This window comes from Nocardioides ochotonae, assembly GCF_011420305.2.
In the GTDB taxonomy this organism is placed as follows: Bacteria; Actinomycetota; Actinomycetes; order Propionibacteriales; family Nocardioidaceae; genus Nocardioides; species Nocardioides ochotonae.
This window is the reverse complement of record NZ_CP061769.1, coordinates 2,669,840-3,574,340: the sequence shown is the minus strand read 5'-3', so window position 1 is coordinate 3,574,340 and position 904,501 is coordinate 2,669,840. Positions and strand designations below refer to the sequence as shown.

Sequence of the window (904,501 nt, the reverse complement as noted above, 5' to 3'; positions counted from 1 at the left end):
ACTCCCGGATCGCGATCGACCTCGCCGCCGCGGCGACGAAGGTCGCCGACGAGCTCCAGGCCGACCGCACCGCCTTCGCCGCCCGGCCGGCGCTGGTCGCGGTCGGCAACGGCACCGGACAGGTCCCGCGCACCGACGAGCTCGCCGCGGAGGTCGTGCTGGCCCAGCTGCGCTCGATCGTCGTGGACCTGCTGCTGCTCTCCGGTCTCGACCAGACCCAGTCCACCGACGCGCTGCCCCCGCCCCCTCGCTGAGGACGCCCGATGACCGGATGGGTGCTGCACGTCGACCTCGACCAGTTCATCGCCGCGGTCGAGGTGCAGCGCCGTCCCGAGCTCGCGGGGCGACCCGTGGTCGTCGGCGGGCGGGGCGACCCGACCGAGCGTGGCGTGGTCGCCACCGCGTCGTACGAGGCGCGCGCGTTCGGGGTCGGCTCCGGGATGCCGTTGCGCGTGGCCGCGCGCCGCTGCCCCGAGGCGGTGTTCCTCCCCGTCGACCACCCGGCGTACGACGCCGCCTCCGAGCAGGTGATGGCGACCCTGCGCGAGCTGAGGTGGGACGGCGCACCGGTCGTCGTGGAGGTGCTGGGCTGGGACGAGGCGTTCGTGGCCGCGGACCCGCCGGCGTCGCTGGACAGCGACCCGCAGCCGGTCGCCGACCTGGCCCGCGCCGCCGTGCTGGAGGCCACCGGGCTGCACTGCTCGGTCGGCACCGGGGACAACAAGCTGCGCGCCAAGATCGCCACCGACATGGGCAAGCCGCGCGGCAGCTTCCGGCTCACCGCCGAGACCTGGCGGGAGGTGATGGGGGAGCGGCCCACCGACGCGCTGTGGGGCGTCGGGCGCAAGACCGCGCGCAAGCTCGCCGACCTCGGGCTCGTGACCGTCGCCGACCTCGCGGCGGCGGACCCCGCGGAGCTCGCCGCCGCCTTCGGGCCCAAGACCGGGCCGTGGCTGGGCAGGCTGGGGCGCGGGGTGGACGGCAGCCCGGTCGACGCGACCCCGTGGGTGCCCCGCGCGCACGGCCGCGAGACCACCTTCCAGACCGACCTCGAGGACTGGGAGCGGATCGCGCAGGAGGTGCGCGACCTCACCCGCCGGGTGGTCGCCGACATCGACGCCGAGGGGCGCCCGGCGGCGAGGGTCGGGCTGAAGATCCGGTTCGCGCCGTTCATCACCGTGACCCGCAGCCTCACCCTGCCCGAGCCCACCCACGACCCCGCCGCGCTCGCCGATGCCGCCGTCAGCCTGTTGGAGCGCGTCGACCACGAGCGTGCGGTGCGGCTCCTCGGGGTGCGTCTGGAGATGGTGCCGCCGCCGGGCGGCTACCCGCGCTGAGACGACGGCGGAGGGTCGCCAGCGGACCCATCCCAGTCGGCGAACCGGCTGGTGACGTTGCCGTCGTCATCGGTGGTGACCCAGTGTCCTGGCCCGGGTTCGAGGTCCTGAGGCTCCTCGGGGGGAAGTTCTCGTGTCTCGGAAGGGGTCCAGTCGTAGGTCCCGTCGTAGACGAGAAAGCGGACGCCCTCCGGGGTCCCGAGCACTCGTTCCTTGATGGTGGTCGCTGTCGGGTCCCCGTCGCCGTACATGGTGCTGAGGTAGTCGTCCCAGTCCTCGGGGCTCAGCACCACCTCGACGGTGCGCGAGCGGCCTGGAAGGCGCTCGATGGTGACCTCGATGCCACCTGGCACCTCTCGGGCGTTGCCCAATTCGTCGAGGTGCTCGACGAGGCGCTCCCAGATGCGCTCGTATCCCATGCGTGCAGTATCTCGCGCCGACCAGTGGGGAACCCGACGGTGGCAGATCCGACCTCAGGGCGCGCCGCCGCGGCCCGAAGTCTTTACCTAGAGATTCCGTCACACCCTTCATCTCGAACGTGCGTTCGACTAAGATGAGGCATGGCCTCCTCCGAACTCCCCGACTGCGATTCCCCAGCCGCTGTGCTGGCGTTCGCGACGGCCCGTCGGGCTGTGGCCCAGCGGGCGGAGATCGACGTCTTGGAGGCGGCCCTGGTGTGGGCGTCGATGCACCCGGAGGAGTCGGTCGCCGACGCGGCGCCGACGACCGGACTGATGTTCGGCGAGCTCGCGGTGCCGCTGGCCGGCGAAGGTGCCCCGTTGGTGGCGGAGTTCGCTCCGATGGAGTTCGGTGCCGCCCTGGGCATGTCCACCGACTCCGCCCGCTCGCTCGTCGGAGACGCACTCGAGCTGGCGCACCGGCTCAAGCGCACCTGGAACCTGGTCCGCGCCGGCAAGGTGCCGCTGTGGAAGGCCCGGCGGCTCGCGCAGCTGACCACCTCCCTGCCGATGGAGGGCGCCGACTTCGTGGACCGCCGGCTCGCCGCATTCGTGGGGAAGATCAGCTGGGCCGGGATCGAGCGCCTCGTCGACCAGGCCCGCGTCGCCTTCGACCCCGAGGGCGCGGAGAAGGAGCGCCGCGAGGCGGCCGACGGTCGACGCTTCGACGTCCACACCCGCGAAGCCGCCCACGAGGGCATCGTCCACGTCGAGGGGGTCCTCGACCTTGCCGACGCGATCGACCTCGACACCGCGATCTCCCAGGGGGCCGAGGAGCTCGCCGCGCTCGGGGTCACCGAGTCGGTGGACGTGCGTCGCTCGATGGCGGCCGGTGAGCTGGCCCGGCGCCAGGTCGCGTTCGACCTCCGGGCGGAGGCAGGTGAGGGTGCAGCGTCGGTGGTGAAGGCGCGACAGGTCGTCATCCACGTCCACCTCTCCCACGCCGCGATCTCCCGTGACGAGGCCGGGATCGCCCACGTGGAGGAGACCCGATCGATCGTGTCGACCGACCAGGTCCGCGACTGGTGCGGATCCGAGACCCAGGTGGTCATCAAGCCGGTCATCGACCTCGAGGCCCACCACCACACCGACGCCTACGCAGTGCCGGACCGGCTCGTCGACCAGACTCGCCTGACCCAACCGATGTGCGCCTTCCCGTGGTGCGAACGTCCGGCGCGCCGCTGCGACACCGACCACGTCACCGCCCACGGTGACGGTGGCCCGACGTGTTCCTGCAACCTGGCCCCGCTCTGTCGCAGACATCACCGGGCCAAGACCCACACCGCTTGGACCTACGACAAGACCGACGCCGCCATCTACCTCTGGCGCTCGCCCCACGGGCTCCACCTGATCAAGGAGCACGCCACGACCCGGCTCGTCACCGCGCACCCACCCGACGACTGACCCGCACGCGACGTGCGGCTAGGAGTCGAGGCTCTCGCGCAGCTCGCGTACGACGGAGTCGACCACGGCGACCAGGTCGCCGCCGGTGCGCTCGGCGACCGCCCGCTGGCGCTGGTACGACGCGCCCCGCGCGGGGATCTCGGCGACCGACGCGAGCTCGTCGGAACAGCCGAGGCGGGCGGCGGTGGGCTCGAGGCGGGCGAGCAGATCGGTGAGGTCGTCGGTGATCAGCCGCTCCTGCGACTGCGCGTCGAGGATGACGATGGCGTCGAGGCCGTACCTGGCCGCGCGCCACTTGTTCTCCTGCACGTGCCACGGCGGCATGGTGGGCAGCTCCTCGCCGGCGGCGAGGCGGGTGTCGAGGTCGACGACCAGGCACTGCATGAGCGCGACCAGACCCGAGAGGTCCTCAAAGGTGGAGACGCCGTCGCAGACGCGGTTCTCGATGGTGCCGAGGTGGGCGGCGGGACGCACGTCCCAGCGGATCTCGGAGAGATCGTCGATCACGCCGGTGGTCACCTGGTCGGCGGCGAAGGCCTCGTACTCCGACCAGGTCTGGAACTGGAAGGGCAGCCCCGCGGTGGGCAGCTGCTGGAACATCAGCGCCCGGTTGGAGGCGTAGCCGGTGTCGACGCCGGCCCAGATCGGCGAGGACGACGAGAGCGCCAGCAGGTGCGGGTAGTGGTTGAGCAGCGCGGAGAGGATCGGCATCACCCGCTCCTGCGCGGGCAGCCCGACGTGGACGTGCAGTCCCCAGATCAACATCTGCCGGCCCCACCACTGGGTGCGGTTGATGAGCTCCTCGTAGCGGTGACCCTCGCTGAGCTGCTGGCCGGTCCAGGAGGCGAAGGGGTGGGTGCCGCCGCCGTACAGGTCGAGGTCGAGGTCGTCGGCCGCCGCCATTGTCGGGCGCATCGTCACGCGCAGGTCGTCCATCGCCTCGCCGACGGTGCCGCAGATGCCGGTGACGATCTCGACGGTGTTCTTCAGCAGCTCCTTGTGCAACCGCTCCGGGTGCGGGAGCCGCGGCCGGGCACGCGCGAAGAGGTGCGAGGCGTCGTTGCGCAGGTCGCGGGAGCGGCGGTCCACGAGCGCGAGCTCCCACTCCACACCGATGGTCGGGGCCGGGGAGGCGTGGAAGTCGATCCGCACGCGCCCAGCGAACCACAGCGGGCCACGAGATCGCATGTCGGTGTGCCCCGAGGCGGGGTCGGTGCGGCGCCGGACACGTCGGTGCTCTCTGGCACCATCGCAGGTGTGCTCGACCCCCGCCAGGTGAACCAGATCCTCGACTTCTGCCTCCGAGTCGGGGAGCTGCTGCTTGCCTCGGGTGCAGGCGCGGCCGACGTGACCGCGACGATGCAGAGCGTCGCCCAGCATCTCGGCCTGCGTGGTGCCGACACCGACGTCACGTTCACCTCGATCTCGATGAGCCACCACGCGGATCCCGAGGAGCAGCCGATCCTCGCGACCCGCACGGTCAAGCAGCGCACGATCGACTATGAGCACCTCACCCGGGTCGACCACCTCGTGCGCGCGATCCTCCACGACCAGATCGACCTCAAGGAGGCCCGCACCTCGCTGGCCAGGATCGTCTCCTCGGGCCACATCCGGGCCCGCTGGAAGGTCACCCTCGCCTGGGGCGCGATGTGCGGCGGCGTGGCGATCCAGCTCGGCGGCGACCTGTTCGTGGTGCTCGTGGCGTCGTTCGCGGCGATGCTGATCGACCGGCTCCAGCAGCGGATGGCCCGGGCCCGGCTGCCGTTCTTCTACCAGCAGATCGCCGGCGGCGGCGTGGCGACGGCGGTCGGCATCCTCGCGGGCCTGGCGCCCGTCGACGTCAACGTCTCCCTGGTCATCACCGCCAACATCGTCCTGCTGCTCGCCGGCATCGGTTTCATGGGTGCGCTCCAGGACGCCCTGAGCGGCTTCTACGTCACCGCGGGGGCCCGACTCACCGAGGCGATCCTGGCCACCGCCGGCATCATCGGCGGCGTCAGCGGCGGTCTCAGCGTCGCCCAGATGGTCGGCGTCGACATCCCGCCGATCGATCCCGGGCGCGGCAACCTGCAGACCTTCGGCATGCTCGTGGCCGGCGCGGCCGTCTGTGCCGCGGCGTTCGCCTACGCCTCCTACGCCCCGGGCCGGATCATCGCCCCGATCGCCGGCGTGGCCGCCGTCGCGATCGCGATCAGCCAGTCGGTGGCGCTGCCCGGCATCGGGCGCACCTGGTCGGTGGCGCTCGCCGCGCTCTTCGTCGGTCTGGTCGCGTTCTCGGTCGCCGGGCGGATGCGCGTGCCGCCCCTGGTCGTCGTGGTGTCCGCGGTCGTGCCGATGCTCCCCGGCCTCTCGATCTACCGCGGCCTGACGCTGCTCGCCGAGGGCAGCAAGGGGGACATCTCGGCGGGCCTGCTGGCCATGGTCACCGCCGCATCGGTCGCCATCGCGCTCTCGGCCGGCGTGATCCTCGGTGAGTACGTCGCCCAGCCGCTCAAGCGGGAGGCGCGTCGCCTGGAGACCCGGCTCGCCGGCCCGCGCCTGGTCGGCCCGATGCGGGACCTCGGTCCGCGCGCCCGGCGCCGGCGTGCCCGCGAGGAGGGCAAGGACGAGCCCGAGCCGACCGGCACCGATGGGACCGTCATCGGGGCCTGAGCCCCGACACCTGCGCCAGCCACCGCTCCGCGGTCCCGTCGTACGGCGGGTGGCCGGAGGCGACCGCGTGGTGCACCCGTTCGCACTCCGCGAGCGCCGCCCGCACCACGTCGGCGGGGTAGCCGAGCGCGACCCGGTGCGCGGCGAACTCGTCCTCGTCGTCGATCCAGACCCGCCCGGTGTCGCCCCGGATCACGTCGAGGTCCAGGTCGACGCTGCGCAGGACGGGCACCTCGCCCTCGCGGTCCCACCGGGGCGGGGAGGCGATGTCGACGTAGACCGTGCACCAGATGCCCGGGGCCTGGAAGGTGGGCAGGCTCCACGCGGTGGGGCTCACCAGCGTCACCGAGTCGACCTGGGAGAGGTACCGCGCCCCGGGACGCGCGTTCAGGGTGCCGGCGGGGAAGCCGAGCCACTCACCGTGCTCGTCGCTGCCGAGCAGCACCCCGTCGAACTCCCAGTGCGCGCCGCCGCCCCACTTGGCCATCTCGACCCGGACCGGGCTGCCAGGGCTCCCAGTCGCCGTGGGCACTGCGGGCCTAGACGATCTCGACGTGCTCGGGCAGCGTCTTGCGCGCCACCCGCGCCGCGACGTCCTGGAACCGTGAGCCCAGCAGCTGCCCGAGGTGGTGCACGGCGTAGGCGTCGGGCCCGACGAGCACCCGGGCCTTCCCGCGCAGCACCCCGGCGACGATCACGCTGGCGGCCTTCTCCGGGGTGGTGCGGGCCAGCTTGGTGTCGAAGAGCTCCGCGGTCGCGGCGGCGTCCTCGCGGCGCGAGACCCGGGCGCTGCGGGCGATCGCGGTGGCGATCCCGCCGGGGTGCACCGAGGTCACGCCGACCGGGTGCCCGGCGCGGATCATCTCGGAGCGGATCGCCTCGGTCATGCCGCGCACGGCGAACTTGGTGGCGTTGTAGACGCTCTGCCCCGGCATCGGGACCAGCCCGAAGAGTGAGGACAGGTTGACCAGGTGCCCGTCGCCGGAGGCGATCAGGTGGGGGAGGAACTCCTTGCTGCCGGTGAGCATGCCGCCAAGGTTGATGCCCATGATCCAGTCGATGTCGTCGTAGTCGAGGTCGACGAAGTCCCCGGCCAGCGCGACCCCGGCGTTGTTGACCATCATGTTGACCCGGCCGAAGTGCGTGGCGACGGCCGAGGCGTACGCCGCGAACGCCGCCCGGTCGGCCACGTCGAGGCGGTCCGCGCGGACCTCCCGGGCGCCAGCCTGCCCGGCGCGGCGGACGGTCTCGGCCAGCCCCGCCTCGTCGACGTCGGAGAGCGCCAGCAGCGCTCCCCGGCGCGCGCACTCCAAGGCGAGCGCCCGGCCGATGCCGGAGGCTGCGCCGGTGATCACGACCACCTTGCCGTCGAGGGTCTTCATGCGCCCGACCGTAGCGGCCCCGGCCGGCGGACGGGCGCGATCAGCCCCCGACGACCGCGGCGAGCTGCTCGAGACCCCAGAGCAGGTCGTCCTCGGCGATCACCAGCGGGGGAGCGAGGCGGATCGTCGAGCCGTGGGTGTCCTTGGCCAGGACCCCGCGCGCCATCAGCCGCTCACACACCTCGCGGCCGGTGCCGACGGCCGGGTCCACGTCGATGCCTGCCCACAGCCCACGGGTGCGGACGCCGAGCACGCCGTGGCCGATCATCGCCTCGAGCCGCTCGCTCAGCACCACGCCGAGGTCGCGGGAGCGGGCCTGGTGCTCGCCGGTGGCCAGCATCTCCACCACGGTGCTGCCCACCGCGCAGGCCAACGGGTTGCCGCCGAACGTGGAGCCGTGCTGCCCGGGGCGCAGCACGCCGAGCACCTCGCGGTCCGCCACGACGGCGGAGACCGGCACGACGCCGCCGCCGAGGGCCTTGCCGAGGAGGTAGAGGTCGGGGACGACGTCCTCGTGGTCGCAGGCGAAGGTGCGGCCGGTGCGGCCGAGCCCGGACTGGATCTCGTCGGCGGCGAACAGCACCTGGTGGCGGGTGCACAGCGTGCGCACGCCGGCGAGGAACCCGTCCGGCGGGATGATCACGCCGCCCTCGCCCTGGATCGGCTCGAGGAGCACGGCCACGGTGCGCTCGGTGATTGCGGCCTCCAGGGCCGTGAGGTCGCCGTACGGCACCGTGACGAAGCCGGGGGTGAACGGCCCGAACCCGTCGCGGGCGCCGGGGTCGTCGGAGAAGCCCACGATCGTGGTGGTGCGTCCGTGGAAGTTGCCGCTCATCACGATGATCTCGGCGGTCCCGGGCGCGACGCCCTTCACCTCGTAGCCCCACTTGCGCGCGACCTTGATCGCGGTCTCCACGGCCTCCGCACCGGTGTTCATCGGCAGCACGAGGTCCTTGCCGCACAGGTCGCCGAGCGCGGCGCAGAAGTCCGCGAAGCGGTCGTGGACGAAGGCGCGGCTGGTGAGGGTGAGACGGGACAGCTGCTCCTGCGCGGCGTGCAGCAGCCGGGGGTGCCCGTGGCCGAAGTTGAGCGCGGAGTAGCCGGCGAGCATGTCGAGGTAGCGGGCCCCGTCGACGTCGGTCATCCAGGCCCCCTCCGCGTGCTCCACGACCACCGGCAGCGGGTGGTAGTTGTGCGCGGTGCGGGCCTCGGCGCGGCGCAGCTCGCGACTCGACGGCGTCTCCAGGTCCGCCCGGAGGGCCTGGCTGGTGGTGGTGATCCCGGTCGTGACGGTCATCGGATGTCGCCTCCTCGCGTGGTGCGCGCTGCCCGACCACATTGTCAGACAATCTGTGGCGCCACCCTAACCCCGGAACGACGCGGGGGCGAGCGAGATCGTCCCCGGCGCGGCGCATCCGGGGTGGCGGCGCAGCCTGGCTGGGTCAGGGGGCGGGTCGCAGCGTCACGCGCAGCGTGGTGTCGCCGGGGGTGCTGCTCAGCTCGACGCTGCCGCCCTGGGCCGCGAGGATCGCGCGCACCAGCGCCAGGCCCAGCCCCGCGCCGCCGCTGCGCTGGCGCGAGGCGTCGCCGCGCACGAAGCGCTCGAAGGCGTGCTCGGCGAGGTCGGGAGCGAAGCCGGGTCCGTCGTCGTGCACGCTGAAGCCGTCCGGGCGCGCGGACACCGTGACGGTCGTGCCGGCCGGGGTGTGCGTGCGGGCGTTGCTGAGCAGGTTGGTCACGACCTGGTGCAGCCGCTGGGCGTCCCCGAGCACCTCCACGGAGTCCTCGGGCAGGTCCAGGCGCCAGTGGTGGTCCGGGGCGAGCACCCGGGCGTCGGAGACCGCCTCGAGGAGCAGGAGGGTGAGGTCCACCCGCTCGCGCTCGAGCGGCCGCCCGGCGTCGAGGCGGGCCAGCAGCAGCAGGTCCTCGACCAGCGCGGTCATCCGGGCCGACTCCTCCTCGACCTTGGCCAGCGCGGTGCGGGTCGCCTCGGGGTCGTCGGGTCGGCGGCGGGCGAGCTCGGTGTAGCCGGCGATCGTGGCCAGCGGGGTGCGCAGCTCGTGGGAGGCGTCGGCCACGAACTGGCGGACCTGCTGCTCGCTGCGGTGCCGCGCGTCCAGCGCCGACTCGACGTGCGCGAGCAGCGTGTTGAGCGCGGCGCCGACCTGGCCGACCTCGGTCTGGTCGTCGGTGAGGCGCGCGGGCACACGGGTGCTCAGGTCGACCTCGCCGGAGGCCAGCGGCAGCGCGGCGACGTCGTGGGCGGTGCGCGCGACCTCGGTCAGGGGGCGCAGCTGTCGTCGTACGACGACCAGCCCGACGCCGGCGGCCGCGGCGACGCCGAGCAGCACCAGCGCGGCCTCCCAGCCGATCAGCGAGGCGACCGCGTCGTCGGCGTCGGCGGTCGGCAGGCCGAGCACCAGGGTGCCGCGGTCGAGGTCCAGCGCGGCCGCCCGGTAGCCGCCGAGCCCGCCGAGGTCGACGGCGCGGGGCCGGCCGTCGGCCGGGACGTCCTCGAGCGCCTCGACCTGGGACTCGTCGAGCTCGCGCCGGGTCCCGGGTGCGTCGCCGAGCACCGCCGACTCGCTCGATCCGTCGTCGGCGAGGACCAGGACGACGGTGCCGGGTGCCTGGTTGCGCGGGTCGATGCCGAGCGGGGCCCCGGGCGGGGTCCGGGTGGCGCTGAGGAGGGCCTCGCGGACCTGGGCGTCGACCTGGTCGTTGAGTCGGTCGTGCATCGCCAGCGTGGTCACCGTGGCCACCAGCGCCGTGACCACCGCGACCAGCGCGACGGCGGTCAGCACCAGGCGCGCGGTGAGCGAGCGGAACCGCCTCATGTGGCCGGCTTGAGCACGTAGCCGGCGCCGCGCATCGTGTGGATCATCGGCGCGCGGCCGGCGTCGATCTTCTTGCGCAGGTAGGAGATGTAGAGCTCCACGACGTTGGCCTGGCCGCCGAAGTCGTAGTTCCAGACGCGGTCCAGGATCTGGGCCTTGCTGAGCACCCGGCGCGGGTTGCGCATCAGGTAGCGCAGCAGCTCGAACTCGGTGGCGGTGAGGTGGATCTCGGTGCCGTCGCGGAAGACCTCGTGGCTGTCCTCGTCGAGGACGAGATCACCGACGACCAGGACCGAGCCCTCCTGGGCCTGCTGCGCCCCGGCGCGCCGCATCAGCGCGCGCAGCCGGGCCACCAGCTCCTCCAGGGAGAACGGCTTGGTCACGTAGTCGTCGCCGCCGGCCGTGAGACCGGTGATCCGGTCCTCGACGGCGTCCTTGGCGGTCAGGAACACCACGGGCACGTCGGGGTCGTGTGCGCGCATCCGACTCAGCACCTCCAACCCGTCGAGGTCGGGCAGCATCATGTCCAGCACGACGGCGTCCGGTCGCAGGTCGCGGGCGATGCGCACCGCGTCGAGCCCGGTGAGGGCGGTCTCCACCGTCCAGCCCTCATAGCGCAGCGCCATCGAGATGAGCTCGGCGATGTTGGCCTCGTCGTCGACGACGAGGACGCGCACCGGAGTGCCGTCCGGACGGGTGAGGTCGGACTTCGCCATGCCCCCATCGTGCCCGTGTTTCCTGTGCGTGGGCTGTGGGCGGCGGGTGATTGCCGGGGCCGAGGAAACCTTGCCGGACTCTGAGCCGCCGCACAGCCGGCTCACAGGCCGGCTGGCGAGCATCGTGGACATGGATCCGAAGGAGATGAACCCCCAGAACCCGTCCCCCCAGAACCCGTCCCCGCAGCCCAGCACCCCGCCGCCCGCCGGGCCGCCGACCGCGGCCGGCCCGGCGCCCCAGAAGTCCTGGCGTGAGCGCTCGTTCGGCCTGCGCCCGGTGATCGGTGTCGGTGTCGCCGGCCTGCTGCTCGGCGCCCTCGCCGGTGCCGGCATCGGCATCGCCGCCGCCGACGACGACGGCCCGCAGAGCCCGCCCGCCGGCCCTGCCCAGGGCGACTGGAGCCGCCCGGGCGGCGACGAGAACGGCGAGCACGGCGGGTACGGCCACCACGATCACCCGGGCATGCCCGGCGACCACCCGGGCATGCCCGACGACGGCCGGACCGACGGCCAGGACCTGCCGACGCCGCCCGACGGCCAGGACCGGCCCGACCTCCCGGACGACCAGGACTCCCAGGAAGGCTGACTGCACACCCCATGACGAGCACCGGCCCGATGACCGCGACGGTCATCGGGCCGGTCTGCGTCAGCAGGGACCGGGCGGGTCAGCCGATCAGGTCGCGCACCGCCAGCGAGGCGAAGACCATCGCGCTGCCCAGCGGGGCGCCCGGGCCGGGGTAGAACCCACCGAACATCGAGGCGGTGGAGTTGCTGGAGGCGTAGAGCCCGGGAATCGGGGTGCCGTCCTCGCGGAGCACGCGGCCGACGGCGTCGGTGACCACGCCGCCCTTGGTGCCGAGGTCGGAGAGCACGAACCTGGCGGCGTAGAACGGGCCCTGATCGCAGGGCGTGAGCGCCTTGTTCGGGCCGGTGCCGGCCGCGAAGAAGGTGTCGTACTCGTCCTGGCCGCGGCCGAAGTCGGGGTCCTCGCCCTTCTCGGCGTAGGTGTTGAACCGCTCGACCTGCTCGACCAGGGCGTCCACCGGCAGTCCGGCGCCCTCGGCGAGCTCGGCGATCGTGTCGGCGCGCACCCAGGTGCCCGCGGCGAGGTGCTCCGCGGGGTCGCCCTGGGGGATCGCGATCGCGGGGAGCTGGCCGCCCTCGCGGCTGTCGAAGACGTACCACGACGGCGTCCGCTCCGGCGCCTTCGCCATCTCCCGGCCGAACCGGTCGTAGGGCAGGCACTCGTTGGCGTAGCGGTGCCCGGTGGCGTCGACCATCAGGCCGCTGCGGAAGCCCAGGGTGAACGAGCCCTCGCCCGAGGGCTGCTCCAGGCCGGGGCAGAACCAGCCGGCGCCGCCGAAGTCGGAGGCCGCGCCGATCGCGATCGCGGCCTCGATCGGCTCGCCGGTGTTGCTGCCCGCGGGCGCCATCGTCCAGGCGGCGTCGCCCGGGACACCGTGCTCGGTCCGCATGCGGTCGTTGCGCTCGAAGCCGCCGGCGGCCACGAGCACGCCACGCTCCGCGCGCAGCTCGATCGGACCCTCGGGGGTCATCGCGGCGGCGCCGACCACCCGGCCCGCGTCGTCGGTGACGTAGCCGGTGACCGGCAGCTGGGTGCGGATCTCCCCGCCCGCCTCGACGTAGGCCGCCGCGAGGCGTGCGATCAGGGCCTGGCCGCCGGAGAGCTCCTTGCGCCCGCCCCGGCCGATCCGGTCGAGCTCGACCGGCGGGCGCACCAGCCGCGCCACCTCGGCGGGCAGGTCGTCACGCTGGACGGCGCTCACCTGGATCGAGCGTCCGCCCGGCACCCGGCCGGGGGCGTCGAAGTAGTCGGGGAACGGCACCGGCACGAAGTCGATGCCCATCGCCTCGAGCTCGGCCACCAGGGCCGGCGCGTGGCCCACGAACGCCTCGAGCTTGTCCTGGTCGGGGTCGGTGAGCACCGCGTTCAGGTAGCTGCGGGCCCCCTCGGTGGAGTCCGGCAGACCGGCGCGCTGCTGCACGTCGGAGCCGGGCAGCCAGCAGGCGCCCCCGGAGTACGCCGAGGTGCCGCCGATGTACTCGGTCTTCTCCACGACCACCGTGCGCAGGCCCGCGCGGGCGGCGAGGAGCGCCCCCGTCAGCGCGCCGCCACCGGAACCGACCACCACCACGTCGTACTGCTCTGCCTGGGTCATGGCGGGAACGTAGAACAGGTGGCACGGGGCGTCCACGGTCGCTCCCGGTGGGCGGTCGGGCGAGCGGGTGGCAAAAGGATTCGCTCCCCGGTGGCCCGGCAGCGGAGAATCGGCGCCGTGGGACACGTCGACGTCGCAGGAGTCCGTTACGAGCTGCCGGACGGGCGGGTGCTCCTCGATGATGTGTCCTTCCGCGTCGGCGAGGGCGCCAAGGTGGCGCTGGTCGGCGCCAACGGCGCCGGGAAGACCACGCTGCTGCGCATCGTGACCGGTGAGCTGACCCCGCACGCCGGCTCGGTGACCCGCTCCGGCGGGCTGGGCGTGATGCGCCAGCACGTCGCCGCCGGCTCGACCACCGTCGCCGAGCTGCTGCTCTCGGTCTCGCCCCCGCGCGTCCGCGACGCGGCCGCCGAGGTGGACCGCCTCGAGACCGCCCTCATGGACACCGACGACGAGCGCACCCAGATGAAGTACGCCGAGGCGCTGGGCGAGTACGCCGACGCCGGCGGCTACGACCTCGAGGTGATCTGGGACGTCTGCACCACCGCGGCCCTCGGGGCGGCGTACGACCGGGTGAAGTACCGCGACCTGACCACGCTCTCGGGCGGTGAGCAGAAGCGCCTGGTGCTGGAGTTCCTGCTGCGCGGGCCCGACCAGGTGCTGCTGCTCGACGAGCCCGACAACTACCTCGACGTGCCGGGCAAGATCTGGCTCGAGCAGCGGGTGCGCGAGTCGGACAAGACGATCCTGATGGTCAGCCACGACCGTGAGCTGCTCAACAACACCGCCACCCGGGTGGTCACCGTCGAGCTCGCCAGCGGCGGCCCGGGCGTCGGCAACTCGGTGTGGACCCACCCGGGCGGCTTCGCGTCCTACCACGAGGCGCGCACGGACCGGTTCGCCCGCTTCGAGGAGCTGCGCCGGCGCTGGGACGAGGAGCACGCCAAGATCAAGGCGCTGGTGCTCCGGCTGAAGGTCAAGTCGGAGTTCAACGACGGCATGTCCAGCCAGTACCGCGCCGCCCAGACGCGGCTGCGCAAGTTCGAGGAGGCCGGCCCGCCGACCGAGCAGCCCCGCGAGCAGCAGGTGACGATGCGCCTGACCGGCGGTCGCACCGGCAAGCGCGCGGTCGTCTGCGAGGACCTGGAGCTCACCGGCTTGATGCGTCCCTTCGACCTCGAGGTCTGGTACGGCGAGCGGGTGGCGGTCCTGGGCTCCAACGGCTCGGGCAAGTCGCACTTCCTGCGGCTGCTGGCCGCGGGCGGCACCGACCCCGACGTCGAGCACCGCCCGGTCGGCGAGCTCGCCATCGCGCCGGTCGCGCACACCGGCCGCGCCCGCCTCGGCGCACGGGTGCGCCCGGGCTGGTTCGTGCAGACCCACGACCACCCCGAGCTGGTCGGCCGGACCCTGCTGGAGGTCCTGCACCGCGGCGACGGGCACCCCGACGGGCGCCGCGGCATGGGCCGCGAGCAGGCCAGCCGGGTGCTGGACCGCTACGAGCTGGCGCACGCCGGCGAGCAGACCTTCGAGTCGCTCTCCGGCGGCCAGCAGGCGCGGTTCCAGATCCTGCTGCTCGAGCTCTCCGGGGCCACGGTGCTGCTGCTCGACGAGCCGACCGACAACCTCGACGTGCAGTCCGCCGAGGCGCTCGAGGCCGGCCTGGCGGCCTTCGAGGGCACGGTGCTCGCGGTGACCCACGACCGCTGGTTCGCCCGCGGCTTCGACCGGTTCCTGGTCTTCGGCTCCGACGGCGAGGTCTATGAGTCCGACGAGCCCGTGTGGGACGAGGGACGGGTCGTGCGCGCCCGATGAGGACCACCGACACCGGCGCCCTCGAGATCACCGAGGTGGATCCGCACGACGAGCAGGCCTTCACCGCCTGGTACGCCGCGTACGCCGAGGCCGAGAGCCACGGCCGCGGCCGCACCGCGGCGGTCTGGCAGCCGCGCGAGCTGCAGGTGATGCTCGCCGAGCCCTCGATCCGTCGCCGGGCGCGCGCCTGGGCCGGCCGGGTCGGCGACCGCACGGTCGCCGCCGGGTGGATCCAGGTCCCGCTGCTGGACAACCTCGAGCGCTGCGAGCTCGCGGTGCAGGTCGTCCCGGCGGCGCGGCGCCGCGGCCACGGCACGGCCCTGCTGGCCCGCCTCGAGGAGATGGCGGCCGCCGAGGGGCGCCGGGTGCTCGGGGCCGAGTCGACCTACGACTACGACGCCGGCCCCGACGGCGCCGGGCAGCCCGGTCCGGAGTTCGCACGGGCCCGTGGCTACGCGCTGGTGCTCGGCGACGTGCAGCGGATCCTCGACCTCCCGGTCCCCGCGGACGTCCTGGACCGGCTCGCCGCCGAGGCCGCCCCGCACCACGCGGCGTACACGCTGCGCTCGTGGGTGGGCCCGGTCCCCGACGACCTGCTGGTCGGCTGGGCCGACCTGACCTCCTCGCTGATGACCGAGGCGCCGATGGGCGAGCTGGATTTCGAGCGCGAGTCGGCGAGCACGGAGGCGGTGCGCGACGCCGAGGCGCTCCAGGCGCTCCAGGGCCGCACGAAGCTCAACACCGTGGCGCTCGACGCGTCGGGCGAGGTGGTCGCCTACTCCGACCTCGCGACCACCGTGCACGAGCCCGGCCGCGCCTACCAGTGGGGCACCCTCGTGCGCCGCGACCACCGCGGGCACCGGCTCGGGATGGCCGTCAAGGTGGCCAACCTGCGCCTGCTCCAGGCCGAGCGTCCCGACATCGACCACGTGGTGACCTACAACGCCGAGGTCAACGCGCACATGGTGGCCGTCAACGAGCGCCTCGGGTTCCGCCCGACGGCCCGGCTGGGGGAGTTCCAGAAGCGGCTGGGCTGAGCCGGCCCTGGACGCGGACGACCCCCGCTGCCGAGGGGCAGCGGGGGTCGTGCCGGGACGGGACGTGGCGTCAGCTGACAGCGGCGTCCGAGCCCAGCTCCAGGTCGGCGGTGCGCTCCTCGCCGTCGCGGCGGAAGGTCACCGAGACGGTGTCGCCCGGGCGGTAGGACCGGACCGTCGCGATGAGCGAGTCCGCGCTGGTGATCTGGTGACCGTCGAGCTTGACGATCACGTCGCCGGACTCGAGGCCGGCCTCGGCGGCGGCGGAGCCACGGGTCACCTCGCGCACCTGGGCGCCCTCGCTGCTGCCGGTGTCGCCGCTGGCGACGTTGGAGACCGTGATGCCCAGGCGGGCGTGGGTCGGCTCCTCGCCGTCGACGATCTGCTCGACGATCGGCATGGCGGCGTCGATCGGGATCGCGAAGCCCAGCCCGATCGAGCCGCCCTGGCTCTCCCCGCCGAACGGCGAGGCGGAGCCGGTGGTCTGGATCGAGGAGTTGATGCCCACGACGCGGCCCTGCATGTCCACCAGCGGGCCACCGGAGTTGCCGGGGTTGATGGCCGCGTCGGTCTGGATCGCGGGGTAGGCGGTGGTGTTGCCGGACTGGTCGCTGCCGACGCCGACCGGGCGGTTCAGCGCGCTGACGATGCCGCTGGTGACGGTGGCGTCGAGGCCGAACGGGGAGCCCACCGCGACGACGGGCTCGCCGACCTTGAGGTCGCTGGAGCTGCCGATCTCGGCGGCGGTCAGGTCCTTGACGTCCTCGGCCTGGATCACGGCGAGGTCGGTGAGGCTGTCGGTGCCGAGGATCTTGGCCTTGGCGCGGGTGCCGTCGCTGAAGGACACCGAGATGGAGCCGCCCTCGGAGGCGACGTCGACGACGTGGTCGTTGGTGAGGATCTTGCCGTCGGAGCTGATCACCACACCGGAGCCCGAGCCGGCGCCCTGGGAGCCGGAGACGTCGATCTTGACGACGGAGGGCAGCACCTTGTCGGCCACGGACTGCACCGAGCCGTCGGCCGCCGGGGCGTCGTCGCTGGCCGTGGCGGGCGAGAAGCTCGACCGGGACGGGGAGGGGGACGTGGGCTCGTCGTCGAGGGCGTTCCACGCGGCGGCGCCGCCGACACCGGCGGCACCTCCGACGAGCAGGGATGCGGTCACGACCATGGCGGCGAACCGACCGCGCCCAGAGGAGCTGGGAGCGGGGGTGGGGGCGCCAGCGGCGGCCGGGGGGATCGGGGTGGTCAGCGGGGGCGGCGGCGGGCCGAGCGGCTGACCGAACGGGTGGCCGGTGGACTGGGGGACCGGCTGGGTGTCATCGGACTCCGGTCCACGCGGGGCACCGGCGGGGGGCGGGAAGGGAGGCTGGGCGGTCATGTCCCCCAGAGTGCCCACCGTGTCTGTGACGATGCTGAGATCGGGCTGGGGACACGTGAAGAAACCGCCGACCCCGGCCCCGGACGCAGCGACCCCGGAGGGCTCGGGGCCGTCCGGGGTCGCTGCGGGGGAGTGCGGGGCGAGGATCAGGCCCAGCGCTCCGAGGCGGGCACGAAGTCGAGCGTGCGGTCGCCGGTGTAGATCTGCTTCGGACGGGCGATCTTCTGCTCCTTGTCCTGCACCAGCTCGTTCCACTGGGCCAGCCAGCCCGGCGTGCGGCCGATGGCGAACAGCACGGTGAACATCTCCGGCGGGAACTGGAGGGCCTCGTAGATGAGGCCGGAGTAGAAGTCGACGTTCGGGTAGAGCTTGCGCTTGACGAAGTACTCGTCCTCGAGGGCGATCTTCTCGAGCTCCTGGGCGATCTCGAGCAGCGGGTTGACCCCGGTGACCTCGAAGACGTCGTCGCAGGCCTTCTTGATGATCTTGGCGCGCGGGTCGTAGTTCTTGTAGACGCGGTGACCGAAGCCCATCAGCTTCTCGTCGCCGTTCTTCACACCCTCGATGAACGCGGGGATGTTCTCCTTGGTGCCGATGCGCTTGAGCATCCGGAGAACGGCCTCGTTGGCGCCACCGTGGAGCGGGCCGTAGAGGGCGCCGATGCCGGCGGCGACGGCGGAGTACGGGTCGACCTGCGAGGAGCCCACCGAGCGCACGGCGTTGGTCGAGCAGTTCTGCTCGTGGTCGGCGTGCAGGATCAGCAGGACGTCGAGAGCCTTGACCAGGCGCTCGTCGGCCTCGTACTTCGACTCGCTCATCTTGAAGAGCATCGAGAGGAAGTTGGCGGTGTAGGACAGGTCGTTGTCCGGGTAGACGTAGGGCTTGCCCTGCGCGTGACGGAAGGACCAGGCGCCCAGCGTCGGCATCTTCGCGATCATGCGGACGATCTGCATGTGGCGGTTGTCGGCGTCGCTGATGTTGGCGGCGTCGGGGTAGAACGTCGAGAGGGCCCCCACCGACGACATCAGCATCCCCATCGGGTGCGCGTCGTAGCGGAAGCCCTGCATGAGCGACTTGACGTTCTCATGGACGAACGTGTGGTAGGTGATCTCGTGCACCCACGCCTCGTACTCCGCCTTGGTGGGGAGCGAGCCGTTGATGAGGAGATAGGCCACCTCCAGGAAGTTCGACTTCTCCGCCAGCTGCTCGATCGGGTAGCCCCGGTACTCGAGGATGCCCTTCTCGCCGTCGATGAAGGTGACGGCGCTGCGGCAGGAGGCAGTGTTGACGAAACCGGGGTCGTAGACGGCCAGGCCGGGACTGTCGTCCGAGGCCTTGATCTTCCCCAGGTCGGCGGCCTTGATGGCGCCGTCGGCGATGGGGACGTCGTACTCCTGTCCGGTGCGGTTGTCGCGGACGGTGAGAGATTCGGTCACGTCGCCCAACCTAACGCTCAACACCCGATGGTGCGTAGGCGGTGTCCGGGTCGCGGGCGGTCCGGTCGTCCACGCGGTGGTCGCGGCGGTCGGCGGACGCAGCATTTTGACCCTCCCCGTGCCGTGCCCGTATCTTGAGTGGTCGCGTCTCCTGCCGCGCTTTCGACCTGTCGCACGGTCGGGGTGCAGCCCCGGACTCCGCAGGGTGGGCAACCACCTGACGGGAAGGTCCGGGCAGTTGTTCGTCAGAGGACGCCGCAGCACCACCCGCCAGGATCTCCCTGGTCGGGTCCTACGAACGAAGAAGGCTCGACATCGTGCGTACGTACAGCCCGAAGCCCGGTGACATCCAGCGAGACTGGCTTGTCATCGACGCCACCGACATCGTCCTCGGCAAGCTCGCCGTCCAGACCGCAAACCTCCTGCGCGGCAAGCACAAGCCGATCTTCGCCCCGCACGTCGACGCTGGTGACTTCGTCATCATCGTGAACGCGGAGAAGGTCGCGCTGTCCGGCACCAAGAAGACGACGAAGATGGCCTACCGCCACTCCGGCTACCCGGGCGGCCTCTCGGCCACCCCGATCGGTGAGCTGCTGGAGAAGGATGCGCGCAAGGCCATCGAGAAGGCCGTGTGGGGCATGCTCCCGAAGAACCGCCTCGGTCGTCAGATCCTCAAGAAGCTGAAGGTCTACTCGGGTCCCACGCACCCGCACCAGGCCCAGCAGGCCATCCCCTTCGAGATCACCCAGATCTCCCAGTAATCGTTTTCGCCGAGAAAGTCTGAGTGAGGAATACAGTGGCTGACACCACCGAGGTCGAGGAGACCTTCCAGGCCGACGAGCAGGGCATCGCCTACAGCTCGGAGAGCGCCCCTTCCGCCGACGCCCCCGAGCGTCCCGCGACCATCGCCCCCGCCGCGGCCACCGGCCGTCGCAAGGAGGCCGTCGCCCGCGTCCGCATCGTCCCCGGCACCGGCCAGTGGACGATCAACGGTCGCGATCTCGACTCCTACTTCCCGAACAAGCTGCACCAGCAGGTTGTCAAGGAGCCCTTCACCGCGCTGCAGCTCGACGGTCGCTTCGACGTCATCGCGCGCATCCACGGTGGCGGCATCACCGGTCAGGCCGGCGCGCTGCGTCTCGGCGTGGCTCGTTCGCTGAACTCGATCGACGTCGACGCGAACCGCCCGACGCTGAAGAAGGCCGGCCTGCTGACTCGTGACGCCCGCGTCATCGAGCGCAAGAAGGCTGGTCTCAAGAAGGCCCGCAAGGCGCCGCAGTTCAGCAAGCGCTGATCGCCACCGCGACACGCGTGGCACGCCTTTTCGGCACGGACGGGGTCCGGGGCGAGGCGAACGGTGTTCTCACCGCTCCTCTCGCCCTGGACCTTTCCGTTGCAGCAGCCAGGGTCCTCGTCGACCGAGGGGACTTCAGTGGGCCACGCCCGTTGGCGGTCGTGGGTCGCGACACCCGCATCTCGGGGCAGTTCCTCGAGCACGCGGTCGTCGCCGGCCTCGCCTCCGCCGGCTGTGACGTGCTGCGCCTCCGGGTCGTCCCGACGCCGGGGGTCGCCTACCTCACCGGCGCGCTCGGCGCCGACCTCGGCGTCGTCATCAGCGCCTCGCACAACCCGATGCCCGACAACGGCATCAAGTTCCTCGCCCGCGGCGGGGTCAAGCTCGACGACGCCGTGGAGCGTCAGATCGAGGCCGTCATGGGCAGCGAGTGGGACCCGCCCCGCGGCGCCCACGTCGGCCGCGTGACGCCGTACGCCACTCCGATCGAGGAGTACGTCGAGCACCTCGTCGCCACGACGCAGCCGCTCACCGGCCTGCGCGTCGTCCTCGACTGCGCCCACGGCGCGGCCTCGGTCGCCGGTCCGATGGCGCTGCGCGCCGCCGGCGCGGAGGTCATCGCGATCAACGCCGAGCCCGACGGGCTCAACATCAACGACGGGTGCGGCTCGACCCACCTCTCGCCCCTGCGCGCGGCCGTCCTCGAGCACGGCGCGGACGCCGGGTTCGCCCTGGACGGGGACGCCGACCGCTGCCTGGCGGTGGACGCCGACGGCAACGTCGTCGACGGCGACCAGATCATGGCGATCCTCGCGCTCAGCATGCGCGACGCCGGGCAGCTGGCGCAGGACACGCTCGTGGCCACCGTGATGAGCAACCTCGGCCTGGTCCGGGCCATGACCGAGCACGGCATCGCGGTGCGCCAGGCCCAGGTCGGCGACCGCTACGTGCTCGAGGAGATGAACGGCGCCGGCTACACGCTCGGCGGCGAGCAGTCCGGGCACGTGATCATGAGCGCCTACGCGACCACCGGCGACGGGGTGCTGACCGCGCTGCACGTCCTGGAGCGGATGGTGCTCACCGGCCGCTCGCTGGGCGAGCTGGCCGCCGTGATGACCCGGTTCCCGCAGGTGCTGGTCAACGTGCCCGGGGTCGACAAGTCCCGCGCCGGCACCGACGAGGTGCTGCGCGCGGCGGTCCAGGCCGAGGAGCGCGCGCTCGGCGAGGACGGCCGGGTGCTGCTGCGTCCCTCGGGCACCGAGCCGCTGGTGCGGGTCATGGTCGAGGCCCCCACCTCGGAGACCGCCCGATCGGTCGCCGACCGGCTGGCCGACGTGGTCCGGGAGCGATTGGCCCTCGCCTGATCGAGGGCCGATAGGTTGCGGCGGTGACCCGCACCGGACCCACCCTGACCTTCGAGGGGCTCAGCAAGTCCTTCGGCCCGGTCCGCGCCGTCGACGACCTGTCCTTCACCGTGCGTCCCGGAGCCGTCACCGGCTTCCTCGGACCCAACGGGTCGGGCAAGACGACGACGCTGCGGATGCTGCTCGGGCTGACCGCACCGACCGCCGGGCGTGCGCTCGTCGACGGCACGCCGTACGCCGCCCTGCCGCGGCCGGCGCGCGTCGTCGGGGCGTCGCTGGAGGCCGCCTTCCACCCCGGACGCACCGGGCTGGGCCACCTCGAGGTCTTCGCGCCCCAGGTCGGGGTGTCGAGGCAGCGCTGCCGCGACCTGCTCGACCTGGTCGGGCTGAGCGCGGCCGCCGAGCGGAGGGTCGGCGGCTACTCCCTGGGCATGCGTCAGCGCCTGGCGCTGGCCACGACGCTGCTGGGCGATCCGCCGGCCATCGTCCTGGACGAGCCCGCCAACGGCCTGGACCCCGAGGGGATCGTGTGGCTGCGCGGGCTGCTGCGCACCTTCGCCGCCGAGGGGCGCACCGTGCTGGTGTCCAGCCACGTGCTCGGCGAGGTGCAGCACACCGTCGACGACGTCGTGATCATCGCCGGCGGCCGGCTCGCGCACGCCTCGTCGCTGGCCGACCTAGCCCGCCTGGCCACCGAGGACACGCTGGTGGTGTCGCCGGACGCCGAGCGGCTCGCGGCCCTGTGCCGTGAGCGTGGCTGGGCGGCCCGTCCGGAGCGCGGCGGCCTGGTCGTCGGCGGCGTGCCCGCCGCGGAGCTCGGCGCCGCCGCCTTCACCGCCGGGGTCGAGCTGCACCAGCTCGCCACCCGCGGCACCGACCTCGAAGAGGTCTTCCTGCGCCTGACCGCTCCCGGCGCGCAAGCCGGCCGAGAGCTCGAGGGGGCCCGATGAGCGCCGCGATCCGCGCCGAGCTGCGCAAGATCCTCACCACCCGGCTGTGGTGGGTCCTGCTGCTCGCCCAGGCGGCCTACCTGGGCTTCATCGGGCTGGTGATGGCGTTCTCCTTCACCGTGGACCTCACCGAGGCCGGCGCCGCCGCCGGCCCGGTGCTGAGCGGCGTGGACGCCGCGACCGCGACGTACTCCCTGGTGAACTCGATCGGCTACGTCTTCCCGCTGGTCATCGGCAGCCTCGCGGTGACCACCGAGTTCCGGCACCGCACGATCGCCCAGACGCAGTTGGTCGAGCCCCGGCGCGGGGTGGTGCTCGGCGCCAAGCTGATCGCGACGCTGCCGGTCGGCCTGCTCTTCGGCGTCGTCGGCGTCGCCTCGCTGGTCGGGGCCGCGGCGCCGTTGCTGGCCTGGCAGGGCGACGGGGCGTTCCTCACCGATCCCGAGGTGCTCCAGATCCTGGTCCTGGGCGTCGTCGTGATGGCGCTGTGGGCCCTCATCGGTGCCGCCTTCGGCAGCGTCGTGACCAACCAGGTCGCCGCGGTCGTGGTCATCCTCGCCTTCACCCAGCTCGTCGAGCCGATCGCCCGGCTGGCGTTGTCCTCGGTGGACGCGCTGAGCGGCGTGGCCCGGTTCCTGCCCGGCGCCGCCGCGGACGCGGTGATCGGGGCGAGCTTCTATGCGGAGATCGCGGCGTCGACGTCGCTGTCCCGCCCCGGCGGACTGGCCGTGCTGCTCGGCTACGCCGCCGTCCTGGCGGTCATCGGCCGCTTCACCACCCTGCGCCGCGACCTCACCTGAGGTCGAGATGGGCCCGCCTCACCTGTGAGGCGGGCCCATCTCACACCTTGCGCAGGCGGACGTAGCGCACCGAGTGGTCGCGGTCCTTGCGGAGCACGAGCGTGGCGCGCGAGCGGGTCGGCAGCACGTTGTCGACCAGGTTCGGGCCGTTGATCGTGTCCCAGATCCGCTCGGCCTCCGCGACCGCCTCCTCGCGGCTGAGGGCGGCGTACTTGGCGAAGTAGGAGTCGGGATCGCGGAACGCCGTCTCCCGCAGGCTGAGGAAGCGCGAGACGTACCAGTCGCGGATGTGGCGGGTGCCGGCGTCGACGTAGACGCTGAAGTCGAAGAAGTCGCTCAGGCCCAGGCCGGTCCGGCCGTCCTCACGAGCCCGCGCCGGCTGGAGGACGTTGAGCCCCTCCACGATCACGATGTCGGGGCGCTTGATGACGACGCGCTCGCCGGGGACCACGTCGTAGGTGAGGTGGGAGTAGACCGGCGCCTCGACCTCGTCCTTGCCGGACTTGATGTCGACGACGAAGCGCAGCAGCGCGCGGCGGTCGTAGGACTCCGGGAAGCCCTTGCGGTGCATGAGGCCGCGGCGGGCGAGCTCGGCGTTGGGGTAGAGGAACCCGTCGGTGGTGACCAGCTCGACGTTGGGGTGCTCGGGCCAGTGCGCCAGCATCTGCTGGAGCACCCGGGCGGTCGTGGACTTGCCGACCGCCACCGAGCCGGCGACGCCGATGACGAACGGCGTGCGCGGGGGAGTGCGCTGGTGGAGGAATGCCTCCTGGGCGCGGTGCAGGTCGCCCGCCGCGCTGACGTACAGGCTGAGCAGGCGGCTGAGGGGCAGGTAGACCTCCTGCACCTCGTCGAGATCGAGGGCGTCGCCGAAGCCGCTCAGGGCGCGCAGCTCGTCCTCGCGCAGCGGGTTCGCGTTGTCCTCGGCGAGCGCCGCCCACGCCGCGCGGTCGAGCTCGACGTACGGCGAGACCTCGCGGGTGAGGTCACGGCCTGGGTCGGTGATCGAGGCCCGGGGACCGCCAGAAGACATGAGGGGATTGTTGCAGCCATTCGCGGCCAGGCGTTGTGGCGTCCGCCTCACCAGGCCCCGGCGCGGGGCGACGTGGGTGCGCGGGAGCGGGGTGGTGGCGATCTAGAGTGGTGTCCATGTGCGGCATCGTTGGCTACGTCGGCCACCAGCAGGCTCAGGATGTGGTCGTCGAAGGCCTGCGGCGACTGGAGTACCGCGGTTACGACTCGGCCGGCATCGCGCTCGTCGCCGACGGCGTCCTCGCCAGCGACAAGCGCGCGGGCAAGCTCGCCAACCTCGAGAAGGCGATCGCGACGTCGCCGCTGCCCGCCTCGCACACCGGCATCGGCCACACCCGCTGGGCGACCCACGGCGCGCCGAACGACGTCAACGCGCACCCGCACCTCGGCGCCCGTCGCCGGGTCGCGCTGGTCCACAACGGCATCATCGAGAACTTCGATGACCTGCGCGCCCGCCTCGAGGCCGACGGCCACGAGCTGGCCTCCGAGACCGACACCGAGGTCGCGGCGCACCTGCTCGAGCTCCAGGTCGAGTCGGGCGTGGACCTGACCCTGGCGATGCAGCGCGTCTGCCAGCAGCTGGAGGGCGCCTTCACCCTGGTGGCGGTCGACGGCCAGGACCCCGACCGGGTGGTCGCGGCCCGCCGCAACTCCCCGCTGGTCGTGGGCATCGGTGAGGGCGAGAACTTCCTCGGCTCCGACGTCGCGGCGTTCATCCAGCACACCCGCGAGGCGCTCGAGCTCGGCCAGGACCAGGTCGTCACCATCACCGCGGACGACGTCGAGGTCACCGACTTCGACGGCACCCCCGCCGAGGGCCGCCGCTTCCACGTCGACTGGGACCTCTCCGCCGCGGAGAAGGACGGCCACGACTGGTTCATGCGCAAGGAGATCTTCGAGCAGCCGCGCGCGGTCGCCGACTCGCTGCTCGGGCGCCACACCCGCACCGGTCAGCTCCAGCTCGACGAGATGCGCCTCTCCGACCAGGAGCTGCGTGACATCGACAAGATCATCATCATCGCGTGCGGCACGTCGTTCTACGCCGGCATGGTCGCCAAGTACGCCATCGAGCACTGGTGCCGGATCCCGGTCGAGGTCGAGCTGGCCTCGGAGTTCCGCTACCGCGACCCGATCCTCGACTACTCCACCCTGGTGGTCGCGATCAGCCAGTCCGGCGAGACCGCCGACACCCTCCAGGCGATCCGGCACGCCCGGCTGCAGCGCTCCAAGGTGCTCGCGATCTGCAACACCAACGGCTCCACGATCCCGCGCGAGTCCGACGCGGTGATCTACACCCACGCCGGTCCGGAGATCGGCGTCGCCTCCACCAAGGGCTTCCTGACCCAGCTCATCGCCTGCTACCTGCTGGCGCTCTACCTCGCCCAGGTCAAGGGCACCCGGTACGGCGACGAGATCGCCCAGGTGATGGAGCAGCTGGAGGCCATCCCCGACCAGGTCCAGCAGGTGCTCGACGGCGCGGAGCAGATCTATGAGCTCGCCCGCGAGCACGTCGGGGCCGGCTCGGTGCTGTTCCTGGGCCGCCACGCCGGCTACCCGGTCGCGCTCGAGGGAGCCCTCAAGCTCAAGGAGCTGGCCTACATCCACGCCGAGGGCTTCGCCGCCGGCGAGCTCAAGCACGGCCCGATCGCGCTGGTCGACGACGGGCTGCCGGTGCTGTGCGTCGTACCGCCCCGTGGTCGCGACCAGCTGCGCGACAAGATGATCAGCGGCATCCAGGAGGTCCGGGCCCGCGGGGCCCGCACCATCTGCCTGGTCGAGGAGGGCGACGAGTCGATCACGGCGTACGCCGACGTGCTGGTGCGCCTGCCCAGCGTCCCGGTGCTGCTCCAGCCGTTGGTCGCGGTCGTGCCGCTCCAGCTGTTCGCCTGCGAGCTGGCCACCGCGATGGGCCACGACGTCGACCAGCCGCGCAACCTCGCCAAGTCCGTCACCGTCGAGTAGGGCCGGCGATGGCGGTGATCGGCGTCGGCATCGACGTGTGCGACATCGAGCGCTTCGGCGCCTCCCTCGCGCGCACCCCCGGGCTGCGGGTGCGGCTGTTCACCGAGGCGGAGCGCACGCGCGCGGTCGCCTCGCTCGCCGCCCGGTTCGCCGCCAAGGAGGCGCTCGCCAAGGCGCTCGGCGCGCCGCGGGGGATGGCCTGGCACGACTGCGAGATCGTCAACGAGTCCTCGGGGCGGCCGCGGTTCGCGCTGCGCGGCACCGTCGCGGCCGCGGTCGAGGCCGCGGGTGCCCAGCACGTGCACCTCTCGCTGTCCCACGACGCCGGGGTGGCCTCGGCGATGGTCGTCCTCGAGTCCTGACCCGACCTGACCGGCCTGACCGGCCGGCGGTCGTCGTGTGACGGAGCTTTCCGCTCCGTGGAACAAGACGTCCTTATCTGTTTCGTGCGTGCAACCGCGGCGAAACAGTGCGTTCCTAATGTCTGGACCGTCACAGCAGCACCGACGGAAGGACGCGCGTGAAGAAGCAGACCAGGGCCCGCACCTCGCTGGCCGCGGCGGCGGTGATCGGGGCGAGCGTGCTCGCCGGCGGCGCCCTCGGCGCACCGGCCCAGGCCGCGCCCACGATCGACCCGGCTCCCGCGGGGGCCGTCTACCTCGCGCCGTACTGGACCGAGGCGGACCTGACCGGGGACAGGCAGGTGACCCGTGAGGACGTCGACCTGCTGGTCGCCGCGCTCGGCACCGCCGACGGCGACGCCGGCTGGGCCGCCGTGGCCGCGGGCGACCTCGACGCCGACGGCGTCGTGGAGCTCAGCGACGTCGCGGACCTCGCCCAGCGGATGGTGTACGACGACGGCGCGTTCGAGCTCGTCGAGGCGAGCGCCCTGGACATGCAGGCCGCGATGAACGCCGGCGTCACCACCTCGGTGGAGATCACCCGGGCCTACCTCGCGCGGATCGCGGCGTACGACGCGAAGGAGACCGACCCCGCGGCCCCCGGACGGGCGCTGAACTCGATCATCGCCACCAACAAGGCGGCGCTCGAGGCGGCCGCGGCCAGCGACGCCGCCCGGGCCGCGAACGGCGGGCCGCGCAGCATGCTCGACGGCCTCCCGGTGCTGCTCAAGGACAACTACGACACCCACGACATGGCCACCACGGCCGGCTGCTCGTGCTGGGAGGACAACCTCACCGAGGACGACGCGTTCATGGTCAAGGGCCTGCGCGAGGCCGGCGCGGTCCTGCTCGGGAAGGCCAGCCTGGACGAGTTCGCCTACGGCTTCGCCTCGGAGTTCAGCGCCGGGCAGCCGGTCGGGTCCTCCAAGCTCGTCGCCAGCCCCTACAACCTCGCGCGCACCGCCGGCGGCTCCAGCGGCGGCACCGGGGCCTCGATCGCGGCCAACCTCGGCGCGATCGGCTTCGGCACCGACACCGGCGGCTCGATCCGGGTGCCGTCGAGCTACAACCAGCTGGTCGGCGTGCGCCCGACCGTCGGGCTGGCCAGCCGCGACGGGATCGTGCCGCTCGCGCTCAGCCAGGACACCGGCGGCCCGATGGCCCGCACGGTCTCCGACGCCGCGATCGCCCTCGACGCCGTCGTCGGCATCGACCCCGCCGACCCCGTGACCGCCACGCAGGCCGGCAAGGTCCCCGAGTCCTACACCGCGGGCCTGGACGCCGACGCGCTCGCCGGCAAGCGGCTGGGCTACCTGGCCTCGATGGTGCCGACCAACGCGGCGGCCAAGCGGCTGTTCACCCAGGCGGTCGCCGACCTGGAGGCGCAGGGCGCGGTCGTCGAGGAGATCACCATCGACGGCATCGGCCCGGTGCTGAGCGAGGGCAGCGGCAGCACCAACGAGTTCAAGCACGACCTCGCCGACTACGTGGCGAACCACCTCAGCGACGACGTCACCATCCGCACGCTCGACGACATCATCGCCTCGGGCCGGTTCGTGCCCTCGCGGCGCAGCACCTTCGTGAGCCGCAACGCGGTGACCGAGGAGCAGTACGACGCGTGGATGGAGCGCCACACCGAGGTGCTCGACAACGGCGGCACGCTGGTGACCGGCGCGCTCGACGCCGAGGACCTGGACGCGCTGATCTACCCCAGCGGCACGCCGTACGGCACGCACAGCACCAACATGCGCCTGAGCCCCAACACCGGGCTGCCCGCGGTGACGGTGCCGATGGGGCAGGCGATCGAGGCCGACGCCTCGATCACCGGCGCCGGCGTCAACCTCGAGCTCCTGGGTCGCGACTTCAGCGAGGGCGAGCTGCTCGCCATGGCCTACGCCTACGAGCAGGCCACCCAGCACCGGGTCGCTCCCGCGCTCTACGGCCCGCTGGAGGACGCGGCGCCGGCCGAGCCCGTCACCACGTCCGTCGGCGAGCCCGGTTGGAGGGTCACCACGTCGACCGACGAGATCGAGGTGGGGGAGACGGTCACCGTGACCGTCACCGCCGACGCGGCCAGCGACCTCTACGCCTACGACCTGGCGCTCGACTTCGACCCCGAGGTCCTGGCCTACGTCGAGGGCAGCGCCGGCACCGACAACACCGGGGCGACGTACGCCGCGGCGGACGACGGCACCCTGCACGTCGTGCACACCGAGCTCGGCGGCTCGCCGGCGAGCGAGGGCACCGTGGTCCTGGCGCAGGCGAGCTTCACCGCCGTCGGCGCCGGCGCGACCGAGGTGCTCGCCTCCGCGGTCGAGCAGGTCTCCACCGAGCTGGCCGAGACCAGCGCCACCGACCTCGGCTCGGCGGACCTCGCCGTCGAGGGGGCGGCTCCGGTCGCCACCACGGACCCGCGGATCGCGGGCAAGCCCGCCGTCGGCAAGCTGCTCACGGCGACCCCCGGGGCCTGGGACGTCGCCGGTGCCCGGTTCTCCTATGAGTGGCTGCGCGCCGGTACGCCGATCCCCGGCGCCACCGCCCGCTCCTACCGGGTGCGCCCTGCCGACGCCGGACGTCGCCTCGCGGTCCGGGTGACCGCGTCCCGCGCCGGTCACGCCGCCGGCACCGCCGTCTCGCACCGCACCGCCAAGGTCGCCGCCGCCCGCACCCGCCTCACTGTGGCGGCGCCGGCGAAGGTGGGACCGTCCGCCCGTCCGGTGCTCCGGGTGCAGCTCTCCGCGTCCGGCGCGAAGCCGACCGGCACCCTGCGGGTCACCTACGGCGGCAAGGTCGTCGCGAAGGCGCTGCCCGTGAAGGCCGGCCGGGCGACCCTGCGCCTGCCGTCGAAGCGTCCCGGCACCCGCGTGGTGCGGGTCGTCCTCACCCCGGACCAGGGCTTCACCCGGGCACGCGGCACGGCCACGGTCACGGTGCGCCGCTGACCTGACCCGCACCGCCGTCAACGGCCGCCGCTCGGACCTGGACCGGTCCGAGCGGCGGCCCGTCGGACGAGCTCGACCCGGTTGGTCGAGCTCGTCGAGACCATGGCCGCGAAGGTCGGAGACCTCCGGTGGTGTGAGGTCTCAGGACTTACATGACAGTTCTGCTGCTGCGGGGCTCGAGTGCCGCAGCTGCGCCGTCCTCACGCGCCCGGGCACGGCTCGCGTAGAACGTCTTACGCGAGATCTGATGCTCTTCGCAGAACGTGGTCACGCGCCTCGTGGCGCATCCTCAGGCCACTGGACGATCGCGAGACGGACACGAGGATCGACAGGCTCATTGGCGGCAGGCACCGCACCAGAGAGCCAGAAGTGTCACCACCAAGCACCCCAGTTGTGTCACCGATGTCCTGACACAGAACCGTCACCGATGTCTTGAGGCATGACATCGAGACCGTGGTGGAAAGACTCTTGTCGTCGAACGTGCGTTCGAGTAGGATGGGGCATGGCCGACCCCGAGCTCCCCGACTGCGACTCCCCAGCCGCCGTGCTGGCGTTCGCGCAGCGCCGCCGGGCCGTGGCCCAGCGGGCGGAGATCGACGTCCTGGAGGCGGCTCTGGTGTGGGCGTCGATGCACCCGGAGGAGTCGGTCGCCGAGGTGGCGCCGACGACCGGGCTGGTGTTCGGGGAGGTGGCCGTCCCGCTGGCAGGGGAGGGGGCACCGCTGGTGGCGGAGTTCGCTCCGATGGAGTTCGGCGCCGCGCTCGGCATGTCCACCGACTCCGCCCGTTCCCTGGTCGGTGACGCCCTGGAGCTCGCGCACCGGCTCAAACGCACCTGGAGGCTGGTCCGCGCCGGCAAGGTGCCGCTGTGGAAGGCTCGGCGACTCGCCCAGCTGACGACCGCCCTGCCGTTCGACGGGGCGGAGTTCGTGGACCGTCAGCTCGCCGGCTTCGTCGGGAAGATCAGCTGGGCCGGGATCGAGCGGCTGGTCGACCAGGCCCGCGTCGCCTTCGACCCGGAGGGTGCGGAGAAGGAACGCCTCGCTGCCGCCGACGGCCGCCGCTTCGACGTCCACACGCGCGAAGCCACCCACGACGGCACCGTCCACGTCGAGGGTGTCCTCGACCTCGCCGACGCGATCGACCTCGACACCGCGATCCGGCACGGCGCCGACGAACTCGCCGCGCTCGGCAGCACCGAGTCCCTCGACGTGCGCCGCTCGATGGCCGCCGGCGAGCTCGCGCGACGCCAGCTCGCGTTCGACCTCCGGGCCGAAGCCGGTGACGGCGCCGCCTCGGTGGTCAAGCCCCGACAGGTCGTCATCCACGTCCACATCTCCGCCGCCGCGATCAGCCGCGACGAGGCCGGCATCGCCCACGTCGAGGAGACCCGGTCCATCGTGTCGACCGACCAGGTCCGCGGCTGGTGCACCGGCGAAGCGCAGGTGATCATCAAGCCGGTCATCGACCTCGAGGCCCATCACCACACCGACGCCTACGCGATCCCCGACCGACTCGTCGAGCAGACCCGTCTGGCCCAGCCGGTGTGCGCGTTTCCGTGGTGTGAGAGACCGGCCCGCCGCTGCGACACCGACCACGTCACCGCTCACGGCGACGGTGGCGAGACGTGCAGCTGCAACCTCGCCCCACTCTGCCGGCGACATCACCGGGCCAAGACCCACACGGGTTGGACCTACGACAAGGCCGACGCCGCGACGTACCTCTGGCGCTCGCCCCACGGGCTCCACCTCGTGAAGGACCGCGGCACCACCCGGCTCGTCACCGCGCACCCGCCCGATGAGTAGGTCAACCGCCCCGGACCCCGCCAGCACCTCGCAGGCGGGGCCACACCCCTGTCCGCCTGCGGTTTCTCCGACCTGAGGGCGCCGACGGGTGTCCCTCGGGGGCTAGCCTCGGCGGATGAGACAGGCACACACCGTGGAGCAGGTCCGGGCGGCCGAGGCGGAGCTGATGGCGCGGCTCCCCACGGGCACGCTGATGCAACGGGCGGCGCACGGCCTCGCCCACGCGGTCCTCGACCTGCTCGACGGCGGCTACGGGCGTCGCGTCGTGCTGCTGGTCGGCTCGGGCGACAACGGCGGCGACGCGCTGCACGCCGGCGCCCTGCTGGCCCGGCGCGGCTGCCGGGTCGAGGCCTGGCTGCTGTCCCCGCGCGCCCACGAGGGCGGCCTCGCCGCCCTCCGCGCGGCCGGCGGCCGGGTGGTGCGCGGCGTCCCCGACGCGCCGAGCCGCCCGGAGCGACCCGACGTCGTCCTCGACGGCATCGTCGGGATCGGCGGGCAGCCGGGGCTGCGGGCCGAGGCGGTGGCGGCGCTGGCCGCGCTGGCCGGCGTACCGGTGGTCGCGGTCGACGTCCCCTCCGGCGTCGGCGTCGACACCGGCGAGCTCGACGGGCCGCACGTGCGCGCCGCGCTGACCGTCACCTTCGGCACCCACAAGGTCGCCCACCTCGTCGACCCCGCGGCCGCCGCCTGCGGCGTGCTGCACCTCGTCGACATCGGCCTCGACCTCCCGGCGCCCGTGCTCGAGGCGCTCCAGCCGCACGACGTCGCGCGGTTGCTGCCGCGACCCGCCCCCGACGCGCAGAAGTACGCCCGCGGGGTGGTCGGCGTCCGTGCCGGCTCGGCGCGCTACCCCGGCGCCGCCGTGCTGAGCGTCGCCGGGGCTGCGACCGGGCTGTGCGGGATGGTGCGCGTCGTCGGCGACCCGGCCGTCACCGCGCAGGTGCGCGAGGCCCACCCGGAGGTGGTCGGCGACGGACGGGTGCAGGCCTGGGTCGTCGGCTCCGGAGCCGACGACGCCGCCGCTGAGGCGCTCGCCGCCGCGACGGGGGACGGCGTCCCGGTGGTCGTCGACGCCGACGCGCTCGCCCACGTGAGCGGTCCACTGCCGGTCCCGGCCGTGCTGACGCCGCACGCCGGCGAGCTGGCCGCGATGCTCGGCGTCACGCGCGCCGAGGTGGAGGCCGCCCCGCTCGCCTTCGCGCGCCGCGCCGCCACGACGTACGACGCGGTCGTGCTGCTGAAGGGCCGCCACACCCTCATCGTCGGCCCCACCGGGCCGGGCCGGGTGACCACCGCCGGGACCCCCTGGCTGGCCACCGCGGGGGCGGGCGACGTGCTCGGCGGGCTGATCGGTGCGCTGCTCGCCGCCGGTCTGGACCCCTTCGACGCGGCCTCGGTCGGGTCCTGGCTGCACGGCGCGGCGGCCACCCTCGCCTCGGGCGGCGGACCGCTGGTGGCAGGGGACGTCGCCCGGGCGCTGCCGGGCGTGGTGCGCACCCTGCCGCTGGGCTGATCGTCCGCGGCGCGAGTCGGGATGGGACAATCGGTCCCATGACCGCCGCGCGAGCCGAGATCGTCGTCGACCTCGCGGCCGTGAGGCACAACGTCAGACGCCTGCGCGAGCTCGTCGGCGACCAGGTGCAGATGATGACCGTGGTCAAGGCCGACGGCTACGGCCACGGCATGGTCGAGGTCGCCCGCGCGGCCCGCGAGGCCGGTGCGGACTGGCTCGGGGTGGCCACCCTCGAGGAGGCGCTCGCCCTGCGGGAGTCCGGCGACGTGGGCCGGGTGCTGTGCTGGCTGGCCGCGCCGGGGGAGAACTACGCCCCGGTGATCGGCGCCGACGTCGACGTGACGGCCCACTCGGTCGCCCAGCTCGAGGAGATCGCCGCCGCCGTGGCCGCGGCCGGCGTCCCCGCGCGCGTGCAGCTCAAGATCGACACCGGCCTGTCGCGTGGCGGTGCCACCCAGGCCGACTGGCCGGGCGTCGTGGAGCGTGCGCGCCGCGGCGAGGAGGACGGGCTGTGGCGCGTCACCGGGATCTGGTCGCACTTCTCCTCCAGCGACGAGCCCGACGACCCCGCCAACGCCGCGCAGGAGGACGTGCTGCGCTGGGCGGTGAAGGTCGCCGAGCAGGCCGGCCTGCGCCCCGACGTGCGCCACATCGCGAACTCCGCGGCGGCCGTGCTGCGGCCCTCCTCGCGCTTCGACCTGGTGCGCTGCGGGCTGGCCTCCTACGGCCTGGACCCCGCGCCCGGCCACCTCCCGGACCTGGGCCTGGTGCCCGCGATGACCGTGCGGGCCAGCCTGCTGCTGGTCAAGGACATCGCCGAGGGCGACGCGGTCTCCTACGGCCGGACCTGGATCGCCCCGGCCGCCACCACGCTCGGGCTGGTCCCGGGCGGGTACGGCGACGGGGTGCCGCGGCACGCCAGCAGCCGCGCCGAGGTGTGGATCGAGGGCCGGCGCCGCCCGGTGCGCGGCCGCATCTGCATGGACCAGTTCGTGGTCGACCTCGAGGGGGACCGTCCCGAGGCGGGCGCGGAGGTCGTGCTGTTCGGCCCCGGGCTCGACGGTGCGCCGACCGCCCAGGACTGGGCCGAGGCCGCCGACACCATCAGCTACGAGGTCGTCACCCGGATCGGTGGCCGCCTGAGCCGTCGGCACGTCGACACCGAGGAGCGCCGGTGGGGCTGAGGAAGCGGATCCTCGGCGCCGGTGCCGGTGCGGCCAGCCTGGCGCTCGCCGGGACGGCGTACGGCGTCGCGCGGCAGCGCAAGCGGCTGGACCGGCGCGCGGGCGAGGACGTCGAGTTCGGCACCCTGCGCTCGGACCCCCTGACCGTCGTCGCCGACGACGGGGTCCCGCTCCACGTCGAGATCGACGAGCCCGGGCCGGACGCCCTGCCGCTCACGGTGGTGCTCGTCCACGGCTACGCCCTCAACCTGGACTGCTGGCACTTCCAGCGTGCCGCGCTGCGCGGTCGGGTGCGCACGGTGCTCTACGACCAGCGCTCGCACGGCCGCTCGGGGCGCTCGTCGCGGGAGAACGCCACCATCGACCAGCTCGGCGTGGACCTGCGCCGGGTGATCGAGGAGGTCGTCCCCGACGGGCCGGTGCTGCTGGTCGGCCACTCGATGGGCGGCATGAGCGTGGTCGCGTTCGCCGAGCAGTACCCGCAGCTCTTCCACGACCGGGTCGCCGGCGCCGCGCTGATCTCCACCACCGCCGGCGGGCTCGACGTGGGCCGGCTGCTGCTGCCGGTGGTCCCGGCCAAGATCGGGCTGCCCCTCGCGCGCGGCACCGTGGCCACCCTGGCCCGCCGCGCCGGCACCGTCGACGGCCTGCGCCGCGCCGGGCGCTCGCTGGCCACCGTCGCCACCGACCTGTTCGCCTTCGGCGACCAGGTGCCGCCCTCCTACGTCGAGTTCGTCGACCGGATGCTGTCGGAGACGCCGTTCGAGGTGGTCGCCGGGTTCTTCCCGAGCTTCGGTGCCCTGGACAAGTTCCACGCCGTCGACGTGCTCTCCGACGTGCCGTCCCTGATCATGTGCGGCACCGCCGACCGGGTCACCTCGATCGGGCACAGCCGCAAGCTGGACTCGCGCATCCGCAACTCGCGCCTCGTCGAGCTGGAGGGCGCCGGGCACATGGTGATCCTCGAGCGCCACGAGCAGGTCAACACCGAGCTGGACCGCCTCATCGAGGCCGTCCTGGAGCAGGAAGGGACGCGATGAGCGTCGAGGTCCAGCGGGTCGGGCCGGAGGCGGCCGCCGAGGTGCTCGAGGTGGTCCGGGCGGCGTTCGACGCCCGTCCGCCCCTCGACCCGCCCGCGGACGCGCTCGCCGAGACCGAGGAGTCGATGGCCGGGATGCTCAGCCGCTACGGCGGCCTGCTCGCCCGCCTCGACGGCCGCCCGGTTGGCGCGCTCGTGCTGGACCCCGTCGGCAGCACGATGTACCTGCGGCGCTTCGGCGTACATCCCGACGCCCAGGGGCACGGCATCGCCCGCCAGCTCATCGACGCCGTGGTCGACGCCGCCGAGGGGTACGACGACGCGACGGTCGTCGCCCGCGAGGAGCTGCCGCGCACGCTGCGCTTCTGGGAGCGCCAGGGGTTCCGCGAGATCGCCCGCAGCTCGCCGCTGGTGGAGATGCGCCGGCCGCTGCGCACCTGCGTCTTCGACGTCCTGGACGGCGACGCGATGCAGGCGCTGGGGCGCTCGCTGGCCGGCCAGCTGCAGCCGGGCGACCTGATCGTGCTCTCCGGCGAGCTCGGCGCCGGCAAGACCACCCTCACCCAGGGCATCGGCGCCGGCCTGCACGTGCGCGGCGACGTCACCTCGCCGACGTTCGTGATCGCCCGGGTGCACCCGTCCCTGGTCGAGGGCCCGGACCTCGTGCACGTCGACGCCTACCGGCTCGGCGGCATCGAGGAGCTCGACGACCTCGACCTCGACACCGACCTGGACCACGCGGTCACGGTGGTGGAGTGGGGCGAGGGGCTCGCCGAGGGGCTCACCGAGTCGCGCCTGGAGATCCGCATCGTGCGCAGCACCGCCACCGACCCCGACGACGAGCTCGACCCGCGCCGGGTGGAGATCACCCCGGTCGGGCCGCGCTGGCACGCGCTGTCGTTCCGCGGGCTGGGCTGAGCCGACCGGTCCTCGGGCAACCACAAACCCCGACTCGGGGGAGGGGGTGGGCCCCGGGTTAGCCTCGGGTCGTGCTGCTGGCCTTCGACACCGCGACCCCCCAGGTGAGCCTCGCCCTGCACGACGGCTCGGACGTGGTCGTGGAGCTGACCTCCGAGCGGCCGATGAAGCACGGCGAGCAGCTCGCGCCGCTCATCGCCGCCGGCCTGGAGCGCGCGGGCATCACCCGCCACGACCTCACCGCCCTCGCGGTGGGCGTCGGCCCCGGCCCGTTCACCGGCCTGCGCGTCGGGCTGGTCACCGCCCGCACCCTGGCCATGGTCCTCGAGATCCCCGTGTACGGCGTGTGCTCGCTCGACGTGCTGGCCCTCGAGGCCGCCCCGACGCTCGGCACGCCGTTCCTGGTGGCGACCGACGCGCGCCGCAAGGAGGTCTACCTGGCCTCCTACGACGCCGACGGCACCCGGGTCGAGGGCCCCGTGGTCGAGAAGCCGGCGCTGGTCGCCAGCGACCTCCCGGTCGTCGGCGAGGGCGGCGCGCTCTACCCCGAGGCGTTCCCGCACGCCGGCGGCCCGCTGCGCCCCAGCGCCGGCTGGCTGGCCCGCGCGGTGGCCGAGGAGCTCGCCGAGCTGCTCGACCCCGAGCCGCTCTACCTGCGCCGCCCCGACGCCGAGACGCCGGGCGCGCGCAAGCAGGTCTCGTGATCCGCGAGGCGACCCTCGCCGACCTCGACGCGGTGGCCGACCTCGAGGTCGACAACCTCGGCGCGGACGCCTGGTCGCCCGGCCTGATCGAGCAGGCGATCACCGACGAGCACGCCTCGCTGCACGTGTGGGTCGCCGAGGACGAGGCCGGCGCCGTCGTCGGTCACGCCGTCGCGGCCGTCGTCGACGTGACCGAGCTCCAGCGCATCTCGGTCGCGGCCACCCACCGGCGCACCGGCGTCGCCACCGCCCTGCTCGCGGAGGTGCTGCGCACCGCCGAGCGCGCCGGTGTCGAGCGGGTGGTGCTGGAGGTCCGCGAGGACAACGCCGGCGCACTGGCCTTCTACCTCGCCCACGGCTTCACCGAGCTGGCCCGCCGACGCGCCTACTACCGCGACGGCACCACCGCGATCGTGCTCGCGCGTGAGCTGATGGGGACAATGGCCCCGTGAGCACCAGCAGCGAACCGCTCGTCCTCGGCATCGAGACCTCTTGCGATGAGACCGGCGTCGGCATCGTGCGCGGGCACACCCTGCTCGCCGACGCGGTCGCGAGCAGCGTCGAGGAGCACGCCCGCTTCGGCGGCGTCGTGCCCGAGGTCGCCAGCCGCGCCCACCTCGAGGCGATGGTGCCGACCATCGAGCGGGCCTGCGAGACCGCCGGGATCCGGCTCAGCGACGTCGACGCGATCGCGGTCACCAGCGGCCCCGGCCTCGCCGGCGCGCTGCTCGTGGGCGTCGCCTCCGCCAAGGCCCTCTCGCTCGGCCTCGGCAAGCCGCTGTACGGCGTGAACCACCTCGCCTCCCACGTCGCCGTGGACCAGCTCGAGCACGGCCCGCTGCCGGAGCCGTGCATCGCGATGCTGGTCAGCGGCGGGCACTCCAGCCTGCTGCGCGTCGAGGACGTCACCCGCGGCGTGCAGCCGATGGGCCAGACGATCGACGACGCGGCGGGGGAGGCCTTCGACAAGGTCGCACGCCGCCTCGGGCTGCCGTTCCCCGGCGGCCCGCACATCGACCGGGTCGCCCGCGAGGAGGGCCAGGTCGTCATCGACTTCCCGCGCGGGCTCACCTCGCGCCGCGACCTCGAGCGGCACCGCTTCGACTTCTCCTTCTCCGGGCTCAAGACGGCCGTGGCCCGCTGGGTCGAGGCCCGCGAGCGCTCCGGGGAGCCGGTGCCGGTCGCCGACGTGGCCGCCAGCTTCCAGGAGGCGGTCTGCGACGTGCTCGTCCGCAAGGCCCTGGACGCCGCCTCGAGCGAGGGCATCGAGGACCTGCTGATCGGCGGCGGCGTCGCGGCCAACTCCCGCCTGCGGGCCCTCGCCGAGGAGCGCGCCGAGCGGCTCGGCATCCGGGTGCGGGTCCCGCGCCCGGGGCTGTGCACCGACAACGGCGCGATGGTGGCCGCCCTCGGCGCGGAGATGGTCGCCCGCGGCCGCACCCCGTCCTCCCTCGACCTGCCCGCCGACTCCAGCCTCCCGGTCACCGAGGTGCTCGCGGGCTGAGCCCGGCGCCTACTCCGAGAGCAGGTACGCCGTGCCCAGCTCCGGGTTCGGCCCGGCGACCGGTCCCGCGATGAGCTCCTCCTTGGCCGGCCCCTCCAGCGGCAGCCGGGAGAGCCGCCAGTCCTGCCCGTCGTACGACGTGCGCACGACGAGCAGGCCACCGGAGTCGGCCCACCCGACCCGGCTGAGCGCCTCCTGCGGCGCCGGCACCACCGAGCGGACCTCCCGCAGGTCGAGGTCGAGCGCCACGGCCTCCCCGACCATGTTGTTGTCGCCCCGCCAACCCAGCACGTGGGCGCCGTCGGGGGAGAACTCGAGGTTGGAGGTGTCGCAGCTGCGTGCGGTGACCCGGTCCGCGGCGGGGTCGTAGAGCACGGCACACCCGAACTGCTCGTCCGGGCCCGGCACGAGCACGCCGGCCCACAGACGCCCGTCCGGGCTCACGTCGGTGACCTCCATAGGATGGCCGCCGCCCACGAGCGAGGGACGCTCCAGCGCGAGGCGGGTGTTGGTCACGCTGCGGTCGTCGGGGCCGGCGAGCACCTCGCAGCCCCCGTCGGCGCACCCCGTGCCCAGCACCGCGTCGACCCTCGTGCCCGCGACGCCGCCCGGGACCGAGGTGAAGCCGACCGCGACGAACGCGACCGGACGCTCCTGCCCGGCCTCCAGCACCTGCGGCGTCCCCTCGTCGTCGACCCACGCCACGGTGTCGTCGCCCTGGCCCATCGTGAGGTCGTTGAGGGCGACGGGGTACTCCGCCTGCACCGTGCCGTCCGGCTCGACCACGGTCACCACCCGCGCCCCCGTCGCCATGACCACGACGCGCCCGTCGGTGAGCACCCCGACCTCGCTCACCTGCGAGGCGTCCAGGGGGAGCGTGACGGTGGTGCCGTCGGGGTGGCGCAGCGTGTCGCCCGCGAGCACCGCGTCGCCGGTGCGGGGCGAGGTCGCCGGGTCGACCGCCCGGTCGCCGCCCTGCCCGGTCAGCCCGAGCGGCACCAGGACCGCCGCGGCCACGGCCGCCACCGCCAGCGCACCGGCGGCGCGACGCCGACGGCGTACGGCGCCCGCGCGGGCCTGCACGTCGGCCAGCGTGAGCCGGCCGGGAGGCAGCCGGTCGGCACGCCGGTCGAGCTCGGCGCCGAGCTCTGCGAGCAGCTGCTCGTCGTTCATCGCTCCTCCTCGCCGGCCCGGGGATCGAGCTCGTGGGGTGTGCGCTCGCGCAGGGCGGCGAGGGCACGGCTGGTCTGGGACTTCACGGTCCCGACCGAGATGCCGAGCACGTCGGCGGTCTCCGCCTCCGTGAGCTGTTCGTAGTAGCGCAGCACGACCACCGCGCGTGCCCGGCGCGGCAGGGTCTGGACGACCGCCCACAGGGCCGCGCCGCTGCCGTCGTCGTACTCGTCGAGCCGGGCAGCCTCGGGCACCCGCTCGGCCGGGTGCTCGCGCCGCTTCCATCCGCGGCGCCACAGCGAGTTGTTCTCGTTGACGATGATCCGGCGCACGTAGGCGTCGAGGGCGCCCCGGTCGCGGACCCGGTCCCACGACAGGTAGAGCTTGGCCAGCGCGTTCTGCAGCACGTCCTCGGCCTGGTCGGGGTCGCCGGTGAGCAGGTACGCCGTGCGCAGCAGCGCCTGCTGGCGCGCGGCGAGGTACTGGCTGAACTCGGCGTGCCGCGTCTCGGGGCCGGGGTCCGCGGCCCCGGCGCCGGGCGAGCCTCGTTGCATCACGCGCATGTCCTCCCCTTCCTGGTCTCCCCCCAGACGCAGCCGGTGTCGAAATGGTTGCAGCGCCTGCGGGGGCGTCGGGGCCGTTCCGTACGGTTGGTCCACACCGATCTAGCAGGAGGAAACGCATGCAGCAGGTGAAGGCCGTCGTCGCTCTGGCCAAGGGGGCCCCCGTCGAGGTGGTCACCATCAACGTCCCCGACCCGGGCCCGGGCGAGGCCGTCGTGAAGGTGCAGGCCTGCGGGGTGTGCCACACCGACCTGCACTACCGCGAGGGCGGGATCAACGACGAGTTCCCCTTCCTGCTGGGCCACGAGGCCGCGGGCGTCGTGGAGGCCGTCGGCCCGGACGTCACCGAGGTCGCCCCGGGCGACTTCGTGGTGCTCAACTGGCGCGCGGTGTGCGGGGAGTGCCGGGCCTGCAAGCGCGGCGACCTGCAGTACTGCTTCAACACCCACAACGCCACCCAGAGGATGACCCTGGAGGACGGCACCGAGCTGAGCCCGGCGCTGGGCATCGGTGCGTTCGCCGAGAAGACGCTGGTCGCCGCCGGTCAGTGCACCAAGGTCGACGAGGACGCGCGTCCGGCGGCCGTCGGCCTGCTCGGCTGCGGCGTGATGGCCGGCATCGGCGCCGCGATCAACACCGGCGCGGTGACCCGCGGCAAGTCGGTGGCGGTCATCGGCTGCGGCGGCGTCGGCGTGGCCGCGATCGCCGGCTCCGCGCTCGCCGGCGCGAGCCCGATCATCGCCGTCGACATCGACGCCGCCAAGCTCGAGAAGGCCCGTGAGCTGGGCGCCACCCACACCGTGGACTCCTCGAAGGTCGACCCGGTCGAGGAGATCAAGCGGATCTGCGCGCAGACCTACGAGGGCGCCGAGGGCGCCGACGTGGTGATCGAGGCCGTGGGGCGCCCGGAGACCTGGAAGCAGGCGTTCTACGCCCGTGACCTCGCCGGCACCGTCGTCCTGGTCGGCGTCCCCACGCCGGACATGCAGGTGCCCGAGCTCCCGCTGATCGACGTGTTCGGCCGCGGCGGCGCGCTCAAGTCCAGCTGGTACGGCGACTGCCTGCCCTCGCGCGACTTCCCCATGCTGGTCGACCTCTACCGCCAGGGCCGCCTCGACCTCGACGCGTTCGTGACCGAGGAGATCGGCATCGGCGACATCGAGGCCGCCTTCGAGAAGATGCACCACGGCGAGGTGCTGCGCAGCGTGGTGGTCCTCCCGTGACCGCCCGCGTCGACCATGCCGTCTCCAGCGGCACCTTCAGCCTCGACGGGCAGACCTTCGACGTCGACAACAACATCTGGGTGATCGGCGACGACCGCGAGTGCGTGGTCATCGACGCCCCGCACTCGGTCGAGGACATCCTGGCCGTCGTCGGCGACCGCACCGTCAAGGCGATCGTGTGCACCCACGCCCACGACGACCACGTCCGGGTGGCTCCGGCCCTGCGCGAGCGGGTGGGTGCGCCGATCATGCTGCACCCCGCCGACCGGCCGGTCTGGGAGCTCACCCACGGCGGGCCCGACGACGTCGACGCCCAGCTGTGGGACCTCGACCTCGCCGACGGCACGACCATCGAGGTCGGCGGCACCACGCTGCGGGTGCTGCACACGCCGGGTCACGCGCCCGGCGCGGTGTGCCTGTACGCCGAGGAGCTGGGTGCCGTGTTCACCGGCGACACCCTCTTCCAGGGCGGTCCCGGCGCGACCGGGCGCTCGTTCTCCGACGCCGACGTGATCGTCTCCTCGATCCGCGAGCGGCTCTTCGCGCTGCCCGACGAGACGGTCGTGCACACCGGTCACGGCGACGACACCACCATCGGTGCCGAGAAGGCCGCGCTCGGCTCCTGAGCACCGCTCACCCCGCGGGTGGGTCGGTCGACGCCGGCTCACCCTGCCGGGTGAGGTGCGTCCGATGGCGGGGGACACGCCCGGGTTCCCCGCGGGGTCCTCGCGCAACGCGGGCCGGCTTTGTAGCGTGCCGCGGACGGGGGCGGCCCTCGCCCCGGAACGCTACGCGAAGGAGCGCCCATGCGCACCGTGCTCGACAAGCTCATCTCCTGGACCGGACTGGCGCTCGCCGTCGTCCTGCTGGCTGCCGGAGGACTGCTCACCTGGGCGAACGTCTTCATCGACGACCAGGTGGAGCAGCAGCTGACCATGCAGGACATCACGATGCCCGAGGGGCCGGCGCTGGAGAGCCTGTCCGCGGAGGACCGTGACGCGCTCGAGGAGTACGCCGGCACGCCGCTGGACAGTGGCCCGAAGGCCAAGGCCTTCGCCGACCACTACATCCTCGCCCACATGAACGCCTCCAGCGACGGGCGCAGCTACGAGGCGGTCAGCGGGGAGTACAACGCGATGACCGACGAGGAGAAGGCCTCCGAGGCCGGCCAGGCGATGGCCGGGCTGCGCGAGAGCCTGTTCATGGGCAGCACCCTGCGCGGCCTGCTGCTCTACGGCTACGCCTTCGCCACGATCGGCACCATCGCCGGCTACGCCGCGATCGCCGCGTTCGCCGGTGCCGCGGTGATGCTGGTGCTCGCCGCGCTCGGCTTCGTGCACGCCCGCCGGACCCGTACGACGGAGTCGGCCCCGGTGGCAGCCACCGTCTGACCCGCGCCGGTGGGTCCGCTCAGAGTGGACGCACCAGCAGTGCCGTGCCCGCGCCGGCGACCCTCGTCATCACCAGGGTCGCCGGCGTGTCGCCGTCCAGGGCCAGCCGCTTGCGCAGCTGCTCGGGCACGACGTCCACGCCGCGCTTCTTGATGGTCAGGGTGCCGATGCCGCGGGCCCGCAGCGCGGCGCGCAGCGGCTTCTCGCGGTAGGGCAGCTCCTCGAGCACCTCGTACGAGCGCGCGTACGGCGTGGGGGAGGCGTCCGGCGAGGTCACGTAGGCGATGTGCTCGTCGATCAGGGTGCCGCCGGTGAGCGCGGCGACCGCCGTCACCAGCCCGGCGCGCACGACGGCGCCGTCGGGCTCGTGGAGGTAGCGCTGCACCGGGCCGACGCCGACCGCGGCGGCGCCGGGGTCCTCCTCGTCGGTCAGGGTCGCCAGGCCGTGCTCGGCGATGACGGTCGCGCGACGCGCCACGGTCGCCAGCCGGCCCGACCACAGGGCGGCCTCCTTGACCTCGCCGTGGTCGCTCACCCACTCGGCCTCGACGCCGGCCGGGACCAGGGCGTGCGGGATGCCCGGGGCGACCTTCACGCAGGAGTCGCGCGCCAGCAGCCGCTCGACGAAGGACCACGGCGGGGTCCAGTCGTCGACGTCGAAGGAGCGGCCCCGCGCGCTGCGGCGCGCCGGGTCGGCGTACGCCACGTCGAACGGCGCGGTGTCGAGGGTGGTCGCGTCGGCGACCATCGCGGCGCCCTCCAGGCCGAGCGCGGCCAGGTTGGCGCGGGCGACCTCGACGCGCAGCGGGTCCAGGTCCACCCCGGCGGCGGTCATCCCGGCGCGCGCGGAGGCGAGCAGGTCGCCGCCGATGCCGCACCCGAGGTCGATCACGGTGCGGGCGCCGAACGCCGTGAGGCGCGCCGCCCGGTGCGCGGCCACCGGGGCGCGGGTGGCCTGCTCGAGCCCGTCCGGGGTGAAGTACATGCGGGCCGCGTCGGCGCCGAACTTCGCGACCGCGCGGCGTCGTAGGACCGCCTGGGTGACCGCGGCGGCGGCGTGCTCGGGGGCGGCGAGGCGGCGCAGCGGCGTCTGGGCGCGGAGCGGGTCGAGGTCGGCGAGCTCCTCGGCGCGGGCCAGCAGTCGCTGCCCCTCGTCGGTGAGCAGCCAGCGGAAGGCGTCGAGGTCCACGCCGCGATCCTGTCAGGTCGACGCCGGGCGCCACGCACCTGGCACCGGTGCGATCGGGAGGACGAACGACGGGGTTGCTCTGGCACTCAGTCGAGGAGAGTGCTAGTTTTCTGACTGGCACTCTCCTTTGGAGTGTGCCAGCGCCTGACAAGACCGGTGCGACACCCGCGACGGCGTACCGCGTCCACAGGCACCCCACGTGCATCACACATCGCTACGAAGTGCCAGAAAGTGGAGGTCGACATCGTGTCGGTCAGCATCAAGCCCCTCGAGGACCGGATCGTCGTCAAGCCGCTCGAAGCGGAGCAGACCACGGCCTCTGGCCTGGTCATCCCGGACACCGCCAAGGAGAAGCCCCAGGAGGGCGAGGTCGTGGCGATCGGTCCCGGCCGCTTCAACGAGGACGGCGACGAGCGCATCCCCATGGACATCGCCGTGGGTGACAAGGTCATCTACAGCAAGTACGGCGGCACCGAGGTCAAGTACTCCGGCCAGGAGTTCCTGATCCTCTCGGCCCGCGACGTGCTCGCGATCGTTTCCTGATCCTCTCGATGGTCCGGCACGTCCCGGCCGGCCCGTCCGGGCCGGCCGACGTGCCGGACCTTCGTTCTTTCCGCCTTTCCTGAGGAGAGCAATGCCCAAGATCCTGGAGTTCGACGAGCACGCCCGTCGCTCGCTCGAGCGCGGCGTCGACGCGCTCGCCAACGCCGTCAAGGTGACCCTCGGCCCCAAGGGCCGCTACGTCGTCCTGGACAAGAAGTGGGGCGCCCCGACCATCACGAACGACGGCGTCTCCGTCGCCCGTGAGATCGAGCTGGACGACCCGTTCGAGAACCTCGGTGCCCAGCTCGCCAAGGAGGTGGCCACCAAGACCAACGACATCGCCGGTGACGGCACGACCACCGCCACGGTGCTCGCCCAGGCGATGGTCCACGAGGGTCTGCGCGCCGTCGCGGCCGGCGCCAACCCGATGGGTGTCAAGCGCGGCATGGACGCCGCCGGCGAGGCCGTCAGCAAGGCACTGCTCGAGGCCGCCCGCGAGGTCGACTCCAAGGAGGACATGGCCTCGGTCGCCACGATCTCCAGCCGCGACGCCCACATCGGCTCGCTGCTCGCCGAGGCCTTCGACAAGGTCGGCAAGGACGGTGTCATCACCGTCGAGGAGTCCAACACCATGGGCACCGAGCTGGAGTTCACCGAGGGCATGCAGTTCGACAAGGGCTACATCTCGGCGTACTTCGTGACCGACCAGGAGCGCATGGAGGCCGTCCTCGACGACCCCTACATCCTCCTGCACCAGGGCAAGATCTCGGCGATCACCGAGCTGCTGCCGCTGCTGGAGAAGGTCATCCAGGCCGGCAAGCCGCTGTTCATCATCGCCGAGGACGTCGACGGCGAGGCGCTGTCGACCCTGGTGGTCAACAAGATCCGCGGCATCTTCAACGCCGTCGCGGTCAAGGCCCCCGCCTTCGGTGACCGCCGCAAGGCCATGCTCGAGGACATCGCGGTCCTGACCGGCGGTCAGGTCGTCGCCCCGGAGATCGGCCTCAAGCTCGACCAGGTCGGCCTCGAGGTCCTCGGCCAGGCGCGTCGCGTGGTCATCACCAAGGACGACACCACGATCGTCGAGGGCGCCGGCGAGGCCGCTGCCGTCGAGGGCCGCGTCGCCCAGATCAAGGCCGAGATCGAGGCCACGGACTCCGACTGGGACCGTGAGAAGCTCCAGGAGCGTCTCGCGAAGCTCGCCGGTGGCGTGTGCGTGATCAAGGTCGGCGCCGCCACCGAGGTGGAGCTGAAGGAGAAGAAGCACCGCATCGAGGACGCCGTCTCCGCGACGCGTGCCGCGATCGAGGAGGGCATCGTCGCCGGTGGCGGCTCCGCCCTCATCCACGCGGTGTCCGTGCTCGACGACAACCTCGGCCTCACCGGCGACGAGGCGGTCGGCGTGCGCGTGGTCCGCAACTCCGCGGTCGAGCCGCTGCGCTGGATCGCCGAGAACGGTGGCGAGAACGGCTACGTCGTGACCACCAAGGTCCGCGAGGGCTTCGAGGCCAACGGCTTCACCTTCGGCTTCAACGCCGCGACCGGCGAGTACGGCGACCTGGTCGCCCAGGGCGTCCTCGACCCGGTCAAGGTCACCCGCTCGGCGCTCGTCAACGCGACCTCGATCGCCGCGATGCTGCTGACGACCGAGACCCTGGTCGTCGAGAAGCCTGCTGAGGAGGAGGAGCCCGCGGCCGGCGGTCACGGGCACGGTCACGGCCACTGAGCCCACCGCTCCACACGCACGACGGCGCCGATCCCCGCGAGGGGGCCGGCGCCGTCGGCGTACCGGGGGGTCTCAGCAGTCCGGCTGCGCCGGCGGCCGCTCCACGTCGCGCCGGCGCCAGATCGTCGCCTCGCCGTCGCGGCAGGTGATCTCCTCGGGGACGTAGCGCTCCTCGACGTCGCGGCGCAGCAGCTCGCCGGCCTCGAGGTCCCACGAGGTGAACGGGAACCACTCGACCAGCCAGGTCGGGGCGTCGGGGCCGGTGACGAGCGCCCGCAGGTCGGCGAGGTCGGGATCCAGGGTGCGCATCGGCAGGCTCCACAGGTGCTCGTACGGCGAGTCCAGCCCGCTGCTCAGCTGCAGGTCCGCGCGGCCGCCGAACACCGTCAGGGTGTCGCCCCGCTCGGCCACGTCGCCGATCGCGGTGCCGGTCCGCGCCTGGTCGATCTCCTGGTTGCCGGCGAGGTTGTGGACCGTCCAGACGCACAGCGACACCGCGCAGGACAGCGCCGCGAGCACGATGACCGCGCGCACCACGCGTCCGGGCCCCGAGCGACGCCGTGACAGCAGCGCCGCGGCCAAGGCTGCGGACGGCACCAGGGCGAAGAGGTAGTCGGGCCAGAAGCTGCCGCCGAGCACCATCCCGAACGCGTCGTAGACGAGCATGGCGGCGACCGCCGCCGCCAGCGGGGCGTCCTCGCGCAGCTCGCTGCGCAGGTGGGCCACGAAGCCGCCCAGCACCAGCAGCAGCCCCGTGCACAGGGCGACCACCACGAGGGTGACCGCGCGCTCGTCGGCGGCCTTCGAGGTGTGCGAGGCCAGCACGGCCGACGCGTCGGCGCGGAAGCCGTAGATCGCGTACCACAGGGTGCTCGGTCGTACGCCGGCCACGGCTGCCCAGGCGAGCGTCGCGGCGACCGGCACGGCCGCCCCGGCAAGACCGGCGCCGGCGAGGCGCAGGAACGTCCGCCCCTCGATGCGGCGGGTGATCAGCGCGACCAGCAGCAGGGTGCCGGCGAAGACGAGGCCGCCGAGCAGGCTCTGCTTGAAGCCGACCGCGACCATGGCGCTCGTCCCGGCCAGGGCGGCCAACGGCACCGAGCGGTCGCGCAGCGCCACGACGGCGAGCAGGCAGGCGGCCATCACGAAGGGCAGGCCGAGCAGCTCGCCCTTGACCGCGACCAGGTTGATCAGCGGGCTGGAGGTGATCGCGGCGACGCAGATCGCCGTCCACGGCGCGGCGCCGTCCCCGGCGACGACCCGGGCCGTGCGCGCGGCCAGCAGCACCAGGACGGTGCACGCGAGCGCACCGATCACCCGGATGAACAGGGGACCGCCGATCGCGTCGGACAGCTTGAAGACCGAGATCAGCAGGGGCGGTCGGTCCACGAAGTAGTGGCCGTAGATGCTGTCGGCCTCGGGCGCCCAGCTGCGGGCGACGAGGGTGAAGCCGGCCTCGTCGGGCCGGATCGGGCGGCCCACGCCGGGCAGGCGCAGGACGAACGCCGCGAGCGCGGCCAGCGGGACCGTCCACCGCGACTCCACCGCGCGGGTGATGCCCTGTGCCGCCCGGGGCACGGGGCCGGGCCGGGTCCCGGTGGTGGTCTGGGCGAGCCGCTGGGTCACGACCCACACCTTGGCAGGTCCGTCCCATGGGCGCAGGTCCGCCCTGCGGGCCGTTGCCTCCCCGAAACCTCTGCGACCCCGTTGCGCAACCCGTCCGGGTGAGGGTGGCGCCATGCTGTGGAGAGTCCGGACCCGCCTGCCCGACCGTCCCGGGGCGCTGGCCGCGCTCGCCCGTGCCTGCGGGGACGCCGAGGTGAACATCCTCAGCCTCCAGATCTTCCCCGACCTCGGCAGCGTCACCGACGAGCTGGTGCTCCGCACCCCGCAGGGCTGGAGCCCCGCCCACGTCGCCGCGCTGATCGAGGAGGCGGGCGGCGCGATGCTGAGCTGCTCGGCGTGCGGGGAGGCCGCCCTGGTGGACCAGCCGACCCGCTACGTGCAGGCGGCGCGGACGGTGCTGGCCGAGCCCGCGTCGTTCCCCGAGGTGATGGCCCGGCTCTTCGACGCCGAGGCGGAGCCGGTCGGCGGGGACACCCGGCCCCGGGACCTGCTGGAGGTGCGGGTCGGCGAGGTCCAGGTGCAGCTGCGGCGTACCGCGCCGTTCACCGCGACCGAGCACGCCCGGGCCGCGTCGATGGCCGAGCTGGTCAGCGACGTGCTCCAGCGCACCGGGACGTGGGGGAGGGCGCAGGGTGCCCCGGGGCGGCGCTCCGGCGGCCGCGGGCCCCGGTACGTCGTGCAGGCCGACGCGGTCTCCGCGGTCCGTGACGGGCTGGTGGTGGGGCTCGCGACCCTCGGGCCGGCAGCGCCGGAGGAGCCCGACACCCGGATGGTGGCCCTGCGCGTGGACCCGGCCTGGCAGCGGTGCGGCATCGGCACCCGGTTGCTGGTCGAGGCCGCCCGGCTGGCCCGCACCCACGGCGCCTCGGCGATCGTGCTCACGACCCGCTCGGACAACCGCGCGGTGCTGCCCATGGTGCTGGCCGCGGGGCTGCGGGGGCGGATCCGGATGACCTCCGACGTGATCATGGTGCGGGTGCCCGTCCGCGACCTCACGCCGCTCGGGTGATCGCGGGCAGGGCGTCCTAGACTGGCACGGTGGAGCTCCCCGACAAGTTCGCGAACCTCGGCCTGACCTACGACGACGTCCTGCTGCTGCCGGGTCACTCCGACCTGGCGCCCTCGGACATCGACACCACCACGCGGTTGACCCGCGAGATCTCGTTGAAGGTCCCACTGGTGAGCGCGGCGATGGACACCGTGACCGAGTCGCGGATGGCGATCGCGATGGCCCGCCAGGGCGGTCTCGGCGTGCTGCACCGCAACCTCTCGATCCAGGACCAGGCCTACCAGGTCGACCTGGTCAAGCGCACCCAGACCGGCATCATCACCAACCCGGTCACGATCGGGCCCGACGCGACCCTGGAGCAGCTCGACCAGCTCGCGGGGGAGTACCGCATCTCCGGGTTCCCGGTCGTCGACGCCGACCAGCGCCTGCTCGGCATGATCACGAACCGCGACCTGCGCTTCACCCCGGTCGCGGAGTGGGCCGGCACCAAGGTCGCCGAGGTGATGACCCCGATGCCGCTGATCACCGGTCCGGTGGGGATCAGCCGTGACGACGCCACCCTCCTGCTGCGTCAGCACAAGCGCGAGCGGCTCCCGCTCGTCGACGACCAGGGCCGCCTCGCGGGCCTGATCACCGTCAAGGACTTCGTGAAGTCCGAGCAGTTCCCCAAGGCGAGCAACGACGCCCAGGGCCGGCTGATGGTCGGCGCGGCGATCGGCTACTTCGGCGACGCCTGGGAGCGCGCGACCACGCTGGTCGAGGCGGGTGTCGACGTGCTCGTCGCCGACACCGCGCACGGCAACGTGCGGTTGCTGCTGGAGATGGTCCAGCGCCTCAAGAACGACCCCGCGACCCGCCACGTGCAGGTGATCGGCGGCAACGTCGCGACCCGCGAGGGCGCGCAGGCCTTCGTCGACGCCGGCGCGGATGCCGTCAAGGTCGGCGTCGGGCCCGGCTCGATCTGCACCACTCGCGTCGTCACGGGCGTCGGCGTCCCGCAGATCACCGCCGTCTACGAGGCCTCGCTTGCCGCCAAGCCGGCCGGCGTCCCGGTGATCGCCGACGGCGGCATGAAGTACTCCGGCGAGATCGCCAAGGCGCTCGTGGCCGGCGCCGACGCCGTGATGCTGGGCTCGCTGCTCGCCGGGTGCGAGGAGTCCCCGGGCGAGCTGGTCTTCGTCAACGGCAAGCAGTTCAAGGCCTACCGCGGCATGGGCTCCCTCGGGGCGATGTCCAGCCGCGGCAAGAAGTCCTACTCCAAGGACCGCTACTTCCAGGCCGAGGTCACCAGCGACGACCAGATCGTGCCCGAGGGCATCGAGGGACAGGTCGCCTACCGTGGCCCCCTCTCGGCGGTCGCCCACCAGCTGCTCGGCGGCCTCACCCAGTCGATGTTCTACGTCGGCGCCCGCACGGTCCCCGAGCTGCAGGAGAAGGGCCGGTTCGTGCGGATCACCCAGGCCTCGCTCACCGAGAGCCACCCTCACGGCGTGCAGATGACCGTCGAGGCCCCCAACTACTCCGGCCGCTGACCCACTCCGAGCCTCGAGCCAGACAGGATCCACCGTGACCGAGATCGAGATCGGCCGTGCCAAGCGCGGCCGCCGCGCCTACGCCTTCGACGACATCGCCATCGTCCCCTCGCGCCGCACCCGCGACCCCGAGGAGGTGAGCGTCGCCTGGCAGATCGACGCCTACCGCTTCGAGATCCCGGTGCTGGGCGCGCCCATGGACTCGGTGATGTCGCCGGCCACGGCGATCGCCTTCGGCCACCACGGCGGGCTCGGCGTGCTCAACCTCGAGGGGCTGTGGACCCGCTACGAGGACCCCGAGCCGCTGCTGGAGGAGGTCTCGCGCCTGCAGGGCACCGAGGCGACGCGGCGCATGCAGGAGATCTACCAGGAGCCGGTCAAGGCCGAGCTGATCACCGCGCGGCTGCGCGAGGTCCGGGAGGCCGGGGTCACCGTCGCCGGCTCGCTCTCGCCGCAGCGGACCAAGGAGTTCGCCAAGGCGGTCGTCGACGCGGGCGTCGACATGTTCGTCATCCGCGGCACCACCGTCAGCGCCGAGCACGTCTCCAGCCAGGCCGAGCCGCTGAACCTCAAGGACTTCATCTACGAGCTCGACGTCCCGGTCATCGTCGGCGGCTGCGCGACCCACCAGGCCGCGCTGCACCTGATGCGCACGGGCGCAGCCGGCGTGCTCGTCGGCTTCGGCGGCGGCGCCGCCCACACGACGCGCACCGTGCTCGGCATCGCGGTGCCGATGGCCTCCGCCGTCGCCGACGTCGCCGCGGCCCGCCGCGACTACCTCGACGAGTCGGGCGGGCGCTACGTCCACGTCATCGCCGACGGCTCGATCGGCACCTCCGGCGACCTCGCCAAGGCGATCGCCTGCGGCGCCGACGCGGTCATGGTCGGCTCGCCGCTGGCGCGGGCCACCGACGCGCCCGGTCGCGGGTTCCACTGGGGCACCGAGGCCCACCACGCCGAGCTGCCGCGCGGCCAGCGCGTCGGCTTCGAGCCGGTCGGCACGATGGAGGAGATCCTGTTCGGTCCCTCCCGGGTCGCCGACGGCACCATGAACCTCGTCGGTGCGCTGCGCCGCTCGATGGCCACCACCGGCTACACCGAGCTCAAGGAGTTCCAGCGCGTCGAGGTCGTCCTCGGGTGATCGTCGCGGCGGGCCAGGAGGTCGCCGTCGCCGGTGACCTCCCGGCCAACGCCGCCACGGCCGCGCGGCTCACCGCGCAGGCCGGCGCCGCCGGTGCCCGCCTGCTGGTGCTGCCGGAGGCGTTCCTGACCGGCTACGACGAGGCTGTCTTCGCCGGGCCGCTGCCCGACGAGGCCGACCTCGCAGGCCCGCTGCTCGACGGGCTGCGGGCCGCCGCGGCCGCCGCCAGCACCACGGTGGTGCTGGGCACCGCCCTCCAGCGCGGGACCCGGCGCACGCTGAGCAGCGTGGTGGTGCGCCCCGACGGGCACACGCTGGCGGCGTACGACAAGCAGCACCTCTCGGGCTACGAGAACGACCACTTCACGCCCGGCGACCACGGCGCCTCGCTCACCGTCGACGGCTGGGAGCTGGGACTGTCGATCTGCTACGACGGCTGCTTCCCCGAGCACGCCCGCGCCGCGGCCGACGACGGCGCGCTCGGCTACCTCAACAGCGCGGCGTACTTCCCCGGCGGGGAGCACCGGCGCGACACCTACTACCCGGCTCGGGCCCTCGACAACGGGTTCTTCGTGGTCTTCGCCGGGCTCACCGGCACCTGCGGCCGGGAGTCGTTCATCGGCGGCTCGGCGGTCTACGACCCCGAGGGCCGACCGCTCGCCCGCCTCGGCACCGAGCCCGGCCTCGCCGTCGCGACGCTCTCGCGCGACCTCGTCGCCGCCACCCGCGCCGCCCACCCCATGCACCGCGACCACCGCCCCGGGCTCGGCACCCGCGTCCGCGTCTGAGGTCGAGTCGAGACCTCTGACCGGTCGAGTCGAGACTTCGTGCTCGCGCGCCACCACGAGGGCCGACTCGCGCAACCATTGGCGCCGACTCGCGCAACAGAGCCGACTCGGGGTGGGTGGGCGACCAGCGACCAGCGGCCGGGGAGACTGGGGGCATGAGTCGCCCGATCGCCCTCAGTCCCGGGTCCCGCACCGCCGCACTGGAGACGATGGGATCCGCCGAGCTCGACGTGCTGGTCGTCGGGGGCGGGGTGGTCGGCACCGGCGCCGCGCTCGACGCGGTGACCCGCGGCCTGTCCGTGGGCCTGGTCGAGCAGCGCGACCTCGCCTCGGGCACCTCCAGCCGGTCCAGCAAGCTGGTCCACGGCGGGCTGCGCTACCTGGAGATGCTCGACTTCGCCCTGGTCCGCGAGGCGCTCGCCGAGCGCAGCCTGCTGCTCACCCGCCTCGCCCCGCACCTGGTGCGGCCGGTCGCCTTCCTCTACCCGCTGCACCACGCGTGGGAGCGCCCCTACGTCGGCGCCGGCGTCGCGCTGTACGACGCGATGGCGATGTCCGGGCGCCGCGACATGGGCGTGCCCAAGCACAAGCACCTGTTCCGCAAGCAGGTCGCGCGGATGGCGCCGGACCTGCGGACCGAGGACCTGCACGGCGCGATCCGCTACTACGACTGCCAGGTCGACGACGCCCGCCTGGTGATGACGCTGGCGCGCACCGCCGCGGCCAACGGCGCCCACGTGGCGACCCGCACCCAGGTCACCGGCTTCCTGCGCGAGGGCGAGCGGGTGGTCGGGGTGAGCGCGCGCGACCTCGAGAACGGCATCGACCTCGAGATCCGCGCCCGCACCGTGATCAACGCGGCGGGCGTGTGGACCGACCAGGTGCAGGAGCTGCTCGGCGGCGACGCCCGGCTCGACGTCGACGCCTCCAAGGGGGTGCACCTCGTGGTGCCGCGCGACCGGATCCGCTCGGAGTGCGGCTTCATCACCAAGACCGAGAAGTCGGTGCTGTTCGTGATCCCGTGGGGGCTGTACTGGATCATCGGCACCACCGACACCGCCTGGGACCTCGACCTCGCGCACCCCGCCGCCAGCCGCGCCGACATCGACTACCTGCTGGCCCACGTCAACACCCTGCTCAAGGACCCGCTCGACCACGAGGACGTCGTCGGCGTGTACGCCGGCCTGCGCCCGCTGCTCAAGCCGGTGGCCCGGGCGGGCGACCTGGGCGAGACCACCAAGCTCTCCCGCGAGCACACCGTCGCCGAGCCGGTGCCCGGGCTGGTCCTGGTCGCGGGCGGCAAGCTCACGACGTACCGCGTGATGGCGAAGGACGCCGTCGACCACGCCCTGCGCGAGGACGCGAGGGTGCCGGACAGCATCACCGAGCGGGTGCCGCTGGCCGGGGCCACGGGCTACGAGGCGCGGACCAACCAGCGGGTGGCGCTCTCGCGGGCCGCAGGCATCGAGATCGGCCGGATCGACCACCTGCTGGGCCGCTACGGCGGCCTGGTCGACGAGCTGCTCGACCTGATCGGCGCCCGCCCGGAGCTGGCCGAGCCGCTGGCCGGGGCGCCGCACTACCTCGCGGCCGAGGTCGTCTACGCGGTGACCCACGAGGGCGCGCGGCACCTCGACGACGTGCTGACCCGGCGCACCCGGATCTCGATCGAGACCTTCGACCGGGGGGTCGAGGCCGCCCGCCCGGCGGCGCTCCTGATGGCCGGGGAGCTCGGCTGGGACGCCGCGAGCGTCGAGCGCGAGGTCGACCACTACCTGCGTCGCGTCGAGGCCGAGCGGCGCAGCCAGCTGATGGCGACCGACCAGGAGGCCGACGAGGCGCGGGTGCAGGTGGCCGACATCGTGTGACGGCCCCGTTGGTCTCTTGGCGAGACCGTTGACAACTAGAACGTGTTCCATCGATGCTGGCGCGAAAGTGACGTGTCTCACATCGAGGAGGGTCTCGTGACCCAGGCGCCGCCCCCGGCCGACATGACCCTGCAGCGCTCGAGCCGGGACGCGCGCGACGTCCCGGCCCGGCTCGCCGCCTGGCTGGCCACCCACCTCCCGCCCGGCGCGGCCCCCCGGGTGACGCTCCTCGACGCCAGCGAGGCCAACGGCATGTCCTCGGAGACGATGCTGCTCGACGTCGAGTGGACCGAGGAGGGTGCACCCCGCTCCGGTCGCTACGTCGCGCGGGTCGCCCCGGCGCCCGAGGACTTCCCGGTGTTCCCCGAGTACGCCCTCGCCGAGCAGTACGACGCGATCCGGCTGGTCGGCGAGCTCACCGACGTACCGGTCCCGCAGGTGCACTGGCTGGAGCCGACCGGCGACGTGCTGGGCACGCCGTTCTTCGTGATGGACCGCCTCGACGGCGTCGTGCCGCAGGACGTGCTGCCCTACAACTTCGGCGACAACTGGCTCCACGACGCCACCCCCGAGCAGCAGCGCCGGCTCCAGGACAGCACCGTCGAGGTGCTGACCCGGCTGCACGCGATCCCCGACGCCGCCACGACGTTCGGCTTCCTCGACCCCGGCCGGCACGGGCACGAGGGACCCACGCCGCTCGCCCGGGCCCTGGCCCGCACCCGCGCGTGGTACGACTTCGCGATCCCCGACGTCGGCCGTTCGCCGATGGTCGAGCGCGGGCTCGCCTGGCTCGCCGAGCACCTCCCGGACACCGACGAGGCGGTGCTGTGCTGGGGCGACTCGCGCATCGGCAACGTGCTCTACGACGACTTCCGCCCGGTCGGGGTCCTGGACTGGGAGATGGCCACCCTCGGGCCGCGCGAGCTCGACGTGAGCTGGATGCTCTTCGCCCACCAGGTCTTCGAGTCGATCACCGGCGTGCTCGAGATGCCCGGCATGCCCGACCTGCTCGTCGAGGCCGACGTCCGCGCGACCTACGAGCGGCTCGCCGGCGTACCCCTGGGCGACCTGCGCTGGTACGACGTGTTCAACGGCGTGCAGTGGTGCATCGTCTTCATGCGCACCGGGGCGCGGCAGATCCACTTCGGCGAGATCGAGCGTCCCGACGACGTCGAGTCGCTGTTCCACTGCAAGCCGCTCGTCGAGCGGCTCCTCGAGGAGGTCGGCGCATGATCGGTCCGCTGGACGAGTACCCGCTGCACCAGGCGCCGCTGCCGATCGGCTGGCCGGCCAGCAGCGACCGCAACTTCTACGACCGGTCCTACTTCAACGCCCACGACCGCAGCGGGGAGATCTTCGTGATCACCGGGCTGGGCTACTACCCCAACCTCGGCACCAAGGATGCCTTCATGCTGGTGGCCCGTGAGGGTCGCCAGACCGCCGTCCACCTCTCCGACCTGTGCGACGGCGACCGCCTCCACCAGCGCGTCGGCGGCTACCGCCTCGACGTCGTGGAGCCGCTCGAGCGGCTGCACATCGAGCTCGAGGAGACCGACGGCATCGCCGCCGACCTGACCTGGACCGGCTCCTTCCCGGTGCTCCAGGAGCTCCCGCACGTGCTGCGCTCCGGGGCGCGGGTGACCCTCGACGCCCAGCGCTTCGCCCAGGTCGGCACCTGGGAGGGCCACCTCAGCGTCGACGGCGAGCGCATCGAGGTCACCCCGGACCGCTGGGTGGGCACCCGGGACCGCTCCTGGGGCATCCGCCCGGTCGGCGAGGCCGAGCCGGCGGGGGCGCCCAGCGATCCGCCGTTCGAGGGCATGTGGTGGCTCTACGTCCCGATGCGCTTCGAGGACTTCGCGGTGGTGGTGATCCTCCAGGAGGACCCGGACGGCTACCGCACGCTCAACGACTGCCACCGCATCCATCCCGACGGCCGCGTCGAGCAGCTCGGCTGGCCGCAGGTCCGCATCCACTACGCGCCCGGCGGCCGCACGCCGACCGGCGCCACCATCCGCTGCACCACGCCGATGGGGGAGGCCCTGGAGCTCGAGGTCAGCTCGCTGCTCGCCGCGCCGCTGCACGTCGGTGGCGGGTACGGCGGCGACCCCGACTGGCTGCACGGCACCTGGAAGGGCGAGAAGTTCACCGAGCGGGTCACCTACGACCTGACCGACCCGGCCGTACAGGGGCGGGTGATGTTCGGCTGCACCGACCACGTCGGGCGCGCCGTGCTCACCGAGGGCGGGCGCACCCACGAGGGCTGGGGCCTCTTCGAGCACTTCTGCATCGGGCGCCACGACCCCAGCGGCTTCACCGACTTCCTCCAGGTCGCGCCGACCGGCGCCTGACCCCGCGACATCGCTCCAGGAGATCCCATGACGCTCGACCGCTCCCTCGACCGGGACGCCTTCTTCATCGACGGCGGCTGGGCCGCGCCGGCGACCTCGGCCACCTTGGAGGTGGTCTCCCCGCACAGCGAGCAGGTGGTGGCCACGGTCCCCGAGGGCAGCGCTGGCGACATCGACGCCGCGGTCGCCGCGGCGCGCCGTGCCTTCGACGAGGGGCCGTGGCCGCGGATGTCGCCGCAGGAGCGGATCGCCGTCCTCGAGGTCTTCTCCGGGCTCTACGCCGCCCGGATGCAGGAGATGGCCGAGGTGATCACCGCCGAGATGGGCTCGCCGATCTCGTTCTCCCAGCTCGCCCAGTCCCCGGCCCCGTGGATGCAGATCGAGGCGTTCCTCGGCATCGCCCGGGACTTCGCCTGGGAGGAGACCCGCCCCGGCGTGCTCGGCGCCGACGTCGTCGTACGACGCGAGCCGCTGGGGGTGGTCGCGGCGATCCCGCCGTGGAACGTCCCGCAGTTCACCACCATCTCCAAGGTCGTGCCGGCGCTGCTGGCCGGCAACACGGTCGTGCTCAAGCCCGCGCCCGAGACGCCGCTGGACGCCTACCTGATGGCCGAGCTGCTCGCCGAGGCCGGCGTCCCGGCGGGCGTGGTCAACATCGTCGCGGCCGGCCGGGAGGTGGGCGAGCACCTCGTCGCGCACCCCGGCGTCGACAAGGTCGCCTTCACCGGGTCGACCGCCGCGGGGCGCCGGATCGCGGCGGTCTGCGGCGAGCGGCTGCGCCGGGTCAGCCTCGAGCTGGGCGGCAAGTCGGCCGCCATCGTGCTCGACGACGCCGACCTCGAGACCACGATGGCGGGGCTGCGCTTCATCGGGTTGATGAACTCCGGTCAGGCCTGCGTGGCCCAGACCCGGATCCTGGCGCCGCGCAGCCGCTACGACGAGGTCGTTGAGGCGCTGGCTCAGACCGTCGACGGCATGGCCGTCGGCGACCCCGGCGATCCGGCGACGGAGATCGGCCCGATGGTCGCCCGCCGCCAGCAGGAGCGCGTCGAGAAGTACATCGCCCTGGGCCAGGAGGAGGGCGCGCGCCTCGTCGTCGGCGGCAACGGCCTGCCCGCTGGCGTCGACCGCGGCTGGTACGTGCGCCCCACGGTCTTCGCCGACGTCGACAACCGGATGCGGATCGCGCAGGAGGAGATCTTCGGCCCGGTCCTGTCGGTGATCGGCTACGACGGGGTCGACGAGGCGGTGCGGATCGCCAACGACTCCGACTACGGCCTGGCCGGCACGGTGTGGACCGCCGACCCGGAGGCGGGGCTCGGGGTGGCCCGGCGGGTGCGCGCCGGCACCTACGGCGTCAACACCTACACGATGGACTTCGCCGCGCCCTTCGGCGGCTTCAAGGACTCCGGCATCGGCCGCGAGTTCGGACCCGAGGGGCTCGCGGAGTACACCGAGCTGAAGTCGATCTACACCTCTGCGCCCGAGCCGGCGTGAGCGATCGACAGGGATTGACAGGGCGCCGCGACGTGTCAAAGGAGGAGATCCCTACCGAGAGGTAGTTTCGGAGACCACGGTCACATACTCTCGGTACATGAGCGCTTCGAACCCCACGCCCGGTGGTCCCCTCGTCGAGGGCCCGCACGACCCCGAGCACGACCCGACCGCGTCGTACGCCCTCGAGCCCGACTACGTCAGCGCGCTGACCAGCCGGATCGCGGCCACCTCCGGACGCACCCACGAGGTCCGTTCGCCGCTCAACGGAGCCCCGCTGGCGCACGTGCCCCAGTCGAGCACCACCGACGTGGCCGAGGCGTTCGCGCGGGCCCGCCGGGCGCAGGAGTCCTGGGCCCGGGTGCCGGTCGCCGAGCGCGCCGCCGCCCTGCTGCGCCTGCACGACCTGGTGCTGGACCGCCAGGACGAGATCGTCGACCTGATCGTGTGGGAGTCGGGCAAGGCCCGCAAGCACGCCTTCGACGAGCCGCTCCACATCGCGCTGACTGCGCGCTACTACGGCCGCACCGCCGGTGAGCACCTCGGCACCCAGCGCAAGCTCGGCGTGGTCCCGGGCCTGACCCGCGTCGAGGTCAACCGGGTCCCGAAGGGCGTCGTCGGCATCATCTCGCCGTGGAACTACCCGTTCACGATGGCGCTGTGCGACGGGCTGCCGGCGCTGGCCGCGGGCAACGCGGTGGTGATCAAGCCCGACGCCCAGACGATGCTCTCCGCGGCGCTCGGCGCCCAGCTGCTCGAGGAGGCCGGGTTCCCCGCCGACCTGTGGCAGGTCGTGGCCGGCCCCGGCGACGAGATCGGCACCGCGGTGATCGGGCACGCCGACTACCTCTGCTTCACCGGCTCCACCGCGACCGGCCGGATCGTCGCGCGCGGCTGTGCGGACCGCCTGATCGGCTGCTCCCTGGAGCTCGGCGGCAAGAACCCGCTGCTCGTGCTGCGCGACGCCGACGTGGAGCGGGCCGCGGAGGGTGCGGTGCGCGCGTCGTTCTCCAACTCCGGGCAGCTGTGCGTCTCCACCGAGCGGATCTTCGTGGCCGACCAGGTCTACGACCGCTTCGTGGAGCGGTTCGTGGCCCGCACCCAGGCGATGACGCTGGGCGCGACGCTGGAGTGGGGCAACGACATGGGCCCGCTGATCAGCCAGGCCCAGCTCGACACCGTCACCGCCCACGTCGAGGACGCGGTCGCCAAGGGCGCGCGGGTGCTCGCCGGCGGCAAGGCCCGTCCGGACCTCGGGCCGTACTTCTTCGAGCCGACGATCCTCGAGCACGTCACCCCCGACATGACCTGCTTCGGCCACGAGACGTTCGGCCCGGTCGTCTCGATCTACCGCTTCCACGACGAGGCCGATGCGATCGCCCGCGCCAACGAGGGGGACTACGGCCTCAACGCCTCGGTCTACACCCGTGACGGCTCGCGGGGGCGCGCCGTGGCGGCCCAGATCCGCTGCGGCACCGTGAACGTCAACGAGGCCTTCGGTGCGGTCTTCGCCAGCATCGACAGCCCGATGGGCGGCATGCGCCAGTCGGGGATGGGCAGGCGCCAGGGCGCCGAGGGGATCCTGCGCTACACCGAGCCGCAGTCGGTGGCCACCCAGCGGCTGATCCGGATCGCCCCGATGCTCGGGATGTCCGATGAGCTGTACGGCAAGGTCATGACGGCCAACCTGCGCCTGATGAAGAAGCTCGGCCGCCCGTGAGCGGGTCGGCGTACCAACGGGGGGATCACGACGTGAGCAGCAGCGAGAGTGCCAGTGACGGGGGCGCGGAGCTCGACTTCGACGTGCTGGTGATCGGGTCCGGCTTCGGCGGCTCGGTCACCGCGCTGCGGCTGAGCGAGAAGGGCTACCGCGTCGGGGTGCTCGAGGCCGGCGCCCGGTTCCGCGACGAGGACCTGCCCCGGCACTCCTTCGAGGTCGACAAGTACCTCTTCCGCCCCGAGATCGGCTGCTACGGCATCCAGCGCATCGACGCGATCCGCGACTGCATGATCGTGTCGGGCGCCGGGGTGGGCGGTGGCTCGCTGGTCTACGCCAACACGCTCTACGAGCCGCTGCCGGCGTTCTTCAACGACCCGCAGTGGAGCCACATCACCGACTGGCGCTCTGAGCTCGCGCCGTACTACGACCAGGCGAAGCGGATGCTGGGCGTGGTCGAGAACCCGCTGCGCACCCCGGCCGACGAGGTGATGGAGAAGGTCGCGACCGAGATGGGCGTGGCCGACACCTTCGCGCCCACGCCCGTGGGCGTCTTCTTCGGCGGCCCCGGCGACCAGCCGGGCGACGTGGTGGCCGACCCGTACTTCGGCGGCGCCGGCCCGGACCGCAAGACCTGCATCGGCTGCGGCGGCTGCATGACCGGCTGCCTGCACAACGCCAAGAACACCCTGGTCAAGAACTACCTCTACCTCGCCGAGCAGCGCGGGGTGAAGGTGCTGCCGCTGACCACCGTCACCCGGCTCGCGCCGCGGGCCGGCGGCGGCTACGACGTGCACGTGCGCTTCACCAAGGCCAAGACCGGGCGGCGCTCGGCACGCCGGGTGCTCACCGCCCAGCAGGTCGTGGTGGCGGCCTCCGCGCTGGGCACCCAGCGGCTGCTGCACCGGATGCGCGACGAGGGGCACCTGCCGCAGATCTCCGAGCGGCTGGGCTACCTCTCGCGCACCAACTCCGAGTCGATCCTCGGCGCCATCGCGCCGGACACCAAGGTCGACTACAGCCAGGGCATCGCGATCACGTCCAGCTTCCACCCCGACGCCGACACCCACATCGAGCCGGTGCGCTACGGCAAGGGCAGCAACTTCATGTCGCTGCTGCAGACGGTGCTCACCGAGGGCGACGGCCCGGCGCCGCGCTGGCAGACCTGGCTGCGCGAGACCTGGAAGCAGCGCCGCCACGTGCGCGACCTCTACGACCTGCGGCACTGGTCGGAGCGCACCGTGATCGCGCTGGTGATGCAGAGCCTGGACAACTCGATCACCACCTACACCAAGCGCATCCCCGGCACCCGGCGGCGCTACCTGACCTCGCGGCAGGGCCACGGTGTCCCGAACCCCACCTGGATCCCGGCGGCGAACACCGCCGTCAAGGCGATGGCGCGGATCATCAACGGCACCCCGGGCGGCAACATCGGCGAGCAGTTCAACCGCCCGCTGACCGCGCACTTCATCGGCGGCTGCGCGATCGGCGACTCACCCGAGACCGGCGTCATCGACCCCTACCAGCGCGTCTACGGCCACCCCGGCCTGCACATCGCCGACGGCTCCGCGGTCACCGCCAACCTCGGGGTCAACCCGTCGCTGACGATCACCGCCCAGGCCGAGCGGGCGATGTCGCTGTGGCCCAACAAGGGCGAGGCCGACCCGCGCCCGGACCTGGGGGCGGCGTACGTCCGCATCGCGCCGGTGGCGCCGCGCGACCCGGCGGTGCCGCCGACCGCGCCGGCCGCGCTGAGGCTGCCGGTGGTGGGCGTCAGCTGAGACCGGTGCGGGCCGCGGCGCCGCGGTCGCGGATCCGCGACTTTCGCGTTCCCGGCGTAACCGCCGGCGGTCCGGTTCGTTGCCCTGGACAGACCCGGTGACCATGCACGGCTCCCTCCCTGCGGCCGGGTCGGTGTGTCCAGGCGCTGTCCGACAGGGCATGGACGATCAGGGCCCGGCCACTCCCTCCCCGGCCGGGCCCTGATGCATTTTCGGGGGCGTCACGCCGGTACGATTCGGCCATGTCTGCGACTTCTTCGGCGGCGACGCCCGACCACGACCTCGTCCTGGTCGTCGACTTCGGCGCGCAGTACGCCCAGCTGATCGCGCGCCGGGTGCGCGAGGCGCGGGTCTACTCCGAGATCGTCCCGCACACCGTGCCGGTGGCGGAGATGCTCGCGCGCAAGCCGAAGGCGATCATCCTGTCCGGCGGCCCCTCGAGCGTGTACGCCGAGGGCGCGCCCGGGATCGACCAGGCCCTCTTCGAGGCCGGCACTCCCGTGTTCGGCATGTGCTACGGCTTCCAGCTGATGGCCCAGGGCCTCGGCGGCGAGGTCGCGCACACCGGTGCGCGCGAGTACGGCCGCACCCCGGTGACGATCGCCGAGCCGGGCACCCTGCTCGCCGGCGTACCGGTCGAGCACAACGTGTGGATGTCGCACGGCGACTCCGTGGCGCAGGCGCCGGAGGGCTTCACCGTGCTGGCGTCCACCGCGGACACCCCGGTCGCCGCCTTCGAGAACGTCGACCGCGGCTTCGCCGGCGTGCAGTGGCACCCCGAGGTGCTGCACTCCGAGCACGGCCAGGAGATCCTCGAGCACTTCCTCCACGACATCGCCGGCTGCCGCCAGACCTGGACGATGGTCAACATCGTCGAGGAGCAGGTCGAGCTGATCCGCGAGCAGGTCGGTGAGGGTCGCGCGATCTGCGCCCTGTCCGGTGGTGTCGACTCCGCCGTGGCCGCCGCGATCGTGCAGCGCGCCATCGGCGACCGCCTCACCTGCGTCTACGTCGACCACGGCATGATGCGCGCCGGCGAGACCGCCCAGGTCAAGCGGGACTTCGAGGAGGTCTTCGACTCCCTCGACGTGGTCGACGCCGAGGAGCGCTTCCTCGACGCGCTGGCCGGGGTCACCGACCCGGAGACCAAGCGCAAGATCATCGGCCGCGAGTTCATCCGCACCTTCGAGGCCGCCCAGGTGCGCGTGTTCGGCGACGCCCACGGCACCGGCTACCTCGTCCAGGGCACGCTCTACCCCGACGTGGTCGAGTCCGGCGGCGGTGCCGGCACCTCCAACATCAAGTCCCACCACAACGTCGGTGGCCTGCCCGACGACCTCGACTTCGAGCTGATCGAGCCGCTGCGCACGCTGTTCAAGGACGAGGTCCGTGCGGTCGGCGAGCAGCTCGGGCTGCCCGACACGATGGTGTGGCGCCAGCCGTTCCCGGGCCCCGGCCTCGGTATCCGGATCATCGGCGAGGTCACCCGCGAGCGCCTCGACATTCTGCGCCAGGCCGACCTGATCGCCCGCGAGGAGCTGACCCGCTCCGGCCTGGACCGCGAGATCTGGCAGATGCCGGTCGTGCTGCTCGCCGACGTCCGCTCGGTCGGTGTCCAGGGCGACGGCCGCACCTACGGCCACCCCGTCGTGCTGCGCCCGGTCACCTCCGAGGACGCGATGACGGCCGACTGGGCGCGCCTGCCCTATGAGGTCATGGAGCGCATCTCCACGCGGATCACCAACGAGGTGGCGGAGATCAACCGGGTGACGATCGACATCACGTCGAAGCCCCCGGGGACCATCGAGTGGGAGTGAGTGGAGCGAGGAACGAGCGGAACTCAGCTCCCACTCGTTAAGGGGAGAGTGGGAGTGAGTGGAGCGAGGAACGAGCGGAGTTCGGCTCCCGCTCGTTAAGGGGAGAGTGGGAGTGACCGCCGCTCGGGTGTGATCGGAGCAGGCTGAGACTCAGGCAGCCTCCGCCAGCGGCGCGATGACGTCGGCGGCGAAGCGCTCCATGCTCTCGAGCTTCTGCGCGAGCGTGGCGTGCATGCCGTGGTAGTAGGCCCACGGCATGGTCATGCACTCGGTGACGCCGCCCTCCCGGGCACGGCGGAAGTGCTCGGGGAGGAACGCGTCGGTCAGCGCGACGAGCACCTCGAAGTCGCCGGCGCGGCCCTGCTCGCGGCGCACCTCGGCAAGCCGGGCGGCGTGGGCGATCGCCTCGTCGGTGCGGTACATGTCGCCGACCCAGCCGTCGTGGCGCGCGGCGCGGCGGAAGGCGACCTCGGAGAGCCCGCCGACGTAGATCGGGGGCTGCTCGGTGGGGGTCGGCTCCATCGCGAGCGGCGGCACCGAGTGGAACTCGCCCTCGAAGGACTTCATCCCCGGCGTCCACATCGCGCGGCACAGCGCGAGCGCCTCGTCGGTACGACGGCCGCGGGTGCGGAAGTCCTGGCCGAGCAGCTCGAACTCCTCCTCGCACCAGCCGATCCCGACGCCGAGCGCCACCCGGTTGCCGGAGAGCACGGCCGCGGTGCCGACCGCCTTGGCGACCGTGAGCGGGTGACGCAGCGCGGGCACGTAGACAGTGGTCACGAACCGCAGCCGGGTGGTCACCGCGGCGAGGGCGCCGATGAGCACCCACGGGTCCGGCCACTGCGCGTCCAGGCTCCAGCGCCGTTGTCCGTCGGGGGTGTAGGGGTACGGCGTGCGCAGCGTCTCGAGGTCCACGACGTGCTCGGGCACCGCGATGCCGTGGTAGCCCAGCGCGTCGGCCACCCGGGCGATCTCGAGGAGCTGCTCGGTGGGCAGGAAGGCCGTGTTGATCGAGAACCGCATGGCCGCACCCTAGAACGTGTTCTCGCTCGGCGGGGGCTGTCGCGGGCCTAGGATGCCGACATGGAGCGCGCGGTGCACCACCTCGACCTGTGGGTGTCCGATCCAGGCCTGGCGGTCGACGAGTGGGGCTGGCTGCTCGGTGAGCTGGGCTGGGAGATCGACATCGAGGGCTCCTCGTGGGTCCACCCCGACGGGACCTACCTGTTCCTCGAGCGCTCGGCGGACCAGCTCGACGTGCCCCACGACCGGATGCGCCCCGGCCTCAACCACCTCGCGCTGCTGATGCCGGAGGACGCCGACCGGGCCGCGCTCGACCGGCTCCGTGCGGAGTCGTCGGGCCACGGCTGGCACGAGCTGTTCGCCGACCGGTTCCCGCACGCGGGCGGGGAGCAGCACACCGCGCTGTACCTGACCAACTCCGAGGGGTTCGAGGTCGAGGTCGTGCTGGCCTGAGCCGACCGGCCGACCGGCCGACCGGCCGACCGGCTCAGACGTCGTCGAGGATCGCGCGCCGGCGCTCGGCGTACTCCTCCTCGGTGAGCAGGCCGTCGTCGCGCAGCGCGGTGAGCTCGCGCAGCCGCTCCGCGACCGGTCGCGCCTCGCCGGATCGCTGGGCCGGGGGTTGCTGGGCCGGGGGCTGCTGGGCGCGCAGGCTCGAGGCGAGGTACGTCGTGCTCAGCCCCTGGTCGCTGAGCAGCGCCATCCTGGTGGCGTCGTCCTCGTCGAGGCCGGCGTCCCGTGCCATCCGGCGCGCCGTGGACACCCGCCAGATCGCCGAGGCGATGCCGATGACGACGATCAGCGCGAAGAACAGGCCGAACGCCACCGGCACGCCGCTGGCGACCTCACCGAAGTCGTCGTCGAGGGTCGGCTCGTCCTCCCACGGGATCTCGCCGAGGATCAGCAGCAGGGTGCCCGTCATGGCGGCATCGTAGGCGCGCCCCGGCGCGGGCGTCGGGAGATGCGTGAACCGGTGCGCCGCCGGCCGCTAGCCTCGCGCCATGATCCTCGAGCACGCCCTGCTGCCCGTCCGGCCCGGGACGGCCGAGGAGTTCCTCGCCGCGTTCGCGGAGGCGAGGACCATCATCTCGGCCAGTCCCGGCTTCGGGAGCCTCGAGCTCTCACGCTGCGTGGAGCGCCCCGACACCTTCCTGCTCCTCGTGGAGTGGGAGCGCCTGGAGGACCACACCGAGGGGTTCCGGGGCTCCGCGGCGTACGCGGAGTGGCGGCGCCTGCTGCACCACTTCTACGACCCGTTCCCGGTCGTGGAGCACTTCGAGCGCGTGCTCGAGGGATGAGGCCCGCGCAGCCCTACTCCAGCTCGTCGTCGGGTACGACGTGGACGGCGGCCTCCTCGGCCGAGGCGGCCGCACCGTCGATGCCGACGTCGCGACCCACCAGGTCGGGCTCGGTGTCCTCGCCGATGCCCTCGTTGGGGTCCACGAGGCGTCCGGCGCGCTGGTCGCCGACCTCGCTGCTCGCCGTGGTGCCCTCGATCGTGTCGAGGTCCTCGGCCGCGGCCTGCTCGTAGGGATCCGGCTCGGGGATCTCCTGGCGCTCGCGCTGGTCGATGGTCTCGCGGTGCTCCTCCTCCCAGGGCGTGTTGCCGTAGCCCTGTGCGGGGGAGTACTTCTCGGGCGGGGAGTAGCCGCGGTCCGCCTCGTCCACGATGTCGTCGTTCAGGAGCATGTCCTCGGCGCCCGGCTGGTCCTCGTCGTCGACGCTGTAGTCGCCGTAGATCTCGCGGTCGCCCGGGTCCGGGTTGGTGTCGTTGCTCGTCATGCGGCCTCCTTCATCGGTGTCGGCCCAGGGGTACCCGAGGCCGAGACCCACCATGCGAGATCCGACCCACGCCCAGGGCGCTCAGTCGACCGAGAGGACCGTGCGCTCAGCGGCCAGCAGGACCGCTCCCACGAGGCTGGCGCGCTCGCCCAGCTCGCTGGCCACCACGGGGGTGAGGGCGACCGCGTCGAGGGCGTGGCGGCGCAGCCCGATGCGGGCCGAGTCCAGGATCAGGGAGCCCGCGCGGGCCATGTCGCCGCCGACGACGACGACGGCGGGGTTGAGCAGGTTGACGATGCTGGCCAGGCCCCAGCCGAGGTGCAGGCCGGCGTCCTCGAGCGCGCGCTGCGCGGAGACGTTGTCGGCGCGGGCGGCGGCCACGACGTCGTCGAAGCTGGCTCCGGGCAGCTGGCCGGCCATCATCGAGAGCACGGTGCCGACGGAGGTGTAGGCCTCCAGGCAGCCGCGGCTGCCGCAGCGGCACAGCGGGCCCTGGTCGTCGAGGGTCAGGTGACCGATCTCGCCGGCGCTGCCGCCGGCGCCGTGCAGGAGCTGGTCGTCGATGACGATCCCGGCGCCGACCCCGGAGGAGATCTTCACGAACACCGAGCTGCGGTGCCCGCGGGCGACCCCGACGCGGTGCTCGGCCAGCGCGCCCAGGTTGGCGTCGTTCTCCACGTGCACGGGCGCGTCGAGCACCTGGGCCGCGGCGGCTCGGGCATCGATGCCCTCCCACCCGGGGAAGATGGCCGCGGAGCGGATGACATCGTCGGTGACCGGCGCGGGCAGGCCCAGCGCGACGTGCCGCGCCGGGCCCTCGCCCTCGAGCAGCTCCTCCAGGAGGGCGGCAGCCAGGGCCAGCGCGCCGCGGTGGTCGGCGGGATCCTCCAGCGGGACCCGCCGCTCCCGGCGCACCCGGCCCACGAGGTCGCCGACCGCCACCGCGACGTGGCTGTGGCCGAAGTCGATGCCGGCCACCGTCCCGGCGGCGGCCGAGAGCCGCACGGCCGAGCCGCGCCGGCCCGCGCCCGGCGTGGTCTCGGCGAGCCCGGCCCCGGTCAACTCGCGCACGATGTTCGACACCGTGGCCGGCGCCAGGCCGGTCGTGCGCGCCAGCTCCGCCTGGGTGTACGCCGTGGACGGTGTGCCGTCCGCGGGGACGTCGGCCACCGCGCCGCGCAGCACGTCGAGAACCCGCTGCTGGTTGGCCACCCGCAGTGCGGAGGTGGAGCCCGGGGCTGAGCGGACCGACGACATGGGCGAAGCGTGCCCGCCCGGCGGCGTAACGGTCAAGAGTTGACGTCAAGGCGGGGCATACCCACGGTTGGTCACGATTCGCCTTCGGTCCTTGACGACAACAGTGTGACGTTCGACACTCGACCAGTCCCGTCCTGCGGCAGAGGCCGCGCCAGTCGAGGAGCGACCATGACCATCCACCTTCACCGCGTGGCGGCCCTGGGGGCCGCACTCATCCTGGGCGCCGGTTCCTTCGCGGCCTGCGGCGCCAACGACGAGGAGAGCGACAACAACGACAGCGGGGGCGACAGCGCGTCCGGCGGCACCATCGCGCTGCTGCTCCCGGAGTCCAAGACCACCCGCTACGAGGCGTTCGACAAGCCGCTCTTCGAGGCGAAGGTCGCCGAGCTCTGTCCGGACTGCGAGGTCGACTACTACAACGCCGACCAGGACGAGCAGAAGCAGGCCCAGCAGGTCACCAGCGCGCTGACCGCGGGCGCCGACGTGATGGTGCTCGATCCGGTCAACGGGGCCGGTGCCACCGGCATGGTCCAGGAGGCGCAGGGCCAGGACGTGCCGGTCATCGCCTACGACCGGTTCATCGAGGGCGCCGACTACTACATGTCCTTCGACAACGAGACCGTCGGCAAGATGCAGGCCGAGGCGCTCGCCGAGGCGGTCGGCGACAAGGGCAGCATCCTGATGCTCAACGGTGCGCCCACCGATCCCAACGCCGCGCAGTTCAAGGCCGGCGCGCACAGCGTGCTCGACAAGAGCGGCGTGAAGATCCTCGCGGAGTACGACAACCCCGACTGGAGCCCCGAGAACGCCCAGCAGTGGACCACCGACCAGCTGAGCAAGTACGACCCCAGCGAGATCGTCGGCGTGTACGCCGCGAACGACGGGCAGGCCGGCGGTGTGGTCGCGGCGATGACCGGTGCCGGCGTCGCCCTCAACCAGCTGCCCCCGATCACCGGGCAGGACGCCGAGATCGCCGCGATCCAGCGCATCCTCGCCGGTGAGCAGGCGATGACGATCTACAAGCCGATCGCGATCGAGGCGGAGACCGCGGCGGAGGTCGCCGTGCAGCTGGCGAACGGCGAGGAGCCGGGCGCCACCAGCGACACCGGCGTCGACCAGACCGACTTCGAGGGCGTGACGTCCTACATCTTCGACCCGATCGTCGTGACTGCGGACAACGTGGCCGACACCGTGATCGCCGACGGCTTCTACACCGCCGAGGACATCTGCACCGGCGACTACGCGAAGGCCTGCACGGAGGCCGGCATCTCCTGATGAGCACGACGACGGAGCAGGTGGGCAGCGGCCCGGCGCAGGGGGAGGCGGTCCTCTCCCTCGCCGGGGTCCACAAGAGGTTCGGTGCGGTGCAGGCGCTCACCGACGTCCACCTCGAGGTGGCCGCCGGGGAGGTGGTCGCCCTGGTGGGCGACAACGGTGCCGGCAAGTCCACGCTGGTGAAGGTGATCTCCGGGGTCTACGCCCCCGACGACGGGGAGATCGTCTTCGGCGGCCGACGCGTCACCGTGGGTGGCCCCGCGGCCGCCCAGGCGCTGGGCATCGCGACGGTCTTCCAGGACCTCGCGCTGTGCGACAACCTCGACGTCGTCGCCAACCTGTTCCTCGGCCAGGAGCTGCATCGGGCCGAGGTGCTCGACGAGGTCGCGATGGAGCGGGAGTCGTGGCGCCTGCTGCGCACCCTCTCCGCCAAGATCCCCTCGGTGCGGATCCCGGTCGCCTCGCTCTCCGGCGGGCAGCGCCAGACCGTGGCGATCGCGCGGGCCCTGGTGGGCGAGCCGCGGATCGTGATGCTCGACGAGCCGACCGCCGCGCTCGGTGTCGCGCAGACCGCCGAGGTCCTCAACCTCATCGAGCGGCTGCGCGACACCGGCCTGGGGGTGATCCTGGTCAGCCACAACATGGCCGACGTCCAGGCCGTCGCCGACCGGATCGTGGTGCTGCGGCTGGGGCGCAACACCGCGGAGTTCCGCGCCGAGGAGGTCAACACCGAGCAGCTGGTGGCCGCGATCACCGGCGCCTCGGACAACGTCGTCGCGACCCGCGCCAGCCGCGCCCGTCAGACCCACCCGGAGGCAGAGCAGTGAGCAGCACGCTGGACCCGACGTCCTCCCCGGTCGCCGCCGACGTCGCCGACGAGCGGCTGATCCAGGGCCGCGGGCTCGGCGGCCTGGTCGCGGCCGGCTGGTCCCGCCTGCGGGGCGGCGAGCTCGGGGCGCTGCCGGTCGTGTTCGGGCTGGCGATCATCTCGCTGGTCTTCTACTCCCAGGAGGCCACGTTCCTGTCCTCGCGCAACCTGGTCTCGATCACCCAGTTCGCCGCGCCGGTCGGGGTGATCTCGCTGGGCATCGTGCTGGTGCTGCTGCTCGGCGAGATCGACCTCTCGGTCGGCTCGGTCTCGGGCTTCGCCGCCGCCTCGATGGCGGTGCTCGTGGTGGACAAGAGCCAGTCGCTGTGGGTCGGGATGCTCGTCGGCGTCCTGATCGGCACCGCGATCGGGTCGTTCTACGCCTTCCTCTACACCCGCATCGGCGTGCCCAGCTTCGTGTTCTCCCTCGCCGGTCTGCTGGCCTTCCAGGGCGCGCTGCTCTACGTGCTCGGCGACCAGGGCACGATCGTGCTCCCGATCGACTCGGGGCTGCGGGAGTTCGCGCGCGAGCGGTTCCTCACCGACGTGCAGGCCTACGTGCTGCTCGCCGTCGTCGTCGCGGTGTACGTCGGCTCCCAGCTGCTCGTGGCACGGCGTCGTCGCGCCGCCGGCCTCACCCCGCCGCACCTGCTCCTGGTCGCGGTCAAGGCCGCGCTGCTGCTCGCCGGGCTGGGGTTCCTCACCTACTACCTCGGCATCGACCGCGGCTGGGGCTACCTCTTCGTGCTGTTCGCGGCGCTGGTCGTCGCGATGGACCTGGTGCTGCGCAAGACCAGGTGGGGCCGTCACGTGTACGCCGTGGGCGGCAACGAGGAGGCCGCGCGCCGCTCCGGCATCAAGGTCGGACGGATCTACTTCTCCGTCTTCGCCGCTGCCTCCACCTTCGCCGCGCTCGGCGGCATCCTGCTCGCCGGTCAGCTGACCTCGGTCTCGCAGAGCAGCGGCACCACCGACACGAACCTGACCGCGATCGCGGCCGCAGTCATCGGCGGCACCAGCCTCTTCGGCGGCCGCGGCACGGCGTACTCCGCGCTGCTCGGCATCATGGTGCTCCAGGCCATCCAGAACGGCCTGAACCTGATGAACGTCGACTCCTCGGTGCGCTTCATGGTCACCGGCGCGGTGCTGCTGCTGGCCGTGGCCATCGACTCGGTGTCGCGGCGGGTGCGCTCCTCCAGCGGCCGCGGCTAGGTGCGCCGGGCCCGATCAGCGGGGCACGATCAACCGGGCAGGCTCAGCGGGGCTGGTACGTCGTGGTGCGCTCCGCGACCGGGCGACCGATGCCCGACCCGATCTCGACGAGCTCCTCGATCGTCTTCGCCGAGCCGTGCTCGGAGCCGGCCATCCGCGAGATGGTCTCCTCCATCAGCGTGCCGCCGAGGTCGTTGGCGCCGGCGCGGAGCATCGCGCGGGTGCCCTCGACGCCGAGCTTGACCCAGCTGGTCTGGATGTTGTCGATGCGCCCGTGCAGCAGGATCCGGGCGAGCGCGTGGACCGCGAGGTTGTCGCGCAGCGTGGGACCGGGGCGGGCGACACCGGCGAGGTAGATCGGCGCCGAGGTGTGCACGAACGGCAGCGGCACGAACTCGGTGAACCCGGTGCGCCCGGCCTCCCGCGACTCGTCCTGGATCCGCGACAGCACCCGCAGGTGACCCACCCAGTGGCGTGGGTTGTCGACGTGGCCGTACATCATCGTCGAGGTCGTGGGGATGCCGAGGCGGTGCGCCGTGGAGACGATCTCGATCCAGGTGCGCGCCGGCAGCTTGCCCTTGGTGAGCACCCAGCGGACCTCGTCGTCGAGGATCTCCGCGGCGGTGCCGGGCAGCGAGCCGAGGCCCGCCTCGCGCGCCTTGATCAGGAAGTCCTCGATCGACAGCCCGGTGCGGGCAGTGCCGTTGACGACCTCCATCGGCGAGAAGGCGTGCACGTGCATCTCCGGCACCCTCGCCTTGACCGCAGCGACCAGGTCGAAGTACGCGGTCGCGGGCAGCTCGGGGTCGATGCCGCCCTGCATGCAGACCTCGGTGGCGCCGAGGTCCCAGGCCTCGGCGGCCCGGTCGGCGACCTCGTCGAGGGACAGCGAGTAGGCGTCGGAGTCGGTGCGCCGCTGGGCGAAGGCGCAGAAGCGGCAGCCGACGTAGCAGACGTTGGTGAAGTTGATGTTGCGGTTGACGACGTAGGTCACGGTGTCGCCGACCGCCTCGCGGCGCAGGTGGTCGGCCAGCCGGCAGACCTCCTCCAGCAGCTCGCCCTCGGCGGTCATCAGGGTGAGCGCGTGGGCGTCGGAGAGGTTGCCCGGGTCGGCCTCGGCGGCGGCCAGCGCGTCGCGTCCCTCGGCGGTGAGCACGGCCGGTGCCCCGTCGACCGAGCCGCCGTCGACGGCTCCGGTGCCCGTCGAGACCGCTGCGGCACGTACGGCGTCCCAGTCGCCGTAGACGCTCTCGAAGTCACCGCGGCGATCCGCGCTGCGGCCCTCGGAGTCGACGGCGGCGTGCAGGTCGGTGCGGCCGGCGCTCGCGAACCCGCCGTCCGGCTCCTGCCACGGCAGCCCCACCGGTCGTACGCCGGGGCGCGCGAGACCCGCGCGGGGGCCCTCGAGGATCGCCAGCGCGGCGACGTGGCGGTGCAGGCGGGGGTCGACCCACGGGGTGCCGCCGGTGAGCGAGGGCACGACGTACTCGGGGTGGACGGTGAGGCGCGGGGCGAGCTCGAAGCCGCACTCGTCGGTGAGCGCGCGCAGCCGCTCCAGCGAGGGCCAGGGGCGCTCGGGGTTGACGTGGTCGGGGGTGAGCGGGGAGACCCCGCCCCAGTCGTCGACGCCGGCGCCGAGCAGGGCGCGGCACTCCTCGAGGTCGACGAGGTTGGGCGGCGCCTGGACGCGCGCCTTCGGGCCGAGAACGAGCCGGGTGACCGCGATCGCGGCGCGGTACTCCTCGAGGTCGAGGTCGTCGGTGTGGCGCATCGCGGTGTCCGGCTTGGACCGGAAGTTCTGGACGATGACCTCCTGCACCGCGCCGTAGGCGCGGGCGGTGGCGCGCAGCGCGAAGATCGTCTCGGCGCGCTCGGTGAGCGTCTCCCCGATGCCGACCAGCAGACCGGTGGTGAACGGCACCGCGAGGCGCCCGGCGTCCTCGAGCACCCGCAGGCGCAGCTCGGGGTCCTTGTCGGGGGAGCCGAAGTGGGCCTCGCCCTTGGTCTCGAAGAGCCGCCGCGAGGTGGTCTCCAGCATCATCCCCATCGAGGGGGAGACCGCCTTGAGTCGGTTCATCTCCTCCCACGACATGACGCCGGGGTTGAGGTGGGGCAGCAGGCCGGTCTCCTCCAGCACTCGCACGGCCATCGCGCGCACGTAGGCCAGGGTCGAGTCGTAGCCCTGCTCGTCGAGCCAGGCCTGCGCCTCGGGCCAACGGTCCTCGGGACGGTCACCGAGGGTGAACAGCGCCTCCAGGCAGCCGAGCTCGGCACCCTGGCGGGCGATGTCGAGGATCTCGTCGGGGGAGAGGTACGGCGCGCGCCCCTCCCGGGCGGCCTGGCCCGGGGTCTCGACGAACGTGCAGTAGTGGCACCGGTCGCGGCACAGCCGGGTGACCGGGATGAACACCTTGGGCGAGTAGGTCACCAGGCCGGGGCGCCCCGCGGCCACCAGCCCGGCGTCGCGGACCTTGGCCGCGGCCGCGCACAGCCGGTCCAGGTCGGGGCCGCTCGCCGCGAGCAGCGCGGTCGCCTCCGCCACGTCGAGGGCCGCGCCGCGCTCGGCTCGCGCGAGCGCCCGTCGTACCTGCTGCGGGGTGGGACGGTCGGTGGTCTGGCTCACCCGAGTCAGGCTAACCGCGCAGGGCGGCCTCCGGCGCGGGGGCCCGGTCCTCGGGAGGTCCGGTGCGGTCGAGGCGGCTGGGCCACCACATCCGCGAGCCGATGTCGAGGGTGAGGGCGGTGACCAGCACCGAGCGGACCACCAGGGTGTCGAGCAGGACCCCGAGCGCGACGGTGACGCCGAGCTCGGCGAGGAACACCACCGGGATCGTGCCGAGCATCAGGAACGTCGCGGCCAGCACCACGCCGGCCGACGTGATCACGCCGCCGGTCGAGGCCAGGGCGACCAGCGCGCCCTGGCGCGTGCCGCGCACCGCGGTCTCCTCGCGCACGCGCGTCATCAAGAAGATGTTGTAGTCGATGCCGAGGGCGACGAGGAAGACGAACGCGAACAGCGGGAACCCTGGGTCGGAGCCGGCGAAGCCGAAGACGTACTCGAACAGCAGCGCCGAGATGCCGAGTGCCGCACCGAAGGACAGCACCACCGTCGCGATCAGCACCAGCGGCGCGACCAGGGCGCGCAGCAGCGCCATCAGGATCAGCAGCACCACCACCAGGATCAGCGGGATGATCACCAGGTTGTCGCGGTTGGCGGCGGTCTTGGTGTCGAGGTAGACGGCGGAGGTGCCGCCGACCAGCGAGTCCGTGCCGGGTACGGCGTGCACCGCGTCGCGGGCCGCCTCGACGACGTCGAAGGCCTCGGTGGAGGAGACGTCCGCGCCGTCCAGGACCGCCTCCACGAACGCGGTGTCGCCCTGCACCACGGGGCGCTCGGCCGGCACCAGGCCGTCCACGCCCGCGAGGGCGTCCACCACGGCCGGCACCGAGTCGGTGTCGGTGACCACCTGCACGGTGTTGGACTGGTCCACGAGCCCGTGGTCGGTCAGCACCTCCTGGCCGTCGATCGACTCCAGTTCGACGGTGTAGGAGTCCTCGGTGGCCAGTCCCTGGGTGTCCAGGCGCAGCCAGCCGAGGCAGGCGACGGCCAGGATCGCGGCGGTGACGACCCACACCGCGCGCGGCCGCGGGCGGATCGCCTCGCCGACCCGCGCCCAGAACCCGCTGCTGGTCGGCTCGGGGGAGCCGAACGCCGGCCGCTTGGGCCAGAACACCCAGCGCCCGCAGATCACCAGCAGGGCCGGCAGGAAGGTCACCATCACCAGGAAGGTGACGGCGATGCCGACCGCCGCGACCGGGCCGAGGCCCCTGGTGGAGTTGAGGTCGGCGGCGAGCAGGCAGAGCATGCCCGCGCACACCGTCGCGGCGCTGGCGAGGATCGCGGGGGCGGCGCGGTGCAGCGCCACGGCCATCGCCTCGTGACGGTCGTCGTGGCGGCGCAGCTCCTCGCGGTAGCGCGCGGTGAGCAGCAGCGCGTAGTCGGTGCCGGCCCCGATCACCAGGATTCCCAGGATCGCCTGGGACTGGCCGTTGACGGTGAGGTCGGCGTACTTCGCCAGGAGGTAGACCACCCCGCCGGAGGTGAAGTAGGCGACCACCGCCGCGAGGATCGGCAGCAGCCAGAGCACCGGGCTGCGGTAGGTGAGCAGCAGGATCACCACCACCACGCCGAGGGTCAGCAGGATCAGCGTGGTGTCGATGCCCTCGAAGGCCTCGGCGGCGTCCGCCGCCTGCCCGCCGGGCCCGGCGATGTAGACCGTGGTGGCGTCGGTGGCGGCGATCTCGCGCAGGTCCTCCGCGGCGTCGGGCATCCGGTTCCAGCCCTCGGAGCCGAAGTCGAAGGTGACGATCGTCTGGGCGGCCTCGCCGTCAGCGGAGACGAACGGGCCGAGGACCTCCCCGGAGACGCCGTCCACGTCGGCGTACTCGGCCAGGTCCTCGCGGAGCGTGGCCAGCTGCTCGCGGTCGAAGGTGCCGCCGTCGGCGCGGTGCACGACGATCGTCGGGATGGCGTCGGGATCACGGAACGGCTCGAGGCGCTCGATCGCCCGCGTCGACTCCGCGGACTCCGGCAGCCACGACGACGCCTCGTTGTTCTGCACGTCGGTGAGCTGACCGGCGAGCCCGGCCATCGGGATCACCACGAGCAGCCAGATGACGGCCACCACCCACTTGGTGATCCTGCCGGTCAGTCGTCCTGCGATCTGTCGGTGCATGTGTGGCTCCCGGGCGTCTCCCGATCGGTCCCCCGGCTGTTCCGGGCTCCAGGGTGACGACCGGCCTCCGCCGCGGTTCTCACCTGTCCGGGCGGCGGTGGTCTAGACCAGCAGGCCGGGCCGCGCTCAGACGTGGACGGTCATGATGAGGTCGACCGGGTCGCCGAGGCTCAGGGACTCGGCGTGGCGCACGCGGTCCTTGACCGGGACCACGTAGCCGCCGGCGCGTGGCCACAGGGCGGTGGCCCACTCCGTGCCGCCCACGCGCAGCGTCGCCGGGACCATGCCCCAGCCGTAGGACACGAGCGGGGCCACCTCGTCGAGGGCCGCGCACTCCTCGGGCGGCACCACGACGAAGTGGTACGGCGCGGGACCGCGCCACTCGACCAGCTCGCCGCGGAATCTCAGCTCCATCGGCGCAGCCTAGGGTGGCGGGTGCGCCGTGTCCTCAGCCCGCGGGGGCGTGGATCGCGTGGCGCACCCGCTCGCAGAGCTCGACGTACTCGGGGAACGCGCGGATCTCGGCGGCCGGCAGTCGGGCCCCGCCCTGGCGGAGGACCGCCGGGACGTCGAGGACGATCCGGCCGGGCCGGGGGCTCATCACCAGCACCCGTGAGCCCAGGAACACCGCCTCGTCGACGCTGTGGGTGATGAACAGGATGGTCTTGCCGGTGGCCCGCCAGATCTCCAGCAGCTCCTCCTGGAGGCGCTCGCGGGTGAGGGCGTCGAGGGCGCCGAACGGCTCGTCCATGAGCACGATGTCGGGGTCGTTGGCCAGCACCCGCGCGATCTGGCAGCGCTGCTGCATGCCACCGGAGAGCTCGTAGGGGCGGTGGTCGTGGAAGTCCTCCAGGCCCACGAGGCGCAGGTGCTCCTCGGCGGTACGGCGCCGCTCGGCGCGCCCGAGGCCGCGCAGCCGCGGGCCGAGCTCGACGTTGCGGCGCACGGAGAGCCACGGGAAGAGCGTCGGCTGCTGGAAGACGACGCCGCGCTCCTCGCTCGGTCCCTCGACCGGGCGGCCCCCGAGGCGCACCAGGCCCTCGCTGGGGGTCATGAACCCCGCGAGCAGCCGCAGCAGGGTGGTCTTGCCGCAGCCCGAGGGGCCGGCGAGCGTGACGAACTCACCGGGCTCGATCCTCAGGTCGGTGCGGTCCAGGGCGGGCACGGCCACGCCACCGACGTCGAAGTGGTGGCGGACGCCCTCGAAGGCGATGGCGCGGCCGTGGCTCACTGCCCGGCCCTCGAGGCGGGTCCGGCGTCGACGTGCTCGTCGTACTGCGACTGCGGGCCGACGGCGTCGATCTCGCCCTGCTCGAAGAGGAACTCCGCGGTGGTGCGCAGGTCGCGCGCGAGCTTGCCGCCGAGGTAGTCGGCGGACGCCTGCTCCTCGGCACGCAGGAACCCGAGGCCGGCGAACTGCGCCTCCGCGGCCTCCGGGTCGATGCCGAGCGCGACCGCGACGGAGTCCGCCGCGCTCGTCGGGTCGTCCCGGATCAGGCCCACGGCGTGGTCCTGGACCCGCGCCCACATGGTCAGGAAGTCCTCGTTGTCGGCCGCCCAGGCGCGGTCGACGGTGCCGACGTCGAACGTCGGCCGGCCGGCCTCGGCGGTGTCGGCGCTCGAGATCAGCCGGGTGCCGCCGTCCTCGAGCAGCTGGCTCTGCACCGGGTCCCAGACCCAGGCGGCGTCGACCTGGTCGCCCTGCCAGGCGGCCGGCATCTTCTCCGGGTCGAGGTTGATGACCTTGACGTCCTTGGCCGGGTCGAGGCCGGCGTCGGTGAGTGCCTGCAGCAGCGAGTAGTGCGCGGTGCTGCTGAACGGCGTCGCGATCGTGGCGCCCTCGAGGTCGGCGACGTCGGTGACCGCAGGGTCCTTGACGATCAGCGACTCGGCGTCCCCGATGACGTCGTGGACCCAGATGACCTCGAGGTCGACGTCGCGCATGGTCGGCGCGGACGAGGCGCGGGTCGCGGGGGCGGAGCCCATCAGGCCCAGGTCGATGTCGCCGGCGCCGTAGTAGGTGATGACGTCGCCGCCGGAGGCTGCTTGCACCCAGGAGATGTCGGCGTTCGGCAGGCAGGCCTCGAGCAGGCCGAGATCCTTGACGACGACGTCGCCGTTCGGGATGGCCTGCCAGGCGATCCGGGCGCTCGACGTCACCGACTCGTCGGGCTCGACGGGGCACTCGGTGTCGGGGGCCGTGCCGGCGTCCGCGCTGGTCCCGGAGTCGCCGCCGCACGCGGCGAGGGAGAGCGACAGCGCGACCGCGCCGAGCGCCGCGGCGCTCCTGGTCAGTGGGGTCTTCACGGGTGGGGCTCCTTTGGTCGGGATGGGGGCCGGCCCGAGCCGGGGTCGGGGAGGGGCGGTGGAGGGCGGGGCAGAGGGGCAGTGCAGAAGGGCCGCGCGGAGGGCGCGGCGCGGTCGAGTCGGCCTAGGCCTTGCCGCGCCAGGGGACCAGCAGTCGCTCGAGGGCCTTGAGGCCGAGGTCGAGGGCGATGGCGGCCAGGCCGATCACGACGATGCAGGCGATGACCAGCTCGGAGTTGAGCTTCTCGCCCGAGAGGTAGGCCAGGCCGCCGATGCCGGGGATGCCGTTGGCGATCTCCGCCGCGACGACGGTGGTCCACGCGAAGCCGACCGCCACCCGGACACCGGTCATCAGCTCGGGGAGGGTGGCGGGCAGGGCGACCGCGGTGAGCACCTGGCGGCGGGAGGCGCCCAGGGACCGCGCGGCGTTGAGCATGTCCTCGCGCACGCCCCGCACCCCGCTGATCGTGGCCATGGTGATCGGCGGGAAGGCGGCGAGGAACAGCAGCCAGATCTTGGAGGTGTCGCCGATGCCGAACCAGACGATGAGCAGGCCGATGTAGGCCAGCGGCGGCAGCGAGCGCAGGAAGTTGAGGTAGGGCTCGAGGATGACGCCGACCCAGGTGGTGGCCATCAGCAGGCCGAGAGGGACGCCGACGACGATGGCGGCGCCCACCCCGACGCCGATGCGGCGCAGGCTGGCGAGCAGGTGCTCCCACAGGTAGTAGTTCTGCTCGCCGCGCACCATCCGGTCCGACCCCTCGCGGACCGGGTGATCGGTGTTGGCCTGCACGAAGGCGTCCCACACCGCGCCCGGCGCGGGCAGGAAGAGCGGGCGGACCAGCTCGAGCCGGGTGATGAGCCACCAGAGCGCGACCAGGACGGCCAGCGAGGTGAGGTGCATCGCCCCGCGACGTACGCGGGTCGCGGTGCGCCGGGGACGCGAGGCGCCCGCTGCGCTCGGTGCCGAGGACACCGGTGATGAGGGTGCGAGCGTCGCCATGGACACATCAAAGCACATAAAATTACGCGACTTACAACCGGTGAGAGGTGGAGCCTTGCGGTCCAGACCACACCGGGGAGAGGTCGCCGGCGGGGACCTCTGGTGGTCGGGTGGCGGCGCTGGCAGGGTGGCGCCATGTATCCCGGGACCTGGGCAGCCACGCATCCGGACCGCGTCGCGCTCGTCATGTCCGGCTCCGGCCGGAGCCTCACCTACGCCGAGCTCGACGAGCGCAGCCTGCGCCTGGCCCAGCACCTGCGGGCGGCCGGGCTGCGCCGCGGTGACGTGGTCGCGCTGGTGAGCGACAACTGCCCGGAGGCCTACGAGGTCTACTGGGCCGCGCTGCGCTCGGGGCTCTACGTCACGGCCGTCAACCACCACCTGATGCCCGAGGAGGCGTCGTACATCGTGCGCGACTGCGGCGCGCGGGCGCTGGTGGTCTCCGGGGCGCGCGCCGAGCTGGTGGAGCGCCTCGACGTCGAGGTCCCCGAGCGGCTGGCGTACGGCGCGGAGGTGGCCGGCTACGACGACTACGAGGCGGCGCTGGCCGCGGCGTCCGCCGATCCGCTCGCCGAGCAGCCACACGGCGACGACTTCCTCTACTCCTCCGGGACGACCGGGCGGCCCAAGGGCGTGAAGGTCGACCTGCCCGACATCGACGTCGACGAGCCCGGCTACCGCTACGTCTCGATCTTCGGCGGCCTCTACGGCTTCGACGAGGACACCGTCTACCTCTCCCCGGCGCCGGTCTACCACGCGGCGCCGCTGCGCTTCGGCGGCGTCGTGCACGCCCTCGGCGGCACCCTGGTGATGATGGAGCGCTTCGACCCCGAGTCGGTGCTGCGGGCGATCGAGGAGCACCGGGTCACCCACACCCAGATGGTGCCGACGATGTTCGTGCGTCTGCTCAAGCTGCCCACCGAGGCGCGCGCGGCTGCCGACGTCAGCTCGCTGCGCTGCGTCATCCACGCCGCGGCGCCGTGCCCGGTCGAGGTGAAGCGGCGGATGATCGAGTGGCTCGGACCGATCGTTCACGAGTACTACGCCTCCACCGAGGCCAACGGCGCGACGTTCATCGACTCCGAGCGCTGGCTGGCGCACCCCGGGTCCGTGGGCACCGTTCTCCTCGGCGTACTGCACATCTGCGGGGAGGACGGCCGGGAGCTGCCGCCGGGCGAGGTCGGCACCGTCTACTTCGAGCGCAGCGAGCTCGGTGGGCGGACGCCGTTCAGCTACCACGGTGACCCGGCCAAGACCGCCGGCACCCAGCACCCGCAGCACCCGGAGTGGACCACCGTCGGCGACCTCGGGTTCGTCGATGAGGAGGGCTACCTCTACCTCACCGACCGTGCGGCGTTCACGATCATCTCCGGCGGGGTGAACATCTATCCCCAGGAGATCGAGGACCTCTTCAGCCTGCACCCGGCGGTCGCCGACATCGCCGTGGTCGGCCTGCCCGACGACGAGATGGGGGAGCGGGTCGTGGCGTTCGTGCAGCCCGCACCCGAGGTCGCCCCCAGCCCGGCGCTCGCCGCCCAGCTGCGCGCCTACGCCCGCGCCCGCCTCGCGCACTACAAGGTGCCGACCGAGGTCGTCTTCCGCCGCCTCCTCCCGCGCACCCCCACCGGCAAGATGGTCAAGCGCCAGCTCCGCGCGGAGTACGCCGAGTCCCCCTGACTGTTGATTGCTGACCCCGGCCCTGGGCCGCTCGCGGGAGGGTCAGGTGGCGTAGAGGGAGTCGAGGACGTCGGCGTACTTCGTGTGGACGACGCGGCGCTTGAGCTTCAGGGTGGGGGTGAGCTCCTCGGACTCCGGGGACCACTCCACGGGCAGCAGCTCGAAGGCCTTGACCTGCTCGGGGCGCGAGAGGCGGGCGTTCGCGGCGTCGACGGCCTGCTGGACCAGCGCGAGGATCGCGGGGTGCTGGGCGAGCTCGGCGAGATCGGTGGTGCCGAGGGCGAGCCGCTCGGCGACCACCGGGGCGATCTCCGCGTCCAGGGTCAGCACCGCGACCACGTAGGGCCGGCCCTCGCCGAAGACCAGGGCGTGGCCGATGACGGGGGACTCCTTGAGCAGGTTCTCGATGTTGGAGGGCGAGATGTTCTTGCCCGCCGAGGTGATGATCATTTCCTTCTTGCGGTCCACCACCGTCAGGAAGCCGTCCTCGTCGAGCGCGCCGATGTCCCCGGTGTGCACCCAGCCGTCGGCGTCCACCAGGGCGCGGGTGGCGTCCTCCTGGCGGAGGTAGCCGGGCGTGGTCACCGGGCCGCGGGCCAGGATCTCGCCGTCCTCGGCGATCTTGATCTCGATCCCGGCCAGGGCGCGGCCGACGGTGCCCATCCGGAACGACCCGGGCCCGCACGCGGTGATCGCCGCGGTGGTCTCGGTCATCCCGTAGATGTCGTAGATCGCCATCCCCAGGCCGCCGAAGAACTGCGCGACCTCCAGCGGCATCGGTGCCGCGGCCGAGGCGGCCCACTCGCAGCGGTCCAGCCCGAGCAGTGCGCGCAGCAGGCTGAGCACCTGGGCATCGGCGGCCTCGAAGCGGGCCTGGAGCTCGGGGGACGTGGTCTGTCCGACCTGGGTGGACTCCACCCACTCCAGCCCGACCGCCATCGCCTGCTCGATCGCCGTGCGTCGCTCCTCGTCCGGCTCGGCCGCGAGCCTGGCGGAGACGCCGGTGCGGATCTTCTCCCAGACCCGTGGCACGCCGAAGAAGCGGGTGGGGCGGACCTCCCCGAGCGTGCCGAGCAGCAGCGCGGGGTCGGCGATCAGGTGCACGTGGGCGCCGTTGATCTGCGGGACGTACATGCCCAGGATCCGCTCCGCGATGTGGGCGAAGGGCAGGTAGGAGATGAAGATGTTCTCGCCCTCGGGGCGCGAGGTGCGCAGTGAGCACTCGGCCTCGAAGAGCACGTTGTGGTGGGTCAGCACCACGCCCTTGGGGTTCCCGGTCGTGCCGGAGGTGTAGAGGATGGTCAGCGTCTGGTCCGGCGTGATCGCCTCGAGGCGGGCGCGCAGCTCGTCCTCGTGCTCGGCACGGTACGCCGCGCCGTCCGCCAGGAACCGCGACCACCCGACGTACCGCTCGCCCTCGGGCAGGGCGGCCTCGTCGAGCACCACGACCCGCCGCACCGAGCCGCTGGCGTCCAGCGCGGGTCGCCAGCGGTCGAGCTGATCGGCCCCCTCGAGCACCACGACCGCCGGCTCGGAGTGGCCGGCGATGAAGGAGACCTGGTCGGGGGCGAGGGTCAGGTAGACCGACATCGGCACCGCCCCGGCGTGCACGGCGCCCAGGTCGGCGACGACGTGCTCGATGCGGTTGCTGGACATGATCGCGACCGTGGCGCCGGGCTCCACGCCGAGCGCGAGCAGGCCGGCGGCGGCGTCCAGGGCCTGCTCGCGGACCTCCCGCCACGACAGCGTGCGCCACCCGGGTGCGTGCGGCGCGCCGGGCGCGAGGATCCCGACCTTGTCGGAGTACGCCGGGGCGTCGCCCAGCTCCTCGACCGTGCGGGCCAGCGCGTCGACCAGTGTCTGGCCGGCGATCTGCTCCTCGATCTCCCGGCGGGCCTCGAGCACGGCGGTGGGGGTGGTGGGCTCACTCATCGGGGGCTCCTCGGCAGATCCGGCTGCAGCGTCTCGGCCCTGCGGATGCTCCTGCCGATCCCGCTCGCGCGCAACCCCCCCCACCCCACCGCGGGGCGCCTCAGATCCCGAGGGTGCGCCCGATGATCTCCTTCTGGATCTCGGTCGTGCCGCCGTAGATCGTCTGGATCCGGCTGTCCACGTAGGCCTTCGCGATCGGGTACTCGTTCATGTAGCCGTAGCCGCCGTGCAGCTGGACGCCCTGGTCGGCGAGCTTCTTCTGCAGCTCGGTGGTCCACCACTTCGCCATCGAGGCCAGTGCGGTGTCGACCTTGCCCTCGTTGAGCTTGAGCACGCAGTCGTTGACGAACAGCCGCGCGATGTGGACCTCGGTGGCCATCTCGGCGAGCAGGAACCGGTTGTGCTGGAACTTGCCGATCGGCTTGCCGAACGCCTCGCGCTCCTTGGCGTAGTCCAGGCTCAGGCGCAGGATGTGCTCGCAGGCGGCGACCGCGATCGCGGCGATCGAGATCCGCTCCTGGGGCAGGTTCACCATCAGGTTGATGAAGCCCGCGCCCTCCTCGCCGAGCAGGTTCTCCTTGGGCACCACGACGTTGTCGAAGAACAGCTCGGCGGTGTCCTGGGCCTTGAGGCCGATCTTGTCGAGGTTGCGACCGCGCTCGAAGCCGGCCATCCCGCGCTCGACGACGAGCAGGCTGATGCCCTGGTGCCCGGCCTCGGGGTTGGTGCGTGCCACCACGATCACCAGGTCGGACAGGATGCCGTTGCTGATGAAGGTCTTGGAGCCGTTGAGGACGTAGTGGTCGCCCTTGTCGACGGCGGTCGTGCGGATGCCCTGGAGGTCGGAGCCCGCGCCCGGCTCGGTCATCGCGATCGAGGAGATCAGCTCGCCGCTGACCAGGCCGGGCAGCCAGCGCTGCTTCTGCTCCGGCGTCCCGAGCTGGCTGATGTAGGGGACGATGATGTCGGTGTGGACCGGGAAGCCCAGCCCGCTGGCGCCCACGCGGCCGATCTCGTCGGAGACGACCATGTTGTAGCGGAAGTCCTTGATCCCCGGGCCGCCGTACTCCTCCTCGACGTCGAAGCAGAGCAGCCCGGCCTCGCCGGCCTTGCGCCAGACCTCGCGGGAGACCTGGCCCTCGCGCTCCCACTCGTCGTGGAACGGGACGACCTCCTTCTCCAGGAACGCGCGCATGGTGGCACGGAAGTCCTCGTGCTCCTGCTCGAGGATCGACGGGGTCTCAGGCATGGGGTTCCTTCCGAAGTGGCGTCCGCGGCGTGGTGCGGCCGTCGTGGGTCGCGTCGTGCACGTGACCGAGGTCTCGCACAGCACAACTGTGACAGCATCGCTGTCACGATTCAAGGTGCGGGGCGGGCCGATACCGTTGACGGCATGGGCGAGGACGCGGACGGCGAGCAGCTGCTCACGATCGACGAGCTCGCGGCGGTGACTAGGACCACCGTGCGCACGACGCGCTACTACGCCAGCCTCGGGCTGGTGCCGCCGCCGGTACGCCGGGGTCGGGTCGCCTACTACGGCGCCGAGCACCGCGCCCGGCTGGACATGGTGCGCGCGCTGCAGGAGCACGGCTTCACCCTCCAGGCCATCGAGCGCTTCCTCGCCGGGCTCCCGGCGGACGCCACGGTCGAGGAGCTCGCGCTCCAGCGCGCGATGCTCACCTCCTGGACCGGCCAGCCGGCGGTCGAGCTCACCCGCGAGGAGCTCGAGGAGCGCGCCGGGCGCAGCCTGGACGAGCACGACCTCACGATGCTGGAGAAGGTCGGCAGCATCGAGCGCGGCGCCACCGGGTACGTCGCGCTGCCCAGCCTCCGCGTGGGCGTGGAGCTGCTCGACCTGGACGTCCCCGAGGACGCCGTCGAGGCCGCGGGGGAGGCGATCCGCCGGCACATGACCGCGCTGGCCGACGAGCTCACCGAGGTGCTGCGCGAGGGGGTGCTGGCGCCATACCGCCGCGCGGCGCACTCGCCGGAGGACGCCGCGCGCCTCGAGCGCACGATGTCCCGGCTGCGTCAGCTGACCCTGGAGGCGGTGGTGGCGGGGTTCCAGCGCGCCGCGAACGCCGTCATCGCCCGTTCGCTGAAGCAGGGCTGAGCTCGAGGGCGTCGGCCAGCGCGTCGGCCAGCTGGGCGGCGTACACGGTGGTGACGTGCTCGGGGTCGCGCATCACGACGTGGGAGCCGACGACCGCGGGGCAGCCCTCGTCGGTGCAGAACCAGCGGTGCGTGTCGATGAAGTCGATGTCGCGTGCGCGGGCGGTCCGGCGGCTGTCCAGGGCGACCAGCCGGGGGTGCTCGAGGGGTTCGCCGAGGCAGTCGCCCAGGTGCGCGCCGGTGCGGCCGAGGCAGTCCACGGGACTGTCGGTGCGCTTGGGGGTGTCGCCGAGCAGCACCGTGCGTCCGGCGTGCGGGGAGACCTCGTCCAGCAGGTCGGCGAAGCCGGTGCGGGTCGCCTCGCGCAGGGTGTCCTCGTCGCGGACCAGCTCGCCGTCGATGATCGCGCGCGCCGGCGGCGTACCGGTGACGATCAGCAGGTCGGGCGCGAGCTCGGCGACCTGCTCGGTGGCCCACTCGTTGAAGCGGGTGCAGTCGGTCACCTCCTCGCCGTCGAGGGTGCCGTGCGCGACCCGGACCGGGCTGCACCCCGGGCGCACCAGGTAGTACGCGCGGTAGCCGGCGTCCTGTGCGATCGGGTCGAGGGCCGGGATCCAGTGGCGTCCGTGGGAGTTGCCGAGCAGCACCAGGGTGCGCTCGGCGTCGGCGTCGCCGCGCACGCACAGCGTCCACGGCTCCTCGCGGTAGTCGCACTCGCCGACGTCGGCGCGGTCCTTGCGCAGCTCGAGCACGGGCGGCTCCAGCGAGCCGGGCACGGGTGCCTCGTCCAGCGCCGCCGCGACCGAGGCCTGCACCAGCGCGACCGCGGAGTCGTCGGAGAGCTCCTCGCCCGACGGTGCGGTGCTGTACGTCGAGACGCTGATCGCGGGGGCGTCGTCGTCGAAGGAGCGGTCCAGGACCGACACCGAGGCCAGGCAGCCGACCAGCACGACGGCGACGGAGGCGGGGTAGAGGGTGAGCGCCCGGGAGAGCGGGGTCGGTGACAGCGTCCGGAAGGGCGTCTCGATCCAGCGGTAGCTGGCCCAGGTGAGCACCGCGATGAACGCGACCGCGACCAGCGTCTCGCGTCCGGTCAGGTCGCGGCCGAGGTGCTGGCTGGCGATCGCCAGCACCGGCCAGTGCCACAGGTACAGCGAGTACGACGCGTCGCCGACGGCCCGCAGCGGGCGCATCCCGAGCAGCCGCTGCGCCAGCGGCGGGGTGCCGCGGTGCTCGGCACCCGCGACCATGACCGCGCCCGTGCCCAGCACCGGCAGCAGCGCGGCCCAGCCGGGGAACGGGGTCTCCTCGGTGATCAGGAAGCAGGCGGCGACGATCGCGGCGAGCCCGGCGCCGGCCAGCGCGTTGCGCGCCCAGGCGGGCAGGCCGCCGGCGAAGAACGGGGCGGCCATGGCCAGCAGCGCCCCGACGCCGAACTCCCAGGCCCGGGTGAAGGTCGAGAAGTACGCCGTGTCCGGGCTCGCGCTCGAGGCGTGCAGCGACCAGGCGAAGCTGGCCAGCGTCATGACGCCCAGCAGCGCCGCGATCGCCGGCAGCGGCGAGCGCTCGGCGGCGCGCACGCCGGACCTGACGCCGGCCCGTCGGCGCCGCACCCACATCAGGCACAGCACCAGCACGAGCGGCAGCACCAGGTAGAACTGCTCCTCGACCGCCAGCGACCAGTAGTGCTGGAGCGGCGAGGGCGGGACGTCCTGGGCGAAGTAGTCGGTGTCCTCCATGGCGAAGCGGACGTTCGCGCCGAAGAACGCCGCCCACAGCCCGTCGTACGCCGCGTCGCGGGCGTCCACGACGTTGAGGAAGTGCCAGGACGCCGCGACGGTCACCAGGGTCACGAAGGTCGCCGCCGGCAGGATCCGGCGGGCCCGGCGCGCGTAGAACCCGACCAGCGAGATCGTGGCGTCGCGCCGGATCTCGCGCAGCAGCAGGAAGGTGATCAAGAACCCCGAGACCACGAAGAACACGTCGAGGGTGACGAAGCCGCCCGGGTAGGGGCTGTAGCCCGCGTGGTAGAGCAGGATCGCCAGCACGGCGAGGGCTCGCATCCCCTGGATGTCGTCGCGGAAACCACTGCGGCGCACGGAGGGTCCTCCCGGATCGGCTCTGGGTGCGGCAGTCACCCTGCCACACGCACCCCGAGCCCTGCGGCGGCGGTGACGGCGTGGGTCAGGAGACCCACTCCTTGACCTGCGCGACGGTGGCCGCCGGGTCCTCGGTCGCCGGCATGACCTGGAGGTTGGTCACGCCCGCCTCGCGGAAGGCCGCGATCCGCTCCTGGACGTACGACGCGGGGCCGACCAGGTTGCCGGCCTCCAGCCACTCCAGCGGCACCTTCGCCTCGGCCTCGCGCTTCTTCCCGGCGAGGTAGAGGTCCTGGATCTCCGCGGCCTCCTTCTCGTAGCCGTACTCGCAGGCCAGCTGGTTGTAGAAGTTCTTGCCGCGTGCGCCCATGCCACCGACGTAGAGGGCGTACATGGGGCGCATCAGGTCGAGCGCCCCCTTGACGTCCTCGCCGATGGCGACGACGCCGCCGGCGCTGATCTCCAGCGGGCCGAGCTCGGGGGAGCGCTTCGCCGCGCCGCGGGCCAGGGCGTCGCCCCACACGGTGTGCGCCTTCTCGGGGAAGAAGAGGAACGGCAGCCAGCCGTCGGCGACCTCGGCGGTCATCGCGACGTTGCGCTCGCCCAGCGCTGCCACCCACAGCGGGACGACCGGCCGCTCGGGGCGGTTCAGCAGCTTCAGCGGCTTGCCGAGCCCGAGGCCCTGGTCCGCCGGCAGCGGCAGCGTGAAGATGCCGTCGTGGACAAGCGGCTCGCGGCGCAGGCCCATGCGGATGATCTCGATGGCCTCGCGGGTGCGCCCCAGCGGCCGGTCGTAGGGCACGCCGTGGAAGCCCTCGATGACCTGGGGGCCGGAGGCGCCGAGGCCGATGACCGCGCGCCCGCCGGACACGTTGTCGAGTCCGGCCGCGGTCTGGAGCAGCGCGCCGGGGGTGCGCGAGTAGACGTTGAGGATCCCGGCGCCGATCTCGACGGTCTCGGTGCGGGCGGCGAGGTAGCCCATCAGCGTCGGCGCGTCGAAGCCGTACGGCTCGGCCACCCAGATGGTGTCCAGGCCGGCCTTCTCGAGGCCGACGACCTGCTCGGCGCTCTCGCGGGGGTTGCCGGCGTACACCAAGGTCATCGACAGCTTCATGCGGCACCTCTCGGGCTCGACGTCGGGGACCGACGTCTGTGACAGCGGAACTGTCAAGGTAGCAGCGCGTGCCACTCCTCGATACTGCGCGCCACGCCGGTCCCCGGATGCTGGGATCATCGCGGCAACACAGTCGCTGATACCCGAGGAGAGCAACCTTGTCGTCGTCCTACCGCATCGCCGTGATCGGAGGCACCGGCCCGCAGGGCAAGGGCCTCGGCTACCGCTTCGCCCGCCACGGCCACACTGTGGTCCTGGGCTCCCGCTCGGCGGAGAAGGCCGAGCCGGTGGCGCAGGAGGTCACCGAGCGGCTCGCCGGCCTCGAGGGTGCGGGCCAGGTCACCGGCGCCTCGAACGCCGACGCCGTCGCCGCCGCCGACGTGGTGCTGCTCGCCGTGCCGTGGGACGGCCACGACGAGCTGGTCGCCAGCCTCGACCTGGCCGGCAAGACCGTCATCTCGTGCGTGAACCCGCTGGCCTTCGACAAGCGGGGCGCGCACGGTCGCGTCATCGACGAGGGGGAGGGCTCAGCCGCCGAGCACGCCCAGTCCCTCGCGCCCGAGGCGACCGTGGTCGGCGCCTTCCACAACGTCTCGGCCGTCCACCTGTGGGGCGAGCACGACTACCTCGACGAGGACGTCCTCGTGGTCGGTGACGTCGTGGAGGCGAAGCAGGTCGCCCAGGACCTCGCGGTCGCGGTCACCAGCCGCCGCGGCGTCGACGCCGGCAAGCTGCGCCTGGCCCGGGTGCTCGAGCCGCTCACCGCGGTGCTGATCTCGGTGAACCGCAAGTACAAGGTCAACTCCGGCATCCGCCTCAGCGGCCTGGAGGACGTCGAGCGCTGAGCCGCACCCGGCGCCGGGGCCTGCACCGCGGGCCCCGGCGCCGGCTCAGTCGTGGTGCTTGCCGTTCCAGCTGTCCCACAGCTCGGCGTACGAGCCGCCCGCGGCGACCAGCTCGTCGTGCGAGCCGATCTCGCTGATCCGCCCGTCCTCGACCACCGCCACCCGGTCGGCGTCGTGGGCGGAGAAGAGCCGGTGCGCGATCGCGATGACGGTGCGGCCCTCGAGGACCGCGGCCAGCGAGCGCTCGAGGTGCCGGGCGGCGCGCGGGTCGATCAGCGAGGTCGCCTCGTCGAGGACCAGGGTGTGCGGGTCGGCCAGCACCAGCCGCGCCAGCGCGACCTGCTGGGCCTGCGCGGCGCTCAGCGTGGCGCCGCCGGAGCCGACCACCTCGTCGAGCCCGCCGGGCAGCGCCTCGACCCAGCCGAGCGCGTCGACGGCGTCCAGCGCCTCGCGCACGGCGTCGTCCCCGGCGCCGGGACGGGCGAGCACCACGTTGTCGCGCACCGTGCCGGCGAAGACGTGGTGCTCCTGGGTCACCAGGGCCACGTGGCCGCGCAGGTCGTCGAGCGGCAGCTCGGTCAGCCCGACGCCGCCCACGGTCACCGAGCCGGTGCGCGGCGGGTGGATGCCCGCCAGCAGCCGGCCCAGGGTGGACTTGCCGGCGCCCGAGGGGCCGACCATCGCGATCCGCTCGCCGACGCCGACGCCGAGGTCGACGCCGTGCAGGACGTCGCGCCCCTCGACGTAGGAGAACCGCACGTCCGTGGCCTCGATCTGCTCGCCCCGCGGGACCGCGCCGGTGACCTCGCGGTCGTCGGGCACCTCGGCGACGCCGAGGAGCCGGGCCAGCGAGGCGGCGCCCATCTGGAGCTCGTCGAGGATCGAGACGATCCGGTCGACGGGGTCGATGAGCATCTGCACGTAGAGCACCGCGGCGGTGACGTCGCCGAGCGACACCTGGCCCTCGGTGTAGAGGTAGCCGCCCAGCAGCAGCGTCGCCACCGTGGGGATCAGGTAGGACAGCTCCATGCTCGGGAAGAACACCGTGCGCAGGTGCAGCGTGTAGCGCTCGGCGTGGAAGGACTCGCGGATGTCGTCGTCGATCGCCCGCAGCCGTTCCTCGGCGAGGCCCAGCGCCTCGACCGTGCGCGCGCCCTCGACGGTCTCGGTGAGGGTCGCGTTGATGGCGGAGTACGACGCGCTCTCGCGCAGGTAGCCGTCCTTGGCACGGGCGAGGTACCAGCGCAGGCCGATCACCAGAGGCGGTACGCCGAGCAGGCACGGCAGCGCCACCCACCAGCCGACGCTGATCGCGGCGGCGAAGGTGATCACGGCGGTGACCACGGCGATCGTCCACTCCGGCAGCGCCCACCGCACCGACCAGCCGAGCTGGTCGACGTCGCGCGAGGTCCGGGTGAGCAGGTCGCCGGAGCCGGCGGACTCCACGACCCCGACCGGCAGCGCCAGCGAGGCCTCGACGAAGTCCTCGCGCAGCTCGGCGAGGACCTGCTCGCCCAGCACCTGGCTGAGGTAGCGGGCGAAGCGGGTCAGGATCGTCTGCAGGACCACGAAGCCGGCGAGCAGCAGCATGATGTCGTCGACGTGGCCCACCGTGGTCCCGACCTCGACCGCCTCGACCAGGTCGCCGATCAGCCGCGGGGCCGCGAGCGCGGCGCCGGCGGCCAGGACGTGCAGCCCGAGGGCGCCGTACAGCAGCCGCGGGTGGCGGCGGGCGAGGCGCTTGACGTAGGAGCGCAGCGCGCGCCCGTCGGCGACGGGCAGGGCGGTGGTGCTCATGCGGGCAGCTCCTCGGCAACGGGTGCGGTGACGGGCTCGGTCTCGCGGGTGACGACCGCGCGGTAGTCCGGGCAGGTCTCGAGCAGCTCGGCATGGGTGCCGGTCGCCACGATGACGCCGTCGCGCAGGAACGCGACCTCGTCGACCGCGTCGAGCATCAGCGGGCTGGAGCTGGTGACGACGGTGGTGCGTCCGGCGCGCTGGGCGTGCAACCGCGCCGCGATCCGCGCCTCGGTGTGCGCGTCGACCGCGGAGGTCGGCTCGACGAGCACCAGCACCTCGGGGTCGCTGGTGAGTGCGCGGGCCAGCACGAGGCGCTGGCGCTGGCCGCCGGAGAAGGACCGGCCGCGCTCGGCGACGGTCGTGTCCAGGCCGTCGGGCAGGGCGTCGAGGATGTCGGCGGCCGAGGCGGTGTCGAGGGCGCGGGCAACCCGGTCGCCGCCGGTGCCGGTGACGTCGAGGCGGTCGCCCAGGCGCCCGGAGAAGAAGACCGAGGCGGTGTCGGAGACCACGATCCGCTCGCGGACGTGGGCGCGGCTCAGGTCGGGCAGCGCGACGCCGCCGAGCGTGACGTCGCGGTCGACGTCGGCGGCGCACATGCCCAGCCGGTCGGCCAGCGCGGCGGACTCGTCGGGGTGCTCGCTGACCACCGCGACCAGCGTGCCCGCGCGCACGTGCAGCCCGCTGCGCGCGTCGTGCAGGTCCGAGCCCGGCGGCGGGGGCGTCGCCGGGTCGGCGGGGTCGGTGTGGTCGGGGGTCAGCGACAGCACCCGGGCGACCCGGCGCGCGGAGACCCGGCCGCGGATCAGCTTGTTGGCGTACTCGGTGGCGGTGCGCAGCGGGATCATCAGGAACGCCGAGTAGCCGTAGAACGCGACCAGCTCGCCGGGGGAGATGCGGCCCTCCACGGCGTACCGCGCCCCGATCCAGACCACGATGACCACGAAGACACCGGGCAGGAACACCTGGAGCGCGTCGAGCACCGACTGCACCCGGGCGACCCCGACGCCGGCGCGGCGGGTCTCCTGGGACTGGCGCACGTAGCGGGCGTGGAAGACCTGCTCGCCGCCGATGCCGCGCAGGACGCGCAGCCCCGAGACGATGTCGCTGGCGGTGTTGGACAGCGAGCCCATCAGCTCGCGCTGCTGGGTGCTGCGGCGCTGCAGCGGGGCGAGCACCGGGCCGATCAGCAGCATCAGCAGCGGTACGCCGAGGAGCACCACCAGGCCGAGCGTGACCGAGGTCTGCAGCAGGATCACCGCGACGACCACGAACGACACGACCGCGCCGGCGAAGCGCGCCGACACGTCCATCACCTGGCCGAGGTGGGACAGGTCGCTGGTGCCGATGGCCACGACCTCGCCGGTGGAGACCTTGCGGGGCAGGGTGCCGCCGAGGTGCACCGCGTGGCGTCCGACGAGCTGGACGGTGCGGTAGGCCGCGATCAGCCAGTTCGTGACGGCGAAGCGGTGGCGCATGATGCCGCTGATCGACTGCACCAGGCCGATCGCGAGCATCAGCGCGGCGAGCTGGAGCAGCGCGTCGCGGTCACGCGCGGCGACGCCGCGGTCGATGGCCAGGCCGATGACGGCCGGCATCGCCGCCTGGGTGCACATCCAGATGATGCCGAAGAGCATGCCCATCGTGAGCGTGCGCCACTGCTGACGGGCCAGCCACCAGAGGAACCGTCCCGGTGAGCGGTGGTCTGCGATGCCGGGATGGTCGTGGGGAAGCTGGTGCACCCGCTCACGTTACGCAGGGGCCCGCGGTGTGATCCAGTCGTTATCGGTAGGGGTCGCTGGAGTCGCCTGGGGGCGCCGCGAGCACCTGGGGGAGCACGGCCAGCAGGCCGGTGAGCACCACCGCCGCCGCGACCCCGGCGACCATGCCGGCGCTGCGGCCGAGCACCACGTCGAAGATCAGCAGGGTGATGCCGCTGACCAGCAGCGCCAGGCAGCAGAGCGCGCCCGCCATCAGCCGGTGCGTGACGTCGACGATCCGCTCCTTGACGTGGCGCCCGCTCAATCGCCGGTGCACCGCCACCGGGGTGAGCACCAGCGCCGTGGTGAGCGCGGCGAGCAGCACCAGCCCGAGGTACCAGCCGCGCTGGAAGGCGTCGAGGTCCTCGAAGGTCTCCTGGAAGGGGAGGGTCAGCAGGAAGCCGGCGGTGAGCTGGGCGCCGGTCTGCATCACCCGCAGCTCCTGGAGCTGGTCGTCGAACTTGCGGTCCAGCCGCTCCTCGGGGGTCTCGTGACGACCACCGTCGGCGGGCTCCATGGCGCCTCCCGGGTGTGCGGATCAGGCCGGCGCGGCCCCGCTCGGCACGGCGAGGCCGTCCACGACCTCGGTACCCGGGAGCTCGGCGAGGAGACGCCCCGGCACCAGGAGCTTGGAGCGGCGCAGCCCGGTGCCGATGACGGCCACCTCGCACTCCAGCGCCCGCGGGTCCAGCAGCACCCGCCACTCGCGCGGCAGCCCGACCGGGGTGATGCCGCCGTGCTCCATCCCGGACTCCGCGACCGCCCGGTCCATGGCCAGGAACGACGCCTTGCGCACGTCGAGCAGCCGCTTGACCCGGTTGTTGACGTCGGCGCGGGTGTCGGCGCGCACCAGGCACGCGGCGACCCGCTCCTGGCCGTCGCGGCGCCCGGCGACCAGGACGCAGTTCACGCTCCAGGTCAGCGGCACGTCGTACGCCTCGCTCATGGCGGCGGTGTCGGCCAGGGCCGGGTCGATCTCGACCACCGCGACCTGGTCGGCGTGCGGCCACTCGGCGAGGGCGGCGGTGACCGGTGCGGCGAGCAGCTCGGGGTGCTCGGTCGCGGGCAGCGAGGACAGGGCGGGCAGCGACGGGAGCGCGGGGGACATGAGGACATTGTCCCGGCAGGTCGTCGCGGCAGCGGTGTTCACCGCAGCGCCACGGACCGGCCACGGGCGGGTTGCCCCCGCGCGGCCGGGGCATGGGACGGATGGGACGTGAACCAGACGACGACCCTGCCGCCCCCTGTCCCGGCCCCCGCCCCGCGTCGTACGCCGGGGGGCGCGGGGAGTCCGACGGTCGTGGCCCACCGCGGCGCGAGCGGGCACCGCCCCGAGCACACGCTGGAGGCCTACCGCACCGCGATCCGGATGGGCGCCGACGCCGTCGAGCTCGACCTGGTGCCCACCGTGGACGGCGCCCTCATCGTGCGCCACGAGAGCGAGCTGAGCCGCACCACCGACATCGGAGCGCGCCCCGACCTGGCCCACCTGCGCCGGACCCGGCCGCTGGGCGCTGCGCCCCGGTCCGGGTGGTTCAGCGAGGACCTGACGCTCGCGCAGGTGCGGACGCTGACCGCGCGCGAACGGATGCCGGAGCTCCGGCCGGGCAACACGGTGCACGACGGGCGCGAGGGGGTGCCGACCCTCGACGAGGCGCTGGCGACGATCCATGCGGAGGGGGTGCGGGCCGGTCGCCGGGTCGGCGTGCTGCTGGAGCTGAAGGAGCCCGCCCGCTTCGCCGCGCGCGGGCTCGCGGTGGAGGGACCGCTGCTCGCCGCCCTGGCCCGTCACGGCCTGGACGACGCGGATGCCCCGGTCGCGGTCTTGTCCTTCGAGGAGATGGTGCTGCGCCGACTGGCGCTTCGGACCCGGGTGCCGCTGGTGCGGCTGCTCGACGTCGGTGACGACGCGGGTGCGGCCGCGCTCGAGGAGATCGCGTCCTACGCGGGCGGCGTGGGGGTGCACCAGGACCTGGTGGTGCCCCGGGCCCGCTCGGGTCGTGCCCGGCCGTCGGTGCTGGTCCGCGACGCGCACCGGCGCGGGCTGGGCGTCCACGCCTGGACGCTGCGGGCGGAGAACAGGTTCCTGGCCCGCGAGCACCGGCGCGGCCCGCACCCGGGCGGCCTCGGCGACGTCGCGGGCGCTGCCGGCGCGCTGCTGGCGGCCGGGGTGGACGGGCTGATCACCGACCACCCCGACCTGGTGCTGCCCGCCGTCCGCGCGAGGGCGTGAACGGCGGGCAGCACGGGTCGGTGCAGCAGATCAGCGCAGGTCGTCCCGCGAGCGCTCCGCGGCCCGGCGCCGGGAGGCGACGGTGCTGGCGATGAGACCGCCCACCCCGCCCAGCACCCACGGCATCGGGAGCAGGAAGCGGATCGTCTCGTCGGCGACCAGATCGGCCTTGACCAGGGCCCAGACGGCCACCAGGCCGATCAGGGCGATGCCCATCACCAGGTGGCCCACGTTGACCGGGTGCCGGCCGCTGCTCGGGCTCGCCTCGTCGTAGGTGCTCATCGCGCCGCCTCCTGGGACTCGGTGTGGATGCGGACCTGGCCGATGCCGAGGTCCGCGACGATCTCGAGGGGCTCTCCTGCGGGGCCGCTCGTCGCGCCGCTGCTGACCCCGAAGCCGGCGTCGTCGCTGGCGAACAGCGCGGCGCTGCCGATGCCGACGTCGGCGCTCGCACGCACCCGCAGGTCGTCGGGAACGATCACCTCGAGGCGCCCGACGCCTCCCTCGACGTCGATGGTGCGCCCCGCGAGGGCCTCCGGGTCCTCGACGGCGCTGAGGTCGAGGACCAGGTCGCCGGCCCCGAGGTCATAGCCGCTCTCGACCTCGAGGGAGGTCATCGGGCGGTACCGCTCGTCGCCGTCGACGAGGTCCTCGCCGACGGTGGTGCCGGCCATCAGCAGCGCCGCCACCAGGCCGACCGCGATCAGGCCACCGGCCCGGCCGAAGAACGCGCCGGCGACCAGCATCACCCCGCAGGTCGCCACCACGAGAGCCGCATAGGCGCTGTCCGGGACCGGGGCGCCGGCGACGTCGACGATGCCGAGGATGCCGATGCCGAGCGCGGCCAGGGCCATCGTCACCCAGAACAGCAGCGGGCCGCGGCGGGTGGGGTTCGACGGCGGGGCGGCGTACGGCGGGGGGTAGGTGCCCGCCGGCGGTACGGCGTTCGCGGCCAGCCAGGGCTGGTAGGTGCCCGGCTGGTACGTCGGGGCGCCGGGCATCGCTGCCGGGTCGGTGGCGGGGTCGGTAGCCGGGCCGGTGGCGGGGCCGGCACCCGGGGCCTGCGCGGCGTACGGGTACTGCTCGTAGGCCGGCGGGGTGTAGGCCGGGGACGGGGAGCTGTCCCGGTTGCGGGTGAGCAGCACCAGCGCGACCGCGCCGACGATCGCCAACGGCCAGGGGAAGCCGATGACCCCCCACGAGTCGCCGACCAGCGCCAGGGCGGAGAGGCCGGCGGCCACCAGCAGCACGATGCTGCGGGTGCGGTCGTCCAGACGCACCGCCGGAGGGGTGCCGTCGTCCTGGGGCACCAGCAGCCAGCAGGCGCCGTACAGCAGCAGCCCGGCGCCGCCGAAGAAGATCAGCACCACGAACGCGACGCGCAGGATCACCGGGTCGATGTCGAGGTGGCGCGCCAGCCCGCCCGCGACGCCGGCGACATGGTGGTCGGTGGTGCTGCGGCGCAGCCGGCCCAGGTCGCGGATCTCCTCGCCGCGGGCGCGGGGCCCCTGGGCCGGCCGGCCGGGGCCACCGGGCGCACCGGGCGCACCGGGCGCACCGGGGTCGTCGGGGCCATCGGGGCCGGTGGGGGCGTCGGGAGGTGTGCTGGTCATGGCCCCAGCCTGCCGGTCCGCGACGGTCGCCACCATCGGGGACCACCCTGATCCGCACCGGAGGACGACCTGCCCCGAGGGCAGCGGCACCGGGGGAGACCTCAGGGAAGGACCGGGGTCCAGCCGGGGTCGGTTCCCTGTGCCGGGCCTGCGCGCTGTGTGACGATGGGAGCCTCATGAGCAGCCCATCCAGCACGGCGCCGCAGCCCGGCGCCGCAGCGCCCCGGGAGACCCGCAAGGCCTACCGCGACACCCACGACGTGGTGGTCGGCGGCGTCGCCTCCGGCCTGGCCGAGCACCTCGGACTGCCGGTGCTCACGGTCCGCGTCGCGTTCCTGGTGCTGGCGCTGCTCGGCTTCCTCGGCGTCGCGCTGTACGCCGGGCTGTGGATGGTGCTGCCGGCCGACAACCGCTTCCCCGTCGACGCTCCCGGCCTGGAGAGCGCCACCCGCGGCGGGCGGCGTCCCGGCCCGCGGCGGCGCTGGACGGACTACGGGCCGATGATCGCGCTGCACACCCTCGGCTTCGGCCTGGTGCTGGTCGCCGAGGCCATCTTCGGGCGCGGCGCGATCTTCTGGCCGGTGTTCCTCGGCCTGGTCGGCCTCGCCCTGCTCTGGCGCCAGGCCGACGAGGCCCAGCGCGAGCGGTGGCGCGACACCAGCGGGCGAGTCGACCCGCTGCGCATCGTCTTCGGCGGTGGCGGGTGGGGAGCGGTCGCCCGGGTCGCGAGCGGGGTCAGCCTGGTCCTCGCCGCCGCGCTCATCATCGGTCTCGACGGTGCCTCCCTCGCCGACGCGCGCGGCGCCGTGGCGGGCGGGGCGCTGGTGCTGCTCGGCATCGCGGTCGTGGTCGGTCCGTGGGTGTATCGCCTCGCCACCGACCTCTCCGCCGAGCGCGAGGAGCGGGTCCGCAACCAGGAGCGCGCCGACGTGGCGGCGCACCTGCACGACTCGGTGCTGCAGACTCTCGCGCTGATCCAGAAGAACGCCACCGACTCCGCCGTGGTCGCGCGTCTGGCCCGCGCCCAGGAGCGCGACCTGCGCGCCTGGCTCTACGCGGAGGAGGCCCAGGACGAGCGGACCCTGGCCAGCGCGCTGCGCGGCGCGATGGCCGAGCTCGAGGACGCCCACGGCATCACGGTGGACGTCGTGACGGTCGGCGACTGCGACCTCGACGAGCAGCTGCGCCCGGTGCTCGCCGCGGCCCGCGAGGCCGTCACCAACGTCGCCAAGCACGCCGGCACCGGCCGCGCCGACGTCTACGCCGAGGTCACCGACACCGCCGTCGACATCTTCGTGCGCGACCGCGGCTGCGGCTTCGACCCCGACCACACGGCCCCGGACCGCTACGGCGTCCGCCACAGCATCGTGGACCGCCTCCAGCGCCACGGGGGCAGCGCCGAGATCCGCTCGGCCCCCGGCGAGGGCACCGAGGTGCGCCTGCACCTGCCCCGCCCCACCAGCACCGACCCGAGCCGAGGAGACGAGCGATGACCGAGCCGGACGCACCGTCGACCGCACCCGTGCGTGTCGTGGTGGTCGACGACCACGCGATGTTCCGTCGCGGTGTGCGCGCCGAGCTCGCCTCGGCGGGGGCCGGTGTGGTCGAGGTGGTGGCCGAGGCCGCCGACGTCGACGAGGCGGTCGCGGCGGTGCGGACGCACCGGCCCGACGTCGTACTGCTCGACGTGCACCTGCCCGGCGGCGGCGGGGTCGAGGTGATGCGCCGCCAGGCCCCGGACGGCACCCGCTACCTCGCGCTGAGCGTCTCCGACGCGGCGGAGGACGTGATCGGGACGATCCGCGGCGGCGCCCGCGGCTACGTCACCAAGACCATCACCGGCCCCGAGCTGGTCGACGCGATCCGCCGGGTCGCCGACGGCGACGCGGTGTTCTCCCCGCGCCTGGCCGGCTTCGTGCTCGACGCCTTCGCCGGGTCGATCGAGGTCGCCGCCGTCGATGAGGACCTCGACCGGCTCACCGAGCGCGAGCGCGAGGTGATGCGCCTGATCGCCCGCGGCTACGCCTACAAGGAGGTGGCCAAGGAGCTGTTCATCTCCATCAAGACCGTCGAGACCCACATGTCCAGCGTGCTGCGCAAGCTCCAGCTCTCCTCGCGCCACGAGCTCACCCGCTGGGCCTCCGACCGCCGCCTGCTCTGACCCCACCCCGGCCTCCTCGTTGAATCGAGACTCATGACGGTCGAATCGAGACATTCGACCGGTCGAGTCGAGACTCCGGGTCACTCGGGCAGCCGCAAGCGCCGACTCGGGCAACCACAAGGGCCGACTCGCGGAGTGGACGGGATGGGGAGGGCAAGGGCGCGGGTCACCCTAAGGTGTGAGTCGCATCGCGCGGCCTCAGTGATCGTTCGGCGCCTTCGCTGGGTATGGGAATGGGTGCTGTCTCGAGGGCTCGGGCCTTGGGTCGGCCTCGGCCAGCGTCCGATTCACAACCCCGAAGGAAGCATGCCCCACCTCTACATCGATGGTCACTGGCGCGAAGGCGCCGACGAGAAGCACCGCGAGATCCGCTGCCCGGCGGACGGATCGGCGGTACGCACGGTCAGCGAGGCGGGTGAGCAGGACGCGCTGGACGCCGTCCGCGCCGCGCGTCGTGCGTTCGACACCGGCCCCTGGCCCACCACCCCGGCCCCGGAGCGGGCCGCCCTGCTGCACCGTGTCGCCGACCGCCTCGAGGCCGACAAGGAGGACGTCGCCCGCGCCGAGTCGCTCGACACCGGCAAGCGGCTGGTCGAGTCCCGCATGGACGTCGACGACGTCGTCTCGGTCTTCCGCCACTACGCCGGCCTGGCCGGCGCCGAGTCCGGTCGCGTCGTCGACGCCGGCGTGCCGGACGTCGTCAGCCGGGTCGTCCACGACCCGGTCGGCGTCTGCGCGCTGATCACCCCGTGGAACTACCCGCTGCTGCAGACCTCCTGGAAGGTCGCGCCCGCGCTGGCCGCCGGCAACACCTTCGTGCTCAAGCCCAGCGAGCTGACGCCGTCCACGGCGATCTGGCTGATGCAGGCGCTCACCGACGCCGGGCTGCCCGCCGGCGTGGCCAACCTGGTGCTCGGCGCGGGTGCCGAGGTCGGCGCGCCGCTCACGTCGGCTCCCGAGGTCGACCTGGTCTCCTTCACCGGCGGCCTGGAGACCGGTCGCCGGATCATGGCGGCCGCGGCGCCGACCGTGAAGCGGGTCGCGCTGGAGCTCGGCGGCAAGAACCCCAACATCGTCTTCGCCGACGCCGACCTCGACGCGGCGCTCGACCTCGCCCTCGCGGCGGTCTTCCTCGACTCCGGCCAGGTCTGCTCGGCCGGCGCCCGCCTCATCGTCGAGGAGAGCATCCACGACGAGTTCGTCGACGAGCTGGTGCGCCGCGCGGGCGAGATCCGCCTCGGCGGCCCGTTCGACCCCGACGCCGAGACCGGCCCGCTGATCAGCGCCGACCACCTCGCCAAGGTGGAGGCGTACGTCGCCGCCGGGGTCGCCGAGGGCGCCGTGCTCCGGGTCGGCGGCGCCCGCCCCGACCGGGACGCCCACCCGCACCTGCACGCCGAGGGCCACTACTACCCGCCGACCGTGCTCGACGGCTGCACCACCTCCATGCGGTGCGTGCAGGAGGAGTCCTTCGGTCCGGTGCTGACCGTCGAGACCTTCAGCGGCGCCGACCGCAACGCCGCCGAGGACGCGGCGGTGGCGCTGGCCAACGACACCATCTACGGCCTCGCCGGCGCGGTGTGGACCAGGGAGGCGGGGCGCGCGGAGCGGGTCGCCGCCCGGCTGCGCCACGGCACGGTGTGGATCAACGACTACCACCCCTACGTCGCCGCCGCCGAGTGGGGCGGCTACAAGCAGAGCGGCATCGGCCGCGAGCTCGGCCTCGCCGGGCTGGCGGAGTACCGCGAGACCAAGCACATCTGGCACCACACCCGGCCCACCGTGCAGGGGTGGTTCGCCGGCACGTCCTCCTTCGCCCGGCGCGGCGCCGAGCAGGGGGAGGCCCGATGAAGCGCTACGACTACGTCATCGTCGGGGGCGGCTCGGCCGGCTCGGTGCTGGCCAACCGGCTCTCCGCGGACCCCGGCACCTCGGTGCTGGTCCTCGAGGCCGGCCACAGCGACTTCCGCATCGACCCGTTCATCCACATGCCGGCGGCGCTGCCGTTCCCGATCGGCAGCCGCTTCTACGACTGGCGCTACCGCTCCGAGCCGGAGCCCCACATGGGCGGCCGGGAGGTCTTCCACGCCCGCGGCAAGGTCCTCGGCGGCTCCTCGAGCATCAACGGGATGATCTTCCAGCGCGGCAACCCGCTGGACTACGAGCGCTGGGCGGCCGACCCGGGCATGGAGACCTGGGACTACGCCCACTGCCTGCCGTACTTCAAGCGGATGGAGACCTGCACGTCCGGCGCGGACGCCTGGCGGGGCGGCTCTGGCCCCCTGGTCCTGGAGCGCGGCCCGGCCACCTCCCCGCTCTTCGGCGCGTTCCTCGAGGCCGCCCAGCAGGCCGGCCACCCGCTGACCGACGACGTCAACGGCTATCGCCAGGAGGGCTTCGGCAAGTTCGACCGCAACGTGCACCGCGGCCGGCGTCTCTCGGCGGCCCGCGCCTACCTGCACCCGGTCATGTCGCGGCCCAACCTCACCGTGCAGACCCTCGCCCACGTGACCGGCCTGCGCACCGAGGGCAACCGGGTCGTCGGTGTCGACTACGTCCGCGCCCGCCGCGCACGGCGCAGCGTCGAGGCCGGCGAGGTGATCCTCTGCGGCGGCGCGATCAACACCCCGCAGCTGCTCCAGCTCAGCGGCATCGGCGACCCGGAGCTGCTGGGCAGCCTCGGCATCGACGTGGTCGCCGACCTGCCCGGCGTGGGCGCCAACCTGCAGGACCACCTCGAGGTCTACCTGCAGCACGCCGCCAGCCAGCCGGTCTCGATCGGTCCCTGGCTCAAGCACCGGCACAAGCCCCGGATCGGGGCGGAGTGGCTCTTCGGGCGCCGCGGCGTCGGGGCCTCGAACCACTTCGAGGCCGGCGGCTTCATCCGCAGCAACGACCAGGTCGCCTACCCCAACCTGATGTTCCACTTCCTGCCGATCGCGATCCGGTACGACGGCTCGCGGCCGGGCGCGGAGCACGGCTACCAGGTGCACATCGGGCCGATGTACTCCGACGTGCGGGGCTGGCTGAAGATCCGCAGCACCGACCCCTTCGAGCACCCCGCGATGCAGTTCAACTACCTCTCCACCGAGAACGACCGGCGCGAGTGGGTCGAGATCGTCCGGGCGGCGCGCGAGATCCTCGAGCAGCCGGCGTTCGCACCCTTCTCGGCCGGCGAGATCTCGCCCGGGCCCGAGGTGGAGACCGACGAGGAGATCCTCGACTGGGTGGCGAAGGACGCCGAGACCGCGCTGCACCCCTCGTGCACCGCGGCGATGGGCACCGGTCCGAACAGCGTGCTCGACCCGACCTCGATGCGCGTGCACGGGGTCCAGGGCCTGCGTGTCGTGGACGCCTCCGCCATGCCCTACGTCACCAACGGCAACATCTACGCCCCGGTGATGATGCTGGCCGAGAAGGCGGCCGACCTGATCGCCGGCAACACCCCGCTGGACCCGCTCGAGGTCCCGTACTACCGCCACGGCGCCGGGATGCCGCTGTGGCCGGCCGGCGACCCCCGCAACGACGCACCGGCCGGGACCGTCCGCGGCCCGGGACGATGAGGAGCACGAGATGACCACGACCGTGGAACCTGGCCCGGCGGTGCCGCCCGGCCCCGCCGGCCCGGCCGGGCCACCGCCCGACGACGAGCGGCCCCGGATCAACCGACCGGTGTTCTTCAGCGCCGCACTCGGGACCCTGGCGGTCACGCTGTGGTGCGTGCTGGCCCCGGAGAACGCCGAGCGCGTGCTCGGGGAGATGGTCGCCTGGATCTCGGAGTGGTTCGGCTGGTACTACGTCGCGCTGGCCACCGCCGTGCTGGTGTTCGTGGTCTACCTCGGCTCCTCGCGCTACGGCCGGACCCGGCTCGGGCCCGAGCACTCGCGTCCGGAGTTCAGCACCGGCGCCTGGGCCTCGATGCTGTTCGCGGCCGGCATCGGCACCGACCTGATGTTCTTCGCCGTGCACGAGCCGGTGGTGCAGTACCTCACGCCGCCCAGCGGCGAGGGGGAGAGCGTCGAGGCCGCTCGTGAGGCCACCGTGTGGACGCTGTTCCACTACGGCATCAGCGGCTGGGGCATGTACGCCCTGATGGGCATGGCGCTGGCCTACTTCGCCTACCGGATGAACCTGCCGCTGGCGATCCGCTCCGCGCTCCACCCGATCTTCGGGCGCCGGGTGGACGGCCCGATCGGGCACGCGGTGGACGTCGCCGCGGTGCTCGGCACCGTGTTCGGCGTGGCCACCTCGCTGGGCATCGGCGTGGTGGGGCTCAACGTCGGGCTCAACGAGCTCTTCGACATCCCGATCGGCACCGCCACCCAGATCGGGCTCAGCGTGCTGGCGGTCACGATCGCGACCATCTCCGCGGTGAGCGGCGTCGACAAGGGCATCAAGCGGCTCTCCCAGCTCAACGTGATCCTCGCGATCGGCCTGGCGCTGTGGATCCTCATCACCGGGCGCACGTCGTACCTGCTCAACGCGCTGGTGCTCAACGTCGGCGACTTCGTCCGGCTGTTCCCGGACATGACGATGCAGACCTTCGCCTTCGAGGACACCGGCAGCTGGATGAGCTACTGGACGCTGTTCTTCTGGGCCTGGTGGATCGCCTGGGCGTCCTTCGTCGGGCTCTTCCTGGCGCGGATCTCGCGCGGTCGCACGATCCGGGAGTTCGTGGCCGGCACGATGATCATCCCCTTCACCTACATCGTCATGTGGATCTCGATCTTCGGCAACGACGCCCTCGACCAGGTCCGGTCCGGCAACGGCGACTTCGCCGAGACCGCCAGCGCCAGCCCGGAGGGCGGCTTCTACGCGCTGCTCGCCGAGCACCCCGGCTTCCTGGTGGTCGCCTCGCTGGCCACCTTCGTCGGGCTGCTGTTCTACGTCACCTCCGCCGACTCCGGCGCGCTGGTGATGGCGAACCTGTCCTCCCGGCTGCCCTCGGTGAGCTCCGACGGCGCTCGTGGGGTGCGGATCTTCTGGGCGGTGGTGACCGGCGCGCTGACGATCTCGATCCTCAGCGTCGGCGGCATCTTCGCCCTGCAGAACGCCACCGTGATCATGGGCCTGCCGTTCGCATTCGTGATGGTCCTGGTGATGATCGGGCTCTACAAGGCGCTCCGCGTCGAGGCGCTGCGCGAGGAGACCCTCGCCGGCGTGGCCCACGGCGCACTCACCGGCCGCAGCGCCCAGCGGGCACCGTGGCAGGCCCGGCTGCGCCGGGTGATGGCCTTCCCGAACCGCGCCCGGGCGCTGGAGTTCCTCGAGCGGGTCGCCACGCCGGCGCTCACCGAGGTCGGCCGCGAGCTGGCCGGCCAGGGCGTGCAGGTCGAGGTCCGCGAGGTCGTCGCCGACGACGGCGAGCCCGGCGTCGAGCTGGTCGCCGACGTCGGCCAGGAGCGCCCGTTCTGCTACCGGATGGCGCACCGCGAGGTGCCGCTGCCCAGCTATGGACACTGGGTGCCGCGCGGGGACGAGCGCTACTCCCGCGTCGAGGTGCACCTCCACGACGGCGGGCAGGGCTACGACGTCATGGACTACACCCACAGCCAGCTGATCGACGACGTGCTGGACCAGTACGAGCAGCACCTGGAGTTCCTGCGCCTGCACGACGCCACGCGCTGATCACGGCTCCGGGGCGGGGCTGAGGCCCTCCCCACCGGGCCCGAGGGCGGTGGCCGCGTCGTTTCGAGGTCACCGCCCTCGGGTATTGGCAAGCGGTCACTGCCCCCTCACGACGAGGAGCCCGCCCGTGAGCCAGGCAGACTCAGCGCCCCAGACCCAGCCGGAGGGCGAGTCGGAGCTCAAGCGGAGCATCACCGGCCGGCTGCTGTACTTCTACGTCCTCGGCGACGTCCTCGGGTCGGGCATCTACGTCCTGATCGGGGCGGTCGCCCTCGCCGTCGGCGGTGCCTTCTGGATCGCCTTCGCGGTCGGCATCACCGTCGCCACGATCACCGGCCTGGCCTACGCCGAGCTGGTGACGAAGTACCCCCAGGCGGCCGGGGCCGCGCTCTACGTCAACAAGGCGTTCCGCAACCCGATGCTGACCTTCCTGATCACGGTCTGCATGCTCTCCGCGACGTACGCCGCCGCCGGCTCGCTGGCCAACGGCTTCGCGTCGTACTTCCAGACGGTCTGGGAGCTGCCGCCCACGCTGCTGCTGACGGTGGCGTTCATCATCGTCCTGGCCGTCGTCAACTTCATCGGCATCACCGAGTCGGTGATCGCCAACATGGTGATGACCCTCGTCGAGGTCAGCGGCCTGGTGATCATCATGATCATCGGGGTCTGGTACGTCGCCCAGGGCGACGCCCGGTTCGCGACCCTCGTCGAGTTCGACACCGGCGACAAGAGCGCCCTGCTCGGCGTCATCTCCGGCGTCGCGCTGGCGTTCTTCGCCATGACCGGCTTCGAGAACGCCGCCAACGTCGCCGAGGAGACCATCGACCCGGGCCGCACCTTCCCGCGCGCGCTGGTCGGCGGCATGCTCACCGCGGGCATCATCTACGTGCTGGTGGCGGCGGTCACCGCGCTCACCGTGGAGATCCCGGTGATCCAGGAGGCCGGCCGCAACGACGACCCGGCACTGCTGGAGGTCATCGAGAAGGGCATCATCCCGGTGCCCGTCGGGTTCATGACGATCCTGTTCGCGATCATCGCGATGGTCGCGATCACGAACACGACGCTGGTCTCGGTGGTCACCCAGTCGCGCATCCTCTACGGCATGGCCCGCGAGGACGTCGTCCCCGGCATCTTCGGCCGCATCCACTCCACCCGGCGCAGCCCGTGGGTGGCGCTGCTGTTCTCCGCCGTCGTGGTGTGCGGGCTGCTGGCCTCCGGCGCCGACATCGCGCGGCTGGCGACCGTCACGGTCGTCTTCACGCTCTTCATCTACGGCCTGGTCATCGTCTCCGCGCTCAAGCTGCGCGGCCAGGACGAGCGCGAGGACACCTTCACCGCACCGCGAGCGCTGCTGCTCCTCGGCGTCCTGGGCAACGCGGTGCTGCTCGTCTACGTCGTCTACGACGACCCGGGCTCGCTGCTGTGGTGCGCGGGCCTGCTCGCGATCGGCGTCGCGCTGTACGTCGTGGAGCGGATCTTCGGCCGGCGCGACCGGCCCGCCGACCGAGCGCAGGGGGAGTCCACCCTCGGCGAGCCCGTCACCCGTGACCCGCAGCAGGAGGACTAGAGCCATGCACGTCATCGTCGCCACCGACGGGTCCAAGCAGTCCCTGGCCGCCGCCCGCTACGCCCGCGACGTGCTCGACGCGAGCAAGGTCACCGACGTCTCGGTGGTGGCGGTGCTCCGCCCGCTCGCGGCGGTGTCCTTCGCCGACGACCTCTCCCCGGACGACCGCGAGCGGGTCGGCCTCGAGAGCGCGAGCTTCCGCGCCGCCGCGGAGAGCTCGCTGCGCGTGGTCGCGGAGGTCTTCGACGGCTGGGGCCCGCGGGTGCACCGGCGCATCCGCAGCGGCTCACCGGCCAACGAGCTGATCAAGGCCGCCCGCTCGCTCGAGGCGGGGCTGGTGGTGGTCGCCGCCGGCGGGCGGGGGCTCAGCGACACCGTGCTGATCGGCAGCACCGCCCAGCGCGTGCAGCACTCCGCGCCCTGCCCGGTCCTCGTCGTTCGGCCGACCCCGCGGCGCAAGCGCGGCTGAGCGCGCCGGCGGCCTCGCAGCCGCGCCGCCCCTCGCTCCGGGGGTGGTCGCACGTAGGCTGGTCGACAGCATGAGCACCCCCTCCCTTCCCGGTTTCGAGCACCTCCTCGAGGTGCGTCCCGACGACACGGCCCGCCAGCGGCGCGGTCCTACCCGCGAGCAGCTGCTGGACGGGCTCAACGAGCCCCAGCGCGCCGCGGTGGTCCACGAGGGCGCGCCCCTGCTGGTGGTGGCCGGCGCGGGCTCGGGCAAGACCCGGGTGCTGACCCGGCGCATCGCGTGGCTGATCTCCGAGCGCGGCGCCCACCCCGGCTCGATCCTGGCGATCACCTTCACCAACAAGGCCGCGGCCGAGATGAAGGAGCGCGTCGAGGAGCTGGTCGGCAAGCGCGCCCGGATCATGTGGGTCTCGACCTTCCACTCCGCGTGCGTGCGGATCCTGCGCAAGGAGATCGACCGGCTGGGCTACAAGTCCTCGTTCTCGATCTACGACGCCGCCGACTCCAAGCGGCTGATGACGATGATCATCAAGGACCTCGATCTCGACCCGAAGCGCTACCAGGCCGGCCCGATGCTCAACTGGGTCTCCAACCACAAGAACGAGCTGCGCGACCCCGAGGCCGCCACCCAGGAGGCGGCCAACAAGCTGGAGGAGACGTACGCCGCGGCGTACACGATCTACCAGCGGCGCCTGCGCGAGGCCAACGCGCTCGACTTCGACGACCTGATCATGCTGACCGTCCACCTCCTCCAGACGTTCCCGGACGTGCGCGAGACCTACCGCCGCCGCTTCCGCCATGTGCTGGTCGATGAGTACCAGGACACCAACCACGCGCAGTACGCCCTGGTGCACCAGCTGTGCGCCGACGACCCCGAGCACGACCGCCGCGACGACCCGACGGCCGTCGAGCCCGCCGAGCTGATGGTCGTCGGCGACGCCGACCAGTCGATCTACGCCTTCCGCGGTGCCAACATCCGCAACATCCTCGACTTCGAGCAGGACTTCCCGAACGCGACCTCGATCCTGCTGGAGCAGAACTACCGCTCCACCCAGACGATCCTCACCGCCGCGAACGGCGTGATCGCCCACAACAAGGGCCGTAAGCCCAAGCGGTTGTGGTCCGACGCCGGCGACGGCGAGCGGATCGTCGGCTACGTCGCCGACGACGAGCACGACGAGGCCCGCTTCATCTCCAGCGAGATCGACAAGCTCGTCGACGGCGGCGCGAAGGCCTCCGACGTCGCGGTGTTCTACCGCACCAACGCCCAGTCGCGCGTGCTGGAGGAGGTGTTCATCCGCACCGGCCAGCCCTACAAGGTCGTCGGCGGCGTGCGCTTCTACGAGCGCCGCGAGGTGCGTGACGCGCTGGCCTACCTCCGGCTGCTCGCCAACCCGGCCGACGAGGTCTCGCTGCGCCGCATCCTCAACACCCCCAAGCGCGGCATCGGCGACCGGGCCGTGGCCTGCGTCGTCGCGCTGGCCGAGCGCGAGCGGATCACCTTCTGGGAGGCGCTGCGCCGTGCCGAGGAGGCCCCCGGGCTCGCGACCCGCTCGCTCACAAGCATCCGCACGTTCGTCGCGATGATCGAGGAGCTCCAGTCGATGGTCGAGGCGGGGGAGCGGGCCGACGTGGTCCTCGAGTCCGTGCTCGCCCGCTCCGGCTATCTCGCCGAGCTGGAGGAGTCCGACGACCCGCAGGACGCCACCCGCGTGGAGAACCTCGCCGAGCTGGTGGCGGTCGCGCGCGAGTTCAGCGACGACCCGGTCGCAGGCCCCTCCGCCGACCCCAGCGACGTGGACGCCGGCACCGTCGTGCCCGGCCTCACCGACTTCCTGGAGCGGGTGGCGCTGGTCGCCGACACCGACCAGATCCCCGAGGGCGACGAGGGCGTGGTCACGATGATGACGCTCCACACCGCGAAGGGGCTGGAGTTCCCGATCGTGTTCCTCACCGGCCTCGAGGACGGCGTCTTCCCGCACAGCCGTGCCCTGGGCGACCAGACCGAGCTCGAGGAGGAGCGGCGCCTGGCCTACGTCGGGATCACGCGCGCCCGCGAGCGCCTCTACCTCTCCCGCGCCGTCGTGCGCTCCGCCTGGGGCGCACCGGCGCACAACCCCGGCTCGCGCTTCCTCGACGAGCTGCCGGTCGACCTCGTCGACTGGCGCCGCACCGAGGCCGCGCAGACCCGCTGGAGCCGGCCCGACCTCTCCGGTGGTCCCTCCGGTCAGCGCCTCGGCTCGCCGACCGCGGCCGGGCGCCGCAACTTCTCCTCGGCGGCGCTGCGGGTGGACGCAGCGGCGAAGGCGAAGCGGTCGCGCGAGATCCCGTCGCTGGCCCCGGGCGACCGGGTGGTGCACGACTCCTTCGGCATGGGCAGCGTGGTCGCGGTGGAGGGCGCGGGCGACAAGTCGGTCGCCTCGATCGACTTCGGCTCCGAGGGCGTCAAGCGGCTGCTGCTGCGCTACGCGCCCGTCGAGAAGCTCTGAGGGCGCAGCCGCTCACCGCGGGGCGCCGTCGACCTCGGCCTCGTCGGACACCTGCCACGCGGTGCCGCTGACGTCGACGGTGTTGTCGGCGACCTCGACGTCGCGCCCGGCCCGCACCGCGATCCCGTTGGCCGAGCCGGTGATCTCGTTGCCGGTGATGCGCACGTCGTCCGGGGCGCCGGCGCCCCGGCCGTCCGTGCCGGCGTCCTCGGTCAGCAGGACCGCCCAGAACTCTCTGCCCGCGCCGGTGACCGTGTTGTCGCGCACGACGGTCCCGGGCGCGTGGCGCAGCTCGATCCCTGCCACCGAACCGCTGCTCGCGACGATCAGGTTGTCCTCGACGAGGGTGTCGGGGGTGCCCAGGATGACGAGCACGCCCTGCTCGTTGCCGCGCAGCCGGTTGTCGTGGACCCAGTTGCCCGCACCGCTCGCGTCGTGCCGGTGCTTCTCGCCACCGGAGTTGCCGAGCGCGACCGCGGCCGCGTCGACGCCGGTGATCGTGTTGCCGCGGATCTCGTTGAGGTACTCGCCCTCGCCGTGCAGGTCGATGGCGTCCAGGACACCGCCGTCGATGGTGTTGTCGGCGAGGAGGTTGTGGTGGGTGGCGAACTGCAGCAGGATCCCGTGGCGCAGGTGGGTGCCGTCCAGCCGGTTGCCCCGCACCACGTTGTGGCGTGAGTCGTTCGCGGGCCCGGCGTCGCCCTGCGCCCTGCCCTCGACGGTGATGCCGTAGCCCGCGCCGCCCGGTCCGACGCTGGTGGCGTCGGAGACCCGGCAGCCGGTCACGGTCACCTCGCGGCTCGCCTTCACCGAGATGCCGTGGCGCTGGAACAGCTCCACGGCGACGTCCTCCACGAGCACCCGGCGGCTGCCCTCGCCGTCGTCCTCGCCGATCTGCACGCCGTACGCCGGCCCGCCTCCGGGGCCGTCCTCGTCCGGGTCGGTGCCCAGCGGGCCGTCGTACCCGGAGGTGATGGCCAGACCGCGTACGGCGGCGTCCACGACCCCGGTGCCGCGCACGACCGCGCTGTCCTCCTGCCCGTCGAAGGAGGTGCGGAGCACGGTGTCACGCGGTCCGGCTCCGCTCAGCTGGACGCCGTCGGCGAGCAGCAGGTTGGCGTCCTCGTCGTCCGGGTGCGGGGAACGCAGGTCATAGACCCCGCGGGGGAGGAAGACCTCGTCGCCGGCCTCCGCCGTCGCCAACGCCTCCCGGATGGCGGGGGCGTCGTCGCCGGTGCCGGGCGCCGGGTCGGCCCCCAGCTCGGTGACGTCGAAGGAGGTCCCGGTGGGCCGGGGCGGCACCGGGACCTCGATCGGTCTCCCGTCGGGGGCGACCAGTCCGGCCGTGGGCCCGGCCCGGGGACTGGCCGCCTCCTCGGGGGACGCAGGCGGGGCGGGGTCGCCGCCGGTGCACGCGGTCAGGAGGACCACGAGCAACCAGACGGTGATCCCGCCCCGCCGATGCGTCGACACGCTCTCAGGGCGCGACCGACGCCTTCGCTACCTCCTCTGCACCCTCAGGGTGATCGTCTTGGTGGCCCGCTTCGAGGCGTCCGAGCCGGTGTAGATCAGACGCAGCGCGTAGGTGCCCACCGGCAGCCGGGTGAGCTGCACCCGGGCATTGCCGTTGGCGTTGAGGGTGGCCCGGCCGATGACCGCGCCCCTCGTCCTGACCTGGACGGTGCCGGTGGCAGGCTGCCCGGCCGAGAGCACCCGGAAGCTGACCCGGGCGCGGACGTTCGGGGTCACCTTGCGCGGGGTGACCGTGGGATTCACGATCCGCGAGTTCGCCTTCGCGGTCTGTCCGATGTTCACCCGCAGCCCCTGGCGAAGCGGCAGGCTCTCGGAGGATCCGCCCACGGACACCGTGTAGCGCCCGGGGGTCGTGACCCACCGGCCGTCGGCCCAGCGCCGGAGGTCGTCGGGATCCGCGGGGACGAAGTAGGACAGCGGGTGGTTGGAGGCCCTCGAGTCGAGGACCACCGAGACCCGTTGGCTCTCGCCGGGCTCGAGGTCGACCTTCTGGAAGCCGACCAGACGGTTGAAGTCCTGCCGGGCCTCCGGGGGCAGCCTCAGGTAGACCTGCGAGGCCTCCTTGCCGGCGACGTCGCCGGTGTTGGTGACCGTGTAGCCCACCCGCAGACCGGTCTGCTGCCGGTTGGTGCGGATCGTGGCCACGTCGAGGTTGCTGTAGTCGAAGGTCGTGTAGGACAGGCCGTAGCCGAAGGGGAACAGCGGCTCGGTGCCGGTCGCCTGGTACCACCGGTAGCCCATCTTCAGGCCCTCGGTGTAGCGGACGACCCGCTGCGGTGCACCCGGGATCGGGTCGCGGCCGATGCCGCCGTCCACCCCGGTGTTCTCCTGGTAGCCCGGGTACTGCTCCTGGCTCTGGTACGCCGCCTCACGGTCGGTCTTGCCGAAGGTCACGGGCAGCTTGCCGGAGAAGTTGGTGACCCCGAAGAGCGCGTCGGCCACGACGTTGCCGTCCTCCTGGCCGGGGTACCACGCCTCCACCATGGTGCGGACCTTGTCGATCCAGGGCATGTTGACCTGGCCCTGGGTCTTCAGCACCACGACCGTGTTCGGGACCGCGTCGAGCATGCGGGTGGCCAGCTGCTGCTGGTTGGTTCCCGTCACCGTGGGCAGGTCGAGGTCGGGGACCTCCCGGTTGGCACCCGAGACGTTGCCGCCGGGGTTCTCCTCTTGCCAGTTGCTGTTCTTGTCCCACGTCTCGCGGGCCACGTCACCGAGCATCATGATGGTCACGTCGGACCGCTGGGCCAGCGCGATGGCGCTGCCGATGTTGTTGGCGTTGTTGTAGGTGACGGTGGCGTCCTCGGCGCCGAGGGAGCGCAGGGTGTTCAACAGGCCCTGCCTCGGCGTCACCTCGTACGGCGCGCGGACGGAGACGTTGTTGGCGCGGTCGCCGCTGCGCGGCGGCAGCGTGGCCTCGCCGGCGAACCACCGGGCGCCGATCAGGGCCACCGAGTCGATCGCGCGGGAGTTGAGCGGCAGCTGGCCGCGCTCGTTGCGCAGGAGCACGAGGCTCTCCGCGGCCGCGTCCTTGGCCACCTGGGCGTGGGTACCGCCGGGGACCATCTCGTCCTCGAGCTGGTCCCAGGTGAACCCGGTCTCCGGGTTGTCGAAGTCTCCGAACTGGAACATCTTGATGTAGCGCTCGCGCAGCATGTCGTCGATGTCGGCCTCGGTGATCTCACCGTCCCGGATCGCCGCCTTCACGAGGGCGGGCTGGTACCACTCCGGCTCCTCGTCGACCTCGACGTCGGTGCCGGCGAGGATCGAGGGCACCGTGCTCTGCTGGGCGCGCCGGTCGGAGAAGACGTAGCCGTCGAAGCCCCAGTCCTGGCGCAGGGTCTGGCGCAGGAGCGGCCGGCTCTCGCAGTTGTAGCTGAAGTTCACGTACCCGTAGGCGCACATCACCGAGGAGACGTCGGCGTCCTTCACCGCCATCTCGAAGGGCAGCAGGTAGAGCTCGTGCATCGCCCGAGCGGGCACCCGGATGGCGGCGGTCCACCGCTCGAACTGGAACTCCGAGTCGTTGGCGACGAAGTGCTTGGCGGTCGCCTGGCTCACGTTGCGCTCCTGGATGCCGCGGATGATCTGCGAGGCCAGGACACCGGTGAGGTAGGGGTCCTCACTGAAGAACTCGTTGTTGCGCCCGCCGTACGGCGTGCGGATCAGGTTCAGGACCGGGCCCCACAGCACCTGGTGCGCCCAGGCCTGCAGCTCCACGTCGAGGACCCGTCCCCAGTCGAGGGTGAGGTCGCGGTCGAAGGTGGCGGCGGAGGAGATCTGTGCGGGCAGCGCCGTCGCGGTCGGCTCCGGGAGGCAGTCGCCACCGCGGATGCCGGTGCCGCCGTTGGCCATCCGGAAGTCGGGGATCTTCAGCGCGGGAATGCCCTCGATGTGGCGACCGATCAGCGTGAAGTCACAGCCGACGCCGTTGTCGGGGACGCCGTCGTCGAGGTCGGAGTTGTAGACCGGGCGGTTGAAGATCTGCTCGAGCTTCTGGTCGAGCGTCATCGCGTCGATCAGCAGCTCGGCGCGCTGGGCCGCTGGAAGACTCGTGTTCATCCACGGGAGGTCGTCCTCCGCGGTGGCTGGCTGTTGGACGCCGATGGCGGCGCCGAGTGTCGTGACCGTGAGGGCCACTGCGGTCACTGCACTGATGAGTGATTTCTTCATGGGTCACGTTCCGATCGGTGTGTGACGGGAATCACTCAGCATGCGCCGCGTCCGAAGGCCCCGACAAGGGCACTGGATCGGCATCCCGACCCCGCCGAGTCACTTCGGCTGACGGTCGGGCCGAACGCCCTCAAACTCGGGCAAAGCGGTGCGGTGGGGCAGGCGGGGCAGGCGTCAACGACCTCGACCCCACGCGTCGGGGACGCGCGGGGTCGAGGTCGGTGCCCTCAGGCCCGAGGTCGGGCCACCTGGTTCAGTCAGATCAGGGCTGGACGCCGTGGTGCGCCAGGTGCGAGTACGGGTCGACCGGGTCGCCGCCGCCGGGGCGGACCTCGAGGTGGAGGTGCGGGCCGGTGCTGTTGCCCGTGGAGCCCACGGTGCCGATCCGCTGGCCGGCGTTGACCTTCTGGCCCACGGAGACCTCGATGGCGGTCTGGTGGCAGTACCAGATCTCGGTGCCGTCCTCGAGGGTCAGTACGGTCATGTTGCCGTAGGCGCCGTTGTAGCCGGTCGAGGTGATGGTGCCGTTGGCGACCGCGAGCAGCGGCGTGCCCGACGGGGCCGCGAAGTCCAGGCCGGTGTGGGTGCTCGCCCAGAGCCCGGAGGACTCGGCGAAGCGTGCGGTCAGGCGGTAGCCACTGACCGGAAGCACCCACTGGTTGCGCTTGATCTTCTCGGCCTGCGCCTCGGCCTGGGCCGACAGCTTCTGCAGGGCGGAGTTGCGCTGGGCGTTCTTGGCCTCGGCGGACTTCTGCAGCTTGGAGTCGGCGCGGTCGGCCAGCGCGGTGCGCGAGCTGTCGCGGCTGACGACCGAGCCGCGGGGCCGCACGGACCCGGCGCCGCTCTCGCCGCTCAGGGCGCTCGCGGCGACGACCGTGCGCGAGTCGCCGCTGGTCTTGTCGGTGTCCTCGCCGGAGGTGAGGACGACCCCGCCGATCGACACGGCGAGCGCGGCGACGCCCATGGCAGCGGGGACCGACGGCAGCAGTCGGCGCCGACGGGGGGCGGGCTGCTTCACGGCGCGGCGCTTGCCGGGCGGCGCAACGAGCGGGAGGCTCGCGGTCGCCTCGCGGTCGCCGAAGTCGGTGGTGTGGTCGAGGTGGGCGGCGGGCTCGTCCTCGACCCGGCGGACCTCCACCTCGAGGCCGAACGCCTCGGGGTCGAGCAGGTCCGGGCTCGTCACGACCGGGGGGACCTCGGTGAGTGCCTCGGTCAGCGTGGTGCCGGCCGCAGTCGTGGTCAGTTCGATGGTCGGAGTGTCACTACGCCCGGCGACGCGCTTACCGGCGTACCTGATGTGCGTGGTCTCCGAGGGTCGGCGGCGAGCGCCGCGACGTTCCGCTCGGTGATTACCCATGAACAATGGCTCCACATGTGTCAGTGCGTCTCGTGCTTCGGACAGGCGAGGAAGACTCTAGCGGAGCCTTCGTGCCCTCTTGAATCTTCTGTTTGGCCGATTGTGACGCGGATCTGACTTGTTGGGGGGCGATTCCCACAGTCCACGCGGAGAGCCGGTGCCCTGGACCACGTTTCACTCTGTGGGACGTGGCGGGGATCACGATCAAATTCGGCCCCGTCCACCTCAGATCTGGGTACAAAGCCCGATCTCGACGTTGCCTCGCAGAAGGTAGCGCATGGGTGCCGTCGGGCGGTCTCGACCTCCCCAGGTGCGCTGTCATGGGTCTCGAGGTCGTCGTGCGCCGGCCCGAAGGGCCTATGTCGTGCGTCACTCGCCCTGGTCGGCTCTCGTGCCCGGGGGGCCTGCGGGACTAATGTGCGGCGGGTGTGCCGAGAAGGCCGGCCTGTGTCTTGGGTCGAGGGCTCCGGTGCCAACCCGTTGACTGCACGCTGACTAGAGACTGGTGGAATCAGTGGATCTGATGGAGTACCAGGCGAAGGAACTCTTCGCCAAGCATGGCGTGGCCACCACCCTCGGAGTGGTCGTCGAGACCGCCGAGGAGGCCAAGGCCGCCGCCGAGCAGCTGGGCGGCGTGACCGTCATCAAGGCTCAGGTCAAGGCCGGCGGCCGCGGCAAGGCCGGTGGAGTCAAGATCGCCAAGACGGCCGACGACGCCTTCGAGCACGCCTCCAACATCCTCGGCATGGAGATCAAGGGCCTCACGGTCAACCGTGTCCTGGTCACCCCGGCCACCCCGCCGGTGGAGGAGTACTACTTCTCCTTCCTCCTCGACCGCGCGAACCGCTCGCACCTGTGCATCGCCTCGGTCGAGGGTGGTGTGGAGATCGAGGAGGTCGCCAAGACCAACCCCGAGGCCGTCCGCCAGATCCCGATCGACGCGCTGGAGGGGGTCACCCCCGAGAAGGCCGCCGCGATCGTCGACGAGGCCAAGTTCCCCGCCGAGCTGCGTGACCAGGCCATCGAGATGGTCCAGGCGCTGTGGAAGGTCTACGTCGAGGAGGACGCGACCCTGGTCGAGGTCAACCCACTGGCCCGCCTCGAGGGCGACAAGCTGGAGGCCCTCGACGGCAAGGTGTCGCTCGACGACAACGCCTCGGAGTTCCGGCACCCCGACCACGCGCAGTTCGAGATCCGTGAGGAGGCCGACCCGCTCGAGGCGAAGGCCAAGGACCTCGGCCTCAACTACGTCAAGCTCGACGGTGCCGTGGGCATCATCGGCAACGGCGCGGGCCTGGTCATGTCGACCCTGGACGTCGTCGCGTACGCCGGCGAGGCGCACGGCGGCGTGAAGCCGGCCAACTTCCTCGACATCGGCGGCGGCGCCAACGCCACCGTGATGGCGAACGGCCTCGACGTGATCCTCAACGACCCGCAGGTCAAGAGCGTGTTCGTGAACGTCTTCGGCGGCATCACCGCGTGCGACGAGGTCGCCAACGGCATCAAGGGTGCCCTGGAGATCCTCGGCGACAACGCCACCAAGCCGCTGGTCGTCCGTCTCGACGGCAACAACGTCGAGCAGGGCCGCGCGATCCTGGACGAGCTGAACCACCCGCTCGTGACCCAGGTCGACACCATGGACGGCGCGGCCGACAAGGCCGCCGAGCTGGCGAACGCCTGAGATACGGAGACCTGACAACATGACGATCTACCTCAACAAGGACTCCAAGATCATCGTCCAGGGCATCACGGGCGGGATGGGCTCCAAGCACACCAACCTGATGCTCCAGGCGGACTCCAACATCGTGGGCGGTGTCAACGCCCGCAAGGCCGGCACCACCGTCGAGCTCAACGGCAAGGAGCTCCCGGTCTTCGGCACTGTCGAGGAGGCCATGAAGGCCACCGGCGCCGACGTCTCGGTCGCCTTCGTGCCGCCGGCGTTCACCAAGGACGCGTGCATCGAGGCCATCGACGCCGAGATCCCGCTGCTCGTGGTCATCACCGAGGGCGTCCCGGTGCAGGACAGCGCCGAGGTCTTCGCCTACCTGCAGGGCAAGAAGACCCGGATGATCGGCCCCAACTGCCCCGGCATCATCTCGCCGGAGGAGTCGCTGGCCGGCATCACGCCGCACACCATCGCGGGCAAGGGCCCCATCGGCCTGGTCTCCAAGTCGGGCACCCTGACCTACCAGATGATGTACGAGCTGCGTGACTACGGCTTCTCGACCGCCATCGGCATCGGCGGCGACCCGATCATCGGCACCACGCACATCGACGCCCTCGAGGCCTTCGAGAACGACCCGGAGACCAAGGCGATCGTGATGATCGGCGAGATCGGCGGCGACGCCGAGGAGCGCGCCGCGGCGTACATCAAGGAGCACGTGACCAAGCCGGTCGTCGGCTACGTCGCGGGCTTCACCGCCCCGGAGGGCAAGACCATGGGCCACGCCGGCGCCATCGTGTCGGGCTCCTCGGGCACCGCGCAGGCCAAGAAGGAGGCCCTCGAGGCCGTCGGCGTGAAGGTCGGCAAGACGCCGTCCGAGACCGCCGCCCTCATGCGCGAGATCATGAAGGACCTGGCGTGAGCCACTGATCCAACGATCACTGCGTAGGCCCGTCCCCGGTTCGCCGGGGGCGGGCCTTCGTCGTTCCTGCGGTCCGTCCCCCGGTGGGGGCCCGGGTGAGGGTCAGGACCCGCGGACCGGGAGCTGGGCGAGGCGCTTCAGCGAGCGCTCGGCGAGCGCGATGAACGTGCCGTCGCCCATCTGCACCTGCGGCGCCGGCACGAAGCCGATCTGCGAGAGCGCGCCGCCGCGGCGCGCGAGGGCCATCAGGTAGCGCACCGAGGTGGTGTCGGTGATCTCGACGGTCACGTGCCACACCGACAGGTCGACCGGACCCTTGCTGCGGTTCAGCACGAGGTCGACCTCGGTGCCGAGGAAGCGCTCGGGGCAGGTGCGCATCTTCTCGCGCACGTCCGCGACGAAGGCCCGGGCCCGCTCCGGCGGGAGCGCCCCGACGGTCTGGGTCAGCCCGAACGACGCCGGCAGGCGGGCGCCGGGGATCAGGAAGGCGCGGGTGGTGCTGTTCGACCACCCCTTGCCGCGGAAGGAGGCCTGGTCGCAGCGGGTGGCGGCGAAGTTCTGGCGGGTCTGGCGCGGCGCGGTGCCGACCCACGGCTGGCGTACGTCGTCGACCGGGGGGAGGTCCACCTCGGACAGCATCCACGGCACCTCCCCGACGGGGACCGGGCTGACGGTGCGCACCTCTGCGCGTCCCTTGGCGCAGGCGCCGGCCTCGGGCAGGTCGCACACGCGTTGGACCGCGCGCCCGAGCAGCGCGACGTTGCCGCGCACGTCGGGTGAGTCGACGCCGGTCGCGGTGGTCACCACGGCGGTGGTGAACCGGCCGGTCCGCGCGATCGACGCCGTGAGCGTGACCGGGCCGTTCCACTCGCGCAGGACCAGCAGCATCGCCTGGTCGCCGACCCGGCCGATCCGGCGGGTGGAGATCAGCTGGGTGCGGCCCTCGGTGCAGCCGGCGAACCACTGCAGCGTGGTGCTGTAGGCGCGCTGCGCGGCCTGGTCGCGGTCGGAGCCCTCGACGGTCTGGATGGCGGTACGACGTGGCCGGCCCGGCTTGGTGGTGGCCCGGAAGCTCTTCACCAGGTAGCTGGAGCTCTGCGGGTCGGCGTAGCGCTGGCGCTGGCAGGGCAGCGCGGAGCCGTCCCCGTCGGTGTTGGTGTTCGGGAGGCTCCCGCGCCAGCCCCGGGTGGGCAGGGTCGCGTCGAGGTCGCCGGTGGTCAGCAGGTTGGCCGCGTCGAGGCGCGGCGCCGGCGGCTCCTCGGGCCGGGCGCCGCCGCTGGCGCTGGTCTCGCTGCGGTCCAGGCCGGGTCGCACGCCGTCGGGGTTGCTGACCACCACGCCGCCGATCACCAGGGCGGCGACGGTGACGAGCACCCCGGCGGCGGTGTGCAGGCGTCGGCGGGTCAGTCCGCTGCGGCGCACGATGGTGCTGCGCGGGAACCGCACCTCGGAGACGGCCCGGGCGAGCGGGTCCATCAGCCGCCCGACCTCGGAGGGCGCGACGTCGCGGGCCTTGGCCAGCCGGGCGGTGGCGCTGGCCAGCAGGGTGTCCGCCACCGGGCGGATCACGCCGATCTCACGCGCGAACTCGTCGGGTGTGCCGCTGGCCAGCAGCGTGAGCAGCAGGATCCGCCGCTCGTCGATGCTCAGCGTCGCGAGCGCCTCGAGGGTCGCCCGGACCTCCGGGTCCTCGCTCTTGTCCTTGTGCCAGGGGCGGGCGGAGTGCCGGCGCTGGGCGTGGGCCCAGGCGTGCGGGCGGGTCCAGGCCTCGGGGTCCTCGCGCCTGGCCTTGTCCCAGTGGTGCCACGCGATCACGAACGCGTCACGGACCGCGCTGCGTGCCGCCGGTAGGTCGCCGGTCAGCGCGTAGGTCTGCAGCAGCAGGCGCTCGCGTGCGTCCCTGTAGAACGCGTCGAACTCGTCGGGACTCCTCATGGCGGCATCCAACCTACGCGACCCGTGCGCAGCCGACTCGTGGCGAGGTCCGGCGTGGGAGTCGTCGGCGTCCGGTGCCGCGGGTGATGATGGGTCGGTCATGACCTCCCTGCTCACTGCACCAACCCGGGCGCGGACGGACCTGCGCGATCGTCGTCCGCTCGCGCTGGTGACCCTTCTCGCCGGCGCCTGCGCCGCCCTGCTGCCGATGCTGGGCTGCATGGCGCTCGCCGTCGTCGGCTGGTTCCTCAGCGACGCCGGGGCCCACGGCGAGCCCCGCGACGCCCTGCGGGTCGGCGCCCTGGGCTGGCTGCTCGGGCACCGCTCCGGCGTGCAGGTCGACGAGGTCACGGTCACCGTCGTGCCACTGCTGGTGACGCTGGTGTGCGCGTGGACGGTGTGGCGCGTGGGCCTGCGGGCCGGTGCCGCGATCTCCGGGCACGGCCCGGACGCCGACGCCATCGCCGACGGCGTGCGGGACTGGACGGTGCCGGTCGCGACGATGATCTTCACCGCGACGTACGTCGTGCTGGCGGCGGTCACCAGCTCGGTGGCCGGCACCGGCGACAGCGCACCCGACACCGGACGGGTCGTCGGGTGGTCGCTGCTGCTGTGCGTCGTCCTCGGCGGGGCGGCGATCGCGACCGGCTCCGGTCGTGCGGCCATCTGGGCGACGGCGGTGCCGCTGGCGCTGCGCGGGTCGAGCGCGGTGTGCGCCGCGGTGCTGCGCACCTGGTTCGGCGTGTGCGCCGTGGTGCTGGTGCTCGCGGTCCTGGTGGACCTGGGCACGGCCGAGAACATCATGTCCCAGCTCGACCTGGACGCCGGCGACGGCACGGCGTACCTCCTGGCCTCGGCGACGGTGCTGCCCAACGCCCTGGTGTTCGCGGGCTCCTACCTGCTCGGCCCCGGCTTCACCGTCGGCGTCGGCACGATCGTCGCGCCGTCCGGGGTCTCGATCGGGGCGCTGCCGCTGTTTCCGCTCCTCGCGGCCCTGCCCGACAACGGGCCCGCGTCGGCATGGACCTCCCTGACGATGGTGCTGCCCCCGCTGGTCGCCGTGGTGGCGACCGTCCGCGCGCACCGGCACCGGCCGACCGCGCGGTGGGACAAGGGGATCGTCCGCGGCCTCGTCGGCGGGGTGCTCGCCGGTCTGGCCTTCGGTCTGCTCGCCGCGCTGGCCGGCGGCGCCGTCGGTCCCGGCCGGATGGCCGACGTCGCGCCGTTCGCGGGGGACGTCCTCGTGCACGCCGTGACCGCCTTCGGTCTCGGCGGCCTCGTGGGCGGGGTGGTGGCCACCTGGCTGACGCGCCGCTCGCGGCACCGCTGAGGCTCACTAGGATCCGCGGGTGACCGTCTCGCACCCCGCCCGTCTCGTCGTGCTCGTCTCGGGCTCCGGCACCAACCTCCAGGCCCTGCTCGACGCCTGTGCCGACCCGGCGTACGGCGCCCGCGTGGTGGCGGTGGGCGCCGACCGCGACGGCATCGAGGGCCTGGCGCGCGCCGAGCGCGCGGGCCTTCCGACGTTCGTCAACAAGGTCGCGGACTACGGCACCCGCGAGGGCTGGGACCGCGCCCTGGCCGACCGGGTCGCGGCCTTCGACCCGGACCTGGTGGTGCTCGCCGGCTTCATGAAGCTGGTGGGGGAGGACTTCCTCGCCCGCTTCGGCGGCCGCACGGTCAACACGCACCCGGCGCTGTCGCCGTCGTTCCCCGGCATGCACGGCCCCGCCGACGCGCTGGCGTACGGCGTGAAGGTCACCGGCGCGACGCTGTTCGTCGTCGACGCCGGGGTCGACACCGGCGTGATCGTGGCCCAGACGGTCGTGCCGGTCGAGGACGACGACGACGTCGCCTCCCTGCACGAGCGGATCAAGACCGCCGAGCGCGGCATGCTCGTCGACAGCGTGGGCCGGATGGCGCGGGAGGGCTACACCGTCGAGGGTCGGCGGGTCCGCTTCGGCGCCGGACGACGGTGACGTCCCGGGCCCGCGGGTCCGGGCCGGGCAGCGGCGCACCCTCGATATGCTGAGCCCACACGACTGGCGCAGGTGGGACCACCACCAGGGAGTGACCCCCTCGGGGGCAGCACGGAGCATCGACCGCCTGGGTGCTCCCGACGTCCGCACGCACCCGAAGCAGGAGTGAACCCCGTGTCTGAGAACCGTGTCCCGATCAGGCGAGCCCTGGTCTCCGTCTATGACAAGTCCGGCCTCGAGGAGCTCGTCCGCGGGCTGCACGACGCAGGCGTCGCCCTCGTGTCCACGGGCGGCTCCGCGGCCCTGATCGAGAGCCTCGGCCTGCCGGTCACCAAGGTGGAGGAGCTCACGGGGTTCCCCGAGTGCCTCGACGGCCGGGTCAAGACGCTGCACCCCCGGGTGCACGCGGGCATCCTCGCCGACCGCCGCCTGGACTCCCACGTGGCGCAGCTCGCCGAGCTCGACGTCGAGCCGTTCGACCTGGTGGTCTGCAACCTCTACCCGTTCTCCCAGACCGTCGCCTCCGGCGCCGCGCCCGACGAGTGCGTCGAGCAGATCGACATCGGCGGGCCCTCGATGGTGCGCGCCGCCGCCAAGAACCACCCCTCGGTCGCGATCGCCACCTCCCCGGCGATGTACGCCGACGTGCTGCGCGCAGCCCAGGAGGGCGGCTTCACCCTGGTCGAGCGCCAGCGCCTCGCCGCCGCCGCGTTCGCCCACACCGCGGCGTACGACGTGCAGGTGGCCAACTGGTTCGCCCACACCCTCGGCGCCGACGAGGACACCCCGTGGCCGGCGTTCCACGGCCAGGCCTTCGAGCGGGCCGCGGTGCTGCGCTACGGCGAGAACTCCCACCAGCCCGCCGCGCTCTACACCGAGATCGGTGCCGAGCCCGGCCTGGCGCACGCCGAGCAGCTGCACGGCAAGGAGATGTCCTACAACAACTTCGTCGACGCGAGCGCCGCCCACCGCGCGGCGTACGACTTCGACGAGCCGGCCGTCGCGATCATCAAGCACGCCAACCCGTGCGGCATCGCGGTCGGCGGCGACGTCGCCGAGGCCCACCGCAAGGCGCACGCCTGCGACCCGACCTCGGCGTTCGGCGGCGTGATCGCCACCAACCGCCCGGTCACCGTCGCGATGGCCGAGCAGGTCGCCGAGGTGTTCACCGAGGTCGTCGTCGCCCCGGCGTACGACGAGGGTGCCGTCGAGGTGCTGGCCGCGAAGAAGAACATCCGGCTGCTCATCTCCCCGGCGCCGGGCAGCGACCCCACCGAGGTGCGCCAGATCCCGGGCGGCTCGCTGGCCCAGGTCGCCGACCGCTTCCAGGCGCCGGGCGACGACCCGGCCAGCTGGACCCTGGCCACCGGCGAGGCTGCCTCGCCCGAGGTGCTCGCCGACCTCGCCTTCGCCTGGCGCGCCTGCCGCTCGGTGAAGTCCAACGCGATCCTGCTGGCCAAGGACGGCGCCTCGGTCGGCGTCGGCATGGGCCAGGTCAACCGGGTCGACTCCTGCAAGCTCGCCGTCGAGCGGGCGGGGGAGCGCGCGGCCGGCTCGGTCGCGGCCTCCGATGCCTTCTTCCCCTTCGAGGACGGCCCGCAGATCCTCATCGACGCCGGCATCACCGCGATCGTGCAGCCGGGCGGCTCGATCCGCGACGAGCTGACCATCGAGGCCGCGAAGGCCGCGGGGGTCACGATGTACTTCACCGGCACCCGCCACTTCTTCCACTAAAGAGGAGCCGTCATGACTGCACAGAAGCTCGACGGCACCGCCACGGCTGCCGCGATCAAGGACGAGCTGCGGGGCCGGGTCGCCGCGCTGCGCGAGCGCGGCGTCGTGCCCGGCCTGGGCACGATCCTGGTCGGCAACGACCCCGGCTCCACCTGGTACGTCGCCGGCAAGCACAAGGACTGCGCGGAGGTCGGGATCGAGTCGATCCGCATCGACCTGCCCGAGACGGCGACCCAGGAGGAGATCGAGGCGGCCGTGCGCAGCCTCAACGACGACCCGGCGTGCACCGGCTACATCGTGCAGCTGCCGCTGCCCAAGGGCCGCGACGAGAACCGGGTGCTCGGCCTGATCGACCCCGCCAAGGACGCCGACGGGCTGCACCCGACCAACCTCGGCTGGCTGGTGCTCGGCACGGAGGCGCCGCTGCCGTGCACGCCGTACGGCATCGTGGAGCTGCTGCGTCGCCACGACGTGGAGATCAACGGAGCCGAGGTCGTCGTGGTCGGCCGCGGGGTGACCGTCGGTCGCCCGCTCGGGCTGCTGCTCACCCGGCGCTCGGAGAACGCGACCGTGACGCTGTGCCACACCGGCACCCGCGACCTGGCCGCCCACGTGCGCCAGGCCGACATCGTCGTCGCGGCGGCCGGCGTACCCGGGATCATCACCGGCGACATGGTCAAGCCCGGCGCGGCGCTGCTCGACGTGGGCGTCTCCCGGGTCGACGGCAAGATCGCCGGCGACCTGGCCGCCGACGTGTGGGACGTCGCCGGCTGGGTGTCGCCGAACCCCGGCGGGGTGGGGCCGATGACGCGCGCCATGCTGCTCGCCAACGTGGTCGCGGCGGCCGAGAAGGCGCTGGGCTGACCCGATGACCGCGCAGGAGGCACCCGAGGGGGGACCGGACCCGGTCGTCCCGTCCGAGGCCGAGGTGGCAGCGGAGCTCGAGGCGGGCCGGGCGCCGGCCCCGCCCGAGCGCCGCTACCCCTCGACCATCGGGGGTGCCTTCTACATGGGCATCATGGTCGCGGCGTGCATCGGGATGACCATCGTGGTCCTCGGCAGCTGGCGGACCGGGGTGCGGTGGATCGCCGGCGCGCTGGTGCTCGCCGCGTTCCTGCGCCTGGTGCTCCCGCGCCGTGACGCCGGCATGCTCGCCGCTCGCCACCGCATCTTCGACGTCCTGTTCCTGGGCTCCCTCGGCGGCCTGCTCCTCTTCCTCGTGCAGACCATCCCCGACCAGCCCCTCTGACCCCTCGCCCCTTCGGGGAGCCTCAGATGAGGCCGAGGGCGGTGACGGCGTCGCGCTCCTCGACGAGCTCCTGGACCGAGGCGTCGATGCGGGCCCGGGAGAAGTCGTCGATGTCGAGGCCCTGGACGATCTCCCACTCCCCGTCGCGGGTGGTGACGGGGAAGGAGCTGATCAGCCCCTCGGGCACGCCGTAGGAGCCGTCGGAGGCGACGGCCATCGAGACCCAGTCGTTCGCGGCCGAGGCACCGAGCCAGTCGCGGGCGGCGTCGATGGTGGCGGAGGCCGCCGAGGCGGCCGAGGAGGAGCCGCGCGCCTCGATGATCGCCGCGCCGCGCTTCGCCACGGTCGGGATGAAGGTGTCGGCGATCCAGTCCTGGTCGCCGACGACCTCGGCGGCGTTGCGGCCGGACACCTCGGCGTGGAACAGGTCGGGGTACTGCGTCGCGGAGTGGTTGCCCCAGATCGACATCTTGGTGATGTCGGTGACCGAGGCGCCGGTCTTGGCGGCCAGCTGGGAGATCGCGCGGTTGTGGTCCAGACGGGTCAGCGCCGAGAACCGCGCTGCGGGGATGTCCGGGGCGTTGCGCATCGCGATCAGCGCGTTGGTGTTGGCGGGGTTGCCGGTGACCCCGATGCGTACGTCGTCGGCCGCCACCTTGTTGAGCGCCCGGCCCTGCGCGGTGAAGATCGCGCCGTTGGCCTCGAGCAGGTCGCCTCGCTCCATGCCCTTCGCGCGCGGACGGGCGCCCACGAGCAGCGCGAGGTTGACCCCGTCGAAGAGCTTCTCCGCGTCGTCGCCGATCTCGATGCCGGCCAGCGTCGGGAACGCGCAGTCGTCGAGCTCCATCACCACGCCCTCGAGTGCCTGGAGCGCCGGGGTGATCTCCAGCAGTCGAAGCTCCACCGGCCGATCACCGAGTGCACCGCTGGCGAGACGGAACAGCAGGCTGTAGCCGATCTGACCGGCTGCGCCGGTGACAGCCACCTTGAGAGGGGTAGGGCTCACGTTCGACTCCTTCGTCGGAAAGTCACCGCCAACAGCGGTCGCGCGCCCGACGCTAGCAGCGCGGAGGCGCGGCCGGGAGGACTCGCGGACGGCGGATCGGCGATGATGTCGCCATGTCTGCGCCCCGCCCCTCCCGCCGTACGTCGCGCGCCCCGGCGAGCGCCGTGCTCGCCGCCGTCGCGGCGCTCGCGCTGCTCGCCGGCTGCGCGAACTCCCCTGGCGAGGTGCCCCCGACCGGGGTCGACGAGCTGACCGTGCCGACCCCCTCGCCGGACCCGGCCGACTTCGTGGACGCGGTGGACAACGAGTGGTTCCCGCTCGAGCGCGGCAGCGTGCAGCGGTGGCGGGTGCTCGGCGGCGCCGGCGGCGGCGTGCGCGTCGTGGTGGCCGAGGAGCCTCGCGAGGTGGCCGGGGTCGCGGCGACCGTCGTGCGCAGCCGGGCGACCCTCGACCCGGAGGCCGGAGGCCGGGGGTGGAGCAGCCGGGCGCAGCACGACTACTTCGCCCAGGACCGCGACGGCAACGTGTGGTGGCTTGGCCGCGCGGGGGAGTGGGAGGCCGGTGTCGACGGTGCGCAGGCGGGACTGGCGGTGCCTGCGGACCCTCGCCTGGGCGACGGCTACCGGATGGCGCTGCTGGACGGCGTGGTCGAGGACCGGGCGGAGGTCACCGGCGTCGACGAGGACGTGGTGCGCCTCGAGGTGTTCACCGGCGAGGACGCCGCGAGCAGTCTCGGCGCCGACGCCACGCAGGAGGTCATCCTCCAGCGCGGCATCGGCCCGACACGGGTGGAGCGTGAGGACGAGGTGCTCGACCTGCTCAGGGATCCTGCCTGACGTGAGTGGCGCCGTCCTCGGGCCACTCGCCGTCCGGATCGTGCCCGGGGTCGGTCACGCCCGGCTGGGCAGCCCCCGGCTCCACGGCTGACTCCCCGGCCCCAGCCCCAGTGTCAGTGCCAGTGCCAGTGCCGGCACCAGTGGCCTGCTGCCCGGCCTGACCTGCTTGCCCGGCCTGACCCGGCTGCTGCTGGGCGGGGATCCACTGCTGGGCGTGCGGGTCCCACTGCCAGCCGTCCTGGATGATCGGCTCGCCGGCGTACTGCTGCTGGGCGTACTGCTGCTGGCCGTACTGCTGCTGGTCGCCCTGGCCGCCCTGCGCACCCTGGGCGCCGCCCTGCCAGCCGGCCCCGGACTGGCCCGTGTGGGCACCCTCGCCGGTGGCCTGACCCTCGGGCTGGTTCCACTGCTGCTGGTAGGAGTCCGAGCCTCCGTAGCCCGCCGCGCGGGCCTGGGCGAAGGAGAGCCCGGAGCCGGGGACCGGGTCGGTGTCGCGGCCGAAGGCGAGCGGGTAGACCAGTCCGGCAATGGCGGCGCCGACCAGCGGGGCGAGGATGAACAGCCACAGCTGGATGATCGCGTCGCCGCCGGCGAACAGCGCCGGGCCGATCGAGCGGGCCGGGTTGACCGAGGTGCCGGTGGCGGGGATCGCGACGAGGTGGATGCCGACGAGGGCGATGCCGATCGCCAGGGGCGCCAGCGACGGGTGCTCGAAGCGGGCGTCGGTGACGGCGAGGATCACCATCACGAAGATCGCGGTCAGCAGCATCTCGAGCAGCAGCGCCGCCCAGACCGCGTAGCCGCTCGTGTCGTCGCCGAAGAAGTTCTGGCCCATGTTCCCGGTGGCGTCGTAGCCGTCGAAGCCGTGCATCAGCACGAAGAGCGACAGCGCGCCCAGGATCGCGCCGAGCAGCTGTCCGCCGATGTAGAGCGGCAGCTGCGCCCAGGCGACCCGGCCGCTGAGAGCGGCGCCGAGACTGACGGCGGGGTTGTAGTGGGCCCCGGAGATCCGCCCGAAGGCGTAGATCCCGACCAGGAGCGCGAGACCGAAGGCGAGCGCGGTGCCCACGTAGTCACCGCCGCTCATGACGGCTGCGCCGCAGCCGAAGAAGACCAGGATGAAGGTCCCGAGCGTCTCGGCGATCACCTTCTGTGCGGCGTTGGGCTCTGCGTTCGCGAGTTCGGTGTCCGGTTGCGGGGCGGGCGTGGCGCTCGTGTCGGTCATGGTGCTCCTCGAGACGGCCCCGGCATGGCCGTGGGGCGTGTCACAGCACTCTAATCCCGCGGGGGCCGCGTTGCCGAGGCTGTGGCCGGGTGCGAAAGTGATGGGGTCGGAGCCGTCAGGTATCTTGACGTCAAGAAACATCATCTCCCAGTGCTCAGGAGCAGCCGTTCATGGCCAAGATCATCTACACGCACACGGACGAGGCGCCGCTGCTCGCGACGTACTCCCTCCTGCCGATCATCCAGGCGTACGCCGGCAAGGCCGGCGTGGAGGTCGAGACGCGCGACATCTCGGTGGCCGCACGCATCCTGGCCCAGTTCGGGCTGGCCGACGACGCCCTCGCCGAGCTCGGCGCGCTGGCGACGACGCCCGAGGCCAACATCATCAAGCTTCCCAACGTCTCCGCCTCCATCCCGCAGCTCAAGGCCGCGATCAAGGAGCTGCAGGAGCAGGGCTTCGACATCCCGGACTACCCGGAGAGCGCCACCACCGAGCAGGACAAGGAGATCCGCGCCAAGTACGACAAGGTCAAGGGCTCCGCGGTCAACCCGGTCCTGCGCGAGGGCAACTCCGACCGCCGTGCCCCGGCCTCGGTGAAGAACTACGCCAAGGCGCACCCGCACCGCATGGGCGCCTGGAGCGCGGACTCCAAGACCAACGTCGCCACGATGGGCGAGCGTGACTTCTTCTCCAACGAGAAGTCCGTCGTGATCCCCACCGACGACACCCTCACCATCAAGCTCATCGGTTCCGACGGCACCGAGACCGTACTCAAGGACGGCGTGAAGGTGCTCGCCGGCGAGGTCGTCGACGCCACCTACATGGACGTCGCCGCGCTGCGCAGCTTCCTCGTCGACCAGGTCGCCCGGGCCAAGGAGGAGGGCATCCTCTTCTCCGCCCACCTCAAGGCGACGATGATGAAGGTCTCCGACCCGATCATCTTCGGCCACGTCGTCGAGACCTTCCTGCCCGGCGTCTTCGAGCAGTACGGCGAGCAGCTCAAGGCCGCGGGCATCTCCGCCAACGACGGCCTCGGCGCCGTGCTGGCCGCCGTGGACAAGCTCCCCGACGGCGAGGCCATCAAGGCGGCCGTGACCCAGGGCCTGGCCGAGGGCCCGGCGCTGGCGATGGTGGACTCCGACAAGGGCATCACCAACCTGCACGTCCCCAGCGACATCATCATCGACGCCTCGATGCCGGCGATGATCCGCACCTCCGGCCACATGTGGGGCCCCGACGGCGAGGAGGCCGACACCCTCGCGGTGATCCCGGACTCCTCCTACGCCGGCGTCTACCAGGCCGTCATCGACGACTGCCGTGCCCACGGCGCGCTCGACCCCGCCACCATGGGCTCGGTCTCGAACGTCGGCCTGATGGCCAAGGCGGCCGAGGAGTACGGCTCGCACGACAAGACCTTCGAGGTGCCGGCCGACGGCACCGTGCAGGTCGTGAACAGCGCCGGTGAGGTGCTGCTCAGCCACGACGTGAAGGCCGGCGACATCTGGCGCGCCTGCCAGACCAAGGACGCCCCGATCCGCGACTGGGTCAAGCTGGCCGTCACCCGCGCCCGCGCCACCGGCGACCCGGCGATCTTCTGGCTCGACGAGAACCGCGCCCACGACGCCAACCTGATCAAGAAGATCAACGAGTACCTCCCCGAGTACGACACCGAGGGCCTCACGATCGAGATCATGGCGCCGGCCGACGCGTGCACCTACTCCCTGGAGCGCATCCGCCAGGGCCTGGACACGATCTCGGTCACCGGCAACGTGCTGCGCGACTACAACACCGACCTGTTCCCGATCCTCGAGCTCGGCACGTCGGCGAAGATGCTCTCCGTCGTCCCGCTGATGAACGGTGGCGGCCTCTTCGAGACGGGCGCGGGCGGCTCCGCGCCCAAGCACGTGCAGCAGCTGGTCAAGGAGAACTACCTGCGCTGGGACAGCCTGGGTGAGTTCTTCGCCCTGGTGCCCTCCCTCGAGCTGTACGCCGAGCAGTCGGGCCGTCCTGGCGCGAAGGTGCTGGCGGCCGCGCTCGACCGCGCGACCGAGACGTTCCTCAACGAGGACAAGTCCCCGACGCGTCGCGTCGGCGGCATCGACAACCGCGGCTCGCACTTCTACCTGGCCATGTACTGGGCCGAGGAGATCGCGAACCAGACCGAGGACGCCGACCTGGCGGCCGCCTTCAAGCCGCTCGCCGACAAGCTGCGCGCCGAGGAGGAGACCATCGTCTCCGAGCTCAACGCGGTGCAGGGCAAGCCGGCCGACATCGGTGGCTACTACCGCCCCGACGACGCCAAGGCCGACGCGGTCATGCGCCCGAGCAAGACCCTGAACGAGGCGCTCGCCTCCTTCTGATCACCCGCTGGCCCGCGAGGGCAGCTCCGCCACGGGGCCCGGACGACCGCAGGTCGTCCGGGCCCCGTGCTGTCGTGGCGAACATCATCCGTCCAGCGCGGAAATGGGGGAGAGGAGTGTCGGTGATCGGGCCTAGGGTCGGACGGCGATGACCGACACCCTGATGACCGACCCGGCGCGGCTGGGTCCGACCCCGCCTCGTTCCCCGCTCGACGACCCGCGACGCCGTGTCGACTGGCGACGTCTGCGCGCCCCGATCGTCCTCGTGGCGCTGGTGTGCGCGGCCGTGGCCGCCGTGGCGACGACACTCGGCACGGTCGTCGCCGGTCGGCTGGCCGAGTCCCCGAGCGGCGCGCTGGTGGGCCTGCTCGCGGCCTGCCTGATCGGTGCCTCCCTGGTCGACACGGTGGGCAAGGTGATGTGGGTCGGTGCCTCCGACCGCGCCGAGGGGGTGCTGCGCGAGGACCTGCTCGACGCCGCCCTGCGCCAGCCGCTGGCCACGCTCAGCGAGCAGGCGGTGGGCGAGGTTCTCGACCGCGTCGACGACGACACCCGCGAGGTCGGCAACCTGGTCCGCTGGCAGCTGTGGATGCTGGCGCGCACGCTGCTCGGGGTCGCCCCGATGTGGATCGTCGCCGGCCTCACCTGGTGGCCGGCCTGGCTGCTGTTCCCGGCACTGGCCGCGGTCACCTTCGTCTCGATCCGTCGCCTGCTCGGCGAGATCGCGCGGCGCAAGGTGATCGAGGAGATGGCCTGGACCGACCACGCCGCCGCGCTGGAGGAAGGCATCGCCGGCCGCGACGACCTGCGCACCAGCCTGGGCCAGGCCCACGTCGTGGAGCGTCTGACCCGCCTCTCCGCGCTCGTCCACGACCGGTTCCGCGACGTGGTCGCGGTCGAGTCCCGGCTGGGGCGGCGCGCCGGGGTGCTCCTGCACGGGCTGCTCGCCGGGATCGGGGTCAGCGGGATCGCGTTGGCCTCCGCGGGCGACCTGTCGGTGGCCCGGCTGGTGACCCTCTTCCTGGTCTCCTCCACCTTCGTCGGCCAGATCGCCATGCTGGCCAACCACCTGCCCGACATCCAGGCCGGCATGGGCGCGGTGATCCGGCTGCGCCAGATGCTCGCGGTCGCGCCCGAGCCGGACGGTGGCGACCCGCTGCCGGTCCGCGGCGCCCTCGACCTCGACGTGCGCCACCTCGACTTCTCCTACGACGAGGGCACCTTCGCGCTGGCCGACGTCTGCCTGCACGTGCCTGCCGGAGTCACGATCGCCCTGGTCGGTCGCTCCGGGTCGGGCAAGTCCACGCTCGCCGCGCTGCTGTCGCGCGCCGTCGAGCCGCCGCCGGGCACCGTCGTGCTCGGCGGGCGCGACGTGCGCGACCTGGACCTGCAGCAGCTGCGGGCGGCGGTCGGTGTGGTCACCCAGCGCACCGAGATCCTGGCCGGGACGCTCGCGGAGAACATCACGCTCTTCGAGGAGCACTCCCTGGACCGGGTGCGGGCGGCGATCGCCGAGCTGGGCCTCGGGGAATGGGTCGCGGGGCTGCCCGACGGCCTGGACACGGTGCTCGGACCCGGTGGCACCCGCCTCTCCGCGGGGGAGGAGCAACTGGTCGCGTTCGCGCGGCTGCTGATCCGCGACGTGCGGGTGGTGGTGCTCGACGAGGCGACCGCACGCATGGACCCGCTCACCGAGCACCGCGTCGTCGCGGCCGCCGACCGGCTGCTCGCCGGACGCACCGGTGTGCTGATCGCGCACCGGCTCTCCACGATCGAGCGTGCGCCGCTGGTCGCGGTGCTCGACCACGGCCGGGTGGTGCAGCAAGGATCTCGCGCCGAGCTGGCCCGGGTCGCGGGACCCTTCCGCGACCTGCTGGTGGCCAGCCGCGCCGAGGAGCGTCATCCCGGCACCCGTGCGAACGACGTCCTGGTCGACGAGGCCGGCGATGGGGCCGGCGAGGAGTCGGCCGGGGTCGCGCTGCCCGCGACCGCGGCGCAGACACCGTCCGGGCCGGCGGCCGCCGTCGGTGGGCGCCGTCGTCGAGGCGCGCCGCCGGAGCAGGCGGAGGTGGGCAGCGGCCCGTCCCTCGCCCGCGGCATCGCCCACGCGCTGCTGGTCCGTCCGGCCTGGGGTGTCGCCGGCGCCGCGCTGTTCCTGGGCGTGTCGTTGACCGGCGCCCAGGGCGCGGTCACCGGCCTGGTCTGGGGCCGGCTCGTCGAGGACCTGGAGGGCGGGTCCGCGCCGACGGGCCTCCTGGTCGCGCTGGTGGTGTCGCTGCTCGTTGCTCCGCTGATGCTCGCCGACGCCTTCTACCGCTATCCGCGCTGGTGGGTCGAGGTGCTGCTGCGCGTACGGATGTCGGTGCTGTTCGGGCAGACCGCCCAGCACCGGCTGCCGCGCACGCCTCCCGGCGAGGTGGTCGCCCGGGCGATGGACGCCGACCGCTACGCGCGCTACGCCGACCGCTGGGTCGACTTCGTCAACGGCCTGGTGATCGCCGCCGTCACCGCCGCCCTGGCCGGGACCTGGCTGGCGGGGGCGGTGCTGCTGACGGTGCTGGTGACCTCCGCGTTGGCCTCGGCGCTGGGCCGCCCGATCGCCGGGCGCTCGGCCGCGGCCGCCTCGACCGCCCGCGCGCGGTTCGGCCGCACGCTGGTCTCGGTGCTCGAGTCGGCCCGCACGGTGAAGCTGGCCGCCGCCACGCCGGCCGTGCACGCCCACCTGCAGCGCGTCGACGCGGGACGGGTCGCCGCGGCGGTGCGCGAGCACCGCGTCCAGGCGGTGCTCGACGGCGTACCCATGGTCATGGTGCAGGGCGGCGTCGTCGCCGCCTGGGCCGTCCACGCCACCGGCGGCTGGGGGCTGGGCACGACGCTGCTCGTCGCCAACGCGGTCGCCGGCTTCGACTGGTTCGGCCGGGTGGCGGGCATGGTCGTGACCGAGGCCCCCGGCACCCGGGCCTGGCAGCAGGAGACCAGCCGCTTCGCCGGTGGCGCGGACCTGATGGACCTCCCGCCGGGCGTCGACCTGGTGGCCGGCACCGCACCGCACCCGCCGCCGGCCGAGCGGATCGGGCTGCGCGAGCTCGAGCTGTCCGGGCTCACCGCGGTCCACGACGACGGCACCATCGGCGTGCACGACGTCGACCTGACCGTGCACGCCGGGGAGCTGGTGCTCCTGGTCGGCCAGGTGGGCTCGGGCAAGTCCAGCCTGCTCTCCGCGTTGGCCGGGCTGGTGGACCACCGGGGCCGGATCGCCTGGAACGGCACCCCGGTCGAGGATGCGCAGGTCTTCCTGCGCCCCGGCCAGGTGGCCCACGTGGCGCAGGTGCCGCGGGTGCTGTCGGGCACCTTCGCCGACAACGTGCGGCTCGGACACGACCGGCGCTTCGAGGACCCGGTCGCGGCGGCGCGACTCGGCGCCGACGTCGCCGACGCCGGCGGCAAGGACGCCCTGGTCGGGCACCGCGGCGTCCGGCTCTCCGGCGGACAGGTGCAGCGCCTGGCGCTCGCCCGTGCGCTGGCCACGGACGCCGAGCTGCTGCTGGCCGACGACGTCTCCAGCGCCCTCGACGCGACGACGGAGCTCGAGCTGTGGAGCGCCCTGCGCACGCGCGGTACGACGGTCATCGGGGCCACGTCCAAGCGCTCCGCGCTCGCCCGGGCCGACCGGGTCGTGGTCCTTGTCGACGGCGAGGTCCGCGAGGTGGGGCCCTGGGCCGAGCTGGCCGAGCGGTGGGGCCACCTGGCCGGCTGACCCGACCCGCTCAGCGGGTCGCGGGCAGGGTGGCGAGGAGGTAGCGCTCGGCGGAGCCGGACTGCTCCGCGAGCTCCCACAGCGTCGCGCTGGAGGCCCCGCCGGTCGAGGGCTCCGCGCCGCGCCGTGGGGTCCTCGCGTCCTCGTGGAGCAGGTCGACGGCCCGCGCCAGCGCGGCACGGTCCGGGCGGGCGGTGTCGAGCCACGTCGTGAGGTCACGCAGGCCCGAGCGCAGCCGCTCGAGCTCGGCGAGCTGGCGGTCGTCGAGGTGCTCGCGGTCGGGGACGAGCTCGTCCTGCTTCTGCACGGCGTCGCGGTGCAGGGCGAGCAGCTCGGGCACGGAGGGACGCGCGCCGCTCGCGGCGGCGCTGAGCACCGCCGTGGTCGCCTCGGTCGCGGACTCGACGCGCTCGCGCAGCGGCGCGGGCCGGAACGCCGGCACGACCGCGAAGCCGAGGACCAGCCCGACCGCCACCGCGCAGGCGGTCAGCGCGACGTACTGCACGAGCAGGTCGCCGGGGTCCAGGTCGCGGGTGACCGCGTTGAACCCCACGCTGACCACCACCATGAAACCGGCGCCCAGCGCGGGCCGGGAGGTGATGTACCAGAGCCCGAGGATCAGGGCGACGGCGGCGATCGCGACGAGGTAGCGCTCGGGCACCGCCACCAGGATCACCCCGACCGCGGCAGACCCGGCGACCACGCCGATGACCTTGTTGCGGGCCTTGTCGAGGGTGTCGCGCCAGCTGGCCTGGAGGATGGCGAAGGTGGTCAGCAGCACCGTGCTGACCAGCGGGTCGCCGGGCTCGAGGCCGGAGGTGACCAGGAGCATCACCAGCAGGCCGAACGCCGTGCGGAGCGCGTGACGCACCTGGATCGAACGCCACCGGCCCGAGGGGTGCAGCACCGCGTCGCGGAACTCGTGGCGGTCGCCCCGGTCGAGCGCGACGGGGCTCGTGTCGCGCTCGCGGAGTGCCTGTTCCACGCCGTCCAGCGCGTCCAGCGCGGCCGCGGGTCCGGCGGCCGCGGACGGTCCCGTGCCCGAGCCTGTCGTGGCCTCGTCGGGGACCGGCGGGCGCTTGGCCCGCAGCTGGTCGGCGAGCTCCTCGGCCCGGCCGCGCAGGCCGGCCAGGGTGTCGGGGCCGAGCTGCTCGCCGGACGCGGCGAGCTCGGCCCGGCGCAGGGCGAGCCGGTACTGCGAGGCACTCTCGAGCGCACGTGCCAGCCAGCGCTGCCGGCCGTCGTGCAGCCAGGTGTCGAAGGCGGTGGCGGTCGCCGTCGGAGCGTCATCGGCGAGGAGCACCTCGGCGATCTGTTCGCGGGTCGGCTTCGAGGGATCGGCGATGCCGAGCAGCACCCGCACCAGCAGGGCGACCAGGACGCCGGCCACCGCGGCCGCGATCACCTGCCGGTGGTCGGCGGCCCCGTGGGTCGCGTAGGCGTAGGAGTAGAGCGTGGTCATGCCCAGGCCGAGCCCGGCGTTGGCGTAGCGGGGCCCCCGCAGCGGCAGCAGCGCCGCGACGAAGCCGAGCACCACCACCAGCGCGATCGCCGCCGGTCGTGAGGCGTCGGTCAGCAGCCGGGGCACGGTGGCCCCGATCAGCAGGAGCGGCACCGTGAGAGCGGCGGCGCGCAGGTCGGCGCGCAGCGGGCCGCCCATGAGGGCCACCAGCGAGAACAGCCCCACCATGCCGCCGATGATCGCGGCCGGCCCGGCGTCGAAGCTGTCGGCGACCACGACCGCGGGCACCACCACGATGGCCATCATCAGCAGGAGCGCGGGGCTGCCGCCGGGCTTGCGCGGGGTGGCGTCCTGCTCCGGCGCGGACGCATCGATCTCCGGAGCTTCGCTCATGTGCCCTCCTCCCGAGGGAAGGTGCAGGTGCAGACGCTCGGTACGGCTGAGTCTAGGCGCGGACGTGAGGCAGGTCACCGCCCATGAGGGGGCGCTCGTGCCGAACCGGGCGCCGGAAGCGGAATACCTCTCCTCCGGCGGGTCGTTGGACCCTAGGTGCCCGTCGACCCCGCTCCCGCTCTCGCCGCACCCGCCGACGTCGACCGGACCCCGGCCCCGCACGTAGGCCTGGCGATCCTGGCCCTCGCGATGGGCGGCTTCACGATCGGGACCACGGAGTTCGTGACGATGGGGCTGCTGCCCCAGGTGGCCGACGGTGTCGGCGTCTCCATCCCGACGGCCGGCCACACCATCTCCGCCTACGCCCTCGGCGTGGTGATCGGTGCGCCGGTGCTCGCCTACTTCGGGGCGACCTGGCCGCGGCGGGCGCTGCTGCTGTGGCTGATGGCCGCCTACGCGCTGTTCAACCTGCTCAGCGCCGCCGCGCCGTCGTACGAGGTGCTGGCCCTGGCCCGCTTCCTCGACGGCCTTCCGCACGGCATCTACTTCGGCGTCGCCTCCCTCGTGGCGGCCAGCCTGGTGCCGCCCGAGCGCACCGGCCGCGCGGTCGCGTCGGTCATGCTCGGCCTGTCCATCGCCAACGTGATCGGCGTCCCCGCCGCGACCTGGCTGGGTCAGGCCTTCGGCTGGCGCGCGGCGTACGTCGTGGCCGCGGCGCTGGCGGCGATCACGGTCGTGCTGGTGCGTGCCTTCGTGCCGGCCCGCCCGGGCGACCCGGAGGCGACCGGGCGCCGCGAGCTGTCCGCGTTCGGCCGGCCGCAGGTCTGGCTGACCCTCGCGGCCGGTGCCGTGGGCTTCGGCGGCATGTTCGCGGTCTACTCCTACATCGCGCCCACGGTCACCGACCTCGGCGGGCTGGGGGAGGGCGCCGTCCCGGTCTTCCTGCTGGCCTTCGGTCTCGGCATGGTCGCCGGCACCTGGGCCGGCGGCGAGCTGGCCGGCTGGTCGGTGTTCGGCTCGCTGTTCCTCGGCGCGATCGGCACCGGCGTGGTGATGGTGCTCTTCTACCTCGCCGCGCCGCACGGCTGGTGGGCGCTGCCGGTGGTGTTCGCGATCACCACCCTCGGCTCGGTGCTGGTGGTCAACCTCCAGCTGCGGCTCATGGACGTGGCGGGGGAGGCACGCACCCTCGGCGCGGCGATGAACCACGCCTCGCTCAACGCCGCCAACGCGCTGGGCGCGTGGTCCGGCGGCCTGGTGATCGCGGCCGGTCACGGCTACCGCTCCACGGCGCTGGTCGGCCTCGGCTTCAGCGTCCTCGGCGTCGCGGTGCTGCTCTGGTCGGCGCTGTGGCAGCGCTCCAGCGACGCCCGGCAGCGCACCGCGCAGGCCTGATCGGGCCTGCGCGGGCCAGTGTCGACGCGAGATCGGTCACACACCGCCGCCCCGGTCCGTGATCGTGAGGGATCATCGGCGAGAATCGAGGCGTGTCCACCACACCCACCGCCCGCCCCCGCGTCCTCTCCGGGATCCAGCCGACCGCCGACTCCTTCCACTTCGGCAACTACCTCGGCGCGCTGCGGCAGTGGGTCACCCTCCAGGACGAGTACGAGCCGTTCTTCTTCATCGCCGACCAGCACGCGATCACCGTGGAGCAGGACCCCAAGGTGCTGCGCGAGCGGTCGCTGCGCGCGGCCGCCCAGCTGCTGGCCGCGGGGGTGGACCCCGCGAAGTCCGCGATCTTCATGCAGTCCCACGTGCCCGCGCACGCGCAGCTCGGCTGGGTGCTCCAGTGCCTCACCGGCTTCGGTGAGGCCCGCCGGATGACGCAGTTCAAGGACAAGTCGGCCAAGGGCGGCGAGGGCGCCGCGAGCGTCGGGCTGTTCACCTACCCGGTGCTGATGGCCGCCGACATCCTGCTCTACCGCCCGGCGTACGTCCCGGTGGGCGAGGACCAGCGCCAGCACCTCGAGCTCACCCGCGACCTCGCGCAGCGCTTCAACAGCCGTTACAAGAAGACCTTCCGGCTGCCGGAGCCCTACATCATCAAGGAGACCGCGAAGATCGCGGACCTGCAGGACCCGACCCGCAAGATGTCGAAGTCCGCGTCCTCGCCCGCCGGCATCATCGAGATGCTCGACGAGCCGAAGGTGAGCGCGAAGAAGATCCGCTCCGCGGTGACCGACTCCGAGGCCGAGGTCCGCTTCGACCCCGAGACCAAGCCGGGCGTCTCCAACCTGCTGACGATCTACTCCGCCCTGACCGGGGACGGTGTCGAGCAGATCGCCGAGCGGTACGCCGGGCGTGGCTACGGCGACCTGAAGAAGGAGCTCGCCGAGGTCGTCGTCGACTTCGTGACGCCCTTCCGGGACCGCACCCTCGAGCTGGTCGAGCACCGCGACCACCTCACCCAGGTGCTGCGCGAGGGCGCCGAGCGCGCGAACGCGGTGGCCGAGCGCACGCTGGCCGACGTCTACGAGCGGGTCGGCTTCGTCTCGCCCTGACCGCACGCCCTGTCCGCCGGCGCAGACCGGCCACTAGTCTCGACGCAGAAGGGGGTGGCGCATGCCGACCATCGGTGTGGCGGTCGCGATCCCGGAGCCGTGGGCGACCCAGCTCCAGGACTACCGGATGGCCGTGGGTGACACCACCGCCACGATGATCCCGACCCACATCACGCTGGTGCCTCCCACCGAGATCCCCGACGACGGCCTCGTCGCCGTGGAGGACCACCTGGGCGAGGTGGCCGCCGGCTTCGCGCCGTACCGCGTCCACCTGCGGGGCACCGGCACGTTCCGCCCGGTCTCGCCCGTCGTCTTCGTGATGCTCGCGGAGGGCATCTCCTCGTGCGAGCAGCTCGCGGCCGGGGTGCGCCGCGGCCCGCTCGGGGTGGAGCTGGACTTCCCCTACCACCCGCACGTCACGGTGGCCCACCACCTCGACGACGAGCGCCTCGACAAGGCCTTCAGCGAGCTGGCCGACTTCGAGTGCCGCTTCGTCGTGGACCGCTTCCACCTCTACGTCCACGACGACACCGCAGGCTGGCAGCCCACCCGGGACTTCGTCCTCACCGGCGCGACGCCGGCGGTCTGAGGCGGCATGGCGGCGGGGCCGGCTGGGGCGGTCGCGGGGCGCCTCGACGCGCTGCGCCGCCGCCGTCCGCTGCTGGACCACGCCGTCGGCACGCAGGAGCACTACAGCGCCGTGAAGGCGACCCAGCAGGCCGGTGCGGTCACCTACTTCGCGTTCCTGTCCTTCTTCCCGCTGCTGGCGCTCGCGGTCTTCGTGGTCGGCCGGATCTCGCTGGTCTACCCCGGCGCGGACGCCGCGCTGCGCAGCGCCATCAACGAGGTCATGCCCGGGATGATCGGGCCGGGCTCCCACCAGATCTCCCTCGACGACATCCGGACCTTCTCCGGCGTCGCCGCGGCGTTCGGCCTCGCCGGCGTCCTGTACGCCGGGCTCGGCTGGGTCTCCGCGCTGCGCCGCGCGCTCGCGGTGGTCTTCGAGGTCCCCGAGGGGCAGCAGCCGGGGTTCGTGGCCGGCAAGCTGCGCGACCTGCTCTCGCTGGTCGTCCTCGGCGCCGTCCTGTTCGTCGGGGTCGCGCTCACCGGCTTCGTGGCCGGTTTCTCCGACGACCTGCTGGCCTGGCTGGACCTGGACCGCGCGCTGGGCTGGGTGGTGCGCCTGCTCACCGTGGTGCTGGGCCTGGCGGCCGGCATGCTGGTGTTCTTCTTGATGTTCCGCCTGCTCGCCTCGCCCGACGTACCGCGCCGCTCGCTGTGGTACGGCGCCGCGCTCGCCGCGATCGCCTTCGAGCTGCTCAAGCAGGCCTCCGGGCTGCTGCTGAGCACCACCCGCGGCCAGCCGGCGTTCCAGGCCTTCGGCACCGCGCTGATCCTGCTGGTCTGGATGAACTACACCTCCCGTGTCGTGCTGTACGGCGCGTGCTGGGCGTGGACCTCGCCCGCGGCACGCGCCCGGCGTCTCGCCGCCTCCGGGGACCTGGTCCAGGGTCCGCGGATGCCGAGCCGAGACGAGGCCGGGACCACCGATCCCGCCCGACCCACCCGGGTCGCGGCGTTCATCGCCGGAGCCGCCACCGCGGTCGGCCTCCGGCTGTTTCTGCACCGGAAGGACACGTAAGTGAAGTTCGAGCGCAAGCACGCCGTACTCCTGCTCGGGGTCGCCGCCTGGAACGTCTTCTCGTTCGGCAACTTCGCGCGCAACCTGGCCAACGCCTGGTCGGCGGGGGAGGAGCGGGCGACCGGCTACTGGGTCGCCCACACGGTCCTGATCGTCGTCAACTTCGTCATCGCCGGGCTGCTGGGCTCGCTGGGCGTGAAGGCGCTGCGCGCCTCGAAGCGCTGAGCCGCACCGCCGCCGTCCGCACCCGGGCGACGGCGGGAGGCAGGGAAATGCACCGCGGGCCGGTGACCACCGAGGTGGTCACCGGCCCGCAGTGCGTGGTGCCGGTCGTGCGTCAGCGGCCCTGGGCAATGGCCGTGCGCAGGTCCTTGTTGAGCTGGGAGATCACGTCGAGCGGGATCTCCTTGGGGCAGGCGTTGGTGCACTCGCCGATGTTGGTGCAGCCACCGAAGCCCTCGGCGTCGTGCTGGGCGACCATGTCGACCACGCGGGAGTAGCGCTCCGGCTGACCCTGGGGCAGCTCGCCGAGGGCGGTGATCTTCGCGCCCATGAACAGCGACGCCGACCCGTTGGGGCACGCGGCGACACAGGCGCCGCAGCCGATGCAGGTGGCGGCGTTGAACGCGCGCATCGCCTTGTCACGCGGCGCGGGCACCGAGTTGGCCTCGGGAGCCGAACCGGTGTTGGCCGAGATGTAGCCGCCGGACTGGATGATGCGGTCGAAGGCCGAGCGGTCGACGACCAGGTCCTTGAGCACCGGGAACGGGTCCGCACGCCACGGCTCGATGGTGATGGTCTCGCCGTCGGTGAACGAGCGCATGTGCAGCTGGCAGGTCGTGGTGACCTCCGGGCCGTGCGCCTCGCCGTTGATCATCAGCGAGCAGGTGCCGCAGATGCCCTCGCGGCAGTCGGAGTCGAACGCCACCGGCTCCTGGCCCGAGGTGACGAGCTGCTCGTTGAGCAGGTCGAGCATCTCGAGGAACGACATGTCCTGCGACACGCCATCGAGCTCGTAGGTGTGCATCGCCCCTGCGGCCGACGCGTTCTCCTGGCGCCAGATCTTGAGGGTGAGCTTCACTTGTAGGACCTCTGCTTCATTTCGATGGCGGTGTAGATCAGGTCTTCCTTGTGCAGGACCGGCGCACCGTCGTCGCCGCCCCACTCCCAGGCCGCCACGTAGGCGAACTCGTCGTCGTGGCGCAGCGCCTCGCCGTCCTCGGTCTGCGACTCGCCGCGGAAGTGGCCGCCGCAGGACTCGCGCCGGTTGAGGGCGTCGATGCACATCAGCTCACCGAGCTCGATGAAGTCGGCGACGCGGCCGGCCTTCTCGAGGTCCTGGTTGAGCGACTCGCCGGAGCCGAGCACGCGAACGTTGCTCCAGAACTCCTTCTTGAGGTCCCGGATCAGGCCGATCGCACGGATCAGGCCCTCCTTGGTCCGCTCCATGCCGCAGTACTCCCACATGATCGTGCCGAGCTCCTTGTGGAAGGACTCGACCGAGCGGGAACCGTTGATGGAGAGGAACTTGTCGATGCGCTCCTGCACCGACTCCAGGGCCTCGACCACGGCGGGGTGTGACTCGTCGATGGCCTCGAAGGGGCCGTCGGCGAGGTAGTCGCGGATGGTGTTCGGCAGCACGAAGTAGCCGTCGGCCAGGCCCTGCATCAGCGCCGAGGCGCCGAGGCGGTTGGCGCCGTGGTCGGAGAAGTTGGCCTCGCCGGTCACGAACAGGCCGGGGATGCTCGACTGGAGCTCGTAGTCGACCCACAGGCCGCCCATGACGTAGTGCACGGCGGGGTAGATGCGCATCGGCACCTCGTAGGGGTTCTCACCCGTGATCCGCGCGTACATGTCGAGGAGGTTGTCGTACTTCTCCTCGACCTTGTCGCGGCCGAGGCGGCGGATCGCGTCGGTCAGGTCGAGGTAGACACCACGACGGACCTGGCGCTCCTCGCCGTTCGGGCCGACCTCGCGGACGGTCGGGCCGACGCCGCGGCCCTCGTCGCACATGTACTTGGCCGCACGCGAGGCGATGTCGCGGGGGACCAGGTTGCCGAACGCCGGGTAGATCCGCTCCAGGAAGTAGTCGCGGTCCTCCTCGGGGATGTCGCGCGGGTCCTTCTCGCAGTCCTCGGCCTTCTTCGGCACCCAGACGCGACCGTCGTTGCGCAGCGACTCCGACATCAGGGTCAGCTTCGACTGGTGGTCGCCGGTGACCGGGATGCAGGTCGGGTGGATCTGCGTGTAGCAGGGGTTGGCCATGTAGGCGCCCTTGCGGTGCGCGCGCCACGACGCGGTGACGTTGGAGCCCATCGCGTTGGTGGAGAGGTAGAAGACGTTGCCGTAGCCACCGGTGGCGAGCACGACGACGTCGGCGATGTGGGTCTCGATCGCGCCGGTCACCATGTCGCGGGCGATGATGCCGCGCGCCTTGCCGTCGGCGACGACGACCTCGAGCATCTCGTGGCGGGTGAACTGCTCCACGGTGCCCTCGGCGACCTGGCGCTCCAGCGCCTGGTAGGCGCCGAGCAGGAGCTGCTGGCCGGTCTGGCCGCGGGCGTAGAACGTGCGCGACACCTGCACGCCACCGAACGAGCGGTTGTCGAGCAGGCCGCCGTACTCGCGGGCGAACGGGACGCCCTGCGCGACGCACTGGTCGATGATGTTCGCGCTCTCCTCGGCCAGTCGGTAGACGTTGGACTCGCGAGCGCGGTAGTCACCGCCCTTGACCGTGTCGTAGAAGAGGCGGTACGTGGAGTCGCCGTCCTCCTTGTAGTTCTTCGCCGCGTTGATGCCGCCCTGGGCCGCGATCGAGTGCGCGCGGCGGGGGGAGTCCTGGTAGCAGAAGACCTTGACGTTGTAGCCGGCCTCGCCGAGCGTCGCCGCGGCCGCGCCACCGGCGAGGCCGGTGCCGACGATGATGATGTTGAGCTTGCGGCGGTTGGCCGGGTTGACCAGGCGGTTCTCGAACTTGCGGGTGGTCCAGCGCTCGGCGATCGGGCCGGTGGGGGCCTTCGGGTCGACGAGCTTGTCGCCGAGGACGTAGAAGCCCGCGGCGTCGTCGGACTTCTGCACCGGCGCCGTGTTGGTCGGCGTCAGGCCGGGGAGGAAATGAACGGAAGCCATGTCTTGGGGACCCTTACTTGGTGATGACGCCGAAGAGCGTGAACAGCGGGACCAGCGAGAAGCCGCCGGCGATGACCACCGCGACCACCCAGCCGGCCACGCGCGCACGGGCGCGGGAGGTGGCGGTGTTGGTGAAGCCGAGCGTCTGCAGCGCACTGAAGGTGCCGTGGTGGAGGTGCATGGCGAGGGCCAGCATCGCGGCCAGGTAGATGAGCGTCATCCACCACAGGTCGAAGGACTCCACCATCAGGTTGTACGGGTCGTTGGTCTCGCCGCCGGCAGGGTTCACCTTGCCGATCGTGAAGTGGATGAGGTGCCAGATGACGAAGAACAGGATCGCCAGGCCGCCCCAGCGCATGGTGCGCGAGGAGAGCGAGGAGCCCTTGTTCTTCTTCACCTCGTACTTCACCGTGCGGGCGTTGTTCGCGCGCCGCCACAGGGCTGCCGCACTGCCGACGTGCACCACGAGCGCCACGATCAGGGCCACGCGCATGATCCACAGGAAGCCTTCGTAGGGGAGCATCGGCTCCCCAAACTCCCGGAGGTGGTGCGCGTAGCTGTTGTAGGCGTCATGGCCAGCGAAGGCCTTGAGGTTGCCGTACATGTGCGCGAGCACATAGCCGATGAAGACGATGCCGCTGACCGCCATGGCCAGCTTGAGGGCGATCGTGGAGCGCGTCGCACGCGCTCCCTTGACGAGAGTCGGGGTTGCCACGGGCAGCACGGTACCGCTCGCGGGCGCCGGAAAGTGCCCCCGGGGCTGTGACAAATGCCCGGTTACTGTCGAGTACCTATAAGTAAGGTGAGCCTAACCCGAAACTATCCGTGGGTCACGTCACCGGACCCGACCCGCGTGTCGCGTCGGCTGCGTCACAGTTGGGGCTCCCGGGGTATCCACTCGGCGGGGGACTACCTAGGGTTCGCACCATGAATCCCGACACCACGGTCGAGGGCGGGCTCGCGGAGCCGACCGAGCTGGAGCCCGAGCAGGGCTCGCTCGACCTCGCCGACTCTGAGGACCGCGCCACGGTCGCCGACTGGGAGGCCGCCACCGCCGCGGTCCTGCGCAAGTCGCGACGCCTGACCGACGAGGACCCCGACTCGTCGGTGTGGGACAAGCTGACCCGCACCACGCTGGACGGGATCGGCATCACCCCGCTCGGCACCCCGCAGCTCCTCGACGCCCTGAGCACCGCCGGGCGTCCCTCCCGAGCCGGCGCCTGGGACGTGCGCGCCCACCTCGGGGCGGGCCCGGACCGCTCGCGCAACGAGGCCGCGCTGGTCGACCTCGACGGCGGTGTGACCTCCCTGTGGGTGCAGGTCGACGCCGACACCGACCTCGGCGTGCTGCTCGACGGCGTGCTGCTCGACCTCGCGGGTGTCGTCCTGGACGCCGCGGAGCCGGTCGCCGCCGCCCGCGCCTTCCTCTCCCTGGCCGGTGAGACCACCCTCGCGGCCGGCACCAACCTGGGCGTGAGCGCCGCGGCCGCGGAGGCCGACCTCGTCGAGGTCGCCACGCTGGCCCGTGACGCCGGCCTGCTCGGCGTCGTCGTGGACGCCACCGCGGTGCACGACCAGGGCGCCTCCGACGTCCAGGAGCTCGCCCAGTCGCTGGTCCTCGGCGTCCGCGCGCTGCGGGTCCTCACCGCAGCCGGCCTCGGCGTCGACGAGGCGGCGGGCCTGCTGGAGTTCCGCTACGCCGTCACCGACGAGCAGTTCCCGAGCATCGCCAAGCTGCGCGCCGCGCGCCGGCTGTGGGCGCGGGTCCTCGAGCTGAGCGGCGCCGAGACCTCGGCCCAGCGCCAGCACGTGGTCACCAGCCGGCCGATGATGAGCCGCTACGACCCCTACGTGAACATGCTGCGCACCACCGTCGCCGCGTTCGCCGCGGGCGTCGGCGGCGCCGACGCCGTCACGGTGCTGCCCTTCGACGCCCCGCTCGGGCGTCCGGAGGCGTTCGGCCGCCGGATCGCGCGCAACACCTCCCACCTGCTCATCGAGGAGTCCCACGTCGCCGCGGTCGCCGACCCGGCCGGTGGTGCGTACGCCGTGGAGAAGCTGACCGACGACCTGGCCCTCGCGGCCTGGGAGCTGTTCGGTCGCCTCGAGGACGGCGCCTCCCTCGAGGAGCTGATCGCCGAGACCGTCGCGCGCCGCGAGGCCGAGGTCGCGCGCCGCAAGCGCCCGATCACCGGCGTCAGCGAGTTCCCGAACCTCGCCGAGGAGCTGCCGCAGCGCGAGGCCGACGGCGGGTTCGACGGCGTGCGCTCCTACGGCGCGAGCTTCGAGGCGCTGCGCGATGAGCCCGCGGCCCGCCCGGTCTTCCTCGCCACGCTGGGCACCGTCGCCTCGCACACCGCCCGCGCCACGTTCGCGAGCAACCTGTTCGCGGCCGGCGGGATCGCCGTCGAGGTGGCCGGCCCGACCGTGGACGCCGAGGCGCTCGCCGCGGCGTACACCGCCTCGAGCGGCAGCCCCGTGGTCTGCCTGGCCGGCAGCGACGCGACGTACGCCGAGTGGGCCCCCGCCGCCGTCGAGGCGCTGCGCGCCGCCGGCGCGACCCGGGTCCTCATCGCCGGCAAGCCGATCGACGGCCTGACCGACGACTCCTGCGCGGTGGGCGTCGACGCCCTCGCGTTCCTCACCCGCACCCGGGAGGCACTGGCATGAGTGTTCCGAAGTCCTTCTCCGGCCTGTCCCTGACCGGCGACACCACCGTGCGCCGCGACGCCGGGCCGGCCGTCTCCGGCCAGCCCTGGACCGCACCGGAGGGCATCGAGATCAAGCCCTCCTACGGCCCCGACGACATCGCCGGCCTCGACGCGCTCGACACCTTCCCGGGCCTGAGCCCGTTCCTGCGCGGGCCGTACCCGACGATGTACACCACCCAGCCCTGGACGATCCGCCAGTACGCCGGGTTCTCGACCGCCGAGGAGTCCAACGCCTTCTACCGCCGCAACCTCGCGGCCGGCCAGAAGGGCCTCTCGGTCGCCTTCGACCTCGCCACCCACCGCGGCTACGACTCCGACCACCCGCGCGTGCGCGGCGACGTCGGCATGGCCGGCGTGGCGATCGACTCGATCTATGACACCCGCACCCTCTTCGACGGCATCCCGCTCGATGAGATGTCGGTGTCGATGACCATGAACGGCGCGGTGCTGCCGGTCCTGGCGCTCTACATCGCGGCGGCCGAGGAGCAGGGGGTGAAGCCGGAGCAGCTCGCGGGGACGATCCAGAACGACATCCTCAAGGAGTTCATGGTCCGCAACACCTACATCTACCCGCCGGCGCCGTCGATGCGGATCATCTCCGACATCTTCGCCTTCACCAGCCAGCGGATGCCGCGGTTCAACTCCATCTCGATCTCCGGCTACCACATGCAGGAGGCCGGGGCGACCGCCGACCTCGAGCTCGCCTACACCCTCGCCGACGGCGTGGAGTACATCCGTGCCGGCCTCGAGAGCGGGCTGAGCATCGACCAGTTCGCGCCCCGCCTGAGCTTCTTCTGGGCGATCGGCATGAACTTCTACATGGAGGTCGCCAAGATGCGCGCCGCCCGGGCCCTGTGGGCCCGCCTGGTGCGCCAGTTCGACCCGAAGAACCCCAAGTCGCTGAGCCTGCGCACGCACAGCCAGACCTCCGGCTGGTCGCTCACCGCCCAGGACGTCTTCAACAACGTCGGGCGCACCGCGATCGAGGCGATGGCCGCGACCCAGGGCCACACCCAGTCGCTGCACACCAACGCCCTCGACGAGGCGATCGCGCTGCCGACCGACTTCTCCGCGCGCATCGCCCGCAACACCCAGCTGCTGCTGCAGCAGGAGTCCGGCACCACCGGCACCATCGACCCGTGGGCGGGCTCCTACTACGTCGAGCGGCTCACCCACGACCTCGCGGAGCGCGCCTGGGCGCACATCCAGGAGGCCGAGAGCGCCGGCGGCATGGCCAAGGCCATCGAGCAGGGCATCCCGAAGATGCGCATCGAGGAGGCCGCGGCCCGCACCCAGGCCCGGATCGACTCCGGTGCGCAGGCCGTCATCGGCGTGAACACCTACCGGCTCGCCGCCGAGGACAAGCTCGACGTCCTGCGCGTCGACAACGACGAGGTCTACCGCGCCCAGGTCGCCAAGCTCGAGCGGCTGCGCGCCGAGCGCGACGACGCCGAGGTCACCCGCGCCCTGGAGCACCTCACCAACGCCGCCGAGCGCGGCGCCGGCCAGGGCCTGGAGGGCAACCTGCTCGGGCTCGCCGTCGACGCGGCCCGTGCGAAGGCCACCGTGGGGGAGATCTCGGAGGCGCTGGAGAAGGTCTACGGGCGCCACCAGGCGGTGATCCGTACGATCAGCGGCGTGTTCCGTGAGACCGCAAGCGCCGCCGGCGACAGCAAGCTCGACGAGGTCCTCGCCGCCACCGCGGCCTTCGAGGAGGCCGAGGGGCGCCGTCCGCGCATCCTGGTCGCCAAGATGGGCCAGGACGGCCACGACCGTGGCCAGAAGGTCATCGTCTCGGCGTTCGCCGACATGGGCTTCACCGTCGACGTGGGTCCGCTGTTCTCCACCCCGGAGGAGGTCGCCCAGCAGGCGATCGACGCGGACGTCCACATCGTCGGCGTCTCCTCGCTCGCGGCCGGGCACCTGACCCTGCTGCCCGCGCTGAAGCAGGCGCTGGCCGACCAGGGCCGCCCGGAGATCATGGTCGTGATCGGCGGCGTGATCCCGCCCGACGACGTGCCGACGCTGCTGGAGATGGGCGCGGCGGCGGTGTTCCTGCCCGGCACCGTCATCGCCGACTCGGCGCTGGACCTGCTCGCCAAGCTCCGCACGGACGGCTGAGGAGCGGGACGCACCCTCGATGAGCGCCCCTGACCTCGACGCCCTGGTCGACGGCATCCGCGCGGGTCAGCGCGCCATGGCTGCGCGAGCGATCACGCTCGTGGAGTCGCGGCGCGCTGACCACCGCGCGGCCGCCCGTGAGCTGCTTGCCCGGCTCGCGGAGCACGCCCCGCCCACCCCGGCGGTCCGGGTCGGCATCTCGGGGGTGCCCGGGGTCGGCAAGTCGACTTTCATCGAGACCCTCGGCACCCACCTGACCGCCCGCGGGCACCGGGTCGGCGTGCTGGCGGTCGATCCCTCCAGCGTGCGCACCGGCGGCTCGGTGCTCGGCGACAAGACCCGGATGCCCGCGCTCTCGGTCGACCCGAACGCGTTCATCCGGCCCTCGCCGTCGGCCGGCACGCTCGGTGGCGTCGCCGCGGCCACCTCTCAGGCGATGAGTGTGCTCGAGGGCGCCGGCTACGACGTGGTGCTCGTGGAGACGGTCGGCGTCGGGCAGTCCGAGATCACCGTGGCCGGCATGGTGGACACGTTCTTGTTCCTCACCCTGGCCCGCACCGGCGACCAGCTCCAGGGCATCAAGAAGGGCATCCTCGAGATCGCCGACGTGATCGCGGTCAACAAGGCCGACGCCGAGGGCGCCGGGGGAGTGGACCGCGAGGTCGAGGCCCGCGCCGCGGCCCGCGAGCTCGCCGGCGCCATGCGGATGGTGCGCGGCCCGCAGGAGTGGGCGCCGCCCGTGGTCACCTGCTCGGGCCTCACCGGCACCGGCGTCGACGACGTGTGGGAGCGGGTGCTGGCGCACCGCGACCACCTCGGGCGCGACGGGCTGCTCGCCAAGCGCGCCCAGCAGCAGCTGGACTTCACCTGGACCCTCGTGCGTGACCAGCTCGACGAGCGGCTGCGCCGCTCCCCGGGCGTGGCCGCGCTCCGCGACGAGCTGGCCGCGGACGTGCTCAGCGGGCGGCTCAGCGCGCCGGCGGCGGCCGACCGGATCCTCGCGGCGTACGACGCCGACCCGCGGGACTGACCGGACCCGACCGGCAGGGCGGGTGGGGGTCAGGACGGGTGAGGTCGCTCACCCGGGAGGTCCCACGCCCCGACTGTCCCGGGATCCTCCCGGCCGCGTCGTCTAGGCTCGACGTGATGCCCGCGGACGCCCCCACCCCGACCGACCCGACCACCAGCGCACTCCTCGCCGACGCCGTCGACCAGCATCTCGAGGATCTGCTCGCGCTCCGTCGGGACCTGCACGCACACCCCGAGCTGTCGTGGCGCGAGGTCCGCACCACGGCCCGCGTCGCCGACGAGGTCGAGAAGCTGGGCTGGCAGGTCACGCGGCTGCCGCGCTCCGGCCTGGTCGCCGATCTGGGGGACACAGGCCCGATCGTGGCGCTGCGCGCCGACCTCGACGCGCTCCCGGTCCCGGACCTGACCGACGACCCGTGGGTGAGCACCGTCGACGGCGCTGCCCACGCGTGCGGCCACGACGTCCACATCACCGCGGTGCTCGGCGCCGCCCGCGCCCTGAGCGCCGCCCACGCGGCCGGCCGGCTGCCCGGTCGGGTGCGGCTGCTCTTCCAGCCCGCCGAGGAGGTCATGCCCGGCGGTGCGCTGGCCCTGCTCGAGTTCGGAGCCCTCGCCGAGGTCTGCCGGGTCTTCGGCCTGCACTGCGACCCCAGCCTCGACGTGGGCCACATCGGCCTGCGCGAAGGCCCGATCACCGGCGCGGCCGACCACCTGCAGGTGCAGCTCAGCGGCTCCGGCGGGCACACCTCGCGCCCGCACCTCACCGAGGACCTCACCTTCGCGCTGGGCAAGGTGGTCACCGAGCTGCCCGCGATCCTCTCGCGCCGCCTCGACCCCCGCGCCGGCGTGAGCGTGGTGTGGGGCGTGCTCCAGGCGGGCTCGGCCCACAACGTCGTGCCCAGCACCGGCTGGCTCGGCGGCACCGTGCGGATGCTCGACGCGATCGCCTGGTCCGAGGCCGAGAAGCTCGTGCCGGTGCTCATCGAGCAGATCGTGGCTCCCTACGGCGTGCGCGCCGAGGTGGACTACCGCCGCGGCGTCCCGCCGGTCGTCAACGAGGCCCGATCCATCGCGCTGCTCTCTGCCGCCACCCAGGACGTGCTCGGCCTCGAGGGCCCGGTCGTCACCCAGCAGAGCCTGGGCGGCGAGGACTTCGGCTGGTACCTCGACCACCTGCCCGGCGCCATGATGCGCCTGGGCACCCGCACGCCCGGCGGCCCGACGTACGACCTGCACCAGGGGGACCTGCGCGTCGACGAGCGCGCGGTCGCCATCGGCGCCAAGGTCCTCGCCGGCGTGGCCGTCCGCGCCCTCGCCGACCTCGCCTGACCCCACCCCCTCCGCCGAGTCGGCGCCAATGGCTGCCCCAGTCGGCCCTTGTGGCTGCCCGAGTCGGTCCTTGTGGCGAGGCAGGTCTCGACTCGACCGGCGAAAGTCTCGATTCGAGCGGCAGAAGTCTCGACTCGACGCACGAGACCCCCGGCTCGCCGAGGCGAACCGGGGGTCTCGGGGTGCTGCGGGGGCTAGGCCTTCTTGTACGGCAGGCCGACGGCTGCCGGGCCGCGGGAGATGCCGACCAGGCCGGCCACCGCGACCACGGTCACGATGTAGGGCAGCATCAGCATGAACTCGCTGGGCACCGGCGAGCCGATGACCGACAGCACGCCCTGCAGGTTGGACGCGAAGCCGAAGAGCAGCGCGGCCAGGGTCGCGCGGATCGGGTCCCACTTGCCGAAGATCACCGCGGCGAGGGCGATGTAGCCGGCCCCGCCGGTCATCTCGCGGTTGAACTGCTGCACCGACACCAGCGTGTAGAACGCGCCGCCCATGCCGGCGATCGCGCCGCCGAGCAGCAGCGTGCGGTAGCGGGTGGCGATCACGTTGATGCCCACGGTGTCCGCGGCCTTGGGGTGCTCGCCGACCGCGCGGACCCGCAGGCCCCACTTGGTGCGGTACAGCGCCCACGCGACGACGGCGACCGTGACGTAGAGCAGGTAGACGATCGGGGACTGGCGGAACAGCACCGGGCCGATGAGCGGGATGTCGCCCAGCACGGGGATCGCGTACGGCGCGAGGCGCGGCGGGCTGTTCAGGGCCTCGGCGTTGGGTGCCAGCACCTGGCCGAACATGAAGCTGGTGAAGCCGATGATCAGCACGTTGAGCACCACACCGACGATGACCTGCTCGACGTAGTAGCTGATCGCGAACACGCCCAGGATCAGGGCGACCAGGGCGCCGGCGGCCATCGCGCCGACCACACCGGCCCACGAGGAGCCGATCACCGAGGCGACCACCGCGGCGGCGAAGGCACCGGCCAGGAGCTGGCCGTCGATGGCGATGTTGACCACGCCGGCCCGCTCGCCGAGCACGCCGCCGAGGGCGCCGAACACGAGCGGTACGGCGAGCGCGATCGAGCCCGCGATCAGCCCGACGACGGGCAGCGTGCTGCCGGCCGCGGCCCAGGCGAGGAAGCCGATCATCGCGAGGATCGCGAACACGACGACCAGCCAGACCGGGGTGGTCCGCGTGCGCAGGTAGCGTCGGGTCGACTCGGCGGTGATGAGCGCGAGCAGCACGACCATCGTCCAGGTGGTGCCCATGGCGGGCACGGTGACGTCCGGCAGCTCGAAGAAGTCGTTGCGCGTGGCGAGCCGGAACGTCGTGTCACCCTCCTGCGGCCCGAACAGCGCCGCGGCGGCCAGGGCGAGGGTGACGACGGCGAGGACGACCGACGTCTTCTTGCTGACGACGGTGATGACCTCGAGGTCAGCGCTCACCGTGCCCGAGGATGAGGCAGGGGCGGGTGCGGGGGTGCTCACGAGGCCTCCTTTGCGGGCAGACGGAAGATCGCCCGGACCAGCGGCGGGGCCGCGATGAACAGCACGATCAGGGATTGGATGACCAAGACGATGTCGACGGGGATGCCCTGGGAGGCCTGCATGGAGAAGCCGCCGGCCTTGAAGGCACCGAACAGCAGGCCCGCGCCGAGGATGCCCAGCGGGCTGGAGCGGCCGAGCAGCGCGACGGTGATGGCGTCGAAGCCGATGCCGGCGTCCAGGCCGGAGTTGACGCCGCTGGTGACGGTGCCGAGCACCTGGTTGGTGGCGGCGAGGCCGACGAGCGAGCCGGCGATGAGCATCGCGAGGATGTAGGTGCGCCCGACGTTGATGCCCGCGGTGCGGGCGGCGTGCGGGTTCTCCCCGACGGCGCGGAAGCGGTAGCCCAGCGCGGAGCGGTTCAGCAGCCACCAGACCACGACCACCGCGACGAGCGCGAGGACGAAGCCGAGGTGCAGGTTGAACCGGTCACCGAGGAGCTTGGGCAGCTGGCCCTCGTCGGGGATGGGCTGCGACTGCGGGTTGATCGTGTTCGGCGCCTGGAGCAGGCCCTGGGTGGAGAGGGCGTAGAGCACCAGGTAGTAGCCGACGTAGTTGAGCATGATCGTGACGATCACCTCATGGGCGCCGGTGCGGGCCTTCAACACGCCCGCGATGCCGGCCCACAGGCCGGCGACGACCATGCCAGCCAGGATCGAGACGATCAGCAGCAGCGGGAACGGCAGGTTGGCGTTGATGGCCACCCACCCGGCGAACGCGCCGCCGATGAGCATCTGGCCGCGACCGCCGATGTTGAACAGGCCGGCGCGGAACGCCAGGCCGACGCCCAGGCCGGCGGCGATCAGCGGACCGGCGAACTTCAGGGTCTCGGTCAGGGGGCGGATCGCGGTCTGGAAGTCGTCGACGCGGGTGTTGTAGATCGAGCCGCGGAACAGCGCGCCGTACGCCCCCGAGATCGCCTCCCACGCGGCGGAGAAGAAGTCACCGGGGCGGGCGAAGAGGTACTGCGCGCTCGCGCGGACCTCCTCGTTGGTCGCCAGGATCATCACCGAGCCGACCAGGACGGCCAGGAAGACCGAGAGCACGCCGACGGCGGCGTTGCCGGTGGTGATCGAGCGCAGGACGTGGTGCCAGGGGCCGTTGGCGCGGTCGTCCTCGTCGGGGCGGTGCGGCGCCTCCTCGACCTCCGGCGGCGGAGAGCCTTGGGCCTCCGGCGCGGGCTGCGGGTTGTCGGGGTTGCTCATGAGACGGCTCCTGCCGGTCGTTCGCCGGTCATCATCAGGCCGAGTACCTCTCGGGGGGTGTCGGCCGGGACGATCCCGACGATCCGACCGCGGTAGAGGACCATGATCCGGTCGGCCAGCGCGACCACCTCGTCGAGCTCGGTGGAGACGACGAGGACGGGCACGCCGGCGTCGCGGGTGGCCACGATCTGCTGGTGGATGAACTCGATCGACCCCACGTCGACGCCGCGGGTCGGTTGGGCCGCGACCAGCAGGCGCAGGTCGCGGGAGAGCTCGCGCGCTACGACGACCTTCTGCTGGTTGCCGCCCGAGAGACGCTCGACCGGGGTCGTGATGCCGGGGGCGCGGACGTCGTAGGCGGCGAGCCTGTCGCGGGCGAACTCGTCGCGCTTGTGCAGCTGCACCGACCCGGCGCGGACGAACGGCGCACCGAAGCTGCGGTCGAGCATGAGGTTCTCGGCGATGGAGAAGGTGCCGACCAGACCGTCGACCTGGCGGTCCTCGGGGATGAACCCGACGCCGGCCTCGAGCACCTGGCGCACGCTGCGTCCGACGAGCTCGCGCCCGTCGAGGCGGATGGATCCGTGGACGTGCTCCTGGAGGCCGACGAGGGCCTCGGTGAGCTCGGTCTGACCGTTGCCCTGCACGCCGGCGACGGCGAGCACCTCGCCGGCACGGATCGAGAAGCTCAGGTCGTTGACGTGGACCAGGCCGGTCTGATCGGCCACGGTCAGGCCGGAGACGACGAGCGCCTCCTCGCCGAGCTTGGGGGCGTCCTTGTGGACGGTCAGCTCGACCGGGCGGCCGACCATCAGCGCCGCCAGCTCGGCGTTGCTGGCGGTGGGCTGGGCCTCGCCGACCACCTTGCCCAGCCGGATCACGGTGATCCGGTTGGCGACCTCGCGGACCTCGCGGAGCTTGTGGGTGATGAACACGATCGCGGTGCCGGACTCACGCAGCTGGCGCATGATCTGCATCAGCTCGTCGGTCTCCTGCGGGGTGAGCACCGCGGTCGGCTCGTCGAAGACGAGGATCTTGGCGTCGCGGGAGAGGGCCTTGATGATCTCGACGCGCTGCTGCACGCCGACCGGCAGGTCCTCGACGACGGCGTCGGGGTCGACGTGGAACCCGAAGCGCTCGGAGATCTCACGCACCTTGGCGCGGGCGGCCTCGAGGTCGAGGGACCCGGCGAAGCCGGTCTCCTCGTGGCCGAGCATGACGTTCTCGGCGACGGTGAAGACGGGGATCAGCATGAAGTGCTGGTGCACCATGCCGATGCCGGCCGCCATCGCATCGCCGGGGCCGGCGAAGTGCTGCACCTCGCCGTCGAGGACGATCTCGCCCTCGTCGGCCTGGTACAGGCCGTAGAGAACGTTCATCAGGGTGGACTTGCCGGCGCCGTTCTCACCCAGCAGACAGTGGATCTCGCCGGAGTCGACGGTGAGGGAGATGCGGTCGTTGGCGACCAGGCTGCCGAAGCGCTTGGTCACGTTGCGCAGGGCGAGTTGCATGGGTCGATCCTAGGGAGGACACGTCGGGCGGGACGGCTGCGGGCCTCGCCGCCGCCGGGGACAGGACACGCGTACCGAGCCGGTGTCCAAGTGAACGGGGGGAGGCCGACCGTGGCGGCCGACCTCCCCCCGTCGGAGATCACTGCAGGTAGGACTTCACCTTGATGGAGCCGTCCTGGATCTTGGCGCGGATGTCGTCGAGCTCCGCAGGCAGGGTGTCGGAGACCTTCGACTCCCAGTTGTGGAACGAGGCGATGTCGACGCCCTCGTTCTCCAGGGTGCCGATGTACGGCGTGTTGTCGAAGTTGCCGTCCGCGGCGGCCAGGAGCGCCTCGTAGGTCGACAGGTCCATCGCCTTCTGGATCGAGGTCAGCGCGAGGTCGGCCGCCTTCGGGTCCTTCTCGACGATGTCGGAGTCGACGCCGATCAGGGCGGCGTCGGTGCCGGAGTCGGCGATCGCGGTGATCGCGCCCTCGTAGATCGGGCCACCGACGGGCAGGAGGATGTCGGCGTTCTGGTCGAGCAGCTGCTTGGCGGTGTTGGTGGCCTTCTCGTTGGCCTCGAAGCCGCCGGTGAAGCTGCCGTTCTTGCCGTCCCAGCCGACGACCTTGACGTCGGCGTCCTTCTGCTCGTTGTAGTAGTCGACGCCCTGCTTGAAGCCGTCCATGAAGATGGTGACGGTCGGGTACGGCTCGCCGCCGTAGGTGCCGACGACGCCGGTCTTCGTGGTGTCGGCGGCCGCGTAGCCGGCGAGGAACGCCGCCTGCGAGGTGTCGTAGAGCAGCGGCTTGATGTTGTCGGCGTCCGCGGTGCCGTCGAAGTCGGCGTCGGCCGCGTCGTCGATGAGGATGTAGTCGATGTCGGGGTTGTTGTTCGCCGACTCGATGGTGGCTGCAGCCAGGGCGAAGCCGACCGAGACGATGGCGTCGCAGCCCTCGGCGACCAGGCTCTCGAGGTTCGGGGCGAAGTCGTTCGGGCTGTTGGACTCGACCTCGATGACGTCGGTGCCGAGCTCCTCGGCGGCACGCTTGACGCCCTCGTAGCCGAGCTGGTTGAACGACTTGTCGTCGAAGCCGCCGGCGTCGGACACGATGCAGGGGAGGAAGTCGCTGGCCTTGTTGCCGGACTCGTTGTTGTCCTCCTCCGGTGCCTCGCCGCACGCAACGAGTGCCGTGGACGTCGCCAGGACCGCGACGCTGCCGATGACGGCCTTCCTCAACTTCTTCACAAGTGCCTCCAGATCAAGGTGGCCCCCACCAGCGGGGGCAACGCTGGCACCGTAGTCGCTGCCGGGCGTCGTCGTGACCTCTCCGGGACCCTCGTGCCAAACGGTTACCGAGTTGGAACCTTCGCGGGGTTTAGAACGGCCTGGATGTGGCGTGGATTGCCCTGTCAGGCCGGGTCGGGGACGCTGTTCCTCCCGCGGGCGGCCCGTGGGAGAGGAGAGTGACATGCGCCAGACCCCAGCTGCCAACCTGTCCGGCACCCCCGGTGACACCGCCGGTGACACCACTGTCGACACCTCCGGGGAGCCCTGGCCGGCCCTGCGGGCCGCTGCCGTGGAGGTGGCGGGCCTCGCCTACGCGCCGTACAGCCGCTACGCCGTGGGCGCCGCGGCGCTGGTCGACGACGGCCGGGTCGTGGTCGGGTGCAACGTCGAGAACGCCGGGTACGGCGTGACCCTGTGCGCCGAGTGCGGGCTGGTCTCCTCGCTGATCGCGGGCGGGGGCGGGCGGCTGACCCACTTCGTGTGCGTGAACGGCGCCGGCGAGGTGATCATGCCGTGCGGTCGCTGCCGCCAGCTGCTCTTCGAGCATGGCGGGAACCAGCTGCTGGTGTGGACGGTCGCGGGGGTGCGCACGATGGCGGAGGTCCTCCCGGACGCCTTCGGGCCCGACGACCTGCGCGACGGGGGTCCGGCTACCGACGCGTAGGGTCGGGGACATGTCCGCTCACGACGCCATCGAGGTCATCTCCGCCAAGCGCGACGCGGTCGCGCTCACCGACAGCCAGATCGACTGGGTCGTCGACGCCTACACCCGCGGCGCGGTCGCCGACGAGCAGATGTCGGCGCTGGCGATGGCGATCCTGCTCAACGGCATGGACCGTCGCGAGATCTCGCGCTGGACCGCGGCGATGATCGCCTCCGGCGAGCGGATGGACTTCTCCACGCTGTCGCGCCCGACCGCAGACAAGCACTCCACCGGCGGCGTCGGGGACAAGATCACCCTGCCGCTGGCACCCCTGGTCGCCGCCTGCGGCGTCGCGGTGCCGCAGCTGTCCGGGCGCGGGCTCGGCCACACCGGCGGCACCCTCGACAAGCTCGAGGCGATCCCCGGCTGGCGCGCGACGCTCTCCAACGAGGAGATGCTCGCCCAGCTGGAGTCGATCGGCGCGGTCATCTGCGCGGCCGGCGACGGCCTCGCCCCTGCCGACAAGAAGCTCTACGCGCTGCGCGACGTGACCGGCACCGTCGAGGCGATCCCGCTGATCGCCTCCTCGATCATGAGCAAGAAGATCGCCGAGGGCACCGGCGCGCTGGTCCTCGACGTGAAGGTCGGCACGGGTGCCTTCATGAAGGACCTGGCCAAGGCCCGCGAGCTCGCCGAGACCATGGTCGCGCTCGGCACCGACGCCGGCGTGCGCACCGTCGCGCTGCTCACCGACATGTCCACCCCGCTCGGATGCACCGCCGGCAATGCGATCGAGGTCGCCGAGTCCGTCGAGGTGCTCGCCGGCGGGGGACCTGCCGACGTGGTCGAGCTGACCCTCGCCCTGGCCCGCGAGATGCTCGCCGGTGCCGGCGTCACCGACGTGGACCCCGCCGAGGTGCTCGCCTCCGGCAAGGCGATGGACGTGTGGCGCGAGATGATCCGCGCCCAGGACGGTGACCCCGACGCCGCGATGCCGGTGGCCAAGGAGTCGCACGTCGTCACCGCCCCCGCCACCGGCGTGCTGACCCGACTCGACGCGATGGCGGTCGGGCTCGCCGCCTGGCGCCTGGGCGCCGGCCGGGCCCGCAAGGAGGACCCGGTGCAGGCCGGTGCCGGCGTGGTGTGGCACGCCCGCCCCGGCGACCAGGTCACGGAGGGCCAGCCGCTGCTCACCCTGCTCACCGACGAGCCCGAGCGCTTCGACCGGGCCCTGGCCTCGCTCGAGGGCGGGTACGACGTGGCCGCGGACGGCTCGGCGTACCAGCCCTCGCCGCTGATCATCGACCGGATCGGCTGAGCCTCGCCGTACCGGCTCAGCGGGCGGCGCGGCGGTACTGCGCCGGCCACAGTGCGTCGCCGGTCTCCCCGAGCTCGCGGGCGGCGCGCAGCGGCCAGTGCGGGTCGCGCAGCAGCTCGCGGGCCAGCAGCACCACGTCGGCGGAGCCGTCGGCGAGGATGTCCTCGGCCTGCTTGGCATCGGTGATCAGGCCGACCGCGCCGGTCGCGATCTGGGCCGCGGCCCGGATGCTGCGCGCGAACGGCACCTGGTAGCCCGGCCCGACGGGGATCTCGGCCGGGGCGTTGCCGCCGGTGGAGGTGTCGATGAGGTCGACCCCCTCCTCGCGGAGCAGCGCGGCCAGCTGCACGCTCTCCTCCAGGGTCCAGCCGTCGTCGAGCCAGTCGGTGGCCGAGAGGCGCACGACGAGGGGTACGCCGGCGGCCACCCGGCCGCGGATCTCGCGGGTGACCTCGAGGGTCAGGCGGACCCGGTTGTCGAAGGAGCCGCCGTACTCGTCGTCGCGCAGGTTCGACAGCGGCGAGAGGAACTCGTGCAGCAGGTAGCCGTGGGCGGCGTGCACTTCCAGCACGTCGAAGCCCGCGGCGACGGCGCGCTCGGCGGCGTCACCGAAGGCGGTCACGACGCGGGCGATGCCGGCGGCGTCCAGGGGCTCGGGGTCCGGGTGCAGGCCGGGGTACGGCGTCGCGGACGGCCCGACCGGTCGCCACCCGCCCTCGGACTCGGGGACCGCGCCGCGCTCGCCGGTGAAGCCGGAGTACGTCGAGGCCTTGCGGCCGGCGTGGGCGAGCTGGATGCCCGCCGTGGCGCCCTGGCCGTGCACGAAGTCCACGATCCGCGCCCAGGCGGCCTGCTGCTCGTCGTTCCACAGACCGGTGTCGTCGGGGGAGATCCGCCCCTCGGGGACCACCGCCGTGGCCTCGGTGATCACCAGGCCCGCACCGCCGCGCGCGAAGGAGCCGAGGTGCACCAGGTGCCAGTCGTTCGGCAGGCCGTCGACGGCGGTGTACTGGCACATCGGGGCGACCCACGCCCGGTTGCGGATGGTCACGTCGCGCAGGGTGATCGGGGTGAAGAGCTGGCTCACGGTGGTGCGGTCTCCTGAGGTGCTGAGGCGGGGGGCACTGTTCCCAACCGGGGACGGGGTCCGGTGATTCCGCCGGGGTGGCTGACCGGGTGCCACCGCGGCCCCGGCACCGGGGGTCGCCGTGGGTCAGGACCGGGACCGGACCGCCAGGACGACGCCGACCGCTCCGGCGCCGACCGCCAGTGCGATCGCCGGACGCGGCGGGTGCGCTCGGGTGCCGGACGCGGCGTACGTTCCGCTCGCCCGCGAGGCGAGGACCGACCCGGCGGACCGGTGGGACAGCGCCGATCCGGCGGACCGGTGCGACAGCACCGACCCGGAGGACTGGTGCGAGAGCGCCGAGGCGAACGACATCGAGGACCCGATCGAGAACGCGGAGAGGAACGAGCCGACCGAGAACACGGACCCACACGATCCGACACTGCCGATCGACAGCACCGAGCCGTCCGACCAGAGCGACAGCAGCGAGTCGCGGGAGCCGACCGACCAGCGGGACGTGGACATGTCGGCACTCTAGGCCGGCAGTTGTGGGGACGACACCTGCGACGGCTGTGGCGTGGCGCGGGCGGCCGGGGCGGTCGTTCACAGGCACTCTGACCTGCGACAACGACTCGTCGGGACTGTCGGTGGTCGGTGGTTGAGTAGGTCCATGGAAGCACCCCGCCAGCCCCGATCCGGCCACCCGGTGGCCGCGGCGGTGGCGTGCGTGCACGAGGCGCTGGACGCGGTCGCCGTTGCGCCGGTGGGGTCGCTGAGCGAGGCCGGGGCCGGGGCGGCGCTGCTGGACCTGAGCGCCGAGATCGACCGGTGGCAGGAGCTCCGCCTGCGGGTCGCGGCCCACGCCCACAGCGTCGAGGTCGGCGACGCGGTGGTGCCACGAGCACCGCGAACTGGTGGGCGCACCAGTCCCGTCTGACCCGTCCGGAGACCCACCGGTTGATGCGGCTGCCTCGGGCGCTGGACACCGGGCACCACGACGGCGTCCGCGAGGCGTTGGGCGCGGGGCGCGTTCACCTCGACCAGGCCCAGGTGATCGTCGACGCCGTCGATGATCTGCCCTCGGATCTCGTGGACGACCAGATCCGCGCCAAGGCCGAGACGTTCCTCCTCGAGCAGGCACGCGAGCACGACGCGATCACCCTGCGTCGCCTCGCCAAGCGGCTGGTCGAGGTCGCTGCCCCGGAGCAGGCGGACGCCGCCGAGGCCGCACGGCTCGAGCGTGAGGAGGCCGCTGCCCGCGCCGCCGCGAGACTGACGATGTCGGACGACGGGCACGGCAAGACCCACGGCCGGTTCACCATCCCCACCCATCACGCCGCGATGCTGCGCGCGGCGCTGCTGGCCATCGCGGCCCCGAAGCACCAGCACGCGGTGAACGGAGCCGTGGGCGCAGAGCGGCGGCCGGGTCCGGAGCGGATGGGGCAGGCGTTCTGCGAGTACTGCCAAGCCGGGATCGTGCCCGCCGTCCTCGACGGCCAGGGCCGCCCCCTCGACGTCGGCCGCAAGCGCCGATTCCACACCAAGCCCCACCGCGTCGCCCTCGCCCTGCGCGACGGCGGCTGCACCGCGGAGGGCTGCGACTTGCCGCCGGGTCTGTGCCACGCGCACCACGACGTTCCGTGGTCGCGCGGCGGTGTGACCAGCGTGGCCAGCGGCCGGCTGCTCTGTCCCCGCCACCACGTCCGAGCCCACGACCCTGCCTACGAGACCACGACGCTTGCTGGCGGCAAGCTCACCTTCCACCGGCGTTGCTAGGCCGACCCGCGACGTACCGCAGGTCGGACTGGGGTGGTGACCGATGGCGGTGGGTACCAGCCGCTCGTGACCCACAGCGATCCCGGATTCACCGGCCTGGTCGGCGCCCCTGCTCCCGAGGCCGAGGACGGCGAGGCGCGCCTCGAGGTCGAGGTCGACGAACGCCACCTCAACCCTGCCGGCACCGTGCACGGCGGCATGCTGGCCACACTGGTCGACACGACCATGGGGGCCGCGGTGCGCAGCGCGGCCGACGGCGAGGTGCCGGCCACCAGCCAGCTCACCGTCACCTACCTGCGCCCGGGCAAGCCGGGCACCCTGGTGGTCACGGCCACGGTGCGCAAGCGCGGGGAGAACCTGACGGTCTGTGAGGCGGACGTCGAGCAGGACGGGAAGTCACTCGTCCATGCACTGGCGACGTTCGCGCTGCTGGGGGACTGACCGCGCACCACGCGGACCGCAGCGACCGGCCGCGCTCAGCCGGCGAGCAGCAGCACGACGGTCTCCGCGACGCAGGCCGGCTTGGCCTCGCCCTCGATCTCGACGACCTGCTTCAGCGTCAGCTGGTGACCGGCAGGGAGCTCGGTGAGGGCCACGACGGTGACGGTGAGGCGGATGCGCTTGCCGACCCGGAGCGGGCTGGGGAAGCGGACCTTGTTGAGGCCGTAGTTCAGCTTCGCGCCGGGGGTGTCGAGGGTGAGGACGCCCTGGCCCAGGAAGGGGATCAGCGAGAGGGTCAGGTAGCCGTGCGCGATGGTGCCGCCGAACGGCCCGGCGGCCGCCCGCTCGGTGTCGACGTGGATCCACTGGTGGTCGCCGGTGGCCTCGGCGAAGGCATCGACGCGGGCCTGGTCGACCTCCAGCCAGTCGCTGGTGCCGAGCTCCTGCCCGACCGCGTCGGCGAGCTCCTTGATCTCGGTGAACACGCGCATCCAGGGCTCCTCGGGTTCGGCCCAGCGAATCTCTGGGCGTGACTGCGGGGTGGTTGGATGGCGCCATGAGCGCCAGTGCCGTCGAACCTAACGCCCCTACGCGCGATCTGGTGCTGCGTGCACCGAAGGTCTTGCTCCACGACCACCTCGACGGGGGCCTGCGCCCGCAGACCGTGATCGACCTCGCCGCCGAGCACGGGCACGAGCTGCCGGCCACGACCGCCGACGAGCTCGGCGCCTGGTTCGAGCAGGCGGCCGACTCCGGCTCCCTCGAGCGCTACCTGGAGACCTTCGACCACACCGTCGGGGTCATGCAGACCGCCGACGCGCTGGCCCGGGTCGCCCGCGAGTGCGTCGAGGACCTCGCGGCCGACGGCGTGGTGTACGCCGAGATCCGCTACGCCCCCGAGCAGCACGTCGAGCAGGGCTTGGCCCTCGACGACGTGGTGGCGGCGGTGCAGCGCGGGTTCGACGAGGGCATGGAGGCCGCCGGCGGCCGGATCCTGGTGCGCCAGCTGCTCACCGCGATGCGTCACCAGGCCCGCTCCATGGAGATCGCCGAGCTGGCGGTCGCCTGGCGCGACCGCGGCGTCGCGGGCTTCGACATCGCGGGCGCGGAGGCCGGCTACCCGCCCACCCGTCACCTCGACGCCTTCGAGTACCTCCAGCGCGAGAACTCCCACTTCACCATCCACGCCGGCGAGGCCTTCGGGCTGCCGTCGATCTGGCAGGCCATCCAATGGTGCGGCGCGGACCGCCTCGGCCACGGCGTGCGCATCGTCGACGACATCACCGTGCGCGAGGACGGCCGCGTCGACCTCGGCCGGCTCGCGGCGTACGTGCGCGACAAGCGGATCCCGCTCGAGCTGTGCCCGGCGTCCAACGTGCAGACCGGCGCCGCCGCGTCGATCGCCGAGCACCCGATCGGGCTGCTGACCCGGCTGCGGTTCCGGGTCACCGTCAACACCGACAACCGGCTGATGAGCCACACCTCGATGACCGACGAGATGTGGAACCTGTGCGAGGCGTTCGGCTTCGGGGTGCGCGACCTGGAGTGGTTCACCCTCAACGCGATGAAGTCGGCGTTCCTGCCCTTCGACGAGCGGCTCGCGCTGATCAACCAGGTCATCAAGCCGGCGTACGCCGCCCTGACCGCGGAGCTCACCGGCCCCTGAGCCGTCGCCACAAGCGCCGACTCGCGCAACCACGAGGGCCGACTCGGCGGGCGGGGTCAGCGGGGGCGGGCGGTCTCGAGGGTGCGGATGTCGGCGAGCGCCTGCTCCGGGGTGACCGGGCGGCAGCCGCGGGCCTCCGCGCGGGCCACGACCTGGCGCTCGCCGCGCATCAGGTCCAGGCCGCGGCGCAGCAGCACCAGCGGGGGCTTGCGGCGCTCGCGCAGGTCGCGGGTCAGCCGCAGCGCGAAGGTCACGAGCGGGTGCCGCCGGATGCAGTACGCCGCGGCGAGCAGCCCTTGCGTGTCGGCCGGGTGGGCCACCAGCTCGGCGAAGATGCCCTCGGCGATGAAGAGCCGGTGCTCGCCCAGGTCCAGGTCGCGCCAGCCGGTGCGCCCGTCGTGGGCGATGTCGTAGATCGGCACCTTCGTGTGCCCGTCGCGGCACAGCGCGGTGATCGCCGCGAGCGCGTCGTCGAGGTGCCAGGCGTCGACGTGGTCCCAGTCGACCATCCCGGCGTTCGCGCCCACGGTGATCACCGGCAGCGTCGGGTCGGAGCCATCCTTGTAGAAGTCGTCCAGGCGCAGCACCGGGAGCCCGGTGCGCGCGGCGAGCCTGCTCTTGCCGGAGCCGGAGGGCCCGGCAAGGACGATCACCTGGGCGCGCACCGGATCATTGTGCCCGATGCCCCGCGGCGGCTCAGTAGGTGCCGGTGCCCTTGTCGTCACCGTCGCCGCCCAGCAGCGCGCGGCTGCCGGAGACGCCGAGGCGCGAGGCGCCGGCCGCGATCATCGCGCGGGCCTGCTCCAGGGTGCGCACGCCGCCGGAGGCCTTGACCTTGGCGCGGTCGCCCACGGTCTCGGCCATCAGGCGTACGGCGTGCTCGGTGGCGCCGCCCGCGGGGTGGAAGCCGGTGGAGGTCTTGACGAAGTCCGCGCCGGCGGCCACGGCGGCCCGGCACACGGCGACGATCTGCTCGTCGTCGAGCGCAGCGGACTCGATGATGACCTTGAGGACCGTCGGGGCGGGGGCTGCGGCACGCACTGCGGCGATGTCGGCCTGCACGTCCTCGAAGCGCCCCTCACGGGCGGCGCCGACGTCGATGACCATGTCGATCTCGTCGGCACCGAGCTGGACGGACTCGGCCGCCTCGGCGGCCTTCACCGATGAGGTGTGCTTGCCGCTCGGGAAGCCGCAGACCACGGCGACCTTGAGGTCGCTGTCGGCCGGCACGTCGAGGGGCAGCATCGAGGGGGAGACGCACACCGAGTACGTGCCCAGCTCGACGGCCTCGGCGACGAGTGCGGCCACGTCGGCGCGGGTGGCCTCGGGCTTGAGCAGGGTGTGGTCGATGGTGCGGGCGACGTCGGCGGGGGAGGGTGCACTGGTGGAGGCGGTCACCGCGCCAGCATAGGCTCGTCGGCGACAGGCCCGACATCGCTGGCGCTCGTGCGCCGGCTCCGAGGAGTGTGGCGTGACCGAGCAGGTCGTGGAGCGGTTCAAGCCGACCAGTGGGCGGATCATGGGGACGATCGGGCTGGTGCTGGTCGCCATCGCCCTCGTGCTCGGGCTCCTCGACCCCGACAGCGGCTTCGGCGGCCCGGTGCTCGCCGGCGCGGTCGGCCTCGGCGTGCTCACCTGGGCCTCCTCGCTGCGCCCCGCGATGTGGGTGACCACCGACTCGCTGGTGATGCGCAACATGTTCGACACCGTCACGATCCCGCTCGCGGCCATCGAGCAGGTGGCCGTGCAGCAGGTCACGGCCGTGCGCGCCGGCGACCGCCGCTACATCTCCCCGGTCGTCGGCCGCAGCCTGCGCCAGGCCATGAAGGGCCGCCGCCACACCGAGGGCGCGGTGCCCGCGTCGTACGCCGACATGGTGGAGCAGCGGATCCGGCACCTGGCCGACGAGGCTGCCGCGGCCCGGGGCATCCGCCCGCGGTCCGAGGAGCAGGTCGCGCTCGGCCGCGAGGTGCGCCGTCAGCCGGCCTGGGCCGAGATCGTGCTGCTGGTCGCGGCGGTCGTCGGCTTCGTGATCGCCCTCGCGGTCTGAGCGCCCCTCAGATCCCGGCGGCCGCGCGGATGTCGCCGCGCAGCGCGTCGAGGCGGCCGGCGGCGTTGATCCGCGCGGCGTCGACGGCGTCGGTGCCGGACTGGTCGGCCTCCACGGGGACGACGACCTCCAGGTAGCACTTGAGCTTGGGCTCGGTGCCGCTCGGCCGTACGACGACCCGCGCGCCGCCCGCGAGGCGGTAGCGCAGCCCGTCGGTCGGGGGCAGCAGCTCGCTGCCCAGGTTGAGGTCGTCGACGCCCTCCACGGCCAGGCCGCCCAGGGTGGTCGGCGGGGTGCTGCGCAGCCGGGCCATCGCGGCGCCGATCTCGGCGAGGTCGGTGACGCGCACGGACAGCTGGTCGGTGGCGTGCAGGCCGTGGGTGCGGGCGAGGTCGTCGAGCAGGTCGGTGAGCGAGCGGCCCTCGGCCTTGAGGCTCGCGGCGAGCTCGCACAGCAGCAGCAGCGCGGAGACGCCGTCCTTGTCGCGCACGTGCTCGGGGTCCACGCAGTAGCCGAGCGCCTCCTCGTAGCCGAACGCGAGCCCCTCGACCCGGCCGATCCACTTGAAGCCGGTCAGCGTCTCGGCGTACGGCTGTCCCGCGGCGGCGGCCATCTTCGACAGCAGCGTCGAGGACACGATCGTGGTCGCGTAGACGCCCTCGGCGCCGCGTGCGAGCAGCGCGTGGGCCAGCAGAGCGCCCACCTCGTCGCCGCGCAGCATCCGCCAGCCGTGCGGCCCGGGCACCGCGGCGGCGCAGCGGTCGGCGTCGGGGTCGTTGGCGACCACCAGGTCGGCGCGGTGCGCGGCGGCGAGCGCCATCGCCAGGTCCATCGCGCCCGGCTCCTCGGGGTTCGGGAAGGCGACGGTCGGGAACTCCGGGTCCGGCTGCTCCTGCTCGGCGACGACCCGTGGGGCGGAGAACCCGGCGGTCTCGAGCACCTGCACGACCGAGGCCCCACCGACGCCGTGCAGCGGGGTGTAGACGATGTCGAGGTCGCGGGGGCCGTCGCCGGCGAGCCCGGCGACGACGTCGAGGTAGCGGTCCACGATGGTCTCGTCGAGCACCCGGCCGGGGGCGCCGCGCGGGATCGTGTCGAGGTGGCCGACCGCGTGGATGCGGGCCGCGATCTCGGTGTCGGCCGGCGCCACGATCTGGCTGCCGTCGCCGAGGTAGACCTTGTAGCCGTTGTCCTGGGGCGGGTTGTGGCTCGCGGTCACCATCACGCCGGCCACGCAGCCGAGCTCGCGGATCGCGTAGGCCAGCAGCGGCGTCGGCAGCGGCCGGGGCAGCAGGTGGGCGGTGAAGCCCGCGCCGGTCATCACCTCGGCGGTGTCGCGGGCGAAGACGTCGGAGTTGTGGCGCGCGTCGTACCCGATCACCACGGGGCTACCGGGGCGGGCGCCGGTGTCGCGCAGGTACGCCGCGAGGCCGGCCGCGGCGCGCAGCACGACCACGCGGTTCATCCGGTTCGGGCCGGGGCCGAGGGCGCCGCGCAGGCCGGCGGTGCCGAACTCCAGGGTGCCGTCGAACGCGTCGGCCAGCCGGGCGGGGTCGCCGCCCGCCTCGACGTCGCGCACCATCGCCTCGAGGTCGGCGCGGGTGTGCTCGTCGGGGTCCTCGGCCGCCCAGCTCCGGGCGCGGGAGAGCAGGAGGTCCACCTCGGGGGTCGTCATGGACCGCACGCTAGTACGTCGCGGCGCTGCGGCCATCTCGGCGGCGGGGTCGGCCGCCCGGACAGGCGCCGGACGGGCCCCGGGGCCGGCCCCAGTCGCCCGGTCGGCATGCTGGGACGGGTGCGAGCGACCTATTTCTTCCGTGACTCCTGGCACGTGGCGGCGAGCCCCGAGCGGGTGCGCGACGTGGTGATCGACCTCGAGCGCTACCCGCTGTGGTGGCCGCAGGTGGTCGCGGTCGCCTCGCTGGGCCCCGACGACGCGCGGGTGCTGTGCCGCTCGGCGCTGCCCTACACCCTGGACCTGGTGCTGCACGCGGTCACCCGGGAGCTGCCGGTGCTGGAGGTCGAGGTCTCCGGGGACCTGGCCGGGCGCATCGGGTTCACCGTCACCGAGGAGCCCGGCCGTGCGGGCGGCGCCGGGGGAGCCCGGCTGGACTTCGCCCAGGAGGTCGTGGTGAGCGGGCCGCTCGCCGTCGCCTCGCGGGTGGCGCGGCCGCTGCTGATCTGGAACCACGAGCGGATGATGCGCGGGTGCCGGCAGGGGCTCGCGCGGCGGCTGGCCGAGCAGGCCCCCGAGACGCACTGACCGCGGTCGGCCCGGAGGCCGACCGCGGTCAGGGAGACGAGGGGAGGCGTGCGCCGTCAGCGGCGGTAGGCGTCCATCGAGGCGCTGAGCTCGTCGAAGAGCGCCTGGTTGTGGCGGAACGCCTCCTGCACCTCGGCCACGACCTCGGCGCGCTGGGCGGCGTCGAGAGGGAGCGCGTCGAGGCGGGCGCGGTAGCCGTCCTTGTAGTCCTTCGGCTTCGCGATGGTCTCGAAGTCGTAGAACGCGATGCCCTGGCCGGTCGAGCCGTAGGTGCGGTCGATGATCCGGCCGATCGCGAGACCGCCGGAGAGGTCGCCGAGGTAGCGGGTGTAGTGGTGGGCGATGAACCTCAGCGGCGAGGAGGCCGCCGCCCGCACGCGCTCGGCGTACGCCGTGGCCGCGGGGCTGTCGATGTCGAGGGAGCCGCCACCGCTCCAGTGCGCGATGTCGGACTCGATCGCGGCGAGGCGGTCGAGCGCCGGGTCGTAGAGCTCCGCGGCGATCGGGTCGTCGGCCAGATCACGCCCGACCTCCTCCAGCGCCGCGTAAACTCGACGCAGCACCCGCAGGTAGTCGGTGTAGCCCGCCTCGTTGATGCGCCCGGCCATCAGCTCGGAGGTGAACGTCGCGTTCTCGGCATCGCTGTGCTGAGCCAACGACCCCTGGCGCATCGCGGTCGAGAGAGGCATGTCGAGGTCGGCTTCGACGGTGGTCATGGGGAACTCTCCTGCGAGCGGTGGCCACGGGGGCCGAGCGGGTGTGACGGGCACAACCAGCATGCCCGGGATTAGACACAGTGTCAGAAAGATCGTGACATCTTGTCAAGAAGGCGGGAGAAATCAGTTAGGTGGACCTAAGTAATGTTAGGCTCGGCTTACTGGCCTGGCCAGCGTTCTCAGATTCCCATGATGGAACCGGCCCGCTCGGGGGCTGCTCACTGAAACGGATGGATGTCTCATGACCACCCCCGCGCGCCGCCTGAGGTCCCGCCTCGCGATCCCGGTCGTGACCGCCGCCGTCCTGCTCAGCGGGTGCGGAGTGTCCCTGGGCGACAGTGGTGCCGAGGGTGGCAAGGACGCCGGCGCCGCCGCGCCGCCGCTCTCCGAGGTCGAGCCGCTCGACGACGTGCGCGGCTGGGAGGGCTCGGTCAACGCGGTCGCCGAGGAGCAGGTCGAGCCGGTCGTGGAGCAGGCGGAGCCGCAGCTGCCGGTCACCGTCACCGACGCCCAGGGCACCAAGGTGACCGTCACCGACGCGAGCCGCATCCTGCCGCTGGACATCTACGGCACCCTGTCGCGCACCGTCTTCGAGCTCGGCCTGGGCGATCAGGTGGTCGGTCGCGAGATCGCCACCCAGTTCGACGCCGCCGCCGACCTGCCGCTGGTGACCCAGAACGGCCACGACCTCAACGCCGAGGCGATCCTCGAGCTCGACCCGACGGTGATCATCACCGACACCTCGCTGGGCCCGTGGGACGCGATCCTGCAGATGCGCGACGCCGGCATTCCCGTCGTGGTGGTCGACTCCGAGCGCTCGCTGGACACCGTCTCGAGCCTGATCGAGGACGTCGCCGAGGCCCTCGGGGTCCCCGAGCAGGGCGCCGCCCTTGCCGAGCGCACGCAGGCGGAGGTCGACGCGGTGACCGAGCAGATCGCCGACGTCGCGCCCAGCGAGCGCGGCGAGAAGCTGCGGGCCGTGTTCCTCTACGTCCGCGGCCAGTCGGGCGTCTACTACATGTTCGGCGAGAAGTCCGGCGCCGACTCCCTCATCGACGCGCTCGGCCTCTACGACGTGGCCGGGGAGATCGGCTGGAACGGCATGAAGCCGATCACCGACGAGGGCCTGGTCGACGCGCAGCCCGACGTGGTGCTGATGATGACCAAGGGCCTGGACTCCGTGGGCGGCGCCGACGGGCTGCTCGAGCGCCTGCCCGCCCTCGCCCAGACGCCGGCGGGCCAGAACAAGCGGATCGTCACCATGGAGGACTCCCAGATCCTCGGCTTCGGCCCCGCGGCCGCGACCACCCTGAACTCCCTCGCCGTCGCGCTCTACGCGCCCCAGGCCCTCTCGTGACGAGCGTCTCCGTCGCGCCCGGCAGCGGCACGCGCCCCCGTGGGGCGATCGGCTCGCTCGCCGGACGCATCGGGCTGCTCGGCGGCCTCGGGGTCGCCCTGCTCGCCGCGATCATCGTCGCGGCCGGGCAGGGGCAGCTCGACGTACCCGCCTCCGAGGTGCTCGGGTCGGTGCTGCACCACCTCGGCATCGACGCCGGGCCGCTGCCCAGCCATCCGCAGGGCGAGAACACGCTGTGGCAGGTGCGGTTCCCGCGCGTGGCGATGGCCGCCCTCGCCGGCGCCGCGCTGGCCGCCGCGGGCGCGCTGATGCAGGGCGTGTTCGGCAACCCGCTCGCCGAGCCGGGCGTCGTCGGGGTCTCCTCGGGCGCGGCGTTCGCCGCCGCGGCCGTCATCGTCTTCGGCTGGACCTTCGCGGGGACCTGGACCATCGCGCTGTGCGCGTTCGTCGGTGGCCTGGTGACCACGCTGCTGGTCTACGTCATGTCGCGCTCCGGTGGCCGCACCGAGGTGGTCACGCTGGTGCTGACCGGCATCGCGATCAACGCGGTGACCAGCGCCGGCTTGGCCTTCCTGCTCTTCCTCGGCGACCAGCAGGCCCGCGAGGAGATCGTCTTCTGGCAGCTGGGCAGCCTCAACGGCTCGCGCTGGGAGTACGTCGGCGTGGTCGCCCCGCTCGCGCTCGCCGGCATCGTGGCCGCGCTGCTGCTGGCCCCGCGCCTCGACCTGCTCGCCCTCGGTGACCGCGCCGCGCGCCACGTGGGCGTCGACGTCGAGCGGCTGCGCATCGTCGCGATCGTCGTCGTCGCGCTGCTGACGGGCGCGGCCGTCGCCTTCTGCGGGATCATCGCCTTCGTCGGCCTGGTCGTGCCGCACCTGATCCGGATGATCGCCGGGCCCGGGCACCGGATGCTGGTGCCCGCCAGCGCGCTCGGCGGCGCCGTCCTGCTGGTGCTCGCCGACCTGTGGGCGCGCACCGCGATCGCCTACGCGGATCTGCCGATCGGCATGCTGACCTCGCTCATCGGCGGCCCCTTCTTCTTCTGGCTGCTGCGCCGCGCCCGTCGTACGGCGGGGGGCTGGGCATGAGCGCCGTCCTCTCCGCCCACGGCGTCGGGGTCCGCATCGAGGGCCGCGCGATCCTCGCCGAGGTCGACCTCGAGGTGCGCCCCGGGGAGGTCGTGGCCCTGGTGGGCCCCAACGGCGCCGGCAAGTCCACGCTGCTGGGCGTGCTCTCCGGCGACGTCGACCCGACCGAGGGCCACGTCGAGCTGCGCGGGCGCAAGATCGCCAAGCACTCGGCCAAGGAGCTCTCCCGCGAGCGCGGCGTGCAGCTGCAGAAGCAGGGCCTGGCCTTCGGCTTCCGCGTCGAGGAGGTGGTCCGGATGGGCCGCTCGCCGTGGTACCGCACCCCGGCCTCCGACCGCGACGACGAGGTCGTCGAGGCCAGCCTCGAGCGTGCCGACGTGACCGAGATGGCCCAGCGGCTCTTCCCGACCCTCTCCGGCGGTGAGCAGGCACGCACCTCCTTCGCCCGGCTGCTGGCCCAGGAGACACCGCTGATGTTCCTCGACGAGCCGACCGCCGCGCTCGACATCCGCCACCAGGAGCAACTGCTCTCCGTGGTCCGCGAGGCCGCCGAGGCCGGTGCCGCGGTGGTGGTCGTGCTCCACGACCTCTCCCTCGCCGCGGCGTACGCCGACCGCGTCTGCGTGCTCGCCGGCGGCCGGCTGCGTGCCGACGGCCCGCCGGCCGAGGTGCTGACCGGCGAGCTGCTGACCGAGGTGTACGCCCACCCCGTCGACGTCCTGCACCACGACGGCCGACTGGTCGTCGTCCCCGTCCGGCCACGCGGCGGCCCGACCGCCGCCACCACCACCGATGAGGAGGCCTCGTGCTCCGCCGTGTGAGCGCCGCGCTCGTGGCGCTGGCCACCGCCGCCGTCATCGTCCCGGCCGCCGCGCCCCCGGCCCACGCCGCCGGCCGGGTGACGGTCGTCAACGACCGCGGCAGCGCCGCGATCGACGACAGCTACTCGACCACGCTGACCGTCAGCGGCAGCGGCTTCCAGTCCGTCAAGGGCGGCCACGGCGGCGTCTACGTCTGGTTCGGCACCGTCTCCGGAGCCTGGCAGCCCAGCAAGGGCGGTGTGTCGGGCGAGGACTACGTCTACGTCCCCGACAGCGAGTCCAAGAACAACGCCGGACACCAGCGCTACGTCGCGTTCCCCGGATCCGACACCGCCGCGTCCGCCAACGGCGGGTCGATGAGCGAGAGCGGCTCCTGGCGGGTCCAGCTCGTCGTCCCGGGCCCGGTCTTCCAGGCCGTCGGACGCAACGGGTCGGTGCGCACGGTCGACTGCCGCGAGGTCACCTGCGGGGTCATCACGATCGGCGCCCACGGCGTCAAGAACGCCAACAACGAGACCTTCACTCCGCTGCCGGTGCGCGAGGTGTACGCCGAGCAGTCGGCCGGCTCCGAGGACGCCGCCGCCGAGGACACGTCCTCGGAGACCGGGTCCGGTGCGGGGACGAGCACCGGCTCCGGTGCCGGCGCGACCACGGTCCCGGGCACGTCCGGGACCCCCACGACCGCTCCCGGCACCGGCAAGCCGGCGCGCGGCGCCAAGCCCGCGCTCGAGGTCGACCGGGCCTCCGCCTCGGTCGGCAACGTGCTGTCCTTCACCGGCAGTGGCCTGCCCGCCGGACGCCAGGTGACCGTCGTCCTGGACGACGGGGCCGCGGCGGCCGGGCCGTTCCTGGTCGGCGCCGACGGCGGCATCGCCGGCGTGATCGGCCTGCCCGCCGACACCCGGCCCGGCACCCACGAGCTGCGGGTCTTCGGCGTCGAGGACGCCCCCACTGTCAGCTTCGCGGTGACCTCGGCCGAGGACGCCGAGGAGGTCGCGACCGAGGAGGAGGACTCCGACCGGGCCGCGGTGATCTTCGCGGCCGCCGCCGGGGTCGTGCTGCTCGCCGCTCTCGTGCTCACGCTCCTGCGTGTGCGGAGGTCGCGCCGTGTGGCGAGCTGACCGACGCATCCTGGCCCGTCGCGGTCTCGCCGCGGGTGCGGCGGCGCTCGCCCTGACCTGCTTCGGCGTCGCCGTCGGCGGGGGAGCGGGCGCGGTCGAGGCCGCGCCGACGTCGTCCCCCACCTCCGTGCCCACCACGGGGCCCACCACGGGGCCCACCACGGGGCCCACCACGGGGCCGACCACGGGGCCGACCGCCGACCCGACGACGGGGCCGACCGATGAGCCCTCCGGCACGCCCACCCCCTCGGACCCGCCGAGCACCGACCCGACCGGCGAGCCCACGACCGGTCCCACCGAGGACCCCACCGAGGACCCGGAGAGCGGTGTCCTCGAGGTGAGCGAGGCGGTCTTCCGCTGGGGCGTGAGCAACCAGAGCAACGCGCGCTCGCACAACCCGGTCTCGATCAACTTCCTCGCCGCCGGCGTGGCCAACCCCGGTGGCGGCGGACGGCAGCTTCGCCAGGACCAGTGGCGCGCCGCGCAGGGCAACACCGAGATCCAGAAGCGACGGCCCGACGGCAGCTACGCCCGGGCGACGTGGAAGGGGCTCGGCACCACCGCCGACGGCCGCACCGCGATCGACATGGAGCGCGACTTCAGCGATCACCACGTGGTGATCCGCGGCGGCACCGGCACCGTCGACCCCGCCTCCGGCGACGCCGAGGTCGCCTGGAAGGGCACCTTCACGGTCGTCTACTACGGCGGCAACACGGTCTTCACGATCAGCGACCCGCGCCTGGTGGTCGAGGACGGCGTCGGCCAGGTGACCGCCACGATGGGCGGCTTCTACGCCGACCGCAACGACACCACCCGGTGGCAGCGGGCGACGCAGCGCAAGGCGGTCATCGCCGACCTGCCCGACGTCGACCTGGGCGAGCTCGGCACGACCGTGCAGCCGGCGTACGACGGGGTGCGGACCAGCGGCGGCAGCGAGCCGCAGCGCACCGAGGGCGAGGACTGGGGGTCCTTCCCGCAGAGCTTCGTGAAGTACTTGGTCCCGCTCAACACCGACCAGTTCTGGTACTCGACCGGCCTGTCGACCGACAGCACCAAGCGGCCGCTGCCGATGACGTTCAGCTGGACCGCCCGCGAGGTCACGCCGCCGCAGCCGACCCCCACCGACGAGCCGTCCGCGACCCCGTCGAACCCGGTCGTCACCCCGCCGCCGGCCGCCGGTACGCCGGTCGCAGGCGGCGCGCTGCCGGGCGGCACCGCGCCGGTCAGCGGCTCGCAGCCGGCCGGTGGGCAGCCGCTTGTCGGCGTCCCGGCCGGGGCGGTCGGGACCGCGACCGCCGAGGGCACCGGCACCCTGCCCGCCTCGACCCAGCTGGTCGCCTCGGCGCCGAGCGCCGGTGCCGCAGCCGGCTCCGGGTCGCCGTGGTGGTGGGCCGGCGGCGCCGCGCTGCTGCTCAGCGCCCTCCTCCTGATTCTTCCCGGTGGGGTCCTCCTCCCGGTCTCCCGGCGTCACTGACGCCACCGCTCCACCCTCCCGCTGAAAGGAACCCCATGTCCCACCTGACCCGAGGCCGCCGTCTCGCGGCCCTCGGCGCCACCGGCGCGCTCGTCGCCGCCGGGCTCGCCATCGCCCCCGCCGCCCAGGCCGCGGAGACCGCCCCCACCCTGCGCTGGTCGATCTCGCAGCAGTTCATCGAGCACTTCACCGCTCCTTACGTCCCCGGCACCGCGATCACGGCCACCGACGGTGCGACCTTCGCCGACGGGGCGATCACCTTTGCCGCGGAGTCCGCGGAGACCGAGGGCGACCTGACGACGCTGACCTACGGCGGCAGCGTCCTGGGCGCCTTCGGCACGATGTACTCCGTCCGCGTCGAGGACCCGGCGATCACTGTCGACGAGGCCGGCGACGGGGAGATCACCGCGCTCGTCTCGGGTACGCAGGGTGCGCCCTCCGAGCCGGCGGAGACGACGCCCGCCCGGGTCACGGTCGCGGAGTTCTCGGGGGCCACGCTCGCGGACGGCACCCTGAGCGGCACCCCGAAGTGGGACGGCGTCCTGGCCGCCGACTCCGAGACCGCCGTCGCGCTCGGCCTCGCCGCGGGCAAGCCGGTCGACGGCAAGTCCTTCCACCCGGAGTTCCTCGCCCAGCTGACGCCGGGCGTCCGCGCGCACTTCCATGCGAGTGGTGCCGGCTCGGACGCCAAGAAGGCCGTCGCCGCCTTCGAGGCCGACGTGGCCGTTGCCGCCCCGAGCATCACCACCTCCATCGCCGGCGCACGTCCCTCTTCGGGGGTGGACCTCAAGGTCACCGGCAGCGGCTTCAGCGCCACCGACGGCAACCCGGGCGACAACGGCGTCTACGTCGGTGTCGCGCCGGCCGGCGCCGAGATCGACTTCGACGACATGGACGCCGGCATGGCGCAGATGGTCGGCATCGACTGGGTCACCGGCGACCAGATCGTCGACGGGTCCTTCACCCGGGTCGTGAACGTCCCGACCGCCAAGCTGAAGAAGGGCGCGAAGTACGCCGTCTACACCTGGCGCGCGCACACCCACTCGACGACGTCCCAGGACACCGTCACCCCGGTCTCGATCCCGTGGGCCCGCATCACCAAGGTCAAGGCGACCAGCAAGGTCGCCCTCACCAAGCCGACCACCAAGAAGGCCGGCAAGGTCGCGGTCACCTTCGGCGGAAAGTACGGCAAGGCCACGGGCAAGGCCAAGGTCACCGTGAAGAAGGGCGCCAAGAAGGTCGGCGCCGTCCGCACGGTCAAGCTCACCAAGGCCGGCAAGGTCAACGTGAAGCTCGCCAAGGCCGCCAAGGGCACCTACACCGTCACCGTGAAGCTGCTCGCCACCCCCGACTACAAGGCCACCGTGGTCAAGCGTCAGTACCAGGTCACCAAGTGACCCGCTGACTTCGTCACATCACGACGGCCCCGGCACTCCGCGAGTGCCGGGGCCGTCGTACGTCCGGGCGCGGACGTCACCGCCCGCTGGCTCGGAGTCGGTGTTCTTCCGCGCAGTTGCGCGGTTTGTGAGCGCCGCCCGCCGGCCGCCGCCACGGGGTCGCCCACAGGGGAGCAGCGTCAGGCGTCCGCCCCGACGCCGCGGAGCACGAACCGCTCGATCGCGTCGGCGGGGAGGTGGCGCGGGTTGAGGCAGGCGTGGATCAGCGACATGGTGCTGTCCAGGTCGACGATGCGGAACCGGCCGCGCTCCGACCCGGAGACCAGGATGCGGCGCAGCACGTCCTCGACGGCGACGACGTGGCCGCGGATCGCGCGGCGGGCCTCGTCGGAGAGCAGGCCGTAGACCTGGGTGCCCAGGCCCATGTGGAACTGCTCGCCGGCCGCGAGCTGGTGGCGCAGGTAGACGCGCAGCTGCTCCTCGGGCTCCGCGATCCCGTCGAGCAGGTCGTCGAGCTGCTCGAGGTAGCGCGCGGTCTCATGGCTGGCGAACGCCACCATCACCGCTTCCTTGTCGGGGAAGTGGTGATAGATCGCGGTGCGGCCGATCTCGGCACGCTGGGCGATGGCAGCCATCGAGATCGCATCGAAGCTGTGCTCGCCCATCAGCGCGGCGAAGGCGTCGAAGACCCGTCGGTGCAGCAGCTCGCGGTGCTGCTGGAGGGAATCGCCGGAGATGCGGGGCACGGACGCAGGCTATCCGGTCGACCCAGCAGGTGCCGCGACGCTGAGCATCGCCAGGCACATCGCCTTGAGGTCGGCCTCGAAGGTCTCGTCGTCGAGCCACCCGATCTGCGGGGAGTCCACCTGGCCCTTGGCCCGCTCGGCGACCGCACGCACCGCGAACCCGATGGTGAGGGTGGTCCGCAGCTCGCGCACCGCCGGGGGCAGCGCGGCGAGCTGGCTGTCCAGCAGGCGGGAGACCTCGTAGACCCGGGTGCTGGCGATCACCCGGTAGACCTCCGGCGGGAGCGACGTCTCGGACTCGGTGGCCAGCAGCTCGGCGACGATGCGCAGCAAGCACTGGCCCTTCCACCCCTGGGCGGCGAGGGCCACGGCCGGCTCGACGAAGGCGTCGACCAGCGGCTCGAGCTCGCCCGGCCGGGCCTCGGCACGGGCGAGCAGGTCGCCGACGCACTCCTGCAGGAACTCCACCTGCTCCTCCAGGACCGCCACGAGCATCCCGGCGCGCGAGCCGAAGTGGTAGTGCACCGCGCCGCGGTTGCGCTGGCCGGCCTGCCGGGTGATCTCGAGCAGCGAGGCGCGCTCGACGCCGTTCTCGGCGAACGCCCGGCAGGCGGCGTCGATGAGCGCCTGGCGCGTGGTCTGGGAGGACATCGGAGTCAGATCCGCGGGACGATCCGGCCGAGGAGGTCGCCCATGCGGGTCGCCGCAGCGCGCCCGGCCTCGAGGACCTCCTCGTGGTTGAGTGGCTGGCCGCTGATGCCGGCGGCGAGGTTGGTGACCAGGCTGATGCCCAGGACCTCCATGCCGGCCTCGCGGGCGGCGATCGCCTCGAGGGTGGTGCTCATGCCGACGAGGTGGCCGCCGATCGCGCGGACCATGCCGATCTCGGCCGGGGTCTCGTAGTGCGGGCCGGGGAACTGCACGTAGACGCCCTCGTCGAGGGTCGGCTCGACCTCGCGGCACATCGCCCGCAGCCGGCTGGAGTACAGGTCGGTCAGGTCGACGAAGTTCGCGCCCTCGATGGGGGAGCGGCCGGTGAGGTTGATGTGGTCGCTGATCAGCACCGGGGTGCCGGGGGACCAGGTGTCCTTGAGGCCGCCGCAGCCGTTGGTCAGCACGATCGCGCGGCAGCCCGCCGCAGCGGCGGTGCGTACGCCGTGCACGACGGCCGGGACGCCACGGCCCTCGTAGTAGTGGGTGCGGCTGAGGAAGACCAGCAGGTTGCGGTCACCGGCGCGCACCGAGCGGATCTTGCCCGAGTGCCCGGCGACCGCGGCGGCGCTGAAGCCGGGAAGGTCGGTGGTGGCGATCTCGGCGGTGGCCTCGCCCAGCGCGTCGACGGCGGGGAGCCAGCCGGAGCCGAGCACGAGCGCCACGTCGTGACGCTCGACGCCGGTCAGTTCTGCGAGCCGCGCGGCGGCTTCGTCGGCCAGGGTGTAAGGAGACTGCTCGTTCACCGAGGAAGCGTAAGCCCGGCGTGGCCCCGGAAGGGGATTCGTGGACGCAAGACCCCCGCGCTCACGAATTCAGCAGAGGTGCCGGCGAGCCCCGGTCACAGGCCGGTGGAGCGGCACGGTCGCCGGCGCAGCGCGGCCACGTAGTCCGCGGGGGCGTCGGCAGCCTCGGCGGCGTCGGCCAACACGCCGAGGTACGACGCGGAGGGCAGCCCGCCCTCGTAGTCGTCGAGCACGTAGGTCCAGGTGACGAGCTCGCCGGTCATCGTCGCGACCCGCACCTTGGTCTTGCGGTAGAGGCCCAGGTCGGCGGACTCCCAGCCGTCGAGGTTGGCCTCGTCCTCGCGGGTCACGTCGTACACCGCGACGAAGACCTGCTCGAAGGGGTCCTGCACGATCGTGGACAGTGCGCCGTCCCAACCGTGCTCCTCCCCACCGAAGGTCAGCCGCCACCCCTGGAGCCAGCCGGTCGTGCGCAGCGGCGAGTGAGGGCAGCGCTCGCCCATCCGGGCGGGGTCGAGGTTGGTCCCGTAGGCGGCGTACAGCGTCACGTCCGACAGGTTAGTGCCCGCCGCGGCCCGCCTTGGGGTGACGCACGCGACAGCCCTACGCTAAGGCCCGTGAGCTCCCACTTCGATGTCCTCGTCCTTGGTGCCGGCCCCGGTGGATACGTGGCCGCGATTCGCGCCTCCCAGCTCGGCAAGTCGGTTGCCGTGGTGGAGGAGAAGTACTGGGGCGGTGTCTGCCTCAACGTCGGCTGCATCCCCTCCAAGGCGCTGCTGAAGAACGCCGAGCTCGCCCACACGCTCACGCACGAGAAGAAGAAGTACGGCATCGAGGGCGACGCCACGATGGCCTACGGCCCCACCCACGCCCGCTCGCGCCAGGTCTCGGCCGGCATCGTCAAGGGCGTCCACTTCTTGATGAAGAAGAACAAGATCGTCGAGATCGACGGCTGGGGCACCCTCCAGGGCGAGCGCGACGGCAAGCAGACCATCGAGGTCAAGGGCAAGGACGGCGTCACCACCTACACCTGTGACGACCTGATCATCGCCTCGGGCGCGACCGTGCGGATGCTGCCCGGCATGAAGCGCAGCGCCAACGTCGTGACCTACGAGGAGCAGATCCTCGACTCCGAGCTGCCCGGCTCGATCATCATCGGCGGCTCCGGCGCGATCGGCGTCGAGTTCGCCTACGTGATGAAGAACTTCGGCGTCGACGTGACGATCGTGGAGTTCCTGGACCGGATGGTCCCTACCGAGGACGCCGACGTGTCCAAGGAGCTGCTCAAGCACTACAAGAAGCTCGGCATCAAGGTGCTGCTCTCCACCAAGGTCGAGAACGTCGAGGACACCGGCTCCGGTGTCAAGGTCACCGTCAGCCCCGCCCAGGGCGGCGACAGCCAGGTCCTCGAGGCCGACAAGATGCTGGCCGCCTTCGGCTTCGCCCCGCGCCTGGAGGGCTACGGCCTGGAGAACACCGGCGTGGAGCTGACCGAGCGCGGCGCGATCGCGATCGATGAGTACGGCCGCACCAACGTCGAGCACGTCTACGCCATCGGCGACGTCACCGGCAAGATGATGCTCGCCCACGTCGCCGAGGCCATGGGCATCGTCGCGGTCGAGACCATCGCCGGCGTCGAGACCATGCCGGTCGACTTCGACATGGTCCCGCGCGCGACGTACTGCTCGCCGCAGATCGGCTCGTTCGGCTACTCCGAGGCGCAGGCCAAGGAGCTCGGCTACGACGTCAAGACCGCGACCTTCCCCTTCGCCGCCAACGGCAAGGCGCAGGGCCTCGGCGAGGCCGTCGGCTTCGTCAAGGTGGTCGCCGACGCCGAGCACAACGAGATCCTCGGCGCGCACATGATCGGTCCCGACGTGACCGAGCTGCTGCCGGTGCTCACGCTGGCGCAGAAGTGGGACCTCACCGCCGACGAGGTGGCCCGCAACGTCTTCGCCCACCCGACGCTGACCGAGGCGGTCAAGGAGGCCGTCGAGGGCATCGCCGGCCACATGATCAACTTCTGACCGACCTCCGTTCGGCACGGACACGGTCGGCAGCACCCACGAAGCAGGAGCGCGAAACACGATGGCGATTGACCGGGCAGTGATCCTCGGCGGCGGACCCGGCGGTTACGAGGCCGCGCTGGTCGCAGCACAGCTGGGCGCCGAGGTCACGGTCGTCGACTCGGATGGTCTGGGCGGCTCCGCCGTCCTGACCGACTGCGTGCCGAGCAAGACCCTGATCGCGACCGCCGAGGTGATGAGCGACCTCTCCGGCGCCGCCGAGCTCGGCGTCTCCTTCGCCGACCAGGGTGGCGGCGCGGCCACCGAGATCCGCGTCGACCTCGAGCGGGTCAACGCGCGGGTCAAGCAGCTCGCGGCCGACCAGTCGCGCGACATCCACCGCCGCCTGGTGCGCGACGGCGTCCGCATCGTCTCGGGCCGGGGCCGTCTCGACGGACCCGGCCGGGTGGTCGCCTCCCTCACCGACGGCGGCGAGGAGACCATCGAGGGCGACGCGGTGCTGGTCGCCACCGGCGCGGCGCCGCGCACGCTGCCCTCCGCCCAGCCCGACGGCGAGCGGATCCTCACCTGGGAGCAGGTCTACGACCTGACCGAGGTCCCCACCGAGCTGATCGTGGTCGGCTCCGGTGTGACCGGTGCGGAGTTCGCCAGCGCCTACCTCAACCTCGGCATCCCGGTCACCCTGGTCTCCTCGCGCGACCGGGTGCTGCCCGGCGAGGACGCCGACGCGGCGACGGTGCTCGAGGACGTCCTGCGGCGCCGCGGCATGACCGTGCTCTCGAAGTCGCGGATGGAGTCGGTGGAGCGCGACGGCGACGTCGTCACCGTCACCCTCACCGACGGCCGCAAGGTCCAGGGCTCGCACTGCATCCTCGCGCTCGGCTCGGTGCCGAACACCCAGGGCATCGGCCTGGAGGAGGCCGGCGTGCTGCTCAAGGACGGCGGCTTCGTCTACGTCGACCGGGTCTCGCGCACCTCGGCGCGCGGGGTGTACGCCGCCGGCGACTGCACCGGTGTGCTGATGCTCGCCTCGGTCGCGGCGATGCAGGGCCGGATCGCGATGGCGCACTTCCTCGGCGACGCCGTGCACCCGCTCAACCTCAAGGCGGTGTCCTCCAACGTCTTCACCGCCCCGGAGATCGCCACCGTCGGCATCTCCCAGCAGGCCATCGAGAACGGCGAGATGGACGCCGAGTCCATCATGCTGCCGCTGTCGGGCAACCCGCGCGCCAAGATGCAGGGCGTCCACGACGGCTTCGTGAAGCTGTTCTGCCGCGTCGGCACCGGCATCGTGGTCGGCGGCGTCGTGGTCGGCCCGCGCGCCAGCGAGCTGATCCACCCGGTCGCGATCGCGGTCAAGGAGTCGCTGACCGCCGACCAGCTGGCCGGTTCGTTCACCGTCTACCCCTCGATGAGCGGCTCGGTCGCCGAGGCGGCGCGCCGCCTGCACCGGCGCGGCTGAGGCCGCACGACCTCCTCGGACGCACGCCGGGGCCGCCTCGCGGCCTCGGCGTGTCGCCCAGATCACTGGTACAAACGGCCGGGACCGACGTACCGCGGCTCCAGCCGCCCGTCCCGGGAGTGACATGTCACCTCGTCTCCGCATGCTCGTCGCCGGCATGGCGATCGGCTTCGGCCTCGCCGTCATCGCCGCCCTGGTCCCCGCGCTGCCCGCCGGTGCCACCGTCGCGGAGGAACCGCAGCGGGCCAAGCGGGTCGCCTCGGTGACCTTCGAGGGTCGTGGCTACGGGCACGGCAAGGGGCTGTCGCAGTACGGCGCGAAGGTCGCGGCCGAGAAGGGCGTCGGCTACCGCGAGATCCTCGGCTTCTACTACCCCGGCACGAGCTGGGGGAGGGCCCTCGGCAAGGTCTCGGTGCTGATCAGCGCGGACACCAGCGACGACGTCCTCGTGGACGCCCGACCCGGGCTGAGCGTCACCGGCCTGGGCGCCGGGCGCACCTGGGACCTCTCGAAGGCCCGGCCGGCCGCCGTCCGCTGGCGCCTGGTCGCGGCCGGCGCCACCCGCACGCGGGTCGACTTCAAGAAGCGCACCGGCGCCTGGCGCACCTGGCGCACCGTTGCCGGGGACGCCCAGTTCGCCGCCGGCAACCGCCCGGTGACGCTGCGGACCCCCAGCGGCGCGGTGGCCTACCGCGGCGTGCTGCGCTCGGCCAGCGCCCAGCCGGGGACCCGCAAGCGCGACACGGTCAACATCGTCACGCTGCACAACTACCTCAAGGGCGTGGTGCCGCAGGAGGTGCCGGCGCTCTGGAAGGCCGACGCCGTGCGGGCCCAGGCCGTCGCGGCGCGCACCTACGCCGCCTTCGAACGGCGCCGGCCCCTGGCCCGGCACTACCAGATCTGCGACACCACCAGCTGCCAGGTGTACGGCGGCGCCTCGGCCGAGCACCCCGCCTCCAACGCGGCCATCAACGCGACCCGCGGCGAGGTGCTGCTGCACGGCGGCACCCCCGCCTTCACCCAGTTCAGCTCCAGCAACGGCGGCTGGACCATGGGCGGGCAGTTCCCCTACCTCCAGGACCGCGAGGACCGCTGGGACCCGGTCAACCCCTGGCGGGCCACGGTGTCGGCCGCCGACTTCGAGCGGGTCTGGCCCGGCCTCGGCCCGCTGCAGTCGGTGGAGGTCACCGCCCGCAACGGCCACGGGACCTGGGGCGGGCGGGTGAGCCGCATGCGGATCGTGTTCCGCGACGGCGCGGTCACCCCCACCGGCGACCAGGTGCGCTCCTACCTCGGGCTGCGCTCGACCTGGTTCCGCCCGGTCGGCTGACAGGGCCCCCGCGGGGCCGGTTGCCAGCACAGACCACCCCCGCATGGGGAGAACCTGACCCGACATCCCCAGAACCGAGGACGCCAGCGGCCCCTCGCGGCTCACCGGTCTAGCGCAGTGGTTGCGGCGTCCCGGGGGCCCGGAGGACTGTGGATGGATTCGACCGGGCGAGCGCCGCGGTCGAGTCCGAAGGGCCCAGGCGCCGGCACGGGTGGCCGGCCTCGGTCGACACGTGCGCCAGCGGTCTGCGGCTCCGTGGTCGCCGCTGCGGCGACCTCTTGGCGAGCCCCCATCCGACCCAAGGGTCCAGTCATGACCTCATCCACCACCTCCGCCTCCAGCACGGAGGCAGCGGCCCCCGACTTCGACGCCCGCGACCACCCGCGCTACGTGCTCGGTCACCTGCACCACGGCGGCCATGCCGTCCCCGACAGCGCGCCGCACGCGCAGGAGGCCGACCGCCGCCTGTCCGGGGTGTCCCTGCTCAGCGACACGCTCCCTGCCGAGTCCGAGCCCCGGACGACTGCGTTCGACTACCTGTTCCCCGACCTCGTCGGGAACGCCGGTGCGCACCTCCCGGCCGGGACCGCTGAGGTCCGGGCCACCGTCGTACGCGCGCTGCGCGACCTCGGCGCCGGGATGGTCGAGGACCCGCCCTCCTCGCTCGACCCGCTCCAAGGCGCGCACAACTCGGTGAACCCGCCCGTCTACACCTACTGGGGTCAGTTCATCGACCACGACATGACCGCCGCCACGGAGAGCGACCCGGTCGCCTTCGACCTCACCCGCGACGACCTCTCGCCCCTGGACCCGGACCTGGTCCGGACCTCGATGCGCAACCTGCGCCACCCCGCCCTCGACCTGGACTCGCTGTACGGCGACGGCCCGGCGCTGGACGGCGCGACGACCCAGGCGGCGTCGTTCTACGACGGGATCAGGTTCGTCCTCGGCGAGGTGGCCCTGACCACCACCGATCCCGCGGGCTCCATCCCGGGGGATCGGATCCCACCCGCGGACGACCTCGCCCGCGACCTGCCACGTGACGGGTCCACGGCACGCATCGGGGACGGCCGCAACGACGAGAACCTCGTGGTGGCCCAGCTGCACGTGGCGCTGCTCCGCTTCCACAACGCGGTGGTGGACTGGGTGGAGGCCCACGAGCCGGCGTACTGCCACAGCCCGGCGGAGACCTTCGCCCGGGCCCGGCAGCTGGTCACCTGGCACTACCAGTGGCTGGTCGTCCACGACTTCTTGAAGACCGTGTGTCTGGCCGGGATGGCCGACCAGGTCCTGCTGGCCGGCCCGCACCACTTCCGGGCCTCGAGCTCGGTGCCGGTGCAGCCGCTGGAGTTCTCCGGGGCGGCGTACCGGTTCGGGCACAGCATGGTGCGCGACGTGTACGACTTCAACCGCAACTTCGGGAGGGGAGAGGTGGTGCTGCCCGCAGCACCGTTCTCGCTGCTGTTCGCCTTCACCGGCGGTGCCAATCCGCCGTTCCGCGGTGACACCACGGTGCTGCCGTTCAACTGGGTCATCGAGTGGGATCGGATGGTCGACAAGGGCAGCACGGTGCCCGACCAGTTCGCCCGGCGCATCGACACCCGGCTCGCGCCCACGCTGCGCGACCTGGGCAACGAGGGCAACAGCCCGGAGCTGACCCCGTCGATGCGGCAGATCCAGAAGCGGCTGGCGGTGCGCAACCTGCTGCGCGGCTACCTGCTGAACCTGCCGACCGGGCAGGCGGTGGCCGAGGCGATGGGCGCGACCCCGTTGACCTCGCAGCAGCTGCTCCAGGACAACCCGGTGACCGTCAACGACGCGCTGCGCGCCGAGGGCGCAGAGCTGCTGACCCGGACGCCGCTGTGGTTCTACGTGCTCAAGGAGGCGGAGGTCCAGGGGAACGGCAACACCCTGGGCGAGGTCGGCAGCCGGATCGTCTGCGAGACGATCATCGGCCAGGTGATCGCCGACCCGTACGGCTTCCTCGCGGCGCCGGCCCGCTGGTCGCCGGCAGCCGGGGTCCGCTTCGAGGACGGGAGCGTGATCGCGACGATCAGCGACCTGCTGCGGTTCGCCGGGGTGCTCCCGGCGGCGGCCTGACACCCCCTCACGAGATAGTCCGCCACACCAGGGTCGCGAATGGCGCGATTCACGACACTGGTGTGTCGGACTATCCGGACTGCACCGCGCGGTTGCGCACGAACGGCAGGACCACGAGGGCCGCGACCAGCGCCCACGGTGCGGCGCCGATGCCGAGCACGGTGACACCCGAGGCCGCGACCACGAAGCAGACCACGCTCGCCTCGCGCCCCTCCTCCGCGGCCAGGGCACCGGCCAGCGCCGAGCCCAGCGTGCCGAGGAGGGCGAGTCCGGCGGCGGCGGGCAGCACCTCGGGCGGGGCCGCCGCCAGCAGGGTCACCAGCCCCGCGGAGGCCAGCGCGAGCACGACGTACGTCGCGGCGGCGCTGGTCGCGGCCAGCCACCGCCGGGAGCGGTCCGGGCCGGCGAGCGGCCCGGCCGCCATCGCGGCGGTGATCGCGGCGAGGTTGACCGTGTGGCCGCCGAAGGGCGCGGCCGCCACGGTGGCCAGTCCGGTGACCCCCATCGACTCGCGCCAGGGCACGGCGTACCCGTTGCTGGCCATGACGGCGACCCCCGGGACGTTCTGGGAGGCCATCGTGACGACGTAGAGCGGCAGCGCGATCCCGAGGACCGCGCCGAGGGTCCACGTCGGGGTGGTCCAGGTCAGGGCGGGTACGGCGTCCGCCACCTGAAGCCCGGGACCTGAGCGGTCCGCCAGCACCGCGACGAGGGCGACCAGCAGGGCGACCGCGAGCGCCGCCGGCACCGCCCACCGACGCGAGAGCAGGTGCACGAGGAACCAGGTGGCCACGACCGGGCCGACCAGCAGCGGAGCCTCCACCAGGCCGGTGACCGGCTGGAGGCAGATCGGCACCAGGACCCCGGCCAGCATCGCCCGCGCGATCGCGGGTGGGATCCGCGCCACCAGCGCGCCCAGCCACGGGACCAGGCCGGTGAGCACGATCAGCACGCCGGTCACCGCGAACGCGCCGACGGCCGCCGCCCAGCCGCCGTCGACGGCACCGGTGGTGACCAGGAGCGCCGCGCCGGGCGTGGACCAGGCCAGGGTGAGTGGCGTGCGGTGCCGCAGGCTCAGCCACAGCATCCCCGCGGCCTGGGCCAGGCACAGCACGAGCAGCCCCGAGGCGGCCTCCGCGGAGGAGGCGCCAACGGCGCTCAGGCCGGCGAGCACCACCACGAAGGAGCTGGAGAACCCGACGACGGCGGTCACGATCCCGGCCAGCCAGGGCGTGCCGCCCACCCGTCGGTCCTCGGCTGCCTGCTCGGTGTCGTGCTTCCCGCTCATCGCACCTCCGCGCTACGGCCGGTCGTGCGGAGCCAGCGGGCCCGCCGGCAGGGCGCCTTGGTGGTGCCCGGGACCGGCAGGGGTCAGGAGACGACCAGCACCAGGTCCCCGCCCTCGACGGACTGGGTGCCGCTGAGCGCCAGGCGCTGGACGGTGCCGTCGACGGGGGCGGTGATGGCCGCCTCCATCTTCATCGCCTCGATGGTGGCGACGGTGTCGCCGGCGGAGACCTTGTCGCCGACCCCGACCACCACGCTCACCACGCCCTGGAACGGCGCGGCGATCTGGCCGGGCTGGGAGGGGTCGGCCTTCTCCGCGGTGGCGACCTCGGAGGCGACGCTGGTGTCGCGCACGCTGATCGGGCGCAGCTGACCGTTGATCAGCGCCAGGACGGTGCGGAACCCGCGCTCGTCGGGCTCGCTGATCGCCTGCACACCGAGGAGCAGGGTGACGCCCGGCTCCAGGTCCACGCGGTGCTCCTCGCCGAAGCGCAGACCGTAGAGGTAGTCCAGGGTCGGCAGCACCGAGATGTCGCCGTACGCCGCCCGCGACTCGTTGAACGAGCGGGTCGGCGCGGGGAACAGCAGCTCGTTGAGCGTGCGCCGGCGCAGCGGACGGCTCTCCCCGGGGGTTCCGTCGAGCGCCTCCTCCTGCTCGGCGGTGAGCTCCGCGTCCTGCGCCTGCCAGTTGCGCCCGGCGAGGGCCTTGGTGCGGAACGGCTCGGGCCAGCCGCCGGGCGGGTCGCCCAGCTCGCCGCTGAGGAAGCCGATGACCGAGTCGGGGATGTCGAACTTCTGCGGGTTCTCCGCGAACTCCGCCGGGTCGGCGTCGGCGGCGACGAGGGAGAGCGCGAGGTCGCCGATGACCTTCGAGGACGGGGTCACCTTCGGGACGTTGCCGAGGATGTCGTTCGCCGCGGCGTACATGTCCTCGATCTGCTCGAACTTCTCGCCCAGGCCCAGCGCGATCGCCTGCTGGCGCAGGTTGGAGAGCTGGCCGCCGGGGATCTCGTGGCGGTAGACCCGGCCGGTGGGGGCGGGCAGCCCCGACTCGAACGGCGCGTAGACGCGGCGGGTCGCCTCCCAGTACGGCTCGAGGGCGTTGACCGCCGCCAGCGACAGGCCGGTCTCGCGCTCGGAGTGGTCGGTCGCCGAGACCAGCGCGGAGAGCGCCGGCTGGGAGGTGGTGCCGGCGACGGCCGCGCAGGCGGCGTCGACCGCGTCGACACCGGCGTCGATGGCGGCGGTGAGCGTCGCGAGCTGGCCGCCGGCGGTGTCGTGGGTGTGCAGGTGCACCGGCAGGTCGAAGTTGGCCCGCAGCGCGGTCACCAGGCGCCGCGCGGCCGGGGCGCGCAGCAGGCCGGCCATGTCCTTGATCGCCAGCACGTGGGCGCCGGCGTCGACGATCTTCTCGGCCAGGCGCAGGTAGTAGTCGAGGGTGTAGATCTCCTCGGCGGGGTTCGACAGGTCGCCGGTGTAGCACAGCGCGACCTCCGCGACGCTGGTGCCGGTGGCCAGCACCGCGTCGATGGCGGGCCGCATCTGCTCGACGTCGTTGAGCGCGTCGAAGATGCGGAAGACGTCCAGCCCGCTGGCCGCCGCCTCCTGCACGAAGGCGTCGGTGACCTGGGTCGGGTACGGCGTGTAGCCGACCGTGTTGCGCCCGCGCAGCAGCATCTGCAGGCAGATGTTCGGCACCGCCTGGCGCAGGTCCGAGAGCCGCTCCCACGGGTCCTCGCCGAGGAAGCGCAGCGCCACGTCGTACGTCGCGCCGCCCCAGGCCTCCAGCGACCACAGCTCGGGGGTGGTGCGGGCGACGTGCGGCGCGACCGTCAGCAGGTCGCGGGTGCGCACCCGGGTCGCGAGCAGCGACTGGTGGGCGTCGCGGAACGTGGTGTCGCTGACCGCGACCCGGTCCTGGGCGCGCAGCCGGCGCGCGAACTCCGCGGGGCCGACCTCGAGCAGCAGCTGCCGGGTGCCGTCCGGGGCGGGGACCTCGAGGTTGGTCGCCGGCAGCTTGCTGGCCGGGTCCACGCTGACCGGAGCCGGGCCGTGCGGCTGGTTGACCGTGACCTCGGCGAGGTAGGTCAGCAGCTTGGTGCCGCGGTCGCCGGAGCGGCGCGCCTGGAGCAGCTGCGGGTGGGTGTCGATGAAGGAGGTCGTGACGTTGCCGGCGATGAAGTCGGGGTCGGCGAGCACGGCCTGGAGGAACGCGATGTTGGTGGAGACGCCCCGGATGCGGAACTCCGCGATCGCGCGCCGGGCCCGTTCGACGGCCTTCTCGAAGGTGCGGCCGCGGCAGGTGAGCTTGGCCAGCATCGAGTCGAAGTGGGCGGACACCTCGGCGCCGGTGTACGTCGTACCGCCGTCGATGCGCACGCCGGCACCGCCGGGGGAGCGGTAGGTGGTGATCATCCCGGTGTCGGGGCGGAAGTTGTTGGCCGGGTCCTCGGTGGTGATCCGGCACTGGAGCGCGGCTCCGCGCAGCACGATGGAGTCCTGGCTGAGGCCGAGGTCGGCGAGGGTCTCGCCGGAGGCGATGCGCAGCTGGGCCTGCACCAGGTCGACGTCGGTGACCTCCTCGGTCACGGTGTGCTCGACCTGGATGCGGGGGTTCATCTCGATGAAGACGTAGTTGCCCGCGGGGTCGAGGAGGAACTCGACGGTGCCGGCGTTGCGGTAGCCGATCTCGCGGGCGAAGCGCACCGCGTCGGCGCACATGCGCGCGCGCAGGTCGGGGTCGAGGTTGGGCGCGGGGGCGATCTCGACGACCTTCTGGTGGCGTCGCTGCACCGAGCAGTCGCGCTCGAAGAGGTGGATCACGTTGCCGGCGCCGTCGGCGAGGATCTGCACCTCGATGTGGCGGGGGTCGACGACCGCCTGCTCGATGAAGACGGTCGGGTCGCCGAAGGCGGCCTCGCCCTCGCGCATGCAGGTCTCCACCGCCTCGCGCAGCTTGGCCGGGTCGTCGACGCGGCGCATGCCGCGCCCGCCGCCGCCGGCGACCGCCTTGACGAAGAGCGGGTAGGGCAGCGCCGAGGCGGCCTCGACGAGCGCGTCCACGTCGGTGGAGGGCTCGACGCTGGCCAGCGTCGGGACGCCGGCGGCCTTGGCGGCGGCGATCGCACGCGCCTTGTTGCCGGTCAGCTCCAGGACCTCGGCGCTGGGACCGACGAAGGTGATGCCGGCGTTGGCGCAGGCCTCGGCCAGCGCCGGGTTCTCGGAGAGGAAGCCGTAGCCGGGGTAGATGGCGTCGGCGCCGGCGCTCACGGCCGTGGCGACGATGCCCTCGGGGTCGAGGTAGGCGCGCACGGGGTGGCCGCGCTCGCCGATCTCGTAGGCCTCGTTCGCCTTGAGCCGGTGCTCGGAGCCGCGGTCCTCGTAGGGGAAGACCGCGACCGTCCGGGCGCCCAGCTCGTACGCCGCGCGGAATGCACGGACCGCGATCTCGCCGCGATTTGCCACCAGCACCTTGGAGAACATGAGTCCACGCTAGCGGTCCTGCGCGGCCCGGTCCGGTGCTGCCCGGATGCTGCTCACCCGGTGGACGGGCGCCTCGCTCAGGGGGCGAGGAACTGGCGCAGCAGACCCGGCACCGCGTCGTCGGCCAGGCGGACCGCGACGTCCTCCGGTACGTCGTGGATGCTCACCTGCTGGTCCCCTCCGGCGGTCGTCGCGGTCAGCGTGACCAGGCCGGCGCGGCGCTGGACCAGCGTGTCGCGCAGCGTCCAGCCGATGACGTGGCGGGTGGCCAGCACCTCCCGGGCCCGGCGCAGGCTCCCGGAGCGGGCGACCAGGTGGCCCTCGACCAGGGCGTGGCCGAGCGCGCGGGACCGGTCGAGGGCGAGCAACGCCGCGACCGGGACGGCGAGCACGGCGAGGGTCAGGCCCCACCGCCCGACCGGCAGGGTCAGCCACGCGAGGATCCCGAGCCCGGCGACCAGCGCCCCCGGGCCGAGCGCGCGGGACCAGCGCCGCCGCGTCGCCGCCGGGCCGTGCGCCATGAGCGGGACGCTCAGCGGGGCGAGCGTGCCCGCCACCTCGCCGCCGACCCTCGCGGCGACCGCCGCGGGGGCCGGGGGGACCAGGGTGGCGCTGCCGGGGTGGCTGCGGTCCAGGCCGGTCACGATCGCGGAGAGGTGCGCGGCCCCGGCCAGCCGCAGGCCCGCCGGCTCGTGCAGGACCACCCCGGCGACCCGGTCGTCGTCCAGCGTGGTCTCGCGGGTCGTGAGCAGGCCACGGACCAGGTGCCAGGCCCCGGGCCGGTGGCTGAGGACCAGCCCCCAGCTGGTGAGCAGGTACGCCGCCACCGCGAGCGCCGAGACGAGCACGAGCAGGACGACGAGGCCCGCGACCACGGCCAGCCAGCCGGCGACGGGCAGGTCGGTGCCGGGCAGGTCCTCGGCACGCAGGCTCAGCTCGAGCCCCAGGGCCGCGGCCAGCTGGAACGCGCCACCGACCACGCCGGCCAGCAGCACCAGCCCGGTGCCGGTCAGCGGCGCGTAGCGGGCCCAGGCCGGGTCCAGGCGCAGCACCGTGTGCGCGGTCGGGGCGGGGGCGGGCACGCCGGCGTGCTCGTCGGGCAGCGGGTCGCCGGCGCGCAGCAGTGTGGCGCGCAGGATGCGGGCGGCGGCGACCGGAAGCCCGTCGAGGTCCAGGGCGTCCTCCTCGCGCGAGGAGGCGGTGCCGGTGCCGATGCGGACGGTGACCAGGCCGAGCGCCCGGTGCACCGGGCCGGCGGTGAGGTCGACGGTGCGGACCCGGTCGACCGGCACGGCCAGGGTGCGCCGGTTGAGCAGGCCGCGGCGCAGCTCGACACGCCCCTCGGCGACCCGGAAGCGGGTGGTGAGGTAGCGGACCACACCGAGGACCACCGGCACCGCGACCGCCAGCAGCTGCCAGCCCTGCGCCCCGATGGCGGTGCCGGCGAGGAGCAGCCCGAGCAGCGGCGGCAGGAACTTGATCAGCTCCTGCACCGGGTTGACCAGCAGCATCCGGCGGTCGAGGCGCTGCCAGTCGCCGGTCTCGGGGTTCACGTCGCGTCGCCCCCGGAGCGCGGGCGCGGCCCCGGCCCGGCGCCGGGGTCGCCCGCGTCGGTGATGTCGGTGGCGTCGGCGCGCAGGGTCAGCTCGTCGACGAGCGCCCGGGCGACCTCGTCGTCGAGTCCCGGGATCGCCAGCGCGCCGGCGGCCGAGGCGGTCGTGACGGTGACGGTGGCCAGCCCGAACAGCCGCGAGATCGCGCCCTGCTCCAGGTCCACGGTCTGCACCCGCGAGATCGGCGCGATCCGGCGCTCGCGCGCCCACCAGCCGGTCTGGGTGTAGACGGCCGTGTCGGTGACCTCCCAGCGGTGCACCAGGTAGCGCCAGTGCGGCACCGCCACGGCGTACGCCGCGAGCACGACGGCGACCGGGGGGACCAGCCACCAGCGCAGCCTGTCGGTGAGGAGCACGCCCGCGACCAGGACGCCGAGCAGCACCGCGGCGCCGACGGCGTGGGTGCACCACCACATCAGGCGTGCACGGGGGCAGACCCGTTCACGGGGATCGCGCAGGTCGGGCACCCCCCGAGCCTAGGGGGCGGGCAAGGTGCTCAACTCCGGGCGCGCAGGCGGCCGAGCAGGTCCGGCTCCAGCGCGCCGTACCCGGTCGAGGCCCAGGGCTCGGCGTCGGTGGCGAAGTAGTGCACCGGCACGTCGTCGCGGACCACGTCGAGGATGTCGGGCCGACGACCGGCGGCGAGGTCCTTGCCGCACTGCGCGCACACCGGCACGTCGAGGGCGCGGCCCGCGTCGTCGAGCTTGCGCCGGGCCCCCGCCTTGCCGTGCAGCGGGTTGAGGAAGCACGGCGCGTCGGGGGAGAAGGCCCGGCCCCGGTCGGCGGCGTCGAGGGCGGCCCCACCCCGCCCGGCCAGGACGATCGCGCCGATCACGTCCAGCAGGTCGGGCGACGCTGCGGGGTCGCGCCCCAGGACCCGGCGGGCGGCGTCGTAGTGGTCCAGCGCGGCCTGCCAGGCGTCGGCGTTCGCCGTCCTGGTCAGCTGGGTGCCGTCGATGCGCTCGCCGAGCGCGAGGACGTCCTGCTCGGCCCGGGAGCGCAGCCGCGCGTCGTCGGCGCTGCGCACCCGCTCCAGCACCGACGGCGGGAGCGTGAAGCGCTGAGCGGCGCGCCCGCCGCCGCCCCCTGCGCGGCGGCGGAACAGGCGGGTGAGGAGGACGGCGGTCACCGCGAGCGCGGTCACCGCGAAACCGGCGACCACCGGGCCGGCCGCACCGTCCCAGCCCGAGTCGGGATCGGAGGCCGTGTCCGTCGTCGTGGTGGCGTCGGGTCGGGCGTCGAAGGCCGCCCGGGCTTCGGCGGCCTTCGCCGGGACGGTGCCGTCGGCGATGGCGGTGGTCAGCTCGACCAGGCCGGCGCCGAGGTCGTCGGGGTGCAGCCACTCCGCGATGCCCGTGGCGTCGTACGGCAGGTCGAGGCGGCCCGCGTCGCCGGTCCACTCTTTGATCTCGAGCGAGTAGTCCCCGGTCGAGAAGATGTAGTCGGGGGCGACGAACCAGCCGTCGGTCCCCAGCTCGCTGCGGGCTCGGACGAGCATGTCCCCGGCGCTGCCGGCGAACATGTCGTCGTCCTCGAGAGCCCGGACCACCACGTGGACGGGTATGTCGGTGCGGGCGACGGCCGCCTCGATGGCCGCCTCCTCGGCGGCGTCGACGTGCCGGGCCATGCCCGGGCCGATGTGGACGCCGTCCTCGCGCAGGTCCGCCACGATCTCGGCGACGGGGTCGCGCTCGGTCATCGGGTTCCCTTCGAGGTCGGGCGGGGACGGTTGCGGAACGGGCGGCCGGTGGCGAGGCGGGCGAACCCGGTGAGCAGGTAGGCACCGAGCGCGGTGGGGGCCGCGACCATCAGCAGGGCCGCGGCGATGCCGCCGCCGACCCCGCCCCAGTAGTCGTTGGACTCGGCGTCCTCGAGGGCGCCGCTGGCGGGCAGGGCGGTGATGAACTCGCTCAGCTGGGTCTCGGCGTCGCCGACGTTCTCGAGGTCGGGCACCTCCCACCCGAGCCGCTTGCCCTCGGGCACGTCGACGCCGACGTCCTCGGGGCCCTGCCAGACGATGTAGATGCCCGGCTCGCCGAGCTCGGTCGCGAGCTGGTCGGGGAGGGTGAAGGAGTACGGCTCCGGGCCTGCCTGCATGCTCGCCTCCCAGACCAGGACGTGCACCGGCACGGGCGCGGCCGCGATGAGCCGCTCGAGGCGCTGTTCGCCCTCGACCGAGACCATGTCGCGACCGTCCGGCGCGACGTACACGGGGTCCTCGCGCAGCGCGGCGATCGCCCCCTGCACCCGGTCACCGGGCTCGCGCGCGGTCTGCTCGCCGCGCTCGTCGACCAGGTGGACGCCGAGGGCGGCGCCGCCGAGGCCGAGCAGGCAGGCGAGCCCGAGGTCGACGACGTGGCGCCCGGTCAGCTCGACCCCGCCCCGGGCGAGGTCGAGGAGGTTGTCGGTGGACGCCTTCTTGGCGTTGACGTGCGTCCGCCCGGGGTGGCCCGAGCGGGTACGTCGGGTGCGGGCGCTCATCGGGCGGCCCGCCGGTCCTCGAGCACGGTGCGCCACAGGTCGTCGCTGATCGCGCCGAAGCCGGTGCGCGCCCAGACGTCGTCGCCCTCCCAGTAGGGGCGCAGGCGTCGCAGCCGGCCCCGGACCAGCAGCGGGTCGCTCAGCGCCTGGCGGGACTGGGCGCGCCGGCACCGCTCGCACGCGGGCAGGTCGACCTGGTCGCCGGTGCCGACGGGGGCGGCCACCCGGGCCGTGCCCTCGCCGTGCCAGGGATTGAAGAAGCAGGGGCGGTACGGCGTGCTCGGCTGGGCGAGCAGTCGTTGAGCGCTGCGGACCAGCACCAGGGCACCGAGCGACTCGAGCAGGTCGGCGTCCTGCTCGGCGGTGGTGTCGAGCAGGGTGCGGGCGGCGGTGCGGGAGCCGTCGAGGCGCTGCTCGTGGGCCGGGTCCAGGCCGGCGGTGGAGCGTCGCAGCAGCGCACGGTCGAGGACCGAGAGCTCCTTCTCGGCGCGGCGGCGCACCTCGGGGGCCGAGGGTGCGGCGGGGGTGCGCGGATCGGTCTCGGGGCGGGTCCCGGTGGGGACGCCGCGGGCGACGGCGGCGCCGGGCGCGAGCTCACGCCAGCGGGCGAGCGTGCGCAGCACGAACCACGCGACGATCGCGACCCCGACGCCCAGCCCGGTCGCGACCACCGCGTAGGTGCCCTCCGTGGGTGCGCTGATGTCCTCGCTGAGCGTGCTGCCGCGATCCAGCCAGAGATCGCCGGTGCGGTACTCCGCGAGCTGGTCACCGGGCAGCGGCTCGGCGTCGTTGAGCGCGGTCGCGACCAGCTCGGCGGCCGCGCCGGCGGCGCTGGGCGAGGCATCGTCGGCGTACGGCGCGTTGACACCGTAGATGTCCCACTTGGCGGGGACCTCGGCGCCGTACGTCTGCCAGCCGAGGTGGCCGACGTCGGGGTCCAGCGAGACGACGTAGAGCCCGTCCTCGCCGATCTCGGCGTGCAGCAGGGAGGCCAGCTCGTCCTCGGGCCGGTCGTCGGCGAACCCGCCGGGGGACTGCACCAGGGCGACGTACACCGGGAAGTCGGCCCCGTCGATGAGCTCGGTGAGGGCGTCGTCGACGGCGTCGCGCTGCCCGTTGCCCATGATCTCCTGGACGATCACGGGGTCCTCACGCAATGCGGCGGCGAGCCCCTCGACGCTCCAGGTGGGGGCGTCGAGGGGCTCGTCGTCACGCGGCTGGGGTGCCGGCGGGAGGGAGGTCACCGCCGGTCACTACCCGAGAGGCGGATCGCTCAGTCCTTGATCTCGCAGATGACCTCGCCGTTGGTGACCGTGGCGCCGACCTCGGCCTTGAGGCCGGTCACGGTGCCGGCCTTGTGGGCCTTGAGGGGCTGCTCCATCTTCATCGCCTCCATGACGACCACGACGTCGCCCTCGGCGACCTCCTGGCCCTCCTCGACGGCGATCTTGACGATGGTTCCCTGCATCGGGCTGGCCACGGCGTCGCCGCTGACCGCGGCGCCGGCCTTCCTGCCCGCCGCGCGCTTCGGCTTCTTGGCGCCGTTGGTCGCGCCGCCGCCGATGGAGCCGAGCCCGCCGGGCACGACGACCTCGAGACGACGACCGCCGACCTCGACGACGACCGTGTGCCGGTCCTCGGCCTCGGCGGCCTCGGGGGTGTCACCGGCGTACGGCTGGATCTGGTTGTCGAAGTCGGTCTCGATCCAGGTCGTGTAGACGTCGAACTTCTCGCCGTCGCCGATGAACGCCGGGTCCTCGACCACGGTGGCGTGGAACGGGATGACCGTGGGCATGCCGTCGACCTTGAACTCGGCCAGGGCGCGACGCGAGCGCTCCAGCGCCTGGGTGCGGTCGCGGCCGGTGACGACGAGCTTGGCGATGAGGGAGTCGAACGAGCCGGGGATGGTCTCGCCCTTCTCGTAGCCGCCGTCGACGCGGACGCCGGGGCCCTGCGGCGGCGCCCACTCGGTGAGGGTGCCGGGGGCCGGCATGAAGTTGCGGCCGCCGTCCTCGGCGTTGATGCGGAACTCGATGGAGTGGCCGTGGATCTCCGGGTCGTCGTACCCGAGCTCCTCGCCCGCGGCGATGCGGAACATCTCGCGGACCAGGTCGATCCCGGTGACCTCCTCGGAGACGCAGTGCTCCACCTGGAGGCGGGTGTTGACCTCGAGGAAGGAGATCGTGCCGTCGGCGGCCACGAGGAACTCGCAGGTGCCGGCGCCGACGTAGCCGGCCTCGCGCAGGATCGCCTTGGAGGAGGTGTAGAGCTTCTCGACCTGCTCGTCGGTCAGGAACGGGGCGGGCGCCTCCTCGACCAGCTTCTGGTGGCGGCGCTGGAGCGAGCAGTCGCGCGTCGACACGACGACCACGTTGCCGTGGGAGTCGGCCAGGCACTGGGTCTCGACGTGGCGCGGGCGGTCGAGGAACTTCTCGACCAGGCACTCGCCGCGACCGAACGCGGTGACGGCCTCGCGGACGGCGGACTCGTAGAGCTCGGGGATCTCCTCGAGCGTGCGGGCGACCTTGAGGCCGCGGCCGCCGCCGCCGAAGACCGCCTTGATCGCGACCGGCAGGCCGTTGGCCTTGGCGAACTCGACGACCTCGTCGGCGTCCTTGACCGGGTCCTTGGTGCCGGGCGCGAGGGGCGCGTTGGCCTTCTGCGCGATGTGCTTGGCCTTGGCCTTGTCGCCGAGGGCGTCGATCGCCTCGGGCGAGGGGCCGATCCAGATCAGCCCGGCGTCGAGGACCGCCTGGGCGAACTGGGCGTTCTCCGCGAGGAAGCCGTAGCCGGGGTGGACCGAGTCGGCCCCGGACTTCTTCGCGATCGCGATGATCTTCTCGATGTCGAGGTAGGACTCGGCGGGAGTCGCTCCCTGGAGGGAGTGGGCCTCGTCGGCCATACGGACGAACACTGCGTCTCGGTCGGGCTCGGCGTACACCGCCACGCTCCCGATCCCGGCGTCCTTGCACGCGCGGATGACCCGGACTGCGATCTCACCGCGATTGGCGATGAGAACCTTCTGCAACGGCTTGCTCTCCGGCACCTGTACTCCTGGTCGTCGTGACGCTTATGTTCCGCGCGGCAGGCTACCTCCTGCGAATTCGCGCCTTGGGGATGGTCACATCCTGAGCCTTCCTCGCGCCTGCGCTGCCCGGTCAGCGGGAGACCCGTCGTACGCCGACTCAAGGTGGTTAACAAACGCTAACCAGAGGGCTAGCATGCCGGGATGAGCACCGGATTCGAGCTGTCCCGCGAGCACGAGGAGTTCCGACGCAGCGTGCGTGAGTTCGCGGAGGCGGAGATCGCGCCGCACGCGGCGACGTGGGACCGCGAGCACCACTTTCCCGTCGAGGTCGTGCAGCGCATGGGCGAGCTCGGGCTGTTCGGGCTCACCGCCCCCGAGGAGTACGGCGGGGCGGGGGAGGACGGCGACTTCACCAGCCTCTGCGTGGCGATCGAGGAGATCGGGCGCGTCGACCAGTCGATGGGCATCACCCTCGAGGCGGGCGTGGGGCTGGGGATCAACCCGATCCTGACCTTCGGCACCGAGGAGCAGAAGCAGACCTGGCTGCCCGACCTCGTGGCCGGGCGTCGGCTCGCCGGGTTCGGTCTCACCGAGAACGGCGCCGGCTCCGACGCCGGGGCCACCCGCACCCGGGCCGTCCTCGAGGACGGCGAGTGGGTCATCGACGGGGCGAAGCAGTTCATCACCAACTCCGGCTCCTCGATCACCAGCCTGGTGACGGTGACCGCGCGGACCGCGACCACGGCGCCGGGGGAGAAGCCGGAGATCAGCACGATCATGGTGCCGGCCGGCACGCCCGGCTTCACCGCGGAGAAGGCCTACGACAAGCTCGGCTGGCACGCCTCCGACACCCACCCGCTGTCCTTCGAGGGGGTCCGGGTCCCGGAGGGCAACCTGCTGGGCGAGCGGGGCCGCGGCTACGCGCAGTTCCTGGCGACCCTCGACGACGGGCGGGTCGCGATCGCCGCGCTGGCGGTCGGCTGCCTGCAGGCGTGCCTCGACATGAGCGTCACCTATGCCCTGGGCCGGGAGACCTTCGGCGGGCCGATCGGGCGCAAGCAGGGCGTCGCCTTCCAGATCGCCGATCTCGAGGTGATGCTCGAGAGCAGCCGGCTGCTGACCTATCGCGCCGCGGCCATGAAGGACGCCGGCGCGCCGGTCGAGCAGTTCAAGCGCGCCGCGGCGATCGCCAAGCTGCACGCCACCGAGTCGGCGGTCACCGCCACCCGGATCGCGACCCAGGTCTTCGGGGGCTACGGCTTCATGGAGGAGTACCCGGTCGCCCGCTTCTACCGTGACGCCAAGGTGCTCGAGATCGGCGAGGGCACCTCCGAGGTGCAGCGGATGCTCATCGCCCGAGGGCTCGGCCTGCCGGTGGAGTGACACCAGCGGAGCGGGGGAGTGAGCCGTCGGTCACGCGACCTCACCAGTGCTGTGTGAACATCGGGTATGCCCCGCTCCCGTGTGCTCGCCATCATCCAGGCCGGAGGCTCCGGCGGCCGTCTCGACGTGCTGACCCGCGAGCGTGCCAAGCCCGCGCTGCCCTTCGCCGGCTCCTGGCAGCTGGTCGACCTGCCGCTCTCGAACCTCGCGCACAGCGGGATCAGCGACGTGTGGCTGGCCGTGCAGTTCCAAGGGTCCAGCCTCGAGGAGCAGGTCGCCAACGGCCGCCCGTGGGACCTGGACCGCAACCACGGCGGACTGCGGCTGCTGATGCCCGAGCAGGGGACCGGCACCGCCGACGAGGACGGCTTCGCGCAGGGCAACGCGGACGCGCTCTACCGGATCCGCGACCAGGTGCGGGCCGCGGCGCCGGACGAGGTCGTGGTGCTCAGCGCCGACCACGTCTACCGCCTCGACTTCAACGACGTGCTGGACACCCACCGCCGCGCGGGTGCCGAGTGCACGGTGGTCACCACGACGGTCCCGTCGGGTGATCGGGCCGAGGATCACGCGGTGGTCGAGCACGACGCCGACGGGCGGGTGACTCGCTTCGCCTACAAGCCCGAGCAGGCGTCGAGCGACACGATCGCGACCGAGGCCTTCGTCTACGACCGCGAGGTGCTCATCGAGGTGCTCGAGGAGCTGCACCGAGAGCTCACCCACCAGGCGGACGAGGGCGACACCGGGCTCGGCGACTTCGGCGAGCACCTGCTGCCGCACCTGGTCGAGCGCGGGCGCACCGTCGTCCACGCGTACGACGGCTACTGGCGCGACCTCGGCCAGCCCCACCTCTACCTGCGCGCGCACCGCGAGTTCCTCACCGACGACCAGGGGGTGCTGGACCACCCCGAGTGGCCGATCCTGACCCGGCAGCCGCAGCGCAGCCCGGCCCGGGTGCTCGAGGGCGGCGTCGTCACCGACTCGATGCTGAGCCCGGGCGTCCGCGTCGCCGGGACCGTGCGCCGCAGCGTGCTCGGGCCCGGGGTGGTCGTGGAGGCGGGCGCCGAGGTGGAGGACAGCGTGCTGGGCGCCGACACCGTCGTACGCGCCGGGTCGCGGGTGGCGTGGGCGGTGCTCGACAGCGGCTGCGAGGTCGAGGCCGACGCCGTCCTCGAGGGCGCCGGCGAGGCGGCCCTCGACGACCCGGACCTGGTCACCCTCGTGGGTCGCGGATCGGTCATTGGGCGTGGCGTCCGGCTGGAGCCCGGGAGCCGCCTGGAGCCCGGCTCGACCGCCTGATCGCGGGCGGGGTCCCCACCGCGACGGTCCGGGCGGGGGCTTCAGTAGCCTGTCGCCCATGTCGAGCCGCTGGCGCCGCTACCTGACCGAGGCGGTTCGCTTCCTCGCCGTCGGGGGTCTGGCGACGCTGGTCGCGCTGGTGTTGTTCAACCTGCTGGTCCACGGCTTCGGAGCCGATCGGCTCGCGCTGCTCGAGAGCGAGCCGATCCTGGCCTACGTGCTGGCCAACACCGTCGGCATGGCGGTCAGCTTCCATGGCAGTCGCAACTACGCCTTCAAGGACCGCTCGGTGCGGCCCGCGGACGGCGGCCTCTCGGCGTTCATCGTGATCAACGCGGTCACGATGCTGCTGCCGATCGGCTGCCTGACGATCAGCCGTGAGGTGCTCGGCCTCGCCGACCCGGTCTCGGACAACATCGCGGCCAACGTGATCGGCCTGGTGCTCGGCATGACGGCGCGGTTCTTCCTGTTCCGCACCTTCGTGTTCCGCCGTCCGCTGACGCTCCTGGCCGAGGACCGCTCCGCCGTCAGTGCTATCGAGGCGCCGGCGCCGTCCACAGGTGCGTCCACGAGTGCCCCAGCTGGGCGAGCAGCTCCCTGAGCAACGGCAGGCTCACCCCCACCACGTTGTGGTGGTCGCCCTCGATGCCCGTGATGAACGCGCCGCCGAGGCCGTCGACGGTGAAGGCGCCGGCGACGTGCAACGGCTCGCCGGTCGCGACGTACGCCGCGATCTCCTCGTCGCTCACGTCGGCGAAGTGCACGGTGGTCGAGGCGGTCGCCGCCGCGGTGTGCCCGGTGGCGGTGTCGCGCAGACAGTGACCGGTGCGCAGCACGCCGCTGCGACCCCGCATCGCCTGCCAGCGCCGGGTCGCCTCGGCAGCGTCCGCGGGCTTGCCGAGCGCCTCGCCGTCGAGCTCGAGCACCGAGTCGCAGCCCAGCACCAGGGCGCCGGCCGGCACCTCCTCGCGCGCCGCGACGGCCGCGCACTTCAGCTCGGCCAGACCCAGTGCGAGCTCGGCCGGGGCCAGGCCGTCCAGCTGGGACTCGTCGACCCCGGAGACGATCACGACAGGTTCGACGCCGGCGCTGCGCAGGGTCGCGAGGCGGGCGGGGGAGGCGGAGGCCAGGACGAGGATGCTCACCCGCCGGAGGCTACTGGGCGGCGTCGCCGAGCGTGATGGCGGTGAGCTCAGCGAGCGCGGGGTCGCTGACGCCGTGCTCGGGGGCGCCGATGGAGAGCAGGACGTTGATCAGCATCCCGCGGGCCACGACGTCGCGGACCTCCTGCTCGCTCCACCCGCCGCCGCGCAGCGTCTCGTGGATGCGGCCCAGCCCGGTCCGCGCCACCGCCGCGATCCGCGGCACGTGCCCGGCGGAGAACCCGTGCATCGTGACCTGGAGCAGGTCCCGGTCGCGGATCAGCGGGGTGTACGCCGCGCTGAGCAGCTCGCGTCCGTTGCCGGTGGCGGGCGCGGCATGGAGCAGCACCTGCTCGAAGGCGAGGCGCACCTGCTCGAGCGCCCGCTCGAAGACCTGGAGGAACAGCTCCAGCTTGGTGCCGAAGATCCGCACGACGTACGGCTGGGAGACCCCAGCCTCCTGCGCCACCTCGTCGGTGCTGGTGGCGTTGTAGCCACGCCGGGCGAACGCGCGGGTGGCGGCCTGGAGCACCAGCTCGCGCCGATGGTCGGCACTCATCCGCACGGTCACGTTCGGCACGCTAGCAGCGCGCGCGGCGCCGTCCGGGCCCTTTGGCGACCTCGCCGCTCACGCCCCGGACGAGCAGGCATGATGACTCCGTGAAGCTCCGTGGTCGTCGCGCCCGACCCATGCGCGCGGCGCTGGCGCTGACCGGGATCCTGGCCGGGTCGCTGCTGGTCTCCGGCTGCGGCGAGGACGGCCTGGACCCCCGGACCGACAACCCGTTCGCCGAGCGCGCACTGCTGGTCGACACCGGGTCGCGCACGGCACAGGCGGCCGCGGCGGCCGAGCAGGCCGGCGACACCCGGGGTGCGGAGGTGTTCGGTCGCGTGGCCGAGGTGCCGCAGGCGATCTGGCTGACCCCCGAGCGCACGCCGCCCGGTCAGGTGGGGGAGTACGTCGAGGGGATCGTCCGCGCGGCCGACGACGTCGACCGGCTGCCCGTCCTCGTGGTCTACGGGATCCCCGACCGCGACTGCTCCGGCGGCTACTCGGCCGGTGGTCTGGACGCGTCCGGCTACCTGGCCTGGGTGCAGGAGATCGCCGACGCCGCGACGTCGGGGGAGCCGGCCGTCGCGGTCCTGGAGCCCGACGCCCTGGCCTCCGCGCAGGAGTGCCCGGACCCGACCCAGCGTGTCGAGCTGGTGGGCGGGGCGGTGGACGTGCTCGCCGAGGCCGGCGTCGCGACGTACCTGGACGGCGGCCACTCGCACTGGCTGGCGCCCCGGGACATGGCCGAGCTCCTCACCGACGCCGGGGTCGACCGGGTGCGCGGCTTCGCGACCAACGTGTCGAACTACCAGCTCGACGAGGACGAGGTCGCGTACGCCGAGCGGCTGAGCGGGCTGCTCGACGGCGCGCACTACGTCGTCGATCGCAGCCGCAACGGCGTCGGCGCCGAGGAGGAGTGGTGCAACCCCGACGGGCGGGCCTTCGGGCTCGAGCCCGAGGTCGTGGCCGGCGAGGGAGCGCTCGACGCCTACCTGTGGGTGAAGCCGCCCGGCGAGAGCGACGGCACCTGCAACGGCGGCCCGCCGGCAGGTGACTTCTGGGCGGAGCACACCCTCGAGATGGCCGTACGGTCCGGGTGGTGATCGCCCGCGGGATCGCCGCGGCCCGTGCGCCGCGGGCGTTGCTAGGCTCCAGCCATGACTGGTTCAGACGCTGGCTGGACGGCCGTGATCATCGAGGACGATCCGGACGTACGGGATCTCATCAACGTCGTGCTGACCCAGTCGGGGTTCCGCACCATCGTGGCCAAGGACGGCCCCGACGGTGTCGAGGCCGTGCGCACGCACGACCCGCTGCTGACGACCCTCGACGTGAACATGCCGGGCATGGACGGCTTCGCCGTCGCCAAGCGGTTGCGCGAGTTCAGCAACACCTACCTGATCATGATCACCGCCCTCGCGGACGAGATCGACGTCGTGCAGGGCTTCGAGGCGGGCGCGGACGACTACCTGCTCAAGCCGTTCCGCCCGCGTGAGCTGAGGGCACGCGCGGACTCGATGCTCCGGCGGCCGCGCAACCGGACCGAGGTGCCGACCAGCTGGGCGCCGAGCCCGGCCTTGGCCGTGCCGACGCCGGCCGTCCAGCTCTCGTGGGCCGCCCAGGCGGCGCGCGAGCTCGATCAGGGCGGTCTGCTGAGCGGCGCCAAGCGCGCTGCGCCCAGTCCGAGCCTCGCCCCTGCGGAGCCTCCGGCCCCCAGACCGGCACTCGCTCCGGCCGGGTCCCGGGCCCCGGTGCCGGCACCCGCTGCCGCACCGGCTGCCGCACCGGCTGTCGCGTCGGCCGTCCTGGAGTCCTCGCAGGCGCCGCTCACCGAGGACGGGTGGCTCCGCTTCGCCGACCTCGCGGTCAACCCCGAGACCGGGGCCGTGGTGCTCCGAGGCGTCGCGGTCGAGGTGGCCGTTGCCGAGCTCGACCTGCTGGTCTCGCTGCTGCGGACCGGTCGCCGGGTCCGCAGCAAGGCCGACCTGGTCCTGGCGATGCGCGGCGAGCAGTTCGTCACGACGCACTTCGTCAACGAGGCGGACAAGCGAACGGTGGAGAACCACATCGCGAGCCTGCGTCGCAAGCTCGGTGACGACGGCGCCACCCCGCGCTACATCGAGACGGTGCGCGGGGTCGGCTACCGGATGGCCGAGCCGGTCTGACCTGCGGCACGGCGGGGACCCCACCTGACGGGGCCCGCCGTACCGAGCTCAGTTGGCGTTGATCGGGATCTTGGTGGCCTTGGTCGGCTCGCTGGACTCGAAGATCGCGATCGGCACGTCCTGACGGATCTCCTTCTTGACGAAGGAGTCGCCGCCGGCCCGCTCCTGGATCCACACCGTGGCGGTGAAACGGAGCGTGAGGCCGCGGGTGTCGAGCGACATCGAGCCGATCCGCTGGTTGCGCAGCTCGAACGCGCCCTTGGGCGAGGTGATCAGCATCCCGTGCCGGGTCGTCACCGGCTCGGGGTCGAAGGTGATCGTGCGAGCCGACGCCTCGAGGCGGTAGGGACGCTGGGCGGGGCCGTCGCCGAGGGTCGTCGTCCGCGAGGTCACCGCGATCCGGTCCAGGTAGACCTTGCGCTTGGTGGCGAACGGGTCGCGCAGGCGGCGGTCGAGGTCGTAGGCCTGGAAGGTGAAGGAGAAGAACTTGTCACCGCGCGGGTACCACTCGTTGGTGCGCGGCGTCGACTTGGTCGGCCACAGGGTGTAGACGAAGTCCAGGCCGTCGACGTCGATGTGGGACTGGAACGTCCCGTCCCGGGTGAACTGGGAGTCGAACAGCTCCTCGACCGCGGAGGGTGTGGCGGTCGGCACCGGCTCGTCGTCCGGGGCGAGTGCGTCCCGGAGGGCGCAGGAGCTGAGCAGGAGGGCCAGCACGCACACCAGCACGGAGTACGACGTGGCGCGAGCGCGGCGGGAACGGGTCTGCACGGGGGGGGGTCCTTCGGTTCGGAGAGCTGTGGCTCAGGCCTGGAAGCCGCGGTAGGGACGCATCGCCTTCAGCAGCATCCAGACGGTCTGCACGATCGTGATGACGCCGAGGATGGGCCAGCCGGTCGCGAGGATCTCGGACTTGGTCTCCATCGAGATCGGGGCGTAGGTCCAGACCGCGCCGAACCCGACGAACATGACGGCGAGGGCGATGAACGGGTACATCCAGGCCGCCCCCTTGCCGCGCTCGGCCTTGGCCTGGGCCGCCCAGTTGTCGGTCTGCTGGCGGCTGAAGAACTTCAGCCAGGCCCGCACGAAGTGCCCCATCCGGATCAGCATGTAGATCTCGGCCGGCGCGATGAGCAGCGCGAACAGGTAGTCGCGCCTGTTGGCGAACTTCATCGAGTGCGCGACGCGCAGGTTCAGCAGGACCGCGGCGATCGGCGGGATCAGCCACCAGGCGCGGAACACGAACGCGTCGATGGCGAGAGCGGCGATCAGGAGCAGGAAGAACATCAGCCGCGTGACCATGTTGAGCACCATCGAGAGGTGCTCGAACCAGCGCAGCCGCAGGTTCGGGTGGAACGGCTGACCCTTGGTGTCGCCACGCTGGCCGGGCCACATCAGGTCGATGGCGCCGAAGTTCCACTTCACCTGCTGCGCGTCGAGCGAGCGCAGCGTGGTCATGCCGCCGACGTGGGCGCGCGCGTGCGCGGAGATCTTGGTGAGGTAGCCGGCCGACTTGATCTGCAGCGAGAGCAGGGAGTCCTCGACCTCGGAGTCGTTGACCCATGGGGTGCGCTGGTGGCTGTCCTTCAGCACGTCGCGCAGCGCCTGGGTGGAGAACATCGAGAACTGTCCGCCGAGGACCGCCATGTTGCGGCCCTTGAGGAGGTTCTGCATGTTGAAGGCCGCGAACTGGGCACGCTGGCCGGCGATGAGGAACTTCGACATCGGGCCGTCGAGCGCGGAGTCGTCGATGGAGTAGACCGCCGAGATGCCGCCGATGCGGTCGTCGCTCGCGATCTCGTTGATCAGGTGCTCCACCGCGTCCGGCTCCGGGGTGGTGTCCCCATCCACCCCGAGCAGGTAGTCCATGTGCTCGACGAGGGAGTAGCCGTAGTTGAGCGCCCCGACCTTCTTGTCGGGGTTCTTGCCGATGTCGTGGACGTAGACGAGCGTCGACTGCTCACCGCTCGGCGTCATGCGGGTGTGCGGTCCGGCGTAGTGCCCGGCGATCTCGACGGAGTCGTCGCTGGTGTTGTTGACGATGACGTGGATCGCGTCCGGGAGCCGGGTCTGCATCAGCAGCGAGTCCAGCACGCCGGCGATGGTCTCGCCCTCGTTGTAGGCCGGGATCACGCAGCCGATCGTCGGCCGGTACGTCGGGAGCTCGTCGACCCGCTCGAGGAACTCCTCGGCGTACGCCGCGAGGTGCGGGTCGTGGGTGCGGACGTAGGGGTTCGCCTCGTCCGGGACGAGCCCGGTCGGCGAGGTGTGCTCGGTCCCGTGGCGAGGATCCACGCTGCTCCTGTCGGTAGGCGCGCGGTCCGCCGCGTGCTGCTCGGCTCTGATTCTGCCGCTGGCGTCTCAAGGCGCCGGAGCGGAAAGCCCAAGATCTCCTCAAGAGATCGGGGGCCACCGCTCCGGCGCCCGGAGAGCCGTGATGGGGGTCGCGCTAGCGGGGCAGACCGCTGGCGCGCCAGCCGCCGAGGCCGGGCGACAGCTGACGGCGGGCGGCCCGCTCCGGGGCCGCCCAGGCCGAGACCGCGCGCCGGGGGGCCGGCGCGCTGCCGCCGAGCGTGGAGAAGACGGCGACCAGGGCGGCGATCTCCTCGTGCGTGGCGTCGGGGTTGACCACCCGCAGGACCGGGCGAGCCGGCTCCGGGGTCCCCGCGGTGGCGTCGGCGCCGCTCACAGCGGGATGTTCCCGTGCTTCTTGGCCGGCAGCGTCTCGCGCTTGGAGCGCAGCAGGCGCAGCGAGCGGACCACCTCGGAGCGGGTCTCGTGCGGCGCGATGACCGCGTCGACGTAGCCACGCTCGGCCGCGATGTAGGGGTTGGCCAGGGTGGTCTCGTACTCGTCGATCAGCTCGGCGCGCTTCGCCTCGACGTCGCCACCCTCGGCCTGGACTGCGGCCAGGGTCTTGCGGTGGATGATGTTGGCCGCGCCCTGCGCGCCCATGACCGCGATCTGGGCGGTGGGCCAGGCGATGTTCATGTCCGCGCCGAGGTGCTTGGACGCCATCACGTCGTACGCGCCGCCGTAGGCCTTGCGGGTGATGATCGTGACCAGCGGGACGGTGGCCTCGGCGTAGGCGTAGATCAGCTTGGCGCCGCGGCGGATGATGCCGTTCCACTCCTGGTCGGTGCCGGGCAGGAAGCCGGGGACGTCGACGAAGGTGAGCACCGGGATGTTGAAGGCGTCGCAGAAGCGGACGAACCGGGCGGCCTTCTCGGAGGCGTCGATGTCGAGGCAGCCGGCGAACTGCATCGGCTGGTTGGCGACGACGCCGACCGGACGGCCCTCCACGCGGCCGAAGCCGACGATGATGTTGGGCGCGAAGAGCTCCTGGACCTCGAGGAAGTCCTCGTCGTCGACGATCGCCCGCACGACGTCGTGCATGTCGTAGGGCTGGTTCGGGGAGTCCGGGATGATCGTGTCGAGCGAGCGGTCCAGGTCGCTGACCTCGAGGTCGGACACCTCGTCGTACGACGGGAGCTCGTCGAGGTTGTTCTGCGGCAGGTAGGACAGCAGCGCCTTGACGTACTCGATGGCGTCCTCCTCGTCGGAGGCCATGTAGTGCGCGTTGCCGGACTTGGTGTTGTGGGTCCGGGCGCCGCCGAGGTCCTCCATCGTGACGTCCTCGCCGGTGACGGTCTTGATGACGTCGGGACCGGTGATGAACATGCCGGAGGTCTGGTCGACCATGACGGTGAAGTCGGTGACCGCGGGGGAGTAGACGTGGCCGCCGGCGCAGTTGCCCATGATCAGGCTGATCTGCGGGATGACGCCCGAGGCGTGCACGTTGCGCTTGAAGATCTCGCCGTACAGGCCCAGGGAGACGACGCCCTCCTGGATGCGGGCGCCGGCGCCCTCGTTGATGCCGACCAGCGGCGAGCCGGTCTTCATCGCCATGTCCATGATCTTGGTGATCTTCTCGCCGTAGACCTCGCCCAGCGAGCCGCCGAAGACGGTGAAGTCCTGGGAGAACGCGCAGACCTGGCGGCCGTTGACGGTGCCGTAGCCGGTGACGACGCCGTCGCCGTACGGGCGGGTCTTCTCGAGGCCGAAGGCGGTGGAGCGGTGGCGGGCGAGCTCGTCGATCTCGACGAAGGAGCCCTCGTCGAAGAGCAGGGCCACGCGCTCGCGTGCGGTCAGGCGTCCCTTGGCGTGCTGCTTCTCGACCGCCTTGGCCGAGCCGGCGTGGACCGCCTCGTCGATGCGGCGCTCGAGGTCCGCCAGCTTGCCGGCCGTCGTGTGGATGTCGATGTCCGTGGGGACCTCGGTGCCTTCGCCGGGTAGTGCGCTCACTGGTACTGATCTCCTCGCTGGCGTCCGTGCAGGGTGTGGGCCAATGTAGTGCCCGTGATTCCTTCGCAGTCGGCGCGCCCACCATTGGACAGGACACGGGTCACCGCACGACGCCGTGATCTCGGGCCCGACCTGGTCCTCGAGGTGCTCGAGGAGACCACGTCCACCAACGCCGTCGCCGCCCAGCGCGCGCGTGCCGGGGCCGCCGAGGGTCTCGTCGTCGTGGCGGAGCACCAGAGCGCCGGGCGCGGCCGTCTCGACCGCAGCTGGGAGATGCCCGCGCGCTCCGGGCTGATCGTCTCGGTGCTGCTGCGCCCGGTCCTCGCCACGCGCGAGTGGCCGTGGCTGCCGCTCTTGACCGGGTACGCCGTGGGACGCACGCTGCGCGAGGCCGGGTTCCCCGCCGCCGGGGTGAAGTGGCCCAACGACGCGCTGATCGGGGACCGCAAGGTCGCCGGCATCCTCGTCGAGGTCGTCGACACCCCCACCGGACTGGCCGCGGTCGTGGGGATCGGCCTCAACGTCGACCTGACGCCCGAGGAGCTGCCGATCCCGACCGCGACGTCGCTGGCCCTCGAGGCAGGCGAGCGCGGTGTGCCCGACCGCGCCGACCTGCTCGCCGACCTGCTCGCCACCCTGCTGGACACCTACCGGGACTGGCAGCGTGACAGCGCCGACGGGGCCGACGGAGCGCAGCGCCTGCGCGCGGCGTACCGCGACGCCTGCGTGACCCTGGGCCGCGACGTCCGCGTCGAGCTGCCCTCCGGCGAGGCCCTCCTCGGCCGGGCCACCGACGTCGACGAGACCGGCCGGCTGCTCGTCGAGGGCCCTGACGGTGAGGTCGCGGTCGGCGCCGGAGACGTCGTGCACGTCCGTCCCGCCTGAGCCCCGGCGGTCGAGTTTGTCGAGACCGAAGTCCGCGGAGCCGCTGGCCGGGCAGGGGTGTGACCCCGCATGGCTGGCTGCTGGCGGGGTCCGGAGCGGTCGATCTACAGGTCCGGCGGGTGTGCGGTGACGAGCCGGGTCTCGCCGTGGTCCTTGACCAGGTGCAGCCCGTGGGGTGATCGCCAGAGGTAGGTCGCGGCGTCGGTCCTGTCGTAGGTCCACGCCGTGTGGGTCTTGGCGCGGTGATGTCGGCGACAGAGCGGGGCGAGGTTGCAGCTGCACGTCGGACCGTCGTCGCCGTGGGCGATGACGTGGTCGGTGTCGCAGCGCCGGGCCGGGCGTTCGCACCACGGAAACGCGCACACCGGCTGGGTGAGACGGGTCTGCTCGGCGAGCCTGTCGGGGACCGCGTAGGCGTCGGTGTGGTGGTGGGCCCCGAGATCGATGACCGGCTTGATCACCACCTGCGCGTCGCTGGTGCACCACGCGCGGACCTGCTCGGTCGACACGATCGTCCGGGTCTCCTCGATGCGGGCGATGCCGGCCACATCACGGGAGATCGCGGCATCGGACAGATGCACGTGGATGACGACCTGGCGCGGCTTCACCACCGAGGCGGCGCCGTCACCGGCGATGCCGGCCTCGGTGCGCAGGTCGAACGCGAGCTGTCGTCGGGCGAGCTCACCGGCGGCCATCGAGCGACGCACGTCCAACGACTCCGTCGACCCGAGTGCCGCGAGCTCTTCGGCGCCCTGGCGGATCGCGGTGTCCAGGTCGAGGGCGTCGGCGAGGTCGAGCTCACCCTCCACGTGCACGGTGCCGTCGTGGGTCGCCTGGTCGGTGTGGACGTCGAAGCGGCGTCCGTCGGCGGCCTCGCGGCGCTGCTTCTCCGCGCCCTCGGGGTCGAAGACCGCACGCGCGTGATCCACCAGTCGCTCGATGCCGGCCCAGCCGACCTTCCCGACCCTCCCGGCGAGCTGGCGGTCCACGAAGTCCGCACCCTCCGGTGGCAGTCGCAGCGTGAGCTGCGCGAGCCGGCGACCCTTCCAGACCGGAACCACCCCGGCACGCATCTGGGCCCAGGTCCGCGGCAACCGGTGCGCCAGCTCGAGCGCAGCACCGACCAACGCACGCGCGGAATCGGTCGAGATCCCCAGCGCCGCACCCAGCTCCATCGGCGCGAACTCCGCCACCAGCGGCGTCCCCTCACCACCGAGCGGCACGGCCACCTCGGCGAAGATCCACCCGGCGGCCGGTGCCTGCGGCGAGATCGACTCCGCCGGGTGCATCGCTGCCCACGCGAGAGCAGCCTCCAGGACCCCGAACTCCGCCCGGTGGGCGGCGGCCCGCTGCTCCTGCGCGAACGCCAGCACGGCGGCTGGGGTGTCGCAGTCGGGGAGCTCGGGGTCGGCCATGCCTCATCCTACTCGAACGCACGTTCGAGAACAAGAGTCCTTCCACCGTGGATCTCGACAGGCTCGACCGCCGGCCGGGCCGCCACTGTCGGTCGAGCAGCGAGCGCCAACGAGCGACCATCGAGACCCCTCGGCCCCGTCCCGACGAGCTCGCCCAATGGGTGCTGCTCGACCGACGGGGTGCCTCCCGCCACTGGCTCGGCGGCGGTCCTCTGCTCAGCCCTCCACGCCCCGCTTCTCGCCACGTGAGTCTCGGATCACACGCCGGGGGCGGGGGATGGGATGATCTCGCCGTGGCTCTGAATCCCAAGCTCCTCAACGACGGCGAGGTCGTCGTCGTGTCGACGCGCACGCACGCCAAGGCACTGCTCGTGCCGCTGCTGGCGCTGGTCCTGCTGCTGGCAGCCGGGCTCGCGATCCAGCTGCTCGTCGGCCAGGAGGTGGTCACGCGGATCGGCTGGGTTGCGGTCGTCGTGCTGGCCGGGCGCTGGGTCCTGTGGCCGTTCCTCGAGTGGCTCATGGGTGCCTACGCCTTCACCAACCGCCGGCTGATCACCCGCACCGGCGTGCTGGTGCGGAGGGGCCACGACATCCCCCTCTCGCGGATCAGCGACATCGAGATCGAGCTGCACCTCAACGACCGGCTGCTCGGGTGCGGCACGCTGGTGATCAGCGATGCCAGCACCCACGGCCGGGTCGTGCTGCCCGACATCCCTCGCGTCGAGGAGACCAAGCGCCGCGTCCACCAGCTCCTCCACGACCAGGCCACGGAGGCCTCCTCCCGACATGAAGGAATCTGAGTCCCTCACCCGGACGGCGGGCCTCGAGCGCGCGATCCTGGGTGCGGTCCCGACCTACACCGCCGCCGACGTCGCGGCGCAGAGCGGCGTCTCCCTCGACGAGGCGCGCCGGCTGTGGCGCGCGCTGGGCTTCCCTGAGACCGGCGGGGACACCGCCTTCACCTCCGCCGACACCGAGGCGGTCTCGCGGATCTTCGCGATGGTGGAGTCCGGGCTGATCGACTTCGACCTCGCGGTCACGATCACCCGGGCCGTGGGCCAGACCATGGCCCGCCTCGCCGACTGGGAGACCACGGCGCTGCTGCACCGCGTCGAGGAGATGACCCAGGGTGAGGCCGACACCCCGCAGGGCCGGCTCGCGGCGGCGATGCGCATCTTCGAGGAGTTCTCGGGCTCCTTCGAGGAGCTGCTGGTCTATGTCTGGCGCCGTCACCTGGCCGCGTCGGTCGCGCGCGTCGAGGCGCTCAGCGCCCGCGAGGAGGACCTGCACACCACCCAGCTGACGGTCGGTTTCGCCGACATCGTGAGCTTCACGGCGCTGTCCAACCAGCTCAGCGAGGACCGCATCGGCGACCTCGTGGAGCTCTTCGAGTCGCGCTGCGCCGACGTCGTCGCCAACCAGCGTGGGCGGGTCATCAAGAGCATCGGCGACTCGGTGCTGTTCGTGAACGACGACCCGATCGCCGCCTACGACACTGCCGCCGGGATCATCAACGTCATCGGGCGCGACCCGCGCATGCCCGACGTGCGCGTGGGCCTGGCCAGTGGTCTGGTCGTCATGCGCCTCGGCGACGTCTTCGGCCCCCCGGTCAACATGGCCGCCCGGCTGACCGCCGTCGCGCGCCGCAACCGCATCATCATCGACGCGCGCACTGCGGAGCTGCTGCCCGACGACCAGTTCGAGACCCGTCGGCTCCCGGCGCGTCCGGTGCGCGGGTTCGGTCTCGTGGAGCCGGTGTCCGTACGCCGCAGCTGATCGTCCGCACGTGGGCACCATGTTGCGGCCGACCCCCTTTCTCGCAATTGCTGCGTGAGGACTCTCACATGCTCCTACCGTGGGGCGCGTGTACGAGGTCCAGGACGTTCGACTCGACCCGGGGAGCCGGCGGGTCTGGCGCGGGGCGAGCGAGGTCGTGCTGTCGCGCAAGGAGTTCGAGCTGCTGCACGCGCTGATCGCGCGTGCCGGTGAGGTCGTCACCCGCGAGGAGCTCATGCACGACGTCTGGGACACGACCTTCTGGACCTCCTCCAAGACCATCGACGTCCACCTCGGCTGGGTGCGCCGCAAGCTCGGCGACGACAGTCGCGAGCCCCGGTTGATCACCACCATCCGGGGCCAGGGACTCCGCTTCGAGAAGGGCGAGCCGAGCGGCTCGGGAGTCGTCTCCTAGAGTTCAGGCCGTGTCCGAGCCCGCTCCCACCCTCGCCGTCATCGGCGGCGGCCAGCTCGCGCGGATGATGGCGCAGCCCGCCATCGCGCTCGGCCTGCCGCTGCGCCTGCTTGCCGAGGCGCCCGGCGTCTCCGCCGCCCAGGTCATCCCCGACCAGCTGGTCGGCGACTACCGCGACCTGGCCACCCTGCGCCGGGTCAGCGAGGGGTGCGCGGTCGTCACCTTCGACCACGAGCACGTCCCCACCGACCACCTCCACGCCCTGGAGGCCGACGGCATCGCCGTACGCCCCGGGCCCGAGGCGCTGGTCCACGCCCAGGACAAGGGCGTGATGCGCGAGCGGCTCGCCGCGCTCGGCGTGCCCTGCCCCCGCAACGCGATCGTCGTGGACGTCGCGGACGTCGAGGCGTTCGGCTTGCCGTGCGTGCTCAAGACCACCCGCGGCGGGTACGACGGCAAGGGCGTGTGGTTCGTGCGCTCGGCGGAGGACTGCGCCGAGCCGTTCGCGGCGGCCGCGGCCGCCGGCGTACGCCTGCTGGCCGAGGAGCTCGTCGACTTCCGCCGCGAGCTGTCCGCGCTGGTGGCCCGCTCGCCCAGCGGCCAGGCGGCGGCGTACCCCGTCGTGGCCAGCACCCAGAAGGACGGCATCTGCCACGAGGTCATCGCCCCGGCACCCGACCTGGACCCCGACCTCGCCGGACGGGCCCAGGAGATCGCGCTGCGCATCGCCGGCGAGCTCGACGTGACCGGCGTGCTCGCCGTGGAGCTCTTCGAGACCACCGACGGCCGGGTGCTGGTCAACGAGCTCGCGATGCGCCCGCACAACACCGGGCACTGGACCCAGGACGGCGCGGTCACCTCGCAGTTCGAGAACCACCTGCGCGCGGTCCTGGACCTGCCGCTCGGCTCGCCCGCGCCGCGCGCCCGCTGGACGGTGATGGTCAACATCCTCGGCGGCCCCGAGGCCGAGGTCGGTCGGCTGTACGACGGCTACCCCCACGCGATGGCCCGCGACCCGCACCTGCGGGTGCACCTGTACGGCAAGGAGCTGCGCCCTGGCCGCAAGGTCGGCCACGTCAACGCCTACGGCGACGATCTCGAGGACTGCCTGGAGCGGGCGCGGCACGCCGCCGCCTGGTTCCGCGGCGACCTCGGCAACGAGAGCGAGTGACCCCATGACCCAGCAGCAGAGTGAGCAGCAGCCGCGCGTCGGCATCGTGATGGGCTCGGACTCCGACTGGCCGGTCATGCAGGCCGCCGGGGAGGCGCTCGCGGAGTTCGACATCGCCTTCGAGGCCGACGTGGTCTCCGCGCACCGGATGCCCGAGGAGATGATCGACTACGGCAAGCAGGCCGCCGGGCGCGGGCTGTCGGTGATCATCGCCGGCGCCGGGGGAGCGGCCCACCTCCCGGGCATGCTGGCCGCCGTCACGCCGCTGCCGGTCATCGGGGTCCCGGTGCCGCTGGCCCACCTCGACGGGATGGACTCGCTGCTCTCGATCGTGCAGATGCCGGCCGGCGTCCCGGTCGCGACGGTGGCGGTCGGCAACGCCCGCAACGCGGGCCTGCTCGCGGTGCGGATCCTGGCCGCGACGGACCCGGCGCTGCAGCAGCGGATGCTCGACTTCCAGGCCGAGCTCAAGGCCGCCGCCCACCGCAAGGGCGAGGCGGTGCGGGGCGCGGCCGCCCCGCGACGCGCGGGCTTCTGAGACCACCGCGATGAACGGGCCGGCGCCGCCACCGGGCCGGTTCGTCGCGCTCGACGTCGCCCGCTGCCTGGCGCTGCTCGGGATGGTGGCCACCCACGTGGTCGCCGCGCGCGACCCCGACGGGTCGCTGAGCGCCGCGCAGTGGCTCGCCGGCGGGCGCGCGTCCGCGCTGTTCGCGGTGCTGGCCGGGGTCACGATCGCCCTGGCCACCGGCGGGCCGACGCCGTACGCCGGGCGCGAGCGGGCGGCCCGCTGCGCCGGGCTGGCCGCGCGGGCGCTGCTGGTGGCGGGCCTCGGGCTGCTGCTCGGGCTGCCGGACTCCGGGCTGGCGGTGATCCTCACCTACTACGGCGTGCTCTTCCTGCTCGGGCTGCCGTTCGTCGGGCTGCGCACGCCCGCCCTGCTCGCACTCGCCGCGGCCTGGGCGGTCGTCGCGCCCGTGCTCTCGCACCTGGTGCGCCCGCACCTGCCCGCGCGGGGCTTCGACAGCCCCCAGCCGACCGACGTCACGGAGCCCGGGCGGCTGCTCGCGGAGCTGCTGTTCACCGGCTACTACCCGGGCCTCGCGTGGCTGGCGCTGCTGCTGCTCGGCATGGCGATCGGGCGTGCGGACCTGACCCGTCGCGGTGTCGCCGTCGTCCTGACCGTCGGCGGCCTGGCGCTCGCGGTGGGCGCCACGCTGGTGTCGGGCGCGCTCACCGCACGCGCCGACGTCGTCGAGGCGCTGCTGCGCGGGCGCTGGGAGAGCACCGGCCCCGAGGTGCTCGACGCGGTCGCGACGGGCATGAGCGGCACGACGCCCACCGGCGGGGCGTGGCAGTGGCTGCTGGTGGTCGCGCCGCACAGCGGTACGCCGTTCGACCTCGCCCACACCGCCGGCAGCGCCGCCGCGGTCATCGGCCTGTGCCTGCTGGTCCTCGCAGCGCTCCCGGAGACCGCGGCGGTCGCGCTGCGGGTGGTCGCCGGCGCCGGGACGATGACCCTGACCCTCTACGCGCTGCACATCCTGCTGCGCACCGAGGCGCTGTGGCCGCCCGACGAGGGGGCGTTCCACTGGCACGCCCTGGTGCTGCTGGCGATCGGCGCGGCGTACGTCGCCGCCGGGCGGCGTGGGCCGCTGGAGCGGCTGGTCGGCCGCCTCTCCGCCGCGGCGGCCGACCTGGTCAGGACCCCGGCAGCGCCGCGACCAGCAGGTCGGGAGTGACCGGGATCTGACGCACCGGCACGCCGATGGCGTGCCGCACGGCGTTGAGGACCGCCGCCGAGGTCCCGACGATCCCGATCTCGCCGATGCCGCGCGAGCCCATCGGGGTGGCCAGCTGGTCGTCCTCCTCCAGCCAGTCGGCCTGGAGGTCGAGGACGTCGGCGTGCGTCGCCACGTGGTACGTCGCGAGGTCCTGGGTGACGAAGTGGCCGAACCGCGGGTCGCGCCACGACTCCTCGAGGAGCGCCGCGGACAGGCCCATCACCAGGCCGCCGAGCAGCTGGGAGCGGGCCGTGCGCGGGTTGATCACCCGGCCCACCGAGTAGGTGCCGTGCAGCCGCGGCACCCGCACCTCGCCGGTGAGCCGGTGCACCCGGGCCTCGGCGAAGACGGCCCCGAAGGAGTGCATCGCGTGCGTCTGGGCGTCGGGGTTGTCGGCGGCGGACGCGGTCGTGACCAGGCCGGGGTCGGGGGAGTCGCCGTGGTCGGCGCGGAACTGCTGGGCCGCGGCGACGATCGCGCTGCCCCACGAGCTGGTCCCGGAGGAGCCGCCCGCCACGGAGGCGCTGGGGAGCAGGGTGTCGGCGATCTCGAGCTGCACCGCGTCCAGCGGGCAGCCGAGGGCGTCGGAGGCGATCTGGGCCAGCACGGTGCGCGCCCCGGTGCCGATGTCGACGGCCGCGATGGAGACGGCGTAGCGCCCGTCGGGCAGCGAGCAGACGCGCGCCTCGTTGCCCGGCTGGCGCATCATCGGGTACGTCGCGGAGGCGACACCGGTGCCGATCCACCACTCGCCGTCCAGCCGGGCCGCGGCCTCGGCGGGGCGCTCGCGCCAGCCGAACGCCTCGGCGCCGCGCTCCAGGCACTCCACGAGGCGCCGGTCGTTCCACGGCAGCTTCGTCTCGGGGTCGACCTCCGGCTCGTTGCGCACCCGCAGGTCCACGGGGTCCACGCCGGTGGCGATCGCGAGGTCGTCCATCGCCAGCTCGTGGGCGAGCATCCCCGGCATCTCCCCGGGGGCGCGCATCCAGGACGGCACGGTGACGTCGAGACGGGCCAGGCGGTGCCGGGTGCGCCGGTGCGGCGCGGCGTACATCATCCGGGTGGGGGAGGCGGTCTGCTCGGCGTACTCGCGGATCCGGGAGGTCTGCTCGAAGGCCCGGTGCTCGATCGCGGTGAGGGTGCCGTCGGCGTGCGCGCCCAGGCGCATGCGGGAGATCGTGGCGGTGCGGTAGCCGGTCATCGCGAACATCTGCTGGCGGGTCACCGCGAGGCGCACCGCGCGGCCGGGCACCGTCCGGGCGGCCAGCGCGGCGGCCATCTCGTGGCTGTGCGCCTCGCCCTTGCTGCCGAACCCGCCACCGACGTACGGCGCCACCACCCGCAGCTGCCTGTCCTCCAGGCCGAGCATCGGGGCGAGGGCCGCGGCCACGCCGTACACACCCTGGGTGGAGTCGTGCAGGGTCAGCACCGGGCCGTCGCCGTCCTCCTGCCACCGGGCCACCACGGCGTGCGGCTCGAGCGGGTTGTTGGACTCGTACGCCGTGCGGTAGGTCTCCTCGACGACCACGTCGGCGCCCGCGAGCGCCGCGTCCACGTCGCCCTCGTCGGTGTCGGTGGGCAGCTCGGGGTTGACCGCCTCCGGGCGGTGGTCGGCGTTGTCCTCGCGCAGCTCCGCCTCGTGCGGGTCGCTGGCGTAGGTGAGGTCCACGAGCGACGCGCCCTCCCGGGCGGCCTCGGAGGTCTCGGCGAGGACGACCGCGACGATCTGGCCCCGGTAGCCGACCTCGGCGTCCTGGAGGATCGCCAGCTCGGCGTTGTCGGTCTGTGCCAACCGGGGCGCGTTGGTGTGGTCGAGCACCGCGACCACCCCGGGGTGGGCCAGGGCCCGGCCGTGGTCGATCGCGGTGACCCGGCCGCGGGCGATGGTGCTGGTGACCAGCCAGGCGTGCAGCGCGTCGGCGGGCGCCATCTCGACGGCGTACGCCGCGCGCCCGGTGACCTTCTCGACCCCGTCGGCGCGCTCGAGGTCGCGGCCGATCTGGGTGGGGGTGACGGGGGTGGGGCTCACCTCGAGCGGCGGGGTCATCGCGGGCCTCCCTGGCGCAGCCGGTCGAGCACGAGCACGGTGGCTCCCTCGACCATGGTGGTCTTGTAGGCGGTCTGGTCGTCGGTCACCGCGTCCGCGAGCTCGGCGCGGGCGGCTGCCCGCACGGCCTCCTCGTCGGGGACCCGGCCGCGCAGCAGCTCCTCGGCACGCGTGGCGCGCCAGGGCTTGTGGGCCACGCCGCCCCACACGATCCGGGCGTCGCGCACGGTGCCGGCGTCGGCGAGGTCGAGGGCCGCGGCGACGGAGACCAGGGCGAAGGCGAACGACGCGCGGTCGCGGGCCTTGTAGTAGCCCGACCGGCGGGCGCCGGGGGAGTCGGGCAGCTCGACGGCGGTGATCAGCTCCCCGTGGCGCAGCGTGGTGTCGTCCTGCGGGCGGTCCCCGGGCAGCCGGTGCAGCTCGGCGACCGGGAGGCGGCGCTCGCCGTCCGGTCCGAGCACCACGACCGTCGCGTCCACGGCGGCCAGCGCCACGGCCAGGTCGGAGGGGTGGACGGTGACGCACTCGGCGCTGGCGCCCAGCACCGCGTTGTAGCGCCCGTAGCCGCCCACGGCCGAGCAGCCGGTGCCGGGCTCGCGCTTGTTGCACGGCGTGGTGACGTCCTGGAAGTACACGCAGCGCGTGCGCTGGAGCAGGTTGCCGGCGGTGGTGGCCTGGTTGCGGATCTGGCCGGAGGCCCCGGCGAGCAGGGCGCGGGCCACCACCGGGAACCGCTCGCGCACCCGCCGGTCGGCCGCCAGGTCGCTGTTGCGGACGTTGGCGCCGATCCGCAGCCCGGTCGGGGAGCCGCCGGCGTCGGTGAGGTCCTCGACCTCCTCCATCGGCAGCCGGCTGACGTCGACGAGGGTGGCCGGGCGGGCCACCCCGAGCTTGAGGTGGTCGACGAGGTTGGTGCCGCCGGCCAGGAAGCGGGCCTCCGGGTCGCCGCTCACCGCGGCGACGGCGGCGGCCGGGTCCTCGGGGCGCAGGTAGGTCAGCTCCCTCATGCCTGGGCCCCCGCGCTCTCGCGGACCGCGGCGAGGATGCCGGCGTACGCGCCGCAGCGGCACAGGTTGCCGCTCATCCGCTCCCGGATCTCCTCGTCGCTGAGGGTCCCCGCCTCGACGTCCTCGCCCAGGTCCGGGGTCACGTGGCTCGGGCAGCCGCGCGCGGCCTCGTCGAGGGCCCCGATGGCCGAGCAGACCTGGCCGGGGGTGCAGTAGCCGCACTGGAGACCGTCGTGGTCCAGGAACGCCTGCTGCACCGGGTGCAGCCCGCCGGCCCCGCCTTCCAGCTCGCCATCCTTGCCTTCCAGGCCGGCGGCGGTGACGATCTCGGCGCCGTCGTGGGCGACGGCGAGCGCGAGGCAGGTGAGGTGGCGGCGACCGTCCAGCAGCACGGTGCACGACCCGCACTGGCCGTGGTCACACCCCTTCTTGGGCGAGTTCACCCCCAGCCGCTCGCGCAGCGCGTCCAGCAGGGTGGTGCGGGTGTCCACGGTGACGGTGCGCTGACGCCCGTCGACGGTCAGCGTGAGCTCGGCGTCCATGGCGGCGCCGGTACCCGGCGGCCCGCTCGCCAACCTCCGCGTCAACCCCGACGTCGGCCCCGACGTGGACCTCCCCTCAGGGGCGGCGCCACTCGATCGCGGGACAGGTGTCCATCACCATCGCCACCCCCGCCGCGGTGGTCCGCGCGAAGGCCGCGACGTCGAGCACGCCGAGCTGGAACCACACGCCCTTGGCGCCGACCTTCACGGCCTCGTCGGCGAACTGCCCGGCGGCCTCGGAGCGGCGGAACACGTCGACGACGTCGATCGGGAACGGGACGTCGGCCAGCGAGGCGTACCCCTGCTCGCCGAGCACCGTCGGGGCGCTGGGGTGGATCGGCACGATCCGCTTGCCGCGGGCCTGCAGCTGCGCGGCGATCTGGTACGCCGTGCGGGTGCGGTCGCCGGAGAGGCCGACCACCGCCCAGGTGGTGCAGTCCTCGAGCATGAACCTGATCGCCTCGGGGTCCTGCCAGGCCGGGGCGCCGTCGGTGCGCGGGGTGGTGGACGTCATGGTGAGGACGATAGCCACGAGCACGCCCCGAGCCGCCCCCGGCGTGACCCGCGCCCGGCCCCGCGGCGGCGGAGTCCCGCCGGGGCGCGGCCTGCGCGGATCGGGGCACCCGCACGACTAGGCTGGGCAGCGCATCCGCATCGATCCGACCCCGTCAGCCCGGCCGACCGGCCCGGTCGGCGGCCACCCCCAGGCAACCTCACCAGGAGCAGCACCTTGGCATCCATCGAAGCTGTCGGCGCCCGCGAGATCCTCGATTCGCGCGGCAACCCCACCGTCGAGGTCGAGGTCCTCCTCGACGACGGTGCGTTCGGACGCGCGGCCGTCCCCAGCGGCGCCTCGACCGGCGCCTTCGAGGCGGTCGAGCTCCGTGACGGCGGCGAGCGCTACCTCGGCAAGGGCGTGCTCAAGGCCGTCGACGCCGTCGTCCAGCAGATCGGTCCCGCGGTCGAGGGCCTCGACGCCGACGACCAGCGCCTCGTCGACCAGGCGATGCTCGACCTCGACGCGACGCCCAACAAGGCCTCGCTCGGCGCCAACGCGATCCTCGGCGTCTCGCTCGCCGTGGCCCGCGCGGCCTCGGAGTCGGCCGGCCTGCCGCTGTTCCGCTACGTCGGCGGCCCGAACGCCCACCTGCTCCCGGTCCCGATGATGAACATCCTCAACGGCGGTGCCCACGCGGACACCAACGTCGACATCCAGGAGTTCATGATCGCCCCGATCGGCCTGCCGACCTTCGGTGAGGCGCTGCGCTCGGGCGCGGAGGTCTACCACGCGCTCAAGTCGGTGCTGAAGAAGCGCGGCCTGGCCACCGGCGTCGGCGACGAGGGCGGCTTCGCCCCCGACCTCGCCTCGAACCGCGCCGCCCTGGACCTGATCGCCGAGGCGATCGAGTCCACCGGCCTCAAGGTGGGCACCGACATCGCGCTCGCCCTCGACGTGGCCGCCTCGGAGTTCTGCGAGAACGGCCTCTACACCTTCGAGGGCGCGCAGAAGAGCGCCGAGGAGATGACCGCCTACTACGCCGACCTGGTCGCGGCCTACCCGATCGTCTCGATCGAGGACCCGCTGGACGAGGACGACTGGGAGGGCTGGAAGGCGATCACCGACCAGCTCGGCTCGAAGACCCAGCTCGTCGGCGACGACCTGTTCGTCACCAACGTCGAGCGTCTCCAGCGCGGCATCAGCGGTGGCCAGGCCAACGCGCTGCTGGTGAAGGTCAACCAGATCGGCTCGCTGACCGAGACCCTCGACTCCGTCGAGCTCGCGCACCGCAACGGCTACCGCTCGATGATGAGCCACCGCTCCGGCGAGACCGAGGACACCACGATCGCCGACCTCGCGGTCGCGACCAACTGCGGCCAGATCAAGACCGGCGCCCCGGCGCGCTCGGAGCGGGTCGCGAAGTACAACCAGCTCCTGCGCATCGAGGACCAGCTCGGCGACGCGGCGCGGTACGCCGGCGCCGGCGCGTTCCCGCGCTACCAGGGCTGAGCCCACCCGACCGAGTAGGAAGCCACCCGTGGCCGACGATCGCCGACGCACCCGACGGGGAGCCAGCAGCAGCCCCCGCGCGCGCACCGGACCTGGACGCCCCGCGTCCGGGTCCGGGCGTGCCCGGACGTCGACGCCGCCGGCCGCGGGCGGCTCCTCCGGTCCTCGATCGCGGCTCACCGGACGCACCGCGGTGCTGGTCCTGGTGGTCGCCGTGCTCGCGGTCTCCTACGCCTCCTCGCTGCGCGCCTACCTCGACCAGCGCAGCCACCTGCAGGACCTCCAGGCCAAGATCGCCGACCGCCAGGCGGCCATCGACGACCTCGAGCGCGAGAAGCGCCGCTGGGAGGACCCGGCGTACGTCGAGCGCGAGGCACGCGAGCGGCTCGGCTACGTCAAGCCCGGCGAGATCCCCTACATCGTGCTCGACGAGGACGGCGAGCCGGTGGAGCCCCAGTCGACCCTGGGCGACCCCGACCGCAGCGTCCCGCAGACCCCGGAGGCCTGGTGGACCGGCGCCTGGGGCTCGGTCGAGGCCGCCGGACACCCCCCGCGCAACGGCGCCCCGCCCTCGGCGGAGATCGACGGCTCGCCCGACGGCGAGCAGAAGGAGAACCCCCAGCAGTGATCGACCCCGCAGACCGCGACGCCATCGCCGAGCAGCTCGGCCGGGAGCCGCGCGGGATCCACGCGATCGGTCACCGGTGCCCGTGCGGCAACCCCGACGTGGTGACGACCGAGCCGCGGCTGCCCAACGGCACGCCGTTCCCGACCACCTTCTACCTCACCTGCCCGCGTGCGGCCTCCAAGATCGGCACCCTGGAGGGCACCGGAGTGATGAAGGAGATGCAGGACCGGCTCGCGACCGACCCCGAGCTCGCCGCGGCGTACCGCGCGGCGCACGAGCGCTACCTGGAGTTCCGCAGCACCCTCGGCACGGTCCCGGAGATCGAGGGCATCTCCGCCGGCGGCATGCCCGACCGGGTCAAGTGCCTGCACGTGCTCGCCGGGCAGTCCCTCGCGATGGGACCGGGCGTCAACCCGCTGGGTGACGAGGTGCTCGACCGGCTCGGGGAGTGGTGGGCCGCGGGCCCGTGCGTCGGCGGCTGCGCCACCGACGACCCCGCTGCCGCGCCCGACGCCGATGAGTGACCCGGCGACCGGCCGGCTAGCCGGGCGCCCGACCGCAGCGGTCGACTGCGGCACCAACACCATCAAGCTGCTGATCAGCGACCCGACCGGCCCGCTGGCCCGCGAGGTGCGGATGGTGCGGCTGGGCCAGGGCGTCGACGCCACCGGCCGGCTCGCCGACGAGGCGCTCGAGCGGGCCTGGGCCGCCCTCGACGAGTACGCCGCGCTGATCACGGCCCACGGCGTACCGCCCCAGAACATCCGCTTCTGCGCCACCTCCGCCACCCGGGACGCCGCGAACGCCGACGTGTTCGCGGCCGGTGTGCGCGCCCGGCTCGGCGTCGACCCCGAGGTGCTCACCGGTCACGAGGAGGCCGCGCTGTCCTTCGCCGGCGCGGTCAGCGGCCTGCGGACGCCTCCCGTGCCGCCGGTGCTCGTCGTCGACATCGGCGGCGGCTCGACCGAGCTGATCCTCGGCGAGGACCACCCGCGCTACGGCCACTCGATGGACATCGGCTCGGTGCGCCAGCACGAGCGGCACCTGCACTCCGACCCGCCGACCGCGGCGGAGGTCGCGGCCTGCGTGGCCGACATCGAGGCCCACCTCGACGAGTGCCCGGTGCCGGCGGGCGAGGCGGCCACGGTGGTCGGGGTCGCCGGCACCATCATCAGCATCGCGGCCGGGGTGCTCGGGCTGGAGCGCTACGACCGCGACGCGATCGACCAGGCGCGGCTGCCGGTCGGCGAGGTCCACGCGATGGTCGACCGGCTGGTGGCGATGAGCGTCGCCGAGCGGCTGGCGCTGCCGTGGATGCACCCGGGCCGCGCGGACGTCATCGACGCCGGCGCGCTGGTGCTGTCGTGCGTGCTGCGGCGTACCTCCGTGACCGAGCTGGTGGTCTCGGAGGCCGACATCCTCGACGGCATCGCCCACTCGATCCTGCACCGCTAGCGCCCCCGGCGTTTGCCGGCCCCGGGGCTCGGGCACCGGTCGGCCATGACCGACCGGACCCCGAGCAGTTCCGAGGAGCCTCTGGGTGCCCTGGTGCACCGACTCACCGAACAGGTTCCGCAACTCATCCGCAGCGAGCTGCGACTGGCCCAGGCCGAGCTGGCCGAGAAGGGCAAGAAGGCCGGGCTCGGTCTCGGCGCCTTCGGCGCGGCCGGCCTGATCGCGCTCTACGGGCTCGGCGCGTTGATCGCCGGGTTCATCCTCCTCCTCGCCCTGGTGCTCCCGGCCTGGGCCTCGGCCCTGATCGTGGCCGGCGTGCTGTTCGTCATCGCGGCGATCGCCGCGGTCATCGGCCGGCGCGAGGTCCAGCAGGCCACCCCCGTGGCCCCCGAGCGCGCCGTCGCCGGGGTCAAGGAGGACGTGGCCACGATCAAGGGAGGCCACTCGTGAGTGGCGACCGACCCGCGCCCGGCACCGCCGTGCCCACCCCGGACCCCGCTCGGTCGGGTGCCACCCCGACCGGGTCCGAGCCCGAGAAGCCCGAGACGCCCCAGACGCCCGACGAGCTCGCGGCCGACGTGGCGCGCCAGCGCGAGCAGCTCGCCGAGACCGTCGAGCAGCTCCAGGAGCGTCTCGACGTCCGGTCCCGGATGAGCGACGCGATGACCACCGCCGACGGCTCGCTGCGTCCGGAGCTGATCGCCGCACTCGCTGCCGGGGTCGCCGCCGTGGTCGGCCTGGCCGTGCTGCGCTGGCGCCGATCGCGCTGAGCCCGCCGGCCGGCCCCCGACTGTCCTGTCCCATCGCACAACCCTCGAAGGAGAGATCATCCATGCTGAAGAAGCTCCCTCTGCTCATCGCCGCTGGTGCTGGCTACGTCCTCGGTGCGCGCGCCGGGCGTGAGCGCTACGAGCAGATCAAGGCCCAGGCGCAGAAGATCGGCGGAGACCCCCGGGTCCAGCAGGCCGCGCAGCAGGCCCAGGACGTCGTCAGCACCCAGGCCTCGGCCGCAGCCGGCGTGGCCAAGGAGAAGGCCGGGTCCGCGGCGCACGCCGCGGCCGACAAGGTCCGCAGCCACGACCAGAGCCCCGGGCAGACCCAGACCTCGGTGCCGCCGGCCCCGTGAGCCCGGCCGGGAGCACGCCGATGGGCGTGCCCCTGCCGCACCCGGCCACCGGCGAGCTGCACCCCTCGCCCGTGCCTGCCGGCACCGGTTGGCCGGGGGACCCCGCCCGACCCGAGACCCCGGTCGCGACCACCGCGGCCGGGGTCCGTCGTCTGGCCGCGGGCGCGCGTGCCAGGGGAGCCGGTCTGGGCGAGCTCGACGCGCGGGTGAGCGTGTGCCGCGCCTGCCCGCGGCTGGTGCGCTGGCGCGAGGACGTCGCCGTGCACAAGCGGGCGTCGTACGCCGACCAGCCGTACTGGGGACGCCCGATCCCGGGCTGGGGCCCGGCGGACGCGCGGATCCTGGTCGTGGGGCTCGCGCCCGCGGCCCAGGGCGGCAACCGCACGGGGCGGATCTTCACCGGCGACCGGTCCGGGGACTGGTTGTTCGCCAGCCTGCACCGCGTCGGCCTGGCCACCCGGGCGACCAGCGTGCACGCCGCGGACGGCCAGGCGCTGGTCGACACCCGGATGGTCGCCGCGGTGCGCTGCGCCCCGCCCCAGAACAAGCCCACGACCGAGGAGCGGCACACCTGCGCGCCGTGGCTGGACACCGAGCTCGCGCTGCTGGCCGGCACCGTGCGGGTCGCGGTGGCGCTCGGGGCGATCGGCTGGGCGGCCGCGCTGACGGCGTTCGGTGCTGCGGGGTGGAAGGTCCCGCGGCCGCGTCCGCGCTTCGGGCACGGCGCCGAGGCGCTGCTGCGGGGGAGCGGGGAGCACGGTCGCCACGACGTCCTGCTGCTCGGCAGCTACCACCCCAGCCAGCAGAACACCTTCACCGGGAGGCTCACCGAGGCCATGCTCGACGAGGTCCTGGGTCGAGCGGCGGAGGTGGCTGCGACAATGCCGCGGTGAGCACACCCACCCTGTACGCCGTCACCGTCCTGGGCCACGACCGCCCCGGCATCATCGCGGAGACCACCGGCCAGCTGGCCGGGCTGGGCCTCAACCTCGAGGACTCCACGATGACCCTGCTGCGCGGGCACTTCGCGATGATGCTGGTCTGCTCCGGCGACGTCGAGGCCGCCGCGATCGAGTCCGCGCTCGCGCCGCTCACCGCCGACGGCACCCTGACCGTGACCGTCCGCGAGGTCCCCGAGGAGAGCGTGTCCGCGGCCGCCGGCACCTCCTGGGTCCTGACCGTGCACGGCGGCGACCGCCCCGGCATCGTCTCCGGCGTCGTGTCCGAGGTGGCCGCGCTCGGTGGCAACATCACCGATCTCAGCACCCGGCTCTCGGGCAGCCTCTACCTCCTGGTCGCGGAGTTCGACGTGCCGGCCGGCACCGACCTCGACGCCCTCGAGACCTCGATCCGCACGGCGGCCACCGCCCTCGGAGTCGGCGCCACCCTGCGTCCCGCGGAGGCCGACGAGCTGTGAGCGTCACCCCCACCCCGGCCGCGCCGAGCGAGCGGCTGGCGGCCTGGACCGAGGACGAGCTGGGTGTCGAGGGACGGGTCCTGGAGGTCGTGCGCGTGCCCGACCCGGTGCTCTCCACCCCCGGCGCCGACGTCGACCCGACCGCGCCCGAGACGGTGCAGCTCGCCGCCGACCTGGTCGCGACGATGCGGGTCAGCCCCGGCTGTGTCGGGCTCGCCGCCCAGCAGGTCGGGGTCGCGGCCCGGGTCTTCTGCGTCGACGTCTCCGCCCACCCCAAGACCCGCGAGCACCACGGCACCTTCGTGCTGTGCAACGCCGAGGTCGTGGAGTCCAGCCGCAACGAGAAGGCCCGTGAGGGCTGCATGAGCGTCCCGGACTTCACCGGTGACGTGAAGCGCGCCTCGCGCCTGGTCGTCCGCGGCCAGCTGCCCGGCACCGGCGAGGAGGTCACCTTCTCGGCCAACGCCTTCGAGGCACGCTGCCTGCAGCACGAGCTCGACCACTGCGCGGGCTTCGTCTTCCTCGACCGGGTCGCCGGCGCGCACGCCATCCACCCCCGCAAGACCTACCTGTAGTCCCGCAGTGCTGGCCCGGGAGCGGGCCCGCGTCGTACCGTCTGCGAGCAGGCTGCGACGTCCGCTCACGGGCGTCGCCCCCGTATCCCAATCGGCAGAGGAAGCCGCCTTAAAAGCGGCGCAGTGTGGGTTCGAGTCCCACCGGGGGCACATGAGGGACACGCTCGGTGAGCCATCTGGTGAGCCATTCGAGGTGAACGCAGGACTGACCCGTCTCGCGCATGGGCACCAGCTGCCCGTCGAGAGGAGGCAGGGACAGTGGGCAAGCTCTACGACCTGATTCAGGCGCACATCGATGCGCAGCCCTACACCGTGAGCGAACGCCAGGTGGCGCGCAAGCTCGGCGTCACTCAGACAACGCTCGGTAACTGGCGCGCGCCGAAGAGGCTCATCGCCAAGGAGCACTTGGTCGCCATCTCGCGCCTCACCGGCGTCCGGTACTCCGGCGTGCTCGACGCGCTCCTCGACGACATCGGCTACCTGACCGAAGGTGACACGGCCGGGCCTACGGCGAGAGGAGAGCGGAGCACATGAGCGAGGAAGCACCGGACCGCTGGAGCGCTGAGTTCTGGGACGAGCGGTACGCCGCCTCCCAGCGGATCTGGTCCGGGCAGCCCAACGCCCGCCTGGTCGAGCACGCCGCCGACCTGGCGCCGGGCACGGCGCTCGACGTGGGGTGCGGCGAGGGCGCCGACGCGGTCTGGCTGGCCCGGCGGGGCTGGCAGGTCACCGGCGTCGACGTGTCCGGGGTGGCCCTGGAGCGGGCCGCGCAGCACGCCGCGGAGGAGGGGGTCGCCGAGCGGTGCACCTGGCGTCGGGTGGACCTGCTCGCCGGCGGCGACGAGGTGCCCGCCGCCGACCTGGTCACCGTGCACTTCCTGCACCTGCCCGAGCAGCACTTCGTGCGGGTGTACGCCGCGCTCGCGGCAGCGGTCCGCCCCGGCGGCACGCTGCTCGTCGGCGCGCACCACCCCGCGGACGCCGCCGCCGGGCTGCGCAACCCCGAGCTCGCCCGGCTGCTGTTCGGCCCCGAGCAGGTGACGGCGCTGCTGGACCCGGCGGACTGGGACGTGCGGGTCGCGGACGCACCCACCCGACGGGTGCGCGACGCCGAGGGCCGCGAGGCGGTCGCCACCGACACGGTCGTGGTGGCGGTGCGGCGAGGCGAGCCGTCCCCGGGCTGAGGCTCAGCCCGCGCGGAGCAGCGGGGCCAGGGACCGCGCGAGGTCCTCGGTGAGGGCCGCGGCGTACTGGGTGGTGAGGTGGCCGGTGTCGCGGTAGGGGATCGTCGAGCCGATCACCGCGGGGCACGAGCCGTCCCAGCACACCCACGGGGTGGGGTCGATGACCGGGACCCGGCGCTCCTGGGCCGAGGCGACGGACAGGTCGGCCATCCGGGTGGCGTGCGGGGTGGGGCTGAGCAGGCAGTCCCCGAGGTCGGGCCGTCCGGTGCTGAGGCAGACCTCGGGCGACTCGTCGAGCTCGGGGACGTCGCGCAGCAGCACGGTGCGACCCGCGATCGGCGCCAGCCGGTCGAAGAGCTCATCGAAGCCCGCGCGCACCAGCTGTTCGCGCTCGGCAGGGTCCTCGACCGGGCGGCCCTCGTGGAGCAGGGTCTCCGCGACGTTGGTGGCGACCACGACCACGTCGGGGCGCAGCTCGGCGATCTGCTCCAGCGCCCACTCGCGGAAGGCCGTGCACCCGGCGTACTCCGCCTGGGAGCCGACGGTCACCAGCGCGGCCGGGCAGCCGACCTTGACCAGGTAGTAGGTGCGCAGGTCGTGCTCGCGGGCGATCCGCTCGAACGCCGGCACCCACATGCGGCCGTGGGAGTTGCCGAGCACGACGACGGTCTTCTCCGGGGTGCCGGTGGTGCCGCGCGGGCAGAGCGGGAGCGCGTCGGTCTCATAGCTGCACCGTCCGAGGGCGGCGCGGTCCTCGCGGATGTCGAGCAGGTCGGGGGTCAGGTCGCTCGGCACCGCCTGGCCCTCCCGGGCGGCCAGCACCGAGGCCTTCACCAGCGCGACCGTCGGGTCCAGCTCCTCGGCCTCCTCGCCCAGGTCGGTGACCGTCACCGCCGGGTCGTTGCCGTGCTCGCCGGTGCGCCACTCGGCGTAGTCCTGGGCGGCGAAGGCGCTGGTGACGACCAGTCCCAGGGAGAGGGGGTAGAGCACGAGGCCGCGGTGCACCCGCAGCACGCGGGTGCGGCGGAACGGCGTCTCGACGAGGCGGTAGGTGAGGCCGGAGAGCACGAACGTCGCCGCGACCGCCGCGCCCACCTCCAGCGGCGTCAGGTCGCGGCCGAGGTAGCCGACGGGCAGCACCAGCAGCGGCCAGTGCCAGAGGTAGAGGGAGTAGGACCAGTCGCCGATCACCCGCATCGGCCACACGCCGAGCGCGCGGATCGGGAACGGCTCGCGCGGGTGGCCGCCGGCGCCCGCGACCAGCACCAGCAGCGCGCCGACGACCGGCAGCAGCGCGGCGGTGCCGGGGAACGGCGAGGTCTCGTCGTAGCGCAGGCAGGCCGCGGCGATGAAGCCCAGGCCGGTGACGCTCAGCAGCCCGCGCGCGGTCGCCGGCATGCGCGCGGCGAGGACCGGTGCGAGCGGGACCGCCAGGGCGCCGACCCCCAGCTCCCAGGCCCGCGCAGGCGTGGAGAAGTACGCCGCGGTGGGGTCGACCTCGGTGCGCCACACGCCGTAGGCGAAGGAGGCGGCGGTGAGGACGGCCAGCGTCACCATCACCACCTTGGCCGTGCGGGCCGGCGAGGGGTCCGCGGCGCCGCGGGTGAGACGGCGCGCGAGCAGCACGCAGGCCACCAGCACCAGCGGCCACACGAGGTAGAACTGCTCCTCGACCGCGAGCGACCAGTAGTGCTGCAGAGGTGAGGGCAGCTGGTCGCGAGCGAAGTAGTCGGTGCCGACCGAGGCGAAGCGGATGTTGGCGGCGAAGATCGTCGCCCAGACGGCGTCCTTGACCACCTCCAGCGCGTCGAGGGCGCTCAGCCACCACACCGACGCGCCCAGGGTCACCAGCGTGACGAAGGTGGCGGCGGGGAGGATGCGGCGCGCGCGGCGGGCGTAGAAGCCGCGCAGCGAGACGCCGCCGGTGCGGGTGACCTCGCGCAGCAGCAGCTGGGTGATCAAGAAGCCGGAGATCACGAAGAAGACGTCGACGCCGACGAAGCCCCCGGGCAGCTGGGAGAGACCCGCGTGCCCGGCGATCACCGTGAGCACGGCGATCGCGCGCAGCCCCTGCACGTCCGCACGGAACGGCGAGCGCGCGCCGGCCTCCGGGCGTGGCTGGGTCATCGGTCTCCTGGGTCTGGGGGCGCGGCGACATTACCAACGCGCACCCCCGGACCCGCGATCCGCACGACCCGGCCCCACCGACGCCCACGGACCTCGCGGGGCGGGAACGCGCGAGGCAGGTCATGCGTTGCACACGGTGAGGTCACTAGGCTGACCCCATGACCGTCAGGGCGGCGGTCATCACGCAGGCCTCCAAGGAGAGACCCCGAATGCAGAGCAACAACCCGGTGTTCCGTCGGTCGGAGGAGTTCAACCGCCCCGGCGCGAACGCCTACGGCACCCAGACCTACGCAGACCCCTCGACGTGGGGGACCGGAACCCCGGGTCAGGACCAGGGCCTCGGCTACGCGCCGGCCCCGACGTCCGAGGGCCGGATGACCATCGACACGGTGGTGCAGAAGACCGGCATGTCGCTCGGCATGGTGATCGTCTTCGCCGCGCTGACCTGGTTCCTCACCCCGAACCTCGAGGACTCGACCGTCGACCTCGGCCCGCTCATCGCGGCCGTCACGATCGGCAGCCTCGGCGCCTTCGCGCTCTCGATGGTCAACTCCTTCAAGCGCGTCATCAGCCCCGCGCTGGTGCTGGCGTTCTGCGCCCTCGAGGGTGTCGCCCTCGGTGGCCTCAGCAAGCTCTTCGACGCCAACTTCGGTGGTGGCATCGTCACCCAGGCCGTGCTCGGCACCTTCGCGGCCTTCGCGGGCACGCTCGCGGCGTACAAGGTCCTCAACATCAAGGTCGGCAACAAGTTCCGCACCTTCGTGACCGCCGCCGTCTTCGGCATGATCGGCCTCAGCGTCCTCGAGCTGGTGCTGGGCATGTTCGGCAACAGCTTCGGCATCCACGGCTTCGGCGGCATGGGCCTGCTCTTCGCCGTGGCCGGCCTGGTGCTCGGCGTGTTCATGCTGATCATGGACTTCGACTTCGTCGAGCAGGGCATCGCCAACGGGCTGCCCGAGCGCGAGTCGTGGCGCGCCGCGTTCGCGATGACCGTCAGCCTGGTCTGGATCTACACCAACCTGCTGCGCATCCTGGCGATCTTCAGCCAGGACTGAGCCTGCGCGCCTCGGCGCGAACGACGAGGGCCCCGGGAGCATCGCTCCCGGGGCCCTCGTGCGTGTGCGCTAGGAGCCGGCGGGGGTGGGCTCGCCGGACGGGCGACGGTCCTCGGGCTCGATCTGCTCGGGGCCCTCGCTGCTGGTCTGGGCGCGACGGCGGCGGTGGCGCATCTCCACCCACAGCCCGCGCACGCCGAGGCGGTGGCCGCCGACCTCGGTGCCGTCGAGCTCGGTACCGGGGTTGTTGACCGCCTGGACCGCTGCCTTGCTGATCGGCAGGATCGCCTCGCCGCGCATCGACTCGATGCGCTCCTCATCGTCCGGGATCACGCCGACCGCGGCGAGGATCGAGGGCAGCAGGATCCCGGCCGCGGCACGGTAGCCCTGGGCGGAGGGGTGGAAGCGGTCCGGGCCGAAGAGCAGGGCCGGCGCGGCAGCGAACTCCGGGCCCAGGATCGAGCCGATGGAGACGGTGCGCCCGCCCTCCTCGATCGCCGCGATCGTCTGGCCGGCGGCCAGCCGGCGCGACCAGGCGCGGGCGACCTGCTTGAGCGGGGGAGCGATCGGCTTGATGGTGCCGAGGTCGGGACAGGTGCCGACGACGACCTCGACGTCGGCGGCCCGCAGGCGGCGTACCGCCTCCTGGAGGTGGCGCACCGAGGCCGACGGCATCACGGTGTGGGTGACGTCGTTGCCGCCGATGAGGATCACCGCGACGTCGGGCTGGATCGGCAGCGCCTTGTCGACCTGCTCGGCGAGGTCGGAGGACTTGGCGCCGACGACCGCGAGGTCGCGCAGGTAGACGCGTCGATCCGCGTGCTCGGCCACGCCGCTGGCCAGCAGCGCCCCGGGGGTCTCCTCGACCCGCGCCACGCCGTACCCGGCGGCGCTGGAGTCACCGAGGACGACGAGCTTGACCGCGGGGGCGGGACGGCCGCGGCCGTACCAGCCGGTGGGGTCCGGGGGCGGGTCCTCGAGGAGCGGGCCGATCGCCTTGCGGGCCAGCTTGGCCTCGGCGGTCAGGACGCCGTACAGGGTGCCTCCGAGCATGGTCAGCCCGCCGCCGCCGTAGGCCGCAGCGGAAGCCAGCTTGCGTGCCGCTGCTGCCTTTCCCACGGATCGAGTCTACGGAGGACGACCGGCCGGTCGGGGGCAGGGTTTGCCCAACTGACGGTGACCCGCCCTAGATTGGCCGGATGCAGTACGTCGACTCGCTCCTGGACCTGATTGGCAACACTCCGCTGCTGCGCCTGCGCCGGACGCTGGACGGTCTCGCCGACCGTCCGGGGCCGATGGTGCTGGCCAAGGTGGAGTACCTCAACCCGGGCGGGTCGGTGAAGGACCGCATCGCCACCCGGATGATCGAGGCGGCGGAGGCCTCCGGGGCGCTGCAGCCCGGCGGCACCATCGTCGAGCCGACCTCGGGTAACACCGGCGTGGGGCTGGCGATGGCGGCCCAGGAGAAGGGCTACCACTGCATCTTCGTGTGCCCCGACAAGGTCAGCGAGGACAAGCGCAACGTGCTCAAGGCCTACGGCGCCGAGGTCGTCGTGTGCCCGACCGCCGTCGACCCCGAGCACCCGGACTCCTACTACAGCGTCTCGGACCGGCTGGCCTCCCAGCCCGGCGCGTGGAAGCCGGACCAGTACTCCAACCCGCACAACCCGCGCTCGCACTACGAGACCACCGGTCCGGAGATCTGGAAGCAGACCGAGGGGCGCATCACCCACTTCGTGACCGGCATGGGCACCGGCGGCACGATCAGCGGCGTCGGTCGCTACCTCAAGGAGCAGAACCCCGACATCCAGGTCGTCGGCGCGGACCCGGAGGGGTCGGTCTACTCCGGCGGCTCCGGGCGCCCCTACCTCGTCGAGGGCGTGGGTGAGGACTTCTGGCCCGACACCTACGACCGCGGGGTCGCCGACCGGGTCATCGAGGTCTCCGACGCCGACTCCTTCGCCTTCACCCGCCGCTTGGCCCGCGAGGAGGCGCTGCTGGTCGGCGGCTCCTCCGGCATGGCCGCCTTCGCCGCCGCCAAGCTGGCTCACGAGCTCGCCGAGCAGGGCCGCGAGGACGCCGTGATCGTGGTGCTGCTGCCGGACTCCGGGCGCGGCTACCTCACCAAGATCTTCAACGACGAGTGGCTCGGCCAGTACGGCTTCCCGACCGCCCAGGAGGCCGCCGTCCAGTCGGTTGGCGAGGTGCTGCGCGGCAAGGACGGGCGTCTGCCCGACCTCGTGCACACCCACCCCGGCGAGACCATCGCCGAGGCCGTCCAGATCCTCCAGGAGTACGGCGTCTCGCAGATGCCCGTCGTGCGCGCGGAGCCGCCGCTCGTCGCCGCCGAGGTCGCCGGCTCGGTCTCCGAGCGCGACCTGCTCGACGCGCTGTACGCCGGCCACGCCCGGCTCACCGACCGCGTCGACGAGCACATGTCCGACCCGCTGCCGACGATCGGCTCCACGGAGCCCGCGGAGGCCGCCGTACGACTGCTGGAGAAGGCGGACGCGGTGCTGGTCCACGAGGACGGCAAGCCGATCGGCGTGGTCACCCGCCACGACCTGCTCACCTTCCTCGCCCGCGGCTGAGCGGGGCCCGGGCCCCAGCCCAGCCCCGCCCGGGTCGCTCCGGCTCGGTGGGACGAGACCCGCGCGAGGACAGTGGCGCGTGCCATAGTCGGCACCCGTTGCAGTTGTCGAGGCTGAGGGGTCCCATGACGTCGTCATCGTCCACGCCGGTCATCGAGGGGTGGTTCACCACCGGCCCCGAGCCGCGGCTGATCGGGTCGCGGTGCACCGTCTGCACCACCGTCTACTTCCCGCCGGTGCCGGGCAACGAGGGCTACTGCCGCAACCCCGCGTGCGACGGCGAGGTCTTCGAGACCGCCGAGCTGTCGCGCCGGGGCCGGATCTGGTCCTACACCGACGCCCAGTACCAGCCGCCGGCGCCGTACATCGCGCCGAGCGACCCGTTCGTCCCGTTCGCGCTGGCGGCCGTCGAGCTGCCCGAGGGGCTCACCGTGCTGGGCCAGGTGGCCGAGGGCTACGGCGTCGACGACCTCACCGTGGGCGCCGAGGCCGAGCTGGTGGTCGAGACGCTGCACACCGACGACACCGGCGAGCGCACTGTGTGGCGCTGGAAGCCGGTCACCGAGCTGGGCGAGGAGGCCGACCAGTGAGCACCGACAACGCGGTCGTCGCCGGGGTGGGCATGCACCCCTGGGGCAAGTGGGGCCGCAACTTCGTGACCTACGGCGTGCACGCCGCCCGCGCGGCACTCGCCGACGCCGGGGTCCCGTGGACCGACGTCGACCTGGTCGTCGGCGGGGAGACCGTGCGCAACGGCTACGCCGGCTACGTCGCCGGCGCGACCTTCGCGCAGGCGCTCGGCTGGAACGGCGCCCGCGTCGCCACGTCGTACGCCGCGTGCGCGACGGGCGCCCAGGCCCTCGACACCGCCCGGACCCGCATCCTCGCGGGCCTGTGCGAGGTGGCGCTGGTCGTCGGCGCCGACACCACGCCGAAGGGCTTCCTGGCCCCCAACGCCGGCGAGCGCTGGGAGGACCCGGACTGGCTGCGGTTCCGGCTGCTCGGGATGACCAACCCCGCCTACTTCGCGCTCTACGCGCGCCGGCGCATCGACCTCTACGGCGCGACGCCCGCGGACTTCGCCCAGGTGAAGGTCAAGAACGCCCGCCACGGCCTGGACAACCCGAACGCCCGCTACCGCAAGGCCGTCAGCGTCGAGGACGTGCTGGGCAGTGCGGTCGTCTCGGACCCGCTGCACCTGCTCGACATCTGCGCGACCTCCGACGGCGCGGCCGCGGTGGTGCTGGTCAGCGCCGACTACGCGCGGCGCCACGGGCTCACCGACCCGGTCCGGCTGCGCGCGGTCTCGACCGTGACGCCGACGTTCCCCAACACCGTGATGGACATGCCCAACCTGTCCACGGACTCCACCGCGGCGACCGGCGCGGGGGAGCGGACCTTCAAGGAGTCGATCGCGCACGCGGCCTACGAGGAGGCCGGGCTCGGGCCCGAGGACGTCGACCTCGCGGAGGTCTACGACCTGTCCACCGCCCTGGAGTTGGACTGGATGGAGGACCTCGGGCTGTGCAAGCGCGGCGAGGCCGAGCAGCTGCTCCGTGCCGGGGAGACCACCATCGGCGGCCGAATCCCGGTCAACCCCTCCGGCGGCCTGGCCTGCTTCGGCGAGGCCGTCCCCGCCCAGGCTCTGGCGCAGGTCTGCGAGCTCACCTGGCAGCTGCGCGGCCAGGCGGAGGGCCGCCAGGTCGAGGGCGCCCGGGTCGGCATCACCGCCAACCAGGGTCTGTTCGGCCACGGCTCCTCGGTGATCCTCAGCCGCTGACGGTGTGCCTCCCGTGGCCCGGTTGAGTCGAGACTTCTGACGGTCGAGTCGAGACCTTTCACGGCCGAGTCGAGAGTTCTGACGTCCGAATCGGGGGTTGGCGCGCCATTGGCGCCGACTCGCGCCGCCATTGGCGCCGAGTCGCCGTCGTCCCCAGGTCTCAGTCGGGGCGGCGGCCCAGCAGCGCGGCGAGCCGGTCGGCGGCGGGTGCGGCGTCGTCGACCGGCTGCGGCGGTGCGAACGGGGTGCGGTCAGGGGGTAGCAGCGTCATGAGCCGGTGGCTGGCCGCCAAGGCGCGCTCGGCGACCTCCTCCGGCACGTCGAGCGGGTGGCCGGTGGCACGCGCGACGTCCCAGCCGTGGGTGAGCGTCTCGATCGTGCGCAGCTCGAGGACGGCGCGGGCCGGCAGGTGGCCGATGCCAGTGGGGAACTCGCCGGGCCCCGCGACGGCCAACGCGTCGCGCAGCGTCTCGCCGGCGGACTCCAGCACGTCGGGCAGCACCGCGTCGGGCATGTCGGCGACCTCCGCGGCGACCGCGGGCAGGTCGTAGGGCACCCCGGCCAGCGCCGTGGTGAACGCCTGCTCCCCGATGACGAGGTGGCGCACCACCGCGGCGACGTCCCACTCCTCGCATGGGGTCGCCCGCGACCAGTCCGACGCGTCCAGCCCCCTGGCCAGCCACGCGACGGCGCGGTGGGCGTGGGCGAGGTCCTCGAGGTCCATCTTCGGAGCATGGGCGCGACCCACGGTGGCCGCAAGGGGCCTCGGACACCCGGCAGGTTTGCTCCGGGTCAGCCGGGGTCAGTCAGGTCGCCGTCGACGTAGAGCCAGCGCCCGCGCCGCTGCTCGAAGCGGGAGCGCTCGTGCATCCGTCCCGGGCCTGCGGGGCTCTCCCACCTGGCCTCGAACTCCACCCAGTCCTCGCCGGCGCCGAGGATGCTCAGGCCGACCCAGTGGGTGCTGGGGTCGTGCGTGACGTCGGTGGGGCGGGTGCGGGGGTGCCAGGTGCGCCAGACGTACGCCGTGTCGCCGACGGCGTACGCCGCGTAGCGCGAGCGCATCAGCTCCTCGGCGGTCTCCGCCTGCGCGGCGCCGCGGTGCAGCCGCCCGCAGCAGGCGTCGTAGGGCTCACCGGATCCGCACGGGCACTCGCGTCGCAGCTGCACCGGGGAACCGTAACCGGCGCGACCCCCGGTGTGTGGCCCGCCGCAGTAGCGTGAGGAACGTGACTGCTGCCACTCCCGCCCCCGCCCCCGGCGCCGCCACCCTGGGTGAGCTGCGCGCCTCCGGCCACGTGCACAAGCCGCTGCGCACCGAGATCCGCGACAACCTGCTGGCCCGGCTGCGCGCCGGCGAGGACCCGTGGCCGGGCCTGCACGGCTTCGACGACACCGTCATCCCGCAGCTCGAGCGGGCCCTGATCGCCGGCCACGACATCGTGCTGCTCGGCGAGCGCGGCCAGGGCAAGACCCGGCTGCTGCGCACCATGGTCGGTCTGCTCGACGAGTGGACGCCGGTGATCGCCGACTCCGAGCTCGCCGAGCACCCCTTCGAACCCATCACCCACGTCTCCCGGCTCCGTGCCGCCGAGCTCGGCGACGGCCTGCCGATCACCTGGCGCCACCGCGACGAGCGCTACGCCGAGAAGCTCGCCACCCCCGACACCTCGGTGGCCGACCTGATCGGCGACGTCGACCCGATGAAGGTCGCCGAGGGCCGCACCCTGGGCGACCCCGAGACGATCCACTTCGGGCTGATCCCGCGCAGCCACCGCGGCATCGTCGCGATCAACGAGCTGCCGGACCTCGCCGAGCGGATCCAGGTCGCGATGCTCAACGTGATGGAGGAGCGCGACATCCAGATCCGCGGCTACGTGCTGCGCCTGCCGCTCGACGTCCTCGTCGTGGCCAGCGCCAACCCCGAGGACTACACCAACCGCGGGCGCATCATCACCCCGCTCAAGGACCGCTTCGGCGCCGAGATCCGCACCCACTACCCCCGCGAGCTGGACGCCGAGGTCGCCGTGGTGCGCCAGGAGGCCGATCTGGTCGCCGAGGTGCCCGACTACCTCGTGGAGATCCTGGCCCGCTTCACCCGCAACCTGCGCGACTCCAGCGCGGTCGACCAGCGCTCGGGCGTGAGCGCCCGCTTCGCGATCGCCGGAGCCGAGACGGTCGCTGCGTCCGCCCTGCACCGCGCCGCCTCGCAGGGCGAGGAGGACCCGGTCGCCCGTGTCGTCGACCTGGAGACGGCCGTGTCGGTGCTGGGCGGCAAGATCGAGTTCGAGAGCGGCGAGGAGGGGCGAGAGGACGAGGTGCTCACCCACCTGCTGCGCACCGCGACCGCCGAGACGGTGCGCCAGCACCTGCGCGGGCTCGACCTCGGGCTGCTCGTCGAGGCGATCGAGGCCGGCGCGATGATCACCACCGGCGAGCAGGTGACCGCCCGCGACTTCCTCACCGGGCTGCCCGTGCTCGGCGAGTCCGAGCTGTACGACGAGATCTGCGAGCGCCTCGGCGCCACCAGCGACGGGGCGCGTGCGAGCGCGATCGAGCTGGCCCTGGAGGGGCTCTACCTGGCCCGCAAGGTCGGCAAGGACACCGACGGCGCGGAGACCGTCTATGGCTGAGACCCGCGCGCACCCGGACCGGGAGGCACGATGAGCAGGGACCGCACCCGCTTCAAGCGCTACGACGGCGGCGACCCGCTCGCGCCGCCGGTCGACCTCGGCGAGGCCCTCGACGCCATCGGCGAGGACGTGATGGCCGGCTACAGCCCGGAGCGGGCGATGAGCGAGTTCCTGCGCCGCGGCGGGCAGGACCAGCGCGGCCTCGACGACCTCGCCCGCCAAGTGGCCCGCAAGCGCCAGGAGCTGCTCTCGCGCCACGACCTCGACGGCACCATGCGCGAGGTGCAGGAGCTGCTGGACAAGGCGGTGCTCGAGGAGCGCAAGCAGCTGGCGCGCGACGCGATGATGGACGACGCGGACCGCGCGGTGCGCGAGATGCAGCTGGCCAACCTGCCGCCGAGCCCGGCGGCCGCCGTCAGCGAGCTCTCGTCGTACGACTGGCAGAGCCGCGAGGCCCGCGAGGACTTCGAGAAGATCAAGGACCTGCTCGGACGCGAGCTGCTCGACCAGCGCTTCGCCGGCATGAAGCAGGCCCTGGAAGGGGCCACCGCGGAGGACCGGGCGGCCGTCGAGGAGATGCTCGGCGACCTCAACGACCTGCTCGAGAAGCGCCAGCAGGGGATCGACACCCCGCAGGACTTCGAGTCGTTCATGGACAAGCACGGCGACTTCTTCCCCGAGAACCCCCACGACCTCGACGAGCTGCTCGACACCCTGGCCGAGCGCTCGGCGGCCGCCCAGCGGATGCTGAACTCGATGACCCCCGAGCAGCGCGAGGAGCTCATGGAGCTCTCCGCGCAGGCGTTCGGGTCCCCGCAGCTGATGGAGTCGCTGAACCGCCTCGACGCCAACCTGCAGTCGCTGCGGCCCGGCGAGGACTGGACCGGCTCGGAGCAGATGGGCGGGGAGGAGGGCCTCGGGCTCGGCGACGGCACCGGCGTCTTCCAGGACCTGGCGGAGCTCGACGGGCTGTCCGAGCAGCTCTCGCAGTCCTACGGCGGCGCGCGGATGGACGACCTGGATCTCGACGCGCTGGCCCGTCAGCTCGGCGAGCAGGCCGCGGTCGACGCGCGCACGCTCCAGCGCCTGGAGAAGGCGCTGCGCGAGCAGGGCACGATGCGCCGCGACTCCACCGGCCAGCTCCAGCTGACGCCCAAGGCGATGCGCCAGCTCGGCAAGGCGCTGCTGCGCGACGTCGCGCAGCGCCTGTCCGGGCGCCAGGGCCAGCGCGAGCTGCAGCAGGCCGGCGCCGCGGGGGAGCGCTCCGGGGCCACCCGCGAGTGGGCCTTCGGCGACACCGAGCCGTGGGACATCCCGCGCACCATCCTCAACAGCGTCCGCCGACGCGCCGCCGACGGCGGGTCCTCGCGGCTGCTGGAGATCGGCGACGTGGAGGTGCAGGAGACCGAGGCCCGCACCCAGGCCTGCGTCGCGCTGCTGGTCGACACCTCGTTCTCGATGGCGATGGACGGGCGCTGGGTGCCGATGAAGCGCACCGCGCTCGCGCTGCACACCCTGATCCGGTCCCGGTTCCGCGGCGACGACCTCCAGCTGATCGGCTTCGGCCGCCACGCCGAGGTGATGGAGATCGAGGAGCTCACCGGCCTCGACGCCATGTGGGACAAGGGCACCAACCTGCACCACGCGCTGCTGCTCGCCAACCGTCACTTCCGCAAGCACCCGAACGCCCAGCCGGTGCTGCTGATCGTCACCGACGGCGAGCCGACCTCCCACCTCGAGCCGGACGGCGAGGTGTTCTTCAGCTACCCGCCGCACCCGCTCACGGTCGCCTACGCGGTCCGCGAGCTCGACAACGCCCGGCGCCTGGGGGCGCAGACGACGTTCTTCCGCCTCGGCGAGGACCCCGGCCTCGCCCGGTTCGTGGACTCGATGGCGCAGCGGGCCGAGGGACGGGTGGTCGCACCCGAGCTCGACGACCTCGGCGCCGCGGTCGTGGGGTCCTACCTGGGCAGCCGGGCGCGCGGCGGTCGCTCGGGCGCCGACGCCCCGGCGTGGGGTGGCCAGTTCGGGCGAGGTTTCTGGGTCGACTGAGCGCGGCCCTAGGATCACGCCGGTGGACGACCCCAGCCTGACCGTGCTCGTCCTGCTCGCCCTGGCTGCGGTGAGCGCCGGCTTCGTCGACGCCGTCGTGGGCGGCGGTGGGCTGATCCAGCTCCCGGCGATCCTGCTGGGCCTGCCCGGCGCCAGCCCCGTGCAGGTGCTGGCGACCAACAAGCTCGCGTCGTTCTGCGGCACCTCGGTGAGCGCCGCGACGTACTACCGCCGGGTGAAGCCGGACCCCCGCACCTTCGGGCCGCTGATGGCGCTGGCCTTCGTGGGCTCCGTGGGCGGGGCGTTCGTGGCCTCGCAGATCCCGAAGTCCGCCTTCGAGCCGATCGTGCTCGTCGTGCTCGTGGTGGTCGGCGCGTGGGTGCTCCTGCGCCCGTCGCTGGGGCAGGCGACCGCGCTGCGCTTCACCGGCCAGCGGCACCTGCGGGTGGCGATGCTGGTCGGGCTGGCCGTCGGGTTCTACGACGGCGCGATGGGGCCGGGCACGGGCAGCTTCTTCACGATCGCGCTGGTCGGGCTGATGGGCTACGGCTTCCTCGAGGCCTCGGCCAAGACCAAGCTCGCCAACTGGGCCACCAACCTGGCGGCGCTGTGCGTGTTCGTCCCCCAGGGCGCGGTGATGTGGAAGGTCGGGCTGGTGCTCGGCGCGGCCAACCTGGTCGGCGGCTACCTGGGCGCGCGCACCGCCGTGGCCCGCGGCGCGGGCTTCATCCGGGTGTTCTTCGTGATCGTCGTGGCGGCCTTCGCGATCCGCATCGGCGGCGGCCTGGTGGGGATCTGGTGAGCAGGCGATGACCGGCTACCTCACCATCGCCCGGGACGCGGAGGCCGAGATCGAGGTCAAGCGCTCGCGGTTCCTGTGCACCCTGGAGCGCGTCGAGGACGAGGCCGCGGCGCGTGCGGTGGTGGAGCGGCTGCGCCGCGCGCACTGGGACGCGCGGCACCACTGCTCCGCCTTCGTCCTCGGTCCGCCACCGGTCCCGGTCGAGCGCTCCAGTGACGACGGCGAGCCGGCGGGCACCGCGGGCGCCCCGATGCTGGAGGTGCTGCGGGGCTGGGAGGGCAGCGGGGTCAGCGACGTGGTCGCGGTGGTGACCCGCTGGTTCGGCGGCACCCTGCTCGGCGCCGGTGGGCTGGTGCGCGCCTACGGCGACGCGGTGCGCGCCGGGCTGGCCGCGAGCGGGACGGTGCGGCGCCTGCTGGTCCGCGAGCTGCTGGTGGAGGTCGGGCACGCCGACGCGGGCCGGGTCGAGACCGAGCTGCGGCACCGCGGGGTGGCCGTGCTGGACGCGACGTACGCCGCGGCGGTGACGCTGCGCCTCGGGGTCCGGCCCGAGGAGGAGGCCGCGCTGCACGCGCTGCTCGCCGAGCTGAGCGCCGGCACGGCTCTCGCGGTCCCTGCCGGAGAGAGCTGGGTCGACGTACCCTCGGGCTCATGAGCATCCCCGTCGACCTGGCCGACCTCGAGCGCACCCTCGCCGACTTCGGGCCGGGCTACCTGCTCACCACGACCGACGGTGTCGTCCGGGCGGTCAGCGCGGAGCCGCGGGTGGTCGACGGGGTCCTGGTGGTCTCCGACGCGGGGCGACGCACCAGCGCCAACATCGCCGCCAACCCCACGGTCACGCTGCTGTTCGCGCCGCGGGAGGAGCGCGGCTACTCGCTGCTCGTCGACGGCACCGCCACCGTCGACGGCGAGACGGCCCGGGTGACGCCGCGCTCGGCGGTCCTGCACCGCCCGCGTCGGTACGCCGACGGCGAGGGCGCCCCGCACGCCCCGCACGACGGCTGCGGGGCCGACTGCCGGCCGGTGGGATGAGCACCGGCGCGGGGACCGAGCCGCTGCGTCCGACCTGGGCGACGGCGTTCCTCGACCTCGCGCCCGGAGCCGCCGAGCGGGTGCTGCCGTTCTGGTGCGCCGTCACCGGCTACGCGCTGTCGCCGTGGCGTGGTGAGCGCGCGGAGTTCGCGACCCTGCTGCCCCCGGACGGTGCCGACGACCACCTCTGCGTGCAGCGCCTCGGCCGGCTGGACACCGCCGCGGCGCGTCTCCACCTCGACCTCACCGTCGCCGCGCCGGGGGAGGACGTCGGACCGGCGGCCGTCCGGGCGGTGGCGCTGGGCGCCCGGGTGCAGGCTCGCCCCGAGGACGACTTCGTCGTGCTGTCCTCGCCCGGCGGCTTCGTGTTCTGCCTGGTGCGCCACCCCGGGGCCCGGCCCGCCGTGCCGGCGACCTGGCCGGGCGGGCACCGCTCGGTGGTCGACCAGGTCTGCCTGGACGTCCCGCTGGACCTCTGGGACGCGGAGTCCGCGTTCTGGGCCGCGCTCACCGGGTGGGAGCTGCACGAGAGCGATCCGGAGTTCCGCCACCTGGTGCGTCCCGCGGGGTTCCCGCTCCGGTTGCTGCTCCAGCTCCTCGACGACCCGGCGCCCGCGGTGCGCGCGCACCTCGACCTGGCCACCGACGACCGGGCGGCGGAGGTGGCGCGCCACGAGGCCCTCGGCGCGCGGGTGCTCGCCACCCGTGAGCAGTGGACGGTGCTCGCCGACCCGGGCGCCACGGCGTACTGCATCACCGACCGCACGCCCGCCGACTCGTCCGAGGAGATCCGATGAGCAACCCCACCGACCCGGCGGAGCGGACCAGGCCGCCGATGTCCGCCGACGAGCGCACGATGCTGCGGGCCTTCCTCACCTTCCAGCGTCAGACGCTGCGGGCCAAGGCGAGCGGCCTGACCGCGGAGCAGGTGCGGGCCACGCTGTCGCCGTCCTCGCTCACCCTGGCGGGGCTGCTCAAGCACATGGCGTTCGTCGAGGACATGTGGTTCGGACAGGTGCTGCGCGGGGAGCCGCCGCAGCCGCCGTGGGACGCCGTCGACTGGGCGGCGGACCGGGACTGGGAGTTCCACACCGCGGCCGGGGACCCGCCCGGGGACGTGTTCGCGCTGTTCGACCGGGCCGTCGCCAGGACCGACGAGATCCTGGCCGCGGAGGCGGACCTGGACGCGGTCGCCGCGGTGGCGCGCCACGGCCGCCGGCCCAGCCTGCGCTGGATCCTGCTGCACATGATCGAGGAGTACGCCCGGCACGTCGGCCACGCGGACCTGATCCGCGAGTCGATCGACGGCCGGACCGGCGTCTGAGGCTGCGGGCGTCGGCGTCCGGCTCACCGCGGCGGAAAATCAGGGTGCGGCGGCCGGCCGGGGCGCTAGCGTCGCCGCCATGGACCTCGCCACCGACGAGCGCACGATGCTGCTCGCCTTCCTCGACCAGCACCGCGACCTGTTCCGGCGCCGGTGCGCCGGGCTCACCACGGCGCAGCTGGACACCCCGTTACCGCCCTCGGACATGACTCTCGGCGGGATGATCAAGCACCTCGCCTACGTCGAGAGCTGGTGGACCGCAGCGGTCCTGCTCGGTCGCGAGCAGCCCGAGCCGTGGCTCTCGGTGGACTGGGACGCCGACGAGGACTGGGACTGGCACAGCGCCGCCGACGACACCCCCGAGCAGCTGCGCGAGCTCTACGAGGCGGAGGTGGCCGCCGCCGACGCGATCATCGCCGGAGCGGCGCTCGACGACCTCGCGGTGCGGCCCCGCGGTCGCGACGGGCAGCACGCCAGCCTGCGCTGGATCCTGGTGCACCTGATCGAGGAGTACGCCCAGCACAACGGGCACGCCGACCTGATCCGCGAGTCGCTGGACGGGCAGACCGGATGAGCGGGCGGGTGATCCGCACCGCGACGGACACCGACTGGGCGCAGATCTGGCCGTTCCTGCAGGAGACCGTCCAGGCGGGGGAGACCTACGCCTACCCGCTGGACCTCACGCCGGAGGCCGGGCGGCGGCTGTGGATGCAGGCGCCGCCGGGACGCACCGCGGTGCTCGTGGAGGACGGCGAGGTGCTCGGCAGCGCCACGATGGGGCCGAACCGGCCGGGCCGCGGCAGCCACGTCGGCACCGCGTCGTTCCTCGTGGCACCGGCCGCCCGCGGTCGCGGGGTGGGGCGCGCCCTGGGTGAGCACGTCGTGCAGTGGCACCGCGACCAGGGCTTCCGGGCGATCCAGTTCAACGCCGTGGTCGAGACCAACACCGCCGCCGTACGCCTGTGGCGGGCGCTCGGGTTCCGAATCGTCGGCACCGTGCCGGAGGCCTTCGACTCGGCCGCCCACGGCCTGGTCGGGTTGCACGTGATGCACCTGCCGCTCGACGCCGGCGACTGATCGCGCCGGGCCGCTGGCGATCGGCGCGGTCAGGCGAAGCCGGGGAGGTGCTCGATCAGCAGCTCGCGGAACGGCGCCTCGCACTCGAGCTGGCACAGCATGCCGACGCCGCCGAGCCAGGTGCGGTGGATGAGGAGGTACTCCGGCGGCAGGTTCAGCTTGACCGCCAGCGTGTACGACGGGTCGCGGGGGTTGTTGAGCCGCTGGAACTGCTCGCGCATCCACTCCCGCGAGAACCGGAAGGTGTCGACCTGGGCGGGCTCGACGAACGGCAGCAGGTAGTCCAGCAGCAGCTGGGGATCGATGCGGATGTTGTCCTTGACGAAGCCCTCGGCGCGCAGCCCCTCGAGCAGGGCCTCGCCGTCCTCGTCGGCGGCGATCCGGATCAGGTGCCCCATCGCCTCGGGGAAGCGACGCTCCGGGAGCCGGGCGACGGCACCGTAGTCGAGCACGCCGAGGCGGCCCGGGGAGCCGTCCTCGGTCGGCAGCGGGCGGAAGTTGCCGGGGTGCGGGTCGGCGTGGAGCATCCCGGTGCGCGTGGGGCCGGCGACCAGGAAGCGGGCGAAGAGGGTGCCGTAGTGGTCGCGCTCCTCCTGGGTGCCCTCGGCGATCACCCGGGCGAGGGACCCGGGGCTCTCCATCCACTCGGTGATCAAGGTGCTGTCGCCGGCGGCCACGACCGCGGGGACCACGATGTCGGGGTCGTCGAGGAACGCCTCGTGGAAGGCGGACTGCGCCTCGGCCTCGAGGCGGTAGTCGAGCTCGTCGGCAGCACGGTCCTGCAGCTCGGCGATGAGCGGCTTGAGGTCCAGGCCGGGCACCAGCGGTCCGAGGGTGCGCGCCATCGCGGCGAGCTGCTTGAGGTCGGAGCGCAGCGCCTCGCCGGCGCCGGGGTACTGGACCTTGACCGCGACCTCGCGTCCGTCGGCCCAGCGGCCGCGGTGCACCTGCCCGATCGAGGCGGCGGCCGCGGGGCCGCCCTCGAGACGGATGAGCTGCTTCTTCCAGTCCGGGCCCAGGTCGCGGGCGAGCGCCTCGCGCACCTGCTGGGTCGGCATCGGGGGAGCGGCGTCCTGGAGCCGGGTGAGGCTCTCGCGGTACGGCGCCGCGACCTCCTCGGGCAGCGCGCCCTCGAGCACGGAGAGCGCCTGGCCGAACTTCATCGCCCCGCCCTTGAGCTCACCGAGGGTGCGGAACAGCTGCTCGGCGGTGCGCTGCTGGATCTCGGACATGACGACCTCGCCCGGGCGCCCGGCCATCCGCTTGCCGAGGCCGATCGCGCTGCGTCCGGCGTACCCGAGGGGGAGTGCGGCCAGCCGTGCGGTGCGGGCCGCAGCCTTGCGGGGCAGGTCGGTCATACCCCCCAGTGTGCCCGGCCCCCGGTCATCCCGGCGCTCTTTCTCCCTCGCCGAGTCGGGGCCAATGGCGGCGGCGACCTCGACTCGGAGCCTTGCCGGGATCAGTGGCGGCCGGGGCTCCAGAAGTGCCGGTGCTGCCCGCTGCGGTGCCAGCCGGTCGCCATCAGGACGCTGCCGCCCAGGATCACGCCGAAGATCACGATGGTCGCGACGAACCAGATCATCCAGGCCAGGTAACCCATGTCGTCCACCTCCTTCCCGGAGGTGCGCAGGTCCTTCGAGGCTACGTCGCGGCGCGGTGCGCGGGAACCCCCTCAGCGACCCGGCGGCGTACGGCGCAGTGGGCGCACTGCGATCAGGACGGTCGCGAGCAGCGTGAGCACGCCCGCGCCCGCGAGGCCGACGGCGACCCAGACCTCGGGGCAGTCGCCCGCCATGGACGCAGGCATCCGGGGCACGCTCTCGACCAGGACGATGCTGCGCGAGGACGGGTGGATGCCGCGGCAGGTGACCTCGACCGAGTCCGAGGAGGGACGCAGCACCGTGAACCCCACCCAGTCCGCGGGCCCGCCGTCGCGGCGGTAGGTGCCGCTCGGGGCCTCGGTCGGCACCTCGGCGCCCGAGTCGTCGCGGGCCGTGCAGGTGGGCGTCCGGTCGAAGGTCCAGATCATCAGCGGACGGTCGCCCTCCACCGCGACCCGGTGGGCACGCCCGTCCACCGGGACGGCCGAGTCATCCGACCAGTGGGGGTAGCCACCGAAGTGGGTCGCGACGACACCGACGAAGATCACGACAGCGGCGAGCAGCATGCCGAGCCCGCTGAGACCGAGCCAGAGGAGCCTCCGGGGGCGGGAGGTTCTCCGGGCGGCGAGAGTCATGACCGGAACCTAGTCCCCCCTCCCGGGGGGGGGCAGCACGTCGGCCGGCCGGCGGTCTAGATCGGGCCTTGGTCGCCGCGGCGGTAGCTCAGGAACAGGCACCCGGTCCGCGACCGGGCGACGCCGGCGAGCTCGAGACGTCGCAGCTCGGTGGCATCGGTGAGCAGACGGCGTCCGCTGCCCGCGAGGGTGGGGACGACCACGAGCTCCATGCGGTCGACGAGGTCGGCTGCGAGCAGGGCCCGGGCGAGCTCGATGCTCCCGTGGACGCCGATGTCGGCGCCCGGGCCGTCTGCGAGCTTGCGGAGGTACGGGCCCGGGCCCTCGTCGGCCACGAGCGCCCCTGCCCACGGTGGAGTGAGGGGCGTCGAGGTGAACACGTGCTTGGGTCGTCGGTTGATGAAGTCGGCGAACGGCTGGACGTCGGACTCGGGCCAGTGGTCGGCCCAGTAGTCGTACGTCCCCCGCCCGAGGACGACGTCGGTCTGGGTCCCGATCACTCGGGCGAGGTTGCTGAAGACGTCGGCGTCCGCCTCGAACATCCAGTTCCCGGGTTCTTCGGCAACGCCGTCCAGGGACAGCAGGGAGTACAGGACGACATCTCGCACGGCGGGTCTCCGATCCTGGTGGTGGAGTTCCGACTGCGTTGGTCGCGCTGTCTCATCGGCGGAGGGTCAGGCGGTGGTGGGGAAGCGGACGCCGGTGTTGGAGTGGCAGCGGTAGCCGTGGGGGTTCTTGGCGAGGTACTGCTGGTGCACGTCCTCGGCGTAGTAGTACGGCGTCTCCGCGGCAGGGCGGATCTCGGTGGTGATCTCGCCGAGGCCGCGGCGGGCGAGCTCGGTGGCGTACACCGAGGTCAGCTCGCGGGCGATCGCCTCCTGCTCGGGGGTGGTCCAGTAGATCGCCGAGCGGTACTGGGTGCCGATGTCGTTGCCCTGGCGCATCCCCTGCGTCGGGTCGTGGACCTCGAAGAACCGCTTCACCAGGTCGGCGTAGGAGACCTGCGCGGGGTCGAAGACCAGGCGGACGGCCTCGGTGTGGTTGGTGCCCCCGCTGCACACCTCCTCGTACGACGGGTTCGGCGTCGTGCCGCCGGCGTACCCGACCGAGGTGGACCAGACGCCGGGGATCTGCCAGTAGATCTCCTCGGCGCCCCAGAAGCAGCCGAGGCCGAAGACCGCGACCTCGTAGCCGGCCGGGGCCTCGTCGGTGACCAGCGGCGTGCCCAGCACGAGGTGCTTCTCGGCGAGGTGCCAGGGGCGCTCGGTGCGGCCGGGCAGGGTGGCATCGGGGGCGATGAGCTGGCTCTTGGTGCGGGAGAAGAACACGGGGGACTCACTTCCTGGGGGTGGGGCCTGCCCCGTGTGCAACAGCGGCGGAGGCCAGAACGTTCCCCTCGTACCCACCGCTAGCCTCTGGTCATGACCGAGCAGCGACACAGTGGCAAGTCCGGCTTCGAGACGCGTGCGATCCACGCCGGCTACGAGCCCGACCCGACGACCGGCGCGGTGATCCCGCCCATCTACGCCACCAGCACCTACAAGCAGGACGGCGTGGGCGGCCTGCGCGGCGGCTACGAGTACAGCCGTTCGGCCAACCCGACCCGCACCGCCCTCGAGGGCGCGCTCGCGTCGCTGGAGGAGGGCGAGCGGGCCTTTGCCTTCGCCTCCGGCCTGGCCGCCGAGGACACCCTGGTCCGCGCGCTGTGCCGTCCCGGCGACCACGCGGTCATCCCCGACGACGCGTACGGCGGCACCTACCGCCTCTTCGACAAGGTCGAGCGGGTCTGGGGCCTGGAGCTCACCCCGGCGGCGGTCTCCGACATCGACGCGGTGCGCGCGGCGATCCGCCCGGGCCTCACCAAGCTGGTCTGGGTCGAGACCCCCACCAACCCGCTGCTCACCATCGGCGACATCGAGGCGCTGGCCGGGGTCGCCCACGAGGCCGGCGCCCTGCTCGTCGTCGACAACACCTTCGCCTCGCCATACCTCCAGCAGCCGCTGACCCTCGGTGCCGACGTCGTGGTCCACTCCACCACCAAGTACGTCGGCGGCCACTCCGACGTGGTCGGGGGCGCCCTGGTCGTGCGCGACCTCGAGGTGGCGGAGGCGATCGCCTTCCACCAGAACGCCATCGGCGCGGTCCCCGGCCCCTTCGACTCCTTCCTCACCCACCGCGGGATCAAGACGCTCGCGGTCCGCATGGAGCGCCACTGCGACAACGCCGAGCGGGTCGTGCAGTTCCTGCTCGACCACCCCGGCGTCACCGACGTGATCTACCCCGGGCTCCCCGAGCACCCCGGACACGCAGTCGCCGCGCGCCAGATGCGCCGCTTCGGCGGGATGGTCTCGTTCCGCTGCGCCGGGGGCGAGGAGGCCGCGCTGCGCGCCTGCGAGCGCGCGCAGGTCTTCACCCTCGGGGAGTCCCTCGGCGGCGTCGAGTCGCTGATCGAGCATCCCGGGCGGATGACCCACGCCAGCGTCGCCGGCACCGACCTGGAGGTGCCCGCCGACCTGGTACGCCTCAGCGTCGGCATCGAGACCGCCGAGGACCTGATCGCCGATCTCGAGCAGGCACTGGGCTCGTGACGCTCGGACGGGGGGACGGAAGGATCGACGGGGTGGACCAGCACGAGGGTGGCCTTGACGGCGCGGGACGCCGCAGCCGCTTCCGCCTGCCACGGCTCGGGTCGCGCGGGCGCACCGGCCGCACCGCGGGCGCGGACGGCGCCGGCGCGGTCGCGGTGCGCGAGGAGGACGAGGAACGCTTCGGCGAGCGGATCACCCAGCAGCTCGCCAGCCAGTGGGCGCTGATCCGCGCCGCCGACCGCCGGCCGGACCCGGAGCCGGAGCCGGTCACGGCCGGTCGCTCCAACTTCAGTCGCGCGCAGGTGCCGTGGGGCGTGGACCTCGCGGCGGCCTGGTCGTGGCGGATGCTGGTGATCGGCGCCGCCCTGTACGTCCTGCTCGACCTGCTGTGGCGCTTCTCGGTCGTGACCGTCCCGCTGGCGATCGCGCTGCTGCTGGCGGCCCTGGCCAGCCCGCTCGTGCGGCTGCTGCGCCGCATCGGGCTGCCGCGCGGCCTGGCGGCGCTCCTGGTGATGATCGCCGGCCTCGGCATGCTCGGCCTGATGGTCACGTTCGTGAGCCAGCAGATCGCCGACCAGTACTCCCAGCTGGTCGACCAGGTCGTCCAGGGCCTGGGCAAGGTGCGGCTGTGGCTGCGCGACGGCCCGCTCAACGCCAGCGAGTCCCAGATCAACAGCTACATCAAGGACGCCCAGGACGCGATCACCGAGTGGTCGAAGAACGGCGGCGCCTTCAGCCAGGTCACCTCGCTGGGCACGGCGCTGACGCACGTCGTCACCGGCTTCTTCATCGTGATCTTCTCGACCTACTTCTTCATGGCCGACGGGGCCCGGATCTGGGCGTTCTTCGTGCGCCTCGCGCCGCGCGCTGCCCGCGAGGCGGTCGACAGCTCGGGCCGGGTCGCCTGGGTCTCGCTCACCCAGTTCGTGCGCGCCACCGTGCTGGTGGCGCTCGTGGACGCGATCGGGATCTCGGTGTGGGCCGCGGCGCTCGGCCTGCCGCTGGTGCTGGCGATCGGCCTCGTGGTCTTCGTCGGTGCCTTCGTGCCGATGGTCGGCGCCACGGTCGCGGGCGCGGTGGCGGTGCTGGTCGCCCTGGTCGACCAGGGCCTGTGGACCGCCGTGCTGATGCTGATCGGCGTCGTGGTCGTCCAGCAGATCGAGGGCCACGTGCTCCAGCCGTTCCTGATGGGCCGGTTCGTGTCGATCCACCCGCTCGGGGTGCTGGTCGCCATCGCCTGCGGCGTCGTGCTGGCCGGCGTCGCGGGTGCCCTGGTCGCGGTGCCGATGGTGGCCGCGCTCAACGCGGTCATCACCCACCTCGCCTCGCGCAGCAGTCCCGGGGACGATCCGGTGGAGGCGTTGGAGGAGGACTACGCCGAGGCCGGGGAGCAACCCGGGCCGGTCGGCGACGACTCCTCCCCGGTGGGGGACAGCCCGCGGTCGCCGGCGGCCACCGAGGCCACGGCGGGCGCCACGGACGCGCACGACGGCCTGGCCTCACCGGACCCCGCAGGTGGGGCACACCCGTGAGCACGCCGGCACCGACGGTCTCGCTGGCCGACATCCGCGCCGCCCGCGAGCTGCTCGCGGCCGTCGCGATCCGTACGCCGATGGAGGAGTCGCGCTGGCTCTCCGCACTGGTCGGCGGGCCGGTGCACCTCAAGTGCGAGAACCTCCAGCGCACGGGGTCGTTCAAGGCCCGCGGCGCCTACGTCCGCATCGCCCGCCTCAGCGACGAGGAGCGGGCCCGCGGCGTGGTGGCGGCCTCGGCCGGCAACCACGCCCAGGGCGTCGCGCTGGCCGCGCAGCTGCTCGGCACCCGGGCCACGGTGTTCATGCCCGAGGGGGCGCCGATCCCCAAGGAGCGCGCCACCCGGGCGTACGGCGCGGAGGTGCGCTTCGCGCCCGGCTACCTCGAGGACGTGCTCGCGACCGCGCAGGCCTACAGCGAGGCGACCGGTGCCGTGCTGATCCACCCGTTCGACCACACCGACATCGTGGCCGGGCAGGGCACCGTCGGTCTCGAGGTCCTGGAGCAGGTGCCCGAGGTGGAGACGGTCCTGGTGCCGACCGGCGGGGGCGGCCTGCTGGCCGGCGTCGCGATCGCCATCAAGGCGCTGCGGCCCGACGTCCGCGTGGTCGGGGTCCAGGCGACCGGCGCCGCGGCGTACCCGGGATCGCTCGCGGAGGGGGTACCGCTCCGCCTGGGCACGATGAAGACGATGGCCGACGGCATCGCGGTCGGGATGCCCGGCGAGATCACCTTCGCCGCCGTGCGTGACCATGTCGACGAGATCGTCACGGTCTCGGAGGACTCCATCTCCCGGGCGCTGCTCTCGCTCATCGAGCGGGCCAAGATGGTGGTCGAGCCGGCCGGGGCGGCCGCGGTCGCCGCGCTGCTGGACCGACCCGAGGCCTACGGCACGCCCGCGGTCGCGGTGCTCTCCGGCGGCAACGTCGACCCGCTGCTGATCGGCAAGGTGATCCGGCACGGCATGGCCGCGGCCGGCCGCTACCTCAACCTGCACGTGCGGGTGCCGGACAGCCCCGGTGGGCTCGCCGAGCTGCTCGGCGAGATCGCGGGCAACGGCGCGAACGTGCTCGAGGTGGTCCACGAGCGGCTCTCGCCGACCCTGCACCTCGACGAGGTCGAGGTGCACCTGCAGCTGGAGACGCGAGGAGCCCCGCACTCGCGCGAGCTCATGGAGCTGTTGCGAGGACGGGGCTACCTGGTGCGTGGGGGCGAGGAGCGGTCCTGAGCGGACGCCCCTCGCGGGGTCACGGCTTGTAGGGCACGGCCGTCAGGACGACGACCTTCATCTCCTTGCCGTTGGGCGCGGCGTAGGAGACGGTGTCGCCGGCGCGGGCGCCGTTGATCGCCGCGCCCAGCGGGGCCTGCGGCGAGTAGACCTTGATGCCCTCGACGGTGTCCTCCATCTCGCGGGCACCCAGCAGGAAGGTCTCGGCCTCGTCGTCGTCGTCGCCGACGAACTTGTAGGTCACGACCATGCCGGGCTCGACGACGCCGTCGTCGGGCGGGGTCTCGCCCACCTCGGCGCGGCGCAGCATGTCCTCGAGCTGGCGGATCCGCCCCTCGACGCGGCCCTGCTCCTCACGAGCCGCGTGGTAGCCGCCGTTCTCCTTGAGGTCGCCCTCGTCACGCGCCGAGCTGATCTTCTCGACGATCTCCTGACGGACGGGGCCCTTGAGGTTGGCAAGCTCGGCCTGCAGCTTGTCGTAGGCGTCCTGGGTCAGCCAGATGACGTCCTGGCCGGGGGACTGCGTCATGGGTACTCCTGCTCCTGCGTGCTCGGGGTGCGGTCGTCCGCGCCTCTTGCGGGGGATCGGGGACCGTCTCAACCGGCCGGCCAGAGGGTGAGGCCGTACGCCGTGTCGCGCGGGCCTCTTCCTTCCTGGACGGCCCAGCGGGTCGGTCAGAAATTCCAGCCTAACAAGGACCGCGGACGAAAGCAGGTCGTCAGGAGCCGAGATGGGTGGAGAACACCAGTGGCAGGCCCGCGGGGCGGCGCAGGACGGGCCGCGCGGCGGGCACCCGCTCAGTGGGACCGGCCCCATGATCGGGTCAGGGGGAGCGGGCAGCGGGAGCGGGCAGGGGGACGGGCTCAGCCCGGGCGGACCTGGCCCTCGGCGGTGCAGCCGGGGAACTCCACGGCCGTGGCGAGCCGCTCGGTGCGGATGTCGACGACCATGGTGGTGTCGCCGGGCTCGGCGGTGAAGGAGCGCTCGCCCACCGTCACGTGGTCGGCGGCGAACGCGCGCAGCAGGCACTGCACGTCCTCGGCGTCGTCGCGCACCCGCAGCTCGACGCGGACGGTCGTGGTGTGCTCGTCGACGACGGTGAAGGAGACCAGCTCGGAGTCGACCGCGGGTCGGGCGTGGCCGTTCATCGCCCACAGCACCCAGGTGGCGCTGCCGAGGACCGCCACGCCGACGAGGGCGCGCAGCCCCCAACGCTTCCAGGGGGCGGGGGTGCCGCCGTAGCGCTGTGCGAGGTCGGAGGCCTCGGTCTCGGCGAGGCTCGACGGGGCGCCGGCGGCGGAGCCGGACGGGTGGTCGGACGAGGCAGGCCGGGTGCTCACCCCGCCATGATCCCACTTGTGACCGCCCGGCCTAAACTCGCGGGCATGTCAGAGGTCTCCACGCCGCCGCGCGCCGGCTACCGGCTCATGCACGTCCACGCCCACCCCGACGACGAGTCGAGCAAGGGCGCGGCGTCGACCGCCAAGTACGTCGCCGAGGGCGTCGACGTGCACGTGGTGACCTGCACCGGGGGCGAGCGCGGCTCGATCCTCAACCCGAAGATGGACCGCCCGGAGATCGCGGCGAACATCACCGAGATCCGGCGCCAGGAGATGGAGCGCGCCCGCGACATCCTCGGCGTGCGCCAGGACTGGCTCGGGTTCGTCGACTCCGGCTGGCCCGAGGGCGACCCGAAGCCGCCGCTGCCCGAGGGCTGCTTCGCGCTGGTGCCGGTCGAGGAGGCGGCCGAGCCGCTGGTGCGCCTGATCCGGCAGTTCCGCCCGCACGTCGTCACGACGTACGACGAGCGCGGCGGCTACCCGCACCCCGACCACATCATGTGCCACCAGGTCAGCGTCCACGCCTTCGAGGCGGCCGGCGACCCCGAGCGCTACCCCGACGCCGGCGAGCCCTGGCAGCCACTGAAGCTCTACTACCACCACGGCTGGAGCTGGGCGAAGACCAACGCCCTGCACGAGGCGATGCTCGCCCACGGCCTGGAGTCGCCCTACACCGAGCGGCTGGCCAACTGGACCCGCGAGCCGGACTGGGACGAGCGGGTCACCACCCGGGTGCCCTGCGGGGACTACTTCGGCGTCCGCGACCAGGCGCTGCTCGCCCACGCCACGCAGATCGATCCCGACAGCTTCTGGTTCGCCATCCCGCGGGAGCTGCAGCAGGAGGTCTGGCCGACCGAGGACTACGAGCTCGTGGTGAGCCACGTCGCCTCGCAGCTGCCCGAGGACGACCTGTTCGCCGGCATCGTCGACCCCTCCTGAGAGACTGGGTGACATGGAGCTCTACAACGTCCTCGTCGCCGAGGTCATGCCGGTCCTGATGGAACGACTGGACGAGACTCCGAAGCCCGAGGACGTCAAGGCGGGCTGGGTCGGCTTCGGCGTCTTCCTGGCACTCTGCGTCGCCGTCGGCCTGCTCGGATGGGCACTGACCCGCCAGCTGCGGCGCACCGACGCGAACCGCAAGGCCGGTGCCTTCGGTCCGTACCGCGAGCCGCGTCCGGACACCCGGATCCCCGGGGAGACGACCGACGCCGCCGCGCCCGAGGACCCCTCGGACGGCCCGCAGCGCCCGCAGGGCTGAGCCCCCGGGCGACAGCGGTACGCCGGCTCAGGCCGGCGGCTGCTCCTGCCCTGCCTGCTGCTGGGCGACCTGGCGGTGCACGTCCTCCATGTCCAGCGCGCGCACGGCCTCGATGACCTGGTCCAGCGCGGGCGCCGGCAGTGCGCCGGGCTGGGCGAAGACCAGCACGCCCTCGCGGAAGGCCATCAGCGTGGGGATCGACTGGATCTGCGCCATCGCGGCCAGCTGCTGCTCGGTCTCGGTGTTCACCGAGCCGAAGGTGATGTCGGGGTTGGCCTCGGAGGCCGCCTCGTAGGTCGGGGCGAACTGCCGGCACGGTCCGCACCAGCTCGCCCAGAAGTCCACGAAGAGGATGTCGTCACCCTCGACGTGGGACACGAAGTTCTCGCCGGTCAGCTCGATGGTGGCCATGGCTCCACGGTACGTCGGCCGGGGAGCGACCTCGCGGGCGGCGTGGGCCGCCGCCGTGTGAGGCTGGGGGCGTGAGCGCGTCGAGGATCCTGGTCACCGGTGGAGTCCGCTCGGGCAAGTCCACCCACGCCGAGCGGCTGCTGGAGGCGCATCCCGCGGTCACCTACGTGGCGCCGGGACAGGTGCCGGACCCGGTCGCCGACCCGGACTGGGCGGCGCGGGTCGCGGCGCACCGCGCCCGGCGCCCCGCCGGCTGGCACACCCTCGAGACCGCCGACCTCGCGGAGGCGATCGCCGGGACGAGCGGACCGCTGCTCATCGATTGCCTCGGGACCTGGCTGACGGCCCGCATCGATGCCGCCGGGCTCTGGGAGGCGCCGGTCGAGGAGGTGCACGAGCACGTGCTCGCCGCGCTGGCCCCGGCCGTGGACGCCCTGCGCGCCGCCCGCGGGCCGGTCGTCCTGGTCACCAACGAGGTCGGCCTCGGCGTGGTCCCCGCGCACCGCTCCGGGCGGGTCTTCCGCGACCTGCTCGGCACCGTCAACCAGCGGGTGGCCGCCGCCTGCGACGAGGTGCACCTGGTGATCGCCGGGCGGGTCCTGGTGCTCTGAGCAGCGCGGCCGCTCAGGCGCCCACGAGCAGCCGGTCGCCCAGCTCGGAGCGCAGGTAGAGCACCGAGCGGCCGTGGCGCGCCGAGGTCAGCAGCCCGCCGGCGCGCAGCGCCCGCAGGTGCTGGTTGACCGCCGTCGTCGTCACCCCGAGACGCACCCCGAGCTCGGTCGAGGAGGCGGGGGAGTCGAGCATCGCCAGCAGCCGGGCCCGCGCCGCGCCGAGCAGCACGGCCACGGCCTCCGGCCCGGCGACGTCCTCGGCCTCCCACAGCGTGCCGACGCCGCGCGCGGCGTACATGATCTGGGGCGCCTGCTCGGGGGTGATCGGCGTCGAGCCGCCGCGGGAGAACAGCGATGGCACCAGGGTCAGCCCGGCGCCGGTCGTCGTACGCCGGTAGCCGGCTCGCGAGCTGGTGCTGACCTGGACGACGTTGCCGCTCATCTGCACGCGTGCGCTGAGGTCGGCGAACATCGCCGCGAGGCCGCGCTGGGCGATCACCCGGCCCCGATAGGTCACGTCGGCCTCCAGGACGGTGCGCATCCGCGGCCACCAGGGCTCGAAGCAGGCGTCCCAGTACTCCGTCAGCGCCGTCACCACCCGGGCCAGCACCCGGTCAGTGCGTCCGCGCAGCGCGGGCGGCAGGGCGTCGCCGTGCACCTCGGTCAGCTTCGCGCGCACCACCACGTCGGGGAGCGCGGCGAGCGCGGCCAGTTCTTCGCCGATCCGGGTCAGCGGGCTGGTGGGCCGCGGGTGCAGGAAGTCCGGCGTCCACAGCCGGTCGTTGGTCAGCGCGGCGAGCACCTCGGTGTCCAGCCCGGCGCGGGCGGCCTCGGTGCGCCGCAGCCAGGGCAGGTGGTGGGGGTAGCGGCCGGGGTCGCGGAAGACCCGCACGGAGAGCCCCAGCTCGTTGAGCGGCGAGATCGCGAACCGGACCTCGCCGAGGTCCAGCCCGGCGAGCTCGTACTCGATCATGAAGCAGGACGCTACATCGTTGGTGCCGCCGGCCCCGGCCGTGGGACAACTGCTGCGTGCTGCGGACCCTCCTGCCCGGCGACCCCGTCGCCCGCGCCCTCTCGATCGCCACCATGGCGGGCTCGCTGTCGATGGGGCTCTTCTACAGCGTCAGCGCGCTGTACTTCACCTTCGTCATCGGGCTCGAGGCCACCACCGTGGGCACCGGCCTGACGATCGCCGGCGCGGTCGGGGTCCTGGGCTCGTTCCTCGGCGGCCGGCTGGCCGACCGTTTCGGCGCCGACCGGCTCCAGCAGGCCGCGACCGTCGTGCAGGGGGTCGCGCTGCTGGCCTACGTGCTCGCCGACGACGCGCTCACCTTCGTGCTCGTCGCCTGCGTGGCGGTGGGGGCGCGCAGCATGCAGGGCACGGCCAAGCAGACGCTGCTGGCGCGCTGGTTCACCGGCCCGGACCGGATCGAGGTGCGGGCCCGGCTGCGGGTGGTCACCAATGTCTTCATCGCGCTCGGCACCTCCGCCGCGGCCGTCGCGCTGCTGCTCGGCACCGCCACGGCGTACCGCACCACGATGGTGGTGGTCGGGCTGCTCTCGCTGCTCGCGGTGGTGCCACTGGGCGGCCTGCGCGCCCGGGTGCCGGGGCTCGCCGAGGCGCTGCGCCCGACCCGGGGGCGGCGGGCCGACCTGACCGCGCCGCGGGGGCGCTCCCCGCTGCGCGATCGCACCTACCTGGCCTCGACCGCGCTCAACTCCGTGGTCGCGATGCAGTTCGGGCTGCAGAACGTCGGCGTGCCGCTGTGGATCGCCCACCACACCGAGGCACCGACCGTGATGGTCTCGGTGGTGCTGCTGCTCAACACCGTGCTGGTGGCCGCGCTGCAGGTGCGGGCCTCGCGCGGCACCCACGAGATCCGCGCCGCCGGCCGGGCCGTACGCCGTGGGGGCCTGCTGCTCGCGCTGGCCTGCCTGCTGCTGGCCGCTGCCGGGTCGGTCGGGGTGGTGGCGGCGGTGCTGCTGCTCCTGCTCGCCGAGACGGTCAGCACCGCCGCGGAGATCCTCGCCGAGGCCGGCGGCTGGGGGCTGGCCTTCGAGCTCGCCGACCCGCTGAGCGCCGGGGCCTACCAGGGCGTGAGCCAGATGGGCTACTCGATCGCCGGGATGCTCGCGCCCCTGGTGATCACCGCGACCGCGATCGAGCACGGCTGGCTGGGCTGGATCGGTCTCGCGACGATGTTCGCCGTCGCCGGGACGGGTGTCGCGGCCGTGGCCGCGCGGGCCGCCGTACGACGCGGCGAGGCACAGGTGCTGCTCGCCGCGTGAGCGGGCTCAGCGCAGGGCGTAGGTGGCCAGCGAGACGCTGATGTAGTGCGTGAAGAACGCCACGACCGTGAAGCCGTGGAAGATCTCGTGGAAGCCGAACCACTCCGGTGAGGGGTTCGGGCGCTTGAGGCCGTAGACCACGCCGCCGCAGGTGTAGAGGGCGCCGCCGACCACGATCAGGGTGAAGATCGCGACGCCGATGCCCATGCCGAGCGCGGTGGCGCCGCTGAAGAAGCCGGGGATGAAGAAGATCGCCGCCCAGCCCAGTGCGATGTAGATCGGGACGTAGAGCCAGCGCGGGGCGTCGGTCCAGAAGATCCGGAACAGCACGCCGAGCACGGCGCCGGTCCACACCGTCGCGATCAGCGCGGTGCGCTGGGTGCCCTCCAGCAGCAGCAGGGCGAACGGCGTGTAGGAGCCGGCGATGAGCAGGAAGATGTTGGAGTGGTCGAAGCGGCGCAGGAACGCCCAGACCCGCGGCGACCAGTTGCCGGTGTGGTAGATCGCCGAGACCGTGAAGAGCAGGAACCCCGAGCCGGTGAAGACCGCCGACCCGATCTTGGTGGTCGTGTCGGGGGAGAGCGCGACCAGGACGATGCCCGCGACCAGCGTCAGCGGTGCCGTCGAGAGGTGGAGCCATCCGCGAAGCTTGGGCTTGACCTCCGCGATCGTGTCGGAGATCGAGTCGTGGATCGACTCCAGGCCGTGCCTCATCTCATCCCGGGCATGCTGCATGGACCTGCTCATGACTCGACCGTACCCATCTGGCGACCTCTCCGGACGAAAGGGCGGCCAAGGTCACGCCGTCCGGCGGTGTGAGGTCCGCTTCATCGCCCCGGGCCGGGTTCGACCACTAGGCTGTATCCCGTGGCTGACTGGAAACGGGGGCTGCGCCGGGTGCTCTACCCGGCCTACGAGGCCCGGCTGCTGCGGCGCATGCCGGACAACCTGCCCAAGCATGTCGGCGTCATGCTCGACGGCAACCGCCGGTGGGCCCGCTCCCTCGGTCACGACTCCGCCCACGGGCACCGCGCCGGGGCCGCCAACATCGAGCCGTTCCTCGGCTGGTGCGACGAGGTCGGCATCGAGGTGGTCACCTTGTGGCTGCTCTCCACCGACAACCTGAACCGTCCCGAGGACGAGCTGCGCCCGCTCCTGGGGATCATCGAGGGCGTGGTGGACTCCCTCGCCGCCCAGCAGCGCTGGCGGGTGCACCCGGTCGGCGCGCTCGACCTGCTGCCCGCCGGGACCGCCGCGCGGCTCAAGGCGGCCGAGGACGCGACGCGCGACGTGGACGGGCTGCTGGTCAACATCGCGGTCGGGTACGGCGGGCGCCGCGAGATCGCCGACGCGGTGCGCTCGCTGCTGCTCGAGCACGCCGAGCGCGGCACCGACATGGAGACGCTGGCCCACAGCCTCACGGTGGAGGACATCTCCGCGCACCTCTACACCAAGGGCCAGCCCGACCCGGACCTGGTGATCCGCACCTCCGGGGAGCAGCGGATGAGTGGGTTCCTGCTGTGGCAGAGCGCGAAGTCGGAGTTCTACTTCTGCGAGGCCTACTGGCCGGACTTCCGCCGCGTCGACTTCCTGCGCGCGATCCGGGCCTACGCCCAGCGCGAGCGCCGCTTCGGTTCCTGAGGCTTCACCTCCCGGCTGCGGCGTGTCGCTGCCCCGCCCCGGCCCCGCGGCGTACTTTCTCTGGCATCGGCGGGTGGGGAAGCCCGCCGTACCAGGAGGCCCGATCGTGACCAGTCACGACTGCACCGCACGGCGGCTGGCCCGCCGTGCGCACGGAGGCGGGCACTCCTGTCTTCGGGCATCCCGGTCCATCCGCGTGAGCTAGGGACCGGGACGCCGAGTGCGCCGTGCCGGCCCGTGAGGGGGAACCGTGCCGACCCAGGCCCACCACCCGCAGCGCCCGACCGACAGCACCGCAGCCCGCACCTACGTCCTCGACACCAGCGTGCTGCTGGCCGACCCGGGCGCGATCCGCCGCTTCGCCGAGCACGAGGTGGTGCTCCCCGTGGTCGTGGTGACCGAGCTCGAGGGCAAGCGGCACCACCCCGAGCTGGGCTTCTTCGCCCGCGCCGCCCTGCGGATGCTCGACGAGCTGCGGGTCACCCACCGCCGCCTCGACCAGCCGATCCCGATGGGGGAGAGCGGCGGCACCCTGCGCGTCGAGCTCAACCACACCGACCCCGGGGCCCTGCCGTCGGGCTTCCGGCTCGGTGACAACGACACCCGCATCCTGGCCGTGGCCCGCAACCTCGCCGACGAGGGCCACCAGGTGACGCTGGTGTCGAAGGACCTGCCGCTGCGGATCAAGGCCGCCGCCGTCGGGCTGGAGGCCGAGGAGTACCGCTTCGAGGCCATCAGCGAGTCCGACACCGGCTACAGCGGGATGGCCGAGCTGGAGATCGAGACCAGCGAGCTCGACGAGCTCTACGACGACGGCACCCTCGAGCTCGCCGCCGCCCGCGACCTGCCGTGCCACCAGGGGCTGGTGCTGGTCTCCGAGCGCGGCACCGCCCTGGGCCGGGTCGGGCCGGACAAGGCCGTGCACCTCGTGCGCGGCGACCGCGAGGCCTTCGGCGTGCACGGCCGCTCGGCCGAGCAGCGGATCGCCCTGGAGATGCTGCTCGACCCCGAGGTCGGCATCGTGTCCCTCGGCGGGCGTGCCGGCACCGGCAAGTCCGCGATGGCGCTGTGCGCCGGGCTCGAGGCGGTGCTGGAGCGCCGCCAGCATCAGAAGGTCGTGGTGTTCCGCCCGCTGTTCGCGGTCGGCGGCCAGGAGCTCGGCTACCTGCCCGGCTCGGAGAACGAGAAGATGTCGCCCTGGGGCCAGGCGGTCTTCGACACGCTGGGCTCGATCACCTCGAAGGAGGTGATCGAGGAGGTGCTGGCGCAGGGCATGCTCGAGGTGCTGCCGCTGACCCACATCCGCGGGCGCTCGCTGCACGACTCCTTCGTGATCGTCGACGAGGCGCAGTCGCTGGAGCGCAACGTGCTGCTGACCGTGCTCTCCCGCGTCGGCGCCAACTCCAAGGTGGTGCTGACCCACGACGTCGCCCAGCGCGACAACCTGCGGGTGGGGCGCCACGACGGTGTGGTCGCGGTCATCGACAAGCTCAAGGGCCACCCGCTCTTCGCCCACGTCACCCTCACCCGCTCCGAGCGGTCCCCGATCGCCGCTCTCGTCACCGAGATGCTCGAGCACGTGACCCTCTGACCCGGCCGACCCGATCCCGCGTGCGCCGAGTCGGCACCACCAGGGGCGACTCGGCGTACCGGGGAAGCGTGTGACGTTTCCACATGGTGGCGACCCACGTCACACATGTGACTCGTGGGACTGGGGAGGCGACTGGTCTGTTCCTCGCGCCACTTTCTTCCACGAAGTGGGCCCGGCGGTTTGCCTGACGCATGTCAAGGCAGCAGGGTGGGCCGCTGGCCACCGTTGTCTACCCGGAGCCGAAACCCCTGTGAACCAGCCCGCCAAGTCCGCCCCCAAGCACCGCGCCGCCCCCAACCGGGCGGTCAGCACGCAGGCCCCGCGCCGGGCCCTGCGCGCCACGATGCTCTATTCCACCCTCGCGGTTGCCGCGACCGGCGCGACAGTGGTCGGCGGAGTCCTCTCCACCAGCGGGTCCTCGGCCGAGCAGAACGGCGCGGGCATCGGCCTGGCCTCGGCCTCCCTCGGCCAGGCGTTCGACCCCGAGAAGTCCACCGAGCCCGAGGCCACCGGGGCCGACGAGTTCACGCCGACCGAGTCCGAGAGCGTCGACGACGCGCCCGAGGCCCAGGCATCGGCCACCGCGCGGGCCCCCGAGGTCTCGCGCTCCGACCGTCGCGAGGCGGCCGACCCGGCCAAGGAGGCCGTGCTGTCGCCGTCCGCCGGCGAGGCGATGACCCGCACCGAGGACCTCTCGGCCCAGGACCCGCGCACCATCGGGCGCGCGCTGCTCGGCGAGGCCGGCTTCTCCTCCGACCAGTGGGGCTGCCTGGACTCGCTGTGGACCCGAGAGTCCAACTGGACCGTCAACGCCGACAACCCGACCTCGTCGGCCTACGGCATCCCACAGGCGCTGCCCGGCTCCAAGATGTCCAGCGCCGGTGCCGACTGGGCGACGAACCCGGTCACCCAGATCCGCTGGGGCCTCGGCTACATCGCCGACCGCTACGGCAGCCCGTGCGGCGCCTGGGCGCACAGCGAGTCGCACGGCTGGTACTGACGCACCCCGCCCGCCGGGGCGGGGTACGCCGCCCTCACGGGTGGGTCATCGACTCCACGTCGAGCGCCTCGTCGAGCTGCGCCTCGGTGAGCTCGCCGCGCTCGACGTACCCCATCGCGATCACGGTCTCGCGGATCGTCGCGCCGTCGGCCAGCGCCTTCTTGGCGACCTTGGCGGCGGCCTCGTAGCCGAGGTACTTGTTCAGTGGCGTCACCACCGAGGGCGAGGACTCCGCGTAGGTGCGCATCCGCTCGGCGTCGGCGGTGATGCCGTCCACCGTGCGCTCGGCGAGCACCCGCGAGCAGGCGGCGAGCAGGCGCACCGACTCCAGCAGGTTGCGGGCGATGACCGGCATCGCGACGTTGAGCTCGAAGCTGCCGCTGGCGCCGGCGACGGTCACCGCGGTGTCGTTGCCGATGACCTGCGCGCACACCATCAGGGTCGCCTCGGGGAGCACCGGGTTGACCTTGCCCGGCATGATGCTCGAGCCCGGCTGGAGGTCGGGCAGGTGGATCTCGGCCAGTCCGGTGGTCGGGCCGGAGGACATCCACCGCAGGTCGTTGCAGATCTTGGTGAGGCCGACCGCGTAGGTCTTCAGCGCGCCGCTGAGCTCGACCAGCGAGTCACGGGTGCCCTGGGCCTCGAAGTGGTTGCGCGCCTCGGTGAAGGGCTGTCCGGTCCGCTCGGCGAGCCCGGCGATGACCCGGGGGGCGAACCCGGCAGGGGTGTTGATGCCGGTGCCCACCGCCGTACCGCCCAGCGGCAGCTCCCGGACCCGGGGGAGCACCGACTCGACGCGCTCGGCGGCGTAGCGCACGGTCGCGGCGTACCCGCCGAACTCCTGGCCCAGCATCACCGGCGTGGCGTCCATCAGGTGGGTGCGCCCGGACTTCACCAGGCCGGCGAACTCCTCGGCCTTGCGCTCCAGCGAGCCGGCCAGCACGTCGAGCGCGGGCATCAGGTCGTCGACCACCGCGAGCGTGGCGGCCACGTGGATCGCGGTGGGGAAGGTGTCGTTGGAGGACTGGCTGGCGTTGACGTGGTCGTTGGGGTGGACCTCGGTGCCGGCGCGCGCGGCGAGGCTGGCGATCACCTCGTTGGCGTTCATGTTCGAGCTGGTGCCCGACCCGGTCTGGAAGACGTCGATGGGGAAGGCGTCGTCGTGCTCGCCCGCGGCCACGGCGACGGCCGCGTCCGCGATCGCGCGGGCCACGTCGGCCTCGAGCACCCCGAGCTCGCCGTTGGTGGTGGCCGCGGCCGCCTTGACCAGCCCGAGCGCGCGGATCAGGCGCGGCTCCAGCGGGGTGCCGCTGATCGGGAAGTTCTCCACGGCGCGCTGCGTCTGGGCGCGCCAGAGCGCCTCGCGTGGGACGAGGACGTCGCCCATGGAGTCGTGCTCGGTGCGGAACTGCTCGTCCGCCTGACTGCTGCTCCGGTCGCTGGTCACGCGGGGGACGGTACCCGCGCGACGTAGAGCCAGTAGTGCTCCTCGCGTCCCTGGAGGTCGACCCGGAGCGGGTGCGCCTCGGCAGCACCGAAGACCTCGGCCAGCGCCTGCTCGAGCGCCGGCTCCTCGGCCGCCGACCAGATCGCGACGGCTCCGCCCGGACGCAGCAGGGTGCGCACCCGGCCGAGGAACGGCTGCTCGTAGAGGCCGGCGTTGGTGTCGTGGACCAGGTAGCCGGGACCGTTGTCGACGTCCAGCAGCACCAGGTCGTACGACGCGGGGCGGGCCTCGGCGAGGGCGACGGCGACGTCGGCGACCACCACGTGCAGGCGCTCGTCGGCGAGCACGGTCGGTCCGTGCGGGACGGTGCCGTCGCGCATCCAGTCCACGAGGGCCTGCTCGATCTCGACGACCACGCAGCGCTCGACGCGTCGGTCGGTCAGCACCCGGTGCGCGGTGAACCCGAGTCCGAGGCCGCCCACCAGCACGTGGGTGGGGTGCTCGACGAGCGCGAGGCAGGCGGTCGCGAGTGCCTCCTCGGTGCTGGTCTCCTGGGTGTCCATCACGAACACGCCGTTCGCGCGCAGCTCGAGCACGGCCGGCCCGTGCTCCTCGCGTCGCTCGCGCAGCACCAACTCTCCCCGCTCGGACTCGGCGCGGGCGACCTCGACGTACTCCACGGTCCCATCCTGGGGGATGGGCTTGGTCTGCGCCGGGAGGGATACCCCCGAATATCCCCGAAACCCTGTGGAGGTCTGATGAACGACAGTCCCAGCACCAAGGAGCGAGCTCAGGCGGCTGCCGGCACGGCAGTCGATGACGGCAAGCAGGTGGCCGGCACGGCCGCCGAGGAGGCGCGTGCCGTGGCCTCAGAGGCCGCGGGTCAGGCGCGCCGGGTCCTCGACGACGCCATCACCCAGGCCAGCGAGCAGTCGCGGACCCAGCAGGCCCGACTCGCCGAGACCCTCCGCGGACTCGCCGACGACCTGGGCCAGATGGCCGACGGCGGCGAGCCCGGTCTCGCCACCAGCGTCGCCAAGGAGGTCGCCGACCGGGCGCGCAGCGCCGGCTCCTACCTGGAGGGACACGAGCCGAGCGAGCTCCTCGACGAGGCCCGCCGCTTCGCGCGCCGCCGCCCGGGTGTCTTCCTGCTCGGGTCGCTGGCCGCCGGCGTGGTGGCCGGACGACTGCTGCGCGGCGCCGCCGACGGCATCGCGGCCGCGGAGGCGGACCCCCTCGGGGGCTCGGCGACTCCGCTCCCGAGCGGGCCGAGCGACTCCCCGATGGGCGCCCCGATCGGGTCGCGCACCCCGGGCCTGCCCGACCCGCCGAGCACCTCGACCACCGGCTCCGGTCCGGAGATGGGGTACGGCGAGCGCGGGCCCGGTGAGCCCTCCGGCGAGCGGGGCGTGCTGTGAGCGGGCCCGTCCAACCGTCGGTCCCCCCGCCGGAGCACCCGCCGCCGTTCGCCGACGCCATGTCCGGCGCGACGCCGGTGGTCGATGCCTCCCCACGGGGCGAGCGCAGCCTCGGTGACATCGTCAGCGACGTCACCAGCGACATCTCCACGTTGGTCAAGCAGGAGCTCGAGCTGGCCAAGACCGAGCTCAAGCAGGAGATGACCCAAGCCGGGAAGGGGGTCGGGCTGCTCGGGGGAGCCGGCGTCGCCGGGCACCTCCTGCTGATCTGGGTGTCGGTCACCTTGACGGCGGTCCTCGACTCCTGGATGCCGCTGTGGGTGGCGGCGCTGATCGTGACCGTCCTCTGGGCGGTGATCGCCGCCGTGCTCGCCGTGACCGGCCGCAAGGCCCTCAAGGAGAGCAACCCCCAGCTGCCCACGACGCAGCGCACACTCAAGGAGGACGCCCGATGGGCAACCGCACAGAAGAGCTGAGCACCGACATCGCAGGCACCCGACAGACCCTCGCCCAGGACCTCGACGAGCTCCAGGACCGGGTCAGCCCCTCAGCCGTGGTCGCGCGCCGCAAGGCCGCGGCGCGCGACCGGGTGCTCGGGGTGCGCAACCGGATCATGGGCAGCGCGTCCCAGGCTCGCGAGAGCACCGGCGGGTCCGCCGGATCGGCGAAGGACACCGTCCGCGACACCGCGTCCTCGGCGGCCGGCGCCGCGCAGGAGCGCTACGAGGGCAGCCCGCTGGGCGCGGGTCTCGTCGCGTTCGGCCTCGGCATGGTGATCGCGGGGATGTTCCCCGCGAGCCGGGCCGAGGCAAGTGCCGCCTCGTCCGCGCTCGACCAGGGTCGCCCGCTGCTCGACCAGGCCAAGTCCGTCGGCCAGGACGTCGCCTCCGGCCTGCAGGAGACCGCCACGGACGCGGCCCAGCAGGTGAAGGAGACCGCCAAGGACTCGGCCGGCCGGGTCCAGGAGGAGGGGCGCTCGGCGGTGGGCGACGTCCAGTCGTCAGCCAGGAACGAATGACGGGTACTGGCTCCACGGTCAGCACACGTCGAGGAGAAGGAGGCCCCATGACGGGCAAGGACGACACGAACGAGCAGAGCGAGGGGCAGGTCTCCGAGGTCGCCTCGATGGACCCGGCCGAGGCCGACACCCCGATCTCCGACGACCAGGGCGTCGCCGGCAACCCGGAGGCGGAGGGCGCGATCGAGGACGGCGAGGACGCCGGCCCGAACGGCAAGCCGGGCGGCAACGTGGAGTCCAACCGCACCTGATCCGTACGTGCGACGACCGCCGGGGCGGGGCCATCGGCCCCGCCCCGGCGGTCGTTCGTGCGTGCTGGGTGGGCCCTACTGGGCCGAGCGCACCCGGATCCCCGAGATCGGCACCGTGGTGGTGCCGGCGGGGTCGGTGAAGAAGTCGTTGCCCTTGTCATCGACCACGATGAAGGCGGGGAAGTCCTCGACCTCGATCTTCCAGACCGCCTCCATGCCGAGCTCGGGGTACTCGATGACCTCCTGGCTCTTGATGCAGTCCTGGGCCAGGCGAGCGGCGGGGCCGCCGATCGAGCCGAGGTAGAAGCCGCCGTGGGTGCCGCAGGCGTCGGTCACCTGCTTGGAGCGGTTGCCCTTGGCCAGCATCACCATCGAGCCGCCGGCGGCCTGGAACTGCTCGACGTAGGAGTCCATCCGCCCGGCCGTGGTCGGGCCGAACGAGCCCGAGGCCATCCCCTCGGGGGTCTTGGCCGGGCCCGCGTAGTAGACCGGGTGGTCCCGCAGGTACTGCGGCATCTCCTCGCCGGCGTCGAGGCGCTCCTTGATCTTGGCGTGCGCGATGTCGCGCGCCACGACCAGCGGGCCGGTCAGTGAGAGGCGGGTCTTCACCGGGTACTGCGACAGCTGCGCGAGGATCTCGCTCATCGGGCGGTTCAGGTCGACCTGGACGACCTCGCCGCCGGCGATCTCCTCGGCCATGCCGGCGTCGGGCATGTACTGCGCCGGGTCGGTCTCGAGCTGCTCGAGGAAGACGCCCTCGGGGGTGATCTTGCCGAGCGCCTGGCGGTCGGCGGAGCAGGAGACGGCGATCGCGACCGGCAGCGAGGCGCCGTGGCGGGGCAGGCGCACGACCCGCACGTCGTGGCAGAAGTACTTGCCGCCGAACTGCGCGCCGATGCCGAAGGACTGGGTCAGCTTGAAGACCTGCTCCTCGAGCTCGAGGTCGCGGAACCCGTGCGCGCTCATCGAGCCCTCGGTGGGCAGGTTGTCGAGGTAGTGCGCGGAGGCGTACTTCGCGGTCTTGAGCGCGAACTCCGCCGACGTGCCGCCGATGACCACCGCGAGGTGGTACGGCGGGCAGGCGGCGGTGCCGAGCGAGCGGATCTTCTCGTCGAGGAAGCTCAGCAGGCGGTCCGGGTTGAGGATCGCCTTGGTCTCCTGGAACAGGAACGACTTGTTGGCCGAGCCGCCGCCCTTGGCCATGAAGAGGAACTTGTACTCCGGCTTCCCCGACGTCTGGGGCGTGGAGTAGATCTCGATCTGCGCCGGCAGGTTGGAGCCGGTGTTCTTCTCCTCGTACGTCGTGAGCGGCGCGAGCTGGGAGTAGCGCAGGTTCAGCTTCGTGTAGGCGTCGTAGACGCCACGGCTGATCGCCTCGCCGTCGTCGACGCCGGTGAGCACGCCCTCGGACTTCTTGCCCATCACGATCGCGGTGCCGGTGTCCTGGCACATCGGCAGCACGCCGCCGGCGGAGATGTTGACGTTCTTGAGCAGGTCGAGGGCCACGAAGCGGTCGTTGCCCGATGCCTCGGGGTCGTCGATGATCCGGCGCAGCTGGCGCAGGTGGGCCGGACGCAGGTAGTGGCTGATGTCGTGCATCGCCTCGGTGGTGAGGCGCTGGATGGCCTCGGGGGAGACCCGCAGGAAGGTCTCGCCGTCCGCCTCGAAGGTGCTGACCCCCTCGGTGGTGATCAGCCGGTAGGGCGTGTCGTCCTTGCCGGTGGGGAGGAGGTCGGAGTAGAGGAACTCAGGGCTGGCCACGAGCAGGGAGGATACCGCTTCGCGGCCCTCGGCCCGGGGCGGGCGACGTACCCGGCCGGCGCGCGAGTAGCCTGCGTGACAGGCGTCACTGCGAGGTGGGGCCAGGTTCGCGCGCGCGGACCGACTCTCAAGGAGGTCCCACCGTGAAGTTCCGACCGGTCGTCGCATCCCTCGCGACCTTGGCCACGATGACGGCACTGGCCGCGTGCGCCCCGCCGTCCGACGACGACAACCAGGACGACGGCGGGTCCGGCGCCGCCACCGCCACCTCCGCGGAGGACCTCGGCGGGATGGAGGCGCTCATCGAGGCCGCCCAGGAGGAGGGCGAGCTCAACGTCGTCGCCGTGCCCCCGACCTGGGCCAACTACGGCGAGATCATCTCGACGTTCGAGAAGAAGTACGACATCAAGGTCAACTCGTCGCTGCCGGACGGCGACAGCCAGGACGAGATCAACGCCGCCGTGCAGCTCGAGGGCACCGACCGCGCGCCCGACGCCTTCGACCTCGCACAGTCGGTGGCGCTGGCCAACACCGACATGTTCGCCGAGTACCAGGTCGACACCTGGGACACCATTCCCGACGAGTTCAAGGCTGACGACGGCGCCTGGGTCAACGACTACGGCGGCTTCATGTCGATCGGCTACGACGCGAGCAAGGTGCCCGCGATCACCTCCGTGGACGACCTCCTCAAGCCGGAGTTCAAGGGCAAGGTCGCACTCAACGGTGACCCGACCGAGGCAGGCGCCGCGTTCAGCGGCGTGCTCATGGCCTCGGTCGCCAACGGCGGGTCGGCCGACGACATCGCGCCCGGCGTGGAGTTCTTCGCCGCGCTCAAGAAGGCCGGCAACTTCCTCCCGGTCGACCCCACCCCCGCCACGATCGCCTCGGGGCAGACCCCGGTGGTCATCGACTGGGACTACCTCAACGCCGTCGAGTCGCAGAATCTCGACGACTGGGAGGTGTACGTGCCCGAGGAGGCGCCGGTCGCCGGCTACTACTTCCAGGCGATCAACGCCGACGCCCCGCACCCCGCGGCGGCGCGTCTGTGGCAGGAGTTCCTCTACAGCGACGAGGGCCAGAACCTCTGGCTGGCCGGCGGCGCCCGGCCGGTGCGCGCCGAGGCGATGGCCGAGGCGGGCACGATCGACACCGAGCTGTACGACGCGCTGCCGCCCGTCACCGGAGACCCCGTGATCGCCACCAACGAGCAGACCGAGGAGATGGCGGCCTACCTCTCCGAGAACTGGGCGAAGGCCATCGGCTGACGTGAGCGCTCTCGCGCCCACGGCGGCACCCGGGACGGCGGAGCCGTCGCCCCGGCCGGGCCCGCGCCTGCGCGTGGGTCCGGCCATCGGGCTGCTGCCGTTCCTGGCCTTCATCGGCGTCTTCCTGCTGGTGCCCACCGTGACCGTCGCGGTGGGCGCCTTCCAGGACGAGTCCGGCGCCTTCTCGACCGAGAAGGTCGCCGCGCTGTTCGAGGAGACCGCGATGCGCGCGCTGCGTCAGAGCCTCCTGCTCTCGACGTTCTCGGCCGCGCTGGGCGCGGTGCTCGGCGCAGTGCTGGCCTACCTCATCCTGGCTGCGCCGCCGACCAGCCTGGTACGCCGCGTCGCGACCGCCGTCTGCGGCGTCCTCGCCCAGTTCGGCGGGGTCACGCTCGCCTTCGCGTGGATCGCCACGCTGGGCTTCGGCGGCTTGCTGACCGACCTGCTCGCCGACCTCTTCGGCCTCGACGCCACCGGCTCCGGCTGGCTCTACGAGCTGCCCGGACTGGTGCTGGTCTACACCTACTTCCAGATCCCGCTGATGGTGATCGTCTTCCTCCCCGCGCTCGAGGGGCTGCGCCCGCAGTGGCGCGAGGCAGCGGTCGGACTGGGGGCGAACACCTGGCAGTACTGGACCAAGGTCGCCGTGCCGTTGCTGCGGCCGGCGTTCCTCGGCTCCGCCCTGCTGCTGTTCGCCAACGCGTTCGCCGCCTACGCCACGGCCGCCGCGCTGGTCAGCCAGGGCGCCCCGATCACTCCGCTGCTGATCCGCGCGGCGTTGAGCAGCGAGGTCATCCTCGGACAGGCCAACTTCGCCTACGCGTTGGCGCTGCAGATGGTCGTCGTCGTGGCGATCGTGATGGGGCTCTACGCCTGGCTGCTGCGCCGTACCTCGCGGTGGCTGGGATGAGCGCCGCGCTGCCGGGCGCCGGCGCGGGGCGCTGGGTGTGGTCCGCGACGCGGGTCGTGCTGCTGCTCGCCTTCGGTGTCTTCTTCGCCCTGCCGATGCTGGCCCTGCTGGACTTCAGCACGAAGGTCCCGGGCACCGAGGAGCGCACCGGGGAGGCCTGGTCGCAGCTGCTGCGCGACCCCGCGATGACCGAGGCGATCACCACCTCGCTGCTGCTCGCCGGGCTGACGGTCGTCGGCATGCTGGTGCTGCTCGTGCCGACCATGGTGTGGGTGCGTCTGCGGGTGCCACGCGCCTCTCGGCTGGTGGAGTTCCTCTGCCTGCTGCCGCTGACCATCCCCGCCCTGGTGATCGTCGTGGGCATCAAGAACGTCTACGCCTGGGTGAACTACCTGATCGGCGACTCCGCGCTCACCTTGACCTTCCTCTACGTCGTACTGGTGCTGCCCTACGCCTACCGGGCGCTGGACTCGGCGCTGTCCTCCATCGACACCACGACCCTGGCCGAGGCGGCGCGCTCGCTCGGCGCGAGCTGGTTCACGGTGATCGTGCGGGTGGTGCTGCCGAACATCTGGCCGGGCGTGGTCAACGCGGCGTTCATCTCGGTCGCCCTGGTGCTCGGTGAGTTCACCGTCGCCTCACTGCTGAACTACGACACCCTGCCGGTCGTCATCGTGCTCCTCGGCAAGAGCGACGCACCCCTGTCGATGGCGGCGGCGCTCGGCTCCATCCTTTTCGCAGCGCTCCTGCTGCTCGTCATGTCGGTGCTCGACCGCCGACGCTCCACCCGGAGGTGAGCATGACCCAACTGACCAGCCGTGCGCCGCAGCGCAGCCAGGACGGGCTCGCCGTCGAGCTGTCCGGGCTCCAGCGTCACTACGGCGAGGTGCGGGCCCTCGACGGCCTGGACCTTCGCATCGAACCCGGCGAGCTGGTCGCGCTGCTGGGGCCGTCGGGGTGCGGCAAGACCACCGCACTGCGGATCCTCGCGGGCCTCGAGGCCCAGGACGCCGGCACGGTGCTCGTCGGGGGTCGCGACATCTCACGGGTGCCGGCCAGCAAGCGCGACATGGGGATGGTCTTCCAGGCCTACAGCCTCTTCCCCCACCTCACCGTCGCGCAGAACGTCGACTTCGGGCTCAAGCTGCGCGGTCGCTCGCGTCGTGACCGTCGCGCCCGCGCCGGCGAGATGCTGGAGCTGGTGGGGCTCAGCGAGCACCACGACCGCTACGCCCACCAGCTCTCGGGCGGGCAGCAGCAGCGCGTCGCGCTGGCCCGGGCGCTCGCCATCGAGCCTGCGGTCCTGCTGCTCGACGAGCCGCTGTCGGCGCTGGACGCCAAGGTGCGGGTGCAGCTGCGCGAGGAGATCCGCCGGGTGCAGCTCGACGTCGGCACGACCACGCTCTTCGTGACCCACGACCAGGAGGAGGCGCTGGCGATCGCCGACCGGGTCGGGGTGATGAACGCCGGCCGGCTGGAGCAGATCGCCGCACCGCCGCAGCTCTACGACGCCCCGGCGACGGCGTTCGTCGGCCAGTTCGTGGGCCTGTCGAACCGGCTGCCGGCCCAGGTGCAGGACGGCACGGCGCGGGTGCTCGGCGCCGCAATGCCGGTGCTCCCGGGATCGACCACCGGCGCCGGTGAGGCACTGGTCCGCCCCGAGTCGGTGCACGTCGAGGCAGCCGGGGAAGGCACCGACGGCGACGCGCACGTCGTGGCGATCTCGTTCCTCGGCGCCCTGTCCCGGGTCACGGTCACGACGCCCGACGGCACCACCCTCGTCGCCCAGCTTGCCAGCAGCCTGGCCGAGGGGCTGGTGCCCGGCCAGCGAGTGTCGCTCCGCCTGGCTCCGACGCCCGTCCTCGTGGTCAGCGCCTGAGCACGGGCCTCGATAGGGTGAGCGCCATGGACGGAGACCCCCAGCAGCCGCGCCCGCCCCAGCTGCGGATATCGGATGCGGACCGGCACCGCCTGGCCGAGTTCCTCCGCGAGGCCGCGGGGGAGGGGCGCCTGGAGGTCGACGAGCTGGAGGAGCGGCTCGAGGCCACCTACGCCGCGAAGGTGTACGCCGACCTGGTGCCGCTCGTCGTGGACCTGCCGGGTGCCGCGAGCGTCGTGCCGACCTCCGCCGCGCCCGCGCCGGTCGAACCCCACGCCCCCGCCTCCTCGTCGTACGTCGCGCTGCCGCAGCCTGCGAACAGCACGGCGGTGCTGAGCTCGCAGACGCGCAAGGGCGCGTGGGTGGTCGGGGCGAGCCACACGGCGTTCTCGCTGATGGGCTCGGTCGACCTCGACCTGCGCGAGGCGGTGTTCACCGTCCGTGAGGTCGTCATCAACGCCAACACCGTCATGGGCGCGGTCGACATCATCGTGAACGCCCACACCCAGGTGATCGTCGAGGGAACCGGTCTGATGGGCGCCTTCGAGCAGAGCCGGGACAAGGTGGCCGCCGACTTCGGGCCGTACTCGCCGATCGTGCGGGTGCGCGGCTTCGCACTGATGGGCGCGGTGACGGTCACCCGCAAGCCGATGCCCGGCCAGAAACGCGGGTTCCTGGGCCGGGCATCGTCCTGACGTGCGGGATCAGTTGTCGCTGGCGGTGTGCTCCAGCGTCGCCTGCTCGTTGTCCCCGACCTCGCGCTCGAGGGTGAGGTTCTCGCCGGTCTCCGGGTCGAACAGGTGCATGTGCTCGGTCTCGACCCACAGCTCGGCCTCGTCGCCCTCGCGGACCCGCGAGGCGCCGTCGAGGGAGACCACGAGCTGGGTGCGCATCGACTCCCCGTCGAGGTCCCGCTCGAGCTGGTCGAGCTGGGCCTGCACCTCCGGAGGAGCCTCGAACGGGATGTAGGCGTAGGACTCGTTGCCCAGCCACTCCACCACGTCGACCTTCGCGCGGAACGTCGAGCCGTCGCCGGACTTGCCCACGACGCTCGCGTCGTCGAAGTGCTCGGGGCGGATGCCGGCGATCAGCAGGCCGCGGCCCTGCGCCCGCTCGGCCTTGGCCTTCGGGATGCGGACCTTGCCGAAGGGGAGGGCGACCTCGTCGCCCTCGACCGTCGCGGGCAGGAAGTTCATCGGCGGGGACCCGATGAAGCCGGCGACGAAGAGGTTGTTGGGCTGGGTGTAGAGCTCGCGGGGCGTGGCCAGCTGCTGGAGCACGCCGCGCTTGAGCACGGCCACCCGGTCGCCCAGCGTCATCGCCTCGGTCTGGTCGTGGGTGACGTAGACGGTGGTGATGCCGAGACGCTGCTGGAGGCGCGCGATCTCGGTGCGCATCTGCCCGCGCAGCTTGGCGTCGAGGTTGGACAGCGGCTCGTCGAAGAGGAACGCGTCGGCATCGCGGACGATCGCGCGTCCCATCGCGACCCGCTGGCGCTGACCACCCGACAGGTTGCCGGGCTTGCGGTCGAGGTGCTCGTCGAGCTCCAGGGTCGCGGAGGCGGTGCGGACCTTCTCATCGATCTCCTCGTCCTTGGCGCCGGCGAGGCGCAGCGGGAACGCGATGTTCTCGTAGACGGTCAGGTGTGGGTAGAGCGCGTAGTTCTGGAAGACCATCGCGAGGTTGCGATCGCGCGGGGCGAGGTCGTTGACCCGCTTGTCGCCGATGTACATGTCGCCGGAGGTGATGTCCTCGAGCCCGACGATCATCCGCAGCAGCGTCGACTTCCCGCAGCCGGACGGCCCGACGAGGATGACGAACTCGCCGTCCGCCACGTCGATCGAGACGTCGTTCACGGCAGGGAACCCGTCGCCGTACTTCTTGACGATGTTCTTCATGGAGATGGCGGCCATGGTGTTACCCCTTCACTGCGCCGGAGGTGAGGCCGGCCACGATCTTGCGCTGGAACAACAGGACGATGATCACGATCGGGATGGTCGCGATGACGGCGGCCGCGGCCAGCAGGCCGGCCGGCCGCTGGAACGGGTCGGGCCCGACGAAGAACGACAACGCCGCCGGGATCGGTCTCGCCGCCTCGGTCGAGGTCAGCGTGATGCCGAAGACGAAGTCGTTCCAGGCGAAGAAGAAGGTCAGGATCGCCGCGGTGAACACGCCGGGTGCGGCGAGCGGGACGATGACCTTGCGGAACGCCTGCCACGCCGTGGCGCCGTCCACCTGGGCGGCCTGCTCCAACTCCCACGGGATCTCGCGGAAGAACGCCGAGAGCGTCCAGATCGCCAGCGGCAGCGTGAACGACATGTAGGGGATGATCAGCCCCGGCCAGGTGTCGTAGAGCCCGAAGATCCGCCAGAGGTCGAAGAGCGGGCTGACCAGCGAGACCACCGGGAACATCGCGATCGCCAGCGCGGTGGAGAGCACGAACCGCTTGCCCTTGAACTCCAGGCGGGCGATGGCGTACGCCGCGAGGGTGGCGAGCGCGACCGAGAGGATCGTTGCGATCAGGCTGATGCCGATCGAGTTGAGGATCGAGCGGCGGAACTGGTCGTCGTCCCAGACGGCCGTGTAGTTGTCCCAGCCGGTGAAGGAGTCGAGCGGCAGGAAGCCGGGGTCGGTGCCGTTGGAGACCGCGTCCTGGCTCTTGAAGGACAGCGACACGATCCAGGCGATGGGCAGCAGGCACCACACCATCACCAGCGCGACGCCGAGTGGCAGAGCGAGCTTGCGCATGTCAGGACTCCCCTCGGGCCTGGGCCAGGTCGACGCGGAACAGTTTGACGATCACGAAGGCGACCAGGAGCACGGAGAGGAACAGCAGCACGGCGAGCGCGGAGCCCATGCCGAGCTGGAACTGCTCGATGCTCTGGCGGTAGGTGAGGAACGAGATCGACTCGGTGCCCTGCGCTCCCGCCGTCATCACGAAGATGTTGTCGAAGATGCGGTAGGCGTCGAGGGCGCGGAACAGCACCGCGACCATGATCGCGGCCCGCATGTTCGGCAGGATCACCTTGAACAGCCGCTGCCACCAGGTGGCGCCGTCGACCTTCGCGGCCTCGATCATGTCCTCGGAGACCTGGGCCAGGCCGGCGAGCAGCAGCAGCGACATGAACGGCGTGGTCTTCCAGATCTCGGAGACCATGATCGCGATCACCGCTGGCACGGTGTCGCCGAACCAGTTGAAGTCGGCGCTCACGAACGGCAACCAGCCGTTGACGAAGCCGTTCTGGTAGGTGAAGGCGAACTGCCAGGCGAAGCCGGAGACGACGGTGATGATGCCGTAGGGGATCAGGATCGAGGTCCGGATGACGCCGCGGGCGAAGATCACCCGGTGCATGATCATCGCGAACGCGAAGCCGATGACCAGCTCGAAGGCCACGGTGACCAGCATGTAGATCACCGTCATGCCGATGTCGCGCCAGAACAGGCTGTCGGTCAGCGCGGTGACGTAGTTGTCGATCCCGACGAACTGGCGGTCCTCGGGGGCGGTGAGGGAGTAGTTGTAGAAGGAGAGCCACAGCGCCCGCAGGATCGGGAACGCCGTGACCACGAGCATCACGATCAGGGCCGGGGCGACGAGCTTCATGCCCAGCCGGTTCTCGGCGCGGGTGCGGTCGCTCACCTCCGGTGGGATGTCGCCGGCCTTGGTGGCCGGGGTGGCGATGGTGGTGGTCACAACAGCGCCTTCCCTTCAAGGACGTTCTTGAGGAACTCGGCGGACTCCTGGGGGGTCGAGTCGCTCACCGACTCCGGGGAGTGCCACACGCTCTGCAGGGCGCTCGAGATCGTGGCGTAGAAGGCGCTCTTGGGACGCGGGCCGCCCTGGTCGACGCTCTCGCGGAAGAGCGCGAGCAGGTCCTCGGGGTAGGCCTCGGCGAGCTCAGGGGAGTCGTACGCCGAGTTGGTCGCCGGCATCAGCCCGGCCTCGACGGCGAGCTGCACCTGGGCCTCGGTGTCGGTCACGCAGCGCGCGGCCTCGAGGGCGAAGTCCGGGTGCTTGGAGTAGGCCCCGACACCGATGTCGATGCCGCCGACGGGCGGCTTCGAGGGCATGTCCGCGACGGTGCGCGGGTAGCGCGCCCAGCCGAGGTCCTTGTACTGCTCCTCGGTGATGCCGTTCTCGGCGCTGGGGGCGTAGTTCTTGTAGACGAACGTCCAGTTCACCATGAACTCGCCGGGCCCGGCGAACATCGCGGGGAGGCTGGTGCCCTCGTTGGAGACCGACAGGTCGGACTGCGCGGCGGGCGAGCTCGCAAGCTTCTCGATGATCGCGGCAGCCTTGCGTCCCGCCTCGGAGTCGATCTCGACCGTCGCGTCGATGCCGGCGTCGGTGTTGGAGACGATCTCGCCCCCGGCGCCCTGGATCATCGCGTTGATCCACACGACGTAGGCCTCGTACTTGTTGCCCTGCACGCCGACCGTGGCGCCCGGCACCTCGGAGGCGGCGTCGATGATCTGGTCCCAGGTCACCGGCTTGCTCATGTCCAGGCCGGTCTCCTCGGCGAGGGACTTGCGATACCAGAGCAGCTGGGTGTTGGCCCACATCGGGGCGGCGTAGATCTTGTCGTCCCAGCGGGCCGTCTCGGCGATGCCCGCGAGGGTGTCCTCGGTGATGGTGTCCTCAGGCATCTCCGCGAGCCAGCCGGCGTTGGCGAACTCCGGCACGAAGACCGGGTCGAGGTTCATCAGGTCGGTGGTGTCGTCCTCGGCGGCGAGCCGACGGGCCAGCTGCACCCGCTGGTCGGTCGCGCCGGTCGGGAGGAGCTCGGTCTCGATGGTGTAGTCGTCGGTGCTGCAGCGCTCGGCGATGGCGCTGAGCGTCTCCACGCCGTCGGGGTTGAGGTACCAGGTGAGCACGGGCTTGCCCTCGTCGCCGGAGCAGGCGGCGAGCAACGTGGTGGCCAGCACCGTCGCGGCCGCGGCTGCTACCCCGCGTCGGGCTCGGGATCGGCGGGTCGGGCCCGCCCGGCCCCGCCGTGTGAGCGAACGTGCTGAGGAATGCGTCATTGCCCCTCCCGATATGCGTGATCAGTGTCACACGTCTAGTCCCCTATGTCCCGTTTGTCCATAACCCCGTCCGGGGTTGGCGGAAACGTCGGTGGACCAGACCGGTGCGCCCTGCTGGGCGTGGGGCGCCGGGCGTTGGGGCGGCGGCGGGCGTCGCGCGGGGAGGGGGAGGGTGGCGTCTCAGCCCTGGGCGCGGTCGGCGGTGCGGCGGATCGCGTCGGCGAGCGTGCGGTGCAGTTGGTGCGGCATGTCGTGGCCCATCCCGTCGATCAGCACCAGCTCGGCGCCGGGGATCGCCGCGGCGGTGGCGCGTCCGCCGGAGACGTGGACCATCTTGTCGGCGAGCCCGTGGATCACGGTCGTGGGGACCCGCAGGCCGCGCAGCCGCGCTCCGCGGTTGGGCTGGGTGAGCACGGCCAGCATCTGGCGCAGCACCCCCGCCGGGTTCAGGCCGCGGTCCCAGGTCTCCTCGGCGCGGGCGCGCAGCGTCGCCGTGGTCTCGGGGTACGCCGGGGAGCCGATCAGCCGGGCCATCCGGGCGCTGATGGCGATGTACTGCGCCTTGGTCGCGCCGCGCTTGGCCATCAGACGGGGCAGCAGGCTGGGGTGCTGCCAGCCGACGGTGCGCTTGCCGGTCGTCGACATGATGCTGGTCAACGAGGCGACCCGCTGGGGGAACTCGATCGCCATGGTCTGCGCGATCATCCCGCCCATCGACACCCCCACCACGTGGGCGCGCTCGATCCCGAGGTGGTCGAGCAGGCCGACGGCGTCGGCCGCCATGTCGGAGATCGTGTACGGCGCCCGCACGGGCGCGCCGCCGAAGGCCCGCACGATCGTCGCGCGGCCCACACGGCCGGTCACCCGCGTCGAGCGGCCGATGTCGCGGTTGTCGAAGCGCACGACGTAGAACCCGCGCTCGGCGAGCAGTCGGCACAGCGGCGCCGGCCACCAACCCATCGGCCCGCCGAGGCCCATCACCAGGATCAGCGGGTCGCCGTCGGGGTCGCCGAAGGTCTGGTAGCACAGCTCGATACCCCGCCCGACGGGCGCGAAGAGCTCCTCGGACTCGGGGACGGGACGTTCGGTCGGCGTCGTGCTGCTGCTCATGACTCGTAGTCTGACCCATCGCCGGGTGCCGGGGCCATGATCAGGATCGGTGGCGCCACGGGCCGGTCCACGCCCGGAGTCCGAAGCGCCGGTGCGCGAGCGGTGTGCGGGGTACCTTCCGGTGTGACCAGTTCCACACTCGGCGCGTTCCTGCTGCCCGACGGCTATGCGCGCCTGGCGCCGCGCGCGGTGCTGCGCGAGAGCAGCCTGCTGCTCGAGGCCACCCGCTACGCCCACAGCCGGGTGGGGGACCGGCGGGTCCGCCGCGCCACGCCGTACGCCTCGCGGGTGACGCTGCGCGAGGCCGACCCGGTGCTGCTGGTGCCGGGCTTCCTCGCCGGGGACCTGTCACTGCGCCCGCTGGGGCGCGCGCTGCGCGCGCACGGGCTGCGCACCTACCGCTCCCAGATCCGGGCCAACGTCGGGTGCACGCTCGACGCCGCCGCCGAGCTCGAGGCGCGCCTGGAGTCGATCGCCCAGCGCCGGGGGAGCCGGGTGCAGCTCGTGGGCCACAGCCTGGGCGGGATGCTGGCGCGCGGGATCGCCGTACGACGCCCCGACCTGGTGTCCAGCATCGTCACGATGGGCAGTCCGATGCTGGCGCCGGGGGCCCACCACCCGTCGCTGAGTGCGGCCGCGGAGGCGCTCGTGCGCCTGAGCCGCGCCGGGTTGTCCGGCCTGATGGCCGAGGAGTGCCTGGCGGGGGCGTGCGCGCGGCGCAGCTTCGAGGAGAGCCGGGAGCCGGTGCCGCCCGGGATCGGCTTCACCGCGATCTACAGCAGGCGCGACGGGATCGTGGACTGGCGGGCCTGCGTGGACCCGCTGGCCGAGGCGGTCGAGGTGACCGCCTCGCACATCGGGATGGTGCTCGACCCGCGGGTCATTGCCCACGTGGTCGCGGCGGTCCGGCCGCGGGACGTGCCCGCCGGCCGGACCGGCCTCGCCTCAGTGGTCGAAGTCGATCGCGGAGAAAGCGCGTAGCTTCTCCAGGCGGTGCTCGGAGGTGATGGTGCGGATCGTGCCGCTGCGCGAGCGCATCACCAGCGACTGGGTGCTCGCGCCGCCGGCGCGGTAGCGCACGCCGCGCAGCAGCTCGCCGTCGGTGATGCCGGTGGCCACGAAGAAGCAGTCGTCGCCGGTGACCAGGTCGTCGGTGCCGAGCACGAAGTCCGGGTCGAGGTTGTGGCCCGCGTCGAGGGCGCGCTGGCGCTCCTCGTCGTCCTGGGGCCACAGGCGGGCCTGGATGACGCCGCCCATGCTCTTCATCGCGCAGGCGGCGATGATGCCCTCGGGGGTGCCGCCGACGCCGAGCAGCAGGTCGATGCCGGTCTCGGGGCGGGCGGCCATGATGGCGCCGGCCACGTCGCCGTCGCTGATGAACTTGATGCGGGCGCCGGCGGCGCGGATCTCGTCGGCGAGCTCGGCGTGGCGGGGGCGGTCGAGCAGCACGACGGTGATGTCCTCGGGCTGCGAGCCCTTCGCCTTGGCCACCCGGCGGATGTTCTCGGCCGCGGGCAGGCGGATGTCGACGACGTCGGCGGCCTCGGGGCCGGCCACCAGCTTCTCCATGTAGAACACCGCGGAGGGGTCGTACATCGAGCCGCGCGGGGCCACGGCGAGCACGGCGACCGCGTTGCTCATGCCCTTGGCGGTCAGGGTGGTGCCGTCGATCGGGTCGACCGCCACGTCGCACTCGGGGCCGGTGCCGTCGCCGACGGTCTCGCCGTTGTAGAGCATCGGGGCGTTGTCCTTCTCGCCCTCGCCGATCACGACGGTGCCGTTCATGCCGATCGTGGAGATCATCACGCGCATCGCGTTCACCGCGACGCCGTCGGCGCCGTTCTTGTCACCCCTGCCGACCCAGCGGCCTGCGGCCATGGCGGCCGCCTCGGTGACCCGCACCAGCTCCAGGGCGAGGTTGCGGTCAGGGGACTGGGGGTCGACGCTCAGGGTGTCCGGCTCCGTCATGCTCGAACCCTATCGGTCCGGTCGGGTTCGCTGACGCGAGGTAGACCGAGACCTCCGTCGCCTTGACCGTGAAGGTCGCCCGGGAGCCCGGCACGAGGTCCAGATCGGGTACGGCGCGGGTCGTCACGTCGGCGGCGAGCGCCCCCGCCCGCACCCGCACGACGCCACCGACGGGCTCGAGCTCGGTGACGGTGACGTCGAAGACGTTGCGCGGGCTGCCGCCGGGGGCGTGGTCGAACACCGACACCGCCTCGGGGCGGAACACCGCGACCACGTCCTGGCCGGGGGCGGGCTGCGGGCCGACGACGCTGCCGTGGACGAGGCGGCCGTCGGGGGTGCGGACGCCGTCCTCCCAGCGCCCGGCGAGCAGGTTGAGCCCGGCGACGCGGGCCGCGAACGCGCTGCGGGGGCGGGTGAGCACGTCGCCGGTCGGGCCGTCCTCGACCACGCGCCCGGCCTCCAGCACGACCACCCGGTCGGCGAGCAGCAGCGCGTCGAGGACGTCGTGGGTGACCAGCACGGTGCTGCGCTCGGCGAGGACGCGACGCAGCACCTGGCGCAGCGCGGGGGCCACCGAGACGTCGAGCGCGGCCATCGGCTCGTCGAGCAGCAGCAGCTCGGGCTCGGCCGCGAGGGCGCGGGCCACCGCCACCCGCTGCGCCTGTCCTCCGGAGAGCGAGGCGGGACGCCGCGGGGCGAGGTCCTCGACGCCGACCTCGCCCAGCCAGTGGCGTGCCAGCTCGCGTGCCTGGCGGCGCCCGGCGCCCGCGCTGCGTGGGCCGAAGGCGACGTTGTCGAGCACGTCGAGGTGGGGGAAGAGCAGCGGGTCCTGCGACAGCAGCGCCACCCGGCGCCGGTGCGGGGCGAGCCAGGTGTCGGGTCCGCTGACCTCCCGCCCGCCGATGCTCACCCGGCCCCGGTCGGGGCGCAGGAGTCCGGCGATGGTGGCCAGCAGCGTCGACTTGCCGGCGCCGTTGGGTCCGAGCACGGCGAGGGTCTCGCCCGGAGCCAGGGACAGGGCCACCTCGACGTCACGCTCGTCGAGGCGGACGTCGATCTCGAGGGCGCTGCGGGCGGCCGTGGGCGCGGCGCTCATCGCGGCACCCGACCCTGCCGGGTGGCGCCGATGACCGCGATCGCCACGACGACCAGCAGGAGCGAGAGCGCCACCGCGCCGTCCGGATCGCTCTCGCGCAGCAGGTAGACCTCCAGCGGCAGGGTGCGGGTCACGCCCTCCAGGCTCCCGGCGAAGGTGATGGTCGCCCCGAACTCCCCGAGGGCCCGCGCGAAGGCCAGCACCGCGCCGGACACCAGGCCGGGCAGGGTCAGCGGCAGCGTGACGCGGCGGAACACCGTCGTGGGGGACGCTCCCAGCGAGGCGGCCACCACGTCGTACCGCTCCCCGGCGGTGCGCAGCGAGCCCTCCAGGCTGAGCACCAGGAACGGCAGCGCGACGAAGGTCTGGGCGAGCACCACCGCGGCGGTGGTGAACGCCACCTGGATGCCGAGCACCTCCAGGCTCTCCCCGAGCAGGCCGCGGCGCCCGAAGGTGTAGAGCAGCGCGATGCCGCCGACCACCGGCGGCAGCACCAGCGGCAGCAGCACCAGCGAGCGCAGCACCGCCTGGCCGCGGAACGACGTGCGCGCCAGCACCATCGCCAGGGGTACGCCGAGCAGCACGCACAGCACGGTGCTGGTGGCCGACGTGCGCAGGCTGAGCCACAGGGCCTCCTGCGCAGAGGCGCCGGTGACCAGGGCCGGGAAGTCGGTCCAGGGCACCCGCAGCACCATCGCCACCAGCGGCAGCAGCACCAGGGTGGCGCCGAGGGCGGCAGGGACGAAGAGCCAGCGGGGCAGGCCGACGGCGCGGACGTGGGTCATCGGCGGCCTCAGCGCGGCGGGCCGAAGCCGGCCCGCTCCAGTGCTCGCTGGCCGGTCTCGCCGAGGAGGAGGTCGACGAGCTCGGCGGCGAGGGCGTCCTCGCGGGCGTCGGCGAGCACGGTGACCGGGTAGTCGTTGACCGCCCGCGCGGCCTCGGGGACCGCGACCTCCTCGACCCGGTCGCCGGCGGCGAGGACGTCGGTGACGTAGACCAGCCCGGCGTCGGCCTCGCCGGAGGCGACCTTGCCGAGCACGTCGGTGACCGACTGCTCCTCGCTGTCGGGGGCCAGTCGGACGCCGGCGACGTCGGCCAGGCGCCGCGCCGCGGCCCCGCACGGGACCTGCGGCGCGCACACGACGACGGAGAGGTCCTCGCGGGCGAGGTCGGCGAGACCGGTGACGCCCGCCGGGTTGCCGGGCGGGACCGCGATGCTCAGCGTGTTGGTCGCGAAGACCTGCGGCTCGCCCGCGGCGAGGCCCTCGGCGACCAGCCGGTCCATCGTGGCGGTGTCGGCGGTGGCCAGCACGTCCGCGCGGGCACCCTCGCCGAGCTGGGCGACCAGGTCCGAGGAGCCTGCGTAGCTCACGACGACCTCGACCCCGTCGTGGCTGCGCTCGAAGTCCTCGACGAGCTCGTCCAGGGGAGCCTGCAGCGACGCCGCGGCGTACACCGTGAGGGTGGGGGAGTCGTCGGCGTCGCCGCAGGCGGCGGTGCCGGTGAGCAGGGCAAGGGTGGCGAGCAGCGCCGCGGCTCGGGTCCGCGCGGTGCTCACGGCCGCTCCACGACCACGTTGGTGGACTTCACCGAGGCGATCGCGCGGGCCCCGGGGACCAGGCCCAGCTCCTCGGCGGCCTCGGTGCTCATCAAGGAGACCATCCGGTAGCGCCCGCAGATCATCTCGACCTGCGCCATCACGGTGTCCTTCACGACCCGGGTGACGATGCCGTCGAGGCGGTTGCGCGCGCTCACGGAGGAGGCGCGGGTGCGGTCGCGGTCGGGCTGGTCGGCGAGCGACTCGGCGAGCGCGGCCAGGTCGGCGCCGGCGATCACTGTGCGCCCCGAGGCGACGGAGGTCGGGACCCGGCCGGCCTCCGCCCAGCGGCGCATGGTGTCGTCACTCACGCCCAGCAGGTCGGCGGCTTCCGCAATCCGGTAGGTCGTCACTCGGGCATCATGCCGCAGATGCGGGAATCAAGCACCCCATCTGCCGCAGGTGCGGGAGTGGGATGGTGGTCGGTACGGCGGGGCGGGCGAGTCGGCTGATGGCGGCACCTGTGAGGATGTGCGCGTGAGCGAGCAGGGCGGAACAGGGCAGGCCGGAGGCCAGGGCGGACCGAACCCGGGCGGATCGGGCCGGCGCTACCAGACCTCGATGGCTGGCATGGTCGGCGCGATGCTGGTGCTGCTGGTGGCGATCGGCGGGTTCATGCTGCTGCGCAGCGTGACCACCGACGCGCCGGAGGTCGAGGTCGAGGCCGTCGACTACCTCAGCGCGGTCCGCGACCAGCAGCGCATCGACCGCCGGGTCGTCTATCCCCGCACCCTGCCGGAGGGCTGGAAGGCGACCTCCATCGACTACGTCCCCGGTCGGCAGCCGGCCTGGGGCATCGGCATGCTCACCGACGAGGGCAAGTTCGTCGGCGTGCGCCAGCAGGACGAGTCGGCCGACGTGCTGCTCGACCAGTTCGTCGACGAGGACACCACCACCGAGGAGTCCCTCGTGACGCCGGGCGCGATCGCCCCGGAGTGGGACGGCTACTCCGACGAGGGCGGCGACACCGCGTTCGCCGCGGAGGTCGGCAACGAGACCATCTTGGTCTTCGGCTCCGCCGACGCCGAGGACCTCGCGACCCTGGTGGACCTGCTCACCTTCGCCCCGGTCGACATCACCGACCCGGGGGCCGCGACCTGGAGCCCGGACCCGGGCAGCCCCTCGTCCTCACCCCGCTGAGGGGTCAGTCCCGCTCGTCCTCGGAGGCGATCGCGGCGTCGAGGCGCTCCCGGGCGCCGTCGAGCCACTCCTGGCACCACCGGGCGAGCTGCTCGCCGCGCTCCCACAGCGCCAGCGACTCCTCGAGGGTGGAGCCGCCCTGCTCGAGGCGGCGGACCACGTCGATGAGCTCCTCGCGCGCCTGCTCGTAGGAGGGGCGCTGCTCGGCGGTCCCGGTCGTGTCAGTCTTCGTGGCCATCGGGGTCCTCCGGGAGGTCGGGTCGGATGTCGGTGGTGGTGGCGTGGATGCGGCCGTCGGCCACGCGCACGCTGAGGGCCTCGCCCGCCGCGACGTCGGCGACCGAGGTGACGACGTGTCCCTCGCTGTCCTGGAGCACGGCGTAGCCGCGCCGCAGCGTCTCCAGCGGCGAGAGGGCGCGGGCGCGGGCCCGCTGGTGGCCGATGTCGTCGGCCGCGCGGTCGAGCAGGTGGGACAGGGTGCGGCGGGTGCGATCGCGCAGCGCGAGCACCTCCTGGCCCCGGGCGTCGAGCAGCGAGCGGGGGTCGGCGAGCGCGGGGCGCGAGCGCAGCGCGTCGAGGCCGGCCTGCTCCCGGGCGACCAGCGCATGGACGCCGGCGCGGAGCCGGTCACGGGCGCGCTCGATCCCGCGCAGCTCCTCCACGACGTCGGGCACGACGAGCTTGGCCGCGTCGGTGGGCGTGGAGGCGCGGACGTCGGCGACCAGGTCGAGCAGCGGGCTGTCGGGCTCGTGGCCGATGGCGGAGACCACCGGGGTGCGGACCTTGGCGACCGCGCGGACCAGGCCCTCGTCGGAGAACGGCAGCAGGTCCTCCACCGAGCCGCCGCCGCGGGCGATGACGATGACCTCGACGGCCGGGTCGCGGTCGAGGCGCTCGAGCCCCTCGATCACCTCGTTGGTGGCGCGGGGGCCCTGCATCGCGGCGTACGCGACCTCGAAGCGGACGGCGGGCCAGCGGCGGCGGGCGTTCTCGAGGACGTCGCGCTCGGCGGCGCTGTTGGGCGCGGTGACCAGCCCGACGCAGCCGGGCAGGAACGGCAGCGGGCGCTTGAGCTCGGCGGCGAAGAGCCCCTCGGCGGCCAGCAGCTGGCGGCGGCGCTCGAGGCGGGCCAGCAGCTCGCCGAGTCCGACCATCCGGATCGTGCGGGCCTGCAGCGAGAGGGTGCCGCGGTTGGCGTAGTACGACGGCTTGGCGTGCACGACCACGCTCGCGCCCTCGACCAGTGGCGGGTTGAGCCCGTCGATGTAGGTGCGCGAGGCGGTGACCGTGATCGAGATGTCGGCGACCGTGTCGCGCAGCGTGAGGAAGACCGTGGCCATCCCGGGGCGGCGGTTGAGCTGGGCCACCTGGCCCTCGACCCACACCGGGCCGAGCCGGTCGACCCAGCCGGAGATCGCGTTGGCGATCTGCCGCACGGGCGCCGGCGACTCCAGCGAGGTATCCAGGGCCATGGGCGCGAGATTAGGGGATGGCACCGACGTCCCTAGACTGACGTCATGACTACCCACGTGGGCATGCCGCCGGTCCTGAGCGCCGAGGAGGCCGAGAAGGCCGTCCTCCTGGCGGCGCCGCGTGGCTACTGCGCGGGCGTCGACCGCGCGGTGGTCACGGTCGAGGAGGCACTGGGCCTCTACGGCGCTCCGGTGTACGTGCGCAAGCAGATCGTCCACAACAAGCACGTCGTCTCCGACCTGGAGGCGCGCGGCGCGATCTTCGTCGAGGAGCTCGACGAGGTCCCGGCCGGCGCCACGGTGGTGTTCTCGGCCCACGGCGTGTCGCCCGCGGTGCACGCCCAGGCCGCCGAGCGCGAGCTGAAGACGATCGACGCGACCTGCCCGCTGGTGACCAAGGTCCACCACGAGGCCAAGCGCTTCGCCGCCGACGACTACGACATCCTGCTGATCGGCCACGCCGGGCACGAGGAGGTCGAGGGCACCGCCGGGGAGGCGCCCGAGCACATCCAGCTCGTGGAGGGCCCCCAGGACGTCGCCGGCATCACCGTCCGTGACCCGAAGCGGGTGGCCTGGCTCTCCCAGACGACGCTCTCGGTCGACGAGACCCTCGAGACCGTGGCCGCGATCCGCGAGCGCTTCCCCGACCTGCTCGACCCGCCGAGCGACGACATCTGCTACGCCACCCAGAACCGCCAGCTGGCGGTGAAGGAGATCGCGCCGCAGTCGGACCTGCTGATCGTGGTCGGCTCGGGCAACTCCTCCAACTCGGTGCGCCTGGTCGAGGTCGCTCTCGAGGCGGGCGCGCGGGCGTCGTACCGCGTCGACGACGCCTCGGAGATCGAGGAGTCCTGGCTCGAGGGGGTGCGCTCGGTGAGCGTGACCAGTGGCGCCAGCGTGCCCGAGGAGCTGGTGCAGGGCGTGCTGTCCTTCCTCGCCGAGCGGGGCTTCCCCGAGGCGCGCGCCGTGCACAGCGCCGAGGAGTCGCTGATCTTCTCCCTGCCCAAGGAGCTGCGGCGCGACCTGAAGGCCGCCGCGGCGGCGAAGGGCTGATCCGCCGATGGCGCGCTACGTCGACCTGCACCCGGACAACCCGCAGCGGCGGCTGATCACCAAGATCGCCGACGCGATGCGCGACGATGACGCGCTGGTGGCCTATCCGACCGACTCGGGCTACGCCCTGGGCTGCCGGGTGGGCAACCGCGACGGACGCGACCGGATCCTGCGCATCCGCGGCCTCGACGACCGCCACCACTTCACGCTGATGTGCAGCGACTTCTCCCAGCTCGGCCAGCTGGTCAAGATCGACAACTCGGCGTTCCGCGCGATCCGCGCCGCCACGCCGGGGCCCTACACGTTCATCCTCCCGGGGATGCCCGACGTGCCGCGGCGCCTGCTGCACCCGAAGAAGAAGACGGTCGGCGTGCGGATCCCCGACCACGTCATCGCCCAGGCGCTGCTCGAGGAGCTCGGGGAGCCGATGCTGTCCAGCACGCTGATCCTGCCCGGCGAGACCGAGCCGCGCACGATGGGCTGGGGCGTCAAGGAGGACCTCGACCACGACGTCGACATCGTGATCGAGGCGGGGGAGACCCCCGCGGAGCCGACGACCGTCGTGGACTTCTCCGACGGCCCGCCCGAGGTCATCCGCCGTGGTGCGGGCGATCCGTCGCGCTTCGAGGGCTGATCAGGGGCTTGCCCTGCACCTGGACCCGGTGCCGGATGGCGAGCACGCCGAGGGCCAGGGCGTAGCCGACCACCAGGGCGAGGCTGTGCCCGGACAGCCCGGTCACGACCGCCTGGACGAACCCGTCCTCGGGGTGCGCGATCGTCTCCCGGGTGGTGGTCGCGAGCATCGCGAAGACGCCGAGCATCAGCAGCGGCGGCAGCACCCCGACGGTGAAGAAGTCGGCCATCCGCACCAGCAGCGCGGCGGCCACGCAGGCGGAGACGAACACGACGTCGGTGAACCAGGCGACGTCGCCTCCGATGCGCAGCTCGAGCACGACGGCGCTGAGGGTGATCGCGACGGCGAGGGCGGCGACTTGCAGGCCGGGATCGTTGCCCTGCTCCCACAGGGTCCGGGGACGGCTCACGCGCACCTCCTCGATGCTGGCCTGGTCGCTACAGCGCCACCGTAGGGTCCTCGGCGTCCGACTCGCCCGCGGCGCGCCGGGGAACCGCGCGCAGCTCGACGGTGCGGGGGCCGGGCAGCTCGTCGTCGGTGACCGAGAGGTCGGAGAAGCGGCGGGCCGCGACCAGCACCCGCGACTCCATCGAGGCGACGGTGGAGTTGTAGTGCCCGACTGCGGCGTTGAGGGAGCGCCCGACCGCGTCGAGGTGGCCGCTCATGGTGCCGAGGCGGGCGTGCAGCTCGCGACCGAGCTGGTGGATCTCGCGGGCCTGCTCGGCGATCGCCTCGTGGGTCCAGCCCTGCGCCACGGTGCGCAGCAGCGCGATCAGCGTCGTCGGCGTGGCCAGCACGATCTGGCGGGTCGCGGCGTGCTCGAGCAGGGAGTTGTCGGTCTCGAGCGCGGCGGCGAGGAACGACTCGGCTGGCACGAACAGCACCACGAACTCCGGGGTCTGGGGCAGCGAGCGCCAGTAGGCCTTCGCGGAGAGGGCGTCGACGTGGGTGCGCAGCTGGCGGGCGTGGCGCAGCAGGTGGGCCGCGCGCTCCTCGTCGTCGCTGGAGCCGGTGGCGTCGAGGTAGGCGTCGAGCGGGACCTTGGCGTCGACGACCACCTGACGGCCCCCGACGAGCTGGACGACGAGGTCGGGGCGCAGCGCGCCGTCCTCGAGGCGCACCTGCTCGGAGAAGTCGCAGCGATCGACGAGCCCGGCCAGCTCGACGGCCCGGCGCAGGTGCATCTCGCCCCACCGGCCGCGCACCTGCGGCTTGCGCAGCGCCGTGGACAGGGTGCGGGTCTCCTGGCGCAGGGTGTCGGTGGTGTGGCGCATGTCGTCGACCTGCTGGGCGAACTGTCCCTGCCACACCGCGCGGGCGTGCTCGAGGGCCTGCATCTGGTCGCTGAGCCGGTCGAGGCCCTGCATCACCTCGGCCTGGTCGACCATGCCCTGCCCCAGCGCCTCGACGTGCGCGGGGCGCGAGCGCGCCCAGAGCACCCCGAGGAGCACGCCGAGACCCAGTCCGAGGGCCAGCGCCAGGAAGATCGTCACCGTCTGCATGGCCCCAGCATGGCCGCCCCCACCGACAACCTCGCCGAGTCGGCGCCCATGGCGCCGTAGGGCGGCCTCAGTCGAGGTCGACGACGACCGGGGCGTGGTCGGAGGCGCCGGTGCCGGCGCGCTCCTCGCGGTCGATGAAGGCGTGGGTGACCCGCTTCGCCAGCGAGGGCGAGCCGAGCACGAAGTCGATGCGCAGGCCGCGGTTGCGCTCGAAGCGCTGGCGGAAGTAGTCCCAGTAGGTGTAGACCTCCGGGCCCGGCGTGTGCGGTCGTACGACGTCGACGTAGCCGTCGTCGATGAAGCGCTGGAACGCCGCGCGCTCCGGCGGGGTGACGTGCGTGGACCGCGCGAACTGCTTGATGTCGAACACGTCCTCATCGAGCGGGGCGATGTTCCAGTCGCCGACCAGCGCGGTGTCGCCGTCACGCCACTCCAGGGCCGCCTCGCGCAGCCGCGCCAGCCAGTCCAGCTTGTAGACGTAGTGCGGGTCGTCGGGCTTGCGGCCGTTGGGGACGTACAGGCTCCACACGCGTACGCCGCCGCACGTCGCGCCGATCGCGCGGGCCTCCGGGGCGACCGGGTCGCCGTACCCGGGCATGCCCTCGAAGCCGACCTGCACGTCCTCGAGGCCGACGCGGCTGATGATCGCCACGCCGTTCCATTGGCTGGTGCCGGCGGCGGCGACCTCGTAGCCGCGGGCCTGCAGGCCCATCAGCGGCAGCTGGTCGACCTTGGCCTTGGTCTCCTGGAGCGCGAGGACGTCGACGTCGTGGCGCTCGAGGAAGGCCTCGACACGGTCGATGCGGGAGCGGAGGGAGTTGACGTTCCAGGTCGCGAGGCGCACGCCGGAAGCCTAAGCCGCTAGCCTTACGGCCCTGTCCTCGGACCACACGCAGCTCGACTCCAGGAGGTCCGGGAATGGACGCACCGCTCAACGGCCAGGTGGCCGTCGTCACCGGCGGGAGCCGTGGTCTCGGCCGCGCCATCGCGCAAGCGCTCGGGGAGGCCGGGGCGAGCATCGTCATCGGTGCGCTTCCCGGCGACGGCGTCGAGCAGGCCGTCGCAGAGCTGCGCCGCAGCGGGATCCGCGCGGAGGGCCGCGACACCGACGTCGCCGACCTCGCGCAGGTCGAGGCGCTGCGGGACGTGGCGATCATGCTGGGCGGTCTGGACATCTGGATCAACAACGCCGGCACGGGCAGCCCCTACGGCCCCACCCACCTGCTGGACCCCACCGACTTCGAGCGGGTCCTCGACGCCAACGTGCGCGGCGTCTTCCACGGCACCCGCACCGCCGTGCAGACGATGCTGGCGCAGGGGAGCGGCCAGGTCGTCAACGTCTGGGGCAAGGGGTCGGCCAAGCCGGTGCCGCTGCAGAACGCCTACGCCGCGTCGAAGGCGTGGAACCGGATGTTCACCCGGGCCGTGCGCCAGGAGGTGGCCGGCACCGGCGTACAGGTCCACGGCTTCGACCCCGGCCTGGTCCGCACCGCGATGCTGCGCCACGTCACCGTGATGCCGGGCATGGAGAAGCGGGTGCGGGCGCTGCCCGTGGTCGTCGGCCTGTGGGGCCAGGCCCCGGAGGTCGCGGCCCGACCGGTGCTGGAGCTGGTGACCGGCCAGCGCCGAGGCGACTACGAGGACCTGACGCCGCGCCGCGTCATCGGGCGCGGAGTGCGCTCGCTGGTGCGCGGCGACCTGCGCCGCAACCGCCGGATGTCGCTGGACGTCACCGTGCGTGGAGACTGATGCCCGTGAACACACTTGCCGGCTGGGCGGTCCACGCCTACACCGCGACCGGGGTCGTCCTGGCCCTGCTGATGGTCCACCTGTCCTACGAGGGCGAGGTCACCGCGGTCCTCTGGCTGTTCCTGGTCGCGATGGTCATCGACGGCACCGACGGCTTCCTCGCGCGCCGCTTCCGGGTCAAGGAGGTGGTGCCCCAGATCGACGGGGCGCTGCTGGACAACATCGTCGACTACCTGACCTACGCCTTCGCACCGATGGCGCTGCTGTGGTCGACCGGTCGGCTCCCCGACGGGGTGGGCGGCGCGGTGGTGGCCGTCATCCCGCTCGTGGCGGCGAGCTACCAGTTCTGCCGCAGCGACGCGAAGACCGACGACCACTTCTTCCTCGGCTTCCCGTCGTACTGGAACATCGTCGCCTTCTACGTGCTCGTGCTCGACCTCGACGTCGCCATGACGACGCTGCTGCTGATGGTGCTGGCGGTCTTGAGCTTCGTGCCGGTGAAGTACGTCTACCCCTCGCGCACCGCGACGCTGTGGGGGCTGAACATGACCCTGGCGTCGGCGTGGCTCGTGGTGTTCGCGCTGATCACCTGGCAGATGCCCGACCCGCCGGTGTCGCTGGTGCTGGTGTCGCTGGTCTACCCGGCGGTCTACCTCGCCGAGAGCCTGTGGCTGACCGCGCGGCACGCCCGGGGCAGCCATGAGGACGACGTGACGGGTCTCGAGGACCTGCACGATTCGGAAGGCATCGCCGCACGCCCGTAGACTCGCGGCCCGTGGCTCTCACCATCGGAATCGTCGGTCTCCCCAACGCGGGCAAGTCCACCCTCTTCAACGCGCTCACCAAGAACGACGTCCTCGCGGCGAACTACCCGTTCGCGACGATCGAGCCCAACGTCGGTGTCGTGGGGGTGCCCGACGCGCGGCTGGCCAAGCTCGCCGAGATCTTCGGATCCGAGAAGATCCTCCCGGCGACGGTCGAGTTCGTCGACATCGCCGGCATCGTGCGCGGCGCCTCACAGGGCGAGGGTCTGGGCAACAAGTTCCTGGCCCACATCCGTGAGTCCTCGGCGATCTGCCAGGTCACCCGCGTCTTCCGCGACGACGACGTCACCCATGTCGGCGGCGAGGTCAACCCGGGCAACGACATCTCCACGATCCAGACCGAGCTGATCCTGGCCGACCTGGAGACTGTCGAGAAGTCGATCACCCGCCTGGAGAAGGAGTCGCGCAAGGTCAAGGACCTGGTCGCGAACCTCGAGGCCGCCAAGGAGGCCAAGGAGGCGCTCGAGGCCGGTACGCCGATCATCGCCACCTCGATCGACCGCGAGCTGCTGCGCGAGCTCTCCCTGCTGACGGCCAAGCCGTTCATCTACGTCTTCAACTGCGACGCCGACGAGCTCGGCGACGAGGACCTCAAGGCGAAGATGCGCGAGCTGGTCGCGCCCGCCGAGGCGATCTTCCTGGACGCGAAGTTCGAGTCCGAGCTGATCGAGCTCGACGACGAGGAGGCCACCGAGTTCCTCGCCGAGGCCGGCGTCACCGAGCCCGGCCTGGAGGTGCTGGCCCGCGTCGGCTTCGACACCCTCGGCCTGCAGACCTACCTGACCGCCGGGCCCAAGGAGACGCGCGCCTGGACGATCAAGAAGGGCGCCACCGCGCCCGAGGCGGCCGGTGTCATCCACACCGACTTCCAGAAGGGCTTCATCAAGGCCGAGATCGTCTCCTTCGACGACCTCGTCGCCGCGGGCACCATGGCCAAGGCCAAGGAGGCCGGCAAGGTCCGCATGGAGGGCAAGGACTACGTCATGGCCGACGGTGACGTGGTGGAGTTCCGCTTCAACGTCTGACCGATCACTGTCTGCCCAGGTCAGAGGCGGTTTGCACGGTTTTCAGGGCCGCTCTGCCCTCACTGTGCCCTCACCAGAACCAGCGACTTCGCTGAACAGGTACGCCGCGGCGTCCCTCACGCGGTCCTCTGCAGAGGGCCACAGGTGGGCGTAGGTGGTCAGTGTGGTGGTCGACTTCGCGTGCCCGAGAGCGCGCTGCACGGCCACCACGTCGCAGCCCGCGGCGATCAGCCCGGAGGCGTAGAAGTGCCGCAGGTCGTGCAGGCGGACACCCGCAACCCCGGCCCGTTCCAGGGTGGTGCGCCACCGGTAGCCGACGGTGTTCTGGTGCGGCGGGACGTCCTCGACCTCGGCGAACAGCCAGTCGTAGGCCAGCCCCAGCGCGACGTGCTCGGAGAGCATCTCCAGCAGCGCGTCGGGGACGTGGACGGTGCGCTCGGAGTTGTACTTCGGCAGCCGGATCTCGACCGCGCCGTCGAGGCGCTGGACCTGCCGTCGCACGTGCACCTGGCGGCGCAGGAAGTCGACGTCGCCGACCTGCAGGGCGGTCGCCTCACCGAGCCGCAGGCCGGCGAACGCACACAACCCCACGAAGGCGCGGAAGCGCGGCGCTGAGGCCTCGAGGATCGCCCGGACGACCTTGGGGGTGGGGATCGTCATCGCCGCCTCCCGCTTGCGCAGCCGGGGGAGACGGACCTGGCCGGTCGGGTCGACGGCGATCATGCCGTCGCGCACCGCCGCGCGGAACACGGTCCGGACATTGACGAACCGGGTCTTGACCGTGCCCGGAGTGAGCGGACGCGCCCGGGTGGCGGTGGGCACGGTCATCGACTTCACCCACGCCTCGACGTGGCTGGGCCGGATCAGGCGCAGGTCCAGCTCCGCGAAGGTCGTGGACTGGGCGGCCAGCGACATCGCCTTGCGGGTCCCGTCGGTCCACAGCTGGTCGCGCCCCCAGGCCTCGAAGTAGGCCAGGAAGGAGACCTTGCCGGCCTCCGGGTCGACCCAGCGGCCCCGGTCCAGGGCGTCGAGCTGCTGGCGGCGCCACCGCACGGCGTCGACCTGCTTGTCGAAGGATCGTTCGTGCTGGCGACCCGTCTCGGGGTTGCGGTAGCGCGCCCGCCAGGAGTCGCCGCGCCGGCTGACGCCCTCAGGCATCGGGAACCCCGGACTGCTGCTCACGTGGACGCTCCTTGGGTCGGTTGTTTCGCCCGACCGTCAACGCCGAACCGAGGCAGGCAACCCCCGCCGGCGCTGCGACGGGCGTGGGTGCGGCGAGGAGGTGCGGGCAGTTCGGAGGGCCTGTCGGGCCGGCGAACTCCGCAGCGATAGGTACGACGCCGTCCTCGGGGCGTGTGTCGACTGCCCCCAAGGCGGTGTAGATGTCCTTGGTGGGTCGTGGTGGTGGCGAAGCCCGGCTCATGGGCTGCGCCGTACGCCGCCGGCACGACGTTCAAGTTCAACGGCTGGCAGATCCGCCTTGACCCCGCCCAGGTAGGCATCACCGCCCCTGACATCGTCGGGGACGAGCCCGCCCCCGCGGGGCACACCTTCGTATTGGTACCGATGACGTCCACGCGTGCCGCGCTGGGAAGTGAGGAGCCCGTCTTGGGCCTCAACCTCGCGTTCGTCGGTGGCAACGGCGTCGTCTACACGTCGTTCCCGGTGGTCGACGGTCAGGAGTACTGGTGCCCTGGAGCGGACGACGACTGGATCAATGGTCCTGAGCTGTACCAAGGCGGGACCGCGTCGGTCTCGGCTTGCAGGCTCGTTGCGTCCGACGCGATCAGCGGCGGGCGGTGGCGCCTGCGCGGCGACGCCGGCGAGGTGTTCGTCCGGCCCTGATGCGCCCAGCGGCGGAAGTCGAGCACGTGGCACCGCCATTGACGGGCTCGAAGAATCCGCGTCTACTGATCCCCCTCCGACTTGTTCGGCGCACGCCGCACGCCGCTGGGGACGAAACGACCGAGTTGGGTAGCTGGCTGAATACCCGGATCAGCGTATGACGAAGGCCCACGTCCGGTGTGAACCTACAAATCAATACTTCTCGGAGAGAGATTTCCATAACATAAATGGATGTGATGGACCATGGTTCACGCCCGCAAACACACGATTGCAGACTTCTTTGGCGGCGGCTGCGGTCGCTGCTCTGGTCGGGAGCTTCGTCTCTCTCGTTCCGCAAGCAGGGGCCGTAGATGCGGCGCCCCTCGCTATCGCCGGGAGTCTTCCGGACTCCGGCGTCGACCGTGTCGCGGTGTACGTCGACCGGGAAGTCATGGGCGGGTCCAAGGCCGCGGCGCCGATCCACTGGTTGCCGGACTCGAGCATCACCGTGGACGGTGACACCTACTCAGTGCACATCGCTCCCGAGACGCTGCCGGACAACACCCTCACCGAGGACGGCTTAGCGACTCTTCAAGTCGTCACGTTCGACCAGGCGGGAAATGCTCAGGGCGCGGGCACAGGCTCGGTGCGGGCCGTCCTCGCCAGCGATGGGACGATGCAGTGGGTAGACCCGCTTGCACCCACCGTGGCCGTGACATCGAAGGCTCTCCGCAGTGCGAAGGTTCAGCCGTTCTCCATCGGTGAGGACATCGCCATGCTCAGCACCCAGGCTGCGGAAGATCAAGAACCAGTAGCTCTCGACGTGGCTGAGGTGGGGGACGGGTCCACGCTCGTTGACGACGAGACCGATGGGACAGGAGACGACGGTCTTGGCGATCCGGTCAGCGTCCCCGAGCGGGCCGTGGCTGGCACTCCGGACCAGGTGGTCTGCTACGGCGCCTACACCGGTCGGACGCGTAAGCGGACGGCCACGATCGGTACCGGCTATCCCATCGGCGGCGATGGGTCCCGGATGGCCCACAGGGTGAAGTCGACGGACTCGTTCGTCGCAAGCTTCGGAGTGGCGGCTGCTACCGCAGGATCCGGTTGGGACTTCGGGACCTCCGGGGCAGCGACCACCTCTCGCAGCTCGGGGTTCGACTGGACTATGAAGACGTACGCCCGTAGCTACCGGGTCGGCGTGGAGTACACGAAGGTGTTCTCCTACTTCACCCAGAAGCCCTGCGACGAACCCGACGTCGTCTACTGGAGGCCGACGGGCTATACCGGTAAGGCTGGCGAGAACACCAGTGGCGTGACCCGTCCCGATTGGGGCAAGTGCGTGAGATTCACCAGCGATGGTAATTGGCACCGGGAACTCGCCGGCGCGAACTCCTACACGTACTCGGCTGGCGTGAAGTTCAAGGGCATCATTGGGATCGACCTGAGCTCAACGCGGGCATACAACGAAGAGGCGCGTCTGACATACAGCATCACTGCCGGCCGGTGGCTGTGTGGCAACAACGACATCCCGGACAGGGCCGGGAAAGTCATGGAGCGTCTCAGGAATGCCTAATCCGCGGGTAATCATTCGCCGGCGACTCAGGGGCGCAGCGGTCTCCGCTGCGCTCCTGGGTGTCGTCGCTGCTACAACCTCGTGTTCGAGTCAGGAGTCCGAAGGAGCTACGACCGAGAGGCCCGTGCATGTTGACGGCAGCGGACCGCTGTCGGCAAGCAGCAGCGTCGGCGGCAAGTCGCTCTTCAGCCCCCCTGGTAATCAACCGTGGGCCGCCAGCTGGGGCACCTTCCTTCTCTGCTCTACCGAGGAAGACATCGACATCGTCTTGGAAGACGTCCGGTTCACAGCGCCCGTCGAACCTCTCGAGGTCTCGGCTTGGATTCGTACAGTGACCCGGGCGGACTTCGCGCGGGGAACCGCCCGGGTCAAAGACTCTTACTACCCGTTTGCCATGGGCGCAGGCAGCCCTCCCAATTTCGATGAGCCCTACGTGAAGGTGCCACTGCGCGGGTCCTTCGAAGAGGGGGTCTCCGGTGTACCCGTCAGCCACAGTTGCGGCAGCCAACCCATCGAGTTCGGCTTCGAGGAGCTGGTGGTCACCCTCACGGCCGACCGAGGTGGCGCGCAGGTGTCCGACCTGTACGTCGACTACCAGGCCGACGGCGCCCCGATGACGCTGCACATCCAGCAGCTCTTGACTGCCTGCGGGCCCGACATTGCGGACTTTGACGAGGAGTGCACCTAACTGGGTGTGTCCCTATTGCGGCATCCTCGTGGGCCCCGGCAGCCCGAACCGCCAACCTGAAGACGTTCCCTGGTCGCAGCTCAGCGCGTCAAGGCGTCACGCCAGGCTGTGGCGGTTTCTGGTTCGTAGCAGCGGCTGAACCCGCAGCCCCAGGCGATGGGGAAGTTTGGGCGGGGAAGCGCCCATCTGGCCTCATCGCTCACGAGTAGCCGCGAACCGATGCCATAGGCGTCCCCCGCTGCCGGGCATCTTCGCCAGGCGCGAGCGTTCGAGGCGGCCGGGAGCGACCTCGACGCACCAGGCGTGCCGGATGGGGCGGAGGACCGGCTGCTTGTCGTCCCACCGGACAAGTCACTTCCGCATCTGTCCGCATGCCTTCCCTCGTCAGGGCCGGTAGCGAGATCGGCCCGTGAGCCACCCAACCAGCGAAACGCCCGAGGCGTTTACTAGAAGTGAGGTGGGCTGGCGAACGGAGGCGGCCATGAGCGCGGAGGACCACGCTGTCGACTTCGTGGAGTTCGTCTCCGCTCGCGGATCGGCCCTGTACCGCCTCGCCTTCCTGTTGACGGCCTCTACCCCTGCTGCCGAAGACCTGCTGCAGACCTCGCTCGAAAAGTGCTTCGCTCGCTGGGAGAAGGTCAGCCGGATGGACGCGCCCGAGGCCTACGTACGGAGGGTCATGGTCAACACCCTGGTGTCCCACCGCCGCAGCCTCTCCTGGCGACGTGAGGTGCTGCGAGCCGAGGTCCCGGGCCTGATCGTGGAGCCGGCCCAGGACGCGGTCCTGGATCATGCCCAGCTCTGGCCGCTGGTGTGCGCGCTCCCCGAGGGGCAGCGGGCCGTCATCGTGCTGCGCTACTACGAGGACCAGTCACCGATCGAGACCGCCGAGATCTTGGGCTGCGCCGTCGGAACCGTCAAGTCACAGACGTCTGACGCGATGCGAGCGTTGCGTCGCGGCATCTCGGCGATGCGCAGCCAGGAAGTCGGGGTGGAGACATGAGCCTCGAGGAGCAGCTTCGGGCCGCGCTCCGCACGGAGGCCCAGTCGCGCGAGACGCCGGAGGTCGATGTCTCCGCGGTCATGGACGGCGGGGTCAGGCGGCGCCGTCACGATGTTCACCGACGGGCCGCGGGCGCGGCGGCCCTGTCTCTGGTCGTCGCCGCAGCTGGCGTCGCTTCCTTGTCCATGCGGTCCAGCACCACCATCCCCGCAACCGACGACGACGTCCCTGCCGAGGTGTCTGAGCTGCCGATGGGGTCGCCCCCTCAGGTGCCGCACTGTTCGGACGACGGGACCAGGATCGTGGGTGCAGGAGCGCCGATCGCGTCGGCGTGCATGACCATGACCAGTCACGCCGGCACGACGATCGGGTGGGACGGCGACGCCGTGTACCGCGTTGCCGATGGGCGGCTCGATCCGCTCAGCACTCGCGCCCAGAGCAGCTGGGCCCCGGCTCTGAGCCACGACGGACGGTTCGCAGCGTGGGTGACGGACAGTCCGGAGCCTGCCCTGCTGGTGTACGACGTCCAGACCTCGCGTCGGCTGGCCGACGTGCCGATGCGCACCTCGTCGGGTTGGACAGCCGGGATCGACGCCCTCGGGAGGGTGTACTTCCTCGAGTACCAACCCCGCGCGCCCATCTGGATGTACGACATCGCGACCCGGCGTCTCGCCCGGGTCCGAGAAGCCCCGGAACACGGATCTCCCGGCATCCGCTTCGTGTCCTTCGACGGCTTCGGGCTCGAGCGGGCGCCGTTCAACGAAGACCAGGTCACCGGCCGTTCCGCGTGGGGCTCCGTCGACGTCCAAGGCCGTTACCAGAGCCGCGGAGAGATCGCGGTCGGCTGGTCGTCCTGGTCGCCGGACTTCTCGCACCTGGTGCAGGAGACAGCCGAGGGTTTCTGGGTGCAAGCCGCTGACGACCTCGACCGTCACGTCACGCTCAAGTTGCCTGAGGTGGGGCTGCCCACGACGAACCCGACCTGGGAGACGGCGACGACTCTCCTCGTGACTTTCTACCCCCGTGCGACCTGGGACTCCATGCTTGACGACCTCAGCCAGGGCGCCATCTCCGCGGACGAGACATACCTGCTTCGTTGCTTCACCACGACCGGTGACTGCGAGGTGGCTCTCGAGCCCGGGTACGGCGGCGAGATGACCGCCCCCATGTATCGATGAGGGCCTTCCACGGCCGAGCGATCGTTGGACGGTCACGACGTCGCACCCGGCGGCGACGTCGCCCCACGTCCTCCGGCGCGGGAATCGACCTGGCGACGCCGGTGCCACGGTCGCGGGCCAGGCATATGCCGTCGGTCGGGCGGAGCCGATCACCCAGCGGCCACTGACATCAGACGTACGCGAGGTGATCCCTGCTGTTCGCGTGGCGGGCCGGAGAGGTCGTCCAGCGCGACCAGTTGGAGGCAGCAGCGGGGAGGGGTGTGCGGGTCACGGTCACGGTCTCGCTGACCACGACGTGCGCAACATCCTGATGGTGATGCCCGGGGATGCCGGCCAACTGCATGACCAGCGGAGAGCGGCCGAGGTCGCGGCGCGAATCGAGGGAACCCACGAGGGGGCGCGTCCAGGCGCGGAGCACTCCGATGCGACCGGAGCAGCGTGAGCAAGAGGTGCCGTGGAACCAAGATCGACGCCTCGACGTCGGAACCGCATGTCACCACGTGTTCTCTCTGTGACGCTCGCCGTCGGCCTGAGTGTCGTCACCTTCGCAGGGTGCGGGGCGGCGCCCGGCGGCCCGGGACCTGATGGGGCACGAGGCTCCGGAGGCGTCTCGCCGGAAGCGGCCGGTGGCGAGTTCGGGGCCGGCAGGTGGACACGCCTGCCCGACAGTCCGCTCTCACCCCGAGAGGCACCCGCGACCGCGCACGTCCCCACCGACGACGGGAACCTGGCCGTGTTCGTCGGCGGCTACACCGGGCCGCCGTGCCCACCGAACGCCGACTGCGTCATCCCGAAGCACACCACCGCCTCCGACGGCGCCGCGTACAACATCGACAGCGGCACCTGGCAGCCCATCGCGGACGCGCCCCGCCCCGTCGCCGCGTACTCATCGACCGCGGTCATCGACGACACGCTGTACGTCCTCACCAACGACCACGTGCTCGCCTGGGACGCGGAGCAGGACACGTGGACCGAGCTCGACCCTCCGACGAAGCCGCAGGGGGTGAACCTGGTCGCTGACACCCACGCTGGGCGATCGCGCCTGGTGCTCGCAGCCGGGAGCGATGAGAACGGTATCCGAGCTGACCAGGTCTACGACCCCGTCGATGACACCTGGTCGCAGCTGCCGGCCAACCCGCTGCGGCCCTCCTTCGACCGCGCCCTCATCTCGACATCCAGCGGGTTGGTCCTGACCGCCAAGCCCATCGGCCCAGACGGCGGGCCCGAAGACCCCGCCCTCGTCCACGCCGCCGTCCTCCCGGCCGGCGCATCGACGTGGCGGCCGGTCCCCTCCAGCGGCGACCAGCTTGGCGGGTGGACCTGGACCTGGACGGGCCGGCGACTCATCGACCCCACGCCCGGAGGCGCCGATGGCGGACAGGTCAACAACTTCGGGCGCACCATCCCCTACGGCGGCGCTCTCGACCCCGCCACCGGCGAGTGGCAGTCCCTGAAGGATGCGCCGCGGGAGTTCACCGGGGGCTGGGCCGTCGAGGCACTCGGTGGCAGGCACAACGCCGTCCAGGGATGGATCTACGACGACGGCGACGGCGGGCAAGGCAGCAGCTGGACCCGGCTTGCCCAACCCGACGGCGCTCCCGCCGAACCCGGCCGCGCGGTATGGGTCGGTGACGTCGTGATCGTGTCCGGCGGCGCTGATTGGGGCGGCCCGGACAAGCCCGCTGAGCGGACCCCCGAGAACGTGTGGTCAACCGGCACATGGGCTTACCGGGCTGAGTGACGACAGCGGGTCGGAGGCAACACGCGCGTCCAGCTGGGCTGCTTCGCACTCGCCGTCCTGGCCGCCGCCTTCGCACTCACCCGACGCACGATCACCGACGTCCGGCTCGCGGGCGCTCAAGTGCGGCGGGACGGATGCCGACATCGGGGATGTGTCCGCGGCCGCGGATGCTCCGTAGTGCCCCGGGGGTCCACCATGTTCCGCAGCCGAGCTCTCTCACTCGCACTGGGCCTTGCCCTCGTGCTCGGTGGAACGGCCACGACCACGCTGGTCGCCGCGCCGGTGGCGCAGGCGGAGCCTCCGGAGGCGCCGACAGGACTGACCCCGGGCGCGGGCGCCGGCGTGGACGGGCTGGTCGACCTCGCCTGGGACCGGGTCCCCGGCGCGACGAGGTACGACGTCCAGATCTCGGCCGCGGCCGACTTCGACAAGACCATCGAATCGGTGAGCGGCACCGTCAACCATCGTTCGGTGCCGACCGTGCAGCTGCCGGAGGGCGAGCTGTGGTGGCGGGTACGCGCGACCGGTGCCGCCGGTCAGAGCACCTGGGCCACCGAGTCGTTCCGGGTCGACGGCTTGGCGGCGCCGGACCCGATCCGCCCCGCCGCGGGCGCCGTGATCCAGCCACCGGTCGACACGCCCCGGTTCGCCTGGGAGCCCGTCGCCGGAGCCACCGACTACACCGTGCAGGTCAGCGCGGACCCCGAGTTCACCGACCCCGCCCTGATCACCGCGAACACCCAGCGCACCACCGCCGCGGTGCTCACCGGCTACCAGGTCGCGGGCACCTACTACTGGCGGGTGCGGGGGAGCCTGGGGGCCAACCGTGCCACCCGGTGGTCGGAGCCGCGCCAGTACGAGGTCAGGGGCCTGGAGCCGGCCGTGCTCACCGCGCCCGCCGACAGCTTCGACAAGCCGGTCCGCGACGTCGTCCTCGACTGGGAGCCGGTGGCCGGCGCGGTGAGCTACCAGCTCCAGGTCAGCACCGACGACGACTTCAAGACCTTCGTCGTGAACGCGACCGGCATCGTCGGCACCCGCTATTCCCCGGCCGGGACCCTCAACAACGACGAGTACTACTGGCGGGTGCGGCCGGTAGTGGACACGAGCGGCAACCTCGCACCCTGGCCGTCGACGCCGTGGAGGTTCCGCCGCGCCTGGCCCGACCAGCCCCAGGCGGTCTACCCGCGAGGCGCCGTCGAGCCCGGGATCCCGCTCTTCTTCGAGTGGACGGCGATCGAGCGCGCCAGCAAGTACACCCTGTTCGTCTACGGCGCCGACGGAAAGCCCGTGTGCAACGTGTCGACCGTGCACACCACGGTGGCCAACGAGTGCGCGCTGACCAAGCCCGGCACCTACTCCTGGCTCGTCCGGGCCACCGACGAGGGCGGCGCCAACCCGGTCACCGACGTGCTCGCCCAGGAGCTCGTCACGTTCGACTACGACCCGGCCGCGCCGATCGCGCCGGGACAGCCCGCCGGGGCCGCGATGAGCGGAACCGCGGCGTACGGCGTCGCCGGTGCGCGGCAGGAGGTCTGCGCTGCGGTGCTGCCCGCCACCTGCGTCGACCTGCGGCAGACGCCCGTGCTGACCTGGCCCGCCGTCGAAGGGGCGACCGCATACCGGCTGCACCTGTCGCACGACCGTGAGCTCACCAACCTCGTCTCTGGCTTCCGCGACATCAGGGTCACCTCGCCGATGTGGACACCCACGAAGACGCTGCCGGACAGCCAGGCGGGCTCGGCGTACTTCTGGGTGGTCGACCCGTGCTTCACGACCTGTCCCGACGGGCTGGTCCGCTACCCCGAGAACTCCTTCGCGAAGAAGTCCGTGGCACCCAGGCTGAGCGGCCCGGTGGGCGGCACCGTGGTGGCGGATGACGTCTCGCTGAGCTGGGGCTCGCTGCTGGACGCGGTGCGCCACCCGTCCGCCGCAACCGGCTCCTCGCTCATCACCCCTGCCGCGACCGAGGCCAAGTCCTACCAGATCCAGACCTCGATCGATCCGGCGTTCGGCACGAGGATCGACGACACCACCATCGACGAGCGCACCTACACCTCACCGGGGCAGACCTACCCCGAGGGGCCGGTCTACTGGCGGGTGCGCGCCAATGACGGCAGCGGGAACCCCACGGTGTGGAGCGAGACGGGGGAGTTCACCAAGCGCTCCGCGGTCCCGACCCTCACCTCGCCGGCCAACGGCGCCAGTCTCGGCTCCGACTACGCGCTGAGCTGGGAGCCGCTCCCGTTCGCGGCGAGCTATGAGGTCGAGGTGAACGTCGGTGCCACGAAGGTCGGCGGCTCGACCTCCTGGAAGCACGTCTCGTGGGCGCCGAGCGACCCGTTCCCGGCCAGTGCGAGCTACACCTGGCGGGTCCGTCGGATCGACGCGAAGGGGCGCAAGGGCGCGTGGAGCGAGCAGCGCTCGTTCACGATCGACGCCGTGGCGCTGTCCGCGATCGGACCGTCGCCGGGCGCCGTCGTCGCGCCCAGCGCGGGCTACTTCAGCTGGGAGCCCGATGCCCGGGCGACGAGCTACCGCTTCGAGCGACGCCAGCCCGGCGGCACCAGCCTCGCCGAGAACATCGCCACGAGGGCGACCGCCTGGGCCTCACGCGCGGCGATCCCCGCCGGGACCTGGGAGTGGCGGGTGGTCGCGCTCGACGCCAAGAACGCCGCGCTCGGGGCGTCCCCCTGGCGTACGTTCTCGGTGGTCGACCCGCCCGCCGAGGTGACGCCGGTGTCGATCTCCGGCAGCGGCCGGGTCGGGACCGAGCTGCGGGCCAGCGCCCCGACGTTCGATCCGGTGGTCGATGAGACGACGTACCAGTGGTACCGCGGCAGCTCGAAGATCGCGGACGCGACCGGGGAGACCTACACGGTCGCGTCGGCGGACCTCGGCAAGAAGATCACGGTGCGCGCCACCGGCACGCTGAGCGGCTACAAGCCGGCGACGTCGACCAGCAACGAGGTCACCGGCATCGCGGGCGCCGCCTTGGTCGCGGTGTACCCGCCCTCGATCAGCGGCCGGGGGAGTGTCGGGCAGACGCTCACCGCAGCAGCCGGCAGCTGGCCCGAAGGCGCCAAGGTGAGCTACCAGTGGCTCCGCGGCGGCGCTGTCATCCCCGGGGCCACCCGGACGACCTACCAGCTCGTCGCCGCGGACGCCGGCCGCTCGGTGGCCGTCGTCGAGACCGCGGCCGCCACCGGCCGCGAGGCGGGTACGGCGCGGAGCCGGGCGGTCACCGTCGCCAAGCTGGGCTCCACCACCACCCTGACGCTGAGCGCGACCACGACGACGGTCAAGAAGCGGGTGAGCGCCACCGCGACGGTCACCGTCGCCGGACTGTCGGCGCCCGGTGGCACCGTCACGTTCTACGACGGCAAGCGGAAGCTCTCCGCGATCAGCCTGGGCAAGGGCGCCAGCGCGGTGCTGCGCCTGCCCAAGCTGGCGAAGGGCAAGCACACCATCAAGGCGGTCTACAGCGGGGCGACGCAGACGAAGGGGTCCTCGCGTTCGACGCGTCTGAAGGTCACCAAGCGCTGAGGGGGGAGGCGGTGCGGGGGTCGCGGTGACGGTTCGCACCGGACCTCCGCGGCCCTGCCGCTGGGCGAATGCTCGGGCCAGAAGGGTCCAGGACGATGGTCGCCTGGCCGGCCGCGATGAAGATGGCCGGTGCCGTGCTGCGGGCCAAGGCGGGCCAGGCACCCCACGGGCCTGATCCGCTCGTACGACGTCGGGTGGCGCGCGTTCGGGAGGTGACCCTGCCGGAGTCGTCGCGTCGTGGCGTCGATACGCTCCCACGATGGTGCGTCGGCGCAGACTCGCAGACGTCAGACGGTTCATCGCGGCAGCGGAGGCGGCCTCGCCGGTCGAGGCGGTGGATCAGGTGGCGCGCGAGCTCGGCCTGGCGTTCGACGCGGCCGCGGTGTCGTTCCTCATCGCCGACCTGTCGGGGCGGGCGCTGGTGCGCCTGGCGCACGTGCCGCTCGCGCCCAGCCGGGGAACCGGACACGATCCCGCGCTGCTGCGCGAGCGCCGCGACGACGAGGAGTCCGCGACGGTCCTCCCGTTCGACGGGGGACCAGGAGAGCAGGCGGTGCGCACCCAGGCGGTCCAGGTGCTCGCGCCCGGTGATGCGGGGGCAGACAGCGACCTGGCGCACCTGTGGCGAGTGCTGGCCCCGGTGACCGAGCGCGGCGAGTCGATCGGGCTGCTCGAGATGTTCTTGCCCGACGAGCCCGAGCAGGCGGTCGTCGCCGAGCTGGCCGAGCTGGCGCATCTGCTGGCGTTCGTCGTCATCGCCAACCGCCGGCACACTGACCTGTTCGACTGGGCGGAGCGCAGTCAACAGTTCAGCCTCTCCGCGGAGATCCAGCAGCGCCTGCTTCCGCCGGCTCGCACGTGCGAGGCGGCGTCGTTCACCCTCGCCGGTTGGCTGGAGCCGGCCGCGGACATCGGGGGAGACACCTTCGACTACAGCCTGGCGCGGGACTGGCTGCACCTGTCGTTGACCGATGCCATGGGCCACGGCGTCGACGCGGCGCTGACGGCCAGCATGTGCCTCGGTGGACTGCGGGGCGCGCGCCGCCGGGGCATGTCGTTGATCGAGCAGGTGGCGCTCACCAACGATGCGTTGGCGCAGCACGCCGTCAGTCGCGACGGCGAGGACTTCGTCGCCGGCCTGATCGGGCGCGTCGAGCTCCAGACCGGCCGCCTCGACCTCGTCAACGCCGGCCACGTGCCGCCGTACCTCCTGCGCGCGGGGGAGCTGACCCTGCTGGACTGCGACACCGACCTGCCGCTCGGGATGTTCGCGGAGAGCGGCTACGCCAGCACGCAGGTGACCCTGGAGCCCGGGGACCGGATCGTCTTCGTGACCGACGGGATGCTCGAACGCAACGCCGCCGACGTCGACCTCCCCGGCGCGATCCTGGGAACCGAGGACCTGCACCCGCGCGAGGTCGTCCGGGCGCTGGCCGACACCGCCCTCGCGGCCGCCGGGCACGCCCTGCAGGACGACGCCACCGTGCTCGTCCTGGACTGGCACGGCAGGCACGAGGGATCCAGGACGGCCGCCTCGGGAGCCGACCCGTCTCGGGCGAGCGACCCGCTTCCGTAGCCAGCCCGGCGCTTGAGGTGATCCTCGCCGCGGCGGGGCCGGTCTCAAGGCGCTCGCTGCCGAGCGCGGCCCGGCCCGCCGTGCCCGGCGCCAAGGGGTACCGCGAGCCCACGCAGACGGAAGGCTCCTCGCGCTCGACGCGTGTGACGGTCACGCCCCCGACTGTCGGTGGCCACGCATACGGTTGAACCAGTGGCAGCACCCCTCTCGACTCCGTCTCGGGAGGCTCCGATGGCCGATTCGGCTCATCCCTACCTCGCCGATGTGGGCTGCGTGAGTGAGTTCCTCGACAAGCTGGCGGCGCGGGATCCGGTGTTCTTGTCACTGGCGGAGAAGCGTCAGGCGTTGTTGATGAGGGCGAAGGTCTGCACCCGCGCCCAACCGCTGCGGGCGCGGGTGATCGCGTGTGCCGAGGACGTCGCGGACGCTGACGGGCACCGCGACGTGCGCAGCGGCTCGGGATCGCCTGCGAGCAGCACTTCCACCACCTCGGCGAGGCGCTGCTGGCCGGGCACCTCAGCCTCGATCAGGGCCACGTGATCGCCGCCGCCCTCGACGACCTCGCCGGGGCCGGCACCCTGGTCGACGCCACCGCCACCGGGTGGTCCGAGGTCCTGGACCGGGCCGAGACCCACCTGGTCGAGCGGGCCGCGGACTTCGGTCCCCGCGTGTTGCAGCGACTGGGTGAGCGGATCCTCGAGGTCGTCGCCCCCGCGTGGGCCGAGCAGCTGGAGGAGCGCCGTCTGCGCGAGGCCGAGCGCCACGCCCGGCGGCGTACCTGGCTGAAGACCCCACGCCTGGGCGACGGGACCGCGCTGATCAAGGCCCGCGTCCCCGAGGCCACGGCGCTGCGACTGACGACCGCCCTGGAGGCGTTCACCAACCCCCGCCGCACCGCCGACGCACCCGCGGCGGCTGGCGCGGATGACGGGCGACGAGTGCCCTACGAGCGGCGATCGGCGCGCCCGACAGCGACGGAGCCCCCAGATGCGAAACACCCGGGGCCCGCGCGAGCGGGCCCCGGGTGTCGTTCCGACCGACCGGGCGGGGGGAGGGGGGACCTCAGTCGGCGGTGCGCGCCGTCATCACGCCGAAGCCGGCGATGTACTCCCGGATCGGGCGGTAGTACGACGAGGCGACCTCATAGCTCCCGGCCGCGCCGAGGGCGGCGAAGGCGGCCACCCAGGTGCGGACCTCGTGTGCGGAGTTGCCGGCGTCCTTGGCCATCTGCTCCGGCGTCATCGCGTCGATGGGGGAGAGGTCGCCCGAGGCGAGCACGTCCATCAGGGCCCGGTCCCACTCGGGGTTGAGGTCTCGGATGGTCGCGGTGCCGGCGGCGAACGCCTTGCCCGTGTCGATGACGCGCTGCTGGCGGGCGTCGCGGGCCGCGGCCGTGGGGTGGCGGCCGTTGAGCAGCAGGGCCCGCTGGTCGTCGTTGGCCGTGGCCCACTGCGGCACCGGCGGGTCGTGGGAGAGCCCGCCCGAGCCGATGACCAGGACGCGCTCGTCCTCCAGCGTCGCGAGGAACGAGCCGATCGCCTCGCCGAGCTTGCGCACCCGCGACATCTTCACGAACGGCTTGGCGACGCCGTTGACGAAGACCGGGATGGTCGGCACGGCGTCGATGCCGCCGAAGAGGATCTCCAGGGGCTGGATGGCGCCGTGGTCGAGCTCCATCCTGCGGGAGATCGCGACGTCGAGGTCGCGGTCGGCGACCCACTCCGCGAGCCGCTCGGCGAGACCGGTCGGGACGACCAGCGGGCCCTCGGCGGTGTCGTAGTCGCCGACCCCGAGCGCCTCGTAGCCGATGCAGAACGGCGGCATCAGGTCGTAGAAGAAGCCGTTGTAGTGGTCGGGCGCGAAGGCGACGACCAGCGTGGGCTTGAAGTCCTCCACGAACGCGCGCGCGGTGGCGAACGCCGCGTCGACCTCGGCCTTGACCTCGGGCGCCGGGTCGTTGAACTCCAGCAGCGGGCTGTGCGACATGCAGACCATCGCGAGGGTCATGCGAGGACTCCCTTCGAGGAGGTGACGGGGGACAGCGACGCCGCCTCGACGACGGCGGCCAGGGCCTGGGAGGCCTGCTGGTTGAGCGCGGCCGCGGCGATGAAGTGGTCGGGGCGCAGGATGACCAGGCCGCAGGAGCGGACGTCGAACCAGCGCTTGAGGGCGCCGGAGGTGTCGCCCACCACGGTGACCGGAGCGGGGGAGTCGGCGTACTGCTTCTCGGCCCACTCGCGCTGCGTCTCGGGGATGAGGCTCAGCAGCTTGACGCCGTGGCGGCGCACCAGCTCCAGGTCCTCCGCGGAGAGGTACGTCGTGGGGTTGGTGCCCCAGGTCGCCAGCGCCCACCAGTCGCCGGTGACGTCGTCGAGCAGCACGTCGCGGGCGTCGGCGGTGTTGACCCGCGGCTGGATGAACTGCAGTCCGACCGGGGAGGCCGAGCCGGGGGAGTCGACGAACGGCGCGAGGCGCGAGCCCTTGAAGCTGGCCCGGGCGGTGCCCGGCTCCATCGTGACCTGGTCGACGACGACGCCGGCGGCGTACCGCGGCATCGGCTTGAACCGCAGCTCGGTGAAGTACGACTTCCACGTCGGCACCAGGTTGAGCGCCGAGGCGGCGCGGTCGCGGATCCAGCCGCCGAGCGGCTTCATCTTCATGACGGTGCCGGCCGTCATGTTGACGTCGATCATGTCCGAGACGTGCTGGTGGCGCTCGAGGGTGTAGGTGTCGAGCAGGGTCTCGGCGGCGTCGTCGTTGAGCACGGCGGTGAGCTTCCACGCGAGGTTGGTCGCGTCGCGCATGCCGGAGTTCCAGCCTTGGCCCAGCCACACCGGCATCAGGTGCGCCGCGTCGCCGGCGAGCAGGACGTTGCCCTTGCGGAAGTCCGAGGCCACGCGACCGTGGTGGGTGAAGGTGCGCTGGTTGATGATCTGCAGCGCGTCCGGGTCCGGCACGAAGCGCGAGAGCAGGCCGTTCATGAACTCGCGGTCGTCGCAGAGCTCGGTCGCCTCGTCGTCGTGGAGCATGAACTCCCAGCGGCGGATCCCCTGCGGCAGGCCGATGGAGACGTAGGGACGCTCCGGGTCGGCGCCGAGGTAGACGTTGGGGGCGCCGATCGGGTCGTTCTCGACGTCGACCACGACCCAGCGGGTCGAGGGCGACTTGCCCACGAACTCCACCCCCATCCACTTGCGGGTGAAGGAGCTGCCGCCCTCGCAGCCCACGACGTAGCGCGCGGTGAAGGAGGCGGTGCCGGTGACGGCACCCTGCTCGTCGACGGTCTCGGCGGTGACGCTGACGTGGTCACCGTGGTCCACGAGGTCGATCACGCGGTGCCCGAAGTGCAGCGAGGAGTCGGCGAAGCGGTCCAGGCCCTTGGCGAGCTCGCGGTCCACCACCGGCTGGTTGAAGCCGTGCTTGCGGGGGAAGCCGAACTCCTGCGTCTGCGGGTCGTTGGTCGCCAGGACCTGGCCCTTGCCGTTGACGAGGCGCACGACGTGGTGCGGGACGGTGAACTGCTCGATCTGCTCCCACAACCCGGCGGTGCGCAGGGTGCGGATCGCCTCGTCGTCCAGGCCGACGCCGCGCGGGTAGTCGATGAGCTCGGTGCGAGCCTCGAGGACCGTCGCGCGATGACCGCGCAGGGCCACGAGGTTGGCGAGGGTCAGCCCGACCGGGCCGGCGCCGATGACGAGGACGTCGGTGTCGAGGTGTGAGGTGGCGGTCATCGTGGCGCCCCGTCAGTTGTGACGCAGGAAGTCGACGACGAGGCGGTTGAACTCCTCGGCGTGCTCGATCATCGCCCAGTGGCCGCAGTGGTTCAGCAGCACGGCACGGGAGTGGGGGATGTTGGCGAGCAGCCAGAGGGTGACCTCGTAGGACAGGACCCGGTCGTCCCTGCCGTGGATGAGCAGCGCCGGGGTCTGGATCTCGCGGATCTTCTCGCGGTCGACCTTGATCGGGATCGGCGCGCCGTGGGCCAGGCCCTCGACGTAGTTGGCCAGGTGGTCGGGGCGCGCGAGTGCGGCCTCGGAGCGGGCCTCGGTGAGCTCGGGGGTCGCGAAGCGTGCGTTGTCGTAGGTCATGATCTCGACGAGCGCCTTCATGTTCTCCGGGCTCGCGTCCTTGTAGGCGCGCACCAGGACCTTGAGGCCCTCGCTGGGGCCCCCGGAGGGTCCGAAGAGGCTGGCCTGCCCCTTGCCGAGCGAGGCGCCCATGGTGACCAGGTGGGTGATCCGCTCGGGGTGCAGCGTCGCGAAGCGGACGGCGGTGTGCGCGCCCATCGAGTTGCCCACCAGGGCGGCCCGCTCGAGGCCGAGGGCGTCGAGCAGCTCGATCAGGTCCTTGTCGTGGTCCATGTCCTTGGTCGCGACCGCGTCGGAGTCGCCCCAGCCGGGCATGTCCGGGGCGATCACGTGGAACCCGGCGTCGGCGATGGCGCCGATGTTGCCGGAGAAGTTCGACCAGCCCGTCGCGCCGGGGCCCGAGCCGTGGAGCAGCACGACGCTCGCCGCGTCGGCGTCGCCGGCCTCGTAGTAGCGGACGTGGGTGCCGGAGGACAGCACCACGTCGCGGGCGGCGGATTCCTTCGTGAGGGACATGCGGGCTCCTGTGCGTTATTTACACGTTGCTGGTCGATAGTTGCACGACACGATGCGTAAAAGGGCACCACCCGCGTCCGGGGGTTGTCAAGGGTCTGAGCGGAATCGCTCAGGAGAGAGCGGCGGAGATCCGCTCGGCGGCCGCCATCAGCCGCGGGGCGGCCGAGTCCGCCACCTCGGGGCGGTAGGTGATGAGGTTGAGGCAGGCGGTCGGCATGCCCTCGGCCAGCGACAGTGGTACGGCGACGCCGTACGCGCCGGGCTCGACCTCGCCGAAGGTGGCGGCGTAGCCGCGGGCGCGCGACGTGGTGACCTTCTCCGCCTCGCCCGGGGCCGGCGGGGCGGCGGCGAGGAGGGCCACGCCCGCGGCGCCGCGGCCGAGCGGGTGGCGGGCGCCGGCGCGGAAGGAGAGCACGTAGCCCGATGCGGGCGGTTCGATGACGGCGAGTGCCACCGCCTCCTCGCCCTCGGTGACGAGGAGGGAGATCGTGGCGCCGAACTCGCCGGCGAGCTCGCGCATGAACGGCTCGGCGATCGAACGCAGGGTGCCGTGGACCCCGGTGGCGAGTGCGGCGAGGCCGGCGCCGGGGCGGTAGCGGCCGTCGGCGCTGCGAGCGACCAGGCGCGCGTCGGCCAGCGTGGAGAGGATGCGCGAGGCGATCGAGCGGTGGACGTCGAGCTCGGCGGCGATCTCCTGGATCGTCGCCCCGTCGCGTGCGACGGCGACCAGCTCGAGGGCGCGCAGCCCGCGGGCGAGCGTCTGGGCTCCGGGTGCGGGTCGGCTGTCGCTCACGCTCGGCACCCTAGACGAGGGGCGTTCCGCGGTGATTGGGGGTTGACAGGTGGGACCGCTGGCCCGACTCTTGCTCGTTAGATGCACGGGGTCGTGCATTTAATACACACGTAACGGCAGGAGCTCCCCCGTGCAACTCACCGACGCTATTCGGCGCAACCCGATGAGCCCGTACCAGTGGGTCATCGTCGGGCTGTGCATCCTGCTGACGATGGTCGACGGCTACGAGATCCTGGTGACGGCCTTCACGCTGCCGGCCATGACCGAGTACTTCGACCTCGGCAAGGGGCAGCAGGGCCTGGTCGCCTCGTTCGGCACCCTGGGCATGGGCATCGGCGCGATCTTCCTGAGCCCGCTCGCGGACCGGATCGGGCGCCGCAAGCACATCCTGTTCTCGCTCGCGCTGATCGTGGTGGGCATGGTCCTCGCCGGCCTGGCCACGTCGTTCGAGTCGTTCCTCGCCTTCCGCTTCTTCGGCGGGCTCTTCCTGGGCGGCATCGTCCCGAGCGTCAGCGTCCTGGTCGCCGAGTACTCCAACCAGAAGCGCCGCGGCGCGGTCATGGGGCTCTACGGCATCGGCCTGCCGCTGGGCGCGGCGATCGGCGGCTTCCTCTCGGTCGCGCTCATCGACGCCTTCACCTGGCGCGGGCCCTACTTCTTCTCCGCGATCATCACCGCCGTGCTCCTCGTCGTCACCTGGCTGGTGCTGCCCGAGTCGGTTGACTTCCTGGTCGAGAAGCGGCCCGCCGGCGCGCTGAAGGCCTACAACAAGATCGCCGCCAAGATCGGGGCCCAGCAGGCGACCGAGCTGCCCGCGCCGCGCGGCACCGGCGCCCAGCGGGGCGGCTTCGTGGCGGGTGCCCTGCGCGGGATCATGCTGCGCCGCACGATCCTGCTGTGGATCGCCTACTCGCTGATGATCGCGGCGTTCTACTTCGCCAACAGCCTGACCGCCAAGCTGGTCACCGAGGCCAGCGGCAACGCCGACTTCGGCATCACCGCCCAGGCGCTCGTCGCCGCCGGCGGCGTCATCGGCGCCCTGCTCTTCTCCCTGGCCGCGCGCCGCATCCACCCGCGCGTCGTGACCGCCATCATCGGGTTCCTGGGCTTCGGCATCTTCTTCGCCTTCGCCGCCTTCTTCGACGACAAGACGATGGTGCTGGTGCTGGCCGTCCTGGTCGGCCTGGCCGTCAACGGCGGCGTCGCGGCGTACTACGCCATCAGCCCCTCGATCTACCCGATCGCGATCCGGGCCGCGGCCGTGGGACTGATGATGGGCCTGGGGCGCGCGGTGGCGTTCTTCGCCCCCAACCTCGCGACCTTCCTGCAGGGCCAGGGACTCACCCCGTCGGGGCTCTACCGCGTGTACGCCGTCATCCTCGTGCTGTCCGGCGTGGCGGTGTACCTGCTGCACGCCACCTACCGCGGCGCGCACAGCCGAGACGCCATGGACGAGGAGGACGACACCGCCAACGCGGCGTACGACCTCGCGGAGACCGAGCGTTCGGCCCGCGTCGTGGACGCCGTTCGCTGAGCGGAGGTCGGCGGGGGCGGCCGTCCCGGACGTCGCGAGAAGGTGTCGGTGGGCGTGCGTACGATCTGCCCATGACGAGCGACCCGGCGAGCGCGGCCCCGGCGAGCGTGGGCACGGCGTGCTGCGCACCGGCGGGTACGGCGACCGGCACCACGGGCCGGTCGCCGCACCCCGCCGAGGCGGTGCCGCAGGGCGCGCGCAGCACCCGCGGCCAGGTGCGCATCCCCGCCGGCTCCTTCGCGATGGGGGATTCCCACGGGGACGGCTACCTCGGCGACGGAGAGACGCCGGTGCACCAGGTCGAGCTCTCGGCGTACCTCATCGATGCCAAGGCGGTCACCAACGCCCAGTTCGCGGCGTTCGTGAAGGCGACCGGCTACGTCACCGACGCCGAGCGCGACGGCCTCTCGGCCGTCTTCCACCTCGCGGTCGAGGCGGGGCCGGCCGACGTGCTCGGCCCCGTCGCCGGTACGCCGTGGTGGCGGGCGGTCCGCGGCGCCGACTGGCGCCACCCGGGCGGGCCGCGGTCGAGCACCACCGACCTGCAGAACCACCCGGTCGTGCACGTGAGCTGGCGCGACGCGCAGGCCTACTGCCGCTGGGCGGGCAAGCGGCTGCCCACCGAGGCGGAGTGGGAGCGCGCCGCCCGCGGCGGGCTGGACCGGGCCCGTTACCCGTGGGGCGACGAGCTGCACCCGAAGGGCCGGTGGCGCTGCAACATCTGGCAGGGCCGGTTCCCCGAGGTCAACACCCTCGAGGACGGGCACCTCACCACCGCGCCGGTCACGGCGTACCAGCCCAACGCCTTCGGCCTGCACAACACCGTCGGCAACGTGTGGGAGTGGTGCCAGGACACCTTCCGGCCCACCGAGTACGCCGACCGCGCCGCGGCCGGTGACCCGGTGCTCGACCCGCTCGCGCCCGAGGGCGACGTGGCGCCGGGCGAGGAGGGCGGGGTGCCGCGGGTGATGCGCGGTGGGTCCTACCTGTGCCACGACAGCTACTGCAACCGCTACCGGGTCGCCGCGCGCTCCTCCAACACCGCGGAGTCCTCCGCCGGCAACATCGGCTTCCGCTGCGCCAACGACGCCGGCTGAGGGGCGGGTTAGGGGCGGGTTAGGGGAGCTGCGGGTCCGGGCTGGTGCTCGCGCCGAGACCGAGCAGCTCTGCCCGGTCGCGCCAGGCGCGCTCCCACTTGCGGGTCAGTGCGGGGTAGACGATGACGTAGCGGAACGGCTTGATCGTGGCCATGTACAGCCGCCCGAACAAGCCGTTGGGCTTCACGAGGGCGGCCATTCGCAGCTCGTACCCGCCCTCGGTCGTCCGGACCCAGCCCAGGTGGCACAGGTCGTGGACGGTCTTGTTCGCCAGCTCGATCACGCACTCGTCGGGCAGCTCGTACACCATCGTGAACGGCGTGTTCGGCACCGGCGCCCCGGCCCCCTCCTGGCGCAGGTCTTGGGGGAGTCGGTCGCGCAGCGACACGACCCGCTGCGCGATGCCCTCCCGAGGCGTGTCCCACCCGAGGAGCGCGCCGAGTCGCCAGCGCACCGCGAACAAGAAGCGGACCGCGGGCGGGTTCTAGTTCAGGCCGCCTGCGACGCGCAGCGCGGCGAGCATGATCGGGAAGTCGTCGGGCCCGGCGCCCGGCGTTCGATAGGCCCACACGTCCTCGACCTCGAAGTCCGGGGCGATCTCGTGGATCCGCCACGGGCGGCTGGTGTGCTCGGTAGCGGGCAACTGGTTCGACCTCATCATACGAACGTACGCGCATGTATGTATATCGTCAACGACCCCGGCGAGCGCGTGCGAAGACCCGGCACTTGCGTGCGTAGGCGTCGGTAGGATCACGCTCGAGGCGGACGGGGTAGTGGGAGGTGGCGGGAGCATGAAGCGAGCGGCAGCACGTCGTACGCAGGTCGAACGTCGCGCTGTGACGCGTCAGGCCCTGATCGAGGCTGCGGCACGCGGCCTGGCGACCTTCGGCTACGCCAACCTGGTCCTGGAGCAGGTCGCCAGGGACGCCGGGTACACGCGCGGCGCGCTCTACCACCTGTTCGCCAACAAGGAGGAGCTGACGCTCGCCGTGGTGACCTGGGTGAGCGAGACGTGGGACGCCGAGGTGCGCCAGCCCGCGCTCCGCGCCGAAGATCCGCTCGCCGCGCTGCTCGCGATGGCGCGGGGTCACGCGCTCTACTGCCGCCGTCATGTCGGCGCCACGGTGATGCTGACCCTGCGCGTCGAGTTCGCCGGCCAGGATCACCCCGTCGGGCGGGGGATGGCGCAGACCTATGAGCAGCTTGAGCGCGAGTGGGCCGCGCTGGTCTCGGCGGGTCGGCGCAACGGCTCCATCCCGGCCGGGCCGCCGGCGAGGCTGACCGCGGCGGCTCTCCTCGCCGTCCTCGAGTCGGTCGCGATCGAGGTGGCCGGGAAGGCGCCCCACGACGTCGAGCTCGTCCGGCGAGGCGTGCTGGGCCTCCTCGGCGTCGCGCCGCTCGACGCGCCATCGAGCTAGCGCACACGCTTCCCTGCCGGGCTCACCGCGGAGGAGGTCCGCCGGTCCCTCGTGCCGTCGCGCACGACCCTGCTGGGGCTCGTCAAGCACGTGACCTACGTCGAGAACGGCTGGTTCAACCAGGCGCTGACCGGCCGCAGCCTCGCCGAGCTGGGCGCCCCGGCGACCCCGGACCGCTCGTTCGTGCTGCGCGCGAGCGACACCATCGAGTCGGTGCGCACGGCGTACGACGAGGTGTGCGCGGAGTCGCGCCGCCTGAGCGCGGGCCTCGCTCTCGAGAAGGAGGTGACGGGGCGGGGAAGGCACGGTGTGGGTGATCCACGTGCACATGCTGCGCGAGCTCGCCCAGCATTGCGGGCACGCCGACATCCTGCGCGAGCAGGTGCTCGCCGCCCGGGGCTGAGTCCGCCGCCGTCATCGGTGGCGCCGGACCTGGCGCCGCACCGGCACACTGGCGAGGAGACAATGGCGCGGTGCCCCGCCCCATCACGCTGCTGGTCGAAGGTGCGTCCGACCAGGCCGCCGTCCTCGCTCTCGCCCCTCGCTTCGGAGTCGACCTGGACGCCGAGCAGATCACCGTCACCGTGATCGGCGGTGCCGGCAACCTCGGCCGCGCGATCGCCGAGGCGGCCGCGCTCGGCCACCGCGTCGGCGGGCTGTACGACGAGAAGGAGGAGCGTTTCGTCGCCGGCGCTCTCAACCGCCAGGAGGGCGAGGACCTCACCCGGCAGGGTTTCTTCGCCTGCCGTCCCGACCTCGAGCTCGAGCTCGTGCGCGCCATCGGCGCGGCGGGGATGACCCCGCTGCTCGAGGCGGGTGGTGACCTCAAGACCTTCCGCAACTTCCAGGACCAGCCCGCCTACCGCGACCTCGAGGTCCTCGAGCAGCTGCGCCACTACATCGCCGCGTCCGGTGCGAGGAAGGCCAAGTACGCCGCGCTCATGGCGGAGGCGGTGGCCTTCGAGTCCGTGCCGGAGCCGCTCGAGGGCCTGCTGAGCTGGATCTGGAGCGCCTGAGGCGCCCCTCAGTCGCTGAGTGCGCGAGCGATGGTCAGCTGGCGGGCCAGGAACGCGGGCTCGTCCAGGCGCTTGCGGCGCATCCAGGTGGTCACCTCGGTGTTGCACTTGCTGGCGTTGCACGAGGCGCAGGCCGGCACGACGTTGAGCAGCGTGTAGCGGCCGCCGCGCGAGATGGGCAGCATGCAGTCCTTCTGCAGCGCGGCGCCGTCGCCGTCGCAGTAGGCGCACCCGCCCCAGGCCTCCATCAGCGCGTGCCACTGGGCGTCGGTGAGGTCGTGCTCGACCTTCGCCATCCGGGTGCGGCGCCGCTTGGCATAGGTGGCGGAGCGGCGGCGTGGAGGCACCGGCGCAGCCTAGCGATCGGCGGGCGCGCGTCGTACCGCCGCCATGGGCGCCGACTCGCGCAACCATTGGCGCCGACTCGCGGGAGGATGGGGGGCGTGGCGGACGAGGTGCTGGAGAAGGCGGGACTGCTGGCGGCGTACGACGACCAGTTGCGCACCGATTCGGAGGCGATCGGGGCGAGCGCGCGGGTGCGGGTGGGGCCGCTGCACCTGCTGGAGTTCCCGGGCGAGCGCGGGTTCGTGACCTACCGCGACCTGGGCGAGGGCAGCGACGAGGAGCTGCGGGCGCGGCTGGTGGAGTGGGTGCCGCGGGTGCTCGAGCACTTCCGCGAGCGCGGCGTGCGCCACCTGGAGTGGAAGACCCGCGGGCACGACCGGGCGCCAGGCCTGCACGACCTGCTCCTCGCGCACGGCTTCGAGCCGGCCGCGCAGGAGTCGGTGATGGTCGGCGAGGCCCGGCTGCTGGCGCTCGACCTCGCCCTCCCGGACGGGGTCACGCTGCGCCGGGTGCACGAGGAGGCCGACGTCCGTGCGGCGTGCCGGATGCTCGACGAGGCCTTCGGGGACCCGGTCTCCGAGCGGACCGCCGAGGCCCTCCTGCTTCGCCTGGCCAGCGGCGACGGCACCGAGCTGTGGGTGGCGGAGGCCGACGGCGCGATGGTCTGCGCCGGCCGCCTCGAACCGGTTCCGGACAGCGACTTCGCCGGGCTCTGGGGCGGCGCGACGCTGCCGCCCTGGCGCGGCCGCGGGATCTACCGGGCCCTCACCGCGGCCCGGGCGCATTCGGCGCTCGCCCTGGGCCGCACCCTGCTGCACAGCGACTCGACCGAGTTCTCCCGGCCGATCCTGGAGCGCGCCGGGCTGGTCCGGGTCACCACGACCACGCCCTACGACATCACCCTCTGAGCAGGCTCACCGGGCTCACCGGGCTCACCAGGCTCACCAGGCGTCGCCGGGCCGGTCCTCGCACGCCACCGGCGCGCCGAGGTCGAGCCCGCGCGAGCCGGGCAGGCGCAGCACCATCAGCGCGTCGTCGTCCTCCGGTGTCCGCACGCGTACGCCGCCGCGCACGACGTACGACGGACCGCGCCAGCGCTCCCAGCCGAGCCGCTCGTAGAACCCGTGCTCGCCGGTCGCGAGCATCGCCGCCGGGTAGTGGTCCGGCAGCAGGTCCTGGAGCGCGGCCATCACCGCGGTCCCGAGCCGCTGGTGCTGGCGGGCCGGGGTGACCGCCACCGCCTCGACGTAGCCCACGGCCCAGGCCCCGCGCCCGATCAGCACCCGCCGCGGGACGACGCTGGCGTGCGCCAGCACCTCCGTCCCCTCGCGCAGCAGGGCGTGCAGCCCGCCGAAGGCGTGCGCGCCGTCGGTGTCCTCGAAGTCGTCGAAGGCGCTGGCCCACAACCGCCACAGGCCCGCGCGGGTGGCCGCGTCCAGGGCATCGGAGGCGACGATCTCGGGGGTCATCGCTCCAGCATGGCCGCGGCGGTTCCGCCCGGGCGAGCCCTCGAGGTGCAAGACTGCCGCCGTGGGTGGGGAGGAGAGCGACGTCCTGCGCGCCGAGGCCGAGCAGCTGCGGCGCACCGAGCGCGTGCTCGCGGAGACCAACGAGCGCTTCCGCTCGCTGTTCGACTACAACCCCCACGCGGTGTTCTCGGTCGACCTCGAGGGGCGTTTCGACTCGGTCAACCGGGCTGCCGCCCAGATCAGCGGGCGCACCGCGGACGACCTGCTCGGGCGCGGCTTCGCCGACCTGCTCGCGCCGGCCGAGATCGTGTCGGTGTTCGCACACTTCCATCGCGCCCTGCAGCGCGACTCGGTGCAGTTCGAGACGGTCCTGCGACGTCCCGACGGCGAGCTGGTCGAGCTGCGGGTCTCGGCGCTGCCGATCGTCGTGGACGACGTGGTCGAGGGGGTCTACGGCATCGCCGAGGACGTCACCGCGCGCAACCGGCTCCAGCGCGAGGTCGACCGCACCCGCCGCAGCGCCGAGGAGGCCAACCGCGCCAAGTCGCTGTTCCTGGCCAACATCAGCCACGAGATCCGCACCCCGCTGACGAGCGTCATCGCGGGTGCCGAGCTGCTGGCCGAGACCGGGCTCGAGGCCGACCAGCGGATGCTGGTGGGCAGCCTGACGCGCAACGGCCAGCGGTTGCGCAGCCTGGTCGACGACCTCCTCGACTTCTCGCGCATCGAGGCCGGCACGATGCACCTCGAGCGCCGTTCCCTGGACCTGCGGGTGCTGGTCGGACGCTGCGTGGACCGGGTCCGGGCCGGTGCCGACACCGCCCGTCTCGGCTTCACGGTCCGCGTCGACGACGAGCTGCCGACGGCGCTGGTCGGCGACCCGGAGCGGGTCGCGCAGGTGCTTGGCAACCTGCTCGACAACGCCGTGAAGTTCACCCACCACGGGGGCGTGGCCGTCGACGTCGAGGTCGCCGAGCGCACCGCCGAGACGGTGAAGGTGCTCGTACGGGTCTCGGACTCGGGGATCGGCATCGCGCGCGAGCACCAGGACCGGCTCTTCGAGACCTTCAGCCAGGCCGACCCCACGATCACCAGGCAGTACGGCGGGACCGGGCTGGGACTCGCGCTGTGCCGTCAGCTGCTCACGCTGATGGGCGGCACCATCTGGGTGCAGGCCGCACCCGGGGAGGGCAGCACCTTCTCCTTCGTGCTGCCGCTCGCCGTGCCGCGCTGATCCCCGCCGACCGGGCCTGCGGCGTGCGAGGATCGCGGCCGTGGAGCCACAGCCGAGCACCCCGACCCTGACCCGCACCGACGTCGTCGTCGTGGGAGCCGGCCTGGCCGGCCTCGTGGCCGCCGCGGAGGCCGCCGACGCCGGGCGCCAGGTCGTGCTGCTGGACCAGGAGCCCGAGCAGTCGCTCGGCGGCCAGGCGTGGTGGAGCCTCGGCGGGCTGTTCCTCGTCGACAGCCCCGAGCAGCGCCGCATGCGCGTGCGGGACTCCCACGAGCTGGCCTGGCAGGACTGGCAGGGCAGCGCCCAGTTCGACCGTGAGGAGGACCGCTGGCCGCGCGCCTGGGCGGAGGCCTACGTCGACTTCGCGGCGGGGGAGAAGCGCGCCTGGCTGCGCCAGATGGGCCACCGGATCTTCCCGGTCGTCGGATGGGCCGAGCGCGGCGACGGCCGCGCCGAGGGCCACGGCAACTCGGTGCCGCGCTTCCACATCACCTGGGGCACCGGCCCGGGCATGGTCGAGCCGTTCGAGCGCCGGGTCCGCGCGCACGCCGAGGCCGGGCGGATCCGGTTGCTGTTCCGCCACCGGGTGGACGGCATCGTGGTCGAGGACGGCGCCGCGGTCGGCGTGCACGGCGCGGTCCTGGAGCCCAGCGACGTGGAGCGCGGCCGGCCCAGCAGCCGGGTCCAGGTCGGCGACTTCGAGGTGCGCGCCCAGGCGGTCGTCGTGACCAGCGGCGGCATCGGCGGCAACCACGACCTGGTCCGCAAGGCCTGGCCCGCCCGGCTCGGGACCCCTCCGGCCCGGATGGTCAGCGGCGTACCCGCCCACGTCGACGGGCGGATGCTGGTGATCACCCAGGACGCCGGCGCCACCGTGATCAACCCCGACCGGATGTGGCACTACGTGGAGGGCATCCGCAACTTCGCCCCGGTGTGGGACAACCACGGCATCCGGATCCTGCCCGGGCCCTCCTCGCTCTGGCTCGACGCCACCGGCCGGCGCCTGCCCGCGCCCTGCTACCCCGGCTTCGACACCCTCGGGACGCTGCGCCACCTGCGCACCACCGGTCACGACCACTCCTGGTTCGTGCTGACCCAGAAGATCATCGAGAAGGAGTTCGCGCTCTCCGGCTCCGAGCAGAACCCCGACCTCACCGGCAAGGACGTCCGGCTGCTGCTCAAGCGGGTCCGCCCGGGCGCGCCCGGTCCGGTGGAGGCGTTCAAGCAGCACGGCGAGGACTTCGTCGTCGCCGACACGCTCACCGAGCTGGTGGCCGGCATGAACCGCCTCGAGCCCGGCCCGGACGGCTCGGGGATGGTCGAGGAGACCGCCCTGCGCACGCTCGTGGAGCAGCGCGACCGCGAGATCGACAACGCCTACACCAAGGACGCCCAGGTCACCGCGGTGCGCGGCGCGCGCAGCTACCTCGGCGACAAGCTGATCCGGGTCGCCACGCCGCACAAGATGCTGGACCCGAAGGCCGGACCGCTGATCGCGGTGCGCCTGCACGTGCTCTCGCGCAAGACCCTCGGCGGCCTGGAGACCGACCTCGGCGGCCGCTGCCTGCGCGTCGACGGCACTCCGTTCCCCGGCCTGTACGCCGCGGGGGAGGTCAGCGGCTTCGGCGGCGGCGGGATGATGGGCTACAACGCCCTCGAGGGCACCTTCCTGGGCGGCTGCCTGTTCTCCGGACGTGCCGCCGGGCGCACCGCCGCCGTCGACGTCTGAGCCGTCGCCGTACCGCCTGTCGGCGCCGCCGTCCCCGCAGGGCGAGGCCCGCGACGGGCGCCCTGTGGTGCAGGTCTCAAATGCAACCCCCTCCAGCCACCCCCTGAACGCCGGGTGTACGGCGCCTTCTTGAATGGTCGCGCGCGTGGCAGAACCCCTCGAACTGCCACGGCTCTTCGAGGAGATAACGCTGTGTCCACTCAGGTCGACAAGTCCAACGCCGCTCCCACTGAGCAGACAGGCGGCATCCCCGCCTACGACGTGCTGCTCGTCGGAGGCGGCGTCATGTCCGCGACGTTCGCGACGCTCATCAACCAGGTCGAGCCGACCTGGACGATCGGCATCGTCGAGCGCCTCGACGAGCTCGCCCAGGAGTCCTCGGGCCCTTGGAACAACGCCGGCACCGGTCACGCCGCCCTGTGCGAGCTGAACTACTCCCCGCAGCTGCCCGACGGCTCCGTCGACGTCAGCAAGGCGCTCTCGGTCAACGAGCAGTTCCAGCTGACCCGCCAGATGTGGGCGTTCCTGGTCGAGTCCGGCCAGATCCCCGACCCGACGTCGTTCGTGCATCCCACGCCGCACCTCAGCTTCGTGTGGGGCGAGAAGAACGTCGACTACCTCCGCACCCGCTACGAGCTCCTCGCCGACCAGCCGCTCTTCGCGGGCATGGAGTACACCGAGGACCCGGCCGTCATCGCGGAGTGGGCGCCGCTCCTCATGGCCGGTCGCACCGGTGACGAGCCCGTCGCCGCGACCCGCTCGCTGGCCGGCACCGACGTCGACTTCGGCTCCCTGACCCGCCAGCTCATCGGTGGCCTGCGCGACCGCGGCGCCGCCGACCTGTTCACCGGCGTCGAGGTACGCCGCCTCCAGCGCCACGACGGCGGCTGGCGGGTGCGCGGCAAGCGCCGCGACGGCTCCGGCACCTTCGAGGCCACCGCCCGCTTCGTCTTCGTCGGCGCGGGCGGCCAGGCCCTGAACCTGCTCCAGCGCGCCGGCATCGAGGAGATCCGCGGCTTCGGCGGCTTCCCGGTCAGCGGCGAGTTCTGGCGCACCACCAACCCCGAGATCGTCGCGCGCCACCAGGCGAAGGTCTACGGCAAGGCAGCCGTCGGCGCCCCGCCGATGTCGGTGCCGCACCTCGACACCCGCGTCGTCGACGGCAAGCCGAGCGTGATGTTCGGTCCGTACGCTGGCTTCAGCGTGCGCTTCCTCAAGTTCGGCTCGCTCTTCGACCTGTTCCGCTCGGTGCGCTTCCACAACGTGTGGCCGATGCTCCAGGCCGGTCTGCGCAACCTCAGCCTGGTCGTGTACCTCATCAAGGAGGTGCTGGCCACCAAGAAGTCCCAGCTCGAGGAGCTGCGCCAGTTCGTGCCCGAGGCCGAGGCCGACGACTGGGAGAAGATCACCGCGGGCCAGCGCGTCCAGGTCATCAAGAAGGTCCCGGGCAAGGGCGGTGTCCTCCAGTTCGGCACCGAGGTCATCACGGCCGCCGACGGCTCGATCGCCGGTCTGCTCGGGGCGTCCCCGGGCGCCTCGACGGCCACGCCGATCATGCTCGAGATCATGGAGCGCTGCTTCCCCGACAAGATCGAGGACTGGCGCCCGGCGCTGGAGAAGATGATCCCCTCCTACGGCACCCAGCTGAGCGCGCACCCCGAGCTCGCCCGCGAGATCATGGCGCACACCACCGAGGCGCTCGGCCTGGGCGAGGTTCCCGCCGCCCGCTGAGGCCCTGCATGCCCTCGACGGCCCCCACTGCGCATCGCGCGGTCGGGGGCCGTCGGCGTCCCCGGGTCGAGACATCGTTCGTTACTTTGTGCGCATGACGACCACCGCGCCCTCGGAGTTCGACCTCGACACCGCGGTCCGGCCCGCCGGCCCGGGCGTCTGGGCCGCCGACCTCGCCGCCGGCTGGCAGGTCGGGGGAGGGCTCAACGGCGGCTACCTGCTGGCGACCGTGGGGACCGCGCTGCGCGAGGCGATGCCCGGCAAGCCCGACCCGCTCGCCGTCAGCGCCCACTACCTGTCCGCCTCGGTCCCGGGACCGGCCACCGTCGAGGTCGACGTACGCCGCGACGGCGGCAGCCTGGCGACCGCCGCGGCGCGCCTGGTCCAGGACCGCACCACCCGCATCGAGGTGCTCGCGACGTACGGCGCGCTCCCGGGCGGGGGCGAGGTGTGGACGACGGCGGTCGAGCCCGAGCTGCCGCCGCGCGACCGGTGCGTGTCCGGCGCCGTGGCTCCTGCGGACCTGCGACGGGTGGCCCCGCTGATGGACCGCTTCGAGATGCTCTTCCACCCCGACCAGGTCGGCTGGGCCGTCGGTGCCCCGAGCGGGGACGGGGTGATCAGCGCCTGGTTCCGGCTGCCCGGCCGCGAGCCGGACCCGCTGGCGCTGCTCCTCGCGGTGGACGCGCTGCCGCCGGTGACCTTCGACCTCGGCCGCCCCGGCTGGGCGCCCACGATCGAGCTCACCGCGCACCTGCGCGCGGCCCCGGCGCCGGGCTGGCTGAAGGTGCGTCACGCGACCCGGACCCTGGTCGGGGGGATGTTCGAGGAGGACTGCGAGGTCTGGGACTCCGCCGGCCGCCTGGTCGCCCAGTCCCGCCAGCTCGCCCGGGCACCGCGCGGCTGAGGCGCGCAGCGCGCCCCTGCTCAGCCCGGGAGCGCCTCGTGCAGCGCCGGACCCGTGCGCAACCACCAGCGGGCCGCGGCCGCGACCGTCTCGTCGGCGTGCGTGGTGAGCGGCAGCACGTGGTCGGCGCCGGACATCCCCAGCGCGAACATCGCCGCATAGCGCAGGTCGGCGCGCGGGGCGCCCAGCAGGCGGGTCACGGTCGTGGCGTCGTCGTCGCTCAGCGGGTGCCGGTCGCGACCCAGCTGGGTGAGCGCCCGGCCCTGGACCCACGGGCGTCGGTGGTCGAGTGCGGCGACGCGCACCCGGTCCCGCACCTCGGTGCAGTCGAGGCTCGACAGCAACGACCACGCGCGGTCGGCGAGGAACTCGTCGGGTCCGCAGGCGAGGTCGAGCAGCAGCGGCGCCAGGATGCGTGAGTACGGGCTGGCGCCCAGCAGGTGTGCGGCATGGCGGCGGCGCACCTTGAGGAGGTGGAACAGCCCCTCGCGGACCAGCCGGCGCAGCATCGGGTCGGGGTCGTCGCGCAGCGCGCGCGGGCCGGCGGACTGGGCGCGGTCGGCGATGCGCTGGGAGACCTGCCGCGCGACCGACGGCGCCACCAGCTCCCGGGTCGCGCGGCTCTTCACGAGCCAGGTGCGCGCGGACTCGCTGCGCAGCGCGCCCAGGACCACGTCGAACGCCGGCTCGGGCAGGTGCGCGGCGAGCTCGAGGGCGTTGACGCCGTGCGGCGTCCCCTCCGCCCGGCGCAGCCCGTGGATGGCGGCCCGGACCAGGACGTCGCGGTAGTCCTCGCTGAACTGCTGGCGACTCGCCTTGGCGGCCAGGACGCCCGAGGTGACCGGGCCCAAGGTGGGGTGCCCGGAGTAGTGCAGTCGGACCAGCAGGTCGCTGGCCTGGTCGCCGCGCACCTGCGCGAGCAGGCTGACCGCGCCGTGACCGACCTGCAGGTGCGGGTCGGTGCAGTACTCACCCAGGGCCCGCAGCATGTGGCGCTGCGACTCCGGCTGGAGCAGCAGCATGGTCGCGGTCTCGTAGCGCGCGACGTACGCCGGGCCGACCGCCCGGGCCAGCTCGTGCAGCAGCGCGCGACACACGGCCTGCCAGGTGCTCGGGTGCAGGTAGACCCGCTCGTAGTGGGTCAGCTCGACGGCGAGACCGAGCCACTGGGCGCCGCTCGCGCGACCTGCGTCGACGTCCTCGAAGAGCCGGTCGAGGTCGCCGGCCGGCTCCGGCCCGGGCAGGCGTCGCGCGGGCGAGGCGTCGCCGAAGGCGCGGGCCAGCCCGCGGGTGACGGCGAGGAACGAGCCGGGCACGGCGCCGACCAGCGCCTCGTAGGCCTGCACGGTCCGCTCGGGCGCCGTGTGCTGCCCGGACTCCCACCGGCTGATCCGGGTGCGGTCGACCTGGATCCCGTGCTGCTGTGCCAGGGCGGCGACGAAGGACTCGCGCGCGCAGGTCTCCTGGTCCCCGGCGAGACGGGAGGTGGCCAGCAGCCACCCGATCCGCTGGCTCACGCCGATCTCGGCCCGCTCGACAGGGTTCGGGTCGTCGGGCAGACGCTGCGGGCGGCCCCTCCGTCGTGCTGCTGGTCTGCTGGTCGTTCCTTCTGTGGTGCTCAGTGCGCCCACGTACCTTTCGTTCCCCCACGGTGCGTCGATCTCGAGCCGGCCCCCCTGACCGGCTCGACGCAGAACGTCGCAGTACCCGAAAGTAGTCACGCATTGATGCGGCGCCCGGTTCTTTCACCACGAATGGTGGCGCGCAACAACAGGGCGGTCGCGACCCCCGACCCGTCAGTGGCGGTCGAACCAGGCCCGGTCGAGCGCGACCAGCCAGCGGCGGCCGGGATGCTCGGTGAGCGTCCACAGCTCGTCGCGGGAGGGCCACCACGTGAGGTCCTCCGGCCCCATCGGTACGGCGAAGCGGTGCGCGCGCCAGTCGCCGGGCTCGCCGACGTACACCGTGCCGGGCGTCCACGGACCCTGGGAGGCGGTGACGTGGTGGCGGCCGCGGGCGACGGCGACCCCCTGGGAGCGCACCATCGTCGCCTCGTCGGTGGTGTGGGCGCGTGCCAGGCCGTCGTCGCCGACCACGGGGACGCCCTCGGGGTCGAGCAGGAACCGGGCGAGGCGGCGGGTCTGCCGCGCGGAGCCGTACTCGCCGACGATCAGGTGCGGAGGGGAGGCCTCGCGGTCGAGGGAGAGGAAGGAGTGGCGCAGCCGCTCACCGTCGCCGTCCACGCCGCCGCGCTGGCTGGAGTGCAGCGGCAGCAGGTAGCGGTGCCCGTGGGTGCCGAGGTCGCGGCGCGCGTCCGGGACCCGCAGGATGTCGCGCACGTCGAAGGTGTGGAAGCCGCGCCGGGTGGCCGCGACGTGCAGCCGCGGGCCGTCCCAGACGATCCCCCCGGCGTGCACCGGAACCGGCTCGACGGCCACCCTCCCGGTGTCGTCGAGGACCGCGCGGACCAGCAGCACGTGGCGGTAGCGCAGCCGGTCGAGGTCGACGAAGCTGACGCGCGCCCCGGCACCGGCCTTCGAGTACCACGTCGTCACCAGCAGCCGCCGGCCCTCGACGGTGTCGACGCCGGGGTCCGGTGCGGCCTCCGCGGAGGAGGAGATTCCCTGCGGCCACCAGGTGCGGTCGCGGGCGTCGCCGCGCTCCCAGGCCAGTGCCCGTCGTACGGCGCGCCCCGGCGCCCAGGTGCGCCGCATCCGGCGGTCCAGGTCGGCGAGCACTCCCGGCAGCCCGACGGCGCCGCCCAGCTCGGCGGCGAGGGCGGCACGCGCCTGCGGGTCCTCCACGCGGCGGCGCAGGTGGACCGAGCCGGGCTGCGTGGGCGCGCTCATGCGAGGAACCGTAGCGCCACGCCCACGCCGGAGGACGGGCCCGGACGCCCACTAGGCTCGGGGTCCGTGAGCACCGGCAGTGACGCAGAGACCAGGCAGCAGGTCGTCGCGGCGGCCATCGTCCGCGCGGGCCGGGTGCTGGCCACCCGCCGCACCGCACCGCCCGCGCTCGCCGGGCGCTGGGAGCTGCCCGGCGGCAAGGTCGAGCCGGGGGAGCGGCCCACGGCCGCCCTCGAGCGCGAGATCGCCGAGGAGCTCGGCTGCGGCGTCGAGGTCACCGGCTGGCTGCACGGCGCGGCCCCGATCGGGGACACCCACGAGCTGCGGGTCGCCACCGCGCGGCTGGTCCGCGGCGAGCCGGACCCCGTCGAGCACGACGCGGTGCGCTGGCTCGGCGCCGAGGAGCTCGACCCGGCGCACCCCGACGCGGTGGACTGGCTCGAGCCGGACCGCCCCTTCCTCGCCGAGCTCACCGTCGTGCTGCGCGCGATGCCGGCGCCGACCGGGCTGCGCGCCATCGTGTTCGAGGAGGACGACGCCCGGGCGCTCGAGGCCCGGCTGCGCGCCGACGGCTACGACGCCGAGGTGCGACGCGAGCGCCTCGCCGGCGAGGACGACGATGAGGACCACCCGTGGGCGGTGGTCAGCGACGCCCCCGAGGTCGTGCTGGACCTGCTCGTGGACGCCTACGACGGCTGGCTGGACCGCGAGGACGTCGCGCCACCGCACCCCGCGGCGGCGCCCCTGGACCTGCCGACCGCGCCTCGTCGCATCAAGCGGCCCCTCGAGGGGGACTGAGGAGCCCGCGGCCCTGAGGGAGGCGCCCCCTAGGATCGGGGCATGACCGCAGACCTCCCGGCCCAGGCCTCCGCGCAGCGTCTGCTGCTCGTGCACGCCCACCCCGACGACGAGTCGATCGGCAACGGCGCCACGATGGCCAAGTACGTCGCCGAGGGCCGCCACGTCACGCTCGTGACCTGCACCGCCGGTGAGATGGGCGAGATCCTGGTGCCCGAGCTCGAGCACCTCGGTGCCGACCGCGACGACCGCCTCGGCGAGCACCGCCGCGGCGAGCTGGCGGACGCGATGAAGGCGCTCGGGGTCACCGACCACCGGTTCCTCGGCGGCTTCGGCCGCTTCCGCGACTCCGGCATGAAGTGGCACGAGCAGGGCCACGCCGTGGCGGCCGACGAGATCCACGACAACGCCTTCTGGCGCGCCGACCTCACCGAGGCCGCCGACCTGCTCGTCGAGATCATCCGCGAGGTGCGCCCGCAGGTCCTGGTGACCTACGACCAGTTCGGCGGCTACGGCCACCCCGACCACATCCAGGCCCACCGCGTCGCGACGTACGCCGCCTCGCTCGCCGCCGTCCCGTCCTACCGCCTCGACCTGGGCGAGCCGTGGGACATCGCGAAGATCTACTGGGGCGCGATGTCGGAGAGCCGCATGCGCGCGGGGCTGCGCGCGCTGCGCGAGGCGGGCGACAACAGCTTCGAGGGCATGGACCCCGACGGCCCGCTGCCGCACTTCGTCACCCCCGACGAGCAGCTCGCGGCCCGCATCGACGCCACCGACTACGTCGAGCGCAAGATGGCGGCGCTGGCGGCGCACGCGACCCAGATCACCACCGACGGCCCGTTCTTCGCGCTGAGCAACAACGTCGGCCAGACTGCCTGGGGCGAGGAGTTCTACCGCATCGCCAAGGGCCGGCTCGGCGAGGTCGGCCCCGACGGCCTGGAGACCGACCTCTTCGCCGGTCTCGCGCTCGACGACTGAGCGTGCGGCGCTTCCTCTCCGGCCTGCTCGCGGTGCCGGTGCTCCTGCTCGGCGCCGCGACGGCGGTGGCGACCGTGGCCGTCCACGGGCGCTGGTGGGGACTGCTGCTGGGGCTCGCCGCGACCCTGGCGACCGAGGCCGCGCTGCCGTCCGGATGGACCCGACGGGTCGCCTGGGCGACCGGATGGGTCGTGATGGTGGGATATCTCGCGGTCCCGCGGAGTGAGGGTGATTACGTCATCGCAGGGGATCTCCCCGGCTACGCCGTGCTGATCACCGCTGCGGTCGTGGCCTTGGTCGCACTGGCGACCCTTCCAGGACGCTCGCGGATGCGCACTCCTCTTCCACCCACTACCTAAGATGTGGGCCGTGAGTGCAACGGATACTACCCCTGGACGAGAGAAGGCGGGCGGCCGCATCGTCGCGTTCGTCGTCCTCGGCCTGGTCGTGCTGGCGGCGCTGGGCTACGGCGCCCTCTACGTCCTGGCCGGCGACAAGGTACCCCGCGGCACGACCGTCGCCGGTGTGGAGATCGGCGGCAAGACCCGTGCCGAGGCCGAGCGCGTGCTCGACGACGCCCTGGCCGACCGGATCAAGGGCGCGGTGAGCGTCAAGGTCGGCAAGCGCGTCGAGCAGGTGACCGCCGCCGACGCCGGCCTGGAGGTCGACGTCGAGAGCTCGGTCGCCGCCACCGGCGCCGAGCGCAGCTGGTCGCCCTCGCGGCTGTGGGACTACTTCGTCGGAGGCGAGGACCACGACGCGGTGGTCGACGTCGACGACGCCCGGATGGACGCGCTGCTCACCGAGCTCGCCGACGAGGTCGGCACGCCCCCGCGCGACGGCGGCCTGGTCTTCGAGGACGGCGGCGTCCGCGTCGTCGAGCCCCGCAAGGGCCGCGCGATCGACCCCGACACCGCCCGCGAGGAGATCCTCGCCGCCTACCTGCGCGAGGAGCCGGTCGCCGAGCTGCCGGTCCGCGGCGCCGACCCCGCCATCGACGAGGCCGAGGTGCAGCGCGCGCTCGACGAGTTCGCCAACCCGGCGCTCTCCGGCCCGGTCACCCTGGACTTCCGCGGCTCCTCGGTCGAGCTCAGCCCCGACGAGTACGCCGACGTGCTCGGCGTACGCGCCGAGAAGGGGCGCCTGGTCCCGGAGCTGGACGAGAAGGCGCTGCTCGAGCTCATCGACGCCAAGATCGGCGACGAGGGGGCCGCGGTCGACGCGACCGTGCGCCTGGTCGACGGTCGCCCGAAGGTGGTGCCCGGCCGCAAGGGCGTCACCTACGACCCCGACGAGGTCACCGGGGGCTTCCTGCGCCTGGTCACCGCCCCCGAGGGCAAGCGCAGCATGACGGTGGCCGCCGCCGTCGACGAGCCGGACTTCACCGCCGAGGACGCCAAGGCGCTCGGCATCAAGGAGAAGGTCTCCTCGTTCACGACGTACTACCCGCCTGCGACCTACCGCGACGTCAACATCGGCCGGGCCGCCGAGCTCATCGACGGCACCGTGCTGAAGCCGGGGGAGACCTTCTCCCTCAACGACACCGTCGGCGAGCGCACGGTCGAGAACGGCTTCACCACCGGCACGATCATCAGCAACGGCATCTTCAAGGAGGACCTCGGCGGCGGGGTCTCGCAGATGGCGACGACGCTGTTCAACGCGGCGTTCTTCGCCGGCCTCGAGGACGTCGAGCACAAGCCCCACTCGGTCTACATCGACCGCTACCCGGTGGGCCGCGAGGCCACCGTGGCGTGGGGCGCCGTCGACCTGCGCTTCCGCAACGACACCGACCACGGCGTCCTGATCAACGCGAAGGTCACGCCGAGCGCGGGCCGCTCGCAGGGTGTGGTGACCGTGGAGATGTGGTCCACCAAGACGTGGGACATCGAGACCACCACCAGCGAGCGCTACGCCCCCACCGCGCCGAAGACCCAGACGCTGAGCGGGCCGGAGTGCCTGCCCAACACCGGCTACAGCGGGTTCGACGTGGACGTGGAGCGGATCTTCAAGCGCCCCGGGTCCGACAAGGTCGTGCGCACCGAGAAGATGACGACCACCTACATCCCCTCGGACACGATCATCTGCAAGCCCTGACGCGCGCGGCTGCGGCCCGAGGCGGGAGCCTCGGGCCGCAGCCGGACAGGTCGGGTCAGCCGGCGAGCCGGCGCGTCGGGGCCACGGTGACCCGGATGCCGGGCTCGGTGGTCGCGACGCTGCCCGCGGAGTCGCTGGTGCGCAGCACCACGACGTGGGTGCCGGCCTCGCCGGGACGCCACGGGTGCTCCCACTCGACGCCCTCGGACGGGTCGTTGTCGCCGGTGAGCGTGGTCTCCTCCCAGGTCGCGCCGCCGTCGGTGCTGATCTCGACGACGCTGATGGTCGCGCGCGGCGACCAGGCGCGGCCCTGGAGCACGGTGAGCTCCTGACACACCGCCGCGTCCACGTGGGCGAGCGTGCTGGTCGGCAGGGTCGCGCCCGTGACGGGCTGGGTGTGGTGGCTCAACATGAGGTAACCATACAAACAAAGTCTTGATAAGGGGGCTTCGTTCGCACGGCGGCCCCGGCGTGTCCGGCGTGCTCGGGGCGGGCCGCCTCGACCCTTTAGTCGGCCTGGAGGTAGCGCGCCACGTGGTGGGTGGCGAAGCCGAGGCCGCGCCACAGCACGCGCGCCGGCTCGTTGTCGGTCTCCACGTGCACCCAGGCGGTGGTCGCGCCGCGCTCGGCGGCCAGCTCCAGCAGCTCGTCCAGCACCAGCCCGGCCAGCCCACGGCGGCGGTGCGCCTCCTCGACGTGCAGGGAGTGCAGGCCCACCCAGTCGCCGTCGAGCCCGGCCCGGCCGCTCGCGAGCAGCTCGTCGCCGCGGCGTACCTCCGCCAGGGCGCGGGGGCCGTCCACCTCGAGGGTGGCCCGGGCGCCGTCGGGCAGGGTGCCGCCGATCGCGCGGCGGGCCCGGCGCACGCGTGCGACGGAGGCCAGCTCGAAGGCCGTCTCGCCGCTGGGGTACGCCGTCCAGCCGTGCGCGAGCAGCCAGGACTCGGCGGGGGAGCCGGCCTCCACCTGGGCCAGCGGCGTGCGCCCGCGCTCGCGGTAGAAGGAGAGGACCGCGTCGGCCGCCTCCGCCAGCGGGCGGTCCGGCTCGCCCATCGCCAGGCACGAGTTGGCGCGCTTGAGCGGGCGCCCGACCGGCTGGGCCACCGTGCGCAGCACCCACTCGCCGAGCGCCTCCTGCTCGACGTCGGGCCAGAGCGCGAGCGCGTGGCCCTCGGCCTCGCGGACCCCGACCCGCTGGCGCACCGAGGGGCGCGGCGGCACCGGCTTGCCCGACACGATGTCGGCCAGGGCGATCACCACGGGGTCGCCCTCCTCGGGCGCGATCGTGCACGTGCGGTCCTCCCACGCGGTGCAGATCCCGAGCAGGTCGGTCATCGCGGGACCGCCGGACGGCCCGGTCTCGCCGCGCAGCAGGCGTCGTACGACGACCCGCTGGCCGACGACGTGCGGCCCCAGCAGGTGCTGGCCCACCGGTTCGTCCGCCGATGGGGAGGTCAATCGTCCGACATTTCTGTTCGCATCCTGGGGTTCCAGCGCTCCGTGCACCACGGGATACTAGGCTTTCTCCAATCGCCCACTCGTCCGCGCCCGTCGGGCGCGACCCCTCAGGAGGATCCGGTGACGTACGTCATCTCCCAGCCGTGTGTCGACTTGAAGGACCGCGCGTGCGTCGACGAGTGCCCGGTCGACTGCATCTACGAGGGTAAGCGGATGCTCTACATCCACCCCGACGAGTGCGTCGACTGCGGCGCCTGTGAGCCGGTCTGCCCGGTCGAGGCGATCTTCTACGAGGACGACGTCCCGGAGGACCAGAAGGGCTTCTACGACGCCAACGTGCAGTTCTTCGACGACCTCGGCTCGCCCGGCGGCGCCGCGAAGATGGGCGAGATCGACAAGGACCACCCCCTGGTCGCGGCCCTCCCGCCCCAGAGCCAGGACCACTGATCCTCCCCACGACTCCAGAACGGCGCTCGAGCTTGTCGCGCACCCGCGTCTCCAGCCTGCTGCCCGACTTCCCCTGGGACCACCTGACGGTCCACGCGGAGCGGGCGCGTCAGCATCCCGACGGGATCGTCGACCTCTCCGTCGGCACCCCGGTGGACCCGACCCCGAAGGTCGCGCAGCAGGCGCTGTGCGACGCCGCGGACTCCCCGGGCTACCCGGTCACGATCGGGCGGGCCACGACGCGGCAGGCGGCGATCGACTGGCTCGAGCGCCGGCACGGGGTCATCGGCCTGGGCCTGGACCAGGTCCTGCCGCTGATCGGCTCCAAGGAGCTGATCGCCTCGCTGCCCGGGCACCTCGGTCTCGGGCCCGGCGACCTGATCGTCCACCCCGCGCTGGCCTACCCGACCTACGAGGTCGGCACGGCGCTGTGCGGGGCGACGCCGATGGCGACCGACTCGCTGACCGCGCTCGGCCCGCAGGTGCCGGCGCTGATGTGGATCAACTCGCCGTCCAACCCCAGCGGCCGGGTGCTCGGCGTCGACCACCTGCGCAAGGTGGTCGAGTGGTGCCGCGAGCGCGGCACGATCCTGGTCTCCGACGAGTGCTACATCGAGTGCTCGTGGGAGGGGGAGAAGCCGGTCTCGGTGCTCCACCCGGACGTCTGCGGCGACTCCCACGAGGGCATCCTCGCGGTGCACTCGCTGTCGAAGCGCTCCAACCTGGCCGGCTACCGCTGCGCGTTCGTCGCCGGTGACCGCGACCTGGTGGGCGAGCTGCTCGCGGTGCGCAAGAACCTCGGCCTGCAGATGCCCGAGCCTCAGCAGGTCGTGATGAAGGCGGCGCTCGACGACGACGCGCACGCCCTCGAGCAGCACGCCCGGTACGCCGCGCGCCGCGGCGTACTGCGGGCGGGCCTGGAGGACGCCGGCTTCCGCGTCGACCATTCCGAGGCGTCGCTCTACCTGTGGTCCACCCGCGACGAGGACTGCTGGGACACCGTGTCCTGGTTCGCCGAGCGCGGCATCCTGGTCGCCCCCGGTGCGTTCTACGGCGCCGCCGGGCGCCGGCACGTGCGGGTGGCCTTCACCGCCACCGACGAGCGGGTCGCCGCCGCGGTCGAGCGCCTGCGCGGCTGAGCGGCTGCGGCCCGTCCCGAAGGGTGGGCCGTACGGCGTTCCCCGGACGCCGCCTCGACGCACGGGCGAGGATGGGCCGGCGTCTGCGAAGGGAAGCTCGTGCCGGTCCGTGTCTCGTTCCTTATCCTCCTCGGCCTGCTGGCCCCCGCGGCGCCGGCGGCCACCGCTGTCTCCGCGTGGGATCCCCCGCCGCGGCGGGCGTCTGCCGCGCTGGTCGAGCTGGGCGCCCCGGTCCTGCGAACCGCGCCGGCACCCCACGTGCGGCCGCGCACCCCGATCGTCGGCGAGCGGGTGACGGTGTCGCGGCAGGTGCCCGCCCCGGCCGGCCGGCAGGTGCGCCTGGAGGAGCGCCGCGGAGGCGCCTGGGTCACGGTGGCGCGGACGCGCAGCGACGAGGCCCGGCGCGTGGCCATGGCACGCGCGGTGCGCACTCCGATCCGCCTGCGACTGGTCGCGCCGCCGGTCGCGGGTCGCCCCCGCTGGCAGTCCGCGGCCCGGAAGGTGACCCCTGTGGCGCAGCGCCTCGCCGCCCACGGTCCTGCGCGCGTCGTGGTGCCCCGGGCGACCGGACGCGCCGACGTGGTCGCGAGTGCGACCCTCAGCCCGGCGCGTGCCGGGCGGGTGGTCGCGCTGCAGCACCGGCGCGACGGCCGCTGGGTCGAGGTGGCACGCGTCCGCCAGGGCACCGCGGCCGCGCTGGCCTTCCCCGAGGTGACGCTGCCGGTCGGGACGCACGACCTCCGGGTCGTGGCCACCGGCCCGGGGCGGCCGGCCGAGCGGCGTACCGGGTATGCGCTGGTGGTGGACTCCGCCCCGCCGCGCCTGGACATCGTCACCGAGGACGGTGCGGGCATCACCAGCCATGAGGACTACGTCCGCGCCGACCTGCGCCTCACCCACGCCGGCGCCGCGCCGGACGATCGCGAGGTCCTCGCCGAGTCGGCACGGCTGCGGGTCCGAGGCAACACCACCGCCTGGATCGTCGACAAGCTGCCCTACAAGATCAAGCTCGACCGGGCCCGCAGCGTGCTGGGCATGCCGGCCTCGACGGACTGGGTGCTCCTCGCCAACTTCTACGACCGGTCGCTGATGCGCAACGACCTCGCCTTCGAGGTCGGCCGGCGTCTGGGCGTGCCGTGGTCCGCGCGGACCGTCGACGTGGAGGTCTGGCTCAACGGCGCCTACCGGGGTGTCTACCAGCTCGCCGAGGGCATCGAGGTCCAGCCGGGGCGCGTCGAGATCGAGACCGCCGACCCGGACCGGCCGGCGCCCGACGGCGGCTACCTGCTGGAGGCCGACCAGTACGCCGACACCGACCCGTCCTTCCGCACGAGCCGCGGCATGCAGGTCTTCGTCAAGGAGCCGGGTGACGTGGCCCCCGCGTTCGTGGAGTCGGTGCGCGCCCACCTCCAGGGGGTCGAGGACGCGCTCTACTCCCCGGACTTCACCGACCCCCGCACGGGCTACCGCTCCCTGGTCGACCTCGACAGCTTCGCGGGCTGGTACCTGCTCAACGAGATCGTGAAGAACGTCGACTCGGCGTTCACCGGGAGCGTGTGGCTCCACCGCGACCTCGGCGGCCGGTTGGCCATGGGTCCGCCTTGGGACTTCGACCGGTCCGCCGGCAACAGCCGGGCCTGGGACCTCGACGACCCGACCGGCTGGTACCTGGGCCGCAACTTCACCCAGGAGCCCTGGACGCGGGAGCCCCACCCGGGCACCTCGCCGACCCCGATGACCGGGCCCGAGGGCCACTGGATCAACCGGATGCTCACTGACGAGCGGTTCGTCGGGCTGGTCCGGGAGCGCTGGCGGGAGGCGCGCCCCGAGCTGCTCGCCCTGCCGGAGTACGTCGCCCGCCAGCGCGCCCACCTCGCCGACGCCGCGGCGCGCAACTTCGCCCCGAAGCCCGGCGGTGCGGGCATGCCGCTGGAGCCGCAGTTCTTCGAGGACCCCACCGACATGATCTACCGGGGCACCTGGGAGGGCGAGGCGGATGCCCTGGAGGCGTGGATCCGGGCGCGGGTGGCGTGGCTGGACCTCCAGCTCGGGGCCGCCGGCTAGGGGGTCACTCGAAGACGTCGACGTGCACGTGGTCGCGGTGCTCGAGGATCTTGCGGTCCCCGATGTCGGACTGCGGGGTGTAGCGCTCCCAGCCGTCCTCGGAGTCCTCGGCCTGCCAGATCCGGCCGTCGTAGATAACGGTGCGGACGCCGAGCCGCTCGCTGTGGGCGACGAGGTAGTGCGCCATCGCCCAGCCGCGCAGCTTGCTGACCGGGTTGATGGGCCGGAAGAAGATGTCGACGGCGCGGCCCTCGTAGTGGGCGGAGCCCTTCATGTGGCCGTGGTTCACACCGCCCGGCTCGAAGCCGCCGATCATCTGCGGGCCGAAGGTCCCTTCGATGTCCCCCAGCAGGGCGTAGGCCCGGGGGACCAGGCCGACCGGGGTGAGGCGCTTCGGCGCCTTGCGGTACTTCTTGCCGACCGTGCAGGTGAACGACCCGCGGGCGGATCCCAGCAGCGAGGCCGACAGCGTCCGGGCGTCGGCACGCAGCTTGGCCGGAGCCTTCGGGAGGTCGGCGCGCTTCACCTTGCGGGGGGCGGCGGTGACCCACCTGGCGCCCAGCTTGTCGACGCGGGAGAGCACGTCGTAATAGGCGTTGATGGCGTAGCGGCGGTCGCTCAGCTGCCGCGCGGTGCCCCAGCCCTTGGCGGGGGACTGGCGGAACACGCCGCGGCCGGGTCCGCTGTGCGGGCCGATGTTGCGCATCCCCGACTGGTCGTACGCCGTCGCGAGCGCCGTCGTGGCGGCGCCGGTGGGCAGGCCGCGTCGACGGGCGGTCGCGGCGATCAGGGTGGCGGTCCTGGCCTGCTCGCCGGTGAGGCGGACGCGTCGTCCGTCAGCCTTCGCGACGCACTGCCAGTTGCCGCCGCGGTGCTTGGCCACCTGCGAGCGCGCGGGCTTGCGGGCGGGTTCGTCCGGCGTCGTCGGGGTGCCGGCGGTGGTGAGGGTTGCGGTGAGGAGGACCGACGCAAGGCCTCCGAGGATGGCTGTTCCTGTCCGGTTGCGCATGTCTCCAGAGCGGGGGTCGAGGCGGCGCAGTCGGCCGCCGGTCACCAGACAGGTCCCACCCGCTGGGTGGGAACCCGTCGGTGTGGTGAGGTCGCGCGGAGGGATGTTCGCAGCTCCGCGTCATGGACGTCTCCCACGGTAGGGACCCAGATGCGCGGACCCCATGGATCGCGGCAGAGGTCACACGCCGGGCCGCCAGACCTTATCGATCCCTCAGATCGGCCTCAGGTCGGCCTCAGGTCAGCTCAGTCGGCCACGTCGACGTGCACGTGGTCGCGGTGCTCCAGGATCGCGCGGTCGCCCGCGGAGGACTGCGGCCGGTAGTCCTCCCAGCCGTCCTCGGAGTCGCTGGCCTGCCAGATCCGGTCGTCGAAGATGACCGTCTCGATGCCGAGGCGCTCGGCGTGGGCGACCAGGTAGTGCGCGAGCGCCCATCCCTTCACCTTGTTGGCCTCGCTGATCGGGCGGAAGAAGATGTCGATCGCGCGCCCGTCGTAGTGCGCGGAGCCCCTCATGTGCCCGTCGCGCACGCCGCCGGGGGCGAAGCCGCCGAGCGACTGCGGCCCGAAGACGCCCTCGATGTCCTCGAGCAGGTTCTGCGCGCGCGGCACCAGGCCGGTGCCGGTCAGCTTGTCGGAGGCCTCGGGCACGTCGAGGTCGACGGTGCAGGTGAACGCCTCGGGGGAGTTGCCGGTGAGCGCGGAGGCCAGCACCCGGGCGTCGGCCTCGTGGTCGGCGTAGGCGTTCGGGTACGCGGAGCGCTGCACCGCCTGGGCGGCCTCGGTGACCTCCATCGACTCATAGCCGCGGACCTTGGTCAGCCCGTCGAAGAAGGCGTTGGTGGCGTACACCGGGTCGGTCACCTGGCGCGGGGTGCCCCAGCCCTGGGAGGGGCGCTGCTGGAAGAGCCCGCGCGAGTCGCGGTCGCCGTAGTCGATGTTGACCAGCTTGGACTCCTGGTACGCCGTGGCGAGCGCGATCGAGGCCGCGCGTGCGGGCAGGCCGCGGCGCACCGAGATCGCCGTGATCAGCGCGGCGTTCTCGGCCTGCTCGGGGCTCAGGGTGACCTTGCGCCCGTCGACCGTCGCGGTGCACTGCTCGGTGGGTCGCAGGAAGGGGATCGCGTCCCGCATCTCCTCGCGCACCCCGTCGATGCCCACCGTGAGGCTCACGGCGAGCAGACCGCCGGCTCCGAGCAGCGCTGCCGCTCCCAACTTCTTGCGCATGCCCTCATTCTCCGGATGCGGCGAAACCGCCCGGGATGCGGGGAGCGGGTCCCCCCCCGGGTGTGGGGGAGTGTGGGGGACCCGCTCCGCGAGGCGTCGGCCGACTCGGTCAGTTGGCGTGCAGCGCGGCGTTCAGCTCGACGCGCTCGCTCTTCCACGGCACGGCCTCGATCGCCCCGGTGATCGAGTTGCGGCGGAACAGCACGTTGTTGATGCCGGAGAGGCCGAGGGCCTTGACGACGCGCGGCTTGCCCTCGGTCTCGAAGGCGTCGGAGACCACGACCTTGGTGCCGGCGGTGATGTAGGTGCCGGCCTCCACGACGCAGTCGTCGCCCAGGGAGATGCCGAGGCCGGAGTTGGCGCCCAGCAGGCAGCGCTCGCCGACGGAGATGACCTGCTTGCCGCCGCCGGAGAGGGTGCCCATGATCGAGGCCCCGCCGCCGACGTCGGAGCCGTCGCCGACGAGGACGCCCGCGGAGATCCGGCCCTCGACCATCGAGGCGCCCAACGTGCCGGCGTTGAAGTTCACGAAGCCCTCGTGCATGACCGTGGTGCCCTCGGCCAGGTGGGCGCCGAGGCGGACCCGGTCGGCGTCGGCGATGCGGACGCCGGTGGGCACGACGTAGTCGACCATCCGGGGGAACTTGTCCACGCCGTACACCGCGACCTGCTGGCCGGCGGCGCGCAGCCGGGCGCGGGTCAGCTCGAAGTCCTGGACCGCGCACGGCCCGGCGGAGGTCCACACGACGTTCGTGAGCAGCCCGAAGACGCCCTCCATCGAGATCGTGTGCGGGCGTACGAGGCGCGCCGAGAGCAGGTGCAGGCGTAGCCAGACGTCCTCGGTGGAGCTCGGGGCGGCCTGGAGGTCACCGATCTCGACGGTGCGGACCTCGGTGCGCACGCCGCGCAGCGAGTCCTCCCCGGCGGCCGCGGCGAGCTCGGCCGGCGCCTCGCTGCCGTCGGGCGTCCCGAGGGCCGGGGCCGGGAACCACACGTCCAGGACGTGGCCGTCGGTGTCGAGGGTGGCGAGGCCGTGGCCCCAGGCAGTGGTCGGAAGGGCGTCAGTCACCTGCCGATCTTATCGTCGTGGCATCGCGGCGCCCCGGTGTGTTCTAGCGTCGGGCCATGGTGACTCGCGTGGCTCTGGCCCTCGGCTCCGGCGGCGCTCGCGGCTACGCGCACATCGGTGCGGTCCGAGCACTGCGGGAGCGGGACTGCGAGATCGTCGCCGTCGCCGGCACCTCGATGGGGGCGCTGGTGGGCGGCCTGGCGAGCGCGGGGCACCTGGAGCAGTTCGCCGACTGGGCGACGTCGCTCCAGCGGCGCGACGTCCTGCGCCTGCTGGACCCGAAGCTCGCCTCGCCGGGGGTGCTCGCGGCCGACCGGCTGCTCGACGCCATCCAGGAGATCTTCAGCGACGTCCACATCGAGGACCTGCCGGTCCCCTTCACCGCGGTCGCGACCGACCTCGCCGCCCGGCGCGAGGTGTGGTTCCAGCGCGGCCCGCTGCGCGCCGCCGTCCGCGCGTCGATCGCGATCCCCGGGGTGTTCACGCCGGCGATGATCAACGGCCGGCTGCTGGTCGACGGCGGGCTCACCAACCCGGTGCCGATCGACCCGACGGTGGGGGTCCCCTCCGATCTCACCGTGGCGGTGTCGCTGACCGGCCCGCGCCGCCGGGTCCGCGACCAGGTCGCCCCCACCCGGGAGTCGGCCGCGCCCCAGCGCTTCGAGGAGTGGCGCAGCCGACTTCGCCGTACGGTCGCCGGGATCACCGGCCGCGAGGACCGGGAGGACCACGAGCAGGAACTGGTGCCGCAGCCGGTGCGCACCAGCTGGGGCACCGACGAGCTCCCCGCCGAGCTGACGATGCGCGACGTCACCGCCCAGTCCTTCGAGGCGATGCAGGGGGTGGTCGCGCGCTACCGGATGGCCGCGGTGCCGGCCGACGTGGTCGTGACCGTGCCGGCGGACGCCTGCCGCTCGCTGGACTTCCACCGCGCCGAGGAGCTGATCGTGCTCGGGCACCGGCGAACCCTCGACGCGCTCGATGCGGCAGGGGTCTAGCCCCCCTCGGTGCCCCCTTCCGGGGCGGCCTCGGGCGGCCCGGCGACCCGTCCCGGAGTGTCGGCGTTCTCACGTCGGCAGCGGTTCTGAGGAGGCGGTCGGGAAGTCCTACCGTGGTGACATGAGCGTCCAGTTCCCCTACCTGATGGCCTCGGGGCGCATCGGCCCCATGGCCCTGAGCAACCGCATCGTCCTCCCGGCGATGGACATGAACGTCTCCGAGCACGGCGAGATCGAGCAGGCGGAGATCGACCACTACGTCGCCCGCGCCGCCGGCGGCGCCGGCCTGGTGATCACCGGCGCCTGCGCGATCGCGTTCCCCCACGGGGCGGCCTCCATGAAGGAGCCCGGTCTCTCCGACGACCGCTACATCCCGGGTCTCAAGGCGCTCGCCGACGCGATCCACGCCGCCGGGAGCAAGCTGTGCATCCAGTCCACGCACCACGGCAAGGTGGCGCGTGTCGACGTCGCCAACGACCGCCCGGTGCTGGCCCCGAACCAGCCCGACTACAGCTACGACATGTCCGCCCTGGCCGACAGCACGCCGAGCGAGCTGGCCCGGATGGGTGCCGCGACGGCCGGGAAGCCGATCGTCTACAAGGACATGACGCACGAGGACATCGCCTGGCTGGTCTCCACCTGGGCCGACGCCGCCGAGCGCGTCGCCAAGGCCGACGCCGACGCGATCGAGATCCACGTGGCCCACGGCTACATCCTCGGCGTGTTCCTCAACCAGCGCGACAACCTGCGCACCGACGAGTACGGCGGCCCGCTGGTCAACCGTGCCCGCCTGGCGTGCGAGGTCATCAGCGCTGTCAAGGAGCGCGTCGGCGACCGCCTCGCGGTCCTGGTCCGGGTCTCCGGTGAGGAGTACGGCCAGGAGGGCGGCCTCACGCTGGACGAGGCGGTCGAGGCCGCGCAGCTCTTCGAGGCTGCCGGCGCGGACGCCATCCACGTGACCGGGTGGGGGCGCAACCCCTTCGACAACTTCACCGACGGTCCGCTGCCCGCCAAGGTCGGCGCCTACCTCGACAACGCGGCCGAGATCAAGAAGCACGTCGGGGTCCCGGTCATCGCCGTCGGCCGGATGCTGCCGGAGGTCGCCGAGCGGGCGATCGCCAAGGGCCAGATCGACTACGCCGCGATGGGCCGCCAGCTGCTGGCCGACCCCGAGCTGCCGAACAAGATCCGCGACGGGCGCTTCGACGAGGTCCGGCCCTGCATCAACTGCTACCTGTGCGTGGCGGAGAACTTCTTCGACGACACCCCGTTCTGCGCGGTCAACCCGGCGCTGGGCAACGAGGCGCTCCTGCCGCTGAAGCCCGCCTCGGAGACCAAGCACGTGGTCGTCGTCGGCGCCGGCCCCGGCGGCCTGGAGAGCGCCCGGGTGCTCACCGAGCGGGGTCACCGCGTGACCGTGATCGACAAGTCCGACCGCCTCGGCGGCACCATGTGGTTCTCCACGATGACCACGCCGGACAACGAGCGGCTGCTGAACTGGTTCCGCTCCGAGATCCAGCGCCTCGGCATCGCGGTGCGGCTGAACACCCCGGCCACGGTCGAGACGATCCGCGCGCTGAACCCCGACCACGTCGTGGTGGCCACCGGCGCGGTCCGTCCCAAGCCGGACTTCCCCGGCGGCGACCTGCCGATCGTGCAGACCGGTGACACCCTGCGTGCGCTGATGCTGGGCACCGCCACCGCCGACGAGGCCGGACCGGTGCTGCGCACCCTGGGCAAGCTCGGCCGGCTCTCCGGGCTGACCAAGCGGCCGGGCGTCGTACGCCAGCTGACCAAGGGCTTCCTGCCGATGGGCAAGGACGTCGTCGTGATCGGTGGTTCGCTGGTCGGTCTCGAGCTCGCCGAGTTCCTCGCCGAGCGGGGCCGCCGGGTGACCCTGCTGCACGAGCAGCAGCAGCTCGGCCTGCCGCTGGCGATGCCGCGCCGCTGGACCGCCGTACGCCACGCGAAGCAGCACGGCGTGCAGATCCACCGCAACGTCTCGGTCACCCGCATCACCGAGGCCGGCGTCGAGTGGACCGAGGGGGAGACCAGCCACTCCGCGCCCGCCGACATGGTCATCTACGCCGACGGCACCACCGCCGCGGCGCCGCTGGCCGACGAGCTGCGCGAGGCTGGGTTCAGCGTCGACGTCGTCGGTGACGCCGGCGAGGTCAACTACATCCACGGCGCCATCCACTCCTCGTGGAAGGCGACCGTCGACCTCTGAGTCCGCGACCCGTCACCACTCGCCCCTGTCCGGCCGACGCCGGGCAGGGGCGAGTGTCGTCTTACTGCCCGGTGCGCCCGTCCAGGCACTCGCGCAGCAGGTCCGCGTGCCCGACGTGGCGGGCGTACTCCTCGAGCACGTGCACGATCACGTCGCGGACCTCGGTGCGCTCCTCCTCCGGGGTGCCCGGATCGCCGAGGAGGCGGTCCCAGTCCTCTGCGGCGTACACCGCGTCGGCCTCGGCGCCGGCCTGTCGCCAGGTCGCCCAGGCCTCCTCGACCACGGCCGGGTCCGCGCTGCCGCCGTGCAGGTCGGCCTCCCGGTCCTCGGGGGTCTTGAAGAGCTGGGGCGTGTCCACGCCGCGCAGGACCCGCACCGACCAGTGGTGCTCCATCTGGGCGAGGTGGCGCAGCAGCCCGAGCAGCGAGAGCGTGGACGGCGGCACCGCGCGCCGGGCCATCTGCTCGGCGTCGAGGTCCTGGCACTTCAGCTCGAAGGTCAGGCGGTAGTTGCGCAGGTACTGCAGCACCGTCCCCTTCTCGCCGCGGGCGGGGGAGTAGTCGCGGGGATCCTCGGCGGGGTCGAGCCACATGTCACTCATCTCCGCATCCGAGCAGCGCGACCGGTGCTGGTCAAGCTGTGGAGACGCGGGGCGCGCCGGGGCCGCTTCCGGGTCAGGGTGGCGGGGTGTCAGTCCTCGAGGCCCTGGAGCAGCTCGGCGGCGCCGCGACCACCGGGCAGCTGCTCGCGCTCACCTCGCGAGCCGCGTGCTGGAGGCAGCCGTGGCCGCACGGGCAGAGGTGCGATGCCGGGTGTGCCGCGCCGCGTGAGCCGGCCCGGGCGGGCGACTTCTGCCCGCTCGTCCACGAGCGCCAACCGGTTGGCGCGGCTCCGGCGCCCCGCGTACCCTTGAGACACAGGCGTTCGAGCCGTCATCAGCGGCGAGCCCCCGGAAGAACAGGTCCGCGGCACCACGTTCCACGCGGACCCCAGTAGAACCGGGCGGGCCGGCCCGTCACAGCCGACAATGAGTGGTCTCGTCCCTGGGGGCGGGGCAAACGAGGTGGTACCGCGGCATTCGTCGTCCTCGTGGCCCGAGCCCGAGCACGACGACCCAGGAGAAGCCCCCGATGACCTACCCCAAGGTCTCCACCGCCGGCCACGACGCCGTCCCCTCCAGCCCTCGCTTCCCCGAGATCGAGAAGAAGGTCCTGGCCTACTGGGACGAGGACGGCACGTTCACGGCCAGCGTCGAGGCGCGCGACCCGGGGGCCGACGGCGCCAACGAGTTCGTCTTCTACGACGGCCCGCCGTTCGCCAACGGGCTGCCGCACTACGGCCACCTGCTCACCGGCTACGTCAAGGACATCGTCCCGCGCTACCAGACGATGCGCGGCAAGCGCGTCGAGCGCCGCTTCGGCTGGGACACCCACGGCCTGCCCGCCGAGCTCGAGGCGATGCGCCTCAACGGCATCAAGACCACCGACGAGATCGTCGAGATGGGCATCGACAAGTTCAACGACGCCTGCCGCGCCTCGGTGCTGAAGTACGCCGGCGAGTGGCGCGACTACGTGACCCGCCAGGCCCGCTGGGTCGACTTCGACAACGACTACAAGACGTTCAACCCCTCCTACATGGAGAGCGTCATCTGGGCGTTCAAGACCCTGCACGACAAGGGCCTGGTCTACGAGGGCTTCCGGGTGCTGCCCTACTGCTGGAACGACGAGACGCCGCTGTCCAACCACGAGCTGCGCATGGACGACGACGTCTACAAGGACCGCCAGGACCCGGCCGTCACCGTCGGCTACCCGCTCGAGGCGACGGGTGAGGACCCGGTGCTCGACGGCGCGCACATCCTGATCTGGACCACGACCCCGTGGACGCTGCCCTCCAACCTCGCGGTGATGGTCGGCTCCGACATCGACTACGTCGTGGTCGAGGCGCCGGTCCCGGGCACCGAGAAGACCGCGCGCTACCTGCTCGCCGAGGCCCGCCTCCCGGCGTACCGGCGCGAGCTCGCCGACGCCGAGGGCGAGTTCACGGTGCTCGGCCGCTACCGCGGCTCCGACCTGCTCGGGCGCCGCTACACCCCGCCGTTCGGCTACTACCTGGGCCACGAGAACGCCTTCCGCGTGGTCGCCGCCGACGACGCCGTCACCACCACCGACGGCACCGGCGTGGTGCACACCGCCGGGGCGTTCGGTGAGGTCGACAAGGAGGTCACCGACCGCGAGGGCATCGAGGCGGTGATGCCGGTCGGCAAGGACGGCCGGTTCACCCACCCGGTCGAGGAGTACGCCGGGGTGCTGGTCTTCGACGCGAACCTGCAGATCATCGACCACCTCAAGGCCGCCACCCGCGGCGAGGGCGAGCGCGGCTCGGTCACCGAGGGCACCATCCTGCTGCGCCGCGAGACCTACGACCACTCCTACCCGCACTGCTGGCGCTGCCGCGAGCCGCTGATCTACAAGGGCGTCTCCTCGTGGTTCGTCGAGGTCACCGCGTTCAAGGACCGGATGGTCGAGCTCAACCAGCAGATCCGCTGGGTGCCCGAGCACATCAAGGACGGCCAGTTCGGCAAGTGGCTGGAGAACGCCCGCGACTGGTCGATCACCCGGAACCGGTTCTGGGGCAGCCCGGTGCCGGTGTGGAAGAGCGACGACCCGGCGTACCCCCGCCTCGACGTGTACGGCTCCTTCGAGGAGATCGAGCGCGACTTCGGCCGGATCCCGCGCGGGGCGGACGGCGAGCCCAACCTGCACCGTCCGTTCGTGGACGACCTGGTGCGCCCGAACCCCGACGACCCGACCGGGCGCTCGATGATGCGCCGCGTGCCGGACGTGCTCGACGTGTGGTTCGACTCCGGGTCGATGTCGTTCGCCCAGAACCACTACCCCTTCGAGAACCGCGACTGGTTCGACGGCACCGCCGAGAAGCAGGGCCACTTCCCGGGCGACTTCATCGTGGAGTACATCGGCCAGACCCGCGGCTGGTTCTACACGCTGCACGTGCTGGCCACGGCGCTGTTCGACAAGCCGGCGTTCCGCTCCTGCATCAGCCACGGCATCGTGCTGGGCAGCGACGGCAACAAGATGAGCAAGTCGCTGCGCAACTACCCCGACGTCAGCGAGGTCTTCGACCGCGACGGCGCCGACGCGATGCGCTGGTTCCTGATGGCCAGCCCGATCCTGCGCGGCGGCAACCTGGTCGTCACCGAGCAGGGCATCCGCGACTCGGTGCGCCAGGTGATGATCCCGCTGTGGAACAGCTGGTACTTCTTCCAGCTCTACGCCAACGCGGCGAACGACGGCGCGGGCCACGAGGCGACCCGCTCGACCACCTCGAGCGACCCGCTGGACCGCTACCTGCTGGCCAAGACCCGCCAGTACGTCGCGACGATGACCGAGCAGCTCGACGCCTACGCGATCGCGGACGCCTGCGAGACCACGCGCGGGTTCATCGACGTGCTCACCAACTGGTACATCCGCCGCTCGCGCGACCGGTTCTGGGAGGCCTCGCCGGAGGCGTTCGACACCCTCGCCACGGTGCTGGAGGTCGTGACCCGCACGGTCGCCCCGCTGCTGCCGATGACCGCGGAGGAGATCTGGCGCGGGCTCACCGGCGGCCGCTCGGTGCACCTGACCGACTGGCCGACGCCCGAGGAGCTGCCGGCCGACGACGCCCTCGTCGCCGCGATGGACCAGGTCCGCGAGGTCTGCTCGGCCGCCTCGGCGCTGCGCAAGGCCTCGGGGCTGCGCAACCGGCTGCCGCTGGCCTCGCTGACCGTGGTCGTCGAGGACGCCGCGGCACTGGCCGGGTTCACCTCGATCGTCGCCGACGAGCTCAACGTCAAGCAGGTCCGCCTGCTCGATGCCGCCTCCGACGAGGCCTCGGCGTACGGCGTGGAGCAGAAGCTCACCGTCCACGCCCGCGCCGCCGGGCCGCGGCTGGGCAAGGACGTCCAGCGCGCGATCAAGGGCTCCAAGAGCGGTGACTGGTCGGTGGCCGAGGACGGCACCGTGACCGCGGGCGGCCTGGTGCTCCAGGAGGGCGAGTACACCCTGGAGACCGTCGCCGGCACCACCGGCGACGACACCGCGCTGGGCATGCTCGCCGGCGGTGGCTTCGTGGTGCTCGACACCGCGGTCACCCCGGAGCTGGCCGCCGAGGGCCTGGCCCGCGACCTGGTCCGCGCGGTCCAGCAGGCCCGCCGCGAGGCCGGCCTCGAGGTCTCCGACCGCATCGCGCTCACCATCGCCGGCTCCGGCGCCGTCCAGGACGCCGCGCGCACCCACGAGAAGCTCGTGGCCGGGGAGACCCTCGCGACGTCGTACGACGTGAGCGACGCGGTCGACGGCGCCGGCACCGACGCGGTCACCACCGTGACCGTCGGCGACGGCGAGCAGGCGAGGCTGGTGATCCGCAAGGCCTGACCCACCCTGATCGCCGAGTCGGCGCCCCTGGCGCGCCGACTCGGCGAGGGGTCAGAGGCCGAGGCGTCCGACGAGCTTGTCCAGGTGGGCGAGTACGCCGTCGGGCGCGGCGTCCGGGACGCCCCAGATCAGCTCGGTGACGCCGGCCTCCGCCCAGGCGGCGAGGTCGGCGGGGTCGGGGCGGAACGCGATCAGCACCCGGATGTCGGGCTGTCCGCTGCGCCCGGCCTCGGCCCAGGCCTTCTTCAGCGCCTCGATGTGCGCGCTGATGTCGGTCTGCTGCGGGGTGGTCATCCACCCGTCCGCGTGCGCGGCGATCCAGCGGAAGGTCTTCGGGCCGCCGCCGGCACCGATCACCAGCGGCACCCGGCCGATCGGCTTGGGGTAGGCCCACGAGGGGCCGAACGAGACGTGCTCGCCGGCGTAGGAGGCCTCCTCCTGGGTCCACAGGGCGCGCATCGCCTCGACGTACTCCTTGAGCACCGTGCGCCGCCGCCCGGGCGGGACGTGGTGGTCCTCGAGCTCGTCGGTGTTCCAGCCGAACCCCGCGCCCAGCGTGACCCGGCCACCGGAGAGGTGGTCGAGGGTGGCGATCTGCTTGGCGAGCGTGATCGGGTCGGACTCGACCGGCAGCGCGACCGCGGTCGCCAGCCCGATCCGCTCGGTCACCGCGGCGACCGTCGCCAGCGAGACCCACGGGTCGAGGGTGCGCGTGTAGCGGTCGTCGGGCAGCGTCTCGTCGCCGGTCCCGGGGTGCGCCGCCGTGCGCCGCACGGGGATGTGGGTGTGCTCGGGCACGTAGAGCGTGGCGAACCCGCGCTCCTCGGCGGCCCGGCCCAGGGCGGCGGGCGTGATGCCGCGGTCGGAGGTGAACAGGACGATTCCGTGGCGCATGGCCGCCACACTAGAACGCGTTCTAGCAATCCGGTAGCCGTTCGGGGCGCCCGGTTGCCGGTGGCGGGCGCGACGGTGAGCGGCGGCTGGTTGACTTCAGTCATGACCTCCACCGACCAGGACACCGGACGCCCGACGCTGGATCTGAGCATCGGCGCGGTCGCCCTCACCGCTGCGCTCGTCGACATCGAGTCCGTCAGCCTGGGGGAGCGTGCGATCGCCGACGCCGTCGAGGCCGCGCTGCAGCCCCTGGCCCACCTCCACGTCGTACGACGCGGGAACACGATCGTCGCCCGCACCGAGCTGGGCCGCCCCGAGCGCGTTGTCATCGCCGGGCACCTCGACACCGTCCCGGTCAACGACAACCTGCCCAGCCGCCTCGTCGACGGGGTGCTGCACGGCCTGGGCACCTGCGACATGAAGGGCGGCGACGCGGTCATCCTCACGCTCGCGCACGCCCTCGCCGAGCCGGTGCGCGACGTGACCTACGTGCTCTACGAGGGTGAGGAGATCGCCTCGGAGCACAACGGCCTGGCCCACCTGGCGGCCAGCGACCCCGAGCTGCTGCACGCGGACTTCGCGATCCTGATGGAGCCCTCGAACGCCGCGGTCGAGGCCGGCTGCCAGGGGACCCTGCGCGTCGAGGTCGCCACCACCGGCGAGCGCGCCCACTCCGCGCGCAGCTGGCGCGGCGTCAACGCGATCCACGCCGCGGGGGAGGTGCTCGCCCGGCTCCAGGCCTACGAGCCCCGCCGCCCGGTCATCGACGGGCTGGAGTACCACGAGGGCCTCAACGCCGTCGGCATCCGCGGCGGCGTCGCCGGCAACGTGATCCCCGACGAGTGCGTGGTGACGGTGAACTTCCGCTACGCCCCCGACCGCAGCGAGGAGGAGGCGCTCGCGTTCGTCCGCGAGTTCTTCGACGGCTTCGCGCTCACGGTCACCGACAGCGCCCCCGGCGCCCTGCCTGGCCTGGACCGCCCGGCGGCGCAGGCCTTCATCGCGGCCGTCGGCGGCGAGGTGGCCCCGAAGTTCGGCTGGACCGACGTGGCCCGGTTCACCGCGCTGGGGGTCCCGGCGGTCAACTACGGGCCCGGCGACCCGCTGTTCGCCCACAAGCAGGACGAGCACGTGCCGGTGGCCGACATCGAGCGCTGCGAGGCGCGGCTGCGCGCCTGGCTGGGAGGCGAGGCATGACCAAGCACAAGGGACCGGTGATCCAGCGGCGCACGCAGATCGACGGCACGACCACCGACCAGCGGCTGCTCGACACCCGCGGCCCGGCCGAGTGGGTGCACGCCGACCCGTGGCGGGTGCTGCGGATCCAGGCCGAGTTCGTGGAGGGCTTCGGCGCGCTCGCCGAGCTCGGCCCGGCGGTGGCGGTCTTCGGCTCCGCGCGCACCTCGCGCGAGGACCCGGCGTACGCCCTGGGCGAGCGGCTCGGCCGCGCGCTCGCCGAGTCCGACTTCGCGGTGGTGACCGGCGGTGGCCCCGGCGCGATGGAGGCGGCCAACAAGGGCTGCTGCGAGGCAGGTGGCCTCAGCGTCGGCCTGGGGATCGAGCTGCCCTTCGAGTCCGGCCTCAACGAGTGGGTCGACTCCGGGGTCAACTTCCGCTACTTCTTCGTGCGCAAGACGATGTTCGTGAAGTACACCCAGGGCTTCGTGGTGCTGCCGGGCGGCGTGGGCACCCTTGATGAGCTGTTCGAGGCGATGACCCTGGTCCAGACCCGCAAGGTCACCAGCTTCCCGATCATCCTGCTCGGCACCGACTACTGGACCGGGCTGGTCGCCTGGCTGCGCGACACCGTGCTCGCCGAGGGCAAGATCCAGCAGTCCGACCTCGACATGCTCCTGATCACCGACGACGTCGAGGAGGCCGTGGCCGTGCTGCGGGCCGCACGCGAGGAGCACGCGCCGTGATGTGGTTCTTCGCGATCCTGCTGGTCCTCGTGATGGGCGCCGTGGCGGTGGTCGCCTCGGGACGGGGGACCCCCATGTCCGTGGAGTACGACGACCGCCCCGACGTGCTCGTGCCCGCCGACGAGCCGGTGCGTGCGGAGGACCTGCGCCGGGTGCGGTTCTCGCTGGCCTTCCGGGGCTACCGGATGTCGGAGGTGGACGCCCTCCTGGACCGGCTGGCCGGCCAGCTCGAGAAGCCCGTCGCGCCCCCGGCACCGGCCGACACCCCTCGGGGGATGTCCATCGAGGCGCCGCGCGATGGCGACGCCGAGACTGCGTAGGGCACACTGCCCCCCGTGTCCATGACTGTCCTCGTCTACGTCCTGACCGTGCTCGCGGCGGTCGTGGTGGTCCTGACCCGGGTGCGCCTGGGCGGTTCCCGGGCGGCCGGCTCGCTCCAGGTGGGACGTCGCCTGCTCGACGTGCACACGGTCGCGGGGGTCCTTGCCCTGCTGGTCTGGACGGTCTTCCTCATCGCCGGCGACGACACCGCGCTCGGTGGCTCCAACGCCGGCATCGTGGCGATCGGCCTGTGGTGGATCGTCGCGCTCGCCGGCCTGGCGATCCTGCTCCGCTGGATGCCGGTCCGCGGCAAGCACGCCGCCGCGGGCGCCGGTGACACCTGGTCGCAGGGCCCGTGGCTGTCGCTGCTGGCCCACCTCGGGATGGGCGTCGGGGTCGGCGTGTTCACCTGGGCCTACCTCACCCAGGTGGTCTGAGCCGGGCCGAGCGGCCGCTCAGCGCCCCTGGTAGACCGGCTGCTCCTTCGCCACGAACGCGGCCACCGCGGTGCGGTGGTCGGCCGTGGCGCCGGTGAGGCTCATCATCTGGCCCTCGAAGGCGAGCGAGTCGGCGAGACCGTGGCCGGCGGAGTGGTCGACGGCGCGCCGGATCGCCGCGTAGGCCAGGGTCGGCCCCTCGGCGAGGCGCTGGGCCAGCAGCCCGACCTCCGGGCCCAGGTCCGCAGCCGCGACCACCTTGCTGGCCAGCCCCACCTCGAGGGCCTCGGCCGCGCCGACGGTGCGGGGGAAGTACAGCAGGTCCAGCGCCCGAGCCTTGCCGACCAGCTGCGGCAGGAAGTAGCTGGCGCCGGTGTCGCAGGAGAGCGCCACGTTGGCGAACGCCGTGTTGAAGCCCGCGGTGTCGGCGACCACCCGCAGGTCGCAGGCCATCGCGATGCTCGCGCCCGCGCCCGCCGCGACCCCGTTGACCGCGGCGATCACCGGCTTGGGCATCGTCGCGATCGCGGTGACGATCGGGTTGTAGTGCTCCTCGACGGTGCGGAACAGCTGCTCGCTGCTGTCGCTCTGGAGGATCTCGATGTGTTCCTTGAGGTCCTGACCGGTGCAGAACGCGCGGCCGGTGCCGGTCAGCACCACGCAGCGCGCGGCCGGGTCGTCGGCCACCTGCTGGAGCGTGTCGCGCAACAGCACCTTGGTCGCCACGTCGAGGCTGTTCATCGCCCCGGGGCGGTTCAGGGTCACCGTCGCGACGCCGTCGGTGAGGTCGAGGAGGACTGTCGAGTCGGTCATCCCGGCAGTCTGCCCCACCACGTGGTCCGAACCCGAGCGTGTACCCGCTGGAAACTCGCCGCATTCAGTGCGCGGGGTGTGGCCCCAGTCACTCTGGGGATAGGGGATAATGGTCCAGCACGCGCGCCGTGGTCGCTCGATCCGGTGCAGGGACAACCGCAAGGAAGAGGTGCCGGATGGCGGCGATGAAGCCGCGGACGGGCGACGGTCCGCTGGAGGTCACCAAGGAGGGTCGGGGCATCGTGATGCGCGTTCCCCTCGAGGGTGGTGGCCGTCTCGTTGTCGAGCTCAACGCCGAGGAAGCCGGTGCGCTCGGCAATGCTCTCAAGGATGTCGTGGGCTAGGTCGTTGACCACACCCCTGCGTTCGTCCTCTGCTCGGACCCACGTCCTCCCCGCGCAGCCCTCACCTCCGCAGTTCGCGATCAGCGAGCAGCGGCCGAGTGCGGTGCGCGGGGTGGACGTGGTGGCCGTGCCGGTGCTCCCGGCCGAGGGGGGCGGCAGCGTCCTGCTCGGTCCGGGGGCCGACGAGCTCGCCACCCTGCTCGGGATCGACCTCCTCGCCCTGCTCGAGGGTGAGCGGGCCACCGGTGCCGCCGGGGAGGTCACCGCGCTGCCGGTGGCGCCCGGCGGTCCAGACAATCCCGAGCTGCGCCTGGTGCTGCTCGTCGGGGTGGGCGCGGCCCGCCCCGCCGACCTGCGCCGGGCCGGCGCGGAGCTCGCCCGGGCCGTACGCCGCCGCGACGCGGTCGCCACCTCCGTCCCGGCGGTCGCCGGCCCGGAGGCGCTCGAGGCCTTCGTCGTGGGTGCCATGCTCGGCTCCTTCGTCTTCCACTGGCGCTCCACGCCGCCCGAGGACCTGCCCGTGACCCGGGTGGTCCTCGCCGGCGTCCCGGGCGCCGAGGACCACGTCGTACGACGCGCGATCGCGATCGGCGGCGCCGGCTGGCGCGCCCGCGTGCTCGCGACGGTCCCCTCCAACCTCAAGAACCCCGCCTGGCTCGCCGAGCAGGCCGTCGAGCTGGCCGCCGAGGCCGGCCTCGAGGTCACCGTCTGGGACGAGCAGCGACTCGCCACGGAGGGCTTCGGCGGCGTGATCGGCGTCGGTCAGGGCTCGGCGACGCCGCCGCGCCTGATCCGCCTCGACTACACCCCCCGCAAGCACGGGCGGCGCACGCCCACCGTGGTGCTCGTCGGCAAGGGGATCACCTTCGACACCGGTGGCCTCTCGATCAAGCCCGCCCAGGCCATGACCACCATGAAGCGCGACATGACCGGTGGCGCCGTGGTGCTCTCCACCATGGCCGCGCTGCGCGACCTCGACTGCCCGGTCCGCGTCATCGGGCTGGTCCCGGCCGCCGAGAACGCCGTCTCCGGCAGCTCGATGCGGCCCGGTGACGTGGTGCGCCACTACGGCGGGCGCACCAGCGAGGTCACCAACACCGACGCCGAGGGCCGCCTGGTCCTCGCCGACGCGCTTGCCTATGCCGTGGCCGAGCTGGACCCGACCGTGGTCGTCGACGTCGCCACGCTGACCGGCGCGATGAAGGTCGCGCTGGGCCAGCACCTCGGCGGCTTCTTCGCCAACGACGATGCGCTCGCTGCGGCGATCGAGGCTGCGGGCGCGGCCTCGGGCGAGGAGCTGTGGCGCTTCCCGCTGGCCTCGGTCTATGAGGACAAGCTCTCCTCCAAGGTCGCCGACGCCGACAACGCCGCCGGCGGCCCCGGGGCGATCACCGCGGCGCTGTTCCTCCAGCACTTCGTCGGCGACGTGCCGTGGGCCCACCTCGACGTGGCCTCGGTGGGCGACGCCCCCGAGGAGCGGCACGAGTGGACCACCGGTCCCACCGGCTTCGGTGCCCGGGCGCTGCTGCAGTGGCTGGGTGGCGAATCACCGCTGGCGGGCATCGGGTGAAGGGCCTGACCGTGCGCTGGCCGCTGGGGGATGCCCCGGCCGGCGTCGGTCAGGAGCTCGCTCGGCACGTGGCGAGCGCCGAGCACGCGACCTACACCGGTCGCTCCGGGCTGCGGTTCAAGCTCTGGCGCACGGCGCCGGGGGAGTGGTTCGAGGCGGTCTACGTCTTCGCCTCCGACCAGGCGTGCGCGGACTTCGAGGCCGAGCTGGCCGAGACCGTCGAGGGCTCGGAGATCTCCCGGATCATCGGCAGCCCCCCGGAGCTCGTGCAGCCCTGCGAGATCGTCGGGATCGCGGAGGGCTGGGACGGCTTCGAGGCCTCAGCGCGCCTCTGACTCCGGCTGCTCGTCCAGCAGTGCGCGCATCGCGCCCTGGGCGCCGCGCAGGTAGCGCTCGACCACGTCCAGCTCCTCCTGGCTGAATCCCGCGTCGAGGTCGCGCATCGCCTCGAGCATCGGCTCGAGCTGGGCGCGCACCTCCACCCGGCCGGTCTGGGTCATGTGCACCTCGGTGCGGCGCCGGTCGGCCTCGTGCGCACGGCGCAGCGCGTGTCCGCGCCGCTCGAGGCGGTCCACGATGCCGGTGGCCGCCGGGGTGCTCACGTCGAGCAGTCGGGCGAGCTCGGCGGGGCCACGGACCCCGGTGGAGAGGTGGTCGAGCGCGAGCAGCTCGGTCTCGCTCAGCCCGGCTCGACGGGCGAGCTGGTGGCGGACGCGCACGGTGAGCGTCATCAGCTCGCGCAGTGCGGGCATCGGCCCGGTCAGGCGCGGGTTCTCCGACATTTGCTCACCTCCTTAGTATCTAAGTTAGCGAACAATCGAGAAGGATGCAGGGAGAGCGCTCATGGAAGACACCGCGGCCCGGACGGGGCACGACGCGGGGGGACGGCTGACCCGGCTCATCACCGGACGCCGGACTGCTTGGCTGGTGGCGCTGCTCCCGCTGGTGCTGGGCGTGCTGATGCTCGGCCTCGTGGGCGAGGGCGACCGCACCCGCACCGACATCGACGCGCTGCCCGCCGGGCAGGACAGCACCTATGCCACCGAGCTGCAGGAGAAGCTGCCCGACAAGGGCGCGAGCACCGCGGTGGTGGTCTTCAGTGCCAGCGGCGGCGGGAAGCTGGAGCAGCGGGCGCTCGGTGAGCTGCGCACCCTGGCCTCCGACGTCAAGGCCGCGCCGGTCGGTCCCGACGGGCCGCTCCAGGTCTCCGAGGACGGGACTGCGGCGATCGCGGTGGTGCCGGTCGAGGCGACGACGTCGGATGAGAACTCCGACGTCGTGGCCGACCTGCGCGACCAGCTCGCCGAGGGCGTCCCGGACGGCGTCGAGGAGGAGGTCACCGGCCCGGCCGCCGTGCGGGCCGACCTCGCCGAGGTCTTCGCCGGTGCCGACGTGCGCCTGCTGCTCTCCACCATCGGCATCGTCGCGATCCTGCTCGTGATCACCTACCGCAGCCCGGTGCTCTGGCTGGTCCCGATCATCGTGGTCGGCGTGGCCGACAGGGTCGCTGCGATCGTGGCCACCCAGGTGCTCGCGCGCCTCGACGTGGCCTGGGACGAGTCGACGGTGGGGATCTTGTCGGTGCTGGTCTTCGGCGCCGGCACCAACTACGCCCTGCTGCTGATCTCGCGCTACCGCGACGAGCTGCGACGACGCGAGTCGCGGCACGAGGCGATGCGCGTCGCGCTGGGCCGTACGGCGCCGGCCGTGCTCGCCAGCGCCACGACGGTGGTGCTGGGCGTGCTCACGCTGCTGCTCTCGCTGACCCCGACCACCCGCGGCCTGGGCCTGGCCACCGCGATCGGCATCGTCGTCGCGGTCTTCGCCGCGCTGGTCGTGCTGCCCGCCGCGCTGGTGCTGTTCGGGCGGTGGATCTTCTGGCCGAAGGTGCCGCACGTCGGCGAGGCGTCGCTGGTCGACAGCACCACCTCGGTCTTTGCCCGGATCGGGCACCAGGTCTCGCGCCGATCGGCGGCGTTCGTCGTCGCCTCGCTGGTGTTCCTGGCGGTCCTGGCCACCGGCGTGTTCGGGCTGCGCTCGGGTCTGGACACCGAGGACCAGTTCCTCGACGAGCCCGAGGCGATCACCGCTCTGCAGCGGGTCGGCGAGTCCTTCCCCGCGGGCCTGGTCGACCCGGCCCGCGTGGTGACCGGTGCCGACGACCCGCGTGAGGTGCTGCGCACGATCGCTGACACCGAGGGCGTGAGCGGTGCGCGGATCACCGAGGAGGGCAACGGCGTCGCCCAGATCGAGGCGGTGCTGGCCGGGGACACCGGATCGCAGGAGGTGCGGGATGGCGTCGAGCGGCTGCGCGACCGGCTCGCGGACTACGACGACACCCACGTCACCGGCACCGAGGCCCAGGCGATCGACGAGAACACCGGCGCCGTGCGGGACCGGATGGTGATCCTGCCGCTGATCCTGGTGCTCGTGCTCGGCGCCCTGCTGGCGCTGCTGCGCGCGCCCGTGGCCGCGGTGCTGCTGGTGCTCACGGTCCTGGCGACGTACGTCGCGGCGCTCGGTGCGTCGTGGTGGCTGTTCACCGGCCCGCTGGGCTTCGACGCCCTGGACAACAGCACCCCGCTGCTGTCGTTCCTGTTCCTGGTGGCGCTCGGGGTGGACTACAACATCTTCCTCGTCACCCGGGCGCGGGAGGAGGCGCGCACGCACGGCCCACGACGCGGCATGCTCCGCGCCCTGACCGCGACCGGTGGCGTCATCACCAGCGCCGGCATCGTGCTGGCGGCCGTCTTCGCCGTGCTCGGCGTGCTGCCGCTGGTGGTGCTGGCCCAGATCGGCACCGTGATCTGCATCGGCGTCCTGCTGGACACCCTGCTGGTGCGCACGGTCCTGGTGCCCGCGCTCGCGCTCCTGCTCGGCGACGCCTTCTGGTGGCCCAAGCGGTTCGGGGTGCAGGGGCGGACCACCGGCGGCGCCGACACCCCCGAGCCGGCCAACGCCGGCTGAGTCCTCCCAGAGACGAAGAGACGCAGAGACGCAGTCGGGCTCGGACCAGCTGGTCCGAGCCCGACGTCGTGTGGTGCGCAGGGGAGCGCCCGAGCCTCAGTGGGTCTCGGGGTTCCACTCCTTCTTCGCGAGCAGCAGCCCGTCGCCGACGGGGAGGAGCAGGGAGACGAGCTCGTCGTGGGCGGCGATCTCCTTGCCCAGCTCGCGGATGGCCACGGTCTCCTCGTCACGCTGGGAGGGGTCGGCCACGCGGTCGTGCCACAGGGCGTTGTCGAAGGCCACCACGCCGCCGGGCCGCAGCAGGCGCATCGCCTCGGCGAGGTAGGCGGAGTACTCCGTCTTGTCGCCGTCGCAGAAGACCAGGTCGTAGTGGCCGTCGGTCAGGCGCGGGAGCACGTCGAGGGCCGCGCCGGAGATCGTCCGGGCGCGGTTGGTGGGGATCCCAGCCTCGGTGAAGGACTGGCGGGCGAGGCGCTGGTGCTCGGTCTCGATGTCCACGGTGGTGAGCACGCCGTCGGCGCGCATGCCCCGCAGCAGCCAGAGCCCGGAGACCCCGGTGCCGGTGCCGACCTCGACGACGGCGCGGGCCTCGAGCACGGAGGCGAGGAAGCGCAGGGCTGCGCCGCTGCCGGAACCGATGGGGACGACACCGACCTCGGCGGCGCGGGCCCGCGCCGCGGCGAGGACGTCGTCCTCGGGCACGTAGGTCTCGGCATGAGCCCAGCTCGATGCCTGGACGGGCTTCGTCGGCGGGGTGGTGGTGATGTCTGCCTCCTGGGTACGGCGCCCGCCCGGTGACGGGCAGGTCGCGGACGTGCACGGCCACCGTACAAGGCAGAGTGGTCTGGGGAACATCGTCTCCGTGTCGTTCGTTCAGCACCACAAGAACGATCCGGCGCCTCGGGCTCCGGTCAGGTTCCTCTCAGGCAACAGCCCTAGCGTGAGGAAGGTCAGGCGCCAGTGCGGACGAGGTACGCGAGACCAGCCGAGTCGCGCGGCGAAGGAGCAGGGATGGACACCCACCAGGAGCGGGACGTCGACACCTCCGGCGAGGTGCCCACCTGGGACGAGGTCGTCGAGCGCCACTCCGACCGCGTCTACCGCCTCGCCTACCGCCTGACCGGCGACCGCCACGACGCCGAGGACCTCACCCAGGAGGTCTTCGTCCGGGTGTTCCGCTCGCTGTCGACCTACACACCGGGCACCTTCGAGGGCTGGCTGCACCGGATCACCACCAACCTCTTCCTCGACCAAGCCCGCCGCAAGCAGCGCATCCGCTTCGACGCGCTCTCCGATGCCCGCGCCGACCGGCTGACCAGCAGCTCGCTGCCCCCGGAGGCGGCCTACACCGAGCAGCGCTTCGACGACGACGTCGAGTCCGCGCTCGCCATCCTGCCTCCGGACTTCCGCGCCGCGGTCGTGCTGTGCGACGTCGAGGGGCTGCCCTACGAGGAGATCGCCGACATCCTCGGCGCCAAGCTCGGCACCGTGCGCTCCCGCATCCACCGCGGCCGCGCGATGCTGCGCACCGCGCTCGCACATCGGGCGCCGGCCGCCGGTCGCACCCGCTACTCCGGCCCGGTCCCGGACCTCCTCACCCCGGCCGACGTCGCCACCGGCCGGGCGCTCGGACGGGGCGCGCAGTGATCGGTCACCTCGGCACCCGCGTCAGCGCGCTGCTCGACGGCCAGCTCACCGAGGCCGAGGCCGACCGCGCCTGGGCCCACGTGCACCAGTGCCACAGCTGCCGCGACCAGGTGGAGCGCGAGGGCTGGGTCAAGACCCGGCTCGCCGGGCTGGCCCTGGGCGGTGCCCAGGCGCCCGACGGCCTGAAGGGCTCGCTGCGCGGGGCCCTCGCCGTGACGCACCCGGGCCCGGCCCTCGGCGTACCGCCAGGCGATGCCTACCTGGCCCTGGCGACCGCGCCGGCCCACCGGTCCCGTCGCGCGGTCGTCGCCGTCGGCAGCGGCGCTCTCGGCGCCGCCGTCCTGGGCGTGGTCGTGATGAGCACCGGCCCCGCCTCGGCCCCCCAGCCCGACCGCACGCCCGCACCGGCGTCGGTCAACCAGGTGACCCCCTCGCACGGGCCCACGCCGCTGCTCGGACCGGTACGCCGCCAGCCCTGAGACCCGGCCACGGTGCCGTGATTTCGGGGTGCAGGCGATGATGGCGGGGTGAACGACCACGACGAGCCCGCGCCCCGGCCCGCACCCGACGAGGGTGAGCCGACCCAGCCGATCGCGCCGTCGGCCGCGGCACCGAGCTGGACGCCGCCCGCTGGGCCGCGGCCGGTGGCGCCTCCGCCGCCGTGGGCGGGCTACGGAGCGCCGCCGACCGCGCCGCTGCCGCCGCCCGACCCTGCGCACCGGCGCGCCCGTCCCAGCGGCTGGGTGTGGCCGACCGTCGCCGCGCTCGCGCTCGTGGTCGGAGTGCTCGGCGGCTACGGCGGCTCCGTGCTCCACGACGAGCTGGCCGAGCGTGACCCCGGCACGGTGAGTGCCGGGCTCGCGGGGGTCGACCTCGTGGAGCTGCCGCCGCTGGACGGCGAGGAGGGCTCGGTCGCCGCGGTCGCCCAGGCGCTCCTGCCGAGCACCGTGCAGATCCTGGCGCAGGTCGACGGCGAGGGCGGTGCCACCGGCTCCGGCTTCGTGCTGGACAAGCAGGGACACATCGTCACCAACAACCACGTCGTCGCCGACGCCACCCGGGGCGACGACTCGATCACGATCGTCGACCAGGACGGCAGCCGCTACTCCGCCGAGGTCGTGGGACGCAGCCCGGTCTACGACCTCGCCGTGCTGTACGCCGAGGACGCCAAGGACCTGACCCCGGCCGCGCTGGGCGCCTCGCAGGCGCTGCGGGTGGGGGAGACGGTCGTCGCCATCGGGTCGCCGCTCGGGCTGAGCTCGACGGTGACCGCCGGCATCGTCAGCGCCCTCCAGCGCCCGGTCACCACCGGGGACTCGGCCAACGACTCCTCCTACATCAACGCCGTCCAGACCGACGCCGCGATCAACCCCGGCAACTCCGGCGGGCCGCTGGTCAACCTGCGCGGCCAGGTGGTCGGGGTGAACTCCGCGATCGCCACCACCGGCGGCACCCTGCTCGGCAGCGAGTCGGGCAACATCGGCGTGGGCTTCGCGATCCCGATCGAGCAGGTCCGGATCACCGCCGACCAGATCCTGCGCACCGGAGAGGCGCGCTACCCCGTGATCGGCGCAAAGGTCCAGACCGGTCGGCGCGAGGGCGCGGGGGCGGAGATCGACTCCGTCATGGCCGGCAGCCCCGCCGAGGACAGCGGCCTGCGCGCCGGTGATCTGGTGGTGGCCATCGACGGCGAGCGGGTGAGCGACGGCATCGCGCTGATCGTGGCGATCCGCACCCACCAGCCGGGCGAGACGGTGGAGTTCACCGTCCTGCGCGACGGCGAGGAGCGGCGGGTCGAGGTCGAGCTCGACTCCGAGGTGGGCTGACCCGCGCCGCGGGCGTGGATCGGCTCAGTGGTGCGGATCTGCGCTCGGTTCGGCCTCCACGAACGGGTGCTCGTCGACGAACGTGCGGGTCTCGGCGTACATCCGCGCGATGAACTCCTCCAGCTGGCTGGACTCCACGCGCCACTGCCCCCGCCCGCCGATCTTGATCGCCGGCAGCTCGCCGCGGCGGACCAGCGCGTAGACCTGCGCCGCGGAGGTGTTGAGGACCTCGGCCACGTCGGCGAGGGTGAGGAAGCGGGGCGTGCCAGCCATGGCCACATCGTCGCACCCGGTCGCCCCTGCGGACAGCACTTCGGCCCGGTCCTGTGGAGGGGCAGGTGTCCACGGCGGCCGCGCTGGGCATGATGGGCGCCGTGTCCAGAGCACCCGGTCAGGTCGTCAGGTCCGCCGTCCCGGCGGCCACCCGCATGCGCCGGCCGGGGTGGCGGGACCCGCGCCTGTGGGCCGGGGTGGCGCTCGTCGCGGTCTCGGTCGTCGTGGGCTCGCGGGTGCTGGCCGCCGCCGACGACCGGGTGCCGGTCTGGGCGGTCGCCGCCGACCTGGGCGCCGGCGACGTGCTCACCGCCGACGACCTGGTCGCCCACGACGTGGGCTTCGCCGACCGGGCCCGCCTGGAGGGCTACTTCACCGCCGACGACCAGATCCCGGCCGACCTGCGGCTGCTGCGCCCGGTCGGGGCCGGCGAGCTGCTGCCGCGCTCCGCGGTCGGACCCGCCGCCGACGCCGGCACGGTCCAGGTCCCGGTCGCCGTGGACCAGGTCCCGCCGGCCGTCGGACCGGGCTCGACGGTCGACGTCTACCTCGTCGCCGGGGCGGGGGCCGACCCGGCGACGCCGGCCGCCGGCCCGGCGCTCGACGACGTGGCGGTGGTCGAGGTGCCGGCCACCGACGACGCCTACGGGGTCAGCGGCCGGCGCCAACTGGTGCTCGCGGTCGAGGAGACCGACGTGGCCGCGTTCTTCGAGCGGCTCGGCCGCAGCGGCGACGCGGTCGTCACCGTGACCCTGGGCAGGTGAGCGGTGCGGGGCCCCGTCGTCGTCCTGGTGGTCGCGGCCGGTGCCGCGTGGGAGTCACGGGCGATGACGCTGCTGGGGGAGACCCCCGGCGTGGTGGTGCTCAAGCGGTGCGTGGACGTCGACGACCTGCTCGCCGCCGCCTCCGCGGGCCAGGCCGACGTGGCGGTCGTCGGGCTCGACGCGCCCGGGCTGGACGGGGCGGCGATCGACCACCTGCGCGCCCACGCCGTGCACGCGGTGGCGGTCACGCCCCGCTCGACTCCCGCGGACGCCGCGCGGCTGCACGCCGCGCGCCTCGGTCTCGCCTCGGCGCTCGAGGAGGACGGGCTCGACGACCTGCCCGCCGCGGTCCTGGCCGCAGGTGAGCAGGCCCCGTCGCCGCCGAGCGCCTCGGTGGACCGAGACGGCGTGGTGCACGCGCACGACGGTGCGGCGGACCCCGACCCGGCGCGCCCGGGCCGGGTCGTCGCGGTGTGGGGGCCGGCCGGCGCCCCCGGGCGCTCCACGGTCGCGGTCGCGCTGGCCGCGGAGCTCGCCCGGCGCGGGCTGCGCACCGTGCTCGTCGATGCCGACCCGCACGCGGCGAGCCTGGCCCAGCAGCTCGGCATCCTCGACGAGGTCTCGGGCCTGCTCGCCGCCGCCCGGCTGGCCTCCGCGGGTCAGCTCGCTGGGCGGTTCGCCACCGTGCAGCGGGCCCTGGGCGAGCACCTCTCGGTGGTCACCGGGCTGCCGCGCCCGGACCGCTGGCCCGAGGTGCGCCCCGGCGCGCTCGAGGTGCTCCTCGACGTGGCTCGAGCGAGCGGGCAGGTGGTCGTGGACACGGGGGCGAGCCTGGAGACCGATCCGCTGGCCGACGTCGGGCCGCGACCGGCGCGCAACCAGCTCACCCTGGCGGCGCTGGAGACGGCCGACGAGGTGGTGGTGGTCGGCACCCCTGACCCGGTCGGGCTGGCGCGGTTGGCCCGCGGGCTGGTGGAGCTTCGCGAGAGCGGCGTGCGGGCGCCGGTGCGCGTGGTGCTGAACCGGATGCGACCGACCCTGGGCTGGTCCGAGCAGGACGTGGCGGGGATGGTGTCGGGGTTCGTGCCGCTCGCCGGGCTGCACTTCCTGCCCGAGGACCGGGCCGCGACCGACCGCGCGCTGGTCACCGGACGCACCCTCCTCGACGGCGGGGAGTCCGCGCTGGCGCGCGGGGTGGGGCTCCTCGCCGACGCCCTGCTCGGGACGCCGGCGAGGACCGTCAGGACGCGAAGAGCAGGTAGAGCCCGCCGGCGGTGAAGGCCACCATCGCGAACAGCAGCGGGAGCTGGCCGGTGAGCTGGTGGCGCGGCGGCAGCAGCCGGACCGCGCGGTCGTGTGCCGCGATCACGCCGAGCACGTGGCCGATCACCACCGCGACGACCTTGAGGTTGGCGATGAACGTCGGGTGGTCGGCGAGGCCGTAGTTCACCTTCCAGTCGCCGGTGCCGAAGAGGTTGCTGCCGTTGCTGAGCGGGTCGCTGGCCTGGATCAGCGTCAGCTGTCCCATCTCCACCAGGTAGGTGAAGTAGTGGGCCACGATGTAGCCCACGATGATCGGCACGATCGAGTGCGCGAACTGGTTCGGCAGCTGGCGGCGCACCGCCCAGCGGCCGCGCGCGCCACCTTCGGGGTCCGCCAGCACACCGGTCGCCATCGTCGCGACCACGAAGATCAGGCCGACGAGCAGCACCATGGCGAGCAGGCCGAAGGTGCCGATCCACTCGCCCAGCCACGGGGTGGTCGTGATCGTCTCGTTGTTCTGGATGAACTTCAGCCAGTACGTGCTCTCCCGGAACGAGTCGTAGCCGGTGCTGCCGAACAGCACCGCCACCACGGCCACCAGTCCGGGCCCGACCTCGACGGAGTCGAGGTTGGACAGCGGCGTCCGCACGACCAGCTGGCCCTCGCGCACGCCCCAGATCGACAGCTTCGCGACCAGCGTGGAGTAGACCTCGAAGGGGTCGGCCTTCTCGTAGAAGGTGTTGCCGAAGAGCGCACCGCCGATCAGCATGATCGCGACGTACGCCGCGCACCACAGCCGCACCGGACCGAGCTCGGTGGAGTAGACGTAGGCCAGCTCGAGCCACACGAACGCGAAGAGCCCGACGGCGGCGGGCCAGTACCCCAGCCGCGCGGGGTACTCCCACAGCCCGCGGTCGGGGTCGGAGCCGGTGAGCCGGGCGACGAGGAGGTTGATGGTGCGGACCGGGCTGATCGCCTTCCAGACCGGGCCCAGGAAGAACGAGGCGGGCACCAGTCCCACCCACCACCAGACGTAGAAGATCCCGAAGATCGGGTTCGTCAGCAGGTTCTCGCCGAAGAGCGCGGCGATGGCGGCGAAGACGAACAGCGCCATGCCGAGCACCCGAGCGCCCACGCGGAACGGCGTGGACTGCACGAACCGGCCCAGCGTCGGCACCGGGCGGCCGCTGCGCGGGCCGTCGAAGCGCGGCGTACGCCACGCCACGGCGAGGACCGTGAAGGAGACCACCAGCGCCGCGACCGCGCCGGCGATCGCCAGCTCGGGGGTGATCGGCAGGTCCTTTGCCCCGCCGATGCCGTGCGCCAGTGTCAGTCCGTCGGCGGGCACCTCAGCGGATCTCGAGCAGGACGACCACGACGTCGGGGTCGTGGGTCTCCACCTCGATGCGGCCCGGGGACTCGTCGAGGGCGAGGTCCAGGGTGCTGACGCCCTTGTTGTACGGCAGGGTCTGGCCGTCACCGTCGGTGTGGACGTGCAGCTCGCCGGCCTTGTCGGCGTCCATCAGGAACTCGACGTCCTGGCCGCGCTCGAGCTCGACCCGCTCGCCGTTGGGGGTGACCGTGCCGTCCTGGATGGTCACCTCGATCACCTTCGGCTCGGCGTCGCCCGCGGGGGCGTCGCTGTCGTCATCGCCGCAGGCGGCGAAGAACAGGCAGGTGGCGAGGACCGCGGGGACCGCGATCGAACGGCGCATGGGGGACAAATTCCTCATCCTCTTCACGGTGGTCGGCGGGCGCCGGCACGTGTCGGGCGGAGGGTGCGCCGCCCGGGTGCCGATGTCTGCCAGAATCCCATGCGTGGCAAGTGGGGGTCAGGGTGGCCCGGACCGGCGAGGGAAGGGCGTGGCAGATGAGTGAGCGACTGCGCCCCCGGGACCTGGCGATGCTGGCCGAGGAGACGCCGGCGTCCCCGATGCACAACGCCACCGTCGAGATCTTCGATCCGGGGGAGAGCGGTTTCGACCACGAGCGCCTCCGTGACCTGATCTCCGAGCGGATCTCCTTCGTGCCGCGCTATCGCCAGCGCCTGCAGACGGTGCCCGGCCGCCTGGCCAACCCGGTGTGGGTCGACGACCCGCACTTCGACCTGGAGTTCCACGTGCGGCGCTCGGCGCTGCCGCGACCCGGCAACGCCGACCAGCTGCGCGAGCTGGTGGCCCGCATCGTGTCGCGGCCGCTCGACCGCAACCGCCCGCTGTGGGAGGTCTACTTCATCGAGGGCCTGTCCGAGGGACGGGTCGCGCTGCTCTACAAGTCTCACCAGGTGCTGGTGGACGGCGTGCACACCGTCGAGCTCGGCCAGGTGCTGCTGGACACGTCCCCGGAGCCCAAGGAGCTCGGCACCGACCCGTGGCGCCCGCGCCGCGGTCCCTCGCCGAGCTCGCTGGTGGTCGGCGCGCTGCGTGACCACCTCCGCGACCCCGCGACCCTGCTCGACACCGCCCGCAGTCGCGCGGACGAGGTCCTCCGCGGCGCCGACGAGTCGGCCCACCGGTTCGCCCGGGTCGCCTCCGGGCTGTCCGGCAGGCCCCCCGAGCGGATCACCCCGCTCAGCGGCCCCCTCTCCCAGCAGCGCCGCGTCGTGGGTGTCGTGCGCCCCCTGGAGGACCACCGCCGCATCCGCACCGCGCACGGCGGCACCGTCAACGACGTGGTGCTGGCCAGCGTCGCCGGCGGCCTGCGCGCCTGGCTGATGAACCGTGCGGAGTCGCTGGCCGGGGTGCGCAAGGTGCGCGCCGTCGTGCCGGTCTCGGTCATCGACGAGGAGCTCGAGGCGACCTCGCTGGGATCGCAGATCGCCGCCCACGAGGTCGACCTGCCGGTGGGCGAGCCCAGCCCCGTGGTCCGGCTGCACCAGGTCTCCTACTCCTTCAAGGTGCACCAGGAGACCGGTCGCGCGGTCGCGGCGAACCGGCTCGCGGGCATCGCCGGCTTCGCCCCCGCGACCTTCCACGCCATCGGCGCCCGGGTGGCGGCCGCGGAGCGGCGCCGGGGCTTCCACCTCACCGTGACCAACGTGCCCGGCCCGCAGACACCGCTGTACGCCGCCGGCGCCCGGATGGTGGCGACCTATCCGGTCCCGTCGCTGCTGCCGGGCCAGTCGGTCGCCATCGGCGTGACGTCGTACGACGGGCAGGTCTACTACGGCATCACCGCCGACCGGGACCTGGTCCCGGACGCCGACGTGCTCGCCCAGAGCATCGGCGAGGCGCTCGACGAGCTGCTCGACACCGTGACCGGCGGCCGGCCCAAGGCGCCGCGCGGGCGCCGGCGTACCAAGGAGAAGCAGTCGTGAGCACCCGGGTCTACGTCCCCACCACCCTCGAGGGGCTCGCCGCCCACGTCGCGGCCGGCGAGGTGCCGGCCGGTGAGGACCGGTTCGTCGCACCCGACGAGACCGAGGAGGGCGAGTACGCCGCGCTCACCGAGGCCGCCCTGGCCTCCGCGGAGCTGCTGGGCGCCCCCGGGCGGCGCGTCGTCCTGGTCGCGGAGGTCGCCGACCCCGACGGGCCGGTGCCGCTGGGGGACCTGGTGGCGGTCCACGTCGACATCGACGCCGAGCCCGACCCCGACGACGACCTGGCCTGGTTCGCCACCCAGGAGATCCCGCACCTGCTCGACGGCTCCGCCTTCTGAAGCGACCGCGGCCGCCGGGGCGAAACCCTTGGTGGGCCGTCGGGCGGGTGAGACAGTCGACGCATGGACGCCCTCACGACGCCGCCCACCCCCGTCAACGAGCCGATCCTGACCTACGCGCCCGGCAGCGCGGAGCGCGCGGCGCTGCGCACCGAGCTCGAGCGCCTGTCGGCCGGCTCCCGCGACCTGCCCGCCCACATCGGCGGCCGCTGGGTCTCCGGCAAGGGTGAGGAGATCCCGGTCGTGCAGCCCCACGACCACGGCCACGTGCTCGGCGTGACGCGCGCCAGCACCCACGACGACGCGCGCGCGGCCCTGGACGCCGCCCGGGCCGCGGCGCCCGGCTGGCGCGCCCTGCCCGCCGAGGAGCGCAGCGCCGTCCTGCTCCGGGCCGCCGACCTGCTGTCCGGGCCGTGGCGCCAGCGGCTCAACGCCGCCACGATGCTCGGCCAGTCCAAGACGGTGGTGCAGGCCGAGATCGACAGCGCCTGCGAGCTCATCGACTTCTGGCGCTTCAACGTCCACTACGCCGCCCAGATCCGCGCCGAGCAGCCGATCGCCCACAGCCCCGGCGTGTGGAACCGCACCGACCACCGCCCGCTCGAGGGGGTGGTCTACGCGATCACGCCGTTCAACTTCACCGCCATCGCCGGCAACCTGCCCACCGCGCCCGCGCTGATGGGCAACACGGTGATCTGGAAGCCCTCACCGACCCAGCAGCTCGCCGCCTCGCTGACCATGGAGCTGCTCGAGGAGGCCGGGCTGCCGCCCGGGGTGATCAACATGCTGCCCGGCGACGGGGTGGCCGTCTCCGACGTGGTGCTGGGCGACCCCGACCTGGCCGGCATCCACTTCACCGGCTCCACCCCGACCTTCCAGCACCTGTGGCGCACGGTGGGGGAGAACATCGCCTCCTACCGCACCTACCCCCGGCTGGTCGGGGAGACCGGCGGCAAGGACTTCGTCGTCGCCCACCCCTCCGCGGACCCCGCGGCGCTGCGCACCGCGCTGATCCGCGGCGCCTTCGAGTACCAGGGGCAGAAGTGCTCGGCCGCCTCGCGTGCGTACGTCGCGCGCTCGGTGTGGGACCGGATCCGCGACGACCTGGTCGCCGAGGTGGAGAGCCTGAGCATGGGCGACGTGCGCGACCTGTCGCACTTCATGGGCGCGGTCATCGACGCCCGCGCGTTCGCCAAGCACGAGGCGGCGATCTCGCGCGCCCGGGCCACGGACTCGCTGCGGGTGCTGGCCGGCGGCGAGTGCGACGACTCGGTCGGGTGGTTCGTGCGCCCCACCGTGGTCGAGGGCGGGGACCCGACCGACGAGATGTTCCGCACCGAGTACTTCGGCCCGATCCTGGCCGTCCACGTCTACGACGACGGCGACTTCGAGACGGTCGTGGACCAGATGGAGTCCTCGGCGCCGTACGCGCTGACCGGTGCCGTGGTGGCCCGGGACCGGCGCGCGATCACCTGGGCCAGCGAGCGGCTGCGCTTCGCCGCCGGCAACTTCTACGTCAACGACAAGCCGACCGGTGCGGTCGTGGGCCAGCAGCCCTTCGGCGGCGGCCGGGCGTCGGGCACCAACGACAAGGCCGGCGCCGCGAGCAACCTGCTGCGCTGGACCTCGCCGCGCTCGATCAAGGAGACCTTCGTGCCCCCGACCGACCACCGCTACCCGCACATGGAGAGCGACTGACGCTCAGGCCGAGCGGGTGAGGCGCTCGCGCCCGACGGTGTTCTCCACCGACAGCGCCTTGACCAGCATCTCGCCGACCAGCTTCTCGACCTTGCCGGCCACCAGCGGGATCCGGACCCGCACGTCGAGCTCGACCTGCTGGGCGGTGACGCCGCCGGACTCGGTGAGCACGATGCTGCCGCTGATCTCGCCGGGCTTGCCCGGGATCGTGATCTCGACGTCCGCGCGGTCCGACGCCGCCCAGGTCTCGACCTGCACGATCCGGATCGAGTCGCCCACGATCCGGGTGGCGAAGGACGGCAGGCCGGCCGCGGACTGCACCTGCTCGATGGTGATCCGGTGCCCGGTCGGCAGCGGCTCGAGGCTGGCCGCGGAGCTGACCACCTTGCACCGCGCGCACACCTCCTGGCGGAAGTCGGGGTCGAGCAGCATCGCGTGCACGTGGGCGAGCGGCGCGTCGTAGGTCAGGGTGTGGCTCACGCGGGTGCCCATGGGCTTGGTTCTCTCCTTCACGGCGGTGCGGGACGTGCGCGATCGTGCCATGCGTCGCGATCGCGGGCCGCGCGGGCTACGGTGCCCGGATGGACGCCGATCCGCGCGAGTCGTTCGTCTCCTTCGGGGAGCAGGGGGCCCAGCTGACCTACGGCAGCTACCTGCGGCTGCCGCAGCTGCTGGACGCCCAGCACCTGGAGTCCGACCCGCCGGCCCACGACGAGCTGCTGTTCATCACCATCCACCAGGTCTACGAGCTGTGGTTCAAGCAGCTGCTGCACGAGCTCGGCGCGGCCCGCGACGCGATGAGCGCGGGGCGCGGGTGGTGGGCGCGGCACCTGCTCCACCGGGTGCACGTCATCGAGCGGGTGCTGGTCCAGCAGGTCGACGTGCTGGAGACGATGACGCCGCAGGACTTCCTGGAGTTCCGCCAGCGGCTCGCGCCGGCCAGCGGCTTCCAGTCCGTGCAGTTCCGCGAGCTGGAGTTCCTCTCCGGCGCCCAGGACCCCGCCTACCTCGAGCGCTTCCGCGGGCTGAGCGCCGAGGAGGAGGAGCGGCTCGCCCGGCGTCTGGCCGAGCCGACGCTGTGGGACGCCTTCCTCGACGTGCTGCGCGCCCAGGGGCTCGATACCGGCACCGACGAGGCCGTGACCGCTTCGCTGCGCACGGCGTACCACGACAGGGCGCGGTACGCCGAGGTCTGGTCGCTCGCCGAGGCGCTGCTCCAGCACGACGAGCTGGCGGCGGCCTGGCGCGCCCGGCACGTGGTGATGGTCGAGCGGATGATCGGTGCCCGCTCGGGGACCGGCGGCTCCAGCGGCGCGACCTACCTGCGCGGACGGGTGCCGCTCCAGTACTACCCGCTGCTGTGGGAGCTCCGCTCGGCGCTCTGAGGTGGCCCCGTGACACGAACGGGTGAGGCCCGTACGGCGAGGAGAGTTGGCTGCGTCACACCCGCGGCCTAGGGTCAGGGGGGTGCCAGTGCCGACGCAGGTGGTCCAGAAGTCCGAGCTCGTCGAGCAGGCTGCCCAGGTGGCCCGCGGCAGCCGGGGCAGCGGAGGTCCGCCCCCCGAGGAGATCGACGCGCTGCTCGCGAACTACTACCGCCACGTGGCGCCCGAGGACATCCTGGGACGCGCCCCCGTCGACGTGTACGGCGCGTTGGCCAGCCACTACCGCCTGGCGAAGTCACGCCCGCAGGGCACCGCCGCGGTCCGGGTGGTGACCCCGACCCTGTCCGAGGACGGCTGGGCCGCGGCCGGCCACTCGGTGGTCGAGGTGGTCGTCGACGACATGCCGTTCCTCGTCGACTCCCTCACCATGGAGCTCTCGCGCCAGCAGCGCGAGGTGCACGTGGTGATCCACCCCCAGTTCGACGTGATGCGTGACATCACCGGCGAGCTGGTCTCCCTCGGCCCGGTGCGCGACGGTGCCCGGCCCCCGGAGCGAGGGGTGGTGCGCGAGTCCTGGATGCACATCGAGGTCGGCCGGATCGCCGACGGCGCCGACGTCGAGGAGGTCGTCGAGCGGGTCCAGGCGGTGCTGCGCGACGTGCGCGACGCCACCGAGGACTGGGCGCGCACCCGCGGCCGGATGCTGGAGATCGTCGCGGAGCTCGGCACCGAGCCGCCCCCCGGTCTCGACCCCGAGGAGGTCCGCCAGAGCCGCGAGCTCCTGCGCTGGCTGGCCGACGACCACTTCACCTACCTCGGCTACCGCGAGTACGAGCTGTGCCGCGACGACGGGCAGGACCGGCTGCGCGCGGTCCCCGGCACCGGGCTCGGCATCCTGCGCGCCGACCCGGACATGTCCGCGGAGGCCGGGGCGCTGCCGCCGCGGGTGCGGGCCAAGGCCCGGGAGAAGACCCTGCTGGTGCTGGCGAAGGCCAACTCTCGCGCCACCGTGCACCGCCCGGCGTACCTCGACTACGTCGGCGTGAAGGTGTTCGACGCGGCGGGCGAGGTCGTGGGGGAGCGTCGGTTCCTCGGCCTGCTGTCCAGCTCGGCGTACGCCGAGTCGCTGGTGCGGATCCCGCTGCTGCGCGAGCGCGCCGCGGCGGTGCTGCGGCGCAGCGGGTTCGACCCGCGCAGCTATGCCGGGCGGGCGCTGATGGACACCCTGGAGACCTATCCGCGCGACGAGCTGCTGCACACCAGCATCGACGAGCTCGCGCCGCTGGCCGAGGCCGCGATGCACGCCCGCGAGCGTCGGGCGGTGCGAGTGCTGACCCGCACCGACACCTACGGGCGCTACGTCTCGGTGCTCGTCTACCTCCCGCGCGACCGCTACAACACGACGGTGCGCGAGCGGTTCGCCCGGATCCTGCGCGACCAGCTGGGCGCGGTCTCCACCGAGTTCACCGTCGGCATCAACCAGTCCACCACCGCGCGGGTGCACTTCGTCGTCCACCTGCCGGAGGGCGCCGAGGCTCCGGAGATCGACACCGCCGACCTCGAGCGCCGCCTCGCGGAGGCCTCGCGCTCCTGGCACGACGACTTCCTCGGCGCGGTCATCAGCGAGTACGGCGAGGACGTCGGCGCCCGGCTGGGCCGCCGCCTCGTCGACGCCTGGCCGGAGGCCTACAAGGAGGACTTCTCCCCGCGCAGCGGGGCCGTCGACGCGGCGCGGCTCACCGCGATCCCGAGCGAGGAGGGCATCGACCTCGCCCTCTACACGACCCCGGACGCCGAGCACGGCGACATGCGGCTGAAGCTCTACCGGGTCGGGTCGGCGCTGTCGCTGTCGCACGTGCTGCCGATGCTCTCCTCGATGGGCGTCGAGGTGGTCGACGAGCGGCCCTACGAGCTCGAGGGCCAGGACCGCCGCTTCGTGATCTACGACTTCGGCCTGCGCCACGACGGCGAGATGCCGGCGCACGGCCACGAGCTGTTCCAGGACGCGGTGCGCGCGTCGTGGGAGGGCTTCAACGAGACCGACGGGTTCAACGCGCTGGTGCTCGGCGCCGGGCTGACCTGGCGCCAGGCCACCCTGCTGCGCGCCTACGCCAAGTACATGCGCCAAGGCGGCTCGCCGTTCGCGCTGTCGACGATCCAGCAGGCGCTGGTCGCCAACACCGACATCACCCGGCTGCTGGTGCGCCTCTTCGAGGCCCGCTTCGACCCCGCCTCCGGCCTGGAGCCGGAGGCCGAGGAGCGCGTGGCGCTGGTCGCCGGCCTCGAGCAGCAGATCGCGGCCGCGCTCGACGCCGTGGTGAGCCTGGACCACGACCGGGTGCTGCGCTCCTACCTGACCCACGTGCGCGCCACCCTGCGCACCAACTACTTCCGCCCCGTGGACGACGACCCGGACCGCGGGCCGCGCCCCTACATCTCGCTCAAGCTCGACGCCGCCGCGATCCCGGAGCTGCCCGAGCCGCGCCCGGCGTACGAGATCTTCGTGTACTCCCCGCGGGTCGAGGGCGTGCACCTGCGCTTCGGTGCCGTGGCGCGCGGCGGGCTGCGCTGGTCGGACCGGCGCGACGACTTCCGCACCGAGGTGCTCGGGCTGGTCAAGGCGCAGATGGTGAAGAACACCGTGATCGTCCCGGTCGGGGCGAAGGGCGGGTTCTACGCCAAGCAGCTGCCGCCGGCCCGGGACCGCGAGGCGTGGCTGGTCGAGGGGCAGGCCTGCTACCGCACCTTCATCTGCGGCCTGCTCGACGTCACCGACAACCGGGTGGACGCCAAGACCGTGCCGCCGCCGTACGTCGTGCGCCACGACGGCGACGACACCTACCTCGTGGTGGCGGCCGACAAGGGGACCGCCACCTTCTCCGACCTCGCCAACGCGGTGGCCGCCGACTACGACTTCTGGCTCGGAGACGCCTTCGCGTCGGGCGGGTCGGTCGGCTACGACCACAAGGCGATGGGCATCACCGCCCGTGGCGCCTGGGTCTCGGTGCAGCGCCACTTCCGCGAGCGTGGCATCGACTGCCAGCGCGAGGACTTCACCGCGGTCGGCATCGGCGACATGAGCGGCGACGTCTTCGGCAACGGCATGCTCTGCTCCGAGCACACCCGGCTGGTCGCGGCCTTCGACCACCGTGACATCTTCCTCGACCCGGCGCCCGACGCGGCGGTGTCGTACGCCGAGCGGCGCCGGCTCTTCGAGCTGCCCCGCAGCAGCTGGCAGGACTACGACCGCGAGCTGATCTCCGAGGGCGGCGGGGTGGTGTCCCGCTCGGCGAAGAAGGTCGAGATCACCCCGCAGGTGCGCACCGCGCTGGGCCTGGGCGACGACGTCGAGACGATGACGCCGGCCGAGCTGATGCGCGCGATCCTGTGCGCGCCGGTCGACCTGCTGTGGAACGGCGGCATCGGCACCTACGTCAAGGCCTCCACGGAGAGCCATGCCGACGCCGGGGACAAGTCCAACGACGTGATCCGCGTCGACGGCCGCGAGGTCCGCGCGGCCTGCGTCGGCGAGGGCGGCAACCTGGGCTTCACCCAGGCCGGCCGGGTCGAGTACGCCCGCGAGGGCGGCACCGGCACGGGCGGGCGGATCAACACCGACTTCATCGACAACTCCGCCGGCGTGGACACCTCCGACCACGAGGTGAACCTCAAGGTCCTGCTCGACCGGGTGGTGCGCGGTGGCGACCTGACCACCAAGCAGCGCAACACGCTGCTGGCCGAGATGACCGACGAGGTCGCCGCACTGGTGCTGCACGACAACGACGAGCAGAACCTCGCCCTGGCCAACGCGGCGCACCACGCGCCGTCGATGCTGCACGTGCACGAGGACTGGATCCGGCAGCTGGAGCGCCGCGGGGTGCTCAACCGCGAGCTGGAGGGGCTGCCGAGCCGGCGCGAGGTGAGCGCCCGCCTGGACCGCGGCGAGGGGCTGACCGTGCCCGAGCTGTCGGTGGTGATGGCCTGGACCAAGATCGTGCTGGCCGACGAGCTGCTCGCCACCGACCTGCCGGAGGACCCCTACCTGGCCCGCGAGCTGTCCAGCTACTTCCCCCAGGCGGTGCGCGAGGGGTTCCCCGAGCAGGTGCAGGCCCACCCGCTGCGCCGCGAGATCATCGTGACCCAGGTCGTCAACGACCTCGTCAACGGCGCGGGCACCACGTTCTGGCCGCGGCTGGCGGGGGAGACCACGGCGTCCGCCGAGGAGCTGACGCTGGCCAACTTCGTGGCCCGCGAGATGTTCGGCTCCCTGGAGCTGCGCCGCGAGATCGCCGGCTACGACAACCGCATCGACGCCGCCCTGCAGACCCGGATGCGCCTGGAGATGCGCACGCTGGTCGAGCGCGCCTCGCGTTGGCTGGTCACCACCCGCCGCGGGCCGCTGGACTGCATCGGCACCGTCGAGCGCTTCCGCGGGCCGGTGCAGGCGGTGCTCGCGCAGCTGCCGGACCTGATGGTCGGCCGCGAGCTCGCGGCGTACCGCTCCCGGCTGGAGCGGCTGGTCGGCGACGGGGTGCCCGAGGACCTCGCCTCCCGGGTCGCGGTGCTGGCGCCGGCCTCGATGCTGCTCGGGGTGATCGAGGTCGCCGACCGCGAGGGCCTCGACCCGGCCGAGGTGGTGCGGGTGCACTTCACCCTCGGCGAGCGGCTCGGGCTGCCGGGGCTCGGGCACCGCATCGCCTCGCTGCCGCGCGAGGACCGCTGGCAGACGATGGCCCGCGCGGCGCTGCGCGAGGACCTGTACGCCGTACACACCCAGCTGACCGCGCGGGTGCTCGAGGTCTCCTCGCCCGAGGACTCCGCGGCCGCCCGGGTCGCGACCTGGGAGGAGGTCGACCCCGCGGGGATCAGCCGGGCCGCCGAGACGCTCGGCGAGATCTGCGCCGACGACCAGACCGACCTGGCTCGGGTCTCCGTGGGGCTGCGGGTGGTCCGCGGGCTGCTCGCGTCTGGCTGAGGGGGCGGGCGCGAACCAGCTGTAACGCGGGGTTATTGACGCTGCACACGCCGTATGCCACGGGTGCAGCGTCCATAACCCCGCGTTACATGTGCGGGGAGGGCTTGGTGGGCGCCCTCAGGGAGCCGGCCACTCCGAGGTGCCGGTGGGCTCCTCGGGTGCCGGGGAGGTCGTGGCGACCTCCTGGGCGGGATCGTTCTCGGGGATCTCGTCGACGACGATCTCCGGGCCGTGGCCGTCCGGGCCCTCCTCGCGGTTCTCCTGCTCCTCGGGGTCGCGGTCCACGCGCTCGACCGCGTCGGCGGTGGAGATGTCCTCCTGCTCGGGCACGCCCTCGAGGTCGACGGGTCGGTCGCTGCCGGTGTGGCCGGGGCGGTTGATGTCGGGATGCATGCCGCCCGGTACCCGTGGTGGCGGGCGGGTGCACCTATCCGCGCAACTGCGCGGAAAAGCACCGGTCCGGCGGCGTACCAGGTGCTTTTCCCAGCAGCTGCGCAGCGACGCGCACCACCTCGCCACCGTCCCGCCGCCACCCGGCAGAGCGGAGCGGCGGTCTGGCCGAGCCGTTTGTGCCGAGGTGGCCACGGGTACCTCGAGCCATGGCTACCACGTCGAAGCTCCAGTACACCGTCCCCGGGATGAGCGCCAAGGATGCCAAGCGCACGGTCGCTCTCCTCCAGGATCGTCTCCACGCCTGCAACGACCTGCACCTGACGCTGAAGCACGTGCACTGGAACGTCGTGGGCCCGCACTTCATCGCGGTGCACGAGATGATCGACCCGCAGGTCGAGGCCGTCCGCGGCTTCGCCGACGACCTCGCCGAGCGCATCGCCACCCTCGGCGGCTCGCCGATCGGCACGCCGGGCGCGATCGTCAAGGAGCGCTCGTGGGACGAGTACTCGATCGGGCGGGCCACGACCCAGGAGCACCTCGGCGCCCTCGACCTCGTCTACCAGGGCGTGATCAAGAGCTACCGCGAGGGCATCGGCGAGCTGGGCGAGCTCGACCCGGTCACCGAGGACATGTTCATCGGCCAGACCGAGCAGCTCGAGCTGTTCCACTGGTTCATCCGCGCGCACCTCGAGGACAAGGGCGGCAACCTGTCCACCGCCGGCGCCGAGACCGAGGTCGACGCGGCGAAGGCGGCCTCCGGCTCCTGACCCTCGCCCACCAGCTCCGTACGACGCGGCCGCGCACCACCTCCACGGGTGCGCGGCCGCGTCGCGTCCGGATCAGACGGCGGGCAGGGGGTGCCGGCGGGCGCCCACGACGTACAGCACCAGCCCGACGACCACCCAGGTGACGAGGGTCAGGAGCGGGACCAGGGCGCCCGCGCCGTCGAAGTACGCCGCGGACCGCACCAGCGCGCCGGCCGCGCCCGGCGGCAGCAGCTGACCCACGGTGCCGAGCCCGGCGGGCAGCCATGCCCCGGTGGTCGCCATGCCGGCGAGCGGGTTGCCCAGGAACATCATCGTCATCGCGCCGACCGTGAACCCCTTGGCACCGACGAGCTGCTTGAGCCCGGCCAGCGGAACGGCGAGGGCCGCGATCCCGAGCGCCATGGCGCCGGCGACCGGCCAGAAGGCCGTCTCGATGCTGCCGAACCAGAAGCGCAGGACCCCGGCCACGAGGAGCCCGCCGACGCCGGCGAACACGGCGAGGCCGGCCAGCCGCCAGCGGAGGCTGTGCGGGAAGAGGCTGCCGAACGCGACCACCGGGACGATGCCGCCGAAGACGAGGGGGAAGGCGAGCCCGCCGATCCCGAGGCCGCTCGAGTCCTCCTCCGGCAGCGGCACCAGGTCGGTGACCCGCACCTCGGCACCGTCCGCCGCGCCCACGGCCTCGGCACTCGCGCTCAGGGCGCCGGCGATCGCGGGGGACCCGGCGCTGGCCACCACGACCTCCAGGTCGCCGGTGCCGACCACCAGGCCTCCGACGACGTCGCGGTCCCGCACCGCCCGGGCGAGGTCGTCCGCGGTGTCGAACCGCTCCACGTCGTACGCACCCGGCGCGGCCGTCTCCAGGGCCGCCACGACCTTGGAGGTCGAGGCGCTGTCCCCGACCAGGCCGACCGGCAGGTCGTGCGGGCCGCTCTTGAGCGAGGGCAGGATGAACAGCGCCAGCAGCACGACCAGGATCGCGCCGAGGCCGGCACACATGCCGACGAGGCGGATCAGCGGGGGTGGCGTCGGCCGGCCGGGCAGGGTGGTGTCGGTGCTGCGCGCCGCGGTCTGAGTCATCGGGCTCCTCGTCCGTCGAAGCGGAGGAACATCCTCCGATTATCTGGAGAACTTTCCTCCGCTACGATGCGGGAGTCAACTCGGCGCTCCCGCGCCACGACGAGGCCAGCGACGAGACAGCGATGAGGAGGTCCCCGTGCGAGCCGATGCAGCCAGACGGCGTACGGCGATCGTGCACGCCGGGCGCACGCTGTTCGCCGAGCGGGGCAGCGACGTGGCCCTCGATGCCGTGGCCGAGGCGGCCGGGGTCGGGATCGCGACGCTCTACCGCAACTTCGACTCCCGGGCGGCGCTGCTCGACGAGGTCGCCTTGGCGATCCTCGCCGACGTCGCCGCCGTCGTGGACGAGGCGCTGGCCGGCCTCGACGACGGCGACATCTCCGCCTGGGAGGGCTGCCTGCGCCGCCTCGTCGACCTCGACCTCGGCGCGCTGACGACGGCGCTCGCCGACCACGCCGCCGGCGCGCTGTCGGCCCCGGTCCGTCAGGCGCAGCACCGCACGCTCGCGCGGGTCGACGCCCTGCTGGGCGCCGCCCGCACGAGGGGGCTGGTGCGGGCGGACCTGAGTGCGCTCGAGCTCGTGGTCGCGATCGGCATGGTCACCCGGCCCCAGCCCGAGGCGGTGCTGCGGTCGGCGCCCGACCTCCGCGAGCGCCTCGTGTCCATCCTGCTGGCCGGGCTGCGCCCCGGGGGCTGATCGTGCGGTTCAGCGGCGACGCCGCCGGCCGAAGACCCACAGCCGCATCGCGACGAACCGCAGCACCGTCACCACCAGGTTGGCCAGGGTCAGCACGATCACCTCGAGGCGCCGGTCGTCGACACCGGCGAGCTGGAGCAGCCACAGCGAGCCGCTGGTGACCGTCAGCCCCACGCCGAAGACCACGAGCCCGCGCAGCTGGTGGCGCACCGCGTCGTTGCGCCCCCGCACCCCGAAGGTGAGCCGGCGGTTGGCCGCGGTGTTCGCGACCGCGGTGAGCAGCAGGGCCAGCAGGTTGGCCAGGAACGGCGAGACGGCGCCGCGCAGCGCCAGGAACAGCACGGCGTACGCGACGGTCGAGGCGACCCCGACCAGCGCGAACATCACCAGCTGCGGGCCGAGTCGCCCGCCGCCGGCGTCGGTGGAGGCCCGGCCCAGCCGGGCGGCGACGTCGGCGACCGGCACTTGGCCGGTGAGCAGGCCGCGACCGAGCCGGACGATGCCCCGGATGTCGTCGAGCGCGGTGCGCACGATGTCGACGCGGCTGTCCGGGTCGTCGACCCAGTCGACCGGCACCTCGTGGATACGCAGGTTGGCCCGCTCGGCGAGCACCAGCAGCTCGGTGTCGAAGAACCACGCGTCGTCGCGCACCAGCGGCAGCAGCTCACGGGCGACGTCGGCGCGGATCGCCTTGAAGCCGCACTGGGCGTCGGAGAACCGCGCCCGCAGCGTGCCGCGCAGCAGCACGTTGTAGCAGCGCGAGATCAGCTCCCGCTTGGGCCCGCGCACCACCCGGGAGGCGCGGCTCAGGCGCGTGCCGATCGCCAGGTCGGAGTGCCCGCTGATCAGCGGTGCCACCAGCGGGAGCAGCGCGTTGAGGTCGGTGGAGAGGTCGACGTCCATGTAGACCAGCACCGCGGCCTCGGAGGAGGACCAGACCTTCTTCAGCGCCCGCCCGCGGCCCTTCTCGGGCAGGTGCACGACCCGGACGTCGTCGTGGGCACGCGCCAGTCGGTGCGCCACCACGGCGGTGCCGTCGGTGCTGGCGTTGTCGGCGATGGTCACCCGGCTCGGCCACGGGAAGGTCTGCAGGTGGACACGCACCCGCTCCACGGACCGGGCCAGGTCGCGCTCCTCGTTGTGGACCGGGATCACCACGTCGAGGGTCGCGGCGGCCGCGGTCGGCCCGAGGGCCGGGACGGTCGAGGACAGGGCGCTCATGCGGCACCCCCGAGGTCGCTGTGATCGCTGACCGGGCTGGTGAGGTCGTACACCGTGACCCCGTCGACGGTGGTCGCGGTGAAGCTCTCCTCCACCCAGTCGGCGATCTCGCTGCTGGCCCGGCTGCCGCCCATCGAGGGGCCGAAGCCGTCCCCGCCGATGAAGTAGTGGATCTCGCCGTCCGCGACGTGCTGCTGGAACTGCGCGAGCGTCGGGCTCGGGTCCGAGCCGTTGAACCCGCCGATCGCCATGACCGGCTCCTCGGTCGCCAGCTGGTAGCCGGCGGCGCTGTTGGAGCCGACGGCGGCGGCGACCCAGGTGTAGTCCTCGGCGTCCTGCTCGAGCATCGCGGTCAGCTCCTCGCCCGGCTCGCTGCCGTGCAGCAGGCCGCCGGGACCGCCGCCCTGTCCGGGCGCCTGCCCCTGCCCGGGCGGCTGGCCCTGCGTCGGCGGTTGGCCCGGGAGCTGGCCCTGGCCGGGCGGGGTGCCGAACCCGCCGTCGGGCGCCCCACCGGGCGCCCCACCGGGCGCACCGCCCGGCGCACCACCCGGCGCGCCTCCGGGGGCGCCGCCCGGTCCGCCGCCCGGGCCCCCGGTCGTCATCGGGCCGGCGGTGGGCATCGAGCCGGTGTGCGGGGTGCTCGCGGTCTGCACGGCGTACGCCGTCGGGCCGGCCAGGCAGGCGACCAGCGCGACCGCCACGGTGGCGAGGACCGCGCGACGCGGCAGCCAGGCGAGCGCCGCCAGGGCCACGGCGACCAGCAGGCCGAGGACCAGGACCACCCAGCGCAGCCATGGCAGGAAGTCGGGGCTGCGGCCGAGCAGGACGAAGGCGGTCACCGCGGTCGCCGCGACGCTGATGGCGGCGACGCCGCCCGCGGCGGCGGTGTGGCGGTGCTGCCAGACGAGCGCGGCGCCGATGCCGACGAGCGCGGCGACCGCCGGCGCGAGCGCGACGGTGTAGTAGGCGTGGAAGATGCCCGCCATCAGGCTGAAGGTGAGCCCGGTGACCAGCAGCCAGCCGCCCCACAGCACCAGTGCGGCGCGGGTCAGGTCGGAGCGCCCGCGACCGCGGGTGAACCAGAACCCGGCCACAGCCAGGATCAGGGCCGCCGGCAGCAGCCAGGCGATCTGGCCACCGATCTCGCCCGAGAACATCCGGTCCAGGCCGGTCTCGCCCCACATCCCGCCGCCGGGGCCGCCCCCGCCGGGACCGCCGCCGCCCACCGCGCCGGTCTCGTTGCCGTTGAGTCGGCCGAGGCCGTTGTAGCCCAGGGTCAGCTCGATGATCGAGTTGTGCTGGGAGCCGCCGATGTAGGGACGGCTGGCGGCCGGCCACAGCTCCACGATCGCGACCCACCAGCCGCCGGCGAGGAGCATGGACCCGCACGCGACCAGCAGGTGGCCGAGCCGCTTGAGCACGGTCGTCCGCCCGGCGATCAGGTACACCAGCGCGAACGCCGGCAGGACCAGGAAGGCCTGGAGCATCTTGGTGAGGAACGCCAGCCCGACCAGCGCACCGGCCAGCGCCAGCCAGCGGACCGGGTGCCGCACGGTCTGGTCGGCGCCGGGCTCGACCGCGCGCAGCACGGCGTACGCCGCGGCGATGAGCAGCAGCACCAGCAGGGCGTCGGGGTTGTTGAAGCGGAACATCAGCGCCGCCACCGGGGTCAGCGCGAGCGTGGCGCCGGCGAGCAGCGCGGCGCCGGGGGAGCCGGTGGCGCGGCGGACGGTCGCGGTGAGCAGCCACACCGACAGCACCCCGGCGATGGCCTGCGGCACCAGGATCGACCAGGAGGACAGCCCGAAGACCCGCACCGCCAGGGCCATCGGCCACAGCGAGAGCGGGGTCTTGTCGACGGTGATGCTGTTCGCGGCGTCGGAGGAGCCGAAGAAGAACGCGGTCCAGGACTCCGAGCCGGCCTGCGCAGCCGCGGAGTAGAAACTGTTGGCCCACCCGGAGGCGGACAGCCCCCACAGGTAGAGCACGGCGGTGCCGGCCAGCAGGACGGCCAGGCCCAGGCGGTAGCTGCGAGCGGACCAGCGCGTCGGAGGCGACGCGGTGTCCGACCGGCTGGTCTCGGGGAGCACGGTCGTGGCGGTCATGGCACCACCGTCCGGTGGGCCGTTGGGCCTGGTCCGTGTGCCGGCTATGGGTTTGCTGTGAGGTGCGGTGCAGTGTGCGGGGCGGTGCGGCTGGGCACTGGCGCGGGTGCCCGTCGTCCCGACCGTCTCGAGGTTCCCATGCACCTGCTCCGACCCGGCGAGGAGCTGGGCGACCTGCTCGCGCCGTACGCCGAGGTGGACCGGCGCCGCCCGGACCGGGCCTGGGTGATGGCCAACATGGTCGGCACCCTGAGCGGGTCGGCGTCCGTCGGCGGCAAGGTCGGGGTGCTGTCGGAGGGTCCGGACGCCCGGCTCTTCGTGGACATGCGCTCGTTGGCCGACGTGGTCCTCGTCGGCGCGGAGACGGTACGCCGTGAGGGCTACGGTCCGGTGCGGCTGCGCGAGGAGCTGGTCGAGGCCCGCCGGGCGCAGGGGCGCCCCGACGCCCCCGGGGTCGCCGTGGTCAGCCGCTCGCTCGAGCTCGACTGGGACCGCCCGGTCTTCGCCGGCGCCCCCGAGGACCGGCGCACGATCGTGCTCACCTGCGAGAGCGCCGACCCGGCTCGCCTCGCCCGCGCCCGCGAGGTCGCCGACGTGGTGGTGGCGGGGGAGCAGTCCGTGGACCCGGCCCTGGCCGTCGCCGCCCTGACCGAGCGCGGCCACCGCGTGGTGCTCTGCGAGGGCGGGCCGCGCTGGCTCGGCGAGCTGGTCGCGCACGACTGCCTCGACGAGCTCTGCCTCACCCTCGCGCCAGTCCTCGGCGGCGACCTGCTGCCGGTGTCGATCGCCCCGCCGGACAGCCCGCTGCGCCGCTTCGCGCTGCGGCACGCGATCGCCGCCGACGACACCCTCTTCCTGCGCTACGAGAGGCCGACCGATGCCTGAGAAGGACCCGTTCTCGACGATCATGTCCTCGATCGACACCCCGCTGATCGTGGTGACCACCGGCCACGAGACCGACGGCGTGCGCGAGTGGGGTGGCTGCCTGGTCGGCTTCCACGCGCAGTCCAGCATCGACCCCGAGCGCTACTGCGTGTGGCTGTCCAAGGCCAACCACACCGCACGGGTCGCCCAGCGCTCCACCCACCTGGCGCTGCACTTCCTGAGCGCCGACGACGTCGAGCTCGCCGAGCGGTTCGGCACCCTGACCGGCGACCACGACGACAAGTTCGCCGGGCTGCGCACCGAGCCCGGCCCCGGTGGGGTGCCCGTGCTCGTGGACCACCCGCACCGCCTCGTCGTACGCCGCACCAGCCTGCTCGACGAGGGCGGCGACCACCTCTGCCTGGCCACGGAGCCGATCTCCGCGGTCTCCGGCGGCCCGTTCACGCCGCTGCGGCTCTCGGATGCCGCGCACCTGACCCCCGGCCACGAGGCCGAGGAGCGGCACACCCCGCCCACCGAGCGCGCCGCCGGCTGACCCCGGTCAACCCAGGTCAGCGCCGCAGGGTCAGCACCACGCGGCGGTTGCGCTGGCGGTTCGCGTCGCTGTCGTTGGGGTACGCCGGGCGCCGCTCGCCCCATCCGCGGGTGCGCACCCGCTGCTCGTCGAACCCGGCCGAGACCAGCCAGTCGGCGACCGCCCGGGCCCGGCGCTCGGAGAGCCGTTGGCCGTACGCCGCGTCGCCGCGGTCGTCGGTGTGCCCCTCCACCAGCAGGGTCCGGGCCCCGCGCTCGGCGCGCACCTGGCCCAGGATGGTGCGCAGCGCCGCCACCGCCTCGGGTCGCAGCGTGGCCTCGTCGGTGTCGAACAGGACCGCGGCCGGGGCCACCCACGAGGTGGTGCCCGCGCCGTCCATCCGGCCCACGCCGTCCTCGATCTCGGTGCGCTCGAGGCGCTCGGGGTCCACGTCGACGTCCGGCAGTCGTACCGGGGCGATCCGCACGGTGGGCACCAGGTCGTCACCCGGCCGGGCCGCGCCGTCGCGGGAGAAGCCCTCCCGGACCACCCCGGCCCGCGACGCGGCCAGCACGTCGCCGTCGCGCCGCACCCGGCACACCTGCTCGGCGCGCGCCCCGGGACGGCTGGCGCCCGGCACGGTCACGGCGTCGTAGGTCCGCTCGCCGGCGCGGGTCTCGGGGATGGTGACCGGCGGGATCGTCGCGGCCGTGATCTCGACGGCGCCCAGGCACCCGCCCGGCGCGTCGTGGCGGATCACGCAGCCGGCGTCCACGACCTGGGCCGGCACCTCGGTCGCCGGCGCGAGCTGCTCGCCGGTGGCGGGATCCACCACGGCGGGCACCGCGACGGCCGCCACGAGCACGTCGGGCAGCTCCTCGACCTCGCGCCCGGGCCCCGGCTCGCACCGGGGATCGGTCTGCGGTGCGGCGGACGTGGTCGGGGTCGGGGGCGACGCCGAGGTCTCCGGGGCGGCCTGGGGCGGGGCCGCCTGGTCCTCGGCGCCCGAGCAGGACGCCGTGGCGCCCAGCACCACCAGCACGACGAGTGCCGCCCACGTCCTCATCAGGCCTCCGCCCCGTCGTACCCCGGTGCGCCAGTGTGGACCGGGACGCCGCTCACGTCGAGGGGCGAGCACCCGCTCAGCCGGCCCGCCCCAGCGCGCGGTAGGTCCAGTCGGCGCCCTCCCACTCGGCGCGGACCAGGGCGTGCCGCCCGTCGACGATCGCGCAGGCGGCCACCACCTCGCCCAGCCGCCGGGGGTCCAGCGAGCGGAACTGCTCCCACTCGGTCAGCAGCACGACGACCTGCGCGCCGGCCGCCGCGTCGAAGACGCTCTCGGCGTAGTGCAGGCCCGGCTGCACCCGGCGGGCGTTGTCCATCGCCTCGGGGTCGTAGACCGACACGATCGCGCCCTCCTCCTGCAGCATCCGGGCCACGTCGAGCGCGGGGGCGTCACGGACGTCGTCGGAGTTGGGCTTGAAGGCGGCGCCCAGGCAGCACACGCGGACACCTTCCAACGATCCGCCGGCCTGCTCACGCACCAGGTCCACGGTGCGGGCCCGACGACGCTGGTTGATGGCGTCCACCTGACGCAGGAACGCCACCGACTTGCCTACCCCGACCTCCTCGGCGCGGTGGACGAAGGCGCGGATGTCCTTGGGCAGGCAGCCGCCGCCGAAGCCGAGACCGGGGTGCAGGAACCGGCCCCCGATCCGGCTGTCGTAGGAGAGCGCGGTGGCGAGGTCCTGGACGTCGCCGCCGGTCGCCTCACAGACCTCGGCCATGGCGTTGATGTAGGAGATCTTGGTGGCCAGGAAGGAGTTCGCGGCCACCTTGACCAGCTCCGCGGTCGGGAGGTCGGTGGTGACCACCGGGACCCCGGCGTCGATGAGCGGGGCGAAGGTGGTGCGCAGGGTCTGCTCGGCCCAGGGGGAGGCGACGCCGAAGACCAGCCGGTCCGGGTGCAGCGTGTCCTCGATGGCGTACCCCTCGCGCAGGAACTCGGGGTTCCAGGCCAGCTCGACCTCGACGCCGGCCGGCGCGTTGTCCTGCACGATCCGGGTGAGTCGCTCGGCGGTGCCGACGGGGACGGTGGACTTGCCGACCACGAGGCACCGGCGGCGCAGGTACGGCGCGAGGTCGCGCGTCACCCCCTCGACGTAGCGCAGGTCGGCGGCGTGCGAGTCGGCCTGCTGCGGGGTGCCCACGCAGATGAAGTGGACGTCGCCGAAGTCGCCCGCCGCCGAGAGGTCGGTGGTGAAGGACAGCCGGCCGGAGTCCAGCGCCTTGCGGAGCAGCTCGGGCAGGCCGGGCTCGAAGAACGGGACGCGGCCCTCGTTGAGGGCGGCGACCTTGGCCCGGTCGGTGTCGACCCCGAGCACGTCGTACCCGAGCACGGCCATGCAGATGGCGTGCGTCGCGCCGAGGTAGCCGGTGCCGAGGACGGTGAGGCGGGGAGTGGCGGGGGTGGACATGGTGGGGTTCCTCTGGTCGGTGGTCATGAGCAGGAGATGTTGCTGAGGCCCTCGTCGGCGGCGACGAAGGTGTTGTCGCAGCGCACGACGTTGGAGCCGGGCGGCCAGGACGAGATCGCGGCACCCGGGCCCCTGACCTCGGCGTGGTTCGCGGCGAAGACGTTGAAGTCGCCCCAGCCGTCGAGGATCTGGTGGGTCTGGTAGCCGTCCTCGGGGGCGCTGGTGCCGGTGTTGCCCCGGACGAGGTAGTTGTTGCCCTTCACGTCGACCCAGGAGTCGGCGCCCGTGACGGCCGAGCCGTCGAAGGTGTTGTCGAGGATGGCGCCGCCGGTGGTGCCCTCCTTGACGTCGATCGCCTCGGCGGTGACGTCGGTGAACGTGTTCGCGATGACCACGTTGCGGTCGCTGCGGTCGGCCTCGCAGCCGGTGTAGGTGCACCAGTTGCTGACCGCGGACCCGACGTAGACGCCCTCGCCGTACTTGTCGCGGCGCAGGCCGGTGTCGCTGATGGTGGAGCCGCGCACGACGTTGTCGGTGCTGTGGGTGCGCAGGTGGATCGCCTCGTCGCCGGTGCCGGAGACCGTGAGGCCCTGGAACACCGACCACTCGGTCCCGTCGGCCACGATGCCCTTCTGGCCTCCGGAGACCGTGAAGCCGACCAGCCGCCAGTGCCGGGCGCCGTCGAGGTGGAGCGCGTAGTCGCCCTCGATGTCACCGCCGTCGATCACCGCCGCAGAGGTGCCGCACAGGAAGATCGGTGCGTCCTCGGTGCCCGAGACGGTGGTCGTGAAGTTCCCCGCGAAGGTCCCGTCGGCCAGCTCGATGCTGTCGCCCGGGGCCGCCGAGGCGAGAGCCTGCTCGAGCTGTGCGGCCGAGGCGACGGTGGTCGTCGGGGCCGGGCAGCGGACCGGCGCGGTCTCCGGCAGCGGGCCCTCGCCTGCCGGGGCCGCGTCGGGCAGGAGCGGCGCGGAGTCGGGCTGCTCGCCCTCCTCGTCACCGTCGTCGCCCTCGTCGGAGCCGGTCTCCTCGGGAGTCGGCAGCGGTGAGCCCGGGTCCGGCACGACCGTGGACTCCGGGAGCTCCTGGATGCTCGGCGGCGGCGGGACCGGCGGGGTGATCACCGCGTCCCGCGCCCGCGGCGGCTCGTTGCCGCTCGGCCAGACCGCGACCACGGTGAGCGCGAGCAGGATGCCCACGACGACCCCGCCGGCGCCGGCGAGCAGCAGCCGCGAGCGCGGCGACTCGGGCAGCCTCATGACGGTCCTTCCCCGCGCGCCCCGCCCACCTGCACCGGGGCCGGGTCCCAGGCCGGTGCCTTGTCCAGGTAGGGGTGCCGGCGGGCCCGGTGGCTGCGCGCGCCGCGCACCGCGGTGAAGAGCAGCAGCGCGCCGAGCAGGCTCCAGAGCACCGTCAGTGGCTGGGCGAACCGCTTGAGCGTCACCAGGAACGGCGTGGTGTCGTCCCAGCCGTCCTGGTCGTTGACCCAGCCGCCGGTGTCCAGCCCGTCCGCACGTCCGACCTCGATCGCGCTGGGACCGCGGCCACTGATCTTGTTCTGCCGCAGCGAGGAGCTGCCGACCTCGCCCACGAAGCTCACCGCGTGCGTGGTCGCGTCCTCCAGGGTGTTCTGGTCGATCTCCGCGCTGGAGTCGCGGACGTAGACGCTCGTCTCGCCGCCGCTGACCACGTTGCCGGTGACGACCGCGCCGTCCACGCCGTCGCGCAGTGCGATCCCCTGGTCGTGGGAGCTGCTGACCTGGTTGCCGACGACGCTGACCTCGGTCGCGGCGTCGCGGACGACCACGCCGACGGCGTTGGCGGCGATGTCGTTGGCGAGCACGTCCACGTTCTGCCCGCCGATCACCTCCACGCCGTACCGGCCGTTGCGCCGCACCTGGCTGTTGGCGATCGAGTTGTTGCCGTAGCTGCCGACGCTGGTGCCGGTCGCGGACGGTCCGGTGGCCAGCGGCAGGCCCGAGATGGTGACGCCGTTGCGGTCGTTCTCGTTGGCGACGACCTCGGAGAGCACGATGCCGGTCGTCGCCCGGGCCAGCTGCAGCCCGTCCAGTCCGTTGCCGGACGCGCTGGTCGTCTCCACCACGGCGTTCATCACGTAGCGGTGCAGCACCAGCCCCGAGACGATGTTGTCGTCGAAGACGCTGTCGCGGATGTCGAGGCCGTTGGCGCCGGAGACGAAGAGGCCGAACGCGCTGTCGGTCACCGTCGTGTCGGCCACGGCGGCCGACACGTAGCTGTAGCGGGGGTCGTCCATGTCGACGGTCGGCACGGGCAGGTCGCCCGTAGGCAGCACGTCGCCGAGCGCGGAGTTCTTGTTGCCGTCGATGTCGGGCCCCTGGTCGGCGACCGGGCCGACCTTCAAGGAGTCCGCCAGGTCGTGCAGCGACCCGGCGTCGGGACGGTCGGTGCCGGTGAGCGAGAGCCCGCCGGTGCGCCCGCTCCAGAAACCCAGCCCCTCGAGACGGACGTGCGAGAGCGAGACCTGGCCACCGATGGCGCGCAGGTAGGCACGCCCGTCGTCGGTGAGCGCGTCGAGGCGCTCGGTGTCGCGGTCGAAGCTGGAGATGGCCGCGGGCACCCCGTCCGCGCCGGCGATGTTGAGCCGGCCGCCGTAGTTCACGATCGAGACGAACCCGTCGGAGTCGCTGGCCAGGTGCAGCCGCAGCCCGCCGGGGTTGGCGAGGTTCAGGGTCGCCCCGGACTCCACCACCAGGTGCTCGCTGAGCAGGTAGGAGCCGTCGGGGCGGCGTACGAACGTCTGCGGGGCGAGCAGCAGCAGGTCCGCCACCGTGTAGGGCTGCGAGCGTGCGGTGAGGACCAAGGTGTAGGCCGAGCCGGTCGCGAGTCGGTAGGGGCTCTTCGTCGGGCTCGCGGTCCAGCTGGCCAGCGAGCTCACCGTCCGCACCTCGGTCAACCGGTCGTCCTCGCCGGCCACGAGCGCAGCCTCCGACTCGGGGTCGCCGGGATAGGGGAACGCCGCGCTCGCCGCATCGGTGCCGGGCTCGATCTCGGGGTCGGCGGCAGCGATCGGGGCGGTGGCCCCCACCAGCACGGCGGCGAGGGCGGTGCCGAGCAGCGCCCGGTGCAACCGGCGCGTCACTGGGGGGCTCCGGTCGTGGTGAGGGACGGCTCGCCGGCGGGCGTCGTACGCCGGGCGTGGTGGCGCGGCGCCAGCGAGGCCTGGTCCTGGCCCTCGCCGCCGACGGTCGTCTCCGAGCGGGTCAGCCAGCCCTGCTTGTTCATGGTGAAGAACGCGTAGAGCTTGATCGGGAGCGCCACCAAGATGACCACCAGCGTCATCAGGGGGAGCAGCAGGATGTCGACCGGGTGCCGGCGCAGGTGGGAGAAGCCGCGGATCCCGCGTCCGGCGAGCAGCCAGGCCGCGGCCAGCAGGGCGCCGGGGACGGTGAGCTCGAGGCGGCTGAAGAGGAGGTAGCCGATGGTGACGCCCATGGTGACCGGCGTCAGCAGGATCTGCAGGACGGTCACCTTGGTGACGAACGGGGTGCGCCACAGCCAGCCCTTGTAGGCGGCGGTGAGGTAGCAGCGGTAGGAGTTGCGGCTCCAGCGCACCCGCTGCTTGACGAAGGCGCGGAAGGAGGCGGGGAACATCGAGAGGGCCCGGGCCGAGGACTGGTGCACGGTCTTGAACCCCGAGGCCAGGACCAGCCAGGTCAGTCGGCCGTCGTCACCGGCGATGCAGCGCCGGCCGAGGAAGAACTCGTTCTCGAGGTTCTCCAGCACCGGCAGCACCGCGGAGCGGCGGTACGCGGCCGTCCGGCCGGAGACGCAGGCGACCGCGCCGGCTCGGCCCATCGCCGGCACGTAGTTGTAGTAGCGCAGGTTGACCATCCAGTCAGCGATCCGGCGCCACACGTTGCCGCGGGCCTCGTAGACGTTCTGCTGCGTGCTCACCCCGCCGACCTCCGGGTCGAGGAACGGGCGCTGCACGGCGAGCAGGAGACCGGGTTCCCACTGGGTGTCGGAGTCCACCAGCACCAGGACCTCGGAGGTGGCCATCCGGATGCCGACGCCGAGTGCCGAGCGCTTGCCGGCGTGGCGGAAGAGCACCGGCCGCACGACCGGGTCGTCGAGGGCCTCGAGGCGGTGGAAGGCCACGGTGTCGGCGACGTCGAGGACGATGATGATCTCGGTGGGTTCCTGGGCGCGCCAGTTGGCCACGCACCGCATCAAGATGTCGGGGTCCTCGTGGAAGCTGGGGACCACCACCGAGGTGGTGGTCGTGAAGTCGTTCTCGACGGGGCGGGCGCGGGCGGACAGCACGCACCGGTAGATCCACAGGGACCACACGATGACGCCGGCCACGGCGAGCGGGAAGGCCGCCCGCCACGCAGCAGGGTCGAGGGTGGGCAGGGTGATGTCGGCGAGATCGGGCACGGTGACGGAGATCCTTGGTCTGGAGGGCTCCTCGGCGCGGAGCGCGCCGAGAGACACCCAGCGCCGGGGGGCTTGCACTGTCGTGTCGGCGAGAACGTAGGGGCGTAATCCGGCAGGCACGTTCACGACAGGAGCGCCTATCCCCAATAGTGTGTATCGGCAACTTAGGCGTGCCCTTTTCGAAAGAACTCGATCGGTGAGTCCCGGATCCCTTAACGTCGCGCCATGAGATTGGCGAGACGGGCGGCGATTGCCGTGATTCCCCTGTTGTTGAGCGGGTGTGGCGTCCTGGGGCCCGGAGACGCAGGCGAGTTCGGCGCGCCGGCAGGGGCGGGTGCGCCGCCTCGCGAAAATGCGCGGACGGCCGCGGAGTCGCCTATTGACCCTGCCGAAACAAACCAGTTCTCGGAAAAGGTGAAAGTGCCGGCGTTCGGAGAGTCATTCCGTTATGGGAGCGGGTTGAGGATGCAGGTGGACCCGCCTGAGCGGTTCACGCCTTCGCCCTGGATCGAGCAGCGCCCGGGCGTGCCGATGCGGCTGCGGGTGAGCGTGCGCAACGGCACCGAGGAGCAGTGGAACCCCAGCCAGCTGCACCTGCGGCTGGCCAGTGGCTTCGCGCCGACCGAGCAGATCTTCGACTACGAGCAGGATGTGATCGCGCGGCCGGAGGACCGGGTGCCCGCCGGTGCGAGCCTCAGCTTCTACGTGGGCTACTGGGTGCCCGACGCCGAGCGGCTCAGCCTGGAGGTCGACCCGGGACGCGGGTACCAGACGACCGTCGTCGCGACCGGTCGGCCCTGAAGGGCCGGGACGCTCAGTCGAAGACGCGCGGCAGCTCCTCGGCCCGACCGGTGAAGCGCGGGGCGCGCTTCTCCAGGAAGGCGGCCACGCCCTCCTTGCCGTCGCCGATCGAGGTCCAGAACATCGCCAGCGAGTCCGACAGGTGCGCCTCGAGCGGGTCGGCCGCGGCGCTGTTGCGGTAGAGCAGCTGCTTGGCCAGCCCGAGCGCGACGGGGGAGCGGTCGACCACGAACGACCGGGCCAGCTCCTGGGCGGCAGGCAGCAGGTCGTCGGGCTCATGGACCGAGCGGACCAGCCGCCCGGCGTACGCCGCCTCGGCGTCCAGGACCTCCGCGGAGTAGATCCACTCCAGGGCCTGCTGGATGCCGACGATGCGCGGCAGGAACCAGGTCGAGCAGGCCTCCGGCACGATGCCGAGCCGGCCGAAGACGAAGCCGATGCGGGCCCGGGTGGAGACCAGCCGCAGGTCCATCGCCAGCGTCATGGTCGCGCCGATGCCCACGGCGGCGCCGTTGATCGCGGCGATCACCGGCTTGGGCAGGGCATGGATGGCGAGCGTGACGCGGCCGCCGGTGTCGCGGACGCCGTCGTGGTACGGCGCCTCGGTGAGGTGGGCGCGCAGGTCCTCCGGCGTCGGCGCCAGCGACTCGTCGAGGCCGAACACGTTGCCCTCCGCGCCCAGGTCCATCCCGGCGCAGAACGCGCGGCCGGCGCCGGTGACGACCACGGCGCGGACCGCGTCGTCGTGGGCATCGTGGAGGAAGAACCGCTCCAGCTCCCGGGCCATCGTCAGGTCGAAGGCGTTGAGCGCCTCGGGACGGTGCAGCGTCAGGGTGGCGACGCCGTGCTCGTCGAGCTCGCAGCGCAGCGTCTCGTAGTCGGAGCCGCCGTCCGGGCTCATCCGGTGACCTGCTGGGGCAGGCCGGTGGGCGTGCACAGGTCCTTGCCGATGTCGTCGGTGCGGTCCTCGATGATCGCCTCGAACATCCGCTGGGAGCGCTCCTCGTCCCAGTTGACCGCGAGGTCGCGGATCGGGACGGTGCAGGTCATGCCGCCCGAGCCCTCGACCCGGGTCATCGCCAGCGCCCAGCGGGCGGCGTCGATCGGGCCGGTGCCGTCGCCGAAGACGAAGAAGCCGGGCACCGAGTTGGCCAGGCGCCAGTAGCGCACCGGGTTGAGGAAGGTCCACGGCGAGAGCACCTTGTCGCCCACCGCGGCGACGACCTCGCGCTGGTGGCGCACCCGGGTGATGTCGCCGTACTGCGGGTCGGTCTTGCGGGAGCGGGCGAAGCCCAGGGCGGTCTGCCCGTCGGCCTGCTGGCAGCCCTTGTCGATGTCGAGCTTGGCCTCGGGGTCCTTCATCGCGACCTCGGGGCAGATCTCGATGCCGCCGACCGCGTCGACCACGCCGGCGAGGCCGCCCATGCCGATCTCGACGTACTCGTCGATGCGGATGCCGGTGGCGTTCTCGATGGTGCGCACCAGGCCGGGGGCGCCGTCGTAGGCGTATGCCGCGTTGATCTTGGTGGTGCCGTGCCCGGGGACCTCCACGATGGAGTCGCGCGGGATCGACATCATCACGTTCGGGCCGTCGCCGGTGTGCAGCAGCATGATCGTGTCGGTGCGCTGCCCGACGGCGCCGCCGGTGCCGAGCCGGCGCCGCTCCTCCTCGGAGAGGTCGTCGCGGGAGTCGCTGCCGACCATGAGGTACGTCGTGCCCGGCTGCTGCGGGGGCCGCTCGCCGTCGGGCTCCCAGGGCACCGACTCCACCTCGGTCCAGGCATAGATCGGCACGGCCACGAGGTAGACGACCCAGGCCAGGATCAGCACGAGCAGGTAGCGCGGCCGGAAGCGCAGGCGTCGCCCGCGCGACCCCGAGCGCGACGGGGGCGCGGGAGCCGGAGCGGGGGCCGGTGCGGGAGCCGGGCGCTCGGCGGCACGGGTGCGCGAGCCACCCGCCTCGGGCCGGGGCTGCACCGGGAGGACACGGGTCTCGTCGGGACGGGGCTGGCGCGGGATGGCGCGGGTGGCGTCGGGGTCGCCCTCGCCGTTCGCGCCGTAGAGCCAGCCGTACTCCGGGGAGCCGTCCCCGGAGCCGTCGTACCGGGGACGGTCTGCCATGGCGCCGACGCTACCGTGCCCCTATGACCTCAGCCGCTGAGGACCGCACCCCGTCGTACGCCCGCGTGTCGCTCGCCATGATGACCTCCGGCCGCGAGGCCAACCTGCTCGGCAACGTGCACGGCGGAGAGATCGTCAAGCTCGCCGACTCCACCGCCGGCGCCGTCGCGCAGCGCCACAGCGGGGGACCGGCCGTGACCGCGGCCCTGGACTCGATGGCGTTCCTGCGCCCGGTGCACGTCGGGGACATCGTGCGCACCTTCGCCCAGGTCAACTGGGCCGGCCGGTCCTCGATGGAGATCGGCGTCCGGATCGAGACCCAGCCGTGGGACGACCCGTCGGTGGAGCCGCTGCACGTCGCCTCGGCGTACTTCGTCTTCGTGGCGATCGACGAGCACGGCCACGCCCGGGAGGTGCCGGGGCTGCGACCGGAGACCCCGGATGAGGTACGCCGCCACCGCGAGGCGCAGATCCGCCGCGCCTCACGCCTGGCCCGCAAGCGCGAGATCGACTCCGGGCGCGCGGGCGGGCCGCTCGCCCCGTGATCCTCGTCGCCCGCGAGCGGGGGTGGTCCATTCCCCGGCGCGTCGTGACCGGCCGTGACTCCTGTGACTGGTGATACTGGACGAACCTCTCCGCCCCGGCGCTGGGGCGCAGCACAGCTGATCCTTCCCCGTCAGTTCCCCGCACATGAAAGGCATCTCGATGCCGCCCGTCACTTCCCCCGGGTCGCACGACGCCGCAGACGCAGCCAGTCGTGCCAGCACGCAGGAGCGTGCCTCGCGCGTCCGCTTCCGGCGGGCCGTCGCGCTGATGGTCATGACCCTGCTCGTGCCGGGTTCCGCGCAGCTGCTGCACGGCAACCGCCGCGTCGGCCTGATCGCGATCCGGGTCTGGCTCGGCTCGCTGGTCGCCCTGGTGCTGGTGGCGCTCGCGTCCCTGGTGCGCCACCAGGTCGCCTTCTCGCTGGCCTCCGACGCCGACTTCCTGCTCCTGCTGCGCCTGTTCCTGATGGTCGGCGCGGTGGCCTGGGCAGCGCTGTTCATGGACGCCTGGCGGATCGGTCAGCCGCTCACCCTCGGGCTGGTGCAGCGTCGCGCGGCGATCGGGGTCAACGGCTTCCTCTCGCTCAGCGTCGCGGGTGTCCTGCTCTTCGGCTCCCACCTCGTCGGCGTCCAGCGCGACCTGATGGTGACGATGTTCAACGCCACCGAGGTCAAGGGCGCGCACGACGGGCGGTTCAACATCGCGCTGTTCGGCGGCGACGCCGGCGCCGGGCGCTGGGGACTGCGCCCGGACTCGATCAACGTGGCCTCGGTCGACGCCAGCACCGGTCGCACCGTGCTGATCAGCCTGCCGCGCAACCTCCAGGACTTCCCGTTCGCGCCGGGCTCGGTGATGGCCGAGCAGTTCCCCGAGGGCTTCGACTGCGACGGCTGCTACCTCAACGGCGTCAGCACCTGGGCCCAGGACAACGCCGAGCTCTTCGGCGACGCCGAGAACCCCGGCATCGAGGCCACCCTGTCGGCGGTCGAGGGGGTCACCGGCCTGGAGATGAACTACTGGGCGATGGTCAACCTCGACGGCTTCAAGGACATCGTCGACGCGGTCGGCGGGGTGACCCTCAACGTCCGCCAGCCGATCCCGGTCGGCGGCCTCGGCGACGACGTCACCGGCTACATCGAGCCCGGGGTGCGCAAGCTCAACGGCTTCGAGACGCTCTGGTACGCCCGGGCCCGGGAGGGCTCCGACGACTACTCGCGGATGGCGCGCCAGAAGTGCGTGCTCAACGCCATGCTCGGCCAGGTCAGCCCGCAGACGGCCGTCACCAACTTCGGATCGATCGCCGAGGCCTCCAACGAGATGGTCTCCACGAACCTGCCGGCCTCCCAGGTCGGGCGCTTCGTCGAGCTCGCGCTCAAGGCCCGGGGACAGAAGATGTCCACGGTCTCGCTGGTGCCGCCGCTGATCAACACCGCCGATCCCGACATCGCGCTGATGCACGCCGAGGTCGCCGAGGCGATCGCGAAGGCCGAGGGCACCTTCAAGGCCCCGGCCAAGGCCGCCGGCGGCTCCGCCGGGGGCTCCGCGAGCGGGTCTGCGGGCGGGTCCGCGGGCTCGGGTGCCGACGCCGGCACCACCGCGCCGGTCACCGGCGGCTCGCTCGGGTCGCTCTCGGACGGCTACCTGGCCAACCAGAGCGACGACCTGGGCAGCGCCTGCTGATCGGGCGCGCCTAGGGTGGGCGCCGTGATCGCGCCCGAGGACTCCAGCGCCCAGGCGCCGCCGCGGGTGGTCGCGGTGGTCGTCACCTACAACCGGCTGACGCTGCTCCAGCGGCTGCTCGAGCGGCTCGACACCGTCCCCGGCCTGGCCGAGGTGGTCGTGATCGACAACGCCTCCAGCGACGGCACGGGGGAGTGGCTGGCCGCGCTCGACGACCGCGAGGCACCCGACGAGCACCACACGGTCCCGGTCCTCGCGCGCACCCTGGACCGCAACCGCGGCGGCGCCGGCGGGTTCCACGTCGGCCTGCTCGAGGCGGTCGACCGCGGCGCCGACCTGGTCTGGCTGATGGACGACGACGGGATCCCCGAGCCCGGCTGCCTCGAGGCGCTGCTCGCGCACACCGGCGAGCTCGACTTCTGGGGCCCCGCGGTCCTGGCCGAGCAGGACCCCGACCGCCTCTGCTTCCCCATCCGGCTGCCCGGCGGCACCCGCGTCGTGCACGCGATGGCCGACGTCGAGGCCGCCGCCCGCGACGGGCTGATCCCCGACGTGGTGATCCCGTTCAACGGCGTGCTCGTCACCCGCGAGCTGGTCGAGCGGATCGGCTCGGTCCGCGAGGACTACTTCATCTGGGGCGACGACGTGGAGTACCTCTGGCGTGCCCGGGCCGCTGGCGCCCGGATCGCCACCGTGACCGCCGCGCGGTTCCTGCACCCCGCCACCGACGACCTCGGTACGCCGATGCTGGGCGGGCGCACGACGTACAACCACAGCGCGAGCGACCTCAAGCACTACTGCATGGCGCGCAACAACCTGCTCAACCTGCGCGAGTACCACGGCTGGCCGCACGCGCTGGCGTTCGTCGCCAAGACGCTGTGGTTCTACACCGTCACCCGGCCCCAACCGGCGCGGCTGGCGCTGAGCGTGCGCGCCTGGGTCGCGGGGCTGCGCGGCGACTTCACCGGCCACGAGCGGTTCCTGCGATGAGCGAGACCGTCGCGATCGTCGTCGTCACCTACAACCGCGCCGACCTGCTGGCCGGGATGCTGGCCGGGCTGGCCGCGCTCGAGCGCGCCCCCGACGCGGTGGTCGTGGTCGACAACGCCAGCACCGACCACACCGCGCAGGTGCTCGCCGAGGCCGACGTGCCCGGCCTGCAGGTCGTGCGCAGCGAGGACAACCTCGGCGGCGCGGGCGGCTTCCACCTCGGCGTGCGCACGGCGTACGAGCAGGGCTTCGACCGGGTCTGGTTGATGGACGACGACGTCGTCCCGGCCCCGGACTGCCTCACGGTGCTGATGGCGCTCGACGAGGACTGCCTGATGGCGGTGCGCGAGGACCGCCAGGGCCGGCTGTGCGAGAAGGCGGCAACCCGCTTCGACCTCACCAACCCGCTGGCGATCAAGCCGAAGACGTCCATGGTCGAGACCGACTTCGGCACCCGTGCGGCGATGCCGCCGCTGGTGGAGCTGGAGAACGTCGCCTTCGAGGGGTTCATGGCCCGGCGCCGGGTCATCGACGCGATCGGTCTGCCGGACCCGTCGTACTTCATCTTCTACGACGACGTCGACTACGCGGTGCGCGCACGCGCCGCCGGGTTCCGGATCTGGGCGGTGCGCGACGCGGTGCTCGTGCGCCAGCTCGACTTCGACCAGCAGCACGACCTGGCGGGGTGGAAGGGCTACTACATGTACCGCAACCTCTTCGTGGTCCACCTGCGCTACGGCACCAACCTCGCGGTGCGTCTCAAGCCGTGGCTGATCACCGCCGTCGTGGTGCTGCTCAGCCCGCTGCGGGGCGGTCGCGCGGAGGCCCGCAACGTGATTCGGGCCATGAGGGCGGCCCGGAGCATGCGTGCCCTCCCGACCCGCGAGCCGTCCGGTGGCTAGACTCACCCAGTTCGCCCGGCCCTGATCCTTCCCGTTCCAGGAGCAAGCACCTTGTCCGTCACCCCCGACCTCGTCGTCGTCGGCTCCGGCTTCTTCGGCCTCACCATCGCCGAGCGCTGTGCCACCGAGCTCGACTTGAAGGTCCTCGTCCTCGAGCGTCGTCACCACCTCGGTGGCAACGCCTACAGCGAGTTCGACGAGGAGACCGGCATCGAGGTGCACAAGTACGGCACCCACCTGTTCCACACCTCGAACAAGCGCGTGTGGGAGTACGTGAACCGGTTCACCGACTTCACCAACTACCAGCACCGGGTCTTCGCGAAGTTCCAGGGGCAGGTCTACTCCTTCCCGATGAACCTCGGGCTGATCAACCAGTTCTTCGGCAAGTCGCACACGCCCGACGAGGCGCGTGCGCTGATCGCCGAGCAGGCCAGCGAGATCGCCACCGAGGACGCGCGCAACCTCGAGGAGAAGGCGATCAGCCTGATCGGGCGCCCGCTCTACGAGGCGTTCGTCAAGGGCTACACCGCGAAGCAGTGGCAGACCGACCCCACCGAGCTGAGCGCGGACATCATCACCCGCCTCCCGGTGCGCTACACCTTCGACAACCGCTACTTCAACGACGACTTCGAGGGTCTGCCGGTCGACGGCTACACCGCCTGGCTCGAGCGGATGGCCGACCACCCCAACATCGAGGTCCGGCTGAACACCGACTTCTTCGACGTCGCCGACGAGTTCAAGGGCAAGGTCCCGATCGTCTACACCGGCCCGGTGGATGAGTACTTCGACAACTGCGAGGGCCGCCTGTCCTGGCGCACCATCGACCTCGAGGCCGAGACCGTCGACGTGGACGACTACCAGGGCACCGGCGTGGTCAACGCCAACGACCAGGAGGTCCCGTGGACCCGGGTGCTGGAGTTCAAGCACCTGCACCCCGAGCGCACCTACCTGCCGGGCAAGTCGATCGTGGTCCACGAGTACAGCCGCTTCGCCGAGGAGGGCGACGAGCCGTACTACCCGGTCAACACCGCCGCGGACCGCGAGAAGCTGCTGAAGTACCGCGACCTGGCCAAGAAGGAGCCGATGGTGCTCTTCGGCGGTCGCCTCGGCACCTACAAGTACCTCGACATGCACATGGCGATCGGCTCGGCGCTGTCGATGTTCGACAACCGCCTGCGCCCGCACTTCGCCGAGGGTGCCCCGCTGACCAGTGGCGGAGTGGATGAGTGACACCGAGCGCGCCGATCGCGCCGAGCAGCGCCGGGACCGACGTGCGGCCCGGCGCCAGGAGCGCGTGAAGCGCGAGCAGCGCGTCGTCGAGGCCCCGCTCGCGCCGCCGTCGGCGAACAGCGGGCTCCTGGAGGTCTTCCGGCGTCGCTACCTGCTGAGCCTGCTGGTACGCCGCGAGATCAGCGCGCGCTACCAGGGCTCGTTCCTGGGCCTGTTCTGGTCCTACATCCAGCCGGCCACCCGCCTGGCGATGTACTACTTCGTGATCAGCGTGATCCTGGAGAAGGGGATCGAGAACTTCGCGATCCACCTGTTCGCGGGCCTGGTGATCGTGCACTACTTCACCGAGACCTTCGGCGCCGGCACGCACTCGATCGTGCGCAACAAGGCGTTGGTGCGGAAGATGGCCGTGCCACGGGAGATGTTCCCCGTCGCCTCGATGCTGACCTCCGCCTACCACGTGATCCCCGGCATGGTGCTGCTCGTGATCTTCTGCGTGGGTCTGGGCTGGACGCCGGACCCCGTCGGCGTCGCCGCCGTACTGCTCGGGTTCACGCTGGTGGCGATCTGGGGGACCGGCCTGGCGCTGCTCTTCAGCGCCGCGAACGTGTTCTTCCGCGACTTCAGCAACGTCGTGCAGACGCTGACGCAGTTCACGACGTTCAGCGTCCCGATGATCTACCCCTACAGCATGGTCTCGGACCGGTTCGGGGAGTACGCGCAGTTCTACCTGTTCAACCCGATGGCCGAGGCGGTGCTGCTGTTCCAGCGCGGCTTCTGGGCCGGGACCACGAAGGACGTGGAGGCCACGCTGGCCGACCACTTCCCCGATGACCTGTTCCTGATCGGCTTCGCGCACGTGGGCGTCGCGCTGGTCTTCCTGGTCATCGCCCAGCTGGCGTTCACCCGCCTCGAGAACAAGATTCCGGAGCGTCTGTGATGACTGCTTCCATCGTCGCCGAGAACGTCACCAAGCAGTTCACGATCCGCTACCACCGCAGCATCAAGGAGATCACCATCGCGGCGGCTCGGCGCCAGCCGCTGAGCGAGTCGTTCAACGCCCTCGACGACGTCTCCTTCACCGTCGAGCAGGGCGAGTCGATCGGCCTGATGGGCCTCAACGGCTCCGGCAAGTCGACGCTGCTCAAGCTGGTCAACGGCATCATGCGCCCCGACTCGGGCAAGATGCTGACCCGCGGCCGGATCTCCGGGCTGATCGCCACCGGTGCGGGGTTCCACCCCCAGCTGACCGGTCGCGAGAACCTCTACCTCAACGCCGCGATCCTCGGCATGAGCAAGGCCGAGACCGAGCGCAAGCTCGACTCGATCGTGGACTTCGCCGACCTCGGCAAGTTCCTGGACTCCCCGGTGGGCAACTACTCCTCGGGGATGTTCGCCCGGCTGGGGTTCGCGATCGCGATCCACGTCGACTCCGACATCTTCCTGGCCGACGAGGTCCTCGCGGTGGGCGACAAGCCGTTCCGCCAGAAGTGCCTGGAGAAGATGCAGGAGATCCGCGACAGCGGCCGCACGCTCTTCTACGTCAGCCACTCCGCCGCCTCGGTGCGCCGCATGTGCGACCGGGTCCTGGTGCTCGAGAACGGCCGCGTCGGCTTCGACGGCGGCGTCGCCGCCGGCATCCGCTACCTCAAGTACGACGACGCCTCGGGCGCCGAGCCCGCCGACTCCGAGCTCGAGGACGAGATGGGCGCCGACATCTAGGCACCCACGTGGCGCCGATGCATGACCGGCACCACGCACCGCGGGCCGGTGACCACCTCGGTGGTCACCGGCCCGCGGTGCATTTCCCAGCCCGCCGTCGCCAGCGTCAGCGCGGAGGTCAGTCCTGGGACCTCGACTCGTCCTGCTGGGTCGGCTCGTCCTGGGGGACGGCGCGGCGACCGACGGCCATGTCGGGGGAGAGGCGGGGGAACTTGCGGCTGCCGATCTGCTGGGCGGCCGGGATGCGGGTGCCCACCCGGCGGCTGCCCTTCTTCACGATGTGGTCCCAGTTGTCCATGTACTGGCGCCACACGCCGTAGTTGGAGATGTTGATGGTGTTCTCGTCGCCGGCGTGCAGCGTGCCCTCGGACCAGTTGGCGGTGCCGGTGTGGACGCGGTACGCCGACTTGTCCTTCCCGTAGTGGCCCTGCACGAGATAGAACTTGTTGTGCGCGCGGACCTCGTACTCCTCGTCCAGGTCGAGGTTGAGGCGGCTGTCCCACAGCTTGATGCGCGGGTTGCGCTTCGTGGCATCGGTGAGGAACTTGCGCAGCTCCGGCCCGGGGGCGCCGTAGACCATCGAGAGGTAGCAGCCGCGGTCGGCGAGCTGCACGAGCTTGCGGGCGATGTTGAAGCCGCGCTGGTTGTACCAGGCGAACATCGCGACGTTGATGACCGTGCGGCCGTTGCGCCCGGCGCCGCCGGTGGCGCCGTAGCACTTGACCTTGTTGAGGTCGGCGATCACCGGGTCGCCGCTGCTGCGCTTGGGGAAGAACCGCACGAAGTACGGACCGACGCGCCAGGCCCGCAGGGACTCACCGGGGACCGGACGGTCCCGCGACATCTCCACGTGGACCTGGGCGAAGCGGGCGACCAGCTTGGGCCGGCCCTTGATCGTGACCAGGTCGTTCCAGCCCTTCTCCGCACCGCCCCGGTTGAGGTTGGAGGAGCTCACCATCACGACGTTCTTCGAGGCGCCCGTGTGGGTGAAGACGTAGAACTTCGAGTGGTTGTTGGCGATCTTGCCCCGGCAGCTGGACTGGCAGTACTTCACGAAGCTGCGGTCCTTGCCCCAGCGGCGCAGGGTGCCGTCCTTGAAGGTGCCCTTCCGCTTGGCGCGGTTGTCCTTGTTGAACGCCTTGGCCAGGCGCTGCGACTGCCCGTTGTTGGCATAGACGCCGTCGAGAACCATCTGCACCTGCACGCCCCGCTTGTGGGCGCGCAGCAGGTGGTCGACGGAGTCGCGGGCGTCCATCAGGTAGGTCGAGATGTAGATCCGCGAGCCCTTGCGCGCATTGGCGACCGCCGCGTCCACGTGGTTGACGATGCGCCACTTCGCGGCGTGGTCCCCGAGCGGGTCGTTGAACACACCGCCGCCCTTGGGCTGCCAGCCCTCGGCGTGGGCGGCCTGGGTCGAGCCGCCGACCAGAAGGGCCGGGACCATCACGAGGGTGGTGAGGGCGGAGACGAGACGGGCCGAGAGCTTCATGAACCGTGTTTTCCTTGCTCGCCCCCCGAGAGGAGGGCCTGGGAGAGTCGTTCCGGTGGCGCGTGGGGCCGGGCTGAGGAGCCTGTGGCACCTCGTTCGAGGCTAACAGCCGAGACCAGTCCGAGGGGCCGCTTAGACGTCCTCGCGACGTGACGGCCCACGCACCCGGCGGCCGTACGACGCGCGCCCCGCGGCACCCCCGCGGTGGGCCTCAGTCGCGCCGCAGCACCCGCCGGTAGGCACGGTGGGCGGCGCCCAGGGCCCGGTTGCGCCGGGCGGCCTGCACGAGCAGGTAGCGCGCGGGCTTCTCGCGGATCGTGCGCGCGACCTCCTCGGCGCGACGCTGGACCACGAGGCGACGCGCCATCTCGTCGAGGAGCCCGGCGATCGCGGCGACCCCCTCGTCGGCGATGTCGGCCTCGCTGGGCGTCGGGATCGCGGCGGGCGCGTCGGCGGGGGCCGGCACGAGCTCGTCGAGGTCGCCGACCACGTCGTACCCCAGGGCGCGCAGGTCGGCGACGATCTCGGCCGAGCGCTCGCGGGCGAAGGTGTCGGCCGCCTCGTCGAGCACCAGGCGGGTGCCGGGACGCCCGGCGAGCAGGCGGTGGGCCAGCACGTTCTTGGCCAGCTGCGGGTAGGGGCCGGGCAGCGGCACCCGGTCGCCGAGCTCGGCGTTGACGCGCCGCAGCAGCTCGGCCTGCTCGAGACCGAGGGAGGAGTTCGACCGCGACGCGGTGGTGTCGAAGGAGTCGGGGTCCAGGCCCAGCAGCGTGGCGAAGCGGGTCCACAGGGTGCCTGCGTCGGCGCCCGGCGGCGGGACGGTGACGACGTGCACCCGCTCGGCCGGGACCTCGGCGCCCCAGCGGCGCAGCACGTCGGCGAAGTCCTGGACCCGCCAGAACCAGGTGCGGTGCGCGCGGTCGGCGCGCAGGTCGTCGAGGAAGTGCTCCATGCTCACCGTGGAGCGGTGCTTGATGTGCTCCTGCCACTCGGCCGGCACCTGGCGCACGAGGTCGCGCGCGGTGAGCACGATGTGGACCTCGCGGTCGCCGAAGGCGGCCACGGCGCGCCGGGCCTGCTCGGCGGTGGCGGAGGCGAAGAGCTCGTGGGAGATGAGCGTGGCGCCGGCCCAGCCCTCGGACTCGGCCACCAGCTCGGCCCAGCGGCCCTCGGCCTCGGCGGGCGCGGTCGGCGTCGAGGCCAGGTCGCGGACGTCGAGCGTGGCGAGGTAGTGGTCGTGGAAGCGGCGCCCCGGCAGCAGCAGCCCCTGCTCCGCGGCGAGGTCGCGCTGGGCCCACAGCACGTTCTGGAGGAACGTGGTGCCGGTCTTCGGGCTGCCGACGTGGAGGAAGACGGGACCACCCTGCGGCACGGCCGCACTGCTCTGACTCACGGCGTCACCGTAGCGGCGGGCGCCCCGGTCCCCGTGGCCTGGTCCGCGTCGGCGGACACGGGTGCGTCCTGGGTCTCCTCGGCAGCGTCGCTCCAGCGCGCGACGATGCGGCACACGGCGGGGTCCTCCTCGCGCAGCTTCGCCATCCCGGGGCGTCCGGAGACCAGGTGGACGACGGTGCCACCCGCGGCCTCGATCTCGGCGACGACGTCGGCGGGCTCGAGGTAGTTGCGGGGGTGCTGGCCGTAGACGTGCGGGCGGTCCCGGTCCTCGGGGGTGCGGAACTCCACGAACAGCTGCCCGCCGCGGCGCAGCGACATCGAGGCCAGGCGCCACAGGTTCTCGCGGCCGTGCGGCTCCAGGTCGTGGGGCAGGAAGCGTGCGTAGACGTCCGCCGGCTCGGGCAGCCGGCTGAGGCGGGCGCCGTAGGCGAGCACCTCGCGGGTGTCGTAGAGGTTGACCAGGTTCCAGCGGATCGGCAGCGAGCGGTTCTCCGCGATCCGCTGGCCGCTGCGCACCGCGCTGACGACGTAGTCGAGGGCGAACACCTGCCGCCCGCGCTCGGCGGCGAAGAAGATCGCGTCACGCCCGGTGCCGGCGCCGACGTCGACGATCGGCCGGGTGCTGCCGTGGTGGTTGGCGACCCAGCGGGCGAACGGCGAGGGGCGCTTCGGCACGGTGTGGCGCTGCTGGGAGTCGAAGGAGTCCCAGTGCTTGCGGTGGCTGACCAGCCCGCCGAACCAGCCGCCCAGGCGCCGGGACAGGCCACGCGGCGTCTCGTAGCGGAACGAGGGGTCCGGCACCCGCCAGCCCTCGCCGTACGTCGCGGCGAGCAGCCGCTCGGGGTCGGCCGGCGCCGGCAGCTTGCGGCCCATCAGCTCGACGCCGGCGAGCGGGAGGATGGCCTCGCGCGGCATCGGGAACCCGGTGTCGGAGGGGATGTAGAGGCTGCCCTCCACCCAGTGCGCGGTGAAGACGTCGATGAAGCGCGAGGAGCCGTCGCTGAGCCGCAGCCGCACATTGAGGCGCACGCCGGAGCCGCGGCGCACCAGCCAACCGGCGTCGCGCAGGGCCCGCTCGACGCGGTAGCCCTCGCGGGCCACGTCCACCGGTGTGGGGTGCTCGCTGAGGTAGGCGACGTCGATGTCGTTGTCGTGCCCGATCAGGCGGCCGTTCCGCACCGCGCCGAGCAGGGTGCCGTAGCAGATGAACGCCGGCACCCCGGCCTTCTCCTGCAGGTCCTCCAGCAGCCGTGCGGTGTGGTCCATGAGCTCGTCGATCACCGAGCCGGACTCGCTCGACAGCGGGCGGATCAGCTGGCCCCACTTGTCGAGGATCAGCGCGTGCCCGTCCGCGTCGACGATGCGGACCTCGAGGTCGTCGCGTCCGCCGAAGACGTGACGCGCGCGGCCGCGCTCGGTGCCGCTGAGGTGCTCGCGCAGCACGACCTCCGCCCGTCCGAGCAGCCGGCGCTGGATCGCCTTCGGCCAGGCCACCTCGCGGGCGCCGCGTGCGCCGCGGATGTCGTGGGCCGGGGTCAGGGACCAGACGTGGTCGCCGTTGACGAGCACGTCGTACGTCGTGGCGGGGTCGAGGCCCGCGGGCAGCCGCAGCCGCTGCTCGCCGACGCTCATGGCGTCGGTGTCCTCGAAGGCCTCGAAGGCCTGGGCGTCGGCGCTCATCGGCCCACCGTCCGGCGCAGCCGGGCGCGGAGGCCCGCCGGCAGGCGTGCGGGCAGCCCGCGCAGGTCGTCGGCGCGGCGGCGTACGGCGAAGCGGACGGGGTGCGCCTCGATCTCGGCGACCCGCGCCCGTGCGGAGGCGAGCGCAGCGCTCAGCCGCTCCTCGCGCGCCTGGACGCGGTGCAGCTCGGTGCGGGCCGCCAGCCATCGCTGGGAGACCTCGTTGAGCGCCTCGGTGGCGGTGTCGAGGAGCTCCTCGGCGGGGACCTCGGAGGGCTGACGTCCGGGGGCGAAGACCGGCTCGAGGTCGGCCAGGTCACCGACCACGTGCACGCCGGCGGCGGCGAGGGAGGCGCGGTGCCGCTCGGCGGCGTCGCGGATCCACCCCTGCTGCTCCGGCGGTACGGCGACCCGCGACTCCTGGCTGCGTCGGTGGGCCAGGACGTCCTTGCCGAGGGCCTGCTTGAAGCCGGAGCGGTACGCGGTGTAGCCGAGCCCGTCGCGGCGGGTGAGCGGGTTGACCCGGCGCATGATCTCGGCGGACTGAAGCCCGAGGGACTCGTTGGCGTCGCGGACGCCCTCGGCGGAGAAGTGGGCGGGGTCGAAGCCGAGCACCTGGGCCATCCGCTCCCACAGCACGTCGGGGCCGGCGCCGGGGTGGGGGAGGGTGACCACGTGCGTGTGCTCGGGGCCCACGACACCCGCCCAGCGCTCGACGATGTCGGTGAGGTCCTGCTGGGCCCAGAAGTGGCTGCCGGCGGGGGTCTCGCGAGAGCTCGGGGAGCCGAGCTGGGTGAGGAAGTCCTCCCAGGTCCACTCGCGGCGGTTCTGCAGGTACTCCTGCCAGGCGGCGGCGACGGTGCGCCCGAGGTCGCGCGCCGTGACGACGACCTCGACCTGGGCGGGGGCCAGGTCCGTGACGATCCGCTCGATGGTCGCCTGGTCGGCGGCGCACAGCCACTCCATCGAGACCACCGAGGTGCCGGACCACGCCGCCATCTCCTGACGCAACCGCCTCCAGGCGCCGCGTCGGTTCCGGCCGCCCCTGATCCTGCGCAGGTCGCGGACGGCCAGCACCTGGTCGCCCCAGGTCTGCCCGGGGAACAGCAGGCCGGCCTCCTGCGCGAGCTGCTCCTTGTTGGCCAGCAGCCGTCGCTGGACGTAGGAGGTGCCGCTCTTCGGCACGCCGATGTGGAGGTAGATCCGGTCACTCACCGGCATACCGTAACGGCCGGCGACCGCCCTGACGGACACGCGGGGCCGTCCCGGCGGCCGGTGGTTCTAGCGGGTCAGCCGCCGACGGACCCTGCGCAGCGTCCGACGGGCCATGGCGGCCGGCGCCCGGCGGGCCAGGGCGTCGCGCTCCGTGCTGAGCTCGCGGACGTCGCGGATCATCTGCTCGATGGCGACCACCGCGGCGTCCAGCATCTCGGCGTCGGTGACGTCATCGGGGTGCGGGCGCTTCGGCTGCTCCGCGGGCGGGATCAGGTCGGCGAGCTCGCCGACGACCGGGTACCCGGCCTCCCGGATGGCCCGGACCATCCGCCTCGAGCGGCGACGCAGGCGCAGGGCGTCCTCGTCGCGCAGGCCGAAGCGCTCCCCGCGCTGGGGGCCGAGGACCTCGTGGCCGAAGTACTGGCGCACCCACCGGTGCTGCACCGGGCGCTCCTGGAGCGGACCGGTGAGGTGCGGCTTGAGCCGGTGCAGGAGGGCGGCCTGGGTGGCGCCCAGGGACTGGTTGTCGAAGACCTGGTCGAGGTCGAAGCCGCGGTCGTCGATGCCGGTGACCTCGCACCAGCGCTGCCAGAGCAGGCCGCGCGGGGCTCCCGGCGGGGGCACGGTCACCACGTGGACCCGCTCGACCGGGACGGCGCTGGCCCAGACGTGCAGGATCGCCGGGACGTCCTGGCTGTTCCAGCTCCAGGCGCCGGGCAGGTCGTGGGCGAACGCGCGGCGCATGAACTCGTCGAGGGAGTCGGTGGAGTCCATCTTGAGCGCCTCCTGCCACACGGCAGGGAACTGGCGCACGTAGTCGCGGGCGGTCAGTACGACGTGCACCTCGGCGGGGGCGAGGGCCTCGACGGCCGCCCGCGCCTGGCGGGCGGTGGCCATGGAGAAGAACTCGTGGCTGATGACGCCGTCGCCGGACCAGTCGGCGAGCTCGCGGACGATCCGCTCCCAGCTGGTGCCGTGCTCGCCCAGCGCGGACGGCGAGGCCCCGCGGACGATCTGCGAGGCGTGGTAGTGGTCCATGCGCCGTCGCCCGGGGTAGAGGAAGCCCTGGGCGCGCAGCTGGTCGCGGTTGTTCCACATCGTCGTCTGCAAGAACGTCGTCCCCGACTTGGGGACGCCGATGTGGAAGAAGACCCGGCGGGCCATGCACGTCTCCTGTAGATCGTGGTCGAGCAGAGGACGTCACCAGGACGTGGAGTACTTCTCCAGCGTCTCGCGCAGCTTCGCCTCGTCGCGCTGGGCGACGGGCACCAGCAGCTCCTCGACGATATCGGTGAGCTCCGCGACCCGGCGGTGCAGCCTGCGGGTCTCCTGGATCTCTGCCTCGAGCGCGTCGATGCGGGCGTGCAGCTCGGCGATCGCGCGGCCGCGGGTGAGTGCCTCGCGGACCCGGGCCAGCGAACCCGATCGGCCCGCGTGGGTCGTCTGGTCCGTCGACTGGTCGTGCGGAGGGTTCATCGAGGTCTCGCCTTCCATCGTGCCTGGGGGCGTCAGGTTACACGGGGGTAGGACGTCCCGGGCCGCCGCGAGGTCGGGCCCGGCGCTAGCCTTGCCCGGTCCACCCGCCCGGGTGCGACCGAGCACGAAGGGAACCCCATGATCGGAATGGTGCTGGCGGCCGGTTGGGGCCGTCGCCTGCGACCGCACACGGACGCGCTGCCGAAGGCGCTCGTCCCGGTCGACGGGGACACCACGATCCTCGACATCTCGCTGCGCAACCTCGCCGCGGTCGACCTGCGTGACGTGGTCGTCGTCGTCGGCTACTTCGCCGAGGCCGTCGAGGCCCGGCGCGCGGCGCTGGAGAAGAAGTACGGCGTGCGCCTGACGCTGGTGCACAACGACAAGGCCGAGATCTGGAACAACGCCTACTCCATGTGGGTCGCGCGCGAGCACATGAGCGACGGCGTGCTGATGGTCAACGGCGACACGGTGCACCCGGTGTCGGTCGAGGAGGCGATGCTCGAGGCGCGCGGCCCCGAGGTCCTGCTCGCCCTGGACACCGAGAAGGTCCTCGCCGAGGAGGAGATGAAGGTCCGCGTGGACGCCTCCGGCAACGTCACCCGGATCACCAAGCTGATGGACCCCGCCACGGCGTACGGCGAGTACATCGGCGCCAGCCTGATCGAGGGCTCCGCGGTGCCGCGGCTCGCCGACGCCCTGCAGGCGACCTTCGAGCGCGACCCGGACCTCTACTACGAGGACGGCTACCAGGAGATGGTCGACCGCGGCGACAAGGTCGCCACCGTCGCGATCCCGGCCGGCACCGAGTGGGTCGAGGTCGACAACGCCGCCGATCTGGCCCGGGCGCGGGAGATCGCGTGCCGCTACTAGCCCGGATGCTCGCCAGCCCGCTGTTCGTGGAGGTGCGCCGCGGCGCGGTCGACAACCTCGCGACGCTGCTGGAGGAGCGCCGGATCTCCAACGGTGGCCGGGTGCTGGTGGCCGTGGGCGCCTCTCAGGGCGAGGCGATCTGGGCCCGGATCGCCGAAGGGCTGCCGAACGCCACGGTGTTCACCGTCCCCGACGCCAGCCTGGCCTCGGCCGGGCTGCTGCAGGAGGCGCTCGGCGCCCACGGCTACGACGCCGTGGTCGGCATCGGCGGGGGGCGCACCCTCGACGTGGCCAAGTACGCCGCGACCCGCGCCGCGGTGCCGATGGTCGCGGTCGCGACCAATCTGGCCCACGACGGGATCTGCTCGCCGGTGGCCTCCTTGGAGCACCCCCACGGCAAGGGCTCCTACGGCGTCGCAATGCCGCTGGGCGTGGTGGTCGACCTCGACTACGTGCGCGCCGCGCCGCCGCGGCTGGTCCGCGCCGGGATCGGCGACGCGCTGAGCAACCTCTCCGCGATCGCGGACTGGGAGCTGGCCGCCGCCGAGCGCGGCGAGCACATCGACGGCCTCGCCGTCGCCTTCGCCCGCTCGGCCGCCGAGGCGCTGCTGCACCACCCCGACGGCATCGAGAGCGACGAGTTCCTCGGCGTGCTCGCCGAGGCGCTGGTGCTCTCCGGCATGGCGATGTCGGTCGCCGGCACCTCGCGTCCGTGCAGCGGGGCGTGCCACGAGATCCTCCACGCCGTCGACGAGCTCTTCCCCGGCACCGCCGACCACGGCGAGCTCGCCGGGATCGGCGCGCTGTTCGCGACCTACCTGCGCGGCGACGAGGTGCTCCTCGAGCGCCTCGCGACCACCCTGACCCGCCACGGACTGCCCCGCACGCCCGCCGAGGTGGGGCTGAGCGCCGAGCAGTTCGCCCGCGCCGTCGAGCACGCCCCGCGCACCCGCCCCGACCGCTACACGATCCTCGAGCACCTCGCGCTCGAGCCCGCGCCGCTGCGCGCCGCCGTCGAGGCGTACGCCGCGCGCCTCGCCTGACCCGTCCGGCTCAGGCCGGCTCGCCGGCCGTGGTGTCCCGTGTGGTGTCCCGCGTGGTGTCCCGCGCGGGCTCCGCCACGGCGGCCGGGCCGGTGTCGGCGTCGAGTGCGGCCCCGGGGAGCGCCGCCCCGGCCAGCTCGGCCTCGGCCTGGCGCCGGAGCATCACCTGCTCGCGCAGCGTGATGCACTCGCGGATCAGCTCGGCGAGCTCGGCGACGGCCGCCAGCACGGGTCGCTCCTCGCCGGCCCACCGCGCGGGACTGGTGACCGGGGCGCCGCAGAAGAGGTCGTCCTCCTCGATGACGGCGCCGAGCGGGGCGGCGACCTCCGCGCTCCAACGGTGCCGCAGGTCCAGCAGCCCGTCGCGGGCGGTCGCCGCGGCGTCCAGCATCTCGGCACGCTCGGGGTGGGCGAGCGCGACCGGGGCGTCCTCCGGCGGCGGGTCGACGGACAGGTCGCTGGCGCGCCCGACGACCTCGGCTCCGCTCTCGCCGATCGCCTCCAGCACCCGCTGGTTCCAGCGCGCGGCCAGTGCCAGCCCGCGCCGGTTGAGGGTGATCTTGCGCTCGACCGCGGCCCGCGGGCCGAGGGTGCGGCGCCCCAGCTGCGACTTCACGACCCCGTCGTACGTCGCGCGGTCCAGCGGTCCGAGCTCGATGTTGATCAGCCGCAGCAGCTCCGCGGAGGCGTGCCCCAGCGAGGGGTTGACCGAGTGTGGGGGGAGGTCGGGGCGCCGCAGGCGGATCCCGACCACCTTGGCGAACCGCTTCCACAGCAGCAGGCGGTCCGATCCCGGCGGCGGCATCGTGATCACGTGCAGGTTGCGCGGCCCGACCAGCTCGCCCCAGACCTCCAGCATCCGCGGGACGCCCTGGGTGCGCTGGAACAGCCGCTGCGCAGGTGTCTCGGCGGTGGCATCGGGGTCCAGGGCGTTCTCGACGGCGAGGACGAAGTTGCGCCACGGCACGGCGCTGCCGGCCCGGGCGCTGGTCTGCCACTGCGTCGGGATGGCCGAGCGGGCGTCGCGGACCGCGAGCACGATGTGGACGTCGGCGTCCCCGAGGGAGTCGATGATCGCGCCGGCCTGCGCCTGGTCGGCATAGCTGAGGAACTCCATCGACAGGATCGACCCGCGGCCGCGGTGCGCCCTCATCTCCTCGGCCATGGCGTACCAGGGGGAGGTGTCGACCTCGACCGGGGGAGCCTCGGGCCTGCGGGTGCGGTGCGCCTCCAGGATCGAGGACACGGCACGGTCCTGGTCGCTCCAGCGCTCGCCGGGGAAGAGCCAGCCGTCCGCGGCGAGCCGGTCCCGGTTCTCCTCCAGGATGCCCTGGAGGAAGGTCGTCCCGGTCTTCATCGTGCCGATGTGGAGGTAGATGCGGGGCCGTGAGGGGCTCGATCGACGCCAACCCAGACCCCACTGCATGGGCGGCAGGCTAGCAGCAGTGCGCGGGGGCGGGAGAGCGTCTCGGGCGGGTGGTGCCGCGTGGGATGCCGGGGCGGCCGTGGCCGCTGCTACCGTGGCCCGGTCCATCCAGACCCGTGCAAGGCAAAGGAACACAGCGTGACCAACGCCCCCGCAGACCACGAGGAGCGCACCGGGCAGGACGGCTTCCGCATCGTCCAGCGCGTGCTCATGCGTCCGGACCAGGAGCTCGACGTCCAGGCCCTCTACCTCGGCGGAGTGTCCGGTTTCGGCGGTGGTGATTCCGAGACCCGCCAGTCGGGCACGGACCACGAGGGCGACGAGGACGACAGCGCCGGCTCCTACGAGGCCGACCGCGGCATGACCGGCTTCGGTCGGGTCAACGCGGTGGGCCACGCCGTCGCCGAGCCCGCCAAGCGGCTCACCTTCGGCACGTACTTCAACGCGTTCCCCGCCAGCTACTGGCGCCGGTGGACCGAGTTCGAGTCGGTGCGCCTCACGATGCGCGTGCGTGGACGCGGCTCGATCGTGGTCTACCGCTCGACCTCCAAGGGCCACGTGCTGCGCGCCCGCTCCATCAACGTCGACGCCGACGTGACGGAGACCAAGGTCGTGGACCTCGAGCTCAAGCCGTTCATCGACGGTGGCTGGTACTGGTTCGACCTCGAGGCCGGCGACGAGGAGCTGGTGCTCGAGAGCGCCGACTGGGGCTTCGAGACCGAGCGGACCACGCCGGGCCGCCTCACCATCGGCATCACGACGTTCAACCGTCCGCAGTTCTGCGTCGACCAGCTGCTCAACCTCTCCACGGACCCGGCGGTCCTGGAGATCCTCGACGAGGTCATCGTCGTCGACCAGGGCACCCAGCAGGTCGAGGACAACGCCGACTTCGCGCGCGCCGCGAAGGCGCTGGGCTCCAAGCTGCGCGTCATCAAGCAGGCCAACCTCGGCGGCTCCGGCGGCTTCTCGCGGGCGATGAACGAGGGCGTCGAGCGCGGTACCTCCGACTACGTCCTGCTGCTCGACGACGACGTCGTCTGCGAGCTCGAGGGCATCCTGCGCGCCGTGGCCTTCGCCGACCTGAACAAGACCCCGACGATCGTCGGCGGCCAGATGTTCAGCCTCTACGACCGCTCGGTGATGCACGCCTACGGCGAGACCCTCGCGGCCTGGAAGTGGTTCTGGGGCCCGGCGCCGTCGACGGTGCACGGCCACAACTTCGCCCAGCGCTCGCTGCGCTCCACCTCGTGGCTGCACCGCCGCGTCGACGTGGACTTCAACGGCTGGTGGATGTGCCTGATCCCGACCTCGGTGATCAAGGAGATCGGCCTGTCGATGCCGATGTTCATCAAGTGGGACGACGCCGAGTTCGGCGTCCGCGCCCGCGCCGCCGGGTTCCCGACCGTCACCATGCCCGGTGTCGCGGTCTGGCACGTGCCGTGGACCGAGAAGGACGACACCCTCGACTGGCAGGCCTACTTCCACGAGCGCAACCGCCTCGTCTCCGGCCTGCTGCACTCGCCGTACGACCGCGGCGGCCGCCTGGTCATGGAGAGCTTCGAGAACCACGCCAAGCGCATGGTCTCGATGCAGTACGGCACCGGTGAGACCATCCTGCTCGCGCTCGAGGACGTGCTCGCGGGCCCGGAGCGGATGCACCGCGACATGACCTACCGGGTCAAGGAGATCCGCGAGATCCGCGCCCGCTACGGCGACGGTGTCGCCAAGCCGGGCCTGGACGATTTCCCTGCCCCGCGCCGCAAGAAGCCCCCGCGGCGCGGCCGCGCGGTCGTCTCGCCGACCACGACCGTCGGCAAGGTGAAGACCGCTGCGGTGGGCCTGCTGCGCCAGGTCCGTCCGGTGCGCGAGCTCGCCCACGAGCACCCGGAGACGATCATCCCGCACGTGGACCAGCGCTGGTGGCGCCTGGCCCAGCTCGACTCCGCGATCGTGTCGTCGGCCGACGGCATGACCGCCGCCTGGTACCGCCGTCAGCCGGCCGAGTTCCGCAGCCAGATGGTGCGGTCGGCCAAGCTGCACGCCCGGCTGCGCCAGGAGTGGCCCGCCCTCGCGGAGCGCTACCGCGAGGCACTGCCCGAGCTGACCTCCCCGGAGACCTGGAAACAGACCTTCGAGGGCCTCGAGGACACCTACCGCGACTGAGCCTCCACGCGCACAGTCCCACCCAGACGCCCCGGCTCCGGCCGGGGCGTCTGGCGTCTGCGCCGAGTCGGCGCAGGAGCCGCCGAGTCTCGCGCCTGGCGTGTCGGAGATGCATCTCACGCCGAATCTCATAAAGTTCGTGGTCGTCGGCGTGGCGAGTGGAAATTACAACGTTGTAGTTACTCACGAGCCCTTCCGTTACCCATGTGGCTCGTGTGAAAGTTGCGCAACGTGTGAACTTCCCCGCGCACTGGAGCCTCCTGCATGCCTTCGAACAAAAGCCGTTTCGTCACCGCCTGCCAGCAACTGCTGGCGCTCGGTGTCGTGGTCGCCGTACTGACCCCTGCCGCCAGCGTCGTCTCCCTCGACGTGGTGCACCGTGACCCCGCCGGCGTGCCCGCGGCAGGGGGAGTCGGGCCGGCGTACGCCCGTGTCTCCACCGAGGCCTCGCTGGTCCCGGCAGAGCCGGTCGAGGCGACGGTCGAGGAGTTCGCGCTGACCGCTCCGAGCGTCGCCGCCCACGGCCGCGTCGCGGTCCCGCAGCTCGAGGCCGAGCAGGCACGCACGCCCGAGGGTGCCGCGGTCCTCACCAGCACGCCCCAGGACGTCGAGGGGTACGGCGCGGTGGGCGTGACCTGGTCGGCCGAGGCCGCGCTGGGGGAGTCCGACATCGAGCTCTCCGCGCGCACCCGCACCGGTGGGCGCTGGTCGGAGTGGACGCCGCTGGAGTACCACGACGAGCACGGCCCGGACGCCGGCAGCCTGGAGGCGTCCCGCGTGCGCCCCGGCACCGACGAGCTGCTGGTCGGCGAGGTGGACCAGGTGCAGGTGCAGGCGGTGGCCGCCACGGGCGAGCTGCCGGCCGACCTGCGCCTCGCGGTCGTCGACCCGGGCGAGGCGACCCGCACCCAGACCGAGCGCGCCGCCATCGACCCGACCGTCGAGGACGACGCGGCGGCGGAGGGCACGGAGGGCGCCGAGGGCACCGACGGTCTGGAGCTGCAGGCCGCCACCACGGCCCCGCGTCCGACGATCTACTCGCGCGCCCAGTGGGGCGCCAACGAGAGCCTGCGCGACAAGGGCTCCCTGAGCTACGGCAAGGTGACCGCCGGGTTCGTGCACCACACGGTCAACGCCAACAACTACACGAAGGAGCAGGTGCCCGGGATCATCCGGAGCATCTACGCCTACCACACCCAGTCGCGCGGCTGGTCCGACGTCGGCTACAACTTCCTCGTCGACCGCTTCGGCCGCATCTGGGAGGGCCGCGCCGGCGGCGTCGACAAGGCCGTCGTGGGCGCGCACACCCTCGGCTACAACGAGTCCTCCTTCGCGATGTCGGCGATCGGCAACTTCGAGACCGCCCAGCCCAGCGCCGCCGTGGTGCAGGCCTACGGCGCGCTCTTCGCCTGGAAGCTCGGCATCCACGGTGTCGACGCGGGCTCGAAGCGCCAGCAGGTCGCGGGCCGCACCTTCCCCGCGATCAACGGACACCGCGACGCGGGCTCCACCGCCTGCCCGGGGCGCTACCTCTACGCCAAGCTCGGTGCCATCCGCAGCGCCGCCGTCGCCGCGCAGAAGAAGAAGACCCCGACGCCTCCGCCGACGCCCACGCCGCCTCCCACCCCGACGCCCCCGCCGACGCCGACGCTCACCCCGGCCACCGTGGACGCCAACCTCGCCGGCACCGCCGCCGACGACCTGGTCGTGCGCCGGGCCGCTGACGGCCGGCTCCTCGTGGTGCCGACCGGCGGCCTCACCCGGTTCCTTCCGCCCCGCGCCGTCACCGGCAACTTCGGCCGCTACAGCGCCGTCGTCGCCTCTGCCGACCTCACCGGCGACGGTCGCCCCGACCTGCTGGTGCGCGCCCGCGACGGCCGCGCCGGGGTCCGCCCGGGCCTGGCATCGGGTCGCTTCGCGAAGGTGGTCCGCTGGGGCCCGCTGTTCGCCGACCTCGACCTGATCACTGCGGTGGGCGACCTCGACGCCGACGGGCGCAACGACCTGGTCGGCCGCGTCCCGGGCAAGCGCAAGCTCACGATCGTGCGTGGCAACGGCCGCGGCGGCTTCGGCACCCGCGTCGTCAAGGGCTGGAACTGGGACACCTACGACCGCCTCGTCGGTGCCGGTGACGTCACCGGCGACCGCCGCCCGGACCTGATCGCCCGCGACACCGACGGCCGGCTGTGGCTGCACCGCGGCACCGCCGCCGGCGGCTTCGCCAAGCGGGTCGCGATCGCAGGCGGCTGGGGGGGCTACGACACCATCGTCGGCTACGGCGACTACAACCGCGACGGCCACCGCGACCTGTTCGCGCGTGCGGCGGGCTCCGGGCGCGGCTTCGTGCACCCCGGCCGCGGTGACGGCACGTTCGGGCCGCGCCTCGGGCTGGTCGACGAGGTGCGCGGGGTCCGCGGCCTCACCAGTGGCGGCAACGTGCTGGGCAGCGCCGAGCCCGACCTGATCGGCCGGGTCGGCGACGACCTCGTGGTGGTGCAGCACGCCGGCACCGTCGAGCTCGAGCGGCCGGTCGACACCGGCTACTCCGCGGGCGCCATCGACGTGCTGCTCGTCGTGGGGGACTGGGACAAGGACGGCCACGTCGACGTGATCACCCGCACCGGAGGCACCGGCAAGCTGTTCCTGCGCCGCGGCGACGGCACCGGCAAGCTGGCCAAGCCGCAGCGGATCTCCAACGCCTTCGCCGGGGTCAGCGAGCTGCGTGCGGTCGGCGACGTCGACCGCGACGGCTTCCCCGACCTCCTCGGCCGTGCGGCCGACGGCTCGACGCAGGTCTACCTCGGCAAGGGACTGGCCGGCTTCGGCCGCACCGTCCCGGCCCCGACCAGCCTCGCCCGGCGCGCTGTCGGCACCCTCGCCGGCTACGACTGGGTGCTGCCCGAGCGCCAGGTCGACGGCGTGGGCGCCCGCGACACGGTGGCCCGGCTGAAGCGCAACGGACGCCTCCACCTCCTGCCGGCGGGCACCGGGAAGCCCCGGCTCCTCGGCGAGGGGATGGGGGTCTACGACCTGGCGGGCTGAGCCCGCCAGACCCGGTCAGTCCTGGTGCTCGATGCGCGGGAAGCGGGCCGTGGCACGCTCGGCGGCGTACGTCGCCTCGAGCTGCTGCGGGTCGGCGTGGGCGACCAGGACCAACGAGCCGTTGCGTGCGAACGGCTCGGTGACGGTGGCGATCCCCGGTGGGGAAGCCGGGTTCGCCACCGAGAGAAGACGGCCGCCGTCGGTGAGAAGTCCACCGGCGGCGGCCGTGCTCCACAGCTGTGCCTGGCTGACCCGGCCGATCGGGAAGTCGGTCGCGACGTCGCCCGGCTGCGCGGGGTCCACGGGGATGAAGGAGTCGGGCTGGGACCAGATCTCCACCCCGACGTCGTGGACGTGCGGCGGCAGCGGGTCGCGGAAGCCCACGCCCAGCGGGAGCAGGGAGCAGGCCAGCACGGGCATCGAGGCCGCGCGCGGGGCCCAGTGCTCCAGGCCCTCGGGGCCGGTGACGACCGCGTCCGCGTCGTCGCCGTCGGTCACCGTGAGGCCGGCGCTCCACGCGGCGCCGAGGAACACCGTGCCCAGCCAGTGCGGCGGCAGGTCGATGCAGAGCCGGTCGCCGCGCTCGAGGTCGTGCTCGTCGACCAGGAGCGAGGCGGCCTTGGCGACCCAGTTGGCATAGGTGGTCACGGAGAGCTCCACCCGCTCCCCGCTGGCGTGGTCGTAGTACGTCACCAGGGGGCGGCCGGCGTCGCGGCGCAGCAGCCCGGCGAGGACACTCGAGAACGTCATCGTCATGCCCCGAGACTAGGGACGGGGGTGGGGTCGGCGCTCGATAGGGTCGGTCCATGCCAGCCATCGACCACTTCTGGGCCGTGATCCCGGCCGGCGGCGCCGGAACCCGGCTCTGGCCGCTCTCGCGGCAGTCCTCACCCAAGTTCCTGCGCGACCTCACCGGAAGCGGGCGCACCCTGCTCCAGGAGACCCACGACCGGCTGGTCCCGCTCGCCGAGGACCGGTTCCTGGTGGTCACCGGTGCGGCGCACCGCGAGGCGGTCGCCGCGCAGCTCGACGACCTGGCCCCCGAGGCGATCCTGGCCGAGCCCTCGGCCCGTGACTCGATGGCCGCCATCGGCCTCGCCGCGGCGATCCTGGAGCGCACCGACCCCGAGGCGGTGATGGGCTCCTTCGCCGCCGACCACGTGATCGACGACCCCGCCGTGTTCGCCGACGCCGTCCGTACGGCCGTCGAGGTGGCGCGGGCCGGCTGGCTGGTGACGCTCGGCATCGAGCCCACCTTCCCCTCCGCGGCGTTCGGCTACATCCACGTCGGTGAGCCGCTGGAGGGTCACCCGGGCGCCGCCGCGGTGCGCGAGTTCGTCGAGAAGCCGACCGTCGAGGTCGCCCGCGGCTACCTCGAGGACGGTGCCCACCGCTGGAACGCCGGCATGTTCGTGGTCCGGCCGCGGGTGCTGCTGGACCTGCTCGCCGAGTGGCACCCGGTCTTCGCCGCCCGCCTGCGCGAGCTCGCCGCGGACCTCTCCCGGCTGGAGGAGATCTGGCCGACGCTGCCGAAGATCGCCCTCGACCACGCGATCGCCGAGCCGGCTGCCGCGGCGGGTCGGGTCGCGACGGTCCCGGCCGCCTTCGGCTGGGACGACATCGGCGACTTCGACTCCCTCGCCACGCTGCTCGACCAGGCGCGCGAGCACGGCGCCGTCGGGACGACCGTGCTGGGCGACGAGGATCTGGTCCACGTGGTGGAGAGCAGCGGCCTGGTGATCCCGCGCGGCGGGCGGATGGTCGCGGTGGTCGGCCTCGACGACATCGTCGTGGTGGACACCCCCGACGCCGTCCTGGTGACCACGCGGGCCCGCGCGCAGCAGGTGAAGCAGGTCGTGAGCGGGCTCCAGCACGCCGGCCGCGGCGACCTGACCTGATCGGCCCCACCGACGCCGAAGGGCCGGCTCCCCGCGGGGAGCCGGCCCTTCGTTGCGTCGTACGTCGTGTCCTGCGGCGCGCCGGGCGCCGCGGACGTCACATCGCGTTGGGCTCGGGGGAGTCCAGGTAGGGGTAGTCCTGCACGAAGCTGTCGAAGGCCTCGCCGCTGACGTCGGAGCAGTACTGCCACACGCCGACCTGCTTGGTCGGGTCGGTCTCGCCGGCGCCGCCCACCGACCAGTGGGTGAAGGCCACGTGGGTGTCCTTCGGCCACTCGCCGCCGTGCTCGGCCTCGTCCTCCGCGGTCCACGGCACGGCCTTGAACTTGTTGCGCAGGTTGGTGGTGCCGGAGAACTTGTCGGCGATCGCGCGGATCTGCGCGATGGTCTCCTTGTCCGCGGCGGCGGTCTCGTCGTACCAGATGATGTTGTAGCCGTGCTCGGAGTTGTGGATCAGCGACTCGAGCTCGGGACGGTCCTCGGCGGTGTAGAACTTGCGGCCCATCGGGTCCGGGGCGAGGTTCGCCTCGTTCCAGTGCGGGCCGAACGCCGGGGGCGACTCGGTGTAGGTGACCTGCTCGCCGCTGGGGCGGTGCTCGTTGCTGCCCTCGGCCGGCTTGGTCACGATGTCCTGGCAGACCGACGCGGGCGCGCCGATGTCGGCGAGCGCGACGTCGGAGTACTGCGACTTCTCACGACTGTCGGCGACGATCGACCACACCGGGTAGGCGAGGACCGCGAGGGCGACGACCACGCAGACCGCGACGATGGCGTAGCCGCGGCGCCGCTCGGCGCCCTTCTGCTTGCGACGGAGTTCGTCGATGACCGCCTGGCGGTCCGACTTGGCTGACTTCTTGGCCACGGGTGAGGCTTCCTCGCGGTCGGTGTGGACGGATGGGGCGCGGACGCCGTGGGCAGTCTACGGACTGGTGGGGCGAAGTCGGACGAGACCGCGCGGTTCGTCGCCACCCGACCGGACCGGCTCGTCCTCGACGCGCCACCCGAAGGCGAAGGCGAGGGCGGCCAGCGCGGGGCCGGCGGCGGACTCCCGCACCGTCACGGCGTCGTCCTCGAGCCGCGCGTCGGCGGGCTCGCCGAGCACCTCGTGGAGGGCGGCGAGGAGCTCCTCGGGCGGGGCCGGGGCACCGAACGGGAGCTGGTCGCCGGGGTCCCCCCGCAGCGCTCGTACGACGGCCTCGCGGGCGCCGTACCCGAACAGGTCGCCGCCCTCGCGGCGAATCAGCGCGGCGGCGCCGGGCCCGTCCGCGCCGACCGGGAGCACCAGATCGGCGCGCCCGCGCACGACGGCGACGGGTCGCCCGCCGAGCTTGCCCTGGGCGAGCTCGGCCAGGCCGGCGATCTCGTCGGCCACCGCAGGCGCCGTGACGGCGAGCGGGTTGCCGTGCGCGTCGTGGCGCCCGGCGAAGCTCTCGGCGACGACCAGGCCCGCGGCGCCGACCGCGATGTCGGTCTGGCCCTCGCGCCAGGCGCGCCCGGCGGTGTCGGTGACGACCACGCCGACGTTGCGCCCGGTCCGCTCGTGGACCGCCGCCCGCAGCGCGCGGGCGGAGGCGTCGGGGTCCTGCGGCAGCAGCACGATCGAGCCGAGCTCGACGTTGGAGGCGTCGATGCCGGCGGCGGCCATGGTCAGGCCGTGGTGGGTGCGCACGATGGTCGTGGGCCCGCGGCGGGCGACCACCCGCGCGGTCTCGCCGGCCAGCGCCTCGTCGCGGTCGCCGGTGCGGACCCGGCCCTCGGCCTTGCTGACCACCTTGCTGGTCACCACGAGGACGTCGCCGTCGGCGAGGTCCACCAGTGGGAGCAGCAGGGCGACCAGGTCGTCACCGGCGCGCACCTCGGGGAGGCCGTCGGGCGCGCACGCCTCGACCCGGCCGCCCGGGCCGGCGGAGTCGTCGGGGAGGCTCACCGGACGAGCTCGACCGCGGCCGCGGCCATCGCCGCGGTGGCATCGACGTCGCTCATCATCAGCGGTACGGCGCGCGCCGCGAGGCCGGCCGCCTGGAGGGCCGGGACGGCGGCGGCGTCACGCTCGTCGACCAGCCAGCCGTCGAGCACGCCGCCGGCCGAGCGGGCGCCGTAGTGCAGGCCGACCGCCTCGGCGCTGACCTCCACGCCGATCGCGGCGAGCATCTGGTCGGCCATGCCGCGCACGTGGCCGCCCCCGACGATGGGAGAGAGACCGACGACGGGTGCCGAGGTCGCGCGCAGCGTCTCCCGGATGCCCGGCACGCCGAGGATCGTGCCGATGCTGACCACCGGGTTGGACGGCGGGACCAGGACCAGGTCGGCGTCGCGGATCGACTCCACGACACCGGGCGCCGGCGTGCAGCTGTCCATGCCGACGAAGACCAGGTCGAGCGCCGGGACGCCGGCGCGCAGCCGGATCCAGTACTCCTGGAAGTGCATCACGGCGCGGCCGCTCGGGGACTCGGGGTCCGCGACCACCACGTGGGTCTCGACACGGTCGTCGGACATCGGCAGCAGGGTGACCCCGGGCTGCCAGCGCTGGCACAGGGCGCGGGTCACCGCGGAGAGCGGGAACCCGGCGTCCAGCATCTGGGTGCGCACCAGGTGCGTGGCCACGTCGCGGTCGCCGAGGCCGAACCAGGTGGGCTCCACGCCGTACGCCGCGAGGTCCTCCTTGACACTCCAGGTCTCGTCGCGCCGGCCCCAGCCACGCTCCGGGTCGATCCCGTCGCCGAGGGTGTACATCACGGTGTCGAGGTCCGGGCAGACCTTCAGACCGTGCACCCAGAGGTCGTCGGCCGTGTTGGCCACGACGGTGACCTCCGCGTCGGGCGCGACTCCGGGCAGGGCGCCGGTGGCGACGCCGTGGAGGAGACCTTGGAGGAATCGGGCGCCGCCCATGCCTCCGGACAGCACCGTGATCTTCTGCATGCGCCTACTGTGCCCGTTCCCCGACCCGTGTGGACCGGTGGGGGTCATACCAGATGAGCGCTTGACTTCCGGTGTACGACAGGCATGTAATTCCCTCAGTGTTAGTCACTGGACGGGACAGTGCACAACCGGGTCGAAAGGGCGAGTGCCGTGAGAGAACTATTTCTCCTCGAGAGCGACGCCGAGGATGCGGGATGGCAGGAGCGGGCGCTCTGCGCGCAGACCGATCCTGAGGCGTTCTTCCCTGAGAAGGGCGGCTCGACGCGGGAGGCCAAGAAGGTCTGCCTGACGTGCGAGGTCCGCCAGGACTGCCTGGAGTCGGCGCTCGAGAACGACGAGCGGTTCGGCATCTGGGGCGGGCTCTCCGAGCGGGAGCGCCGCAAGCTGAAGAAGCAGGCCGTCTAGCGACGACTGCTGACAGTCGCCGAGAGGGAGCCCCGGTCGTCATCGGCCGGGGTCCTCTCGCATTTTCGCCCGCCCTCCGGCCCCGGGTCTAGGGTGGGGCGCCGTGTCCGCTCCCCAGTCTGTCGTCGCCCTGCTCGTGAGCCACGACGGCGAACGGTGGCTCCCGGCGGTCCTGAAGGGCCTTGCCGACCAGACCCACCCGGTCGACCACCTGCTCGCCGTCGACACCGGTAGCAAGGACGAGAGCGTCTCGCTGCTCGAGGACGCGCCCGGTGTCGAGCAGGTGCTGCGCGCCCCCCTCACGACGTCCTTCCCCGCGGCGGTGCGCCTCGGCCTCGCCGCGGTCGCCGAGGCCGGCCTGGACCCCGAGTGGGTCTGGCTGCTGCACGACGACGCGAACCCCGACCCCGGCTGCCTCGCCGCGCTGCTCGCGGCCGCCGAGGCCGACCCCGGCGCCGACCTGCTCGGCCCCAAGCTGCGGGAGTGGCCCTCGCTGCGCCGCCTGCTCGAGCTCGGCGTGACGATCTCCGACACCGGACGCCGCGAGACCGGGCTGGAGCGCGGCGAGTACGACCAGGGCCAGCACGACCAGGTCCGCACCGTGCTCGCGGTCAACACCGCCGGCATGCTGGTGCGCCGCCGGGTCCTGGAGTCCCTGGGCGGCCTGGACGACGCACTCCCGCTGTTCGGCAACGACATCGACCTCGGGTGGCGCGCTGCCCAGGCCGGGCACCGCACGATCGTGGTGCCGCAGGCGGTGGTCTTCCACGCCGAGGCCGCCCACCGCGGCCTGCGTCGTACGCCGCTGACCGGCCGCCACACCCACTACCAGGAGCGCCGCGCCGCGCTCTTCACGCTGCTGGCCAACGCGCCGGGCCGCTCGCTGCCGTTCCGCACGGTGCGCCTGGCCCTCGGAACGGTGCTGCGGGTGCTCGGCTTCCTGCTGGTGCGCGCCGTCGGGGAGGCGCTCGACGAGCTCGCCGCCCTGATCTCCGTCTACGCCCATCCCGGCGAGGTGCGCGCCGCGCGCCGCCGGCGCCGGGAGCAGCGCAGCGGCCCGCCGGCCGACGTCCGCCACCTGCTGGCGCCGCGCTGGCTGCCCTACCGCCACGGCCTGGACTTCCTTGGCGACCTGGTCTCGGCCCTCAGCCTGCAGGCCTCCGACGTGGCCGAGCGACGCCGTCTCGCCGCCGCGGAGGCCGACCCGTCCTCCTTCGCCGCCCGGCGACCCACGCCCAGCGACGAGGACACCCTCGAGGACGACTCGGGGATCGTCGCGCGCTTCGTCACCAACCCGGTCGCGCTGCTCCTCGCGGTGTTCGTCCTGCTCGCGCTCGTCGGCAGCCGTGCGGCGTTCGGCACGCTCGTCGGCGGCGGGCTGTCCCCGGTGCCCTCGGGCGCCGGCGAGTGGTGGCGACTCTGGCTGTCGAGCTGGCACGAGATCGGCTCCGGGACCGCGGTGCCGGCGCCGGCGTACCTCCTGCCGCTCGCGCTGCTCGCCACCCTGCTCCTCGGCAGCGCCAAGGCCGCGGTGACGGCCGTGATGGTGCTCGCCGTGCCGGTCGCGCTCTGGGGCGCCTGGCGCTTCCTGCGCGTCGTGGGCCGCCTGGTCTCCCCGGCCGGCGCGTCGCGCTGGCTGGTGCTGCTCGGCGCCACGACGTACGCGCTGGTGCCGGTGGTGAGCGGTGCCTGGGGCGACGGCCGCCTCGGCGTCGTCGCGTCCGCCGCCGTCCTACCGTGGCTGGCCCACGCCGCGCTCGGCTTCGCCGACCCCGCTGCTCAGCGCCGCTGGCGCGCCGCCTGGCGCACCGGCGTGCTGCTCGCGCTGGTCTCCGCCTTCACCCCCGTCGCCTGGCTGGTGACCGTGGCCGTGGGCCTGGTCGTCGTGGCCGCCGCCGCCCTCGTCGTCCGCTCCGCCGTGCGCGACCGCTCGGTGTGGGGCCCGCCCGCGACCGCCGTCGGGCTGGTCCCGCTGCTGCTGGCGCCCTGGTGGATCCCGGCCGTCGTGGAGTCGGCCGCCGAGGGTCTGCTGCTGGACGTCGGCCGGCTGCCCGGCGCGACCGTCGAGGGCCTCGGGCTGCTCGCCGGCCGCTTCGCGGACCTCGGTGCGCCGCTCGCGGTCGGCCTCGTGCCCGTCGTCCTGGCGGTGCTCGCGCTCGTCCCGCGCGCCACCCGGGTGCCGGTGCTGGTGTGCTGGCTGGTCGCCGTCGTGACCGCCGCGGTCGCCGCCGTGCTCGGCGCCGTGTCCCTCGACCTGGCCGCCGTCACGGTCAGCCCCGGCACCGGCTTCCTGCTCGTGCTGCTGCAGGGCGCGTTCGTCGTGGCGGCCGTGATCGGCGCCCAGGGCCTGCTCGCCCGCGTCGACCGGCCGGAGGGCCCCGCCCCGGTCGCCCGCGGCGCGGTCGCGGTGCTCGCCGTGGTCGCGGCCGCCGTACCGCTGACCGGCCTCGCCTGGTTCGTCGCCGGCGGCGACGCGCACCTCGACGAGGACCCCGCCGGCGGGATCCCGGCGTACATGCTCCAGAGCGCGGAGACCGGTCCCGAGCACGGCATCCTGGTCGTGCGCGGCACCGTCGCGGACGGCCTGACCTACGAGGTACGCCGCGGCGACGGCGTGACTCTCGGCGAGGACGAGATCCTCGACCTGAGCCCCGAGGACACCGGGCTGAGCGACGCGGTCCGTGAGCTCGCCTCCGCCCCGACCCCCGACCTGGTCACCGAGCTGGCCGACCGCGGCATCGAGTACGTCGTGCTCCCGGCGCCCGCCGACGGCGACGTGGCCGCCTCGCTGGACGCGACCGGCGGGCTGCTGGCCGCCAGCGCGGAGGACCGCACCACCCGGGCCTGGCAGGTCGACCGGCCGCTGAGCCCCGACGCGGTCGACGGCCCCACCTCCTGGCTGCGCGTCGCGCTGCTGGTCCTCCAGGGCGTCGCCCTGGTGTGGGTGCTCGTCCTGTGTGCCCCCACGACCAACCGGAGGCGTTCATGAGCCACAACCCCACCGATCGGCCCACTGACCGGCCCACCGATCGGCCCACCGACAGGTCCGCCGGCCGGCGCAGCGCCACCCGACGCGGCCGGTTCGAGGTCACCGCGGTGCTCGCCGTCGTCGCGCCGGTCCTGACCGGCTCGCTGCTGCTGCTCGGCGGCACCGAGGAGGGCGGCGCCGAGCTGGGCGCGCCCGAGGAGACCACGCTGAGCGCCGCGACCCTCGGCTGCCCCGAGGGGCGCAAGGACGGCGACCGGATCCTGGTCGCGACCGACGGCGAGGCGACCGGCGAGGTCCGCGTCGGCCGCGGCGCCGACGCCTCGTCCGTCGAGGTCGGCCCGGAGAGGATCGGGATCGACGGCAGCCGGGCCCCGGTGACCGTCCGGGCCGAGGGCGACCTCGCTCCCGGACTGGTCGCGGGCCGCGTCGGCGGCTCGCCGCTGGGCGCGGCGCAGTGCACGAGCCCCAGCGCGGAGACCTGGTTCACCGGGGTGGGGGCCGGCCCGGAGCACTCCTCCGTCGTCGAGCTCATCAACCCCGGCGGCGGCCGCGCCGTCGCCGACGTCCTGGTCCTCGGCTCCGACGGCCCGGTCGAGGCCGACCAGCTCCTCGGCGTCGTCGTCCCCGGCGGGGACCGGGTCCGCCTGGACCTGGCGGCGCTGCTGCCGCGCACCGACGAGCTGGCGCTGCGGGTGGTGACGACCCGGGGTCGGGTCTCCGCCTCCGTGCTCGACGTCGTCGACCGGATCGGCTCCACCCCGGTGGTCCGCGACTGGCTTCCCGGCCAGGGCACGCCGCAGCGGCGCAGCACCCTGCTCGGCTTGGCCGAGGGCTCCGGCTCCCGCACCCTCGTGGTGGCCAACCCGGGGGAGAGCGAGGCCGTGGCGGAGATCCGGGTGGTGACCCCCGGCTCCACCTTCAGCCCCCGGGACCTCGAGGACGTCCGTGTGCCCCCGCAGTCGGTGGTCCGGGTCTCGGTCGGCGCCCTGCTGGCCTCCGACGCCGCGAAGGACGCCATCGGCCTGGAGCTCGACTCCTCGGCCCCGGTGACCGCCTCGCTGCGCCAGGCGGTCGACGGTGACCTCACCCACGCGGTGCCCCTCGAGCGGATCGAGGAGCCGAGCGCGGTCCTGGTCCCGCGCGGCGCCAGCCGGCTGCTGTTGAGCGGTGCCGAGGCCACCGGGAGCGTCCAGGTCGTCGCCCGCGACGACCGCGGCCGCGAGCTGGCCGCGCGGAGCGTCGAGGTCGAGCGCGACCGCGGCGCGAGCGTGGGCCTGCCCCAGGGCGCGACGTTCGTCAGCATCGCCCCGCGCGGCACCTCGGTGCTCGCCACGGTGGTGGTCAGCGGCGACGGCACCGCGATCGCGGGCTTCGCCCCGCTGGTGCGCGCCGGGCTGGTCCCCGACGTACGCCCCGGGCTGCCGCAGCAGGCAGGCCCTCAGTCCCCGGGCTCGTAGCGGGGGTCGACCGTCGCCGGGTCGATGCCGAGCAGCTCGGCGAGCTGCTCGACCACGAGGGTGAGCACGAGCGCCTCGAGCTCGTCGCGGCCCTCGCAGCGGTGCTCGATCGGGCGGCGGAACAGCACCAGCCGGGTCGGCGCGCCGCCGGTGCCGCGCACCAGCGCGGACAGCGGCACGCCGGCGTCGTCCCAGTCCGCCGGGACGTCGGGGGCGTCCTCCACGGCGTACTCGACGGGGCCGAGGCGGTCCTGCCAGCGCCGGTCGACGTCGGCCACCACGCTCAGCGCGATGGCGTCGAAGCGCTCGCGACGGGTCCGCAGCGCCGGGCGTCCGGGAGTGGTGGGGACCACCCCGGGGCCGCGCATCCCGCGGCCACGCCGGTCGCGGCGTCGCGGTCGCCCGGACACGTCCGGAAGAGTCCGCTCATCCACGCCGCGAGCCTAGCCCGATCCGTCGGAGCCGGACGGTAGGTTGACGCCTGTGAGTTCCAGCCGTCGTTGTTCGCGCACCGCCTGTGGTCGCTCGGCGGTCAACACCCTCACCTACGTCTACGCCGACCAGACGGCCGTGCTGGGCCCGCTCGCGACCTACGCCGAGCCGCACGCCTACGACCTGTGCGACGTGCACAGCGAGCGGCTGTCGGCGCCGCGTGGCTGGGAGGTGCTGCGCCTGGCCCCGGACCCCGCCGCGCAGGGTCCCACCGAGGACGACCTGCTCGCCCTGGCCGACGCGGTCCGCGAGGCGGCGCGTCCGCTGCCGCCGCAGCGACCCGCGCCCGCGCAGGAGACCGGGCGTGAGGTCACGCGCCGGGGCCACCTCCGCGTCCTCAGCAACGACTGAGGCACTAGGGTCTGGCGCATGGCCGACACCCTCGACCCGCAGTCCGTGCACGCCATCTTCAAGGCGTACGACGTGCGGGGCACCGTGCCCGACCAGCTCGACGAGCGGCTCGCCCGCGCGACGGGCCAGGCGTTCGTCGACGTGGTGGGCGCGACGACTGTCGTGGTCGGCCACGACATGCGCCCCAGCTCACCGGGCATGGCCGCGGCGTTCGCCGAGGGCGCGGCCGCCGCCGGCGCCGACGTGATCAAGATCGGCCTGGCCTCCACCGACCAGCTCTACTTCGCCTCCGGCCACCTCGGGCACCCCGGCGCGATGTTCACCGCGAGCCACAACCCGGCGCAGTACAACGGCATCAAGCTGTGCCGCTCCCACGCCCAGCCGATCGGCCTGGACACCGGGCTCGCGGAGATCCGGGACCGGGTGCTGTCCGGCGCCGGTCCGGCCGAGGGCACGGTCCGGGGCACCATCACCGAGCAGGACGTGCTCGCCGCCTACGCCGACCACCTGCTCACCCTGGCGCCGGTCACCGGGCGCCCGCTCAAGGTCGTGGTCGACGCCGGCAACGGCATGGCCGGCCACACCGCGCCGGCCGTCTTCGCGGGCCTCGGCGACCTGATCGAGGTGGTGGCCATGTACTTCGAGCTCGACGGCACCTTCCCGAACCACGAGGCCAACCCGATCGAGGCCGAGAACCTGCGCGACCTGCAGGCCCGCGTGCTCGCCGAGGGCGCGGACGTCGGGCTCGCCTTCGACGGCGACGCCGACCGCTGCTTCCTGGTCGACGAGCGCGGCGAGGCCGTGTCGCCGTCCACGCTGACCGCGCTGATCGCGGCCCGCGAGCTGGCCAAGGAGCCGGGCGCGACGGTCATCCACAACGTGATCACCAGCCGCTCGGTGCCCGAGATCGTGACCGAGCTCGGCGGCACCCCGGTCCGCACCCGCGTCGGGCACTCCTTCATCAAGGCCCGGATGGCCGAGACCGACGCGATCTTCGGCGGCGAGCACAGCGGCCACTTCTACTTCCGTGACTTCTGGCGCGCCGACTCCGGGATGCTCGCCGCGCTGCACGCGCTGGCGGCGCTGGCCGAGACCGACCAGACCCTGTCCCAGCTGCTCGCGGCCTACGAGCGCTACCCGCTCAGCGGGGAGATCAACTCCGAGGTCGCCGACCAGGCAGGGGTGATCGCCGCGCTCGAGGCCGAGTACGCCGGCCTCGACCAGGTCACCACCGACCGTCTCGACGGTCTGAGCGTCACCCACCCCGACTGGGCGTTCAACGTCCGGCCGTCCAACACCGAGCCGCTGCTGCGCCTGAACGCCGAGGGCAAGGACCTCGCGACGATGGCCGCAGTCCGCGACGAGGTCCTCACGAAGATCCGGAGCAACTGATGAGCACCTCCCTCGACCCCGCCCTGCTCGCCATCGTGGTGTGCCCGGGCTGTCACGGCGACCTCGAGCAGGTCACCACCGACGCCGACCTGGAGCTGGCCTGCCGGGGCGAGTGCGGCCTGGTCTACCCGGTCCGCGACGGCATCCCGGTCCTGCTCGTCGACGAAGCCCGCAAGCCGGCCTGAGCTCGCCGTGGCGACCTGGTTCGACGAGTCCCGCCTGGACGACCAGACCGCGCTGGGCGCCGCCGACCTGCGGCTGCGCACCCTCGCCGAGACCGGCGCGCGGGTGCGCCGGGAGGCCGGTGACGCAGCGTCCGCGGTCGCCGAGGCGGTGCAGCGCAGCTCCGAGCAGTCGCGTCCGCGCGCGGTGATCGCCGCCGGGCCGGACTCGCGGCTGCTGCGTGCGGTCCTCGAGCCGTGGTGCCCGGTGCCGTTCGTCGCCTGGCCGGGGCCGGCGCTGCCGGGCTGGGCCGGGAGCCTGGACCTGGTCGTCGTGCTGTGCCCCGAGGGGTCGGACTCCGGCAGCGCCTCCGCGGTCGCCGAGGCGGCCCGCCGTGGCTGCCAGGCGGTCGTCGCCACCCGGCCGGGCTCCATGGTCGCCGAGCACGCCGCCGGGCGCTGGACCACGGTCCTGCCGACGACCACCAGCGACCAGCTCGCGGCCGCGGTGGTGATGCTGACCTACCTCGACGGTGTCTCGCTGGGCCCGCGCACCGACGCCGAGCAGGTCGCCCGCGCCCTGGACGACGTCGCGATCGCCTGCTCCCCGAACCGCGACCTCGCGGTCAACCCGGCCAAGATGCTCGCGATCGCGCTGGCCGACTCCATCCCGCTGGTGTGGGGCGGGTCGGTCCTGGCCGCCCGCGCCGCGCGCCGGGTGGCGGAGTCGATCCGCCGCGCGAGCGGGCGCACCGCGCTGGCCGGTGACGCCGAGCACCTGCTGCCGGTGATCGAGGCGGCGCGCCAGCGCGACGTTTTCGCCGACCCGGTGGACGGCGGCGTCGACCGGCGCCCCACGCTGCTGGTCCTCGACGACGGGACCGAGGAGCCGGTCGTGCTGGAGCAGCGCACCCGGCTGCTCGCCGCCGCGGCGGCCCGCGGCGTACGCGTCGAGACGGTGACGACCGAGGCGCCCAGCGAGGTGGCGCGCTACGCCTCGCTGCTGCTGAGCGGCACCTACACCGCGGAGTACCTGCGCCTGGGGCTGGTGGAGGACTAGTCGTCCGGGGCCCGGGTACCGGTCCGCGGTGTCCGACTCGGAGAGCAGGCCCGCACGTGGGCCGATGAGCCCAGCCTCGAACCCAGTCCCGAGCGCCCCCGCGCGCGACCCGTGGTTCGACAACGCCAAGATGGCCCTGGTGACCCTCGTGGTCGTCGGGCACGCCTGGGTGCTGCTCGAGCCGTCACCGCTGCGTGACCACCTCTACGACTTCCTCTACGCCTGGCACGTGCCGGCGTTCGTCTTCGTCACCGGCCATCTCTCCCGCTCCTTCACCTGGGAGCGGCGCCGGCTGTGGCAGCTGGTGCGCACGGTCGCGGTGCCGTACGTCGTGTTCGAGTGCGCGATCGCGCTGTTCCGCATCCATGTCGGGGGAGAGGAGATGGACAATCTCTTCCGCGACCCGCACTGGCCGATGTGGTACCTCGCCGCGCTCTTCTTCTGGCGCCTGCTGACCCCGGTCTTCGTCGACATGCGCGGTGGCCTGGTGGTGGCCGTGGCGATCAGCCTGCTGGCCGGCAACTGGGCGGGGGACACCCTGGACATCGCCCGGGTGCTGGGGCTGCTGCCGTTCTTCGTGATGGGGCTGAAGGCGACACCGGAGCGCCTCGAGCTGCTGCGCCAGCGGTGGGTGCAGGTGAGCGGCGTCGTGGTGCTGCTCGCGATCCTCGTGGCGACCCGGTGGACCGACTCCTGGGCCAGCACCGAGTGGTTCTACTACCGGGCGCTGTACGACGAGGTCGCCGACACGACCCTCGAGGCGACGCTCACCCGGGCGCTGCTGCTCCTCGTCGGCACCCTCGGTGCGTGGGCGTTCTTCGCGCTGGTGCCCCGTGGTGGTGGCTGGTTCGCCCGGATGGGGGCCTGGTCGCTGGTGGTCTACCTCTTCCACGGCTTCGCGGTGAAGGGTGCGGGCTACGCCGGTTGGGGCGAGGTGTCCTTCCCGGGCCCCACGGTCGCGGTCGCGGTGACGACGCTCGCGTCGGTCGCGGTGGCCCTGCTGCTGGCCTGCCGGCCGGTGGCCGGACTGCTCAACCACGCCGTCGATCCGTTCGGGTCGGCGCAGCGTCAGGTCGACCTCGCCGTGGAGGCGACTGCAGCCCGTCAGGAGGCCGAGGTCATCGCGGGGGCGGTGCTGGAGGCCGCGGTCGCCGGCGGGGCTACTCTTCGGCCCATGCACGCTGAGGGCCAGAACCCGCACCGAGACCTGGACGTCCGATCGTGAGCGGCGGTCTCTTCGCGCTCCTCGACGACGTGGCGGTGCTGGCCCGGATGGCCGCCGCCTCGATCGACGACGTCGGCGCCGCCGCAGGGCGGGCGACCATGAAGGCCGCCGGGGTCGTCGTCGACGACACCGCCGTCACGCCGCAGTACGTCCACGGCGTCGCCGCCGAGCGCGAGCTGCCGATCATCAAGCGGATCGCGATCGGCTCGATCCGCAACAAGGTCCTGATCATCCTCCCGGTGGCGCTGCTGCTCAGCGAGTTCCTGCCGTGGCTGCTCACCCCGATCCTGATGCTCGGCGGCACCTACCTGGCCTTCGAGGGCGCGGAGAAGGTGTGGGGCTGGATCCGCGGGCACGACGCCCACGCCGCCCCGGTCGCCACCCTCGGCAAGGACGCCGAGGAGACGATGGTCTCCGGCGCGATCCGCACCGACCTGATCCTCTCGGCGGAGATCATGGTGATCTCGCTCAACGAGGTGGCGGACGAGAGCTTCTGGTCGCGCCTGGTGATCCTGCTCGTCGTGGCCGCGGCCATCACCGTCGTCGTGTACGGCGTGGTCGCCCTGATCGTGAAGATGGACGACGTCGGCCTGCACCTGGCCGAGCGCAGGTCCGCCTTCGCCCAGTCGGTGGGCCGCGGGCTGGTGCGCGGGATGCCGGTGCTGCTCTCGGTCATCTCCGTCGTCGGCACCATCGCGATGCTCTGGGTCGGCGGGCACATCCTGCTCGTCGGGCTCGACGAGCTCGGCTGGCACCCGCCGTACGAGCTCGTGCACCACCTCGAGGAGGAGGTCCACCACGCGGTGTCCGGCGTCGGCGCCGTCCTGGGCTGGCTGGTCAACACGGCCTGCTCCGCGGTCTTCGGGATCGTCGTCGGCGCGGTCGTGGTGGCGGTCGTGCACCTGCTGCCGTCGCGCTCGAAGAAGCCGGCGGCGCACTGAGTCCGACGACTGAGTACGCGTACGGATGCGGCCAGGCAGCCGGGGCGTCGAGGATGGGCACATGAAGAAGCCTCTTGTCCTCACCCTCTCGATCCTCGGCGGCCTGGTCGCCCTCACCGCGCTCTCGGTCGGCGCCTTCGCCGCCTACCTCGCGATCAGCGGCACGCCGCTGATCGACGAGTGGACGTGCAAGGACGGCGAGGCCCCGGTGCTGTGGGACGACGGCCCGGGCTCGTTCTGCGAGGTCGAGGGTCGTGAGCTGCCGGCCGGCACGCACTGGGACCCGCTCGGCAACCGTCCCCTGGAGTGCGAGGACCGTTGGGGCTGGGTGCAGGTCGTCCCGACCGGTCCGGGCTCGGGCGGCGAGTCGGCCTGCTACCCCGAGGACGAGGAGATTCCCGAGGGCTGGCAGCGCGCCGACGCCGGGGCGTGAGCCCGGGCCGCGCACCGGATCCGGTGCGCGACGTGGTGGGGACCGTTAGCGTCGGTCCATGGTGTCCCCGCTCAGCACCGAGCTCGACCCGGCGCTGCCCTCCGCCCTCGAGATCACCGTCGTGGTCGTGTCGCTGACCTCGCTCGTGCTCACGGTGGTGACGGTGGTGCTCGCGATCGTGCAGATCCGCCGGCGGCGCACCACCACCACCGTCGGTCTCCTGGTGATCGTGGTCGCGCTGCTGCTCCCGATCGTCGGCGCCATCATCGGCCTGTTCGTCCTCGCCCCCGATCGCCGCGCGGGACCACCCGCCGGTACGGGCTGAGCCCCGTGGTCCGGGTCCTGGCTCAGCGGGCCGGGGCGGTCCACAACCAGGCGTCGCCCACGAGCTCGCCCTCGGTGTCGGAGCCGTGGCCGGACCAGCGCTGACCGCCGTACACGAACAGGTCGCGCCCCAGGGCCGCGCTCGAGTCGTCGTACACGTCCGCACGCGGGGGCAGCGCCGGGATCGGGACGAACGCCTCGGCGATCGTGTCGTAGACGAGGAGGCGGTGCGCTGCGGTCATCTCCCCGACGCTGTTCGGGATGTCGTAGCTGGCGCGGTCGCCGTCCAGGACGCCGCTGAGGTCGTGGTCGTCGCCCGCTGCCGCGGGCAGCTCGGACCAGGCCCAGGTCCTCGGGTCGAGGATCCAGCCGGGTGAGTCGATGAAGCGGCCGTTGAGCAACACTCCGCGGCTGGTGGGCAGCAGCCCGTAGGCGCTGCCCGGGGCACCCGGGAGCCGGGCCCATCTGCCGGTGCCGGGGTCGAACCTCGCGGCCTGCCTTCCGGACTCCCCGTCGGCCGGGTGGATCGGCAAGGCGGCGAGCACGAGCCGGTCGCCGGTCGGCGCGAGGGTGCGGTCATAGCTGGGTGGCAGCGGGTCGTCGGGCAGCTCGGTCCAGCTCGAGCGGGCCGGGTCGAAGACCAGGTCGGCGACCTCGCCGCGCTCGTCGGTGCCGGAGTGGACCAACAACCTCTCGCCGAGAGGGACGAGGGCACGGGAGCGCCGGGGGCCCGGGACCGGCCCGTGGTCGGTCCACCGGTCCTCGGCCAGGTCGTAGGACAGCAGCCGCGGCGCCGCGTCGCACGCCGGGCCATCGGCACAGCCGCTGAGCAGGTACGCCGCGCCGTGGAGCGCCGTGGCCGCATGCGCCTCGCGGATCAGCCCGAACGGCGCCGGAGCGATCGGGCTCCACGAGTCGCTCCGGCGGTCGTAGACGGCGCCGTCGCTGAACCAAGGGCCGTCGGGGCTCATGCAGTCGGCGTCGGGCGAGCTCACCGGCGGCCATCGAGCGGCGCACGTCCAGGGACTCGGTCGACCCGAGAGTCGCGAGCTCCTCGGCACCCTGCCGGATCGCGGTGTCGAGGTCGATCGCGTCGGCAAGGTCGAGGACACCCTCGACGTGGACGGTGCCGTCATGGCTGGCCTCGCGGGTGTGCACGTCGAAGTGGCGCGCGTCGGCCGCCTCACGGCGTTCCTTCTCCACGCCCTCGGGGTCGAACGTGACCCGGGCCCGGTCGACGAGCCGCTCGATCGCGGCCCAGCTGACCGTCCCGACAAAGGCGGCGACCACAGCGGGACCCTGCCCGCGCGGACCAGCTTCCAGGTGCGCTTGAGACGGTGCGCGAGCTCGAGTGCGTCACCGACCAACGAACGGGCGGAGTCGGTGGACATGCCGAGGGCGGCGCCCAACTCCATCGGCGCGAACTCCGCGACCAGCGGCGCCCCCTCGCCGGCCAAGGGCACCGCGACCTCCCCGAACACCAGCCCGCCGATCGAGCTTGGCGAAACCTCCGCGACCGACTCCTCCGGGTGCATCGCCGCCCACACCAGAGCCGCCTCCACGACGTCGACCTCCGCCCGCTGGGCAGCGGCCCGACGGCGCTGCGCGAACGCGAGCACGGCGGCTGGGGAGTCGCACTCGGGGAGTTCGGGGGAGGCCATGCCTCACCTTGCTCGAACGCACGTTCGAGGAGAAGGGGGTTGGGTGCGACCGGGAGGCGAAGACTTCACGGGCGAGCGCCAGCGAGCGGCCGTCGAGCCCCTCCCTGCCGGCCGGGGTCTCCGTCAGGTTGGGCCCCCGGGGTGGTGGCGACGCTCCTATGTCTGGTCAAGGTCGACCTACGGGGGCGCGCTCGAACCGACGGGGCATTGCCCGGCCGGCGGGGTGCCCGTGGTCTCGACGCCGACGACGACGGGCGCCGGCCGACTTCACCCGAATGGGCCAGTGGTCGCCGAGGATTCCCGGTCGGACGTGGGCGCGGCCTAGCCTGTCGAGACCCCGCGCACCCAACCTTCAGGAGCACGCGATGGACTACAAGGTCGCCGACCTCAGCCTGGCAGACTTCGGACGCACGGAGATCCTGCTCGCCGAGCACGAGATGCCGGGCCTCATGGCGATGCGCGAGCGGTACGCCGACGCGCAGCCGCTGCGTGGCGCGCGGATCGCGGGCTCGCTGCACATGACGATCCAGACGGCGGTGCTCATCGAGACGCTGGTCGCGCTGGGCGCGGAGGTGCGCTGGGCGTCGTGCAACATCTTCTCGACCCAGGACCACGCGGCCGCGGCGATCGCGGTCGGGCCGGACGGCACCCCCGATGACCCGCGCGGCGTCCCGGTCTTCGCCTGGAAGGGCGAGACCCTGGAGGAGTACTGGTGGTGCGCCCAGCAGATCCTGCGCTGGCCCGCCGGCCCCGACGGTGAGCCCCGCTTCGCCAACATGATCCTCGACGACGGCGGCGACGCGAGCCTCTTCGTCCACCTCGGTGTCGAGGCGGAGAAGACCGGCCAGGCCCCTGACCCGGCCACCGCGAGCACCGTCGAGGAGCGGATCATCTTCGAGGCGCTCCAGACCTCGCTCGCCGAGAGCTCCGACCGCTGGACCCAGATCGCCGCCGCGATCCAGGGCGTCACCGAGGAGACCACCACCGGCGTGCTGCGTCTGTACGACATGATGCGCGAGGGCACGCTGCTCTTCCCGGCCATCAACGTCAACGACTCGGTCACCAAGTCCAAGTTCGACAACAAGTACGGCTGCCGCCACAGCCTCGTCGACGGCCTCAACCGGGCCACCGACGTGCTCATCGGCGGCAAGGTCGCCGTCGTCTGCGGGTACGGCGACGTGGGCAAGGGCTGCGCGGAGTCGCTGCGCGGCCAGGGCGCCCGCGTCATCGTCACCGAGATCGACCCCATCTGCGCGCTCCAGGCCGCGATGGACGGCTACCAGGTCACGACCCTCGACGACGTCGTGGAGACCGCCGACATCATCATCACCGCGACCGGCAACCGCGACGTGGTGTCGATCGAGCAGATGCGCCGGATGAAGCAGAACGCGATCCTGGCCAACATCGGGCACTTCGACAACGAGATCGACATGGCCGGCCTCGAGGCCTACCCCGGCGTCGTGCGCAAGAACGTGAAGCCGCAGGTCGACCTGTGGACGTTCCCCGAGGGCGAGGGCAACGCGATCATCGTGCTGTCCGAGGGCCGCCTGATGAACCTCGGCAACGCGACCGGCCACCCGTCGTTCGTCATGTCGAACTCCTTCACCAACCAGGTGCTGGCCCAGATCGAGCTGTTCACCAAGCCCGAGGAGTACCCCGTCGGCGTCTACGTGCTGCCCAAGCACCTCGACGAGGAGGTCGCCCGTCTCCACCTCGGCGCCCTCGGCGTCAAGCTGACGACGCTCTCGGACAAGCAGGCGGCCTACCTCGGCGTCGACCCGGCAGGGCCGTACAAGTCGGAGCAGTACCGGTACTGATCGGTACGGATCAGGGCACGCGAGCGGTTAGTGGCAGGATTGAGCCCATGAGCCAGTCCGCCGGGAATGCTGCCAACGTGCCCAGCGACTACACCACCAAGGGCCGCGTCCTCGTCGTCGACGATGACGCGGCCCTGGCGGAGATGCTGACGATCGTCCTGCGCCAGGAGGGTTTCGACAGCCGCATGTGCACGCGCGGCGACCTCGCGCTCGCCGAGTTCCGCGACTACCGGCCCGACCTGGTCCTGCTGGACCTGATGCTGCCCGGCAAGGACGGCATCGACGTGTGCAAGGAGATCCGTGCCGAGTCCGGGGTGCCGATCGTGATGCTCACCGCCAAGAGCGACACCGTCGACGTCGTCGTCGGGCTGGAGTCCGGCGCCGACGACTATGTCGTCAAGCCGTTCAAGCCCAAGGAGCTGATCGCGCGGATCCGCGCGCGCGTACGCCGCCACGACAGCACCGCCGCCCACGAGTCGCTCACCATCGGCGACCTGGTCATCGACGTCGCCGGTCACTCGGTCACCCGCGACGGCCAGCAGCTCAACCTCACGCCGCTGGAGTTCGACCTGCTCGTCTGCCTGGCCCGCAAGCCGTGGCAGGTGTTCACCCGCGAGGTGCTCCTCGAGCAGGTGTGGGGCTATCGCCACGCCGCCGACACCCGCCTGGTCAACGTGCACGTCCAGCGTCTGCGCTCCAAGGTCGAGCACGACCCCGAGAACCCCGAGGTCGTCCTCACCGTGCGGGGCGTCGGGTACAAGGCCGGTCAGTAGCGCCGCGTGCTCCGGGTCCGAGCGCCTCGCACCGTCCCGGCCGGGATACGCCGGGCACTGACCGTCTGGCGCCGGTCGATCCAGGCCCGGGTGGTGGCCAGCACGCTCGTGCTCACCGCGGTCGCGGTGAGCGTGGTCGGCTGGGTGCTGCTCCAGCAGACCCGTGACGGGCTGCTCGACAACCGCGCCGACGCGGTCGTCGCCGAGGTCGGCAACGAGATGCTGGAGGCGCGCAGCCGGCTCCAGGCGGTGCCGGGCACCAAGGCCGACGCCACCTCCCAGCAGGCCGAGCTCATCGAGCCGATCATCGCCCGCGGCGTCGCGCGCGACTTCGGGGTCGTGCTCGCCGGGCCGCTGGGGGAGAACACCGGCCGGATCGCCGACGGCGGGGCACGATCCTCGCCCGGGCTGGACCGCCTGAGCGTGCCGGCCTCGCTGGAGGACCACTTCTCCGAGCGTGCCGGCACCGCGTGGACCTACACCACGATCCGCACCGTCGACGACGACGGCAACGTCGTCGACGAGGAGCCGGGCATCGTGGTCGGCTCGCAGGTGACGCTGGTCGCCGACGGCGGCACCTACACCCTCTACTTCCTCTTCCCCCTCGACGACCAGCGCGAGACCCTCGGCCTGGTCACCCGGGCGTTGCTGACCGCCGCGGTCCTGCTGCTCGTCCTGGTCGCGGGCGTCGCCTGGCTGGTCACCCGCCAGGTCGTCACCCCGATCCGGATGGCGCGCGAGGTCGCCGAGCGCCTGGCCGCGGGCCGCCTGCAGGAGCGCCTGCGCGTCTCGGGCCAGGACGACCTGGCCCGGCTGGCCACCTCGTTCAACCAGATGGCCAGCAACCTGCAGCGCCAGATCCGCCAGCTCGAGGAGCTCAGCCGGGTCCAGCACCGCTTCGTCTCCGACGTCTCCCACGAGCTGCGCACGCCGCTGACCACCGTGCGGATGGCCGGCGACGTCCTCCACGACGCCCGCGACAGCTTCGACCCCACGACCCGGCGTGCCGCCGAGCTGCTGCAGAACGAGCTGGACCGCTTCGAGACGCTGCTCGTCGACCTGCTGGAGATCAGCAGGTTCGACGCCGGGGCGGCGGTGCTCGACGCCGACGACGTCAACCTCGTCGACATCGCCCACCGCGTCGTCGACGCGACCCGTCCGCTGGCGGCGCAGCGCGACGTACGCGTCGTCCTGCGCGCGCCGGACCACCCGTGCCTGGCCGAGGCCGACATCCGCCGCATCGAGCGGATCGTGCGCAACCTGGTCACCAACGCGATCGACCATGCCGACACCGCTGGCCGCGGCGACGAGATCGTGGTCGAGGTCGCCGGTGACGAGCACGCCGCCGCGATCACCGTGCGCGACCACGGCGTCGGGCTGGCGCCGGGGGAGTCGGCACTGGTCTTCAACCGGTTCTGGCGAGCCGACCCCGCCCGTGCCCGCAGCAGCGGCGGCACCGGCCTCGGCCTCTCCATCTCCCTGGAGGACGCCCACCTCCACGGCGGCTGGCTCCAGGCCTGGGGCCGCCCCGGCGAGGGCGCCCAGTTCCGGCTGACGTTGCCGCGCCACATCGGCCAGACCCTCACCCGCAGCCCGCTGCCGCTCGTCCCCGCCGACGCCCGGACGAGCCCGAAGGTCTCGCGATGAGTGCCTGGGTACGCCGCGGCGCGGCGCTGCTGGCGAGCCTCGTCCTGATCGCCTCGGCCGGCGCCTGCGTGCGGATGCCCGACGAGGGCCCGATCGTGCAGAGCGAGGAGATCGGGGCCGAGAGCGAGGCCGAGGGCTACACGGGCTACACCTACGACCCGCTCCCGCCGCAGCCCGACGCTGCGCCCTCGGAGATCGTGCGGGGGTTCCTCGACGCGATGATGGCGGCGCCGGTCCAGGCCAACTCCGCGCGTCAGTTCCTCACCCAGGACGCCCAGGCGTCGTGGAGCCCGGAGCGGGCCACCATCACCTACGCCGAGCGCGGCGCCCCGGTCGGGAACGGCTCGAGGATGCACGTGGAGCTCCCGGCCGGCGGTGACATCTACGACTCCCGCGGTGCGTGGCAGGGATCGCTCGGCCCGGACCGGCGGACCCTGGACTTCGAGGTGGTCAGCGAGGACGGCGAGTGGCGCATCGCCGAGGCGCCCGACGCGATGGTCGTCTCCGAGCAGTTCTTCCAGCAACGCTTCCGCAGCGTCGCGCTGTACTACTTCGACCCGACCGCGCGGATCCTGGTCCCGGAGCCGGTCTTCGTCCCGGGCGGGGACGAGCTGGCGACCACCCTGGTGGACGGCCTGATCGCCGGGCCGGCGCCCGGGCTCAAGCAGGTGATGCGCAGCTTCGTGCCGGTGGGGCTCGATGCCGGTCTCTCGGTCCCCGTGGCCGACGGGGTCGCCGACATCGCGCTGGTCGGTGCCGTCGGGCGTCCCGCTGCCGAGTCGCTCACCCGGCTGGTCACCCAGCTGGCGTGGACCCTGCGGCAGGTGCCCGGGATCGAGGCCTTCCGGCTGCGGGTCGGCGACGTACCGGTGCAGCTGGCCAACGGCGACACCGTCTTCTCGGTCGAGTCGGGCGCCGAGTTCGACCCGGGGGGCTACCGCGCGAGCGCTGCCGTCTTCGGGCTGAACGACGGCCGGCTGGTCTCCGGGCTCCCCGACGCTCTGGGGCCTGTCACCGGCCCGTTCGGCGTCGCCGACTACGGCGTGAGGAGCGTGGCGGTGGATCTGGACGCCCGCACGGCTGCCGCCGTCACCACCGACGGCGCCCGGGTGCTGTCCGCGCCGGTCACCGCGGGCGAGCCGGACGACGCCGACGGCTCCGGCGACCCCGAGGGCGAGGGGAGCGGGAGCATCGGCGGCTCGGTGCGCACCCTCTTCGCGGGTGGCCAGGACCTGCTCGACCCGGTCTGGGACTTCGCCGGTCGGCTCTGGCTGGTCGAGCGGACCGCCTCCGGGGCCCGGGTGCACCAGGTGATGGGGGGCCGGGTGCGTGAGGTCGAGGTACCCGGGATCACCGGCGCCGACGTCTCCTCCTTCCTGGTCTCGCGGGACTCCTCACGTCTGGTCGCCGTCGTACGGCGCGGCCGGGCCGACGTGCTGGCGATGAGCCGGCTGCGTCACGACGAGCAGGGCCTGCCGCTCGGCGGCACACGGGCCCGGCTGATCCGCGTGGACCCGGACACCTCGCCGCGCATCCGCGACCTGGCCTGGCAGAGCCCGGCCACCGTCGCGGCGCTCACCCGCGTCGCCGGGCAGCTGTGGGAGGTCCGCACGGTGTCCGTGGACGGTGCCGCGTCGAGCATCGACAGCATCGCGACCCTGGAGGGCCGGGTGCTCAGTCTTGCCGCCACGCCCGGGGCCGGCCCCGGCATGTTCGTGGTGACCGGGGACGACGAGGCGATCGACATCTCCGGGGCCGTCGCCCGCCCTCTCCCGATCGACCCCGACGTGACCGACCTGGGCTACGTGGGCTGAGCCGGTCCACAGCCGGCGCGGGCCCCGCTTGCCCGGTCGGTCGCCCGGTGCTGGGCTGGACCGGTGCGCGACGCGGTGAGCGACCTGCTGCTCGGCAGCGCCTGCGTGGGCTGCGCGCGTCCGGGACGGCTGCTGTGCGCGTCCTGCGACGCCGCCCTGCCCGGCACCGCCCACCCCGCGTGGCCGAGCCCGGTGCCGGCGGGACTGGTGACGCCGTGGGCGACCGGCGCCTACGACGACCTGCTCCGCGCCCTCGTCGTGGGTCACAAGGAGCGCCGGATGCTCGCCCTGGGCCGTCCGCTGGCCCGGCTCCTGGCCACCGCGGTCGCCGCGGCGGCCGGGCTGCCCGGCGACCCCGCCCGCGCCGGCACGCTGGTCCTGGTGCCGGTGCCCTCGCGGCCCGCCAGCGTGCGCAGCCGCGGCCACGACCCGACGTACGCCATGACCGCCGGGGCGGCGGCCCGCCTGCGGCGTGAGGGGTACGCCGTCCGCGCCGTCCGGCTGCTGGTCTCCCGGCCGGGGGTGGTCGACCAGTCGGGCCTCGGCGCGGGGGAGCGGGCGGCCAACCTGGCCGGATCGATGGCCTGCCCGAGCGCCCGGCTGCGCCGGCTGGCGCTCCGCACGCCGTGCGCCCGGGTCGTGGTCTGCGACGACGTCCTGACCACCGGCTCGAGTGCCCGGGAGGCTCAGCGCGCGCTGGAGTCGGTGGGGCTGGCGGTGGCCGGGGTGGGCGTCGTGGCGGCCACCCGGCGCCGGTTCCCGGGGTCCGCGCTGACCAACAGGTGAGACCACCCGCACGGAGGGACCCCCCTCCTTTCGTGCGAACCAGGGACTGACTACCGTCTAGTGCATGGAGTCCGCCCGGGTCCGTGGTTGCGTCGGCGGCACACCTGTGTGTCCCCGGCAAGCCGATGCCAGTCGCAGGCGAAGCGGTCCACGTAAGTCCGTCCGCGAGGACGGACGATCACGGTGCGGCTTAGAGGTAAGTCCTGCCCCGGTCCCGCCGTCATATGCGGCGTTCCCCGGGAGAAGGCCAGTAGTGGCAGAGAAGCTGCGAACGTCTCAGCAGGCGATTGTGGGGACGAAGACCAGGTCGGCCGGGCGGACTCCACCCTCCCCGACCCGCTCCGGGACCAGGGCCCCACGGCCCGTGTCCCGGCCTGCTCCCAGGAGGGTCGGGCTTCGATGAAGGCAACCAACTGTTCAACGGGAGGTTCACATGGAAGTTGTGGTCACTGGTCGCAACTGCGAGATCTCGGATCGATTCCGGGAGCACTGCGAGGACAAGCTGGCGCGGTTGGAGAAGCACGATCACCGGATCATGCGGGTGCACGTCGTCGTCGACTGTGAACCGAACCGTCGCCAACAGGACCAGGGCGTCCGGCTCGAGCTGACCGCCTTCTCCAAGGGCCCGGTCATCCGCGCCGAGGCGGCCGCCGCCGACAAGATGGCGGCGCTCGACCTGGCGCTGGACAAGATGGCCTCCCAGATGCGCAAGGCGGCCGACCGTCGCCGCGTGCACCGCGGCGCGAAGGCCCCGGCCTCCGTGGGCGAGGCGCTGGCGGCGATGCCGACCGTCGAGCCCGACGAGCCGGACGCCGACGAGGCCGTCGCGCGCAAGGTCGGGCCGATCGAGGTCACCGGTGACGGGCCGCTGGTGGTCCGGGAGAAGACCCACCCGGCGACGCCGATGACCCTCGACCAGGCGCTCTACGAGATGGAGCTCGTGGGCCACGACTTCTACCTCTTCGTCGACAAGGAGAGCGAGCGCCCGTCGGTGGTCTACCGCCGGCGCGGCTACGACTACGGCGTGATCACGCTCGACGTCCAGCAGGACTGAGCCGAACCGACCCGTACGGCGGGGTGGCCCCGATCGGGCCACCCCGTCGGCGCGTCCGTACCGATCGGGCCCGAGGGGGCAGGCAGAACGGCCGCCGGCGTGTCATGATTCCGAAATGACGGGGACTGTGACGGGAACTGCCACCGGCCATGAGCCGGTGCGCGTGCTGGTGGTCGACGACCAGGAGCTCTTCCGCCGGGGGCTCACCATGCTGCTGGCCGTCGAGGCGGGCATCGAGGTCGTCGGCGAGGCCGGCGACGGCCTGGAGGGCACCGACCTGGCCGCCACCACGGCGCCCGACGTCGTCCTGCTCGACGTGCGGATGCCGCGCCGCTCGGGGATCGAGGCCTGCCAGGCGATCAAGGACGCCGTCCCGTCGGCGAAGATCATCATGCTGACCGTCTCCGACGAGGAGAGCGACCTCTACGAGGCCGTCAAGAGCGGCGCCTCGGGCTACCTGCTCAAGGACTCCTCGATCGACGAGGTCGCCCAGGCGGTCCGGGTGGTCGCCGACGGCCAGTCGCTGATCAGCCCGTCGATGGCGGTCAAGCTGCTCGACGAGTTCAAGCAGATGGCCCGCCCCGAGCGCGACCCCGTCTCGGGCCTGCGGCTCACCGACCGCGAGCTCGAGGTGCTCCGGCTGGTCGCCAAGGGGATGAACAACCGCGAGATCGCCAAGGAGCTCTACATCTCCGAGAACACCGTGAAGAACCACGTGCGCAACATCTTGGAGAAGCTCCAGCTGCACTCGCGGATGGAGGCTGTCATGTACGCGGTCAAGGAGAAGCTGCTCGACCTTCCGTGACCTCGTCATGGAATCGCTGAGCTCCGCCCAGGCCCGCCGGGTCGCCCTGGCCGCCCAGGGCTTCGCGGACCGGGCGCACGCGGTACCCACGATGCGGACGCTCAGCCGGGCCGTGGCCCGCACCGGGGTGCTGCAGGTGGACTCCGTCAACGTCCTCCAGCGCGCGCACCTGATGCCGGTCTTCTCCCGCATCGGCCCCTACGACACCGCGCTGCTCACCCGCGCCGCCGAGCAGCGCCCGCGCCGCCTGGTCGAGTACTGGGCCCACGTGCAGGCGCTGATGCCCGTCGAGCTGTGGCCGCACATGCAGCACCGGATGGCCGGCTACCGCGAGCAGCGCGGCAAGTGGGGCTTCACCGCCGACCACGACCTCGAGGACGCCGTACGCCGGGAGGTCGCCGCCCGTGGTCCCTCGACGGCCCGGGAGATCGACGCGATCCTGGGCGGCGGGACACGCACCCGCGAGCACTGGGGCTGGAACTGGTCGGAGACGCGCAAGGTGCTCGACCACCTGTTCATGAGCGGCCAGCTGGCCGTGGCCGGGCGCAACCCCGCCTTCGAGGTCCGCTACGACCTTCCCGAGCGGGTCCTGCCCGCGCACGTCCTGGAGGCGCCGGTGCCCTCTCGGGCCGAGGCCTCGCGCGAGCTGGTGCGTCGCGCGGCGCGCTCCCACGGGGTGGCCACGCTGCAGTGCCTGCGCGACTACTACCGGATGCCGCTCGAGGACACCCGCACCGCCGTCGCCGAGCTGGTCGAGGACGGCGAGCTCCAGGCCGTCCGCGTGGAGGGCTGGGCGCGCCCGGCGTACCTGCACCGCGAGGCCCGGCTGCCGCGCCGGATCGGAGCCCGGGCGCTGCTGAGCCCCTTCGACCCGGTGGTGTGGGAGCGCGAGCGCACCGAGCGGCTCTTCGGGTTCCGCTACCGCATCGAGATCTACGTGCCGGCCGACCAGCGGGTGCACGGCTACTACGTGCTGCCGTTCCTGCTGGGCGAGGAGCTGGTGGCCCGCGTCGACCTCAAGGCCGACCGGCGCGCCGGCCGGCTGCTGGTCCAGGCGGCGTACGCCGAGCCGGGGGCACCGGCGCACACCGCCGCCGAGCTGGCCGCCGAGCTGGAGGTGCTGGCCGGCTGGCTCGGCCTCGACGCGGGCGCGCCGGTGGTCGCGCCGCGGGGCGACCTCGCCGCCGCACTGGCCGCCGGACTGGGCACCACGCTCGACGACCGGGCCGGATCGTGACCACCAGTCCGGCGGAATGGTTAGGGACGCTCACCTCGGCTGGGTAGAGTGGCGCAGCGCGCCGCAACCATTCCAAGGAGCTACCTACTCGTGCCTGCCATCCTCGACCGCCTCCTCCGTCTCGGAGAGGGCAAGATCCTCCGTCAGCTCGAGGCGGTCGCCAAGGCGGTCAACGCCATCGAGGACGACTTCGTGGCGATGAGCGACGCCGAGCTCCGCGCGATGACCGACGAGTTCCGCGAGCGCCTCGCCAACGGCGAGGACCTCGACGACCTGATGCCCGAGGCCTTCGCCACCGTGCGCGAGGCCTCCAAGCGCGTCACCGGCATGCGGCCCTTCGACGTGCAGATCATGGGCGGCGCGGCGCTCCACCTCGGCAACATCGCCGAGATGAAGACCGGTGAGGGCAAGACCCTGGTCGCGACGCTGCCGTCGTACCTCAACGCGCTCACCGGCAAGGGCGTCCACGTCGTCACGGTCAACGACTACCTCGCCAAGTACCAGTCCGAGCAGATGGGGCGCATCCACCACTTCCTCGGCCTCACGGTCGGCGTGATCCTCCCCGAGATGCGCCCGGCGCAGCGGCGCGAGGCCTACAACTGCGACATCACCTACGCCACCAACAACGAGCTCGGATTCGACTACCTGCGCGACAACATGGCGGGCTCCATCGAGGAGTGCGTGCAGCGCGGCCACTACTTCGCGGTCGTCGACGAGGTCGACTCGATCCTCATCGACGAGGCCCGGACCCCGCTCATCATCAGCGGCCCGACCCAGGACGAGGTCAAGTGGTACGGCGAGTTCGCGCGGATCGCGCGCAAGCTCGACAAGGACGTCGACTACGAGGTCGACGAGAAGAAGCGCACGATCTCGGTGCTCGGCCCCGGCATCACCAAGGTCGAGGACCACCTCGGCATCGAGAACCTCTACGAGTCGGTGAACACCCCGCTCATCTCCTTCCTGAACAACTCCATCAAGGCCAAGGAGCTGTTCCGCAAGGACAAGGAGTACGTCGTCATGAACGGCGAGGTGCTCATCGTCGACGAGCACACCGGCCGCATCCTGTCCGGGCGCCGCTACAACGACGGCCTGCACCAGGCGATCGAGGCCAAGGAGTCGGTCCAGGTCCGCGAGGAGTACCAGACCCTCGCCACCGTGACCCTGCAGAACTACTTCCGTCTCTACGAGAAGCTCTCGGGCATGACCGGCACGGCGATGACCGAGGCCAGCGAGTTCGACAAGACCTACAAGCTCGGCGTCGTCCCGATCCCGACCAACAAGCCGATGCTGCGCATCGACCAGCCCGACCTCGTCTACCGCACCGAGAAGGCGAAGTACGAGGCGGTCGCCGACGACATCGCCGAGCGTCACAACAACGGCCAGCCGGTGCTGATCGGCACCGTGTCGGTGGAGAAGTCCGAGCTGCTCAGCGACCTGCTGCGCACCCGCGGCATCCCGCACAACGTCCTCAACGCCAAGGTCCACGCCGACGAGGCCAAGATCGTCGCGATGGCCGGTCACCGCGGCGCGGTCACCGTCGCCACCAACATGGCCGGTCGAGGCACCGACATCATGCTCGGTGGCGCGGTGGAGTTCCTCGCCGACCAGGAGCTGCGCAAGCAGGGCCTGGAGCCCTCCGGCGAGACCACCGAGGCCTACGAGGCCGCCTGGCCCGCGATGGTCGAGCAGATCCGCGGCCAGGTCGAGGCCGAGCACGACGAGGTGAAGGCGCTCGGCGGCCTCTACGTCGTCGGCACCGAGCGTCACGAGTCGCGCCGCATCGACAACCAGCTGCGCGGTCGTTCCGGTCGTCAGGGCGACCCGGGCGAGTCCCGGTTCTACCTCTCGCTCGAGGACGAGCTGATGCGGCTGTTCAAGTCGGAGTGGGTCGACCGGGTCCTGCAGATGCTCAAGATCCCCGACGACGTGCCGATCGAGAACAAGCGGGTCACCAACGCGATCGCCAACGCCCAGGGCCAGGTCGAGTCGCAGAACTTCGAGTCCCGCAAGAACGTCCTCAAGTACGACGACGTCATGGACCGCCAGCGCAAGGTCATCTACGCCGAGCGTCGCGAGGTGCTCGAGGGCGCGGACCTGCGCGAGCAGATCCGCTCGTTCCTCGACGACGTGGTCACCGGTGTCGTCACCGGGGCGACCCAGGAGTTCGCGGAGGAGTGGGACCTCGACCAGCTGCTGGTCGACCTCGGGCAGATCTGGCCGGTCTCGCTGACCCGCGACGACCTGCTCGCCGAGGTGGCCGGTGACCAGGGCGCGCTGCAGCGCGAGGAGCTGATCGAGGCGCTCAAGGCCGACGCCCACGCGGCGTACGACGCCCGCGAGGCGGAGGTCGGCGAGGAGGTCATGCGCGAGCTCGAGCGTCGCGTGCTGCTCTCGGTGCTGGACCGCAAGTGGCGCGAGCACCTCTACGAGATGGACTACCTGCGCGAGGGCATCTACCTGCGGGCCTACTCCCAGCGCGACCCGCTGGTGGAGTACCAGCGCGAGGGCTTCGACATGTTCGCGGCCATGATGGACGGCATCAAGGAGGAGGCCGTCGGCTTCCTGTTCAACCTCGAGGTCACCGTCGAGGAGGAGTCCGACGGGCTCGTCGAGGAGGAGCCCGAGGTCGTGGAGCCGATGCGTCAGCCGGTCCCGGCCGAGGCCCCGGCGAGCCCGCAGATCAAGGCCAAGGGCCTCGAGGCGCCGCGCCCGCCGCAGAACCTGACCTACTCCGCGCCGTCCGAGGACGGCGAGGCCGAGGTCCACGCCGAGGCCGTCGACGACGAGTACGCCGGCGTGGGCCGCAACGCGGCCTGCCCGTGCGGCTCGGGCAAGAAGTTCAAGCAGTGCCACGGCCGCCCCGGCGGCCCGACCGGGCTCACCGCCCGGGTCAGCTGAGGACCACCCGCAGCCTGACCGGTACCTGACGCAGCGCCCGTAGCCACGGCGCGGGACCGACCCCCCACGGTCGGTCCCGCGCCGTGGCTCGTCGGTGGGCAGGCGAAGTCAGGCGAAGTCAGGCGAAGTCCAGGGCGGTGCACAGCCAGCGTGCCCGCGTCTCGTGGCGGGGGCGGCGCAGCTCGAAGCGCGCGGCCACCGCACGCGAGCGCTCGCCGTAGCGCACGTGGATGCCGGCCTCCACGACCGTGCGCTCCACGAAGCAGGCGCGCACGCTCAGCACCCGGGGCCGTACCGGCTGCACCCGGGCGGTGCCGGGCTCGTGGCCGCCGGCCCGGGCCACCAGCAGGGCGCGCCGCTCGAGGTCGGCGTACACCGAGCGGGTGGTCCAGCGAAGCAGCTGGGTGGCGGGGCGGTCCCCACCGACGATCTCGACGGCCGCCTGGGCGAACCGGTGCGACCACTCCTCGACCTCGCGGCGCCAGCGCAGGTCGATCGGGACCACCTCACCGACGGTGCCGGGGCGCAGGTCGGCCACGGGCCGGGTCAGCGGCGTGGGCGCCGGCGGGTCGCTGGCCGGCAGCAGGTCGAGGGCGAGGGTGCCCTGCACGCTGCCGACCGCGACGGTGCGGGGTGCGCCCAGGGATGGGCCCAGGGATGGGCCCAGCGACGGACCCAGCGCGCGGACCCGGAGCTGCGGGGGCTGGGACAACGAGGGGTGTGACGACGGGTAGGACATGGTGCTCTCCTTCGCAGGACGGTGTGTCAGCGAGGCATCCGCAGCCGCTGGCCGGGATGGATCAGGTCGGGGTCGGGACCGAGGCGGTCCCGGTTGAGCTGGTGCACGCGGCGCGTGTGGGCCTGTACGGCGAGGTCGGTGGGTGCCGTGCCGGCGCGGACGAGGTCGGCGCGGGCCAGCGACCAGAGGGTGTCGCCGGGAGCCACGACCACCGTGTGCGCGCTCATCGCCGGGGCCGGCTCGTCGGCGGGCGCGGGGCGGGTGCCGCCGCTCGGGCGGTCGGGGAGCGGCAGGCCGGCGAGGAGCGCGATGCCAAGGCCGGGGCCGGGGTCGGCGGGGGCGCTCGCACCCGCCGGGACCGCCAGCCCGCTCACCACGGCGACGCCACAGGCCGCGAGCAGCGCGCGCCGGGCGAGGCGCGGCACCCCGGGGACGGCGGCGAGCCTGATGCCCGCGAGGGCCTCGAGGCTCACCACCGTCGTGACGAGCCATGCCCACCCGGCGCAGGCGAGGAGGAGCAGGGCGCAGACGCCGACCAGGAGCTCCTCGAAGGTCCGGTCCGATCCGCCGCGCAGCAGGACGGCGACCTCGGGGACGAGGGCGCGGTGCGCGAGCAGCGCGAGACCGGTGGCGCTCGCCCAGACGACGGCGGTGCGGAGACCGCGTGCTGCGGGGGAGGAAGTGGCCATCGCGAGTCTCGCAATCCTTGCGTTTGCTTGCGTTTGCCTCAGACAACGCCTCTTTGATGGCTCGGTCAACGCCGTCTCCACAAGATGCGGGAGGCCGGAACGCGGGGCGCTCGAAAGTGGCCGGCATCACGTTCGGGGGTTGACAGGCGTCGGGCGCGGGAGAAAGGTGCGGCGCACCATCCAGGCAGCAGGGAGCGAATCCGTGGCCACAGGGACGACCGTCAGCATTCTTCCGTGCGGGGCAATGACCGCCGACCTCACCTGGCTGCTGCTGGCGCCGGGTCGGGCCATCCGCACCCGACACAACAAGCACCTGCCGGCCGAGTGGACCGACGTCCCCAGCCACTGCGTGCTGGTGGACACCCCCGAGGGCAAGCTGCTGTGGGACACCAGCTGCCCGCGGGACTGGGAGGAGCGATGGGAGCCCACCGGGCTCCAGAACTTCTTCCCCTACGACAAGGTCTCCGAGGACGAGTACCTCGACTCCCGCCTCGGCCAGCTCGGCCTGACCCCCGGGGACATCGACTTCGTCGTCTTCTCCCACCTGCACTTCGACCACGCCGGCAACGCCCAGCTGTTCAAGGAGACCGACGCGCGCCTGATCTGCAGCGACGTGGAGAAGGACTTCGCGTTCGGGTTCGAGGGCGCCTTCACCGGCGCCCACCTCAAGGCCGACTACGAGGACCTGCACTTCGAGACCGTCTCCGGCGACGTGGAGTTCCTGCCCGGCGTCAGCTTCATCCAGACGCCCGGCCACACCCCGGGGAGCATGTCCATGCGCGTGGACCTCCCCGAGACCGGGACGATGATCTTCACCGCCGACGCGATCTACATGGGCGACAGCTTCGGACCGCCGTCGGTGCCCGCCGCCATCGTCAACAACCTCGAGCAGTGGTACGCCTCGGTCGAGAAGCTGCGCGGCATCGCCGCCGAGTCCGACGCGACGGTGGTCTTCGGCCATGACTCCGACCAGATCCACCAGCTGCGGGTGGCGCCGACCGGGAGCTACCGATGAGCGCGGACGGGACGCAGGAGCGCACCGAGGAGACGATCTTCACCTGGGGGGCGCCGCCGCTGAAGTTCGGTGCGGGCGCCGTCGACGAGATCGGCTTCGAGATGTCGCAGTACGACGTCCGCCGGGTCCTGATCATCACCGACGCGACGGTCAACGCCACCGGGATCCCGGCCCGGATCGCCGACTCGCTGTCCGCCCAGGGCATCGAGTCGGAGATCTTCGACGGGGTCCATGTGGAGCCGACCGACGACAGCATGGACAAGGCGGCCGGCTACGCCCGTGAGCAGGGCCCGTGGGACGGGTTCGTCGCCGTCGGCGGCGGCTCGGCGATCGACACCGCCAAGGCCGTCAACCTGATGACCACCGACGGTGGCGAGCTGATGGACTACCTCAACAAGCCGATCGGGCGGGCCACGGCGCCCCGCGGGCAGCTCAAGCCGCTGATCGCGGTGCCGACCACCGCCGGGACCGGCTCGGAGAGCACGGCCATGTGCGTGCTCGACGTGCTCTCGATGAAGGTCAAGACCGGCATCAGCCACTGGCGCCTGCGCCCCACCCTCGCGGTGATCGACCCGCTCGTCACCCTCTCGCTGCCGCCGGAGGTCACCGCCGCCGCCGGCATGGACATCGTGTGCCACGCCGTGGAGTCCTACACCGCTCGTTGGTACCGGACCTTCGACCGCAAGCGGCCCGAGGAGCGGGTCACCTACTGCGGGGCCAATCCCATCTCCGACCTGTGGTGCGAGCGGTCGATGACCCTGCTCGCCGAGTCGTTCCGCACCGCCGTCCACGACGGCGACGACCTCCAGGCCCGCTCCGACATGATGATGGCGGCCACCTTCGCCGGCATGGGCTTCGGCAACTCCGGCGTGCACGTCCCGCACGCCAACGCCTACCCGATCGCCGGCATGGTCAAGGACTACCGCCCCGCCGGCTACCCGCAGGACGAGCCGATGGTGCCGCACGGCCAGTCGGTGTCGCTGACCGCGCCGGAGGCGTTCCGGTTCAGCTTCGAGAGCGCCCCGGAGCGGCACCTGCGCGCGGCGTCGCTCCTCGACCCCCGCCACGACCGGCTCGACGACGCCTCCGAGCAGCTGCCGGCGGTGCTCACCAGCCTGATGCGCGACATCGGGATCCCCAACGGCATCGGCGCGGTCGGCTACACCGAGGACGACATCGCCGACCTGGTCCCGGGGACCATGAAGCAGCAGCGGCTGCTCGCCACCTGCCCGCGTCCGGTCACCGAGGACGACATCGCCGGGATCTTCGCCCGCTCGATCGAGAACTGGTAGGCCCGGCGTGCCGACGTACGACTACCGCTGCCCCGACGGCCACCACTTCGAGCGGCTGGTCCCGATCGCCGACCGCGACGCCCAGAGCTGCCCGGCGTGCGGCGCCGCCTGCGCGCGGATCCCCGGGGCGGCGGCGATCGGCGGTGTCGCCAGCGCCGGTCTGTCGCGCGAGCAGATGCCCCAGACCTGGAAGGGCACCGGGGGTGCGGACCGCGAGTACGTCCGGCACCTGCGCCACCAGTGGGACGGGCGCCAGCGTCTCGAGGAGAAGTACCCCGAGCTCGCGGGCGACCGGCGCGCGGTGCTGGCCCACGAGGGCCGCTACCACGACACGCCGCTGCGGGTCGGCGACACCCCGCCGAGCGCCCCGACCCCGCCCGCCGAGGACTGAGCCGGCGATGAGGGTGCCCGGCGCGGAGCCGCGCCCGTGCCTGATCGACGGCAAGGCGGTGCCGACGGCGGAGGCGATCGACGTCCTGGACCCCTCGACCGGGCGGCTGCTCGACCGGGTGGCGCGCGGCGGCGCCGACGAGATCGAGCGCGCGGTGGCGGCGGCCCGGGCGGCCACGGCGGGCTGGCGCGCACGCAGCGCGGAGGCCCGCGCGACGGTGCTGCGCCGCACCGGCGAGCTCATCCGGCGCGACCTCGAGGACCTCGCCGACCTGGAGAGCCACGACACCGGCAAGCCGCTGGCCCAGGCCCGTGCCGACACCGCCGTCGCGGCCCGCTACTTCGAGTACTACGCCTCGGTGGTCGAGGCGTTCTTCGGCCACACCCTGCCCGACCTCGACGGCTACCTGGCCTGGACCCGGCACGAGCCGTACGGCGTGACCGGGCACATCATCCCGTGGAACTACCCGCTGCAGATCGGGGCCCGCACGATGGCCCCGGCGCTGGCGGTCGGCAACTGCCTGGTGGTCAAGCCGGCCGAGGAGGCGCCGCTCAGCGTGCTGCGGATCGCCGAGCTCGCCCTCGAGGCGGGCCTGCCGCCGGGTGTGCTCAACGTGGTGCCCGGGCTCGGCGCCGAGGCCGGGGCCGCCCTGGCCGCCCATCCCGGGATCGACCATCTCTCGTTCATCGGCTCGGTGCCGGTGGGGGAGGAGGTCGCCGCCGCGGCGGCGCGCAACATCGTGCCGGTCGCGCTCGAGCTCGGCGGGAAGTCCCCGCACGTCGTCCTGCCCGACGCCGACCTGGACCTGGTGGTGCCGACGGTGGTGCGGGCGCTGCTGCAGAACGCCGGGCAGACCTGCTCGGCCGGCTCGCGGCTGCTGGTCCACGCCGAGGTGCACGAGCAGCTGATGGAGCGGCTGGACGCCGCGCTGTCGGCGGTGCGGATCGGGCCCGGACCCGCCGACCTCGACCTCGGTCCGCTGATCTCGGCGCGTCAGCTGGCCCGGGTCAGCGGCATGGTCGAGGCGGCCGCCGGCACCGCGGCACCGCGGATCGGCGGCCCGGGCCGGGTGCCCACGCCCGCGGAGGGCTTCTTCTTCCCACCGACCGTCTTCGACGAGGTGGACCCCGCCGCGGAGATCGCCCGCGAGGAGGTCTTCGGCCCGGTGCTGGCCACCTCGGTGTTCACCGACACCGCGGAGGCGGTGGCGCTGGCCAACGGCACGGCGTACGGCCTGATCGCCGCGGTGTGGACCCGCGACCTCGACACCGCCCATCACCTGGTCGCCGAGCTGCGGGCCGGGCAGGTCTACGTCAACGCCTACGGTGCCGGCGGCGGGGTGGAGCTGCCGTTCGGCGGGTTCGGGAAGTCCGGCTACGGCCGGGAGAAGGGCTTCGAGGCGCTCGCCGAGATGTGCCAGACCAAGACGGTGGTGGTCCGGGTGCCCCCGCGCGCCGAGGCCCCCGCAGGGCCCCGATGAGCGCCGCGGCCGAGCGGCCCTGGCTCTCGCTGTACCCCGCGGGCACCCCGGCCTCGATCGTCCCGGAGCACCGCACGATGCTCGAGGCGTTCCGCGCCACCGTCGGACGTCAGCCCGACGCGGTGGCGATCCGCTACTTCGACGGCGCGCTGAGCTTCGGTGACCTCGACGCCCGCTCCGACGCCCTGGCGGAGGCCCTCGTCGCCCGCGGCTTCGAGCCCGGCGACCGGCTCGCGGTCTACCTGCAGAACGACCCGGCGCTCGCGGTCGGCTACCTCGCCGCCTGGAAGGCGGGCGGCGCCGCGGTGGCGGTCAACCCGATGAACCGGCACGGCGAGCTCACCTACCTGCTGCAGGACTCCGGTGCGACCGCGCTGCTGTGCCTGGCCGAGCTGCACGAGAGCGTCGCCGCGCAGGTGCTGGCCCAGGAGGAGCACCGGGTGCGCACGGTGATCACCTGCTCCGCGCGCGAGGACCAGACCCGCGACGACCCCCGGGTCCTGCCCGTTGACCTCGCACCTCCGCCCGGCACGCTGGACCTGGGTGCGCTGCTGGCCGAGCACGCGGGGGCGGTGCCGACGCTGCCCTCCCCGGGACCCGACGACGTCGCGGTGCTGACCTACACCTCCGGCACCACCGGGCGGCCCAAGGGTGCGATGAACACCCAGGCCAACCTCGCCTTCAACGCCCAGACCTACCGCGACTGGATGGGCCTCGGCACCGACGACGTCGTGCTCGGGGTGGCGCCGCTGTTCCACATCACCGGGATGGTCGGGCACCTGTGCGTGGCGCTGCTGACCGGGTGCCCGCTGGTGCTCACCCACCGCTTCGAGCCGCAGGTGGTCCTCGACGCGATCCGCGAGCACCGGCCGACCTTCACCGTCGGTGCGATCACCGTGTTCATCGCGCTGGCCGGCGCCGAGGGGTCGACCCGGGAGGACTGGTCCTCGCTGCGCGCGGTGTACTCCGGGGGAGCACCGATCGCGCCCGCGGTGACCGACCGCTTCGAGGAACAGACCGGGCTCTACATCCACAACATCTACGGGCTGACAGAGACCACCAGCCCCTCGCACGCCGTACCGCTGGGCACCCGGGCGCCGGTGGACCCGCGCTCCGGGGCGCTGTCGATCGGGGTGCCGATCTTCGACACCACGGTGCGGATCCTGGCCCCGGACGGCAGCGAGGTGCCGGTCGGGGAGCTCGGTGAGATCGCGACCTCCGGGCCGGGCGTGGTGCCCGGCTACTGGGGGCGCCCGGACGCCACCGCCGAGTCGCTGCCGGGTGGCGAGCTGCGCACCGGGGACGTCGGCTTCATGGACGAGGCCGGGTGGTTCTACCTCGTCGACCGGCTCAAGGACATGATCAACGCCGCGGGCTACAAGGTCTGGCCGCGCGAGGTGGAGGACGTGCTCTACGGCCATCCCGCGGTGCGCGAGGTGGCGGTCGTCGGCGTTCCCGACGACTACCGCGGTGAGAGCGTCAAGGCGTACGTCGCGCTGCGGCCCGGCGCCACCCTGATCGCCGAGGAGCTCATCGACTGGGCCCGCGAGCGGATGGCGGCCTACAAGTACCCCCGCTCGGTGGAGTTCCTCGAGGAGCTGCCGAAGACCACGACCGGCAAGATCCTGCGCCGCCAGCTGCGCGACCGCCCCACCTGAGGGCCGAGCCGGGGAGGCTCAGCCGACGCCGAGCAGGGCGAGCACCAGGGCGACCGCGGGGACGAGCCACAGCAACGCCAACGCCGATGCCTCGCCGAGGCCGTCGGTGGTGTCGGGGTCGGTGCGCTCGAGCGCGGGGGAGGCCATGAGTCTCTCCTGGGTGTCGGGTCGGTGCTGGTCGGTGTCCCCCGGGTGCTCGGTCCGAGCGGGCGACGCGGGTCCGGTGCCCGACCCGCGCGGTGCGCAATCCCCGGGGTGCTCCGTTTGCCGTCGTCAGGGGCGGGGGAGGAGCCCGGGCATGGTCTGGGAGGACGACCTCTTCGCGGTGCTCGACGAGCTCGAGCAGCAGGCCGGCGCGCTGTACGACGCCGAGCGGGCACCGGAGCTCGCCGACCGGGCGCGCGCGGAGTACCGCTCGGTCTCCCTGGCCACCCGGCTGATGGCCTCGCTGGACCGGGAGGTCGCGCTGGAGGTGGCAGGAGCGGGCCCGGTGGCGGGCCGGCTGGTGCGGGTGAGCCCGACCTGGTGCCTGGTGAGCGCGGCCAGCCAGGACCGGCTGGTCGTGCTCGACGCCGTGGAGGCGGCGCAGGGCCTCTCCGAGCGGGCGGTCCCGGAGGTGGCGTGGTCCCCGGTGGCCCGCCTCGGGCTCGCCTCGGCGCTGCGGCGCCTCGCCGAGGCGGGGGAGCGGTGCGTGGCGGTGACGCGCAGCGGCGCGACGTACGAAGGCCGGCTGCGGCGCGTCGGCGCGGACTTCGTCGAGATCGAGGCCGGTACGGCGGGACGGGTGCTGCTGGTGGCCTTCAGCGCGCTCGCGGTGATGCGCTCACGCGCCGAGGACTGAGCAGCCCGCGGCCGGTTCGGCTCAGGTCGCCTCGGCGTCGTACGGCGGGAGCTCGCCGGGGTTGAGCGGACGCAGGCCGCGGCGCTTCGGCGCAGCCGGGGCGGGGTCCTCCATGGCCTCGACGATGTGCTTGCGCACGATCGCCCGCGGGTCGAGGTCGGTGAGCTCGAGGTCGGCGTACTCCGGGCCGAGCTCCTCGCGCAGCTCGTCGCGGGCCGCGTTGGCGAAGGTCCGGGCCTTGCGCAGCATCTGGGCGGCCTGCTTCGCCAGGACCGGCAGCCGTTCCGGGCCGACGACGATGACCGCCACGAACGCGATGACGGCCGCCTCGGCCAGCCCGACGCCGAACACGGGTCAGAACTTGCTGGTCGGGGTGAGCCCCAGCTGGAGTCCGGCGAGACCGCGGCCGCGACCTGCGAGCCGCTCGGCGACGGCGCTCAGCGCGAGCGCGGCCGGGGCGGTCGGGTTGCTCTCCACGATCGGCTTGCCGGTGTCGCCGCCCTCGCGCAGGGTGGTGTCCAGCGGGATCCGGCCGAGCAGCGGCACGTCGGCGCCGACCCGCTGCGACAGCGTCGCGGCGACCCGCTCGCCGCCGCCGGAGCCGAAGATCTCCAGGCGGTGGTCCTTGCCCTCCTCGGCGCAGTGCGGGCAGGGGAGGTAGCTCATGTTCTCCACGACGCCCACGACGCGCTGGTGCATCATCGAGGCCATGGTGCCGGCGCGCTCGGCGACCTCGGCGGCCGCCTCCTGCGGCGTGGTGACCACGACGACCTCGGTGCTGGGCAGGTGCTGGCCCAGCGAGATCGCGATGTCGCCGGTGCCCGGCGGGAGGTCGAGGAGCAGGACGTCGATGTCGCCCCAGTAGACGTCGGCGAGCATCTGCACGAGCGCCCGGTCGAGCATGGGGCCACGCCAGGCGACGACCTGGTCGCGGCGCGGCTTGAGCATGCCGATGGAGATCACCGAGACGCCGCTCGGCGTCGGGACGGGCATGATCAGGTCCTCGACCTGGGTGGGCCGGGCGTCGGCGATCCCGAGCATGGCCGGGACCGAGTGGCCGTAGATGTCGGCGTCGACCAGGCCGACCTTGAGGCCGAGACCGGCCATCGCGACCGCGAGGTTCACGGTCACCGAGGACTTGCCGACCCCGCCCTTGCCGCTGGCGATCGCGAAGACCTTGGTCAGCGAGCCGGGCTGGGCGAAGGGGATCTCACGCTGGGCCTTGCCGTCGGCGAGGACGGTGCGCAGGTTGGCGCGCTGGTCGTCGCTCATCACGCCGAGCTCGAGGTCGACCCCGGAGATGCCGGGCACCTTCGTCACGGCGGCGGTGACGTCACGCTCGATCGTGCTCTTCAGCGGACAGCCGGCGACGGTCAGCAGGACCTTGACGTCCACCTTGCCGGTGTCATCGACCGTGACGGCGTCGACCATGCCGAGGTCGGTGATGGGCCGCTTGATCTCGGGGTCGTTGACCGTGGCGAGCGCGGCACGGACCTGCTCCAGCAGAGAGGTGCTCATGATCACCGATTCTAGGTGGTGGGCGGCTGTGCGCCGTCATTGGTGCGCTGCACGGAACCCGGCGGCCCGCCGGGGTCCTCCTCGCGGCCCGCGGCGTGCTCCTCGGCGCGGTCGTCGAGCTCGTGGAGCAGCGCGCGGAGCTCCGAGCGCAGGTAGTCGCGGGTGACCACCTCGCTGACGCCCATCCGCAGGGAGGCGACCTCGCGGGCCAGGAACTCCATGTCGGCGTGCGCGCGGGCGTCGGCCTGGCGGTCCTGCTCGGCGATCACCCGGTCGCGGGCCTCCTGACGGTTCTGCGCCAGCAGGATCAGCGGTGCGGCGTAGGAGGCCTGGAGGCTGAGGATCAGGGTGAGGAAGATGTAGGGGTAGCTGTCCCACTTCCAGGCGTCCGGGGCGAGCCAGTTCCAGAAGATCCAGACCGAGACGAACACCGTCATCCAGATCAGGAACCGCGCGGTGCCCATGAACCGGGCGAACTGCTCGGCGAAGACCCCGAAGGTGTCGGAGTCGTACGACGGGCGCCGCACCAGGGTCCGCCGGGTGTCGCGCGGGGTGTCGAGGCGTGCGGAGCGGGTGCCGCGGGACTCAGCCACGGCGCACCGCCTGGTCGCGCCAGCCCTCCGGCAGCATGTGGTCGAGCAGGTCGTCGACCGTGACCGCGCCGAGCAGGTGGCCCTGGTCGTCGACGACCGGCGCGGCCACGAGGTTGTAGGTGGCCAGGTGGGCCGCGACCTCGTCGATGGTGGCTGCGGGGCGCAGGTTCTCCATGGAGTCGTCGAGGACGCCGGCGACCAGCGTCGAGGGCGGCTCGCGCAGCAGCCGTTGGATGTGCGCGACGCCGAGCAGGCGCCCGGTCGGGGTCTCCAGCGGCTGGCGGCAGACATAGACCAGGGCGGCCAGCGCCGGCGTCAGGTCGGGGTTGCGCACGTGGGCGAGGGCGTCGGCGACCGTCGCGTCCGGGCCGAGGATCACCGGCTCCGGCGTCATCATCGCGCCGGCGGTGTTCTCGAGGTAGGACATCAGGCGCCGGACGTCCTCCGCCTCCTGCGGCTCCATCAGCTCCAGCAGTGCGGAGGCGGTCTCCGGGGGCAGCTCGGCGATCAGGTCGGCGGCGTCGTCGGCCGACATCTCCTCGAGCACGTCAGCGGCCCGCTCGTCCTCGAGGCGGCTGAGGATCTCGACCTGGTCCTCCTCGGGGAGCTCCTCCAGGACGTCGGCCAGCCGCTCGTCGTCGAGGGCGGCCACGACCGCGGCACGTCGCTCCGCGGGCAGGGCGTGGATCGTGTTCGCCGCGTCGGCGGGGCGCATCTCGTTGAGGGCCAGCAGCAGCTGGGTCGCGCCCTGGCTGTCGTCGCGGATGGCCAGGCCCTCGAGGTCGCGCCAGTCCACGACGTAGGTCTGCCCGCGACGGCGCAGTCCCTTGGCGGGCCCCTGGACGGCCACCCGGCTGAGCACCCAGTCTCGGTTGCGGGCCTGCTCCATCGCGACGTCGTACACCGTGCCGACCACGCCGGTGGGGATCACCCGGACCTGACGGTCCAGCATCTGCCCCATCACCAGGGTCTCGGTGGAGCGCTGCTCGAAGCGACGCATGTTGAGCAGCCCGGTCGTGTACACCTGGCCGGCGTCGATGTTGGTCACCCGGGTCATCGGGACGAAGATCCGCCGCCGGCCGAAGACCTCGGCGACCATGCCCAGGACGCGGGGCTGGTGTCCCTCCGAGCGGATCGAGACCACGAGGTCGCGGACCTTGCCGACCTGGTCGCCCCGGGGGTCGAAGATCGGCAGCCCGACCAGTCGTGCCGCGTAGACGCGGGAGGGCGTGGTGCTCACGAGGGCTCAGGCTACCGGTCCCACCCCCGGCGGACGCGGCTCCCGGGGGCGAGTCCCGCGAGGGCCGCGGCGCGGGCGTCGCGATCCACGTAGAGTGAGGATCCGCAGCGGGGGCTCGGGAGGAAGTGCACGGATGTCAGGACGCAGGCGAGGGACCCACCCGGGACCTCATCCGGGACGAGGTGCCCGGTCGGCAGGAACGGCTGTCGTCGTCCTCGTCGTGGCGAGCATCTGCCTCGGGGCGCTGGTCTGGGCCGGCAGCCGTGGCAGCGCGCCGGACGAGTACGTCGCCCGCGTGGTCCCCCCGGTCATGACCTCCTCCAGCTCGACGCCGAGCGAGACCGCGGGGCCGCCCAAGCGGCAGCGGATCGTCGCGGGAGTGACCTTCGTCCGAGCGCCCGACCCGGCGAAGCGGGCGCGTGCCCGCGAGCTGCGCCGCCTGGCCGAGCTCGCGGCCCTGGCCGACCAGCCGTTCACCTTCCGGGTCAGCTCGTTCAACATCCTCGGGCACGGCCACACCACCGCGCGTGGCAACAAGCCCGGCTACGCCGAGGGCCCGCAGCGCATGCGCTGGGCGATCGACATCATGAACGGCGCCGGGATCTCGGTCGCCGGCCTGCAGGAGTACGAGGTCCCGCAGCACCAGGTGCTCGTCTCGACCCCGGGCTGGGAGGTCTTCCCGGGCCTCCAGCTCGGCAACCCGGCTCTGGCCAACTCGATCGTGTGGCGCAGCGAGGTCTGGGAGCTCGTCGAGGGCCACACCATCGACATCCCCTACTTCGGCGGGCAGCCGAAGCCGATGCCGTACGCCCTGCTGCGCCACCGCGACAGCGGGCGTGAGGTGTGGTTCGCGAACTTCCACAACCCGGCCAGCACCCGTGGCCCGGCGGCGCACCTGCGCGCCGAGGCGACCCGGCGCGAGACCGAGCTGGCCGCCCGCCTCACCGCCGACGGCACGCCGCTGGTGCTGACCGGCGACATGAACGACAAGGCCGAGTTCTTCTGCACGATGACCCGCGGGGCCCCGATGCGTGCGGCCAACGGGGGCTCGACGGGCAGCGCGTGCACGCTCCCGCCGGACCCCAAGATCGACTGGATCATGGGCTCGCTCAACATCACCTTCAGCGACTACGCCGCCGACCGCGGCGGGCTGGTGCCGCGCACGACCGACCACCCGTTCGTGCACGCCACCGCGACCGTGGGCTGAGCCCGCCGGCCGCCGGCGGGACCGATCAGCTCGGCCCGACGAAGACGTTGAAGGCCTGGTCGGCGTTGAACCGGCTGCCCGGGATGGCCGGCAGGCGCAGCAGTGCGTTGACCAGGTTGGCGACCAGGCCGGTGCGGATCGGCTGCTGGCGCACGCCGTACCCGACCTGCTTGTTGCCCGGCGAGACGTAGGCGGGGTTGATCGAGTACAGCTCGGCGCCGGGGACCACGGTGCTGCCCCACACCATCAGCGGCACCCGGAAGTGCACCGGCCGCAGCGGCTTGCCGGGCTTGCGCTGGGCACCGGAGTCGGAGGTGACGACCACGACCGTGCCGGCCCGCAGCCGCTCGTCGGCCGCGATCGTGTCGAGGACCGAGCCGATGGTGCGGTCCACCCGGGTGAGCGCGGCCTGGTACTGCTTGCTGTGCCAGCCGTGGGTGCGTCCGGCGGTCGCGACCGAGCCGAGGTGCGCGACGGTGTACTCCGGGGCGTCACCGGCCAGCAGCGAGACCAGGCTGCGACCCAGCGCGGCGTCGTCGGCGAGGCGCAGGACCGTGTCGATCTTGTTGCGGCCGTTGTCCACGCCATACGGGTCGCCGCCGCCGTTGACGGCGTCCCAGCTGCGGGCGATGAGGCCGGTGCGGGCATGGGTGGACAGCAGCGCGGTGCGCAGCCCGAAGTTGTGGACCAGGTCGAAGGTGCTGGAGACGTAGCGACCGGAGGCCCGCTGGACGGTGCTGCCGGTGTCGCGGTTCCACACGACGCCGTGTCCCTCGGCCGCGGCCTTCACCCGGCGTCCGGTCAGCATGCTGACCAGGTTCGGCAGGCCGGTGATCTTCTCCACCGTGGTGCGGGCGTTGAAGGTGAAGGCACCCTCGCGCTGCATCCGTGCCAGGTGCGGCGCGCTCGAGCCCGCCAGGCGGATGCCGCGGGAGGTCATGCCCTCGACGTCGATCACCACGACCCGCTCGACCGGGTTGTCCTGCACCGCCGGGGCCGGGAGGTTGACGATCGCGGAGATCAGCGGGTGGTCGCTGGCCTTGCGGACCAGCGCGTCCTGGAGCACCCGGTAGCCGGTGAAGGGGGCGTCGGGCGTCCCGAGCACCCAGTCGATGCGCGGGGAGGGCGGCAGCGTGCACACCCCGTCCACATTGCTGCCGCCGTTCGCGGCGACCATGCCGGTGCCCGCGGTGAAGGGGCAGAAGAAGTTCGGCTTGTCGTTCATGTCGCCGGTGACGACGACCGGGATCTCCGGGGACTGGGCGCGCAGGTCGTTGACGAGCTTGATCATCAGCCGCACCGCGCGGTCGCGCAGGTGCTGGGCCGGGCCGCGGGTGCTGGCGGGGTTGTGGGTGTTGAAGACGTACATCAGCTGGCCGGTCTGGACGTGGCGCAGCAGCACCAGCGGGCGCGGCAGCATCTGGCCGCCGAAGTACGGCAGGTTCACGTGGGTGCCGGAGACCAGGCTCCAGCGGTCCTTGCGCCAGGCGATCGTGTTGTTGATCTGGGCGTTGGTGCCGCGCGCGTTCGGGAACATGCCCCACGTCGAGCCCCGCAGCGCCGCGAACCGGGTGTACTGCGGGCGCTCGAACTCCTGGAAGCCGACGACCTCGGCGCCCTCCGCCTCGATCGCCTGGATCGCCCAGGTCATCCGGGGCCCGCTGGGGTCGTAGTGCGGCTTGTTGCCCTTCGGCGTCGTGTGGCCGTGGCCGAGCACGTTGAAGGTCGCGACGCGCGACACGGTGGCGGCGGCGGGCTGCTCGGTGAGCCGGGCCCGCTTGGCGCTCGCCGGCCCGGCCGACAGGGCCAGCCCGGACGCCACGAGGAGCAGCGCCAGCGCGGCGGCTGCGGTGCGCAGCGGACGTCGGGGGGTGGGATGGGTCGGGTTCATCTGGCCTGCCTCTGCCACGGGGTGTCAGGTGGGTCGTCGCACGCGGCGGGAGGTGTCGCTGGTGCTCGCGGGACCACTGTGACTGGTGTGAATAACGGCGCGCCAGCGCTTCCGATGAACTACACACGTGTAGTTTCCGCTCCCACGCTCAGCGGGGCTGTGTGAGCCTGGTCATGTCGCGTGAAACTACTCGCCGGTAGGCTCCGCGAGGGTACGCCGTACCATGCCAAGCCATCGTCCGTCCGCGCCGCGGGGCGGGCCACTGCGGAGGAGAGTGACCATGGGTCGCCTGTGCGAGACCGAGGGACTGACCGAGGACCAGAGCGAGATCCTGAAGGCGGTCCGTACCTTCGTGGAGGAGAAGATCCTCCCGGTGGCCACCGAGCTGGAGCACGCCGACGAGTACCCCACCGAGATCGTCGAGGGCCTCAAGGAGCTCGGCATCTTCGGGCTGATGATCCCCGAGGAGTACGACGGCCTCGGCGAGTCGCTGCTGACCTACGCCCTGTGCGTGGAGGAGATCGCGCGCGGCTGGATGAGCGTCTCCGGCGTCATCAACACCCACTTCATCGTCGCCTACCTGCTGATGAAGCACGGCACCGAGGAGCAGAAGCGGAAGTACCTGCCCAAGATGGCGACCGGGGAGATCCGCGGCGCGTTCTCGATGTCGGAGCCCGCGCTCGGCTCGGACGTCGCGGCGATCAAGACCAAGGCCACCCGCACCGACGACGGCTATGAGATCACCGGCCAGAAGATGTGGCTGACCAACGGCGGGTCCTCCACCCTGGTCGCGGTGCTGGTCAAGACCGACGAGGGCGCCGACTCGGTCTACAAGAACATGACGACGTTCCTGGTCGAGAAGACCCCCGGCTTCGGCGAGGTCGCGCAGGGCGTCACCGTGCCCGGCAAGATCGACAAGATGGGCTACAAGGGCATCGACACCACCGAGATGGTGTTCGAGGGCCACCGGATCTCCGCCGACCAGATCCTCGGTGGTGAGCCGGGCAAGGGCTTCTACCAGATGATGGACGGCGTCGAGGTCGGCCGCGTCAACGTCGCGGCCCGCGCCTGCGGCATCGCCAACCGGGCCTTCGAGCTCGGCGTGGCCTACGCCCAGCAGCGCGAGACCTTCGGCAAGCCGATCGCCGAGCACCAGGCGATCCTGTTCCGCCTCGCGGAGATGGCCACGAAGGTCGAGACCGCCCACGCGATGATGGTCCGCGCGGCCCGCAAGAAGGACTCCGGGCAGCGCAACGACGTCGAGGCCGGGATGGCCAAGATGCTGGCCAGCGAGTACTGCAACGAGGTCGTCGAGGCGTCGTTCCGCATCCACGGCGGCTACGGCTACTCCAAGGAGTACGAGATCGAGCGGCTCTACCGCGAGGCGGCGTTCATGCTCATCGGCGAGGGCACCAGCGACATCCAGAAGATGATCATCGGGCGCAGCGTGCTGAAGGACTACAAGCTCAAGGCCTGACCGGGTCCGGAGCAGATCCGGGGCAGATCGGGCGCAGCGGGCCCCGGCGGACGGCGAATGCCGTCGACGCCGGGGCCCGCTTGCTGCGATGGTGGAGGGGCCCGGGCCGTTCGGTCCGGGCCGGACCGCGACACCGGGAGGCACACGTGACCGGAGCCAACGACGACCTCAAGGCGGCGATGCGCGAGGCGCTCGACCGCAAGCACGCGAACGACCGGGGAGTCCCCAAGGAGGGACCGACCAAGGAGAAGGCCCACGGCTCGGAGGTCGTGGGCGGTGCTCCGAAGATGCACCGACGCAAGGCCGGCGGCGGCGGCAGCTAGTCCCGCCCCGCGCCCGGCCGGGACCTCCCGGTCGGGCGCGTGAGCCGGCGCACATGGCGCTGCGCAGCCGGGTGCGGAGCGGGCAGGATGGGCGGACCCGCCCCCGCGACGAAGGAGTCCCTGTGCAGTTCGGCCGCAGCTATGAGGAGTTCGAGGTCGGTGCGACCTACAAGCACTGGCCCGGCAAGACGGTCACCGAGTACGACGACCACCTCTTCAGCCTCCTCACCATGAACCACCACCCGCTGCACATCGACGAGAACTACGCCGTCGAGACCACGCAGTTCGGCAAGAACGTCGTGGTGGGCAACTACATCTACTCGATCCTGCTGGGCATGAGCGTCGCGGACGTCTCGGGCAAGGCGATCGCCAACCTCGAGGTGGAGTCGCTGCGCCACGTCGCCCCGACGTTCCACGGCGACACGATCTACGGCGAGACGACGGTGCTCGACAAGTTCGAGTCGAAGTCGAAGGACGACCGTGGCGTCGTCTACGTGGAGACCATCGGCTACAAGGCCGACGGCACCGTCGTGTGCATCTTCCGGCGCAAGGTCATGGTGCCCAAGCGGAGCTACCTCGACGCCCGCGGCGGCGAGCAGCCGGGCCGCCCGACCCCGGTGCCCGACAAGAACTGGCCGGGTCCGGCCGCCGGCTGAACCGAGGGAAGTGCCTGCTGGCCGCGACTCAGGTCGCGGCCAGCAGCATGCCGGCGAGCGCGAGCTCGATCCCAGCGCCGTGGATGTCGCCGGTGACGCCGCCCAGGCGGCGCATCGCGCGGCGGGCGAGCGCCGCGACGAGCAGCAGCCCGACGACCGCACAGACGACGCCGCGCCACCACGGCAGGCCGGCGAGCGCGGACACCGCCGCGAGCAGTCCGGCGAGGACCGCCCACCCGACCAGCGGGACGCCCGGATGCAGCGTGCCGGCGTACGACGCGGTGAGGCCGCCCGGTCGGGCCGCGGGGAGGCCGCGGCTGCACAGCAGTGCCGGGGCGACCCGGGAGGCGCACACCAGTGCGCCGGCGAGGAGCGGGCCCCACCGGCCGTGCGTCAGCGCGGCGAAGGACGCCGCCTGCACCCCCAGGGTCAGGGCCAGCGCCGCGGCGCCCGCCGGGCCGGTGTCGCCGCGCTTCATCACCGCCAGGGCGCGCTCGCGGTCGTAGGAGCTGGTCAGGGCGTCGGCGGTGTCGGCCAGCCCGTCGAGGTGGAAGGCCCGGCTGCCCAGGGCGAGGGCGGCGGTGGCGGCGACCCCCACGGCCAGCGACGACAGGCCGAGCTCGCGGCCGCCGGCGAGGACCATCGCGACGAGCAGGCCGAGCGGCACCACGGCCAGCGGCGCCAGCAGCAGCCCGGTGAGGGCGACGCGCCGGTCCACGACCCGTGGGGGCGTCACGGGCACCGCGGTGAGGGTGCCGACGGCGAAGCGCACCGCGTCGAGCAGCGTCGCGCCGCTCGACCCGTGGGGCCGGTCCCCGCTCAGGGCATGACCTCGCTGAGCAGCGCGACGTCGCGCAGCACCAGCGCCGCCGAGCGGAGCACCGGGAGGGCGAGCAGCGCACCGCTGCCCTCGCCGAGGCGCATGTCCAGGTCGACGACCGGCACCAGCCCGAGCTTGTCGAGCGCGACGCCCTGGGCGGGCTCGGTGGAGCGGTGCCCGGCGAGGAACCAGGCGGCCGCGCCCGGGGCGAGCCGGTCGGCCATCACCGCGGCGGCGACCGAGATGACCCCGTCGAGCAGCACGGGGACGCCGGCTCGCGCGGCCGCGGCGAGGAAGCCCGCCTGCGCGGCGATGTCGGCGCTGCCGAGGGCGGTGAGCGTCTCGATGGGGTCGGCCGTGCGCGGGCCGACGCGGTCCAGCGCCTGCTGGATCACCGCGGTCTTGCGCTCCAGGCCCGCGTCGTCGATCCCGGTGCCGCGTCCGGTGACCTCGTCGGCGGCCAGGCCGAAGGAGGCCGCGAGCAGCGCGGTGGCCACGGTGGTGTTGCCGATGCCCATGTCCCCGCCGACCAGCAGCTGGGCGCCGGCGGCGATCTCCTCGGCCGCGACCGCCGAGCCGACGCCGAGTGCGGCGCGCGTCTCGGAGTGGGTGAGTGCGTCCTCGAGATGGATGGCGCCGCTGCCCGCGCGGATCTTGCGCGAGGACACGGCGGCCGGCAGGTCGTCGAGGTCGGTGGCGACGCCCAGGTCGAGCACCCGCAGCGCGACGTCGTGCTGGGCGGCCAGCACGGAGATCACCGCCCGGCCGCTGGCCATCGTGCGCACCATCGAGCCGGTGATCTCGGCGGGGTAGGCGGACACGCCGTGCTGGGCGACGCCGTGGTCCCCGGCGAACACGACGGCGCGGACCTGGGTCAGCGGGGCCGGCGGGACCTGCCCCTGGGCCGCGGCCAGCCAGATCGCGAGGTCCCCCAGCCGACCGAGGGCCCCCGCCGGCGTGGCGAGGTCGGCCAGGCGCTGCTCGGCGAGCGCGCGATGGTCGGCGGAGGGGGGATGAACGGTCTGCACAGGTGCTCCTCGGGCGGGCGGTGTCGCGGGGCGACAGGGCACCCGAGGCTATCGGGAGCCGCGCGCGGAGCCGGCGGGGCGTCGCGAACCCCTTGACCAACGCGGCGCCGGTCACCACGGTTGTTCCATGTCCGTGCCCGGCTGCCCCCGCTGCACCACCCCGGTGGCGCGCGCCGGGGGGAGCGGCTGGAGCTGCCCCGAGCACGGCGTGGTCCCGCCGCTGTGGCGCGCGCCGGAGGCGTCGTACGACGCGTTCGCCGAGCACCTGGTGCGCAGCCGCGGGTTCCCGACGTACCTGCCCTGGCCGCTGAGCCCCGGCTGGGCGGTCACCGACATGGCTGCCGCGGGGGACGACGGGGACCTGCGCGCCACCATGACCGGCTGCTCCGGGGCCAGCGACGCCGACGGCCCCGTCGACGTCCTGGTGGTGGCCGAGGAGACCGGGGTCGGGCTGGGGTCCCGGGTGGCCGGCACCCGCGGCGCCGACCCCGGCCAGGAGATCGGCCACGGCCCGGCGGTCGCCTCGGTGCGGATCGGCAGCCAGGTGGTGCGCCTGTGGACGGTCTCGATCAGCGCGGAGCCGGGGGAGTGGGACCGCAGCGTGGTGGCCGGAGAGGCGGACGGCCGCTGGCTGTGGATCGTCGTGCGACCCGCCGCCGCGGTGCTGATGCTCGGCAGGGACTGGGCGTTGCGCGACGTCTCCGGCCTCGGGGCGCCGCTGCTCGACCTGCCGTACGGCGGACCCCACCCGCTGTGGTGATCGCCGACATCACAGTGTGGATAGCACCTCGAAAATCGGTCCACGCGGCGGGGCGCCCCTAGAGTCCTGCCGTGCGCATCGATCTCCACACCCACTCGCGGGCGAGCGATGGCACCGAGACCCCGGCCGAGCTGGTCGCCGGCGCGCGCGCCGCGGGGCTCGACGTGCTGGCCATCACCGACCACGACACCGCCGCCGGCTGGGACGAGGCCGCCGACGCGGCCCGGTCGGCCGGGATCGAGCTGGTGCGCGGGATGGAGATCAGCACGACCCACCGCGGCCACAGCGTGCACCTGCTGGCCTACCTGCCCGACCCGACCTACCCGCCGCTGGTCGCCGAGCTGGACGCCGTGCTCGAGGGCCGGCGCGCCCGGGTGCCCGAGATGCTGTCCCGGCTGCGCGACCTCGGTATCGACATCGACGCCGACGACGTGCGCCGTGCCGCCCGCGGCACCGCCGCCACCGGTCGCCCGCACATCGCCGACGCACTGGTGACCAAGGGCGTCGTGGCGGACCGGACCGAGGCCTTCGACCGCTACCTGGGCGCGGGCCGTCCGGCCCACGTCTCCCGCTACGCCGCCGAGCTGGTCGACGTGCTCGGCCACGTGACCTCCGCCGGCGGGGTCAGCGTCATCGCCCACCCGTGGGGGCGCAGCCGCCGCCGGTTCCCCGACCTCGACGACCTCGCCGAGCTCCGCGGCCACGGACTGGCGGGCATCGAGGTCGACCACCAGGACCACGACGCCGCAACCCGCGCCGAGCTGCGCGGCCTGGCCCGCGAGCTCGACCTGGTCATCACCGGCGCCAGCGACCACCACGGCGCCGGCAAGGTCGACCACGACCTCGGCGTCAACACCACCCATCCCGACGAGTACGCCAGGCTCCTGGACCTGGCGGCCATCGCGTCCGCCCGCAGCGGACGCCCGACCCCTGAAGTGGTACGCCCGTGAGCTCTGTCCTCGACACGGTCCTGGTCGTCGAGGTCTTCGTGACCCTGTTCGTGATCATGGACCCGGTCGGCACGATCCCGATCTTCCTGTCCCTGACCAGCGGCCGCGCGGAGGGGTACGCCCGCCGGGCGGCCCTCACCGCGGTCGTCGTCTCCTTCTTCGTCATCGTGGCCTTCGCCCTCTTCGGGCAGTCGATCCTGTCCTACCTGCACATCTCGCTGCCCGCGCTGCAGTGTGCGGGTGGCCTGCTCCTGCTGTTGATCGCCCTGGAGCTGCTGACCGGCAACGACAAGGAACCGACCTCGACCACCGGCAACGTCGCGATCGTGCCGCTGGCGACGCCGCTGCTGGCGGGCCCGGGCGCGATCGTGGCGGTGATGCTCTTCGTCGAGCGCGTCGACGACGCCGCGACGTTCAGCGCGGTGGCCATCGGCATCGTGGCGGTGCACCTGATGCTGTGGGCGGCGATGCGCTTCTCGCTGCCGATCCTGCGCCTGATCCGGGAGTCCGGCGTCCTGCTGGTCACCCGGATCGCCGGCCTGCTGCTCTCGGCCATCGCGGTGCAGCTGATCGCCGACGCGGTCCGCGCGTTCATCGCCGGCGAGGGCTGAGCCGCGCTCAGCGGCGCCCGAGCGACTGCAGCCGCTGGAGCAGGCGGTTCGGGACCACCCGGGCCGCCGTGGTGATCGCCTTGTACTGCAGGCTCGGCACCGAGTAGACCCGCCCGCGCGCGTGGTCGGCGAGCGCGGTGGCGACCAGCTCGTCGGCGTCGAGCCAGAGGAAGTCGGGCGCGGAGTCCTGGCGCACGTCCATGCGGGCGTGGAACTCGGTGCGGGTGAAGCCCGGGCACAGGGCGGTGATGGTCACCCCACGGTCGCGATACTCCTGAGCGGCCCACTCGCTGAAGCTGTTCACCCACGCCTTGGCGGCGGAGTAGGTGCCGCGGGGCAGGAACGCCGCCACGCTCGAGACGTTGATGATCCCGCCGCGGCCGCGCGCGGCCATCGGCCCGAGCGCGGCGTGCGACAGGCGCATCACCGCGGTCACCAGGACGTCGAGCATCGCAGTCTCGGTGTCCACGTCGTTGTCGAGGAAGCGGCCCTTGAGCCCGAAGCCGGCGTTGTTGACCAGCAGGTCGACCGGGCGCGCCGGGTCGCGCAGCCGGTCCTCCACCACGCGCAGCTGCTCGCGGTCGGCGAGGTCGGCGGGAAGCACCTCGACCTGCACGCCGTACGACGCGCGCAGCCCGGCGGCCACCTCCTCGAGGCGCTCCCGGTCGCGGGCGACCAGTACCAGGTCGTGTCCGCCGCGGGCCAGCTGCTCGGCGAAGGCGCGCCCGATGCCGGCGGTCGGCCCGGTGACGAGAGCGGTGCGCGATCCGACGGTGGGGGCGGTGCCGGAGGGGTCGGAAGCGGGGCTCGTGGAGGGGCCGGCAGAGCGGGTGGCGGAGGGCGTGGGAGCGGCCTGGTCGCGGGACATGCACAAGTCTTACCCCAGCCTCCCTCGTCCGGTGGAGGCGTTCCGGCATGATGACGACCGTGAGCACCACACTCGCGCTCGCCAACCAGAAGGGTGGCGTCGCCAAGACCACGTCGGTCGCCTCCCTCGGCGCCGCGCTCGTCGAGCTGGGGCACTCCGTCCTGCTCGTCGACCTCGACCCGCAGGCGTGCCTGACGTTCTCCCTGGGCATCGACCCGGAGGACCTGGAGCTCTCGGTGCACCAGGTGCTGACCCAGGGCCTGGACCCGCTCGAGGTCATCGTCGGCACCGAGGACGGCGTCGACCTGCTGCCGGCGACCATCGAGCTGGCCCGCGCCGAGGCCGAGCTGCTGACCCGCACCGGCCGCGAGCAGGTGCTCGCCGGGATGCTCAGCGACCTCGACGAGGTGCTCGCCGAGACCGAGGAGGGCGGCTACGACTGGGTCCTGCTCGACTGCCCGCCCTCGCTGGGCGTGCTCACCGTGGCCGCGCTGACCGCCGCCGACGGCGTGCTGGTGCCGCTGCAGTGCGAGACGCTCTCGCACCGCGGGGTCGGGCAGCTGCTCGACACCGTCCACGACGTGCGCCGCTTCACCAACCGCGGCCTGGAGGTGTGGGGCGTCCTGCCCACGCTGTACGACGGGCGCACCCAGCACGCCCGCACGGTGCTGGAGACGATCTCCTCCACCTACGACCTCGAGGTCCTCGGACCGCCGATCCCCAAGACCATCAAGTTCGCCGAGGCGCCCGCGGTGGGGCGCTCGATCCTGAGCACGAGTCGCACCAGCAAGGGCGCTGCGGCGTACCGTGCGGTCGCCGAGAGCCTCGTGGAGCGCTCCCAGCGCCCGAAGGCCGCCCAGAAGAATGGCCAGAAGAACGGCCAGAAGACTGCCCGGAAGGCCGGGCAGCAGCCGTCCCGCACCTCCCGGAAGTCGTCCTGATGGGCCGCCACCGCGCACCCGTGCGCCCGCGCTACGGGCGCATCTCCGCCCTCGGCGCCGCCCTTCTGGTGACCCTCGTGGCAGTGCTGGGCGGCACCGGCGTGCTGCCCGGCGGGCCGGCCGACCCCGGCCCCGAGCACGCCGAGCAGGCCTCGGCGCCGGTGGCCGGCGCCGGTGGCCGGGCGGTGCGCGAGCCCGCGACCGCTCCCTCCCGCGCGGCGTACGCCGTCGTCGACGCCGCGGCCCAGGCCGCCGAGCTCTCCGCCGACACCTCGCTGCCCCCGGCCTCGGGCGAGGGGCGCCGGGTGGTCTACAGCGAGGGCCGCCAACGCGTGTGGCTGGTCGAGGATGCCGACCGCGTGGCGCACACCTACCTGGTCTCCGGCACCGTCTACGACAACCTGGAGCCCGGCACCTACGAGGTCTACTCCCGCTCGGAGGACGCCGTGGGCATCGACGACTCCGGCACGATGAAGTGGTTCGTCCGCTTCACCCGCGGCCCCTCGGGCGCGGCCATCGGCTTCCACGACATCCCGGTCAAGGACGGCGTGCTGCTGCAGGGCGTCGACGAGCTCGGGACCCCGACCTCGCACGGCTGCATCCGCCAGCGTCGCTCCGACGCCCGGCTGCTGTGGGACTTCGCCCCGCTCGGCACCACGGTCGTCGTCACCCGCTGAGACCCCCGGGAACGCCGAAGCCCCGGACCTCGACGTGCGAGGCCCGGGGCAACCGGTCAGTTGTCGACTCAGGCGTCGGCGGGGGCGTCCTGCGACGTGGCACCGCTGTCGGCGCCGCCCGCGGCGGAGCCCTCGGCGGAGCCCTCGGCGCCACCGCCACCGGTGGAACGGCGACGACGACGGCGACGGTTGCGGCTCGCGCCCTCACCGGGCGCGGACTCGCCGGCGGACTCGCCGGCGGACTCGCCGGCGCCGTCGGCGGCCCCGTTGCTGGCCGCAGCGGGTGCAGTGGTCGCGCTGCCCTCGCCGGCGTCCTCGCCGCTGCGGGTGCGTCGCCGGTTGCGGTTGCGGGCGGGGCGCTCGCTCTCGCGCTCCTGGCGCGGCGCACGGTCCTTGCGCTCGACCGGCGCGGGGGCCACGATGCGGCCCTTGACGCCCGGGGGAACCCCCATGTCGTGCAGGAAGTGCTCCGAGGTGGAGTAGGTCTCCAGCGGGGAGTCGAAGGGCAGGTCCAGCGCCTTGTTGATCATCTTCCAGCGGTGCAGGTCCGCCCAGTCGACGAAGGTGACCGCGATGCCCGAGGCACCCGCGCGGCCGGTGCGGCCGATGCGGTGGACGTAGGTCTTGTCGTCCTCGGGGCAGGTGTAGTTGATGACGTGGGAGACGCCGCGGACGTCGATGCCGCGCGCGGCGACGTCGGTGGCGACGAGGACCTGGATCTTGTCCTCGCGGAACTTCGTCATCGCCTTCTCGCGCGCGATCTGGGCCATGTCGCCGTGCAGCGGGCTGGCCTTGAAGCCGCGCTCGGTGAGGTCGTCGGCCACCCGCTGCGCCTGGCGCTTGGTGCGGGTGAAGACCACGATCTTCTCGACGTCCTCGGCCTGGAGGATCCGACCGATCATCTCGGTCTTGTCCAGGTCGTGGGCCTGGTAGATGAACTGCGCCGTCGTGGGGACGGTGGCGTTCTCGTAGGAGGACTCCGCGCGGATGTTCATCGGGTGGCGCATGTGGGTGCGCGCCAGCGCGACGATCGCCGAGGGCATGGTCGCGGAGAACAGCATCGTCTGCCGGGTCTCGGGGGTCATCGACAGCAGGCGCTCGACGTCGGGCAGGAAGCCCAGGTCCAGCATCTCGTCGGCCTCGTCGAGCACCAGGGCGTGGACGTGGGAGAGGTCGAGGGCCTTGCGGTTGGCCAGGTCGATCAGCCGGCCCGGGGTGCCGACGACGATGTCCACGCCGGCCTCGAGGGCGTCGAGCTGGGTGTCGTAGCCGACGCCGCCGTACACGGTCAGCACGCGCAGGCCGATGTCCTTGCTGGCCAGGTGCAGGTCGCTGGAGACCTGGAGCGCGAGCTCGCGGGTCGGGGCGACGATCAGTGCCTGCGGCTTGCCCTGCGGCAGGTCGGCGTACGCCGGGTCGCTGGGCGCGATGCTGCGCTGCATCACGGGGATGCCGAAGGCCAGCGTCTTGCCGGTGCCCGTGCGGGCCTGGCCGATCAGGTCGGTGCCGACCAGGGCGACCGAGAGGGTCATCTCCTGGATGGCGAAGGGAGTGGTGATGCCGGCGCGCTCCAGCGCGTCGCAGATCCCGGGGAGGACCCCGAGCTCGCGGAAGGTGGTGGTCAGTGTCTCGTCTCTTTCTAAGCGGTTCAGCCGTCAGACCGAAGTAGGACCGGTGCGGCGGAGCTCATCGAGAAGAGCGGGTAACCCCTGACGACGGCGTCAGCCGCGCACATGCAGGCGGCGCCCGGCTCCTTCGGCACTGCGCAAGCGGTGGGGAAGGGGACGCCACGGGACTTTCGCCGGCAGTCTATCGGTAGGGTCGGGGCATGACTGCATCCTCGCCGGGAGAGCACGGCCCACTTGCGCTGGAGGACCCGGCGTACCGCGAGGCAGTCGTCGACCTGCTCGGTGCGGTCGCGTACGGCGAGATCAGCGCCTTCGAGCGACTCGCCGAGGACGCCCGGCTCGCTCCGACCCTCGAGGACAAGGTCGCGATCGCGACGATGGCCGCGGGGGAGTTCGGCAAGGTGGGGCTGCTCCAGCGCCGCCTCGAGGAGCTCGGCGCCGACCCGTTCGCGGCGATGGCGCCGTTCCGCACGCCCATCGACTCCTTCCACGAGCACACCGCGCCGTCGGACTGGTACGAGAGCCTGATCAAGGCCTACGTCGGCGACGGGCTCGCCGACGACTTCTACCGCGAGGTGGCGGCGTACCTCGACGTCGACACCCGCGACCTGATCGTCAGCTCGCTGGAGGAGACCGGCCACTCGGAGTTCGTCGTGAGCCGGGTGCGCGCCGCGATCGCGCGCGACCCGCGCCTCGGTGGCCGGCTCGCGCTGTGGGGGCGCCGGCTGGTGGGCGAGGCGCTGATCCAGGCCCAGCGGGTGGCGGCCGAGCGGGACTCGCTCTCCGCGCTGCTCGCCGGCGGCACCGACCGCCCGGGGCTCGACCTCGCCGCCATCGGGCGGATGTTCGCCCGGCTCACCGAGCGGCACGCCGAGCGGATGGACAACCTCGGCCTCGCCAGCTGAGCCCACCGGCCGCGGGCCGGGAACAGTCGGTGTCAGCGCCGGCGGCGGCGCCGGACGGTGACGGCCGCGGCGGCGCCGACGAGCGCGAGCGCCCCGGCGATCTGCCAGCCGTGGCGCCACCAGTCCAGACCGGGCGTGCTCGGCGCCCAGATGTGGGTGTAGGCGACGTTGCCGAGGGCGACGCCGCCCACCCCACACAGGATCGACAGCCACAGCGGCACCGCGTCGACCTCGACGGGGTCACGGAGCTCGCCGTGGTCCCGCGAGGTCAACAGGGTGCCGAGCAGCCCGACGACGGTGCCGCCGACGAGCGCCCAGAGGATGTCGCTGACGAGCATTGGTGGCGGCTGACGTCAGCCGCGGAAGCCGACCTGGCCGACGACGCTGGAGCCGACCTCGAGGTAGGCGACCTTCGCGGCCGGGACGATGATGGTGCGGCCCTTGACGTCGGTCAGGGTGAAGACGGAGTCGGCCGCCAGCGCCTGGGCCAGGAGCTCCTGGACGTGGTCGCCGGTGACGTCGGTGTCCACGACGAGCTCGCGGGGCGCGTGCTGCACGCCGATCTTGACCTCCACGGGGTCCTCCTTGTGATGGGGTGATGGGTTCTGCGGGGGATGGTGCGGGAACGGGAGCCCGGGCCGGGCGGTCAGTCGGTGCGGGGGTACCCGCGGATGCCGCGCCAGGCGAGCCCGGCCACGAGCGCCGCGGCGTCGGGACGCGAGATGCCGCCGGCCTCCGCGAGCCAGAACCGCGCGGAGACCTGGGCCATTCCGACCAGGGAGACGGCGAGCAGGCGCGCGGCGGGCTGCGGCAGGTCGGTGTCCTCGGTGATGACCTCCGCGATCATCGCGGCGCACTCGGTGGTCACCCGCTCGGTGTGCTCGCGCACCGCGGGCTCGCTGGTCAGGTCGGACTCGAAGACCAGCTTGAAGGCGCCGGACTCGCTGGCGACGTAGTCGTAGAAGGCGTCGATCGCGGCCGCGACGCGGACCTTGTTGTCGTGGCTGACCTCCAGCGCACGGCGGCAGTTGTCGATGATCGTGTCGCACGAGGCGTCGAGCAGCGCGAGGTAGAGGTCGAGCTTGCCGGGGAAGTGCTGGTAGAGCACCGGCTTGGAGACCCCCGCCCGCTCGGCGATGTCGTCCATCGCGGCGGCGTGGTAGCCCTGTGCCACGAACACCTCGAGTGCGGCCCCGAGGAGCTGGGCGCGTCGCTCGCGGCGCGGCATCCGTGCGCCACGGGGGCGGCCGCTGTCGACGTCGTACTGCCCTGCGCCCACCTGTGCTCCTCAACGAGTCCGATCCCGAGTGTCGTGGGGACCCTACCGGCCCGTAGCGCAGGTCCGGATGACGGGACGCCGTGCCGGGCCTCGGAAGGCGAGGAGGGAACATGGTGGTGTCGTGCGGCGTTGTGCCGTGGACGGTCGCGGCTCCGGTCGCTGTCGTCGACGACTACCGAGACGAACCCTTGCAAGGAGCATGTCGTGTCCTTTACTCCCCTGGTGGAGCCGGCGGACGAGCTGACCATCGACGAGGTGCGTCGCTACAGCCGCCACCTGATCATCCCCGACGTCGGCATGACCGGGCAGAAGCGGCTGAAGAACGCCAAGGTGCTGGTCATCGGCGCCGGCGGCCTGGGCAGTCCCGCGCTGCTCTACCTGGCCGCGGCCGGCGTCGGCACGATCGGCATCGCCGAGTTCGACGAGGTCGACGAGTCCAACCTGCAGCGCCAGATCATCCACGGCCAGAGCGACATCGGGCGCCCCAAGGCGGAGTCGGCACGCGACGCCATCCAGGAGGCCAACCCCTACGTCAACGTCGTGGTGCACAACGAGCGCCTCGACAACGACAACGTGCTTCAGGTCTTCGAGGGCTACGACCTCATCGTCGACGGCACCGACAACTTCGCGACGCGCTACATGGTCAACGACGCGGCGTACTTCTTGAAGATCCCCTACGTCTGGGGATCGATCTACCGCTTCGACGGTCAGGCGTCGGTCTTCTGGCCGCATGCGACCGACGAGAACGGCGAGTCCGTGGACGCCCCGTGCTACCGCTGCCTCTACCCCGAGCCGCCGCCGCCGGGCATGGTCCCCAGCTGCGCCGAGGGCGGCGTGCTCGGCGTGCTGTGCGCCTCGATCGGCTCGATCCAGGTCAACGAGGCGATCAAGCTGCTCACCGGCATCGGCGACCCGATCGTCGGCAAGCTGATGATCTATGACGCCCTGGAGATGGAGTACCGCAAGCTGCGCGTCCGCAAGGACCCGAACTGCGCGCTGTGCGGTGAGCACCCCACCGTCACCGGCCTGATCGACTACGAGACCTTCTGCGGGGCGATCTCCGACGAGGCCGCCGACGCCGCTGCGGGCTCGACGATCTCGGTGGTCCAGCTCGAGCAGATGCTCAAGGAGCGCGAGGAGGGCACGCGGGACTTCGTCCTCGTCGACGTCCGCGAGCCCAACGAGTACGAGATCAACAAGATCCCCGGCTCGGTGCTGATCCCCAAGGGCGAGTTCCTCAACGGCTCCGCGCTGGAGAAGCTGCCCTCCGACAAGCAGGTCGTCATGCACTGCAAGAGCGGTGTGCGCTCGGCCGAGACGCTGGCGATCGTGAAGGGCGCCGGCTTCGCCGACGCCGTCCACGTCGGTGGCGGCGTGGTCGCCTGGGTCAACCAGATCGACCCCAGCCAGCCGTCGTACTGAGTCCGGCGGCAGGTCCCAACCTGCTCCTCGCGCTGCCCCGTCCGGTCCGCCGGGCGGGGCAGTGTCGCGTCCGGGCGTAACCCGGCGCGGCTCCGCGCGTTGGAACTGACGAACGTCGCGCTTGATCCTCATCGACCCGCCGGGGGGCGGGGAGGGCGCTCCGGGTCGACGGCGGCCCGGAGCGCCTCCATCCGGCGGGCTGGCCTACCGTCGAGGCGTGCGTCATCCCGAGGACTACGTCGAGGCCGTGCTGTCGCTCGTCGAGCAGGTGCCGCCCGGCCGGGTCACGACGTACGGCGCGATCGCGGCGGCGCTCGGGCGCTACGGGCCGCGCCGGGTCGGTGCGGTGATGGCCGAGCACGGGGCCGCGGTGCCGTGGTGGCGCGTGGTCCGCGCGGACGGCACGGTGCCCCCGGGGCTGGCGGCGCGGGCGCGCGAGCACCACCTGGCCGAGGGCACGCCGTACCGGTCCTCGGGGGCGGTCGACCTCCGCATAGCCCGTTGGCCGGACCTAGACCCCGCGCCCCGCGGGCAGTAGGTCCCGCCGGGTGTGAACCTCCGACTCTCCCCGGGAAGACCCCACCAGCGGCACGGTGGAGTCATCAGAGAACGCCCCAGCCGAGCAGAACAGGAGGAGCAGCCATGAACGTCCACACCACCCCCCGAGGTCAGCGGCACGGCAACGGCTCGCTCGCCGACCAGAGCCAGGTCCAGCCCGAGCTGGTCGCCCCCGACACCCCCGGCGCCCGCGCCGCCCGCTACGTCGGTGCCGTGCTCCGCATCAGCCTCGGCTGGGTCTTCCTGTGGGCCTTCCTCGACAAGCTGTTCGGCCTCGGCTTCGCCACCGAGCGCGACGCGTCGTGGATCAACGGCGGCAGCCCGACCGAGGGCTTCCTCTCCTTCGGCACCTCCGGCCCGTTCGCCGATGCGTTCCAGAGCCTCGCCGGGCACACCGTCGTCGACGTCGCGTTCATGGTCGGTCTCGCCGGCATCGGCCTGGCGCTGATGCTCGGCATCGGTGTCCGGATCGCCGCCGTCTCCGGGGCCCTGATGCTGGTGCTCATGTGGGCCGCCGCGCTCTGGCCGGCGAACAACCCCTTCATGGACGACCACCTCATCTACGCCGGCCTGCTGGTGATGCTGGCCCTCCTCGACAGCGGACGCACCCTCGGCCTCGGTCGCCTCTGGTCCAGCCTGCCGCTGGTGCAGCGCCACCGCTGGCTGATCTGAACCTCGCCGATCCGATCCGCAGCCCCCGGGACCTCGTCCCGGGGGCTTCTTCGTGGGCGTGGGCGCTCAGCGGAACCGGCCGGCGTACGCCGCGGCCCGGCGCAGGTCGGCGACGCGTCGCTCCCAGGTGATGCCGACGACGCTCAGCACGGTGCCGGCGGCGGCGATGAGCAGCCACTGCGGCGGCGCGGCGGCGTACGGCGCCAGCTCGCGCAGCACCACCAGCAGTCCGGCGACCGCGCCGACGGCGAACGGCGCCTGCCAGCGCAGGTGGGCCCCGCCCAGGACGAGCACCAGGCAGGCGAGGCCGAGGAGGGCCGCGCGCAGCGAGACCGGGTCGCTGGCCAGCACCACCAGCAGCGTCGGGACGGTGCCCAGCACCAGCCCGGGCAGGAGCACGCGGGTGCTCGGCACGCTCGGGTCGTGGCGCATCGCCCGGAGGCCGAGGAGCGCCAGCACGATCGCGCTGGGCAGGGTGTAGGCCTCCGGCGTGCCCACCCCGAGGTCGGCCAGCCGCACCCAGGTCGCTGCGGCGAGCAGCACGCCGCCCACCGCGCCCAGCTCGCGCCGGGCGTGGACCAGGGCGACACCGGTGACCAGGGCGCCCGAGACGCACAGGTGCACCGCCAGGGACCACGACTGGTCGGGCGCGGCGAGCACCCCGGCGGACGCGACGGGCACCGCGAGCGCCGCGGCCGACACGAGCAGCTCGAGGCGGGGCCGGGCCAGGGCGAGCAGCCCGAGGACCAGCAGGACCACCAGGCTCACCAGGTCGAGGTGGGCGCCGGCGAGGTCGCCGACGGCCAGCACCAGCAGCCCGGCCGCCGGCGGCAGGACCGCGGGGCCCGGGACCCGGTCCTGCGCGGTCATGGTTCCGGTGAGCGCCCCGAGGAGCAGCAGCGCGCCCGCGGCCAGGGCCGCGCTCGGCAGGCCCACGAGCACCGCGGCGGCCAGCACGACGACGCCCGTCACCTGCCACGTCGTACGACCGCGGCGGAGGCCGAGTGCCCCGGCCACCGCACCCGGCACGAGCAGGGCGACGACGACCGGCCACCGGTCGGCGCTCTCGAGGGCGACGGTGCCCGCGCCGGCGAGGGCGAGGACCAGCGCGCCCGGGGCGAGGGCACGACGGTCGCGCAGCCCCGGCGCCGCCGCGAGCGCGGCCAGCGCGAGGCCCGCGACGGAGGGGATCAGCAGCGCCGGCGCCAGGGGGAGGGATACCGCGGGCAGCGGCGCGGAGGCGGGGGAGCCGAAGAGGGCGAGGCCGGACAGGGACCGGGCGGTGGCCGCTGTCAGGAGCGTCAGCACGACCACCGTGACGGGGAGGGCCGCGGTGACCGCGGCGACCAGGGGTGCGGTCGCCCAGCGGCGCGGGGCCCGGGCCAGCAGGCCGCTCCAGACGAGAAGGGCGCCGAGCGCTGCCGCGGCCGCGGTCGAGGCGGGCTCGTCGAGCACGGGCAGCAGGAGCACGCCGGTCAGCGTCACGGCGCTGGTCGCCGCGCACACCTGCTCGAGCAGGCGGTGGCCCGGCACGACCACGATCCCCAGCAGCGGGAGGGCGGCGGTGAGGAGCAGGACGGGTCCCGTCGAGCTCGTCCAGAGCGCGCCGAGGGCCGGGTCGTCCAGTCCGCGGGCGAGGCCCGCTCCGAGGAGGGCGAGCCAGGCGGGCACCGCCGCCAGCGAAGCTGCGGTCGCGAGCGGCGCCGTACCGGTGCGGCGGGCGAGCGCCACGACGGCGAGGAGCAGGAGCACCGCGACGAGCGCGACCGGGCGCACCCAGCCGGTGTCCACCGCGGTCCCGAGGGCGCACACCGAGATCCCGGCCGGTACCGCCAGCTGCGGGGCCACCAGCCGCGCGGGCGGCAGCAGCAGCACCCACCCGCCCACGGCGAGCGCCGCGCCCACGGCGGCGAGGGTCTGGGCGCCGGAGCTCCCGGCCAGCCAGCCGGCCGCCGCCGCGCCGAGGACGTCGAGCGCGAGCAGCCCGAGGGCGACGGTGCTGAGAGACTCGGCGGCCGTCCGCAGGCCGCGGTGTGCCGCCCAGGCGCCGGCCCCCGCGCTCCCTGCGGTGAGGGCGAGCAGTACGCCGGTGCGCCCGCCGATGCCCAGCCACGACCAGGCGACGGCCAGGAAGGTCACCGCGGCCACCAGCAGGCAGAGCGCGCCCAGCGACAGCAGGACCGCGGGCACGGACGCGGCGCGGACGCCGGTGCGGCGCGGCGTACTCGAGGCGGTTGCCGGATACGCCGGGTACGCCGCGGGTGCGGGTGCCGGGGCGGGTGCGGGGCTGCGACGGAGCGCGATCAGCAGCATGTCGGCGTGGCGCAGCGTGGCCTGCAGCTGCACGGCGAGCGGCCCGGTCAGGGGCAGCGCGCACGCGCCGCACTGCGAGGGCGCCGGCCCGATCGGCGCGGCGCACTCCGGGCAGGTCGTGGGGTCGTAGAAGCGAGGCATGGGGCCATGCCACCAGCGGCGCGGCGCCACCGGCAGCGTGCGCCTGCTCAGCCGCACTGAGTACGCGCACTCAGGGCGGCCCGGCAACGTCCGTGAGTCGGCGCCCATGGCGGGGCGGCGCGCCGAGGGACGGACCGGATCGGCGGACCGGCGAGTAACCACCAGACTGGGCGGGTGCTCTACCGCGCCCTCCACTCGATCGTCCCGCCACTCGCCCGCGCGGTCTGGCGTCCGACGGTCCGGGGCCTGGAGAACGTCCCGCGCACCGGCCCGGTGATCCTGGCCAGCAACCACCTCAGCTTCGTCGACTCCGTCGTGATCCCGGTGGTCGTGCCGCGCACCGTGGTGTTCCTGGCGAAGTCCGACTACTTCACCGGCACCGGCGTCTCCGGGGCGATCAGCCGGGCCTGGTTCGAGGGGCTCGGCATGCTCCCGGTGGACCGCGACGACTCCCGCGCCGCGATCGCCAGCCTGGACACCGCGCTGGAGGTGCTCGGCCGTGGCGAGGCGTTCGGCATCTATCCCGAGGGCACCCGCTCGCGCGACGGTCGTCTCTACCGCGGGCGCACCGGCGTCGCCCACCTCGCGCTCACCGCCGGCTGCCCGATCGTCCCGGTCGGCCTGGTCGGCACCGAGCGGGTCCAGCCGGTCGGCGCGCGGCTGCCCCGGATCGTGCCGATCACCGTGGAGTTCGGCCGCCCTATCGAGGTGGCCGGCCGCTTCGAGGGGATCCCCCTGGGCAAGGCCCGGCGCCAGCTCACCGACGAGGTGATGAGCGCCGTGCAGGCGCTGAGCGGTCAGGAGTACGCCGGGGTCTACAACGAGCGGACGCCCGAGGTCTGAGGGCACGGGCGGATGTCCTTCCGCCTGGCGACGGCGCTCAGCGGAGGCACCGGGCCCGCAAGTCTTTACCTTCGGAGAGCACGAGACCCCTTCTCGTCGAACGTGCGTTCGAGTAGAATGAGGCATGGCCGACCACGAGCTCCCCGACTGCGGCACCCCAGCCGCCGTGCTGGCGTTCGCGCAGGAGCAGCGGGCTGCGGCCCAGCGGGCGGAGTTCGGGGTCCTGGAGGCCGCCCTGGCCTGGGCGGTGATGCACCCGGCGGAGTCGATCTCGCCGCAGGCGCCGGCCGCGGCGTGGGTCTTCGCTGAGGTGGCGGTGCCCCTGGGTGGTGAGGGGACGCCGCTGGTGGCGGAGTTCGCGCCGATGGAGCTCGGGGCGGCGCTCGGGATGTCGAACGACGCCGCCCGCGCACTGGTCGGTGCCGCGCTCGAGCTGGCGCACCGGTTGCCGCGGACCTGGGCCCAGATGCGTGCCAGTGCGGTTCCGGTGTGGAAGGGCCGCCGACTCGCGCAGCTGACGCTGCGGCTGCCAGTCGAGGGTGCGGACTTCGTGGACCGCCAGCTCGCCGGAAGGGTCGGGAAGGTCGGCTGGGCCGGCATCGAGCGACTCGTCGACCACGCGCGTGCGGTCTTCGACCCCGAGGGCGCGGAGAAGCAGCGCCGCGAGGCCGCGGACGGCCGCCGCTTCGACGTCCACACCCGCGAGGCGACCCACGACGGCACGGTCCGGGTGGAGGGCGAGCTCGACCTGGCCGATGCCCTCGACCTGGACACCGCGATCCGCCACGGCGCCGAGGAGCTCGCCGCGCTCGGGTCGACGGAGTCGTTGGACGTGCGCCGCTCGATGGCCGCCGGGGAGTTCGCCCGACGCCAGCTCGCCTTCGACCTGCGGGGCGAGGCCGGTGAGGGCGCCGCGTCGGCGGTCAAGCCCCGCCAGGTCGTCATCCACGTCCACCTCTCCGACGCTGCGATCTCCCGTGATGAGGCCGGGATCGCGCACGTCGAGGAGACCCGGTCGATCGTGTCGACCGAACAGGTCCGCGACTGGTGCGCCAACCCCGAGACCCAGGTGGTGATCAAGCCGGTCATCGACTTGGATGCCCATCACCACACCGACGCCTACGCGATCCCTGACAAGCTCACCGAGCAGACCCGTCTGGCCCAGCCGGTGTGCGCGTTCCCGTGGTGCGAACGCCCGGCCCGCAGGTGCGACACCGACCACGTCACTGCCCACGGTGACGGTGGCCCGACCTGCAGTTGCAATCTGGCGCCGTTGTGCCGGCGACATCATCGGGCGAAGACCCACACGGCGTGGACCTATGACAGGACCGACGCCGCGACGTACCTCTGGCGATCCCCGCACGGGCTGCACCTGGTCAAGGACCGCGGCGAGACCCGGCTCGTCACCGCACATCCGCCGGACGAGTAGATCGACCGCCCCGGACCCCGCCAGCCGACGCTGGCGGGGCCACACCCGTGTCCGGGTCGACGTTCCTCGGACTCCGGTCTCGACAAGCTCGACCAACGGACGTCCGCTCGACCAACGGACGTCCGCTCGACCAGCGGACGCCTGCTCGACCAGCGGACGCCTGCTCGACCAACGGACGCCCGCTCGACCAACGGACGCCCGCTCGACCAACGGACGCCCGCTCGACCAACGGACGCCCGCTCGACCAACGGGGGCCGAGGGCGCCCCAGGGGTCGCACACCCACCGGACGAGTAGGTCGACCGCCCCGGACCCCGCCAGCTGACGCTGGCGGGGTCGCGGCCCTGCGCGGGCCGCGAGCGAGAAGGTCGGACCCCGGTGTTCAGGCAACGGAACCTCAGCCACGAGCTGGCGCGTCTACGTCTTTGAGGACCACGACAGGAGCAGGGGCGGGATGACCCGGAACGACGAGTTCAGCGAGTACGTCGCGGCGAGATGGCCGCGGCTCGTTCGCGCTGCCGTCCTGCTCGGCTGTTCGCCGGCGGAGGCCGAGGACGTGGTGCAGGCGGCGCTGATGCGCTGCCTGGTCCACTGGCGCAAGGTGGAGCGGGCCGATGATCGCGACGCGTACGTGCACCGCGTGCTCGTCAACACCTTCGCCTCTTCGCGCAGGCGGCACTGGACCCGCGAGCACGCCACCGCCCACATGCCCGAGACGCCCAGCCTCGACCACACGGTGGCCATCGACACGGCCGACGCGGTGCTGCGCAGCCTCGACCGGCTCAACCGCGACCAGCGGACGGCCGTGGTGCTGCGCTACTACGCCCACCTGAGCGAGCAGCAGATGGCGGCCGTGCTCGGCGTGGCGACCGGCACCGTGAAGAGCCGCCTGTCGCGGGCGTTGAAGGTCCTCGCCGAAGACCCCCACCTGGCCGAACTGCGAGGCACACCATGACCGACGAGCACCTCACCGAACTACTCGAGCGCGCCGCGGGCCGCGTGCACGTCGGGCCGGCACCCGTGGACACCATGGTCGGTGCGGCCGACCGCGTGCGCCGACGCCGTGCCCTCACGCTGGCCCTGGCCAGCGCCGCGGCAGTCGTCGCCGTCGCCGGCGGAACTGCTGTGCTCTCCTCGACGGGCGGTGCACCAGGCCCGCAGCCGCCCGCCGCATCCCCTACCCCTGCCGCTCCCGCATCCGACGTGCGACTCGTCGGGCTCGGCCACGCCGCCATCGCCGTCCCGCAGAGCTGGGGCACGAACGAGACCCGGTGCGGGGTGCCGCAGAAGGACACCGTCGTCATCGACGTCGGTGTCATCCCGCTCTGCCTCACCAACCGTCCCCGAGGCGTCGACAGCGTCGAGGTCACGCAGGGCAAGCCGCGCTTCGACTTCACCGCCGATGAGACCTTCACCCTCGATGGCATGGAGGCGCAGCGCCAAGGGACCCGCTGCGCGCCCGACGTCGGCGACACGCAGGTCTGCAACGGAACGGTCCACCTCCCGTCGTTGGGCGTGTCCTTCCGCGCCGAGTCCTCCACCAGCGCAGCCGACGTCGACCGCATCCTGGAGCAGATCCGCATCGCGGACGACCAGGTCGGCGTGCCCGGATACCAGACCCTCTCTGTCCACGAGCAAGAGAGCGCCGGCGAGAAGTACCTCGACGCGCTGCGCGAGGCAGGCTTCAACGCCGAGGTCCAGACGAAGAAGATGCCCGGCGTCGCAGCCGGCTACGTCCTCGGGGCCTCACCGCAACCGGGCACCATGCTGGACCCCGGCGCCGTGGTGACCGTGACCATGGTCGCCGAGCCCGAGGGACCCGCCGACGAGGTGCGGGTCGGGATGGCCGCCGGTGAGGGCGACACGGCGCTGGAGGACGCCCAGGTCCGGGCCGGCGCCACGCTCAAGGTCGATGTCGGCGATCGCGTCTGGGCGTACGCGGACGGCAACCGTGCCGGCACCCTCGCCGGCGAGCTTGACGGCAGCTCCCTGGCCGTCGACGACTGGAAGCAGGGACCGAACTACCCACACTCCTGGGTGGCGATGGCGCCCGGCCGTACCACCGTGACGCTGACCATCACCGCCGACGGAGAGCCCGTCGTCCTGGGCACGGTCACCGTCATCGTCAGCTGAGCAGCGATCGCCCGAGGCCTGAGCCGGAAGGATCCGGCCCTGGCCCCGGGCGACCGGGGGAGCGTGCTGATCAGGCCTGCGCGCGCTCGCGGGTGAGCTCGGCGAGGCGGGCGAGCGCCTTCGGGAAGATCTCTTCGGGCGGGGTGACCAGCCCGGCGCCGACCTGGCCGACGCCCGCGACCTTGCCGGCCATGCCGGTGTTGATCTGCGGCAGGATGCCGGTGCGGCAGACGCGGGTCACGTCGATGCCCGTCGGGGTGCCCTGGAAGTCCAGGACGGGCACCGACCAGCGCGGGTTCTCCGCGAGGGCGATCTCGTGCATGCGGCGGGTGGTGGCGAGGGCGTCGGGGACGGTGCCGCCGACGAGGCGCACGATCGCGGGGGCGGTGGCCATCGCGAAGCCGCCGATGCCGGCGGTCTCGGTGATGGCCGAGTCGCCGATGTCGGGGTTGGCGTCGTCCGGGCCGTAGTCGCCGAGGAAGAGCCCGTCGGCGAGCTGGGCGGGACCGGTGAACCACTCATCGCCCGTGCCGGCGGTCTGGATGCCGAAGTCGGTGCCGTTGCGCGCCATCGCCACGACCATCGTCGAGCCCTCGATGCCGCGGGCCGCGTCGAGCGCGAGCTTGCAGGCGGGCATCGCGAGGTTGAGGAAGAAGTGGTCGTTGCCGCCGATGAAGCGCAGGCCCTCGGCGACGTCGGCGGGGCTCAGCCCGCCGCCGCGCTCGCTCTCCAGCACCATCGCGGGGGCGAGGTCGCGCAGCAGCATCAAGGTGCCGGCGCGGTTGCGGTTGTGCGCCTCGTCGCCCATCTGGAGCATCTGGGTGAGGATGCCGGTCACGTCCACGGGACCCGCGGAGTCGCGCACCGCGCGCACCGAGCCCTGCAGCAGCGGGCCGAGCACGTCACGCATCCAGCGCAGCCGCTCGAGCACGTCGGGGGAGTAGGCGCCGTAGCGCAGCACCTTGCCCAGGCCCTCGTTGAGCGAGCAGTGGGTACGCCGCCCGGTCTCGACGTCCTCGAGGACGAACATCCACATGCTCGGGGTGACCACGCCGGCCATCGGGCCGACGGTGCCGCGGTGGTGGCAGGGCTCCAGGGAGACCGACGAGCCGGCCTCGAAGAGCGCCGCAGCGTCCTCGGGGTCCTCGACCAGGCCCTCGAAGGCTGCGCCGCCGAGCAGCGCACCGCGCAGCGGGCCGGACGCGCGGTCCCAGGTGATCGGCGGGCCGGCGTGCAGGAACTGCCCCGGCTCCAGGCCGAGCGCCTCGGAGGCGGGCACGACGTCGACCAGTCGAGCCGTCACGCCGTGGTACGCCGCGACCGCGCGGGCGTTGGCGTCACGGCGCAGCGGGTCGGCCGCGACGGTGGCCAGGTCGGACTCGGTGCCGGGCAGCGGCGGGCGCCAGTCCACCCGGGCGACGTCGACGGCCTGGCTGGCGACGGCGTCGGCGAGCAGGTCGGCGCCGACGTTGACGACGGAGGACACGGGGGCGGTGGGGGTGCTCATGCGCGGGCCTCCAGCAGCTCGAGGGCGCGGCGGGTCGCGCCGGCGTTGGAAAGGTGGACCTCGGCGCCGGCCTCGGCCAGCAGCCGGACCTGCCGCTCCAGGTCCTGGGGGTCGGCGCCGGTGCCGACCACCGTCACCAGCACCGGGGCGGCGACGGCGGCGAGCGCAGGCGCCAGCGAGCCGGCCGGGTCGTCCTCGGCGCCGTGGCCGAGCACGACGTCGAGCAGCACGACGCCGGTGCGCGGGTCGGCGCCCACCCGGGCGAGGTGCTCCAGGCGCAGGGTCGGGTCGATCATCGGGTGCGCACGGCCGGTGGTGAGCTCGTCGTCGCCGAAGTCCACGACCGCGTGGGTGTCGCCGGCGAGCGCGGCGGGCGCGCTGGTGACCTCCCCGAGCGCCTCGGCGGCGATCAGGCGGGCCTCGCCGGCCAGCGTGCCGCCGGCGAAGAGCCCGCGCAGCAGCGGGCCGGTGGCGGCGCGGGCGCTGCCCCACACCGGCCAGGCCGGGACCGGTACGCCGAGCCGCGTGAGCACCCGCTCCGCGGCGGCGGTCAGGTCGGGCTGCCCGGCGCCGAGCAGCGCGAGCTCCACGGGGGTCTCGAGCGACGCGGCGTACTGCTCCAGCTCGGTGGCCACGGAGGCGGCCGGGGGCTTGGAGACCACGACGACGAGCTCCACGTCGGCGTCGGCGTCGAGGCGGCGCAGCCCCTCGCGGGTGGCCAGGCCACCCACCTCCGCGGACAGGTCGCGGCCGCCGACGCCGAGCGCCGAGGTCACCCCGACGCCCGCGTGGTCGAGGAGCGAGAGCAGCTGCTGGCAGCCGGTGCCCGAGGCGGCGACGATGCCCACCGGGCCCGGTCGCACCACGTTGGCGAACCCGAGACCGACGCCGCCGACGACGGCGGTGCCGCAGTCCGGGCCCATCACGAGCAGGCCGCGGTCGGCGGCGATGCGCTTGAGCGCGACCTCCTGCTCGACCGGGACGTTGTCACTGAAGATCATCACGTCGCGCCCGGCGTCGAGGGCGTCCATGGCCTCGACCAGCGCGTGCTGGCCGGGCACCGAGACCAGCGCGACCGCGCCGTCCTCGGCGTCGCGCAGGGCGGTGGCGGTGGTGCGGTGCGGCGCGACGTCGGCGCTGGCACCGGTCGAGCGCTTGCCGGCCGCGCGCAGCGCCTCGTCGACCGCGGCGAGGGCACCGGCGAGCGCGTCCTCGTCGTCGACGCGCACCGCCACCACCATGTCGTTGGGCCCGGCTGCGTCCGGCACCGCGAAGCCCATTGAGGTCAGCACCTCGATGTTGAGCGGCGTGGCCATCGCGACCTGGGCCGCGCGGACCCCGGCGACCCCCTGGACGCTGCGGCTGACCTGGAGCAGGGCGACGGAGTCGGCGTACGCACCCGAGCGCAGCTCGACGTGGGACGTGCCGGTGCCGGGACCGGTCTCGGAACTGACGGCTGTGCTCATGCAGCGACCTCCGCCCGGATGCCGAGGGCGGTCAGCGCGCGCCGGGCGCCGCGCAGCAGACCGAGGCCGGAGGTGTGGCCGATGGAAGCGAGGGTGGCCGCGGCCGCGGGCTCCCGGGGGGTGCCCAGGGAGCGCAGCCAGTCCGCGAACTCCGCGAGCACCTCGCCGCGCACGGCGCAGTCGAGGAGGGTCGCGGAGAGCAGGGTGGTGCGGTGCGCGAGCGCGCGGACCGCGTCGTCGACGTCGGGAGTGGCCACACCGGCGGCCCGGTGGGCGCCCAGCCAGCCGCACAGCACGTCGTCGCCGTACGGCGTGAGGCCGTCGCCCACGCCGACCAGTGCGGCGACCTCGTCGGCCGACAGTGGCGCGGGGCCGGCGGCGAGGACCCCGGTCAGGCGGGGGACCCGGACGTCGCGGATCCGCCCGATGCGCAGCGCCGCGTCGTCGAGGTGCAGCACCCCGTCGCGGATCGCGGCGCGCCCGGCGGCGGGCACGAAGTCCCCGGCCACCTGCAGCGCGCACGGGACCGCGGTCGCGGTGGCGGCGACCACGCCGACGCAGTTCCCCTGCACCTCGACGTACACCGCCTGCGAGCCGCGGTGCACCACCGGGGTCGTGCCGTCGGGCTGGGCCGCGAGGAGGTCGCGGACGCGTGCCGGCGCGCTCGCCGCGATCACGGCGGTGGCCGTGGCGGACGAGGGGGAGGGAGGCACGTCCTCGACGCTAGTGGCGCGGCGGCGTGGGGCAGAATGTGAGGATCTGCCAAGGATCGGCCAAGGGGAGTGCACATCTTGATAGACCCTCATCGGGAGGACAGCGCGATCGCGGCGCTCGCCCGTGTCGACGCGCTCCACTCGGCGCTGACCCAGATCGTGCTCGAGGGCGGCGACCTGCGGGGCATCGCCGCGGAGGTGGCCCGGGTGCTGGGCGTCGGGGTCATGGTGACCTCCAGCGACGGCCGCGAGTGGGCCGGCGCGATGCCCGACGACCAGCGGGCGCTGCTCGTCGCGGAGGACCTCGTCGACGACACCGGCCGGCTGCGGGTGGAGCGGATCGGCCCCTCGGGCTCCCCGGCGGGCGCCGGCGAGGTGCGCTCGCTGCGCGTCGCGGCGAGCGGGGTGGACCTGGCCCGGCTGGTCTGCCTGCGCCCGGAGGCCCCGATCGACTCCGACGACATCCACGCCCTCGAGCGGGCGGCCGCGGTGGCGGCGCTGCTGATCACCCGCGAGCAGGCGGTGACCGCCGTCGAGAACAAGTACCAGGGCGACTTCCTGCGCGACCTCTTCCTGCGTCGCGCGGGCGATGCGGACTACGTCGCCGAGCACGCCGAGACCTTCGGGTGGGAGCTGCGCCGTCCGGTGGTCGTGGTCGTCGCGGCGATCGACCCGCTCGGCGCGGACGAGCCGCCGGTGTCGCGCGCCAGCCAGCGCTCGTGGCAGGAGCGCTTCGCCGCCGCCTGGAGCCAGGTGACCCGCAGCCTGGACCCCGGCATCCCGTGCGTCGACTTCACCTCCGAGGTGGTGGCGCTGCTGCCCGTGGAGCTCGGGCCGAACCCGACGTCGGAGGGCTACCCCGGCGAGGACGTCGTACGACGCACGATCACCGCGGTCACCGGCGACCGCGGTGGCGGGCGCCGCCCGTTCTCGGTCGGCGTGAGCCGGGTGGCGGCCAGCGTCGACGCGCTGCCGGAGGCCTACGCGCAGGCACGGCGCGCGGTCGAGATCGGCCACCGCGTGCACGGCGGTGCCTCGACGACGTTCTTCGACCAGCTCGGGCTGCACCGGCTGATCGCGCTGGTCCCGGACCCGGCCGAGCTGCACGCGTTCACCCGCGACGTGCTCGGCCCGCTCGCCGAGACCACGCCCGAGGCGGCCGACCTGCGCGAGACCCTCCAGGTGCTCATCGACACCAACTTCAACGTCGCCGAGGCCGCGCGCACGCAGTTCTTCCACTACAACACGATGCGCTACCGGGTCTCCAAGCTGGAGCGGCTGCTCGGGCCGCTCTCCTCCGACCCGCACCTGCGCCTCGACGTCGCCGTCGCGCTGCGGGTGCTGGAGATCACGACCTGACCTCGCCTCGGGACGCGTGGAAATCCGCGCAGGCGCGCCCGCCAACCTTTGCCAGCGACTCGGGCTTCCGTTAGGCGAGTGTCGCCGTCGATGGTGTGTCCTGGACCTCACTACGTTGGCAGACCTCGGGGCCAGCCGCCACGAAGAGATGAGGGACAGCGATGTCGATGTTCAAGTGGGATCTCGTCGATCCCGGGCCCGGTGAGGCGGTCGCGCCGCACCAGCGCCTCGCCTGGGGCAAGACCGTGGGCCTCGGCGCCCAGCACGTCGTCGCGATGTTCGGGGCGACGTTCGTCTTCCCGATCGTGATGGGCCTCGACGCCAACCTCGCGATCATGATGAGCGGCGTCGCGACCATCTGCTTCCTGCTGATCGTCAAGGGCAAGGTGCCGAGCTATCTGGGCACGTCCGCCGCGTTCGTCGGCGGCGCGACCGCGATCTACTCCTACTCCGGCGAGGGCGGCCCCGGCGGCCCCGCCGACGTGACCGGAGCGATCCTGGTCGCCGGCGTGGTGCTCGCGCTGGTCGGCGTGGTCATCCACTTCCTGGGCGCGGACGCCGTCAACGCGGTGCTGCCGCCGGTGGTCACCGGCGCCGTGGTGATGCTCATCGGCTTCAACCTGGCGCCGGTCGCCACCCAGACCTACATGCCTGCCGACCCCTGGGTCGCGATCATCACGATGGCCGCCGTCATCTTGATGGCCGTCGGCCTGCGCGGCTTCCTCGGACGCGTCGCAATCTTCCTGGGCCTGATCTTCGGCTACGTCCTCTCCTGGGTCTTCGACCTGGTGTTCGGCAAGACCTCGCTGCCGGTGCCGAGCAACCCCGACCCGGGCCCGCACAATCGCGTCGACTGGTCGGGGGTCACGGATGCGGCCTGGTTCGGCTTCCCCGGACGCACCGAGGGCGGCCTGGTCGGCAACCAGAACCTCGCCGGCAACCTCGACGCCGTGGGCTGGCACACCCCCGCCTTCTCGATCACCTTCGTGCTGCTGGTGCTGCCGGCCGTGATCGCCCTCGTCGCCGAGAACGTCGGCCACGTCAAGGCGGTCTCGGAGATGACCGGCGCGGACCTCGACCCGGTCATGGGACGCGCGGTGGGCGCCGACGGTGTCGCCACCGTCATCGCCACCTCGGTCGGCGGCTCGCCGACCACGACGTACGCCGAGAACATCGGCGTCATGGCCGCCACCCGCGTCTACTCGACGGCCGCCTACTTCGTCGCCGCGCTGGTCGCGATCCTGCTCGGTCTGGTGCCGAAGTTCGGGGCCATCGTCAACGCGACCCCGCCGGCCGTCCTCGGCGGCATCACCCTGGTCCTCTACGGGATGATCGGCCTGCTCGGTGCGAAGATCTGGCGGGAGAACGGCGTCAACTTCGCCAACCCGGTCAACCTGGTGCCGATCGGCGCTGGAATCATCCTCGCGATCGGCGAGGCACAGCTGAAGTTCACCGACGACTTCGTCCTCACCGGCATCGCCCTCGGCACCCTGGTGGTCGTCCTCGGCTACCACGTGGCCCGCCTCGTGGCGCCGTCGGACCGTGACGACGGCGCGGTGATCACCGTGGGGCGTCCCGGCACCAACGTCGAGGACCACGCGGCACCCCACCACCACGACCACAAGCACTGATCGCTGCCGAAGGAAACCGTGAAGCCTGCTCCGTTCGCCTACCACCGACCGACCACCCTCGCCGAGGCTCTGGAGACCCTCGCCGGCGAGAGCTACGCGAAGGTGCTCGCGGGCGGACAGAGCCTGGTGCCGCTGCTCTCGATGCGCATCGCGGCACCGCACGCCCTGGTCGACATCAACGCGATCCCCGGCCTCGACACCATCGAGGTGTCCGAGGCCGGGGTCCGCGTCGGAGCGCTGGTGCGTCACGCCGACCTGCTGGCCCACCCCGACGTACGACGGGTGCAGCCGCTGGTCCCCGAGGCGCTCGCCCACGTCGCCCACGCCACGATCCGCAACCGCGGCACCACCGTCGGCTCGATCGTCCACGCCGACGCCGCCGCCGAGATGCCGGTGGTGCTGAGCCTGCTCGGCGGCTCGGTCGAGGCCGCCTCGACCGCGGGCACCCGCACGATCCCGGCCGGGGATCTGTTCCTCGGCCCCCTGGAGTCCGCACTGCGGCCCGACGAGATCGCGACCTCGGCGTTCTTCCCCGCGCTGCCCGCCGGGGCAGGGGTGGCGTTCGAGGAGATCTCGCGGCGCCAGGGCGACTACGCCCTGGCCGGCGTCGCCGTTGTCGTGCACGGCGAGAGCGTGCGCGCGGGCTTCGTGTCGGTGAGCGACGTCCCCACGGTCGTCGACCTCACCGGCGTCCCTGACGACGAGCTGGGCGAGGCCGCACTGGCGCACCTCGACCCGGCCGAAGACATCCACGCCACCGCCGACTACCGCGCGCAGCTCGTGCGCACCCTGGTCCGGCGTGTGGTCACCAAGGCTCGGGAGGCTGCGGCATGAGCGAGGAACTGCACCGGATCCGACTGAGCGTCAACGGGGTGACCCGGGAGGTGGAGCTGCCCGCGCGACGGCTGCTCTCCGACGCGCTGCGCCACGACCTCGGTCTCACCGGCACCCACGTCGGCTGCGAGCACGGCGTCTGCGGGGCCTGCACGGTGCTCGTCGACGGCCGGCCCGTGCGCGCCTGCCTGATGTTCGCCGTCTCCGCGGTCGACACCGAGATCACCACCGTCGAGGGGCTCACCCGCGAGGACGGCTCGCTCGGGCCGGTCCAGCAGGCGTTCGCTGAGTGCCACGGGCTGCAGTGCGGCTTCTGCACCCCGGGCTTCCTCACCACCGTCACCGCCTGCCTGCGCGAGAACCCCCACCCCTCGCACGACGAGGCCCGCGAGATGGTCGCCGGCAACCTGTGCCGCTGCACCGGCTACCAGAACATCGTCAAGGCCGTCGAGCGCGCCGCCGAGCTCGCCGACCCCCAGCACGACGACCAGCACGACGACCAGCACGACGACCAGCAGTCCGACGCACCCGTGGAGGTCCAGCCGTGACCACCAAGCTGATGGGCCAGAAGGTCCAGCGCACCGAGGACCAGCGCTTCCTGCGCGGCCAGGGCCGCTACGTCGACGACGTGCACGCCCACCCGACCACGCTGCACGCCGCGGTGCTGCGCAGCCCGCACGCCCACGCCCGCATCGTCGACATCGACGTGTCCGACGTCCTCGACGTCGAGGGCGTGCACGTGGTGTGGACCTACGAGGACCTCGGCCCGCTCTCCCCGGAGATGGCCGAGCCGCTGCCGCTGCTGATCCCGCACCCCGACCTCACCCAGGGCCGCACCCAGTACGCCCTGGCACGCGATGAGGTGAACTACGTCGGCGAGGCCGTCGCGTTCGTGGTCGCCGAGGACCGCTACATCGCCGAGGACGCGCTCGACCGGATCCAGGTGACCTGGGAGGTGCTGCCGGCCGTCGTCGGCATCGAGGCCTCCCGCGCCGCCGAGCACCTGGTCCACGAGGACGTGCCCGGCAACGTCGGCGCCCGCAGCGAGCAGAACACCGGCGACGTCGAGGCCGCCCTGGCCCGCGCGCCGCACCGCCTCCAGCTCGAGCTCGACATCGAGCGCAGCGCCTGCACGCCGCTGGAGGGCCGCGGCACCGTCGCGCGCTGGGACGCCGACACCAACCGCCTGCAGGTGTGGACCTCGACGCAGACCTCGACCGGCGTGCGCGCCGCGGTCGCGGTCAAGCTCGGTCTCGACCTGGGCCAGGTCGACGTGATCACCCCCGACGTCGGCGGCGGCTTCGGCGTCAAGGTGATGCACCCCTGGCCCGAGGAGCTGCTCGTCCCGCTCGCGGCCCGCCTGCTGGGGCGCACCGTGAAGTTCACCGAGGACCGCCGCGAGCACTTCATCTCCTCGGCCCACGAGCGCGGCCAGGTGCAGCACATCGACGTCGGCTTCGACGACGAGGGCCGCATCCTCGGCCTCGACGTGATGTTCTGGCACGACCACGGCGCCTACACGCCGTACGGCCTGATCGTCCCGATCATCACCTCGACCCAGCTGCTCGGGCCCTACAAGCCCGAGGTCTACCGGGTCGTGTTCGAGTCGATCTACACCAACACCGTCATCGTCACGCCGTACCGCGGCGCCGGCCGCCCGCAGGGCTGCTTCGCGATGGAGCGGACGATGGACAAGATCGCGGCGTACCTGGGCAAGGACCGCACCGAGGTGCGCGCCGCCAACTTCATCCAGCCCGACGAGTTCCCCTTCGACCAGGGCCTGATCTTCCAGGACGGCCGGGAGCTGGAGTACGACTCCGGCGACTACCCCGCCTCGCTGGAGAAGCTGAAGAGGCTGATCGGCTGGGATGAGTTCCCCGCTCTGCGCGAGAAGATGGCCGCCGAGGGCCGCACGGTCGGCATCGGCCTGGCCTGCTACGTCGAGGGCACCGGCGTGGGCCCCTACGAGGGCGCCCACGTGCACATCGAGACCAGCGGCAAGGTCAAGGTCGCCACCGGTCTGACCACCCAGGGCCAGGGGCACGCCACCGTCTTCGCCCAGCTGGTCGCCGACGAGCTCGGGGTCCGCTTCGAGGACGTCGAGGTGGTCACCGGCGACACCCGCCGGATGCCGTACGCCGTGGGCACCTTCGCCTCGCGCGCCGCGGTGATGAGCGGCTCGGCGATCCACCTCGCGGCCAAGCGCGCCAAGGAGAAGGCGCTGCGGATCGCCGCCGACGCCCTCGAGGTCGACGAGGCGGACCTGGAGATCGTGGACGGCGTCGTGCAGGTCAAGGGCTCGCCCAGCACCCGTCTCGACCTCGGCACCGTCGCGGTGCTGTCGAACCCGCTGCGCTACGCCTTCGACGAGGCGTCCAAGGCCGCGACGCAGTTCGCGGTCGGCGACCCCGGCAAGCCGCCGGTGGCCGAGGACGACGAGCCGGGCCTGGAGGGCAAGGACTTCTACAGCCCGCAGCGCGCGACGTTCGCCTCCGGCATGCACGCCGCCATCGTCGAGACCGACCCGGACACCGCCGAGGTCACGATCCTGCACTACGCCGTGGTCCACGACTGCGGCCACCTGATCAACCCGATGATCGTCGAGGGCCAGATCCACGGCGGCGTGGCCCAGGGCATCGGGGGAGCGCTCTACGAGCGGATGGCCTATGACTCCTCCGGCCAGCTGCTCAACGCCTCCTTCATGGACTTCCTGATGCCCTACGTCACCGAGATCCCCGACGGCATCGACATCGACCACCTCGAGACGCCGAGCCCGCTCAACCCGCTCGGCATCAAGGGCGCGGGCGAAGCCGGGGTCATCCCGGTCAGCGCGGTCGTGGCGGCCGCGATCGAGGACGCCGAGGGCTTCCCGATCACCGCCATGCCCATCTCGCCCTCCGACCTCCACACCCTGCGTCAGGAGCACACCTCGTGAAGATCGCCGGTTCCAACGTCATCGCCGCCCCCGTGGAGCGGGTCTGGGACTCCCTGCTCGACCCGGCCGTGCTGGTCGCCACCATCCCGGGCTGCGAGCGGCTCGTCGCCACGGGCGAGAACGCCTACGACATGACCGTCACCGCAGGCGTCGGCGCGATCAAGGGCACCTACACCGGCACCTGCCGGCTCTCCGACCTCGACCAGCACCAGTCGCTCACCATGCACCTGCGCGGCAGCGGCGCGCCCGGCACCGTGGACGCCGCGGTCGCCGTACGGTTCGGCGCCGCGGACGGCGGCACCGAGGTCGCCTACGAGGCCGACGCCACCGTCGGCGGCATGGTCGGCGGCGTCGGCCAGCGGATGCTGACCAGCGTCTCCAAGCGGATGGCCGCAGAGTTCTTCGGCAACGTCGAGAAGGCGATCACCTCGGGTCTGCCCACCGCGGCGACGCCTGCCCCGGCCGCGGCGGCTCCCGCAGAGCAGGGCGCCGCAGCGGCCCCGGCCGCCCAGCCCGCCGCCCAGCCCGGTGTCTTCACCGCCCCGGCCAAGGCGGCAGCCTCCGGGTCCACCGAGGAGTTCGTGAAGGGCATCGGCGTCGGTGCCGGCCTGGTGCTCGTCGGCGTGGTCGCCGGGGCGCTGCTCGGCCGGCGCCGGTGAGTGACCCGGTGAGCGATCCGGTGAGCGCGCCCGTGCCAGACCTCAGCGTCGACTCGCCGGCCCGCGACATGCTCGCCGCGCTGCGCGCGCGCAGCATCTCCGCGCGCGAGCTGCTCGAGCTGCACCTGGACCGGATCGCCGAGCGCAACCCCGAGATCAACGCGATCGTCTCCCTCGACCCAGACCGCGCCCGCACGGCGGCGGCCCAGGCCGACCAGGCACTGGCCGCAGGGGAGGAGGTCGGCCCGCTGCACGGGCTGCCGTTCGCGGTCAAGGACACCCATGCCGTCGGCGGCTGGCGCACGACGTACGGCTCGCCGCTGTTCGCCGACCACGTGCCCGAGGCCGACGAGCTGATCGTCGAGCGGGTACGCCGCGCCGGTGTGGTGCTGATGGGCAAGACCAACGTGCCGGAGTTCGCGGCCGGCTCACACACCTTCAACAAGGTCTTCGGCGTCACCCGCAACCCCCACGACCCCGGGCGCTCCGCCGGCGGGTCGAGCGGGGGAGCGGCGGCCGCGCTGGCCTCCGGGATGGTGCCGCTCGCCGACGGCTCCGACATGGGCGGCTCGCTGCGCAACCCCGCGTCGTTCTGCGGGGTCGTGGGGCTGCGGCCCAGCACCGGCCGGGTGCCGGAATGGCCGCTGTACAACCAGTGGGAGTCCACCTCCACCGGCGGGCCGATGGCGCGTGACGTGCGCGACCTCGCGCTCCTGCTCGGGGTGCTGGCCGGACCCGACCCGCGCGCGCCGCTGGCGCTGCGTGAGCCGGGCACGCTGTTCGCCGAGCCGCTGCACGGGAGCCTGTCCGGCCTGCGGGTCGCGCTCTCGGTCGACCTCGGCGGCGCCTTCGAGGTCGACCACGAGGTGGCCCGGGTGGTGCGGGACTCCGCGGCGGTGTGGACCGCCGGCGGGGCCCACGTCGAGGACGCCCACCCCGACCTGCGCGAGGCCGACGACACCTTCCGCACCCTGCGCGCCTGGCACTTCCAGGCCAAGCTCGGCCCGCTGCTCGCCGCGCACCCGGGCGAGCTCAAGGAGTCCCTGGCCGCCAACATCGAGGCCGGCGCCCCGCTCAGCGGAGCCGACGTGGCCCGGGCCTACACCCAGCGCACCACGCTCGCGGAGCGGATGCGGGTGTTCTTCGAGCACCACGACGTGCTGGTGCTGCCGGTCTCGCAGGTCCCGCCGTTCCCGGTCGACCAGGAGTTCCCGACCGACATCAACGGCCGTCCCCAGGAGACCTACCTGGACTGGATGCGCTCGGCGTACTTCATCACCGTCACCGGCTGCCCGGCGATCTCGCTGCCGGCCGGCCGCACCGCCGACGGGCTCCCGGTCGGCATCCAGGTGGTCGCCCCGCACGGCGGCGAGCGCCGCCTGCTCGAGATCGCCGCCGCCTTCGAGGACCGGGTCCGCCAGCGGGGCTGATCCGCGCCCCGGCGAGATAGTCCGCCACACAGGGGTCGTGTTTCGCGCGAATCACGACCCCTGTGTGGCGGACTATCGGCGACCCCGGAGACCACCTCGCCGCCGCTGAGCAAGATCTGCCCGAGAATCGCCGATCCGTGGGCGATTTCTGACATGGCTCGGGAGCGGCGCGACGGGCTTGAATCGACCCATGCCCGACGCGACGACCCCAGCGCAGCGCCGGATCCGGATCGGCATCGACACCGGTGGCACGTTCACCGATGTCGTGGCCCTCGACGAGGATTCCGGCGACCTGGTCACCACCAAGACCCCGTCCACCCCCAGCAACCCCGCCGACGGCTTCATGGCCGGCATCGAGAAGGTCCTCGGCCTGCTCGGACTGCCCCAGGGCCAGGGCGACGCCATCGCGGCCGTCAGCCACGGCACCACCGTCGCCACCAACCAGCTCCTCGAGGGCAAGGTCGACCGGCTCGGCTTCATCACCAACACCGGCTACGAGGCGATGCTCGAGATCGCCCGCCAGTCCGTGCCCGACGGCTACGGCAACTCCTACTTCTGGGTCAAGCCCGACCGCATCGTGCCCCGGGACCTGGTCCAGGGCGTCGAGGGTCGTCTCGACTTCACCGGCGAGGAGGTGCGCCCCTTCGACACCGAGGGCGCGCGCCGCGTGGCCCGCTGGTTCCGCGACCGCGGCATCAACACCCTCGGCGTGTGCTTCCTGCACGCCTACGCCAACCCCGAGCACGAGGAGCGCATGCGCCAGGTGCTCGCCGAGGAGCACCCCGACGCGGTGGTCTCGGTCAGCAGCGAGGTGCTGCGCGAGTACCGCGAGTACGAGCGGGCGATGACCACGCTGGTCGACGCCGCCGTCAAGCCGCGGCTCTCGGCGTACGTCAACAACATCGCCCAGCGCCTGAACTCCTACGCCGGCGAGCGCCCGGTGCCGTTCTACGTGATGAAGTCCAACGGCGGCGTGCTCTCCGCGGCCGAGGTCGTGCACCAGCCGATCACCACCGTGCTCTCCGGCCCGGCGGCCGGCGCCCTCGGCGCGGCCCTGATCGCCCAGGTCGCCGGCTACGACAAGGTGCTGACCAGCGACGGCGGCGGCACCTCCACCGACGTCTCGGTCGTCATCGGCGGCGAGCCGACGCTGACCACCGAGGGCTCGGTCGGCGCGTTCCCCTCCAAGATCCCGATGATCGACGTGGTCACGGTCGGTGCCGGCGGCGGCTCGATCGCCTGGCTCTCGCCCGAGGGCACCCTCAAGGTCGGCCCGCACTCGGCCGGCGCCGACCCGGGCCCGCTGTGTTACGGCAAGGTCGGACCAGAGGAGGGAGCGGTCACCATCACCGACGCTCATCTGGTCCTGGGCCGGATCCCCCCGCACCTGCTCGGCGGTGAGATCCCGCTCGACGTCGAGGCCGCCCGCGCCGGCATCGAGGCCCTCGCCAAGGAGCTCGGCCTCACCCCGGAGGCCTGCGCCACCGGCATCCTCGAGATCTCGGCGTGGAACCAGGCCAACGCGCTGCGCCAGGTCACCGTCAAGCGCGGCCTCGACGTGCGCGACTTCGCGCTGGTCACCTTCGGCGGCTCCGGCTCGCTGCTGCTGTGCCGCCTGATGGACGTGCTCGGCATCCCGACCGTCCTGGTCCCGCCGAACCCGGGCAACGTCTCGGCGTTCGGCCTGCTCACCGTGGACGTCAAGAACGACTACGTGCAGACCCACGTGCGCCTCGCCGAGGCGCTCGACCCGGCCACCGTCACCGGCGTGTACGACGAGCTCAGCGGCCAGGCCGCCGTGGCGCTCGAGGGCGAGGGCTTCGGTCCCGAGGTGCGCTCGTTCGTGCGCACCGCCGACCTGCGCTACTTCGGCCAGGCCTTCGAGGTGCGGGTCCCGGTCCCCGAGGGCGACCTCGACGCGGCCGCGCTCCAGCAGGTCGCCGACGCCTTCCACGCCGAGCACCGCGCGCTCTACGGCTACGACTTCTCCGCCGACCCCAGCCAGCAGGTCGAGTGGGTCAACCTGCGCGTCTCGGGCATCGGCCCGATCAAGCGCCCGGAGATCGCCCGTCACCCGCTCGGCGACGGCGGCCCCGTCGCGGAGCGCAGCCGCCGCGAGGTCTGCTTCGAGGCCGAGACCGGCCACGTCGACACCCCGGTGCTGTGGCGCCCCGACCTGGCCCCCGGCACCGTGGTCCAGGGCCCGGCGATCATCGAGGAGTTCGGCTCCACCGTGCCGCTGCACCCGGGCTTCTCGGCCCGCGTCGACGAGCACCTCAACATCATCGTCACGAGGGAGAGCAACTGATGTGCACCTGCAACGTCGGCGTGACCGCCACGCCTGACGCGCCCGTGCCGAACGAGGGCGGGAGCCGCCGCGCGCCCACCCAGTTCCCCTTCGGCCCGCTCACCGCGGACTCCGGCGCCAGCGCCGACCCGGTGCTCGTCGAGATCGTCCAGGGCTCCCTGGCCGCGGTCGAGATGGAGGTCGAGACCGCCATCGGGCGCACCTCGCGCAGCCCGATGATCCGCGACGCCCACGACTTCCGGGCCGGTATCCACGACCGCTTGCTGCGCAAGCTCACCGGACGCTCCTACTCCGCGCTCGTGCACCCGATCGCCCGGGACTTCCCGATCGAGGAGATGCGCGAGGGCGACGTCTTCTTCCACAACGACGTCTACCTCTCCGAGGGCGGCATCGGCCACCTGCCCGACCTCTGCGTCACGGTCCCGGTCTTCGCCGGTCCCGAGGACGAGCGGCGCGTGGTCGCGTTCGTGCAGGCCTTCGGCCACCACGACGACATCGGCGGCGCGGTCCCCGGCTCGATGCCGTCCGCGGCCACCAGTGTCTTCGAGGAGGGCCTCGCGGTCCCGCCGATCCGGCTGTGGGACGCCGGCGTGCCCAACCGGGCGGCGCTCAGCATCATGACCCGCAACTCCCGGATGCCGGACTCGCTGGCCGCCGACCTGGATGCCGAGTGCTCGGCGTGCCTGATGGGCGCGCGCCGCCTCGGTGAGCTCTTCGACCGCTACGGCATCGAGACCGTGGAGTCCTGCTTCGACGCGATCATCGAGCGGACCACCGCGACGTACCGCCGCGAGATCCTCTCCAAGATCCCCGTCGGCTCGTGGGTCTGGGAGGACTACGCCGAGCACGACGGCGTCGAGGAGCCGCAGCTGCACACCCAGCGGATCACGCTGACGCGCACTGCGGCCGACGACCCCGAGGGCGAGCGGCTGATCATCGACTTCGACGGCACCGGTCCGCAGGCGAAGGGCCCGATCAACCACTGCGGTGACTACAGCGACGGCGTCTTCCTCAAGAAGTGGCTGGCGCCGATCCTGCGCAACCTCGCCGACACCCCCGAGCGGATGGCCGAGCTCGACGTCAACGAGGGCATCGTGCCGCTCATCGAGATGCGCTTCCCGCCGCCGGGCACGCTGCTGACGCCGGTCTTCCCGGCGCCGACCAACGCCCGCACGTTCGTGATCCTGCGGCTGCTCGGCGTGCTGGCCGGCGTGGTCGCCAAGGCCGTCGACGGCAAGATGCCGGCCGACCAGGAGACGATCCGCTACACCGGCGTGTACGGCGACGACCTCGACGGGCGTCCCTACCTCATGCGCGAGGTGCTCGGCGGCGGCTCGGGTGGTCGCTACTACGCCGACGGCGAGGACACCATCCACGTCGTCCCGGACAGCCGCAACCTGCCCAGCGAGTTCACCGAGGCCCGCTTCCCGTTCCGGGTCGAGTCGCTGAGCCTGGCCGTGGACTCCGGCGGCGCCGGCAAGTTCCGTGGCGGCCTGGGCTATGAGAAGCACATCCGCATGCTCAAGGACGCGCACTTCATGTCCATCGCGGACCGCTCGATCCTGGCCTGCTGGGGCGTGAAGGGCGGCAAGGCGGGGCGGCCCTTCGAGGTCACCATCGACCCGGGCGGCCCGAACGAGCGCGAGGTCGACGCCCTCGCCGACGCCGAGGAGATCAAGGCCGGCGAGGTGGTCCGGATCCGGACCACCGGTGGCGGCGGCTGGGGCGACCCGCTCGAGCGCGACCCCGAGCTCGTGGTGCGCGACGTGGTGTGGCGCAAGGTCTCCGAGCACGCCGCGCTCGGCGACTACGGCGTGGTGCTCACCGGCTCGCTGGAGGACGACACACTGTCCTACGACGCCGCGGCCACCGAGGCCGAGCGCGCCGCGCGGGCGTCCGAGCAGGGTGCGGAGGAGCCGTTCTTCGACCGCGGGCCGGGCTACGCCCACCTCGCGTCCGGGGCGCAGTTCGCCGCCGTGGACCTGGTCTGAGACCAGGGTGATGACACGCGTCGCGGTCCTCGGGGGACACGGCAAGACCGGACGATCGGTCCTTGCCGCCCTCGAGGCCCGCGGCGCCATCGGTGTGCCGCTGGGCCGTGCCGACTGGCCCGACCTGGCCGGCGCGCTGCGCGGGTGCGACGCGGCGTACGTCGTCGCGCCCAACCTGCACCCCGACGAGCCGGCGTACGTCGCCGCGGCGATCGAGGCCGCACGGGTGGCGCGGGTGCCCCGGATCGGCTACCACTCGGTGGCCTCGCCGTACGCGCCGGCACTTCCGCACCACGTCGGCAAGGCCGTGGCCGAGGACCTGGTGCGCCGCTCCGGGCTGGCCTGGACGATCCTCCAGCCCGGCGCCTACCTGCAGAACCTCGACCTCACCGGCCCGGTGCGCCTGGCCTACCGCGCCGACGCGCCGTTCGGGTTCGCCGAGCTGCGCGAGGTCGGCGAGGCGGTCGCCACGGTGCTGCTGGAGCCCGGCCACGAGGGCGCGACCTACGAGCTCGCCTCCCGGCGTACCAGCGTCGCGGAGCTGGCCGCAGAGGCCGGCGTCGAGGTGGAGGTTGTCGGCCCGCGGCAGTGGGCCGCCACCGACGGCGCGGCCCTCGGCGAGCGCGAGCGCGAGTGGCTGCTGGCGATGTTCGACTACTACGACCGGCACGGCCTCCCGGTGGGCACGCTGCCGCTCGCCGCGCTGCTGGGCCGGGACGCGGAGGCCACCCGGCGCGCATGATGGCCCGATGAGCCACCGACCACTGAGCGTCATCACCGGCGGCACCCGAGGCATCGGGGCGGCCACCGCGCTGCGTCTGGCCCTCGCCGGGCACGACCTGGTGCTCGGCTACCGCGAGGACACCGAGGCCGCCGAGGAGTGCCGCCTGGCCGTCGAGGACGCCGGCGCCGGCTGCCAGCTGGTGCGCGTCGACGTCACCGAGCCCGGCGGGATCGACCGGCTCTTCGCCCGCGCCGCCGAGCACGGCACGGTCACCGGGGTGGTCAACTGCGCCGGCGCGACGTTCCGCCTCGCGACGCTGGCCGAGACCCCTGTCCATGTGATCCACGACAGCGTCGCGCTCAACCTCAGCGCGGCGCTGCTGTGCGCGCGGGCCGCCGTCCACGCGATGGGCACGACGTACGGCGGACGTGGCGGGGTCCTGGTCAACCTCAGCTCGGTGGCGGCCAGCCTCGGCGCGCCGGGGGAGTACGTCCACTACGCCGCGGCCAAGGCCGGCGTCGAGGCCCTCACCGTCGGGCTCGCCCAGGAGGTCGCCGCCGAGGGCATCCGGGTGGTCGCGGTGGCGCCGGGCATCATCCGCACCGGGATCCACGCCGACGCCGGGGACGCGGGGCGTGCCGAGCGCGTCGGTGCGCAGGTGCCGCTGGGCCGGGCCGGGGAGCCCGCGGAGGTCGCCGACGCCATCGCCTGGCTGATGAGCGCGGAGGCCTCCTACGTCACCGGCACCACGCTGCGCGTCGGCGGCGGGCGCTGACCCTCGGGCACGGGCACGGCGTACGCGGGGCAGGCTCACCGGCCCTGCGTAGCCTCGAGGTGTGAGCACCGCACCGTCCACGAGCCTCCTCGACGATCGCTACGCCCGCGAGCTGCCCGAGCTGGTGGTGCCGTGGTCCGCCGCCGAGGCGCCCGACCCCCAGCTGCTGGTCCTCGACGACGACCTGGCCCGCGACCTCGGCCTCGACCCCGACTGGCTGCGCACCCCGGAGGGGACCCGGTTCCTGACCGGCACCGCCCTGCCCGACGGCGTCCGCCCGGTCGCTCAGGCCTACGCCGGGCACCAGTTCGGCGGCTACTCCCCGCGCCTCGGCGACGGGCGCGCGCTGCTGCTCGGCGAGCTCACCGACCGGGCCGGGCGCCGGCGCGACCTGCACCTGAAGGGCTCGGGCCGTACGCCGTTCGCGCGCGGCGGCGACGGGCTCGCGGCGGTGGGCCCGATGCTGCGCGAGCACGTCGTGAGCACCGCCCTGCACGCACTCGGGGTGCCCACGACCCGGGCGCTCGCGGTGGTCGCGACCGGCGGTGCGGTGCAGCGCGAGAGCGTGCTGCCCGGGGCGGTGCTGGCCCGGGTGGCGGCCAGCCACCTGCGGGTCGGGACCTTCCAGTACGCCCGCGCCACCGACGACGTCGACCTGCTGCGCCGCCTCGCCGACCACGCGATCGAGCGGCACCACCCGGCTGCGCGCGACGCCGAGCAGCCCTACCTCGCGCTGCTGGAGTCGGTCGCGGTCGCGCAGGCCGAGCTGGTCGCGCGGTGGATGATGATCGGGTTCGTCCACGGGGTGCTCAACACCGACAACGTGACGATCTCGGGGGAGAGCATTGACTTCGGGCCGTGCGCGTTCCTCGAGGGCTACGACCCGGCCACCGTCTTCAGCTCCATCGACACCGGCGGCCGCTACGCCTACGGCAACCAGCCGGCCGTCACCCAGTGGAACCTCGCCCGGTTCGCCGAGGCGCTGCTCCCGCTGATCGAGGAGGACCAGGAGCGCGCGGTCGCGATCGCGACCGAGGCGCTGGGCACCTTCGGGCGGGCCTACGTCGCCGCCTGGGCGGAGGGGATGCGCGGCAAGCTGGGGCTGGCCGCCGGCCCGCTCGCGGGATCCCTCGAGGACGAGGCGGTCATCGACCTCGGCCAGGCGCTGCTCGAGCTGCTCCACGGCGCCCGCGTCGACTACACCTCGGCGTTCCGGGCGCTCGGCCAGGCAGCACGCGGCGAGCGCGAGGCCTTCCGCGAGCTGGTCCTCGACCTCCCCGCCGCCGACGCCTGGCTGGACCGGTGGCTGGCGCTCGCTCCCGACGCGGACGCGATGGACCGGGTCAACCCCGTCTACATCCCGCGCAACCACCTGGTCGAGGAGGCGCTCGACGCCGCGACCGCGGGCGACCTGGAGCCGCTGCGCCGGCTCGTCGACGCCGTGTCCCGCCCCTTCGACGTACGACCGGGCCTGGAGCGGTACGCCGCCCCGGCGCCCGAGGGGTTCGGGGACACCTTCCAGACGTTCTGCGGGACGTGAGGGCGGGGGCCGCCCCCTGGCTGTAGCGCGTCAGGGCTCGATCAGCCCGGCCCGGATCGCGTAGCGGGTCAGCTGGGTGCGGTCGCGCATGCCGAGCTTGGCCAGGATGTTGGCGCGGTGGCGCTCGACGGTCTTGGGGCTGATCACCAGCGCGGCGGCGATCTCGCGGGAGGAGGAACCCTCCGCGATCAGCTTGAGCACCTGGTCCTCGCGCTCGGTCAGCACCGTCTCGGGCACCCGCTCGCCGCGGCGCAGCCGGCCGAGGTAGTCGCGCACCAGCGTCCCCATCGCCCCGGGATAGACGAACGTCTCCCCGCGCATCGCCGCGCGCACCGCGCCGACCAGGTCCTCGTCGGCGACCGACTTCAAGACGTAGCCGCTCGCGCCCAGGCGCAGGGACTCGAAGAAGTACTGCTCGTTGTCGTGCATCGACAGCATCAGCACCCGCGGCGGGTCACGGCGCCGGGAGATCTCCCGCGCCGCCTGGAGACCCGTCGTGCGCGGCATCGCGATGTCCAGCACGACCAGGTCGACGGGCGTCTCGCGCAGCAGCCGCACGGCCTCCTCGCCGTCCCCGGCCTCCGCCACCACCGTGAGGTCGGGCTCCTGCTCGAGGATCAGGCGTACGCCGCGGCGTACCAGCGCGTGGTCGTCGGCCAGCAGGATCCGGATCATGGCCGCCTCGTGGGGCCCGGCGGCACGACCAGGCGGACCCGGGTGCCGGCGCCCGCGCCGCCCTCGACGCGCAGCGTGCCGCCGACGAGCAGCGCCCGCTCCTGCATGCCGCTCACCCCGGCGCCGGGGACGATCGATCCCGGTCCGTCGCGGCCGTCGTCGCAGACCTCCAGGACGACCGCGTCGCCCAGCCGGGTCAGCGACACCTCGACCTCCTGGGCCCCGGCGTGCCGGGCGGCGTTGGTCAGCGCCTCCTGGGCCACCCGGTAGATCACCAGCTCCACGTCGGCGCTGAGCGGCGGCAGTCCCGGCGCCACGGAGCGCCGCACCCGGGCGGTGCCGTGGGCCTCGAACTCGCTGCACAGCGCGGTCAGCGCGCTGGCGAGGCCGAGGTCGTCGAGCACCCCGGGCCGCAGCTGCCGCGCCACCCGGCGTACGTCGTCGAGCGCGGCGCGGGTGCTGTCGCGCACCAGCTGGAGCTCCCCGACCAGCTGCTCGGGGGCGTGCTGCTGGACCTGCTTGAGCCCGAGCAGCACCACGGTGAGGCTCTGCCCGACCTGGTCGTGCAGCTCCTGGGCGATCCGGTGGCGCTCGGCCTCCTGGGCGGCCAGCACACGGGCGCTGCTCGCCCGCTGGGCGGCCTCGAGGCGGTCGAGCATCGCGTTGGCGCCGCGCACCAGCTGGGCGCCGGCGCCCTCGCCCGGGTCGTCGAGGCGGTCGCCGGGCCGCATCCGCTCGACGCCGGACATCTGCCGCACCACCCGGTCGACGGGAGTCAGGGAGGGGCGTAGCAGCAGCGCGTTGAGCGCCAGCACCACGGCGAGGCCGACCAGCACCACCACCGCCTCGGCCCGCACCACCTCCGGGGAGACCCGGGCGGGGGAGAGCAGCAGGACCCCCGTGGCCGCGGCGAGCACCGCGCCGTTGACCAGGCAGACCTGCCCGAGCAGCGGCATCCTCGCGAGGATCCTCGGGGAGTGCACGGTCGTCAGGGTGGCCCACGGCGGCGGCGCTGTCACCACCCCTGCGGGCCCGGCGCGCGTAGGCGCGAGATGGGTGGCAGCCCCCATTCCGCCGGCGCCGGCCCGGGCCGAGGATCGTGGCGTCGGCCGGACGTGGCGAGGAGCCGCGCATGACCGGAGGGCCGGGCACCCGCCCGTCGACCCTCCCCTCCACCGCACTGCTCGCCCGGACGGCCGACGCCAGGGGCCGCGGTCGGCCAGTGGCCTGGTCCGGCTCCCGACGACCCTGTCGGCGGTGACCTGGGTCGTGTGATCGTCGCTGCCCGACACGGCACGACCGTTCGCTTGGGGTGGGCGTGCCGGCATCCCCCCCACAGAGAAGAGAACTGCCGTGACGAGATCCCGTGCGCTGGTCGGCCTGACCAGCTTCGCGATGGCCACCTCCCTGGCCATCACCGCGGTCGGTGGGCTCACGCCCGCCACCGCCGTCGAGCCACCGGCCCCCAGCCGGGCCGGGGTCGGCGGTGAGGGCCGCGGACCGGACACCGCCACCCGGGTGGACCCGGCCGAGAGGGCGCAGGTCGCCCAGGCGGCCGCCGCGGCCCCGGTCGCCGGCGACCCGCTGGTGATGCCGACGTCGTACCCCTTCCAGCCGCGGTTGCGGCTCTACCGCGACAACCCCGACGACGCCGCCCACACCGCGGCGCTGGTCGGCCACCCCGACCTGGCCCCGAGGCTCACCGAGCTGATGAAGGTCAGCGACCGGATCTCGGTGCAGGTCATCGGGCAGTCCACCGAGGGGCGCGACCTCTACCTGGTGACCCTCACCGCGCCGGAGCGCAAGCAGGACACCGCCCAGCAGACGGCCTGGCGGGCCAAGATCAAGAACGACCCGGACGCAGCGGCGGCGGACAAGGAGCTGCTCGCGCAGTACAAGACGCCGATCTGGATCAGCAACAACATCCACGGCAACGAGTGGGAGGGCACCGACGGCGCGCTGCGCTACATCGAGCACCTCGCCACCGCGCCGCTCTCGGAGGTCGGCGGGATCCTGCGCAACAACCGGATCTACTTCTCGCCCTCGCTCAACCCCGACGGTCGCACCAACGCCACCCGCGCGACCGCGCTCGGCCTGGACCCGAACCGCGACATGATCACCAACACGACGCCGGAGACCAGGTCGTTCATCCGCACCGCGCAGGCGATCCAGCCGATCTACGCCGCGGACTTCCACGGCTACACCAACGTGCTCCAGCTCGAGCCCTGCGGCCCGCCGCACGGCTCCAACTACGAGTACGACCTCTACATCCCGCACAACTACGCGCTCTCGCTCGCGGTGGAGGAGAAGGTCGTCGAGGCGGCCATCCCCGGCAACACCTACTACAACGTCGAGACGGGGGCCGTGGTCCCGGAGAACACCGGCCCGGAGACCGCGCACGTCAAGATCCCCTACCGCGACACCCCGGACGGCTGGGACGACTTCCCGCCGATCTTCACCGCCCAGTACGCCGCGTTCTACGGCGCCGCGAGCGCGACCGTCGAGCTTCCGCTCACCCGCGGGGCCCCCGGTGGCCGGCAGACCCCGGAGCGCGCGGCGGTCAACGTGGCGGTGGCCGAGGAGACCATGGAGGGCATCGTCGAATACATGGATGACTCCACCAACGCCCGGGAGATGCTGCTCAACCAGATCGAGACCTTCCGGCGCGGCGTCGCCGGCGAGCCCAAGACCGCGCTGACCGAGGCCGGCGTGGACGCCGTGCCGGGCCCCTCGCAGTGGAAGGAGCTGTGGGACGTCGTCGACGACCAGGAGCCGGTGACCCTGCCGCGCGCCTACGTCATCCCCCGGGGCGAGGGCCAGCGCTCGATGAGCGACGCCGCCCGCCTGGTGCGCCAGCTGCTGCTGCACGACATCGAGGTCGGCACGCTCGACGCCGCCGTGACCGTCGCCGGCACGACGTACCCCGCCGGCTCGTGGGTGGTCGACATGCACCAGCCGCTGCGCGGACTGGCCAACTCGCTGCTCGACCTCGGTGAGGACATCTCTCCGAAGGTGCCCTCGATGTACGACATCTCCGCGTGGAGCTGGTCCTATCTGTGGGGCGCCACCGTCGACAAGGTCGGTCTGACCACCGACCCGGCGCTGGGCTCGGTGACCCCGATCGAGGCGCCGCAGCGCAACGCCGCGGTGCCGGACGGACCCGACCACCTGAGCCTCGAGCTCGCCGGGGTCGCCGACTTCCGGGCGCTCAACGCCCTGCTCGAGCAGGGCGTGGAGGTGTCGATGCTGGACGACGGTGCGGCCATCGTCGGGCCGGAGGGCTACGACGAGGCGGCCGCGGCCGCGGAGGAGTTCGACGTCGCCTTCGAGGCGGCCACCGAGGAGGACCTCGACGCCCTCGACGACGAGACGACCCGGGGTCTGCAGGACCTCACGATCGCCTACGTCGGCACCCAGGACGACCGGCTCTCGCTCACCGAGCTCGGGTTCGACGACCTGGTCCAGGTGACCGCGGCCTCGCTGGAGACCGCCCCGGCCCAGCTCGACGACGTGGACGCGCTGTGGATCGGCACCGCCTTCAACCCCGCGGCCGGCTCGGTGGCCCGCGCCCGGCTCCAGGCCTTCGTCGACGGCGGCGGGGCCCTCGTGGGCCGCAGCACCGCGGCCTTCGCCGCCGCGCAGTCCTTCGGGCTGCTCTCCGGCACCGCCGTGTCCGGCAACCGCTCGGGCAACGGCATCGTCGCGGTCGAGACCCCGGCGGACTCGCTGCTCGCAGCGCACCCGCAGGACGCCTCGTTCATCTACCCCGCGGCGTGGTTCACGGGGCTGGGCACGGGCGTGAAGGTCGAGCAGCGCTACGCCGCGGACCCGCTGCTGGCGGGCCACTGGCGCCAGTCGCCGGACGGTGCGGGCGGTCCGGTCCTCGACGGGCCGGCCAGCGCCGCCGGCCAGGCATCGGTGGTCTCCGCCGAGGCCGCCTCGGGCGCCCGCACGGTCGTCTTCGGCACCTCGGTGTTCTTCCGCAACCACCCCAAGGGCGGGCTGAGCCAGGCGGCCACCGCGCTGTTCTGGGCGGCACCGGCCGGCACCGGGGTGTCCGCCCCCGGCCAGGTGTCGGTCACGATCGAGCCGGGCGCGAAGGTGTCCTACCCCGCGGCGGCCCCGGTGCAGGTGAGCGTCGCGAGCGATGCCGGCCCGGTCGACGGGACCGTCGAGCTCCTGGTCGACGGGAAGGTCGCCGCCACCGGCACGACCTCCGCCGGCACGGCGACGCTGCGCCTGACCGGCCTGCGGCCCGGCGCCACCTCGGTCCTCGCCCGGTTCACGCCGAGCGACCCGGCGTACGACGTCGCGACCAGCGCCCCGGCGACGGTGCGGGTCGGCAAGGCGGTCTCGCGGACCACGCTGAAGCTCAAGCGGGTCGGTGGGCCGGCGAGCAGGCAGGTCGCGGCCACGGTCACCTTCGCGGTGCCGCGGCTGCCGGCGGTCGGCACCCTCGTGCTGAGCGACGGGGGCAGGGTCGTGCGCACCCTGCGGCTGCGTGCCGGTGACGACGGCAGCCGCACGGTCCGGGTCCGGCTCGGCGCCGGCCGGCACGTCGTGAAGGCCGCGTTCCGGGCCACCGCCCTGATCCAGGGAAGCTCGGCGACCAGGACCATCGTCCTGCGCTGAGCACCGTCCACCGAGGCGACGAGCAGAAGAGGGCCGGCACCCCGCGGGGTGCCGGCCCTCCCCGCGTCCGATCCCGAGGTCCGGTTGGGTGCTGGCCCCCATTCACCGCACCGGACCGGTCCTCAAGACTCGGGACGTCAACCGGTCCGGGACGGGGGAGCAGGTGGTGGAGCCCGCTGATCTCAACCTGGTCGTCCTCACCGGCGCACTCGTGCTGCTGGCCGCGGTGGCCGCGGTCCGGCTCTCCACCCGCGCCGGGCTGCCCAGCCTCCTGGTCTACCTCGGCATCGGCCTGGCGATCGGGGAGTCCGGGCTCGGCCTGCGCTTCGAGGACGCCGAGCTGGTCCAGGTGCTCGGCAACGTCGCGCTCGCGATGATCCTGGCCGAGGGCGGGTTCACCACCCGGTGGGCGACGGTGCGTCCGGTGGCGCCGCTGGCGGTGGTGCTCGCGACCCTCGGGGTGTTCCTCAGCGTGGCGGTCACCACGGGGCTCGCCTACTGGGCCCTCGACGTCGACCTGCGCACCGCGATCGTGCTGGGGGCGGTCGCCTCCTCCACCGACGCGGCGGCGGTCTTCGCGGTGCTGCGGCAGATGGCGGTGCGCGGCCGGCTGCGCGCGGTCGTCGAGGCCGAGTCGGGCTTCAACGACCCGCCCGTGATCGTCCTGGTCACCGTCGTCACCTCGGATGCCTGGGACGAGGCCGGGGTGCTGGGCATCGCCGCGCTGATCGGCTACCAGCTGGTCGCGGGAGTGGTGCTGGGCGCCCTCGTCGCCCGCGCCGGCGTCTGGCTGCTGGCGCGCAGCGCGTTGCCGGCGACCGGGCTCTACCCGCTGGCCACCGTCGCGATCGCCTTCCTCGCGTTCGCCGTCTCGGGGCTCGCCGGTGCCAGCGCGATCATGGCCATCTACGTCGCCGGGCTGGTGCTGGGCAACGCGCGACTGCCACACCGCGGGGCGACCGACAGCTTCGTGGAGGGGCTCGCCTGGCTGGCCCAGATCGGGCTGTTCATCATGCTCGGCCTGCTGGCCAGCCCCAGCCGGCTGCTCGACGCGCTGCCCACCGCGCTGCTCGTCGGGGGCGCGCTGACCCTGGTGGCGCGCCCCCTGTCGGTGCTGGTGTGCGCCACCCCGTTCCGGGTGCCGCTGCGCGACCAGGCCTTCATCAGCTGGGCCGGACTGCGCGGTGCCGTGCCGATCGTGCTGGCCACCATCCCGATGAGCGTCGGGCTGCCCGGCGCAGAGCGCATCTTCGACGTCGTGTTCCTGCTGGTCGTGCTGTTCACGCTGATCCAGGGACCCACCCTGCCGTGGGTCGCGCGCCGCACCGGTGCCGCGCTCGAGGTGGGGCCGCGCGACGTCGCGATCGACGCCGCGCCGCTCGACGAGCTCGATGCCACGCTGCTTCAGTTCGCCGTGCCGCGCGACTCCCGGCTGGCCGGTGTCGAGGTCTCCGAGCTGCGGTTCCCGCCCGGGACCGCCGTCGCGTTGGTGCAGCGCGAGGGCGCGCTGTTCGCGCCGCACGCGGCCACGGTGCTGCGCGGCGGCGACCAGGTGCTCGTCGCGGCACCCCGGGCGACCACCGCGCTCATCGAGCGGCGGCTGCGGCAGGTGCACCGCGAGGGCCGGCTCGCGGGCTGGTACGCCGGCCTGCCCCGGCCCCCCGGCGTACGACGCCGGGACGGGTGAGTGGAGCGGCCTTGGCAACACCTGCCACCGAACAGGCGATCCCTTGGGCCAAGTTGCCCTGCTCCGGGGTGGCCGACCTCACTAGGTTCGATCCATGAGGGTCCTGCTTGCACTGGGCGGAAACGCCATGGCCAATGCCGACGGGCGCGTCCGCGCCGACGACCAGATCGGTGCCGCGACGCTCGCCGCAGGCTCGATCGCCACGCTCGTGGCGGCGGGGGTCGATGTCGTGGTCACCCACGGGAACGGTCCCCAGGTGGGCAACCTGCTGGTCAAGAACGAGATCGCCGCCTCCGTGGTGCCGCCGGTCCCGCTCGACTGGTGCGGGGCACAGACCCAGGCGACGCTCGGCTTCGTGCTGATCGACGCGCTCGACGCCGCGCTCGCCCGTGCCGGTGAGTCGCGCCGCGCCGCCGCACTGGTGACCCGCACCCGCGTCTCCGCCAGCGACCCGGGCTTCATCAACCCCGCGAAGCCGGTCGGGCGCTACCTGCCGGCCGACGAGGCACGCGTGCTCGTCGCGCACGGCGAGATCTGGGAGGACCGTGGCCCGAAGGGCTGGCGCCGCGTGGTCGCCTCCCCGGAACCGCTGGAGATCGTCGACGCGCCCGCCATCACCGCGCTGGTCGACGCCGGCTTCGTCGTCGTCGCCGCCGGCGGCGGCGGGATCCCCGTCGTCGCCGAGCCCGACGGCTCGCTGCGCGGCGTCGAGGCGGTCATCGACAAGGACCTGGCGGCGGCGCTCCTGGCACGCCACGTGGGCGCCGAGGTGATGGTCGTGGCGACCGACGTCCCCGCCGCCGTCCTGCACTACGGCACTCCCCAGGAGGAGCCGCTCGGCGAGGTCACCGTGACACGCATGCGTGAGCTCGCCGCCGAGGGCCACTTCGGCTCCGGCTCGATGGGACCGAAGGTCGACGCGGCCTGCCGGTTCGTCGAGCGCGGCGGAGAGCGGGCCGTCATCACCCGTCTCGACCTGATCACCGAGGCCGTCACCGGCTCCGGGGTCGGCACCGTCGTCGTGCCCGGGTGATCCCCGCGCTCCCTCATCCCACCACCGCACCGCCCCTACCGGAAGGAAGTCCATTGCCCGACGCCATCGAAGTACGCAAGGTCCCGATCCACTCCGTCGCCGACGCCTCGGAGCTCGCGAAGCTCATCGACGAGGGCGTGATGAAGGCCGATCGCGTCGTCGCGATCATCGGCAAGACCGAGGGCAACGGTGGGGTCAACGACTACACCAGGATCATCGCCGACCGCGCGTTCCGCGAGGTGCTCATCGAGAAGGGCGCACCCGCCGACCAGGTCAAGCAGGTCCCGATCGTGTGGTCCGGCGGCACCGACGGCGTGATCAGCCCCCACGCGACGATCTTCGCGACCACCGACGTGGCCGCGGACGACCCCTCGCGCGAGGAGCAGCGCCTCACGGTCGGCTTCGCGATGAGCGAGCAGCTGCTGCCCGAGGAGATCGGCCGTACGCCGATGATCAGCAAGGTCGCCGACGCGGTGAAGGTGGCCATGGAGCGCGCCGGGATCACCGACCCCGCCGACGTGCACTACGTGCAGACCAAGACCCCGCTGCTCACCATCCACACCATCCGCGACGCCAAGTCGCGCGGCAAGTCGGTGTGGACCGAGCACACCCACGAGTCGATGGACCTCTCCAACGGCGTGACGGCGCTCGGCATCGCGGTCGCGCTCGGCGAGATCGAGATGCCGACCGACGAGGACGTCATGCACAACCGCGAGCTGTTCTCCGCGGTCGCCTCGTGCTCCTCCGGCGTCGAGCTCGACCAGGCCCAGGTGGTCGTGGTCGGCAACGCGACCGGTGTCGGCGGTCGCTACCGCATCGGGCACTCGGTGATGAACGACGCCCTCGACGCCGACGGCATCTGGAAGGCGATCAAGGACGCCGGCCTCGAGCTCCCCGAGCGCCCGCACCACAGCGACCTCGACGGCAAGCTGGTCAACGTGTTCCTCAAGTGCGAGGCCTCCCAGGACGGCACCGTCCGGGGTCGCCGCAACGCGATGCTCGACGACTCCGACGTGCACTGGCACCGCCAGATCAAGTCGTGCGTCGGTGGCGTGACCGCCGCGGTGACCGGCGACCCGGCCGTCTTCGTGTCGGTCTCCGCCGCCCACCAGGGTCCCGAGGGCGGCGGCCCGGTCGCCGCCATCGTCGACCTGGGCTGAGCGCACCAGCAACACAGCAGCACATCACACATCAGGGCCCGGCCGCTCCAGCGGCCGGGCCCTGATGTGCTGGTACGCCGATCAGGCGCTCGGAGCGGCTAGGAGCGCCACATCCACTCCATCTCCGCGACCGTCGCGTCGTACGCCGCCACACCGGCGAGGTCATGCACCACCCGCAGCGACAGGTCGATGCCGGCCGAGACCCCGGCGGAGGTCCACAGCCGCTCGTCGCTGCGCACGAACCGCGGCCCGCGCTCGACCCGCACCGTCGGGTCGAGGGCCGCCAGCTCGTCGTACGTCGTGTGGTGGGTCGTCGCGTGCCGCCCGCGCAGCAGCCCGGCGGCGGCGAGCACCATCGAACCGGTGCACACCGACATCAGCAGCTCGACCTCGGCGGCCCGGTCGCGCAGCCACGCGAGCACCCGCTCGTCGGTGAGCAGCGCGCGCGAGCCGGACCCGCCGGGAAGCACCAGCAGGTCGGTCGGCGGGCAGTCCTCGAGGGAGTGCCGCGGGACCACGGTGAAGCCGCCGCGACCGCGCACCGGCGCGCCGTCGACCGACACCGGCACGACCTCGAAGGCACGCGGGTCGGTGAGGTCGCCGGCCACGTTGAACACCTCGTAGGGCCCGGCGTAGTCCAGGACCTCCATGTCGTCGAAGGCGAGGATCGCCACGGTGCGCGTCTGGGTCACCTCGTCATCGTGGCAGCCCGGCGCCGTGCGGGGGAGGGTTGCTCAGGAGTCGAGCCACTCCCGGATCGCCGGGCCGTGCTGGTCGAGCGTCGGGGGAGCGGTGTGCGCCGAACGGCCGCCCGAGAAGGGGTTGTCGTCGAAGCGGATCGGCGAGCCGGGCAGCTCCACCGTCCCCTGCGTCGCGTGCTCGACCGAGAGCAGCAGGCCCTGCGAGCGGGTCTGCTCCCAGGCGTAGACGTCGTCGAGCGAGCGCACCTTGCCCGACGGGATGCCGGCGTCGGCGAGCAGCGCGAGCCAGTGCTCGGCCGGCTTGGCCTCGAACAGCCCCTCGAGCACGGCGATCAGCTCGTCGCGGTGCGCCACCCGCTGCGGGTTGGTCGCGAACCGCTCCTCGGCGGCGTCCAGGTCGAGCGCGGTGCACAGTGCGCGCCACAGCCCCTCGGAGCCGCAGGCGATCTGGATCGGCGCGCTCGCGGTCGCGAACATGCCGTACGGCGCGATCGAGGGGTGGTGGTCGCCGGCGAGGCCGGGCACCTCCTTGGCGACCGTCCAGCGGGTCCCCTGGAAGGCGTGCACGCCGACCATGCCCGCCAGCAGCGAGGTCCGCACGACCCGGCCGAGCCCGGTCCGCTCGCGCTCGTGGAGCGCGGCGAGCACGCCGTACGCACCGTTCATGCCGGCCAGCAGGTCGGCGATCGGGACGCCCACCTTGGTGGGCGCGGCGGTGCCGGTGAGCGACATCAGGCCGCCCTCGCCCTGGGCGATCTGGTCGTAGCCGGCCCGCTTCGCCTCGGGGCCGTCGTGGCCGAAGCCGGTGATCGAGAGCACGACGAGACGCGGGTTGAGCTCGTGCAGCCGCTCGACGGAGAAGCCGAGACGGTCCAGGACCCCGACGCGGAAGTTCTCCATCAGCACGTCCGCACGCTCGACGAGGCGGGCCAGCACCTCGCGGTCCGCCTCGGCCTTGAGGTCGAGGACGATGGACTCCTTGTTGCGGTTCGCCGACATGAAGTACGTCGACTCCTGCTCGCCGGGCTCGCCCACGAACGGCGGGCCCCAGGACCGGGTGTCGTCACCGGTGGGGGACTCCACCTTGATCACCCGGGCACCCATGTCCCCGAGCATCATCGCGGCGTGCGGGCCCGCGAGCGCGCGGGTGAGGTCGAGGACGAGCAGGTCGCTGAGGGGTCCGTCGGTCATGCCCGCACCCTGCCACCGCCGCGACAGGCCCGGAACGGCAACACTCGACAGGACTGTCGGTCCCGGATGGTCGAATGGAGGCATGCGAGCGACGACCACCTACCGGCTGGTGCGTCAGCCCGTCGCGCCCTCGGTCCCGACCCTCGACGAGCACCAGCAGCGCGTCGTGGACCACCCCGGGGGCCCGCTCCTGGTCCTGGCCGGTCCCGGCACCGGCAAGACCACCACGCTGGTCGAGGCCATCGTGGACCGCATCGAGGAGCGGGGCGCGAGCCCCGAGGGGGTCCTCGCCCTGACCTTCTCGCGCAAGGCGGCCGAGCAGCTGCGCGACCGGGTGACCGCCCGGCTGGGCCGCACGACCGCCACGACACTGAGCTCGACGTTCCACTCCTTCGCCTACGGCCTGATCCGGGCCTACGCCCCCGCGGCGCTCTACGAGGCGCCGCTGCGCCTGCTCAGCGCCCCCGAGCAGGACGTCGTGCTGCGCGAGCTGCTCACCGACAGCCCCGAGTCGGTCACCTGGCCTGACTCGCTGTCGCGGGCGCTCGGCACCCGCGGCTTCGCCCGCGAGGTGCACGCGGTGCTGGCGCGGGCCCGGGAGAAGGGCCTCGACGGCACCGAGCTCAGCGCCCTCGGGCGCGAGCACGACCTGCCCGAGCTGGTCGCCGCCGGGCTCTTCCTCGACCAGTACCTCACCAACCTCGACGCCCAGGGCGCGACCGACTACGCCGACCTGATCCGGCGCGCCACGATCGAGGCCGAGGTGCACCGCGACGAGCTGCGTGCCCGCTTCTCCCACGTCTTCGTCGACGAGTACCAGGACACCGACCCCGGCCAGGTCGCGCTGCTGCGTGCGATCGCCGGCGACGGGCGCAACCTCACCGTGGTCGGCGACCCGCACCAGTCGATCTATGCCTTCCGCGGTGCCGAGGTGCGCGGCATCCTCGACTTCCCGACCGCGTTCCCGCGCTTCGACGGCCGCCCCGCCGACGTGATCGCGCTGCGCACCACCCGCCGCTTCGGCCCGCGCCTGCTGCTCGCCTCCCAGCGCGTCGCGCGGCGCCTCGCCCTGCCGGGCAGCATCGACGCCGCGGCCCGCGAGGCGTTCCTCAACCCGCGCAGCGAGGGGGCGGCGTACGGCCCCGGCAAGGTGGTGGTCCGCACCTTCGACACCGAGCGCGCCGAGGCCGAGCACCTCGCCGACCTGCTGCGTCGCGCCCACCTCGAGGACGGCATCGGCTGGGACGAGATGGCGGTGCTGGTCCGCTCCGGGCGCTCCTCGATCCCGCCGCTGCGCCGGGCCCTCGGGGCCGCCGGCGTACCCGTCGAGGTCGCCAGCGACGAGGTGCCGCTGGTGCGCGACCCCGCCGTGCTGCCGCTCATCGACGCGATGCGCGTGGTGATCGGGCTCGACGAGGAGCAACCCGAGGAGCCCGCGCGGCCGGAGCCGGGGGAGCCCGTCGAGCCCGGCGAGCCAGCGGGCCGCGGTGCCCGCCCCGACCCCGCCGACCAGCGCGAGCCGGTCGACGCCGGTCGCGCGGAGTCGCTGCTGCTCAGCCCGCTCGGCGGCATGGACGCCGGCGAGCTGCGCCGGCTCGCGCGCCAGCTGCGGGTGCGCGAGAAGGCCCGCGCGAGCGAGGCCGGCGAGTCGCCGCGAGCCTCGCGCGAGCTGGTGCGCCTCGCCGTGGTCGACGCCTCCTTCCTCGACGGCGTCGAGGGGCCCGAGGCCGCGCGCGCCCGGGCGCTGGCCGGGCTCCTCGCCGGGGCCCGCGCCGACCTCAGCGCCGGGGCCTCGGCCGAGGAGGTGCTCTGGACCCTGTGGTCGGGCACCGGCTGGCCCGCGCGTCTGCGCCGCGCCGCCGAGGCCGGCGGTCCCGGCGCGCGCCGCGCCCACCGCGACCTCGACACGATCTGTGCCCTCTTCGAGCTGGCCGCGCGGGCAGAGGAGCAGCGCGACCACCTGGGCGTCCGCAACTTCCTGGCGATGCTGGTCGCCCAGCAGATCCCCGCCGAGACCCTCGCCGACCGTGGCGCCCGCGGGGCCGCCGTCCGGCTGCTCACCGCCCACCGCTCCAAGGGCCTGGAGTGGCGCCTGGTCGTGCTGGCCCACGTGCAGGAGGAGGCCTGGCCCGACCTGCGCCGCCGGGCCACGCTGCTCCAGGCCGACCGGATCGGCACCGACGGGATCGTGCCGCCGGTCTCGGTGCGCGAGCTGCTGATGGAGGAGCGGCGGCTGTTCTACGTCGCCTGCACCCGGGCCCGCCAGCGGCTCGTGGTCACCGCCGTGGCCTCGCCCGACGACGAGGGGGAACAGCCCTCGCGCTTCCTCGACGAGCTCGGGGTCACCGTCGAGAAGGTCACCGGCCGTCCCGCGCGACCGCTGTCGATGGACGGACTGGTCGCCGAGCTGCGCCGCACCCTCGCCGACCCCGAGACCTCCGAGCCGCTGCGCGCCGCCGCGGCCAGCCGACTGGCGCGCCTGGCCCGCGAGACGGTCGGCGACCGGCTCCTGGTGCCCCAGGCCGACCCGTCGTCGTGGTGGGGCACCCGTGCCACCACCCGCTGCGCGGCGCCGATCCGCGACCCCGAGCGTCCGGTTCCGGTCTCGGCCAGTGTGCTGGAGTCGATGCTGGTCTGCCCGATGCAGTGGTTCCTGGAGCGGGAGGCCGGCGGCATCGCTCGCTCGCACCAGTCCGCCAACCTCGGCCAGATCGTGCACGCGCTGGCGCAGCGGGTCGCCGACGGGGAGATCCCGGCCGGCCCCGACGACGCCGACCTGCTGATGGCCCACGTCGAGGAGGTGTGGCCGCGCCTGGAGTTCCGCACCCCCTGGTCCCGGGCCCGTGAGCACGCCCGGGTCCGCACCGCGCTGGCACGCTTCCTGCGCTGGCACCACGACAACCCCCGCCGCCTGCTCGCCACCGAGCAGCACTTCGCGACCGTCGTCGAGCTCGACGACGGCGAGCAGGTCCGGCTCACCGGCTACGCCGACCGCCTCGAGCTCGATGCAGCGGGACGCGTGGTCGTGGTCGACCTCAAGACCGGGCGCGGCAAGCCCTCCAACAAGTCGGTCCAGCGCAACGTCCAGCTCGGCCTCTACCAGTACGCCGTGGACGCCGGCGCGGTCGACGGGGTGCTGGAGGAGCAGGTCGGCGCACCCGCGGAGGGGCCGCGGGCCGGCGGTGCCGAGCTGGTGCAGCTCGGCATGCTCGACGACGTGCCGCACGCCGTCGTCCAGCCGCAGGACGCCCAGCCCGACGAGGGCCCGGCCCGTGAGGAGCTGCGCGGCCACCTCGGCCGGGTGGCGACGCTGCTGCGCACGGAGTCCTTCCCCGCGGTCGCCGGCCAGCACTGCCGCGACTGCGCGTTCGTCCCGTTGTGCCCCATCAAGAGCGCCGGAGCCGTGATCAGCCAGTGACGACCCCTCAGCCGCCCGCCGACGACCTGCTGGACACCGACGTACCCCTGCTCGGCGTCCCCACGACCGACACCCAGCGCGCCGCCGCGCCGGCCGGTCCGGCGCCGTTGCGCATCGAGAGCCCGGCGGACCTCCAGGAGGTCATGAAGACCCCCTACGCCCCCAGCGAGCAGCAGTGGCGGGCGATCTCCGCACCGCTGGCCCCCGCCGTCGTCATCGCCGGCGCCGGGTCGGGCAAGACCACGCTGATGGCCGCCCGGGTGGTCTACCTCGTCGCCACCGGCCAGGTGCGTCCCGAGGAGGTGCTCGGCCTGACCTTCACGACCAAGGCCGCCAGCGAGCTGCGCCAGCGCATCCGCGCGGCGCTGCGCACCGCCGGGGTGCTCGACGACCCGGAGACCGGCCCCCGGCCGGGAGAGGAGCTAGAGGAGGTCCTCGAGCCGACCGTGCTCACCTACAACGCCTACGCCGCCCAGCTGCTCACCGAGCACGGCCTGCGCATCGGCCACGAGCCGGACACCCGGGTCATCACCGACGCGGCGCGCTACCAGCTCGGCGCCCGCGTCGTGGACCGCTACACCGGCTCGGTCACCCAGCTGACCGACCACCCTGAGACCGCCATCCAGAACCTCCTGGCCCTCGACGGCGCGATGAGCGAGCACCTCGTCGGCCCCGACGACGTACGCCGCGTCGACGCCGAGGCGCGGCGCGGCTTCGAGGACGCTCTCGCCGAGGAGCGCGCGGGCAAGGACCGCACCACCTACCGCGAGCCGATCGAGAAGGCGATCTCGGCAATCGACCGCCGGGGCGAGCTCCTCGGTCTGGTGGCCGGCTACCGCCGGCTCAAGCGCGAGCTCGGGCTGATGGACTTCTCCGACCAGATCGAGCTCGGCGCCCGGCTGGCCAGCGAGCAGCCCGACGTCGGCGCGCTGGAGCGGGGCAAGTTCAAGGTGGTCCTCCTCGACGAGTACCAGGACACCTCCGTGGCCCAGGCGACGATGCTGTCGCGGCTCTTCTCCGGCCCGACGCCCGCCGCCGGGCGGGGGCACGCCGTCACCGCGGTCGGCGACCCCAACCAGGCCATCTACGGCTGGCGCGGCGCCTCGGTCTCCAACATCCTCAACTTCGCCGACACCTTCCCGGCGGCCGCCGGCCCGGTGCCGACCTACCCGCTCACGGTGAACCGTCGCTCCGACGCGCGGATCCTCGAGGTGGCCAACCGGCTCGCCGCGCCGCTGTACGACAAGTACGACCAGGTCGACCCGCTCGAGGCCAAGCCAGGTGCCGAGCCGGGCACGGTCTCGGCGCAGGTGCACCTCACCCACGCCGACGAGCTCGACGCGCTGGTCACCGGCGTGCGGGCCGCGCACACCGGCGCCTGGTCCGACATCGGGGTGCTGACCCGCGACAACGCCCATGCCGAGGACGTCTTCGACGCCCTCACCGGCGCCGGGATCCCCGTGGAGATCGTCGGGCTCTCCGGCCTGCTGCGCCTGCCGGAGGTCGCGGAGGTCGTCGCGGTGCTGCACCTCATGCACGACGTCACGGCCAACTCCGCGATGCTGACCCTGCTCAGCGGGCCGCGCTGGGCGATCGGACCGCGTGACCTGCGGCTGCTGGCCCGCCGCGCCGAGGAGCTGGCCGGCGGCCGGGCGCGGGGCGCCGAGCCCGCGACGGTCACCGACCACCTGGTCGCGATCACCGACGGCATCGACCCGGCCGAGATCCCCTGCCTCGACGACGCGCTCGCCGATCCCGGCGACCCGGCCGAGCACCCCTACAGCCCGGAGGCGCGCGAGCGGTTCGCGCTGCTCGCCGCGGAGCTGCGGATGCTGCGCAGCCACGTCGGTGACCCGCTGCTCGACATCGTGCGCCGCATCATCGACACCACCGGTGCCGACATCGAGCTCGCCTCCGCCGTGAGCGACGCGGCCGCCGCCCGGCGCGACAACCTCGACCTGTTCGTCAAGGCGGTCGCCGACTTCGAGGCCGTCGACGGGGACGTCTCGCTCGCGGCGCTGCTGGCCTACCTCACCGCTGAGGACGACCAGGGCAACGGCCTCGACGTGGCCACCCCCACCGAGGCCGACTCGGTCAAGCTGCTCACGGTGCACCGCTCCAAGGGCCTGGAGTGGGACGCGGTCTTCCTGGTCGGGGTCTGCGAGAGCCGGTTCCCCTCGGGGCGCTCGCGCACCCTGTGGACCTCCTCGCCCTCGATCCTGCCGGCGCCGCTGCGCGGGGACGCCGCCGACCTGCCCCAGCTCGACGGCTACGACAAGACCGCACTGTCCGCCTACCGCGACGCCACCCGCGCCCACGACGCCGAGGAGGAGCTCCGGCTGGGCTACGTCGCCTTCACCCGCGCGGCCCACTCGCTCGCGGTCTCCAGCTACTGCTGGTCGACCCGGTCCACCCCGTTCGGGCCCTCGGCCTACCAGGAGGTGGTCCGCGAGCAGCTCGAGGCGTGGGGCGAGCCGGTCGAGGGCTGGCTGGAGAAGCCGGCCAAGGGCGACCCCAACCCCTACGACGCGGTGGACCCGTCGCGACCCTGGCCGGTGACCGAGGCCGGCATGGAGGCCGCGCTGCGCCTCGAGGCCGCCCGCCGCCTGCGCGCCGCGGACCCCGAGGCGCCCGACCTCGACCTCGACATGGTCGAGGCCGCGGTGGTCGCGGAGTGGGACGCCGAGCTGGAGCGCCTGCTCACCGAGGCGCGACGCGACCGGGCCACCGAGATCGACGTCGAGCTGCCGAGCAGCCTCTCGGCGACCGCGGCCGCCCGGCTGCGCGACGAGCCCGCGGAGTTCGCCCGCGACCTGGCGCGACCGATGCCGCGCCGGCCCTCGGCGGCGGCACGCTTCGGCACCCGCTTCCACTCGTGGGTCGAGGCCCGCTTCGGCCAGCAGGACCTCTTCGACTACGACGACCTGCCCGGTCGCGCGGACGCCGGCATCGACGACGACACCGACCTCAAGGAGCTCATCACCCGCTTCGAGCACGGCCCGTTCGGCACCCGGGTGCCGCACCAGGTCGAGGCGCCGTTCGCGCTGGTGCTCGACGGGCAGGTGGTGCGCGGACGCATCGACGCGGTCTACACCGAGACCGCTCCCGACGGGGCCCCCGGCTACCTGCTGGTGGACTGGAAGACCAGCCGCCACCAGGACTCCGAGCCGCTCCAGCTGGCGATCTACCGCCTCGCCTACGCCGAGCTGCACGGCGTACCGCTGGAGCGGGTGCGGGCCGCGTTCTTCTACGTCCGCACCGGTGAGCTGATCGAGCCCGGGCACCTGCCGGGGCGCGTGGAGCTGGAGGAGCTGTTCAGGCCCTGACCGGGGCCGGGTGCGCCGACAGCCACCGCTGCACCCCCAGTGCGGCCGCGCGTCCCGCCCGGTTCGCGCCGATCGTGCTCGCCGAGGGGCCGTAGCCGACCAGCTGGACCCGCGGATCGCGTACCGCCGTGGTCCCGGCCTCGTCGAGCTGGATCCCGCCGTGCTCGCTGCGCAGGTGCAGCGGCGCGAGGTGGGACAGCACCGGACGGAACCCGGTGGCCCACAAGATCACGTCGACCGTCTCGAACGACCCGTCGGCCCAGCGCACGCCGTCCGGCTCGATCCGGGCGAACATCTCGCGACGGCGGTAGGCGCCCCGCCGCTCCGCCTCCCGCTCCTGGGGCCGCAGCGCCAGGCCGGTCACGCTCACCACGCTGCGCGGCGGCAGCCCGCGGCGTACCCGGTCGGCCACCATGGCCACCGCCTCGCGGCCCCGCTCCGGGTTGAAGTCGTCGCTGCGCCACACCGGCGGGCGGCGGGTCACCCACAGCGTCCGGGTCAGCGGCGCGAGCTCGCCGAGCAGCTGGATCGCCGAGGCCCCGCCCCCGACCACGAGCACGGTGCGGCTGCGGAAGGCCTCGGCGCCGCGGTAGTCGTGGGTGTGCAGCTGCTCGCCCAGGAACGTGGCCGCGCCGGGGTAGGCCGGGATGAAGGGCCGGGTCCAGGTGCCGGTCGCGCTGACCACGGTGCGGGTGCGCCAGCGGCCCTGCGGCGCCTCGACCTCGAGCAGCGAGGCGGGGCCGTCGCCGAGCGGGCGCACCCGCCGCACCTGCACGGGACGCACGACCGGGAGCGCGTGGGCGGCTTCGTACTCGGCGAAGTACGCCGGCACCGCGAGGTTCGCCCGTTCCTCGGAGACCGGCAGGGGAGCGGCGTCGGGGAGCGCGGCCACCCCGTGCACGTCGCGCATGGTCAGGGAGTCCCAGCGGTGCTGCCACGCGCCGCCCGGCGCGGAGTCGGCATCGAGCAGCAGGTGCGCGATCCCGCGCCGTTTGAGGTGGTACGACGCGGAGAGCCCGGCCTGCCCGGCGCCGATGACCAGGGCGTCCCACACCGTGCGCGTCGTCTCCATGTGGCCCCAACGCCGCGGACCCGGGTCAGGCTTCCCGGCCCCGGAATGGCATCCTCGACAGGTGAGCTCCCCGCGTCGCGTCAGTGCCTTCCACCTCGTCCTCGCCCTCATCTGCCTGCTGCCCGCCGGCTGGGGCGCCCTGTGGGCGTTCAGCGGGGACGAGGGCGGCCAGGCGCTCGGGTTCGCCCTGCTCGGGTTCTTCGGCGCCGGCGCGTTCGTGCTCGCCAGGCGGGCCTTCGCCGACAGCTGAGCGGTCCCCGCGAGCCCAGCCCGCGACACTCAGCCCGCGACACTCAGCCCGTGAGGCTCAGCCCGCGAACCCGGCCGCGAGCGCGATGCGCACCATCGCGCCGAAGGTCTGCTCGCGCTCCTGCGCGGTGGTCTCCTCGCCGGTGACGATGTGGTCGGAGACCGTGCACACCGCCAGTGCGCGCCGACCGTGCCGGGCGGCGAGGGTGTAGAGCGCGCTGGTCTCCATCTCCACCGCGAGCACGCCGTGCTCGGCCATCCGGGCCGTCACGTCGGTGCGCGGGTGGTAGAAGGAGTCGCTGCTGAGGACCAGCCCGACGTGCACCCCCGCGCCTTCGGCGTGCTGCGTCGCGGCGTCGCGGGCCGCCCGCAGCAGCTCGAAGTCGGCGACCGGGGCGTAGTCCCAGCCGTCGAAGCGGATCCGGTTCATCGAGGAGTCCGTGCACGCTCCCGAGGCGAGGACCAGGTCGCGCACGGCCAGCCGCTCGCTGAGCGCGCCGCACGAGCCCACCCGGATGACCGTGCGCACGTCGTACTCGGTGAACAGCTCGTGGACGTAGATCGCCATCGACGGCTGGCCCATCCCCGAGCCCTGCACCGACACCGGCCGGCCCTGCCAGGTCCCGGTGTAGCCGTACATGCCGCGCACCTCGCTGTAGCAGCGCGCGTCCTCGAGGAAGGTCTCCGCGATCCAGCGGGCGCGCAGCGGGTCCCCGGGCATCAGGACGAGCGGGGCGATGTCACCGGGGGCGGCGCCGATGTGGGTGCTCATCGGGGCAGCGTAGGTCGCGGCCGGCCGTGTGCCCAGAGGTGCGGGCTAGCCTCGTCGCGTGCCCCAGCCCCACGAACGCCCCCGCGAGAAGCCCCGCGAGAAGCCCCACGAGAAGCCCCACGAGAAGCTCAGCGCCCACCCCCACGACCGCGCCGGTGTCCACCGTGGCGACGACGCCTGGCTCGAGCAGCGCTGGAACGACCCCGCCTCACGCGCCCTCGTCGTGTCCGGCACCCGGATCCGGCCGCAGGGCGGGGATGTCGGCTGGGTGCCGACCGCGCAGGCGCCGGACGGACTGCGGGTGCTGCTCGGCGAGCAGGACGGACGGGCCTGGTTCGCGGTGGTCGTCGACGCCGAGCGAGCCCGCGAGGAGGAGGGCTGGGTCCCGCTGCGCGGGCTGCTGCCGCACCTCGCCGACGACGCGATGACCGGCGTCCCGCTGGTCTTCCACGCGCTCGGCCTGGCGGAGTGGCTGTTCGTCACCCGCTTCTGCCCGCGGTGCGGCGGCGGGCTGACGCCTCGCAAGGCCGGTCACGAGCTGGTCTGCGACGGCTGCGGGCGATCGCAGTTCCCGCGCACCGACCCGGCCGTGATCATGCTGGTCACCGACGGCGAGCCCGGGAGCCCCGAGGAGCGCTGCCTGCTGGGGCGCCAGTCGGTGTGGCCGCCGGGCCGCTACTCGACGCTGGCCGGCTTCTGCGAGCCCGGGGAGACCCTCGAGGACGCCGTACGCCGCGAGGTCGCCGAGGAGGCGGGGGTGCGGATCGGCGAGGTCACCTACTTCGGCAGCCAGCCCTGGCCGTTCCCGGCCAGCCTGATGGTCGGCTTCCTCGCGCGTGCGGAGAGCACGGACATCACGGTGGACCTCGACGAGATCGAGGAGGCGCACTGGTTCACCCGCGAGCAGGTGCGGGCCGGCGCCGTCGACGGCAGCCTGGTGCTCCCCGGTGGTGTCTCGATCAGTCGGTCGCTGGTCGAGCACTGGTACGGCGAGCCGCTGCCCGGCCACTGGTGAGCAGCGGCCGGGCCGGACCCGCTCAGCCCAGCGAGGCGATCTTCTCCTTGACCTGGGCCAGCGAGGGGTTCGTCTGGGCGGTGCCGTCGCTGTAGACGAGGGTCGGCACCGTCTGGTTGCCGCCGTTGGCCTGCTCGACGATCAGGGCGGCGTCGGGCACCTGCTCGATGTCGACGATGTCGTAGCTGATGCCCTCGCGGTCGAGCTGGCTCTTGAGCCGGTGGCAGTAGCCGCACCAGGGGGTCGTGTACATCGTGAAGGAGCTCATCTGGGACTGTCGCCTCCGACGTCTAGGGTTCGAGATACCGCTCGATCCAACCACCCCGATCCAGGAGATGTTCCCCCCGATGTCCGCTGTGGACCCCGACCAGCTGCTTGCCGCCCTCGACCCCGAGCAGCGACGGGTCGCGGAGGCCCTGCGGGGCCCGGTGCGGGTGCTGGCCGGTGCCGGCACCGGCAAGACGCGGGCGATCACCCACCGCATCGCGTACGGCGTCGCGAGCGGCGTCTACGCGCCCTCGGAGGTCCTCGCCGTCACCTTCACCACCCGTGCGGCCGGCGAGATGCGTCAGCGGCTGCGCACCCTGGGCGCCGGGCCGGTCCAGGCCCGCACGTTCCACTCCGCGGCGCTGCGCCAGCTGCGCTATTTCTGGCCGCGCGCCTACGGCACCGAGCTCCCCACGCTCATCGACTCCAAGATGGGCCTGCTCGCCGGTGCGGCGCGCCGCCAGCGCATCCAGACCGACCAGGCGCTGCTGCGCGACCTCGCCTCGGAGATCGAGTGGGCCAAGGTCAGCAACGTCCACCCCGACGACTACGCCAAGGTCGCGATCCAGCGCGGCCGCACGGTGACCGGCCAGGACCCCGAGACCGTCGGGCGGGTGTTCGGCAGCTACGAGGAGGTCAAGCGCGGCCAGGGGCGCATGGACATGGAGGACGTCCTGCTGCTGACCGCCGGCCTGCTCGCCGACGACGAGCGCGTCGCGGCCCAGGTGCGCCAGCAGTACAAGTGGTTCGTGGTCGATGAGTTCCAGGACGTCTCGCCGCTCCAGTCGGCCCTGCTCGACCTGTGGCTCGGCGGGCGCAACGAGATCTGCGTGGTCGGCGACCCGGCCCAGACCGTCTACAGCTTCGCCGGCGCCAACGCCGACTACCTGCGCGAGTTCCCGCGCAAGCACACCGGCACCACCTCGATCGAGCTCGTGCGCAACTACCGCTCCACCCCGGAGATCGTGGGGGCGGCCAACACGCTGCTCGCCGGATCCGGGAGCGAGGGTGTCCAGCTGCGCGCCCAGCGCCCCGCCGGCCCGGCCGTCACCTACACCCAGCACTCCGACGAGGTCGCCGAGGCCGAGGCCGTCGCGGCCCAGGTGCTCCGGCTGCGCGACGCCGGCCGTCCGCTCGGCGAGGTCGCGATCCTCTTCCGCATCAATGCCCAGTCCGAGACCTTCGAGGAGGCGCTGGCGGCCCGCGGCATCCCCTACGTCGTCCGCGGCGCGGCCCGCTTCTTCGACCGGCCCGAGATCCGCGAGGCGGTCACCCGCATCCGTGGCGCGGCCCGGTCGGGGGAGGGCAGCGAGCCCGCCGAGACCGTGCGCGCGATCCTGGCCGGCATGGGCTGGACCCCCGACGCCCCCACCGCCCGCGGCCAGACGCGGGACCGGTGGGAGTCCTGGCAGGCGCTGGTCGACCAGGCCACCGAGTTCGCCGCGGCCGGCGGCGGCCTTGATGCCTTCGTCGACGACCTCGACCGGCGCGCCGCCGAGCAGCACGCCCCGGTCGCGGCCGGCGTCACGCTCGCGACCTTCCACGCCGCGAAGGGCCTGGAGTGGGACTCGGTGTTCCTGTGCGGTCTGCAGGACGGCACCATGCCGATCACCTACGCCGAGACGCCCGCCGAGATCGAGGAGGAGCGGCGCCTGCTCTACGTCGGCATGACCCGCGCGCGCCTCGACCTGGCGTTGTCGTGGGCGCAGGCGCGCAACCCCGGCGGGCGCGGCAGCCGCAAGCCCTCGCGCTTCCTGGACCCGCTGCTGCCCGACAGCGCCCGCGCCCCGGAGCCGCGGTTGCGCCGCAGCAAGGTCGCCAGCTGCCGCGAGTGCGGCAAGCCGCTGATGACCGGCCTGGAGAAGAAGCGCGGCCGGTGCGAGGACTGCCCGGCCTCCTACGACGAGGCGCTGTTCGAGCGGCTGCGCGAGTGGCGCAAGGACCGCGCGGCCGAGGAGAGCGTGCCGGCGTTCGTCATCTTCACCGACGCCACCCTCCAGCTGATCGCCGAGCAGAAGCCCCGCACCCCGCAGGCGCTGCTCAAGATCGGCGGCATCGGGAAGTCCAAGGTGGACCGGTTCGGTGAGGACGTGCTCGCGCTCATCGAGTGAGCCGCGGCCCCGGGTGCCCCGATTCAGGCGGCCCGGAAAGTTTCCCTCGAAATAGTCATTAAATGGTTTGCCCATGACGTGACGCACGCGATAACTTCGCCTCATTACTGACGCGCACCCACGGCTCTGACACGGCCGGCGCCCGATGCCTTGAAGGAGGTGGCCCCAGATGGACAGCACCAAGCTCGCGATGACGGCTCAGCTTCCGTCCGGCTACGCCACGTCCGCATGCGCCAAGGATCTCCGTGCGCCCGCCGTCGTGTCCGCTGCCCAGGGGACCGCTGTGCCCACGTCCGTGCGTGAGCGTTCCGACATCGGCGCCATCAAGGGCGGCGTCACGGGCGCCATCAACGCCGGCGTCCCGGCCATGGGTCACGTGTGGGGACACACCGACCGTCGCATCGACGCCGACTTCCCGGGGACCAGTGCCTGGAGACCACCGAGCTGCTGAGACATCAGCAACCGGCACCTCCAGGCCGCGGATCCCGACACCGGGATCCGCGGCTTTTTCGTTGTCGCGAGAAGGCCACCAGCTCCACCTGCATCCGCGATCACTGAACGAAGGAGGTGAAAACATGACCATCAGCGTCCTCGACCGCCCCGCCGGCGCCCCGACCCTCGGCCTGCTCCACGACCAGGCGAGCCGGGTCGACGAGGAGAGCCTGCCGTGCCGGGTCCGCAACCCCGAGCTCTGGTTCGCCGAGTCACCCAGCGACGTGGAGTCCGCCAAGGCCCTCTGCCAGGGATGCCCCGTGCGGGCCACCTGCCTCGACGGAGCCCTCGACCGCCGCGAGCCCTGGGGTGTCTGGGGCGGAGAGCTGTTCCTGCACGGAGTGGTGATCCCCCGCAAGAGACCCCGCGGCCGTCCCCGCAAGGACCAGCCCGCCGCCTAGGAGCACCTCGGCACCTCAGTCCCTCTGTCCCTCAGCACCCAGGCGGACCCGACCACCCGACCATCCCGACCAGAAGAGACCGACATGTTCCTTCTCCACGAGAACATCGCCCGCGTGCAGATGTGCGCTCGGCGAGGAGAGGCCCAGCAGCGTCGCCGGGGTCACGAGCTCGCTCGTGCCCACCGACTGACCCGCCGCGCCGAGGTCGCCGCCCAGCAGGCGCGCACCGCACTCGCCCGCGCGCTCTGAGCGCGCCCCTCGACCAGGAAGAACCGGACACCGATGAACACCTTCCCGCAGGACGGCTCGCCGATCGCGAGCTCGACCGACCCCGCCGGTGTGAACCCTCACGCCGACACCGACTTCGACCGGAGCACCGACATGAATCTGATGCACGAGAACCTGGCACGCGTCCAAATGGCCGCGCGCCTGGGAGAGGCGCAGGAACGTCGCCGCGGCTACCACCTGTCGCGGGCGGCCAGGCTCAGCCGCAAGGCCGAGCAGGCAGCTCAGCAGGCGCGCCTCGCCCTCGCGCGGGCCCTCTGAGAGCGCGGCGGGGCCGCACTGGCAGCGGCCCCGACCCGGCACCCTGATCGCGGGTGCATGCAGGAACCGGCTGGGCACGACTCCCGCGTCGTGCCCAGCCGGCTGCGTCCGACGCCCTCGTCGCCGGCAGTAGCCTCGGGGGATGAGGATCTGCGACTTCTGCGGACGTCGTGAGGAGGACGAGCCCGACCCGGTGGTCCGGCTCTCCTGGACCACGGCGGTCGAGAACGGTCGGGCGCGCACGTTCTGCCCGACCTGCTCGCGCGAGCACCTGCGCGCGATGGAGGGCAAGCTCGACAGCGAGTGGTGGTGAGCCGCGTCCCTCAGGCGGGGGAGGCGGCGAGGACGCCCCAGGCGCACCCGCACGCCGGGTGACGCGACCAGGTCTCCCGGGTCACCGTGAGGTCGTCGTCGACCCGGACGGTGGCCGACCAGGTCGACGGGGTGCGCCCCTCGGCCCACAGTCGCAGGTCGCCGGCCGCCCAGCTGATCGCCAGCGCGTGGCGGACCGGGTCGCGCGGCGGCGGCTGCTGACCCGCCGCCTGCTCGACCAGCACCGGCCAGCGCGGATCGCGGGTGCTGCGGTGGGCGTCCACGCAGCGCACGCACGCCGAGACACCGGGGACGACGAACGGCCCGATGACGGTGCCGGCATGGTCGCTGGCGACCACGAGGTGGGGCAGGCCGGTGCGGGTCGCCTCGTCGAGGTCGCCGCGTGCCAGGACGCCGTCGCGCACCACCAGCGCGCACAGCGACGACGGACCGGACGCTCCCTCCCCGTCCCGGTGGGCCGGGAGGGGCGCGCCGGGTGCGAGCACACCCAGGCCCGCGCGGCGCAGGACCGCCCCGAGCGCGGCGGTGAGCTCGTCGGGGGCATCCACCACGACCACGCAGGAGCGATGCAGCCCGCGGCGTACGACGTCGGCCGCGGGGTCCTCGAGCAGGCCGGCGGCCTCGAGGCGGCTCAGCGCCGCGCGGGCGGCAGGGGAGTCGGGGCAGGGCTCCTCGCCCGCGCGCAGCCGGCTGAGCAGCCCACGCACCTCCGGCACGTCGCGCAGGACGACCGCGGGACCCAGGCCGACCTGCAGGTGGTCGCGGTCGCGGCGCAGGAGCGGGACGCCGACCGGAAGGCGGGGCGGGACGGGCATGGGCCGAGCCTCACACGGGTGGCGTCGGTGCCGCCGACGCTCTCCACAGCCGCGACGCGGGCGCCGGGAAATGACCACGGCGGCGCCTCCCTGTCGGGAGGCGCCGCCGGAACAGCTCCGTGGCTGGGTGCGCTGAAGTCAGCTCACGCCTTGCCGAGGATGCGGTTGAGGTTGGTCGAGCACACCGGGCACGTGGCCTTGGCCATGCGGGTGCCCTTGTCGTTGACCTTGACCTCGCCCTCGGCCTCGCGCTTCTCCTTGCACTTCACGCAGTAGAACTCGCCGCTCCAGGTCTCCGCCATGGGGGCCTCCTTGCCTAGTCTCACTCGGTCGTCGCAGCGGGCTGGTAGGGGAGCCCGCCGGGTTCCGCGGCTCGGCGCGGGACCGAGTCGACCCTACGGCACGCCCGCGGGCCTGCACAGCGCGCCGCTCCGGGCCACGGCGCGCCGTAGATTGCGCCTCATGGCCCAGCTCTCGCACCTTCGTCTCGACCGACCGTTCCCCGGGGTGGCGCTGCTGACCCTCGACAACCCCGACCAGCGCAACGCGATGTCGGCCGCGATGACCGGCGCCTGGGTCGAGGCGATCGACGAGCTCGCTGCCGACCGCTCGGTACGCGCGGTGGTCGTCACCGGCTCCGGATCGGCCTTCTGCTCCGGCGGTGACACCGCCTGGATCGCGGGGGAGCCCGACGCGAGCGTCGATGAGCTGCGCACCCGGATGCTCGCCTTCTACCGGTCCTGGCTCTCCATCCGCCGCCTCGAGGTCCCCACCATCGCCGCCCTCAACGGGCCGGCGGTGGGCGCCGGGCTGTGCCTCGCCCTGGCCTGCGACCTGCGCTACGCCGCCGCCGGCGCGCGTCTCGGCGTCCCCTTCGTGCGCCTCGGCATGCACCCGGGCATGGCGGGCACCCACCTGCTGCCCGAGGTGGTCGGGCCCGCGCACGCCCGTGACCTGATGCTGACCGGACGGATGGTGGAGACCGACGAGGCGCTGCGGATGGGGCTCGTCTCCGCGGTGCACGAGCCGGAGGGCTTCCTCGAGGAGGTGCTGGCCACCGCGCGCTCGATCGCGGAGACCGCGCCGATCGCGAGCCGGCTCACCAAGCTCGCGCTCGCCGACGGCGGCCACGCCGACCTCGAGGCCGCGCTGCAGTGGGAGGCGATGGCCCAGCCGATCACCCTGGCCACCGAGGACCTCCAGGAGGGGATCCGGGCCAAGGACGAGCGCCGGCGCCCGGTCTTCCAGGGCCGCTGAGGCGCCTGCCCGGACACCCACATCCTGTGGAGAACCCTGTGGACACGGGTGCCCGGATCGCCGCCGTCGGCCGTGGTACGCCGCGCTGACCAGCGACGACGTTCGTGCACCGGGTGTGGAGGAAATACAGTGGGGCCTGTGAATGATCTCGGGAGCGAGACCTATGACGCCGGCCCGGTCGCCGCGCTGCGACGCATCGCGTTCCTGCTCGAGCGCGGTCGGGAGGACACCTACAAGGTCAAGGCGTTCCGCAACGCGGCCGCGACGATCCTGCCGATGGCCGACGACGAGGTGCGCCGGTCCGTCGACGACGGCACGCTGGCCAGGCTGCCCGGCATCGGGGCCAGCTCGGCGAAGGTGATCGCCGCCGCGGTCCGCGGGGAGATGCCCGAGCGGCTCGCCCGCGCCGAGGCCGAGCACGGCGGCGAGCTCACCACCGGCGGCCACGCCCTGCACGCGCAGCTGCGCGGCGACCTGCACTCGCACTCGGACTGGTCCGACGGGGGATCGCCGATCGAGGAGATGGCCTTCAGCGCGATCGAGCTCGGCCGCGACTACCAGGTGCTCACCGACCACTCGCCGCGGCTGAAGGTCGCCCACGGCCTGAGCGCGGAGCGGCTCGCGCGCCAGCTCGAGGTCGTCGACGCGGTCAACGAGCATCTCGGCGGCGCCGGCTTCACCCTGCTCAAGGGCATCGAGGTCGACATCCTCGACGACGGTGGACTGGACCAGAGCGAGGAGATGCTGGCCCGCCTCGACGTGCGTGTGGCGAGCGTGCACTCCAAGCTCGCGATGGAGCGCGATGCGATGACGCGGCGGATGGTGGCGGCGGTCGCGAACCCGTGGACGAACGTGCTCGGGCACTGCACCGGACGGCTGGTGACCGGTGGGCGCGGCACCCGCAAGCAGTCCGACTTCGACGCGCGCGCCGTCTTCGAGGCGTGCGCGGAGCACGACGTCGCGGTCGAGATCAACTCCCGCCCCGAGCGGCGCGACCCCCCGACGGCGCTGCTGGAGCTGGCCCGCGACGTCGGCTGCCTGTTCTCGATCGACAGCGACGCCCACGCTCCGGGCCAGCTCGACTTCCTCTGGTACGGCGCGGAACGGGCCGAGGCGGCCGGCATCGACCCGGAGCGCATCGTCAACACCTGGCCGAAGGAGCGCCTGCTGGCCTGGGCCAGCCGCTAGGGTCCGGCCATGGAGACACCGGAGGTCGAGGTGCGCCGCTCGTCGCGGCGCCGCCGCACCGTGTCGGCCTACCGGGAGGGCGAGCGGATCGTCGTGCTGGTCCCGGCCTCGCTCAGCCGTGCCGAGGAGGCCGACTGGGTGGACCGGATGGTGGCCCGCCTGGAGCGCTCCGAGCAGCGCCGGCGCCCCAGCGACGACGACCTCGTCCAGCGTGCCCACGGGCTCAACGACCGCTACCTCGGCGGCCTGGCCCTGCCGGGGTCGGTGCGCTGGGTCGGCAACCAGCAGTCACGGTGGGGGTCCTGCACCCCCGGCGACCGCTCGATCCGGCTCTCCGAGCGGCTCCAAGGGATGCCGGCCTGGGTGATCGACTACGTGCTGGTCCACGAGCTCGCCCACCTGATCGAGCCCAGCCACAACGATCAGTTCTGGGGCTGGGTGGACCGCTTCCCGCAGGCGGAGCGGGCGAAGGGCTACCTGCTCGGCTGGTCCGCCGCCACCGACCTCGGTGCGCCCGACGTCGACTGAGGCAGCGGCGCGGCCAGCGCGTGCTCGACCAGCTCGGCCAGGTCGGGGTCGGGCAGCGCGTCGACCGGCCACCAGCGCAGGTCCAGCGACTCCTCGCTGATCGCGTGGACCGCGTCGCGGGGAGCGATCGCGGCGTAGCGCACGTCGAGGTGGTGCACCGGGTCGCCGGTGGCGCCCGGGCCGCCGCAGAACGGGACCTCGTGCTCGTCGAGGTGCACCGGAACGGCCGTGAGCGCCAAGTCGTGCAGACCCGACTCCTCGGTCGCCTCGCGCAGCGCCGCGGCGGCCAGCGTGGTGTCGCCGGCCTCGCAGTGCCCGCCGAGCTGGAACCACCGCTGCGCCTTGGCGTGCAGCGTGAGCAGGACCCGGCTGCGGTCCGCGCTCAGCACCAGCGTCGAGGCGGTGAGGTGGTCGGGACGGCACTCGCGGCGTACGCCGTCGGGGTGCGCGCGCAGGTGGGCGACGTAGCGCTCGCGCAGCGCCTCCTGGGCAGGCGTGGGCGCCACCCAGGAGGCCAGGACCTGCGACGCGTCGGCGTGCAGGCTCACTTCTCGGAGGGGCCGGTCTCGCCGGACCCGGGGTCCCCGGTCTCGTCGCCGGCGGAGCCGCTGTCCCCGTCGAGCAGCTTGCGCAGCTCGGCGTCGAAGTCGGTCTCGCTGAGCTCGGCCGGCGCGCTGGCGTCCTCACGGAACCCGAGCGGGTCGTCGAGGTCGGCGGCGGTGGGCAGCAGGTCGGGGTGCATCCACACGCCGTCGCGGGCCTCGATGCCCTGACGGGTGCGCAGCGAGCCCCACAGGGTGGAGGCGTCGCGCAGCCGGCGCGGGCGCATCTCGAGCCCGACCAGCGCGGCGAAGGTGTCCTCGGCCGGCCCGCCGGCGGCACGGCGGCGCCGGAACGCCTCCTGCAGCTTGGCGGCGGACGGCATCCGCTCGGTGGTGGCCTGGGCGACGACCTCGTCCACCCAGCCCTCGACCAGTGCGAGCACCACCTCGAGGCGGGTGAGCGCGGCCTCCTGGCGCGGCGACTTCGGGACGTCGAACAGACCGCCCTCGAGCAGCTGCTGCATGGCCTCGGGGTTGCTGGGATCGACCCCGCGCAGCTGCTCCTCGAGGCGGGACTGGATCTGCTCGGCGTCGATCTCGATGCCGCCGGCGTAGTCGCGCACCGCACCGATCACGTGCTCGCGCAGCCACGGGACGTGGGTGAACAGACGCTGGTGGGCGGCCTCGCGCAGGGCGAGGTAGAGCTGTACGTCGTCCGCGCTGACGTCGAGGCCCTCGGCGAACGTCGCGACGTTGGTCGGCAGCAGTGCGGCGCGGCCGGCCGGGGCGAGCGGTACGCCGATGTCGGAGACCGACAGCACCTCGCCGGCGAGGGCGCCGAGGGCGGAGCCGACCTGCTGGGCCAGCATCGCGCCGATGGCCTTGCCCATCATCCCCAGGATCGGGCCGGCCTGGGCCCTGGCCTCCTCGGGCAGTGCGCTGCCCATCGCCTGCACCGACGACGCGGCGATCGGCTCGATCAGGACCTTCCACACGTCGGCGGTCGCCACGATCCACTCCGCGCGGCTCCAGGCAGCGGTGGTCTGGACCCCCGAGGGGAACGAGGTGGTCTCGTCGAGCCAGTGGTCGGCGAGCTGCAGGGCGTCGGCGACGGCGTCCTTCTGACGCTGGCTGATCGAGGGGTCGGAGGCCTGCGCGGCGCTCTTGCGCGCGACGTCGATGGCCACGTCCCAGTTCAGCGGGCCGTCGTAGGGCTGCAGCATCGCCTGGATCTGGCCGAAGAGCTGGTTCAGGTCGGGCATGCCGCCCTGGCCGGGCGTCATCCCGGGGAAGGGGAACCCACCGGGGCCGCCGAGGCCGCCGGCGCCGCCCGCCAGTCCACCGAAGAGATGCTCGAAAGGGGTGCCCTTGAAGGGGTTCTGGCCCTCGTCGGGCCCGTCGGAGGACGGGTTGCCGGGGTCGTTGCTCATGGTCCAACGGTACTTCGCTGGGCAACCGCTCTACGCTCGCGGGCATGTCTCGTTCTGCTGAGTCTCCCGCCGGGCGCTCCGTGGTGCGCCTCGTCGCCCTCCGCGAGGATCCGCTCGACGTCGAGGAGGTGCTCGCCGCCCTCGACGACGACGCGGCGGGTGGGCTCACCCTCTTCGTCGGCCGGGTGCGCGACCACGACGGCGGCAAGGGCGTGATCGGGCTGGAGTACTCCGCCCATCCCAGCGCGCTCGACCGACTGACCGAGGTGTGCGAGCGCATTGCCGCCGAGTACGACGTGCACGGCGTCGCGGCCGTCCACCGCACCGGCACCCTCGCTATCGGCGACGCCGCGGTCGTCATCGCCACCACGGCCGCGCACCGGGGCGAGGCGTTCGAGGCCTCCCGGGCGCTCATCGACACGCTGAAGGCCGAGGTGCCGATCTGGAAGCACCAGCGCTTCGGCGACGGCACCGAGGAGTGGGTCGGCGCGCCCTGAGGGCCGTGCCGCGAGCCTCCCGGCACCCCGGGAGCGCGCGCCGTACCCTTCACGGCGTGGAGATCCTGCTCTGGCTCGTGCCCGCCCTGGTGGCGACCGCCGTCGCCGCCTGCTGGGTGGGATGGGTCGGCCGAGAGCGCGCCGGCGAGGCCGACCGCGAGGTCCTCGCGGAGCGCCTCGCCCGGGCCCTGCAGAAGGACGTGCCGGTGCGCTACGCCGCGCGCACTCCCGAGCGCGACCGCAGCACCGGCATCGCCGTGCGTCCCTCCCGCGACCCGCGGGGCACCGGCTCTGCGGGGCGCCGGGCCTCCTGAGGCGGACGGGTCCGCGAGGTCCGCGCTCGCGGGTTGGCGCCGGATGAGAGACTGACGCCCATGAAGCAGCGTCTGGTCGCCGCCGTCGTGGCGGTGCCGTTGCTGCTCGCCCTGTTCGCGGTCGCCGCGTTCGCCCCGTTGCCGTTCGCGACGTACGGCCCCGGCCTGACGGTGGACGTGCTGGGCAAGGAGGACGGCAAGGAGATCGTGCAGGTCTCCGGGCACCGTTCCTTCCACGACGACGGCGAGCTGCGGATGACCACGGTCTACGTCTCGCTCCCGGGCAGCGACAAGAGCCTGCTGGAGCTGATCGGCACCTGGCTGGACCCCGACCGGGCGGTCTACCCCTACGACGCCGTCTACGAGAAGGACGAGACCGCCGAGGAGAGCCGGATCGCCGGCGCCATCGACATGGTCACCTCCCAGGACGTCGCCGTCGCGGTCGCGCTCGAGGAGCTCGGCTACGAGGTCGAGCCCGCGGTCATGGCCGCGTACGTCGCTCCGGACTCGCCCGCCGAGGGCCGGATCAAGGTCAAGGACCTCTTCGTCTCGGTGAACGGCACCAAGGTCAGCACCCCCGAGGAGCTGGTCGACGCGGTGCGGGCCACGCCGCGGGGGGAGAAGGTCCGGCTGCGGATCCTGCGCGACGGCACCCCGCGCACCGTGGCGCTGACCCCCGACATCGTCGACGGCGAGCCCCGGATCGGCGTCTCCGCCGGCACCGGCTTCCGCTTCCCGTTCCAAGTGTCGGTCTCCGTCGACCCCGACATCGGTGGTCCGAGCGCGGGCCTGATGTTCGCGCTCGGCATCTACGACACCCTCACCCCTGGCTCGCTGACCGGCGGGCGCGACGTCGCCGGCAGCGGCACCATCGCGCGCGACGGCACCGTCGGTCCGATCGGGGGCATCCAGCAGAAGATCGCGGCGGCCCGCCGCGACGGCGCCGAGCTCTTCCTCGTGCCCTCGGACAACTGCCCCGAGGCGCTCGGTGCGGAGAACGGCGACATGCGCCTGGTGCGGGCGAGGACCATGCACGAGGCGCGCGTGGCCGTCGAGACCTGGGCGGCCGACCCCGATGCCGAACTCCCGAGCTGTGAAGGCTGAGCTGACCCGACGATGAGCGAACCGCACGACCACGAGCAGGACCCGGGGACCGCCGACGGCCCCGAGACGACCGGTCCCGAGGCCCCCGACCTCACCGGCCTGGACGACCTCGACGTCGACCCCGCCCTGGCGTCCGCGGTGCTCGAGATCGAGCACCACGTCGCGGAGGCCGGCTGGGACCAGCCGGCCCGCCTCTACGCCCTCGTCGACACCGCCGAGCTGGTGCGCCGCGAGCCCGCGCTGGCCTCGATGATGGGGCTGGACGCCGCCTCGGCCGAAGGATCCTTCACCCCCGTCGAGCAGGACCAGCTGCGCCCCGACCAGCTCCTCGAGCAGGTCCTCGAGGCGATCACCTGGCCGCCGGAGGTCGCCGGCTGCGCCGCGGTGGTCGAGCGCCTCGTGCTCCCGCCAGACGCCGACGGCGAGGTCCCCGAGGACGCCGCGGCCGCCGAGCAGTACGCCCGCGAGCACCCGGACCGCCAGGAGGTCCGCATGGTCGCCGGCGTGACCCGCGCCGGCGCGACCTACTGCGCCCTGCGTCTGCGCGCCCACGACGAGGACACCTCGGTCGTCGGCGGCACGGACCTGGTGCCTGCCCTGGTGGCCATGCTGGCCGCCACCTTGACCGACGACCCCGACGAGACCGACGAGGCCCGTGCATGACCGGATCGACCCCGTATCCCGCCGTACCAGACATCGCCCGTGACCGGGCACCCGAAGCACCCGAGGTGAAGCAGTGAGCGACCTGTTCGGCTCCGATGACCCCCGCGCCGCGAAGCAGCCGCCGCAACGCTCCGGACGGTCCCGGGCGCTCGTCGTCACCGGCGTCGTGGTGGTCGTGGCGTTCTTCGGGCTGACCACCTTCGCCGGCATCTACACCGACCGGCTCTGGTACCGCGACGGCGGCTACGGCGATGTGTTCACCCGGCTCTTCTGGACCCGCGCCGCGATGTTCCTCGTCTTCGGTGTGGTGATGGCGCTGGTGGTGGGGCTCAACATCCACCTGGCCTACCGGTTCCGTCCGCTGTTCCAGCCGCGCTCCTCCGAGCAGGCCGGCCTGGACCGCTACCGCGACGCGATCGCGCCGGTCCGCACCTGGCTGCTCATCGGCGTCTCGCTGGTCCTCGGCCTCTTCGCCGGCACCTCGGCGCTGGGGGAGTGGCGCAACTACCTGATGTGGCGCAACGGCAAGCCCTTCGGCACCGAGGACGCCCAGTTCGGCAAGGACATCGGCTTCTACGTCTTCGACCTGCCGTTCTGGCACTTCCTGGTCGACTACGCGATGGCGGTCACCATCATCGCCCTGATCGCCGCCGCGCTGGTGCACTACCTGTACGGCGGCATCCGCCTGCAGAGCGCGGGCGACCGGCTCTCCGGCGCCGCCCAGGTGCAGCTCTCGCTGCTGCTCGGCCTGTTCGTGCTCGCCAAGGCGGTCGACTACTGGCTGGACCGCTTCGACCTGGTCCACCAGGGCGGCGGGCTGATCACCGGTGTCACCTACACCGACGAGAACGCCGTGCTGCCGGCCAAGAACATCCTGATGGGCATCGCGGTCATCTGCGCGGTGCTGTTCTTCCTCAACGTGTGGCGCCGCACCTGGACGCTGCCGTCGGTGGGCATCGCGCTGCTGGCGCTCTCGGCGATCCTGCTCGGCGTGATCTGGCCCGGCATCGTCCAGCAGTTCCAGGTCAAGCCCTCCGAGGCCGACAAGGAGGCCACCTACATCGCGCGGAACATCGAGGCGACACGGGCGGCCTTCGACCTCGACGAGATCGAGGAGGTCGACTACGCCTCGACGACGAGCATCAGCGACGCCGACCTCGAGAAGGCGCGCACGGTGCGCTCGCAGGCGGCCTCGGTGCCGCTGGTCGACCCCAAGCTGGTGCGCCAGACCTTCGAGCAGAACCAGCAGGGCCGCGTCTACTACTCGGTGGCCGACGTGCTCGACGTGGACCGCTACCGCATCGGCGGCCGCGACCGCGCGCTCGTCCTCGGCGCCCGTGAGCTCGACCAGAGCGGCCTCAACGAGGGCGACCGCAACTGGTCCAACCTGCACACCGTCTACACCCACGGCAACGGCATCATCGCCGCCTACGCCAACCAGCGCGGCGCCGACGACAACTCCGAGGGCACCGACATCCAGTGGGCGGAGGGCAACCAGACCAACTCCGACGGCAGCCGCCAGGACGCGCTGAGCAAGGCGGTCGGCGGCTACGAGAGCCGGATCTACTTCGGCGAGCAGAGCCCGTCGTACTCGGTGGTCGGCAAGCAGAAGGACGACTCCCCGAGCGTGGAGCTCGGCCTCGCCGGCGCGACCGAGGACGAGGAGCAGACCACGACGTACGACGGCGACGGCGGCGTGCCGATCGGCTCGACCTTCCGTCAGCTGCTCTACGCGATCAAGTTCGGCGAGCCGAACTTCCTGCTGTCCGGGCGCGTGCACAGCGGCAGCGAGATCCTCTACAACCGCACGCCGCGCGAGCGCGTCGAGAAGGTCGCGCCGTGGCTGACCATCGACGACGACTCCTACCCGGCGATCGTGGACGGCAAGATCGTGTGGATCGTGGACGGCTACACCACGACCGACCGTTACCCGTTCTCCGAGCGTGAGTCCTTCGAGGACATGACCGACGACTCGCTGCAGGAGCAGGCCGGTCTGCAGACGCTGCCGACCGACGAGATCAACTACATGCGCAACGCGGTCAAGGCGACCGTCGACGCCTACGACGGCACCGTCACGCTCTACGCCTGGGACGAGGAGGACCCGATCCTCCAGACCTGGCGCAGCGCCTTCCCGGGCACGGTGAAGGACCGCTCGGAGATCTCCGATGAGCTGATGGAGCACCTGCGCTACCCCGAGGACCTGTTCAAGGTCCAGCGTTACCACTACGCGCGCTACCACGTCACCGACCCGGGCGACTGGTACCAGGGCAACGACCGCTGGGCGGTCCCGCTCGACCCGAACAGCACCAACGACCTGCAGCCGCCGTACCGCCTGTTCAACGAGGGCGCGGACGCCGGTGAGGGTGCCAACGGCAAGCAGGACTGGTCGCTCACCTCGGTGTTCGTGCCGTACGGCAAGGAGAACCTCGCCTCGTTCGTGACGGTGAACTCCGACGCCACGTCCGAGGACTACGGCAAGATGACGGTGCTGGAGCTGCAGGACCAGAACACCAAGGGTCCTGGCCTGATCGCCAACGAGTTCAGCAACGACGACGCCGTGCGTGAGGCGCTGCTGCCCTACAACAACAGCCAGTCGCAGCCGACCTACGGCAACCTGCTCACGGTCCCGGTGGCCGACGGCCTGATGTACATCCAGCCGGTGTACGCCGTCCGCGCGGCCTCCAGCGGCGGCTACCCGATCCTGCGCTTCGTGCTCGTGTCCTACGGCGACAGCGTCGGTGTGGGGGAGACCCTGACCACGGCGATCGCCGACGCGCTGAACGTCGAGCTCGGCCCCGGCAGCGGTGGCGCGGGCGGCACCAACGGCGCCGGCAACAACGGTGGCCAGGGCGGTCAGGGTGGCCAAGGCGGCCAGGGTGACGGCAACGGCGGCTCGCTGAGCGTCGACCAGCGCATCGGGCGCATCCTCGGGCAGGCCGACGAGGCCTTCGCCGAGGCCGACCGGGCGCTGGCGGCGGGCGACCTCGCGGGCTACCAGGAGTCGGTGGAGCGGGCCCAGGAGCTGGTCTCCACCGCGATCCGGCTCGCCGAGCAGCGCGACGCCGCGGCGCAGCCGGAGGGCTCCGCCGAGGCTCCCGACGACGCCGAGACCGAGGAGAACCCCCAGGGCTGACCCCGATTTGGTCTTTCCCCGCGGACGTCGTAACGTTCTGTTCACCGACGCGGGGTGGAGCAGCTCGGTAGCTCGCTGGGCTCATAACCCAGAGGTCGCAGGTTCAAATCCTGCCCCCGCTACAAGGAACAAGGCCCGGTCTGCAGCGATGCAGACCGGGCCTTGTGCCATTTGTCGAGTCGGCCCTTGTGGTGGCTGTTTCGTCTTCCGGCGCCTCGACTGAGGGAGACCTGGGGCGCTGCCCGGCCTTGGTGCTCGCCGGCGTGAGCCTGCTCCGCCTGTCAGCGCGGCCGCACGGGCGCACAGGCCGACCCGGGGTCAGGCCTGGTTCTGCGGCGGCAGGGCGGCGACCATCGGGTGGTCCTGGTCGCTCACGTCGGTGTTCGAGGCGCCGCCGGGGGAGCCGATCTCGGCGAAGAATCCGACGTTGGCCTCGTAGTAGCCCTTCCACTCTTCCGGGGTGTCGTCCTCGTAGAAGATCGCCTCGACCGGGCAGACCGGCTCACAGGCGCCACAGTCGACGCACTCGTCGGGCTGGATGTAGAGCATCCGCTTGCCCTCGTAGATGCAGTCGACCGGGCACTCGTCCACGCACGAGCGGTCCTTGAGGTCCACGCAGGGCTGCGCGATCACGTAGGTCATCGGCTCTCCTCCGCCACGGTCCACACGTCCGGGCCGTCGATCAGTGCCTGCAGGTCCCCGGGCGCCCCGGCCGTCGCGAGCTGCACGCGGGCCCCATCGTCGTACGTCGGGCGCTCGACCTGGCGGAAGATGCCGATGGGGGACTGGTGGAGGTAGCCGGCGTCGGTGAGCCGACTGATCGCGAACGCCATGGTGGGGTCGGGGTGGTGCGCGTCGTGCACGAGGATCTCCTCGGCTGCCACGTCGGCCACGTCCGCGACCCGCACTCCGCCGCCGGCGTCTCGGACCAGGCACTTGTGCCCGAGCCCGTCCTCGCGTGCGGCGCCGAACCGGATCTGCTCGCCGTGGACCAGCGGGATGATCGCGTCGGCCTTGGTGGCAGGGTTCTTGATGGCGTCGAAGGCGCCGTCGTTGAAGATCGGGCAGTTCTGGTAGATCTCGACCAGCGAGGTGCCGCGGTGGGCGGCGGCCGCGGAGAGCACCGAGGTGAGGTGCTTGCGGTCGGAGTCGATGGTGCGGGCCACGAAGGACGCCTCGGCGCCCAGGGCCAGCGAGACCGGGTTGAACGGGTGGTCGACGGAGCCCATCGGGGTGGACTTGGTGACCTTGCCGGCCTCGGAGGTGGGGGAGTATTGACCCTTGGTGAGGCCGTAGATCCGGTTGTTGAACAGCAGGATCGTCATGTTCACGTTGCGGCGCAGGGCGTGGATCAGGTGGTTGCCGCCGATGGACAGGGCGTCGCCGTCACCGGTGACGACCCACACGGAGAGGTCCTCGCGCGCGGTGGCGATGCCGGTGGCGATCGAGGGCGCGCGGCCGTGGATGGAGTGCATCCCGAACGTGTCGAGGTAGTAGGGGAACCGGCTGGAGCAGCCGATGCCGGAGACGAACACGATGTTCTCGCGGCGCAGCCCGAGGCCGGGCAGGAAGCCCTGGACGGCCTTGAGCACGGCGTAGTCGCCGCAGCCGGGGCACCAGCGCACCTCCTGGTCGGAGGTGAAGTCCTTCCCGGTCTGGCTCTCACCCTCGCCCAGGGTCGGGACCAGTGCGGTCCCCAGCACCGGGCTGGGCAGGTCGGTGACGGTCGCAGGCGTGGTCATCGCAGGGCCTCCTCGGCCTCGTGGTCGGCGGTGGGAGCGACACCCAGGGCGGCGAGCGACGCCAGCAGGATGCCCTCCATCTCCTCGGCGCCGAAGGGCATGCCGCGCACGTTGGTGCGCGACTCGGCGTCGACGAGGAACTCCGCGCGCAGCAGCATCGCCAGCTGCCCGAGGTTCATCTCGGGCACCACGACCTTGTCGTATCGCCTGAGGATCTCCCCGAGGTTGCGGGGGAAGGGGTTGACGTGGCGCAGGTGCGCCTGGGCGACGTCCAGGCCGCGCCGGCGCACGCGGCGTACGCCGGCGCCGATCGGGCCGTAGGTCGAGCCCCATCCGATCACCAGCAGTCGGGCCTCGCCGGACGGGTCGTCGACCTCCAGGTCAGGGATGGACCGGGCGATCCCATCCACCTTGGCCCGGCGGGTGCGGACCATGAAGTCGTGGTTGGCCGGGTCGTAGGAGATGTTGCCGTGCCCGTCGGCCTTCTCGATCCCGCCGATACGGTGCTCGAGGCCGGCAGTGCCGGGCGGCGCCCACGGACGGGCCAGCGTCTCGGGGTCGCGCTGGTAGGGCCAGAAGTCGGCCGTCTCCTCCCCGTCTGCGCCCACGCTCGTGTGGTTGGTGCCGGTGGCGAAGCCGGCATCGATCCTGGGCAGGGACGCCACGTCGGGCAGCGCCCACGGCTCAGAGCCGTTGGCCAGGTAGCCGTCGGAGAGCAGCACCACCGGGGTGCGGTAGGTGACCGCGATCCGCGCGGCCTCGATCGCTGCGTCGAAGCAGTCCGCGGGCGTCTGAGCCGCGATCACCGGAAGCGGGGCCTCGCCGTTGCGGCCGAACATCACCTGCAGCAGGTCGGCCTGCTCGGTCTTGGTCGGCAGGCCGGTGGACGGACCGCCGCGCTGCACGTCCACGATCACGAGCGGCAGCTCCAGCATGACCGCGAGTCCCATGGCTTCGGCCTTGAGCGCGACGCCCGGCCCCGACGTGCTGGTCACGCCGAGGTGGCCGGCGTACGCGGCGCCGATGGCCGCGCCGATGCCGGCGATCTCGTCCTCGGCCTGGAAGGTGGTGACGCCGAACGCCTTGTGCTTGCTCAGCTCGTGCAGGATGTCGGACGCCGGCGTGATCGGGTAGGCGCCGAGAAAGACCGGCAGCTCGCTGAGCCTCCCGGCCGCGACCAGGCCGTAGGAGAGCGCCAGGTTGCCGGTGATGTTGCGGTAGCGCCCGGCGCTGGCCTCGGCGGGCTTGACCTCGTAGCGCACGGCGAAGGACTCGGTGGTCTCGCCGAAGTGGTAGCCGGCCTTGAAGGCGGCCAGGTTGGCGTCGCGGATCGTGGGCTTCTTGGCGAACTTGGTCGAGACGTAGTCGATCGTCCCCTCGACCGGGCGGCCGTACATCCACGACAGGAGCCCGAGCGAGTACATGTTCTTGGAGCGGGCAGCGTCCTTGCGCGAGAGTCCGAACTCCTTGACCGCCTCGACGGTCATCCCCGTGAGGTCGAGTGCGTGCACCTGGAAGTCGGTCAGCGAGCCGTCCTCGACGGGGTCGGTCGTGTAGCCGGCCTTGGTCAGGTTGCGCGCGGTGAAGTCGTGGGTGTCCAGGACGATCACCGCACCCGGCTTGAGGTCGGCGACGTTGGCCTTCAACGCGGCCGGGTTCATCGCCACCAGGACGTCGGGGTGGTCACCCGGGGTGAGGATGTCGCGGCTGGCGAAGTGCAGCTGGAACGACGAGACTCCCGGGATGGTGCCTTGGGGCGCCCGGATCTCCGCGGGGAAGCTGGGCAACGTCGACAGGTCGTTGCCGAACGCCGCCGTCTCCTGGGTGAACCGGTCCCCGGTCAGCTGCATGCCGTCGCCGGAGTCGCCGGCGAATCGGATGATCACGCGTTCGAGCTGCTGGACCGGCTTCTCGGGTGCGGCTGTCATGGTGCTCCGATGGTCGAGGAAGTGCGACGATGGGACGCCTAATAGTGATAATCAATCCTACGGAATAACTCGCGTACGTCAAGAGGTCGACCGCTCGCGTCGCGAGCCCACCACCCTTCCCAATCATGCATATGATTGCTATCATCCATGTCCGAGCGGTGGTCGTCGACCCGATGGCTCGGCCGAAGGCGAGGAGACCTGATGACAGTGGAGAAGCGGACCGCGAGCACCTACATCAGCTCGACCTGGCTGGACGGTGCGTCGGGGGAGTCCTTCTTGTCCGTCAGCCCGTCGACCGGGGAGCCCTTGGGGGAGACCGTCACCAGCTCGATCGAGCAGGTCGACGAGGCGGTCGCGGCGGCGAAGGTGGCCTTCCACCACTCCTCGCAGTGGCGCTCCTGGACCCCGCAGATGCGGGCCGACGCGATCAACAGGTTCGCCGACATCCTCGAGCGCGAGACGGAGCCCCTCTCGCGGCTCATCGCCTCCGAGGTCGGCACCCCAGTCGCCGCGTGCCGGGCGATGCAGGTCGGCGGTCCCATCGACGTGCTGCGCTGGTACGCCACGATGGCGGTCAAGGGCCCGCGGGGCGGCTACGAGCAGGCGCTCCCGCACTATGACAAGCCGGTCGCCTCGGGCAGCCTCCTGCACTACGAGCCGGTCGGCGTGGTCGCCGCCCTCCCGGCCTACAACTACCCCCTCAACCTCCTGGTCTGGAAGCTCGGCGGGGCTCTCGCCTCCGGCTGCACGACCGTCGTGCTCCCCTCGCCGCAGGGCCTGTGGAGCACGCTGCGGATCTTCGAGCTCCTCGACGAGGCCGGCTTCCCGCCCGGTGTGGTCAACCTGGTCACCGGAGGCCCCGAGATCGGCATCCACCTGACCGGTCACCCCGACGTCGACATGGTGTCCTTCACCGGCTCCGACGCGGTCGGCGCGAAGGTGATGTCCCAAGGAGCGCTCGGCTCACTCAGCAAGGCGGTCCTCGAGCTCGGTGGCAAGAGCCCCAACATCATCCTCCCCACCGCGGACCTGCCCGCCACCGTCGGCGCCTCGATCCTGCGGTTCGCCCGCAACGCCGGCCAAGGCTGCGCGGCCTGGAGCCGGATCCTGGTCCCCGAGGAGAGGGTGGATGAGTTCTGCCGGCTCGCCGAGGACTTCATTGCCGGGGTCAAGGTCGGTGACCCGATGGAGGAGGACAGCGTCGTGGGCCCGGTGATCTCCGCAGCCCACCGGGACAAGGTCGAGGGTTGGATCGCCGAGCTGATGGAGCGCGGCGCCAGCTGGGGTGCCGGCGGTGGCCGCCCCGAGGGCCTGGACAAGGGCCACTTCATGCGTCCCGGGCTGCTCCGCGACGTCGACCCCGACGACCCGCTGGCGGACACCGAGTTCTTCGCCCCGATCGGCATGATCTTCGGTTACGAGGACGTCGACCACGCGATCGAGCTCGCCAACAACACCCGCTACGGCTTGGCGGGCAACGTCTTCGGCCCGCTCGACGAGGCCGTCCAGGTCGCCCGCAAGATCCGGGCCGGCACGGTCACCGTCAACGGTGGTTCCGGGATGCGGCCCGACGCGCCGTGGGGCGGACCCGGTCGCAGCGGCGTCGGTCGCGAGCTGGGCGAGGACGGTTACGCCGAGTTCTTCGAGGTCAAGCACATCCAGTACGCACTCGCCGGCATCACCCGCCCGCCGGGCACCTGAGCCGACCCACAGCACCCGAAGAGAAGTGGAGAGCACCATGGGACGTTTCGACGGCAAGACCGCCATCGTCACCGGCGGCGCCCGGGGCCAGGGGCGCTCGCACGCGCTGCGTCTGGCCAGCGAGGGGGCGAACGTCGCGATCCTCGACATCGCCGGCCAGATCGACTCGGTCGCCTATCCGATGTCGACCACCGATGACCTCGCCTCGACCGAGCGCGACCTCAAGGAGCTCGGGGCGGAGGTCCTCGCGATCCAGTGCGACGTGCGCGACCAGGAGGCCGTCAAAGCCGCGGTGGCCGCGACCGAGGAGCGGTTCGGTGCCATCGACATCGTCCTCGCCAATGCCGGCATCATGGCCAGCTACGGCAAGAGCAAGCACGACATGGCCGCGTGGCACGACTCGGTGAGCACGATGCTCAGCGGTGTCTACTACCTGCTGCACGCGGTGACGCCGGGGATGATCGAGCGCGGTCGGGGCGGTGCCATCTGCATCACCGGCTCCACGTCGAGCTACATCGGCGTCGCCTACAAGGAGGAGATGCTGAACCCGGGCCAGATGGGCTACGGCGCGGCCAAGACCGGCGTGCTGTCGCTGATGCGCAACTTCGCCATGGTGCTCGGCAGGCACGGCGTGCGCGTCAACACCGTCATCCCGGCCGGCGTCAACACGAAGATGATCGACAACGAGTTCTTCACCGCCGACCTCGCCGGTGACGCCCCCGGCGGATGGATGGCCAACGTGATGGAGCGCGGGCCGGTCGACCCCGAGGAGATCACCAACGCGGTGACCTGGCTGTGCTCGGACGAGGCGCGCTTCGTCACCGGCCAGACGCTCGCCGTCGACATGGGGACCCTCCTGCTCTGACCGGTCGGCCGTACGGCGGCCCTCCGTCGTACGGCGTCCCGGTGTGAAGTGTCGGCTGACGGGCTTGTCGCCCAGTGACCCAGGCGGAGCCGCCCGGCAGGGGCGGGCCGACCAGAAAGCGAGACGATCGTGGAGTTCGGAATCCTGATGGGCGACCAGCCCGTCTCAACCCCGCCCGAAGAGCACCTGGACCTGATGCTGCGAAAGGTCGAGGCGGCCCAGAAGGCAGGCTTCACCTACCTCACCATCGGCCAGCACTACCTGTACGACGGGTTCCGCTGGCTGCAGCCGGTCCCGATGCTCGCGCGGCTCGCCGCCGAGCTCGACGAGCACGTGAAGATCGGGACCACCGTGCTGGTCGGCCCGCTGCACCACCCCGTCCAGCTGGCCGAGGACCTGGCCACCTTGGACATCATCACCCGGGGCAAGCTGGTGGTCGGGATCGGCACCGGCTACCTGCCGCACGAGTACGAGGTCTTCGGCAAGCCCTTCAAGCAGCGCTACTCGCTGCTCGAGGAGCTGATCGAGGTGATGACGAAGGTGTGGACCCAGGACCGGGTCACCCACCACGGCAAGTTCTTCGACATCGAGGACCGTCCGACCCACCTGCGCCCGGTCCAGCAGCCGCGCCCGCCGATCTGGCTCGGTGCGATGAAGGAGATGGGGGTCCGCCGTGCCGCGCGCCACGGCGACGTCTGGACCATCACCCCGCAGCAGACGATCGAGCAGGTCGAGCAGTTGGTCGGGGCCTACCTCGACGAGCGGGCCACGTACGACCTGCCGCTGACGAAGTTCCCGCTGCGCCGCGAGCTGCACCTGGGCACGGACCCGGAGGACGCGCTGCACAAGTTCGCGGAGGTGGCCCGGGTCAAGTACGTCTCCTACGCCGACCAGGGCATGCAGCTGCTCGACAAGGAGCGGGTCGAGCGCGAGTTCCTGGACAACGTCAAGGACCACGTGCTGCTCGGCAATGGAGAGCAGGTGCGGGACCAGATCCGCGACATCGCCTCCCGGCTCCCGATCGGCCCGCTCCTGGTCCGACCGCACTGGCCGGGGATGGACGCCGACCAGACGGCCGCCTACCTCGAGGAGGTCGGTCGCGAGGTCGTCGAGCCTCTCCAGGACCTGGAGAGCATCGGCTTCGAGGAGCTGGCGGCGAAGCAGCCCGCCTGACCTCGAGAGACTCGCTCCCTCGGAGCACGAGAAGGGGCCGCCCGGTGCTCACCGGGCGGCCCCTCTCGCGTCTGCTGGGCGGTGTCTCCTCGGCTCAGACGCCCTCGGGACGCTTGAGCATCAGACCGGCCCGGTGTGCGATGTGGACCAGCTCGTCACGCTGGTTGTAGCCCCGGTGCTCGAACCGGACGATCCCGGAGTCCGTGCGGCTCTTGGACTCGCGCTTGTCCAGGATGGTGGTCTCGGCGCGCAGGGTGTCGCCGTGGAAGACGGGGCTGGGGAAGTCGAACTTCGTGTAGCCCAGGTTGCCCAGCGTCGTGCCCATGGTGAGGTCGTAGACGATCATCCCGCCGATCAGGCCGGCGGTGTAGAGGCTGTTCATCAGTCGCTGGCCGTGGGGCTGGGTCGCCATGTACTCAGCGTCCAGGTGGAGCGGGGCGGGGTTCATGGTGATCGAGGTGAACAGGATGTTGTCCATCTCGGTCACGGTGCGGCTCCACGGGTGCTTGAACTCCTGGCCGGCCTCGAACTCTTCGAACCACATGCCGGGCATGGGTGCTCCTCTCGTCGTGCTCTCTGGGCGTCGCTAGACGGCCGTCATCCGGTGGGAAACTCATGGTGGGTGGCCTTCGCGCCCTCGTCGTCCCGGTCGCGCGCGGCCGGGTGCATGCCGATCAGCAGCAGCATGCTCGCCACGCTGATCGCGAAGCAGAGCCAGAACCCGGGCACGAGGCTGTCGGTGGCGTCGGCGAGCGCGCCCATCAGGAACGGTCCGGCCGCGCCCGCGGTGAAGGAGAACAGCATCGACATCGAGCTGAGCCGGGTGGCGTCCTGCGGCGAGGTCGCCTCGTCCTGCACCTTGACCAGGGCCAGGCTGCTCGCGCCGCCGATCCCGAAGCCCGCCAGCAGCAGGCCAGGGATCGCCAGGTCGCGCGGCTCCAGGCAGAGCAGCAGCAGCCCGACGGTCGAGGTCACCATCACGGTCGTGAAGACGCCGCGGCGCCCGGGGACCCGGTCGGTCAGCGGGGTCAGGGTGAGGATCGAGAGCAGCTGCACGCCTTGGAACAGGACCAGGTGGAGCGCCGCGGTGCCGGGGGCGATCCCGTGCTCGATGAAGAGGGAGGGGAGCCAGGCGATCACCCCGAACCCGAGGAACATCGGCACGCAGTAGACGGCGGTGACGAACCAGGCACGCTTCTCGCGCAGTGGCAGCGAGACCCGCTCGGCCGGCCCGGTCTCCCGGGGCCTCCCCGCGCCCGCCGCCCGGACGGCGACCAGTGCCGCGACCAGGGCGAGGGCGGCCACGCCCCAGAGCCCGAGCGCCACCCGCCAGCCCCCGAGGTGCTCGGTGATCGGCTGCGCGGTGCCGGCTGCCAGGCCGACGCCGAGCGCCATGGAGGTGGAGTAGACGCCGGTGGCCAGGCCACGCAGCCGGGGCAGGTAGTGGGCGATGAATGCAGGCACCAGCGTGGAGATCACGCCCAGCGCCCCGCCGATGAGCCCTGCGGAGAGGACCAGTGGCACGGCGGTGCCGATCAGCAGGCGGGAGAGCTCGGCGAGCCCGAGGACGGCCAGCAGTGCGATCATCGCGCGGTCGGCCCCGAGCCGGGTGGTGAGGGAATGGCCCAGCGGTGCGCAGAGCGCCATCGCCAGGATCGGCACCGACGTGAGCAGGCTGGCCGCGGTCGCGCTGAGCGACAGGTCCTCGCTGATCACCGGCACCAGCGGAGGGGTCACCCCGAAGACGGCACGGATGTTGACGCCGATGGCCACCACCAGCGCGAGCGCGAGCCAGGTGGGGAGCCGGCCGGCGTGGGTCCGGTGGTCCCGCGCGGGCGTGCTGGCGAGCACGGGATCCGTGGTCATCGGGCGCGGACCGGGTCAGTCCAGCGCCGACACGGGGCTGCCGGTCGCGGCCCGGGCCTTGACCAGGTCCTTGCTGGCGTCCACGCCGAGCCAGGCGGTGAGCACGCCGTCACGGCTCCAGGTGGCCCGCGCCAGCGTGCCGTCCGGCCCGCGTCGGAGGTCCAGGGTGTCGTCGGGCAGGTGCGCCCCGACGTACTGGAGCTTGCGGCCGAACTGGTCGGACCAGAAGTAGGGGACCGGGTCGTGCTCCGGGCCCTGGTCCCAGTCCAGCAGGCTGCCCACCGCCGCGGTCGCCACCATGCTGGCCTCGTCCCAGTGCTCAGCGAGCCGGTGACCGCCGGTGTGCGCGGACCAGCGCTGCGCGACGTCGCCCAGCGCGACGACCCCGGGCACGTTGGTCCGGCAGCGCACGTCGGTGAGGATGCCGCGATCCAGCTCGAGACCCGAGCCCTGCAGCCAGCCGAGTTCGGGGCGGACGCCGATGCCGGTGACCACGACATCGGCGCTCAGCACGGTGCCATCGTCGAGGTGGACGCCGTCGCACTCGATGGAGGTGACGCCGGTCGACGTACGCAGCTCGATGCCGTCCCACCAGTCGCGGGTGGCGGCGCCGACCTGCTCGCCCAGGACGCCGGACAGCGGCTCGGGACCGAACTCCACGCAGGTGACCCGGCAGCCGGCGGCGCGGGCGGCGGTGGCCACCTCGGCGCCGATCCAGCTCGCGCCGACCACCACCACGTGGGCGCCGGGCACCAGCTGCTTGCGCAGCTCCAAGGCGTCGTCGATGGTGCGGAGCGTCGCCTGCGGGCCCACGCCGGGCAGCCGTGACGGCGTCGCGCCGGTCGCGACGGCGAGCGCGTCGTACTCGACCTCGCCGGCGGTGGTCTTCAGCCGGCGGCGGTCGGTGTCGAGCCCGGTCGCGGTCACACCGAGGCGCAGGTCGACGGCGAGCTTCTCGGTGTCGAAGGGGAGGGGCGACGCGTCGCGCTCCCCGGCCAGCACGGCCTTGGAGAGCGGTGGCCTGTCGTACGGAGGGACGTGCTCGGCGCTGAGCACCGTCAGCGTGCCGGTGAACCTCTTGCGCCGCAGCGTCGCGCACAGCCGTGCGGCCGCCAGCCCGCCGCCGACCACGACCACCCGGCCGTTCTCGAGGTCGAGGGCGTGGCCGGGCTGGGCGGCGGTCACGTCGCGGTCTTGGTGTAGTGCTCGGCGAAGAGCGGCTTGTCGCCCAGCATGCGCTCGCCGGGAGTGAAGGTGACGGGGATGGTGTGGAAGCCTGCATTGGTGCCCTGGTCGGGGTAGGCCAAGACGTTGTCCATGTCGACGACGTAGTCGCCCATCCGGCCGAGCACCTGGCGGATCATCTCCCGGGCCATCGCCTTGCCCAAGTGGGAGCCGGCGCACCGGTGGATGCCGAGACCGAACGCGACGTGCCGGTTGGGCCAGCGGGTGATGTCGACGGTGTCGGGGTTCTCGAACTGCTCGGCGTCCCGGTTCGCCGATCCCCACGAGAGCAGCGCCCGGTCGCCCTTGCGGACGGGGCAGCCCTGGAACTCGGTGTCCTCCATGATCGTGCGGGCAAGTGCCTGGGTGGGGGAGAAGACCCGGAGGAACTCCTCCACGGCGATGTCGACCATCGACGGGTCGTCGATCAACCGCTGGCGCTCCTCGGGGTTCTGGTAGAGCCAGACCAGCGACTGGGTGACCAGCGAGGCGGTGGTGCCGACCCCGCCGGAGATGACCAGCTCGAGGATGGAGTAGACCTCGTCGTCGTCCATCCGGCGACCGTCCACCTCGGAGTTGATGAAGTGGGTGGTGGCGTCGTCGCTGGGGTTCTCGCGGCGGTGGGCGATGTGTTCGCGGACCGTCTTGCTCACCCACGGCACCGCGACCTCGGCGGCGTGCTGGTACTCCGGGGAGCCGGGCGCCGCAGAGACCAGCGTGTGCATCGCGTCGACGTAGTTCTTGTACTCCGAGGGATCCAGGCCGAGCCAGTCGATGGTCACCGCGGCCGGCACCCCGGCGACGATCGCGAGGTCGGCCTCGCCCTTCTCGATGATGGTGTCGATGAACCCGGTCACGTAGTGGCGGACCACCTCGTCGAGGTTCTCCACCGCGGCGGGAGCGGTGACCTTGTTGACCGCCTTGCGGTAGGGGCGGAACCGCGGCGGGTCGAGCTCGATCGGGATGTGGAAGGCAGTGGGGGCCTTGGGGATGGTCACCGAGAGGCCGGGGCCGCCGAACTCGTCATGCCGGCCGGAGGAGAAAAGGTCGTCGTTGCGGGACGCCTCGAAGACCGACTTGTAGTCTGCGAGCACCCAGTAGCCGCCGTGCGCCTCGGTCCACGCGACCGGAGTCTCCTCGCGCAGCCGGCGGTAGACACCCACGTGGTCCTTGGCGTGGTCCGCAGAGTGGTGGTCGAAGTGGGTGACGGGGCAGCGCGGCTGGTCGGACATCGGGATCCATCCTCCTTGGGGGCCAAGGGGTTCCTTGGGTGAGCAGGATCATGATAATAGTTATACCCAGCACGGAGTCAAGGGAGTCACACCCGTCACGGGGTGGGCGCCGGACTCCCCGCAGGCACCTTGGTGCGACCCCAGTCAGGAGGACCCCATTCCATGAGAGTTGCCGCCGATCTCGAGAAGTGTCAGGGCCACGGCCTTTGCCGGATGTCTGCGCCGGACGTGTATGACGTCACCGTCGACGAGGGACAGGTGATCGTGAAGTTCGACGGCGAGATTCCCGAGGAGCTGGAGGACGGCGCCGCCCTTGGCGTCGACTCGTGCCCGGAGATCGCGCTGAGCATCGAGGAGTGACTGCGGGACGTCGCAGGAGCGACGCCTGCGACGACCCGGAGCGGGCTCGTCTCCGTTCCCCGTCCGCGCGCTACGCGGCCGGGGAACGGGCGACGGGCCTGCTGGCGTTCCTGCTCCTCGGCACGGCGATCGTCGTGCCGACTCTGCTCGGGGTGCTCTCCGTCGAGATCACCACCGATCTCGGCCTCAGTGACGCCGCGCTCGGTGCGGTGGTGTCCGCGTTCTGGGCGGTGACCGCCCTCGTCGCCCCGGTGGCCGGCCGATGGGTGGATGGGCGCGGGTGGCCGCTCGGCGCCTGGCTCGGCCCCGCGGTGACCGCGCTCTGTGTGGCCACCTGCGTCCTCCTCGTCGACTCCTGGCTCGCGCTCCTCCTGGTCGCTGCGCTCGGTGGCGTGGGGTACGGCATCTGCTCGCCGACCACCAACCTGCTGGTGATGGCCGTGGTCCCGGCTCGCCGTCAGTCGACGGTGCTCGGGCTCAAGCAGACCGCCCCGCCGCTGCTGATGGCCGCGGCGGGCGCGACCCTGCCGGCGGTGGCGCACCTGTACGGCTGGCGTACGGCGATGGCGATCTCCCTGGTGCTGCCTGCCTCGGTGCTCGCGCTGGTCGTCCGCCGGGGCTCCGGTGCTCCGGGGGCCGGGCGCCGCGCCGATGCCTCGCGGGTGGAGCTCTCGCCGGCGGAGCGGACCAGTGCGCGGCGGGCCCTGGTGCCGATGGTCGTCGCCGCCGGCCTCGGCACCTTCTCGGTCGCGACGCTCACCGGCTTCGCGGTGCTCACCCTGGTCTCGGCGGGTCTCGGGCCGGTGGCGGCCGCGGGAGTGGTCTCCGGGGGCAGCCTGGCCGCAGTCGTGGCCAGGGTCGCGGCCGGCAGGTTCCTGGGCGGCCGGCCGTCCTCCGACGTGACGCCGCTGCTCGCGGTGATGGGCCTCGCGGGGCTGTCGTTGCTGCTCGTGTCCACGGGCGTCTTCGGTCTCGAGCGGTCGAGCGGAAGCGGCTGGCAGGCGTTGGTCGTGGTGGGGGTGGTGCTGTCGCTGGTGGCGGCCTGGACCTGGCCGGCCCTGCTGCTGATCACCGTGGTGCGTGGCAGCAGCGCCGGGCCGGGCGCGGCCAGCGGGCTGCTCCAGCTGGGCAGCGGCCTGGGGTCGGCGGTGGGTCCCGCGGCCTTCGGCGTGCTCTCGGACGCCGGAGGCCGCGGGTGGGCCTGGCTGACGATGGGGGCCCTCACCGTCCTGGCCATGGCGCTGGTGCGCCGACCTACTTCGCGAACGCCCCCGCATCCACCGGCAGGGTCGTCCCGGTGACGTAGCGACCCTCGTTGCTGGTCAGGAAGAGGATCGCGTTGGTGATGTCGTCGCACTCCACCCACGGCACCGCCAGGGAGTTCAGGCCCACCATCCCGGGGATGGCCGCCTCCTCGGTGGCCTCCTCGCCCTCTCCCACGAACATGGAGTAGGTGCCGGGGTTCTTGACCATGATGGTGGCCACGTTGGTCGGGTGGACGGTGTTGACCCGGATGTCGTACGGCGCGAGCTCGTTGGCCATGGTGCGCATGAGGCCGACGATGCCGTGCTTGGCGCTGACGTAGTGGGCCACGTGCTGGATGCCCTTGAGGCCGCCGATCGAGCTGGTGAAGACCATCGAACCGCCCTCGCCCTGCTCGATCAGGCGGGGGATCGCGACCTTGGCGGTGTGGAAGACACCGGTGAGGTTGACGTCGATCATGTCCTTCCACATCTCGGAGGTGAGCTCCCACGACTTGCCGTAGGTGGCGATGCCGGCGTTGGCCAGCACGATGTCGATCCGGCCGAGCTCGTCGACGCCCTGGTCGAACGCCTGCTGGAGCGCGTCGAGGTCCCGGACGTCGGCCGTGCGGGCCACGATCCGCTGGCCGGTGGCCTCGACGGCCTTGACCGTCTGCTCCAGCTCGTCGGGGGTGGCGAGGGGATAGAACGGGGTCACCGTGTCGATCTCGGCGCAGATGTCGACGGCGATGATGTCCGCCCCCTGCTCCGCCATCCGGATCGCGTGATTGCGTCCCTGTCCGCGAGCGGCACCCGTGATGAATGCGACCTTGCCTGCGAGGCGACCTGCCATTGTGAGCTCCATTCAATGCGCATGATTGGGCTCAATATCATCCCCGGCCACCCGACCCGCGTCAAGAGCATGGAACGAGGGAGAAATCAACGAGAAGTCGACCGTTGTGATCAACGCCACGCATGCGTATCGTGCTAATGGTTCACATCATTCACGGTGGAGGTAAGCAGATGACGATCGCCGAAGACGTGGCTCTACCGCCGGACATCCTGTCTGCGGAGTACCTCTCGGACCCCTACCCCCTGCAGCGGGTCCTGCGTGACCACTACCCCGTGCTCTACCACGAGCCCACCCAGAGCTACCTGCTCAGCCGCTTCGAGGACGTCGCCGGCGCCTTCCGCAGTCCGCAGTTCTCCAGCCGCAACTACGAGTGGCAGCTCGAGCCGCTGCACGGTCGCACCATCCTCCAGATGGAGGGCACGGAGCACTCGCGGCACCGGGCGCTGCTCAATCCGTTCTTCCGGGGCAAGGGCCTGGAGAAGTTCATGCCGGTGATCCGCGAGAACGCCATGGGGCTGATCCAGGGGGTGGTGGCCTCGGCTGGCGCGGAGCTGATGGACCCGATCGCGCGCAGTGGTCGCGCCGACATCGTCCAGGACTTCTCCACGTGGTTCCCGATCAACGTCATGGTCGACATGCTGGGCCTGCCCAAGAGCGACCACGACCGGTTCCACCGCTGGTATGAGTCGATCATGGCGAGCCTGAACAACCTCGCCGGGGATCCCGACGTCACTTCCGCTGCGGAGGTCACTCGCCACGAGCTGCGCGAGTACATGATGCCGATCATCCACGAGCGGCGCTCCGGTGACGGGGAGGACCTGCTCTCACGCCTGTGTCGGGCCGAGGTGGACGGCCACCAGATGAGTGACGAGGAGATCAAGGCGTTCGTCAGCCTCCTCCTGGTCGCCGGTGGCGAGACCACCGACAAGGCCGTGACGAGCATGGTCCGCAACCTGATGGACAATCCCGACCAGCTCGAGGCCGTCCGCCGGGACAGGTCGCTCGTCGACAATGCCATCGCCGAGACGCTGCGGCACTCGGGGCCGGTGCACATGATCATGCGCCAGACCGAGGAGGATGTGACGCTGCACGGCGTCACGATCCCCGCCGGCTCGACCTGCATCATGATGCTCGCGGCGGCGAACCGGGACGAGCGGCAGTTCGCCGACCCGGACAGGTTCGACATCTTCCGCGAGGACCTGGATGTGGCCAAGGCCTTCAGTGGGGCGGCCAACCACGTCCAGTTCATCCTCGGTCGGCACTTCTGCGTCGGGTCGTTGCTCGCCCAGACCGAGATGCGGATCGCGCTCAACCTGGTGCTCGACCAGATGGAGAACCTGCGTTACCCCGATGGCTTCGTGCCGCACGAGGAGGGTCTCTATTCACGCGGGATCCCGGAGCTCCTGGTCGAGTTCGACCCCGTGCCGCCGGCCTGAGGATCAATCGGCTGCGCCGCCATGCGACGCCAGGACGCCCTCGCCCACCGCTGGTGGGTGAGGGCGTCCTGGCGTCCCACGTCCTGCCCGAGTTGCCCCAGAACCGCCCGGTCGAGGGGTGACAGACGCTCACACTAAGTGATAATAGTGATCAGGAATCGTTTTCTTTGTGTCCCAGGACACTCGAGCGCAGGAGGAAGCATGGACTTCGCCGTGGACGAGACCCACGAGGCCATCCGTGACGCAGTGCGAGCCATGTGCTCCAAGTTCGGCGACGACTACTGGATGGAGAAGGACGAGAAGCACGAGTTCCCCTGGGACTTCTACCAGGCGGTTGCCGACGCCGGCTGGCTCGGCCTGAGCATCCCCGAGGAGTACGGCGGGGGTGGGCTCGGGGTCGCCGAGGCGGCCATCGTCGAGCGGGAGATCTCGGGGTCCGGCGCCGGCATGGCCGGCTGCTCCGCGGTGCACATCGGCATCTTCGGCTTCGAGCCCCTCATCCGCCACGGCAGCGAGGACCTGAAGCGGCGGTTCCTGCCGCGCGCGGTGTCCGGGGACCTGCACGTCTCCTTCGCTGTCACCGAGCCGGACGCCGGCACCGACACGCTCAACCTCCAGACGTCGGCCCGCAAGGTCGACGGGGGCTGGCTGGTGTCGGGCAAGAAGGTGTGGATCACCAAGGCCCAGGAGGCAGAGCGGATGTTCCTGCTCGTCCGTACCTCCCCGCGCGAGGGCAAGGCGCACCGCGGCCTGACCCTGATGTTCGCCACCCTCGACCCCGAGGCGGTGATCATCCGCGAGATCCCCAAGCTGGGGCGGAACGCGGTCGACACCAACGAGCTCTTCATCGATGACCTCTTCGTCGCCGACGAGGACGTCATCGGCGAGGTCGGCGAGGGTTTCAAGGTCATCCTCGGCGGACTGAACGCCGAGCGGGTGATCTCCGCCAACGCCGCGCTCGGCCTGGGGGAGGCGGCCCTGCGTCGCGCGGTCGCCTATGCCAACGAGAGGGTCGTCTTCGGCCGCCCGATCGGCAAGAACCAGCTGATCGCCGGCCAGCTCGCCGACGCGCGGATCCGTCTCGACGCGGCCACCGCCATCTGCGACAAGGCTGCCTGGATGGTCGACAACGGCATCCCCTGCGGCCGCGAGGCCAACGAGGCGAAGTTCCTCGCCAGCGAGGCGGGCTTCAATGCCGCCGATGTCGCGATCAACGTCCACGGGGGGTACGGATACGCTCGCGAGTACCACGTCGAGCGCTACTTCCGTGAGTCCCGCCTCAACCGGATCGCGCCGATCAGCCAGGAGATGGTCCTCAACTACGTGGCCGAGCACGTGCTCGGGCTGCCGCGCAGCTACTGAGGGGCGCGACGTGGACACCACACTCCTCCGGCGGCTCGAGGTCGAGTCCGCCGCGGCGAACCTGATGCACCGCTACCAGGCACTCGTCGACGCCAAGGACGTCGAGGGTCTGGGGGCGCTCGCCACCGACGACGTCGAGCTGTCCCGGGTGCAGGGCGACGCCCGTGGGCGGGAGGCTTTCAAGGACCTCTACCGGGCGTTCGCCGCCTCCGACGTCGACGTGGCCCAGCACATGCTCACCAATCTCCTGCTCACCCCGCTGGGTGGGGAGCGCTACCAGGTCGACGCCACCTTCTGGGTGATCACCACCCACGAGTCGGGTGGCGCCAGGCAGGTCTGGGGCAGGTACCGCAACGACATCGTCGAGGTCGACGGCGAGTGGCGACTGGCGGCGAAGAGGATCCGCGTCGCGGGCGTCGCCCTCGTGCCCGAGGAGTCGCTGTTGCCCCGCGACCAGAACTCGTTCGGCCCGCTCCCGGACTGACCCCACGAACGCCGGACCCGAGTACACCAGAGCAGAGGGAGAAGAAGGCGATGTCGATGAGCACCGAGGACCGGCTGCGCCGGATCGAGGACAAGCTGGCCATCCAGGAGCTCGTGCACCTCTACGGGTTCGTGATGGACGAGCGTGATCTCGAGGGGCTGGACAGTCTGTTCACCCGGGACGCCCATCTGGGCTCCGCCGACGGCGTCTTCAATGCCGACGGCCTGGAGACGATCGCCACGACCTACCAAGCCAGGTACGACGCGCTGGGTGCCACCCACCACTTCATCCACTCCGTGCTGACCCGCTTCGACGACTCCGACCCGGACGTGGCGCGAGGCCTGGTCAGCGGGCACGCCGAGGTGGTCCGCGAGGGGGAGGTGATGTGGGTGGCGCTGCGCTACCACGACCTCTACCGGCGCACCGGGGACGGCTGGCGGATCGCCGAGCGGGTGATGGGCTACATGTACTACCTCCCCGTCGGCGAGTACGTCGAGACGATGAAGACCGACGACCGCAGCCTCGTCTACGGCGACGCCCGCCCTGCCGACTGGCCGTCCGTGCTGCACGGGCACGACCTGGGCTGGCTCCGTGCGTTCTACGCCGGGGGCCGGGGCGCGCAGGAGGGCGCGTCGTGACGGCCCCTGCGGAGGCCATGGGGGGCGAGGTCTTCGACGTCGTCGTCCTGGGCAGCGGGTGCGCCGGCATGGTCTCGGCGCTGAGCGCCGCGGACCACGGCGCATCGGTCGCCCTGTTGGAGAAGGCCGACGTGCTCGGCGGAACGACCGCGCTCTCCAGCGGTGTCGCGTGGCTGCCGGCCAACCGCTACCAGGCCGAGCACGGCGTCGAGGACTCGCCCGACGAGGGCCGGGAGTACCTCGCGGCGCTCTCCCACGGGTTGATCCGGCCGGGGATGGCAGACGCCTTCGTCGACACCGTCAAGGAGATGCTGGACTGGGTCGAGGAGCGCACCCCGCTGCGAATGCGGCTGGTGCCGGGCTACCCCGACTACCACCCGGAGCACCCGGGCGGGAAGCCCGGCGGTGGTCGCTCCACGGAGCCCGAGCTCTTCTCCTTCCACGAGCTGGGCGAGTGGGCCGACCGGTTCCTCGGGTTCCGCCGCTCCATGTATGTCGGTGAGACCCCGGTCGGCGGCGGCACCGGCTTCCTCGACCCGGGGGAGGAGGCGCGACGGGCCGAGGAGGCCCTCGAGGGCCTGGGTCGGGGCCTGCTCGGCGCTCTGCTCAAGGGTCTGCTCGACCACGACGTGGTGGTCCGCGCGGGCTGCGGCGCCGTCCGGCTGCTCACCGAGGGCGGCCGGGTCACCGGCGTCGAGCTCGCCGACGGCCGACAGGTGCGAGCCCGTCGCGGCGTCGTGCTGGCCACCGGTGGCTTCGAGCGCGACCCCGACCTCGTCCGCGCCTTCCTGCGTGGACCGGTGCAGAGCCCGCCCGGAGCGCCGTCCAACACCGGTGACGGACTGCGGATGGCGATGCGGGTGGGCGCCCAGCTGGCCGTGATGGGCGAGGCGTGGTGGGCGCCGGTCATGACGCTCCCGGGCGTCGAGGGCGAGCAGTACGCCAACCACGGCGTGCAGCTGCTCCAACGCGAGCGGACCCTGCCGCGGACGATCATGGTCAACTCGGGTGGCCGCAGGTTCACCAACGAGGCGGCCAACTACAACGCCCTCGGTGCGGCGTTCCACGTCTTCCACCCGACCCGGTTCGAGTACGAGAACCAGCCCGCGTGGGTGGTCTTCGACCAGGGCTACGTCGAGATGTACGGCGGCTACGGCGTGCCCGCCGGTGCCGAGATGCCCGGATGGATGACCCGCGCCGACACCGTGGCCGAGCTGGCCGGGGCGATCGGGGTCCCGGCGTACGAGCTGACCGCCACGGTCCAGCGGTGGAACGAGCTCTGCGCGCACGGCCGGGACGACGACCATGGCCGCGGCAACTCGGCGTACGACGGATGGTGCGGCGACCGCCGCCACTACCCGGGGACCGCCGCCACCCTCGGCCCGCTGGACCGCGGCCCGTTCTACGCGGCGCCGGTGCACGCCAGCTCCCTGGGCACCAAGGGCGGTCCGCTGACCACGCCCGACTGCGAGGTGCTCGACGTGGACGGCGACCGGATCCCTGGCCTCTACGCCGTGGGCAACGCGATGGCCGCCCCCACCGGGATGGTCTACGGCGGCGCGGGCGGGACCCTCGGTCCGGCGATGGTCTTCGGCTACCGCTGTGGCAGGGCGGTCGCCTCGGCCTGACCTCTCGCGACCAGACGGACCCCTTGTCCGGCTTCGTGTGACGTGGAACACTCCCCAAATCATGATTACCGATATCAGTGATTGGAGCCCAGGCCCATGACGGTGACGGACGAGAGGGTGGTGCCCGACCTGGACGCCTTGACGGGTGCCTGGCTTGGTCGGCTCCAGGAGGCCATGCGAGAGGGTGCGGTCGAGGCGAGCGGTGAGCTGTTCCACGACGACGCCTGGTGGCGCGACCTGCTGGCCCTCACCTGGGACCTGCGGACCGCGCACGGTCACCCCGCGCTGGCCGAGCGGATCTCCGAGGGGCCGCGGGTGGGTGAGGTCTCGCTCGCGCTCGCCGGCCCCGCGACCCTGGTCGAAGCCGGCCGGGAGCCGTGGGTGCAGGCGATGTTCGAGCTCTCCACCCCTGTCGCCCGCGGACGGGGAGTGCTGCGCCTGGTCGAGCGGGACGGCGTGTGGAAGGCGTGGACGCTGCTGACCGCGATGGACGCGCTGGTCGACCACGAGGAGCTGACCGGCGTCCGCCGCCCGATGGGCGGCGCGCAGGGCACCGACAGGACGGCCCGCAGCTGGTCGGAGGAGCGCAGGCGGCAGGAGGAGTTCGAGGACGGCGAGCCCGCCGTGCTGGTCGTCGGGGCGGGCCATGGTGGGCTTGGGCTGGCGGCGAGGCTGGGCTGCCTCGGGGTGTCGACGCTGGTGGTCGACCGCAACCCGCGGATCGGCGACGGCTGGCGCAACCGCTACGACTCGCTGGTCCTGCACGACCCGGTCTGGTACGACCATCTGCCCTACCTTCCGTTCCCGCCGAGCTGGCCGGTCTACACGCCCAAGGACAAGCTGGCCGACTGGCTGGAGTCCTACGCCCGGACCATGGAGCTCAACGTCTGGACCGGCACCGAGCTGGTCGAGAGCGCCCACGAGGGTGAGCAGGGCTGGAGGATCACGCTGCGCCGGGCGGACGGGAGCACCCGCACCGTCCGGCCTCGGCACCTGGTGCTGGCCACCGGGGTCAGTGGCACCGAGCCGAACATGCCGGTCCTGCCTGGGGCCGAGGAGTTCGCCGGCCTGGCGGTCCACTCCAAGGACTTCCCGCGGGGAGCCGACTTCGCCGGGAAGCGGGCCGTGGTCGTCGGCAGCTGCAACAGCGGCCACGACCTGGCCCAGGAGCTCTTCGAGAAGGGTGCCGAGGTGACCATGGTCCAGCGCTCGCCCACCTACGTGGTGAGCGTCGCCGGGTCCGGGCTGGCCATGGCGGGGATGTACGACGAGTCCGGGCCGCCGACCGACGTCGCGGACCTGCTGGGCGCCTCGTTCCCCTTCAACTGTGCTCCGGAGATGCACCAGGCGACGACCGCCGCGATGGCCGAGCACGACAAGGAGATGCTGGAGGGCTTGGCAAGCGCCGGCTTCCAGACCTCCTCGGGCATCAACGGCACCGGAGCGCTGCAGCTCTTCCTGCAGCGTGGCGGCGGCTACTACATCAACGTCGGCTGCTCCGAACTGATCGCGGACGGTCAGATCGCGGTCCGCTCCGGCATCGGGGTCAGTCGCTTCACTCCCACCGGCCTGGAGCTGGAGGACGGCAGCACGCTCGACGCGGACGTCGTCGTCTTCGCGACCGGCTACCAGGGGATGCTCCAGACCGCCCGCCGGCTCCTCGGCGACCAGGTCGCCGACCGGTGCGGCCCCGTGTGGGGCCTGGACGAGGAGGGCGAGCTCCAAGGCGTATGGCGCCGGTCCGGCCACGACGGCCTGTGGTTCATGGGGGGCAATCTCGCGATGGCGCGTTTCTACGGCAAGTTCCTTGCGCTGCAGCTCAAGGCGATGGAAGAGGGGCTGCTCGAGCCCCGCACACTCTCGGAAGGCGGTACGGCATGACCGACACGACCACCAGCCCGGAGCCCTCGGTGTCCGCGGGGGGAGCCGGCCCGCTCGCGGGGAAGGTCGCGCTGATCACCGGCGCGGCCCGCGGCCAGGGGCGCAGCCACGCGCTGCGACTGGCCCGCGACGGCGCCGCGATCATCGCCGTGGACCTCTGCGAGCACATCGGGAGCCTGGACGGGTTCTACGATCTGGCAACGCCCGAGGACCTCGAGGAGACGGTGCGCCAGGTCCGGGCGGCGGGAGGTCGGATCCATGCGGCGCGGGTGGACGTCCGCGACATCGACGCGCTGACCGCGGCGGTCGACGCAGGGGTGGAGGAGCTCGGCAACGTCAGCATCGTGGTCGCCAACGCCGGCATCTTCACCTTCGGTGAGGCAACCCACGAGGTGAGTGCCGACGCGTGGCGCGAGCTGATGGATGTCAACGTGACCGGGGTGTGGCACACCTACAAGGCGGCGGCGCCGCACCTGCTGGCGGCGGGTGCGGGCGGGTCGGTGATCATCATCGCCTCGCTGGCGGGATTCAAGGGCCTGGCCAATGTGGCGGCGTACACCACCACCAAGCACGCCATCGTCGGACTGATGAAGGTCCTGGCCAACGAGCTGGGCCCGCACGGCATTCGGGTGAACACGATCCACCCCAACTCCATCGACACCGACATGGTCAAGAACTCCCGCACCTACCGGTTGTTCCGTCCCGACCTGGACGAGCCGAGGGCGGAGGACGCCGAGGCGGCCTTCGCCGGGCTGAACCCGATGGGCAAGGCCTGGATCGAGCCCGAGCACGTCTCGAACGCGGTGGCGTGGCTCGCCGGACCCGAGTCGTACTACGTGTCCGGCGGGCAGATCCCGGTCGACGGGGGCGCGTCCGTGCAGTGAGTCGAGCCCCGTCGGGGGGCGATGGCGGGTGATGGCCCGGCACGGCGCGTCGTGGACGCGGCGGGCCGGGCCATTGCTCTTGACGTGATGCAAACCATATATATAGTTCTCAGCAATATGGCACCTGCCGCCACGTCCCGAGTCGAGGAGAACCCCATGTCCGACCGCACCGCCGTCGAAGACCTCGCCAACCGCTACTCCCTCGCCTACGACACCGCAGACCTCGAGACGCTCGAGTCGGTCTTCACCGAGGACGCGACCTTCTCGATGGTGATCGCGCGCGGCGACAAGATCTCCTTCGGTCCCCGGGACGCGATCATGAAGCTGATGAGCGACTCGCTGTCCTCGCAGAAGGACCAGCGTCGCCACGTCAACAGCAACCTGATCGTCGAGGGCACCGACGGCGGGGTCACCCGGACCAAGCACTACCTCACCCTGATGGGCACCGAGGACGGTGAGATCAAGCTGCTCTCCGCCGGCGTCTACTCCTCCGAGATCGTCGATGAGGGCGGATCCCCGCGCTTCCGGGTCCTCCACCTCGACCTCGACAAGGCCTACTGAGTCCGTCCAGTCCGACCCCACCCCCGAGGACCACGCACATGAACCAAGGACTCATTCCCGCCAAGTGGGCGCGCCTGACGCCCCACGGACAGGCGATCTTCGACGCGGCCGACGAGCGGCGGGTCACCTGGCGTGACTTCGACGAGCTGGTCCGGCGGATGGCCAACGGGCTGCTGGCTCTCGGTCTGACCAAGGGCGACAAGGTCGCCATGCTGTCGCGCAACTGCGTGGAGTTCCAGGCGCTCTACTTCGCGGCCGGTCGGGTCGGGCTGGTGACCCAGCCGCTCAACTGGCGGCTCGCCACGCCAGCACTGGTCCAGGTGGTGAAGGACGCCGGCCCGAGGATCCTCATCACGCAGGGTGAGTTCTCCGACGTGGCCAAGGAGGTGGAGCGCGAGGTCGACCTCGTCGCCGCACTCTCCTTCGGCCCCGGGTCGGACGGCAGCCTCGACGAGCTGATCGCCGGGTCGTCCGACCTGGAGCCCGTGCAGAGCGCCCAGGTGTCGGAGGACGACCCGTTCTTCCTGCTCTACACCGGCGGCACGACGGGTGACTCGAAGGGCGCGCTGCACACCCATCGAAGCGCTGCGGCCGGCATGCTCAACCAGACGGTGGCCGAGCGGATCGTGTCGACGGACGTCTACATGCTGACCGGGCAGATGTACCACATCCCGATCGTGCTGGCGATGAACTACCTGAAGCACGGCTGCCCACTCGTGCTGATGAACTTCGCTCCCAAGCTCGCCCTCGACCTGATCGAGCACGAGAAGGTCTCGGCGTTCCTCGGCGTCACCACGATGCTCAACTGGATGATGGCCGAGCCCGGCTTCGCCCAGTACGACCTGTCCAGCCTGCGCAACATCCAGTACGGCGGCGGTCCGATGCCGTCCAACATCGTGCGCCAGGCGCTCGACTCCTTCCCGTGCACCCTGATCCAGGGCTACGGGCAGACCGAGGGCACCACGATGACGTTCCTCTCTCAGGAGGACCACCTCGACGCCGTCAACGGCATCCACCCCGAGCGGCTCAAGTCGTGCGGACGTGAGGGCTTCGTGACCAGCGTCCGGGTGGTCGACCTCGACGGCCGCGACGTCCCCAAGGACGGACGCACCCCCGGCCAGATCGTCGTGAAGAGCCCGGCCAACATGGTCGGCTACCTCAACCGATCGGACCTGACCGCGCAGACCCTGCGGGACGGCTGGATGTGGACAGGCGACGTGGCCACCTGGGACGAGGACAGCTACGTCTTCATCGTCGACCGGGCCAAGGACATGATCATCTCCGGCGGTGAGAACATCTACTCCGTGCAGGTCGAGGAGGCCATCGCGACCCACCCGGCCGTGCTGGAGTGCGCTGTCATCGGCGTGCCCGACGAGGAATGGGGCGAGACCGTCAAGGGCTTCGTCGTGCTCAAGCCGGGAATGGAGGCCAGCGAGCAGGAGATCATCGAGCAGGCCAAGAAGCACCTGGCCAGCTACCAGAAGCCGCGCTCGGTCGACTTCGTGGTCGAGCTGCCCAAGGCGCCGACCGGCAAGATCCTCAAGCGCGAGCTGCGCAAGCCGTTCTGGGAGGACCAGGAGCGGAATGTCTGACTCCGGCTATGAGGACCGGGTCGGCCGCGAGTTCCCCGGGGGCGAGTACACCCTCGCCCCCTGGCGGGTCTGGCTGACCGCGGACGTCCTGCTCGACGACCCGTGGGACGAGGTGCCGCACCCGGTGCTCGCCTGGATGGCCGGTGTCGCGGGGTCGGGGATGTCCTGGGACGACCTGTTCGCGTGGTTCGACGCGACCGCGGAGGACGGCCCGATGTTCGGCGAGCACCACACCACCCTGCACCGCCCGCTGGAGGCCGGGGCGACGTACCAGGTCTCCGGTCGGGTGGTGTCGGTCGTGCGCAAGGTCGGGCGGCGGGCCGGGACGATGGACGTCGTCGGCTACGAGCTCGACCTGCATCTGGCCGGCGCGGACGGCAGGGAGCACGTCGCCCGTTGCTACAACTCGATCGTCTTCCCACGGAGGCGCGCATGAGCACGGCAGCGGACGTTGGTCCGGGCACCACGATCCCGTCCCTGGAGCTGGTCGTCGATCCGGAGAAGATGAAGGTGATGACGGCGCTGCTCGCCGACCCCAATCCGATCCACTTCGACACCCGTGCGCTGGCCGCGCTCGGCATGGACGAGCGGCCGGTCAACCAAGGCCCGCTCAACATGGGCTACCTGCAGACGATGCTCGCCCGTTGGGCCGGCGGCCGGGACCGGCTCCTCTCGTTCCGGGTCCGCTTCCAGGGCAACGTCCTGGCCGGTGATCGGGTGCGTGCGCAGGGCCAGGTCGTCGAGGTGCGGGAGACCGAGCGCGGCCGGGTGGCCACCTGCGAGATCAGCCTGGAGGTCGTCGGCGGTGCCGTCGCGCTCTCCGGGACCGCCGACGTGCTCCTGGAGGAGACCGGATGACGCTCACGCACGAACCGTCCGAGGGGCGCCTCGGCTTTCAGCTCGCCTATGGCGACACCGACACAGTCGGCATCGCCTACTTCGACATCTACTACCGGTGGATGGAGCGCTGCTACTCGACCTGGCTCTACTCCTTGGGGATCCGCAGCGGCCAGATGGGCGACGACCTCGGGGTGGTCACGGTCGGGATGAGCTCGGGTTGCCGATACGTCGACACCGTCAAGGTGTTCGACGAGATCGTCTGCCAAGCGGTGGCCGACAGGATCGGCACGACGTCCTACGCCGTGGGCTTCGAGTTCACCCGGGGTGACCACCTGGTCACCAAGGGTCAGATGACCTTCGCGGTCCGGCAGGCCGACGACTTCAGCAAGGCGCCGATCCCCGACCGGTTGCTCAAGGCGCTGGGCGAGCTGCCGAAGCCTCGGTTCGAGGTCCAGGTGTGAGCAAGGCACAGGCGCCGGACGTCGGCGCCTCGGTGCAGCAGCTGCTCGACCGGGAGCAGCTGCGCGACCTGGTGGTGCGCTACGCGCTCGCCGTGGACGACCACGACCTCGACCTGCTGCGCACGATGTTCCACCCCGACGCGGTCTTCGACCGCGACGGGCACCTGGCGCGCGGGTGGGAGGAGATCGGGGAGACGCTGGGCGCCTCGATGGCCGGGTTCCGCCGGATGCTGCACACCCCGCACGCGGCGGTCGTGCAGCTCACCGGGCCGGACGTGGCGTCCGGAGCCTCGAGCGGGCATGCCGAGCTGGTGACGCGTCGCGGCGTGGTGGTCGCGGCGTACCGCTACGCGGACGAGTTCGCTCGCCTCGACGGGCGTTGGGTGTTCACCCGTCGGGCCGTTCGCTTCCTCTATGCCACCTCGGCCCTCGAGTACGCCGCCACCCTGCCGGAGCCGGACCGGGTGCGGTTCCCGGGGGAGGAGCCGAGGGAGTCCCAGGTCCGGCCAAATGATGCGCACGGATATTGACACAATCCTGATAATGATATTCACTCCTCTCCAACCGTGTGACGCAGACCACGGACTGAGGGACCAGGAGTGAAGACGTGTCGGACAACGAAGAGCAGATCCCCGTGCTCGTGGTCGGAGCGGGCCTGTCGGGCCTCTCCACCGCGCTGACCTGCGCCCTCAACGGGCGTCCGGCGATCGTGCTGGAGGCCGCCGAGCTTGTCGGTGGCGCCGCCGCCTACTCCGGCGGCCAGGTCTGGTGCGGCGACAACCACGTGGCCCGCCGCGAGGGGATCGAGGGTGACTCCAAGGCGCTGACCGAGACCTACATCCGCGACGTCGCCTCCCACCTGGCACCGGAGGTCCTGGACGAGCAGGCCCTGCTGCGCTGGATCGACGTCTCGCCGCGGGCGATGCAGTACTTCGAGGATCACGACGCGATCCGGTGGACGGTGATCCCCGGCCTCGCCGACTACCACAACGAGGCCAAGGGCGCGCTGCCCCAGGGGCGCTACCTCACCAACGAGGTGGTCGACGGGAGCGTGCTCGGTGAGTGGCGCGACAAGCTCCGCTACAGCCCCTACTTCCCGGTGGGTCGCACCTACCGCGAGCTGCTGGAGAAGGGGCGTCGGGCGACGTACGTCGACGAGTCCGGCGAGGAGAGGTCGGCCACGAAGCGGTCCCACGCGGGCCTCCCCGCCTTCGGCCTCTCCGACGGCACCGAGTTCGAGAAGGTCGCCGGGTCCGACCCGCTCACCTATGGCACCGGCGTCGTCGCGGGCTTCCTGGCCCGGGCGGCCGCCCACGAGCTGGTCGACATCCGCACCGAGCACCGGGTTGTCGAGCTGCTCACCGAGGACGGCGTCGTCGTCGGCGTGCGGGCCGACACCCCCGACGGCACCGCCGAGCTGCGCGGCCCCGTGGTGCTGGCCACCAGCACCTACGACTGGGACCCCGAGCTGGTCCACGAGATCCTCGGGCTCACCGAGGAGAACTGGGGATCGGTCGCCCCGGAGTCCCTGCGCGGCGACGGGATCAGGCTGGCCCGCCAGGTCGGCGCACAGATCGCCAGGATCCCGGCCAACGCCACGCCGATCCTGCCCGGGTGGCGCTCGCAGGTCGGCACTGGCTTCGGCTACGGACCGGAGTACGCGATGCCGCACTCGATGATCGTCGACCGGCACGGCAACCGCTACTGCAACGACTCCTACTGGGTCGACATCTGCCGGCGCACGCTCGACCCGGACGACACGCACCTGCCGTTCTTCCTGGTCTGGGACGACCAGCACCGGGTCAAGTACGGCCTGGCTGCCACGCCGCCCGGCGGGGACTACCCCGAGGGCTGGGTGCAGTCGGCCGACACCCTCGAGGAGCTGGGCGACCTGCTGGGCATCGACGGCGAGCAGCTCGCCCGGACCGCAGAGCGGTTCAGCGAGTTCGCCGAGCGGGGTGAGGACCCCGACTGGGGCCGCGGCACGGTCGACTACGTCAACAAGTTCGCCGGGGACCCCGACAACACGCCCAGCCCCGTCCTCGGACCGATCGTCCAAGCCCCGTTCCACGGCATCCGGCTCCGCTTCGTCGGCACGGGGATCGGCACCTCGGGTGTCCGGATCGACGGGGACGGACACGTCCTGGACGAAGGCGGGAAGCCGGTGCCCGGCCTCCATGCCGCGGGCTCGGTGGCGGCACTCACCACCACCGGGACCGCCTACAACTCGGGAATCGCGCTCGGGCGCGGACTGACGCTGGCCTACCTGGTCGGTCACGAGCTGTCCGGCGATCCGATCGCCTGACACGCCGGCCCGTCGCGCGGCGACGGGACCGGCACCCAACAACAGCTGGAGGAACAAGATGGGGAGTGGAGCGCTGAGGCGCAGGACCCTGGTGGCCGGAGTGGCCATGGCGACGGTGTGCGGCACGGCTGCCTGCGGCAGCGGCGGCGACAGCGCCGGCGACGGCGGTGACGGCACGATCAAGATCGCGCAGGTGCAGGACCAGACCGGGCCGGTCGCCTACGCGGGTCTGGGTGCCTCGGAGGGTGCCGAGCTGGCGATCGAGGAGATCGAGGAGCAGGGATTCCTCGGTGACGACGTGAAGATCGAGCTGGAGAAGTACGACACCGCCGGCGAGATCGAGCGCGCCTCGAGCGAGATGAACAAGGCGATGGCCGACCGGGACGTCGACGCCGTCCTCGGCCCGGTCTCCACCCAGCAGGCCGCCACCGTGGCCCCGCTGGTGGGCCGCAGCAAGGTGCCGACGATCTTCACCCAGGCCGGCGGCGAGGGAGTGGTGGTCAACGACTACACCTTCCGCGTCACCCCGCCGATGGAGTCCTACTACGCCTCGGTGATGGACTTCCTGGAGGAGGAGGGCGTCAAGACCGCCTCCGTCCTCTACAACGCCACGTTCCCGACCTTCGCGCTGCTCGGCGAGGACGACGTGCCGGCGATGGCTGAGGAGCGGGGCATCGAGATCGTGCAGTCGCTCCCCGTCCAGATGACCACGCAGGACTTCTCCGGTCAGGCGCAGCAGGTCGCCAAGGAGGGCGCCGACGCCCTGGTCATGCTGCTCATCGCCCCGCAGTCGGTGACCGCCCTGGGGCAGCTCAACGACGCTGGCTACGACGGGCAGGTCGTGGCCACCTCGGTGCAGGCGGCCGGCAACATCGAGGCCGCCGGCGACAACGCCAACGGCCTGGTCTATCCGGTGCCGTTCTCCGTGGCGATGGAGGACAAGGAGTCCGACGCGTTCACCAAGGCGTTCCAGAAGAAGTTCGACAAGGAGCCCGACCCGTACGCCGCAGACGGCTACGACGCCGTGTGGTGGATCGCCCGGGCCGTCGAGGCCTCCGGCGACTCCTCGCGCGAGGGCATCCGCAAGGGTCTCGAGGAGATTGCGGGCGACGGCTTCACAGGCGCCATGGGCGACCTGACCTTCGACGGCAACGATGCCCGGATCGACGGCGTCCTGGTGCGCTGGCAGAACGGCAAGGAGACGCTCCTCAAGTGACTCCGGCCCTCCCGGGGTGCGGCGCTCCGATCCACGACCGGCGCGCCGCACCACGCGAGGCTCCCTCCGCTCGCCCGCACAACCGAGAGGAACCCACGTGCAAGACCTGCTGAACGCGGCGACGCTGGGCTCGATCTACCTGCTGTTCGCCCTCGGGATGGCCCTGGTCTGGGGGACCATCGGCATCCTCAACTTCGCCCACGGTGCCACCTTCATGTTCTCGGCCTTCGTCGGCCACATGGTCTCCAAGGAGACCGAGCTGCCCTTCCTCGGCGTCATCGGCATCTCCGTGCTCGTCGGGGCCGTGATCTCCTCGCTCACCCAGCTGCTGGCCTTCCAGCCGATCCTCAAGCGGTCCAAGAGCCAGCACGCGGCCGAGATGCGGATCCTGATCGGGGGCATCGGGGTCGCCGCGATCCCTCTCGCCCTCGCGCAGCGGGAGACCCGCTCGAGCCCGTTCGGGTTCAACAGCAGCTACAAGTCCGAGGTCTTCGAGGTCTTCGGGCTCCGGCTGACCACCACGTCGGCGATCATCATCGTCGCCGGACTGGCGATCGGGATCGGCCTCACCGTCTGGCTCCGCAGGTCGCGCCAGGGCCTGGCCCTGCGCGCCATCGGTGTCGACGCCGAGACCAGCGCCGGGATGGGCGTGAACCGCCCGCTCCTGGCCTTCAGCACGATGGCGGTGGCCGGCGGTCTGGCCGGTCTCGCCGGCGCGCTGCTCACCTTCCACCTCGGGGCCATCGCTCCGGAGACCGGTGACCAGCTGGTCATCAAGGCGTTCGCGATCATCGTGCTCGGTGGCCTCGGCTCGATGCTCGGCACGGTCATCGGCGCCTATGTGCTGGCCGGCGCCGAGACCTTCGTCCTGGTGATGAACTGGGGCACCTGGGTCGACGCGGTCTCCTTCGGGCTCATCTTCCTGATCCTGCTCGCTCGCCCGCAGGGGCTCCTCGGCCGCAAGGAGGTGCGACGTACATGAGCGACTGGTACTACATGAACGTCGTCCTGATCCAGACGACACTGACCACGCTGCTGCTCGCGCTCAGCATCCAGGTGCCGCTGCGCTTCGGGGTCTTCTCCTTCGCCGGTGTCGGTGCCTTCGGCGTCGGCGGCTACGGCGCCGCGATGGCGATGGTCCACCTCGAGTGGTCCACCTGGCCGGCCGTCCTGGCCGGGACCCTGGCCGCGGGAGCGGCGGTCCTCGTGCTCGGCCTGGTCGTCCAGCAGCTCAGCGGCCTCTACATGGGCATGGCGACGATCGCGTTCACGCTGATCGTCTCCGTGGTCGCGGTCAACGGCGGTGACGCCACCGGCGGTGCCGGTGGGCTCTACGGGGCGCTCGGCGAGATCACCATGACCCACATCGTGCTGGTCGTGCTCGCAGTCGTGGCGCTGCTGCAGTGGACCGAGATGAAGGGCCTGGGCCGACGGATCGACACGGTGCGCGAGGACCCGGAGCTGGCCAACGCGCTCGGCATCAACATCGCCGGCTACCGCCGGATGTCGTTCCTCGTCTCCGGGCTGATCGGTGGACTGGCGGGCGCACTCACCACCCTGCTCCGTTCGACGATCACCCCGGCCGAGGTCAACTTCCACCTGGTCATCGTGGCACTGACCGCGATCGTCGTCGGCGGCTCCCGCTCGTGGATCGGGGCCATGATCGGCGCCGTCATCTTCGTCTGGCTGCCGACCGTCCTGTCGTTCGTCGAGGAGTGGGAGAAGGTCGCCTACGGCTTCATCGTCGCCGCGGCCGCGATCTACCTGCCCACCGGCGTGCTCGGGGTCGCGAAGGACTCCTGGCACCGGTTCCGCACCCGAGAAGAGCGGGCCCGCATCGCGGCCGCTCTGCAAGAGACGAGCTGAGGCAGATGACTGACACCACCACGGTGCGCCAGAGGACGGCGCTGCTCGAGGTCCGAGACGTCGCGGTGCACTTCGGCGGCGTCAAGGCCGTCGACGGGATCACCCTGGAGATGCGTCCGGGACAGATCTACGGGGTGCTCGGCCCCAACGGCTCCGGCAAGTCCACCCTGCTCGGGGCGATGACCCGGCTGACCCCGCTCACCCGGGGCCGGTTCGTCCTCGACGGCAAGGACTACACCAAGCGTCCGGCGCGGACGGTCCACCACATGGGGATCGCCCGCACGTTCCAGACCGTACGGCTGCTCGAGGACCGCTCGGTCCGCGACAACATCCTGCTCGGCCAGGACACCCTCCCCAGGCAGCAGCGCAAGGAGGCCGGCGCCCGGGTCGAGGAGGTGATGGAGCGCGTGGGCGTCCGCGAGGTCGCCCAGCTGCGCCCCGACGAGCTCTCCTACGGCATGCAGCGCCGCGTCGAGTTCGCCCGCGCGATCATCGGCCGACCGCGGTTGCTGCTGCTCGACGAGCCGACCGCCGGCATGAACAGCACCGAGCGGGCCGAGATCGGGGTGCTGATGAAGCAGTTGCTCGAGGAGGGCATCACCCAGTTCATCGTGGAGCACGACGTGCAGATGATGGTCGACACCTGCGACTACCTGTTCGCGATGAACTTCGGAAAGCTGATCGCCCAGGGGACGCCGCAGGAGGTCGTGCGTCACCCGGACGTCCAGGAGGCCTACTTGGGGAAGGGGGCGGCCCGCGATGCTTGAGGTGACCGACCTGCACGTCAACTACGGTCCGGTCCGGGCCGTCCACGGGGTCTCCTTCGCGGCACAGAGCGGGAAGATCACCCTCGTCCTCGGGGCCAACGGGGCGGGCAAGACCACGAGCCTGAGGGCCGTGGCCGGCTTCCACCGGCCCGCGTCCGGGACCGTGACCTTCGACGGGCAGTCCCTGGTGGGCACCCCGGCGCACAAGGTGGTCCGCAAGGGGATGACGCTGGTCCCGGAGGGGCGGAAGATCTTCTTCCCGCTCACCGTCGAGGAGAACCTCCGGATCGGTGCGTACGTCGCGCCACGCGGCGGAATCGAGAAGAGCATCGAGGAGATCTACGCCCAGTTCCCGATCCTCGGTGAGCGGCGCAGCTCCCAGGCGGGTCTCCTCAGCGGTGGTGAGCAGCAGATGCTCGCGTTCGGCCGGGCGCTGATGTCGAAGCCCCGGATGATGCTGATGGACGAGCCCTCGATGGGGCTCGCGCCCACGATGGTGGAGCAGGTCCTCACCAGCGTCCGGCGGATGGCGGACCACGGGATCGGCATCCTGATGGTCGAGCAGAACGCCGACGCCGGGCTTCGGATCGCCGACGACGTCGTGGTGGTCAACCGCGGCGAGACGGTGTGGACCGGTCCGGCGTCGGAGGCCAGGGGCAACAAGGCGATCGTGCACGCGATGCTCGGCGAGGCGGCCCTGGATGACGCCTGACCCACGGTCGGAACCGGGCGAGCGGCCGGGGGAGAGACACATCGAGGACCTGGCCGCCGCCCGGCTCGGGGTCACCGAGCAGCGGCAGCTGTGGGATGCGCAGACCGAGTGCGTCCTCACCTTCCTCCAGGACGGGCTTCCGACCGGGGTCGTGATGAGCTTCCAGGTCGACGAGGCGGGCCACTTCTGGTTCGCCACCGTCGAGGGGCGGCGCCAGGTGCGCGGGGTCGACTCCGACCCCAGGGTCGCGGTCGTGGTGTCGAGCATCGGCACCGACCTGCCCGGACGCCGGATGGTCGCCCTGCGCGGCGAGGCGGTGGTGCACCGGGACCGCGAGGTGGTGATGGGCCGGGTGCGCAGGCTGGCCCCGAGACTGGCGCCCGCCGACCCCGACGCCTTCGTCAGGCTGCTGGACAGTCCGAACCGGGTGGTGATCGAGGTGGTGCCGACCGGGGTCACCGCCTCGCACGACTCCACCCGCCTCGCCGGCGACGGCCGGGGCGGAGCGGCGGCGTCATGACCGCGGCGAGCCTGGGCCGCGCCACCACGAGCGAGCCCGGCATCACGAGAGTGCCCAGCATCGGGGACTGGTTGGCCGACGTGGCCGCCGACCCCGCGAGGCAGGGCGCCGAGATCGTCGTCGAGTCCGAGCGGCTCGACGCGCGACGCCTCGACCGGGACGCTTCCTGCGTCGCCGCCGGGCTCCTGTCCCTCGGGCTCGCGCCGGGGGACCGGGTCGCCGTGCTGACTCCCGCGAGCGGCGCGTCGCTGCAGGCGTGGTTCGGGATCGCCCGGGCCGGCCTGGTCGAGGTGCCGCTCAACCCCGCGGCCGGGTCGGTGGTCCTCGCCCACTGCCTGGCCCAGGCGCGGGCTCGTGCGGTGATCTGCGCGCCCGACCTGGTGCCGTTGCTCGCCGAGGCGCTTCCCGGGTCCTCGGTGGAGCACCTCGTGCTGCTGGCCGGTGAGCAGGGGGAGCGCCTCGACGGGTTGCCCGAGGGGCTGTGCACCACCCCGTTCGCCGAGGTGCTCGCCGCCGACGCCGTGGCCCTGCCGCCCGTCGATCCCGGCCAGACCGCGGTGATCCTCTACACCTCCGGCACCACGGGGCCGCCGAAGGGCGTGCGGCTCTCGCACCGCGCCAACGTCAACCTCGCCCGGCACACGGTGGAGCTGATGGGCTACACCGCGCAGGACCGCCTCTACAGCGTCTTTCCGCTCTACCACTCCAATGCCCGCTACTGCTCGGTGATGGCTGGTCTCGAGGCCGGCGCCCGGGTGCTGCTGCACCGCCGGTTCACCGCCTCGCGGTTCTGGGACATCTGCCGCGAGCACGGGATCACCGCATTCAACTACCAGGGCGCGATGGTCAGCATCCTGCACAAGCAGCCGGCCCGTCCCGACGACCGGGCCAACCCCGTCCGGGTCGCGTTCGGTGCGCCCTGCCCAGCGGAGATCTTTGCCGCCTTCGAGGAGCGCTTCGACGTACGCCTGACCGAGATCTACGGCAGTACGGAGGTCTCCCTCGTCTGCGAGATGCCGCCCGAGCGGCGGCGGATCGGCACCGCTGGGCAGGAGTCCCCGCTCTACCAGGTCGCCGTGGTCGACGAGCTGGACCGACCGGTGCCGGCCGGCACCCCCGGACAGGTCGTCGCCCGGCCGAAGAACCCCGGCTGGATGTTCGACGGTTACGACCACAACGCCGAAGCGAGCGTCGAGGCGTGGCGCAACCTGTGGTTCCACACCGGCGACCGCGGCGTCCTGGATGCCGACGGCTACCTGACGTTCCTGGACCGGATGAAGGACACCGTCCGGCGCCGCGGCGAGAACATCTCGACCTGGGAGGTCGAACGGGTCCTCACCGACCATCCCGACGTGGCCCAGGTGGCGGCGTACGGCGTCGACTCCGACCTCTCCGAGGAGGAGGTGATGGTCGCGGTGGTCCCGGCTCCGGGTACCGCCCCCTCCCCGGCGTCCCTGGTCGAGCACTGCCGGGGGCGGCTCACCGCCTTCGCGGTGCCGAGGTTCATCCGCACCGTCGACGCGCTGCCGCTCACCCCGAGCCAGCGGGTGGAGAAGTACAAGCTGCGTGCCGAGGGAGCAACCCCGGACACCTACGACCGGGAGAACCCATGACCATGTCCCGCCCCAGCGAGCGGCCCAGCAGCCTGCCGAGCCACCTCTTGGGCTATGAGCGGTTCCGTCTGGACTCGCTGGACTCCGGCGTGCTCGTGGTGACCATGTCCCGGCCGGAGAAGCTGAACGCGATGGACCAGCAGTGGTTCGCCGAGCTCACCACGCTGATGCAGACGGTGGGCAAGGACCAGGACACCCACCGCGCCGTCGTGCTGACGGGGGAGGGGCGGGCGTTCTCCGCGGGCGGGGACATCGACATGTTCCACGGGCTCGACGGCGACGTCCATCTGGTCCGGCCGCACCTGATGCGGGTCTACCAGGCGTTCCACGCGGTGGAGAAGTGCCCGGTCCCGGTGATCGGGGCGGTCAACGGGATCGCCTTCGGCGGGGGCGCCGAGCTCGCCTTGGCCTGCGATGTCGCGTTCGCCGCGGAGTCCGCGCGGTTCTCCTTCAAGGAGGCGACGGTGGGGCTGCAGCCGGGCTACGGCATCGTCCGCGGCCCGGACGTGATCGGCCGCTCGTGGACCCGCTACCTGGCCCTGAGCGGCCGGACCGTCGACGCGGCCAAGGCGCTGGAGATCGGGATCGTGCAGGAGGTGCACGCCGACGACCGGCTCCTGGCCGCCGCGCTCGAGCTCGCCCAGGAGATGGCGGGGCACTCCGGCCTCGCGGTCCAGGTCGGCAAGGCGTTCCTCAACCGGGGGACCGAGGTCGGCTACCCCGAGTCGGTGGAGGCGATCGCGCTGCTCTTCGGCACGCCCGAGCACCGGCAGGCGGTAGACGCGTTCCGCGCCCGCCGCGGCTGACTCCCGCGCGTCCGTGGGGCACTATGCGTTGCGGGCGGTCGGGATCCGAGGCTATATTGCTGATCATCAACACCATCATTAGGTGGTGAGAAGGAGGTTCCGGTGGGCAGCATCGAGGTGGCCGAGCGCCGCGACGTCGTGTGGATCACGATCAACGCGCCGGAGAGGCGCAACGCCTACGACCTGGACATGGCGCGCGCCATGATCGCCGCGGTCGAGGACGCGGCCGAGGCGAACGCGGTGGTGATCACCGGCGCCGGGGGCAGCTTCTGCGCAGGCGGGGCTCTCACCGAGTTGGGGGAGCCGGACCCGGCGCAGCTGCGTCGCCTCTTCACGACCTCGCTCAGGCTGCTGGACGCGATCCGCGCCTGTCCCCGCCCGGTGATCGCGGCGGTCGACGGTGCCGCGGCCGGCGGTGGCAACGAGCTGGTCGTGGCGTGCGACTTCGCGATCGCCACCGAGCGCTCGACCTTCGGCCAGACCGGTCCCAAGGTCGGCTCCGCCCCGGTCCTGGGCGCCACCAACCTGATGGCCGTCCAGATCGGTGAGCGGCGAGCGAAGGAGATGGCGCTGATGTGTCGGCGCTACTCCGCCACGCAGGCCCACGACTGGGGTCTGGTCAACGAGGTCGTGCCGGACGACGGGCTGGACGCCGCGGTCGAGCGGTGGCTCGACGAGATCGACGCCCTCAGCCCGCGCTACCTCGAGATCGCCAAGACCAGCTCCAACCAGTGGTGGAACCAGTCCAAGGACAACATGGCCGCCAACCTCGGTGCGCTGGTCCAGGCGATAGGCAGCGAGGACATGCTCGAGGGCGCCCGCGCCTTCCTCGCCAAGCGCAAGCCTGACTTCCGCGGCGCCCGTCGCGCCGACAACTCCTGACGAGGGATGGACCCGTGACCTTCCGCCACTACCGCGACCTGAAGCCGACCTTCACCGACCGGAGCCAGTGGGCCCTGCCCACGGTGCTGCGTCACCACGCCGCCGAGCGCCCCGATTCCGTCTGGCTCGACGTCCCGGAGGAGGACGCCACCTGGACCTTCGCCGAGATGCTGGCCTCTGCCGAGCGCGTCGGCCGCAACTTCCTCACCCAGGGCGCCGGAGTGGGCGACCGGGTCGTCCTGGTCGCTGCGAACTCCTCCCGGTTCGTCCGGACCTGGATCGGCAGCGCGGTCGCGGGGCTGGTCGAGGTGCCGATCAACACGGCGTACGAGCACGACTTCCTGGCCCACCAGGTGCGCACCGTCGAGGCGCGGCTGGCGGTGATCGACGACGTCTTCGCCGAGCGGTTCGTCGCGGTCAAGGAGGCCGCCCAGGACATCACCAAGTTCTGGGTGATCGACACCGGCCAGCAGGACAAGGCGATCCAGGTGCTCCGCGAGGCCGGTTGGGAGGCCGCCCCCTGGGACGAGCTCGAGGCCGAGCTGCCCGAGGGCGCCAGTGTCGAGCTGCCCGACGTGCGGCCCCAGGACCTTGCCTCGGTGCTCTTCACCTCCGGTACCACCGGCCCGTCCAAGGGCGTCGCGATGCCGCACGCGCAGATGTACTTCTTCGCCGACGAGTGCGTCTCACTGGTCCGGCTCACCGCCGGCGACGCCTGGATGACGGTCACCCCGCTCTTCCACGGCAATGCGCAGTTCATGGCGGCCTACCCGACCCTGGTCGCCGGCGCACGCTGCGTGATCCGCAGCAGGTTCTCCGCCAGCCGGTGGATCGACCAGATCCGTGAGAGCCGCGTGACGGTCACCAACTTCATCGGCGTGATGATGGACTTCATCTGGAAGCAGGACCGCCGCGAGGACGACGCCGACAACCCGCTCCGGGTCGTCTTCGCCGCGCCCACCGCCGCCACCCTGGTCCAGCCGATGAGGGAGCGCTACGGGATCGAAGCGTTCGTCGAGGTCTTCGGCCTCACCGAGACCTCCGCGCCGATCATCTCGCCGTACGGCGAGGAGCGCCCCGCCGGCGCCGCCGGCCTCGCGGCCGACGAGTGGTTCGACGTTGCGCTGGTCGACCCGGCCACCGACGAGGAGGTCGCGGTCGGCGAGATCGGCGAACTGGTGATCCGGCCGAAGGTGCCGTTCATCTGCTCGATGGGCTACTACAACGCGCCCGAGAAGACGGTCGAGGCCTGGCGCAACCTCTGGTACCACACCGGGGACGCGCTGCGCCGCGACGAGGACGGCTGGTTCTACTTCGTCGACCGGTTCAAGGACGCCCTGCGCCGCCGCGGGGAGAACATCTCCTCCTACGAGATCGAGACCTCGATCCTCTCCCACCCGGCCGTGGTCGAGACCGCGGTGATCGCGGTGCCCGCCTCCACCGAGGCCGGCGAGGACGAGGTGATGGCCTATGTCATCACCCAGAGCGAGGTCACGCCCGAGCAGCTGTGGGAGCACTGCGACGGCCGGATCCCGTCGTTCGCGGTGCCGCGCTACCTGCGGTTCGTCGAGGAGCTGCCCAAGACCCCGTCGCAGCGGGTGCAGAAGGCCAAGCTGCGCGACCTCGGCGTCACGCCGGACACGCACGACCGCACCCCCGACAACCGCTGACCCTGGCCGAGCCCCGTTCGGACCGCCACGCCTGAGGAGCTGACGTGCACCCCTACCGCTCGATCCTGTTCGTCCCCGCACACAAGCCGGAGTGGGCCCGCAAGGCGCTCGCCTCGGGGGCTGACTGCATCGTCGTCGACCTGGAGGACTCGGTCCCGTCCGGCCTCAAGGAGGGGGCACGTCAGACGGCGCGCCAGACGCTCGAGGACCTGCGCAAGGAGTCGCCCGACGTGGGCCTCTTCGTGCGGCCCAACGCGCTGGACACCCGGATGTCGGGCACCGACCTGGAGGCCGTGGTCTGCCCCGCGCTGACCGGCCTCTTCACGCCGAAGATCCGCAACGCCACCGACGTGGTGCGGTGGGAGACGCTGATCGACTGGTTCGAGGCGCGCAACGGCGCCGAGGGCCTGGAGATGATCGTGCCGGTCGAGATGGTCGACGCGATCACCAACGCCTTCGAGATCGCCGGCGCCTCCCCGCGGGTGGGCGCGATGATCGGCCCGACGTCCCAGCACGCCGACATCGCGAAGGCCGTCGGCTACCGGCAGTCGCGCGAGGGCAGCGAGACGCTCTACCTGCGCAGCCGGATCCTGCTCGCCTGCCGGCAGTACGGGCTGCACGCGCTCACGGGTCTGTGGGAGGACCTCGGCGACCTCGAGGGGCTGCGGGAGTTCGCCGACTACGGCCTTCAGCTGGGCTTCCGCGGGCAGATCCTGATCCACCCTTCGCACGTACCGGTGGTGCACGAGGTCTACACCCCCTCCGACGAGGAGGTCGCCCACCACGAGGAGCTGGTGGCGACGGTCGAGAAGGCCGTCGCCGAGGGCCACGGCGCCGTCCGCTTCCGCGGCACGCACGTCGACATCGCGCACATGGAGAAGGCGAAGGATTGGCTCGAGCACGCGCGGCGGGTGCGGCGCGAGGGCTGAGGTTCACTCAGCGGTTGCTCGCGGGGTCAGATCTTGAGGTCGTCGACGGTCCGGGTGATGCTCGCGCCGTCCTTCTCGATGAAGACGATCTGCCCGAACACCAGCTCGGACCAGTCCTCGGTGTCCTCGGTCAGCGGCTCGGAGGCGAAGATGGCGGAGGTCGCCTGGTCGTCGCCGCACTCCTCGAAGCCGTAGGCGCCCTTCTCGGTCTGCAGGTGGCGACCGGTCAGCATGTACATCGGCTCGAGCAGCATGCCGAGGGCGAATTCGTCCGTGCCCGGCTCCGCCTCCCGCAGCTCTCGCCAGTCACCCGCGGGGTCGGTCTCGCCGTGGTGGCCGGTCCCGGTGTTGATCCCGATGACCCGCTTCGGGGAGACGAGGGCCATCTTCAGCTTGGTGAGCTCCGGGATGTCGAGCTTCTGCCGCGCCTGCGCGATCAGCCGCACCGCCTCCTCGACGGCGCGCTTCACGTCCTCGTCGCTGTCGCTCTCCATCAGGGAGAGGAGGAGCACGAAGAAGAACTCGGTGTCGGTGGTGCCGCTCATCTGCGACAGGTACTCGTCCTTGCAGTGCTGCAGCAGCTCGCGCTGGAGGAGCTGCCAGCTCGGGACGTCACCGTTCTGCGCGATGGCCCACGGGGTGCCGTCGAAGATGAAGGGGTGGCAGTTCTCGTCGGCCAGCACGACGTGCGCGTTGTAGTCCGCTGCGCGCACGTGGGCCAGCATCGTGTTGGCCCGCAGGGCCGGGACGACCTTGTGGACGTTGTCGTCGTAGAAGGCGGCCATGGGCCGGTGGTAGACGAAGGGGGTCTCGGGCTCGCAGAAGTGCTCGCTCCACGCGGCGAAGCCCCACCCGGCCAGCTGCAGCTGCGGGTGGGCCTCCGGGTCGAGGGTCTGGTTGATGAGGCTGTTCTCGGGGGTGAGCAACAGGCTCTTCAGGGGGACCTCAGGCCCGACGTAGGCGAGGACACGGCACATGGGGGTTCCTTTGTTGGGGGTCGTGGGTCGGTGTCCGCGCGCGGTCGCGGCGTTCGTCCGAGGTCTCACGAGTGCCCGCAGGGACGGGAAGGCATGCCCGCCCGGACGGCGGTCCGCTGGGGTGACGTGCCCCTGCGCGGACACGCCACGGGGGCCGCCCGATCGCTCGGACGACCCCCGGGTCGTGTGGTGCTGCGTCGGCTCAGGCGTACTGGATGAGCTTCGTCTCGAGAAAGGCGCTGAGGCCCTCGACGTTGCCCTCGCGGCCCAGACCGGACTGCTTGTAGCCGCCGAACGGCTGGACGACGCACATGCCCCAGGTGTTGACCGAGATCTGGCCGGTGCGCACCTGCCGCGCGATCCGCTCGGCGAGCTCGACGTCCGAGGCGTAGACGGCACCCGAGAGGCCGTAGTCGGAGTCGTTGGCGATCTGGATCGCCTCCTCGATCGTGTCGAAGGGGATCACGCAGACCACCGGACCGAAGATCTCCTCCTGAGCGATCCGCATGTCGTTGCGGACGTCGGCGAAGATCGTCGGCGGGACGTACCAGCCCTTCTCCAGGTCCTTCGGCCGCTCACCGCCGGTGACCAGACGGGCGCCCTCCTCGAGGCCCAGCTGGATGTAGCCCTCGACCCGCTCGCGCTGGCGCTCGGCGGCCAGCGGGCCGATCACGGTGTCGGGCTCGCGCGGGTCGCCGACCTTGACGCCCTCGAAGATCCCCTTGAGCGCCTCGACGACCTCGTCCTGGCGGTGCCGCGGCACCACGATCCGGGTGATCGCGGCGCAGACCTGCCCAGAGCTGCCGATGCCGGCGAAGGCCAGCGTGGGCAGCACCTGGTCGAGCGGGATGTCATCGGCGATGATGCCGGCCGACTTGCCGCCCAGCTCCAGGGTGACCCGGGCGATCCGCTCGCCGGCGAGACTCATGATCCGGCGACCGGCAGCGGTGCTGCCGGTGAACGAGATCTTGTCCACGTCTCGGTGCTTCACCAGGTGCTCGCCGACCTCGCGGCCACCGGGCAGCAGGCTGATCACGCCCTCGGGAAGGCCGGCGGCCTCGAGCGCCTCGGCCAGGATCATCGTGCTGACCGGTCCCTCCGGGGCGGGCTTGAGCACCACGGTGCAGCCGGCCGCCAGCGCCGGACCGATCTTCAGCGACGCGGTGGCGACCGGGCCGTTCCACGGGATGATCACCGCTGCCACGCCGATCGGCTCCCGGACGAGCTTGCCGTGGCCGTCCGCCCAGGTGCGCTCCTCCTCGAACTCGAAGCGCTCGTGCAGCGTGGAGGCGTCGCCCCACATCTTGATCGCGTTGCCGTGGAAGGCCTCGCTGATCGCGGCAGGGGCACCGATCTCGGCGGTGAACGCCTCGATCATCTCGGGCAGGCGGTTCTCGACTTCCTTGCCGACCCGGGCCAGGACCTCGGCCCGCTCGGCGGCGCTCATCCGCGGCCACGGGCCCTCGTCGAACGCCCTGCGGGCAGCGGCGACGGCCATGTCGATGTCGGCCTCGCTCGCCTCCGGGACGGTGGCGATGACCTCCTCGGTGATGGGGGAGATGACGTCGATCGTGCGATCGGTGGCGGGCTCGACCCACTTTCCGCCGATGAAGAGCTTGTCGAAGCTCCTGATGGTGCCAGTGCTCATGGGACTTCCTCGATCTCTGTCTCGGGCGGCACGACCGCGCCGCCCATGGCCTCGACCAGCCGGACGGGATCGAAGAACTCGGTGAGCTCGATGATCTTCCCGTTCGTCACGGTCACCTTGGTGATGTAGGTGTTGCGGTACGCCGCCCCTGTGGCGCGCATGGTGGCGTCCGAGGTGTACTCGGCGACGTAGTCGCCGGGTGCCTCGGTCGCCCGGATCACGTAACCCGAGAAGTTGAGCGCGCCCACCATCTCCGGCAGCGCGGCGTAGTAGTCCTCGATCGCCTCCCGACCCGCGACCTCGCGTGGGATCCCCAGGGGCGCGTAGGGGAGCAGCACTCGTCCCTCGTCGTGGAAGAGCGGCGCCACCCGGTCGACGGCCAGCGAGCCCACGGCGTCCAGGTAGGCGGTGATCACCCGCTTGTCGGCGTCACGGGTGCCGGAGGGGCCGAGCCTGGTGGCGGTCATACCGCGAAGCCCGCCATCTCCGGTGTGGTCAGGGGGCTGATCACCCGGCTGGCGATTCGCCAGCCCTGCTCGGTGCGCACGTAGGTGTCCTGGTTGAGGGCGATCGCCTTGAACGTCCCCCCGGCCACCGTCTCGCCCTCGGAGAAGACGTAGTTGGTGCCCTGCGCGTGGTCGGCGTCGAGGAGGTCCACGACGTGGTTGGTGAGGATGTGGAACTGCCGGGCGATCGCCTTGGCGTCGTTCTCGAAGAACTCCCGGATCTGCTCGAGGCCCTCGTAGCGCTCCAGCCCGACCGCCGTGGCGTCCCACACCGCGCCCTCGGCGAAGGCCGAGAGCGCAAGCTCGGGCTCGAAGGTGTCGAGTCCGAGCGCGTAGGTGTGGGTGGCCCGGATGATGTCGAGCTCGTCCTGTGTCGTCGTCACGACACTCAGTCGTCGTAGACGATGACGCCGCGGACGTTCTTGCCGTCGCGCAGGTCCTGGAAGGCCTGGTTGATGTCCTCGAGCCGGTACTCCTTGGTGATCAGCTCGTCGAGCTTGTGCTCCCCGCGGCGGTAGAGGTCGGCGATCAGCGGGATGTCGTTCTGGGCATTGGTGGTGCCGTAGAGCGTGCCCTGGATCCGCTTGCCCGACATCGCGAAGGTGCAGAGGTCCAGCTGGATGTCGCGCTGGGTGACCGGCGCCGCGGAGGTGACCACGATGGTGCCGCCGCGGTGGGTCATCTCGTTGGCGGGCTGGAGGAACTCCGGGGTGAGCACGCCGACGGTGATGATGACGACGTCCGCGCCCTGCCCGTTGGTCAGGTGCGCGACGACCTCCTTGGCCTCCTCCAGCCCGGCCGCGGTGTGGGTGGCGCCGAGCTGCTTGGCGAGGTCCCGCTTGTGCTCGGTCGGCTCGACGGCGACGAGGTTCTTCGCCCCCTTCTGACGGGCGCCCTGGACGGCGTTCATGCCGACGCCGCCGGTGCCGATGACCACGACGGTGTCACCGAGCTTCACCTCGCCGGCGTAGACCGCGGAGCCCCAGCCGGTGGGCACGCCGCAGCCGATCAGGGACGCGCTCTTGAGGGGGATGTCCTTGTCGATCTTGACCAGGGCGTTGGTCGGCACCGTGACGTACGGCGCGAACGTGCCCAGGTAGGACATCGCGCCGACGCCCTGGCCGCGGGCGTGGATCCGGTGGGTGCCGTCGGGCGAGGTGCCGGCGAGGACGCCCGCACCCAGGTCGCACATGTTGGCGCGGCCGCTCACGCACATCGAGCACCGGCCGCAGCTGGGCAGGAACGAGAGCACCACGTGGTCGCCGACCTCGAGGTGGTCGACCCCCTCGCCGAGCTCGGTCACCACGCCGGCGCCCTCGTGGCCGCCGAGGATGGGGGCCCAGTCCAGCGGGATGTCGCCGGTGTCCAGGTGGTCGTCGCTGTGGCAGATGCCGGAGGCGGCGAGCTTGACGGTCGCCTCGCCGTGCTTGGGCGGGTCGAGCTCGATCTCCTCGACCGACCATCCCGAGCCGGTGCCCGGCTCCCACAGGAGTGCTCCTTGGATCTTCATGAGTGACGTCCCTTGTCCGAGTGGCCAACCGATCTATTCGATTGATGTGTATGATCTTGACCACAGGCCATGGAAAATGCAAGGGGCGTCACCCATGTGGGGGAGCTGGGTTCGGAACGGGGTCGGCGGCAGTCGCGGGCGTCAGGACGTCGTGAGCGTCATGAGCGTCGACGCGCCCTCCTGGAGCAGGTCGGTGACGTCTCGGGCGGGGTCGTCGAGCCATGTCTCGTACGCCGTGAGTGCGAGGGCGAGGCCCACGTGGCCGAGCAGGCGCGGCGCCAGGGCATCAACCCCGACGCCCAGGCCTGCCGCGGCGTACTCGGCGATCACCCGGCGCCACTCGGCGTACCGGAGTGCGGAGTGCGCCTGGAGGGCGGGGGTTCGCAGGATCAGTCGCATGCGTTCCGCGTGCGGGGGCGAGGCGTCCGCGGGGAACCGGTTGAACTCGACGATGGCGCGCCCCACGGCCGGGTAGATCCCCAGGTCGTCGGGCGTGGTGCGGAGCAGCTCGCGGAACCGCTCCAGGGTCAGGTCGAACCGTCCCCAGGGGATGTCGTTCTTGGACTGGTAGTAGCGGAACAGGGTGCGGCGACCTACGCCGACGGCCTCTGCGATCGCGTCGAGCGTGGTCGCCTCGAAGCCGCGCTCGCGGAAGAGTGCGAACGCCGCCTGCTCGATCGCGGCGTGGCTCGTGGCCTCGGGTCGTGCCATGACTGCCTCCTGATGGCGCGGTGCAATCTATGACTTCCATTATGACCATGAGTGCACTTATGGTGGGACGCACGTCACACCCATGGGAAGAGAGGAACACATATGACCCCCCAGGCCAGCACCGACACCACCGACGTCACCGCGGACCCGACCCAGACAGAGGAGTCGCTGACCGCCGAGAGCCTGATCGAAGAGGTCTCCATCGACGGCATGTGCGGCGTCTACTGATGCTCGACGAGCCCTGGACCCTGTCACCCGCCGTGGCGCTGCGCCCGGAGCCGTTCGGCGCGCTCGCCTACCACTTCGGCAACCGCAAGCTGACGTTCCTCAAGCGCCCCGAGCTGGTGGCAGTGGTCCAGGCGCTCGCCGACCAGCCCGACGTCCGCTCGGCGCTGGTCGCTGCCGGCGTCCCCGAGGCCCAGCATCCGGCGTACGCCGCGGCGCTCGAGGGGCTCGCCCGCACCGACATGATCCGTCCCCGTGAAGGAGTGGCCGCGTGACCATCGCCCCTGAACGACCCCTCAACGGCACGCTCGTCGAGCAGTTCGAGCTCGGCCTCGACGCTCCGATCTGCCTGACCTGGGAGCTGACCTACGCCTGCAACCTGGAGTGCGCCCACTGCCTGTCCAGCAGCGGCCGCCGCGACCCCCGCGAGCTCACCACCGAGCAGTGCGAGGCAGTGATCGACGAGCTCCAGCGGATGCAGGTCTTCTACGTCAACATCGGCGGCGGCGAGCCCACCATCCGCCCGGACTTCTGGCACCTGCTGCAGTACGCCGTGGACCACCAGGTGGGGGTCAAGTTCTCGACCAACGGCGTCCGACTGACCCCCGAGCGGGCTGCGTTCCTCGCCTCGCCGGCCTGCAACGGCTACGTCGACGTGCAGATCTCCCTCGACGGGGCGACCGCCGAGGTCAACGACTACGTCCGTGGCCCGGGCTCCTACGACACCGCGCTCACGGCGCTGCAGAACCTCCAGGACGCGGGCTTCTCCGACGCCAAGATCAGCGTCGTCTGCACCCGGCAGAACATCGGCCAGCTCGACGAGTTCAAGGCGCTTGCCGACCGCTTCGGCGCCACCCTGCGCCTCACCCGGCTGCGTCCGTCCGGCCGCGGTGCCGACGTCTGGGACGAGCTCCACCCGCTGCCCGAGCAGCAGCGCGAGCTCTACGACTGGCTGATGGCCCACGGCGAGGGCGTGCTGACCGGTGACTCGTTCTTCCACCTCGCTGCCTTCGGTGAGGCGCTTCCCGGCCTGAACCTCTGCGGCGCCGGCCGGGTGGTCTGCCTGATCGACCCCATCGGCGACGTGTACGCCTGCCCGTTCGCGATCCACGACAACTTCCTGGCCGGCAACCTGCTCGCCGAGGGCGGGTTCAAGAAGGTCTGGCAGGAGTCGGACCTCTTCACCGAGCTGCGCTCGCCGCAGACCGGCGGCGCCTGCTCGTCGTGCCAGTTCTTCGACGCCTGCCGCGGTGGCTGCATGGCGGCGAAGTTCTTCACCGGCCTACCGCTCGACGGCCCCGACCCCGAGTGTGTGCAGGGGTACGGCGAGGCGGCGCTCGAGGGCGAGCGCACCATCCCGGCCGCGAGCCAGGACCACTCGAAGGCCACCCCCTCCCGCAACCAGCCGGTGATGCTCACCCTCTCCCGCCGCCCGGACATGCTCCTGGCACCCGCCGCGCCCCCGACCTCGGCCTGTGCCGAGAGTCCGCTCGCGGGCTTCGTTCCTCCTCCGATCTAAAAGGACCTTCCTCATGCGCTCGATCGAGAAGCCGGAATGGCTGAAGAACCCCTGGAAGCAGAACCCCTGGTTCGAGTCCGTCGCGGTCGCCCAGGAGCGGGCCCGCAAGCGGTTGCCCGCCCCGGTGTACGGCGCGCTGGTCGCCGGATCCGAGCGCGGCCAGACCGTCGGCGACAACCAGGCCGCCTTCGCCGAGATCGGTCTGGCACCGCATGTCGCCGGACAGCAGGCGGAGCGGTCGATGACGACCGAGGTGCTCGGCCACCAGATCTCACTGCCCGTGCTGATCAGCCCCACCGGCGTGCAGGCGGTCCACCCCGATGGCGAGGTCGCGGTGGCCCGCGCGGCTGCCTCACGGGGGACCCTGATGGGACTGTCCAACTTCGCCTCCAAGGCGGTCGAGGAGGTCACCGCCACCGGCGCGACCACGTTCTTCCAGATGTACTGGACCGGGAACCGTGACGTCGTCGTCCAGCGGATGCAGCGCGCCCACGCCGCCGGCGCGGTCGGCCTGATCGCGACCCTGGACTGGTCCTTCTCCATGGGCCGCGACTGGGGCAGCCCGGAGATCCCCGAGAAGGTCGACCTCGCCACCATGGTGCGCATGGCCCCGAAGGTGGTCACCAAACCGCGCTGGCTCTGGGAGTTCGGCCGTACCGGCCAGATCCCCGACCTGACCGCCCCCAACCTCGCCCCGCCCGGCGGGGAGGCACCCACCTTCTTCGGTGCCTACTACGAGTGGATGACCACTCCGCCGCCGTCCTGGGACGACGTGGCCTGGATGCGCGAGCAGTGGAGCCAGATCAGTGGTGGCAAGCCGTTCATGCTCAAGGGCGTCTGCCGGATCGACGACGCCCTGCGGGCCCGCGACGCCGGAGCCGCCGCCATCTCGGTCTCCAACCACGGTGGCAACAACCTCGACGGCACCCCGGCAGCCATCCGCCTGGTCAAGCCGATCGCCGACGCGGTCGGCTCGGACCTCGAGGTGGTGATGGACGGCGGCATCCGTCGTGGTTCGGACGTGGTCAAGGCGGTCGCCCTCGGCGCTCGCGCCGTGATGATCGGTCGCGCCTATCTGTGGGGCCTCGCGGCCAACGGCGAGCAGGGCGTGGGCAACGTGCTCGACGTCCTCCGCTCCGGTATCGACTCGGCGCTGATGGGCCTCGGGGTCTCCTCCATCCACGAGGTCACCCCCGAGCACCTCCTCGTGCCCGAGGGCTTCCACCGGTCCGCGGGCGGCACCCCCGGCGGCGTGTCCGGCGCGCGGCACGCCGCGGGCGGCACCCCCGGCGGCGTGTCCGGCGCGCGGCACGCACTCGAGGCCTGAGGCGTGGGGGCCGTGACGGTCGGGTTGGCCGCGGCCACCTCGCGCGAGACCATCGGTGCGCGCGTGGTGCTGGTGCCGGTGGGTTCCACGGAACAGCACGGCCCACACCTGCCGCTGGAGACCGACACCCTGATCGCCACCGCCGTCGCCGAGGCCGTCGCCCGACGGCTCGGCGGGCCGGGGGAGGGGGTCTGGGTCGCCCCGGCGCTGTCCTACGGCTCGAGCGGGGAGCACCAGTCCTTCCCGGGCACGACCTCGATCGGCACCGAGGCGCTGCGGTTCGTCGTGGTCGAGCTGGTCCGATCGCTGCGCACCTGGGTGGATCGGGTGGTCCTCGTCAACGCCCACGGCGGCAACCTGGTCGCCTTGCGCGGGGCGGTCGACCAGCTGGTCGGCGAGGGCCACGCCGTGCAGTGGGTGGCCTGCGCCACCGAGGAGGTCGACCTGCATGCGGGCCGCACGGAGACCTCGCTGCTGCTGCACCTCGCCCCCCACCTGGTCCGGTTGGAGATGGCCGAGGCGGGCGACTGCCGGCCGCTGTCGGAGATCTTGCCGACCCTCGTGCGCGGCGGCGTCGCCGCCGTCTCGGCCAACGGGGTGCTGGGCGACCCCACCGGCGCCACCGGAGACGAGGGGCGGACCGTCCTGGAGGCGATGGTCTCCGACATCACCGGCCGACTGGCCGCGGTCCTCCCGTGACCCGGACGGCGCTGGTCACGGGGGCGGCCCGCGGCATCGGGGCGGCCACCGTCGACCGGCTGGTCGCGGACGGCTACCGGGTGATGGCACTGGACTCCTGCGAGGGACCGCCGAAGGCCACGCCCGAGGAGCTCGACGCGGTTATGGCGCGACACGGTGACCGGGTGCTGGGCCGGGTGGTCGACGTCCGTGACCGAGGCGGGCTGGCGGCTGCCGTGGCCGACGCGGTGCGGGAGTGGGGACACCTCGACGTGGCCGTCGCGGCGGCCGGGATCGTGCACGGGGGGGAGCCGCTCTGGGAGACCCCGGACCCCGTGCTCCAGGACCTGTGGGACGTCGTCGCCCGGGGGGTCTGGAACACCGCCGCGGCCGCCGTCCCGGCGATGCTGGCCGGACCCGACCCGAGCCGCTGCCGGTTCGTGGCCGTGGCCTCCGCCGCAGGCACGCACGGCCTGTTCCACCTCGCCGCCTACGGCGCCGCCAAGCACGCGGTGGTCGGGATGGTGAAGGGGTTGGCCGCCGACCTGGTCGGCACCGGCGTCACCGCCGCCGCGGTCTCGCCCGGTTCCACCGACACCGCGATGCTGCGCAGGACCGCCACCCTGTACGACGTCCCCGTCGAGGAGCTGGCGAGCCGCCAGCTGATCCGTCGCGTCATCGACCCGTCCGAGGTCGCCGCGGCGATCGCGTTCTGCGCCTCCCCGGCAGGTGGCGTGGTCAACGGCACGGTGCTGCACGCCGACGGCGGGTTCGAGGGATGACGGTCACGGAGCAGGCGCGGGCAGGCCGATCGGGGCTGCCGACCGGGTTCACCGTCGAGCTCGACGCCGGCGTGGTCCGACTCGACTCCGGCAGGCTCCTGGTGGGCGGCTCGCCGCTGACCGCGATGCGGCTCTCCGCGGCCGCGCACGCGCTGTTCCCCGGGAGCCGTCTGGTGGTCGGGGGCCCGGCGTCGGCCGCGGTCGCGGAGCGCCTGGTGGCCAGCAACCTGGCGCAACCGGTGCTACCCGACGCAGGCCCCTCCCGCGACGACCTGGCTCCCGAGGACCTCACCGTCGTCGTGCCGGTCCGCGACCGGCCGGCCCAGCTGGACCGCTGCCTGTCCGCGCTGCACCCGCTGCGGGTCGTCGTGGTCGACGACGCCTCGCACGACCCGTCCGCGGTCGCCGCCGTCGCCGAGCGGCACGGCGCCCGGGTGGTCGCGTTGTCGACCAACCTCGGGCCGGCGGGTGCCCGCAACGCCGGCCTCGCCCAGGTCACCACCCCGGCGGTCGCCTTCGTCGACTCCGACGTCGAGGCGGACGCCGCGGCCCTGCTCGACCTCGCACGACACCTCGCCGACCCGGCGGTCGCGCTGGTCGGACCTCGGGTCGCGGGTCATGTGCGCCGCCCCCGACCACGCTGGTTCGAACGGTACGACGCGGCGGCCTCGTCGTTGAGCCTCGGCCGCAAGCCCTACGCCGTACGTCCGGGTGCCGGCGTGGCCTGGCTCCCCAGCGCGTGCCTGGTCGGACGGACCGCGTTCCTGGGCGCCGGCTTCGAGACCGAGCTGCGGGTGGGGGAGGACGTCGACCTCGTCTGGCGGCTGGTCGCGGCTGGGCACCGGGTCCGCTACGAGCCGGCGGTCACCGTGCGCCACGACGTCCGACCGACCGTCAAGGACTGGTTGGGGCGCAAGGTGCTCTACGGCTCGGGCGGAGCACTGCTGGCCCGCAGGCACGGGGGGCACGTGGCGCCCGCGGTGCTGTCGCCGGCCCTCGCGGCAGCCGGGGCGACCCTTCTGCTGCGCCGCCGGTGGTCGCTCCTGGTGGCGGGCGCGGCGCTGGTGCACGCCGGCGCCGCGGTGGCGAGGGTGCTGCCCGGCGAGGTGCCTGCGGTCGACCGGGCGAAGGTGGCGGCGGTCCTGGCTGCGCGCGGACTCGGCTGGGCCGTCCGGCAGGAGTCCTCCCTGCTCCTGCGGCATTGGTGGCCCGCGACCCTCCTCGCGCTGCCCGTGCCGGCGGTACGCCGGGCAGTGGCGACCGCGCTGGTGGTGGACACCGTGGTGGCGATGACCGACACCCTCGACGACGACCTCGACCTGCCCACCCTGGTGCTCGGGCGGCGTCTCGACGACGGCGCCTACGGGCTCGGCTTGTGGCTCGGGGCGCTCAGGGCACGGTCGGTCGCGGCGTTGCGGCCGCGACGCCCGGGCGGACGCTGACGCTCACCTAGCCGCGGGTGAGGCGCGCCGCGCGAGGGCGTCGACGACGAGATCCATCCCGGCGGCCGCCCCCGGCAGGACGTTGGGAAAGGTGAAGAACCCGTGCATCTGCCCGGGGACCACGTGCTCCTCGACCGGGACCCCGGCGTCGCGGAGCTTCTCGGCGTACGCCGCACCCTCCGAGCGGAGGACGTCGTGCTCGGCGAGCACGACGAGGGCCGGGGCCACGTGGGCGACGTCGCCGAGCAGCGGCGCGGCGGCGGGATCCTTGCGGTCCTGCTCGTCGGGGACGTAGTGGTCCCAGAACCCCGCCATGGCCTCCCGGCCGAGCATCAGCTCGTTGGCGGGGTCGCGGTAGGAGTCGGTCTCGAAGTCGGCGGCAGTGACGGGGTAGACCAGCACCTGGAAGTCGACGGTCGGCGTCCCGTCCTGCCCGCTCTGCTGGGCGAGCACCGCGGCCAGGTTGCCGCCGGCGGAGTCGCCGGCGACGACGAGCTCGCCGGGCGCCGCGAGCTCGTCGCGCCGGGAGTAGACCCAGGCGAGAGCGGCCCGGGCGTCCTCGAGCGCGGTCGGGAAGCGGTGCTCGGGAGCCTTGCGGTACTCCACCAGGACGACGGTCCGTCCGGTACGACTGGCCAGCTGGCGGCAGAGCGTGTCGAAGCCGCTGAGGGTGCCGACCACCCACCCTCCGCCGTGGAGGTAGGCGATGACACCGGTGGCCGCCTCGGGCCGGAAGACCCGGGCAGGGACGGTGCCGCCCTCGACCTCGATCGCGACGTCCTCGACCGACGGCAGTGCCGGCCCCGGGCCGTAGAGCGCCGAGAGCCCGGCGCTCATCTCCCGAGCCTCCTGCGGTGTCATCTCGTGGAGCGCGGGGCCGCCGGCCTTCGCGGCCTCGGTCAGGAACGCCGTGGTGGCTTCGTCCAGTGCCATGGCATGGCCTCGCATCCTCGGTAGCGCCGAAAGTGATCCAGGTCACGGGCAGGCTAATCATCGACAGGGATTGATGTCTAGACCTCGAAGGTCTGGCGGATCCCTGCGCACTATGCCTATGGTCCAGGTCACTTGTCCGCGTTCATCCCACGAGGAGGAACCATGACCTCTCGGTCAGTTGACTCGGCAGCTGAGGTCGATGTGCTCGTGGTGGGCGCCGGCTTCTCCGGCCTCCACCTGCTCCACCGGCTGCGCGAGGACGGATACTCCGTCCGCGTCCTCGAGAGCGCACCCGAGGTCGGCGGCACCTGGTACTGGAACCGCTACCCCGGCGCGCGGTGCGACGTCGAGAGCGTCGACTACTCCTACAGCTGGGACGACGATCTCCAGCAGGAATGGGAGTGGACGGAGAAGTATCCCGCCCAGCGCGACATCCTCGCCTATCTCTCGCACGTCGCCGACCGGTTCGACCTGCGCAAGGACATCGAGCTCGAGACCACGGTCACCGGTGCGACCTGGGACGAGAGCGCCTCCCGCTGGGCGGTCCGGACCGAGGATGGGCGCGAGTACACCGCCCAGTTCCTGGTGATGGCGGTCGGCTGCCTCTCGGTGCCGAAGGAGGTGGACCTGCCCGGCCTCGAGCACTTCGGCGGTCAGATCCTGCGCACCTGGAACTGGCCCGAGGACGCCGAGCTGACCGGGCGCGACGTGTGCGTGATCGGCACCGGCTCCACCGGCGCCCAGGTCGTCCCTGCGCTCGCCGAAGTGGTGCGGCGGCTGACCGTCGTCCAGCGCACCCCCAACTTCGTCATCCCCACCCGGAACCGGCCGCTGGCCGAGGGTGAGCTCGAGGCGGTCAAGGCCGAGTATCCGGAGCGGCGCCGGCGCAACGCCGGCCATTCGGCGGGCGTCTTCCGGTCCGACAACCCCAAGAACGCGATGGAGGTCGACGCCGCCGAGCGGCAGGCGACCTTCCAGGAACGCTGGGAGGGTGGCGGCATCAACTTCCTGGGCTCCTTCGCAGACCTGATGTTCGACCAGGCGGCCAACGACGCGATCTGCTCCTTCGTCCGGGAGAAGATCGGGGAGATCGTCGAGGACCAGAAGGTCGCCGACCTTCTCAAGCCGGACTCCTACCCCTTGGGGGCGAAGCGACCGGTCGTGGCCACCGACTACTACGAGACGTTCAACCGACCGAACGTCAGCCTGGTCGACGTGCGCGCGAACCCGCTGGAGGCCTTCACCGAGTCCGGTCTCGCCCTGGCCAACGGTGAGCAGCACGACTTCGACACCCTGGTCCTGGCGACCGGCTTCGACGCGTTCACCGGCGCCTTCACCAAGATGGAGATCCGTGGACGGGACGGGCTGCTGCTCCGCGACGTCTGGCAGGAGGAGGGTCCGAAGACCTTCCTCGGCCTCTCCTCGGCCGGGTTCCCCAACATGCTGATGCCGGCCAACGCGGGCAGCCCGTCGGTCCTGTCCAACATGGTCACCTCGATCGAGCAGCACGTCTCCTGGATCGCCGACCTGCTCGCCGAGATGCGCGCGCGGGGCCTGCGGACCATCGAGGCGGAGCCGGAGGCCCAGGAGAAGTGGGTCGAGCACGTCGAGGAGGTCGCCCACATGACCCTGTGGCCCAACGGTGACTCGGGCTCCTGGTACCGGGGCGCCAACATCGCCGGCAAGCCGCAGCTCTTCATGCCGTACGCCGCGGGCGTCGTCGAGTACGGCAACGCCTTGGAGAGGTCCGCGAAGAGCGGCTACGCGGGCTTCGTCCTCGCCTGACTCGCCTCACCCAGTCTCCGACCCATCGGGAGGATCACCGTGTTCCACATGCTCGTCACCTACCAGCAGCCCTCGGACCGCGACGCGTTCCTGGAGCACTACCGCACCTCGCACGCCGTGAAGGCGCAGCAGATGCCCGGGCTGCGCAGCTACACCTGGGGGGTCGTGGACCCCCTCGACGGCAGCGCGTCCGACACCTACCTCGTCGCCCAGCTCTCCTTCGACGACAAGGATGCGCTCCTGGCGGCCATGGGGTCGCCCGAGGGGCAGGCGGCGAGCGCCGACATGGCCGAGCTGCCGCACAGCGGATTCACGATGCACACCTACGCCGACGCCTGAGGCCGCAGGGCCGGCGTCAGGCGCCGGTCCACCGCGGCTCGCGCTTCTCCACGAAGGCCGCCGCGCCTTCCTTGGCGTCGGCAGAGTGGCGGATCGGGTCGACGTACTCGTGCTGCCGGTCGAACATCTCGTCCAGCTCCCAGTCCTGGGAGCGGACCAGCACCTGCTTGGAGGCGGACAGGGCCAGCGGAGCGTTCGCCGCGACCTCGTCGGCGAGCGCGAGTGCCACGTCCAGGGCGGTGCCCGGCTCGGCGAGTCGGTTGACCAGGTGCACCTCGGCTGCGGCCGTAGCCGGCCACATGGCGCCGGTCAGGACCAGCTCCATCGCCAGGTGGTAGGGAATCCGCCGCTGCAGACGCAGCAGACCGCCGGCGGCGGCGGTCAGGCCGCGCTTCACCTCGGGCAGACCGAACCTGGCCGCGGTCGACGCCACGACGAGGTCGCAGGAGAGGACGATCTCGAACCCTCCGGCCAGGGCGTAGCCCTCGACCGCAGCGATCAGCGGCTTGGTCGGGGGCTTCTGCACCAGGCCTGCGAAGCCGCGACCCTCGACCACCGGACGCTCGCCCCGGGCGAATCCCTTGAGGTCCATTCCCGCGCAGAACGTCTGGTTGGCGCCCGTGATGACGCCGACGCTCAGGTCGGGGCGGCTGTCGAGCAGGTCCAGCGCGTCCGCGATCTCCTGCGCCATCTGCAACGACATCGCGTTGCGGGCCTGGGGCCGGTCCATGGTCATCACCAGCACGCGACCGCGCTCGGTGACCTTCAGCTCCGGGCCACCCGCCGTCTCCGCGCTCATCGGGGCGACATCCTGATCGCGCCGTCGAGACGGATGGTCTCGCCGTTGAGGTACGGGTTCTCCACGATCTGCTGGGCGAGCATCGCGAACTCGTCCGGCGCGCCCAGGCGGGCGGGGTTCGGCACCTGGGCGCCGAGGCCGTCGCGGACCTCCTGGGAGAAGCGGGCCAGGATCGGGGTGTCGAAGACGCCCGGGGCGATGGTGTTGACCCGGATGCTCTTGGTGGCCAGGTCGCGGGCGGCGACCAGGGTCATCCCGACCACGCCGGCCTTGGCGGAGGCGTAGGGGATCTGGCCGATCTGACCCTCCCATGCGGCGACCGAGGCGGTGAGCACGCAGACGCCTCGCTCTCCGTCGAGCACCTCGTTCCTGGCCATCCGGGTGGCGGCCAGGCGCAGGACGTTGAACGTGCCGACCAGGTTGATGTTGATCAGCTGCTGGTAGAGGTCCAGGTCGCCGGGGGTGCCGTCACGGTTGACCAGGCGGACCGTGCCGCCCTTGCCGGCGCAGTGCACCAGGGCCCGCAGCGGGCCCTGCTGCTCGGCGGTGTCGAGGGCGGCGTCGACGGCGGCGGGATCGGTCACGTCGCCGTGGGCGAAGGTGCCCCCGATCTCCGCGGCGAACTCCTTGCCCAGTTCCTCGTTGAGGTCCAGGACCACCACGTGCGCGCCGGCCCGGGCGAGCCGTCGGGAGGTGGCGGCCCCGAGACCGGAGGCGCCTCCGGTCACCAGCGCCGAGGCTGAGGTCAGGTCCATGTCGTGCTCCTTGCTGGGGAGTGAGTGCCGCGGTGCGGCCGGGCGAGGCGGGTCAGAGACGTTCGATGATGGTCGCGTTCGCCATGCCGCCGGCCTCGCACATCAGCTGAAGGCCGTAGCGTTGCCCGTTGTCCTCGAGGGCGTGCAGCATGGTGGTCATCAGGCGGGCGCCGGAGGCGCCCAGCGGGTGGCCCAGAGCGATAGCGCCGCCGCGGGGGTTGAGCTTGGCAGGGTCCGCGTCGAAGTCCTCCAGCCAGGCGAGGGGCACCGGGGCGAACGCCTCGTTGACCTCGACGTGGTCGATCTCGTCCAGGGTGAGTCCCGACCGGGCGAGGATCTTGTGGGTCGCGGGGATCGGTCCGGTCAGCATCAGCAGCGGGTCGCTGCCGACGACCGACATGGAGTGCACCCGGGCGCGGGGACGGAGGCCGAGCTCGTCCGCCTTCTCACGTGACATCAGCAGCAGCGCACTGGCGCCGTCGGTGATCTGGGAGGAGTTGCCGGCCGTGGTCGCCCACGTCACCTGCGGGAAGCGCTCGGCGAGCTCGGGGGTCTCGAAGACCGCCTTGAGCCCGCCCAGCTTCTCCGGGGTGGTGCCGCGGCGGATGGTCTCGTCGGCCTTGACGATGCCGTGGGGGGTGGTGATGGGCACAATCTCGCGGTCGAATGCGCCCGCGTCCTGCGCGGCCGCCGCGCGCTCGTGGGAGAGGGCGGCGTACTCGTCGAGCTGCTCGCGGGTGAACCCCCACTCGGCGGTCACCAGCTCGGACGCGACGCCCTGCGAGACCAGGCCGGGGGCGTAGGCGGCGAGGATGCCGTCGCCGTACGGGTCGGCGTCCATCCGGGCCGATCCCATGACCACCCGGCTCATCGACTCGATGCCGCCGGCGATGACGATGTCGGCCTCGCCCGAGAGGATGCCCTGCGCGGCGAAGTGGACGGACTGCTGGCTCGAACCGCACTTGCGATCGATGGTCGTCGCCGGCACGTGTGCGGGCAGTCCGGCGGCCAGCCAGGCCATCCGGCCCGGCGTCGCCGATTGCTCGCCGACCTGGGAGACGCAGCCGATGATCACGTCGTCCACGGTGCCGGGGTCGACCTCGGGGGAGCGGGCCAGGAGGGCCTGGAGCGTCTGCGCGAGCAGGTCCACGGGGTGCACGTCGGACAGCGCGCCGCCGGCCTTCCCGCGCCCCACGGGAGTCCGTACCGCGTCGACGATCACCACGTCGCGTGGACTGTTCTCTTGCGTCTTAGCCATGGCGATTGCTTATCATGATTGTCATCCGTATGTCCACGGTGGGGCGGCGGCGGGGACTTCGAGTCCCCGCATCAATTCCTTGACACCGATTCTCGGATGAATCTAGGATAATGATTACAACCAAGGAGGTGATTCCGTGACGGACACGTACGCGGAGATCCGGCAGCTCGCGGCACAGGTGGCGCGAGAGGTCTACGAGCCCATGGCGGAGTCGCTCGACGTCGACCGCACCCCTCTGCCCAAGGAGGAGAGGCGCCGACTCGGCGACCTCGGATTCCTCGGCATCGCGCACCCGGAGAAGTACGGCGGCTCCGGCGCGCCCCTCGAGGAGGCGCTGGTGGTCATCGAGGAGCTGGGCAAGGTCTGTCGGCCGGCCGCCTTCCAGGTTTTCGAGGCCAACACCGGTCCGGCTCAGGTGATCACCCACCTCGGCACCGAGGAGCAGCGTGAGCGCTGGCTCCCCGCCATCGTCAGCGGCGAGAAGACCATGGCGGTCGGCATCTCGGAGCCGGATGCCGGTTCCGCTGCGACCGACATGCGGACCACCGCCAAGGAGATCGGCGGCAAGCTGGTAATCAACGGTTCCAAGCGGTGGATCTCCAACGGGGGTGAGGCCGACCAGTACCTCCTCTACTGCCGTCTCTCCGACGCGCCCGGTGCGAAGGGCATCGGCGCGGTCGTCGTGGAGAAGGGCACGCCCGGGTTCTCCTTCGGCGCCAGCGAACGGCTCATGGGCTTCCGCGGCATCCCGTCGGCAGACCTCTACTTCGACAACGTCGAGGTTCCGCTCGAGGACGTGGTCGTCCCCGCCGGGTCCTTCGGCAAGCTCTTCGGCATCTTCTCGATCGAGCGGATGGGCAACACCACGATGAGCCTGGCCATCGGCCAGGCCGCCTTGGACAAGACCCTGAAGTACGTCGAGGAGCGCGAGCAGTTCGGCAAGCCGCTGGTCGAGTTCCAGTCGATCCAGATCATGCTCGCCGACATGGTGCTCCAGGTCGAGGCGGCCCGGCTGCTCCGTGACCGCGCCGCCGCCTCCGCCACGGCCACGGGCATCCCGGACCCGCTCCAGGTCTCGCTCGCCAAGTGCACCGCCAACGAGATGGCCAAGAAGGTCACCGACCTGGCCATGCAGATCCACGGCGGGAACGGCTACACCGAGGAGTACGGTCTCGAGCGGCTGCACCGAGACTCCCACGGGTGGGCGATCGCCGGTGGCACCCCGACGATGCAGCGGATACGCATCGTCTCCGAGGTGCTCGGCCGCAAGTTCGACCAGCGCCGCTGACCTGGCCGCCGGATCATCACCAGAGATTTCGAGAAGGGACTCATCGTGGAAGACGGCCAGTTGTTCGACCTCGGACCACAGCACCGGAAGGTCCAGGAGATCGCCCGGGAGGTGGCCGCGAAGGTGGAGCCCTTCGCGGCCGAGGCGGACGAGGCGGTCGACGTCCACCAGGGCTGCCTCGACGTCCTGCGCGACAGCGGGCTCGCTCGCTATGTCGTCCAGGCGGCGTACGGCGGCCATGACGAGGTGCTGGACCCGCTCACCATCGCGGTGGTCCGCGAGCAGCTCATGTACTCCTCGGGGCACCTCGACTCCATGTTCGGGATGCAGGGCGTCGGCAGCTACTCGCTGTCGGTGGGGGGCTCGGAGGAGCTGAAGCAGGAGTGGCTGCCGAAGGTCGCGACCCTGGACGCGATCGCCGGGCTGGCACTGACCGAGCCCGACGTGGGCTCGGACCTGCGGGCGATCACCACCACGATGGTGGCCGACGGCGACGAGCTGGTGGTGAACGGGCGCAAGTCGTTCATCACCAACGGTGGCGCGGCCGACTTCTACTGCACCATGGTCCGCGAGGGCGAGGGGTGGTCGATGGTGCTGGTCCCGGCAGGGACGCCGGGGCTGAGCATCGAGCGCGGCGACGACCTGATCGCGCCGCACATCCTGGGCGAGCTCACCTTCACCGACGTCCGGGTGCCCGCGGGCAACCGGCTCGGTGTGCCCGGCAAGGCGTTCTCGCTGATGCTGCAGACCCTGGCCGTCTTCCGGGTCACCGTTGCGGGCTCCGCGGTCGGCCTGGCCCAGGCGGCGCTCGACGAGGCCAAGGGGCACGCCCTGACCCGCGAGCAGTTCGGCGCTCCGCTGATCGAGCTCGGCGCGGTCTCGCAGAAGCTGGCCCAGTCGTGGACCGATGTGGAGGCCGCCCGCGCGTTCGTCTACCGCGCGGCCGCGCTGGCCAAGAGCGACCCGCTCGGCCACCTCGACTACTCCTCGATGGCCAAGGTGCACGCCACCGAGGCCGCTGCGCAGGTGGTCGACCGGTCGGTGCAGACGATGGGCCGGTTTGGCTTGGTCCGCGGGTCGAAGATCGAGCGGCTCTACCGCAACGCCCGCCCGTTGCGGGTCTACGAGGGCGCCACCGAGGTGCTGCTCGACTCCCTGGCCCGCCGTCTCGCCAAGGGCGTCCGCTGATGGATCTCCAGCTCGAGGGCTGCGTCGTCCTGGTCACCGGCGCCAGCCGCGGCCTCGGCGCGGCGATGGCGCTGGCGCTGGCGAAGGAGGGTGCCACCGTCGTTGCGGCCGCCCGCTCCAAGGACAGCCTCGCTGCGGTCGCCGCACAGGGCGGGGGACGGATCTCGGCCGTCACCGTCGACATGCGCGACGAGGAGTCCGTGCAGGCGCTCGTCCCCGAGGTCATCGCCCGACACGGCCGGATCGACGGCCTGGTCAACAACGCCGGTATCGCCCCCGCGGGCAAGTTCGCCACGCAGGACCCGGCGATCTGGAAGGACGCGATGGCGGTCAACGTCATCGCGCCGATGCTGCTGGCCCAGGCGGCCGGCGTCCACATGATCGAGCAGGGCGCGGGCCGCATCGTCAACATCGCCTCCACCACCGGCGTACGCGGCAAGCCGTTCCTGGTGCCCTACTCGACCTCCAAGGGGGCGGTCGTCCGGTTCACCGAGGCGCTCGCGGCCGAGTGGGCCGCGAAGAACGTGCAGGTCAACTGCATCGCGCCCGGAGCCTTCGTCACCGAGGCGCAGAAGGCGGTGACCGAGTCACCCGAGCTCCACGCCAAGCGGATCGCCAAGATCCCGGCCGGCCGGATGGCCGACCCCTCGGAGATCGTGCCGTTGACCTGCCTGCTCGTCTCCCCGCTGTCCTCGTTCACCACCGGAGCGGTCTTCGTCGTCGACGGCGGCGAGTCCGGCAAGCTCTGACCCGCCCACCTTGTCCTGAGAGGACGCGCCCGTGATCATCGACGCCCACACCCACGTCTGGCCCGACAAGATCGCCCAGATCGCTCTCGGCGGCAACCGCGTCGAGGGGCTCGAGGCCCGCGGCGACGGCACGGTCGACGGCCTGACCCAGGACATGGCCGCGAGCGGCGTCCAGGTCAGCTGCTGCCTGGCCATCGCCAACGAGGCCCGGCACGTCGATTCGGTCAACCGCTTCGTCGCCGGTCTGGCGGACGAGACCCACGTGCCGTTCGGCACGGTCCACGTCGGGCTCTCGGTCGAGGAGAACCTGGCAAGCCTTCAGCGCCACGGCGTCCGCGCGGTCAAGATCCACCCTCTGTTCCAGAAGTACGCACTCGACGACCCGCGCCTGTGGGAGATCTTCGAGGCGTTCGGCAGCGACTACGCGGTGATCACGCACGTGGGCGAGGGCGGCGACCCGTTCACCAACAGCCTCTCCAACCCGAAGATGATCCGCGACGTCACCCGGCAGTTCCCCGACCTGCGGCTGATGGCCTGCCACTTCGGCGGCTACAAGATCCTCGACGACGCCGAGGAGATGCTCGCCGGCACCGACGTGGTGCTGGAGACCTCGTGGCCGCCGTCACTGGCGACGCTGCGCCCCGAGAGGGTCCGCGACCTGATCCGCAAGCACGGCGCCGACCGGATCGTCTTCGGGTCCGACTGGCCGATGACCAGCCCCGCCGAGGAGATCCGTGCCGTCGAGGCCCTCGGACTCACTGATGACGAGACCAAGATGGTGCTCGGCGGCACGCTGGCGAGCGTGCTGGGGGACCGTCTGCCGTCCTGAGGCCGCGACGCGCGGATGGTCGCTCGGAGGGGCCCAGGACATCCCAAGGCTCCTCCGAGCGACCATCTCCGACGCCGAGTCGATCGACCAAGCACCCCGCCGGGATGGGAGATTGGGACTGCGCGGCGGGGAGGGCTGCTAGACGCGCCCCCAGACGATGGGCGCGTCCAGGACCTCGGGGAACTTCTTCTCCGCGTAGCGGATGTACTCCCTGATGTGGTCGCGCATGGCCTCGGCGGCGGCCGAGGGGTCGCGCGCCTCGATCGTCTTGTAGATGTGCAGGTGCGCCTTGTGCACGGCGGCGCGTCGCGGCTCGGGGTAGTCGATGCCGATCGACGAACCGTCCAGGATGCCGAGCAGCGCGTCGACCAGGAGGCCGAACATCGCGTTGCCGGAGCCGTGGGAGATCACGTCGTGGAACCGCTTGTTCTCCTCGAGGAAGATCGCCTGGTTCCCGAGGTTCTCGTGCATGTTCTCGACGCTCTCCTTGAGGGAGGCGAGCGACTCCTCGCTCATCCGCTCGGCGGCGAGCTGGGACATCATCGGCTCGAGACCCAGTCGGGCCTCCGCGATGGTGCGGAACGGCGCCTGGGAGAACTGCAGGAGCAGGGTGAGCGACGTGGCCAGGCTGCTGGCGTCCGGCTGCACCACCACGGGGCCGCCGCCGGGGCCCGGCTTCAGGGTGATGATCCCTTGGAGCTCGAGGAAGCGGAGCGACTCGCGCAGCGTCCCCCGCCCGACGTCGTACTTCTCCAGCATCGCCCGCTCGGGCGGCAGGCGGTCGCCGATCACGTTGCCACGCTCGTTGATGTCCGCGACGATGCGTTGCGCGACCAGCATGGCAGTCTTCATGGGCCGCAGGGTTGTTGCGGTCATCAGTGGGTTCCTTCCGAGGCGACGCTCGCAGGCTGGCGCGGACGGGGAATCATAATCATCTTTCTGTCCGTGAGAGGGCCGACGCGCGAGGTGACGCGGGTGTCAGTTGCTGAGTACGCCGGCGGCGGCGAGGCGGCCGACCTCGTCGGCGTCCATCCCGAGCTGGTCGACGAGGACCTCGCGAGTGTGCTCGCCGATCGCGGCGACACCGTCGTATCTCGGCCCAGTGTAGTCGTCCAGGTGCAGGATCGGGCCGGGCATCAGGGCCGGGCCGAGCACCGTGTTCGCGAGCTCGACCAGGGTGCGCTCGCGAAAGTGCGGGTCCTGCGTGACGTCCTGGGCGTCGTTGACCGCGGCGGCGACCACCTCGTGCTCGTCCAGGATCGCGAGTGCCTCGTCCCGCGGGTAGGAGCTCACCCAGTCGATGACGATCTGCTGCATCGCCTCGTTGTTGGCCATCCGGGCGGTGTTGGTCGCGAACCGCTCGTCGTCCTTCAGGTCCGGGCGGCCCATAGCCTCGAAGAGCCGGAGCGCGATCGATTGGTTGGAGGCGGCGATCGAGAGCCAGCCGCCGTCGGCCGCCTCGTAGATGCCGCGCGGGGACGCGGCGCCGGAGGCGTTGCCGTGGCGCTGCATGATCGTGCCGGAGGACGTGTAGTTCAGCACGGCGTCGCCGAGGATGAACATCAGCGGCTCGTAGAGCGCGACGTCGACCTCGGAGCCTTGGCCGGTCATCTCACGCTTGAAGAGCGCCATCGAGGTGCCGAATGCGGCGGAGATGCCGGCGATCGAGTCGGCGAACCCGAAGGGCGGCGCGGTCGGAGGGGTGTCCGGCCATCCGTTGAGGAAGGCGTAGCCCGAAGCGGTCTCGGCGACTGTGCCGAAGCCGGGGCGTGCCGAGTAGGGCCCGGTCTGGCCGAAGCCGCTGACCCGGGTCATCACCAGGCGCGGGTGCTCCGCGGAGAGCTCCTTGAAGCCCAGGCCCCAGGCCTCCATCCGACCGGGACGGAAGTTCTCGATCACCACGTCGGCGTCGGCGATCAGCGCCTTGGCGACCTCGCGGCCCTCGGGGCTGCGCATGTCGATGCCGACCGAGCGCTTGCCGGAGTTGAGTCGCGAGTAGCCGATCGCCAAGCCGTTGTGGGCGGGCTGCCACTGTCGCGCGAAGTCACCGGAGGCCGGGTCCTCGATCTTCACCACGTCGGCGCCGAAGTCGCGCAGCATGCGGCCGGCCGTCGGAGCGGCGTACATCGAGCCGAGCTCGACCACCTTGATCCCCGCCAGCGGGCCGGGGCCCACGGGGTCGTCCGTGCGACGTTCTTGTCCGGCCTGACCAGCCATCGCTGAGTCCTCTCCTGGAGTTGGCAAATCAATGCATATGAATAGTACCGTTGGTCGAAGCGGCCCACAACTGGGGAGGCATGAATGGCGCGGGTGCCGACCCTTCGCTTCGAAGAGCGCCGCGGTTGTCTGGCCGGTGCGCCGGCCCTGAGCGCCAGCTCGGGCAGCCACGAGTGTCGACTCGGCCCCCGATGTGAGTTCACGGTGGGGGGACAGGTACTGTTGGGCTCACCGACGCGGGGTGGAGCAGCTCGGTAGCTCGCTGGGCTCATAACCCAGAGGTCGCAGGTTCAAATCCTGCCCCCGCTACAAGGAACAAGGCCCGGTCCGCAGCGATGCAGACCGGGTCTTGTCGTTTGTCCGCCCGCTGGGCCTTCGGCCACCACCCCTGTGGGCACGGCTGCGGCGCCGAGATGTGGATACCGACGCGCCATGATGAGCATCGCGGACCAGGACATCGACCAGCTCGGCGGGCCGTGGAGCATCCTCGTGCGCCAGCGCCGTGACCACGAGCACCTCGACGTGCTGCTGCACCAGCTCGACGTGGCGCCTGCCGGGGCCGAGGAGGAGCGGGTGCTCGGCCGGATCGCCCGGCTGGTGTTCCCGCACGCGTTCGCCGAGGAGTCGGTGCTCTGGCCCGAGCTGCGGCGCCGACTGCCCGATGGCGAGGCCCTGACCCTGCAGGTCGAGCGGGAGCACCAGGAGGTCAACGAGCTCTGGACGGCGCTGGAGCAGCTGCCAGCCGTCGGGGCGGCGCGATGTGACGTGCTGAAGCGGCTCGCCGACGTGCTGCGCGAGGACGTGCGCGACGAGGAGGACGAGCTGCTGCCGCGCCTTCAGCAGGTGACCAGCGTGCCGCGTCTGCGGGCGCTCGGGGTCGCCTGGGAGGCGGTACGCCGCACCGCGCCGACCCGGCCGCACCCGGTGGTGTCGCGCCGTCCGCCGGGCAATGCGCTGGCCGCCGTACCGCTCACGGTGCTGGACCGCAGCCGCGACGGCCTGGACGCGGTCGCCAGACGGGTGCCCCGGCTGCATCCCGTGGCGACGCGTGCGAGCGGCGCCCTCGCCGGGGCCGCCGGCCGGGTGGAGTGGGCCGGGGTGCTGCGTCGCGGCGAGGACCCCTCGACCCGGGTCGAGTGAGGCCTGAGGGGGATCAGGCCGCGCCGGCCCGCAGCAGCCGCTGGACCACGCGGAGCGTCGGCGTCGACAGCGACAGCCGCGCGACCAGGTCGTCGGCCGCGGCGACGAGCGCCTCGTCGCTCATCGGGTCCAGGGCGTCGAGAATGAAGAACGCGGTGAGCGTCTGGTCGCTGAGCTGGGTGCGTCGCGTCTGACGCCAGTTCCAGCGTCGGCAGGTGACGCCGGCGTCGTCGCACCACACGACCTCGCCGGCATCCGGGTGCTCGACCACGTCCTCACCCCCGGCGGTGGTGTCGAACGCCTCGGTGCCGGTGGCGCGGATCAGCCGCGGCGCCCCGTCGTACGCCGTGAGGTCCTCGCCGCCGAGCGGGATCTGGTGCAGCACGCTGATCGCGTTGTAGACGTCGGTGAGCCGGTTCACCCGTGGCAGCCCCGGGCCGACCGCGCGGCGCACCAGCGCCTCGAGGCTGTTGCGGGTGCGCTGCGGCTTGGCGCCGAAGGAGCGGTACGCCTCCCGCCACGCCGCGATGTGCGGGAGCTGCTCGGGGGCCGACGACCCGACCGCGTCGACGGCCGCCTTCTCGGCGGCGCGCAGCAGCGCGTCGGTGCCCTCGTCGCTCGGGCCGGGGACCAGGCCGTCGACCGCGAGCAGCATCGCGCGGTAGTCCGGCCGCAGCTCGTACACCGCGGGATCGACACGGGCGCTGGCGAGGAACGCCTCGGGGCTGGCTGCTGCGGACGGCGGGGAGATGGCCATCCACCAGTGCACCACGATCTGCGCCGACGTGCTCGGAGCAGCCGCGTCGCCGTACGCCGACTGGCGCAACCACAGGCCCCGACTCGTGCCACCACAAGTCTCGACTCGGCGGAGGGGCCGGGCGTCAGGAGCCGCCGAAGTAGCTGCGCAGACAGGTGTTGCCGGCGCAGTCGCGCAGCTCGCGGTTCAGACGGCGCATCTCGGCCAGCACCCGGGCGGCGCGGGGGACGCGTACCAGGGAGCGCAGCTCGTAGGGGTCGCGGCGGCGGTCGAAGAGCTCCTCGCCGCCGCGCACGAAGCGCACGTAGGTCCAGCGGCCGGTCTTGACGCCGGTGTAGACCAGGTTGCCGCGCGGGTCCCCGCGCTTGGAGATGGGGACCGCACGCTGCGGGTTGCCGCCGAGCCGCACCCAGGGGAGCACGTCGACGCCGTCGAGCTCGCGCCGCCGCGGTTCGGCCCCGGCGAGCGCGGCGATCGTGGCCGCCACGTCGGGGTTGGTGGCCAGCAGACGCGAGCGCAGCCCACGGGGGATGCCGGGGCCGGCCATGAGGAGCGGGATCCCGGACTGCTCGACGTAGGGATGATGCTTGCCGACGATGTTGTGCTCGCCGACGCCCCAGCCGTTGTCGGAGGCGTAGATCAGCACGGTGCGGCGCAGCTGACCCGTCGCGCGGAGCCTCCGGACGACCCGCGCGACCCCCTCGTCGACGGCCTGGAGGGCCTCGAGGCGCTGCTGGTACTGCTCGCGCAGGAGCTCCTTGTCGAGCCGTGACCAGCCGCCCGGGCGTCGGGTGGCGGGGTTCCGCTTGTCGCTGACGTCGCGCTCGAACATGTTCGGCTTGTCCGGCAGGGAGGTGCCGCGGAAGGAGTTGCGGTGCCGGTCGGCCGGCACCGTGCTCGTGAAGTGGTCGCGCTGTCGGGGCTGCCGCGTCAGCGGGTCGTCGCTCTCCACCGGTCCACCGGCGTGCGGCGCGACGTAGTTCAGCCACAGGTAGAACGGCGTGCCCCGGCTGCGCCGCTGGCGCGACGCCTTGGCGATCAGATCGGTGGCGAGCCCCGTCAGCGCGTCGGTGCTGTAGCGGCGTACCTGCTGGAGGCGGCCGTTGCGGTTCAGCGTGAACCGCTCGAAGCTGTACGTCGAGGGGTCGACCGTGGCCGCCCAGTCCGACCACCCCGGCGGGACGTAGGTGCGCGCCCGGTTGCGGGTCGAGCCATAGCCGTTGAGGTACTTGCCGACGAACATCGTGCGGTAGCCCGCGTCCTGCAGCCAGGCCGGCAGGGTGTCGCGGTCGGCGAAGGACCGGAAGCCGCCCCGCCGCCCGCGGATCGTCTCGGCGCCGTGGTTGTGCGCGAACTGCCCGGTCAGCAGCGAGGCGCGGGCCGGCACGCAGATCGGGGTGGGCGCCACCGCGCCGTCGAAGCGGGTGCCGCGGGACTGCACGAGGCGCCGCACGTGCGGCATGTGGCGCAGGTCGTCGATGCTGGCGTCGTCGGCGGTGATCATCACGACGTTCGGACGGGTGGAGCGCGACGTGCGCCCGCTCGGGGTCGGGGCGAGCACCTCGGTGCCGAGGGTGGTCGGGAACTCCCCGGCCGCGACTGCGCCGTGCACCACCGCCCGCGGGCTCGACGGGGCTGTCGAGTCGCTGGCGTGGCAGGACAGGGCGCCGACGGCGGCGACCGCCACCGACAGCGAGGTCGCGAGGGCGGCGCGCGGGCGGTACATCGTGCTCCTGGGCGTGGTCGGGTCGAGCGGGTCCCGGGCCACGAGGGAAGGAGACCGACGAGAAGCCTGCCGCAGATCCGGGCCGGGGGTCATCGAAATGCGGCAACCGGCACAACCTGCCGCGGGTGGTGCGCCCCACAGCGGTGGCTGCAGCCGGGCGCCCTCGGAGGGGTGCGCCGCGGTCCCGGAGGCGCTAGCATCCACACAACAAACAGTCATGCCTGACTTTTTATGGAGATGCGATGGCCACCGACCTGCCCGCTCAGCTGACCGGCTTCCCGCGCCTGGTGGAGGCGAGCGCCGAGGTCGCCGCCCCGCTCGCCGTCGCCGGCGACCTGGTGGCCAACCCCGCCCGGCACGCCGACTGGCTGAGCATGCACGCGGCGTTCCGCGAGGCGCCGCCGCAGGTGGCCAGCGCCGGGGACGCCTTCGAGGAGCAGGTCACGCTCATGGGCATCCCGGCCGACATCGCCTGGGTGGTGCGCGAGGCGGAGCCGGGCCTGACCGCGCTCGACGGCGCCGGCCCGATGAACCTCACCCTCGCGCTTCGGATGGAGGTCGCGCAGGACGACGCTGGTCAGGTGAGGTTCACGATCCGCGCCGGCATCGGCGGCGATCCGGTCGAGGGCCCGCTCGGCGCCACGGTCGCTGCGAGCGTCGAGGAGGCCCTCGTGGAGTCCGCCGGGCGCTTCGCCGCCGTGGCCGCCGCCTTGGCGGCGGACCCGGCCGAGAGCAGCGGCACCCGGTTCCCCCAGCGCACCGTGGTGCACGAGCGCACCGGCGCCCGTCTGGACCCCCGCACCCCCGTCCTCGTCGGCGTCGGCCAGGTGGTGCAGCGCCGTCCCGACCTCGAGAACGGCGCCGAGGACCCTGCGAGCCTCGCGGCCCGGGCGCTGCGTCGCGCCGCCGAGGACAGCGGTGCCGGCGAGGAGCTGCTCCGCGCCGCGGACGCCGTCTACTACGTCGCCAGCGCCTCGTGGACCTATCGCGACGCCGGGCGCCTGATCGCCGAGCAGCTCGGTGCCGACCCGGCCGAGACCGCGATGTCCGCGCCGTACGGCGGCGACGCCGGCCAGGTGCTGATCAACACCGCCGGCCAGGCCGTGGCCGACGGTCGCGCCGAGGTGGTGCTGGTCAGCGGGGCGGAGGCCGGCGCGACCCTGGCGGCGGCGCAGAAGCAGGGCATCGACCTCGACTGGCCGGTGCAGGAGCGCGACATCGCTCCGACGACCGTGCTGGGCAGCGACCGCGAGGCCAACAACGGACCCGAGACCGCAGCCGGGCTGAGCGTGCCGGTCTACACCTATGCGCTCATCGAGTCCGCACTGCGGGCCAAGGCGGGGGAGACCCCCGAGGAGCATCGGCGCACGATCACCGGCCTGTGGTCGCGGCTCTCCGAGGTCGCCGCGGGCAACGAGTACGCCTGGCTGCCCCAGGCGCACACGCCCGAGCAGCTGGCCACCCCGGACGCCGGCAACCGGATGATCAGCGAGCCCTACCCCAAGCTGCTGTGCGCCAACCTGCAGGTCGACCTCGCCGCCGGCGTGGTCGTGACCAGCGTCGCCGCCGCGACCGCGCTCGGGATCGCGCAGGACAAATGGGTCTTCCTGCACGCCGGTGCTGCGGCGTACGACGAGTGGTTCGTCTCCGAGCGTCGCGACCTCGCCGCGTCGCCGGCGATCCGCGCGATCGGGGAGGCGGCCTTCGCGCACGCCGGCATCGGCCCCGACGACGTGCGCCACGTCGATCTCTACTCCTGCTTCCCCGCGGCGGTGCAGATCGCCGCGGACGAGCTCGGGCTGCCGCTGGACGACCCCGAGCGCCCGCTCTCGGTCACCGGCGGGCTCACCTTCGCCGGCGGACCGGGCAACAACTACGGCACCCACGCGGTGGCCACCCTCGTGGACCGCCTGCGCCGCGACCCGGAGTCCTACGGGCTGTCGACCTCGCTGGGCTGGTTCGTCACCAAGCACGCCCTGGGGATCTACTCGGCCACCCCGCCCCGCACGCCGTACCGCGCGCTGGCGCCGGTGCTGCTGCCCGAGCGCGCCCGGCCGGCGCTGGACTCCTACGCCGGACCGGGGGTGGTCGAGGCAGCGACCGCGCAGTACGGCCGCGACGGCGCGCCCGAGGCCGGCATCCTCAGCGTGCTGACCCCCGAGGGCGCCCGCGTGCTCGTGCGCACCACCCAGCCCGAGGTCCTCGACTGCATCGTCGCGGGCGACCCGATCGGGCTGCCCGCCCAGGTCGAGGACGTCCGCACCCTCACGATCACCGGCCAGGAGCGCACCGACCTGCCCGAGCCGCCGGAGCCGCCCGTGCTGGTGGAGCGCCGGGGGCCGGTGCTGGTGATCACACTGAACCGTCCCGAGCGCCGCAACGCCATCGACCTGCGCACCGCCCGCCTCCTCGAGCGCGTCGTCGACGCCTTCGAGGCCGACCCCGAGGCGCGTGTCGCGGTGCTGACCGGGGCCGGCGGGACCTTCTCCGCGGGGATGGACCTCAAGGCGGCGGCCGCCGGCCAGTTCGCGCTCACCGAGAAGCGCGGCCCGCTCGGCATCTCGGCGCTGCCGATCGCCAAGCCGGTGATCGCCGCGGTCGAGGGACACGCGCTGGCGGGCGGATGCGAGCTGGCTTTGATCGCCGACCTGGTGGTGGCCTCGACGCAGTCGCAGTTCGGCATCCCCGAGCCCAAGCGCGGCCTCGTGGCCGCGGCCGGCGGGGTCATGCGCCTGACCGAGCGGCTGCCGCGCAACGTGGCGATGGAGCTCGCCCTCACGGGCAACCCGATGCCCGCGACCCGGCTCGCCGAGCTGGGGCTTGTCAATCGGCTCGCCGAGCCCGGCGCCGTGCTCGACGCCGCACTCGCGCTGGCCGAGGAGATCGTCGCGAACGCGCCGCTGTCGGTGCAGGTGAGCCGGCGCATCGTCGCGGAGTCCCCGACGTGGGCGCCGGAGGAGGCCTTCGCCCGCCAGAGCGACCTCGCCTCGGTGGCCGTCACCTCCGAGGACGCGGCCGAGGGGATCGCGGCGTTCGCCGAGCACCGTGCACCGGTGTGGCGCGGCCGCTGAGCCCCCGCCGCACGAGGGGGCCGGGCGGGGATGCTTGCATTCTCCCGTGAGCGACGACAACGCGATGGCCGAGCTGACCCGACTCCGGTCGAGCATCGACAACCTCGATGCCGCCCTGGTGCACCTGCTGGCGGAGCGGTTCAAGTGCACCCAGCAGGTGGGCGAGCTCAAGGCCCGTGCCGAGATGCCGGCGGCCGACCCCGCGCGCGAGGCGGTGCAGATCGCCCGGCTGCGTCAGCTGGCCGAGAGCTCCGGGCTGGACCCGCACTTCGCGGAGAAGTTCCTGGCCCTGGTGATCGACGAGGTCATCCGCAACCACCGCCGGCTCCAGGAGCCCGAGGACCCGCAGGCCTGAGCCCCGAAACGGTGTCGCCGGCGCCGCGGATCACTCCGCGACGCCGGCAGCACCGTTGCGGGGCTTGGCGACCCCCGATGCTCAGCCCTTGAGGGTCCGAAGCGTCAGGCGGAACGGCCGGTTCTCATCGCGAGGCGAGCCGTTGCAGCTGTAGACCGACGGCGCCGTGCTCGACGTCTGGCACCCGCGGTACCGGGTCGATCCGTTGGCGAGCGTGACGGTCACGCTGCGGACGTTGCGGCGGTTGAACGCGATCGTGGTGCTGCCCTTGCCCTTGCGGTTCAGCCTGATCGCGGTCCCGGAGCCGCCCTTCTTGCGGTTGACGTAGACGTAGGCGCCGGGCGCGGTGGCCTTGTTGGGGCCGTCGACGGTGATCCGCAGCTTCCACTTCTTGGCCTTCAGCGACTTCGCCGGCTTCACCACGTAGTGCTGGGCGGTGAGGTGGTCGAGCCGCGGCGTGACGTCCTTGCTGGCCTTGCGCGCCAGCGTGTAGCGCCCGGCGATGGTCGGCTTCGGCCAGGCCTTGCCCTCGGCGTACGACGCCGCCGGTCGCGCGTTCGCGGCCGAGTAGGCGCGGAACACCTGGGCGAAGCCGCCCTTCCTCTGCAGCGCCGCGGCGATCGCCTTGGTCGAGTACGGGTCGGTGCGGCGACCGGGGGCCGCGCGCTCCCAGACCTGGCGCACGATCGAGTGGCCGAAGCGGGTGCCGAGGTACTCCCAGAAGATCCAGGAGGCGTACTGGGTGGAGCCGGTCATCGAGAACGTGTCGAGGGCCAGGCTCGGTCGCACGATCTGGCTGTTGCGCAGGTACTGGCGGTTGTCGTTGACGCCGTCGGCGAAGCGCTCCTCCATCCAGGTCGCCGTCGACTCCATGAACCACCGGTCCTCGGTGAAGTCGTAGGCGAACTGCACCGCGTGGAACAGCTCGTGCGCCGCGGTGACCTTGAGGTTGCCCTTCGGGGATCCGCCGAACTCCGCGAAGTCGTTGTCCATGACGCAGTAGCTGCTCGCGGAGCCCACGCGGCGGCCGTAGGCCTCTGGGACGCAGTAGCCGTACTGGCCGCGGCCGCCGATGTTGCTCAGGTAGACGTCGAACTTGCCGTTGCCGCCGTTGTTGCCGGCGACGCGGCGATCGCTCACGGGGGTGCGGTAGCCCATCTTCACGTTCTTGCGCCACACGTTGTTGAGGACCTTGAGGTTGGTCTTCACCCAGGCCCGGTTGGTTACGGCGTCCGAGGTGCTGGTGACCCAGTGGACGCACACGTTGGCCTTGCACATGCGCTTGGAGCCCACCGTGTACCCGTTGCCGTAGGGGTCGCTGGCGCCGTGCGTCGGACGGGCCAGGATCGCCTCGGCCCGGGCGCGGTCGTCACCGCGCAGCAGCGGCAGCGAGACGGCGAGGTCGCGCAGGATGAGCGTGGCCTCGGCCCGCTCCGCCTCGCTGGCGGTGCCGGCGGCGAGTTCGGTGGCCCCCTCGAGCGCCGCCTGCGCGGCCTCGGGTGTCGTGACGGGGGCGCCGCCGGCGGCGTGCTCCCCGAGCGGCTGCGGCTCGTCCGAGTGCGCGCTCGCGGCCGCGGAGGCGGTGGGGAGCGCGGCTGGCAGGACCGTGAAAGCCGTGCTCAGTGCGACGAGGACGGCGGCGGCGGTGCGGCGCATGAAGTTCCTTCGTGTCTGGGATCCGGCACCCCGGGCGCCGATGTTCGTGCCAAGACTGCCCGCCCGGAGCGGAATGGCAAACCCGCCGCGCTTCGCGCGTCGGCCACAATCGCGACGTGAGTGCCACCATCGAGATGATCACCGGGGATCCGGCCGCCGACGAGGTACGGCGCCAGGGGCTGCGCCGCATGCGCACGCTCGCGGTCTCGCTGCTCCTCCTGGCCGCGCTGGTCTATGCGCTGACGTTGGGGGAGGACGGCTTCTGGGGCTTCGTCAACGCCGGCGCCGAGGCCTCGATGGTCGGCGCGATCGCCGACTGGTTCGCGGTCACCGCGCTCTTCCGCCACCCGCTCGGCATCCCGGTGCCGCACACGGCGCTGATCCCGAAGCGCAAGGACCAGCTCGGGCAGGGCCTGGAGGAGTTCGTCGGGGAGAACTTCCTGCAGGAGGGGGTGATCCGGGAGCGGATCGGCAGCGCGGAGGTCTCGCTGCGCGTGGGGAGGTGGCTCGGCGAGCCCAGCCACGCGCGCCGCGTCGTCGACGAGGTCGCCGACGTGGCCGCGATCGCGCTCGGCAAGGTGCGCGACGAGCACGTCGAGTCGCTCGTGCGCGACGCGCTCGTACCGCGGTTCCACGAGGAGCCGATCGCGCCGCTCCTGGGCGGGCTGCTCTCCGAGACGCTGCACGACGACCTGCACCGCGGCCTGGTCGACCTCGCGGTCTCGGAGCTGCACGACTGGCTGGTGGCCAACCCCGACACCGTCACCGCGGTCCTGGGGGAGCGGGCGCCGTGGTGGACGCCGCCGGTGCTCAACGACCGCGTCACCGCACGCATCCACGTCGAGCTGGTGCGCTGGGTCGCCGACATCCGGGACGACCCGCACCACCAGGCGCGCCAGGCGCTCGACTCCATGCTCACCCAGCTCGCCCACGACCTGCTGGAGGACCCGGTCACCCAGGAGCGCACCGAGCGGCTCAAGGACCGGCTGCTGGACCACCCCCAGGTGATCGCCTCCGCGGTGTCGCTGTGGAACGCGCTGCGCCGTGCGCTCACCACCTCGCTGCGCGACCCCGAGGGCGCCGTCCGCAGCCGCCTGCTGGTCGAGCTTGCGGCGTTCGCCCAGCGCCTGCAGGACGACAAGGAGCTGCGGGCCCGTCTCGACGGCCTGGCCGCCGACGCCGCGGTCTTCGCCGTCGGGCGGTACGGCGCGGAGATCACCGCGGTGATCACCCACACGATCGAGCGGTGGGACGGCAAGGAGGCGGCCCGGCGGATCGAGCTGCACGTCGGGCGCGACCTGCAGTTCATCCGGATCAACGGCACGATCGTGGGCGGCCTGGTCGGCGTGCTGATCCACACGCTCAGCGTGCTCGCGCACTGAGCCCGGCCCAGCCGGGGTGGGGAGCGGTGGGGTTGACTTGTCCCATGCCCACTCCCGAGCCCTTCGACGTCCCGGTCCGCGACACCACCATCCGGCTGGGGCAGTTCCTCAAGCTGGCCAACCTGGTCGAGAGCGGGGCGGAGGCGAAGGCCCCGCTCGCCGAGGGCCAGGTGCTCGTCAACGGCGAGGTGGAGACGCGACGGGGCCGCCAGCTCGTCCGGGGCGACGTGGTGGTCCTCGGGCCGCAGGCCGCGCGCGTCGCCGACGAGTCGGCGGGCGACGACCTGCCCTGGTGAACGGGCAGCAGGTGCGATGAGGACCGCGTGCGCCCCGGCGGCCGACGGCCCCGGGGTGTGTCGGTGCGTCAGCGCACCGCGACCAGGTCGCACACGAAGATCAGCGTCTCGCCGGGCTTGATCACGCCGCCCGCGCCGCGGTCGCCGTAGCCCAGGTGCGGCGGGATGACGAGCTGGCGACGGCCGCCGACCTTCATGCCCTGCACCCCGGTGTCCCACCCGGAGATGACCTGGCCGACGCCCAGGCGGAACGTCAGCGGCTCGCCGCGGTCGTAGGAGGCGTCGAACTGCTCGCCGGTCGAGTGCGCGACCCCGACGTAGTGCACGGTCACGGTCTGACCGGCCTTGGCCTCCTCGCCGTCGCCGACGGTCAGGTCGGTGATGACCAGGTCGGACGGGGCGTCGAAGTCGGGAAAGTCGATCTCAGGCTTGTTCATGGTGCCCTCTCAGTTGCGTCAGGGATGACGTGCCACGATAGCCACCGGTCCGGTGAGGCACCGGGCCGGTAGGAACAGGGGTGGACGTGCACAACGACGACGAGCGGCCGGAAGCATCCGTGACGGAGGCTGAGGCCGAGGCGGCGGCGCAGGTGCACCACCGTCGGCTCTCGGTCTGGCAGGAGTCGCTGATCCTGCTGGCGGCGGCGCTGGTGCTCTCCTTCATCGTCAAGACCTTCTTCGTGCAGGCCTTCTACATCCCGTCCGGCTCGATGGAGCCCGGCATGGAGGTCGACGACCGGATCCTGGTGCAGAAGGTGTCCTACTGGGGCGACGGCGGCCCGCAGCGCGGCGACGCCGTGGTCTTCGAGGACCCGGGCGGGTGGCTCGCCGGCAGCGCCAGCGAGGAGCCCGGCGGCGTGGTCGCGACGGTGCTGAGCAAGATCGGCCTCTACCCGACCGGCGGGCACCTGGTGAAGCGCGTGATCGGCGTCGAGGGCGACGTGATCCGCTGCTGCGACGACGAGGGCCGGCTGCTGATCAACGGGGTGCCGCTCGACAGCAGCGGCTTCACCCGCAACGAGGAGGACTGCGACGGGCCGATGCCCACCCAGGACTGCTCGTGGCGGACCGGCCCGGTGCCGGCCGGTCACGTCTTCGTGATGGGTGACCACCGCGACGCCTCGGCCGACTCCAGCGTGCACCTGTGCCGCGACGACGTCGAGACCGACTGTGTGCCCGGCGAGGAGTTCGTGCCGGTCGACCTCGTCGTCGGCAAGGCGTTCTCACGGGTCTGGCCCGCCGACCGGATCAAGCTCCTCCAGCGGCCCAGCGCGTTCGACGACCTCGCCGAGGCGCTCGGCGAGAAGTGAGCCGGGCCGGTCGGTGACCGGTCAGGACTGGTGCACGTAGCGGTCGAGCTCGTCGCGCTCGAACTGCAGCTGGCCGATCTTGTGCTTGACCAGGTCGCCGATGCTGACCACGCCGACGAGAGCCCCGTCGCGCAGCACCGGCAGGTGACGCACCCGGCGCTCGGTCATCGTCTTCATCACCGCGTCCAGGTCGGTGTCGAGCGCGCAGGTCTCGACCTCGGGGGTCATGATCGCGCCGACGGTGTTGTTGACCACCGTGCCGTCGTCGTGGAGGTGGCGTACGACGTCGCGCTCGCTGACGATGCCCTCGACGGTGCGTGCGTCGGTGCTCACCACGACCGCGCCGATGTTGTGCTCGGCGAGCAGCGCGAGCAGGTCGCGGATCCCGGCGTCGGGGCGGATCGTGACCACCTCGGGGCGCTCCTTGGCCCGCAGGACGTCGTCGATGTGCATGGCGGACCTCCGTCGCTGGGGCCGCGTCGTGGCGGCGCTTCGATGACCGTACTGCGGTTCGGGCGCGCCGAACAGGCCCGCGGACCCGCCGTCGGACTGGTCGAGACCGGTTGCGGGCCTACTCGGAGGGCTCGTCTGCCACGCGCAGCCGGTGGGCCCGCAGGTCGGAGACCGAGCCGTGGCCGTGCGAGCGCGAGTCGGGGTCGGACTCGTCGTGGGGCATCGAGGCCAGGAAGCCCAGCGCGGCGTCGTGCAGGTGGGCGTTGGTGGCCACCGCGTTGCCGCCCCACGGGCCCTCGTTGCCGTCCAGCGAGGTGAACCGGCCGCCCGCCTCGCGCACGATGACGTCCAGCGCGGCCATGTCGTAGACCTCCAGCTCGGGCTCGGCCGCGATGTCCACCGCGCCCTCCGCGAGGAGCATGTAGGACCAGAAGTCGCCGTACGCCCGGGTGCGCCAGCAGCGCCGCATCAGCGAGAGGAAGTCGTCGAGGCGACCGCGCTCCTCCCAGCCCGACAGGCTGGAGTAGGACAGCGAGGCGTCCTCGAGGCGGCGCACGTCGGAGACGTGGCACTGGGTGGCCCTGAGCAGCGAGCGCCCGGTCCAGGCGCCGCCGCCCTTGCTGGCCCACCAGCGTCGCTGCAGCTGGGGAGCGGAGACCACGCCGACGACCACCTCGTCGTCGACGACCAGCGAGATGAGCGTGGCCCAGACCGGGACGCCGCGCACGAAGTTCTTGGTGCCGTCGATCGGGTCGATGATCCAGCGCCGGGCGCTGGTGCCGCTCGAACCCTGCTCCTCGCCGGTGATCGCGTCGCGGGAGCGGACCCGCGACAGGGTGCGCCGGATGCCCTCCTCGACGGCCTGGTCGGCGTCGGTGACGGGCGTCAGGTCGGGCTTGCTCATGACGTGCAGGTCCAGTGCCTTGAACCGCGCCGTCGTCAGCGAGTCGGCGTCGTCGGCGAGGACGTGCGCGAGGCGCAGGTCGTCGGTGAAGTCGGTGGCCACAGGCACAGGCTACTTTCAGGCGAACCGTGCATGATCCGCGCATGGAGATCAACGGAATGCCGCTGCACCCGCTGGTGGTCCACGGTGCGGTGGTGCTGGGCCCCCTGGCGGCCCTGCTGGCGCTCGCGTACGTCGTCCCGCGAGCCCGGCAGTGGGCGCGCTGGCCGATGGTCGTCACCTCCGTGGTGGCGTCCGGCTTCGTGCTCGCGGCGTACCTCTCCGGCGGCGACCTGCTGGACGCGAACCCCTCGCTGCGCCAGCTCCCGGCGGTCGCGACCCACGAGGACCGCGCGGCGTACGCGCTGACGGCGACGCTGGTGCTCGCCGTCGTGGCGGTGCTGGCCGCTCTGCTGCACCGCCGGCCCGGGATCGTGCCGGTGGTGGTGCGGGTGCTGCTGGCGCTGGCGGCGGTCGGCACGCTGGTGGCCGTCGTCGCGACCGGGGACGCCGGCTCGCGCGCGGTGTGGGGCGCCTGAGCCTTTAGTAGGCGGACTCGCTGCGCGCCGCGAGCAGCCGGCGGAACGAGGAGACCCGCTCGGGGTCGGCGGTGCCGGCGGCGAGCGCCTCGTCGAGGCCGCACTCGGGCTCGCCGCTGCCGTGGGTGCAGCCGCGCGGGCACTCCTCGGTCATCTCGTCGAGGTCCGGGAACGCCTCGATGAGGTGCTCCGGCTCGACATGGGCGAGACCGAAGGAGCGGATGCCGGGGGTGTCGATGATCCAGCCGTCGCCGTCGGGCAGCGCCAGCATGTAGGCCGAGGTCGAGGTGTGGCGCCCGCGCCCGGTCACGGCGTTGACGCTCCCGACGTCGCGGTGCGCCTCGGGGACCAGCGCGTTGACGAGGGTGGACTTGCCCACGCCGCTGGAGCCGAGCAGCACGCTGGTGCGGCCCGCGAGCCGCTCGCGCAGCTCGGTGAGGTCGCCGCCGCGCTGGGTGACCACCCATGGCACGCCCAGCGAGCTGTACGTCGACAGCAGCGGGGCCGGGTCGGCCAGGTCGGCCTTGGTGAGGCACAGCAGCGGCTGCATGCCCGCGTCGAACGCCGCCACGAGGGCACGGTCGAGCAGGCGCGGCTGCGGCTCGGGGTCGGCGAGGGCGGTGACGATCACCATCTGCTCGGCGTTGGCCACGATGATCCGCTCGACCGGGTCGTCGTCGTCGGCGGTACGCCGCAGCGTGGTCAGCCGCTCCTCGACCTCCACGATGCGCGCGAGCGCGCCGTCGGCCCCGGAGACGTCGCCGACCACGCGGACCCGGTCGCCCACCACCACGCCCTTGCGGCCCAGGGGGCGGGCCTTCATCGCGGTCACCGTGCGGTCCTCGATCAGCAGCGTGAACCGACCGCGGTCGACGGTCACGACCACGCCGCGCACCGCGTCGTCGTATGTCGGGCGGTCCTTGGTGCGGGGGCGAGTACGACGTCGGGGTCGGTCGTAGTGCTCGATGTCGTGGGTGGAGTAGCGACCGGTGGACATCAGCAGCTCAGCCGAACAGGCCGGACCAGAAGCCGGCGAAGTCGGGGAAGGTCTTGGCGGTGGTCGCGACGTCCTCGACCAGCACGCCGTCGACGCCGGCGCCGACGATGACGCCTGCGTGGGCCATCCGGTGGTCGGCGTAGGTGCGGAATACCCCGCCGTGCAGGGGAGCCGGACGGAAGGAGAGACCGTCGTCGTGCTCCTCCACGTCGGCGCCGAGGTTGCCGAGCTCGGTGGCGAGGGCGGCGAGCCGGTCGGTCTCGTGGTGGCGGATGTGCGCGATGCCGCGCAGGTGCGAGGGGGTGGTGGCCAGGGCGCAGAGCGCGGCCACCGCCGGCGCGAGCTCGCCGACGTCGTGGAGGTCCAGGTCGACCCCGTGCAGCTCCGCGGGCCCGGTCACCGTGAGACCGGCGTCGTCGTGGACGACCGCGCAGCCCATCGCGGCCAGGATCTCGCGCAGCGCGTCGCCGGCCTGGGTGGTCGAGCGCGGCCAGTCGCGCACGGTCACGGTGCCGCCGGAGACGGCCGCCAGGGCGAGGAAGGGCGCGGCGTTCGAGAGGTCGGGCTCGATCAGGTGGTCCACGGCGCGGATGGGGCCGGGGGAGACCCGCCAGGTGTTCGCCTGGGAGTCGTCGACGTCCACGCCGTGCTGGCGCAGGACCGCGACGGTCATGTCGATGTGCGGCAGCGAGGGCACCGGCTTGCCGTCGTGGACGACCTCCACGCCCTCGTCGAACCGGGCGCCGGCGAGCAGCAGCGCGGAGACGAACTGCGAGGACGACGAGGCGTCCACCACGACCCGTCCGCCGCGCACCGAGCCGGCGCCGCGGACCGTGAACGGCAGCGCGTCGCCCTCGACGTCGACCCCGAGCGCCCGGAGCGCGGTGAGCACCTCGCCGATCGGGCGGTTGCGCATGTGGGCGTCGCCGTCGAACGCGACGGTGCCCGTGGAGAGCGCGGCGACGGGCGGCACGAACCGCATCACGGTGCCGGCCAGTCCGCAGTCAACGCGGGCGTCACGGGTCAGCGGAGCCGGGGTCACCTGCCAGTCCTGACCGTCCGCGCCGGTGGCGTCCAGGCCCACGCCGAGCGCGCGCAGCGCGGCCACCATCAGCGCGGAGTCTCGCGAGTGCAGCGGTCGGCGTACGACGGAGGGGCCGTCGGCGAGCGCGGCGAGCACGAGCGCTCGGTTGGTCAGCGACTTGCTGCCCGGCAGCGAGACGACCTCGTCGACGGGTGCGTGCGCGCGCGGCGCGGGCCAGGGATCGGGCAGGCTCGTCACCCGCGACAGACTAGGGCACCTGTGCTGTGCCGCACTCAGGACACCTTGGCCTTGGCGAGCGCGGCCTCGCGGCGTGCGGTGGCGGCCAGGTGGCGGGCCTCGCGGCGTGCGTCCTTGGCGGCGCGCCCGGCACGCCAGGCCAGGCCGGGCTTGCCGTTGGTGTCGCCGGCGGCGATCAGCAGGCCGCCGAGGACGGAGGTGTTCTCGAAGAAGGCGCTCATCTCCCGCTTGCGCTTCTCCGGGTCGGACTCCTTCCAGAACGCGTGCCCGGCGAGGGTGGTGGGGATCATCGAGCCGGCCAGCACCGCCGACGAGAGCCGCGGCGCCCGGCCGGTGGCCAGCATCAGCCCGGCGGCGACCTGGGTGCCGGCGTTGATCCGCACCAGCGTGGCGGGGTCGGAGGGCACCGGGACGCCCGCCTTGCGCAGCGTGGGCGCGATCCTGTCGGTCACCGAGGCGGCCTTGGCGCCGAGCGCCTCGGCGTTGCGCAGGGCGTTGACCGAGCCGACCACGAACAACGAGGCGAGCATCGGGCGGGCGATCAGTCTGCTGAGGGTCATGGCGCCCCCGTACCCGCTGTCACGAGCGGTCACGCGCGGCGACGCGCCGTTAGGCTGGCCCCCATGTGTGGCCGATACGCCTCGAGCCGGAGCCCCGAGGAGCTCGTCGAGGAGTTCGACGTGGCCGAGACCATGATCGAGGCCGCGCTGGAGCCCGACTACAACGTCGCCCCCACCAAGGAGGTGTACGCCGTCGTGGAGCGTCCACCGTCGCGGGAGAGCGAGGAGTCGCCGCGCCGCCAGCTGCGGGTGCTGCGCTGGGGACTGGTGCCGTCGTGGGCCAAGGACCCCTCCATCGGCAACCGGATGATCAACGCGCGGATGGAGACGGTCGCGGAGAAGCCGGCGTACCGCAAGGCGTTCGCGGCCCGTCGCTGCCTGCTGCCCGCCGACGGCTACTTCGAGTGGTACGCCACCGACGAGAAGGGCCGCAACGGCAAGCCCGTGAAGCAGCCGTTCTTCATCCGTCCCCGTGACGGCGGCTCGCTGGCGATGGCCGGGCTCTATGAGATCTGGCGCGACCCGGACAAGGCGGAGGACGACCCGGCGCGGTTCCGCTGGACCTGCACCGTGATCACCACCGACGCCGAGGACTCCCTCGGACGCATCCACGACCGGATGCCGCTCATGGTCGAGCGCGAGCGCTGGCACGACTGGCTCGACCCGCAGGCCCCGCAGGACACCCTGCTGGACCTGTTGACCCCCGCCGAGCCGGGCCGCCTGGAGGCGTACGCCGTCTCCCGCGCGGTCAACAACGTGCGCAACAACGACCCGTCGCTCGTCGAGCCGCTACCGCTCGAGGACGTCCCCGAGGAGCTGCTGACATGAGCACCGAGCAGATGCTGGAGACCGCCCACGGCCCCGCGCGGCTGGTGACCGACGCCGCCGTCGGCACCCCCACCGCGGTGCTCCTGATGAGCCACGGCGCCGGCAACGGCATCGACAGTCGGGACCTCGAGGCGCTCGCCGCGGCGCTCCCGCCGCAGGGGGTCACGGTGGCGCGCCTCGAGCAGCCCTGGCGGGTCGCCGGCCGCAAGATCGCCACCGCGCCGCCGACGCTCGACGTCGCACTGATGGCCGCGGTCGCGGCGCTGCCGCCGCGCGACGGCGTACCGCTCGTGCTCGGCGGGCGCTCCGCCGGCGCCCGCTCCGCCGCGCGCTGCGCCTCGCTCGCGGACGCCGCCGGGTGCCTCGCCCTGTCCTTCCCGCTCCACCCGCCCGGCCGCCCCGAGCGCTCGCGCCTCGCCGAGCTCGAGGGCGCCGGCGTCCCCACGCTCGTCGTCCAGGGCGAGCGCGACGCGATGGGCCGCCCCGACGAGTTCCCCGAGGGCCTCCTCGGCGTCGACCTCGCCGTCGTCCCCGGCGCCGACCACGGCCTCAAGGTCGGCGCCCGCGGCCCGCTGTCGCAGGAGAGCGCCCTCGAGGTCGTCGTGGAGTCCGTGCTCGAGTGGGTGGTCCGCGACATCTGCGGGTCCCGGGAGACCCCGGGGGCCTGACCGTCCCGGGAGGGCCACGGTCGGTCGACGAGCACGGTTGGTCGAGCAAGGGCCCTTGGTCGAGGGGGCGCCGTTGGTCGAGCTTGTCGAGACCCATTGCCCGGCAGCCGAACTGCATCTCGGCGGTCGAGCTCGCCCGAGGCCAAGGAAACGCCGGCGGGACAGGGGTGTGGCCCCGCCGGCTGGCTGCCGACGGGGTCCGGGGCGGTGGATCTACTCCTCCGGCGGGTGTGCAGCGACGAGGTGGGTGGCGCCGTGGTCCTTCACGAGGTGCAACCCGTGCGGGGATCGCCAGAGGTACGTCGCCGCGTCGGTCTTGTCGTAGGTCCAACCCGTGTGGGTCTTGGCCCGGTGATGGCGGCGACAGAGCGGCGCAAGATTGCAGCTGCAGGTCGGACCGCCCGTGCCGTGTGCGGTGACGTGGTCGGTGTCGCAGCGGCGGGCGGGGCGTTCGCACCACGGGAAGGCGCACACCGGTTGGGCGAGGCGGGTCTGCTCGGTGAGCTTGTCGGGGATCGCGTAGGCGTCGGTGTGGTGGTGGGCCTCGAGGTCGATGACCGGCTTGATGACGACCTGGGCGTCGCCACGGCACCAGCCGCGGACCTGCTCGGTGGAGACGATGGAGCGGGTCTCCTCGACGTGGGCGATGCCGGCTTCGTCGCGGCTGATCGCGGCGGCGGACAGGTGGACGTGGATGACGACCTGGCGTGGCTTGATGACCGAGGCGGCGTCCCCGCCCGCCTCGGCGCGCAGGTCGAAGGTCAACTGTCGTCGAGCGAGCTCACCGGCCGCCATCGAGCGGCGCACGTCCAAGGACTCGGGGGACCCAAGTGCGGCCAGTTCCTCTGCGCCGTGGCGGATCGCGGTATCCAGGTCGAGGGCGTCGGCGAGGTCGAGGACACCCTCCACGTGCACGGTGCCGTCGTGGGTCGCTTCGCGAGCGTGGATGTCGAAGCGTCGGCCGTCGGCGGCCTCGCGGCGATCCTTCTCGGCGCCCTCGGGGTCGAACATCACCCGCGCTCGGTCGACGAGCCGCCCGATCGCTGCCCACCCGATCTTGTCGACGGTCGCGGCGAGCTGGCGGTCGACGAACTCGGCGCCGTCGAGGGGGAGGGTGGTGGTCAGCTGCGCGATCCGGCGGCCCTTCCAGGCGGGCACCTCGCCGGCGCGGACGCGCTTGAAGATCCGCGGCAGCCGGTGCGCCAGCTCGAGGGCATCACCGACGAGGCCTCGGGCGGCGTCGGTGGACATGCCGAGCGCGGCGCCGAACTCCATGGGGGCGAACTCCGCGACAAGCGGAGTGCCCTCACCGGCCAGCGGGACCGCGAGCTCACCGAACACCAGTCCGGGCGTCGGCGTCGTGTCGGCGACCGTCTCCTCCGGGTGCATCGCCGCCCACACCAGGGCGGCCTCCAGGATCAGCACCTCGCCCCGCTGGACCACGGCCCGCTGCTCCTGCGCGAACGCCAGCACGGCGGCTGGGGTGTCGCAGTCGGGGAGCTCGTGGTCGGCCATGCCTCATTTTACTCGAACGCGCGTTCGATGCCTAGAGGCGAGCTGGGATTGTGGAGTAAAGAAACGTCGGGGACGAGGCTCGTTCGTTCTGGGGTCTGGACAAGCTCGACCAGCGGAGCCTCCGCTCGACCAACGGGTCGCGCTCGACCAACGCATGCCACGAGGCCTCCCGACACCCCCGGACCAGCGCGGGATCGCGCCGGGAATGACGGGGCGTCGCGCGACGTTCTCGACTGCGTGACGGTACTGATGGAAGCGCCCGTCGGCGGCGTACGCTGGGACGTGATGACTGATATCACCGAGCCCGGCCTCGAGGAGGCCATGCAGGCCACTGCAGAGACCCCTGTCGACCCGGCGACCGAGACCGAGGGCGAGCGCGTCGCCCGCTTCGAGCGCGACGCGCTGCCGTTCCTGGACCCGCTGTACTCCGCGGCCATGCGCATGACGCGCAACCCGGCCGACGCCGAGGACCTGGTCCAGGAGACCTTCGCGAAGGCGTACTCCTCCTTCCACCAGTTCCGGCCCGGGACCAACCTGAAGGCCTGGCTGTACCGGATCCTGACCAACACCTTCATCAACACCTACCGCAAGAAGCAGCGTCAGCCGCAGCAGTCGATGTCCGAGGACGTCGAGGACTGGCAGCTCGCCCGCGCGGAGTCGCACAGCTCCACCGGACTGAAGTCGGCGGAGATGGAGGCGCTCGAGCACCTTCCCGACTCGCAGGTGAAGGACGCGCTCCAGCGCCTGCCCGAGGAGTTCCGCCTCGCGGTCTACCTCGCCGACGTCGAGGGATTCGCCTACAAGGAGATCGCCGAGATCATGGACACTCCCATCGGCACCGTGATGTCGCGTCTGCATCGGGGGCGTCGCCAGCTGCGCGACATGCTCTCCGACTACGTGCGGGCCAACGACCTGCTCACCGCCAGCTCGCGGGCAGGGGGCAAGTGATGGCCGAGCAGCAGCCCGACGACACGGCCCCCGCCGGTGAGCCGTCGGCCACCGAGTGTGCCGACTACCTCGAGCAGATCGTGTACTTCATCGACAACGAGCTGGCCGAGGCCGACTGCGACGCGGTCCGCGTGCACCTCGACACCTGCAACCCCTGCCTGGAGAAGTACGACCTCCAGCGCACGGTGAAGTCGGTCGTCGCCCGGTCCTGCTCCGAGGCGGCCCCTCAGGAGCTGCGCGACCGGGTGGTCTTCCGGCTGCGCGAGGTTCAGGTCCGCATCACCGAGGGCTGAGCGCCCTCAGCGCCGGGCCCACTGGCCCGGCGTCTCGCCGAACTCGCGGGTGAACGCCCCCACGAACGCCGACGCGCTCGCGTAGCCGACCCGGTGCGCGGTCTCGTTGACCGGCAGCGTGCGGAGCAGGGCGCGCGCGGCCTGGAGCCGCAGCCGCGAGCGCCACTCGGTGTACGACGTGGCGAACTCGCGGGTGAAGTCGCGCTGCAGGGTCTTCGCGCTGATGTGCAGCCGGTCGGCCCACTCCTGCAGCGTGGTGTCGTCGGCAGGGTCGGCGCTCAGCGCGGCCGCGACCCGACGCGCGTAGCCGGCGCCCAGTCCGCTGCCGATCGCGACGCCGCGCGCCTCGTGCGGCGCGACCACGCCGCCGGTACCGACGCCGGCCATCAGGACCGCGCGCGCCGCCAACCCCGCCTCCTCGCTGACGCCGGGGCGCGCCACGTCGAGCAGCGCGCTCAGGACGGCGGCCGGCACCTCCACCGGTGCCGCTCCGAGGTCGTCGAGCGCGGGCGGCGCCTCGCGCAGGCCCACGCGCAGCACGCAGGCGGCCGACAGTGAGGCGATCTGGTGCACGTGCCCGCGGGTCGCCCAGAAGCCGGTGCCGGGCGCGAGGTAGGTGGTGGCGCCGCCGCGGCGTACGCACAGGACGCCGTCCGGGCTCACGTAGAGCCAGTGCAGGTGGTCGTCGCGGGTGTCGGCGACCGTGAGCCCCTCCGCGCGGCGGTAGCGCAGCACCACCATCCCGGTCGGCGGGCCGATCCCGTAGCCGTACTCCTCGACGATCGCGTCGAGATGTCCTGCGAACGGCACGGGCTGTCCTCCGGGCGATATCGACTGCACGGCGCTAAGGCTAGCCTTACCTTCGTCCTCTCGGGACGCCGTTCCAGAATCTTCGAAGGAGCTCCATGCGCTCGCGCCCGTTCGCCCGTCCGTCCCTCTCGGTCCTCGCCGGTGCCACGGCCCTGGCGCTGGCCCTCACCGCCTGCGGCGGCGATGGCGCCGAGGCAGGGGTCGACGACTCGGCGGGTGAGACCCGGGTCTTCAGCGCCGACAACGGCGAGGTCGAGATCCCGGCCGACCCGCAGCGCATCGTGGCCACCGGCTACGCCGTGCCGAGCCTGATCGAGGCGGAGGCCGAGCTGGTGGGCATCTCCAGCTGGGAGCGCGGGACGAACCTGATGAGCGAGGAGGACCTGGCGACCTACGAGTCGCTCACCAAGGTCGCCGGCGAGACCGCCGACTCCACCAACTACGAGGCGATCGCCGAGGCCGAGCCGGACCTGATCATCATCGGCGTCCCCGCGCCCGCGCTGGTCGACATCGACCTGGAGCGCCTCGAGTCCATCGCGCCGGTCGCCGCGATCGGCCCGGCCCTGCCCTCCGGCTGGCGCGAGCTGAGCCGTCGCCACCTCGATGCAGCCGGCGAGCTGGACGCCTGGGAGGAGGCCCGCGACGCCTACGAGGCGCGCGCCGCCGAGCTCAGCGAGAAGTACGCCGACCTCCTGGAGTCCGCGACCTTCGGCCACCTCGGCGCCTACGGCGATACCAGCGCGGGCTCCTTCATGCGTGAGTACGCCGGGTCGTGGGGCCCCAACATCGCCGAGGACATCGGCGCGAGCTACCCCGGCGAGGTCGCCAAGAAGACCGGCGGCGCCGGTGACGTCTCGGAGTACCCCTCGATCGAGGAGCTCCCGGAGAGCTTCGGCGACGTCGACGTCATCACCTACTCCCTCGAGGACGACGGCAAGCCCTCCGCCGCGGTGAAGTACGTGCTCGACTCCCCGCTGTGGAAGAGCCTCCCGGCGGTCAAGGCGGACCGCGCGATCGGCGTCCGCTTCACCGAGGCCTCGACGTACGGCACCGCGCTGCGCACCCTCGACGAGCTCGACTCCGTGCTCGCGCCGCTGCTGGCCGGCTGAGCGCACCGATGTCGATCGACCGCTCCGAGCCGGGCACCCGGGTCGCCCTGCACCAGCGCACCGGCACCGGCATCGCCCGGGTCGGCTACCCGATCGGGGTACGCCGCGTGCGCGTCGCCGCGCGCGAGCAGGTCACCGAGACGATGGTGCGCCTGACCCTGTCCGGCCCCGAGCTCGAGGGCTTCCACACCTACCAGGCCGACGATCACGTCAAGGTGGTCTTCGCCTTCCCCGACGGCACCCGCAACGACCCGGTGCCCAACGACGAGGACAGCCTGGACTGGGTGCGCCCGGTGCCGCCGACGCGCAAGTACACCGTGCGGCGCCACGACCCGGCGCGCCACGAGATCGACCTCGACTTCGTCGTGCACCCGGGCGGCCTCGCCGCTGACTGGGCCGCCGCGGTCGCCGTGGGCGAGGAGGTCGTGATCGCGGGCCCGCCCGGCGCGAAGGTCTGGCCCACGGGCTTCGACCACCACGTGCTGGCCGTCGACACCACCGGCCTGCCCGCGCTGGCGCGCTGGCTCGAGGAGTCCCCGGCCGACGTGTCGGCCCACGTGCTCATCGACACCGACCATGCGGCCGACCGCGACTACCCGCTGGCGTCGCGGCCGGGCGTCGAGGTGACCTGGCTGGACCGTGGGGAGGGCTCGCGCCTGGCCGAGGCGGTGGCCGCCCTGACGCTGCCCCTTGGCCGCACCTTCCTCTTCGCCGCCGGTGAGGCCGGCGACGTCAAGACGCTGCGCGCCTGGGCCCGTGAGCACTGCGCAGAGAGCATGGTCACCGGCTACTGGAAGCGCGGGGTCGCCGGACTCGATGACTGAGCTCGCCCGCCGGCCGGCGCAGGCGGGCGGGGAGGGCGCACGCCGCGGCGTACTGCTCGCCGCTGCTGCCCTGGCCGTCCTGCTGCTCGGCGTCGCGAGCATCTGCGTCGGGACGCGCAGCATCGCGCCCGTCGAGGTGCTGCGCGCGCTCCTCGACTTCGCCGGCACCGACGACCACGTCGTGGTGCGGGACATCCGGCTGCCGCGCACCCTGCTCGCGGTGGTCGTCGGTGCCGCGCTGGCCACCGCCGGGGCGCTGATCCAGACGCTGACCCGCAACCCGCTCGCGGAGCCGGGCATCCTCGGCGTCACCGCCGGGGCCGGGTTCGCGATCGTCCTCGCCCAGGCGCTGTGGCAGTCCGACTCCCAGGTCGCGCAGCTGGCGGCCGCACTCGTCGGCGCGCTGCTCGCCACCGTCGCGGTGTACGCCGTGGGGCGCGACTCCCCGGTGCGGCTGCTGCTGGCCGGGGTCGCGCTGAGCTCGGTGCTCGCCGGGCTCTCGCTGGGGATCCGGCTGCTGCGCCCCGAGGTCTTCGACAACTACCGGTTCTGGGCGGTCGGGTCGCTGGCCGGGCGCGAGCAGACCCCGCTCACCCTGCCGGTGCTGGTCGTGGTCGTCGCGCTCGTCGGCGCGCTGCTGCTCTCGCGCCCGCTGGACGCGCTCGCGCTCGGCGAGCACGTCGCGCACGCCCTGGGGGCGCACGTGGTGCGCACCCGGGTGCTGGTCGTGGTGCTGGTGACGGTGCTGGCCGGCGCAGCCACCGCGGTGGCCGGTCCGATCGCGTTCGTCGGGCTGATCGTCCCGCACGTGGCACGCCGGCTGGCCCGGGGCTCGGTGCCCTGGCTGCTCGGCTTCAGCCTGCTGCTCGGTCCGGCGCTGCTGCTCGCGGCCGACGTGCTCGGCCGGCTGCTGCTGCCCACCGGGGAGGTGCCGGTCGCGATCGTGACGGCCTTCCTCGGTGCGCCGGTGCTGATCTGGGTCGTGCGCCGCTACGGAACGGTGGCGCTGTGAGCGCGGGGGCGACGCTGCGGGTGCCGCTGGGCGGCCGGGTGCTGCTCGTCGAACGGCGCGGCGCGCTGGCCTGCCTGCTGCTCGTGCTGGTCGCCGCCGGCCTGGCCTTCCTCGGTCTCTCGCGGGGCACCGGCTGGGACCCGCCCGGTGAGGTGTGGGCCGCGCTGACCGGCGACGGGCCGCGATCGGTGGTGGTCACCGAGTGGCGGGCGCCCCGGGTGGTCGCCGGGCTCGTGCTCGGCGCGGCGCTCGGGCTGGCCGGCGCGATCTTCCAGAACCTCACCCGCAACCCGCTCGGCAGCCCGGACGTGATCGGGCTGGACGCGGGCGCCTACACCGGGGCGCTGCTGGTGATCACCGTCCTCGGCGGCAGCGCGGCCCAGCTCGCCGCCGGCTCGGTCGTCGCCGGCCTGGCCACCGCCGCGGTGATCTACCTGCTCTCGATCCGCGCCGGGTTCAGCGGCCTGCGGCTGGTCGTCATCGGCATCGCCGTCAACGCGATGCTCACCGCCGTGAACGCCTGGCTGGTGCTGCGCGCCGAGCTCGACGTCGCGATCGTCGCCGCCGGCTGGAGCGCCGGCTCCCTCAACGGCCTGGACTGGGGCGAGGTGCGGCTGCCGTTCCTCGTGCTGGGGGCGCTCGCCGTGGTGCTCGTGGGCGCCGCCCGGGCGCTGCACCAGTCGGCGCTGGGGGAGGAGCTCGCGGTCACCACCGGCGTGCGGCTCGGCCCGCTGCGGCTGCTGCTGATCGCCGTCGGCGTCGGCTGCACGGCCACCGTGACCGCGGTGGCCGGGCCGATCGTCTTCGTGGCGCTCGCCGCGCCGCAGGTCGGCCGCCGGCTCGCCGGCGCCGCCGGGGTGCCGCTGCTGCCGGCGGCGCTCACCGGGGCCGTGCTGCTGTCCGCCTCCGATCTGATCGCCCAGGTCCTGCTCGCACCCGTGGCGCTCCCGGTGGGTGTCGTGACCACCGCGGTCGGCGGGGCCTACCTCATCTGGCTGCTGCTGAAGGAAGTGAAGCGATGACCCGCCTGGTCGCCGATGCCCTGACCCTCGCCTACGGCGAGCGGACCATCTCCACCGGTCTCGACCTCGCCGTGCCCGACCGGGCCTTCACCGCGATCGTGGGAGCCAACGCCTGCGGCAAGTCGACGCTGCTGCGGGCGCTGGTCCGCCTGCTGGCGCCGGCGTCCGGGCGGGTCGTCCTGGACGGCCGCGACCTGGCCACCCTGCGCGCCAAGGCGGTGGCGCGCGAGCTCGGGTTCCTCCCGCAGGGCCTGGTGCCGGTGGAGGGGATCCGGGTCGCCCAGCTGGTACGCCGGGGGCGCTACCCGCACCAGTCGTTGCTGGGCACCTGGACCGAGGCCGACGAGGCGGCCGTGGACCGCGCGATGGCGGCCGCCGGGGTGACCGGGCTGGCCACCCGGACCGTCGAGGAGCTCTCGGGCGGGCAGGCCCAGCGGGTCTGGATCGCGATGGTGCTGGCGCAGGAGTCGTCGTACCTCCTGCTCGACGAGCCGACGACGTTCCTCGACGTGGCGCACCAGTACGAGCTGCTCGGCCTGCTGGCCCGGTTGCGCGACGAGGGGCGCACGATCGTGACGGTGCTGCACGATCTCAACCAGGCCTGCCGCTACGCCGACCACCTGGTTGCGATGAAGGACGGCCGGATCGTGGCGCAGGGGGCGCCCGCCGAGATCATGGACGCCGCGCTGGTCGAGCACGTCTTCGGGCTGCCCTGCGTGGTGGTCCCGGACCCGGTCGCCGGGACCCCGATGGTGGTTCCGACCGCCGGCTACTGAGCGGGCCCGCAAAGCAGCGAACCCCCGGCCTGGTGGCTCGGGGGTTCAGTGCTTGTTACCTGCGCTCAGGCGTTGGGGCGCTTGCCGTGGTTCGCGCCCTTCTTCTTGCGAGCGCGGCGCTTGCGGCCGGTCTTGCCCATGGTGTCCTCCTGCGGAATCGACGTCGACCCTGCAACGGATGTCCGGCGGGCCACGGAGCATCCTCCCAAATGTCAGGACGCAGGAGAAATCCGGGTCAGGAATCGGGCCGCGTCGACCACCACGCGGGTGATCTCACCGCTCGCCACGACGGCGCCCGGCCGGTCGCCGAGGACGTGGCGGGCCGCGACGGTGAAGCGGTGCAGGCGCCCGTCGGCGTACGACGAGGAGGCGGTCACCTCGAGCTCCTGGCCGACCGGGCTGGGCGCGCGGTGCTCGACCGCGACCCGGGTGCCGACCGAGGCCGCGCCCTCCGGCAGCGTGGGGTCGAGTGCCGCGCAGGTGGCGGCTTCGAGCCAGGCCAGCAGGCGCGGGGTGGCCAGGACCGGCAGGGTGCCGGAGCCCAGCGCGGCGGCGGTGTCGGCCGCGGACACGGTGAACCGCAGGGACGCCTCGCTCACAGCGCCACCCGGAAGGCGCGCAGCGCGACGCCGGGCGCCGGCTGCCAGTCCCGCTCGGGGACGGCGAGGAACCCGAAGCGCGCGTAGACGCGGTGCGCCGCGCTCATCTGCGGCAGGCTGGAGAGCACGACGCCGCGGCGGCCCTCGGCGCGCGCCCGCTCCAGGGCCAGCTCGACCAGGCGGGCGCCGACGCCGCGGCCCTGGGCGGCGGGGGAGACCGCGAGCATCCGGAACTCGCCCTCGTCGGGGCGCGCGATCTCGCGCCAGGGTGATCCGTCGGGGCAGATGGTGACCGTGCCCAGCAGCTCGCCGTCCCCGTCGGCGGCCACCCACAGCTCGGCCTGGGCGGCGCGGGCGGCGCTGTCGCGCAGCCGGGCGAGGTAGGGGTCGTCGGGGCCGAGGAGGAACTCGGCGTAGGCGGAGGCCACGAGGTCGCCGACGGCGTCGTGGTCGCCCGGAGCGGCGAGCCGCACGACCAGGTCGGTGTCGCTGGTCCCGGACGGTCGCACGCGCGTCACCGGCTCAGCTGCGCGCGCTGGCGCGCCGGGTGCCGAGGTAGTGCTCGCCGGGGGCGCGCAGGTGGTCGGGGTTGGTGGCGCGCAGCGCGTCGACGACGACCAGCAGCAGGTCGGAGCGGACGGCCGGCGGCTGCGGGCCGAGCGCGAGCTGGAGGTAGAGCGCGCGCAGGAACGACTCGGCGTTGCCGCGGACGAGGTAGGGGTCGCGGCCGTCGTAGGCCGCGCGGACGCCGGCGTGGGCGGCGATTCGGGCCACCCAGGGCTCCAGGACCGCCAGCGGCACCAGGTCGCGGTGGAGCACCTGCATGGTCGCGGCCGCGAGCCGGTCGGGCTCGCCGTGGCTGAACAGCTCCTCGGTGGGCAGCAGCAGCCGGTCGGCCAGCACGTCGAGGACGACCGTGAGCTCGGGGGCGCCGAGGTGGCTGGAGCGGGCAAGCGCGCCGAGCGCGTCGGCGCCGTGGGAGACCGCCTCGGCACGACCCTTGCCCGGCACGAAGCCACGCAGGTCCTGCTCGCGCAGGAACCAGGTCGCGAGCCGGTCGCCCCAGTCGAGCACCCGGTCCGGGGCGACCAGTGCGTGCTCGGTGCCGCGGTCCAGACAGGCGCCCAGGATCCGGGCCGACAGGCTGCGCCGGAAGACGGTGTCGGTGCCGGACTCGCCCAGGCCGGCGGACAGGCCGATCGCCATGCCGTCGCCGAGACCGCTCATCAGGTCGTCGTAGACCCCGCGGTCCAGCCAGGTGAGGATCACCGGCACCGCGAGGCCGTCTCGGACCGCGGGATCCGGGTCGCCGAGCATCGTGGTCAGCTCGGCGGTCAGCTCGTGCAGCGAGCGGTCGGAGGGGACCGCGAGACCCTGTGCCTGCAGCTCTCGCCAGTACGTCTCCGACATGGGGGTCATCCTGCCAAACCCCACCGACAGGTGCACCATGGCCGGTGCTCGGCGCGGGGCGACGCGGGCCTACGCTGAGCCGGTGCCGTCCCTGACCGAGCTCGTGCGCAACCACACCGACCTGGACGATGCGGATGTGGCCTGGCTGCAGCTGCTCCAGGCGGACTGGCAGATCATCGCCGACCTCTCCTTCGCCGACCTGGTGCTCTGGCTTCCGGACCGCTCGGGCAGCGGCTTCTGGGCGGCCGGGCAGATGCGACCCACCACCGGCCCGACGGCGTACGTCGACGACGTGATCGGCACCTTCGTGCCGGCCGGGCGGCGCCCGCTGATCGACGCCGCGGCCCGCGAGGGACGCGTGGTGCGCGACGGCGACCCGGAGTGGCGCGACGACGTGCCGGTGCGGGTCGAGGCGATCCCGGTGCGCCGCGGGAGCCGGGTGATCGCGGTGGTGGCGCGCAACACCAACCTGCTCGGCGTACGCACGCCCAGCCAGCTCGAGCTGTCCTACCTGCAGACCGCCGCGGACCTCACCCAGATGATCGCCCGCGGCCACTTCCCCTCACCCGGCCAGCGCAGCGACCACGCGGACTCCCCGCGCGTCGGCGACGGCTTCCTGCGCGTCGACGCGGCCGGCCGCGTCGAGTACGCCAGTCCCAACGCGCTCTCGGTCTACCGCCGCCTCGGGCTCTCCGGCGACCTCGCCGGGCTGACCCTCGCCGACGTCACCCGTGAGCTGGTGCCGCCCCGGCGTCGTCCCGACGAGGAGACGCTGAGCGCGGTGCTCGGCGGTCGCGCCCAGCGCGACCTGGAGATCACCAGCGAGCGCAGCGACGGGCTCTCGCTGATCGTCCGCGCGGTGCCGCTGCGCCCCGCCGGTGAGCGGATCGGCGCGCTGATCCTGGTGCGCGACGTGACCGACCTGCGCCGACGCGACCGGGAGCTGGTGACCAAGGACGCCACGATCCGCGAGATCCACCACCGGGTGAAGAACAACCTGCAGACCGTGGCCGCCCTCCTGCGCCTCCAGGCGCGCCGGATGGACTCCGAGGCCGGCCGCTCCGCGCTCGAGGAGGCCGTGCGTCGCGTCGGCACGATCGCGATCGTCCACGAGACGCTCAGTCAGGCCGTCGAGGAGACCGTGGACTTCGACGACGTGGTCGACCGGCTCGGGGCCATGGTCACCGACGTGAGCTCGGTGGGCGGCCGGGTGCGGGTGCGCCGCGACGGCGCGTTCGGCGTGCTGTCCTCGGAGTCGGCCACCGCACTGGCGATGGTGCTCACCGAGATCATGCAGAACGCCGTGGAGCACGGCTACGACGCGGGCAGCGAGGAGCTCCTCGGCACGATCGACGTGCGGGTGCGCCGGCTCGTCGGGCGCCTGCACCTCACCGTCGACGACGACGGGGTGGGGCTGCCGGACGGCTTCGACGTCGAGGGCTCCACGAACCTGGGGCTCTCGATCGTGCGCACGCTGGTGGAGTCCGAGCTCGGCGGACAGCTCGAGATCGGACCGGTGCCGGAGGGCCGGGGCACCCGGGTCGGGGTGGACATCCCCCTGGAGTGAGACTGCGTGAGACTGCGTGTGGCTCGCGTGAGGCCTGGAGTGGAGGCTCACGTGAGGCTCGTGCGGGGCTCGTATGGGCCTGGGGCCAGCCCGGCCCCGGCGCGGGATCGCGCCGGGGCCGGGCTGGTCAGGCAGTGCCGTGAGGCGCCGCACGGGTCGAGGCCGCTGAGGATTCGACCGCTGGGGGTCAGACGCTGCGTCAGGCGGTGCGGACGCGGGCGCGGGCGTTGCGACGCTTCAGCGCGCGACGCTCGTCCTCACTGAGGCCGCCCCACACGCCGTGGTCCTGGCCGGCCTCGAGGGCCCAGGCGAGACACTGCTCGCGGACCTCGCAGCGTCGGCAGACCTGCTTGGCCTCCTCGATCTGGAGGATGGCCGGACCGGTGTTGCCGATCGGGAAGAACAGTTCCGGGTCCTCGTCGAGGCATGCGGAACGGTGGCGCCAATCCATGGCTGGAGAATCCCTCATCTCTACTGCGAACGTGCAGACCAGGGGCATCTCAGGCCTGCGTTGAAAGCGCTGGGTGCGCGAGGGCACCGCGTTGTGAACGCATTCACGAGCGCACGCCCAGCGTCGCAACTAACCGGGACGGAGACAAGACCTTCCGATGGTCTGTTTCGTCACAGGCGTCCCAAGCAGGTCGTCGGTGTCCACGGTACCCCTCGCCCGGAGCGCGGTTCGGTCTCCTACGCTGGAGCCGTGACCGACCGCCGTCCTGCCCTGCCCGTCCCGCTCCTGGTCGCCGCCGGCGGCGCCGCGCTGGAGGCCCTCGCCCTCCTCGTCCTGGCACTGGCCGAGCTGGTCAACATCTCCGCGGTCCGGGTCACGATGGGCGCCTCGACGGCCCTCTTCTTCCTGATGTACGCCGCGGGGCTCGCGATCTGCGCGTGGTTCCTGACCCGGCTGGCACCGTGGTCGCGCGCGCCCATCATCCTCACCCAGCTGATCCAGCTCGGGCTCGCGTGGAGCTTCCTCGGCGGGGACACCACGCTCGTCGCGGTGGTCCTGGCGGCGGTCGCGGTCGTCGTGCTCGTCGGCGTCCTGCACCCGGCGAGCACCCGCGCGCTCATCGACGACCCGACCGGCGAGGGCCGCGAGCGCGACTAGACCACGTGGGTCGGCCCGGGGCTCAGTCCTGCTGCTCGAGCGAGGTGCGCAGCTGGACGAGGGTGCGGGTCAGCAGCCGGGAGACGTGCATCTGGGAGACGCCGATCTCGGCGGCGATCTGGGACTGCGTCATGTTCTTGAAGAAGCGCAGCAGCAGGATCTTCTTCTCGCGGGGGTCCAGGCGGTCGAGCAGCGGCTTGATCGACTCGCGGACCTCGACGTGCGCCAACCCGGCGTCCTCGATGCCGATGGCGTCGAGCATGCTCGCGGCGCCGTTCTCGGAGTCCTCACCGGCGTCGAGGGAGAGCGTGCTGTAGGCGTTGCTGGAGTCGATGCCCTCGACGATCTCCTCGACGGTGCAGCCGATCGCCTCGGCCAGCTCGCGTGCGGTGGGGGAGCGCCCGAGGGACTGGGTGAGCTCGGCGGTCGCGGTGCCGATCTGCATCCGCAGCTCCTGGAGGCGCCGCGGCACCCTGATCGCCCAGCCCTTGTCGCGGAAGTAGCGCTTGATCTCGCCGATGATCGTCGGCGTCGCGTAGGTCGAGAACTCGACGCCGCGGTCGAGGTCGAAGCGGTCGACGGACTTGATCAGCCCGATGGTGCCGACCTGGACCAGGTCTTCGAACGGCTCGCCGCGGTTGCGGAAGCGGCGCGCGCAGTGCTCGACCAGCGCCAGGTGGAGGTGGACCAGCGCGTTGCGGGCCTCCTCGCGGGCGGCGTCGCTGGCGCAGTCGTCACGCAGGACGGCGAACAGCTCGGCGCTGCGGCGCCGGGTGACCTCCGCCGCGGTGGGGGGCAGATGAGTGTCGGGACTCCCGAGTTCCTCGCTCATCACACGTCCAGGCCGGCGCCTCGTGCTGCACCCGGCGAGCCGAGCGCCGAGGAGGTCATCGACATGGTGACGGCGAGCCGGCCGTCGGCGTACTCGACCTGGGTGAGGTCGGTCAGGGTGGTGAGCACCTGCCAGGCGAAGCTCTCCCGGTCCGGGGTGGAGGGATGGCGGGAGTCCACGCTGACGGTCACCACGAGCTTGCCTGGGCGCAGGTAGAACAGGCAGTGCAGGTCGGCGGCGTCATCGGCCTCGGGGAGCAGCAGCGCGCCGGCCTCGCCGACGGCCATGCGGAGGTCCTCGATGTCGTCGAGCGTGAGGTCGAGGCGGGCCGCGATGGCAGCGGTGGCGGTGCGCAGGACCGAGACGTAGGCGCCGTCGGCGGGTAGCCGGAACTCCACGTCGGCGCGCTTCCCCCGTGACCCGGCGGTGGACGGTGCCATGGATGTCTTCCTTCGGCGTGCTGGGGACGATGAGGAGGCCGACCCTAGACGACGTCGTCCCCGGCGGTGGCCGGGACCCACCGGTCGGCGTGCGGCGGGCCACGAAATGGCCGCGGGGCCGGTCCGCGGTTTCCCGCAGACCGGCCCCGGCGTACGCCGTGAGGGCGTGTCAGGCCTTCTTGGTCTCCCAGAAGATCTCGGCGATCTCGTCGATCTTCGCGAGCAGCTGGTCGGCCACCTCGGCGTCGAAGACGGCCTTGGTGCCGCCGCCACCGCCGGCGAGCTTGGTCGCCTCGTTGAACAGCTGGTGCAGCTGCGGGTACTTCTCGAAGTGCGGGGGCTTGAAGTAGTCGGTCCACAGCACCCACAGGTGGTGCTTCACCAGGTCGGAGCGCTGCTCCTTGATGAGCACCGCGCGGGTGCGGAAGTCCGGGTCGTCGTTGTCCGCGACCTTGGCGATGATCGCCTTGATCGACTCGGCCTCGATGCGGGCCTGAGCCGGGTCGTAGATGCCGCACGGCAGGTCGCAGTGGGCGGAAACCTCGAGGGTGGGTGCGAACAGTCGCGCGAACATGCGGGTCCTCTCGTCTTCGTCTGGGGAAAATCGACCGTACGACGGTCACGGAGCCAGAGGCTCGACTGGGACACTACTCGGGTGAGAGTGCGAGCACGAGGCATCCGCCGTCTGGCGGAACGGGTACCCCGGCTGGGCATCGCGCATGTTCGGGGGGCGTCGATGGCCCCGGTCCTGGCGCCGGGGGACCGGCTGCTGGTCGACCACCGCGGACGCCCGGCCCCTGGCCGCGTGGTGGTGGCCCGGTTCGGGGACGGCACGGTCGCGGTCAAGCGGGCCGTCGAGCGCCGTGAGACCCGCAGCGGGGCGGCCGGCTGGTGGCTGCTCAGCGACAACCTCGCCGAGGGGGTCGACTCGCGCCACCGCGGCCCGGTCGCCGAGCACGACGTGATCGCGGTGGTCCGGGTCCGCCTGTGGCCGCGGCCCGGACGGCTGCGCTGAGGCGCGTCCGGCGTACTCGCGAGTCACAAGATCTGTGAGGGAACGCACGTCCCACGGCGTCGTACTCATCACGGAGCGAGCGGACCGGGCTGTGCCAGACTGGGCGCACCCCGATCCACCCCCGTACCGGATCCGTGGTTGGCGCACACCCGCCGCGCCGAACCCGTTGCTCCGTCCTCCGAAGCGGCGCCCAGGCGCCTGGAAAGTTGTCCTCCCCAGATGAGCGCAGCACCTGCCCACCCGAGCCACCCCTTCGACGGCGACCCGGTCTTCGACCTGCACGTCGGCGGCAAGATGGAGGTCGCCTGCACCGTGCCGCTGGCCGGTCGCGACGACCTCTCCCTCGCCTACACCCCGGGTGTCGCGCGCGTCTGTGAGGCGATCGCCGCGGACCCTGCGCTCACGCAGGTCTACACCTGGGTCCCCAACACCGTGGCCGTGGTGACCGACGGCACCGCCGTGCTCGGGCTGGGCGACATCGGCCCCGCCGCCGCGATGCCGGTGATGGAGGGCAAGGCCGTGCTGTTCAAGCAGTTCGGCGGCGTGGACGGGGTGCCGATCTGCCTGGACACCACCGACACCGAGGAGATCATCGAGACGGTGGTGCGTCTGGCCCCGAGCTTCGGCGGCATCAACCTCGAGGACATCTCGGCGCCGCGCTGCTTCGAGATCGAGGACCGGCTCAAGGAGCGCCTCGACATCCCCGTCTTCCACGACGACCAGCACGGCACCGCCGTGGTCGCGCTCGCGGCCCTGGAGAACGCCCTGCGCCTCACCGGCCGCACGCACGCCGACACCCGCGTGGTCATCGGCGGCGCCGGCGCGGCCGGGGTCGCGGTCACCAAGATCCTGCTCGAGGCCGGCATCTCCGACATCGCCGTCATCGACCGCAAGGGCGTCCTGCACTCCTCGCGCGGCGACCTCACCCCGGTGAAGCGCTCGCTCGCCGAGCTCACCGCCGACCGCACCGGTCGCACCGGGCAGCTCGCCGACGTGCTCGTCGGCGCCGACGTCTACATCGGCGTCTCCGGCGGCACCGTGCCCGAGGAGCACGTCGCCACGATGGCTGCGGACGCGATCATCTTCGGCCTGGCCAACCCGACGCCCGAGGTGCACCCCGACATCGCGCACAAGTACGCCCGCGTGGTGGCGACCGGCCGGTCGGACTACCCCAACCAGATCAACAACGTCCTCGCCTTCCCCGGCATCTTCCGGGGGGCCTTCGACGTGCACGCCAGCGCGATCACCGAGGGCATGAAGCTCGCCGCGGCCCAGGCGATCGCCGGGCTCGTGGGCGACGACCTGCGCGAGGACATGATCATCCCCTCGCCGTTCGACCCCCGCGTCGGCCCGGCCGTCGCCGCTGCCGTGGCCGCCGCCGCCCGCCGCGACGGGGTCGCCCGCCGCTGACTCGGCGCTCGCCCGGGGCGCGACCCTGAGCCACCGCACATGGTGCCGACCCGATCGCTAGGGTCGGCACCATGTTTGCCGTCTACGCCGATGAGTTCTCCAACGACGACCCGGTCTCGGTCCTGAAGGTCGGCGAGCGCCCCGACCCGGTCGTCCCCGACGGATGGGCGCGGGTGAGCGTCCAGGCCGCCTCGCTCAACCACCACGACCTCTGGTCGCTGCGCGGGGTGGGGCTGCGCCAGGAGGCGCTGCCGATGATCCTGGGCTGCGACGCGGCCGGGTACGACGAGGACGGCAACGAGGTCGTCGTGCACGCGGTGGTCAACGACCCGTCCTGGACCGGCGACGACACCCTCGACCCCAAGCGCTCCATCCTCTCCGAGCGGCACCAGGGCACGTTCGCCGAGACAGTGGTCGTCCCGCGCCGCAACATCGTGCGCAAGCCGGCCACGATGTCCTTCGAGGAGGCGGCCTGCCTGCCGACTGCCTGGCTGACCGCCTACCGGATGCTGTTCACCCAGGGTGGGCTCAAGGCCGGCGACACCGTGCTGGTGCAGGGCGCGGGCGGCGGCGTGGCCACCGCGCTGATCAGCCTCGCGCGCGCCGGCGGCCTGCGGGTCTTCGCCACCAGCCGCGACGAGGCGAAGCGGGCGCGGGCCCTCGAGCTCGGCGCCCACGAGGTCTTCGAGTCCGGCGCGCGGCTGCCGATCAAGGTCGACGCCGTGATGGAGACCGTGGGGCGTGCGACCTGGTCACACTCGATCCGCTCGCTGCGCCCCGGTGGCGCCATCGTCATCTCCGGCACCACCTCGGGCGCGCAGCTCGACGATGCCGAGCTGACCCGGATCTTCTTCCTCCAGCTGCGGGTCGTCGGCTCCACGATGGGCACCCGCGAGGAGCTGGCCGCCCTGGTCAACCTCTGCGACGCCACCGGGGTCCGCCCGCTGATCGACCGCACGCTGCCGATGACCGAGGCCCGCGAGGGGTTCGCCGCCATGGCCGCGGGCGACCTGTTCGGCAAGGTCGTGCTGACCCGATGAGCGCCCGGCACCTGCTGACCGGTGCCGGGTCCGGCATCGGCCGGCTGCTGGCCGAACGTCTGGCGGCCCGGGGCGACGAGCTCGTGCTCGTGGCCCGTTCCGCGGAGCGCGCCGCGGACCTGCGGGCCGCGGTGCCCACCGCCGAGGTGCTGGTCGCCGACCTGGCGGACCCCGCGTCCGTCGAGGGGCTCGCCGGGTCGCTGCCCGACTCGCTGGACTCGGTGGTCCACGCAGCGGGCGTGGTCGAGCTCGGCGAGGTCGGTGAGCTCACGGCCGGCGCCTGGCAGGACACCCTCGCGGTCAACCTCGTCGCGCCGGCCGTGCTGACCCGGATCGCCCTGCCGGCGCTGCGGAGCGCCCGCGGCACGGCCGTCTTCGTCAACTCGGGCTCGGGGCTGCGGGCCAACCCGCACTGGGCGGCGTACTCGGCCTCGAAGCACGGGCTGCGCGCGCTCGCCGACGCGCTGCGCGCCGAGGAGCAGGAGCGCGGGGTGCGGGTCTCCTCGATCTACCCGGGACGCGTCGCCACCGCCATGCAGGAGGAGGTGCACCGCCAGGAGGGGCGTGACTACGACCCCGGCGCCTGGATCGACCCGGGCACCGTCGTCGACGCGATCCTCCACGTCCTCGACCTGCCCGGCGACGCCACCCTCACCGACCTCACCCTCCGCCCCCGCTGACCCCCGCCCCTCCGCGGGTCAGGCGAAGGACATGCGGAAGTCGGTCATGCGGAACGACGCGAGCTGGCGGGCGCCGGCGAGCCAGCCGAGGGGACCGTCGGTGGCGAAGTCCCACTGGGCGCGGCAGGGCAGCGCCTTGGCCGAGCCGGTCAGCTGGGCGGTGCGCTCCTCCCCGTCCGTGTCGGGGATCCCGGGCTGCCAGGTGCCGCCGCGGAACGGCGTACGCAGGGCGAGGCCCGAGACGTCACCGAAGCGCGCCTGGACGATCGGCTGGTGGCCGGTGACGGCGCTCCACTCCGTGTGCGAGATCGGGCCGCGCCGGACGGTCGAGGAGGAGAGCTCGGCGAGCAGCTTCGGGATCGCCCAGAGCTCGCGTCCGCCGGCCACGGAGGCGGGGGAGTCCACCCAGATGTCGGAGATCGACACCCGGCGACCCTGGGCGTTCGCGACCTGCCGGGCCACCAGCAGCTCGGAGTAGGTCAGCGGGCTGCCCTCCTCGTAGCGCACGAACGCCACGCCGTGGACGCCGGCGGGGCGCAGGTCGTCGACGGGAGCGGGCACGCGGAACAGCGTGAGCCACAGCTGCCCGACCATGTCCCAGGGCGCGTCGGGGTACGTCGTCATGCGGGCACCCTAGACCGCGCTCAGTCGTCGGGGTCGTCGAGGCGCGCGAGCCAGGTCGCGAAGCGCTCGACGGCGGTCTCGAACTCCGGATGGGTGTCGGTGAACTCCTGGAGCCGATCGGCGAGCCAGGCCAGCGTGACCTCCTCGTCGCCCCGGCGCCTCTCCAGCTCCTCGATGCCACGGTCGGTGAAGTACATCCTCGATCCTCCTTGAAAAGGCGTATGGCCCACCGTGCGCGGAGCACGGCGGGCCATACGAGGGTTGGAACCGATCAGGCGAACGCCCGGCCCAGCAGGTCCTTCTGCTCGGCCTGGTGGCGCTTGACGGTGCCGACGGCCGGCGAGGAGGACTCCACGCGGGTGACCGGGACGACCGTCGCGTCCAGCTCGGGCACCACGTTGAGCGCGTAGTGCGGCCACGGGCCCATGTTGTGCGGCTCGTCCTGGACCCAGCGCACCTCCTTGAGGTGGGGGTAGCGCGCGATCTCGGCCTTGATGTCGTCGAGCGGGCGCGGGTAGAGCTGCTCCACGCGACCGATCGCGAAGCGCTCGCCGTCCTCGCGCTTGGCCCGCTCCACCATCAGGTCCCAGGTCACGCGACCCGAGCACAGCAGGAGGGTGTCGACCTTGTTGGGGTCGGCGCTCTCGTCGGCGATGAACGGGCGGAAGGTGCCGGTGGTGAAGTCCTCCGGCTTGGAGGCGGCCTCCTTGCGCTTGAGCATCGACTTCGGGGTGAAGACGATCAGCGGGCGGTGCTCCTCACCGAGGGAGTGCTGGCGCAGCAGGTGGAAGTGCGACGCCGGCGTGCTCGGCTGGGCCACGACGAAGGCCTCGTCGGCCGCCATCGTGAGGAACCGCTCGATGCGCGCGGAGGAGTGGTCGGCACCCTGGCCCTCGTAGCCGTGGGGCAGCAGCAGGACGACGCCGGACTGCTGGTTCCACTTGCTCTCGCCGGAGCTGATGAACTCGTCGATGACGGTCTGCGCGCCGTTGACGAAGTCACCGAACTGCGCCTCCCACAGCACCAGGGCGTCGGGGCGGGCCACGGAGTAGCCGTACTCGAAGCCGAGGGCGGCGTACTCGCTGAGCAGCGAGTCGTAGACGTGGAACTTCGCCTGGTCCTCGGTGAGCGCCGAGAGCGGGGTCCACTCGTCGGCGTTCTTGCGGTCGATGATCGTCGCGAAGCGCTGCACGAAGGTGCCGCGGCGCGAGTCCTGACCGGCCAGACGCACCGGGCGGCCGTCCATCAGCAGCGAGCCGAAGGCGAGGATCTCGCCGGTGCCCCAGTCGATGTTGCCGTCGGTGATCGCGGTGGCACGACGCTGCAGCTGCGGCATCACCTTCGGGTGGACGGTGAAGCCCTCCGGCGGGGTGACGTAGGCGTCGGCGATCCGCTTGAGGTACTCCGCGGGGACCGCCGTGGCGGCCTTGCCGACCGACTTCTCCGGGTAGTCCGGGACCGTCGTCCACTCCGCCGGCGGCTCGGTGGTGGCCTGGCGGACCTCGGTGAAGACCCGCTCCAGCTGCTGCTGGTAGTCGCGCAGGACCTGCTCGGCCTCCTCGATCGTGATGTCGCCACGACCGATGAGGGACTCGGTGTAGAGCTTGCGCACCGAGCGCTTCTGCTCGATCAGGTCATACATCAGCGGCTGCGTGTACGACGGGTCGTCGCCCTCGTTGTGACCGCGGCGGCGGTAGCACACCAGGTCGATGACGACGTCCTTGTTGAAGGCCTGGCGGTACTCGAAGGCGAGCCGGGCGACGCGGATGCACGCCTCCGGGTCGTCGCCGTTCACGTGGAAGATCGGCGCCTGGACCATGCGGGCCACGTCGGTGCTGTACAGCGTCGAGCGCGAGGAGCCCGGCGAGGTGGTGAAGCCGACCTGGTTGTTGATGACCACGTGGATGGTGCCGCCGGTGCGGTAGCCGCGCAGCTGGGAGAGGTTCAGCGTCTCCGCCACCACGCCCTGGCCGGCGAAGGCCGCGTCGCCGTGCACCAGCAGCGGCAGGACGGGGTAGTCCATCCCGCGGTCGAGCACGTCCTGCTTGGCGCGGGCGATGCCCTCCAGGACCGGGTCGACGGCCTCGAGGTGCGAGGGGTTGGCTGCGACGGAGACCTTGACGGTCTCGCCGGAGTCGGCCTCGAACTCGCCGTCGGCGCCGAGGTGGTACTTCACGTCGCCGGAGCCCTGGACGGTGCGCGGGTCGATGTTGCCCTCGAACTCCCGGAAGATCTGGGAGTACTTCTTGCCGACGATGTTGGCCAGCACGTTGAGGCGACCGCGGTGGGCCATGCCGATCGCGACCTCGTCGAGGGACGCCTCGGCGGCGGCCTCGCAGATCTCGTCGATCAGCGGGATCGTGGTCTCGCCGCCCTCGAGGCTGAAGCGCTTCTGGCCGACGAACTTGGTCTGCAGGAAGGTCTCGAAGGCCTCGGCCTGGTTGAGCTTCAGCAGGATGCGCAGCTGCTCCTCGCGGGGCGTCTTCACATGCGGGACCTCGATGCGCTCCTGGATCCACTGGCGCTGCTCCGGGTCCATGATGTGCATGTACTCGATGCCCGTGGTGCGGCAGTAGGAGTCACGCAGGATCCCCAGGATGTCGCGCAGCTTCATGAAGCGGCGACCCTCGGGACCGAACGCGCCGGTCGCGAACTCGCGGTCGAGGTCCCACAGCGTGAGGCCGTGCGACTCGATCTCGAGGTCGGGGTGGCTGCGCTGGCGGTACTCCAGCGGGTCCGTGTCGGCCATCAGGTGGCCGCGGACGCGGTAGGAGTGGATCAGCTCGAGGATGCGCGCCTGCTTGGAGATCTCGTCGTCGTGCGACGCAGAGATGTCGTGGCTCCAGCGGATCGGCTCGTAGGGGATGCGCAGCGAGCGGAAGATCTCGTCGTAGAAGCCGTTCTGGCCGAGCAGCAGGCCGTGCAGGATCTTGAGGAACTCACCCGACTGCGCCCCCTGGATGACGCGGTGGTCGTACGTCGAGGTCAGCGTCATGACCTTGCTGATCGCGTTGCGCGCGATCGCCTCGGCCGAGGCGCCCTGCCACTCCGGCGGGTACTCCATCGCGCCGACGCCGATGATGGCGCCCTGGCCCTTCATCAGGCGGGGGACGGAGTGGCTGGTGCCGATGCCGCCGGGGTTGGTCAGCGAGATCGAGGTGCCCTGGAAGTCGGCGACCGTGAGCTTGTTGTCGCGCGCCTTGCGGACGATCTCCTCATAGGCGGTCCAGAAGCCGGCGAAGTCCATGGTCTCGGCGGCCTTGATGGCCGGCACGAGCAGCTGGCGGCTGCCGTCGGGCTTGGGCACGTCGATGGCGAGGCCGAGGTTGATGTGCGGAGGCGTGATCAGGTTGGGCTTGCCGTCCACCATGTCGAAGCCGACGTTCATCTCCGGCATCTGCTTCACGGCCTGCACCAGCGCGTAGCCGATCAGGTGGGTGAAGGAGACCTTGCCGCCGCGAGCGCGCGCGAGGTGGTTGTTGATGACCGTGCGGTTGTCCCACAGCAGCTTGACCGGCACCGAGCGGACCGAGGTCGCGGTCGGGACGGTCAGCGACTCGTCCATGTTCTTGACGGTGCGGGCCGGGGCGCCGCGCAGCACGGTGTACGTCGGCTCGTCGCTCGGCGCGGCCGGCTCGGTCGGGCGCGACTCCTTGGGGACCGGCTTCGAGGTGCCCTTCGCCGGCTCGGCGGCCTTCGCCGCGGGGCGCGGGTTGGCGACCGGGGCGGGCTTGGTCTCGGCCTTGGACTCCGAGGTGGAAGGGGCCTTCGCGGGGGCCTGGGCCGGCGCCTTCGCCGGGGCGGCGGCCTGGGGCCTGCTCGGGGAGCTCTTCGTGGCGCCGTTCTTGCCGTTCGCCTTGAAATAGCTCACCCACGTCGCGTCGACGCTGCTCGGGTCCTTCTGGTATCGGTCGTACATCTCCTCGACGAGCCACTCGTTGGCGCCGAAGTCATCGGCCGAGGGTTCGTGGGAGCTGGTGGGAGTCTGGTTGCCTGAGGACTGCGGCACGACTTGCTTCGCCTCTTCCGATGAGCGCGCGTGGGTGGGTTTCCGGGTGTCAAGGCTAGACCCCCGGGGGGCGCGGTGCAGCGTTGAGGACCACCTTTCGGTCCGGGTGTTGCCGGCCGCACACTCCACCGAGCCTGACAGGCCCGCGGGAACGCCGGCTGGATGCGACGCGGGTCCGGCCGTCTCGGTAGAGTCCGCGCGGTGATTCGACGAGCACGATCCACCACGAGCCGCCCCGCGACCCGCGTCCGACGACTCGCCGCCGCCGCGGTCAGCGCGGCCCTGGTGCTCGGCCTCGGCGCCTGCAGCGGGGACGACGACGAGCCGGACGAGCGGGACTCCAGCCCCTCCGCCGCGGGCGACGCGCCCGTCCCGACCCGCGTGTCGATCGGACGGGTGGCCGGCGAGCTGGACGCGCGGCGCCGCGCCGAGGTGAAGGCGTCGGTCGCCGAGGTGGTCGACGGCTGGATCGACGCCGCGTACGTCGGGGGCGAGTGGCCGCGTGGCGACTTCGCCGACTACTCCGACGCGCTGCGCGACTTCACCCCCGACACGAAGCGCCGGGCCGCGCGCGATCGCCGGCTGCTGACCAACGTCGCGATCGGCGACCGGGTGGAGTCGGTGCAGGCGACGCGACGGGTGCTCCAGATCGACGTGCTCGCCCCGGGCGGCCGCCCGGTGGGCGCCACCGCGCGGGTCCTGGTGCGCTTCCGCACCGACGGTGACGTGCGCCGCGTGGACCTGGTCCGCGGTCGCCTGATGCTCACTCCCACGAAGAAGGGCTGGAAGGTGTTCGGGTACGACGTGTCGCGATCGACGCTCACGCCGGGGGACAAGCCCGGTGAGAAGAGCGACAGGGGCAACGAGAAGACCGGCACGACGAACGGCAAGGGGGAGCGGCGATGAGGGGCCTGATGCGCACCCGTCTCTCGCGGGGCCTGCGGGCGCTCACCCTGGGCGCGGTGCTCGCGGTCTCCCTGGTGCTGGTGCCGGACTCCTCGGTGCACACCCGTGAGGTCGAGCTGGTCAAGGTGGACCGCGGGGGCGCGGTCGACGTCGACCCGGAGACGGTCTGGATCCTGGCGCTCGGCTCGGACATGCGACCGGGCGAGGACATGCTGCGCACCCGGGCCGACGCGATCCAGCTGGTCGGCATGAACACCCGCACCGGGGCGGCCACCTCGATCGGCATCCCGCGCGACTCCTGGGTCCCGATCCCCGGGTTCGGCTCCAACCGCGTCAACGCCGCGCTGACCTTCGGCGGACCGCAGCTGATGGGGGAGACCGTTGGCAACCTCGTCGGCATCCAGCCGGACTACGTCTTCGTGACCCGCTTCCCGTTCTTCGAGGACATGGTCGACGACATCGGCGGCATCACGGTCGACAACCCGTTCTACTTCAACGACGAGTACCTCAAGCCGAAGGGGTTCAAGGCCGGCAGGGTCAAGCTCAACGGCTACGACGCGATGGCGTTCGCCCGGATCCGCAAGACCCTGCCGAGCGGCGACTTCGGCCGCTCCGCCAACCAGCAGCGGGTGCTGCGCGGCATCCACAGCACGGTGCGCGCCCGCGCCGAGGAGCCGGGCTTCATCGAGCGCGGGGTGCTGAGCGTGCTCCAGCACATGCACACCGACCTCCCGCCGGCGGAGCTGTTCCGGCTCGGCCAGGCGGTCGCCGCCGTCGACCCGGCCAAGGTGAGCACCTGCGTGCTCCAGGGCTCCATCGGCAACGTTGGCAGCGCCTCCGTGGTGCTCCCCGACGTCGCGACCGCCCGCCGCTACGGCGACGACGCGCGCAAGGACGCCACCATCGATCGCTGCTGAGCCGGGTGCCGGCTCGGCCTGGGGTGGCGGACCTCACGGAGCCCCGGACATGCGAAGAGGCCCCGACCAGAACTGGTCGGGGCCTCTTCGGTTTGTGCCTCCGGCAGGATTCGAACCTGCGGCACCTGGTACCGGAAACCAGTGCTCTATCCCCTGAGCTACGGAGGCAGCGCATCGGGTGATGCGAGTCGGGACACTACCCGCCGAACCTGCCTGAGCGGAAACCGGGACCCGCCGATACCCTTGGAGGGTGACTCCTGACCAGCTCTCCTCCAGCATCGTCGACGCCCTTCGGACCCTCGTGGAATCCGGTTCGGTGTCGCTTCCCGACGGGGTACCCGGATCGGTGACGGTGGAGCGACCGCGTCAGCAGGGGCACGGCGACTACGCGACCAACGTGGCCCTCCAGCTGGCGAAGAAGGCCGGCACCAACCCGCGGGCGTTCGGCGAGCTGCTCGCCGAGCAGCTGCGCACGGTGGACGGGATCGACGCGGTCGAGGTCGCGGGCCCCGGGTTCCTCAACATCACCGTGGGCGCCGCCGCCCAGGGTGTCGTCGCCGCCCAGGTCGTGGCCGAGGGCGCGTCGTACGGCACGACCCAGACGCTCGCCGGCAACAAGATCAACGTCGAGTTCATCTCCGCCAACCCCACCGGCCCGCTCCACCTCGGCCACACCCGCTGGGCGGTGCTCGGCGACGCGATCGGCCGCGTGCTGTCCGCGGCCGGCGCCGACGTGACCCGCGAGTTCTACATCAACGACCGCGGCGTGCAGATGAACCACTTCGCCGCCTCGATCCTCGCCGCGGCGCTGGGCGAGCCCACCCCGACCGACGGCTACGCCGGCGCCTACATCCAGGACCTCGCCCGCAAGGTCGGCGAGGCCCAGCCCGGCATCTATGAGCTTCCCGCCGCCGAGCGCCTCGAGGCGGTGCGCGAGAAGGGCTACGAGCTCCAGCTCGCCGAGCAGCGCGAGCAGCTCGACCTGTTCAACACCCACTTCGACGTGTGGTTCTCCGAGCGCAGCCTGCACTCCGGCGGCGAGGTCCCGAAGACCCTCGAGCGGCTCAAGGGCCTGGGCCACGTCTTCGAGGACGGTGGGGCGCTGTGGATGCGCACCACCGACTTCGGCGACGACAAGGACCGGGTGCTCATCAAGTCCGACGGCGAGCTCACCTACTTCGCCTCCGACACCGCCTACTACCTCAACAAGCGCGCCCGTGGCTTCGACCACTGCATCTACCTGCTCGGCGCCGACCACCACGGCTACGTCGGCCGGCTGCGGGCGATGGCGGCGTGTGTCGGTGACGACCCGGACAAGACCCTCGATGTGCTGATCGGGCAGATGGTGAAGATCCTGCGCGACGGCGAGGAGATGCGCCTGTCCAAGCGCGCCGGCACGATCGTCACGCTCAACGAGCTGGTCGAGGAGATCGGCGTGGACGCGCTGCGCTACTCCCTCGCGCGCTACCCCGCGGACAGCCCGCTGACCCTCGACGTCGCCGAGATCACCCGGGCCTCCGCCGACAACCCGGTCTACTACGTGCAGTATGGCCACGCGCGGACCTGCCGGATGATGGAGAACGCCGCCCAGCTCGGCATGAGCATCCCGGCGGACCCGACCGAGGGCTTCGACCCCTCGCTGCTCAGCCACGAGTACGAGGGCCGGCTGCTGCGTGCGCTGGCGGAGTTCCCCCGGGTGGTGGCCAGCGCGGCCGAGCTGCGCGAGCCGCACCGCGTCGCGCGCTACCTCGAGGACATGACCTCGGTCTTCAACAAGTGGTACGACACCCGCGAGTGCCGGATGCTGCCCCAGGGCGACGAGCCGGCCGGCCCGGTCAACCAGGCCCGCCTGGTGCTCGTGGCCGCCACCCGCACGGTGCTCGCGAACGGCCTCGCCCTGCTCGGCGTCTCCGCCCCGGAACGGATGTGAGGGAGTGACCCACGAAGCAGGGTGGGCGCACGCGCCCGGTGCCCTGCGCGGTCCCTCCTGGCTGCGCCCGCCCGCCGACGCCAACGAGCTCGTCGCTCCGCTGTGGTCCTCGACGGCGCGCAAGGTCGACGGCGTGCTGGAGATCGGCGGCGTGGCCCTGCCCGACCTGGTCGCCCGGCACGGCTCCCCGGCGTACGTCCTGGACGAGGCGGACTTCCGGGCCCGCGCCCGCGCCTTCCGTGACGCGTTCGCGGCCTACGACGTCTACTACGCCGGCAAGGCGTTCCTCAGCACGGCGGTCGCCCGCTGGGTGGCCGAGGAGGGCCTCTTCCTCGACGTGTGCAGCGGCGGCGAGCTCACCGTCGCCGAGCGCGGCGGGGTCCCGATGGAGCGCGTCGGGTTCCACGGCAACAACAAGTCCGTCGCCGAGCTGACCCGCGCCGTGCGCCTGGGCGTCGGGCGGATCATCGTGGACTCCTTCACCGAGATCGAGCGTCTCGCCGCGATCACCGAGGAGCTCGGCGCGAGCGCCCGGGTGATGGTGCGCGTGACCGCCGGCGTGGAGGCGCACACCCACGAGTACATCGCCACCGCCCACGAGGACCAGAAGTTCGGCTTCTCGATCACCTCCGGCGACGCCCTCGAGGCGGTACGCCGCGTGCTCGCGGCCCCCGGTCTCGAGGCGCGCGGCCTGCACAGCCACATCGGCAGCCAGATCTTCGACTCCTCGGGGTTCGAGGTCGCCGCGCGCCGGGTGCTGGCCCTGCACGCCCGGATCGCCACCGAGCTCGGTGTCGCGCTGCCCGAGATGGACCTCGGCGGCGGCTTCGGCATCGCCTACACGACCCAGGACGACCCCACCCGGCCCGAGACGCTGGCCGCGGAGATGAGCCAGATCGTGACGCACGAGTGCCGTGCGCTCGGGATCGCGGAGCCGCACCTGTCCATCGAGCCGGGGCGCGCGATCGTCGGACCGGCGATGTGCACGGTCTATGAGGTCGGCACCGTCAAGCAGGTGCACCTCGACGGCGGTGCGGTGCGCACCTACGTGTCGGTCGACGGCGGCATGAGCGACAACATCCGCACCGCGCTGTACGACGCCGACTACTCCTGCACCCTCGCCTCCCGCGCCTCCATGGCGCCGGTGACGCTGGCGCGGGTCGTGGGCAAGCACTGCGAGGCCGGCGACATCGTGGTCAAGGACGAGTTCCTGCCCGCCGACGTCGCCCCGGGCGACCTGCTCGCGGTGCCCGGCACCGGGGCGTACTGCCGCTCGATGGCCTCCAACTACAACCACGCGCTGCGGCCCCCGGTGGTCGCTGTGCGGGACGGGTCGGCGCGCGTGGTCGTGCGCCGCGAGACTGAGGACGACCTGTTGGCAACCGACGTGGGTGATCAGTGATGGAGTTTCGACAGGCTGACCGGAGGGGCGAGGCCCTGAAGGTGGCCGTGCTGGGCTGCGGCTCCGTGGGCTCGCAGGTGGTGCGTCTGCTCCAGGAGCAGGCCGAGGACCTGACCGCCCGGGTGGGCGCGCCGGTCGAGCTCGTGGGGGTGGCGGTGCGCCGCCTGGACGCCCCGCGCGAGATCGAGGTCCCCGCGGACCTGCTCACGACCGACGCCCACGCCCTCGTGGCCCGCGACGACGTCGACCTCGTGGTCGAGGTCATCGGCGGCATCGAGCCGGCGCGCTCGCTGATCCTCGCCGCGCTGGCGAACGGCGCGAGCGTCGTGACCGCCAACAAGGCGCTGCTCGCCGAGGACGGCCCGACGCTGTTCGAGGCCGCCGCCAAGGCCGGGCGCGACCTCTACTACGAGGCCGCCGTCGCCGGCGCCATCCCGATCCTGCGTCCGCTGCGCGAGTCGCTGGCCGGCGACCGGGTGACCCGGGTGCTCGGCATCGTCAACGGCACCACGAACTTCATCCTCGACAAGATGGACAGCTCCGGCGCCGGGTTCGAGGACGCGCTGCAGGAGGCCCAGGAGCTCGGCTACGCCGAGGCCGACCCGACCGCCGACGTGGAGGGCTTCGACGCCGCCGCCAAGGCCGCGATCCTCGCCTCGCTGGCGTTCCACTCCCGGGTCACCGCCGCCGACGTCCACCGCGAGGGGATCTCCGAGGTCACCTCGGCCGACGTGGCCTCCGCGCGCGACATGGGCGCGGTCGTCAAGCTGCTCGCGATCTGCGAGCTGATCCCGGTCGAGGGCGGCGACGACGCGGTGTCGGTGCGCGTGCACCCCGCGATGATCCCGCGCTCGCACCCGCTCGCCTCGGTCCGCGAGGCCTACAACGCGGTCTTCGTCGAGTCCGACGCCGCCGGCCAGCTGATGTTCTACGGTCCCGGCGCCGGTGGCGCGCCCACCGCCTCGGCCGTCCTCGGCGACCTGGTGACGGTCGCGCGCAACCTGCTCGCCGGCACCCGCGGCGCGGGGGAGTCGGCGTACGCCGACCGCGCGGTGCTCCCGATGGGGGAGGCCTGCACCCGCTACCACGTCGCGATCGACGTGGACGACCGCGCCGGCGTGCTCGCCTCGGTCGCGACCGCCTTCGCCGACCACGGCGTCTCGATCCAGACGGTCCGCCAGGAGGGCCGTGACCTCGACGCCCAGCTCGTCGTGGTCTCGCACGAGGCGACCGACGCGCAGCTCTCCGCCACCGTGGAGACGCTGCGCGGCATGGACATCGTCAGGGACGTGACCTCAGTGATGCGGGTCGAAGGAGAAGCAGAATGACCACCATGGCAGCAACCCACCAGTGGCGCGGCGTCATCGAGGAGTACCGCGACCTCCTCGACATCCCGGAGGGGACCCCCGCCGTCACGCTGCGTGAGGGCGGCACCCCGCTGGTGCACTCCGAGTGGCTCTCCGGGCTCACCCAGGGTGAGGTCTGGCTCAAGGTCGAGGGCTCCAACCCGACCGGCTCCTTCAAGGACCGCGGCATGACCGCGGCGATCTCGGTGGCCAAGCACGAGGGCGCCCAGGCGGTGGTCTGCGCCTCGACCGGCAACACCTCCGCCGCGATGGCCGCGTACGCCGCCAAGGCCGGCCTCAAGCCGCTCGTCCTCGTCCCCGAGGGCAAGATCGCCGCCGGGAAGATGGCGCAGGCCATCCTGCACGGCGCCCAGGTGATCATGGTCCGCGGCAACTTCGACGACTGCCTGGCGATGGCGCGCGGCCTGGCCGACGAGTACCCCGTCGCCCTGGTCAACTCCGTCAACCCGGTCCGCCTCGAGGGGCAGAAGACGGCGGCGTTCGAGATCGTGGACTTCCTCGGCGACGCGCCCGACTACCACCTGCTCCCGGTGGGCAACGCCGGCAACATCTCCGCCTACTGGCTGGGCTACAACCAGTACGCCGCCCTCGGCCGGTCGACCCGCAAGCCCGTGATGCGCGGCTTCCAGGCCGCCGGTGCCGCGCCCCTGGTCAACGGCGCGCCCGTGCCGGACCCGGAGACCAAGGCCACCGCGATCCGGATCGGCAACCCCGCCTCCTGGCACCTCGCCGAGGCCGCGCGCGAGGAGTCCGGCGGCTGCTTCGAGTCGGTCACCGACGAGCAGATCCTCGCCGCCCAGCGTGAGCTGGCCTGCCACGACGGCGTCTTCGTCGAGCCCGCCTCGGCGGCCGGCGTCGCCGGGCTGCTCCAGCAGCTCGCGGCCGGGGTCTCCTACGCCGACGCCCGGGTCGTGATCACGGTGACCGGCCACGGGCTCAAGGACACCGCCACCGCGCTCGAGGGCTTCGGCCCGCTCGTCGACACGGTTGTCGACGCCGACGTCACCGCTGCGGCCCAGGCCGCAGGCCTCGCCTGAGCGCGTGGTGACCTTCGTCGAGGGCCCCGTGCGGGTCTCGGTGCCGGCGACCTCGGCCAACCTCGGCCCGGGCTTCGACGCCCTCGGTCTCGCGCTGGACCTGCGTGACGAGCTCGAGGCCGAGGTGGCTGAGTCGGGCCTCGTGGTCGAGGTCGAGGGTGCGGGCGCGGACGGCGTACCGCGCGACGAGTCGCACCTGGTGGTCCGCGCCATGCGCGCCGCGTTCGAGGCGATGGGGACGCAGCCCCCGGGCCTGCGCCTCTCGTGTCGCAACCTGATCCCGCACGCACGCGGCCTGGGCTCCTCCTCCGCCGCGATCGTCGGTGGGGTCACCCTGGCCCGCGCGCTGGTCGCGGGCGGCTCGCTGCTGCTCGACGACGACGCGCTGTTCCGCCTGGCGGCCGACCTGGAGGGCCATCCCGACAACGTCGCGCCGGCGTTCTACGGCGGGTTCGTGATCTCCGGGCACGAGGACGGTGCCTTCTGGGCCGTCGCCTCGGCGGTCGACCCGCGGGTCTCGGCGGTGGTGTTCGTGCCCGCCGACGGCGTCACGACCTCCGTCGCCCGCGGCCTGCTGCCCGCGATGGTCCCGCACGCCGACGCGGCCGCCGACGCCGGGCGCGCCGCGCTGCTGGTCGCGGCCCTCGCCGGCCGCCCCGAGCACCTGCTGCTGGCGACCCGCGACTACCTGCACCAGGACTACCGGCGCCCGGCGATGCCGGCCTCGCTCGACCTGGTCGACCGGCTGCGCGCCCGCGGGATCCCGGCGGTCGTCTCGGGGGCCGGGCCCACCGTGCTGGCCTTCTGCGGGGGGCGCGAGGTCCCGGCGACCGACGAGCTGCTCGCCTGCTGCCCGGAGGGCTGGACGGTGCAGCACCTGGCCGTCGACACCGAGGGCGTCCGGACCGTCTGAGCCGCTCCGGCGCACTCTCGGTGGGGCGCAGGAACGCGGTGGTACCCTGACCGCGCGCCGCTCTTGTACGGCGTGGCAGCCGCGACCTCCCCGAGGGGAAGCACCGCGGGTGCGACCCTCTCCGAGTCTCCGCGGTTCGAGCCGCACCCGGGTCCTGTGATCGTCCACCCGGGCAGTGGAGAGGACCAGACTCCAGCAGCCGGGCGCTCCTCGTGACGCGCCGGCACTGAACGTGGGAAGGACCTCACGTGAGCGACACCGACATCCCCGCCGAGACCCCGGCCGGCTCGACGCAGCCGCCCGCAGCGCGCAAGCGCGGCAGCGGCCTGAACTCCCTGCTCCTCGCCGACCTGAAGGCGATGGCCGGCGGACTCGGGATCCCGGGGGCCGCTGCCATGAAGAAGGCGCAGCTCGTCGACGCCATCAAGGCCGCCCAATCCGGTGGCCAGTCCGGCAAGACCGGCAGCCAGGCCGATCAGCAGCCCGCTACGCAGGCGCCGGGCGTCCACGCAGCGTCGGAGAAGCCGCGCGTCGTGACCCGCACCCGCGGTCGCGCCGCGGCACGCGAGGCCCAGCCGCCCGCGGCCGCGCCGCAGGCCGAGGCCGAGACGCCCCGGGCCGAGACGCCCCGCGCCGAGACGCCGCAGGCCGAGACGCCGCAGGCCGAGGCACGTCCGGCCCAGACCGGGCAGGCCGACGGCCCGCGAGGCGAGGCCGAGGCCCCGCGCCGTACGCGTGCGCGCCGCGGCGACGGTGAGCAGCCCGCCGAGTCGCGCGAGGAGACGCCGCGCGGCGACACGTCCGACCAGGGCGAGCAGCAGCAGTCGCGCCGTGAGCGGCGGGTGCGTGAGGAGCGCGGCCAGGACGCTCAGACCGGGTCGAAGGACGGCCGCCGCGACGGCAAGCAGGACGGCACCCGCGACGGCAACAAGGACGGCGCCGGCAAGGACGGCCGGGGCGAGCGCTCGCGCCAGCAGGACAAGCAGGACCGCCAGCAGCAGGACCGCCAGCAGCAGGACAAGCAGGACCGTCAGCAGCAGGAGCGCCAGCAGCAGGACAAGCAGGACCGTCAGCAGCAGGAGCGCCAGCAGCAGGACAAGCAGGACCGCCAGCAGGACCGGGGCCAGGGCCAGGGCCAGCACGACGACGACGACGAGGACGGCCGCGGTCGCAACCGCCGGCGTCGGGGGCGCGAGCGCAACCGGCCGGGCACCGGGTCGCGCAACGAGCCGGACACCACCGTGCTCGAGGACGACGTGCTCGTGCCCGCCGCGGGCATCCTCGACGTGCTCGACAACTACGCGTTCGTGCGGACGACCGGCTACCTGCCGGGTCCCGACGACGTCTACCTGTCGCTGTCGATGGTCCGGAAGTTCGGCCTGCGTCGCGGCGACGCCGTCGTCGGCCAGGTGCGCCAGCCCCGTGAGGGCGAGCGCAAGGAGAAGTTCAACCCGATGGTGCGCCTCGAGAGCGTCAACGGGTCGGACCCGGAGGCGGCCCGGGACCGCGTGGAGTTCTCGCGCCTGACCCCCGTGCACCCCTCCGAGCGGCTGCGCCTGGAGACCGGCGCGGACAACCTGATCGGGCGCATCATCGACCTGGCCGCCCCCGTCGGCAAGGGCCAGCGCGGCCTGATCGTGTCGCCCGCCAAGGCCGGCAAGACGACGTTGCTGCAGGCCGTCGCGGCCTCGATCACCGCCAACAACCCCGAGTGCCACCTGATGGTCGTGCTCGTGGACGAGCGTCCCGAGGAGGTCACCGACTTCGAGCGCTCGGTCAAGGGCGAGGTCATCGCCTCGACCTTCGACCGCCCCCCGGCCGACCACACCCTGGTCGCCGAGCTGGCGATCGAGCGTGCCAAGCGGCTCGTCGAGCTCGGCCACGACGTCGTGGTGCTGCTCGACGGCATCACCCGCCTCGCGCGCGCCTACAACCTCGCCACCCCCGCCAGCGGCCGGATGCTGTCCGGCGGCGTCGACGCGGCGGCGATGTACCCGCCCAAGAAGTTCTTCGGCGCCGCGCGCAACATCGAGAACGGCGGCTCGCTCACGATCCTCGCCACCGCGGTCGTCGACAGCGGCTCGGCGATGGACGAGGTGATCTTCGAGGAGTTCACCGGGACCGGCAACATGGAGCTGCGGCTCAGCCGGGGGCTCGCCGACAAGCGCCTCTTCCCGGCGATCGACGTCGCCGCCTCGGGCACCCGCCACGAGGAGCTGCTCTTCAGCCCCGAGGAGGCAGCGGTGGTCGGGCAGCTGCGCGGCGCGCTGGCCGAGCGGAGCGAGCAGGAGGCGGCCGAGCTGCTGCACGAGCGCCTGCGCGGCACCCAGAGCAACGTCGAGCTCCTGATGAAGATGCACCGCGCCGGCAGCTGAGGACGCGTCCGGGACACCGGCACATGTGGAGGAGGGGTCGGTCGGCCGCGGGCCGACCGGCCCCTCGTCCCGTCCTCGCGGGTTGCCCGGTCCGGGCCCGCGGGGGCGGCGATCCGGATAGGCTCACCTGCAGTGTCCGCCGAGTCTCAGGGGGGTTTGCTCGTGGCACGGATCCTGGTCGCGGACGACGACGTCGACATCCGCGAGCTCGTGGAGTTCAAGCTCTCCACACTGGGCCACGAGATCACCGCGGTGGCCGACGGCCAGGCCGCGATCGACGCGTGCCGGGGGGACCGGCCCGACCTGGCGGTCCTCGACGTGATGATGCCGGGCGTCTCCGGCCTCGACGCGATCCGGGCCATCCGCGCCGACCCCGCCCTCGCGGACCTGCCGGTGATCCTGCTCACCGCGCGCGCCCAGGAGACGGACGTGGAGAACGGCTTCGACTCCGGCGCCGACGACTACATCACCAAGCCGTTCAGCCCCCGCGAGCTCGCCTCGCGGGTCGAGGCCCTGCTCGCGAGGGTCGTCTAGCCCGACGCCCGCGACGGCGTGACCGAGCAGACACCGCGTGGTCCGGTGCGGAGCGCGGGTTCGGGAATGGGCCCGATTACCGCTGCGTTGGCTGCAGTGGCACACTTCTGTGCTGGTTCCGGTTCACGTCCGGTCCGCACCCCGCGGACGGCGACCCGGCGGCTGAGAGGACACCATGAAGAAGGACATCCACCCCACCTACGTCGAGACCCAGGTGACCTGCACCTGCGGCGCGACGTTCACCACCCGCAGCACCGAGACCTCGGGCCAGATCAAGGCCGACGTGTGCTCGCAGTGCCACCCGTTCTACACCGGCAAGCAGAAGATCCTCGACACCGGCGGCCGCGTCGCCCGCTTCGAGGCCCGCTACGCCAAGGCAGCCAAGAAGTAGCTGTCACCCTGCACCGGTCGTCGCCCTCGGGCGGCGACCGGTGCTTGCATTTCACGGGTACCCGCCCGTGCCAGCCGGGTCCTTCCGGGCCTGGTCAGTTCGATCAGTGGTGCAGTCGAGGAGTGTCGTGTTCGAGGCAGTCGAGGGGATGCTCGCCGAGCATGCCGACCTGGAGCAGCGGCTCGCTGCTCCCGAGACCCACGCCGACGCGCGCCTGGCAAAGCGGCTCAACAGCCGCTACCACGCGCTCTCGGCGATCGTGACGACCTGGCGCGACTGGCAGCGTCTCGGCGAGGACGTCGAGGCCGCGCGCGAGCTCGCGGCCGAGGACCCCGCCTTCGCCGAGGAGGTGACCGCGCTCGTCGAGCAGCGCCACACCGCCGAGGAGCGGCTGCGCCGCCTGCTCGTGCCCCGCGACCCCGGCGACGACAAGGACGCGATCCTCGAGGTGAAGTCCGGGGAGGGCGGCGAGGAGTCGGCGCTGTTCGCCGGCGACCTGCTGCGCATGTACACCCGGTACGCCGAGGCGCAGGGCTGGAAGGTCGAGATGCTCGACGCCCACGAGTCCGACCTGGGCGGCTACAAGTCCGTCACGGTGGCGGTGAAGGCGAAGGGGACCCCGGCGCCCGGCGAGGCGCCGTACGCCCAGCTGAAGTTCGAGGGCGGCGTGCACCGCGTGCAGCGGGTGCCCGTCACCGAGTCCCAGGGCCGGGTGCACACCAGCGCCGCCGGCGTCCTGGTGCTGCCCGAGGCCGAGCAGGTGGAGGTCGACGTCGACGACAACGACCTGCGCATCGACGTCTTCCGCTCCAGCGGTCCCGGTGGCCAGAGCGTCAACACCACCGACTCCGCGGTCCGGATCACCCACGTGCCGACCGGCATCGTGGTGAGCTGTCAGAACGAGAAGAGCCAGCTGCAGAACAAGGAGCAGGCGATGCGGATCCTGCGCGCGCGGCTCCTCGCCGCCGCCCAGGAGGCGGCCGACGCCGAGGCCAGCGACGCCCGGCGCAGCCAGGTGCGCACCGTGGACCGCTCCGAGCGGATCCGCACCTACAACTATCCCGAGAACCGGATCTCCGACCACCGGACCGGCTACAAGTCCTACAACCTCGACCAGGTGCTCGACGGCGCGCTCGGCCCGGTCATCGGCTCCTGCCTCGACGCCGACTTCGCCGCCCGCCTCGAGGCGCTGGAGCAGTGAGCCCCCAGCACGCCGGCGCCCGCCGCCGCCGCGACCTGCTCACCGAGGCGGTCGCGCGGCTGCGGGACGCCGGGGTCGCCAGCCCCGAGCACGACGCGGCCGAGCTGCTCGCGCACGTGCTCGGCACCACCCGTGGCGCGCTGGTGCTCCTCGACGAGGTCGCCGCGGACGACGCGGAGCGCTACACGGCACTGGTGGCCCGCCGGGCGGACCGCGAGCCGCTGCAGCACCTCACCGGGGTCGCCTGGTTCCGCCACGTCGAGCTGGCCGTCGGCCCGGGCGTGTTCGTGCCCCGGCCCGAGACCGAGCTGCTCGCCGGGTGGGCGGTGGAGCGTGCCAGCGAGGTCCTCGCCGAGCGCGGCGAGTGCGTGGTCCTCGACCTGTGCACCGGGTCCGGCGCGGTCGCGAAGGCGCTCGCCGACGAGGTGCCCGGCGCCCGGGTGCACGCCGTCGAGCTGGACCCCGGCGCGCACGCCTGGGCCGAGCGCAACCTGGCCGGCACCGGCGTCGAGCTCCGGCTCGGCGACATGGCCACGGCCTTCGAGGAGCTGGTGGGCACCGTCGACGTGCTGACCTGCAACCCGCCGTACATCCCGCTGGAGGCCTGGGAGTCGGTCGCCCCCGAGGCCCGCGACCACGACCCGCACCTCGCGCTCTTCTCGGGCCAGGACGGCCTCGACGCGCTGCGCGTGCTCGAGCGCCGGGCGGCGGTGCTGCTGCGCCGCGGGGGAGTGGTCGGCGCCGAGCACGCCGACGTGCAGGGTGAGTCGGCGCCTGCGGTCTTCGCGGGCACCGGGCGCTGGGCCGACGTCCGCGACCACCGCGACCTCGCGGGCCGGGCGCGCTTCCTCACGGCGCGACTGGCACGATGAGCAGCGTGACCGAGCGCTTCCCGACCACCACCGACGACGAGCGCGAGGCGGCGGTGGCCGCCGCGACCACTGCCGTACGCCGCGGGGACCTCATCGTGCTGCCGACCGACACGGTCTACGGGATCGGCGCGGACGCCTTCGACCCCGCCGCGGTCGCGGGGCTGCTGGCGGCCAAGGGGCGCGGCCGCGAGATGCCGCCGCCGGTGCTGGTGAGCTCGGCCACCACCCTCGACGCCTTGGCCACACGGGTGCCCGCCTGGGCGCGCGCGCTGGTCGAGGAGTTCTGGCCCGGCCCGCTCACCCTCGTGTGCCACCAGCAGACGTCCCTGCAGTGGGACCTCGGCGACACCCGCGGCACGGTCGCGGTGCGGATGCCCGACCACCCCGTCGCCCTCGCGATCCTCGAGCGCACCGGCCCGCTGGCGGTCAGCTCGGCCAACACCACCGGGCTGCCCGCGGCCACCGACGCCGATGCGGCCGAGGAGATGCTCGGCACCTCGGTGGCGGTCGTCGTGGACGCCGGGAGTTCTCCTGGCACAGAGGCCTCGACCATCATCGACGCCACCGGCGAGCGCGGCCGGGTGCTGCGCCGCGGGGCGCTGGCGCTGAGCGACCTCAACGCCGTGCTGGAACCGCTCGGCGCCACGCTCGTCGACGAGGGCTAGGCCGGTGCGCGAGTACATCCTGGTCTTCCTGGTCGCCGCGGCGGTCACCTCGCTGCTGACCGTGTTCGCCCGCGAGATCGCGCTGCGCACCGGCGCCGTCGCCCGGGTGCGCGACCGGGACGTGCACGACGAGCCGATCCCGTACCTCGGCGGCCTGGCGATGCTCGGCGGCCTGGTCGCTGCCTACCTGGTCGCCCGGGAGCTGCCGTTCCTCTCCCTGGGCGGCCCGTTCGTCTTCAAGGACGCGGGCATCGTGCTGATCGCCGGCGCCCTCATCTGCGCGGTCGGCGTGCTCGACGACCTCTTCGAGCTGGACGCGCTCACCAAGCTCGGCGGGCAGGTGCTCGCCGCCGGGTTCCTCATCTTCTTCGGGATCCAGTACTTCTACTTCCCCTGGACCAACGGGGTGCAGTTCTCCCTGGAGGGCACCCAGGGCGCGCTGCTGACCGGCTTCGTGGTCGTGGCGACCGTCAACGCGGTGAACTTCGTCGACGGCCTCGACGGCCTGGCCGCCGGCGTCGTGGGCATCGGCGCGATCGCCTTCTTCGTCTTCTGCTACGAGCTGACCCGGCTCAACAGTGCCGACCGGGCCACGACCGCCGCGCTGCTCAGCATCTCCCTGGCCGGTGCCTGCGCGGGGTTCCTGGTGCACAACTTCCACCCGGCACGCCTGTTCATGGGCGACAGCGGCTCGATGCTGATCGGCCTGGTGCTCTCGGCCAGCGCGGTGACGCTGACCGGGCAGTTCTCCGGCTCCCAGATCGCGGAGGGCGGCCCGGGCACCCAGGCCAGCCTGTTGCCGACGCTGCTACCGCTGCTGTTGCCGATCGCGATCCTCGTGGTGCCCTTGCTGGACCTGGTGCTGGCCGTCGTACGCCGGACGAGAGCGGGGCGCTCGCCGTTCGCCCCGGACAAGCAGCACCTGCACCACCGGCTGCTGGAGATCGGGCACTCCCAGCGCCGGGCCGTCCTGATCATGTGGACCTGGGCCGCGCTGGTCGCCTTCGGCACGGTGATCCCCTCGCTCTACCGCGGGGCTTGGGTCTGGATCGCGCTCGGCAGCGCCGTGGTGCTCACCGTGGCGCTGACCTTCCTGCTGCCGGTCCTGCACAAGCCCAAGCTGCTCGAGGCGCTCGACGAGCCCGCCCCGTAGCGACCCCCCGGGCGCTACCCGAACGGGGTCCCGGAGGCGGGGCCCAAGACGGGGCCCAAGACGGGGGAGGGGGCGCAGAACGCTGTACCTACGCCTTGTGATAGTTTTCACGAGCGGCCCGAACGGGTCGCGACCGTGGCCCGAGCACCTTCGGGACACAGCCAGACCGCACACGACCCGACGGGCCGCCGATCTTGCCGACGACCATGCCGACGAAGCCGACCACGACGTCGGCCGACCCCCGCCGCCACAGCGGCGCGCGGGTGCTGGTGTGGGCTGCGGTGACGACGGCGGGCCTGGGGCTCGTGGCCGGAGCGGTCGGTGGCCTCGTGAGCGGGTCCGCCGCTGGGCTCGGGGTGCTCGTCGGGGCCTTCATCGCCGTCGCCGTGTTCTCCTTCGGCTCCTTCACCGTGCACACGGTGGCGGGGCTGATGCCGGCGGCGTCGCTGCTCTTCGCGCTGCTGACCTATGCCCTCCAGGTGCTGCTCCTGCTGCTCGCCCTCGTGGCGATCGAGGACGCCGGCCTGGTCGAGGACACCCTGGACCGGGTCTGGATGGTGGGCGGGATCATCGGCGGCACGCTGGTGTGGATGGTCGCGCAGGTCGTGTGGACCGTGCGCGCCCGAATCCCCGTCTTCGACCTTCCCGCGCCCGGTGCGGGCCCTGTTGGCCCCAGGTCGGACGCGGGGGATCGATGACCATCTCCGACTGCTACAGTCCGGTTCGCAATGGCTTCGAAAGACGCGCCGGAGAACGGCCAGGGACCCCAGCCGGACCCGTGGCAGGCCTTCAGTCAGATCGTGGCCGGAGTGCTCCTGTACGGCGGCGCCGGCTGGCTGGCCGACCGCTGGCTGGGGACGACCTTCCTGGTAGCCATCGGCATCCTGATCGGTGCCGGGTTCGGCATCTACATGGTCGTGAAGCAGTTCGGTCACGTGCCGCCCACAGACTCGAAGAAGTGACGTACATGAAGGAGACACGGCGTTGATCGCTGGGAATCTCGCAGCAGCGCTCGTCCCCATGGCCAGCGGCGGCTTCACGCCCCCCGGTCCCGCGGACTTCGACCTGCCCCCGATCATCGGGGGGATCACCAAGCCGATGGTGATGGTCGTCCTCTCGGCGGTCCTCATCTTCGCGGTGACCTACGCGGCGTCGCGGAAGGCGGCGATCGTCCCCGGTCGCCTCCAGTACGCCGGTGAGTGGGCCTACAGCGGTGTCCGCAACGGCATCGCCCGCGACATCATCGGCACCGAGCACTACATGAAGTTCGTGCCGTACCTGTTCACCCTCTTCGCCTTCGTGCTGGTGAACAACTACTTCGGCCTGGTCCCGTTCATCCAGTTCCCGACGTTCTCGCACTCGGGCTACGCCTACGGCCTCGCGGCCCTGAGCTGGCTGCTCTACAACGGCGTGGGCATCTGGAAGCACGGTTTCCTCGGCTACCTCAAGCACACCTGCGTGCCGGCCGGCGTGCGCGGCCCGGTCCTCCTGCTGATCGCTCCGCTGGAGTTCCTGTCCAACATCCTGGTCCGCCCGGTCACCCTGGCCCTGCGTCTGTTCGCGAACATGTTCGCCGGCCACCTTCTGCTGATCCTCTTCGCCCTCGGTGGTGAGTACCTCCTCCTGGAGGCGTTCTCCCCGATCAACGCGATCGGCGGCGTGCTCGCCTGGGTCATGTTCTTCGGAGTCTCCGCGCTGGAGCTCCTGGTCATGTTCCTCCAGGCCTACGTCTTCACGCTGCTGACCGCCATGTACGTCTCAGGTGCTGTCGCCGACGAGCACTGAGCAGCACACCGTGCCCTGTGGGCCGGTGAGCGCCCGAGAAACGAAACTCCCGCAGTACCAAACCGAAAGGAACACTCACCGTCATGAATGGTGACATCAACGGCTCGCTCAACATGCTCGGCTACGGCATCGCCACGATCGGCCCCGCCCTCGCCGTGGGTCTGATCTTCGCGGCCTACATCAACGGTGTGGCCCGCCAGCCCGAGGCCCAGTCGCGCCTGCAGTCGATCGCCATCCTCGGCTTCGCGCTCGCCGAGGCGCTCGCGATCATCGGCATCGCGCTCGCCTTCGTCCTTTCCTGACGCGCGACCCCCAAGACCGAGGTGACCCATGCGTGAATCGATCCAGGCCGCGGGAGAGCTGAACCCGCTCATCCCGCACGTCTCGGAGATCATCCTGGGGGCCGCCGTCTTCCTGGTGCTGCTCCTGGCGATCCGGAAGTTCGTCGTCCCCAACTTCGAGAAGGCCTTCGCCGAGCGAACGGCTGCGATCGAGGGCGGCCTGTCGGCGGCCGAGACCAAGCAGGCCGAGGCCGACGCCAAGCTCGCCGAGCTGGAGAAGCAGCTCGCCGACGCCCGTCACGAGGCTGCGCGCATCCGTGAGGAAGCGCGTGAGCAGGGTGCCGTTATCGTCTCGGAGATGCGGGAGCAGGCCCAGGCCGAGGCTTCCCGGATCGTCGAGCACGGGAAGACGCAGATCGAGGCGGAGCGCCAGCAGGCCGTCAACAGCCTGCGCGTGGAGGTCGGCACGCTGGCCACCACGCTCGCTGGCCGCATCGTGGGCGAGAGCCTCGACGACGACGTCCGTCAGGGCCGTGTCGTGGAGCGCTTCCTCGCCGACCTCGAGGCCGGGACGCCGGGGGTCAACTGATGACGAAGTCCTTCCGCGGCGCGTCGGCCGACGCCGTCGTCGCCCTGGCCGGGGAGCTGGAGTCCATGACGTCCGGTCCGGCCGCGGCGACGGTGGGCGGTGACCTCTTCGCGGTCGCGGCGACGCTGCGCTCCGAAGGTGCGCTGCGCCGCTTCGTCACCGACGCGTCGGCGCCCGCCGAGGCACGTAGCGGCTTCGTCGCCGACGTGTTCGGCTCGAAGATCGGCGCCGACGCGCTCGGGCTGCTCCGCTCGGCGGTCTCCCGCCGCTGGATCGCCAACCGCGACCTCGCCGACGCTCTCGAGCACCTCGGCGTCGTCGCGCTCGTCCGGTCCGTCGGTGACGACGCCGGCCGGCTCGAGGACGAGATCTTCACCCTCGGCCAGGCGATCAAGCAGAACCCCGAGCTGCGCGACGCACTCGCCGATCCCTCCCGGACGGTGAGCGCGAAGGCCAGCCTGCTGCGCTCGCTGCTGGAAGGGCGTTCGCTGTCGGCGACGGTCGTGCTCGCCGAGCAGGCCGTCTCCGGGAGCCACCGCACCGTGTCGGCGGCCCTGGAGGAGTACCAGAAGGTGGCTGCCGAGGTGCACGGGCGCAGCGTCGCCACCGTGAGGGTGGCCCGTCCGCTCTCCGAGGTCGAGCAGCGGCGTCTGGGCGACGTGCTGTCGCGCCAGTACGGCCGGCCGATCCATCTCAACCTGCTGGTCGACCCGGCCGTCCTGGGCGGCGTCCGTGTCGAGATCGGTGACGACGTCATCGACGGCACTGTCTCCACCCGCCTCGACGACGCCCGCCGCCGACTCGTCGGCTGACCACCCCGAACACTTCGAAGACCCAAAGAGAGAAGGAACGACGATGACGGAGCTCTCCATCCGTCCGGACGAGATCCGCGACGCGCTGCAGAAGTACGTCGCCGACTACCAGCCCGACGCGGCCAGCAAGGAAGAGGTCGGGACGGTCGCATCGGCCGGCGACGGCATCGCGCGTGTCAGTGGGCTTCCGTCGGCGATGGCGAACGAGCTGCTCAAGTTCGAGGACGGCACCCTGGGCCTGGCCCTGAACCTCGAGGACCGCGAGATCGGCGTCGTCATCCTCGGTGACTTCGAGGGCATCGAGGAGGGCCAGCCGGTCCACCGCACCGGCGAGATCCTCTCGGTTCCCGTGGGTGACGGCTACCTCGGTCGCGTGGTCGACCCGCTCGGCACCCCGATCGACGGCCTCGGCGAGATCGAGACCACCGGCCGCCGCGCGCTGGAGCTGCAGGCTCCCAACGTGGTCGAGCGCAAGTCGGTGCACGAGCCGCTCGCCACCGGCATCAAGGCGATCGACTCGATGACCCCGATCGGCCGTGGTCAGCGTCAGCTGATCATCGGTGACCGCGCGACCGGCAAGACCACGATCGCGATCGACACGATCATCAACCAGAAGCAGAACTGGGAGTCGGGCGACCCGACCAAGCAGGTTCGCTGCATCTACGTCGCCATCGGCCAGAAGGGCTCGACCATCGCCTCCGTGCGTGGCGCGCTCGAGGCCGCCGGTGCGCTGGAGTACACCACGATCGTGGCGTCCCCGGCCTCCGACAGCGCCGGCTTCAAGTACCTCGCGCCGTACACCGGCTCGGCCATCGGCCAGCACTGGATGTACGAGGGCAAGCACGTCCTCATCGTGTTCGACGACCTGACCAAGCAGGCCGAGGCGTACCGCGCCGTGTCGCTGCTGCTGCGTCGCCCGCCGGGCCGCGAGGCCTACCCGGGTGACGTCTTCTACCTGCACTCGCGTCTGCTCGAGCGCTGCGCGAAGCTCTCCGACGAGCTGGGCGCGGGCTCGATGACCGGCCTGCCGATCATCGAGACCAAGGCCAACGACGTCTCGGCGTTCATCCCGACCAACGTCATCTCGATCACCGACGGTCAGATCTTCCTGCAGTCCGACCTGTTCGCGGCCAACCAGCGTCCGGCCATCGACGTCGGTGTCTCGGTGTCGCGCGTCGGCGGTGCGGCGATGACCAAGGCGATGAAGGCCGTCACCGGCTCGCTCAAGGTCGACCTGGCGCAGTTCCGCGCCATGGAGGCGTTCGCGATGTTCGCCTCCGACCTCGACGCCGCCTCGCGTCAGCAGCTGGCCCGCGGTCAGCGCCTGATGGCCCTGCTCAAGCAGTCGGCGTACTCGCCGTACCCGCTCGAGGAGATGGTGGTCTCGCTGTGGCTGGGCACCACCGGTCGCCTCGACGTGGTGCCGGTCGGCGACGTCCTGCGCTTCGAGAACCAGTTCATCGACTACCTGCGCCGCACGCACACGGGCATCCTGTCCGCGATCCGCGAGACGCAGAAGTTCGAGGACGAGGCCGGCCTGACCGCCGCCTACGACGACTTCCTCCACCAGTTCGAGACCTCGGACGGTGGCTCGGTGAAGCCGGGTTCGGAGAAGGCGGAGGCCCTTGAGGACGACGCGCTCGAGCAGGAGCAGATCGTCAAGCAGAAGCGGGGCTGACCATGGCCGTATCGCTGCGTGAGTACCGCGCGCGGATCAAGTCGACGGAGTCGATGAAGAAGATCACGCGCGCCATGGAGCTCATTGCTGCGTCCCGGATCATCAAGGCGCAGCAGCGGGCTCTGGCGGCGGCGCCGTACGCCCGCGAGCTGACTCGTGCGGTCTCGGCGGTGGCGACCTTCTCGAAGGTCGACCACCCCCTGACCAAGGAGATCGAGAACCCGAAGCGGGCCGCGATCCTGGTCATCACCAGCGACCGCGGTCTCGCCGGCGCCTACTCCTCGAGCGCGCTCAAGGAGGCCGAGCGCCTCGCCGAGCGGGTGCGCGCGGAGGGCAAGGAGGTCGACTGGTACATCACGGGCCGCAAGGGCGAGGCGTACTTCAAGTTCCGCCAGCGTCCGGTGGCCCGCGCGTGGACCGGTTTCTCCGACCAGCCCTCCTACGAGGTCGCCGCCGAGATCGGCACCGCGCTGATCGACGCCTTCCTCAAGGAGCCCGACGAGGACGGTGTCGTCGACGAGGTCCACGTGGTCTACACCCGGTTCCGCTCGATGATGGTCCAGGAGCCGACCGCGATGCGGTTGATGCCGCTCGAGGTCGTCCAGGGTCACGAGAAGCCGACCGAGGCCGACCTGCTCCCGCTCTACGAGTTCGAGCCGTCTGCGTCGGAGGTGCTGGACGCGCTGCTTCCGCAGTACGTGCAGAGCCGGATCTTCTTCGCCGTGCTGCAGGCGGCGGCTTCCGAGCTCGCTGCCCGCCAGAAGGCGATGAAGTCCGCCACGGACAACGCCGAGGAGCTCATCAAGAAGTACACCCGCATCGCCAACCAGGCCCGCCAGGCCGGCATTACCCAGGAAATCAGCGAGATCGTCGGTGGCGTCAACGCGCTGGCCGATGCGAACGCCGGGAGTGAGTGAGAGACATGACTGCAACGGTTGAAGAGACCAACCAGACCGGCGCTACGGGTGTCGGCCGCGTCGCCCGCGTGATCGGCCCGGTCGTCGACGTGGAGTTCCCCGTCGACAACATGCCGGAGATCTACAACAAGCTCGAGGTCGAGGTGACCCTCAACGGGGTGGACTTCGTCCTCCCGCTCGAGGTCGCCCAGCACATCGGCGACGGCATGGTCCGTGCGATCTCGCTGAAGCCGACCGACGGCCTGGTCCGTGGCACCGCGGTGCGCGACACGGGCAACCCGATCATGGTCCCCGTCGGTGACGCGACGCTCGGCAAGGTGTTCAACACCACCGGCGACGTGCTCAACCTGGCTCCGGGCGAGACCTTCGAGGTCAACGAGCGCTGGGGCATCCACCGCAAGGCGCCGGCGTTCGACCAGCTCGAGTCGAAGACCGAGATGTTCGAGACCGGCATCAAGGTCATCGACCTGCTGACGCCGTACGTCCAGGGCGGCAAGATCGGCCTGTTCGGCGGCGCGGGCGTGGGCAAGACCGTGCTCATCCAGGAGATGATCGCGCGTGTGGCCCGCAACCACGGTGGTGTGTCGGTGTTCGCCGGTGTCGGCGAGCGCACCCGTGAGGGCAACGACCTGATGGTCGAGATGGAGGAGGCGGGCGTCCTCGGACAGACCGCCCTCGTCTTCGGCCAGATGGACGAGCCGCCGGGCACGCGTCTGCGCGTCGCGCTCTCCGCGCTCACCATGGCGGAGTACTTCCGTGACGTGCAGCAGCAGGACGTCCTGCTGTTCATCGACAACATCTTCCGCTTCACCCAGGCCGGTTCCGAGGTCTCGACCCTGCTGGGTCGCATGCCCTCCGCCGTGGGCTACCAGCCCAACCTGGCTGACGAGATGGGTGTCCTGCAGGAGCGGATCACCTCGACGCGCGGTCACTCGATCACCTCGATGCAGGCGATCTACGTGCCCGCCGACGACTACACCGACCCGGCGCCGGCGACCACCTTCGCCCACCTGGACGCGACCACGGAGCTGTCCCGTGAGATCGCCTCGCTCGGTATCTACCCGGCCGTGGACCCGCTGACCTCGACGTCGCGGATCCTCGACCCGCAGTACATCGGGCAGGCGCACTACGACTGCGCGATCCGGATCAAGCAGATCCTGCAGCGCAACAAGGAGCTGCAGGACATCATTGCGATCCTGGGTGTCGACGAGCTGTCCGAAGAGGACAAGATCATCGTCTCCCGCGCGCGCCGCATCCAGCGGTTCCTGTCGCAGAACACCTACGTGGCCAAGCAGTTCACCGGCATCGAGGGCTCGACCGTCACGATCGGCGACACGATCGAGGCGTTCAACCTGATCGCCGACGGCGAGTACGACCACGTGGCGGAGCAGGCGTTCTTCATGTGCGGTGGCCTCGACGACGTCGAGGCCAAGTGGGCCGAGATCCAGAAGAACCTCTGATCATGGCCGGCCAGGACAACGGCAGCGCGCTGCACGTCGAGCTCGTTGCGGCCGACCGCGTGGTGTGGTCGGGTGGGGCCGAGATGGTCATCGCCCGCACCACCGAGGGTGATCTGGGTGTGCTCCCCGGGCACACGCCGATGCTCTCGCTCCTCGTGGACGCCGTGGTGGAGATCATCACGACGGGTGACGAGATCGTGTTCGCCGTGGCGGACGGTGGCTTCCTGTCCGTCGCGGACGACCGCGTCTCGATCCTGTCCCCGCACGCCCTGCTGTCCCACGAGATCGACGTGGACGCAGCGCGTGCCGACCTGGAGGCGGCGTACGCCATCGTGGAGCCGAGCGAGGCGGAGACGCACATCCGTCGCGCCGAGGCCCGCATCCGCGCCGTGGAGCGCGCCTCCTAGGAGACCGGTCCTCCGGTTCCGACCCCGACGCCGACCGGTGTCTGTCGCCCAGTAGGGTGACGGACACCGGTCGACGTGTTTTTCCCCCAGGAGTGCAGATGCCGCTGTGGCAGTGGGTGCTGGACATCGCCGGCGTCCTGGTGCTCCTCGTGCTGGCCTACGGACTGGCCCTGGTGCTCCGACGCCGGGTGCTCTCGCGCGACGGCGGCACCTTCGAGCTCAGCTACCGGATGCGCGCGGACCGGCCCGGCCGCGGCTGGGTGCTCGGCCTGGGCCGCTACTCCGGTGAGCGGCTGGAGTGGTTCCGGATCTTCTCGCTGTCCCCGCGCCCCAAGCGCAGCTGGGACCGCTCGTCGCTGAGCTACGAGGTACGCCGGGTGCCGGAGGGTCACGAGGAGATGTCGCTGTACCCCGACCACGTCATCATCGGCTGCGCGAGCCCGGACGGCCCGCTCGAGCTCGCGATGAGCACGGCCTCGCTCACCGGCTTCCAGTCCTGGCTCGAGGCGCGTCCGCCCGGGGCCGACTGGTCGGCGCGCCGCCGCGCCTGATCGGCCCCGGGACGGTCAGCGCTGGATGCGCCCGGCGAGCCCCGCGACCATCGCCTGCACGGCCTCCACGTAGGCCTCGGTGCGGGTGTCGGGGTCGGCGAACAGCGACTGCGGCACCGCGAGCACGACCGAGCGCACCGCGTCGGGGGAGGGGTAGGGGCGCAGCTCCGGCTCCGCGACCTCGCTGTCCTCGCGGACCACGAGGTGCAGGTCCAGCCAGTCGAGGGCACCCAGCTCCTCGGTCAGGCCCGGGTCGTCCATGAGGTAGCGCCGCGCCCGGTCCCAGGCGGGGTCGGAGCTGGTGGCCACCCCGGTCTCGGGGTCGTCGCCCAGGTCGTCGACGCCATGGCTGGTGTACACGCCCACCGGGGGAGCGGCGACCTTCCACTGCAGGGTCACCGGGAAGGCGGGGTCGTGGTCGCGCGGCGTGGTGTCGACCGCGGCCGCGTGGCTGCTCCACCCGGCGACCAGCAGCGCCTCGGCGTCGCGCCAGCGCCAGCGTGCGGCGTCGATCTCGCCGCCGGCGGCGATGGTCGCCTCGTAGGCGTCGCGGCCGGCCGCGACCACCGCCGCGGCGAGCCATTCCTCGCTGTCCTCGGGCATGCCGGCCGGGACGGTGCAGTGGCGCAGCAGGTCGGCCACATGCACCTCGACCTCGTCGGCGAAGGCGTCACCCTCGCCGGTGCGCTGGAGCTCCAGGTCGAGGCGCTCGCAGGTCTCGTCGTCGGCGACGCCGCCGAGGGAGTCGATGAGCTCCCAGAACCGCTCGGGTGTCATCGCCTCAGTCCCGCTCGCCGCCGGGGACCCACAGCACGTCGCCCTGGGCGCCGTTGGCGTGGCGGGCCAGGATGAACAGCAGGTCCGAGAGACGGTTGAGGTAGGTGAGGGCCAGCTTGTTCATGACCTCGCCGTGCACCTCGAAGGCTGCCCAGCCGGCGCGCTCGGCGCGGCGTACGACCGTGCGGGCGACGTGCAGCTGCGCGGCGGCGGGGGTGCCGCCGTTGAGGATGAAGGAGCGCAGGGCCGGGAGCTGCGCGTTGTACTCGTCGCACCACGCCTCGAGCCGGTCGACGTAGGACTGCTCGATGCGCAGCGGCGGGTACTCCGGGTCGGCCACCACCGGGGTGCACAGGTCGGCACCGACGTCGAAGAGGTCGTTCTGGATGCGGGTGAGCACGCGCTCGACGTCGGCGTCGAGGCCGCCGGTCGCGATCGCGACGCCGATGACCGCGTTGGACTCGTCGACGTCGGCGTAGGCGTGCAGCCGCAGGTCGTTCTTGGTGGTGAGGCTCATGTCGCCGAGGCGGGTCTCGCCGCCGTCGCCGGTGCGGGTGTAGATCCTGGTGAGGTTGACCATGGCATGAGGCTAGTGCCCGCGCGCGGGGCCGCCGCCTCGGCGGCGTCCGGTCCGGCCGGCTGTGGTCAGGCCGAGATCGGACTGGTGTCAGGCGGGGACCGCGGTGCGCTCGACCTCGAGGACGCGGATCAGGCGGGACTTGTGCAGCATCCGTCGTACGGCGGGGCCGCAGCCGCGCAGCACCAGCTGCTGGCCCCGGTCCTCGTGTGCGCGGCGGGTGGCCACCGCCAGCACTTTGAGCGCGGTCAGGTCCACGACCCGCACGGCGGTGAGGTCGACGACGACCTCACCCTCGCCGTGGGCCTCGAGGTGGGCGTAGAGCGCGGGGCGCACCTTGCTGGTGCTGCGGACGTCGAAGTCCCCGCTGAGCACGAGAGCCGGCCCGTCCGAGTGGATCTCCATGGTGTCGCCCGTCTCTCGATAATGCGCGCCCGCCAGCGCTTCGTCGTGTGTTCCTCTTACCCACCATGACGCTCCGGGGACGCATTCGGTTGCACCCCGAGCGGTGATTTTGAAAATTACCCCGGATGAAATGATTAATCGCCCGAGCAAAACGCAGTTCCCCAGAAGGGGCGAGGACCATGCGCTCCCGACGGCTCCACCTTTCTCAGAGCCCGGATGTCCAGACCTGGGACGCGAATGTCGGAAAGGCCACAGGTAGTTACCAAAGGGTAGGTCTCGTCCTACCCTTCCCCCATGAGCGAGAACGACAGGCCGGACCGTCCCGTCAAGGACCGCCCGTGGGTGATGCGGACCTACGCGGGCCACTCCACTGCGGAAGCCTCCAACGCGCTGTACCGCACCAATCTCGCCAAGGGCCAGACCGGCCTCTCGGTCGCGTTCGACCTGCCGACGCAGACGGGCTACGACCCGACCGACCCGCTGGCGCGCGGCGAGGTCGGCAAGGTCGGCGTACCGGTCCCGCACCTGGGGGAGATGCGCAAGCTCTTCGACTCGATCCCCCTCACCGAGATGAACACCTCGATGACGATCAACGCGACGGCGATGTGGCTGCTCGCGATGTACCAGGTGGTCGCGGAGGAGCAGAACCCCGATCTCTCGCCCGAGGAGGTCGCGGCCCAGCTGGCCGGCACGACCCAGAACGACATCATCAAGGAGTACCTCTCCCGGGGCACCTACGTCTTCGGGCCCGAGCACTCCCTGCGCCTGATCAGCGACATGATCGCCTACACGGTCCACCAGATCCCGAAGTGGAACCCGATCAACATCTGCAGCTACCACCTGCAGGAGGCCGGCGCGACGCCGACGCAGGAGCTGGCCTACTCGCTGTGCACCGCGATTGCCGTGCTGGACGCGGTCAAGGCCTCCGGCCAGGTCTCCGAGGACGACTTCGAGAAGGTCGTCGGGCGCATTTCCTTCTTCGTGAACGCCGGTGTGCGCTTCATCGAGGAGACCTGCAAGATGCGGGCCTTCGTGCGGCTGTGGGACGAGATCACCGCGGAGCGCTACGGCGTGACCGATCCGAAGATGCGGCGCTTCCGCTACGGCGTGCAGGTGAACTCCCTGGGCCTCACCGAGGCGCAGCCGGAGAACAACGTCCAGCGCATCGTGCTGGAGATGCTCGGCGTGACGCTGTCGAAGAACGCGCGTGCCCGCGCGCTCCAGCTGCCCGCCTGGAACGAGGCGCTCGGCCTGCCGCGTCCCTGGGACCAGCAGTGGTCGCTGCGCCTGCAGCAGGTGCTGGCCGTCGAGTCGGACCTGCTGGAGTACGACGACATCTTCGAGGGCTCGCACGTGATCGAGGCCAAGGTGGCCGAGCTCGTCGAGGGTGCCCGCGCGGAGATCGAGCGGGTGCAGGAGATGGGCGGGGCGGTCGCGGCGGTCGAGTCCGGCTACATGAAGCAGGCGCTGGTCGCCAGCCACGCCGCTCGGCGCGCGCGCATCGAGTCCGGCGAGGAGCGCATCGTCGGGGTCAACTGCTACGAGACCACCGAGCCGTCCCCGCTGACCGCGGACCTGGACGCCGCGATCATGGCGGCCGACCCGGCCGCCGAGCAGTCGGCGATCGACAGCGTCGAGGCCTGGAAGGCCCAGCGTGACGAGGCGGAGGTCGCCCGCGCCCTCGAGGCGCTCGCGGCCGCCGCGAAGACCGACACGAACCTGATGGCGGCGACGCTGGTCGCCGCGCGCGCCGGTGCGACCACGGGGGAGTGGGCCGGCACCCTGCGCGAGGTCTTCGGCGAGTTCCGTGCGCCGACCGGTGTCAGCGGCGCCGTCGGGGTGGCCGCCCCTGGCGCCGACCTCGCAGCGGTCCGCGAGCGGGTGCGGGCCACCGGCGAGGAGCTGGGCGGGCGGCTGCGCCTGCTGGTCGGCAAGCCCGGCCTCGACGGGCACAGCAACGGCGCCGAGCAGGTCGCCGTGCGTGCGCGCGACGCGGGGTTCGAGGTGGTCTACCAGGGCATCCGGCTGACCCCGGAGCAGATCGTCGGCGCCGCCGTGGCCGAGGACGTGCACTGCGTGGGCCTCTCGATCCTCTCCGGCTCGCACATGGAGCTGGTGCCGGCCGTGCTCGACGGGCTGCGTGCCGCCGGTCTGGCGGACGTGCCGGTGATCGTCGGGGGGATCATCCCCGACTCCGACGGGCGCCGGTTGCGCGAGCTGGGCGTCGCCGGGGTCTACACCCCCAAGGACTTCGGCCTGACCGAGATCATGGGCGGCATCGTCGAGGTCATCCGCCGCGCCCACGACCTGGACTGACTGACCCGGTCACGGGGTCCTGGTCCGCCCGGCGCGCCAGGACCCGTGCCCGGGTGGCGCGGGCCACAGAAAGTTGGACAAAGGTAAGGCATGCCTAACGAATGCCTGTTACCGTGCTGCGCATGGCGAAGGGCAAGGCGAAGGACCCCTCGAAGGTCCGCAAGCTTCCGAAGATGGAGTGCTGCGAGTCCAAGTCCAAGTGCGGGCGCTGCCCGCTGCGGATGCTGAAGGAGGGCACGCTGCCCCCGGGGTATACGGTCAAGAAGCGCAAGCTCGTGCGGGTCGACGGCAAGAAGGTCACCAAGAAGAAGCTTGCCGAGGTCGCCTGAGCGCTCTGCTCGTGGCGGCCTCCTCCCGAGTCCACCTCCAGCCAGGAGCCCACTGATGGTCGCCCCCCGTTTCGCCGAGCAGCTCAACGTCCAGATCGGCAACGAGTTCGCCGCCCACAACCAGTACCTCGCCTGCGCGGTGCACTACGACGCGCTGACGATGCCGCGCATGGCGGCGTTCTTCTACGCCCAGGCGCTCGAGGAGCGCGACCACGCGATGATGATGGTGCAGTACCTCCTCGACACCGACGCCGACGTCGTGATCCCGGGCGCGGAGGCGCCGGTCGCGCACTTCGAGGACGTCGTCGCACCGATCCGCCTGGCCCTGGAGCAGGAGAAGCGGGTCACCGAGCAGATCAACGACCTGCTGCGCGTGGCGCGCGAGGAGAGCGACTTCGCCTCCGAGCAGTTCATGCAGTGGTTCATCAAGGAGCAGGTCGAGGAGGTCGCGACGATGTCGGACCTGCTGGCCGTGGCGATCCGCAACCGCGACGACGTCGAGGACCTCGAGGACTACGTCGCGCGCGAGCAGGGCGGCGGCGACAGCGACCCGACCGCGCCGCGCATCGCCGGCGCCTGATCCTCCCCGATGCGCCAGACTGCGGCGTGAGACAGGGCGTCGATCCGCGGAGGTAGCTCGTGAGCAGGGTGATCGTGGTCGGGGCCGGCGTGGTCGGCCTGACATCGGCGGTGCGGCTGCTCGAGGCTGGCCACCGCGTCGACGTGGTCGCGCGCGACCTGCCGCTGGAGACGACCTCGGCGATCGCCGCGGCGCTCTGGTACCCCTACCGCGCCCTGCCCCAGGAGCGGGTCACCGCCTGGGCGGCGCGCTCGCGCGAGGTGCTCGCGGCGCTGGCCGCGGCCGACCCGGACGCCGGGGTGCGCCTGCGGCGGGGCACCGAGGTGCTGGCCGAGGCAGCCGGGCCGCCGTGGTGGGCCGGCGCCGTACCGGTGCTGGAGGCCCCGCGCGTCCTGCCGCCCGGGTACGCCGGCGGCTGGTCGTTCGTGGCGCCCGTGGTCGACATGCCGGTGCACCTGCGCTGGCTCGCCGCACGCGTCGAGGCGCTCGGCGGCACCCTCACCCGGCTCAACCTCGCCGCCCTTCCCGACGGCGCCGACCTGGTGGTCGACTGTGCCGGCATCGGCACCCGGCTGCTCGCCGCCGACAGGTCGGTCGAGCCGGTGCGCGGGCAGGTCGTCCACCTCGAGCAGGTCGGGCTCGAGGAGTGGTGGCTCGACGCCGCCGGGCCGACGTACGTCGTGCCGCGCGAGCGGGAGATCATCGTCGGCGGGACCGACGAGGAGGGCGTCTGGAGCCGTACGCCGGACCCCGACGTCGCGGACTCGATCCTGCGCCGTGCCACCGCGCTCGTGCCACAGATCGCCGGCGCGCGGGTGCTGCGCCACCGCGTCGGGCTGCGTCCGGTACGCCCCACCGTGCGCCTGGAGCGGGTCGGGCGGGTGATCCACTGCTACGGCCACGGCGGGGCAGGAGTGACGCTCGCGTGGGGCTGCGCCGAGGAGGTCGCCGGGCTCGCCGCCGGGTGAGCGCCGCCCCGCCAGGACCGGCCCGACCGCCGGGCCCGTACGATTCCCGCGTGCATCGGCCCGAGCTCGACAGTGGCCTGTTCCGGGAGCTGCTCGACGCGGCCCCCGACCCGACGGTGATCGTCGACGCGGACGGCACGATCGTGCTTGTGAACCGGCAGGTCGAGCGGGTGCTCGGCCATCGTCGTGAGGAGCTGGTCGGGCAGCCGGTCGAGGTGCTCGTGCCGATGCGCTTCCGGGCGAGGCACCCGCAGCGGCGCGAGGACTTCCTGCGCCATCCGAGCACGCGCCCGATGAGCTCCTCGCTCCAGCTGTGCGCCGTGCACCGCGACGGCCGTGAGGTGCCGGTCGAGATCTCGCTGTCGCCGCTGGAGACCGCGAGCGGCCTGCTGGTGTCGGCGGCACTGCGCGACATCACCGAGCGGCGCCGCATGGAGGCCGAGGCCGACCGGATGCGCGATGAGCTGATCGCGACCGTCTCCCACGAGCTGCGCACGCCGCTGACCTCGGTCATCGGCTGCTCCGAGCTGCTGGCCGACCTCCCCGAGGAGGAGGTGGGTGCGCGGGCCCGCCGGCTGGTCGAGATCATCCGGCGCAACGCGGCACGAGAGCTGCGGCTGGTCGACGACCTGCTCACGGTGGCGTTCCTCGACGGGGAGCGGCTGCGCGTGCAGTGCGCCCCGACGGACCTGGCGGCGGTCGCCGGGCACGTGGCGAGCGACCAGGCCCCCGCGGCCCGCGCGGCCGGCGTCGAGCTGCTGCTCGAGGCCGCGCAGCTCTCGGCGGTCTCCGGCGACCACGACCGGCTGGTGCAGGTGCTGGAGAACCTGCTGACGAACGCCGTGAAGTTCACCCCGGCCGGCGGCCGGGTCACGGTACGGGTGTGCGAGCGCGGCGGCGACCCGGTGCTCGAGGTGAGCGACACCGGCGTCGGCGTGGAGCCGGAGGAGGTGCCGCGGCTGTTCGAGCGGCTCTACCGCACCCCGGGCGCGGTCGCCACCCAGGCGCCGGGCGCCGGCCTCGGGCTCTCGATCGTGCAGAAGCTGGTGGCCGCCCACGACGGGACCGTCACCGTGGAGAGCGAGCGGGGCCGCGGGACCACCGTCCGGGTCCGGCTGCGCTACGCCGGTCCCGACGCCAGCCCGGCCGGTCCGGCCTGAGCGCCGGCCGGCCGGACGGGAGGCGACGGCCCGGACCCGCTCAGATCGCGCGGACCGCGACGACGGCGGCGGGCGGGAGCGCGCCGTACACGTGCGGGAAGGTCTCCGTCGCCCCGGGCGTCGGCGGCTCCTCGACGACCGGTACGTCGAGCAGGTCGGTGTCGATCTCGAGCAGCACGAGCGGCTCGGTGGCGTCGGCGTAGTACGCCGCGTGCACCGCCTCCCACTGCTCGGCGCGGGCGGCGTGGATGAACCCCTCCTCGGCGAGGCTCGTCCCGCGGGTGGAGGTGGTGTAGGCGCCGGACGCCTGCGCCGCCTCCCAGTCGGCGCGGGTGGCGACGTGGAAGATGCGCATGGTCAGGCTCCGGGGCTTTAGAACAGCCGGTGGCTCGGGTCGTCGAGGCCGCGCAGGGCGTCGTAGTCCACCGTGACGCAGCGGATGCCGCGGTCCTCGGCGAGCACCCGGGCCTGGGGCTTGATCTGCTGGGCGGCGAAGACGCCGCTCACCGCGCCGTTGGTGGTCAGCAGCGGGTCGCGGTTGAGCAGCTCGAGGTAGCGGGTGAGCTGCTCGACGCCGTCGATGTCGCCGCGGCGCTTGATCTCCACGGCCACGCTGCGGCCGTCGGCGTCACGGCACATCAGGTCGACCGGGCCGATCGCGGTGGGGAACTCCCGGCGCACCAGCGTCAGGCCGGGCGCGAGGGTGGCGGGGTGCTCGGCGAGCAGCTCCTGCAGGTGCTTCTCGACGCCGTCCTTCTGCAGGCCGGGGTCCACGCCGAGGTCGTGGCTGGAGTCGCTGATGACCTCGTCCAGCAGGATCCGCAGGGTGTCGTCGGTCTTGGTGCTGGTGACCGTCCACTCCGGCACGCCGTCCTCGGTGGTGCCCTCGCGCAGGGTGCACGGCGGCGACATCCAGTTCAGCGGCTTGTAGGAGCCGCCGTCGGAGTGCACGAGCACCGAGCCGTCGGCCTTGATCATCAGCACCCGGGTGGCCATCGGCAGGTGGGCGGTGAGCCGACCGGCGTAGTCGATCTGGCACTTCGCAACGACGAGTCTCACGTGCGCAGAGGCTACCGGTCGCCCGCGTAGGGTCTGCGCATGGCCGACCACCTCAGCCCGGCGGGCGCCGCGGGCACGCCCCCGAAGCCCTCCGCGGTACGCCGCGACGTACGACCGGCTGCGCCGCGCGACCTGCGCCGGCTGGCGGCGGTGGAGGCCGCTGCCGACGCGGTGCTCCTCGAGGCGCTCGGCGTCACGGCCGGCGAGGCCGGCTGGGGTGCGCCCGTCGACGGACGCGACCGCGACCTGCTGCCGGGCTTCGTGCTGGTGGCCGGGGATCCGCCGGTCGGCTTCGCCCACGTCGTCGTGGTCGACGGGGACGCCCACCTCGAGCAGCTCGCCGTCCATCCGGAGCACGCCCGCCAGGGGATCGGGGCCGCGCTGGTGCAGGCGGCCCGCGAGGAGGCCCGGTGGGCCGGGCACGACCGGCTCTCGCTGACGACGTACCGCGACGTCGCCTTCAATGCCCCGTTCTACCGGCGGCTGGGCTTCTCCGAGGTCGCCCGTCCGAGCGCGTGGCAGCAGCGGCTGCTCGCCGACGAGCGGGCGCGCGGCCTGGAGCGGCCGGGGGAGCGGGTGCTGCTCGACATCGCGCTCTGGTGAGCCGAGGTCGGTGACCCGGGTCACTGTTACTCCTGAGTAATACGTGCCATGATCCCCGCCATGACGAGCGCCCCCGCAACGCCCGCAGCCTCCCGCCCCTTCACGACCATCGGCGTCGTCGGACTCGGCACCATGGGTGCCGGGGTCGCCGAGGTCTTCGCCCGCACCGGCCATCGCGTCGTCGGTGTCGAGCTCGACGAGGAGACGCTGGCCCGGGGCCGCGCCCACCTGGAGCACTCCACCGCCCGCGCCGTGCGCGGCGGCAAGCTCAGTGAGGCCGAGCAGGCGGAGATCCTGGGCCGGATCACCCTGACCACCTCGCTGCGGGACCTCGCCGACGCCGACCTGGTGCTCGAGGCGATCCCGGAGTCGATGGAGGCCAAGAAGCAGGTCTTCCGCGAGCTCGACACGATCGTGGGCCCCGACGCGATCCTGGCGACCAACACCTCCTCGCTGTCGGTGACCGACCTGTCCGCCGCGACCGCGCGGCCGGGACGGGTGGTCGGCACCCACTTCTTCAACCCCGCGCCCGTGCAGGACCTCGTGGAGGTCGTGCGCACGGTGGTCACCGAGCAGTCGGTCCTCGACGACGTCACCGCGCTGGTGCGGACGCTGGGGAAGACCCCGGTGGTCTGCGGCGACAAGGCTGGGTTCATCGCCAACACGCTGCTGTTCGGCTACCTCAACCACGCGGTGTCGATGTACGAGAACAAGTACGCCTCCCGCGAGGACATCGACGCCGCGATGCGCTACGGCTGCGGCTACCCGATGGGCCCGCTGGCGCTGCTGGACCTGATCGGCCTCGACACGGCGTACGAGATCCTGGACACGATGTACAAGCAGGGCCGCGACCGCCTGCACGCCCCGGCGCCGATCCTCAAGCAGATGGTCACCGCGGGCCTGCTGGGCCGCAAGACCGGTCGCGGCTTCTACACCTACGAGGGTCCCGACAGTCCGGTCGTGGTCCCCGACGACAAGACGCCGTCCGCCGACGCGCGCCCGCAGCTGCGCCACGACATCGCCCGGGTCGGCGTCGTCGGCACCGGCACGATGGCGACCGGCATCGTCGAGGTGTTCGCCAAGGCGGGCTTCGAGGTGGTGTACGTCGGGCGCTCGGAGGCGAAGGTCGCCGGGGTGCGCGCCGCGATCGAGAAGTCGCTGGACAAGGCGGTGCAGCGCGGCAAGCTGCCCGAGGCGGCCAAGGGCGAGGTGCTCGCCCGGCTGACCGGCGCCACCTCGCTCGACGAGCTCGCGTCGGTGGACATCGTGGTGGAGGCGATCGCGGAGGACCTCGAGGTCAAGACGACGCTGTTCGCGAACCTCGACGAGATCTGCAAGCCCGGCGCGATCCTGGCCACGACGACCTCCTCGCTGCCGATCATCACCTGCGCGCAGGCGACCACCCGGCCCCGCGACGTGGTCGGCATGCACTTCTTCAACCCGGCGCCGATCATGAAGCTGGTCGAGGTGGTCTCCACCGTCGCCACCGACGAGGCGGTCACCGAGACCACCCGGGCGCTGTGCGAGAAGGTCGGCAAGGTCGCGGTCAGCTGCACCGACCGGGCGGGCTTCATCGTCAACGCGCTGCTGTTCCCCTACCTCAACGACGCGGTGCGGATGCTCGAGGCGCACTACGCCAGCGCCGACGACATCGACTCCGCGATGAAGCTGGGCTGCGCGCTGCCGATGGGACCCTTCGAGCTGCTCGACGTGGTCGGCAACGACGTCTCGCTGGCGATCCAGCGGGAGCTCTACCTGGAGTTCCGCGAGCCCGGCTTCGCGCCGGCCCCGCTGCTGGAGCACCTGGTGACCGCGGGCTACCTCGGTCGCAAGACCGGGCGCGGGTTCCGCGACCACTCGCGTCGCTAGTCGCTGGTCGTCAATCGGCGCTGGTGGGCCGCGGCTGCTCCGGTCGGGGGTAGCCGCGGCGCACCGTGCGGTCCAGGATCCCCAGGGTCGCGCGCAGCGCGGCCTCGGAGACGACCGGGAACATGTCCAGGGCCGCCCAGTCCGGGTGGATGTCGGACCAGTCGTAGAACGACGTCACCAGGGTGCGCGCCGGGTCCTCGGGGTGCTCGGGGTCGGGGGAGAGGCGGTAGCCGTAGACGTGCCCGATCTGCGGGCGCACCCGGCCCAGGATCGTCCACGAGATCAGCCGGTCCGGCTCGAGGTCACGGATCGTCACGGTGACGTCGTAGCGGCCCATCTCCGGGATGTCGTTGAGCGACTCGCGGTCCATGTGCACCACGAAGCTGTCCCCGGCGGCGCGGACCGGGTCCCCGCTCGCGTCCTGGAGCATCCCGGTGGCATCCACGGCCACGTGGCCGTGGGGGTCGCAGAGCAGGGCGAAGATGTCGGCGGCGGGCGCGGCGATGGTGCGCGAGGTCTCCAGGCGGGTGTCGTGGGTCACGGGTCCGATCGTGGCACAGGGCCCTCAGCGGCTGCGTCGCACCGGCACGTGGACCCCGTCGCCGGCGTCCAGGTCGCCGTCGGCGTGGTCGTCGGGGAACGCCTCGAGCATCGCGTCCGGGTCCACGAGCGTGACCTCGTGACCGTCGTGCACCAGGCGGCGTACCGCCTCCAGGAGCATGCGCCGGCCCACGTCGCGGACCTCGGTGACCCGGGTCAGGTCGAGTAGCACGCCCCGGTTCGACGGCGGCTCGTCGGACAGGTCGCGTAGCACCCGCTCCATGCCCACGAAGTTCACCGAGCCCTCGAGCTCGAAGACCCAGCCCTCACCGGCGTCGCCGGGCATCCGGGTGCGGCTGCGCATCAGGGAGCGGGCCGGCGGCGGCACCTCCATGAGGTGCATGCCCATGTCACGGGAGAGCCGTTCGAAGACCTGTACGCCGCGCACCGAGTTGCCGTGGCGGTCCAGGCGCGGCGAGAACGTCGCCAGGCCGGCCTGGCCGGGGAGGGCGCCGATCAGCCCGCCGGCGACGCCGCTCTTGGCCGGGATGCCGACGCTGGTGAACCAGTCGCCCGCGGCGTCGTACATGCCGCAGGTCGCCATCACCGCCATCACCTGGCGGGTGACGGCGTGGGCGACCACCCGCTCGCCGGTCACCGGGTGCACCCCGCCGCTGGCGAGGGTGGCGGCCATGACCGCCAGGTCGCGCGCGGTCACCAGCAGCGAGCACTGTCGGGTGTAGCCCTCGACCACCTCCTGCGCGTCGGCCTCGATGATGCCGTGGCTGCGCAGCATGAATGCGATCGCGCGGTTGCGGTCGGCCTCGGCGAGCTCGGAGGCGAGGACGGTCTCGTCGACCTCGAGCTTGCGGCCGGCGAAGGCGGAGAACCCGCGCTGAACGGTCTCGTCGTCGAGCAGGGCGTGCGCGGTCAGCGCGCCGGCGTTGATCATCGGGTTGAACGGACGCCCGGTGCCCAGCTCCAGCGACAGCTCGTTGAAGGCGTCGCCCGAGGGTTCGACCCCGACCCGCTCGAGCACCGCGTCCAGGCCGTGCTCGGCGATGGCCAGGGCGTAGGCGAAGGGCTTGGAGATCGACTGGATGGTGAAGGCGACGTCGTGGTCGCCCACGCCGTACACCTGGCCGTCGACGGTCGCCAGCGCCAGCCCGAGCCGGTCGGGGTCGGCCTGCGCCAGCTCGGGGATGTAGGCGGCCAGCTCGCCCTCCGTGTCGTCGGTGCAGGCGTCGAGCACCTCGGTCAGGTAGTCCGGGATCGGGGAGCGCATCTCGACACCCCACCACACCGCCCGCGGGGTTGCCGCGACGTCGTAGTGTCGGACCATGAAGTGGCTGGTCGTTCTCGTCGTGGTCGCCGCCGTCGTGGCCGTGGTCGTCGTCGCCTCGAACCGTCGCAAGGCGCGTGAGCTCGAGCGCCGCGAGGCCGAGCTCGCTCCGGTGCGCAAGCTGACCTTCGAGGACATCACCGCCTTCGGCGTCGACCTGCAGGAGCTCGACCTCGAGCTCGCCGGGCACCACCTCGACGCCGGCGCGAACGCCGACTACCAGCGCGCGCTCGACGCCTACGAGGCCGCCAAGACCGCCGGTGACGCGCTCACTGCCCCCGAGGAGGTCAAGCACGTCACCGAGATCATCGAGGACGGTCGCTATGCGATCGCGTGCGTGCGCGCCCGGGTGCACGGCCAGCCGCTGCCCACCCGGCGCCCGCCGTGCTTCTTCGACCCCCGTCACGGGCTGTCGGTCGCCGACGTCTCGTGGACGCCGGCGGGCGGTGCCGAGCGCGAGGTGCCGGCCTGCGCGCTCGACGTCGAGCGGGTCCGGGCCGGAGCGGCGCCGGACACCCGTCAGGTCATGGTCGGTGCCAAGCGGGTGCCGTACTGGGAGGGCGGGCGTGCCTACCAGCCGTACGCCGCCGGCTACTTCGGCGGGTTCCAGGCGATGGACTTCATGTTCATGGGCCTGATGTTCGGCGCGTTCGGGGGCTTCGACGCGATCGGTGAGGTCGGCGAGGGTCTCGGCGACATGTTCGGCGGGATCGGCGAGGGCCTGGGCGACATGTTCGACGGCTTCGACTTCTGAGGTGACCCCGCGGCGGGGGACCACGCTCGGTGCCCTCGTGTTGCTGGTGCTGCTCGTGCTGCTCGCCGGGGTGCCGGGAGCTGGCGCGGCCGCCGGGCCGTCGGCGGATGCGGATCGGCCACGGGCGCTGCCGGTCGGCACGGACGCCGACTACCAGCTCGGCGGGGTGCGGGCGGTGCCGGCGCGGGTCGGCATCGTGGTGCGCGACCGGGGCGCCGAGCCGGTGCCCGGGCGCTACAACGTCTGCTACGTCAACGGCTTCCAGACCCAGCCCGACGAGCGCCGGTTCTGGCGCGCGCGACCGGGGCTGGTGCTGCGCCAGGACGGCCGGCCGGTCGCCGACACGGAGTGGGGCGAGTGGCTGCTCGACCTGCGTACGCCGGCCACGCGCGAGCGGCTGGCGCGGGTGGTCGGGCGCTGGACCCGCGCCTGCGCGCGCGACGGCTTCGACGCCGTCGAGCTCGACAACCTCGACTCCTTCACCCGCAGCCGCGGGCTGCTGACCCGCGGGCAGGCCGTCGCCTTCGCGCGGCTGCTCATCCGCGACGCGCACGCGGCCGGCCTGGCTGTCGGGCAGAAGAACCTGCCGGGGCTGCGCGGCTCGCGGCTCGGCTTCGACTTCGCGGTGGCCGAGGAGTGCGGGCGCTACGCCGAGTGCAGGCGCTACGCGGCGTCGTACGGTCGGCGGGTGCTGGCGGTGGAGTACCGCGCCCGGGACTTCCGGCGGACCTGCCGGAACCGCGCCGCGGCGTGGGCGGTCGTGCTGCGCGATCGGGCGGTGTCGCCGCGCGGTGTGCGTCGGTGGTGCTGAGCGGCGCGGCTCAGCCGGCCGGGACCGAGGACTGGCGGGCGCGGTAGGCGGCCACGGCGTTGCGGTTGCCGCAGGCCACCGAGCAGAACCGCTTGGAGCGGTTGCGCGAGAGGTCCACGACGACGCCCTCGCAGTCCTCGTCGGCGCAGACGCCGAGGCGGCTCAGCTCGTCGGCACGGATGACGTCGGTCATCGCCATCGCGGTCTCGACACAGATGCGGGTCACCAGCGGGGCGTCGGGATCCACCGCGTGCAGGTGCCAGTCCCAGTCGTCGTGGCGCACCAGCTGGGGGAGCGCCGCCCCCTCGCGCAGCATCGCGTTGACCAGGTCGACGGCTGCGTCGCGCTCGGCGGTGAGCAGCTCGCGCAGCCGCGGGCGCAGGGCGCGCACGTCGTCGAGCTCGGCGCGCGTCCCCTCGCGCCGGCCGGTGTACTCCCAGGCGGCGTAGAACTCGTCGAGATCGGCGACGGACGTCAGGGTGTCGGGGGGCAGGGCGGAGTTCGCGAGAGCGGCGGCGGCCTGCAGGGACACGGCGGTGTCATGAGCGAAGGTCACTTTGACAGGTTACCGCCCAACGCCTAGCGTCAGGGACCATGGCATCAGTGACCCATGACGCGACGGTCTCGGCGGCCGCCGGGCGGCGTCTGGCGACCGGCCTCGGCTTCGCCGTGGCCTCCGCTCTCAGCTTCGGCATGTCCGGCTCGCTCGCGCGGGGGTTGCTCGACACGGGCTGGAGCCCCGGAGCCGTCGTCCTGGTGCGGGTCGGCATGGCCGCGCTCCTGGTGCTGCCCTTCGGGCTCGTGGCCCTGCGCGGGCGGTGGTCGCTGCTGCGCGACAACGCCGGCGTCGTGACTCTCTACGGCCTGCTCGCCGTCGCGGGGGCGCAGTTCTGCTACTTCTCGGCCGTGCAGCACATGCAGGTGGCGCCGGCGCTCCTGATCGAGTACACCGCCCCCGCCGCCGTCGTGGGCTGGATGTGGCTGCGCCACGGCCACCGTCCGGGCGCGGTGACACTCACCGGCGCGGCCGTGTCCGTCGCCGGTCTGGTGCTGGTGCTCGATGTGTTCTCCGGCGCCGAGCTGAGCGTCGTCGGCGTGCTGTGGGCGCTCGGTGCGATGGTGGGGGCCGCGTCCTACTTCGTGATCTCCGCCGACGAGAGCTTCGGGCTGCCGCCGATGGTGCTCGCTGCCGGCGGGCTGGTGGTCGGCACCGTCGTCCTCGGCACCCTCGCGGTGCTCGGCGTACTGCCCATGTCGGCGGGGACCACCCCGGCGCAGTACGCCGTCGGCGAGGTCTCCTGGTGGGTCCCCCTGGTCGCCCTGGGCGTGGTCACCGCGGCGATCGCCTACACCACCGGCATCGCCGCCGGCCGGCGGCTCGGCTCCCGGCTGGCGTCGTTCGTCGCGCTGCTCGAGGTCGTCGCCGCGGTGGGGTTCGCCTGGCTGCTCCTGCACGAGCTGCCCGGCTGGGTCCAGCTCGCCGGTGGCCTGCTGGTGCTCGTCGGCGTGGTCGGCGTCCAGGCCGGCGAGCGCACCGTCGTGCGCGTCGAGCCCACGATCTGAGGCGGTGCCGCCCGCGCCAGCTGCAACGCGGGGTTATTGCCGCTCCACACGCGTCGTACGACGTGCGAAGCGTCGACAGTCCGTGGGAAGCGCCCGCGCCCGCGCCACAAGCGCCGACTCGTGCAACCACAAGCGCCGACTCGGCCCACCATGGGGGCCGAGTCGGCGCTCGTGAGTGTGGGTGGGGTCAGTCGTCGTCGCCGAAGCCGGCGACCACGTCGCGCAGCGAGGCGAGCTGGGCGGTGATGGCGTCGCGGCGACGGCGCAGGCGGTCCAGCTCGGCACGGGTGGCGGCGAGCTCGCGCTCGGCCTCGGCCTGGCCGGTGGAGCTGATCGAGTCGGCCTGGCTGCGCGCCGAGGTCACGATCTGCTCGGCCTCGCGGCGGGCCCGGACCAGCAGCGCCTCGGCCTCCGCCTGGGCGTGGCTGCGCTGCTCGCTGGCCTGGAGGTTCGCCTGGCGGGCACGCTCCTCGGCGGCCGTGGCGCGGGCCTCGGCCTCCTCGACCAGCTTGCGGGTCTCCGCGGTGGCGCTCTGGTGGAAGTCGGTGGCCTCGCGGGCCAGGCGCTCCTTCTCGACCGCCAGCATCCGGCGGGCCTCCTGGACCTCGCGGTCCGCGGCGGCGCGCGCCTGCTCGACCTCGCGCTGGGCGGTGGTGCGCAGCTCGGTGGCCTCCTGCTGGGAGGCCAGGCGCAGCTGCTCGGCCTCACGGCGAGCGGAGGCGCGCAGGTCCTCGGCCTCGCTGCGGGCGAGCGCGCGCTCCTGCTCGGCGTCGGCCATGGCGCGGGTGCGCTGCTCGTCGAGCTCCTGGAGCTGCACCACGCGCATGTCCTCGGCCTCGCGGGCGGCGTCGGCACGGGTGGCCTTCGCGTCGCGGGTGGCCTGCTCGCGGATCTCCGAGGCCTCGCGCAGCGCGGTCTCGCGGATCTCGGCGGCCTCCTCCTCGGCGAGGCGCAGCATGGCGCTGGCGCGCCCGCCCAGGCCGGCGTACGACGGGTTCTCGACCTCGGCGAGCTGCTCGCGGGCCCGCTCCAGCTCGGCCTGCAGTGCGGCGGTGCGCTGCTCGGCCTGGGTCAGGCCGGAGGCGAGCCCGGCGCGCTCAGCGGCGAGCTGGGCGAGTCGGGCGTCGACGGCGCTGGGCTCGTAGCCGTTGCGGCGCACGATGGGGAAGCGCTCGACCGGCGCCGCCGCGGCACGAGGTGCGGCAGCGGCGGGCGCGGGCGGAGGCGGTACGGCGGCGGCCGGAGCGGCGGGGCGCTGCGCGGCCGGTCGTGGGGCGGGACGCCCGGCCGGCTGGGACGGACCCGGGGCTGGGGACGGGTTCTTGACGACGGGGATGACCTGCGTCTTGTCGGCGTCCGGCGAGGTGCCGCGCTCCGGCTCGTCGTCGAAGATGGACAGACCCTGGTCGCTCATCGAGTTCCTCTTCCACTGAGATCGGGTGGATCGCTGTCACGGTGTGGACCGGTGCGTGCCGGCACCCCCGCGCTGCCCCCCATCCTCCCCGATGGACGGTGAAGAACCCACCCGCCACTCCCGATGCCCGAGGGGCGGACGGGGTTCCTCACAGATGTCTGGACGGGTGGCGCCCGCGGGGGCCCGGCGAGCCCGTCAGACCCCGCGGAAGCGGTTGATCGCCGCCTCGTGCTGGGCCCGGAGCTCGGCGTTGCGCACGCCGAGGCCCTCCTGGGGAGACAGGCAGAGGACGCCGACCTTGCCCTGGTGCAAGTTGTGGTGCACGTCGAGCGCAGCCTGACCGGTCTCGTCGAGCTTGTAGGTGCGCGACAGCGTCGGGTGGATCGCGCCCTTCGCGATCAGGCGGTTGGCCTCCCACGACTCGCGGTAGTTCGCGAAGTGGCTGGAGATGATCTTCTTGAGGTTCATCCACAGGTAGCGGTTGTCGTACTCGTGCATGTAGCCCGAGGTCGAGGCGCAGGTCGTGATGGTGCCGCCCTTGCGGGTCACGAACACGCTCGCGCCGAAGGTCTCGCGCCCGGGGTGCTCGAAGACGATGTCGATGTCCTCGCCGCCGGTCAGCTCACGGATCTTCGCTCCGAACCGCTTCCACTCGCGGGGGTCCTGCTGGGTGCCCTCGTCGTTCCAGAAGCGGTAGTCCTCCTCCGCGCGGTTGATGATCAGTTCGGCGCCCATCGAGCGCGCGATCGCCGCCTTCTCCTCGCTGGACACCACGCAGATCGGGGTGGCGCCGCCGTTGAGGGCGTACTGCGTCGCGAAGCCGCCCAGGCCACCCGAGGCGCCCCAGATCAGGACGTTGTCGCCCTGCTTCATGTCGCCGCCGTTCTTGCTCACCAGCTGGCGGTACGCCGTGCAGTTCACCAGCCCCGGCGAGGCGGCCTCCTCCCAGGTGAGGTGCTCCGGCTTCGGCATGAGCTGGTTGGCCTTGACCATCGCGACCTCGGCGAGGCCGCCGAAGTTGGTCTCGAAGCCCCAGATCCGCTGCTCGGGGTCGAGCATCGTGTCGTTGTGCCCGTCGGGGCCCTCGAGCTCCACGGAGAGGCAGTGCGCCACCACGCGGTCGCCCGGCTTCCACTTGGTGACGCCGGGGCCGGTCTTCAGCACGACGCCGGACAGGTCGGATCCCACGATGTGGTACGGCAGGTCGTGGCGCTTGCCCAGCGGGGAGGTGCGCCCGTAGCGCTCGAGGAACCCGAAGGTCGAGACCGGCTCGAAGATCGAGGTCCACACGGTGTTGTAGTTGATCGCGGAGGCCATCACCGCCACGAACGCCTCACCGGGGCCGAGCTCGGGCAGCGGCACCTCGTCGACGTGCAGGGACTTGCGCGGGTCCTTCTCCTTGCTGGACACCCCCTCGAACATGTCCACCTCGTCCTTGTGCACCGTCACGGCGCGGTAGGACTCGGGGAGGGGCAGGGAGGCGAAGTCCTGGGGCGTGGCGTCGTCGGCCTGGATGGCGTCGAGAATCTGCTGCACGGGAGCTCCTAGGTCGGTGTTCCCGCGAAGATACCCACGAGTAACCAAGTCTGAACATGGGGTGTGGCGCAGGTCTCAACCAATCTGGGGGCGGGGCCCGTAGGCCCCGCCCCCAGGTCGGTACGCGATCAGCGGGGGATCAGTGCGCGGCCGGGGCGGGCTCGACGAGCTCGACCAGCACGCCGCCGGCGTCCTTGGGGTGCACGAAGTTGATCCGGGAGTCCGAGGTGCCGCGGCGCGGCGCGTCGTACAGCAGTCGCAGGCCGCGCTCGCGCAGGATCGCGCTGACCTGCTCGATGTCGGTCACGCGGTAGGCGAGCTGCTGGAGGCCGGGACCGGAGCGGTCCAGGAACTTGGCGATCGTCGAGGTCTCGTCGAGCGGGGCGAGCAGCTGGATGCAGGAGCCGGACTCGCCGACCGCCATCATCGCCTCGCGCACGCCCTGGGCCTCGTTGACCTCCTGGTGGGCCAGGCGCATCCCGAAGGTGTCCCGGTAGAAGGCGATCGCGGCGTCCAGGTCGGGCACGGCGATGCCGACGTGGTCGATGTGGGTGAACAGGTGCGCGGGGATGTCGAGGCTGGTCATGTCGACATGGTGACGGCTCGCCCCCTCGGCTTTCGACGGGTTGTGAGAAGAGCCTCAGGCGGGCCGTCCGGACGTGCCTCGCCACCCCGCAACGTCGTGGGTAGTGTCGCGGGCATCGCCCCGACCACCGGTCCGCCCCGCGGCCGGCGACCACTGGAGGAAATCCGCCATGTCCGCAACTGTCATCGTCGCCGGGGCCCGTACCCCGATCGGTCGTCTCTCGGGCGGCCTGAAGGACCTCTCCGCCGCCGACCTCGGTGGCGTCGCCATCAAGGGCGCCCTGGAGAAGGCCGGCGTCACCGGCGAGCAGGTCGACTACGTGGTCATGGGCCAGGTCATCCAGGCGGGCGCCGGGCAGAACCCGGCGCGCACCGCGGCCGTCGCCGGCGGCATCCCGATGAGCGTCCCCTCCATCACGATCAACAAGGTCTGCCTGTCCGGCGTCAACGCGATCGCGCTGGCCGACCAGCTGGTGCGCGCCGGGGAGTGCGAGATCGTCGTGGCCGGCGGCATGGAGTCCATGACCAACGCCCCGCACTTCCTGCCCAAGTCGCGCGAGGGCATCAAGTTCGGTGACGTCAAGCTGGTCGACTCGATGGCCTACGACGCCCTCTTCGACCAGTTCACCAGCCAGGCCATGGGCCTGCTGACCGAGGAGTGCAACGCCGCGGCGCAGAACCTCACTCGCGCGGAGCAGGACGAGTTCGCCGCCCAGTCGCACCAGAAGGCGGCGCTGGCCTGGAAGAACGGCGTGTTCGCCGACGAGGTCGTGCCGGTGACGGTGAAGACCCGCAAGGGCGAGGTCGTGGTCTCCGAGGACGAGGGCGTCCGCGGCGACACCACCGCCGAGTCGCTCGGCAGGCTGCGCCCCGCCTTCAGCAAGGAGGGCACGATCACCGCGGCGTCGTCCTCGCAGATCTCCGACGGCGCCTGCGCCGTCGTCGTGATGAGCAAGGCCAAGGCCGAGGAGCTCGGCCTGGAGTGGCTCGCCGAGATCGGCGCCCACGGCCAGGTCGCCGGCCCCGACTCGACCCTCCAGCTCCAGCCCGCCGCGGCCACCGCGAAGGCCTGCGAGAAGGAGGGGATCGCGCCCACCGACCTCGACCTGGTCGAGTTCAACGAGGCGTTCGCCGCGGTCGGTATCTCCTCGGCACGCGAGCTGGGTCTCGACGAGGCCAAGGTCAACGTCAACGGCGGCGCGATCGCGCTCGGCCACCCCGTCGGCATGTCCGGCGCCCGGATCGTCCTGCACCTCGCCCTCGAGCTCAAGCGGCGCGGTGGCGGCCTCGGTGCGGCGGCGCTGTGCGGCGGTGGCGGCCAGGGTGACGCGCTGATCGTCCGGGTCCCGCAGGCCTGACCTGCCGTGAGCTCCCCGAGCGGCACGACCTCCCCGAGCGGCGAGGGCGGGCCGAGCGGTGAGGCGAGAGGGGGCCGGCGCCGTCAGGCGTCGGTCCCCGACCTCGTCGCCTCCGCACGCGCCGGCGAGCCGCGCGCGGTGGCGCGCCTGGTCTCGCTCGTCGAGGACGAGTCGCCGCTGCTGCGCGAGGTGGGCGCCGCCCTGGCGCCGTACACCGGACGCGCCCGCGTGATCGGGCTGACCGGCGCTCCCGGCGTCGGCAAGTCCACCTCCACCAGCGCCCTGGTGCGGGCCTTCCGCGACGCCGGGCGCCGGGTCGGCGTGCTCGCGGTCGACCCCTCCTCGCCGTTCTCCGGCGGCGCGCTGCTCGGCGACCGGGTCCGGATGTCGGACCACGCGGCCGACCCGGGCGTCTTCATCCGCTCGATGGCCGCGCGCGGCCACCTCGGCGGCCTGGCCTGGTCGACGCCGCAGGCGATCCGGGTCCTCGACGCCGCCGGGTACGACGTGGTGCTCGTCGAGACCGTCGGCGTCGGGCAGAGCGAGGTCGACATCGCCGCCCAGGCCGACTCCACGGTGGTGCTGCTGGCGCCGGGCATGGGCGACGGCATCCAGGCCGCGAAGGCCGGGATCCTCGAGATCGGCGACGTCTACGTCGTCAACAAGGCCGACCGCGACGGCGCCGAGCAGGTGCGCCGCGACCTGCGCTCGATGCTGGCGCTCGCCGAGCGCGAGCCGGACGCCTGGCGCGCGCCGGTGCTGGCGACCTCGGCCCGCAGCGGCGCCGGGGTGGTCGAGGTCGTCGAGGCGCTCGAGGAGCACCACGCCTGGCTGCAGGACACCGGCGAGCTCGCCCGGCGCCGGGAGCGGCGCGCCCGCGCGGAGATCGAGGCGATCGCGCTGACCGCGATGCGGACCGCCTGGGGCGGCCTCGGCGGTCGGGTCGAGCTCGACGCCCTCGCGGCCCGGGTCGCGGCGGGGGAGTGCGACCCCTACGCGGCGGCCGACGAGCTGCTCGCCGCCCGCCCGGGCGCCGGCTGACCCCTGGACGCCCGCCCGCGCGGACGTGAGCGGCGCGGACGAGGCCCTCTTCCCTAGGATGTGGGCCATGACGCAGCAGCCGTTCTCCCGTCCCGGTGCCATCGACCTGTCGGCGCTGAAGCGACCGGCCCCGACGCCGCCTCCCGCGGGCGGCCCGGCCCCCGCGGCGCCCGGCGGATCCGGCGCCCCCGCCGGCGCCTCGGCGTACGTCGTGCAGGTCGACGAGACGAACTTCCAGAGCACCCTCGAGGCCTCGATGACCGCGCCGGTCGTGCTGGTCTTCCACTCGCCCTCGCAGGCGGCTGCGGGCGACACGTTCGCCGCCGACGTCGCGGCGGTGGTCTCCGAGCACGAGGGCCGGTTCCTGGCCGCGCTGATCGACGTCGACGCGTCGCCGCAGATCGCGCAGGCCATGCAGATCCCGCAGGTGCCGCTGATGCTGGTGCTGCTCGACGGTCGCCCGGCGACCCAGCCGATCCCCGGCCCGGTCCCGGTGGCCGACCTGCGCGCGATGTTCACCCAGCTGGCCCAGCAGCTCACCGTGCAGGGCATCACCGACCGCCACCAGCCGCGCCACGTCGCCGCGGCCGAGGGCGAGGAGGAGCAGGTCGACCCGCGCTACGCCGCGGCGCAGGACGCGCTCGGCGAGGGCGACATCGACCGCGCGGTGGCGGAGTACCAGAAGCTCGTCGACGCCAACCCCGCCGACGCCGAGGCCGCCGCCGGCCTGGCGATGGCCAAGGTGCTCCAGCGCACCCAGGGCGTCGACCTGAACACCGCCCGCGCCGCCGCGGCCGCGAACCCCGACGACATCGACGCCCAGACGATGGTCGCCGACCTCGACATGCTCGGCGGCCACGTCGAGGACGCCTTCAACCGCCTCGTCGACCTCGTGCGTCGTACGGCGGGGGCCGAGCGCACCCGCGCCCGCGACCACCTGCTGGGCCTGTTCGCCGCCGTCGGCAACGACGACCCGCGGGTGCTGCGGGGCCGGCAGAACCTCGCCTCGGCGCTCTTCTGAGCCGCGGCCGTGGCTGAGCACGGGGCGACCCCGGCCGGGGGTGCGGGCGCTCCTGGACGCACGGCGCTCGCGGGCGTCGCCAGGCGCTCGGGGCCCGGGCACCTCGTGCGCGGCTTCGGCATGTGGCGCCGGCGTCCGGGCCTGATGCTGCTCGGCCTGGTGCCGGCCGTCGCGGTGCTGCTGGTGCTGCTCGCGGCGTTCGTCGTGCTCCTCGTCGTGATCGGCGACCTGGTCGGCTGGGCGACGCCGTTCGTCGACGACTCCTCCGTCACCGTGCGCCGGGTCGTCCGGGTCACCGTCGCGCTGGCGGTCCTGGCCGGCTTCGTGGTGCTCGCGGCGGCGACGTTCGTGTCGCTCACGCTGCTGGTGGGGGACCCGTTCTACGCCCGGATCTGGCGGGAGACGGAGGCGGCCCTGGGCGGCCCGGTGCCCGAGAGCGAGGTCGGGCTGCTGCGCTCGCTCGGGGACGGGGTCGCGCTGGTGGTGCTCGGCCTGGCGACCACCGTGGGGGTGGTGCTGGTCGGCCTGGTGCCGGTGGTCGGCACCCTGACGGCCCTGGCAGGCGGGTTCTGCCTCTCGGCCTGGTTCCTGGCCGGTGAGCTGCTCGGCCGCCCGCTCGAGGCCCGGGGCCTGGACGGTCACGCGCGGTCCCGGCTGCTGCGCGGCCACCGGCTGCAGGTGCTCGGCTTCGGGTTGTCGGTGCAGGCCTGCTTCCTGGTGCCGCTGGGCGCGGTGCTGGTGATGCCGGCCGCGGTGGTCGGCGCGACGACGCTCGCGCGCGACCTCGTCGAGGCCTGAGGGGCCGGGCGGGACGGGGTTTCGGTCGGCGGTCGGCGGTTAGGCTTCGGGCATGCCTCGCGCCCTCCCTGCTCCGTCCCGTTCTCGTTCTCCCCGCCGCCTGGCGTTGGCGGCCTCGGCCGTCGCCTCTGTCCTGGCCGCCGGCGTGTTCCTCGCTCCGCCGGCCCAGGCGGCCTGGACGACCGGCTCCAAGGCCAACGGCGTCAAGGTCCAGGTCTGCAAGGTCCCGCTCGGCGGCGGCGACGTCCGGGTGCGGGTGCGCCTGGACAACCGGGCGTCCAGCCAGGTCTACCGCGGCACGCTGATGCGGCTCACCGGTGGCTCGGGCAGCGTCACCGTCCGCGCCACGGGCGGCTCGATCTCCGGCACGAAGTCACTGGTCGTCAAGCCGGGCCACCTGATGGGCACCGGCATCAGCGGGCCGGGCGTCGACCACGGCAGCGCGATCGGCTACGCCCGCAGCCTCGCCCGCTGCTGAGTCCCACCCCACCGCTGCTCGCCGAGTCGGGGTCAATGGTTGCGCGAGTCGGCACCCATGGTGCGGGCCGTACACCGTCCCGGGTCACCGCGCCGCGAGCAGCGCCTCGAGCATCGCGCCGAGCGCGGGGGAGCTGGTCATGCTGCGCCGGTGGACCGCGAGCACCCGGCGTACCGGCACCGGGTCGTGCATCTGCACCGCGCACAGGTCGGCACCGAGCGGTGAGCGGCCCAGCCGCGGCACGAGCGCGATGCCGAGCCGGGCCCGCACCATCGCCAGGTGGGCGTCGAACTCCCAGGACTCGTGCACGACGCGGGGCAGGTGGCCGGTGCCGACGTACATCCGCTCCAGCCACTGCCGGCAGATCGTGCTGCGCGGGGTGGCGACCCAGCCCTCGTCGATGAGGTCGCGCGGGCTCAGTCGATCGCGACCGGCGAGCGGGTGCTCCCGGTGGACCACGACGTCGGCGCGGTCGTCGGCGAGCGGGGTGATCGCGACGTGGTCGGGCACGACGAGCGGTACGTCGCCCCACTGGTGCACGATCCCGAGGTCGGCCTGATCGGTGGCGACGAAGTCGACGGCGTCCCAGGGCTCGCGCTCGGACACGGTGACCGCGAGGTCCGGGTGGGCGTCGAGCACGTCGCGCACGACCGGGGCCACCAGCCCGCAGATGGCGGTCGAGAAGGCCGCCACCCGCAGCCGTCCGGCCACGGTCCGCGCCTGCCGGTGCAGCCCGCTCTCCAGCTCCTCCAGGCCGGCGAGCAGCGGGGTGCTGCTCTCGACGAGGTGACGGCCGTGACGGGTGAGCACGACGCCACGCCCGACCCGCTCCAGTAGCGGTACGCCGGTGCTGCGCTCGAGCCGCTTGATCTGCTGGGAGACCGCGGAGGGCGTGAAGTCGAGCGAGGCCGCGGCCGCGCTCACGGATCCGTGGGTCGCGACGGCCCGTAGGGCGACGACGGCGTCGAGATCGATCATGAAGCAACGCTAAAGCAAAACGTTCACAACTGTTCGCTGGTGCTGCACGGTCACTCTCCGCGAGGCTGTCGTCGTGAACCGACGCGACTCCCTCCTCGCCGCTCTGGTCGCCTCCTTGTGGGGCTTCAACTTCGTGGTCATCGACTGGGGGATGGGCGAGGTGCCGCCGCTGCTGTTCCTGGCCTGCCGGTTCGTGCTGGTGGTCTTCCCGGCGGTGCTGCTGGTGCCGCGGCCCGACGTCTCCTGGCGGGTGCTGGCCGCCGTCGGGCTGTTCATGTCGGCCGGGCAGTTCGGCTTCCTCTACGTCTCGATGGCGGCCGGGCTGCCGCCCGGCCTGGCCGCCCTGGTGCTCCAGGCCCAGGTGGTGTTCACGATCGTGATCGCGGCGGGCGTGCTGCGTGAGCGGCCCACCCGCGCACAGGGCGCCGGGGTGCTCCTCGGCGTGGTCGGGCTGGTCGTGGTCGCGCTGGGCCGCGGCGGGGAGGTCCCGCTCGTCGCGCTGCTGCTCTGCCTGGCCGGCGCACTGTCCTGGGGGATCGGGAACGTCGTGTCGCGTGCGGCCCGGGTGCCGGGCGGGTTCGGGCTCACGGTCTGGTCGGCGGTGGTGGTCCCGGTCCCGCTGCTCGCGCTGTCACTCGTCCTGGACGGACCTGCGGCGGTCACCGAGGGGCTGGGCTCCTTCGGGTGGCAGGCGCTGGTGTCGACGCTCTACACCGCCGGGCTGGCCTCCCTGGTGGGCTACGGCATCTTCAACTCGCTGCTGGCCCGCAACCCGTCCGCGGCGGTCGTGCCGTGGGTGCTGCTGGCGCCGGTCGTGGCGATGGTGTCGGCGTGGCTGCTGCTCGCCCAGGTCCCGAGCGCGGGGGAGGCGCTCGGTGGGCTGCTGCTCGTCGTCGGCGTGCTGGTCGCCCTCCGGCCGGCGCGCGCGCGAGCGGGCGTCGTACCACTGCCGGTGCCGGAGCGCGCGGCCCGCTGAGCGCAACCACGAGCGCCGCTCACGCAACCATCAGCCCCGACCCGGGGGAAGGGGTCAGCGGCCGGACTCGGTGTACGCCGGGCCGCCGCGCTCGATGTTGGCGAGGGCGGCGGTGAGGCGGCGCAGGGTGAAGTCCGCGCAGCGCTCGGTGGCCTGCTCGAGGGTGCAGAACTCCGCCGAGCGGATCTCGCGGGCCTGGTAGACCGCACGGTCGAGGATCGCGGGGTCGTGCACGCCCCCGTCGAAGACCAGGCACAGCGCGTCGTCCCACCCGCTCCACGGCGGCAGCCAGTCGGTGAGGACCAGCGGGCCCGGCTTCACGACCAGCCCGAGCTCCTCCTCGACCTCCCGGGCGGCGGCCAGCTGCGGGGACTCGCCCACCTCGACGACGCCGCCGGGCAGGTCCCAGTCCTTCTTGTAGGTCAGGTTGCACAGCAGCACCCGCCCGGAGGTGTCGCGCAGCAGCATCTGCCCGATCGCGCGCTTGCGGGGCAGGAAGGAGTTGAGCAGCGAGCGGAAGCTCGACGGGTCGCTCACCGGCGGGTCGTCGGCGAGCCGGGCGAGCACGACGTACTCGGTGGCGGCCGGCTGCTCGCCGGTGCCGGCCACGATGCGGCGCACGCCCTCGCGGCGCAGCCCGGCGCGGCTGGCGACGCGCAGCGCGGACTCGTTGGTGGGCTCGACGTGGGCCTCGACCCGGGTCAGGCCCAGGCCGCCCTGGCCGACGGCCGTGAGCGCCCAGTCGGAGAGCACCCGCACCGCCCGGGTGGCGTGTCCCTGGCCGCGGTGGCCGGCGTACAGCACCCACTGGAGCTCGCCGGTGCTGTGGTCGTCGACGCGCACCTGGCAGCCGCCGACCAGCTGGCCGCCGACCTCGATGGCGTAGCCGATGCGGTTGCTGGTGGAGAAGCGCTCGGTCCAGACCCGGATCGCCTGTCGATGCTGGTCGGCGCTGGGGCCTTCCGCGACGCCGAGCCAGTGCAGGACTGGCTCGTCATGGCCTGCGATCGCGACCTCCACGTCGGACTCGCGCCACGCACGCAGCGTGACCGTCCCGTCGGTGAGGCTGGGCTGCTCGGTCACGCCGCCACCCTAGCCACGAGGCGAAAGCCGCCGCTGCCCGGACCGGTCCGGATGGGAGCGGACCGGTCCGGGCACGACGCGGCGATCAGTCCACGCGCCGCAGCCACACGGTGGCCAGCGGCGGCACCACGATGTCGGCGTGCGCCGGGTGGCCGAGGTGCTCGCCCTCGAGGGCCGTCACGGCGCCGAGGTTGCCGACGCCGGAGCCGGTGTAGGTGGCGGCGTCGGTGTTGAGCACCTCCTCCCAGCGCCCGGCCGCGGGCAGCGCGAGCCGGTAGCCGTGGTGCGGTGTCGCGGCGAAGTTGGCCACGCACACGAGGTCGGGCTCGCCGGGCGCGCGCCGGGCGAAGGAGAACACGTTGCGCTCGGCGTCGTTGGCGTCCAGCCAGGTGAACCCGGCCGGCTCGTGGTCCTGGGCCCACAGCGCCGGCGTCGCGGCGTACGTCGTGTTGAGGTCGCGCACCAACGAGTGCACGCCCCGGTGCTCGGGGTGGTCCAGCAGCCACCAGTCCAGCTCGCGCGACTCGGCCCACTCCGACTCCTGGCCCATCTCCGCGCCCATGAACAGCAGCTGCTTGCCGGGGTGCGCCCACATGAAGGCGAGGTAGGCGCGCAGGCCGGCCAGCTGCTGCCAGCGGTCGCCGGGCATCTTGCGCAGCAGCGAGCCCTTGCCGTGGACGACCTCGTCGTGGCTGATCGGGAGGACGTAGTTCTCCGACCACGCGTAGACGAGCGAGAAGGTCATCTCGCCGTGGTGGTGCACGCGGTGCACGGGGTCGCGCTGGAGGTAGCCCAGCGAGTCGTGCATCCAGCCCATGTTCCACTTGAAGCCGAAGCCCAGGCCGCCCTCGGAGGTGGGCTTGGTGACGCCCGGCCAGGAGGTCGACTCCTCTGCGATCGTGGTGATGCCGGGGACGCGGCGGTAGACGGTGGCGTTCATCTCCTGGAGGAACTGCACCGCCTCGAGGTTCTCCCGCCCGCCGTGGATGTTCGGCGTCCACTCGCCCTCCGCGCGGGAGTAGTCGAGGTAGAGCATCGAGGCGACGCCGTCCACGCGCAGGCCGTCGGCGTGGAACTCCTCGAGCCAGTAGATGGCGTTGGCGTAGAGGAAGTTGCGCACCTCGGGGCGCCCGAAGTTGAAGATGTGCGAGCCCCACTCCCGGTGCCAGCCGCGCTGCGGGTTGGGGTCCTCGTAGAGCGGGGTGCCGTCGAAGCGGACCAGCGCCCACTCGTCGGTGGCGAAGTGGCCGGGCACCCAGTCCAGGATCACGCCGATCCCGGCCTGGTGCAGCCGGTCGACGAGCAGCCGGAAGCCGTCGGGGTCGCCGAAGCGCGAGTCCGGGGCGAAGTAGGAGGTGACGTGGTAGCCCCACGACCCGCCGAACGGGTGCTGCATCACCGGCATCAGCTCGACGTGGGTGAAGCCGAGCTCCGCGACGTACGCCGGGAGCTCCTCGGCCAGCTGCTCCCAGGAGCGGTCGCGGCGCCAGGAGGCGAGGTGCACCTCGTAGGTCGACATCGGCCGGGCGACGGCCGGCTGCTCGCCCCGCGTGCGCATCCACTCCTCGTCGCCCCAGGTGTAGGAGGACTCGAAGACCCGCGAGGCGGTCTTCGGCGGCTCCTCGGCCCAGGTGGCCATCGGGTCGGCCTTCTCGCGCCACACCCCGTCGGCGCCCAGCACGGCGTACTTGTACGCCGCGCCGGAGCCCACGCCGGGCACGAAGATCTCCCAGACGCCGGAGGAGCCGAGCTGGCGCATCGGGTGCTCGCGCCCGTCCCAGGCGTTGAAGTCGCCCTTGAGCCGGACCCCGCGGGCGTGCGGGGCCCACACCGCGAAGGAGGTGCCGGTGACCTCGCCGAGGACGCTGGGGTAGTGGCGCACGTGGGCGCCGAGCACCCGCCACAGCTCCTCGTGGCGACCCTCGTTGACCAGGTGCAGGTCGACCTCGCCGAGCGTCGGCAGGAAGCGGTAGGGGTCGTCGACGACGCTCGGGTCGCCGTCGTAGGCGACCGAGATCCGGTAGTCCGGCACGTCGGCGACCGGCAGCACGCCGACCCAGACGCCCTCGTACTCGTGCTCGAGGCGGGTCGCGGCGTGCCCGTCGGGGGTGGCGTACTGGACGGTGACCGAGGAGGCCAGCGGGCGCAGCACCCGCACCGTCACCCCGCCCTCGTAGGGGTGGGCGCCGAGGATGCTGTGCGGGTCGCCGTGCTCGCCCCGGACCAGCAGGTCGAGCTCGCTGCGGTCCACAGGGCGGCGCGCGGCGGCGGCCCGCTCGGTGGGACGTTCGGTGGGGCGGTTGTTCATGAGGCTCCGATCCTCGCGATCGCGGTGAGGGGGATGGTCACCCAGCTCGGCCGGTTGCGCGTCTCGTAGACGGTCTCGTAGACGGCCTTGTCGGCGATGTAGGCGTCGAGCAGCACCCGCTGCTCGGGCGTCAGCGGGCCGCCGGCGTAGGCCTGGAGGAAGTGCTCCTTGTTGCGCTCGGACCACTCCTCGGCCCGGTAGGCGCGTTGGGCGGCGCCCTCGGGGTCCTCCTCGGCCAGCGAGCGGCCGACCACCTGCGGGGCGTAGTCGAAGGAGCGCAGCATCCCCGCGACGTCGCGCCAGGGGGAGTCGGGCAGCTGCCGCTCGGCCAGCGGCCGGGCGGGCTCGCCCTCGAAGTCGACGATCTTCCAGCCGCCGGAGGTGCGCAGGGTCTGGCCCAGGTGCAGGTCGCCGTGCACGCGCTGCACCTCGATGGTGCCCAGCCCGGCCAGCCGGTCGTACGCCGCGCGCAGCGTCTCGGCGTACGCCTCCAGGGGCGGTACGACGGCGAGCGCGTCGCTGAGCCGCTGCGTCATCGCCTCGGCCAGCGAGCCCGCGTCGCGCTGCGAGCGGCCGAACTGCGTGGCGAGCACGCCGTGCACCTCCCGCAGGGACTCGCCCAGCCGGGCCGCCTCACCGGCGAAGTCGCCGCCGACCTCCTCGGCGTGCAGGTCGGCCTCGGCGAACAGGTCACGCACGCTGGCCAGCGCCAGGTCCCAGCCGTCGGTGCCGGTGCGCAGGAACTGCTGCAGCATCGCCAGCTGGAGCACCGGTGCCTCCGGCCCACCGGGGTCGTCGGCGGCGTGCTCGCCCTCGGGGTCGCCCGCGCCGTGCTGTCCCTCGGGGTCGCTCCACTCCACCCAGCCGTAGAGCGCGGCGACGTGGTCGGAGCCGGCGCGGGTGAGGGCCTCGTGGACGGCGATGTCCGGGTTCGCGCCGGGGGTGAGCTTGCGGAACAGCTTCATCGCCGCGTGGTCGCCGAAGAGCACCGTGGAGTTCGACTGCTCGCCGGAGAAGAGCGCCGCGGTGGCGTGCGGGTCGAGGTCGTGGCCCGGCGTGCGGTGGAAGACCAGCCCGGTTGCCGGGTCGGTCCACACCCCGCCCTCGACCGGCACGGCGTCGACGAAGGTGCGCAGCCAGGCGGCCATCGCGTCGCGGTCGTGCAGCGCGTCGTAGGCGTGCACCCAGCCGCGGCCCGGCTCCTCCCACCAGCCGATGAAGGCGTGGTCGAGGCGCTCGACCGGCTCGGCGTACAGGGTGAGCGGCACCTGGTAGAGCTCGGTGGCCGCCTCCCCGCCGGGGGCGTCGTCGTAGGTGAGCTCGACGAGGTGGTTGACCACCCGCGGCTCGACCTCGCCGGTGCCCGGCACGTCGCCGAGGCGCCGGATGCCGCTCACGGTGAAGGAGCGCCCCTTGCCGGCGAACCAGCGGGTCTTGACCAGGTAGTCGGCGAAGATCTGGGGGTCGAGATGGGTGCTGGAGTGGCTGGAACTGCTGGACGGGCTGGACGGGCTGGACGGGCTGGACGGGCTGGAAGGGGGAGTCACAGCAACGTCGCCTCCTCGTTCTTGTCGGACTCGGAGAGCCGGAACCAGTAGAAGCCGTAGCCGCTCAGCGTGAGCAGGTAGGGCAGCTCGCCGATGCGGGGGAACGGCACGCCCCCGAGCAGCTCGACGGGGATCATCCCCTCGAAACGGCGCAGGTCCAGCTCGACGGGCTGGGGGAATCGGGAGAGGTTGTTGACGCACACGATCACGTCGCGGCTGCCGTCGCTGCGCTCGTGCTCGCGGGCATAGCTGAGGACCGAGGGGTTGGACCCGCCCAGGTCCACGAAGGAGCCGAGCCCGAACGCCGCGTGGTTGCGGCGCGCGTGGATCATCCGGCGCGTCCAGTGCAGCAGCGAGGAGGTGTTCTCCAGCTGGGCCTCGACGTTGACGGACTGGAAGCCGTAGACCGGGTCGTGGTTCAGCGGCAGGTGCAGCTTGCCCGGGGTCGCCGAGGAGAACCCGGCGTTGCGGTCCGGCGTCCACTGCATCGGGGTCCGCACGCCGTCGCGGTCACCGAGCCAGATGTTGTCGCCCATGCCGATCTCGTCGCCGTAGTAGAGGACCGGCGAGCCGGGCAGCGACAGCAGCAGCGCGCAGAACAGCTCCATCTGGTTGATGTCGTTGTCCAGCAACGGCGCCAGGCGCCGGCGGATGCCGATGTTGGCCTTCATCCGCGGGTCCTTGGCGTACTCGTTCCACATGTAGTCGCGGTCCTCGTCGGTGACCATCTCCAGGGTCAGCTCGTCGTGGTTGCGCAGGAAGATGCCCCACTGGCAGCCGCTCGGGATCGGCGGCGTCTGGTCGAGGATCTCCGAGATCGGGAACCGCGACTCCCGGCGCACCGCCATGAAGATGCGCGGCATCACCGGGAAGTGGAAGCACATGTGGCACTCGTCGCCGCCGGACTCGTAGTCGCCGAAGTAGTCCACGACGTCGGAGGGCCACTGGTTGGCCTCGGCCAGCAGCACCTTGCCGGGGTACTTCTCATCGACGTAGCGACGCACCTTCTTGAGGAAGTCGTGGGTCTCGGGGAGGTTCTCGCCGTTGGTGCCGGGCCGCTCGTAGAGGTACGGCACGGCGTCGAGGCGGAAGCCGTCCAGGCCCATGTCGAACCAGAACGCGATGGCCTCGAGGATCGCGTCGTGGACCGCGGGGTTGTCGAAGTTGAGGTCGGGCTGGTGGCTGAAGAACCGGTGCCAGTAGTACTGCTGGCGCACCGGGTCCCAGGTCCAGTTCGAGGGCTCGGTGTCGACGAAGATGATCCGGGCCTCGGAGTAGAGCTCGTCGGTGTCGGACCAGACGTAGAAGTCGCCGTACGGCCCGTCCGGGTCCTCTCGGCTGGCCTGGAACCACGGGTGCTGGTCGCTGGTGTGGTTCATGACGAAGTCGATGATCACGCGCATGCCGCGCGCGTGCGCCTCGTCGAGGAAGTGGTGGAAGTCCTCGACCGTCCCGATCTCGGGGAGGATGTTGGTGTAGTCGGAGACGTCGTAGCCGCCGTCGCGCAGCGGCGAGGAGAAGAACGGCGGCAGCCACAGGCAGTCCACGCCGAGCCACTGGAGGTAGTCCAGCTTCTCGGTGAGGCCGCGGAAGTCGCCGATGCCGTCGCCGTTGGAGTCGCGGAACGAGCGCACCAGGACCTCGTAGAACACCGCGGTCTTGAACCAGTCCGGCGTGCTCGTCTGGTCGTCGGGGAACGGGTCGCCCTCGGGGCTCTGGCCCATCGGGCTCACGTGCGCCCCGGACTCGCTGCGTGCGGGTGGCTCGGAGTCGGCGGGCCGCCCGGTCTCGTCGGGCTGCGCGTCGTCGGGCTGTGTCTCGTCGTGCGGGAGGAGGTTCAGGGCGTCGTCCTTCGGGGTGGAGGGCTCGCGTGGGTGGGCGGGGTCGCTGGGAGCGGTCAACGCGTCCTCCTGACGCTGAGGATGTGGGCCGGCTCGTGGGCGGGGTCGAGGCGGACGTAGTTGTGCTGGCTCCAGGTCCAGTCCTGCCCGGTGATCTCGTCGTGGACGCCGAAGACCTCGCCCACGTCCATGCCCATCGCGGGCAGGTCGAGGTGGACGGTCGTCTCCCGGGTGCCGTGCGGGTCGAGGTTGACCACCACGATCACGGTGTCGCCGGGGTCCTCGGGGTCTCCGGGGCGCTGGGGGTCGGCGCAGGTCTTGGAGAACACCAGGATGTTCTCGTCGTCGCTGGAGTGGATCGCCACGTTGCGCAGCAGCTGGAGCGCGGGGTGGCGGCGCCGGATCTCGTTGAGCCTGGTGAGGTACGGCGCGAGCGTGCGACCCTCGGCCGCGGCGCCGTCCCAGTCGCGGATGCGGATCTGGTACTTCTCGGAGTCGAGGTACTCCTCGCTGCCGGGGCGTACCGCGACGTGCTCGTAGAGCTCGTAGCCGGCGTAGACGCCCCACGAGGGCGAGCCGGTCGCGGCGATGGCCGCGCGCACCTTGAACGCCGCCGGCCCGCCGTACTGCAGGTAGGCGTGCAGGATGTCGGGGGTGTTGACGAAGAAGTTCGGGCGCATCAGGTGGTCGGACTCGTGGGCGAGCTCGCGGAGGTACTCCTCCAGCTCCCAGCGCGCGGTGCGCCAGGTGAAGTAGGTGTAGCTCTGGTGGAAGCCGATGGCGCCGAGCCCGTGCATCATCGCCGGGCGGGTGAACGCCTCGGACAGGAAGATCACGTCGGGGTCGGTGCGCCGGACCTCGGCGAGCAGCCACTCCCAGAACCTCAGCGGCTTGGTGTGGGGGTTGTCGACGCGGAAGATCCGCACGCCGTGCGACATCCAGTGCCGCACGATCCGCAGGACCTCTTGGGCGATGCCCTCGGGGTCGTTGTCGAAGTTGACCGGGTAGATGTCCTGGTACTTCTTGGGCGGGTTCTCGGCGTAGGCGATGGTCCCGTCGGCGCGGGTGGTGAACCACTCCGGGTGCGAGGTGACCCACGGGTGGTCGGGCGCGGCCTGGAGGGCGAGGTCGAGGGCGACCTCGAGGCCCAGCTCGCGGGCGCGGGCCACGAAGGCGTCGAAGTCCTCGAGGGTGCCGAGGTCGGGGTGGATCGCGTCGTGACCGCCGTGGCGCGAGCCGATCGCCCACGGCGAGCCTGGCCAGTCCTCCGGCGCGGGGCCGGGCTCGGTGAGCACGCTGTTGTTGGGGCCCTTGCGGTTGACCTCGCCGATCGGGTGGATCGGCGGCAGGTAGATGACGTCGAAGCCCATCTCCGCGACCGCGTCCAGGCGCTTGGCGGCGGTGCGGAAGGTGCCGGAGGCGACCTGCCCGGTGAGCGGGTCCTCGACGGCGCCCTCGGAGCGCGGGAAGAACTCATACCAGCTGCTGAACAGGGCCTTGGCCCGGTCGGCGTACGCCGGGAACGGGCCCTCGACGGTGAGCAGCTCGCGCACCGGGTGGGCGTGGAGCACCGCCTCGAGCGCGGGGTCCTGGAGCGCGGCCAGCCGGGCCTCGACCGGGCGCGAGGTGTCGGTGGCGGCCTGGAGGCCGGCCTTCACGACGGGGAGGGCGGGGGAGCCCTTCTCGAGACCCGCGAGCACCTGCTCGAGCAGCAGCCGGCCCTCGGTGAACATCAGCTCGACGTCCACGCCGGCCGGGATCTTCAGCCCGGCGGCGTGCTGCCAGGTGGCGATCGGGTCCGACCATGCCTGGATCTCGAAGGTCCACGTTCCCTCGGCGTCGGGCACCACCTCGGCCTCGTAGCGGTCGGGCACGTCCGGGTGCGGGGTCATCCGCACCGGCGGCCGTCGTACGCCGTCGGGCCCGGTGAGCACGACGTCGGCCCCGAGCCGGTCGTGGCCCTCCCGGAAGATCGTCGCCCGCACGGGCAGTGGCTCGCCGACGGTGGCCTTGGCCGCTTGGCGGCCGAGATCGACGAGGGGATGGACGTTCATGACGGGGATGCGTCCGACCATTGCTCCAACCTTGCTGAGGGGGCACCCACGGGGGAGGCGCTGACCCGGGGGCCTGTACCCAATGCCGTCGTCCAGCCTCGGGTCCGGAAGCGTCGGGTGTCGGTTCCGGTGCCGCGAGTGTGGCGCGATCCGTGCTGTCACGCGGGCGACACGACGGGCCGTCGCCGCGATGTCACGTGAAAGACCCGGGACCGTCACGCGGGGGGCGGCAGACGCCTGACCGGGCGGCGGCTGCTGGGCTACGGTCGAGCGGTGCGCGCCATCCGACGACTCACCGTCCGCCCCGTCCTGCCGGCCGAGCTGGCCACGCTGGGCGAGCTCGCCCTCAACCTGCGCTGGGTCTGGCACCCACCGACCCAGGACCTGTTCGCCGAGGTCGACCCCGATCTGTGGCACGCCCGCGGCCACGACCCGGTCGCGCTGCTGTCGGCGGTCGGTCCGGACCGGCTGGCCCAGCTGGCCGGGGACGCCGGGTTCCTGGAGCGGCTGGCCGCGGCGCGCGCCGCGCTGACGGCGTACCTCACCGGCGAGCGCTGGTACCAGCGCCGGCTGGCCGCGGGGGACCGGCTGCCCGCCGCGATCGGCTACTTCTCCCCGGAGTTCGGCATCACCGCGGTGCTGCCGCAGTACTCCGGCGGCCTCGGGATCCTCGCCGGCGACCACCTCAAGGCCGCGAGCGACCTCGGCGTGCCGATCGTCGGTGTCGGCCTGCTCTACCGCCACGGCTACTTCCGCCAGGCGCTGGCCCGCGACGGTTGGCAGCTGGAGTCCTACCCGACGCTCGACGCGGCCAGCGCGCCGATCACGGTGCTGCGCGAGGACGACGGCACCGAGGCGGTGGTGCGCTTGGCGATGCCGGCCGGGCCGGACCTGCTCGCGCGGATCTGGGTGGCCCAGGTCGGGCGGGTGCCGCTGCTGATGCTCGACACCGACGTCGCGGGCAACCCCGAGCAGTACGTCGAGGTCACGGACCGCCTCTACGGCGGCGGCTCCGAGCACCGGCTGCGCCAGGAGATCCTGCTCGGCGTCGGCGGGGTCCGGGCGCTGCGCGCCTTCTCCCGGATCACCGGGCACCCCGCCCCCGAGGTGTTCCACACCAACGAGGGGCACGCGGGCTTCCTCGGCGTCGAGCGGCTGCGCGAGCTGAGCGCCGACGCCGACGGCCCGGGTCTCGACCTGGCCGCCGCGCTCGAGGTGAGCCGCGCCTCCACCGTCTTCACGACCCACACCCCGGTGCCGGCCGGGATCGACCGGTTCCCGCGCTCCCTGGTCGAGCAGTACTTCAGCACCGGCGGGGTCACCCCCGGCGTCCCAGGGGAGCAGGTGCTGGCCCTCGGCGTCGAGGACTACGCCGGTGGCGACCCGGCGGTGTTCAACATGGCGGTGATGGGCTTCCGGCTCGCCCAGCGCGCCAACGGCGTCTCCACGCTGCACGGCGAGGTCTCCCGCGACATGTTCCGCGGGCTGTGGCCGGCCTTCGAGGAGGCCGAGGTGCCGATCGGCTCGATCACCAACGGCGTGCACGCACCGACCTGGGTCGCCCGCGAGCTGCTCGAGCTGGCGGCTCGCTACGGCGTCGACGTCGAGGGGGAGGGCGCCGACCCGGAGAGCTTCGACGCGCTCGTCGACGAGGTCCCGGCCCCGGAGCTGTGGTCGCTCAAGCGCCGGCTGCGCGAGCGCCTGGTGGCCGAGGCCCGGCGCCGGCTGCGCGCCTCGTGGGAGGAGCGCGGTGCGGCCCCGGCCGAGCTGGCCTGGACCGACGGGGTGCTCGACCCCGACGTGCTGACCATCGGGTTCGCGCGCCGCGTGCCGTCGTACAAGCGCCTGACGCTGATGCTGCGCGACCCCGAGCGGCTGCGGCGCCTGCTGCTGCACCCCGAGCACCCGGTGCAGCTGGTGGTCGCCGGCAAGGCGCACCCCGCCGACGACGGCGGCAAGCGGCTGGTGCAGGAGCTGGTCCGCTTCGCCGACGACCCGCAGGTGCGCCGGCGCATCGTGTTCCTGCCCGACTACGACATCGCGATGGCGCAGCCGCTCTACCCCGGCTGCGACGTGTGGCTCAACAACCCGCTGCGTCCCTACGAGGCGTGCGGCACCTCCGGCATGAAGGCGGCGCTCAACGGCGGGCTGAACCTGTCGATCCTCGACGGCTGGTGGGACGAGTGGTACGACGGCGAGAACGGCTGGGCGATCCCGTCGGCCGACGGCATCGAGGACACCGAGCGGCGCGACGACCTGGAGGCCGAGGCGCTCTACGACCTGCTGGAGGGCGAGGTCGCGCCGCGCTTCTACGACGTCGACGCCGACGGCGTCCCGCAGCGCTGGGTGGAGATGCTGCGCCATACCTGGCACTCGCTGGGCCCGAAGGTGCTGGCCACCCGGATGGTGCGCGACTACGTGCGCGCCCTCTACGCACCCGCCGCCGCCTCGGCCGGGCGCCTCGACGCGGACGCCGCGCGCGGGCTGGCGGACTGGAAGCGGCGGGTGCGCGAGGGCTGGCGCGAGGTCCGCGTCGAGCACGTCGAGGCCGACGGCCTCGGCGAGGAGCCCCGGGTCGGTGACGTGGTGCGGGTCAGCGCCTACGTCGCGCTCGGCCGGCTCGCCCCCGACGACGTCGAGGTGCAGCTGGTGCACGGCGCCCTCTCGCAGACCGGTGACCTGCTCGACCCGGCGACCACGGTGTTGGTCCCGGCAGGAGACTTCGAGGGCGGGCGGCACCGCTACGACGGCGAGGTCGTGCTCGACCGCGCCGGCGCGGTCGGCTACACCGTGCGGGTGCTGCCGCGGCACCCGCTGCTGGTGGCACCGACCGAGCTCGGGCTGGTCGCCCACGCCTGAGCCCGGTCGGGGCCGCGCTCAGCGGGCGACGAACCAGCGCTGCGAGGAGGCGAGCGCCAGGGACTCCGCCTCGGTGAGCACCGGCTGCTCGGCGACCACCGGGCCGACCTTCTCGCCCGGGGTGTTGAAGGAGTCGACCCGCACGACGTACCCGTCCGGGGTGTAGAGGGCGACCGTGAGCTCCTGGAAGCTGTCCGGCATGGCGTCGCCCTGGCTGGGGCGGGCCACGGAGTACCAGCCCGCGGGCGCCTCGCGGCACTCGATGGCCGGGTAGGTCTGGTAGGCGCCGGCGCACGCCTCGGCCGCGGTGGTGGCGACCTTCTCGCCCGCGGGGCCCTTGGGGTCGCCGAGCGCGAGGGTGCTGCCGACGGCGGCGATCCCGTCCCAGCGCTGCACCACCACGGAGGCCGCGCCGCCGTCGAGCAGGAAGCCCACGCGGCGACCCTCCAGCGGCGCGCCGATGGTCGAGGGGTCCGAGGTCTCGTGGGCGGCGACCGAGAGGCCGCTCAGCTCCCCGGCGCCGGCCAGCAGGTCGGTGAGGCCGGCGCGGAGCGCGGCGTCGTCGGCGATCGCCCGGTCGGTCGCGATCACCGGGCCCCGGGTGTCGGCGTCCCCGGGGTCGGGAGTGGCGGCGGGCTCGCTCGTGACCGCCGGGGACGGATCGGGCGCGCCGGCCACGGCGGGGCTCCTCGGGTCCGAGCCGCCCACCACCCCGGACGCCGAGACGGCGAGCGCCAGCACGGCGGCGCTCGAGAGGGCGGCACCGGCGATGGCCAGGTGCCGCCCGCGGCGGCGCCGGGTGCCGCTGGTCATGGCAGCACCGAGGATCCGGTCTGCCGTGGTCGGGTCGAGGTCGTCGGGGGCGTGGCGGAGCAGGTCGGCCAGCGTCTGGTCGGTCATGAGGGGACTCCTTCGGGCACGAGATCGGTGAACGGGACGTCGAGGTGGTCGCGCAGGCGCTGCAGGGCCCGCATCAGGCGCTTGCGGACGGCTCCGTTGCTGAGGCCGAGCAGGTGCGCCACCTCCTCGGTCGAGAGGTCGTCGAGGTGGCGCAGGACCACGACCGCCCGGTCGAGGGGCTCGAGCCCGGCGAGTGCCGTGAGCAGGGTGAGCCGCAGCTCGTCCGGTGCGGACGGTGCCGGTGCGTCGGGGAACCGCTCCACCGGCCGTTCGTGGGTGCTGCGGCGTCGCTGCTGGCTGATCCAGGTGCGGGTCAGCGTGGTCTGGGCGTACGCCGCGGGGTTGGCGATCGCCGGCCCCCACCGGCTGTACACCCGCGCCAGCGTCTCCTGCACGAGGTCCTCCGCCCGGTGGCGGTCGCCGCACAGCAGCCACGCGGACCGGTACAGATGTGGCATCCGCGCCTGCGCGAACTCGGTGAAAGCGGCCTCCTGGGCCGCCCGCGCCTGGGTACTCATGTCCCTCCTCGGGGTGGTCTACGTCCTTCTCGACGCAGCCCGAGCCGCGCGCGTCCCACATCCGGGACGCCTTTCGCCCGGGAGGGCTCCCGCCCGGAGGCGGATGCTCAGGAGCCCGGAGCCTCCTGGAGCACCACGACGGCGCGGCGCCCGATCGCCAGCTGCTCGCCGGCGTGCACCTCGGTGCCGACCGGGATCGTCTCGTCGGTGGAGAGCACGACGTGGCCGGCCTGCACCCAGTCGTTCTCCGGCAGGTCCACGACCTGGGGCAGCCAGCCGGCGTTGAACCAGAGCATGAACGAGGAGTCGTGCTGCTGCTCCCCGTGCGGTCCGGGGGCGCCGAGCGGATGGCCGTTGAGGAACATGCCGACCGTGCGCAGCTCGGGGTCGTGCCAGTCCGCGCCGCTCATCTCGCGCCCGCTGGGATGCAACCAGGCGAGGTCCTTGGGCCCGCCGACCATCGTCGGGCGCCCGGCGAACCAGTGCCGCTGACGCAGCACGGGGTGCTCGCGGCGCAGCCGCAGTGCGGTCTTGGTGATCTCGTAGACGTCGAGCCAGGCGTCGTCGGGGCTCCAGTCGATCCAGGAGATCGCGTTGTCCTGGCAGTAGGCGTTGTTGTTGCCGCGCTGGGTGCGGCCGCGCTCGTCGCCGGCGGTGATCATCGGCACGCCGGTGGACAGGCACAGCGTCGCCATCAGGTTCGCCGCCTGCCGGCGGCGTACGGCGCACAGCGCGGGGTCGTCGGACTCGCCCTCGACCCCGTGGTTCCAGGACCGGTTGTTGTCGGTGCCGTCGCGGTTGTCCTCGCCGTTGGCCTCGTTGTGCTTGTGCTCGTAGGTGACCAGGTCGCGCACCGTGAACCCGTCGTGCGCGGTGACGAAGTTGATGGAGTTGTACGGCGAGCGCCCGTCGTCGGCGTACAGGTCGCTGGAGCCGGCCAGGCGGGTGGCGACGGTGCGGATGCCGGGGGAGTGGTTGCGCCAGAAGTCGCGGATCTCGTCGCGGTACTGGTCGTTCCACTCCACCCACGGCGGCGGGAAGCCGCCGACGCGGTAGCCGTCCATGGAGGCGTCCCAGGGCTCGGCGACGAGCTTGACGTGGCGCAGCAGCGGGTCCTGCCCGATTGAGGTGAGCAGGTGCGAGCGCATGTCGACGCGGTGCTCGGTGCGAGTCAGGGCCGACATCAGGTCGAAGCGGAAGCCGTCGACGTGCATCTCGGTGACCCAGTAGCGCAGCGAGTCCAGGATCAGGCGCAGCGCGAAGGGCTGCGAGGCGTCGACGGTGTTGCCGCAGCCCGTGACGTCCCAGTAGTCGTCGGGCGAGGTGCCGGCCGCCGCACCGGGTCCGACGCGCTGGTAGAGGTGGTCGTCGAGGCCACGGAAGGACAGGGTCGGGCCCAGCGGGCCGCCCTCGGCGGTGTGGTTGTACACGACGTCGAGGAGCACCTCCAGGCCCGCGTCGTGGAAGGCCTTGACCATGGCCTTGAACTCCGTGACCTGCTGGCCGCGGTCGCCGGAGGAGGAGTAGGCGTGGTGGGGCGCGAAGAAGCCGATGGAGTTGTAGCCCCAGTAGTTGCTCAGCCCGCGCGCGACCACGCCGGGCTCGGAGACGAACTGGTGGACGGGCAGCAGCTCGACGGCGGTGACGCCGAGGTCGTGCAGGTAGTCGATGACGGCCGGGGAGGCGAGCCCGGCGTAGGTGCCGCGCAGGTGCTCGGGCACCCGGTCGTGCAGCTGGGTCATGCCCTTGACGTGCAGCTCATAGATCACCGTGTCGCGCCAGCGCCGCCGCAGCGGGACCTCCCCGCCCCAGTCGAAGTCGTCGTGGTGCACGACGCTGCGCGGGACGTACGGCGCGGAGTCGGAGGTGCTGCGCGTCCCCGGCGAGCCGGGCACGTAGCCGAAGATCGCCGGGTCGACCCTCAGGTCGCCGGACACGGCGCGGGCGTAGGGGTCCAGGAGCAGCTTGTCGACGTTGAAGCGGGCGCCGCGGTCGGGGTCCCAGGGGCCGTCCACCCGGTAGCCGTAACGGGTCCCGGGAGCCAGGCCCGGGAGCGCGCCGTGCCAGATCCCGAGCTGCTGCTCGGACAGCTCGTGGCGCTGCTCGCCGCCCTCGTCGTCGAAGACGCACACCCACGCCGCGGTCGCCTGTGGGGCATGGACGGCGAAGTTGGTGGCCTCGGGTGACCAGGTCGCGCCGAGCGGGAAGTTGCGACCGGGCCAGACCGCCGCGCGCTCGCCGAGGTGCTTCCAGGGACGGGGGCTCACCTCGCCAGTCTCGCAGCGCCGTGCACAATGCGGGGCGCATGATGCAGACCCGTGACCTAGCCCGCTCCGCACGCCAGCTCGTCCGGAACCGGGCCCGAGAGAGACGAGACGTGTGATGGCGGAGTACGTGCGGCTGGAGGTCGAGGACGGCGTCGGGACGATCCGGCTCGACCGACCGAAGATGAACGCGCTGGACGCGCAGATGCAGGAGGAGATCCGCGCTGCGGCCCAGGAGGCGAGCCGGCGCGAGGACGTCAAGGCCGTCGTCGTGTACGGCGGGGAGCGGGTCTTCGCGGCCGGCGCCGACGTCAAGGAGATGGTCGACATGTCCTACACCGACATGGTCCGCCGCTCCGGGGAACTCCAGGCCTGCTTCACCGCGGTCGCGGCGATCCCGAAGCCGGTGGTCGCGGCGGTCACCGGCTACGCCCTCGGTGGTGGCTGCGAGCTCGCGCTGTGCGCCGACGTCCGCTTCGCCGCCGACAACGCGGTGCTCGGCCAGCCGGAGATCCTCCTCGGCATCATCCCGGGAGCCGGCGGCACCCAGCGCCTGACCCGCCTGGTCGGCCCGGCCAAGGCCAAGGACATCGTGTTCACCGGCCGCTTCGTCAAGGCCGACGAGGCGCTCGCGATCGGCCTGGTCGACCGGGTCGTGCCGGCGGCCGACGTGTACGCGGAGGCCGTGGCCTGGGCGCGGCAGTTCGTCGGCGGCGCGACGTACGCGATCCGGGCGGCGAAGGAGGCCATCGACCGCGGCCTCGAGGTCGACCTCGGCACCGGCCTGGAGATCGAGCGCCAGCAGTTCGCGGCGCTGTTCGCCACCGAGGACCGCACGATCGGCATGCGCTCGTTCATCGACAACGGACCTGGCAAGGCGGGCTTCGTCGGTCGCTGAGCGATGGTCGTGCACGCGGGGTGTGCGATCCTCTGCCGGTCTGGCCCCAGCACCCCGGAGGAACCCACGTGGCACGTCAGAGCAGCACCACCACCGTCAACGGCACGGCACGGGCGCGGCGGGCCCTCGCGCAGGTCGTCTGGACGATCTGCGCGCTCCTCGCGCTCGTGCTGGCCCTGGGGGCGCTGCTGGTGGCGATCGACGCGACCAACGAGTCCAACGAGCTGGTCCGCTTCGTCCTCCAGCTGGCCGACGTCGTCGACCTCGGCGTCTTCTCCCGCGACGACGGCGTCATGCAGTTCGACAGCGACACCAAGGACGCGCTGCTGAACTGGGGCCTGGCCGCCGTCAGCTGGCTGGTGATCGGGCGGGTGCTGGAGCGGATCATCCGCCCCTGAGGCCACCGGCGCACGTTTCCGACGTGTTACAGATCACTCACGATGTGAGATGATATATCCGAAACCCTATATTTTCTCAGGTTGGGTCCTAGGTTCTGCCTCACGACCGATGTCCCGGTCGCGCCGTGACTTCGTGGAGGAGTCGCGGTCCCGCAGGTCGCTGCACGGGCGGCCACGGAGAGGGAGAAACATGACCACCACCTCGTTCCGCCGCCGCGCCGCGGCGGTCGCCACCGGCACGCTCGCTGCCGGCGCACTCAGCTTCGTCCCGGCCATGGCCGGGCTCAGCGCCGCACACGCGGCCCCGACCGACCTTGGCTACAGCTGTGTCATGGGCGGCTTCGGCGCGCCCCAGACCCTGGACTCGACGCTCAGCATCGAGGTCGGCACGCCGACCGAGGCCGTGGCTCCGGGTGCTGCGTTCACCTCGCAGATCTCGGCCACGCTGGACATGGGCACCACCGCCATGGGTCCGGTGAGCCGTCTGAGCGGCACCATCGACGTCGCGGTGCTCGTCGCCGGCGAGTCGAAGACCGTCACCATCCCGGTCGCGGACTGGACTCCCGCCTCCGCGCCGCTGGTCTTCACCGGCACCACGAGCTCCGAGCTGATCGCGCCGGCCACCGCGGGTGACGCCCCCATCGAGGTCGGCGCGGTGAGCGCCGCCCTGACGGCCACCGTGGGTATGGCGACCGCTCCGGTCAATGTCCCGTGCACCGCTGACGCGGGCCAGGACCAGAAGGTCGGCACCGTCACGGTCGGCGACGCCCCGAGTCCCGAGGTCCCCGCCGGCGTGGCGAACGCCTACGACTGCGAGTACAGCTCGTTCGGCGCCTTCCGTGCCACCTTCTACACCGTGCTCGACACCTCGGTGAAGGCCACCCAGGGCAAGAAGGCCACCGTCCCGGTCACCTCGACCCTGGTGTGGGGCGAGGAGTGGACGGCCATGGCCGGCCGCATCGCGATGACTTTCCGCAACGGCGCGGCGCAGGCGTCCACCAGCGCTGGCTCGATCGGCCTGGCCTTCGCCGACACCCCGGTTCCTGCTGCGGGTGACCCGATGGTCTGGAACGCGAGCGGCTCCCTCGCCCTCGACACCTCCGCTGCCGGCGTCAAGACGGTCGTTCCCGCGGACATCGCGCTGACCGTCGAGGCGTCGAACCGCTTCACCGGTGGTGAGTACTCCGCCGCGGAGCTCGCCTGCACCCTGGTCGGCGACGCCGCCACCCTGGGTGAGATCAACGTCGCCAAGGCGCCCGTCGTCGCCGCGGCCGCGACCAAGACCGCCGTCAAGACGGCGTACGCCAAGAAGGCCAAGAAGCTCACGGCGACGGTCACCGTCACCTCGGCCAAGGCCAAGCCCGCCGGCAAGGCGACCCTGGTGCTGAAGAAGGGCAAGAAGCAGGTCGGCAAGGCCACCGTGAACATCAAGAAGGGCTCGGCCAAGGCCGTGTTCAAGAAGATCGCCAAGGGCAACTACAAGCTCACGGTGAAGTACGCCGGCAACAAGAACTTCAAGGCGTCGAGCAAGACGGTCACCGTCAAGATCAAGTGACCAAAGGGCCGGCCTGATCCCAGGTCGGCACCGCACCACCAGCTGCACGGATCGGCCCCGGCGAATCTGCACGCCGGGGCCGATCTGCACGCCTGAGCCCGGGGCAGCGGTCGTCCGCGGTACGGGACCGATGCGGCGGATCGACCGTGCCACTGGCACTGTGAGGGACTGTGAGATTGCCGACGCGGTCATCTGTGTCGACGCACCGCTTCTGTCGGTAGCCTCGCGTTCACATCCGAGTCCACAGGAGGGGCCGTCCCGGCCATCGCCATGAACATTCTTGTCTGTGTGAAGTACGTGCCCGACGCCACTGCCGACCGGCAGTTCGAGTCGGACAACACCGTCGACCGCGTCGGCGTCGACGGCCTGCTGTCGGAGCTCGACGAGTACGCCGTCGAGCAGGCCCTCCAGATCAAGGAGAAGGCCGGCGACGACACCGAGGTGACCGCGCTGTGCGTCGGTCCGGAGAAGGCCGTGGACGCTGTCCGCAAGGCGCTCCAGATGGGTGCTGACAAGGCCATCCACGTCCTCGACGACGCCATCGCCGGATCCGACGCGATCGCCACCTCGCTGGTGCTCGCCAAGGCCGTCGAGAAGGCCGGCCCCGTCGACCTCGTCGTCTGCGGCATGGCCTCGACCGACGCCTCCATGAGCGTCGTCCCGGCGATGCTGGCCGAGCGGCTCAACCTGCCCCAGGTCACCTTCGCCTCGGTCATCGAGACCCAGGGCGACCAGGTGCGCGTCAAGCGCGACGGCGACACGGCGACCGAGGTCATCGGCGGCACCATGCCGCTGGTCCTCTCGGTGACCGACCAGTCCGGCGAGGCCCGCTACCCGTCGTTCAAGGGCATCATGGCCGCCAAGAAGAAGCCGCTCGAGACCTGGTCGCTCGCCGACCTGGGTGTCGACGCTGCCGAGGTCGGCCTGGGCGCCGCGTGGACGGAGGTCCTTGAGACCGCTGCCCGTCCGCCGCGCACCGCCGGTGAGATCGTCAAGGACGAGGACGGCTCGGGCGCCACCGCGCTGACCGACTTCCTCGCGTCGAAGAAGTTCATCTGAGCCCCGGCTCAGAGTGCGTAGAGGAGCGAGTCACTGATGTCTGAAGTTCTGGTTCTCGTCGACCACGTCGACGGAGCGATCCGCAAGCCCACCCTCGAGCTGCTGGCCCTGGCCAAGCGTCTCGGCGAGCCCTCGGCCGTCTTCATCGGCGCCGCCGCCCAGGCCTCCGCCGCCGCGGAGAAGCTGGCCGCGTTCGGTGCCGACAAGGTCTACGTCGTCGACGACGCGCAGGTGAAGGGCTACCTGGTGGCCCCCAAGGCCGAGGTCCTGCAGCAGCTGGTCGAGAAGACCTCGCCCGCCGCGGTCCTCATCGTCTCCGGCTACGAGGGCAAGGAGATCGCGGCCCGTCTCGCGATCAAGACCAAGTCCGGCCTGATCACCGACGCCGTCGACGTGCAGGAGGGCCCGGTGACCACGCAGAGCGTGTTCGCCGGCAACTTCACCGTCACCGCCAAGGTCACCCAGGGCACCCCGATCATCACGGTCAAGCCCAACTCGACCAGCCCGGTCGAGGCGGCCGGCGCCGGCACCGTCGAGGAGTTCGCCGCGACGATCTCCGACGACGCCAAGAAGGCGCAGATCGTGGCCGCCCAGCCGCGCAAGGCCACCGGTCGTCCCGAGCTGACCGAGGCTGCAATCGTGGTCTCCGGCGGTCGTGGCACCGGCGGCAACTTCGAGCCGGTCGAGGGCCTCGCCGACGCCCTCGGTGCCGCCGTCGGCGCCTCGCGTGCCGCCGTCGACTCCGGCTGGATGCCGCACACCTTCCAGGTCGGCCAGACCGGCAAGACGGTGTCGCCGCAGCTCTACGTCGCCAACGGCATCTCCGGTGCGATCCAGCACCGCGCCGGCATGCAGACCTCGAAGACCATCGTCGCGGTCAACAAGGACGAGGAGGCGCCGATCTTCGAGCTCGTCGACTTCGGCGTCGTCGGCGACCTGCACGCGGTCCTCCCGGCTGCCACCGAGGAGATCAACAAGCGCAAGGGCTGAGCCTCGGCTCATCCCGATCGTCTCGACGAAGGCTCCCCGGCTCCGGCCGGGGAGCCTTCGTCGCGTCCGGGGTGCGAGGATCCGGGCCATGGACCCCTTCGACGCGATCGGCGCCTCGCTGCAGCCCCTCGAGGGCGGGTTCTCGGGGGAGACGTTCCTGGCTCGCGTCGGGGGAGGCAGCAGCGTGGTGCGGATCTTCGCCGCACCGCACCACGGCCCGCACGCCGCGGAGGTGCAGGAGTCGGTGCTGCGCCTCGTGCGAGGGCTGGTGCCGGCGCCCCGGGTGCTGGAGCTGCGCCGGGCCGACGCGGCGGTCGGGATGCCGGCGATGCTGGTGACCGAGCACCTGCCGGGTGTCCGCGGCGACCTCCTCCTGGCCGACCTCCGTGCCGCGGGCCGGACCGATGCCCTCGCGGTCGTCGGGCGGGCGCTCGGCACCGTCGCGGCGACCCTGTCCGGCATGCCCCAGCTGCGTCGTGGGCGCCTCGTGGACGGCGAGCTGCGCGTCGAGCCGCGCCCGGACGACCTCGAGGACCAGATCGCCCGGCACGCCGGTGGCCTGGCGGCCCGCGGCTGGAGCAGCGACGCCCTCGACGCCCTGGCCGGGGTGGCCGGAGACGCCCAGGACCGCCTCGACGCGGTCGAGCGCACTGCGCTGGTGCACGGCGACCTGGTCCCCGACAACGTCCTGGTGGACCCCGCCACGCTGGCCGTCACCGGTGTCGTCGACTGGGAGCGTGCCCACGCCGGCCATCCCTTCGCCGACCTCGGCAGCCTGCTGCGCCTCGACCGGGACCCGTCCTGGGTGACCGGCGTGCTGGCCGCGTGGCAGGGGCGCCTCGGCACTGACCCGGCCGAGGCGCTCGACCTGGCCCGCTGCGCCGACCTCGCCGCGCTGGTCGAGCTCGCGACCGAGGACGGCGACGACCCGGCCGCCGGCACCGCCGACCGGCTGCTGCGCGCGATCGCCGCCAGCGGGGACGTGCACGCCGTACCGGACTGACAGCGGCCCGGCGAGACCGAGGTGTCGCCGGGTCGGGCGCTCACTAGGCTTGTCCCATGAGCACCGAGCAGGACGTCATCGCCGTTGCCCGTCGCGCCCGCGAGGCCAGCCACGGGCTCGCGCTGGCCACCCGCGCCCAGAAGGACGCCGCCCTGCACGCGATGGCCGACGGCCTGCTCGCGCGCAGTGAGGAGGTCCTGGCCGCCAACGCCGAGGACGTCGAGCGCGCCGAGGCGGGCGGCACCCCCGCCAACATCGTCGACCGGCTGCGGCTGACCCCCGAGCGCCTCGAGGCGATGGCGCAGGGGCTGCGCGACGTCGCCGGCCTCGCCGACCCGGTGGGGGAGGTGGTGCGTGGCTCCACGCTGGCCAACGGCCTGGAGATGCGTCAGGTGCGGGTGCCCTTCGGCGTGGTCGGGATGATCTACGAGGCCCGCCCCAACGTCACCGCCGACGCGGCCGGCATCTGCCTGAAGTCCGGCAACGCGGTGCTGCTGCGCGGCAGCTCCAGCGCGCGCTCCAGCAACGCCGCGATCGTCGCGGTGCTGCGCGACGCGGTGGTGTCCGCGGGGCTCGAGGCCGACGTGGTGCAGCTGGTGCCGGGCGACAGCCACGACAGCGTCAAGGCGCTGATGCGCGCCCGCGGGCACGTCGACGTGCTGATCCCGCGCGGCGGGGCCGGGCTGATCCGCTCGGTCGTCGAGGACTCCACGGTCCCCGTCATCGAGACCGGCACCGGCAACTGCCACGTCTACGTCGACGCCGCCGCCGACCAGGACAAGGCGCTGGCGGTCGTGCTCAATGCCAAGACCCACCGCACCAGCGTGTGCAACGCCGCGGAGTCGCTGCTGGTGCACGCCGACCTCGCGGACACCTTCGTGCCGCGGGTGGTGGCCGCGCTGCAGGAGGCGGGCGTGACCGTGCACGGGGACGCGGCGTTCGCGGCGTACGACGGTGTGGTGCCGGCCACCGAGGAGGACTGGGACACCGAGTACCTCTCCCTCGACATCTCCGCGGCCGTGGTGCCCGACCTGGACGCGGCGATCGCCCACATCCGGCGGCACTCCAGCGGGCACACCGAGGCGATCCTCACCGAGGACCTGGGCGCGGCGCGCCGGTTCACCGCGGCGGTGGACTCCGCGGCGGTGCTCGTCAACGCCTCGACCCGGTTCACCGACGGCGGGGAGTTCGGGTTCGGCGCCGAGATCGGGATCAGCACCCAGAAGCTGCACGCGCGAGGCCCGATGGGCCTGGTGGAGATGACCTCGACCAAGTTCGTCGTCACCGGCGACGGCCACGTGCGCTGACGTCGGCGGGGACCGGTAGTCTGTGCCCATGCTGAACGCTCTGACGACCGTGCTCGCCGCCGAGGGAACCCACCACGAGATCAACCACACCCTCTCGTGGGGCATCGGCGGGGTGATCCTGGTGATCATGCTCGGCCTGCTGCTCGGCCTGGTGAGCTTCGGCGCGGGCCGCGAGCACAGCTGAGGACCGCGCCCGAGGTGAGCGACGCCGTGCCGAGACCCCGACGCGTCGGGGTCATGGGCGGCACGTTCGACCCCATCCACCACGGCCACCTGGTCGCCGCCTCCGAGGTCCAGGCCTGGTTCGACCTCGACGAGGTCGTGTTCGTGCCGACCGGCGACCCGTGGCAGAAGTCCGACCGCACGGTCAGCCCGGCCGAGCACCGCTACCTGATGACGGTGATCGCCACGGCGTCGAACCCGCGGTTCACGGTGTCCCGGGTCGACATCGACCGGGCGGGACCGACCTACACCCGTGACACGCTGAAGGACCTCCGCGCCGCGATGCCGGACGCCGAGCTCTACTTCATCACCGGCGCCGACGCGCTCACCGAGATCTTCACCTGGCGCGACCCCGACGAGCTCTTCGCGCTCGCGCACTTCGTGGGCTGCACCCGCCCCGGCTACACGATGGACGCCGGCACGCTCTCCTCGATCCCCGTCGACCGGGTGACCATGGTGGAGATCCCCGCGCTGGCCATCAGCTCCACCGACTGCCGTCGCCGTTCCGAGCGCGGCGAACCCGTCTGGTACCTCGTGCCCGACGGCGTCGTCCAGTACGTCGCCAAGCACGACCTCTACCCCCAGACCACCGAAGCACCTGGAGACCCCGCATGACCGCCACCGACCGAGCCGTCGAGCTCGTCCACATCGCCGCGCGAGCGGCCAGCGACAAGCTCGCCACCAACCTGCTCGCCTTCGACGTGAGCGAGCAGCTCGCGATCACCGACGCCTTCCTGCTCGCCTCCGCCTCCAACGACCGTCAGGTCAAGGCGATCGTCGACGAGGTCGAGGGCAAGCTGCGCGAGGTCGACGCCAAGCCGATCCGCCGCGAGGGCGAGCGCGACGGCCGCTGGGTCCTGCTCGACTACGGCGACGTCGTCATCCACGTGCAGCACGAGGAGGAGCGGGAGTTCTACGCCCTCGAGCGGCTGTGGCGCGACTGCCCGGTCATCGCGCTCCCGGCCGACCTCGACGGTCCCGTCCAGGACTGAGTCGCGGTGAGCCCGAAGCGCCTGGTCCTGCTGCGCCACGGCCGCACCGCGTGGAACCACGAGGGCCGGGTGCAGGGCCAGGTCGACGTCGAGCTCGACGACACCGGCCACCTCCAGGCCGCCGCGGCCGCCCCGGCGATCGCGGCGTACCGACCCGGCGTGCTGTGGTCCTCCGACCTCGCCCGGGCCCGCCAGACCGCGGCGTACGTCGCGAAGGAGACCGGCCTGGAGCCGGTCCACGACCCGCGCCTGCGCGAGTTCTTCCTCGGCGAGCGCCAGGGGCTCACCCACGACGAGTACGCCGCGCGGGCGCCCGAGGAGTTCGCGCGCTTCCGCGCGGGTGACCTCTCGGTCGCGGCCGGCGGGGAGACCACCGCCGCGGTCGCCGCGCGCCTCGAGGAGGCGCTGCGCGAGCTGCTCGACCACGTCGGCCCGGGCGGCACCGGCGTCGCGGTCGCCCACGGCGCGGCGATCCGTGTCGCGACCCTGCACCTTCTCGGCCTGCCCGACTCCGCGCAGGCGGCGTTCCGGGCGGTCGGCAACTGTCACTGGGTGGTGCTCGAGAACCACACCGGCACCATCCGTCTCGCGGGTTACAACCTCGCGGCGCCCGACCCGGACGCGTCCGGAGTCTGACCCCCGATTTCCCATCCGCAGGACCCGTTGGGTAATGTTCTCGTCGTTGGCCAGCCCGCGGAGCGGGAAGGCCGGCGAGATGGGGCTGTGGCGCAGCTGGTAGCGCATCTGCATGGCATGCAGAGGGTCAGGGGTTCGAGTCCCCTCAGCTCCACAACGCACGAATGGCCGCCTCCGACTCAGGTCGGGGCGGCCATTCGGCATTTCACGCTGGATCCGGTGGCGTCGAGCGCTGCGACCTAGCGTTGCGAGCCGGCCCGCATCCCCTCGACGATGCACCACTGCGCCGCGGCGTACGTCGTGAGCACGCCGGCCTCCAGCAGGGTGCCGCGCTCGCCGGCGAGGAACTTGCGGACCCCGATGAGGGTGTCGGAGACCAGGAACAGCGAGGCGCCGGTGAGCAGCTGCTGGCGCCCACGGTCGCTGTCGACGGCGGCCGCCGAGGCCACCATCACCGACAGCGTCGTCGCGTAGACCACGACCGGCGCCGCGAGGCTCCGGTCGGTCCGGGCGGCCGCCGCGCCCATCGCGGTGGACAGCGCGGCACCGGTCACCAGGAACCGCCGTCGCCCGGCCGAGGCGAGCACGGGCGTCGAGGAGCGGCTGCGGAAGGCTGCGATGTAGGCGACGTGGGCGACGAGGAAGGAGCTCAGCCCGGCGAGGAAGCGACCGCGCGAGCGCCCGTTGAGCGCCAGGTCGCCGCCCCAGGAGAAGGCCTGGGCGACGAGCGCCGCGGAGGAGCCGGGCCCGCGCGGGGAGCGCAGGAGGCGGGTCGCCAGGGTCGGCATCAGCAGCCCCTTGGCGACCTTGCGCGGGGAGAACGCGGCTCGCGCCGGGGGAGTCTGGGACATCGTCACGTGGTACCTCGGGCTCGGCGGGTCGCGGACCGGAGACGGTCACGGTCAGGCGACCACCCCCGGCGCACATGATGCCCACGTCCCGGGCTTCTCGCGTCACGACACGGCGCGGAACGGGTCGTGCTCGGCGAGGATCTTGTCCACCCGCGCCTGGTCCAGACGGGAGACGACGTAGCGGCTCTCCTGGGAGTCGCGCACGCACTTGGCGAGGGTGAAGGAGGAGGAGACCAGGAACAGCGTGGTCATCGCCAGGAAGGCGCGGACCCACGGGTCGACCGGCAGGTACAGCACAGCGAGCACGACGCCCAGCAGGGCGACGCCGAAGGAGATGGCGGCCTGGGCGAAGAAGGCGGTGGTGTTGGTCTGGGGCGTCTTGTTGTCCATGTGTCAGAGCCTCGCCCACCGACCGGGGCGCCTTCATGAGTCGGTGTACTCAGATCGCAGCGCACGAATGTGAGATCCACGTCACACCGACGCGCGCGCTCGGCTAGCGTGCCGCCACCTGATCGAACGAGAAGGAGCGGCATGACCCGGTTCAACCTGTCCACCGTGTTCCGCACCGTCGCCGACACGGTGCCCGACAGCGAGGTCCTCGTCTGGCGCGACCGTCGGGTCACCTATCGCGAGCTCGACGCCCGCATCGACGGCGTCGCTCACTTCCTCGTCGAGCAGGGGCTGGGCTGCCACACCGAGCGCGACGCGCTCGCCGGGCACGAGTCCGGCCAGGACCACCTCGGCGTCTACCTGCGCAACGGCAACGAGTACCTCGAGGCCACGCTGGGCGCCTTCCGCGCGCGGGTGGCGGCGTTCAACGTCAACTACCGCTACGTCGAGGAGGAGCTGGTCTACCTCCTGACCGACGCGCAGGCGACCGCGCTGGTCTACCACGCCGAGTTCGCCCCGGTCGTCGCGGCGGTGCGTGACCGGCTGCCTGCGCTGCGGGTGCTCATCCAGGTGGCCGACGACTCCGGCAACCCGCTGCTGCCCGGGGCGGTGGACTACGACTCGGTGGTGGCCACGCCCGCCCCGGCCGGCGGGATGCCGACGCCGTCGGGGGAGGACCTGCTGCTGCTCTACACCGGTGGCACCACCGGGATGCCCAAGGGCGTGATGTGGCGTCAGCACGACATCTTCGTCTCCTCCATGGGCGGTACGCCGTTCGGCACGACCGAGCCGTTCGCGTCGTACGAGGCGCTGGCCGCCCACGCCGTCGCCTCGGGCGGCGGGCTCTCGCTGCTGATGGTGCCGCCGTTCATGCACGGCGCCGCGCTGTGGTCGACGTTCCACTCGATCACCGGCGGCGGCAAGATCGTCGTGCTCGACGACGTGCGCAGCTTCGACCCGGCCAACGCCCTCGAGCTCGCGGCTCGGGAGCGGGTCGCGTCGATCCCGGTGGTCGGCGATGCGATCGCCCGCCCGCTCGTCGAGCAGATGGAGCGCGAGACCTACGACCTGTCCGGGCTCTTCGTGCTCGGCAACGGCGGCGCCGCGCTGACCCCGACGGTGCGGGAGCGGCTCTTCGCGGTCGCACCGCACGTGATGGTGCTCGACACTGCCGGCGCCTCCGAGAGCGGCATCCAGATGAGCGCCGCCGCGGCGAAGGGCAACGAGGCCGAGGCGATGGTGTTCACCCCGCAGCTCGACTCCGGAGTCCTCGACGACCTGCTCACCCGCCGGCTCGGGCCGGGTGAGGGGGAGGGCTGGCTGGCGCGCAGCGGCTACGTGCCACTGGGCTACCTCGGTGACGCCGAGAAGAGCGCGCGCACCTTCCCCGTCATCGACGGGGTGCGCTGGTCGGTGCCCGGCGACCGGGCGCGGGTGCTCGAGGACGGCCGGATCCGGCTGCTCGGGCGCGAGAGCGTCACGATCAACTCCGGCGGAGAGAAGATCTTCGCCGAGGAGGTCGAGCGGGCGATGACCGCGCACCCGGCCGTGCGTGACGTGGTGGTCGCGGGGCGTCCCTCCGAGCGGTGGGGCAGCGAGGTGGTCGCGATCGTCGAGCTGCGCGAGGGTGTCGAGGTCGACGACGCCGACCTGCTCGCCGAGGCCGCCCGGCACGTCGCCCGGTACAAGCTGCCCAAGGCGGTCGTCCGGGTCGAGCGGGTGCACCGCTCGCCCTCGGGGAAGGCCGACTACCGCTGGGCGAAGGTGCAGGCGCAGACGCCGGTGGAGACGGAGGCCCCGCTGGGGACGGCGTGAAGGGTAGCCTCACCTTTCTGGAACGATTCCAGAAAAGGTGGTTGGATGGGGGTTCAGCAGTCGTCCCCAGGAAGGACCCATCCTCGTGTCCGACGTTCTCCACGCCAGCGCCCCCACCCACGTCGCCCGCCCGGCGTTCACCGCCTCCGAGCAGCTCGCCGCCCACCTGCAGCAGATGCTGGTCGACCTCACCGACCTCCACCTCCAGGGCAAGCAGGCGCACTGGAACGTCGTCGGGCTCAACTTCCGCGACCTGCACCTGGCCCTCGACGAGGTCGTCGACGCCGCTCGCGAGTTCTCCGACACGGTGGCCGAGCGCATGCGCGCCATCTACGTCACCCCCGACGCCCGCGCGGCCACGGTGGCCGAGCAGACCAGCCTCCAGCCGTTCCCGGCGACCGAGGTCAACACCGCCGAGGCCGTCGACCTGATCGGGGCCGCGCTGTACGCCGTGGCCGGCACCGCGCGACGCATCCACGACGAGGTCGACGCCGAGGACCCCACCACCGCCGACATCCTGCACACCGTGCTCGAGCGCCTCGAGCAGCTCGCCTGGATGATCGACGCCGAGAACCGGGTCGCCAACAAGAGCCAGCCCCGCCAGCTCCACCGCTGACCCAGCGGCGGCGAGGGAGTCAGGCGCCGAAGCGCATCGCGAACTCCTCCGCCTGGATCGACGTCACCATCCGGCCCGCTCGCAGCCAGGCGAGCGGGCCGGTGGCGTCGAAGGACCATTCAGCGCGCGCCAGGCGCAGCCTGCCGCCGGCGCGGATCGGGCTGGCCAGCGTGTGCCCGTCGCGGGTCTGCACGATCCGTGCACGCAGCGGAAACGGCAGTCGGACCGCCGGGCCGCGGCGGGCGAGCAGGTGGCCGGTCGCGACCGGGCCGGTCGCGGTGTGCGCGGTGCCGGTGGCAGTGCCGTCTGGGTCGCCTGTGCCATCAGAGCCGTCGGGGTCGAACGCCGCGAGCTGCTTCGGCACGCCCCACAGCGCGCGGCCGCCGGCCATCGAGGCCTCGCTGTCCACCCAGATGTCGGTGATCGACAGCGCCACCCCGCGCCCGTGGCGCACCAGCAGGCCACCGAGCAGCTCGCGATAGGCCATCGCCCCGCGCTCGTCGTAGCGCACCAGCATCGTGGTCGCGAGTGCCTGGCCGCGCAGCGTCAGCGCCCGCGCCCCCGCGGGGAGCGTCGGCACCGCGTCGACCGGCACCCGCCACAGGCTGATCAGCCCGGTGCCGGTGAGGTCCCAGGGCTCGGGCGGGTACGCCGCGCTCACGACACGTCCTCCAGCTCGTCCCAGTCGACCCGGGCCAGGCGGGCGCGATACTCCGCCACCAGGCCCGGCCAGTTCGTGGTGATCCGCTCGCCGTCGACGTACCAGCTCTCGCAGCCGGCGAACGCCGAGCGCGACAGGCGGCCCTGCATCTCGCGGTCGAAGGCGTCGTACGCCCGGGGCTTCACCTCCACCAGGCGCGCCCGGCCGGTGAGGATGCCGCGCGCGACCTGCGCGACGTAGCCCGCCTGCGCCTCCAGCATGTTGATGATCGAGCTGCCGCCGAGGTTGGTGTTGGGCCCGTAGATGCAGAACAGGTTGGGGAAGCCGGGCACGGTCATCCCGAGGTGGGCGCGCGCGCCGCCGTCCCACGCCTCGCGCAGGTCCAGCCCGCCGCGCCCGGTCACCTTGATCCCGCCGAGGAAGTCGGTCGCGCGGAACCCGGTGCCCCAGATGACCACGTCGGCCTCGTGCAGGGTGCCGTCGCCGGCGCGCACGCCGTGCGGCTCGAGCGCGACGACGGCCTCGGTGACCACGTCGACGTGCGGCCGGGCCAGCGCGCGGTACCAGTCGTTGGAGAACAGCAGTCGCTTGCAGCCCAGTGCGTAGTCGGGGACGAGCTTCGCGCGCAGCGCGGCGTCCGGGACCTGGCGGCGCAGGTGCGCGCGCCACCCGAGCCGCAGCGCCCCGAGCAGCGGGCGGCTGATCGCCGAGTCGCCGCCGAGTGCCGCGTTGAACCGTTCGGTGAGCCAGAACCACGCGCGCCGCTCGGCGCGCATCAGCCACGGCGCGCGACGCAACAGGCGGTGGTGGCGCGGCTGGTAGGCCTGGTCCGGCTTCGGCACGACGTACGGCGCGGAGCGCTGGAAGACCGTCATCGACCCGACCCGATCCACGATCCCGGGCACGAACTGGATCGCGCTCGCGCCGGTGCCGATCACCGCGACCCGCAAGCCGCCGAGGTCGACGTCGTGGTCCCACTGCGCCGAGTGGAAGACGGGGCCCTCGAAGTGGCCGGGCACCCGCGGGAACGCCGGCTGGGAGAGCTGGCCGGTCGCGGCGACGAGGATCTCGGCCTCCAGGGTCTCGCTCGCGCCGTCGCGGGTGGTGGTCTCCACGCGCCAGGTGCCGCTGGCGTCGTCGAACGCCGCCCCGACCACCTCGACGCCGGTGCGCACCAGGTCGAGCAGCCCCTCCTCGCCCGCCACCCGGCGGATGTAGGAGTGGATCTCCGGCTGGGTCGGGTAGCGCCGGCCCCAGTCGGGGTTGAGCGCCCAGGACCAGGAGTAGAGGACCGAGGGGACGTCGCAGGCGGCGCCGGGGTAGTGGTTGTCGCGCCACACGCCGCCGACGTCGTCGGCCCGCTCGAGCACGACGACGTCGCTCAGGCCGGCGCGGCGCAGGGCGCGGGCGGCGGCGAGGCCGCCGAAGCCGGCGCCGATGATCAGTGCACGAGGTGCCATGTCCGGAAACCTAGGCGCGCCGGTCCGGACAGGGGAGGCACCAGCCGGGAGTCGATGCATAATTCCGGACATGTCCGCCCCGTCCGTCTCGCCCCTGCTCGGGGACCCTGCGGCCCGCGACTGGGAGTTCCCGCGCGCGGTCGCCGGCGTCGCCCTGCTCGTGCGGTACGCCGGGGCGCACGGCGTCCCCGCGAGCAGCGCGCTGGCCGGCAGCGGGCTCGGCGTCGGTGACCTCGGCGTCGCCGACCGCGAGGTGACCGCGGCCCAGGAGCTCACCGTGGTGCGCAACCTGCAGCGCCACTGCGGCACCGGCGCGGGGGCGGCCGTCGGCGCGACGTACCGCGCCGAGACCTTCGGCATCTTCGGCTACGCGCTGCTCGCCAGTCGCACCGTGCTGGACGCGATGGACGTGGCGCTGCGCTTCATCGACCTCAGCTTCACCTTCGCGCTGCCCCGCGCGACGTTGGTCGGCGACCGGGTGGTGGTGCACGTCGACGGCGCCGCGCTGCCCGACGACGTGCGCGCCTTCCTCGTCGCCCGCGACGCGGCGGCGATCGGGGCGGTCCTCGACGAGCTGGTGCCCGGCGGGGTCGGCGCGACGATGCGGATCGGCGCGCGCGAGGCGGTCCTGGAGTTCCGGGCCGCCGAGCTCGACCGGCCGCTGCCCGCCGGGGACCAGCGCTCGCGGGTGCTGGCCGAGCGGCTGTGCGCCGAGACCGTCACCCGGCGCCGCGCGCGCACCGGGCTGGCCCAGGAGGTGCGGGTGCTGATCACCCAGCACCTCTCCCGGGGCGCACCGATGGGGGAGGTCGCTGCCGCCCTCGGGCGCACCGAGCGCACCCTGCGTCGTCACCTCGCGGAGTGCGAGACCTCCTACCAGGAGCTGCTCGACGAGGTGCGCGCCTCGCTCGCCTGCTCGCTGCTCGGGGGCCGCTCGACGATCTCGGTGGCCGAGGTCGCGCGTCGGGTCGGGTACGCCGAGGCCTCCAGCTTCATCCTCGCCTTCCGGCGCTGGACCGGGCAGACCCCCGCCGCCTACGCGCGCGCCGCCCGCTGAGCGCCGAGCCCGGCGGCCTGGGACCCTCGGCGACCTCTCCGGTGGCGCAACGGCTCGTGCGGAGCGTTACCATGGCAGGCATGTGCAGGACCCTGCTCCTTAGCTAGCCGCGTCGAGCAAGCACGACCCGACGCGGCCGCCCCTCGTGCGCGAGGGGCTTTTTTGTGCCCGGGGCGTTTGGCCCCGGCAGGTAGCAGGCGATCCCACCGGCCGACGAGAGAACGAGATGAGCGAGCAGACCTCCACCCCCACGCCCAGCGCGGCCCAGACCTCCGAGCAGGAGCCCGTGACCTACGACGTCGCCGCGGTCCAGGACAAGTGGCGCCCGGTGTGGGAGGAGCTCGACCAGTTCCGCGCCGGATCGGCGGGCGAGGGCGCGGAGAAGCGCTACGCGCTGACGATGTTCCCCTACCCCTCCGGCGACCTGCACATGGGTCACGCCGAGGTGATGGCGCTGCACGACGTCGTCGCGCGCTACTGGTGGCAGCAGGGCTTCGACGTGCTGAACCCGATCGGCTGGGACTCCTTCGGCCTGCCCGCCGAGAACGCCGCGATCAAGAACGACGAGCACCCGGCGGTCTACACCTACGCCAACATCGAGACCCAGGCGGAGTCCTTCCGCCGCTACGCGATCTCCTTCGACTGGTCGCACCGGCTGCACACCTCCGACCCGGAGTACTACCGCTGGACCCAGTGGCTGTTCCTGAAGTTCCGCGAGCAGGGCCTGGCCTACCGCAAGAACAGCCCGGTCAACTGGTGCCCGAACGACCAGACGGTGCTGGCCAACGAGCAGGTCGTGCAGGGCATGTGCGAGCGCTGCGGCGCCGAGGTGACCAAGCGCGAGCTGAACCAGTGGTACTTCAAGGTCACCGACTACGCCCAGCGGCTGCTCGACGACATGGAGCAGCTCAAGGGCACCTGGCCGGACCGGGTGCTGGCCATGCAGCGCAACTGGATCGGCCGCTCCGAGGGCGCGCACGTCGACTTCGACATCGAGCTGGCCGACGGCTCGACGCGCACCGTCACGGTGTTCACCACCCGCCCGGACACGCTGTACGGCGCCACCTTCATGGTGGTGGCGGCCGACGCCGCGCTGGCCGCCGAGATCGTCGCGCCCGAGCGGGCCGACGCGCTGGCGGCGTACCTCGCGGAGGTCCGCAAGGCGACCGACATCGACCGGCTGGCGACCGACCGGCCCAAGACCGGTCTGGACCTGGGCGTCACCGCGATCAACCCGGTCAACGGCGAGCGGATCCCCGTGTGGGCCTCCGACTACGTGCTGGCCGACTACGGCACCGGCGCGATCATGGCGGTGCCCGCGCACGACCAGCGCGACCTGGACTTCGCGAAGACCTTCGACCTGCCGGTACGCCGCGTGGTCGACGTCGAGGGCGCCGAGGGCAACCCCGAGGAGACCTACGTCGCCACCGTCGGCGACGGCACCTACGTCAACTCCGGCCCGCTGGACGGGCTGAGCGACAAGGCCGCCGGGATCAGCCGGATCATCGAGCAGCTGGAGGCCGACGGCCGGGGGACCGGCACCGTCAACTTCCGGCTGCGCGACTGGCTGCTGAGCCGCCAGCGCTTCTGGGGCGCGCCGATCCCGATCGTGCACTGCGACTCGTGCGGTGAGGTGCCGGTGCCGGAGGACCAGCTGCCGGTGCGGCTGCCCGACAACCTCAAGGGCGCCGACCTGAAGCCCAAGGGCACCTCGCCGCTGGCCGCGGCCGAGGACTGGGTCAACGTCGAGTGCCCCTCGTGCGGTGGCCCCGCCAAGCGGGACAGCGACACGATGGACACCTTCGTCGACTCCTCCTGGTACTACCTGCGCTACCTGGACCCGCACTACGAGGACGGCCCGTTCGACCCCGCCAAGGCGCGCGAGTGGATGCCGGTGGCGCAGTATGTCGGCGGCGTCGAGCACGCGATCCTGCACCTGCTCTACAGCCGCTTCTTCACCAAGGTCCTGCACGACATGGGCATGGTCGACTTCGTCGAGCCGTTCAGCGCCCTGCTCAACCAGGGCCAGGTCATCAACGGTGGCAAGGCGATGAGCAAGTCGCTGGGCAACGGCGTCAACCTGGGCGAGATGATCGACACCTACGGCGTCGACGCGGTCCGCCTGACGATGGTGTTCGCCGGTCCGCCGGAGGACGACATCGACTGGGCCGACCTGTCGCCCGGCGGCTCGGTGAAGTTCCTGCAGCGCGCCTGGCGCCTGTCCGGCGACGTCACCTCGCCGGTCGGCACCCCGGCCGAGGGCGGCGACCTGGCGCTGCGCCGTGCGGTGCACCGAACCGTCGCGGACGCGACCCAGCTGATCGAGAGCCACCGGTTCAACGTCATGGTCGCGCGCACGATGGAGCTGGTGAACCTCACCCGCAAGGCCATCGACTCCGGCTGTGGCCCGGCCGACCCGGCGGTGCGCGAGGCGACCGAGGCGGTGGCGATCCTGCTGTCCCTCGTCGCGCCGTACACCGCCGAGGAGATGTGGGAGCGCCTGGGCCACGAGCCCAGCGTCGCCCGCGCCGGCTGGCCGAGCGTCGACCCGGCGCTGCTGGTCGAGGACACCGTCACGGCGGTCGTGCAGATCCAGGGCAAGGTCAAGGCCCGGCTGGAGGTGGCCCCGGACATCTCCGAGGCGGACCTGGAGCAGCTGGCCCTGGCGGACCCCGCCGTGGTCCGTGCGATCGACGGCCGCGCGGTGCGCAAGGTGGTCGTGCGTGCGCCCAAGCTGGTCAACATCGTCGTCTGACGTCGCGACGGGGTCCTCCTGCTCTAATCTCACCGCCATGCCGGTCCGACTCGTCACCGACTCGACCGCGATGCTCGAGCCCGCCCTCGCGGCGGTGCTCGGCATCGCGGTCGTGCCGCTGCAGGTGGTCATCGGTCCGAAGGTGTTCGACGAGGGCACCGAGGACGCGCGCCCGGAGGTCGTCGCGCAGGCGCTGCGCGACTTCACCCCGGTCAGCACCTCCCGGCCCGCGCCGGTGGTGTTCGCCGAGACCTACCGCCGCCTCGCCGAGGAGGGCGCCACCGAGGTCGTCTCGGTGCACCTGTCGGCGGAGATGAGCGGGACCTTCGAGTCCGTGCAGGTGGCCGCGCGCGACGCCGGCATCCGGGTGGTCTGCGTCGACACCCGCCAGGTCGGTCCCGCGGTGGGGTACGCCGTGCGCGCGGCCGCCGCTGCACTCGAGGCCGGTGCCTCGGCCGACGAGGCGGCGCAGGCCGCCCGGGACGTCGCGGCCGGCGCCCGCTCGCTGTTCTACGTCGACACCTTGGAGTACCTGCGCCGCGGCGGGCGCATCGGAGCCGCCGCCGCCCTGCTGGGCAGCGCGCTCGCCGTGAAGCCGCTGCTGGGCTTCGAGGACGGCCGGGTGGTCCCGCTGGAGCGGGTGCGCACCTCGACCCGCGCGCTGAACCGGCTCGAGGAGCTCGCGGTCGCGGCCGCGGGGGAGCAGCAGGTGGACGTCACCGTGGCCCACCTCGCCAATCCCGACCGGGCCGCCGCACTGACCGAGCGGCTCAGCACCCGCCTCGCCGACGGCCTCGCCGGGCGCGCGGTGGACTGCGGGGAGCTCGGCGCCGTCCTCGGCGCCCACGTCGGCCCGGGCATGATCGCCGTCTGCGTCGCCCCCCGCCCCACCATCTCCTAGCCCGTCGCCGAGTCGGCCCGAATGGTGCGCCGAGTCGGCGCCAATGGCGGTGCTGCTCTCGACTCAACCGTCAGAAGTCTCGACTCGACCCGTCAGCCGGTGCCCTGGGCCGCTGACCGTCCACAGGTGGGACCGGAGCGGTCGTCCTCCCCAGGCGCCCGGCAGCAGTCGGCGAGGCTGGGCCACGCGCTCCTAGCGTCGCCCCATGCGCAGCCGTCGTACCCATCCTGAGCACGAGGCCGCCGTCGCCCGCCGGCTGGCGGTGCTCGGCGCCGAGCTGGCCGGCGCCCGGGCCGCGCCCGACCAGGCGGCGTCGGCGGAGGTCGAGGACGACCAGGAGTGGTGGCGCGAGCACACCCACGTCGGCGCGCCGGCCGTCGAGCGGGCCGCGTGGGGGACCCCGACGGCCGAGGGCCTCGGGTCGGAAGTCCCCGGGATGACCCCGGCGGCCCCGATCCCGGTCCCGGGCCGCCACGCGTCGCGTCGCCGCGGCCTCGGGCTGGCCGCGCTCGTCCCGGACCCGCTGCGGGGTCGCGCCGGACTGGGTTCCGGCGCCGTGGCGGTCGTCGCCGTGCTGGTCGCCGTCGGACTGGCGGTCACCTGCTGGTGGGTGGTGCGCTCGGACAGCAGCGAGCCGGTCGGCCGGCTCTCCGCGGCGGGAAGCTCCCCGGTCGCCGGCACGACGCCTGGCGCCGGCTCGGGCCCCGCCGAAGGTACGCCGGTCACCGGTGCGCCGGCCACGGGGCAGCCCGGCCCACCGGGGACGCTCGGCTCTCCGGGTACGTCGGGGACGGTCACCGTGGACGTGGCCGGCAAGGTGAGGCGCCCGGGCATCGCCGTGCTTCCCGCCGGGTCCCGGGTGATCGACGCGCTCGAGGCGGTCGGTGGGGCCCGCCCCGGCGTCGACCTGATCGACCTCAACCTGGCGCGGGTGCTCATCGACGGCGAGCAGGTGCTCGTCGGCGTACCGGCGCCACCCGGGGTCGCGGCCTCGGCTGCAGGGGTCCCGGCGGCTCCCGGCTCCTCCACCGGAGCCTTGGTCAACCTCAACCTGGCCGACCAGGCCGAGCTGGAGACGCTGCCCGGGGTCGGGCCGGTCACGGCCGGGGCGATCATCGCGTGGCGTCAGGAGCACGGCGGGTTCAGCGCGGTGGAGGAGCTGCTGGAGGTCGACGGCATCGGTGATGCGACGCTGGCCGACCTGGCACCGCTCGTGACGGTCTGAACCCGGTGGCCGGGCGCCGGGTCCCGCCAGCGGCCGAGCACCTGGCGCAGGACGGCCGGGTCGACGGGTGGGCGGCGCTGCGTGACCTCCCCGACCTGCGGATGCCGCTGCTGGGGCTCGGCGCCTGGGCAGGGGGCCTGGCCGCTCACCTGCTGCGCCCGGGGCTGCTCGGCGCGGTCGTCGTCACCGTGCTGTGCGGACTCGCCGCCCTCGCCCACGGGGTGCGCCGCGGCCGCTGGCCGCCGGGGACGGTGCGCACCGCCGGAGCCGTGGTCCTGGTGGCGGGCGCGGTCGTCGTCGCCGTCCTGGTGCGCCAGCAGCAGGTGACCGAGGGACCGGTCGGGCGGCTGGCCGAGGAACGCGCCGTGGTGTCGGCCCTGGGGGTCGTGGCCTCCGACCCGCGCCCGGTGGCCGGCCGCTTCGGCGACGTCGTCCTGGTGCGGGTCACGGTGCTGGAGATCGAGGGGCGCGGGCGCATGCACCGGCTGCGCGCCCCGGTGCTGGTGATCGGCGACGAGCAGTGGCTCGACCTGCCGCTGGGCTCCGGGGTCCGCTTCGGCGGCCGGCTCGCTCCACCCGATCAGGCCGACCTCGCCGGCGTGCTGAGCCCGACCGGGCGTCCGGTCAGCGTCAGCGACCCCGACGTCTGGTGGCGCGCGGCCGCGGCGGTGCGAGCGTCCCTGCGCGCCTCGGTCGCGCACCGTCCGGCCGACCAGCAGGTGCTGGTGCCGGCGATGGTCAACGGCGACGACGCCGGCCTGGATCCGGGGCTCGCCGACGACTTCCGGGCCACCGGGCTGACCCACCTGCTCGCGGTCTCCGGCACCAACCTGACCCTCGTCGTCGGGTTCCTCCTGGTGCTCGCCCGCTGGTCAGGGGTGCGCGGCCGGTGGCTGCTCGTGGTGGGGGCGCTCGGGATCCTCGGCTTCGTGCTGCTGGCCCGCACCGAGCCGAGCGTGCTGCGCGCGGCCGTGATGGGCACTGTCGCGCTCGTCGGGATGGGCGCCAACGGGCTGCGCCGGGGCATGCGCGCCCTCGGAGCCGCCGTGGTGGCGCTCCTGCTGGTGCAGCCCTCGCTCGCGGTCACCGCGGGGTTCGCGCTGTCGGTGCTGGCGACCGCGGGCATCCTCGTGCTCGCCCCGGGCTGGCGCGACGCCATGGCCCGCTGGCTGCCGCGCTGGCTGGCCGAGGCGGTGGCGGTCCCGGCCGCCGCCCAGCTGGCCTGCACTCCGGTGGTCGCCGGGATCTCCGGCGAGGTGAGCCTCGTCGCGGTCCTGGCCAACCTGCTCGTCGCCCCGGTCGTCGGGCCTGCGACCGTGCTGGGTCTCGCCGGCGGGCTGGTCGGGCTGCTGTGGGCCCCGGCGGGCGCGCTGCTCGGCACGCTGGCGTCGTGGTGCGTCGCCTGGATCATCCTGGTCGCCCGGCGCGGCGCCGCACTGCCCACGGCGGCGGTCGACTGGGAGGCCGGTGCCGCCTCGCTCACGCTGCTCACCCTCCTCTGTGGGGTCCTGGCGCTCGCCGGCCCGTGGGTCCTGCGCCGTCCGCTGGCCGGTGTGGCGTGCTGCCTGGTCGCGATCGCCGCGGTGTTCGTGCGGATCCCGACGCCGGGCTGGCCCGGCGGGGACTGGGTGCTTGCCGCCTGTGACGTGGGCCAGGGTGACGCACTGGTCGTGCGGACCGGCGAACACGCGGGCGCGGTGGTGGACGCCGGGCCGGACCCGGGCGCGGTCGACCGTTGCCTCGACGACCTCGGGGTGCGCGAGGTGCCGCTGCTGGTGCTCACCCACTTCCACGCCGACCACGTCGCGGGCCTCGCCGGCGTCCTCGACGGGCGCAGCGTCGGCGCCATCGAGACGGCCTCCCTGCTGGACCCGCCCGCGGCCGTGGCCGACGTGGTCGCGGCTGCCGCGGCGGCCGGCGTACCCGTGCGGACGGCGGCGCCGGGGGAGCGGACGGTCGGGGAGGCGCGGATCGAGGTGCTGCGCCCGGCCGACCCCGCGCCGTACGACGGCCCCGGCGACGGTACGACGGCCAACGACGCCAGCGTGGTGCTCCTCGTCGAGGTCGCCGGGGTGAGTGCCCTGCTGACCGGGGACCTCGAGCCTCCGGGGCAGGCAGCGCTGGAACGCCAGGTGGCCGGCCTCCAGGTCGACGTGCTCAAGCTGCCCCACCACGGCAGCAGGCACCAGGATCCCGACTTCCTCACCTCGCTGGGGGCGCGGGTGGTGCTGGTCTCGGTGGGTGAGGACAACGACTACGGACATCCGGCGCCGGACGCGCTGACGCCGTTCGAGGCCGCGGGGGCACGGGTGCTGCGCACCGACCTGGGCGGTGACCTGCTGGTCCTCGCCCGCGACGACGAGCTCGCCGTGCGCACGCGGGACTGAGCCCCTCCAGCCCACCACGAGCCCCGACTCGGGCAACCGTTGGCGCCGACTCGGGGACGTCGGCGGGCTGTGGGAGGCTTGGTCCACCATGGCGAGAGGTCCTCAGGCAGCAGACGTCCTTGGCCGGGTCACGCTCGTGACCGGCAAGGAGGAGTTCTTCGGTGACCGCACGGTCCGGTCGGTGCGCCAGGCGGTGCGCGACCACGACCCGGAGGCCGAGCTGGCCGAGTCGCCGGCCGCCGACCTGACGCTGGCCACGCTCGGCGAGCTCGCGGCGCCGTCGTTGTTCTCCTCGATCCGCTGCGTGGTCGTCCACTCCCTGGAGAACCTCCCCGAGGAGTCGGTGGCGGGCCTGCTGGCCTACGCCGCGGCCCCCTCGGAGGACGTCGCGCTCGTGCTCGTCCACGGTGGCGGCCCGAAGGGCTCCGGCGTGCTGACCAAGCTGCGCAAGCTGCCCACCGTCACCGAGGTGAAGTCCGCGGAGCTGAAGGCCTCGGAGTACCCCGGCTTCGTGGCGGCCGAGGTCCGCAGCTACGGCGCCACCATCGACAACGAGGCCGCCTCCGCGCTCGTCCAGGCCGTCGGCCAGGACCTGCGCTCGCTCTCGGCCGCGGCCCACCAGCTGACCTCGGACTTCGCGGGCGAGCCGCTCGACGCCGAGAAGATCGGGCGCTACTTCGGCGGCCGGGCCGAGGCGAAGTCGTTCGCCGTGGCCGACGCCGCGTTCGGAGGGCGCCGCCAGCTCGCGCTCGAGGAGCTGCGCTGGGCGCTCGACGGCGGTACGGCGCCGGTGCTGGTCACCTCCGCGTTCGCCGGCAGCGCGCGTGGCCTGGCCAAGCTCAAAGGCGCCCGCCGCGGGCTGCGCGACGGCGACCTGGCGCGCGAGGTCGGCGTGCCCCCGTGGAAGCTGCGCACCCTGCGCGAGCAGGCCCGGGGCTGGGACGACCGCGCGATCGGGGAGGCGATCCGGGCAGTGGCCCGCGCCGACGCCGACATCAAGGGCGCCGCCAGCGACGCGTCCTACACCCTCGAGCGGCTGGTGCTCACCGTCACCGGGCTGCGCGACGCCCGCTGAGCCGCCCCATTGAGTCGACCCCGCTGAGCCGATCGGCTCAGCGGGGGATCAGCGCGCTTCGGTCCGCATCGGCCCGCCAACGCAAGAAGGCGCCGCCCCGAGGGGACGACGCCTGGTTGCGAGAAGGACTCAGAGAGCGGAGGCCTTCTTGGCGATCGCGGACTTGCGGTTCGCGGCCTGGTTCTGGTGGATGACGCCCTTGGAAACGGCCTTGTCGAGCTTGCGCGACGCCTCACGGCCAGCCGTGATCGCGGCGTCCTTGTCGCCGGCCTCGGCGAGCTCGCGGAACTTGCGGACAGCAGACTTCAGGCCGGTCTTGACCGCCTTGTTGCGCTCGTGGCGCTTCTCGTTCTGCTTGTTCCGCTTGATCTGGGACTTGATGTTCGCCACTACTGCGCCTTCGTCGTAGGTGTGGGTGGAGCCGAGCGTTGGTGCTGAACGGCCGTCGTGCTGTGTTCGTGGTGCGGTCGGCGCAGGGCAGCAGCCAGACACGCGACAAGCGAGATTAACAGTGGTTTCCGCGGGTGCCCAAATCAGGCAGCTCAGCAGGCTCAGGGAGTCGGCACGTCGATCTGGTCGCAGCGTCGGCAGGTGCGCCGGATCGGGGCCTGGGAGTTGGTGCGCGGCATCCGCCAGCCATGGCCACGCAGGCGGCAGGTGATCGGTAGGACGCCGGCGGGCGCGGGAGTGCCGCCGATCAGGCCGAGGCGGCTGGCGGCCACGGCGAGGGCGCCCAGGGCGCCGATGGTGACGAGGGAGCGGGTGATCGGCTTGCGCACGGCGAGTTCCTCCTGGGGTCGGGCCGCCGGACGACGGCCTTGAAACATATATCCTCTACGACGCGGTCGGAAACGTCCGGCGCCCCCGCCGCCCCGCCGCGCTCAGCTCCAGCCGCGGCGCTCGCCCAGCCACTGCCAGACGACCTCGCCCTGCCAGCGCTGCGCGGGCCGCAGGTGTGGCGACGTGGTCGGTGCGGGGAGGGCCGACTGGGCCAGGAAGTAGCCGGCCACCAGCGCGAGCAGGACGTCGACGTGCTCGGCGGGGACGCCGCGGGTCAGCGGCCGCGCCGCGAGCACCGCCTCGACGTCGAGGCCGTCCCCGCGCGGGCCGATCAGGGTGAGGACGGTGTCCAGCCAGGGTGCGCCGACGACCGGCCAGTTCCAGTCGCACAGCAGCGCCCGGCCCTCGGGGGTGATCAGCACGTTGTCGTCGCGGATGTCGGTGTGCACGACGGCGCTGCCCGCGCAGACCTCGGCGTACGCCGCGGCGAGGGCGGCGGCCTCCTCGAGGTGCGCGGCGAGCCCGGGCACGTCCGCCGGCGCGGCGCGCAGGGTCGACCAGTGCTCCAGGAACGGCGCGAACTCCACCGCGAACGTGTCCAGTCCGAGCGCGGCGGGCGCGGGGTCGAGCACCCGCGCGCACTGCTCGAGCGCGTCGAGGGTCGCCGTCAGGTCCGCCTCGCTCCAGGGCCGGTACGGCGCCCGCGCGGGCACGTGCTCGATGCCGAGCACCACCCAGTCGTCGGCGTCGTGGATCCACTGCAGGCGCGGCGCGGGGGTGGCCCGGGGGAGGGCGGCGAGCTTGCGGGCCTCCTCGCGGTAGGCCAGGGCGAACATCCGTTGCGCCTTGACCGAGGCGGCCTTGACGAAGTGCCGGCTGCCGTCGGCGCAGGTCAGCACGGAGGCGAAGCCGGGCGTGAACCCCGCGCGCTGGGACTCGGCGGCGACGACGGGGGAGCCGCAGCGGCGCGCCACCTCCGCGCGCAGCATCGGCGGGAGGTACTCCCACTCCAGGCGCCGGGCGGTGCGGCCGTGGGGGATCGTCGTGGGGATCACCGCCACATCCTGCGGCACGAGTCCGCCGTCAGCAGGGTCGGCCCGGTCGCGCTCCGGTCCGCATCGACTCCCTCAGGCGGCGGCCGCCGGCGCCACGGGGGCCGGGCGCCACCCCGGCGGCCCGAAGACGTAGCCGAGCTTGTCGCGCAGCCGCGGCGCGGCGCGCACGTCGCGGGCGATCGCGGCGTACTCGTGGGTCTGTAGGCGTAGGACGTGGTAGGTCCCCACCGGCGTGGTCAGCCCGTACGTCGGGCGGTGCAGCTCGGGCTGGAAGGAGCCGAAGAGCCGGTCCCAGACGATCAGGATCCCGCCGTAGTTGCGGTCGAGGTACTCCGGGTCGCTGCCGTGGTGCACCCGGTGGTGCGAGGGGGTGTTGAAGACCAGCTCGACGGGCCGCCACAGGGTGCGGATCCGCTCGGTGTGGACGAAGAACTGGTAGACGAGGCTGACCGAGAAGCCGAAGAAGACCAGCGCCGGCGGCACCCCCAGCAGCGGCAGCGGCGCCCAGATCACCAGCTCGTGGGAGTTGTTCCACTTCTGGCGCAGCGCGGTCGCGAAGTTGAAGTGCTCGCTGGAGTGGTGCGCCTGGTGGGTGGCCCAGACGAGCCGGACCCGGTGCGCCACCCGGTGGGCCCAGTAGAAGAGGAAGTCGACGGCCCCGATGGCCAGCGCCCAGGTCCACCACGCCTCGACCGGCAGCTGCCAGGGGGCGACGTAGGCGAAGAGCGCGGCGTAGACCACGAGCCCGCCGGTCTTCCACAGCGTCATCGTGACCACCGAGACCGCGCCCATGGTGAGGCTGGCGACGGTGTCGCGCCGCTCGTAGCCGGCGAACCCGTCGGGGCCCTCGTCCTTCAGGAGGTACGCCGCGAGCGCCTCGACCGCCACGAAGACCACGAAGAACGGCACCGCGAGCGCGACCGGGTCGTGCAGGGCCTCGGGCAGGGCGGGCCACAGATCCGTCACGCTCGGATACTGCCCCAGTCCTCGAGTGGGGTCCACCACCTTCGGCATGGGATGATGGTCGGGTCCGTCCCGACCCACGTATGTCGAGAAGAGCTCGTGCCCCAGACCCCCGCGCCGAAGCCCGGCCACACCGATCCCGCGATCATCCGCAACTTCTGCATCATCGCGCACATCGACCACGGCAAGTCCACGCTGGCCGACCGGATGCTGCAGCTCACCGGCGTCGTCGACGAGCGGGCCGCCCGCGCCCAGTACCTCGACCGCATGGACATCGAGCGCGAGCGCGGCATCACGATCAAGAGCCAGGCCGTGCGGATGCCCTGGACCGTGCCGGACGGCAACGAGCAGGGCGCCGAGCCGGGCACCTACGTGCTGAACATGATCGACACCCCCGGGCACGTCGACTTCACCTACGAGGTGTCGCGCTCCCTGGAGGCCTGCGAGGCGGCGGTCCTGCTGGTCGACGCCGCCCAGGGCATCGAGGCCCAGACGCTCGCCAACCTGTACCTCGCGATGAACGCGGACCTGCACATCATCCCGGTGCTCAACAAGATCGACCTGCCCAGCGCCAACCCCGACAAGTACGCCGCGGAGCTGGCCGGCCTCGTCGGCTGCGAGCCCGAGGACGTGCTGCGGGTCAGCGCCAAGAGCGGCATCGGCGTCGAGGAGCTGCTCAACGAGATCGTCAAGCAGACCCCCGCGCCCGTCGGCGACCCCGACGCGCCGGCGCGCGCGCTGATCTTCGACTCCGTCTACGACACCTACCGCGGCGTGATCACCTACGTCCGCGTCTTCGACGGCAAGCTCAACCACCGCGACAAGATCAAGATGATGTCGACCGGCGCGACCCACGAGATGCTCGAGGTCGGCGTGATCAGCCCCGAGCAGGTCAAGGGCAGCGAGATCGGCGTCGGCGAGGTCGGCTACCTGATCACCGGCGTGAAGGACGTGCGCCAGTCGCGGGTCGGCGACACCGTCACCACGATGCACGGGCCCGCGACCGAGTCGCTCGGCGGCTACCAGCACCCCAACCCGATGGTCTACTCCGGGCTCTACCCGATCGACGGGGACCAGTACCCCGACATGCGCGAGGCGCTGGAGAAGCTCCAGCTCAACGACGCGGCGCTCACCTTCGAGCCCGAGACCTCCGGCGCGCTCGGCTTCGGCTTCCGCTGCGGCTTCCTCGGCCTGCTGCACATGGAGATCACCCGCGACCGCCTCGAGCGGGAGTTCGGCCTCGACCTGATCTCCACCGCGCCGAACGTGGTCTACGAGGTGCTCATGGAGGACGGCAGCGAGGTCACCGTCACCAACCCCAGCGAGTACCCCGAGGGCAAGATCTCCGAGGTCCGCGAGCCGGTCGTCAAGGCGACCGTGCTGAGCCCCTCGGACTACATCGGCACGATCATGGAGCTGTGCCAGCAGAAGCGGGGCACCCTGCAGGGCATGGACTACCTGTCCGAGGACCGCGTCGAGATGCGCTACATCCTGCCGATGGGCGAGATCGTCTTCGACTTCTTCGACCAGCTGAAGTCGCGCACCAAGGGCTACGCCTCCCTCGACTACGAGCGCACCGGCGAGCAGGCGGCCGACCTGGTCAAGGTCGACATCCTGCTCCAGGGCGAGCCGGTCGACGCGTTCTCCGCGATCGTGCACCGCGACGCGGCGTACGCCTACGGCGTGATGATGGCCGGCAAGCTCAAGGACCTGATCCCGCGCCAGCAGTTCGAGGTCCCGATCCAGGCCGCGATCGGCGCCCGCGTGATCGCCCGCGAGAACATCCGCGCGATCCGCAAGGACGTGCTCGCCAAGTGCTACGGCGGCGACATCACCCGCAAGCGCAAGCTGCTGGAGAAGCAGAAGGAGGGCAAGAAGCGGATGAAGATGGTCGGCCGCGTCGAGGTCCCCCAGGAGGCCTTCGCCGCCGCGCTCTCCAACACGCCCGCGGCCGACAAGAAGAAGTGACGCCGAGGTCGGCCTGAGGTGAGGCCGCGGTGAGGCTCCCCGCCGGGCTGCTGGCGTACGCCGCCCGCGGTCCCGCGTGGGCGCAGTGGCTCGACCGCCTCCCCGCCCTGCTGCGCGAGCTGCAGGGGGAGTGGCAGCTCGCCGTCGACGGCGAGGCCGCCTTCGGCCACACCGCGGTGGTGCTCCCGGTCCGCACCGCCAGTCGGCGCCCGGCTGCGCTCAAGGTGGGCTTCCCGCACGAGGAGTCCGAGCAGGAGCACCTCGCGCTCCAGCACTGGCACGGCCGCGGCGCCGTGGAGCTGCTGCGCGCCGACCCGCACCGCGCCGCGCTGCTGCTGGAGCGGCTCTCCACCGAGGACCTGGGCGAGCAGTGGGACCTCGAGGCCTGCGAGGTCGTCGCCGGGCTCTACGGCCGCCTCCACGTCCCGGCGCCCCCGCGGCTGCGCAGCCTCGCGGCGTACGTCGAGCGCTGGTCGGCGCCCCTGCGCGACCTGCCTCGCGGCGGGCCGGTCCCGCACCGGCTCGTCGAGCAGGCGGTCGCGCTGGCCCGCGACCTGGTCGCCGACCCGGCGACGGTGGGCACCTTGGTGCACGGCGACCTGCACTACGCGAACGTGCTCGCTGGCGAGCGGGAGCCATGGCTGGCCATCGATCCCAAGCCGGTGTCCGGGGACCCGCACTACGAGCCGGGGCCGATGCTGTGGAACCGCTGGGAGGACGTGGTGGCGAGCGCCGGCGTCCGCGACGCGGTGCGCCGCCGCTTCCACACCCTCGTCGATGCGGCCGGGCTCGATGAGGACCGGGCCCGGGACTGGGTCGTGGTGCGGGCGGTGCTGAGCGCGCACTGGATGGTCGAGGAGGCCGCGGGGCGGGACCTGGACCGCGACCAACGGGACTGGGTGACGCGCTGCATCACGGTCGCCAAGGCCGTGCAGGACTAGGCCCAGCGGGCAGGATGGTGCCGTGGAGAACGCACGCGTGATGTCGGTGAACCTGGGGAAGCCCGAGGGCGGGGAGTGGACCGGCCGGGTCGGGCGGACCGCGATCCGCAAGCGCGGCACCGACCAGCCGGTCCGGGTGCTGCGCAGCGGCCTGGCCGGGGACAGCGTGTGCGACACCAAGTACCACGGCAGCCCGGACAACGCCGTCTACGCCTTCGCCCGCGAGGACCTCGACCGCTGGGGCCGCGAGCTCGGCAGCGCGCTGCCCGACGGGCAGTTCGGCGAGAACCTCACCACCCACGGCATCGACGTCAACGCCGCGCTGATCGGGGAGCGCTGGCGGGTGGGGACCGCGCTGCTGGAGGTCGCCAAGGTCCGCACGCCCTGCAAGGTGTTCGCGGGCTTCATGGCGCAGACCGGCCACGACGCGACCGGCTGGATCAAGCGGTTCGCCCGCGACGGGCGCCCGGGGCCCTACCTGCGGGTGCTCGAGGAGGGGGTGGTCCAGTCCGGTGACCCGGTCGTGGTCGAGCACCGCCCCGACCACGACGTGAGCGTCTCGATGGTGTTCCGGGCCCTCACCACCGAGCGCGAGCTGACCGCGCAGGTGCTGGGCGCGCAGGCGCTCTCGCCGTCCGTGCGGGAGATCCTCGCGGCCCGCGCGCCCCGCTCCTGAGGTCGGAGCCGGCGGCGCCGGCAGCGCGGACGTGTCCGGATCCATCGATCCGGTTTCTGTGATTCGGGTTACCCGCGAGTCAGAAGGTGACGTAGGTTACAGGCACCCATCGCCTCGCGGGAGGGTCGACGGCCGCTGTCGTTGCCTTCCCTGTCCACTGCCAGGAGTGACATGCCCGCGAATCACGATCCGACCTTCGTCGACCACCTCGCCCCGAACATCGCCGTCCAGTTCCTCGACCGGGTCGCCAAGTCGCCCGACGCGGAGGCGTTCCGCTACCCGCTTCCCGACGACACCTGGGAGTCGGTGACCTGGCGCCGTACCGGCGAGCAGGTCCGTGAGCTCGCCGCCGGCCTGCTGGCGCTCGGGCTGGAGCCCGAGCAGCGCGTGGGCATCGCCTCCGGCACCCGCTACGAGTGGATCCTGGCGGACCTCGCGGTGATGTGCGCCGGGGGTGCGACCACGACCGTCTACCCCAGCACCAACGCCGACGACGTCGCCTACATCCTCAGCGACTCCGAGAGCCGGATCGTCTTCGCCGAGGACGCCGAGCAGCTCGGCAAGCTCCAGGCGCACCGTGCCGACATCCCCACGGTCGAGAAGGTCGTCCTCTTCGACGGGGAGGGCGACAGCGACTGGGTGCTCTCCCTCGCCGACCTGGCCGGCCTCGGACGCGCCCACCTCGCCGAGCACCCGACCGCCGTCGAGGACGTCGCCAAGTCGATCGCCCCCGACCAGCTCGCGATGCTGATGTACACCTCCGGCACGACCGGGCGCTCCAAGGGCGTGCGTCTGCTGCACCGCTCCTGGGTCTACCAGGGCGCGGCCATCGAGGCCCAGGACATCCTGCACGAGAGCGACCTGCAGTTCCTGTGGCTGCCGATGGCGCACGCGTTCGGCAAGGTCCTGCTCGCCGCCCAGCTGGCCTGCGGCTACGCCACCGCCATCGACGGTCGCATCGACCGCATCGTCGACAACCTCGCGGTCGTGAAGCCGACGTTCATGGGCGCCGCCCCGCGCATCTTCGAGAAGGCCCACGGCAAGATCGTCACCATGCAGGCCGCCGAGGGCGGGCTGAAGGAGAAGATCTTCCTCAAGGCGTTCGCCGTCGGCAACCAGGTCGACCGGCTCAAGCGCGAGGGCAAGTCGGTGCCGTTCGTCCTCGGCCTGCAGCACAAGGTCTTCGACAAGCTGGTCTTCAGCAAGGTCCGCGAGCGCTTCGGCGGACGGGTCCGCTTCTTCATCTCCGGCTCCGCGGCCCTCAACCCCGAGATCGCGGAGTGGTTCCACGCCGCCGGCATTCTCATCCTCGAGGGCTACGGCATGACCGAGAACGCCGCCGGCGCGGCCGTCAACCACCCCCAGGACTACAAGATCGGCACCGTCGGCCCGGCCCTGCCGGGCTCGGAGATCCGCATCGGCGAGAACGACGAGGTCCAGCTGCGCGGCCCGCACGTGATGGCGGGCTACCACAACCTCCCCGAGGAGAGCGCCCAGGCGTTCACCGAGGACGGCTGGCTGCGCACCGGCGACAAGGGCAGCCTCGACGAGGACGGCTTCTTGACCATCACCGGGCGGATCAAGGATCTCTTCAAGACCTCGGGTGGCAAGTACATCGCGCCGTCCGCGATCGAGTCGAAGTTCAAGGCGCTGTGCCCCTACGTCAGCCAGTTCATGGTCTTCGGCGACGAGCGGCACTTCGTGGTCGCGCTGATCACCCTGGACCCCGACGCGATGGCGGCCTGGGCGCACGAGAACGACATGCCCGGCGCCTCCTACACCGACATCGTCCGCTCCGAGGCGGTCCACACGATGATCGGCGGGTACGTCGAGGAGCTCAACACCCGCCTCAACCGCTGGGAGACCATCAAGAAGTGGGAGATCCTCGACCACGACCTCAGCATCGAGTCCGGTGAGCTCACCCCGTCGCTGAAGGTCAAGCGCAACGTGGTCGCGCAGAACAACGCCGATCGGATCGCCTCCTTCTACGGCTGATCCCCGGTCGATCGGCACGCTCCCTCCGATCTGCTCGCCCGACACCACGGCCCGCCCGGTCCTCCGGGCGGGCGGTGGTGCCTGTCGGGGGCGTGTGGCACGCTGGAGGTGACCGGCCGCCCCGTGGTGACGAAGAGCAGACGACCCGCTCCTCTCTCGGGGTTGACCATCTCGAACATATGTTCGATGATGGGGAGGTGGTCATCTCCGTCTCCTCCCCGGCCGCCGCGGCCGACGAGATCCGCCGCCTGCGCGAGCGCATGCAGCGGATGAGCGACGGCGTGCCCCGCCGGGCACTCGACTCCCACCCGGCCCTCGCCGGGGTGCTCCAGCTGCGCGCGGGCGGGACCTACGAGGTCGACAGCACCCTCCTGGCGCTCGCGCTGATGGCCGGTCCCTCGGCCGCGGGCGGCTGGAGCGCGGTCCTGGGGATGCCCGACCTCGGGGTCGAGGCGGCCGCCGAGCTCGGGGTGGTGCTGGAGCGCACGATCCTGGTCCCCGACCCCGGCACGCTGTGGCTGGAGGTCACCGCCGCGCTGGTCGACGTCGTGCAGGTCGTGGTGGTCCGTCCGCCCGCCCGGGTCTCCGAGCACGCCGCCTCGACCCTGTCCGCGCGGCTGCGCACGCGCGGGTCGGTGCTGGTGTCGTGCGGGCCGTGGCCGCGCAGCGAGGCCCGGCTCTCGGTGGAGCAGCCGCGCTGGTCAGGCGTCGGCGCCGGCACCGGCCACCTGCGCTCGCGTCGCCTGGTGGTCACGGTGCAGCGCGGCGCCGCGCCTGCGAAGCGCACCCCGCTGTGGTTCCCGGCGCCGGACGGCGTCGTACGACGCGGCGAGCCGGGGCTCGCGCCCGCCGCCGAGGTGGCCGCCGTGCGGGAGGCCGGCTGATGGCCGCGACGACGACCCGCCCGCGCACCCGGGTGCTGGTGCTGTGGTGCCCCGACTGGCCGGTGGTGGCCGCGCTGGCGGAGGAGGGGCTGCCCGCCCACCTGCCGGCCGCGGTCTTCGTCGCCAACACCGTGCACGCCTGCAACGGCGCCGCGCGGAGCTTCGGCGTACGCCGCGGGATGCGCCGGCGCGACGCGCAGTCGCGCTGTCCCGAGCTGCTGGTGCTGGGCGCGAACCCCGACCGCGACGCCCGCTCCTTCGAGGACGTGCTGGCCGCCCTGGAGGAGCTCCAGCCCGGGGTGGCGCCGTTGCGCCCGGGACTGGTCGCGCTGCGCTCGCCGGGGCGCTACTACGGCGGCGAGGCCGAGGCGGCCGCGGTCTTCGCCGAGCGACTGGTGGCGCTGGGGGTGTGGGACTGTCGCGCCGGGGTGGCCGACGAGCTCTTCACCGCCGAGCAGGCCGCGCGCCACGCCCGCCCCCAGGAGAGCACCGTGGTGCCGGTCGGGGAGTCCGCGGCGTTCCTCGGCGACCTGCCGGTGGAGGTGCTCGAGGACCCCGAGGCGGTCGGGCTGCTGCGCCGCCTCGGCCTGCGCACGCTCGGCGCCCTGGCGGGTCTGCCGCCGGCCGACGTGCGCGCCCGGTTCGGCGCGCGCACCGCCTGGGTGCAGCAGGTGGTGCTCGGTGCCGACCACACCCTGCTCGCCCCGCGCACCCCGCCTCCCGACCTGGTCCGCGAGATCGGCTTCGAGCCGCCGCTGGACTCCGCCGAGACGGTCTGCTTCAGCGCCCGCCGCACGGCCGAGGAGTTCGTCGCCTCCCTCGCCGCGCGCAACCTGGCCTGCACCGAGGTGCGGGTGGAGGTCGAGTGCGAGGGCACGGTCGTCTCCTCGCGCACCTGGCTGCACCCGCGCTGGTTCAGTGCCTCCGACCTCGTCGACCGGCTGCACTGGCAGCTCCAGGGCGGGTTCCGTGGCGGCGCGGTGCACGCGCCGGTGGAGCTGGTCCGGCTGGTGCCGGAGACCGCGGTGCCCGACTCGGTGCACGCCGACGGGCTGTGGGGCGGCACCGACGAGCGGGTCGAGCGCGGCATCGCGCGGGTCCAGGGCATGCTCGGCCACGAGGCGGTGGTGGCGCCGGTGCTCCAGGGCGGGCGCGCGCCGGGCGAGCGGCAGCGCCTGGTGCCGTGGGGGGAGCGGGCGACCGACCTGCGTCCCCGCGAGCTGCCCTGGCCGGGCAGCATCCCGCCGCCGGCCCCGGCCCGGGTGCTCAGCACCCCCTGGGAGGCCCGGGTGCTCGCCGCCGACGGCACGGTCGTGGTCGTCGACGAGCGGGGTGCGATCAGCGGTGCGCCGGCGCAGTTCCGTCCCGGGCCCGCCGACGGCTGGCAGCAGGTCGCCGCCTGGACCGGTCCGTGGCCGGTGGAGGAGCTGTGGTGGGAGACGCCTCCGGGCGTCGCGCCGCGCCGGATCGCCCGCTTCCAGCTGGTGGGCGTCGACGGCCGGGCGTGGCTGCTCACCTACGACAGCGCCGGGGACACCTGGTGCACCGAGGCGGCGTACGACTGATGGCGCCGACTCTGATGGGCGGGAACTGATGGGCTGGAACAACCCGCAGATGCCGTGGGGCGAGCTCGAGCGCCGGCTCTCCGGGCGGGCCCGCGCCGGGCAGGATGACGCCCCGGTGTCGCGTCGCCGGCAGCGGGCGAGCACCGGCGAGGTGCCGCGCCCCGACGTCGTCGCCACGCCGTACGCCGAGCTGCACTGCCACAGCAGCTACAGCTTCCTCGACGGGGCGAGCACCCCCGACCAGCTGGTGCGCGAGGCGCTGCGGCTCGGCCTGCACGGGCTGGCGATCACCGACCACGACGGGTTCTACGGCGCGCCGCTGTTCGCCGAGGCCGCCCAGCTGCACGCGCGCGGGGACGGCCATGACCTGCGCACGGTCCACGGCGCCGAGCTCTCCCTCGGACTGACCCGGCCCCAGCTGGGCGTGGCCGACCCGGAGGGCACCCACCTGCTGGTGCTCGCCCGCGGTGTGGAGGGCTACCACCGGCTGGCCGCGGCGATCACCGAGGCCCAGCTGCGCGGCGACGAGAAGGGCCGCCCCGACTACGACCTCGAGGAGCTCGCCGAGCGCGGCCGCGGCCACTGGCTGGTGCTGACCGGGTGCCGCAAGGGCGCCGTGCGCCAGGCGCTGGCGGGTCCGACACCCGACCCGCGGACGGCGGCGGCACAGCTGGACCGCCTCGTCGACCTCTTCGGTCGCGAGCACGTCGTGGTCGAGCTGACCGACCACGGGCTGCCGCTCGACAGCGCCCACGACGACCTGCTGGCCGCCATCGCGCGCGAGCGGGGGCTGCCGTGCGTGGCGACCAACAACGTCCACCACGCCCGCCCCGAGGGGCATCGGCTGGCCGGCGCGATGGCCGCGATCCGGGCCCGGCGCAGCCTCGGCGAGCTGGCCGGCTGGCTGCCGCCGGCCGGGACGGCCTGCCTGCGCACGGGTGAGGAGATGGCGCGCCGCTACGCCCGCCACCCCGGCGTGGTCCGGCGCTCGGTGGAGCTGGCCGACGAGCTCGCCTTCGACCTGCAGAAGGCCAGCCCGCGGCTGCCGAAGCAGCACATCCCGCCCGGGCACACCCCGATCAGCTGGTTGCGCGAGCTCACCGAGCGCGGGTTCGCGCAGCGCTACGCCGGGACGCCGCTGGAGCACGATGCCCGACTCAAGGTCGATCACGAGCTGGAGGTGATCGAGCGCAAGGACTTCGCGGGCTACTTCGTGATCGTCCACGACATCGTCGCGTTCGCGCGCTCCCAGGGGATCCTGTGCCAGGGCCGGGGCTCGGCGGCCGCCTCCGCGGTCTGCTTCGCGCTCGGGATCACCGCGATCGACCCGGTCTACTACCGGCTGCCCTTCGAGCGCTTCATCTCCGAGCACCGCGACGAGGAGCCCGACATCGACGTCGACTTCGACTCCGACCGGCGCGAGGAGGTGATCCAGTGGGTCTATGAGACCTACGGCCGGCGCAACGCCGCCCAGGTCGCCAACGTCATCGGCTACCGCCCCAAGATGGCGGTCCGCGACGCCGCCAAGGCGCTCGGGCACTCGCCGGGCCAGCAGGACGCCTGGTCCAAGCAGATCACCAGCTGGAGCCGGATCGAGGTCCCGCCCCGGGACGGCGACCGGGGGAGCGGGGAGGACGGCGAGCACGAGATCCCCGCCGCGGTGGTGGCGCTGGCCGAGCAGCTGCTCGGGGCGCCGCGCCACCTCGGCATCCACTCCGGCGGCATGGTGCTCACCGAGCGGCCGATCGGCGAGGTCTGCCCGATCGAGCGGGCCCGGATGGACAAGCGCACCGTGCTGCAGTGGGACAAGGACTCCTGCGAATACATGGGCCTGGTCAAGTTCGACCTGCTCGGGCTCGGCATGCTCGGCGCGCTGGACCACATGATGCGCATCGTCGGCGACCACCTGGGCGAGCGCTGGGAGCTCGCGACGATCCCCAAGGAGGAGCCGGCGGTCTACGACATGTTGTGCCGCGGCGACTCCGTCGGGGTCTTCCAGGTGGAGAGCCGCGCGCAGATCGGCACCCTGCCCCGGTTGCGGCCGCGGGAGTTCTACGACCTGGCGATCGAGATCGCGCTGATCCGCCCGGGCCCGATCCAGGGTGGCGCGGTGCACCCCTACATCCGCCGGGCCACCGGCCGTGAGCCGGTCGACTACCCGCACGCCTCGCTGGTGCCGGTGCTGGAGCGCACCAAGGGGGTGCCACTGTTCCAGGAGCAGCTGATGGACATGGCCCGCACGCTCGGCGACTGCACCCCCGACGAGGCCGACCTGCTGCGCCGGGCGATGGGCTCCAAGCGCGGCATCGAGAGGATCGAGTCGATCAAGGAGAAGCTCTTCGCCGGGATGGCGGCCAAGGGCATCACCGGCGAGGACGCGGAGGCGATCTACGTCAAGATCCTCTCCTTCGCCAACTTCGGCTTCGCCGAGAGCCACGCGCTCTCCTTCGCCAAGCTCGTCTACGCCAGCTCGTGGTTCAAGCTGCACTACCCCGCGGCCTTCCTCGCCGCGCTGATGCGCGCCCAGCCGATGGGCTTCTACTCCCCGCAGTCGCTCACCGGGGACGCCCGGCGCCACGGGGTGGAGGTGCTGCGCCCCGACCTGGTGCGCTCCGCGGCGCGCGCCGACCTCGAGCTGCGGCCCGGTGCCGCACCGGGCGCGGTCGGGCCGGACTCCTGCCTGCACGACCAGCGCCGCACCGAGTGGGTCCCGGGGACGCCCGACCCGACTCCCGGGCACCGCCGCGACACGGCGTACGCCGTCCGGCTGGGGCTGGACTCGGTGCGCGGGATCGGCGCCGACGTCGCGGAGCGGATCGTCGCGGCGCGCGCCGAGCGGCCCTTCACCGACCAGGCCGACCTCTCGCGCCGGGCCCGGCTCGACACCCGCCAGCTCGAGGCGCTGGCCACCGCGGGCGTCTTCGACGACAGCGGGCTGAGCCGGCGCCAGGCGCTGTGGAACGCCGGGTGGACCGAGTCGCCCGACCAGCTCGAGGGGCTGCGGGTGGCGGCGCCGGCGCCGATGCTGCCCGAGATGGACGCGGTGGAGACCACGATGGCCGACCTGTGGGCCACCGGCATCACCCCCGGCGGGCACCCGTTCACCCACCTGCGCGAGCACCTGCGCCGTGCCGGCCTGCTCTCGGTGGCCGACCTGCGCAGCGCCGAGCCGGGCCGCCGGGTCACCGTCGCCGGGCTGGTCGTGCACCGCCAGCGGCCGGGGACCGCGGGCGGCACGACGTTCCTCAACCTCGAGGACGAGACCGGCATGCTCAACGTGATCTGCAGCGCGGGGCTGTGGCGGCGCCACCGCCGCACCGCGATGTCGGCCGCGGGCATGGTGATCCGCGGCATGCTCGAGCGCTCCGACGGGGTCACCAACCTGGTCGCCGACCGCCTCAGCCCCCTGGAGGAGCTCTACCCCCAGGCCGGCGCCGCCCTCCGCGCCCGCCACCGCTCCCGCGACTTCCAGTGAGCCCCGTCCTCAACGTGCCGGTCGGAGGCTGCGGTGGGACAATCGGGGCATGCCTTCTGCGCTCCCCGACGGGGAACCCGTCCCGCTGGACGGATCCCTTCCCGCCTCCGCGCTCGCCGGGGTGGGGGAGCGACCGTTCGGGTTCTACGTGCACGTGCCGTTCTGCACGGTGCGCTGCGGCTACTGCGACTTCAACACCTACACCGCCGCCGAGCTGGGGCCGGTCGGGACCGCGCCGGGCGCCTCGCGGGCGACCTACGCCCAGGCTGCCGTCGCGGAGGTACGCCGGGCGCGCGGGGTGCTCGGGGACCGCACGGTGCCGGTCGAGACGGTCTTCCTCGGCGGCGGCACGCCGACCCTGCTGAGCCCCGCCGACCTGGGCAGCATCCTGAAGGCCATCGACGCCGACTTCGGCCTGGTGCCCGGCGCCGAGGTCACCACCGAGGCCAACCCCGACTCGGTCACCCTGCGCGACCTCGACGAGCTGCGGGCCGCCGGCTTCACCCGGATCTCCTTCGGCATGCAGTCGGCCGTGCCCGAGGTGCTCGCGGTGCTGGACCGCACCCACGACCCGCGCCGGGTGCCGGCGGCGGTGGAGTGGGCCCGCGCCGCAGGCTTCGAGCAGGTGAGCCTGGACCTGATCTACGGCACGCCGGGGGAGACGCTCGCCGACTGGGAGACCTCCCTCGAGGCCGCCCTGGCCTGCGCGCCCGACCATGTCTCGGCGTACTCCCTCATCGTCGAGGACGGCACCGCGCTGGCCCGCCGCGTGCGTCGCGGCGAGCTGGCGATGCCCGACGAGGACGACCTCGCCGACAAGTACGTCCTCGCCGACGACCGGCTCGCCGCCGCCGGCCTCGGCTGGTACGAGGTGTCCAACTGGGCCCGCGGCGTGCCCGGGGACGACTCCGCGCGCTGCCGGCACAACGAGCTCTACTGGACCGGCGCGGACTGGTGGGGCGTCGGGCCGGGGGCGCACTCCCACGTCGGTGGGGTGCGCTGGTGGAACGTCAAGCACCCCGCGGCGTACGCCGACCGGCTGGCCGCCGACCGCAGCCCGGCGCACGCGCGCGAGATCCTCGCGCCGCAGGACCGGCACGTCGAACGGGTGCTGCTGGAGCTGCGGCTGCGCGAGGGCCTCGACCCGGCGGTGCTCGACCCGGGCGGCCGGGCGGCGGTCCCCGACCTGCAGGCCCGCGGCCTGCTCGAGACCGGCACCGGGCGGCTGGTGCTGACCCGCCATGGTCGGCTCCTGGCCGACGCCGTGGTCCGCGACCTGCTGCCCTGACCCAGCTCCGCCGGCCGGTGCGAACGACCCGGCTCCGGACCGCACCCTGAGGCTTCCCTGGTTCTCCGCGCGGCCTCGCGGACTGGGCCACGGAACGGCTGCGCGGGCCCTAGGCTGGCCACATGACCCAGGGACCCGAGTACCCCCGCCCCGACGACGGCGACCCGTCGTCGCCGTACGGCCAGCAGCCGCCTTCGTACGGCCAGCAGCCGCCTTCGTACGGACAGCAGCCCTACGGCCAGCAGCCGTACTCGCCCTACGGCGCTTCGCCTGGCGCGCCGTACGGCGTCCACCCGACGACCGGCATCCCTTACTCGGACAAGTCCAAGCTCGTCGCCGGCCTGCTGCAGCTGCTGCTCCCGCTGGGCATCGGCCGGCTCTACGCCGGCTACACCGGCATTGGCATCGCCCAGCTGGTGGTCACCATCGTGACCTGTGGCATCGGCGGCCTGTGGCCCTTCATCGACGGCATCATCATCCTGGCCACCGACAGCAAGGACGCGAACGGCTACATGCTGCGCAGCTGAGCGCCGGTCGGGGAGCTCACTCGGCGGTCACGAAGTCGATGAGCTCCTCGACCCGGCCGAGCAGGGCGGGCTCGAGGTCGTTGTAGGACGAGACCTTGCTGAGGATGTGCTGCCAGGCCCGCGCGATGTCGGTCTGGTTGCGGTGCGGCCAGCCGAGGTGCTGGCACACGCCCTTCTTCCACTCGATCGAGCGCGGGATCGTGGGCCACTCGGCCAGTCCCAGCCGGTCGGGCTTGACCGCCTGCCACACGTCGATGAACGGGTGGCCGACGATCAGGACGTGCTTGCCCACCGCCGAGCGGGCGATGCCCTGGGCGATGCGGGACTCCTTCGAGCCCGGGACCAGGTGGTCGACCAGCACGCCGACGCGCCGCTGCGGACCGGGCTTGAAGTCGACCAGGTGGTCGGCGAGATCGTCGACGCCGCCGAGGAACTCCACGACCACGCCCTCGATGCGCAGGTCGTCGCCCCAGACCTTCTCGACCAGCTCGGCGTCGTGGCGGCCCTCGACGAAGATGCGGCTGGCGCGCGCGACGCGGGCCTTCGCGTCATGGACGGCCACCGAGCCGGACGCGGTGCGCGTGGGCTTCGCGGGCGCGACCCGGCGCACCGGAGCGGTGAGGATGACCGGCTTGCCCTCGAGCAGGAAGCCGGCGCCGAGGGGAAAGGTGCGTCGCTTGTGGCGGCGGTCCTCGAGGGTGACGGTGTGCAGGTCGCGGTCGACCGCGACGATCTCGCCCACCCAGTCGGTGGTGACCTCCTCCACGACCAGGCCGGGGTCGGCGGAGGTCTCGACCGCGCGCCCGCGCTTGGGCGCGCGCCAGTCGCCGGAGAGGACGTCGGAGCCGTAACGATCGGTCACCCGCACCACGCTAGGTCGGCCCACCGACACTCGGCGCGAGACGCGCCGCGCGAGGACCCGGGTGTGACCTGTCCTACGCCTTGTGCTCGGCGGTGCCGTCCTCGTCCTCGTCGTCCTCGGTGGCGTGCTTGCCCTCCTCGAGCAGGCCGGCCACCCCCTGGCCGGGCGGGAGGCCCTTGGCCAGCGGGTTGTCGTCGGTCGGCCTCAGGTCCTCGGGGAGCTCGTCGTCCGGGATGTCGATGGGGACGTGGTGGTGGTCGTGCTCGTGGGGGTCGTCGTGGTGCGGCGTCTCCTCGCTCATGCCCGGAAGTACCCGCTCAGACGAGCGGCAACCGGCGCTGTGCGCGCGGGAGGTGCTCATAGCCGCGTCGTACGGCGTGCACCAGGTGCTCGCGCGGCCACGGCCACTCGGCGTCGGCGAGCGCCCGCTCGAGTGGGACCCCGCGCCCGGCGAGGTCGCGGACGGTCTCGGCCACCACCCCGATCAGGCCGCGCTGCTCCTCCACGAACCCGCGATCCACCACCGCGCCGTGTCCCGGCACCACCACACTGTCCGCGGTGGTGAGCGAGAGCACGAGGTCCAGGCTCAGCGGCCACTCCATCGGGTGGCTGTCCGGGCCGTACGACGGCGGGGCGGACTCCTCGACGAGGTCGCCGGCCAGCAGCACGTCGGCGTCCGGGACCCGCACGACCAGGTCGCCGGCGGTGTGGCCGCGGCCGGGGTGGACCAGCTCGACGAGGCGGTCGCCGAGGTCGAGGGCGCGCGCGGAGGAGAAGGTGTGGTCGGCGGGGACGATCTCGGTGCCGAGGACCTCCTCGCGGTGCGGGTCGTCGGGGTCGGCGGCGTACTCCTGCTGGGCGCGGGCGCCGGCCTCGAGGGTCGCAGCCGCGGCGACCTCGTGGGCGTGGATCGGGATCGGACCGTAGGCGCGGCGGAAGGCGCCGTTGCCGAAGGTGTGGTCGAAGTGCTCGTGGGTGTTGACCACCGCGACCACCTCGCCGTGGCCCAGGCGGCGCACGTCGTCGACCACGGCGCGCGCGGCGCGGTCGGAGGCGTGGGTGTCGACCACGAGCAGGCCGTCCGCGCCGCCGACGAGTGTCACGTTGACGTCGAACCACTCATGACGCGCGACCCACACCCGGTCGGCGACCTCCCTGAAGCTCACGCGGGTGAGCCTACGGCGTCGTGCTCAGCAGGGCCCCGCGTCGAGCTCGCGGCGCAGCATCGCGCCGAGCTCGGAGGCGCTGCGCGCCGGGCGCGGGAAGCGGAGCGGGGAGAGGTGGGCGCCCTGGAGGTCGATCCACCCGACGCTGACGCCCTCGCGGGTCAGGTCGGTGAGCCCGACCCCGAGCACCTCCTCCAGCGGGGTGGCCGTGGCGACCGAGACGGTGCGGCGCAGGTCGTCCTGGTGCTCCTGCGCCACATGGCGGGCGATCCGCTGGAGGTAGCCGGTGTTGAGCTCGTGCTCGGCGGAGCGGAAGTGCCTCAGCGACACCTCGACCGCCGGCGATCCGGGCTGGGCGAGCAGGACCTTCTCGGGGGCGAGCACGACGGTCGAGCGGGCATCCGCGCAGCAGCGGCAGCTGCTGGTGCCGCCCACGGCCAGGCGACCCGACACCAGCAGCCGGGTGCCGCGCTCGGCGGCGCCGGGAGCACCGAGCCCGCTGGTGACGGTGAGGGTGGCACGGGCGCCGCGGGCGGCGGCGTCGGCGAGGCCCGACCCGGCGGGGCAGTGGAAGGTGGGAGTGCCGTGACGGTCCTCCACGCCGAGGCCGGTGGCGGCCGTGTCGTCGTGACCGCCGGCACGGCCCTCGACGGCCCCCTCGATGGCAACGGTGACGGCTGCGGGGCAGGCCAGCACGCTGCGGGCGTGGTCGGCGTCCTGGTCGGGATCGAGCAGCTGACGGGTGGTGGGGTCTGCGGTCACGGCTCCTCCTACGTAAGTAAGGCCAGCCTAACCTTCCTGCCCACGTCGGGCGAGTGCGGATTCCACCGAGTGGGCGGAACGCCTAGTAGGATTGGCACTCCGGGGTGAGGAGTGCCAGCGCTGCGCAGCGATGGCGCTAGGTTCATTGCCGAGTTCCACTCGGTGCGATCAGATCAGGGAGGCGAGACATGCAGGAGGACCGCAGGCTCGCCGTGCTCCGCGCGATCGTCGAGGACTACGTCGCGACAGAGGAGCCGGTGGGCTCCAAGGCCTTGGTCGAGCGGCACGGGCTGGGCGTCTCGCCCGCCACGGTGCGCAATGACATGGCGGCTCTCGAGGACGAGGGCCTGATCACCCAGCCGCACACCAGCGCCGGCCGGGTCCCCACCGACAAGGGCTACCGGCTCTTCGTCGACCGGCTCACCACGGTGCGCCCGATGAGTGCCGCCGAGCGGCGTGCGATCTCCTCGTTCCTCGACGGTGCCGTGGACCTCGACGACGTGGTGCAGCGCTCCGTGCGCCTGCTCTCCCAGCTGACCCGCCAGGTCGCCGTCGTGCAGTACCCCACCCTCTCGCGCTCGACCGTGCGCCACATCGAGCTGGTGTCGCTGACCCCGACCCGGCTGCTCGCGGTGCTGATCCTCAGCACCGGGCGGGTCGAGCAGCGCATCGTCGAGCTCGAGGCGGGCATCGAGGAGCAGGCGCTCGCCGACCTGCGCACCCGCGTCAACCGCGCGGCCACCGGTGAGGCGATCGCCGCGGCCGCGACCGCGCTGCGCGACATCGTCCCCGAGGGGCCGGTGCCGGAGGCCGTGCACACCGCATCCGTGGTCGAGGCGCTGGTCGAGGCGATGGTCGACCACCGCTCCTCGGAGCGGATCGCCGTCGGTGGCGCGGCCAACCTCGCGCGCTACGGCGACTCCTTCGACTCCGCCGTCCGCCCGCTCCTGGAGGCCCTCGAGGAGCACGTCGTGCTGCTCAAGCTCCTCGGCGAGGCGACCTCCGGCGGGGCGTTGACCGTCCGCATCGGCGCGGAGGGTCCCTACGAGCAGTTCTCCTCCACGAGCGTGGTGGCAACCGGCTACGGCCCGCGCGACGGTGCCGTGGCCACGCTCGGCATCGTCGGACCGACCCGCATGGACTACCCCGGCACGATGTCAGCGGTGCGCGCCGTCGCCCGTTACGTGTCGCGCATCCTCGAGGAGGGTTGACCGGCACCAGCGCCGGATCGCTCCCCGTTTCGCACCCCTTCGGGCCGCCTCCCGGCGGCCCCCGTCCCGCACCGCCCAGCAGAGAGAGCAGACGTTGAGCCAGGACCTGTACGAGCTTCTCGGTGTCGCCCGCGACGCGGACGCCGACACCATCAAGAAGGCCTACCGGAGGCTCGCGCGCAAGCTGCACCCGGACGTCAACCCCGACCCGGAGACGCAGGAGCAGTTCAAGGTCGTCAGCCACGCCTACGAGGTGCTCTCGGACCCGCAGAAGCGCGCGGCGTACGACCGCGGCGGTGACCCGTTCGCCGGCGGGGCTGGTGGCTTCGGCGCCGGCGCCGGGTTCTCCTTCACCGACATCATGGACGCCTTCTTCGGCGGCCAGCCGGGCGCCGGCGGCGGGCGCGGCCCGCGCTCGCGCGTGCAGCGCGGCCAGGACGCCCTGATCCGCCTCGAGGTCGAGCTCGCCGAGGCGGCGTTCGGCGTCACTCGCGAGCTCAAGGTCGACACCGCCGTGCTCTGCGAGACCTGCCACGGCGACGGTGCGGCACCGGGCAGCAAGCCGGTGACCTGCGAGACCTGCCACGGCCAGGGCGAGGTCGCCCACGTGCAGCGGTCCTTCCTCGGTGAGATCCGCACGCTGCGCCCGTGCGCGGCGTGCCGCGGCCTCGGCTCGATCATCCCCGACCCCTGCCGCGAGTGCTCCGGCGAGGGTCGGGTCCGCTCGCGCCGCAACCTCACCGTCAAGATCCCCGCGGGCGTCGACGACGGCGTGCGCGTGCAGCTGGCCGAGCAGGGCGAGGTCGGCCCCGGCGGCGGCCCCGCCGGCGACCTGTACGTCGAGATCCGGGTCGCCCCGCACGAGACCTTCGTGCGCCAGGGCAACGACCTGCACTGCACGGTCACGGTCCCGATGAGCGCCGCGGCGCTCGGCACGACGCTCACGCTGCCCACCCTCGAGGCCGACCTCGACGAGGAGGACCGCGAGGGCAAGGAGACCGAGTTCGAGCTCGAGGTGCGTCCGGGCACCCAGTCGGGCAGCCAGCAGGTGCTGCGCGGGCGCGGTGTGCCCGGCCTGCGCGGCGGGCGCGGCGATCTCGTGGTCGCGGTGGCCGTCGAGACCCCGACGCGTCTGGACGCCCGCCAGGAGGAGCTGCTGCGCGAGCTCGCCGCCCTGCGGGGCGAGGAGAACCCGGGCGGACAGGTCCGTCCCGGCTCCAAGTCGGTCTTCGGCCGGCTGCGCGACGCGTTCAACCACTGAGCCGATGTCGCTCCCGGTCCACCTCGTCGACGCTGCCGACTCCGGCGACTCCCTGATCGATGCCGCACCCGGCACGTCGGTGACCCTGGAGGGCGACGAGGCCCACCACGCGGTCGCCGTACGCCGGATGCGCGTGGGGGAGCGGCTGGTGCTCACCGACGGGGCCGGCACCTCGGTCACCGCCGAGGTCGCCGCCACCGGCAAGCGGCTGCTCACGGCGACGGTGCAGGACGTCCGCCGGGTCCCCGAGCCCGCGCCCGCGATCGTGGTCGTGCAGGCGCTGCCCAAGGGCGACCGCGGCGAGCTCGCGGTCGAGATGCTCACCGAGGTCGGCGTGGCGCGCGTGGTGCCGTGGGCCGCGTCGCGCTCGGTGGCGGTCTGGAAGGGCGAGCGCGCCACCAAGTCCCTCGCCCGCTGGCGGGCCACGGCCAGGGAGGCCGCCAAGCAGGCGCGACGCAGCTGGTTCCCGGTCGTCGACGAGCTCGCCTCGACCGCGGACGTGGTCGCCCTGCTCGCCGAGGCGCCGCTGGCGGTCGTGCTGCACGAGGAGGCGTCGGTGCCGCTCGCCTCCCTCGACCTGCCCGCCGAGGGCCCGCTCGTGATCGTGGTCGGCCCCGAGGGCGGGCTCACCGACGAGGAGGTCGCCGCGTTCGTCGCGGCGGGGGCCGCCTCGGTGCGGCTGGGTGCCGAGGTGCTGCGCACCTCCACCGCCGGTGTCGCCGCAGCGGCCGCGCTGCTGTCGCGCACCCCCCGCTGGTCCTGACCCCGGCGCCCGACCGCCCGCGCCGGTCGACGACCGGCTCGAGCGGGCTCGCCGCCACCCGCGCCCGCAGGTGCGGGCGCGGGTGACGGCGCTGGAGCGGACGCGTCGCGCTCAGGCGCGCGTCGCGTCCGGGATCACGACCCCCGGGTGCGGAGACCGGCCAGGCGGCGCAGCGCCAGCAGTCCGGCACCGCTGAGCAGCAGTGCCAGTCCGAGGCGCAGCGCGACCAGGCCACCCTGCCCGCCGGTGTGGGGCAGGTCGCCGGAGGCCACCTCGGCCTCCTCGTCCTCCTGGACCTCCTCCTGGACCTCCTCCTGGTCCTCGAGCTGGTCCTGGTCAGGGTCCGGGGTCGGCTCCGGGTCCGGGACGACCTCCTCCCGCTCGAGGTAGGTGTTGGTGACGGTCACGGCCGCGGTCTCCCCGTCGGCGATCGTGGCAGTGGCCGGCGTGATGCGCACCGGCCCGGCGACGACGGTGTCGGTGGCCCCGTCGGCGATCTCGGCGACCGTGCAGACGGTGCCGGCGGGGATGCCGGTGACGACCTCCTGCGGGTGGGAGCCCGCCGGGGCTCCGGCCGGGATCGTGTACTCCCGGTCGAAGGCGCCCTCGGGGGAGGTGCCCACCGGGTCGTCGCAGTCGACGGCGATCACGACCTCGTCCTGCGCACCGGCGGCGGGACCCTTGATCCGCTTGGTGACCTGGAGCTGCCCGAACGCGCGCTCGTACTCGTTGCTGGCCTCGACCAGGACGGCCGCACCTTCAGCGATGGTGACGGTGCTGGGCTCGAGGGACGAGGCGGTGAGGTTGACGAGGTCGTTGTCGCCGTTCTCGGTCTCGGTGATCGTGCACTGCGCCCCGGCCGGCAGGTCGGTGAACGACAGGGTCTCGCTGCCCGCGCCGGTCCCGGCCGGGATCGTGGCCGTGCGCACGACCGGGTCCCCGCCGTCCTCCGTGGCGCAGGAGACCTCGACGACCACGCGGTCCTGGAGCCCGGCCCCGGTGCCGCCGATGGTCTTGACGACGTCGATCCCGCCCGCGGCGTACGGCGTGATGCGCACGCTCGCCACCGCCTCGAGGGTCTTCTCCTGGGCGAGGATCAGCTTCTGCGCGTCGGCCCAGCCGGGGGTGGTGCCGTCGTAGAGGTAGACGGTGCTCTCGGGGACCCGAACCTGGCGTTGCAGTGCGAATCCCTGGGGCGTGTCCGGACTGGCCGTGCGGACCCACAGCTGGGCTCCGGGCTGGACGGTGTCGCCGGCGAGCAGCTGCTGGGTGCCGGCGGCGTCGCTGAACACCTCGACGCCGTCGACCCGCAGCGTCGCGGGTCCGTCGGCGGTGACGGTGAAGGGCCCGACCAGCTCCCCGCTCACCGGCGCGAGGGCCGAGTCGGGGGAGATGGAGAGGGTCGGCTCCGCGGGCTCGGTCGCAGGACCGTTGGCGAGCGCGTCGGCGATGATGGCCGACGTCAGCTCGTGCAGCTCGGGCTCGGCCTCCGCGTCGATCACCAGTCGGTCGGTGAAGTACCAGATCGCGGCCTGCGTGGCGGCCGCCTTGAGGTCGTCGGAGACCCCCGCCGGACCCGGTGCGGCAGGGAAGTAGTTCTCCAGGATGTAGCCGAGGTACCCGAGGTGCGGCACGTTGGCCTCGCTCCAGTCACCACGCTTGTAGTTGATCCCGGCCCCCGTGCCGACCCGCATGTCGATGCAGTAGGTGAGGGCGTTCTCGCCGCGGCCGTCCTTCGCCAGGATCAGCCCCAGGTAGGGGTGCTGGTGCGGCGTGGATCCCTCCGGGGTCGTCTCCGGGTAGCCGCTGAGCGGGTCGAAGCCGGCCGGCGCGACGAAGCCATCGATCGTGCGAAGCCCCGGCTGGCCGGTGATGGAGTGCGTCTGAAGCTCGGTGAAGAACGAGCCGCCGCCGCGGACCTGCCCGCCGGGTGCCGGTGTGGCCCCGGCGGGCGAGGGTGGGAATGTGGTGGCGCCCAGCAGGAGCGTGGTGAGCACGACCGCCAGTCGCCGGAGAAGGGTTGGATGCATGGTCACCTCCGGAAAATGGACGGCGATCATTTATCACGAGCCACTGACGGCGTGGCGCCTTGCCCTTCTCGAGGTTGACTGCTATGCGACCTAGCCCACGTTGATGGTCTTGGTGTCCTCGGTCGGCCCGTTGCCCTCGGCGCCGCCGGACGGGTCGTCGGTGCGGGCGACGAAGGTGTACTCACCCGGCTCCAGGCCCGACAGGTCGACCTCGACCTCCCACGGGTAGAGCCGGTCCATCCAGCCCTCCGCGGTCGCGAAGCCGTCGAGCACGACCTCGTCGCCGCGGCGTACCTCCCACGGCACGGTGGCCTCGAAGGAGGACGCGACCCCGCTGGCGGTGATGGTGTCGCCGGTGCGGGCGCCCTCGGCCGGGGAGGTCACGTTGACCAGGGCGAGCGTGCTGAGCTGGTCGGCGTTGGTGACGCCGCCGGCGGTGTCGACGCCGAGCAGGGTGGTGGGGGAGCCGTCGAGGACCACCTCGAGGGGAGCACGTTCCTGCTGCACGCCCTGGAGGGTGTGCACCAGCTGCTGCACGGCGAGCTCGGCGTCCTGCTTCGACATCCCGGACGGCGCGTCGCGCCAGCCGTCGTCCGCGAGCGTGGCGACGAACCGGCCGTCGGCGTACTCGACGCTCGCGAGCTCCCCGCCGGGGAACAGCGTGCGGTAGTCCGGGTCGAGCGCGTCCCCGGTGGTCACCAGCCGGGCCGCCGCCGTGAGCGCGTCGTCGGCTGGCACCTGGCGGAACTCGCGGTAGAGCCGAGCGCCCTGGGGGGTGTCGCCGACGAAGTACGCCGGGACGGTGGTCTGCTTGCCGCTGTCCGGCGTCGAGGTAGCCGAGGGCTCCGCGGACGCGGTGGGCGACGGTGACGAGGTGCCGCCGCTGGAGCTCTCGGTCGGCGCCGGGTCCTGCGCGGTCGGCTCGTCGTCGCCGCATCCGGCGAGCACGGCGAGCGTCACGGCCGCCGTGGCGGTCAGGGAGAGGGTGCGGGTCCAGCGGGTCGCGGTCATGGGGTCATCCTCTCTGGTCGTGGCGGCCGTGCCGAGCCTCCCCGGCCCCGCCGCGTGTCGGCGCGCGGGCTGGGCCGGCTCCCGGTCTGGATGCGACGCGTGCGGCGCCGGTGAGGTCGACAGACGGCTGGGCAGGCCAGTCGGACAGGCAGTTGACAGCGGGACGGTGCGAGGCGGCAGGATCGAACGGTGAGCACCCAGGACTGCCTCTTCTGCAAGATCGTCGCCGGCGAGATCCCGGCCGACGTCGTCCACGAGACCGAGCACACGCTCGCCTTCCGCGACATCCACCCGCAGGCGCCGACCCACGTCCTGGTGGTGCCGCGCGCGCACCACGCGGACGCCGCCGCCTTGGCGGCCGCCGACCCGACGCTGGTCGCTGCGCTCGTGGGCGCCGCCGCGCAGGTGGCCGCGGACGCGGGTCACCCCGACGACTACCGACTGGTCTTCAACACCGGCGCGGGCGCCGGGCAGACGGTCTTCCACACCCACCTGCACGTCCTCGGGGGCCGGGCACTGACCTGGCCGCCCGGCTGAGCGCCGGTCAGGTCAGCTCGCGCAGCAGCCGGAGCACGTGGAGCAGGACCGGCGTGCCGAAGACCGCGAGCATCACCCACGCGGTGACCCGGTGCAGGCGCTTGGAGGAGTCCAGGCGCCCGGCGAAGTCGAGCAGCGCGCCGTCGGGGACCCGGTGGTCCAGGCCCATCCGGCGCGCGTCCTCGGGCAGGTGCTGACCGGCGAACCACGCGGGCGGGGTGTCGTCGTCGTGCTCGTCGAGGTAGGCGAGGTCCTCGCCGTCCTCGGGCCGCAGGTCACGCTCCCCAGTGCTGTGCCCAGTGCCCTCTTCCGGGCCGTTCTCGGACCCGGGCCCGGGGCGCGACTCCGGCCGGTCCGGCTCGTCGGGCCGGGCCGAGGGCCCGTCCTCACGCCCCGTCATGCCACCACGGTACGCCGGGCCCCGGCCCGCAGGCGACGATCAGGCGACAACGCGGTCGAGGTTGTCGGGCCGCTCCCGTAGCATGGAGGGAGGTCCAGCACCGTGAAGAAAGGTCGCCCGCCCGGGCATCCATGACTGACTCCCCGCACAGTTCTCGCACGAGCCTCCCCACCGCCGGCGACGCGCCGAGCAAGCCGACGACGCGGCACACCGTGGTCGTGCCCAACAGCATCGACATGGTCACGCTGCTCGGTCCGGGCGACGAGCACCTGGGCATCATCGAGGGTGGTTTCGACGCGGAGTTCCACGTCCGCGGCAACCGGATCACGATGCGCGGCGAGCCCGGCGAGATCGCGCTCGCCGAGCGGCTCCTCGAGGAGCTGGTGACCATCCTGCGCACCGGCCAGGGGGTGTCCTCGGAGACGGTGGAGCGGGTGATCACGATGCTCCGCGCCGAGACCACCGAGCGTCCGGCCGACGTGCTGAGCCTCAACATCCTGTCCAACCGCGGCCGCTCGATCCGGCCCAAGACGCTCAACCAGAAGCGCTACGTCGACTCCATCGACAAGCACACGGTCACGTTCGGCATCGGTCCCGCCGGCACCGGCAAGACCTACCTCGCCATGGCGAAGGCCGTTCAGGCGCTCCAGGGCAAGGCCGTGAACCGGATCATCCTGACCCGCCCGGCCGTGGAGGCCGGCGAGCGCCTCGGGTTCCTGCCCGGCACATTGAGCGAGAAGATCGACCCCTACCTGCGCCCGCTCTACGACGCGCTGCACGACATGATCGACCCCGACACGATCCCCAAGCTGCTGGCGGCCGGGACCATCGAGGTGGCGCCGCTGGCCTACATGCGCGGGCGCACCCTCAACGACTCCTTCATCATCCTCGACGAGGCGCAGAACACCTCCCCGGAGCAGATGAAGATGTTCCTCACCCGGCTCGGCTTCGGCTCCAAGATCGTGGTCACCGGCGACGTCACCCAGGTCGACCTGCCCTCGGGCACCAAGTCCGGCCTGCGCGTGATCCAGGACATCCTCGACGGCGTGGAGGACATCTCCTTCAACCGGCTCACCAGCCACGACGTGGTGCGCCACCGCCTGGTCGGCAAGATCGTCGCGGCGTACGACGAGTTCGACGCCCGCGGCCCCGCAACCCCCCACACCACACAGCAGAAGGGTCGTTCGTGAGCATCGAGGTCCTCGACGAGTCCGGGCACGGGCTCGACGTGCAGCACCTGGCACAGCTCAGCCGCTTCGTGATGGATCGCATGCGCGTCCACCCGATGGCCGAGCTGTGCATCAAGGCGGTCGACGAGGACACCATCGCCGAGCTCAACGAGACCTGGATGGAGAAGGAGGGCCCGACCGACGTGCTCGCCTTCCCGATGGACGAGCTGCGCCCCGGCCTGGTCGACGAGGAGCCCGAGGAGGGGGTCCTCGGCGACCTCGTCCTGTGTCCCGACATCGCGGTCAAGCAGGGCGAGGCGGCCGGTCACGGCACGCTGGCCGAGATCGAGCTGCTGACCGTGCACGGCATCCTGCACCTGCTCGGCTACGACCACTACGAGCCCGAGGAGCACAAGGAGATGTTCGGTCTCCAGGACGAGATCCTCGCGGCGTGGCGGGCCAGGTGACCCGGCGGTGAGCTCCGGCGATATCTGGCTGCTGGTGACGGCAGCGGCACTGGTGGTCCTCGCGGGCCTCTTCTCGGCCGCGGAGGCCGCGCTCGCGGGGTTCTCCCACGCCCGCGCCGAGGAGCTCGAGGACGAGCGCCGCCCCGGTGCCCGCAGCCTGCGGGCCCTTCTCGACGACCCGGCCCCCGCGCTCAACACCGCGCTCTTCCTGCGCCTGCTGTGCGAGATCGCCGCCACCGTCCTGGTGGCGCTGCAGATCGAGAAGGCGCTCGAGGCCGCCTTCTGGGTCAGCACGCTCACCGCGATCGCGATCATGCTGGTCGTCTCGTTCGTGGTGATCGGCGTGGCCCCGCGCACGTTGGGCCGCCAGCACCCCGACACCGTGGCGCTGTTCTCCTCCGGCCCGCTCAGCCTGGTCACCCGGGTGCTCGGCCCGCTGCCCAAGCTGCTGATCCTGATCGGCAACGCGCTCACCCCGGGCAAGGGCTTCAGCGAGGGTCCGTTCTCCACCGAGACCGAGCTGCGCGAGCTCGTCGACCTCGCGGAGGCCTCGGCGCTGATCGAGTCCGGCGAGCGCCGGATGATCCACTCCGTCTTCGAGCTCGGCGACACCACCGCGCGCGAGGTGATGGTGCCGCGCAACGACGTGGTCTACCTCGAGCGCCACAAGAACCTGCGCCAGGCGCTCTCGTTGTTCCTGCGCAGCGGGTTCTCCCGCGTCCCGGTCGTCGACGACAACCTCGACGACGTGGTCGGCTTCGCCTACCTCAAGGACGTCGTGCGTCGCGACTTCGAGGCGCCCGACGTCGAGCTCACCCAGCGCATCGAGGCGGTCATGCGACCGGCCCACTTCGTGCCGGAGTCCAAGCCGGTCGACGCGCTGCTCTCCGAGATGCAGGCCAACCGCCAGCACGTCGCGATCGTCGTCGACGAGTACGGCGGCACCGCCGGTCTGGTCACGATCGAGGACATCCTCGAGGAGATCGTCGGGGAGATCACCGATGAGTACGACGAGGAGGAGATCGAGGTCGAGCACCTCGACGACGGGTCCTTCCGGGTCTCCTCGCGCTACCCCGTCGACGACCTTGACGAGCTCGTCGGCTTCGACGTCGAGGAGGAGGACGTCGACTCCGTGGGCGGCCTGATGGCCAAGCACCTCGGTCTCGTCCCGATCCCGGGCTCCCAGGTCGAGGCGCACGGGCTGCGCTTCCAGGCCGAGGACACCGCTGGTCGGCGCAACAAGATCGGCACGGTGCGCATCAGCCTCGTCGACCAGGCCGCACGCGAGTCCGACGCCCCCGAGGGCCGGCGCGACAGCCGTCAGGACAACAGGCACGACCACAAGCACGACCAGAGGGACCACACCGGTCAGGACAAGCAGGAGGCAACACGTGACTGAGCTGACGGCCGAGGACAAGAAGCTCGTCACCCTGGCGCGGGCGACCCGCGCACGCACCGGCGCGGCCGAGGGGGCCGCGGTGCGCGACAGCGACGGGCGCACCTACGCCGCCGCCACCGTCGACCTGTCCTCGCTGCAGGTGTCCGCCGTGGGCGTGTGCATCGCGATGGCCGTCGCGTCCGGCTCGCGCGGCCTGGAGGCCGCGGTGGTGCTCACCGAGGCCACGGAGGTCGCCAGCGGCGACCTCGCCGCGCTGGGCGAGTTCGCCGGCGCGGGCCTGCCGGTGCACCGCGGCGACGGGCGCGGCCGGGTGCTGGAGACCCTCACCACGCCGGTCGGCGCTGAGCCCGCCTGAGCACTGGCGGAGGTCCTGCGCGCAGGCCCACCGCGGGCCGGCTCAGCCGGCTCCCCCACTCACCCGATCACCAGTGCGACGGGATCCGGTCGGCGAGCTCCTCCGGGGTCAGCGAGGCGAGCGCGCGGCGTACCGAGGTCACGATGGAGGCGGCCACGAAGCCGTCCTGGCGTGAGCCGGCGTTGTTCTCCCGGATCGCGGTCGCCAGGCGCTGCACCGTGTCATCGGCCCTGACCAGGTCCTCCTCGTGGGCGGTCGGGCCGGTCAGGGATCGCAGGAGCTCGGCCATCACCTGGAGCGTCTCCGCGGCGTCGCCCATCAGCGAGTCCCCGACCTCGGCGTCGATGCGCAGCAGGTGGGCGCGGTGCGCGATGAGCGAGCTGACGTCCTCGACGAGCAGGGAGAGCTGGTGCAGCGCGCGTGCCTGCTCGTGCTGACGGTCGGTCACCTCGCGCCAGCGGGCGACGCGCCAGTTGGCGCGGCGGGCGTCGTTGAGCTCGGCCAGCACGCCCTCGAGCTCGTGGATGCGGGGGAGCAGGTCGTGGTGGCGAGCGCGCCACTCCTCGGTGCTGAGCACCTCCTCGCTCATCAGCCCGTCGGCGAGCGCGTCGAGCTGCTCGGCCAGGAGCCCGCGCAGGCGGCTCTCGGCGCTGCTGGTGCGCAGGACCGGCAACGGGGGGAACGCGAGGTTCATCGCGACACCGATCAGCGCGCCGAACGCCGTGAGACCCAGGTACGCCACGGGGTAGTGCACCGGGTCACCGCCGCCGACCAGCAGCACGAACAGCCCCGAGACCGGCACCCAGCTGCCCAGGTCGTGCAGGAACCGGAGCCCGCCCACCACGGTGCCGACCCCGACGACGACGGCCAGCGCCACCGGGGAGGGCAGGTCGAGCAGGCGCACCCCGAACGCCAGGCCTGCCCCCAGCAGCACCGCACACACCGCGCGGGAGGCGTCGCGCACAGAGCTGGCCACGGTGTTGTTGACCGCCACGACCGCGCCGAGCGGGGCGTACCAGGGGTAGTCGGCGAGGAACCCGCCGACCTCACGGACCGCGAGCCAGGCCACCGCGGCGGCGACCGCGGTCTTGAACGCGAGCACGGCCCGCGGCCGCTCCGCTAGCCACCTGCGCCATGGGGGGACGCTGCTCAGCGCCGGCACCGGGGGGAGGGAGGGGGCGGGGATCATCCAGGGTCGGTCTCCGACACCCCGGGCCCTCATGCGCCGGGGTGGCGGAGCCCACGGGTCCGTGGGCCGGCGCCACCGCATGCACCAAGGGTGTCGACGGGTCGTCCGCGGGCCGCTAGCGTGCGGTGGATGGTGCGTGCGCGCGCATGGCAGCAGCATGAGCAGGCGGTCGCCCGCCTGCGGCGTTCCTACGCCGCCGTGCCGGACGGACAACCGGTGCGCCTGGCCAAGACGACGTCGAACCTGTTCCGTCCCCGGGCCGTCTCGCAGGCGCCGGGCCTCGACGTCTCCGGGCTGACCGGGGTGCTGTCGGTCGACCCGCACACGCGCACCGCCGAGGTACAGGGCATGTGCACCTACGAGCACCTGGTCGAGGCGACCCTGCCGCACGGACTGGTGCCGCTGGTGGTCCCGCAGCTGCGCACGATCACGCTGGGCGGCGCCGTGAGCGGCCTGGGCATCGAGTCGACGAGCTTCCGCAACGGACTGCCGCACGAGTCGGTGCTGGAGATGGACGTCTTCACCGGCTCCGGGGTGGTGGTGACGACCCGGCCGGGGGAGGAGCTCTTCGACACCTTCCCCAACAGCTACGGCTCGCTGGGCTACGCCACCCGGCTGCGCATCGCGCTCGAGCCGGCCGGCCCGTTCGTCGACCTGCGCCACGTGCGCTTCGAGGACGCCGCGTCGCTGGCGAAGGTCGTCGAGTCGATCATCGCGACACGCGAGCACGACGGGGTCCGCGTCGACGGCCTCGACGGCGTTGCGTTCAGCCCGGACGAGCTCTACCTGACCCTCGCGACCTGGCGCGAGGAGCCGGGGGAGACCAGCGACTACACGGGCTCGCAGATCTACTACCGCAGCATCCGCGAGCGGCGCACCGACCTGCTGGGCATCCACGACTACCTGTGGCGCTGGGACACCGACTGGTTCTGGTGCTCGGGGGCCTTCGGGGTCCAGCACCCCGTCGTACGACGGCTGTGGCCGCGGCGCTGGCGCCGCTCGGAGGTCTACCACCGGCTGGTGGGCCTCGACCATCGCTTCGGGGTCGTCGACCGCCTCGACCGGAGGGCCGGACGACCGCTGCGCGAACGCGTCGTGCAGGACGTCGAGGTGCCCCTCGACCGGGTGACGGAGTTCCTCGACTGGTTCGACCGCGAGGTCGGGATGCGCCCGGTCTGGCTCTGCCCGCTGGTCGCGCGCCGGGCCTGGCCGACCTATCCGCTCGTGCCCGGGCTGCCCTACGTCAACGTCGGGTTCTGGGGCACCGTCCCGGTCGGGCCGGAGGCGGCGCAGGCACCCCTCAACCGGGCCATCGAGGCACGCGTCCACGAGCTCGGCGGTCACAAGTCGCTCTACTCCGACTCCTACTACGACCGCGAGACCTTCGACCGGCTCTACGCCGGCCCCCTGCTGGCGTCGGTCAAGGACCGTCACGATCCCGACCGCCGGCTCACGGACCTCTACGACAAGGCGGTGCAGAAGCGATGACCCTCCTCTCCCGACCGACGATCTCCATCGGCGACGCGCTCAGCACACTGGTGCGCGGCGAGCTGCCCGTGCGCTTCGAGGCCTACGACGGCAGCACCGCGGGTCCCGCCGACGCCGACATCCGCCTCGAGCTGCTCACCGAGCGCGGCCTGCGCTACCTGCTCACCGCGCCGGGCGACCTCGGGCTGGTCCGCGCGTACGTCGCTGGCGACCTGGTCCTCCACGGCGTGCACCCCGGCGACCCCTACCGGGCGCTCGCCCTGCTGCGCACCGGCCTGCACCTGCGTCCCCCGGCGCCGGGAGAGGTGGTCGCGCTGCTGCGCGGGCTCGGGGTGGTGCCCCTCGTACCGCCCTCGCCGCCCCCGCAGGAGCAGCTGCCCCGCTGGCGCCGCACGGTCGAGGGGCTGCGGCACTCGCTGGGCCGCGACGCCGGGGCCATCCAGCACCACTACGACGTCTCCAACGCCTTCTATCGTCACGTCCTGGGCCCGTCGATGACCTACACCTGCGCGGTCTACCCGGAGGAGGGCGCGAGCCTGGAGATCGCCCAGGAGCACAAGTACGACCTGGTCGCGCGCAAGCTCGACCTGCGTCCGGGGCAGCGGCTGCTCGACCTCGGCTGCGGCTGGGGCGGGATGGTGCTGCACGCCGCGCGCGAGTACGGCGTGCGCTCGCTGGGCGTCACCCTGTCGCGCGCCCAGGCCGAGTGGGCCCAGGAGCGGATCCACGAGGAGGGCCTCGAGGAGCTCGCGGAGGTGCGTCACCTCGACTACCGCCTGGTGCCCGAGCGCGACTTCGACGCCATCTCCTCGATCGGGCTGACCGAGCACATCGGGGTGCGCAACTACCCGGCGTACTTCGGGTGGGCCCGCGACCGGCTGCGGCCGGGCGGGCGGCTGCTCAACCACTGCATCACCCGCCACGACAACACCCGCCGGGCCACGGCGGGGCCGTTCATCGACCGCTACGTGTTCCCCGACGGCGAGCTCGCCGGCTCGGGGACCATCGTCGCGGCGGTGGAGGACGTCGGGCTGGAGGTGCAGCACCACGAGAACTTCCGGGCCCACTACGCGCGCACCCTCACCGCATGGTGCGCCAACCTCGTCGAGCACTGGGAGGAGTGCGTCGCGGAGGTCGGCGTCGGCACCGCCCGGGTCTGGGGGCTCTACATGGCGGGGAGCCGGCTGGGCTTCGAGCACAACGAGATCCAGCTGCACCACGTGCTGGCGACGCGCACCGACGAGCAGGGGAGCAGTGGCTACCCGCTCCGGCACACGTTCTGAGCGCGGGCACCGGTAACCTCGGGGGGTGAGCACCCGAGCCCAGCAGTACACCGCGGAGGTCGTGGGCCGCGAGCAGCTCTCGGAGCATCTCGTGCGGCTCGTCCTCGGTGGACCCGGCCTCTCCGGCTTCACCTCCACCGGCATTCCCGACGAGTGGGTGGGGCTGGTGATCCCCGGGCAGTTCCAGAGCCGCTACTACACCGTGCGCTCCTTCGACGGCGCCGAGCTGGTCCTCGACGTGGTCGTCCACGACGTCGGCCTGGTCACCGAGTGGGCGCGCCGCCGCGGGCCCGGCGAGGTGGTCGGGGAGCAGGTCACCGTCACCGAGGCGAAGGGGTCCTTCGCGATGCCGTCCGACGCCGGGTGGCTGTTGCTGGTGGGCGACCTCACCGCGATGCCCGCCATGGCGCGCATCGCCGAGAGCGTCGAGGTCCCGACCCGCATCTGGGCCGAGGTGCCGGCCGGTGCCCCGGCCGAGCTGGCCGACTACCTCCCCGCAGGCCCGGAGGTGACCTGGCTCGAGCAGCCGGGCGACGGGCAGAGCGCGCTGGCCGCGGTCGTGGAGGGCATCGACTGGCCCGAGGGCGAGGGCTACTTCTGGATGGCCGGGGAGTCCGCGCAGATGCGCGCGATCCGCAAGCACCTGATGCGTGAGCGGCAGCTGCCGAGCACGGCGTACGACGTGATGGGCTACTGGCGCGGCGTGGCCCGACGCCAGCCGCGCGCCGTCGACCCGGGCCCCGTGTGGCGCGCCGGCCGGGCGGCGGGCAAGAACGAGCAGCAGATCTGGGCCGACTACGACGCCCAGCAGGACGCGGCCGATCGGGACCTCCCGACGGACGCCCAGCAGGAGGCTTGATGACCGAGCAGGCGCACCGCAGTGGATTCGCGTCGTTCGTGGGCCGGCCCAACGCCGGCAAGTCCACGTTGACCAACGCGCTGGTGGGCGCGAAGGTCGTGATCACCAGCTCCAAGCCGCAGACCACGCGCACGGTCGTGCGCGGCATCGTGCACCGACCGGACGCCCAGCTCGTGCTGGTCGACACCCCCGGCCTGCACCGCCCGCGCACGCTGCTGGGCGAGCGTCTCAACGACCTGGTGAAGACCACCCTGGCCGAGGTCGACGTCGTCGCCGCGTGCTTCCCCGCCAACGAGAAGATCGGTCCCGGCGACCGCTTCATCGTCAACGAGATGGCCAAGGTGAAGCGCACCAAGAAGGTCGCGATCGCCACCAAGACCGACCTGGCCACCCCCGAGCAGATCGGCCAGCACCTGCTCGACATCACCCGGCTCGGCCAAGAGGTCGGCGTGGAGTGGGCCGAGGTCGTGCCGGTGTCGGCGAGCCGGGGCGACCAGATCGACCTGCTGGCCGACCTGCTGATCAAGCTCCTGCCCGAGGGCCCGCAGCTCTACCCCGACGGCGACCTCAGCGACGCCCCCGAGGAGATCCTGGTCGCCGAGCTGATCCGCGAGGCCGCCCTCGAGGACGTCCACGACGAGCTCCCGCACTCGATCGCCGTGGTGGTCGAGGAGATGAACCTGCGCGAGGACCGCCCCGAGGACCGTCCGCTGCTCGACGTGCACGCCAACATCTACGTCGAGCGGGATTCGCAGAAGGGGATCATGATCGGACGCAAGGGCGCGCGGCTGCGCAAGGTCGGCACCGACGCGCGACGCCAGATCGAGGCCCTCCTCGGCACCCCGGTCTACCTCGACCTGCACGTCAAGATCGCCAAGGACTGGCAGCGCGACCCGCGCCAGCTGCGCAAGCTCGGGTTCTGAGCGCCGGTACGCCGGGCGCCGGACCTCAGTCCGGTGCCCAGCACCGGCCGTAGGTCTGGCCAGCCGCCCACTGCTCGCGGGTCGGCCATTCATAGCCCCACGTGAAGCTGAGCGGGTCGGCCGCGACGTCGCGGCCGGCGTCCTCGCACGGCGCCTGACCGGCGTCGCGCACGGCGTCGGTGCCGGGGTAGGCGCCGTCCGGGAGGTCGACCACCGAGATCGCGCGCCAGGTGTGCGGCTCGGCGCACGGCACGCGGCGGAACGACGCGGCGTCCGGTGCAGCGGTGCCGCACATCGCGTAGCGCTCGCGGTCATCGGTACGTCCCAGGGCACCGCGCAGGTCGCGGCCCAGTGGGACGAGCCGCTTGCCGGCGGTGACCTCGATGACGTCGCAGCGGTACCACCGCGCGCCCTCGTCGGACTGCTCGACGGTCGGGGTGAACCAGATCGGGCGCAGCATGCTCAACCGCAGGTCGTCCGGGGTGCCGCCGAGGAAGCCCTGGAGCTCGCGGGGGCAGGTGCGGGCCACCTGCTCCTGCACCCGGGCGGAGTCGACCGCCACGAGGTGGCCGCGGACCACGTCGTCCAGCGCGCCGGCGGCGTACGTGATCGAGGTATGCGGCTGTGCGCACGGCACCGAGCCCTCGGGGGCGGTGGGCGCGACGGCCTGGGCGTAGGTCAACCGGTGGCAGCTGCCGACCTTCGGCGCCGGGACCGCCCGCGCCGTCGGGGCCGGGGTGGGTGCCGCGGATCCGGTGGCGGTCCGGTCGGGGTCGCTCGGCCCGTTGGTGTCACCTGTGTCGCCGGTGCACCCGGCGAGCAGCACCGCCGCGACCACCGCCGCGGCCAGGCGGACAGCCGGGCGCTTGCGGCTCAGCGCTCGGTGCGCGCCCAGCACACCGACCTCCGGTTGCCGGCCTCCCACTCCGCCTCGTGGAACCAGGTGTAGGCGTAGTCGTAGCTGACGGGGTACTCCAGCCAAGCGCCGATCCAGCGCGAGCAGTAGTCGCGGGTGGTGACCTCGACCACCCGGTCGCCCGGGTAGGGATCGTCGGGCTCGCCGACCTTGATCGCGCTGATCGCGCGCCAGTCGTGCTTCTCCGAGCACGACACACGCGGTGCGCCCTGGACGGTGGGGCCCTCGACGCAGGCCATCCACCGGTCGTCGGGGTTGCCGCCGAGCAGGCCGCGGGTCTTCTCCGGGAGGGTGAGGTACTCCGTCGACTGCTCGCCGCCGCCGACGACGTCGCAGCGGTACCAGCGCGCACCGTCGGCCCACGCCTCCTCGGAGGGCCGGAACCAGGCCCAGCTCAGCATGCTGCGCATGACCAGGCTCTCGTCGGCGCCCAGGTGGGACATGAACGACGTGGAGCAGACCCGGTAGGCGAAGTCACCCAGTGCCTCGGCGTCGCGATCCACGTCGTGCAGCCGCTCGGGGAACTCCCCGGCCGCGAACGTCTGCGCGGTGTGGGTCTCCTCGGCGCAGTCCACGGTGCGGGTCGCGTTGCTCGGCTGGTCGACGTCCTCGGGGGTCAGCACCCGGCACGCGCCGATCTCGGGGATCTCCACGCCGTCGACCTGCGCGGGGTCCGGGTCGTGTCCCTGCGCCTCCCCGTCGCTGCACCCGGAGGCGAGCAGGGCGAGGACGACCGCGAGGGTCGCGGCGCGTCCGGACAGGTGTCGGGCACGGCGGAGCAACGGGTCCTCCCGGGCGGATCGCGAGGGGTTCGGCACGAACGGTGCCGTGAAGCGGGTCGGCGCCCGATCCTAGCGGCTCGCGGCCGGCCCGCCGTCTTCCTCGTCCCCGGCGCCGCGCGCCCCGGCGACGTCCCGGGAGGTCGGGGCAGACGGGAGGTCGCGGGTCTCCATGACCCGCTCGGCCACCTCGCGCAACGGCGTGTTGGTCTCGTTGGAGAAGCGGCGCAGCACCGCGAAGGCCGCCTCGTAGCTCAGGTCGTAGCGCGCCGCGAGCAGGCCCTGCGCGGTGCCGATCACGTGGCGCGACTCGAGCGCGGCCCGCAGGTCGGAGATGAGTGCCGACGTGCGCAGCGCCTCGGTGGCGTGGATGGTGAAGACCGCGGCCACGTCGAACGCCTGTCGGTCGAAGGCGCCCGGCCCCGCGGCGTACAGGTTGAGCGCGCCGAGCGTGCGGCTGCCGGTGTGCAGGCGCAGGCTGAGCACCGAGCGGACGTCGAGGTCCACGGCGTACGGCGCCCAGCGCGGCCACCGCTGGTCGGCGTGGAGGTCGCTGGCCACGCGGTACGGCTCCTCGCCGGCCGCGTCCAGGCAGGGGCCCTCGCGCAGCGCGTACTGCTCCTTGTCGAGGAGCTCGACGATCTCGTCGGTCGCGGCGACGGTCGTGGGCCGGCCCCGCTTGCCGCGCAGGGTGATCCCCGCACGGTCGGCGCCGGGCACGACCTCGACCGCGCGGTCGACGACGCGCTGGCAGGTCAGGTCGCCGGGCGCGTTGAGCAGATCCGCGGACAGCGCGGCGAAGCAGGCCGCCAGCGGGGTGTCGTCGTTCATGCGGGCGCCGTCCTGCGGCTCACGTCGTCGCGCCCTCGCCCTCGACCTGGTCACGGAGCCGGCGCAGGATCCGGGTGAGCAGACGGGAGACCTGCATCTGGGTCACGCCCAGCTCCAGGCCGATCTGCTCCTGGGTGCGGTCCTCGAAGAAGCGCAGGTAGAGGATCCGCCGGTCGCGCTCGGAGAGCTGGCGGACCACCGGGGCCAGCACGACGCGGGCCTCGCTGGCGCGCTGCGCGGTGTCCTCGTCGGCGAGGAGATCGCCCAACGTCGTCGCGCCGTCGGTGCTGACGGGGTTGTCCAGCGACGTGGGCTGGAAGCAGCCGAAGGCCTCGACGACCTCGCGGTACTCAGTGGCGTCGAGGCCGAGGCGGCGCATGACCTCCTCGTCGCTCGGCTCGCGACCGAGCTCGTGCCCCAGGTCGTCGAGGCAGCGGTTGACGCGCCACTGCAGCTCCTGGATGCGACGCGGGGGGCGCACCGTCCAGCCCTGGTCGCGGAAGTAGCGCTGGACCTCCCCACGGATCGTCGGCACGGCGTAGGTGAGCAGGTCGTTGCGCAGGGCGGGGTCGAAGCGCTTGACCGCCTTCGTCAGGCCCTCGTAGGCGACCTGGACCAGGTCGTCCTGGGCGATCCCGCGGTTGCGATAGCGCGCCGCGACCGCCTCCGCCACCCCCCGGTTGACGAGGACCACCTCCTCGAGCAGTACGGCGCGCGCGGCAGGGTCCTGGGTCGCGGCTGCGCGGTCCAGCAGGTCGCGGGTCAGGTCGGAGCGCTGCTGGCGGGTCTTGCCGCGGTCGCCGTCGCGGGCCCGGGCGGGGTCCGTTCCCGGGACTCGGGAGGCCCTCACCGTGGCTGCGCCGGCTGTGGAGTGGGTGGTCTCGAGGTGCTCAGGTGACATGGGGCGGGTCCATCCGTCGTGCGGTGGTGCCCCGCCGGCTTCTTCAGCGGGGATGCGGCCCGTGCTCGGACTCGCCACGCTACCCGCGTGCGCATCACGCGCAAGCCCCATCGGGCGTTCGGTCCCTGTCCCGTGCCCTGCTGAGCGCGGAGGGGCGCGGGTCCGACAGCGGGTCGCGGCCGCGCGGGTTATCGACCACGGGGCTCGGGTACCGCCCAGCCCGAGGCACGTGTCGTGTCCATCACGGGATGCGGCGTGCGACGACGCGACCCTCAAGGGGGATCATGCTGGCAGCGACTCGGCCACGACGGCCAAGCAGCCGGGGTGCGCCGCCGGGGTGCAGGTCGTCGCGCGGGCACGCTCGAGCGGCCGAGGCGCAGGTCCACCGATGAACCACCACGGAGAGGTCAACAACGTGGCACACGAGGGTCCGTCCGAAGCAGCACTTGCGGCGTTCGAGCACGCGCCGGGGCTGTTGGCGGTCGCCGAGGGTCCCGACCTGGTGCTCACCGCGATGAACGCGGACTCACGGGCGATGTTCGGCGACCTGCGCGGCCGCCCCGCCGCCGAGGCGTTCCCGGGGCCGGCGGGTGCGCCGATCGTGGCGAGGGCCCGCGAGGTGGTCGCGAGCGGCGTGCCGTTCGTCGCCGAGGAGTGGCGCGTCCCCGGATCGACGACCGACGCGTTCTACCGCTGTGTCCTCAGCCCGTGGCGCGACGAGGACGGTCGGGTCCGCGGCGTCATCGCCCAGGGTGACGATCGCACCGAGTCCGCGCACCGGCGCGCCGCGTCGGCGGCCGTCGCCCGCACCAGGGAGGCCCGGGCCCGCACGGACGCGACCACCGAGGTCCTCGTGACGTTGCAGGACGCAATGCTCCCCGACGGGCTGCCGATCGTGCCGGGACTCTCCCTCGCCGCCCGCTACCTGCTGGCCGAGGACGGCGCCTCCGCCGGCGGCGACTGGTTCGACGTCCTGGCCCTACCCGACGGTCGCACGGTGATGGTCGTCGGCGACGTGGTGGGCCACGGGGTCCGGGCGTCGGTGGTGATGGGCGAGCTGCGCACGCTCTTCGAGGAGCGCGTGCGCCTCGACGGCGACGTCGTCGCCGCGCTCGAGGCGCTGGAACGCCGGGCGCACCGGGTCGCCGCTGCACGGTCGGCCACGCTCGCGGTCGCCGTCGTCAGCGCCGATCGCCGCACCCTGCACTACTGCACGGCCGGTCACCCGCCGCCGCTCGTCTCCTCGGCCGCGGGGGAGACGACCTACCTGCCCGGCTCCGGCGCCGCGCCGCTCGGGGCCGGCTACCCGTTCGTGCTCCAAGAGCACCCGCTCTCCGAGGGCGACGTGGTGCTTCTGTACAGCGACGGACTGGTCGAGCGTCCGGGGCGCTCCGTCAGCCAGAACACCCTGGACCTCGCGCACCTGGTCGGTCGGGTCGTGGGAGCGGCCCCGCAGGCCGACGACGAGAGCCTCGTCGAGTGCGTGGCCCGCCGCACCGTGGAGGACCTCACCCGGGCCGGTGGCATGGAGGACGACGTCACGCTCCTGGCGGCCCAGGTCGTGGCGGCCCCCGCGCCGCTGGAGCTGGTGCTGCCCGCCCTCCCCGACACCCTGCGGGTGGTGCGGCACGACCTCAGCACGTGGCTCGACTCCGTCGGGGTCGGCCGTCTCGACGAGCTCGCGCTCCAGCACGCCGTGGGCGAGCTCGTCAGCAACGCGGTCGAGCACGCCTACCCGCCGGACGTGAGCCGCGCGGAGGCGGTGGTGGCCGTGCGCGGCGATCTGCTTCCCGGCGGGGCGATCGAGCTGAGCGTCCGTGACCACGGTCGCTGGCGTGCGCCCGGCGCAGAGCGCGGCCGCGGCCGCGGCCTGGCGATGGCACGCGGCTTCGCCGACGAGCTCCACGTGCGCCACGGCGAGGAGGGGACGAGGGTGTGGCTGCGCTATTGGCCCAGCACCGAGGCCGGTCTGCTGACCTCCTCCGCCGCCCCCGGCCGAAGCCAAGGGCACGAGCCCATGGTCATGGAGGCCGACGAGGGCCGTCTGGCGCTGCGTGGGGCGGTCGACCAGCGCTCGGCCGACGAGTTCCGCCGTCGCCTCGCCCACGCCACCCGCGGCGGCACCCGAGAGGTCTGGATCGACCTGTCCGGGGTCACCCTCCTCGCGAGCGCGGGGGTGCAGACGCTCTTCGAGGTGCTCGAGCCCGCTGACGACCGCGGCGCCGGGCGGGTCCGTCTGGTCGCGCCCATGGGGTCACCGGCCCAGCACGTCCTGGATCTGGTGCGTCTTCCCTACGTCACCGAGCGGGCCGGGGACCGTCCGAGCAGCTGAGAAATACCTGGGTGGTCACCGTGAAGCCGCCCTCCGGCGGAAATTCGCCCGAGGGGGTGAGGCCCCCAAGTGACTTTTGGGACCACGACCCCCTAGGGTTCGAGGCATGGAAGAGAGGCCCTTCTCGGTGACCAAGACCTCCGACGTGCTGAGCGTCAGCGGGTCGGTGGACGAGTACGCCGTGATCGCACTGCGCAACGCGATCCGCGAGCACTCCGAGGACTACACGATCCCCCTGCACATCGACCTCAGCGACGCTGACTACCTGCCCAGCGTGGCGGTGAGCGTGCTGGTCACCGCCCTTCGCTCCGCGGAGCAGAACGGCACCACGATCACCCTGGTCGCCGAACCCGGCACCATCGCCCAGCGCGTGCTGCTCGTGTGCGCGTTGCCCTACCTCACCTCGCTCGACGGTGACGACTCCTCCTCGTCCGGCCCGTCCGTGGTCGCCTGACACCTGCTCGACCCGTTCGCCGCCCGCTCTCCGGCTCACGCCGGGCTGAGCAGGGCGGCGATCGTGCCTCCGAGGTCGTACGCCGCCTCGAGATCCTCCGCGGCGACGTCGCCCAGGACCTCGAGCACGGGCGCCGAACGGACCCACGGCAGCGCCCCGGTGATGGCCTCCACCGAGCGCACCGCGCCGGTGGTGTCGTAGCGCCCGTGCACCCACAGACCGTAGGGGCGGCGACCCGTCCCCACCTGCGCGGCGGAGCCGTCCTCGCCGAGCGCGCCCCCGGCCCGGTGGAACGTGGAGTCGAAGAAGTGCTTCAGCGCCCCTGACATGTAGCCGAAGTTCGCCGGCGTGCCGAGCAGGTAGCCGTCGGCCTCGACCACGTCCTGCGCGCTCGCCGCCAGGGCCGGGCGCACGACCACCTCGACCCCCTCGATGGCCTCGTCGCGGGTGCCCGCGACGACGGCCTCGGCGAGGCGCTGCACGGACGCGGTGGGGGTGTGGTGGACGACCAGCAGGCGGGGCATGCCCGAAGGCTAGTGCGCGCCCGGAGCACCTGATCGCACCCGGAACGACCGCAGCGCCGGCCCGTGACGGGCCGGCGCTGTGAAGTCGTGGGAGGGGGCTGGGGCTCAGCGCCCCTGGAGCTCGTCGACCGCGAGGTCCTCGCGAAGGCCGTCCAGGATGCGGCTGAGCAGGCGGGAGACCTGCATCTGGGTGACGCCGAGCTCCTCGCCGATCTGGGCCTGGGTGCAGTCCTCGGCGAAGCGCAGGTGCAGGATCCGGCGGTCGCGCTCGGAGAGGCGGCGCACGACCGGCTGGAGCATCACCCGCGCCTCGAGGGCCTCGCGCTCGCTCTCGTCGTCGCTGCTGAGCAGGTCGCCGACGGTCATGTCGCCGTCCTCGTGCAGCGTGTAGTCCAGCGAGGCCGGCTGGAAGCAGCCCTGGGTCTCCAGCGCCTCGCGGACGTCGGTCACCGGGATGTCCAGCGCCGCCGCGATGTCCTCCGCAGTGGCGGGACGGCCGTCCTCCATGCCCGAGCGGTGCAGGGCGACGACCTTGGAGTGGATCTCCTGGATGCGCCGCGGCGGCCGCACGGTCCACCCGTGGTCGCGGAAGTAGCGCTTCAGCTCACCGCTCATGGTGGGGACGGCGTAGGACAGGAAGTCACGGTCCTGGGAGACGTCGAACTTCGCGGCCGCACGCACCAGGGCGCAGCAGGCGACCTGCTCGAGGTCCTCCAGCGGGACCCCGCGGTTGCGGAAGCGTCGCGCCACGGCGTGGGCGACCTGGATGTTGAGAACGACGACCTCGTTCAGCAGCTCTTCGCGCTCGCCCGGACCGCACTGGGCGGCCTCGGCGAGCAGGGTGGCGGTTCTTTCGCGCCGGACGTGGTCCGGCGCCTGTCGGTGCATCGCTCCGGTACTCATGAGGTGTTCCTATCCTCGCCAGACCGAGTTGAAACTCGAACCATCCAGGTTTCGGGAGTGACCCATCTCCCGTCGGGGACGAAGGGCGACCCGCGTCCCGGAGCGGGTACCTTTCACGCCATGTCGACTGGGTCCGCCGCCGCTCGGGGTACCACGGTCGTCGTCGTCGACGACGCCGCGGACCTGCGGGCACTGGTCCGGGCCCGGCTGCGCGTCTCTGGCCAGTTCGAGGTCGTGGGTGAGGGGGCCGACGGACGCCAGGCGGTCGAGCTGGTCCGCGCTCACCGTCCGGACCTGCTGGTGATGGACGTGTCGATGCCGGTGATGGACGGCCTCGAGGCTCTCCCGCTGGTCCGCGCGGCCTCGCCGGGCACCGTGGTCGTGATGTTCTCGGGGTTCGACCAGCAGGACCTGGCCGACCGCGCCCTCGGGCTCGGCGCCGCGGGGTACCTCCAGAAGTCCTCGAGCCTGGACACCCTCCCCGCCGAGCTGGCGGCGGTCCTCGCGTCCGGCTCTGCGGGCGCGGCGGGGGTCGAGCGACCGGAGCACCCGCACGTGGAGCCCGTCCTCCAGCAGCACGTCGAGCGCTTCCGCGAGGTCTTCGACGACGCGGCGATCGGGATGGCGACCCTCACCCTCTCCGGGCGGGTCGTGCGCGCGAACGCCAGCCTCTCGCAGCTGCTGGGGCTCGACCCGGACTCCCTCGTCGGCCAGCCGTACGCCGACCTGACCGACCTCGGCGAACGCGGCCTCGCCCGCGCGCTCACGCGCGTGGTGGACGGCGGCGAGGACGTGGTCGAGTTTGGCCACGGTCTCGCGAGTGCCCCGGAGCGGCGCCTGCAGGCCACCGTCACGCCGGTGCGCGACGCGCGCGACCGGCCGCTGTACCTGCTGGTGCAGGTGCAGGACCTGACCCGCCAGCGCGAGGCGGACGAGGCCCTGCGCAACAGTGAGCAGCGCTTCAAGCTGCTGGTCGAGACGGTCCAGGACTACGCGATCTTCATGCTGGACGTCGAGGGCCACGTCGCGAGCTGGAACGCCGGTGCCGCCCGCACCAAGGGCTACACGGCAGAGGAGATCGTCGGCCAGCACTTCCGGGTCTTCTACCCCCCGGACGTCCAGCGCTCCGGCCACCCCGAGCACGAGCTGGAGCTGGCCGTGCGGGACGGCCGCTACGAGGAGGAGGGCTGGCGCCTGCGCAAGGACGGCACCCGGTTCTGGGCGCAGGTCACGATCACCGCGGTGCGCGACGAGACCGGCCGGCTCGTCGGCTTCGCCAAGGTGACCCGCGACGTCACCGAGCGGCACATGTTCCTCGAGAGCCAGGAGCGCTCGGCGCGCGCCCTCGCGGAGGCCAACGAGCGGCTGAAGAAGGTCGCCGACGAGCAGGCCCGGTTCGTGGCGGTCACCGCCCACGAGCTGCGAGGCCCGCTCGGCACCATGGGGATGTCGGCGGGGATGCTCCAGCGGCACTGGGACGAGCTGCTCGACGACGAGCGCGACTCTCTGCTCCAGGGCATGGTCGACAGCGCCAGCCAGCTCGACCGGCTGCTCACCGACCTGCTGACCGTCTCGCGCGCTCAGGGTCAGGCGCTCGACCTGCGGCCCCAGCCCGTGGAGGTGCTGCCTCATCTCCAGGGGCTTGCGGTGGCGCGCGCGAAGCGGGATCCTCGGGCCGAGGTGGTCCTCGACGGCGAGGACGCCGTCGTGCTCGCCGATCCGGGAAGGCTGACGCAGGCCATGGACAACCTCGTCACCAATGCCTTGCGTCACGGCCGCGCACCGGTCCGGGTTCAGGTCACCCCCCGCAGCAGGACCGTCGAGATCGCGGTCACCGACGCCGGTGACGGCGTCGACCCCGAGATGGTGCCGCGCCTGTTCGGCCGGTTCGCCACCGGCTCGGCCAAGGGGACCGGGTTGGGCCTGCACATCGTGCGCGAGCTCGCCCGCGCCCATGGTGGCGACGCGACGTACCGCAGCGACGACGGGGCGTTCGTGCTCGAGCTGCCGCGTCACGACGTCGCTCCCGACAGTGCTGTCGATGGGGGGACAAGGTGAGCGGGCACGTGCAGCAGCCCCCGATCCGGGTGCTCCTGGTCGACGACGCGGTCGAGACCCGTGGCCTGGTCCGCCTGGCCCTGCGCCTGCGCGGGGGCTTCGACGTGCTCGCGGAGACCGGAAGCGGCGAGGAGGCGGTCGCCCTGGCGGCGCGCCTGCAGCCCGACGTGGTGGTGCTCGACCTCGGCCTGCCCGACCTCGCAGGGCGCACCGTGCTCACCCAGGTCCGCGAGGCGGCTCCCAGCGTGCAGGTCGTCGTCTTCTCCGGCGCCGACCCGCACGACGCCGACCTGGCGTGGTACGAGCAGCACACGGCCGGCTACGTCGTGAAGAACGAGGAGATCGACTACCTCGTGGACCTGGTCCTGGCCGCCGGCCGACCCACGCTGCCCTCTCCTGCGCAGACGGCCGAGGTGGACCTGCCGCAGGACCTGTCCAGCGTGCGTCAGGCCCGCTCCGTGGTGCGCAGCACGCTGGCGACCTGGGAGCTCGAGCACCTCCACGACGAGGCCTGCCTGGTGGTCTCCGAGCTCGCCACCAACGCGCTCAACCACGCCCAGTCCTCCTTCTGCGTCCGGCTGAGCCTGCACCCCACGACGGTGCGCATCGAGGTGGGGGACAGCGGGCACGGCACCCCCGAGCCCCAGCCGCACAGCGCCACCCGCGAGGGCGGGCGCGGGATGCTGCTGGTCGCGGCGATGTCGGCGTCGTGGGGAATCGACCGCTCCGAGGGCGGCAAGGTCGTCTGGGCCGAGCTGGCACGCGAGACAGCGGGGCGTCCCGGGTCGTAGGGTCCCTCCATGAAGACCCGACTGACGTGCCCGTGCGGCACCACGGTGACCGGAGCCGACGAGGACGAGCTGGTCTCCCGGACCCAGGAGCACCTCGCGGCCGAGCACCCGGGGATGGACTACGACCGCGAGCAGATCCTGTTCATCGCCACGTGAGCGCGGAGCGTCCGGCCCCCCAGACGGACCCGCTGGACCCGGTGGACCCCGCCGACGCCGGCGCGCAGGCGGATCCGCGCACGATGCGCGAGCGGATGCTCGCCGGCGACCTCTACATCGCCGACGACCCCGAGCTCCTCGAGGCGGCCGACCGCGCCCACGACCTCGTCGCGGCCTACAACGCGACCACCAGCCGGCAACGGCCGCTGCGCCGCGAGCTGCTCGAGCGGCTGCTCGGCTCGGTGGGCGCGGACGTCGAGCTGCGTCCGCCCCTGCACGTCGACTACGGCGCCCACCTGACGGTCGGGCCCCGGACCTTCGCGAACTTCGGCCTGATGGCGCTGGACGTCGCGCCGATCACGATCGGGGCGGACGTGATGATCGGTCCGAACGTGCAGCTGCTCACGCCGACCCACCCGATCGACCCGGACCTGCGCCGGGCCAAGTGGGAGGCGGCGCTGCCGATCGTCATCGGGGACAACGTCTGGCTCGGCGGCGGCGTCGTGGTCTGTCCCGGCGTCACGATCGGCGCGGACACGGTCGTCGGGGCCGGGGCGGTGGTCACCCGTGACCTGCCTGCCCGGGTGGTCGCCGTGGGCAATCCGGCGCGGGTGGTGCGCACGATCGACGGGTCGCAGGGCGGTGCCGGTGGAGCGGCCTCGGACAACACGACGCCCCCGTCGGGAGCTGCGTGAGTCCGGCGGGGGCGAGCGTGTGACTACTACTTCTGTGCCCTGTATAGGGGATGAGTAAACGGCGCGTCCGCCGAACCACCTGTCCGGATGAGGGCGGCTAGACCTGGCTCGACGCCGGGCTCCACGTGGGCTCCACGTGGGCTCAACGTCGGGCCAGGCCGCAGGTCGCCGGCCCCTCGAGCACCTCGCCGTCGGGTGCGAAGCGCGAGCCGTGCAGGGGGCAGTCCCAGCTCTTCTCGGCGTCGTTCCAGCGCACGATCCCGCGCAGATGGCTGCACACTGCCGACACCCGGCGCTCGACGCCGTCGACCCGGGACACCGCACTCGGCGCGCCCGCGTGGTCCAGGCGTACGACGCCCTCGCCCTCCGCGGGCGCCGGCCCCAGCCCGGGGCGCAGCATCGGTCGCAGCCAGCCCCCGGCCAGCTCGAGGCCGACCTCGCCGTTGAGCCGGGCGAAGTCCAGCATGCCGGTCACCTCCCGGAAGCGCCACGGCTCGAGGATGCCGGCCCAGGCCATGTGCCCGCCCAGGACCCGACCGGAGATCGCGAGCGCGGCGGCCACGCCGTTGGTCATGCCCCACTTCGAGAAGCCACCCGCGACCAGGATCTCCTCGCTGCGCGGCAGGATCGGGCCGGCGAACGGGAGCGCGTGGTGGGGGACGTAGTCCTGCGCCGACCAGGCGTGGGTCTCCTCCGCCTCGGGGAACCACTGCGCCGTCCACTCCCGCAGCCCGTCGATCTGGCCCTGCTCGGAGACCGGGGCGCCCACCTTGTGCCCGTTGCCCCCGACCAGCAGCACGGCGCCGCCGTCCGTGCCGGGGGCGTCGCGCAGCGAGCGTGACGGGGAGTCGGCGGAGAGGTACATGCCGTCGACCGCAGGCCCGGGCGTGCGGAACGCCAGCCCGTAGGAGCGGCTCGGGTGCATCCGGGCGAAGAAGGCACCGCGGTCGAGGATCGGCATGTTGGTGGCGACCACCACCCGGTCCGCGGAGGCGGTGCCGTGGTCGGAGACCACCCGCACCGGCGCGCCGCCGGTCACCCGGCGCACACGGACGCCCTCGACGATGCGCACGCCGTGGGCGACGGCCTGCGCGGCCAGCGCGTCGAGGAGCTCGCACGGGTCGACCTGCGCCTGGTCGTCGAGCCGGACGGCGCCGCGGGTGCGGTAGGGAAGCGGCACCTCCTCGACCCATTCGGTCTCCAAGCCGGCGCGCCGGGTCGCCTCGAGCTCCGCACCCAGCGACTGCTCGCCGCGTGCGCTGTGCGCGTAGGTGTACGCCGGCCGGGTCTGCACGGGTACGCCGTGGTCGTGGCAGAACCGCACCAGCCAGGCCTGGGCCTCACGGTTGGCCGTCGCGTAGTCGCGCAGCACCGGCTCGGCGTGACGGTGGGCGATCCGGGAGTACTGCGTGCCTTGGAGCAGGCTCACCTTCGCGGTGCTGCGCCCGGTGGTGACGGCGCCGAGCCGCTCGGCCTCGACGAGGAGGACCGAGCGCCCGGCCCGGGCGAGGAGCAGCGCGGTCGTCACGCCGGTGAGTCCGCCGCCGACCACCACCACGTCGTGGTCGCCGTCGAGCACCGGCGGGTCGAGGTCCGCGCTCGCGGTATGGGGGTTGCGGTCCTGCCAGATCGAGGTGAGCGCCACGTGCTTCTCCTTCGTCGGGGGCCTTCGTCGGGGGCCTTCGTCGGGACCGGTGGGTGTCCGGCCGGGTCAGTCCGGACTGCGCTCGGCGTGCTCAGCCTGCTTGGCCTGCTCGCGCAGGGCTCGGCCGCGCTCGATGTCGGCGGCCTCCTTCTGCTGCTTCTTCTCGATGTTGCGGGTGTCGCGCGGCGGGAGCTGGATCGTCCTCTCCGCCTCGATCCCGGACTGCAGCTCCCGGCCGCGCTCCAGCTCGGCGTCGAGCTCGGCACCGAAGAGGAGGGCGATGTTGGTGAGCCACAGCCACAGGAGGAAGACGATGACACCCGCGAGCGCGCCGTAGGTCTTGCTGTAGGAGGAGAAGTTCGCGACGTAGAAGCCGAACGCCGCCGAGAGCACGACCCAGGTGAGGATCGCGAGCACGGCCCCGACGCTGACCCAGCGGAACTTCGGCTGCTTGACGTTGGGGGTGGCGTAGTAGAGCAGAGCCACGATCACCACGACCGCGCCCAGGACGAAGGGCCACTTGGCGATCTGCCAGACCAGCACGGCGGTCGAGCCCAGGCCGACCGCGTCGCCGACGGTCTCGGCGACCGGGCCGGTGAGCACCAGGGCCAGCAGGACGATGGCGGCCAGGACCACCACGACCGCGGTCACCACGAGCATGACCGGGCGCAGCTTCCAGATCGGGCGGCCCTCGTCGATCTCATACATCCGGTTCATCGCCCGGCCGAACGCGCCGACGTACCCGCTCGCCGACCAGAGGGCGCCGGCGAGACCGAGGACCAGGGCGAGGCCCGCGCCCTGGGAGCGGCTGAGCTCCTTCAGCGTCGGGCCGATGGTGTCGACCGCGCCGTCGGCGCCGAGGTCGCGCAGGATCTTCAGGACCTCGTCGACCGCCTCGGTGCCCTGGCCGACGAGGCCGAGGACCGAGGTGAGGGCGATCGCCGCCGGGAACATCGCAAGGACGGCGTAGTAGGTCAGCGCGGCGGCCAGATCGGTGCACTGGTCCTTGCTGAACTCGCGCTGCACCTTGCGCAGGACGTAGCCCCAGGACCGCTTGTGCAGGTCCGTGGGGGAGTCGACCTTGCCGTCGTCGTCGGGGTCGTGGTCGGGGGAGGGGCGATCGGGCTGCGCAGTCGTGCTCATGGGCGGGGGGTGCCCGGACGCGGGGCCTGTCATGCGCGGCGCCCGCGCCAGGGTGAACGACGCGGCGCCCGCGCAGGGGTCCTGCGCGGGCGCCGCGGGTCGTGCTCCGCTCGACGGGCGAGCGGTCAGGCGGGGGTGCGGGTCACACGGTCGTGGCGAAGCGGTTCCACACGCGGTGGAAGCCCATCTCCTCCTGGACCATGCCGAAGACCTCGGCGGCGCTGTCACCGCTGATCACGCCCGCGTCGTCGTCGGAGATGCCGGCGGCGGTGAGGGCGTTGACGCCGTCGCCCCAGGCGCCGATCACCTTCGCGTGGCGGTAGCACTCCTGGATCATCAGCGCGACCCGGGGGTCGAGGCCGGGACCGGCGGGGGCGCCGGCCTTGTCGTCACGGTTGGCGAGCGCGTCGGGAGCCGGGACCGGGCTTCCCGCGACCAGCAGCACGTCGACCTCGACCGAGCGGCCGGTCGCGAAGGTCCGCTGCACCGGCATCCCGTCGATGGTCCCGCCGTGCGGGCCGATCAGCAGCGCCACCATGCCGGCGTCGTGGATCGTGCGGCGCAGCGCGTCGACGCCGGAGAGGTCACCGGCGGGGTCGACCACGATGCCGATCATCCGGCCGTCGGGCGGGAACGGCCCCTTGACCTGCGACAGCGCCGGGCTCGGGTCGAGGTCCACCAGCGGGATCGTCGGCTCCGGGGCGGGCAGGCCGAGGCCGGTCGCGACCTCCTGGCACAGCACCGGGTCGATGTTGGCCAGGCACTGCAGCTGACGCTCCTTGACCGCCTGTTCGTAGCACTTGCCGAGCTCGAAGGTGTAGGCCCGGATGATGTGCTCCTTCTCGACCGGGGTCATGCTCAGCCAGAACTGGCGGGTCTGGCTGTAGTGGTCGTCGTAGGAGGCCGGGAGGTCGCGCACCTTGGTGGCCTCGGCGACCTTGACCGCGGCCTCCACGAAGGCGCGGGTCTGCTCGTCGCTCAGGTCGGCGCCGGCTGCGAACGGGCAGCCGCCGTCCAGCGAGTTCGGCTTGTACGGCGCGACGCCGCTGTGCACGGCGTGCTGGTGGAAGCCGTCGCGGAACATGTCGTTGGTCGGCACGTGCGGACGGTTGACCGGGATCTGGTTGTAGTTCGGGCCGCCGAGGCGCGACAGCTGCGTGTCGACGTAGGAGAACAGTCGCGTCTGGAGCAGCGGGTCGTCGGTGACGTCGATGCCCGGCACCAGGTGGCCGACGTGGAAGGCGATCTGCTCGACCTCGGCGAAGAAGTTCGTCGGGTTCGCGTTGAGCGTGAGCTTGCCGATCGGCTGCACCGGGGCGAGCTCCTCGGGCACGATCTTGGTCGGGTCGAGCAGGTCGATCCCGGCGAACATCTGGTCGGGCTCGTCGGGGAAGACCTGGATGCCCAGCTCCCACTCGGGGAATGCCCCGGCCTCGATGGAGTCGTAGAGGTCGCGGCGGTGGAAGTCGGGGTCGATGCCGTTGATGAGCTGGGCCTCCTCCCACGTGAGGGAGTGCACGCCCAGCTTGGGCTTCCAGTGGAACTTCGCCAGGGACGTCTTGCCCTCGGCGTTGACCAGGCGGAACGTGTGGACGCCGAAGCCCTCCATCATCCGGTAGGAGCGCGGGATGCCCCGGTCGGACATGTTCCACATGGTGTGGTGCTGGGCCTCGGTGTGCAGCGACACGAAGTCCCAGAAGGTGTCGTGGGCGCTCTGCGCCTGCGGGATCTCCCGGTCCGGGTGCGGCTTGCCGGCGTGGATGACGTCGGGGAACTTGATGCCGTCCTGGATGAAGAAGACCGGGATGTTGTTGGCGACCAGGTCCCAGTTGCCCTCCTCGGTGTAGAACTTCGTCGCGAACCCGCGGGTGTCGCGCACGGTGTCGGAGGAGCCGCGCGAGCCGAGGACGGTGGAGAAACGGACGAAGACCGGGGTCTCCTTGCCCTTGGCGAACAGGCCCGCCATCGTCACCGACTCGGCGGAGCCGTAGCCCTCGAAGACGCCGTGGGCGCCGGCGCCGCGGGCGTGCACGACGCGCTCGGGGATGCGCTCGTGGTCGAAGTGGGTGATCTTCTCGCGCAGGTGGTGGTCCTGCAGGAGCGTCGGGCCGCGCTCGCCGGCCTTCAGCGAGTGGTCGGTGTCGCGCAGGCGGGTGCCGGTGGAGTTGGTGAGGTACGCCGACTGCTGGGCGCGCGCGGTGGGCGGCGCGCCGGTCGGGGCGCCGGTCGCCGTACCGGTCGCGGGTGCGCCCTGGTCGGGCTTGGGCGGCAGCGGCTCCTTCGGGGTGGTCGGCTCGTCCACCGGGGCGGGCACGGGCCCGGGAGCGCCGGGAACGGTCGGGCCCATCATGGCGGAGGCCTTGTCCACAACGGCTTCGGCGGCCTCCTCGATCTTGTCCTTGGCGGCCTTCGCGGTCTGCTTGGGATCCATCGGTCCTCGCTTCGATCGTGGTGGGTCTCGGGTGCCTCGGGGTACCCCGGTCCACGACGTCGAACACCCGGAATACCGGCCGGTCGCGTGGGGTACCGCCAGAGGATGGAGAAGACGTTGACGAGTGCGGCCACTCGCACCCACGAGGCCGGCCGGTGCTGACGCCGAAGGCCCGCGGCGCCCTGAGCGCCGCCCTGTTCGAGACGATGCGTTCCGGCGACCCGCAGGTCGTCGAGGTGGCCCCGGAGTCCGCGGACGACGCCGCCATCGCGCTGTGGGCGCTGTTCGAGCTTCACTACCGCGGCCTCGACGACGTCGACGACGAGCTGGAGTGGCACCCCGCGCTGCTGACCGTGCGGCACCGGCTCGCCGCCGACCTCGAGGCCCGCCTGCGCGAGCGGTGGGAGCCCTACGCCGTGACCGGGCGCAGCGCTGCCGAGATCGGCACCGAGCTCTTCGACTACATCGAGGGCCATGACGGCCCCTCGCTCGCGCGCGCCGTACAGACGACGGCGGACGCCGAGCAGGTGCTCGACCTTCTGCGGTGGCGCTCGGTCTACCACCTCAAGGAGGCCGACCCCACCGCCTGGGTGGTGCCCCGGCTGAGCGCGAGGCCGAAGGCCGCGCTGATGGAGCTGCAGTTCGACGAGTACGGCAACGGCGACCCCGAGCGCCTGCACCACCGGCTGTGGGAGCGCGGCATGGACGCCGTCGGCCTGCGCTCGGAGTACGGCGCCTACGTCGACGAGGCGCCGCTGGAGGCGCTGGAGCAGAACAACGCGATGAGCCTGTTCGGGCTGAGCCGCCGGCTGCGCGGCGCCGCGCTGGGCCACCTCGCCGCCTTCGAGGCGACGAGCTCGCTGCCCTCACGCAAGATGGCGCAGGGCCTGGACCGGCTCGGGCTGGCCCCCGAGCTGGTGGCCTACTACACCGAGCACGTCGAGGCCGACGCGGTGCACGAGCAGCTGGCCGCTCGCGAGATCTGCGGGGTGCTGGTCGAGCAGGAGCCGGTCCTCGCGCCCGACGTCTTCTTCGGCGCCTTCACCTGCCTCGACCTCGAGGACCGTTTCGCCAACCGGGTGCTGGGTCTGTGGGAGGCGGCGGCATGAGCACGCCCACGGAGCCCGGGCGCCCGGACGTCGTGGTGTGCCCCGGCGGGCCGCTGCTGCTGCGCGGCGACCACGTCGTCGAGGACGCTGAGGGCCGGGTGCATCGCACCAGCCGCCCGGTCTCGGCGGTGTGCCGGTGCGGCAAGTCCTCGGTGCAGCCGTGGTGCGACGGCACCCACAAGGTGCTGCCGTCCAAGCTGCGTCCCTGAGGCGCGGGTCCCCAGCCAACCGGTCTGAGCCCCAGGTCCAACCCGTGGCCCGGTGCTTGTCTGCGCAATTGCGCGGGCAAGCACCGGGCCAGCGCCGATCCAGGTGCTTGCCCGCGCAACTGCGCAGTTACGCGCAACCCGCCGGCCGGAGCCGGGCCGGAGACCAGTCCCGGAGGTCAGCGGGTGCGCAGGAAGTGCGCGACCACGCCGCGCTCGAACTCGCGGACCTCCACCAGGTCGAGCCCGGAGCCGGCGTCCAGGGCCGCGTCGAGGACCTCGGCCTGTTCGGGCGTGCCGAGCTGGATCAGCAGCGAGCCGCCGTCGACGAGGTGCGCCGCGGCGGTGGCAGCACAGGTGCGGGCCAGCGCGAGCCCGTCGTCGCCGCCGTCGATGGCCAGCAGCGGGTCCTCGGGGAACCGACTGGTCTCGGTACGGCGTACCCACGGGGGATCGGCCTGCACCAGAGCGAAGGCCTCGTCGGGGCGCAGTACCGCGTCGATCGCGCCCTGACGGACCTCGACCGGCTCGGCCAGCCCGGCGTCGGCGGCGTTGCGGCGGGCGAAGTCGCAGGCGACCGGGTCGAGGTCGACGGCGAGCAGGGGGCGCGGCGCCCGGGCGACGGTGAGCAGCCCGATCTGGCCGGCGCCCGTGCACAGCTCGAGCACGGGCCCGCGGGGCCCGTGCTGCACCAGCTCGGCCCCCCACGCCGACTGCGCGGTGGTCCACGGGCGCGGCCGCAGCACCCGCTCGTCGAAGCGGATGCGCAGCTCGGCGAAGTCCATGACCTCCTCGGTGGGGGCCAGGCTCACGTCGTCGGTCACGGCAGCACTCCCGTCGCGTCGGTCACGCGGACCCGGAGACGAACGGGGAGCCGAACGTGCCGATGCTCTCGGGCTGCTTCTCCTGGTCGTTGTCGTCACCGCCGTTGAGGGAGGCCACCAGGACCAGGACGAGCCCGATCACGACGAAGACGACGGCCGCCCAAGCGGCTCCGACCTTGCTGTTGACCTTCACGCTGCACCTTTCGACGGGGTGGGGACGCGGGGCAGGTACCCCGCCCGCTCGCCCCCGACACGGCGACCGGACTCAGTCGGGGTGGCCGTGCCGGTTCGCCCAGGCCACGGCCTGGGTACGCCGGGACACGCCGAGCTTGCGGTAGATCTGGCGTACGTAGGTCTTCACCGAGTTGATGGAGACATAGAGGGTGTCGGCGATCTCCTGGTTGGACTGGCCCCGGCACAGCAGGGTCAGCACCTCGGACTCGCGCAGGCTCAACGCGATGGTGCCCGTCGGCGGTGTGGGCGCGACCTGCTCGCCGCGGCCGACGGCCTCGACGACCTCGATCAGCTCGATGCCGGGCGCGGTCTTGTCGATGACGGCATGGGCGCCGGCGGCCGCGAAGGTGCGGGTGTTGGCCGCACGGGTGTTCCACGTGTAGACGAGCACCCGGGCCGGCCCGAGGGCGGCGACGCGGCTGATGTGGTCGTGCGGGTCGCCACCGTTGCGGAAGGGGTCGCACAGCACGACGTCGAGGCCGGTGGTCGAGTCCGTGGCCTCCAGCACCGACAGCTCGACGCGCTCGCGATGCGGGCGGAGCATGCCGTCGAGGCCGGCGACCACGAGCTCGCTCTCGTCCAGCACGCCGAGGCGCAGCGCTGGCCGCGAGCGGTCGGCGGCGTCAGCAGGAGGCATGCCGGAAAAATAGCCGCCCGGCCACCTCACGACGCGCCGCCGAGCGTCACCTACAGGGGTGAAATCGGCCGGGCCCGGTGCGGGCGGGCCTCCTGTGCGCGAGGTGATGGGCGCCTCAGGACGCGGTAGCCATCCTCCGCTAGAGTGGTCACGTCATGACGCGCCAGCTCCTTCTTCGCTGCCGCAGCGAGGTCTGAAAGCCGGACCCCTCGCTGCGGAGTGCGTGCTGCCCCGGCGTCACTGACCACCCAGCGAGGACACCCTGATGAGCATCCCTGAGCAGCAGCCCGTTGCCCTGAGCAACACGACCAACTTCCAGAAGCCCAGCGGGATGCCGGTCGACCGGTACCGCCCGTTCGTGCCCGTCGACCTGCCCGACCGGACCTGGCCCACGCGCAAGATCACCCGCGCGCCGCGCTGGCTCTCGACCGACCTGCGCGACGGCAACCAGGCGCTGATCGACCCGATGACGCCGGCCCGCAAGCTCACCATGTTCGACCTGCTGGTGAAGATGGGCTACAAGGAGATCGAGGTCGGCTTCCCGAGCGCGAGCCAGACCGACTTCGACTTCGTGCGCCAGCTGGTCGAGGAGGACCGGATCCCCGACGACGTGCGGATCTCGGTGCTGACCCAGGCCCGCGAGGACCTGATCGAGCGCACCGTCCAGTCGCTCGTCGGAGCGCCCCGGGCGACCGTGCACATGTACAACGCCACGGCGCCGCTGTTCCAGCGCGTCGTCTTCGGCGTGACGCCGGCGGAGTGCAAGCAGATCGCCACCCACGGCACCGAGCTGGTCATGAAGTACGCCGAGCAGAGCCTGGGCAAGGCCTTCGAGGAGTTCGGCTACCAGTACTCCCCGGAGATCTTCACCCAGTCCGACACCGACTTCGCCCTGGAGGTCTGCGAGGCCGTCTCGGACGTCTGGCAGCCCGAGCCCGGCCGCGAGATCATCCTCAACCTGCCGGCCACCGTCGAGATGTCGACGCCGAACACCTACGCCGACCAGATCGAGTACTTCTCGCGTGGGTTGACCCGCCGCGAGGTGAGCGCGATCAGCCTGCACCCGCACAACGACCGGGGCACCGCCGTGGCCGCCACCGAGCTGGGCCTGATGGCCGGCGCCGACCGCGTCGAGGGCTGCCTGTTCGGCCACGGCGAGCGCACCGGCAACGTCGACCTGGTCACCTTGGGCATGAACCTGTTCAGCCAGGGCATCGACCCGCAGATCGACTTCGCGATCGAGGGCGGCATCGACGAGATCCGCCGCACGGTCGAGTACTGCACCCAGCTGCCGGTCCACCCGCGCCACCCGTACGCCGGCGACCTGGTCTACACGGCGTTCTCCGGCTCCCACCAGGACGCCATCAAGAAGGGCCTGGAGGACCTGGAGCGCCGCGCCGCCGAGCGCGGCATCTCCGTGCGCGACATCGAGTGGGAGGCGCCGTACCTCCCGATCGACCCCAAGGACGTCGGGCGCACCTACGAGGCGGTCATCCGCGTCAACAGCCAGTCCGGCAAGGGCGGCGTCGCCTACGTCCTGAAGGCCGAGCACAAGCTGGACCTGCCGCGCCGCGCGCAGATCGAGTTCAGCCGCGTCGTCCAGGAGCGCACCGACGCCGAGGGCGGCGAGATGACCCCGGACGCGATCTGGGAGACCTTCCGCGCCGAGTACCTCGACCGCGTGACCCCGCTGTCGCTGGACTCGGTGCACACCTCGTCGGCCGCCGGGGAGAAGGACGCCCTCACCGTCAACGTCCACGTGGACGGTGAGCTGCGCACCCTGGCCGGCATCGGCAACGGGCCGATCGCAGCGTTCGTCGAGGCGCTCAACGGCCTCGTCGCCGAGGAGCAGGCAGCCGGCAACCCGGCGTACGCCGAGCGCGGCGACGTCCGCGTCCTCGACTACGCCGAGCACGCGCTGTCCGCCGGGGGCGACGCGCTCGCCGCGGCGTACGTCGAGTGCGCCGTCGGCGACAAGGTGCTGTGGGGCGTCGGCGTCGACGCCAACATCGTCACCGCCTCGCTGAAGGCCGTCATCAGCGCCGTCAACCGCGCCTGATCATCGCCTGATCCCTGGGTCCAATCCTTGGGTCCAATCCCTGCGTCGGCGCCCCTGCGGGGGCGCCGACGGCTACATTGCGGCCATGGTGGTCTCGGAGCGGATCGGACAGCTCTTCGTCGAGCACGACGGGAGCCGTGACCGCCTCGAATACACCGAGTACGGCGCCGGCCCCGCGTGGGTGGTCCTGCTCCCGGCCCCACTCGTGCCGCGCCGCATGCACCAGCGGCTGGCCCGCACGCTCGCCGAGCAGGGGCTGCACGTGCTGACCCTCGACCCCTTGGGCCACGGCCGCTCGGACCGCCCCGCCGACCCGCAGGTCCACGCGACCAGCGCCTGGGCGCGCCAGGTGCTGGCCCTGCTCGACCACGTCGGGGCCGACCAGGCGGTCGTCGGCGGCACGTCGGTGGGCGCCAACGTCGCGCTCGAGGTCGCGGTGCTCGCCCCGCAGCGCGTGCGCGGCCTGGTGTTGGAGGCCCCGGTGCTGCACAGCTCCCTGGAGGCCGGGATGTTGAGCGCCGGCCCGCTGCTGCTGGTGGCGCGCCACCTGCCGTGGGCCGTCGACGGCGTACGCCGCCTGACCCGTCCGGTGCCCCGCGGCCTGGTGCCGTTCTGGGCCGGCATCGGCCTCGACGCCCTCGACCAGCGCTCCGACGCGGTCGCGGCGATGCTGCACGGGCTGCTCTTCGGGGCGCTCGCGCCGTCGCCCGCGCAGCGGCGCGCGATCACCGTCCCCGCCCTGGTCGTCGGGCACCGCGGCGACCTGCTGCACCGCGCCGCCGACGCCGAGATGCTGGCCAAGGAGCTCGGTGACGCCCGCCTGCTGCTCGCCCGTACGCCGTGGGAGTGGCGCGCGCGGCCGCACCGACTCGACGAGGCGACGGTCGCGCTGGCCATGCGCGCCTGGCAGCGCCCCGCCCGGCGGCGCGCCGGGGGCTGACCGGCTGGACCGCTGGGGGACAATGGTCGGGTGCCGCTCTACCGCGACGAGGCGATCGTCCTGCGCACCCACAAGCTGGGCGAGGCCGATCGCATCATCACCCTGCTGACCCGCCACCACGGGCGGGTGCGTGCCGTCGCCAAGGGCGTGCGCCGCACCACCTCGCGCTTCGGCTCGCGACTGGAGCCGTTCACCCACGTCGACCTGCAGCTCGCCGAGGGCCGCAACCTCGACACGATCACCCAGGCCGAGACCCTCACGCCGTTCCACGCGGGTCTGGGGCTGGACTACGACCGCTACACCGCCGGCACCGCGATGCTGGAGACCGCCGAGCGGCTCGCGGCCGAGGAGCGCCAGCCCTCGGTGCAGCAGTTCCTGCTGCTCGTCGGCGGACTGCGCGCCATGGCCTCGGGCCAGCGCGCAGCCGGGCAGGTCCTGGACTCCTACCTGCTGCGCTCGCTGGCGGTGGCCGGCTACGCGCCGTCCTTCGAGCACTGCTCGCGCTGCGGCCTCGAGGGCCCGCACCGCTGGTTCAACCCCTCGATGGGCGGGGTGCTGTGCAGCACCTGCCGGCTGCCCGGCTCCGCCTCGCCGGCGCCGGAGACCATCGAGGTCCTCGGCGCACTGCTCGCCGGGGACTGGCCGGTCGTCGAGGCCGCGCAGCCGCGTCACCTCAAGGAGGCCAGCTCGCTGGTCGCGGCGTACCTCGCCTGGCACCTCGAGCGCGGCCTCCGATCGCTGGCCTACGTCGAGCGCTGAGCACCCGCGCGAGTACTCTCCGGGGGTGAAGCGAGCCGTCCGCCGACCGACCCCGCACCCCTCCGGAGCCACGCCTCCCGCGATCCCACGCGAGTTCGTCCCCGAGCACGTCGCCATCGTCATGGACGGCAACGGGCGCTGGGCCAAGGAGCGCGGGCTCCCACGCACCCGTGGCCACGAGCAGGGCGAGAGCTCATTGTTCGACGTCGTCGAGGGCGCGATCGAGGTGGGGGTGAAGGCGATCTCGGCCTACGCCTTCTCGACCGAGAACTGGTCGCGCTCGCCCGACGAGGTCCGCTTCCTGATGGGCTTCAACCGCGACGTCATCCGCCGCCGACGCGACGAGATGCACGAGCTGGGCGTGCGGGTGCGGTGGGCGGGGCGCACCCCGCGGCTGTGGAAGTCGGTGATCAAGGAGCTCCAGGTCGCCGAGGAGCTGACGGCCGACAACGACGTGCTGACGCTGACCATGTGCGTGAACTACGGCGGTCGCGCCGAGGTGGCCGACGCGGCCCGCTCGATCGCGCGCGAGGTCGCGGCCGGCCGGCTCAACCCCGAGAAGGTCGACGAGAAGGTCTTCGCCCGCCACCTCTACGTGCCCGAGCTGCCCGACGCCGACCTGGTCTGGCGCACGTCGGGGGAGCAGCGGCTCTCCAACTTCATGCTCTGGCAGGCCGCCTACAGCGAGTTCGTCTTCACCGACGTGCTGTGGCCCGACGTCGACCGGCGCCACCTCTGGGCGGCCGTCGAGACCTACGCCCAGCGCGACCGGCGCTACGGCGGGGCACTGCCCAACGACGCGGGCGCCGGGAGCTGATCCGCGCCGACGCTCAGGCGCAGGAGGCGCAGGTCCCGAAGATCTCCAGGGAGTGGCTGACGTCGGAGAAGGAGTGCTCGGCGGCGATCGACTGCGTCCAGCGCTCCACCGCCGGGCCCTCGACCTCCACGGTGAGCCCGCACGACCGGCACACCAGGTGGTGGTGGTGGGTGTCGGAGCAGCGCCGGTAGAGCGCCTCGCCGTCCTCGGTGCGCAGCACGTCGAGCTCGCCGGCCTCGGCGAGACGCTGCAGGGTGCGGTAGACGGTAGCCAGGCCGACCGGGTCGCCGCGTCGGCCGAGGAGCTCGTGGATCTCCTTCGCGGAGCGGAAGTCGCCGACCGAACTCATCGCCTCGACGACCGCGATGCGCTGGCGGGTGGGTCGCAGGGGGGTGCTCTCGAGGGGGGTCATGGCCGTGCCTCCGGTCTGCTGGGGTGGATCGGGCTGGCTCGTGCGGGGCTGCTCCCCGGGCCGTCGTACGGCGCCCGGGTCAGTGCTCGTCGTAGTGCTCGTCGTGCGGGGCGTGCCGGTGACCGTCGTGCACGTAGTCCACATGGTCGCCGTGCGGCACCGCGACGTGGCCGCAGTCGGGACCGTGCTGGTGCTCGGCGTGCTGCTCGACGCAGACCTCGTGGTCGGGCTGCGGGTCAATGGGGAACGGCCGGCGCAGCCGGGCTCGGTGGCGCAGCCAGACGCCGACCGGCCAGATGAGCAGGAAGCAGGCGAGGGCGAGGAGCACGATGGTCGGCCCGGGTGCGACGTTGGCGTGGATCGAGGCCCAGGCCGACAGCAGCAGCCCGCCGACGGAGGCGAACAGGCCCAGGGCCATTGCGGCGGCGATCGTGGTGCGGAAGGAGCGGGTGACCTGCTGGGAGGCGGCGACCGGGACGACCATCAGCGCCGAGACCAGCAGCAGGCCCACGGTGCGCATCGCGACGGTGACGGTCACGGCGGCGAGCACCGCGACCAGCACGTTGTAGGCGCGCACGCGCAGCCCGGCGACGCGGGCGAACTCCTGGTCCTGGGCCACCGCGAAGAGCTGGGGCGAGAGGCCCACGCACAGCACGATCACGACGGCCGCCAGGACCATCGTGACCACGACGTCCCCGGGGGAGATCGTGGTGATCGAGCCGAAGAGGTACTGCTGGAGCCGGGACTGGCTCTGGCCGCCCAGCCCGGTGATCAGGACGCCGCCGGCCAGGCCGCCGTAGAAGAGCAGTGCGAGGGCGACGTCGCCGTTGGTGTGCCCGCGCTCGCGGATCACCTCGATCAGCACCGCGCCCAGCACCGCGACGACGACCGCCGTCCAGGTGGGGGAGGTGCCGGTCAGCAGCCCGAGCGCGACGCCGGTCACCGCGACGTGGCCGATGCCGTCGCCCATCAGCGCGAGACGGCGCTGCACGAGGTAGGTGCCGATCGCGGGGGCGGCCAGACCGGTGAACAGCGCGGCCAGCAGCGCGCGCTGCATGAAGGGCAGGGAGAGCAGGTCGATCATGAGTGGCCCTCCAGCGGTCCGCCCTCGAGGGGAGCAGCGACGTGCGGCGCGTGGTCGTGGTGCGGCGGCAGGTCGTGGCCCTCGTGGCTGTGGTGGTGTCCGTGGTGCCCCAGGTCCGCCGGGCCGGCGTGGTCGCCGAGCGGCGGACCGTCGTAGACGATCCGGCCGTCGCGCATCACCACCGAGCGGTCCACCAGCGGCGCGAGCGGCCCCAGCTCGTGGGCGACCAGCACGACCGTGGCGCCGCGCTGCTTGAGCTCGCCCAGCGAGGCGGCCAGGGCCTGCTGGTTGGCGAGGTCGACGCCGGCGGTCGGCTCGTCGAGGAAGAACAGGTCGGGGCGACCGGCCAGCGCGCGGGCGATCAGCACCCGCTGCTGCTGCCCCCCGGAGAGCGTGGACACACCGTCGCGGGCCCGGTCGGCGAGCCCGACGACCTCCAGCGCCTCCTGGACCGCTGCCCGGTCCTCGCGCGACATCGGGCGCAGCAGGCGCCGGCGGGTCAGCCGTCCCGCGGACACGACCTCCCACACCGAGGCCGGTACGCCGGACGCGGCCCCGGGCCGCTGGGGTACGAAGCCGATGCGGTGCCAGTCGTGGAACTCGGCGAACGGGGTGCCGAAGAGCCGCAGCTCGCCGTGGCCGAGCTCGCGCAGCCCGGTCAGGGCACGCACGAGGGTCGACTTGCCGGAGCCGTTGGCGCCCATCAGCGCGACGAACTCGCCGGCGGAGACCGCCAGGTCGATGCCGCGCAGGATCGGGCGTCCGGCGATCGCCACCGAGCCGCCGGTGAGCTGGATCGGTCTCACCTGCATGCGTTGGCCTCCTGGAGGGCGGCGAGGTTGGCGCGCATCAGGGAGAGGTAGTCCTCGTCGGCGGTCTCGTCGCTCAGGCCCTCGAGCGGGTCGAGGACGGCGGTCTCGAGACCCAGGTCCGCGGCGAGCGGGGCGGTGAACTGGCGCGAGGCGAGCCGCTCGGAGAAGACGGTGGTGACGCCCTCCTCGCGGATCAGCTCTTGGAGGTCCTGGAGGTCCGAGGGGGTCGGCTCGGCGTCGGGGGAGAGGCCGGCCACCGGGTCGAAGTGCAGGCCGTAGCGGTCCTCGAGGTAGCCGAAGGCGTCGTGGGAGACCACGACGGTGTCGCGCTCGCACGTCGCCAGGCCGGTGCGGAACTCCTCGTCGAGCTCCTCGAGGTCGGCACGCAGCTGCGCGGCGTTGTCGGCGTACTCGTCGGCGTGGTCGGGGTCGATCTCGCTCAGGGAGTCCGCGACCGCGTCGCCAAGGTCGGCCATCCGCAGCGGATCCTGCCAGAAGTGCGGGTCGTCCTCGCCGTGCTCGTCGCCCCCGTGGTCGTGCCCGTCGTGCTCGTGCTCGTGGTCGCCCTCGACCGGGAGCAGGTCGACCGCCGAGGCGGCGTCGAGGACCTCGCCGCCGGCGTTCTGCTCGGTGGCGTCGTCCACGGCCGGCTGGAACCCGCCGAGGAGCACGACGAGGTCGGCCGCGGTCAGCGAGGCGGTCTCGCGCACGGTGAGCTCGGCGTTGTGCGGGTCGGCGTTGGGGGAGGACACCGGCTCGACGTCGACGCGGTCGCCGCCGACGCGCTCCGCGACGTACTGCAGGGGGTAGAAGCCGGCGGCGACGCTGACCTTGTCTCCGTCGCTGCCGCCGCCCGCCTCGTTGCTGAGCGCGCTGCACCCGCCGAGGGCCAGCGTCGTGGCGAGGGCCAGCGCGGCGAGGGCGGGAGTGCGGAGACGGTGGGACGGCGAATGCATGAGAACGATTCTCAAACAGGTGAGAACCGTTGTCAAAAGGTCCGCGACGTGTCGGTGCCCACTCCGGGCCTGCCACTAGGGTCGGGGCGTGCTGGTCGTCAACCGTTTCCGGATCGCGCCGTCGGAGCAGGACACGTTCCGCGTGTCGCTCGAGGACGCGCGCGCGGCGCTCGCCGAGCGACCGGGCTTCGTGTCCGGCGCGGTGGGCCGCAACGTGGACGATCCCGACCTCTGGGTGCTGGTGACGACCTGGGACGGGCCCGGCGCCTACCGCCGCGCGCTCTCGTCGTACGACGTGAAGCTGCGGGCGGTCCCGGTGCTCAGCCGCGCCCTGGACGAGCCTGGCGGCTACGAGAGCGTCGAGCCCGGGGCCGCGCTCAACGAGGCGCGCTCCCGCTCGCTAGGCTGATCCTTTCTCGCACGCCCAACTTCGGTCGGCAGCCAGCCGGCCGCGAACAGGAGCTCCTCGAAGTGGCCAAGCCGCCCGCATCCGCCGTCGACCACGTCGTCTCTCTCGCCAAGCGCCGGGGGTTCGTCTACCCGTGTGGCGAGATCTACGGCGGCACCCGCTCCGCCTGGGACTACGGCCCGCTGGGCGTGGAGCTGAAGGAGAACATCAAGCGCCAGTGGTGGAAGTCGATGGTCACCTCGCGTGACGACGTCGTCGGCCTCGACTCCTCGATCATCCTGCCGCGCGAGACCTGGGTCGCCAGCGGCCACGTCGACACCTTCAACGACCCGCTGACCGAGTGCCAGTCGTGCCACAAGCGCTTCCGCGCCGACCACCTCCAAGAGGCCTACGCGGAGAAGAAGGGCATCGCGAACCCCGACGACGTCGACCTCAAGGACGTCGCCTGCGCCAACTGCGGCACCCGCGGCGCCTGGACCGAGCCCCGCGAGTTCTCCGGCATGCTCAAGACCCACCTCGGCGTGCTCGAGGACGGCTCCGGGCTGCACTACCTGCGCCCCGAGACCGCCCAGGGCATCTTCCTCAACTTCGCCAACGTGGTGACCTCCAGCCGCATGAAGCCGCCGTTCGGCATCGCTCAGACCGGCAAGAGCTTCCGCAACGAGATCACGCCGGGCAACTTCATCTTCCGCACCCGTGAGTTCGAGCAGATGGAGATGGAGTTCTTCGTCAAGCCCGGCGAGGACGAGGAGTGGCACCAGTACTGGATCAACGAGCGCCTGAACTGGTACGTCGGCCTCGGTGTCGACCGCGACAACCTGCGCCTGTTCGAGCACCCGAAGGAGAAGCTCTCCCACTACTCCAAGGGCACCGTCGACATCGAGTACCGCTTCCGCTTCGCGGGCTCGGAGTGGGGCGAGCTCGAGGGCATCGCCAACCGCACCGACTTCGACCTGTCGACGCACGCCAAGCACTCCGGCCAGGACCTCAGCTACTACGACCAGGCCAACAACGAGCGCTACACGCCGTACGTCATCGAGCCGGCAGCCGGCCTCTCGCGCAGCCTGATGACGTTCCTGGTCGACGCCTACACCGAGGACGAGGCGCCCAACACCAAGGGCGGCGTCGACAAGCGCACGGTGCTGCGCCTCGACCCGCGCCTGGCGCCGGTCAAGGTCGCGGTGCTGCCGCTGAGCCGCAACGCCGACCTGTCCCCGAAGGCCAAGGACCTGGCCGCCGAGCTGCGCCGCAACTGGAACGTCGACTTCGACGACTCCGGCGCCATCGGTCGCCGCTACCGCCGCCAGGACGAGATCGGTACGCCGTTCTGCGTGACCGTGGACTTCGACACCCTCGAGGACAACGCGGTCACGGTGCGCTCGCGCGACACCATGGAGCAGGAGCGCATCAGCCTCGACGGGATCAGCCGCTACTTCGCCGAGCGACTGCTCGGCTGCTGAGCGGGGTCCGCGTGCACACCGGTCTGGGCCGCCTGCGGCGGGTGCTGGCGACCGCGACCTCCTCGGTCGCGGCGCTGGCGCTCGGCGCGGCCCTGCTCGCGGGGTGCTCGTCGGATGACGGCGGCGACAGCGGGTCCGGCGACCAGGGCTCCTCGGGGGCGGCGAGCCCGAACGGCACGGACTCTCCCTCGTCGGGTGCGGAGCCGGGCGCCGAGCCGAGCGAGACGGCCGAGCCCTACCTGCCGGTGCCCGACGGGGTCGAGCTGACCCCGCCCGGCACCACGCTGGAGCTCGGGGAGACCGCCGTGGTGGCCTGGGAGCCCCGGCAGAAGACCGTCGGCGTCCTCGAGATCACCGTGAAGCGGCTGGAGCGCACCAGCTTCGAGAAGTCCTTCGAGGGCTGGAAGCTCGAGCCGCAGGTGCGCCGCACCACGCCGTACTTCGTGCGCGCCAAGCTGACCAACGTGGGCGACACCGACCTGGGCGGTGTGGAGGTGCCCCTCTACATCGTGGACGGCAAGAACGCCTTGGTGCGGTACTCGCGCTTCGCGAGCACCTTCAAGCCGTGCAACAGCAGCGACCTGCCGAAGAAGTTCGCTCCCGGTCGGGAGCGCGACGTCTGCCTGGTCTACCTGGCACCCGATCGCGGCCGGCTCACCGCGGTGAGCTTCCGCCCGACCGAGGAGTTCGACCCGATCACCTGGACCGGGGAGGTCCGCCGGCTCGACAAGCCGGCGAAGGGCGGGAAGAAGAACGACTGAGCAGGTCGGCGTACCCGCCAGCGGCACGCAGGCCACGCCTTCGTGCCGCTCGGTGCCTCCGGGCGGGGACACGGGCGAGCAATTTGGGGGCCCGCGCCGAGCGGTCGACAATGTGGGCGTGACCACGACGACCGCCGCTCCCCGCACGCCCGCGCTCGCGGCCTTCCCCGGCCTGGCGCTCGGGTCCCTGCAGGTCGCGACGCCGGTGGTCCTGGCCCCGATGGCCGGCGTGACCAACGCGGCGTTCCGGCGCCTGTGCGCCGAGCAGGGCGCCGGGCTCTACGTCTGCGAGATGATCACCTCCCGCGGCCTGGTCGAGGGCGACCAGCACACCCGCGACATGCTCGTGTTCGACGAGCTGGAGACGACCCGCTCGGTGCAGCTCTACGGCACCGACCCGGCCACCGTCGGGCGGGCCGCGCAGATCCTGTGCGAGGAGTACGGCGTCGCCCACATCGACCTCAACTTCGGCTGCCCGGTCCCCAAGGTGACCCGCAAGGGTGGCGGCGGGGCGCTGCCGTGGAAGCGCGGGCTGCTGGCCCGCATCCTCGAGCAGGCGGTCGCCGCGGCCACGCCGTACGACGTGCCGGTGACGATGAAGACCCGCAAGGGCATCGACGCCGACCACCTGACCTACCTCGACGCGGGACGCATCGCCCAGGAGTCGGGGTGCGCCGCGATCGCGCTGCACGGGCGGACTGTCGAGCAGGCCTACTCCGGCGTCGCCGACTGGGACGCCATCGGCGAGCTCGTCGAGCACGTCGACATCCCGGTCCTGGGCAACGGCGACATCTGGGAGGCGGCGGATGCGCTGCGGATGATGTCCCACACCGGTGCCGCCGGCGTCGTGGTCGGGCGCGGCTGCCTCGGCCGGCCGTGGCTGTTCCGCGACCTCGCGGCGGCGTTCGCCGGCGAGGAGGTCGCGACCCTCCCGTCGCTCGGCGAGGTCTGCGCGATGATGCGCCGCCACGCCGAGCTGCTCGCCCAGCACATGGGGGAGGAGCGCGGCTGCAAGGAGTTCCGCAAGCACGTCTCGTGGTACCTCAAGGGCTTCCGCGCCGGCGGCGAGCTGCGCCGCAACCTGGGCCTCGTGGACACCCTGGCGGCGCTGGACCGGCTGCTCGACGAGCTCGACCCGACCGAGGAGTTCCCGGCGTCCGAGCTCGGTGCGCCTCGTGGCCGGCAGGGCTCCGCACGCAAGCGGGTCGCCCTCCCGGAGGGCTGGCTGGACGACTCCGACGGGGCCGGCTGCGCCGTCGTGGACGACCTGGACGCGGGCTCCGGGGGCTGAGCCGCCCCGGGTCGACGTGAGGCGACACACGGCACCAGAACCCCCCAAAGATTGGGGACGGCCTCGCGGCGTGTGGTTGTCTGGCGCAAGCGCCGGGACCGTGATCCGCGGAACCCGGCGCGTGTTTCTGCCCGCAACAGCAAAGGATCAGCGCTGTGGCACATCGCCACAAGCGGGAAACCAATGCCCGCCGCAAGCCCCGTGCCACCGTGATCGCCGCCCCCCTGGCCGTCCTGGCAACCGCATCAGCCGTCGCCCTGGGGGTCACCCTGGGCGACCCCGAGCCCGCCGAGGTGCTGAGCGCCTCGAGCACCAGCGCGAGCGCCGCCGTGGACTCGACGCCCTCCGTTTCCGCCGCGCCCCGCAAGGCCGCGGCCACCCCCGCTCCTGCCCCGGCCACCGAGCGCCGTCCGGTGCTCTCCCGCAGCGCCTCGCGCTTCGAGCTGCGCGAGCTGACCCCGGCCGAGAAGATGATGGACCCGGCCGCCGTCCGCGCTGCGATCGACCAGGCCGACACCCGGCTCTGGGCGACCGAGGACCTCAACCTGTGGACGCTCCCGGGCGACCAGGCCAAGCAGGTCGGCACCCTCGAGGCCGGCGACAAGGTGCTGGTCACCGGTCGTGAGCTCTACGGCCGCGACGAGGTCGTCATCGACGGCGCGTCGCGCTGGGTCACCTCCGGCTACCTCAGCGACGAGGAGCCGGTCGCCGAGCTCGGCGGCGTGTGCACCAACGGCACGTCCGTGGGCGGTGGCGTGAGCCCGAACATCGTCAAGGTGCACGCCGCCGTGTGCGCCGCCTTCCCGCAGATCACCACCTACGGCACGCTGCGCAGCGACGGTGAGCACGGGCAGGGCCTGGCCGTCGACATCATGGTCAGCGGCGACCTCGGCTGGGAGGTCGCGGAGTTCATCCGCGAGAACCGCGCCGAGCTCGGCGTGAGCTACCTGATCTACGCCCAGCAGATCTGGTCGGTCGAGCGCTCCGGCGAGGGCTGGCGGGGCATGGAGGACCGCGGCTCGGTCACCGCGAACCACTACGACCACGTGCACGTCACGACCTACTGATCACACCTCTCGTCCTACGCCGCTGAGCCGGGCCGTCCCGTCGGGGCGGCCCGGCTCGCCGCGTTCGTGCCTACAGTGGCTGTCCCACCTTCGAGGAGGCCGGCCATGGCAGCAGACGACGGATACCGCGCTCTCGTGCTGGAGAACGACCCCGACGCGGCCAGGTTCCTGCGCATCGTGCTGGAGCAGCACGCCGGCATGCGGGTCGAGGTCGTCACCACCGCCGAGGAGGCGCTCGCGGCGCTCGGGCGGACCACCTTCGACCTGCTGGTCAGCGACATCCAGCTGCCCGGTCGCTCGGGGCTGCAGATCCTCCCCGAGGTGCGCCGGCTCCATCCCGCCATCGCGATCATGATCGTGACGGCGTACCCGACGTACGACCACGCGGTCGAGGCCCTGCGCGAGTCCGCCGACGACTTCTTGTCCAAGCCGGTCGCCGCCGCGGATCTCCGCCGGCGCGCCACCGACCTCGCCGCCCGGGCGCGCGCGCGGCGCTCCGAGCGGCGCGAGCGGGTGCTGGCGGTCGGGGCGCACCCCGACGACATCGAGCTCGGCGTCGGCGCGACCCTGGCCGCGCACGCGGCGTCCGGCGACGAGCTGACTCTGTTGACGCTCTCCGGCGGCTCGGTGGGCGGCGCCCCGTCGACACGCCACTCCGAGGCCCTGGCGGCGGCGGCCACCGTGGGCGCGCGGCTGGTGCACCTGGACTTCCCCGACACCCACCTGGTCCCGGCGGAGGGCCTCATCAGCGCGATCGAGGAGGTCGTGGCCGACGTGGTGCCGGACCGCATCTACACCCACGGCGTCCACGACCGGCACCAGGACCACCGGGCGGTGCACGAGGCGGTCGAGGTCGCGGCGCGCCAGGTGCCGAGCGTGTGGTGCTTCCAGAGCCCGTCCTCCACCGTTGACTTCGCCCCGAACCGGTTCGTGGACATCGACGGCTTCATGGACACCAAGCTGAAGATGCTCGCGGCCTTCGTCTCCCAGGCCCACCGGGAGTACATCCAGCCCGACGTCGTGCGGACAGCGGCTCGCTACTGGGCGCGGTTCAGCCCCGCGCGCGAGGTGGAACCGCTGGAGACGGTGCGGGCGAGCGAGACGGTCGGGCGGGGATCGGCGCTCCGGGCGAGTGCCGCCGTGGATGGCCAGGGGATCGGGCGTGAGCACGGGAGCAGCACCTGAGCACCGAGACCGCGCTGGACGAGGCGCACCGTCAGGCGTGGCTGCACTGGTCCGCGCCGCGGCTGCTGTGGGTGCGACAGGTGCCGACCACCGTCCTGCTGCTGCTGGTGACGGCCGCACTGCTGCGGGTCGCCGACCTCGAGAGCCGGGCGCTGGCGCTGGCGGCCGGCGCGCTGGCCGTCACGGTGCAGCTGGCGGCGCTGGGTCCGTGGTGGGCGAGGTGGCCGCCGGCGGCGCGCTACGCGCTGCCGTTGGGGCACATCGTGGCGGTCGGGCTGCTCGACCTGGGCGCGGGGCTCGAGCTGGGCCTGGTGGACGTGCTGGTCCTGCTCCCGTTGCTCAGCCTCTCGCTCCGCCCCGGGTCCGCTGGGATCTCGGTGGGCCTCGGGGCCTCCGCCGTGGTGCTGTTCATGCCCGTCCTGCTGGTGCCCGGGCGTCCCTACGTCTGGCTCCAGGGCGGCATCGCGGTGCTCGTGGTGGCCTACCTGGCCTGGGTGGTGCACGCGATCGTCGAGGACGAGCGGCGCCAGGGCCAGCAGCTGGAGCAGGCCCGCACCGAGCTCGCCGTGCAGGCGCGGGAGCTGCGTGCCTCGCGCGACGTCCTGAACAGCATCGTGCAGGCCGCGACCGAGCAGGCGATCGTCGGCATGGACCGCCACGGTGTCGTGCTCACCGCGAACAGCGGGGCGGAGCGCATCCTCGACCGTGACGCCGAGGAGCTGGTGGGCACGTCGTTCACCGACCTCGTCGATCCCGCGGTGCTGGCGCAGCGTGTCGCGCGGGACGCCTCGAGCCCGCTGGCGGTGGTGCTGGGCGCCGCCGCGTCCGGCGGCACAGGCGTCTCGGAGTGGCCGGTGGTGCTGCCCGACGGCTCCTCGCGCCCGCTCGAGATCGTCGTGACACCGCGGCCCGCCATCGAGCCGCTCCCGGCGGGCTTCGTCCTGGTCGGGACCGACGTCTCCGCGCGCCACGAGGAGCAGCGCCTCCAAGACGAGTTCATCGGCCTGGTGTCCCACGAGCTGCGCACGCCGCTGTCGTCGATCCTGAGCTACCTGGAGCTGCTCCGCCTGGACCGGGCGCCGTTGAGCGAGGACCAGCGCGGCTACCTGGAGGTCGTCGAGCGCAACGCCGTCCGGCTGCGCCAGCTGGTGGACGACCTGCTCCTCAGCGCCCAGCTCGTCCACGGCCTGTCCTGGGCGCCGGAGGAGCTGGACGTGGTCGAGGTGGTCCACGCGGCGGTGGCCACCCAGCAACCTGCCGCGCGCGCGGCGGAGGTGGAGCTGAGGATCGCCGGCGACGGCGAGGTGCCGCTCGTCTCGGACGCCCAGCGCCTCGGCCAGGTGGTCGACAACCTGCTGAGCAACGCCGTCAAGCACAGCCCGCCGGGGGCCAGCGTGGTGGTCACCATCGAGCGCGTGCCTGGTCCCGACGGTGGCCGGGCCGCCGCGGTCCGGGTGCGCGACGAGGGCCCCGGCATCGCCGCGGACGAGCTGGCCCGGCTGACCGAGCGGTTCTACCGCACCCGTGACACCCGCCGGCGCAGGGTGCGCGGTGTCGGCCTCGGGCTGTCGCTGGTCAAGACGATCGTGGACGAGCACGGCGGGACGCTCACGATCGACAGCACTCCGGGAGCCGGCACGGAGGTGCGGGTGGTGGTGCCGGACCTGCCGCAGGCCGGGGACTAGCCGGTCGCCGGGTGCCAGGCTCGGGCGAGCGCGCGCCACAGGGCGTCGTCCATCAGCGACACGGGCGTCACGTTGACCGACGTGATCCCGTTCGTCCGGGCGGCCCGCACCGAGCGGACCAGGGTGTCCGGCGAGATCGCCTCGTCGTCGACGGACGTCTGGGCCCACAACCCGACCGACATCGTGAACCGCGACATGTCCTCCCCGGCTGCGCGCAGGGCGCTCGCGATGCCCTCGATCTCGGCGGGGGAGTGCCGGTCGAAGGGGTAGGCCCAGACGACGAGCCGGTCCGCGGCCCGGAGCAGGACGTCGTAGTCGTGCCCGGAGGCGAGGGCCCCGGCCGCTGGGTCGTCCTCCCAGTCGACCCGGACGTCCATCGCCAGCTCGATCGCGGCGCCCTCGCCGTCGCGGACCTCGTCGAGCCCGGCGCGCATGCGCCGCAGCAGCCCTGTGATCACCTCGGCGCGCCAGCGCAGCACGTCGGCGTTGTTCTCGACCGTTCCGTCGGGCGCGCGAGGCCAGTCCTCGGCGCCGGTCATCTCCTGGAACAGCTGCAGGTCCTGGCGTCCGGCGGTGTGGTCCAGGAACAGCTCGGTGATCGCGATCTGTGCCGGGAGGTAGCGCTCGCCGAGGGCCACGACGTACTCGACGAGGCGGTCGCCGACCTCGCCCCGCGCCAGCTGGTAGGCCGATGCCTGGTACGTCGAGCGGTAGCCGCTCTCCTCGGCACCCGCGATCGAGGGGTCGGCGGCGATCCAGTTGGGGACGTAGGCGTCGACGAGCAGCGCGAAGTCGCGCTGGGCGCCGTCCTCGGTCTCCTGCAGTGCTCGGGCGGCGCGCGCGATGTGGTCGGTGCCCGGCTCGGCAGCGGCGTCGGGATGGCTCGACCAGTCGAAGGCGGTGAACTCCACGCGGCCGGCTCCCAGCACGACCATGTTCGCGCCCACCCGGTCGAGACGTTCGTCGATCGCCGACCAGTCGGTCTCCGGGTCGGTGACGATCCCGAAGTCGATACTGACCGAGCGGGCCTCGGCGGGTGCCTGGCCCCGCCGCATGGTGGGCGGGACGTCCTCCCAGGGGCGCGCCACGCTCAGCGCGGCCACCGTCGTCGCCAGGATCGCGAGGACCAGGATCACGAGCCAGGGCCAGCGCCGTCGCTGCCCCGGACCGACACCGTCCCGGTGCGTCGCGCCTTGTTCCATCGGTTCTCCGCTCTGCCGAGCTCGAGCCGTACGGCGTCGAGCATGACGAAGCTCATCAGGGTGGAGTAGAGCGGCCACAGGGGCAGCGTCCACAGGTGACGCAGGTCCGCGAGGGCCTGGTCGAGCAGGAGCGCCAGCACCAGCAGCGCGGTCGAGCCCACCAGGCTGAGGGCGAGCAGCCAGGCGAGCCACGACGCCGGCAGCCACGAGGCGCCGTCCACCCCCACGAGGGCCGTGAGGGAGACCAGGCCGAGGAGCCACAGGAACGGGCCGGTCACCTGGGTCAGGGTGTTGTAGAGCAGGTAGGGGCCGAACGCCCCGTAGCGCGGGTTGCCGATCATCGTGCGGTGGATGGAGACCGCCTGCAGCAGCCCGCGGGCCCATCGCACCCGCTGGCGCCACAGGTCGTGCAGAGTCGACGGCGACTCCGCGAACACCCAGGCGTGCGGGCTGAAGGTCACCCGGTAGCCCGCTCGGTGCACCCGCCAGGTCAGCTCGAGGTCCTCCCCAAGGGTGTCGGTGCGCACCGGCCCGGTCAGCTCGAGCACGTCGCGGCGGTAGGCCCCGAGGTTGCCCGACACCACCGGCAGCAGGTCGAGGGTGTCCAGGGCCCGGCGCATCAGCCCGGTGCCCACGTGGCTGATCAGCGCCAGGAACCGGGTCTGCACGCGGTCGAGGTTGCCGGGCTGGTCGTTGCCGCCCACGGCGCCCACGCGCTCGTTGCGGAACCCGCGCAGCAGCTCGGTGAGGGTGTCGTGGCCGAACACGCCGTCGGCGTCGACCATCACCACGATCTCGCCGGAGCTGGCGGCCACGCCGGTGTTGAGGGCGGCGCCCTTGCCCGCGTTCGGCTGGCGGATCGCCTGCACCTCGGGGTGCTTCCGGGCGAGGCGCTGCATCCGCGCGAAGGTGTCGTCGCTGGACCCGTCGTCGACGCACACGATGCTCAGCCGCGGGTAGCCGGTGGCGAGGATGGAGGCGACGCACGCGTCGATGACCACGCCCTCCTCGTACGCCGGGACGACCACGGCCACGGTCGGCGGCTCGGCGAACATCGGGCCGAGACCGATCGGCCCCGCGGGGGCGCGGCGCTCGCGCACGGCGAACAGGATCGCGAGCGGCACGAACGTCAGACGCACGATCCCGCCGATGAGCAGGGCCATCCCGACGACGAGCACCAGGGCGATGAGGAGGGACGTCACGGGACGGCCCCGGCCCCCTCGTCGAGGACCGCGTCGAGCAGCTCGGGGGCCGCGGGGGAGACCGCCCCGAAGCGGGCGTTGACCTCGAGCACCACCGGGGTGCCGTCGTCGAGCCGGCGTACGTCGAGGTCGACGGGGCCCACCAGGTCCAGCGTCTCGACCGTCCGTCGGGCGACTGCCGCGACGTCCGTCGCCGCGTCGTCGGGCAGGCGCACGACCGAGGTCGCGTTGCCGACCCTTCCCTGCTTGCGACCGGTCTTCTCGAGCACGACCACCAGACACTCGCCGGTGCGCGGGGACCGGTGCACCTGGGGGCTGTACTCGACCCCGCCGGCGAAGGCCTGCACGACCCACGAGTCGTCGAGACCGTTCCAGACCGGGTCGTCGGCGTGCTCGACCACGTGCACGCCACGGCCGCCGCGCGAGACCCGCGGCTTGACCACGACCGGCCCTCCTGCCCAGCGCAGGGCCTCCGACGCCGAGGCCAGCTCGCCGCCGGCGGCGTGGCGGGGCACGGGTACGCCGCCACGGGCGAGCGCCCACATCGTCAGCAGCTTGTCACCGGCGATCCGGGCCGGGCCGGGCCCGGAGAGGACCAGGCCGCGGTCGCCCAGGCCGGTGGCCGCGGCCAGGACCGCCAGGCGCGGGAGCTCCTCGGAGACGGTGGGCAGGACCAGGTCCGGGCGGTGGCGGCCGAGCAGGTCGAGCATCGCCCGGTCGTAGCGCGGGTCGTCGGCGCCCGGCACCGCCTCGACCACCTCGTAGCCCTCGGTCGGTCGCGGCGCGAGGTCGACGCCCACGGCGCGGGGCCGCCGGGTCGGCGGGAGCCGGCCGATCAGCACGCCGAGCGCGCGGCCGGCCGGGCCGGCTGCACCGGTCACCAGGATCGTCGGGCGTTCGCGGGCCACGCTCACCCTTGGATCGTAGGCCGCCGCCGCGAACCGGGGTCGGTGCTGCAGGGGACGGCCCCCCTCGCCGGTGGCTCAGGCAGGCGGGGTCTCGGGCTCCGGACCGCCCCGGGCTCCCGCGTCCGCATCGGTGTCGGGCTCGTCCGGGGAGCGCGCCGGCACGACCCAGGCCTCGGAGCGGGCGGTCACCTGCTCGTCGAGGTAGCGGAAGACCACCGCGATCATGGCGGTCACCGGCACCGCGAGGAAGGCGCCGACGATGCCGAACAGCGCGGACCCGAGGGCGACGGACAACAGCACCACCGCGGCGTGGAGGCTCATGCTGCGCGACTGCAGCCACGGCGAGAGCACGTTGCCCTCCAGCTGCTGCACGGCGACCACGACACCGAGGACGATCAGCGCGCCCACCCAGCCGTTGGAGACGAGCGCGACCAGCACCGCGAGTGCCCCGACCACGAAGGCGCCGACGATCGGCACGAAGCCGCCGAAGAACGTGAGCACGGCGAGCGGGACCGCCAGCGGGACGCCGACGAGCACGAGTCCCAGGCCGATGAAGACGGCGTCGATCGCGCTGACCAGTGCCTGCGTGCGGATGAACCCGCCCAGCGTCGACCACGCCCGGCCGAGCACCTCGGCGAGGTGGGTGCCGACGCTGGGGCCGGCGAGGCGGCGCAGCCAGGGCAGGAAGCGGCGCCCGTCCTTGAGGAAGAGGAAGGTCAGGATCAAGGTGACGGTGAGCGTCACCAGGGCGCTGGTGACCGCGCCGACCCCGACCAGGACGCCGGAGGCGATGGTGGAGGCGGAGGCGGTGAGCTTGTCCTGCACGGCGTCGATCGCGGTGTCGACCTGCTTGTGGGTGACCATGTCGGTGTCGCGCAGCCACTGCGAGATCCGGTCCAGGCCCGCGGTGGCGTCGTCGGCGATCGCCCCCGCCTGACCGGCGGTGGACGGGGCCAGCGCGAACCCGACGGCGACGATCACGGCGATCGCGCCGAGCAGCGTGCTCGCGGCGGCCAGCGACGCGGGCAGTCGCAGCCGTCGTTCGAGGAAGATCGAGATCGGGGCGAGCACGGTCGTGACGATCAGCGCCAGGACCACCGGCAGCAGGATCGTCCACATTCGGCCGAGGACCTGGCTGGCCAGCCAGAGCGCGATGAAGATCAGGATCCAGCGCGCGCTCCAGCGGGCGCACCACTCCAGTCCACGCGCGATCACCCGCTCGCGGGAGGGCGGAGCGGGCTCGGGGATGGAGGCGGTCACGGGGTGCCTTCCTGTCGCATGCTCAGAACGTACGCCGCCGGCGCATGCGCCCGGGACGCCCGTCGGGGTCGTGCAGATAGCGATACCACGGCGCGGCCAGCAGCTGGCGCGCGACCGGGAGCGTGGGCGTGGGCAGGCGGCGCAGCCGGCCGGCGGGCCGGGGGCCGCGGCGTCCGCCCGCGTGCCAGGCGTCCAGGGCGTCGGCGCTCTGAGCGAAGAGCTCGAACTGCGCCTGGGCGTCGACGCAGTCGGCCATCACGTCGAACAGCTTCGGCTCGTGCGTCGCGCTCACCGCGGCGAGCTCCTGGGACTCCATCCGGTCCAGGTGCTCTGCCGCGAGCCGGAGCCGCAGCCACTGCCCGTAGCCGCCCTCGGGCTCCTCGTCCAGCACGACCGCTGACAGCTCGGAGTCGTGGGTCCAGGAGCGGCGGCAGAAGTTGTCGGACCCGACCGAGGTCCAGACGTCGTCGATGACGCAGACCTTGGCGTGGACGTAGACGGGTGTCCCCGCCTCGTTCTCCAGGCCGTAGAACGCGACCCGCTCGTTGAACTGGAGCTGGAGGCGGCGGATCGCGCGTAGTCGGCCCACGATCTGCGGGTCGCGGGCGAACCAGCCGTCCTGGTCGGGGAAGTGGGGGAGCACGCAGACCAGGCGCAGTCCGGGGTTGTCCTGCAGGGCCGCGACGAGTACGTCGCTCATCTCGCGACCCCACAGGAACTGGTCCTCGAGGTAGATCAGCGACCGGGCGGCGCCGACGGCCTTGCTGTAGCCACGGGCGACCGAGCGCTCGCCGTCGGGGGCGAAGTCGTAGGCCCAGCCGGGGCCGAGGCGGGGGTAGGTGCGCAGCAGCTGCACGGTGTGGTCCTCCTCCAGCGGGGGAGGCGGGGGCGCCTGCGGCGGCAGCGGGCGGCGCTCCTCGTCGAGGCGCAGCGCGGCGTCGCGGCGGCGTCGCAGCGGGCTGCGCGTCGGCGGCGTGGTGTCCTCCCAGCGCTCGCGGAAGACCGTCTCGACGTCGTGGACCACCGGGCCCTCCAGCGCGACCTGCACGTCGTGCCACGCCGGGCGCTCGCCGTACTCGGCGGAGATCGGCTCGCCCTGCGGGTCGCCGTGGTGGGTCGAGTCGTCGCGGCGCCCGTGGCACAGGTCCAGGCCGCCGACGTAGGCGACGTCACGGGCGGGGTCGTCGCGGTGGCGCACCACCACCATCTTCTGGTGGTGCGAGCCGTTGGCGCGCACCCGCATGTCGAGGACCACGTCGGCGCCGCGCCGCTGCAGCCGCCGGCCGAGGTCGCGGTGCTCGTCGGCGCTGTAGCCCAGGCGGCCGGGGTGGGAGCGCCAGACCAGGGCACGCACGTCGACGCCGCGGTCGAGGGCGCGGCCGAGCACCTCCACGATGGTGCTGTCGGGGTCGTCGGTGAGCTGCTGGTCGGGGTTGCCCTGCCAGTCGGTGAACAGCACCAGGTCGCCGGCACGGGTCGCCTCGAGGCGCTCGTGGAGGTCGGCGAAGTACGACGCCCCGTCCACCAGCGGCCGCGCCCGGTTGCCCGACGACCACGCGGTGCCCTCCGGGTGCCGCGCGTCGAGGCGGGTGGCCCGATTGCCGCGCTCGTGGGCGTTCAGCAGCCAGCTCGCTGCGTGGTGGGGGCGGACGGCCATGGTCGGATGATCACCGAGCGCCGCTGCCGCGTCCAACTCTGCGGGACCGGTCTCGACAGGCTCGGCCTCCGAGGCTGTCCCCGCGAGGGCCTACAGTCTGACGCAATGTCTCTCGACCCCCTCGCCCTGTACGACGCCGCGGACCGCGAACGTCTGGTGCCCGAACCCCCCAAGCGCGTCGACGCGCCCGCACGCACGCCGTTCGAGCGCGACCGGGCGCGGGTGGTGCACGCGGCCGCGTCGCGGCGCCTCGCCGGCAAGACCCAGGTGGTCGGGCCGCAGACCGACGACTTCGTGCGCAACCGGCTCACCCACAGCCTCGAGGTCGCGCAGGTGGCGCGCGACATCACCCGGGCGCTGGGCGGCCTGCCCGACATCGCCGAGACCGCTGCGCTCGCCCACGACCTGGGCCACCCGCCGTTCGGCCACAACGGCGAGCAGGTGCTCGCCGAGCTGAGCGAGGACTGCGGCGGGTTCGAGGGCAACGCCCAGACGCTGCGCCTGCTGACCCGCCTCGAGGCCAAGACCTTCGACGACACCGGTCGCTCGGTGGGGCTCAACCTCACCCGCGCGACCCTCGACGCCTGCACCAAGTACCCCTGGCGTCGACTCGCCGCGGGCGACCCGAGTGGCGTGCACGCCGACGGCACACCGCGCTTCGTGCGCAAGTTCGGCGTCTACGACGACGACCTCCCGGTCTTCGACTGGATGCGCCGCGGCGCGCCGCAGGGCACCCGCACCTGCGTGGAGGCGCAGGTGATGGACCTCGCCGACGACGTCGCCTACTCGGTCCACGACGTCGAGGACGGCGTGGTCGCGGACCGCGTCGACCTGACCAGCCTGGACCGGGCGGCGGTGTGGGAGACGGTGCGGGCCTGGTACGTCCCCGAGGCCGAGGACGCCGAGCTCGACGCGGTGCTCACGGGCCTGAGCGCCATCGACAGCTGGCCCACGGTGGCCTACGACGGCAGCCGGCGCGCGCAGGCGGCGTTGAAGAACCTCACCAGCGACCTGGTCGGCCGCTTCTGCGGTGCGGTCCAGCACGCGACGTTCACCGCGGGGGAGGGCCCCTTCGTGCGGCACCGCGCCGACCTGGTCGTGCCGCGCACGACGATGCTGGAGATCGCGGTGCTCAAGGGGATCGCCGCGCACTACGTCATGCAGGCCGAGGATCGGGTGCGGCTGATGGAGCGCCAGCGTGAGCTGATCATGGGCCTGGTGGCCAGGCTGGCGCACCGGGGACCCGACGAGCTCCAGCGCGCGTTCGTCGACGACTGGCACGCCGCGGCCGACGACGCCGCTCGGCTGCGGGTGGTCATCGACCAGGTCGCGTCGCTGACCGACGCGAGCGCGGTGGCGTGGCACGAGCGGCTGAGCGGACGCACCTCCTGAGCGTGGCCGGACCGGACCGGAACGCACGCCCCGCCGCCGGCGGTGACTGGCTAGGGTCCGGGTGTGACCGCACCCCTCGTCTGGCTGCCCTTCGACCCCGAGCTCCTCGGCGACCCGCCTGCGGGGCTGCGCTACGAGGTGGTCGACCCGACCGCCGAGGTCCCGGACTCGGTCGGTGACGTGGCGTTCTACGTCACGCCGTACCGGATGAGCCCCGACGTCGGGGACGTGCTGCCGCAGATGCGCAGCCTGGAGGTCGTGCAGACCCTCTCCGCGGGCGTGGACAACGTGCGCAGCCGGGTGCCGCAGGGCGTCACCCTGTGCAACGGTCGCGGGATCCACGACACCTCGACCGCCGAGCTCACGCTCACGCTGATCCTCTCCTCGCTGCGCGGCGTGCCGGAGTTCGTCCGGGCCCACGACCGGCACGAGTGGGCCTTCGAGTGGCGCCCCGCGCTGGCCGACAAGCGGGTGCTGCTGGTCGGACACGGTGCCATCGGCGAGGCGATCGAGGCCCGGCTGCTGCCCTTCGAGGTCGAGGTGGTCCGCGTCGCGCGGACCGCGCGCGAGGGCGTGCACGCCTTCACCGAGCTCCCCGAACTGGTGCCGGACGCCGACGTGGTGGTGCTGATCGTGCCGCTGACCGACGAGACCCGCGGCCTGGTCGACGCCGACTTCCTGGCCCGGATGAAGGACGGCGCGCTGCTGGTCAACGTGGCCCGCGGTGCGGTGGTGGTCACCGACGACCTGCTCGCCGAGCTGCGCTCCGGGCGGCTGCGGGCCGCCGTCGACGTCGCCGACGTCGAGCCGGTCCCGGCCGACAGTCCTCTGTGGGAGGTGCCGAACCTGCTGATCAGCCCGCACGTCGGCGGGGCGAGCAGCGCGATGTGGCCGCGTGCGCACCGGCTGGTGCGCGACCAGCTGCACCGCTTCGCGGCGGGGGAGCCGCTGGCCAACGTGATGACCGGGGACTACTGAGGGTTTCCACAGGTGCTGCCCGCGGCGCGGGGCGCGCCCCGTACGATCGGCGCGTGGCAGGCCGGATCCGCGAGGAGAGCATCAGCGAGGTGCGCGAGAAGGCGCGCATCGATGAGGTCGTCTCCTCCTACGTGACGCTTCGCAACGCTGGTGGTGGCTCGCAGAAGGGCCTGTGTCCCTTCCACGACGAGAAGTCCCCGTCGTTCCAGGTCACCCCGAGCCGGGGCTTCTACTTCTGCTTCGGCTGCCAGAAGGGCGGCGACGTCATCAACTTCCTCATGGAGGTCGAGGCGCTGTCCTTCGCGGAGTCCGTCGAGCGGCTCGCCGACAAGTTCGGCGTGCAGCTCAAGCGCGAGGAGGGCGACGAGCGAGTCGACCGACCGAAGGGGCCGCAGCGCAGCAAGCTGCTGGAGGCGCACCGCGTCGCCCAGGAGTTCTACGCCGAGCAGCTGCTCACCCCGGAGGCCCGGGTCGCGCGCCAGTTCCTCTCCGACCGCGGCTTCGACCAGGCGGCCGCCGAGACCTTCGGCGTCGGCTTCGCCCCGCGCGGCGGCGAGGACCTCTTCCGCCACCTGCGCGCCCGCGGGTTCAGCGAGGAGGAGCTGGTCGTCGGTGGCCTGGTCGCGCGCGGGCGCTCGCCGTACGACCGCTTCCGCGGCCGGCTGCTGTGGCCGATCCGGGAGGCCAGCGGGGAGACCATCGGGTTCGGCGCGCGCCGGATCTTCGACGACGACCGCATCGACGCCAAGTACCTCAACACCTCCGAGACGCCGATCTACAAGAAGAGCCACGTGCTCTACGGCCTCGACCTGGCCCGCAAGGAGATCGCCCGCACCACCCAGGCGGTGGTGGTGGAGGGCTACACCGACGTGATGGCCTGCCACCTCGCCGGCGTCGGCACCGCGGTCGCCACCTGCGGCACCGCCTTCGGCGACGACCACGCCAAGGTGCTGCGCCGCTTCCTGCACGACCACGAGGAGTTCCGCGGCGAGGTCATCTTCACCTTCGACGGCGACGCCGCCGGTCAGAAGGCCGCGCTGCGGGCCTTCCAGGGCGATCAGAACTTCGTCTCCCAGACCTACGTCGCGGTCGAGCCCGACGGCCTCGACCCGTGTGACTTGCGCCTGCAGAAGGGCGACGAGGCGGTGCGCGAGCTGGTCGCCAAGCGGACCCCGCTGTACCGCTTCGTGCTGAGCAACATCGTCAGCAAGTACGACCTGGACCGCGCCGACGGGCGCATCGACGCGCTGCGCGAGGGCGCCCGGCTGGTCTCGAGCGTCCGCGACCGCTCCAAGGTCGACGCGTTCGCCCGTGAGCTGGCCCAGATGATCGGCGTGGACCCCGACCAGGCGCGCGGCGAGGTGCAGCGCGCGGCCAAGCGGCCCGCGGACCTGCCGGGCCAGCGCCGGCAGCCGGTCCGGTCCGCGGCCGCCGAGGCGCCCGCCGCTCCGCCGCGACGCCGGCTGCCCGACCTGCGCGACCCGCGGTTCGGCCTCGAGCGCGAGACCCTCAAGCTCGTCGTGCAGCACCCGATGGCGATCGGGCGCACCACCTCCGAGGTCGGTCCCGAGGACTTCACCCACCCGACCTATCGCGGGGTGTGGGCGGTGGTGGCCGCCCAGGGTGGCCCGGCCGCCGGGTCCGGCGACACCGGCTGGGCCGCGCGGCTGCGCGACGCCGCCACCGAGCCCGACGTCTCCTCCGCGATCAGCGCGCTCGCCGTCGAGCCGCTGCTCACCGCGAAGGACCCGGACGCCGCCTACGTCGCGCTGCACGTCAACCGGCTGCTCGAGCTGACCGCGCTGCGCCGCATCGCCGAGGTCAAGTCGCGCCTGCAGCGCACCAACCCGGTCGAGCACCCGACCGAGTACAACAAGATGTTCGGCGAGCTCGCCGCCCTCGAGCAGCACCGGCGCGCGCTGCGCGACCGGATCATCGGGGCCGCATGATCGCCCGGCTGGCAGCCCTCGTGGGCCGGCGCGGCGGCGTGCCCGGCGGCGCGGACGTCGCGGTCGGCCCGGGGGAGCGCGTCCTCGCCGTGGCCACCTCGGGGCGGGGGCCGGTCGCCGGCACCCGCGACGCGCTGTACGTCCCGGCCACCGCGGGCCCCGTCGTACGACTGCCGTGGGAGCGGATCGAGGCGGCCGACTGGGACAGCGAGGCCGGCGTGCTGCGCGTGACCGAGCTCGGTCCCTGGGGCCAGGTGCGCCCGGTGCACGCGTTGGCGCTGGAGCAGCCGGGGCGGCTGCTGGAGCTCGTGCGCGAGCGGGTGACCGCGAGCATCGTCTTCCAGGTGCACGTCGTCGTGCGCGGCGACCGAGGCCTGCGCGTCGTGGCCCGCCGTGCGCCGTCGGGGGACCCGGAGATCACCTGGCTGGTGCACTACGACGCCGGGATCGACCCCGAGGAGCCCGCCGTACGCCGGGTGGCCGACGCCGCGCTGGCCCAGGCACGAGCCGAGATCGAGCCCGGCTGAGCGCCTGCCGGCTGCGGGCGGCCCGTCCCCGGGCCCCGAATTTCGCACCCGGCCCCGCAGTTGCTAGTGTTTCCCGCGCTGCACCGATCCCCTGTAGCTCAACTGGCAGAGCATTCGGCTGTTAACCGGAGGGTTGTTGGTTCGAGTCCAACCGGGGGAGCAGAGAGAGGCCCTGAACTGCGGAAACGCAGTTCAGGGCCTCTTGTCATGTGTCGAGGGGAGGCGCGACGCGGGTCTGCGCCTGGGCAGCTCCCACGCCTGCGTCGCGGGTTCCCGGCCGAGAAGTCCTGCTCGTCGGATATGCGGGCTCGGCACAGGGGCCGACCGGTCCCCGGGGAGGCGGGCGACCTTCATGGGGCCGCGATGCGCTTGGCGAGCTCGGGATTGACGCTCCCGATGAAGGGTGGAAGGTTCACTTCCACCCGAGAGATCGACGGTTACCCCATGACTCAGGCCCCGACCGCTGCTCCTGTGCAGAACGCCCGTCGGCGTCCTCCCGTCTGGGCGTATGCCTGGTGGGCAGCGACTGGTGCACTTCTGGGGTTCGGCGTCGCCGGCCTCCTGACGATCGGCATCTTCTTGCTTCCGGTGGCGATTGCGCTCGCAGTGGTCGGCGCGCTCTGGAAGCCTCTGAGCACTCACTCGGCCATCGCCCTCGTGGGCGGCCTGTCGGCAGCGCCCCTCTACCTCGCCTGGATCAACCGTTCGGGGCCGGGAACAGTGTGCGAGGCCCTCGCGGACGGCGCGACGAGCTGCGCGGACCGGTGGAGCCCGTGGCCCTTCGTCGCTGTCGCGGTGATCCTGCTCGCCGGGTCTTGCCTGGTGACGGTCCACATGCGGCGCTCCCGCGACCGACGACCGTCGAGTCCGGACTTCTGACTCTCGAGTCGAGAGTCCCTGCGGTCAGAGTCCGAGCAGCGCGCTGAGCGCGACGGCATCGTGCGGGGCGAAGCCCTTGGCGTCGTTGTCGAAGTAGACGTAGACGTCCTGCTCGCGCGCCCACTCGCGGCAGCGTGCCGCCCAGCCCTCGAGCGCCTCGGGGGAGTAGCCGCTGGTGTAGAGCTCGGTGTCGCCGTGCAGGCGCACGTAGACGACGTCGCTGGTGACCACCTCGGCCTTGGGGAAGCGGCCGGCGGTGTCGGCGACGACGCAGCCGATGTCGTGGCGGCGCATCAGCTCGAAGGACTCCTCGGTGCAGAACGACTCGCTGCGGAACTCCAGCACGTGCCGGATCGGGCGGACGTCCTCGGCGACGGTGAGGGCGCGGTCCTCGGGGACCTTCGCGTCGTGCTGGCGCGCTAGGACAGCGGCCTCCTCCGTGGTGCGGGGCAGCAGGGTGAAGAAGTGGTCGAGGCGCTCGGCGTCGAAGGGCAGCGTGGCGGGGAGCTGCCACAGCACCGGGCCGAGCTGGGGGCCGAGGCCGAGCACGCCGGAGGCGAAGAAGTTCGCCAGCGGGACCTCGACGTCGCGCAGCTTCTTCATGTGGGTGATGAACCGGCCGCCCTTGACCGCGAACTCGAAGTCGTCGGGGGTCTGCTCGCGCCACGCGGCGTACGACGTGGGGCGCTGGAGGGAGTAGAAGGAGCCGTTGATCTCCACCGAGCTCAGCCGACTGGCCGCGTGGGCGAGCTCGAGACGCTGCGGCAGGCCCTTCGGATAGAAGTCACCGCGCCACCCGGCGTAGGTCCACCCTGAGATGCCGACCCGGATCCGTCCCATGGCGGGACGGTAACCGCATGAGGAGCGGTCGAGACGGGCATGGTGCGGGCATGCCCGACCCCGACCTGGCTGTGAGCCCGCTGCCCGCCCGGGCCGCGCGACGGCTGCTGGCGCGCTACCGCGGCAGCGGGGCCGACCTGCCGTGGGGCGACCCGCTGCGGGCCCACGGGGTCGCGATGGAGGGCTACTTCTGGCGGTTCACCGACCCGCGCACCGGACGGGTCCTGATCGCGCTCAACGGCGTCAACCGGGCCGCTGACGGACACTGGGCCACCCTCGGGCTGGCGGCCCACCCGGGCGGTTTCCTGCGCACGCGCGTCCACCCCGACGCGGCGGCCCAGCCCGACGGGCTCGGTGCGCGCGCCGGGGAGGCGTTCCACGGCACGGTCGACGCGCTGCAGGTCGATCTGGGTCCCGACGCGCGCGTGGATGCCCGTCTGGTGGATGCGGTGTCGTGGCCGCGGCGCTCGTTCGGCGGGTCGAGCGTCTTCCAGGCGGTCCCGGCGCTCAACCAGTACTGGCACCCGTGGCTGCTCGGTGGGCGCGTCCACGGCACCGCGGTGCTCGGGGAGCAGACCTGGGACCTCGACGGCTGGACGGCGTACGGCGAGAAGAACTGGGGGCGGGGCGGGTTCCCGGACTCGTGGTGGTGGGGACAGGCGCAGGGCTTCGCCGAGGACGGCGTCTGCGTGGCCTTCGCCGGCGGCGAGGTCAGCGCCGGGCCGCTGCGGACCACGGTGACCGCGGTGGTCGTCCGGCTGCCCGACGGCCGGGTGCTGCGCCTGGGCGACCCGGTCGTCTCCCCGGTGCGGGCCGCGGTGTCCGACGAGCACTGGTCGCTGCGCGGCCGCAGCGCCCGTTGGAGCGTCGACATCGATGGCCGCGGCGACCTCGGGCGCGCGCACGTGCTGCCGGTGCCGCTGCCCGCCGAGCGGCGCAACGTGCCCGGCGCCATCGAGCACCTCGCGGGGCGGATGCGGGTGGTCGTACGCCACCGCGGACGCACGGTCTGGGCGGGGGAGTCACTGCTGGCCGCGCTGGAGCACGGTGGCATCGCGCGGGCGCGTGCGGAGGTGTTGCGTCGCGGCGGGTCCCCGGGTGACACCGACGCGGCCCCGGAGGTCCGGGACTAGCGAGCGGTTCTGCGGCGGCCTTGGAGGGTCAGCCGGTGGCGGCGACGTTGGAGTTGGCGTGGGCGATCTCGTCGCGCAGCCGGGGCAGCTCCTCGACCTCGCCGAGGTGGCTGAGGACCCGCTCGTCGGAGTCCGGCCGGGGCACGAGGAGATACGCGTGCCAGGTATCACCGACGCGACTCAGGAGCATCTGGTGCTCGCTCGGCACCGCGCCCCCGACGGGGAGCTGCGCCTCCGCCCCGTCCAGCGGGCCGCCGATGATCGGTGAGGTTTTCATCGGCGCGAACGTAACCCAATCGGATGGTTTCGCCGCGCTCGCGGAGGGTACGACGCGCGCCGGTCTAGGCCGCGCCGGGCGCCGAGGAAGTGCGGCGCCGCTTGCGTGCTCGTAGGGCGGGTGGGGCTCGAACCCACGACCCAAGGATTATGAGTCCTCTGCTCTAACCGACTGAGCTACCGCCCCGGGCGCCCTGCTGACGGCTGAGGGCATCCGCTCCCATCGCCGCGACGCTGGGCAGAGGTGACCCTACCGGTCGTGTGGACGGCGGGCTGATGGTGTCCGATGGCGGCGTGCGTCTGATGCTGGTGGGTGGTCGAGAGTGAGGGATCTGGACAGCCGATCGAGCTGCCCGACCGGGATGCAAACGTTTCCGATGTTGATCGACCTCGTTGGTCGAAACGGCTTCTCGCCCGCTCAGGGGAAGGAACGGATGGACCGCGGAACTCGACAGGAGTTGCCAGACCCCGGATTGCTGGCGCAAGTTCCTCGATATTGACCATGACCGCCTAGTCGAACACATGTACGATTGCCTCTAGGTGTAGATCCGACTTCTCGGGAGGCGTCGATGACCGATCCGGTCCATCCCTTCGTCGCCGGTGCCGAGCGCCTGGGTGTCGGTCTCGATGAGCTCGCGAAGCTGGATCCGACGTTTCTGTCGTTGACCGACAAGCGGGAAGCCCTGTTGCTGCTCGCGCGGGCCTGCTCGCGGGTGCAGGCGCTCGAGGCACGGGTGATGGCATGCGCGGACGACGTGGCCGATGCCGATGGGTTCCGTGACGTGGCGTCGTGGGTGGCGCAGCGCTCGCAGGTGTCAGGCGGGTCGGCCCGGCGGGCGCAGCGCCTCGGGGTGGCGTGCGAGCACCGCTGGCAGGTCCTGGGGCGGGCGCTGGTCGAGGGGCACGCGAGCGTCGACCAGGGGCACGTGATCGTCGCGGCGCTCGACGAGGTCAGGATTGCCGGCCGGGTGGTGGAGGCGACGGCGGAGGAGTGGGCCGACGTGCTGGCCCGCGCCGAGGCCTGCCTGGTGGAGCAGGCGGTGGACTTCGGTCCGCGCGCCTTGCAGCGGCTGGGGGAGCGGATCCTGGAGGTGGTGGCGCCGCAGTGGGTCGATGAGCTCGAGGAGCGCCGGTTGCGCGATGCCGAGCGGGCGGCGCGGCGGCGTACGACGTTGAAGGTGCAGGGCCTCGGCGACGGGACGGCGCTCATCAAGGGACGCGTGCCCGAGAGTGTCGCGTTGCGGCTGACGACGTTGTTGGAGTCGTTCACCAACCCGCGCCGAGCAGCCGAGGACAAGGCGGCGGACGATGGGCGCCGGGTTCCGTACGAGCGGCGACTGGGGGAGGCGTTCTGCTCCTTGTTGGAGTCCCTCGACCCGAACCGCCTTCCGCTGCACGGCGGGGATGCCACCACGCTCGTGATCACGATGGACCTCAAGACACTGGTCGAGGGCCTCGGCGCTGCCACGCTCGCGGACGGGTCGCGGATCACCGCCGGGGAGGCGCGACGGCTCGCGTGCACGGCCAAGCTTGTGCCCGCGGTGCTGGGGACTCGGTCGGTGCCGCTCGATCTCGGGCACGCGTCACGTCTGTTCAGCCCGGGTCAGAGAAAGGCCCTGGCTATCCGCGACCGGGAATGTCGGGCGCATGGCTGCACGATTCCCGCGACGTGGTGCGAGGCGCATCATGTGCGGCCGTGGTCGGCGGGTGGAAAGACCGATCTCGACAACGCGATGTTGTTCTGCGGCCACCATCATCATCTGATCCACGACGAGCGTTATCTGCACCAGCAATTGCCGAATGGTGACATCCGGTTCGCCCGGCGGACATAGACGGGACAATGACCCTATGACGGTGACCGATCTTCCTCCCGTCGGGGAAACAGCGCCTCGTGCGCGCCTCGACCGTCCGGTCCTCGTGGGCAACCTGGTCTCCGGCGCGCTGTGGCTGCTGATTCTCGCGCTGCTGGGTGCCTGGCCGCTGTCGCTCATCGGCGCGGCGTACGTCGCGGTGGCGAGCACGTTCCTGGCCCGGGTCTACGCCCGTGAGCGGCTCAGCCGGAAGCAGGAGGCGCTGGCCTGGGCGCTCCCGTGGTTCGGCGCGGTCGTGCTCTGGATCTTCCTGATCGCCTCCATCGGGGACGGCGTCGCGGCGCCGGCGTGGTTCCACGTGTGGCCCGGCTTCGTGGTCGGGACGCCGTGCTACCTGGCGTGGCAGCTCTCGGCCCTGGCCGTGCGGCAGTTCGTGTCGTGGCGCGAGACGCAGGCATGACAGTGGCCGGGCCGGTCCCGGAGGACCGACCCGGCCACTGACGTGCGGAGCGAGGGGAGCCTGATCAGCTGTCGCGGGACCAGAAGTCCCGCCACGTCTGCCACCGCTCCGGCAGGTCCGCCCGGCTGATGAACGGGTTGCCGGGGAAGTGGAACCGTCCTGGTGCGGCGAGCGGGCTCGCCGCGACGTCGGCGGCGTAGAACACGTGCGTGCTGCGGGACTTGAAGTACCACTGTCCGTCGCGGCGCTCGTAGCGGTCCCAGTACTGCATCGGCATCACGATCCACTCGCCGTCGACCTCGTGCTCGGGGCGGCAGTAGACCGTCCCGGTGGCGTGGTCGGCGTCGGTGAACTCGATGACGTGGTTGGCCACCAGGTGGAAGGTGATGCCGTAGGGGCGCAGCACCGGGTCGTACCACTCGGCCAGCGCCTCCCGGCCGACCCGGCCGTCGTGGGTCGTGACGTCCTCCACGAACAGCGCCGCCAGCCCCGTCACGTCCCGGCTGTCGAGGGCCTGGGCGTAGCGGTAGGCGAGCTGCCGGATCTGCTCGGTCGAGTCCAGCCGGTCGACCCGGGCGGCGAGGCCACCCGGGTCGACGGCACCGAGGCTGTCGCTCACTCGCCGCGTGTGACGGCGTCGAGCAGGTCCCGCGGCAGCGGCGCCGGCTCGGCGTACGTCGTCTCGGGGAGCTCGCCGGCCCGGTCGGCGGCGACGATGGACGCCCGCAGCTTCGCGCAGGTGGGGACGAGGGCGGTCCCGCCCGCACCGGTCGCGCTCTCGCGCAGCTCGGGGCAGTCGCCCGCGTCCTGCAACCACTGGACGCTGGTGTGGATCGGGCTGTACTTCTCCACCAGCACGCGGTTGCCGCAGCTGTGGCAGCTGATCTGCTTCACGGGTCCTCCGTTCGGCGGGTGCCGGCGCTCAACTGAACGCCGCGAGCGGCTCGGAGCCCGACCAGTCGTGGCCCCAGTAGCTGTCGGCGGTGATCTCCTCGGCCGTGTAGTGCGACTCGTCGACGAGCATGCCCTCGCAGCCGTACTCCACGTCCCAGCCGCCGGGGGCGCGGACGTAGAAGGAGATCATCTTGTCGTTGGTGTGTCGGCCGAGCGTGGACGACAGCGAGTAGCCGGCCTTGTTCGAGCGGTCCAGTGCCCGGCCCACGTCGTCGAGGGAGTCGACCTCGACCATGATGTGGATCAGGGCGGGGTCCTTCATCGCCGGCGCCGGGCACAGCGCGAGGCTGTGGTGGCGCTGGTTGACGCCGATGAAGCGGATCCGCTGGGTCGGGACACCGGGCGGGGTCTCGAGCTTCATCGCACCGCGCGGCAGGAAGCCGAGGGTGTCGAGGTAGAGCTTCTGCGACGCCTCGATGTCGGTGGTCGGCAGCACGACGTGCCCGAGGCCGACCCCGGAGGTGACGAAGCGGCTGCCGTGGCGCGTGACCAGCGGCGAGTGGTCGAGCACGGGGCCGAAGAAGATCTCGACCTGCAGGCCGGAGGGGTCGGTGAAGGCGAGGACCTCCTCGACGCGCCGCTCGTCGGCCTCCTCCGCGCTCAGGCGCTTCGGCGCGTAGCCGGCGTCGGCGAGCGTCTTCTCCACCCGCGCGAGGGCGAGGTGGTCGCGGACCTCCCAGCCCACGGTCCGCACGCCATCGGTGTCGCCGGGGCGCACCACGATGCGGGCGGCGCGCTCGTCCATCCGCAGGTACAGCGCGTCCGGGTCGGGGCCGCTGCCCTCGCCGAAGCTCAGCACGTCGAAGGCGAACTCCCGCCAGCGCTCCATGTCGGTCGAGGACACGGTCACGTACCCCAGGGCACGGATCTCTCGGATCTCGGTCATCTGGTGTCTCCTTCTGAATCGATGGGGTGGCGGGTCAGATCAGGGCGCGCAGGGCGCCCTGCGGCTCCAGGCCCATGTGCGTCAGCGCGTTGGCGTGGTACGTCGGGCCCGGGATGTTGATGGCGTGGTTGAGACCCGCGTGGGCGTCGCGCCAGAAGCGCTGGAGCGGCTGGTCCATCCGCATGGCGCTGCCGCCGGAGCGGGCGAAGATCCGGTCGACGGCGTCGACGGCGCGGTGCGCCGCCCGCACCTGGCTGAGTCGGCCGAGGGCGCGGGTCTCGAAGGGCACCTCGCGACCGGAGTCGACGATGTCCCAGAGCCGGTTGATGTTGCCGAGGATCTCGGCCCGCGCGGCGTGGATGTCGGCGGCCGCCTCACCCAGCGCGGACAGGGTGTAGGGGTCCTCCTTGACCACCGTGCCGTGCGCGTTGATGCGGTTGCGCTGGTAGCCCAGCGCCGTCTCGAGCGCGCCCTCGGCGATGCCGATGATCGCGGAGGTGATGCCGGCGGGGAACGTGCACGACCAGGGCATCTTGTAGAGCGTCTCGTCACGGCCCGCCTCGCGGACCGCCGAGCCGTCGATGACCTTGTCGCAGTCCATGACGCGGTACGCCGGCACGTAGGCGTCGCGGACGATGATGTCCTTCGAGCCGGTGCCGCGCAGACCCACCATGTTCCAGGAGTCCGGGACGATCTCGTAGTCGCTGCGCGGCAGGATCACGTGCATCATCTTCGGCGGGCTGAGCGGGGTGCCGTCCGCGCCGGCGAGCAGGCCGCCGAGGAAGATCCACTGGCAGTGGTCGGTGCCGGAGGAGAACTGCCAGCGACCCGAGAAGCGGAAGCCGTCCTCGCCCTCGGGGACCAGGACGCCGTTGGGCTGGTACGGCGAGGCGAGCCAGGTGTCCTGGTCCTCGCCCCACACCTCCTCCTGCACCCGCGGGTCGGCGAAGGCGAGTTGCCAGGGGTGGACGCCGACGATGCCCTGGACCCAGCCCGCGGAGCCGAAGATCTTGGCGGTCTCCATCACGGTCTCGGCGAACTCGGCCAGGTGGGTCTCCTGGCCGCCGTACTCCTTCGGCTGGAGCATCCGGATGGAGCCGGCGCTGCGCAGCAGGGCCGCGGTCTCGTCGGGGAGCCGGCACAGCTGCTCGGACTCCTCGGCCTGCTCGCGCAGCTTGTCGGCGTGGTCGATCATCTGACGACTGATGTCGTTCATCGGGGGTGTTCCTTCTCGTGGGTGGGGCTCAGGCGCCGGTGGTGGCGGTGGACGAGGACTCGACGCGGCTCTCGGCCTCCCAGGTCTCGACCGCGTAGTCGCAGTCGACCTCGAACTCGAAGCGCTTGGTCATGTCCGGCGTGACGTCCTCGACGTCGACGTAGAACTGCTCGTACCAGCGGCGCAGCTGGTAGACCGGCCCGTCCTCCTCGGTGAGGAGCGGGTTCTCGATGCGGGTCTTGTGCTTCCAGACCTCGACGTCCTGGAGGAACTGCACCTCGAGGCCGTCGACGAAGGTCTGGCCCATCGCCTGGGCGTCCTCGTCAGACACGCCCGGCAGCTTCTCCACGATGATCCCGTACTGGAGCAGGAAGGAGTTGTCGCTGATCGGGTAGTGGCAGTTGACCAGCTTGGCCTCGATGACCTGGTCGTCGGCCTCGGTCCAGATCGTGTCGAGCATGAACGAGGGGCCGAAGTAGCTGGCCTCGGAGCGGGTCACCGCGTCCGGCAGGTCCATCTGCACGCCGGTCTTGATGTCCTCGCGGCCGGTGGAGTTCATGTACTGGCTGGCCACGTGGCCCTCGAAGACGTTCTTGAAGTAGCGCGGGATCTGGTAGTGCACGTAGAAGAAGTGCGCCATGTCCACGACGTTGTCGACGATCTCGCGGCAGTGCGCGCCCTCGACCAGGTAGGACTTCCACGACCAGGCGGTCCACTTGCCGCTGTCGTACTCGGGGATCTCGGGGATCGTGACGTCCGCCGGCGGCGGGTTGCCCTGCGGGTCGTTCCAGCAGAAGAGCAGACCGTTCTGCTCCATGGTGATCCAGCGCAGCGTGCGGGCACGGAGCGGCGTACGGCGGGCGTAGGGGACCTTGGTGCAGCGGCCCTCGCCGTTCCAGCGCCAGTCGTGGAAGGGGCAGGCGATCTCGTTGCCCTTGATCTCGCCGTGGGCGAGGTTGCCGCCCATGTGCCGGCAGAACGCGTCGAGCATGCTGATCTCGCCGTTCTCGCCGGCGAACACGACGGCCGTCTGGCCGAAGATCTTGAGCTCGTGGGGCTTGCCGTCGCGGAAGTCGTCCGCCAGCCCGAGGCAGTGCCATCCGCGGGCGAAGCGGGAGTAGCCGTCGCCGGAGTCGATGAACCGGATCTCGTCGGTGGGGGCGGTGACGCTCATGCCTACCTCCTGGGTAGTGGTGCGGGGTCGAAAAGTGGGGGGTGAAGACAGGGGTGACGACAGGGGGGAACGGGGGATGACGAAGGGGACGGCGCGGGCAGCCCGAGACGCCCGTGCGGAGGCACACGATCCGTGACGCCCGTCACCCGGCTCCAATGGCGCTCCCGCAAATCGGGAGTCGCCGCCAGGCCGGCCCGGGAGAGGGCGGGCGTTCAGGCCGGGAGGCGGGGGTCGGCGGCGCGTACCGCGGGCGCCACGGACCCGAGCAGCAGCGCCAGGTGCTCGGTCACGATGTCGTCGGGCATGCCGGCGACGCTGGCCCAGCAGTAGACGTGGCGTGCCGGGATCCCGGCCGTACGCCGCCGGATGGTCGCCACTGCCTCCGGCGGCGTGAGGACGCTGAGGCCCGGGATCCGGCCCGGTCCGCGGGTGTCGGCGGCCACCTCCTCGACCGTGAGGTCCCGGTGGGTGCCGCGCGGCCCGGCCGCCATCCGGCGGTAGGAGTTCAGCTGGTGCACGAAGTGCGGGAGCACCCGGGCGAGCGTCCGCTCGGGGTCCTCGGCCACGACGAGGTCGAGCAGCCCGCCCATGCGCGCGGTCGACGGGTCGTGCCCGCCCTCGGCCAGCCCGGCGGCGTACGGCTCCAGCAGGCGGCGGTCCAGCGAGAGCAGGCCGGTGCCCATCCGGCCGGCGCGGCGCGCGCCCTGGGGGCCCTGGTAGCCCAGCCAGATCGGCGGCGGTTGCTGCACCGGCCCGGGGCTCACCACGCCGAGCAGCCGGCGGACCTCCCGGACCGCGTCGTCGGTGAGGCGGTAGCGCTCGGCGAGGTCGCGGCCGAACGCGGCGTACTCGTGCTCGACGAAGCCCGCGCCGATGCCGAGCTCGAGGCGCCCGGCCGAGATCAGGTCGACGATCGCGGCCTCCTCGGCGAGGTGGCGGGGGTGGCGCAGTGCCGCCAGCACGACCGCGGTGCCGATCCGCATCCGCGAGGTGCGGGCAGCGGCGGCCGCGGCGAAGGTGAGGGGCTGGGAGAGGTAGCCGTCGTCGGTGTCGTGGTGCTCGGTGAACCAGACCGCATCGGCGCCCTGGTGCTCGGCCTCGGCGATCAGGTCCAGCTGGCGACCGTAGAACTCCGGCCACGGACGGCGCCAGCGCTCGGGGTTGCGCAGGTCGAGGAACAGCCCGATCCCGGGTGTCTGCTTGGGATCGGTCATCGAGCGGCGGCCGTCGGTGCGCTCGGGCGGAAGGCACCGCGGAAGAAGACCATCGGGTCGGCCTGGCCCACCCACTCCAGCTCGTCGACCGCGCCGATCACGACGTCGTGGTCACCGGCGCGGTGCACGGCGTCGATCTCGCAGTGCACCCGCGCGAGCACCCCGGGCAGGCTCGGGGTGCCCCAGCGCGACGGCGTCCAGTCCAGGCCCTCGAAGCGACGGCCGGTGCGCGAGCCGAAGCGGGCGCACAGGTCCTCCTGCTCCTCGGCCAGCACGTTGACGCTGAACCGGCCGCCGCGTCGGATGCGGGGCCACGTCGTGCCGCCGACGCCGGCGCAGAACAGCACCAACGGCGGCTCGAGGGAGACGGAGGCGAAGGACTGGCAGGCGAAGCCGACCGGCTCGCCGTCGTCGGTGCCGGTCACGACGGTGACGCCGCTGGCGAACTGACCCATCACCCGGCGCATCTCGCTCGGGGAGGGCCTGGTCGTGCCGGCGGGGAAGGGTGCCGTGGCCGGGGAGAGACCGGTCCCCGGCTCGCTCACGTCGATGCTCATCGCGCTGTCCTCCAAAGATCAGGTGGGGCCGAAGGCGCCACGCGGAGACGCACGCTAGGACCAGGTCGACGGCCCCACGAGCACGCGACTCCCGCTGATCGGGAGCGCTGGATCGGTCGGCGATGTGACGGACGTCAAACTGGGAATGCCGCCTGCGACGACCCCCTCGGAGACCTTCATGCCCGCTGCCCGCACCCCCTCGGCGAGCGCCCCGAGCGACACGATGATCGTGCGGATGACGCGGGTGCTCGAGAGCTTCGACCGCTGGGGCACGCGCCTGTCGTTGGAGGAGATCGGCACCCGCGCCCGGCTGCCGCGCTCGAGCTGCCACCGGATCCTCGAGCAGCTCGTGCAGCTGGGGTGGGTACGCCGTCACACGACCGGCTACTCCCTCGGGCACCGGGCCAGCCGCATCGGCTCCCGAGGCCCGAGCCGCGACCAGGTCCGGGAGGCGGCGGCCCCGGTGCTGCTCGACCTACAGGTGCGTACCGGCCTGGTCGTGCACCTGTGCATGCTCGAAGGGCCCGAGGTCGTGTTCCTCGACAAGATCGGCGGTTCCTTCGCGCTGTCGCTGCCCTCGGACGTCGGCAGCCGGTGGTGGGTCACCAACGCGACGATCGGCAAGACGATCCTGGCCTGGCTCCCGCCCGAGGAGGTCGACGCGCTGCTCGGCGAGTGCGCCGCCCCCGGCGGTGTCGACGGCGACGATCCCGCGCTGCTGCACGCGGAGCTCGCCGAGATCCGGCGCCGCGGCGTCGGGTACGAGCGGGGCCTGGGGATGCCGGGCGTCGGAGGCGCGACCGCGCCGATCCTGACCGCCGAGGGCCCGGTCGCCGCGCTGTCGGCGGTGGGGCCGCTGGACCGCGTGGACTTCGCGCGGATCACGCCGATGGTGCGCCACGCGGGCCGGCAGACCTCCGAGGCGCTCCAGGCGCGGATCAGCGCCGAGCAGGCGAGGCAGGAGCCGGCACTCGACCCCATCCCGTACCGCAAGCTCGGTTCGACCGAGGGGTGGCTGGGTGGGCGTCCGGTCGGTCGGTGCTGCGGCAAGCAGCAGGTCTGCGATCGGCTCTGGGGCGACAACAGGCTCACGCGCCCCCAGGAGCCCTGCGCCTGAGGGGACGGCCGGTGCCGGCCGCCCGTTCCCGGGTGCGGGCCCCCGACCCGTGGGTCGGGGGCCCGGCCGGGGTTACTTCGACGGCTCGGGAAGGGTGCAGTCGACCTTGGGGTTGACACCGGCGTAGTTCAGCGGGCCGGAGACCACGGTGAGCAGCGTGTCACCGGCGCTGGTGCAGCTGACATCCCGGTCGTCACCGAAGTAACCGCGTTGCCAGGCGGCCAGGGCCCCGATCGCCAGCCAGGCGAGCACGATCAGGGTCACGATGGTCTTCATGCGTTCCTCCTCCGCGGCGCCTCGGGCAGGCGCTCGTCAGCGCCAGTACCCATCCGGGCGCCGCGGCGGCGCGACTCAGGAGGGCGAGGCCTGGTAGGAGGCCTGGAAGGCGAGCAGATCCCCGCGCCCGCGCGCCAGGGCCCGGTCGAGGTCGTCGAGCAGCGCAGCGGCGCCCTCGGTGGTGCCCTCGCCGGCCAGCAGCTCCAGGCGCCGCGCCGCGGCGCCGACGTAGTTGAGCCCGAGGTTGAGAGCGTTGCCCACCATCTTGTGGGTGACCGCCCTGAGCTCCTCGTGGTCACCGCGCAGCGCGGCCTCGCGGGCCGTGGCGCCGACGGTGGAGGCGTTCGAGACGAAGTTGCCGATGGCACGGTCGAGGTACGACGTGTCGTCGGGGTCGAGGTCGCGCAGCATCGCGAGGCGCTCGAGGTCGAGGTCGTCCTCGGGGGTGGAGTCGGACACGGTTTTCCTCCTGGGGGAGAGGGAGATCAGATGGGGGGAGTCGAACCACGGTGGCCCAGCGTCGAGCGGCACCTGCCCGGCAGCGCCGGGCCCGGCCACCCTAGGGCGTCACCCCGGGTTCGGCTCGCCCGCGATCAGCAGGCGCGACCCGTCCTGGACCAGCTGGAGCCGCACGCTCTCGGTCCGGCTGGTGCCGTTCTCCAGGTCGTAGGTGTAGGTGTAGCCGACCGTCATGGAGTCGGGGTCGGCCTCGGTCACCTCGATGTCGCGCACGGCGGCGACGCTGCCCCAGAACCCGTCGTACCCCTCGCGCCAGCCGCTCTCCTCCTGGAACGCCGGGGTGAGCATGTCGTAGCCGGCGGCCGGGTCGCTGGCCGCGCGCTGGAGGTAGTCGGTGGCGAACGCCCGCAGGTCCTGCTCGGTCGGCTTCGCCGGCTCGGGGGACGGAGCGGGGGCCGCAGCGTCCCCACGGGAGGCGCCGGAAGTCGTGTCGCCGCGGTCGACCAGGATGGCGACGCCGACGACGGCCAGCAGCGTGAGGACCGCGAGCCCGAGCAGCGCCGGGACCAGGCGGCCGGGCCGCCGATGTGCCCGACCGGCGACCGGCGCAGGGGCCGGCGGGCCTGGGCGGCGGGGGCGGCGCGGGCCGCGGACGGACGGGACCGCCCGGGTCGCCTCGCCATGAGGGTCGGCATGCCCGGTGCGGGGCAACGGGGTCGGCGCCGGCGCTCCGGGGCCGGCGGCCAGGAAGTCGCGGACCTGCGACATCGTCCAGCGCGCGGCCGGATCGAGCTCCATGGTGTTGCGCAGCAGCGGCCCGAGCCAGCCCGCGTCGTCGAGCCGCGGCGGCTCCTCGTGCACGATGCGGTACAGCGCGCCGAGCAGGTTGTCGCCCACGTCGTACGGCGGGTGCCCGGCGAGGGCGTGGAACAGCGTGGCGCCCAGGGACCAGACGTCGCTGGCGGCGGTGGCGGGCTGTCCGGAGGCCACCTCGGGCGCCAGGTAGGCGGGGGACCCGGTCACCAGGCCGGTGCGGGTCAGGGTCAGGTCGGTGCCGCCGCGCGCGATGCCGAAGTCGGTCAGCTTCACCTGGCCATCCGGCGTGACCAGGATGTTCGACGGCTTGACGTCGCGGTGCACGATCCCGGCCTCGTGCGCGGCCGCGAGCCCCTCGGCCGCCTGGCTGAGCAGGCTGGCGGCCTGGTCGGGGGAGAGCGGGCCGGAGGAGCGCACCAGCTGGGAGAGCGTCGAGCCGGCGACGTACTCCATCACCAGCCACTGGTCATCGCCCTCGCCGAGCAGGTCGAAGACGGCGACGACGTGGGGGTGGTTGAGACGCGCGGCCAGCCGCGCCTCGCGTCCGGCGCGCTCGAGGGCGACGGACGGATCGTCGTGGCCCGGAGCAGGTCCGATGCGCTTCAACGCGACCTCACGTCCGAGGACCTCGTCCCGACCGAGCCACACGGCACCCATGCCGCCCCGGCCGATCTCGCGCACGAGCGAGTACCTGCCTGCGATCACCAGCTGTCCCTCCCACCCGGTCCGTCCGGGCCCGTCGAGCCACTGTAGACGTCTCGTGGGAGCGCGCCCGGATGGCTGGGGGATGGAGAGATGAGGCAGGCTGTGGGGAGCAACGACGATCCAGGAAGGCCTCCCGTGCCCATCGACACCACCCTTCTCGACGACCTCGAGTGGCGCGGCCTCGTCGCCCACTCGACGGACCGCGACGCGCTGAGCGAGGCGCTCGCAACGGGCAGCGTGCGCTACTACGTGGGCTTCGACCCGACCGCGCCGAGTCTCCACATGGGCAACCTGCTCCAGATCGTCACCGCGATGCGTCTGCAGCGCGCCGGGCACACGCCGTACGTCCTGGTGGGCGGCGCGACCGGTCTGATCGGCGACCCGCGCGACTCCGGTGAGCGCACCTTGAACTCCCTGGACACCGTCAACGACTGGGTACGCCGGGTCCGCGGCCAGATCGAGCCGTTCCTGTCCTTCGAGGGCGACAACGGCGCCACGATGGTGAACAACTACGACTGGACCGCGAGCCTGTCGACGATCGACTTCCTGCGCGACATCGGCAAGCACTTCCCGGTCAACCGGATGCTGGCGCGCGACGTGGTCAAGCGACGCCTCGAGGACGGCATCAGCTACACCGAGTTCAGCTACGTGCTGCTGCAGTCGATGGACTTCCTCAACCTCTACCGCGACCACGGGGTGACGCTCCAGTTCGGCGGCTCCGACCAGTGGGGCAACCTCACCGGCGGCGTCGAGCTGATCCGGCGCGCCGACGGCGGGCGGGCGCACGCCTTCGCGACCCCGTTGATCACCAAGGCCGACGGCACGAAGTACGGCAAGACCGAGGGCGGCGCGCTCTGGCTCGACCCCGAGATGATGTCGCCGTACTCCTTCTTCCAGTTCTGGCTCAACGTCGAGGACGAGAAGGTCATCGAGCTGCTGAAGGCGTTCACCTTCCTCTCGCGCGCGGAGATAGAGGAGCTCGAGGCGACCCACGCCGAGAAGCCGTTCCTGCGCGCCGCTCACAAGGCGCTCGCCGAGCAGGTGACGACGCTCGTGCACGGCGCCGAGGAGACCGAGCGGATCAAGGCCGCCTCCGCGGCGCTGTTCGGCGGCGGCGAGCTGGCCGGCCTCGGCGGGGAGACCCTGGGCGCGGCACTCCGCGAGGCGGGCGCGATCACCGTGGACGGCGACCCGCTCCCGAGCGTGGTGGACCTGCTGGTCGAGACCGGCCTGGCGAAGAGCAAGGGCGAGGCGCGGCGCACCATCGGCGAGGGCGGCGCCTACGTCAACAACGTCCGGGTCGAGGACACCGACGCGGTCCCGGCACGCGCCGATCTGATCGATGGCGCATGGCTCGTGCTGCGACGGGGCAAGAAGAAGTTCGCCGGCGTCGAGGTCCGCTGACCTACCGGCCACCGGGCGCCCGAGGGCGTCCCCCCGAGGGGTGGTCGGCGTCACGCCGCCCCGAGTTGTGCGCTCGCGGACCCGGAACGTAATCTTCTCTTCGTTGCCCAGTGCAGCGGGTGCGGCTCCGGTCAAGGAGCTGTGGCCGCCAGGCGGGGTGGCCGTCTTGTTCGCGGAAGTCTCGCGGCGCCATTGCGGTGTCGTGTGCTGGCGAACGGGGGAGGGACTGAAATAGCCCCGAATTGCTTGACCGGCGGCAATGAGGCAAGATTCTCCACGGAGATACTCGCCGAATAGCCGAGAATGTTTTCCAGCCTTACCGGGTCCGAAGTTTTGGATGTGGAAAGCGGGAAACGGGCCGGTTTGCAAGGCGGGAAAGTCCGAGGTAAAGTAGTGCAAGCCCCGACAGGGAGGCCGCGAGGCCGACCACCGGGTGTGTCTGATCCTTGAGAACTCAACAGTGTGTCATATAGTCGACGAATTAGTTTGTTATGCCCCGTCGGCACTCGGTGAGGACTTCGGTTCTTGGTGGTGTCGATGGTTTCTTTGACAATGATTCTGGTTAGACAATTTTTGTCAGCTAGTTTCTCCTGTCAGGGGCATCTCTTTTTCCGCAACTGCCCTTGGGTGGTTGTGGGTGTTGTTTTCAACGGAGAGTTTGATCCTGGCTCAGGACGAACGCTGGCGGCGTGCTTAACACATGCAAGTCGAGCGGTAAGGCCCTTTCGGGGGTACACGAGCGGCGAACGGGTGAGTAACACGTGAGTAATCTGCCCTGCGCTTCGGGATAACCATCGGAAACGGTGGCTAATACCGGATATGACAACGCACCGCATGGTGGGTTGTGGAAAGTTTTTTCGGCGCAGGATGTGCTCGCGGCCTATCAGCTTGTTGGTGAGGTAATGGCTCACCAAGGCTTCGACGGGTAGCCGGCCTGAGAGGGTGACCGGCCACACTGGGACTGAGACACGGCCCAGACTCCTACGGGAGGCAGCAGTGGGGAATATTGGACAATGGGCGGAAGCCTGATCCAGCAACGCCGCGTGAGGGATGACTGCCTTCGGGTTGTAAACCTCTTTCAGTACCGACGAAGCGAGAGTGACGGTAGGTACAGAAGAAGCACCGGCCAACTACGTGCCAGCAGCCGCGGTAATACGTAGGGTGCGAGCGTTGTCCGGAATTATTGGGCGTAAAGGGCTCGTAGGCGGTTTGTCGCGTCGGGAGTGAAAACTCAGGGCTTAACTCTGAGCTGGCTTCCGATACGGGCAGACTAGAGGTATGCAGGGGAGAACGGAATTCCTGGTGTAGCGGTGAAATGCGCAGATATCAGGAGGAACACCGGTGGCGAAGGCGGTTCTCTGGGCATTACCTGACGCTGAGGAGCGAAAGTGTGGGGAGCGAACAGGATTAGATACCCTGGTAGTCCACACCGTAAACGTTGGGCGCTAGGTGTGGGGCCTATTCCATGGGTTCCGTGCCGCAGCTAACGCATTAAGCGCCCCGCCTGGGGAGTACGGCCGCAAGGCTAAAACTCAAAGGAATTGACGGGGGCCCGCACAAGCGGCGGAGCATGCGGATTAATTCGATGCAACGCGAAGAACCTTACCTGGGTTTGACATATGCCGGAAAGCTCTAGAGATAGAGCCCCTTTTAGTCGGTATACAGGTGGTGCATGGCTGTCGTCAGCTCGTGTCGTGAGATGTTGGGTTAAGTCCCGCAACGAGCGCAACCCTCGTCCTATGTTGCCAGCACGTCATGGTGGGGACTCATAGGAGACTGCCGGGGTCAACTCGGAGGAAGGTGGGGATGACGTCAAGTCATCATGCCCCTTATGTCCAGGGCTTCACGCATGCTACAATGGCCGGTACAAAGGGCTGCGATCCCGTGAGGGGGAGCGAATCCCAAAAAGCCGGTCTCAGTTCGGATTGGGGTCTGCAACTCGACCCCATGAAGTCGGAGTCGCTAGTAATCGCAGATCAGCAACGCTGCGGTGAATACGTTCCCGGGCCTTGTACACACCGCCCGTCACGTCACGAAAGTCGGCAACACCCGAAGCCGGTGGCCTAACCCCTTGTGGGAGGGAGCCGTCGAAGGTGGGGCTGGCGATTGGGACGAAGTCGTAACAAGGTAGCCGTACCGGAAGGTGCGGCTGGATCACCTCCTTTCTAAGGAGCACACGCCCCGACAACCGGCGCCTGTTCGGTTGCGCATGGTGGTGTTCACTAGTGGAATCGTCGATGAAGGCTGTGCCTGGTGCATGGTCGTGCCTCAGTACTGTCCCTCCTGCTCTTGAGCTGGTGGGGCGTGGAACCTGGTGCGGTTCGTGTGGTGGGGATTGGTCGTGTGACACACTGTTGAGCTTTGAGGGATCAGCCCAGTTTGGGTTGTGAGCTCGGATGCCTCCTTCGGTTGCTGCCCTGAGTCTTGGGGTGGTGGTGGTTGGTGGGTTGGTTGTTTGTGAACTGGATAGTGGACGCGAGCATCTTGTGTGGCACACGTTGTGTGTTGCACATATTGCAATTAAGTCTTTGTAGTTTTTGTTGAGTGTTTGTGAGACAAGCTATGAAGGGCACATGGTGGATGCCTTGGCATCAAGAGCCGATGAAGGACGTAGGAGCCTGCGATAAGCCCCGGGGAGTTGGCAACCAAGCTGTGATCCGGGGGTGTCCGAATGGGGAAACCCAGCTGGAGTCATGTCCAGTTACCTGCACCTGAATATATAGGGTGTGTGGAGGGAACGCCGGGAAGTGAAACATCTCAGTACCGGTAGGAAGAGAAAACAATAGTGATTCCGAGAGTAGTGGCGAGCGAAATCGGATCAGGCTAAACCTCATGCGTGTGATACCCGGCAGGGGTTGCGTATGGGGGGTTGTGGGACCATTCAGGGTCGTCTGCCGGCGATCCGGACAGTAAGAAACCACAGTTGAAGTCGAATTCCATTGGAAAGTGGAGCCGTAGAGGGTGATAGCCCCGTAGGTGTAAGGCTGTGGCTGTCGAGTGGGATCCCAAGTAACACGGAACCCCTGAAATTCCGTGTGAATCTGGCAGGACCACCTGTTAAGCCTAAATACTCCTTGATGACCGATAGCGGACAAGTACCGTGAGGGAAAGGTGAAAAGTACCCCTGGCGGGGAGTGAAATAGTACCTGAAACCATGTGCCTACAATCCGTCGGAGCGAGGTCTTGTGCCTTGTGACGGCGTGCCTTTTGAAGAATGAGCCTGCGAGTTTGCGGTGTGTTGCGAGGTTAACCCGTGTGGGGAAGCCGTAGCGAAAGCGAGTCCGAATAGGGCGATTCAGTAGCGCGCTCAAGACCCGAAGCGAAGTGATCTATCCATGGGCAGGTTGAAGCGCGGGTAAGACCGCGTGGAGGACCGAACCCACTTAGGTTGAAAACTGAGGGGATGACCTGTGGATAGGGGTGAAAGGCCAATCAAACTTCGTGATAGCTGGTTCTCCCCGAAATGCATTTAGGTGCAGCGTCGCGTGTTTCTTGCCGGAGGTAGAGCACTGGATAGCTAATGGGCCCTACAAGGTTACTGACGTTAGCCAAACTCCGAATGCCGGTAAGTGAGAGCGCGGCAGTGAGACTGCGGGGGATAAGCTCCGTAGTCGAGAGGGAAACAGCCCAGACCATCAGCTAAGGCCCCTAAGCGGTGACTAAGTGGAAAAGGATGTGGAGTCGCAGTGACAACCAGGAGGTTGGCTTGGAAGCAGCCACCCTTGAAAGAGTGCGTAATAGCTCACTGGTCAAGTGATTCCGCGCCGACAATGTAGCGGGGCTCAAGTCATCCGCCGAAGCTATGGCATTCGCACCCACCTTGTGTGGAGAGCCCGAAAGGGTGTGTGGATGGGTAGGGGAGCGTCGTGTCGCGGGTGAAGCCGCAGAGTGATCTAGTGGTGGATGCGACACGAGTGAGAATGCAGGCATGAGTAGCGAATCAGGAGTGAGAAACTCCTGCGCCGAATGATCAAGGGTTCCAGGGTCAAGCTAATCTGCCCTGGGTAAGTCGGGACCTAAGGCGAGGCCGACAGGCGTAGTCGATGGACAACGGGTTGATATTCCCGTACCGGCAAAGTAGCGCCCATGACGAACCTGGTGATGCTAACCATCTGAAACCGCGGTTATCGACTCCTTCGGGGGAAGAGGCTGCGGCGTAGCGTGGGACCCGAACTGGTAGTAGTCAAGCGATGGGGTGACGCAGGAAGGTAGTCGAACCGTACCGATGGTTGTGTACGGCCAAGCATGTAGGGAGCCGCCCAGGCAAATCCGGGTGGCTGACTTTGATGTCGATCCTGAGGTGTGATGGGGACCCAATTGGGGAAGTCGGTGATCCTATGCTGTCGAGAAAAACCTCTAGCGAGCTATGCGCCGCCCGTACCCCAAACCGACTCAGGTGATCAGGTAGAGAATACCAAGGCGATCGAGCGAACCATGGTTAAGGAACTCGGCAAAATGCCCCCGTAACTTCGGGAGAAGGGGGGCCCGGATCGTGTACCCACTTGCTGGGGAAGCGTGAAGGGCCGCAGAGACCAGGCCCAAGCGACTGTTTACTAAAAACACAGGTCCGTGCTAAGTCGTAAGACGATGTATACGGACTGACTCCTGCCCGGTGCTGGAAGGTTAAGGGGACCGGTTAGATCGCAAGATCGAAGCTGAGAACTTAAGCCCCAGTAAACGGCGGTGGTAACTATAACCATCCTAAGGTAGCGAAATTCCTTGTCGGGTAAGTTCCGACCTGCACGAATGGAGTAACGACTTGGGCGCTGTCTCAACCGTGGACTCGGCGAAATTGCACTACGAGTAAAGATGCTCGTTACGCGCGGCAGGACGGAAAGACCCCGGGACCTTTACTATAGTTTGGTATTGGTGTTTGGTTCGGCTTGTGTAGGATAGGTGGGAGACTGTGAAGTGGCCACGCCAGTGGTTGTGGAGTCATCGTTGAAATACCACTCTGGTCGTACTAGATGTCTAACCTAGGTCCGTAATCCGGATCAGGGACAGTGCCTGATGGGTAGTTTAACTGGGGCGGTTGCCTCCTAAAATGTAACGGAGGCGCTCAAAGGTTCCCTCAGCCTGGTTGGCAATCAGGTGTTGAGTGTAAGTGCACAAGGGAGCTTGACTGTGAGACAGACATGTCGAGCAGGGACGAAAGTCGGAACTAGTGATCCGGCGTCGGCATGTGGAAGCGGCGTCGCTCAACGGATAAAAGGTACCCCGGGGATAACAGGCTGATCTTCCCAAGAGTCCATATCGACGGGATGGTTTGGCACCTCGATGTCGGCTCGTCGCATCCTGGGGCTGGAGCAGGTCCCAAGGGTTGGGCTGTTCGCCCATTAAAGCGGCACGCGAGCTGGGTTTAGAACGTCGTGAGACAGTTCGGTCCCTATCCGCCGCGCGCGCAGGAAACTTGAGAAAGGCTGTCCCTAGTACGAGAGGACCGGGATGGACGAACCTCTGGTGTGCCAGTTGTCCCGCCAGGGGCACGGCTGGTTGGCTACGTTCGGAAGTGATAACCGCTGAATGCATCTAAGCGGGAAGCGCGTTTCAAGATGAGGTTTCCCACCCGGTTAACGGGGTAAGGCCCCCAGCAGAACACTGGGTTGATAGGCCGGAGGTGTACAGCAGCAATGCCTAGCCGACCGGTACTAATAGGCCGAGGGCTTGTCTTACACTCACTTTACTGAAACTATCAAGACGACCGCGCAATTGATCGCGTCCACGATCCAACACAACACCCACATGGCACAAACATGTGAATAGTGGCTTGGCTCCCCAGACACACACCCCCGAAACCTCACGGTTTTGTGGCCGGTGTTGATGGGTGGAGTCGATAGAGTTACGGCGGCCATAGCGAAAGGGAAACACCCGGTCCCATCCCGAACCCGGAAGTTAAGCCTTTCAGCGCCGATGGTACTGCAACCGAGAGGTTGTGGGAGAGTAGGACGCCGCCGGACAAAAATTCCGTAGGGGCCACCGTCAGGTGGCCCCTACGTGCATTTCATCATAGAATTCGGCGTTCCACGCCAGACCCAGGAGCACAGATCAGATGGCTGACCAGCGACGCAACCAGCGCCCCCAGGGCGACGGACCCGGACGCGGCGGCCGCCCCTCGGGTGGCAGGCCCTCCGGCGGCAAGCCGACGAGCGGCGGACGCGGCGGATCGAAGCCGCAGGGCGGCTCGCGCGACAGCGGCCCGGCCCGCAGTGGCGACCGCCCGGACCGCGGCGAGCGTCCGGCCCGCAGCGGCGGTCGCCCGGCCCGCAGTGGTGACCGCCCGGACCGCGGTGGCCGGCCGGAGCGCGGCGGTGACCGTCCGCGCAGCGGCGGGCGCCCCGAGCGTGGGGGTCGTCCCGACCGTGGTGCTCGTTCGGATAGCCGCGACCGCGCTCCGCGCACCGGTGACCAGGCGCGTTACGACGGCCCGGAGCTGCCCCCGGAGATCTCCGGCCTTGAGCTCGACCGTGCCGTGGGCGCGCAGCTGAAGGGCCTCCCCGAGAAGCTTGCCGCGCGCATCGCCCGCCACCTCGTCGCGGCCGGGCACTTCATCGACACCGACCCCGAGCTGGCCTACCAGCACGCGATGGCGGCGCGCGCCCGTGCAGCCCGGCTCGCCGTCGTGCGTGAGGCCGTGGGCGAGGCGGCGTACGCCGCGGGTCACTACGCCGAGGCGCTCGCTGAGCTGCGTGCCGCGAAGCGGATGAACGGCGCGACCGCCTACCTGCCGATCATGGCGGACTGCCACCGTGCCCTCGGCCAGCCCGAGCAGGCGCTCAAGCTGGCCAAGAGCCCGTCGGTGGTCAACTTCGCCCCCGAGGCGAAGGCCGAGATGACGATCGTCGAGGCCGGCGCCCGTCGCGACCTCGGCCAGTTCGACGCGGCTCTGCGCACCCTGGAGCTGGCTCCGCTCAACAACAAGACCCGATCCTCGTGGGTCGTGCGCCTGCGCTACGCCTACGCCGACACCCTCGAGGCCGCCGGGCGCTACACCGACGCCCTGGCGTGGTTCCACCGCACCAACGCGATCGACGCCGAGGAGCTCACCGACGCCGCGGAGCGCGCCGAGGCGCTCGAGAAGCGCCTCGCGGACTGATCAGCGACTCAGCACGACCACTCGGCTGGGGGCGCCGGCGGGGCGCACGCCCCGTTGGACGCCCTCGCCGAAGGCCAGGCGCACGCGGGCGATGCTCACCGTCCCCGGTTGGGCGCCGCTGACGCGCAGGACGACGGTGTCGCCGTTGCCCAGGGCCTCGTCCTCGGTGCCGACCAGCTCCTCGCAGAAGGCGCCCGGATCGGTGGTGACCCGGAACGACCCGCCGCGGCACAGCAGCGGCTCCACCTCGACGGGCATCTCGGAGTCGACCTCGACCCGCACGCCGTGCAGCGTCAGGCTCCGGTCGAGCTCCGTCCCGGCAGCGAAGACGCCGAGGTGGACGGGGACGCCGGCGGGGGTCGATGCGACCACGTGCTCCTCCGCGGTGGGCAGGGGGGCCGGGCTGTGGACGTACCAGGCGACCGCGCCCAGCCCCGCCGCGACGCCGACCACGGTGATCGCGAGGCGGGCCCGGGGACGGTGCGCGACGAAGAGAGGTTCGGGCTGGTCCACGGCCCGGAGCGTAGGACACCAGGGGCACGTGCGGGCTTGACCGCGCCGGACACACGACGCTGTACTCACGATCGGCAGGAGGAGGGTCCATGCTCCGCTTCGCGGGCTCGGGGGCGAGCGAGGTCGGCCTGGTGCGGGTCCACAACGAGGACTCCGGGTACGTCGGTCGCTCCGTGGCGGTGGTCGCCGACGGCGTCGGGGGCGCGGCGGCCGGCGAGGTCGCCTCCGCCACCGCCGTCCACGCCCTCGTCTCGGCCTGGCGTGGCGGGCTGGCCGCCGGCGACCGGCCCGAGGCCGGACCCGTGGGTTCCCTCGAGGACCGGGTCGCCGACGTGAGCGCCGCGGCGCGCGCCGCGGTGCGCCATGCCGTGCAGCGTGACCTCAACCGGCTCGGCATGTCGACCACGCTCACCGTGGTGCTGTGCGACGGCGCTCGCGTGGCGCTCGGCCACGTGGGTGACTCCCGCGCCTACCGCTGGCGCGACGGCGTGCTCACCCAGCTCTCCGGCGACCACACCTACGCCGAGCAGCTGCGGCGTACGTCGCGCGTCTCGGCCTCGGTGCTGGCCACCCACCCGTGGCGCAAGGTCGTGCTCCGCACCCTCGACGGCGACCCCGCCGACCCCGGCCCCGACATCGCGGGCGTGGACGTGCGCGCAGGGGACCGGCTGCTGCTGTGCACCGACGGCCTGAGCGATCTCCTCGACGACGCCGCGATCGCCGCCCTGCTCCCGGGGAGTGCCGCGGAGGCCGTCGCGGCCCTGGTCGAGGCTGCTCTCGCGGCCGGCGGCCGGGACAACGTCACCTGCGCGGTCCTCGACGTGGTCGACGTCCCGGACGGGGCCGATCCGGTGTCCCCGCTGCCGGGTGGGCGACCGTCCCGCGGCGTGGTGCCGCTCGGGCCCGGTCTGCTGCTCGGCGCGGTGCGCGACGGCGCCAACGTCGTGTCGACCACGCCGAGCTGGCGGGCCTGAACGCCTGCCCGACCGCCTGCCTGGGCACCTGGGCGTAGGACGTGTGCGACACGCCCCTCACACCACTGGTGCGCAGGCGCATCATGGGTCACAATGGTCCAACAACCGAACATCTGTCACATGACTGATCTCTCCTCCATGACGAGACCGCTGGGGAAGGCGTAGCTCGCGCCGGAGAAGGAGGAGGTCACCGTGACCGCACGCACCACCAGCCGCTCGGCGACGAGGGGCGTTCTTTACGTTCACTCCGCACCGTCCGCGTTGTGCCCACACATCGAGTGGGCAGTGGGCGGTGTCCTCGGCGTGCCCGTGAGCCTCGACTGGACCCCTCAGTCGGCGCAGACCGGCACGTACCGTGCCGAGCTGTCCTGGACCGGCTCGGCCGGCTCGGCGGCGGCGATCGCCTCGGCTCTGCGCGGCTGGAACCAGCTGCGCTTCGAGATCACCGAGGAGCCGACCTCGGCCACCGAGGGCGCTCGCTACTCCTACACCCCCGAGCTCGGCGTCTTCCATGCCGTGACCGGCATCCACGGCGACATCATGATCCCCGAGGACCGGCTCAAGGCCGCCGTGGTCAAGGCCGCGCTCGGCGAGACCACCGTCCTGGTCGAGATCGACAAGCTGCTCGGCAAGCCCTGGGACGACGAGCTCGAGACCTTCCGGCACGCCGGCGACGGCGCGCCGGTGCGCTGGCTGCACCAGGTCGTCTGAGCGGCACGATCCTCCGCCTCTCCACGACGAAGGCCCCCACCGATCGGTGGGGGCCTTCGTCATGTCGGCCTTCCCCTGCCGGGGGCGGACCGGGTGGATCAGAGCGGGATGTTGCTGTGCGTCCCGCGGCGTACGCCCTCGGACTGGACGGCCGCGTCGATGGCCCGGGCGATCGTGGAGCGGGTCGCGGTGGGGGCCACGACCTCGTCGACCACGCCGATCTCGACGGCACGCTCGACGCCGCCGGCGATCCGCTCGTGCTCGGCGGCGAGCTCGTTCTCGACCTGGGCGCGCAGGTCGGGCTCGACCTCGGCCAGGCGTCGGCGGTGCAGGATGCGTACTGCGGCGACCGCGCCCATGACCGCGACCTCGGCGCCCGGCCAGGCGAGCACCTTGGTGGCGCCCAGGGAGCGGGAGTTCATCGCGATGTAGGCGCCGCCGTAGGTCTTGCGGGTCACCAGGGTCACCCGGGGGACCACGCACTCGCCGAAGGCGTGCAGCAGCTTGGCGCCGCGGCGTACGACGCCGTCCCACTCCTGGCCGACGCCCGGCAGGTAGCCCGGGACGTCCACCAGGACGATCAGCGGGACGCCGAAGGCGTCGCACATCCGCACGAAGCGCGCGGACTTCTCCGCGGAGGCGGAGTCCAGACAGCCGCCCAGGCGCAGCGGGTTGTTGGCCACGACGCCGACCGTGCGACCGCCGAGGCGACCGAGCGCGGTCACGACGTTGGGCGCCCAGCGGGTGTGCAGCTCCTGCACGGTGCCCTCGTCGAGGACGGCCTCCACCAGCGGGTGCACGTCGTAGGCGCGCTTGCGCGACTCCGGCAGCAGCGCCTCGAGGTCACGGTCCTCCACGTCGCTGACCCGCAGACTGCCCTGGGCGCCGAGCAGGCTGGCGATCGCGCGGGCCCGCTCGAGGGCCTCCGCCTCGGACTCGGTGAGCACGTGGACGACGCCGGAGCGGCGACCGTGCGGCTCGGGGCCGCCGAGGCGCAGCATGTCGACGTCCTCGCCGGTGACCGAGCGGACGACGTCCGGCCCGGTGACGAAGATGCGGCCCTCGGGACCGAGGATCACCACGTCGGTGAGCGCCGGACCGTACGCCGCGCCGCCGGCGGCCGGGCCGAGCACCACGGAGACCTGCGGGATCTTGCCCGAGGCCTGGGTCATCACCTGGAAGATGCGGCCGACGGCGTGCAGGGAGAGCACGCCCTCGGCGAGGCGGGCCCCACCGGAGTGCCACAGGCCGATGATCGGCACCCGGTCGGTCATCGCGCGGTGGTAGGCGTCCACCACGACACGGCAGCCGAGGTCGCCCATCGCTCCGCCCATCACGGTGGCGTCGGAGCAGAACGCGACGACGGGGGCACCGTCGACGTGGCCGATCGCGGCGAGCATCCCGGAGTCGTCGTCGGGGCTGATCAGCTCCAGCGTGCCGTCGTCGAAGAGCGCGGTGAGCCGCTTGAGCGGGTGGCGCGGGTCCTCCTCGCGCGGCAGCCTGGCCGGGCGGGAGGAGGCGGGGGCGGCGACGACGCTCATCAGATGCTCCCGAACGCGACGGCGACGTTGGCGCCGCCGAAGCCGAAGGAGTTGTTCAGCGCCGCGATGTCGCCCTGGGGGAGCGGACGCGCGGTGGTCGCGATGTCGAGGTCGACCTTCGGGTCCTTGTCGTCGAGGTTGATCGTGGGCGGGCTGATCCGCTCGTGCAGCGCCATCACCGTGGCGACGGCCTCGAGCGCGCCGGCGCCGCCGAGCAGGTGCCCGGTCATCGACTTGGTGCTGGTGACGATCACGTCGGAGACGCTCGCGCCCAAGGTGGCGTGCAGCATCAGGCCCTCGGCGATGTCGCCGAGAGGCGTGGAGGTCGCGTGGGCGTTGACGTGCTTGATCGACGAGGCGTCGATGTCGGACTCCGCCAGCGCGCGCAGGATGGCGCGCGAGCCGCCGCGGCCCTCAGGGTCGGGCTGGGCGATGTCGTGGGAGTCGGCGGTGATGCCGGCGCCGAGGACCTCGGCATAGATGCGTGCGCCGCGGGCCCGGGCGTGCTCGAGGGACTCCAGCACCAGGACGCCGGCGCCCTCGCCGAGCACGAAGCCGTCGCGGCCGGTGTCCCAGGGACGCGACACGGTGGTCGGGTCCCCGTCGTTCTTCGACAGCGCCATCATGTTGGCGAACGCCGCCATCGGCAGCGGGTGGATCGCGGCCTCGGTGCCGCCGGCGACGACGACGTCGGCGCGGCCCAGGCGGATCTGGTCGATCGCCATCGCGATGCCCTCGTTGCCCGACGCGCACGCCGAGATCGGGGTGTTCACCGCGCCGCGGGCGCCGACGTAGAGGCTGATGTTGGCGGCGGAGGCGTTGGCCATCAGCATCGGGACCGCGAGGGGGGAGACGCGGCGCGGGCCCTTGGCCTTCAAGGTGTCGTAGTTGTCGAGCAGGGTGGTCACGCCACCGATGCCCGACGCCATGGCGACGCCGACCCGGTCGCCGTCAAGACCGTGGTCCTGGACGGCGTTCTCCAGGCCGGCGTCGCGCCATGCCTCCATCGCCGCGACCAGGGCGAACTGCGCCGAACGGTCCAGGCGGCGGGCCTTGACCCGCTCGAGGACCTCGGTCGGCTCGACGGCGATCCGACCCGCGATCTTGACCGGCAGGTCGGCGGCCCACTCCTCGGTGAGGTGACGCACGCCGGAGCGCCCGGCGAGCAGGCCCTCCCAGGTGCTGGCCACGTCGCCGCCCAGGGGGCTGGTGGTGCCGAGGCCGGTGACCACGACTCGGGTTCGACTCATCGTGTGTTGGCTCCTGATCGTTGGGGGTGGGGTGGCTCAGGCCTGGGCGCGCTCGATGAACGCGACGGCGTCACCGACGGTCTTGAGGTTCTTGACCTCGTCGTCCGGGATCGAGACACCGAACTTCTCCTCGGCGGCCACGACGACCTCGACCATCGAGAGCGAGTCGACGTCGAGGTCGTCGACGAAGGACTTGTCCAGCTGCACGTCGGCGACGTCGACGCCGGCGACCTCGTTGACGATCTCGGCGAGGTCGGTGCGGATCTCTTCGGTGGTGGCCATGGGGCTTCTCCTTGGTCGTGGTGGTGCGGGTGGATGGTGCTCGTGGGTGGTGCTCGTGGGTGGTGCGGGTGGTGCTGTCTGGCGGTGGTGCGGGTGGTGCGGGCCCCGAAGGGCCGGCTCAGGGGACGACGACGACCTGCGCGGCGTACGCGAGGCCGGCGCCGAAGGCGATGAAGAGCGCCGTGTCGCCGGAGCGGGCCTCGCCGTCGGCGCGCATGCGCGCCAGGGCGAGGGGGATCGAGGCCGCCGAGGTGTTGCCCATCTCGGCGATGTCGCGCGCGATGCGCACGGTGCCGGGCAGCTTCATCGAGCGCGCGAGCGCGTCGATGATGCGCATGTTGGCCTGGTGCGGCACGAAGCAGTCGAGCTCGTCGGGGGTGATGCCGGCGCGGTCGAGCGCCTCCAGGCCGATCTTGGCCATGGCGAACGACGCCCAGCGGAACACCGAGTTGCCCTGCATGGTGAGGTGCGGCATCAACGGCGCCTCGGCGGCCAGCACGTCGCGCCAGTCCTCGCGCTGCCGGATGTGGTCGAAGTGCTCGCCCTGGGAGCCCCACACGACGGGGCCGATGCCGGGGGTGTCGCTCGGGCCGACCACCGCCGCCCCGGCCCCGTCGGCGAAGATGAACGCCGTGCCGCGGTCGGTGGTGTCGGTGATGTCGGAGAGCCGCTCGACGCCGATGACCAGCACGTGTCCGGCCGAGCCGCCGGTGACCATGTCGTTGGCCATCGCCACGCCGTGGCAGAAGCCGGCGCACGCGGCGGAGATGTCGAAGGCGGCGGCGTTCTCGGTGCCGATCTCGTGGGCGATGAGGGTCGCGACGGCCGGGGTCTGCATGAGGTGGCTGACCGTGGCGACGATGACGCAGTCGATCTGCGCGGCCTCGACGCCGGCGTCGGCGAGGGCGGCGCGGGCGGCCGCGGACGCCATCATCTGCACGGTCTCCTCGGCCGAGGCCCAGCGGCGCGAGACGATGCCCGATCGCTGCTGGATCCACTCGTCGCTGGAGTCGATCGCGTCGACGAGCTCGGAGTTCGGCACGACCCGGCTGGGGCGGTAGGCGCCGACGCCCTTCAGCGCGGCGTACCGGGCACCGGTGGCGGGGGAGAGGGTGACCATCAGTTGGCGCCCTCGGGGTGCAGGCGCAGCAGCGGCTGGCCGGGGGCGACCGGGTCGCCGTCCTCGACGAGCCACTCGACGACCTGGCCGCCGTGGGCGGCGGTCACCTGGATCCGGTCGCGCAGGCTGGCGACGTCGCCGATCGTGGCGCCGGCGTGCAGCGCGCCGAGGTCGCGGGCCTCGGTGGCGACGTGGAAGGTGCCCTTGGCGGGCGAGACGACCATGCGCCAGGTCGGGCTGGCGCCGAAGTGGCTGGCCTCGCCGTGCTTGTCGCAGAACGCGCGGGCGTCCTCGAGCTGGTCGGGGGTCTTGAGGGCGAAGGTCTCGACGCCCTTGAGGGCGCGCTTGGCGATGCCGGTCAGGGTGCCGGCCGGGGGCATCTCCAGGATGCCGGTGACGCCGAGGTCGGCCATGGTCTCCAGGCACAGGTCCCAGCGGACCGGGTTGGCGATCTGCCCGACGAGGCGGCGCAGCACCTCCTGGCCGTCGTGGATGACCTGGCCGTCCTTGTTGGAGATCAGCCGGGTGCGCGGGTCGTGGACCGACACCGAGCGGGCCAGCTTCTGCAGGTGCCCGACCGCGGGCGCCATGTGCTCGGTGTGGAACGCACCGGCGACGCTGAGCGGCATCAGGCGGGCCTTGGCCGGGCCGTCGGCGGCGAACGCCTCCAGCTGGGCCAGGGTGCCGGCGGCCACGACCTGGCCGGGGCCGTTGTCGTTGGCGGGGGTCAGCCCGTGTGCGGCGATCTTGGCCAGCACCTCGTCGCGGTCGCCGCCGAGGACGGCGGTCATCCCGGTCGGGGTCGCGGCGGCGGCCGCGGCCATCGCGTTGCCTCGTTCGCGCACCAGCACCATCGCCTGCTCGGCGGTGATCACCCGCGCGCCGGCCGCAGCGGCCAGCTCGCCCACGCTGTGGCCCGCCACCGCGCCGATGCGGCTGAACGCGTCGGCGGGATGCGGGAACAGCTCGAGGGCGGCGACCAGCCCGGTGGCGACCAGCAGCGGCTGGGCGATCCGGGTGTCGCGGATGGTCTCGGCGTCGGCCTCGGTGCCGTAGTGGGCGAGGTCGATGCCGGCGACGGTGGAGAGCCAGTCGAACCGCGACGCGAAGGTCGGGTCCTCAAGCCAGGGCCTCAGGAAGCCGGGCGACTGGGCGCCCTGGCCGGGAGCAACGATGACGAGCACGGGGACCACTCTGCCCGGCGACGGCCGCGGAATCGGTGACGACGCTCACGAAAGTCAGTCGCCGTACGTTGTGGGAACCCTACAAAAAGCGACGTGCGGCGCCCGGGCCGGTCAGCTGTCGTCGGCGCTGCGGCCGGACTGACGGCCGAGCACCAGCGCGATCTCCAGGGTGAAGGCGTCGCGGGGGTCCGCGGGGCTGAACCCGGTGACCTCGGCGGCCTGGCGCAGGCGGTAGCGCACGGTGTTGGGGTGCACGAAGAGCAGGCGTGCCGTGCCCTCGATGGAGCCGCCCGCCCCGAAGTACGCCGCGAGGGTCTCCGCGAGCGTCGCCCGGGCCCGCACGAGCGGCAGATAGACCTCCTCGACCAGCAGCCGGCGCGCGTGGCCGTCGCCGGCGAGGACCCGCTCGGGCAGCAGCTCGTCGCTCAGCACGGGACGAGGTGCCTCGGGCCAGCCGGCCGCTGCACGGTGCGCGGAGAGGGCCGCCCGGGCGGAGGTGTGCGCGGCCGCCAGGTCGCTGACCACCGGGCCGACCACGACCGGACCGTCACCGAAGAGGTCGGTGACCGCGTTGCCGGCGGCGCGCGGGTCGCGGGCGCCACCGAGCACCACGACCAGGCGTTCGCCCTGCACCGCGCAGAGCGCCTCCAGCCCCGCGGCGCGCGCGATCCGGCGTACCTCCTCGAAGAGGTCGGTCTCGGTACGACGCGCGGGGGCGGTGCCGAGCACGACCGCGACGTCCCCGAGGGCGGACCAGCCCAGCGCGCTGGCGCGGGAGAGCATCGCCTCGTCGGTCTCGGCGCGGAGCACGGCGTCCACGACGAGCGCCTCGAGCCGGGCGTCCCAGGCGCCGCGCACCTCGGCGGCGCGGGCGTAGACCTCGGCGGTGGCGAAGGCGATCTCCCGGGCGTAGCGGGAGACCGCGACGTGGGCGTCGGCGGAGTCCTCGGCGTCGAGCAGGTCGTCGAGGTTGGACTCCACCACCTCGATCGAGAGGCGCACCAGGTCGACGGTCTGGCGCAGCGTGATCACACCGGCGAGCGCCCGCGGGGCCGCACCGAAGATCGAGGCGGCCAGCAGCGAGCCCTCGGGGGCCGGGGCCTGCCCCGGGTCGCGGTGGTACCAGTCCACGAAGCCCTTCACGCCGGCCTGCACGATGAGCCCGACCCAGGAGCGGTCCTCGGCGCTCAGGGCCCGGAACCAGGCGTACTCGGTCTCCATGCGGGCCATCGCCGCGGTGCTCAGCGCGCCGGTCGCGCGGCGCAGGGCGGCGGCGGCGCGCGGGTGGGCGGTGGCGGGGACGCGGCGGGACACGCCCCGAGGCTAGACCGCGACCGCCTGCCTCGGGGCGCCCGGTCTGGTTGAATCGGTCCTCTGGCTTCGACGGCGGGAGATGGTGGTGGTGAAGGCGACGCACGAGGTGCAGTCGGTGACGATCCACGGTCACCGGCGCGCGTTCGTCAAGGTCGGGCACGGGCCGGTGCTGCTGCTCCTGCACGGCATGGGTTGCGACCACACCACCTGGTCGCCGGTCATCGACGAGCTGGCTCGACGCCACACCGTCATCGCCCCCGACCTGCTCGGCCACGGCAGCTCCGACAAGCCGCGCGCCGACTACAGCGTCGGCGGCTATGCCAACGCGATGCGCGACCTGCTCACCGTCCTCGGCATCAACCGGGTGACGGTCGTCGGGCACAGCCTCGGCGGCGGGGTGGCGATGCAGTTCGCCTACCAGTTCCCCGAGCGCACCGAGCGCCTCGTGCTGGTGGCGCCCGGCGGACTCGGCCCGGAGGTGTCCCCGGTGGTGCGCGCCGTCACGACGCCCGGCTTCCACCAGGTCATGGGGGCGCTCACCCTCCCCGGGGTGCGGCACGTGGGGGTCGTCGGCATGCGGATGCTGGCGGCCAGTGGGCTGCCCCGGACCCGCGACCTCGGGGAGGTCGCCAAGATCTACGACTCGCTGCGCGACCCGGCCACCCGGCACGCGCTGCGCCACGTCGTGCGCGCGGTGGTCGACTGGCAGGGCCAGATCGTCACGATGGCCGACCGCGCCTACCTCACCAGCGCGCTGCCGATGACGGTCGTCTGGGGCCGCGACGACGCGGTGATCCCCGTCGAGCACGCCGACCTGGTCGCCGATCTCGCCCCGGCGGCCCGGGTGGAGGTGCTCGACGACGCGGGGCACTTCCCGCACAGGGACCACCCGGTGCGGTTCGCGCGCATCCTGGCCGACTTCGTCGAGGAGACACCCCCCGCGACGTACTCCCGGGCGCGCTGGCGCGCCCTGCTGCGCGCCGGCGGGGCACCGGCCGACGGCGCGCTGGGCGCGGCCGCCGACGGCCCCGCCTGAGCCGCCGGCTCATCACGGGACCGACAGGCGGCCCGTGACGCGCCAGGGCCCGCCACGCGAGGCGTGGCGGGCCCTGGCATCACGTGCGGTGGCGACTCAGGCGTCGCCGCCCTCCTGCTGCACGTCGGCGACCGCGGTCGGGTCGTCGATGCGGTAGGTGTTGAACGCCTTCTCCACCTGGGCCGGGTCGATCTGCCCGGCGTCGGCGAGCGCCTGCAGCGCCTGAACGACGACCGACTGGGCGTCGATGTGGAAGAACCGGCGCGCAGCGGGGCGGGTGTCGGCGAAGCCGAACCCGTCGGCGCCGAGCACCCGGTAGTCCCCGGGCACCCAGCGGGCGATCTGCAGCGGGACGGCCCGCATGTAGTCCGACACCGCCACGACCGGGCCCTCGACGTCGACGAGGCGCTCCTCGACGTACGACGTGCGCGGGGCCTCGCCCGGGTGCAGCAGGTTCCACTCCTCGGCAGCGACGGCGTCGCGGGCCAGCTCGTTCCAGGAGGTGACCGACCACAGGTCGGCCTGCACCCCCCAGTCCTCGCGCAGGATCCGCGCCGCGTCCTCGATCCAGGGGTAGCCCACGCCGGAGCCGAGCAGGGTGACCCGCGGGCCCTCGCCCTCGGCGACGGCCGTCTGGTGCATGCCCTTGAGGATGCCCTCGACGTCGACGTCGGCCGGCTCCGCGGGCTGGGCGACCGGCTCGTTGTAGACGGTGACGTAGTAGATGACGTTCTCGCCGTTGCCCGCGGGGCCGCCGGTGCCGTACATCCGCTCGAGACCGTTCTGCATGATGTGCGCGATCTCGTAGGCGTGCGCCGGGTCGTAGTGCACGACCGCCGGGTTGGTCGCCGCCAGCAGCGGGGAGTGGCCGTCGGCGTGCTGCAGGCCCTCACCGGTCAGCGTCGTGCGACCGGCGGTGGCGCCGATCAGGAAGCCGCGCGAGAGCTGGTCGGCCATCGCCCAGATCGAGTCGCCGGTGCGCTGGAACCCGAACATCGAGTAGAAGATGTAGAACGGGATCATCGGCTCGCCGTGGGTGGCGTACGCCGACCCGGCGGCGGTCGCGGAGGCCACTGCGCCGGCCTCGGAGATGCCCTCGTGGAGCATCTGGCCCTGCTTGGACTCCTTGTAGGAGAGCAACAACTTGCGGTCGACCGACTCGTACTGCTGGCCGGCCGGGTTGTAGACCTTCGCGCTCGGGAACATCGCGTCCATGCCGAAGGTGCGGTACTCGTCCGGCGCGATCGGGACCAGGCGCTTGCCGATCTCGGGGTCGCGCATCCACTCCTTGAGTAGGCGGACGACGGCCATCGTGGTGGCGATCTTGTTCTTGCCACCGCCCTGCTTGAGGTCCTTGTACGCCGCGTCGGAGGGGAGCGTCAGCGGCTTGGAGCGCTGCACCCGGCGCGGGACGGAGCCGCCGAGCTGGCGGCGGCGCTCCAGCATGTACTGGATCTCCGGGGACTCGGCGCCGGGGTGGAAGAACGGCGCGGCGCCGGTCTCCTCGTAGGAGCGCTCCAGGTCGCGGTCGGAGATCGGCAGGTAGAGGCGGTCGCGGAAGCGCTTGATGTCCTCCGGGGTCAGCTTCTTCATCTGGTGGGTGGCGTTCTTGCCCTCGAGGGCGTCGATCGTCCAACCCTTGACGGTCTTGGCCAGGATCACCGTCGGCTGGCCGACGTGCTTGGTCGCGGCGTCGAACGCGGCGTAGACCTTGCGGTAGTCGTGGCCACCGCGCGGCAGCTTGGCGATCTGCGCGTCGCTCATGTGCTCGACCATCTTGCGCAGCCGCTCGTCACCCCCGAAGAAGTGCTCGCGGGTGTAGGCGCCGTCCTCGACCGAGTAGGTCTGGAAGTCGCCGTCCGCGGTGGTGTTCATCTTGTTGACCAGCACGCCGTTGACGTCGCGGGCCAGCAGGTCGTCCCACTCGCGGCCCCAGACGACCTTGATCACGTTCCAGCCGGCGCCGCGGAAGTTGGCCTCCAGCTCCTGGATGATCTTGCCGTTGCCGGTGACCGGGCCGTCGAGCTGCTGGAGGTTGCAGTTGATGACCCAGGTGAGGTTGTCGAGCTCCTCGCGGGCCGCGATCCGGATCGCGCCGAGCGACTCGGGCTCGGCCATCTCGCCGTCACCGAGGAACGCCCAGACGTGCTGGTCGCTGGTGTCCTTGATGCCGCGGTTGTGCAGGTAGCGGTTGAACCGCGCCTGGTAGATCGAGTTGATGCCGGTGAGCCCCATGGAGACCGTGGGGAACTCCCAGAAGTCCGGCATCAGGCGCGGGTGCGGGTAGGAGGACAGGCCCTTGCCGGTGCCGTGCTGGACCTCCTGGCGGAAGCGGTAGAGCTGCTCCTCCTCCAGGCGCCCCTCGAGGAACGCGCGGGCGTAGATGCCGGGGGAGGCGTGGCCCTGGAAGTAGATCTGGTCGCCGCCGCCGGGGTGGTCCTTGCCGCGGAAGAAGTGGTTGAAGCCGACCTCGTAGAGGCTCGCGGAGGACTGGTAGGTGGCGATGTGGCCGCCGACCTCCAGGCCCTTGCGGTTGGCGCTGGAGACCATCACCGCGGCGTTCCACCGGATGAAGGCGCGGATGCGGCGCTCGATCTCCTCATCGCCCGGGAACCACGGCTCGCGCTCGGGCGGGATCGTGTTGATGTAGTCCGTGGAGCGCAGGGCGGGAACCCCGACCTGCATCTCACGGGCGCGCTCGAGCAGGCGCAGCATCATGTAGCGGGCGCGGGAGCGGCCACGCTCGTCGACGAGCGCGTCGAAGGAGGCGAGCCAGTCCGCGGTCTCGTCAGGGTCGATGTCCGGCAGCTGGGTCGGCAGGCCCTCGTGGATCACAGAAGGGGTGCTGCCGGAGCGAGTGCCTGAAGGGAAGGGTGTTTCCTCGGTCACCCGGCCATGTTCCCACGTCGGGAAAGGGGACGGAATCTACCGCCCAGTAGCTGGGGGTGTGGGGTGGGCGAGGTCTCGGCGGACCCTCGCAGGCGCGGTCCCCGGGGCCCGCCGCGGGCCCGTCCAGAATCCTCCGAGTGGCGGTCCGGGGACGCCGTTCTGTGAGGTCGTGGCGTGTACCGGCTTGCGCAGCGGCGCTGACTCCGCTGGACTACTCCTCACATCCGGCTTCTCCGACATCCCGGAGAGCCGTATCTCATCAGATGTCTGGAGGCCTCAGTGAGTTCGACCGCGGGTGGCGGGTCCACCCAGACAGGCGCCCCTGCCGATCCGGCTGCCCGGCTCGGCTTCAAGGCCGGCATGGTCATTCAGGAACTTGGCTGGGACAACGACGCCGACGACGAACTCCGCGTTGCCATCGAGAACGCCCTCGACGCGGACATGGTGGACGGCGACTACGGCAACGTCGTGGACGCGGTCCTGCTGTGGTGGCGACAGGACGACGGCGACCTCGTCGACGGTCTCGTCGACTCCCTGACCGACCTCGTCGGCGGTGGCTCCATCTGGTTGATGACCCCGAAGGTCGGCAGGCCGAACGCCGTCGACGCGTCCGACATCGCCGAGGCGGCTCCGATCGCGGGGCTCGCGCAGACCACGACCGCCAGCGTCAGCAAGGACTGGGCGGCGACGCGACTGGTGGCACCCAAGACCCCGGCCTGACCTCCGCGGCACCAAAGGAACTCACCTGTGCTCGACACCCTGACGGCCCGGCTCGCCTCGACGACCACGGCCGGCAGGGTGCTGCTCGGCTCCGGGGTCGTGCGTCCGTACTCCCCTCCGGTCCTGATCGGGCTGCTGGGCACGCTGCGGCGCTGGGGCACGGGCCCCGGCGGCGGGTTCGCCAGTGTCGCGCTGCGCGCCCCCGACCGGGTCGCGATCATCGACGAGCGTGGCTCGCTGAGCTACGCCGAGCTGCACCGCCGCGCCAACGCGCTGGCCCGCGGGCTGCGGGAGCTCGGCGTCGGCGAGGGCGACTCGGTCGCGCTGATGTGCCGCAACCACCGCGGTTTCGTGGAGGCCACGATCGCGGCCAACCGCCTCGGCGCCGACGCGCTCTACCTCAACACGGCCTTCGCCGGACCCCAGCTGCTCGAGGTCCTCGAGCGCGAGCGGCCGCGGGTGGTGGTCCACGACGAGGAGTTCGCCGGCCTGCTCGGCGACGACGCCCCCGGCACCCCGGTGATCGCGTGGAGCGACAGCGACACCGGGTCCGAGGAGGAGCGGCTGACGCTGGAGGGCCTGATCGCGGCCTCGGCGGGGGACGACCTCGATGCGCCGCAGCGCCACGGACGGATCGTGATCCTGACGTCCGGCACCACCGGCGTCCCGAAGGCCGCGCCCCGCGCGGAGGCCGGGATCGACGCGGCGGTCTCGCTGCTCTCGCGGATGCCGCTGCGCGCCGGCTGGCGCACCCACGTCGCCGCGCCGCTCTTCCACACCTGGGGCTATGCCCATCTCGCGCTGGCGATGCTGCTCGGCACGACGCTCGTGCTGCGTCGCCGCTTCGACCCCGAGGACGCGCTGCGCCTCGTCGCCGAGGAGCGCTGCGAGTGCGTGGTGGTCATCCCGGTGATGCTCCAGCGCATCCTGGCGCTGCCCGAGGACGTCCTGGCCGCCCATGACCTGTCCACCGTGCAGGTGGTGGCGTCGTCGGGCTCCGCCCTGCCCGGCGACCTGGCGATGAGCTGGATGGACCACTTCGGGGACCACCTCTACAACATCTACGGCTCCACCGAGGTCGCCTACGCCTCGATCGCCACCCCCGAGGACCTCCGCGAGGCCCCGACCTCGGCCGGGCGGCCGCCGTGGGGGACCGTCGTACGCATCTACGACCAGGACGACCGGCCGGCGGCGCCGGACACCCCGGGCCGGATCTTCGTGGGCAACACGATCCTCTTCGAGGGCTACAGCGGCGGCGGTGGCAAGGACATGATCGAGGGGCTGATGGCCACCGGCGACGTCGGGCGGTTCGGCCCGGACGGTCGCCTCTACGTCGAGGGTCGCGACGACGAGATGATCGTCAGCGGCGGCGAGAACGTCTTCCCCCGCGAGGTCGAGGACTGCCTGGCCCGCCACCCGGGCGTCCTCGAGGTGGCCGCGGTCGGCGTCGAGGACGAGCAGTACGGCATGCGCCTGGTCGCCTACGTCGTGATCCGCGACGGCGCAGAGGTGACCGACGTGCAGCTGCGCGAGTGGGTGAAGGACAATCTGGCGAGGTTCAAGGTCCCGCGGGAGATCGTCATGCTCGACGAGCTGCCCCGCAACGCCACCGGCAAGGTCCTCAAGTGGGATCTGGCCAACTCAGCCAAGCCAGGTACACCGGGTACGCCGGTCAGGAAGGAGTCGTCGTGAGCACCGACCAGGAGGGCATCGCGGGTCTGTCCCTCGGCGGGTTGGCGCCCGACTTCACCCTGCGCGACCAGTTCGGCCAGGACGTGACGCTGTCGTCGTTCCGCGGCACCAAGGCCGTCGCCCTGCTGTTCTACCCCTACGCCTTCTCCGGGGTCTGCACCGGCGAGCTGGCGGGGGTGCGCGACCGCCTCGACGAGTTCCTGACCTTCGACACCGAGGTGCTCGCGATCTCCTGCGACCCGATGTTCGCGCTGCGCGCGTTCGCCGACGCCGAGGGCCACAACTTCCCGCTGCTCTCGGACTTCTGGCCGCACGGTGAGGTGAGCAGGGCCTACGACGTGTTCGACGAGCGCACCGGAGCGCCGCGCCGCTCGTCGTACGTCGTGGACCGCGAGGGCCGGGTGCGCTGGTCGGTGCACAACGCGATGCCCGAGGGTCGCGACCTCGACGAGCACCTGCGCCAGCTGCACGCCCTGACCTGAGGGGCCCCCGAGCGACCCAGCGACTAGACCGCCCAGACGGCTTTGCCCGGATCGCTGGCACCGCGCGCGCCCCGCGTCCTAGGCTCGGCCGCGTTGGACCGCCGGTGACCCGAGACTCCGGCGGTCCGACGTCGTTTGCGGCCGTCGCCGGGGTCCTCCGGGGGACCGCACCTCGCCCGCTTCGCGCCGGGGCCGGGCTCTCGTCTAGTCTGTGGCCGCGAATCAGCACGGGCGTATAGCTCAGCGGTAGAGCCCCTCGCTTACAACGAGGTGGTCGGGGGTTCGATCCCCTCTGCGCCCACCGGAAGGCCGGCCGCGGCCACTGTGCCCGGCCGTGGTCGGGCCGCGGCTGCGGTCATTCGTGGCACGATCCGCTCCATGACGCAGGCACACGGGTCGAGTGGCCCGCCGGGGGAGGACCGGTACCGCGCGAGGGTCGGTGAGTCGGACGCCGCGCTCGACCAGCGGCTGTCCGACGAGCTGGACGCGGTCAATGCGGCGGCGACCAGGGGAATCCCCCCGGCGCGGGAGCTGACGGTCCGCATCGACGACGAGGCGGGCCAGCTGGCGGCGGGCGTCAGTGGCTGGACCTGGGGCGTCGCCGCCGGGATCGCGATGACCTGGGTGCGCAAGGACACCCGCGGAGCCGGCCTCGGCGCCAGGCTCCTCGCGGAGTTCGAGACGGTGGCCCGGGCGCGCGGGTGCGCCCATGTCTTCGTCACCTCCTTCACCTTCCAGGCGCCGGGCTTCTACGAGCGACACGGGTATCGCGAGATCTTCCGGTGGGAGGACGTGCCCAGCCCCGGCGCCGGCGACGTGCACCTCCGCAAGGACTTCTGAACCGGGATCGAGCCACCTCCCGCCCCGGGCGTGACCTCGACCGGGAGGACCGCCCCGGTGGACACCCCAGTCAGGGTCGCCAGGCGTCGAGGTAGTCGGCGTGGTCGGCGTACGGCAGCGCCAGCAGCTGACGGATCGCGGTGGCGTAGCCGGGCAGGTCGTCGGCGGTGGCGGCCTCGGCCAGCTCCAGCAGTCCCCGCTTGGCCTCGCAGTCGGCCAGCACCCGGGCCACGCCGGTGAGGCTCACCGCGCCCCTCTCGGCCGTTCCGCCTGGGGCCTGCGCACCGCGGTCGTGGCGGACCTGTTCCTCGACCTCGCGGGCCAGCTCCTCGTCCTCATCGATCCGGGCGCGCACGAACTCGACGATCTCGCTCATGGGGCAAGCCTCGCACCCGGCCGTTTTTTCGCGGTCCGATCGAGTTGAAACAAGTCGACTAGCGTACGAATCTGCGAGAGGCTGTGACCGGCCGGCTGGCGGCCCGGACGTGCGCGAGCCCCGGGACCGCCCGGCGGATGTCGGCGTCCTACGGTCGCCCGACGGGGGGGTCGACCGCAGGACGCCGACGCGCCTCCAGGCGGTCTCGCGGGCGGGTCAGCCCAGCAGGGACTGCCCCAGCCAGCTCCCGGGCTCGAAGCCCGGCAGCACCGCGAAGGTCGCCGAGCCGATCGCGGTGGTCCACTCGTTGAGCGAGTCCAGCTCGTCGAGGGTCTGCTGGATCGGGACGAACTGGTCGAGCAGGTCGGCCTGGAAGCTCTGGAAGATCAGGCCCGACTCGACACCGGCGTCGGTGTCGAGCACGTAGTTGGCGCCCTTGCGGAAGATCCGCCGCCCGCCGTTGAGCCCCGGGTGGGAGCGCCGGGCGTGGGCGTCGCGCGCGACCACCAGCCGCCCGCCGGAGCGGGCGCGCAGGTCGACGTCGTCGAGCTCGTCCCCGCCGCTCAGCGGTGCTCCGTCGTCGAGGCGCCGGCCCACCGACTGCTCCTGCTCGTCGCGGGTCAGCTCGTCCCAGGTGTCCAGGTCCATCCGGATCCGGCGCACCACCAGCGTGGTGCCGCCGGCCCAGGGCCCGTCGGGGATCCAGACCGTCTGGTCGAACAGCGGGGTGCCGGGCCGGGGGTTCGCCGAGCCGTCGACCTGTCCGAACAGGTTGCGTCCGGTCACCGGCTGCCCTTGCGGCCCGGTGCCGTTCCACGAGCCCTGCTGGCGCCAGCGCAGGGTCGCGAAGGGCGCCGCGTCCGCCACCAGGCGGCGTACGGCGTGGGCGACGGTGGTGGCGTCGCGGCCGGCGACCTGGAGCACCAGGTCCCCGCCGTTCCAGCGCTCCTGCAGCCGGTCGTGGCGCATCGGGGGCACCTCGCCGAAGCCGGGCGGGGGAGCGCCGAGGCGCCGCGGGCCGAACGCGCCCGGCCCGGCGCCGACGGTGATCGTCAGGTCGGCGTTCGCGGTGGCCAGCCACGGCGCGGTGTCGCCGGGCGCGGGACGCCCCTGGGTGAGCGCCTCGACGTCCCCGGTCCACACCCGCATCAGCCGGCCGAGGGCGTCCCGGTCGGTGCCGGGCAGCAGGTCCAGCGCGACGAGCTCGGTGACGTGGGCGGGCGTGGCCGCCACACCGGGCTGGTGCGGACCGTGCGGGTCGATGGTGCGCCCGGCCCAGGACGAGGTGTCGGGGGCGGCCGCCGGCTCCTCCGCGCGGCCGCTCGACCCGGCGAGGGTCGCGCCGCCGACACCGGCGGCCGCCCCCGCGACCGCCGTGCCGACGTAGCCGAGGAAGCCGCGGCGTCCGACTCCCGAGGTGCTCACGGGTGCTCGGGGTCCTCGTTGCCGTGCTTCTCGTCGCCCTGCTTCTCGTCGTCGCCGTGGTCGTGGGAGCCGTGGTCGTGGTACTGGCCCTCCTCCTCGGTGAAGGCCTTGACCGGCGCGGTGATCTCCTGGGTGCTGCCGTCGGAGAACTCCAGGGTCAGCTCGACCTCGTCGCCGGCCGCGAGCTCCTCGGTGAGGCCCATGAGCATGACGTGGTAGCCGCCGGGCTGGAGCAGCTGGCCGCCCCGGGCCTTGAGCTCGACGCCGTCCTCGGCCTCCTGCATGACGGCCTTGCCGTCGACGTTCGCCATCTCGTGGATCTCCACGGTGCCCGCGACGTCGCTGGAGGCGGAGACGAGCGAGACGCCCTCGTCGCCCTGGTTGGCCAGGTCCATGAACGCCGCGGTCATCGTGGTGTCCTCGGCGCCGTCGGTCGCGCGGACCCACGGGTCGGTCACGACGATCTCGGGGCCGCTGGTGGCGGCGGAGCCGGACTGCTCGGCGGGCTCGGTGTCCTCGCCGCAGGCGCTCAGGACGAGGGCGCCGGCGAGGGCGAGCGCGCCGAGGGCGGAACGGCGGGTACGGCGAGTGGTGGTGCGGTGCATGGGATCTCCTCCAAGACATGGATGGGTGGCGCGCGGGACGCGCGCGGGGGCCGGGTCCAGCGGGGACCCGGCGGGAGGCCTGGCGTGGTGCGGCTCAGGCGGGGAGGAGAGGCGGTGGGCCGCGTCGGGCGACCTGGTGGCGGAGCACTCGCTCCGGGCCGGGACGCCACCCGCTGTCGACTGGCGGGCACTGCCGTCCGGCGGCCAGGGTGTCGCGCACGGCCGCGAGGCCGGCGTCGAGCAGGACGTGGGCGCGGGCGGCGGCCGCGAGCCGGGCGACGCCGAGGTGCAGCAGGTGCCACAGGGCGCGCTCGCCGACCGCGAGCCACAGGCCGAGTGCGACCGCCCCCAGCGTGTGCGTGAGGAGCATCGCCGGGCCCTGCTCGGTGACGTGGGCGAGCTGGTGCCCGGCCAGGTCGGCGAGCCAGGAGAACGGGTCGCTCGCGTGTCCGGCGGGCGTCGCGTCGGCGGCCGCGGCGTACTGGTCGAGCAGGGGGCCGGTACGACGGCCCGAGGAGTCGGTGACCTCGAGGAGGGCACCCGGTGCGACGGCCCCCGCCGCCCCCGATGCGCTGGACGCGGCGCGGTCACCTGCGTGGCCGGCGAGCGCGCTCAGCGCGACGTGGGTGAGCGCCTGGCCGCCGACCACCAGCGCCACGAGGCGTCCGGTGGAGGCGCGCGAGCGCAGGAACGGCACCGCGACGACGCTGGTCAGGCCCAGCAGGGCGAGCAGCACCACGGGATGGGGGAGTGCGCCGTCGGCCGCGACGTGGGAGAGGACCCCGGCACCGAGCGCGGCCACGGCGAGGACCACGGAGCGGGTCCACAGCAGCGGTGTGCTCATCGTGTCTCTCTCGTCGGGTGCGCCCTCAGGCTACCGAGACACCGGCGCCGCTGTCCTCGGACCCGGCCTCCAGATGAGTGAGATCGGCGTCGTTGAGCCGGGTCAGCAGGTCGCGGAGCTGCTGGACCTCGGTGAGGGTCCAGCCCTCGAGCTGCCCGTGCAGCAGCTCGCGGGCGCGCGTGTCGATCCCGGCGAGGGCCGCCGTGCCGGCGGGGGTGAGCTCGAGCAGCTGGCTGCGCCGGTCGTCCGGGTCGGCCTCGCGGCTGATCAGTCCGAGCTGCTCGAGCTGGGCGACCGCCCGGCTCACCGCGCCCTTGTCGGCCTGCACCCGGTGCACGAGGGCGCCCTGCGGGCATCGGCCGAGGCGCTGGGCGGCGGTGAGCAGGGCGAAGCCGAGCGGGGTCAGGTCGGGGTGGACGCTGCTCGCGTGCTCCCGCAGGCGGCGGCGCGAGGCCGCCGCCATCCGGGTGAACTGGGCCTCGATCTCGCCGACGGCCGCGGCGAGGTCAGCGGTGGTCGCGTCCGTCACCGGGGTGCTCCGGTCCGTTCTGGCCGGCCGCGGCCTCGGCGGTGGCCGCCAGGGCCACCGCGCTCTCCTCGGCGCTGAACTTCTCGTGACGCGTCATCGTGCCGAGCGCGAGGTTCGGCAGCAGGGCCACGGCGAGCACCGTCAGCAGGCCCATCGGGGCGGCCACCACGAAGATGTCGGCCACCGAGGCGCCGTACACCGACTCCACGACGGCCCGCACCGGCTCGGGCAGGCTGCTCACCGCGGGGATGGAGCCGCTCTGCAGGGCCGCGGCGACCTCCTTGCCCTGGGACCCGAGCGACCCGATGGCCGTCTGCAGGTCGCCGGCGCGCTCGGCCATGTGGGAGGTGACCTTGTTGCCGAGCACCGCGCCGAGGACGGCGACGCCGATGGTGCCGCCGACGGTGCGGAAGAAGTTCACCCCGGAGCTCGCGACCCCGAGGTCGCGCGGGGGGACGGCGTTCTGCACGACGAGCACCAGGTTCTGCATCACCAGGCCGACGCCGGAGCCGAGGACGAACATGTAGACCGAGACCAGCACGAAGTTGGTGTCGTACTCGATCGTGCCCATCAGGCCCATGCCGATGGTCAGCAGGATCGAGCCGCCGAGGACGTAGGGCTTCCAGACGCCGGTCTTGGTGATCTGGCGACCGGCGATCGAGGAGACCAGGAAGAGGCCCAGCATCATCGGCAGCGTCATCAGGCCGGACTCGGTGGCCGAGGCGCCGCGGGCCAGCTGCATGTACTGCGAGAGGAAGACGGTGGTGCCGAACATCGCGACGCCGACCGAGAGGCTGCCGATGACCGCCCAGGTGAAGGTGCGGTTGCGGAACAGCGTCAGCGGGATCAGCGGCTCGCTGGCGCGCAGCTCCACGGCGACGAAGCCGGCGATGCCGACGAGGGTGCCGCCGACCATCCAGGCGGTGGTCGCGCTGGCCCAGGCGAAGGAGCTGCCGACCAGGGAGATCCAGATCAGCAGCGTGGAGACCGACGCCGACAGCAGCACGATGCCGGCGTAGTCGATGCTCACCTTGCGCTTCGGCAGCGGGTGCAGGTGCAGGGTCTTCTGGATCATCACCAGCGCGACGACGGCGACCGGGACCGCGACGTAGAAGTTGTAGCGCCAGTTCGACAGGTCGGTGATCGCACCGCCGATGAGCGGTCCGCCGACGGTGGCCAGCGCCATGACGCCGCCGAACAGGCCCATGTACTTGCCGCGCTCACGCGGCGAGATGATGTCCGCCATCGCGATCTGGGTCAGGGCGCCCAGACCACCGGCGCCGATGCCCTGGATGGCGCGGCAGCCGATCAGCCACTCGCTGTTCTGGGCGAAGCCGGCGGCGGCGCTGGCCAGGATGAAGATCACCAGGGCCAGCTGGAGCAGCAGCTTGCGGTCGAAGAGGTCGGCGAGCTTGCCCCAGATCGGGGTGGAGACAGCCGTGGTGAGCAGGGTGGCGGTGACCACCCAGGTGTACGCCGTCTGGCCGCCGCCGAGGTCGGCGAGGATCACCGGCAGCGAGGTGCTGACGACGGTCGTCGCCAGCATCGAGACGAACATGCCGAGCAACAGCCCCACCAGAGGCTTCAACGGACTTCCCGAGGGTCCGGAGGTGGCGGCCGGGAAACCGGTCGCGACGGTGGGTGTACTCATGCAGTGCTCCATCAAGGTTGTCGAAGGCAATTGTTGTTCTTCGCAACGATAGGCGTCCGGGCCGCTCCTCACGACATCCGGCGGGACGTGAGAGTGCTCTCATCGGGGGCTCATGGGCGGCTCACCGTGGGCGGCGAGAGTCGTGGGTGCAAGCACGGATCCGCCGCCACTCGGGAGGCGGACCACCCCTGCGTGCCGGGCTCGGACCCGGCAGAGAGGAACGATCATGAGGAAGCTCGTGAGCATCGCCACCCTGGGCGTCGCCGGAGGTGTCGCGGCCGGTCTCGTCGCGTTCCAGACCCCGAGCGTTGCGGCCGACGAGGGTGTCTACCAGCGCAAGGACGACCAGCCCGACGTGGTGCTGGCGGTCGATGACGAGGACGACGACGACACCTTCGGACGGGACGCCGCCACCAACACCCGCGACCCCAAGACCAAGGCGACCCGCGACACCCGCAGCCGCGACACCGGCGACAGCCGCTCGCGCGCGGACAACACCAACAGCCGGGTCACTGCTGTCAGCCGCGACCGCGACCGCAGCCGTGGCGACCTCACCAAGGACTGGACCCGGGACGGCGGAGACAAGACCCGGGACCGCACGAAGAACTCCACCAACGACCGCTCCCGCAACGACACCCGCGCCGTCCGCCGCTGAGCGACGAGCACCCCGGCGCGACCAGCAGGCACGACCAGCAGGCACGACCCTCAAGGAGGAGAACCGATGAGCGTCACCACCGCACCGCCCCGCGCCGCGGTCCCGGAGACGACCCGCGACGGGTGGGACCTGGGCGAGGGCGACCCGATCACGCCAGAGCTCAGCGTCGTGCGGCTGCTCGGCGGCGGGTCGGCCTACGAGGCCTACCTCGCCTTCGACGAGGTCACCTACGGGCCGGTGGTGGTGAAGGTGCTGCGGCCGGGTCAGGTCGAGGACCCGGACAGCCTGCGCGGCCTGCGCCGCGAGGTGGAGGCGCTCGCGACCGTCAACCACCCGGTGGTGGTGCGCGCCCTGCGGCACCGGCTGGACGGGCCGCGGCCCCACGTCGTCCTCGAGCAGGTCGACGGGCCGCGCCTGTCCACGCTGGTGCGCAGGTACGGCCCGCTCCCCGAGCAGCAGTACCTGCCGCTGGCGATCGAGGTCGCCGGCGCACTGCACTACCTGCGCGGCCTCGGGTGGACCCACCTGGACATCAAGGCGGCCAACGTGATCATGGGCGCGCCGGCCCGGCTGATCGACCTGTCGGTGGCCCGTCCGGTCGACGCGGCCGCCTCCCTGCGCAGCGTGATCGGCACCGACGCCTACCTCGCCCCCGAGCAGGCCGACCCCGGGGGCGCGGGGGTGCCATGCCCGGCGAGCGACGTGTGGGGGCTGGCCGCGACGGTGTTCGAGGCCGTGGCCGGCTACCGGCCCTTCGAGTCGGGGGACCTGAAGGCGCCCGACGTACGCGAGCGGTGGCCGCAGCTGGTCCAGGCGCCGCGCGCGCTGCCCGACGGAGTGCCCGGCGAGGTCGTCGAGGCGCTGCACGCCGGCCTGGACAAGGATCCCGCGCGCCGACCGCTGCCGGCACAGTTCGCCGAGATGCTGGAGCCGGCGCTGGCGCGTCAGCCGCGGGCGCGCTTCGCCGGGTTCAAGGTGCGCTGACGAAGCGGTAGCCCATGCCCCGCACGGTCTCGATGCGGGCCGCGCCGAACTTGCGGCGCAGGTAGCCGACGTACACGTCGACGACGTTGGAGCCGGGGTCGAAGTCGAGGCCCCAGACGTGGTCGAGGAGCTGCTCGCGCGACAGCACCTGGCCGGGGTTGAGCATGAAGATCTCGGCGAGGGAGAACTCCCGGGCGGACAGGTCGACCTGCCGCCCGGCGACGGTGGCGCGGCGGGTGCGCAGGTCGAGGCGCAGGCCGCCGGCGTCCACCGCGTCGCGGGCGCCGGCCTCGCCGCCCGGCTGGGCCTGGCGCAGGCGCAGCCGCACCCGGGCGATGAGCTCGGCGAAGCGGAACGGCTTCGGCATGTAGTCGTCGGCGCCGCCCTCCAGCGCCGACACGGTGTCGGTCACCGAGTCCCGCGCGGTGAGCACGATCACGGGCATCCGTGAGCCCTGGGCGCGCAGCTGCTCGAGCACGGCGAAGCCGTCCATCCCGGGCAGCCCGATGTCGAGGACCATCAGGTCGAAGTCCCCGCTCAGGGCGCGGTCCAGCCCGCCGGGGCCGTCGCCGACGACGGTGGCCAGATGGCCCTCGGCGCGCAGGCCCTTGGCGACGAAGGACGCGATGCGCGCCTCGTCCTCGACGATCAGGATGCGGGCCACGCGGGGACCTCCGGGTGCTGGGTGCGGGTGCGGGTGGGGACGGTCAGGACCACCTTGGTCCCCTCCGTCCAGGTCGGGTCCAGCGCCACCGTGCCGCCGTGGGCCTGGGCGATGGCGCGGACGATGGACAGGCCGAGGCCGAAGCCCTCGTCGTCGGCCGGGATCGTGCTGCGGCCGAAGCGCTCGAAGATCCTCTCGCGGTCCGCCTCGGGGACGCCCGGGCCGGTGTCGCGTACCCACCAGTGCAGCCCGGAGGCATCGCGCGCCGAGCCCACGGCGATGGTGTCGCCGGGCCCGGTGTGCTTGATGGCGTTGTCGCACAGGGCGAGCACGGCCTGGGTCAGCCGCTGCGCGTCGGCGTACGCCGTGCCCTCGGCGCGGGAGTCGACGGTCCAGTTCCGTGCGCCGAGCCCGCGTGCCTTGGCGGCCACGTCGTCGGTGAGCGCGGCGATGTCCACCGGCTCGAGGCGGACGAAGTCGGGGCGGTCGCTCTTGGCGAGCAGGATCAGGTCGCCGACCAGCCGCGACATCCGGTCGACCTCGTCGAGCAGCAGCTCCTTGGTCTCGGCCACGTCGTCGGGGCTCCCGACGTCGAGGAGCTCGAGGTGGCCGCGCAGGACGGTCAGCGGGGTCTTGAGCTCGTGTCCGGCGTCGTCGAGGAACTCGCGCTGGCCGACGAACGCGGCGTCCAGGCGGGCCAGCATGCTGTTGACGGTGCGCGTCAGCGCGGTGATGTCGTCGTTGCCGGTCTCGGGGATCCGGCGCGACAGGTCGGTGGCACCCAGCTCGTCGGCGGTCTCGCGCAGCGTGCGCAGCGGTGCCAGCAGGCGTCCGGCCTGCCAGAAGGCGAACGCCGTGATCAGCAGCATCGACAGCAGCGAGACGATGGCGTAGGTGCGCATGGTGTCGATCAGCTCCGCGCGGTCCTCGGCGAGCTTGATCGCCACCAGCAGCGCGCCCCGCTCGCGCCCGCGGGTCAGCGGCTGGCTGGCGATGAGGACCTCGCCCTCGGCGGTGTCCAGCCGGGTGCTGCCTCCGTCCCGCACGAGCGGGCGCGCGGCGTCCTGGAACGCGGGGTCCTGCGCGAGCGCATCCGCCGGGGAGCGCACCACCGGTCGGTCCCCGACCCAGCCGACGAGCAGCTCGTCGTCGTCGGGGACGTTGCGCTCCATGAACAGCACCAGCACGTCCTTGACCGAGGCGAACGGCTCGCCGGTCTGCGGGTCCACCCCCTCGCGGCTCAGCAGGTCGAACTCGTCGAGTTCCTGCTCGACCTCCTCGGTGGTCTGCGCCTCGATGCGCTGGCTCTCCACCAGGTAGACGATGAGCCCGGCGCCGCCGAGGGTCAGCCCGACCAGCAGCGCCACCGTGAGGGTGATGCGGGCGCGCACGGAGACACCCGACCTGCGCAGTCGGGCGTCCGGGTGCGGGGCGGGGTGCTCAGCCGTCGTCGTCCCCGTCCCGGTCGTCGTCGGAGTCGTCCCGGTCATCGGAGTCGTCTCGGTCATCGGAGTCGGCCGGGTCGTCGGCGTCTTCGGGGTCGAGGTCGCGCGGCTGCGGGATGACGACCTCGATGTCGTCGGGGTCGTCGGCGTTGTCGGCGTTGTCGGCGTCGTCGGCGTCGTCGGGCGTCGGGGTGCGGGTGGGGTCCGGGGTGCGCGTGCTGCCCGGTGCCGGGCGGTCGCGGGGCGAGGAGGTCTCCAGGACGATCCGGGGGCGCGGCGCGGGGTCCTCCGCGGAGGTGGCGGCGAGCGAGCCCGCGACGTATCCACCCAGGGGGAGCACGAGCGCGAGCCCGAGGAGGACCTGCCACACCTTGCTCATGGTGAGCACGATCCTGCCTCACGATGGGCGGCGGGTGAGACCTGGATGAGAGGACTCTCATCGAGGTGGGCGGGTGCTCGCCGGCAGGTGGGCCGTTGAGCGCGCCCGGCGCGCCGCTCGGCGCACGCTCCGCGGCGTGCCGGGGGAGCGCGGGGGAGGCTCACTACAGTGGCCTGCGTCACCGTCGAGCTCGGAGGAGATGCCCGTGATCGTGCCGTTCAGTGTGTCCGACTTCATCGACCGTGCTGTGGGCGTGTACGCCGACCGGGTGGGCGTGGTGGACGAGCCCGAGCAGCCCGCTGCGTCTCAGGGGGCGCTCACCTGCGCCGAGATCGGCGAGCTCGCCCGCCGGCAGGCCGCGCGGCTCGACGAGCTCGGGATCGGGTTCGGGGAGCGGGTGGCGGTGGTGAGCCACAACAGCGCCCGGCTGCTGACCTCGTTCTTCGGGGTCGCGGGGTTCGGCCGGGTGCTCGTGCCGGTGAACTTCCGGCTGCGGCCCGAGGAGGTCCAGTACATCGTCGAGCAGTCCGGTGCCCGGGTGCTCTACGTCGACCCCGAGATCGACGAGGCGCTCGGCTCGGTCACCTGCGAGCACCGCTTCGTGCTGGGGAACGACGACGACCTCTACGCCCCGCCCGGTGCCGAGCCGCAGCCGTGGGAGCCGGACGAGAACGCCACGGCGTGCATCAACTACACCTCCGGCACCACCGCCCGGCCCAAGGGCGTGCAGATCACCCACCGCAACATCTGGGTCAATGCCACGACGTTCGCGATGCACGCCGGCGTGAGCGACCGTGACGTGTACCTCCACACGCTGCCGATGTTCCACGCCAACGGGTGGGGGATGCCGTTCGCGGCCACCGGCCTCGGCGTCAAGCAGGTGGTGATCCGCAAGATCGACGGCGCAGAGATCCTGCGGCGCGTGGCCGAGCACGGGGTGACCTTCATGTGTGCCGCGCCGGCGGTGGTGGCCGCGGTGCTGGAGGCCGCCCAGACCTGGGAGGGGCCGATCCCCGGTCGCGACAAGGTCCGCATCATCGTGGCCGGCGCGCCGCCGCCCACGCGGACCGTCGCGCGGGTGGAGGAGGAGCTGGGCTGGGAGTTCATCCAGATCTACGGGCTCACCGAGACCTCCCCGCTGCTCACCATCAACCGCTCGCGCCAGGAGTGGGACCACCTCAGCACCGAGGAGCGAGCCGCCAAGCTGGTGCGCGCCGGGGCGCCGGCCCTCGGCGTACGACTCGGGCTCGGGCCGGACCACGAGGTGCTGGCCCGCTCGAACGTCGTGCTCGAGGGCTACTGGGAGAAGCCGGAGGAGACCGCGGCGGCGCTCGCGGACGGCTGGTTCCACACCGGCGACGGCGGCACGATCGACGAAGAGGGCTACCTCACGATCAAGGACCGCAAGAAGGACGTGATCATCACCGGCGGCGAGAACGTCTCCTCGATCGAGGTCGAGGACGTGCTGTTCTCCCACCCGGCGGTCGCCGAGGTCGCGGTGATCGGCGTGCCCGACGAGAAGTGGGGCGAGACGATCATGGCCCTCGTCGTCCTCGCGCCAGGCGAGCAGGTCACCGAGGCCGACCTGATCGCCTGGTGCAAGGAGCGAGCCGCGGGCTACAAGGCCCCGACCGCCGTGGAGTTCCGCACCGACCTGGCCCGCACCGCCACCGGCAAGCTGCAGAAGTTCAAGCTGCGCGCGCCGTACTGGGAGGGCCGCGACCGCCAGGTCAACTGACCCCCGCCGAGTCGGCACGAACGTGCGCCGACTCGGCGGGAGGGATCAGGCGGAGGGCTTGACGTCGAGGACGACCTCGAACTCCAGGAGCTCGGCGCCGGAGGCGACGGGCTTGCCGTGCTGGCCGGCGTGGGCGGTGCGGGCGTCGCCGTCGCGCCAGGCGGCGAAGGACTCCTCGTCGGCCCAGCGGGTGACGACGAAGTAGCGCTCCTCTCCGGCGGTCGGGCGGAGCAGCTCGAAGCCCTCGAAGCCGGGCGAGCCCTCGACGGTGTGGGCGCGCGCGGCGAAGCGGCGCTCGAGCTCCTCGGCGGCCTGCGGGGGGACCGAGATGGCGTTGATCTTCACGACTGACATGAGCCCGAGCGTAGTCCGGGTGCCTGCGCAGCCCCCCGCTAGCCTGAGCGCCATGCCCTCCTCCGAGCCGACCCTGCGCGACCTCGTCGACCTGCTGCACGGGTGGTACCCGCCCGCCAGCGCGGAGTCGTGGGACGCCGTCGGGCTGGTCCTGGGCGACCCGGACGCGCGGGTCTCGAAGGTGATGTTCGCCGTCGACCCGACCGAGGCAGTGGCCCGCGAGGCCGCCGAGTGGGGCGCGGACCTGCTGGTCGTGCACCACCCGCTGTTCCTCAGGGCGGTGCACGGCGTGCCCGCCACCACCCCCAAGGGGCGGGCCCTCGCCACCCTGGCCAAGGCCTCGTGCGCGCTGCTCACCGCCCACACCAACGCCGACCAGGCCGAGGGCGGCGTCTCCGAGGCGCTCGCCCACGCGCTCGGCGTGAGCGACCTGCGCCCGATCCTCCCGGCGCCCGCGACCGCCCTCGACAAGCTCACCGCCTTCGTGCCGGTCGACGCCGCCCAGGTCGTGCGCGCCGCGCTGGCCGAGGCGGGCGCCGGCCGGATCGGGGACTACGACCACGCGTCGTTCTCCACCCCGGGCCAGGGCCGCTTCCGTCCGCTGGCGGGCGCGCAGCCGAGCATCGGCGCGGTGGGCGTGCCCGAGGTGGTCGCCGAGGAGCGCGTGGAGGTCGTCCTCGAGCGGCACCTGCGTCCCCGGGTGGTGGCCGCGATGCTGCGCGCACACCCCTACGAGGAGCCGGCGTACGACGTCGTCGAGCTCGCCGACCCGCAGATCGCCGACACCGGCACCGGGCGCATCGGCACCGTCGCGCGCACCACGCTGGGGGAGTTCGCCGAGGCGGTCGCCGCCGCCCTGCCCGCGACCGCCCACGGGGTCCGGGTGGCCGGCGACCCCGACCGGCCGGTACGACGCGTGGCACTGTGCGGCGGATCGGGCGACTTCCTGCTCGACACCGTCGCCGGGACCGACGCGGACGTCTACGTCACGAGTGACCTGCGGCACCATCCGGCGTCCGAGTTCGTGGAGAAGGGCGGCCCTGCCCTCGTGGACGTGGCGCACTGGGCGGCGGAGTGGACCTGGCTGCCGGTCGTGGAGGCGCGCGTGAAGGCGGCGCGGGGCGATACGGTGGAGACCCGGGTCAGCACGACGTGCACCGATCCGTGGACCTTCCGTCCGTCCCACCCCGAAGCACCAGGAGCCCCGCGCTGAAAGCCGACCCGTACGCCCAGCTGAAGCTTCTCGATGTCCAGGCGCTCGACACCCGCGCCGACCAGCTGCGGCACCAGCGTGCCCGCCTCCCCGAGATCGCGCGTCTCGCCGAGCTGTCCGCCAAGCACGCCGACGTCGCCAACCTCGCGCGCGACGCCCGCATCGACGTCGACGACCTGACCCTGGAGCAGTCCAAGGTCGACGCCGACGTCGAGCAGGTCAAGACCCGCCGCGACCGCGACCGCGACCGCATCGACCAGGGCCTGATCGCCAACCCGCGCGACCTCGAGCGGATGGGCCACGAGCTGCAGTCCCTCGAGCGCCGCATCGCGAGCCTGGAGGACCAGGAGCTCGAGGTCATGGAGCGCCTCGAGACCGCCCAGGCGCGCCTCGACGAGCTCACCGGCATGCTCACCGAGACCGAGGCGGAGATCGCCGAGCTCGAGGCATCCCGCGACGAGAAGCAGCGCGAGATCGACGCCAAGCTCGTCGACGTGGAGGCCCAGCGCGGTCCCGCCGTCGAGGGCCTCCCGGCCGACCTGCTGGCGCTCTACGACAAGCTGCGTGCCGCGAAGGCCGGGATCGGGGCGGCCGAGTTGCGCCAGCGCCGCTGCAACGGCTGCCAGCTCGGCATCGACGCCGCCGAGCTCGCGTCGATCAAGGCCAAGCCGGCCGACACCGTGGTGCGGTGCGAGGAGTGCTCCCGCATTCTGGTCCGCACCTCCGAGTCCGGGCTGTGAGCGCGCGCCGCGTCGTCATCGAGGCCGACGGGGGCTCGCGGGGCAACCCCGGCCCGTCGGCGTACGGCGCGGTGCTCCGCGATGCCGACACCGGCGAGGTGATCGCCGAGGACGGCACCACCCTCGGGGTGGCGACCAACAACGTCGCGGAGTACTCCGGGCTGATCGCCGGGCTGCGCCTGGCAGCCGCGCACGCGCCCGACGCCGAGGTCGAGGTCCGCATGGACTCCAAGCTCGTCGTCGAGCAGATGTCGGGGCGCTGGAAGATCAAGCACCCCGACATGGTCCCGCTCGCCGCGGAGGCCACCAGCCTCGCGCCGTTCGGCACGACGTACACCTGGGTGCCGCGCGCCGAGAACGCCTACGCCGACCGGCTCGCCAACGAGGCCCTCGACGGGCGTCGCCACGGCGTGACCGTGCACCTCGACACCAGCGACGAGGAGTCGCTGATCGAGGAGATCGAGAGCCCCGCGTCGGCGGCCGAGGGCGAGCGCCCGGCGAGCATCCAGGCCCAGGCCCGTGGCTGGTCCGCCGGCACCGGTGAGCCGACCACGCTGGTCCTGGTGCGCCACGGCGTCACCGCCCACACCCTCGAGAAGCGCTTCTCCGGCGGTCTGGCCAGCGCCAACCCCGGGCTCAGCGACGAGGGCCGCGCCCAGGTCCGCGCGACGGCGGAGTGGATCGCCCCGATCGCCGAGCAGGTCGACCTCGTCGTCGCCTCGCCGGTACGCCGCACCCGCGAGTCGGCGGAGATCGTCAGCGAGGTGCTCGGCGTCCCGCTGGCCGAGGAGGCGGGCTTCGCGGAGATGGAGTTCGGCCACTGGGACGGGCTCACCTTCGGTGAGGTCGCCGAGCGGCACCGCGAGGAGTTGGACTCCTGGCTCGGCTCCCTGGACAACGCGCCGCGCGGGGGCGAGTCGTTCCGGGTCGTGGAGAAGCGGGTCCTCGCCGGGCTGGAGCGCGTGCTCGACGAGCACGCCGGGCGCACGATCGTGGTGGTCAGCCACGTCACGCCGATCAAGACGCTGGTCGCGCACGCCGTGGGGGCGCCGCTCGACGCGGTCTTCCGCATGGAGCTGACCCCGGCGTCGGTCACCGTGCTGTCGTTCTACCCGCCGGGTGCCGGCGAGAGCGAGCCGCGCGCCTCGATGCGGCTCTACAACGCCCAGCCGCCGGGCCTCGACGCCTTCGTCGACCCGGCTCGCTGGTAGCCGCAGGCCTCCTCAGAGGTCGCTGACCACGACGTCGAGCTGGGTGCCCTTCGCGGTGGGGGCACCCACCTCGACGTGCCAGGAGAGGTCGCGCAGCGCCTCGGCGAGCGCCTCGGGCGTGCGCGGGGCGGCGCCGGACTCCATCAGGGCCCGCACGATGCGCCCCTTGGTGGCCTTGTTGAAGTGGCTGACCACCTTGCGCCTGCCGGCGGACTCGTGCAGCACCCGCACCGTGGCCACCCGCGGCGCGAGGTCGGCCGGTGCTCGCCAGAACGCGGCGTACGCGCTCGAGCGCAGGTCGACGAGCAGCCCGTCGCCGAGCGCCTCGGTGACGGCCGGGCCGAGGTGCTCGCGCCAGAGCGCGGCGACCGGTCCGACCCCGGGCAGCGAGGTCCCGCCGGAGAGGCGGTACGCCGGGATCCGGTCGGACGGGCGGACCAGGCCGAACAGCGCCGAGGCGATCGCAACCCGGCTGCCGAGGCGACGCTTGGCGGCGGGGGAGAGGGTCGCGACGTCCATCGCGTCGTACAGCACCCCGGTGTAGACGGCGTCCGCGCGCGCCGTGGGCGCCTGCGGGAGGGCCGCGTTGGCGCTGACCAGGGCGAGCTGGGTGCGGCCGAGATCGAGCACCTCGGCGGCCTTGTCGGGGTCGCCCGCGCAGAGGTCGACCAGGGCGTCCAGGAGCCGGGCCCGCGGCTCGGTGAGGACCGGCAGGGACAGCGTCGCGAGGTCGAGCGGGTGGCCGCGCCGGGGCGCGGCCTTGCCCTCGCTGGGAGGCAGCAGGATCAGCACGTGGCTATCGTGCCGTCATGCCGTCGAGTCGCGTCGTCCGGGTCCGCAGCCTCCACGAGGGAGTGGCGGCTGCGTCACTGCGCGCGGGCATCGAACGGATCCGGGCCGAGCTGGGGGTGAGCCCGGACTTCCCGCCCGAGGTCGAGGCCGCCGCCCGCGCGAGCGCCGCCGCGCCGATGCTCCCCACGCTCGACCGCACCGACCTGGCGATGCTCACCATCGACCCGCCCGGCTCCCGCGACCTCGACCAGGCCCTGCACATCGCGCGTTCCGGCGACGGTTACCTCGTGCACTACGCGATCGCCGACGTGGCCGCGTTCGTGCGCCCCGGCGACCCTGTCGACCTCGAGGCCCGGCGCCGCGGCGAGACGCTGTACGGCGCCGACGCGGCCGTGCCGCTGCACCCCCGGGTGCTCTCCGAGGACGCGGCGTCGCTGCTGCCGGACCGGGTCCGCCCGGCGCTGCTGTGGACCATCGAGGTCGACGCCGACGGGGAGGGCACGGACGTCCTGGTCGAGCGGGCGCTGGTGCGCTCGCGGGCCCAGCTGAGCTACGCCGAGGCGCAGGAGCAGATCGACGCCGGAACGGCGCCGGAGTCGCTGCGGCTGCTCGCCGAGCTCGGTCCGCTGCGCCTGGCCCGGGAGGCGGCCCGGGGCGGGGTCTCGCTGCCGTTGCCGGACCAGGAGATCTCCGTCGACGGCGAGCACTGGCGCCTGAGCTTCCGCCGCCAGCTGCCGGTCGAGGAGTGGAACGCCCAGCTCTCGCTGCTCACCGGCTTCGCCGCGGCCACGCTGATGCTGCACGCGCAGGTCGGTCTGCTGCGCACCCTGCCGCCCCCGGCGCCGCGCGACGTGCTCCGGCTGCACCGCACCGCGCACGCCCTCGGCATCGCCTGGCCCGCCGAGCTGCTCTACCCCGACTTCATCCGCACCCTCGACCCCGCCCGCCCGCACCACGCGGCGATGGTGGTGGCCTGCACGCGGCTGCTGCGCGGGAGCGGGTACGCCGCGTTCGACGGCGAGCTGCCCGCCCAGGCCCAGCACGCCGGGCTCGCCTCGGAGTACGCCCACGTGACCGCGCCGCTGCGCCGCCTCGGGGACCGGTTCGCCGGCGAGGTCTGCGTGGCGGTCTGCGCGGGCCGTCCGGTGCCGGACTGGGTGCGGGAGGCGCTGCCGACGCTGCCGGGCCTGCTGCGCGACTCGGCGCGCCTCGCGGGCGCCCACGAGCGCGCCGTGCTGTCGCTGGTGGAGGCCGGGATCCTGCACGAACGGGTCGGCGAGGAGTTCGCGGCGGTCGTGGTCGACGTCGACGACGAGGACCCGCGCCACGGGGAGGTCACCATCGAGGAGCCCGCGATCGAGGCGACGCTGCGTGCCGAGGAGGACCTCGCCCTCGGCGCGGAGGTGCGGGTGCGGCTGGTGTCGGCCTCGGTCGAGGAGCGCCGCATCGAGCTGGCACTGGTGCCGGGCACCGCCACCGGCGGCGCCCGGGGCGCCGCCGTGCAGGAAGGTGACAGGGAGCAGGCAGGCGCCGATGAGCAGGCGGCCACCTCCGGTGGCGACGCCTAGGGCTCAGCGCAGCCGGATCACCAGCAGCGCCACGTCGTCCTCGCGGCGCTCGGGGCGCATCCGGGCGAGCAGCTCGTCGCAGCCCTCCTCCAGACCCAGGTCGGTGAGATCGCCGAGGGTCTCGGCGAGCCGCTCGATGCTCTCGTCGATGCCCTCGTCACGCTCCTCCACCAGCCCGTCGGTGTAGAGGAGCACGACGTCGCCGCGGCCCAGGACCACCTCGGCGTCGACACGCTCGACGTCGGGGGCGAAGCCGAGCAGCAGGTTGGGCTCCTCGGGGGCGAGCACGGCGACGGTGCCGTCGCGCTGGATGAGCACCGGCGGTGGGTGCCCGGCGCTGCTCCAGCGCAGCCGGGCGGTGCGCGCGGCGACCTCGGCCGGGGTCTGCTCAATGCGAGCCACGATCGCGGTGGCGGTGGTGCCGAGGTCGAGGGTGTCCATGGCCTGGTCGACGCCCTGCAGCACCTCCGCGGGGCCGGCGCCGGTGTGCACGGCGATGCCGCGCAGCAGGCTGCGCAGCTGGCCCATCGCCGCGGCGGCGGCGATGTCGTGGCCCACGACGTCGCCGATCACGGCCACGGTGCCGCCGTCGCGCTGCACGAACGCGTCGTACCAGTCCCCGCCGACCTGGGCGGCCTGCCCGGCCGGCTCGTAGCGCACCGCGATCTCGAGGTGCTCCGGCTCCGGGGGAGCGGTCAGCAGGCTGCGTTGCAGACCCTCGGCCAGCGCGCGCTGCTCGCCGTAGAGACGGGCGTTGTCGATGGCCAGGCCGGCGCGGGTCGCGATCTCGCGCATCGTGCGCTGGTCGTCCTCGCTGAAGCCGCCTCGCTCCGCGCCGCGGAAGGCGGAGACCAGGCCGACCGTGCGCCCGCGTCCGCGCAGCGGGACGACCATGCCCGAGGACGGAGCGAGCGCGCGGAGCAGCTCCCGGGCGTCCTCGCTGGAGAGCACCCGGCTGATCGCGAGCGTCGCGTCGCGGTGGATGAGGACCGGTTGGGCGCCCCCGAGCGCCTGGGCGACGAACGACTCGTCGCTGAGCGCCGGGATCCGCGCCGCCGCGTAGCGCTCCACGATCGGGAGCATGTCGGGGTCGGCGTGCCACCAGCCGACGTCCTCGAGGCGCTGGCGCCAGTCGGCGGGGCCGTCCTTGACGAGGGTGACCAGGCACCAGTCCGCGAGCTCGGGCACCAGCAGGCGCGCGAGCCGGGCGACCGCCTTCTCGGCGTCGAGGGTGCCGGTCAGTGCGTCGCTGACCCCGGCCAGCAGCTCGCTGCGGCGTACCGCCTCGTCGAGGAGGGCGTCGGAGTGGCGTCGCGAGGTGATGTCGTTGAAGTACACCGCGAGGCCGTCGGAGTGCGGCCAGGCGCGCACCTCGTACCACGCGTCCAGCGGCGGCGGGTAGTACGCCTCGAACATCGTGGGGTGCCCGGACTGCATCGCGCCGCGGTAGTGGGTCTCGAAGTCGTTGCCGATCGCGGCGGGGAACAGCTCCCAGATCACCGCGTCGTTGAGCTGCTCGCGGCTCTTCTGCAGCACCCGCTCGGCCTCGGCGTTGACGTAGGAGAAGCGCCAGTCGGGGCTGAGCTGGAAGAAGGCCGTGGGCATGGCCTCCAGCACGCGGGTGAGCCGGACCTCGCCCGCGTGGGCGGCGGTGGTGTCGAAGACGGCGCCCAGCACGCGGCTCGGGGTGTGCTCGGGCCCGGCGAGCGCGCGGCCGCGCGCGGTGATCCAGCGCACCGAGCCGTCGCTGAGCTGCACCCGGAAGTCGGCCGCGTAGTCCCCGCAGGTGCGCACGGCCTCGCCGAGCGCCTCGCGCACGCGGCTGCGGTCCTCCGGGTGCACGAGCTCCTCGAACGCCTCGGCGGTGCGTCCGAAGTCGGTGCGGTTGGTGCCGTGCAGCTCCAGCATCCGGAGGTCGCCGTCGAAGACCCCGCTGCTCAGGTCCCAGTCGAAGGTGCCGATGCCCGAGGCGGCGACGGCGAGCCGCCCCATCATGCGGGTGTCGTCGCGGGCGGCGCTCAGCTCGGCCAGCTCGACGTCGGCCACCACGAGCGTGACCAGGTGCTCGAGGAGATGGCAGTCCTGCTCGGTCCACGCACGCGGCGCGGCGTCGAGCACGCCCAGCGCGCCGAGGACCCGTCCGCTCTCGCTCACCAGCGGTACGCCGAGGTAGGCGGCCACCTCGCCGGCGCGCACGCAGGACAGGTCGGCGCTGCGCGGATCGGCCGTGGCGTCGGGGAGCACGAGCGGGGCGCCGGCGGCCAGCACGAGCCGGCCGAGCGGCTCGGCGTCGGGGCCGGCGAGGTGCTCGCGGTCCGGCTCGTCGAGTGGTCCGGGGACCGGGACGGCGGCGGGCGCGGCCCGTAGGTCGTCGGCGAGGACCACGTGGGCGCGGGGAGCCGCGAGCAACCGTGCGGCAAGCACGACGAGCCGGTCGACCCCGGTCAGCGAAGTGACCTCAGCTCGTCGCTCAGGCACCCGGACAGGGCCGGGATCCTCCGTGGTCATTCATGCCTCTCGTCGGCGGCGCAGTCGTCGTCGCCGGAGGCACCCGGCGTCTGCGCTCACCCTTTCATACCGCACGGGCGCCCGACGCCGAACGGGCCGGTCACCGGGCCTGTCACTGGGCCCGTCACTGGGCCTGTCCTCAGAGCGCGATGACGCCCTCGGCGATCAGCAGCACGCCGAAGATCGCGAAGAGCGAGGCGGCGCCGTACTTGATGACCTTCTCCGGCAGCTTGCGGCCGAGCAGGGCGCCGACCAGGATCGCGAGCGCGTCGGCGGCGACCATCCCGACCGTGGAGCCGATCCAGGTGCCGAGCCAGCCCTCCTGGGTGGCCAGCGTGATCGTCGCGAGCATGGTCTTGTCGCCCAGCTCGGCGAGGAAGAACGCGACACCGACCGCGAGGATCGCCGCACCGGTGGCGGTGCGGGCCTTGTCGGCCTCCTCCTCGGTGAGCTCGTCCCCTCGCAGCGTCCAGGCCGCGAAGCCGAGGAACGCCACGCCGGCCACGATCCCGATCCAGCTCTGGTAGTCGGCGAACGCGTCTCCGATCGCGAACCCGATGCCCACGGAGGCGAGGTGGACGATCGCGGTGGCGGCGGTGATGCCGATCAGCACGTCACGGACGCGGTAGCGGGCGGCGAAGGTCATCGCCATGAGCTGGCTCTTGTCGCCGAGCTCGGCGATGAAGATGACGGCGGTGGACAGCAGGAAGGCGGACATCGGTTCCTCTCGGCACGAGGCCGAGGGCGACCCGCGCTGCGGGGACGTCTCTCGACCAGGCACCCTCAACGGGTCGGCAAACTGGTCGAAAGTCTCGTCCGCCACCGGGGTGGCCTTCCGCACCGGACCCGGAGGTCAGCATGTCGACGCGGCTGTTGGGGACTACTCCCTTTCGCCGACGACGCTAGCACGCGACCGATCCTCGCGACGGGCCCGGCGGGGGCCGCCCCCGTGGTCTTGGCCACACCCGCGGGCCTCCCCGGCGGTGGTCGCGGCAGGGGGTGATCAGGCCCACGTGCGTGCCGAGCCGCGGCCGGTACCGTCGAGGGGGATATGGCTGAGGAGAACCACGACCGACTGGACATCGACTGGGTACGCACGACAGCCGGGGCTCTCGCGGCGGTGTCGAGCGCGGTGCTGCTGTCGACGCTGGGAGCGGCGGGGACCCTGATCGGGGCCGCGCTGGGCAGTGTGGCGGCGACCGTGACCACCGCGCTCTACAGCCAGGGCCTGGCGCGCTCGCGTCAGAAGGTGGCGGCGGTCCACCAGCAGGCCCTGCAGAAGGTGGGCATCGCGCAGGCAGAGGTGCACCTGGCGGCTCAGGACCCTTACGGCTCCGTGGCCCTGGACGACGCCGGGGAACGGCTCGCGGAGGCGCGGGCCGAGCTCGACGAGGCCGAGCAGGCCGATGCACGGCCCTGGGGGGAGCGGCTGCGGGCGCTGCCCTGGCGCCGCATCGGCCTGTACGCCGCCGGCACCTTCGCCGCGGCGGTGGTGGTGCTGAGCGCGATCGAGGCGCTCCTCGGCAACCCGGTGTCCTCCTACACCGGCGGATCGGACAAGGGCGGCGGCACCTCGATCAGCCGGCTGGCCGGCTCCGACGGCAAGGGAGACCGGAGCGACCGGGACAACGACACCGACCGGGACGGGTCGGACCGGGACGGCTCCGGCGGGTCGGACCGCGAGGGCGGCGCCCCGCAGGACCAGGACGGCACCACCCCGTCCGACGGCACCAGCGACGCCCCCGACGAGGGCTCGGGATCGAAGCCGACGCCGCCCCCCACGCCGACGCCCACCCCGACCCCCACCCCGACGCCGGGCGACGGGGGCGCCACGCCCGGCCAGACGCCGCCGACGGGGACCCCGACCCCGACTCCCGACCCGTCCGGGGAGCCGCTCGGCGACGGGCGCGTCCCCTCCGGCGTCCCGGGCGAGAGCCTCGTGGAATGAGCGAGGACGTCGGGGCGCGGCTCGCGGCGGAGCGTGAGGCGGTGCTGGGCCGGCTCGCCGGGCTCCGAGACGACCGGGAGAGGTTCGTGGAGGCCTCGCGTGACTCCAACGCCGACGACGAGCACGACCCCGAGGGGCACACGATCGCCTACGAGCGCTCGCAGGTCGACACCCACGTCCGGCTCGCGGAGCGGCGGCTCGCGGAGATCGACGCCGCGCTCGAGCGGGTGGCGGCGGGCAGCTACGGCGTGTGCGAGAGGTGCGGCGGGACGATCCCGGCCGAACGCCTCGCCGTACGCCCGGCGGCGAGCACCTGCGTCGCCTGCGCGACCCCGCGCACCTGAGGGGCACGGCGTCGGGGGGAAACCTCGGCCGTGCCCCTCAGCCCGTCTGCCGGCGTGTCACGCAGTCCGCGTCGGCAGACAGGTCCGCGCTGCCGTGACCAGCGCGGTGATCCCCAGCGGTGGAGCCGGATCGCTGCCGCGGCTCATGCCATCCCCGTGACCGTCTCGATGAGCAGGTGGAGGAGCCGCACCAGGAGCGCGCCCACGGCGGCACCCAGCAGCACGCCCAGCAGCACCAGCAGCATGAGGCCCCCGGTGGCGGTCGCTCGGCGGTGTCGCTCGAGGAATCCCGCCCCGGTGCTGTCGGGGGAGTCGTGTGCTGTGCTCACACCCTCACCCTCGGGGCGCGCTCGGGGGCGGAGCAGGGCCCGATGGCGCCGGCCGATGAGGACCTTGGACTCTCCAGCGGGTGGTCGGGGACGGCGCCGCCCCGCCGCGCGGCCGCGGCGCCCGGGTGCTCGGCGGTGTCCCGCAGCGAGGCAGAACGCCCGGCCCGCGCGGGACGTTCTGCCCTGCCGCGGCAGGTCGGGGGCCGTTTGCCTGACCGGGGAAGGACGCCCACGACGAGAGGACCAGCGTGATGAGCAAGCAGCTGCAGCGTGACAACCAGTCGCTCTTCGCCGAGCTGATGGGGTGGATGAACTCGACGCTCGACGAGCCCCAGGTCCGGGTCGAGGAGTGGGTGGAGGAGGACCGCAGGTTCATCCGGATGGACCTCCCGGGGATGGACCCGGACAAGGACATCGAGCTCACCGTCGACGGCGGCATGCTCCAGCTGCGCGGCGAGCGCCGTGCCGAGGAGCGCCACCGGCACCGCACCGAGATCCGCTACGGCAGCTTCGCCCGCTCCCTCCCGCTGCCTCCCGGCACCCGTGCCGAGGACATCTCGGCGGACTACGCCAACGGGGTGCTGACCGTGTCGATGCCGGCCGGCGACGCCGGGGGAGCCCGCAAGATCCCGATCAGCCGCACCGGGGCCTGAGCGTCGCCGCCGCCTCGGCCGGCGCGCCGGGACCGAGAGCGGTCCCCGCGGTGCCCGGCGCGCGGGTGGGCGAGTTCACGACCAGCACCGGGCAGCCGGCGCCGCACATCAGCAGGCGGGTCAGCGGCCCGAGGTCCGACCCGAACGGCAGCACCGGCCGGTGTCGCCCGACGACGACGACCTGGGCTCGTTCGGCGGCCTCGACCAGGACGCGGTCGGGGCGGCCGTGGCTGACCGTCAGCCGCGTGTCGACGTCGGGGAACTCCGCGAGCACGGCGGCCAGCTCCGCGGTCAGGCGCGCGTGGCGGCGCGCGCTCTCGGTGGTCCCCGTGGCGTGGGCACGGGCCAGGTCGTCGTAGGCGTCGCTGTACCACCACCCGTGCACCGCCTCCGCGCGGGCGCCGCAGCGCCTTGCCTGGGTGAGCCCGGCACGCAGCACCTCGCGTGCCTCGGTGGGTCCGCCTGCGATCGCGATGACGACCGGCGCGGTGGTGGTCCCCGGGCTCCAGCGGGGCGGGACGACGGCGACCGGCGCGTGCGCGTGCGCGGCCACGGCGTTGGCGACGGTCATCGCGCTGAGCGAGGCGGCGCCGCGTGCGTGGCGCCGGCTGAGCACGACCAGGTCCACCTGACGGCTGTCCTCGACCAGCACCGGTACGACGGGGCCGTGCGTCAGCCGGCCGCGCACCGCGGGACCGCTGCGGCCGAGTGAGCGCCGGGCAGCCTCGACGGTCCGCTCCACGATGCCGCCGGGTGCATGGGCGGGGACGTCACCCTGCCCGATGACGACCCCGCTGATCGGCCCGGTGAACGACCCAGCGATCGGCCCGGCTGGCGGAAGGAGGGCAGCGGGCCCGGGTCCCACGTGGACCACCTCGATGTCGCAGCCCCGTCGTACCGCCTCCTGGGCGGCGAACGCGACGCCGACATGGTGGTCCTCCACGCCGCCGACCGGCAGCAGCACCGTCCTGGCCCGCCTCACCGCGGGATCACCTCCCGCACCGGCCGGGCGAGGGATCGGCGGCCTCGGCCGTGCCGAGGCCACCGGCGATGTCGAGCTGATCGCGCATCAGGCTCCTCGTGTGACTGCCGACAGGCGGGGGCTCGCCCGCGCATGCAGGCTCGCCGGACGCCGCTGCCGCCCGGCCGAAGGAGGCCGGACGGCAGCGTCCGCCACACCTGCGGCGCGGCGGGTGTCACTCAGTCGCGGTAGCGACCGGTCGTGGTGACGATGGTGCCCGACTTGCCGTCGAGGATCGCGGAGGCCTCGTCGAGGCTCCCGATCGCCGCCATGCCGCCGGTGACCTCGACGAAACGGCACGCCGCCTCGACCTTGGGCCCCATCGAGCCCGCGGCGTACGTCACCTCGCGCAGCCCGGGCGGCGTCTCGCGGTGGATCGGCGCCTGGTTGGGCGTGCCGAAGTCCTTCATCACCGCCGGGACGTCGGTGAGCACCATCAGCACATCCGCGTCGAGGGCCTCCGCCAGCACGGAGCTGGCCAGGTCCTTGTCGACCACGGCCTCGACACCGCGCAGCTCGCCGACCTCGTCGCGCACCACCGGCACTCCGCCGCCGCCCGCGCAGATGACGATCGCGCCGCTCTCGAGGAGCAGCCGGATCAGCCGCGTCTCCACGATGCGCTGGGGACGGGGCGACCCCACGACCCGGCGCCAGGAATCGCCGTCCTGACGGACCTGCCAGCCCCGCTCCGCGGCGAGCTTGTGCGCCGTCTGCTCGTCGTAGGTCTCACCGACGAACTTGGTGGGGTTGTCGAAGGCGGGGTCGTTGGCCTCGACCAGCGTCTGGTTGATGATCGCCGCGACCGGCTGCCGCGGGATCTCGTTCTGCAGGGCCTGCAGGAGCCAGTAGCCGATCATCCCCTGGGTCTGGGCGCCCAGCACGTCGAACGGGTACGGCGAGGTGAGGCGCGGGTCCGAGGCGCTCTGCAGCGCCAGGACGCCCACCTGCGGGCCGTTGCCGTGCGTGATCACCAGCTCGTGCTCGTCGGCGAGCGGCGCCAGGGCGGCGATCGCTCGGCGGACGTTGGCCTCCTGCACGTCGGCGTCCGGTCGCTGACCACGTTGCAGCAGCGCGTTCCCGCCCAGGGCGGCCACGATGCGCATGTCAGTCTCCCAAGGTGGCCACGAGCACGGCCTTGATCGTGTGCATGCGGTTCTCGGCCTGGTCGAAGACGATCGACGCGGGGGACTCGAAGACCTCGTCGGTGACCTCGAGGGCCTCCATGCCGGTGCGCTGGTAGATGTCCTCGCCGACCTTGGTGTGGCGGTCGTGGAACGCCGGCAGGCAGTGCAGGAACTTCGCCTGCGGGTTGCCGGTGGCCTCCATGACCTGGGCGGTGACCTGGTACTCGCGCAGCAGGCCGATGCGCTCGTCCCAGACCTCCGCCGGCTCACCCATCGAGACCCAGACGTCGGTGTAGAGGAAGTCGGCTCCCTCGACCCCGGCGCGGACGTCCTCGGTCTGGGTGATGCGGGCGCCCGTCTCCTGGGCCCGCGCCTTGGCGGCGCCGAGGACCTCGGGGGTGTTCCACAGCGCCTTCGGGGCGACGATGCGCACGTCCATGCCCATCATCGCGCCGGTGACCAGCAGCGAGTTGCCCATGTTGTTGCGGGCGTCGCCGAGGTAGGCGAACGTGATGTCGCGGTCGTGCTTGGCGGAGTGCTCGCGCATCGTAAGCATGTCGCAGAGCATCTGGGTGGGGTGCCACTCGTCGGTCAGCCCGTTCCAGACCGGGACCCCCGAGTACTCCGCGAGGGTCTCGACGTTCTCCTGCCGCGATCCGCGGTACTCGATGCCGTCGTAGAACCGGCCGAGCACGCGGGCGGTGTCCTCCATCGACTCCTTGTGGCCGATCTGGGAGCCGGACGGGTCGAGGTAGGTGACTCGGGCGCCCTGGTCGAAGGCCGCGACCTCGAAGGAGCAGCGGGTGCGCGTCGAGGTCTTCTCGAAGATCAGCGCGATGTTCTTGCCGCTCAGCCGGGGCTGTTCGGTCCCGGCGTACTTCGCCTGCTTCAGGTCGGCGGCGAGGTCCAGGAGGTAGGTCCACTCCTTGGCGGTGAAGTCCAGCTCCTTGAGGAAGCTGCGGTGTCGCAGGTTGAAGGCCATCGCGATCAGATCCCTTCGCGCTCGAGCGGGCAGCTCATGCAGCGCGGTCCGCCACGACCGCGGCCGAGCTCGTTACCGGCGATGGTGATGACCTCGACCCCCTTCTTGCGCAGGTAGGTGTTGGTGGTGACGGCACGCTCGTAGGCGACGACGACACCGGGACGCAGGGCGAGCACGTTGCAGCCGTCGTCCCACTGCTCGCGCTCGGCGGCGTGCACGTCCTGGACGGGGGTGAGCACCCGGATGTCCTTGAGCCCGAGAGAATGCGCGATCGCCTTGTGCATGTCCTCCGGAGGGTGAGAGACGACCTTCAGCTCTCCGTCCTTGTCGCCGCGCGTGATCGTGTAGGACGGCAGCATCCCGAGACCGGCGTACTTGGTGAAGGTCTCCTCGTTGACCATCGTCATGACGGTGTCGAGGTGCATGAACGCGCGGCTCATCGGCATCGACAGGGCCACGATGGTCTCGGCGCTGCCCTCCTGGAACAGCCTGCGGGCCAGCCGCTCGACGCCCTGCGGCGTGGTGCGCTCGCTCATCCCGACCAGGACCACGCCGCGGCCGATCACGAGGATGTCGCCACCCTCGGTGGTGGCCCCGCCGGCAGCGGTTCCCTCGCCCCAGGCCTTGAAGTCCTCGCCGGCGAAGAACGGGTGCCAGCGGTAGATCGCCTCGTAGTGGATCGTCTCGCGCATGCGGGCGCGCTTGCGCATCGCGTTGATCGAGACCCCGTCGTAGATCCAGGCCGAGGTGTCGCGGGTGAACAGGTGGTTCGGCAGCGGGGTGAGCAGGAAGTCGTTCTCCTCGAGGGCCTGGATGACCACGGAGGGCGGCTCCTCGATGCTCTCGAGCAGCTCCGCCTTGGTGAGGCCGCCGATCAGGATCTCGGCCAGGTTCTTGTCGGACATCGCGTTCAGGTGGCCGTAGATCGAGTCGATGGCCAGGGGGCCGTAGATGCGCTCGTCCAACGTGTGCTCGAGCACGTGCTTGCGTGCCTCGGGGATGGCGAGCGTCTCCTGGAGCAGGTCACCGAGCAGGTGCACGTCGATGTCGAGGTCGCGCAGCGTGCTCGCGAACGCGTCGTGCTCCATCTGGGCCCGCTTGACCCACAGCACGTCGTCGAAGAGGAACTCGTCCTTGTTGCTCGGTGTCAGCCGCTTCAGCTCCAGCCCGGGCCGGTGCAAGATCACCCGCTTGAGCTGCCCTACTTCGGAATTGACCTGGAGCGCCATGGCCCCTCCTTCTGCTTGGTTGGCTTCCCAGACAACGCCTGCACCGCAGCGACCATGAGGGTCCAAGGTCCCGCTGTGGGTATGACCCTCGGCAGGTCCCGCGCATGGTCGGCGGATGCTTCGTTGAGCAGGCTCATTGCCGAGCAGAGAGGCAGACCCATGGTTTCCTTCCGCCGTCGCCGTTCCGGGGGCCACGCAGCAGACACGGGTGACACCGAGCCCAAGTCCTTCCACTTCCCGAGTGCCCTCACGGTGCTCGCCGCGGTCACGTTGCTGGTCTGGCTGCTCGCCTTCGTCGTGCCGACCGGCAGCTACCAGAACGACCCGGACACCGGCCGCCCGATCCCGGGAAGCTATGAGGAGACCAGCAACCCGCTGACGCTCGGCGAGAGGTTCGGTCAGCTCTTCCTGGCCCCGATCAACGGCCTCTACGGCGTCATGAACGACGACGGCTTCGTCGGGCCCTACGAGATCGGCGAGCTGTACGGCGCCGCGGGGGTCTTCTTCTTCGTGATCGCCATCGGCGTGTTCATCACCATGTGCATGCGCACCGGCGCCATCGAGAACGGCATCGCGCGGGTCGCCTCGCGGATGAAGACCCGCAGCTCGGTGCTGATCATCGTCTTGATGATCCTGTTCTCCATCGGCGGCACCACCGAGGGCATGGCCGAGGAGACGCTCGGCTTCTATGCGTTGCTGATCCCACTCATCCTGGCGCTCGGGTACGACCGGATGGTCGTCGTCGGGGTCATCATGGTCGGCGCCGGCGTGGGGGTGCTGACCTCGACGGTGAACCCGTTCGCGACCGGCGTCGCCTCCGGTGCCGCCGACATCTCGATCGGTGACGGCATCGCCTTCCGACTGCTGATGTACGTCCTGCTGGTGCCGGTGGGGATCTGGTGGGTGCTCCGATATGCCCGGAAGGTCAAGGCCGATCCGGCCGCCTCCATGGTCGGGAAGGCGGAGGGCGACGACGAGGTGGTGGCCCAGGGCACCCGCGACGTGGGTGAGCTCAGCGGCCGCGACAAGCTGGTGCTGACCATCGTCGGCGTCACCTTCGTGTTCATGATCTTCTCGATCGTCCCGTGGGCGCAGGTCATCAACGGCCCGGAGGCGGAGAGCTACTCCTGGCAGCTGGACTGGTACTTCCCCGAGCTCGCCGCGCTCTTCGTCGCGATGTCGATCGTGGTCGGCCTGATCGGTGGCATGGGGGAGAAGGGCGTGACCGACACGGTGGTCTCCGGCGCCGGCGACTTCATCGGCGTCGGGCTGGTCATCGTGCTGGCCCGTGGGGTCACCGTGATCATGAACAACTCCGAGATCACGGGCACGATCCTGAACGCGATGGAGCAGGTCGTCGGCGACAGCTCGTCGTGGTTGTTCGGCGGGCTGATGTTCATCGTCAACATCCCACTGGCGTTCCTGGTGCCGTCCTCGTCGGGCCACGCCGCCCTGGCGATGCCGATCCTGGCGCCGCTCGCGGACTTCGCCGGCGTCGAGCGGTCGATGGTCGTGACGGCGTACCAGTCGGCCTCCGGGCTGGTGAACCTGATCACCCCGACGTCCGCGGTGGTGATGGGTGGCCTCGCGCTGGCGAAGGTGCGCTACGACCACTACGTCCGGTTCGTGATGCCGCTGATCGTCATCTTGTTCGTGGCCTGCCTGGTGCTGATCTGCGTGGGCTCGGCGATCTCCTGAGCTCGCTCGAGCGCTCCTGAGGCGGCGCTTCTGACACGGCGACATCGCGCCGGCGACTCATGCCGGCGCGATGTCGCCGTGTGCGTCGCTGGCGACGCGCTCGTCGAGCAGGCTGCGCGCGATGGTCTCGCAGAGCACGACGGGGTTGCGCGAGGTGGCCGCGCATCGCAGCACCAGGTGGTCGGCCTGATAGACCACCCGCCGGATGAGACCCGGGGCGAGGATGCCGCCGAACTCGGCGATCAGGCGTTCGGCCAGGTCGGTGATGTCGACCCGATGAGTGGCAGCGTCCACGCTCGTCTCCCTCCGGCTGCGATGAGGTGGGACGTCCAGCGTGGATCGACGCCGGCTCGTCGCCCAGAGACGAATGACCCGGCCGGGAGGGACCGGCGGGCCGGTGCCGGAGGCCGGTGCGCGATGACGGGCGGACGGCGTACGGCGGGCACACGGCAGGCGTGCTCCGCATCACCCAAAGTTGGGACCAAAGTCCCGTGCGGCCATGGCTCGCGGCCCGGGGTCGGGGCGTGTGACGCGTCTTACGGTCAGGTCATGTGGGACCCCTCCGCAGAGCCCGACCAGGAACCGCGCCGACCGGTGACGGTGTTCCTGCTCGATGATCATGAGCTCGTGAGGCACGGGATCCGCGGTCTGCTCGAGCGCGAAGGCGACATCGTGGTGGTGGGGGAGTCGGGCTGGGCGGGCGAGGCCGCGCGTCGCATCCCGGCACTGCGCCCCGACATCGCCATCCTCGACGTCCGGCTGCCCGACGGCACCGGGGTCGAGGTCTGTCGCCAGATCCGGTCCGTGGACCCCGGCATCGCGGCCCTGATGCTCACGTCGTACGACGAGGACGAGGCGCTGTTCGCCGCGATCATGGCCGGCGCGGCCGGCTACGTCCTCAAACAGGTCAAGTCGGCCGACTTCGTCGACACCGTCCGACGGGTCGCCGACGGCCAGTCGATGCTCGACCCGGCCGTCACCGCGCAGGTGCTCACCCGGCTGCGCAACGGCCCGCCAGAGGACCCCGTGACCAAGCACCTGACCCCGAAGGAGCACCAGGTCCTGGAGCTGGTGGGCCAGGGCTTCACCAACCGTCAGATCGCGGCCCGTCTCGGGCTCGCGGAGAAGACGACGAAGAACTACGTCTCCACGATGCTGGGCAAGCTCGGCGTGGAGTCCCGGACCCAGGCCGCGATCATCGCTGCACGTCAGGGCGTCGCGCCTCGATGACGTACGGCGGCGGCCCGGCCGTTGCTCGGGGCGTCCCACGACGTCGTCCGGCCCTGCGGGGCCGCCCGACCTGACCGGCGTCGCCGACTCCTGGAGATCCCGATCTCGGAGGTCTCCAAGGTCGGGGCGCGCGGTCATGCACGGCTGTTACCGTCGAGAACGGGCGTGGTCGACGTCGCCCGCGGCCCATTCGCATAGGAGTGCCATGCGAGACATCTCGGGAGAGCTACGCGAGGGACGGTCGCCCGCGACAAGGGACGACACCTCCTTCGAGGATCTGATGCGCCTCGCCGCGCAGCAGATCGACGGTCTGGAGGCTGAACCGGACCGTTGGCACCTGCTGCTGGACGCGGTGGTGACGATGGCGGCCGACCTCTCCCTCGAGGACCTCCTCGCCATCATCATCGCGGCGGCCGCCGACATCGCGCGGGCCCGCCACGCGGTGCTGGTCGTCGGGTCCGGGCGCCGTCAGCGCACCCTCGTCACCCACGGACTCACCGCCGACGAGGCCGCCGGCCTCGCCGCGCTCCCCGACGGGCTCGGCGTGCTGGGGTCACCGCAGGGCACCTACCTCGGCGTCCCGGTGCGCCTGCGGGAGAAGGAGCCGGGCACCCTCTTCCTCACCGACAAGCTGGACGGCTCGGACTTCACCGACCACGACGAGCAGATCGTCCTGGCCCTGGCCGCCGCCGCGGAGGTGGCGATCGACAACGCCCACCTGCGCGAGGACGCGCAGCGGCGGGAGCGCTGGCTGGCCGCAGCGGCAGACCTGACCACCGCCCTCCTGCGCCCCGAGGCCGACGCGGCCGCGTTGCAGATCGTCGCCGACCGCACCCGCGAGATCGCCGGGGCCGACGTCGCCTGGGTGGTCGCCGGCGGCGATCCCGCGCACCAGTCGCTGGAGGCGGTCTCAGGACTGCCGGCCGACCCCGACGTGATGGCCGGCCTGGACTTCACCCGCTCCCTGGAGCGTTGCGTGGCCGTGTCGGGCCGGCCGCTGACGGTGCGGTGCCTCTCGACCCATCCTCGCGCGGTCGATGTCGCCGGGGCGCTCGGCGGCGAGGGCGCCGGGCCGGGGATGGTGGTCCCGCTGCGCAGCGCGATCGGAGTCGAGGGTGTGGTCGGCCTGGCGTGGTGGAGCGACGTGGACCCTGCCGACGTCTCGCGGGACCCGACCATGCCGACCATGCTCGCCGAGCAGGCAGCGCTGGCGCTGCACGTCGCCCGCGCCCGCCGGGACCAACAGAGGCTGGCGGTCCTGGAGGACCGCGACCGGATCGCCCGCGATCTGCACGACCTGGTCATCCAGCGGCTGTTCGCGATCGGCCTGGAGCTGCAGGGCACGGCCGGGATCGGCGACGCCGAGGAGATGGCCAGGCGACTGGACACCACGATCGACGAGATCGACGTGACGATCCGCGACATCCGGCGCACGATCTTCGGGCTGCGGGCCAAGCCCGACGCCGGGGACCCGCGGGCCGTCGTCGCGGAGGTCGTCGAGCGGGCCGCCCGGATGATGCGGTTCCACCCGACCCTGGAGTTCCGCGGGCCGGTGCGGCTGCTGGGCTCCGACGACCTGCTCCCCGACGTGCTCGCGGTGCTGAGCGAGGCGCTGTCCAACGCGGTGCGGCACGCAGGGTCGGCGGAGTGCGCGGTGGAGGTCGGTGTCGGGGACGGGGTCACGGTGCGGGTGAGCGACGACGGCAGGGGGATGCCCGACGACGTCAAGGAGAGCGGGCTGGCCAACGTCCGGCAGCGTGCGGAGCGTCGCGGCGGCTCGCTGACGATCTCCTCGGCGGAGGGCCGGGGCACCAGCCTGCTGTGGTGGGTGCCGTCGCCAGACGAGGACCTGGCGTAGCGCGCCAGCGCCCGCGCGTCCTCGCGCGGGTCCGCTCAGGGGCGTCCGCTCAGATCCGTCCGCTCAGGGGTGGCGCGCTTCCGTCGGTGGTGTCCCGGTCGAGCGCCGAGACCGGCGCGTCGGGCACCACGATGACCGGGCAGGCGGCGCGCTGGAGCAGCACCCGGGTGACCAGTCCGAGCCCGGGGGGCACGCCGTCCGTCGTGCGTCGGGCCCCGATCAGGAGGGCCGTCGACTCGAGGGAGTGCTCCACCAGCGCCTGGACCGGCGGGACGAGCTGGATCTCGAGGTTGACGAAGACGTCGGTGCTCGCGCGCAGCCGGCCGAGCTCCTCACCGATCCGGTGGGACCACCGGCTGAGCACGGCCTCCGCCGGCGGCGAGCCGTCCGCGGGCAGGTGCAACGCCCAGGCGTGCACGACGCGCAGCGGCAGGTGGTGGGTCTCGGCGAAGCCGAGCGCCGCGCCCAGCAGACGGTGCGAGGTCAGCGGGTCGTCGACGGCCACGGTGATCGGCTGCCCCAGGGCCGGCGCGACGTGCCACCCCGGGGGCACGCAGGCCACGGCGGGGACGCTGGCGAAGGCGTCGAGGCGTCCGAGCGCCTCGAGGAGCGGGTCCACGTCGCTGCGCTGCACGACCACGACCCGGGCGTCGGGATCGGCGCGCAGCGCGGACTCCACGACCGGGCTCGGATGCAGCTCCGCGGTGATCTCGACGCCCGGGCCGGCCAGGGCCCGCGCGGTTCGCAGGGCCCGCTCCAGCGGCGGGGAGGGGCCCCGGTGCTCGCGGTGCCCGGCGCTCTCGTGGCCGACGATGCGCAGGCTGCTGCCGAAGACCTGCGCCTGACGCACCGCGAAGCGCAGCGCGGGGTCGAGGTCTCGCAGGGGGACGCTGAGCACGACGCTCGACGTCCGGGCTGGACGCGACACGATGAACCCTCACCTCGGATGTCCGGTAAACCCCCAACCTCTCGCGCACCGCGAAGGGGCAGCAGGGCCCCGGTCCGGTGTTCGTGGGGACCAACGTCCCACCGCCGACGGGCCCTGCTCGGCGCGACCAGTGACCCATGACTCCCCGCCCGCACGGCCCTCGACACGGTCGGCACCCGGGCCGACACTGGTGGTCAGTCGACCCGGGAGGCCACCATGCGCCGTACCGCTGCCGCCGCCGTCCTCGGCGCCGTCCTCGCCATGGGCCTGTCCGCCTGCGGAGACGACGACTCCGTGAGCCAGGAGGACCGTGACCGCGCCTCCGAGGCGGCGCTGGAGGAGGTCGGGGAGGGGCGCGTCACCGAGGTCGAGAAGGGGGACGGGGACGACCCCTACGCCTTTGCCGTCGAGGTGACACTCGACAACGGCGAGGACGTCGAGATCCAGCTCGACGAGGACTTCGAGGTGCTCAACCCGCGCCGCTGAGGCACCGGCAGAGTGCCCGCGCCCACGGGCCCGGGCCCCGGCCCGGTGCCGGACTGGACCTCTCCGGATGGGACCATCGGCCCTGTGCGAGACGCAGCGGCAAGGTTGACTCGGAGGATGGACGTGGAGACGGCTGACCCGCGCGAGCGGACCCATCACGACCTTGTGGTCGCGGACGTCCTGGCTCTCCTGCACACCGACTCCGCCGGGGGCCTGGCGCCCGAGGAGGCCGCCCGGCGGCTCACGGTCTACGGACCGAACCAGCTGCCGCGCCCACACACCACGGGTCCGGTGCTGCGCTTCCTGCGGCAGATGAACAGCCCCCTGGTCTACGTCCTGATCGCGGCCGGGGTCGTCACCTTCCTGCTCGGGGAGTACGTCGACTCCTCGGTGATCGCGGGCGTCGTGGTCGTCAACGCGATCCTCGGGTTCGTCCAGGAGTCCAAGGCCGAGTCGGCGCTCGACGCGCTGCGTGCGATGGTGCGCACCGAGGCCAGGGTCGTGCGCGGCGGCTCGGTGCGGACCATCGCCTCCGAGGATCTGGTGCCCGGTGACCTGGTGCTCCTCGAGGCGGGCGACAAGGTGCCGGCGGACCTGCGCCTGGTCCAGGGGACCGAGCTGCGCGCCGACGAGTCGGCCCTCACGGGCGAGTCCCTGCCGGTGGACAAGTCCGACGCGCTGCTGCCCCCCGACACCGTGGTGGCCGACCGGCGCAACATGCTCTACTCCGGCACCTTGGTCACCAACGGCACCGGGTCGGGCATCGCCGTCGCCACCGGCGCCGCCACCCAGCTGGGCGAGATCCACCGCCTGGTCGGCAGCGCGGACACGATGGCGACCCCGCTGAGCCGCAAGCTCGCGACCTTCAGCGCCTGGCTCACCGCGGTCATCCTGGCCCTGTCGGCCCTCACGTTCGTGGTCGGCGTGCTGCGCGGCGAACCGGCGGCCGACATGTTCGTCGCCGTGGTCGCGCTCGCCGTGGGCGCGATCCCGGAGGGCCTGCCGGCGGCGGTGGCGATCACGCTCGCGATCGGCGTCTCCCGGATGGCCAAGCGCCACGCGGTGATCCGTCGGCTGCCGGCGGTCGAGACCCTGGGCGGGGCCACCGTCATCTGCTCGGACAAGACCGGCACACTGACCGAGAACCGGATGACCGTGCAGACGGTGTGGACGAGCACCCAGGAGGTCCCGGTCGAGACCGGGGCGGCCGAGGTCTCGGACGACGGGCAGCGCCCGGAGATGCTCGTCGACGAGGCCCTGCGCTGGACGCTGGTCGCGGGCGCCAACTGCAACGAGTCCCGCATCGGCGAGGACGGGAAGGGCATCGGGGACCCGACCGAGACCGCGATGCTGGTCGCCGCCGAGCGCTTCGGCATCACCCCGCACGCGCTGCCCCGCTCGGGCTCCGTGCCGTTCACCTCCGAGCGGCAGTACATGGCCACCGTCAACGAGGACCCGTCGACCGGCCGCCAGGTGCTGCTGGTCAAGGGCGGCGTCGAGCGGGTGCTCGCGCGCTGCGCCACGCAGATGAGCAGTGACGGCTCGAGCCGCCCCCTCGAGGAGGACACGGTGCACGCGGCCGCCGAGCGGCTGGCCGCGAGCGGGATGCGGGTGCTGGCCACGGCCATCGCCCTGGACCCTGGTCCCGACGCCCTCGAGGACCTCGCGGCCGGGCGCGGCCACGGCCTGGTGCTCACCGGGCTCCAGGCGATGATGGACCCGCCCCGCGCCACCGCGCGGACCTCGGTGGAGATCTGTCGCAACGCGGGCCTCCAGGTCAAGATGATCACCGGCGACCACACGACGACCGCACAGTCCATCGCCCGCCAGATCGGGATCCTCGGCGAGGGCGCACCCAGCGGCGTACTCACCGGCACCGAGCTCGAGCAGCTCAGCGACGAGGAGCTGCCCGACGCGGTGGAGCGCACCTCGGTCTTCGCCCGGGTGAGCCCGGACCAGAAGCTCCGGCTGGTCGGCGCGCTGCAGGCCCGCCACCACGTGGTGGCGATGACCGGCGACGGCGTCAACGACGCGCCGGCGCTCAAGCAGGCCGACATCGGGATCGCGATGGGCGTCGTCGGGACGGAGGCGGCCAAGGACGCCGCCGACATGGTGCTGGTCGACGACGAGTTCGCGACCATCCAGGCGGCCGTCGAGGAGGGACGCGGCGTCTTCGACAACCTGACGAAGTTCATCGTGTGGACCCTGCCCACGAACCTCGGCGAGGGCCTGGTCATCCTGGTCGCGATCCTGCTCGGCACGAGCCTGCCGATCCTGCCCACGCAGATCCTGTGGATCAACATGACCACCGCCGTCGCGCTCGGCCTCATGCTCGCCTGGGAGCCGAAGGAGCCCGGGATCATGGACCGCCCGCCGCGCGACCCGCAGCAGGCGCTGCTGACCGGGCCGATGGTCTGGCGCACGGTGCTCGTCTCCGCGCTGCTCGTGGTGGGCTCGTGGTGGGTCTTCCAGTACGAGCGCGACGCGGGCACGTCGCTGGACGCGAGCCGGACCGCGGCGATCAACCTGTTCGTGACCGTCCAGGCGTTCTACCTGTTCGTGTGCCGCTCGTTGACCGGCGCCTCCTGGCGGGTCGGCCTGTTCACCAACAAGTGGCTGCTGGTCGGCGTCACGGTGCAGGCGCTCGCCCAGCTGGCGCTGACCTACCTGCCGGCGATGAACACGCTCTTCCAGACCGCGCCCCTGGGCTGGGAGACCTGGCTGCGCATCCTCGGCGTCGCGGTGGTCATCACCCTCGTGGTCTCCCTGGACAAGCGCCGCGCCATCCTCGCCGACCGGGCCGCAGCCCGGAGGGCCCTGGCCGGCCAGGCCGGCGCCTGAGGCGACGCCCGAGCCCAGCGCCGGGCTCGCGCCACCGGCCGCGTCGACCCCGGCGGACCCCGGGTGGGGAGCACGATGGGCGCATGACGACGACGAGCACGACCGGCAGCGGCACGTCCCGGCACCTGGTGCTGGACGCCGCGGCGCGCACCGCGGAGCTGGTCGCGGACCCGGCCGTGGCGCGGCGGTGGGAGCAGGAGTCGGTGCTTCCCGGCTATCGGGTGGGCGGCCTCGCCGCGCACCTCGCCCGCGCGATCGAGACCGTGCGGACCTACCTGGCCGCCGATCCGCCGGCACCGGGGACCGCGCTGGTGGACGCGGTCGGCTACTTCCTCGCCGCCCTCGGTGAGCACGACCCCCGCGACAGCGACTTCCACCGCGGCGTGCGCGAGCGCGGCGAGGGCCGGCTCGCCGCCGGCCACGACGCCCTGGTCGCCGACGTGCGCGACGCGGCCGGGTGGCTCGCGGGCCAGCCGCTGGAGCTCGACCGGCCGGTCAGCGTGTTCGCCGGCACCGCGATGCGGCTGGGGGACTACCTCGACACCCGGCTCGTCGAGATGCTGGTCCACGGCCACGACCTCGCCACCAGCGTCGCCCTGCCGACCCCGTCGTACGACGCGGCGGCGTGGCGCCTCGTCGCCGGCCTGCTGTCCCGCGCCACCGAGGCGCGCCAGGGCTCGCAGGGGCTGGCGCTGGCCCTCGCCCGCCCGGAGCTCGGGATCGGGGCGTTCACCGTCCCGCGGCGCCCCGGCACCTAGACCAGCAGGCTCAGCAGCATCACGAAGGCCAGGCCGACCACCGAGATCGCGGTCTCCATCACCGACCAGGACTTGATGGTCTGCCCGATGGTGAGCCCGAAGTACTCCTTGACCAGCCAGAAGCCGGCGTCGTTGACGTGGCTGAAGAAGACCGAGCCGCACCCGATCGCCAGCACCAGCAGTGCCAGCTCGGGGGAGTCGAGGGTGGTGGCCACGCCGCTGACGATGCCGCTGGCGGTGATCGTCGCGACGGTGGCGGAGCCGGTGGCCAGCCGGACCCCGACGGCGACCAGCCAGCCCAGCAGCAGCGTGGAGATGCCCGAGTCCGCGGCCCAGTCGCCGATCACGTCGCCGACACCGGCGTCGACGAGCATCGCCTTGAAGCCACCACCGGCGGCCACGATCAGCAGGATCGAGGCGATGCCCGGCAGGCCGGAGCCCAGCGAGCGTTCCACCTGGACGCGGTTCATCCCGGTGCGGAAGCCCAGGAACCACATCGAGACGAGCACCGCGGCGAGCAGGGCGACCGCCGGCGTACCGATGAAGACCAGGGTCTGGAGCACCCGGCTGTCGTCGTTGTCGATGGTGAGCTCGGCGATGGCGCGGGCCAGCATCAGCACCACCGGCAGGGTGATGCAGACGACGGCGGCCGCGAAGCCGGGGCGCCGGGTGACGCCCTCGGCGAGCGGGGTGCGGGCCTCCTCCTCGACGCCCGCGCCTGCGCCCGCCGCGGCGGGACCGGCGTCCTCGGCGCCCGTGCCGGTGCCACCGGTGGGCGCGAGCGCCAGCGTGGTGGCGTGGGTGGGGACCCACTGCTCGATGAAGTGGGCCAGCAGCGGCCCGCAGATGACCAGGGTGGGGGCGGCGACGATCAGCCCGAACAGCAGGGTGAGGCCGAGGTCCGCGTCGAGGTTGTCGATCGCGACGAGCGGGCCGGGGTGCGGCGGCACCAGCCCGTGGAGCACCGACAGCCCGGCCAGGGCGGGGATGCCCACGCGCATGATCGGGATGTCCATCTTGCGAGCGACCAGGATGACGACCGGGACCAGCAGCACCACGCCGACCTCGAAGAACAGCGGGAGCCCCAGGATCGCCGCGATCAGCGCCATCGCCCAGGGCAGCCCGGCCTTGCCGACCCGGCCGATGATGGTGTCGACGATCGTGTCGCTGCCGCCGGAGTCGCTGAGGATCTTGCCGACCATCGCTCCGAGCGCGATCAGCAGGCCGACGGCACCGACGGTGTCACCGAAGCCGGCCGTGAAGCTCTCGACGATGTCGAGGGGGGCCACGCCCGCGACGGCTCCCATCACCGCCGAGCCGAGCATGAGCGAGAGGAACGGGTGCACCTTGGCCCACACGATCAGCACCACCACGGCGGCGATGCCGAGCAGGGCGGCGATGACGAGCTGGGTGTTGCCGGCGTCGGTGAGCTCCATCGGCTACTCCGTTCTCTGGTCGGGTGGCTCCGGGTGGTCGTCGGGGAGGTCGTTGGGCAGGTGGTCGTCGGCGCGGCGGTCGGGCAGGCGCAGGGAGGCGACGGCTCGGGCCAGCACGTCGGGGACCGCCCCCTCGACCGAGACGGTGACGCCCGGCTCGTCGTCCTCGAGCGGCTCGAGCGTGGCGAACTGGCTGGGGAGCAAAGAGGGCGGCATGAAGTGGCCGTCGCGGTGGCTGAGCCGGTCGCCGATCAGGTTCTCCTGCGCGGCGAGGTGGCAGAACTCCAGCTCGGGACGGCCCTCGCGCAGCAGGTCGCGGTAGGCGCGGCGCAGGGCCGAGCAGGTGACCACCGCCGAACGGCCCTCGGCGATCTCGGCCGACATCCACTCGCCGATTGCCCGCAGCCAGGGCCAGCGGTCCTCGTCGGTCAGCGGCCGGCCCTCGTGCATCTTGGCCACGTTGGCGTCGGGGTGGAAGGCGTCGCCCTCGGCGAAGGTCCAGCCGGTGAGCGTGGAGATGCCCTTCGCGATGGTGGTCTTGCCCACTCCGGAGACGCCCATCACGACGATGTGCCTGACCCGCTGCTCGGATCCCATGTTCGGACGGTACTGACTTCGGGGGCCGGCGTCGCGCAGGCCGCAGGGGTCGGCGAGCCGTCCCGGCTCAGCCAGCCGACTCAGCCGGCCGGGTGGGCGGCGCCGGGCTTGCCCGCGTCGGCGTAGGAGCGCACCGTGGAGACGGTCAGCGGGAAGTCGACGGGCGCGTCGCGGAACAGCAGCCGGCCGGCGGTCGCGGCCGCCGCGCGGGCCTCGGCGGCGACCGCCTCGGCGAGGGCCGCGGGAGTGTGTACGACGACCTCGTCGTGCAGGAAGAGCACCAGGTGCGGGCGCGACACGAGGGGACCCGACCCGCCGAGGCGCCACAGCCGGTTGCGCAGGTCGGCGATCCAGCTCAGCGCCCACTCCGCGCCGGTGCCCTGGACGACGAAGTTGCGGGTGAAGCGGCCGTACGCGCGCCGCAGCCGGGCCTGCGCGTCGGGGTCCGGCGGCGCCTCGTCGGCGTCGAGCTCCCAGGTCTCGCCGAGCGAGGGGGAGCCGCGCCCCAGCAGCGTGCGCACGGACTCGCCTCGCTCGCCCGCGCGTGCCGCCCGCTCGACCAGCCCGAACGCCTCGGGGTAGCGCCGGGTGAGCCCGGCGACCATCCGGCCGCTCTCGCCGCTGGTGGCGCCGTACATCGCGCCCAGCAGGCCGAGCTTGGCGTCGTTGCGGCTGGCGACGGCGCCGTCGTCGACCATCCCCTGGTAGAGGTCGGTGCCGCGAGCGGAGCGGGCCAGCGCCCGGTCACCGCTCATCGCGGCCAGCACCCGCGGCTCGAGCTGGGCGACGTCGGCGACCACGAACACCCAGCCCTCGTCGGCGACGGCCGCCGGACGCACCTGCGCCGGGAACGAGAGCGCCCCGCCGCCGTTGGAGGACCAGCGGCCGGTGGCCGAGCCCGCGGGCTGGTACGACGGGCGGAACCGGCCCCCGCTGACCCACTGGTCGACCCAGGCCCAGCCGTTGGTCGAGAACAGCTGGGCGAGCTGCTTGTAGCGCAGCAGGGGCGCGATGCCGGGGTGATCGAGCGTGCGCAGCGTGGACGCCCGGATATCGCCCACCTCCAGGCCCGCACGCCGCAGGGCGGCGAGCAGCTCGGGGCGCGAGTCGGGGTTGAGCCCGGGGGCGTCGAACGCGCGCCGTACCTCCTGGACCAGCTCCTCGAGGCCCCGCGGCCGGGCGCCGCGCGGTGGCCGTGGGCCGAGCAGGTCGGTGAGCAGCCGCTCGTGCACGTCGACACGCCACGGCACACCGGCGTAGGTCATCTCGGCCGCGACCAGGGCGCCGGCCGACTCGGCCGCGAGCAGCAGGGTGAGCCGAGCGGCCTCCGCGGAGGCGGCGACCGCCGCCAGCTGACGGGCGTCCTCGAGGTCGGCGCGCAGGCACTCGGAGGCGTCGTCGACGGCGAACAGCGCCGGGACCGACGGGGCGCTGGGCCCCAGGCGATGCCACAGCGCCGACTCCTCGCCCTCCAGCAGCTCCCCGTCGACGGCGGGCGCGCGTCGCAACAGGTGGTGGGTGAGCCGCAGGTCCTGGCACCGGGCCACCCGCACCCCGGCCGCCAGCAGCGGGGGATACCAGCGGGCGGTGTCGTCCCACACCCAGCGCGGCGCGTCGGCCTCGCGGCCGGCGACGTAGGCGGCCAGGTCGGCAGCCGCGATCTCGTGGGAGGACGTCGCGTCCACCACCAGCACCCGGTCGCCGGGCAGGCGGGAGAGCGCGACCCGGGACATGGGGACAGCCTCTCAGCCGCCACCGACGCCGCGGCGGCCCGTCGGCGTACGACGTGGTGATGGGCCGCCGACGGTGGTCTGGACCGGGGTCCGGTTCCCCCCGAACGGGGATGCGCGCGGCGCCCGTGGGACGCACAGTGACCCCCACGCGCGGTCAGCGAGGACCGCCACGTCGATCGGACCCGCACCCATGAGACTCATGCACCGCCTGCTCGCCATTCCCGCCACCGCCGCGCTCGTGGTCGGCATGCTCGCCGCGGGCGGGCCCGCGACCGCCGAGCCGGGCGACCCGGGTGGTGTGGTGGTCGCGGAGCGGCCGGCTGCGGCCAAGGGCGGGCCGAAGCTCAAGGTGATGACCCAGAACCTCTACCTCGGCTCCTCGCTCGACCCGGCGCTCGAGGCCGACTCGGCCGGGGAGTTCCTCGCCGCGGCGGCACAGATCTACGGCGGTGCCGTGGCCAGCAGGTTCCCGGTCCGGGCCGCCGCGATCGCCAAGACCGTCGCCCGCACCAGCCCGCACCTCATCGGCCTGCAGGAGGTCACCCGCTGGACCACGCTCCCGATCGCCGCGGGCGCGAAGCCGCCGTCGTACGACTTCCTGCGGATCCTGCAGAAGGCGCTGCGCAAGGAGGGGCTGTCGTACCGCGTCGCCGGGGTCGTCAACAACGCGACCATCGGCCCGGTGCCGCTGGTGGCGCCGCAGTTCGGCTGCGTCAACGTCGCCTCGACCAGCAGCTTCGACTGCGCGGTGACGCTGCAGGACCGCGACGTGATCCTGGTCCGCGACGGGATCCGCGGCCTCGAGCTCGGCAAGCCCGTGACCGGCCGCTACGCGGACCAGCAGTCCTTCCCGGTGCCGGGCACCGACGGCCTCACCCTCGACTTCGGGCGCGGCTGGGTGTACGTCGACGGCACGCTGCGCGGCTCGCGCTTCCGCTTCCTCAACACCCACCTCGAGATCGGCCGCTTCGGGGCCGTGCAGGAGGCGCAGGCCGCCGAGTTCCTCGCCGGTCCGGCCAAGGCCGGCCGCCCGGTGATCGCGACCGGCGACTTCAACTCGCCCGCCGACCCGCGGGTCTCGACGACCAGCACGTACGCCGACCTGACCCGTCGCTGGTTCGACGACGCGTGGGCCGTCCGCGGCAGCGCGCCCGGCTTCACCTGCTGCCAGAGCGACGCGCTGGACAACCCGACGAAGAGCCTGCGCACCCGGATCGACCTGATCCTCACCCGCGGCCTGGCGAAGCCCCGCTTCGCCCGGATCGTCGGCGCCACGCCGATCGCGGAGACCGCGCCCCGATGGGCCTCCGACCACGCCGGTGTGGTCGCCGGTCTGCAGCTGAAGGCACGCAAGCGCCGCTGAGCTCCGCGACCGACCCCCGCCCGCATCACGGGCGGGGGTCGGTCCGCGTCCAGACCTTCTCGTCGCGCCGGTGACCGGTGCCGGCCAGGCACCTGTGGCACACCGAGGTCACCCGGTCGGCGTCGCGCCCGGTCGCGGGCTGCACGTCGAGCCAGTCGATGTGGGAGAACCGGCCCAGGCGCGCCTTCTTGATCGGCACGCCGCAGACGGTCTGGTTGGTGCCGGGCAGCCAGGCGTGCACCTCGCCGGCGGGGGAGCGGAAGCCGTCCGGGTCGGTCCAGGAGTCGGTGGCGGCGACCGCGGCGCGGGTGGGTCTGGTGGATCGGGCCATGCGCGTCGGTACCCCGCGCGGCCGGCTCTCGGCACCCAGAGACACCGGGGCCTTCGGGTGGCCCGGCACACTGGCGCCGTGGGTGCTTCCTCGGTGGTCGCGGTACCAGGACTCGGGCTCGGCGTCGAGGCATGGCGCCCGGTGCTCTGCCGGTGGGGCCTGGGGGAGGAGTCGGTGCGGCTGCTGCCCGGGTACGGCCTTCCGGTGGAGCCCTCGGGTGCTCGGTCCCCGGCCGAGCTGGGTCGCGAGCTGGGCGACGCTCTCGTGGGACCGACGACCCTGCTGGGCCACTCCGCGAGCTGTCAGGTGGTCGCGCACGCCGCCCGGCTGCGTCCCGACCTGGTGCGCCGCCTGGTGCTGGTGGGCCCGGCCACCGACCCGCGCGCCCGCTCCTGGCCCGGTCTCGCCGCACTGTGGCTGCGGACGGCGGTCCACGAGGACCCGCGCCAGGTGCCGGCGCTGGTGCGCCAGTACCGGCGTACGACGCTGCGCTCGATGCTCGCCACCATGGACGTCGCCCGCCGCGACGACCTCGCCGCCACCCTGACCCAGGTCGGCTGCCCGGTCGACCTCGTGCGCGGCGCCCACGACCGCATCGCGCGGCGCGACTGGCTGTGGTCGCTGGCGGAGGCCGGCGCCGCCACGGCTGCCGAGCGGCGGGTGGTCGAGCTCGGCGCCGGCGCCCACATGGTGCCGCTGACCCACCCCGACCTGCTGGTCCGCGCCCTCGCGCAGGCGCCGGGGTGATCTCCCCGGGCCAGACCACCTCCCGGGCGGGCAGGGCTCCCGGCGGCCGGTGCCGAGATCATGGACCCATGACCGACAGCGCGAGCGAGGACACCACCGCATCGACCCCGGACGCGCAGGCGCTCCCGCTCGCCGGGGTCCGGGTGGTCGAGCTCGGCAACTACATCGCCGCGCCGACGGCCGGCCGGCTGCTGGCCGACTTCGGCGCCGAGGTGATCAAGGTCGAGCGGCCCCGCACGGGCGATGAGCTGCGCAACTGGCGGCTCTACGCCGGCGACACCTCGATGCTCTACCGCACCATCAACCGAGGGAAGCGCTCGATCGAGGTCGACCTCCGCTCCGCGGAGGGCCGCGACCTCGTGCTCGACCTGGTCGAGGTCTCCGACGTCCTGATCGAGAACTTCCGGCCCGGCACCCTCGACAAGTGGGGCCTGGGCGCCGACGCGCTCGCCGCGCGCAACCCCGAGCTCGTCGTCTCCAGGATCTCCGCCTTCGGCCAGACCGGCCCGATGTCGCAGCGTCCGGGGTTCGCCGCGGTCGCGGAGGCGTACGGCGGCCTGCGCGAGCTGGTCGGCGAGAGCGACCGGCCGCCGTCGCGGGTGGGGGTCTCGATCGGTGACTCCATCGCCGGGCTGTACGCCGCGTTCGGCATCGTGATGTCGCTCTTCGACCGCGGCAACCGGCGCGGGCGCGGGGACCGGCCCTGGTCGCCCACCGAGCGCCACGTCGACGTCGCGCTGCACGAGGCGGTCTTCTCGATGATGGAGTCGCTGCTGCCCGACTACTCCGCGCACGGCGTGCTGCGGGCCCGCGCCGGCGGCCGGATGGAGGGCATCGCGCCCTCGAACGCCTACACCTGCGCCGGCGGGGAGACGGTCGTCGTCGCCGGCAACGGGGACTCCATCTACGGGCGCTTCATGCACGCCATCGAGCGTCCCGACCTCGCCACCCGCCCCGACCTCGCGACGAACGCCGGCCGGTGGGCGGCGCGCGAGGAGATCGACGACGCCGTCAACGCCTGGACCGGCGCCCGCAGCCGCGCCGAGGTGCTGGACGTCCTCGACGCCGCGGGCGTGCCGGCCGGACCGATCTACACGGCCGAGGACATCGCCACCGACGAGCAGTACGTCGCCCGTGACATGGTCCAGCACCTGCCCGTCGACGTCGGCGGCACCACCGTGGAGGTCGCCTTCCCCGGGATCGTCCCCCTCCTGGGGGAGCGTTCGGTGCCCGTCAGCGGTCCCGGTCCGGACCTCGGCGCCGACACCCACACGGTCGTCGTCGACCTGCTCGGCCGCAGCAGCTGTCCCTGCCGGACGTGCGCGTCGGCAGGGTCCGCGGTGGGCTGAACCTCGGTTCCCAAGCGCCCGCCGCGCCGGTAGCGTCGCACGTATGGCCTCCGACGAGATCAGCGCCCGCATGGCAGAGATCGCCCGGGAGGTGCAGTCCGGGGACGACGTCGGGCAGGTCGGGGACCGCATCTGCCGGGCGGCGGTGGAGCTGCTCGGTCCGCACACGGAGTCGGGCATCTCGATCGCCCAGCGCGGGCGCCGGGTGGACAATATCGGCGCGACCTCGGTGGCCGCCCAGCGTGGCGACGAGCTCCAGGTCGAGCTCCGGGAGGGACCGTGCCTGGACGCGGCCTGGGAGCACGAGCAGGTCGTCGCCAGTGACCTGGCGCGTGAGGACCGCTGGCCGCAGTGGGGCCCGCGCATGGTGGCGGACTACGGCATCAAAAGCATGCTCTGCACGCAGTTGTTCACCAACGACCGGCAGCTCGGGGCCCTGAACATCTACTCGACCGAGCGCGACGCGTTCGACGACGAGGCGCAGGAGATGGCCCGCGTCCTGGCCGTGCACGCGGCGATGGCGGTGGCGTCCGCGCAACAGATCGACGGGCTGCGACTGGCCAACGACCGGCGTACCGCGATCGGGAAGGCGCTCGGGATCATCATGGTGAAGTACGACCTCCAAGACGACCTTGCCTTCGCCGTGCTGCAACGGCTGTCCTCGCACGAGAACCGCAAGCTGTCCGACATCGCCCAGGACGTGGTCGCGGCACGCGGGCTGCCGGGCCAGCCGCAGACGTAGGTCCTTCGATCAGGCCCGCGCCCAGCCGGCCCCGGCGCGGGCGGTGGCCCGGGGTCTGCTCGCGCGCTGCAGGCGGCCGTCCATGGCACCGTGACCCCGCGCCGTCACGAGGACCGGAGACACTCCGGTGGGCAGCATCTCGCCGTAGTCGGCGAGCCGACAGATCAGCTCGTAGTAGGCCGATGCCCGGATCACCCGCAGCGAGCCGCCGTCGGCTCTCAGACGCCTACGGAAACGGTCGAGCTGGTGGAGACACGACGCCTCGATGAACTTGACATCGTCGGCGTCGACCCAGACCCGGGGGCCGTACGAACGGGCCTCGAGGAGCCGGTGGAGGAGAAGCGGCCGGGAGGCAAGATCGAACTCACCGCGCAGCCTGAGAAGTGTGTGAGTCGGACGGCGTCGCAACGTGATGGAGACGTCCATCGTGATCCTCCCGGGAGATTCCCGCGAAGGCACCCGGTCGCTCGAGAACCTTGTCACGAGTACCCATTTCGGCCGGAATCAATCTCGCTGACGGGGTACAGGTTGGGTCCCCCGAGCACCCTGCCACCGACGAGGTGCAGGCGGTCGCAGAGGTGTCCGCGCACGCCGCAGACCTCTCGGGAATCAGTCGAAGCGGCAGTTCGCGCTTCTTGACACGACATCGCGTCGAGAGGAGTGCCTCTACGTGCATAAACCGCTCGTGGGGGTACCCAGCGCGAACGGACGGTTCTGGGTGCACCTGGCGGCCGCCCGAGGTCCACCGGTTCGAGCCCACGGCCTGGTGGACCGCTCCAGGGTTTCCACGGACTCCACCCGCAACCTCACCGACGACGACCTCCTCGACGGCGGGTCGATGGGCGCAGCATCGATTGCGGTCGATGTAATCTCGGTGCCGTGGACTCCGTCCCCGAGACCGCTCGCACCCCCGACCGTCTGGCCCCAGGAGGAGTCCTCGCGACCGTGACCGGCGCCGCGGCCGAGGCGTACGCCGTGTGGTTCGCCGCGCTCGCCGACCCGATCCGGGTTCGCCTGCTGCTCACCGTCTCCACCGCCCGCGGGGCCGTGCCGCTCGGCGAGCTGGAGGGCTCGCTGGGCATCACCCGCTCCGCCTGCGCCGAGCACGTCCGCACGCTCGCGGAGGCTGGGCTCGTGGTGGTCGAGGAGGGTCACGGCTCCGCGACCGTCACCGCGAACCCTGCTGGCTGCACCGGCCTCCCGCACCCCGCCGACCTGGTGCTGGGCACGCCCGTCCTCCCCGCACGCGGCCTCGGCGACCCGCCCGCCGACGTCCGCACCCGCGCCATGACCGACGCCGACCTCCCGGTCGTGCGCGAGATCTACGCCGAGGGCATCGCGACCCGCCAGGCCACCTTCGAGACCGAGGCCCCCGACCTGGCCACCCTCGCGACCAAGTGGCTGTCCGAGCACCGTTGGGTGGCCGAGGCCCCGGTCGACGGCGTACGGCGCGTCGTGGGCTGGACGGCGGTCAGCCCGGCCTCGTCGCGGTCCTGCTACGCCGGGGTCGGGGAGAGCAGCGTCTACGTCGCCGAGGTCGCCCGCGGGCGCGGCGTGGGCAGGGCCCTGCTGCGCCGCCAGGTCGCCGAGGCCGACGCCGGTGGTCTGTGGACCCTGCAGACGGTGATCTTCCCCGAGAACCGCGCCTCGCTCGCGCTGCACCACGCCGCCGGCTACCGCACCCTCGCCGTACGCTCCCGCGCCGCGCAGCTCGACGGCGTCTGGCGCGACACCGTCCTCCTCGAGCGCCGTCGCGCGGCGGACTGACCCCCCGGGGCTGCCCGGCCGGACCTCAGAGGCAGGTCTCGAAGTTCGGGGGCGCGCACCCTCCGGCGGGGATCGGACGGGAGAAGTAGGCGCGTGAGTACACCTGCGACGGGATCCCGCGGATGAGGGTGCCCGTGGTGTGGCGGAAGGTCAGGGTCAGCCGGTCGTCGCGGATGCGCCAGCGATAGGAGTCGTCGAGGAGGAAGTGGGTGTCGTGCATGGTCAGGACCGCGCCCTCGACGCGGGCCGTGCCCCACCACCCCACCGTCCACTCGCCGTCGGCCTCGCGCCAGGCGATCTCGAACGTGGATTCGCCGTAGGTGAGCGCCATGACGACGCGGGTGGCCAGCCCTTCGGATGCGAAGAACCGATCGGCCCACCGGCCGAACCCGGCCGTGGCCAGGTCCGCGCGGATCTGCTCCCGGCCGAGCCGGATGAGCCATGTGCGCTGGAGCTCACTCGGCACGGCCTCCTCGGCCGCCGAGGGGGACGGGGGCTCGCTCACGACGGGGTCACCGGAGGCAGAGGCCGGGGGAGGGCGGGTGGCCCCTGGCGACGCGGGGTCCGGGTCGCCGCTGCAACCGATCAAGGTCACGGCGACGATCAGGGCGGCTGCCGCGGTACGTCGCATGCTCACCACTCCACACGGTGCTGGATGCGGTCGGGGAACCTCGACAGCGGCCGGGGTGACCGGAGCCGACTACCTCGTAGTGCAGCACCACGGGCGCTCGTTGTCGTCCGCCATCGTGGTGATCGACGGGACCCGCGAGGTCGGCGCTCAGTGCAGGTCGCGCCGCATGACCAGGCGCGGCATCCCGCCGGCCACGGCGTCGGTGGCGCCCACGACCCGGAAGCCGGCGCGCTCGAACATCGGCCGGGTGCCCACGAACGCCATCGTCTGGTCCATCCGGCCCGGCGGGTCCACCGGGTGCGCCTCCACGGCCGGCGCGCCGTGCGAGGCGGCGTAGCCGACCGCGCCCTCGAGCAGCTGCGCGGTCACGCCCTGACGCCGGTGGCCCGCGCGGACCACCACGCACACGATGCTCCACACGGCGACGTCGTCGACGGGACGGATGAGGCGGGAGCCGGTCAACCGGGTGATCTCGGCGCGTGGGCCGATGTTGCACCAGCCCACGGGCTCGCCGTCGCGGTAGGCCACGACGCCCGGCGGGTGCTCGCGCTCGCACAGCGCCCGCATGGCCCGTTCCCGGCTCCCACCGCCCAGCTCCTCGATCTCCCGGGCGCGCAGCCGGTGGGACAGGCACCAGCAGTGCGTGGCCCGTCGGTTGCGGTTGACGACGTCGGCGAAGTCCTCGAAGCGATCCGGTGTCAGCGGATGCGTCTCCCAGGCCATGGGGCCACTCCAGCACGGCCTGCCGCGGATGTCGACGGTGCTGGCGCGAGGCGGGGGCACCCCGCCTGCCGACCGACTGTGCACTGTTGCATACAGTTGCATGTAGCAGGAAGCAGGGCAGCGTCGTGGTACTTCTCCTCGAGGCTCCACGCCCCACCGGGCATCCACCGAGGAGCGAAGCGACATGGACACCAAGGTCTGGGCGGACGCGAGCGTGCGCGCCGACGTGCACGCCGTCCGCGAGCAGGCCCCGTTCGTCTACGGCCTCACCAACTTCGTGGCCGCCGGGCTGAGCGCCAACGTGCTGCTCGCCCTCGGCGCCGGCCCCGCCTTCGGTGCCGCGCCCGGGTGGACCAGCGCGTTCCCCGCGGGCGCCGGCGCGATGTTCATCAACGGGGCGTCCCTGATGTCCTCGGCCACGCCGGAGGACCTCACCGATGCTGCCGCGAGCGCCGCTGCGGCCGGCACCCCGTGGGTGCTCGACCCAGTGGCCGTGGGCGCCGGGGCGCCGGCGTACGACGAGGTGATGGCCTCGCTGCTGGCCTTCGGGCCCGCCATCGTCCGCGGCAACGCCAGCGAGGTCGCGGCGCTCGCGGGCCGGGTCGGCGGTGCCTCCGGGGTGGACTCCACGCTCGCCTCCAGCGCGGTGCTCGACGTGATCGCCGAGCTCGCGGTCCGTCTCGGCGCGGTGGTCGCGGTCTCGGGGGAGACCGACTACATCTCCGACGGCACCCGCACCGTCGCCGTTCCCGGCGGCTCGCCCCTGATGCCGCGCCTCACCGGCACCGGCTGCAGCCTGGGTGCCGCCTGCGCCGCCTTCCTCGCGGTGACCGACCCGTTCGACGCCGCGGTCGCCGCGCACGTCGCCTATGCCGAGGCCGGGGCCCGCGCGGGCGCTCGCTCCGCGGGGACCGGCTCGTTCGCGGTCAACTTCCTCGACGAGCTCTCGACGCTCTGACCCCTTCGCCGGATGACCGGCGTCCCCACCTGCCAGTCCCGACCTCACCCTGAGGAGATCCACCGTGTCCACCAAGAAGTCCATGCACCTGGCCGCGTTCATGAACGCCGGCCCGCAGGGCACCGTCGGCTGGCGCCACCCCGAGGCCGGCGACGGGTTCCTGAGCGCCGAGCACTACATCCACATCGCCAAGGTCCTCGAGGCCGCCTGCTTCGACCTCGCCTTCGTCCCGGACGCCCTCGCGGTCCCGCGCAGCCTCGGCGGCTCCTTCGAGCCGGCGATCCGCTACGGGTCGGGCAGCCCGCGGCTGGACCCGATGACGGTCCTCTCCATCATGAGCGCGGTCACCACCGACCTGGGCGTGGCCGGCACGATCTCGACCGGCTACAACGAGCCCTACAACGTGGCCCGCCAGCTGGGGACCCTCGACCACCTGAGCGGCGGTCGCGCGGGCTGGAACATCGTCACCAGCTTCCAGGACGCCGAGGCGCAGAACTTCAACCAGGACAAGCTCCCCGAGCGCGCGGAGCGCTACGCCCGCGCCGAGGAGCACCTCGAGGTGACCACCCGGCTGTGGGACTCCTGGTCCGACGACGCCCTCGTGCGCGACAAGGAGAGTGGGGTGTTCGGACGCCCCGAGGAGGTCGAGGCGATCGACCACGTGGGGACCTACTTCCAGGTCCAGGGCCCGCTCGGCGTACCGCGCACCCCGCAGGGCTACCCGGTGCTGATCCAGGCCGGCGCCTCGCCCGCCGGCCGCGACTTCGCCTCCCGCTGGGCCGACGTCGTCTTCTGCAGCCACGAGTCGCTGGAGTCGGGCATCGCCTTCTACCAGGACATGAAGAAGCGCGCCGCCGACCACGGCCGCGACCCCGACCAGCTGCTGATCCTGCCGGCGGCCACCACCGTCGTCGGCACCGACGTCCGCGACGCGATGGCCAAGCACGAGGCGTTCTTCGACCTCGTCGACCACATGGCCGGGCTCTCGCGGCTGGCGTACCACGTCAACGTCGACCTCACGAAGTACGACCTCGACGGACCGCTGCCGTCGCTCGAGGTGGTCGGGGTCGAGGGGCACTACCGCGAAGTCGTGGAGTTCGCCGAGCGCGAGAAGCTCAGCATCCGCGAGATCGGTCGCTGGTACGGCGCGCGCACCGAGGGCAACATGATCGGCTCGGCTGCCGACATCGCCGACACCATGGAGCTGTGGATGGACAGCGGCGCGGCTGACGGCTTCATGATCCAGGCCACCCACGTGCCGGCGGCGTTCGAGGACTTCGCGGCCGAGGTCGTGCCCGAGCTCCAGCGTCGCGGCCTGTTCCGCACCTCCTACGAGGGCGCCACCCTGCGCGAGAACCTCGGCCTGCGTCGTCCCGAGCGGGGCGAGTGGCGCAACCGGGCCGCCTCCGCCCTGGCCGAGCGCCGAGCCGCCGAATGACCTCCCCGGCCGCCCCCGGGTCGCCGCTGGTCTCCGCCGGCTGGCTGCTCGAGCACATAGGTGAGGCCGGCCTGGTGGTGCTCGACGCGAGCATCACCCGCGGCGAGGACGAGGACGGACGGACCGTCTTCAGCGACGGCGAGGCGACGTACCTGGCCGGGCACGTCACGGGCGCGGTCTTCGCCGACCTGTTCTCGGTGTGGTCCGACCCCGACGGCGAGTACGGCTTCACCCGGCCGACGCCCGTGCAGGTCGAGGCGGCCGCCCGGGCCGCTGGGATCGGTCCGGACTCGACAGTGGTCGTCTACGACCAGCTGAGCGGGGCCTACGCCGCGCGGGTGTGGCTGGTGCTGCGCTCCTACGGGTTCGCGGACGTGCGGCTGCTCGACGGCGGGTACGCCGCGTGGCGCGCCGCGGGCGGTGCGGTCGAGACCGGCCCGGGGCCACGGGTCGTCCCCGGGGCGGGGTTCACCGCGGTCGACGCCGGAGTCTTCGCCGACCTCGACGAGGTCCGTGAGGTGGCGCTGGGTCCCGGTAGCGGCGTCCGGTTGGTCTGTGCCCTGCGGCGACCGGAGTTCCTCGGTGACGAGGCCCGCGAGCGGTCCGGACACATCCCGGGCAGCGTCAACCTGCCCTACCCCGACGTGCTGGACGAGGACGGGACGGTCTCCCCGGACCGGACCCGCGCGCTCGCGACCGGGCTCGGCATCGGCGCAGGCACGCCCGTGGTGGCGTACTGCGGCGGCGGCGTGAACGCCGCGGGCCTCGCCCTGGCCTTCGTCGAGGCGGGCCTGCCGCTGCCACGGGTCTACGACGCCTCGCTCAACGAGTGGCGCGCCCGCACCGAGCTGCCGATGGAGGTCGGCGAGGGGTCCGGCACGAGCCGGGAGGCCCTGGTCGTCTTCGACATCGACGGCACCCTGCTGCACTCCGACGGCCAGCACAACGCCATCATCACCGCGGTGCTGGCGAGCCACGGGCTGGACGCCACGATCAAGGCGTTCGGGACCTACACCCACTACACCGACTCCTGCGTGATCAACGAGGTCCACGAGGCGACCTTCGGGGCCCCGGCGAGTGCCGAGCTCCTGGCGCAGCTGGACCGCGAGTACCGCGAGGCGCTCGAGGCCCACGTGGCCGAGCACCCCATCGTCGAGGTGCCCGGCGCCCGACGCGTCGTCGAGGAGCTCGCCGCGCTGCCCGGCGTACACACCGCCTTCGCGACCGGGTCGCTGCGGGGCATGGCCGAGCTGAAGCTCGGGCTCGTCGGCGTCGATGCCGCCGAGGTCGTGCTGTCCACGGCCAGCGAGTCCTACAGCCGCGACGCCATCGTGCGGGCGGCGATCGCCGGCGTCGTGGAACGGGTCGGGCACGACCGGCTGGACCTGGTCATCCTGGGGGACGGCGCCTGGGACGAGAGGACCGCCGCACAGCTCGGCATTCCCTTCGTCGGGCTCGCCACGGGCAGCCACACGTTCGGCGCGCAGGCGGTCCGGGTCCTCGACGACTACACGGGCCTGACCGGGACCGACCTGGTCCGGCTGGCCCGGCCCTGGCCGTCGGACCTGTGATCGAGCAGACACCATGTGGCCTGGGTCGCGGGCTCTGAGAGACTTCCCGCCGATGCCGGCGGACCCGTCGGCAGACCTGCCGGTGGTGGGGGAGAGGAGGAGACGTGGCCAGTGCGCGTGACACCGTGTACGCCGCCCTGCGGGCGCGGCTCCTGGACGGTCACTACGCCCGCGACGTCTCGCTGATCCCGCAGGCGCTGAGCGAGGAGTTCCAGGTCTCGCGGACCCCGGTCCGGGAGGCCCTCGGCCTGCTGGAGCGCGACGGGCTTCTGGTCTCGACCTCGCGCGGGTTCGTGCTGCGGCAGCGCTCCGACGAGGAGATGCTGGAGATCTTCGAGGTCCGCGGGATCCTGGAGTCCAGCGCGGCGTACGCAGCGGCGACCCGCAGCAGCCCGATGGACCTGGCTCGGCTGCAGGAGCTCGCCGACCGCGCCCGCCGCGAGCCCGACCCCGCGGCCCAGCGTCGGCTCTTCAACCTCTTCCACGACTGCGTCCGCGACGCCGCCCACAACACGACGATCTCCACGCTGGTGAACACCCTCAGCGCCCAGATCAAGCTGGCGGCACCCTGGAAGACCGACGAGTCCGACGAGGGCCTCACGCGGTCGATGCGGGAGCACGACGCCATCCTGGCCGCGATCGTGGCCGGCGACGGCGAGCAGGCGCGCGCGCACATGCTCGAGCACCTCGCGCACGACCGGGACAACCGGATCAGCCAGCTCGTCGCGAAGATCGCCGAGCAGCCCGAGCAGGGCTGAGCCGCGTCCCGCAGGCGATCAGCAGGTGTCGTCCAGCGCGTCGTCGAGGTCGTCCACGGCCCGGTCGAGCGCCTCGGCCGCCGTCCCCACCTCCGCCCTCGCCGCGGCTGTCGGCGACGTGCCCGCGGCGTCGAGGCTGCTGGTGAGGTTCTCGAGCGCCTGCTCGACGGCGTCGATCTGGGTGGAGTAGTCCTCCGAGGCCTCGGCGCGGATCTCCTCAAGGTCGGTGCGCACGTCCCCGGTCTCCGCCTCGAGACGCGCCAGGACGTCCTGATCGATGTCGACGTCGTCGACGTCGATCATCGCGGCGTCCAGCGAGTCCAGGGTCGCGCAGAGGTCGGAGGAGTCGTCGTCGCTGCACGCGGTCGGCGCCGTCAGCAGGAGCGTCGCCACGCAGACGAGCCCGAGCAGTCGTCTGGGTGTCATGCCACCAGAGTCCTCGCCGGGGCGCCCGCGGCCCTCACCCAGACGGTGTGATTCGCGGACCTGGCTCAGGCACGAGTGCGCCCCTGTCCCCGGACGGAGACAGGGGCTCTCGGCCGCTGCGCGAGGGTCAGGCGTGGCTGTTCGTGCCCGCGTGGTCCGCGCGGTCGTCGAAGTAGTCGCGGCTCCCGGACTGGGCGAGGCCGCGGCTGACCATGTAGCCGAACCCCAAGTGACCACCCGCTCCGGGCGACACTCCCGCCCGTGCGGGTGAGTCAGGAGGTTGCGGCTGCTGCACGCATCGAGGCGACGAACGTCAGCCCGATCGCGGTGACGGTGAGGATGGCGCACAGGGTGAAGGACGTCCAGGCGGTCGGTGCCACCCAGGACGGGACGAGGTCGTGTCCTGCGTTGCAGGGGTTGGTGAACGTCCACCACGGCGCGTCGGAGTGCGAGGCGTAGTAGTCCAGGTCGAAGGGCACGCCGTCGCCCAGCTCGCACTCCTCCTCGACGTCCCAGACCAGGTTCTCCCGGAAGAAGCCGTAGGCGTAGGACGCGAGGAACACCGCAGCCGCGACGGCCGCGGCGACGTAGGAGGCCAGACCCGCTGTCCGCAGGCGTGTGGTCGACATCGGGTCATCCTGCCTTGAAGCGCCCGGACCCGCGCGTGCCGAGCGGGGATCGGTCTGACGGCGGTCCACACGAGACAGGTCTTCGCGCATGGCCGGTCACACCGCGCCGTGAAGGACCTCAGCGGGACCCTGGAGGACACCTGCTCGCCACCGGCCGCGAAGGCGATCCGACGGCGTCGATCTGGATGGAGTACTCGCCCGACGCGTCACTGCGGATCTGGTCCACGTCGGCCCGCACGTCGCCGACCTCGTCCTCCAGGTCGGCCTGGCCAGGCTGAGCCGCACTGAGACTGCTTTGACCCCGAGGCGTGGTGTCCGCGTACGACCTGCGAAACAGCCCGCGCGGCCGGATGGGAGCCCCGCTGCCCACAGAGCCCCGCTGGGCGACGGCGGCGTTAGGGTTTGGCTCGTGACTCACAACCCACAGCGCCCGTTACGCCTCGCGATCGTCGACGACTACGCGGTGGTGGTGGCGGGGGTCGCGGCGTTTCTGGCTGATGAGCGGATCGACGTGGTCGAGACCGGCGCGTCGACGCCGGTTGTCTCGGACGTCGACGTTGTTCTGTACGACACGTTCGCCCAGGTGCAGGGCACCGGAATCGACCTCGAGGACTTCGTTCGCGACAGCGACGCCTATGTGGTCGTCTACAGCTGGAACCTCGATCACAAGCTGATCAAGGAGGCGATCGCAGCGGGCGCGCGAGGCTACCTGTCCAAGGTGCTGACCGGGCCGCAGATCGTGGCAGCCCTGGAGCGGGTCGTCCGCGGCGAGATCGTCATCCTCCCCGGCGACGAGGAGTCGAGCGCCGACGGCGACGGCGACTGGCCCGGACGCGCGGCCGGGCTGTCACCGCGCGAAGCGGAGGTCATCGCGCTGATCACTCAGGGGCTGAGCAATCAAGAGATCGCCACGAGGGTGTTCCTGAGCATCAACACGGTGAAGACCTACATCCGTACGGCGTACCAGAAGATCGGGGTCACCCGGCGTTCGCAGGCGGTTCTGTGGGGCATGCAGAATGGGTTCCAGCCCGATACGTTGCGTACCGTCGACTCCGAGCTCGTGCTGCGCACCAGTCGCCGCTTCCGGGGACCTGAGCGCTAGAGAATCCGCAGGACGTGACACGACCGCGGGGAAGTGACTCACCTAGGTCCTCCCCGGGTCTCACAACTAGCCTTCCGTTCATGTCCGACCTGCCTGGATCGCCGCCGTTCAGCCCGACCGTCATGCTCCTGACCGTCGCCCGGGTCTGGGACGCGGCGTACGCCGAGGCGCTCAAGCCGCTGGGCCTGACCACCCGCAAGTACGGACTGCTGGGTCATGTCCGCGGCACCCCGGGGATCTCGTTCAGCGAGCTGGCCCGGCGCTCGCGGATCACCGTGCAGAGTGCGCACACCGCCGTCGCGGCCTTCGTCACCGCCGGGCTCGTGGACGACGGGACGGCGCATGCCGGGTCTGCCTCGACCCTGCAGGTGACGGCCGCGGGGGAGGAGCTGCTGGCCCGCGCCGCTGAGGTGGTGGCTCGGCTGGACGAGGAGTTCGCGGGGCGGCACCCGGGGCTGACCGAGGCGCTGGCGGCCGAGTGGCGCGGGATCGTGGACGAACGGGGCTGACCTTCAGTTAAACTGAAGGCGTGGAGTCCCTCTTGCTGTCCGTCCATGTCCTGGCGGGCATCCTCTTCGTCGGCCCGGTCGCCGTCACCAGCAGCCTCTTCCCGCGCTACGCCGGCGCCGACCCCGATGTCGCCGGCCTGCTGCACCG

General features: G+C 72.6%; 845 protein-coding genes, 8 tRNA genes, 3 rRNA genes and 4 pseudogenes (2 of these 860 cut by a window edge). 519 read left to right on the top strand and 341 right to left on the bottom strand.

What is annotated here, in order from left to right; translation table 11 throughout:
• Both HBO46_RS20785 and HBO46_RS17200 read left to right on the top strand, forming a co-directional pair.
• On the top strand, positions 1 to 254 hold the end of the coding sequence (locus tag HBO46_RS20785; RefSeq protein ID WP_166133871.1) for an FUSC family protein. 847 nt of this gene lie to the left of the window's left edge; only the last 254 of its 1,101 coding nucleotides appear in the window; its start codon lies off the left edge, out of view; it ends in the stop codon at positions 252 to 254.
• 9 nt (positions 255 to 263) lie between these two features.
• Positions 264 to 1,337 (top strand): DNA polymerase IV, encoded by a 1,074-nt coding sequence (locus HBO46_RS17200; protein WP_166133869.1) that lies wholly within the window; start codon positions 264 to 266, stop codon positions 1,335 to 1,337.
• Here HBO46_RS17200 and HBO46_RS17195 read toward each other — a convergent pair.
• Positions 1,325 to 1,756 carry a hypothetical protein gene (locus tag HBO46_RS17195; RefSeq protein WP_166133867.1) on the bottom strand — a complete coding sequence of 144 codons (432 nt, stop codon included), beginning with the start codon at positions 1,754 to 1,756 and terminating at the stop codon, positions 1,325 to 1,327. The genes HBO46_RS17200 and HBO46_RS17195 overlap by 13 nt on opposite strands.
• A 141-nt stretch (positions 1,757 to 1,897) precedes the next feature.
• Here HBO46_RS17195 and HBO46_RS17190 point away from each other — a divergent pair, with 141 nt between their 5' ends.
• Positions 1,898 to 3,199, top strand: coding sequence for an HNH endonuclease signature motif containing protein (locus HBO46_RS17190; protein WP_166133865.1), 1,302 nt, complete (start codon positions 1,898 to 1,900; stop codon positions 3,197 to 3,199).
• 18 nt (positions 3,200 to 3,217) lie between these two features.
• Here the strand turns inward: HBO46_RS17190 and HBO46_RS17185 are convergent, their stop codons facing one another.
• On the bottom strand, positions 3,218 to 4,351 hold the full coding sequence (locus HBO46_RS17185; protein ID WP_263457780.1) for a glutamate--cysteine ligase: 1,134 nt from the start codon (positions 4,349 to 4,351) through the stop codon (positions 3,218 to 3,220).
• 105 nt (positions 4,352 to 4,456) lie between these two features.
• On the opposite strand from HBO46_RS17185, the gene HBO46_RS17180 reads away from it, so the two are divergent.
• Positions 4,457 to 5,851: a threonine/serine exporter family protein gene (locus HBO46_RS17180; RefSeq protein WP_166133861.1), complete on the top strand. Its 1,395-nt coding sequence runs from the start codon at positions 4,457 to 4,459 to the stop codon at positions 5,849 to 5,851.
• Here the strand turns inward: HBO46_RS17180 and HBO46_RS17175 are convergent.
• The 5 genes from HBO46_RS17175 to HBO46_RS17155 form a co-directional block, all read right to left on the bottom strand.
• Positions 5,838 to 6,383 (bottom strand): DUF402 domain-containing protein, encoded by a 546-nt coding sequence (locus tag HBO46_RS17175; RefSeq protein WP_166133859.1) that lies wholly within the window; start codon positions 6,381 to 6,383, stop codon positions 5,838 to 5,840. The genes HBO46_RS17180 and HBO46_RS17175 overlap by 14 nt on opposite strands.
• 7 nt (positions 6,384 to 6,390) lie before the next feature.
• Complete coding sequence (locus HBO46_RS17170) at positions 6,391 to 7,233, bottom strand: SDR family NAD(P)-dependent oxidoreductase (protein WP_166133857.1); 843 nt, start codon at positions 7,231 to 7,233, stop codon at positions 6,391 to 6,393.
• A gap of 40 nt (positions 7,234 to 7,273) precedes the next feature.
• Positions 7,274 to 8,530: an ornithine--oxo-acid transaminase gene (gene rocD / locus HBO46_RS17165; RefSeq protein WP_166133855.1), complete on the bottom strand. Its 1,257-nt coding sequence runs from the start codon at positions 8,528 to 8,530 to the stop codon at positions 7,274 to 7,276.
• Between the two features lie 145 nt (positions 8,531 to 8,675).
• The gene (locus HBO46_RS17160) at positions 8,676 to 10,070 is read right to left on the bottom strand and encodes a sensor histidine kinase (RefSeq protein WP_166133853.1); all 1,395 of its coding nucleotides are present in this window, start codon (positions 10,068 to 10,070) and stop codon (positions 8,676 to 8,678) included.
• Positions 10,067 to 10,786 carry a response regulator transcription factor gene (locus HBO46_RS17155; RefSeq protein WP_166133851.1) on the bottom strand — a complete coding sequence of 240 codons (720 nt, stop codon included), beginning with the start codon at positions 10,784 to 10,786 and terminating at the stop codon, positions 10,067 to 10,069. The genes HBO46_RS17160 and HBO46_RS17155 overlap by 4 nt, the downstream gene beginning before the upstream one ends.
• A 130-nt stretch (positions 10,787 to 10,916) precedes the next feature.
• Between HBO46_RS17155 and HBO46_RS17150 the strand changes: the two genes are divergently transcribed.
• Positions 10,917 to 11,372 carry a hypothetical protein gene (locus tag HBO46_RS17150; protein ID WP_166133849.1) on the top strand — a complete coding sequence of 152 codons (456 nt, stop codon included), beginning with the start codon at positions 10,917 to 10,919 and terminating at the stop codon, positions 11,370 to 11,372.
• A 79-nt stretch (positions 11,373 to 11,451) separates the two neighbouring features.
• Here the strand turns inward: HBO46_RS17150 and HBO46_RS17145 are convergent, their stop codons facing one another.
• A complete protein-coding gene (locus tag HBO46_RS17145; RefSeq protein WP_166133847.1) occupies positions 11,452 to 12,966 on the bottom strand; it encodes an FAD-dependent oxidoreductase in 1,515 nt (504 codons plus the stop codon).
• Between the two features lie 117 nt (positions 12,967 to 13,083).
• On the opposite strand from HBO46_RS17145, the gene HBO46_RS17140 reads away from it, so the two are divergent.
• Entirely contained in the window at positions 13,084 to 14,781 is a 1,698-nt protein-coding gene (locus HBO46_RS17140) for an ABC-F family ATP-binding cassette domain-containing protein (protein ID WP_166133845.1), read from the top strand.
• Positions 14,778 to 15,818 carry a GNAT family N-acetyltransferase gene (locus HBO46_RS17135; protein ID WP_166133843.1) on the top strand — a complete coding sequence of 347 codons (1,041 nt, stop codon included), beginning with the start codon at positions 14,778 to 14,780 and terminating at the stop codon, positions 15,816 to 15,818. Before HBO46_RS17140 ends, HBO46_RS17135 begins: the two co-directional genes overlap by 4 nt.
• A 70-nt stretch (positions 15,819 to 15,888) precedes the next feature.
• Here HBO46_RS17135 and HBO46_RS17130 read toward each other — a convergent pair whose 3' ends face one another.
• Together HBO46_RS17130 and HBO46_RS17125 are read right to left on the bottom strand one after the other, a co-directional pair.
• Positions 15,889 to 17,196, bottom strand: a complete 1,308-nt coding sequence (locus HBO46_RS17130; protein WP_191480168.1) for a S1C family serine protease — start codon at positions 17,194 to 17,196, stop codon at positions 15,889 to 15,891.
• Between the two features lie 146 nt (positions 17,197 to 17,342).
• Positions 17,343 to 18,632 (bottom strand): citrate synthase, encoded by a 1,290-nt coding sequence (locus tag HBO46_RS17125; protein WP_166133841.1) that lies wholly within the window; start codon positions 18,630 to 18,632, stop codon positions 17,343 to 17,345.
• A 317-nt stretch (positions 18,633 to 18,949) separates the two neighbouring features.
• Between HBO46_RS17125 and rplM the strand changes: the two genes are divergently transcribed.
• From rplM to HBO46_RS17100, 5 genes are read left to right on the top strand one after another with little or no spacing between them, the layout of a single operon-like run.
• The gene (gene rplM / locus HBO46_RS17120) at positions 18,950 to 19,393 is read left to right on the top strand and encodes a 50S ribosomal protein L13 (RefSeq protein ID WP_166133839.1); all 444 of its coding nucleotides are present in this window, start codon (positions 18,950 to 18,952) and stop codon (positions 19,391 to 19,393) included.
• 35 nt (positions 19,394 to 19,428) lie between these two features.
• Positions 19,429 to 19,926 carry a 30S ribosomal protein S9 gene (gene rpsI / locus HBO46_RS17115; protein ID WP_166133837.1) on the top strand — a complete coding sequence of 166 codons (498 nt, stop codon included), beginning with the start codon at positions 19,429 to 19,431 and terminating at the stop codon, positions 19,924 to 19,926.
• A 17-nt stretch (positions 19,927 to 19,943) separates the two neighbouring features.
• The gene (glmM, locus tag HBO46_RS17110) at positions 19,944 to 21,290 is read left to right on the top strand and encodes a phosphoglucosamine mutase (protein ID WP_166133835.1); all 1,347 of its coding nucleotides are present in this window, start codon (positions 19,944 to 19,946) and stop codon (positions 21,288 to 21,290) included.
• Positions 21,291 to 21,313: 23 nt separating this feature from the next.
• Positions 21,314 to 22,240 (top strand): ATP-binding cassette domain-containing protein, encoded by a 927-nt coding sequence (locus tag HBO46_RS17105; RefSeq protein WP_166133833.1) that lies wholly within the window; start codon positions 21,314 to 21,316, stop codon positions 22,238 to 22,240.
• Positions 22,237 to 23,040, top strand: coding sequence for an ABC transporter permease (locus tag HBO46_RS17100; protein ID WP_166133831.1), 804 nt, complete (start codon positions 22,237 to 22,239; stop codon positions 23,038 to 23,040). The genes HBO46_RS17105 and HBO46_RS17100 overlap by 4 nt, the downstream gene beginning before the upstream one ends.
• Before the next feature lie 40 nt (positions 23,041 to 23,080).
• On the opposite strand, the gene coaA is transcribed toward HBO46_RS17100, so the two are convergent.
• Positions 23,081 to 24,073 carry a type I pantothenate kinase gene (coaA, locus tag HBO46_RS17095; protein WP_166133829.1) on the bottom strand — a complete coding sequence of 331 codons (993 nt, stop codon included), beginning with the start codon at positions 24,071 to 24,073 and terminating at the stop codon, positions 23,081 to 23,083.
• Positions 24,074 to 24,189: 116 nt separating this feature from the next.
• On the opposite strand from coaA, the gene glmS reads away from it, so the two are divergent.
• The 3 genes from glmS to HBO46_RS17080 all read left to right on the top strand — a co-directional run bounded on the left by glmS (position 24,190) and on the right by HBO46_RS17080 (position 29,377).
• A complete protein-coding gene (gene glmS, locus HBO46_RS17090) occupies positions 24,190 to 26,034 on the top strand; it encodes a glutamine--fructose-6-phosphate transaminase (isomerizing) (protein WP_166133827.1) in 1,845 nt (614 codons plus the stop codon).
• Positions 26,035 to 26,042: 8 nt separating this feature from the next.
• A complete protein-coding gene (locus tag HBO46_RS17085) occupies positions 26,043 to 26,396 on the top strand; it encodes a holo-ACP synthase (RefSeq protein WP_166133825.1) in 354 nt (117 codons plus the stop codon).
• 158 nt (positions 26,397 to 26,554) lie between these two features.
• Positions 26,555 to 29,377: an amidase family protein gene (locus HBO46_RS17080; RefSeq protein ID WP_166133823.1), complete on the top strand. Its 2,823-nt coding sequence runs from the start codon at positions 26,555 to 26,557 to the stop codon at positions 29,375 to 29,377.
• A gap of 160 nt (positions 29,378 to 29,537) precedes the next feature.
• Here the strand turns inward: HBO46_RS17080 and HBO46_RS20675 are convergent.
• A pseudogene (locus tag HBO46_RS20675) lies at positions 29,538 to 29,728 on the bottom strand (IS481-like element ISAar28 family transposase); the annotation flags it as partial.
• Between the two features lie 151 nt (positions 29,729 to 29,879).
• Here HBO46_RS20675 and HBO46_RS17075 point away from each other — a divergent pair.
• The 8 genes from HBO46_RS17075 to tsaD all read left to right on the top strand — a co-directional run bounded on the left by HBO46_RS17075 (position 29,880) and on the right by tsaD (position 38,043).
• A complete protein-coding gene (locus tag HBO46_RS17075; RefSeq protein ID WP_166133821.1) occupies positions 29,880 to 31,181 on the top strand; it encodes an HNH endonuclease signature motif containing protein in 1,302 nt (433 codons plus the stop codon).
• A 115-nt stretch (positions 31,182 to 31,296) separates the two neighbouring features.
• The gene (locus HBO46_RS17070) at positions 31,297 to 32,694 is read left to right on the top strand and encodes a bifunctional ADP-dependent NAD(P)H-hydrate dehydratase/NAD(P)H-hydrate epimerase (RefSeq protein WP_166133819.1); all 1,398 of its coding nucleotides are present in this window, start codon (positions 31,297 to 31,299) and stop codon (positions 32,692 to 32,694) included.
• A gap of 38 nt (positions 32,695 to 32,732) precedes the next feature.
• A complete protein-coding gene (alr, locus tag HBO46_RS17065; RefSeq protein WP_166133817.1) occupies positions 32,733 to 33,878 on the top strand; it encodes an alanine racemase in 1,146 nt (381 codons plus the stop codon).
• Positions 33,869 to 34,918, top strand: a complete 1,050-nt coding sequence (locus HBO46_RS17060; protein ID WP_166133815.1) for an alpha/beta fold hydrolase — start codon at positions 33,869 to 33,871, stop codon at positions 34,916 to 34,918. The genes alr and HBO46_RS17060 overlap by 10 nt, the downstream gene beginning before the upstream one ends.
• Positions 34,915 to 35,835 (top strand): tRNA (adenosine(37)-N6)-threonylcarbamoyltransferase complex ATPase subunit type 1 TsaE, encoded by a 921-nt coding sequence (gene tsaE / locus HBO46_RS17055; RefSeq protein WP_166133813.1) that lies wholly within the window; start codon positions 34,915 to 34,917, stop codon positions 35,833 to 35,835. The genes HBO46_RS17060 and tsaE overlap by 4 nt, the downstream gene beginning before the upstream one ends.
• 71 nt (positions 35,836 to 35,906) lie before the next feature.
• A complete protein-coding gene (tsaB, locus tag HBO46_RS17050; protein WP_166133811.1) occupies positions 35,907 to 36,539 on the top strand; it encodes a tRNA (adenosine(37)-N6)-threonylcarbamoyltransferase complex dimerization subunit type 1 TsaB in 633 nt (210 codons plus the stop codon).
• A complete protein-coding gene (locus HBO46_RS17045; protein ID WP_166133809.1) occupies positions 36,536 to 36,991 on the top strand; it encodes a GNAT family N-acetyltransferase in 456 nt (151 codons plus the stop codon). Before tsaB ends, HBO46_RS17045 begins: the two co-directional genes overlap by 4 nt.
• Entirely contained in the window at positions 36,988 to 38,043 is a 1,056-nt protein-coding gene (gene tsaD / locus HBO46_RS17040) for a tRNA (adenosine(37)-N6)-threonylcarbamoyltransferase complex transferase subunit TsaD (protein WP_166133807.1), read from the top strand. Before HBO46_RS17045 ends, tsaD begins: the two co-directional genes overlap by 4 nt.
• A 9-nt stretch (positions 38,044 to 38,052) precedes the next feature.
• Here tsaD and HBO46_RS17035 read toward each other — a convergent pair whose 3' ends face one another.
• Both HBO46_RS17035 and HBO46_RS17030 read right to left on the bottom strand, forming a co-directional pair.
• Positions 38,053 to 39,216, bottom strand: coding sequence for a hypothetical protein (locus tag HBO46_RS17035; RefSeq protein ID WP_166133805.1), 1,164 nt, complete (start codon positions 39,214 to 39,216; stop codon positions 38,053 to 38,055).
• Positions 39,213 to 39,779 carry a SigE family RNA polymerase sigma factor gene (locus tag HBO46_RS17030; RefSeq protein WP_224769197.1) on the bottom strand — a complete coding sequence of 189 codons (567 nt, stop codon included), beginning with the start codon at positions 39,777 to 39,779 and terminating at the stop codon, positions 39,213 to 39,215. Before HBO46_RS17030 ends, HBO46_RS17035 begins: the two co-directional genes overlap by 4 nt.
• A gap of 119 nt (positions 39,780 to 39,898) precedes the next feature.
• Between HBO46_RS17030 and HBO46_RS17025 the strand changes: the two genes are divergently transcribed.
• The 3 genes from HBO46_RS17025 (at position 39,899) to HBO46_RS17015 (ending at position 42,393) form a co-directional block, all read left to right on the top strand.
• Positions 39,899 to 41,002 carry an S-(hydroxymethyl)mycothiol dehydrogenase gene (locus HBO46_RS17025; RefSeq protein WP_166133803.1) on the top strand — a complete coding sequence of 368 codons (1,104 nt, stop codon included), beginning with the start codon at positions 39,899 to 39,901 and terminating at the stop codon, positions 41,000 to 41,002.
• Complete coding sequence (locus tag HBO46_RS17020; protein WP_166133801.1) at positions 40,999 to 41,628, top strand: MBL fold metallo-hydrolase; 630 nt, start codon at positions 40,999 to 41,001, stop codon at positions 41,626 to 41,628. Before HBO46_RS17025 ends, HBO46_RS17020 begins: the two co-directional genes overlap by 4 nt.
• Positions 41,629 to 41,808: 180 nt before the next feature.
• Complete coding sequence (locus tag HBO46_RS17015) at positions 41,809 to 42,393, top strand: hypothetical protein (RefSeq protein ID WP_166133799.1); 585 nt, start codon at positions 41,809 to 41,811, stop codon at positions 42,391 to 42,393.
• A gap of 19 nt (positions 42,394 to 42,412) precedes the next feature.
• Here the strand turns inward: HBO46_RS17015 and HBO46_RS17010 are convergent, their stop codons facing one another.
• Positions 42,413 to 43,582, bottom strand: a complete 1,170-nt coding sequence (locus tag HBO46_RS17010) for a class I SAM-dependent methyltransferase (protein ID WP_166133797.1) — start codon at positions 43,580 to 43,582, stop codon at positions 42,413 to 42,415.
• Between the two features lie 246 nt (positions 43,583 to 43,828).
• Here HBO46_RS17010 and groES point away from each other — a divergent pair, with 246 nt between their 5' ends.
• Together groES and groL are read left to right on the top strand one after the other, a co-directional pair.
• Complete coding sequence (groES, locus tag HBO46_RS17005) at positions 43,829 to 44,125, top strand: co-chaperone GroES (protein ID WP_153325862.1); 297 nt, start codon at positions 43,829 to 43,831, stop codon at positions 44,123 to 44,125.
• A gap of 91 nt (positions 44,126 to 44,216) precedes the next feature.
• Positions 44,217 to 45,851 carry a chaperonin GroEL gene (gene groL, locus HBO46_RS17000; protein ID WP_166133795.1) on the top strand — a complete coding sequence of 545 codons (1,635 nt, stop codon included), beginning with the start codon at positions 44,217 to 44,219 and terminating at the stop codon, positions 45,849 to 45,851.
• Between the two features lie 72 nt (positions 45,852 to 45,923).
• On the opposite strand, the gene HBO46_RS16995 is transcribed toward groL, so the two are convergent.
• The gene (locus HBO46_RS16995; protein WP_166133793.1) at positions 45,924 to 47,477 is read right to left on the bottom strand and encodes an ArnT family glycosyltransferase; all 1,554 of its coding nucleotides are present in this window, start codon (positions 47,475 to 47,477) and stop codon (positions 45,924 to 45,926) included.
• Positions 47,478 to 47,589: 112 nt separating this feature from the next.
• Between HBO46_RS16995 and HBO46_RS16990 the strand changes: the two genes are divergently transcribed.
• From HBO46_RS16990 to guaA, 11 genes are all read left to right on the top strand, one after another.
• Positions 47,590 to 48,486: a GNAT family N-acetyltransferase gene (locus HBO46_RS16990; RefSeq protein ID WP_166133791.1), complete on the top strand. Its 897-nt coding sequence runs from the start codon at positions 47,590 to 47,592 to the stop codon at positions 48,484 to 48,486.
• A gap of 29 nt (positions 48,487 to 48,515) precedes the next feature.
• A complete protein-coding gene (gene guaB, locus HBO46_RS16985) occupies positions 48,516 to 50,018 on the top strand; it encodes an IMP dehydrogenase (protein ID WP_166133789.1) in 1,503 nt (500 codons plus the stop codon).
• Between the two features lie 34 nt (positions 50,019 to 50,052).
• A complete protein-coding gene (locus tag HBO46_RS16980) occupies positions 50,053 to 51,159 on the top strand; it encodes a GuaB3 family IMP dehydrogenase-related protein (protein ID WP_166133787.1) in 1,107 nt (368 codons plus the stop codon).
• On the top strand, positions 51,156 to 51,947 hold the full coding sequence (locus tag HBO46_RS16975; RefSeq protein WP_166133785.1) for a carbon-nitrogen hydrolase family protein: 792 nt from the start codon (positions 51,156 to 51,158) through the stop codon (positions 51,945 to 51,947). Before HBO46_RS16980 ends, HBO46_RS16975 begins: the two co-directional genes overlap by 4 nt.
• Before the next feature lie 155 nt (positions 51,948 to 52,102).
• On the top strand, positions 52,103 to 53,815 hold the full coding sequence (locus HBO46_RS16970; RefSeq protein WP_166133783.1) for a glycerol-3-phosphate dehydrogenase/oxidase: 1,713 nt from the start codon (positions 52,103 to 52,105) through the stop codon (positions 53,813 to 53,815).
• A gap of 96 nt (positions 53,816 to 53,911) precedes the next feature.
• On the top strand, positions 53,912 to 55,048 hold the full coding sequence (locus HBO46_RS16965; protein WP_224769196.1) for a phosphotransferase family protein: 1,137 nt from the start codon (positions 53,912 to 53,914) through the stop codon (positions 55,046 to 55,048).
• Entirely contained in the window at positions 55,045 to 56,166 is a 1,122-nt protein-coding gene (locus HBO46_RS16960) for a hypothetical protein (RefSeq protein WP_166133781.1), read from the top strand. Before HBO46_RS16965 ends, HBO46_RS16960 begins: the two co-directional genes overlap by 4 nt.
• Positions 56,167 to 56,193: 27 nt before the next feature.
• Positions 56,194 to 57,663, top strand: coding sequence for an aldehyde dehydrogenase (locus HBO46_RS16955; protein ID WP_166133779.1), 1,470 nt, complete (start codon positions 56,194 to 56,196; stop codon positions 57,661 to 57,663).
• 97 nt (positions 57,664 to 57,760) lie between these two features.
• Positions 57,761 to 59,380 (top strand): succinic semialdehyde dehydrogenase, encoded by a 1,620-nt coding sequence (locus HBO46_RS16950; protein ID WP_166133777.1) that lies wholly within the window; start codon positions 57,761 to 57,763, stop codon positions 59,378 to 59,380.
• A 32-nt stretch (positions 59,381 to 59,412) separates the two neighbouring features.
• Complete coding sequence (locus tag HBO46_RS16945; RefSeq protein ID WP_166133775.1) at positions 59,413 to 61,158, top strand: GMC oxidoreductase; 1,746 nt, start codon at positions 59,413 to 59,415, stop codon at positions 61,156 to 61,158.
• Positions 61,159 to 61,400: 242 nt separating this feature from the next.
• Positions 61,401 to 62,975 carry a glutamine-hydrolyzing GMP synthase gene (guaA, locus tag HBO46_RS16940; RefSeq protein ID WP_166133773.1) on the top strand — a complete coding sequence of 525 codons (1,575 nt, stop codon included), beginning with the start codon at positions 61,401 to 61,403 and terminating at the stop codon, positions 62,973 to 62,975.
• A 150-nt stretch (positions 62,976 to 63,125) separates the two neighbouring features.
• Here guaA and HBO46_RS16935 read toward each other — a convergent pair whose 3' ends face one another.
• A complete protein-coding gene (locus HBO46_RS16935; protein WP_166133771.1) occupies positions 63,126 to 63,998 on the bottom strand; it encodes a TIGR03619 family F420-dependent LLM class oxidoreductase in 873 nt (290 codons plus the stop codon).
• Positions 63,999 to 64,058: 60 nt separating this feature from the next.
• Between HBO46_RS16935 and HBO46_RS16930 the strand changes: the two genes are divergently transcribed.
• A complete protein-coding gene (locus tag HBO46_RS16930; protein WP_166133769.1) occupies positions 64,059 to 64,451 on the top strand; it encodes a VOC family protein in 393 nt (130 codons plus the stop codon).
• A 34-nt stretch (positions 64,452 to 64,485) separates the two neighbouring features.
• On the opposite strand, the gene HBO46_RS16925 is transcribed toward HBO46_RS16930, so the two are convergent.
• Entirely contained in the window at positions 64,486 to 64,920 is a 435-nt protein-coding gene (locus HBO46_RS16925; protein ID WP_166133767.1) for an SHOCT domain-containing protein, read from the bottom strand.
• Positions 64,921 to 64,999: 79 nt separating this feature from the next.
• On the opposite strand from HBO46_RS16925, the gene HBO46_RS16920 reads away from it, so the two are divergent.
• Entirely contained in the window at positions 65,000 to 65,296 is a 297-nt protein-coding gene (locus tag HBO46_RS16920) for an antibiotic biosynthesis monooxygenase family protein (protein WP_166133765.1), read from the top strand.
• A gap of 13 nt (positions 65,297 to 65,309) precedes the next feature.
• On the opposite strand, the gene HBO46_RS16915 is transcribed toward HBO46_RS16920, so the two are convergent.
• Together HBO46_RS16915 and HBO46_RS16910 are read right to left on the bottom strand one after the other, a co-directional pair.
• Positions 65,310 to 65,780 (bottom strand): DUF5709 domain-containing protein, encoded by a 471-nt coding sequence (locus HBO46_RS16915; RefSeq protein ID WP_166133763.1) that lies wholly within the window; start codon positions 65,778 to 65,780, stop codon positions 65,310 to 65,312.
• Positions 65,781 to 65,861: 81 nt separating this feature from the next.
• Entirely contained in the window at positions 65,862 to 67,037 is a 1,176-nt protein-coding gene (locus tag HBO46_RS16910) for an ROK family transcriptional regulator (protein WP_166133761.1), read from the bottom strand.
• Positions 67,038 to 67,205: 168 nt separating this feature from the next.
• Here HBO46_RS16910 and HBO46_RS16905 point away from each other — a divergent pair, with 168 nt between their 5' ends.
• The 3 genes from HBO46_RS16905 to HBO46_RS16895 are packed head-to-tail and all read left to right on the top strand — an operon-like array spanning position 67,206 to position 70,392.
• A complete protein-coding gene (locus HBO46_RS16905; protein WP_166133759.1) occupies positions 67,206 to 68,312 on the top strand; it encodes an ABC transporter substrate-binding protein in 1,107 nt (368 codons plus the stop codon).
• Positions 68,312 to 69,139, top strand: a complete 828-nt coding sequence (locus tag HBO46_RS16900; RefSeq protein ID WP_166133757.1) for an ATP-binding cassette domain-containing protein — start codon at positions 68,312 to 68,314, stop codon at positions 69,137 to 69,139. Before HBO46_RS16905 ends, HBO46_RS16900 begins: the two co-directional genes overlap by 1 nt.
• On the top strand, positions 69,136 to 70,392 hold the full coding sequence (locus HBO46_RS16895; protein WP_166133755.1) for a sugar ABC transporter permease: 1,257 nt from the start codon (positions 69,136 to 69,138) through the stop codon (positions 70,390 to 70,392). The genes HBO46_RS16900 and HBO46_RS16895 overlap by 4 nt, the downstream gene beginning before the upstream one ends.
• Positions 70,393 to 70,435: 43 nt before the next feature.
• Here the strand turns inward: HBO46_RS16895 and HBO46_RS16890 are convergent, their stop codons facing one another.
• From HBO46_RS16890 to HBO46_RS16865, 6 genes are all read right to left on the bottom strand, one after another.
• The gene (locus tag HBO46_RS16890; RefSeq protein ID WP_224769194.1) at positions 70,436 to 73,015 is read right to left on the bottom strand and encodes a bifunctional FO biosynthesis protein CofGH; all 2,580 of its coding nucleotides are present in this window, start codon (positions 73,013 to 73,015) and stop codon (positions 70,436 to 70,438) included.
• Between the two features lie 10 nt (positions 73,016 to 73,025).
• Positions 73,026 to 75,128 (bottom strand): MMPL family transporter, encoded by a 2,103-nt coding sequence (locus HBO46_RS16885; RefSeq protein ID WP_166133753.1) that lies wholly within the window; start codon positions 75,126 to 75,128, stop codon positions 73,026 to 73,028.
• A 126-nt stretch (positions 75,129 to 75,254) separates the two neighbouring features.
• Positions 75,255 to 75,542, bottom strand: coding sequence for a DUF1905 domain-containing protein (locus HBO46_RS16880; RefSeq protein WP_166133751.1), 288 nt, complete (start codon positions 75,540 to 75,542; stop codon positions 75,255 to 75,257).
• Between the two features lie 34 nt (positions 75,543 to 75,576).
• Entirely contained in the window at positions 75,577 to 76,359 is a 783-nt protein-coding gene (locus HBO46_RS16875; protein ID WP_166133749.1) for an ABC transporter ATP-binding protein, read from the bottom strand.
• Positions 76,356 to 77,435, bottom strand: a complete 1,080-nt coding sequence (locus HBO46_RS16870; protein WP_166133747.1) for a taurine ABC transporter substrate-binding protein — start codon at positions 77,433 to 77,435, stop codon at positions 76,356 to 76,358. The genes HBO46_RS16875 and HBO46_RS16870 overlap by 4 nt, the downstream gene beginning before the upstream one ends.
• A gap of 124 nt (positions 77,436 to 77,559) precedes the next feature.
• Entirely contained in the window at positions 77,560 to 78,411 is an 852-nt protein-coding gene (locus HBO46_RS16865; protein WP_224769193.1) for an ABC transporter permease, read from the bottom strand.
• A 162-nt stretch (positions 78,412 to 78,573) separates the two neighbouring features.
• Here HBO46_RS16865 and HBO46_RS16860 point away from each other — a divergent pair, with 162 nt between their 5' ends.
• Positions 78,574 to 80,115 carry an acyl-CoA synthetase gene (locus HBO46_RS16860; protein ID WP_166133745.1) on the top strand — a complete coding sequence of 514 codons (1,542 nt, stop codon included), beginning with the start codon at positions 78,574 to 78,576 and terminating at the stop codon, positions 80,113 to 80,115.
• Positions 80,116 to 80,157: 42 nt separating this feature from the next.
• On the opposite strand, the gene HBO46_RS16855 is transcribed toward HBO46_RS16860, so the two are convergent.
• Both HBO46_RS16855 and HBO46_RS16850 read right to left on the bottom strand, forming a co-directional pair.
• Entirely contained in the window at positions 80,158 to 82,047 is a 1,890-nt protein-coding gene (locus HBO46_RS16855) for an AMP-dependent synthetase/ligase (protein ID WP_166133743.1), read from the bottom strand.
• 100 nt (positions 82,048 to 82,147) lie between these two features.
• The gene (locus tag HBO46_RS16850; protein ID WP_166133741.1) at positions 82,148 to 83,296 is read right to left on the bottom strand and encodes an acyl-CoA dehydrogenase family protein; all 1,149 of its coding nucleotides are present in this window, start codon (positions 83,294 to 83,296) and stop codon (positions 82,148 to 82,150) included.
• Between the two features lie 144 nt (positions 83,297 to 83,440).
• On the opposite strand from HBO46_RS16850, the gene HBO46_RS16845 reads away from it, so the two are divergent.
• Entirely contained in the window at positions 83,441 to 84,160 is a 720-nt protein-coding gene (locus HBO46_RS16845; protein WP_166133739.1) for a MerR family transcriptional regulator, read from the top strand.
• On the opposite strand, the gene HBO46_RS16840 is transcribed toward HBO46_RS16845, so the two are convergent.
• The gene (locus tag HBO46_RS16840) at positions 84,132 to 86,258 is read right to left on the bottom strand and encodes an acyltransferase family protein (RefSeq protein ID WP_166133737.1); all 2,127 of its coding nucleotides are present in this window, start codon (positions 86,256 to 86,258) and stop codon (positions 84,132 to 84,134) included. The genes HBO46_RS16845 and HBO46_RS16840 overlap by 29 nt on opposite strands.
• Positions 86,259 to 86,343: 85 nt before the next feature.
• Entirely contained in the window at positions 86,344 to 87,372 is a 1,029-nt protein-coding gene (locus HBO46_RS16835; protein WP_166133735.1) for an LLM class F420-dependent oxidoreductase, read from the bottom strand.
• Positions 87,373 to 87,530: 158 nt separating this feature from the next.
• On the opposite strand from HBO46_RS16835, the gene npdG reads away from it, so the two are divergent.
• Positions 87,531 to 88,217, top strand: a complete 687-nt coding sequence (gene npdG / locus HBO46_RS16830) for an NADPH-dependent F420 reductase (protein WP_166133732.1) — start codon at positions 87,531 to 87,533, stop codon at positions 88,215 to 88,217.
• Between the two features lie 45 nt (positions 88,218 to 88,262).
• Here npdG and HBO46_RS16825 read toward each other — a convergent pair whose 3' ends face one another.
• The 4 genes from HBO46_RS16825 to HBO46_RS16810 are packed head-to-tail and all read right to left on the bottom strand — an operon-like array spanning position 88,263 to position 92,882.
• Positions 88,263 to 90,014, bottom strand: coding sequence for an ABC transporter ATP-binding protein (locus HBO46_RS16825; RefSeq protein WP_166133730.1), 1,752 nt, complete (start codon positions 90,012 to 90,014; stop codon positions 88,263 to 88,265).
• On the bottom strand, positions 90,011 to 91,756 hold the full coding sequence (locus HBO46_RS16820; RefSeq protein WP_191480166.1) for an ABC transporter transmembrane domain-containing protein: 1,746 nt from the start codon (positions 91,754 to 91,756) through the stop codon (positions 90,011 to 90,013). The genes HBO46_RS16825 and HBO46_RS16820 overlap by 4 nt, the downstream gene beginning before the upstream one ends.
• A 40-nt stretch (positions 91,757 to 91,796) precedes the next feature.
• On the bottom strand, positions 91,797 to 92,291 hold the full coding sequence (locus HBO46_RS16815) for a DUF6328 family protein (protein ID WP_166133728.1): 495 nt from the start codon (positions 92,289 to 92,291) through the stop codon (positions 91,797 to 91,799).
• A 21-nt stretch (positions 92,292 to 92,312) separates the two neighbouring features.
• Positions 92,313 to 92,882 (bottom strand): YbaK/EbsC family protein, encoded by a 570-nt coding sequence (locus tag HBO46_RS16810; RefSeq protein ID WP_166133726.1) that lies wholly within the window; start codon positions 92,880 to 92,882, stop codon positions 92,313 to 92,315.
• A 108-nt stretch (positions 92,883 to 92,990) separates the two neighbouring features.
• Between HBO46_RS16810 and HBO46_RS16805 the strand changes: the two genes are divergently transcribed.
• Positions 92,991 to 94,007, top strand: coding sequence for a glycerophosphodiester phosphodiesterase family protein (locus tag HBO46_RS16805; protein ID WP_166133724.1), 1,017 nt, complete (start codon positions 92,991 to 92,993; stop codon positions 94,005 to 94,007).
• 30 nt (positions 94,008 to 94,037) lie between these two features.
• Here HBO46_RS16805 and HBO46_RS16800 read toward each other — a convergent pair whose 3' ends face one another.
• Complete coding sequence (locus HBO46_RS16800; RefSeq protein ID WP_166133721.1) at positions 94,038 to 94,289, bottom strand: hypothetical protein; 252 nt, start codon at positions 94,287 to 94,289, stop codon at positions 94,038 to 94,040.
• Positions 94,286 to 95,620 (bottom strand): PspC domain-containing protein, encoded by a 1,335-nt coding sequence (locus HBO46_RS16795; protein WP_166133719.1) that lies wholly within the window; start codon positions 95,618 to 95,620, stop codon positions 94,286 to 94,288. The genes HBO46_RS16800 and HBO46_RS16795 overlap by 4 nt, the downstream gene beginning before the upstream one ends.
• 176 nt (positions 95,621 to 95,796) lie before the next feature.
• On the opposite strand from HBO46_RS16795, the gene HBO46_RS16790 reads away from it, so the two are divergent.
• The 8 genes from HBO46_RS16790 to pcrA all read left to right on the top strand — a co-directional run bounded on the left by HBO46_RS16790 (position 95,797) and on the right by pcrA (position 107,933).
• On the top strand, positions 95,797 to 97,113 hold the full coding sequence (locus HBO46_RS16790; protein WP_166133717.1) for an ATP-binding protein: 1,317 nt from the start codon (positions 95,797 to 95,799) through the stop codon (positions 97,111 to 97,113).
• Positions 97,110 to 97,781, top strand: coding sequence for a LuxR C-terminal-related transcriptional regulator (locus HBO46_RS16785; protein ID WP_166133715.1), 672 nt, complete (start codon positions 97,110 to 97,112; stop codon positions 97,779 to 97,781). Before HBO46_RS16790 ends, HBO46_RS16785 begins: the two co-directional genes overlap by 4 nt.
• 306 nt (positions 97,782 to 98,087) lie before the next feature.
• Positions 98,088 to 99,632 (top strand): aldehyde dehydrogenase family protein, encoded by a 1,545-nt coding sequence (locus tag HBO46_RS16780; RefSeq protein ID WP_166133713.1) that lies wholly within the window; start codon positions 98,088 to 98,090, stop codon positions 99,630 to 99,632.
• A complete protein-coding gene (gene betA / locus HBO46_RS16775) occupies positions 99,629 to 101,344 on the top strand; it encodes a choline dehydrogenase (protein ID WP_166133711.1) in 1,716 nt (571 codons plus the stop codon). Before HBO46_RS16780 ends, betA begins: the two co-directional genes overlap by 4 nt.
• 10 nt (positions 101,345 to 101,354) lie before the next feature.
• Entirely contained in the window at positions 101,355 to 103,409 is a 2,055-nt protein-coding gene (gene betT / locus HBO46_RS16770; protein ID WP_166133709.1) for a choline BCCT transporter BetT, read from the top strand.
• 127 nt (positions 103,410 to 103,536) lie between these two features.
• Positions 103,537 to 104,976 carry an APC family permease gene (locus HBO46_RS16765; protein ID WP_166133707.1) on the top strand — a complete coding sequence of 480 codons (1,440 nt, stop codon included), beginning with the start codon at positions 103,537 to 103,539 and terminating at the stop codon, positions 104,974 to 104,976.
• Positions 104,977 to 104,980: 4 nt separating this feature from the next.
• Positions 104,981 to 105,445, top strand: coding sequence for a universal stress protein (locus HBO46_RS16760; RefSeq protein ID WP_166133705.1), 465 nt, complete (start codon positions 104,981 to 104,983; stop codon positions 105,443 to 105,445).
• 70 nt (positions 105,446 to 105,515) lie between these two features.
• Entirely contained in the window at positions 105,516 to 107,933 is a 2,418-nt protein-coding gene (pcrA, locus tag HBO46_RS16755) for a DNA helicase PcrA (protein WP_166133703.1), read from the top strand.
• A gap of 12 nt (positions 107,934 to 107,945) precedes the next feature.
• Here the strand turns inward: pcrA and HBO46_RS16750 are convergent, their stop codons facing one another.
• The 3 genes from HBO46_RS16750 to HBO46_RS16740 all read right to left on the bottom strand — a co-directional run bounded on the left by HBO46_RS16750 (position 107,946) and on the right by HBO46_RS16740 (position 113,322).
• The gene (locus HBO46_RS16750) at positions 107,946 to 109,364 is read right to left on the bottom strand and encodes a right-handed parallel beta-helix repeat-containing protein (RefSeq protein WP_166133701.1); all 1,419 of its coding nucleotides are present in this window, start codon (positions 109,362 to 109,364) and stop codon (positions 107,946 to 107,948) included.
• Positions 109,365 to 109,433: 69 nt separating this feature from the next.
• Positions 109,434 to 112,106 (bottom strand): glycoside hydrolase family 3 C-terminal domain-containing protein, encoded by a 2,673-nt coding sequence (locus tag HBO46_RS16745; RefSeq protein WP_224769191.1) that lies wholly within the window; start codon positions 112,104 to 112,106, stop codon positions 109,434 to 109,436.
• A 295-nt stretch (positions 112,107 to 112,401) separates the two neighbouring features.
• The gene (locus HBO46_RS16740; RefSeq protein ID WP_166133697.1) at positions 112,402 to 113,322 is read right to left on the bottom strand and encodes a M23 family metallopeptidase; all 921 of its coding nucleotides are present in this window, start codon (positions 113,320 to 113,322) and stop codon (positions 112,402 to 112,404) included.
• Between the two features lie 688 nt (positions 113,323 to 114,010).
• Between HBO46_RS16740 and sucC the strand changes: the two genes are divergently transcribed.
• Both sucC and sucD read left to right on the top strand, forming a co-directional pair.
• Positions 114,011 to 115,177 (top strand): ADP-forming succinate--CoA ligase subunit beta, encoded by a 1,167-nt coding sequence (sucC, locus tag HBO46_RS16735; RefSeq protein ID WP_166136042.1) that lies wholly within the window; start codon positions 114,011 to 114,013, stop codon positions 115,175 to 115,177.
• Between the two features lie 19 nt (positions 115,178 to 115,196).
• Positions 115,197 to 116,081 carry a succinate--CoA ligase subunit alpha gene (gene sucD / locus HBO46_RS16730; RefSeq protein WP_166133695.1) on the top strand — a complete coding sequence of 295 codons (885 nt, stop codon included), beginning with the start codon at positions 115,197 to 115,199 and terminating at the stop codon, positions 116,079 to 116,081.
• Between the two features lie 102 nt (positions 116,082 to 116,183).
• On the opposite strand, the gene HBO46_RS16725 is transcribed toward sucD, so the two are convergent.
• Positions 116,184 to 118,016: a SigE family RNA polymerase sigma factor gene (locus tag HBO46_RS16725; protein ID WP_166133693.1), complete on the bottom strand. Its 1,833-nt coding sequence runs from the start codon at positions 118,014 to 118,016 to the stop codon at positions 116,184 to 116,186.
• A gap of 100 nt (positions 118,017 to 118,116) precedes the next feature.
• On the opposite strand from HBO46_RS16725, the gene HBO46_RS16720 reads away from it, so the two are divergent.
• The 5 genes from HBO46_RS16720 (at position 118,117) to HBO46_RS20665 (ending at position 122,978) form a co-directional block, all read left to right on the top strand.
• Positions 118,117 to 119,346 carry a cell division protein PerM gene (locus HBO46_RS16720; protein ID WP_166133692.1) on the top strand — a complete coding sequence of 410 codons (1,230 nt, stop codon included), beginning with the start codon at positions 118,117 to 118,119 and terminating at the stop codon, positions 119,344 to 119,346.
• A 19-nt stretch (positions 119,347 to 119,365) separates the two neighbouring features.
• The gene (gene purN / locus HBO46_RS16715; RefSeq protein ID WP_166133690.1) at positions 119,366 to 119,995 is read left to right on the top strand and encodes a phosphoribosylglycinamide formyltransferase; all 630 of its coding nucleotides are present in this window, start codon (positions 119,366 to 119,368) and stop codon (positions 119,993 to 119,995) included.
• Between the two features lie 174 nt (positions 119,996 to 120,169).
• Positions 120,170 to 121,729, top strand: coding sequence for a bifunctional phosphoribosylaminoimidazolecarboxamide formyltransferase/IMP cyclohydrolase (gene purH / locus HBO46_RS16710; RefSeq protein ID WP_166133688.1), 1,560 nt, complete (start codon positions 120,170 to 120,172; stop codon positions 121,727 to 121,729).
• A 12-nt stretch (positions 121,730 to 121,741) separates the two neighbouring features.
• Positions 121,742 to 122,593 carry a bifunctional methylenetetrahydrofolate dehydrogenase/methenyltetrahydrofolate cyclohydrolase gene (locus HBO46_RS16705; protein WP_166133686.1) on the top strand — a complete coding sequence of 284 codons (852 nt, stop codon included), beginning with the start codon at positions 121,742 to 121,744 and terminating at the stop codon, positions 122,591 to 122,593.
• 4 nt (positions 122,594 to 122,597) lie between these two features.
• Positions 122,598 to 122,978 (top strand): DUF3017 domain-containing protein, encoded by a 381-nt coding sequence (locus HBO46_RS20665; RefSeq protein WP_166390888.1) that lies wholly within the window; start codon positions 122,598 to 122,600, stop codon positions 122,976 to 122,978.
• A 22-nt stretch (positions 122,979 to 123,000) separates the two neighbouring features.
• Here the strand turns inward: HBO46_RS20665 and HBO46_RS16695 are convergent, their stop codons facing one another.
• Positions 123,001 to 123,984: a malate dehydrogenase gene (locus HBO46_RS16695; protein ID WP_166133684.1), complete on the bottom strand. Its 984-nt coding sequence runs from the start codon at positions 123,982 to 123,984 to the stop codon at positions 123,001 to 123,003.
• A 113-nt stretch (positions 123,985 to 124,097) separates the two neighbouring features.
• Between HBO46_RS16695 and HBO46_RS16690 the strand changes: the two genes are divergently transcribed.
• The gene (locus HBO46_RS16690; protein ID WP_166133682.1) at positions 124,098 to 124,820 is read left to right on the top strand and encodes a hypothetical protein; all 723 of its coding nucleotides are present in this window, start codon (positions 124,098 to 124,100) and stop codon (positions 124,818 to 124,820) included.
• Here the strand turns inward: HBO46_RS16690 and HBO46_RS16685 are convergent.
• Complete coding sequence (locus tag HBO46_RS16685) at positions 124,804 to 126,045, bottom strand: MIP/aquaporin family protein (RefSeq protein ID WP_166133680.1); 1,242 nt, start codon at positions 126,043 to 126,045, stop codon at positions 124,804 to 124,806. The genes HBO46_RS16690 and HBO46_RS16685 overlap by 17 nt on opposite strands.
• A 170-nt stretch (positions 126,046 to 126,215) precedes the next feature.
• Here HBO46_RS16685 and HBO46_RS16680 point away from each other — a divergent pair, with 170 nt between their 5' ends.
• Both HBO46_RS16680 and HBO46_RS16675 read left to right on the top strand, forming a co-directional pair.
• Entirely contained in the window at positions 126,216 to 128,405 is a 2,190-nt protein-coding gene (locus tag HBO46_RS16680; RefSeq protein WP_166133678.1) for an NADP-dependent isocitrate dehydrogenase, read from the top strand.
• 148 nt (positions 128,406 to 128,553) lie between these two features.
• A complete protein-coding gene (locus HBO46_RS16675) occupies positions 128,554 to 132,162 on the top strand; it encodes an ATP-binding cassette domain-containing protein (RefSeq protein ID WP_166133676.1) in 3,609 nt (1,202 codons plus the stop codon).
• 10 nt (positions 132,163 to 132,172) lie between these two features.
• On the opposite strand, the gene HBO46_RS16670 is transcribed toward HBO46_RS16675, so the two are convergent.
• Positions 132,173 to 134,017, bottom strand: a complete 1,845-nt coding sequence (locus HBO46_RS16670; protein ID WP_166133674.1) for an FUSC family protein — start codon at positions 134,015 to 134,017, stop codon at positions 132,173 to 132,175.
• Positions 134,018 to 134,173: 156 nt separating this feature from the next.
• Between HBO46_RS16670 and HBO46_RS16665 the strand changes: the two genes are divergently transcribed.
• From HBO46_RS16665 to HBO46_RS16645, 5 genes are all read left to right on the top strand, one after another.
• Complete coding sequence (locus tag HBO46_RS16665; protein WP_224769190.1) at positions 134,174 to 135,412, top strand: MFS transporter; 1,239 nt, start codon at positions 134,174 to 134,176, stop codon at positions 135,410 to 135,412.
• Between the two features lie 92 nt (positions 135,413 to 135,504).
• Positions 135,505 to 136,521, top strand: coding sequence for a tryptophan--tRNA ligase (trpS, locus tag HBO46_RS16660; protein WP_224769188.1), 1,017 nt, complete (start codon positions 135,505 to 135,507; stop codon positions 136,519 to 136,521).
• A gap of 61 nt (positions 136,522 to 136,582) precedes the next feature.
• Positions 136,583 to 137,110, top strand: coding sequence for a 2'-5' RNA ligase family protein (locus HBO46_RS16655; RefSeq protein WP_166133672.1), 528 nt, complete (start codon positions 136,583 to 136,585; stop codon positions 137,108 to 137,110).
• 6 nt (positions 137,111 to 137,116) lie between these two features.
• Positions 137,117 to 138,163 (top strand): YihY/virulence factor BrkB family protein, encoded by a 1,047-nt coding sequence (locus tag HBO46_RS16650; protein WP_166133670.1) that lies wholly within the window; start codon positions 137,117 to 137,119, stop codon positions 138,161 to 138,163.
• Entirely contained in the window at positions 138,164 to 138,388 is a 225-nt protein-coding gene (locus HBO46_RS16645) for an SCO4848 family membrane protein (RefSeq protein WP_166133667.1), read from the top strand. It abuts the gene before it with no gap.
• Positions 138,389 to 138,500: 112 nt separating this feature from the next.
• Here the strand turns inward: HBO46_RS16645 and HBO46_RS16640 are convergent, their stop codons facing one another.
• The 3 genes from HBO46_RS16640 to HBO46_RS16630 are packed head-to-tail and all read right to left on the bottom strand — an operon-like array spanning position 138,501 to position 142,007.
• A complete protein-coding gene (locus HBO46_RS16640; RefSeq protein WP_166133665.1) occupies positions 138,501 to 139,244 on the bottom strand; it encodes a succinate dehydrogenase/fumarate reductase iron-sulfur subunit in 744 nt (247 codons plus the stop codon).
• Positions 139,241 to 141,292: a fumarate reductase/succinate dehydrogenase flavoprotein subunit gene (locus tag HBO46_RS16635; protein WP_166133663.1), complete on the bottom strand. Its 2,052-nt coding sequence runs from the start codon at positions 141,290 to 141,292 to the stop codon at positions 139,241 to 139,243. The genes HBO46_RS16640 and HBO46_RS16635 overlap by 4 nt, the downstream gene beginning before the upstream one ends.
• A gap of 13 nt (positions 141,293 to 141,305) precedes the next feature.
• Positions 141,306 to 142,007 carry a succinate dehydrogenase cytochrome b subunit gene (locus tag HBO46_RS16630; RefSeq protein ID WP_166133661.1) on the bottom strand — a complete coding sequence of 234 codons (702 nt, stop codon included), beginning with the start codon at positions 142,005 to 142,007 and terminating at the stop codon, positions 141,306 to 141,308.
• A gap of 212 nt (positions 142,008 to 142,219) precedes the next feature.
• On the opposite strand from HBO46_RS16630, the gene HBO46_RS16625 reads away from it, so the two are divergent.
• The 4 genes from HBO46_RS16625 (at position 142,220) to HBO46_RS16610 (ending at position 148,482) form a co-directional block, all read left to right on the top strand.
• Entirely contained in the window at positions 142,220 to 143,962 is a 1,743-nt protein-coding gene (locus HBO46_RS16625) for a methylmalonyl-CoA mutase family protein (protein WP_166133659.1), read from the top strand.
• Positions 143,959 to 146,124 carry a methylmalonyl-CoA mutase gene (gene scpA, locus HBO46_RS16620; protein ID WP_166133657.1) on the top strand — a complete coding sequence of 722 codons (2,166 nt, stop codon included), beginning with the start codon at positions 143,959 to 143,961 and terminating at the stop codon, positions 146,122 to 146,124. The genes HBO46_RS16625 and scpA overlap by 4 nt, the downstream gene beginning before the upstream one ends.
• Positions 146,125 to 146,143: 19 nt before the next feature.
• Positions 146,144 to 147,154 (top strand): methylmalonyl Co-A mutase-associated GTPase MeaB, encoded by a 1,011-nt coding sequence (meaB, locus tag HBO46_RS16615; RefSeq protein ID WP_166133655.1) that lies wholly within the window; start codon positions 146,144 to 146,146, stop codon positions 147,152 to 147,154.
• A 116-nt stretch (positions 147,155 to 147,270) separates the two neighbouring features.
• Positions 147,271 to 148,482 (top strand): amidohydrolase, encoded by a 1,212-nt coding sequence (locus tag HBO46_RS16610; RefSeq protein WP_166133653.1) that lies wholly within the window; start codon positions 147,271 to 147,273, stop codon positions 148,480 to 148,482.
• A gap of 194 nt (positions 148,483 to 148,676) precedes the next feature.
• Here the strand turns inward: HBO46_RS16610 and HBO46_RS16605 are convergent, their stop codons facing one another.
• The 4 genes from HBO46_RS16605 to HBO46_RS16590 form a co-directional block, all read right to left on the bottom strand.
• On the bottom strand, positions 148,677 to 149,972 hold the full coding sequence (locus tag HBO46_RS16605) for an ABC transporter permease (protein ID WP_166133651.1): 1,296 nt from the start codon (positions 149,970 to 149,972) through the stop codon (positions 148,677 to 148,679).
• Positions 149,969 to 151,234 carry an ABC transporter permease gene (locus HBO46_RS16600; protein ID WP_166133649.1) on the bottom strand — a complete coding sequence of 422 codons (1,266 nt, stop codon included), beginning with the start codon at positions 151,232 to 151,234 and terminating at the stop codon, positions 149,969 to 149,971. The genes HBO46_RS16605 and HBO46_RS16600 overlap by 4 nt, the downstream gene beginning before the upstream one ends.
• Positions 151,231 to 152,745, bottom strand: coding sequence for an ABC transporter ATP-binding protein (locus HBO46_RS16595; protein WP_166133647.1), 1,515 nt, complete (start codon positions 152,743 to 152,745; stop codon positions 151,231 to 151,233). Before HBO46_RS16595 ends, HBO46_RS16600 begins: the two co-directional genes overlap by 4 nt.
• Positions 152,746 to 152,884: 139 nt before the next feature.
• A complete protein-coding gene (locus HBO46_RS16590; protein ID WP_224769187.1) occupies positions 152,885 to 153,973 on the bottom strand; it encodes a BMP family lipoprotein in 1,089 nt (362 codons plus the stop codon).
• 223 nt (positions 153,974 to 154,196) lie between these two features.
• Between HBO46_RS16590 and HBO46_RS16585 the strand changes: the two genes are divergently transcribed.
• Complete coding sequence (locus HBO46_RS16585) at positions 154,197 to 154,679, top strand: cytidine deaminase (RefSeq protein ID WP_166133643.1); 483 nt, start codon at positions 154,197 to 154,199, stop codon at positions 154,677 to 154,679.
• A gap of 10 nt (positions 154,680 to 154,689) precedes the next feature.
• Complete coding sequence (locus tag HBO46_RS16580; RefSeq protein ID WP_166133641.1) at positions 154,690 to 155,976, top strand: thymidine phosphorylase; 1,287 nt, start codon at positions 154,690 to 154,692, stop codon at positions 155,974 to 155,976.
• Between the two features lie 16 nt (positions 155,977 to 155,992).
• Here the strand turns inward: HBO46_RS16580 and HBO46_RS16575 are convergent, their stop codons facing one another.
• Positions 155,993 to 157,063 carry an NADH:flavin oxidoreductase/NADH oxidase gene (locus HBO46_RS16575; protein ID WP_166133639.1) on the bottom strand — a complete coding sequence of 357 codons (1,071 nt, stop codon included), beginning with the start codon at positions 157,061 to 157,063 and terminating at the stop codon, positions 155,993 to 155,995.
• Positions 157,064 to 157,189: 126 nt separating this feature from the next.
• Positions 157,190 to 157,567: a hypothetical protein gene (locus tag HBO46_RS16570; RefSeq protein WP_166133637.1), complete on the bottom strand. Its 378-nt coding sequence runs from the start codon at positions 157,565 to 157,567 to the stop codon at positions 157,190 to 157,192.
• Between the two features lie 145 nt (positions 157,568 to 157,712).
• Between HBO46_RS16570 and HBO46_RS20660 the strand changes: the two genes are divergently transcribed.
• The 3 genes from HBO46_RS20660 (at position 157,713) to HBO46_RS16560 (ending at position 159,259) form a co-directional block, all read left to right on the top strand.
• On the top strand, positions 157,713 to 157,979 hold the full coding sequence (locus tag HBO46_RS20660; protein ID WP_224769185.1) for a hypothetical protein: 267 nt from the start codon (positions 157,713 to 157,715) through the stop codon (positions 157,977 to 157,979).
• Between the two features lie 23 nt (positions 157,980 to 158,002).
• On the top strand, positions 158,003 to 158,818 hold the full coding sequence (locus HBO46_RS16565; protein ID WP_397186018.1) for a hypothetical protein: 816 nt from the start codon (positions 158,003 to 158,005) through the stop codon (positions 158,816 to 158,818).
• 66 nt (positions 158,819 to 158,884) lie between these two features.
• Complete coding sequence (locus HBO46_RS16560; protein ID WP_166133635.1) at positions 158,885 to 159,259, top strand: PaaI family thioesterase; 375 nt, start codon at positions 158,885 to 158,887, stop codon at positions 159,257 to 159,259.
• A 35-nt stretch (positions 159,260 to 159,294) separates the two neighbouring features.
• Here the strand turns inward: HBO46_RS16560 and HBO46_RS16555 are convergent, their stop codons facing one another.
• Complete coding sequence (locus HBO46_RS16555; protein WP_166133633.1) at positions 159,295 to 159,750, bottom strand: MaoC family dehydratase; 456 nt, start codon at positions 159,748 to 159,750, stop codon at positions 159,295 to 159,297.
• A 65-nt stretch (positions 159,751 to 159,815) separates the two neighbouring features.
• Between HBO46_RS16555 and HBO46_RS16550 the strand changes: the two genes are divergently transcribed.
• Positions 159,816 to 160,925, top strand: a complete 1,110-nt coding sequence (locus tag HBO46_RS16550) for an adenosine deaminase (RefSeq protein ID WP_166133631.1) — start codon at positions 159,816 to 159,818, stop codon at positions 160,923 to 160,925.
• Between the two features lie 56 nt (positions 160,926 to 160,981).
• Here HBO46_RS16550 and HBO46_RS16545 read toward each other — a convergent pair whose 3' ends face one another.
• Positions 160,982 to 161,590, bottom strand: a complete 609-nt coding sequence (locus HBO46_RS16545) for an ATP-binding protein (protein ID WP_166133629.1) — start codon at positions 161,588 to 161,590, stop codon at positions 160,982 to 160,984.
• A gap of 31 nt (positions 161,591 to 161,621) precedes the next feature.
• Complete coding sequence (gene deoC, locus HBO46_RS16540; protein ID WP_224769182.1) at positions 161,622 to 162,323, bottom strand: deoxyribose-phosphate aldolase; 702 nt, start codon at positions 162,321 to 162,323, stop codon at positions 161,622 to 161,624.
• 73 nt (positions 162,324 to 162,396) lie between these two features.
• Here deoC and HBO46_RS16535 point away from each other — a divergent pair, with 73 nt between their 5' ends.
• Positions 162,397 to 162,975, top strand: a complete 579-nt coding sequence (locus tag HBO46_RS16535) for a hypothetical protein (RefSeq protein ID WP_166133625.1) — start codon at positions 162,397 to 162,399, stop codon at positions 162,973 to 162,975.
• A 7-nt stretch (positions 162,976 to 162,982) separates the two neighbouring features.
• On the opposite strand, the gene HBO46_RS16530 is transcribed toward HBO46_RS16535, so the two are convergent.
• Positions 162,983 to 164,650 (bottom strand): phospho-sugar mutase, encoded by a 1,668-nt coding sequence (locus tag HBO46_RS16530; protein ID WP_166133623.1) that lies wholly within the window; start codon positions 164,648 to 164,650, stop codon positions 162,983 to 162,985.
• Between the two features lie 120 nt (positions 164,651 to 164,770).
• Here HBO46_RS16530 and HBO46_RS16525 point away from each other — a divergent pair, with 120 nt between their 5' ends.
• Entirely contained in the window at positions 164,771 to 165,238 is a 468-nt protein-coding gene (locus tag HBO46_RS16525) for an SRPBCC family protein (protein ID WP_166133621.1), read from the top strand.
• A gap of 56 nt (positions 165,239 to 165,294) precedes the next feature.
• Here HBO46_RS16525 and HBO46_RS16520 read toward each other — a convergent pair whose 3' ends face one another.
• Positions 165,295 to 165,954: a biliverdin-producing heme oxygenase gene (locus HBO46_RS16520; RefSeq protein WP_166133619.1), complete on the bottom strand. Its 660-nt coding sequence runs from the start codon at positions 165,952 to 165,954 to the stop codon at positions 165,295 to 165,297.
• 241 nt (positions 165,955 to 166,195) lie between these two features.
• Here HBO46_RS16520 and HBO46_RS20655 point away from each other — a divergent pair, with 241 nt between their 5' ends.
• From HBO46_RS20655 to HBO46_RS16495, 6 genes are read left to right on the top strand one after another with little or no spacing between them, the layout of a single operon-like run.
• Positions 166,196 to 167,311, top strand: a complete 1,116-nt coding sequence (locus HBO46_RS20655) for a heme/hemin ABC transporter substrate-binding protein (protein ID WP_207950218.1) — start codon at positions 166,196 to 166,198, stop codon at positions 167,309 to 167,311.
• Entirely contained in the window at positions 167,308 to 168,399 is a 1,092-nt protein-coding gene (locus HBO46_RS20650) for a FecCD family ABC transporter permease (protein WP_224769180.1), read from the top strand. Before HBO46_RS20655 ends, HBO46_RS20650 begins: the two co-directional genes overlap by 4 nt.
• The gene (locus HBO46_RS16510; protein WP_166133617.1) at positions 168,396 to 169,220 is read left to right on the top strand and encodes a heme ABC transporter ATP-binding protein; all 825 of its coding nucleotides are present in this window, start codon (positions 168,396 to 168,398) and stop codon (positions 169,218 to 169,220) included. Before HBO46_RS20650 ends, HBO46_RS16510 begins: the two co-directional genes overlap by 4 nt.
• Positions 169,205 to 170,341 carry a hypothetical protein gene (locus HBO46_RS16505; protein ID WP_166133615.1) on the top strand — a complete coding sequence of 379 codons (1,137 nt, stop codon included), beginning with the start codon at positions 169,205 to 169,207 and terminating at the stop codon, positions 170,339 to 170,341. The genes HBO46_RS16510 and HBO46_RS16505 overlap by 16 nt, the downstream gene beginning before the upstream one ends.
• Entirely contained in the window at positions 170,328 to 171,815 is a 1,488-nt protein-coding gene (locus HBO46_RS16500) for a hypothetical protein (RefSeq protein WP_191480165.1), read from the top strand. Before HBO46_RS16505 ends, HBO46_RS16500 begins: the two co-directional genes overlap by 14 nt.
• A 35-nt stretch (positions 171,816 to 171,850) precedes the next feature.
• Entirely contained in the window at positions 171,851 to 173,212 is a 1,362-nt protein-coding gene (locus HBO46_RS16495) for an HtaA domain-containing protein (RefSeq protein WP_166133613.1), read from the top strand.
• 179 nt (positions 173,213 to 173,391) lie between these two features.
• Here the strand turns inward: HBO46_RS16495 and HBO46_RS16490 are convergent, their stop codons facing one another.
• The 4 genes from HBO46_RS16490 to HBO46_RS16475 all read right to left on the bottom strand — a co-directional run bounded on the left by HBO46_RS16490 (position 173,392) and on the right by HBO46_RS16475 (position 175,963).
• Positions 173,392 to 173,958 (bottom strand): TetR/AcrR family transcriptional regulator, encoded by a 567-nt coding sequence (locus tag HBO46_RS16490; RefSeq protein WP_166133611.1) that lies wholly within the window; start codon positions 173,956 to 173,958, stop codon positions 173,392 to 173,394.
• Between the two features lie 9 nt (positions 173,959 to 173,967).
• Positions 173,968 to 174,609 carry a TetR family transcriptional regulator gene (locus HBO46_RS16485; RefSeq protein ID WP_166133609.1) on the bottom strand — a complete coding sequence of 214 codons (642 nt, stop codon included), beginning with the start codon at positions 174,607 to 174,609 and terminating at the stop codon, positions 173,968 to 173,970.
• Between the two features lie 5 nt (positions 174,610 to 174,614).
• The gene (locus HBO46_RS16480; protein WP_166133607.1) at positions 174,615 to 175,415 is read right to left on the bottom strand and encodes a purine-nucleoside phosphorylase; all 801 of its coding nucleotides are present in this window, start codon (positions 175,413 to 175,415) and stop codon (positions 174,615 to 174,617) included.
• A 95-nt stretch (positions 175,416 to 175,510) separates the two neighbouring features.
• Positions 175,511 to 175,963, bottom strand: coding sequence for a gamma-glutamylcyclotransferase (locus HBO46_RS16475; RefSeq protein WP_166133605.1), 453 nt, complete (start codon positions 175,961 to 175,963; stop codon positions 175,511 to 175,513).
• 69 nt (positions 175,964 to 176,032) lie between these two features.
• Between HBO46_RS16475 and lpdA the strand changes: the two genes are divergently transcribed.
• From lpdA to HBO46_RS16455, 4 genes are all read left to right on the top strand, one after another.
• Positions 176,033 to 177,442, top strand: a complete 1,410-nt coding sequence (gene lpdA, locus HBO46_RS16470; RefSeq protein WP_153324828.1) for a dihydrolipoyl dehydrogenase — start codon at positions 176,033 to 176,035, stop codon at positions 177,440 to 177,442.
• Positions 177,443 to 177,509: 67 nt separating this feature from the next.
• Positions 177,510 to 178,904, top strand: coding sequence for an NAD(P)H-quinone dehydrogenase (locus HBO46_RS16465; RefSeq protein WP_224769514.1), 1,395 nt, complete (start codon positions 177,510 to 177,512; stop codon positions 178,902 to 178,904).
• A gap of 124 nt (positions 178,905 to 179,028) precedes the next feature.
• Positions 179,029 to 180,234 carry a SpoIID/LytB domain-containing protein gene (locus HBO46_RS16460; protein WP_166133601.1) on the top strand — a complete coding sequence of 402 codons (1,206 nt, stop codon included), beginning with the start codon at positions 179,029 to 179,031 and terminating at the stop codon, positions 180,232 to 180,234.
• 312 nt (positions 180,235 to 180,546) lie between these two features.
• Positions 180,547 to 182,334, top strand: coding sequence for a peroxidase family protein (locus HBO46_RS16455; protein ID WP_166133599.1), 1,788 nt, complete (start codon positions 180,547 to 180,549; stop codon positions 182,332 to 182,334).
• A gap of 70 nt (positions 182,335 to 182,404) precedes the next feature.
• On the opposite strand, the gene HBO46_RS16450 is transcribed toward HBO46_RS16455, so the two are convergent.
• The 8 genes from HBO46_RS16450 to HBO46_RS16415 all read right to left on the bottom strand — a co-directional run bounded on the left by HBO46_RS16450 (position 182,405) and on the right by HBO46_RS16415 (position 194,244).
• Positions 182,405 to 183,622 (bottom strand): benzoate/H(+) symporter BenE family transporter, encoded by a 1,218-nt coding sequence (locus HBO46_RS16450; protein WP_166133597.1) that lies wholly within the window; start codon positions 183,620 to 183,622, stop codon positions 182,405 to 182,407.
• A gap of 83 nt (positions 183,623 to 183,705) precedes the next feature.
• Entirely contained in the window at positions 183,706 to 187,104 is a 3,399-nt protein-coding gene (locus tag HBO46_RS16445; protein ID WP_166133595.1) for a pyruvate carboxylase, read from the bottom strand.
• Positions 187,105 to 187,181: 77 nt separating this feature from the next.
• Positions 187,182 to 188,657 (bottom strand): PH domain-containing protein, encoded by a 1,476-nt coding sequence (locus tag HBO46_RS16440; protein ID WP_166133593.1) that lies wholly within the window; start codon positions 188,655 to 188,657, stop codon positions 187,182 to 187,184.
• Positions 188,654 to 189,184: a PH domain-containing protein gene (locus HBO46_RS16435; protein ID WP_224769178.1), complete on the bottom strand. Its 531-nt coding sequence runs from the start codon at positions 189,182 to 189,184 to the stop codon at positions 188,654 to 188,656. The genes HBO46_RS16440 and HBO46_RS16435 overlap by 4 nt, the downstream gene beginning before the upstream one ends.
• A gap of 29 nt (positions 189,185 to 189,213) precedes the next feature.
• The gene (locus HBO46_RS16430; protein WP_166133591.1) at positions 189,214 to 190,416 is read right to left on the bottom strand and encodes a hypothetical protein; all 1,203 of its coding nucleotides are present in this window, start codon (positions 190,414 to 190,416) and stop codon (positions 189,214 to 189,216) included.
• Positions 190,413 to 191,198 (bottom strand): hypothetical protein, encoded by a 786-nt coding sequence (locus tag HBO46_RS16425; RefSeq protein ID WP_166133589.1) that lies wholly within the window; start codon positions 191,196 to 191,198, stop codon positions 190,413 to 190,415. Before HBO46_RS16425 ends, HBO46_RS16430 begins: the two co-directional genes overlap by 4 nt.
• Complete coding sequence (locus HBO46_RS20780; protein WP_166133587.1) at positions 191,195 to 192,442, bottom strand: hypothetical protein; 1,248 nt, start codon at positions 192,440 to 192,442, stop codon at positions 191,195 to 191,197. Before HBO46_RS20780 ends, HBO46_RS16425 begins: the two co-directional genes overlap by 4 nt.
• A gap of 29 nt (positions 192,443 to 192,471) precedes the next feature.
• On the bottom strand, positions 192,472 to 194,244 hold the full coding sequence (locus tag HBO46_RS16415; protein WP_166133585.1) for an acetyl/propionyl/methylcrotonyl-CoA carboxylase subunit alpha: 1,773 nt from the start codon (positions 194,242 to 194,244) through the stop codon (positions 192,472 to 192,474).
• A gap of 183 nt (positions 194,245 to 194,427) precedes the next feature.
• Here HBO46_RS16415 and HBO46_RS16410 point away from each other — a divergent pair, with 183 nt between their 5' ends.
• From HBO46_RS16410 to HBO46_RS16400, 3 genes are all read left to right on the top strand, one after another.
• Positions 194,428 to 195,609, top strand: a complete 1,182-nt coding sequence (locus HBO46_RS16410; RefSeq protein ID WP_166133584.1) for an acyl-CoA dehydrogenase family protein — start codon at positions 194,428 to 194,430, stop codon at positions 195,607 to 195,609.
• A 66-nt stretch (positions 195,610 to 195,675) separates the two neighbouring features.
• A complete protein-coding gene (locus HBO46_RS16405) occupies positions 195,676 to 196,908 on the top strand; it encodes a glucose-1-phosphate adenylyltransferase family protein (protein ID WP_166133583.1) in 1,233 nt (410 codons plus the stop codon).
• A gap of 58 nt (positions 196,909 to 196,966) precedes the next feature.
• Positions 196,967 to 197,509 carry a GtrA family protein gene (locus tag HBO46_RS16400; RefSeq protein ID WP_166133582.1) on the top strand — a complete coding sequence of 181 codons (543 nt, stop codon included), beginning with the start codon at positions 196,967 to 196,969 and terminating at the stop codon, positions 197,507 to 197,509.
• On the opposite strand, the gene HBO46_RS16395 is transcribed toward HBO46_RS16400, so the two are convergent.
• Positions 197,442 to 198,053 (bottom strand): Maf family protein, encoded by a 612-nt coding sequence (locus HBO46_RS16395; protein WP_166133580.1) that lies wholly within the window; start codon positions 198,051 to 198,053, stop codon positions 197,442 to 197,444. The two genes, HBO46_RS16400 and HBO46_RS16395, sit on opposite strands and share 68 nt — an antisense overlap.
• Before the next feature lie 10 nt (positions 198,054 to 198,063).
• Complete coding sequence (locus tag HBO46_RS16390; RefSeq protein WP_224769174.1) at positions 198,064 to 198,621, bottom strand: TetR/AcrR family transcriptional regulator; 558 nt, start codon at positions 198,619 to 198,621, stop codon at positions 198,064 to 198,066.
• An 89-nt stretch (positions 198,622 to 198,710) separates the two neighbouring features.
• Here HBO46_RS16390 and HBO46_RS16385 point away from each other — a divergent pair, with 89 nt between their 5' ends.
• On the top strand, positions 198,711 to 199,706 hold the full coding sequence (locus HBO46_RS16385) for a glycoside hydrolase family 6 protein (RefSeq protein ID WP_166133578.1): 996 nt from the start codon (positions 198,711 to 198,713) through the stop codon (positions 199,704 to 199,706).
• A gap of 54 nt (positions 199,707 to 199,760) precedes the next feature.
• Positions 199,761 to 200,768: a response regulator transcription factor gene (locus HBO46_RS20810; protein WP_166133576.1), complete on the top strand. Its 1,008-nt coding sequence runs from the start codon at positions 199,761 to 199,763 to the stop codon at positions 200,766 to 200,768.
• Between the two features lie 48 nt (positions 200,769 to 200,816).
• On the opposite strand, the gene HBO46_RS16375 is transcribed toward HBO46_RS20810, so the two are convergent.
• The 4 genes from HBO46_RS16375 to HBO46_RS16360 all read right to left on the bottom strand — a co-directional run bounded on the left by HBO46_RS16375 (position 200,817) and on the right by HBO46_RS16360 (position 205,073).
• Positions 200,817 to 201,539 (bottom strand): hypothetical protein, encoded by a 723-nt coding sequence (locus tag HBO46_RS16375; RefSeq protein WP_166133574.1) that lies wholly within the window; start codon positions 201,537 to 201,539, stop codon positions 200,817 to 200,819.
• 33 nt (positions 201,540 to 201,572) lie between these two features.
• On the bottom strand, positions 201,573 to 203,063 hold the full coding sequence (locus HBO46_RS16370; protein WP_166133572.1) for a glycosyltransferase: 1,491 nt from the start codon (positions 203,061 to 203,063) through the stop codon (positions 201,573 to 201,575).
• A gap of 154 nt (positions 203,064 to 203,217) precedes the next feature.
• Complete coding sequence (locus tag HBO46_RS16365) at positions 203,218 to 203,457, bottom strand: acyl-CoA carboxylase subunit epsilon (RefSeq protein WP_166133570.1); 240 nt, start codon at positions 203,455 to 203,457, stop codon at positions 203,218 to 203,220.
• A complete protein-coding gene (locus tag HBO46_RS16360) occupies positions 203,454 to 205,073 on the bottom strand; it encodes an acyl-CoA carboxylase subunit beta (protein ID WP_166133569.1) in 1,620 nt (539 codons plus the stop codon). Before HBO46_RS16360 ends, HBO46_RS16365 begins: the two co-directional genes overlap by 4 nt.
• An 84-nt stretch (positions 205,074 to 205,157) precedes the next feature.
• Here HBO46_RS16360 and HBO46_RS16355 point away from each other — a divergent pair, with 84 nt between their 5' ends.
• Positions 205,158 to 205,958, top strand: coding sequence for a biotin--[acetyl-CoA-carboxylase] ligase (locus tag HBO46_RS16355; protein WP_166133567.1), 801 nt, complete (start codon positions 205,158 to 205,160; stop codon positions 205,956 to 205,958).
• 104 nt (positions 205,959 to 206,062) lie between these two features.
• Here the strand turns inward: HBO46_RS16355 and HBO46_RS16350 are convergent, their stop codons facing one another.
• Positions 206,063 to 207,373: an HNH endonuclease signature motif containing protein gene (locus HBO46_RS16350; protein WP_166133566.1), complete on the bottom strand. Its 1,311-nt coding sequence runs from the start codon at positions 207,371 to 207,373 to the stop codon at positions 206,063 to 206,065.
• A gap of 293 nt (positions 207,374 to 207,666) precedes the next feature.
• On the opposite strand from HBO46_RS16350, the gene HBO46_RS16345 reads away from it, so the two are divergent.
• From HBO46_RS16345 to HBO46_RS16320, 6 genes are all read left to right on the top strand, one after another.
• Positions 207,667 to 208,173, top strand: coding sequence for a PH domain-containing protein (locus tag HBO46_RS16345; RefSeq protein WP_166133564.1), 507 nt, complete (start codon positions 207,667 to 207,669; stop codon positions 208,171 to 208,173).
• On the top strand, positions 208,160 to 209,149 hold the full coding sequence (locus HBO46_RS16340; RefSeq protein WP_166133563.1) for an adenylate/guanylate cyclase domain-containing protein: 990 nt from the start codon (positions 208,160 to 208,162) through the stop codon (positions 209,147 to 209,149). Before HBO46_RS16345 ends, HBO46_RS16340 begins: the two co-directional genes overlap by 14 nt.
• Positions 209,150 to 209,237: 88 nt before the next feature.
• On the top strand, positions 209,238 to 209,564 hold the full coding sequence (locus HBO46_RS16335; protein WP_166133561.1) for a winged helix-turn-helix domain-containing protein: 327 nt from the start codon (positions 209,238 to 209,240) through the stop codon (positions 209,562 to 209,564).
• A gap of 10 nt (positions 209,565 to 209,574) precedes the next feature.
• Complete coding sequence (locus HBO46_RS16330; protein WP_166133560.1) at positions 209,575 to 210,735, top strand: 5-(carboxyamino)imidazole ribonucleotide synthase; 1,161 nt, start codon at positions 209,575 to 209,577, stop codon at positions 210,733 to 210,735.
• Between the two features lie 4 nt (positions 210,736 to 210,739).
• A complete protein-coding gene (gene purE / locus HBO46_RS16325; protein ID WP_166133559.1) occupies positions 210,740 to 211,273 on the top strand; it encodes a 5-(carboxyamino)imidazole ribonucleotide mutase in 534 nt (177 codons plus the stop codon).
• A gap of 10 nt (positions 211,274 to 211,283) precedes the next feature.
• Positions 211,284 to 212,477 carry a heparan-alpha-glucosaminide N-acetyltransferase domain-containing protein gene (locus HBO46_RS16320; RefSeq protein ID WP_166133557.1) on the top strand — a complete coding sequence of 398 codons (1,194 nt, stop codon included), beginning with the start codon at positions 211,284 to 211,286 and terminating at the stop codon, positions 212,475 to 212,477.
• On the opposite strand, the gene HBO46_RS16315 is transcribed toward HBO46_RS16320, so the two are convergent.
• From HBO46_RS16315 to HBO46_RS16300, 4 genes are all read right to left on the bottom strand, one after another.
• Positions 212,437 to 214,566, bottom strand: coding sequence for a xanthine dehydrogenase family protein molybdopterin-binding subunit (locus HBO46_RS16315; protein WP_166133555.1), 2,130 nt, complete (start codon positions 214,564 to 214,566; stop codon positions 212,437 to 212,439). The genes HBO46_RS16320 and HBO46_RS16315 overlap by 41 nt on opposite strands.
• A complete protein-coding gene (locus HBO46_RS16310) occupies positions 214,563 to 215,573 on the bottom strand; it encodes an FAD binding domain-containing protein (RefSeq protein WP_166133554.1) in 1,011 nt (336 codons plus the stop codon). The genes HBO46_RS16315 and HBO46_RS16310 overlap by 4 nt, the downstream gene beginning before the upstream one ends.
• Positions 215,570 to 216,115: a 2Fe-2S iron-sulfur cluster-binding protein gene (locus HBO46_RS16305; protein ID WP_166133552.1), complete on the bottom strand. Its 546-nt coding sequence runs from the start codon at positions 216,113 to 216,115 to the stop codon at positions 215,570 to 215,572. Before HBO46_RS16305 ends, HBO46_RS16310 begins: the two co-directional genes overlap by 4 nt.
• A gap of 76 nt (positions 216,116 to 216,191) precedes the next feature.
• Positions 216,192 to 216,629, bottom strand: coding sequence for a CoA-binding protein (locus tag HBO46_RS16300; protein ID WP_166133551.1), 438 nt, complete (start codon positions 216,627 to 216,629; stop codon positions 216,192 to 216,194).
• 216 nt (positions 216,630 to 216,845) lie between these two features.
• Here HBO46_RS16300 and eno point away from each other — a divergent pair, with 216 nt between their 5' ends.
• The 13 genes from eno (at position 216,846) to HBO46_RS16235 (ending at position 224,508) form a co-directional block, all read left to right on the top strand.
• Positions 216,846 to 218,123: a phosphopyruvate hydratase gene (gene eno, locus HBO46_RS16295; protein ID WP_166133549.1), complete on the top strand. Its 1,278-nt coding sequence runs from the start codon at positions 216,846 to 216,848 to the stop codon at positions 218,121 to 218,123.
• Positions 218,124 to 218,151: 28 nt separating this feature from the next.
• Complete coding sequence (locus HBO46_RS16290) at positions 218,152 to 218,751, top strand: FtsB family cell division protein (protein ID WP_166133547.1); 600 nt, start codon at positions 218,152 to 218,154, stop codon at positions 218,749 to 218,751.
• Positions 218,748 to 219,275: a DUF501 domain-containing protein gene (locus HBO46_RS16285; protein ID WP_166133546.1), complete on the top strand. Its 528-nt coding sequence runs from the start codon at positions 218,748 to 218,750 to the stop codon at positions 219,273 to 219,275. The genes HBO46_RS16290 and HBO46_RS16285 overlap by 4 nt, the downstream gene beginning before the upstream one ends.
• Positions 219,268 to 220,206 (top strand): Ppx/GppA phosphatase family protein, encoded by a 939-nt coding sequence (locus tag HBO46_RS16280; RefSeq protein ID WP_166133545.1) that lies wholly within the window; start codon positions 219,268 to 219,270, stop codon positions 220,204 to 220,206. The genes HBO46_RS16285 and HBO46_RS16280 overlap by 8 nt, the downstream gene beginning before the upstream one ends.
• 45 nt (positions 220,207 to 220,251) lie before the next feature.
• Entirely contained in the window at positions 220,252 to 220,656 is a 405-nt protein-coding gene (locus HBO46_RS16275; protein WP_166133543.1) for a phage holin family protein, read from the top strand.
• Entirely contained in the window at positions 220,653 to 220,976 is a 324-nt protein-coding gene (locus tag HBO46_RS16270; protein WP_166133542.1) for a DUF3618 domain-containing protein, read from the top strand. Before HBO46_RS16275 ends, HBO46_RS16270 begins: the two co-directional genes overlap by 4 nt.
• A 62-nt stretch (positions 220,977 to 221,038) precedes the next feature.
• Positions 221,039 to 221,332: a hypothetical protein gene (locus HBO46_RS16265; protein WP_207950214.1), complete on the top strand. Its 294-nt coding sequence runs from the start codon at positions 221,039 to 221,041 to the stop codon at positions 221,330 to 221,332.
• A gap of 20 nt (positions 221,333 to 221,352) precedes the next feature.
• Complete coding sequence (locus HBO46_RS16260) at positions 221,353 to 222,225, top strand: uracil-DNA glycosylase (RefSeq protein ID WP_166133541.1); 873 nt, start codon at positions 221,353 to 221,355, stop codon at positions 222,223 to 222,225.
• Positions 222,222 to 222,749: a glycine cleavage system protein R gene (locus HBO46_RS16255; protein WP_224769172.1), complete on the top strand. Its 528-nt coding sequence runs from the start codon at positions 222,222 to 222,224 to the stop codon at positions 222,747 to 222,749. Before HBO46_RS16260 ends, HBO46_RS16255 begins: the two co-directional genes overlap by 4 nt.
• Positions 222,746 to 223,324 carry a peptide deformylase gene (gene def, locus HBO46_RS16250; protein ID WP_224769170.1) on the top strand — a complete coding sequence of 193 codons (579 nt, stop codon included), beginning with the start codon at positions 222,746 to 222,748 and terminating at the stop codon, positions 223,322 to 223,324. The genes HBO46_RS16255 and def overlap by 4 nt, the downstream gene beginning before the upstream one ends.
• Before the next feature lie 76 nt (positions 223,325 to 223,400).
• Positions 223,401 to 223,474: transfer RNA gene (locus tag HBO46_RS16245), tRNA-Leu, on the top strand.
• Between the two features lie 108 nt (positions 223,475 to 223,582).
• On the top strand, positions 223,583 to 223,858 hold the full coding sequence (locus HBO46_RS16240) for a helix-turn-helix domain-containing protein (protein WP_166133540.1): 276 nt from the start codon (positions 223,583 to 223,585) through the stop codon (positions 223,856 to 223,858).
• Entirely contained in the window at positions 223,855 to 224,508 is a 654-nt protein-coding gene (locus tag HBO46_RS16235) for a class I SAM-dependent methyltransferase (protein ID WP_166133538.1), read from the top strand. The genes HBO46_RS16240 and HBO46_RS16235 overlap by 4 nt, the downstream gene beginning before the upstream one ends.
• Before the next feature lie 3 nt (positions 224,509 to 224,511).
• On the opposite strand, the gene HBO46_RS16230 is transcribed toward HBO46_RS16235, so the two are convergent.
• Complete coding sequence (locus HBO46_RS16230; protein ID WP_166133536.1) at positions 224,512 to 226,635, bottom strand: acyltransferase family protein; 2,124 nt, start codon at positions 226,633 to 226,635, stop codon at positions 224,512 to 224,514.
• Between the two features lie 209 nt (positions 226,636 to 226,844).
• Between HBO46_RS16230 and HBO46_RS16225 the strand changes: the two genes are divergently transcribed.
• A complete protein-coding gene (locus HBO46_RS16225) occupies positions 226,845 to 227,690 on the top strand; it encodes a Bax inhibitor-1/YccA family protein (RefSeq protein ID WP_166136012.1) in 846 nt (281 codons plus the stop codon).
• Positions 227,691 to 227,759: 69 nt separating this feature from the next.
• On the opposite strand, the gene HBO46_RS16220 is transcribed toward HBO46_RS16225, so the two are convergent.
• Positions 227,760 to 228,809, bottom strand: a complete 1,050-nt coding sequence (locus HBO46_RS16220) for an SGNH/GDSL hydrolase family protein (RefSeq protein WP_191480164.1) — start codon at positions 228,807 to 228,809, stop codon at positions 227,760 to 227,762.
• Positions 228,810 to 228,889: 80 nt separating this feature from the next.
• On the opposite strand from HBO46_RS16220, the gene HBO46_RS16215 reads away from it, so the two are divergent.
• The 3 genes from HBO46_RS16215 to HBO46_RS16205 all read left to right on the top strand — a co-directional run bounded on the left by HBO46_RS16215 (position 228,890) and on the right by HBO46_RS16205 (position 232,061).
• Positions 228,890 to 230,281 carry a cystathionine beta-synthase gene (locus HBO46_RS16215; RefSeq protein ID WP_166133534.1) on the top strand — a complete coding sequence of 464 codons (1,392 nt, stop codon included), beginning with the start codon at positions 228,890 to 228,892 and terminating at the stop codon, positions 230,279 to 230,281.
• A gap of 125 nt (positions 230,282 to 230,406) precedes the next feature.
• The gene (locus tag HBO46_RS16210) at positions 230,407 to 230,871 is read left to right on the top strand and encodes a Zn-ribbon domain-containing OB-fold protein (RefSeq protein ID WP_166133532.1); all 465 of its coding nucleotides are present in this window, start codon (positions 230,407 to 230,409) and stop codon (positions 230,869 to 230,871) included.
• A complete protein-coding gene (locus HBO46_RS16205) occupies positions 230,823 to 232,061 on the top strand; it encodes a lipid-transfer protein (protein WP_224769166.1) in 1,239 nt (412 codons plus the stop codon). Before HBO46_RS16210 ends, HBO46_RS16205 begins: the two co-directional genes overlap by 49 nt.
• A 160-nt stretch (positions 232,062 to 232,221) precedes the next feature.
• On the opposite strand, the gene HBO46_RS16200 is transcribed toward HBO46_RS16205, so the two are convergent.
• Complete coding sequence (locus HBO46_RS16200; RefSeq protein ID WP_166133530.1) at positions 232,222 to 232,785, bottom strand: TIGR03086 family metal-binding protein; 564 nt, start codon at positions 232,783 to 232,785, stop codon at positions 232,222 to 232,224.
• Between the two features lie 68 nt (positions 232,786 to 232,853).
• Positions 232,854 to 233,228 (bottom strand): YchJ family protein, encoded by a 375-nt coding sequence (locus HBO46_RS16195; protein WP_166133528.1) that lies wholly within the window; start codon positions 233,226 to 233,228, stop codon positions 232,854 to 232,856.
• A gap of 59 nt (positions 233,229 to 233,287) precedes the next feature.
• On the opposite strand from HBO46_RS16195, the gene HBO46_RS16190 reads away from it, so the two are divergent.
• From HBO46_RS16190 to HBO46_RS16150, 9 genes are all read left to right on the top strand, one after another.
• The gene (locus HBO46_RS16190; RefSeq protein ID WP_166133526.1) at positions 233,288 to 234,691 is read left to right on the top strand and encodes a MoxR family ATPase; all 1,404 of its coding nucleotides are present in this window, start codon (positions 233,288 to 233,290) and stop codon (positions 234,689 to 234,691) included.
• A 30-nt stretch (positions 234,692 to 234,721) separates the two neighbouring features.
• Positions 234,722 to 236,743, top strand: coding sequence for a vWA domain-containing protein (locus tag HBO46_RS16185; protein ID WP_166133524.1), 2,022 nt, complete (start codon positions 234,722 to 234,724; stop codon positions 236,741 to 236,743).
• Positions 236,744 to 236,765: 22 nt separating this feature from the next.
• Complete coding sequence (locus HBO46_RS16180) at positions 236,766 to 237,545, top strand: TSUP family transporter (RefSeq protein ID WP_166133522.1); 780 nt, start codon at positions 236,766 to 236,768, stop codon at positions 237,543 to 237,545.
• A gap of 7 nt (positions 237,546 to 237,552) precedes the next feature.
• Positions 237,553 to 238,200, top strand: a complete 648-nt coding sequence (locus HBO46_RS16175) for a YigZ family protein (protein ID WP_166133520.1) — start codon at positions 237,553 to 237,555, stop codon at positions 238,198 to 238,200.
• Positions 238,197 to 238,580, top strand: coding sequence for a pyridoxamine 5'-phosphate oxidase family protein (locus HBO46_RS16170; protein ID WP_166133518.1), 384 nt, complete (start codon positions 238,197 to 238,199; stop codon positions 238,578 to 238,580). Before HBO46_RS16175 ends, HBO46_RS16170 begins: the two co-directional genes overlap by 4 nt.
• Positions 238,577 to 239,377 carry a VOC family protein gene (locus HBO46_RS16165; protein ID WP_166133517.1) on the top strand — a complete coding sequence of 267 codons (801 nt, stop codon included), beginning with the start codon at positions 238,577 to 238,579 and terminating at the stop codon, positions 239,375 to 239,377. Before HBO46_RS16170 ends, HBO46_RS16165 begins: the two co-directional genes overlap by 4 nt.
• On the top strand, positions 239,374 to 239,904 hold the full coding sequence (locus HBO46_RS16160; RefSeq protein WP_166133515.1) for a DinB family protein: 531 nt from the start codon (positions 239,374 to 239,376) through the stop codon (positions 239,902 to 239,904). The genes HBO46_RS16165 and HBO46_RS16160 overlap by 4 nt, the downstream gene beginning before the upstream one ends.
• Before the next feature lie 79 nt (positions 239,905 to 239,983).
• Positions 239,984 to 240,478, top strand: coding sequence for a DinB family protein (locus HBO46_RS16155; RefSeq protein WP_166133513.1), 495 nt, complete (start codon positions 239,984 to 239,986; stop codon positions 240,476 to 240,478).
• A gap of 8 nt (positions 240,479 to 240,486) precedes the next feature.
• Entirely contained in the window at positions 240,487 to 240,981 is a 495-nt protein-coding gene (locus HBO46_RS16150) for a GNAT family N-acetyltransferase (protein WP_224769164.1), read from the top strand.
• A gap of 29 nt (positions 240,982 to 241,010) precedes the next feature.
• Here HBO46_RS16150 and HBO46_RS16145 read toward each other — a convergent pair whose 3' ends face one another.
• From HBO46_RS16145 to msrA, 5 genes are all read right to left on the bottom strand, one after another.
• A complete protein-coding gene (locus HBO46_RS16145; RefSeq protein ID WP_166133509.1) occupies positions 241,011 to 242,339 on the bottom strand; it encodes an ABC1 kinase family protein in 1,329 nt (442 codons plus the stop codon).
• Positions 242,340 to 242,440: 101 nt separating this feature from the next.
• Positions 242,441 to 242,581: a hypothetical protein gene (locus HBO46_RS16140; protein WP_166133507.1), complete on the bottom strand. Its 141-nt coding sequence runs from the start codon at positions 242,579 to 242,581 to the stop codon at positions 242,441 to 242,443.
• Between the two features lie 72 nt (positions 242,582 to 242,653).
• Positions 242,654 to 243,148, bottom strand: coding sequence for a hypothetical protein (locus HBO46_RS16135; RefSeq protein WP_166133505.1), 495 nt, complete (start codon positions 243,146 to 243,148; stop codon positions 242,654 to 242,656).
• A 125-nt stretch (positions 243,149 to 243,273) separates the two neighbouring features.
• Complete coding sequence (locus HBO46_RS16130; RefSeq protein ID WP_166133503.1) at positions 243,274 to 243,825, bottom strand: dihydrofolate reductase family protein; 552 nt, start codon at positions 243,823 to 243,825, stop codon at positions 243,274 to 243,276.
• 66 nt (positions 243,826 to 243,891) lie between these two features.
• Positions 243,892 to 244,545, bottom strand: coding sequence for a peptide-methionine (S)-S-oxide reductase MsrA (gene msrA / locus HBO46_RS16125; protein ID WP_166133501.1), 654 nt, complete (start codon positions 244,543 to 244,545; stop codon positions 243,892 to 243,894).
• Positions 244,546 to 244,638: 93 nt separating this feature from the next.
• On the opposite strand from msrA, the gene HBO46_RS16120 reads away from it, so the two are divergent.
• The 3 genes from HBO46_RS16120 to ilvA are packed head-to-tail and all read left to right on the top strand — an operon-like array spanning position 244,639 to position 248,566.
• The gene (locus HBO46_RS16120; protein ID WP_166133499.1) at positions 244,639 to 245,805 is read left to right on the top strand and encodes a cystathionine gamma-synthase; all 1,167 of its coding nucleotides are present in this window, start codon (positions 244,639 to 244,641) and stop codon (positions 245,803 to 245,805) included.
• A gap of 32 nt (positions 245,806 to 245,837) precedes the next feature.
• A complete protein-coding gene (locus tag HBO46_RS16115; RefSeq protein ID WP_224769163.1) occupies positions 245,838 to 247,337 on the top strand; it encodes an AI-2E family transporter in 1,500 nt (499 codons plus the stop codon).
• Complete coding sequence (ilvA, locus tag HBO46_RS16110) at positions 247,334 to 248,566, top strand: threonine ammonia-lyase (RefSeq protein ID WP_166133498.1); 1,233 nt, start codon at positions 247,334 to 247,336, stop codon at positions 248,564 to 248,566. The genes HBO46_RS16115 and ilvA overlap by 4 nt, the downstream gene beginning before the upstream one ends.
• Positions 248,567 to 248,585: 19 nt before the next feature.
• On the opposite strand, the gene greA is transcribed toward ilvA, so the two are convergent.
• Complete coding sequence (gene greA, locus HBO46_RS16105; protein WP_166133496.1) at positions 248,586 to 249,095, bottom strand: transcription elongation factor GreA; 510 nt, start codon at positions 249,093 to 249,095, stop codon at positions 248,586 to 248,588.
• A 335-nt stretch (positions 249,096 to 249,430) separates the two neighbouring features.
• Positions 249,431 to 249,907 (bottom strand): DUF4307 domain-containing protein, encoded by a 477-nt coding sequence (locus HBO46_RS16100; RefSeq protein WP_166133494.1) that lies wholly within the window; start codon positions 249,905 to 249,907, stop codon positions 249,431 to 249,433.
• A 45-nt stretch (positions 249,908 to 249,952) separates the two neighbouring features.
• Here HBO46_RS16100 and mca point away from each other — a divergent pair, with 45 nt between their 5' ends.
• Both mca and HBO46_RS16090 read left to right on the top strand, forming a co-directional pair.
• Positions 249,953 to 250,846: a mycothiol conjugate amidase Mca gene (gene mca / locus HBO46_RS16095; RefSeq protein WP_166133492.1), complete on the top strand. Its 894-nt coding sequence runs from the start codon at positions 249,953 to 249,955 to the stop codon at positions 250,844 to 250,846.
• Positions 250,847 to 250,859: 13 nt separating this feature from the next.
• Entirely contained in the window at positions 250,860 to 251,168 is a 309-nt protein-coding gene (locus HBO46_RS16090; RefSeq protein WP_166133490.1) for a hypothetical protein, read from the top strand.
• Positions 251,169 to 251,195: 27 nt separating this feature from the next.
• Here HBO46_RS16090 and HBO46_RS16085 read toward each other — a convergent pair whose 3' ends face one another.
• Positions 251,196 to 251,579, bottom strand: coding sequence for a thioredoxin family protein (locus HBO46_RS16085; protein ID WP_166133488.1), 384 nt, complete (start codon positions 251,577 to 251,579; stop codon positions 251,196 to 251,198).
• 71 nt (positions 251,580 to 251,650) lie between these two features.
• Here HBO46_RS16085 and HBO46_RS16080 point away from each other — a divergent pair, with 71 nt between their 5' ends.
• Positions 251,651 to 252,190 (top strand): bifunctional adenosylcobinamide kinase/adenosylcobinamide-phosphate guanylyltransferase, encoded by a 540-nt coding sequence (locus HBO46_RS16080; protein ID WP_224769161.1) that lies wholly within the window; start codon positions 251,651 to 251,653, stop codon positions 252,188 to 252,190.
• Between the two features lie 13 nt (positions 252,191 to 252,203).
• On the opposite strand, the gene HBO46_RS16075 is transcribed toward HBO46_RS16080, so the two are convergent.
• Positions 252,204 to 253,163, bottom strand: coding sequence for an ArsR/SmtB family transcription factor (locus HBO46_RS16075; RefSeq protein ID WP_166133486.1), 960 nt, complete (start codon positions 253,161 to 253,163; stop codon positions 252,204 to 252,206).
• A 56-nt stretch (positions 253,164 to 253,219) separates the two neighbouring features.
• Between HBO46_RS16075 and HBO46_RS16070 the strand changes: the two genes are divergently transcribed.
• On the top strand, positions 253,220 to 254,479 hold the full coding sequence (locus HBO46_RS16070; protein WP_207950213.1) for an MFS transporter: 1,260 nt from the start codon (positions 253,220 to 253,222) through the stop codon (positions 254,477 to 254,479).
• A 6-nt stretch (positions 254,480 to 254,485) separates the two neighbouring features.
• Here HBO46_RS16070 and trhA read toward each other — a convergent pair whose 3' ends face one another.
• Complete coding sequence (gene trhA / locus HBO46_RS16065) at positions 254,486 to 255,226, bottom strand: PAQR family membrane homeostasis protein TrhA (protein WP_166133484.1); 741 nt, start codon at positions 255,224 to 255,226, stop codon at positions 254,486 to 254,488.
• A gap of 120 nt (positions 255,227 to 255,346) precedes the next feature.
• Between trhA and HBO46_RS16060 the strand changes: the two genes are divergently transcribed.
• The 3 genes from HBO46_RS16060 to HBO46_RS16050 all read left to right on the top strand — a co-directional run bounded on the left by HBO46_RS16060 (position 255,347) and on the right by HBO46_RS16050 (position 258,711).
• Positions 255,347 to 256,120, top strand: a complete 774-nt coding sequence (locus HBO46_RS16060) for an isoprenyl transferase (RefSeq protein WP_166133482.1) — start codon at positions 255,347 to 255,349, stop codon at positions 256,118 to 256,120.
• A gap of 250 nt (positions 256,121 to 256,370) precedes the next feature.
• Positions 256,371 to 257,711, top strand: coding sequence for a PhoH family protein (locus HBO46_RS16055; RefSeq protein WP_166133480.1), 1,341 nt, complete (start codon positions 256,371 to 256,373; stop codon positions 257,709 to 257,711).
• A 250-nt stretch (positions 257,712 to 257,961) separates the two neighbouring features.
• Positions 257,962 to 258,711, top strand: coding sequence for an aggregation-promoting factor C-terminal-like domain-containing protein (locus tag HBO46_RS16050; RefSeq protein WP_166133478.1), 750 nt, complete (start codon positions 257,962 to 257,964; stop codon positions 258,709 to 258,711).
• 34 nt (positions 258,712 to 258,745) lie between these two features.
• Here HBO46_RS16050 and HBO46_RS16045 read toward each other — a convergent pair whose 3' ends face one another.
• Both HBO46_RS16045 and HBO46_RS16040 read right to left on the bottom strand, forming a co-directional pair.
• Entirely contained in the window at positions 258,746 to 260,158 is a 1,413-nt protein-coding gene (locus HBO46_RS16045) for a class II fumarate hydratase (RefSeq protein WP_224769160.1), read from the bottom strand.
• Positions 260,155 to 260,838 carry a spermine/spermidine synthase domain-containing protein gene (locus HBO46_RS16040; RefSeq protein WP_191480162.1) on the bottom strand — a complete coding sequence of 228 codons (684 nt, stop codon included), beginning with the start codon at positions 260,836 to 260,838 and terminating at the stop codon, positions 260,155 to 260,157. The genes HBO46_RS16045 and HBO46_RS16040 overlap by 4 nt, the downstream gene beginning before the upstream one ends.
• Positions 260,839 to 260,916: 78 nt before the next feature.
• Between HBO46_RS16040 and HBO46_RS16035 the strand changes: the two genes are divergently transcribed.
• Genes HBO46_RS16035 through HBO46_RS16020 form a run of 4 tightly spaced genes read left to right on the top strand, consistent with a single transcriptional unit; the run spans position 260,917 to position 262,845 of the window.
• The gene (locus HBO46_RS16035) at positions 260,917 to 261,576 is read left to right on the top strand and encodes a hypothetical protein (protein ID WP_166133476.1); all 660 of its coding nucleotides are present in this window, start codon (positions 260,917 to 260,919) and stop codon (positions 261,574 to 261,576) included.
• Complete coding sequence (locus HBO46_RS16030) at positions 261,573 to 262,052, top strand: phage holin family protein (RefSeq protein WP_224769159.1); 480 nt, start codon at positions 261,573 to 261,575, stop codon at positions 262,050 to 262,052. The genes HBO46_RS16035 and HBO46_RS16030 overlap by 4 nt, the downstream gene beginning before the upstream one ends.
• Positions 262,028 to 262,594 carry a DUF3618 domain-containing protein gene (locus HBO46_RS16025; protein ID WP_166133474.1) on the top strand — a complete coding sequence of 189 codons (567 nt, stop codon included), beginning with the start codon at positions 262,028 to 262,030 and terminating at the stop codon, positions 262,592 to 262,594. The genes HBO46_RS16030 and HBO46_RS16025 overlap by 25 nt, the downstream gene beginning before the upstream one ends.
• 47 nt (positions 262,595 to 262,641) lie before the next feature.
• Complete coding sequence (locus tag HBO46_RS16020; RefSeq protein WP_166133472.1) at positions 262,642 to 262,845, top strand: hypothetical protein; 204 nt, start codon at positions 262,642 to 262,644, stop codon at positions 262,843 to 262,845.
• Between the two features lie 75 nt (positions 262,846 to 262,920).
• On the opposite strand, the gene HBO46_RS16015 is transcribed toward HBO46_RS16020, so the two are convergent.
• A complete protein-coding gene (locus HBO46_RS16015) occupies positions 262,921 to 264,606 on the bottom strand; it encodes a fumarate hydratase (protein ID WP_166133470.1) in 1,686 nt (561 codons plus the stop codon).
• 143 nt (positions 264,607 to 264,749) lie between these two features.
• On the opposite strand from HBO46_RS16015, the gene HBO46_RS16010 reads away from it, so the two are divergent.
• The 5 genes from HBO46_RS16010 to HBO46_RS15990 are packed head-to-tail and all read left to right on the top strand — an operon-like array spanning position 264,750 to position 269,355.
• Positions 264,750 to 265,871: an ABC transporter substrate-binding protein gene (locus tag HBO46_RS16010; protein ID WP_224769158.1), complete on the top strand. Its 1,122-nt coding sequence runs from the start codon at positions 264,750 to 264,752 to the stop codon at positions 265,869 to 265,871.
• A gap of 1 nt (position 265,872) precedes the next feature.
• Entirely contained in the window at positions 265,873 to 266,781 is a 909-nt protein-coding gene (locus HBO46_RS16005) for an ABC transporter permease (RefSeq protein ID WP_224769156.1), read from the top strand.
• Positions 266,778 to 267,578 (top strand): ABC transporter permease, encoded by an 801-nt coding sequence (locus HBO46_RS16000; RefSeq protein WP_166133468.1) that lies wholly within the window; start codon positions 266,778 to 266,780, stop codon positions 267,576 to 267,578. The genes HBO46_RS16005 and HBO46_RS16000 overlap by 4 nt, the downstream gene beginning before the upstream one ends.
• 2 nt (positions 267,579 to 267,580) lie before the next feature.
• Positions 267,581 to 268,660 (top strand): ABC transporter ATP-binding protein, encoded by a 1,080-nt coding sequence (locus HBO46_RS15995; protein WP_166133466.1) that lies wholly within the window; start codon positions 267,581 to 267,583, stop codon positions 268,658 to 268,660.
• A 26-nt stretch (positions 268,661 to 268,686) separates the two neighbouring features.
• Entirely contained in the window at positions 268,687 to 269,355 is a 669-nt protein-coding gene (locus HBO46_RS15990) for a DUF1707 SHOCT-like domain-containing protein (RefSeq protein WP_166133464.1), read from the top strand.
• Between the two features lie 9 nt (positions 269,356 to 269,364).
• Here the strand turns inward: HBO46_RS15990 and HBO46_RS15985 are convergent, their stop codons facing one another.
• From HBO46_RS15985 to HBO46_RS15965, 5 genes are all read right to left on the bottom strand, one after another.
• The gene (locus HBO46_RS15985) at positions 269,365 to 270,573 is read right to left on the bottom strand and encodes an ABC transporter ATP-binding protein (RefSeq protein WP_166133462.1); all 1,209 of its coding nucleotides are present in this window, start codon (positions 270,571 to 270,573) and stop codon (positions 269,365 to 269,367) included.
• Positions 270,574 to 270,577: 4 nt separating this feature from the next.
• On the bottom strand, positions 270,578 to 271,408 hold the full coding sequence (locus HBO46_RS15980; RefSeq protein ID WP_166133460.1) for a carbohydrate ABC transporter permease: 831 nt from the start codon (positions 271,406 to 271,408) through the stop codon (positions 270,578 to 270,580).
• Between the two features lies 1 nt (position 271,409).
• Complete coding sequence (locus tag HBO46_RS15975) at positions 271,410 to 272,351, bottom strand: carbohydrate ABC transporter permease (protein WP_224769154.1); 942 nt, start codon at positions 272,349 to 272,351, stop codon at positions 271,410 to 271,412.
• Entirely contained in the window at positions 272,348 to 273,583 is a 1,236-nt protein-coding gene (locus tag HBO46_RS15970; protein ID WP_166133458.1) for an extracellular solute-binding protein, read from the bottom strand. Before HBO46_RS15970 ends, HBO46_RS15975 begins: the two co-directional genes overlap by 4 nt.
• 279 nt (positions 273,584 to 273,862) lie before the next feature.
• Positions 273,863 to 274,792, bottom strand: a complete 930-nt coding sequence (locus tag HBO46_RS15965) for an alpha/beta fold hydrolase (protein WP_166133456.1) — start codon at positions 274,790 to 274,792, stop codon at positions 273,863 to 273,865.
• Positions 274,793 to 274,915: 123 nt separating this feature from the next.
• On the opposite strand from HBO46_RS15965, the gene HBO46_RS15960 reads away from it, so the two are divergent.
• Positions 274,916 to 275,773 carry an esterase/lipase family protein gene (locus tag HBO46_RS15960; protein WP_166133454.1) on the top strand — a complete coding sequence of 286 codons (858 nt, stop codon included), beginning with the start codon at positions 274,916 to 274,918 and terminating at the stop codon, positions 275,771 to 275,773.
• On the opposite strand, the gene glpX is transcribed toward HBO46_RS15960, so the two are convergent.
• The 5 genes from glpX to HBO46_RS15935 are packed head-to-tail and all read right to left on the bottom strand — an operon-like array spanning position 275,738 to position 279,806.
• Positions 275,738 to 276,760 carry a class II fructose-bisphosphatase gene (gene glpX, locus HBO46_RS15955; protein ID WP_166133452.1) on the bottom strand — a complete coding sequence of 341 codons (1,023 nt, stop codon included), beginning with the start codon at positions 276,758 to 276,760 and terminating at the stop codon, positions 275,738 to 275,740. The genes HBO46_RS15960 and glpX overlap by 36 nt on opposite strands.
• On the bottom strand, positions 276,717 to 277,856 hold the full coding sequence (locus tag HBO46_RS15950; protein WP_166133450.1) for a sulfate/molybdate ABC transporter ATP-binding protein: 1,140 nt from the start codon (positions 277,854 to 277,856) through the stop codon (positions 276,717 to 276,719). Before HBO46_RS15950 ends, glpX begins: the two co-directional genes overlap by 44 nt.
• Positions 277,853 to 278,641 (bottom strand): ABC transporter permease, encoded by a 789-nt coding sequence (locus HBO46_RS15945; protein ID WP_166133448.1) that lies wholly within the window; start codon positions 278,639 to 278,641, stop codon positions 277,853 to 277,855. Before HBO46_RS15945 ends, HBO46_RS15950 begins: the two co-directional genes overlap by 4 nt.
• Before the next feature lie 8 nt (positions 278,642 to 278,649).
• On the bottom strand, positions 278,650 to 279,414 hold the full coding sequence (gene modA / locus HBO46_RS15940) for a molybdate ABC transporter substrate-binding protein (RefSeq protein WP_166133446.1): 765 nt from the start codon (positions 279,412 to 279,414) through the stop codon (positions 278,650 to 278,652).
• Positions 279,411 to 279,806 (bottom strand): TOBE domain-containing protein, encoded by a 396-nt coding sequence (locus HBO46_RS15935; RefSeq protein WP_166133444.1) that lies wholly within the window; start codon positions 279,804 to 279,806, stop codon positions 279,411 to 279,413. The genes modA and HBO46_RS15935 overlap by 4 nt, the downstream gene beginning before the upstream one ends.
• A gap of 124 nt (positions 279,807 to 279,930) precedes the next feature.
• On the opposite strand from HBO46_RS15935, the gene HBO46_RS15930 reads away from it, so the two are divergent.
• Positions 279,931 to 280,593, top strand: a complete 663-nt coding sequence (locus HBO46_RS15930; RefSeq protein ID WP_166133442.1) for a DUF4245 domain-containing protein — start codon at positions 279,931 to 279,933, stop codon at positions 280,591 to 280,593.
• A gap of 4 nt (positions 280,594 to 280,597) precedes the next feature.
• Here the strand turns inward: HBO46_RS15930 and HBO46_RS15925 are convergent, their stop codons facing one another.
• Complete coding sequence (locus HBO46_RS15925; RefSeq protein ID WP_166133440.1) at positions 280,598 to 280,831, bottom strand: exodeoxyribonuclease VII small subunit; 234 nt, start codon at positions 280,829 to 280,831, stop codon at positions 280,598 to 280,600.
• Positions 280,815 to 282,065 carry an exodeoxyribonuclease VII large subunit gene (gene xseA, locus HBO46_RS15920; RefSeq protein WP_166133438.1) on the bottom strand — a complete coding sequence of 417 codons (1,251 nt, stop codon included), beginning with the start codon at positions 282,063 to 282,065 and terminating at the stop codon, positions 280,815 to 280,817. The genes HBO46_RS15925 and xseA overlap by 17 nt, the downstream gene beginning before the upstream one ends.
• Positions 282,066 to 282,110: 45 nt before the next feature.
• On the opposite strand from xseA, the gene HBO46_RS15915 reads away from it, so the two are divergent.
• Both HBO46_RS15915 and HBO46_RS15910 read left to right on the top strand, forming a co-directional pair.
• The gene (locus HBO46_RS15915; RefSeq protein ID WP_166133436.1) at positions 282,111 to 283,118 is read left to right on the top strand and encodes a 4-hydroxy-3-methylbut-2-enyl diphosphate reductase; all 1,008 of its coding nucleotides are present in this window, start codon (positions 282,111 to 282,113) and stop codon (positions 283,116 to 283,118) included.
• Between the two features lie 7 nt (positions 283,119 to 283,125).
• Complete coding sequence (locus HBO46_RS15910) at positions 283,126 to 283,752, top strand: L-threonylcarbamoyladenylate synthase (protein ID WP_166133434.1); 627 nt, start codon at positions 283,126 to 283,128, stop codon at positions 283,750 to 283,752.
• Here HBO46_RS15910 and HBO46_RS15905 read toward each other — a convergent pair.
• The 3 genes from HBO46_RS15905 to HBO46_RS15895 form a co-directional block, all read right to left on the bottom strand.
• Positions 283,709 to 284,161 carry a DUF6542 domain-containing protein gene (locus HBO46_RS15905; RefSeq protein WP_166133431.1) on the bottom strand — a complete coding sequence of 151 codons (453 nt, stop codon included), beginning with the start codon at positions 284,159 to 284,161 and terminating at the stop codon, positions 283,709 to 283,711. The genes HBO46_RS15910 and HBO46_RS15905 overlap by 44 nt on opposite strands.
• Before the next feature lie 28 nt (positions 284,162 to 284,189).
• The gene (locus HBO46_RS15900) at positions 284,190 to 285,254 is read right to left on the bottom strand and encodes a DNA recombination protein RmuC (RefSeq protein WP_166133429.1); all 1,065 of its coding nucleotides are present in this window, start codon (positions 285,252 to 285,254) and stop codon (positions 284,190 to 284,192) included.
• A gap of 67 nt (positions 285,255 to 285,321) precedes the next feature.
• On the bottom strand, positions 285,322 to 286,098 hold the full coding sequence (locus HBO46_RS15895; protein WP_166133427.1) for an exodeoxyribonuclease III: 777 nt from the start codon (positions 286,096 to 286,098) through the stop codon (positions 285,322 to 285,324).
• Positions 286,099 to 286,172: 74 nt separating this feature from the next.
• Here HBO46_RS15895 and HBO46_RS15890 point away from each other — a divergent pair, with 74 nt between their 5' ends.
• From HBO46_RS15890 to ychF, 3 genes are read left to right on the top strand one after another with little or no spacing between them, the layout of a single operon-like run.
• Positions 286,173 to 287,003, top strand: a complete 831-nt coding sequence (locus tag HBO46_RS15890) for an SDR family NAD(P)-dependent oxidoreductase (RefSeq protein ID WP_166133425.1) — start codon at positions 286,173 to 286,175, stop codon at positions 287,001 to 287,003.
• Positions 287,004 to 287,008: 5 nt separating this feature from the next.
• On the top strand, positions 287,009 to 287,767 hold the full coding sequence (locus HBO46_RS15885) for a CDP-alcohol phosphatidyltransferase family protein (protein ID WP_224769152.1): 759 nt from the start codon (positions 287,009 to 287,011) through the stop codon (positions 287,765 to 287,767).
• A gap of 11 nt (positions 287,768 to 287,778) precedes the next feature.
• A complete protein-coding gene (gene ychF / locus HBO46_RS15880; protein ID WP_166133421.1) occupies positions 287,779 to 288,852 on the top strand; it encodes a redox-regulated ATPase YchF in 1,074 nt (357 codons plus the stop codon).
• 42 nt (positions 288,853 to 288,894) lie between these two features.
• Here ychF and HBO46_RS15875 read toward each other — a convergent pair whose 3' ends face one another.
• Positions 288,895 to 290,034, bottom strand: a complete 1,140-nt coding sequence (locus HBO46_RS15875) for a tyrosine-type recombinase/integrase (RefSeq protein ID WP_224769151.1) — start codon at positions 290,032 to 290,034, stop codon at positions 288,895 to 288,897.
• 216 nt (positions 290,035 to 290,250) lie between these two features.
• Between HBO46_RS15875 and HBO46_RS15870 the strand changes: the two genes are divergently transcribed.
• The 9 genes and pseudogenes from HBO46_RS15870 to HBO46_RS20885 form a co-directional block, all read left to right on the top strand.
• A complete protein-coding gene (locus HBO46_RS15870; RefSeq protein WP_191480161.1) occupies positions 290,251 to 290,697 on the top strand; it encodes a hypothetical protein in 447 nt (148 codons plus the stop codon).
• Positions 290,698 to 291,106: 409 nt separating this feature from the next.
• Complete coding sequence (locus HBO46_RS15865) at positions 291,107 to 292,252, top strand: hypothetical protein (protein ID WP_166133417.1); 1,146 nt, start codon at positions 291,107 to 291,109, stop codon at positions 292,250 to 292,252.
• A gap of 124 nt (positions 292,253 to 292,376) precedes the next feature.
• Positions 292,377 to 292,940: a hypothetical protein gene (locus HBO46_RS15860; RefSeq protein ID WP_166133415.1), complete on the top strand. Its 564-nt coding sequence runs from the start codon at positions 292,377 to 292,379 to the stop codon at positions 292,938 to 292,940.
• 481 nt (positions 292,941 to 293,421) lie between these two features.
• Positions 293,422 to 293,943, top strand: a complete 522-nt coding sequence (locus tag HBO46_RS15855; protein WP_166133413.1) for a SigE family RNA polymerase sigma factor — start codon at positions 293,422 to 293,424, stop codon at positions 293,941 to 293,943.
• Positions 293,940 to 295,121 (top strand): SMP-30/gluconolactonase/LRE family protein, encoded by a 1,182-nt coding sequence (locus HBO46_RS15850; protein WP_166133411.1) that lies wholly within the window; start codon positions 293,940 to 293,942, stop codon positions 295,119 to 295,121. Before HBO46_RS15855 ends, HBO46_RS15850 begins: the two co-directional genes overlap by 4 nt.
• A gap of 733 nt (positions 295,122 to 295,854) precedes the next feature.
• On the top strand, positions 295,855 to 296,862 hold the full coding sequence (locus HBO46_RS15845; protein ID WP_166133409.1) for a Kelch repeat-containing protein: 1,008 nt from the start codon (positions 295,855 to 295,857) through the stop codon (positions 296,860 to 296,862).
• Between the two features lie 240 nt (positions 296,863 to 297,102).
• Entirely contained in the window at positions 297,103 to 300,408 is a 3,306-nt protein-coding gene (locus HBO46_RS15840; RefSeq protein ID WP_166133407.1) for an Ig-like domain repeat protein, read from the top strand.
• Between the two features lie 259 nt (positions 300,409 to 300,667).
• Complete coding sequence (locus tag HBO46_RS15835; protein WP_166133405.1) at positions 300,668 to 301,984, top strand: PP2C family protein-serine/threonine phosphatase; 1,317 nt, start codon at positions 300,668 to 300,670, stop codon at positions 301,982 to 301,984.
• Between the two features lie 536 nt (positions 301,985 to 302,520).
• A pseudogene (locus HBO46_RS20885) lies at positions 302,521 to 302,859 on the top strand (hypothetical protein); the annotation flags it as partial.
• A 187-nt stretch (positions 302,860 to 303,046) separates the two neighbouring features.
• On the opposite strand, the gene HBO46_RS15825 reads toward HBO46_RS20885, so the two are convergent.
• From HBO46_RS15825 to HBO46_RS15810, 4 genes are all read right to left on the bottom strand, one after another.
• A complete protein-coding gene (locus HBO46_RS15825; protein ID WP_166133401.1) occupies positions 303,047 to 303,991 on the bottom strand; it encodes a 3-carboxyethylcatechol 2,3-dioxygenase in 945 nt (314 codons plus the stop codon).
• On the bottom strand, positions 303,988 to 305,715 hold the full coding sequence (gene mhpA, locus HBO46_RS15820; protein ID WP_166133399.1) for a bifunctional 3-(3-hydroxy-phenyl)propionate/3-hydroxycinnamic acid hydroxylase MhpA: 1,728 nt from the start codon (positions 305,713 to 305,715) through the stop codon (positions 303,988 to 303,990). The genes HBO46_RS15825 and mhpA overlap by 4 nt, the downstream gene beginning before the upstream one ends.
• A 12-nt stretch (positions 305,716 to 305,727) precedes the next feature.
• Entirely contained in the window at positions 305,728 to 306,588 is an 861-nt protein-coding gene (locus tag HBO46_RS15815) for an alpha/beta fold hydrolase (protein ID WP_166133397.1), read from the bottom strand.
• A 109-nt stretch (positions 306,589 to 306,697) separates the two neighbouring features.
• A complete protein-coding gene (locus HBO46_RS15810) occupies positions 306,698 to 307,381 on the bottom strand; it encodes an IclR family transcriptional regulator (protein ID WP_207950212.1) in 684 nt (227 codons plus the stop codon).
• Positions 307,382 to 307,511: 130 nt separating this feature from the next.
• Between HBO46_RS15810 and HBO46_RS15805 the strand changes: the two genes are divergently transcribed.
• Positions 307,512 to 308,915 carry an MFS transporter gene (locus HBO46_RS15805; protein ID WP_166133393.1) on the top strand — a complete coding sequence of 468 codons (1,404 nt, stop codon included), beginning with the start codon at positions 307,512 to 307,514 and terminating at the stop codon, positions 308,913 to 308,915.
• A gap of 71 nt (positions 308,916 to 308,986) precedes the next feature.
• Positions 308,987 to 310,012: a formylglycine-generating enzyme family protein gene (locus HBO46_RS15800; protein WP_166133391.1), complete on the top strand. Its 1,026-nt coding sequence runs from the start codon at positions 308,987 to 308,989 to the stop codon at positions 310,010 to 310,012.
• Between the two features lie 19 nt (positions 310,013 to 310,031).
• Here HBO46_RS15800 and HBO46_RS15795 read toward each other — a convergent pair.
• A pseudogene (locus HBO46_RS15795) lies at positions 310,032 to 310,481 on the bottom strand (DUF2867 domain-containing protein); the annotation flags it as partial.
• A 15-nt stretch (positions 310,482 to 310,496) separates the two neighbouring features.
• A complete protein-coding gene (locus HBO46_RS20620; RefSeq protein WP_224769148.1) occupies positions 310,497 to 310,670 on the bottom strand; it encodes a hypothetical protein in 174 nt (57 codons plus the stop codon).
• 133 nt (positions 310,671 to 310,803) lie between these two features.
• Here HBO46_RS20620 and HBO46_RS15790 point away from each other — a divergent pair, with 133 nt between their 5' ends.
• From HBO46_RS15790 to HBO46_RS15780, 4 genes and pseudogenes are all read left to right on the top strand, one after another.
• Positions 310,804 to 311,430 carry a TetR/AcrR family transcriptional regulator gene (locus HBO46_RS15790; RefSeq protein WP_166133389.1) on the top strand — a complete coding sequence of 209 codons (627 nt, stop codon included), beginning with the start codon at positions 310,804 to 310,806 and terminating at the stop codon, positions 311,428 to 311,430.
• Positions 311,431 to 311,457: 27 nt separating this feature from the next.
• Positions 311,458 to 311,715: pseudogene (locus HBO46_RS20880) on the top strand (mycothiol transferase); the annotation flags it as partial.
• 22 nt (positions 311,716 to 311,737) lie between these two features.
• On the top strand, positions 311,738 to 311,833 hold the full coding sequence (locus tag HBO46_RS20775; RefSeq protein WP_341805259.1) for a mycothiol transferase: 96 nt from the start codon (positions 311,738 to 311,740) through the stop codon (positions 311,831 to 311,833).
• Positions 311,834 to 311,903: 70 nt separating this feature from the next.
• On the top strand, positions 311,904 to 312,446 hold the full coding sequence (locus tag HBO46_RS15780) for a TOPRIM nucleotidyl transferase/hydrolase domain-containing protein (protein ID WP_166133387.1): 543 nt from the start codon (positions 311,904 to 311,906) through the stop codon (positions 312,444 to 312,446).
• 8 nt (positions 312,447 to 312,454) lie between these two features.
• Here the strand turns inward: HBO46_RS15780 and HBO46_RS15775 are convergent, their stop codons facing one another.
• Complete coding sequence (locus HBO46_RS15775; RefSeq protein ID WP_224769147.1) at positions 312,455 to 312,793, bottom strand: HNH endonuclease; 339 nt, start codon at positions 312,791 to 312,793, stop codon at positions 312,455 to 312,457.
• 96 nt (positions 312,794 to 312,889) lie between these two features.
• Here HBO46_RS15775 and HBO46_RS15770 point away from each other — a divergent pair, with 96 nt between their 5' ends.
• Complete coding sequence (locus HBO46_RS15770; RefSeq protein ID WP_224769145.1) at positions 312,890 to 313,699, top strand: GNAT family N-acetyltransferase; 810 nt, start codon at positions 312,890 to 312,892, stop codon at positions 313,697 to 313,699.
• Positions 313,700 to 313,732: 33 nt separating this feature from the next.
• Here the strand turns inward: HBO46_RS15770 and HBO46_RS15765 are convergent, their stop codons facing one another.
• Positions 313,733 to 314,260 carry a GNAT family N-acetyltransferase gene (locus tag HBO46_RS15765; RefSeq protein ID WP_166133383.1) on the bottom strand — a complete coding sequence of 176 codons (528 nt, stop codon included), beginning with the start codon at positions 314,258 to 314,260 and terminating at the stop codon, positions 313,733 to 313,735.
• Positions 314,261 to 314,321: 61 nt separating this feature from the next.
• Between HBO46_RS15765 and HBO46_RS15760 the strand changes: the two genes are divergently transcribed.
• From HBO46_RS15760 to HBO46_RS15745, 4 genes are all read left to right on the top strand, one after another.
• Positions 314,322 to 315,494, top strand: coding sequence for a sensor histidine kinase (locus HBO46_RS15760; RefSeq protein WP_166133381.1), 1,173 nt, complete (start codon positions 314,322 to 314,324; stop codon positions 315,492 to 315,494).
• 40 nt (positions 315,495 to 315,534) lie between these two features.
• On the top strand, positions 315,535 to 317,223 hold the full coding sequence (locus HBO46_RS15755; RefSeq protein WP_224769144.1) for an FAD-binding dehydrogenase: 1,689 nt from the start codon (positions 315,535 to 315,537) through the stop codon (positions 317,221 to 317,223).
• 192 nt (positions 317,224 to 317,415) lie between these two features.
• Entirely contained in the window at positions 317,416 to 318,954 is a 1,539-nt protein-coding gene (locus HBO46_RS15750; RefSeq protein ID WP_166133379.1) for a malate:quinone oxidoreductase, read from the top strand.
• 94 nt (positions 318,955 to 319,048) lie between these two features.
• The gene (locus HBO46_RS15745; RefSeq protein WP_166133377.1) at positions 319,049 to 319,861 is read left to right on the top strand and encodes a thioesterase family protein; all 813 of its coding nucleotides are present in this window, start codon (positions 319,049 to 319,051) and stop codon (positions 319,859 to 319,861) included.
• A 20-nt stretch (positions 319,862 to 319,881) separates the two neighbouring features.
• Here HBO46_RS15745 and HBO46_RS15740 read toward each other — a convergent pair whose 3' ends face one another.
• Positions 319,882 to 321,378 carry a hypothetical protein gene (locus HBO46_RS15740; protein WP_166133375.1) on the bottom strand — a complete coding sequence of 499 codons (1,497 nt, stop codon included), beginning with the start codon at positions 321,376 to 321,378 and terminating at the stop codon, positions 319,882 to 319,884.
• Between the two features lie 279 nt (positions 321,379 to 321,657).
• Positions 321,658 to 322,710, bottom strand: coding sequence for a hypothetical protein (locus tag HBO46_RS20615; protein WP_224769140.1), 1,053 nt, complete (start codon positions 322,708 to 322,710; stop codon positions 321,658 to 321,660).
• Between the two features lie 66 nt (positions 322,711 to 322,776).
• Here HBO46_RS20615 and HBO46_RS20610 point away from each other — a divergent pair, with 66 nt between their 5' ends.
• From HBO46_RS20610 to HBO46_RS15720, 4 genes are read left to right on the top strand one after another with little or no spacing between them, the layout of a single operon-like run.
• Entirely contained in the window at positions 322,777 to 323,508 is a 732-nt protein-coding gene (locus tag HBO46_RS20610; RefSeq protein WP_224769139.1) for a (deoxy)nucleoside triphosphate pyrophosphohydrolase, read from the top strand.
• Positions 323,509 to 323,550: 42 nt separating this feature from the next.
• Positions 323,551 to 324,489: an N-acetyl-1-D-myo-inositol-2-amino-2-deoxy-alpha-D-glucopyranoside deacetylase gene (mshB, locus tag HBO46_RS15730; protein WP_166133373.1), complete on the top strand. Its 939-nt coding sequence runs from the start codon at positions 323,551 to 323,553 to the stop codon at positions 324,487 to 324,489.
• 2 nt (positions 324,490 to 324,491) lie between these two features.
• Positions 324,492 to 324,848: a DUF6113 family protein gene (locus HBO46_RS15725; protein WP_166133371.1), complete on the top strand. Its 357-nt coding sequence runs from the start codon at positions 324,492 to 324,494 to the stop codon at positions 324,846 to 324,848.
• A 10-nt stretch (positions 324,849 to 324,858) separates the two neighbouring features.
• A complete protein-coding gene (locus HBO46_RS15720) occupies positions 324,859 to 326,583 on the top strand; it encodes a VanW family protein (protein ID WP_166133369.1) in 1,725 nt (574 codons plus the stop codon).
• Between the two features lie 55 nt (positions 326,584 to 326,638).
• Here HBO46_RS15720 and HBO46_RS15715 read toward each other — a convergent pair whose 3' ends face one another.
• Together HBO46_RS15715 and HBO46_RS15710 are read right to left on the bottom strand one after the other, a co-directional pair.
• The gene (locus HBO46_RS15715) at positions 326,639 to 326,995 is read right to left on the bottom strand and encodes a molybdopterin-binding protein (protein ID WP_166133367.1); all 357 of its coding nucleotides are present in this window, start codon (positions 326,993 to 326,995) and stop codon (positions 326,639 to 326,641) included.
• A gap of 95 nt (positions 326,996 to 327,090) precedes the next feature.
• Positions 327,091 to 328,011 (bottom strand): GNAT family N-acetyltransferase, encoded by a 921-nt coding sequence (locus HBO46_RS15710; protein WP_166133365.1) that lies wholly within the window; start codon positions 328,009 to 328,011, stop codon positions 327,091 to 327,093.
• Positions 328,012 to 328,158: 147 nt separating this feature from the next.
• On the opposite strand from HBO46_RS15710, the gene fdxA (HBO46_RS15705) reads away from it, so the two are divergent.
• The 3 genes from fdxA (HBO46_RS15705) (at position 328,159) to HBO46_RS15695 (ending at position 331,688) form a co-directional block, all read left to right on the top strand.
• Positions 328,159 to 328,485 carry a ferredoxin gene (gene fdxA, locus HBO46_RS15705; RefSeq protein WP_166133363.1) on the top strand — a complete coding sequence of 109 codons (327 nt, stop codon included), beginning with the start codon at positions 328,159 to 328,161 and terminating at the stop codon, positions 328,483 to 328,485.
• Positions 328,486 to 328,517: 32 nt separating this feature from the next.
• Complete coding sequence (gene dapC / locus HBO46_RS15700; protein ID WP_166133362.1) at positions 328,518 to 329,624, top strand: succinyldiaminopimelate transaminase; 1,107 nt, start codon at positions 328,518 to 328,520, stop codon at positions 329,622 to 329,624.
• A gap of 99 nt (positions 329,625 to 329,723) precedes the next feature.
• Entirely contained in the window at positions 329,724 to 331,688 is a 1,965-nt protein-coding gene (locus tag HBO46_RS15695) for a CotH kinase family protein (protein WP_166133360.1), read from the top strand.
• Between the two features lie 4 nt (positions 331,689 to 331,692).
• Here HBO46_RS15695 and HBO46_RS15690 read toward each other — a convergent pair whose 3' ends face one another.
• From HBO46_RS15690 to dapD, 3 genes are all read right to left on the bottom strand, one after another.
• Positions 331,693 to 332,697, bottom strand: coding sequence for a hypothetical protein (locus HBO46_RS15690; protein WP_166133358.1), 1,005 nt, complete (start codon positions 332,695 to 332,697; stop codon positions 331,693 to 331,695).
• A gap of 245 nt (positions 332,698 to 332,942) precedes the next feature.
• The gene (locus tag HBO46_RS15685; RefSeq protein WP_166133356.1) at positions 332,943 to 333,923 is read right to left on the bottom strand and encodes a hypothetical protein; all 981 of its coding nucleotides are present in this window, start codon (positions 333,921 to 333,923) and stop codon (positions 332,943 to 332,945) included.
• A 109-nt stretch (positions 333,924 to 334,032) separates the two neighbouring features.
• Positions 334,033 to 334,992 (bottom strand): 2,3,4,5-tetrahydropyridine-2,6-dicarboxylate N-succinyltransferase, encoded by a 960-nt coding sequence (dapD, locus tag HBO46_RS15680; protein WP_166133354.1) that lies wholly within the window; start codon positions 334,990 to 334,992, stop codon positions 334,033 to 334,035.
• Between the two features lie 56 nt (positions 334,993 to 335,048).
• Here dapD and HBO46_RS15675 point away from each other — a divergent pair, with 56 nt between their 5' ends.
• Both HBO46_RS15675 and HBO46_RS15670 read left to right on the top strand, forming a co-directional pair.
• A complete protein-coding gene (locus HBO46_RS15675; RefSeq protein WP_166133352.1) occupies positions 335,049 to 335,990 on the top strand; it encodes a patatin-like phospholipase family protein in 942 nt (313 codons plus the stop codon).
• Positions 335,991 to 336,111: 121 nt separating this feature from the next.
• Positions 336,112 to 338,220, top strand: a complete 2,109-nt coding sequence (locus HBO46_RS15670; RefSeq protein WP_166133350.1) for an oxidoreductase — start codon at positions 336,112 to 336,114, stop codon at positions 338,218 to 338,220.
• A 61-nt stretch (positions 338,221 to 338,281) separates the two neighbouring features.
• Here the strand turns inward: HBO46_RS15670 and HBO46_RS15665 are convergent, their stop codons facing one another.
• Positions 338,282 to 338,821, bottom strand: a complete 540-nt coding sequence (locus HBO46_RS15665; RefSeq protein ID WP_207950208.1) for a mycothiol transferase — start codon at positions 338,819 to 338,821, stop codon at positions 338,282 to 338,284.
• Positions 338,822 to 339,350: 529 nt separating this feature from the next.
• On the opposite strand from HBO46_RS15665, the gene ileS reads away from it, so the two are divergent.
• A complete protein-coding gene (gene ileS, locus HBO46_RS15660; RefSeq protein WP_166133348.1) occupies positions 339,351 to 342,653 on the top strand; it encodes an isoleucine--tRNA ligase in 3,303 nt (1,100 codons plus the stop codon).
• Positions 342,654 to 342,704: 51 nt separating this feature from the next.
• Here ileS and HBO46_RS15655 read toward each other — a convergent pair whose 3' ends face one another.
• Entirely contained in the window at positions 342,705 to 343,547 is an 843-nt protein-coding gene (locus HBO46_RS15655) for an LLM class F420-dependent oxidoreductase (protein ID WP_166133346.1), read from the bottom strand.
• A gap of 102 nt (positions 343,548 to 343,649) precedes the next feature.
• On the opposite strand from HBO46_RS15655, the gene dapE reads away from it, so the two are divergent.
• From dapE to HBO46_RS15635, 4 genes are read left to right on the top strand one after another with little or no spacing between them, the layout of a single operon-like run.
• A complete protein-coding gene (gene dapE / locus HBO46_RS15650) occupies positions 343,650 to 344,744 on the top strand; it encodes a succinyl-diaminopimelate desuccinylase (protein WP_166133344.1) in 1,095 nt (364 codons plus the stop codon).
• Entirely contained in the window at positions 344,741 to 345,469 is a 729-nt protein-coding gene (locus HBO46_RS15645) for an LOG family protein (RefSeq protein ID WP_166133342.1), read from the top strand. Before dapE ends, HBO46_RS15645 begins: the two co-directional genes overlap by 4 nt.
• Positions 345,469 to 345,789 (top strand): DivIVA domain-containing protein, encoded by a 321-nt coding sequence (locus tag HBO46_RS15640; protein WP_166135964.1) that lies wholly within the window; start codon positions 345,469 to 345,471, stop codon positions 345,787 to 345,789. The genes HBO46_RS15645 and HBO46_RS15640 overlap by 1 nt, the downstream gene beginning before the upstream one ends.
• Before the next feature lie 21 nt (positions 345,790 to 345,810).
• Positions 345,811 to 346,227 (top strand): hypothetical protein, encoded by a 417-nt coding sequence (locus HBO46_RS15635; RefSeq protein ID WP_207950250.1) that lies wholly within the window; start codon positions 345,811 to 345,813, stop codon positions 346,225 to 346,227.
• 18 nt (positions 346,228 to 346,245) lie between these two features.
• On the opposite strand, the gene HBO46_RS15630 is transcribed toward HBO46_RS15635, so the two are convergent.
• Complete coding sequence (locus HBO46_RS15630; RefSeq protein ID WP_166133336.1) at positions 346,246 to 347,040, bottom strand: enoyl-CoA hydratase/isomerase family protein; 795 nt, start codon at positions 347,038 to 347,040, stop codon at positions 346,246 to 346,248.
• A gap of 176 nt (positions 347,041 to 347,216) precedes the next feature.
• On the opposite strand from HBO46_RS15630, the gene HBO46_RS15625 reads away from it, so the two are divergent.
• Genes HBO46_RS15625 through HBO46_RS15615 form a run of 3 tightly spaced genes read left to right on the top strand, consistent with a single transcriptional unit; the run spans position 347,217 to position 349,289 of the window.
• Positions 347,217 to 347,384, top strand: a complete 168-nt coding sequence (locus HBO46_RS15625; protein WP_081795029.1) for a DUF3117 domain-containing protein — start codon at positions 347,217 to 347,219, stop codon at positions 347,382 to 347,384.
• A gap of 4 nt (positions 347,385 to 347,388) precedes the next feature.
• Complete coding sequence (locus HBO46_RS15620; protein ID WP_224769137.1) at positions 347,389 to 348,954, top strand: leucyl aminopeptidase family protein; 1,566 nt, start codon at positions 347,389 to 347,391, stop codon at positions 348,952 to 348,954.
• Entirely contained in the window at positions 348,951 to 349,289 is a 339-nt protein-coding gene (locus HBO46_RS15615; protein ID WP_166133332.1) for a hypothetical protein, read from the top strand. The genes HBO46_RS15620 and HBO46_RS15615 overlap by 4 nt, the downstream gene beginning before the upstream one ends.
• Here the strand turns inward: HBO46_RS15615 and HBO46_RS15610 are convergent.
• Positions 349,275 to 349,736 carry a MarR family winged helix-turn-helix transcriptional regulator gene (locus HBO46_RS15610; protein WP_166133330.1) on the bottom strand — a complete coding sequence of 154 codons (462 nt, stop codon included), beginning with the start codon at positions 349,734 to 349,736 and terminating at the stop codon, positions 349,275 to 349,277. The genes HBO46_RS15615 and HBO46_RS15610 overlap by 15 nt on opposite strands.
• Before the next feature lie 61 nt (positions 349,737 to 349,797).
• Between HBO46_RS15610 and HBO46_RS15605 the strand changes: the two genes are divergently transcribed.
• Positions 349,798 to 351,921 (top strand): MMPL family transporter, encoded by a 2,124-nt coding sequence (locus HBO46_RS15605; protein ID WP_166133328.1) that lies wholly within the window; start codon positions 349,798 to 349,800, stop codon positions 351,919 to 351,921.
• Between the two features lie 96 nt (positions 351,922 to 352,017).
• Here the strand turns inward: HBO46_RS15605 and HBO46_RS15600 are convergent, their stop codons facing one another.
• Positions 352,018 to 352,623: an O-methyltransferase gene (locus HBO46_RS15600; protein ID WP_317983882.1), complete on the bottom strand. Its 606-nt coding sequence runs from the start codon at positions 352,621 to 352,623 to the stop codon at positions 352,018 to 352,020.
• A 309-nt stretch (positions 352,624 to 352,932) separates the two neighbouring features.
• On the opposite strand from HBO46_RS15600, the gene sigE reads away from it, so the two are divergent.
• The 3 genes from sigE to HBO46_RS15585 are packed head-to-tail and all read left to right on the top strand — an operon-like array spanning position 352,933 to position 355,394.
• Positions 352,933 to 353,568 carry an RNA polymerase sigma factor SigE gene (gene sigE / locus HBO46_RS15595; RefSeq protein WP_166133324.1) on the top strand — a complete coding sequence of 212 codons (636 nt, stop codon included), beginning with the start codon at positions 352,933 to 352,935 and terminating at the stop codon, positions 353,566 to 353,568.
• A complete protein-coding gene (locus tag HBO46_RS15590) occupies positions 353,565 to 354,047 on the top strand; it encodes an anti-sigma factor family protein (protein ID WP_166133322.1) in 483 nt (160 codons plus the stop codon). Before sigE ends, HBO46_RS15590 begins: the two co-directional genes overlap by 4 nt.
• Positions 354,048 to 354,095: 48 nt before the next feature.
• Positions 354,096 to 355,394, top strand: coding sequence for a S1C family serine protease (locus HBO46_RS15585; protein WP_166133320.1), 1,299 nt, complete (start codon positions 354,096 to 354,098; stop codon positions 355,392 to 355,394).
• Between the two features lie 24 nt (positions 355,395 to 355,418).
• Here HBO46_RS15585 and HBO46_RS15580 read toward each other — a convergent pair whose 3' ends face one another.
• Positions 355,419 to 355,667: a helix-turn-helix domain-containing protein gene (locus tag HBO46_RS15580; protein ID WP_166133318.1), complete on the bottom strand. Its 249-nt coding sequence runs from the start codon at positions 355,665 to 355,667 to the stop codon at positions 355,419 to 355,421.
• Between the two features lie 101 nt (positions 355,668 to 355,768).
• Between HBO46_RS15580 and HBO46_RS15575 the strand changes: the two genes are divergently transcribed.
• Positions 355,769 to 356,431 (top strand): CpaB family protein, encoded by a 663-nt coding sequence (locus HBO46_RS15575; protein ID WP_166133316.1) that lies wholly within the window; start codon positions 355,769 to 355,771, stop codon positions 356,429 to 356,431.
• A gap of 3 nt (positions 356,432 to 356,434) precedes the next feature.
• Positions 356,435 to 357,709, top strand: a complete 1,275-nt coding sequence (locus HBO46_RS15570; protein WP_166133314.1) for an AAA family ATPase — start codon at positions 356,435 to 356,437, stop codon at positions 357,707 to 357,709.
• On the opposite strand, the gene HBO46_RS15565 is transcribed toward HBO46_RS15570, so the two are convergent.
• Both HBO46_RS15565 and HBO46_RS15560 read right to left on the bottom strand, forming a co-directional pair.
• Entirely contained in the window at positions 357,672 to 359,042 is a 1,371-nt protein-coding gene (locus HBO46_RS15565; protein WP_166133312.1) for a hypothetical protein, read from the bottom strand. The genes HBO46_RS15570 and HBO46_RS15565 overlap by 38 nt on opposite strands.
• Before the next feature lies 1 nt (position 359,043).
• Complete coding sequence (locus tag HBO46_RS15560) at positions 359,044 to 359,409, bottom strand: hypothetical protein (protein ID WP_166133310.1); 366 nt, start codon at positions 359,407 to 359,409, stop codon at positions 359,044 to 359,046.
• A 155-nt stretch (positions 359,410 to 359,564) separates the two neighbouring features.
• Between HBO46_RS15560 and HBO46_RS15555 the strand changes: the two genes are divergently transcribed.
• From HBO46_RS15555 to pruA, 3 genes are all read left to right on the top strand, one after another.
• Entirely contained in the window at positions 359,565 to 361,010 is a 1,446-nt protein-coding gene (locus HBO46_RS15555) for a WS/DGAT/MGAT family O-acyltransferase (protein ID WP_166133309.1), read from the top strand.
• Positions 361,007 to 361,351, top strand: a complete 345-nt coding sequence (locus tag HBO46_RS15550; protein WP_166133307.1) for a DUF6912 family protein — start codon at positions 361,007 to 361,009, stop codon at positions 361,349 to 361,351. The genes HBO46_RS15555 and HBO46_RS15550 overlap by 4 nt, the downstream gene beginning before the upstream one ends.
• A 63-nt stretch (positions 361,352 to 361,414) precedes the next feature.
• Complete coding sequence (pruA, locus tag HBO46_RS15545; RefSeq protein ID WP_166133305.1) at positions 361,415 to 363,049, top strand: L-glutamate gamma-semialdehyde dehydrogenase; 1,635 nt, start codon at positions 361,415 to 361,417, stop codon at positions 363,047 to 363,049.
• 3 nt (positions 363,050 to 363,052) lie between these two features.
• Here the strand turns inward: pruA and HBO46_RS15540 are convergent, their stop codons facing one another.
• Positions 363,053 to 363,541, bottom strand: a complete 489-nt coding sequence (locus HBO46_RS15540; protein ID WP_166133303.1) for a DUF2505 domain-containing protein — start codon at positions 363,539 to 363,541, stop codon at positions 363,053 to 363,055.
• 89 nt (positions 363,542 to 363,630) lie between these two features.
• On the opposite strand from HBO46_RS15540, the gene HBO46_RS15535 reads away from it, so the two are divergent.
• Both HBO46_RS15535 and HBO46_RS15530 read left to right on the top strand, forming a co-directional pair.
• Positions 363,631 to 364,434, top strand: a complete 804-nt coding sequence (locus HBO46_RS15535; RefSeq protein WP_166133301.1) for a tryptophan 2,3-dioxygenase — start codon at positions 363,631 to 363,633, stop codon at positions 364,432 to 364,434.
• A gap of 82 nt (positions 364,435 to 364,516) precedes the next feature.
• On the top strand, positions 364,517 to 369,409 hold the full coding sequence (locus tag HBO46_RS15530) for an NAD-glutamate dehydrogenase (protein ID WP_317983881.1): 4,893 nt from the start codon (positions 364,517 to 364,519) through the stop codon (positions 369,407 to 369,409).
• 117 nt (positions 369,410 to 369,526) lie between these two features.
• On the opposite strand, the gene HBO46_RS15525 is transcribed toward HBO46_RS15530, so the two are convergent.
• Positions 369,527 to 369,802, bottom strand: a complete 276-nt coding sequence (locus HBO46_RS15525; RefSeq protein ID WP_166133299.1) for a hypothetical protein — start codon at positions 369,800 to 369,802, stop codon at positions 369,527 to 369,529.
• A 206-nt stretch (positions 369,803 to 370,008) separates the two neighbouring features.
• Between HBO46_RS15525 and dps the strand changes: the two genes are divergently transcribed.
• Positions 370,009 to 370,569 (top strand): DNA starvation/stationary phase protection protein Dps, encoded by a 561-nt coding sequence (dps, locus tag HBO46_RS15520; protein WP_166133297.1) that lies wholly within the window; start codon positions 370,009 to 370,011, stop codon positions 370,567 to 370,569.
• A gap of 72 nt (positions 370,570 to 370,641) precedes the next feature.
• Here dps and HBO46_RS15515 read toward each other — a convergent pair whose 3' ends face one another.
• Positions 370,642 to 371,649: an ABC transporter permease gene (locus tag HBO46_RS15515; protein WP_166133295.1), complete on the bottom strand. Its 1,008-nt coding sequence runs from the start codon at positions 371,647 to 371,649 to the stop codon at positions 370,642 to 370,644.
• A gap of 136 nt (positions 371,650 to 371,785) precedes the next feature.
• On the opposite strand from HBO46_RS15515, the gene HBO46_RS15510 reads away from it, so the two are divergent.
• On the top strand, positions 371,786 to 372,346 hold the full coding sequence (locus tag HBO46_RS15510) for a TetR/AcrR family transcriptional regulator (protein ID WP_166133293.1): 561 nt from the start codon (positions 371,786 to 371,788) through the stop codon (positions 372,344 to 372,346).
• Positions 372,347 to 372,355: 9 nt separating this feature from the next.
• On the opposite strand, the gene HBO46_RS15505 is transcribed toward HBO46_RS15510, so the two are convergent.
• Positions 372,356 to 373,567 (bottom strand): bifunctional glycosyltransferase family 2/GtrA family protein, encoded by a 1,212-nt coding sequence (locus HBO46_RS15505; RefSeq protein WP_166133291.1) that lies wholly within the window; start codon positions 373,565 to 373,567, stop codon positions 372,356 to 372,358.
• On the bottom strand, positions 373,564 to 375,672 hold the full coding sequence (locus tag HBO46_RS15500) for an ArnT family glycosyltransferase (RefSeq protein ID WP_166133289.1): 2,109 nt from the start codon (positions 375,670 to 375,672) through the stop codon (positions 373,564 to 373,566). The genes HBO46_RS15505 and HBO46_RS15500 overlap by 4 nt, the downstream gene beginning before the upstream one ends.
• Before the next feature lie 138 nt (positions 375,673 to 375,810).
• Here HBO46_RS15500 and HBO46_RS15495 point away from each other — a divergent pair, with 138 nt between their 5' ends.
• On the top strand, positions 375,811 to 376,557 hold the full coding sequence (locus tag HBO46_RS15495) for a pyrimidine reductase family protein (RefSeq protein WP_166133287.1): 747 nt from the start codon (positions 375,811 to 375,813) through the stop codon (positions 376,555 to 376,557).
• Positions 376,550 to 377,092 (top strand): flavin reductase family protein, encoded by a 543-nt coding sequence (locus tag HBO46_RS15490; protein ID WP_166133285.1) that lies wholly within the window; start codon positions 376,550 to 376,552, stop codon positions 377,090 to 377,092. The genes HBO46_RS15495 and HBO46_RS15490 overlap by 8 nt, the downstream gene beginning before the upstream one ends.
• 16 nt (positions 377,093 to 377,108) lie before the next feature.
• On the opposite strand, the gene HBO46_RS15485 is transcribed toward HBO46_RS15490, so the two are convergent.
• The 5 genes from HBO46_RS15485 to HBO46_RS15465 all read right to left on the bottom strand — a co-directional run bounded on the left by HBO46_RS15485 (position 377,109) and on the right by HBO46_RS15465 (position 383,964).
• Positions 377,109 to 378,137, bottom strand: a complete 1,029-nt coding sequence (locus HBO46_RS15485; RefSeq protein ID WP_166133283.1) for an OmpA family protein — start codon at positions 378,135 to 378,137, stop codon at positions 377,109 to 377,111.
• A gap of 76 nt (positions 378,138 to 378,213) precedes the next feature.
• On the bottom strand, positions 378,214 to 379,548 hold the full coding sequence (locus HBO46_RS15480; protein ID WP_166133281.1) for a UDP-glucose dehydrogenase family protein: 1,335 nt from the start codon (positions 379,546 to 379,548) through the stop codon (positions 378,214 to 378,216).
• Positions 379,549 to 379,571: 23 nt separating this feature from the next.
• Positions 379,572 to 380,804, bottom strand: coding sequence for a right-handed parallel beta-helix repeat-containing protein (locus tag HBO46_RS15475; protein WP_166133280.1), 1,233 nt, complete (start codon positions 380,802 to 380,804; stop codon positions 379,572 to 379,574).
• Positions 380,801 to 382,666: a right-handed parallel beta-helix repeat-containing protein gene (locus tag HBO46_RS15470; protein ID WP_166133278.1), complete on the bottom strand. Its 1,866-nt coding sequence runs from the start codon at positions 382,664 to 382,666 to the stop codon at positions 380,801 to 380,803. Before HBO46_RS15470 ends, HBO46_RS15475 begins: the two co-directional genes overlap by 4 nt.
• Positions 382,663 to 383,964 (bottom strand): glycosyltransferase, encoded by a 1,302-nt coding sequence (locus HBO46_RS15465; protein ID WP_224769135.1) that lies wholly within the window; start codon positions 383,962 to 383,964, stop codon positions 382,663 to 382,665. Before HBO46_RS15465 ends, HBO46_RS15470 begins: the two co-directional genes overlap by 4 nt.
• 471 nt (positions 383,965 to 384,435) lie before the next feature.
• Here HBO46_RS15465 and HBO46_RS15460 point away from each other — a divergent pair, with 471 nt between their 5' ends.
• The gene (locus tag HBO46_RS15460) at positions 384,436 to 384,765 is read left to right on the top strand and encodes a hypothetical protein (RefSeq protein ID WP_166133276.1); all 330 of its coding nucleotides are present in this window, start codon (positions 384,436 to 384,438) and stop codon (positions 384,763 to 384,765) included.
• A gap of 13 nt (positions 384,766 to 384,778) precedes the next feature.
• Here HBO46_RS15460 and HBO46_RS15455 read toward each other — a convergent pair whose 3' ends face one another.
• Together HBO46_RS15455 and HBO46_RS15450 are read right to left on the bottom strand one after the other, a co-directional pair.
• Positions 384,779 to 385,666: a crotonase/enoyl-CoA hydratase family protein gene (locus HBO46_RS15455; protein ID WP_166133274.1), complete on the bottom strand. Its 888-nt coding sequence runs from the start codon at positions 385,664 to 385,666 to the stop codon at positions 384,779 to 384,781.
• Positions 385,663 to 386,886 (bottom strand): LCP family protein, encoded by a 1,224-nt coding sequence (locus HBO46_RS15450; protein ID WP_166133272.1) that lies wholly within the window; start codon positions 386,884 to 386,886, stop codon positions 385,663 to 385,665. The genes HBO46_RS15455 and HBO46_RS15450 overlap by 4 nt, the downstream gene beginning before the upstream one ends.
• A 23-nt stretch (positions 386,887 to 386,909) precedes the next feature.
• Here HBO46_RS15450 and HBO46_RS15445 point away from each other — a divergent pair, with 23 nt between their 5' ends.
• From HBO46_RS15445 to HBO46_RS15415, 7 genes are all read left to right on the top strand, one after another.
• Complete coding sequence (locus HBO46_RS15445; protein WP_166133270.1) at positions 386,910 to 387,431, top strand: acyl-CoA thioesterase; 522 nt, start codon at positions 386,910 to 386,912, stop codon at positions 387,429 to 387,431.
• Between the two features lie 274 nt (positions 387,432 to 387,705).
• Positions 387,706 to 389,112 (top strand): LCP family protein, encoded by a 1,407-nt coding sequence (locus HBO46_RS15440; RefSeq protein WP_224769134.1) that lies wholly within the window; start codon positions 387,706 to 387,708, stop codon positions 389,110 to 389,112.
• Positions 389,113 to 389,136: 24 nt separating this feature from the next.
• Entirely contained in the window at positions 389,137 to 390,102 is a 966-nt protein-coding gene (locus tag HBO46_RS15435; RefSeq protein ID WP_224769133.1) for a glycosyltransferase, read from the top strand.
• The gene (locus tag HBO46_RS15430; RefSeq protein ID WP_166133266.1) at positions 390,099 to 391,004 is read left to right on the top strand and encodes a glycosyltransferase family 2 protein; all 906 of its coding nucleotides are present in this window, start codon (positions 390,099 to 390,101) and stop codon (positions 391,002 to 391,004) included. The genes HBO46_RS15435 and HBO46_RS15430 overlap by 4 nt, the downstream gene beginning before the upstream one ends.
• A 51-nt stretch (positions 391,005 to 391,055) precedes the next feature.
• Positions 391,056 to 392,234, top strand: a complete 1,179-nt coding sequence (gene glf / locus HBO46_RS15425) for a UDP-galactopyranose mutase (RefSeq protein ID WP_207950206.1) — start codon at positions 391,056 to 391,058, stop codon at positions 392,232 to 392,234.
• Entirely contained in the window at positions 392,227 to 393,174 is a 948-nt protein-coding gene (locus HBO46_RS15420) for an ABC transporter permease (RefSeq protein ID WP_166133264.1), read from the top strand. The genes glf and HBO46_RS15420 overlap by 8 nt, the downstream gene beginning before the upstream one ends.
• Positions 393,174 to 393,956: an ABC transporter ATP-binding protein gene (locus tag HBO46_RS15415; protein WP_166133262.1), complete on the top strand. Its 783-nt coding sequence runs from the start codon at positions 393,174 to 393,176 to the stop codon at positions 393,954 to 393,956. The genes HBO46_RS15420 and HBO46_RS15415 overlap by 1 nt, the downstream gene beginning before the upstream one ends.
• A gap of 118 nt (positions 393,957 to 394,074) precedes the next feature.
• Here the strand turns inward: HBO46_RS15415 and HBO46_RS15410 are convergent, their stop codons facing one another.
• From HBO46_RS15410 to HBO46_RS15385, 6 genes are all read right to left on the bottom strand, one after another.
• The gene (locus HBO46_RS15410; RefSeq protein WP_166133260.1) at positions 394,075 to 395,445 is read right to left on the bottom strand and encodes a phospholipase D-like domain-containing protein; all 1,371 of its coding nucleotides are present in this window, start codon (positions 395,443 to 395,445) and stop codon (positions 394,075 to 394,077) included.
• A 211-nt stretch (positions 395,446 to 395,656) separates the two neighbouring features.
• A complete protein-coding gene (locus HBO46_RS15405; protein WP_166133258.1) occupies positions 395,657 to 396,838 on the bottom strand; it encodes a hypothetical protein in 1,182 nt (393 codons plus the stop codon).
• Positions 396,835 to 398,520 (bottom strand): class I SAM-dependent methyltransferase, encoded by a 1,686-nt coding sequence (locus HBO46_RS15400; protein ID WP_166133256.1) that lies wholly within the window; start codon positions 398,518 to 398,520, stop codon positions 396,835 to 396,837. Before HBO46_RS15400 ends, HBO46_RS15405 begins: the two co-directional genes overlap by 4 nt.
• Positions 398,517 to 399,734, bottom strand: a complete 1,218-nt coding sequence (locus HBO46_RS15395; RefSeq protein WP_166133254.1) for a hypothetical protein — start codon at positions 399,732 to 399,734, stop codon at positions 398,517 to 398,519. The genes HBO46_RS15400 and HBO46_RS15395 overlap by 4 nt, the downstream gene beginning before the upstream one ends.
• 66 nt (positions 399,735 to 399,800) lie before the next feature.
• Positions 399,801 to 400,898 carry a hypothetical protein gene (locus tag HBO46_RS15390; protein WP_166133252.1) on the bottom strand — a complete coding sequence of 366 codons (1,098 nt, stop codon included), beginning with the start codon at positions 400,896 to 400,898 and terminating at the stop codon, positions 399,801 to 399,803.
• A gap of 36 nt (positions 400,899 to 400,934) precedes the next feature.
• Positions 400,935 to 401,210 carry a DUF6752 domain-containing protein gene (locus tag HBO46_RS15385; protein ID WP_224769131.1) on the bottom strand — a complete coding sequence of 92 codons (276 nt, stop codon included), beginning with the start codon at positions 401,208 to 401,210 and terminating at the stop codon, positions 400,935 to 400,937.
• 138 nt (positions 401,211 to 401,348) lie between these two features.
• On the opposite strand from HBO46_RS15385, the gene HBO46_RS15380 reads away from it, so the two are divergent.
• Entirely contained in the window at positions 401,349 to 402,083 is a 735-nt protein-coding gene (locus HBO46_RS15380) for a phosphocholine cytidylyltransferase family protein (RefSeq protein ID WP_166133250.1), read from the top strand.
• Positions 402,071 to 403,126, top strand: a complete 1,056-nt coding sequence (locus HBO46_RS15375; protein ID WP_224769129.1) for an iron-containing alcohol dehydrogenase family protein — start codon at positions 402,071 to 402,073, stop codon at positions 403,124 to 403,126. The genes HBO46_RS15380 and HBO46_RS15375 overlap by 13 nt, the downstream gene beginning before the upstream one ends.
• A 10-nt stretch (positions 403,127 to 403,136) precedes the next feature.
• Here the strand turns inward: HBO46_RS15375 and HBO46_RS15370 are convergent, their stop codons facing one another.
• Entirely contained in the window at positions 403,137 to 404,552 is a 1,416-nt protein-coding gene (locus tag HBO46_RS15370) for a hypothetical protein (protein ID WP_166133248.1), read from the bottom strand.
• Between the two features lie 138 nt (positions 404,553 to 404,690).
• Here HBO46_RS15370 and HBO46_RS15365 point away from each other — a divergent pair, with 138 nt between their 5' ends.
• On the top strand, positions 404,691 to 406,715 hold the full coding sequence (locus HBO46_RS15365) for a glycosyltransferase (protein ID WP_224769127.1): 2,025 nt from the start codon (positions 404,691 to 404,693) through the stop codon (positions 406,713 to 406,715).
• Between the two features lie 264 nt (positions 406,716 to 406,979).
• Positions 406,980 to 409,757 (top strand): FG-GAP-like repeat-containing protein, encoded by a 2,778-nt coding sequence (locus tag HBO46_RS15360; RefSeq protein ID WP_166133246.1) that lies wholly within the window; start codon positions 406,980 to 406,982, stop codon positions 409,755 to 409,757.
• A 15-nt stretch (positions 409,758 to 409,772) separates the two neighbouring features.
• On the opposite strand, the gene HBO46_RS15355 is transcribed toward HBO46_RS15360, so the two are convergent.
• On the bottom strand, positions 409,773 to 410,513 hold the full coding sequence (locus HBO46_RS15355) for a TIGR03089 family protein (RefSeq protein WP_166133244.1): 741 nt from the start codon (positions 410,511 to 410,513) through the stop codon (positions 409,773 to 409,775).
• Between the two features lie 50 nt (positions 410,514 to 410,563).
• On the opposite strand from HBO46_RS15355, the gene HBO46_RS15350 reads away from it, so the two are divergent.
• On the top strand, positions 410,564 to 411,655 hold the full coding sequence (locus HBO46_RS15350) for a mannose-1-phosphate guanylyltransferase (RefSeq protein ID WP_166133242.1): 1,092 nt from the start codon (positions 410,564 to 410,566) through the stop codon (positions 411,653 to 411,655).
• A gap of 97 nt (positions 411,656 to 411,752) precedes the next feature.
• On the opposite strand, the gene HBO46_RS15345 is transcribed toward HBO46_RS15350, so the two are convergent.
• From HBO46_RS15345 to cofD, 3 genes are read right to left on the bottom strand one after another with little or no spacing between them, the layout of a single operon-like run.
• Positions 411,753 to 412,517, bottom strand: a complete 765-nt coding sequence (locus HBO46_RS15345) for a DUF3105 domain-containing protein (RefSeq protein ID WP_166133240.1) — start codon at positions 412,515 to 412,517, stop codon at positions 411,753 to 411,755.
• 57 nt (positions 412,518 to 412,574) lie between these two features.
• On the bottom strand, positions 412,575 to 413,582 hold the full coding sequence (cofE, locus tag HBO46_RS15340) for a coenzyme F420-0:L-glutamate ligase (protein WP_166133238.1): 1,008 nt from the start codon (positions 413,580 to 413,582) through the stop codon (positions 412,575 to 412,577).
• On the bottom strand, positions 413,579 to 414,574 hold the full coding sequence (gene cofD / locus HBO46_RS15335; protein ID WP_166133236.1) for a 2-phospho-L-lactate transferase: 996 nt from the start codon (positions 414,572 to 414,574) through the stop codon (positions 413,579 to 413,581). The genes cofE and cofD overlap by 4 nt, the downstream gene beginning before the upstream one ends.
• A gap of 150 nt (positions 414,575 to 414,724) precedes the next feature.
• Here cofD and HBO46_RS15330 point away from each other — a divergent pair, with 150 nt between their 5' ends.
• The 3 genes from HBO46_RS15330 to HBO46_RS15320 all read left to right on the top strand — a co-directional run bounded on the left by HBO46_RS15330 (position 414,725) and on the right by HBO46_RS15320 (position 419,425).
• Positions 414,725 to 414,979, top strand: a complete 255-nt coding sequence (locus HBO46_RS15330) for a WhiB family transcriptional regulator (protein ID WP_166133234.1) — start codon at positions 414,725 to 414,727, stop codon at positions 414,977 to 414,979.
• Positions 414,980 to 415,082: 103 nt separating this feature from the next.
• On the top strand, positions 415,083 to 417,968 hold the full coding sequence (locus HBO46_RS15325) for a glycosyltransferase family 2 protein (protein ID WP_166133232.1): 2,886 nt from the start codon (positions 415,083 to 415,085) through the stop codon (positions 417,966 to 417,968).
• Positions 417,965 to 419,425, top strand: a complete 1,461-nt coding sequence (locus HBO46_RS15320; protein ID WP_166133230.1) for a DUF5719 family protein — start codon at positions 417,965 to 417,967, stop codon at positions 419,423 to 419,425. The genes HBO46_RS15325 and HBO46_RS15320 overlap by 4 nt, the downstream gene beginning before the upstream one ends.
• Here HBO46_RS15320 and HBO46_RS15315 read toward each other — a convergent pair.
• Complete coding sequence (locus HBO46_RS15315) at positions 419,407 to 419,859, bottom strand: metallopeptidase family protein (RefSeq protein ID WP_224769125.1); 453 nt, start codon at positions 419,857 to 419,859, stop codon at positions 419,407 to 419,409. The genes HBO46_RS15320 and HBO46_RS15315 overlap by 19 nt on opposite strands.
• Positions 419,860 to 419,908: 49 nt before the next feature.
• On the opposite strand from HBO46_RS15315, the gene HBO46_RS15310 reads away from it, so the two are divergent.
• From HBO46_RS15310 to HBO46_RS15275, 8 genes are all read left to right on the top strand, one after another.
• Positions 419,909 to 420,268 (top strand): DUF3499 domain-containing protein, encoded by a 360-nt coding sequence (locus HBO46_RS15310; protein ID WP_166133228.1) that lies wholly within the window; start codon positions 419,909 to 419,911, stop codon positions 420,266 to 420,268.
• An 18-nt stretch (positions 420,269 to 420,286) separates the two neighbouring features.
• Positions 420,287 to 421,660, top strand: coding sequence for a phosphomannomutase/phosphoglucomutase (locus HBO46_RS15305; protein WP_166133226.1), 1,374 nt, complete (start codon positions 420,287 to 420,289; stop codon positions 421,658 to 421,660).
• Complete coding sequence (locus HBO46_RS15300; protein WP_153324632.1) at positions 421,660 to 421,845, top strand: Trm112 family protein; 186 nt, start codon at positions 421,660 to 421,662, stop codon at positions 421,843 to 421,845. The genes HBO46_RS15305 and HBO46_RS15300 overlap by 1 nt, the downstream gene beginning before the upstream one ends.
• A gap of 7 nt (positions 421,846 to 421,852) precedes the next feature.
• Entirely contained in the window at positions 421,853 to 422,881 is a 1,029-nt protein-coding gene (locus HBO46_RS15295) for an SIS domain-containing protein (protein WP_166133224.1), read from the top strand.
• Between the two features lie 64 nt (positions 422,882 to 422,945).
• Positions 422,946 to 424,106, top strand: a complete 1,161-nt coding sequence (locus HBO46_RS15290) for an acyltransferase family protein (RefSeq protein WP_166133222.1) — start codon at positions 422,946 to 422,948, stop codon at positions 424,104 to 424,106.
• A complete protein-coding gene (locus HBO46_RS15285; protein ID WP_166133220.1) occupies positions 424,103 to 425,047 on the top strand; it encodes a DUF808 domain-containing protein in 945 nt (314 codons plus the stop codon). The genes HBO46_RS15290 and HBO46_RS15285 overlap by 4 nt, the downstream gene beginning before the upstream one ends.
• A gap of 61 nt (positions 425,048 to 425,108) precedes the next feature.
• On the top strand, positions 425,109 to 425,480 hold the full coding sequence (locus HBO46_RS15280; protein ID WP_166133218.1) for a hypothetical protein: 372 nt from the start codon (positions 425,109 to 425,111) through the stop codon (positions 425,478 to 425,480).
• Between the two features lie 58 nt (positions 425,481 to 425,538).
• Entirely contained in the window at positions 425,539 to 425,805 is a 267-nt protein-coding gene (locus tag HBO46_RS15275) for a hypothetical protein (protein ID WP_166133216.1), read from the top strand.
• Between the two features lie 22 nt (positions 425,806 to 425,827).
• Here the strand turns inward: HBO46_RS15275 and HBO46_RS15270 are convergent, their stop codons facing one another.
• Positions 425,828 to 426,799, bottom strand: a complete 972-nt coding sequence (locus HBO46_RS15270) for a Kelch repeat-containing protein (RefSeq protein WP_166133214.1) — start codon at positions 426,797 to 426,799, stop codon at positions 425,828 to 425,830.
• Between the two features lie 1,031 nt (positions 426,800 to 427,830).
• On the opposite strand from HBO46_RS15270, the gene ahcY reads away from it, so the two are divergent.
• The 9 genes from ahcY to secA all read left to right on the top strand — a co-directional run bounded on the left by ahcY (position 427,831) and on the right by secA (position 440,296).
• Positions 427,831 to 429,282: an adenosylhomocysteinase gene (gene ahcY, locus HBO46_RS15265; protein WP_166133212.1), complete on the top strand. Its 1,452-nt coding sequence runs from the start codon at positions 427,831 to 427,833 to the stop codon at positions 429,280 to 429,282.
• A 47-nt stretch (positions 429,283 to 429,329) separates the two neighbouring features.
• Positions 429,330 to 430,055: an MtrAB system response regulator MtrA gene (gene mtrA / locus HBO46_RS15260; protein ID WP_166133210.1), complete on the top strand. Its 726-nt coding sequence runs from the start codon at positions 429,330 to 429,332 to the stop codon at positions 430,053 to 430,055.
• 6 nt (positions 430,056 to 430,061) lie between these two features.
• A complete protein-coding gene (gene mtrB, locus HBO46_RS15255; protein WP_166133208.1) occupies positions 430,062 to 431,702 on the top strand; it encodes an MtrAB system histidine kinase MtrB in 1,641 nt (546 codons plus the stop codon).
• Positions 431,699 to 433,516 (top strand): LpqB family beta-propeller domain-containing protein, encoded by a 1,818-nt coding sequence (locus HBO46_RS15250; RefSeq protein WP_166133206.1) that lies wholly within the window; start codon positions 431,699 to 431,701, stop codon positions 433,514 to 433,516. The genes mtrB and HBO46_RS15250 overlap by 4 nt, the downstream gene beginning before the upstream one ends.
• Before the next feature lie 63 nt (positions 433,517 to 433,579).
• Positions 433,580 to 434,302 carry a ComF family protein gene (locus HBO46_RS15245; protein ID WP_166133204.1) on the top strand — a complete coding sequence of 241 codons (723 nt, stop codon included), beginning with the start codon at positions 433,580 to 433,582 and terminating at the stop codon, positions 434,300 to 434,302.
• Positions 434,303 to 434,735: 433 nt separating this feature from the next.
• Complete coding sequence (gene hpf, locus HBO46_RS15240; RefSeq protein ID WP_166133202.1) at positions 434,736 to 435,356, top strand: ribosome hibernation-promoting factor, HPF/YfiA family; 621 nt, start codon at positions 434,736 to 434,738, stop codon at positions 435,354 to 435,356.
• A 115-nt stretch (positions 435,357 to 435,471) separates the two neighbouring features.
• On the top strand, positions 435,472 to 436,161 hold the full coding sequence (locus HBO46_RS15235) for a response regulator (protein ID WP_166133200.1): 690 nt from the start codon (positions 435,472 to 435,474) through the stop codon (positions 436,159 to 436,161).
• Positions 436,162 to 436,168: 7 nt separating this feature from the next.
• Positions 436,169 to 437,398 carry a winged helix-turn-helix domain-containing protein gene (locus tag HBO46_RS15230; protein ID WP_166133198.1) on the top strand — a complete coding sequence of 410 codons (1,230 nt, stop codon included), beginning with the start codon at positions 436,169 to 436,171 and terminating at the stop codon, positions 437,396 to 437,398.
• 90 nt (positions 437,399 to 437,488) lie between these two features.
• Entirely contained in the window at positions 437,489 to 440,296 is a 2,808-nt protein-coding gene (secA, locus tag HBO46_RS15225; protein ID WP_166133196.1) for a preprotein translocase subunit SecA, read from the top strand.
• Positions 440,297 to 440,414: 118 nt separating this feature from the next.
• Here the strand turns inward: secA and HBO46_RS15220 are convergent, their stop codons facing one another.
• Entirely contained in the window at positions 440,415 to 441,035 is a 621-nt protein-coding gene (locus tag HBO46_RS15220; RefSeq protein ID WP_166133195.1) for an Rv3235 family protein, read from the bottom strand.
• 26 nt (positions 441,036 to 441,061) lie between these two features.
• Entirely contained in the window at positions 441,062 to 441,724 is a 663-nt protein-coding gene (locus HBO46_RS15215) for a LysM peptidoglycan-binding domain-containing protein (RefSeq protein WP_166133193.1), read from the bottom strand.
• 244 nt (positions 441,725 to 441,968) lie between these two features.
• Here HBO46_RS15215 and HBO46_RS15210 point away from each other — a divergent pair, with 244 nt between their 5' ends.
• Genes HBO46_RS15210 through HBO46_RS15190 form a run of 5 tightly spaced genes read left to right on the top strand, consistent with a single transcriptional unit; the run spans position 441,969 to position 447,560 of the window.
• Positions 441,969 to 442,739, top strand: coding sequence for an N-acyl homoserine lactonase family protein (locus HBO46_RS15210; RefSeq protein WP_166133191.1), 771 nt, complete (start codon positions 441,969 to 441,971; stop codon positions 442,737 to 442,739).
• A complete protein-coding gene (locus HBO46_RS15205; RefSeq protein WP_166133190.1) occupies positions 442,736 to 444,031 on the top strand; it encodes a hydroxyacid-oxoacid transhydrogenase in 1,296 nt (431 codons plus the stop codon). The genes HBO46_RS15210 and HBO46_RS15205 overlap by 4 nt, the downstream gene beginning before the upstream one ends.
• 7 nt (positions 444,032 to 444,038) lie before the next feature.
• Complete coding sequence (locus HBO46_RS15200) at positions 444,039 to 444,422, top strand: FmdB family zinc ribbon protein (protein ID WP_166133188.1); 384 nt, start codon at positions 444,039 to 444,041, stop codon at positions 444,420 to 444,422.
• Positions 444,423 to 444,429: 7 nt separating this feature from the next.
• A complete protein-coding gene (locus HBO46_RS15195; RefSeq protein ID WP_166133186.1) occupies positions 444,430 to 445,902 on the top strand; it encodes an aldehyde dehydrogenase family protein in 1,473 nt (490 codons plus the stop codon).
• A complete protein-coding gene (locus HBO46_RS15190) occupies positions 445,899 to 447,560 on the top strand; it encodes a class I adenylate-forming enzyme family protein (RefSeq protein ID WP_166133184.1) in 1,662 nt (553 codons plus the stop codon). Before HBO46_RS15195 ends, HBO46_RS15190 begins: the two co-directional genes overlap by 4 nt.
• A gap of 18 nt (positions 447,561 to 447,578) precedes the next feature.
• On the opposite strand, the gene HBO46_RS20770 is transcribed toward HBO46_RS15190, so the two are convergent.
• The gene (locus HBO46_RS20770) at positions 447,579 to 447,707 is read right to left on the bottom strand and encodes a hypothetical protein (RefSeq protein ID WP_263457779.1); all 129 of its coding nucleotides are present in this window, start codon (positions 447,705 to 447,707) and stop codon (positions 447,579 to 447,581) included.
• Positions 447,708 to 447,858: 151 nt separating this feature from the next.
• Between HBO46_RS20770 and HBO46_RS20765 the strand changes: the two genes are divergently transcribed.
• A complete protein-coding gene (locus HBO46_RS20765) occupies positions 447,859 to 448,401 on the top strand; it encodes a hypothetical protein (RefSeq protein ID WP_166133182.1) in 543 nt (180 codons plus the stop codon).
• 21 nt (positions 448,402 to 448,422) lie between these two features.
• Here HBO46_RS20765 and HBO46_RS15180 read toward each other — a convergent pair whose 3' ends face one another.
• The 4 genes from HBO46_RS15180 to HBO46_RS15165 are packed head-to-tail and all read right to left on the bottom strand — an operon-like array spanning position 448,423 to position 451,752.
• Positions 448,423 to 448,752, bottom strand: a complete 330-nt coding sequence (locus HBO46_RS15180) for a sec-independent translocase (protein ID WP_166133179.1) — start codon at positions 448,750 to 448,752, stop codon at positions 448,423 to 448,425.
• Between the two features lie 3 nt (positions 448,753 to 448,755).
• Positions 448,756 to 449,919 carry an Mrp/NBP35 family ATP-binding protein gene (locus tag HBO46_RS15175; protein ID WP_166133178.1) on the bottom strand — a complete coding sequence of 388 codons (1,164 nt, stop codon included), beginning with the start codon at positions 449,917 to 449,919 and terminating at the stop codon, positions 448,756 to 448,758.
• 11 nt (positions 449,920 to 449,930) lie between these two features.
• Complete coding sequence (locus HBO46_RS15170) at positions 449,931 to 450,512, bottom strand: DUF1003 domain-containing protein (RefSeq protein WP_166133176.1); 582 nt, start codon at positions 450,510 to 450,512, stop codon at positions 449,931 to 449,933.
• A complete protein-coding gene (locus HBO46_RS15165) occupies positions 450,505 to 451,752 on the bottom strand; it encodes a magnesium transporter MgtE N-terminal domain-containing protein (protein WP_166133174.1) in 1,248 nt (415 codons plus the stop codon). The genes HBO46_RS15170 and HBO46_RS15165 overlap by 8 nt, the downstream gene beginning before the upstream one ends.
• A gap of 220 nt (positions 451,753 to 451,972) precedes the next feature.
• Between HBO46_RS15165 and HBO46_RS15160 the strand changes: the two genes are divergently transcribed.
• Positions 451,973 to 452,959, top strand: a complete 987-nt coding sequence (locus HBO46_RS15160) for an exonuclease/endonuclease/phosphatase family protein (protein ID WP_166133172.1) — start codon at positions 451,973 to 451,975, stop codon at positions 452,957 to 452,959.
• A 25-nt stretch (positions 452,960 to 452,984) separates the two neighbouring features.
• Here the strand turns inward: HBO46_RS15160 and HBO46_RS15155 are convergent, their stop codons facing one another.
• On the bottom strand, positions 452,985 to 454,850 hold the full coding sequence (locus HBO46_RS15155; RefSeq protein ID WP_166133170.1) for an alkaline phosphatase family protein: 1,866 nt from the start codon (positions 454,848 to 454,850) through the stop codon (positions 452,985 to 452,987).
• Between the two features lie 280 nt (positions 454,851 to 455,130).
• Here HBO46_RS15155 and HBO46_RS15150 point away from each other — a divergent pair, with 280 nt between their 5' ends.
• From HBO46_RS15150 to HBO46_RS15140, 3 genes are all read left to right on the top strand, one after another.
• Positions 455,131 to 456,327: an acyl-CoA dehydrogenase family protein gene (locus HBO46_RS15150; protein ID WP_166133168.1), complete on the top strand. Its 1,197-nt coding sequence runs from the start codon at positions 455,131 to 455,133 to the stop codon at positions 456,325 to 456,327.
• A 146-nt stretch (positions 456,328 to 456,473) separates the two neighbouring features.
• Complete coding sequence (locus HBO46_RS15145) at positions 456,474 to 456,650, top strand: DUF5302 domain-containing protein (RefSeq protein WP_224769122.1); 177 nt, start codon at positions 456,474 to 456,476, stop codon at positions 456,648 to 456,650.
• A 122-nt stretch (positions 456,651 to 456,772) separates the two neighbouring features.
• Positions 456,773 to 457,306: a MaoC family dehydratase gene (locus HBO46_RS15140; protein ID WP_166133166.1), complete on the top strand. Its 534-nt coding sequence runs from the start codon at positions 456,773 to 456,775 to the stop codon at positions 457,304 to 457,306.
• 28 nt (positions 457,307 to 457,334) lie between these two features.
• Here HBO46_RS15140 and HBO46_RS15135 read toward each other — a convergent pair whose 3' ends face one another.
• The gene (locus HBO46_RS15135; RefSeq protein WP_224769121.1) at positions 457,335 to 458,078 is read right to left on the bottom strand and encodes an adenosylcobinamide-GDP ribazoletransferase; all 744 of its coding nucleotides are present in this window, start codon (positions 458,076 to 458,078) and stop codon (positions 457,335 to 457,337) included.
• 47 nt (positions 458,079 to 458,125) lie between these two features.
• A complete protein-coding gene (gene cobT, locus HBO46_RS15130) occupies positions 458,126 to 459,154 on the bottom strand; it encodes a nicotinate-nucleotide--dimethylbenzimidazole phosphoribosyltransferase (protein WP_166133164.1) in 1,029 nt (342 codons plus the stop codon).
• Positions 459,155 to 459,281: 127 nt separating this feature from the next.
• Between cobT and HBO46_RS15125 the strand changes: the two genes are divergently transcribed.
• The 3 genes from HBO46_RS15125 (at position 459,282) to HBO46_RS15115 (ending at position 461,475) form a co-directional block, all read left to right on the top strand.
• Positions 459,282 to 459,914 (top strand): DUF6758 family protein, encoded by a 633-nt coding sequence (locus HBO46_RS15125; RefSeq protein WP_224769119.1) that lies wholly within the window; start codon positions 459,282 to 459,284, stop codon positions 459,912 to 459,914.
• A gap of 71 nt (positions 459,915 to 459,985) precedes the next feature.
• Positions 459,986 to 460,864: a PHP domain-containing protein gene (locus tag HBO46_RS15120; RefSeq protein WP_166133162.1), complete on the top strand. Its 879-nt coding sequence runs from the start codon at positions 459,986 to 459,988 to the stop codon at positions 460,862 to 460,864.
• Complete coding sequence (locus tag HBO46_RS15115; RefSeq protein ID WP_166133160.1) at positions 460,861 to 461,475, top strand: MarC family protein; 615 nt, start codon at positions 460,861 to 460,863, stop codon at positions 461,473 to 461,475. Before HBO46_RS15120 ends, HBO46_RS15115 begins: the two co-directional genes overlap by 4 nt.
• A gap of 7 nt (positions 461,476 to 461,482) precedes the next feature.
• Here HBO46_RS15115 and HBO46_RS15110 read toward each other — a convergent pair whose 3' ends face one another.
• Entirely contained in the window at positions 461,483 to 462,343 is an 861-nt protein-coding gene (locus tag HBO46_RS15110; RefSeq protein ID WP_166133158.1) for an SDR family NAD(P)-dependent oxidoreductase, read from the bottom strand.
• A gap of 59 nt (positions 462,344 to 462,402) precedes the next feature.
• Here HBO46_RS15110 and HBO46_RS15105 point away from each other — a divergent pair, with 59 nt between their 5' ends.
• Together HBO46_RS15105 and HBO46_RS15100 are read left to right on the top strand one after the other, a co-directional pair.
• A complete protein-coding gene (locus tag HBO46_RS15105; protein WP_224769117.1) occupies positions 462,403 to 463,284 on the top strand; it encodes a ParA family protein in 882 nt (293 codons plus the stop codon).
• Entirely contained in the window at positions 463,284 to 463,961 is a 678-nt protein-coding gene (locus HBO46_RS15100) for a L,D-transpeptidase (RefSeq protein WP_166133156.1), read from the top strand. The genes HBO46_RS15105 and HBO46_RS15100 overlap by 1 nt, the downstream gene beginning before the upstream one ends.
• Positions 463,962 to 464,029: 68 nt before the next feature.
• Here HBO46_RS15100 and HBO46_RS15095 read toward each other — a convergent pair whose 3' ends face one another.
• Positions 464,030 to 465,493 carry a DEAD/DEAH box helicase gene (locus tag HBO46_RS15095; protein WP_224769115.1) on the bottom strand — a complete coding sequence of 488 codons (1,464 nt, stop codon included), beginning with the start codon at positions 465,491 to 465,493 and terminating at the stop codon, positions 464,030 to 464,032.
• A gap of 296 nt (positions 465,494 to 465,789) precedes the next feature.
• Here HBO46_RS15095 and HBO46_RS15090 point away from each other — a divergent pair, with 296 nt between their 5' ends.
• Positions 465,790 to 466,494, top strand: a complete 705-nt coding sequence (locus tag HBO46_RS15090) for a ferritin-like fold-containing protein (RefSeq protein ID WP_166133154.1) — start codon at positions 465,790 to 465,792, stop codon at positions 466,492 to 466,494.
• Positions 466,495 to 466,526: 32 nt separating this feature from the next.
• Here HBO46_RS15090 and HBO46_RS15085 read toward each other — a convergent pair whose 3' ends face one another.
• The 3 genes from HBO46_RS15085 to HBO46_RS15075 form a co-directional block, all read right to left on the bottom strand.
• Positions 466,527 to 466,832: a hypothetical protein gene (locus tag HBO46_RS15085; protein ID WP_166133152.1), complete on the bottom strand. Its 306-nt coding sequence runs from the start codon at positions 466,830 to 466,832 to the stop codon at positions 466,527 to 466,529.
• A gap of 15 nt (positions 466,833 to 466,847) precedes the next feature.
• Complete coding sequence (locus tag HBO46_RS15080) at positions 466,848 to 467,069, bottom strand: DUF3107 domain-containing protein (RefSeq protein ID WP_166133150.1); 222 nt, start codon at positions 467,067 to 467,069, stop codon at positions 466,848 to 466,850.
• Between the two features lie 71 nt (positions 467,070 to 467,140).
• A complete protein-coding gene (locus tag HBO46_RS15075; RefSeq protein WP_166135922.1) occupies positions 467,141 to 467,722 on the bottom strand; it encodes a TetR/AcrR family transcriptional regulator in 582 nt (193 codons plus the stop codon).
• A gap of 255 nt (positions 467,723 to 467,977) precedes the next feature.
• On the opposite strand from HBO46_RS15075, the gene moeZ reads away from it, so the two are divergent.
• From moeZ to HBO46_RS15060, 3 genes are all read left to right on the top strand, one after another.
• Positions 467,978 to 469,195, top strand: a complete 1,218-nt coding sequence (gene moeZ / locus HBO46_RS15070) for an adenylyltransferase/sulfurtransferase MoeZ (protein ID WP_166133148.1) — start codon at positions 467,978 to 467,980, stop codon at positions 469,193 to 469,195.
• Between the two features lie 217 nt (positions 469,196 to 469,412).
• Positions 469,413 to 469,733 carry an MGMT family protein gene (locus HBO46_RS15065; RefSeq protein ID WP_166133146.1) on the top strand — a complete coding sequence of 107 codons (321 nt, stop codon included), beginning with the start codon at positions 469,413 to 469,415 and terminating at the stop codon, positions 469,731 to 469,733.
• A 104-nt stretch (positions 469,734 to 469,837) separates the two neighbouring features.
• Positions 469,838 to 470,425 (top strand): DoxX family protein, encoded by a 588-nt coding sequence (locus HBO46_RS15060; protein WP_166133144.1) that lies wholly within the window; start codon positions 469,838 to 469,840, stop codon positions 470,423 to 470,425.
• A 66-nt stretch (positions 470,426 to 470,491) separates the two neighbouring features.
• On the opposite strand, the gene HBO46_RS15055 is transcribed toward HBO46_RS15060, so the two are convergent.
• Positions 470,492 to 472,879, bottom strand: coding sequence for an SCO7613 C-terminal domain-containing membrane protein (locus HBO46_RS15055; protein WP_166133142.1), 2,388 nt, complete (start codon positions 472,877 to 472,879; stop codon positions 470,492 to 470,494).
• A gap of 174 nt (positions 472,880 to 473,053) precedes the next feature.
• Here HBO46_RS15055 and HBO46_RS15050 point away from each other — a divergent pair, with 174 nt between their 5' ends.
• From HBO46_RS15050 to HBO46_RS15035, 4 genes are all read left to right on the top strand, one after another.
• Positions 473,054 to 473,722, top strand: a complete 669-nt coding sequence (locus HBO46_RS15050) for a lysophospholipid acyltransferase family protein (RefSeq protein ID WP_166133140.1) — start codon at positions 473,054 to 473,056, stop codon at positions 473,720 to 473,722.
• Positions 473,723 to 473,846: 124 nt separating this feature from the next.
• Positions 473,847 to 475,151, top strand: coding sequence for an HNH endonuclease signature motif containing protein (locus tag HBO46_RS15045; protein ID WP_166133138.1), 1,305 nt, complete (start codon positions 473,847 to 473,849; stop codon positions 475,149 to 475,151).
• Positions 475,152 to 475,603: 452 nt separating this feature from the next.
• Complete coding sequence (locus HBO46_RS15040) at positions 475,604 to 476,104, top strand: SigE family RNA polymerase sigma factor (protein ID WP_166133136.1); 501 nt, start codon at positions 475,604 to 475,606, stop codon at positions 476,102 to 476,104.
• Positions 476,101 to 477,282 (top strand): PASTA domain-containing protein, encoded by a 1,182-nt coding sequence (locus tag HBO46_RS15035; protein ID WP_166133134.1) that lies wholly within the window; start codon positions 476,101 to 476,103, stop codon positions 477,280 to 477,282. The genes HBO46_RS15040 and HBO46_RS15035 overlap by 4 nt, the downstream gene beginning before the upstream one ends.
• Before the next feature lie 70 nt (positions 477,283 to 477,352).
• On the opposite strand, the gene HBO46_RS15030 is transcribed toward HBO46_RS15035, so the two are convergent.
• Genes HBO46_RS15030 through HBO46_RS15020 form a run of 3 tightly spaced genes read right to left on the bottom strand, consistent with a single transcriptional unit; the run spans position 477,353 to position 480,968 of the window.
• On the bottom strand, positions 477,353 to 478,789 hold the full coding sequence (locus HBO46_RS15030) for a YlbE family protein (protein ID WP_166133132.1): 1,437 nt from the start codon (positions 478,787 to 478,789) through the stop codon (positions 477,353 to 477,355).
• Positions 478,786 to 480,255 carry an FdrA family protein gene (locus HBO46_RS15025; RefSeq protein WP_166133130.1) on the bottom strand — a complete coding sequence of 490 codons (1,470 nt, stop codon included), beginning with the start codon at positions 480,253 to 480,255 and terminating at the stop codon, positions 478,786 to 478,788. The genes HBO46_RS15030 and HBO46_RS15025 overlap by 4 nt, the downstream gene beginning before the upstream one ends.
• Positions 480,252 to 480,968 (bottom strand): DUF2877 domain-containing protein, encoded by a 717-nt coding sequence (locus HBO46_RS15020; RefSeq protein ID WP_166133128.1) that lies wholly within the window; start codon positions 480,966 to 480,968, stop codon positions 480,252 to 480,254. Before HBO46_RS15020 ends, HBO46_RS15025 begins: the two co-directional genes overlap by 4 nt.
• Positions 480,969 to 481,037: 69 nt before the next feature.
• Between HBO46_RS15020 and HBO46_RS15015 the strand changes: the two genes are divergently transcribed.
• From HBO46_RS15015 to HBO46_RS14960, 12 genes are all read left to right on the top strand, one after another.
• Positions 481,038 to 482,327, top strand: a complete 1,290-nt coding sequence (locus tag HBO46_RS15015) for a PucR family transcriptional regulator (protein ID WP_166133126.1) — start codon at positions 481,038 to 481,040, stop codon at positions 482,325 to 482,327.
• A 161-nt stretch (positions 482,328 to 482,488) separates the two neighbouring features.
• Complete coding sequence (locus tag HBO46_RS15010; protein ID WP_166133124.1) at positions 482,489 to 483,958, top strand: uracil-xanthine permease family protein; 1,470 nt, start codon at positions 482,489 to 482,491, stop codon at positions 483,956 to 483,958.
• Positions 483,959 to 483,976: 18 nt separating this feature from the next.
• Entirely contained in the window at positions 483,977 to 484,792 is an 816-nt protein-coding gene (locus tag HBO46_RS15005; RefSeq protein WP_166133122.1) for an FAD binding domain-containing protein, read from the top strand.
• Positions 484,789 to 485,340, top strand: a complete 552-nt coding sequence (locus tag HBO46_RS15000) for a (2Fe-2S)-binding protein (RefSeq protein WP_166133120.1) — start codon at positions 484,789 to 484,791, stop codon at positions 485,338 to 485,340. The genes HBO46_RS15005 and HBO46_RS15000 overlap by 4 nt, the downstream gene beginning before the upstream one ends.
• Positions 485,337 to 487,727: an aerobic carbon-monoxide dehydrogenase large subunit gene (gene cutA / locus HBO46_RS14995; RefSeq protein WP_191480160.1), complete on the top strand. Its 2,391-nt coding sequence runs from the start codon at positions 485,337 to 485,339 to the stop codon at positions 487,725 to 487,727. Before HBO46_RS15000 ends, cutA begins: the two co-directional genes overlap by 4 nt.
• Positions 487,724 to 488,386, top strand: a complete 663-nt coding sequence (locus HBO46_RS14990) for an SRPBCC family protein (RefSeq protein WP_166133118.1) — start codon at positions 487,724 to 487,726, stop codon at positions 488,384 to 488,386. Before cutA ends, HBO46_RS14990 begins: the two co-directional genes overlap by 4 nt.
• 20 nt (positions 488,387 to 488,406) lie before the next feature.
• Positions 488,407 to 489,816 (top strand): amidase, encoded by a 1,410-nt coding sequence (locus HBO46_RS14985; protein ID WP_224769112.1) that lies wholly within the window; start codon positions 488,407 to 488,409, stop codon positions 489,814 to 489,816.
• Between the two features lie 190 nt (positions 489,817 to 490,006).
• Positions 490,007 to 492,124, top strand: a complete 2,118-nt coding sequence (locus HBO46_RS14980; protein WP_166133114.1) for a hydantoinase/oxoprolinase family protein — start codon at positions 490,007 to 490,009, stop codon at positions 492,122 to 492,124.
• A 20-nt stretch (positions 492,125 to 492,144) separates the two neighbouring features.
• Positions 492,145 to 494,115 carry a hydantoinase B/oxoprolinase family protein gene (locus HBO46_RS14975; RefSeq protein WP_224769110.1) on the top strand — a complete coding sequence of 657 codons (1,971 nt, stop codon included), beginning with the start codon at positions 492,145 to 492,147 and terminating at the stop codon, positions 494,113 to 494,115.
• 10 nt (positions 494,116 to 494,125) lie between these two features.
• Entirely contained in the window at positions 494,126 to 494,857 is a 732-nt protein-coding gene (locus HBO46_RS14970; RefSeq protein ID WP_166133112.1) for an SDR family oxidoreductase, read from the top strand.
• 7 nt (positions 494,858 to 494,864) lie between these two features.
• Positions 494,865 to 495,614, top strand: coding sequence for an SDR family oxidoreductase (locus tag HBO46_RS14965; RefSeq protein WP_166133110.1), 750 nt, complete (start codon positions 494,865 to 494,867; stop codon positions 495,612 to 495,614).
• Between the two features lie 61 nt (positions 495,615 to 495,675).
• Positions 495,676 to 497,154 carry a protein adenylyltransferase SelO gene (locus tag HBO46_RS14960; RefSeq protein WP_166133108.1) on the top strand — a complete coding sequence of 493 codons (1,479 nt, stop codon included), beginning with the start codon at positions 495,676 to 495,678 and terminating at the stop codon, positions 497,152 to 497,154.
• Positions 497,155 to 497,184: 30 nt separating this feature from the next.
• Here HBO46_RS14960 and HBO46_RS14955 read toward each other — a convergent pair whose 3' ends face one another.
• Together HBO46_RS14955 and HBO46_RS14950 are read right to left on the bottom strand one after the other, a co-directional pair.
• Complete coding sequence (locus HBO46_RS14955) at positions 497,185 to 497,829, bottom strand: response regulator (RefSeq protein WP_166133106.1); 645 nt, start codon at positions 497,827 to 497,829, stop codon at positions 497,185 to 497,187.
• Positions 497,826 to 498,812 carry a sensor histidine kinase gene (locus HBO46_RS14950; protein ID WP_224769108.1) on the bottom strand — a complete coding sequence of 329 codons (987 nt, stop codon included), beginning with the start codon at positions 498,810 to 498,812 and terminating at the stop codon, positions 497,826 to 497,828. The genes HBO46_RS14955 and HBO46_RS14950 overlap by 4 nt, the downstream gene beginning before the upstream one ends.
• A gap of 370 nt (positions 498,813 to 499,182) precedes the next feature.
• On the opposite strand from HBO46_RS14950, the gene HBO46_RS14945 reads away from it, so the two are divergent.
• From HBO46_RS14945 to HBO46_RS14930, 4 genes are all read left to right on the top strand, one after another.
• On the top strand, positions 499,183 to 502,461 hold the full coding sequence (locus HBO46_RS14945; protein ID WP_224769107.1) for a M14 family zinc carboxypeptidase: 3,279 nt from the start codon (positions 499,183 to 499,185) through the stop codon (positions 502,459 to 502,461).
• Positions 502,462 to 502,627: 166 nt separating this feature from the next.
• Complete coding sequence (locus HBO46_RS14940) at positions 502,628 to 504,148, top strand: potassium/proton antiporter (protein ID WP_166133104.1); 1,521 nt, start codon at positions 502,628 to 502,630, stop codon at positions 504,146 to 504,148.
• Between the two features lie 94 nt (positions 504,149 to 504,242).
• On the top strand, positions 504,243 to 505,181 hold the full coding sequence (locus HBO46_RS14935; protein ID WP_166133102.1) for a carbamate kinase: 939 nt from the start codon (positions 504,243 to 504,245) through the stop codon (positions 505,179 to 505,181).
• A gap of 53 nt (positions 505,182 to 505,234) precedes the next feature.
• A complete protein-coding gene (locus HBO46_RS14930; protein ID WP_166133100.1) occupies positions 505,235 to 506,341 on the top strand; it encodes a barbiturase in 1,107 nt (368 codons plus the stop codon).
• 98 nt (positions 506,342 to 506,439) lie between these two features.
• Here the strand turns inward: HBO46_RS14930 and HBO46_RS14925 are convergent, their stop codons facing one another.
• Together HBO46_RS14925 and HBO46_RS14920 are read right to left on the bottom strand one after the other, a co-directional pair.
• A complete protein-coding gene (locus HBO46_RS14925) occupies positions 506,440 to 507,033 on the bottom strand; it encodes a DJ-1/PfpI family protein (RefSeq protein WP_224769106.1) in 594 nt (197 codons plus the stop codon).
• Positions 507,034 to 507,075: 42 nt separating this feature from the next.
• On the bottom strand, positions 507,076 to 508,233 hold the full coding sequence (locus tag HBO46_RS14920) for a CaiB/BaiF CoA transferase family protein (RefSeq protein WP_166133098.1): 1,158 nt from the start codon (positions 508,231 to 508,233) through the stop codon (positions 507,076 to 507,078).
• A gap of 82 nt (positions 508,234 to 508,315) precedes the next feature.
• Here HBO46_RS14920 and HBO46_RS14915 point away from each other — a divergent pair, with 82 nt between their 5' ends.
• Together HBO46_RS14915 and HBO46_RS14910 are read left to right on the top strand one after the other, a co-directional pair.
• Positions 508,316 to 511,651: an ATP-dependent helicase gene (locus HBO46_RS14915; protein WP_166133096.1), complete on the top strand. Its 3,336-nt coding sequence runs from the start codon at positions 508,316 to 508,318 to the stop codon at positions 511,649 to 511,651.
• Entirely contained in the window at positions 511,648 to 514,977 is a 3,330-nt protein-coding gene (locus tag HBO46_RS14910) for an ATP-dependent DNA helicase (RefSeq protein ID WP_224769104.1), read from the top strand. The genes HBO46_RS14915 and HBO46_RS14910 overlap by 4 nt, the downstream gene beginning before the upstream one ends.
• Here HBO46_RS14910 and HBO46_RS14905 read toward each other — a convergent pair.
• Positions 514,967 to 516,049, bottom strand: coding sequence for an NAD(P)-binding domain-containing protein (locus HBO46_RS14905; protein WP_166133094.1), 1,083 nt, complete (start codon positions 516,047 to 516,049; stop codon positions 514,967 to 514,969). The genes HBO46_RS14910 and HBO46_RS14905 overlap by 11 nt on opposite strands.
• A 61-nt stretch (positions 516,050 to 516,110) precedes the next feature.
• Here HBO46_RS14905 and HBO46_RS14900 point away from each other — a divergent pair, with 61 nt between their 5' ends.
• Positions 516,111 to 516,299 (top strand): hypothetical protein, encoded by a 189-nt coding sequence (locus HBO46_RS14900; RefSeq protein WP_166133091.1) that lies wholly within the window; start codon positions 516,111 to 516,113, stop codon positions 516,297 to 516,299.
• A 57-nt stretch (positions 516,300 to 516,356) separates the two neighbouring features.
• Here HBO46_RS14900 and deoD read toward each other — a convergent pair whose 3' ends face one another.
• The gene (gene deoD / locus HBO46_RS14895) at positions 516,357 to 517,070 is read right to left on the bottom strand and encodes a purine-nucleoside phosphorylase (protein ID WP_166133089.1); all 714 of its coding nucleotides are present in this window, start codon (positions 517,068 to 517,070) and stop codon (positions 516,357 to 516,359) included.
• A gap of 58 nt (positions 517,071 to 517,128) precedes the next feature.
• Between deoD and nudC the strand changes: the two genes are divergently transcribed.
• Entirely contained in the window at positions 517,129 to 518,085 is a 957-nt protein-coding gene (gene nudC / locus HBO46_RS14890) for an NAD(+) diphosphatase (RefSeq protein WP_166133087.1), read from the top strand.
• Positions 518,086 to 518,107: 22 nt separating this feature from the next.
• Here nudC and HBO46_RS14885 read toward each other — a convergent pair whose 3' ends face one another.
• Positions 518,108 to 518,353: a mycoredoxin gene (locus HBO46_RS14885; protein ID WP_166133085.1), complete on the bottom strand. Its 246-nt coding sequence runs from the start codon at positions 518,351 to 518,353 to the stop codon at positions 518,108 to 518,110.
• Positions 518,354 to 518,432: 79 nt separating this feature from the next.
• On the opposite strand from HBO46_RS14885, the gene HBO46_RS14880 reads away from it, so the two are divergent.
• The 6 genes from HBO46_RS14880 to HBO46_RS14855 all read left to right on the top strand — a co-directional run bounded on the left by HBO46_RS14880 (position 518,433) and on the right by HBO46_RS14855 (position 522,215).
• Entirely contained in the window at positions 518,433 to 520,463 is a 2,031-nt protein-coding gene (locus tag HBO46_RS14880; RefSeq protein ID WP_166133083.1) for an ATP-dependent DNA helicase UvrD2, read from the top strand.
• 169 nt (positions 520,464 to 520,632) lie between these two features.
• Positions 520,633 to 520,914 carry a hypothetical protein gene (locus HBO46_RS14875; protein ID WP_166133081.1) on the top strand — a complete coding sequence of 94 codons (282 nt, stop codon included), beginning with the start codon at positions 520,633 to 520,635 and terminating at the stop codon, positions 520,912 to 520,914.
• 124 nt (positions 520,915 to 521,038) lie between these two features.
• Complete coding sequence (locus HBO46_RS14870) at positions 521,039 to 521,356, top strand: WhiB family transcriptional regulator (protein ID WP_166133079.1); 318 nt, start codon at positions 521,039 to 521,041, stop codon at positions 521,354 to 521,356.
• A gap of 84 nt (positions 521,357 to 521,440) precedes the next feature.
• Complete coding sequence (locus tag HBO46_RS14865; protein ID WP_166133077.1) at positions 521,441 to 521,605, top strand: hypothetical protein; 165 nt, start codon at positions 521,441 to 521,443, stop codon at positions 521,603 to 521,605.
• Positions 521,606 to 521,638: 33 nt separating this feature from the next.
• Positions 521,639 to 521,902 (top strand): hypothetical protein, encoded by a 264-nt coding sequence (locus HBO46_RS14860; RefSeq protein ID WP_166132898.1) that lies wholly within the window; start codon positions 521,639 to 521,641, stop codon positions 521,900 to 521,902.
• Between the two features lie 142 nt (positions 521,903 to 522,044).
• The gene (locus HBO46_RS14855) at positions 522,045 to 522,215 is read left to right on the top strand and encodes a hypothetical protein (protein ID WP_166133076.1); all 171 of its coding nucleotides are present in this window, start codon (positions 522,045 to 522,047) and stop codon (positions 522,213 to 522,215) included.
• Positions 522,216 to 522,225: 10 nt separating this feature from the next.
• On the opposite strand, the gene HBO46_RS14850 is transcribed toward HBO46_RS14855, so the two are convergent.
• Together HBO46_RS14850 and HBO46_RS14845 are read right to left on the bottom strand one after the other, a co-directional pair.
• Entirely contained in the window at positions 522,226 to 523,050 is an 825-nt protein-coding gene (locus tag HBO46_RS14850; protein WP_166133074.1) for a hypothetical protein, read from the bottom strand.
• A gap of 143 nt (positions 523,051 to 523,193) precedes the next feature.
• The gene (locus HBO46_RS14845; protein ID WP_166133072.1) at positions 523,194 to 523,352 is read right to left on the bottom strand and encodes a DUF5679 domain-containing protein; all 159 of its coding nucleotides are present in this window, start codon (positions 523,350 to 523,352) and stop codon (positions 523,194 to 523,196) included.
• A 160-nt stretch (positions 523,353 to 523,512) separates the two neighbouring features.
• Between HBO46_RS14845 and HBO46_RS14840 the strand changes: the two genes are divergently transcribed.
• The 3 genes from HBO46_RS14840 (at position 523,513) to HBO46_RS14830 (ending at position 526,023) form a co-directional block, all read left to right on the top strand.
• Positions 523,513 to 524,307 (top strand): enoyl-CoA hydratase/isomerase family protein, encoded by a 795-nt coding sequence (locus HBO46_RS14840; RefSeq protein ID WP_166133070.1) that lies wholly within the window; start codon positions 523,513 to 523,515, stop codon positions 524,305 to 524,307.
• Between the two features lie 138 nt (positions 524,308 to 524,445).
• Positions 524,446 to 525,495, top strand: coding sequence for a PHP domain-containing protein (locus HBO46_RS14835; RefSeq protein ID WP_166133068.1), 1,050 nt, complete (start codon positions 524,446 to 524,448; stop codon positions 525,493 to 525,495).
• A 9-nt stretch (positions 525,496 to 525,504) separates the two neighbouring features.
• Positions 525,505 to 526,023 carry a M48 metallopeptidase family protein gene (locus HBO46_RS14830; RefSeq protein WP_166133066.1) on the top strand — a complete coding sequence of 173 codons (519 nt, stop codon included), beginning with the start codon at positions 525,505 to 525,507 and terminating at the stop codon, positions 526,021 to 526,023.
• Here HBO46_RS14830 and HBO46_RS14825 read toward each other — a convergent pair.
• Both HBO46_RS14825 and HBO46_RS14820 read right to left on the bottom strand, forming a co-directional pair.
• Entirely contained in the window at positions 525,969 to 526,571 is a 603-nt protein-coding gene (locus tag HBO46_RS14825; RefSeq protein ID WP_166133064.1) for an NUDIX hydrolase, read from the bottom strand. The genes HBO46_RS14830 and HBO46_RS14825 overlap by 55 nt on opposite strands.
• On the bottom strand, positions 526,568 to 527,995 hold the full coding sequence (locus HBO46_RS14820) for a zinc-dependent metalloprotease (protein WP_166133062.1): 1,428 nt from the start codon (positions 527,993 to 527,995) through the stop codon (positions 526,568 to 526,570). Before HBO46_RS14820 ends, HBO46_RS14825 begins: the two co-directional genes overlap by 4 nt.
• Before the next feature lie 44 nt (positions 527,996 to 528,039).
• Here HBO46_RS14820 and HBO46_RS14815 point away from each other — a divergent pair, with 44 nt between their 5' ends.
• The 6 genes from HBO46_RS14815 (at position 528,040) to HBO46_RS14790 (ending at position 533,828) form a co-directional block, all read left to right on the top strand.
• Entirely contained in the window at positions 528,040 to 528,492 is a 453-nt protein-coding gene (locus HBO46_RS14815; RefSeq protein ID WP_166133060.1) for a molybdenum cofactor biosynthesis protein MoaE, read from the top strand.
• 56 nt (positions 528,493 to 528,548) lie between these two features.
• On the top strand, positions 528,549 to 528,806 hold the full coding sequence (locus HBO46_RS14810) for a hypothetical protein (protein WP_166133058.1): 258 nt from the start codon (positions 528,549 to 528,551) through the stop codon (positions 528,804 to 528,806).
• Between the two features lie 60 nt (positions 528,807 to 528,866).
• Positions 528,867 to 529,910, top strand: coding sequence for a YlbL family protein (locus HBO46_RS14805; protein ID WP_166133056.1), 1,044 nt, complete (start codon positions 528,867 to 528,869; stop codon positions 529,908 to 529,910).
• Between the two features lie 12 nt (positions 529,911 to 529,922).
• Complete coding sequence (locus HBO46_RS14800; RefSeq protein ID WP_224769102.1) at positions 529,923 to 530,573, top strand: PPA1309 family protein; 651 nt, start codon at positions 529,923 to 529,925, stop codon at positions 530,571 to 530,573.
• A 73-nt stretch (positions 530,574 to 530,646) separates the two neighbouring features.
• The gene (locus HBO46_RS14795) at positions 530,647 to 533,706 is read left to right on the top strand and encodes a UPF0182 family membrane protein (protein ID WP_166133054.1); all 3,060 of its coding nucleotides are present in this window, start codon (positions 530,647 to 530,649) and stop codon (positions 533,704 to 533,706) included.
• Positions 533,707 to 533,754: 48 nt separating this feature from the next.
• A tRNA-Met gene (locus HBO46_RS14790) sits at positions 533,755 to 533,828 on the top strand.
• A 196-nt stretch (positions 533,829 to 534,024) separates the two neighbouring features.
• On the opposite strand, the gene fdxA (HBO46_RS14785) is transcribed toward HBO46_RS14790, so the two are convergent.
• From fdxA (HBO46_RS14785) to HBO46_RS14775, 3 genes are read right to left on the bottom strand one after another with little or no spacing between them, the layout of a single operon-like run.
• Positions 534,025 to 534,348 carry a ferredoxin gene (gene fdxA / locus HBO46_RS14785; protein WP_166133052.1) on the bottom strand — a complete coding sequence of 108 codons (324 nt, stop codon included), beginning with the start codon at positions 534,346 to 534,348 and terminating at the stop codon, positions 534,025 to 534,027.
• On the bottom strand, positions 534,345 to 535,448 hold the full coding sequence (locus HBO46_RS14780) for a 2-oxoacid:ferredoxin oxidoreductase subunit beta (RefSeq protein ID WP_166133050.1): 1,104 nt from the start codon (positions 535,446 to 535,448) through the stop codon (positions 534,345 to 534,347). Before HBO46_RS14780 ends, fdxA (HBO46_RS14785) begins: the two co-directional genes overlap by 4 nt.
• Positions 535,445 to 537,376, bottom strand: a complete 1,932-nt coding sequence (locus HBO46_RS14775) for a 2-oxoacid:acceptor oxidoreductase subunit alpha (protein ID WP_166133048.1) — start codon at positions 537,374 to 537,376, stop codon at positions 535,445 to 535,447. The genes HBO46_RS14780 and HBO46_RS14775 overlap by 4 nt, the downstream gene beginning before the upstream one ends.
• A 201-nt stretch (positions 537,377 to 537,577) precedes the next feature.
• On the opposite strand from HBO46_RS14775, the gene HBO46_RS14770 reads away from it, so the two are divergent.
• From HBO46_RS14770 to HBO46_RS14760, 3 genes are all read left to right on the top strand, one after another.
• The gene (locus HBO46_RS14770) at positions 537,578 to 539,077 is read left to right on the top strand and encodes an aldehyde dehydrogenase family protein (RefSeq protein ID WP_166133046.1); all 1,500 of its coding nucleotides are present in this window, start codon (positions 537,578 to 537,580) and stop codon (positions 539,075 to 539,077) included.
• A 37-nt stretch (positions 539,078 to 539,114) separates the two neighbouring features.
• Positions 539,115 to 539,942, top strand: a complete 828-nt coding sequence (locus HBO46_RS14765; protein WP_166133044.1) for a mycofactocin-coupled SDR family oxidoreductase — start codon at positions 539,115 to 539,117, stop codon at positions 539,940 to 539,942.
• A 129-nt stretch (positions 539,943 to 540,071) separates the two neighbouring features.
• Positions 540,072 to 541,115: an LLM class flavin-dependent oxidoreductase gene (locus HBO46_RS14760; protein ID WP_166133042.1), complete on the top strand. Its 1,044-nt coding sequence runs from the start codon at positions 540,072 to 540,074 to the stop codon at positions 541,113 to 541,115.
• A gap of 94 nt (positions 541,116 to 541,209) precedes the next feature.
• On the opposite strand, the gene HBO46_RS14755 is transcribed toward HBO46_RS14760, so the two are convergent.
• From HBO46_RS14755 to HBO46_RS14740, 4 genes are read right to left on the bottom strand one after another with little or no spacing between them, the layout of a single operon-like run.
• Positions 541,210 to 541,668 (bottom strand): MaoC family dehydratase, encoded by a 459-nt coding sequence (locus HBO46_RS14755; RefSeq protein ID WP_166133040.1) that lies wholly within the window; start codon positions 541,666 to 541,668, stop codon positions 541,210 to 541,212.
• A 44-nt stretch (positions 541,669 to 541,712) separates the two neighbouring features.
• A complete protein-coding gene (locus tag HBO46_RS14750) occupies positions 541,713 to 542,981 on the bottom strand; it encodes an MFS transporter (protein ID WP_166133038.1) in 1,269 nt (422 codons plus the stop codon).
• Between the two features lie 15 nt (positions 542,982 to 542,996).
• Positions 542,997 to 544,166, bottom strand: coding sequence for an NAD(P)/FAD-dependent oxidoreductase (locus HBO46_RS14745; RefSeq protein ID WP_166133036.1), 1,170 nt, complete (start codon positions 544,164 to 544,166; stop codon positions 542,997 to 542,999).
• Positions 544,163 to 545,437 (bottom strand): cytochrome P450, encoded by a 1,275-nt coding sequence (locus tag HBO46_RS14740; RefSeq protein ID WP_166133034.1) that lies wholly within the window; start codon positions 545,435 to 545,437, stop codon positions 544,163 to 544,165. Before HBO46_RS14740 ends, HBO46_RS14745 begins: the two co-directional genes overlap by 4 nt.
• A 162-nt stretch (positions 545,438 to 545,599) precedes the next feature.
• Between HBO46_RS14740 and HBO46_RS14735 the strand changes: the two genes are divergently transcribed.
• Both HBO46_RS14735 and HBO46_RS14730 read left to right on the top strand, forming a co-directional pair.
• Positions 545,600 to 545,797 carry a ferredoxin gene (locus HBO46_RS14735; protein ID WP_166133032.1) on the top strand — a complete coding sequence of 66 codons (198 nt, stop codon included), beginning with the start codon at positions 545,600 to 545,602 and terminating at the stop codon, positions 545,795 to 545,797.
• Positions 545,794 to 547,098 carry an MFS transporter gene (locus tag HBO46_RS14730; protein ID WP_166133030.1) on the top strand — a complete coding sequence of 435 codons (1,305 nt, stop codon included), beginning with the start codon at positions 545,794 to 545,796 and terminating at the stop codon, positions 547,096 to 547,098. Before HBO46_RS14735 ends, HBO46_RS14730 begins: the two co-directional genes overlap by 4 nt.
• Here HBO46_RS14730 and HBO46_RS14725 read toward each other — a convergent pair.
• A complete protein-coding gene (locus HBO46_RS14725) occupies positions 547,052 to 547,891 on the bottom strand; it encodes a mycofactocin-coupled SDR family oxidoreductase (protein ID WP_166133028.1) in 840 nt (279 codons plus the stop codon). The two genes, HBO46_RS14730 and HBO46_RS14725, sit on opposite strands and share 47 nt — an antisense overlap.
• 170 nt (positions 547,892 to 548,061) lie before the next feature.
• Between HBO46_RS14725 and HBO46_RS14720 the strand changes: the two genes are divergently transcribed.
• The 25 genes from HBO46_RS14720 to HBO46_RS14600 all read left to right on the top strand — a co-directional run bounded on the left by HBO46_RS14720 (position 548,062) and on the right by HBO46_RS14600 (position 572,944).
• The gene (locus tag HBO46_RS14720) at positions 548,062 to 549,327 is read left to right on the top strand and encodes a cytochrome P450 (protein WP_166133026.1); all 1,266 of its coding nucleotides are present in this window, start codon (positions 548,062 to 548,064) and stop codon (positions 549,325 to 549,327) included.
• Between the two features lie 201 nt (positions 549,328 to 549,528).
• On the top strand, positions 549,529 to 550,689 hold the full coding sequence (locus HBO46_RS14715; RefSeq protein ID WP_166133024.1) for an acyl-CoA dehydrogenase family protein: 1,161 nt from the start codon (positions 549,529 to 549,531) through the stop codon (positions 550,687 to 550,689).
• 10 nt (positions 550,690 to 550,699) lie between these two features.
• Positions 550,700 to 551,173 carry a nuclear transport factor 2 family protein gene (locus tag HBO46_RS14710; RefSeq protein ID WP_166133022.1) on the top strand — a complete coding sequence of 158 codons (474 nt, stop codon included), beginning with the start codon at positions 550,700 to 550,702 and terminating at the stop codon, positions 551,171 to 551,173.
• Positions 551,174 to 551,229: 56 nt separating this feature from the next.
• Entirely contained in the window at positions 551,230 to 551,811 is a 582-nt protein-coding gene (locus HBO46_RS14705; protein ID WP_166133020.1) for a nuclear transport factor 2 family protein, read from the top strand.
• Positions 551,808 to 553,439, top strand: coding sequence for an FAD-dependent oxidoreductase (locus HBO46_RS14700; protein ID WP_224769100.1), 1,632 nt, complete (start codon positions 551,808 to 551,810; stop codon positions 553,437 to 553,439). Before HBO46_RS14705 ends, HBO46_RS14700 begins: the two co-directional genes overlap by 4 nt.
• 174 nt (positions 553,440 to 553,613) lie before the next feature.
• A complete protein-coding gene (locus tag HBO46_RS14695) occupies positions 553,614 to 555,320 on the top strand; it encodes a flavin-containing monooxygenase (protein ID WP_207950522.1) in 1,707 nt (568 codons plus the stop codon).
• Positions 555,317 to 556,204, top strand: a complete 888-nt coding sequence (locus HBO46_RS14690; RefSeq protein WP_166133016.1) for a mycofactocin-coupled SDR family oxidoreductase — start codon at positions 555,317 to 555,319, stop codon at positions 556,202 to 556,204. The genes HBO46_RS14695 and HBO46_RS14690 overlap by 4 nt, the downstream gene beginning before the upstream one ends.
• Before the next feature lie 156 nt (positions 556,205 to 556,360).
• Positions 556,361 to 556,765 carry a nuclear transport factor 2 family protein gene (locus tag HBO46_RS14685; RefSeq protein WP_166133014.1) on the top strand — a complete coding sequence of 135 codons (405 nt, stop codon included), beginning with the start codon at positions 556,361 to 556,363 and terminating at the stop codon, positions 556,763 to 556,765.
• 38 nt (positions 556,766 to 556,803) lie between these two features.
• Complete coding sequence (locus HBO46_RS14680; protein ID WP_166133012.1) at positions 556,804 to 558,357, top strand: AMP-binding protein; 1,554 nt, start codon at positions 556,804 to 556,806, stop codon at positions 558,355 to 558,357.
• Complete coding sequence (locus tag HBO46_RS14675; protein ID WP_166133010.1) at positions 558,350 to 558,793, top strand: hypothetical protein; 444 nt, start codon at positions 558,350 to 558,352, stop codon at positions 558,791 to 558,793. The genes HBO46_RS14680 and HBO46_RS14675 overlap by 8 nt, the downstream gene beginning before the upstream one ends.
• Positions 558,790 to 559,215 carry a MaoC family dehydratase gene (locus tag HBO46_RS14670; RefSeq protein WP_166133008.1) on the top strand — a complete coding sequence of 142 codons (426 nt, stop codon included), beginning with the start codon at positions 558,790 to 558,792 and terminating at the stop codon, positions 559,213 to 559,215. Before HBO46_RS14675 ends, HBO46_RS14670 begins: the two co-directional genes overlap by 4 nt.
• On the top strand, positions 559,212 to 559,658 hold the full coding sequence (locus tag HBO46_RS14665; protein WP_166133006.1) for an acyl-CoA thioesterase: 447 nt from the start codon (positions 559,212 to 559,214) through the stop codon (positions 559,656 to 559,658). Before HBO46_RS14670 ends, HBO46_RS14665 begins: the two co-directional genes overlap by 4 nt.
• Entirely contained in the window at positions 559,655 to 560,188 is a 534-nt protein-coding gene (locus HBO46_RS14660; RefSeq protein WP_166133004.1) for a nuclear transport factor 2 family protein, read from the top strand. The genes HBO46_RS14665 and HBO46_RS14660 overlap by 4 nt, the downstream gene beginning before the upstream one ends.
• Positions 560,189 to 560,265: 77 nt before the next feature.
• Positions 560,266 to 561,963: an FAD-dependent oxidoreductase gene (locus tag HBO46_RS14655; RefSeq protein WP_166133002.1), complete on the top strand. Its 1,698-nt coding sequence runs from the start codon at positions 560,266 to 560,268 to the stop codon at positions 561,961 to 561,963.
• Positions 561,964 to 562,054: 91 nt separating this feature from the next.
• The gene (locus HBO46_RS14650; protein WP_207950523.1) at positions 562,055 to 563,179 is read left to right on the top strand and encodes an ABC transporter substrate-binding protein; all 1,125 of its coding nucleotides are present in this window, start codon (positions 562,055 to 562,057) and stop codon (positions 563,177 to 563,179) included.
• A 97-nt stretch (positions 563,180 to 563,276) separates the two neighbouring features.
• A complete protein-coding gene (locus tag HBO46_RS14645) occupies positions 563,277 to 564,161 on the top strand; it encodes a branched-chain amino acid ABC transporter permease (RefSeq protein ID WP_207950524.1) in 885 nt (294 codons plus the stop codon).
• Positions 564,158 to 565,045, top strand: coding sequence for a branched-chain amino acid ABC transporter permease (locus HBO46_RS14640; RefSeq protein WP_166132996.1), 888 nt, complete (start codon positions 564,158 to 564,160; stop codon positions 565,043 to 565,045). The genes HBO46_RS14645 and HBO46_RS14640 overlap by 4 nt, the downstream gene beginning before the upstream one ends.
• A gap of 5 nt (positions 565,046 to 565,050) precedes the next feature.
• Complete coding sequence (locus tag HBO46_RS14635) at positions 565,051 to 565,812, top strand: ABC transporter ATP-binding protein (protein WP_166132995.1); 762 nt, start codon at positions 565,051 to 565,053, stop codon at positions 565,810 to 565,812.
• Positions 565,805 to 566,524, top strand: a complete 720-nt coding sequence (locus HBO46_RS14630) for an ABC transporter ATP-binding protein (protein ID WP_166132993.1) — start codon at positions 565,805 to 565,807, stop codon at positions 566,522 to 566,524. The genes HBO46_RS14635 and HBO46_RS14630 overlap by 8 nt, the downstream gene beginning before the upstream one ends.
• Positions 566,514 to 567,044, top strand: coding sequence for a pyridoxamine 5'-phosphate oxidase family protein (locus HBO46_RS14625; RefSeq protein ID WP_166132991.1), 531 nt, complete (start codon positions 566,514 to 566,516; stop codon positions 567,042 to 567,044). The genes HBO46_RS14630 and HBO46_RS14625 overlap by 11 nt, the downstream gene beginning before the upstream one ends.
• Positions 567,041 to 568,657 (top strand): AMP-binding protein, encoded by a 1,617-nt coding sequence (locus HBO46_RS14620; protein WP_166132989.1) that lies wholly within the window; start codon positions 567,041 to 567,043, stop codon positions 568,655 to 568,657. Before HBO46_RS14625 ends, HBO46_RS14620 begins: the two co-directional genes overlap by 4 nt.
• Positions 568,654 to 569,463: an enoyl-CoA hydratase/isomerase family protein gene (locus HBO46_RS14615; protein WP_166132987.1), complete on the top strand. Its 810-nt coding sequence runs from the start codon at positions 568,654 to 568,656 to the stop codon at positions 569,461 to 569,463. Before HBO46_RS14620 ends, HBO46_RS14615 begins: the two co-directional genes overlap by 4 nt.
• Before the next feature lie 102 nt (positions 569,464 to 569,565).
• Positions 569,566 to 570,345 (top strand): enoyl-CoA hydratase/isomerase family protein, encoded by a 780-nt coding sequence (locus tag HBO46_RS14610; protein WP_207950525.1) that lies wholly within the window; start codon positions 569,566 to 569,568, stop codon positions 570,343 to 570,345.
• 14 nt (positions 570,346 to 570,359) lie between these two features.
• Positions 570,360 to 572,015, top strand: a complete 1,656-nt coding sequence (locus tag HBO46_RS14605) for an AMP-binding protein (protein WP_166132985.1) — start codon at positions 570,360 to 570,362, stop codon at positions 572,013 to 572,015.
• A gap of 44 nt (positions 572,016 to 572,059) precedes the next feature.
• Positions 572,060 to 572,944: an HpcH/HpaI aldolase/citrate lyase family protein gene (locus HBO46_RS14600; protein WP_166132983.1), complete on the top strand. Its 885-nt coding sequence runs from the start codon at positions 572,060 to 572,062 to the stop codon at positions 572,942 to 572,944.
• A 26-nt stretch (positions 572,945 to 572,970) separates the two neighbouring features.
• Here HBO46_RS14600 and HBO46_RS14595 read toward each other — a convergent pair whose 3' ends face one another.
• The 6 genes from HBO46_RS14595 to mftR form a co-directional block, all read right to left on the bottom strand.
• Positions 572,971 to 573,921 carry a class II glutamine amidotransferase gene (locus HBO46_RS14595; protein ID WP_166132981.1) on the bottom strand — a complete coding sequence of 317 codons (951 nt, stop codon included), beginning with the start codon at positions 573,919 to 573,921 and terminating at the stop codon, positions 572,971 to 572,973.
• Positions 573,922 to 574,123: 202 nt separating this feature from the next.
• Complete coding sequence (locus HBO46_RS14590; RefSeq protein WP_166132979.1) at positions 574,124 to 575,569, bottom strand: aldehyde dehydrogenase; 1,446 nt, start codon at positions 575,567 to 575,569, stop codon at positions 574,124 to 574,126.
• Positions 575,566 to 576,036 carry a nuclear transport factor 2 family protein gene (locus tag HBO46_RS14585; protein ID WP_166132977.1) on the bottom strand — a complete coding sequence of 157 codons (471 nt, stop codon included), beginning with the start codon at positions 576,034 to 576,036 and terminating at the stop codon, positions 575,566 to 575,568. Before HBO46_RS14585 ends, HBO46_RS14590 begins: the two co-directional genes overlap by 4 nt.
• Positions 576,033 to 576,458 (bottom strand): nuclear transport factor 2 family protein, encoded by a 426-nt coding sequence (locus HBO46_RS14580; protein ID WP_166132975.1) that lies wholly within the window; start codon positions 576,456 to 576,458, stop codon positions 576,033 to 576,035. The genes HBO46_RS14585 and HBO46_RS14580 overlap by 4 nt, the downstream gene beginning before the upstream one ends.
• Positions 576,459 to 576,463: 5 nt before the next feature.
• On the bottom strand, positions 576,464 to 577,585 hold the full coding sequence (locus HBO46_RS14575; protein WP_166132973.1) for an NDMA-dependent alcohol dehydrogenase: 1,122 nt from the start codon (positions 577,583 to 577,585) through the stop codon (positions 576,464 to 576,466).
• 141 nt (positions 577,586 to 577,726) lie between these two features.
• A complete protein-coding gene (gene mftR / locus HBO46_RS14570; protein WP_166132971.1) occupies positions 577,727 to 578,296 on the bottom strand; it encodes a mycofactocin system transcriptional regulator in 570 nt (189 codons plus the stop codon).
• Between the two features lie 102 nt (positions 578,297 to 578,398).
• Between mftR and mftA the strand changes: the two genes are divergently transcribed.
• Genes mftA through mftF form a run of 7 tightly spaced genes read left to right on the top strand, consistent with a single transcriptional unit; the run spans position 578,399 to position 584,269 of the window.
• The gene (gene mftA / locus HBO46_RS14565) at positions 578,399 to 578,524 is read left to right on the top strand and encodes a mycofactocin precursor MftA (RefSeq protein WP_166132969.1); all 126 of its coding nucleotides are present in this window, start codon (positions 578,399 to 578,401) and stop codon (positions 578,522 to 578,524) included.
• Positions 578,524 to 578,796 (top strand): mycofactocin biosynthesis chaperone MftB, encoded by a 273-nt coding sequence (mftB, locus tag HBO46_RS14560; protein ID WP_191480159.1) that lies wholly within the window; start codon positions 578,524 to 578,526, stop codon positions 578,794 to 578,796. The genes mftA and mftB overlap by 1 nt, the downstream gene beginning before the upstream one ends.
• Entirely contained in the window at positions 578,793 to 580,040 is a 1,248-nt protein-coding gene (mftC, locus tag HBO46_RS14555; protein ID WP_166132965.1) for a mycofactocin radical SAM maturase, read from the top strand. Before mftB ends, mftC begins: the two co-directional genes overlap by 4 nt.
• Positions 580,041 to 580,053: 13 nt before the next feature.
• Positions 580,054 to 581,367 carry a pre-mycofactocin synthase MftD gene (gene mftD, locus HBO46_RS14550; protein WP_166132963.1) on the top strand — a complete coding sequence of 438 codons (1,314 nt, stop codon included), beginning with the start codon at positions 580,054 to 580,056 and terminating at the stop codon, positions 581,365 to 581,367.
• 12 nt (positions 581,368 to 581,379) lie between these two features.
• Positions 581,380 to 582,066, top strand: coding sequence for a mycofactocin biosynthesis peptidyl-dipeptidase MftE (gene mftE, locus HBO46_RS14545; protein ID WP_224769098.1), 687 nt, complete (start codon positions 581,380 to 581,382; stop codon positions 582,064 to 582,066).
• Complete coding sequence (locus HBO46_RS14540; RefSeq protein ID WP_166132959.1) at positions 582,063 to 582,827, top strand: mycofactocin-coupled SDR family oxidoreductase; 765 nt, start codon at positions 582,063 to 582,065, stop codon at positions 582,825 to 582,827. The genes mftE and HBO46_RS14540 overlap by 4 nt, the downstream gene beginning before the upstream one ends.
• Positions 582,824 to 584,269, top strand: a complete 1,446-nt coding sequence (gene mftF, locus HBO46_RS14535; protein WP_166132957.1) for a mycofactocin biosynthesis glycosyltransferase MftF — start codon at positions 582,824 to 582,826, stop codon at positions 584,267 to 584,269. Before HBO46_RS14540 ends, mftF begins: the two co-directional genes overlap by 4 nt.
• A 3-nt stretch (positions 584,270 to 584,272) precedes the next feature.
• Here mftF and HBO46_RS14530 read toward each other — a convergent pair whose 3' ends face one another.
• A complete protein-coding gene (locus tag HBO46_RS14530) occupies positions 584,273 to 585,202 on the bottom strand; it encodes an alpha/beta hydrolase (protein WP_166132955.1) in 930 nt (309 codons plus the stop codon).
• Positions 585,203 to 585,364: 162 nt separating this feature from the next.
• Between HBO46_RS14530 and HBO46_RS14525 the strand changes: the two genes are divergently transcribed.
• Positions 585,365 to 586,987, top strand: coding sequence for a flavin-containing monooxygenase (locus HBO46_RS14525; RefSeq protein ID WP_166132953.1), 1,623 nt, complete (start codon positions 585,365 to 585,367; stop codon positions 586,985 to 586,987).
• Between the two features lie 48 nt (positions 586,988 to 587,035).
• Complete coding sequence (locus HBO46_RS14520; RefSeq protein WP_224769510.1) at positions 587,036 to 587,326, top strand: EthD family reductase; 291 nt, start codon at positions 587,036 to 587,038, stop codon at positions 587,324 to 587,326.
• Positions 587,327 to 587,342: 16 nt separating this feature from the next.
• On the opposite strand, the gene HBO46_RS14515 is transcribed toward HBO46_RS14520, so the two are convergent.
• From HBO46_RS14515 to HBO46_RS14505, 3 genes are read right to left on the bottom strand one after another with little or no spacing between them, the layout of a single operon-like run.
• Positions 587,343 to 588,125 (bottom strand): crotonase/enoyl-CoA hydratase family protein, encoded by a 783-nt coding sequence (locus tag HBO46_RS14515; RefSeq protein WP_166132949.1) that lies wholly within the window; start codon positions 588,123 to 588,125, stop codon positions 587,343 to 587,345.
• On the bottom strand, positions 588,122 to 588,880 hold the full coding sequence (locus tag HBO46_RS14510; protein ID WP_166132947.1) for an SDR family NAD(P)-dependent oxidoreductase: 759 nt from the start codon (positions 588,878 to 588,880) through the stop codon (positions 588,122 to 588,124). Before HBO46_RS14510 ends, HBO46_RS14515 begins: the two co-directional genes overlap by 4 nt.
• 52 nt (positions 588,881 to 588,932) lie before the next feature.
• Positions 588,933 to 590,138, bottom strand: a complete 1,206-nt coding sequence (locus HBO46_RS14505) for a thiolase family protein (protein ID WP_166132945.1) — start codon at positions 590,136 to 590,138, stop codon at positions 588,933 to 588,935.
• 136 nt (positions 590,139 to 590,274) lie between these two features.
• On the opposite strand from HBO46_RS14505, the gene HBO46_RS14500 reads away from it, so the two are divergent.
• The 4 genes from HBO46_RS14500 to HBO46_RS14485 are packed head-to-tail and all read left to right on the top strand — an operon-like array spanning position 590,275 to position 594,192.
• On the top strand, positions 590,275 to 591,426 hold the full coding sequence (locus HBO46_RS14500) for an acyl-CoA dehydrogenase family protein (protein WP_166132943.1): 1,152 nt from the start codon (positions 590,275 to 590,277) through the stop codon (positions 591,424 to 591,426).
• A 45-nt stretch (positions 591,427 to 591,471) separates the two neighbouring features.
• A complete protein-coding gene (locus HBO46_RS14495) occupies positions 591,472 to 592,614 on the top strand; it encodes an acyl-CoA dehydrogenase family protein (RefSeq protein ID WP_207950526.1) in 1,143 nt (380 codons plus the stop codon).
• Positions 592,614 to 593,363: an SDR family NAD(P)-dependent oxidoreductase gene (locus tag HBO46_RS14490; RefSeq protein ID WP_166132941.1), complete on the top strand. Its 750-nt coding sequence runs from the start codon at positions 592,614 to 592,616 to the stop codon at positions 593,361 to 593,363. The genes HBO46_RS14495 and HBO46_RS14490 overlap by 1 nt, the downstream gene beginning before the upstream one ends.
• Positions 593,364 to 593,394: 31 nt before the next feature.
• Entirely contained in the window at positions 593,395 to 594,192 is a 798-nt protein-coding gene (locus HBO46_RS14485) for an amidohydrolase family protein (RefSeq protein WP_166132939.1), read from the top strand.
• Between the two features lie 138 nt (positions 594,193 to 594,330).
• On the opposite strand, the gene HBO46_RS14480 is transcribed toward HBO46_RS14485, so the two are convergent.
• A complete protein-coding gene (locus tag HBO46_RS14480) occupies positions 594,331 to 595,044 on the bottom strand; it encodes a FadR/GntR family transcriptional regulator (RefSeq protein WP_207950527.1) in 714 nt (237 codons plus the stop codon).
• A 126-nt stretch (positions 595,045 to 595,170) separates the two neighbouring features.
• Positions 595,171 to 596,409, bottom strand: a complete 1,239-nt coding sequence (locus tag HBO46_RS14475) for a CaiB/BaiF CoA transferase family protein (RefSeq protein WP_166132935.1) — start codon at positions 596,407 to 596,409, stop codon at positions 595,171 to 595,173.
• A 235-nt stretch (positions 596,410 to 596,644) separates the two neighbouring features.
• On the opposite strand from HBO46_RS14475, the gene HBO46_RS14470 reads away from it, so the two are divergent.
• A tRNA-Met gene (locus tag HBO46_RS14470) sits at positions 596,645 to 596,718 on the top strand.
• Between the two features lie 123 nt (positions 596,719 to 596,841).
• Positions 596,842 to 597,549: a hemerythrin domain-containing protein gene (locus tag HBO46_RS14465; protein ID WP_166132933.1), complete on the top strand. Its 708-nt coding sequence runs from the start codon at positions 596,842 to 596,844 to the stop codon at positions 597,547 to 597,549.
• A 13-nt stretch (positions 597,550 to 597,562) separates the two neighbouring features.
• Here HBO46_RS14465 and HBO46_RS14460 read toward each other — a convergent pair whose 3' ends face one another.
• Together HBO46_RS14460 and HBO46_RS14455 are read right to left on the bottom strand one after the other, a co-directional pair.
• Complete coding sequence (locus tag HBO46_RS14460) at positions 597,563 to 598,306, bottom strand: B3/B4 domain-containing protein (RefSeq protein ID WP_166135890.1); 744 nt, start codon at positions 598,304 to 598,306, stop codon at positions 597,563 to 597,565.
• 124 nt (positions 598,307 to 598,430) lie between these two features.
• Positions 598,431 to 600,074, bottom strand: coding sequence for a sulfatase-like hydrolase/transferase (locus tag HBO46_RS14455; protein WP_166132931.1), 1,644 nt, complete (start codon positions 600,072 to 600,074; stop codon positions 598,431 to 598,433).
• Between the two features lie 200 nt (positions 600,075 to 600,274).
• Here HBO46_RS14455 and HBO46_RS14450 point away from each other — a divergent pair, with 200 nt between their 5' ends.
• Both HBO46_RS14450 and HBO46_RS14445 read left to right on the top strand, forming a co-directional pair.
• Positions 600,275 to 603,103 carry a crotonase/enoyl-CoA hydratase family protein gene (locus HBO46_RS14450; protein WP_166132929.1) on the top strand — a complete coding sequence of 943 codons (2,829 nt, stop codon included), beginning with the start codon at positions 600,275 to 600,277 and terminating at the stop codon, positions 603,101 to 603,103.
• 64 nt (positions 603,104 to 603,167) lie between these two features.
• Positions 603,168 to 603,458: a chorismate mutase gene (locus HBO46_RS14445; RefSeq protein WP_166135887.1), complete on the top strand. Its 291-nt coding sequence runs from the start codon at positions 603,168 to 603,170 to the stop codon at positions 603,456 to 603,458.
• A gap of 81 nt (positions 603,459 to 603,539) precedes the next feature.
• On the opposite strand, the gene HBO46_RS14440 is transcribed toward HBO46_RS14445, so the two are convergent.
• Positions 603,540 to 605,114: an MXAN_6640 family putative metalloprotease gene (locus tag HBO46_RS14440; protein WP_166132927.1), complete on the bottom strand. Its 1,575-nt coding sequence runs from the start codon at positions 605,112 to 605,114 to the stop codon at positions 603,540 to 603,542.
• Between the two features lie 116 nt (positions 605,115 to 605,230).
• Here HBO46_RS14440 and HBO46_RS14435 point away from each other — a divergent pair, with 116 nt between their 5' ends.
• Together HBO46_RS14435 and HBO46_RS14430 are read left to right on the top strand one after the other, a co-directional pair.
• Positions 605,231 to 606,496 (top strand): DUF445 domain-containing protein, encoded by a 1,266-nt coding sequence (locus HBO46_RS14435; protein WP_317983880.1) that lies wholly within the window; start codon positions 605,231 to 605,233, stop codon positions 606,494 to 606,496.
• 44 nt (positions 606,497 to 606,540) lie between these two features.
• A complete protein-coding gene (locus tag HBO46_RS14430) occupies positions 606,541 to 606,792 on the top strand; it encodes an RNA-binding S4 domain-containing protein (RefSeq protein ID WP_166132925.1) in 252 nt (83 codons plus the stop codon).
• 68 nt (positions 606,793 to 606,860) lie between these two features.
• Here the strand turns inward: HBO46_RS14430 and HBO46_RS14425 are convergent, their stop codons facing one another.
• Positions 606,861 to 607,229, bottom strand: a complete 369-nt coding sequence (locus HBO46_RS14425; RefSeq protein ID WP_166132923.1) for an FKBP-type peptidyl-prolyl cis-trans isomerase — start codon at positions 607,227 to 607,229, stop codon at positions 606,861 to 606,863.
• Positions 607,230 to 607,348: 119 nt separating this feature from the next.
• Between HBO46_RS14425 and lepB the strand changes: the two genes are divergently transcribed.
• On the top strand, positions 607,349 to 608,101 hold the full coding sequence (lepB, locus tag HBO46_RS14420) for a signal peptidase I (RefSeq protein WP_224769094.1): 753 nt from the start codon (positions 607,349 to 607,351) through the stop codon (positions 608,099 to 608,101).
• 21 nt (positions 608,102 to 608,122) lie between these two features.
• Here lepB and HBO46_RS14415 read toward each other — a convergent pair whose 3' ends face one another.
• Both HBO46_RS14415 and hisN read right to left on the bottom strand, forming a co-directional pair.
• Positions 608,123 to 608,554, bottom strand: a complete 432-nt coding sequence (locus HBO46_RS14415; protein WP_166132921.1) for a CBS domain-containing protein — start codon at positions 608,552 to 608,554, stop codon at positions 608,123 to 608,125.
• A 118-nt stretch (positions 608,555 to 608,672) separates the two neighbouring features.
• Complete coding sequence (gene hisN / locus HBO46_RS14410) at positions 608,673 to 609,560, bottom strand: histidinol-phosphatase (RefSeq protein ID WP_166132919.1); 888 nt, start codon at positions 609,558 to 609,560, stop codon at positions 608,673 to 608,675.
• Between the two features lie 41 nt (positions 609,561 to 609,601).
• Between hisN and HBO46_RS14405 the strand changes: the two genes are divergently transcribed.
• Entirely contained in the window at positions 609,602 to 610,036 is a 435-nt protein-coding gene (locus HBO46_RS14405; RefSeq protein ID WP_166132917.1) for a DUF2231 domain-containing protein, read from the top strand.
• A gap of 4 nt (positions 610,037 to 610,040) precedes the next feature.
• On the opposite strand, the gene rsgA is transcribed toward HBO46_RS14405, so the two are convergent.
• The 3 genes from rsgA to HBO46_RS14390 are packed head-to-tail and all read right to left on the bottom strand — an operon-like array spanning position 610,041 to position 612,875.
• Positions 610,041 to 611,033 carry a ribosome small subunit-dependent GTPase A gene (gene rsgA / locus HBO46_RS14400; RefSeq protein WP_166132915.1) on the bottom strand — a complete coding sequence of 331 codons (993 nt, stop codon included), beginning with the start codon at positions 611,031 to 611,033 and terminating at the stop codon, positions 610,041 to 610,043.
• A 7-nt stretch (positions 611,034 to 611,040) separates the two neighbouring features.
• Positions 611,041 to 612,315, bottom strand: coding sequence for a 3-phosphoshikimate 1-carboxyvinyltransferase (gene aroA / locus HBO46_RS14395; protein ID WP_224769092.1), 1,275 nt, complete (start codon positions 612,313 to 612,315; stop codon positions 611,041 to 611,043).
• A 35-nt stretch (positions 612,316 to 612,350) separates the two neighbouring features.
• The gene (locus tag HBO46_RS14390) at positions 612,351 to 612,875 is read right to left on the bottom strand and encodes a DoxX family protein (protein WP_166132913.1); all 525 of its coding nucleotides are present in this window, start codon (positions 612,873 to 612,875) and stop codon (positions 612,351 to 612,353) included.
• A gap of 63 nt (positions 612,876 to 612,938) precedes the next feature.
• Here HBO46_RS14390 and HBO46_RS14385 point away from each other — a divergent pair, with 63 nt between their 5' ends.
• Both HBO46_RS14385 and HBO46_RS14380 read left to right on the top strand, forming a co-directional pair.
• The gene (locus HBO46_RS14385) at positions 612,939 to 613,703 is read left to right on the top strand and encodes an SOS response-associated peptidase (protein ID WP_166132911.1); all 765 of its coding nucleotides are present in this window, start codon (positions 612,939 to 612,941) and stop codon (positions 613,701 to 613,703) included.
• Positions 613,700 to 614,371, top strand: coding sequence for an alpha/beta hydrolase family protein (locus HBO46_RS14380; protein ID WP_166132909.1), 672 nt, complete (start codon positions 613,700 to 613,702; stop codon positions 614,369 to 614,371). The genes HBO46_RS14385 and HBO46_RS14380 overlap by 4 nt, the downstream gene beginning before the upstream one ends.
• 213 nt (positions 614,372 to 614,584) lie before the next feature.
• Here HBO46_RS14380 and HBO46_RS14375 read toward each other — a convergent pair whose 3' ends face one another.
• Positions 614,585 to 615,886 (bottom strand): HNH endonuclease signature motif containing protein, encoded by a 1,302-nt coding sequence (locus tag HBO46_RS14375; RefSeq protein ID WP_191480158.1) that lies wholly within the window; start codon positions 615,884 to 615,886, stop codon positions 614,585 to 614,587.
• Between the two features lie 285 nt (positions 615,887 to 616,171).
• On the opposite strand from HBO46_RS14375, the gene HBO46_RS14370 reads away from it, so the two are divergent.
• Positions 616,172 to 616,834, top strand: a complete 663-nt coding sequence (locus HBO46_RS14370; protein ID WP_279536402.1) for a sigma-70 family RNA polymerase sigma factor — start codon at positions 616,172 to 616,174, stop codon at positions 616,832 to 616,834.
• Positions 616,834 to 617,127, top strand: a complete 294-nt coding sequence (rsrA, locus tag HBO46_RS14365) for a mycothiol system anti-sigma-R factor (protein WP_166140520.1) — start codon at positions 616,834 to 616,836, stop codon at positions 617,125 to 617,127. Before HBO46_RS14370 ends, rsrA begins: the two co-directional genes overlap by 1 nt.
• A 6-nt stretch (positions 617,128 to 617,133) precedes the next feature.
• On the opposite strand, the gene HBO46_RS14360 is transcribed toward rsrA, so the two are convergent.
• Positions 617,134 to 617,937, bottom strand: coding sequence for a helix-turn-helix domain-containing protein (locus HBO46_RS14360; RefSeq protein ID WP_224769090.1), 804 nt, complete (start codon positions 617,935 to 617,937; stop codon positions 617,134 to 617,136).
• 95 nt (positions 617,938 to 618,032) lie between these two features.
• Here HBO46_RS14360 and HBO46_RS14355 point away from each other — a divergent pair, with 95 nt between their 5' ends.
• The 5 genes from HBO46_RS14355 to HBO46_RS14335 are packed head-to-tail and all read left to right on the top strand — an operon-like array spanning position 618,033 to position 622,680.
• Entirely contained in the window at positions 618,033 to 619,046 is a 1,014-nt protein-coding gene (locus tag HBO46_RS14355; protein WP_166140521.1) for an ABC transporter substrate-binding protein, read from the top strand.
• Positions 619,047 to 619,054: 8 nt separating this feature from the next.
• Positions 619,055 to 619,870 carry a siderophore-interacting protein gene (locus HBO46_RS14350; RefSeq protein WP_224769088.1) on the top strand — a complete coding sequence of 272 codons (816 nt, stop codon included), beginning with the start codon at positions 619,055 to 619,057 and terminating at the stop codon, positions 619,868 to 619,870.
• On the top strand, positions 619,863 to 620,882 hold the full coding sequence (locus HBO46_RS14345) for a FecCD family ABC transporter permease (protein WP_166140522.1): 1,020 nt from the start codon (positions 619,863 to 619,865) through the stop codon (positions 620,880 to 620,882). The genes HBO46_RS14350 and HBO46_RS14345 overlap by 8 nt, the downstream gene beginning before the upstream one ends.
• Positions 620,879 to 621,904 carry a FecCD family ABC transporter permease gene (locus HBO46_RS14340; protein ID WP_166140523.1) on the top strand — a complete coding sequence of 342 codons (1,026 nt, stop codon included), beginning with the start codon at positions 620,879 to 620,881 and terminating at the stop codon, positions 621,902 to 621,904. The genes HBO46_RS14345 and HBO46_RS14340 overlap by 4 nt, the downstream gene beginning before the upstream one ends.
• On the top strand, positions 621,901 to 622,680 hold the full coding sequence (locus HBO46_RS14335) for an ABC transporter ATP-binding protein (protein WP_166140524.1): 780 nt from the start codon (positions 621,901 to 621,903) through the stop codon (positions 622,678 to 622,680). The genes HBO46_RS14340 and HBO46_RS14335 overlap by 4 nt, the downstream gene beginning before the upstream one ends.
• Positions 622,681 to 622,745: 65 nt before the next feature.
• On the opposite strand, the gene HBO46_RS20875 is transcribed toward HBO46_RS14335, so the two are convergent.
• The 4 genes from HBO46_RS20875 to HBO46_RS14320 all read right to left on the bottom strand — a co-directional run bounded on the left by HBO46_RS20875 (position 622,746) and on the right by HBO46_RS14320 (position 624,689).
• Positions 622,746 to 622,820: a 50S ribosomal protein bL37 gene (locus tag HBO46_RS20875; protein WP_369759046.1), complete on the bottom strand. Its 75-nt coding sequence runs from the start codon at positions 622,818 to 622,820 to the stop codon at positions 622,746 to 622,748.
• Positions 622,821 to 622,892: 72 nt separating this feature from the next.
• Positions 622,893 to 623,279: a thioesterase family protein gene (locus HBO46_RS14330; RefSeq protein ID WP_224769086.1), complete on the bottom strand. Its 387-nt coding sequence runs from the start codon at positions 623,277 to 623,279 to the stop codon at positions 622,893 to 622,895.
• The gene (locus HBO46_RS14325; protein ID WP_224769084.1) at positions 623,276 to 623,797 is read right to left on the bottom strand and encodes a GNAT family N-acetyltransferase; all 522 of its coding nucleotides are present in this window, start codon (positions 623,795 to 623,797) and stop codon (positions 623,276 to 623,278) included. Before HBO46_RS14325 ends, HBO46_RS14330 begins: the two co-directional genes overlap by 4 nt.
• A gap of 4 nt (positions 623,798 to 623,801) precedes the next feature.
• The gene (locus HBO46_RS14320) at positions 623,802 to 624,689 is read right to left on the bottom strand and encodes a DUF2785 domain-containing protein (RefSeq protein WP_166140525.1); all 888 of its coding nucleotides are present in this window, start codon (positions 624,687 to 624,689) and stop codon (positions 623,802 to 623,804) included.
• An 82-nt stretch (positions 624,690 to 624,771) separates the two neighbouring features.
• On the opposite strand from HBO46_RS14320, the gene HBO46_RS14315 reads away from it, so the two are divergent.
• Positions 624,772 to 626,256, top strand: a complete 1,485-nt coding sequence (locus tag HBO46_RS14315) for a sensor histidine kinase (protein WP_191480157.1) — start codon at positions 624,772 to 624,774, stop codon at positions 626,254 to 626,256.
• A 199-nt stretch (positions 626,257 to 626,455) separates the two neighbouring features.
• Here HBO46_RS14315 and HBO46_RS14310 read toward each other — a convergent pair whose 3' ends face one another.
• Complete coding sequence (locus HBO46_RS14310; RefSeq protein ID WP_011755173.1) at positions 626,456 to 626,707, bottom strand: WhiB family transcriptional regulator; 252 nt, start codon at positions 626,705 to 626,707, stop codon at positions 626,456 to 626,458.
• Between the two features lie 249 nt (positions 626,708 to 626,956).
• Here HBO46_RS14310 and HBO46_RS14305 point away from each other — a divergent pair, with 249 nt between their 5' ends.
• Positions 626,957 to 627,364 carry a hypothetical protein gene (locus HBO46_RS14305; RefSeq protein ID WP_166140527.1) on the top strand — a complete coding sequence of 136 codons (408 nt, stop codon included), beginning with the start codon at positions 626,957 to 626,959 and terminating at the stop codon, positions 627,362 to 627,364.
• Positions 627,365 to 627,386: 22 nt separating this feature from the next.
• Here HBO46_RS14305 and HBO46_RS14300 read toward each other — a convergent pair whose 3' ends face one another.
• The 3 genes from HBO46_RS14300 to sodN form a co-directional block, all read right to left on the bottom strand.
• Complete coding sequence (locus HBO46_RS14300; RefSeq protein WP_166140528.1) at positions 627,387 to 628,196, bottom strand: RNA polymerase sigma factor SigF; 810 nt, start codon at positions 628,194 to 628,196, stop codon at positions 627,387 to 627,389.
• Positions 628,196 to 628,636 carry an ATP-binding protein gene (locus tag HBO46_RS14295; RefSeq protein WP_166140529.1) on the bottom strand — a complete coding sequence of 147 codons (441 nt, stop codon included), beginning with the start codon at positions 628,634 to 628,636 and terminating at the stop codon, positions 628,196 to 628,198. The genes HBO46_RS14300 and HBO46_RS14295 overlap by 1 nt, the downstream gene beginning before the upstream one ends.
• A 169-nt stretch (positions 628,637 to 628,805) precedes the next feature.
• On the bottom strand, positions 628,806 to 629,210 hold the full coding sequence (gene sodN / locus HBO46_RS14290) for a superoxide dismutase, Ni (RefSeq protein WP_166140530.1): 405 nt from the start codon (positions 629,208 to 629,210) through the stop codon (positions 628,806 to 628,808).
• 81 nt (positions 629,211 to 629,291) lie between these two features.
• Here sodN and HBO46_RS14285 point away from each other — a divergent pair, with 81 nt between their 5' ends.
• The 4 genes from HBO46_RS14285 to HBO46_RS14270 all read left to right on the top strand — a co-directional run bounded on the left by HBO46_RS14285 (position 629,292) and on the right by HBO46_RS14270 (position 632,781).
• The gene (locus HBO46_RS14285) at positions 629,292 to 629,651 is read left to right on the top strand and encodes a S24/S26 family peptidase (protein ID WP_317983879.1); all 360 of its coding nucleotides are present in this window, start codon (positions 629,292 to 629,294) and stop codon (positions 629,649 to 629,651) included.
• A gap of 219 nt (positions 629,652 to 629,870) precedes the next feature.
• A complete protein-coding gene (locus tag HBO46_RS14280; protein WP_166140531.1) occupies positions 629,871 to 631,061 on the top strand; it encodes an NAD(P)-dependent malic enzyme in 1,191 nt (396 codons plus the stop codon).
• Between the two features lie 71 nt (positions 631,062 to 631,132).
• Complete coding sequence (locus tag HBO46_RS14275) at positions 631,133 to 632,101, top strand: zinc-binding dehydrogenase (protein ID WP_166140532.1); 969 nt, start codon at positions 631,133 to 631,135, stop codon at positions 632,099 to 632,101.
• A complete protein-coding gene (locus tag HBO46_RS14270; RefSeq protein ID WP_166140533.1) occupies positions 632,098 to 632,781 on the top strand; it encodes an SDR family oxidoreductase in 684 nt (227 codons plus the stop codon). Before HBO46_RS14275 ends, HBO46_RS14270 begins: the two co-directional genes overlap by 4 nt.
• An 18-nt stretch (positions 632,782 to 632,799) precedes the next feature.
• On the opposite strand, the gene HBO46_RS14265 is transcribed toward HBO46_RS14270, so the two are convergent.
• The 3 genes from HBO46_RS14265 to HBO46_RS14255 all read right to left on the bottom strand — a co-directional run bounded on the left by HBO46_RS14265 (position 632,800) and on the right by HBO46_RS14255 (position 637,414).
• Positions 632,800 to 633,405 (bottom strand): acetoacetate decarboxylase family protein, encoded by a 606-nt coding sequence (locus HBO46_RS14265; protein ID WP_166140534.1) that lies wholly within the window; start codon positions 633,403 to 633,405, stop codon positions 632,800 to 632,802.
• 20 nt (positions 633,406 to 633,425) lie between these two features.
• Complete coding sequence (locus HBO46_RS14260; RefSeq protein ID WP_166140535.1) at positions 633,426 to 633,602, bottom strand: DUF6104 family protein; 177 nt, start codon at positions 633,600 to 633,602, stop codon at positions 633,426 to 633,428.
• A 74-nt stretch (positions 633,603 to 633,676) separates the two neighbouring features.
• Positions 633,677 to 637,414: a multifunctional oxoglutarate decarboxylase/oxoglutarate dehydrogenase thiamine pyrophosphate-binding subunit/dihydrolipoyllysine-residue succinyltransferase subunit gene (locus HBO46_RS14255; RefSeq protein ID WP_166140536.1), complete on the bottom strand. Its 3,738-nt coding sequence runs from the start codon at positions 637,412 to 637,414 to the stop codon at positions 633,677 to 633,679.
• A gap of 201 nt (positions 637,415 to 637,615) precedes the next feature.
• Between HBO46_RS14255 and HBO46_RS14250 the strand changes: the two genes are divergently transcribed.
• Positions 637,616 to 638,320: a hypothetical protein gene (locus HBO46_RS14250; RefSeq protein WP_166140537.1), complete on the top strand. Its 705-nt coding sequence runs from the start codon at positions 637,616 to 637,618 to the stop codon at positions 638,318 to 638,320.
• Positions 638,321 to 638,328: 8 nt separating this feature from the next.
• Positions 638,329 to 639,237 (top strand): LCP family protein, encoded by a 909-nt coding sequence (locus HBO46_RS14245; RefSeq protein ID WP_166140538.1) that lies wholly within the window; start codon positions 638,329 to 638,331, stop codon positions 639,235 to 639,237.
• Between the two features lie 95 nt (positions 639,238 to 639,332).
• Here HBO46_RS14245 and HBO46_RS14240 read toward each other — a convergent pair.
• A tRNA-Arg gene (locus tag HBO46_RS14240) sits at positions 639,333 to 639,405 on the bottom strand.
• Positions 639,406 to 639,487: 82 nt separating this feature from the next.
• Here HBO46_RS14240 and argS point away from each other — a divergent pair.
• The 23 genes from argS (at position 639,488) to HBO46_RS14125 (ending at position 661,557) form a co-directional block, all read left to right on the top strand.
• Positions 639,488 to 641,167 carry an arginine--tRNA ligase gene (gene argS / locus HBO46_RS14235; RefSeq protein WP_166140539.1) on the top strand — a complete coding sequence of 560 codons (1,680 nt, stop codon included), beginning with the start codon at positions 639,488 to 639,490 and terminating at the stop codon, positions 641,165 to 641,167.
• 4 nt (positions 641,168 to 641,171) lie between these two features.
• A complete protein-coding gene (gene lysA / locus HBO46_RS14230) occupies positions 641,172 to 642,569 on the top strand; it encodes a diaminopimelate decarboxylase (protein ID WP_166140540.1) in 1,398 nt (465 codons plus the stop codon).
• A complete protein-coding gene (locus HBO46_RS14225) occupies positions 642,569 to 643,897 on the top strand; it encodes a homoserine dehydrogenase (protein WP_166140541.1) in 1,329 nt (442 codons plus the stop codon). Before lysA ends, HBO46_RS14225 begins: the two co-directional genes overlap by 1 nt.
• Before the next feature lie 5 nt (positions 643,898 to 643,902).
• A complete protein-coding gene (thrC, locus tag HBO46_RS14220) occupies positions 643,903 to 644,973 on the top strand; it encodes a threonine synthase (RefSeq protein WP_166140542.1) in 1,071 nt (356 codons plus the stop codon).
• Positions 644,974 to 644,977: 4 nt separating this feature from the next.
• Positions 644,978 to 645,886, top strand: a complete 909-nt coding sequence (gene thrB / locus HBO46_RS14215; protein ID WP_166140543.1) for a homoserine kinase — start codon at positions 644,978 to 644,980, stop codon at positions 645,884 to 645,886.
• Positions 645,887 to 646,134: 248 nt separating this feature from the next.
• Entirely contained in the window at positions 646,135 to 648,261 is a 2,127-nt protein-coding gene (rho, locus tag HBO46_RS14210; protein ID WP_224769082.1) for a transcription termination factor Rho, read from the top strand.
• Positions 648,262 to 648,423: 162 nt separating this feature from the next.
• Complete coding sequence (locus HBO46_RS14205) at positions 648,424 to 648,795, top strand: response regulator transcription factor (protein WP_166140544.1); 372 nt, start codon at positions 648,424 to 648,426, stop codon at positions 648,793 to 648,795.
• A 175-nt stretch (positions 648,796 to 648,970) separates the two neighbouring features.
• Positions 648,971 to 649,186, top strand: coding sequence for a 50S ribosomal protein L31 (gene rpmE, locus HBO46_RS14200; protein WP_166140545.1), 216 nt, complete (start codon positions 648,971 to 648,973; stop codon positions 649,184 to 649,186).
• A 127-nt stretch (positions 649,187 to 649,313) separates the two neighbouring features.
• Positions 649,314 to 650,387 (top strand): peptide chain release factor 1, encoded by a 1,074-nt coding sequence (gene prfA, locus HBO46_RS14195; protein ID WP_166140546.1) that lies wholly within the window; start codon positions 649,314 to 649,316, stop codon positions 650,385 to 650,387.
• Positions 650,384 to 651,259 carry a peptide chain release factor N(5)-glutamine methyltransferase gene (gene prmC, locus HBO46_RS14190; protein WP_224769079.1) on the top strand — a complete coding sequence of 292 codons (876 nt, stop codon included), beginning with the start codon at positions 650,384 to 650,386 and terminating at the stop codon, positions 651,257 to 651,259. Before prfA ends, prmC begins: the two co-directional genes overlap by 4 nt.
• Complete coding sequence (locus HBO46_RS14185) at positions 651,256 to 651,924, top strand: L-threonylcarbamoyladenylate synthase (RefSeq protein WP_166140547.1); 669 nt, start codon at positions 651,256 to 651,258, stop codon at positions 651,922 to 651,924. The genes prmC and HBO46_RS14185 overlap by 4 nt, the downstream gene beginning before the upstream one ends.
• Before the next feature lie 4 nt (positions 651,925 to 651,928).
• Positions 651,929 to 653,077 carry a glycosyltransferase family 4 protein gene (locus tag HBO46_RS14180; RefSeq protein ID WP_166140548.1) on the top strand — a complete coding sequence of 383 codons (1,149 nt, stop codon included), beginning with the start codon at positions 651,929 to 651,931 and terminating at the stop codon, positions 653,075 to 653,077.
• A 206-nt stretch (positions 653,078 to 653,283) separates the two neighbouring features.
• Entirely contained in the window at positions 653,284 to 653,775 is a 492-nt protein-coding gene (locus HBO46_RS14175) for a hypothetical protein (RefSeq protein ID WP_166140549.1), read from the top strand.
• A gap of 30 nt (positions 653,776 to 653,805) precedes the next feature.
• Positions 653,806 to 654,039 (top strand): AtpZ/AtpI family protein, encoded by a 234-nt coding sequence (locus HBO46_RS14170; RefSeq protein WP_153324498.1) that lies wholly within the window; start codon positions 653,806 to 653,808, stop codon positions 654,037 to 654,039.
• Positions 654,040 to 654,061: 22 nt separating this feature from the next.
• Positions 654,062 to 654,862, top strand: a complete 801-nt coding sequence (atpB, locus tag HBO46_RS14165) for a F0F1 ATP synthase subunit A (protein ID WP_317983878.1) — start codon at positions 654,062 to 654,064, stop codon at positions 654,860 to 654,862.
• Positions 654,863 to 654,945: 83 nt separating this feature from the next.
• Positions 654,946 to 655,164, top strand: coding sequence for an ATP synthase F0 subunit C (locus HBO46_RS14160; RefSeq protein ID WP_153324497.1), 219 nt, complete (start codon positions 654,946 to 654,948; stop codon positions 655,162 to 655,164).
• Between the two features lie 28 nt (positions 655,165 to 655,192).
• Entirely contained in the window at positions 655,193 to 655,732 is a 540-nt protein-coding gene (locus tag HBO46_RS14155) for a F0F1 ATP synthase subunit B (protein ID WP_166140550.1), read from the top strand.
• The gene (locus HBO46_RS14150) at positions 655,732 to 656,544 is read left to right on the top strand and encodes a F0F1 ATP synthase subunit delta (protein ID WP_166140551.1); all 813 of its coding nucleotides are present in this window, start codon (positions 655,732 to 655,734) and stop codon (positions 656,542 to 656,544) included. Before HBO46_RS14155 ends, HBO46_RS14150 begins: the two co-directional genes overlap by 1 nt.
• A 43-nt stretch (positions 656,545 to 656,587) precedes the next feature.
• Positions 656,588 to 658,222 (top strand): F0F1 ATP synthase subunit alpha, encoded by a 1,635-nt coding sequence (atpA, locus tag HBO46_RS14145; protein ID WP_166140552.1) that lies wholly within the window; start codon positions 656,588 to 656,590, stop codon positions 658,220 to 658,222.
• Between the two features lie 2 nt (positions 658,223 to 658,224).
• The gene (locus HBO46_RS14140; RefSeq protein WP_166140553.1) at positions 658,225 to 659,139 is read left to right on the top strand and encodes a F0F1 ATP synthase subunit gamma; all 915 of its coding nucleotides are present in this window, start codon (positions 658,225 to 658,227) and stop codon (positions 659,137 to 659,139) included.
• Between the two features lie 5 nt (positions 659,140 to 659,144).
• The gene (atpD, locus tag HBO46_RS14135; protein ID WP_166140554.1) at positions 659,145 to 660,599 is read left to right on the top strand and encodes a F0F1 ATP synthase subunit beta; all 1,455 of its coding nucleotides are present in this window, start codon (positions 659,145 to 659,147) and stop codon (positions 660,597 to 660,599) included.
• Between the two features lie 2 nt (positions 660,600 to 660,601).
• Positions 660,602 to 661,006 (top strand): F0F1 ATP synthase subunit epsilon, encoded by a 405-nt coding sequence (locus tag HBO46_RS14130; protein WP_166140555.1) that lies wholly within the window; start codon positions 660,602 to 660,604, stop codon positions 661,004 to 661,006.
• Between the two features lie 98 nt (positions 661,007 to 661,104).
• Entirely contained in the window at positions 661,105 to 661,557 is a 453-nt protein-coding gene (locus tag HBO46_RS14125) for a DUF2550 domain-containing protein (RefSeq protein WP_166140556.1), read from the top strand.
• A 15-nt stretch (positions 661,558 to 661,572) separates the two neighbouring features.
• Here the strand turns inward: HBO46_RS14125 and HBO46_RS14120 are convergent, their stop codons facing one another.
• The 3 genes from HBO46_RS14120 to HBO46_RS14110 all read right to left on the bottom strand — a co-directional run bounded on the left by HBO46_RS14120 (position 661,573) and on the right by HBO46_RS14110 (position 663,316).
• Positions 661,573 to 662,334, bottom strand: a complete 762-nt coding sequence (locus tag HBO46_RS14120; protein ID WP_166140557.1) for a hypothetical protein — start codon at positions 662,332 to 662,334, stop codon at positions 661,573 to 661,575.
• 4 nt (positions 662,335 to 662,338) lie between these two features.
• The gene (locus HBO46_RS14115; RefSeq protein WP_166140558.1) at positions 662,339 to 662,914 is read right to left on the bottom strand and encodes a cob(I)yrinic acid a,c-diamide adenosyltransferase; all 576 of its coding nucleotides are present in this window, start codon (positions 662,912 to 662,914) and stop codon (positions 662,339 to 662,341) included.
• An 87-nt stretch (positions 662,915 to 663,001) separates the two neighbouring features.
• The gene (locus HBO46_RS14110) at positions 663,002 to 663,316 is read right to left on the bottom strand and encodes an STAS domain-containing protein (protein WP_166140559.1); all 315 of its coding nucleotides are present in this window, start codon (positions 663,314 to 663,316) and stop codon (positions 663,002 to 663,004) included.
• 294 nt (positions 663,317 to 663,610) lie between these two features.
• On the opposite strand from HBO46_RS14110, the gene HBO46_RS14105 reads away from it, so the two are divergent.
• The 5 genes from HBO46_RS14105 to HBO46_RS14085 all read left to right on the top strand — a co-directional run bounded on the left by HBO46_RS14105 (position 663,611) and on the right by HBO46_RS14085 (position 668,669).
• Positions 663,611 to 665,632 carry a protein meaA gene (locus HBO46_RS14105; RefSeq protein ID WP_166140560.1) on the top strand — a complete coding sequence of 674 codons (2,022 nt, stop codon included), beginning with the start codon at positions 663,611 to 663,613 and terminating at the stop codon, positions 665,630 to 665,632.
• Positions 665,633 to 665,754: 122 nt separating this feature from the next.
• The gene (locus tag HBO46_RS14100; RefSeq protein WP_166140561.1) at positions 665,755 to 665,961 is read left to right on the top strand and encodes a hypothetical protein; all 207 of its coding nucleotides are present in this window, start codon (positions 665,755 to 665,757) and stop codon (positions 665,959 to 665,961) included.
• Positions 665,962 to 666,016: 55 nt separating this feature from the next.
• Positions 666,017 to 666,541, top strand: coding sequence for a ferritin (locus HBO46_RS14095; protein WP_166140562.1), 525 nt, complete (start codon positions 666,017 to 666,019; stop codon positions 666,539 to 666,541).
• A 59-nt stretch (positions 666,542 to 666,600) separates the two neighbouring features.
• Entirely contained in the window at positions 666,601 to 667,509 is a 909-nt protein-coding gene (locus HBO46_RS14090) for an NAD(P)/FAD-dependent oxidoreductase (protein WP_166140563.1), read from the top strand.
• Positions 667,510 to 667,559: 50 nt separating this feature from the next.
• A complete protein-coding gene (locus HBO46_RS14085) occupies positions 667,560 to 668,669 on the top strand; it encodes an ATP-binding protein (protein WP_166140564.1) in 1,110 nt (369 codons plus the stop codon).
• 40 nt (positions 668,670 to 668,709) lie between these two features.
• Here HBO46_RS14085 and HBO46_RS14080 read toward each other — a convergent pair whose 3' ends face one another.
• Positions 668,710 to 669,024: a DUF952 domain-containing protein gene (locus tag HBO46_RS14080; protein WP_166140565.1), complete on the bottom strand. Its 315-nt coding sequence runs from the start codon at positions 669,022 to 669,024 to the stop codon at positions 668,710 to 668,712.
• A gap of 17 nt (positions 669,025 to 669,041) precedes the next feature.
• Positions 669,042 to 669,728: an endonuclease NucS gene (gene nucS / locus HBO46_RS14075; RefSeq protein WP_166140566.1), complete on the bottom strand. Its 687-nt coding sequence runs from the start codon at positions 669,726 to 669,728 to the stop codon at positions 669,042 to 669,044.
• A 39-nt stretch (positions 669,729 to 669,767) separates the two neighbouring features.
• Here nucS and HBO46_RS14070 point away from each other — a divergent pair, with 39 nt between their 5' ends.
• Together HBO46_RS14070 and HBO46_RS14065 are read left to right on the top strand one after the other, a co-directional pair.
• Positions 669,768 to 670,331 carry a GNAT family N-acetyltransferase gene (locus tag HBO46_RS14070; RefSeq protein ID WP_166140567.1) on the top strand — a complete coding sequence of 188 codons (564 nt, stop codon included), beginning with the start codon at positions 669,768 to 669,770 and terminating at the stop codon, positions 670,329 to 670,331.
• Between the two features lie 60 nt (positions 670,332 to 670,391).
• A complete protein-coding gene (locus HBO46_RS14065; RefSeq protein WP_166140568.1) occupies positions 670,392 to 672,200 on the top strand; it encodes a 3-hydroxyacyl-CoA dehydrogenase family protein in 1,809 nt (602 codons plus the stop codon).
• 10 nt (positions 672,201 to 672,210) lie between these two features.
• Here HBO46_RS14065 and HBO46_RS14060 read toward each other — a convergent pair whose 3' ends face one another.
• Complete coding sequence (locus HBO46_RS14060; protein WP_224769078.1) at positions 672,211 to 672,741, bottom strand: SRPBCC family protein; 531 nt, start codon at positions 672,739 to 672,741, stop codon at positions 672,211 to 672,213.
• A 24-nt stretch (positions 672,742 to 672,765) separates the two neighbouring features.
• Entirely contained in the window at positions 672,766 to 674,082 is a 1,317-nt protein-coding gene (locus HBO46_RS14055; protein ID WP_224769077.1) for a glutaminase, read from the bottom strand.
• Between HBO46_RS14055 and HBO46_RS14050 the strand changes: the two genes are divergently transcribed.
• Positions 674,081 to 674,836 (top strand): hypothetical protein, encoded by a 756-nt coding sequence (locus tag HBO46_RS14050; RefSeq protein WP_166140569.1) that lies wholly within the window; start codon positions 674,081 to 674,083, stop codon positions 674,834 to 674,836. The genes HBO46_RS14055 and HBO46_RS14050 overlap by 2 nt on opposite strands.
• A 1-nt stretch (position 674,837) precedes the next feature.
• Complete coding sequence (locus HBO46_RS14045; protein WP_166140570.1) at positions 674,838 to 675,647, top strand: endo alpha-1,4 polygalactosaminidase; 810 nt, start codon at positions 674,838 to 674,840, stop codon at positions 675,645 to 675,647.
• 10 nt (positions 675,648 to 675,657) lie between these two features.
• On the opposite strand, the gene HBO46_RS14040 is transcribed toward HBO46_RS14045, so the two are convergent.
• The gene (locus tag HBO46_RS14040) at positions 675,658 to 676,203 is read right to left on the bottom strand and encodes a CGNR zinc finger domain-containing protein (protein WP_166140571.1); all 546 of its coding nucleotides are present in this window, start codon (positions 676,201 to 676,203) and stop codon (positions 675,658 to 675,660) included.
• 38 nt (positions 676,204 to 676,241) lie between these two features.
• Here HBO46_RS14040 and HBO46_RS14035 point away from each other — a divergent pair, with 38 nt between their 5' ends.
• Complete coding sequence (locus tag HBO46_RS14035) at positions 676,242 to 677,210, top strand: EamA family transporter (protein ID WP_166140572.1); 969 nt, start codon at positions 676,242 to 676,244, stop codon at positions 677,208 to 677,210.
• A gap of 187 nt (positions 677,211 to 677,397) precedes the next feature.
• On the opposite strand, the gene HBO46_RS14030 is transcribed toward HBO46_RS14035, so the two are convergent.
• From HBO46_RS14030 to mce, 3 genes are all read right to left on the bottom strand, one after another.
• Entirely contained in the window at positions 677,398 to 678,624 is a 1,227-nt protein-coding gene (locus HBO46_RS14030) for a coiled-coil domain-containing protein (protein ID WP_166140573.1), read from the bottom strand.
• 195 nt (positions 678,625 to 678,819) lie between these two features.
• The gene (gene ccrA / locus HBO46_RS14025; protein WP_166140574.1) at positions 678,820 to 680,160 is read right to left on the bottom strand and encodes a crotonyl-CoA carboxylase/reductase; all 1,341 of its coding nucleotides are present in this window, start codon (positions 680,158 to 680,160) and stop codon (positions 678,820 to 678,822) included.
• A 139-nt stretch (positions 680,161 to 680,299) separates the two neighbouring features.
• Positions 680,300 to 680,746: a methylmalonyl-CoA epimerase gene (mce, locus tag HBO46_RS14020; RefSeq protein WP_166140575.1), complete on the bottom strand. Its 447-nt coding sequence runs from the start codon at positions 680,744 to 680,746 to the stop codon at positions 680,300 to 680,302.
• A 169-nt stretch (positions 680,747 to 680,915) separates the two neighbouring features.
• On the opposite strand from mce, the gene HBO46_RS14015 reads away from it, so the two are divergent.
• From HBO46_RS14015 to HBO46_RS13995, 5 genes are all read left to right on the top strand, one after another.
• Positions 680,916 to 682,103, top strand: a complete 1,188-nt coding sequence (locus HBO46_RS14015) for an acetyl-CoA C-acetyltransferase (RefSeq protein ID WP_166140576.1) — start codon at positions 680,916 to 680,918, stop codon at positions 682,101 to 682,103.
• Between the two features lie 6 nt (positions 682,104 to 682,109).
• A complete protein-coding gene (gene meaB, locus HBO46_RS14010) occupies positions 682,110 to 683,144 on the top strand; it encodes a methylmalonyl Co-A mutase-associated GTPase MeaB (protein ID WP_166140577.1) in 1,035 nt (344 codons plus the stop codon).
• Between the two features lie 67 nt (positions 683,145 to 683,211).
• Positions 683,212 to 684,165, top strand: coding sequence for a tetratricopeptide repeat protein (locus HBO46_RS14005; RefSeq protein WP_166140578.1), 954 nt, complete (start codon positions 683,212 to 683,214; stop codon positions 684,163 to 684,165).
• A gap of 9 nt (positions 684,166 to 684,174) precedes the next feature.
• Complete coding sequence (locus HBO46_RS14000) at positions 684,175 to 684,963, top strand: EI24 domain-containing protein (RefSeq protein ID WP_166140579.1); 789 nt, start codon at positions 684,175 to 684,177, stop codon at positions 684,961 to 684,963.
• Positions 684,964 to 685,015: 52 nt separating this feature from the next.
• On the top strand, positions 685,016 to 685,441 hold the full coding sequence (locus HBO46_RS13995; RefSeq protein WP_166140580.1) for a hypothetical protein: 426 nt from the start codon (positions 685,016 to 685,018) through the stop codon (positions 685,439 to 685,441).
• A gap of 84 nt (positions 685,442 to 685,525) precedes the next feature.
• Here the strand turns inward: HBO46_RS13995 and HBO46_RS13990 are convergent, their stop codons facing one another.
• On the bottom strand, positions 685,526 to 686,419 hold the full coding sequence (locus tag HBO46_RS13990; RefSeq protein WP_166140581.1) for a LysR family transcriptional regulator: 894 nt from the start codon (positions 686,417 to 686,419) through the stop codon (positions 685,526 to 685,528).
• Between the two features lie 73 nt (positions 686,420 to 686,492).
• Between HBO46_RS13990 and HBO46_RS13985 the strand changes: the two genes are divergently transcribed.
• Positions 686,493 to 687,395 (top strand): EamA family transporter, encoded by a 903-nt coding sequence (locus HBO46_RS13985; RefSeq protein ID WP_166140582.1) that lies wholly within the window; start codon positions 686,493 to 686,495, stop codon positions 687,393 to 687,395.
• Between the two features lie 54 nt (positions 687,396 to 687,449).
• Here the strand turns inward: HBO46_RS13985 and HBO46_RS13980 are convergent, their stop codons facing one another.
• From HBO46_RS13980 to HBO46_RS13960, 5 genes are all read right to left on the bottom strand, one after another.
• The gene (locus HBO46_RS13980; RefSeq protein ID WP_166140583.1) at positions 687,450 to 688,478 is read right to left on the bottom strand and encodes an NUDIX hydrolase; all 1,029 of its coding nucleotides are present in this window, start codon (positions 688,476 to 688,478) and stop codon (positions 687,450 to 687,452) included.
• Positions 688,479 to 688,563: 85 nt separating this feature from the next.
• Positions 688,564 to 690,786 carry a 1,4-alpha-glucan branching protein GlgB gene (gene glgB, locus HBO46_RS13975; protein ID WP_166140584.1) on the bottom strand — a complete coding sequence of 741 codons (2,223 nt, stop codon included), beginning with the start codon at positions 690,784 to 690,786 and terminating at the stop codon, positions 688,564 to 688,566.
• Positions 690,783 to 692,333 (bottom strand): maltokinase N-terminal cap-like domain-containing protein, encoded by a 1,551-nt coding sequence (locus tag HBO46_RS13970; RefSeq protein WP_166140585.1) that lies wholly within the window; start codon positions 692,331 to 692,333, stop codon positions 690,783 to 690,785. Before HBO46_RS13970 ends, glgB begins: the two co-directional genes overlap by 4 nt.
• On the bottom strand, positions 692,330 to 694,057 hold the full coding sequence (gene treS / locus HBO46_RS13965; protein WP_166140707.1) for a maltose alpha-D-glucosyltransferase: 1,728 nt from the start codon (positions 694,055 to 694,057) through the stop codon (positions 692,330 to 692,332). Before treS ends, HBO46_RS13970 begins: the two co-directional genes overlap by 4 nt.
• Before the next feature lie 173 nt (positions 694,058 to 694,230).
• Positions 694,231 to 696,249, bottom strand: a complete 2,019-nt coding sequence (locus HBO46_RS13960; RefSeq protein ID WP_166140586.1) for an alpha-1,4-glucan--maltose-1-phosphate maltosyltransferase — start codon at positions 696,247 to 696,249, stop codon at positions 694,231 to 694,233.
• A gap of 252 nt (positions 696,250 to 696,501) precedes the next feature.
• Here HBO46_RS13960 and glgP point away from each other — a divergent pair, with 252 nt between their 5' ends.
• Positions 696,502 to 699,087, top strand: coding sequence for an alpha-glucan family phosphorylase (gene glgP, locus HBO46_RS13955; protein WP_166140587.1), 2,586 nt, complete (start codon positions 696,502 to 696,504; stop codon positions 699,085 to 699,087).
• Positions 699,088 to 699,105: 18 nt separating this feature from the next.
• Here glgP and HBO46_RS13950 read toward each other — a convergent pair whose 3' ends face one another.
• The 3 genes from HBO46_RS13950 to glgX all read right to left on the bottom strand — a co-directional run bounded on the left by HBO46_RS13950 (position 699,106) and on the right by glgX (position 702,772).
• The gene (locus HBO46_RS13950) at positions 699,106 to 699,987 is read right to left on the bottom strand and encodes a hypothetical protein (RefSeq protein ID WP_166140588.1); all 882 of its coding nucleotides are present in this window, start codon (positions 699,985 to 699,987) and stop codon (positions 699,106 to 699,108) included.
• Positions 699,984 to 700,505 carry a SigE family RNA polymerase sigma factor gene (locus tag HBO46_RS13945; RefSeq protein ID WP_166140589.1) on the bottom strand — a complete coding sequence of 174 codons (522 nt, stop codon included), beginning with the start codon at positions 700,503 to 700,505 and terminating at the stop codon, positions 699,984 to 699,986. Before HBO46_RS13945 ends, HBO46_RS13950 begins: the two co-directional genes overlap by 4 nt.
• A 107-nt stretch (positions 700,506 to 700,612) precedes the next feature.
• Complete coding sequence (gene glgX, locus HBO46_RS13940) at positions 700,613 to 702,772, bottom strand: glycogen debranching protein GlgX (RefSeq protein WP_166140590.1); 2,160 nt, start codon at positions 702,770 to 702,772, stop codon at positions 700,613 to 700,615.
• A 115-nt stretch (positions 702,773 to 702,887) separates the two neighbouring features.
• Between glgX and HBO46_RS13935 the strand changes: the two genes are divergently transcribed.
• The 12 genes from HBO46_RS13935 (at position 702,888) to HBO46_RS13885 (ending at position 711,983) form a co-directional block, all read left to right on the top strand.
• Positions 702,888 to 703,667 (top strand): enoyl-CoA hydratase/isomerase family protein, encoded by a 780-nt coding sequence (locus tag HBO46_RS13935; protein ID WP_166140591.1) that lies wholly within the window; start codon positions 702,888 to 702,890, stop codon positions 703,665 to 703,667.
• A gap of 68 nt (positions 703,668 to 703,735) precedes the next feature.
• Complete coding sequence (locus tag HBO46_RS13930; RefSeq protein ID WP_191480156.1) at positions 703,736 to 704,065, top strand: hypothetical protein; 330 nt, start codon at positions 703,736 to 703,738, stop codon at positions 704,063 to 704,065.
• 190 nt (positions 704,066 to 704,255) lie between these two features.
• Positions 704,256 to 705,620: an Ig-like domain repeat protein gene (locus tag HBO46_RS13925; RefSeq protein WP_166140592.1), complete on the top strand. Its 1,365-nt coding sequence runs from the start codon at positions 704,256 to 704,258 to the stop codon at positions 705,618 to 705,620.
• 288 nt (positions 705,621 to 705,908) lie between these two features.
• Positions 705,909 to 706,679: an electron transfer flavoprotein subunit beta/FixA family protein gene (locus HBO46_RS13920; RefSeq protein WP_224769076.1), complete on the top strand. Its 771-nt coding sequence runs from the start codon at positions 705,909 to 705,911 to the stop codon at positions 706,677 to 706,679.
• A 36-nt stretch (positions 706,680 to 706,715) separates the two neighbouring features.
• Entirely contained in the window at positions 706,716 to 707,669 is a 954-nt protein-coding gene (locus HBO46_RS13915) for an electron transfer flavoprotein subunit alpha/FixB family protein (RefSeq protein ID WP_166140594.1), read from the top strand.
• Between the two features lie 88 nt (positions 707,670 to 707,757).
• Positions 707,758 to 708,672: a phosphotransferase family protein gene (locus HBO46_RS13910; protein ID WP_166140595.1), complete on the top strand. Its 915-nt coding sequence runs from the start codon at positions 707,758 to 707,760 to the stop codon at positions 708,670 to 708,672.
• 56 nt (positions 708,673 to 708,728) lie between these two features.
• The gene (locus HBO46_RS13905) at positions 708,729 to 709,979 is read left to right on the top strand and encodes a glutamate-5-semialdehyde dehydrogenase (protein ID WP_166140596.1); all 1,251 of its coding nucleotides are present in this window, start codon (positions 708,729 to 708,731) and stop codon (positions 709,977 to 709,979) included.
• Positions 709,980 to 710,007: 28 nt separating this feature from the next.
• A complete protein-coding gene (locus HBO46_RS20600) occupies positions 710,008 to 710,163 on the top strand; it encodes a hypothetical protein (protein ID WP_207950532.1) in 156 nt (51 codons plus the stop codon).
• A 14-nt stretch (positions 710,164 to 710,177) separates the two neighbouring features.
• Complete coding sequence (gene nadD / locus HBO46_RS13900) at positions 710,178 to 710,816, top strand: nicotinate-nucleotide adenylyltransferase (RefSeq protein WP_224769074.1); 639 nt, start codon at positions 710,178 to 710,180, stop codon at positions 710,814 to 710,816.
• A complete protein-coding gene (gene rsfS / locus HBO46_RS13895) occupies positions 710,813 to 711,193 on the top strand; it encodes a ribosome silencing factor (RefSeq protein WP_166140598.1) in 381 nt (126 codons plus the stop codon). The genes nadD and rsfS overlap by 4 nt, the downstream gene beginning before the upstream one ends.
• Before the next feature lie 6 nt (positions 711,194 to 711,199).
• Positions 711,200 to 711,829, top strand: a complete 630-nt coding sequence (locus tag HBO46_RS13890; RefSeq protein ID WP_166140599.1) for a histidine phosphatase family protein — start codon at positions 711,200 to 711,202, stop codon at positions 711,827 to 711,829.
• Between the two features lie 81 nt (positions 711,830 to 711,910).
• Positions 711,911 to 711,983 (top strand) — tRNA-Ala (locus tag HBO46_RS13885).
• 85 nt (positions 711,984 to 712,068) lie between these two features.
• On the opposite strand, the gene HBO46_RS13880 is transcribed toward HBO46_RS13885, so the two are convergent.
• Both HBO46_RS13880 and HBO46_RS13875 read right to left on the bottom strand, forming a co-directional pair.
• The gene (locus HBO46_RS13880) at positions 712,069 to 712,680 is read right to left on the bottom strand and encodes a lysoplasmalogenase (protein ID WP_166140600.1); all 612 of its coding nucleotides are present in this window, start codon (positions 712,678 to 712,680) and stop codon (positions 712,069 to 712,071) included.
• Between the two features lie 102 nt (positions 712,681 to 712,782).
• Positions 712,783 to 713,070: a YiaA/YiaB family inner membrane protein gene (locus HBO46_RS13875; protein WP_166140601.1), complete on the bottom strand. Its 288-nt coding sequence runs from the start codon at positions 713,068 to 713,070 to the stop codon at positions 712,783 to 712,785.
• A 141-nt stretch (positions 713,071 to 713,211) separates the two neighbouring features.
• Here HBO46_RS13875 and HBO46_RS13870 point away from each other — a divergent pair, with 141 nt between their 5' ends.
• Both HBO46_RS13870 and HBO46_RS13865 read left to right on the top strand, forming a co-directional pair.
• A complete protein-coding gene (locus HBO46_RS13870; RefSeq protein ID WP_166140602.1) occupies positions 713,212 to 714,885 on the top strand; it encodes an acyl-CoA synthetase in 1,674 nt (557 codons plus the stop codon).
• An 85-nt stretch (positions 714,886 to 714,970) separates the two neighbouring features.
• Positions 714,971 to 715,501 (top strand): Dps family protein, encoded by a 531-nt coding sequence (locus HBO46_RS13865; RefSeq protein ID WP_224769072.1) that lies wholly within the window; start codon positions 714,971 to 714,973, stop codon positions 715,499 to 715,501.
• Positions 715,502 to 715,520: 19 nt separating this feature from the next.
• Here HBO46_RS13865 and HBO46_RS13860 read toward each other — a convergent pair whose 3' ends face one another.
• Together HBO46_RS13860 and HBO46_RS13855 are read right to left on the bottom strand one after the other, a co-directional pair.
• Complete coding sequence (locus HBO46_RS13860; protein WP_166140603.1) at positions 715,521 to 716,162, bottom strand: acetoacetate decarboxylase family protein; 642 nt, start codon at positions 716,160 to 716,162, stop codon at positions 715,521 to 715,523.
• Positions 716,159 to 717,622, bottom strand: a complete 1,464-nt coding sequence (locus tag HBO46_RS13855) for a flavin-containing monooxygenase (RefSeq protein ID WP_166140604.1) — start codon at positions 717,620 to 717,622, stop codon at positions 716,159 to 716,161. The genes HBO46_RS13860 and HBO46_RS13855 overlap by 4 nt, the downstream gene beginning before the upstream one ends.
• Before the next feature lie 70 nt (positions 717,623 to 717,692).
• Between HBO46_RS13855 and HBO46_RS13850 the strand changes: the two genes are divergently transcribed.
• From HBO46_RS13850 to holA, 6 genes are all read left to right on the top strand, one after another.
• Positions 717,693 to 718,679, top strand: a complete 987-nt coding sequence (locus HBO46_RS13850) for a helix-turn-helix domain-containing protein (RefSeq protein WP_166140605.1) — start codon at positions 717,693 to 717,695, stop codon at positions 718,677 to 718,679.
• A 226-nt stretch (positions 718,680 to 718,905) separates the two neighbouring features.
• Complete coding sequence (gene leuS, locus HBO46_RS13845; protein WP_166140606.1) at positions 718,906 to 721,434, top strand: leucine--tRNA ligase; 2,529 nt, start codon at positions 718,906 to 718,908, stop codon at positions 721,432 to 721,434.
• A gap of 37 nt (positions 721,435 to 721,471) precedes the next feature.
• Positions 721,472 to 722,335, top strand: coding sequence for a DegV family protein (locus HBO46_RS13840; protein WP_166140607.1), 864 nt, complete (start codon positions 721,472 to 721,474; stop codon positions 722,333 to 722,335).
• 205 nt (positions 722,336 to 722,540) lie between these two features.
• Positions 722,541 to 723,560 (top strand): ComEA family DNA-binding protein, encoded by a 1,020-nt coding sequence (locus HBO46_RS13835; RefSeq protein WP_166140608.1) that lies wholly within the window; start codon positions 722,541 to 722,543, stop codon positions 723,558 to 723,560.
• A 5-nt stretch (positions 723,561 to 723,565) separates the two neighbouring features.
• On the top strand, positions 723,566 to 725,947 hold the full coding sequence (locus tag HBO46_RS13830; protein ID WP_224769070.1) for a ComEC/Rec2 family competence protein: 2,382 nt from the start codon (positions 723,566 to 723,568) through the stop codon (positions 725,945 to 725,947).
• Between the two features lie 88 nt (positions 725,948 to 726,035).
• Positions 726,036 to 727,022: a DNA polymerase III subunit delta gene (gene holA / locus HBO46_RS13825; RefSeq protein ID WP_166140609.1), complete on the top strand. Its 987-nt coding sequence runs from the start codon at positions 726,036 to 726,038 to the stop codon at positions 727,020 to 727,022.
• 129 nt (positions 727,023 to 727,151) lie between these two features.
• Here the strand turns inward: holA and rpsT are convergent, their stop codons facing one another.
• The 4 genes from rpsT to HBO46_RS13805 form a co-directional block, all read right to left on the bottom strand.
• Positions 727,152 to 727,412, bottom strand: coding sequence for a 30S ribosomal protein S20 (gene rpsT / locus HBO46_RS13820; RefSeq protein ID WP_166140610.1), 261 nt, complete (start codon positions 727,410 to 727,412; stop codon positions 727,152 to 727,154).
• A 161-nt stretch (positions 727,413 to 727,573) separates the two neighbouring features.
• Positions 727,574 to 727,801, bottom strand: coding sequence for a hypothetical protein (locus HBO46_RS13815; RefSeq protein WP_166140611.1), 228 nt, complete (start codon positions 727,799 to 727,801; stop codon positions 727,574 to 727,576).
• 102 nt (positions 727,802 to 727,903) lie between these two features.
• The gene (locus HBO46_RS13810) at positions 727,904 to 728,857 is read right to left on the bottom strand and encodes a phosphotransferase (protein WP_224769068.1); all 954 of its coding nucleotides are present in this window, start codon (positions 728,855 to 728,857) and stop codon (positions 727,904 to 727,906) included.
• Positions 728,858 to 728,929: 72 nt separating this feature from the next.
• Positions 728,930 to 729,823 carry a sterol desaturase family protein gene (locus tag HBO46_RS13805; RefSeq protein ID WP_224769067.1) on the bottom strand — a complete coding sequence of 298 codons (894 nt, stop codon included), beginning with the start codon at positions 729,821 to 729,823 and terminating at the stop codon, positions 728,930 to 728,932.
• A 54-nt stretch (positions 729,824 to 729,877) separates the two neighbouring features.
• Between HBO46_RS13805 and lepA the strand changes: the two genes are divergently transcribed.
• The 9 genes from lepA to HBO46_RS13760 all read left to right on the top strand — a co-directional run bounded on the left by lepA (position 729,878) and on the right by HBO46_RS13760 (position 743,139).
• Complete coding sequence (gene lepA / locus HBO46_RS13800) at positions 729,878 to 731,788, top strand: translation elongation factor 4 (RefSeq protein WP_191480261.1); 1,911 nt, start codon at positions 729,878 to 729,880, stop codon at positions 731,786 to 731,788.
• Between the two features lie 29 nt (positions 731,789 to 731,817).
• On the top strand, positions 731,818 to 732,729 hold the full coding sequence (locus tag HBO46_RS13795) for an aminoglycoside phosphotransferase family protein (RefSeq protein WP_166140614.1): 912 nt from the start codon (positions 731,818 to 731,820) through the stop codon (positions 732,727 to 732,729).
• Positions 732,730 to 732,751: 22 nt separating this feature from the next.
• The gene (locus HBO46_RS13790) at positions 732,752 to 733,405 is read left to right on the top strand and encodes an MOSC domain-containing protein (protein WP_224769063.1); all 654 of its coding nucleotides are present in this window, start codon (positions 732,752 to 732,754) and stop codon (positions 733,403 to 733,405) included.
• A 171-nt stretch (positions 733,406 to 733,576) separates the two neighbouring features.
• Positions 733,577 to 735,400: an AMP-dependent synthetase/ligase gene (locus HBO46_RS13785; protein WP_166140615.1), complete on the top strand. Its 1,824-nt coding sequence runs from the start codon at positions 733,577 to 733,579 to the stop codon at positions 735,398 to 735,400.
• A 197-nt stretch (positions 735,401 to 735,597) separates the two neighbouring features.
• Positions 735,598 to 736,284: a hypothetical protein gene (locus HBO46_RS13780; protein WP_224769061.1), complete on the top strand. Its 687-nt coding sequence runs from the start codon at positions 735,598 to 735,600 to the stop codon at positions 736,282 to 736,284.
• Positions 736,284 to 737,849 (top strand): DNA polymerase Y family protein, encoded by a 1,566-nt coding sequence (locus HBO46_RS13775; protein ID WP_166140617.1) that lies wholly within the window; start codon positions 736,284 to 736,286, stop codon positions 737,847 to 737,849. Before HBO46_RS13780 ends, HBO46_RS13775 begins: the two co-directional genes overlap by 1 nt.
• A gap of 28 nt (positions 737,850 to 737,877) precedes the next feature.
• Positions 737,878 to 741,324, top strand: a complete 3,447-nt coding sequence (locus HBO46_RS13770; RefSeq protein WP_166140618.1) for an error-prone DNA polymerase — start codon at positions 737,878 to 737,880, stop codon at positions 741,322 to 741,324.
• A gap of 49 nt (positions 741,325 to 741,373) precedes the next feature.
• The gene (gene hemW, locus HBO46_RS13765) at positions 741,374 to 742,612 is read left to right on the top strand and encodes a radical SAM family heme chaperone HemW (protein ID WP_166140619.1); all 1,239 of its coding nucleotides are present in this window, start codon (positions 741,374 to 741,376) and stop codon (positions 742,610 to 742,612) included.
• A gap of 122 nt (positions 742,613 to 742,734) precedes the next feature.
• Positions 742,735 to 743,139, top strand: coding sequence for a TM2 domain-containing protein (locus HBO46_RS13760; RefSeq protein ID WP_166140620.1), 405 nt, complete (start codon positions 742,735 to 742,737; stop codon positions 743,137 to 743,139).
• A gap of 16 nt (positions 743,140 to 743,155) precedes the next feature.
• Here the strand turns inward: HBO46_RS13760 and HBO46_RS13755 are convergent, their stop codons facing one another.
• The 4 genes from HBO46_RS13755 to HBO46_RS13740 form a co-directional block, all read right to left on the bottom strand.
• A complete protein-coding gene (locus HBO46_RS13755; protein ID WP_166140621.1) occupies positions 743,156 to 744,001 on the bottom strand; it encodes a DUF3097 domain-containing protein in 846 nt (281 codons plus the stop codon).
• A gap of 73 nt (positions 744,002 to 744,074) precedes the next feature.
• Positions 744,075 to 744,302: a hypothetical protein gene (locus HBO46_RS13750; protein ID WP_166140622.1), complete on the bottom strand. Its 228-nt coding sequence runs from the start codon at positions 744,300 to 744,302 to the stop codon at positions 744,075 to 744,077.
• A 16-nt stretch (positions 744,303 to 744,318) separates the two neighbouring features.
• Positions 744,319 to 745,167: an MBL fold metallo-hydrolase gene (locus HBO46_RS13745; RefSeq protein ID WP_166140623.1), complete on the bottom strand. Its 849-nt coding sequence runs from the start codon at positions 745,165 to 745,167 to the stop codon at positions 744,319 to 744,321.
• 24 nt (positions 745,168 to 745,191) lie between these two features.
• Positions 745,192 to 745,929 (bottom strand): hypothetical protein, encoded by a 738-nt coding sequence (locus HBO46_RS13740; RefSeq protein WP_166140624.1) that lies wholly within the window; start codon positions 745,927 to 745,929, stop codon positions 745,192 to 745,194.
• Between the two features lie 188 nt (positions 745,930 to 746,117).
• Here HBO46_RS13740 and hrcA point away from each other — a divergent pair, with 188 nt between their 5' ends.
• The 3 genes from hrcA to HBO46_RS13725 all read left to right on the top strand — a co-directional run bounded on the left by hrcA (position 746,118) and on the right by HBO46_RS13725 (position 749,164).
• Positions 746,118 to 747,140, top strand: a complete 1,023-nt coding sequence (gene hrcA, locus HBO46_RS13735) for a heat-inducible transcriptional repressor HrcA (protein WP_166140625.1) — start codon at positions 746,118 to 746,120, stop codon at positions 747,138 to 747,140.
• Positions 747,141 to 747,234: 94 nt separating this feature from the next.
• Positions 747,235 to 748,401, top strand: coding sequence for a molecular chaperone DnaJ (gene dnaJ / locus HBO46_RS13730; RefSeq protein WP_166140626.1), 1,167 nt, complete (start codon positions 747,235 to 747,237; stop codon positions 748,399 to 748,401).
• 4 nt (positions 748,402 to 748,405) lie between these two features.
• Positions 748,406 to 749,164, top strand: coding sequence for a 16S rRNA (uracil(1498)-N(3))-methyltransferase (locus tag HBO46_RS13725; RefSeq protein WP_166140627.1), 759 nt, complete (start codon positions 748,406 to 748,408; stop codon positions 749,162 to 749,164).
• A gap of 134 nt (positions 749,165 to 749,298) precedes the next feature.
• Here HBO46_RS13725 and HBO46_RS13720 read toward each other — a convergent pair whose 3' ends face one another.
• Positions 749,299 to 751,194 (bottom strand): thioester domain-containing protein, encoded by a 1,896-nt coding sequence (locus tag HBO46_RS13720; protein ID WP_166140628.1) that lies wholly within the window; start codon positions 751,192 to 751,194, stop codon positions 749,299 to 749,301.
• A gap of 90 nt (positions 751,195 to 751,284) precedes the next feature.
• Complete coding sequence (locus tag HBO46_RS13715) at positions 751,285 to 752,205, bottom strand: Gmad2 immunoglobulin-like domain-containing protein (protein ID WP_166140629.1); 921 nt, start codon at positions 752,203 to 752,205, stop codon at positions 751,285 to 751,287.
• A gap of 189 nt (positions 752,206 to 752,394) precedes the next feature.
• On the opposite strand from HBO46_RS13715, the gene HBO46_RS13710 reads away from it, so the two are divergent.
• Positions 752,395 to 752,742, top strand: coding sequence for an HIT domain-containing protein (locus HBO46_RS13710; protein WP_166140630.1), 348 nt, complete (start codon positions 752,395 to 752,397; stop codon positions 752,740 to 752,742).
• Positions 752,743 to 752,749: 7 nt separating this feature from the next.
• On the opposite strand, the gene HBO46_RS13705 is transcribed toward HBO46_RS13710, so the two are convergent.
• Positions 752,750 to 753,142, bottom strand: coding sequence for a hypothetical protein (locus tag HBO46_RS13705; protein ID WP_166140631.1), 393 nt, complete (start codon positions 753,140 to 753,142; stop codon positions 752,750 to 752,752).
• 131 nt (positions 753,143 to 753,273) lie between these two features.
• Here HBO46_RS13705 and HBO46_RS13700 point away from each other — a divergent pair, with 131 nt between their 5' ends.
• The 4 genes from HBO46_RS13700 to HBO46_RS13685 are packed head-to-tail and all read left to right on the top strand — an operon-like array spanning position 753,274 to position 756,532.
• A complete protein-coding gene (locus tag HBO46_RS13700; RefSeq protein ID WP_166140632.1) occupies positions 753,274 to 754,332 on the top strand; it encodes a PhoH family protein in 1,059 nt (352 codons plus the stop codon).
• Positions 754,329 to 754,778, top strand: coding sequence for an rRNA maturation RNase YbeY (gene ybeY / locus HBO46_RS13695; RefSeq protein WP_166140633.1), 450 nt, complete (start codon positions 754,329 to 754,331; stop codon positions 754,776 to 754,778). Before HBO46_RS13700 ends, ybeY begins: the two co-directional genes overlap by 4 nt.
• 7 nt (positions 754,779 to 754,785) lie before the next feature.
• Positions 754,786 to 756,177, top strand: coding sequence for a hemolysin family protein (locus tag HBO46_RS13690; RefSeq protein WP_166140634.1), 1,392 nt, complete (start codon positions 754,786 to 754,788; stop codon positions 756,175 to 756,177).
• Positions 756,170 to 756,532 (top strand): cytidine/deoxycytidylate deaminase family protein, encoded by a 363-nt coding sequence (locus HBO46_RS13685; protein ID WP_166140635.1) that lies wholly within the window; start codon positions 756,170 to 756,172, stop codon positions 756,530 to 756,532. The genes HBO46_RS13690 and HBO46_RS13685 overlap by 8 nt, the downstream gene beginning before the upstream one ends.
• A gap of 67 nt (positions 756,533 to 756,599) precedes the next feature.
• Here HBO46_RS13685 and HBO46_RS13680 read toward each other — a convergent pair whose 3' ends face one another.
• Complete coding sequence (locus tag HBO46_RS13680) at positions 756,600 to 757,634, bottom strand: aromatic acid exporter family protein (RefSeq protein WP_166140636.1); 1,035 nt, start codon at positions 757,632 to 757,634, stop codon at positions 756,600 to 756,602.
• 216 nt (positions 757,635 to 757,850) lie between these two features.
• Here HBO46_RS13680 and HBO46_RS13675 point away from each other — a divergent pair, with 216 nt between their 5' ends.
• From HBO46_RS13675 to era, 4 genes are read left to right on the top strand one after another with little or no spacing between them, the layout of a single operon-like run.
• The gene (locus HBO46_RS13675) at positions 757,851 to 759,209 is read left to right on the top strand and encodes an FAD-binding oxidoreductase (RefSeq protein ID WP_166140637.1); all 1,359 of its coding nucleotides are present in this window, start codon (positions 757,851 to 757,853) and stop codon (positions 759,207 to 759,209) included.
• Positions 759,206 to 760,492 carry an SAM-dependent methyltransferase gene (locus tag HBO46_RS13670; RefSeq protein ID WP_166140638.1) on the top strand — a complete coding sequence of 429 codons (1,287 nt, stop codon included), beginning with the start codon at positions 759,206 to 759,208 and terminating at the stop codon, positions 760,490 to 760,492. The genes HBO46_RS13675 and HBO46_RS13670 overlap by 4 nt, the downstream gene beginning before the upstream one ends.
• A gap of 25 nt (positions 760,493 to 760,517) precedes the next feature.
• The gene (locus HBO46_RS13665; RefSeq protein WP_166140639.1) at positions 760,518 to 761,351 is read left to right on the top strand and encodes a siderophore-interacting protein; all 834 of its coding nucleotides are present in this window, start codon (positions 760,518 to 760,520) and stop codon (positions 761,349 to 761,351) included.
• The gene (gene era / locus HBO46_RS13660) at positions 761,351 to 762,274 is read left to right on the top strand and encodes a GTPase Era (protein ID WP_166140640.1); all 924 of its coding nucleotides are present in this window, start codon (positions 761,351 to 761,353) and stop codon (positions 762,272 to 762,274) included. The genes HBO46_RS13665 and era overlap by 1 nt, the downstream gene beginning before the upstream one ends.
• Positions 762,275 to 762,299: 25 nt before the next feature.
• On the opposite strand, the gene HBO46_RS13655 is transcribed toward era, so the two are convergent.
• The 4 genes from HBO46_RS13655 to HBO46_RS13640 all read right to left on the bottom strand — a co-directional run bounded on the left by HBO46_RS13655 (position 762,300) and on the right by HBO46_RS13640 (position 765,701).
• Positions 762,300 to 763,199, bottom strand: a complete 900-nt coding sequence (locus HBO46_RS13655; RefSeq protein ID WP_166140641.1) for a septum formation family protein — start codon at positions 763,197 to 763,199, stop codon at positions 762,300 to 762,302.
• Positions 763,148 to 763,972, bottom strand: a complete 825-nt coding sequence (locus HBO46_RS13650; RefSeq protein ID WP_166140642.1) for a septum formation family protein — start codon at positions 763,970 to 763,972, stop codon at positions 763,148 to 763,150. The genes HBO46_RS13655 and HBO46_RS13650 overlap by 52 nt, the downstream gene beginning before the upstream one ends.
• A gap of 69 nt (positions 763,973 to 764,041) precedes the next feature.
• A complete protein-coding gene (locus HBO46_RS13645) occupies positions 764,042 to 764,800 on the bottom strand; it encodes a GAF and ANTAR domain-containing protein (protein WP_166140643.1) in 759 nt (252 codons plus the stop codon).
• Positions 764,801 to 764,819: 19 nt separating this feature from the next.
• Positions 764,820 to 765,701: a sigma-70 family RNA polymerase sigma factor gene (locus HBO46_RS13640; protein ID WP_166140644.1), complete on the bottom strand. Its 882-nt coding sequence runs from the start codon at positions 765,699 to 765,701 to the stop codon at positions 764,820 to 764,822.
• 388 nt (positions 765,702 to 766,089) lie between these two features.
• On the opposite strand from HBO46_RS13640, the gene HBO46_RS13635 reads away from it, so the two are divergent.
• Together HBO46_RS13635 and HBO46_RS13630 are read left to right on the top strand one after the other, a co-directional pair.
• On the top strand, positions 766,090 to 768,033 hold the full coding sequence (locus tag HBO46_RS13635) for a SpoIIE family protein phosphatase (RefSeq protein WP_166140645.1): 1,944 nt from the start codon (positions 766,090 to 766,092) through the stop codon (positions 768,031 to 768,033).
• Between the two features lie 106 nt (positions 768,034 to 768,139).
• Complete coding sequence (locus HBO46_RS13630) at positions 768,140 to 768,487, top strand: STAS domain-containing protein (RefSeq protein ID WP_166140646.1); 348 nt, start codon at positions 768,140 to 768,142, stop codon at positions 768,485 to 768,487.
• 35 nt (positions 768,488 to 768,522) lie between these two features.
• Here the strand turns inward: HBO46_RS13630 and HBO46_RS13625 are convergent, their stop codons facing one another.
• On the bottom strand, positions 768,523 to 769,011 hold the full coding sequence (locus tag HBO46_RS13625) for a flavodoxin family protein (RefSeq protein WP_166140647.1): 489 nt from the start codon (positions 769,009 to 769,011) through the stop codon (positions 768,523 to 768,525).
• A gap of 105 nt (positions 769,012 to 769,116) precedes the next feature.
• The gene (locus tag HBO46_RS13620) at positions 769,117 to 769,914 is read right to left on the bottom strand and encodes a sigma-70 family RNA polymerase sigma factor (RefSeq protein WP_166140648.1); all 798 of its coding nucleotides are present in this window, start codon (positions 769,912 to 769,914) and stop codon (positions 769,117 to 769,119) included.
• A 120-nt stretch (positions 769,915 to 770,034) separates the two neighbouring features.
• On the opposite strand from HBO46_RS13620, the gene HBO46_RS13615 reads away from it, so the two are divergent.
• From HBO46_RS13615 to HBO46_RS13600, 4 genes are read left to right on the top strand one after another with little or no spacing between them, the layout of a single operon-like run.
• Positions 770,035 to 771,972: a PAS domain S-box protein gene (locus HBO46_RS13615; protein WP_166140649.1), complete on the top strand. Its 1,938-nt coding sequence runs from the start codon at positions 770,035 to 770,037 to the stop codon at positions 771,970 to 771,972.
• Positions 771,969 to 772,763, top strand: coding sequence for a response regulator (locus HBO46_RS13610; protein ID WP_166140650.1), 795 nt, complete (start codon positions 771,969 to 771,971; stop codon positions 772,761 to 772,763). Before HBO46_RS13615 ends, HBO46_RS13610 begins: the two co-directional genes overlap by 4 nt.
• A 9-nt stretch (positions 772,764 to 772,772) precedes the next feature.
• Entirely contained in the window at positions 772,773 to 772,919 is a 147-nt protein-coding gene (locus tag HBO46_RS13605) for a DUF1059 domain-containing protein (protein ID WP_166140651.1), read from the top strand.
• Entirely contained in the window at positions 772,916 to 773,614 is a 699-nt protein-coding gene (locus HBO46_RS13600) for a sugar O-acetyltransferase (protein WP_224769059.1), read from the top strand. The genes HBO46_RS13605 and HBO46_RS13600 overlap by 4 nt, the downstream gene beginning before the upstream one ends.
• Before the next feature lie 142 nt (positions 773,615 to 773,756).
• Here HBO46_RS13600 and HBO46_RS13595 read toward each other — a convergent pair whose 3' ends face one another.
• The 3 genes from HBO46_RS13595 to HBO46_RS13585 form a co-directional block, all read right to left on the bottom strand.
• Positions 773,757 to 775,259 carry an FAD-dependent oxidoreductase gene (locus HBO46_RS13595; RefSeq protein WP_166140652.1) on the bottom strand — a complete coding sequence of 501 codons (1,503 nt, stop codon included), beginning with the start codon at positions 775,257 to 775,259 and terminating at the stop codon, positions 773,757 to 773,759.
• Between the two features lie 66 nt (positions 775,260 to 775,325).
• Positions 775,326 to 776,402 (bottom strand): YihY/virulence factor BrkB family protein, encoded by a 1,077-nt coding sequence (locus tag HBO46_RS13590; protein WP_166140653.1) that lies wholly within the window; start codon positions 776,400 to 776,402, stop codon positions 775,326 to 775,328.
• A 142-nt stretch (positions 776,403 to 776,544) separates the two neighbouring features.
• Positions 776,545 to 778,833, bottom strand: a complete 2,289-nt coding sequence (locus HBO46_RS13585) for a catalase (RefSeq protein ID WP_166140654.1) — start codon at positions 778,831 to 778,833, stop codon at positions 776,545 to 776,547.
• A gap of 155 nt (positions 778,834 to 778,988) precedes the next feature.
• Here HBO46_RS13585 and HBO46_RS13580 point away from each other — a divergent pair, with 155 nt between their 5' ends.
• Entirely contained in the window at positions 778,989 to 779,942 is a 954-nt protein-coding gene (locus HBO46_RS13580) for an iron-containing redox enzyme family protein (protein ID WP_224769058.1), read from the top strand.
• Positions 779,939 to 780,151, top strand: coding sequence for a CDGSH iron-sulfur domain-containing protein (locus tag HBO46_RS13575; RefSeq protein WP_166140655.1), 213 nt, complete (start codon positions 779,939 to 779,941; stop codon positions 780,149 to 780,151). The genes HBO46_RS13580 and HBO46_RS13575 overlap by 4 nt, the downstream gene beginning before the upstream one ends.
• A gap of 176 nt (positions 780,152 to 780,327) precedes the next feature.
• Here the strand turns inward: HBO46_RS13575 and HBO46_RS13570 are convergent, their stop codons facing one another.
• From HBO46_RS13570 to HBO46_RS13560, 3 genes are all read right to left on the bottom strand, one after another.
• On the bottom strand, positions 780,328 to 780,972 hold the full coding sequence (locus tag HBO46_RS13570) for a methyltransferase domain-containing protein (protein ID WP_224769057.1): 645 nt from the start codon (positions 780,970 to 780,972) through the stop codon (positions 780,328 to 780,330).
• Between the two features lie 22 nt (positions 780,973 to 780,994).
• A complete protein-coding gene (locus HBO46_RS13565) occupies positions 780,995 to 781,165 on the bottom strand; it encodes a hypothetical protein (protein ID WP_166140656.1) in 171 nt (56 codons plus the stop codon).
• 72 nt (positions 781,166 to 781,237) lie between these two features.
• A complete protein-coding gene (locus HBO46_RS13560; RefSeq protein WP_166140657.1) occupies positions 781,238 to 781,843 on the bottom strand; it encodes a response regulator transcription factor in 606 nt (201 codons plus the stop codon).
• A gap of 265 nt (positions 781,844 to 782,108) precedes the next feature.
• Here HBO46_RS13560 and leuA point away from each other — a divergent pair, with 265 nt between their 5' ends.
• The 4 genes from leuA (at position 782,109) to HBO46_RS13540 (ending at position 786,418) form a co-directional block, all read left to right on the top strand.
• Positions 782,109 to 783,902, top strand: coding sequence for a 2-isopropylmalate synthase (gene leuA / locus HBO46_RS13555; RefSeq protein ID WP_166140658.1), 1,794 nt, complete (start codon positions 782,109 to 782,111; stop codon positions 783,900 to 783,902).
• Between the two features lie 85 nt (positions 783,903 to 783,987).
• Positions 783,988 to 784,842: an alpha/beta fold hydrolase gene (locus HBO46_RS13550; protein WP_166140659.1), complete on the top strand. Its 855-nt coding sequence runs from the start codon at positions 783,988 to 783,990 to the stop codon at positions 784,840 to 784,842.
• Between the two features lie 30 nt (positions 784,843 to 784,872).
• On the top strand, positions 784,873 to 785,601 hold the full coding sequence (recO, locus tag HBO46_RS13545; protein WP_166140660.1) for a DNA repair protein RecO: 729 nt from the start codon (positions 784,873 to 784,875) through the stop codon (positions 785,599 to 785,601).
• A gap of 25 nt (positions 785,602 to 785,626) precedes the next feature.
• Entirely contained in the window at positions 785,627 to 786,418 is a 792-nt protein-coding gene (locus HBO46_RS13540) for an isoprenyl transferase (protein ID WP_166140661.1), read from the top strand.
• Positions 786,419 to 786,431: 13 nt separating this feature from the next.
• Here HBO46_RS13540 and HBO46_RS13535 read toward each other — a convergent pair whose 3' ends face one another.
• The 4 genes from HBO46_RS13535 to HBO46_RS13520 form a co-directional block, all read right to left on the bottom strand.
• On the bottom strand, positions 786,432 to 786,830 hold the full coding sequence (locus HBO46_RS13535) for a Fur family transcriptional regulator (protein ID WP_166140662.1): 399 nt from the start codon (positions 786,828 to 786,830) through the stop codon (positions 786,432 to 786,434).
• Between the two features lie 79 nt (positions 786,831 to 786,909).
• Positions 786,910 to 787,914 (bottom strand): metal ABC transporter permease, encoded by a 1,005-nt coding sequence (locus tag HBO46_RS13530; protein WP_207950534.1) that lies wholly within the window; start codon positions 787,912 to 787,914, stop codon positions 786,910 to 786,912.
• Positions 787,911 to 788,726 (bottom strand): metal ABC transporter ATP-binding protein, encoded by an 816-nt coding sequence (locus HBO46_RS13525; protein ID WP_166140663.1) that lies wholly within the window; start codon positions 788,724 to 788,726, stop codon positions 787,911 to 787,913. The genes HBO46_RS13530 and HBO46_RS13525 overlap by 4 nt, the downstream gene beginning before the upstream one ends.
• Positions 788,717 to 789,682: a metal ABC transporter substrate-binding protein gene (locus tag HBO46_RS13520; RefSeq protein WP_166140664.1), complete on the bottom strand. Its 966-nt coding sequence runs from the start codon at positions 789,680 to 789,682 to the stop codon at positions 788,717 to 788,719. The genes HBO46_RS13525 and HBO46_RS13520 overlap by 10 nt, the downstream gene beginning before the upstream one ends.
• Before the next feature lie 88 nt (positions 789,683 to 789,770).
• On the opposite strand from HBO46_RS13520, the gene HBO46_RS13515 reads away from it, so the two are divergent.
• The 7 genes from HBO46_RS13515 (at position 789,771) to HBO46_RS13485 (ending at position 797,540) form a co-directional block, all read left to right on the top strand.
• Positions 789,771 to 790,091, top strand: a complete 321-nt coding sequence (locus HBO46_RS13515; protein WP_166140665.1) for an antibiotic biosynthesis monooxygenase family protein — start codon at positions 789,771 to 789,773, stop codon at positions 790,089 to 790,091.
• A 62-nt stretch (positions 790,092 to 790,153) separates the two neighbouring features.
• Entirely contained in the window at positions 790,154 to 791,551 is a 1,398-nt protein-coding gene (locus tag HBO46_RS13510) for a glycine--tRNA ligase (RefSeq protein WP_166140666.1), read from the top strand.
• 11 nt (positions 791,552 to 791,562) lie between these two features.
• The gene (locus HBO46_RS13505) at positions 791,563 to 792,312 is read left to right on the top strand and encodes a type 1 glutamine amidotransferase family protein (protein ID WP_166140667.1); all 750 of its coding nucleotides are present in this window, start codon (positions 791,563 to 791,565) and stop codon (positions 792,310 to 792,312) included.
• A 118-nt stretch (positions 792,313 to 792,430) separates the two neighbouring features.
• The gene (dusB, locus tag HBO46_RS13500; protein WP_224769054.1) at positions 792,431 to 793,603 is read left to right on the top strand and encodes a tRNA dihydrouridine synthase DusB; all 1,173 of its coding nucleotides are present in this window, start codon (positions 792,431 to 792,433) and stop codon (positions 793,601 to 793,603) included.
• 155 nt (positions 793,604 to 793,758) lie between these two features.
• Positions 793,759 to 794,670: an SH3 domain-containing protein gene (locus tag HBO46_RS13495; protein WP_166140669.1), complete on the top strand. Its 912-nt coding sequence runs from the start codon at positions 793,759 to 793,761 to the stop codon at positions 794,668 to 794,670.
• A gap of 105 nt (positions 794,671 to 794,775) precedes the next feature.
• Positions 794,776 to 795,855: a PIG-L family deacetylase gene (locus tag HBO46_RS13490; protein WP_166140670.1), complete on the top strand. Its 1,080-nt coding sequence runs from the start codon at positions 794,776 to 794,778 to the stop codon at positions 795,853 to 795,855.
• Positions 795,856 to 795,935: 80 nt separating this feature from the next.
• Positions 795,936 to 797,540, top strand: a complete 1,605-nt coding sequence (locus tag HBO46_RS13485; protein WP_166140671.1) for a sensor histidine kinase — start codon at positions 795,936 to 795,938, stop codon at positions 797,538 to 797,540.
• Here the strand turns inward: HBO46_RS13485 and HBO46_RS13480 are convergent.
• The 5 genes from HBO46_RS13480 to HBO46_RS13460 form a co-directional block, all read right to left on the bottom strand.
• On the bottom strand, positions 797,537 to 798,676 hold the full coding sequence (locus HBO46_RS13480; protein ID WP_166140672.1) for a hypothetical protein: 1,140 nt from the start codon (positions 798,674 to 798,676) through the stop codon (positions 797,537 to 797,539). The two genes, HBO46_RS13485 and HBO46_RS13480, sit on opposite strands and share 4 nt — an antisense overlap.
• Positions 798,673 to 799,944: a glycosyltransferase gene (locus HBO46_RS13475; protein WP_224769053.1), complete on the bottom strand. Its 1,272-nt coding sequence runs from the start codon at positions 799,942 to 799,944 to the stop codon at positions 798,673 to 798,675. The genes HBO46_RS13480 and HBO46_RS13475 overlap by 4 nt, the downstream gene beginning before the upstream one ends.
• Positions 799,941 to 800,858 carry an ATP-grasp domain-containing protein gene (locus tag HBO46_RS13470; RefSeq protein WP_166140673.1) on the bottom strand — a complete coding sequence of 306 codons (918 nt, stop codon included), beginning with the start codon at positions 800,856 to 800,858 and terminating at the stop codon, positions 799,941 to 799,943. The genes HBO46_RS13475 and HBO46_RS13470 overlap by 4 nt, the downstream gene beginning before the upstream one ends.
• A gap of 69 nt (positions 800,859 to 800,927) precedes the next feature.
• Positions 800,928 to 802,112 (bottom strand): AI-2E family transporter, encoded by a 1,185-nt coding sequence (locus tag HBO46_RS13465; RefSeq protein WP_166140674.1) that lies wholly within the window; start codon positions 802,110 to 802,112, stop codon positions 800,928 to 800,930.
• A 22-nt stretch (positions 802,113 to 802,134) separates the two neighbouring features.
• A complete protein-coding gene (locus HBO46_RS13460) occupies positions 802,135 to 803,769 on the bottom strand; it encodes a phospholipase D family protein (RefSeq protein ID WP_166140675.1) in 1,635 nt (544 codons plus the stop codon).
• A 105-nt stretch (positions 803,770 to 803,874) separates the two neighbouring features.
• Here HBO46_RS13460 and HBO46_RS13455 point away from each other — a divergent pair, with 105 nt between their 5' ends.
• The 6 genes from HBO46_RS13455 (at position 803,875) to HBO46_RS13430 (ending at position 809,494) form a co-directional block, all read left to right on the top strand.
• Positions 803,875 to 805,161: a deoxyguanosinetriphosphate triphosphohydrolase gene (locus HBO46_RS13455; protein ID WP_191480155.1), complete on the top strand. Its 1,287-nt coding sequence runs from the start codon at positions 803,875 to 803,877 to the stop codon at positions 805,159 to 805,161.
• Between the two features lie 63 nt (positions 805,162 to 805,224).
• A complete protein-coding gene (locus HBO46_RS13450) occupies positions 805,225 to 806,139 on the top strand; it encodes a 2-hydroxyacid dehydrogenase (protein WP_224769051.1) in 915 nt (304 codons plus the stop codon).
• A 53-nt stretch (positions 806,140 to 806,192) separates the two neighbouring features.
• Positions 806,193 to 808,088 carry a DNA primase gene (gene dnaG, locus HBO46_RS13445; protein WP_166140677.1) on the top strand — a complete coding sequence of 632 codons (1,896 nt, stop codon included), beginning with the start codon at positions 806,193 to 806,195 and terminating at the stop codon, positions 808,086 to 808,088.
• Complete coding sequence (locus HBO46_RS13440; protein WP_166140678.1) at positions 808,085 to 808,615, top strand: hypothetical protein; 531 nt, start codon at positions 808,085 to 808,087, stop codon at positions 808,613 to 808,615. The genes dnaG and HBO46_RS13440 overlap by 4 nt, the downstream gene beginning before the upstream one ends.
• A gap of 87 nt (positions 808,616 to 808,702) precedes the next feature.
• Positions 808,703 to 808,775, top strand: a tRNA-Asn gene (locus HBO46_RS13435).
• A 284-nt stretch (positions 808,776 to 809,059) separates the two neighbouring features.
• Positions 809,060 to 809,494, top strand: coding sequence for a hypothetical protein (locus HBO46_RS13430; protein ID WP_166140679.1), 435 nt, complete (start codon positions 809,060 to 809,062; stop codon positions 809,492 to 809,494).
• 24 nt (positions 809,495 to 809,518) lie between these two features.
• On the opposite strand, the gene HBO46_RS13425 is transcribed toward HBO46_RS13430, so the two are convergent.
• Positions 809,519 to 810,334 (bottom strand): DUF72 domain-containing protein, encoded by an 816-nt coding sequence (locus HBO46_RS13425; RefSeq protein WP_166140680.1) that lies wholly within the window; start codon positions 810,332 to 810,334, stop codon positions 809,519 to 809,521.
• Positions 810,335 to 810,384: 50 nt separating this feature from the next.
• On the opposite strand from HBO46_RS13425, the gene HBO46_RS13420 reads away from it, so the two are divergent.
• Entirely contained in the window at positions 810,385 to 811,467 is a 1,083-nt protein-coding gene (locus tag HBO46_RS13420; RefSeq protein WP_166140681.1) for a tocopherol cyclase family protein, read from the top strand.
• A 28-nt stretch (positions 811,468 to 811,495) separates the two neighbouring features.
• Here the strand turns inward: HBO46_RS13420 and HBO46_RS13415 are convergent, their stop codons facing one another.
• A complete protein-coding gene (locus tag HBO46_RS13415; protein WP_166140682.1) occupies positions 811,496 to 811,744 on the bottom strand; it encodes a hypothetical protein in 249 nt (82 codons plus the stop codon).
• Positions 811,745 to 811,856: 112 nt separating this feature from the next.
• Positions 811,857 to 811,930: transfer RNA gene (locus tag HBO46_RS13410), tRNA-Ile, on the bottom strand.
• Between the two features lie 382 nt (positions 811,931 to 812,312).
• On the opposite strand from HBO46_RS13410, the gene HBO46_RS13405 reads away from it, so the two are divergent.
• Positions 812,313 to 813,575, top strand: a complete 1,263-nt coding sequence (locus tag HBO46_RS13405) for an HNH endonuclease signature motif containing protein (RefSeq protein WP_166140683.1) — start codon at positions 812,313 to 812,315, stop codon at positions 813,573 to 813,575.
• 85 nt (positions 813,576 to 813,660) lie between these two features.
• Positions 813,661 to 814,014: a hypothetical protein gene (locus HBO46_RS13400; protein ID WP_191480154.1), complete on the top strand. Its 354-nt coding sequence runs from the start codon at positions 813,661 to 813,663 to the stop codon at positions 814,012 to 814,014.
• A gap of 64 nt (positions 814,015 to 814,078) precedes the next feature.
• On the opposite strand, the gene HBO46_RS13395 is transcribed toward HBO46_RS13400, so the two are convergent.
• The 7 genes from HBO46_RS13395 to HBO46_RS13365 form a co-directional block, all read right to left on the bottom strand.
• Entirely contained in the window at positions 814,079 to 814,633 is a 555-nt protein-coding gene (locus HBO46_RS13395) for a nuclear transport factor 2 family protein (RefSeq protein WP_166140685.1), read from the bottom strand.
• On the bottom strand, positions 814,630 to 814,908 hold the full coding sequence (locus HBO46_RS13390; protein ID WP_166140686.1) for a hypothetical protein: 279 nt from the start codon (positions 814,906 to 814,908) through the stop codon (positions 814,630 to 814,632). Before HBO46_RS13390 ends, HBO46_RS13395 begins: the two co-directional genes overlap by 4 nt.
• Positions 814,909 to 814,936: 28 nt before the next feature.
• On the bottom strand, positions 814,937 to 815,854 hold the full coding sequence (locus HBO46_RS13385) for a VOC family protein (RefSeq protein ID WP_191480153.1): 918 nt from the start codon (positions 815,852 to 815,854) through the stop codon (positions 814,937 to 814,939).
• Between the two features lie 34 nt (positions 815,855 to 815,888).
• A complete protein-coding gene (locus HBO46_RS13380) occupies positions 815,889 to 817,070 on the bottom strand; it encodes an acyl-CoA dehydrogenase family protein (protein ID WP_166140687.1) in 1,182 nt (393 codons plus the stop codon).
• 28 nt (positions 817,071 to 817,098) lie between these two features.
• Positions 817,099 to 818,244 carry a Rieske 2Fe-2S domain-containing protein gene (locus HBO46_RS13375; RefSeq protein WP_166140688.1) on the bottom strand — a complete coding sequence of 382 codons (1,146 nt, stop codon included), beginning with the start codon at positions 818,242 to 818,244 and terminating at the stop codon, positions 817,099 to 817,101.
• A gap of 212 nt (positions 818,245 to 818,456) precedes the next feature.
• On the bottom strand, positions 818,457 to 819,458 hold the full coding sequence (locus HBO46_RS13370; protein ID WP_166140689.1) for an LLM class flavin-dependent oxidoreductase: 1,002 nt from the start codon (positions 819,456 to 819,458) through the stop codon (positions 818,457 to 818,459).
• Entirely contained in the window at positions 819,455 to 820,015 is a 561-nt protein-coding gene (locus tag HBO46_RS13365; RefSeq protein ID WP_166140690.1) for a flavin reductase family protein, read from the bottom strand. Before HBO46_RS13365 ends, HBO46_RS13370 begins: the two co-directional genes overlap by 4 nt.
• A 178-nt stretch (positions 820,016 to 820,193) precedes the next feature.
• On the opposite strand from HBO46_RS13365, the gene HBO46_RS13360 reads away from it, so the two are divergent.
• A complete protein-coding gene (locus tag HBO46_RS13360; protein WP_166140691.1) occupies positions 820,194 to 821,132 on the top strand; it encodes an IclR family transcriptional regulator in 939 nt (312 codons plus the stop codon).
• Positions 821,133 to 821,204: 72 nt separating this feature from the next.
• Here HBO46_RS13360 and HBO46_RS13355 read toward each other — a convergent pair whose 3' ends face one another.
• The 3 genes from HBO46_RS13355 to HBO46_RS13345 all read right to left on the bottom strand — a co-directional run bounded on the left by HBO46_RS13355 (position 821,205) and on the right by HBO46_RS13345 (position 823,388).
• On the bottom strand, positions 821,205 to 821,408 hold the full coding sequence (locus tag HBO46_RS13355; RefSeq protein WP_166140692.1) for a hypothetical protein: 204 nt from the start codon (positions 821,406 to 821,408) through the stop codon (positions 821,205 to 821,207).
• Positions 821,409 to 821,483: 75 nt separating this feature from the next.
• Positions 821,484 to 821,867 carry an Hpt domain-containing protein gene (locus HBO46_RS13350; RefSeq protein WP_166140693.1) on the bottom strand — a complete coding sequence of 128 codons (384 nt, stop codon included), beginning with the start codon at positions 821,865 to 821,867 and terminating at the stop codon, positions 821,484 to 821,486.
• 108 nt (positions 821,868 to 821,975) lie between these two features.
• Positions 821,976 to 823,388: a serine/threonine-protein kinase gene (locus tag HBO46_RS13345; protein WP_166140694.1), complete on the bottom strand. Its 1,413-nt coding sequence runs from the start codon at positions 823,386 to 823,388 to the stop codon at positions 821,976 to 821,978.
• Between the two features lie 135 nt (positions 823,389 to 823,523).
• Here HBO46_RS13345 and tyrS point away from each other — a divergent pair, with 135 nt between their 5' ends.
• From tyrS to HBO46_RS13320, 5 genes are all read left to right on the top strand, one after another.
• Positions 823,524 to 824,792, top strand: a complete 1,269-nt coding sequence (gene tyrS / locus HBO46_RS13340; protein ID WP_224769049.1) for a tyrosine--tRNA ligase — start codon at positions 823,524 to 823,526, stop codon at positions 824,790 to 824,792.
• Between the two features lie 646 nt (positions 824,793 to 825,438).
• Positions 825,439 to 826,957: ribosomal RNA gene (locus HBO46_RS13335) — 16S ribosomal RNA — on the top strand.
• Positions 826,958 to 827,345: 388 nt separating this feature from the next.
• Positions 827,346 to 830,464, top strand: a 23S ribosomal RNA gene (locus HBO46_RS13330).
• 168 nt (positions 830,465 to 830,632) lie between these two features.
• A 5S ribosomal RNA gene (rrf, locus tag HBO46_RS13325) occupies positions 830,633 to 830,749 on the top strand.
• Together the 16S, 23S and 5S rRNA genes form the textbook arrangement of a ribosomal RNA operon.
• Positions 830,750 to 830,841: 92 nt before the next feature.
• Entirely contained in the window at positions 830,842 to 831,885 is a 1,044-nt protein-coding gene (locus tag HBO46_RS13320; protein WP_166140819.1) for a tetratricopeptide repeat protein, read from the top strand.
• Here HBO46_RS13320 and HBO46_RS13315 read toward each other — a convergent pair whose 3' ends face one another.
• Complete coding sequence (locus HBO46_RS13315; RefSeq protein WP_166140818.1) at positions 831,886 to 832,398, bottom strand: hypothetical protein; 513 nt, start codon at positions 832,396 to 832,398, stop codon at positions 831,886 to 831,888.
• 89 nt (positions 832,399 to 832,487) lie between these two features.
• Between HBO46_RS13315 and HBO46_RS13310 the strand changes: the two genes are divergently transcribed.
• Both HBO46_RS13310 and HBO46_RS13305 read left to right on the top strand, forming a co-directional pair.
• Entirely contained in the window at positions 832,488 to 833,372 is an 885-nt protein-coding gene (locus HBO46_RS13310; protein WP_166140817.1) for a PP2C family protein-serine/threonine phosphatase, read from the top strand.
• 192 nt (positions 833,373 to 833,564) lie between these two features.
• Positions 833,565 to 834,083, top strand: a complete 519-nt coding sequence (locus HBO46_RS13305; RefSeq protein ID WP_166140816.1) for a DUF3145 domain-containing protein — start codon at positions 833,565 to 833,567, stop codon at positions 834,081 to 834,083.
• Positions 834,084 to 834,181: 98 nt separating this feature from the next.
• Here the strand turns inward: HBO46_RS13305 and HBO46_RS13300 are convergent, their stop codons facing one another.
• The 6 genes from HBO46_RS13300 to HBO46_RS13275 all read right to left on the bottom strand — a co-directional run bounded on the left by HBO46_RS13300 (position 834,182) and on the right by HBO46_RS13275 (position 840,774).
• The gene (locus HBO46_RS13300; protein ID WP_166140815.1) at positions 834,182 to 835,624 is read right to left on the bottom strand and encodes an acyl-CoA carboxylase subunit beta; all 1,443 of its coding nucleotides are present in this window, start codon (positions 835,622 to 835,624) and stop codon (positions 834,182 to 834,184) included.
• Positions 835,624 to 836,874 (bottom strand): beta-ketoacyl-ACP synthase II, encoded by a 1,251-nt coding sequence (gene fabF, locus HBO46_RS13295; protein WP_166140814.1) that lies wholly within the window; start codon positions 836,872 to 836,874, stop codon positions 835,624 to 835,626. The genes HBO46_RS13300 and fabF overlap by 1 nt, the downstream gene beginning before the upstream one ends.
• A gap of 36 nt (positions 836,875 to 836,910) precedes the next feature.
• Positions 836,911 to 837,156, bottom strand: coding sequence for an acyl carrier protein (locus HBO46_RS13290; protein ID WP_166140813.1), 246 nt, complete (start codon positions 837,154 to 837,156; stop codon positions 836,911 to 836,913).
• Between the two features lie 118 nt (positions 837,157 to 837,274).
• Positions 837,275 to 838,276, bottom strand: a complete 1,002-nt coding sequence (locus HBO46_RS13285) for a beta-ketoacyl-ACP synthase III (protein WP_166140812.1) — start codon at positions 838,274 to 838,276, stop codon at positions 837,275 to 837,277.
• Positions 838,276 to 839,460 carry an acyltransferase domain-containing protein gene (locus HBO46_RS13280; protein ID WP_166140811.1) on the bottom strand — a complete coding sequence of 395 codons (1,185 nt, stop codon included), beginning with the start codon at positions 839,458 to 839,460 and terminating at the stop codon, positions 838,276 to 838,278. The genes HBO46_RS13285 and HBO46_RS13280 overlap by 1 nt, the downstream gene beginning before the upstream one ends.
• A 111-nt stretch (positions 839,461 to 839,571) precedes the next feature.
• Positions 839,572 to 840,774: a PucR family transcriptional regulator gene (locus HBO46_RS13275; protein ID WP_224769047.1), complete on the bottom strand. Its 1,203-nt coding sequence runs from the start codon at positions 840,772 to 840,774 to the stop codon at positions 839,572 to 839,574.
• Positions 840,775 to 840,853: 79 nt separating this feature from the next.
• Between HBO46_RS13275 and HBO46_RS13270 the strand changes: the two genes are divergently transcribed.
• Positions 840,854 to 841,810, top strand: a complete 957-nt coding sequence (locus HBO46_RS13270) for an alpha/beta fold hydrolase (RefSeq protein WP_166140810.1) — start codon at positions 840,854 to 840,856, stop codon at positions 841,808 to 841,810.
• A 96-nt stretch (positions 841,811 to 841,906) separates the two neighbouring features.
• Here the strand turns inward: HBO46_RS13270 and aceE are convergent, their stop codons facing one another.
• Entirely contained in the window at positions 841,907 to 844,645 is a 2,739-nt protein-coding gene (gene aceE / locus HBO46_RS13265; RefSeq protein ID WP_224769045.1) for a pyruvate dehydrogenase (acetyl-transferring), homodimeric type, read from the bottom strand.
• Between the two features lie 333 nt (positions 844,646 to 844,978).
• Between aceE and HBO46_RS13260 the strand changes: the two genes are divergently transcribed.
• The 5 genes from HBO46_RS13260 to HBO46_RS13240 all read left to right on the top strand — a co-directional run bounded on the left by HBO46_RS13260 (position 844,979) and on the right by HBO46_RS13240 (position 848,433).
• Entirely contained in the window at positions 844,979 to 845,419 is a 441-nt protein-coding gene (locus HBO46_RS13260) for a DUF3052 domain-containing protein (protein WP_166140808.1), read from the top strand.
• 27 nt (positions 845,420 to 845,446) lie between these two features.
• Positions 845,447 to 847,111, top strand: coding sequence for an AMP-binding protein (locus HBO46_RS13255; protein ID WP_166140807.1), 1,665 nt, complete (start codon positions 845,447 to 845,449; stop codon positions 847,109 to 847,111).
• Positions 847,108 to 847,593, top strand: a complete 486-nt coding sequence (locus HBO46_RS13250; RefSeq protein ID WP_449866938.1) for a peroxiredoxin — start codon at positions 847,108 to 847,110, stop codon at positions 847,591 to 847,593. Before HBO46_RS13255 ends, HBO46_RS13250 begins: the two co-directional genes overlap by 4 nt.
• A gap of 229 nt (positions 847,594 to 847,822) precedes the next feature.
• Positions 847,823 to 847,894: transfer RNA gene (locus tag HBO46_RS13245), tRNA-Val, on the top strand.
• Between the two features lie 77 nt (positions 847,895 to 847,971).
• A complete protein-coding gene (locus HBO46_RS13240; protein ID WP_166140806.1) occupies positions 847,972 to 848,433 on the top strand; it encodes a GNAT family N-acetyltransferase in 462 nt (153 codons plus the stop codon).
• Between the two features lie 70 nt (positions 848,434 to 848,503).
• Here the strand turns inward: HBO46_RS13240 and HBO46_RS13235 are convergent, their stop codons facing one another.
• The 6 genes from HBO46_RS13235 to HBO46_RS13210 all read right to left on the bottom strand — a co-directional run bounded on the left by HBO46_RS13235 (position 848,504) and on the right by HBO46_RS13210 (position 853,863).
• Complete coding sequence (locus HBO46_RS13235) at positions 848,504 to 848,809, bottom strand: DUF6221 family protein (RefSeq protein WP_166140805.1); 306 nt, start codon at positions 848,807 to 848,809, stop codon at positions 848,504 to 848,506.
• A 216-nt stretch (positions 848,810 to 849,025) separates the two neighbouring features.
• A complete protein-coding gene (locus HBO46_RS13230) occupies positions 849,026 to 850,234 on the bottom strand; it encodes a Dyp-type peroxidase (protein ID WP_166140804.1) in 1,209 nt (402 codons plus the stop codon).
• On the bottom strand, positions 850,231 to 850,839 hold the full coding sequence (locus tag HBO46_RS13225) for a copper chaperone PCu(A)C (protein ID WP_166140803.1): 609 nt from the start codon (positions 850,837 to 850,839) through the stop codon (positions 850,231 to 850,233). The genes HBO46_RS13230 and HBO46_RS13225 overlap by 4 nt, the downstream gene beginning before the upstream one ends.
• A gap of 94 nt (positions 850,840 to 850,933) precedes the next feature.
• Positions 850,934 to 851,683 (bottom strand): hypothetical protein, encoded by a 750-nt coding sequence (locus tag HBO46_RS13220; RefSeq protein WP_166140802.1) that lies wholly within the window; start codon positions 851,681 to 851,683, stop codon positions 850,934 to 850,936.
• A gap of 25 nt (positions 851,684 to 851,708) precedes the next feature.
• Positions 851,709 to 852,212, bottom strand: coding sequence for a MarR family winged helix-turn-helix transcriptional regulator (locus HBO46_RS13215; RefSeq protein ID WP_166140801.1), 504 nt, complete (start codon positions 852,210 to 852,212; stop codon positions 851,709 to 851,711).
• A complete protein-coding gene (locus tag HBO46_RS13210) occupies positions 852,190 to 853,863 on the bottom strand; it encodes an MDR family MFS transporter (RefSeq protein WP_166140800.1) in 1,674 nt (557 codons plus the stop codon). The genes HBO46_RS13215 and HBO46_RS13210 overlap by 23 nt, the downstream gene beginning before the upstream one ends.
• Before the next feature lie 226 nt (positions 853,864 to 854,089).
• On the opposite strand from HBO46_RS13210, the gene HBO46_RS13205 reads away from it, so the two are divergent.
• Positions 854,090 to 854,518 carry a hypothetical protein gene (locus tag HBO46_RS13205; protein ID WP_166140799.1) on the top strand — a complete coding sequence of 143 codons (429 nt, stop codon included), beginning with the start codon at positions 854,090 to 854,092 and terminating at the stop codon, positions 854,516 to 854,518.
• Between the two features lie 66 nt (positions 854,519 to 854,584).
• Complete coding sequence (locus HBO46_RS13200) at positions 854,585 to 855,502, top strand: serine/threonine-protein kinase (RefSeq protein WP_166140798.1); 918 nt, start codon at positions 854,585 to 854,587, stop codon at positions 855,500 to 855,502.
• On the opposite strand, the gene HBO46_RS13195 is transcribed toward HBO46_RS13200, so the two are convergent.
• Genes HBO46_RS13195 through HBO46_RS13185 form a run of 3 tightly spaced genes read right to left on the bottom strand, consistent with a single transcriptional unit; the run spans position 855,489 to position 857,990 of the window.
• Positions 855,489 to 856,166, bottom strand: coding sequence for a response regulator transcription factor (locus HBO46_RS13195; RefSeq protein WP_166140797.1), 678 nt, complete (start codon positions 856,164 to 856,166; stop codon positions 855,489 to 855,491). The two genes, HBO46_RS13200 and HBO46_RS13195, sit on opposite strands and share 14 nt — an antisense overlap.
• Entirely contained in the window at positions 856,151 to 857,557 is a 1,407-nt protein-coding gene (locus tag HBO46_RS13190; protein ID WP_224769043.1) for a sensor histidine kinase, read from the bottom strand. The genes HBO46_RS13195 and HBO46_RS13190 overlap by 16 nt, the downstream gene beginning before the upstream one ends.
• Before the next feature lie 49 nt (positions 857,558 to 857,606).
• On the bottom strand, positions 857,607 to 857,990 hold the full coding sequence (locus HBO46_RS13185; protein ID WP_166140795.1) for a hypothetical protein: 384 nt from the start codon (positions 857,988 to 857,990) through the stop codon (positions 857,607 to 857,609).
• A gap of 205 nt (positions 857,991 to 858,195) precedes the next feature.
• Between HBO46_RS13185 and HBO46_RS13180 the strand changes: the two genes are divergently transcribed.
• Positions 858,196 to 859,728 (top strand): AMP-binding protein, encoded by a 1,533-nt coding sequence (locus tag HBO46_RS13180; RefSeq protein WP_166140794.1) that lies wholly within the window; start codon positions 858,196 to 858,198, stop codon positions 859,726 to 859,728.
• Between the two features lie 45 nt (positions 859,729 to 859,773).
• Here the strand turns inward: HBO46_RS13180 and HBO46_RS13175 are convergent, their stop codons facing one another.
• Positions 859,774 to 860,082 (bottom strand): antibiotic biosynthesis monooxygenase family protein, encoded by a 309-nt coding sequence (locus HBO46_RS13175; RefSeq protein WP_153324322.1) that lies wholly within the window; start codon positions 860,080 to 860,082, stop codon positions 859,774 to 859,776.
• A gap of 52 nt (positions 860,083 to 860,134) precedes the next feature.
• Between HBO46_RS13175 and HBO46_RS13170 the strand changes: the two genes are divergently transcribed.
• From HBO46_RS13170 to HBO46_RS13160, 3 genes are read left to right on the top strand one after another with little or no spacing between them, the layout of a single operon-like run.
• Complete coding sequence (locus HBO46_RS13170; protein WP_166140793.1) at positions 860,135 to 861,295, top strand: Nif3-like dinuclear metal center hexameric protein; 1,161 nt, start codon at positions 860,135 to 860,137, stop codon at positions 861,293 to 861,295.
• The gene (locus tag HBO46_RS13165) at positions 861,247 to 862,035 is read left to right on the top strand and encodes a zinc ribbon domain-containing protein (RefSeq protein ID WP_224769041.1); all 789 of its coding nucleotides are present in this window, start codon (positions 861,247 to 861,249) and stop codon (positions 862,033 to 862,035) included. Before HBO46_RS13170 ends, HBO46_RS13165 begins: the two co-directional genes overlap by 49 nt.
• Positions 862,032 to 863,246: a bifunctional RNase H/acid phosphatase gene (locus tag HBO46_RS13160; RefSeq protein ID WP_166140792.1), complete on the top strand. Its 1,215-nt coding sequence runs from the start codon at positions 862,032 to 862,034 to the stop codon at positions 863,244 to 863,246. Before HBO46_RS13165 ends, HBO46_RS13160 begins: the two co-directional genes overlap by 4 nt.
• A gap of 12 nt (positions 863,247 to 863,258) precedes the next feature.
• On the opposite strand, the gene yaaA is transcribed toward HBO46_RS13160, so the two are convergent.
• Positions 863,259 to 864,038 carry a peroxide stress protein YaaA gene (gene yaaA / locus HBO46_RS13155; protein ID WP_166140791.1) on the bottom strand — a complete coding sequence of 260 codons (780 nt, stop codon included), beginning with the start codon at positions 864,036 to 864,038 and terminating at the stop codon, positions 863,259 to 863,261.
• A 17-nt stretch (positions 864,039 to 864,055) separates the two neighbouring features.
• Between yaaA and HBO46_RS13150 the strand changes: the two genes are divergently transcribed.
• A complete protein-coding gene (locus HBO46_RS13150; RefSeq protein ID WP_166140790.1) occupies positions 864,056 to 865,606 on the top strand; it encodes an RNB domain-containing ribonuclease in 1,551 nt (516 codons plus the stop codon).
• A 3-nt stretch (positions 865,607 to 865,609) separates the two neighbouring features.
• On the opposite strand, the gene HBO46_RS13145 is transcribed toward HBO46_RS13150, so the two are convergent.
• Positions 865,610 to 868,084 (bottom strand): SpoIIE family protein phosphatase, encoded by a 2,475-nt coding sequence (locus HBO46_RS13145; RefSeq protein WP_166140789.1) that lies wholly within the window; start codon positions 868,082 to 868,084, stop codon positions 865,610 to 865,612.
• 169 nt (positions 868,085 to 868,253) lie between these two features.
• The gene (locus tag HBO46_RS13140; protein ID WP_166140788.1) at positions 868,254 to 868,832 is read right to left on the bottom strand and encodes a TMEM165/GDT1 family protein; all 579 of its coding nucleotides are present in this window, start codon (positions 868,830 to 868,832) and stop codon (positions 868,254 to 868,256) included.
• A gap of 333 nt (positions 868,833 to 869,165) precedes the next feature.
• Between HBO46_RS13140 and HBO46_RS13135 the strand changes: the two genes are divergently transcribed.
• Together HBO46_RS13135 and HBO46_RS13130 are read left to right on the top strand one after the other, a co-directional pair.
• A complete protein-coding gene (locus HBO46_RS13135; protein ID WP_166140787.1) occupies positions 869,166 to 870,062 on the top strand; it encodes a hypothetical protein in 897 nt (298 codons plus the stop codon).
• Positions 870,059 to 870,406 (top strand): TraR/DksA family transcriptional regulator, encoded by a 348-nt coding sequence (locus HBO46_RS13130; RefSeq protein WP_166140786.1) that lies wholly within the window; start codon positions 870,059 to 870,061, stop codon positions 870,404 to 870,406. Before HBO46_RS13135 ends, HBO46_RS13130 begins: the two co-directional genes overlap by 4 nt.
• 143 nt (positions 870,407 to 870,549) lie before the next feature.
• Here the strand turns inward: HBO46_RS13130 and HBO46_RS13125 are convergent, their stop codons facing one another.
• Positions 870,550 to 870,735 (bottom strand): hypothetical protein, encoded by a 186-nt coding sequence (locus tag HBO46_RS13125; protein ID WP_166140785.1) that lies wholly within the window; start codon positions 870,733 to 870,735, stop codon positions 870,550 to 870,552.
• Between the two features lie 251 nt (positions 870,736 to 870,986).
• Here HBO46_RS13125 and HBO46_RS13120 point away from each other — a divergent pair, with 251 nt between their 5' ends.
• The gene (locus HBO46_RS13120) at positions 870,987 to 871,388 is read left to right on the top strand and encodes an Hsp20/alpha crystallin family protein (RefSeq protein WP_166140784.1); all 402 of its coding nucleotides are present in this window, start codon (positions 870,987 to 870,989) and stop codon (positions 871,386 to 871,388) included.
• Here HBO46_RS13120 and HBO46_RS13115 read toward each other — a convergent pair.
• From HBO46_RS13115 to HBO46_RS13100, 4 genes are all read right to left on the bottom strand, one after another.
• Entirely contained in the window at positions 871,369 to 872,370 is a 1,002-nt protein-coding gene (locus tag HBO46_RS13115; protein ID WP_166140783.1) for a universal stress protein, read from the bottom strand. The genes HBO46_RS13120 and HBO46_RS13115 overlap by 20 nt on opposite strands.
• 218 nt (positions 872,371 to 872,588) lie before the next feature.
• Positions 872,589 to 873,512: a carbamate kinase gene (arcC, locus tag HBO46_RS13110; protein WP_166140782.1), complete on the bottom strand. Its 924-nt coding sequence runs from the start codon at positions 873,510 to 873,512 to the stop codon at positions 872,589 to 872,591.
• 1 nt (position 873,513) lies between these two features.
• Positions 873,514 to 874,515: an ornithine carbamoyltransferase gene (argF, locus tag HBO46_RS13105; protein ID WP_166140781.1), complete on the bottom strand. Its 1,002-nt coding sequence runs from the start codon at positions 874,513 to 874,515 to the stop codon at positions 873,514 to 873,516.
• Between the two features lie 5 nt (positions 874,516 to 874,520).
• Complete coding sequence (locus HBO46_RS13100; RefSeq protein ID WP_166140780.1) at positions 874,521 to 875,744, bottom strand: arginine deiminase; 1,224 nt, start codon at positions 875,742 to 875,744, stop codon at positions 874,521 to 874,523.
• A gap of 159 nt (positions 875,745 to 875,903) precedes the next feature.
• Here HBO46_RS13100 and HBO46_RS13095 point away from each other — a divergent pair, with 159 nt between their 5' ends.
• Entirely contained in the window at positions 875,904 to 877,442 is a 1,539-nt protein-coding gene (locus tag HBO46_RS13095) for a YfcC family protein (protein WP_166140779.1), read from the top strand.
• Positions 877,443 to 877,499: 57 nt separating this feature from the next.
• Here the strand turns inward: HBO46_RS13095 and HBO46_RS13090 are convergent, their stop codons facing one another.
• A complete protein-coding gene (locus HBO46_RS13090) occupies positions 877,500 to 877,736 on the bottom strand; it encodes a hypothetical protein (RefSeq protein ID WP_166140778.1) in 237 nt (78 codons plus the stop codon).
• A gap of 255 nt (positions 877,737 to 877,991) precedes the next feature.
• Here HBO46_RS13090 and HBO46_RS13085 point away from each other — a divergent pair, with 255 nt between their 5' ends.
• Together HBO46_RS13085 and HBO46_RS13080 are read left to right on the top strand one after the other, a co-directional pair.
• Complete coding sequence (locus HBO46_RS13085; RefSeq protein WP_166140777.1) at positions 877,992 to 878,672, top strand: response regulator; 681 nt, start codon at positions 877,992 to 877,994, stop codon at positions 878,670 to 878,672.
• A gap of 280 nt (positions 878,673 to 878,952) precedes the next feature.
• Positions 878,953 to 880,530: a sensor histidine kinase gene (locus HBO46_RS13080; RefSeq protein ID WP_166140776.1), complete on the top strand. Its 1,578-nt coding sequence runs from the start codon at positions 878,953 to 878,955 to the stop codon at positions 880,528 to 880,530.
• Between the two features lie 49 nt (positions 880,531 to 880,579).
• Here the strand turns inward: HBO46_RS13080 and HBO46_RS13075 are convergent, their stop codons facing one another.
• Positions 880,580 to 881,428 carry a universal stress protein gene (locus HBO46_RS13075; protein WP_166140775.1) on the bottom strand — a complete coding sequence of 283 codons (849 nt, stop codon included), beginning with the start codon at positions 881,426 to 881,428 and terminating at the stop codon, positions 880,580 to 880,582.
• 246 nt (positions 881,429 to 881,674) lie between these two features.
• On the opposite strand from HBO46_RS13075, the gene HBO46_RS13070 reads away from it, so the two are divergent.
• From HBO46_RS13070 to HBO46_RS13060, 3 genes are all read left to right on the top strand, one after another.
• Positions 881,675 to 881,944 (top strand): PepSY domain-containing protein, encoded by a 270-nt coding sequence (locus HBO46_RS13070; protein ID WP_166140774.1) that lies wholly within the window; start codon positions 881,675 to 881,677, stop codon positions 881,942 to 881,944.
• Between the two features lie 123 nt (positions 881,945 to 882,067).
• Entirely contained in the window at positions 882,068 to 884,785 is a 2,718-nt protein-coding gene (locus HBO46_RS13065) for an HAD-IC family P-type ATPase (protein ID WP_207950107.1), read from the top strand.
• An 83-nt stretch (positions 884,786 to 884,868) separates the two neighbouring features.
• Positions 884,869 to 885,543 (top strand): maleylpyruvate isomerase N-terminal domain-containing protein, encoded by a 675-nt coding sequence (locus tag HBO46_RS13060; RefSeq protein ID WP_166140772.1) that lies wholly within the window; start codon positions 884,869 to 884,871, stop codon positions 885,541 to 885,543.
• Here HBO46_RS13060 and HBO46_RS13055 read toward each other — a convergent pair.
• The 3 genes from HBO46_RS13055 to HBO46_RS13045 all read right to left on the bottom strand — a co-directional run bounded on the left by HBO46_RS13055 (position 885,540) and on the right by HBO46_RS13045 (position 889,309).
• The gene (locus tag HBO46_RS13055) at positions 885,540 to 886,979 is read right to left on the bottom strand and encodes a GntP family permease (RefSeq protein ID WP_166140771.1); all 1,440 of its coding nucleotides are present in this window, start codon (positions 886,977 to 886,979) and stop codon (positions 885,540 to 885,542) included. The two genes, HBO46_RS13060 and HBO46_RS13055, sit on opposite strands and share 4 nt — an antisense overlap.
• A 3-nt stretch (positions 886,980 to 886,982) precedes the next feature.
• Positions 886,983 to 887,576, bottom strand: a complete 594-nt coding sequence (locus HBO46_RS13050; protein WP_166140770.1) for a gluconokinase — start codon at positions 887,574 to 887,576, stop codon at positions 886,983 to 886,985.
• 80 nt (positions 887,577 to 887,656) lie between these two features.
• Entirely contained in the window at positions 887,657 to 889,309 is a 1,653-nt protein-coding gene (locus HBO46_RS13045; protein ID WP_166140769.1) for a bifunctional 3'-5' exonuclease/DNA polymerase, read from the bottom strand.
• 190 nt (positions 889,310 to 889,499) lie between these two features.
• Between HBO46_RS13045 and HBO46_RS13040 the strand changes: the two genes are divergently transcribed.
• A complete protein-coding gene (locus tag HBO46_RS13040) occupies positions 889,500 to 890,672 on the top strand; it encodes an endonuclease/exonuclease/phosphatase family protein (protein ID WP_166140768.1) in 1,173 nt (390 codons plus the stop codon).
• Positions 890,673 to 890,697: 25 nt separating this feature from the next.
• Here the strand turns inward: HBO46_RS13040 and HBO46_RS13035 are convergent, their stop codons facing one another.
• Positions 890,698 to 891,003 carry a hypothetical protein gene (locus HBO46_RS13035; RefSeq protein ID WP_166140767.1) on the bottom strand — a complete coding sequence of 102 codons (306 nt, stop codon included), beginning with the start codon at positions 891,001 to 891,003 and terminating at the stop codon, positions 890,698 to 890,700.
• Positions 891,004 to 891,081: 78 nt separating this feature from the next.
• Between HBO46_RS13035 and HBO46_RS13030 the strand changes: the two genes are divergently transcribed.
• From HBO46_RS13030 to HBO46_RS13020, 3 genes are all read left to right on the top strand, one after another.
• A complete protein-coding gene (locus HBO46_RS13030; protein ID WP_166390544.1) occupies positions 891,082 to 891,750 on the top strand; it encodes an alpha/beta fold hydrolase in 669 nt (222 codons plus the stop codon).
• A 68-nt stretch (positions 891,751 to 891,818) separates the two neighbouring features.
• Complete coding sequence (locus HBO46_RS13025; protein ID WP_166140765.1) at positions 891,819 to 893,099, top strand: CaiB/BaiF CoA transferase family protein; 1,281 nt, start codon at positions 891,819 to 891,821, stop codon at positions 893,097 to 893,099.
• Positions 893,100 to 893,142: 43 nt separating this feature from the next.
• Positions 893,143 to 893,841, top strand: coding sequence for a GAF and ANTAR domain-containing protein (locus HBO46_RS13020; protein ID WP_166140764.1), 699 nt, complete (start codon positions 893,143 to 893,145; stop codon positions 893,839 to 893,841).
• Between the two features lie 9 nt (positions 893,842 to 893,850).
• On the opposite strand, the gene HBO46_RS13015 is transcribed toward HBO46_RS13020, so the two are convergent.
• Complete coding sequence (locus tag HBO46_RS13015; RefSeq protein ID WP_166140763.1) at positions 893,851 to 894,267, bottom strand: STAS domain-containing protein; 417 nt, start codon at positions 894,265 to 894,267, stop codon at positions 893,851 to 893,853.
• A gap of 453 nt (positions 894,268 to 894,720) precedes the next feature.
• Between HBO46_RS13015 and HBO46_RS13010 the strand changes: the two genes are divergently transcribed.
• Positions 894,721 to 895,608, top strand: a complete 888-nt coding sequence (locus HBO46_RS13010; RefSeq protein ID WP_224769039.1) for a helix-turn-helix domain-containing GNAT family N-acetyltransferase — start codon at positions 894,721 to 894,723, stop codon at positions 895,606 to 895,608.
• 25 nt (positions 895,609 to 895,633) lie between these two features.
• Here the strand turns inward: HBO46_RS13010 and HBO46_RS13005 are convergent, their stop codons facing one another.
• Together HBO46_RS13005 and HBO46_RS13000 are read right to left on the bottom strand one after the other, a co-directional pair.
• A complete protein-coding gene (locus HBO46_RS13005) occupies positions 895,634 to 896,113 on the bottom strand; it encodes a hypothetical protein (RefSeq protein ID WP_166140762.1) in 480 nt (159 codons plus the stop codon).
• Between the two features lie 273 nt (positions 896,114 to 896,386).
• A complete protein-coding gene (locus HBO46_RS13000; protein ID WP_166140761.1) occupies positions 896,387 to 896,962 on the bottom strand; it encodes a GNAT family N-acetyltransferase in 576 nt (191 codons plus the stop codon).
• A gap of 184 nt (positions 896,963 to 897,146) precedes the next feature.
• Here HBO46_RS13000 and HBO46_RS12995 point away from each other — a divergent pair, with 184 nt between their 5' ends.
• From HBO46_RS12995 to HBO46_RS12980, 4 genes are all read left to right on the top strand, one after another.
• A complete protein-coding gene (locus HBO46_RS12995) occupies positions 897,147 to 897,920 on the top strand; it encodes a hydroxyethylthiazole kinase (RefSeq protein WP_166140760.1) in 774 nt (257 codons plus the stop codon).
• Between the two features lie 64 nt (positions 897,921 to 897,984).
• Positions 897,985 to 899,358 carry an LLM class flavin-dependent oxidoreductase gene (locus HBO46_RS12990; protein WP_207950106.1) on the top strand — a complete coding sequence of 458 codons (1,374 nt, stop codon included), beginning with the start codon at positions 897,985 to 897,987 and terminating at the stop codon, positions 899,356 to 899,358.
• Positions 899,355 to 900,929 carry a rhodanese-like domain-containing protein gene (locus HBO46_RS12985; protein WP_166140759.1) on the top strand — a complete coding sequence of 525 codons (1,575 nt, stop codon included), beginning with the start codon at positions 899,355 to 899,357 and terminating at the stop codon, positions 900,927 to 900,929. The genes HBO46_RS12990 and HBO46_RS12985 overlap by 4 nt, the downstream gene beginning before the upstream one ends.
• Positions 900,930 to 901,033: 104 nt before the next feature.
• Complete coding sequence (locus tag HBO46_RS12980) at positions 901,034 to 901,687, top strand: GntR family transcriptional regulator (RefSeq protein ID WP_166140758.1); 654 nt, start codon at positions 901,034 to 901,036, stop codon at positions 901,685 to 901,687.
• 18 nt (positions 901,688 to 901,705) lie between these two features.
• Here the strand turns inward: HBO46_RS12980 and HBO46_RS12975 are convergent, their stop codons facing one another.
• Positions 901,706 to 902,113 (bottom strand): hypothetical protein, encoded by a 408-nt coding sequence (locus HBO46_RS12975; protein ID WP_166140757.1) that lies wholly within the window; start codon positions 902,111 to 902,113, stop codon positions 901,706 to 901,708.
• A 272-nt stretch (positions 902,114 to 902,385) separates the two neighbouring features.
• Positions 902,386 to 902,742: a hypothetical protein gene (locus tag HBO46_RS12970; protein ID WP_166140756.1), complete on the bottom strand. Its 357-nt coding sequence runs from the start codon at positions 902,740 to 902,742 to the stop codon at positions 902,386 to 902,388.
• Between the two features lie 409 nt (positions 902,743 to 903,151).
• On the opposite strand from HBO46_RS12970, the gene HBO46_RS12965 reads away from it, so the two are divergent.
• The 3 genes from HBO46_RS12965 to HBO46_RS12955 all read left to right on the top strand — a co-directional run.
• Positions 903,152 to 903,844 carry a response regulator transcription factor gene (locus tag HBO46_RS12965; protein ID WP_166140755.1) on the top strand — a complete coding sequence of 231 codons (693 nt, stop codon included), beginning with the start codon at positions 903,152 to 903,154 and terminating at the stop codon, positions 903,842 to 903,844.
• A gap of 80 nt (positions 903,845 to 903,924) precedes the next feature.
• Complete coding sequence (locus HBO46_RS12960; protein ID WP_166140754.1) at positions 903,925 to 904,353, top strand: MarR family winged helix-turn-helix transcriptional regulator; 429 nt, start codon at positions 903,925 to 903,927, stop codon at positions 904,351 to 904,353.
• Positions 904,354 to 904,373: 20 nt separating this feature from the next.
• A protein-coding gene (locus tag HBO46_RS12955; RefSeq protein ID WP_166140753.1) for a hypothetical protein crosses the window boundary here: on the top strand, positions 904,374 to 904,501 show its 5' portion. It continues 292 nt past the right edge of the window; the window shows 128 of its 420 coding nt (coding positions 1–128); it begins with the start codon at positions 904,374 to 904,376; its stop codon lies off the right edge, out of view.

Coding starts and splice junctions, on each gene's coding strand:
- HBO46_RS17200 (WP_166133869.1), top strand. CDS start 264: ATGACCGGATGGGTGCTGCACGTCGACCTCGACCAGTTCATCGCCGCG.
- HBO46_RS17195 (WP_166133867.1), bottom strand. CDS start 1,756: ATGGGATACGAGCGCATCTGGGAGCGCCTCGTCGAGCACCTCGACGAA.
- HBO46_RS17190 (WP_166133865.1), top strand. CDS start 1,898: ATGGCCTCCTCCGAACTCCCCGACTGCGATTCCCCAGCCGCTGTGCTG.
- HBO46_RS17170 (WP_166133857.1), bottom strand. CDS start 7,233: ATGAAGACCCTCGACGGCAAGGTGGTCGTGATCACCGGCGCAGCCTCC.
- rocD (WP_166133855.1), bottom strand. CDS start 8,530: ATGACCGTCACGACCGGGATCACCACCACCAGCCAGGCCCTCCGGGCG.
- HBO46_RS17160 (WP_166133853.1), bottom strand. CDS start 10,070: ATGAGGCGGTTCCGCTCGCTCACCGCGCGCCTGGTGCTGACCGCCGTC.
- HBO46_RS17155 (WP_166133851.1), bottom strand. CDS start 10,786: ATGGCGAAGTCCGACCTCACCCGTCCGGACGGCACTCCGGTGCGCGTC.
- HBO46_RS17150 (WP_166133849.1), top strand. CDS start 10,917: ATGGATCCGAAGGAGATGAACCCCCAGAACCCGTCCCCCCAGAACCCG.
- HBO46_RS17145 (WP_166133847.1), bottom strand. CDS start 12,966: ATGACCCAGGCAGAGCAGTACGACGTGGTGGTGGTCGGTTCCGGTGGC.
- HBO46_RS17135 (WP_166133843.1), top strand. CDS start 14,778: ATGAGGACCACCGACACCGGCGCCCTCGAGATCACCGAGGTGGATCCG.
- HBO46_RS17130 (WP_191480168.1), bottom strand. CDS start 17,196: ATGACCGCCCAGCCTCCCTTCCCGCCCCCCGCCGGTGCCCCGCGTGGA.
- HBO46_RS17100 (WP_166133831.1), top strand. CDS start 22,237: ATGAGCGCCGCGATCCGCGCCGAGCTGCGCAAGATCCTCACCACCCGG.
- coaA (WP_166133829.1), bottom strand. CDS start 24,073: ATGTCTTCTGGCGGTCCCCGGGCCTCGATCACCGACCCAGGCCGTGAC.
- glmS (WP_166133827.1), top strand. CDS start 24,190: ATGTGCGGCATCGTTGGCTACGTCGGCCACCAGCAGGCTCAGGATGTG.
- HBO46_RS17085 (WP_166133825.1), top strand. CDS start 26,043: ATGGCGGTGATCGGCGTCGGCATCGACGTGTGCGACATCGAGCGCTTC.
- HBO46_RS17075 (WP_166133821.1), top strand. CDS start 29,880: ATGGCCGACCCCGAGCTCCCCGACTGCGACTCCCCAGCCGCCGTGCTG.
- HBO46_RS17070 (WP_166133819.1), top strand. CDS start 31,297: ATGAGACAGGCACACACCGTGGAGCAGGTCCGGGCGGCCGAGGCGGAG.
- alr (WP_166133817.1), top strand. CDS start 32,733: ATGACCGCCGCGCGAGCCGAGATCGTCGTCGACCTCGCGGCCGTGAGG.
- tsaE (WP_166133813.1), top strand. CDS start 34,915: ATGAGCGTCGAGGTCCAGCGGGTCGGGCCGGAGGCGGCCGCCGAGGTG.
- HBO46_RS17035 (WP_166133805.1), bottom strand. CDS start 39,216: ATGAACGACGAGCAGCTGCTCGCAGAGCTCGGCGCCGAGCTCGACCGG.
- HBO46_RS17030 (WP_224769197.1), bottom strand. CDS start 39,779: ATGCGCGTGATGCAACGAGGCTCGCCCGGCGCCGGGGCCGCGGACCCC.
- HBO46_RS17025 (WP_166133803.1), top strand. CDS start 39,899: ATGCAGCAGGTGAAGGCCGTCGTCGCTCTGGCCAAGGGGGCCCCCGTC.
- HBO46_RS17015 (WP_166133799.1), top strand. CDS start 41,809: ATGCGCACCGTGCTCGACAAGCTCATCTCCTGGACCGGACTGGCGCTC.
- groL (WP_166133795.1), top strand. CDS start 44,217: ATGCCCAAGATCCTGGAGTTCGACGAGCACGCCCGTCGCTCGCTCGAG.
- HBO46_RS16990 (WP_166133791.1), top strand. CDS start 47,590: ATGCTGTGGAGAGTCCGGACCCGCCTGCCCGACCGTCCCGGGGCGCTG.
- HBO46_RS16970 (WP_166133783.1), top strand. CDS start 52,103: ATGAGTCGCCCGATCGCCCTCAGTCCCGGGTCCCGCACCGCCGCACTG.
- HBO46_RS16960 (WP_166133781.1), top strand. CDS start 55,045: ATGATCGGTCCGCTGGACGAGTACCCGCTGCACCAGGCGCCGCTGCCG.
- HBO46_RS16955 (WP_166133779.1), top strand. CDS start 56,194: ATGACGCTCGACCGCTCCCTCGACCGGGACGCCTTCTTCATCGACGGC.
- HBO46_RS16950 (WP_166133777.1), top strand. CDS start 57,761: ATGAGCGCTTCGAACCCCACGCCCGGTGGTCCCCTCGTCGAGGGCCCG.
- guaA (WP_166133773.1), top strand. CDS start 61,401: ATGTCTGCGACTTCTTCGGCGGCGACGCCCGACCACGACCTCGTCCTG.
- HBO46_RS16935 (WP_166133771.1), bottom strand. CDS start 63,998: ATGCGGTTCTCGATCAACACGGCCTTCCTGCCCACCGAGCAGCTCCTC.
- HBO46_RS16930 (WP_166133769.1), top strand. CDS start 64,059: ATGGAGCGCGCGGTGCACCACCTCGACCTGTGGGTGTCCGATCCAGGC.
- HBO46_RS16925 (WP_166133767.1), bottom strand. CDS start 64,920: ATGACGGGCACCCTGCTGCTGATCCTCGGCGAGATCCCGTGGGAGGAC.
- HBO46_RS16920 (WP_166133765.1), top strand. CDS start 65,000: ATGATCCTCGAGCACGCCCTGCTGCCCGTCCGGCCCGGGACGGCCGAG.
- HBO46_RS16915 (WP_166133763.1), bottom strand. CDS start 65,780: ATGACGAGCAACGACACCAACCCGGACCCGGGCGACCGCGAGATCTAC.
- HBO46_RS16910 (WP_166133761.1), bottom strand. CDS start 67,037: ATGTCGTCGGTCCGCTCAGCCCCGGGCTCCACCTCCGCACTGCGGGTG.
- HBO46_RS16905 (WP_166133759.1), top strand. CDS start 67,206: ATGACCATCCACCTTCACCGCGTGGCGGCCCTGGGGGCCGCACTCATC.
- HBO46_RS16900 (WP_166133757.1), top strand. CDS start 68,312: ATGAGCACGACGACGGAGCAGGTGGGCAGCGGCCCGGCGCAGGGGGAG.
- HBO46_RS16885 (WP_166133753.1), bottom strand. CDS start 75,128: ATGCACCGACAGATCGCAGGACGACTGACCGGCAGGATCACCAAGTGG.
- HBO46_RS16880 (WP_166133751.1), bottom strand. CDS start 75,542: ATGGAGCTGAGATTCCGCGGCGAGCTGGTCGAGTGGCGCGGTCCCGCG.
- HBO46_RS16860 (WP_166133745.1), top strand. CDS start 78,574: ATGTATCCCGGGACCTGGGCAGCCACGCATCCGGACCGCGTCGCGCTC.
- HBO46_RS16855 (WP_166133743.1), bottom strand. CDS start 82,047: ATGAGTGAGCCCACCACCCCCACCGCCGTGCTCGAGGCCCGCCGGGAG.
- HBO46_RS16850 (WP_166133741.1), bottom strand. CDS start 83,296: ATGCCTGAGACCCCGTCGATCCTCGAGCAGGAGCACGAGGACTTCCGT.
- HBO46_RS16845 (WP_166133739.1), top strand. CDS start 83,441: ATGGGCGAGGACGCGGACGGCGAGCAGCTGCTCACGATCGACGAGCTC.
- HBO46_RS16835 (WP_166133735.1), bottom strand. CDS start 87,372: ATGAAGCTGTCGATGACCTTGGTGTACGCCGGCAACCCCCGCGAGAGC.
- HBO46_RS16825 (WP_166133730.1), bottom strand. CDS start 90,014: ATGAGCACCACCGCCCTGCCCGTCGCCGACGGGCGCGCGCTGCGCTCC.
- HBO46_RS16815 (WP_166133728.1), bottom strand. CDS start 92,291: ATGGAGCCCGCCGACGGTGGTCGTCACGAGACCCCCGAGGAGCGGCTG.
- HBO46_RS16810 (WP_166133726.1), bottom strand. CDS start 92,882: ATGTCCCCCGCGCTCCCGTCGCTGCCCGCCCTGTCCTCGCTGCCCGCG.
- HBO46_RS16800 (WP_166133721.1), bottom strand. CDS start 94,289: ATGAGCACCTACGACGAGGCGAGCCCGAGCAGCGGCCGGCACCCGGTC.
- HBO46_RS16795 (WP_166133719.1), bottom strand. CDS start 95,620: ATGACCAGCACACCTCCCGACGCCCCCACCGGCCCCGATGGCCCCGAC.
- HBO46_RS16790 (WP_166133717.1), top strand. CDS start 95,797: ATGAGCAGCCCATCCAGCACGGCGCCGCAGCCCGGCGCCGCAGCGCCC.
- HBO46_RS16785 (WP_166133715.1), top strand. CDS start 97,110: ATGACCGAGCCGGACGCACCGTCGACCGCACCCGTGCGTGTCGTGGTG.
- HBO46_RS16780 (WP_166133713.1), top strand. CDS start 98,088: ATGCCCCACCTCTACATCGATGGTCACTGGCGCGAAGGCGCCGACGAG.
- betA (WP_166133711.1), top strand. CDS start 99,629: ATGAAGCGCTACGACTACGTCATCGTCGGGGGCGGCTCGGCCGGCTCG.
- betT (WP_166133709.1), top strand. CDS start 101,355: ATGACCACGACCGTGGAACCTGGCCCGGCGGTGCCGCCCGGCCCCGCC.
- HBO46_RS16760 (WP_166133705.1), top strand. CDS start 104,981: ATGCACGTCATCGTCGCCACCGACGGGTCCAAGCAGTCCCTGGCCGCC.
- pcrA (WP_166133703.1), top strand. CDS start 105,516: ATGAGCACCCCCTCCCTTCCCGGTTTCGAGCACCTCCTCGAGGTGCGT.
- sucD (WP_166133695.1), top strand. CDS start 115,197: ATGACGATCTACCTCAACAAGGACTCCAAGATCATCGTCCAGGGCATC.
- HBO46_RS16725 (WP_166133693.1), bottom strand. CDS start 118,016: ATGAGGAGTCCCGACGAGTTCGACGCGTTCTACAGGGACGCACGCGAG.
- HBO46_RS16720 (WP_166133692.1), top strand. CDS start 118,117: ATGACCTCCCTGCTCACTGCACCAACCCGGGCGCGGACGGACCTGCGC.
- HBO46_RS16705 (WP_166133686.1), top strand. CDS start 121,742: ATGACTGCACAGAAGCTCGACGGCACCGCCACGGCTGCCGCGATCAAG.
- HBO46_RS20665 (WP_166390888.1), top strand. CDS start 122,598: ATGACCGCGCAGGAGGCACCCGAGGGGGGACCGGACCCGGTCGTCCCG.
- HBO46_RS16690 (WP_166133682.1), top strand. CDS start 124,098: ATGTCTGCGCCCCGCCCCTCCCGCCGTACGTCGCGCGCCCCGGCGAGC.
- HBO46_RS16685 (WP_166133680.1), bottom strand. CDS start 126,045: ATGACCGACACGAGCGCCACGCCCGCCCCGCAACCGGACACCGAACTC.
- HBO46_RS16680 (WP_166133678.1), top strand. CDS start 126,216: ATGGCCAAGATCATCTACACGCACACGGACGAGGCGCCGCTGCTCGCG.
- HBO46_RS16675 (WP_166133676.1), top strand. CDS start 128,554: ATGACCGACACCCTGATGACCGACCCGGCGCGGCTGGGTCCGACCCCG.
- HBO46_RS16670 (WP_166133674.1), bottom strand. CDS start 134,017: ATGAGCGAAGCTCCGGAGATCGATGCGTCCGCGCCGGAGCAGGACGCC.
- HBO46_RS16655 (WP_166133672.1), top strand. CDS start 136,583: ATGCCGACCATCGGTGTGGCGGTCGCGATCCCGGAGCCGTGGGCGACC.
- HBO46_RS16650 (WP_166133670.1), top strand. CDS start 137,117: ATGGCGGCGGGGCCGGCTGGGGCGGTCGCGGGGCGCCTCGACGCGCTG.
- HBO46_RS16635 (WP_166133663.1), bottom strand. CDS start 141,292: ATGGCTTCCGTTCATTTCCTCCCCGGCCTGACGCCGACCAACACGGCG.
- HBO46_RS16625 (WP_166133659.1), top strand. CDS start 142,220: ATGAATCCCGACACCACGGTCGAGGGCGGGCTCGCGGAGCCGACCGAG.
- scpA (WP_166133657.1), top strand. CDS start 143,959: ATGAGTGTTCCGAAGTCCTTCTCCGGCCTGTCCCTGACCGGCGACACC.
- meaB (WP_166133655.1), top strand. CDS start 146,144: ATGAGCGCCCCTGACCTCGACGCCCTGGTCGACGGCATCCGCGCGGGT.
- HBO46_RS16610 (WP_166133653.1), top strand. CDS start 147,271: ATGCCCGCGGACGCCCCCACCCCGACCGACCCGACCACCAGCGCACTC.
- HBO46_RS16600 (WP_166133649.1), bottom strand. CDS start 151,234: ATGAGCAACCCCGACAACCCGCAGCCCGCGCCGGAGGCCCAAGGCTCT.
- HBO46_RS16595 (WP_166133647.1), bottom strand. CDS start 152,745: ATGCAACTCGCCCTGCGCAACGTGACCAAGCGCTTCGGCAGCCTGGTC.
- HBO46_RS16585 (WP_166133643.1), top strand. CDS start 154,197: ATGCGCCAGACCCCAGCTGCCAACCTGTCCGGCACCCCCGGTGACACC.
- HBO46_RS16580 (WP_166133641.1), top strand. CDS start 154,690: ATGTCCGCTCACGACGCCATCGAGGTCATCTCCGCCAAGCGCGACGCG.
- HBO46_RS16570 (WP_166133637.1), bottom strand. CDS start 157,567: ATGTCCACGTCCCGCTGGTCGGTCGGCTCCCGCGACTCGCTGCTGTCG.
- HBO46_RS20660 (WP_224769185.1), top strand. CDS start 157,713: ATGGAAGCACCCCGCCAGCCCCGATCCGGCCACCCGGTGGCCGCGGCG.
- HBO46_RS16565 (WP_397186018.1), top strand. CDS start 158,003: ATGCGGCTGCCTCGGGCGCTGGACACCGGGCACCACGACGGCGTCCGC.
- HBO46_RS16555 (WP_166133633.1), bottom strand. CDS start 159,750: ATGCGCGTGTTCACCGAGATCAAGGAGCTCGCCGACGCGGTCGGGCAG.
- HBO46_RS16550 (WP_166133631.1), top strand. CDS start 159,816: ATGAGCGCCAGTGCCGTCGAACCTAACGCCCCTACGCGCGATCTGGTG.
- HBO46_RS16530 (WP_166133623.1), bottom strand. CDS start 164,650: ATGACGACCCCCGAGGTGGACCTCCTGCTCTCCCGCGCCCGGAGCTGG.
- HBO46_RS16520 (WP_166133619.1), bottom strand. CDS start 165,954: ATGACCACCGTCGAAGCCGACCTCGACATGCCTCTCTCGACCGCGATG.
- HBO46_RS20655 (WP_207950218.1), top strand. CDS start 166,196: ATGACCACCCCCGCGCGCCGCCTGAGGTCCCGCCTCGCGATCCCGGTC.
- HBO46_RS16510 (WP_166133617.1), top strand. CDS start 168,396: ATGAGCGCCGTCCTCTCCGCCCACGGCGTCGGGGTCCGCATCGAGGGC.
- HBO46_RS16495 (WP_166133613.1), top strand. CDS start 171,851: ATGTCCCACCTGACCCGAGGCCGCCGTCTCGCGGCCCTCGGCGCCACC.
- HBO46_RS16485 (WP_166133609.1), bottom strand. CDS start 174,609: ATGTCCTCCCAGACCACGCGCCAGGCGCTCATCGACGCCGCCTGCCGG.
- HBO46_RS16460 (WP_166133601.1), top strand. CDS start 179,029: ATGTCACCTCGTCTCCGCATGCTCGTCGCCGGCATGGCGATCGGCTTC.
- HBO46_RS16455 (WP_166133599.1), top strand. CDS start 180,547: ATGACCTCATCCACCACCTCCGCCTCCAGCACGGAGGCAGCGGCCCCC.
- HBO46_RS16450 (WP_166133597.1), bottom strand. CDS start 183,622: ATGAGCGGGAAGCACGACACCGAGCAGGCAGCCGAGGACCGACGGGTG.
- HBO46_RS16445 (WP_166133595.1), bottom strand. CDS start 187,104: ATGTTCTCCAAGGTGCTGGTGGCAAATCGCGGCGAGATCGCGGTCCGT.
- HBO46_RS16430 (WP_166133591.1), bottom strand. CDS start 190,416: ATGACCGAGCGCGACCCCGTCGCCGAGATCGTGGCGGACCTGCGCGAG.
- HBO46_RS16425 (WP_166133589.1), bottom strand. CDS start 191,198: ATGAGCGCCCGCACCCGACGTACCCGCTCGGGCCACCCCGGGCGGACG.
- HBO46_RS16410 (WP_166133584.1), top strand. CDS start 194,428: ATGAGCACCGGATTCGAGCTGTCCCGCGAGCACGAGGAGTTCCGACGC.
- HBO46_RS16405 (WP_166133583.1), top strand. CDS start 195,676: ATGCCCCGCTCCCGTGTGCTCGCCATCATCCAGGCCGGAGGCTCCGGC.
- HBO46_RS16400 (WP_166133582.1), top strand. CDS start 196,967: ATGTCGAGCCGCTGGCGCCGCTACCTGACCGAGGCGGTTCGCTTCCTC.
- HBO46_RS20810 (WP_166133576.1), top strand. CDS start 199,761: ATGACTGGTTCAGACGCTGGCTGGACGGCCGTGATCATCGAGGACGAT.
- HBO46_RS16350 (WP_166133566.1), bottom strand. CDS start 207,373: ATGGCCGACCCCGAGCTCCCCGACTGCGACACCCCAGCCGCCGTGCTG.
- HBO46_RS16340 (WP_166133563.1), top strand. CDS start 208,160: ATGAAGGAATCTGAGTCCCTCACCCGGACGGCGGGCCTCGAGCGCGCG.
- purE (WP_166133559.1), top strand. CDS start 210,740: ATGACCCAGCAGCAGAGTGAGCAGCAGCCGCGCGTCGGCATCGTGATG.
- HBO46_RS16320 (WP_166133557.1), top strand. CDS start 211,284: ATGAACGGGCCGGCGCCGCCACCGGGCCGGTTCGTCGCGCTCGACGTC.
- HBO46_RS16315 (WP_166133555.1), bottom strand. CDS start 214,566: ATGACCCCGCCGCTCGAGGTGAGCCCCACCCCCGTCACCCCCACCCAG.
- HBO46_RS16310 (WP_166133554.1), bottom strand. CDS start 215,573: ATGAGGGAGCTGACCTACCTGCGCCCCGAGGACCCGGCCGCCGCCGTC.
- HBO46_RS16305 (WP_166133552.1), bottom strand. CDS start 216,115: ATGGACGCCGAGCTCACGCTGACCGTCGACGGGCGTCAGCGCACCGTC.
- HBO46_RS16300 (WP_166133551.1), bottom strand. CDS start 216,629: ATGACGTCCACCACCCCGCGCACCGACGGCGCCCCGGCCTGGCAGGAC.
- HBO46_RS16280 (WP_166133545.1), top strand. CDS start 219,268: ATGAGTGACCCGGCGACCGGCCGGCTAGCCGGGCGCCCGACCGCAGCG.
- HBO46_RS16275 (WP_166133543.1), top strand. CDS start 220,252: ATGACCGACCGGACCCCGAGCAGTTCCGAGGAGCCTCTGGGTGCCCTG.
- HBO46_RS16265 (WP_207950214.1), top strand. CDS start 221,039: ATGCTGAAGAAGCTCCCTCTGCTCATCGCCGCTGGTGCTGGCTACGTC.
- HBO46_RS16260 (WP_166133541.1), top strand. CDS start 221,353: ATGGGCGTGCCCCTGCCGCACCCGGCCACCGGCGAGCTGCACCCCTCG.
- HBO46_RS16235 (WP_166133538.1), top strand. CDS start 223,855: ATGAGCGAGGAAGCACCGGACCGCTGGAGCGCTGAGTTCTGGGACGAG.
- HBO46_RS16230 (WP_166133536.1), bottom strand. CDS start 226,635: ATGACCCAGCCACGCCCGGAGGCCGGCGCGCGCTCGCCGTTCCGTGCG.
- HBO46_RS16225 (WP_166136012.1), top strand. CDS start 226,845: ATGCAGAGCAACAACCCGGTGTTCCGTCGGTCGGAGGAGTTCAACCGC.
- HBO46_RS16215 (WP_166133534.1), top strand. CDS start 228,890: ATGCAGTACGTCGACTCGCTCCTGGACCTGATTGGCAACACTCCGCTG.
- HBO46_RS16210 (WP_166133532.1), top strand. CDS start 230,407: ATGACGTCGTCATCGTCCACGCCGGTCATCGAGGGGTGGTTCACCACC.
- HBO46_RS16200 (WP_166133530.1), bottom strand. CDS start 232,785: ATGGACCTCGAGGACCTCGCCCACGCCCACCGCGCCGTCGCGTGGCTG.
- HBO46_RS16185 (WP_166133524.1), top strand. CDS start 234,722: ATGAGCAGGGACCGCACCCGCTTCAAGCGCTACGACGGCGGCGACCCG.
- HBO46_RS16175 (WP_166133520.1), top strand. CDS start 237,553: ATGACCGGCTACCTCACCATCGCCCGGGACGCGGAGGCCGAGATCGAG.
- HBO46_RS16170 (WP_166133518.1), top strand. CDS start 238,197: ATGAGCATCCCCGTCGACCTGGCCGACCTCGAGCGCACCCTCGCCGAC.
- HBO46_RS16165 (WP_166133517.1), top strand. CDS start 238,577: ATGAGCACCGGCGCGGGGACCGAGCCGCTGCGTCCGACCTGGGCGACG.
- HBO46_RS16160 (WP_166133515.1), top strand. CDS start 239,374: ATGAGCAACCCCACCGACCCGGCGGAGCGGACCAGGCCGCCGATGTCC.
- HBO46_RS16155 (WP_166133513.1), top strand. CDS start 239,984: ATGGACCTCGCCACCGACGAGCGCACGATGCTGCTCGCCTTCCTCGAC.
- HBO46_RS16145 (WP_166133509.1), bottom strand. CDS start 242,339: ATGACCGACCTGCCCCGCAAGGCTGCGGCCCGCACCGCACGGCTGGCC.
- HBO46_RS16140 (WP_166133507.1), bottom strand. CDS start 242,581: ATGGGTTACCTGGCCTGGATGATCTGGTTCGTCGCGACCATCGTGATC.
- HBO46_RS16135 (WP_166133505.1), bottom strand. CDS start 243,148: ATGCTGCTCGCCGCTGTCGTGATCTTCGTCGGTGTCGTCGCGACCCAC.
- HBO46_RS16120 (WP_166133499.1), top strand. CDS start 244,639: ATGACCGAGCAGCGACACAGTGGCAAGTCCGGCTTCGAGACGCGTGCG.
- greA (WP_166133496.1), bottom strand. CDS start 249,095: ATGACGCAGTCCCCCGGCCAGGACGTCATCTGGCTGACCCAGGACGCC.
- mca (WP_166133492.1), top strand. CDS start 249,953: ATGTCAGAGGTCTCCACGCCGCCGCGCGCCGGCTACCGGCTCATGCAC.
- HBO46_RS16090 (WP_166133490.1), top strand. CDS start 250,860: ATGGAGCTCTACAACGTCCTCGTCGCCGAGGTCATGCCGGTCCTGATG.
- HBO46_RS16085 (WP_166133488.1), bottom strand. CDS start 251,579: ATGGCCACCATCGAGCTGACCGGCGAGAACTTCGTGTCCCACGTCGAG.
- HBO46_RS16075 (WP_166133486.1), bottom strand. CDS start 253,163: ATGATCGAGTACGAGCTCGCCGGGCTGGACCTCGGCGAGGTCCGGTTC.
- trhA (WP_166133484.1), bottom strand. CDS start 255,226: ATGAGCAGGTCCATGCAGCATGCCCGGGATGAGATGAGGCACGGCCTG.
- HBO46_RS16035 (WP_166133476.1), top strand. CDS start 260,917: ATGAACGACAGTCCCAGCACCAAGGAGCGAGCTCAGGCGGCTGCCGGC.
- HBO46_RS16025 (WP_166133474.1), top strand. CDS start 262,028: ATGGGCAACCGCACAGAAGAGCTGAGCACCGACATCGCAGGCACCCGA.
- HBO46_RS16020 (WP_166133472.1), top strand. CDS start 262,642: ATGACGGGCAAGGACGACACGAACGAGCAGAGCGAGGGGCAGGTCTCC.
- HBO46_RS16000 (WP_166133468.1), top strand. CDS start 266,778: ATGAGCGCCGCGCTGCCGGGCGCCGGCGCGGGGCGCTGGGTGTGGTCC.
- HBO46_RS15995 (WP_166133466.1), top strand. CDS start 267,581: ATGACCCAACTGACCAGCCGTGCGCCGCAGCGCAGCCAGGACGGGCTC.
- HBO46_RS15990 (WP_166133464.1), top strand. CDS start 268,687: ATGGACGGAGACCCCCAGCAGCCGCGCCCGCCCCAGCTGCGGATATCG.
- HBO46_RS15985 (WP_166133462.1), bottom strand. CDS start 270,573: ATGGCCGCCATCTCCATGAAGAACATCGTCAAGAAGTACGGCGACGGG.
- HBO46_RS15980 (WP_166133460.1), bottom strand. CDS start 271,408: ATGCGCAAGCTCGCTCTGCCACTCGGCGTCGCGCTGGTGATGGTGTGG.
- HBO46_RS15965 (WP_166133456.1), bottom strand. CDS start 274,792: ATGAGCAGCAGCACGACGCCGACCGAACGTCCCGTCCCCGAGTCCGAG.
- glpX (WP_166133452.1), bottom strand. CDS start 276,760: ATGACGGAGCCGGACACCCTGAGCGTCGACCCCCAGTCCCCTGACCGC.
- HBO46_RS15950 (WP_166133450.1), bottom strand. CDS start 277,856: ATGAGCGCCGCGCCCACGGCCGCCCGCAGCGCCCTCGAGATCGACGTC.
- HBO46_RS15945 (WP_166133448.1), bottom strand. CDS start 278,641: ATGACCCACGTCCGCGCCGTCGGCCTGCCCCGCTGGCTCTTCGTCCCT.
- HBO46_RS15925 (WP_166133440.1), bottom strand. CDS start 280,831: ATGGCCACGAAGACTGACACGACCGGGACCGCCGAGCAGCGCCCCTCC.
- xseA (WP_166133438.1), bottom strand. CDS start 282,065: ATGGCCCTGGATACCTCGCTGGAGTCGCCGGCGCCCGTGCGGCAGATC.
- HBO46_RS15915 (WP_166133436.1), top strand. CDS start 282,111: ATGACTACCCACGTGGGCATGCCGCCGGTCCTGAGCGCCGAGGAGGCC.
- HBO46_RS15910 (WP_166133434.1), top strand. CDS start 283,126: ATGGCGCGCTACGTCGACCTGCACCCGGACAACCCGCAGCGGCGGCTG.
- HBO46_RS15900 (WP_166133429.1), bottom strand. CDS start 285,254: ATGCAGACGGTGACGATCTTCCTGGCGCTGGCCCTCGGACTGGGTCTC.
- HBO46_RS15890 (WP_166133425.1), top strand. CDS start 286,173: ATGGACGCACCGCTCAACGGCCAGGTGGCCGTCGTCACCGGCGGGAGC.
- HBO46_RS15855 (WP_166133413.1), top strand. CDS start 293,422: ATGAGCGCGGAGGACCACGCTGTCGACTTCGTGGAGTTCGTCTCCGCT.
- HBO46_RS15850 (WP_166133411.1), top strand. CDS start 293,940: ATGAGCCTCGAGGAGCAGCTTCGGGCCGCGCTCCGCACGGAGGCCCAG.
- HBO46_RS15835 (WP_166133405.1), top strand. CDS start 300,668: ATGGTGCGTCGGCGCAGACTCGCAGACGTCAGACGGTTCATCGCGGCA.
- HBO46_RS15825 (WP_166133401.1), bottom strand. CDS start 303,991: ATGACCCTCGCGATGGTCTGCATGTCGCACAGCCCGCTGCTGGAGTTC.
- mhpA (WP_166133399.1), bottom strand. CDS start 305,715: ATGACCGCCACCTCACACCTCGACACCGACGTCCTCGTCATCGGCGCC.
- HBO46_RS15815 (WP_166133397.1), bottom strand. CDS start 306,588: ATGTCCCTCACGAAGGAATCCGCCGCCCGCGACGTGGTGCTGTCCTCC.
- HBO46_RS15800 (WP_166133391.1), top strand. CDS start 308,987: ATGACGAGCGACCCGGCGAGCGCGGCCCCGGCGAGCGTGGGCACGGCG.
- HBO46_RS20620 (WP_224769148.1), bottom strand. CDS start 310,670: ATGAGGTCGAACCAGTTGCCCGCTACCGAGCACACCAGCCGCCCGTGG.
- HBO46_RS15790 (WP_166133389.1), top strand. CDS start 310,804: ATGAAGCGAGCGGCAGCACGTCGTACGCAGGTCGAACGTCGCGCTGTG.
- HBO46_RS15765 (WP_166133383.1), bottom strand. CDS start 314,260: ATGACCCCCGAGATCGTCGCCTCCGATGCCCTGGACGCGGCCACCCGC.
- HBO46_RS15745 (WP_166133377.1), top strand. CDS start 319,049: ATGACGACCACCGCGCCCTCGGAGTTCGACCTCGACACCGCGGTCCGG.
- HBO46_RS20615 (WP_224769140.1), bottom strand. CDS start 322,710: ATGAGCGCGCCCACGCAGCCCGGCTCGGTCCACCTGCGCCGCCGCGTG.
- mshB (WP_166133373.1), top strand. CDS start 323,551: ATGACCGCAGACCTCCCGGCCCAGGCCTCCGCGCAGCGTCTGCTGCTC.
- HBO46_RS15715 (WP_166133367.1), bottom strand. CDS start 326,995: ATGTTGAGCCACCACACCCAGCCCGTCACGGGCGCGACCCTGCCGACC.
- HBO46_RS15690 (WP_166133358.1), bottom strand. CDS start 332,697: ATGCGCAACCGGACAGGAACAGCCATCCTCGGAGGCCTTGCGTCGGTC.
- HBO46_RS15685 (WP_166133356.1), bottom strand. CDS start 333,923: ATGCGCAAGAAGTTGGGAGCGGCAGCGCTGCTCGGAGCCGGCGGTCTG.
- HBO46_RS15675 (WP_166133352.1), top strand. CDS start 335,049: ATGGTGACTCGCGTGGCTCTGGCCCTCGGCTCCGGCGGCGCTCGCGGC.
- HBO46_RS15670 (WP_166133350.1), top strand. CDS start 336,112: ATGAGCGTCCAGTTCCCCTACCTGATGGCCTCGGGGCGCATCGGCCCC.
- HBO46_RS15665 (WP_207950208.1), bottom strand. CDS start 338,821: ATGAGTGACATGTGGCTCGACCCCGCCGAGGATCCCCGCGACTACTCC.
- ileS (WP_166133348.1), top strand. CDS start 339,351: ATGACCTACCCCAAGGTCTCCACCGCCGGCCACGACGCCGTCCCCTCC.
- HBO46_RS15655 (WP_166133346.1), bottom strand. CDS start 343,547: ATGCGCCACGGAATCGTCCTGTTCACCTCCGACCGCGGCATCACGCCC.
- dapE (WP_166133344.1), top strand. CDS start 343,650: ATGACCTCCACCGACCAGGACACCGGACGCCCGACGCTGGATCTGAGC.
- HBO46_RS15645 (WP_166133342.1), top strand. CDS start 344,741: ATGACCAAGCACAAGGGACCGGTGATCCAGCGGCGCACGCAGATCGAC.
- HBO46_RS15640 (WP_166135964.1), top strand. CDS start 345,469: ATGTGGTTCTTCGCGATCCTGCTGGTCCTCGTGATGGGCGCCGTGGCG.
- HBO46_RS15635 (WP_207950250.1), top strand. CDS start 345,811: ATGACTGTCCTCGTCTACGTCCTGACCGTGCTCGCGGCGGTCGTGGTG.
- HBO46_RS15630 (WP_166133336.1), bottom strand. CDS start 347,040: ATGACCGACTCGACAGTCCTCCTCGACCTCACCGACGGCGTCGCGACG.
- HBO46_RS15625 (WP_081795029.1), top strand. CDS start 347,217: ATGGCGGCGATGAAGCCGCGGACGGGCGACGGTCCGCTGGAGGTCACC.
- HBO46_RS15610 (WP_166133330.1), bottom strand. CDS start 349,736: ATGTCGGAGAACCCGCGCCTGACCGGGCCGATGCCCGCACTGCGCGAG.
- HBO46_RS15605 (WP_166133328.1), top strand. CDS start 349,798: ATGGAAGACACCGCGGCCCGGACGGGGCACGACGCGGGGGGACGGCTG.
- sigE (WP_166133324.1), top strand. CDS start 352,933: ATGGACACCCACCAGGAGCGGGACGTCGACACCTCCGGCGAGGTGCCC.
- HBO46_RS15580 (WP_166133318.1), bottom strand. CDS start 355,667: ATGGCTGGCACGCCCCGCTTCCTCACCCTCGCCGACGTGGCCGAGGTC.
- HBO46_RS15560 (WP_166133310.1), bottom strand. CDS start 359,409: ATGCGCCGTTCGATCGCGGTCCCCGCGGTCCTCGCCACCTGCCTGTTC.
- HBO46_RS15555 (WP_166133309.1), top strand. CDS start 359,565: ATGAGTGAGCGACTGCGCCCCCGGGACCTGGCGATGCTGGCCGAGGAG.
- pruA (WP_166133305.1), top strand. CDS start 361,415: ATGGACGCCCTCACGACGCCGCCCACCCCCGTCAACGAGCCGATCCTG.
- HBO46_RS15540 (WP_166133303.1), bottom strand. CDS start 363,541: ATGGGCACCCGCGTGAGCCACACCCTGACCTACGACGCGCCGCTCGCC.
- HBO46_RS15535 (WP_166133301.1), top strand. CDS start 363,631: ATGGACGCCGATCCGCGCGAGTCGTTCGTCTCCTTCGGGGAGCAGGGG.
- HBO46_RS15525 (WP_166133299.1), bottom strand. CDS start 369,802: ATGCATCCCGACATCAACCGCCCCGGCCACACCGGCAGCGACCGACCC.
- dps (WP_166133297.1), top strand. CDS start 370,009: ATGGCTACCACGTCGAAGCTCCAGTACACCGTCCCCGGGATGAGCGCC.
- HBO46_RS15515 (WP_166133295.1), bottom strand. CDS start 371,649: ATGACTCAGACCGCGGCGCGCAGCACCGACACCACCCTGCCCGGCCGG.
- HBO46_RS15505 (WP_166133291.1), bottom strand. CDS start 373,567: ATGAGCGCCCTGTCCTCGACCGTCCCGGCCCTCGGGCCGACCGCGGCC.
- HBO46_RS15500 (WP_166133289.1), bottom strand. CDS start 375,672: ATGACCGCCACGACCGTGCTCCCCGAGACCAGCCGGTCGGACACCGCG.
- HBO46_RS15495 (WP_166133287.1), top strand. CDS start 375,811: ATGCACCTGCTCCGACCCGGCGAGGAGCTGGGCGACCTGCTCGCGCCG.
- HBO46_RS15490 (WP_166133285.1), top strand. CDS start 376,550: ATGCCTGAGAAGGACCCGTTCTCGACGATCATGTCCTCGATCGACACC.
- HBO46_RS15485 (WP_166133283.1), bottom strand. CDS start 378,137: ATGAGGACGTGGGCGGCACTCGTCGTGCTGGTGGTGCTGGGCGCCACG.
- HBO46_RS15480 (WP_166133281.1), bottom strand. CDS start 379,548: ATGTCCACCCCCGCCACTCCCCGCCTCACCGTCCTCGGCACCGGCTAC.
- HBO46_RS15475 (WP_166133280.1), bottom strand. CDS start 380,804: ATGAGGCTGCCCGAGTCGCCGCGCTCGCGGCTGCTGCTCGCCGGCGCC.
- HBO46_RS15455 (WP_166133274.1), bottom strand. CDS start 385,666: ATGAGCCCGGACGGCGGCTCCGACTACGAGACGCTGCGCTGCGAGCTC.
- HBO46_RS15450 (WP_166133272.1), bottom strand. CDS start 386,886: ATGGCAGACCGTCCCCGGTACGACGGCTCCGGGGACGGCTCCCCGGAG.
- HBO46_RS15445 (WP_166133270.1), top strand. CDS start 386,910: ATGACCTCAGCCGCTGAGGACCGCACCCCGTCGTACGCCCGCGTGTCG.
- HBO46_RS15440 (WP_224769134.1), top strand. CDS start 387,706: ATGACCCTGCTCGTGCCGGGTTCCGCGCAGCTGCTGCACGGCAACCGC.
- HBO46_RS15430 (WP_166133266.1), top strand. CDS start 390,099: ATGAGCGAGACCGTCGCGATCGTCGTCGTCACCTACAACCGCGCCGAC.
- HBO46_RS15420 (WP_166133264.1), top strand. CDS start 392,227: ATGAGTGACACCGAGCGCGCCGATCGCGCCGAGCAGCGCCGGGACCGA.
- HBO46_RS15415 (WP_166133262.1), top strand. CDS start 393,174: ATGACTGCTTCCATCGTCGCCGAGAACGTCACCAAGCAGTTCACGATC.
- HBO46_RS15410 (WP_166133260.1), bottom strand. CDS start 395,445: ATGAAGCTCTCGGCCCGTCTCGTCTCCGCCCTCACCACCCTCGTGATG.
- HBO46_RS15400 (WP_166133256.1), bottom strand. CDS start 398,520: ATGAGCGCCGACGCCCAGGCCTTCGAGGCCTTCGAGGACACCGACGCC.
- HBO46_RS15390 (WP_166133252.1), bottom strand. CDS start 400,898: ATGGCCCGCCGGGTCTTCTTCCACATCGGCGTCCCCAAGTCGGGGACG.
- HBO46_RS15385 (WP_224769131.1), bottom strand. CDS start 401,210: ATGAACCCTCCGCACGACCAGTCGACGGACCAGACGACCCACGCGGGC.
- HBO46_RS15380 (WP_166133250.1), top strand. CDS start 401,349: ATGATCGGAATGGTGCTGGCGGCCGGTTGGGGCCGTCGCCTGCGACCG.
- HBO46_RS15370 (WP_166133248.1), bottom strand. CDS start 404,552: ATGCAGTGGGGTCTGGGTTGGCGTCGATCGAGCCCCTCACGGCCCCGC.
- HBO46_RS15360 (WP_166133246.1), top strand. CDS start 406,980: ATGCCTTCGAACAAAAGCCGTTTCGTCACCGCCTGCCAGCAACTGCTG.
- HBO46_RS15355 (WP_166133244.1), bottom strand. CDS start 410,513: ATGACGATGACGTTCTCGAGTGTCCTCGCCGGGCTGCTGCGCCGCGAC.
- HBO46_RS15350 (WP_166133242.1), top strand. CDS start 410,564: ATGCCAGCCATCGACCACTTCTGGGCCGTGATCCCGGCCGGCGGCGCC.
- cofD (WP_166133236.1), bottom strand. CDS start 414,574: ATGCAGAAGATCACGGTGCTGTCCGGAGGCATGGGCGGCGCCCGATTC.
- HBO46_RS15320 (WP_166133230.1), top strand. CDS start 417,965: ATGAGCCACAACCCCACCGATCGGCCCACTGACCGGCCCACCGATCGG.
- HBO46_RS15305 (WP_166133226.1), top strand. CDS start 420,287: ATGGCCGACACCCTCGACCCGCAGTCCGTGCACGCCATCTTCAAGGCG.
- HBO46_RS15300 (WP_153324632.1), top strand. CDS start 421,660: ATGAGCACCTCCCTCGACCCCGCCCTGCTCGCCATCGTGGTGTGCCCG.
- HBO46_RS15290 (WP_166133222.1), top strand. CDS start 422,946: ATGAGCCCAGCCTCGAACCCAGTCCCGAGCGCCCCCGCGCGCGACCCG.
- HBO46_RS15280 (WP_166133218.1), top strand. CDS start 425,109: ATGAAGAAGCCTCTTGTCCTCACCCTCTCGATCCTCGGCGGCCTGGTC.
- HBO46_RS15275 (WP_166133216.1), top strand. CDS start 425,539: ATGGTGTCCCCGCTCAGCACCGAGCTCGACCCGGCGCTGCCCTCCGCC.
- ahcY (WP_166133212.1), top strand. CDS start 427,831: ATGGACTACAAGGTCGCCGACCTCAGCCTGGCAGACTTCGGACGCACG.
- mtrA (WP_166133210.1), top strand. CDS start 429,330: ATGAGCCAGTCCGCCGGGAATGCTGCCAACGTGCCCAGCGACTACACC.
- HBO46_RS15250 (WP_166133206.1), top strand. CDS start 431,699: ATGAGTGCCTGGGTACGCCGCGGCGCGGCGCTGCTGGCGAGCCTCGTC.
- hpf (WP_166133202.1), top strand. CDS start 434,736: ATGGAAGTTGTGGTCACTGGTCGCAACTGCGAGATCTCGGATCGATTC.
- HBO46_RS15235 (WP_166133200.1), top strand. CDS start 435,472: ATGACGGGGACTGTGACGGGAACTGCCACCGGCCATGAGCCGGTGCGC.
- HBO46_RS15230 (WP_166133198.1), top strand. CDS start 436,169: ATGGAATCGCTGAGCTCCGCCCAGGCCCGCCGGGTCGCCCTGGCCGCC.
- HBO46_RS15220 (WP_166133195.1), bottom strand. CDS start 441,035: ATGTCCTACCCGTCGTCACACCCCTCGTTGTCCCAGCCCCCGCAGCTC.
- HBO46_RS15215 (WP_166133193.1), bottom strand. CDS start 441,724: ATGGCCACTTCCTCCCCCGCAGCACGCGGTCTCCGCACCGCCGTCGTC.
- HBO46_RS15210 (WP_166133191.1), top strand. CDS start 441,969: ATGACCGCCGACCTCACCTGGCTGCTGCTGGCGCCGGGTCGGGCCATC.
- HBO46_RS15205 (WP_166133190.1), top strand. CDS start 442,736: ATGAGCGCGGACGGGACGCAGGAGCGCACCGAGGAGACGATCTTCACC.
- HBO46_RS15195 (WP_166133186.1), top strand. CDS start 444,430: ATGAGGGTGCCCGGCGCGGAGCCGCGCCCGTGCCTGATCGACGGCAAG.
- HBO46_RS15190 (WP_166133184.1), top strand. CDS start 445,899: ATGAGCGCCGCGGCCGAGCGGCCCTGGCTCTCGCTGTACCCCGCGGGC.
- HBO46_RS20770 (WP_263457779.1), bottom strand. CDS start 447,707: ATGGCCTCCCCCGCGCTCGAGCGCACCGACCCCGACACCACCGACGGC.
- HBO46_RS20765 (WP_166133182.1), top strand. CDS start 447,859: ATGGTCTGGGAGGACGACCTCTTCGCGGTGCTCGACGAGCTCGAGCAG.
- HBO46_RS15175 (WP_166133178.1), bottom strand. CDS start 449,919: ATGAGCACCTCTCTGCTGGAGCAGGTCCGTGCCGCGCTCGCCACGGTC.
- HBO46_RS15155 (WP_166133170.1), bottom strand. CDS start 454,850: ATGAACCCGACCCATCCCACCCCCCGACGTCCGCTGCGCACCGCAGCC.
- HBO46_RS15150 (WP_166133168.1), top strand. CDS start 455,131: ATGGGTCGCCTGTGCGAGACCGAGGGACTGACCGAGGACCAGAGCGAG.
- HBO46_RS15125 (WP_224769119.1), top strand. CDS start 459,282: ATGTCCGTGCCCGGCTGCCCCCGCTGCACCACCCCGGTGGCGCGCGCC.
- HBO46_RS15110 (WP_166133158.1), bottom strand. CDS start 462,343: ATGTCCCGCGACCAGGCCGCTCCCACGCCCTCCGCCACCCGCTCTGCC.
- HBO46_RS15100 (WP_166133156.1), top strand. CDS start 463,284: ATGGGCCGCCACCGCGCACCCGTGCGCCCGCGCTACGGGCGCATCTCC.
- HBO46_RS15095 (WP_224769115.1), bottom strand. CDS start 465,493: ATGACCCTCTCGGTCGCCCTGGTCGGCACCGACCTGATCGGCCAGGCC.
- HBO46_RS15090 (WP_166133154.1), top strand. CDS start 465,790: ATGACTGCATCCTCGCCGGGAGAGCACGGCCCACTTGCGCTGGAGGAC.
- HBO46_RS15085 (WP_166133152.1), bottom strand. CDS start 466,832: ATGCTCGTCAGCGACATCCTCTGGGCGCTCGTCGGCGGCACCGTCGTC.
- HBO46_RS15075 (WP_166135922.1), bottom strand. CDS start 467,722: ATGCCGCGCCGCGAGCGACGCGCCCAGCTCCTCGGGGCCGCACTCGAG.
- HBO46_RS15060 (WP_166133144.1), top strand. CDS start 469,838: ATGAACGTCCACACCACCCCCCGAGGTCAGCGGCACGGCAACGGCTCG.
- HBO46_RS15055 (WP_166133142.1), bottom strand. CDS start 472,879: ATGCCTCGCTTCTACGACCCCACGACCTGCCCGGAGTGCGCCGCGCCG.
- HBO46_RS15045 (WP_166133138.1), top strand. CDS start 473,847: ATGGCCGACCACGAGCTCCCCGACTGCGGCACCCCAGCCGCCGTGCTG.
- HBO46_RS15040 (WP_166133136.1), top strand. CDS start 475,604: ATGACCCGGAACGACGAGTTCAGCGAGTACGTCGCGGCGAGATGGCCG.
- HBO46_RS15035 (WP_166133134.1), top strand. CDS start 476,101: ATGACCGACGAGCACCTCACCGAACTACTCGAGCGCGCCGCGGGCCGC.
- HBO46_RS15030 (WP_166133132.1), bottom strand. CDS start 478,789: ATGAGCACCCCCACCGCCCCCGTGTCCTCCGTCGTCAACGTCGGCGCC.
- HBO46_RS15025 (WP_166133130.1), bottom strand. CDS start 480,255: ATGAGCACAGCCGTCAGTTCCGAGACCGGTCCCGGCACCGGCACGTCC.
- HBO46_RS15010 (WP_166133124.1), top strand. CDS start 482,489: ATGTCGATGTTCAAGTGGGATCTCGTCGATCCCGGGCCCGGTGAGGCG.
- HBO46_RS15000 (WP_166133120.1), top strand. CDS start 484,789: ATGAGCGAGGAACTGCACCGGATCCGACTGAGCGTCAACGGGGTGACC.
- HBO46_RS14980 (WP_166133114.1), top strand. CDS start 490,007: ATGCCCGACGCGACGACCCCAGCGCAGCGCCGGATCCGGATCGGCATC.
- HBO46_RS14970 (WP_166133112.1), top strand. CDS start 494,126: ATGACACGCGTCGCGGTCCTCGGGGGACACGGCAAGACCGGACGATCG.
- HBO46_RS14965 (WP_166133110.1), top strand. CDS start 494,865: ATGAGCCACCGACCACTGAGCGTCATCACCGGCGGCACCCGAGGCATC.
- HBO46_RS14955 (WP_166133106.1), bottom strand. CDS start 497,829: ATGATCCGGATCCTGCTGGCCGACGACCACGCGCTGGTACGCCGCGGC.
- HBO46_RS14935 (WP_166133102.1), top strand. CDS start 504,243: ATGAGGGTCCTGCTTGCACTGGGCGGAAACGCCATGGCCAATGCCGAC.
- HBO46_RS14920 (WP_166133098.1), bottom strand. CDS start 508,233: ATGACCGACGGACCCCTCAGCGACCTGCTCGTCCTCGACCTCACCCGC.
- HBO46_RS14915 (WP_166133096.1), top strand. CDS start 508,316: ATGCGAGCGACGACCACCTACCGGCTGGTGCGTCAGCCCGTCGCGCCC.
- HBO46_RS14905 (WP_166133094.1), bottom strand. CDS start 516,049: ATGGAGACGACGCGCACGGTGTGGGACGCCCTGGTCATCGGCGCCGGG.
- deoD (WP_166133089.1), bottom strand. CDS start 517,070: ATGAGCACCCACATCGGCGCCGCCCCCGGTGACATCGCCCCGCTCGTC.
- HBO46_RS14885 (WP_166133085.1), bottom strand. CDS start 518,353: ATGAGCTCCTTCACGATGTACACGACCCCCTGGTGCGGCTACTGCCAC.
- HBO46_RS14880 (WP_166133083.1), top strand. CDS start 518,433: ATGTCCGCTGTGGACCCCGACCAGCTGCTTGCCGCCCTCGACCCCGAG.
- HBO46_RS14875 (WP_166133081.1), top strand. CDS start 520,633: ATGGACAGCACCAAGCTCGCGATGACGGCTCAGCTTCCGTCCGGCTAC.
- HBO46_RS14870 (WP_166133079.1), top strand. CDS start 521,039: ATGACCATCAGCGTCCTCGACCGCCCCGCCGGCGCCCCGACCCTCGGC.
- HBO46_RS14865 (WP_166133077.1), top strand. CDS start 521,441: ATGTTCCTTCTCCACGAGAACATCGCCCGCGTGCAGATGTGCGCTCGG.
- HBO46_RS14860 (WP_166132898.1), top strand. CDS start 521,639: ATGAACACCTTCCCGCAGGACGGCTCGCCGATCGCGAGCTCGACCGAC.
- HBO46_RS14855 (WP_166133076.1), top strand. CDS start 522,045: ATGAGGATCTGCGACTTCTGCGGACGTCGTGAGGAGGACGAGCCCGAC.
- HBO46_RS14850 (WP_166133074.1), bottom strand. CDS start 523,050: ATGCCCGTCCCGCCCCGCCTTCCGGTCGGCGTCCCGCTCCTGCGCCGC.
- HBO46_RS14845 (WP_166133072.1), bottom strand. CDS start 523,352: ATGGCGGAGACCTGGAGCGGCGAGTTCTACTGCGTGAAGTGCAAGGAG.
- HBO46_RS14840 (WP_166133070.1), top strand. CDS start 523,513: ATGGCCCAGCTCTCGCACCTTCGTCTCGACCGACCGTTCCCCGGGGTG.
- HBO46_RS14830 (WP_166133066.1), top strand. CDS start 525,505: ATGGAGACACCGGAGGTCGAGGTGCGCCGCTCGTCGCGGCGCCGCCGC.
- HBO46_RS14820 (WP_166133062.1), bottom strand. CDS start 527,995: ATGAGCAACGACCCCGGCAACCCGTCCTCCGACGGGCCCGACGAGGGC.
- HBO46_RS14815 (WP_166133060.1), top strand. CDS start 528,040: ATGTCTCGTTCTGCTGAGTCTCCCGCCGGGCGCTCCGTGGTGCGCCTC.
- HBO46_RS14805 (WP_166133056.1), top strand. CDS start 528,867: ATGAAGCAGCGTCTGGTCGCCGCCGTCGTGGCGGTGCCGTTGCTGCTC.
- HBO46_RS14800 (WP_224769102.1), top strand. CDS start 529,923: ATGAGCGAACCGCACGACCACGAGCAGGACCCGGGGACCGCCGACGGC.
- fdxA (WP_166133052.1), bottom strand. CDS start 534,348: ATGACCTACGTGATCGCGCAGCCCTGCGTGGACCTCAAGGACCGCTCG.
- HBO46_RS14780 (WP_166133050.1), bottom strand. CDS start 535,448: ATGACCACGCCTGCGACCGTCACCGACCTGCCCAGCCCGGTGCTGGGG.
- HBO46_RS14775 (WP_166133048.1), bottom strand. CDS start 537,376: ATGACAGCCGCACCCGAGAAGCCGGTCCAGCAGCTCGAACGCGTGATC.
- HBO46_RS14770 (WP_166133046.1), top strand. CDS start 537,578: ATGACAGTGGAGAAGCGGACCGCGAGCACCTACATCAGCTCGACCTGG.
- HBO46_RS14765 (WP_166133044.1), top strand. CDS start 539,115: ATGGGACGTTTCGACGGCAAGACCGCCATCGTCACCGGCGGCGCCCGG.
- HBO46_RS14755 (WP_166133040.1), bottom strand. CDS start 541,668: ATGCCCGGCATGTGGTTCGAAGAGTTCGAGGCCGGCCAGGAGTTCAAG.
- HBO46_RS14750 (WP_166133038.1), bottom strand. CDS start 542,981: ATGACCACGGATCCCGTGCTCGCCAGCACGCCCGCGCGGGACCACCGG.
- HBO46_RS14740 (WP_166133034.1), bottom strand. CDS start 545,437: ATGTCCGACCAGCCGCGCTGCCCCGTCACCCACTTCGACCACCACTCT.
- HBO46_RS14735 (WP_166133032.1), top strand. CDS start 545,600: ATGAGAGTTGCCGCCGATCTCGAGAAGTGTCAGGGCCACGGCCTTTGC.
- HBO46_RS14725 (WP_166133028.1), bottom strand. CDS start 547,891: ATGGCAGGTCGCCTCGCAGGCAAGGTCGCATTCATCACGGGTGCCGCT.
- HBO46_RS14720 (WP_166133026.1), top strand. CDS start 548,062: ATGACGATCGCCGAAGACGTGGCTCTACCGCCGGACATCCTGTCTGCG.
- HBO46_RS14715 (WP_166133024.1), top strand. CDS start 549,529: ATGGACTTCGCCGTGGACGAGACCCACGAGGCCATCCGTGACGCAGTG.
- HBO46_RS14705 (WP_166133020.1), top strand. CDS start 551,230: ATGAGCACCGAGGACCGGCTGCGCCGGATCGAGGACAAGCTGGCCATC.
- HBO46_RS14695 (WP_207950522.1), top strand. CDS start 553,614: ATGCGAGAGGGTGCGGTCGAGGCGAGCGGTGAGCTGTTCCACGACGAC.
- HBO46_RS14690 (WP_166133016.1), top strand. CDS start 555,317: ATGACCGACACGACCACCAGCCCGGAGCCCTCGGTGTCCGCGGGGGGA.
- HBO46_RS14685 (WP_166133014.1), top strand. CDS start 556,361: ATGTCCGACCGCACCGCCGTCGAAGACCTCGCCAACCGCTACTCCCTC.
- HBO46_RS14680 (WP_166133012.1), top strand. CDS start 556,804: ATGAACCAAGGACTCATTCCCGCCAAGTGGGCGCGCCTGACGCCCCAC.
- HBO46_RS14675 (WP_166133010.1), top strand. CDS start 558,350: ATGTCTGACTCCGGCTATGAGGACCGGGTCGGCCGCGAGTTCCCCGGG.
- HBO46_RS14670 (WP_166133008.1), top strand. CDS start 558,790: ATGAGCACGGCAGCGGACGTTGGTCCGGGCACCACGATCCCGTCCCTG.
- HBO46_RS14665 (WP_166133006.1), top strand. CDS start 559,212: ATGACGCTCACGCACGAACCGTCCGAGGGGCGCCTCGGCTTTCAGCTC.
- HBO46_RS14640 (WP_166132996.1), top strand. CDS start 564,158: ATGAGCGACTGGTACTACATGAACGTCGTCCTGATCCAGACGACACTG.
- HBO46_RS14635 (WP_166132995.1), top strand. CDS start 565,051: ATGACTGACACCACCACGGTGCGCCAGAGGACGGCGCTGCTCGAGGTC.
- HBO46_RS14630 (WP_166132993.1), top strand. CDS start 565,805: ATGCTTGAGGTGACCGACCTGCACGTCAACTACGGTCCGGTCCGGGCC.
- HBO46_RS14625 (WP_166132991.1), top strand. CDS start 566,514: ATGACGCCTGACCCACGGTCGGAACCGGGCGAGCGGCCGGGGGAGAGA.
- HBO46_RS14620 (WP_166132989.1), top strand. CDS start 567,041: ATGACCGCGGCGAGCCTGGGCCGCGCCACCACGAGCGAGCCCGGCATC.
- HBO46_RS14615 (WP_166132987.1), top strand. CDS start 568,654: ATGACCATGTCCCGCCCCAGCGAGCGGCCCAGCAGCCTGCCGAGCCAC.
- HBO46_RS14595 (WP_166132981.1), bottom strand. CDS start 573,921: ATGTGCCGTGTCCTCGCCTACGTCGGGCCTGAGGTCCCCCTGAAGAGC.
- HBO46_RS14590 (WP_166132979.1), bottom strand. CDS start 575,569: ATGAGCACTGGCACCATCAGGAGCTTCGACAAGCTCTTCATCGGCGGA.
- HBO46_RS14585 (WP_166132977.1), bottom strand. CDS start 576,036: ATGACCGCCACCAGGCTCGGCCCCTCCGGCACCCGTGACGCCGACAAG.
- HBO46_RS14575 (WP_166132973.1), bottom strand. CDS start 577,585: ATGAAGATCCAAGGAGCACTCCTGTGGGAGCCGGGCACCGGCTCGGGA.
- mftR (WP_166132971.1), bottom strand. CDS start 578,296: ATGGCACGACCCGAGGCCACGAGCCACGCCGCGATCGAGCAGGCGGCG.
- mftA (WP_166132969.1), top strand. CDS start 578,399: ATGACCCCCCAGGCCAGCACCGACACCACCGACGTCACCGCGGACCCG.
- mftB (WP_191480159.1), top strand. CDS start 578,524: ATGCTCGACGAGCCCTGGACCCTGTCACCCGCCGTGGCGCTGCGCCCG.
- mftD (WP_166132963.1), top strand. CDS start 580,054: ATGCGCTCGATCGAGAAGCCGGAATGGCTGAAGAACCCCTGGAAGCAG.
- mftF (WP_166132957.1), top strand. CDS start 582,824: ATGACGGTCACGGAGCAGGCGCGGGCAGGCCGATCGGGGCTGCCGACC.
- HBO46_RS14530 (WP_166132955.1), bottom strand. CDS start 585,202: ATGGCACTGGACGAAGCCACCACGGCGTTCCTGACCGAGGCCGCGAAG.
- HBO46_RS14525 (WP_166132953.1), top strand. CDS start 585,365: ATGACCTCTCGGTCAGTTGACTCGGCAGCTGAGGTCGATGTGCTCGTG.
- HBO46_RS14520 (WP_224769510.1), top strand. CDS start 587,036: ATGCTCGTCACCTACCAGCAGCCCTCGGACCGCGACGCGTTCCTGGAG.
- HBO46_RS14515 (WP_166132949.1), bottom strand. CDS start 588,125: ATGAGCGCGGAGACGGCGGGTGGCCCGGAGCTGAAGGTCACCGAGCGC.
- HBO46_RS14510 (WP_166132947.1), bottom strand. CDS start 588,880: ATGGACCTGACCTCAGCCTCGGCGCTGGTGACCGGAGGCGCCTCCGGT.
- HBO46_RS14505 (WP_166132945.1), bottom strand. CDS start 590,138: ATGGCTAAGACGCAAGAGAACAGTCCACGCGACGTGGTGATCGTCGAC.
- HBO46_RS14490 (WP_166132941.1), top strand. CDS start 592,614: ATGGATCTCCAGCTCGAGGGCTGCGTCGTCCTGGTCACCGGCGCCAGC.
- HBO46_RS14480 (WP_207950527.1), bottom strand. CDS start 595,044: ATGAAGACTGCCATGCTGGTCGCGCAACGCATCGTCGCGGACATCAAC.
- HBO46_RS14475 (WP_166132935.1), bottom strand. CDS start 596,409: ATGGCTGGTCAGGCCGGACAAGAACGTCGCACGGACGACCCCGTGGGC.
- HBO46_RS14465 (WP_166132933.1), top strand. CDS start 596,842: ATGATGAGCATCGCGGACCAGGACATCGACCAGCTCGGCGGGCCGTGG.
- HBO46_RS14460 (WP_166135890.1), bottom strand. CDS start 598,306: ATGGCCATCTCCCCGCCGTCCGCAGCAGCCAGCCCCGAGGCGTTCCTC.
- HBO46_RS14450 (WP_166132929.1), top strand. CDS start 600,275: ATGGCCACCGACCTGCCCGCTCAGCTGACCGGCTTCCCGCGCCTGGTG.
- HBO46_RS14445 (WP_166135887.1), top strand. CDS start 603,168: ATGGCCGAGCTGACCCGACTCCGGTCGAGCATCGACAACCTCGATGCC.
- HBO46_RS14440 (WP_166132927.1), bottom strand. CDS start 605,114: ATGCGCCGCACCGCCGCCGCCGTCCTCGTCGCACTGAGCACGGCTTTC.
- HBO46_RS14430 (WP_166132925.1), top strand. CDS start 606,541: ATGCCCACTCCCGAGCCCTTCGACGTCCCGGTCCGCGACACCACCATC.
- HBO46_RS14425 (WP_166132923.1), bottom strand. CDS start 607,229: ATGAACAAGCCTGAGATCGACTTTCCCGACTTCGACGCCCCGTCCGAC.
- HBO46_RS14415 (WP_166132921.1), bottom strand. CDS start 608,554: ATGCACATCGACGACGTCCTGCGGGCCAAGGAGCGCCCCGAGGTGGTC.
- HBO46_RS14405 (WP_166132917.1), top strand. CDS start 609,602: ATGGAGATCAACGGAATGCCGCTGCACCCGCTGGTGGTCCACGGTGCG.
- rsgA (WP_166132915.1), bottom strand. CDS start 611,033: ATGTCCACCGGTCGCTACTCCACCCACGACATCGAGCACTACGACCGA.
- HBO46_RS14390 (WP_166132913.1), bottom strand. CDS start 612,875: ATGACCCTCAGCAGACTGATCGCCCGCCCGATGCTCGCCTCGTTGTTC.
- HBO46_RS14385 (WP_166132911.1), top strand. CDS start 612,939: ATGTGTGGCCGATACGCCTCGAGCCGGAGCCCCGAGGAGCTCGTCGAG.
- HBO46_RS14380 (WP_166132909.1), top strand. CDS start 613,700: ATGAGCACCGAGCAGATGCTGGAGACCGCCCACGGCCCCGCGCGGCTG.
- HBO46_RS14375 (WP_191480158.1), bottom strand. CDS start 615,886: ATGGCCGACCACGAGCTCCCCGACTGCGACACCCCAGCCGCCGTGCTG.
- HBO46_RS14370 (WP_279536402.1), top strand. CDS start 616,172: ATGACTGATATCACCGAGCCCGGCCTCGAGGAGGCCATGCAGGCCACT.
- rsrA (WP_166140520.1), top strand. CDS start 616,834: ATGGCCGAGCAGCAGCCCGACGACACGGCCCCCGCCGGTGAGCCGTCG.
- HBO46_RS14355 (WP_166140521.1), top strand. CDS start 618,033: ATGCGCTCGCGCCCGTTCGCCCGTCCGTCCCTCTCGGTCCTCGCCGGT.
- HBO46_RS14350 (WP_224769088.1), top strand. CDS start 619,055: ATGTCGATCGACCGCTCCGAGCCGGGCACCCGGGTCGCCCTGCACCAG.
- HBO46_RS14345 (WP_166140522.1), top strand. CDS start 619,863: ATGACTGAGCTCGCCCGCCGGCCGGCGCAGGCGGGCGGGGAGGGCGCA.
- HBO46_RS14335 (WP_166140524.1), top strand. CDS start 621,901: ATGACCCGCCTGGTCGCCGATGCCCTGACCCTCGCCTACGGCGAGCGG.
- HBO46_RS14320 (WP_166140525.1), bottom strand. CDS start 624,689: ATGTCGGAGACGTACTGGCGAGAGCTGCAGGCACAGGGTCTCGCGGTC.
- HBO46_RS14310 (WP_011755173.1), bottom strand. CDS start 626,707: ATGGATTGGCGCCACCGTTCCGCATGCCTCGACGAGGACCCGGAACTG.
- HBO46_RS14300 (WP_166140528.1), bottom strand. CDS start 628,196: ATGAGCGAGGAACTCGGGAGTCCCGACACTCATCTGCCCCCCACCGCG.
- HBO46_RS14295 (WP_166140529.1), bottom strand. CDS start 628,636: ATGGCACCGTCCACCGCCGGGTCACGGGGGAAGCGCGCCGACGTGGAG.
- sodN (WP_166140530.1), bottom strand. CDS start 629,210: ATGTTCGCGCGACTGTTCGCACCCACCCTCGAGGTTTCCGCCCACTGC.
- HBO46_RS14280 (WP_166140531.1), top strand. CDS start 629,871: ATGAGCGCAGCACCTGCCCACCCGAGCCACCCCTTCGACGGCGACCCG.
- HBO46_RS14275 (WP_166140532.1), top strand. CDS start 631,133: ATGTTTGCCGTCTACGCCGATGAGTTCTCCAACGACGACCCGGTCTCG.
- HBO46_RS14270 (WP_166140533.1), top strand. CDS start 632,098: ATGAGCGCCCGGCACCTGCTGACCGGTGCCGGGTCCGGCATCGGCCGG.
- HBO46_RS14265 (WP_166140534.1), bottom strand. CDS start 633,405: ATGACGACGTACCCCGACGCGCCCTGGGACATGGTCGGGCAGCTGTGG.
- HBO46_RS14260 (WP_166140535.1), bottom strand. CDS start 633,602: ATGTACTTCACCGACCGTGGCATCGAGGAGCTGGAGAGGCGCCGGGGC.
- HBO46_RS14245 (WP_166140538.1), top strand. CDS start 638,329: ATGCGCACCCGTCTCTCGCGGGGCCTGCGGGCGCTCACCCTGGGCGCG.
- HBO46_RS14225 (WP_166140541.1), top strand. CDS start 642,569: ATGGAGTTTCGACAGGCTGACCGGAGGGGCGAGGCCCTGAAGGTGGCC.
- thrC (WP_166140542.1), top strand. CDS start 643,903: ATGGCAGCAACCCACCAGTGGCGCGGCGTCATCGAGGAGTACCGCGAC.
- rpmE (WP_166140545.1), top strand. CDS start 648,971: ATGAAGAAGGACATCCACCCCACCTACGTCGAGACCCAGGTGACCTGC.
- HBO46_RS14185 (WP_166140547.1), top strand. CDS start 651,256: ATGAGCAGCGTGACCGAGCGCTTCCCGACCACCACCGACGACGAGCGC.
- HBO46_RS14175 (WP_166140549.1), top strand. CDS start 653,284: ATGCCGACGAAGCCGACCACGACGTCGGCCGACCCCCGCCGCCACAGC.
- HBO46_RS14170 (WP_153324498.1), top strand. CDS start 653,806: ATGGCTTCGAAAGACGCGCCGGAGAACGGCCAGGGACCCCAGCCGGAC.
- HBO46_RS14160 (WP_153324497.1), top strand. CDS start 654,946: ATGAATGGTGACATCAACGGCTCGCTCAACATGCTCGGCTACGGCATC.
- HBO46_RS14155 (WP_166140550.1), top strand. CDS start 655,193: ATGCGTGAATCGATCCAGGCCGCGGGAGAGCTGAACCCGCTCATCCCG.
- HBO46_RS14150 (WP_166140551.1), top strand. CDS start 655,732: ATGACGAAGTCCTTCCGCGGCGCGTCGGCCGACGCCGTCGTCGCCCTG.
- atpA (WP_166140552.1), top strand. CDS start 656,588: ATGACGGAGCTCTCCATCCGTCCGGACGAGATCCGCGACGCGCTGCAG.
- HBO46_RS14140 (WP_166140553.1), top strand. CDS start 658,225: ATGGCCGTATCGCTGCGTGAGTACCGCGCGCGGATCAAGTCGACGGAG.
- atpD (WP_166140554.1), top strand. CDS start 659,145: ATGACTGCAACGGTTGAAGAGACCAACCAGACCGGCGCTACGGGTGTC.
- HBO46_RS14130 (WP_166140555.1), top strand. CDS start 660,602: ATGGCCGGCCAGGACAACGGCAGCGCGCTGCACGTCGAGCTCGTTGCG.
- HBO46_RS14125 (WP_166140556.1), top strand. CDS start 661,105: ATGCCGCTGTGGCAGTGGGTGCTGGACATCGCCGGCGTCCTGGTGCTC.
- HBO46_RS14120 (WP_166140557.1), bottom strand. CDS start 662,334: ATGACACCCGAGCGGTTCTGGGAGCTCATCGACTCCCTCGGCGGCGTC.
- HBO46_RS14115 (WP_166140558.1), bottom strand. CDS start 662,914: ATGGTCAACCTCACCAGGATCTACACCCGCACCGGCGACGGCGGCGAG.
- HBO46_RS14110 (WP_166140559.1), bottom strand. CDS start 663,316: ATGGAGATCCACTCGGACGGGCCGGCTCTCGTGCTCAGCGGGGACTTC.
- HBO46_RS14105 (WP_166140560.1), top strand. CDS start 663,611: ATGAGCGAGAACGACAGGCCGGACCGTCCCGTCAAGGACCGCCCGTGG.
- HBO46_RS14100 (WP_166140561.1), top strand. CDS start 665,755: ATGGCGAAGGGCAAGGCGAAGGACCCCTCGAAGGTCCGCAAGCTTCCG.
- HBO46_RS14095 (WP_166140562.1), top strand. CDS start 666,017: ATGGTCGCCCCCCGTTTCGCCGAGCAGCTCAACGTCCAGATCGGCAAC.
- HBO46_RS14080 (WP_166140565.1), bottom strand. CDS start 669,024: ATGCGCATCTTCCACGTCGCCACCCGCGCCGACTGGGAGGCGGCGCAG.
- HBO46_RS14070 (WP_166140567.1), top strand. CDS start 669,768: ATGGCCGACCACCTCAGCCCGGCGGGCGCCGCGGGCACGCCCCCGAAG.
- HBO46_RS14065 (WP_166140568.1), top strand. CDS start 670,392: ATGACGAGCGCCCCCGCAACGCCCGCAGCCTCCCGCCCCTTCACGACC.
- HBO46_RS14050 (WP_166140569.1), top strand. CDS start 674,081: ATGAAGTGGCTGGTCGTTCTCGTCGTGGTCGCCGCCGTCGTGGCCGTG.
- HBO46_RS14055 (WP_224769077.1), bottom strand. CDS start 674,082: ATGGTCCGACACTACGACGTCGCGGCAACCCCGCGGGCGGTGTGGTGG.
- HBO46_RS14035 (WP_166140572.1), top strand. CDS start 676,242: ATGGCATCAGTGACCCATGACGCGACGGTCTCGGCGGCCGCCGGGCGG.
- HBO46_RS14030 (WP_166140573.1), bottom strand. CDS start 678,624: ATGAGCGACCAGGGTCTGTCCATCTTCGACGACGAGCCGGAGCGCGGC.
- mce (WP_166140575.1), bottom strand. CDS start 680,746: ATGACCAGCCTCGACATCCCCGCGCACCTGTTCACCCACATCGACCAC.
- HBO46_RS14015 (WP_166140576.1), top strand. CDS start 680,916: ATGTCCGCAACTGTCATCGTCGCCGGGGCCCGTACCCCGATCGGTCGT.
- HBO46_RS14005 (WP_166140578.1), top strand. CDS start 683,212: ATGACGCAGCAGCCGTTCTCCCGTCCCGGTGCCATCGACCTGTCGGCG.
- HBO46_RS13995 (WP_166140580.1), top strand. CDS start 685,016: ATGCCTCGCGCCCTCCCTGCTCCGTCCCGTTCTCGTTCTCCCCGCCGC.
- HBO46_RS13990 (WP_166140581.1), bottom strand. CDS start 686,419: ATGATCGATCTCGACGCCGTCGTCGCCCTACGGGCCGTCGCGACCCAC.
- glgB (WP_166140584.1), bottom strand. CDS start 690,786: ATGAACAACCGCCCCACCGAACGTCCCACCGAGCGGGCCGCCGCCGCG.
- treS (WP_166140707.1), bottom strand. CDS start 694,057: ATGGGCCAGAGCCCCGAGGGCGACCCGTTCCCCGACGACCAGACGAGC.
- HBO46_RS13960 (WP_166140586.1), bottom strand. CDS start 696,249: ATGGTCGGACGCATCCCCGTCATGAACGTCCATCCCCTCGTCGATCTC.
- HBO46_RS13950 (WP_166140588.1), bottom strand. CDS start 699,987: ATGACCGACCAGACGCTGGCCGACCTGCTCCGCCACGCCCCCGACGAC.
- HBO46_RS13945 (WP_166140589.1), bottom strand. CDS start 700,505: ATGAGTACCCAGGCGCGGGCGGCCCAGGAGGCCGCTTTCACCGAGTTC.
- HBO46_RS13935 (WP_166140591.1), top strand. CDS start 702,888: ATGGCGGAGTACGTGCGGCTGGAGGTCGAGGACGGCGTCGGGACGATC.
- HBO46_RS13925 (WP_166140592.1), top strand. CDS start 704,256: ATGACCACCACCTCGTTCCGCCGCCGCGCCGCGGCGGTCGCCACCGGC.
- HBO46_RS13915 (WP_166140594.1), top strand. CDS start 706,716: ATGTCTGAAGTTCTGGTTCTCGTCGACCACGTCGACGGAGCGATCCGC.
- HBO46_RS13910 (WP_166140595.1), top strand. CDS start 707,758: ATGGACCCCTTCGACGCGATCGGCGCCTCGCTGCAGCCCCTCGAGGGC.
- HBO46_RS13905 (WP_166140596.1), top strand. CDS start 708,729: ATGAGCACCGAGCAGGACGTCATCGCCGTTGCCCGTCGCGCCCGCGAG.
- HBO46_RS20600 (WP_207950532.1), top strand. CDS start 710,008: ATGCTGAACGCTCTGACGACCGTGCTCGCCGCCGAGGGAACCCACCAC.
- rsfS (WP_166140598.1), top strand. CDS start 710,813: ATGACCGCCACCGACCGAGCCGTCGAGCTCGTCCACATCGCCGCGCGA.
- HBO46_RS13880 (WP_166140600.1), bottom strand. CDS start 712,680: ATGTCCCAGACTCCCCCGGCGCGAGCCGCGTTCTCCCCGCGCAAGGTC.
- HBO46_RS13875 (WP_166140601.1), bottom strand. CDS start 713,070: ATGGACAACAAGACGCCCCAGACCAACACCACCGCCTTCTTCGCCCAG.
- HBO46_RS13870 (WP_166140602.1), top strand. CDS start 713,212: ATGACCCGGTTCAACCTGTCCACCGTGTTCCGCACCGTCGCCGACACG.
- HBO46_RS13855 (WP_166140604.1), bottom strand. CDS start 717,622: ATGGCACCTCGTGCACTGATCATCGGCGCCGGCTTCGGCGGCCTCGCC.
- HBO46_RS13850 (WP_166140605.1), top strand. CDS start 717,693: ATGTCCGCCCCGTCCGTCTCGCCCCTGCTCGGGGACCCTGCGGCCCGC.
- leuS (WP_166140606.1), top strand. CDS start 718,906: ATGAGCGAGCAGACCTCCACCCCCACGCCCAGCGCGGCCCAGACCTCC.
- HBO46_RS13840 (WP_166140607.1), top strand. CDS start 721,472: ATGCCGGTCCGACTCGTCACCGACTCGACCGCGATGCTCGAGCCCGCC.
- HBO46_RS13835 (WP_166140608.1), top strand. CDS start 722,541: ATGCGCAGCCGTCGTACCCATCCTGAGCACGAGGCCGCCGTCGCCCGC.
- holA (WP_166140609.1), top strand. CDS start 726,036: ATGGCGAGAGGTCCTCAGGCAGCAGACGTCCTTGGCCGGGTCACGCTC.
- lepA (WP_191480261.1), top strand. CDS start 729,878: ATGGTCGGGTCCGTCCCGACCCACGTATGTCGAGAAGAGCTCGTGCCC.
- HBO46_RS13785 (WP_166140615.1), top strand. CDS start 733,577: ATGCCCGCGAATCACGATCCGACCTTCGTCGACCACCTCGCCCCGAAC.
- HBO46_RS13775 (WP_166140617.1), top strand. CDS start 736,284: ATGGCCGCGACGACGACCCGCCCGCGCACCCGGGTGCTGGTGCTGTGG.
- HBO46_RS13770 (WP_166140618.1), top strand. CDS start 737,878: ATGGGCTGGAACAACCCGCAGATGCCGTGGGGCGAGCTCGAGCGCCGG.
- hemW (WP_166140619.1), top strand. CDS start 741,374: ATGCCTTCTGCGCTCCCCGACGGGGAACCCGTCCCGCTGGACGGATCC.
- HBO46_RS13760 (WP_166140620.1), top strand. CDS start 742,735: ATGACCCAGGGACCCGAGTACCCCCGCCCCGACGACGGCGACCCGTCG.
- HBO46_RS13750 (WP_166140622.1), bottom strand. CDS start 744,302: ATGAGCGAGGAGACGCCGCACCACGACGACCCCCACGAGCACGACCAC.
- hrcA (WP_166140625.1), top strand. CDS start 746,118: ATGCAGGAGGACCGCAGGCTCGCCGTGCTCCGCGCGATCGTCGAGGAC.
- HBO46_RS13725 (WP_166140627.1), top strand. CDS start 748,406: ATGTCGCTCCCGGTCCACCTCGTCGACGCTGCCGACTCCGGCGACTCC.
- HBO46_RS13720 (WP_166140628.1), bottom strand. CDS start 751,194: ATGCATCCAACCCTTCTCCGGCGACTGGCGGTCGTGCTCACCACGCTC.
- HBO46_RS13715 (WP_166140629.1), bottom strand. CDS start 752,205: ATGACCGCGACCCGCTGGACCCGCACCCTCTCCCTGACCGCCACGGCG.
- HBO46_RS13705 (WP_166140631.1), bottom strand. CDS start 753,142: ATGACGGGGCGTGAGGACGGGCCCTCGGCCCGGCCCGACGAGCCGGAC.
- HBO46_RS13700 (WP_166140632.1), top strand. CDS start 753,274: ATGACTGACTCCCCGCACAGTTCTCGCACGAGCCTCCCCACCGCCGGC.
- HBO46_RS13675 (WP_166140637.1), top strand. CDS start 757,851: ATGGTGCGTGCGCGCGCATGGCAGCAGCATGAGCAGGCGGTCGCCCGC.
- HBO46_RS13670 (WP_166140638.1), top strand. CDS start 759,206: ATGACCCTCCTCTCCCGACCGACGATCTCCATCGGCGACGCGCTCAGC.
- era (WP_166140640.1), top strand. CDS start 761,351: ATGACCGAGCAGGCGCACCGCAGTGGATTCGCGTCGTTCGTGGGCCGG.
- HBO46_RS13645 (WP_166140643.1), bottom strand. CDS start 764,800: ATGAACGACGACACCCCGCTGGCGGCCTGCTTCGCCGCGCTGTCCGCG.
- HBO46_RS13640 (WP_166140644.1), bottom strand. CDS start 765,701: ATGTCACCTGAGCACCTCGAGACCACCCACTCCACAGCCGGCGCAGCC.
- HBO46_RS13635 (WP_166140645.1), top strand. CDS start 766,090: ATGAACCACCACGGAGAGGTCAACAACGTGGCACACGAGGGTCCGTCC.
- HBO46_RS13630 (WP_166140646.1), top strand. CDS start 768,140: ATGGAAGAGAGGCCCTTCTCGGTGACCAAGACCTCCGACGTGCTGAGC.
- HBO46_RS13625 (WP_166140647.1), bottom strand. CDS start 769,011: ATGCCCCGCCTGCTGGTCGTCCACCACACCCCCACCGCGTCCGTGCAG.
- HBO46_RS13620 (WP_166140648.1), bottom strand. CDS start 769,914: ATGAGTACCGGAGCGATGCACCGACAGGCGCCGGACCACGTCCGGCGC.
- HBO46_RS13615 (WP_166140649.1), top strand. CDS start 770,035: ATGTCGACTGGGTCCGCCGCCGCTCGGGGTACCACGGTCGTCGTCGTC.
- HBO46_RS13605 (WP_166140651.1), top strand. CDS start 772,773: ATGAAGACCCGACTGACGTGCCCGTGCGGCACCACGGTGACCGGAGCC.
- HBO46_RS13590 (WP_166140653.1), bottom strand. CDS start 776,402: ATGAGCACGACTGCGCAGCCCGATCGCCCCTCCCCCGACCACGACCCC.
- HBO46_RS13585 (WP_166140654.1), bottom strand. CDS start 778,833: ATGGATCCCAAGCAGACCGCGAAGGCCGCCAAGGACAAGATCGAGGAG.
- HBO46_RS13575 (WP_166140655.1), top strand. CDS start 779,939: ATGAGCACGCCCACGGAGCCCGGGCGCCCGGACGTCGTGGTGTGCCCC.
- HBO46_RS13560 (WP_166140657.1), bottom strand. CDS start 781,843: ATGCCTCCTGCTGACGCCGCCGACCGCTCGCGGCCAGCGCTGCGCCTC.
- leuA (WP_166140658.1), top strand. CDS start 782,109: ATGAGCATCCCTGAGCAGCAGCCCGTTGCCCTGAGCAACACGACCAAC.
- HBO46_RS13550 (WP_166140659.1), top strand. CDS start 783,988: ATGGTGGTCTCGGAGCGGATCGGACAGCTCTTCGTCGAGCACGACGGG.
- HBO46_RS13535 (WP_166140662.1), bottom strand. CDS start 786,830: ATGACCCCCCTCGAGAGCACCCCCCTGCGACCCACCCGCCAGCGCATC.
- HBO46_RS13530 (WP_207950534.1), bottom strand. CDS start 787,914: ATGATCGACCTGCTCTCCCTGCCCTTCATGCAGCGCGCGCTGCTGGCC.
- HBO46_RS13525 (WP_166140663.1), bottom strand. CDS start 788,726: ATGCAGGTGAGACCGATCCAGCTCACCGGCGGCTCGGTGGCGATCGCC.
- HBO46_RS13520 (WP_166140664.1), bottom strand. CDS start 789,682: ATGCATTCGCCGTCCCACCGTCTCCGCACTCCCGCCCTCGCCGCGCTG.
- HBO46_RS13490 (WP_166140670.1), top strand. CDS start 794,776: ATGGCAGCAGACGACGGATACCGCGCTCTCGTGCTGGAGAACGACCCC.
- HBO46_RS13460 (WP_166140675.1), bottom strand. CDS start 803,769: ATGGCCGTCCGCCCCCACCACGCAGCGAGCTGGCTGCTGAACGCCCAC.
- HBO46_RS13455 (WP_191480155.1), top strand. CDS start 803,875: ATGTCTCTCGACCCCCTCGCCCTGTACGACGCCGCGGACCGCGAACGT.
- HBO46_RS13440 (WP_166140678.1), top strand. CDS start 808,085: ATGATCGCCCGGCTGGCAGCCCTCGTGGGCCGGCGCGGCGGCGTGCCC.
- HBO46_RS13430 (WP_166140679.1), top strand. CDS start 809,060: ATGACTCAGGCCCCGACCGCTGCTCCTGTGCAGAACGCCCGTCGGCGT.
- HBO46_RS13425 (WP_166140680.1), bottom strand. CDS start 810,334: ATGGGACGGATCCGGGTCGGCATCTCAGGGTGGACCTACGCCGGGTGG.
- HBO46_RS13420 (WP_166140681.1), top strand. CDS start 810,385: ATGCCCGACCCCGACCTGGCTGTGAGCCCGCTGCCCGCCCGGGCCGCG.
- HBO46_RS13415 (WP_166140682.1), bottom strand. CDS start 811,744: ATGAAAACCTCACCGATCATCGGCGGCCCGCTGGACGGGGCGGAGGCG.
- HBO46_RS13405 (WP_166140683.1), top strand. CDS start 812,313: ATGACCGATCCGGTCCATCCCTTCGTCGCCGGTGCCGAGCGCCTGGGT.
- HBO46_RS13385 (WP_191480153.1), bottom strand. CDS start 815,854: ATGACCGAGATCCGAGAGATCCGTGCCCTGGGGTACGTGACCGTGTCC.
- HBO46_RS13380 (WP_166140687.1), bottom strand. CDS start 817,070: ATGAACGACATCAGTCGTCAGATGATCGACCACGCCGACAAGCTGCGC.
- HBO46_RS13375 (WP_166140688.1), bottom strand. CDS start 818,244: ATGAGCGTCACCGCCCCCACCGACGAGATCCGGTTCATCGACTCCGGC.
- HBO46_RS13370 (WP_166140689.1), bottom strand. CDS start 819,458: ATGACCGATCCCAAGCAGACACCCGGGATCGGGCTGTTCCTCGACCTG.
- HBO46_RS13365 (WP_166140690.1), bottom strand. CDS start 820,015: ATGAGCATCGACGTGAGCGAGCCGGGGACCGGTCTCTCCCCGGCCACG.
- HBO46_RS13360 (WP_166140691.1), top strand. CDS start 820,194: ATGCCCGCTGCCCGCACCCCCTCGGCGAGCGCCCCGAGCGACACGATG.
- HBO46_RS13355 (WP_166140692.1), bottom strand. CDS start 821,408: ATGAAGACCATCGTGACCCTGATCGTGCTCGCCTGGCTGGCGATCGGG.
- HBO46_RS13320 (WP_166140819.1), top strand. CDS start 830,842: ATGGCTGACCAGCGACGCAACCAGCGCCCCCAGGGCGACGGACCCGGA.
- HBO46_RS13310 (WP_166140817.1), top strand. CDS start 832,488: ATGCTCCGCTTCGCGGGCTCGGGGGCGAGCGAGGTCGGCCTGGTGCGG.
- HBO46_RS13300 (WP_166140815.1), bottom strand. CDS start 835,624: ATGAGCGTCGTCGCCGCCCCCGCCTCCTCCCGCCCGGCCAGGCTGCCG.
- fabF (WP_166140814.1), bottom strand. CDS start 836,874: ATGAGTCGAACCCGAGTCGTGGTCACCGGCCTCGGCACCACCAGCCCC.
- HBO46_RS13290 (WP_166140813.1), bottom strand. CDS start 837,156: ATGGCCACCACCGAAGAGATCCGCACCGACCTCGCCGAGATCGTCAAC.
- HBO46_RS13285 (WP_166140812.1), bottom strand. CDS start 838,276: ATGGTCACCCTCTCCCCCGCCACCGGTGCCCGGTACGCCGCGCTGAAG.
- HBO46_RS13270 (WP_166140810.1), top strand. CDS start 840,854: ATGGTGGTGGTGAAGGCGACGCACGAGGTGCAGTCGGTGACGATCCAC.
- HBO46_RS13240 (WP_166140806.1), top strand. CDS start 847,972: ATGACGCAGGCACACGGGTCGAGTGGCCCGCCGGGGGAGGACCGGTAC.
- HBO46_RS13235 (WP_166140805.1), bottom strand. CDS start 848,809: ATGAGCGAGATCGTCGAGTTCGTGCGCGCCCGGATCGATGAGGACGAG.
- HBO46_RS13225 (WP_166140803.1), bottom strand. CDS start 850,839: ATGCACCGCACCACCACTCGCCGTACCCGCCGTTCCGCCCTCGGCGCG.
- HBO46_RS13220 (WP_166140802.1), bottom strand. CDS start 851,683: ATGAGCACACCGCTGCTGTGGACCCGCTCCGTGGTCCTCGCCGTGGCC.
- HBO46_RS13210 (WP_166140800.1), bottom strand. CDS start 853,863: ATGAGTACACCCACCGTCGCGACCGGTTTCCCGGCCGCCACCTCCGGA.
- HBO46_RS13205 (WP_166140799.1), top strand. CDS start 854,090: ATGAGGAAGCTCGTGAGCATCGCCACCCTGGGCGTCGCCGGAGGTGTC.
- HBO46_RS13200 (WP_166140798.1), top strand. CDS start 854,585: ATGAGCGTCACCACCGCACCGCCCCGCGCCGCGGTCCCGGAGACGACC.
- HBO46_RS13185 (WP_166140795.1), bottom strand. CDS start 857,990: ATGAGCAAGGTGTGGCAGGTCCTCCTCGGGCTCGCGCTCGTGCTCCCC.
- HBO46_RS13175 (WP_153324322.1), bottom strand. CDS start 860,082: ATGTCAGTCGTGAAGATCAACGCCATCTCGGTCCCCCCGCAGGCCGCC.
- HBO46_RS13170 (WP_166140793.1), top strand. CDS start 860,135: ATGCCCTCCTCCGAGCCGACCCTGCGCGACCTCGTCGACCTGCTGCAC.
- HBO46_RS13150 (WP_166140790.1), top strand. CDS start 864,056: ATGCCGTCGAGTCGCGTCGTCCGGGTCCGCAGCCTCCACGAGGGAGTG.
- HBO46_RS13140 (WP_166140788.1), bottom strand. CDS start 868,832: ATGTCCGCCTTCCTGCTGTCCACCGCCGTCATCTTCATCGCCGAGCTC.
- HBO46_RS13135 (WP_166140787.1), top strand. CDS start 869,166: ATGGCTGAGGAGAACCACGACCGACTGGACATCGACTGGGTACGCACG.
- HBO46_RS13130 (WP_166140786.1), top strand. CDS start 870,059: ATGAGCGAGGACGTCGGGGCGCGGCTCGCGGCGGAGCGTGAGGCGGTG.
- HBO46_RS13120 (WP_166140784.1), top strand. CDS start 870,987: ATGAGCAAGCAGCTGCAGCGTGACAACCAGTCGCTCTTCGCCGAGCTG.
- arcC (WP_166140782.1), bottom strand. CDS start 873,512: ATGCGCATCGTGGCCGCCCTGGGCGGGAACGCGCTGCTGCAACGTGGT.
- argF (WP_166140781.1), bottom strand. CDS start 874,515: ATGGCCTTCAACCTGCGACACCGCAGCTTCCTCAAGGAGCTGGACTTC.
- HBO46_RS13100 (WP_166140780.1), bottom strand. CDS start 875,744: ATGGCGCTCCAGGTCAATTCCGAAGTAGGGCAGCTCAAGCGGGTGATC.
- HBO46_RS13095 (WP_166140779.1), top strand. CDS start 875,904: ATGGTTTCCTTCCGCCGTCGCCGTTCCGGGGGCCACGCAGCAGACACG.
- HBO46_RS13085 (WP_166140777.1), top strand. CDS start 877,992: ATGTGGGACCCCTCCGCAGAGCCCGACCAGGAACCGCGCCGACCGGTG.
- HBO46_RS13080 (WP_166140776.1), top strand. CDS start 878,953: ATGCGCCTCGCCGCGCAGCAGATCGACGGTCTGGAGGCTGAACCGGAC.
- HBO46_RS13070 (WP_166140774.1), top strand. CDS start 881,675: ATGCGCCGTACCGCTGCCGCCGCCGTCCTCGGCGCCGTCCTCGCCATG.
- HBO46_RS13060 (WP_166140772.1), top strand. CDS start 884,869: ATGACGACGACGAGCACGACCGGCAGCGGCACGTCCCGGCACCTGGTG.
- HBO46_RS13055 (WP_166140771.1), bottom strand. CDS start 886,979: ATGGAGCTCACCGACGCCGGCAACACCCAGCTCGTCATCGCCGCCCTG.
- HBO46_RS13050 (WP_166140770.1), bottom strand. CDS start 887,576: ATGGGATCCGAGCAGCGGGTCAGGCACATCGTCGTGATGGGCGTCTCC.
- HBO46_RS13045 (WP_166140769.1), bottom strand. CDS start 889,309: ATGTCCCGGGTCGCGCTCTCCCGCCTGCCCGGCGACCGGGTGCTGGTG.
- HBO46_RS13040 (WP_166140768.1), top strand. CDS start 889,500: ATGAGACTCATGCACCGCCTGCTCGCCATTCCCGCCACCGCCGCGCTC.
- HBO46_RS13035 (WP_166140767.1), bottom strand. CDS start 891,003: ATGGCCCGATCCACCAGACCCACCCGCGCCGCGGTCGCCGCCACCGAC.
- HBO46_RS13025 (WP_166140765.1), top strand. CDS start 891,819: ATGACCGACAGCGCGAGCGAGGACACCACCGCATCGACCCCGGACGCG.
- HBO46_RS13020 (WP_166140764.1), top strand. CDS start 893,143: ATGGCCTCCGACGAGATCAGCGCCCGCATGGCAGAGATCGCCCGGGAG.
- HBO46_RS13015 (WP_166140763.1), bottom strand. CDS start 894,267: ATGGACGTCTCCATCACGTTGCGACGCCGTCCGACTCACACACTTCTC.
- HBO46_RS13000 (WP_166140761.1), bottom strand. CDS start 896,962: ATGGCCTGGGAGACGCATCCGCTGACACCGGATCGCTTCGAGGACTTC.
- HBO46_RS12995 (WP_166140760.1), top strand. CDS start 897,147: ATGGACACCAAGGTCTGGGCGGACGCGAGCGTGCGCGCCGACGTGCAC.
- HBO46_RS12985 (WP_166140759.1), top strand. CDS start 899,355: ATGACCTCCCCGGCCGCCCCCGGGTCGCCGCTGGTCTCCGCCGGCTGG.
- HBO46_RS12975 (WP_166140757.1), bottom strand. CDS start 902,113: ATGACACCCAGACGACTGCTCGGGCTCGTCTGCGTGGCGACGCTCCTG.
- HBO46_RS12970 (WP_166140756.1), bottom strand. CDS start 902,742: ATGTCGACCACACGCCTGCGGACAGCGGGTCTGGCCTCCTACGTCGCC.
- HBO46_RS12960 (WP_166140754.1), top strand. CDS start 903,925: ATGTCCGACCTGCCTGGATCGCCGCCGTTCAGCCCGACCGTCATGCTC.